The sequence below is a fragment of the Proteiniphilum sp. LBM24028 genome (genome assembly GCF_056629195.1).
The window spans coordinates 576,714-1,499,459 of sequence record NZ_CM152817.1; the positions used below are offsets into that span (position 1 = coordinate 576,714).

At 44.9% G+C, this 922,746-nt stretch carries 742 protein-coding genes, 14 tRNA genes, 3 rRNA genes, 1 other RNA gene, 4 pseudogenes and 4 riboswitches (2 of these 768 running past the window's edge); of the genes and pseudogenes, 366 read left to right on the top strand and 398 right to left on the bottom strand.

Annotated elements, in window-relative coordinates; genetic code table 11:
• The 5 genes in view from AC1HCU_RS02140 to AC1HCU_RS02160 are tightly spaced (at most 23 nt apart) and all read left to right on the top strand, a layout consistent with a single transcriptional unit that may run on beyond the window.
• A protein-coding gene (locus AC1HCU_RS02140) for a RagB/SusD family nutrient uptake outer membrane protein (RefSeq protein WP_480368467.1) crosses the window boundary here: on the top strand, positions 1-41 show its 3' end. The gene continues 1,684 nt to the left of window position 1, outside the view; 41 of the gene's 1,725 nt are visible here — the last part of the coding sequence; the start codon falls outside the window, past its left edge; it ends in the stop codon at positions 39-41.
• A gap of 20 nt (positions 42-61) precedes the next feature.
• On the top strand, positions 62-1,438 hold the full coding sequence (locus AC1HCU_RS02145) for a glycosyl hydrolase (protein WP_480368470.1): 1,377 nt from the start codon (positions 62-64) through the stop codon (positions 1,436-1,438).
• A gap of 21 nt (positions 1,439-1,459) precedes the next feature.
• Positions 1,460-2,965, top strand: coding sequence for a right-handed parallel beta-helix repeat-containing protein (locus tag AC1HCU_RS02150; RefSeq protein WP_480368472.1), 1,506 nt, complete (start codon positions 1,460-1,462; stop codon positions 2,963-2,965).
• A 14-nt stretch (positions 2,966-2,979) separates the two neighbouring features.
• The gene (locus AC1HCU_RS02155) at positions 2,980-4,374 is read left to right on the top strand and encodes a sulfatase family protein (RefSeq protein ID WP_480368475.1); all 1,395 of its coding nucleotides are present in this window, start codon (positions 2,980-2,982) and stop codon (positions 4,372-4,374) included.
• Positions 4,375-4,397: 23 nt separating this feature from the next.
• A complete protein-coding gene (locus tag AC1HCU_RS02160) occupies positions 4,398-6,050 on the top strand; it encodes a right-handed parallel beta-helix repeat-containing protein (RefSeq protein WP_480368477.1) in 1,653 nt (550 codons plus the stop codon).
• Positions 6,051-6,118: 68 nt separating this feature from the next.
• On the opposite strand, the gene AC1HCU_RS02165 is transcribed toward AC1HCU_RS02160, so the two are convergent.
• The 5 genes from AC1HCU_RS02165 to AC1HCU_RS02185 all read right to left on the bottom strand — a co-directional run bounded on the left by AC1HCU_RS02165 (position 6,119) and on the right by AC1HCU_RS02185 (position 9,512).
• The gene (locus AC1HCU_RS02165) at positions 6,119-6,664 is read right to left on the bottom strand and encodes a DJ-1 family glyoxalase III (protein ID WP_480368481.1); all 546 of its coding nucleotides are present in this window, start codon (positions 6,662-6,664) and stop codon (positions 6,119-6,121) included.
• Between the two features lie 99 nt (positions 6,665-6,763).
• Positions 6,764-7,549, bottom strand: a complete 786-nt coding sequence (locus AC1HCU_RS02170) for an energy transducer TonB family protein (protein ID WP_480368484.1) — start codon at positions 7,547-7,549, stop codon at positions 6,764-6,766.
• A 14-nt stretch (positions 7,550-7,563) separates the two neighbouring features.
• Entirely contained in the window at positions 7,564-7,971 is a 408-nt protein-coding gene (locus AC1HCU_RS02175; RefSeq protein ID WP_480368486.1) for an ExbD/TolR family protein, read from the bottom strand.
• A 15-nt stretch (positions 7,972-7,986) separates the two neighbouring features.
• Positions 7,987-8,679, bottom strand: coding sequence for a MotA/TolQ/ExbB proton channel family protein (locus AC1HCU_RS02180; RefSeq protein ID WP_480371016.1), 693 nt, complete (start codon positions 8,677-8,679; stop codon positions 7,987-7,989).
• 101 nt (positions 8,680-8,780) lie between these two features.
• On the bottom strand, positions 8,781-9,512 hold the full coding sequence (locus AC1HCU_RS02185) for a pyridoxine 5'-phosphate synthase (RefSeq protein ID WP_480368488.1): 732 nt from the start codon (positions 9,510-9,512) through the stop codon (positions 8,781-8,783).
• A gap of 101 nt (positions 9,513-9,613) precedes the next feature.
• Between AC1HCU_RS02185 and AC1HCU_RS02190 the strand changes: the two genes are divergently transcribed.
• Together AC1HCU_RS02190 and AC1HCU_RS02195 are read left to right on the top strand one after the other, a co-directional pair.
• Complete coding sequence (locus tag AC1HCU_RS02190) at positions 9,614-9,991, top strand: hypothetical protein (protein ID WP_480368491.1); 378 nt, start codon at positions 9,614-9,616, stop codon at positions 9,989-9,991.
• A 51-nt stretch (positions 9,992-10,042) separates the two neighbouring features.
• Positions 10,043-10,933: an NAD kinase gene (locus tag AC1HCU_RS02195; RefSeq protein WP_480368494.1), complete on the top strand. Its 891-nt coding sequence runs from the start codon at positions 10,043-10,045 to the stop codon at positions 10,931-10,933.
• 31 nt (positions 10,934-10,964) lie between these two features.
• Here AC1HCU_RS02195 and AC1HCU_RS02200 read toward each other — a convergent pair whose 3' ends face one another.
• The 12 genes from AC1HCU_RS02200 to pruA all read right to left on the bottom strand — a co-directional run bounded on the left by AC1HCU_RS02200 (position 10,965) and on the right by pruA (position 22,791).
• Positions 10,965-11,105 (bottom strand): OadG-related small transporter subunit, encoded by a 141-nt coding sequence (locus AC1HCU_RS02200; RefSeq protein WP_480368497.1) that lies wholly within the window; start codon positions 11,103-11,105, stop codon positions 10,965-10,967.
• A 12-nt stretch (positions 11,106-11,117) separates the two neighbouring features.
• A complete protein-coding gene (locus AC1HCU_RS02205) occupies positions 11,118-12,269 on the bottom strand; it encodes a sodium ion-translocating decarboxylase subunit beta (RefSeq protein WP_480368499.1) in 1,152 nt (383 codons plus the stop codon).
• Between the two features lie 27 nt (positions 12,270-12,296).
• The gene (locus AC1HCU_RS02210) at positions 12,297-13,457 is read right to left on the bottom strand and encodes a sodium ion-translocating decarboxylase subunit beta (protein ID WP_480368502.1); all 1,161 of its coding nucleotides are present in this window, start codon (positions 13,455-13,457) and stop codon (positions 12,297-12,299) included.
• A 3-nt stretch (positions 13,458-13,460) separates the two neighbouring features.
• The gene (locus AC1HCU_RS02215) at positions 13,461-13,901 is read right to left on the bottom strand and encodes an acetyl-CoA carboxylase biotin carboxyl carrier protein (protein ID WP_480368505.1); all 441 of its coding nucleotides are present in this window, start codon (positions 13,899-13,901) and stop codon (positions 13,461-13,463) included.
• Between the two features lie 42 nt (positions 13,902-13,943).
• Positions 13,944-14,870 carry an OadG family transporter subunit gene (locus AC1HCU_RS02220; RefSeq protein ID WP_480371019.1) on the bottom strand — a complete coding sequence of 309 codons (927 nt, stop codon included), beginning with the start codon at positions 14,868-14,870 and terminating at the stop codon, positions 13,944-13,946.
• A gap of 8 nt (positions 14,871-14,878) precedes the next feature.
• On the bottom strand, positions 14,879-16,441 hold the full coding sequence (locus AC1HCU_RS02225; protein WP_480368508.1) for an acyl-CoA carboxylase subunit beta: 1,563 nt from the start codon (positions 16,439-16,441) through the stop codon (positions 14,879-14,881).
• A gap of 87 nt (positions 16,442-16,528) precedes the next feature.
• Positions 16,529-16,936, bottom strand: coding sequence for a methylmalonyl-CoA epimerase (mce, locus tag AC1HCU_RS02230; RefSeq protein ID WP_294067245.1), 408 nt, complete (start codon positions 16,934-16,936; stop codon positions 16,529-16,531).
• A 130-nt stretch (positions 16,937-17,066) separates the two neighbouring features.
• On the bottom strand, positions 17,067-18,050 hold the full coding sequence (gene pfkA / locus AC1HCU_RS02235; RefSeq protein WP_480368510.1) for a 6-phosphofructokinase: 984 nt from the start codon (positions 18,048-18,050) through the stop codon (positions 17,067-17,069).
• A gap of 108 nt (positions 18,051-18,158) precedes the next feature.
• Positions 18,159-19,052, bottom strand: a complete 894-nt coding sequence (locus AC1HCU_RS02240) for a 4-hydroxy-3-methylbut-2-enyl diphosphate reductase (protein ID WP_480368513.1) — start codon at positions 19,050-19,052, stop codon at positions 18,159-18,161.
• Positions 19,039-19,743: a (d)CMP kinase gene (cmk, locus tag AC1HCU_RS02245; protein ID WP_480368516.1), complete on the bottom strand. Its 705-nt coding sequence runs from the start codon at positions 19,741-19,743 to the stop codon at positions 19,039-19,041. The genes AC1HCU_RS02240 and cmk overlap by 14 nt, the downstream gene beginning before the upstream one ends.
• Positions 19,744-19,802: 59 nt before the next feature.
• Complete coding sequence (locus tag AC1HCU_RS02250) at positions 19,803-20,870, bottom strand: TerC/Alx family metal homeostasis membrane protein (RefSeq protein ID WP_480368519.1); 1,068 nt, start codon at positions 20,868-20,870, stop codon at positions 19,803-19,805.
• A gap of 289 nt (positions 20,871-21,159) precedes the next feature.
• Positions 21,160-22,791 carry an L-glutamate gamma-semialdehyde dehydrogenase gene (gene pruA, locus AC1HCU_RS02255; protein ID WP_480368522.1) on the bottom strand — a complete coding sequence of 544 codons (1,632 nt, stop codon included), beginning with the start codon at positions 22,789-22,791 and terminating at the stop codon, positions 21,160-21,162.
• Between the two features lie 267 nt (positions 22,792-23,058).
• Here pruA and AC1HCU_RS02260 point away from each other — a divergent pair, with 267 nt between their 5' ends.
• On the top strand, positions 23,059-24,285 hold the full coding sequence (locus AC1HCU_RS02260; RefSeq protein WP_480368525.1) for a proline dehydrogenase family protein: 1,227 nt from the start codon (positions 23,059-23,061) through the stop codon (positions 24,283-24,285).
• Here the strand turns inward: AC1HCU_RS02260 and AC1HCU_RS02265 are convergent.
• The 7 genes from AC1HCU_RS02265 to AC1HCU_RS02295 form a co-directional block, all read right to left on the bottom strand.
• The gene (locus tag AC1HCU_RS02265; RefSeq protein WP_480368528.1) at positions 24,254-25,288 is read right to left on the bottom strand and encodes a 2-oxoacid:ferredoxin oxidoreductase subunit beta; all 1,035 of its coding nucleotides are present in this window, start codon (positions 25,286-25,288) and stop codon (positions 24,254-24,256) included. The two genes, AC1HCU_RS02260 and AC1HCU_RS02265, sit on opposite strands and share 32 nt — an antisense overlap.
• Before the next feature lie 2 nt (positions 25,289-25,290).
• A complete protein-coding gene (locus tag AC1HCU_RS02270; RefSeq protein ID WP_480368529.1) occupies positions 25,291-27,156 on the bottom strand; it encodes a 2-oxoacid:acceptor oxidoreductase subunit alpha in 1,866 nt (621 codons plus the stop codon).
• A 136-nt stretch (positions 27,157-27,292) separates the two neighbouring features.
• Entirely contained in the window at positions 27,293-28,066 is a 774-nt protein-coding gene (locus AC1HCU_RS02275) for an isocitrate lyase/PEP mutase family protein (protein ID WP_480368531.1), read from the bottom strand.
• 88 nt (positions 28,067-28,154) lie between these two features.
• On the bottom strand, positions 28,155-29,459 hold the full coding sequence (murA, locus tag AC1HCU_RS02280) for a UDP-N-acetylglucosamine 1-carboxyvinyltransferase (RefSeq protein ID WP_480368533.1): 1,305 nt from the start codon (positions 29,457-29,459) through the stop codon (positions 28,155-28,157).
• A gap of 10 nt (positions 29,460-29,469) precedes the next feature.
• Positions 29,470-30,468: a UDP-N-acetylmuramate dehydrogenase gene (gene murB, locus AC1HCU_RS02285; RefSeq protein ID WP_480368536.1), complete on the bottom strand. Its 999-nt coding sequence runs from the start codon at positions 30,466-30,468 to the stop codon at positions 29,470-29,472.
• Between the two features lie 16 nt (positions 30,469-30,484).
• Entirely contained in the window at positions 30,485-31,198 is a 714-nt protein-coding gene (locus AC1HCU_RS02290) for an SAM-dependent methyltransferase (RefSeq protein WP_480368538.1), read from the bottom strand.
• 175 nt (positions 31,199-31,373) lie between these two features.
• On the bottom strand, positions 31,374-32,204 hold the full coding sequence (locus AC1HCU_RS02295) for a sugar phosphate isomerase/epimerase family protein (protein ID WP_480368541.1): 831 nt from the start codon (positions 32,202-32,204) through the stop codon (positions 31,374-31,376).
• Positions 32,205-32,301: 97 nt separating this feature from the next.
• On the opposite strand from AC1HCU_RS02295, the gene AC1HCU_RS02300 reads away from it, so the two are divergent.
• The gene (locus AC1HCU_RS02300; RefSeq protein WP_480368543.1) at positions 32,302-33,723 is read left to right on the top strand and encodes a methyltransferase RsmF C-terminal domain-like protein; all 1,422 of its coding nucleotides are present in this window, start codon (positions 32,302-32,304) and stop codon (positions 33,721-33,723) included.
• A 586-nt stretch (positions 33,724-34,309) separates the two neighbouring features.
• On the opposite strand, the gene AC1HCU_RS02305 is transcribed toward AC1HCU_RS02300, so the two are convergent.
• Entirely contained in the window at positions 34,310-34,654 is a 345-nt protein-coding gene (locus AC1HCU_RS02305; RefSeq protein WP_480368546.1) for a hypothetical protein, read from the bottom strand.
• Between the two features lie 340 nt (positions 34,655-34,994).
• On the opposite strand from AC1HCU_RS02305, the gene AC1HCU_RS02310 reads away from it, so the two are divergent.
• A complete protein-coding gene (locus AC1HCU_RS02310) occupies positions 34,995-36,131 on the top strand; it encodes a sensor histidine kinase (RefSeq protein WP_480368548.1) in 1,137 nt (378 codons plus the stop codon).
• Here AC1HCU_RS02310 and AC1HCU_RS02315 read toward each other — a convergent pair.
• Complete coding sequence (locus AC1HCU_RS02315; protein ID WP_480368550.1) at positions 36,118-36,822, bottom strand: B3/B4 domain-containing protein; 705 nt, start codon at positions 36,820-36,822, stop codon at positions 36,118-36,120. The two genes, AC1HCU_RS02310 and AC1HCU_RS02315, sit on opposite strands and share 14 nt — an antisense overlap.
• Before the next feature lie 218 nt (positions 36,823-37,040).
• Between AC1HCU_RS02315 and AC1HCU_RS02320 the strand changes: the two genes are divergently transcribed.
• From AC1HCU_RS02320 to rny, 3 genes are all read left to right on the top strand, one after another.
• Positions 37,041-37,331: a hypothetical protein gene (locus AC1HCU_RS02320; RefSeq protein ID WP_480368552.1), complete on the top strand. Its 291-nt coding sequence runs from the start codon at positions 37,041-37,043 to the stop codon at positions 37,329-37,331.
• Positions 37,332-37,350: 19 nt separating this feature from the next.
• The gene (locus AC1HCU_RS02325) at positions 37,351-37,653 is read left to right on the top strand and encodes a cell division protein ZapA (protein ID WP_480368555.1); all 303 of its coding nucleotides are present in this window, start codon (positions 37,351-37,353) and stop codon (positions 37,651-37,653) included.
• A gap of 175 nt (positions 37,654-37,828) precedes the next feature.
• Positions 37,829-39,358 (top strand): ribonuclease Y, encoded by a 1,530-nt coding sequence (rny, locus tag AC1HCU_RS02330; RefSeq protein WP_480368557.1) that lies wholly within the window; start codon positions 37,829-37,831, stop codon positions 39,356-39,358.
• 73 nt (positions 39,359-39,431) lie between these two features.
• On the opposite strand, the gene AC1HCU_RS02335 is transcribed toward rny, so the two are convergent.
• Genes AC1HCU_RS02335 through AC1HCU_RS02345 form a run of 3 tightly spaced genes read right to left on the bottom strand, consistent with a single transcriptional unit; the run spans position 39,432 to position 44,090 of the window.
• Positions 39,432-40,778, bottom strand: coding sequence for a glycoside hydrolase family 57 protein (locus AC1HCU_RS02335; protein WP_480368560.1), 1,347 nt, complete (start codon positions 40,776-40,778; stop codon positions 39,432-39,434).
• A 52-nt stretch (positions 40,779-40,830) separates the two neighbouring features.
• Positions 40,831-42,096: a glycosyltransferase family 4 protein gene (locus AC1HCU_RS02340; protein ID WP_480368563.1), complete on the bottom strand. Its 1,266-nt coding sequence runs from the start codon at positions 42,094-42,096 to the stop codon at positions 40,831-40,833.
• Positions 42,097-42,149: 53 nt separating this feature from the next.
• Positions 42,150-44,090, bottom strand: a complete 1,941-nt coding sequence (locus AC1HCU_RS02345) for a glycogen debranching enzyme N-terminal domain-containing protein (RefSeq protein WP_480368565.1) — start codon at positions 44,088-44,090, stop codon at positions 42,150-42,152.
• Positions 44,091-44,267: 177 nt separating this feature from the next.
• Between AC1HCU_RS02345 and AC1HCU_RS02350 the strand changes: the two genes are divergently transcribed.
• Positions 44,268-44,933, top strand: a complete 666-nt coding sequence (locus tag AC1HCU_RS02350) for a rhomboid family intramembrane serine protease (RefSeq protein WP_480368568.1) — start codon at positions 44,268-44,270, stop codon at positions 44,931-44,933.
• Between the two features lie 77 nt (positions 44,934-45,010).
• Here the strand turns inward: AC1HCU_RS02350 and AC1HCU_RS02355 are convergent, their stop codons facing one another.
• From AC1HCU_RS02355 to rbsK, 8 genes are all read right to left on the bottom strand, one after another.
• The gene (locus AC1HCU_RS02355; RefSeq protein WP_480368571.1) at positions 45,011-46,021 is read right to left on the bottom strand and encodes a GRP family sugar transporter; all 1,011 of its coding nucleotides are present in this window, start codon (positions 46,019-46,021) and stop codon (positions 45,011-45,013) included.
• Positions 46,022-46,057: 36 nt separating this feature from the next.
• The gene (locus AC1HCU_RS02360) at positions 46,058-47,074 is read right to left on the bottom strand and encodes a nucleoside hydrolase (RefSeq protein ID WP_480368574.1); all 1,017 of its coding nucleotides are present in this window, start codon (positions 47,072-47,074) and stop codon (positions 46,058-46,060) included.
• Between the two features lie 63 nt (positions 47,075-47,137).
• Positions 47,138-48,634 carry a DUF4832 domain-containing protein gene (locus AC1HCU_RS02365; RefSeq protein WP_480368576.1) on the bottom strand — a complete coding sequence of 499 codons (1,497 nt, stop codon included), beginning with the start codon at positions 48,632-48,634 and terminating at the stop codon, positions 47,138-47,140.
• Between the two features lie 123 nt (positions 48,635-48,757).
• Positions 48,758-50,374, bottom strand: coding sequence for a DUF4832 domain-containing protein (locus AC1HCU_RS02370; RefSeq protein WP_480368578.1), 1,617 nt, complete (start codon positions 50,372-50,374; stop codon positions 48,758-48,760).
• Between the two features lie 53 nt (positions 50,375-50,427).
• Positions 50,428-51,840: a RagB/SusD family nutrient uptake outer membrane protein gene (locus AC1HCU_RS02375; RefSeq protein WP_480368580.1), complete on the bottom strand. Its 1,413-nt coding sequence runs from the start codon at positions 51,838-51,840 to the stop codon at positions 50,428-50,430.
• A gap of 15 nt (positions 51,841-51,855) precedes the next feature.
• On the bottom strand, positions 51,856-54,801 hold the full coding sequence (locus tag AC1HCU_RS02380; RefSeq protein ID WP_480368582.1) for a SusC/RagA family TonB-linked outer membrane protein: 2,946 nt from the start codon (positions 54,799-54,801) through the stop codon (positions 51,856-51,858).
• Between the two features lie 18 nt (positions 54,802-54,819).
• The gene (locus AC1HCU_RS02385) at positions 54,820-55,986 is read right to left on the bottom strand and encodes an IPT/TIG domain-containing protein (RefSeq protein ID WP_480368584.1); all 1,167 of its coding nucleotides are present in this window, start codon (positions 55,984-55,986) and stop codon (positions 54,820-54,822) included.
• A 10-nt stretch (positions 55,987-55,996) separates the two neighbouring features.
• Positions 55,997-56,911, bottom strand: a complete 915-nt coding sequence (gene rbsK, locus AC1HCU_RS02390) for a ribokinase (RefSeq protein WP_480368586.1) — start codon at positions 56,909-56,911, stop codon at positions 55,997-55,999.
• Between the two features lie 151 nt (positions 56,912-57,062).
• Here rbsK and AC1HCU_RS02395 point away from each other — a divergent pair, with 151 nt between their 5' ends.
• From AC1HCU_RS02395 to nagB, 5 genes are all read left to right on the top strand, one after another.
• Positions 57,063-58,085 (top strand): LacI family DNA-binding transcriptional regulator, encoded by a 1,023-nt coding sequence (locus AC1HCU_RS02395; RefSeq protein WP_480368589.1) that lies wholly within the window; start codon positions 57,063-57,065, stop codon positions 58,083-58,085.
• Positions 58,086-58,194: 109 nt separating this feature from the next.
• Complete coding sequence (locus AC1HCU_RS02400) at positions 58,195-59,094, top strand: diaminopimelate dehydrogenase (RefSeq protein ID WP_480368592.1); 900 nt, start codon at positions 58,195-58,197, stop codon at positions 59,092-59,094.
• A gap of 38 nt (positions 59,095-59,132) precedes the next feature.
• The gene (gene lgt, locus AC1HCU_RS02405; protein WP_480371021.1) at positions 59,133-60,020 is read left to right on the top strand and encodes a prolipoprotein diacylglyceryl transferase; all 888 of its coding nucleotides are present in this window, start codon (positions 59,133-59,135) and stop codon (positions 60,018-60,020) included.
• Between the two features lie 162 nt (positions 60,021-60,182).
• A complete protein-coding gene (locus AC1HCU_RS02410) occupies positions 60,183-61,421 on the top strand; it encodes an FprA family A-type flavoprotein (RefSeq protein WP_480368595.1) in 1,239 nt (412 codons plus the stop codon).
• A 10-nt stretch (positions 61,422-61,431) separates the two neighbouring features.
• Positions 61,432-62,241 carry a glucosamine-6-phosphate deaminase gene (gene nagB / locus AC1HCU_RS02415; protein ID WP_480368599.1) on the top strand — a complete coding sequence of 270 codons (810 nt, stop codon included), beginning with the start codon at positions 61,432-61,434 and terminating at the stop codon, positions 62,239-62,241.
• Positions 62,242-62,561: 320 nt separating this feature from the next.
• Here nagB and AC1HCU_RS02420 read toward each other — a convergent pair whose 3' ends face one another.
• Positions 62,562-62,969 (bottom strand): GNAT family N-acetyltransferase, encoded by a 408-nt coding sequence (locus AC1HCU_RS02420; RefSeq protein ID WP_480368602.1) that lies wholly within the window; start codon positions 62,967-62,969, stop codon positions 62,562-62,564.
• A 216-nt stretch (positions 62,970-63,185) separates the two neighbouring features.
• On the opposite strand from AC1HCU_RS02420, the gene AC1HCU_RS02425 reads away from it, so the two are divergent.
• Together AC1HCU_RS02425 and AC1HCU_RS02430 are read left to right on the top strand one after the other, a co-directional pair.
• Complete coding sequence (locus AC1HCU_RS02425) at positions 63,186-64,010, top strand: alpha/beta hydrolase (protein WP_480368604.1); 825 nt, start codon at positions 63,186-63,188, stop codon at positions 64,008-64,010.
• Between the two features lie 12 nt (positions 64,011-64,022).
• Complete coding sequence (locus AC1HCU_RS02430) at positions 64,023-65,876, top strand: outer membrane protein assembly factor BamB family protein (RefSeq protein WP_480368606.1); 1,854 nt, start codon at positions 64,023-64,025, stop codon at positions 65,874-65,876.
• 21 nt (positions 65,877-65,897) lie between these two features.
• Here the strand turns inward: AC1HCU_RS02430 and AC1HCU_RS02435 are convergent, their stop codons facing one another.
• The 3 genes from AC1HCU_RS02435 to AC1HCU_RS02445 are packed head-to-tail and all read right to left on the bottom strand — an operon-like array spanning position 65,898 to position 71,223.
• On the bottom strand, positions 65,898-69,083 hold the full coding sequence (locus AC1HCU_RS02435; RefSeq protein WP_480368609.1) for a UvrD-helicase domain-containing protein: 3,186 nt from the start codon (positions 69,081-69,083) through the stop codon (positions 65,898-65,900).
• Positions 69,061-69,399, bottom strand: coding sequence for a translation initiation factor (locus AC1HCU_RS02440; protein WP_480368612.1), 339 nt, complete (start codon positions 69,397-69,399; stop codon positions 69,061-69,063). The genes AC1HCU_RS02435 and AC1HCU_RS02440 overlap by 23 nt, the downstream gene beginning before the upstream one ends.
• Before the next feature lie 12 nt (positions 69,400-69,411).
• Positions 69,412-71,223, bottom strand: a complete 1,812-nt coding sequence (locus tag AC1HCU_RS02445) for a Na/Pi cotransporter family protein (RefSeq protein WP_480368614.1) — start codon at positions 71,221-71,223, stop codon at positions 69,412-69,414.
• Between the two features lie 163 nt (positions 71,224-71,386).
• On the opposite strand from AC1HCU_RS02445, the gene AC1HCU_RS02450 reads away from it, so the two are divergent.
• The 5 genes from AC1HCU_RS02450 to AC1HCU_RS02470 all read left to right on the top strand — a co-directional run bounded on the left by AC1HCU_RS02450 (position 71,387) and on the right by AC1HCU_RS02470 (position 77,174).
• Positions 71,387-73,054, top strand: coding sequence for a nucleoside kinase (locus AC1HCU_RS02450; protein ID WP_480371024.1), 1,668 nt, complete (start codon positions 71,387-71,389; stop codon positions 73,052-73,054).
• A gap of 6 nt (positions 73,055-73,060) precedes the next feature.
• On the top strand, positions 73,061-74,446 hold the full coding sequence (gene mnmE / locus AC1HCU_RS02455; protein WP_480368616.1) for a tRNA uridine-5-carboxymethylaminomethyl(34) synthesis GTPase MnmE: 1,386 nt from the start codon (positions 73,061-73,063) through the stop codon (positions 74,444-74,446).
• 69 nt (positions 74,447-74,515) lie between these two features.
• The gene (locus tag AC1HCU_RS02460; protein WP_480368619.1) at positions 74,516-74,836 is read left to right on the top strand and encodes an MFS transporter; all 321 of its coding nucleotides are present in this window, start codon (positions 74,516-74,518) and stop codon (positions 74,834-74,836) included.
• 116 nt (positions 74,837-74,952) lie between these two features.
• The gene (locus AC1HCU_RS02465) at positions 74,953-75,975 is read left to right on the top strand and encodes an MFS transporter (RefSeq protein WP_480368622.1); all 1,023 of its coding nucleotides are present in this window, start codon (positions 74,953-74,955) and stop codon (positions 75,973-75,975) included.
• Positions 75,976-76,010: 35 nt separating this feature from the next.
• A complete protein-coding gene (locus AC1HCU_RS02470) occupies positions 76,011-77,174 on the top strand; it encodes a M20 aminoacylase family protein (RefSeq protein WP_480368625.1) in 1,164 nt (387 codons plus the stop codon).
• A 117-nt stretch (positions 77,175-77,291) separates the two neighbouring features.
• On the opposite strand, the gene AC1HCU_RS02475 is transcribed toward AC1HCU_RS02470, so the two are convergent.
• The 8 genes from AC1HCU_RS02475 to AC1HCU_RS02510 form a co-directional block, all read right to left on the bottom strand.
• Positions 77,292-78,008: a GIN domain-containing protein gene (locus AC1HCU_RS02475; RefSeq protein ID WP_321716960.1), complete on the bottom strand. Its 717-nt coding sequence runs from the start codon at positions 78,006-78,008 to the stop codon at positions 77,292-77,294.
• A 51-nt stretch (positions 78,009-78,059) separates the two neighbouring features.
• Positions 78,060-79,373, bottom strand: a complete 1,314-nt coding sequence (locus tag AC1HCU_RS02480) for a TolC family protein (protein WP_480368628.1) — start codon at positions 79,371-79,373, stop codon at positions 78,060-78,062.
• A 38-nt stretch (positions 79,374-79,411) separates the two neighbouring features.
• The gene (locus AC1HCU_RS02485; protein WP_480368631.1) at positions 79,412-80,518 is read right to left on the bottom strand and encodes an efflux RND transporter periplasmic adaptor subunit; all 1,107 of its coding nucleotides are present in this window, start codon (positions 80,516-80,518) and stop codon (positions 79,412-79,414) included.
• A 141-nt stretch (positions 80,519-80,659) separates the two neighbouring features.
• Entirely contained in the window at positions 80,660-81,907 is a 1,248-nt protein-coding gene (locus AC1HCU_RS02490; RefSeq protein ID WP_480368633.1) for an ABC transporter permease, read from the bottom strand.
• A 332-nt stretch (positions 81,908-82,239) separates the two neighbouring features.
• Complete coding sequence (locus AC1HCU_RS02495; RefSeq protein ID WP_480368637.1) at positions 82,240-83,502, bottom strand: ABC transporter permease; 1,263 nt, start codon at positions 83,500-83,502, stop codon at positions 82,240-82,242.
• On the bottom strand, positions 83,499-84,221 hold the full coding sequence (locus AC1HCU_RS02500; RefSeq protein WP_480368640.1) for an ABC transporter ATP-binding protein: 723 nt from the start codon (positions 84,219-84,221) through the stop codon (positions 83,499-83,501). Before AC1HCU_RS02500 ends, AC1HCU_RS02495 begins: the two co-directional genes overlap by 4 nt.
• 316 nt (positions 84,222-84,537) lie before the next feature.
• Complete coding sequence (locus AC1HCU_RS02505) at positions 84,538-85,158, bottom strand: polysaccharide deacetylase family protein (protein ID WP_480368643.1); 621 nt, start codon at positions 85,156-85,158, stop codon at positions 84,538-84,540.
• A gap of 78 nt (positions 85,159-85,236) precedes the next feature.
• A complete protein-coding gene (locus AC1HCU_RS02510; protein WP_480368645.1) occupies positions 85,237-88,707 on the bottom strand; it encodes a glycosyltransferase family 117 protein in 3,471 nt (1,156 codons plus the stop codon).
• 431 nt (positions 88,708-89,138) lie between these two features.
• Between AC1HCU_RS02510 and ndk the strand changes: the two genes are divergently transcribed.
• The 7 genes from ndk to folE all read left to right on the top strand — a co-directional run bounded on the left by ndk (position 89,139) and on the right by folE (position 94,506).
• Positions 89,139-89,600, top strand: coding sequence for a nucleoside-diphosphate kinase (ndk, locus tag AC1HCU_RS02515; protein ID WP_480368647.1), 462 nt, complete (start codon positions 89,139-89,141; stop codon positions 89,598-89,600).
• A gap of 12 nt (positions 89,601-89,612) precedes the next feature.
• Positions 89,613-90,677 carry a peptidoglycan DD-metalloendopeptidase family protein gene (locus tag AC1HCU_RS02520; protein WP_480368649.1) on the top strand — a complete coding sequence of 355 codons (1,065 nt, stop codon included), beginning with the start codon at positions 89,613-89,615 and terminating at the stop codon, positions 90,675-90,677.
• A gap of 94 nt (positions 90,678-90,771) precedes the next feature.
• Positions 90,772-91,314 carry a DUF1599 domain-containing protein gene (locus tag AC1HCU_RS02525; RefSeq protein WP_480368652.1) on the top strand — a complete coding sequence of 181 codons (543 nt, stop codon included), beginning with the start codon at positions 90,772-90,774 and terminating at the stop codon, positions 91,312-91,314.
• Between the two features lie 5 nt (positions 91,315-91,319).
• Entirely contained in the window at positions 91,320-92,474 is a 1,155-nt protein-coding gene (locus AC1HCU_RS02530; RefSeq protein ID WP_480368655.1) for a BT_3928 family protein, read from the top strand.
• 10 nt (positions 92,475-92,484) lie between these two features.
• Positions 92,485-93,240: a triose-phosphate isomerase gene (gene tpiA, locus AC1HCU_RS02535; RefSeq protein ID WP_480368658.1), complete on the top strand. Its 756-nt coding sequence runs from the start codon at positions 92,485-92,487 to the stop codon at positions 93,238-93,240.
• Between the two features lie 179 nt (positions 93,241-93,419).
• Positions 93,420-93,926 (top strand): SPOR domain-containing protein, encoded by a 507-nt coding sequence (locus AC1HCU_RS02540; RefSeq protein WP_480368661.1) that lies wholly within the window; start codon positions 93,420-93,422, stop codon positions 93,924-93,926.
• Between the two features lie 7 nt (positions 93,927-93,933).
• The gene (folE, locus tag AC1HCU_RS02545; protein ID WP_480368663.1) at positions 93,934-94,506 is read left to right on the top strand and encodes a GTP cyclohydrolase I FolE; all 573 of its coding nucleotides are present in this window, start codon (positions 93,934-93,936) and stop codon (positions 94,504-94,506) included.
• A 15-nt stretch (positions 94,507-94,521) separates the two neighbouring features.
• Here the strand turns inward: folE and typA are convergent, their stop codons facing one another.
• Positions 94,522-96,324, bottom strand: coding sequence for a translational GTPase TypA (gene typA, locus AC1HCU_RS02550; RefSeq protein WP_480368666.1), 1,803 nt, complete (start codon positions 96,322-96,324; stop codon positions 94,522-94,524).
• Between the two features lie 200 nt (positions 96,325-96,524).
• Between typA and AC1HCU_RS02555 the strand changes: the two genes are divergently transcribed.
• On the top strand, positions 96,525-97,376 hold the full coding sequence (locus AC1HCU_RS02555; protein WP_480368668.1) for a methylated-DNA--[protein]-cysteine S-methyltransferase: 852 nt from the start codon (positions 96,525-96,527) through the stop codon (positions 97,374-97,376).
• 84 nt (positions 97,377-97,460) lie between these two features.
• The gene (locus tag AC1HCU_RS02560; RefSeq protein ID WP_480368671.1) at positions 97,461-98,318 is read left to right on the top strand and encodes an energy transducer TonB; all 858 of its coding nucleotides are present in this window, start codon (positions 97,461-97,463) and stop codon (positions 98,316-98,318) included.
• Between the two features lie 60 nt (positions 98,319-98,378).
• Here the strand turns inward: AC1HCU_RS02560 and AC1HCU_RS02565 are convergent, their stop codons facing one another.
• The 6 genes from AC1HCU_RS02565 to rpmH all read right to left on the bottom strand — a co-directional run bounded on the left by AC1HCU_RS02565 (position 98,379) and on the right by rpmH (position 103,334).
• A complete protein-coding gene (locus AC1HCU_RS02565; RefSeq protein ID WP_480368674.1) occupies positions 98,379-98,984 on the bottom strand; it encodes a NigD1/NigD2 family lipoprotein in 606 nt (201 codons plus the stop codon).
• Between the two features lie 12 nt (positions 98,985-98,996).
• Positions 98,997-100,148, bottom strand: coding sequence for a 1-acyl-sn-glycerol-3-phosphate acyltransferase (locus AC1HCU_RS02570; RefSeq protein WP_480368676.1), 1,152 nt, complete (start codon positions 100,146-100,148; stop codon positions 98,997-98,999).
• Between the two features lie 8 nt (positions 100,149-100,156).
• Positions 100,157-101,158, bottom strand: coding sequence for a D-alanine--D-alanine ligase (locus AC1HCU_RS02575; protein ID WP_480368679.1), 1,002 nt, complete (start codon positions 101,156-101,158; stop codon positions 100,157-100,159).
• A gap of 24 nt (positions 101,159-101,182) precedes the next feature.
• Entirely contained in the window at positions 101,183-102,253 is a 1,071-nt protein-coding gene (locus AC1HCU_RS02580; RefSeq protein ID WP_480371027.1) for an RluA family pseudouridine synthase, read from the bottom strand.
• A gap of 26 nt (positions 102,254-102,279) precedes the next feature.
• Positions 102,280-102,942, bottom strand: a complete 663-nt coding sequence (locus tag AC1HCU_RS02585; protein ID WP_321721966.1) for a PASTA domain-containing protein — start codon at positions 102,940-102,942, stop codon at positions 102,280-102,282.
• 245 nt (positions 102,943-103,187) lie between these two features.
• Positions 103,188-103,334 (bottom strand): 50S ribosomal protein L34, encoded by a 147-nt coding sequence (gene rpmH / locus AC1HCU_RS02590; protein WP_045089351.1) that lies wholly within the window; start codon positions 103,332-103,334, stop codon positions 103,188-103,190.
• Positions 103,335-103,587: 253 nt separating this feature from the next.
• On the opposite strand from rpmH, the gene AC1HCU_RS02595 reads away from it, so the two are divergent.
• The 7 genes from AC1HCU_RS02595 to AC1HCU_RS02625 all read left to right on the top strand — a co-directional run bounded on the left by AC1HCU_RS02595 (position 103,588) and on the right by AC1HCU_RS02625 (position 110,251).
• Positions 103,588-103,659: transfer RNA gene (locus AC1HCU_RS02595), tRNA-Glu, on the top strand.
• A gap of 35 nt (positions 103,660-103,694) precedes the next feature.
• The gene (gene rpsT / locus AC1HCU_RS02600) at positions 103,695-103,949 is read left to right on the top strand and encodes a 30S ribosomal protein S20 (RefSeq protein WP_480368683.1); all 255 of its coding nucleotides are present in this window, start codon (positions 103,695-103,697) and stop codon (positions 103,947-103,949) included.
• A 285-nt stretch (positions 103,950-104,234) separates the two neighbouring features.
• The gene (gyrB, locus tag AC1HCU_RS02605; RefSeq protein ID WP_480368685.1) at positions 104,235-106,193 is read left to right on the top strand and encodes a DNA topoisomerase (ATP-hydrolyzing) subunit B; all 1,959 of its coding nucleotides are present in this window, start codon (positions 104,235-104,237) and stop codon (positions 106,191-106,193) included.
• Positions 106,194-106,218: 25 nt separating this feature from the next.
• A complete protein-coding gene (locus tag AC1HCU_RS02610; protein WP_480368688.1) occupies positions 106,219-107,124 on the top strand; it encodes a S66 peptidase family protein in 906 nt (301 codons plus the stop codon).
• Between the two features lie 13 nt (positions 107,125-107,137).
• Complete coding sequence (locus AC1HCU_RS02615; protein WP_480368691.1) at positions 107,138-108,652, top strand: potassium/proton antiporter; 1,515 nt, start codon at positions 107,138-107,140, stop codon at positions 108,650-108,652.
• A 76-nt stretch (positions 108,653-108,728) separates the two neighbouring features.
• A complete protein-coding gene (locus tag AC1HCU_RS02620; protein WP_480368694.1) occupies positions 108,729-109,733 on the top strand; it encodes a M28 family peptidase in 1,005 nt (334 codons plus the stop codon).
• A gap of 86 nt (positions 109,734-109,819) precedes the next feature.
• Positions 109,820-110,251 carry a SufE family protein gene (locus AC1HCU_RS02625; protein WP_480368697.1) on the top strand — a complete coding sequence of 144 codons (432 nt, stop codon included), beginning with the start codon at positions 109,820-109,822 and terminating at the stop codon, positions 110,249-110,251.
• A gap of 18 nt (positions 110,252-110,269) precedes the next feature.
• Here AC1HCU_RS02625 and AC1HCU_RS02630 read toward each other — a convergent pair whose 3' ends face one another.
• From AC1HCU_RS02630 to AC1HCU_RS02650, 5 genes are all read right to left on the bottom strand, one after another.
• Positions 110,270-111,094, bottom strand: a complete 825-nt coding sequence (locus AC1HCU_RS02630; protein WP_480368699.1) for a pyrroline-5-carboxylate reductase family protein — start codon at positions 111,092-111,094, stop codon at positions 110,270-110,272.
• A 67-nt stretch (positions 111,095-111,161) separates the two neighbouring features.
• A complete protein-coding gene (gene proB, locus AC1HCU_RS02635; protein ID WP_480368702.1) occupies positions 111,162-111,920 on the bottom strand; it encodes a glutamate 5-kinase in 759 nt (252 codons plus the stop codon).
• Positions 111,921-111,989: 69 nt separating this feature from the next.
• On the bottom strand, positions 111,990-113,150 hold the full coding sequence (locus AC1HCU_RS02640; protein WP_480368705.1) for a glutamate-5-semialdehyde dehydrogenase: 1,161 nt from the start codon (positions 113,148-113,150) through the stop codon (positions 111,990-111,992).
• A gap of 80 nt (positions 113,151-113,230) precedes the next feature.
• Complete coding sequence (locus tag AC1HCU_RS02645; protein ID WP_480368707.1) at positions 113,231-114,475, bottom strand: peptidoglycan DD-metalloendopeptidase family protein; 1,245 nt, start codon at positions 114,473-114,475, stop codon at positions 113,231-113,233.
• Between the two features lie 136 nt (positions 114,476-114,611).
• Positions 114,612-116,693 (bottom strand): TonB-dependent receptor, encoded by a 2,082-nt coding sequence (locus tag AC1HCU_RS02650; protein ID WP_480368710.1) that lies wholly within the window; start codon positions 116,691-116,693, stop codon positions 114,612-114,614.
• An 18-nt stretch (positions 116,694-116,711) separates the two neighbouring features.
• Between AC1HCU_RS02650 and AC1HCU_RS02655 the strand changes: the two genes are divergently transcribed.
• Positions 116,712-117,290, top strand: coding sequence for a manganese efflux pump MntP (locus AC1HCU_RS02655; protein ID WP_480368713.1), 579 nt, complete (start codon positions 116,712-116,714; stop codon positions 117,288-117,290).
• On the opposite strand, the gene AC1HCU_RS02660 is transcribed toward AC1HCU_RS02655, so the two are convergent.
• Positions 117,285-117,632 (bottom strand): DUF488 domain-containing protein, encoded by a 348-nt coding sequence (locus tag AC1HCU_RS02660; protein ID WP_480368715.1) that lies wholly within the window; start codon positions 117,630-117,632, stop codon positions 117,285-117,287. The two genes, AC1HCU_RS02655 and AC1HCU_RS02660, sit on opposite strands and share 6 nt — an antisense overlap.
• A gap of 38 nt (positions 117,633-117,670) precedes the next feature.
• Positions 117,671-119,812, bottom strand: a complete 2,142-nt coding sequence (locus AC1HCU_RS02665) for a S9 family peptidase (RefSeq protein WP_480368718.1) — start codon at positions 119,810-119,812, stop codon at positions 117,671-117,673.
• 101 nt (positions 119,813-119,913) lie between these two features.
• Here AC1HCU_RS02665 and AC1HCU_RS02670 point away from each other — a divergent pair, with 101 nt between their 5' ends.
• Positions 119,914-120,804, top strand: coding sequence for a cation diffusion facilitator family transporter (locus tag AC1HCU_RS02670; RefSeq protein ID WP_480368721.1), 891 nt, complete (start codon positions 119,914-119,916; stop codon positions 120,802-120,804).
• Between the two features lie 6 nt (positions 120,805-120,810).
• Here the strand turns inward: AC1HCU_RS02670 and speA are convergent, their stop codons facing one another.
• Positions 120,811-122,709, bottom strand: coding sequence for a biosynthetic arginine decarboxylase (speA, locus tag AC1HCU_RS02675; RefSeq protein ID WP_480368723.1), 1,899 nt, complete (start codon positions 122,707-122,709; stop codon positions 120,811-120,813).
• A gap of 234 nt (positions 122,710-122,943) precedes the next feature.
• Here speA and AC1HCU_RS02680 point away from each other — a divergent pair, with 234 nt between their 5' ends.
• From AC1HCU_RS02680 to AC1HCU_RS02705, 6 genes are all read left to right on the top strand, one after another.
• A complete protein-coding gene (locus AC1HCU_RS02680; protein ID WP_480368726.1) occupies positions 122,944-124,209 on the top strand; it encodes a serpin family protein in 1,266 nt (421 codons plus the stop codon).
• 419 nt (positions 124,210-124,628) lie between these two features.
• Positions 124,629-127,181 carry an adenosylcobalamin-dependent ribonucleoside-diphosphate reductase gene (locus AC1HCU_RS02685; RefSeq protein ID WP_480368728.1) on the top strand — a complete coding sequence of 851 codons (2,553 nt, stop codon included), beginning with the start codon at positions 124,629-124,631 and terminating at the stop codon, positions 127,179-127,181.
• A 127-nt stretch (positions 127,182-127,308) separates the two neighbouring features.
• Positions 127,309-128,355: an oxygen-dependent tRNA uridine(34) hydroxylase TrhO gene (trhO, locus tag AC1HCU_RS02690; protein ID WP_480368731.1), complete on the top strand. Its 1,047-nt coding sequence runs from the start codon at positions 127,309-127,311 to the stop codon at positions 128,353-128,355.
• Between the two features lie 91 nt (positions 128,356-128,446).
• On the top strand, positions 128,447-129,049 hold the full coding sequence (locus AC1HCU_RS02695) for an IMPACT family protein (protein WP_480368732.1): 603 nt from the start codon (positions 128,447-128,449) through the stop codon (positions 129,047-129,049).
• A gap of 197 nt (positions 129,050-129,246) precedes the next feature.
• Positions 129,247-131,724 (top strand): type I DNA topoisomerase, encoded by a 2,478-nt coding sequence (gene topA, locus AC1HCU_RS02700; protein WP_480368734.1) that lies wholly within the window; start codon positions 129,247-129,249, stop codon positions 131,722-131,724.
• Between the two features lie 30 nt (positions 131,725-131,754).
• Complete coding sequence (locus AC1HCU_RS02705; protein ID WP_480368736.1) at positions 131,755-132,249, top strand: GNAT family N-acetyltransferase; 495 nt, start codon at positions 131,755-131,757, stop codon at positions 132,247-132,249.
• A 26-nt stretch (positions 132,250-132,275) separates the two neighbouring features.
• On the opposite strand, the gene AC1HCU_RS02710 is transcribed toward AC1HCU_RS02705, so the two are convergent.
• From AC1HCU_RS02710 to AC1HCU_RS02735, 6 genes are all read right to left on the bottom strand, one after another.
• Positions 132,276-132,839 carry a chromate transporter gene (locus AC1HCU_RS02710; RefSeq protein WP_480368739.1) on the bottom strand — a complete coding sequence of 188 codons (564 nt, stop codon included), beginning with the start codon at positions 132,837-132,839 and terminating at the stop codon, positions 132,276-132,278.
• Positions 132,840-133,400 carry a chromate transporter gene (locus tag AC1HCU_RS02715; protein ID WP_480368742.1) on the bottom strand — a complete coding sequence of 187 codons (561 nt, stop codon included), beginning with the start codon at positions 133,398-133,400 and terminating at the stop codon, positions 132,840-132,842.
• A gap of 391 nt (positions 133,401-133,791) precedes the next feature.
• Positions 133,792-135,144 carry a TrpB-like pyridoxal phosphate-dependent enzyme gene (locus AC1HCU_RS02720; RefSeq protein ID WP_480368744.1) on the bottom strand — a complete coding sequence of 451 codons (1,353 nt, stop codon included), beginning with the start codon at positions 135,142-135,144 and terminating at the stop codon, positions 133,792-133,794.
• 205 nt (positions 135,145-135,349) lie between these two features.
• Positions 135,350-137,653: an NADP-dependent malic enzyme gene (locus AC1HCU_RS02725; RefSeq protein ID WP_480368747.1), complete on the bottom strand. Its 2,304-nt coding sequence runs from the start codon at positions 137,651-137,653 to the stop codon at positions 135,350-135,352.
• Between the two features lie 71 nt (positions 137,654-137,724).
• Entirely contained in the window at positions 137,725-138,414 is a 690-nt protein-coding gene (locus AC1HCU_RS02730; RefSeq protein WP_480368750.1) for a DUF2461 domain-containing protein, read from the bottom strand.
• Entirely contained in the window at positions 138,415-138,852 is a 438-nt protein-coding gene (locus tag AC1HCU_RS02735; RefSeq protein WP_480368752.1) for a hypothetical protein, read from the bottom strand.
• Positions 138,853-139,222: 370 nt separating this feature from the next.
• Here AC1HCU_RS02735 and AC1HCU_RS02740 point away from each other — a divergent pair, with 370 nt between their 5' ends.
• The 8 genes from AC1HCU_RS02740 (at position 139,223) to pncB (ending at position 149,018) form a co-directional block, all read left to right on the top strand.
• Entirely contained in the window at positions 139,223-139,978 is a 756-nt protein-coding gene (locus tag AC1HCU_RS02740) for a LiaF transmembrane domain-containing protein (RefSeq protein WP_480368755.1), read from the top strand.
• Between the two features lie 36 nt (positions 139,979-140,014).
• On the top strand, positions 140,015-140,854 hold the full coding sequence (locus tag AC1HCU_RS02745; protein WP_480368758.1) for a LytR/AlgR family response regulator transcription factor: 840 nt from the start codon (positions 140,015-140,017) through the stop codon (positions 140,852-140,854).
• A 130-nt stretch (positions 140,855-140,984) separates the two neighbouring features.
• Complete coding sequence (locus AC1HCU_RS02750; RefSeq protein ID WP_480368761.1) at positions 140,985-141,596, top strand: TetR/AcrR family transcriptional regulator; 612 nt, start codon at positions 140,985-140,987, stop codon at positions 141,594-141,596.
• A gap of 19 nt (positions 141,597-141,615) precedes the next feature.
• Positions 141,616-143,064: a TolC family protein gene (locus tag AC1HCU_RS02755; protein WP_480368764.1), complete on the top strand. Its 1,449-nt coding sequence runs from the start codon at positions 141,616-141,618 to the stop codon at positions 143,062-143,064.
• Between the two features lie 70 nt (positions 143,065-143,134).
• A complete protein-coding gene (locus tag AC1HCU_RS02760; RefSeq protein WP_480368767.1) occupies positions 143,135-144,157 on the top strand; it encodes an efflux RND transporter periplasmic adaptor subunit in 1,023 nt (340 codons plus the stop codon).
• Positions 144,158-144,211: 54 nt separating this feature from the next.
• Positions 144,212-147,343 carry an efflux RND transporter permease subunit gene (locus tag AC1HCU_RS02765; protein WP_480368769.1) on the top strand — a complete coding sequence of 1,044 codons (3,132 nt, stop codon included), beginning with the start codon at positions 144,212-144,214 and terminating at the stop codon, positions 147,341-147,343.
• A 28-nt stretch (positions 147,344-147,371) separates the two neighbouring features.
• The gene (locus tag AC1HCU_RS02770) at positions 147,372-147,665 is read left to right on the top strand and encodes a PG0541 family transporter-associated protein (protein ID WP_480368771.1); all 294 of its coding nucleotides are present in this window, start codon (positions 147,372-147,374) and stop codon (positions 147,663-147,665) included.
• A gap of 180 nt (positions 147,666-147,845) precedes the next feature.
• Positions 147,846-149,018, top strand: a complete 1,173-nt coding sequence (gene pncB, locus AC1HCU_RS02775; RefSeq protein ID WP_480368774.1) for a nicotinate phosphoribosyltransferase — start codon at positions 147,846-147,848, stop codon at positions 149,016-149,018.
• On the opposite strand, the gene AC1HCU_RS02780 is transcribed toward pncB, so the two are convergent.
• Complete coding sequence (locus tag AC1HCU_RS02780; RefSeq protein WP_480368777.1) at positions 149,013-150,704, bottom strand: M23 family metallopeptidase; 1,692 nt, start codon at positions 150,702-150,704, stop codon at positions 149,013-149,015. The two genes, pncB and AC1HCU_RS02780, sit on opposite strands and share 6 nt — an antisense overlap.
• A 29-nt stretch (positions 150,705-150,733) precedes the next feature.
• The gene (gene coaBC, locus AC1HCU_RS02785) at positions 150,734-151,975 is read right to left on the bottom strand and encodes a bifunctional phosphopantothenoylcysteine decarboxylase/phosphopantothenate--cysteine ligase CoaBC (protein WP_480368780.1); all 1,242 of its coding nucleotides are present in this window, start codon (positions 151,973-151,975) and stop codon (positions 150,734-150,736) included.
• 201 nt (positions 151,976-152,176) lie between these two features.
• On the opposite strand from coaBC, the gene AC1HCU_RS02790 reads away from it, so the two are divergent.
• The 8 genes from AC1HCU_RS02790 (at position 152,177) to AC1HCU_RS02825 (ending at position 162,971) form a co-directional block, all read left to right on the top strand.
• Positions 152,177-153,340 (top strand): phosphoglycerate dehydrogenase, encoded by a 1,164-nt coding sequence (locus AC1HCU_RS02790; protein ID WP_480368782.1) that lies wholly within the window; start codon positions 152,177-152,179, stop codon positions 153,338-153,340.
• A 224-nt stretch (positions 153,341-153,564) separates the two neighbouring features.
• Positions 153,565-153,921 (top strand): PadR family transcriptional regulator, encoded by a 357-nt coding sequence (locus AC1HCU_RS02795; RefSeq protein ID WP_480368785.1) that lies wholly within the window; start codon positions 153,565-153,567, stop codon positions 153,919-153,921.
• A gap of 37 nt (positions 153,922-153,958) precedes the next feature.
• Positions 153,959-155,950 (top strand): PspC domain-containing protein, encoded by a 1,992-nt coding sequence (locus AC1HCU_RS02800; RefSeq protein WP_480368788.1) that lies wholly within the window; start codon positions 153,959-153,961, stop codon positions 155,948-155,950.
• Between the two features lie 257 nt (positions 155,951-156,207).
• Entirely contained in the window at positions 156,208-158,460 is a 2,253-nt protein-coding gene (locus tag AC1HCU_RS02805) for a GH92 family glycosyl hydrolase (protein WP_480368790.1), read from the top strand.
• 256 nt (positions 158,461-158,716) lie between these two features.
• Entirely contained in the window at positions 158,717-161,344 is a 2,628-nt protein-coding gene (locus AC1HCU_RS02810) for a glycoside hydrolase family 3 C-terminal domain-containing protein (RefSeq protein ID WP_480368793.1), read from the top strand.
• 52 nt (positions 161,345-161,396) lie between these two features.
• On the top strand, positions 161,397-162,668 hold the full coding sequence (locus AC1HCU_RS02815; RefSeq protein ID WP_480368796.1) for a Gfo/Idh/MocA family protein: 1,272 nt from the start codon (positions 161,397-161,399) through the stop codon (positions 162,666-162,668).
• Between the two features lie 127 nt (positions 162,669-162,795).
• A tRNA-Leu gene (locus tag AC1HCU_RS02820) sits at positions 162,796-162,879 on the top strand.
• A 5-nt stretch (positions 162,880-162,884) separates the two neighbouring features.
• Positions 162,885-162,971, top strand: a tRNA-Leu gene (locus AC1HCU_RS02825).
• Positions 162,972-163,209: 238 nt separating this feature from the next.
• Here the strand turns inward: AC1HCU_RS02825 and AC1HCU_RS02830 are convergent.
• The 11 genes from AC1HCU_RS02830 to AC1HCU_RS02880 form a co-directional block, all read right to left on the bottom strand.
• The gene (locus AC1HCU_RS02830; RefSeq protein WP_480368799.1) at positions 163,210-165,867 is read right to left on the bottom strand and encodes a TonB-dependent receptor; all 2,658 of its coding nucleotides are present in this window, start codon (positions 165,865-165,867) and stop codon (positions 163,210-163,212) included.
• A gap of 3 nt (positions 165,868-165,870) precedes the next feature.
• On the bottom strand, positions 165,871-166,563 hold the full coding sequence (locus tag AC1HCU_RS02835; RefSeq protein ID WP_480368802.1) for a cupin domain-containing protein: 693 nt from the start codon (positions 166,561-166,563) through the stop codon (positions 165,871-165,873).
• A gap of 372 nt (positions 166,564-166,935) precedes the next feature.
• Complete coding sequence (locus AC1HCU_RS02840) at positions 166,936-168,138, bottom strand: enolase C-terminal domain-like protein (RefSeq protein ID WP_480368805.1); 1,203 nt, start codon at positions 168,136-168,138, stop codon at positions 166,936-166,938.
• 33 nt (positions 168,139-168,171) lie between these two features.
• Positions 168,172-170,193, bottom strand: coding sequence for a discoidin domain-containing protein (locus tag AC1HCU_RS02845; RefSeq protein WP_480368807.1), 2,022 nt, complete (start codon positions 170,191-170,193; stop codon positions 168,172-168,174).
• 11 nt (positions 170,194-170,204) lie between these two features.
• Entirely contained in the window at positions 170,205-172,073 is a 1,869-nt protein-coding gene (locus AC1HCU_RS02850; RefSeq protein ID WP_480368810.1) for a hypothetical protein, read from the bottom strand.
• 4 nt (positions 172,074-172,077) lie between these two features.
• The gene (locus AC1HCU_RS02855; protein ID WP_480368812.1) at positions 172,078-174,357 is read right to left on the bottom strand and encodes a hypothetical protein; all 2,280 of its coding nucleotides are present in this window, start codon (positions 174,355-174,357) and stop codon (positions 172,078-172,080) included.
• 4 nt (positions 174,358-174,361) lie between these two features.
• Positions 174,362-176,536, bottom strand: coding sequence for a hypothetical protein (locus tag AC1HCU_RS02860; protein ID WP_480371030.1), 2,175 nt, complete (start codon positions 176,534-176,536; stop codon positions 174,362-174,364).
• Between the two features lie 59 nt (positions 176,537-176,595).
• Positions 176,596-178,872 (bottom strand): GH92 family glycosyl hydrolase, encoded by a 2,277-nt coding sequence (locus tag AC1HCU_RS02865; protein WP_480368815.1) that lies wholly within the window; start codon positions 178,870-178,872, stop codon positions 176,596-176,598.
• Between the two features lie 76 nt (positions 178,873-178,948).
• Positions 178,949-179,980, bottom strand: a complete 1,032-nt coding sequence (locus AC1HCU_RS02870) for a glycoside hydrolase family 71/99 protein (RefSeq protein WP_480368817.1) — start codon at positions 179,978-179,980, stop codon at positions 178,949-178,951.
• 170 nt (positions 179,981-180,150) lie between these two features.
• Entirely contained in the window at positions 180,151-180,954 is an 804-nt protein-coding gene (locus AC1HCU_RS02875) for a DUF3823 domain-containing protein (protein WP_480368820.1), read from the bottom strand.
• A gap of 25 nt (positions 180,955-180,979) precedes the next feature.
• Positions 180,980-183,040 carry a RagB/SusD family nutrient uptake outer membrane protein gene (locus AC1HCU_RS02880; protein WP_480368823.1) on the bottom strand — a complete coding sequence of 687 codons (2,061 nt, stop codon included), beginning with the start codon at positions 183,038-183,040 and terminating at the stop codon, positions 180,980-180,982.
• A 162-nt stretch (positions 183,041-183,202) separates the two neighbouring features.
• On the opposite strand from AC1HCU_RS02880, the gene AC1HCU_RS02885 reads away from it, so the two are divergent.
• Positions 183,203-184,354 carry an integrase core domain-containing protein gene (locus tag AC1HCU_RS02885; protein ID WP_480366261.1) on the top strand — a complete coding sequence of 384 codons (1,152 nt, stop codon included), beginning with the start codon at positions 183,203-183,205 and terminating at the stop codon, positions 184,352-184,354.
• A gap of 108 nt (positions 184,355-184,462) precedes the next feature.
• On the opposite strand, the gene AC1HCU_RS02890 is transcribed toward AC1HCU_RS02885, so the two are convergent.
• Positions 184,463-187,690 carry a SusC/RagA family TonB-linked outer membrane protein gene (locus AC1HCU_RS02890; protein WP_480368825.1) on the bottom strand — a complete coding sequence of 1,076 codons (3,228 nt, stop codon included), beginning with the start codon at positions 187,688-187,690 and terminating at the stop codon, positions 184,463-184,465.
• Between the two features lie 434 nt (positions 187,691-188,124).
• Between AC1HCU_RS02890 and AC1HCU_RS02895 the strand changes: the two genes are divergently transcribed.
• Complete coding sequence (locus AC1HCU_RS02895) at positions 188,125-189,351, top strand: MFS transporter (protein ID WP_480368828.1); 1,227 nt, start codon at positions 188,125-188,127, stop codon at positions 189,349-189,351.
• Positions 189,352-189,374: 23 nt separating this feature from the next.
• Here the strand turns inward: AC1HCU_RS02895 and xylE are convergent, their stop codons facing one another.
• The 3 genes from xylE to AC1HCU_RS02910 all read right to left on the bottom strand — a co-directional run bounded on the left by xylE (position 189,375) and on the right by AC1HCU_RS02910 (position 193,680).
• On the bottom strand, positions 189,375-190,763 hold the full coding sequence (gene xylE / locus AC1HCU_RS02900) for a D-xylose transporter XylE (protein WP_480368831.1): 1,389 nt from the start codon (positions 190,761-190,763) through the stop codon (positions 189,375-189,377).
• A 76-nt stretch (positions 190,764-190,839) separates the two neighbouring features.
• Positions 190,840-192,171 carry a xylose isomerase gene (xylA, locus tag AC1HCU_RS02905; RefSeq protein WP_480368834.1) on the bottom strand — a complete coding sequence of 444 codons (1,332 nt, stop codon included), beginning with the start codon at positions 192,169-192,171 and terminating at the stop codon, positions 190,840-190,842.
• 36 nt (positions 192,172-192,207) lie between these two features.
• On the bottom strand, positions 192,208-193,680 hold the full coding sequence (locus AC1HCU_RS02910) for a xylulokinase (RefSeq protein WP_480368837.1): 1,473 nt from the start codon (positions 193,678-193,680) through the stop codon (positions 192,208-192,210).
• Between the two features lie 359 nt (positions 193,681-194,039).
• Here AC1HCU_RS02910 and AC1HCU_RS02915 point away from each other — a divergent pair, with 359 nt between their 5' ends.
• Positions 194,040-195,296, top strand: coding sequence for a glycoside hydrolase family 97 N-terminal domain-containing protein (locus AC1HCU_RS02915; RefSeq protein ID WP_480368839.1), 1,257 nt, complete (start codon positions 194,040-194,042; stop codon positions 195,294-195,296).
• Here AC1HCU_RS02915 and AC1HCU_RS02920 read toward each other — a convergent pair.
• Positions 195,291-195,824: a hypothetical protein gene (locus tag AC1HCU_RS02920; protein WP_480368842.1), complete on the bottom strand. Its 534-nt coding sequence runs from the start codon at positions 195,822-195,824 to the stop codon at positions 195,291-195,293. The genes AC1HCU_RS02915 and AC1HCU_RS02920 overlap by 6 nt on opposite strands.
• A gap of 299 nt (positions 195,825-196,123) precedes the next feature.
• Here AC1HCU_RS02920 and AC1HCU_RS02925 point away from each other — a divergent pair, with 299 nt between their 5' ends.
• From AC1HCU_RS02925 to AC1HCU_RS02935, 3 genes and pseudogenes are all read left to right on the top strand, one after another.
• Entirely contained in the window at positions 196,124-196,312 is a 189-nt protein-coding gene (locus AC1HCU_RS02925; protein WP_480368845.1) for a hypothetical protein, read from the top strand.
• Positions 196,275-197,030 carry a tyrosine-type recombinase/integrase gene (locus tag AC1HCU_RS02930; RefSeq protein ID WP_480368848.1) on the top strand — a complete coding sequence of 252 codons (756 nt, stop codon included), beginning with the start codon at positions 196,275-196,277 and terminating at the stop codon, positions 197,028-197,030. The genes AC1HCU_RS02925 and AC1HCU_RS02930 overlap by 38 nt, the downstream gene beginning before the upstream one ends.
• A pseudogene (locus tag AC1HCU_RS02935) lies at positions 197,027-198,107 on the top strand (IS91 family transposase). Before AC1HCU_RS02930 ends, AC1HCU_RS02935 begins: the two are co-directional and overlap by 4 nt.
• A gap of 283 nt (positions 198,108-198,390) precedes the next feature.
• On the opposite strand, the gene AC1HCU_RS02940 reads toward AC1HCU_RS02935, so the two are convergent.
• The 7 genes from AC1HCU_RS02940 to AC1HCU_RS02970 all read right to left on the bottom strand — a co-directional run bounded on the left by AC1HCU_RS02940 (position 198,391) and on the right by AC1HCU_RS02970 (position 209,136).
• The gene (locus tag AC1HCU_RS02940; protein WP_480368851.1) at positions 198,391-199,731 is read right to left on the bottom strand and encodes an SIR2 family protein; all 1,341 of its coding nucleotides are present in this window, start codon (positions 199,729-199,731) and stop codon (positions 198,391-198,393) included.
• Positions 199,732-200,003: 272 nt separating this feature from the next.
• A complete protein-coding gene (locus AC1HCU_RS02945) occupies positions 200,004-202,589 on the bottom strand; it encodes a DEAD/DEAH box helicase family protein (protein WP_480368854.1) in 2,586 nt (861 codons plus the stop codon).
• A 4-nt stretch (positions 202,590-202,593) separates the two neighbouring features.
• Positions 202,594-204,579, bottom strand: a complete 1,986-nt coding sequence (locus AC1HCU_RS02950) for a DNA methyltransferase (RefSeq protein WP_480368856.1) — start codon at positions 204,577-204,579, stop codon at positions 202,594-202,596.
• Entirely contained in the window at positions 204,580-204,771 is a 192-nt protein-coding gene (locus AC1HCU_RS02955) for a helix-turn-helix transcriptional regulator (protein WP_076931931.1), read from the bottom strand.
• A gap of 295 nt (positions 204,772-205,066) precedes the next feature.
• Positions 205,067-207,622: an AAA family ATPase gene (locus AC1HCU_RS02960; RefSeq protein WP_480368861.1), complete on the bottom strand. Its 2,556-nt coding sequence runs from the start codon at positions 207,620-207,622 to the stop codon at positions 205,067-205,069.
• 223 nt (positions 207,623-207,845) lie between these two features.
• On the bottom strand, positions 207,846-208,721 hold the full coding sequence (locus AC1HCU_RS02965; RefSeq protein WP_480368864.1) for a competence protein CoiA: 876 nt from the start codon (positions 208,719-208,721) through the stop codon (positions 207,846-207,848).
• 13 nt (positions 208,722-208,734) lie between these two features.
• Positions 208,735-209,136, bottom strand: a complete 402-nt coding sequence (locus AC1HCU_RS02970) for a hypothetical protein (RefSeq protein WP_480368867.1) — start codon at positions 209,134-209,136, stop codon at positions 208,735-208,737.
• A 696-nt stretch (positions 209,137-209,832) separates the two neighbouring features.
• Here AC1HCU_RS02970 and AC1HCU_RS02975 point away from each other — a divergent pair.
• The 4 genes from AC1HCU_RS02975 to AC1HCU_RS02990 all read left to right on the top strand — a co-directional run bounded on the left by AC1HCU_RS02975 (position 209,833) and on the right by AC1HCU_RS02990 (position 213,372).
• A complete protein-coding gene (locus AC1HCU_RS02975; protein WP_480368869.1) occupies positions 209,833-211,335 on the top strand; it encodes an NAD(P)H-hydrate dehydratase in 1,503 nt (500 codons plus the stop codon).
• A 118-nt stretch (positions 211,336-211,453) separates the two neighbouring features.
• Positions 211,454-211,765: a 50S ribosomal protein L21 gene (rplU, locus tag AC1HCU_RS02980; RefSeq protein WP_480368872.1), complete on the top strand. Its 312-nt coding sequence runs from the start codon at positions 211,454-211,456 to the stop codon at positions 211,763-211,765.
• A 20-nt stretch (positions 211,766-211,785) separates the two neighbouring features.
• Positions 211,786-212,055, top strand: a complete 270-nt coding sequence (gene rpmA, locus AC1HCU_RS02985; protein WP_480368875.1) for a 50S ribosomal protein L27 — start codon at positions 211,786-211,788, stop codon at positions 212,053-212,055.
• Positions 212,056-212,151: 96 nt separating this feature from the next.
• Positions 212,152-213,372, top strand: a complete 1,221-nt coding sequence (locus AC1HCU_RS02990) for a THUMP-like domain-containing protein (RefSeq protein ID WP_480368877.1) — start codon at positions 212,152-212,154, stop codon at positions 213,370-213,372.
• A gap of 70 nt (positions 213,373-213,442) precedes the next feature.
• Here the strand turns inward: AC1HCU_RS02990 and hisIE are convergent, their stop codons facing one another.
• From hisIE to hisG, 8 genes are all read right to left on the bottom strand, one after another.
• Positions 213,443-214,030 (bottom strand): bifunctional phosphoribosyl-AMP cyclohydrolase/phosphoribosyl-ATP diphosphatase HisIE, encoded by a 588-nt coding sequence (gene hisIE, locus AC1HCU_RS02995; protein ID WP_480368880.1) that lies wholly within the window; start codon positions 214,028-214,030, stop codon positions 213,443-213,445.
• 43 nt (positions 214,031-214,073) lie between these two features.
• The gene (hisF, locus tag AC1HCU_RS03000; protein WP_480368883.1) at positions 214,074-214,829 is read right to left on the bottom strand and encodes an imidazole glycerol phosphate synthase subunit HisF; all 756 of its coding nucleotides are present in this window, start codon (positions 214,827-214,829) and stop codon (positions 214,074-214,076) included.
• A 267-nt stretch (positions 214,830-215,096) separates the two neighbouring features.
• Positions 215,097-215,810, bottom strand: coding sequence for a 1-(5-phosphoribosyl)-5-[(5-phosphoribosylamino)methylideneamino]imidazole-4-carboxamide isomerase (hisA, locus tag AC1HCU_RS03005; protein WP_480368887.1), 714 nt, complete (start codon positions 215,808-215,810; stop codon positions 215,097-215,099).
• Between the two features lie 70 nt (positions 215,811-215,880).
• Complete coding sequence (gene hisH, locus AC1HCU_RS03010; RefSeq protein WP_480371033.1) at positions 215,881-216,462, bottom strand: imidazole glycerol phosphate synthase subunit HisH; 582 nt, start codon at positions 216,460-216,462, stop codon at positions 215,881-215,883.
• Between the two features lie 191 nt (positions 216,463-216,653).
• The gene (gene hisB, locus AC1HCU_RS03015; RefSeq protein ID WP_480368889.1) at positions 216,654-217,742 is read right to left on the bottom strand and encodes a bifunctional histidinol-phosphatase/imidazoleglycerol-phosphate dehydratase HisB; all 1,089 of its coding nucleotides are present in this window, start codon (positions 217,740-217,742) and stop codon (positions 216,654-216,656) included.
• Between the two features lie 50 nt (positions 217,743-217,792).
• Positions 217,793-218,827 carry a histidinol-phosphate transaminase gene (gene hisC, locus AC1HCU_RS03020; protein ID WP_480368891.1) on the bottom strand — a complete coding sequence of 345 codons (1,035 nt, stop codon included), beginning with the start codon at positions 218,825-218,827 and terminating at the stop codon, positions 217,793-217,795.
• Entirely contained in the window at positions 218,814-220,223 is a 1,410-nt protein-coding gene (gene hisD, locus AC1HCU_RS03025) for a histidinol dehydrogenase (RefSeq protein WP_480368893.1), read from the bottom strand. The genes hisC and hisD overlap by 14 nt, the downstream gene beginning before the upstream one ends.
• Positions 220,224-220,573: 350 nt before the next feature.
• Entirely contained in the window at positions 220,574-221,431 is an 858-nt protein-coding gene (gene hisG / locus AC1HCU_RS03030; RefSeq protein ID WP_480368896.1) for an ATP phosphoribosyltransferase, read from the bottom strand.
• Between the two features lie 360 nt (positions 221,432-221,791).
• Between hisG and AC1HCU_RS03035 the strand changes: the two genes are divergently transcribed.
• The 3 genes from AC1HCU_RS03035 to AC1HCU_RS03045 are packed head-to-tail and all read left to right on the top strand — an operon-like array spanning position 221,792 to position 226,552.
• A complete protein-coding gene (locus AC1HCU_RS03035) occupies positions 221,792-223,579 on the top strand; it encodes a MutS-related protein (protein WP_480368898.1) in 1,788 nt (595 codons plus the stop codon).
• Positions 223,580-223,634: 55 nt separating this feature from the next.
• Positions 223,635-225,719, top strand: coding sequence for a putative porin (locus AC1HCU_RS03040; protein ID WP_480368901.1), 2,085 nt, complete (start codon positions 223,635-223,637; stop codon positions 225,717-225,719).
• A 5-nt stretch (positions 225,720-225,724) separates the two neighbouring features.
• Complete coding sequence (locus AC1HCU_RS03045) at positions 225,725-226,552, top strand: transporter substrate-binding domain-containing protein (protein ID WP_480368903.1); 828 nt, start codon at positions 225,725-225,727, stop codon at positions 226,550-226,552.
• 79 nt (positions 226,553-226,631) lie between these two features.
• Here the strand turns inward: AC1HCU_RS03045 and AC1HCU_RS03050 are convergent, their stop codons facing one another.
• From AC1HCU_RS03050 to AC1HCU_RS03060, 3 genes are all read right to left on the bottom strand, one after another.
• Positions 226,632-227,057, bottom strand: a complete 426-nt coding sequence (locus AC1HCU_RS03050) for a hypothetical protein (protein WP_480368906.1) — start codon at positions 227,055-227,057, stop codon at positions 226,632-226,634.
• Positions 227,058-227,386: 329 nt separating this feature from the next.
• Positions 227,387-228,301: a DUF368 domain-containing protein gene (locus AC1HCU_RS03055; protein ID WP_480368908.1), complete on the bottom strand. Its 915-nt coding sequence runs from the start codon at positions 228,299-228,301 to the stop codon at positions 227,387-227,389.
• A 65-nt stretch (positions 228,302-228,366) separates the two neighbouring features.
• Positions 228,367-230,541, bottom strand: coding sequence for a DUF5916 domain-containing protein (locus AC1HCU_RS03060; protein ID WP_480368911.1), 2,175 nt, complete (start codon positions 230,539-230,541; stop codon positions 228,367-228,369).
• Between the two features lie 291 nt (positions 230,542-230,832).
• Between AC1HCU_RS03060 and AC1HCU_RS03065 the strand changes: the two genes are divergently transcribed.
• The 5 genes from AC1HCU_RS03065 (at position 230,833) to AC1HCU_RS03085 (ending at position 236,783) form a co-directional block, all read left to right on the top strand.
• Positions 230,833-232,371 carry a helicase HerA-like domain-containing protein gene (locus AC1HCU_RS03065; protein WP_480368913.1) on the top strand — a complete coding sequence of 513 codons (1,539 nt, stop codon included), beginning with the start codon at positions 230,833-230,835 and terminating at the stop codon, positions 232,369-232,371.
• A 15-nt stretch (positions 232,372-232,386) separates the two neighbouring features.
• The gene (locus tag AC1HCU_RS03070; RefSeq protein WP_480368916.1) at positions 232,387-233,865 is read left to right on the top strand and encodes a DUF5687 family protein; all 1,479 of its coding nucleotides are present in this window, start codon (positions 232,387-232,389) and stop codon (positions 233,863-233,865) included.
• A 56-nt stretch (positions 233,866-233,921) separates the two neighbouring features.
• On the top strand, positions 233,922-234,698 hold the full coding sequence (locus AC1HCU_RS03075) for an ABC transporter ATP-binding protein (protein WP_480368918.1): 777 nt from the start codon (positions 233,922-233,924) through the stop codon (positions 234,696-234,698).
• Positions 234,699-234,801: 103 nt separating this feature from the next.
• The gene (locus AC1HCU_RS03080; protein WP_480368921.1) at positions 234,802-235,461 is read left to right on the top strand and encodes a hypothetical protein; all 660 of its coding nucleotides are present in this window, start codon (positions 234,802-234,804) and stop codon (positions 235,459-235,461) included.
• 20 nt (positions 235,462-235,481) lie between these two features.
• Positions 235,482-236,783 carry an alpha-L-fucosidase gene (locus AC1HCU_RS03085; RefSeq protein WP_480368924.1) on the top strand — a complete coding sequence of 434 codons (1,302 nt, stop codon included), beginning with the start codon at positions 235,482-235,484 and terminating at the stop codon, positions 236,781-236,783.
• A gap of 9 nt (positions 236,784-236,792) precedes the next feature.
• Here AC1HCU_RS03085 and menA read toward each other — a convergent pair whose 3' ends face one another.
• Positions 236,793-237,770, bottom strand: a complete 978-nt coding sequence (gene menA, locus AC1HCU_RS03090) for a 1,4-dihydroxy-2-naphthoate octaprenyltransferase (protein WP_480368927.1) — start codon at positions 237,768-237,770, stop codon at positions 236,793-236,795.
• Positions 237,713-239,194 carry a proline--tRNA ligase gene (proS, locus tag AC1HCU_RS03095; RefSeq protein ID WP_480368930.1) on the bottom strand — a complete coding sequence of 494 codons (1,482 nt, stop codon included), beginning with the start codon at positions 239,192-239,194 and terminating at the stop codon, positions 237,713-237,715. The genes menA and proS overlap by 58 nt, the downstream gene beginning before the upstream one ends.
• A gap of 365 nt (positions 239,195-239,559) precedes the next feature.
• On the opposite strand from proS, the gene AC1HCU_RS03100 reads away from it, so the two are divergent.
• The 4 genes from AC1HCU_RS03100 (at position 239,560) to AC1HCU_RS03115 (ending at position 244,625) form a co-directional block, all read left to right on the top strand.
• The gene (locus AC1HCU_RS03100; protein WP_480368933.1) at positions 239,560-240,846 is read left to right on the top strand and encodes an OmpA family protein; all 1,287 of its coding nucleotides are present in this window, start codon (positions 239,560-239,562) and stop codon (positions 240,844-240,846) included.
• A gap of 91 nt (positions 240,847-240,937) precedes the next feature.
• On the top strand, positions 240,938-241,699 hold the full coding sequence (locus AC1HCU_RS03105) for a hypothetical protein (RefSeq protein WP_480368935.1): 762 nt from the start codon (positions 240,938-240,940) through the stop codon (positions 241,697-241,699).
• A gap of 108 nt (positions 241,700-241,807) precedes the next feature.
• Positions 241,808-242,467, top strand: a complete 660-nt coding sequence (locus AC1HCU_RS03110) for a hypothetical protein (RefSeq protein ID WP_480368938.1) — start codon at positions 241,808-241,810, stop codon at positions 242,465-242,467.
• A 13-nt stretch (positions 242,468-242,480) separates the two neighbouring features.
• Positions 242,481-244,625 carry a tetratricopeptide repeat protein gene (locus AC1HCU_RS03115; protein ID WP_480368942.1) on the top strand — a complete coding sequence of 715 codons (2,145 nt, stop codon included), beginning with the start codon at positions 242,481-242,483 and terminating at the stop codon, positions 244,623-244,625.
• Positions 244,626-244,661: 36 nt separating this feature from the next.
• Here AC1HCU_RS03115 and AC1HCU_RS03120 read toward each other — a convergent pair whose 3' ends face one another.
• The 3 genes from AC1HCU_RS03120 to AC1HCU_RS03130 all read right to left on the bottom strand — a co-directional run bounded on the left by AC1HCU_RS03120 (position 244,662) and on the right by AC1HCU_RS03130 (position 248,754).
• Positions 244,662-245,288: a response regulator gene (locus AC1HCU_RS03120; RefSeq protein ID WP_480368944.1), complete on the bottom strand. Its 627-nt coding sequence runs from the start codon at positions 245,286-245,288 to the stop codon at positions 244,662-244,664.
• Positions 245,281-247,209 (bottom strand): tetratricopeptide repeat-containing sensor histidine kinase, encoded by a 1,929-nt coding sequence (locus AC1HCU_RS03125; protein WP_480368947.1) that lies wholly within the window; start codon positions 247,207-247,209, stop codon positions 245,281-245,283. Before AC1HCU_RS03125 ends, AC1HCU_RS03120 begins: the two co-directional genes overlap by 8 nt.
• Before the next feature lie 165 nt (positions 247,210-247,374).
• Positions 247,375-248,754, bottom strand: coding sequence for an MFS transporter (locus AC1HCU_RS03130; protein WP_480368950.1), 1,380 nt, complete (start codon positions 248,752-248,754; stop codon positions 247,375-247,377).
• A gap of 235 nt (positions 248,755-248,989) precedes the next feature.
• Between AC1HCU_RS03130 and AC1HCU_RS03135 the strand changes: the two genes are divergently transcribed.
• A complete protein-coding gene (locus AC1HCU_RS03135) occupies positions 248,990-251,188 on the top strand; it encodes a RelA/SpoT family protein (RefSeq protein ID WP_480368952.1) in 2,199 nt (732 codons plus the stop codon).
• On the opposite strand, the gene AC1HCU_RS03140 is transcribed toward AC1HCU_RS03135, so the two are convergent.
• Complete coding sequence (locus AC1HCU_RS03140) at positions 251,189-251,638, bottom strand: 2-amino-4-hydroxy-6-hydroxymethyldihydropteridine diphosphokinase (protein WP_480368955.1); 450 nt, start codon at positions 251,636-251,638, stop codon at positions 251,189-251,191.
• Between the two features lie 94 nt (positions 251,639-251,732).
• Between AC1HCU_RS03140 and AC1HCU_RS03145 the strand changes: the two genes are divergently transcribed.
• Positions 251,733-253,115: an NfeD family protein gene (locus tag AC1HCU_RS03145; RefSeq protein WP_480368958.1), complete on the top strand. Its 1,383-nt coding sequence runs from the start codon at positions 251,733-251,735 to the stop codon at positions 253,113-253,115.
• 69 nt (positions 253,116-253,184) lie between these two features.
• Here AC1HCU_RS03145 and AC1HCU_RS03150 read toward each other — a convergent pair whose 3' ends face one another.
• A complete protein-coding gene (locus AC1HCU_RS03150; RefSeq protein ID WP_480368961.1) occupies positions 253,185-253,472 on the bottom strand; it encodes a hypothetical protein in 288 nt (95 codons plus the stop codon).
• 259 nt (positions 253,473-253,731) lie between these two features.
• Between AC1HCU_RS03150 and AC1HCU_RS03155 the strand changes: the two genes are divergently transcribed.
• Positions 253,732-254,397: a lysophospholipid acyltransferase family protein gene (locus tag AC1HCU_RS03155; RefSeq protein WP_480368964.1), complete on the top strand. Its 666-nt coding sequence runs from the start codon at positions 253,732-253,734 to the stop codon at positions 254,395-254,397.
• A gap of 418 nt (positions 254,398-254,815) precedes the next feature.
• Here AC1HCU_RS03155 and AC1HCU_RS03160 read toward each other — a convergent pair whose 3' ends face one another.
• Positions 254,816-255,802, bottom strand: a complete 987-nt coding sequence (locus AC1HCU_RS03160; RefSeq protein WP_480368966.1) for a peptidoglycan bridge formation glycyltransferase FemA/FemB family protein — start codon at positions 255,800-255,802, stop codon at positions 254,816-254,818.
• Between the two features lie 90 nt (positions 255,803-255,892).
• Here AC1HCU_RS03160 and galE point away from each other — a divergent pair, with 90 nt between their 5' ends.
• Positions 255,893-256,924, top strand: coding sequence for a UDP-glucose 4-epimerase GalE (gene galE, locus AC1HCU_RS03165; RefSeq protein WP_480368969.1), 1,032 nt, complete (start codon positions 255,893-255,895; stop codon positions 256,922-256,924).
• A gap of 88 nt (positions 256,925-257,012) precedes the next feature.
• On the opposite strand, the gene AC1HCU_RS03170 is transcribed toward galE, so the two are convergent.
• From AC1HCU_RS03170 to AC1HCU_RS03180, 3 genes are all read right to left on the bottom strand, one after another.
• On the bottom strand, positions 257,013-257,231 hold the full coding sequence (locus tag AC1HCU_RS03170; protein WP_480368973.1) for a winged helix-turn-helix domain-containing protein: 219 nt from the start codon (positions 257,229-257,231) through the stop codon (positions 257,013-257,015).
• Positions 257,232-257,300: 69 nt separating this feature from the next.
• The gene (locus AC1HCU_RS03175) at positions 257,301-258,143 is read right to left on the bottom strand and encodes a phosphatidate cytidylyltransferase (protein ID WP_480368976.1); all 843 of its coding nucleotides are present in this window, start codon (positions 258,141-258,143) and stop codon (positions 257,301-257,303) included.
• Positions 258,144-258,166: 23 nt separating this feature from the next.
• A complete protein-coding gene (locus AC1HCU_RS03180) occupies positions 258,167-258,634 on the bottom strand; it encodes a DUF5606 family protein (protein ID WP_480368978.1) in 468 nt (155 codons plus the stop codon).
• A gap of 197 nt (positions 258,635-258,831) precedes the next feature.
• Here AC1HCU_RS03180 and AC1HCU_RS03185 point away from each other — a divergent pair, with 197 nt between their 5' ends.
• Complete coding sequence (locus tag AC1HCU_RS03185) at positions 258,832-260,034, top strand: lactonase family protein (protein WP_480368981.1); 1,203 nt, start codon at positions 258,832-258,834, stop codon at positions 260,032-260,034.
• Between the two features lie 35 nt (positions 260,035-260,069).
• Here the strand turns inward: AC1HCU_RS03185 and AC1HCU_RS03190 are convergent, their stop codons facing one another.
• Genes AC1HCU_RS03190 through pyrB form a run of 6 tightly spaced genes read right to left on the bottom strand, consistent with a single transcriptional unit; the run spans position 260,070 to position 265,960 of the window.
• The gene (locus AC1HCU_RS03190; protein ID WP_321721983.1) at positions 260,070-261,233 is read right to left on the bottom strand and encodes a glycosyltransferase; all 1,164 of its coding nucleotides are present in this window, start codon (positions 261,231-261,233) and stop codon (positions 260,070-260,072) included.
• The gene (locus tag AC1HCU_RS03195; RefSeq protein WP_480368985.1) at positions 261,230-262,249 is read right to left on the bottom strand and encodes a lysylphosphatidylglycerol synthase transmembrane domain-containing protein; all 1,020 of its coding nucleotides are present in this window, start codon (positions 262,247-262,249) and stop codon (positions 261,230-261,232) included. Before AC1HCU_RS03195 ends, AC1HCU_RS03190 begins: the two co-directional genes overlap by 4 nt.
• 13 nt (positions 262,250-262,262) lie before the next feature.
• Complete coding sequence (locus AC1HCU_RS03200) at positions 262,263-263,498, bottom strand: glycosyltransferase family 4 protein (RefSeq protein WP_480368988.1); 1,236 nt, start codon at positions 263,496-263,498, stop codon at positions 262,263-262,265.
• 60 nt (positions 263,499-263,558) lie between these two features.
• Entirely contained in the window at positions 263,559-264,494 is a 936-nt protein-coding gene (gene metA / locus AC1HCU_RS03205; protein ID WP_480368991.1) for a homoserine O-acetyltransferase MetA, read from the bottom strand.
• 59 nt (positions 264,495-264,553) lie between these two features.
• Entirely contained in the window at positions 264,554-265,006 is a 453-nt protein-coding gene (pyrI, locus tag AC1HCU_RS03210; protein ID WP_480368993.1) for an aspartate carbamoyltransferase regulatory subunit, read from the bottom strand.
• 36 nt (positions 265,007-265,042) lie between these two features.
• Entirely contained in the window at positions 265,043-265,960 is a 918-nt protein-coding gene (gene pyrB / locus AC1HCU_RS03215) for an aspartate carbamoyltransferase (RefSeq protein ID WP_480368996.1), read from the bottom strand.
• Between the two features lie 465 nt (positions 265,961-266,425).
• Here pyrB and AC1HCU_RS03220 point away from each other — a divergent pair, with 465 nt between their 5' ends.
• From AC1HCU_RS03220 to AC1HCU_RS03230, 3 genes are read left to right on the top strand one after another with little or no spacing between them, the layout of a single operon-like run.
• Positions 266,426-266,944 (top strand): nucleoside-triphosphatase, encoded by a 519-nt coding sequence (locus AC1HCU_RS03220; protein WP_480368999.1) that lies wholly within the window; start codon positions 266,426-266,428, stop codon positions 266,942-266,944.
• A gap of 42 nt (positions 266,945-266,986) precedes the next feature.
• Positions 266,987-267,604, top strand: coding sequence for a molybdenum cofactor guanylyltransferase (gene mobA, locus AC1HCU_RS03225; RefSeq protein ID WP_480369002.1), 618 nt, complete (start codon positions 266,987-266,989; stop codon positions 267,602-267,604).
• Complete coding sequence (locus tag AC1HCU_RS03230; RefSeq protein ID WP_480369005.1) at positions 267,580-268,779, top strand: hypothetical protein; 1,200 nt, start codon at positions 267,580-267,582, stop codon at positions 268,777-268,779. Before mobA ends, AC1HCU_RS03230 begins: the two co-directional genes overlap by 25 nt.
• Position 268,780: 1 nt before the next feature.
• On the opposite strand, the gene narI is transcribed toward AC1HCU_RS03230, so the two are convergent.
• The 6 genes from narI to AC1HCU_RS03260 form a co-directional block, all read right to left on the bottom strand.
• Positions 268,781-269,458, bottom strand: coding sequence for a respiratory nitrate reductase subunit gamma (gene narI / locus AC1HCU_RS03235; RefSeq protein ID WP_321772942.1), 678 nt, complete (start codon positions 269,456-269,458; stop codon positions 268,781-268,783).
• A 35-nt stretch (positions 269,459-269,493) separates the two neighbouring features.
• On the bottom strand, positions 269,494-270,117 hold the full coding sequence (gene narJ, locus AC1HCU_RS03240; protein ID WP_480369007.1) for a nitrate reductase molybdenum cofactor assembly chaperone: 624 nt from the start codon (positions 270,115-270,117) through the stop codon (positions 269,494-269,496).
• A complete protein-coding gene (narH, locus tag AC1HCU_RS03245; RefSeq protein ID WP_480369009.1) occupies positions 270,117-271,601 on the bottom strand; it encodes a nitrate reductase subunit beta in 1,485 nt (494 codons plus the stop codon). Before narH ends, narJ begins: the two co-directional genes overlap by 1 nt.
• 13 nt (positions 271,602-271,614) lie before the next feature.
• Entirely contained in the window at positions 271,615-275,310 is a 3,696-nt protein-coding gene (locus AC1HCU_RS03250) for a nitrate reductase subunit alpha (RefSeq protein ID WP_480369012.1), read from the bottom strand.
• Positions 275,311-275,450: 140 nt separating this feature from the next.
• Entirely contained in the window at positions 275,451-276,527 is a 1,077-nt protein-coding gene (locus AC1HCU_RS03255) for a tellurite resistance/C4-dicarboxylate transporter family protein (protein WP_480369015.1), read from the bottom strand.
• 96 nt (positions 276,528-276,623) lie between these two features.
• A complete protein-coding gene (locus tag AC1HCU_RS03260) occupies positions 276,624-277,826 on the bottom strand; it encodes a saccharopine dehydrogenase family protein (protein ID WP_480369018.1) in 1,203 nt (400 codons plus the stop codon).
• Between the two features lie 149 nt (positions 277,827-277,975).
• Here AC1HCU_RS03260 and AC1HCU_RS03265 point away from each other — a divergent pair, with 149 nt between their 5' ends.
• Both AC1HCU_RS03265 and AC1HCU_RS03270 read left to right on the top strand, forming a co-directional pair.
• A complete protein-coding gene (locus AC1HCU_RS03265; RefSeq protein WP_480369020.1) occupies positions 277,976-279,295 on the top strand; it encodes a mechanosensitive ion channel family protein in 1,320 nt (439 codons plus the stop codon).
• A 207-nt stretch (positions 279,296-279,502) separates the two neighbouring features.
• Complete coding sequence (locus tag AC1HCU_RS03270; RefSeq protein ID WP_480369023.1) at positions 279,503-280,585, top strand: 3-oxoacyl-ACP synthase III family protein; 1,083 nt, start codon at positions 279,503-279,505, stop codon at positions 280,583-280,585.
• Positions 280,586-280,610: 25 nt separating this feature from the next.
• Here the strand turns inward: AC1HCU_RS03270 and AC1HCU_RS03275 are convergent, their stop codons facing one another.
• From AC1HCU_RS03275 to AC1HCU_RS03375, 21 genes are all read right to left on the bottom strand, one after another.
• On the bottom strand, positions 280,611-281,048 hold the full coding sequence (locus AC1HCU_RS03275) for a GNAT family N-acetyltransferase (protein WP_480369026.1): 438 nt from the start codon (positions 281,046-281,048) through the stop codon (positions 280,611-280,613).
• Between the two features lie 11 nt (positions 281,049-281,059).
• Positions 281,060-282,184: a lipid II:glycine glycyltransferase FemX gene (locus AC1HCU_RS03280; protein ID WP_480369029.1), complete on the bottom strand. Its 1,125-nt coding sequence runs from the start codon at positions 282,182-282,184 to the stop codon at positions 281,060-281,062.
• A 61-nt stretch (positions 282,185-282,245) separates the two neighbouring features.
• Positions 282,246-283,085 carry an alpha/beta hydrolase gene (locus AC1HCU_RS03285; protein WP_480369030.1) on the bottom strand — a complete coding sequence of 280 codons (840 nt, stop codon included), beginning with the start codon at positions 283,083-283,085 and terminating at the stop codon, positions 282,246-282,248.
• Positions 283,086-283,113: 28 nt separating this feature from the next.
• A complete protein-coding gene (locus AC1HCU_RS03290) occupies positions 283,114-283,455 on the bottom strand; it encodes a hypothetical protein (protein WP_480369033.1) in 342 nt (113 codons plus the stop codon).
• 9 nt (positions 283,456-283,464) lie between these two features.
• A complete protein-coding gene (gene murQ, locus AC1HCU_RS03295) occupies positions 283,465-284,283 on the bottom strand; it encodes an N-acetylmuramic acid 6-phosphate etherase (RefSeq protein WP_480369036.1) in 819 nt (272 codons plus the stop codon).
• Positions 284,284-284,309: 26 nt separating this feature from the next.
• Entirely contained in the window at positions 284,310-285,167 is an 858-nt protein-coding gene (locus AC1HCU_RS03300; protein WP_480369039.1) for an ATPase, read from the bottom strand.
• Between the two features lie 4 nt (positions 285,168-285,171).
• Positions 285,172-286,344, bottom strand: a complete 1,173-nt coding sequence (locus AC1HCU_RS03305; RefSeq protein ID WP_480369042.1) for an acyltransferase family protein — start codon at positions 286,342-286,344, stop codon at positions 285,172-285,174.
• A 67-nt stretch (positions 286,345-286,411) separates the two neighbouring features.
• Positions 286,412-287,674 carry an exo-beta-N-acetylmuramidase NamZ family protein gene (locus AC1HCU_RS03310; protein ID WP_480369045.1) on the bottom strand — a complete coding sequence of 421 codons (1,263 nt, stop codon included), beginning with the start codon at positions 287,672-287,674 and terminating at the stop codon, positions 286,412-286,414.
• A 30-nt stretch (positions 287,675-287,704) separates the two neighbouring features.
• Complete coding sequence (locus AC1HCU_RS03315; protein WP_480369048.1) at positions 287,705-289,003, bottom strand: AmpG family muropeptide MFS transporter; 1,299 nt, start codon at positions 289,001-289,003, stop codon at positions 287,705-287,707.
• A 36-nt stretch (positions 289,004-289,039) separates the two neighbouring features.
• The gene (locus AC1HCU_RS03320) at positions 289,040-290,353 is read right to left on the bottom strand and encodes a SpoIID/LytB domain-containing protein (protein WP_480371036.1); all 1,314 of its coding nucleotides are present in this window, start codon (positions 290,351-290,353) and stop codon (positions 289,040-289,042) included.
• Positions 290,350-291,804 (bottom strand): glycosyltransferase family 2 protein, encoded by a 1,455-nt coding sequence (locus AC1HCU_RS03325; RefSeq protein ID WP_480369051.1) that lies wholly within the window; start codon positions 291,802-291,804, stop codon positions 290,350-290,352. The genes AC1HCU_RS03320 and AC1HCU_RS03325 overlap by 4 nt, the downstream gene beginning before the upstream one ends.
• Before the next feature lie 120 nt (positions 291,805-291,924).
• Positions 291,925-294,960, bottom strand: a complete 3,036-nt coding sequence (locus tag AC1HCU_RS03330; protein ID WP_480369054.1) for a golvesin C-terminal-like domain-containing protein — start codon at positions 294,958-294,960, stop codon at positions 291,925-291,927.
• Between the two features lie 65 nt (positions 294,961-295,025).
• Positions 295,026-297,569, bottom strand: a complete 2,544-nt coding sequence (locus AC1HCU_RS03335; RefSeq protein ID WP_480369056.1) for a bifunctional glycoside hydrolase family 9 protein/polysaccharide deacetylase — start codon at positions 297,567-297,569, stop codon at positions 295,026-295,028.
• A 56-nt stretch (positions 297,570-297,625) separates the two neighbouring features.
• The gene (locus AC1HCU_RS03340; protein WP_480369059.1) at positions 297,626-299,080 is read right to left on the bottom strand and encodes a glycoside hydrolase family 10-like protein; all 1,455 of its coding nucleotides are present in this window, start codon (positions 299,078-299,080) and stop codon (positions 297,626-297,628) included.
• 117 nt (positions 299,081-299,197) lie between these two features.
• Entirely contained in the window at positions 299,198-300,616 is a 1,419-nt protein-coding gene (locus tag AC1HCU_RS03345; RefSeq protein WP_480369062.1) for a DUF4623 domain-containing protein, read from the bottom strand.
• Positions 300,617-300,637: 21 nt separating this feature from the next.
• The gene (locus tag AC1HCU_RS03350) at positions 300,638-302,482 is read right to left on the bottom strand and encodes a RagB/SusD family nutrient uptake outer membrane protein (protein WP_480369064.1); all 1,845 of its coding nucleotides are present in this window, start codon (positions 302,480-302,482) and stop codon (positions 300,638-300,640) included.
• An 11-nt stretch (positions 302,483-302,493) separates the two neighbouring features.
• Positions 302,494-306,201 carry a TonB-dependent receptor gene (locus AC1HCU_RS03355; RefSeq protein ID WP_480369067.1) on the bottom strand — a complete coding sequence of 1,236 codons (3,708 nt, stop codon included), beginning with the start codon at positions 306,199-306,201 and terminating at the stop codon, positions 302,494-302,496.
• Between the two features lie 359 nt (positions 306,202-306,560).
• A complete protein-coding gene (locus AC1HCU_RS03360; RefSeq protein ID WP_480369070.1) occupies positions 306,561-307,727 on the bottom strand; it encodes a FecR family protein in 1,167 nt (388 codons plus the stop codon).
• A gap of 58 nt (positions 307,728-307,785) precedes the next feature.
• Positions 307,786-308,361 carry an RNA polymerase sigma factor gene (locus tag AC1HCU_RS03365; RefSeq protein WP_480369072.1) on the bottom strand — a complete coding sequence of 192 codons (576 nt, stop codon included), beginning with the start codon at positions 308,359-308,361 and terminating at the stop codon, positions 307,786-307,788.
• 10 nt (positions 308,362-308,371) lie between these two features.
• The gene (locus AC1HCU_RS03370; RefSeq protein ID WP_480371039.1) at positions 308,372-308,863 is read right to left on the bottom strand and encodes a dihydrofolate reductase; all 492 of its coding nucleotides are present in this window, start codon (positions 308,861-308,863) and stop codon (positions 308,372-308,374) included.
• A 14-nt stretch (positions 308,864-308,877) separates the two neighbouring features.
• A complete protein-coding gene (locus AC1HCU_RS03375) occupies positions 308,878-309,672 on the bottom strand; it encodes a thymidylate synthase (RefSeq protein WP_294070336.1) in 795 nt (264 codons plus the stop codon).
• A 309-nt stretch (positions 309,673-309,981) separates the two neighbouring features.
• Here AC1HCU_RS03375 and AC1HCU_RS03380 point away from each other — a divergent pair, with 309 nt between their 5' ends.
• The 4 genes from AC1HCU_RS03380 to AC1HCU_RS03395 all read left to right on the top strand — a co-directional run bounded on the left by AC1HCU_RS03380 (position 309,982) and on the right by AC1HCU_RS03395 (position 312,341).
• Positions 309,982-310,551 (top strand): DUF937 domain-containing protein, encoded by a 570-nt coding sequence (locus tag AC1HCU_RS03380; RefSeq protein ID WP_480369076.1) that lies wholly within the window; start codon positions 309,982-309,984, stop codon positions 310,549-310,551.
• Between the two features lie 171 nt (positions 310,552-310,722).
• On the top strand, positions 310,723-311,109 hold the full coding sequence (locus tag AC1HCU_RS03385; RefSeq protein ID WP_480369079.1) for a hypothetical protein: 387 nt from the start codon (positions 310,723-310,725) through the stop codon (positions 311,107-311,109).
• A gap of 42 nt (positions 311,110-311,151) precedes the next feature.
• Positions 311,152-311,451 carry a transposase gene (locus AC1HCU_RS03390; RefSeq protein WP_480369082.1) on the top strand — a complete coding sequence of 100 codons (300 nt, stop codon included), beginning with the start codon at positions 311,152-311,154 and terminating at the stop codon, positions 311,449-311,451.
• Positions 311,448-312,341: an IS3 family transposase gene (locus AC1HCU_RS03395; RefSeq protein WP_480369084.1), complete on the top strand. Its 894-nt coding sequence runs from the start codon at positions 311,448-311,450 to the stop codon at positions 312,339-312,341. Before AC1HCU_RS03390 ends, AC1HCU_RS03395 begins: the two co-directional genes overlap by 4 nt.
• 119 nt (positions 312,342-312,460) lie before the next feature.
• Here AC1HCU_RS03395 and AC1HCU_RS03400 read toward each other — a convergent pair whose 3' ends face one another.
• From AC1HCU_RS03400 to AC1HCU_RS03430, 7 genes are all read right to left on the bottom strand, one after another.
• A complete protein-coding gene (locus AC1HCU_RS03400; protein WP_480369088.1) occupies positions 312,461-313,747 on the bottom strand; it encodes a bifunctional folylpolyglutamate synthase/dihydrofolate synthase in 1,287 nt (428 codons plus the stop codon).
• A gap of 82 nt (positions 313,748-313,829) precedes the next feature.
• Positions 313,830-315,893, bottom strand: a complete 2,064-nt coding sequence (locus AC1HCU_RS03405; RefSeq protein ID WP_480369090.1) for a dipeptidyl-peptidase 3 family protein — start codon at positions 315,891-315,893, stop codon at positions 313,830-313,832.
• Positions 315,894-315,963: 70 nt separating this feature from the next.
• Positions 315,964-316,470, bottom strand: coding sequence for a 5-(carboxyamino)imidazole ribonucleotide mutase (gene purE / locus AC1HCU_RS03410; protein WP_480369093.1), 507 nt, complete (start codon positions 316,468-316,470; stop codon positions 315,964-315,966).
• Between the two features lie 11 nt (positions 316,471-316,481).
• Positions 316,482-316,862, bottom strand: coding sequence for a glycine cleavage system protein GcvH (gcvH, locus tag AC1HCU_RS03415; protein ID WP_480369096.1), 381 nt, complete (start codon positions 316,860-316,862; stop codon positions 316,482-316,484).
• 84 nt (positions 316,863-316,946) lie between these two features.
• Positions 316,947-317,561 carry a hypothetical protein gene (locus AC1HCU_RS03420; RefSeq protein ID WP_321721956.1) on the bottom strand — a complete coding sequence of 205 codons (615 nt, stop codon included), beginning with the start codon at positions 317,559-317,561 and terminating at the stop codon, positions 316,947-316,949.
• A 31-nt stretch (positions 317,562-317,592) separates the two neighbouring features.
• The gene (gene rpoN, locus AC1HCU_RS03425; RefSeq protein WP_480369099.1) at positions 317,593-319,047 is read right to left on the bottom strand and encodes an RNA polymerase factor sigma-54; all 1,455 of its coding nucleotides are present in this window, start codon (positions 319,045-319,047) and stop codon (positions 317,593-317,595) included.
• A 46-nt stretch (positions 319,048-319,093) separates the two neighbouring features.
• Entirely contained in the window at positions 319,094-319,411 is a 318-nt protein-coding gene (locus tag AC1HCU_RS03430) for a hypothetical protein (RefSeq protein ID WP_480369102.1), read from the bottom strand.
• 216 nt (positions 319,412-319,627) lie between these two features.
• On the opposite strand from AC1HCU_RS03430, the gene AC1HCU_RS03435 reads away from it, so the two are divergent.
• From AC1HCU_RS03435 to dacB, 9 genes are all read left to right on the top strand, one after another.
• Positions 319,628-320,179 carry an IS1096 element passenger TnpR family protein gene (locus AC1HCU_RS03435; protein WP_480369104.1) on the top strand — a complete coding sequence of 184 codons (552 nt, stop codon included), beginning with the start codon at positions 319,628-319,630 and terminating at the stop codon, positions 320,177-320,179.
• A gap of 118 nt (positions 320,180-320,297) precedes the next feature.
• Positions 320,298-321,140, top strand: a complete 843-nt coding sequence (miaA, locus tag AC1HCU_RS03440) for a tRNA (adenosine(37)-N6)-dimethylallyltransferase MiaA (RefSeq protein ID WP_480371043.1) — start codon at positions 320,298-320,300, stop codon at positions 321,138-321,140.
• 96 nt (positions 321,141-321,236) lie between these two features.
• Positions 321,237-321,310 (top strand) — tRNA-Asn (locus AC1HCU_RS03445).
• 21 nt (positions 321,311-321,331) lie between these two features.
• Positions 321,332-321,405, top strand: a tRNA-Asn gene (locus tag AC1HCU_RS03450).
• 155 nt (positions 321,406-321,560) lie between these two features.
• Positions 321,561-322,517: an NAD(P)-dependent oxidoreductase gene (locus tag AC1HCU_RS03455; RefSeq protein ID WP_480369107.1), complete on the top strand. Its 957-nt coding sequence runs from the start codon at positions 321,561-321,563 to the stop codon at positions 322,515-322,517.
• 12 nt (positions 322,518-322,529) lie between these two features.
• The gene (locus AC1HCU_RS03460; RefSeq protein ID WP_480371046.1) at positions 322,530-323,231 is read left to right on the top strand and encodes a DNA alkylation repair protein; all 702 of its coding nucleotides are present in this window, start codon (positions 322,530-322,532) and stop codon (positions 323,229-323,231) included.
• 17 nt (positions 323,232-323,248) lie between these two features.
• Complete coding sequence (locus tag AC1HCU_RS03465; protein ID WP_480369110.1) at positions 323,249-324,463, top strand: M16 family metallopeptidase; 1,215 nt, start codon at positions 323,249-323,251, stop codon at positions 324,461-324,463.
• Positions 324,464-324,570: 107 nt separating this feature from the next.
• On the top strand, positions 324,571-325,188 hold the full coding sequence (locus AC1HCU_RS03470) for a porin family protein (protein ID WP_480369113.1): 618 nt from the start codon (positions 324,571-324,573) through the stop codon (positions 325,186-325,188).
• Between the two features lie 662 nt (positions 325,189-325,850).
• Positions 325,851-327,287, top strand: a complete 1,437-nt coding sequence (gene dacB / locus AC1HCU_RS03475) for a D-alanyl-D-alanine carboxypeptidase/D-alanyl-D-alanine endopeptidase (RefSeq protein ID WP_480369116.1) — start codon at positions 325,851-325,853, stop codon at positions 327,285-327,287.
• 33 nt (positions 327,288-327,320) lie between these two features.
• Here dacB and bamJ read toward each other — a convergent pair whose 3' ends face one another.
• Positions 327,321-327,857, bottom strand: a complete 537-nt coding sequence (gene bamJ / locus AC1HCU_RS03480) for a BamJ family beta-barrel-assembly machinery protein (RefSeq protein ID WP_480369118.1) — start codon at positions 327,855-327,857, stop codon at positions 327,321-327,323.
• Positions 327,858-327,861: 4 nt separating this feature from the next.
• The gene (locus AC1HCU_RS03485) at positions 327,862-329,409 is read right to left on the bottom strand and encodes a glycine--tRNA ligase (protein ID WP_480369121.1); all 1,548 of its coding nucleotides are present in this window, start codon (positions 329,407-329,409) and stop codon (positions 327,862-327,864) included.
• A gap of 244 nt (positions 329,410-329,653) precedes the next feature.
• On the opposite strand from AC1HCU_RS03485, the gene AC1HCU_RS03490 reads away from it, so the two are divergent.
• The gene (locus AC1HCU_RS03490) at positions 329,654-331,135 is read left to right on the top strand and encodes an oligosaccharide flippase family protein (protein ID WP_480369124.1); all 1,482 of its coding nucleotides are present in this window, start codon (positions 329,654-329,656) and stop codon (positions 331,133-331,135) included.
• Between the two features lie 93 nt (positions 331,136-331,228).
• Positions 331,229-333,355 carry a S46 family peptidase gene (locus AC1HCU_RS03495; RefSeq protein WP_480369126.1) on the top strand — a complete coding sequence of 709 codons (2,127 nt, stop codon included), beginning with the start codon at positions 331,229-331,231 and terminating at the stop codon, positions 333,353-333,355.
• A 78-nt stretch (positions 333,356-333,433) separates the two neighbouring features.
• Here AC1HCU_RS03495 and AC1HCU_RS03500 read toward each other — a convergent pair whose 3' ends face one another.
• From AC1HCU_RS03500 to AC1HCU_RS03510, 3 genes are all read right to left on the bottom strand, one after another.
• The gene (locus AC1HCU_RS03500) at positions 333,434-333,892 is read right to left on the bottom strand and encodes a methylglyoxal synthase (protein ID WP_480369129.1); all 459 of its coding nucleotides are present in this window, start codon (positions 333,890-333,892) and stop codon (positions 333,434-333,436) included.
• 64 nt (positions 333,893-333,956) lie between these two features.
• Positions 333,957-335,705, bottom strand: coding sequence for a phospho-sugar mutase (locus tag AC1HCU_RS03505; protein WP_480369131.1), 1,749 nt, complete (start codon positions 335,703-335,705; stop codon positions 333,957-333,959).
• Between the two features lie 28 nt (positions 335,706-335,733).
• On the bottom strand, positions 335,734-337,374 hold the full coding sequence (locus AC1HCU_RS03510; protein ID WP_480369133.1) for a C69 family dipeptidase: 1,641 nt from the start codon (positions 337,372-337,374) through the stop codon (positions 335,734-335,736).
• Positions 337,375-337,554: 180 nt separating this feature from the next.
• On the opposite strand from AC1HCU_RS03510, the gene AC1HCU_RS03515 reads away from it, so the two are divergent.
• From AC1HCU_RS03515 to truA, 8 genes are all read left to right on the top strand, one after another.
• A complete protein-coding gene (locus tag AC1HCU_RS03515) occupies positions 337,555-337,860 on the top strand; it encodes an FtsB family cell division protein (protein ID WP_480369137.1) in 306 nt (101 codons plus the stop codon).
• 13 nt (positions 337,861-337,873) lie between these two features.
• Positions 337,874-338,221, top strand: a complete 348-nt coding sequence (locus tag AC1HCU_RS03520) for a hypothetical protein (protein ID WP_480369139.1) — start codon at positions 337,874-337,876, stop codon at positions 338,219-338,221.
• Between the two features lie 39 nt (positions 338,222-338,260).
• Positions 338,261-339,556 carry a sigma-54-dependent transcriptional regulator gene (locus AC1HCU_RS03525; RefSeq protein ID WP_480369142.1) on the top strand — a complete coding sequence of 432 codons (1,296 nt, stop codon included), beginning with the start codon at positions 338,261-338,263 and terminating at the stop codon, positions 339,554-339,556.
• Between the two features lie 15 nt (positions 339,557-339,571).
• The gene (locus AC1HCU_RS03530; RefSeq protein WP_321721958.1) at positions 339,572-342,088 is read left to right on the top strand and encodes a response regulator; all 2,517 of its coding nucleotides are present in this window, start codon (positions 339,572-339,574) and stop codon (positions 342,086-342,088) included.
• Positions 342,075-342,959: a site-specific tyrosine recombinase XerD gene (gene xerD, locus AC1HCU_RS03535; RefSeq protein WP_480369145.1), complete on the top strand. Its 885-nt coding sequence runs from the start codon at positions 342,075-342,077 to the stop codon at positions 342,957-342,959. The genes AC1HCU_RS03530 and xerD overlap by 14 nt, the downstream gene beginning before the upstream one ends.
• A gap of 107 nt (positions 342,960-343,066) precedes the next feature.
• Positions 343,067-344,191: a DNA polymerase III subunit beta gene (dnaN, locus tag AC1HCU_RS03540; RefSeq protein ID WP_480369147.1), complete on the top strand. Its 1,125-nt coding sequence runs from the start codon at positions 343,067-343,069 to the stop codon at positions 344,189-344,191.
• An 11-nt stretch (positions 344,192-344,202) separates the two neighbouring features.
• Positions 344,203-344,973, top strand: a complete 771-nt coding sequence (locus tag AC1HCU_RS03545) for an exonuclease domain-containing protein (protein ID WP_480369150.1) — start codon at positions 344,203-344,205, stop codon at positions 344,971-344,973.
• A gap of 10 nt (positions 344,974-344,983) precedes the next feature.
• Positions 344,984-345,736, top strand: coding sequence for a tRNA pseudouridine(38-40) synthase TruA (gene truA, locus AC1HCU_RS03550; RefSeq protein WP_480369152.1), 753 nt, complete (start codon positions 344,984-344,986; stop codon positions 345,734-345,736).
• Between the two features lie 12 nt (positions 345,737-345,748).
• Here truA and rho read toward each other — a convergent pair whose 3' ends face one another.
• Together rho and AC1HCU_RS03560 are read right to left on the bottom strand one after the other, a co-directional pair.
• Positions 345,749-347,698: a transcription termination factor Rho gene (rho, locus tag AC1HCU_RS03555; RefSeq protein WP_480369154.1), complete on the bottom strand. Its 1,950-nt coding sequence runs from the start codon at positions 347,696-347,698 to the stop codon at positions 345,749-345,751.
• Positions 347,699-347,953: 255 nt separating this feature from the next.
• Positions 347,954-349,003, bottom strand: coding sequence for a DUF6340 family protein (locus tag AC1HCU_RS03560; RefSeq protein ID WP_480369157.1), 1,050 nt, complete (start codon positions 349,001-349,003; stop codon positions 347,954-347,956).
• 337 nt (positions 349,004-349,340) lie between these two features.
• On the opposite strand from AC1HCU_RS03560, the gene AC1HCU_RS03565 reads away from it, so the two are divergent.
• From AC1HCU_RS03565 to AC1HCU_RS03585, 5 genes are all read left to right on the top strand, one after another.
• Positions 349,341-350,213: an electron transfer flavoprotein subunit beta/FixA family protein gene (locus AC1HCU_RS03565; RefSeq protein ID WP_480369159.1), complete on the top strand. Its 873-nt coding sequence runs from the start codon at positions 349,341-349,343 to the stop codon at positions 350,211-350,213.
• A gap of 16 nt (positions 350,214-350,229) precedes the next feature.
• Positions 350,230-351,249: an electron transfer flavoprotein subunit alpha/FixB family protein gene (locus tag AC1HCU_RS03570; protein WP_480369162.1), complete on the top strand. Its 1,020-nt coding sequence runs from the start codon at positions 350,230-350,232 to the stop codon at positions 351,247-351,249.
• Positions 351,250-352,047, top strand: coding sequence for a TonB family protein (locus AC1HCU_RS03575; RefSeq protein ID WP_480369165.1), 798 nt, complete (start codon positions 351,250-351,252; stop codon positions 352,045-352,047).
• Positions 352,048-352,087: 40 nt separating this feature from the next.
• Entirely contained in the window at positions 352,088-353,806 is a 1,719-nt protein-coding gene (locus tag AC1HCU_RS03580; RefSeq protein ID WP_480369168.1) for an acyl-CoA dehydrogenase family protein, read from the top strand.
• A 410-nt stretch (positions 353,807-354,216) separates the two neighbouring features.
• The gene (locus AC1HCU_RS03585) at positions 354,217-354,645 is read left to right on the top strand and encodes a hypothetical protein (RefSeq protein ID WP_480369170.1); all 429 of its coding nucleotides are present in this window, start codon (positions 354,217-354,219) and stop codon (positions 354,643-354,645) included.
• Between the two features lie 222 nt (positions 354,646-354,867).
• Here the strand turns inward: AC1HCU_RS03585 and AC1HCU_RS03590 are convergent, their stop codons facing one another.
• Complete coding sequence (locus AC1HCU_RS03590) at positions 354,868-355,776, bottom strand: hypothetical protein (RefSeq protein ID WP_480369173.1); 909 nt, start codon at positions 355,774-355,776, stop codon at positions 354,868-354,870.
• A gap of 223 nt (positions 355,777-355,999) precedes the next feature.
• Between AC1HCU_RS03590 and AC1HCU_RS03595 the strand changes: the two genes are divergently transcribed.
• Positions 356,000-356,593 (top strand): sigma-70 family RNA polymerase sigma factor, encoded by a 594-nt coding sequence (locus tag AC1HCU_RS03595; protein ID WP_480369175.1) that lies wholly within the window; start codon positions 356,000-356,002, stop codon positions 356,591-356,593.
• Positions 356,594-357,439: 846 nt separating this feature from the next.
• On the opposite strand, the gene AC1HCU_RS03600 is transcribed toward AC1HCU_RS03595, so the two are convergent.
• Genes AC1HCU_RS03600 through AC1HCU_RS03620 form a run of 5 tightly spaced genes read right to left on the bottom strand, consistent with a single transcriptional unit; the run spans position 357,440 to position 364,617 of the window.
• Positions 357,440-357,790, bottom strand: coding sequence for a DMT family transporter (locus AC1HCU_RS03600; protein WP_480369178.1), 351 nt, complete (start codon positions 357,788-357,790; stop codon positions 357,440-357,442).
• Between the two features lie 18 nt (positions 357,791-357,808).
• Positions 357,809-360,886, bottom strand: coding sequence for an AAA family ATPase (locus AC1HCU_RS03605; protein WP_321721959.1), 3,078 nt, complete (start codon positions 360,884-360,886; stop codon positions 357,809-357,811).
• A complete protein-coding gene (locus AC1HCU_RS03610) occupies positions 360,883-362,115 on the bottom strand; it encodes a metallophosphoesterase family protein (RefSeq protein ID WP_480369181.1) in 1,233 nt (410 codons plus the stop codon). Before AC1HCU_RS03610 ends, AC1HCU_RS03605 begins: the two co-directional genes overlap by 4 nt.
• Positions 362,116-362,167: 52 nt before the next feature.
• Positions 362,168-363,415, bottom strand: a complete 1,248-nt coding sequence (locus tag AC1HCU_RS03615; protein WP_480369184.1) for an ABC transporter permease — start codon at positions 363,413-363,415, stop codon at positions 362,168-362,170.
• A 5-nt stretch (positions 363,416-363,420) separates the two neighbouring features.
• Positions 363,421-364,617 (bottom strand): pyridoxal phosphate-dependent aminotransferase, encoded by a 1,197-nt coding sequence (locus tag AC1HCU_RS03620; RefSeq protein WP_480369185.1) that lies wholly within the window; start codon positions 364,615-364,617, stop codon positions 363,421-363,423.
• 133 nt (positions 364,618-364,750) lie between these two features.
• On the opposite strand from AC1HCU_RS03620, the gene AC1HCU_RS03625 reads away from it, so the two are divergent.
• The gene (locus tag AC1HCU_RS03625; RefSeq protein ID WP_480369187.1) at positions 364,751-365,557 is read left to right on the top strand and encodes a glycoside hydrolase family 16 protein; all 807 of its coding nucleotides are present in this window, start codon (positions 364,751-364,753) and stop codon (positions 365,555-365,557) included.
• Between the two features lie 97 nt (positions 365,558-365,654).
• Here the strand turns inward: AC1HCU_RS03625 and queF are convergent, their stop codons facing one another.
• Entirely contained in the window at positions 365,655-366,113 is a 459-nt protein-coding gene (queF, locus tag AC1HCU_RS03630; protein ID WP_480369190.1) for a preQ(1) synthase, read from the bottom strand.
• Between the two features lie 20 nt (positions 366,114-366,133).
• Entirely contained in the window at positions 366,134-366,805 is a 672-nt protein-coding gene (gene queC, locus AC1HCU_RS03635) for a 7-cyano-7-deazaguanine synthase QueC (RefSeq protein WP_480369194.1), read from the bottom strand.
• A gap of 188 nt (positions 366,806-366,993) precedes the next feature.
• On the opposite strand from queC, the gene AC1HCU_RS03640 reads away from it, so the two are divergent.
• From AC1HCU_RS03640 to nfo, 9 genes are all read left to right on the top strand, one after another.
• Positions 366,994-367,338 carry a hypothetical protein gene (locus AC1HCU_RS03640; RefSeq protein ID WP_480369197.1) on the top strand — a complete coding sequence of 115 codons (345 nt, stop codon included), beginning with the start codon at positions 366,994-366,996 and terminating at the stop codon, positions 367,336-367,338.
• A 109-nt stretch (positions 367,339-367,447) separates the two neighbouring features.
• Complete coding sequence (pstS, locus tag AC1HCU_RS03645) at positions 367,448-368,560, top strand: phosphate ABC transporter substrate-binding protein PstS (RefSeq protein WP_480369200.1); 1,113 nt, start codon at positions 367,448-367,450, stop codon at positions 368,558-368,560.
• 6 nt (positions 368,561-368,566) lie between these two features.
• Positions 368,567-369,424, top strand: coding sequence for a phosphate ABC transporter permease subunit PstC (pstC, locus tag AC1HCU_RS03650; RefSeq protein WP_480369203.1), 858 nt, complete (start codon positions 368,567-368,569; stop codon positions 369,422-369,424).
• On the top strand, positions 369,421-370,296 hold the full coding sequence (gene pstA / locus AC1HCU_RS03655) for a phosphate ABC transporter permease PstA (protein ID WP_480369205.1): 876 nt from the start codon (positions 369,421-369,423) through the stop codon (positions 370,294-370,296). Before pstC ends, pstA begins: the two co-directional genes overlap by 4 nt.
• Positions 370,284-371,069, top strand: coding sequence for a phosphate ABC transporter ATP-binding protein PstB (gene pstB / locus AC1HCU_RS03660; RefSeq protein WP_480369207.1), 786 nt, complete (start codon positions 370,284-370,286; stop codon positions 371,067-371,069). Before pstA ends, pstB begins: the two co-directional genes overlap by 13 nt.
• Positions 371,070-371,186: 117 nt before the next feature.
• Complete coding sequence (locus AC1HCU_RS03665; RefSeq protein WP_480369210.1) at positions 371,187-371,906, top strand: phosphate signaling complex PhoU family protein; 720 nt, start codon at positions 371,187-371,189, stop codon at positions 371,904-371,906.
• Between the two features lie 43 nt (positions 371,907-371,949).
• A complete protein-coding gene (locus tag AC1HCU_RS03670) occupies positions 371,950-372,642 on the top strand; it encodes a response regulator transcription factor (protein WP_480369213.1) in 693 nt (230 codons plus the stop codon).
• Positions 372,639-374,390, top strand: a complete 1,752-nt coding sequence (locus AC1HCU_RS03675; protein ID WP_480369215.1) for a sensor histidine kinase — start codon at positions 372,639-372,641, stop codon at positions 374,388-374,390. Before AC1HCU_RS03670 ends, AC1HCU_RS03675 begins: the two co-directional genes overlap by 4 nt.
• Before the next feature lie 93 nt (positions 374,391-374,483).
• Complete coding sequence (nfo, locus tag AC1HCU_RS03680; RefSeq protein ID WP_480369218.1) at positions 374,484-375,326, top strand: deoxyribonuclease IV; 843 nt, start codon at positions 374,484-374,486, stop codon at positions 375,324-375,326.
• Positions 375,327-375,393: 67 nt separating this feature from the next.
• Here nfo and AC1HCU_RS03685 read toward each other — a convergent pair whose 3' ends face one another.
• From AC1HCU_RS03685 to AC1HCU_RS03705, 5 genes are all read right to left on the bottom strand, one after another.
• On the bottom strand, positions 375,394-375,630 hold the full coding sequence (locus AC1HCU_RS03685) for a DUF6580 family putative transport protein (RefSeq protein WP_480369221.1): 237 nt from the start codon (positions 375,628-375,630) through the stop codon (positions 375,394-375,396).
• Between the two features lie 83 nt (positions 375,631-375,713).
• Complete coding sequence (locus AC1HCU_RS03690; protein WP_480369223.1) at positions 375,714-377,216, bottom strand: PKD-like domain-containing protein; 1,503 nt, start codon at positions 377,214-377,216, stop codon at positions 375,714-375,716.
• Positions 377,217-377,250: 34 nt separating this feature from the next.
• Positions 377,251-378,714, bottom strand: a complete 1,464-nt coding sequence (locus tag AC1HCU_RS03695) for a PKD-like domain-containing protein (protein WP_480369226.1) — start codon at positions 378,712-378,714, stop codon at positions 377,251-377,253.
• 83 nt (positions 378,715-378,797) lie between these two features.
• Positions 378,798-379,973: a YncE family protein gene (locus AC1HCU_RS03700; RefSeq protein WP_480369228.1), complete on the bottom strand. Its 1,176-nt coding sequence runs from the start codon at positions 379,971-379,973 to the stop codon at positions 378,798-378,800.
• Positions 379,970-382,084, bottom strand: a complete 2,115-nt coding sequence (locus tag AC1HCU_RS03705; RefSeq protein ID WP_480369231.1) for a TonB-dependent receptor plug domain-containing protein — start codon at positions 382,082-382,084, stop codon at positions 379,970-379,972. The genes AC1HCU_RS03700 and AC1HCU_RS03705 overlap by 4 nt, the downstream gene beginning before the upstream one ends.
• 163 nt (positions 382,085-382,247) lie before the next feature.
• A riboswitch (cobalamin riboswitch) is annotated at positions 382,248-382,463 on the bottom strand.
• 931 nt (positions 382,464-383,394) lie between these two features.
• Here AC1HCU_RS03705 and AC1HCU_RS03710 point away from each other — a divergent pair.
• The 15 genes from AC1HCU_RS03710 (at position 383,395) to AC1HCU_RS03780 (ending at position 397,833) form a co-directional block, all read left to right on the top strand.
• Positions 383,395-384,702 carry a tyrosine-type recombinase/integrase gene (locus AC1HCU_RS03710; RefSeq protein WP_480369234.1) on the top strand — a complete coding sequence of 436 codons (1,308 nt, stop codon included), beginning with the start codon at positions 383,395-383,397 and terminating at the stop codon, positions 384,700-384,702.
• 52 nt (positions 384,703-384,754) lie between these two features.
• A complete protein-coding gene (locus tag AC1HCU_RS03715; RefSeq protein WP_480369236.1) occupies positions 384,755-385,825 on the top strand; it encodes a hypothetical protein in 1,071 nt (356 codons plus the stop codon).
• Positions 385,826-386,015: 190 nt separating this feature from the next.
• A complete protein-coding gene (locus AC1HCU_RS03720; protein ID WP_480369239.1) occupies positions 386,016-386,279 on the top strand; it encodes a helix-turn-helix domain-containing protein in 264 nt (87 codons plus the stop codon).
• Between the two features lie 184 nt (positions 386,280-386,463).
• Entirely contained in the window at positions 386,464-387,210 is a 747-nt protein-coding gene (locus AC1HCU_RS03725; protein ID WP_480369242.1) for a hypothetical protein, read from the top strand.
• On the top strand, positions 387,158-388,558 hold the full coding sequence (locus AC1HCU_RS03730) for a replicative DNA helicase (RefSeq protein ID WP_480369245.1): 1,401 nt from the start codon (positions 387,158-387,160) through the stop codon (positions 388,556-388,558). Before AC1HCU_RS03725 ends, AC1HCU_RS03730 begins: the two co-directional genes overlap by 53 nt.
• Positions 388,559-388,568: 10 nt before the next feature.
• Positions 388,569-389,225 (top strand): hypothetical protein, encoded by a 657-nt coding sequence (locus AC1HCU_RS03735; RefSeq protein WP_480369248.1) that lies wholly within the window; start codon positions 388,569-388,571, stop codon positions 389,223-389,225.
• A gap of 369 nt (positions 389,226-389,594) precedes the next feature.
• Complete coding sequence (locus AC1HCU_RS03740) at positions 389,595-389,888, top strand: hypothetical protein (RefSeq protein ID WP_480369251.1); 294 nt, start codon at positions 389,595-389,597, stop codon at positions 389,886-389,888.
• A gap of 31 nt (positions 389,889-389,919) precedes the next feature.
• Complete coding sequence (locus AC1HCU_RS03745) at positions 389,920-390,078, top strand: hypothetical protein (RefSeq protein ID WP_480369253.1); 159 nt, start codon at positions 389,920-389,922, stop codon at positions 390,076-390,078.
• A 21-nt stretch (positions 390,079-390,099) separates the two neighbouring features.
• Complete coding sequence (locus AC1HCU_RS03750) at positions 390,100-390,705, top strand: hypothetical protein (RefSeq protein WP_480369256.1); 606 nt, start codon at positions 390,100-390,102, stop codon at positions 390,703-390,705.
• Positions 390,692-390,976, top strand: coding sequence for a hypothetical protein (locus AC1HCU_RS03755; RefSeq protein WP_480369259.1), 285 nt, complete (start codon positions 390,692-390,694; stop codon positions 390,974-390,976). The genes AC1HCU_RS03750 and AC1HCU_RS03755 overlap by 14 nt, the downstream gene beginning before the upstream one ends.
• Positions 390,977-391,015: 39 nt before the next feature.
• Positions 391,016-391,267 carry a hypothetical protein gene (locus tag AC1HCU_RS03760; protein ID WP_480369262.1) on the top strand — a complete coding sequence of 84 codons (252 nt, stop codon included), beginning with the start codon at positions 391,016-391,018 and terminating at the stop codon, positions 391,265-391,267.
• A gap of 2 nt (positions 391,268-391,269) precedes the next feature.
• Positions 391,270-391,833, top strand: a complete 564-nt coding sequence (locus AC1HCU_RS03765; RefSeq protein ID WP_480369264.1) for a terminase small subunit — start codon at positions 391,270-391,272, stop codon at positions 391,831-391,833.
• Positions 391,834-391,839: 6 nt separating this feature from the next.
• The gene (locus tag AC1HCU_RS03770) at positions 391,840-392,043 is read left to right on the top strand and encodes a hypothetical protein (protein ID WP_480369267.1); all 204 of its coding nucleotides are present in this window, start codon (positions 391,840-391,842) and stop codon (positions 392,041-392,043) included.
• A 361-nt stretch (positions 392,044-392,404) separates the two neighbouring features.
• Entirely contained in the window at positions 392,405-393,427 is a 1,023-nt protein-coding gene (locus AC1HCU_RS03775) for a hypothetical protein (RefSeq protein ID WP_480369269.1), read from the top strand.
• 185 nt (positions 393,428-393,612) lie between these two features.
• Positions 393,613-397,833 carry a tape measure protein gene (locus AC1HCU_RS03780; RefSeq protein ID WP_480369272.1) on the top strand — a complete coding sequence of 1,407 codons (4,221 nt, stop codon included), beginning with the start codon at positions 393,613-393,615 and terminating at the stop codon, positions 397,831-397,833.
• Between the two features lie 113 nt (positions 397,834-397,946).
• Here AC1HCU_RS03780 and AC1HCU_RS03785 read toward each other — a convergent pair whose 3' ends face one another.
• On the bottom strand, positions 397,947-398,243 hold the full coding sequence (locus AC1HCU_RS03785) for a hypothetical protein (protein ID WP_480369275.1): 297 nt from the start codon (positions 398,241-398,243) through the stop codon (positions 397,947-397,949).
• Between the two features lie 112 nt (positions 398,244-398,355).
• A complete protein-coding gene (locus AC1HCU_RS03790) occupies positions 398,356-398,646 on the bottom strand; it encodes a helix-turn-helix domain-containing protein (protein ID WP_480369277.1) in 291 nt (96 codons plus the stop codon).
• Between the two features lie 257 nt (positions 398,647-398,903).
• On the opposite strand from AC1HCU_RS03790, the gene AC1HCU_RS03795 reads away from it, so the two are divergent.
• From AC1HCU_RS03795 to AC1HCU_RS03820, 6 genes are all read left to right on the top strand, one after another.
• A complete protein-coding gene (locus AC1HCU_RS03795; RefSeq protein WP_480369280.1) occupies positions 398,904-399,164 on the top strand; it encodes a hypothetical protein in 261 nt (86 codons plus the stop codon).
• A 21-nt stretch (positions 399,165-399,185) separates the two neighbouring features.
• Positions 399,186-399,503, top strand: a complete 318-nt coding sequence (locus AC1HCU_RS03800; protein WP_480369283.1) for a hypothetical protein — start codon at positions 399,186-399,188, stop codon at positions 399,501-399,503.
• A gap of 6 nt (positions 399,504-399,509) precedes the next feature.
• Positions 399,510-399,776 (top strand): hypothetical protein, encoded by a 267-nt coding sequence (locus AC1HCU_RS03805; RefSeq protein ID WP_480369286.1) that lies wholly within the window; start codon positions 399,510-399,512, stop codon positions 399,774-399,776.
• A 386-nt stretch (positions 399,777-400,162) separates the two neighbouring features.
• Positions 400,163-400,501, top strand: coding sequence for a hypothetical protein (locus tag AC1HCU_RS03810; protein ID WP_480369289.1), 339 nt, complete (start codon positions 400,163-400,165; stop codon positions 400,499-400,501).
• A 188-nt stretch (positions 400,502-400,689) separates the two neighbouring features.
• On the top strand, positions 400,690-401,301 hold the full coding sequence (locus AC1HCU_RS03815) for a hypothetical protein (RefSeq protein WP_480369292.1): 612 nt from the start codon (positions 400,690-400,692) through the stop codon (positions 401,299-401,301).
• Positions 401,302-401,865: 564 nt separating this feature from the next.
• Positions 401,866-402,270, top strand: coding sequence for a hypothetical protein (locus tag AC1HCU_RS03820; RefSeq protein ID WP_480369294.1), 405 nt, complete (start codon positions 401,866-401,868; stop codon positions 402,268-402,270).
• A 170-nt stretch (positions 402,271-402,440) separates the two neighbouring features.
• On the opposite strand, the gene AC1HCU_RS03825 is transcribed toward AC1HCU_RS03820, so the two are convergent.
• From AC1HCU_RS03825 to AC1HCU_RS03855, 7 genes are all read right to left on the bottom strand, one after another.
• Positions 402,441-403,334, bottom strand: a complete 894-nt coding sequence (locus AC1HCU_RS03825; RefSeq protein WP_480364822.1) for an IS3 family transposase — start codon at positions 403,332-403,334, stop codon at positions 402,441-402,443.
• Positions 403,331-403,630: a transposase gene (locus tag AC1HCU_RS03830; protein WP_480364825.1), complete on the bottom strand. Its 300-nt coding sequence runs from the start codon at positions 403,628-403,630 to the stop codon at positions 403,331-403,333. The genes AC1HCU_RS03825 and AC1HCU_RS03830 overlap by 4 nt, the downstream gene beginning before the upstream one ends.
• A gap of 222 nt (positions 403,631-403,852) precedes the next feature.
• A tRNA-Arg gene (locus AC1HCU_RS03835) sits at positions 403,853-403,924 on the bottom strand.
• A gap of 12 nt (positions 403,925-403,936) precedes the next feature.
• Entirely contained in the window at positions 403,937-404,551 is a 615-nt protein-coding gene (locus tag AC1HCU_RS03840) for a DUF3256 family protein (protein ID WP_480369297.1), read from the bottom strand.
• A 29-nt stretch (positions 404,552-404,580) separates the two neighbouring features.
• Positions 404,581-406,089, bottom strand: coding sequence for an alpha-L-fucosidase (locus AC1HCU_RS03845; protein ID WP_480369299.1), 1,509 nt, complete (start codon positions 406,087-406,089; stop codon positions 404,581-404,583).
• Between the two features lie 148 nt (positions 406,090-406,237).
• Positions 406,238-406,471 carry a hypothetical protein gene (locus tag AC1HCU_RS03850; protein WP_480369302.1) on the bottom strand — a complete coding sequence of 78 codons (234 nt, stop codon included), beginning with the start codon at positions 406,469-406,471 and terminating at the stop codon, positions 406,238-406,240.
• A gap of 281 nt (positions 406,472-406,752) precedes the next feature.
• Positions 406,753-408,396 (bottom strand): AMP-binding protein, encoded by a 1,644-nt coding sequence (locus AC1HCU_RS03855; RefSeq protein WP_480369304.1) that lies wholly within the window; start codon positions 408,394-408,396, stop codon positions 406,753-406,755.
• 177 nt (positions 408,397-408,573) lie between these two features.
• Between AC1HCU_RS03855 and mtaB the strand changes: the two genes are divergently transcribed.
• Genes mtaB through AC1HCU_RS03870 form a run of 3 tightly spaced genes read left to right on the top strand, consistent with a single transcriptional unit; the run spans position 408,574 to position 411,889 of the window.
• On the top strand, positions 408,574-409,887 hold the full coding sequence (gene mtaB / locus AC1HCU_RS03860) for a tRNA (N(6)-L-threonylcarbamoyladenosine(37)-C(2))-methylthiotransferase MtaB (RefSeq protein ID WP_480369307.1): 1,314 nt from the start codon (positions 408,574-408,576) through the stop codon (positions 409,885-409,887).
• Positions 409,884-410,870, top strand: a complete 987-nt coding sequence (locus tag AC1HCU_RS03865) for a lysophospholipid acyltransferase family protein (RefSeq protein WP_480369310.1) — start codon at positions 409,884-409,886, stop codon at positions 410,868-410,870. Before mtaB ends, AC1HCU_RS03865 begins: the two co-directional genes overlap by 4 nt.
• Entirely contained in the window at positions 410,867-411,889 is a 1,023-nt protein-coding gene (locus AC1HCU_RS03870) for a glycosyltransferase family 2 protein (protein ID WP_480369312.1), read from the top strand. Before AC1HCU_RS03865 ends, AC1HCU_RS03870 begins: the two co-directional genes overlap by 4 nt.
• Here AC1HCU_RS03870 and porT read toward each other — a convergent pair.
• A complete protein-coding gene (porT, locus tag AC1HCU_RS03875; RefSeq protein ID WP_480369315.1) occupies positions 411,877-412,584 on the bottom strand; it encodes a type IX secretion/gliding motility protein PorT/SprT in 708 nt (235 codons plus the stop codon). The genes AC1HCU_RS03870 and porT overlap by 13 nt on opposite strands.
• 141 nt (positions 412,585-412,725) lie before the next feature.
• Between porT and AC1HCU_RS03880 the strand changes: the two genes are divergently transcribed.
• Complete coding sequence (locus tag AC1HCU_RS03880) at positions 412,726-412,893, top strand: DUF362 domain-containing protein (RefSeq protein WP_294070518.1); 168 nt, start codon at positions 412,726-412,728, stop codon at positions 412,891-412,893.
• Positions 412,894-413,161: 268 nt separating this feature from the next.
• On the opposite strand, the gene gap is transcribed toward AC1HCU_RS03880, so the two are convergent.
• Entirely contained in the window at positions 413,162-414,169 is a 1,008-nt protein-coding gene (gene gap / locus AC1HCU_RS03885) for a type I glyceraldehyde-3-phosphate dehydrogenase (RefSeq protein WP_480369319.1), read from the bottom strand.
• A gap of 245 nt (positions 414,170-414,414) precedes the next feature.
• On the bottom strand, positions 414,415-414,948 hold the full coding sequence (locus AC1HCU_RS03890; protein ID WP_480369321.1) for a hypothetical protein: 534 nt from the start codon (positions 414,946-414,948) through the stop codon (positions 414,415-414,417).
• A gap of 271 nt (positions 414,949-415,219) precedes the next feature.
• On the opposite strand from AC1HCU_RS03890, the gene ettA reads away from it, so the two are divergent.
• The 6 genes from ettA (at position 415,220) to AC1HCU_RS03920 (ending at position 425,190) form a co-directional block, all read left to right on the top strand.
• A complete protein-coding gene (ettA, locus tag AC1HCU_RS03895; protein WP_480369324.1) occupies positions 415,220-416,899 on the top strand; it encodes an energy-dependent translational throttle protein EttA in 1,680 nt (559 codons plus the stop codon).
• Between the two features lie 47 nt (positions 416,900-416,946).
• Positions 416,947-418,536, top strand: a complete 1,590-nt coding sequence (locus tag AC1HCU_RS03900) for a peptidase associated and DUF5686 domain-containing protein (RefSeq protein WP_480369326.1) — start codon at positions 416,947-416,949, stop codon at positions 418,534-418,536.
• A 75-nt stretch (positions 418,537-418,611) separates the two neighbouring features.
• Entirely contained in the window at positions 418,612-420,750 is a 2,139-nt protein-coding gene (locus AC1HCU_RS03905) for an FUSC family membrane protein (protein ID WP_321722013.1), read from the top strand.
• Between the two features lie 193 nt (positions 420,751-420,943).
• On the top strand, positions 420,944-421,960 hold the full coding sequence (gene tsaD / locus AC1HCU_RS03910; protein ID WP_480369329.1) for a tRNA (adenosine(37)-N6)-threonylcarbamoyltransferase complex transferase subunit TsaD: 1,017 nt from the start codon (positions 420,944-420,946) through the stop codon (positions 421,958-421,960).
• A 32-nt stretch (positions 421,961-421,992) separates the two neighbouring features.
• Complete coding sequence (locus AC1HCU_RS03915; RefSeq protein ID WP_480369332.1) at positions 421,993-423,693, top strand: glutamine--tRNA ligase/YqeY domain fusion protein; 1,701 nt, start codon at positions 421,993-421,995, stop codon at positions 423,691-423,693.
• Positions 423,694-423,747: 54 nt separating this feature from the next.
• Positions 423,748-425,190, top strand: coding sequence for a tetratricopeptide repeat protein (locus tag AC1HCU_RS03920; RefSeq protein ID WP_480369335.1), 1,443 nt, complete (start codon positions 423,748-423,750; stop codon positions 425,188-425,190).
• Between the two features lie 191 nt (positions 425,191-425,381).
• Here the strand turns inward: AC1HCU_RS03920 and AC1HCU_RS03925 are convergent, their stop codons facing one another.
• The 4 genes from AC1HCU_RS03925 to AC1HCU_RS03940 all read right to left on the bottom strand — a co-directional run bounded on the left by AC1HCU_RS03925 (position 425,382) and on the right by AC1HCU_RS03940 (position 429,342).
• Complete coding sequence (locus AC1HCU_RS03925) at positions 425,382-426,002, bottom strand: carbonic anhydrase family protein (RefSeq protein ID WP_480369337.1); 621 nt, start codon at positions 426,000-426,002, stop codon at positions 425,382-425,384.
• A 33-nt stretch (positions 426,003-426,035) separates the two neighbouring features.
• Positions 426,036-427,961 carry a DUF4914 family protein gene (locus AC1HCU_RS03930; RefSeq protein ID WP_480369339.1) on the bottom strand — a complete coding sequence of 642 codons (1,926 nt, stop codon included), beginning with the start codon at positions 427,959-427,961 and terminating at the stop codon, positions 426,036-426,038.
• Between the two features lie 108 nt (positions 427,962-428,069).
• Positions 428,070-428,621, bottom strand: coding sequence for a helix-turn-helix domain-containing protein (locus AC1HCU_RS03935; RefSeq protein ID WP_480369342.1), 552 nt, complete (start codon positions 428,619-428,621; stop codon positions 428,070-428,072).
• Between the two features lie 289 nt (positions 428,622-428,910).
• Positions 428,911-429,342 carry an SRPBCC family protein gene (locus AC1HCU_RS03940; RefSeq protein ID WP_480369345.1) on the bottom strand — a complete coding sequence of 144 codons (432 nt, stop codon included), beginning with the start codon at positions 429,340-429,342 and terminating at the stop codon, positions 428,911-428,913.
• 265 nt (positions 429,343-429,607) lie between these two features.
• Between AC1HCU_RS03940 and AC1HCU_RS03945 the strand changes: the two genes are divergently transcribed.
• From AC1HCU_RS03945 to AC1HCU_RS03955, 3 genes are all read left to right on the top strand, one after another.
• Positions 429,608-430,342: a NigD-like protein gene (locus AC1HCU_RS03945; RefSeq protein WP_480369347.1), complete on the top strand. Its 735-nt coding sequence runs from the start codon at positions 429,608-429,610 to the stop codon at positions 430,340-430,342.
• Positions 430,343-430,497: 155 nt separating this feature from the next.
• Positions 430,498-431,085 carry an RNA polymerase sigma factor gene (locus AC1HCU_RS03950; protein WP_480369350.1) on the top strand — a complete coding sequence of 196 codons (588 nt, stop codon included), beginning with the start codon at positions 430,498-430,500 and terminating at the stop codon, positions 431,083-431,085.
• Positions 431,060-432,304 (top strand): outer membrane beta-barrel protein, encoded by a 1,245-nt coding sequence (locus AC1HCU_RS03955; RefSeq protein ID WP_321722010.1) that lies wholly within the window; start codon positions 431,060-431,062, stop codon positions 432,302-432,304. The genes AC1HCU_RS03950 and AC1HCU_RS03955 overlap by 26 nt, the downstream gene beginning before the upstream one ends.
• 48 nt (positions 432,305-432,352) lie before the next feature.
• On the opposite strand, the gene AC1HCU_RS03960 is transcribed toward AC1HCU_RS03955, so the two are convergent.
• From AC1HCU_RS03960 to AC1HCU_RS04005, 10 genes and pseudogenes are all read right to left on the bottom strand, one after another.
• The gene (locus AC1HCU_RS03960; RefSeq protein ID WP_480369353.1) at positions 432,353-432,652 is read right to left on the bottom strand and encodes a chaperone modulator CbpM; all 300 of its coding nucleotides are present in this window, start codon (positions 432,650-432,652) and stop codon (positions 432,353-432,355) included.
• Positions 432,649-433,575, bottom strand: coding sequence for a DnaJ C-terminal domain-containing protein (locus tag AC1HCU_RS03965; protein ID WP_480369356.1), 927 nt, complete (start codon positions 433,573-433,575; stop codon positions 432,649-432,651). The genes AC1HCU_RS03960 and AC1HCU_RS03965 overlap by 4 nt, the downstream gene beginning before the upstream one ends.
• Before the next feature lie 71 nt (positions 433,576-433,646).
• A pseudogene (locus AC1HCU_RS03970) lies at positions 433,647-433,721 on the bottom strand (hypothetical protein); the annotation flags it as partial.
• A gap of 424 nt (positions 433,722-434,145) precedes the next feature.
• Positions 434,146-434,799: an NAD(P)H-binding protein gene (locus AC1HCU_RS03975; protein ID WP_480369359.1), complete on the bottom strand. Its 654-nt coding sequence runs from the start codon at positions 434,797-434,799 to the stop codon at positions 434,146-434,148.
• A gap of 25 nt (positions 434,800-434,824) precedes the next feature.
• A complete protein-coding gene (locus tag AC1HCU_RS03980; protein ID WP_480369362.1) occupies positions 434,825-435,391 on the bottom strand; it encodes a YceI family protein in 567 nt (188 codons plus the stop codon).
• Between the two features lie 153 nt (positions 435,392-435,544).
• Positions 435,545-436,120 (bottom strand): Crp/Fnr family transcriptional regulator, encoded by a 576-nt coding sequence (locus AC1HCU_RS03985; protein ID WP_480369366.1) that lies wholly within the window; start codon positions 436,118-436,120, stop codon positions 435,545-435,547.
• A gap of 31 nt (positions 436,121-436,151) precedes the next feature.
• Positions 436,152-437,630: a hypothetical protein gene (locus AC1HCU_RS03990; RefSeq protein ID WP_480369369.1), complete on the bottom strand. Its 1,479-nt coding sequence runs from the start codon at positions 437,628-437,630 to the stop codon at positions 436,152-436,154.
• Between the two features lie 57 nt (positions 437,631-437,687).
• Positions 437,688-438,551 (bottom strand): SDR family NAD(P)-dependent oxidoreductase, encoded by an 864-nt coding sequence (locus AC1HCU_RS03995; RefSeq protein WP_480369371.1) that lies wholly within the window; start codon positions 438,549-438,551, stop codon positions 437,688-437,690.
• A 91-nt stretch (positions 438,552-438,642) separates the two neighbouring features.
• Positions 438,643-441,156, bottom strand: coding sequence for a glycoside hydrolase family 2 TIM barrel-domain containing protein (locus tag AC1HCU_RS04000; RefSeq protein ID WP_480369374.1), 2,514 nt, complete (start codon positions 441,154-441,156; stop codon positions 438,643-438,645).
• A gap of 7 nt (positions 441,157-441,163) precedes the next feature.
• A complete protein-coding gene (locus tag AC1HCU_RS04005; RefSeq protein ID WP_480369377.1) occupies positions 441,164-441,787 on the bottom strand; it encodes a trimeric intracellular cation channel family protein in 624 nt (207 codons plus the stop codon).
• A gap of 194 nt (positions 441,788-441,981) precedes the next feature.
• Here AC1HCU_RS04005 and AC1HCU_RS04010 point away from each other — a divergent pair, with 194 nt between their 5' ends.
• Complete coding sequence (locus AC1HCU_RS04010) at positions 441,982-444,537, top strand: bifunctional YncE family protein/alkaline phosphatase family protein (RefSeq protein ID WP_480369380.1); 2,556 nt, start codon at positions 441,982-441,984, stop codon at positions 444,535-444,537.
• Positions 444,538-444,647: 110 nt separating this feature from the next.
• On the opposite strand, the gene AC1HCU_RS04015 is transcribed toward AC1HCU_RS04010, so the two are convergent.
• The gene (locus tag AC1HCU_RS04015) at positions 444,648-444,812 is read right to left on the bottom strand and encodes a hypothetical protein (RefSeq protein WP_480369382.1); all 165 of its coding nucleotides are present in this window, start codon (positions 444,810-444,812) and stop codon (positions 444,648-444,650) included.
• Positions 444,813-445,047: 235 nt separating this feature from the next.
• On the opposite strand from AC1HCU_RS04015, the gene AC1HCU_RS04020 reads away from it, so the two are divergent.
• The gene (locus AC1HCU_RS04020; RefSeq protein WP_480369385.1) at positions 445,048-445,611 is read left to right on the top strand and encodes a helix-turn-helix domain-containing protein; all 564 of its coding nucleotides are present in this window, start codon (positions 445,048-445,050) and stop codon (positions 445,609-445,611) included.
• A 55-nt stretch (positions 445,612-445,666) separates the two neighbouring features.
• Positions 445,667-447,334, top strand: coding sequence for an AMP-binding protein (locus AC1HCU_RS04025; RefSeq protein ID WP_480369387.1), 1,668 nt, complete (start codon positions 445,667-445,669; stop codon positions 447,332-447,334).
• 93 nt (positions 447,335-447,427) lie between these two features.
• Here AC1HCU_RS04025 and AC1HCU_RS04030 read toward each other — a convergent pair whose 3' ends face one another.
• A complete protein-coding gene (locus AC1HCU_RS04030; RefSeq protein ID WP_321722007.1) occupies positions 447,428-447,961 on the bottom strand; it encodes a dihydrofolate reductase family protein in 534 nt (177 codons plus the stop codon).
• A 530-nt stretch (positions 447,962-448,491) separates the two neighbouring features.
• Between AC1HCU_RS04030 and AC1HCU_RS04035 the strand changes: the two genes are divergently transcribed.
• Positions 448,492-448,827, top strand: a complete 336-nt coding sequence (locus AC1HCU_RS04035) for a zinc ribbon domain-containing protein YjdM (protein ID WP_480369390.1) — start codon at positions 448,492-448,494, stop codon at positions 448,825-448,827.
• A 67-nt stretch (positions 448,828-448,894) separates the two neighbouring features.
• Here AC1HCU_RS04035 and AC1HCU_RS04040 read toward each other — a convergent pair.
• A tRNA-Ala gene (locus AC1HCU_RS04040) sits at positions 448,895-448,971 on the bottom strand.
• Positions 448,972-449,050: 79 nt separating this feature from the next.
• On the opposite strand from AC1HCU_RS04040, the gene AC1HCU_RS04045 reads away from it, so the two are divergent.
• From AC1HCU_RS04045 to AC1HCU_RS04060, 4 genes are all read left to right on the top strand, one after another.
• On the top strand, positions 449,051-449,359 hold the full coding sequence (locus AC1HCU_RS04045; RefSeq protein ID WP_480369393.1) for a DUF4286 family protein: 309 nt from the start codon (positions 449,051-449,053) through the stop codon (positions 449,357-449,359).
• Positions 449,359-449,919, top strand: coding sequence for a crossover junction endodeoxyribonuclease RuvC (gene ruvC / locus AC1HCU_RS04050; protein ID WP_480369396.1), 561 nt, complete (start codon positions 449,359-449,361; stop codon positions 449,917-449,919). Before AC1HCU_RS04045 ends, ruvC begins: the two co-directional genes overlap by 1 nt.
• 53 nt (positions 449,920-449,972) lie before the next feature.
• On the top strand, positions 449,973-450,944 hold the full coding sequence (locus AC1HCU_RS04055) for an HU domain-containing protein (protein ID WP_480369398.1): 972 nt from the start codon (positions 449,973-449,975) through the stop codon (positions 450,942-450,944).
• A 231-nt stretch (positions 450,945-451,175) separates the two neighbouring features.
• Positions 451,176-453,236 carry a sulfatase-like hydrolase/transferase gene (locus AC1HCU_RS04060; RefSeq protein WP_480369401.1) on the top strand — a complete coding sequence of 687 codons (2,061 nt, stop codon included), beginning with the start codon at positions 451,176-451,178 and terminating at the stop codon, positions 453,234-453,236.
• Here AC1HCU_RS04060 and AC1HCU_RS04065 read toward each other — a convergent pair.
• A complete protein-coding gene (locus tag AC1HCU_RS04065; RefSeq protein WP_480369403.1) occupies positions 453,233-456,001 on the bottom strand; it encodes a TonB-dependent receptor in 2,769 nt (922 codons plus the stop codon). The genes AC1HCU_RS04060 and AC1HCU_RS04065 overlap by 4 nt on opposite strands.
• Positions 456,002-456,195: 194 nt before the next feature.
• On the opposite strand from AC1HCU_RS04065, the gene AC1HCU_RS04070 reads away from it, so the two are divergent.
• Positions 456,196-457,413 (top strand): trans-sulfuration enzyme family protein, encoded by a 1,218-nt coding sequence (locus AC1HCU_RS04070; RefSeq protein WP_480369406.1) that lies wholly within the window; start codon positions 456,196-456,198, stop codon positions 457,411-457,413.
• Positions 457,414-457,489: 76 nt separating this feature from the next.
• Here the strand turns inward: AC1HCU_RS04070 and AC1HCU_RS04075 are convergent, their stop codons facing one another.
• From AC1HCU_RS04075 to cysK, 4 genes are all read right to left on the bottom strand, one after another.
• The gene (locus AC1HCU_RS04075) at positions 457,490-458,716 is read right to left on the bottom strand and encodes a TlpA disulfide reductase family protein (RefSeq protein WP_480369409.1); all 1,227 of its coding nucleotides are present in this window, start codon (positions 458,714-458,716) and stop codon (positions 457,490-457,492) included.
• A 389-nt stretch (positions 458,717-459,105) separates the two neighbouring features.
• On the bottom strand, positions 459,106-460,683 hold the full coding sequence (locus AC1HCU_RS04080; RefSeq protein WP_480369412.1) for a SusD/RagB family nutrient-binding outer membrane lipoprotein: 1,578 nt from the start codon (positions 460,681-460,683) through the stop codon (positions 459,106-459,108).
• Between the two features lie 20 nt (positions 460,684-460,703).
• Positions 460,704-463,919 carry a SusC/RagA family TonB-linked outer membrane protein gene (locus tag AC1HCU_RS04085; RefSeq protein ID WP_480369415.1) on the bottom strand — a complete coding sequence of 1,072 codons (3,216 nt, stop codon included), beginning with the start codon at positions 463,917-463,919 and terminating at the stop codon, positions 460,704-460,706.
• Between the two features lie 289 nt (positions 463,920-464,208).
• Positions 464,209-465,156, bottom strand: a complete 948-nt coding sequence (cysK, locus tag AC1HCU_RS04090) for a cysteine synthase A (protein WP_480369418.1) — start codon at positions 465,154-465,156, stop codon at positions 464,209-464,211.
• Between the two features lie 100 nt (positions 465,157-465,256).
• Here cysK and AC1HCU_RS04095 point away from each other — a divergent pair, with 100 nt between their 5' ends.
• Entirely contained in the window at positions 465,257-465,904 is a 648-nt protein-coding gene (locus AC1HCU_RS04095) for a response regulator transcription factor (RefSeq protein ID WP_480369420.1), read from the top strand.
• Positions 465,905-465,918: 14 nt separating this feature from the next.
• Here the strand turns inward: AC1HCU_RS04095 and hemH are convergent, their stop codons facing one another.
• The 4 genes from hemH to AC1HCU_RS04115 are packed head-to-tail and all read right to left on the bottom strand — an operon-like array spanning position 465,919 to position 470,451.
• Positions 465,919-466,884, bottom strand: coding sequence for a ferrochelatase (gene hemH, locus AC1HCU_RS04100; protein WP_480369423.1), 966 nt, complete (start codon positions 466,882-466,884; stop codon positions 465,919-465,921).
• A 47-nt stretch (positions 466,885-466,931) separates the two neighbouring features.
• Positions 466,932-467,948, bottom strand: coding sequence for a type I phosphomannose isomerase catalytic subunit (locus tag AC1HCU_RS04105; RefSeq protein WP_480369425.1), 1,017 nt, complete (start codon positions 467,946-467,948; stop codon positions 466,932-466,934).
• Between the two features lie 17 nt (positions 467,949-467,965).
• Positions 467,966-469,981, bottom strand: coding sequence for an alpha amylase C-terminal domain-containing protein (locus AC1HCU_RS04110; protein ID WP_480369427.1), 2,016 nt, complete (start codon positions 469,979-469,981; stop codon positions 467,966-467,968).
• A gap of 20 nt (positions 469,982-470,001) precedes the next feature.
• The gene (locus AC1HCU_RS04115; protein ID WP_480369430.1) at positions 470,002-470,451 is read right to left on the bottom strand and encodes a NanQ anomerase/TabA/YiaL family protein; all 450 of its coding nucleotides are present in this window, start codon (positions 470,449-470,451) and stop codon (positions 470,002-470,004) included.
• A 212-nt stretch (positions 470,452-470,663) separates the two neighbouring features.
• Here AC1HCU_RS04115 and AC1HCU_RS04120 point away from each other — a divergent pair, with 212 nt between their 5' ends.
• From AC1HCU_RS04120 to rrf, 7 genes are all read left to right on the top strand, one after another.
• Positions 470,664-472,100 (top strand): PDZ domain-containing protein, encoded by a 1,437-nt coding sequence (locus AC1HCU_RS04120; RefSeq protein ID WP_480369432.1) that lies wholly within the window; start codon positions 470,664-470,666, stop codon positions 472,098-472,100.
• A gap of 641 nt (positions 472,101-472,741) precedes the next feature.
• Positions 472,742-474,272: ribosomal RNA gene (locus AC1HCU_RS04125) — 16S ribosomal RNA — on the top strand.
• Between the two features lie 367 nt (positions 474,273-474,639).
• Positions 474,640-474,713, top strand: a tRNA-Ile gene (locus tag AC1HCU_RS04130).
• 13 nt (positions 474,714-474,726) lie between these two features.
• A tRNA-Ala gene (locus AC1HCU_RS04135) sits at positions 474,727-474,800 on the top strand.
• A 114-nt stretch (positions 474,801-474,914) separates the two neighbouring features.
• Complete coding sequence (locus AC1HCU_RS04140; RefSeq protein WP_480367672.1) at positions 474,915-475,070, top strand: hypothetical protein; 156 nt, start codon at positions 474,915-474,917, stop codon at positions 475,068-475,070.
• Between the two features lie 131 nt (positions 475,071-475,201).
• Positions 475,202-478,099: ribosomal RNA gene (locus AC1HCU_RS04145) — 23S ribosomal RNA — on the top strand.
• 187 nt (positions 478,100-478,286) lie between these two features.
• Positions 478,287-478,396, top strand: a 5S ribosomal RNA gene (gene rrf, locus AC1HCU_RS04150).
• The 16S, 23S and 5S rRNA genes sit together here with 2 tRNA genes alongside, the layout of an rRNA operon.
• Positions 478,397-478,440: 44 nt before the next feature.
• Here rrf and AC1HCU_RS04155 read toward each other — a convergent pair.
• The 14 genes from AC1HCU_RS04155 to AC1HCU_RS04220 form a co-directional block, all read right to left on the bottom strand.
• Positions 478,441-480,090 (bottom strand): IS1182 family transposase, encoded by a 1,650-nt coding sequence (locus tag AC1HCU_RS04155; protein ID WP_480366905.1) that lies wholly within the window; start codon positions 480,088-480,090, stop codon positions 478,441-478,443.
• 227 nt (positions 480,091-480,317) lie between these two features.
• Positions 480,318-480,851, bottom strand: coding sequence for a helix-turn-helix domain-containing protein (locus AC1HCU_RS04160; protein WP_480369435.1), 534 nt, complete (start codon positions 480,849-480,851; stop codon positions 480,318-480,320).
• Positions 480,852-480,884: 33 nt separating this feature from the next.
• Positions 480,885-482,654 carry a hypothetical protein gene (locus AC1HCU_RS04165; protein ID WP_480369437.1) on the bottom strand — a complete coding sequence of 590 codons (1,770 nt, stop codon included), beginning with the start codon at positions 482,652-482,654 and terminating at the stop codon, positions 480,885-480,887.
• Positions 482,655-482,719: 65 nt separating this feature from the next.
• Entirely contained in the window at positions 482,720-483,790 is a 1,071-nt protein-coding gene (locus AC1HCU_RS04170) for a fimbrial protein (RefSeq protein WP_480369439.1), read from the bottom strand.
• A gap of 11 nt (positions 483,791-483,801) precedes the next feature.
• A complete protein-coding gene (locus AC1HCU_RS04175; protein ID WP_480369442.1) occupies positions 483,802-484,713 on the bottom strand; it encodes a FimB/Mfa2 family fimbrial subunit in 912 nt (303 codons plus the stop codon).
• Between the two features lie 120 nt (positions 484,714-484,833).
• Positions 484,834-486,024 carry a fimbrial protein gene (locus AC1HCU_RS04180; RefSeq protein ID WP_480369444.1) on the bottom strand — a complete coding sequence of 397 codons (1,191 nt, stop codon included), beginning with the start codon at positions 486,022-486,024 and terminating at the stop codon, positions 484,834-484,836.
• Between the two features lie 221 nt (positions 486,025-486,245).
• Positions 486,246-487,712 (bottom strand): OmpA family protein, encoded by a 1,467-nt coding sequence (locus AC1HCU_RS04185; protein WP_480369447.1) that lies wholly within the window; start codon positions 487,710-487,712, stop codon positions 486,246-486,248.
• Positions 487,713-487,718: 6 nt separating this feature from the next.
• The gene (locus AC1HCU_RS04190) at positions 487,719-488,291 is read right to left on the bottom strand and encodes a DUF3575 domain-containing protein (protein WP_480369450.1); all 573 of its coding nucleotides are present in this window, start codon (positions 488,289-488,291) and stop codon (positions 487,719-487,721) included.
• Positions 488,292-488,304: 13 nt separating this feature from the next.
• Positions 488,305-488,529, bottom strand: coding sequence for a hypothetical protein (locus AC1HCU_RS04195; protein WP_480369453.1), 225 nt, complete (start codon positions 488,527-488,529; stop codon positions 488,305-488,307).
• A gap of 303 nt (positions 488,530-488,832) precedes the next feature.
• Positions 488,833-491,259 carry a hybrid sensor histidine kinase/response regulator transcription factor gene (locus AC1HCU_RS04200; RefSeq protein ID WP_480369456.1) on the bottom strand — a complete coding sequence of 809 codons (2,427 nt, stop codon included), beginning with the start codon at positions 491,257-491,259 and terminating at the stop codon, positions 488,833-488,835.
• On the bottom strand, positions 491,211-491,546 hold the full coding sequence (locus tag AC1HCU_RS04205; protein ID WP_480369459.1) for a tetratricopeptide repeat protein: 336 nt from the start codon (positions 491,544-491,546) through the stop codon (positions 491,211-491,213). The genes AC1HCU_RS04200 and AC1HCU_RS04205 overlap by 49 nt, the downstream gene beginning before the upstream one ends.
• Positions 491,547-492,121: 575 nt before the next feature.
• Positions 492,122-492,616 (bottom strand): BON domain-containing protein, encoded by a 495-nt coding sequence (locus AC1HCU_RS04210; protein WP_480369462.1) that lies wholly within the window; start codon positions 492,614-492,616, stop codon positions 492,122-492,124.
• A gap of 98 nt (positions 492,617-492,714) precedes the next feature.
• Positions 492,715-493,662, bottom strand: a complete 948-nt coding sequence (locus AC1HCU_RS04215; RefSeq protein WP_480369465.1) for a bifunctional methionine sulfoxide reductase B/A protein — start codon at positions 493,660-493,662, stop codon at positions 492,715-492,717.
• A gap of 77 nt (positions 493,663-493,739) precedes the next feature.
• Positions 493,740-494,066, bottom strand: coding sequence for a hypothetical protein (locus AC1HCU_RS04220; RefSeq protein WP_480369468.1), 327 nt, complete (start codon positions 494,064-494,066; stop codon positions 493,740-493,742).
• A 174-nt stretch (positions 494,067-494,240) separates the two neighbouring features.
• On the opposite strand from AC1HCU_RS04220, the gene ahcY reads away from it, so the two are divergent.
• The 4 genes from ahcY (at position 494,241) to nrdG (AC1HCU_RS04240) (ending at position 499,386) form a co-directional block, all read left to right on the top strand.
• Positions 494,241-495,659, top strand: a complete 1,419-nt coding sequence (gene ahcY, locus AC1HCU_RS04225; protein ID WP_480369470.1) for an adenosylhomocysteinase — start codon at positions 494,241-494,243, stop codon at positions 495,657-495,659.
• Positions 495,660-495,765: 106 nt separating this feature from the next.
• A tRNA-Lys gene (locus AC1HCU_RS04230) sits at positions 495,766-495,838 on the top strand.
• A 592-nt stretch (positions 495,839-496,430) separates the two neighbouring features.
• Positions 496,431-496,638: riboswitch (cobalamin riboswitch) on the top strand.
• Positions 496,639-496,814: 176 nt separating this feature from the next.
• On the top strand, positions 496,815-498,941 hold the full coding sequence (nrdD, locus tag AC1HCU_RS04235) for an anaerobic ribonucleoside-triphosphate reductase (protein ID WP_480369472.1): 2,127 nt from the start codon (positions 496,815-496,817) through the stop codon (positions 498,939-498,941).
• On the top strand, positions 498,925-499,386 hold the full coding sequence (gene nrdG, locus AC1HCU_RS04240) for an anaerobic ribonucleoside-triphosphate reductase activating protein (protein WP_480369475.1): 462 nt from the start codon (positions 498,925-498,927) through the stop codon (positions 499,384-499,386). Before nrdD (AC1HCU_RS04235) ends, nrdG (AC1HCU_RS04240) begins: the two co-directional genes overlap by 17 nt.
• Before the next feature lie 314 nt (positions 499,387-499,700).
• On the opposite strand, the gene AC1HCU_RS04245 is transcribed toward nrdG (AC1HCU_RS04240), so the two are convergent.
• Positions 499,701-501,245, bottom strand: a complete 1,545-nt coding sequence (locus AC1HCU_RS04245; RefSeq protein WP_480369478.1) for an ADP-ribosylglycohydrolase family protein — start codon at positions 501,243-501,245, stop codon at positions 499,701-499,703.
• A gap of 45 nt (positions 501,246-501,290) precedes the next feature.
• The gene (locus AC1HCU_RS04250; protein ID WP_480369481.1) at positions 501,291-503,372 is read right to left on the bottom strand and encodes a glycoside hydrolase family 172 protein; all 2,082 of its coding nucleotides are present in this window, start codon (positions 503,370-503,372) and stop codon (positions 501,291-501,293) included.
• Between the two features lie 212 nt (positions 503,373-503,584).
• On the opposite strand from AC1HCU_RS04250, the gene AC1HCU_RS04255 reads away from it, so the two are divergent.
• The 9 genes from AC1HCU_RS04255 (at position 503,585) to AC1HCU_RS04295 (ending at position 525,203) form a co-directional block, all read left to right on the top strand.
• On the top strand, positions 503,585-507,571 hold the full coding sequence (locus AC1HCU_RS04255; protein WP_480369484.1) for a hybrid sensor histidine kinase/response regulator: 3,987 nt from the start codon (positions 503,585-503,587) through the stop codon (positions 507,569-507,571).
• A gap of 137 nt (positions 507,572-507,708) precedes the next feature.
• Positions 507,709-510,216, top strand: a complete 2,508-nt coding sequence (locus AC1HCU_RS04260) for a glycoside hydrolase family 127 protein (protein ID WP_480369487.1) — start codon at positions 507,709-507,711, stop codon at positions 510,214-510,216.
• Positions 510,217-510,516: 300 nt separating this feature from the next.
• A complete protein-coding gene (locus AC1HCU_RS04265) occupies positions 510,517-513,663 on the top strand; it encodes a SusC/RagA family TonB-linked outer membrane protein (protein ID WP_480369489.1) in 3,147 nt (1,048 codons plus the stop codon).
• An 11-nt stretch (positions 513,664-513,674) separates the two neighbouring features.
• Positions 513,675-515,207: a RagB/SusD family nutrient uptake outer membrane protein gene (locus tag AC1HCU_RS04270; RefSeq protein ID WP_286861686.1), complete on the top strand. Its 1,533-nt coding sequence runs from the start codon at positions 513,675-513,677 to the stop codon at positions 515,205-515,207.
• A 25-nt stretch (positions 515,208-515,232) separates the two neighbouring features.
• Positions 515,233-515,637, top strand: coding sequence for a hypothetical protein (locus tag AC1HCU_RS04275; protein WP_286861689.1), 405 nt, complete (start codon positions 515,233-515,235; stop codon positions 515,635-515,637).
• A gap of 70 nt (positions 515,638-515,707) precedes the next feature.
• On the top strand, positions 515,708-517,108 hold the full coding sequence (locus AC1HCU_RS04280) for a hypothetical protein (protein ID WP_286861691.1): 1,401 nt from the start codon (positions 515,708-515,710) through the stop codon (positions 517,106-517,108).
• Complete coding sequence (locus tag AC1HCU_RS04285) at positions 517,105-519,924, top strand: formylglycine-generating enzyme family protein (RefSeq protein ID WP_286861694.1); 2,820 nt, start codon at positions 517,105-517,107, stop codon at positions 519,922-519,924. Before AC1HCU_RS04280 ends, AC1HCU_RS04285 begins: the two co-directional genes overlap by 4 nt.
• Before the next feature lie 44 nt (positions 519,925-519,968).
• Positions 519,969-521,996 (top strand): beta-L-arabinofuranosidase domain-containing protein, encoded by a 2,028-nt coding sequence (locus AC1HCU_RS04290; RefSeq protein WP_286861697.1) that lies wholly within the window; start codon positions 519,969-519,971, stop codon positions 521,994-521,996.
• A 117-nt stretch (positions 521,997-522,113) separates the two neighbouring features.
• Positions 522,114-525,203 (top strand): formylglycine-generating enzyme family protein, encoded by a 3,090-nt coding sequence (locus tag AC1HCU_RS04295; RefSeq protein ID WP_480369495.1) that lies wholly within the window; start codon positions 522,114-522,116, stop codon positions 525,201-525,203.
• A gap of 100 nt (positions 525,204-525,303) precedes the next feature.
• Here AC1HCU_RS04295 and AC1HCU_RS04300 read toward each other — a convergent pair whose 3' ends face one another.
• The 8 genes from AC1HCU_RS04300 to AC1HCU_RS04335 all read right to left on the bottom strand — a co-directional run bounded on the left by AC1HCU_RS04300 (position 525,304) and on the right by AC1HCU_RS04335 (position 537,211).
• A complete protein-coding gene (locus AC1HCU_RS04300; RefSeq protein ID WP_286861701.1) occupies positions 525,304-525,798 on the bottom strand; it encodes a helix-turn-helix domain-containing protein in 495 nt (164 codons plus the stop codon).
• Between the two features lie 10 nt (positions 525,799-525,808).
• Positions 525,809-527,674: a hypothetical protein gene (locus AC1HCU_RS04305; RefSeq protein WP_286861704.1), complete on the bottom strand. Its 1,866-nt coding sequence runs from the start codon at positions 527,672-527,674 to the stop codon at positions 525,809-525,811.
• A gap of 132 nt (positions 527,675-527,806) precedes the next feature.
• Positions 527,807-528,769, bottom strand: a complete 963-nt coding sequence (locus AC1HCU_RS04310; protein ID WP_286880026.1) for a FimB/Mfa2 family fimbrial subunit — start codon at positions 528,767-528,769, stop codon at positions 527,807-527,809.
• A 164-nt stretch (positions 528,770-528,933) separates the two neighbouring features.
• Complete coding sequence (locus tag AC1HCU_RS04315; protein ID WP_286880027.1) at positions 528,934-530,472, bottom strand: Mfa1 family fimbria major subunit; 1,539 nt, start codon at positions 530,470-530,472, stop codon at positions 528,934-528,936.
• A gap of 87 nt (positions 530,473-530,559) precedes the next feature.
• The gene (locus AC1HCU_RS04320; protein ID WP_286880029.1) at positions 530,560-532,035 is read right to left on the bottom strand and encodes an OmpA family protein; all 1,476 of its coding nucleotides are present in this window, start codon (positions 532,033-532,035) and stop codon (positions 530,560-530,562) included.
• A gap of 7 nt (positions 532,036-532,042) precedes the next feature.
• Positions 532,043-532,615: a DUF3575 domain-containing protein gene (locus AC1HCU_RS04325; RefSeq protein ID WP_480369500.1), complete on the bottom strand. Its 573-nt coding sequence runs from the start codon at positions 532,613-532,615 to the stop codon at positions 532,043-532,045.
• Between the two features lie 360 nt (positions 532,616-532,975).
• Positions 532,976-535,618 (bottom strand): helix-turn-helix domain-containing protein, encoded by a 2,643-nt coding sequence (locus AC1HCU_RS04330; protein ID WP_480369503.1) that lies wholly within the window; start codon positions 535,616-535,618, stop codon positions 532,976-532,978.
• Between the two features lie 510 nt (positions 535,619-536,128).
• Positions 536,129-537,211 (bottom strand): helix-turn-helix domain-containing protein, encoded by a 1,083-nt coding sequence (locus tag AC1HCU_RS04335; RefSeq protein ID WP_480369505.1) that lies wholly within the window; start codon positions 537,209-537,211, stop codon positions 536,129-536,131.
• 238 nt (positions 537,212-537,449) lie between these two features.
• On the opposite strand from AC1HCU_RS04335, the gene AC1HCU_RS04340 reads away from it, so the two are divergent.
• Positions 537,450-538,082, top strand: coding sequence for a 30S ribosomal protein S16 (locus tag AC1HCU_RS04340; RefSeq protein WP_286880033.1), 633 nt, complete (start codon positions 537,450-537,452; stop codon positions 538,080-538,082).
• A 101-nt stretch (positions 538,083-538,183) separates the two neighbouring features.
• Here the strand turns inward: AC1HCU_RS04340 and AC1HCU_RS04345 are convergent, their stop codons facing one another.
• From AC1HCU_RS04345 to AC1HCU_RS04365, 5 genes are all read right to left on the bottom strand, one after another.
• A complete protein-coding gene (locus tag AC1HCU_RS04345) occupies positions 538,184-539,563 on the bottom strand; it encodes a 3-keto-disaccharide hydrolase (RefSeq protein WP_480369509.1) in 1,380 nt (459 codons plus the stop codon).
• Positions 539,564-539,581: 18 nt separating this feature from the next.
• Positions 539,582-540,574, bottom strand: a complete 993-nt coding sequence (locus AC1HCU_RS04350) for a hypothetical protein (RefSeq protein ID WP_480369512.1) — start codon at positions 540,572-540,574, stop codon at positions 539,582-539,584.
• A gap of 105 nt (positions 540,575-540,679) precedes the next feature.
• The gene (locus AC1HCU_RS04355; protein WP_286861268.1) at positions 540,680-541,699 is read right to left on the bottom strand and encodes an FAD:protein FMN transferase; all 1,020 of its coding nucleotides are present in this window, start codon (positions 541,697-541,699) and stop codon (positions 540,680-540,682) included.
• A gap of 22 nt (positions 541,700-541,721) precedes the next feature.
• A complete protein-coding gene (locus AC1HCU_RS04360) occupies positions 541,722-542,672 on the bottom strand; it encodes a glycosyltransferase family 2 protein (protein WP_286861266.1) in 951 nt (316 codons plus the stop codon).
• Between the two features lie 11 nt (positions 542,673-542,683).
• Positions 542,684-543,208 (bottom strand): DUF4199 domain-containing protein, encoded by a 525-nt coding sequence (locus AC1HCU_RS04365; protein ID WP_480369516.1) that lies wholly within the window; start codon positions 543,206-543,208, stop codon positions 542,684-542,686.
• 310 nt (positions 543,209-543,518) lie between these two features.
• Here AC1HCU_RS04365 and AC1HCU_RS04370 point away from each other — a divergent pair, with 310 nt between their 5' ends.
• On the top strand, positions 543,519-544,316 hold the full coding sequence (locus AC1HCU_RS04370) for a helix-turn-helix transcriptional regulator (RefSeq protein ID WP_286861260.1): 798 nt from the start codon (positions 543,519-543,521) through the stop codon (positions 544,314-544,316).
• A 147-nt stretch (positions 544,317-544,463) separates the two neighbouring features.
• On the opposite strand, the gene AC1HCU_RS04375 is transcribed toward AC1HCU_RS04370, so the two are convergent.
• Positions 544,464-544,910 carry a lipid-binding protein gene (locus AC1HCU_RS04375; protein WP_286861258.1) on the bottom strand — a complete coding sequence of 149 codons (447 nt, stop codon included), beginning with the start codon at positions 544,908-544,910 and terminating at the stop codon, positions 544,464-544,466.
• A 136-nt stretch (positions 544,911-545,046) separates the two neighbouring features.
• A complete protein-coding gene (locus tag AC1HCU_RS04380) occupies positions 545,047-546,408 on the bottom strand; it encodes a right-handed parallel beta-helix repeat-containing protein (RefSeq protein ID WP_480369520.1) in 1,362 nt (453 codons plus the stop codon).
• 506 nt (positions 546,409-546,914) lie between these two features.
• Between AC1HCU_RS04380 and AC1HCU_RS04385 the strand changes: the two genes are divergently transcribed.
• The 26 genes from AC1HCU_RS04385 (at position 546,915) to AC1HCU_RS04510 (ending at position 576,097) form a co-directional block, all read left to right on the top strand.
• Positions 546,915-547,706, top strand: coding sequence for a polysaccharide biosynthesis/export family protein (locus AC1HCU_RS04385; RefSeq protein ID WP_480369522.1), 792 nt, complete (start codon positions 546,915-546,917; stop codon positions 547,704-547,706).
• 49 nt (positions 547,707-547,755) lie between these two features.
• Positions 547,756-550,128: an exopolysaccharide transport family protein gene (locus AC1HCU_RS04390; RefSeq protein WP_480369524.1), complete on the top strand. Its 2,373-nt coding sequence runs from the start codon at positions 547,756-547,758 to the stop codon at positions 550,126-550,128.
• Between the two features lie 103 nt (positions 550,129-550,231).
• On the top strand, positions 550,232-550,648 hold the full coding sequence (locus AC1HCU_RS04395; protein ID WP_480369527.1) for a sugar 3,4-ketoisomerase: 417 nt from the start codon (positions 550,232-550,234) through the stop codon (positions 550,646-550,648).
• Positions 550,649-550,666: 18 nt separating this feature from the next.
• Positions 550,667-551,095: a sugar 3,4-ketoisomerase gene (locus tag AC1HCU_RS04400; protein WP_480369530.1), complete on the top strand. Its 429-nt coding sequence runs from the start codon at positions 550,667-550,669 to the stop codon at positions 551,093-551,095.
• Positions 551,076-551,594 (top strand): acyltransferase, encoded by a 519-nt coding sequence (locus AC1HCU_RS04405; protein WP_480369533.1) that lies wholly within the window; start codon positions 551,076-551,078, stop codon positions 551,592-551,594. The genes AC1HCU_RS04400 and AC1HCU_RS04405 overlap by 20 nt, the downstream gene beginning before the upstream one ends.
• A 9-nt stretch (positions 551,595-551,603) precedes the next feature.
• A complete protein-coding gene (locus AC1HCU_RS04410; protein WP_286880320.1) occupies positions 551,604-552,713 on the top strand; it encodes a DegT/DnrJ/EryC1/StrS family aminotransferase in 1,110 nt (369 codons plus the stop codon).
• 10 nt (positions 552,714-552,723) lie between these two features.
• Complete coding sequence (locus AC1HCU_RS04415) at positions 552,724-554,223, top strand: O-antigen translocase (protein WP_480369536.1); 1,500 nt, start codon at positions 552,724-552,726, stop codon at positions 554,221-554,223.
• Entirely contained in the window at positions 554,220-555,131 is a 912-nt protein-coding gene (locus AC1HCU_RS04420) for a glycosyltransferase family 2 protein (protein WP_480369539.1), read from the top strand. Before AC1HCU_RS04415 ends, AC1HCU_RS04420 begins: the two co-directional genes overlap by 4 nt.
• A 42-nt stretch (positions 555,132-555,173) precedes the next feature.
• Positions 555,174-556,469, top strand: a complete 1,296-nt coding sequence (locus AC1HCU_RS04425; RefSeq protein WP_480369542.1) for a glycosyltransferase family 4 protein — start codon at positions 555,174-555,176, stop codon at positions 556,467-556,469.
• The gene (locus AC1HCU_RS04430) at positions 556,444-557,553 is read left to right on the top strand and encodes a glycosyltransferase (RefSeq protein WP_480369545.1); all 1,110 of its coding nucleotides are present in this window, start codon (positions 556,444-556,446) and stop codon (positions 557,551-557,553) included. Before AC1HCU_RS04425 ends, AC1HCU_RS04430 begins: the two co-directional genes overlap by 26 nt.
• Before the next feature lie 3 nt (positions 557,554-557,556).
• The gene (locus tag AC1HCU_RS04435; protein ID WP_480369547.1) at positions 557,557-558,927 is read left to right on the top strand and encodes a hypothetical protein; all 1,371 of its coding nucleotides are present in this window, start codon (positions 557,557-557,559) and stop codon (positions 558,925-558,927) included.
• On the top strand, positions 558,924-559,793 hold the full coding sequence (locus AC1HCU_RS04440; RefSeq protein ID WP_480369549.1) for a glycosyltransferase family 2 protein: 870 nt from the start codon (positions 558,924-558,926) through the stop codon (positions 559,791-559,793). Before AC1HCU_RS04435 ends, AC1HCU_RS04440 begins: the two co-directional genes overlap by 4 nt.
• Positions 559,794-559,816: 23 nt before the next feature.
• Complete coding sequence (locus AC1HCU_RS04445; RefSeq protein ID WP_480369551.1) at positions 559,817-560,935, top strand: glycosyltransferase family 4 protein; 1,119 nt, start codon at positions 559,817-559,819, stop codon at positions 560,933-560,935.
• Positions 560,932-562,041: a glycosyltransferase family 4 protein gene (locus AC1HCU_RS04450; RefSeq protein WP_480369553.1), complete on the top strand. Its 1,110-nt coding sequence runs from the start codon at positions 560,932-560,934 to the stop codon at positions 562,039-562,041. Before AC1HCU_RS04445 ends, AC1HCU_RS04450 begins: the two co-directional genes overlap by 4 nt.
• Positions 562,042-562,174: 133 nt before the next feature.
• Complete coding sequence (locus AC1HCU_RS04455) at positions 562,175-563,020, top strand: hypothetical protein (protein WP_480369555.1); 846 nt, start codon at positions 562,175-562,177, stop codon at positions 563,018-563,020.
• Complete coding sequence (locus AC1HCU_RS04460) at positions 562,992-563,708, top strand: WecB/TagA/CpsF family glycosyltransferase (RefSeq protein WP_480371048.1); 717 nt, start codon at positions 562,992-562,994, stop codon at positions 563,706-563,708. Before AC1HCU_RS04455 ends, AC1HCU_RS04460 begins: the two co-directional genes overlap by 29 nt.
• Positions 563,709-563,728: 20 nt before the next feature.
• A complete protein-coding gene (locus AC1HCU_RS04465) occupies positions 563,729-565,117 on the top strand; it encodes an exopolysaccharide biosynthesis polyprenyl glycosylphosphotransferase (RefSeq protein WP_480369558.1) in 1,389 nt (462 codons plus the stop codon).
• A 73-nt stretch (positions 565,118-565,190) separates the two neighbouring features.
• Positions 565,191-566,273 carry a GDP-L-fucose synthase family protein gene (locus AC1HCU_RS04470; RefSeq protein WP_480369560.1) on the top strand — a complete coding sequence of 361 codons (1,083 nt, stop codon included), beginning with the start codon at positions 565,191-565,193 and terminating at the stop codon, positions 566,271-566,273.
• A 74-nt stretch (positions 566,274-566,347) separates the two neighbouring features.
• Positions 566,348-567,652 carry a DUF418 domain-containing protein gene (locus tag AC1HCU_RS04475; RefSeq protein WP_480369563.1) on the top strand — a complete coding sequence of 435 codons (1,305 nt, stop codon included), beginning with the start codon at positions 566,348-566,350 and terminating at the stop codon, positions 567,650-567,652.
• 54 nt (positions 567,653-567,706) lie between these two features.
• Entirely contained in the window at positions 567,707-568,192 is a 486-nt protein-coding gene (locus AC1HCU_RS04480; protein WP_480369565.1) for a GNAT family N-acetyltransferase, read from the top strand.
• Positions 568,193-568,237: 45 nt separating this feature from the next.
• Positions 568,238-569,386 carry a glycosyltransferase gene (locus AC1HCU_RS04485; protein ID WP_480369568.1) on the top strand — a complete coding sequence of 383 codons (1,149 nt, stop codon included), beginning with the start codon at positions 568,238-568,240 and terminating at the stop codon, positions 569,384-569,386.
• A 262-nt stretch (positions 569,387-569,648) separates the two neighbouring features.
• On the top strand, positions 569,649-570,080 hold the full coding sequence (locus AC1HCU_RS04490) for a DUF6769 family protein (protein WP_480369570.1): 432 nt from the start codon (positions 569,649-569,651) through the stop codon (positions 570,078-570,080).
• 112 nt (positions 570,081-570,192) lie between these two features.
• A complete protein-coding gene (locus AC1HCU_RS04495) occupies positions 570,193-571,365 on the top strand; it encodes an efflux RND transporter periplasmic adaptor subunit (protein WP_480369573.1) in 1,173 nt (390 codons plus the stop codon).
• Between the two features lie 20 nt (positions 571,366-571,385).
• Entirely contained in the window at positions 571,386-574,505 is a 3,120-nt protein-coding gene (locus AC1HCU_RS04500; RefSeq protein ID WP_480369576.1) for an efflux RND transporter permease subunit, read from the top strand.
• A 294-nt stretch (positions 574,506-574,799) separates the two neighbouring features.
• Positions 574,800-575,756 (top strand): DUF6198 family protein, encoded by a 957-nt coding sequence (locus AC1HCU_RS04505; protein WP_480369578.1) that lies wholly within the window; start codon positions 574,800-574,802, stop codon positions 575,754-575,756.
• On the top strand, positions 575,753-576,097 hold the full coding sequence (locus tag AC1HCU_RS04510) for a cytidylate kinase-like family protein (RefSeq protein WP_480369580.1): 345 nt from the start codon (positions 575,753-575,755) through the stop codon (positions 576,095-576,097). The genes AC1HCU_RS04505 and AC1HCU_RS04510 overlap by 4 nt, the downstream gene beginning before the upstream one ends.
• A 213-nt stretch (positions 576,098-576,310) precedes the next feature.
• Here AC1HCU_RS04510 and AC1HCU_RS04515 read toward each other — a convergent pair.
• Positions 576,311-576,384: transfer RNA gene (locus tag AC1HCU_RS04515), tRNA-Met, on the bottom strand.
• A 217-nt stretch (positions 576,385-576,601) separates the two neighbouring features.
• Between AC1HCU_RS04515 and AC1HCU_RS04520 the strand changes: the two genes are divergently transcribed.
• The 10 genes from AC1HCU_RS04520 (at position 576,602) to AC1HCU_RS04565 (ending at position 590,518) form a co-directional block, all read left to right on the top strand.
• Complete coding sequence (locus AC1HCU_RS04520) at positions 576,602-579,034, top strand: endonuclease MutS2 (RefSeq protein WP_480371051.1); 2,433 nt, start codon at positions 576,602-576,604, stop codon at positions 579,032-579,034.
• Positions 579,035-579,105: 71 nt separating this feature from the next.
• Positions 579,106-580,485, top strand: coding sequence for an MFS transporter (locus AC1HCU_RS04525; RefSeq protein WP_480369582.1), 1,380 nt, complete (start codon positions 579,106-579,108; stop codon positions 580,483-580,485).
• A 71-nt stretch (positions 580,486-580,556) separates the two neighbouring features.
• Positions 580,557-582,542 carry a glucosamine-6-phosphate deaminase gene (locus tag AC1HCU_RS04530; protein ID WP_480369584.1) on the top strand — a complete coding sequence of 662 codons (1,986 nt, stop codon included), beginning with the start codon at positions 580,557-580,559 and terminating at the stop codon, positions 582,540-582,542.
• Between the two features lie 142 nt (positions 582,543-582,684).
• Positions 582,685-583,074: an START-like domain-containing protein gene (locus AC1HCU_RS04535; protein ID WP_321722005.1), complete on the top strand. Its 390-nt coding sequence runs from the start codon at positions 582,685-582,687 to the stop codon at positions 583,072-583,074.
• A gap of 120 nt (positions 583,075-583,194) precedes the next feature.
• Positions 583,195-585,150: an LptF/LptG family permease gene (locus tag AC1HCU_RS04540; protein ID WP_480369586.1), complete on the top strand. Its 1,956-nt coding sequence runs from the start codon at positions 583,195-583,197 to the stop codon at positions 585,148-585,150.
• 15 nt (positions 585,151-585,165) lie between these two features.
• Positions 585,166-586,386, top strand: coding sequence for a bifunctional 3,4-dihydroxy-2-butanone-4-phosphate synthase/GTP cyclohydrolase II (locus tag AC1HCU_RS04545; protein ID WP_480369589.1), 1,221 nt, complete (start codon positions 585,166-585,168; stop codon positions 586,384-586,386).
• Between the two features lie 14 nt (positions 586,387-586,400).
• Entirely contained in the window at positions 586,401-587,681 is a 1,281-nt protein-coding gene (locus AC1HCU_RS04550) for a DNA recombination protein RmuC (RefSeq protein ID WP_480369591.1), read from the top strand.
• 56 nt (positions 587,682-587,737) lie between these two features.
• Positions 587,738-588,925 (top strand): glycine C-acetyltransferase, encoded by a 1,188-nt coding sequence (gene kbl, locus AC1HCU_RS04555; protein ID WP_480369593.1) that lies wholly within the window; start codon positions 587,738-587,740, stop codon positions 588,923-588,925.
• 77 nt (positions 588,926-589,002) lie between these two features.
• Positions 589,003-590,028 (top strand): L-threonine 3-dehydrogenase, encoded by a 1,026-nt coding sequence (gene tdh, locus AC1HCU_RS04560; protein ID WP_480369596.1) that lies wholly within the window; start codon positions 589,003-589,005, stop codon positions 590,026-590,028.
• 1 nt (position 590,029) lies between these two features.
• A complete protein-coding gene (locus AC1HCU_RS04565; RefSeq protein ID WP_321722006.1) occupies positions 590,030-590,518 on the top strand; it encodes a histidine phosphatase family protein in 489 nt (162 codons plus the stop codon).
• Here AC1HCU_RS04565 and AC1HCU_RS04570 read toward each other — a convergent pair whose 3' ends face one another.
• Positions 590,519-591,829: an MFS transporter gene (locus AC1HCU_RS04570; protein ID WP_480369599.1), complete on the bottom strand. Its 1,311-nt coding sequence runs from the start codon at positions 591,827-591,829 to the stop codon at positions 590,519-590,521.
• 130 nt (positions 591,830-591,959) lie between these two features.
• Entirely contained in the window at positions 591,960-593,144 is a 1,185-nt protein-coding gene (locus AC1HCU_RS04575; RefSeq protein ID WP_480369602.1) for a YeiH family protein, read from the bottom strand.
• Between the two features lie 265 nt (positions 593,145-593,409).
• Between AC1HCU_RS04575 and AC1HCU_RS04580 the strand changes: the two genes are divergently transcribed.
• From AC1HCU_RS04580 to AC1HCU_RS04595, 4 genes are all read left to right on the top strand, one after another.
• A complete protein-coding gene (locus AC1HCU_RS04580) occupies positions 593,410-596,205 on the top strand; it encodes an outer membrane beta-barrel protein (RefSeq protein ID WP_480369605.1) in 2,796 nt (931 codons plus the stop codon).
• A gap of 103 nt (positions 596,206-596,308) precedes the next feature.
• Positions 596,309-597,415, top strand: a complete 1,107-nt coding sequence (locus AC1HCU_RS04585; protein WP_480369608.1) for a sensor histidine kinase — start codon at positions 596,309-596,311, stop codon at positions 597,413-597,415.
• Positions 597,384-598,097, top strand: a complete 714-nt coding sequence (locus AC1HCU_RS04590; protein WP_480369611.1) for a LytR/AlgR family response regulator transcription factor — start codon at positions 597,384-597,386, stop codon at positions 598,095-598,097. Before AC1HCU_RS04585 ends, AC1HCU_RS04590 begins: the two co-directional genes overlap by 32 nt.
• A gap of 251 nt (positions 598,098-598,348) precedes the next feature.
• Positions 598,349-598,762, top strand: coding sequence for an SRPBCC family protein (locus tag AC1HCU_RS04595; protein ID WP_480369614.1), 414 nt, complete (start codon positions 598,349-598,351; stop codon positions 598,760-598,762).
• 10 nt (positions 598,763-598,772) lie between these two features.
• Here the strand turns inward: AC1HCU_RS04595 and AC1HCU_RS04600 are convergent, their stop codons facing one another.
• The 7 genes from AC1HCU_RS04600 to AC1HCU_RS04630 all read right to left on the bottom strand — a co-directional run bounded on the left by AC1HCU_RS04600 (position 598,773) and on the right by AC1HCU_RS04630 (position 605,540).
• Positions 598,773-598,907: a hypothetical protein gene (locus tag AC1HCU_RS04600; RefSeq protein ID WP_480369617.1), complete on the bottom strand. Its 135-nt coding sequence runs from the start codon at positions 598,905-598,907 to the stop codon at positions 598,773-598,775.
• A 63-nt stretch (positions 598,908-598,970) separates the two neighbouring features.
• A complete protein-coding gene (locus AC1HCU_RS04605; RefSeq protein ID WP_480369620.1) occupies positions 598,971-601,013 on the bottom strand; it encodes a heavy metal translocating P-type ATPase in 2,043 nt (680 codons plus the stop codon).
• 127 nt (positions 601,014-601,140) lie between these two features.
• Positions 601,141-601,551, bottom strand: coding sequence for a Fur family transcriptional regulator (locus AC1HCU_RS04610; protein WP_480369622.1), 411 nt, complete (start codon positions 601,549-601,551; stop codon positions 601,141-601,143).
• A complete protein-coding gene (locus AC1HCU_RS04615) occupies positions 601,541-602,554 on the bottom strand; it encodes an NAD-dependent epimerase/dehydratase family protein (protein ID WP_480369624.1) in 1,014 nt (337 codons plus the stop codon). Before AC1HCU_RS04615 ends, AC1HCU_RS04610 begins: the two co-directional genes overlap by 11 nt.
• A gap of 10 nt (positions 602,555-602,564) precedes the next feature.
• Complete coding sequence (locus AC1HCU_RS04620) at positions 602,565-604,157, bottom strand: ArnT family glycosyltransferase (protein ID WP_480369627.1); 1,593 nt, start codon at positions 604,155-604,157, stop codon at positions 602,565-602,567.
• Positions 604,147-604,794: a lipid-A-disaccharide synthase N-terminal domain-containing protein gene (locus AC1HCU_RS04625; protein ID WP_480369630.1), complete on the bottom strand. Its 648-nt coding sequence runs from the start codon at positions 604,792-604,794 to the stop codon at positions 604,147-604,149. Before AC1HCU_RS04625 ends, AC1HCU_RS04620 begins: the two co-directional genes overlap by 11 nt.
• Before the next feature lie 2 nt (positions 604,795-604,796).
• Positions 604,797-605,540 carry a glycosyltransferase family 2 protein gene (locus AC1HCU_RS04630; protein WP_480369633.1) on the bottom strand — a complete coding sequence of 248 codons (744 nt, stop codon included), beginning with the start codon at positions 605,538-605,540 and terminating at the stop codon, positions 604,797-604,799.
• Positions 605,541-605,917: 377 nt separating this feature from the next.
• Between AC1HCU_RS04630 and AC1HCU_RS04635 the strand changes: the two genes are divergently transcribed.
• The 9 genes from AC1HCU_RS04635 to AC1HCU_RS04675 all read left to right on the top strand — a co-directional run bounded on the left by AC1HCU_RS04635 (position 605,918) and on the right by AC1HCU_RS04675 (position 616,874).
• On the top strand, positions 605,918-607,066 hold the full coding sequence (locus AC1HCU_RS04635) for an Sb-PDE family phosphodiesterase (protein ID WP_480369636.1): 1,149 nt from the start codon (positions 605,918-605,920) through the stop codon (positions 607,064-607,066).
• A 996-nt stretch (positions 607,067-608,062) separates the two neighbouring features.
• A complete protein-coding gene (locus tag AC1HCU_RS04640) occupies positions 608,063-609,196 on the top strand; it encodes an ATP-binding protein (protein WP_480369638.1) in 1,134 nt (377 codons plus the stop codon).
• A 160-nt stretch (positions 609,197-609,356) separates the two neighbouring features.
• Positions 609,357-610,391, top strand: a complete 1,035-nt coding sequence (locus tag AC1HCU_RS04645; RefSeq protein ID WP_480369641.1) for a sensor histidine kinase — start codon at positions 609,357-609,359, stop codon at positions 610,389-610,391.
• Positions 610,388-611,149, top strand: coding sequence for a LytR/AlgR family response regulator transcription factor (locus AC1HCU_RS04650; RefSeq protein ID WP_480369644.1), 762 nt, complete (start codon positions 610,388-610,390; stop codon positions 611,147-611,149). The genes AC1HCU_RS04645 and AC1HCU_RS04650 overlap by 4 nt, the downstream gene beginning before the upstream one ends.
• 117 nt (positions 611,150-611,266) lie before the next feature.
• The gene (locus AC1HCU_RS04655; RefSeq protein ID WP_480369647.1) at positions 611,267-612,538 is read left to right on the top strand and encodes a TolC family protein; all 1,272 of its coding nucleotides are present in this window, start codon (positions 611,267-611,269) and stop codon (positions 612,536-612,538) included.
• A gap of 22 nt (positions 612,539-612,560) precedes the next feature.
• Entirely contained in the window at positions 612,561-613,613 is a 1,053-nt protein-coding gene (locus tag AC1HCU_RS04660) for an efflux RND transporter periplasmic adaptor subunit (protein ID WP_214063244.1), read from the top strand.
• 52 nt (positions 613,614-613,665) lie between these two features.
• Positions 613,666-614,412 carry an ABC transporter ATP-binding protein gene (locus AC1HCU_RS04665; protein ID WP_436412085.1) on the top strand — a complete coding sequence of 249 codons (747 nt, stop codon included), beginning with the start codon at positions 613,666-613,668 and terminating at the stop codon, positions 614,410-614,412.
• Complete coding sequence (locus tag AC1HCU_RS04670) at positions 614,402-615,616, top strand: ABC transporter permease (protein WP_480369652.1); 1,215 nt, start codon at positions 614,402-614,404, stop codon at positions 615,614-615,616. Before AC1HCU_RS04665 ends, AC1HCU_RS04670 begins: the two co-directional genes overlap by 11 nt.
• A 34-nt stretch (positions 615,617-615,650) precedes the next feature.
• Positions 615,651-616,874 carry an ABC transporter permease gene (locus tag AC1HCU_RS04675; RefSeq protein WP_480369655.1) on the top strand — a complete coding sequence of 408 codons (1,224 nt, stop codon included), beginning with the start codon at positions 615,651-615,653 and terminating at the stop codon, positions 616,872-616,874.
• Between the two features lie 92 nt (positions 616,875-616,966).
• Here AC1HCU_RS04675 and AC1HCU_RS04680 read toward each other — a convergent pair whose 3' ends face one another.
• The 15 genes and pseudogenes from AC1HCU_RS04680 to AC1HCU_RS04750 form a co-directional block, all read right to left on the bottom strand.
• Positions 616,967-618,616, bottom strand: a complete 1,650-nt coding sequence (locus AC1HCU_RS04680) for an IS1182 family transposase (RefSeq protein WP_480366905.1) — start codon at positions 618,614-618,616, stop codon at positions 616,967-616,969.
• A gap of 217 nt (positions 618,617-618,833) precedes the next feature.
• Positions 618,834-620,381, bottom strand: coding sequence for a RagB/SusD family nutrient uptake outer membrane protein (locus AC1HCU_RS04685; protein ID WP_480369657.1), 1,548 nt, complete (start codon positions 620,379-620,381; stop codon positions 618,834-618,836).
• Between the two features lie 19 nt (positions 620,382-620,400).
• Complete coding sequence (locus tag AC1HCU_RS04690; RefSeq protein WP_480371054.1) at positions 620,401-623,310, bottom strand: SusC/RagA family TonB-linked outer membrane protein; 2,910 nt, start codon at positions 623,308-623,310, stop codon at positions 620,401-620,403.
• Positions 623,311-623,532: 222 nt separating this feature from the next.
• Positions 623,533-624,450, bottom strand: coding sequence for a phospholipase A (locus AC1HCU_RS04695; protein WP_480369660.1), 918 nt, complete (start codon positions 624,448-624,450; stop codon positions 623,533-623,535).
• Positions 624,451-624,485: 35 nt separating this feature from the next.
• On the bottom strand, positions 624,486-625,958 hold the full coding sequence (locus AC1HCU_RS04700; RefSeq protein ID WP_480369663.1) for a DUF3943 domain-containing protein: 1,473 nt from the start codon (positions 625,956-625,958) through the stop codon (positions 624,486-624,488).
• A gap of 71 nt (positions 625,959-626,029) precedes the next feature.
• Positions 626,030-627,166, bottom strand: a complete 1,137-nt coding sequence (locus AC1HCU_RS04705) for an ABC transporter permease (RefSeq protein ID WP_480369666.1) — start codon at positions 627,164-627,166, stop codon at positions 626,030-626,032.
• 73 nt (positions 627,167-627,239) lie between these two features.
• Positions 627,240-628,346: an ABC transporter permease gene (locus tag AC1HCU_RS04710; RefSeq protein ID WP_480369669.1), complete on the bottom strand. Its 1,107-nt coding sequence runs from the start codon at positions 628,344-628,346 to the stop codon at positions 627,240-627,242.
• A gap of 56 nt (positions 628,347-628,402) precedes the next feature.
• Positions 628,403-629,128 (bottom strand): annotated as a pseudogene (locus tag AC1HCU_RS04715) (ABC transporter ATP-binding protein); the annotation flags it as partial.
• A gap of 19 nt (positions 629,129-629,147) precedes the next feature.
• Positions 629,148-630,050 carry an ABC transporter ATP-binding protein gene (locus tag AC1HCU_RS04720; protein WP_480369672.1) on the bottom strand — a complete coding sequence of 301 codons (903 nt, stop codon included), beginning with the start codon at positions 630,048-630,050 and terminating at the stop codon, positions 629,148-629,150.
• 54 nt (positions 630,051-630,104) lie between these two features.
• Positions 630,105-631,001, bottom strand: coding sequence for an HlyD family secretion protein (locus AC1HCU_RS04725; protein WP_480369674.1), 897 nt, complete (start codon positions 630,999-631,001; stop codon positions 630,105-630,107).
• A 69-nt stretch (positions 631,002-631,070) separates the two neighbouring features.
• Entirely contained in the window at positions 631,071-632,339 is a 1,269-nt protein-coding gene (locus AC1HCU_RS04730; RefSeq protein WP_480369677.1) for a TolC family protein, read from the bottom strand.
• An 11-nt stretch (positions 632,340-632,350) separates the two neighbouring features.
• Positions 632,351-632,938 carry a TetR/AcrR family transcriptional regulator gene (locus AC1HCU_RS04735; protein ID WP_480369679.1) on the bottom strand — a complete coding sequence of 196 codons (588 nt, stop codon included), beginning with the start codon at positions 632,936-632,938 and terminating at the stop codon, positions 632,351-632,353.
• A gap of 465 nt (positions 632,939-633,403) precedes the next feature.
• Positions 633,404-633,841: a thioredoxin family protein gene (locus AC1HCU_RS04740; RefSeq protein ID WP_480369682.1), complete on the bottom strand. Its 438-nt coding sequence runs from the start codon at positions 633,839-633,841 to the stop codon at positions 633,404-633,406.
• Positions 633,842-633,852: 11 nt separating this feature from the next.
• Positions 633,853-634,461, bottom strand: a complete 609-nt coding sequence (locus AC1HCU_RS04745) for a TetR/AcrR family transcriptional regulator (protein WP_480369685.1) — start codon at positions 634,459-634,461, stop codon at positions 633,853-633,855.
• Between the two features lie 75 nt (positions 634,462-634,536).
• A complete protein-coding gene (locus tag AC1HCU_RS04750; RefSeq protein WP_480369688.1) occupies positions 634,537-634,857 on the bottom strand; it encodes a hypothetical protein in 321 nt (106 codons plus the stop codon).
• A 192-nt stretch (positions 634,858-635,049) separates the two neighbouring features.
• Between AC1HCU_RS04750 and AC1HCU_RS04755 the strand changes: the two genes are divergently transcribed.
• Both AC1HCU_RS04755 and AC1HCU_RS04760 read left to right on the top strand, forming a co-directional pair.
• Positions 635,050-635,982 (top strand): NAD-dependent epimerase/dehydratase family protein, encoded by a 933-nt coding sequence (locus AC1HCU_RS04755; RefSeq protein ID WP_480369691.1) that lies wholly within the window; start codon positions 635,050-635,052, stop codon positions 635,980-635,982.
• Between the two features lie 152 nt (positions 635,983-636,134).
• Complete coding sequence (locus tag AC1HCU_RS04760; RefSeq protein WP_480369694.1) at positions 636,135-637,502, top strand: NnrS family protein; 1,368 nt, start codon at positions 636,135-636,137, stop codon at positions 637,500-637,502.
• Between the two features lie 87 nt (positions 637,503-637,589).
• On the opposite strand, the gene AC1HCU_RS04765 is transcribed toward AC1HCU_RS04760, so the two are convergent.
• The 12 genes from AC1HCU_RS04765 to AC1HCU_RS04820 all read right to left on the bottom strand — a co-directional run bounded on the left by AC1HCU_RS04765 (position 637,590) and on the right by AC1HCU_RS04820 (position 656,057).
• On the bottom strand, positions 637,590-638,492 hold the full coding sequence (locus AC1HCU_RS04765) for an aldo/keto reductase (protein WP_480369697.1): 903 nt from the start codon (positions 638,490-638,492) through the stop codon (positions 637,590-637,592).
• Between the two features lie 605 nt (positions 638,493-639,097).
• The gene (locus AC1HCU_RS04770) at positions 639,098-640,405 is read right to left on the bottom strand and encodes a TlpA family protein disulfide reductase (RefSeq protein ID WP_480369700.1); all 1,308 of its coding nucleotides are present in this window, start codon (positions 640,403-640,405) and stop codon (positions 639,098-639,100) included.
• Positions 640,406-640,446: 41 nt separating this feature from the next.
• Entirely contained in the window at positions 640,447-640,590 is a 144-nt protein-coding gene (locus AC1HCU_RS04775; protein ID WP_480369703.1) for a hypothetical protein, read from the bottom strand.
• A 56-nt stretch (positions 640,591-640,646) separates the two neighbouring features.
• On the bottom strand, positions 640,647-643,064 hold the full coding sequence (locus AC1HCU_RS04780) for an ABC transporter permease (protein ID WP_480369706.1): 2,418 nt from the start codon (positions 643,062-643,064) through the stop codon (positions 640,647-640,649).
• Between the two features lie 76 nt (positions 643,065-643,140).
• The gene (locus AC1HCU_RS04785; protein WP_480369709.1) at positions 643,141-645,222 is read right to left on the bottom strand and encodes a TlpA family protein disulfide reductase; all 2,082 of its coding nucleotides are present in this window, start codon (positions 645,220-645,222) and stop codon (positions 643,141-643,143) included.
• A 16-nt stretch (positions 645,223-645,238) separates the two neighbouring features.
• Positions 645,239-646,456, bottom strand: coding sequence for a peroxiredoxin family protein (locus AC1HCU_RS04790; RefSeq protein ID WP_286879796.1), 1,218 nt, complete (start codon positions 646,454-646,456; stop codon positions 645,239-645,241).
• A 53-nt stretch (positions 646,457-646,509) separates the two neighbouring features.
• Complete coding sequence (locus AC1HCU_RS04795; RefSeq protein ID WP_286879797.1) at positions 646,510-647,694, bottom strand: TlpA disulfide reductase family protein; 1,185 nt, start codon at positions 647,692-647,694, stop codon at positions 646,510-646,512.
• 43 nt (positions 647,695-647,737) lie between these two features.
• Positions 647,738-650,152, bottom strand: coding sequence for an ABC transporter permease (locus AC1HCU_RS04800; RefSeq protein WP_480369713.1), 2,415 nt, complete (start codon positions 650,150-650,152; stop codon positions 647,738-647,740).
• 12 nt (positions 650,153-650,164) lie between these two features.
• Entirely contained in the window at positions 650,165-652,504 is a 2,340-nt protein-coding gene (locus AC1HCU_RS04805; protein ID WP_480369716.1) for an ABC transporter permease, read from the bottom strand.
• A gap of 26 nt (positions 652,505-652,530) precedes the next feature.
• Entirely contained in the window at positions 652,531-653,205 is a 675-nt protein-coding gene (locus tag AC1HCU_RS04810) for an ABC transporter ATP-binding protein (protein ID WP_286880070.1), read from the bottom strand.
• Between the two features lie 29 nt (positions 653,206-653,234).
• Positions 653,235-654,485 carry an efflux RND transporter periplasmic adaptor subunit gene (locus AC1HCU_RS04815; RefSeq protein ID WP_480371057.1) on the bottom strand — a complete coding sequence of 417 codons (1,251 nt, stop codon included), beginning with the start codon at positions 654,483-654,485 and terminating at the stop codon, positions 653,235-653,237.
• A gap of 99 nt (positions 654,486-654,584) precedes the next feature.
• Entirely contained in the window at positions 654,585-656,057 is a 1,473-nt protein-coding gene (locus AC1HCU_RS04820; protein WP_286880074.1) for a TolC family protein, read from the bottom strand.
• A gap of 252 nt (positions 656,058-656,309) precedes the next feature.
• On the opposite strand from AC1HCU_RS04820, the gene AC1HCU_RS04825 reads away from it, so the two are divergent.
• Positions 656,310-657,668 carry a sigma-54-dependent transcriptional regulator gene (locus AC1HCU_RS04825; protein WP_294072828.1) on the top strand — a complete coding sequence of 453 codons (1,359 nt, stop codon included), beginning with the start codon at positions 656,310-656,312 and terminating at the stop codon, positions 657,666-657,668.
• Positions 657,669-658,664 carry a sensor histidine kinase gene (locus tag AC1HCU_RS04830; RefSeq protein WP_480369721.1) on the top strand — a complete coding sequence of 332 codons (996 nt, stop codon included), beginning with the start codon at positions 657,669-657,671 and terminating at the stop codon, positions 658,662-658,664.
• Between the two features lie 363 nt (positions 658,665-659,027).
• Here AC1HCU_RS04830 and AC1HCU_RS04835 read toward each other — a convergent pair whose 3' ends face one another.
• The 3 genes from AC1HCU_RS04835 to AC1HCU_RS04845 are packed head-to-tail and all read right to left on the bottom strand — an operon-like array spanning position 659,028 to position 659,728.
• Positions 659,028-659,204, bottom strand: coding sequence for a hypothetical protein (locus tag AC1HCU_RS04835; protein ID WP_294068208.1), 177 nt, complete (start codon positions 659,202-659,204; stop codon positions 659,028-659,030).
• Positions 659,201-659,458 (bottom strand): type II toxin-antitoxin system RelE family toxin, encoded by a 258-nt coding sequence (locus AC1HCU_RS04840; RefSeq protein ID WP_480369725.1) that lies wholly within the window; start codon positions 659,456-659,458, stop codon positions 659,201-659,203. The genes AC1HCU_RS04835 and AC1HCU_RS04840 overlap by 4 nt, the downstream gene beginning before the upstream one ends.
• A 15-nt stretch (positions 659,459-659,473) precedes the next feature.
• Positions 659,474-659,728, bottom strand: coding sequence for a helix-turn-helix domain-containing protein (locus AC1HCU_RS04845; protein ID WP_480369727.1), 255 nt, complete (start codon positions 659,726-659,728; stop codon positions 659,474-659,476).
• A 221-nt stretch (positions 659,729-659,949) separates the two neighbouring features.
• Here AC1HCU_RS04845 and AC1HCU_RS04850 point away from each other — a divergent pair, with 221 nt between their 5' ends.
• Both AC1HCU_RS04850 and AC1HCU_RS04855 read left to right on the top strand, forming a co-directional pair.
• Positions 659,950-660,195 carry a hypothetical protein gene (locus tag AC1HCU_RS04850; RefSeq protein ID WP_480369730.1) on the top strand — a complete coding sequence of 82 codons (246 nt, stop codon included), beginning with the start codon at positions 659,950-659,952 and terminating at the stop codon, positions 660,193-660,195.
• 128 nt (positions 660,196-660,323) lie between these two features.
• Positions 660,324-660,503 carry a hypothetical protein gene (locus tag AC1HCU_RS04855; RefSeq protein WP_480369731.1) on the top strand — a complete coding sequence of 60 codons (180 nt, stop codon included), beginning with the start codon at positions 660,324-660,326 and terminating at the stop codon, positions 660,501-660,503.
• A gap of 401 nt (positions 660,504-660,904) precedes the next feature.
• Here the strand turns inward: AC1HCU_RS04855 and AC1HCU_RS04860 are convergent.
• A tRNA-Val gene (locus AC1HCU_RS04860) sits at positions 660,905-660,979 on the bottom strand.
• Between the two features lie 324 nt (positions 660,980-661,303).
• Between AC1HCU_RS04860 and purB the strand changes: the two genes are divergently transcribed.
• From purB to AC1HCU_RS04885, 5 genes are all read left to right on the top strand, one after another.
• Entirely contained in the window at positions 661,304-662,647 is a 1,344-nt protein-coding gene (gene purB, locus AC1HCU_RS04865; RefSeq protein WP_480369734.1) for an adenylosuccinate lyase, read from the top strand.
• A gap of 123 nt (positions 662,648-662,770) precedes the next feature.
• Positions 662,771-663,931, top strand: a complete 1,161-nt coding sequence (locus AC1HCU_RS04870) for a pseudouridine synthase (protein ID WP_480369737.1) — start codon at positions 662,771-662,773, stop codon at positions 663,929-663,931.
• 152 nt (positions 663,932-664,083) lie between these two features.
• Positions 664,084-665,481: an asparagine--tRNA ligase gene (gene asnS / locus AC1HCU_RS04875; protein ID WP_480369739.1), complete on the top strand. Its 1,398-nt coding sequence runs from the start codon at positions 664,084-664,086 to the stop codon at positions 665,479-665,481.
• A gap of 15 nt (positions 665,482-665,496) precedes the next feature.
• Positions 665,497-667,284 (top strand): translation elongation factor 4, encoded by a 1,788-nt coding sequence (lepA, locus tag AC1HCU_RS04880; protein WP_480369742.1) that lies wholly within the window; start codon positions 665,497-665,499, stop codon positions 667,282-667,284.
• A 69-nt stretch (positions 667,285-667,353) separates the two neighbouring features.
• A complete protein-coding gene (locus AC1HCU_RS04885; RefSeq protein ID WP_321721953.1) occupies positions 667,354-667,764 on the top strand; it encodes a hypothetical protein in 411 nt (136 codons plus the stop codon).
• Positions 667,765-667,865: 101 nt separating this feature from the next.
• Here the strand turns inward: AC1HCU_RS04885 and AC1HCU_RS04890 are convergent, their stop codons facing one another.
• The 9 genes from AC1HCU_RS04890 to AC1HCU_RS04930 all read right to left on the bottom strand — a co-directional run bounded on the left by AC1HCU_RS04890 (position 667,866) and on the right by AC1HCU_RS04930 (position 678,575).
• Positions 667,866-668,612, bottom strand: coding sequence for a DUF4465 domain-containing protein (locus AC1HCU_RS04890; protein ID WP_480369745.1), 747 nt, complete (start codon positions 668,610-668,612; stop codon positions 667,866-667,868).
• 56 nt (positions 668,613-668,668) lie between these two features.
• Complete coding sequence (locus AC1HCU_RS04895) at positions 668,669-669,613, bottom strand: PKD domain-containing protein (RefSeq protein ID WP_480369747.1); 945 nt, start codon at positions 669,611-669,613, stop codon at positions 668,669-668,671.
• 152 nt (positions 669,614-669,765) lie between these two features.
• A complete protein-coding gene (locus AC1HCU_RS04900; protein WP_480369750.1) occupies positions 669,766-670,938 on the bottom strand; it encodes a DUF5074 domain-containing protein in 1,173 nt (390 codons plus the stop codon).
• Positions 670,935-672,995: a TonB-dependent receptor plug domain-containing protein gene (locus tag AC1HCU_RS04905; protein ID WP_480369753.1), complete on the bottom strand. Its 2,061-nt coding sequence runs from the start codon at positions 672,993-672,995 to the stop codon at positions 670,935-670,937. Before AC1HCU_RS04905 ends, AC1HCU_RS04900 begins: the two co-directional genes overlap by 4 nt.
• Positions 672,996-673,096: 101 nt before the next feature.
• Positions 673,097-673,347: riboswitch (cobalamin riboswitch) on the bottom strand.
• Positions 673,348-673,469: 122 nt separating this feature from the next.
• Positions 673,470-675,002: an acyl-CoA carboxylase subunit beta gene (locus AC1HCU_RS04910; protein ID WP_480369755.1), complete on the bottom strand. Its 1,533-nt coding sequence runs from the start codon at positions 675,000-675,002 to the stop codon at positions 673,470-673,472.
• An 11-nt stretch (positions 675,003-675,013) separates the two neighbouring features.
• Positions 675,014-675,517, bottom strand: coding sequence for an acyl-CoA carboxylase biotin carboxyl carrier protein subunit (locus AC1HCU_RS04915; RefSeq protein ID WP_480369758.1), 504 nt, complete (start codon positions 675,515-675,517; stop codon positions 675,014-675,016).
• Between the two features lie 33 nt (positions 675,518-675,550).
• Positions 675,551-677,059 carry an acetyl-CoA carboxylase biotin carboxylase subunit gene (accC, locus tag AC1HCU_RS04920; RefSeq protein ID WP_480369761.1) on the bottom strand — a complete coding sequence of 503 codons (1,509 nt, stop codon included), beginning with the start codon at positions 677,057-677,059 and terminating at the stop codon, positions 675,551-675,553.
• 123 nt (positions 677,060-677,182) lie between these two features.
• Entirely contained in the window at positions 677,183-677,653 is a 471-nt protein-coding gene (locus AC1HCU_RS04925) for a hypothetical protein (RefSeq protein WP_480369764.1), read from the bottom strand.
• A gap of 97 nt (positions 677,654-677,750) precedes the next feature.
• The gene (locus tag AC1HCU_RS04930; protein ID WP_480369767.1) at positions 677,751-678,575 is read right to left on the bottom strand and encodes a hypothetical protein; all 825 of its coding nucleotides are present in this window, start codon (positions 678,573-678,575) and stop codon (positions 677,751-677,753) included.
• A 151-nt stretch (positions 678,576-678,726) separates the two neighbouring features.
• Here AC1HCU_RS04930 and AC1HCU_RS04935 point away from each other — a divergent pair, with 151 nt between their 5' ends.
• The 12 genes from AC1HCU_RS04935 to AC1HCU_RS04990 all read left to right on the top strand — a co-directional run bounded on the left by AC1HCU_RS04935 (position 678,727) and on the right by AC1HCU_RS04990 (position 689,973).
• On the top strand, positions 678,727-680,163 hold the full coding sequence (locus tag AC1HCU_RS04935; RefSeq protein WP_480371060.1) for a CCA tRNA nucleotidyltransferase: 1,437 nt from the start codon (positions 678,727-678,729) through the stop codon (positions 680,161-680,163).
• 92 nt (positions 680,164-680,255) lie between these two features.
• Complete coding sequence (locus tag AC1HCU_RS04940; RefSeq protein ID WP_480369769.1) at positions 680,256-681,260, top strand: TerC family protein; 1,005 nt, start codon at positions 680,256-680,258, stop codon at positions 681,258-681,260.
• Positions 681,261-681,382: 122 nt separating this feature from the next.
• Positions 681,383-682,261: a cell division protein FtsX gene (locus tag AC1HCU_RS04945; protein ID WP_286861444.1), complete on the top strand. Its 879-nt coding sequence runs from the start codon at positions 681,383-681,385 to the stop codon at positions 682,259-682,261.
• A gap of 16 nt (positions 682,262-682,277) precedes the next feature.
• Positions 682,278-682,526, top strand: a complete 249-nt coding sequence (locus AC1HCU_RS04950; protein ID WP_286861443.1) for a DUF3098 domain-containing protein — start codon at positions 682,278-682,280, stop codon at positions 682,524-682,526.
• 33 nt (positions 682,527-682,559) lie between these two features.
• Positions 682,560-683,441 (top strand): undecaprenyl-diphosphate phosphatase, encoded by an 882-nt coding sequence (locus AC1HCU_RS04955; RefSeq protein ID WP_480369773.1) that lies wholly within the window; start codon positions 682,560-682,562, stop codon positions 683,439-683,441.
• 6 nt (positions 683,442-683,447) lie between these two features.
• The gene (truB, locus tag AC1HCU_RS04960; protein ID WP_480369775.1) at positions 683,448-684,140 is read left to right on the top strand and encodes a tRNA pseudouridine(55) synthase TruB; all 693 of its coding nucleotides are present in this window, start codon (positions 683,448-683,450) and stop codon (positions 684,138-684,140) included.
• 4 nt (positions 684,141-684,144) lie between these two features.
• The gene (gene queA / locus AC1HCU_RS04965) at positions 684,145-685,197 is read left to right on the top strand and encodes a tRNA preQ1(34) S-adenosylmethionine ribosyltransferase-isomerase QueA (protein ID WP_480369778.1); all 1,053 of its coding nucleotides are present in this window, start codon (positions 684,145-684,147) and stop codon (positions 685,195-685,197) included.
• Between the two features lie 6 nt (positions 685,198-685,203).
• A complete protein-coding gene (folK, locus tag AC1HCU_RS04970; RefSeq protein ID WP_480369781.1) occupies positions 685,204-685,695 on the top strand; it encodes a 2-amino-4-hydroxy-6-hydroxymethyldihydropteridine diphosphokinase in 492 nt (163 codons plus the stop codon).
• A 95-nt stretch (positions 685,696-685,790) separates the two neighbouring features.
• Positions 685,791-686,657, top strand: a complete 867-nt coding sequence (locus AC1HCU_RS04975; RefSeq protein WP_480369783.1) for a patatin-like phospholipase family protein — start codon at positions 685,791-685,793, stop codon at positions 686,655-686,657.
• A gap of 12 nt (positions 686,658-686,669) precedes the next feature.
• On the top strand, positions 686,670-688,364 hold the full coding sequence (locus AC1HCU_RS04980; protein WP_480369785.1) for an alpha-amylase family protein: 1,695 nt from the start codon (positions 686,670-686,672) through the stop codon (positions 688,362-688,364).
• A gap of 74 nt (positions 688,365-688,438) precedes the next feature.
• Positions 688,439-689,374: a ribose-phosphate pyrophosphokinase gene (locus AC1HCU_RS04985; protein ID WP_286861020.1), complete on the top strand. Its 936-nt coding sequence runs from the start codon at positions 688,439-688,441 to the stop codon at positions 689,372-689,374.
• Between the two features lie 191 nt (positions 689,375-689,565).
• The gene (locus AC1HCU_RS04990; protein WP_480369789.1) at positions 689,566-689,973 is read left to right on the top strand and encodes a DUF4332 domain-containing protein; all 408 of its coding nucleotides are present in this window, start codon (positions 689,566-689,568) and stop codon (positions 689,971-689,973) included.
• A gap of 49 nt (positions 689,974-690,022) precedes the next feature.
• Here the strand turns inward: AC1HCU_RS04990 and AC1HCU_RS04995 are convergent, their stop codons facing one another.
• The gene (locus AC1HCU_RS04995; RefSeq protein WP_480369792.1) at positions 690,023-690,541 is read right to left on the bottom strand and encodes a low molecular weight protein-tyrosine-phosphatase; all 519 of its coding nucleotides are present in this window, start codon (positions 690,539-690,541) and stop codon (positions 690,023-690,025) included.
• A gap of 163 nt (positions 690,542-690,704) precedes the next feature.
• On the opposite strand from AC1HCU_RS04995, the gene AC1HCU_RS05000 reads away from it, so the two are divergent.
• Positions 690,705-691,220 carry a YbaN family protein gene (locus tag AC1HCU_RS05000; protein ID WP_480369794.1) on the top strand — a complete coding sequence of 172 codons (516 nt, stop codon included), beginning with the start codon at positions 690,705-690,707 and terminating at the stop codon, positions 691,218-691,220.
• On the opposite strand, the gene AC1HCU_RS05005 is transcribed toward AC1HCU_RS05000, so the two are convergent.
• From AC1HCU_RS05005 to AC1HCU_RS05050, 10 genes are all read right to left on the bottom strand, one after another.
• Complete coding sequence (locus AC1HCU_RS05005; RefSeq protein WP_480369797.1) at positions 691,205-692,422, bottom strand: HD domain-containing protein; 1,218 nt, start codon at positions 692,420-692,422, stop codon at positions 691,205-691,207. The genes AC1HCU_RS05000 and AC1HCU_RS05005 overlap by 16 nt on opposite strands.
• A gap of 83 nt (positions 692,423-692,505) precedes the next feature.
• A complete protein-coding gene (gene pyrF / locus AC1HCU_RS05010) occupies positions 692,506-693,342 on the bottom strand; it encodes an orotidine-5'-phosphate decarboxylase (protein WP_480369799.1) in 837 nt (278 codons plus the stop codon).
• Between the two features lie 9 nt (positions 693,343-693,351).
• Positions 693,352-694,437 carry a peptide chain release factor 1 gene (gene prfA, locus AC1HCU_RS05015; RefSeq protein WP_480369802.1) on the bottom strand — a complete coding sequence of 362 codons (1,086 nt, stop codon included), beginning with the start codon at positions 694,435-694,437 and terminating at the stop codon, positions 693,352-693,354.
• A 20-nt stretch (positions 694,438-694,457) separates the two neighbouring features.
• Positions 694,458-695,630, bottom strand: coding sequence for an AIR synthase related protein (locus tag AC1HCU_RS05020; RefSeq protein WP_480369804.1), 1,173 nt, complete (start codon positions 695,628-695,630; stop codon positions 694,458-694,460).
• A 307-nt stretch (positions 695,631-695,937) separates the two neighbouring features.
• Positions 695,938-697,209, bottom strand: coding sequence for a tetratricopeptide repeat protein (locus AC1HCU_RS05025; RefSeq protein WP_480369807.1), 1,272 nt, complete (start codon positions 697,207-697,209; stop codon positions 695,938-695,940).
• Positions 697,210-697,306: 97 nt separating this feature from the next.
• On the bottom strand, positions 697,307-699,841 hold the full coding sequence (gene gyrA, locus AC1HCU_RS05030; protein WP_480369810.1) for a DNA gyrase subunit A: 2,535 nt from the start codon (positions 699,839-699,841) through the stop codon (positions 697,307-697,309).
• Between the two features lie 168 nt (positions 699,842-700,009).
• Positions 700,010-703,312, bottom strand: coding sequence for a preprotein translocase subunit SecA (gene secA / locus AC1HCU_RS05035; protein ID WP_480369813.1), 3,303 nt, complete (start codon positions 703,310-703,312; stop codon positions 700,010-700,012).
• A 96-nt stretch (positions 703,313-703,408) separates the two neighbouring features.
• The gene (locus tag AC1HCU_RS05040; RefSeq protein WP_480369816.1) at positions 703,409-704,992 is read right to left on the bottom strand and encodes an alkaline phosphatase family protein; all 1,584 of its coding nucleotides are present in this window, start codon (positions 704,990-704,992) and stop codon (positions 703,409-703,411) included.
• 30 nt (positions 704,993-705,022) lie between these two features.
• Positions 705,023-706,282 carry a lipoprotein N-acyltransferase Lnb domain-containing protein gene (locus tag AC1HCU_RS05045; protein ID WP_480369818.1) on the bottom strand — a complete coding sequence of 420 codons (1,260 nt, stop codon included), beginning with the start codon at positions 706,280-706,282 and terminating at the stop codon, positions 705,023-705,025.
• Between the two features lie 138 nt (positions 706,283-706,420).
• The gene (locus AC1HCU_RS05050) at positions 706,421-706,678 is read right to left on the bottom strand and encodes a type B 50S ribosomal protein L31 (protein ID WP_480369821.1); all 258 of its coding nucleotides are present in this window, start codon (positions 706,676-706,678) and stop codon (positions 706,421-706,423) included.
• A gap of 141 nt (positions 706,679-706,819) precedes the next feature.
• Here AC1HCU_RS05050 and AC1HCU_RS05055 point away from each other — a divergent pair, with 141 nt between their 5' ends.
• Complete coding sequence (locus tag AC1HCU_RS05055; RefSeq protein ID WP_480369824.1) at positions 706,820-708,079, top strand: CinA family nicotinamide mononucleotide deamidase-related protein; 1,260 nt, start codon at positions 706,820-706,822, stop codon at positions 708,077-708,079.
• Positions 708,080-708,128: 49 nt separating this feature from the next.
• Here the strand turns inward: AC1HCU_RS05055 and serS are convergent, their stop codons facing one another.
• The 3 genes from serS to tilS all read right to left on the bottom strand — a co-directional run bounded on the left by serS (position 708,129) and on the right by tilS (position 711,107).
• Positions 708,129-709,400 (bottom strand): serine--tRNA ligase, encoded by a 1,272-nt coding sequence (serS, locus tag AC1HCU_RS05060; RefSeq protein ID WP_480369827.1) that lies wholly within the window; start codon positions 709,398-709,400, stop codon positions 708,129-708,131.
• A gap of 140 nt (positions 709,401-709,540) precedes the next feature.
• Positions 709,541-709,678 (bottom strand): hypothetical protein, encoded by a 138-nt coding sequence (locus tag AC1HCU_RS05065; protein ID WP_480369830.1) that lies wholly within the window; start codon positions 709,676-709,678, stop codon positions 709,541-709,543.
• A 109-nt stretch (positions 709,679-709,787) separates the two neighbouring features.
• Positions 709,788-711,107: a tRNA lysidine(34) synthetase TilS gene (tilS, locus tag AC1HCU_RS05070; RefSeq protein WP_480369832.1), complete on the bottom strand. Its 1,320-nt coding sequence runs from the start codon at positions 711,105-711,107 to the stop codon at positions 709,788-709,790.
• Between the two features lie 125 nt (positions 711,108-711,232).
• Here tilS and pheS point away from each other — a divergent pair, with 125 nt between their 5' ends.
• The 3 genes from pheS to AC1HCU_RS05085 all read left to right on the top strand — a co-directional run bounded on the left by pheS (position 711,233) and on the right by AC1HCU_RS05085 (position 714,254).
• Positions 711,233-712,252: a phenylalanine--tRNA ligase subunit alpha gene (pheS, locus tag AC1HCU_RS05075; protein ID WP_480371063.1), complete on the top strand. Its 1,020-nt coding sequence runs from the start codon at positions 711,233-711,235 to the stop codon at positions 712,250-712,252.
• A gap of 68 nt (positions 712,253-712,320) precedes the next feature.
• Complete coding sequence (locus AC1HCU_RS05080) at positions 712,321-713,397, top strand: DUF4831 family protein (RefSeq protein WP_480369835.1); 1,077 nt, start codon at positions 712,321-712,323, stop codon at positions 713,395-713,397.
• Complete coding sequence (locus AC1HCU_RS05085) at positions 713,397-714,254, top strand: DUF3298 domain-containing protein (RefSeq protein ID WP_321721954.1); 858 nt, start codon at positions 713,397-713,399, stop codon at positions 714,252-714,254. The genes AC1HCU_RS05080 and AC1HCU_RS05085 overlap by 1 nt, the downstream gene beginning before the upstream one ends.
• Here the strand turns inward: AC1HCU_RS05085 and AC1HCU_RS05090 are convergent.
• Complete coding sequence (locus AC1HCU_RS05090; RefSeq protein ID WP_480369837.1) at positions 714,221-714,799, bottom strand: YceI family protein; 579 nt, start codon at positions 714,797-714,799, stop codon at positions 714,221-714,223. The two genes, AC1HCU_RS05085 and AC1HCU_RS05090, sit on opposite strands and share 34 nt — an antisense overlap.
• A 233-nt stretch (positions 714,800-715,032) precedes the next feature.
• On the opposite strand from AC1HCU_RS05090, the gene sufB reads away from it, so the two are divergent.
• Complete coding sequence (gene sufB, locus AC1HCU_RS05095) at positions 715,033-716,484, top strand: Fe-S cluster assembly protein SufB (RefSeq protein ID WP_480369840.1); 1,452 nt, start codon at positions 715,033-715,035, stop codon at positions 716,482-716,484.
• 66 nt (positions 716,485-716,550) lie between these two features.
• Here sufB and ung read toward each other — a convergent pair whose 3' ends face one another.
• From ung to AC1HCU_RS05120, 5 genes are all read right to left on the bottom strand, one after another.
• Positions 716,551-717,213: a uracil-DNA glycosylase gene (ung, locus tag AC1HCU_RS05100; RefSeq protein ID WP_480369843.1), complete on the bottom strand. Its 663-nt coding sequence runs from the start codon at positions 717,211-717,213 to the stop codon at positions 716,551-716,553.
• A 99-nt stretch (positions 717,214-717,312) separates the two neighbouring features.
• A complete protein-coding gene (gene asnA, locus AC1HCU_RS05105; RefSeq protein ID WP_480369846.1) occupies positions 717,313-718,350 on the bottom strand; it encodes an aspartate--ammonia ligase in 1,038 nt (345 codons plus the stop codon).
• Between the two features lie 157 nt (positions 718,351-718,507).
• The gene (locus AC1HCU_RS05110) at positions 718,508-719,422 is read right to left on the bottom strand and encodes a dihydroorotate dehydrogenase (protein ID WP_480369849.1); all 915 of its coding nucleotides are present in this window, start codon (positions 719,420-719,422) and stop codon (positions 718,508-718,510) included.
• Positions 719,410-720,183 (bottom strand): dihydroorotate dehydrogenase electron transfer subunit, encoded by a 774-nt coding sequence (locus tag AC1HCU_RS05115; RefSeq protein ID WP_480369852.1) that lies wholly within the window; start codon positions 720,181-720,183, stop codon positions 719,410-719,412. The genes AC1HCU_RS05110 and AC1HCU_RS05115 overlap by 13 nt, the downstream gene beginning before the upstream one ends.
• 177 nt (positions 720,184-720,360) lie before the next feature.
• A complete protein-coding gene (locus AC1HCU_RS05120) occupies positions 720,361-720,816 on the bottom strand; it encodes a helix-turn-helix domain-containing protein (protein WP_480369855.1) in 456 nt (151 codons plus the stop codon).
• A 932-nt stretch (positions 720,817-721,748) separates the two neighbouring features.
• Here AC1HCU_RS05120 and AC1HCU_RS05125 point away from each other — a divergent pair.
• On the top strand, positions 721,749-722,258 hold the full coding sequence (locus AC1HCU_RS05125; protein ID WP_480371065.1) for a glutathione peroxidase: 510 nt from the start codon (positions 721,749-721,751) through the stop codon (positions 722,256-722,258).
• Here the strand turns inward: AC1HCU_RS05125 and holA are convergent.
• Positions 722,255-723,277, bottom strand: coding sequence for a DNA polymerase III subunit delta (holA, locus tag AC1HCU_RS05130; protein WP_480369857.1), 1,023 nt, complete (start codon positions 723,275-723,277; stop codon positions 722,255-722,257). The genes AC1HCU_RS05125 and holA overlap by 4 nt on opposite strands.
• Before the next feature lie 14 nt (positions 723,278-723,291).
• Positions 723,292-724,068 (bottom strand): AMP nucleosidase, encoded by a 777-nt coding sequence (locus AC1HCU_RS05135; protein WP_480369860.1) that lies wholly within the window; start codon positions 724,066-724,068, stop codon positions 723,292-723,294.
• A 54-nt stretch (positions 724,069-724,122) separates the two neighbouring features.
• Between AC1HCU_RS05135 and AC1HCU_RS05140 the strand changes: the two genes are divergently transcribed.
• Complete coding sequence (locus tag AC1HCU_RS05140; RefSeq protein WP_480369863.1) at positions 724,123-724,572, top strand: type I restriction enzyme HsdR N-terminal domain-containing protein; 450 nt, start codon at positions 724,123-724,125, stop codon at positions 724,570-724,572.
• A gap of 78 nt (positions 724,573-724,650) precedes the next feature.
• Here AC1HCU_RS05140 and panB read toward each other — a convergent pair whose 3' ends face one another.
• Positions 724,651-725,484: a 3-methyl-2-oxobutanoate hydroxymethyltransferase gene (gene panB, locus AC1HCU_RS05145; protein WP_480369865.1), complete on the bottom strand. Its 834-nt coding sequence runs from the start codon at positions 725,482-725,484 to the stop codon at positions 724,651-724,653.
• Positions 725,485-725,611: 127 nt separating this feature from the next.
• A riboswitch (cobalamin riboswitch) is annotated at positions 725,612-725,822 on the top strand.
• Between the two features lie 141 nt (positions 725,823-725,963).
• Between panB and AC1HCU_RS05150 the strand changes: the two genes are divergently transcribed.
• The 3 genes from AC1HCU_RS05150 to nrdG (AC1HCU_RS05160) are packed head-to-tail and all read left to right on the top strand — an operon-like array spanning position 725,964 to position 729,434.
• A complete protein-coding gene (locus AC1HCU_RS05150) occupies positions 725,964-726,809 on the top strand; it encodes a hypothetical protein (RefSeq protein WP_480369868.1) in 846 nt (281 codons plus the stop codon).
• 13 nt (positions 726,810-726,822) lie between these two features.
• A complete protein-coding gene (nrdD, locus tag AC1HCU_RS05155) occupies positions 726,823-728,964 on the top strand; it encodes an anaerobic ribonucleoside-triphosphate reductase (protein ID WP_480369871.1) in 2,142 nt (713 codons plus the stop codon).
• Between the two features lie 8 nt (positions 728,965-728,972).
• Positions 728,973-729,434, top strand: a complete 462-nt coding sequence (nrdG, locus tag AC1HCU_RS05160) for an anaerobic ribonucleoside-triphosphate reductase activating protein (protein ID WP_480369874.1) — start codon at positions 728,973-728,975, stop codon at positions 729,432-729,434.
• Between the two features lie 173 nt (positions 729,435-729,607).
• Here nrdG (AC1HCU_RS05160) and AC1HCU_RS05165 read toward each other — a convergent pair whose 3' ends face one another.
• From AC1HCU_RS05165 to AC1HCU_RS05190, 6 genes are all read right to left on the bottom strand, one after another.
• On the bottom strand, positions 729,608-729,967 hold the full coding sequence (locus tag AC1HCU_RS05165) for a group II intron maturase-specific domain-containing protein (RefSeq protein WP_480369876.1): 360 nt from the start codon (positions 729,965-729,967) through the stop codon (positions 729,608-729,610).
• 244 nt (positions 729,968-730,211) lie between these two features.
• Positions 730,212-731,768: an OmpP1/FadL family transporter gene (locus AC1HCU_RS05170; protein WP_480369879.1), complete on the bottom strand. Its 1,557-nt coding sequence runs from the start codon at positions 731,766-731,768 to the stop codon at positions 730,212-730,214.
• Between the two features lie 86 nt (positions 731,769-731,854).
• Complete coding sequence (locus AC1HCU_RS05175) at positions 731,855-733,204, bottom strand: hypothetical protein (protein WP_480369882.1); 1,350 nt, start codon at positions 733,202-733,204, stop codon at positions 731,855-731,857.
• Positions 733,205-733,513: 309 nt separating this feature from the next.
• Entirely contained in the window at positions 733,514-734,272 is a 759-nt protein-coding gene (locus AC1HCU_RS05180) for an MBL fold metallo-hydrolase (RefSeq protein ID WP_480369885.1), read from the bottom strand.
• 120 nt (positions 734,273-734,392) lie between these two features.
• Positions 734,393-734,905 (bottom strand): SPOR domain-containing protein, encoded by a 513-nt coding sequence (locus AC1HCU_RS05185; RefSeq protein WP_480369887.1) that lies wholly within the window; start codon positions 734,903-734,905, stop codon positions 734,393-734,395.
• Between the two features lie 251 nt (positions 734,906-735,156).
• Positions 735,157-736,011: a DUF4382 domain-containing protein gene (locus AC1HCU_RS05190; RefSeq protein WP_480369890.1), complete on the bottom strand. Its 855-nt coding sequence runs from the start codon at positions 736,009-736,011 to the stop codon at positions 735,157-735,159.
• 223 nt (positions 736,012-736,234) lie between these two features.
• Here AC1HCU_RS05190 and AC1HCU_RS05195 point away from each other — a divergent pair, with 223 nt between their 5' ends.
• Complete coding sequence (locus AC1HCU_RS05195) at positions 736,235-736,840, top strand: hypothetical protein (protein ID WP_480369893.1); 606 nt, start codon at positions 736,235-736,237, stop codon at positions 736,838-736,840.
• A gap of 40 nt (positions 736,841-736,880) precedes the next feature.
• Here AC1HCU_RS05195 and gcvP read toward each other — a convergent pair whose 3' ends face one another.
• The 8 genes from gcvP to ald form a co-directional block, all read right to left on the bottom strand.
• A complete protein-coding gene (gene gcvP / locus AC1HCU_RS05200; RefSeq protein ID WP_480371068.1) occupies positions 736,881-739,730 on the bottom strand; it encodes an aminomethyl-transferring glycine dehydrogenase in 2,850 nt (949 codons plus the stop codon).
• Between the two features lie 39 nt (positions 739,731-739,769).
• On the bottom strand, positions 739,770-740,420 hold the full coding sequence (locus AC1HCU_RS05205; protein WP_480369895.1) for an MBL fold metallo-hydrolase: 651 nt from the start codon (positions 740,418-740,420) through the stop codon (positions 739,770-739,772).
• 84 nt (positions 740,421-740,504) lie between these two features.
• Positions 740,505-741,128 (bottom strand): 16S rRNA (guanine(527)-N(7))-methyltransferase RsmG, encoded by a 624-nt coding sequence (rsmG, locus tag AC1HCU_RS05210; protein WP_480369899.1) that lies wholly within the window; start codon positions 741,126-741,128, stop codon positions 740,505-740,507.
• Positions 741,125-742,027, bottom strand: coding sequence for an RsiV family protein (locus tag AC1HCU_RS05215; RefSeq protein WP_480369901.1), 903 nt, complete (start codon positions 742,025-742,027; stop codon positions 741,125-741,127). The genes rsmG and AC1HCU_RS05215 overlap by 4 nt, the downstream gene beginning before the upstream one ends.
• Before the next feature lie 158 nt (positions 742,028-742,185).
• On the bottom strand, positions 742,186-743,337 hold the full coding sequence (locus AC1HCU_RS05220; RefSeq protein WP_480371071.1) for a cytochrome d ubiquinol oxidase subunit II: 1,152 nt from the start codon (positions 743,335-743,337) through the stop codon (positions 742,186-742,188).
• A gap of 34 nt (positions 743,338-743,371) precedes the next feature.
• Positions 743,372-744,943 (bottom strand): cytochrome ubiquinol oxidase subunit I, encoded by a 1,572-nt coding sequence (locus AC1HCU_RS05225; RefSeq protein ID WP_480369904.1) that lies wholly within the window; start codon positions 744,941-744,943, stop codon positions 743,372-743,374.
• 117 nt (positions 744,944-745,060) lie between these two features.
• Entirely contained in the window at positions 745,061-745,369 is a 309-nt protein-coding gene (locus AC1HCU_RS05230; protein WP_286860685.1) for a DUF3467 domain-containing protein, read from the bottom strand.
• A gap of 139 nt (positions 745,370-745,508) precedes the next feature.
• Positions 745,509-746,615, bottom strand: a complete 1,107-nt coding sequence (gene ald / locus AC1HCU_RS05235; protein ID WP_286860687.1) for an alanine dehydrogenase — start codon at positions 746,613-746,615, stop codon at positions 745,509-745,511.
• Between the two features lie 233 nt (positions 746,616-746,848).
• On the opposite strand from ald, the gene AC1HCU_RS05240 reads away from it, so the two are divergent.
• The gene (locus tag AC1HCU_RS05240; RefSeq protein WP_286860689.1) at positions 746,849-747,841 is read left to right on the top strand and encodes a class II fructose-bisphosphate aldolase; all 993 of its coding nucleotides are present in this window, start codon (positions 746,849-746,851) and stop codon (positions 747,839-747,841) included.
• Between the two features lie 83 nt (positions 747,842-747,924).
• On the opposite strand, the gene AC1HCU_RS05245 is transcribed toward AC1HCU_RS05240, so the two are convergent.
• From AC1HCU_RS05245 to prmA, 3 genes are all read right to left on the bottom strand, one after another.
• Complete coding sequence (locus AC1HCU_RS05245; protein ID WP_480369909.1) at positions 747,925-750,594, bottom strand: 4-alpha-glucanotransferase; 2,670 nt, start codon at positions 750,592-750,594, stop codon at positions 747,925-747,927.
• 195 nt (positions 750,595-750,789) lie between these two features.
• Positions 750,790-752,460 carry a putative transporter gene (locus AC1HCU_RS05250; protein ID WP_286860695.1) on the bottom strand — a complete coding sequence of 557 codons (1,671 nt, stop codon included), beginning with the start codon at positions 752,458-752,460 and terminating at the stop codon, positions 750,790-750,792.
• A 60-nt stretch (positions 752,461-752,520) separates the two neighbouring features.
• Positions 752,521-753,363: a 50S ribosomal protein L11 methyltransferase gene (gene prmA, locus AC1HCU_RS05255; RefSeq protein ID WP_286860697.1), complete on the bottom strand. Its 843-nt coding sequence runs from the start codon at positions 753,361-753,363 to the stop codon at positions 752,521-752,523.
• Positions 753,364-753,668: 305 nt separating this feature from the next.
• On the opposite strand from prmA, the gene AC1HCU_RS05260 reads away from it, so the two are divergent.
• From AC1HCU_RS05260 to AC1HCU_RS05285, 6 genes are all read left to right on the top strand, one after another.
• Positions 753,669-754,760, top strand: coding sequence for a tetratricopeptide repeat protein (locus tag AC1HCU_RS05260; protein ID WP_480369913.1), 1,092 nt, complete (start codon positions 753,669-753,671; stop codon positions 754,758-754,760).
• A gap of 47 nt (positions 754,761-754,807) precedes the next feature.
• Entirely contained in the window at positions 754,808-755,359 is a 552-nt protein-coding gene (locus AC1HCU_RS05265; RefSeq protein WP_286860702.1) for an RNA polymerase sigma factor, read from the top strand.
• 52 nt (positions 755,360-755,411) lie between these two features.
• Complete coding sequence (locus tag AC1HCU_RS05270) at positions 755,412-755,825, top strand: hypothetical protein (protein ID WP_286860704.1); 414 nt, start codon at positions 755,412-755,414, stop codon at positions 755,823-755,825.
• Between the two features lie 33 nt (positions 755,826-755,858).
• On the top strand, positions 755,859-756,317 hold the full coding sequence (locus tag AC1HCU_RS05275; protein ID WP_286860707.1) for a hypothetical protein: 459 nt from the start codon (positions 755,859-755,861) through the stop codon (positions 756,315-756,317).
• Between the two features lie 153 nt (positions 756,318-756,470).
• A complete protein-coding gene (locus tag AC1HCU_RS05280) occupies positions 756,471-757,985 on the top strand; it encodes an arylsulfatase (RefSeq protein WP_480369917.1) in 1,515 nt (504 codons plus the stop codon).
• A gap of 97 nt (positions 757,986-758,082) precedes the next feature.
• Positions 758,083-760,569 carry an alkaline phosphatase D family protein gene (locus tag AC1HCU_RS05285; RefSeq protein ID WP_480369920.1) on the top strand — a complete coding sequence of 829 codons (2,487 nt, stop codon included), beginning with the start codon at positions 758,083-758,085 and terminating at the stop codon, positions 760,567-760,569.
• Positions 760,570-760,765: 196 nt separating this feature from the next.
• Here the strand turns inward: AC1HCU_RS05285 and AC1HCU_RS05290 are convergent, their stop codons facing one another.
• Complete coding sequence (locus AC1HCU_RS05290) at positions 760,766-761,596, bottom strand: Cof-type HAD-IIB family hydrolase (protein WP_286860713.1); 831 nt, start codon at positions 761,594-761,596, stop codon at positions 760,766-760,768.
• A gap of 310 nt (positions 761,597-761,906) precedes the next feature.
• Positions 761,907-762,308: a transfer-messenger RNA gene (gene ssrA, locus AC1HCU_RS05295) on the bottom strand.
• Between the two features lie 204 nt (positions 762,309-762,512).
• Between ssrA and AC1HCU_RS05300 the strand changes: the two genes are divergently transcribed.
• The 8 genes from AC1HCU_RS05300 (at position 762,513) to AC1HCU_RS05335 (ending at position 772,260) form a co-directional block, all read left to right on the top strand.
• Positions 762,513-763,295 (top strand): sulfide/dihydroorotate dehydrogenase-like FAD/NAD-binding protein, encoded by a 783-nt coding sequence (locus AC1HCU_RS05300; protein WP_480369924.1) that lies wholly within the window; start codon positions 762,513-762,515, stop codon positions 763,293-763,295.
• A 52-nt stretch (positions 763,296-763,347) separates the two neighbouring features.
• On the top strand, positions 763,348-764,817 hold the full coding sequence (gene gltA, locus AC1HCU_RS05305; protein WP_480369927.1) for an NADPH-dependent glutamate synthase: 1,470 nt from the start codon (positions 763,348-763,350) through the stop codon (positions 764,815-764,817).
• Positions 764,818-764,819: 2 nt separating this feature from the next.
• Positions 764,820-765,932, top strand: a complete 1,113-nt coding sequence (gene pdxB, locus AC1HCU_RS05310; RefSeq protein ID WP_480371074.1) for a 4-phosphoerythronate dehydrogenase PdxB — start codon at positions 764,820-764,822, stop codon at positions 765,930-765,932.
• Positions 765,933-766,102: 170 nt separating this feature from the next.
• Positions 766,103-767,803, top strand: a complete 1,701-nt coding sequence (locus AC1HCU_RS05315) for a tetratricopeptide repeat protein (RefSeq protein ID WP_480369929.1) — start codon at positions 766,103-766,105, stop codon at positions 767,801-767,803.
• Between the two features lie 215 nt (positions 767,804-768,018).
• Positions 768,019-769,473 carry a TrkH family potassium uptake protein gene (locus AC1HCU_RS05320; protein WP_480369932.1) on the top strand — a complete coding sequence of 485 codons (1,455 nt, stop codon included), beginning with the start codon at positions 768,019-768,021 and terminating at the stop codon, positions 769,471-769,473.
• Between the two features lie 159 nt (positions 769,474-769,632).
• Positions 769,633-770,925: a tyrosine--tRNA ligase gene (gene tyrS, locus AC1HCU_RS05325; RefSeq protein WP_480371076.1), complete on the top strand. Its 1,293-nt coding sequence runs from the start codon at positions 769,633-769,635 to the stop codon at positions 770,923-770,925.
• Between the two features lie 205 nt (positions 770,926-771,130).
• Positions 771,131-772,081: an IS30 family transposase gene (locus AC1HCU_RS05330; protein WP_480371079.1), complete on the top strand. Its 951-nt coding sequence runs from the start codon at positions 771,131-771,133 to the stop codon at positions 772,079-772,081.
• A 108-nt stretch (positions 772,082-772,189) separates the two neighbouring features.
• A tRNA-Gln gene (locus AC1HCU_RS05335) sits at positions 772,190-772,260 on the top strand.
• A 185-nt stretch (positions 772,261-772,445) separates the two neighbouring features.
• Here AC1HCU_RS05335 and AC1HCU_RS05340 read toward each other — a convergent pair.
• The 7 genes from AC1HCU_RS05340 to AC1HCU_RS05370 form a co-directional block, all read right to left on the bottom strand.
• Positions 772,446-772,805, bottom strand: a complete 360-nt coding sequence (locus AC1HCU_RS05340) for a DUF3127 domain-containing protein (RefSeq protein WP_480369935.1) — start codon at positions 772,803-772,805, stop codon at positions 772,446-772,448.
• A gap of 210 nt (positions 772,806-773,015) precedes the next feature.
• Positions 773,016-773,912 carry a sugar phosphate isomerase/epimerase family protein gene (locus AC1HCU_RS05345; protein WP_480369937.1) on the bottom strand — a complete coding sequence of 299 codons (897 nt, stop codon included), beginning with the start codon at positions 773,910-773,912 and terminating at the stop codon, positions 773,016-773,018.
• A 63-nt stretch (positions 773,913-773,975) separates the two neighbouring features.
• Positions 773,976-774,749 carry a 3-keto-disaccharide hydrolase gene (locus AC1HCU_RS05350; protein ID WP_480369940.1) on the bottom strand — a complete coding sequence of 258 codons (774 nt, stop codon included), beginning with the start codon at positions 774,747-774,749 and terminating at the stop codon, positions 773,976-773,978.
• Positions 774,750-774,839: 90 nt separating this feature from the next.
• On the bottom strand, positions 774,840-776,312 hold the full coding sequence (locus AC1HCU_RS05355; protein ID WP_480369942.1) for a Gfo/Idh/MocA family protein: 1,473 nt from the start codon (positions 776,310-776,312) through the stop codon (positions 774,840-774,842).
• Positions 776,313-776,467: 155 nt separating this feature from the next.
• Positions 776,468-777,619: an integrase core domain-containing protein gene (locus AC1HCU_RS05360; protein ID WP_480366261.1), complete on the bottom strand. Its 1,152-nt coding sequence runs from the start codon at positions 777,617-777,619 to the stop codon at positions 776,468-776,470.
• 161 nt (positions 777,620-777,780) lie between these two features.
• Entirely contained in the window at positions 777,781-779,442 is a 1,662-nt protein-coding gene (locus AC1HCU_RS05365) for a Gfo/Idh/MocA family protein (protein WP_480369945.1), read from the bottom strand.
• 64 nt (positions 779,443-779,506) lie between these two features.
• Positions 779,507-779,998: a DoxX family protein gene (locus tag AC1HCU_RS05370; RefSeq protein WP_480369948.1), complete on the bottom strand. Its 492-nt coding sequence runs from the start codon at positions 779,996-779,998 to the stop codon at positions 779,507-779,509.
• A 229-nt stretch (positions 779,999-780,227) separates the two neighbouring features.
• On the opposite strand from AC1HCU_RS05370, the gene AC1HCU_RS05375 reads away from it, so the two are divergent.
• Positions 780,228-781,886: an AMP-binding protein gene (locus AC1HCU_RS05375; protein ID WP_480369951.1), complete on the top strand. Its 1,659-nt coding sequence runs from the start codon at positions 780,228-780,230 to the stop codon at positions 781,884-781,886.
• Positions 781,887-781,929: 43 nt separating this feature from the next.
• Here AC1HCU_RS05375 and carB (AC1HCU_RS05380) read toward each other — a convergent pair whose 3' ends face one another.
• The 3 genes from carB (AC1HCU_RS05380) to carA form a co-directional block, all read right to left on the bottom strand.
• Complete coding sequence (carB, locus tag AC1HCU_RS05380; protein ID WP_480369954.1) at positions 781,930-785,142, bottom strand: carbamoyl-phosphate synthase (glutamine-hydrolyzing) large subunit; 3,213 nt, start codon at positions 785,140-785,142, stop codon at positions 781,930-781,932.
• 119 nt (positions 785,143-785,261) lie between these two features.
• Positions 785,262-788,546, bottom strand: coding sequence for a carbamoyl-phosphate synthase (glutamine-hydrolyzing) large subunit (gene carB / locus AC1HCU_RS05385; protein WP_480369957.1), 3,285 nt, complete (start codon positions 788,544-788,546; stop codon positions 785,262-785,264).
• Positions 788,547-788,550: 4 nt separating this feature from the next.
• On the bottom strand, positions 788,551-789,654 hold the full coding sequence (gene carA, locus AC1HCU_RS05390; protein ID WP_480369959.1) for a glutamine-hydrolyzing carbamoyl-phosphate synthase small subunit: 1,104 nt from the start codon (positions 789,652-789,654) through the stop codon (positions 788,551-788,553).
• 227 nt (positions 789,655-789,881) lie between these two features.
• Here carA and AC1HCU_RS05395 point away from each other — a divergent pair, with 227 nt between their 5' ends.
• The 3 genes from AC1HCU_RS05395 to AC1HCU_RS05405 all read left to right on the top strand — a co-directional run bounded on the left by AC1HCU_RS05395 (position 789,882) and on the right by AC1HCU_RS05405 (position 794,317).
• The gene (locus AC1HCU_RS05395; RefSeq protein WP_480369962.1) at positions 789,882-792,110 is read left to right on the top strand and encodes a glycosyltransferase family 4 protein; all 2,229 of its coding nucleotides are present in this window, start codon (positions 789,882-789,884) and stop codon (positions 792,108-792,110) included.
• Positions 792,107-793,552, top strand: a complete 1,446-nt coding sequence (locus AC1HCU_RS05400) for a glycoside hydrolase family 130 protein (RefSeq protein ID WP_480369964.1) — start codon at positions 792,107-792,109, stop codon at positions 793,550-793,552. Before AC1HCU_RS05395 ends, AC1HCU_RS05400 begins: the two co-directional genes overlap by 4 nt.
• Before the next feature lie 63 nt (positions 793,553-793,615).
• A complete protein-coding gene (locus AC1HCU_RS05405; protein WP_480369967.1) occupies positions 793,616-794,317 on the top strand; it encodes an SIMPL domain-containing protein in 702 nt (233 codons plus the stop codon).
• A 49-nt stretch (positions 794,318-794,366) separates the two neighbouring features.
• Here the strand turns inward: AC1HCU_RS05405 and AC1HCU_RS05410 are convergent, their stop codons facing one another.
• The 11 genes from AC1HCU_RS05410 to AC1HCU_RS05460 all read right to left on the bottom strand — a co-directional run bounded on the left by AC1HCU_RS05410 (position 794,367) and on the right by AC1HCU_RS05460 (position 805,221).
• Complete coding sequence (locus AC1HCU_RS05410; RefSeq protein WP_480369970.1) at positions 794,367-795,059, bottom strand: NUDIX hydrolase; 693 nt, start codon at positions 795,057-795,059, stop codon at positions 794,367-794,369.
• A gap of 122 nt (positions 795,060-795,181) precedes the next feature.
• Positions 795,182-796,330: a galactokinase gene (gene galK / locus AC1HCU_RS05415; RefSeq protein WP_480369973.1), complete on the bottom strand. Its 1,149-nt coding sequence runs from the start codon at positions 796,328-796,330 to the stop codon at positions 795,182-795,184.
• A 126-nt stretch (positions 796,331-796,456) separates the two neighbouring features.
• On the bottom strand, positions 796,457-797,752 hold the full coding sequence (locus AC1HCU_RS05420; RefSeq protein WP_480369976.1) for an MFS transporter: 1,296 nt from the start codon (positions 797,750-797,752) through the stop codon (positions 796,457-796,459).
• Between the two features lie 85 nt (positions 797,753-797,837).
• On the bottom strand, positions 797,838-798,914 hold the full coding sequence (locus tag AC1HCU_RS05425) for an aldose epimerase family protein (RefSeq protein ID WP_480369978.1): 1,077 nt from the start codon (positions 798,912-798,914) through the stop codon (positions 797,838-797,840).
• A 145-nt stretch (positions 798,915-799,059) separates the two neighbouring features.
• The gene (locus tag AC1HCU_RS05430) at positions 799,060-800,373 is read right to left on the bottom strand and encodes a hemolysin family protein (RefSeq protein ID WP_480369981.1); all 1,314 of its coding nucleotides are present in this window, start codon (positions 800,371-800,373) and stop codon (positions 799,060-799,062) included.
• A gap of 36 nt (positions 800,374-800,409) precedes the next feature.
• Positions 800,410-801,312, bottom strand: coding sequence for a glycosyltransferase family protein (locus AC1HCU_RS05435; protein ID WP_480369982.1), 903 nt, complete (start codon positions 801,310-801,312; stop codon positions 800,410-800,412).
• A 94-nt stretch (positions 801,313-801,406) separates the two neighbouring features.
• The gene (locus AC1HCU_RS05440; RefSeq protein ID WP_480369984.1) at positions 801,407-802,084 is read right to left on the bottom strand and encodes an RluA family pseudouridine synthase; all 678 of its coding nucleotides are present in this window, start codon (positions 802,082-802,084) and stop codon (positions 801,407-801,409) included.
• 82 nt (positions 802,085-802,166) lie between these two features.
• Complete coding sequence (fabG, locus tag AC1HCU_RS05445; RefSeq protein ID WP_480369987.1) at positions 802,167-802,913, bottom strand: 3-oxoacyl-[acyl-carrier-protein] reductase; 747 nt, start codon at positions 802,911-802,913, stop codon at positions 802,167-802,169.
• 140 nt (positions 802,914-803,053) lie between these two features.
• Positions 803,054-803,644: a TetR/AcrR family transcriptional regulator gene (locus tag AC1HCU_RS05450; RefSeq protein ID WP_480369989.1), complete on the bottom strand. Its 591-nt coding sequence runs from the start codon at positions 803,642-803,644 to the stop codon at positions 803,054-803,056.
• Positions 803,645-803,735: 91 nt separating this feature from the next.
• Positions 803,736-804,311 (bottom strand): DUF3109 family protein, encoded by a 576-nt coding sequence (locus tag AC1HCU_RS05455; RefSeq protein WP_480369992.1) that lies wholly within the window; start codon positions 804,309-804,311, stop codon positions 803,736-803,738.
• 1 nt (position 804,312) lies between these two features.
• Complete coding sequence (locus AC1HCU_RS05460) at positions 804,313-805,221, bottom strand: CPBP family intramembrane glutamic endopeptidase (RefSeq protein ID WP_480369995.1); 909 nt, start codon at positions 805,219-805,221, stop codon at positions 804,313-804,315.
• Between the two features lie 193 nt (positions 805,222-805,414).
• Between AC1HCU_RS05460 and tig the strand changes: the two genes are divergently transcribed.
• The 7 genes from tig to AC1HCU_RS05495 all read left to right on the top strand — a co-directional run bounded on the left by tig (position 805,415) and on the right by AC1HCU_RS05495 (position 816,414).
• Entirely contained in the window at positions 805,415-806,851 is a 1,437-nt protein-coding gene (gene tig / locus AC1HCU_RS05465) for a trigger factor (RefSeq protein WP_480369998.1), read from the top strand.
• 177 nt (positions 806,852-807,028) lie between these two features.
• A complete protein-coding gene (gene clpP / locus AC1HCU_RS05470; protein WP_480370001.1) occupies positions 807,029-807,703 on the top strand; it encodes an ATP-dependent Clp endopeptidase proteolytic subunit ClpP in 675 nt (224 codons plus the stop codon).
• Between the two features lie 11 nt (positions 807,704-807,714).
• A complete protein-coding gene (clpX, locus tag AC1HCU_RS05475; RefSeq protein ID WP_480370003.1) occupies positions 807,715-808,956 on the top strand; it encodes an ATP-dependent Clp protease ATP-binding subunit ClpX in 1,242 nt (413 codons plus the stop codon).
• A 332-nt stretch (positions 808,957-809,288) separates the two neighbouring features.
• Positions 809,289-811,487, top strand: a complete 2,199-nt coding sequence (gene recQ / locus AC1HCU_RS05480; protein ID WP_480370006.1) for a DNA helicase RecQ — start codon at positions 809,289-809,291, stop codon at positions 811,485-811,487.
• A 79-nt stretch (positions 811,488-811,566) separates the two neighbouring features.
• Complete coding sequence (dxs, locus tag AC1HCU_RS05485; protein WP_480370009.1) at positions 811,567-813,531, top strand: 1-deoxy-D-xylulose-5-phosphate synthase; 1,965 nt, start codon at positions 811,567-811,569, stop codon at positions 813,529-813,531.
• 15 nt (positions 813,532-813,546) lie between these two features.
• On the top strand, positions 813,547-814,884 hold the full coding sequence (gene trkA / locus AC1HCU_RS05490) for a Trk system potassium transporter TrkA (RefSeq protein ID WP_480370011.1): 1,338 nt from the start codon (positions 813,547-813,549) through the stop codon (positions 814,882-814,884).
• 63 nt (positions 814,885-814,947) lie between these two features.
• Entirely contained in the window at positions 814,948-816,414 is a 1,467-nt protein-coding gene (locus AC1HCU_RS05495; protein ID WP_480370014.1) for a TrkH family potassium uptake protein, read from the top strand.
• A 28-nt stretch (positions 816,415-816,442) separates the two neighbouring features.
• Here the strand turns inward: AC1HCU_RS05495 and clpB are convergent, their stop codons facing one another.
• Complete coding sequence (gene clpB / locus AC1HCU_RS05500) at positions 816,443-819,031, bottom strand: ATP-dependent chaperone ClpB (protein WP_480370016.1); 2,589 nt, start codon at positions 819,029-819,031, stop codon at positions 816,443-816,445.
• A 243-nt stretch (positions 819,032-819,274) separates the two neighbouring features.
• Positions 819,275-821,140 (bottom strand): vWA domain-containing protein, encoded by a 1,866-nt coding sequence (locus tag AC1HCU_RS05505; protein ID WP_480371081.1) that lies wholly within the window; start codon positions 821,138-821,140, stop codon positions 819,275-819,277.
• Positions 821,141-821,335: 195 nt separating this feature from the next.
• Here AC1HCU_RS05505 and AC1HCU_RS05510 point away from each other — a divergent pair, with 195 nt between their 5' ends.
• From AC1HCU_RS05510 to AC1HCU_RS05530, 5 genes are all read left to right on the top strand, one after another.
• Complete coding sequence (locus tag AC1HCU_RS05510; RefSeq protein WP_480370019.1) at positions 821,336-821,917, top strand: RNA polymerase sigma factor; 582 nt, start codon at positions 821,336-821,338, stop codon at positions 821,915-821,917.
• A gap of 63 nt (positions 821,918-821,980) precedes the next feature.
• Complete coding sequence (locus AC1HCU_RS05515; protein WP_480370021.1) at positions 821,981-823,096, top strand: carboxypeptidase-like regulatory domain-containing protein; 1,116 nt, start codon at positions 821,981-821,983, stop codon at positions 823,094-823,096.
• Between the two features lie 5 nt (positions 823,097-823,101).
• Positions 823,102-823,758 (top strand): PAQR family membrane homeostasis protein TrhA, encoded by a 657-nt coding sequence (gene trhA / locus AC1HCU_RS05520; protein ID WP_480370025.1) that lies wholly within the window; start codon positions 823,102-823,104, stop codon positions 823,756-823,758.
• 58 nt (positions 823,759-823,816) lie between these two features.
• Positions 823,817-824,530 (top strand): VIT1/CCC1 transporter family protein, encoded by a 714-nt coding sequence (locus tag AC1HCU_RS05525; protein ID WP_480370027.1) that lies wholly within the window; start codon positions 823,817-823,819, stop codon positions 824,528-824,530.
• 198 nt (positions 824,531-824,728) lie between these two features.
• Positions 824,729-826,378, top strand: a complete 1,650-nt coding sequence (locus tag AC1HCU_RS05530) for an IS1182 family transposase (protein WP_480366905.1) — start codon at positions 824,729-824,731, stop codon at positions 826,376-826,378.
• Positions 826,379-826,447: 69 nt separating this feature from the next.
• Here the strand turns inward: AC1HCU_RS05530 and AC1HCU_RS05535 are convergent, their stop codons facing one another.
• From AC1HCU_RS05535 to AC1HCU_RS05565, 7 genes are all read right to left on the bottom strand, one after another.
• Positions 826,448-827,833, bottom strand: a complete 1,386-nt coding sequence (locus AC1HCU_RS05535) for an MFS transporter (RefSeq protein WP_480370030.1) — start codon at positions 827,831-827,833, stop codon at positions 826,448-826,450.
• A gap of 84 nt (positions 827,834-827,917) precedes the next feature.
• Positions 827,918-829,426, bottom strand: coding sequence for a histidine ammonia-lyase (gene hutH, locus AC1HCU_RS05540; protein WP_480370032.1), 1,509 nt, complete (start codon positions 829,424-829,426; stop codon positions 827,918-827,920).
• Between the two features lie 80 nt (positions 829,427-829,506).
• Positions 829,507-830,133, bottom strand: a complete 627-nt coding sequence (locus AC1HCU_RS05545; RefSeq protein WP_480370035.1) for a cyclodeaminase/cyclohydrolase family protein — start codon at positions 830,131-830,133, stop codon at positions 829,507-829,509.
• Positions 830,134-830,245: 112 nt separating this feature from the next.
• A complete protein-coding gene (gene hutI / locus AC1HCU_RS05550; RefSeq protein ID WP_480370038.1) occupies positions 830,246-831,484 on the bottom strand; it encodes an imidazolonepropionase in 1,239 nt (412 codons plus the stop codon).
• Entirely contained in the window at positions 831,481-832,062 is a 582-nt protein-coding gene (pnuC, locus tag AC1HCU_RS05555; RefSeq protein WP_480370041.1) for a nicotinamide riboside transporter PnuC, read from the bottom strand. Before pnuC ends, hutI begins: the two co-directional genes overlap by 4 nt.
• 37 nt (positions 832,063-832,099) lie before the next feature.
• Entirely contained in the window at positions 832,100-832,996 is an 897-nt protein-coding gene (gene ftcD, locus AC1HCU_RS05560) for a glutamate formimidoyltransferase (RefSeq protein WP_480370043.1), read from the bottom strand.
• An 84-nt stretch (positions 832,997-833,080) separates the two neighbouring features.
• A complete protein-coding gene (locus AC1HCU_RS05565; RefSeq protein ID WP_480370046.1) occupies positions 833,081-835,066 on the bottom strand; it encodes a urocanate hydratase in 1,986 nt (661 codons plus the stop codon).
• 272 nt (positions 835,067-835,338) lie between these two features.
• Here AC1HCU_RS05565 and AC1HCU_RS05570 point away from each other — a divergent pair, with 272 nt between their 5' ends.
• Positions 835,339-835,587: a hypothetical protein gene (locus AC1HCU_RS05570; RefSeq protein ID WP_480370048.1), complete on the top strand. Its 249-nt coding sequence runs from the start codon at positions 835,339-835,341 to the stop codon at positions 835,585-835,587.
• Positions 835,562-835,978, top strand: a complete 417-nt coding sequence (locus AC1HCU_RS05575; protein ID WP_480370051.1) for a putative toxin-antitoxin system toxin component, PIN family — start codon at positions 835,562-835,564, stop codon at positions 835,976-835,978. Before AC1HCU_RS05570 ends, AC1HCU_RS05575 begins: the two co-directional genes overlap by 26 nt.
• A gap of 32 nt (positions 835,979-836,010) precedes the next feature.
• On the opposite strand, the gene AC1HCU_RS05580 is transcribed toward AC1HCU_RS05575, so the two are convergent.
• From AC1HCU_RS05580 to AC1HCU_RS05595, 4 genes are all read right to left on the bottom strand, one after another.
• The gene (locus AC1HCU_RS05580; protein ID WP_480370054.1) at positions 836,011-837,636 is read right to left on the bottom strand and encodes a DUF438 domain-containing protein; all 1,626 of its coding nucleotides are present in this window, start codon (positions 837,634-837,636) and stop codon (positions 836,011-836,013) included.
• A gap of 151 nt (positions 837,637-837,787) precedes the next feature.
• Complete coding sequence (locus AC1HCU_RS05585; protein ID WP_480370057.1) at positions 837,788-838,120, bottom strand: STAS domain-containing protein; 333 nt, start codon at positions 838,118-838,120, stop codon at positions 837,788-837,790.
• An 8-nt stretch (positions 838,121-838,128) separates the two neighbouring features.
• Complete coding sequence (locus AC1HCU_RS05590) at positions 838,129-840,069, bottom strand: SpoIIE family protein phosphatase (protein ID WP_480370059.1); 1,941 nt, start codon at positions 840,067-840,069, stop codon at positions 838,129-838,131.
• Positions 840,070-840,140: 71 nt separating this feature from the next.
• Complete coding sequence (locus AC1HCU_RS05595) at positions 840,141-841,145, bottom strand: ABC transporter substrate-binding protein (RefSeq protein ID WP_480370062.1); 1,005 nt, start codon at positions 841,143-841,145, stop codon at positions 840,141-840,143.
• 166 nt (positions 841,146-841,311) lie between these two features.
• On the opposite strand from AC1HCU_RS05595, the gene AC1HCU_RS05600 reads away from it, so the two are divergent.
• Positions 841,312-842,328, top strand: a complete 1,017-nt coding sequence (locus AC1HCU_RS05600; protein WP_480370064.1) for an LLM class flavin-dependent oxidoreductase — start codon at positions 841,312-841,314, stop codon at positions 842,326-842,328.
• A 31-nt stretch (positions 842,329-842,359) separates the two neighbouring features.
• Here AC1HCU_RS05600 and AC1HCU_RS05605 read toward each other — a convergent pair whose 3' ends face one another.
• The 14 genes and pseudogenes from AC1HCU_RS05605 to AC1HCU_RS05670 all read right to left on the bottom strand — a co-directional run bounded on the left by AC1HCU_RS05605 (position 842,360) and on the right by AC1HCU_RS05670 (position 853,773).
• Positions 842,360-843,157 carry a ThuA domain-containing protein gene (locus AC1HCU_RS05605; RefSeq protein ID WP_480370067.1) on the bottom strand — a complete coding sequence of 266 codons (798 nt, stop codon included), beginning with the start codon at positions 843,155-843,157 and terminating at the stop codon, positions 842,360-842,362.
• 50 nt (positions 843,158-843,207) lie between these two features.
• Positions 843,208-844,557, bottom strand: a complete 1,350-nt coding sequence (locus AC1HCU_RS05610; RefSeq protein WP_480370070.1) for a Gfo/Idh/MocA family protein — start codon at positions 844,555-844,557, stop codon at positions 843,208-843,210.
• A 108-nt stretch (positions 844,558-844,665) separates the two neighbouring features.
• On the bottom strand, positions 844,666-845,604 hold the full coding sequence (locus AC1HCU_RS05615) for a helix-turn-helix transcriptional regulator (RefSeq protein ID WP_480370073.1): 939 nt from the start codon (positions 845,602-845,604) through the stop codon (positions 844,666-844,668).
• Between the two features lie 7 nt (positions 845,605-845,611).
• Complete coding sequence (locus AC1HCU_RS05620) at positions 845,612-845,923, bottom strand: hypothetical protein (protein ID WP_480370075.1); 312 nt, start codon at positions 845,921-845,923, stop codon at positions 845,612-845,614.
• Positions 845,924-846,343: 420 nt separating this feature from the next.
• Complete coding sequence (locus tag AC1HCU_RS05625) at positions 846,344-847,339, bottom strand: type II toxin-antitoxin system antitoxin SocA domain-containing protein (protein WP_480370078.1); 996 nt, start codon at positions 847,337-847,339, stop codon at positions 846,344-846,346.
• Positions 847,340-847,365: 26 nt separating this feature from the next.
• The gene (locus AC1HCU_RS05630; RefSeq protein ID WP_480370081.1) at positions 847,366-847,710 is read right to left on the bottom strand and encodes a toxin; all 345 of its coding nucleotides are present in this window, start codon (positions 847,708-847,710) and stop codon (positions 847,366-847,368) included.
• Positions 847,711-847,872: 162 nt separating this feature from the next.
• Positions 847,873-848,445 carry a protein adenylyltransferase Fic gene (fic, locus tag AC1HCU_RS05635; protein WP_480370084.1) on the bottom strand — a complete coding sequence of 191 codons (573 nt, stop codon included), beginning with the start codon at positions 848,443-848,445 and terminating at the stop codon, positions 847,873-847,875.
• 87 nt (positions 848,446-848,532) lie between these two features.
• Positions 848,533-849,468 carry a PGN_0703 family putative restriction endonuclease gene (locus tag AC1HCU_RS05640; protein WP_480370086.1) on the bottom strand — a complete coding sequence of 312 codons (936 nt, stop codon included), beginning with the start codon at positions 849,466-849,468 and terminating at the stop codon, positions 848,533-848,535.
• Positions 849,469-849,572: 104 nt separating this feature from the next.
• Positions 849,573-850,061 (bottom strand): annotated as a pseudogene (locus AC1HCU_RS05645) (3'-5' exonuclease); the annotation flags it as partial.
• Between the two features lie 77 nt (positions 850,062-850,138).
• The gene (locus AC1HCU_RS05650; RefSeq protein ID WP_480370089.1) at positions 850,139-851,419 is read right to left on the bottom strand and encodes an ATP-binding protein; all 1,281 of its coding nucleotides are present in this window, start codon (positions 851,417-851,419) and stop codon (positions 850,139-850,141) included.
• Between the two features lie 149 nt (positions 851,420-851,568).
• The gene (locus AC1HCU_RS05655) at positions 851,569-852,141 is read right to left on the bottom strand and encodes an acyl carrier protein phosphodiesterase (RefSeq protein ID WP_480370092.1); all 573 of its coding nucleotides are present in this window, start codon (positions 852,139-852,141) and stop codon (positions 851,569-851,571) included.
• Positions 852,142-852,162: 21 nt separating this feature from the next.
• Entirely contained in the window at positions 852,163-852,906 is a 744-nt protein-coding gene (locus tag AC1HCU_RS05660) for a dienelactone hydrolase family protein (RefSeq protein ID WP_480370095.1), read from the bottom strand.
• Between the two features lie 169 nt (positions 852,907-853,075).
• Positions 853,076-853,264: a superinfection immunity protein gene (locus AC1HCU_RS05665; protein WP_480370097.1), complete on the bottom strand. Its 189-nt coding sequence runs from the start codon at positions 853,262-853,264 to the stop codon at positions 853,076-853,078.
• Between the two features lie 89 nt (positions 853,265-853,353).
• Positions 853,354-853,773, bottom strand: coding sequence for an A1S_2505 family phage non-structural protein (locus AC1HCU_RS05670; RefSeq protein ID WP_480370100.1), 420 nt, complete (start codon positions 853,771-853,773; stop codon positions 853,354-853,356).
• 233 nt (positions 853,774-854,006) lie between these two features.
• Between AC1HCU_RS05670 and AC1HCU_RS05675 the strand changes: the two genes are divergently transcribed.
• The 26 genes from AC1HCU_RS05675 (at position 854,007) to AC1HCU_RS05800 (ending at position 888,002) form a co-directional block, all read left to right on the top strand.
• Positions 854,007-854,723, top strand: a complete 717-nt coding sequence (locus AC1HCU_RS05675; RefSeq protein ID WP_480370103.1) for a DUF4126 domain-containing protein — start codon at positions 854,007-854,009, stop codon at positions 854,721-854,723.
• Between the two features lie 33 nt (positions 854,724-854,756).
• Positions 854,757-855,665 (top strand): sugar phosphate isomerase/epimerase family protein, encoded by a 909-nt coding sequence (locus AC1HCU_RS05680; RefSeq protein ID WP_480370105.1) that lies wholly within the window; start codon positions 854,757-854,759, stop codon positions 855,663-855,665.
• 259 nt (positions 855,666-855,924) lie between these two features.
• Positions 855,925-856,809, top strand: a complete 885-nt coding sequence (locus AC1HCU_RS05685; RefSeq protein ID WP_480370108.1) for an AraC family transcriptional regulator — start codon at positions 855,925-855,927, stop codon at positions 856,807-856,809.
• A 104-nt stretch (positions 856,810-856,913) separates the two neighbouring features.
• Complete coding sequence (locus AC1HCU_RS05690; RefSeq protein WP_480370111.1) at positions 856,914-857,474, top strand: glucose-6-phosphate isomerase family protein; 561 nt, start codon at positions 856,914-856,916, stop codon at positions 857,472-857,474.
• 2 nt (positions 857,475-857,476) lie between these two features.
• The gene (locus AC1HCU_RS05695; protein ID WP_480370114.1) at positions 857,477-858,439 is read left to right on the top strand and encodes an ROK family protein; all 963 of its coding nucleotides are present in this window, start codon (positions 857,477-857,479) and stop codon (positions 858,437-858,439) included.
• Positions 858,432-860,195, top strand: a complete 1,764-nt coding sequence (locus AC1HCU_RS05700; protein ID WP_480370116.1) for a class I mannose-6-phosphate isomerase — start codon at positions 858,432-858,434, stop codon at positions 860,193-860,195. The genes AC1HCU_RS05695 and AC1HCU_RS05700 overlap by 8 nt, the downstream gene beginning before the upstream one ends.
• Positions 860,185-860,976, top strand: coding sequence for a glucose-6-phosphate isomerase family protein (locus AC1HCU_RS05705; RefSeq protein WP_480370119.1), 792 nt, complete (start codon positions 860,185-860,187; stop codon positions 860,974-860,976). Before AC1HCU_RS05700 ends, AC1HCU_RS05705 begins: the two co-directional genes overlap by 11 nt.
• Before the next feature lie 16 nt (positions 860,977-860,992).
• Entirely contained in the window at positions 860,993-862,456 is a 1,464-nt protein-coding gene (locus tag AC1HCU_RS05710; protein WP_480370122.1) for a sugar porter family MFS transporter, read from the top strand.
• On the top strand, positions 862,440-864,455 hold the full coding sequence (locus tag AC1HCU_RS05715; protein WP_480370125.1) for a beta-L-arabinofuranosidase domain-containing protein: 2,016 nt from the start codon (positions 862,440-862,442) through the stop codon (positions 864,453-864,455). Before AC1HCU_RS05710 ends, AC1HCU_RS05715 begins: the two co-directional genes overlap by 17 nt.
• A gap of 24 nt (positions 864,456-864,479) precedes the next feature.
• Positions 864,480-865,895, top strand: coding sequence for a sulfatase family protein (locus AC1HCU_RS05720; RefSeq protein WP_480370127.1), 1,416 nt, complete (start codon positions 864,480-864,482; stop codon positions 865,893-865,895).
• A 126-nt stretch (positions 865,896-866,021) separates the two neighbouring features.
• Positions 866,022-869,180 (top strand): SusC/RagA family TonB-linked outer membrane protein, encoded by a 3,159-nt coding sequence (locus tag AC1HCU_RS05725; RefSeq protein WP_480370130.1) that lies wholly within the window; start codon positions 866,022-866,024, stop codon positions 869,178-869,180.
• A gap of 11 nt (positions 869,181-869,191) precedes the next feature.
• Positions 869,192-870,841 (top strand): RagB/SusD family nutrient uptake outer membrane protein, encoded by a 1,650-nt coding sequence (locus AC1HCU_RS05730; RefSeq protein WP_480370133.1) that lies wholly within the window; start codon positions 869,192-869,194, stop codon positions 870,839-870,841.
• Positions 870,842-870,858: 17 nt separating this feature from the next.
• Positions 870,859-872,484 (top strand): hypothetical protein, encoded by a 1,626-nt coding sequence (locus tag AC1HCU_RS05735; RefSeq protein ID WP_480370136.1) that lies wholly within the window; start codon positions 870,859-870,861, stop codon positions 872,482-872,484.
• Between the two features lie 148 nt (positions 872,485-872,632).
• Positions 872,633-874,492, top strand: a complete 1,860-nt coding sequence (locus tag AC1HCU_RS05740) for a sulfatase-like hydrolase/transferase (protein WP_480370139.1) — start codon at positions 872,633-872,635, stop codon at positions 874,490-874,492.
• Positions 874,493-874,575: 83 nt separating this feature from the next.
• Positions 874,576-876,825 carry a beta-glucosidase family protein gene (locus AC1HCU_RS05745; protein WP_480370142.1) on the top strand — a complete coding sequence of 750 codons (2,250 nt, stop codon included), beginning with the start codon at positions 874,576-874,578 and terminating at the stop codon, positions 876,823-876,825.
• 14 nt (positions 876,826-876,839) lie between these two features.
• Positions 876,840-878,372: a sulfatase family protein gene (locus AC1HCU_RS05750; protein ID WP_480370146.1), complete on the top strand. Its 1,533-nt coding sequence runs from the start codon at positions 876,840-876,842 to the stop codon at positions 878,370-878,372.
• Positions 878,373-878,475: 103 nt separating this feature from the next.
• Positions 878,476-878,598: a hypothetical protein gene (locus tag AC1HCU_RS05755; protein ID WP_480370149.1), complete on the top strand. Its 123-nt coding sequence runs from the start codon at positions 878,476-878,478 to the stop codon at positions 878,596-878,598.
• A 19-nt stretch (positions 878,599-878,617) separates the two neighbouring features.
• Positions 878,618-878,809, top strand: a complete 192-nt coding sequence (locus tag AC1HCU_RS05760) for a DUF4126 domain-containing protein (protein ID WP_480370152.1) — start codon at positions 878,618-878,620, stop codon at positions 878,807-878,809.
• A 262-nt stretch (positions 878,810-879,071) separates the two neighbouring features.
• A complete protein-coding gene (locus tag AC1HCU_RS05765) occupies positions 879,072-879,764 on the top strand; it encodes an ABC transporter ATP-binding protein (protein WP_480370154.1) in 693 nt (230 codons plus the stop codon).
• 4 nt (positions 879,765-879,768) lie between these two features.
• Positions 879,769-880,941, top strand: coding sequence for an ABC transporter permease (locus AC1HCU_RS05770; protein ID WP_480370157.1), 1,173 nt, complete (start codon positions 879,769-879,771; stop codon positions 880,939-880,941).
• 12 nt (positions 880,942-880,953) lie between these two features.
• On the top strand, positions 880,954-882,225 hold the full coding sequence (locus tag AC1HCU_RS05775) for an ABC transporter permease (protein WP_480370159.1): 1,272 nt from the start codon (positions 880,954-880,956) through the stop codon (positions 882,223-882,225).
• A 51-nt stretch (positions 882,226-882,276) separates the two neighbouring features.
• Positions 882,277-883,026 carry an outer membrane lipoprotein-sorting protein gene (locus AC1HCU_RS05780; RefSeq protein ID WP_480370162.1) on the top strand — a complete coding sequence of 250 codons (750 nt, stop codon included), beginning with the start codon at positions 882,277-882,279 and terminating at the stop codon, positions 883,024-883,026.
• Between the two features lie 4 nt (positions 883,027-883,030).
• Positions 883,031-883,606, top strand: a complete 576-nt coding sequence (locus AC1HCU_RS05785; RefSeq protein WP_480370164.1) for a TetR/AcrR family transcriptional regulator — start codon at positions 883,031-883,033, stop codon at positions 883,604-883,606.
• Positions 883,603-884,766, top strand: a complete 1,164-nt coding sequence (locus AC1HCU_RS05790) for a hypothetical protein (RefSeq protein ID WP_480370166.1) — start codon at positions 883,603-883,605, stop codon at positions 884,764-884,766. Before AC1HCU_RS05785 ends, AC1HCU_RS05790 begins: the two co-directional genes overlap by 4 nt.
• A gap of 117 nt (positions 884,767-884,883) precedes the next feature.
• Positions 884,884-885,645: a copper homeostasis protein CutC gene (locus tag AC1HCU_RS05795; RefSeq protein WP_480370169.1), complete on the top strand. Its 762-nt coding sequence runs from the start codon at positions 884,884-884,886 to the stop codon at positions 885,643-885,645.
• A 14-nt stretch (positions 885,646-885,659) separates the two neighbouring features.
• Positions 885,660-888,002 carry a glycoside hydrolase family 20 protein gene (locus tag AC1HCU_RS05800; protein WP_480371084.1) on the top strand — a complete coding sequence of 781 codons (2,343 nt, stop codon included), beginning with the start codon at positions 885,660-885,662 and terminating at the stop codon, positions 888,000-888,002.
• Here the strand turns inward: AC1HCU_RS05800 and ypfJ are convergent.
• The gene (gene ypfJ / locus AC1HCU_RS05805; RefSeq protein ID WP_480370172.1) at positions 887,999-888,874 is read right to left on the bottom strand and encodes a KPN_02809 family neutral zinc metallopeptidase; all 876 of its coding nucleotides are present in this window, start codon (positions 888,872-888,874) and stop codon (positions 887,999-888,001) included. The genes AC1HCU_RS05800 and ypfJ overlap by 4 nt on opposite strands.
• Positions 888,875-888,917: 43 nt before the next feature.
• The gene (locus AC1HCU_RS05810) at positions 888,918-889,751 is read right to left on the bottom strand and encodes a tetratricopeptide repeat protein (protein WP_480370175.1); all 834 of its coding nucleotides are present in this window, start codon (positions 889,749-889,751) and stop codon (positions 888,918-888,920) included.
• An 84-nt stretch (positions 889,752-889,835) separates the two neighbouring features.
• Between AC1HCU_RS05810 and AC1HCU_RS05815 the strand changes: the two genes are divergently transcribed.
• Complete coding sequence (locus tag AC1HCU_RS05815) at positions 889,836-890,762, top strand: mechanosensitive ion channel family protein (protein ID WP_480370178.1); 927 nt, start codon at positions 889,836-889,838, stop codon at positions 890,760-890,762.
• Here the strand turns inward: AC1HCU_RS05815 and AC1HCU_RS05820 are convergent.
• From AC1HCU_RS05820 to AC1HCU_RS05830, 3 genes are all read right to left on the bottom strand, one after another.
• On the bottom strand, positions 890,741-892,315 hold the full coding sequence (locus AC1HCU_RS05820) for a peptide chain release factor 3 (protein WP_480370181.1): 1,575 nt from the start codon (positions 892,313-892,315) through the stop codon (positions 890,741-890,743). The two genes, AC1HCU_RS05815 and AC1HCU_RS05820, sit on opposite strands and share 22 nt — an antisense overlap.
• Positions 892,316-892,343: 28 nt before the next feature.
• A complete protein-coding gene (rfbD, locus tag AC1HCU_RS05825; protein ID WP_480370184.1) occupies positions 892,344-893,315 on the bottom strand; it encodes a dTDP-4-dehydrorhamnose reductase in 972 nt (323 codons plus the stop codon).
• Between the two features lie 71 nt (positions 893,316-893,386).
• Positions 893,387-893,923, bottom strand: coding sequence for a DUF4924 family protein (locus tag AC1HCU_RS05830; RefSeq protein WP_480370186.1), 537 nt, complete (start codon positions 893,921-893,923; stop codon positions 893,387-893,389).
• A gap of 72 nt (positions 893,924-893,995) precedes the next feature.
• Here AC1HCU_RS05830 and AC1HCU_RS05835 point away from each other — a divergent pair, with 72 nt between their 5' ends.
• The 13 genes from AC1HCU_RS05835 (at position 893,996) to atpG (ending at position 907,784) form a co-directional block, all read left to right on the top strand.
• Entirely contained in the window at positions 893,996-894,799 is an 804-nt protein-coding gene (locus tag AC1HCU_RS05835; protein ID WP_480370189.1) for an MBL fold metallo-hydrolase, read from the top strand.
• 220 nt (positions 894,800-895,019) lie between these two features.
• Entirely contained in the window at positions 895,020-897,143 is a 2,124-nt protein-coding gene (locus AC1HCU_RS05840) for a M3 family metallopeptidase (RefSeq protein ID WP_480370191.1), read from the top strand.
• Between the two features lie 255 nt (positions 897,144-897,398).
• On the top strand, positions 897,399-900,338 hold the full coding sequence (secDF, locus tag AC1HCU_RS05845) for a protein translocase subunit SecDF (RefSeq protein ID WP_480370194.1): 2,940 nt from the start codon (positions 897,399-897,401) through the stop codon (positions 900,336-900,338).
• 97 nt (positions 900,339-900,435) lie between these two features.
• Positions 900,436-900,508 (top strand) — tRNA-Thr (locus AC1HCU_RS05850).
• A 114-nt stretch (positions 900,509-900,622) separates the two neighbouring features.
• The gene (atpD, locus tag AC1HCU_RS05855) at positions 900,623-902,143 is read left to right on the top strand and encodes a F0F1 ATP synthase subunit beta (RefSeq protein ID WP_480370197.1); all 1,521 of its coding nucleotides are present in this window, start codon (positions 900,623-900,625) and stop codon (positions 902,141-902,143) included.
• Positions 902,140-902,388 (top strand): ATP synthase F1 subunit epsilon, encoded by a 249-nt coding sequence (atpC, locus tag AC1HCU_RS05860; RefSeq protein ID WP_480370200.1) that lies wholly within the window; start codon positions 902,140-902,142, stop codon positions 902,386-902,388. Before atpD ends, atpC begins: the two co-directional genes overlap by 4 nt.
• Positions 902,389-902,408: 20 nt before the next feature.
• Complete coding sequence (locus AC1HCU_RS05865) at positions 902,409-902,837, top strand: hypothetical protein (protein ID WP_480370203.1); 429 nt, start codon at positions 902,409-902,411, stop codon at positions 902,835-902,837.
• Positions 902,837-903,952, top strand: a complete 1,116-nt coding sequence (gene atpB / locus AC1HCU_RS05870; RefSeq protein WP_480370205.1) for a F0F1 ATP synthase subunit A — start codon at positions 902,837-902,839, stop codon at positions 903,950-903,952. The genes AC1HCU_RS05865 and atpB overlap by 1 nt, the downstream gene beginning before the upstream one ends.
• A 32-nt stretch (positions 903,953-903,984) precedes the next feature.
• On the top strand, positions 903,985-904,236 hold the full coding sequence (gene atpE, locus AC1HCU_RS05875; protein WP_480370208.1) for an ATP synthase F0 subunit C: 252 nt from the start codon (positions 903,985-903,987) through the stop codon (positions 904,234-904,236).
• A gap of 12 nt (positions 904,237-904,248) precedes the next feature.
• The gene (gene atpF, locus AC1HCU_RS05880; RefSeq protein WP_480370211.1) at positions 904,249-904,749 is read left to right on the top strand and encodes a F0F1 ATP synthase subunit B; all 501 of its coding nucleotides are present in this window, start codon (positions 904,249-904,251) and stop codon (positions 904,747-904,749) included.
• Positions 904,750-904,754: 5 nt separating this feature from the next.
• Positions 904,755-905,303: a F0F1 ATP synthase subunit delta gene (locus AC1HCU_RS05885; RefSeq protein ID WP_480370214.1), complete on the top strand. Its 549-nt coding sequence runs from the start codon at positions 904,755-904,757 to the stop codon at positions 905,301-905,303.
• Between the two features lie 17 nt (positions 905,304-905,320).
• Positions 905,321-906,922: a F0F1 ATP synthase subunit alpha gene (gene atpA / locus AC1HCU_RS05890; RefSeq protein WP_480370217.1), complete on the top strand. Its 1,602-nt coding sequence runs from the start codon at positions 905,321-905,323 to the stop codon at positions 906,920-906,922.
• Positions 906,915-907,784, top strand: coding sequence for an ATP synthase F1 subunit gamma (gene atpG / locus AC1HCU_RS05895; RefSeq protein WP_480370220.1), 870 nt, complete (start codon positions 906,915-906,917; stop codon positions 907,782-907,784). The genes atpA and atpG overlap by 8 nt, the downstream gene beginning before the upstream one ends.
• Before the next feature lie 27 nt (positions 907,785-907,811).
• On the opposite strand, the gene yihA is transcribed toward atpG, so the two are convergent.
• Together yihA and AC1HCU_RS05905 are read right to left on the bottom strand one after the other, a co-directional pair.
• The gene (gene yihA / locus AC1HCU_RS05900) at positions 907,812-908,408 is read right to left on the bottom strand and encodes a ribosome biogenesis GTP-binding protein YihA/YsxC (protein WP_480370224.1); all 597 of its coding nucleotides are present in this window, start codon (positions 908,406-908,408) and stop codon (positions 907,812-907,814) included.
• 11 nt (positions 908,409-908,419) lie between these two features.
• Positions 908,420-909,877: a sodium:solute symporter gene (locus AC1HCU_RS05905; protein ID WP_480370227.1), complete on the bottom strand. Its 1,458-nt coding sequence runs from the start codon at positions 909,875-909,877 to the stop codon at positions 908,420-908,422.
• Between the two features lie 175 nt (positions 909,878-910,052).
• Here AC1HCU_RS05905 and AC1HCU_RS05910 point away from each other — a divergent pair, with 175 nt between their 5' ends.
• Entirely contained in the window at positions 910,053-911,009 is a 957-nt protein-coding gene (locus AC1HCU_RS05910; RefSeq protein WP_480370229.1) for a diacylglycerol/lipid kinase family protein, read from the top strand.
• Here the strand turns inward: AC1HCU_RS05910 and ovoA are convergent, their stop codons facing one another.
• Both ovoA and AC1HCU_RS05920 read right to left on the bottom strand, forming a co-directional pair.
• A complete protein-coding gene (gene ovoA / locus AC1HCU_RS05915; protein WP_480370232.1) occupies positions 911,010-913,115 on the bottom strand; it encodes a 5-histidylcysteine sulfoxide synthase in 2,106 nt (701 codons plus the stop codon).
• Between the two features lie 86 nt (positions 913,116-913,201).
• Complete coding sequence (locus tag AC1HCU_RS05920; RefSeq protein ID WP_480370235.1) at positions 913,202-913,768, bottom strand: GNAT family N-acetyltransferase; 567 nt, start codon at positions 913,766-913,768, stop codon at positions 913,202-913,204.
• Between the two features lie 191 nt (positions 913,769-913,959).
• Here AC1HCU_RS05920 and AC1HCU_RS05925 point away from each other — a divergent pair, with 191 nt between their 5' ends.
• From AC1HCU_RS05925 to AC1HCU_RS05940, 4 genes are all read left to right on the top strand, one after another.
• Positions 913,960-915,120, top strand: coding sequence for an iron-containing alcohol dehydrogenase (locus AC1HCU_RS05925; RefSeq protein WP_480370238.1), 1,161 nt, complete (start codon positions 913,960-913,962; stop codon positions 915,118-915,120).
• Positions 915,121-915,187: 67 nt separating this feature from the next.
• A complete protein-coding gene (locus AC1HCU_RS05930) occupies positions 915,188-918,478 on the top strand; it encodes a S41 family peptidase (RefSeq protein WP_480370240.1) in 3,291 nt (1,096 codons plus the stop codon).
• Between the two features lie 99 nt (positions 918,479-918,577).
• Entirely contained in the window at positions 918,578-919,816 is a 1,239-nt protein-coding gene (locus tag AC1HCU_RS05935; RefSeq protein WP_321721997.1) for a PQQ-dependent sugar dehydrogenase, read from the top strand.
• A gap of 15 nt (positions 919,817-919,831) precedes the next feature.
• Positions 919,832-920,824: an aldo/keto reductase gene (locus AC1HCU_RS05940; protein ID WP_480370245.1), complete on the top strand. Its 993-nt coding sequence runs from the start codon at positions 919,832-919,834 to the stop codon at positions 920,822-920,824.
• 94 nt (positions 920,825-920,918) lie between these two features.
• Here AC1HCU_RS05940 and AC1HCU_RS05945 read toward each other — a convergent pair whose 3' ends face one another.
• From AC1HCU_RS05945 to AC1HCU_RS05955, 3 genes are all read right to left on the bottom strand, one after another.
• Complete coding sequence (locus AC1HCU_RS05945) at positions 920,919-921,347, bottom strand: VOC family protein (RefSeq protein ID WP_480370248.1); 429 nt, start codon at positions 921,345-921,347, stop codon at positions 920,919-920,921.
• A gap of 83 nt (positions 921,348-921,430) precedes the next feature.
• Positions 921,431-922,270: a VOC family protein gene (locus AC1HCU_RS05950; protein WP_480370251.1), complete on the bottom strand. Its 840-nt coding sequence runs from the start codon at positions 922,268-922,270 to the stop codon at positions 921,431-921,433.
• A 125-nt stretch (positions 922,271-922,395) separates the two neighbouring features.
• A protein-coding gene (locus AC1HCU_RS05955; RefSeq protein ID WP_321722055.1) for a cyclic nucleotide-binding domain-containing protein crosses the window boundary here: on the bottom strand, positions 922,396-922,746 show its 3' portion. It continues 252 nt past the right edge of the window; the window shows 351 of its 603 coding nt (coding positions 253-603); its start codon lies off the right edge, out of view; the stop codon is at positions 922,396-922,398.

Below are 922,746 nucleotides of genomic sequence, written 5' to 3' on the forward strand. Positions count from 1 at the left end.
TTAATATAAATCCCAATCTTACACAAAACCCAGGATGGTAATTTTTTAATATTTCCATATTATGAAAATGCAAAGAAACAGAAACTTAACAATAGCGCTTATATTAGCCTTCATTGCATTCTCTGGTTGTACTGAACAATATACATTAGGGAAATTTGAAGTGGATGAAAATATGGTTCCGAAACCAAACCCAATTCCTCCTCAAGAGGAAGCTATAATTAATAAAAAAGGCTTGTGTCTGACCACTACCAGAACGGACTGGTCTCACAGGGTATCGGAGGTCAAAGTGTACTGGCATTACAGCTGGGGAAATATCTTGTCTGAATATGAGCCCGACAGTGTGGATTTTGTCCCCATGATCTGGGGTTCAGACAGAATTGATGATGCGACTATTAATGAATTGAAAGTATTGAAAACTGAAGGAAAAATCAAATACCTGTTGGGATTTAATGAACCCAACAAAACCGACCAATCCAATATAACGGTAGAAGAAGCTGTCGCATTATGGCCACAGTTGATGGAGGTCGGCGTTCCGCTGGGGAGTCCCGCCGTAGCAGGTACGACAGTCGATAATCCCTGGCTGAAACAGTTTATGACACAGGTTAAACAAAACAACCTACGGGTAGATTTTATTACAGTTCACCAATACAGTATCGACAATGTTCCCAATTTTATCCAGTCACTGAAGGATCTGTATAATAAATACAAGTTACCGCTTTGGATCACTGAATTCGCAGTGGCCGACTGGAGTGCCACAACAGCACAGGAGAACAAATACTCGCAGGAATTCGTACTCAATTTTATGAAAAACCTGCTACCAGAGCTGGAAAAGCTTGATTTTGTCCATCGTTATTCCTGGTTTGGACCTCCGGGATGGGACAAACCCGCCCTGGTAACCTCCGCGTTGTGGGATGTTGACGGGCACTTAACTCCACTCGGAGAGTTTTATGCCAGCTTTAAACCAAACGAAAAGATTGGTGAAGGTAAAGCAACAATCGTACCGATTGATCCTGTGAATGGGTTTGAGGATAATTTTGAGAATTACGTTCCCGGAACTGGATTGGGACGGCTCGGATATGTAATCTGGGGGGGAAGTGCCTGGGTGCTTGCGGGTGATGCATATGAAGGGAAACAGTTCGGTCAGAGCGATATGAATAAACAGAACTTCGCCATCCGGAAAACCTTTCTTTTGGAAGCCGGAAAAACCTACAAACTGGAAATCGCTACCAAGATGGAAGATGGTTTAAAACATGTGATTCAGGTACATCCTAAGGAGGTTTATGGTGCGGCATGGAAAGATTGTTTCAACATAGACTGGGAAAACCACGTGACCCAATTTATCGTGACCAAAGGAAATGAGGAGGTAACCATCGCACTGTATCGTTGGCAACAAAAACTACTTAACTTCGATGTCATCAGACTCACCGAAGTGCGCTAACATTAAAAATATAAAACAGTCATGCGGGGTCTTATTTTATGTGTCCTGATTCTGCTTATTCCTAATTTTATCAGGGCATCAGTCTATTATGTGAATTCTGATGAGGGCGAAGACACCAACAGCGGAAGAACACCGGCTGAAGCCTGGGCCTCACTTGAAAAAGTGAATGCCATGGTGTTTCAACCTGGCGACACCATCCTGTTCAAGGCCGGGACGTCCTACCAGGGGCAATTAGAACCCAAGGGCAGTGGTTCGAAGCTAAAGCCGATAATCATCGATAAATACGACACAGGTAAAAGACCGGCTATTCACGGGCAGGGTCTAAAACAGTACACGCTGTTACTACAAAATATTGAATACTGGGAAGTGAGCAATCTGGAAATTACAAACAGAGGAGAAGAACGAACACCGGGTCGCCGGGGTGTTTCCATTCTCGCAGAAAATTTTGGCGATTGTCGCCACATCGTGCTTGACAGCCTGGAAATCCATGAAGTGAACGGGAGTCTCGTTAAAAGTGAAGGCGGTGGCAGCGCCATCTGGTGGAAAAACAGTGGCGACCAGGTAAAGACCCGCTTTGTAGGGCTGGTGATCCAAAATTGTCATATCCACCATTGCGAACGCAACGGTATCAACTCAAATGGATATACCCGTCGGGATAACTGGCATCCCAGCCAAGGTGTGGTCATTCGTAATAATTTACTGGAACAGGTTCCTGGCGATGGAATCGTACCGATTGGATGCGAGGGAGTTCTGATCGAGCATAACGTGATGCGCGACTGTCCCGATATTTTATCTCACCAGGAAGCGGCTGCCGGCATCTGGCCATGGAGTTCCGATAACACACTCATTCAGTTTAATGAAGTAAGTGGGCACAAAGCCAAATGGGACGGACAAGGTTTTGATTCAGATTGGAACTGTTTGAATACTACTATTCAATATAATTACAGTCACGATAATTATGGAGGATTTCTACTGGTTTGCAACGATGGAGAAAACTACAGCACTTCTAGGAATGCTGGTACTGTAAATACGGTTGTACGTTATAATCTTAGTGTCAATGATGGGATAAGGCCATACAAAACAGCTCGTAGAGGATGGTTTTCACCGATAATGCATTTAACCGGACCTGTTGAAAATACATTATTTCTGAGTAATATATTTATTATTCCCAAAAAGCAAAAAGTAGAAATCGACCGTACCGTTGTGCAAATGGACAACTGGGGAGGTCCTTGGCCAAAGGAGTCAATATTTTTGAAAAATATTTTCATGCTTGAGGAAGAAGGTAAGATTCAATATGGTAAAGGTCAGCGAACCATAGCCTGGCAAAATATAATCATTCACCGTGGATTCGACTTAATCCAGGATGTTTCATACGAAATCCCGGAATGGTCAAAATCTCAAGTGAATGATTTGGATAAGAATTTTAAAGTAAAGCTTATCAATGCTTTTCTTGAGGATAATGAGATTATGAAAAAAATCATAGAGGAGTTGCCCACGGGAAAAAGTTACTATGAAGCTCTTGACTAAAACAAGGAAAGATTATGAAGAATGCATTATTTGTATGGTTGCTCTTGACTTTAGGAGCGTGTAAAGCCGTAAAATCCGATCCAAAACAAGGAAAAAAATTACCCAATCTAATTGTGATTATGACCGATGATATGGGGTATGCGGATGTAGGTTTTAACGGTTGTAAAGATATTCCAACTCCCGCTATTGATCGAATCGCTCGTGAAGGTGTTCGATTTACTCAGGGATATGTGTCATACCCGGTATCTGGCCCCAGTAGGGCGGGATTCTTAACTGGCCGTTATCAGGATAGATTTGGTTTTACCACTAATCCTTCAGTTGATCCAAATAATCCCAATGCAGGATTACCTTTGGAGGAAGAAACAATGGCTCAGGTATTAAGAAAAGCAGGTTACAAAAGTGGTATAGTTGGTAAATGGCACATGGGGACACACCCTGTATTCCACCCACTGGAAAGAGGGTTTGATTATTTCTACGGTTTTTTAGCTGGGGGACACCGTTATTTTCCAGAAGAACTAACACTGACTGATCTTTCGAAAGTCACTGAAAAATGGGAATGGTATAATACAAAAATTATAGAGAACAGAGAAGCAGTTGAAATCGACGAATATCTGACTGACGAATTTAGTCATGCCGCAGTGAAATTTATTAAAGAACAGATTGAAAATGATCAACATTTTATGCTTTTTCTTGCATATAATGCGCCACATACACCTCTACAGGCTACAGATAAATATCTTTCCCGGTTTTCTCACATTGGCGATAATAAAAGAAGGACTTATGCTGCCATGGTCAGTGCCGTTGATGATGGCGTTGCCAGAATACTGTCGGCGCTGGATGAAGGAGGTGTTCAAAATAATACTATCGTGGTTTTTTTATCCGATAATGGAGGTGCTGCCAATAATGCCTCAGATAATGGCCAGCTAAGAGGTCATAAAAGTAATCTTTTTGAGGGAGGTGTGAGAGTGCCCTTTGCCATTAAATGGGAAGGTATTATACCTGCTGGAATGACATATGAGAAACCTGTTTTATCCTTGGATATCATGGCTACAATTATTGCACAGACTGATGTGAAAATTAATCCTATACGACCTTTGGATGGGATAAATCTTATTCCTTATTTAACAGGAGTAAATAACGATGAGCCTCACGATTACCTCTTTTGGAGAAAATGGGAACAAAATGCAATGGCTATAAGAAACGGGAATAATAAATTGGTATCTAACAGTGATATGGATCGAGAGCCCCCACAGTTGTTTAATTTGGCTACCGATATGTCAGAAATAACCAATATCAATTCAAATCAGCGCGAAGTATCAGAGAAGCTTTTATTGGAATGGCAAAAATGGGATGCGAAATTGAAAAATCGTGTTTTTCCCAAACTTGATGATGACGTATGGTGGGAATAATTAAATCTAAATGATTATAAAATATGAGTATAATTAAAAAGATAGTTATAGTTGTTGGACTAATTCTTTCACTTGGTTATTCCCAACCTGATTGCGCAGCCTTTGCAAATATCTACTATATAAGTTCTAAAAGCGGCAACGACTCAAATAACGGGTTGAAGAAAGATTCACCTTTTAAAACGTTGGAAAAGATAAGTGAACTTGGACTTACTCCAGGTGATAAAATTCTGTTTGCTTCCGGAGATGTCTTTTCAGGAACATTGAACTTGAATAACATTTCAGGAACAGAAGAAAATCCGATTTTGATTTCAAGCTATGAGAGCGGAGAAAATAAGAAACTCCCCATCATCGATTCAAAAGGTTTTTCACATGGAATAGTATTGAAAAACTGTAGTCATGTAATTATTTCGAATATTGAAATTATCGGTAACGGAGGAGCAGTTTCGGATGAGACTAAACAAGCAGGAATGCGTTGCGGTGTGTTGGTAACTACTTCTAAAATTGGTGTTTATAAGAATATACAATTAATAAACCTGGTTATTCATGATATTTTCTTCGAAAACGAGGGATTTATCAGAGGAAAAGATGAAGTCCTTACTAGCAACGGAACCCAAAGTTATGGATGGGGTATCCGGTTTATCAATTTAGTGGATGAAGCAGTTATCAGTGACGTACTCGTTGAAAACTGCTTAATACAGAACGTCGATCATACAGGAATAAAATTTACTGGAAAAGGAAAGAATATACACAACATAAAATTATACGGGAACAGGGTAAACTATACGGGAGGTCCAGGAATACAAATGAGCGGGGTACATGTTGGACATATATTCAATAATCATGTGAACCGCTCTGGTAGTAACGATGATTCGCGTAAATGGGGACGTGGAAGTGGACTTTGGACCTGGGGAAGTTCTGATATTATTATTGAAAAAAGTTCATTCAGAAATGCGAATGGACCGGGTGACTCTGCCGGTTGTCATATTGATTTCAATTGCAGTAATGTAATTGTACAATATTGTTTGAGCGAAGGCAATGCCGGGGGTTTCTGCGAAATACTGGGTAATAATTATAATTGTGCTTACCGTTATAATATAAGTATTAATGATGGACATCGTGTGAAAGGAATTGATGGTTTTCAGGAAGGGAAAATTTTTTGGTTAAGCGGTTATGTAGGTAAAGATCAAAAAAAAAACGGACCTTTTAACAGCTATTTCTATAACAATACTATCTATGTAAAGAAGGATATTGAGGCTAAATTTGCAATTGACAAAGCTTCAAACGGAGTATTAATTGCAAACAATATTTTTCACATCGAAGGTGAAAGTAAGTTGGTATTGGGAGATCAATATGTACCCGATGCGGAAAGTGAGTTGAAAATTAAAAATGTGTTCTTCCGCAATAATTTGTTCCTTAAAACGGATAACTGGCCAAAGGAGATTAGCATTCAGGATGATGCACCACTAATAGGAGATCCTGGATTCCTCCAAAAAGGAGGAACCTTTTTGGAGGATTATATACCAACTAACAAAAAATTTATAAAGGATAAAGGCATTGTGATTCCAAAGATACCTGGCGACGAACTGGGATTATTTGCTGGGTTAGATGTCCATTATGATATTTTGGGAAACAAAATTATTGGGCCTCCGGATATGGGAGCCATTGAAATAAAATAATAATTACACCGTCAGGGAATCAAAATTCCGAAATTAATGACTTAGTTGGGTGGATACCGGCAGAAAGTTTACAAAAGCAAGCCTTGTTGCACCTCGCGCCGTGTCGAAATACCTGCAATCTGTTCTACCAGTCTTAGTGCGAAGTCAAATACAAGTCCGGGACCTTTTCCCGTGGTTAGATTTCCGTCTACAACCACGTTTTCGCCGGTAACCTGTGCACCAATTAACTCAGGCTCAAAACCCGGATAGCAGGTAGCCCGTCTGCCCTCAAGCAAACGAAGTCCGCCCAGTACCATGGGGGCCGCACAGATGGAGGCGATCATCTTTTGCTGCTTGTTGAATTCCAAAAGCAGGTTTTTCACTCCTTCGTGCTCATTCAGATGTTTCGCACCGGGCATTCCTCCCGGCAACACCAATACTTCCACCTCTGTGAAATCTGCCTCGGCAAAGATGGTGTCGGCGATGACGGAAATATTGTGTGCACCGGTCACCGTTTTGTCGTCAGAGATGGAGACGGTTTTTACAGGTATTTGTGCTCTCCTCAAAATATCCAGTGTGCCGAGGGCTTCGATTTCCTCAAACCCGTTTGCTAAAAACAAGACTACTTTCTTCATAATTTCTTCGTTTTGTGTCCGGATATATCCGGACAGGGTTTTAAACAAATGATGCCGGGCGGAACATATTTATTCCCTATTGTGCAGAAATAGCTGTGATCAGTTCAGGTTGAACTTGTAGGTGATTGTCCCCTGCTGGTTGTTAGGTGAGGCTATCGCGTTGAATTTTGTGTTTTTGGCAGCACGCAATGCTTCGTTACGAAGGGCAGTATTGGGCGTATTTGTCCCTCGTCCAATTTCTGCGTTGATCACATTTCCGCCAGGATCTACGGTAATATTAACAACGACCGTGCCATAATCGTTCACTGTGTAGCGTGGCTGTACCAGTCCCCCGCTGCCAAGGCTGCGTCCGCCCAGGTCGTACGAACCGATACCACCCGTGCCCGTGGCGGCTCCCTGCGTAGCATTTCCGGTGGAAACGCCCTGAGTACCGCTGCCTTCGGTATTGCCCCGGTTGCCGGCGCTCTCGCCAAAGAGTCCCGACATCTGTTGGTTGATTTCTCTTCGCCGCGCTTCTTCCGCTCTCCTCAATCGTTCCGCCTCTTCCCTTTTTCTGCGTTCTTCGGCCAGTTGTGCCTGGCGACGTTCTTCTTCCCGTTGTGCTTCCACGTCGATGGTTGGCTCGGTGGTTTGCGTGATCATCGGTTCATTGGGTCTATATTCCGGAACATTCGGGGTGGAGGCGGGAGCTGGGGTCACCTCGGCCATCGGTGCCTCCGTGATGCCAAAAGCATTTTCTGTGGCGCCAAACATTACCGGAATACCTTCCAGCTCCTGGGGAGGGGTTGCCAGGGTGAAGTAGGAAAAAATAAGTATGAGCAGGAGCAACACCGCAAAGATGATTGTTCCCACCAGTCCACCTATCTTTTCTTTTGTTAACTCCATCTGGATTTCTCCGTTTAATTGGGCCTTGTCATCAGCACCATTTTGAACTTATTCTGATTGGCGATATCCAGGATTCGCACAATCTCCCTGTAGGGAACGCTCTCGTCGGCATAGAGTGCTACAAAAATATCGGGATCGGCCGTGTATGCCGACTGTAGAAACGGTGTGATTGCCTCGAAGGGCACCTGGCGTTCTGTTTCGTTGGCATTGGCTACATAATAATTCAAATCCTTGTCGATGGTCACCCGGGTAATAGGCTTTGCCTGTGCCTGTTGTTGCGCCCTGGGCAGCAACACCTGAATAGCATTCGGCACGACAATTGTAGAGGTGATCATAAAGAAAATAAGCAACAGGAAGATCACATCCGTCATGGATGCCATGCTGAAATTTGATTCTAACTTAAATCGTTGTTTTAATGCCATAGCTTCTGATTCTCTTTAAACAGCCGGTTCATTCAGGATGTCCATGAACTCCATGATTCGCATCTCAAGCCTGTTTACAATACCTTTGATGCGTGTTGCAAGATAATTATAAGCAAAAAGGGCAATGATTCCCACAATAAGTCCTCCGACAGTCGTGACCAACGCTTCATAAATACCGGTTGAGAGAATATTCACATCCACATTGGCTCCAGCGCCTGCCATATCCATAAAAGCTTTCACCATACCGGTTACGGTTCCCAAAAATCCAACCATGGGAGCACCCGATGCGGATGTTGCCAGCACGGGAAGTCCCTTTTCCAGTTTTGATATTTCTATATTTCCTTGGTTTTCAATGGCGGACATCACATCGACTGTGGGCCTGCCCAGGCGTGAGATCCCTTTCTCCACCATGCGGGCCGATGGCGTATCGGTGTGGCGGCAGAGAGCCAGGGCAGCGTCAATTTTCCCGTCGTGGATATAATCCTTGATGCGATTCATGAAAGAACTGTCTTCCTTGCCGGCTTTATTGATGACCAGGGTCCTTTCTATCAGGACATAGATCGTCATTAACAGCAGAATGAGCAGTACAATCATCAGCCATCCGCCTTTCAAGGCAAGGTCGAATGCATTCATTGTGACAGCCTCTGTTTCTGCAGTCGTTGCCTGCTGCATTGCGTTGTATATGGCCTGCGCAGTATCTGCCGGCATGGGTAATTGCAAAAGATTCATACGATGTGCATTTATTTGATACGTCTGAAGTTAGTTGTGCTCGATACCTATTTGGAATAAAGATAATGGTTTTTGTCATGTCAAACCTCTACCACGGGTTTTTTTAAACAATTTTTATACGCTTTTATTGTTTTTTCCAAACCGAGATAAAGTGCATCGCAAATGAGAGAATGCCCAATGGATACTTCTTTAATCCAGGGTATGTGTATGTAGAGCCACTGAAGATTGTCCAGGTTCAGGTCATGCCCCGCATTCACACCCAATCCCAGATTTTTGGCCAGAGTAGCAGCTTCCAGATAGGGGGCGACGGCTTTCTCCCGGTCGGATGGATAGAGTTCGGCGTAGGGACCGGTGTAGAGTTCTATGCGGTCGGTGCCGATCTGTGAAGCCATGCGGATCATCTCGGGAATGGCATCCACAAAGATGGAGGTGCGTACGCCCAACGATTGAAATTCATTCACTATGTCGGTCAGAAAATCTTTATGAGTGATGGTATCCCATCCTGCGTTGGAGGTGATAGCGTCGTGGGCATCCGGCACGAGGGTTACCTGTGTAGGCCTTATTCGTTGAATGAGCGAAATAAACTCGGGAGTTGGATTTCCCTCAATATTGAATTCCGTATGCACTTTTGCCTGCAAATCAAATACATCGGAATAACGGATGTGTCGCTGATCGGGGCGGGGATGCACGGTGATGCCATCGGCTCCGAAGAGCTGACAGTCTACAGCTACCTGCACCACATCGGGAATATTTCCACCGCGGGCATTCCGCAGGGTCGCAATTTTGTTTACGTTTACGCTTAGTTTCGTCATATTTTTTTTAAAAACAATCCGTCACAAAGAGACGGATTCGCAAATTTTTGCCATCTTTGTAAAACAGTTACAAAAGTAATACGAAATAACCGTTTTACGCAATGTCAGTCAAAGAATTTATCAATAATCAAGTCGAAAAGTTTGCTTCACCACTTACTCCAGAGCAATTTACGGAGTTGACCGAGACGGAAAACTCGCTGCTTATTCTGGAGATTCCGTTCAAGGATTACACTCTCACGGAGATAGCAAGGATTGTGGAAAGCAACAATGCCCATGTGACGTCTCTTTCTGTGATGCCAATTTCGGGCGGGGTCGATTTGCTGGTGTCGCTGAAGCTGGATGTGGATGATCTCTCCGCTGTATTGAGGAGTTTCGAACGGTTCAACTACCATGTAGTATACTATTTTATGCGCGAAGGCGAGGTGACCGACACCCAGAAAGAACGGCTGGATGAGTTATTGTATTACCTGGAAATGTAGGCGGTATATTTCAGAATTGGTATTTGCCGGAATAAGTTTGACGACAGATAAATGAAGTTTGCATTATTTGGGAGTATGTTCCCCGACAGGACCGCAAAAGCGGAAGATCAGATATTCGGGGTTTGTGATGCCATCAGGCGGAGCGGAGGAGAGTTGTATCTACCCGAGAATTTTTACCTTTCTCTGCCGGCTCATATTCAGCAGAGAGTAGGTCCTATCTCGGAACTAGCCGAGACGTTGCCACAAGTGGATATGGTAGTGAGTGTGGGAGGCGACGGCACTTTCCTGCGAACGGCTGCCACCGTGGGAGATTCTGGCATCCCTGTGCTGGGTATAAACACCGGTCGCCTGGGTTTTCTTGCCGCCATTAATTACGGCGATGTTGAAGAAACATTGCAGGAGGTAATGAAAAGTGCTTATAAAGTACAGGAACGTACTTTGATAAGAATGACTACCGACGAAACTTTCCCGCCCGAGTATTTCAATACGCACGCACTGAATGAAGTGGCCATCCTGAAACAGGACACAGCCTCGATGCTCTCCATTCATGCATATATCAACAATGATTATCTGACTTCCTATCAGGCAGATGGACTGGTGATTGCCACTCCAACCGGATCTACCGCCTACTCACTAAGTATTGGGGGAGCCATCCTGTCGCCCACCATACCCAGCATCATCCTTTCAGCCATTGCTCCGCATAATCTCACCTCGCGTTCGTTGGTGGTAGATGACAGCAGCCTGATATCACTAAAAGTAGAAAGCCGCAGTCATATGTACCTGGTATCGGTCGATGGCCAGTCGCGTGTGCTTGATGAGACGGTGAGCATCCATGTGCGCAAAGCCGATTACACCCTGCGTGTGGTAAAAAGGCTTGGACATACATTTTACGAGACACTTCGTGACAAACTGATGTGGGGAGCCGATGTGCGGAAACAATGATGATTCCGCACATAAGACCGGCAATTACAGGTTATTCTTCATCCATTTTTTCCTCGTGTGGCAGGTATTTATCCAGCGCAAGAATAAGCAGGTAAAAAACCGCCATGAAGACAAATATTCCTGCCATCCCAATTCCTGCAATAAACAAAGCTACTTCTACGGTCGATGTCATGATTTTTTTGTTTTAAGCAAATAAAGGAACCAATGTCAATATAATACCTCCGGCCACTACCGAACCTATCTGTCCTCCCACATTGGCGCTGATGGCCGGCATAAGCAGGTAATTGTATGGATCTTCTTTTTGACCCATCTGATGGATCACGCGTGCCGACATCGGGAAGGCAGAGATGCCGCAGGCTCCCACCATCGGGTTGATCTTGTTGCCCTCCTTGCGGAACAGATTCAACAACTTGGCAAAGATCACGCCGCCAAACGTGTCAAAGACAAAAGCAAACAATCCCAGTGCAATGATGATGAGCGTATCCAGGCGAATGAAACGCTCGGCCGTCATCGTGCTGGCAATCGTGATTCCGAGGAGCAATGTTACCAGGCTTGCCAGTTCGTTTTGCGCTGAAAGAGATAGCTTGTTTAAGACACCACATTCGCGTACCAGATTTCCAAACATCAGGAATCCGATCAATGCCAGTGATGATGGTGCAATGATTCCGGCGACGATGGTAACCACGATTGGAAAGGCAATCAATGCCTTCTTTGATATCTTCTTGTTATTGTTGCCTGTCATGCGGATCAACCTCTCTTTGCGGGATGTCAGCAACCGGATTACAGGTGGTTGAATGATCGGAACCAATGCCATATAGGAGTAGGCTGCCACAGAAATGGGCCCCAGCAAGTTGGGTGCAAAACGGGATGCCACCACAATGGAGGTGGGACCGTCTGCAGCGCCGATAATGCCAATGGAGGCTGCTTCCCTTAAGTCGTACCCCAGGATGGATGCAAGCACCATCGTGAGAAAAATACCGAACTGTGCTGCAGCTCCAAATAACAACAGCGACGGATTTCGGAACAAGGGCGAGAAATCGATCATTGCCCCGATCGCAATAAAGATGAGTAAGGGGAAAATCTCCGTGGCGATACCGGCTTCGAAAAAGACGTTGAGCACCCCTTCCACTGCCTGACCCGTTGCCGGGTCGATCTGTGTCAGAGCCGAAGAAAGAGGTATATTCACCAGAATGGCACCAAACCCCATCGGTAAAAGCAGGGTGGGCTCGTAGTTCTTAGCAATGGCGAGATAGATAAGTATGCCTCCGATAGCTAACATGATAAGATGCTGCCAGGTCATGCCGGCAATAGCTGGCATCAATTGTTCTAAACCCATAAAATTTTATTTTTGTTGATTTTTTGTTTAATACAAAAATCCGAGCATCAACCCTGCAGCCACAGCCGATGCAATAACACCTGCCACATTGGGCCCCATGGCATGCATCAGCAGGTGATTGGTAGAGTCGTATTCCAACCCAACAACCTGCGACATACGTGCCGAGCCGGGTACTGCCGATACACCCGCATTGCCAATCAGTGGATTGATTTTGTTCCCTTCTTTCAAAAACAGATTGAGGAACTTTACAAACAGAACGCCTGCGCAAGTGGCAATGATAAATGCCAGTGCACCCAAAACGAAAATCTTAACTGATGCGGGTGTCAGGAAAGTGGTTGCCTGAGTGGAGACACCAACCATCAATCCGAGAAGGATGGTGACAATATCAATCATGGGACCTCGAGCGGTCTCTGCCAGTCGCCGGGTTACCCCTGACTCTTTCAGCAGATTCCCAAAAAAGAGCATACCCAATAGGGGCAATCCGGAAGGAACCAGGAATGCTGTCAACAATAAACCAATAACCGGGAAGATGATCTTCTCGTTTTGAGATACCACCCGTGCCGATTTCATGCGTATAAGCCGCTCTTTTTTTGTCGTGAGCAGTCTCATGCAGGGGGGTTGCAAAATCGGAATCAGTGCCATGTACGAGTAGGCCGATATGGCTACCGCTCCCAACAGGTGTGGAGCTAACTTTGAGGTAAGAAATATGGCCGTGGGCCCGTCTGCTCCTCCAATGATCCCGATCGATGCGGCCTCTGTCGGCTCAAATCCTAGCTGCAAAGCAATAATGTAAGCTCCGAAGATGCCAAACTGGCAGGCAGCACCGACCAGGACCAGCTTGGGATTTGAAATCAGGGAAGAAAAATCGGTCATGGCGCCAATACCAAGAAAGATCAACGGCGGATACCATCCTTTCTGTACGCCCTGATAGAGGATATTCAAGACCGATCCTTCTTCATAAATTCCAATTTCCATGTTGGCAGAGAGATCGAACGGGATGTTGCCGATCAATATGCCAAAACCAATGGGTACCAGCAGTAGAGGTTCGAATTCATAGCGGATAGCCAGGAATATAAACAGTATTCCAAACAGGATCATTATGATATGACCTGACTCTACGTTTGCAAATCCGGTGTAACTGATAAAGGTGTTTAGATTTTCAATTAAAAAATCAAAAAAATTTCCCATATTCTATCCTACTATAACAATCAGTTCAGATCCTTCCAAGACCGAATCTCCTTTTCTTACTTTAATATCCTTGATGGTGCCGTCTCTATCCGCAATAATGTTGTTTTCCATTTTCATGGCTTCCAGTATCAGTAGTTTTTGCCCTTTTTTCACTGTGTCGCCCACATTACAGCTGATATCGAGGATGATACCCGGAAGCGGCGATTTCAATGAATTGGCACTTGCGTTTGCCGTATGTTTGATGACGGGAGTGTTTACTTCGGGTTGTGGTGAACCTGACTGCGCCGGCTTCTTGAACGGAGAGGATACCATTTTCTTTACTTTTTTCTCAATCTCAACCGTGTAGGGAATACCATTTACTTCCACTTCTGCTGTCTCATCGGTCGTATTGTTGATGACCACGTTATAGAGACTGCCATTGATTCTGTATTTATATTGCTTCATTATGTGAAATTTTTGTTTTTGTTGATTGAAACGTTTGTCTGTCTATCTTCGCGGAAGTTCCCTCAAACCGTAGATTTTAGAACTCCAGGGAGAATAATTTTTACTTATCTTGTTGATTGTGAGAATAGTGTGTTCAAAATCGTGTACGTCATTTTGTTCTTCGTGCAACGCCATAAATATGGCGCTAAGTACTTCTCCTGATATATCCTGAGTACTCGGTTTTCCTGCTGTGGTCTCAACAGTTGTACTTTTTCCTCTTCTCTTCTCATTCAATCTGGCCGAAGATTTTCCTACGAACCTGAAGACGATATAGAGAACAAGGAGAGCACAAAATACGACCAACATTGATGTTATTGTCATAGATGCTCCAAATTTATCTTGTTGTTTAAATCTCTCGACTTTTTCATTCTTGTCGAGGGTGTAATTATTGGTGCTGGGTGTGACCTTTTTTAATCTGGTCAGCTGAAGTGTTCCCGCCTTGTCGTATTTCACCCCATCCATTGCATAGCCCCATGAAACATCTGCCAACTGCTTCCCGGGTATGATCACTTCGTCGATCAGCTTCGTGCCACTTTCGTCGAACAAAGCAATATAATTGTCCTCGTCGGGGTTTAGTTCAAAACTAATGTGAAATGTTCCCTGGTAGGGCTTGTTGTTTGCCCAAAATAAGATATGCTGATGGGGCGCAATTCTGGTAAGTACATCGCCTCTGGGTATGGAGTATTTTCTGGGGTTCGACTTGTCGTTGGTCAGAAAATACCCGCCGATGTCTTGCGTTTTCGCTGTATTGTTGAATATTTCGATCCATCCGCTCCTTTGTCCGTAGTCGTCTACAAAATTTTCCGCATTGTTCACGAGTACTTCATTAATTACCCAGCGCGGGTTTTCTACGCGTTCGGAACAAGCAGTGAAAGATAGAAGAAACAGCAAAAGAAACAAAACAGAAGATGCCGGTGATTTATTCATAATCCTTACTTTTACAAGGGGAGGTTATCATGTTTCTTGGCCGGATTTTGTAGCTTTTTGGTCTGTGTCTGCTGCAGAGCGCGAATCACGCGGAAACGGGTATTACGCGGTTCAATCACATCGTCGATATATCCATAGCGGGCAGCTTCATATGGATTGGCAAAAAGATCGTTGTACTCCTGTTTTTTTGCTTCAATCACGGCGTTCTTTTTCTCTGCGTCCGTTTCTGTGGCAATCTCCTTGCTGTAGAGAACCTCCACCGCTCCGTCGGCACCCATGACAGCGATTTCGGCACTGGGCCATGCATAATTGATGTCACCGCGGAGCTGCTTGCAACTCATCACGATGTGTGCCCCTCCGTATGACTTCCGCAGGGTAACGGTGATTTTGGGAACGGTGGCCTCGCCATATGCATAGAGCAACTTTGCACCGTGTGTGATTACACCGCCATATTCCTGTCCTGTTCCGGGAAGGAATCCGGGTACATCGACCAACGTGACAAGAGGAATGTTAAATGCATCGCAGAAGCGGACAAAGCGGGCAGCCTTTCTTGAAGCATTGATATCCAATACGCCAGCAAGGAATTTAGGCTGGTTGGCAACAATTCCGACCGACTGTCCGTTGAAACGGGCGAATCCTACGATGATATTTTTTGCATAGTCGGCATGGACTTCCAAAAATTCACCTTTGTCGATGATGGCACCAATCACCTCGTACATGTCGTATGGTTTGGAAGGACTGTCCGGGATGATGTCATTCAGACCATCTTCCAGCCTGTCGATGGGATCGTCGTTTTCATAGACGGGTGCTTCTTCCAGATTGTTCTGGGGAATGAAACTCAACAGCTGACGGATAACCTTTAGACCGTTTTCTTCCGAATCAACAGCGAACTGAGCAACTCCTGATTTGGAGGCATGTACTGAGGCTCCTCCCAGGTTTTCCTGAGTGACGTCTTCTCCTGTAACGGTTTTCACTACCTTGGGCCCCGTTAAAAACATGTAGGAAGTGCCCTGCGTCATGACAATGAAATCGGTAAGTGCCGGCGAATACACTGCACCTCCGGCACAAGGACCAAAAATACCGGATATCTGGGGAATTACCCCCGAAGCGAGGATGTTTCGCTGAAATATTTCTGCATATCCTGCCAGGGCATTGATACCTTCCTGAATACGGGCGCCACCCGAGTCGTTGATTCCGATCAGGGGAGCTCCCATCTTCATGGCCTGGTCCATTACCTTGCATATTTTTTTAGCCTGCATCTCAGACAGGGATCCGCCGAAAATGGTGAAATCCTGTGCGAAGATATAGACAAGACGCCCTTCAATTGTACCATAACCCGTGACAACACCATCGCCGAGGAACTTGCTGTTTTCCATTCCGAAGTTATGGGAACGATGTTCCACGAACATATCGAACTCTTCAAAACTCCCTTCGTCAAGAAGCATGAATATGCGTTCGCGTGCAGTGTATTTTCCCTTTTGGTGTTGTGATTCAATTCTTTTCTCGCCTCCGCCTAAACGGGCCTTTTCCCTTAACTGGATTAGTTCTTTTACTTTTTCGAGTTGATTGCTCATATGATTATTTTTTAGATTAACGAGATAGTTTTTGTCGATGTCTGCTTGTTTTTCTGCGGCAGGTTTGTTTTGATGCTGCTCAACCTGTTATTCCGGATGCTCGCACAGTTCGGTGAGGACGCTTCCTGTAGATTTGGGGTGTAAGAAAGCAATCTTTAATCCTTCTGCCCCCTGTCGTGCCTGCTGGTCTATCAGACGTACCCCTTTTGATTCGGCATCCTTCAATGCTTCGTTCACATTTTTGGTCGCATAGGCAATATGATGTACGCCTTCGCCTCTTTTTTCAATGAATTTGGCAATGGTGCTCTCCTCGCTTGTAGGCTCCAACAATTCTATCTTGGTGGAGCCGACCATGAAGAAGGCTGTTTTTACTTTTTGATCTTCCACGGTTTCAATATTGTAGCACTTGAGCCCCAAAACACCTTCATAATAAGGAAGATGTTCCTCAATACTTTTCACCGCAATGCCGATGTGTTCAATGTGTGTAATTTCCATATAATTTCGTTGCCTTTTTTTAATGTATGCTGCAAATATGAGTATATGCTATAAAAGTATTTTGATTCAATCTTACATTGAATCAAAAGATATTCTGTCTTTCCCTTCGATCTAACGCTTCCGAGGCAGGTTATATAGAAGAAATACGCAATACTTCCAGCAATTCTTCGCTGATATCACGCTCTTTCCGGATAGCTCGCTTGAAAGGAATGTAATCGATTTCATTCTCGCGGATACCGATCATCACATTGCGTTGATTCTCCAGCAATGCCTGAATGGCAGCAATACCCATGCGGCTTGCCAGGATGCGGTCCTGAGCTGTGGGAGAACCGCCGCGCTGGAGATGGCCGAGAATAGAAACACGTACATCATATTGCGGATATTCCTTCTTCACCCGCTCTGCCAGCTTCATGGCTCCGCCGGTTACCTCACTCTCGGTGACCAGCACCATGCTACTGCTTTTTGACTTACGGAATCCCTGCTCAATGAGCTCGCCCAACTGGTCTTTCTCGATACTTATTTCCGGGATGATGGCTGCCTCCGCTCCGGAAGCGATGGCACTGTTGAGTGCCAGATATCCGCAATTTCGTCCCATCACCTCTACAAAAAACAGACGTTCATGGGAGGTGGCTGTATCGCGTATTTTGTCCATCGATTGCATGATGGTGTTCAAGGCTGTGTCGTAACCTATGGTGGTGTCTGTACCATTCAGGTCGTTGTCAATTGTTCCGGGAAGCCCTACAATGGGTATATTGAACTCGTTGGCGAAAACTCCTGCACCGGTGAGGGAGCCGTCTCCACCAATTACAACCAATGCGTCTATCCCGTGTTTTTGCATGTTCTCGTAAGCCGTCCTGCGTCCTTCAAAAGTGAGGAATTCCTGAGAACGTGCTGTTTTCAGGATAGTTCCTCCCTGTTGAATGATATTGCTTACGCTGTTTGTTTTAAATTCCACAATTTCATCGGAGATGAGGCCTTTGTAACCTCTGTAGATGCCGTAGACACGCATCCCGTTACAAATACCTGCACGTGTCACCGCACGAATGGCGGCATTCATGCCCGGCGCATCGCCCCCGGAAGTAAGGACACCTACGCTTTGTATGTTTGAGTCCATGTTTGAGTTCCTTGTCTTTGAGACTTTGTTAGATGTATACTCTGTTTCGTTTGAAAACTATGAGGCGCAAAGATACATTTTTTTTAACGATGCCACAAAAAAAACTGCTTAAAAAGCGACTTTCTCCATTTGCAGGTGAGGACGCAGTTTTGCTATGTTGGCGGCTACAGCTTCCATTTGCCACTTAGGTGTGGAAGTAGCGCCACATATGCCAATGGTGATGTTGTCTTTAAGCAACGTCGGGTCTATTTCTTCCGGTGAATGAATTATATATGAATTGCTATTTTTCTTTTTGCATTCTGCAAACAACACTTTGCCATTGGAACTTTTTTCACCGGCGATGAAAAAAATAAGGTCGTGTTTTGCTGCAAATTCCTGGATATTGGGTACACGGTTTGATACCTGTCGACAAATGGTGTCGTAAAACTCAAACTTTGCCCCGTCTTTCATGCGAAACCTGATCAGTTCACCTATCTCTTGAAATCCGTCCAGAGGTTTCGTCGTTTGCGAAAAAAGGCTGATGTCGCGGGAGAAATCGAGCTTCTCGATCTCCTCCTTGCTTTCGATAATGATGGCCGATTCATCGGTTTGCCCGAGCAGGCCATTCACTTCGGCATGTCCTTTTTTACCGAAGATCACAATCTGGGCATCGCTTTGCGTGCGATGGGTGTATTTCTTGTTGATTCTCTTCTGCAGCCCCAACACTACAGGACAGGAAGCGTCAATGATTTCGATGTTGTTCTGTTTAGCTATCTCGTATGTGCTGGGTGGTTCTCCGTGAGCACGGAGTAACACACGTACATTTTTAAGTTGTTTAAACTGTTCGTGGTTAATGGTGATTAACCCCATCTTTTCGAGGCGTTCCACTTCGATATTGTTGTGCACGATGTCACCCAAACAATAAAGAGTACCTCCCTTTTGCAGCTCTTCCTCGGCTTTGGATATCGCTTTCGCAACGCCAAAACAGCACCCGGACAGCTTGTCTATTTCAATTTTGTTCATTTTTAGCTGTGATTTTATAAAACATATCCACGGCCCACTGTAACTGTTCTTCAATGCCCACATGGGTATTGTCCAGTACAAGTGCATCCTCTGCCTTTCGTAACGGGCTTTCGGTGCGGGTTGTGTCACGCAGGTCGCGTTCTTTTACGTTGGCCAGCACGGCTTCGTATTCCGGTTGTTCTCCCTTGGCTTTCATCTCGTCGAAACGCCGCCGGGCGCGTATTTCGGGTGAGGTGGTGAGAAAAAGCTTCATCTCGGCATCAGGGAAGACCACCGTGCCGATGTCTCGCCCGTCCATGACCACTCCCTTGTTTTTACCGATCTCCTGTTGCTGGTGAACCATTTCCCTTCGCACAAAACCAAGGGTACTCACACGGCTTGCACCATTGGCCACCTCCAGGGTTCGAATCTCCTTTTCTACATTCTCGCCGTTCAGAATGGTTTCCTGCAACCCTTCCGCATTCGTTTTAAAAGAAATTTTTATATCTCCTATGTGCTTGTGCAGCGATGCTTCGTCTATTTCACTTTCCGTGATCCATCCTTTTCTGAGGGCATAAAGTGCCACGGCGCGGTACATTGCCCCGCTGTCAATATATATGTATCCCAGTTCCCTGGCCAATCCTTTGGCTATCGTGCTTTTGCCACACGACGAATATCCGTCTACGGCAATGTTAATTCTATTATTGTGCATACTGTGTCACTTAACGACATAAACAAACACAAAGATAGAATGTTTTTGCGAATTACTTATTAAACTTTTTTCTCCCCAAACTTTTCTGATTCGTCATATTCTTCCCCATTTTCTGTCAAGGGATCAAACATTTTCTTTGTCGGGATTATTTTTGACAACAGAATGGATATAAGTAAAGTCCCCAGGATAACCACAAGGGAGAACCATGACTTGGACGTAAAGAAACTGGCTACTGACGGAATGGTGCCCGACAACATCTTTAGCCCAATGAAGAAAAGGATGAAGCTTATGCCATATTTAAGAAAACGGAACATGCTGATGATATTTCGCAGTGCAAAGAATAGCGAAATGAGCCCCATTACGGCAAAAACATTGGATGTGATTGCCAGAAACTGTTCTTCCTGTCCGGTGAGCAAACTCTCCGCACCTTCCAGGATCACCCCGATGATGGCAGGAATAGAGTCCAGCGCGAAAATAATATCGGTGGTCCCGATAATCAAGAACGTCAGAAACATATGGGTAATATGTCTTTTCCCGTTTATTTTTGTAAAAAAATGAGGCGTATGCATGTCCGGATCAACCTGAAATAATTTTATAGCTCCTTTGTACAGAATATTATTTTTGGGATCAGCGGTTTGGTTATCCTTGCTGAGAAGCATTTTTAAGCCGGTATAGATCAACACCATCCCTAGCAGGTACAACACCCAGTGAAACCGAATCACCAGTTCCATCCCTACCAGAATAAAAAGGATCCGCAAAATGATAGCCACCAGTATTCCCAGTTTAAGCAGCTTAGGCTGGTTCTGCTGCTTGATGTCCATGACGGAAAAAATTAAAAGAAAGACAAAGAGATTGTCCACAGACAGCGAATATTCCGTCAAATAACCCGAAATGAATTTTGCTGCCATCACAGAAGCTGTTCTTACGGGACTGTCGGGATTTTGAGGAAAAAATAGAAAAACGGCCAGACCGAACAACAGAGCTATAAGGATCCACAACCCGGTCCACATCAACGATTCCTTGACGTTGATGTTACTTCTGCGGTGATCTGTCACGTAAAAATCGATTGCGTAAACAATAAGAAAGGTTACAACAAATGCAACCCAAAAGATGGTGATTGTACTCATATAATACTTTTAATAGTTAATTATACAAATTCCGGCCGCTTATGAAAATCATCCCCCAAAAACATGTTTAATGCAGCGTATTATTACGCAGAAAAACGGGGGAAATTTTTTATGGATAACGGAAATTGTTCCAGGTATACAAATTAAGCAATTATAAGATCTATTGGCTGCTGATGTGTATGCAAAGGTAATTGAAATATTTATGAGGTGAGCTTTTTTTACTGAATTTATTTCCTGAATAAAAAAAACAGCCCGAAAGCTGTTTTCTGAATTGTGATTTCTTATCCAATTAATCCTCCAAAAAGCTGGGATACATATAATCCGTTGCCGGAACAAGGGTTTCCTTGATGCACTGCGGCGACACCCAGCGGAGCAGGTTAAATACAGAGCCTGCCTTGTCATTGGTTCCTGATGCACGACCTCCGCCAAACGGCTGCTGATCTACCATGGCACCGGTAGGCTTATCGTTGATATAGAAGTTACCGGCAGTATGCGTCAGCCGGGTCGTCATTTTTTCAATGCGGTCCCTGCTTGCCGAGAAGATGGCTCCGGTTAATGCATAGTCGGTCGTACTGTCCAGTATATCCATGGTTTCTTCCAGTTTATCGGGAGGATAGACATATATGGTGAGAATAGGCCCAAACAACTCTTCCCGCATGGTGAAATAGTCCGGCTTTTTTGCCAGAATAACGGTAGGGGAGATGAAGTAACCGATCGACTTGTCATAAGTTCCCCCGTAGATAATTTCGGCATCGGGTGAAGCTTTGGTGTCTTCTATAACTTTAGCCAGTTTGTTGAACGACTCTTCGTCGATGACGGCATTCACGAAATTGCTGAAATCTTCCACCGCGCCTGTTCGAATCTTTGAGAGGTCTTCGCTCACCAATTGTTTTATCTCTTCCCAGATGTTTTCAGGAATGTAGGCACGTGAAGCGGCCGAACATTTCTGGCCCTGATATTCAAACGCACCTCTGGTAATGGCTGTAGCAACCTGTTTCGGATTAGCCGTGTCATCGGCAAGGATATAGTCTTTCCCGCCGGTTTCACCTACAATGCGAGGATAGGACTTATACCTTGATATGTTTTTTGCAATGGTAGCCCACATACCATTAAATACGTCCGTGGAACCGGTGAAATGTAATCCGGCAAAGTCGCGGTGATTAAAAACCGTTTCAGCCGTCTCCTTCCCGCCGGCATACACAAGGTTGATGACGCCTTCGGGTAATCCCGCTTCCTGCAGTATTTTCATGATGAGATGAGCCGGATAAACCGCCGTTCTTGAAGGTTTCCAAACAACTGTGTTTCCCATCAGAGCAGGTGCAGCACCCAGGTTGCCCGCTATTGATGTGAAGTTGAAAGGGGTAAGTGCAAAAACAAACCCCTCGAGAGGTCGCCACACCATGCGATTCCAGACCCCTTGGGCAGAGTTTGGTTGCATGTCATATATTTCAACCATGTTCTTCACGTTGTAGCGATAGAAATCCACGAGTTCGCACACGGCATCAATCTCCGATTGATATGCATTTTTGGACTGTCCAATCATGGTGGTTGCATTAAACTCTGTCCGGTAAGGGCCGGCAATCAGTTCAGCTGCTTTCAGGAAGATGGCGGCCCTGCTCTCCCAACGCATGGATTCCCACGCCGGTTTTGCTTTGAGAGCTGCATCGATGGCCATCTGCACATGGATTTGATCACCCTGATGATAGTGTCCCAGCAAATGGCGGTGGTTATGGGGAGGGCGGATTTCCATCAGTTTTCCGGTACGTACCTCCTTGCCATCAATTATCATGGGAAGATCAAGTCCGCCCCTGTTAAGCTCTTCCAGTTTTAACTTCAGTGCATTTCTTTCGGCCGATCTTGGGGCATAGTGGAGTAGAGGCTCATTCTTAATAGGGGGTAATTTGTAGATACCTTTAGGCATAATCGATTAATTTAGTGAGGTTATCTTGAATGGGACAAATTTATCAAAAAAAAACGATTCAGGCATACAGGGATGCATTTTTAAGAAAAGTATCGTTTGTTTCTTTTTCATACGATAATATTTATTTTTTTACACTAAGGTCGTATGGAACTCGCATATTATCATTAACTTGGGTGTAACTAATTTAGATGTTCGTTTCATTTTAATTTTCTGATGCATATTTTTTTTATTTTTGCAGTCAAACCCGGATACTTTTACACTGAATGCATGCAACCTGAAAAAAACCATCCTGTCAATTTTAAAAATAGTGAGATCGCTTTTCTCGATCAATCTGATGCAAGCCTCAGGCAGGCTTATCATCTTTTCAGAATCATGAATAACAGGGTACTGGTGCGAGCAGGTAAGTTGATTGTGGGTCTGGCTTTTGCCTTTCGGTTTCCGGTAGATGGAATCCTGAAAAAAACCATTTATCGTCATTTTGTGGGAGGCGTATCCATTGAAGACTGCAGTAAGACCATTGCCAGGCTGGCAAAACGCCATGTCTGCTCGATCCTCGATTATGCACAGGAAGGTGAAGAGTCTGAAGCCGAATTTGATGCTACCAGTCGGGAAATTATCCGTACTATTGAGTTCGCCCACGATAATCCCTCTGTGCCATTCAGTGTCTTTAAGATTACCGGGATAGCACGTTTCGATTTGTTGGCGAAAGTGAGCGAGGGAGGCAGTCTAACCCGGGAGGAAGAAATAGAGTACCAGCGGGTGGAAGAGCGGGCAGAAGAGATTTTCCGGCGAGGATGCGAGTTGGATGTGCCGGTGATGGTCGATGCCGAAGAGACCTGGATCCAGCCGGTACTGGATGATCTGGTGTTGCGCCTGATGGCGCGGTATAATAGGAAAAAAGCCATCGTACAAAATACTTATCAAATGTATCGGTACGATAGCATTGCACGTATCAGGCAGCATCACCGGATGGCTTTGGAGGGTGGTTTCCGCCTCGGTTTGAAGATTGTACGCGGAGCTTACATGGAAAAAGAAAGGACCCGTGCATTGGTAAAAGGATATCCTTCTCCCATACAGCCAGACAAGATGGCTACAGACCGTGACTTTGATGATGTCATCCGTTACTTTATGGCCCATCACGACAGTATTGATTTTATGGTTGCCACACATAACGAAGCAAGCTCCATGCTCCTTGCCAGCCTGATTGACACATACAAACTGCCAAGAAACTACCCCGGAATCTATTTTTCCCAACTTTACGGAATGAGCGACCATATTACTTATAACCTTGCCTGGCAAGGTTATAATGTGGCAAAATATGTTCCCTATGGCGAGGTGAAAACCATGATGCCCTACCTGTTCCGGCGCGCTGAAGAAAACTCATCGGTAAAGGGGCAGAGCAGCCGCGAACTGAAAATGATCAGGACCGAAATAGAACGAAGAAAAAAAACCGGAATGTCATTTATTTCACTTCCCAGACATTCGAAGAGTTGAGAAGAAATTCGGTAAACGATTTTTTTGACATTTTTTGCTGTACCTCCTTGATCTGTTTTTCGTAATCCCTGTCATAGGAAGGCGCATCCACACTGCGTATCACGCCCAGTGCTACAGGGAGGCCGTCGGAGGTATCCATAAGAGCCAGTTTCAACTGCAGGGTACTGTCCTTGGCTGTGGCATCGTGCACCAGGATGTCATCGAGCGTATAGCCCTCTTCCCCGATGGTGACCGCCTTCAGGTTCCAGCCATCCAGCACGAGCCCCTTCTCGTTGTCCTTCCCGAAAATCATCTTTTCACCCTGTTTCAGGACAACCGTATTGTCGGCCTTCCAGGTGCGGTCGCTGATTTTGTTGTGGATGCCGTCGTTGAAGATCACGCAGTTCTGCAGTACCTCAATTACCGCGGTACCTTTGTGGCGTGCCGCTTCTACCATCACGTCCACCTGGTTCTTCATGTCCACGTCGATGGCGCGGGCAAAGAAAGTTCCTCTGGCTCCAAAAGTCAATTCTGCCGGACGGAACGGATCTTCCACAGTGCCATAGGGCGATGACTTGGAGACAAATCCACGGGCCGAGGTGGGTGAGTACTGTCCTTTGGTGAGACCGTATATCTTGTTGTTGAAAAGGATGATGTTGATGTCTACGTTGCGACGAACAGCATGAATAAAATGGTTCCCGCCGATGGCCAACGAGTCACCGTCGCCGGTAGCCACCCACACGCTCAGATCGGGGTTGGCCACCTTCACGCCGGTGGCAATGGCTGCCGCGCGGCCGTGAATGCTGTGAAAGCCGTAGGTATTCATGTAGTAGGGCAGTCGCGATGAACACCCTATACCGGAGATCACCGCAGTCTGATGCGGCTCCAGGTTCAGCTCTGCCATTGCCTTGTGCAGGCAGGTGAGGATGGCATAGTCGCCACAGCCGGGGCACCAGCGTACTGCATTTTCACTCTTGTAATCCTTGGGGAGATATTTTTGATATTTTATTTCTGTTGCTTCCATGCTTATTTGGCCTCCATCATTTTCGTAAATTCTTCAACCAGCTCGCTCACCTTGAAAGGCTGTCCTTCCACTCTGTTAAATCGGCGGATGTTACTCAGATCCCCGAATTTTCCGTTCAGATAAGCGGCAAACTGGCCATCGTTTTGTTCTGCGACAATCACCTTCTTGTATTTTTTCAACAGGTCGTGTGTGTTCTTTGGCAGGGGGGAGATATACCTGAAATGGGCAAATGCCACCTTCCTTCCACTGGCCTGTATACGCAGCATCGCCTCGAGGAGGTGTCCGTAGGTGCCTCCCCATCCCACGATCAGCATGTCGGCATCCTTGTCGCCCACTACTTTTTGTTCGGGAATGAAATCTGCAATCTTTTCAATTTTCTTTCGGCGGGTATCCACCATATACTGGTGATTTTCGGGGTTGGAGGAGATTACGCCGGTAAGTTTGTCTTTTTCCAGTCCGCCAATGCGGTGCATAAAGCCGGGTGTCCCCGGTACGCCCCAGTACCTGACCGGGCTTTCTTCATCCCGCACGTAGGGACGCCATTTTTCGGTGTCGCCCTTGTAGTATTTTTCCACGTAGGGAGGTTTTATTTCAGGATAATCTTTCATGTCGGGAATCTTCCAGGCCGAAGATCCATTGGCAATATAACCGTCGGTAAGAAGGACCACCGGTGTCATGTGCTCCAGTGCAATCTTCGATGCTTCAAAGGCACTCTCAAAACAGTCGGTGGGCGATGCCGCTGCCAGGACCACGAGCGGACTTTCGCCATTGCGTCCATACAAAGCCTGGTTCAGGTCGGTCTGTTCACTCTTGGTCGGCATTCCGGTGGAGGGGCCGCTTCGCTGCACATCGATCACCACCAGGGGTAGCTCGGTCATCACTGCGAGTCCCAGTGCTTCACTCTTGAGCGCAAGACCCGGGCCGGAGGTGGAGGTGGCAGCCAGGCAGCCTGCAAAGCTGGCACCAATGGAAGAGGTAATCCCGGCAATTTCATCCTCCATTTGCAGGGCTTTCACGCCGAAATCTTTTCTTTTGGCCATTTCCTGCAGGATGTCTGTCGCAGGCGTAATGGGATAAGAGCCCAGAAATAGCTGAATCCCTGCCTTTTCTGCAGCGGCAATCAGTCCGTAAGCAGTGGCTGTATTTCCGTTCACATCGGTGTAAAAACCTTTATTTCCTTCAATAGGTTCGATGCGATAGGTGGAGGCGGTGAGGTGTATGTTGTTGCCGTAGTTGTAACCGTCGGACATGGCCTTGATATTGGCCTGTACCAACAATGGTTTTTTGGCGAACTTCTGCTGCAGGAGCATGTCTGCTATTTCCAGTGGCCGGTTGAAGAGCCAGCAGACAATACCCAGCGCAAACATGTTCTTGCAACGGAGCATGTCCTTGTTCTCCAGTCCTGAGCCTTCGAGCGAAGCTTTGGTGAGGGAGGTGATGGCCACACCCACAGGCTGCACATGTTCCAGCTTGAGTTCAGTGAAAGGATCCTGGGTTGTATAGAGTGCCTTGTCGAGATCTTTCTTTTGAAATGAATCGGTGTCGTAGAGCACAATGGATCCTCTCTTCAGGTATTGTGCGTTCACCTTCAATGCTGCTGGATTCATTGCCACAAGTACGTCTGTTTTGTCGCCGGAGTTATATACATCTTTCGCTCCGATGCGTACCTGGAAACCCGAAACACCGTGCAGTGAACCTTGGGGTGCACGTATTTCTGCGGGGAAATCGGGAAAAGTGGCTATCTCGTTTCCGAATATTGCCGATAATGTGGAAAAGAGCGTCCCGGACAACTGCATTCCGTCCCCTGAGTCGCCTGAGAAACGAATGGTTACTTGTTGGATGTCGGTGATAACCGAATTGGTGGGCATAATTGTAGTCTGTTATTTCAAATGAAGGTACAAAGTAATAAAAGAGTCGCCAGAAAAGCAAATATTTTCCCCTGGAAAAGCAGCTTCGTCTTTTGTGCTTTCCCGTGTGATTCACTTCTTTTTATCAGGATTTCCTTTAAGAAAAAAGCTTGCCGAACCGTTTGTCGTCGATCAGGGTGGCGTAGAGTTCCGCTGCTCTTTTGTAACTCTGCGCATGGACGGCGGCGCCGCTGCTGATGCGTTTTACACCCATCAGCTTGAGTTTTGAAAAAGAGGGTGTGTCGGGACGCAGAAAGACATTTAACGGAAGTGGGGTACTTTGAACGACCTGTTTTATTTCTTTGTCGTCCGATAGCAACGGCACAAATATGCCGTCGGCGCCCGCTTTTTCAAATTCGCCGATCCGTTTGATTGTTTCTTCCAGCAGCTTGGGATGTTTGGTTACGTACGTGTCGATGCGCACATTCAGGAAAAGATCCGATTTCCGGTCCTGCAGGAACGTGTGTATGGCACTCACCACCTTGGTAAATTTTACCGTCTCCTGTAACACCCTTTTCCCATTTTTCATTACCGAATCTTCGATGTTAATGCCGGCAGCTCCCATGTTGATGAGTTGTTCAATATGGGCATTCACCTTTTCGATATTTCGGCTGTAACCGCCGTCAATATCCACCGAAACGGGAATGGAAACCGATTTGATCACCCTGTTCACGACGAACAGCAATTCGTCGAAGCCCATGTCTTCCCCATCGCGGTAACCGAGGTTCTCGGCAATGGCATGGCCGGAGATACCCACCGCCTTAAAGCCTGCCTTTTCTGCCAGCTGTGCGCTCTTGGCATCCCATACGTTGCCGAGGATGAACGGTTCATCTCCGGCATGAAGTTCCCTGAATTCACCAGTTTTTGACATACGATCTATCTGTTTAATGAAGGTTGATTGTGTACATTTAACGTTCATAATCTGGTCTGGTTCAAATTTACCCGGCGGGCAGAATCGATTATATCCTTTTTATGCAGGCTCCCAGGGCGTTCAGCCGCGTATCAATATGCTGGTATCCACGGTCTATCTGATCAATGTTGTGGATGGTGCTTGTTCCCTCGGCACTCATGGCAGCGATCAGCATGGAAATTCCCGCACGGATATCGGGAGAGGTCATTGTCATGCCCCGCAGGTGAAACCGGCTATCCAGACCGATCACCACGGCGCGGTGCGGGTCGCAGAGAATGATCTGTGCTCCCATGTCAATCAGTTTGTCCACGAAGAAGAGGCGGCTTTCGAACATCTTCTGATGAATCAGTACGCTGCCTTTGGCTTTCGTGGCCACCACCAGCATGACACTCAACAAGTCTGGTGTGAGTCCCGGCCACGGCGCATCGGCAATGGTGAGAATGGAGCCATCGATAAACGATTCAATGGTGTAACCCTCCTGTCGGGGTACGTAGAGGTCGTCGTCCCGTTGTTCCACGATGATGCCCAGTCGCCGGAAGCTCTCCGGAATGATACCCAGGTTGGCCACAGACGTCTCTTTGATGGTGATCTCCGAGCCAGTCATGGCGGCCATGCCGATGAAGCTGCCTATCTCAATCATGTCGGGAAGGAGGCGGTGTTGGCATCCCGAAAGTTTTGTGACTCCCCGTATCAGCAGCTTGTTGGATCCGATGCCATCAATTTTTGCACCCATGCGCACCAGCATCCGGCTGAGTTGTTCCACGTAAGGCTCGCAGGCCGCATTGTAGATGATGGTCTCACCCTGTGCCAGTACGGCGGCCATCAGCAGGTTGGCGGTGCCGGTCACGGAAGCTTCGTCGAGGAGAATGTAGGTTCCTTTCAGTTGCCTGGCGGAGAGAGTAAAGAGGTTTCGTTGTTCGTCATAGATCATCTGGGCGCCCAGCTTCATGATACCGTTGAAATGGGTGTCGAGCCGCCGACGACCAATCTTGTCGCCTCCTGGTTTGGGAACGACAGCTTCACCGAAACGTGCCAGAAGAGGCCCTATCAGCATGATGGAGCCACGCAATGCCGCGCTCTTCCGCATGAAATCATCCGACTGGGTGTAATCACGATCGATCTCTTCCGCTTTGAATGAATAACGCTTTTCATCCAGTTTTTTTACCGTGACCCCCATCTCCCCAAGGAGGGTGATCAGGTTGTTCACATCGAGGATGTCGGGAACATTGTCGATAATTACCTCTTCCTGTGTGAGCAACGTGGCACAGATTATCTGCAGCGCTTCGTTTTTCGCTCCCTGTGGGGTGATGTTTCCCTGAAGGCTGTGTCCGCCTTCGATGATGAATGATGACATAGTTTCCAGATTAAAATATCCACACTTCCGGCTCAAGCAGGATGCCGAACTGTTTTTTTACTTCCTGTTGAATCTCTTCCATGAAACCGGCGATCTCCTGTCCGCTCGCGGTCCCATAATTAACAATGATCAGTGCATGGCGCTCATAGGTACCCACCATGCCTTTTCGTTTCCCCTTATACCCGGCCTTTTCGATCAGATATGCGGCCGATGTTTTAAAACCGTCGTCTCCCACGTTGTAGACCGGTGCATCAGGCAATATTTTCTGCAGTGCTTCCTTTTCATCCGTTGTCAACACGGGGTTTTTGAAGAAACTGCCCGCGTTGGGAAGGAGGTTGAAGTCGGGAAGCTTGCGGGTGCGTATGCGAATAATGGCATCGCGTACCTGCGAGATCGAGGGAGCGGCAACGCCTTCCAGTTCCCGACTCAAGTCGACATATTTTTCTTTGTAGACAAATGTCTTGCTGAGCCGGAACACCACCGAGGTGATTACGTAGTGGCCGGTACGCTTGAAGATACTGTCGCGATATCCGAAAGCGCACTCTTCATTGGTAAACTCATGGTATTCGCCTGAGCAGATATTCACCGCCTTAACCCGGATAATCGTATCTTTCACCTCCGTTCCATAGGCTCCGATATTCTGTATGGGACTTGCTCCCACGGAACTTGGTATCAGGGAAAGGTTTTCCAGTCCTGCATAACCGCGTGAAACACTGTACCCGACAAGCTGATCCCACTCTTCGGCGGCCCCCGCTTCAATTTCTACATATTCCTCGTTTTCGGCCACCGTTGTGATTCCCTCCATCCCCGGCTTGATCACCACGCCATCAAAATCGCGGGTGAAAAACAGATTGAACCCCCCCCCCAGAACCAGCTTCCGTTCATTGGAAAAGAGTTTGATTGCGTCTGAAAGCTCTTCTGCCGTTTGTGGTTCGCAGAATATCCGGGCCGACGCCCTGGTACGGAAAGAGTTATATGGTTGCAGTTGTACGTTATATCTGATGGTCATTACGAAAAAATAACATTTAAGATCCTTTGTAAATAAGAAATACCGCCGGCTTCTTATGCATATCCGGCAGCTTGCCCTTCCATGCCTTCACACTACGTGTGACGATATATTCATCGTCACAGGAAATGTTCATGGCGATGCAAAGGCGGGTTTGCGGTTTGCAGTGCAGCAGTATCTCTCCGGCCAGCTTTTGGTTCCTGTAGGGTGTCTCGATAAAAAGCTGGGTCTGGTCTTCATTGTAAGCCCGTGATTCCAGTTGTTTCAATCTTTTGACACGTTCGTTTGCCTCAATGGGGAGATAACCCTGAAAGGCGAAGCTCTGTCCGTTGAATCCGGAAGCCATGATCGCCATCAGTATGGAAGAGGGCCCTACCAATGGCACCACCCTGTATCCTTCCTGCTGTGCAAGGGTCACCACATCGGCACCCGGATCGGCTACGGCGGGACAACCTGCCTCGGAGATCACGCCCACGCTCTCTCCCGTTTTCATGGCGACGAGAAAATTTGCTATTCCCTTTGTATCCGTATGCTGATTCAACTCGTAAAAGGTGATCGCATCGATCTCGATATCCGGATTGCATTTCTTCAGAAAACGGCGCGCCGACCGGATATTCTCTACGATGAAATACTTCAGTCCGGAGATAACTGTCGTGTTGAACGAAGGAAGAACCCTTTCGATAGGCGTGTCACCCAAGGTGACAGGAATTAAATAGAGTACCGGATCCTTCATGTCTGTTGCGAACCTTTTTCTTACAAAAATAGGTAAAATAGACCAAAGCAGCTTCTTTTTTTACCGGAATTAAAAAAGGTGACCCCAAAAGTTTTTTGACTTTTGGGGTCACCTTATGCATAAGTAGCTTCGTTATAAGATAAGGAGCGAAGTCCAGGTATGGCAGGAGGATTGTCTATTTACCCCTGGTGGTGGCAATCACTCCCCTGAAATAACCGATCGATTCAGCAATACCCTGGAGCGGATCTTTCATGTTGCGTTCGTGTTCGAGGCTGCACATGCCCGTATAACCTACTTCACGGAGCATCTTCACGAAAGCCGGGAAATCGATGATGCCGCGACCGATTTCTACGGAATAGCCCGCTTTGGATGCACCTGTCACATCTTTGATGTGAACGTCAAATACACGGCTGTGATATTTCTTCAGATCTTTCACCGGATCTTTGCCGTTGCGTGTGTCATGGCCCACATCGAGGCACATGCCAATGCGCCGGTCAAGATCCTTCACATTGTTCCATACATCGTCGGCATCGGGAAAGAGAGCCATATCGGGACCGTGGAGGTGGATCGCATAATGCATGTCATACTCCTTCACTTTTTTATCTACATAGGGTAGCAATTCATAATTGGGAATTCCCACAATCAATTTTACACCTACTTTTTTTGCATATGCAAAAGCATCGTCAATCTCCTTTTCTGAACGCATGTATATGGGACCCACGGCGTAGCCGGTTACTCCTTTCGCGGCAAGCTTGGCCTGAAAGTCGGCAATCTCTTTTTCGCTGCTGTTCAGCGGAAGGTGAAAATCCTTGATGCAAAGATTCTTCACATCACATTTTTGCATCATCTCCAGTGTTTGATCCAGATCGAAGTGTCGGAATGAATAACCAGCCATGCCTACATTGAATTTTTCTGCCGTTTCCGGTGCGGGTTGCGGATCAGGCCGTTCCTGCGACCAGATCGACAGGGAGACGAATAATCCCGTGATAAGGAGTAATTTCTTCATGATTTTGAAATATTTTTGTATATGTGTTCGAGCACAAAGATAGTTGTTTTTTTGAAATGCAGAATCCTTTTAACTTTGCAATTTAAAGTGCATAGTAATGAATTTACCTGTTGATTTTATTAGTTCCATTCGTGCACGCCTTGGGGGGGAGACGGACCTATTTCTCTCTGCACTGGCGGAAGATCCTCCCGTGAGCATTCGTCTGAATCCGTTTAAAAGACATCGCAATCCCATGACGCTCGGTTGCCCGGTGGAGCAGGTTCCATGGTCTGAAGTGGGTTATTATCTGGCTGAGCGGCCTTCCTTCACCTTCGACCCATTGTTCCATGCTGGATACTATTATGTGCAGGAGGCTTCTTCCATGTTTGTTGAGTATGTGGTAAGAGAGTTGATTCCCAAGCCGGTTATCTGTCTTGATCTTTGTGCAGCCCCCGGCGGGAAGTCGGTCGGCCTTCTTTCCGCACTGCCTGAAGGGAGTCTGCTCGTGAGCAACGAAATTGTCCGCCAGCGGGCGAATATATTGTCGGAGACCCTGATCAAGTTCGGCCATTCCAATTCTGTGGTAACACAGAACCGAGTGAAGGATTTTGCTGCTTTTCCCGGTTTGTTCGACCTGATCCTTGTGGATGCTCCCTGTTCGGGTGAAGGCATGTTCCGCAAGGATGAGGTAGCCATGCAGGAGTGGTCGCCACAGAATGTGGCGATGTGTGTTGCCCGGCAAAGGGATATTCTGGACGACGTGTGGCCGGCGCTCAGGCCGGGTGGATTACTGCTCTACAGCACCTGCACCTACAACAGGGATGAAAATGAAGAAAACGCTCGCTGGGCGGCGAGCAAATTGGGTGCCATCTTCACAAAGGTGGAGATTGGTGCAGACTGGAACATTACGCCATCCTGTTCCGGCGAAACCGGCGGCTATCATTTTTATCCGCACAAGGTCAAGGGTGAAGGGTTTTTCGTCACGGTTTTGAGAAAACCGGAAGTGGAATTATCCGGAGCCGGTTTTCATGCTAAAAAAAACAGAAAACAAACCACTGTTTTCATCAAAAATCCCGTTGAATATTCAGGACTGATTAGAAATCCTGAATTGTTTCATTTTATGGAATCCGGTGATCGTATTATTGCATTGCCGAAAGTGTATGCTGAAACCATCGTTTTATTTATGAATAACCTAAACTCTATTTCTGCGGGCATAGAACTGGGGGTAAGAAAAGGAAGAGATTTCATCCCCTCTCATGCACTGGCCATGAGTATCGCCTTGAACAGGGAGGCATTCTTCAACCATGAAGTGACCTATGAACAGGCCATCGCCTACCTGCGAAAGGTATCCATCAACCTTCCCGGCACACCCCGTGGAATGGTGCTTCTTACCTGGCAAAACGAACCACTCGGTTTTGTAAAGAATGTTGGTAACCGGGCAAATAATCTCTATCCTAATGAATGGCGTATCCGCAGCGGTTATTTGCCGGAGGAACGGCCGGAGATTCTTTCTCCGCGATCTTTTTCTTCCGGTTGCTGATTCACAATCATGAGGTCGGGGGATCATACCCTCCCATCTCGCTACTTGAAAATAAAGCAGTTTTTCCTCTTTCCGGAATATCATTGGAAAAGGCGTAAATAGGGTCTGTCTATTTTTGGCTCTTTTTGGAAAAGATATTCTTGTTCCTGAACATGCAACCTGACTCAATCAGGTATGGCATAATTTTACAAACCCAAGAAGATTGTGCTTTTTAAGGTTCTACTAAATAACTTGTCCAGCGAGTGAAAGAGAAACTATTATTCTGTTAATAATAGCCTATAGAAACATTCAATAGGAGTAAAAAAGAGGGTAAAACATTGTGATACCCTCTTTCTCTTCACCATTTTATGCTATGGGGCGATTGAAGAAATATTAAGTGTCAGTTTTTTACCGTTTAAGATACAACTAATATTAATGTCGCACGCATAATGAAAAGTAGGTGGATCACCAAGACTGTAGCTTGATCTGCCAGCATTTCCAGCGTCATCAAAACCTACCCTTTTAATCCACCCATTTATTGAAGTACCGACAGTTTGCCATTCAGTAGTATTATACATTACCTTAGCACTGGACGAGTAATCAAAATTCACATTATAAGGCTCCCATTGGAGGCTTCTCTGGCAATTCTTGCTATTACAGAATGAGGGACATTACTGACTGCATCAAATATGTATTGGTTTCCTGCTATACTTTGATCATAATCGTCTATTAAATTAACAAATAATGGCGAATAATGACTGGTTGATCCCATTGTCCATAATTGTCTTCCTTGACCGGTTGGATCAAGTGCCGGAAATGGCTTTGCATAACCTAAAAAGAAATAATATCTTTCGCCTAAATACCAACCAGCATAAGAACCGTAAGATTCTGCAATTAGATCGTGAACAGTTCGATAATTATCATACCCACCTCTTGTTCCAAAATGAGTCAAATGTCCTAATTCATGTAAGACAGTTCCTATTTGATAATTAGATTTTGCGCATTATTATTATATATCGTTATATATGCAGGTGAACTCTTTGAAAAAGTAAACATTCCATTGGCACTATTTGCATTACTTGATGCTCGTATTCTAATTCCATCACTGTTTGAATAATTTAACATGTTTGATTTATTGACAAAATTGCGCTATATTTACATTGAATTTCGATCCTATAATTGTTTTATTTGAAGATATGCTTACACACAACTTGCTCACAAAAATAACAAATAAGTGAAATACTTTACAACCATTCACCCAAAGTAGCATCTCACATCAAAATCTACATACGATGCCTTCATCACAACCTCGTCAACTACTCCACTACCTGTTCGTTACCCTTGCGGTCGTTGTCGCCCTCTTGTCACTGCTGCTGTCGAGCAAGCTGGTCGGAGAAATGGCGGAGGAAGAGCGTCGAAAGATGGAGATATGGGCCATGGCAACCGTGTCGATGGTTGCCGATGAGGAGGCGGACATGAATTTGGTGTTGAAAATTTTGCAAAGTAACACAACCATTCCCGTGATTCTCCATGATGAAAAGAGCGGGGAGATGTTGACGCACAACATCAGGCTGCCTGATACACATCAGGATGTTTATCTGCGCAAGAAAATGGCACAGTTTGGCAGCCATCATGACCCCATTGTGCTGAAAGCATCGGATCAATTGCTTTATTATGATGACTCGTATACCTTGAAGCAACTGCAGGTGTATCCCTATTTCCAACTGTTGGTAATCACCTTTTTTATCGGTCTTGCTTTCTTCGCATTAAACCGGACACAGCGGGCTGAGCAGCATCGGGTATGGGTGGGTTTGTCGAAGGAAACCGCTCATCAACTTGGAACACCTATCTCCTCACTGACGGCTTGGATAGAATATATGAAGCTGAAAGAGGTAGATCGGCAGTTGCTGACAGAAATAGAGAAAGATATATCCCGGTTGCGGATGATTGCGGAGCGATTCTCGAAGATCGGTTCCATACCGGATATGCAGCCGACAGATTTGCGAGATGTGATAACCGGCACGCTGAGATATCTCGAAAAACGCCTGTCGACAAAAATCTCCTTCTCTCTGCTGCTGCCGGATCATCCTGTGATTATTTCACTGAATAAACCACTTATGGGATGGGTGATTGAAAATCTTGCAAAAAATGCGGTGGACGCCATGAACGGGGAAGGTGTGGTCACCATCTCCCTGGCAGAGAGAGGCAGACATATTTTGTTGGATGTATCAGACACCGGAAAGGGAATTCCCAAGTCGAAATTCAAAAGAATCTTTTCTCCCGGCTATACCACAAAAGAGAGAGGGTGGGGACTGGGTCTGTCACTGGTTAAGCGAATTGTGGAAGTTATTCACGGGTGGAAAATCGGTGTGTTGACATCGGAACCGGGAAAAGAGACCACTTTTAGAATTGTGTTTAAAAAGCACTGAAAAACCTGGTTTCCATATTTCGGGCATCGGCATATTTTACAAGCAATCGGGCTGCGTAGGCTGCCGCTTCCTGCAGCCCGTCCCTGCCTGAATAACCGTTAATAATTATTAGCAGATGCGACGTATCTGCCGTTATTTTTGTCCGTTCTTCATCGCTCGTAGGGGTACCGATACCACCCGCAGCATCCCTGTAAACGGGCAATCCTTCAATATTCAGCAAACCTCTTCCTATCGCTTCAAATCTCTCGCCTGCCTTACCCACTCCCAACCTCAGGTTACGCACAATTTTACCGGCGTCGAATCCGCCGATGGAATAACCCGTTTTCAGGGAAACCAGATTGATCAGGTCAACGAGTGTATTGATCCGGTACAGCTCTTGCCCTTTCAAGATTCTTCGACACAAGGCTTCAGCGGAAGGGCGGTATCTGTTGGGATCTTTTCCCAGTTTTTTATAAACCTCACGGGTGGCATAAATTGCGGGACGTTTATTGATATCTTCCATTTTGTACGTATCGGAAAACAGGGTGCAAAACGCATGGATCTCCTGCCATAAACCCTCATTATAAGAACTGTTTTTTACATTACACGTAATTGCTGCCATATGAAATTCCGGGCACACTGCATATATATCGTTGCCTATCGTGATATTTCTCTGCTCAATATCCCGTTCAGTTCGGTCTTGTTCAATCATTCCCCAAAGATATAAAATCTCAAGCAGAAGACAGGAAAATCGTTATAAACGAATGAATATTTGAAAAATAAGCTTCGATTAATTTGTGGGACTCTATTTCAATTGCTATATTTGCCTGAATTTTTGTTTTCGCGCGATTGTTTCATTTTTTCACCAGGTATGTGGGACCTGCGAAAAACGTGTTCCATCGTTGAAAAATAGAAGAGAGGCCGTTTCATATGTCCGACGAAAATAATAAGCTGCTGGTCGATTTGGAGGTTCGTATCAAACAGGTCATGTTTTTATGCGATTCGCTGAAGGATGAAAATGAGCGCTTAAAAGCGGAGATACGTTCACGACAAAAGCAAATTGATGAAACGGTGAAAGATTTGCAGCAATTGAAAACAAGATACGATGGTTTAAAAATAGCCAGGACCATTACAGCGGCAACAGTTGACGTGGAAACAGCGAAATTAAAACTATCAAAACTGGTGCGGGAAGTAGATAAGTGCATAAATTTATTAAAATGAGATTTAAAAAATTTATGTGATGGGTGATGAAAAATTTTTATTAACACTAGAGGTTGCCGGCAGGAAGTATCCGTTGAAAATCAAAAAGTCAGATGAACAGGCCTTCCGTGATGCTGCCAAAAAGATAAATACGAAAATAAACCAATACCGTGTTGCCTACGGGGGGGAAAACTCCCGGATGACGACACAGGATTTTGTGGCTATGACCGCCATACAGGCATTGGCTGAGAATTTTTCTCTCGGTGATAAGAATAATACAAAACCCTTTGAAGATAAGATCGATTTTCTTATCAGCGAATTGGATAATTATCTGAAAAAATAGTCTGTGCTTTTAAGAATCAGGAGTACGGATAGACGCACCTTTTGGCACATAATGGTTATGTGACTGACTGTGTGCGATTTTTTTTGACAGGCTATGAGTAACAGAAGAGATAACCTTCTTCCGGGATAAATGAAATTTCGGCAGGAGCATATAAATCAATTTTAAATTAAACAATATGGAAATAGTGATAGGAATTATCGGTTTGGTTATCGGGGCAGCAGTGGCCTGGTTTCTGACCGGTAAAATGGCCAATTCCCGTGCGCAGAGTATCCTGAGTGATGCGGAAAAGGATGCGGAAGTAATAAGAAAGAAGATGTTACTGGAGGCGAAAGAGGAAACGCTCGCGTTGAAGAATGAGACTGAAAAACAAGTCAACTCGCGTATATCGAAAATTCAGATGACCGAGAACAGGCTCAAACAGCGGGAGATGACGCTCAATCAAAAACAGGAAGAACTGAACAAGAGGAACACCGAGATTGATGAGGTGAGGATAAATTTGACTTCCCAGCAGGAATTTCTGGATAAGAAGTCTACCGAATTGGAACGTTTGCACAGGCAATCGGTGGAAAAACTGGAAACAATTTCCGGACTCTCTGCCGAGGAAGCCAAAGAACGTTTGGTGGAGTCTCTGAAGGATGAAGCTAAGACTGATGCACAGTCTTACATTAACGACATCATGGAAGAGGCGAAGATGACGGCCAACAAGGAGGCAAAAAGGATTGTCATTCAGTCGATACAGCGGGTAGCTACTGAGACATCCATAGAAAATGCCATCACGGTGTTCCACATCGACTCCGACGAAGTAAAAGGAAGAATCATCGGTCGTGAAGGACGAAATATCCGTGCATTGGAGGCGGCCACTGGTGTGGAGATCGTGGTAGATGATACGCCTGAAGCCATCGTTCTGTCGGGCTTTGATCCTGTTCGCAGGGAGATTGCCCGTCTTTCGTTGCACCAACTGGTGGCTGACGGACGCATTCATCCTGCCCGCATTGAAGAGGTAGTATCGAAGGTGAAGAAGCAGATTGAAGAGGAGATTATTGAAACCGGCAAACGTACGGTGATAGATTTGGGTATTCATGGTCTGCATCCCGAGCTTATCAGGATGGTAGGTAAGATGAAATACCGTTCATCGTATGGCCAAAACCTGCTACAGCATTCGCGGGAAGTTGCCAATCTTTGTGCCATTATGGCCTCGGAACTGGGATTGAATCCCAAAAAGGCAAAACGTGCAGGCCTGCTGCATGATATTGGTAAGGTGCCCGATGATGAACCTGAGCTTCCACATGCTGTGCTGGGTATGAAACTGGCAGAGAAATACAAGGAGAAACCCGATATTTGTAACGCCATCGGATCGCATCACGATGAGGTGGAGATGACTACGCTGCTGGCACCTATAGTGCAGGTGTGCGATGCTATTTCCGGTGCACGCCCCGGTGCACGTCGCGAAATTGTGGAGGCGTATATCAAACGGTTGAACGATCTGGAAAACCTGGCACTTTCTTATCCGGGTGTGGTGAAGACCTATGCCATTCAGGCTGGCCGTGAACTGCGTGTGATTGTGGGTGCCGATAAGATTGACGATCAGGATACAGAACGTTTGTCTGATGAAATAGCACGTAAGATACAGACGGAAATGACCTACCCTGGTCAGGTGAAGATTACGGTCATTCGGGAAACACGTGCCGTAAGTTACGCGAAGTAGGAGGGACAAAGTCTCATCCATAAAAAAAGGAGCCGCAAGCTCCTTTTTTTATGGATTTAAAACCATATTTCTGTTAAATTGAATTCTTCACAGCCCTGGTCATTTTTTTATTTTTTTCCACCAACAATTCCTCATTGGTTCCAATCACGGTTTTCAACTCCATCTGCAGGCGTTTAATTTCTTTTTCCTGGTTGTGGATGGTTGTCAGCAGGGCATTTAATTCTTCGTTATCTACAGTGTCGGGATATTGCGCTTTCACCCGGGCTATGAAATCGCTCAATACGTTCATATAGTTGTTAAACGCATCGTAGGGTGACATATAAGGACTGAACGGGCTTTGTCCGCCACTGAAATGTTTGGTCGACATATAATAAAAGTGATCACTGGTTTGCAGATAAAGCCAGTCATGTTTCAGACGCCGGTCGGTACACAATCTCACTCTTTCTCCTACCTCATAGAGCGATTTCAGTGCGCTTTGCTGCAGTTTGTTTCCAAGCCATGCGCTCACGTCACGTTCCTCATCAGACCAGGATATGGTATTTGGTACATTGATTGCCCCAATAGATTCGTGGCTTTCCAAAATCTCTCCGGGAGTACTGAAACCGATCTCTTTTTCAAAGGCAAAGCGGGGCAGTGCTTTAATAAACTCGAAGATGCCGGTATGAGAAGGCTGAATGTTGCCCAGTGTCTCATAATTCATGAAAAGATTAAATACCTTCTCTTCGGGAGATGTGGATGCGATCCAGGAAGTAAATTTCTCAGCCGTTAGCGGGTATTCATTCCAGCTGTAGTTTGAAAAGCGATAGGTAATGTCGTCACTGAAGCGGCTGTTTTTAAGTAAGAGCTTCAATTTTGGCTGGGTTGCAGCATGATATACGTAGTTGGGACTCTTCCAGCCGAGAATGTGTTTTGCTCCTTCTGTGATCATCTTCGTGTAACCCATATCATATACCATCTCGGCGATCTCATCGTTGTAGATCAGTTCCGTATTGCGTACTACAGTCGGCTTACGGCCGAACAGCACCTCAATTCTTTCGGCGTGATGCTTTACCTGATTCCGGAATTCCTCCGGGTCAAAAAGGCTCGAAAGTGAATGAGCATATGTCTCGGTCAAAAATTCTACATTCCCTGTTTTTCCCAGTTCGCGAAATCCGTCGATCACTTCCGGAGCATAGATTTCCAGCTGTTCAAGCGCTACTCCGGAGATAGAGAAGGCCACCCTGAATTTGCCCTTATATTGATTCACCAAATCGAGCAGCATCCGGTTTGCAGGTAAGAATGACCGGGCAGCAATCTGTTGCAAAATATCCTCGTTGGCGTAATCATCGAAATAATAATGATCCCTGCCAATGTTGAAGAAACGGTATCTTTTTAACCGGAACGGTTGGTGGATCTGGAAATAAAAGCAAATTGTCTTCATCACGTAATCTTATTTTGTTATTTTTTAATCTCGTATTCTGGATTGGGTGATTCTATTTTCCACCTATAAGGCTGTCATAAATTTTACGAACCTTCAGGCCTGCGTCTTCCCACCTGATGTTGTCTACCTCAATCTTTCCCTCCTGTTTCAGATATTCCGCCATGGCAGGGTATGTACAAATCGAATAAATGGCGTCGGCCATTGCATCTACATCCCAAAAATCGGTCTTGATGACATTGTTCAGTATTTCCGAGCAACCCGACTGGTAGGAAATGATGCTCGGCACATTGCACTGCATTGCCTCCAGCGGAGATATACCAAACGGTTCCGATACGGAAGGCATCACATATACATCGCTCGATTTGAGCATTTCATATACCTGTTTGCCGCGGAGGAAACCTGTAAAATGAAACTTATGGGCAATGCCCCGCTCTGCTACAAGACGGATCATCTGATCCATCATGTCGCCGCTTCCGGCCATCACAAAGCGGATGTGGTCCGTTTTCCGAATAACCTGGGTGGCTGCATCCACAAAAAACTCGGGTCCTTTCTGCATAGTAATCCTTCCCAGGAAGGTCACCACCTTCTCCTGTACACCCGATATCCTTTCAATGGCTTCAATATCCGGACTGAGCGGTTCCACTGCGTTATGTACCGTTGTCACCTTCCAGTATGGCTGGTGATAATTTTCAATCACCGTACGGCGGGTGAGATCACTCACACAGATGATATGATCACAGTTGTCCATTCCGTCTTTTTCAATATTGTATACGATGGGATTGGGTTTTCCCCGGCTTCGGTCGAACTCCGTGGCATGCACATGAATAACCATCGGCTTGCCGGAAACACTCTTTGCATGTAGTCCGGCCGGATAGGTGAGCCAGTCGTGGGCGTGGATCACATCAAATTCGTAGGTTCGAGCAATCACTCCGGCTACGATGGAATAGTTATTGGTCTCTTCCAGAATATTATTGGGATACCGGCCTGAAAACTCGATACAGCCCAGGTCGTTTGTGTTCATGTAACTGAAGTCGGCATAAATGTTGTCGCGACGCCAGTAGTACTCACGTGGATCCATGAACTTCTCCAGCCTTGCCCTGACCATCTCCCAGGGGACATCACGCCATACAACAGGCGTGTAGTTGGCGCCGATTATTTTGGTAAATGTCTGGTCTTCATCTCCCCATGGTTTGGGTATCACGAAGATCGTCTCCATATCAGGCTGCTTAGCCATTCCCCTGGTTAGTCCATAACTTGCCGTTCCGAGTCCTCCAAGAATATGTGGGGGAAATTCCCAGCCAAACATTAATACCTTCATGTCTCCAATATTTGATAATTACCGATGCCTTCTATATATGTTAATCCTCTTTTTTATGTAAATGACCGTATGATCCGGTGTGCCCTGAGGAGTTCCGCCACACTCATGGCAAACGAATATCCGCCGTGGGCAATAAAGGGAGGATTGGGATCATAGAATTCCGATATGGAGCCAATGCAATCGTTTTGCATTTCTCCCTCCATACCCATCATAATCCGGTCGGCCAGCGACAATCCGCTCATATGGAAGACATTCAGGTATGCCTCAATATATGGGCCCAGCAACCACGGAAAAGCCATGCCGTTGAAATAAGCCAGCTTCTTTTCGTTCTCAGTACCGGCATAATGGGGATGGAATTGATCACTTTTGGGGGTGAGCGAACGAATGCCACAGGCGGTGAGCAACTCCTTGGTCACAAAATCGATCACCGATTTTTTCTGTCCTCTCTCCAGTGGTGAGTAGGGGAGCGAAACCGCAAATATCATGTTGGGCCTTACGTTCGGGTCCTTGTAATAACCATCCACATAGTCGTATAAATAACCTGCATCGTTCAGGAAAGTTTCTGTAAATGAGTTGCCTGCCAGTCGTGACTTCTCTTCCAGCGTATCGGCCACTTCCTTGGCCGCCGTCTCAAGAGCGATTTCCTGACCAAATTTCAATGCATTATACCACAATGCATTGAATTCAACCAGATAACCTGAACGGGGAATTACAGGACTACCATTGAGCATGGCATTCATCCAGCTAACGGCCACCTCACGCCCGTAGGTGGAAACCAGTCCGTTTTCCGGGTTATAAACAAGATTAGGATGTCTTCCTGCGACGATATAATCGATGATTTCAAAGAGGAATGCACTGTATTTCTCGATAAAGGCCTCTTTGTTTTCCTTGCAGTATTGTTGCAGCGCCCAAACCACCCACAACAATACATCGGGATCTTCAATCTGTTTAAGGAAGCTTTTCGACGGCTTGTCGGCCATAAAGTTTCGCAGGTGCGGTATGGCAGAGTCCATACTCTTCTCGAAGTCCCGTGCTTTGTCCACCGCAAGGGTACAGCCTGGTAGTGCAATAAACTGATCGCGTGCCCGAACTTTAAACCAGGGGTATCCGGCAAGCAGATACTGTTCTCCATTACCGGGCATATATTTAAACTGGTGACTTGAATTTTTCAGACAGTTGTAAAAGTTTGAGCGGGGTACACGCGTGTAAATCTCATAATCGAATTCCTTTGCAAGGTGAGATGTATCTACCAGAATATCTCCGGCAGAGAAAATAATCTCTTCCTCTTTTGCGATGGACATTTCGAAATAACCCGGCACGTAGAGATCTTCCTGAAAGGTATCGCCACTCTGCAAATCCTGCAGGTATTCAACACCCCGGTACCAGTCGGGGTGGTAAATAAACTCCGGCTTTTTGTTAAACTGCATAAACAGTTCGGGATAACCGAAGTACATACAAGTGCTGATGCCGTTTTCCACTTCACGATAGGAACGGTCCACCTGATCATTTTCGTGGGTGAGTTGTGATATTTTCCGGAAGGCCAGGAAGGGTTTAAACCGGATGGTCGTAGGTGAGTGGGCGTCAAGCAGAGTATATCGGATCATCAAACGGTTCTCTTTCGATGAAAACATGATTTCCTTCGACAGGATAACCCCTCCGATGCGGTAAATTGTCTTGGGGACACTGTCGCAGTTGAACTCACGGATATATTTGTGTCCTTTTGGACTGTAATGATCACCGGCATAGCGATGTATTCCGAGATTGAATTCAGCACCGTGCTGAATGACTGTTTCGTCGAAGGAAGAGAGTATAAGGTGGTTTTCATCATCCATATAAGGTACGGGCATTACCAATAGACCCTGGTATTTGGTTGTGTTGCAGCCTGATATGGATGTATTTTGATAGGCTCCCCTTCTGTTTGTCCTTAAAACATTCCGGTACAGAGAATACTCCAGATTGATCATCAGCTCTTTGTCGAATTTAAGATAACTCATCGCTACATAAAGTTTAGGGTAAGGTATATGGCTCTCAATTCCTGCGAAAGATAATAAAATTGAAGTTATATCACAAGCAAACGGGATGAATAAATTAAATAATTTTTCTGTTTTTGAGCTGTTTGTACATTTATTGTATCTTTGTGCAGTGAAGAGTACGCGCTTATCATTAGGAAAATGAATGAAAAAGAAATATCCCCTTTTAATTTCGAGAAAAAGCGTATATGGCTCGCGTTGTTACCTGCCCTTGTTATTGTTTCTTTTGTCTGGCTGGTTTTTCTGCTAAATTATAGCGGCCTGTTTGGTGATCGTTTTTCACAATGGGGAATTCGTCCCGGAGATATAAACGGTTTGAAAGGAATTATTTTTTCTCCGTTCATTCACACAACGTTCTCACATTTGCTGTCCAACACGTTGCCACTTATTATCCTGATCTGGTTCTTGTTTTACTTTTACAGCAATATTGCCACCTTTGTCTTTATAACTCTCTGGCTCCTGAGTGGAATCATCACGTGGCTCATTGGCCGTGGTGCCACTCATGTGGGCGCAAGCGGCCTGGTTTTCGCGATTCTCTTTTTTTTGTTTTTCAGTGGCCTTTTTCGCAAGCATATTCCTCTGGTGGCTGTTTCTTTGATTGTGGCTTTTATATACGGGAGTACCGTGTGGAGCATCTTTCCCGTTACCGAACTGGTGGACCCGTCCATCTCGTGGGAGGGACATCTCTCGGGAGCAGTCAGCGGACTGTTTCTGGCGATCATTTTCCGGAAGCAGGGGCCGCAGAAGCCGCCCATAGTATGGGACGAGGAGGAAGGGGAAGAGGAAAATGACGATTTGAAGATTTAAAAAGAATGATGGTTCACAACAGGTGGAACCATCATCCAATCATTCCTCGATAGATTATTCAAAGATATTGCCAGTACTCAGTTTCCCCCGGAGACAACGATCATGGCTAGTCCTGCAATGAACAGGATAAACATAAGTGTCAGTAACAGATTTACTGGTTTTGAGGCCCCTTTGAATTCTTTCCATATAAATACGCCCCATAGTGCGGCAATCATAGGTGCTCCTTGCCCCAAAGCATAGGAAATGGCTGGACCGGCTTTTCCCGCGGCTATATAACTTAAAACTGTACCTACTCCCCAGATAATACCACCTAAAATTCCTACAGAATGTGTACTCAGATTACCTTTGAAATACTGGGAATAACTCACCGGTTCTCCAATAAAGGGTTTTTTCATGACAATTGTGTTGAAAATGAAATTACTGCCCAATATCCCCAGCGAAAAAATAAAAAATGCTCCGTAAGGGGTCAGCATTCCTTGCATAGGGTTCTCTAAATTATTCAGATCCATTGTTGAAGCGACAAATCTGTAAAAGAAAGACATCAGGATACCGGCACAGATGGCAATAAAGACCCCTTTCTTTTTGGCCTTGTTTTCTTCCGTTCCCGAACTCACTTTTCCCGAAGCAAGGCCGTTCAGAATAATAGCGATAACAATCAGTGTCACACCCATAAACAGGATGACAGGGTCACCTTTCGGTGCGCCGAAATAATTGATAAATACACCTAATACAAGAGCCAATCCCACCCCTACGGGAAAAGCGACCGACATCCCGGCCAGCGAGATGGAAGCCGACAATAATATATTGGCCGCATTGAAAATAATGCCTCCGGCGAATGCACTCCAGAAATTATTGGAGCTCACCTGCACGATGTCGTCGGTAAAACTACGTCCCTGGTCACCGATGCTCCCCAATGTGAATCCAACAAGGAGAGAAAGTAACACGATGCCGATCACGTAGTCCCAATAGAACAATTCATACCGCCACGTTTTTGCAGCCAATTTTTGTGTGTTACCCCATGATCCCCAGCAAAGCATGGTAATAAGGCAAAGTAATACTGCGAATGGATAATTTTGTACGATAAACATAATAAAATCTTTAAATTGTTATCATCATTGAAAGAATCAATATTCTTTTTTGTTTGTATTTTGTCGGATCAAAGCATTTAATGCTCGTTTTTTTTGATTGTCTTCAATTATCAAATAGCGATGTTTGCCGTTGTCAGAAGGAGTAAAAACACTTTTACCAATACTGTCAATCTGAATTGTTCCTTTTGGCGATAGCATGAAGAATGCACTGTCGGGTTCAATTGCATATAAAACGGATGTTAAATCCCAAGTTTGCCGGTCATATGGCATTTGATCATACATCTTATATGAGACGCTAAGCGGATGATTAGTACTGAAATCATTTAAAATACTTTGGTGAGGATACAGCAATTCGTTCCCTAATTCCCACCCACTGGCAACCACCTCGGTTGGCCATTCAGCAAAGACTTTCTGTGCAGCTTCCAGGTCTTGGACAATATTCCATTCAGGAAAATCGAACGCTTCACCATACAACCCGCCCATAACAGATAATAGTTTCACTTTCTTTTCAACCAGAGATTTACCATCCAGGTTACTATATTCGTCTGGTTCTGAATCGAGTAACCTTGCTAGATTGGTTTCAGGCCCAACTGCTACGAATACGACAGAATGATCCTTTTGAGAGGAAAGTAGTTTTCGCAATAGTTTATATCCTTCAGGTAGACTATCATTGAGGCTGCGCTGTGGGAGTAATATTTTTTTCCCATCTATAAGTGTATCCAATGTTGGACGGAGATATTTATTATCCTCCGGATTCACTCCATTATAAGCAAAACCTAATGGGATATCTCCTCTATTGTTCAATCGGCAGTACCCATCAACATATAGTATTGAATAAGGATTATTTTTTCCAATAGTGATCCCCAGAAGATTAATCTTTCCTTCCTTTTCATAGTTGAGAAGCATTTGTAAAGCCAATACATCGTCTATATCATTTCCTACATCCGTATCGAAAATAACCGCAAGAGGCTCATCCAACATTTCTTTCTTGTTTTTACAAGAACAGAGAGTACACATAAGTCCGGCAAATATTATGTATGCTAAAAATCTCATATCTTAATATTTATTTTAATTAAAATCGTATTAAAACTTGCATGATATCATGTTCATTTCATATTAATAGCTGTTATGGGATAATTCATATTTAAGCGTTTTATCACTTTGTATATCATAAAACAACGATTTATCCACAATTGCCCTTGCTGGCTTTTTGTTTATCCCGATATATCCCATGGGATGATATCCTCCTTCAAAATAATTCTCATTGGCAAAACGTAAGGATGGTAACATTCCGGCAGGATCGAGAACGGAGAGAGCTATAATATATTCTCCATCCGGCAAATTCTGATCGATCAATATAGAACTTTTGATTTCACTCAAAGGGGCCGCTTTCTGATAAGACTCCTCTTCAATTGACCAGTTATCACCAGGCATCCATTCTGAAATATTGACCTCCTCTAATGTTTTACCCCAGACTTTCTGGTGTGTTTCAGGGTCCAGTAACGACAGCTCAACAGGCCAATTATAATAAAATGGAGAGGAACCCGTGTTGGTCACTTTGAATGAAATATTCAGAGGTTTTCCCTGTTTAATTTCTTTTGGGTAAGTAAAATCAGACAGGACAAAACGGTAACCCATGGCTTTTTGTAATATTTCTGCATTCTTTTTAAACTCAGGGTCATTGAAGTTTGCCCAAGTAATACCACCAAGATGATTGCAGTGAAGATTACGGATTTGCTCGATTATATAATCACGTGTATATTTATCGGCGACTACCTGTTCAAAAGACCTGAATTTAGCCAAATCACCCCAGTTCCATGTTATTTCGCCACCTATCGGCTGAATTTTCCATCGGTCGCCAAGTTTTTTCATTTCTTCGTACCCACGGATTTTTTCCTGAGGTTGTGACCATGAATCCCAATAAATGCCAAATTCATAATCCTTAAACTCATAAGCGTAGCGTACCATTACTTTTTTATTCTTAAAAGCCTTGGTAAAAGCGTCACCCAGAATCTTTTCCAGACCAGGTATCCATGTACGGTTGTCAATATGTTCGGGCTCATCATGTGGAGGCCAATAAGTGGACAAATCGGGATCATGGTGCTCTCCCCATTCTCCTATTATTCCCATTTCAATGTATGCTACACGCGGATCATTATCCCAGGCCTTGCCCATCTTTTCGACAAGCCTTGTAACCCTCTCAGGAAAAGTCGTATCAAAGTAACCTCCTGTTATCGGCGTGTTTTTGTCTTCCGGGTCGATATAAGCTCCAACAGAACCGGGAATTTGTTTATAGGGGCTGATTTGTGGCGCAATTCCTTTTGGCCAGTGCCATCCGTTCAGATCGTCCGGATTACCCGGATCTTTGGGTTTTCCTCCGTGCCATGGCTCAACCCATACAAGGAAAACGCGAGGTATCACCTTCATATTAATATCTTCAACGCCTTGCCATCGATGATTACTATATGCTACAATTTTGTCTATTCCGTCATTGGGGTCGTCTTCTATCATGTTCCATTGCATATATTCTTTGATCATTGAGCCATACGGGTAAGGGTATTCCTCTCTGATTTTGTCCTCTCCCGGACCAAAATACTCTCGAAACCCTTTCATTGGATTACGGAAAGCTTTTGTATATTCTTCATAAGAAATAGTTACTACATTTTCCCTTGAACAAGAAAAAGTGACTGTAAGAAAGAATAATATAACGAGTATTTGTATATACCTCATTGTATCTTAGTTTAATTTATATTTTAGTGTCCGATCTTGTCTCAAATCCTTAAACTCGGTGGTTTTTACTTCATAATATATTGGTTCTGTGTTAATACCTATATGTCCTATAGGATGACGTCCGCCCTCAAAATAGTTTTGTATGGCAAACCGCAATGAAGGGAGCATTCCTGCGGGATCAAGCACCGATATAGAAATAATATAATTACCTGTATCGAGATTTGTATCTAATGTCAACGATTCTTCTATATGATTTATAGTAGCAGGTTCCAGATATTCTTTCTTACTGTTATCCCACTTGTCTCCTGGCATCCATTGTGAAACTTTTGCCGTTGTGAGAGTTTTGCTCCATACTTTTTGATGAGTTTTGGCGTCCAACAAAGCTATTTCTACCGGCCAGTCGTAATAAAACGGTGAAGATCCCGTATTGACTACATTGAATGATACTGTGAAAGGTTCGTTCTGTTTAATACTTGTAGGATAGGTAAAGTTTGAAAGTAGAAACCGGTAGCCCATTGACTTCTGTAATAGTTCGGCATTTGGCATAAAAGAGTGGTCATTAAAATCTGCCCATGTAATACCTCCTAAATGATTGCAATGTAAGTCTCGTATTTGCTGTATGATTAAATCACGTGTAGCATCATTCTTTACCACTTCCTCAAAAGAATTATATTTCCCAAGGCTTCCCCAGTTCCATGTTATTTCTCCGCCTATCGGTTGAGATTTCCACCGGTCACCAAGCTTTTTCATTTCCTCGTAACCGCGAACTTTTTCTTCGTCTATAGCCCATGAATCCCAGTAAATACCAAACTCGTAATCTTTGAAGTCATAGGCATAACGTACCATAACCTTTTTGTTTTTGAAGGCCTCTGTAAAAGCATCTCCCAACACCTTCTCAAGTCCAGGTATCCATGTGCGGTTTTCCACATGGTTCGGTTGATCGTGAGGAGTCCAATAGGTGGAGATATTCGGATCGTGGTGTTCTCCCCATTCGCCAACTATGCCCATTTCAATGTAAGCTACACGAGGATCGTTATCCCATGCTTGACCAGCCTTCTCGATAAATTTTGCAATCCTATTTTTAAAGTTCGGATCGAAATATCCTCCTGTAATGGGGCTGTTTGGATCTTCATTATATACTTGTCCTGGAAAATCGCTTGGCCAATGCCATCCATTCAAATCGTCCGGATTACTTGTATATGTATTTTTTGCATAACCACCATGCCAGGGTTCAATCCAAACGATAAAAATACGGGGAATCACTTTTACATTGATATCCTCAACGCCTTGCCACCGATGATTGCTATAGGCTACAATCTTATCCATCCCATCATCGGCCTTATCTTCCATCATATTCCATTGCATGTATTCTTTGATCATGGAGCCATAAGGATAAGGATATTCATCGCGAATCCTGTCGTATCCCGGTCCAAAGAATTCACGAAGTCCTTTCATTGGATTACGGATTGCGAATGTGAATTCTGCAGGATTGACGGTTACTTTTCCATCTTTTACCTCAATCGATCCTCCTCCTTCAATCGGGGGTAATATCCCATGGTCTTCCTCTTTACAGGAAATACAAAATAAAAATAATGATAATAGTATAAAAAATAGATTTTTCATAAATACTTTATTTTTTAGCATGAGAAAAAAACTTTTCTATGCATGGGTTTTAATTAATAACCACTATTATTTTCAGTAATAGCATCATTTGCATCTATTGCAGCCTGTGGTAAAGGATATAAAACATGATGTGGTTGAATTGTTACGTCTGCTCTATCTTTCATATATTCGGTAAGTTTTCCGAAACGAATCAAATCCCAGCGACGCATATGTTCACAACATAACTCATGCATCCTTTCTTGCAGTAGCAACTCTGCAAACTGTTCTTTATTCAATCCGTCAGCAGCTGTTACGGAACCTAATCCTGCTCTATTACGTACTAAATTAAGGGCTGTATATTTCTCGTCATTATCACCTGTTGCATTTAGTGCTTCGGCCTTCATAAGAAGGATATCGGCATAACGTATTAGAATGAAATTGAGATTATCGTCTTCAATTACGTTTCCATACTCCGGGTCCCAAAATTTGGCTGAGGATGGTGGGGACTGGACAATCCCATTGTATTGGGTTATGAAGAAGGCTCGTTTTCGATTGTCACTATCGTCGTATGAATCATAGAGGTATTGAGTAGGACCAAAACCTCCCCAGCCTCCAAAATTGGTTGGTCCTCCTACATTACGTGGTCCCCAATATGAATGTTGAATACTACCCTCAAGCCCCCAGGATCCAGAATGTTTGAATTGAATTTCAAATATATTTTCATATTCCTGATTCTTATTTTTTGGATCAAATATATCTTTCAGGTTATCATATAGTCTGAATTTACCATCCAGCATTTTACAATATTTCAAAGCTTCATCCGGTTTACCCCATTGTAAATAAACACGTGCCAGAAATGCTTGTGCAGCTAAGGAAGTTGCCCTCCCTTTATCTTTGGCGTCAGCCCATGTAGTTGGTAATTCCAGGGCTGAAATCAGATCTTCAGTAATCAGTGTATATGTTTCATCCACAGTCGCACGAGGTTTCATAATATCATTCCTGTCAATAGATGACTTTGTCCACAGGGGAACGCCTCCATACATTCTGACCAGGTCAAAGTAGTATAATGCCCTGAGAAAATGGGCCTGCGTAACCATCGACTTATATAAATCTCCATTTACAGCATCAGAAGGCATATCTATGACGGCATTACAACGTTTAATTCCTTCATAGCAAAGTCTGTAATGGTTATCGAAAAAACCATGTGCGGCAGAGAATGTATAGTGATGTAGTTCGGCATAAGCAGCCCATCCCATATCAAAAGGGATTACCTCATCAGTTCCAAACTCCGATAATGTAATTGTATATTTCCCTACAAATACTTCCTGTAAAGATCCATATGCCGCGTTAAGGTTTTGTTGCCAGTCTTCAGGTTTGGTATATCCATTGTCAGGGGTCAGTACACTCTTTGGGGTCTGATTGAGAAAATCTTCACAACCAGTTATAACAAGGCAATTAAGAAATATGATAACTAAATATTTTTTCATAATGATTAATTTTATTTAAAAGTTCATAGATATGCCACCGATGAAACTACGTGCATTGGGATAGGGATTCGTATTATCACTTGATTCTACATCGAATCCGGTAAACTCAGTCGCAGTAAATAGGTTATGAACGGAGAAATAGCATCTTATATTTGAAGCTTTTATATTTTTTACCATAGATTTGGGAAGATTGTATCCCAACTCCAGGTTGCGTAATCTTAAATAATCTCCCTTTTGTAGATTTGCATTGGTGCCATCTCCATTTGCATAAGCACTTCCAATGCGAGGAGCCGGATATTTATTATTAGGTCGGTCCTGTTTCCAGTAATACTTATAATAGTTTACACTCATATTACCCCAAGTATTGTAAGCATTTAAATAGCGGTTGAGTGAATTATTGATCATGTGTCCACCGGCGAAAGTAAAGAATGCTACTAAATCGAAATCTTTATAAGTGAAAGTATTGGTATAACTTCCATAGAATCTCGGTGTATATACGCCCTGGAAATTGCGATCGTCACCATTGATGACATTATCTTTCTTTAAATCCCGAATTTTACGATCACCCGGTTGAGCATTGTACTTGGCAGCTTCCGAAGCTTCATTTATTTGCCAGATACCATCAGAATGAAGTAAATAGATCTGATCAATTGGTTTACCAACGAACAAAGATTTATTTACATCTTGCTTTCCATCATATAACTCCTTTATTTCGTTCTTATTATAAGATAAAACCAGTCCTGAAGTCCACGAAAAGTCTTTTGCGTTTATATTTACAGTATTCAAAGAAAACTCGATTCCTCTGTTGTCGATTTTACCGATATTTGTCAACGAACTACCGAACCCTGACTCAAGAGGGAGTGGCACTTGCCATAACAGATCAGTTGTACGTTTATAGTATGTTTCAATAGTTCCTGCAATACGGTTATTGAACAATCCGAAATCAATTCCCACGTCAAACTGATTTGCCTTTTCCCACGTTAGCTCTGGATTGGATATCGAAGTTTGTACAGAGCCTGTTGCCAGGTTATTACCGAATATATAGTTGGCTGAAGCGCCGCCAAGGGCAATGATAGATGAGTATGCAAAATCTCCAATATTCTGATTGCCCAATTTTCCGGCACTCATTCTTATTTTCAGATTGCTAATGGCTGAAATATTCTCCTTAATGAAATTTTCTTCAGAAAGACGCCATGCAACAGCTAAAGAAGGGAAGAATCCCCAACGATGTCCCGGAGCAAAACGAGATGATCCGTCACTACGCATTGTCAATGTAGCCAGATAACGATCTCCATAGTTGTAATTTAAACGTCCATAGAATGAAGCTAAAGAGGAAGATACCCCGTATGAAGAGTTTGGCCCATGCTCTTCAGCTCCTCTGAGGTTGTAATATTTCAATATTTCTGAGAGTTTCTTTGAGTCTGCTGTTACTTCTTCATACTCCACTTGAGAAGCAGAAAATCCCGCCATTGCATCAAATTTATGTTTCGTTTGGATATCAAAACTGTAGGTTACTGTATTTTCTGTCTGCCAGTATTTCTTTTTATTTGCCATTACGTTGGCATGTCCTCCTTCGGTATAGTGTTGCCCCATCCGACCATCCTCATATATATTTACCTTATAAAATACCAGTTCACCTCCATTGTCTGATTTTATTTTCAGGTTTTTGATCGGTTCTATTTCGAGATAGGCAGAACCTACCATTCTTGATTTCAGTGTAGTTTTATCCAATAGATCAACTATTGCCACCGGGTTGGCTTTGGTATTGAGGAAGCCATCAAAATATTCTCCATCCTGAGTGAAAATAGGAGCCGTCGGTTGTGAACTGATCGCACTAAACATTGTCCCGTAACCTGAATCAGCTTCTTCATTTATATTTTTTAATTTAGACTCGATCACATTAAAACGTACTCCATATCTTAACCAGTCTGATCCGATGGCATCCGCATTGTAGCGTACAGTTAATTTGTCGAATGAGGAGTTTTTTATGGTACCTTTTTGGTCGTACCAGTCTACCCCTAAATAATGAGATAATTTTTCCGAACCACCGGCGATAGCAATGTTGTAATTCTGATAATTTCCATTTTGGGTTACAGCATCTTGCCAGTCGGTTGATTCACCGCGACTCAGCAGACGAAGTTCCTCCGATGTCCATTTGTAATCGGGTTGTGCTATTGATACTAATTCATAATATTGTTGGGCATTCATCAATTCCTGTTTATTTAACATCCTTTGAGTTCCGTAAGAGGTGTTGAATGTTATTCTCGTTTTGCCTGTTGAACCTTTCTTTGTAGTAACAAGTACAACTCCGTTTGATCCTCTGGAGCCATAAATGGACGCTGACGACGCGTCTTTCAATACTTCGATTGATTCGATATCTATCGATGAGAGGTCTTGGAGACCACCCTGTACCGGAATACCATCAACAATATAGAGAGGTTCGCTTCCTGCCCGGAGTGAACCAACTCCGCGAATAACAACTGTTGCATCCCCGCCGGGTTTTACAGATCCGGTACTAACTTGGACTCCTGCTGCAAGTCCTTGCAGTGCCGTTGTTACCGTGCCAATTTTGGAATTAGTTAAACTTTCGGATTTAATTGATGCCACTGCTCCCGTCAAATCGCTCTTCTTGGATATACCATAACCAATTACCACTATTTCGTTCAGGTCAACCGCTTCCGAAACCAACTGTATATTGATTGTCGCCTGATTTTCTACCCTCACAGATTGTGTTATCATGCCAATAAAGGAAAACTCAAGCACATCTCCATTTTTTGCATTTATACTATATTTTCCATCTATATCAGATGCAGTTCCTTTAGTTGTTCCTTTTATAGTGACAGCTACTCCGGGGAGTGCCTCTTTATTGGTATCGGTTATTATTCCGGTAATATTTACCTGTTGTGCACTTAGTATACAGGTAAAAAGAATGGCTATATTTATTAGTATAATCTTTTTCATTGTCTTTGGTTTATAATGTTAATATGATCTGATAGGACGAACACCAATTTTCCAGCCACTTTTTGACACAAATTCCGATATTATATTTGTATCCTCGTAAAAATTAACATAGTAGGCAGCCCATCCGGTATTTCCTTCACCTTCGCTTGATGTCCAATAATTATTGGCTGGAATAGCGTATCCTTTACTGGCTATCATACTTTTTACCTTAAATAATTCGATTAGTTCCTCACGAGAAGGTAAGAACCAATCAGTGTAAATGAGATTATTTTCTGTAACGGAAAACTCGTTACACAACTCGGCTGCGATCTTAACATTCCTCCATTCAGGCCAGTTATATTGCTCCCTTAATTGGACCATTTTCTCGACTATTTTTTTTGTGTTGGATTTACCGCTTCCCATTGCCTGACTTGTGCCAGCGGCATTTACAAGATCGACTTCCGGTCCAAACTGTTCTGTAGGCGTTCCTGTATTCGTTTTACTAACGATGTATCCATGCGCTTTATTTGCATCTACCCAGAATACAATACCTCCGCCCAATTCATCACCGATATTGGTTTCTATTGTAATAGTGCCTAAGTTAGATATTCTATTTTCACGCACTATTAAAACAGTATTTACACCATAAACATCTTTTGGTAGATTGAATTTAGCTCCTTCCGAGGTTAGTGTGAGAGGAATACTATATTCAGTATTGGCTGGGTAAAACATGGCTGTTAGTTTTGCTATGTCTCCATTATTAAATCCACTACCTTGAATATATACTTCGCCTTGTTGTGCAATGGCATTTTTTGGCAATTCCACATTTGTCAATGGTACTACAAAAGGCACCTTCAGTTTGTTGTTCAATGTAGTTTGTTTTCCTGCACGTTCCACAATGACTGAATACTCTCCACCTGCGTCAACAGGTACAGTGATTTTAATATAACTATCCGTAGCTTCCAGTACTTCTACTTCATTTGTCCCATCAACATTTGTAAGAATTACTCTATCTTCACGAGAAAAACCAAGGCCCATGATTTGGATAGGCTGTCCCGGTATAATTTCTGTTTCATCAGGCATTTTTATTTCTTTTAAAATAGGGGATATTGGGACAATCAGTTCAGTCGTTGTATCCTGACAACTGTACTGAAAGTGTATTAAAAAAGAAATAGACAGTAACTTAATAATTAATTTTTTCATCATAAATTTAATATTATATATTATTGAAAATCTCGTGCTTATAAGGTATTGAACTCTGTGCTCCCTCTCGTGTTACTGTTATACTGGCTGCCTTATTTGCCATTTTTACGGCATCCAGTATATTGGTATTTTCCAATAAACCCACACAAAATGCTCCACAAAATGTGTCTCCAGCTGCTGTGGTATCTATTGTTTTCACTTTATATGCTGGTATATCATAATAATTTACACCGTCTTTAATGAAAACCCCTTTGTTCCCTAATGTGATAATTACTTTATTAACCCCTATTGCTGCGATAATATCAGCAGCTTTTTTTGCCGACTGCCTATCAATAATTTTTATTCCTGATAATAATTCAGCTTCTACCCGGTTCGGAATGATTGCGTAAAGACATTTTAATAATTCATCAGAAAACTTGGTGGTTGGTGCCGGATTTAAAATCACTTTAATTCCTTTTTTGTAGGCGAGTTTAGCAGCATATTCGACTGTTTCTATAGGAATTTCCAATTGCAGAAGTAGTATTTCCGCACTATCGAATGCATCGATTGCTTTGTCAATATCATCTGGATACAATGCCTCGTTTGCACCTGATGCTACTGTAATGCAGTTTTCACCTTCCTTGTCAACAGTTATTAAAGCAACGCCAGTTGATAGATTCTCATCTGAAAAAATATACCGCGTATCGATACCTTCTTTTTTATACTGCTCGATGAGCTGCTTCCCAAATAAATCGTCTCCAAGATTTGCGATGAACGACACATTTCCTCCGAGCCGTGCTGCAGCTACCGCTTGATTTGCTCCTTTTCCACCTGAAAACATTTTAAAGTTTCCTCCTAATACTGTCTCACCTGGCTTAGGTAATCGATCCGTGGTGATGACCATGTCTGTATTACAACTTCCGATAACAACAATTTTGTTTATATCCATGATATTTTTTATATTTAATTAGTGCAAATATATGGACAAATGTTTTACGAACAAACGTTTGCGCATATAATTATAGTTAAATTAGGTTAACGATGGGCTTTTGAGTTCGTCATTGTCAAATTTAGATTAGTTTTGTTTACAAAAATTGGATATGCAACAAAGACCGAACATCGTTGACATAGCGGAAAAAGCGGGCTTTTCCATCACCACAGTTTCCAGGGTTTTGAATGGGAAGGCGGATAAGTACCGGATAAGCAAAGCAACACAGCAGGTAATAAAGTCTACGGCAGAAGAGCTGAATTATGTTCCTAATGAGTTTGCCAGGAATTTGCGTAGTGGAAAGAGTAAAACGATTGCGCTGATCGTTCCTTCTTTAAAGAATCCTTTCTTTGCGGAGATGGCAAGTGTGGTAAATACGGAGGTGAGAAAATATAATTATATTACCCTTATCGGTGATAGCGACGACAATATAGAGAATGAAAAAGCGGAAGTGTTGCATTTATCATCGAGGAGTTTGGATGGGATGATCATCGCACCCTGTGGGGATGAATGGAAGCATCTGGTGAGGCTGCAGGAAAAAGGGCTGCCGTTAATTTGTGTTGACAGGTATTTTGAAGACCCCGAGCTATCATATGTCTCTTCCGATAATTACGAGGGCGCTTATTCTGCATCCAAATATTTGATTGAACATGGACATACTTCCATTGCCTGTATCCAGGGAGTCAGGTATTCCATTCCAAACATACAACGTGTAAAGGGATTCGTAGAAGCAATGGTGGGTTCGGGGATCACTTCGTATACGGTAACCGGTGATGCCTTCAGTGAACAAAACGGATATTTGGAGACAAAATTGCTGCTTCAACAAAAAGTGTGGCCTACCGCCATATTTGCATTCAGCAATACAATTGCGATGGGATGTATCAAAGCCCTTAAGGAAGAAAAGATAAGAATACCCGAAGATATTTCATTAATTACATTTGACGACAACCCTTACCTTAACTATATAGAACCTCCGCTTACTTGCATCTCGCAACCGGTAGAGGAGATTTGCAAGATTGCTGTTAAAATTTTGTTTTCCAAAATTCTGGAGCGCGATCCTTCCCCGAAATATATGTTGCTAAAAACCCAATTGAAAGTGAAGTCATCGGTGAAGAATTTGGAGCACCATATGTAGTTTTTGGACGTTTGACGCTGTCGCTCCGTTTATTTACAAAATATTTTCTATTATTTGTCTTTTTCGTACTTTTGTCCTATCTAAACAGAAACTGTAAATTGTAAAAATAATGCAAGAGAAAATCAAGGCCGCCATAATTGGCTACGGAAATATTGGGAAATATGTGCTGGAAGCATTACAAGGGGCTTCCGACTTTGAGATTGCAGGCATTGTGAGGCGTGATGCTACAAATATTCCCTCCGAATTAAAAGAATATGACGTGGTGAACACCATATCGCAACTGAAAGGGGTGGATGTCGCAATACTCTGTACTCCCACACGCCGTGTAGAGAAATTTGCATGTGAATGCCTTGCATTGGGAATCAGTACGGTGGATAGTTTCGATATTCATGGTCAGATTTTGCAGCTGCGTGATTCATTGGATGAAACGGCCAGGAAGTATAATGCTGTTTCGGTTATTTCTGCCGGGTGGGATCCCGGGAGCGACTCGGTAATCCGTATCCTGATGGAGATTATGGCGCCGAGGGGTATCACCTACACCAACTTCGGCCCGGGTATGAGCATGGGACACACAGTGGCGGTAAAAGCCGTTGAAGGTGTCAGGGCAGCGCTCTCCATGACCATTCCCACGGGCACCGGTGTACACCGCAGGATGGTTTATATTGAACTGCAGGATGGCTACGACTTTCATCACGTGGCACAAGCCATCAAAACTGACGATTACTTTATTCATGATGAAACCCATGTCTTTCAGGTGGAAGATGTGGAGGCACTCAAAGATATGGGTCACGGTGTGCTGATGGAACGAAAAGGTGTTTCGGGAAATACCCAGAACCAGCTTTTCAAGTTCGATATGCGTATCAACAACCCCGCACTCACGGCACAGGTGCTGGTAGGGGCGGCAAGGGCCTCGCTGAAGCAACAGCCCGGTGCCTATACACTGATTGAGATACCGGTTGTGGATTTGTTGCCCGGAGAAAAAGAGAGCTGGATCAAAAAGCTCGTTTAATTTTATTATCTTTGTTGAAAATATCAAGACTGATGGATATATTACTTTCTGTTACCTGGAATATAGATCCCACACTTTTCTCCATATTTGGACGCGAAATTCGCTGGTACGGACTGTTGTGGGTTATTGGCCTGATTGTTGCGGTCTATATCGTCCAAAAGATCTTCAAACATGAGGATCTTCCCGAAAAATGGTTCGATTCCCTGTTTGTATACATGATCGTCGGCATCATTGTTGGTGCGCGTCTGGGGCATTGCCTCTTTTATGAGCCTGCCTATTACCTGGCCAATCCCATTGAGATGATTAAAGTGTGGGAGGGCGGGCTTGCCAGTCACGGAGGAGTCATTGGAATCATCATTGCCGTATGGCTCTATTCCCGAAAGGTGACCCATCTCAGCATGCTCTGGACCTTCGACCGGGTGATGGTGCCTACGGGATTTACCGCAGCCATGATCCGTTTCGGCAACCTGATGAATCATGAAATCTATGGCGGCCCTACCGATCAACCGTGGGGATTCCGCTTCATAGACAACCTCCACCAATGGATGCAGGGAGCAGCTCCGGTATATACCGAACCCTCACATCCCACTCAGATTTATGAAGCACTGGCATACCTGTTGGTCTTTGCAATCACCATGTATCTCTACTGGAAGACCGACGCCAAGCATAGAAAAGGATTCATTACCGGCGTAGGTATTCTGATTATTTTCCTGTTCCGCTTCTTTGTGGAATATGTGAAAAATGTACAGGTCGATTCTGAAACAGCCATGCGTGAAAATACAGGCCTCATTCTGGGGCAGTGGCTGAGCATCCCTTTCATTATTTGGGGAATATGGATGATATGGAATGCACTGCGTAAACCCGCAAAGGTGGAGCTCACACCCAAACAATCTGAATTGCCGAAACCCAAACCGAAAAAGAAGTAGATATTTGTCAGCAGTCAGCATTCTAAATGGTTTGATGCCGAACAGGGCGGGTATGGGAATTGGCTTTCGATAAATCGCTCAAAACAGAACCGTTGACTGTAAAATAATTGCTTCCGGAAAGCTGACAGTTGATTGCTGACCGCTTTAAACTAACATCAACTTATGTACAAACCAATTCAAATAACCAAAGATATTTTTTATGTAGGTGTGAATGATCGCACCAAGCATCTTTTTGAAAACTTATGGCCACTCCCAAAGGGAGTTTCTTATAACTCTTATCTTATTGCAGATGAAAAAATTGCACTGATAGATACAGTGGATCTTTGTTATGCCGATGTGTTTTTTCAGAAGATCGCTTCATTAACCGGCATCAGGCCTATCGACTATTTGATTGTAAATCACATGGAGCCCGATCATTCCGGTTCTATTGCCTGGCTCATTTCAAAGTTTCCCAATATCCGGATCATCGGCAATAAGCGAACGCTTGAAATGCTGAAGGGCTTCTACGGCATAGATGGCGACAACGTCCTCCTGATACAGGATATGGAGGAACTGAGCCTGGGTAATTGTACACTGCGGTTTTATCTGACACCCATGGTCCACTGGCCGGAGACGATGATGACCTACGTACCGGAAAGAAAGACCTTGTTCAGCGGTGATGCATTCGGTACCTTTGGGACACTCGACGGGGGTGTGCTCGACAGACAACTCCTCACCGAACAATACCGGGATGAGATGATCCGTTACTATTCGAATATTGTTGGTAAATTTGGTTCACCGGTGCAGACAGCCCTGAAGAAATTATCAGATGTTGAGATCGATGCGATTTGCTCCACACACGGACCAGTATGGACACAAAAAAAAGATATCGAAGAAGTAGTGAGCCTGTATGACCGGTTGAGCCGTTACGAAGCGGAACCGGGTCTGGTGATTGCTTACGGCAGCATGTACGGCCACACAGAACAACTGGCCGAGATTATCGCTACCTCCGCAGCAGAGCAGGGCTTGAGAAAGATTGCAATACACAACGTCTCAAAGAGCCACGAATCGGAGATCCTCCGTGATGTGTTTACATACAGTGGACTGATTATCGGTTCACCCACATACAACAACAAGCTCTACCCGGCAGTGGAGAACCTGATCTCCGCCCTGCAGAGCCGATCTCTTAAAAACCGGTTCTTCGGATGTTTCGGCAGTTTTACCTGGTCTGATGCTACGGCCAAACAACTGTTGTCTTTCGCGGAGTCTTCTGATTTCGAGTTGGTTGCCGATCCGGTGGTCATGAAGCAGGCTATGTTGCAGGATGTGGTGGAGAGAGCACGCAATATGGGACAGGCCATGGCCCGCAGATTGCTCTCCCGGGCTGAGGTCGTTACCGACATTACGGAAAATTGTCATTAAAAAATAAAATATGAGACTGATCATTCAACCTGATGCCGATCAAATGGCACAATGGGCTGCGAACTATATTGCAGCAAAAATCAACAAAACAAGCCCCACTGCCGGGAAACCTTTCAAACTGGGGTTGCCCACCGGCTCATCTCCGCTGAAAACTTATAAAGCACTCATTGCGTTGTATGAATCTGGCGTCGTCTCTTTCGAACATGTGATCACCTTCAACATGGACGAATATATCGGACTGCCGGCGGACCATCCGCAGAGTTACCACACATTCATGTGGAACAATTTCTTTCAGTATATCGATATAAAGAAAGAAAATGTGCATATTCTTAATGGTATGGCAGAAGATCCCGATGCGGAATGCGAAGCATATGAAAAGGCAATCACCGATGCTGGCGGAATTGATCTTTTTCTTGGGGGGATCGGTCCCGATGGACATATTGCATTCAATGAGCCAGGTTCATCACTCTCTTCACGTACCCGTGTAAAGACGCTGACAACCGACACTGTGATTGCCAATTCGCGATTCTTCGGCAACGATGTCAACAAGGTGCCTAAAACCGCACTCACCGTGGGTGTGCGTACTGTGCTCGATGCAAAGGAAGTGCTCATCCTGGTCAACGGACATCACAAGGCCCGTGCTCTATATCACGCCGTGGAGGGTGCCATTACGCAAATGTGGACCATTAGCGCCCTGCAGCTACACCCGAAGGGAATTATTGTAACTGATTACGATGCCTGTGCCGAACTGAAGGTAGGTACCTACAAATTTTTTCTGGATATCGAACATGACAATCTCGATCCTGGCTCGTTATTATAATAACCGGATTATGTAAAGTGTAAAAAGTGTGGATCCCTGGTCCGCATTTTTTTTATATCCTCTCTGTGTAATGTCTTAACTTTTTTTACTTGATATTTAACGCGTCCTGTCGATCATTTTTATGAACAATAGCATGGTATGGTTGTTAACAAAAAGTATTACAGTAAATCACAACGAAGGCACGAAAAAAGCATTTAGGTTATCTCGCAGAATAAAGATGCGGTGATTAAAATCCATCGGAACGTTTTTGCTGAACAAAGATATCTTATTCAAAAGATAACTGCAAAAACGATCCGATGGTCTATTTTGGGGGATTATTACTATTTTGTCCGTTTCTCGTTGAAAGATGTTCCCTCGGTGCCTGCCTCACCATATTTTATATGTACTTCTTCCTGTCTTTTCGGCCTGATGCCGCACGCTTCCCCTGTGGGTTCATCTCCGGCGTGATACCATAGATCGGCAAAGTTGTCAGGATGTCTGCGAAATTTGGCCAGAATATATGAACAGGAAGGAATTACCTTATACTCATTTTTCCGGGCATATCTCACCATCTCATTGAAGAGCCTTCCGGCAATGCCCTGTCCTTCCAGTTCGGGACGTACACCCGTATGATAAGCGTTCAGTATATTGTCATTTACCTCGAAATCGAGCTCGGCAACCTGACGTCCCTCCTGATCGACAAAAAAGCTTCCCCGGTTTTCCTTGTCAATTCTAAATTGTATATCCATTTTTTTAATATATGTTATTATTTTGATTGTCAGGCATGAATCGCATTGTTCAATGTCGTCCCGCAAGACCAACCGACAATAATAAAACATTTTTCCACCTGAATTGTTTCGCTCTGAAGTAACCGGGAATAGAATATTTAGGGAAAATAAAACGATAGGTCACTTTATACATCCTCTGTTTTTTGTATCTTTGACGAAACTATGATAAAATAATACATGAAGAAAATTATAGTTGTTGTCCTGTTACAGGCACTCTTTGCAGTAGGTGTCTTCCCTGCAACGGTCGATACAATAAGCGTGTTCAGCGAAAAAATGGCCAAAGAGATAAAAACGGTTGTGATTAAACCGCAATCTTACGACGGGAAAAATACATTTCCCGTGCTTTATCTCCTGCACGGTCACAGTGGACGCCATGATAGCTGGATTAAAGGTGTACCTCATATTAAAGAGCTGGCCGATCATTATGATATGATGATCGTTTGTCCCGATGGTGGTTATGATAGCTGGTACTGGGACAGTCCTGTTGATTCCACTTACCGGTACGAGACATTTATCTCACGCGAACTGATTGTCTGGATTGATGGGAAATACAAGACAATACCCTCACGTGAGGGACGGGCAATTACCGGATTGAGTATGGGTGGGCACGGAGGATTGTACCTGGCTTTCCGCAATCAGGATGTTTTTGGCGCATGCGGGAGCATGAGCGGCGGCGTGGATATCCGCCCATTCCCCAACAACTGGAACATGGCTGCGTATATCGGGACACAACGTGAACACCCTGCTAACTGGGAAAACCATACCGTGATGAATCAGCTTTATCTGCTCACACCTAACACGCTGCGGATCATTATCGACTGTGGTACGGAAGATTTCTTTTACCAGGTGAACAAACGACTGCATGAAGAACTGCTATACCGTAATATACCTCACGATTTTATCTCCCGTCCCGGGGCACATAACTGGGCATACTGGAATAATGCGGTGAAATATCAGATGCTTTTCTTCCACGATTTTTTTGAGAAGGCGAATAATAAATAAACTCCGAGAAGTATGAAGAAATTGTTGTCAATTCTTCTTATGATTATTTTCGGCTTCGCTACTTCTGCGCAGCCCCGGAGTCCCTTTACCTTCGCCCTGATTACGGATACGCACGCGGGTAGTCCGGATAACGATGCGGATCTCCACCGCACGGTACAGGATATCAACAGACAGAACAATATTGCTTTTGTGATTGTTTGCGGCGATGTGACTGAGTTTGGCTCTTACGATGAGCTGCGCACCGCGAAGTGTTTGCTCGACGATCTGAGGGTGCCTTTTTACGCGATTCCCGGTAATCATGATTCCAACTGGTCTGAAAGCGGAACAAACGATTTTCTCAGAGTGTTTGGTAACGACACATTTGGATTTGAATACAACGGGTACAAGTTTATCGGGTTGTCTTCCGGGCCCAATATGCGCATGGGACCGGGACAGATACCACGTGAGAACCTCACCTGGCTTTTTAAGGAACTCAAAGAAACGGATACCGATCTACCCATTATCTACGTGAACCATTATCCCATGGACAAAGGGTTGAATAACTGGTTTGAGGTGATGGATGCTTTACGTCCTTATAACGTGAAGCTGATGTTATGCGGTCATGGACATGCCAACCGGGCAATGAATCTTGAAGGAGTACCGGCCGCGATGTGTCGTTCCAACCTCCGCAAAAATGAAGCAAGTGGGGGATATACATTGATTACAGTAGACGCGGATTCAATCATTCTGCAGGAACGGATATCCTCAGGAGAAACGCGTCCTCCCTGGCTCATCTCCCCTGCTTCCCGCAGACCTTCGTGGGAAGTTAATCCGCCTCGTCCCGATTACAACATGAATTATCACCACCCTTCTGTTTCGGAAGTGTGGAACGTGCAGGAGAACAGTGATATGGGTAGTGGCATGGTCCTGAAGGATGAAAAATTATTCTATACAAATACCGCTGGAGAGATAAAAGCCATTGATGCCGGTAACGGACAACCGGTATGGATTTTTAAGACCGGAGGAAAGGTATATTCTACACCAATCCTTGATGGAAATAATGTCTGGTGTGCTTCGTCAGATTCCTACCTTTATGGATTGGATATTCACACGGGAGGTCAGCGATTCAGGCTTAAAAACGACAAGGCGGTGGTATCTTCTCCTGCCTGTTCGGGAAACAGGGTGATGGTGGCTGGGGGCGACGGTCATTGCCGTGCCTGGGATATTACTACCGGAAATCCCTTGTGGGATTTTGACAGCGTGAAAAACTTTGTCGTCACACGTCCACTGATAAAGGACGGGGTGATCTTTTTTGGTAGCTGGGGCAATGAGTTTTATGCAATCGATGTTGAAACGGGGAAGTCCCGCTGGATATGGAGCAACGGTCAAGCAAACCGCATGTTCTCGCCGGCGCAGGCTGTGCCGGTGGCTGCCGGCGGGAGGGTCTATCTGGTCTCGCCCGACCGGTATATGACGGTGCTCGATGAAAAAACAGGAGCGGTGATCTGGCGGTATAATGATTCCGAAAACAGGGTGCGCGAATCCATCGGCATCTCTGAGGACGGCCATACTGTATATGCTAAAACGATGGATGGGAATATTCTGGCCATCGATGCCACATACCCGGTAAGAAAAGTGAAATGGATCTCTTCGGGTGAAGATATGGGCTATGAGCTGGCACCTACACCCCTGGTAGAAAAGAATGGCATTGTTTTCGCGCCGACCGACAAAGGACTAATCTACGCCTATCGAGCCTCAGATGGTGCTTTTCTTTGGAAGTACCGGATTTCGACCGGATTGATCAATATGATCCTGCCAACGGATGGCAACGAGCTGTTTGTCTCTGCAATGGACGGTCGGCTGGTGAAATTAAGAGTAAGTTATTGATAAAAAAGACGATACTTTTATTTATACCGGAACAATGATGCCAAGCTTCAGATATACAACAAACCCTTTCACATGCCTGAAGCCCATCTCTTCGACGGCTTTCATGTAACGCTGTACCTGCCGGATATATTGCTGGTCTTCCACCTCTCCGAATTTGTAGTCGGCCACGATCACTTCATCTGGACCAATCATCACCCGGTCCGGACGGCTTAGCCCCGTGAGGGGATGTAATACTTGTGCTTCGTTTAACACGGTGTACCGGTTACAGTACCATTCGCTTATTTCCGGCATTGAGAGAAAGCCTGTCAATTCACGGATAGTACTTTCCCTGTCCCGTTCCTGCAGCTCACCGGCAGAAATCTTCTGCCCCACTGCCTGAGGAATATCTGCCAGGGTCTCCACATTGCTTACAAGCTCGTGCATCATCTTCCCGTAATCACGACGCCCGTCGTCGCTGAAGAAGCCTATGGAGTTCAACCGCAACTTCAACCGGTTGTTGAAGGGAAACGACTCCCATTTTCCTGTTTTATATGCCAGAATCCCCTTGTTTTTACCACTCAGATGCAGAGATGGTTCACCAAAAGTGAAAGAACAGCTTGTCTCATCTTCTGTAAAATGGCCTGAAATAGTGAACTGTTCCGAAATACTGCGCCACAGGAGATCGGCCACGTTGGCGACCGGTTCCGGTTTATCGGGTTTGGGTGCAAACAGGATCAACCTGTGCATGGCCCGCGTAAAGGCCACATACAACAGATTGAGGTTATCGATATAGGTAAATCGTTTTTCATTCAGATAATCGTCCCTGAAAATTGTATCGACAAGTACTTTCCCATATTTCAGGGGAACCACACCCAGCCCGTCGAAGGGGGCCGTATCCGGCTTGCACCAGATGATGTCGTTGTGTGTGGGGGCGTGATCCACTTTCCAATCTACAAAGGGCATAATCACGACACCGAAACCGAGTCCTTTCGATTTGTGGATGGTAATCAGACGAATGGCATCCTGCTCCTCCGGCGAGAAGAGCGCCTTCCTGCATCCCTTCTCATCCCACCAATCGAGGAATGCCCCCAAGTCGGTCGTGGTGCGGGTACCGAACTTCAATGCGATATCCAGGAAAGCCTGAATATATGCATTTTCCTGTTCACGGAGTGTATCGCCGGTGAGCCTGAAGAAGCGTTCAATCATGTCATAAAAGGAAAGTGAAGCCATCTCATTCAACTGTTGCTTCACCTCTTCGGGAAAGTCGGTGGTCATCTCTTCCCCCTGGCGCTGTATCACTTTATTGTATTCAAAGGCTGCCATCATCCGGTGTGTGTCATCCTTCGGATTATGGAAGTGGCGCATCAATGCGATTACTGCCCTCACACTTCGTGCGTTGCCAATGAGCAGTGCTTCATTTGAGATGAGGTCGAATCTGTAAGATGATTCCGGATGATTTTTTTTGTAAGAAAGCAGCCTCGCGGCCACTTCCGCCGCTTCGTAATTCCACCTTACCACCACGGAGATGTCCTTTAACGCGAATCCCTGGTCCTGCAAACGTTCAATCTCATATGGGAGCTGCTCCAGTACATTCTCCTTCCAACTGGTTTCTTTCACTTTATCATCATTCAGAAAGGTGATTCGTACCTGTCCGCCACTTTCAGTCTTCGTTGCCGGAACATGTTGACATGCATCGCGGTAAGCGTCGGTGATCTGGGTGTCGGTTAAACCCGGCACGGCTGCATTGAAATCATGTTGAAGAATGACAGGGGCCTGGGTAAAGAAGGCATTGTTGAACTGCACTATGTTGGTATCACTACGCCAGTTGGTGTCCAGCACATGTTCCCGGATGTTTCTATCCTGGAAATCGTCTCCTACCTGTCTCTCCAGCAAGCGCCAGTCTGAGTTGCGAAACCGGTAGATACTCTGTTTCACGTCGCCCACAATCAGGTTGAAATTTCCCGAAGCGAGGCTTTCACCTACCAGCGGCTTGAAATTGTTCCACTGCATGCGCGAGGTATCCTGAAACTCGTCGATCATGTAGTGTGCGATACGCGTGCCCGTCTTCTCGTAGATAAAGGGAGAGTCGGTGCCGGCAATCATGTTGTTCAGCAATTCCGTGGTGTCGGAAAGAAAGAGGGTGTTGTTCTCCTGTTGCAGCTTGCGCAATCGTATTTTGATATCGTTGAGGATGCCGAGAGTATAGAAATTGCGGAGGATGCTTTGTGCGGAATTGTAAGGAATGTTGTTGTTGAAAAGTGTGACAGCCTCTCTCACCACATCGTTCAGTCCCGCAGAAAATGCAGATTCAATGGCCGACCGCTTCTCGGGTGGGGTGGTTTTGGTTGTCCATCTTTGTATATTATCAGTCAGATTGATAAATGTATTGGAGGGTAGTTTCATCTCTCCGTTGGCCCATTTTGTGAAATGAGTGAATGGAGAACGGCTCCCGCCGCTGAAGTCGGTATAGTGTAAACCGAAACGGTTCATCAGGTTAAGTCCCTTTTCACCTGTCTCTTTCACCGCTCTTTCAAAATCGCGGATAATTTTTCGAAGCGTTTGCTGATAAGAAAGTAGATACTCCTTGTCGTGAATTTTCGCCTGCTCCTCCCGGGAGAACGACTTGTAGGTCTCATTCGTTAATTGCCCCGCCAGATCAAGTACCTGACGGTTTATCTTCCAGCTCCTGCTCTCCTCAATGTTCTGCTGCATAAAGAGCAGCAGCCAGTCGGCAAGTTGCCTGTTTTCATGCTGTCCCAGCTCCGAGAGCATCAGATCTACCGTCTCCATCAGGTAGGAAGATTCATCCAATTCGATGTTGTATCCTCCCGACAGGCCCATCTCACGTGTAAAAGCGCGCATGGTCTGCTGAAAAAAACGGTCGATGGTGCTGATGGAGAATGACGAATAGTCGTGTAATATATTTTCCAGAATTGTTTTTGCCTGTGAACGAACCGATTGTTCATCCAAGGCATAATCCTGCATCAGTGCACGCAAGTATGCGGAATCTTCGCCCGATGCCAGCCGGTGCAGCTCTGTCACAATGCGAGACTTCATTTCGTCGGTCGCCTTGTTGGTAAAGGTTACCGCAAGAATATGGCGGTAACGTTGTGGCCCGGAGAAGAGCAGCCACAGGTATTCACCCGTCAGCCGGTGTGTTTTTCCCGATCCGGCAGACGCTTTGATCACATTGAGGCTGTGTCTCTCAGATGATGCGAGATTTGACATATCCCTCCTTTTGCAAAATACCCAACACCTTTTCACGGTGATCGCCCTGGACGATGATCTCACCCTCCTTGGCCGATCCGCCCACGCCGCATTTCATTTTCAGCATCTTGCCCAGCTCCTGCAGGTCGAGGTCCTTCCCTGTGAAGCCGGTGATCAGTGTCACCGCCTTGCCTTTTCGGTTCCGCTTATCGAGGCTGATACGCAACGGCTGTTTTTCTTTGGGCAACGTCTCTGTAGCCTCTTCGTTCTCCTTGTTATAATGATAGTCTGGATTGGTGGAGTAGACAATATCCAGTCTTTTTTTCCAGTCGTTCATTTGTTTTTAATTTTATTTTTTTTCCAGTGATTCAATCACATTGATGATGTAATCACCCATCCGCTCACAATCCGAGATGATGTCAATGTAAAATACGCCGTTCTGATAGGAGTAGCGCTTCAGATTGAGGTTCTCCACATTCTCCTGCTTCAACAGATTTCTTTTTTCGTTGATGCTGTTTTCTATATGCTTGCTGTTTGCCAGATCAGACTCCGTGACCTTCTTGTTTTTCAGCAGGTTTTGCATGTTCTCGAGAGCCTTGTCCATCAGTTCGTACATGGAGTTGATGCTTTCAAGGATGTACTCCTCAAATTCTGTTTCAGCTTCCATCTTCCGCTTCAGGTGACGCGCAATGTTGCAGGCCGAGTCGGCAATACTCTCTATTTCGGTTACCGCCCGCAGGATAGAGCGTACCCGCTCCTTGCTCAGATGGCTTAACTTTCCCTCGGCCACCTTGCTCAGATAAGAACCGATTTCCACCTCCATCCGGTCGCTGATATCTTCGTATTTTTCGGTCCGGTTGTAGAGTTTGAGAAACTTCTTGTCGCTGTTCTTCAGGTTGGTCATCTTTTTCACAAAGCCAAACATCTTCTTCACACGGGTGACATATACTTCCACTTCTTTCTCTGCCTGCAGGATGGAGAGCTCGTCGGTAGAAGCCAGCCCGGTAGAGATATATTGCAATATGAACTCTTCTTCTTCTTCTTCTCCCTTTTTTGGCCTGATCAGGGTGAGACAGATCTTTTCGTAGAGTTTCACAAACCAGATCATCAATGTGACGTTACAGATGTTGAACAAAGTGTGGAAGAGTGAAAGCCCATAAGAGGTGGCCGACTGGTAAGTGTGGTACTTGTCCTGCAAAGCTGCCAGCTCCGGGGTGAGTTCCGACCGTGATAGAGTTGATATCTGTGTGTATTCATCGGGAGAGAGTGAAGTCACAAAGGTGGTAATACCGGAAGGATGAACCGAGGCGAAGCCGGGCACGAGGTTGTCAACCATCTGCACAAAATGTTTGAAGATAATGAGCATCCAGATCACTCCCATCACGTTGAACATGAAGTGGGCAAAGGCAGTCCGCTTTGCGGAAAGGTTGGCCGGGATGGCTGCCAGGTTGGCGGTGATGGTGGTGCCTATGTTCTCTCCCAGGATCATGGCCGCCGCACTGGGAAAGTCGATCCATCCCTGTGCAGCCATGATCAATGTCAGTGCTACCGTTGCGCTGGAGGACTGCACGATGATCGTCAGCACGGTACCCACCATCAGAAAGAAGAGAGTGGAGAGGATTCCCATGCCGGTGAAGTTCCGAACGAACGAGAGCACTTCCGGGTTGTTCTGCAAGTCAGGCATCGATTCTTTCAGGAAATCGAGTCCCATAAACAGAAAAGCAAATCCAAAAATGAATTCGCCCAGCGACTTGTTCCTGCTCCTCGAGGAGAAGATCAGTGGCAATGCCACACCCATCAGTGGAATGGATAATGCACTGATGGAGAACTTGCCGAAGCCGAAGAAGGAAATCATCCATGCTGTAACCGTGGTGCCAATGTTGGCGCCCATAATCACGCCGATGGATTGGATCAGGCTCAACAGTCCCGCATTTACAAAACTCACCACCATGACGGTGGTCGCAGAAGAAGATTGAACCAGGGTAGTGATCAGCAAACCGGTGAGGACACCCATCATCCGGCTCTTTGTCATGGCCGACAAAATGTTCCTGAGTTTGTTGCCTGCCAGTTTCTGCAGGCCCTCGCTCATGATCTTCATACCATAAAGGAAAAGGCCCAGTGAGCCTATCAGCTTTAAGAAATCAATGAAACCGTAGTTCATTTTCCAATTTTTTACATAAAGAGTGTACAAACTTAAAAAAAATAACTGAGAAAGGTCGTTGTGAACGACCTAAAAACGGAGGCACAAACCAATTTACCCGGGACAAATGAACAAAGTCTGTAAAAAATGGTGTATATTAGTATCCCCAAATGAAACGAATATGATAGCAGATACTGTAAAGATTTTTTGTGTTAACACGGGTGAGGAGAGAGAGGTGGCCGTGGGTACGCCGCTGACTGGTTTGATAGAACTTTTAGGGGTGAAGATGCCTTATCTCATTGCCAATGCGAAAGTAAATAACAAGACAGAGTCACTTGCCTACAGGGTTTACCGGCCAAAGACAATCGAGTTTGTAGACTTGAGCAACTCTTCTGCCATGCGTACTTACGTGCGGTCGCTCTGTTTTATTCTCGCCAAGGCGGTAGACGACTTGTTGCCCAATGCCGAGATGTATATTGAGCATGCTGTATCAAAAGGATATTACTTTCAGATCGAGTCAGATGTGCCGGTAGGAAAGCCGGAGCTCGATGCCATCCGGAACAGGATGAGAGAGATTGTGGATGCCGATATCCCCTTTGTACAGGTGGAGGAGGAGACCACAAAGGTGGTACAGCTCTTCCGCGAACGAGGCATGGAGGATAAGGCACGGCTGTTGGAGACTTCCGATATGCTGTATGCCCGTTATTCGAAGCTGGAAGAATATATCGATTATTTTTACGGTTGTCTCACACCCTCCACGGGATACATTAACCTCTTCGACGTGCAACCCCACAATGGCGGTTTTCTGCTGCGGGTGCCTAACAGGGAGCATCCCGTAGATCTGGAGCCGGAAGTACAACAGGAGAAACTGTTGAATGTCTACCGGGAACATCTGAAGTTTCTGAAAATAAGCCGTCTCGATAATGTGAGTGACTTGAATCGGGCCAAGCTGGATGACCGCATGTCGGAAGTGATTCAGGTGGCCGAGGCATACCAGTCGAAACAGATCGGGGAGATTGCCGAGGAAATTACCCGGAGGTTTCAGGAGGGCGTGCGGGTGGTACTGATATCGGGTCCCTCTTCATCCGGAAAAACCACTTTTCGCAAACGACTGGAGATACAGCTCCTGGTAAACCTGCTCAGGCCTGTGGGTATCTCGCTTGATGATTATTTCGTAGACAGGGACAAAACACCTCTCGATGAAGATGGAGAAAAAGACTATGAGTCACTTTATGCACTCGACCTGGATCTTTTTGAACAGCATATGCTCAGGCTGATGCAGGGAGAAGAGGTGGAGCTTCCGTTTTATAACTTTGTTACCGGAAAACGGGAATACAGAAAGAATTTTCTGAAGATGACCGACAACAGCATTCTCATCGTGGAGGGGATTCATGGCCTTAACCCCGAACTTACCGCACATATACCTCCGGAAAAAATATTCAAGGTCTACGTATCGGCATTGACGACCATCTCACTCGACGACCATAACTGGATTCCGGCTTCCGACAACCGGCTTATCCGGCGTATTGTGCGTGATTACCGTTATCGCGGTTATTCCGCGGAGCAGACCATCTCGCGCTGGGACAGCGTGCGCCGCGGAGAGGAAAAGTGGATCTTTCCTTTCCAGGAGAATGCCGATGTGATGTTCAACTCGGCCATGATCTATGAGCTGGCAGCCATCCGCAGGCATGTTGAGCCTGTGTTGATGCAGGTGCCACGCACTGTTCCCGAGTACTCCGAGGCCTACCGGCTGCTCAAGTTTTTAAGTTATTTCAATTATATTACCGACCGTGAACTGCCGCCCACCTCCCTGCTGCGTGAATTTCTGGGAGGAAGCAGTTTCCGTTATTAAACGCATATGCCAGAGGTTATTTGTGCCATATCCACACCTCCCGGTATGGGAGCCATTGCCATTGTCCGTTTGTCGGGGGAGGGTAGTATTTCGCTTACCGACCGGATTTTCTTTTCGCCTTCGGGAACAAAGCTAACCGGCGTAGCGGCTAACACAGTTCATTTTGGACAAATACTTGCGGGAGAAGAACTGCTCGACGAAGTACTTGTGACCGTTTTTCGGGCACCTCATTCTTTTACGGGAGAAGAGAGCGTGGAGATTTCCTGTCACGGGTCGGTCTACATCCAGCAGCGTCTTATGGAATTGCTGCTGGGCGAGGGAGCCCGCATGGCGAAGGCAGGTGAGTTTACGCGACGTGCTTTTCGCAATGGTAAGTTCGACCTGAGCCAGGCTGAGGCGGTGGCCGACCTGATAGCCTCCTCATCCCGGGCATCGCATCGTGTGGCCATGAACCAGATGCGTGGCGGCTTTACCCGTAAGCTGGCCCTGCTGCGCGATAAACTGCTGCAGTTTGTCTCCCTGATTGAGCTGGAACTCGACTTCTCCGAAGAGGATGTGGAGTTTGCCAACCGGGATAAACTCCACGAGCTGACTCATGAGATTGAAGAGGAGATTCAGACCCTGGCGGATTCATTCCGTCTGGGCAATGCCATCAAAGGTGGCATTCCTGTAGCCATCATCGGAGAGACCAACGTTGGAAAATCCACGCTGCTGAATCTGTTACTGAACGAAGAGAAGGCCATCGTGAGCGATATTCATGGCACCACGCGCGATGTGATCGAGGATACCATGAACATTGGCGGAGTAATGTTCCGGTTCATTGATACGGCAGGCATTCGCCAAACAACGGATGTGATTGAATCACTTGGTATTGAACGTACGTTTCAAAAAATTGATCAGGCTTCCATCGTTTTGTGGATGATCGACATGACCACGTCCCGGGAGCAGATCGAATCCCTGGCTGCTTCCATCCTCCCCACGCTGCAGGATAAGCAGGTGATCGTGCTTTTCAACAAGGCTGACCTGATTTCCGATGATATCCGTGGGAATTTTGAAACGCTCTTTCCCGGATTAGAAGCCAGCCGACTGTTTATTTCGGCAAAACAGCATCTCCATACCGACCGTCTTCAGGAGCTGTTGGTGAAAGCTGCAGCCATCCCCTCTATTGGTGAAGATGACGTGATCGTGACCAACCTGCGCCATTATGAGTCGCTTAAAAGCGCACTTGAAGCTATCGGCCGTGTCAAGGAAGGCCTTGAGATAGGCATCACCCACGACTTCCTCTCTCAAGACATCCGCGAGTGCATGTTTTACCTTGGCGAGATTACAGGACAGATCTCTACCGACGAAATCCTGGGTAATATTTTCAGCAAGTTTTGCATCGGAAAGTGAAAGACCTTTCCATGTCTCCTTGAATAGTGCAGACAAGAAAAAACGATTTAATAACAAAAAATTACTGACATGACAAATTCAGTAGAATTCAAAGGAAATGATAAATTGTTATTTGGCATCATTCTCGGCGTCCTGGCGTTTTGGCTGTTTGCACAAACCACATTGAACATCAATGTGGATATGGCGAAAGATCTCAACATGGATGTATCTGTGATGAACATTGCAGTATCTGTCACAGCCTTGTTTTCAGGTATTTTTATCGTTGTATTCGGAGGACTGGCCGATAAGATCGGACGAGTGAAAATGATTCGTATCGGTTTTTATTTTAGTATCGTCGGCTCTCTGATGGTCGGTTTTACCCCGGCAGGGGTGCCGCTGACCCGGTTTTAATTCTTGGCCGTATTTTTCAAGGACTTTCTGCTGCCGCCATTATGCCTGCAAGTTAGGCCCTGGTAAAAGCTTATTGGGAAGGTAAGGAACGGCAGCGTGCCATTTCATTATGGTCTATGGGATCATGGGGTGGTTCGGGTTTTGCTGCACTCTTTGGCGGATTGATGATCAATGTAGGGTGGCGATGGATTTTCTTTGCCGCTGCTGCAATTTCAGTAGTTGGTCTCATCATGATAAAAGGAACACCGGAAAGTAAGGCAGAACGCAAAGAACATAATAAAAGTGACTATGCCGGTATCGTTACATTCATGCTGGCAATGATTGCCTTGCAGATATTGGTGACCAAAGGAGTACAATTAGGCTTTACCAGCGTTGCAGGTATTGTTTTAATTGCAACCACTCTTCTCTTTTCAATCTTATTCTTCTATATCGAAAAAGGGAAAAAAGGGGCTTTTATAGATTTCAAGTTATTTCATAACATGACTTTTACGGGTGCCACCATTTCTAACTTCCTGCTCAACGGTACTGCCGGAATGTTGATCGTGTCACTCATGCTTTTACAGGTTGGCGGTAACCTTTCTGCACAAGATGCCGGAATGCTCACATTAGGATATGCCATTGCCATTGTCTTGTTCATCCGTACGGGTGAAAAGCTGCTGCAGCGATTTGGAGCACGGAAGCCCATGATCTGGGGGGCGCTCATTGTGGGGCTGGCTATCATCCTTCTTATGTTTACCAATGTCATGACCGGTACCTATAAAATACTTGCCATCATCGCATACACATTGTTTGGATTAGGCCTGGCATTTTACGCAACGCCATCCACTGATGCAGCATTATCTAACTTGCCGGAGGACCAGGCCGGAGCCGGTTCAGGTATTTACAAAATGGCATCTTCACTGGGTGCTGCGCTTGGGGTTGCTATCTCTGCGGGTGTTTTTGCCGCATTCAATATAGGCGACCATATTCACTGGCTAGAAGGTGTATTGACTTTTGTAGGACGTCAGGACAATGTAGTAGTACGCCAGGCGGCTACTATTGGATTGAGTGTAAACCTCCTGATGATTGTTATGGCTATCCTTAGCATTATGATCACCATTCCGAAATTGTCAAAAAGGCCAAAGACGGATTCGATATAAAACCAAACCATTTATTACTTTTTAAAATTAATAAAATGAACACAAAGCTGTTGGACGCATTAAAAAACTCACTAGATGAGATAAAATCATGGCAGGAAACAATGCACAAGAGTCCGGAACTGTCCATGCAAGAGGAAAATACAGCCAGGTATATTGCTGATGTGATAAAATCGTTTGGCGGGTATGAACTGGTAGAAGGTGTGGGAAAATACGGTATTGTAGCGTCGCTAAAGGTGGGTGATAGCGATAAAGTCATTGGCATTCGTGCCGATTTTGATGGGTTGCCCATTCAGGAAGATAATAATTTACCCTACAAAAGTACCAAAGAAGGACTATCCCATCTTTGTGGGCACGATGGGCATACGACTATGGCTCTCGGAGCCGCCAAATATCTTGCCGAAACCAAGAACTTTAATGGAACCGTACGTTTTTTCTTTCAACCGGGTGAGGAAACCATGCAGGGAAGCCCCGCGATGATCGCCGACGGATTGTTTGAACGTTTCCCCGTAGATGCGATTTACGCCATGCATAATATTCCCGGGTTGGAGTTTGGAAAATTCTATTTCCGTGAAGGAGAAACCATGTCTGCCGTCGATAACTGGGAAATTGAACTTGCCGGAAAAGGCTCTCACGGCTCTATGCCGGAATTGGGTATCGACCCGTTGGTATGTGGTGCGTCACTGGTTATGGCGTTGCAAACTATTGTCAGTCGTAATGTGTCTCCCTGGAAACAAACCGTGGTAAATGTAGGCTCTTTTCAATCGGGAAATGCAGGTAATGTAGTGCCACAAAAGGCTTTGCTTAAATTAAGTATCAGAAATATGGATAATGAAGTGCGTAAGTTTGTGCTTGATAGAATTCGCAATATAACCAAATCACAAGCCGAAGCATTTAATTGCCAATATGAAATCAGGGAAGGTGTTCCCGGAACGGTGTTGGTGAACACGCCCGAGAACACGAAGTGGGCTGCCGATGTAACGGCCGGAACTTTTGGAGAAGATAGTGTTGTCAGAAATGCAGATGCACTGATGAGTAGTGAAGATTTTGCTTTTATGCTCGAAAAATGTCCGGGAAACTACGTAATGGCTGGGAATGGTGCAGGTTTTATGGTACACCATCCGCAATATGTATTTAATCAGGATCTCTTACCGCTTGGTGCAGCTTATTGGGTATCATTGGTAGAAGCCTATTTGAATTAAAGCTACTACTAAAGGTTGATAATAAAAACGTTTCGAAATAAACCGGGGACTTTCGCAAGCCCCCGGTTCCGGTTTTTTGTAATTTAGAAGTAGAGTATTGTTATGGATAAGCAGGAATTAGTCGCCTGCTTTTATTTTGCCGATGCCGTCCTTGGAGAACTCCTTCTCTGCCGGGCTGCCGTAATACCGCACATTGCCAATGCCATCCGAACGTACCTTGAGGTATTCCGATGCATGGCAGCTCACGTTGCCCACGCCCTGGGAGGAGACCACGGCACGTTTTGCTTTCAGTCCGTCGGCATTGACATTGCCCACGCCTTCCGACCTGATCTCCACGTTGCCGGCCGTTCCGCGCAGCGTGATGTTTCCCACCCCTTCGGAATCGATCTTCACTTCGTCGCAACGTAGGTTTTCGGCCGTGAAATTGCCTACTCCATCCGATTGAATGTGGAGGGAGGGCGAGGAGAAGGTGCCGTCAATCACAATGTTTCCCACACCCTCGGAGTCGATCCGTGTAAGGGTGGGTGTGGTAATGGAGATCACCAGATTTTGAGATCTTTTGCGAAAACGCTTTAGAAAGCTTTCCTCCATACTGAGGATCAGCTTGTCGTTATCCATCCGTACATCGAGTGCGTTAAGCAGCTCTTCGCCGCCCTCGGCGGTCACTGAGGTGCGAGGCGACTGCCGGATATGGATATTGGCTACCACTGATGATTCGATGGCCGTGAAGCCCGATACTTCAAACTGGTCTGTAGCACGGCGCGATTGTGCGCAGGAGTTGCTGCTCGCTGCCAGTAGCAGGATGATGGATAAAAGGGAGATTGTTCGTTTCATCTGTTTCTTTTTACTATATGACGTAGTGAGTACCTTTTCGGTTACGGAAAATTAGTCTTTTAACAATTCAAGTATCTTCAACCGGAAGGCATATTCGTATTTGGCCTGAGCCTCTTCACCCAGGGCTTGTGTCTGATTATTTTTCGCCAGCGTCAGCTCATAGGTGTTGGCACGACCACTCTCATGCTTCTCTTCGGCAAAACGGTATGCTTCGTTGCTTGCGGCAACCGATTTTTTGGCGGCATCCCAACGACTTTTGGCGCCCACGGCATTGTAATAGGCCTGTTCTATCTGCTTGCGGAGCTCCAGCTTTGTCTTGTCCATCTCCAGACGGGTATTGGCAATGGCCAGCTCGGTACTGCGGATATTGTTCCTGACCTGAAACCGGTTGAAGATGGGAATGCGAAGGCTGAAACCAAGAGAGTTGCTCATGTTATTACGCAATTGCGAACGGAAGGCGTCGTTGTCTCTTCCGCTCATGTTGTAGTATCCGGTACCGATGTTGGCGCCAAAGGAGAGTGATGGATAGAGCTGCGACCGGGCTATCAGCTTTTCCTTTTCGCTGCTTTCGATCCGGTACTGCATGCTCCGGATGATGGGGCGGTTCTGTAGCGCACTTTCGTAGACCGCTTCGGAAGCAAGCAGGGTGGATTCACTGATAAGCGACTCGGCGGGTGGGGCTGTCACATCGAAATCATCGAATTCCTCCAGTTCCATGATCTGTGCCAGGTCGAGCAGGGCCAACTTGTGGTTGCTGGCTGCCTGTACCCTGTTGAGCTCCTCCCTGGCCAGTTGTGCCTCCTGTTCATATAGTTCTCCCTGCGCCATCCTGCCGCTCTTCACCAACTCCGTACGGCGGGCTATATCGGCCCGGGTGGTTTCGAGCTGAGTCTCGGCGATCTGCAGCAGCTCACGGTTGAGCAGCACCTGCAGGAAGGCGGTGGAGACGCTTATGATGATGTCGTCGCGCATCTTGTCGAGGTCGGCTTCCGAAGCGTGCATGTCGGCCTTGCGTGCATCGATGTTGTGCTTCATGCGCAACCCGTCGAAGAGGGTGATGTCGGCTCCTATGCCGAAGCTGGTCTGTGAGGAGTTGGTGTTCTGATAGGTGTTGTCGAGGCCGATGGAGCGGCCGAACACAAAGTTTTGTCCCGCCGAAGCATTCAGGTTGGGCAACAGGTCGGCCCGCGCCTGGCTGTAGGCAATCTCACGTTGTTGCCGGTTCAGCTCCTGTTGTTTAATATTGCGGTTATTCTCCAGGGCAATATCGATACATTCCAATAAGGTGTACTGCTGCTGTGCAGATACCGTAAAAAAGGTACCACAGGTAAGCAACAGGCTGGTGACGATGATTCTGATCTGCATAATGTGAATGGTTGACTTCTGTCTGTGAAGAGAGTTTGTTAATTCTTCTTTTCTTTGATGATCTCCGTACCGCGGATCTTGTCGTTCTCTTTCAATCCTTCGGTTACTTCGATATGGATACCGTCGGAAAGGCCTATCTTCACCGGGTGGCGTTCAAACTCCTGGGGTTTCTCACTTTTTACCAGATAGACAAAGGTCGAGTCGCCGCTGAACTCCACAGAGCTCTCCGGGATGGTGAGTACGCCGGTACGTTTGTCGAGGATGATGTCGGCATTGGCGCTGTAACCAGCCCTGATAAATACGTCGGAGGGAAGCACCATAGCTGCCTTCATCTCAAAGAGGATGGCACCGCTCTCTTCCATACCCTTGGGGGAAACATACTCGAGTGAGGCGGGTATCTTACGGTCCTGGATGGCGCCTATGGTGATCTCCATGGGCATACCCACAGAGAGCTTGCCTACCTCTGTTTCATCGATCTTACCTACGAAGAGCATGTCGCTCAGGTCGGCCACCGATGCCACCGTGGTGCCGTCGTTGAAGTTGTTGGACTGGATTACAGAGTTGCCCACCTTGACCGGCACGTCGAGGATGGTGCCGCTCACGGTGGAGCGCACCAGCGTGTTACTGGTTTTTGCTGAACTTTTTGTGATTCCCGTCTGCACCAGGCTCATATTGTCGTTTGCGGCGCGTAGCTCCTCCTGGTCGTTCTTGTACTGCAGTTCCACTTTTTCGAACTCTTCCTTTGAGATCACCTGGCGCTCAAAAAGCTTGCGGTCGCGCTCATAGTTGCGACGGCTCTGGTCGGCAGCCAGCTGTGCCCGCTGCACGCGTGACTCGGCGCTACTCAGGTTTACCATGTCGGGTACCACCTGTATCCTGGCGATGATGTCGCCTGCCTGCACCATGTCGCCCGCCTCCTTGTAGATTTCGGAAATGATACCCGACATCTGCGGCTTGATGAGGATCTCGTTGCGTGGTTCCACCTTGCCTGTGGCGACCGTTCTTTTTTCGATTGTGTCTGTCGTGGCCGTTTCAATTTTGTAGGTTACCACTTTGGGGCGTGATTTTTGCCAGAGGAACACAAAGGTGGAAATGACCAAAAGTCCCAGCAGTACAAGTCCAGCAATTCTCAGAATTCGTTTCATATGACTAAAATATTTATTTTCAATGGTGTCATATGGAACTCGCTTTAGTCATGATCTTGTGTGATAATGATTTTGACAAGTCGATTACTTCGTAATTCATGCTCGTTTCATATGACTTTATGTTGTTTGGGTTTGTTTGTTTTACTCTTCACCGATGGCTTCTACCGGTTTGATCATCATGGCCCGCTGTGCGGGGATATATCCTGCAAAGGTGCCGATGACAAGTAAAATAAGGAGTGAAGCTACTGCCATGCCGAAAGAGATCTGGGGATCCTTGAAGAACTGATCTCCCTGGCTCAGTACGATACCTGTGGCCCGCAGCAAACCTACTCCCACCACGATGCCTGTGATACCGGCAAGGACGGTGAGGACGATGCTCTCACTCAATATCTGTCCGATGATGTTGTTTGGAGTTGCTCCCAGGGCCCGGCGGATGCCGATCTCCCTGGTACGCTCACGCACGGTGACCAGCATGATATTGCTCACGCCGATGGCGCCGGCAAAGATGGTACCAAGCCCCACAATCCAGATCAGGGCAGCGATGCCTAAACCGAGGTAATTGAACATCTTGAACTGTTCTTCGATGTTCATGTTGAATACCGCCTCCTTGTCGTCGGGTGCAATCTGGTGCTGCTGTTTGAGTACCTCCAGTATCTTATTCTGGATGATCTTTACCGGCACGCCCTCTTTCGCTGTGGCAGCCAAAAAGTGGATGATGTTACCGTGGTTGAAGGCCTGTTGCATGGTAGAGAATGGAAGTACTACCGTTTCGGCGGTCTGCCCACCAATGCTGACACCGGAGGTGCTCCGCGCCACACCGATCACCTGGAAGTAGATGCCGTTCACGCGGATCTGTTTGCCTGTCGGGTCCTCGCCCTTTTGGAAGAGCACTTCGTAGATCCGTTCCCCAACGACACATACCTTTCTCTTTTCAGCAATGTCAATGTCGTTCACATATCTGCCGTAGAGCATCTTGCTTTTTTCAATCAGGTCATATTCGGGATAACATCCCTTCACCTGATAGGAACCGTTTTTCTCGCCCCGCACCACATTCTTGTCTGTGCCTCCTCCAAATAGTACCGGCGAAATATACTGGAGTTCTTTCACCTTCTCCCGGATTACGGGAATGTCGCTGTTGGTCATATCCCATCGGCGTCCTTTGCGAAATCCTTTGTAGGGAAGTGTGGTACGTTCCGAAGCAAAAAAACAGGAGTTGGTGGCAAAACCCTCAATCTGGGAGCTCATTCCCTTCTCCAGCGCGTTGCCGGCACCGACCATCAGCACCAGCATCAGCATACCCCAGAATACGCCGAACGCGGTAAGCACACTACGGGACTTATTATGCGTAATGGTGATCCATATTTCCTGCCATCTGTCTAAATCGAACATATTGTCGTTGATTGGTTGATTCGCTAATTATTTGATTTTTCGATTCAATCTGCACATTAGTATTATTATCACATCATCACATTATTATATTGGCACATTGGCACATCATCACATCTGCACATCATCACATCATCACATCATCACATCATCACATCTGCACATCATCACATCTGCACATCATCACATCTGCACATCATCACATCTGCACATCATCACATCTGCACATCATCACATCTGCACATCATCACATCTGCACATCATCACATCTGCACATCATCACATCATCACATCATCACATCATCACATCTGCACATCATCACATCATCACATCATCATTCCTGTCTCATTGCCTCGATGGGTTGTACACGCACAGCTTTGCGGGCGGGGAGATATCCTGCGATCACGCCGGCAATAATCAGTACGATGGTGGCGAACAAGGCATATCCGATGTCGACGGTGGGATTGGTGAAAATTGACATCTGCTGTTCGTCGGTAACCGGCTTCCCGTTGGCTGCCTGCTCCATAAAGTAATTGATCAGCTCGGTGAGCCCGACGCCGATGATCATGCCGATATAGCCAAAGAGGGTAGTAATGATGATCGACTCCAGGATGATGGTCTTGAGGATGGCCATGGGAGTAGCTCCGATGGCTTTGCGTATTCCGATCTCGCGGGTGCGTTCCTTGACGGACACGAGCATGATATTGCTTACACCCACGATGCCGGCAATGAGTGTAAGGATACCTATGATGGTGACAAATAGCGTGATGCCGCTGAATATCTTCATTGTTTCCACATAGTCTGATTGTGCATTATGGATATAGAGTGCCTGCTGATCTTCGGGATTGAAGTTGAGATGTTGTCCCATCATTCCCCGGAGCGACTCGTTAAAACGGTCGTTCTGCGACTCCGTGGTGAGGCCGTCCACTGTGAAAGTGATCTGCCAGAACTTACGTTGCGGGTTGTAGATAGCCTGCGCTGTGGAAAAAGGTATATAAGCATTGGATCCTCCCCATTCTTCTTTTTTAGTATTTATACCTACCACCTTGAACATCACCTGTCCTGCCCTGACCATTTTCCCAAGGGGCTCTTCATTTCTGAAGAGAACATCTGCAATCTTCTGATCCAGTACAATCACCTTGTTTTTCTCTTTCATGTCTATCTCGTTGATGAAACGTCCTTTTCCCGGGGGGATGATCAGCTTTTCAATATCGTAATAACTGGGCATGACCCCTCTGAATCCATAAGAACCATATTCGGTGCCGTAGGTGATAGTCTGGTTGGTATTGTATCTGGCGGTGATAAGGCGACTTTCTTCTACCTGGTCACTGATGGCCGTCAGCTCATTTTCGGCGAACATCAATCGTCGCCCCGATTTCAGTCCGTTGTGCGGCAAGGAGGTGGTGCCCGACCAGAGGTTGATGCGATTGACAGCCCGGGAACTGAAGTTTTGCATCACACCATTCCTGAGCCCGTTGCCTGCTCCCAACAGAATAATCAGGATAAAAATTCCCCATGAGACAGAGAGTCCGGTGAGCGTGGTACGCAGCTTGTTTTTTTTCAGCGTATCCATTATCTCCTGAAACTGGTCGATCATACCGATTGCATGTTAATATGATGGATGGTGTCGTGTACTCCGTTATTCTTGCGTGTTTCGTATTCAATCATTCCGTCTTTCAGGTGAATGATACGGTTGGTGGTGTCGGATACCGATTTCTCGTGAGTGACGATGATGGTGGTGATGCCCTCGCTGTTAAGGTGGGTGAGTACATCCATCACTTCAAGCGTGGTCTTGCTGTCGAGGGCTCCGGTGGGTTCATCGGCAAGAATGATCTTGGGACCCGAGATCATGGCACGGGCAATAGCTACCCTTTGTTTCTGTCCGCCGGAGAGTTCATTGGGCATATGGTATGCCCAGTCTTTCAGCCCCATTTTGTCGAGGTGCTCCATTGCGATAATATTGCGTTTTCTGCGGCTTACCTTCTTGTAATAAAGAGGAAGGGCCACATTCTCGAGTGCATTTTTAAAATGAATAAGGTTGAACGACTGGAATACAAAGCCGATCATCTCATTTCGGAACTTTGCGGCCTCTCTTTCGTTCATGTTTTTGATAAGTGTACCGTTGAGGTGGTAATCACCTGCGTCATACGCATCGAGGATGCCCAGGATGTTGAGCAAGGTGGATTTCCCCGATCCCGAAGCGCCTGTTACTGCGACATATTCACCTGCTTCTATGTCGAGACTGATTCCTTTAAGCACATGAAGTGAAATTGCTTCGGTATGATACGATTTGTGTAGTTGCCTGATATGGATCATCTATATGTTATTTTCTCCCGTAAGACTTAAATCCGTCTGGTTTCGTTACAGAATATACGCTAAAATTCACAAAACATAGACAACACAAAAGTATGTCAAAACATTGTACTATGCAATGCACAATACTATGTATTTATAATAATTATTAATAATTAACAGATTGATTTGTTCGTACTCTTTTTTAATACGCTTGAACAGAATCTCTTTTTAATTATCTTCTCTTTATGTACGCATTGAAGCATAGGATATTCTTCGCATGGCTTAGAACATCCGTAAAATATGTGACGTGAAAAAGATGAGGATAAAAACGGAGAATCTATTCAGGGATTAATTCGAAGGAATATCCCTGTGCAAGCAACCACTCGATGGCGAGGGGCAGGGCATACTTCATCTTTTTTTCGGCTTTGAGCGAATCATGGAACACGATGATGGAGCCGTCCCGTGTATACCTTTTTACGTTCTGCAGTACCTGTTTTGAAGTCATAAACCTGCTGTAGTCGCGGGTGACCACATCCCACATGATTACTTTGTATCCTGCTTTTTGCAGAGCGTGGTTCTGTGGCATGCGCATATGTCCGTGAGGTGGCCTGAAAAGAATGGAATCTATCAGTGCGGCTGCTTTGGCCGTATTGTTCAACAGGAGAGATGTCTTGCTGTTCCAGCCCTGCAGATGGTTGAAGGTGTGATTGCCGGTTTTATGTCCCCGGTCCAGCAGCTGTTGATAAACTTCCGGGTATTTGCGTACGTTGTCGCCCACACAGAAGAAGGTTGCCTTCACACTGTAACGGTCCAGCAGTTCGAGTACCCATGGGGTAACTTCTGGTATGGGGCCGTCGTCAAAAGTGAGATAGACTGTTTTACGGTGGGGCAGTTTCATTCGCCAAAGAGATTTGGGAAAGAGCAGCCGATAGAGGAGAGGAGGTTGTTCTATGAGCATGTGTAAGATGATAGAATTACGGACTTGCCGAGTAACGGGACCGTGTTGTGATTACACGGCCCCGTTGTGCCTCTGTTTTTATTGTGGTGTGGTTTTATATTGTTCGAGCAGGCGGGGACTAAACTGTTGCATCATGCCAAGTGCTTTTTGCATTGTTTCTTCCGCTGTTGCCCGTGTAAGGGTATCCTCCTTGGGTGTGGCATAATAACTGCGCACAGATCCATCGGTGATTTCCTTCAGGATCATATCTCCCGCATATGACACGCCCTGCATATAAAAGAACTGTGCACGTTGCATCAGGTCGTCGGTCATCACCTGGTATTTTTCCTTGTCGTACTGTTGGTAGATGTTATTGATAAACAGCATCGGATTGATGTTGTTATACACGATGTCGGAGAGGGTATTTGATAACTGTATCGGCTTCAAACGGCTGAACCAGTCGAGATTCCTGTCTATACGTCCCCTGATGGATGATATGAGTGCTTCTGCCTTCACCTGCTCTCCCAGGCGGTAGTATGCCCTGGCAAAGATAAGTCCGTCGGTGCCATAGTGTACCGTAGAATCGGGCACCATCGAGGTGATTTTGTCGAGTGCGGCCAGTGCTTTCTCGTTTTCACCCTCTTCGATCAGCGCATTGATCAGCTGGGTAAAATAGAGACGGAAGGTGGATATCATTCTCCGGCTGGTTTCATCCAGGTAGATATCGGGATTCTCTTCCAGACCGCCCCAGCGGAACTTATTCATCATGTTGTCATAAGCCGCTGCCGTATTTACCCCACTACTGAGCGGAGTTCCGGGCACTACCTGATAGGAGAGGCCGTTGAGTGAAAAGTTCTTATCCTGCAGGTTCATATACAACGAGGGGGTAATGGTGGTGGCAAAGTGCAAAGGACGTTGCCAGTGCTCATCGTTAATGTTACTGATCATTTCCAGTATCATCAGCTCCTGGCGGTAGAGTGCCGATTTATCACCCAGGTCTATATACATCCTGTCGCCCGGCTTCGAATGGAGTGCTTTCCAGTCGACATTGACAGTATCCACGTCGAGCGCCAGTACATTACCCGGGATGATCTGGGTATTGCCTGTGTTGAACGGGTTGGCGGGATTGCTGTTTTGTCCGGTCCGCAGGTTCTCCATTGTCTGTTTCAGGGAGAGGGTGTCTTTGAAAGCATTCACATCGTAATAGGAGGCAAATGATACGGGTGGAATGTTGTTTTGTCGCAGTACATTTTCAATCTCCTTTTTGTTGATTACGAAGGCTGCACTTCCTGCATCGCCCGAATAGCGGGGGCGTGACCATTGAATGGGTAACGGGGTAGACTCATATGCCGGGCGTAGCAGCTGGTCTATATACCACTCTGTTTGGAGGAAGCTGAGGTTGGTCACCCGCACGTCGGTACGGTAGCCTTCGGTTTCCTGCACATACCATAGGGGGTATGTGTCGTTGTCGCCATTGGTAAAGAGTATGCCATTTTCACCCACGCCACAGAGGTAGTTCATGCCGGTGTCGCGTGCCAGTGTCCTGCCGGAGCGGTCGTGGTCGTCCCAGTTTTGTGATGCCATCTGTAATGGAATGAAGAGAGAGGCTGTCGTGGCAATCGCAGTGGCGGCGGTGGTATTTTTGATATATTTCCGCAGAAACAGGCTGATGCCGGCCACTCCCATTCCCACCCAGATTGAGAAGGCGTAAAAGGAGCCCGAATAGGCATAATCGCGTTCGCGTGGTTCAAAAGGAGTTTGATTGAGATAAAGTATGATGGCCAGTCCCGTCATGAAGAAAAGCATGAAGACGACGGCAAAGCTCTTGTTCCCCCTTTCTTTCAGCCGCAATTGATAAAGGATGCCAATGATACCCAGTAACAGCGGAAGCATATAGTATTTGTTATGGCCTTTGTTTTCGACGATGTCGGGGGCGATGTTGTCCTGAGGCCCCAGACCGAGCACATATTCATCGAAAAACGGAATTCCCGTGATCCAGTTGCCGGAGGTAATGCCGCCGTCACCCTGTATGTCGTTCTGCCTTCCTGAGAAGTTCCACATGAAGTAGCGCCAGTACATATAATTGAACTGGTAGCCGAACATGTATTTTATATTTTGCCAGAGCGTGGGTTTCTGATTGCGGTCTGTGACACCGCCCCAACGCTCATATCCGATGATATGATTGCCAAAGGATGGGTTGTTGGGATTGGAATGCATCCGGGTCAGAAACATTGTGTTGGTATATTTATAGGAGGGAGAAGTACTTTTCTCATACCTGTCTTTCTGATCGGGAGAGGTTTTCACAATCTGTTTCCAAGAGGTGGTTTCCTCATTGATGATGGCGGTACCGTCGGCATTTCGTGCAATTTTGGAGGCATAGGTCGTTCCGTGAATCAAGGGTGTCTGACCATATTGTTCACGGTTAAGGTAGCTGCCCAATGAGAATATATCTTCCGGAGAGTTTAAGTCGAGCGGTGTGTTGGCGCCGGACCGTATGGGGATAAGTGCGTAGGCGGAGAAGCCGACCAAGATAACCATCAGGCAGGAAATGGCAAGGTTTATAAACTTGACCTCCAGCTTTTTGTATTTAAAGCAGAGGTAGCCTCCCGCTGCCAGAAGGAGAATCCACAACCATACTTTGCTGCCGATAAAAAGGACACCGGCCATGGCGATGCTGATGAAAAAAGCGGTACGGGCACGGGATTCTTTTCCTTTTTCAGACAATGTTTCGTAGAGTGTCCATGCAATGCTTGCCACCAGTAGGACCAGATAAACAAAAAGTCCCGTGTTGTAAGGCATGCCAAGTGTGTTTACGAAGAACAGCTCAAACCATCCGCCCACTTTGGTGAATCCGGGAATAATCCCCCACATCAGCACAACAATCAGAATGAAAGATCCCAGAAGTGCAAGCAGGCCTCCTTTCCATGTGGGATTCTCGTTTTTTCTGAAATAATGCACCAACACGATGGCCGGGATACAGAGCAGATTGAGCAGGTGTACGCCGATGGACAGTCCCATTACATAGGCAATAAGCACAAGCCATTTATCGGCATGCGGCTTATCGGCATTGTCTTCCCATTTGAGGATGAGCCAGAAAACAATAGCAGTGAGCATGGAGGAAAAGGCGTAGACTTCTCCTTCTACAGCAGAGAACCAGAATGTATCGGAAAAGGTATAGAGAAGCGCACCCACCAACCCACTGCCAATCACGGCAAAGACCTTCCCCATTTTTAACTCCTGTTCCTGAGGGTTGAAAATTAGCTTGCGTGTGAGATGGGTTATTGTCCAGAAAAGGAAAAGGATGGTGAAGGCACTCATCAGTGCCGACATGCTGTTGACCATCCGGGCCACCTGTGAAGGGTCGCCGGCAAACTGAGTAAATAAATTTCCCACCAGCATAAATATTGGTGCTCCTGGCGGATGTCCAACTTCCAGTTTGTATGCTGAAGTGATAAATTCACCGCAGTCCCAAAAACTTGCCGTGGGTTCAATGGTTAACAGGTATACAATAGCAGCCGTGACAAACACACACCAGCCGGCAATGTTGTTGATTAACTTGTATTTAATCATTTTATTATTTATTGAATTGATAAACCCGACATTTGTTTGAAACTTACCGGATTAATCTGAAATTGCGGCAAAGATACTGAATTCCCGTTATTCTGACGGCGTTTTCGATCTCATTTTAAAGCGATATTATTAAAAAAAAGTAAAATCATATACAAAATCATTTCAAACAGATATGCTGCCGGATGTGAGTTAACAGATTATTAATAAATGTACGCAAAACTTAAAAGGAGCGTAATATGTTGTATAACATATTTTGCGTTAAATGTAAGTAGATCAGCAATATATATCCTGTTTCGCTTTTGGTTTACCTTCAGGGTCTCAAAAAAAAACTATCCACAATTTGGCGGTGAAACAATAAAAAGTTTACTTTGAAACTGATTAAGGAAAAAAATCTATAATTAAAAAGTCTTTTTAGTAATAGTTTATCATTCATGCAGATTACGCTTGTTATTCTAAAACCATCAGCAGTTCAACGAGGTATCCTGGGAGAAGTAACTACACGCTTTGAAAAAAAAGGGATTCAGATTGTGGGAATGAAGATGGTGCGTTTGGATGATAAAATCCTTGCAGAACATTATGCTCATTTACTAAACAAGCCATTTTACGGGAGAATCAAGGATTCTATGCAGGCAAGCCCTGTAGTTGTAATGGCGCTCAAGGGTATTGATGTGGTAAACGCAGTAAGAAAATTGGCAGGCGTAACAAATGGCAGAGAAGCTCAACCGGGAACAATCAGGGGTGATTATAGCATGAGCGTGCAGGAGAATATTGTGCATGCAGCTGATTCTCCTGAAGCAGCCGCAACAGAGTTGAAACGTTTTTTCTCCGAAGGAGAGATTTTTGATTATACTTCTCATCTCACTCCCTATTTTTACGCGAATGATGAACTGTAAACCGTAATAAGAATGATCAGCAAATTCCAAAACGGATCAATTAATATAAAGAGTCAGGTAGCAATGGAAAGTAAACATTTTTTCGCAAAAGCACGTATCCTTTTGCCCGCAACCTTGATGTTCGTTACATTGAACGCATTTACACAATCAAAGCCGGCCACATCCGATAAGCCGAGGCCGGAAATAACAGTCAAACAACTCCACAGCTCCAGTTTAAGCGAAGAAACAGGCTTATTTGCCGACGGTTTGAAACTTAAAATGGATTTATCGGTACTCGATGAAGCCGAGGAACGCAGGGAAACATTTGATCCCAATGATATTCCTGCCGATGATATTTACGGCGGCATGTGGGTGAATCAGCACGTGAACATTTACGAGAGTTTAAAAAATGCCCCAGATACGTTTATCGTGGATCTGGAAAATTTCACTATGCCTGCTGTGGGTCACATGACCTCTAATTTCGGCAGGAGAGGTAGCCTTCGTTATCACTATGGAATTGATATAAAGGCGCAGACGGGCGACACCATTTATGCTGCGTTCGACGGGAAGATCAGGGTGAAACAATACGAAAGAAGAGGGTATGGTTATTATCTGGTTGTCCGTCATGTGAATGGCCTTGAGACAGTATACGGCCATCTTTCCAAATTTCTGGTACAGGAAAACGATTTTGTCCGTTCGGGTCAACCTATCGGACTGGCCGGTAACACGGGCAGGTCGTTCGGATCACATCTTCACTTTGAAACCCGCTTTCTGGGTAAACCCATCAATCCCAACTTTATCATCGATTTTGAAAACAAAGTGACCCATCGTGACGAATACCTGGTGACCAATTCAAGCTACAGAAAAACTTCCAACAGCAGCAGGTCTCTTGTTAGCAGCACCTCGACCTATAAGGAGCCGACCACCGAAAGTAACAAATATGTCTCAGGGGATGTGAAGTATCATCGTATTAAGCAGGGCGATACGCTGGGTGCAATCTCAAGGCGTTACGGAACCTCGGTGAAAAATTTATGCGACATGAACAACATCACCACCAAAACAGTATTACGTGTGGGAAAATCCATACGCATTTCGTAAAAGACATTCTGCGTCCATATGTATAAAAAGGTACAGGTTTAACGCTTGTACCTTTTTTTTGATTATCTTTGTTCATCAGATTACACAATGCATTATGGATGTTACCAATAAGCAATTCGATGACGTGATTGTGATTTGCCGGGAGATTTTTGAAAAAAAACTGCACGATTATGGAGCCTCCTGGCGAATCCTCAGGCCGGAATCGGTGACCGATCAGATGTTTATCAAGGCCAATCGCATCCGTTCACTCGAAGTGAAGAAGGAAAACAGGGTGAATGAAGGGATTTGCCCCGAATTTATCGGTATCGTGAATTACGGAATCATCGGACTGATTCAGCTGCAATTGGGATATGCTGATTCCATAGATGTAAGCGTTGAAAAGGCATTGGAGTTATATGACTCGCACGTGGCGGAAACCAAAGCCCTTATGAGTGCCAAGAATCATGATTATGACGAAGCGTGGCGAAACATGCGGATCAGCTCCTACACCGATCTTATACTGATGAAGATATACCGCACAAAAGAGATAGAGAGCCACTCCGGGCAGACACTCATCTCTGAAGGGGTGGATGCCAATTATCGTGACATGGTGAATTATGCCATTTTTGGATTGATAAAACTACATTTCGGCGATTAAGAAGCATGAGCAGAACGGCAAAAATAATGATTGTGTTGTCCCGCATTCTCGTAGGTGCAACCTTCGTTTTTTCCGGACTTGCGAAAGCGGTGGATCCGCTGGGCTTTACATATAAAATTCAGGACTATCTGATTGAACTCGGCCTGACTGCACTCTTTCCACTGGCATTACCTGCGGCCGTATTTATGGTGACGGCCGAATTTGCACTGGGCATTTTTCTGTGGGCAGGTATTTACCGGAAGTGGACAACGAGGCTGATCTTGCTTTTTACAATTTTCTTTACTCCGCTTACATTGTGGGTGGCAATTGCCAACCCTGTGAAAGATTGCGGCTGTTTTGGTGATGCGTTTGTCATCAGCAACTGGCAGACTTTCTATAAGAATCTGCTGTTACTGGCCGGAGCCATATGGCTGACGATGAAATGGAAGCATATCAATCCTTTGTTTACGAAGAAGGCAGCTCTCCTGGCCGCAATTTCCACGTTTCTCCTGGTTGTCCTCTTTGCATTGCACAACGTGTACAGGTTGCCGGTGATCGACTTTCGTCCCTACAAGGTGGGTGCCAACATTCCGCTTCAGATGTACGTAGATCCGGAGAAAGCCGATCTCTATGAAACTATTTTCATATACAGCAAGAATGGAATGACCAAAGAATTCAGGGAGGAAAACTATCCGTGGAACGATTCCACATGGACCTTTGTGGATATGAAAACTCATTTGGTGAGAGAGGGACAGAAACCGAAAATAGAAGACTTCGCCGTGGAGTCGCTCCATTATGATGTTACCACAGCTTCCTGGCAGTCTGGCAGCGATATTACAGATATTGTGCTTTCAGATCCCTCCTACACTTTCCTGATGGTTGCTTACTCGTTGGAAGAGATGCATATGCGGTATCTGAACCGCTTTCGGGAGGTTGCACGCTATGCTGCGGAAAAGGGGTATTCCTTTTATCTTCTTACGGCATCGGACCTCGATGTGGTAGGGAAGTGGGAACGACAACAAAAGACCGGATTTCAGTTTGCTCATGCCGATGAGCGGACACTGAAAACTATGATCCGGTCAAATCCAGGACTGATGCTGCTGAAAGAGGGCACAGTGATGGGGAAGTGGGACGACAGCAAGGTACCCTCAACCAGTAAGATTGAACCAATTATTAAATAAAGATTTTTTTATGAGAAAGAACATTGTCGCAGGTAACTGGAAAATGAACAAGAACCTGCAGGAAGGAATTGTCCTTGCAACCGCATTGAATGAAGCGCTAAAAGACAAAACGGTGAATTGTGACGTGGTTATCGGTACGCCATTCATTCATCTGGCAAGCGTGGTAGGCGCCGTGGATAAAGCCAGAATAGGTGTGGCTGCACAAAACTGTGCCGACAAGGCCTCGGGCGCTTACACCGGAGAAGTATCCGCTGAGATGGTAGCCTCTACAGGTGCCGGTTATGTAATACTTGGACACAGCGAAAGAAGGGCCTATTATCACGAAACGGCTGGAATACTGAAGGAAAAGGTAATGTTGGCCCTTATCAACGGACTTACTCCGATCTTTTGTATCGGAGAGGTGCTGGCTGAAAGGGAAGCGGACAAACATTTCGATGTGGTAAAGTCACAGATAGAAGCATCACTGTTTGATCTCACCCCTGAAGATTTTAGCAAAATCGTGCTTGCTTATGAACCGGTATGGGCCATTGGTACGGGGAAGACTGCAACGGCAGAACAGGCACAGGAGATGCATGCCTTCATCCGTCGTACACTGGCTGAAAAATATGGTCAGGAAATAGCAGACAACACCTCCATCCTGTATGGTGGAAGTGCCAATGCTTCCAATGCGAAGGAACTCTTCTCAAATCCCGATGTGGATGGCGGACTCATTGGCGGTGCGTCGCTGGGCGTGGATAAATTTATGCCTATCATTGAAGCTTTTTAAGAGATTAACAGAATTTCACCACAGATCCGTTCCGGGTCTGTGGTGTTTCGTTATCTTTGTGGTTGTTTTTTAGCAACCGGTGATCAAAGGCCCGTTTTTTGTCGGGGCTGATGCCTCGGACGGCAATTTTAAAATTAACGGTCAGTGATCGGCTTTATGATCGGCTTTAATAGAAAAATATGAATTATACACTTCATTGTAGAATTGTTCTTTTATTCCTGCTTTTTTCATCAGGAATCTCTGCGCAGTCATCTTTACAAAAAAAGGAGATTCTGCAGGAACTTAACAGCGTGGTCCCCGGTAAAGGCAGGGTCATGGTGTATGAAGATGAAAGCATCAGCCAGGTACTGGGACGTCCTATGGCACCCCCCAGAACGGTATATACAAACGCTGAGGGTACCGTCCAGTATTACAAGATGCGGGGATTCAAGATACAGGCCTTCTCTGGTAATAATCAGCGCACCTCAAAGGATGAGGCCAGCCACAAGCAGAGTCTGATAAATAGCTCATTTCCGGAGCATGAGACGGTGGTACTATTCGATTCTCCCTTTTGGCGACTCCGTGTGGGAAACTTTCAAACACGGGAAGAGGCGCAGGCGGTAATGACGGAACTTAGGAGAACATTTCCTTCTTTTGGCAAGGAGATGTATATTGTGGTAGATGAGGTGAAAATTCCGGTTAATTGAACCATTGATGTACTCAGAAGAATTGGAACAAAATAAGTCGGTCATTGCGGGTCATATGAGCGATATCCTCACACTGCTGGGTGAAGATGTGCACCGTGAGGGACTTTTGAAGACACCCGACCGCGTAGCAAAGGCAATGCAACATCTTACAAGAGGTTACTGGCAGGATCCCGAAGAGATTCTCCGGGCGGCGCTCTTCAAAGAAAATTACCGTCAGATGGTGATTGTGAAAGACATTGATCTTTTCTCACTCTGCGAACATCATATGTTGCCGTTTTTCGGAAAGGCGCATGTGGCTTATATCCCCGATGGATATATCACCGGACTGAGCAAGATTGCACGTGTAGTGGATGTGTTTGCCCACAGGCTGCAGGTCCAGGAGCGACTCACAACACAAATTAAAGATTGTATTCAGAAGACACTGAATCCCATGGGGGTGATGGTGGTGATTGAAGCGCAGCACATGTGTATGCAGATGCGCGGCGTGGAAAAACAAAATTCCATCACCACGACCTCGGACTTCACGGGTGTTTTTCGTGAACAGAAAACCCGTGAAGAGTTTATCAATCTGATTAAATAAACGGAGGGAGTATCTTTATCCTTTTTTGGAGACTCTCTTGCGGTCATTCTCATCGAGCAGTATCTTCCTGATACGCATGAACTTTGGGGTCACCTCCACATATTCATCTTCTTTGATATATTCCAGTGCCTCTTCCAGACTGAATATTACTGGAGGAGCCAGCTGTGCCTTGTCGTCCGTACCCGATGCACGGACGTTGGTAAGTTTCTTCGATTTGGTGACATTCACCACCAGGTCGCCCTCCTTGGTGTGTTCTCCCACCACCTGGCCGGCATATACGTCGGTTTGCGGCTCAATGAAAAAACGGCCCCGATCCTGAAGTTTATCCAGCGCATAGGCGTAGGCATTGCCTGATTCACCCGCGATGATGGAGCCGTTAAGTCTTTTTTCGATGGTTCCCTTCCAGGGTTGAAATTCCAGGAAGCGATGTGCCATAATGGCTTCTCCGGCAGAGAGAGTGAGTACGATGTTGTTCAGGCCTATGATGCCTCGAGAGGGAATGTTAAATTCCATATGCATACGATCCCCCTTATTTTCCATGGAGAGCAGTTCTCCTCTCCTGCGGGTGATGACATCGATAATCTTGCTGGCCGACTCTTCGGGAAGGTTCACTGTGAGCTGCTCCACCGGCTCATGCTTTTCTCCACCTATCTCTTTGATGATTACCTGCGGCTGGCCTACCTGCAACTCATACCCCTCGCGGCGCATGGTCTCTATCAGCACCGAGAGATGCAGTACGCCGCGTCCGTACACGATCCAGGAGTCGGAACTGTCGGTTTCTTCCACACGCAATGCCAGATTTTTATCGAGTTCGCGCATCAGTCGCTCATAGATATGCCTTGAAGTAATATATTTACCGTCCTGTCCGTAGAAAGGTGAGTTGTTGATTGTAAACAACATCGACATGGTAGGTTCGTCGATGGCAATGGGATCGAGCGGCTCCGGCTTCTCCAGGTCGGTGATGCTGTCGCCAATCTCAAATCCTTCGATGCCGATCAGTGCGCAGATGTCGCCGGAGGTCACTTCGTCGGCTTTCAACCTGCCCAGTCCCTCAAAGACGTTTACCTCCTTGATGCGTATCTTTTTGACGCTACCGTCGCGTTTGCAAAGTGCATAATCCTTGCTGATGCCGATGGCCCCGCGATGTACGCGACCTACTGCAATGCGTCCCACGTAGTTTGAATAGTCGAGGGAGGTGATCAGCATCTGGGGAGTACCTTCCAGTATTTTTGGCGCAGGGATATATTGAATGATGGCATCAAGGAGCGGAATGATATTGTCGGAGGGTTTTTTCCAGTCGTCCGACATCCAACCCTGCTTGGCCGAGCCATAGACAGTAGGAAAGTCGAGCTGCTCTTCGGTGGCATTGAGACTGAACATCAGGTCGAAGACTTCTTCCTGTACCTCTTCGGGGCGACAGTTTGGCTTGTCCACTTTATTGATTACCAGGATGGGCTTCAGGCCTATCTCCAGTGCTTTCTGGAGTACAAAGCGAGTTTGTGGCATGGGACCCTCGAACGCGTCGACCACCAACAAACATCCGTCGGCCATGTTGAGCACCCTTTCCACCTCACCGCCAAAATCGGCGTGTCCCGGTGTGTCAATAATGTTTATCTTTGTGTCGTTGTAGCGTATGGAGACATTCTTTGAAAGGATGGTGATACCGCGTTCCCTTTCCAGATCGTTGTTGTCGAGAATGAGGTCTTCGGTCTGTTTGTTGTCACGGAAAAGGTGGCCAGCCATCAACATTTTATCCACCAGCGTGGTCTTACCATGATCCACGTGGGCGATGATGGCAATATTTCGTATATTTTGCATGAAAACAATCTTTTTAGGCCGCAAAGGTACGGTTTTTCAATGACAATATGGGTGTTTTTCTCGCGACATCTGAAATATTGATGTTATATTTGTGAAAAATACGCAGATTGCCTGTTCTTGTCCTTTTGTTGATAAACAGCGCAACTTTCGGATTTTTCGGGAATGATATTTTCCGGATTTTTGCGATAAAAAAAGAAGCAGTGAACAATCAGCACCCACATAATTATTACCGGATTGCCGAAGCAATTGAATACATCAGCACTCACTTCAGAAGTCAACCCGGTCTCGACGAGGTGGCCGCACATGTACATCTTAGTCCTTTTCATTTTCAACGTTTGTTTAGTGATTGGGCAGGGACCACTCCAAAGAAGTTTCTGCAGTATATCAGTATCGGGTATGCCAAACAACTGCTGAAAGAACAACAGGCCACTCTTTTTGATGCCGCATTTGAAACCGGGCTTTCTGGTACGGGACGACTACATGATCTCTTTATTCATATAGAGGGGATGACTCCGGCCGAATACAAAAACGGAGGCAGGAATCTTATGATAAACTACAGCTTTGCCGACAGTCCCTTTGGAAGTTTAATTGTGGCTTCCACGCCGAAAGGTATCTGCTATTTGGCTTTTGTTGATGACGAAAAAGAAGCAGTCGCCCATTTACAAAAACAGTTTCCCCATGCCCTTTTTCAGCGTAGAGAGGATTTGCTGCAGCAAAATGCCCTCTCCATCTTTCAAAAAGGCCGGGGCAGCTTGCCTGAAATAAAACTACATTTGAAAGGTACTCCTTTTCAGCTAAAAGTATGGGAAGCTCTTTTGAAGATACCCCTGGGAAAACTTTCGACTTACGGACGTGTTGCCGCGCAGATAAATAATGCCGGTGCTTCCCGGGCCGTAGGTACCGCCATCGGTAGCAATCCTGTTTCCTTTCTTATTCCTTGTCACCGCGTGATTCAATCTTCGGGAGCCTTCGGCGGCTATATGTGGGGGAGTACACGTAAGACCGCCATGATAGGTTGGGAAATAGCCAAAACATACAAAAGCGAAATGTAGCCATATTAATTTTGATTTGCACAAAACAATGATTTTTGTACCTTTGTAAACTTAACGCAACAATACTTTTCAGATTATTATTTAATGAACTTACGCAGATTTTTCAGTGTGTCGGTCCTTTGTGCTATTTTGGGAATCCTGACCGGTACAACATCATCCATCATGGCGCAGGATGCGCCGGTTTCGAGTAGCGACAAAGTGATTACAGATCCTGACATCATTCCCATGTACACCGGCGGCACAGCTGAGATGCACCGGTTTATTGCAAACACGCTGAGTTACCCGGCCGATGCTGTAGCCCGTGATGCACAGGGACTTGTAGTATATACGTTTGTTGTGGAGAAAGATGGCACTCTCTCAGGTTTTAACATAATACACCGTGCTGATTCACTTCTGAACAAGGAGGCATTGCGTATTCTTCAAAATATGCCTCCCTGGCGCCCTGCACGGCATAAAGGAGAGATTGTGCGTGCCGAGACATATGTGCCAATGTATTTCAAGCTAAATAAAAATGCACGGATGGTTTCGAAAACAACTGGTAATCCATCCAGCTCAGCCACTGCGAAAGCGTATGCCAAAACCGATACGGATATTATTGAAAGCAGTGATATTTATACCATTGTGGATAAGATGCCACAATATGAGACAGGTGATCAGGGATTGGGTAAATTCATCTCACACAACATCCGGTATCCGCGTGAAGCACTCCGGGATGGGATTGAGGGACGTATACTCTGTTCGTTTATTGTCTCGGCAAATGGTTCGATTTCCAATATTGAAGTGGTGGAAGGTTTAAATCCATTGCTGAATGATGAGGCAATACGGGTGCTCGGACTTATGCCGAAGTGGATGCCCGGTGAGAATGGAGGGGAGAAGGTGAACGTAAAATGTTTGTTGCCAATAGATTTCAAGATTGATGAGGATCCCATTCCGGCTCTATAACGCAGTGGTTAACGGTCAGCTTTCAGCTTTGGTAGCAGAGGCTGGTTCCGGACAACGGTTTTAGTTCAGTGTGAGTGTTATTTCACGCAGGCCGTCGTAGGTCTGAATAAAAAGCCTGAAAGAAATAGGAGGATTTTTTTCGGTACGCAGGCTGCGAAGCAGGAAGGAGGCATACATTTTCTGCGGATAGCCGGGAGGATCCTGTTCCTTGGAGTGGCTAAAATAGAGATCGACGGTGGGTGATGAAGCATTGCGAAGCAGCGCCACCTTATGCGGTTTGCTGTGGTATTCCGTTTCGATAATCATATTGAGATAATCGCCTCCCACCCAGATACTCTGGATCTTCACGGGGTCTTTCTCCAATTTTTCCGGAAAACCCTGAGATTGTACTTCACCGGTCAGGATGTTGCCGGCAGAATGAATTCTCACGGTATCACCCTCCAGAAATGCATAATTCAGAATCACACGTTGTCCTTCCTGCCCCGAATAATTTGTTTCCAGGGGTATAAGTATACGTCCGTTATCCAATTGAAACCGGTAGCTGCTGCCGTTCTTTTTTACAGTAGCAAAATCAACAAAGTAATCATCCAGCCGTTGTGGTTCCTCTTCACAACCGGCAACCGGCAGCAAAAGTAAAATGATCCAGAACAGAAGGAAATCTTTCATTTAATAAAGGTTTCAGTAAGTACGCAGGTTATTTTTGACGGTGTTGCCATACATCTCTATCAATTTCTCCCGGAGATAAGTTTCATCTTTGGCGGGAATCTCAATTTTGCTGATCTGTTGTTGCAGATATTCATCGAACCTCTGCTCATCGTCTGCAGTATATTCTGCTGCAAATCTCTTCGAGTGGCTCATCCGGTCGTAAGCCACATAATTAAAGGGAAAGAATGAATAATTGCTGTATATTTCCCTGTCAATGATACAAGCCACCTTTTCCAGCAGTTCATTGCGGGGGATATCTACCAGGAGGCTGTTTATCAGCGTATTGATGCATTTTCCAAACCGGAAGCGCACACGCCCCTTGAAGCCCATGATGCCGGTAAGCATATTTTCGATATCATCGGTCTGGCTTTTTTTGTGAGCAGGATTGTCACGTTTAAGTTGAAATTCCTTGGCCTTGAGAAAGTCACAGGGGTCCAGTTCATAGGAAATAGATACGGGGATGATGTGCAGCTGTTTCAGTACATCTAGCTGATGCACAGTATCATGAAGAGTAAGCATCTTCAGCAGACTCACCTGTGTCTTGTCATCCGAATCTTTTGCCCTTCCTTCCCGTTGTGCTATCCAGACCGATTGTTTTCGCTCACATACCGTATGATGGATGTAGTGGGAGAGATGTGTGGAAACCTCCAGCATCTGCCGGACCGAAACGCCTCTTTTTACAATAAAGCTCTTGTTCAACTTCACCAGCTTTTCAATCCAGGGATAAATTAACAGGTTGTCGCCAATAGCAATCTCGGTGGTTGGCTTTTCCTTGTCGAACATCAGCATGTTCAGAAAGGCGGCGTCCAGAACAATGTCACGGTGGTTTGATATGAAAAGATGATTGTTCTGTTTCCCGATGTGCTCCCAGCCGTAACCGTTCATTTCAGTGGTAGTACGATCTATCAGTTTGTGCATAACCGGATAGATGATGTTTCGCTGGAAATCATACTTTGTGTGGCAGCTGCGCATGGCGGCCGAGAATTGTTCCCAGGTGAAGGGTTTGATAAACGGCTCCACTGCACGCCGGAAATAAAGATCGCTGAGAAGTGAGGCAATGGTTTCCGCTACTTCACTGTCGTGCAGTGGCCGGATATCATCGAAAAGGTGGTTTGTTTCCATCATCAAATGGTTTATTGTAAAGTAATATCTGCGTTTCTGGCCTTGTGATATTCTGTTTCAATGATTTCTGTGAGAATCTCCGTCATCGTCAGTCCCGCTGCTGCTACCTGTTGCGGGATGAAGCTGGTGGTGGTCATCCCGGGAGTGGTATTTACTTCCAGCAAAACAGGTTTGTTGTCCGCAATAATATAGTCGGCCCTGATAATTCCTTTTGCACCGATCAGCCGATATATTTTTTCGGTCTCCTGCTGAATGGTCTGTGTAAGTTCACTGGATATCCTTGCGGGCGTGATCTCATTTACCTGACCATTGTATTTTGCATTGAAATCGAAAAACTCATTGGTGGTCACTACCTCAGTCAGTGGCAGCGCAGTAAATCCTTTGTCGGTTTCAAAGCAGCCGCAGGTCACTTCTGTCCCTGAAATGAAGCTTTCGATAATTACTTCCGGTGCTTCCTGAAAGGCATCTTCGACAGCTTTCTCCAGTTGAGTTGCTTCTTTTACTTTGGTGGTAGCAAAACTAGACCCTCCCACATTGGGCTTCACGAAGAGCGGCAACCCCAGGCGGGAAATAATTTCACCGGGGAGTAGCGGATCGTTTTTTCTCAGAATCACCGAATTAGCCACCCTGATGCCAAAGTTTTTGAGGAAGTGATTGCAGGTAAACTTGTTGAAGGTGAGTGCAGATGCCAGTACCCCGCAATTGGAATAAGGAATGGACAACATGTCGAAATAGCCCTGCAGCGTGCCGTCTTCGCCCGGTGTACCATGTATGGTGATATAGGCAAAGTGTAACCGGACTGTTTGTCCTTTTGCAATAAAACTGAAATCATTTTTGTTGACAGGAATGTATTCACCGTGATACTCAGCCTCCCACGAAGTATGGTCTATCTTTACCTTGAAGACGTTATATTTTACCTTGTCTAGGAAGGAATAGATGCCTGCGGCACTTTTTTCGGAAATCACTTTTTCAGATGAATATCCGCCCCACACGATGGCGATATTTTTTTTCATGTGATTATTTTATATGTTGATTTTTCACTCCATTTGTTCTCTCGATGCCGTGTATACACGCCATCGTTCAATTACCGCCTGCATGTCGCCGGGTATGTCACTGTCGAAATAAAGCACCTCTCCGGTTACCGGATGTACAAATCCCAGGGTACGGGCATGCAGACACTGACGCGGACAGAGGGCAAAGCAATTATAAATAAATTGTTTGTACTTCGCGAAATGGGTTCCACGCAGTATCTCGTTGCCTCCGTAACGTTCGTCGTTGAACAGCGGATGCCCCAGATACTTCATGTGTACCCTTATCTGATGGGTACGACCAGTCTCGAGACGGCATTGTACCAGGGTGACATAACCAAAACGCTCCAGTACGGTGTAGTGGGTGACAGCTGCCTTGCCCTGGTCGCCGTCGGGAAAGACACGCATAACCATGCGATCCCGGGGATCACGTCCGATATTACCTTCGATGGTACCGCTGTCTTCCGCTACATTTCCCCAAACCAGAGCCACGTAGAGCCGGCTGGTTTCTTTCCGGAAAAATTGGGCTGAAAGGTTGGTCTTGGCTTCGGGTGTCTTGGCCACCAGCAACAGGCCTGAAGTGTCTTTATCTATTCTGTGTACCAGTCCCAACCTTGGGTCGTCTAGGTCCCTGACAGGATCCCGTTTCAGGTGGAAGGCTATCGCATTGACCAGCGTACCGGTATAATTTCCATGCCCGGGATGAACCACCATGCCCGGCGGTTTGTTGATTACCATCAGTGCGTCGTCTTCATACACAATATCCAAAGGTATGTTTTCGGGAAGTATCTCCAGTTCATGCCGGGGCCTGTCCATCACGATGGAGATTACGTCAAGCGGTTTTACCCGGTAATTCGATTTCACCGGGACTCCGTTCACCAGGATACAGTCTGCTTCGGCTGCCTGCTGAATCCTGTTCCGTGAGATTCCTTCGATCCGTACGGATATAAATTTATCGATACGCAGCAGATTTTGTCCTTTATCGGCTACAAATCGGAAATGTTCATATTTTTGATCCTTTTCCGGCCTATTATCCGTAAGATCATCCTCCTCTTCCGGAAAAAAATCAAATTCATCCAAATCGTTTTTCGTCACAGTGCTTCCTATTAGAAAAATGAGTCATCTATTGCTTTTTCCTGAGGAATGAGGGTATTCGCAGCGGGCGTTCCCGGAGCAACGATATATTCGTCGTTCACATTCAACGAGTCGGCCAGCACACCGCTGGTGACGACCAGCGTCAGAGGTGAGCCTGCAGGTACTTTCTCGTCGGGTAACAATGTCTTGCCCCTGTATTTCACAGCCACCACCAGACCCGCGTATTCAGCAGGAATCTCTTCCGTGGACAGCTGTGTGAATCCCAGAGAGTTGAGCAGTGCCGATGCCTGACGGGTTGAATAATCTACAAGTCCCGGTACAGATACCTGTTGCGGAGTTTGTGAATAAATGGTGATATAAATGGAGCGGCCTTCCTTTACTTTGTTGCCGGCTTTGGGGGTCTGATCAAGAATGGCACCGGGTACGGCGTCGCGCCTGTAGATGGAATCCACCACCTCGGCCTTTAGCCCCCGGGCATGCAGGATGGTACTGGCTTCATTCAACTGGAGTCCCTCGAGCACGGGTACCACCACGTTCTGCCCATGCCTGGTGTAGACACCCAGAAGGAGCAATGCCAACAGAATGAGCAGCAGGCCGCAGCAAATGATTATAAGCAGATTTTTTACAATTTTGTTTTCAAATATCGCTTTTCCTGTTTTTGTTTTATTAGTCATAACCGCGATGTTAAAATGCAAATGGGTAATGTTGGTACAAAAGTACAAAAAAAATAAGAGCGGGGATAGGGAACGTGAAAAGAGATAGGGTGAAGTTATATTGAAAGGAAAAACACAAAACAGAAAAACAGGAATGAGGTATCCCGCATTCCTGTTTCCGTATGTCGTCCGGTCAGAGCCGGATAGATTCTGAAGGCACTTCCTCCGGTCTTGTAAAAGAAGAGGTGAACCTGAAAAATCCCCGATTAATATTCGTCGGAGACAGTCAGTCTGGCCCTACCTTTTGCACGACGAGAGGCAAGCACTTTCCTTCCGTTCTTGGTAGCCATTCTCGTGCGGAATCCGTGTTTGTTTTTTCTCTTTCTGTTAGAGGGTTGAAATGTACGTTTCATATGATTATTCTATTTATTGCTTTCTACATTATTTACGGGCTGCAAAATTAGGTAAAAAAAATGAAAGAACAAATTTTAAACCGGATAAATTAAAATGGAAGGGAGGGTTCTCTCCATTTTATTGCCCGGATATCGTTTTTCGGAAAAAAAAGAAAATTTGAAAGAAATGTTTTGCAGTTACAGAAAAACGTCCTATATTTGCACCCGCAATTTGGATATCAGTCCGGTCAGCACAAGGTTCACGCCTGCAAAAGGCCCATTCGTCTATCGGTTAGGACGCAAGATTTTCATTCTTGAAAGAGGGGTTCGATTCCCCTATGGGCTACAATAGTATAAAGAATAAATTTACGCGTCAATCAAATGGCAAATCACAAATCATCAGAAAAGAGAATCAGACAAACGAAAGTGCGTCGGTTGACCAACAGGTATGCTTCCCGTTCAACGAGGAGTCAGGTTCGTAAATTGCGCACCATTACATCGAAGGAAGAGGCACAGAAGATGTATCCGGAGGTTTGTTCCATGTTGGATAAATTGGCGAAAAAGAAGGTAATACACCAGAATAAAGCCAATAATCTGAAGTCGAAATTAGCCGCACATGTGAACAGTCTGAACTGATTTTCTGTTCGCTGTGTTTTACAGGGAGCCGGTCATCTTATTTTGCCCGGCTTTTTTGTTTTTTGAATCGCGTGAAGTGCTTCTCTGGCTGACCTTCAGGTGATTGTTGTGTAAAGCGGGACAGCCCGCTTTTTTGTTTTTATATCTTCCGTTGAGGGCCTCCTAAAAAAAGCAAAAAGATTGGAAAAAAGGGGGATTTTTCGTACATTTGTCTGTTTCTACTACAACCGGAGGTCCGGATGTAAATCGTTAATTCATAGGGATATTTTAACAAAATAAATCAGCATGTCAGAAGAAGAAAAAAGATCGGCAAGCGGAGATTATTCCGCTCAGAACATCCAGGTGCTTGAAGGGCTTGAAGCAGTGCGCAAGCGTCCCGCCATGTATATCGGCGACGTAAGCGAAAAGGGACTTCATCATTTGGTCTATGAAGTGGTGGATAACTCCATCGACGAAGCGCTTGCCGGATACTGTACCGAAATAAATGTCATCATCAACGAAGATAATTCCATCACAGTAAAAGATGACGGACGGGGAATTCCGGTTGATTACCACGAAAAAGAAAAAAAATCGGCTCTCGAGGTGGTACTCACCGTGTTACATGCAGGTGGTAAATTTGACAAAGGCACCTATAAGGTGTCGGGAGGACTTCATGGTGTGGGTGTCTCCTGCGTGAATGCATTGTCGATTTACCTGAAAGCGGAAATTCATAGAAAAGGAAAGATATACGTACAGGAATATTCACAGGGGAAACCCTATTCCGATGTAAATGTAGTAGGTGAAACGAAGGCGACCGGAACCATCATCACCTTCAAGCCGGATGATACCATATTTAATGTCCTTGAATACCGGTACGACATCCTGGCTACACGCCTGCGTGAGCTGGCTTATCTGAATGCGGGCCTGACGCTGACGCTGACCGATAAAAGAACGCCACGCGAAGACGGCTCGTTCAAAACAGAGCGTTTCTACTCCGAAACGGGCCTGGAAGAGTTCGTGATCTATATCGACAAGAACAAGGATTCACTGATTCAGACACCCATACATATTGTGACGGAGAAAAACGGAATTCCCATTGAGATAGCGATGACTTACAACGATACCTACAATGAGAATATATTTTCTTACGTGAACAATATCAATACCATTGAGGGTGGAACGCACCTGACCGGTTTCCGGAGGGGACTGTCGCGCACGCTCAAGAAGTATGCCGAAGACTCCAAAATGCTGGAGAAGGTGAAGGTGGAAATTAGCGGTGACGATTTCCGTGAAGGACTAACCGCTGTTCTCTCGGTGAAAGTAGCAGAACCTCAGTTTGAGGGACAAACCAAAACCAAATTGGGTAACAGTGAAGTAATCGGTGCTGTGGATCAGGCCATCGGTGAAGCGCTGAAGTATTACCTGGAGGAGCATCCCAAGGAGGCCAGGGTGATTGTGGAAAAGGTGATCCTCGCAGCTACAGCCCGTCAGGCTGCCCGCAAGGCACGTGAGATGGTACAGCGCAAATCGCCTTTGTCGGGTGCCGGCTTGCCGGGCAAACTGGCCGATTGTTCAAGCAAGGACCCTCAGCTGAGCGAGATCTTCCTGGTGGAGGGCGACTCAGCCGGTGGTACAGCCAAGCAGGGACGTAACCGGATGTTTCAGGCCATCCTGCCATTGCGCGGGAAAATTCTGAATGTGGAGAAAGCAATGCCGCACAAGGTGCTGGAGAGTGAAGAAATAAAGAATATATATACTGCACTGGGTGTGACTATAGGCACGGAAGAAGATTCCAAGGAGCTCAACATCTCGAAGCTCCGGTATCATAAAATCATTCTGATGACCGACGCCGATGTCGACGGTAGCCATATTGATACGTTGATTCTGACATTCTTTTTCCGGTATATGCGTACGCTCATAGAAAACGGCTACGTGTATATTGCCACACCGCCGCTTTACCTTTGCAAGAAAGGCAAAATTGAAGAATACTGCTACAACGACCGTCAGCGTAAAGAATTTATCGACAAGTATGCCGATGGTAACGAGAATGCCATCCATACTCAACGATACAAAGGTCTTGGTGAAATGAATGCCGAACAACTCTGGAGCACTACAATGAATCCGGAAAACCGCTTACTGAAGCAGGTAACGATTGAAAATGCCGCCGATGCAGATATTATCTTCACCATGCTCATGGGTGAGGAAGTGGCACCACGACGGGAATTCATTGAAGAAAACGCAACCTATGCAAACATAGACGCGTAATCAGATTCATTTCATATGTCTTGAAATGTTACGACCCCCTTCTCTGCAATGTAACGATAAAGCTGTCGTTCTTTCTCCTGCTGGAAAGATTGAAAGCTACATGGTGCATGATGCAGCTGCGGTGTTGGAGAGCTGGGGGCTGCATCCGGTAATAGCAGGAAATGCCTTGCTTGAAGCTGGCCGTTTCAGTGGCTCGGTAGAAGCACGGCTTGACGACCTGCAACAGGCTTTTGATGATCCGGCTGTGAAGCTGATTCTTTGTTCCCGAGGCGGATATGGTGTGGTTCACCTGCTCAACAGGCTCAATTTCTCGAAGATCAGAAAGAAACCAAAATGGGTGGTGGGCTACAGCGATATCACAGCTTTGCATGCTGCCATGCAACGACACGGTATTGCTTCCGTGCATGGCCCCATGGCCAGACATTTTTCCGACGAAGGGAGCGAAGACGTTGCGGTTCGCCTGACCAAAAATATGCTGTACGGCCAACCCGTAACCTATGAAATTCCGGTCACCGGCATGGGGAAACTCAACCGTGAAGGTGTGACTACAGGAAGACTTTTCGGAGGTAATCTCTCTGTCTTCTGCAGTTTGCTGGGTACACCCTACCTCAAAATACCACATGGGGGAATTTTGTTTATTGAAGATACCGGCGAAGTGCCTTATCGGGTGGACCGTATGATATGGCAGTTAAAACTTGCCGGCGTGTTTAAAAAAATCGGCGGACTCATCGTCGGACATTTCTCCGACTACGAGGAAGACGATCAGATGTATTTCCCGTTGCGGCAATCCATCTTCGAGGCAGTGAGGCAATATGCCTTCCCGGTCTGTTTCGATTTTCCGGTGGGCCATACAAAGCTCAACCTCCCTTTGCTCATGGGTATGAAAGCATCGCTAAGCGTAAAATCCCATTTTATTAATTTCCAACAATAAACAACGACATTGAATGACAATAAGTACAGAACTTTTATTGCTTGTGGGATCCATTTTGTTTTTCATAAGTATGCTGGTAGGGAAGGCGGGCCACCGTTTTGGTGTACCGGTACTGTTGCTTTTCCTGGTAGTAGGAATGGCTTTTGGTTCGGACGGTTTCGGATTGGTTTTTGAGAATGTACAAATAGCACAGACAATCGGTACCATCTGTCTGACCATCATTCTATTTTCCGGCGGACTGGATACCAGGTTTTCCGAGATTAAACCGATTATCTGGCCGGGAGTCGTGCTCGCTACGCTGGGCGTTTTTATCACTGCCATCCTTACCGGATTCTTTGTCTACTGGTTATCGGGATATATGTTTCCTGCACTGGGAATAGGTCTGCTGACAGCAATGCTGCTTGCTTCCACCTTCTCATCTACCGATTCGGCATCGGTATTCGGTATATTACGATCAAAAGGACTGGTACTCAAAAATAACCTGCGCCCGTTGCTTGAACTTGAGAGCGGGAGTAATGACCCCATGGCATACATGCTGACCATCATGTTCATGGGTATTATACAATCGGGTGCCGACCCAAATATAGGCATGGTGATAGTCAACATTGCGGTGCAACTGGCGGTAGGTACCGGCATGGGGTATTTTCTTGGAAAAGGTTCCGTGATCGTCATTAACCGCATCAGGATGGCCAATACCTCGCTCTATCCTATTCTTTTGCTGATTGTAGGGATATTTATTTTTGCATCTACGTATTTTCTGAAAGGAAATGGCTACCTCGCCGTATACATCGCAGGATTGGTGATTGGTAATTCAAAATTCTCACATAAACGTACCTCCATGAAGTTTATGGATGGTTTTGCCTGGATGAGCCAGATCCTTTTGTTCCTCACGCTGGGGCTGCTGGTCAATCCTGGTGAACTGATCGAGGTACTCATTCCTGCACTTGTTATTTCTCTGTTCCTCATTTTTATTGGTCGCCCGTTGACAGTCTTTCTGACACTATTCCCATTCCGAAAAATCGGTTTTAAGGATAAACTCTACATATCGTGGGTGGGTCTGAGAGGAGCCGTACCTATCATTTTTGCCATTCTCCCGCTGGCCGAAGGTGTACCACACTCAAGATGGATCTTTAATATAGTGTTTGTCATCACCATTGTCTCTCTACTGGTGCAGGGAACCTCACTCCCCATGGTTGCCCGGTGGCTTGGGCTGGCAGAAAAACCAATCAAATATAAGGAGTTTGAGGATTTTGACGTGGAATTTGCTGAAGAGATCAAATCGGCTATGACGGAGATCCATATCTCGGAAGAGACTTTACAATACGGAAAAAACCTGATGGCAATGCCATTGCCCGACAAAACACTGGTGGTGATGATTAAAAGAGGTGAACTCTATTTTGTACCCACGGGACAGACAGAACTGCATGCAGGAGATAAGCTGCTGGTGATTTCCGACGATGAGGAAGCACTTAGAGAGACTTACAACAACATCGGTATTTCGGACTATTCCTATCAGAAGAATAAATGAAGAGCTATCAGCTATAAGTGGCCAGCAGTCAGCAGCTTGAAGCAGTTAAAATAAACTGAAAAAATAAACAATATAAATGAACCGGTTACGTCTTTTCTCGCTTTCAATAGTTTTAATTACCGGACTCTTATATACACTGTCCTGTAATTCCTGTCAGTCCGGTAAGCAAACTGTAGTGGCAGAACCGTACAGCAGGGTTTCACCCGATTTTAATGCCGATAGTGCCTATGCTTTTATACAGACGCAGGTTGATTTTGGAGCCCGGGTACCGGGTACAGCGGCGCACAAGGCTTGTGGAGACTATTTGTCATCAAAGCTAAAATCATACGGTGCCGCGGTGGTGGAGCAACATGCTGAAATTACCCATTACGACGGAAAGAATCTGCCGATAAGAAACATCATTGGGAGCTGGCTTCCTGAAAAGGAAAAACGGATATTGCTCTTTGCCCATTGGGATTCCCGCCCCTTTGCAGATGAGGAGACAGATGTCCGGAGACAGCAGCAGCCCATTGCAGGTGCCGACGACGGCGGCAGTGGAACCGCGGTATTGATGGAAATTGCCAGACAACTGCATCAACGACCCGCGGAGGTGGGTATCGACATCATCTTTTTCGATCTGGAGGACTGGGGACAGCCCTCGTTCGGCGAAACCATGGTGGAGGGCGACTGGTGGTGCCTTGGTTCAAGGTACTGGTCGGAACAACCCCATGTGGAGAATTACAGGGCAGCATACGGCATCCTGCTTGATATGGTGGGAGGTAGCAATGCTACTTTTCTCAAAGAGGGATATTCCATGCAATATGCACCGGGTGTGGTGGAAAAGATTTGGAGTATGGCCACCAGAATGGGATATGGCAATTATTTCCTGTCCAGAGGAGGAGGGTATATTACCGATGATCATGTGCCGATTAATATAAAACAACGTGCTCCCAGTGTCGATATCATCAATCTGAAGAGTGATACGGACACGGGATTTGCTTCCTATTGGCATACCCTCAACGATGATATGCGTAACATAGACCGCAACACGTTGAAGGCGGTAGGACAAACGGTACTGGAAGTGATCTATACGGAAAAATAAATAAAAGCTTTCGAAAGCTTACAATCCATAGATCGAAACGGGAAAGTAACAGGCTACGCAAAGAGATATTCTTTAGTAAAAATATAATGCAGACAATCAACGAAATACAACAGGAGATAATTGATGAATTCAGTATCTATGATGACTGGATGGACAAGTATGCGGTAATTATTGAGCATGGGAATGCTTTGGTGCCGCTCGATGATAAATACAAAACACCCGAGAATATCATTGAGGGGTGTCAAAGCCGTGTCTGGCTGCAAACAGATTACCGCGACGGGCGACTCTGGTTTCAAGCCGAGAGTGATGCAATCATTGTGAAGGGGTTGCTTGCATTGGTACTGCGCATCTTCAACGGACGCACACCCGATGAGATCATCGACACCGACCTTCGCTTTATGAAGGAGATTGGTCTTACTGAACATCTGTCGCCGACCCGTTCCAACGGCTTGCTTTCCGTGATCAAACAGATTCGATTCTATGCCATTGCCTACAAGGCGAAGGTGGAGAAAGCCTGAAGCGTTCTTACAGCCGGTTCAATTCCGGTGGCCGGAGTCATTGTCCTTGCTTTCGGAAATGGTGTTCCCGTTTCGGCTCATCTCTTCCGAACGGCTTCTTGCAGCATCAAGCACTCCCTCGAAATGTTTCCCTATCTTGTGGTTGCGGAAGTATTCAAGCCCCGCCTGTGTGGTGCCTCCCTTGCTGGTAATGTTCCTGATCAGCTCCTCAATACTGTAATCTTTCTGATTTTGTGCGAAATAGAGCGTAGTGCCCTGTGTCAGTTCCAGCAAAAGCTCATCGAGCAGCGGCCCAGGCAGGTTAAACTCCTGCATCTTGTCCTTGAAAATTTGAATAAAGGCCAGGATGAAGGCAGGACCGCTTCCAAAGACCGAGGTGAACAGGTCGAATCCGCTCTCCTCCAGTGCTACTACTTTGCCCAACTTGCCCAACAGTGCGAAGATCTGACTTGCCTTTTCATCGTCGGAACGGTTAGTCGTAAAGGCGGTGACCGATTTGCGGTAAGCCATTGCCAGGTTTGGCATGATACGTACTATTAGCTGATCTTTTCCCAGATACCGTTCTATATACGCTATACTTTTTCCGGCAACCGGTGAAACAATCGTCTTTCCCTCCAGGTTACATTCCTTCAATTGTTCGAGAATACCGCTCAGATCCTGCGGTTTTATTCCTAGCCAAATCACATCGGCAAAGGAGACAAGATCATTCATCTGCTCACAGAATAATATGTCTGTCTCCTTACGGGCTTTGTCGAAATAAGCAAATGTCATACCTTTCTCTTCCTTTAACCCATGATAAACCGCTCTTGTAAGATTGCCGAATCCGATAAATCCCTGTTTCATTGTCTTTTTTAAATTTTTAACCTTGCTCATTTCAGTGAGACTTCCCTTTCGTAAAAAATAATCTCTGCTATTTGAATTTCGTAAAAGGAATATCTCCCTTCAGCGCATGGATTATATAATTTGTACGCTGTCCGTTCACAATCCACATCTCCACGCCATTGCGCATACAGATCTCGGCAGCATATACCTTCGACGACATGCCACCGGTGCCCAGTGTAGAGTTTTTTTCCTCGATGCAATGTGTGACGGAGTCCAGGTCGGAGACCCTGGTAATAAGCTTGGCATCGGGATGAAGATGCGGGTTCCTATCGAAGATGCCGTCGATATCCGATACCAGCACCAACAGGTCTGCTTCGGTAATCACTGCTACCAGTGCCGACAGTTTATCATTGTCTCCCAACAGGATCTCCTCGATCGAAACGGTATCATTTTCATTTACAATGGGGATGTAATTGGCCTGCCATAACCGGTTGATGGTGTTGCGCGTATTTTCGTTGGCCACCGGATTTTCAAAATCGCGGTAGGTCAGTAATATCTGCGCAATATTTAATCCGAATGTGAAAAAGATGGTGTCGTAGAGTTCAATCAGCTTGGTCTGGCCTATTGCTGCCATGGCCTGTTTGGAGTCCACATTTTTAAGATAGCCGTTGATCTCCACAAACTGGCGTGCTGCGGCAATGGCTCCCGAGGAGACGATGACCACATCATACGTTTTTTTCAACTCCACGATTTGTCGGGCCAGACTTTCAATCACCGCAAAGGATATACGGTTGGTACCGGCCGTCAGCGTAGAGGTACCTATTTTGATGATTAGTTTTTTCTTCATTGATACGATTATCCGGATGTTGTGCTTCTGCTGTTCTGTATGAATAGTATTTTAATGTTTCTTTTGATGTCATTCCCGAATCTGGCCTTCCCCGTAGACAAACCATTTGTTGGTGACAAGCTCCTGCGCTCCCAGGGGACCGCGGAAATGCAGCTTTTGGGTGCTGATGGCAATCTCGCCACCCACACCGAACTGGCCTCCGTCTGTAAAACGTGAAGAGGCGTTGTGGTAGACAGCTGCACAGTCCACCTCCTGCATGAAGTGGTCGGCTTTTGCAACATTGCCGGTGACAATCACCGCGGAGTGGCCTCCCGAATAGCGGTTAATCAGTCCAATTGCCTCATCAGGACCGTCGGTCAGGGTGAGATAGAGCTTTGGTGCCAGGTATTCTTCACACAGGGTGGTGGGGTCGTTCTCCTCCCGGATCGCGTGGCTGAGGGCAGCCATACCATGGTCGCCCCATACATCAATTTCTTTCTCCTTCAATGCTGTTATCAGCTGGTTAACCTTCTCCTCCAGCGCGGGCAGACGCCGGCTAATGACCACCTTGTCAATAGCGTTACAAACACTGATTCGCTGTTTTCCGTTGATTACAAGGCGGATAGCCATCTCAAAATCAGCTTCATCATCAATATAGAGGAAGTTGTTACCCCTGCCACTTACAATCACCGGCACGGAAGCATTCTCCTGTACGAAGTGAATAAGCCCTTCACCCCCGCGGGGAATGATCAGATCTACTTTGTGACTGTTTTCACGGATAAGCTGCCGTGTCTCCTCACGGGAGAGATTGAGGTAGGTCACAAATGCAGGATCAACACCGTTCAAAGTGAGTGCTTCCTGCCAGAGCTGTGTCAGCAACGAATTGGTGTGCAGGGACTCTTTACCACCCTTTAGCAGAATTCGGTTACCTGCCTTGAAGGCAGTTGCCGCTGCTTCGATGGTCACGTCGGGCCGTGATTCATAAATAATGAGAATGGTTCCGAAAGGAACCGTACGATTGACTATTTTTAATCCGTCTTCCCGGACAAACTCATACAATATCCTTCCTTGCGGGTCTTCCTGTAAGGCTACCTCTTCAAGTGAACGTATCATACCTTCAATCTTACGGTCATCCACCTTCAGCCGGTCTCTCATGGAGTCGTCCATATGGGGATAAGCCTGCATATCGGACCGGTTGGCTTTCAGTATTGCCTCTTTCTGCAGCCGAAGCAGCCCAGAGAGGCTTTTCAAAACACTGTTTTTATGTTTGTGATTCATTTTCGATAAAAAGAAATCTTTTAACCCTCAAAGGTAGCAATTTATTCTTTATTTTACCCTTTTTGTTGCAAACTATCCATTAGTTGCAAGAGGCTGTGTCGGATTACGAGAAAGCTGTCTCTTAGTTCCGGCTTCACGGGACGAGAGGGAGGAGCCTCCATCCTGAGTGGATTGATGGGCTGATTGTTTCTGTGTACTCTATAATCGAGGTGGGGACCGGTAGAAAGGCCCGTTGAACCCACAAAGCCGATTATCTCACCCTGCTTGACGCGCGTACCCTTTTGAATATCTTTGGCAAAGCGGCTGAGATGCATATAAGTGGTGGTGTAGGCATTGTTGTGCTTGATCTTTAGGTAGTTGCCTGCGCCGCCCCTTTGGTATGCTTTCTCTATTACCACTCCGTCGCCAACCGTCTTTACAGGCGTGCCGGCAGGAGCAGCATAATCCACGCCATGGTGGGGACGGTAACGTTTCAACACCGGATGTAGTCTTGCATTTGAAAATTTGGAGCTGATACGGAAGAAATCGAGTGGTGCCTTCAGGAATTCTTTTCTCAGGCTGTTTCCATCCGCATCAAAATATTCTCTTGTTGAATCCTGTTGAAACGGTACTGCCATATATTCTTGTCCCTGATGTCTGAAAACAGCTCCGGCTATATCCACGATATCTACAAAGGTGGTATCATCGATCCAGGCTTCATCGTATATTAACCGAAAAGAATCGCCTTCCTTTATATCAAAGAAATCGATCTGCCAGGCATATATATCCGACAGTTTCATAGCCAACATGGGGGAGGCGCCCTCCTCAATGATTGCATTCCACATTGAAGAGGTGATGGTCTTTTCGGTATACCGCCGATGTAGGGTTACCGGCTTTACACCGGCATATGCTTTTGGAGAACCGGAACAAAGGTCGACTACCACGAAGTCGGTTTTTGAACTTTCAAACACGAGGTACCGGACTGTCGAAGCAGTGTCGGGTGTGGTGATTGCCGCATATACGTTTCCTATCTGCAGTTTGTCAGGTGGATATAAAGCAGTAATGGTGCCGGTTATATTTTCGCTCTCCGTTCCGCTGAATCCGAGACGCCACAGGATGGACGCCAGGTTGTCTCCCTTTTGGATAGCATAACGATCTACATTGAGTGAATCGACACAAATTCCGTAGGCAAATAAATTCCCGGTTTCTTCAGAGGAGGCTTCGTCGGAGCGCTTTTCCTGCCGGAGTGAGCAAGAAGTGAAATAAATGAGGAATAACAAACAGCTGACTGCCCCGAATACTTTTTTATATCTAAACATGCGTCAAAGATAACTTTTTGCGAAGATAAGTCCAAGAAACATTCTCAAAAAATAAAAATATTTTTCCTTCAGTAGAACCCTGTCTCCAATGATCTGATCTGTATTCTATGAGAGGGAGAAATTGGTGAAAGCCGGTTTAAAACTCCCATTTTACTCCTGCATAATAGTGGCGGGGCATTCCCGGATAATAATATCTCGGCTCTGATTTACCGAAAGCAACAGCGTTCACGGTGAGCATGGGGGAATAATGGGTGTTGGTCATATTGTTTATACCGGTAAAAAGTTCAAAAGAACCTGCTTTAGCGACTGGCAAGTAATAGGAAGTTCTCAGGCTTGCAAGTGTGTAGTGGTCGTTTTCCGCGCTATTGGCATCATTCATATATTGTTTTCCTATATATTGACACTGTATGTTTAGTCTGAGCCGTGCCGCAGGGTGCCATTGGAGACCGGCTTGTGTGACATGGGAGGGTATTCCGGGTAGTTTGTTTCCATCGTACACCCCACCATCGTCTTCGAAATCTATAAACCGGTTTCGTGACCAGGTATAATTGGCTTGCATATGCAGACTCCCGGGAAAGTTCCGGAATCTGAAAATTTTCTGTTTGACCGTCAGCTCCAGTCCGGAGTGACGTGTCCTGCCTGCATTGATACCTGTAAAGACATCTTCAGTGAGTCTTTTTGTAACCAACAGGTTGTTGAGATTTATCCGATAGATTGTAGCTTCCAGTTGTGTGGCATCATCAAACAGATTCAGTCGTACCCCCGCCTCATATTGCATACCCTGCTCCGGCTGTAACTCCCTGTTTATATCTCCTTCCGGCAGGAGTGTCTCCTCGGGTGAAGGCATGGAGAAGCTGTGTCCCGCCGAAGTATAGAAAGCCACGCTGCGCGAGGGTGCGTAACTGACTCCCAGCCTGGGCGAGAAGATGGCAGGAAAATCACGTTTACCACTCTGGTCTCCATTCTCTGAAAACCGGTCGGTAAGGCGGTAATGCACCTTGTTCACAGCACCTCCCCACGAAATATTCCATGCCGGTGCGGGTCGCCAGTACATCATTTCAAAGAGATTATAATGATTTCGGGTCTCCTCGTTTCTGTTGATCAGTTCGTCTTTCATATCCATCTGCCAGCGGTAAGTATCGTTTATCCACTCGAATCCGATCAGTGCATCCCAGTTTGGGGTGTGATACGTTAATCTGTCGCGGATACCTCCTCCCGAAGTACCATCGTCCAGGTTGTTGAATGGCCGTCGTTCGTAGCTGTCAGTCCATCTTCCGAACAGTGTGATCCTGTTATTCCATTTTTCTGAAAATCTGTTCGTCAGGGTTATCCCTCCAATTGCGCGCTGATATTCCTTGTATCCCTCCACAGCTTTCCAGTTAGCCGCTGCAGCGCGAGGATCGCTTTCATACAAGGTTTTACCGACTGAACTGGGGATTTGGGCAAACAGGTCGATCAACATCAGAGTATATTCCAGTGAATAAGTCTGTTGTTGCCATCTGCCCGAAGTGAGTAAGGCTGTGCGCCTGTAACGGTTATTTTCACGGAAACCATCCGATTGCAGGTGTGAAAGATTTCCCCCGACATCTGAATTTTCTCCGTGATAGTTAACTGTCGTCGTCGCTTTCATCGTTTGAAAACTGCCATGTTGGAGCAAAGCCTCAACTTTATTTTCTCCTGGCCGAGGTGTATAGATATTGATATTACCGCCCAGTCCTGAGCCGTAAAGTGCGGAGGCAGGACCTTTAATTACCTCCATTCGTCCGATACCTGTCAGATCGATATCTTCCGGTGTGGAGATCCCGTCGGATGAGGTAAGGGGTATCTCGTTCAGATATGCTTTGATCCGGTTGGTATTATATGGTGTGCGACTGCCTACGCCACGAATCACAATGCGGCTTGTGGCATAGGTGCCGCTGTGCATGTAGATGCCCGGTATGGCATGGAGTGTGCCGGCAAAACTGTTGCCGTCGGCTGTCACAATCTCCTCTCCCAAGAGTACCGAAATGCTTCCAGGAACCAGGTGCTGACGGGTATTGATCTGGTAGGCATTTACCACTATTTCATTAAGATAAACCGTCGAATCGGTCTTGCCACCTTCCACCTCCTGTGAAGCGCCATTCATTGCAAGGAGGCGGCAGCAAATAAGCAAAATTGTTTTTATTTTTTTCTTTTTTCTCAATTGACAGGGAAAAGGGAAATTTTTATAACTTTGCATTCTTTTTTACACAATTCGATGGATTTACTCTCCATACTCATTATTGCCCTCGGTCTCTCAATGGATTCCTTCGCCGTATGTATCGGAAGAGGAATGTGCAGACAACACTTTTATGCCTGGAGAGCTTTTAAGATTGCCCTTGTATTCGGCCTTTTTCAGGGATTGATGCCACTTGCAGGATATGCACTAAGTATTGGCTTTTCTGAGTGGATACAACAATTTGATCATTGGCTGGCCTTTATCATCCTGGTAGTTCTCGGCATAAAAATGATCTACGAATGTCTTTTACCCGCGAAAGAGGATAGCTGCCCCGATTGCAGTTGCAGGGAAACGGTGTCCATAGATTGGAGAAAAGTAATAACGCTGGCTTTCGCTACGAGCATCGATGCAGCAGCCACCGGACTTATCTTTGCTTCTTATCCGGGGACTATCCTGCAGGCTGCAGGCGTGATTGGCGTGATCTGTTTTCTATTCTCATTTGGCGGTATGTTTCTGGGTTTCCGCCTCGGGAAGAAAATCAATTTTTGCCTGGAAGCCGTGGGCGGAATAATTTTAATTGGCATAGGACTGAAAATTCTCCTCGAACATCTGTTATAAGGAGCGTAAAACCTGCAACAGTACCACCGCCTGATTGTGTGTTGTATCCCTCGCGGAATAAAGCAGGGTTACCTTTTTATGTTCTTTCTCCAAAATGCCGATCTCTCCCAGCTCATTTTTCCTATCTGCCAGCTCTTTCCGGTAGCGTGTCACGAACTCCTCCCATTTTCCGGGTTCATGATGAAACCATTTTCTCAATTCTGTGGATGGTGCTATTTCCTTCATCCAGAGGTCCACACGTGCGTTTTCTTTCGAAAGTCCCCGGGGCCAGAGCCGGTCAATAAGGACGCGATACCCGTCGTCGTCGCTCCACGTATCATAGACTCGTTTTATTGTGATCATGTGAATCAATTTTTACTGTGAATGCATTTGTTGCTTACTTACTTCTCAAGTCCGGCGCGATTGAGTATGAAGGCAAACTCAAAGGCGGTATCTTTGATGCCTTCATACCGGCCGGTGGCACCTCCATGTCCCGAATCCATGTTCATGTGCAGCAGCAGAATGTTGTCGTCAGTCTTGAGCGAGCGGAGTTTGGCTACATATTTGGCAGGTTCATGAAAGAGTACCTGTGAGTCGTTGATTCCGCCTGTCACCAACATATTGGGGTAGTTCTGCGCTGTGATATTGTCGTAGGGTGAGTAAGATAGAATGTAGCTGTAATATTCCTCCTCATTGGGATTACCCCATTCCTCATATTCTCCCGTGGTAAGCGGCAGTGTGTCGTCGAGCATCGTATTCACAACATCTACAAAGGGCACCTGAGCCACGATGGTCCGATATAGATCGGGCCGCATGTTTATCACGGCACCCATCAGGAGGCCGCCCGCACTCCCTCCCATGGCTGCGAGCTTATCGGCAGCGGTGTAACCGCTGTGGATAAGTTGTTCGCTGCATGCAATGAAGTCGGTAAAACTGTTCTTTTTATGCAGCAGTTTGCCATCCTCATACCATTGTTCACCCAGGTCGCTGCCACCCCGTATCTGGGCAATGGCATATACAAATCCACGATCGATGAGGCTATACATGCTTGCACTGAAATAGACGTCGGAACTGTAGCCGTAGCTTCCGTAAGAATAAATCAAAGCCGGGCTGCTGCCATCTTTCTTCAATCCTTTTTTGTACACAATTGCCATTGGAACCTTCACACTGTCAGAGGAAGTGGCCCATAACCGTTCCACCACGTAGTTGTCGGGATTAAAGCCGGAGGGTATCTCCTGCTCCTTGAGTTTCACTGTCTGGGCAGTTTCAATGTTATATTCATAGAGTGTGTTGGGACGGTTGAGTGACGTGTATGTATAACGGATGGTGACGGCTTCATATTCCGGATTTCCGCTCAATGAAGCCGAATAAACCGGTTCCGGGAATGCGATCGTTTGTCCCCTACCACCCTTTACCGGCATCACGACGATCTCGGTCAGTCCGTTTTTGCGTAACTCCAGGGAAACATAATCACTGAGAATGTCGATTCCTTCGATGCGGATATCCTTGCTGTAGGGAAGGAACACTTTCCAGGACGACTTGTCTTCATACCCGGTGAGCGGCATCTCATAGATCATGCCATTCAGGTGCTGCTTGTCTTTATAACGAACAAAAAACTTTTCCTGATGGGGATATACACTGTATTCCACATCCTGTACACGTGGGAGGAACACCTTGAAGTCGTCCTCCGGTCTGTCTGCCGCAATATATCGCTCCTCGGAGGTGGTTGAGCTGGTACTGGTGATGAAGATGTACTGTTTGCCTTTGTCGCCATAGACATAGGTACCAAAGCGGACATCTTTCTCCTCGTATACCGGTTTTGCAACTGTTTCGTCGAGCTTCCGGCGATAGATAGAGGAGGAACGCAGTGTCTTGTCGATCAGGCTGTAGAAAATGGTTTTGTTATCGTTGGCCCAGGCCACCGATGCAGCACCGTCGACTGAAAACCCGACATCCTCACCCGAGGCAAGATCTTTAATCTTCATTGTAAACTCGGCATAGGAGCCTGTCTCGTTATAGAAATAAGCAGCCTTGCTGTTATCGGGACTGATGGAGTAACCCCTGAAGATGAATGCCGGTTTTCCCTCTGCCATCCCGTTTACATCGAAGATAATCTCTTCTGCAGCCTCCATTGTCCCCTTCCTGCGGCAGTAAGTAGGATATTGCTTTCCTTTTTCGGATCGGCTATAATAGTAATAACCGTCTTTGAACGAAGGGTAACTCTCGTCGTCCTCCTTGATGCGGCCTACGATCTCGTCGTATATTTTTTGCTGAAGCTCCTTCGTGGAACTCATCACGGTATCGGTATATGCATTCTCTGCCTGCAGATAATCGATTACCATCGGGTTACTTTTGTCTTTCAACCAGTAATAGTTGTCGATGCGTTGTTGCCCGAAGTTCACGAATGTGTCGGGAACTGCCTTGGCCATTGGCGGGGCAGGAAAATCAGATTGTTTCAGGGACGTCACTTTTTCTTCTTTTATGTTACACGATGTGATCAGGAGCGCTGTGGCACCCAGGATCAGAAAATTTAAATGCTTCATGTCTTTTGTTTAGGTTATTACAAATGTACACAATTCAAATGAAAAACGGAGAATGAACATTCTTTTTATCCCGATGTTATAATCTGAATCTGAAAATCGATATGCATTCAAGCGATCATCACAATAGTCACAACGATGTGAAGAACATCAAAGCGGCATTTTTCCTGAACCTGCTGTTTACGGTCATTGAGTTTGTCGGGGGACTGCTGACCAACAGTGTGGCCATACTTTCAGATGCCGTACATGACCTGGGCGACAGTTTCTCGCTCGGTCTCTCCTGGTATTTTCAGAAAGTAGCAAAGAGACCGCGTACCAAGGAATTTACATATGGCTACAAGCGTTTTTCCCTGTTGGGCGCTGTCATTAATTCCATGGTCCTGCTGGTGGGCAGTGTGATGATTCTGGTCCATGCAGTTCCACGACTCTTCAAGCCACAGCAACCCAATGTGGAGGGTATGTTGTTGCTGGCCATACTGGGTGTGATTATCAACGGACTGGCTGTTTACCGGCTGAGAAAGGGTAGTTCCATCAACGAACGGGTAGTATCTTTACATCTGCTGGAAGATGTACTGGGGTGGCTGGCTGTGCTGGCAGGCGCAGGCGTGATGTATTTCGTGGATGCGCCCATTATTGACCCTATTCTCTCATTCGCAATCACTTTGTATATCCTCTTTAATGTCTTTCGCAATATGCGGGAGAGCATGCGCATCATCCTGCAGGGAAGTCCCGCGAAGTTGAATATCGAGGCCGTGAAAAGCACGCTGCTTGAAATGGATGAGGTATGTAGCGTGCACGACCTGCACACCTGGTCAGTGGATGGCGAATACAATGTACTTACCATTCATGTGGTACTCAAGGAGAACAGGACAATGGCAGATCAGCAAAAATTGAAAAACAGTATCCGCGAATCTTTGCTCAGGCTGGGAGTGCAACATAGCACCATAGAGTTTGAGCTGCCCGATGAAGACTGCGACATGGAAGGCTGTTGCTGAATCTGTCTACTCCAGATAGGTATACCCGTAGAGTCCGGAGCGGTAGTTCGAGAGAAATTCCTTACCCTCTTCCACCGATATCTTGCCCAGTTTTACAGAGCTCATTACCCATGTCTCCACGGTGCGTACCAGCTTCTTGGCATTGTACTGGGCGTACTCCAGCACTTCAGCCACCGATTCCCCATCGATCACCTGGTCTATCTTATATCCCGACTCGCCTGTGGAGACATGTACCACATTGGTGTCCCCGAAGAGGTTGTGCAGGTCACCCAATATTTCCTGATAGGCACCCACGAGGAAGACACCGATATAATAAGGTTCATCTTTTTTCAACGTATGTACTGGCAGGTAGGAGCTACGGAAGCCATCCTGTGAGGCAAAATTGGCTATTTTCCCATCGGAATCACAGGTGATATCCTGCAGTGTGGCCGTCTTCCCGGGCCGTTCATCGAGCCGGTGAATGGGGATGATGGGAAATACCTGGTCGATGGCCCACGAGTCGGGCAGCGACTGAAACAGGGAAAAATTACAGAAATACTTGTCGGGAAGGAGGATGCCCAGTTGACGCAATTCCTCGGGTGCATGTTTGGCACGGTTGCTGGTGATGTTGATTTCACGGGCGATGGAAAAGTAAAGCTGCTCCACCTGTGCGCGTGTCTTCAAGTCGAGCATGCCGAGGCTGAAGAGGTCGAGTGATTCCTCGCGTATCTGCTGGGCGTCGTGCCATGCTTCCAACATGCGTGCCTGGGTGAGTGATTCCCATATATTGTAAAGTTCCTTTACCAGTTCATGATCGTCCTCCTGAATGTCCAGATCTTCCGGCCATTCGGGTAGAGTAGCTGTCTCCAGCACCTCGAACACCAGCACGGAGTGGTGTGCCGTGAGAGCACGGCCCGACTCGGTAATGATGTTGGGGTGGGGTATTTCGTTCTTGTCGGCCGCATCTACAAAGGTAAATACCGAGTCGTTCACATATTCCTGAATAGAGTAATTGATACTGTTCTCGGTGAAGGAGGAGCGTGTACCGTCATAATCAACACCCAGCCCGCCGCCGATATCTACAAATTCAATCCTGAAACCCATGGCATGTAGCTGTACGTAAAACTGTGCCGCTTCACGCAGTGCGGTCTTGATACGACGTATCTTTGTGATCTGGCTGCCGATATGGAAATGAATCAGCCGGAAACATTCGGTGAGGTTGTGCTCCCTGAGTATCTCCAGTGCCTCCAGCAGCTCACTCGAATTGAGCCCGAACTTGCTGCCATCGCCACCCGATTCCTCCCATTTGCCACTACCGGAGCTGGCAAGTTTCACCCGGACACCAATGTTGGGTTTCACCTTGAGCCGCTTGGCAATCTTGATGGTCAGATCCAGTTCATTGAGTTTCTCCACCACGATAAACACCTGTTTGCCCATCTTTTGAGCCAGAAGTGCAAGTTCTATATAACTCTCATCCTTGTAGCCGTTACAAATGATAAAGGAATTGGTCTCGGTATTGATGGCGAGTACAGCATGGAGCTCGGGTTTTGACCCGGCCTCGAGTCCGATGTTAAATCGTTTTCCGCTTGATACGATCTCCTCTACCACTTGGCGCATCTGGTTTACCTTGATGGGATATACAATATAGTGCTGGGCACTGTATTCATATTCCTTCGACGCAATTGCGAAACTTTGGGATATCTTTTCAATCCGGTTGTCCAGAATCTCGGGAAACCGGATCAGTACAGGAGAGGATACATCGCGGAGATAAAGTTCTCGCATCAGTTCGCTCAAATCCACGCTGCCACCTTCCTGCTTACTGGGTGTGACTTGTACATGCCCCTTTTCGTTGATGGAGAAATAACCGTTTCCCCAACCATTGATGTTATACAATTCTTCAGAATCCTCGATACGCCATTTTCTCATTCAAACAAACAGTATTTAAAGGTGATATTTGATGACTGATCACGAATCTGCAAAATTAAGCAATAATTTTGTGTTACGTAGCTGAGGAACGTGAAATGATTCCAAAAAGCGTCGTTTCCATAATTAAATGATATAAATAATTTTTTTTAATGATTTTATTGCAACATTTAGACCAATAAAAACATCTTTATTATTATAATGGTACGCTATCCTAATCATAAACTATCGATGACTATGCGAACAAAAATCATTTTACTTATTTCGATGGCCATAACCGGTACTTACTTTGGTGCATCGTGCGATAAAAATAACGGTGGAACAGATGTAAAAGAGTTGCCCGATCCGATACGTATCACGCTTCGTTCCGCGGAGGAAGAGATGATGAGGGCCGATCAGCAGTTTGCCTTTGATTTTTTTGCCAACCTGTTCGATGAGGAGGCTTTTACGGAGGATAAAAACTTTATGGTCTCTCCCCTGAGCCTGAGCATGGCACTCGCGATGACAATGAACGGTGCTGCCGGTGAAACAGACAGGGTCATGAAGAAAACCTTGCAGATGGATGATTATTCCAAAACGGAAATAAACAGCTATTATAAAAAACTGAAAGAGGCTTTGTTGAAGACAGATCCTACGACCAAACTCTCTATCGCCAATGCCATCTTCGCCAATCGGCAAGTTGCTGTTCATCCTGACTTTATCAAAACAAATCAATTGTATTATGATGCCACGGTACAGCCTGTCGACTTTTCCGACGCCACTACCACGGACATCATCAACAAATGGGCTTCGGACCAGACCCACGGGCTGATAAGGAAGGTGATTGAGCGTACCAACGCGCAGGACTTGATGTATCTGCTCAACGCACTCTATTTTAAAGGGATGTGGAGTACCGGATTCCATGCGAGGAATACCACCCAAAGACCATTCACATATGAGAACGGGGCGCGAAAAAGCGTGGATATGATGAGGCAGACGGCGAAGTTCAACTATACGGAAAACCAGAACCTGCAATTGGTACAGTTTCCTTACGGCAATCAGGCGTTCAGTATGATGGTATTGTTACCGCGAGAAGGAAAAAAGCTGAAGGATGTGGTGACTGCAGCCCGGCAAGGCGATTACTGGAGCGGATTGAAGTCGGGTTTACGTGAAGCCGAGGTGGAGCTCTTTCTGCCGAAGTTCAAAACTAAATACAGCAAGAAGCTGAACGACGTGCTTACAAGGATGGGTATGGGAATCACTTTTACCGATGCAGCCGACTTCTCGGGTATTAGCGATATTCCCGCGAGAATTTCATTCGTCAAGCAGGATACCTATATCAGTACCGACGAGTCGGGTACAGAGGCTGCAGCCGTGACAACGGTAGGGATGGAGATGACTTCGATGCCCACGCAACCAAAAAAAGTAATTTTTAATGCCGAGCGGCCTTTCATCTATATCATTCAGGAAAATTCTACCGGTGCCATCCTTTTTATGGGTGCGGTGAAAAACTTTGACGAATAGATTTTTTATAATCTTGTCACGTAATCGTAAAGGCGGGTCTTTTTTCTTCCCTTTCGACCGGTTTATCACTCAGCAGGTTCCACCTGTTGGGTGATTTTTTTTATCTCTTTTCAGATTATTACAACTTTCTTTTTGATTATTTTTATCTGTTTGAGTTTCAGTGAAGTTGTACTAATTGGAAAACTTTTATCCATTATTTAAAAATTAAAATGCTGATTATTTTGACTTTATGTTTTTTTGTGGAAAACTTTTCAACTTTACTTATAAAAAAATAGATAAATATTTTGCATTCTTGGAAACTTTCCATAAACTTGCAAAACCAAAAATCTTACTTCGAAAAATTTATTGTAGATTTGAAAAAGAAGGAAGTATTTTAAAGAGCAGTTTATTTTATTCATTTATTATTAAATTTTTTCCTGATGAAGAAAAAAACGTATACTTTCGACGAGGCTTACAAGGCTTCGTTGGATTACTTTAAGGGAGACGAACTTGCTGCCAAGGTATGGGTAAGCAAGTATGCACTCAAAGACAGTCAGGGTGAGATCTATGAAAAGACACCGGAGGACATGCACTGGCGCCTCGCAAAAGAAATTGCAAGAATAGAGAAAAAATACAACAACCCGTTGAGCGAACAGGAACTGTTTGATCTGTTCGACAGGTTTCGTTATATCATCCCGCAGGGAAGTCCCATGACGGGCATTGGAAACGATTATCAGGTTGCTTCTTTGTCGAACTGCTTTGTGATTGGAATGGATGGTAATGCCGATTCATACGGTGCAATCATCCGTATCGACGAAGAACAGGTGCAGCTGATGAAACGTCGTGGAGGGGTAGGGCATGATCTCTCTCATATCCGGCCCAAGGGATCTCCCGTAAAAAATTCGGCGCTCACTTCCACAGGATTGGTGCCTTTCATGGAGCGCTATTCCAACTCTACCCGCGAAGTGGCCCAGGATGGCCGTCGCGGTGCACTGATGCTGAGTGTATCGATCAAGCATCCTGACTCGGAGAATTTTATCGATGCCAAGCTCGAACAGGGGAAGGTGACAGGGGCCAATATCTCGGTGAAGATTGATGATGCCTTTATGGAGGCAGCAGCGGGTGGAAACAATTATGTGCAGAAGTATCCCATCGATTCCGATACGCCCAAGTACGAGAAGACGATCAATGCAAGACATCTGTGGGACAAGATTATCCACAATGCATGGCGTTCGGCGGAACCGGGAGTGCTTTTCTGGGATACCATCATCCGTGAGTCGGTCCCCGACTGCTATGCCGACCTGGGTTTTAAAACCGTGTCGACCAACCCATGCGGCGAGATTCCGCTCTGTCCTTATGACAGCTGCCGTCTGCTGGCCATCAATCTGTACTCCTACGTGGTGAATCCTTTCAGGGAAGATGCTTATTTTGATTTCGACCTGTTCGCCAAGCATGTACAGTTAGCGCAACGGATCATGGACGATATCGTGGATCTCGAATCTGAGAAGATTGATTTGATCCTCGAAAAAATAGAATCGGATCCCGAGTCGGAAGAGGTGAAATCGGCCGAGCGGACCCTTTGGAAAAAGATTCAGAGAAAGACCCTGCAGGGACGTCGTACCGGTGTGGGTATCACGGCTGAGGGTGACATGCTGGCGGCCCTGGGTATCCGTTACGGTACGGAAGAAGGTACCGACTTTTCGGAGAAGGTACATCGTGCTGTGGCACTCAATGCCTACCGTTCATCGGTGAACATGGCAAAAGAACGTGGAGCATTTGAAATATTTGATGCCGAGAGAGAAAAAAACAATCCCTTTATTAACCGGATGAAGGAGGCAGATCTTCAGCTGTATGAAGATATGGTTAAATATGGTAGACGCAATATCGCCCTCTTGACTATTGCCCCAACAGGGACCACAAGCCTCATGTCACAAACTACCTCCGGCATTGAGCCTGTGTTTCTTCCGGTCTACACCCGTCGTCGCAAAGTGAACCCGAATGACAGGGACGTAAAGGTCGATTTTGTGGATGAGAATGGTGATTCATGGGAAGAATATGTGGTGTTCCATCACAAGTTTGTGACCTGGATGGAGGCACATGGTTACTCTACCACCAAGCGCTACACCCCGGATGAGGTGAATGAACTGGTGGAAAAATCGCCTTATTATAAAGCAACCTCCAACGATGTGGACTGGCTGCAGAAGGTGAAGATGCAGGGACGGGTGCAGAAGTGGGTGGATCATTCCATCAGCGTAACCATCAACCTGCCTTCCGATGTGTCGGAGGAGCTGGTCGGCGAGTTGTATATGGAAGCATGGAAGAGCGGCTGCAAGGGTTGTACTGTCTACCGCGACGGATCGCGCGCCGGAGTACTCATCTCCAACGGTGACGCCGAAAAGGAGATGAAGGAGAAAAAGGAGGACGACTGTTTTGAAATGCCGCAGATTGTCACCTCCCGTCCCATTGAACTGGATGCCGACGTGATCAAGTTTCAGAACAACAAAGAGAAGTGGATTGCCTTTATCGGGCTTCTCAATGGTCGCCCCTATGAGATCTTCACCGGTATCAACGATGAGGACGACGGCATCATGGTGCCGAAAAATGTTAGTACGGGGAAGATCATCAAAGCCTATGACAATGACGGCCGGAAGCACTACGACTTTCAGTTCCAGAACCGCCGTGGTTATAAGGTTACTATTGAGGGACTGGACGGAAAGTTCAATCCCGAGTTCTGGAACTATGCCAAACTGATCTCGGGAGTGCTCCGCTATGGAATGCCCATTGATCAGGTGATCAAACTGGTATCGGGACTGGAACTCGACAGCGAGACCATCAACACATGGAAGAACGGTGTGGAGCGTGCGCTGAAGAAATACCTTCCCAACGAAACAGAAGCCAAGGGGCAGAAATGTCCCGTCTGCGGACACGAGACCCTGGTCTATGAAGAGGGATGTCTGAAATGTAGAAACTGTGGTGCCTCCAAGTGTGGATAAGGTCCCGTGAAAGTCAGTGAAGAGAACAGGAAAGCGATGCCGGAAGGTGTCGCTTTTTTATCTTATAAACCAAACAGGCTATCTGCTTGTTATAGTCCGGTGTGTACCACTAACAAAAGAATTTATTATGTCACGACTTCATAATTGCACTTCCAACCGGGAGCTTAAAGCACGGATGCTCCGGGAAACAGAGAAGCGTGTAACGATCTCGTTCTATAAATATTTTCCGATCACTCACCCGCGACAGTTTCGGGACGACCTCTATATCCGGTTCGATGCCGTGAAGGTTTTCGGACGCGTCTACATTGCGAAAGAGGGAATTAATGGGCAAATCTCCGTCCCTCAAAGTAATCTGGAAGCTTTTCGCACAGCATTGTATGGTGCCGACCCGGCGTTGGACGGTATCCGACTGAATGTGGCGGTGGACGATGACGGTAAATCATTCTGGGTGCTTCGGATGAAAGTCCGCGATAAAGTGGTTGCCGACGGGATCGACGACCCCACATTCGACCCTTCCAAAACAGGAAAGTACCTCACGGCCCGGGAGTATAACGAGATCACCGGGCAACCGGGTACCATCGTGGTGGACATGCGCAACCATTACGAGTATGAGGTGGGGCATTTCGAAAATGCGATAGAGGTGCCGTCAGATACCTTCCGTGAGCAACTGCCCATGGCCGTCGACATGCTGAAAGAGTACAAAGATTCACCCGTCGTGATGTATTGCACGGGCGGCATCCGGTGCGAGAAGGCGAGTGCCTACATGCTTCACCATGGGTTTAAGCATGTGTATCATGTGGAGGGTGGCATCCTGGAATATGTCCGGAAATCGAGGGAGGAACACCTCCCCATGAAATTTATCGGGAAGAACTTCGTGTTCGATGAGCGACTGGGAGAACGTATCTCGGAGGAGGTGATTGCGTATTGCCACCAGTGCGGCGCTCCCTGCGACATGCATACCAACTGCAGGAACGAGGGGTGCCACCTCTTGTTTATCCAATGCAACAAATGTGCTGCCGAGATGGATGGTTGCTGCTCTGACCACTGCAGGCAACTGTCTCTGATGCCCGAAGAAGAGCGTGCAATACTGAGAAAGGGAACCGACCACGGACAGATGATTTTCAATAAATCGAGAAACCACCCCCTGCACCGCTTGCGACAGTCTTCGAGTTAAGTTGATTTGCTTCCGTTCTATTTACGGAAGATTCTTCCTATTCTTTTTGGTTGCTCGTGTCCATCTCGTTGGTTTTTTGTAAATTTGCACCATGATGGACGACACGTATAAAACGGTTGAGGGGCCGGCGGAAGGATACATTACCGAGAAGAAAAGCAAGTTTCTCTCTTTCATTTTTCCGATAAAAAGTGCCGGAGAAGTAAAGGAGATCGTGGATGCGTATCGAAAGAAGTATTACGATGCCCGGCATGTCTGCTGGGCCTATATGCTCGGATGGGAGCGGGAGGAGTATCGCGTAAACGATGATGGAGAACCTTCGGGTACTGCAGGCAGACCCATACTGGGGCAGATCAACTCCGCAGAACTGACCGATGTCCTGATTCTGGTTATTCGCTATTTCGGTGGCACGCTGCTGGGAACCGGAGGGCTTATCAAAGCATACAAGGAGGCGGCAGCCGATGCCATTGCCAATGCTACAGTCGTAGAGAAGACAGTCGACGAGGTAATCGGAATACACTTTGATTATATATTGCTCAACGACGTGATGCGCGTGTTGAAACAATTCGAGTCGGTACAATGGACACAGGATTTCAGGGAAATCTGCCGGATGACCCTGAAGATACGCCGTTCCCTTTCGATGCAACTGAAAGAAATGCTCTCGTCAATCTACGGAATTGATGTGGATCATCGTTGATCAGAGACCGCCCTTCCAAACCTCCACCCTGATACCAACTTCACTACCGAAGTTGAAAGCCGACAGCTACTACCCCTGAAAAATGCTTAATAAATAAGGATTTTTTAAAAAAAGTGTTGTTCCTTGTACAAAATTACTACTTTTGCACCCAAAATGGGGGATTGTTCCCGCACGAAATAACTGAAGAAAAGGATTGAATGGATAAAAACCTGGTCATCGTTGAGTCGCCTGCGAAAGCGAAAACAATTGAAAAGTTTCTCGGAAACAACTTTCATGTCATGTCCAGCTACGGGCATATCCGTGATTTGAAGAAAAAGGATTTCAGCATCGATATTGAAGATGGTTTCAAGCCCATCTACGAAGTGCCGGCCGATAAAAAGAAGGTGGTTAACGAGTTGAAGGCAGCAGCCAGAAAGGCGGAGACAGTCTGGCTCGCTTCCGATGAGGACCGTGAAGGAGAAGCCATATCGTGGCATCTTTTCGATACATTGGGGCTGAAAGAGGAAAATACAAAACGTATTGTATTTCATGAGATCACCAAGACAGCCATCCAGGAAGCCATCAAAAATCCCAGGAAGATAGATCAGAATCTGGTCGATGCCCAGCAGGCACGCCGTGTGCTGGATCGCATTGTGGGTTTTGAACTCTCTCCGGTTCTCTGGCGAAAGATCAAACCCGCCCTTTCAGCCGGCCGTGTGCAGTCGGTCGCCGTGCGGCTTATCGTCGAACGCGAACGGGAAATACAACAGTTCACTTCAGAAGCGGCTTACCGGATCGTGGGCATCTTTACGAAAGAAGAAAACGGTCAAACATACGAGATCAAGGCAGAGTATAACAGGCGGCTGAAAACCAAAGAAGAAGCGCTTGCTTTACTGGAGAAGCTGAAGACCTCGGAATTTACCATTGATGATATTACCACCCGGCCGGCAAAAAAATCACCCGCTGCACCCTTTACTACTTCCACCCTTCAGCAGGAAGCCTCCCGCAAACTGGGCTTCTCCGTGTCTCAGACCATGATGGTGGCCCAGCGGCTGTATGAGTCGGGAAAGATTACCTATATGCGTACCGACTCGGTGAATCTTTCGGGGCTCGCCATAGGTACAACAAAGACAGAGATCATCGATCAATACGGAGAGAGGTATCATCAGGTTCGTCAGTACACCACTAAGTCGAAAGGCGCTCAGGAAGCACACGAGGCAATTCGCCCCACTTACATGAGCGAGCATGAGGTGTCGGGTACGGCACAGGAGAAACGTCTCTACGAACTGATATGGAAGCGTACCATTGCTTCGCAGATGGCCGATGCCGAGCTGGAACGTACCACGGCCAATATTGCCGTATCGAACGCCGACGGTAAATTTACAGCCAACGGCGAAGTGATTAAATTCGACGGTTTTCTGAGAGTCTATCTGGAAGGCACTGACGAGGAGAATGGCGAGAATGACGAAGGTATGCTCCCTCCCATGAGACAGGGAGAACAACTGGCCATGTTGGAGACTACAGCTACGGAGCGTTTCACCCAGCGCCCGCCCCGTTATACGGAAGCCGCACTGGTTCGGAAGATGGAGGAACTGGGTATCGGACGCCCTTCGACCTACGCGCCCACCATTTCCACCATTATGAATCGTGAGTATGTGGAGAAAAGAAACGTGGAAGGGGAGGAACGCACCTACAACATCCTTACCCTGAAAAAAGGTGTCATAAAGGACAATGTGAAAAAGGAGATGGCCGGTGCCGACAAAAACAAACTGGTCCCCACCGACATTGGTATGGTGGTAAATGATTTTCTGGTGGAATATTTTCCTTCCATTGTCGATTATAATTTTACGGCACGTGTGGAAAAGAACTTCGACAAGATTGCGGAGGGTAAGGCGCAGTGGAACAAGTCGATTGCCGAGTTTTACAAAACATTTCACCCCATTGTGGAGGAAACATCACAAATGCGTATTGAGCATAAAGTGGGTGAACGGGTGCTGGGTACGGATCCCAAAACAGGCCGTCAGGTATCGGTGAAGATTGGTCGCTATGGTGCCATGGCCCAGATAGGTACACAGGAGGAAGAAGAAAAACCGCTGTTTGCCTCCCTGCAGAAAACGCAGTCGATCGAAACCATCACGCTGGAGGAGACGTTGAAATTGTTCGAGCTCCCCAGGAACCTGGGTGGATTCAGGGAAAAAGAGGTGATCATTGGTGTAGGGCGCTTTGGCCCTTACGTCCGTCACGACAATAAATTTGTTTCTCTACCCAAAGGAACGGATCCGCTGGAAATTACCCTGGAGGAATCCATTGAACTGATAGAAGCCAAAGAGAAGAAAGACCGGGAAAAAATAATCAGGACTTTTGAGGAAGAACCCGGACTGCAAGTGTTGAATGGCCGTTATGGTCCCTATATCGCCTTCGAGAAATCGAATTATAAGATACCCAAGAAGATGATTCCGGCAGAGCTTACCCTCGAGGAGTGCCGGACCATCATTGCCGAAGCGGGTCAGGGTAAGACCGGAAAAGGGAAGACGGGGAAGAGCAGCAGCAAGGGGTCGACCGGAAAGACCGAAACAACAAAGGCAACCGCCAAAGAGAGTACGGTAAAGAAGAGAACCGTAAAATCCACCGCAGGCAAGAGCGCAACCGGAAAAACAGCTGCCAAAAAGCCGGCAGCGAAGAAGCCAAAAGCATAATGCATACCCTAAATGCTGTAAGTCACCGCGATGATTACGCAGATAAGACCTGCCACATATGTTGATTTGCCGGATGTAACGGCTATCTATGCCATCGCACGTGAATTCATGTGCCTGGCCGGAAATGCGTCACAATGGGCCGGTGGTTACCCGGCCGAATCTTTTATTGCTGAGGAGATTGCCTCGGGGCATAGCTTTGTCTGTGAAAATGAAGCGAAAGAGATTGCAGGTACATTTTGTCTTATCTTTGGCAATGATCCAACCTACGCACAGATTTACGATGGGGAGTGGTTAAATGACGAGCCTTATGCAACCGTGCATCGCATTGCCTCTCCGGGGAAGGAAAAAGGAGTAGCCAGATTCTGTATCGAATGGTGTTTCACCCAATATCCCAACATCCGAATAGATACTCATCGTGATAATCATATCATGCAGCATATCATTCAATCAATGGGGTTCACCTACTGTGGTATTATCTTCGTCTCCGATGGTACGGAACGGCTGGCCTACCAGAAAACAGTGTAAGCAGTAAACCCGGGTGACGAAAGCAATCAGGCCGGATAAAGGAAGAGACCTGCCACCCCTGAGAGCATGATCAGCAGAATGGGATCTACTTTTTTCAGGGATGCTACCAGCACCACACCAAAGATAATCCAGCTTTTGTAGTCGATAAAATTATGGCCATTCATCAGCATCAGGGCGGCAGAAGCAATAAGGCCGATGATTGCCGGCTTTAGTACCGAAAGCGATGCCTGCATCCAGGGATTGCTTTTCAGGCGGAAGAAAAAGGCGCAGACAGCGGTCATGATCACCAATGAGGGGAGGCTCACAGCCAGGGTACAGATGGCAGAACCCAGTACGCCGTATCCTTGTGAAAAACCCATCCCGGTGACTGCCGTGTAGCCGATGTAGGTGGCCGAATTGAAGGCGATGGGTCCCGGTGTAGTCTGGGAGATGGCCACGATGTCGGTGAAGTCGCTTACAGAAATCCACCCATGTACATCTACCACCTCACGCTGTATCAGCGGCAGCATGGCATAGCCGCCGCCAAAACCGAACAGGCCAATCTTCAGAAAAGAAACAAATAGTGAGAGAAGGAGATCAGTTAGTTCCATTTATTTTTTCAATGTTTGCTTTGCAAAGAGATAATGGCTTACTCCCAGAAGGATGGCTGCAAGAATCACATACACGGGCGATATCTTCAGTAACCACACGGAAAGAGCTACTATCACCGGAATCCATATATTCTTCAGGTTGATACCCGCCGATTTCCCAAGACCCAATAGCGGGGCGACTATCAGTGCTACCACCGCAGGGCGTATACCCCTGAAAATGCGTTCAACTACCGTATTTTCTTTAAACTGGGTGAAAATCAATGCAATAAGCAGGATGACAATGAAGGAGGGCAGGATAACACCGGCTCCGGAGAAAAGGCTTCCTTTAAAGCCAGATCGTTTATTTCCCACAAACAGCGCTGTATTCAAAGCAATGGGACCAGGCATCGATTGGGCAATGGCCAGCATATCCATAAACTCGTCGTCGCTGAGCCAGAGCTTTTTATTGACCACCTCATTGCGAATAAGTGGTATCATTGCATAGCCACCTCCAAACGTGAAGGCTCCGATCTTAAAAAAAACCAGGAATAATTCCCAATATTGTTTTTTTCGTGTACTCATTGTCGCTGTATTATAAAAATGAAAGCAGATTGCAAAGTCGATATAAACTATTGCCAATCTGCTTTCTATAAGAAGCCGCACCGGTGGAATAAGACGAAACTCCGTATGACAGGATTTGAGTGTCAAGATATCTTTGTAATCCGCTGTTCGTCCGAAGACAAATCCCGAAGGCTACGGCCCGCCATTGATATCAAAAACGTGTCTCGGTTTATAAAATGTAATTGATGAGTTTCCCAATCGACCAATGCGGCAGTAACTCACTCATTTTATATTTCCAAAGATAAGATGGATAAATGAATTATCCAAACAATTTTGCCTGTTTTTTTCGATGTTAACACTCCCGGCGCCGGTTGTTCCGATCATTTATATGCATATGCAGTGCAGCGTCACATCAGTTTTGCGCCAATATCCTGCTGATTTCCTCATCGGTCACCTCGTGATTGGTCAGGTCTCCTGCAAGATACTGATCATAGGCGCTCATGTCGATGAGTCCATGGCCAGACAGATTGAAAAGGATTACCTTGCTTTTTCCTTCCTCCTTCGCCTGCTTTGCTTCACGGATGGCCGCAGCAATGGCGTGGGTGGATTCCGGCGCAGGCACAATGCCCTCGGTCTGAGCGAAGAGAACTCCTGCTTCAAAGGTCTCCAGCTGCTTGATGGCAGTTGCTTCCATCAACCCGTCTCTGAGCAGCTGGCTTACGATGCTTCCGGCGCCATGGTAGCGGAGTCCGCCGGCGTGGATATTGGCTGGTGCAAACTTATGCCCCAGTGTGTACATCGGGATCAGTGGCGTGTAACCGGTTTCATCGCCAAAATCGTATTGAAACCGCCCGCGGGTGAGCTTGGGACATGACGCTGGTTCAGCAGCCACGAAACGGGTGTTTTTCTCTCCCAGCATGTTGTGACGCAGGAAGGGAAAAGTGATGCCCGAGAAGTTGGATCCACCGCCGAAGCATCCAATTACCACGTCGGGATATTCTCCCGCCATTTCCATCTGCTTCTCTGCTTCCAGCCCGATGATAGTCTGATGCAGTGCCACATGGTTCAGCACGCTCCCCAGGGTATACTTGCAATTGGGTGTCTGCATGGCCAGCTCAATGGCTTCTGAGATGGCAGTACCCAGGCTGCCCTGGTAATTTGGATGATCGGTGATGATCTTCCTTCCCGCCTTGGTAGACATGCTGGGTGAAGCAATCACCTGTGCACCCCAGGTCTGCATGAGTGAACGGCGGTAGGGTTTTTGTTCATAGCTTATTTTTACCATATAAACTGCAAGCTCGAGTCCGAATGCCTTGGCCGCGAAGGCCAGGGCTGTACCCCATTGTCCTGCGCCGGTCTCGGTGGTGATGTTGGTCGTCCCGTCCACCTTGTTATAATATGCCTGCGGCAATGCTGAGTTAAGCTTGTGTGAACCGACGGGACTTACACTCTCGTTCTTAAAATAGATATGTGCCGGTGTGTCAAGCACTTTTTCGAGTTCTGTGGCACGTACCAGTGGTGTGGGGCGGTAAATCTTGTACTTCTCCCGTACCTCTTCCGGTATGTCGATCCATGCATCGGTCTGGTTGACTTCCTGTCGCGACAGCTCTTTGGCAAATAAAGGGAACAGGTCTTCAGCCTTCAGCGGCTCCTTCGTCTCTGGGTTCAGCATGGGCTGTGGCTTGTTCTTCATATCGGCTGTAATGTTATACCACTGTGTGGGTATATCTGCCTCCTGCAGCATGAATTTTTTTCTTTTTTCCATCGTTCTATCTACTTTATTTGTATTTGATACTTTCGTTGTTTGTTGTTTGATATTTCAAGACCTCGGCTTATAAGCGGGGTACCCGTTCGATGCAACAGGCGTAATCTGATAAGTTTAAGCGAAGCGACTTCTTATCAGATAGCCTGTAAATCGTGAACGGGTCGCTTAGAAGATGCAGCCGAAGAAATATAAAACATGAACCTGCTCAGACGATGCGTGAAAGGTTGTTCAGGCGGATGTTTTCCTCCACGATGGCATCAATCACCGCCACCGCCACCATATTCACGATATCTCTTACCGGAGTTTCCACATCGAGGATGTGCACCGGCTTATTGAGACCCATCTGAATGGGACCAATAATGTCGTTCAGCCCTATCTCCTTCAGTAGTTTGTAGGAGGCGTTTGCCGAACTGAGGTTGGGGAATACAAGGGTGTTTACCTCTTTGTCTCCCAACTGGGTGAACGGATATTTTTTATTGCGTAGCTCCTTGTTGAGGGCATAGTTTACCTGCATCTCCCCGTCGACTATCATCTCGGGGTACCGTTCATGCAGCGTATTTACCACCTGGTGCACACTGGCAGGGCTCCCCTCCTTGTCGGCACCGAAGTTGGAGTAGGAGAGCATGGCCATGACCGGTTCGTGGTTGAAGAATTTCACGGTAGCGTTGGCCAGGCGTGCGATGTCGATCAGCGCTTCCGTGTCGGGGTGTCGGTTGAACAAGGTGTCTGCCAGAAAGAGCATGCCCTTCTTGGTGTTGACGATGTGCATGGCCCCGATGTGATTCAATCCTTCGCGGATACCTATTACCTCTTTGGCGATGGCGGTGGTGTCGGCATACTTGCTGAACACACCGGTGATCATGGCATCGGCCTCGCCTGTTTCTACCATCATCATACCGAAGTAGTTGCGCTCGAACATTTTTTCCGACGCTTCCCCGAAGGTCATCCCCTGCCGGTTGCGTTTTTCGGTCAGTAACTGTGCATAGCGTGTGCGGCGTTCTTCCTCACGATCATGGCGCAGGTTTATGATTTCTATTCCTTCGAGACTGATCTGATTCTCCCGTGCCACGTTGGTAATTTTCTCCTCATTGCCTAGAAGTACAGGATGGCATATACCCTCCGCACGAGCTGTTTCAGCAGCCTTGAGCATATTCAGATGGTTGGTTTCGGAGAAGACCACACGCTTAGGATTCTGACGTGCCATATCATAGAGGCGACGGATCATCTTATTGTCCATTCCCATCAGATCGCGCAGTTTGTGGTCATATTCGTCCCAGTTGGTGATCGGCTTGCGAGCGACACCCGACGCCATGGCAGCTCTTGCTACGGCAGGAGCTACCGTGGTGAGCAGTCGCGGGTCGAGTGGCTTCGGGATGATATACTCTTTCCCGAAGCGAAGTTTTTTTACACTGTAGGCCGCATTTACCACATCGGGAACTGCCTTCTTGGTCAGCTCGGCAAGTGCATAGACCGTGGCGATCTTCATCTCTTCATTGATGCAGGTAGCCTGCACATCCAGTGCACCGCGAAAAATGTAGGGAAAACCGAGCACGTTATTGATCTGGTTGGGATAATCGGAACGGCCCGTGGCGAAGATGATATCCTCTCTTGATGCCATGGCCAGCTCGTAGGAAATTTCAGGATTCGGATTGGCAAGTGCAAAGACGATGGGATCGTGATTCATGGAACGCAACATCTCCGGGGTGAGTACGTCGGCCACAGAGAGACCGAGAAACACATCGGCATCTTTTACCGCCTCTTCCAGGGTCGTGATATTCCTGCTGGTAGCGAAAGGCTTTTTCCGATTGTTCAGGTCGGTCCGCGCAGTATTGATGACTCCCTTGGAATCGACCATCACAATGTTTTCAAGCTTTGCCCCCAGCGCCATGTATAGTTTGGTACAGGAGTTGGCTGCAGCGCCGGCGCCATTCACCACGATGCGTATATCTTCTATCTTTTTCCCGTTGATCTCCAGTGCGTTGAGTAGTCCGCAGGCGGAGATGATGGCCGTGCCATGCTGGTCGTCGTGCATGATGGGAATATCGAGATCGTTTTTCAGCCTTTCTTCAATCTCAAAGCATTGCGGAGCCTTAATGTCTTCCAGGTTGATGCCCCCGAAGGTGGGTGCGATTGCTTTGACTACCTGAATGAACTTTTCCGGATCCTTTTCGTCGACTTCGATGTCAAAAACGTCGATACCTGCAAAAATCTTGAAAAGCAGCCCCTTGCCTTCCATGACTGGTTTGCCGGCCAGGGCGCCTATATCGCCCAGACCCAGGACAGCAGTGCCATTTGAGATGACTGCTACCAGGTTGCCTTTCGAGGTGTAATTGTAAGCGTCCTGTGGATTCTTTTCAATTTCCAGGCAGGGTGATGCCACTCCCGGCGAGTAAGCAAGAGAGAGGTCGCGTTGTGAGCTATAAGGTTTGGTGGGTACGACTTCAATTTTTCCGGGACGCCCCTGCGCATGATAGGCAAGTGCGTCGTCACGTAGTTTGTTATTTGCCATTTTGATTTTGATTGTGCTTTATAAAAAAGAAATTGTACAAAATTATAAAATAAAAGCGACAGATTATAATTTTATTGTGCTTCCTTCACGATCTCCTTCATAAAATGATAAAGATCGGCTATTTGGGCAAAGTCGTCCATAAGTTGCAACGCAATGGCTTCGCTGTAGAGCCGCTCATCGGACAATGGAATTGTTTTGATTACGTAGATGCTCTTCCGTTGTATCCAGGGCTGGTAAAATTCGGGCAAGCTATTGGGGAGGGGACGTTTGTAAAGTTCTCCGTCTGCCTTGAATCCTGCTCTGAGCACTTTTTCTGCCATCTCCCTGAATGATTCGCGACTGTAATCGACCTCTTCCCGGAAAACATCCATGATCTTTCGCTTGGGCATGAACAACCCCATTCCCGCCATAAAATGTTCATCGCTGAGCTCGGCAAAATAGCCGGGAAAATTTTCCCAATGGGTGGTTGCCTGCTGAAAGCTGAGCCACATGGAGGATTTATAAGGATCCTTATTCGGAGAAAAGCGGATGTCCCGATAAATACGCGAGAGCATCCTTGAGGGACGCATCTCAAACTGCGGGTCAATATTATGCATGGCAGGAGTAAGCATGACCGCCAGCGAGCGGAAGGGTTTCAGCAAGTTACTCTCGTATATATGCTTCCGTTCGTTGAACCATTCCCGGTAGTTATTTTGTTTTAGTTCTTTCAGGAAAAAAATGGTTTCCGGTGTAAATCCGGTAAACTGTCCAGGCGCTTCCATTCAATCGATGATCTGATAAGATTCTGTTTCAATATAATAGGACTTTTCAGCAGCGCCTTCAGTCTTACAACTTTCCCCCTCTGTACCGTGGGTAGCATGGGCATCCGGGTTGTTTTCACCGATTTGTACTTCTGTCAGTTTCCCACGTACCCTTACCTTCCTGTCCACAGCGGTTGGGTCAAATTTGCCCAGTGTAGCCCCTGATTGGGCCCGCAATGTTTTTGTTTCACCTGCTCCCTGCAGAAAAAGCTTCATGCCACTTTTCGTACAGACATGCGTGCAACGGCCTTCTACGATCACAGTTTTACCGACCAGCGATATGGCATTGGCAAGCAGCTCATCCACGTTCATGGATCTGTTTTTATTTTTTTCGGTACATCCGGCGAAGAGGACGAATGTTATTGCAAGAAGAACTGGAAGTGAGATTTTTTTGTTCATATGACTAAAATATTTATTTTCAATGGTATCATATGGAACTCGCTTTAGTCATGATCTTGTGTGATAATGATTTTGACAAAGTCGATTACTTCGTAATTCATGCTCGTTTCATATGATTTAAATTATTTTATTTCAAATCCTTGGTAGCATCTGACATGGATAAAATGACCGCTTGATTTGTTTATTTTTTCAAATGTTATATATACATTTACATGCCAAAGATAAATATTTTTCACGTTGGAGAAAAATAGGAGCTTGTTTAAAGGGGAAAAAAGTTTATTCGTCGGGAAAAAAAGATATGTTCATCGATTGACGTTATGTGCGAATCCCCGGAGTACGTAAATTTGCAAAAATTATAAATTTCATTTATATGGAAAATAACTTAAATGTTTCATTTCATCAATCTCCCAAATCAAAAGGAATCATTTTCGGTTTTCTGTTGATTATTACCGGACTTCTCTTTTTGTCATTTAATTTCGGATGGATTGATGAGGCACTTAAGCCGATCCTTTTTTCGTGGCCGATGATTTTCATTCTCTTTTCAATCATCAATTTCTCTAAAAGGGATTACTCACTGGGTGCGATATTTCTGATCGTGGGTTGTTTCTTCCTGCTTCCCCGTGTCGCCGGAGCTTATCCCGGACTCATGCCCGGCGTCAACCCTGCCTTCACCCATGATTTTTGGCCTGTTTTGCTTATTCTGCTCGGTCTGATCATGGTGTTCAGGGTAGGCAACTGCAAGCGCGACAGAAGATGCCTTTCCCGGTCTACGGAGTCCGATCCGATAGAAAATGTAAACGGGAGAATTGAAAAAAATGTACTCTTCGGCGGTTCAGAAAGTATCTTTCTGGATCCTGTTTTTAACGGGGGCGTCATCAACGCGACTTTTGGAGGTGTGGTGCTCGACCTGCGTAAGACCACACTGCCGGAGGGGGAAACCTGTCTCGATATTGATGCCACTTTTGGAGGTGTGGAACTTTATATTCCAGGTGACTGGTTGATTGAAACACGGTTCCATACCGTATTAGGTGGGGTGGAGGATAAACGGCTTGTTTCACAGCCCGATCATTCACGAAAATTAATTCTCCAGGGGAATCTTACCTTCGGAGGATGTGGAATAAGATAAGTGGAGACAGCGCGGTAATCCAATTCGGGAAAAAGAATGAAAACCTCCCTGACATACATACCCTTGCGGTTGCTTCCGGCCATTATACTGATTGTGTTTTACGCACTGATGCAGGCGCTGGCACTGTTTCCCCTGGTCTCATTTTCTTTTGGTCCGGTTTTTCTGAAGAGCTTTATCGACGCATTGATACTTGCAGGCATGGGATGGCTGCTGAGTATCATTGTCCCATCTTCCAATTATGTAAAGCTGGGTACATACCAGCGGTTTATTAACTATTTCGCTATTGGTGTCTTGTTCGTGGTTCTCTGGCTGAGTATGGAATTACTTACTTCCTGGCTTCTCTTTCGTCAAACGTCTGTCATGGAGATAAGGAAACTGCTTCCTGCCGCCGCGTTCATCGGATCACTGTTATACGTGATTTTCGCTCAGATGATTCATATGCAAATCATAAAAAAGGAAGGCGAGCTTGATGAGGACCCCTCGGACCCCGAACAGGACGAGGCAGCTATCATGCCGTTCCCGGTAAGTGAAAATCCCCGTGAGAGTGAGTTGGAACGCGTGGCAGTAAAAGTAGGACAAAAGATCCATGTGATTCTTGTGCCAGATATTCTTTACATCCAATCAGATGGTGATTACGTACAAATTGTAACCGATCAGCACGCTTACATGAAGGAAGAAACGATGAAGTATTTTGAGACCAGCTTGCCACAATCACGATTCGTACGGGTGCACCGCTCTTATATTGTCAACGTGGAAAAGATATTACGCATTGAACTCTATGAAAAACAGAGCCAGATGCTTACACTTAAAAACGGTGATAAGATAAGGGCCAGCGCTTCAGGTTACAAGGCCTTGCGACTGGCATTGAATCTGTGATACATGATCATGTTGTAGAGATGGATTCAAGTAGTATTCTCCGATGGTTGTAAAGTATGTTAAAACTGAAAAAACTGATTTGATGTTTTAAGTTTTCTATTTTATCTTTGTGCGTTTTTTAAATTGCTACATGGAGATTAGAGAAAGAATCATTGCAAAAGCGGGAGACCTCTTTTTCCAGTATGGGATAAAGAGTGTATCAATGGATGAGTTGGCTTCTTCGCTGGGTATCTCAAAAAGAACCATTTATGAAAATTTCAAGGACAAGGAAGAGATACTGTTGTCTTTGCTTGTCAGCCTCAGGGATGAACGTAGGAAGGTCTTCGACTCACTGATATCCGGTAGAAACAATGTGGTGGAAATATTTATAAAAATAATCGAGATCCAACAATCGACACCCATTTGCGACGTGAAATTTTTCGAAGACATACAAAAATATTATCCCCGGGCCAATCGGAATATTGAGGCTGAAAAAGAAAAAAACAAGGAGTATCTGGTTAAATTTCTGCAAAAGGGTATTGAGCAGGGTTATATTCGGGAAGACCTGAACGTGGAAGCGACTGCCTTCCTGGTGGAACAGAGTACCTACATTTATATTCGTGCCACCTCACTTGAAAAACCGTTATTTACTTTTTCAGAACTTTTCTATACAATGATGATCAACTTCGTACGTGGCATCTTAACTGCAAAAGGAATAAAAATTATTGACGCCTATTTAGAACAGCAAAAAACTAAAAATTAAATATAAAATGAGGAAAGAGATGAATAAACCACAACTGATCACGCGTTTCGTTCTTCTGTTGTTTGGCTTGACGGCCCTATTTACCACATCGGCTCAACAGCCCGACAGTTTGCGGGTGGACCTGCCCATGGCGCTCAGTATTGCGCTGAGCGAGAATCCTACCGTCAAGGTAGCCGATATGGAGATTACCAAGAAGCAATACGCGAAGAAATCGGCATACGGTGCATTACTACCGCAGCTTGATATCATTGGACAATACCAGAGGGCCATTAAAAGGCAGACCGTCTATTTTGATGAAGGGTTTGGCTTTGGCGGTGAAGTGGATCCCACGCAATATACCCCCGAAGAACAAAAAATCATGGAGGTGTTGGGCAAGATGATGGGTGGTGGTTCGGAGACCTCCGGTGAGGGGATTCAAATGGGACGCTTCAATGTTTGGTCGGCCGGTCTCAATGTAAACCTTCCCATCGTGATGCCTTCCCTCTGGAAGAACATCCAGATGAGCGAGGTGGATATACGCCTGGCTATGGAGAAGGCACGCTCGTCGCGGATCGACCTGACAAATCAGGTGAAAAAATCCTACTTTAGCCTGTTGCTCGCGCAGGACAGCTATGCGGTACTGAAGAAGACCTACGAGAACGATTCCATCAACCTCGAAAATATCCGTAACCGCTTTAATCAGGGTGTGGTGGCAGAGTATGATGTGATCACAGCAGACGTGCGCCTCAAGAGCCTTATACCCAACATTCTCCAGTCGGAGAACATGATGAAGATCGCCGAGCTGCAGCTGAAGATGCTGATGGGGGTCGACGGTGAGATACCGCTGAAGGTGATGGGCTCGCTCGACGACTATGAAGCGACCATGTTTGATGCGATCATTCCGGCCGACACTTCCTTGATTAACAACAGCGATATCAAGCAGTTCGATCTGCAGGCGGAACAGGCAAAAAATGCGTTCGAGATGCAGAAGCTCCAGTTCTCTCCCACATTGGTTACCAGCTTCAACTGGACCTACATGAGTCAGAACAACGACTTCCGGTTCAGCAACTATCGCTGGGATCCATATTCCATGCTGGGTGTGACCCTGCAGATTCCCATCTTCAACGGGGGACAGCGTTATCATAACCTGAAACAGTCTGAAGTGCAACTCTTCCAGTTGCGTGAGCAGCGCAAGGATGTGGAGCGGGGACTGAAGCTGTCGATCAAGAACAATTATGACCTGATCAACAAAAGTATCGAACAGGTAGTAGCTACACAGTCTTCCGTGGCCCAGGCCCGAAAGGGACATGTGATCACGCTGAAGCGGTATGAGACAGGCATGGGTACAATTGTTGACGTAAATGCAGCGGCACTGGCCGTGCTCAATGCCGAGCTGCAGTATCGGAATGCCATTTACGACTACCTCTCTGCAAAATCGGATCTGGAGAAGGTGCTGGGATACGATATCGCACCGGTGCAGTTGGATTGATCCAGAGACAAGAGAGTAGTGAGCAGAAATTGATTGATAAATCCGATTAAAATAATATACAGATAATCATATGAGACAAAACAGCTTTTTGAAAATTACTCCTTTATTGGCAGCAGCATTGCTTGCTTCCTGCGGAGGAAAGGACCGTACCGGGAGCACGGAAAATGAAGCAACGCAAATAAAAAAGGTGCGTGTAGAAACGGTGCAGGTAGTGCCGGTAAATCAGGATGCCACCTTTACTGCGACGGTAGAGGCTGACAAGGTAAATAATATTGCCCCCGCTATGGGAGGCCGCATCCGCAAAATTTACGTCGATGTAGGCTCCCCGGTACGTCAGGGACAGGCGGTGGTCGCCATGGATGCAGCAACCTTCTCCCAGCAGGAGACCCAGGTAGCCACACTGAAGAGAGACTACGAACGTTATAAAGAACTTTTTGAGGTAGGGGGCATCTCCAAGCAACAACTCGACCAGGCTAAAACACAACTCGATGTGGCTGAGACAGCGTTGGGTAACCTGGGCGAGAACACCGCTCTCACCAGCCCCGTGAGTGGTGTGGTGACGGCCCGCAACTATGATCCGGGAGATGTGGCGGGACAACTGCCTATTCTCACCATAGAGACTTTGAACCCCGTAAAGGTGAAAGTCAACGTGTCGGAGTCGTTCTACAGCCGTGTGGAAAAGGGAATGCCGGTGGAGGTACAGGCCGATGCACTCGGCAGTGAAACCTTCGAAGGAAAGGTATCACTCATTTATCCCACACTCGACCCGGTTTCGCATACCTTCCCCGTGGAGATCACCGTAGCCAATACCGCCCAGCGCCTGCGTCCCGGTATGTTTGCCCGTGTGAAGATGAACTTTGGCACCCACGACCGTCCACTGTTAAGTGACAGGGCGGTACTGAAGCAGGTGGGCTCCAACGATCGCTATGTCTTCGTAGAGAAAGAGGGTAAGGCTGTTTACACGCTGGTACAACTGGGTGTGCGTCTCGATGACAAATATGAAATCGTTTCCGGTCTGCAAGCTGGAGAAAGGGTGATCGTACAAGGCCAGTCGGGTCTGGTGGACGGCACAGAAGTGGAAGTGGTGGAATAAGTTGTAGTCACAACATGTAGTGAAGAGATTGAGAACTGATTAAAGAAAAAATTTATGAAGATATATGAATCCGCGGTGAAAAACCCCGTGGGGACATCATTGATATTTATTGGTGTTGTCTTGATCGGGTTGTTGTTTTACAGGCAGCTGCCCATCGACCTCTATCCGAACATCGACCTGAATATGGTGTCTGTGATGACTACCTATTCCGGCGCGGGTGCACAGGACGTGGAGGAGAATGTGACCCGGCCATTGGAAGATGTACTGAATACGACAGAAAAATTGAAAGAGATCACATCGCAATCTCGCGACGGAATGTCGATGATCATGCTGGAGTTCGACTTTGGTACCGACATGAACGCCGTGATGAATGATGTACGTGACAAGGTGGGCATGATATCAGGCTTCCTGCCCGAAGGTACGGAGGATCCGATCCTCCTGAAGTTCAGTTCCGATATGATCCCGGTGGTTATCCTTTCGGCCACTGCCGAGGAGAGTGCCGGTGCGCTCTACAAGATTCTCGACGAACAGGTTGCCAACCCGCTCAACAGGGTTTCAGGGGTGGGAACAGTCTCCGTGGCGGGCGCTCCCCAAAGGGAGATTCAGGTGAATGTGGTACCCGCCAAGCTTGAGGCATACAATATCTCGCTGGAGCAGATAGCCCAGGTGATTGCCGCCGAAAATGTGAATGTGCCTGCAGGCGATTTCGATATCGGCTCGCAGACCTACATGTTGCGTCTGGAAGGGGAATTTCAGAACAGCAGGGATCTTAATAACGTGGTTATCGGCAACAGCGGGGGTAAGACTGTCTACCTGCGTGATGTGGCCTCGGTAAAAGATACATTGGAGAACCGCGTGCAGGAAAATTATACCAACGGTAGGCGCAGTGCCACCATCGTGGTACAGAAGCAATCGGGTGCCAATACGGTGGCCATTGCCGATGCGGTGCGTGCACAGCTGCCCCTTTTGCAGAAGAACCTGCCCCCCGACATCCACATTGAAACCGTAATGGACACGTCTGATTACATCAAGGTGTCCATCAACAGCTTACTTGAGACAATCCTGCTGGCGTTGATCATCGTGGGTGTAGTGGTACTCCTCTTTTTGGGACGCTGGCGCGCTACGATCATTATCATGGTGACAATCCCTATCTCGCTGATCGGATCTTTCATCTACCTCTACCTCACCGGAAACACTATCAACATCATCTCGCTTTCGGCGCTCTCCATCACTATTGGGATGGTAGTAGACGATGCGATCGTGGTGCTCGAAAATATCACCACCCACATTGAGCGGGGAAGCAGACCCAGGCAGGCGGCGGTTTACGGAACGGAAGAGGTGTCACTCTCGGTGATTGCTTCCACGCTGACCATCATCGCGGTGTTCCTTCCAATGACCATGGTAGGCGGTTTTGCTGGTGTCATGTTCAAGCAGCTGGGGTGGATGGTGACCATCATCATCTCTCTCTCACTGATCATTGCCTTGACACTGACACCCATGATGAGTGCGAAAATGATGCGTGGTAATAAAGACAAGAAGCTGTCGCATTTCGACCGTTGGTACAACAAAAATATTCTCCCTCTCCTGGATAGGTTGGATCATGGTTATGGACGTCTGGTCAATTGGGTTTCACGACGGCGGAAGGCAACCGTCTGGATGGTTATCCTGATCTTTGTGGTGAGTGCCGTCATCAGCGGCCTTACTCTCAAAACCGAGTTTATGCCAGCCTCCGATAACAATACCATTGCACTCACCGTGGAGATGCCTACCGGTACCCGTATGGAGGTGGCACGCGAAACAGGTCATCTCATCGCCCAAAATATGCGGGAGAAATATCCTGAGATTGAAATCATCTCCTTCAGTGTGGGCGCCGCAGGCGAAGATGATACCTGGGCTGCCATGCAGGATAATGCTTCCAATATCATCAGTTATACATTGCGGTTGACAGAAGCCAGGAACCGGAAAAAGACCATCTTCGACGTGTCGGACCAGATACGTGAGGACCTTTCTCAAATGCCTGAGCTGCACCGTTATCAGGTGATGCCCGGTGGTGGAGATATGGGAATGACAACGGGCAGCAATGTAGCTGTGGAGATTTTCGGGTATAGTTTCGCTGATACTGATCAAATGGCTCAGGAGTTGCGGCAGAAGTTACAGGATGTGAAAGGGCTCAGAGATATTATGGTTTCCCGCAAGGAATACCGTATGGAATACCAGATACAGTTCGATCGCGAGAAGATGGCTTTGAATGGTCTCAACATGAGTACGGTTGCCAATGCTGTGCGTAATCGTATTAATGGCCTCACCATGTCGCGTTTTCGTGAAGATGGGGAAGAGTACAACATCCGGGTACGTTTTGAAGAACAATACCGGCAGTCCATCGAGGACATTGAAAATATCATCGTCTATAACGCAATGGGTACCGGCGTGCGGGTGCGTGACCTGGGCAAGGTAGTGGAATCATCCACGCTGCCGCAGATCGACCGGCAGGATCGCGAACGCATTGTCACAGTTAGCGGCACGCTCTATGGCCGTGCCCTGAGCGAGGTGGTAAAAGATGTAAACCTCATCATTGATCAATTAGATCCCCCTGCAGGCGTGCAGGTCGAGATGAGCGGGACGCTGGAAGATCAGCAGGAGTCCTTCGCCGACTTATCGCTGCTGCTTCTCATTGTCTCGCTATTGGTTTATATCGTGCTGGCCTCTCAGTTTGAATCGCTCACCTATCCGTTCATGATTATCCTGACTGTGCCCTTTGCCTTCACCGGATCCATCCTGTTGCTTGCGATTACGGGTGAGCCGTTGGGCATCATGGGTTTTGTGGGGATGATCATGCTCGTGGGTATGGTGGTAAAGAATGCCATCGTACTCATCGACTACATCAACCTGAATAGGGAAAGAGGCATGTCCATCATCACTGCCGTGACCCATGGCGGCCGTTCGAGACTGCGCCCGGTACTGATGACCACGCTCACCACTATTCTGGGTATGATCCCGCTGGCCATCGGCACGGGACAGGGTTCGGAGATGTGGCAGACACTCGGTATCGCCATCATTGGAGGAATGACCTTCTCCACCATCATCACCCTGATTCTTATTCCCGCACTTTATGCGTCAATGGCGGGCTACGGCGTACGTCGCAGACGTCGCAAGCATCGTGAGGTATTGGTGGGGAATGATAATTAAACGATACATTTGACATAATTTCAATCTTATGAAAGCAGTAATGATAGTTTTAGACCAGGCACACTACGACAAGATCGTGGATGACCTGAGTTCCATGAATATCCGGGGCTTCACTTCCTGGAAAGAGGTTTTCGGCAAAGGAAGCAAAGATGGCTACCCCCACTACGGATCGCATGCATGGCCTTCGGTGAACAACGCCATCCTTACGGTGGTGGAGGATGACAGAGTACCACTGTTGCTGAGATACCTGAAAGAACAGGATGAAGAATCTGCCAACCTGGGATTGCGCGCCTTCGTGTGGAACGTGGAGGAGATGATCTGAAGGAATACTTATTTTTTGGGGAGGGGCGTGGCCGAGAGGTATCGCCCCTTCTTTATTTTGGTCGTTCAAAATTTAGGCTAAATATTTCGATTGGGTTCAAAAATTTGTTATCATAGGGAATGCTGAACGAAATGAATCCCTGAAACGTTTTATATTTTTACCAATAAATAATGCGGAGAAATGGGAATAATCAGCAGCATCCTTGATACCGACCTGTATAAGTTTACTACCAGTTATGCCTATTCCAAGCTCTTTCCCCGGGCATATGGAGAGTTTGAGTTCGTGGACAGAAGCAACGGGGACTATCCCGAAGGATTCGATCACCTGCTTAAGAAGGAACTGGAGCAGATGGCCGGTTTGTCGCTCACGGCCGGGGAGGAGGCGTTTATCCGGAAGCAGATGCCCTATCTGCCGCCCATCTATATTGATTTTCTGAAAGGGTTCCGGTTCGACCCTTCCGAGTTGGATATCCGGTTGGAGGAGTCGAAGTTGAAGATCAGGGCAAGTGGTTTGCTCTACAGGGTAACACTATGGGAGACGCCCATACTGGCCACTGTTTCCGAGCTCTGGTTCCGGGAGTCGGGTCAACATCCCGACGTGGGGTATATGGAGCAGGCAGCCATAGACAAAGCCATTCGCATGAAGGAGCATGGCATCACCTTCTCGCTTTTCGGGATGCGGCGCCGCTTCAGTTTCGATGTGGAGGACAGGGTCACCGAACTGCTGAAGCAGCATGCCGGCGAAAGCTTGTTCGGTACGAGCAATGTCTACATGGCTTACAAGCACAATATCAACGTCTCCGGAACCCATCCCCATGAGTGGGTACAGTTTCACGGTTCCATCTATGGCTACAAGATGGCCAACTATATGTCGATGGAAGACTGGATCAACGTCTACGACGGTGATCTGGGAACGGTGCTGACTGACACCTATACCACCGACGTGTTTCTGCGCAACTTCAGCAAGAAGCATGCTGCGCTCTTCACCAGCCTGAGGCACGACAGTGGCGACCCGTTCCTGTTTGCCGACAAGGTGATACAGCGGTACGAAGAGCTGCGGGTCAATCCCAAAATGAAATACCTTGTTTTTTCCGACAGCCTGAATGTGGATAAGGCGATCGAAATAAAGGACTATTGCGGTGACCGTATCGGCGTCACTTTCGGTATCGGCACCAACCTCACCAACGATGTGTCGGTCGAGATCAGAAGCATGAACATCGTGATGAAACTCTTCCGCTGCAAGATGACGGCAAAAGAACCGTGGCAGGAGTGCGTGAAGCTGTCGGATGTGGAGGGAAAGCATACCGGTAGCGAGCGGGAGATTGCCCTGGTGAAAGAGACGTTGGGGTTATAACACCTTTTTGTATTCGCTGCTGTTGCCCGCTCCGTCGGTGGCCGTAAAAACCAGTGTCAGTTGCTCTCCTTTGTTCAGCCTTGCCTCGTCGAAAAGGTAGCTATACACGTTCGATTTGGTGTCGTGGGTGAAGAGTACAAACCTTCCGTTTATCTCACCCCGGAATGTGGTGATGCCACTTTTGTTGTCGCTCAGCCTTACTCTGATATGACGCTGCTTTACCCAATTTTCCGGAGTAACGGGCGTGATGACGGGAGGCTGGGTGTCGGATGACACGGCATAGCTGTCGCCCAGTTCCCGTATGGTGGTAGAAATACCGCCCTGCCTATATGTCCCCCCAATCCAGCTTTCCGAGCCGTTGTCATTGATTTTTACAATCCCGTAGTTGCTCCTGTTCCGCAGCGTGTCGGTATGCAGCCCGATCCACAGTTCCGCACCCCTATGGAGCGGAACCGGCTTGTCGTTCACCCGGTGCAGGTGCGAATAATAGGCATGGTTTTCGGTCTTACGATGTGTGAAACAGAGGTCGCTGTACAGATTGCCTGCCGGTATGGAAAGCGAGAATCCCATTTCGAGAAAGGAGTTATTCAGGTTCCAGGTGAACCAGTTTTCACAGGGTGGGGGAGCCGGAATGTCCTGTGGTTTTCCCAGTATGCTGAAGCGGTAATCGAGGCGGTTACCCGCATGATCTTCCAGCTCGTAACGGAAAACGTATTCCCGCTCTTCGGTGATGTCGATGTAGCCGTTATTTGTCGTTTTGTAGAAGGGAAGCCTGTTGCCCGGGTCTACAAAAGACTTCATATAAAAGGAACGCCGTTCCTGCCAGTCTTCAAAGTCTACAAAAGAATTCAGCATGCGGGTGTCTGAAAACGAAAACCGGTCGATGGAGCTGCTGAAAACCAGCTTCTCATCCACAAACAGCCGGATATGCTTTACTCCGTATATATTGGATTGACCGTTCATCCGGTCGTAAGCTTTCACACCCACACCAATCCGCCCCCAGGCATTGATTGTACGGTCGGGCCTCAGCGGGTGGCCGCTGCCATCTTTGCTGATATTGATCCGCAGGGGATTGCTGCTGCCGTTAATGAGACCCTTGCCCTTTTGAGGATAGAGGGCGATGCCCCGCAGATCCGGTTTCTGGGTGTCGGCCACAAGGGGTAGATATGGCAGAGCATCCAGCGGTTCTTCGGTGTGGCTATCCCGGATCTCGAAGTGCAGGTGCGGCCCGCCCGAGCTGCCTGTGTTGCCACTCAGTGCGATCTGCTCACCCCGCTTTACAGGGAATTGCCCTTTCTCCGGATAAAGGGTTACCTGAAAACTTTCCTGCTCATACTGTTTCTCCTTGACCCAGTCGGCAATCTCTTTGGAGAAACTGTTCAGGTGGGCATATACGCTGGTATGGCCTGTGGCAGGGTGATCCACATAGAGTGCCAGTCCAAATCCCCCGGGTGAGACGCTGATGCGGGAGACATAACCCTCTTCAATGGCCACGACGGGCTTGTTTACTGCCTGCTGTGTCTTGAAATCAAGGCCCGAGTGAAAATGGTTGCTGCGTAGTTCACCGAAATTTGCACTGAAGGCGGGCGGAATGGTGACGGGATATCTGTATTGCTGAGAGAAGGCGGAGGATGCGTATACGACAAATAAAGCAATGTATATAAAGGGAGAGAGGTTGATCTTCATTGTGTGTGGTTTTTTCATTAAAAAACCGGTTACCCGGTTTTGACTGAATTATCCTGAATAGGGTGAGACGGTTCAACGTGAAAAACGATGTCGACAATATCTTTGGCGACCTCCTTTTTTGATTTCAGACCAAACGACATGTTGTTGCCTTCACGGGAGAGGATGGTTACTTTGTTGGTATCACCGCCAAAGCCGGCACCTTCGTCCTGCAGGGAGTTGAGAACGATGAAGTCGAGATGCTTTCTCTCCAGTTTCTTGCGGGCGTTCAGTAACTCATCGTTCGTCTCCAGTGCGAAACCGATGAGGGTTTGATGTACCTCTTTCATCTGGCCGAGCGATGCGGCGATATCGGGATTGGTCGTCAGGGTGAAGCTGAATTCTTCCTGCCCTTCCCGTTTCATTTTTTCAGGCCGGGACTGCAGGGGACGGTAATCGGCTACGGCTGCGGAGAGGATGGCTGCATCCATTCGCGGGAAAGCGCTTACTGCGGCGTCGTGCATCTGCTGAGCCGACTCCACATCGATGCGTTCGATACGGGGATGTATGGTCTTCAAGGCGGTAGGTCCGGCAATCAGCAACACCTCTGCACCCCGTTGTGCGCACTCTTCGGCCAGGGAAAATCCCATCTTGCCGGAAGAGAAGTTGCCGATGAAACGCACCGGATCGATCCGTTCATAGGTGGGGCCTGCCGTGATCAATATCTTTTTCCCCTGCAGATCGTTTTGGACGGCAAAAAACTGTTCGATGAGGAGTACGATATTTTCCGGTTCCTCCATCCGTCCCTTGCCTTCGAGGTGACTGGCCAGCTCTCCTTCCGTGGGTTCAATAACCTGTACGCCATCGCGCTTCAGCCTTTCAATATTCCGGCTGGTGGTGATGTGGCGGAACATGTCCAGATCCATGGCCGGCGCTACAAAAACAGGCGCCTTCATGGAGAGGTAGGTGGTGATAAGCATGTTGTCGGCCACTCCGTGAGCCATCTTGGCCAGGGTGGAGGCAGTGGCGGGAGCTACAATCATCAGGTCGGCCCACAGGCCCAGGTCCACGTGGCTGTGCCAGGTACCGTCGCCACTGGCAAAAAAATCACTGATGACGGGTTGACCCGAGAGGGCGGAGAGGGTAACCGGCGTGATGAACTCCTTGCCGGCCGGTGTGATCACAATCTGCACCTCCGCTCCCCTCTTTACGAGCAAACGGGTGAGAATGGCCGACTTATAGGCGGCGATGCTGCCGGTAATGCCCAAGACGATATGTTTCCCTTGTAATGACATAGCTGATGAATAAAGCACAAATATACATAAAAGTCATTACTTATACACGGACCAATAAAAATTGAGTGTTTTACCTCACTTGACTACGTTTCGTTCATATTTTTTGTACATTTGTGTTTATCTATTTACAATTTTTTTTTTATCACTGTTTCACACAAGTGAAACTTTCAGGTACTACACCTCTAAATTTATCAATTGAGAATGGGCAAATACAAAATCAAAACCCTGAATGGAATATCCGAGACAGGGTTGGAAAAGTTCGGAGAAAAATACGAGATCAGTGAAACTACAGCGTCGCCTGACGGCATCATCCTGCGCAGCGCTTCGCTACATGAAATGGAGTTTCCCCAAAGCTTGCACTGCATTGCCCGTGCCGGCGCGGGTGTAAACAATATTCCCACGGAGAAGTGTACCCAGCAAGGAATTGTTGTGTTTAATACCCCGGGCGCCAATGCCAACGCGGTAAAAGAACTGGCAATGGCTGCGCTCTTTTTTTCATCGCGCAGGATTGTGGAGGGCATCAACTGGGTGAACAACCTTTCGGGAAATGATATTGCGAAACAGGTGGAAAAAGGCAAGGCTCAGTTTATAGGTCCCGAGATAAAGGGAAAAAAACTGGGTGTAATTGGATTGGGTGCAATTGGTGTGATGGTGGCCAACGCAGCGGTCAATCTGGAGATGGAAGTGTATGGTTACGATCCTTATATCTCCGTAGATCACGCCTGGGGCCTGTCGCGTGCAGTGAAGAAAGCCAGTGACCTTAAAAAACTGTTTAAACACTGTGATTACATTACACTGCACATTCCATTAACCGACGAAACCAAAGGAATGCTCAACAAAGATGCGTTCGCACAAATGAAAAATGAAGTACGTATCATCAACCTCTCCAGAGGCGAACTGGTGAACGATGACGATATTATTGCCGCATTGAACAATGGGGAAGTGAGTGGATATGTGACCGATTTTCCCAACGAGAAACTGATTGGCGTACCGGGTATCATTTCTATTCCACATCTGGGTGCGTCAACGCCCGAAAGCGAGAATAACTGCGCCGTGATGGCCGTTTTGCAGACAAAAGATTTCCTGGAAAATGGGAATATTAAAAATTCGGTAAACTTCCCATCGTGCGACATGGGTGTGAGTGTGGTAAAACACCGACTAACCATCGCGCATAAAAATATCCCTAAAATGCTTGGACAAATCTCTGCCGTCCTTTCCGAACAAGACGCCAATATCGCGAATATGATTAACCGCAGCCGTGGCGATTATGCATATACAATGGTCGATCTCGAAGAAGAAATTACCGATGAAAACGTAAGACGCATTAACGCTATCGACGGTGTGCTAAGGGTGAGGGTGATTTGATGAGATTTTTTCTCCGGTTGTAATTTCAGATACAGATATCTTCAAGCGGAACAATCTGTTCCGATAATCGTGATGAGCGCAATACATATTGTGCACAGGAATCGGCTGTTGGTAATTATAATTGTTAAATAAATATAAATCAACAGAAATACTTGGTACTATGTATTGCATAATACTTTGTTTAATGTAACTTTGTAAAGTTGGATGTACATAAAAGATAAGACATGAATATTGAGAATACGCAGAGTCAAATGCGAAAGGGAGTTTTGGAATATTGTATCCTTTCTATTATTAAGCGGGGCGAAGCTTATCCCGGCGACATTGTCGACGAAATGAAGAGTGCCGGTCTGCAGCTGTTGGAAGGTACCCTTTACCCCTTGCTTAACAGACTGAAGAATGCAGAGATCCTCACTTATCAATGGGTAGAGAGTACAATGGGTCCTCCCCGCAAATATTTTCGTCTCACCGACAAGGGAAGAAAATTTTACACCTTGCTTGAAGCTACCTGGCAGGAGCTAGCCACAGGTGTAGCCATGGTCACGCGGAAAGATCAGGAACAAGATCAGCATCCATCATTATAACAACACATCAACACCAAAAAATAAACAGACGAATCGCATGAAGAAAGTAATCAACATTAATTTTCAGGGGCAGGTCATTGCCATCGAGGAGACCGCTTATGAGATATTAAAGCGGTATATCGAAAGTCTCCAGAGTTATTTCTCACAGGAAGAGGGTGGTGATGAGATTGTCAATGATATTGAATGCCGTATTGCGGAGTTGTTTGGGAACAGATTGAAGCATGGTATCAACTGCATCACCGACGAGGATGTGGAGGCGGTCATCTCCAGCATCGGTCGCCCCAAAGATTTTGATACGGACTATGAAGAACCGGTGGAGCCGGAAGCATCTCATAAAGCCTCACAGGGCAAGGTCGAAGATGTTCCGCACGGCAGTAGTGAAGAACACCATTCTCTCTTCCGGAATTCCAGCGATCAAATTATCGGTGGTGTGTGCAGTGGCCTGGCACATTATTTTAAAATCGACCCGGTACTGATACGCTTGCTATTTGTGTTATTTTTCGGTGTACTTTTTTGGGTTTACATTGTATTGTGGATTGTACTGAAATCCAAACCGCTTGTCACGAACGTAAGCAAGCGGTTATACCGCAACCCCAACGATCGTTTTCTGGGTGGTGTCTGCGGCGGAATAGCAGCCTATTTCCGGATCGACAGCTGGATTCCCCGCGTGTTGTTTCTGCTCCCGTTGTTGTTTAATCTGATCGCGATGGTTTCTTTCTTTCCGCTGAACTATTTTTTCCATGACATCGATTTCAGCTGGAATCTTAATATAGGCATCGGGGTGGTTTATGTTGTCCTGTGGATTATAATTCCCGAAGCCAAAACGGTAAAGCAGAAGCTGGAGATGATGGGAGAGGAGGAGTATTTACGTACCCTCCGTGAGAAGGTGAGCGACAATGTATCAGGCTCCAGAACCCGCGCGGAAGTTGACAAACCGGCTTACAGTGCGACAAGTAACACCGGTGAACAACCTCGGGACACCACGGTGGTGGGTGGGCTGACGGAAGAAGATCTAGGGGAAGTGAAGGGATCGGGAGCGGAAATGCCCCCCCAACCTCCAGCGTCTCCGGTGAATGAGCCTTCAAGATTTTCGGAAACGCCTCAATCTCAACGTTCCGGATGCATGAGTGCACTGATTATCTTTTTGAAAATAATCTTCTTCACCTTTGTCGGCTTTTTTGCACTGGTACTTGTGGGAGTGTTTATTGGTATTCTGTTTGCAGGAGCGCAGTTTATGTCACTTAAATCCCTGTTCATTGATCCCGGTTATGAAACGAACCTGCTCATCATCTCGCTCGCACTGGTGATACTGGTGCCGGTAATATCCATCATTACCTGGATCATCCGGCGGGTAATGAAGGTCAGGTCGTGTCCGGCTATCGGTATTGTTTCTTTTATACTTTGGTTTGCCGGCCTTGCGGTTGGGGGGGTACTGACGAAAAGCATAGCGGATAAATACAGTGTGGAAAGCTCGCAAGAGTCGGTGATCGCATTGACACCCGTCACTTCCGACAGGCTTTATCTTGACATGCAGCCGTATGCCGACGATTACGCCGAGTTTAAAATGGGATACGGGATGAATTCGGGGATCGATGAGCTACCTTATGCCACGGTGAACGAAGATTCGCTGCTGTTCAAAAATATCAATTTGCATATCAGAAAGAGCACGGATTCACTTTTTCATGTGAGAACCATTGCTGTATCACGCGGAAAGGATCTTCGCACGGCCAGAACCGATATTACCGCGTTCCGCTATGAGATTGTACAGCAGGATTCACTTTTGTTGCTGCCTGAATTTCTGATGGTACCCGTCAGTCAGGGTTATCGCGACCAGAGCATTACCATAGAGGTTTCCGTGCCGGCCGGCAAGACCGTTGAAATCAGCGACGCGCTGGATGAATATAAAAATAATCAACCGCCCTCCGTAGTGCGGAAAAGAATCAGAAACTATTCCCGTACGAACTATCAGGACAAGCCTGCAACAGCAGAAGACCAGAAAGGGACCATAGTCACATACGACTCATTATAATCTACTTTTTATCTATTCTTTATAACTTTCATTGTGAATTCCGGGGGCTGTCTGAGAAGGGCTGCCCTCTTTTCTTGTGTAAAACCAAAATTTCCGAAATTAGTTTGAATTATTTTGGAATTACTAACTGGCAGGGATACAGAGTTAAGTATAAAAGCTTATTTTTGTGTAGTATGAGAAAACAATGAACACATTTTGACAAGGCATTCAAAGAGAATGCGGTCAAACTCAAAATAAAGAAAAGAAAAGGAAAGGATATGAAACATTCGTTATTTTTTAGAAATTCAAGCACTTCTTATTTCGTGTTGGCAATAGGGATTGCGATCCTGTTGCTTTCATGTTCGTCAGTCCAAAACCAGTCAGCCAGGGAACCGGTCGATTATGTGAATCCCTATATGGGGAATATCAGTCATTTGCTGGTGCCTACCTTCCCCACCATCCACCTGCCCAACAGCATGCTGCGCGTGTATCCCGAGCGGCGTGATTTCACAGGCGACGTGCTGGAAGGACTCCCCATTGTGGTCACCAGCCACCGGGGAAGTTCGGCTTTCAACCTGAGTCCCTTTTACGAAAGCAGGAAAGAGCTGAAGCCCGTTGTAGCCTACGGTTACGACAATGAAAAGATAACACCTTATTCCTACTCGGTTTATCTCGATGAAGAGGATATCTCCGTGGAGTATGGCCTCTCTCACCAGTCTGCGATCTACGAGCTGTCTTTCGAAAAAGAGGAAGCAGCCAGGGTGGCGCTTAATTCCCGAAGGGGAGAGCTTACTTGGGACGGCACGGCCTTATCGGGATTTCAGATGATCGAGAACGACACGAAGGTCTATCTCTACCTGCTTTCCGAGCAGTTGCCGGAGAGCGTATCGCTGCTGGAAGAGGGAAATCTGGAGAACAAAACCTCTGCTACCGGCAGGAATGCATGTCTTGTCATGAGCTACCCCGCCGGTAGCAAGAAGATTATCCTGCGTTATGGCATTTCTTTTATCGATGCAACGCAGGCACAAAAGAACATGGAGCGGGAATTGAATGGGAAAAATCTGACTTCTCTCCGTGAAACAGGGCGTAAGGTATGGAACGACGCGTTGAACAAGATTCGGATATCGGGCGGCATCGAAGCGGACAGAACGGTCTTTTATACCTCACTCTACCGCTGCTTTGAGCGACCTGTATCCATTTCGGAAGATGGTCGTTATTACAGTGCTTTCGACGGAAAAGTACATGAGGATGGAGGACGCGCTTTTTATACCGACGACTGGATATGGGATTCATACAGGGCACATCATCCACTGCGTGTCCTGATTGAACCGGAAAGGGAACAGGATATTCTGAATTCATTTGTACTGATGGCCGAACAGATGGAGCATTTCTGGATGCCTACCTTTCCGGAAATTACCGGCGACAGTCGCCGCATGAACTCCAATCATGGTGTCGCCTCGGTGTTGGATGCCCATCGAAAGGGTCTGGACAATTTTGATTTGAAAAAAGCATATCTTGCCGCCAAGGCTGCCATCATGGACAAGACTCTGGCTCCCTGGTCGGGTAAACCGGCGGGAGAGCTGGACAAATTTTATAAAGAACATGGATATATACCGGCATTGCGGGAAGAGGAGGAGGAAACGATTTCGGAGGTACATGGTTTCGAACGTCGCCAACCTGTTGCCGTGACTTTGGGTACCTCATACGATGAGTGGTGCCTGGCACAACTGGCAAAGGAGCAGGGCCTGATGGATGATTATGCTTACTTTATGGACGCATCCTTTAACTATCGCAACCTGTTCAATAAGGAGACCGGCTTTTTCCACCCCAAAGATAAAAACGGAGATTTTATCCAACCCTTTGATTATCGCTATTCGGGTGGAATAGGTGCACGCGGTTATTATGGAGAAAACAACGGATGGATCTATCGTTGGGATGTACAACACAATATTCCCGACTTAATCGACCTGATGGGAGGAAAGGAGCAGTTTGTCCATAATCTGGATGAGATGTTTGCCACTCCGCTGGGAAAGAGCAAGTATGATTTTTACAGTCAGTTGCCCGACCATACCGGCAACGTAGGACAATTTTCAATGGCCAATGAACCTTCCCTGCATATTCCTTATTTGTATAACTATGCCGGTGCACCCTGGAAGACCCAGAAACGAATCAGGACCCTTATCCACCAGTGGTTTCGAAACGACCTGATGGGTGTGCCCGGAGATGAAGATGGGGGAGGTATGTCTTCTTTTGTTGTCTTCTCGCAGATGGGCTTTTATCCTGTCACCCCTGGAAATCCGGAATACAGCATCGGTAGTCCGTTCTTCGATCATGCCAGGATTGATTTGGGAAATGGGAAGTTTTTTGAAATTGAAACGATCAATAATGCTCCCGAGAATAAATATATCCAGTCGGCCATATTGAACGGGAAACCCCTGAACAGACCTTTTATTCACCAAAATGAGATCATGAAAGGCGGAAAAATTATTTTTGAAATGGGAGCAAAGGCAAATAAGGGCTGGGGAATATAGATAACGTACATGAAAATGTGTTATATTCGTTTTTTGTTATTGATTGCTTCAACAATCAATGTACGGGAGCAGGTTTTTTAGTCTTGGGTGATGTCCATTATGACCGCATGGAGGATCACAATATTACAAGTTTCACAATTTGAACATAGTTATGTTCCAATCTATCAATTTTAATTGAATAAATTATTCATGAAAAAGTGTCATAAAAGCTTGTTTATGGCACTATATTTACACATCAATTAATGACTTCATCTGAATGAGATTATTTTATTTATTTATCTTATCGGCACTTTTGATGCCACTTTCTATTACGGCACAAAGTCTGCCGTTTCAGAATCCCAATTTACCCATCGACGAACGGGTGAAAGACCTTGTCGAAAGAATGACGCTGAAAGAAAAAATCAGCCAGATGATGAATGCCGCTCCTCCAATAGACCGACTTGGGATCCCCGCCTACAACTGGTGGAATGAATGTCTGCACGGAGTTGCCCGATCCGGCAGGGCCACTGTCTTTCCCCAGGCAATAGGGATGGCTGCCACGTTCGACACGGATGCCATGTTTCGTACGGCCGAAGTCATCTCCGACGAAGCAAGAGCCAAATATCATCAGGCTTTGCGTGACCACGACCAGAGGCAATACACCGGACTGACCTTCTGGTCACCCAATATCAATATATTTCGTGATCCACGCTGGGGCAGGGGACAGGAAACCTATGGGGAGGATCCCTATTTGACTTCCGGTTTGGGCGTAGCTTTTGTAAAAGGACTTCAGGGAAACGATGAGAAATATTTTAAGACAATTGCTACGGCCAAACACTATGCCGTACACAGCGGCCCCGAGTACAGCCGTCATTCTTTTGATGCCCGTCCGCCCCTGCGGGATGTGTGGGAAACCTACCTGCCGGCTTTCGAGAAACTGATAAAGACCGGCAACGCCTATTCCGTCATGTGTGCCTACAACCGTTACGAAGGCGAACCCTGTTGCGGAAACGATGAGCTATTGATTGACATCCTGCGAAACCGATGGGGTTTTGAAGGGTATGTGGTCTCCGACTGTGGCGCCATCAACAATTTCTACCGGACGCACAAAACTTCGCCCGACGCTGCCGCAGCTTCCTCCCAGGCAGTAATTGCAGGCACCGACCTCGAATGTGGAGGCAGCTACAGCACGTTGATGGATGCCGTGAAGCGCGGAGATATTACGGAAGAGGAAATCAATCTGTCCGTCTCGCGTCTCTTTGCTGCCCGCATGAAACTGGGTATGTTTGATCCCGATGACCGGGTGCCCTACAGCAAGATCCCCATTTCTGTGGTTGCATCAAAAAAAGGCTGCGAGCAATCACTGGAGATGGCACGAAAATCCATCGTATTGTTAAAAAACGAGCAACAGACGTTGCCACTCGATAAGAAGATTAAAACCATTGCAGTGATCGGCCCCAATGCCGACAACCCGACCTGCTTACTTGGGAACTACAATGGTTCACCCTCTTATATAGTGACACCGCTTGATGGAATACGCCAGAAGGTGAGCAAAAACACCAAAGTCATTTATCATCAGGGAGTGGGGCTGACCGATGATTCTGTCTCCGTTCCCGTCCAAATCAAAAAACTGCTGCTTGCAGAGGGCAGAGATGGATTTAAAGCGGAATATTTCGACAACACGGAGTTTAAAGGAACCCCTGCGTTTGTCCAATATGAAAAGGAGATCGATTTTTTTGGAACAAAACAACACAGCATCCTGGCCAATTTAAAACCGGGTAGGGTTGCAGCACGCTGGACGAGCGTACTCACTCCCCGGAAAGATATGGAGGTGGCGTTTGAAATAACCAGCGACGACAGCGGTTTTCGCCTGTTTGTGGATGATCAGCTCCTGATCGACCGTTTTTCATATCAGGAGGCACGTGTGGAATACTGTCATTTGCAGCTAAAAGCAGGGCAAAAACGTACGCTTCGTTTCGAGTTTGTGCAGAGAATGGAAGGCGGTGGCGTCAGTCTCACTACGGTGAAGCGACAGAAAAGCGACCTGAATGCACTGGCCACGTCCGTGAAGTCGGCTGATGCCATTGTATTTGTCGGGGGTATCTCTCCCTCGCTCGAGGGAGAAGAAATGCCGGTGAGTGTGCCTGGTTTTAACAAGGGAGACCGTACCTCTATCGCCCTGCCCCGGGTACAGACTGAAGCCATGAAAGCATTGAAGGCCACGGGAAAGCCGGTGATTTTCGTGATGCTTACCGGAAGTGCCCTTGCAATTCAATGGGAAGATGATAATCTCCCAGCCATAGTCAATGCCTGGTATGGTGGTCAGGATGCAGGTACCGCATTGGCCGATGTGCTTTTCGGCGATTATAATCCCTCAGGGCGGCTGCCGGTCACTTTTTATGCTTCGGACGACGATTTGCCTCCTTATGAGGATTATAGCATGAAAGGAAGAACCTATCGTTACTTTACCGGCAAGCCCCTGTATCCTTTTGGTCACGGTTTAAGCTACACAGGGTTTACCTATTCCGATCTTCAGGTTCCAGCGACTATGGTCACAGGAGATTCTGTGAAGGTATCGGTATCGGTAACCAATACCGGAGATCGCAGTGGTGAAGAAGTGGTACAGCTCTATGTCTCTCTTTTAAACCGACAGGCTCCCGTGCCGTTGCGGTCGCTGCAGGGCGTACAGCGCATAAGGCTGGAACCCGGAGAATCGCGTAAGGTCGACTTCACACTTGCACCGGAACAGTTTTCCAGTATCGATGCGTTGATGCAACGTTGTGTGGAACCGGGAAAAGTATCGGTCAGCATTGGCGGTCAGCAGCCTTCCGAAGAGATCATAAAAGCTGAAAAGGCTGTTCGGAAAGAGCTGGTAGTTACAGGCAAAAAATGGATCGTCCGCTGATCTACCTGCAATCAGATGAAGGAAAATAATCTTTATGTTAAATTATATTCCCATGAACAGAAGAAATTTTATCAGAAATGTGTCCGCATTTTCAGCGGTTACCGTTTTAAAACCGGAAATCGTGTTTGCTTCCAATAACAATTCAGCCGTCCGAATAGGCCTTGTGGGGTGTGGTTCACGTGCCACAGGAATCCTGGGTGCCATGTCGGAAAGTTCCAATATTCAGATCACTGCCCTGGCCGATCTCTTTGAAGATAAACTGGCCAGTGGCGCCGATTTTGTGAACAAGCTGAATCAAAAGAAAGGGTATGCCCTTGTACAGAAGAAAAACATGTATGCAGGTTCCGATGCCTATCTGCGATTGCTGGAGAATAAAGAGGTAGATGCGGTCATCATCGCTTCACCCGGTTATTCGCACCCCCAGATACTGGAAGACACGGTTGCCGCAGGGAAACATGTATATTGTGAAAAACCGTTGGCTGTGGATGGCGACGGATGCAGGCAGATTCTCCGGACGGCACAAAATATTCAGGGAAAGATTTCCGCTTTCGATGGTTTCCAGATTCGTTACGCCACACCTTATGTAGAGATGGCAAAGCGGATTAAACGCGGCGATATAGGGGACCTTGTCACCGTGCAGCTCTACTATTTTTCTTCCGGGGGTGCCATCGTACCCCACGAAGGCATGTCGTACGACGAAATGCGTATCCGAAACCATTATCATTTTCACGAGATCTCCGGCGGTTGTTATCTGGATCAGGCCATTCATATGATCGACACATGTAACTGGATCCTTGGTACCCATCCTTTATCTGCAATAGGAGACGGAAACAGGAAGGGTGGTCCCGGATTTGGAAACGCATGGACGAACTATCAGGTGATTTACAAATATCCCGACGAGGTGAATGTATCGGTGCATTCCAGCAAATTCGGAAAAGTATTTGGTGATGTATGTGCCAGATTCATAGGGATAAAGGGCCTGGCCGAGGCTCACTATAGCGGCGGTGTGTTTATTTTGGGTGAGAACAAGTGGGATTCCGGAATAGCACACTCGGCGTCAGACCTGACTCCCGAGTCCATTGCAAGAGGTACCAGCTCCTCGTCGCTGGATGATGCGGATACAAACAAGGGCAAAGCTTTTATTGACAGCATCATCGGTGGTAACTACATGAACCAGCTGGAGTCGGGCTACAATTCTACCATGAGCGCAATCTTAGGGAGAGAAGCCGCTTCTCGGCAAGAGAAAGTCACCTGGGATGAATTGGCATATACCCCCCAACGGATTGACCCAAAATTAAATTTAAAGCAGTTCGACAGAAAATAATCGCAAAATGTTGGTTTTCGTTTAAAAAAACTTCTATCTTTGCATCCGCAAATAACAAGAGGTGCGCAGGCATCTCTTTTATTTGGGGAGCGGGCAGCGGCCCGTTGTATCCCGAAAATCATGAAACGCCCGGATGGCGGAATTGGTAGACGCGCTAGTTTCAGGGACTAGTGTTGGTTACAATGTGCAGGTTCGAGTCCTGTTCCGGGCACTTTTGCGCAGGTGGTGAAATTGGTATACACGCTACTTTGAGGGGGTAGTGCCGGTTACGGCGTGTGAGTTCGAGTCTCATTCTGCGCACCAATATAGCGTAAGTCATTGACTTTCAAGTTCGATTGGCCGTCATATACATGGAAATATATATAACGATTATGGCAGCCAACTATTCTGTTCCTAAATCTCATTTGCAGAGGGTTAATCGTAATAACGAAAAAATTACAAGAAATTTATGAGAAATTGATTCCACGTGTCAGCGACCGCTTAGTATGTTGCTGTCTTCCGTGGAAATTGGCGATCCCTCAGGTGCGGTGTTGACCTCTTCCTATTGTGTGTTGCTGTCTTTCACGGCAATCTCTTTGACCAGTCTTATCATCTTCCCATCGTGGGTCACTCCCTCGCCAATTATCTGATAGACGCCCGGCATATCGGCAGAATAAAAATCGATCACCGCTTCGCCCTGTGCAGAGAATTGCACATCGGGTTTCCAGAAGAGGGTAGTGCGCAGGTCCGGCACTGATGACTCTGCCTGCTCCGGCTTTTCGTATGTAGGAGCATAAAAGTGTGCTGCCTGCTGATAACCGAGTGGAATGATGTCGTCAATGCTGGGAGGACGGTGCGACGAATCCTTATATCCTCCTATTTTCGTGGTGATCACCACCGCACCGCTGGTGCCGGGAAAATAACCGGGCATGGAGGTGTTGTCTTTCAGTACGAAGAGGCTCTCGATGGAAGAGACCTCAATGTCGTCAATCCTTCCCGAAAAATCTTCAAATTTCATGTTGTCTATTACAAACAACACCGGCATCTCAGACCGGGTGGTGGTCACCACGTCACCCCTGATGACGATTCCCGGCTGACGCTGGAGCAACGACCGCAGGCTGGAGACATGCATCTTCTCTATGTCCGCCGCGGTTTGTACGCCAGTGGCGCTGATGGGTGAGTAAAAGGACGATTCCTTATATTTTTCAAGATTTTGCGCAGTGACGGTGAACTCATCGAGCAGAATGGTGCGGATACCGTTTTTTTGGGTGTAGTCCTCATTGGCAATCTGTAGATAAGGATCCTGGTCTGAATTATGCCGGTTGACAGCCTCCCCTCTAACCGGCAGGGCAGCGCCCTGAAGGGCGGGAAATGTCTCCTGGTTGAGGCTGATCACATTGAATGATCCACCTTTCTTACTCCGTGATTGTACCAGGATGGCGGTTCCCTCCGGATACTCCACATCGAATACGAAGCGGCCCCAGTCATCTGCTTGCGTGGTTTGCGTGCTGACCAGCGTGTCGAGCCGCGCCATCAGACTGATCTGTCCCTCTTTCAGTGACCCGAAGATACTCTCAGCCTTCCCTGTCACCTTCTGTGCCAGCTCGGGCGCAAAATCATCAGGCGTAGCGATTCTGCCCTGCAGGACAGCCGGGATATCGTACCTTCTCCATCCCTGCGTCAGCATCAGTGCGTCGAGGGCATACCTGTTCACTTGCCCGTCCTGAAAGTAGGACACCGGGGACTCGATCGTTCCTTTCAGCTCCGACGACAACAGGAGTGTGCTGATGATATTTATTGTGCTGTCGGTGACAACCGCTTCCTTATTGGTCACCGACATTGCAATATTACCGGTGGAGGGCATCAGATCCGGCCCGGTCAGTTTTAGCATGATCGTGACATGTTCCCTGCGTTTGTAAGCAGGTTTGGGCGTGTCGGCCTCCAGGCGGGCAAATTCGTTCCCGTTCAGGTTGAAAAGAAGCCGCTCGCTTAGCACTTCCTGTCTTGTATTCAATAATATGATATTCAATATCCCCGTGGGTAAATCCTTGTTTTCGAAGCTGTATATCTCTTTCTTCGGGTTCCACCGTTCATGAAAAAGAACCAGCCCTTTGTGGTGAATGAGCAGTGACACGGTGTCTTGCGGCGCTTCCTTGCCTCTGCTTTGTGTAATTCGCAACTGGCCCCCCGCATTGCGGGCAGTGATGATATGGGCGTCGGGCTGCGATTCCGGCAATGCGAAACGCCGGGAGATGCCGGCTTCGTTCCGGCAGATCACATGATATGACTCATTCCCGGAAGGAATAAAATGAAAGAGGCCCATGCCCAGATGCAGGCTTCTGAACGTGAGTATTTCACGATCTGCTGAGTCATACAATGTCCCCGTTATCTGTGTGCCCAGACCATCGGTGTTCAGCGCCTTGAAGGCAACCTGCGTAATCATGCCGGGGATGATGTAACCACCCTCCGGGAAAAACTGTACGTCATATTCTGCCGGATCACGAGGAATCGTGTAGTACCGGTTATATTTCCTGCCTTTGTAGATGAGTCCCAGCAGCAGCGTCCTGTTTTTATCCTTTTCCGATAACCTGATATCGAGATGATACACCCCGTCTTTCCCGGGCTTGAGTGTTTTTACCGCATTGTATCCGATCTTACTTGTGACCACCTCGGGCACTATCGTGTCGTTCAGTTGCCTGTCTATGAACTGTAGAGACAGATGTACGTCATTTTTCTCCACATCGAACGTCACCAGTGGCTCCAGCTGCAATGAAAACGGGTCGAGCACCTGTATGGACCTTCGGAAGAAAAAATCTTCGCTCCTGTTTCGCATGTACTGCGTGTATGCCCTCAGGGTATAGGCACCCTGGGTAAGGTCATCCTCCAGATCGATATGACCCGAATAAGCGCCGGTGCTATCGGGCCGTATCTTCACCCGTTGTACCAGTTCATCGAGTGGGCCGATCAGCTCCACATAGATGTAACGGCTTATGAAAACGGGCTGATGGGTAAGCGCATCCACCATGTGAGCCCGAAACCAGATCCGTTCGCCCGAGAGATATCCGGCCTTGTCTGTCTGCACGTAGATCTTCTCCTGCGGAAAAGTGACCAGCTGACGATGCATGCGTACCACCACAGAATCGCTATCCACTGTCGCTGTTTGTGCGAAAACAATAGATTTAAGCAGTAAAAAAAAATAAAGAAAGATATTTTTCTTCATTGATTATTCTGTGATTATACTCAAAAACAATAAAGGCTCATTATTTACATTGGTTAACGTAAAACCTGATCCTTTAGGTGAATAAAAGGTATTGTCTTTATTGATAATGGTCTCCTGTCCGTTGATTCTTACTTTGGTTCTCCCCTGTAAAATATAGATCGCATTTTGTCTTTGTGCACTATCTTTATAAGTGTATAATTCATTTTTGCGGATCTTATTTAATGTAACCTGAAATCCATCTGCAAAATCCTTATTTAAAAGGGTCTTCTCATTAAATTGTAACCGGCCGTAATTTTCATGCGGTACATAGCAATCATCAAAGGTGTAGTTGGTATTTCCTACCGAATAAGGTTTTTCAAGGGCAATAAGCGATTCCCTCTTTATGACAAGATATTTGATTGTGTCGTTGTGAATTCTTTGGATGTTGTGAGAAGATCCGCTGGGAGTATAGATAAAATCTCCTTCGTTTAGATTTTTTTCTATACCGTTGATATGAAACCTCACCGGACCTTTTACAATATAAAAAGCTTCGTCTTCATTGTGAATGTGGGGTGCATGTGTTTGAGTGCCTTCAAAAACACACGACATTTTTACTGTCAGAGTGTCGGCCATTCCTTTGGGAATATAATAATGAAACCAGCCATTGCGGTTTTTTGTTACCTTCTCTTCTTTAAATCTATCCACCAGGGCTTCCATATCTGTTGAGGAATCTATTTGTCTACTCTGAGAGTATACACCGAACGATGAAAAGAACAATATTAGACAAGCAAAACAATTATATTTCATGTAGTTAAAGTTATTATTTTCAATTTCATTACTCTTTTCCCCGTGTTCACTTATCGAAAATGTTCAAGAGTATCACAGGAACTCGTTTTAATCATGTACTTCTGTAATATGATTGTCATGCTCGTTCCATGATACGAGTTCTTTAACTGTTTCTTTATTAATGAGCCTGTTATCTCGAGATATTGCAAATATACAAGTAAAAAACAAACAAAATGATATTGATATGTTTTTTTCATGTTTTCAGGTATTGGTAGTCGTTATCTCAACATATAGCTGTAGCGTCTATTTTAATAATGAAATACCAAAACCAGGTGCACTTGAAGGTATAAAAACTCCATTTTCTACTCTGTTAAAGCCAAAATCGATATCATTTGAAAAACAAGTAACGCCTTCAATCGTAACAACATTTCCAATACCTCCGGCAAGATGTCCGGTATAGATAGTTTTAAGATAATCACCCCAATTATGAGGTGAAGCCTGCAACCCGTTTTCTATTAACCGGGGCATTAATTTCCTCCAGTGGGTGAATCCATAGCCCATTATATCGTCCAGATAAACGTCCAGTACTTTGTTTCTCCCCATTTCCAACGCAAGATCCAAATCAGGTCTCGCCTCACCGTCGGCAAGCAGGGTGTTCCTTTTTCTGTTTTCCGACAACCATTTTCTCAGCGCGGTAAAATCGTCCAGTGTCTCCCTGAAAGGTTCTTCTATCCACCATATCGATACATTTTCAAGTTGTTCAAGATAACGGATGAAGTCTTTCAATGTATAGCCATCGTTCGCATCAACTAAAATATCAACATCCGGAAAATAAGCATTTACCATCCGGGTAACTTCAACATCTCTCTTCAAGCCCTCTTCGGGAGACATCCATTTGAATCCTCTGCCGATTTTCAGTTTAAACTGCCGATACCCTTTGCTATAATCATAAAAGCATTCTTGAAGTATTTTATCAAATGCTTTTCTGCTATCATTCATATCTACATCATCCATATAGATCATTCCACTATAGCATTTGGTTATAATTGGACTTTCACTGCCCAGAAGCTGATATACAGGTTTATTCAAAATAACACCTGCAAGGTCATGCAAGGGGATGTCAAATATCTGCGCAACATCTGTTACACCCGTCTCCAATGCGAATACATCGGTAATCTTTTTTCCTTTAATCTGATCAAAAATCTCTACTGCCTTTTCTCGGGACCCTCTCATCATCCCAATTCCAGATGCTCCCTGATTTGTTGTGAGTCTGCAAATAGTCATCGATGGGCCATGACCATGAATGCCCAAATGGGAATTTTTTCCTACCAGACGAGGATAACTCAGCTTTACATTTGTGAACTGCATACTTTCCAATGAATGGTCAGACAGCTCATTTACTGCATTAAGGCTCATGCTTTCCGCTTTCAATGAAGTAAAAGAAGCGGGTAGCAATGAAGCTGCTCCTGCAGTGGCCGCATATCGTAAAAAATTCCGTCTGTTCATGAACTTAATAGATTTATTGTTCAAATATATACATTATTCTTGTAATACTGACCCATAAATTTCCATATCAGCAATAGCAACATCTTTCTTGTCATTTATTGCCAGCCTTACATACCGTGCGGATGTGGGTTTGATGTCACTATCGGTAGTATTCATCTGGTTATTCGCCTGTTCAAATGCCTTTTCCCACTTTCTCCCATCTTCGCTTGTTTCAACCACGAAAGATTTCAACTTGTAATTTTCATTCATGCCGTTGATTTTTCCCGCATGTCTTATTACAATACGATTGATACGATAAGGTTTTGCAAAATCAAACTGTATCCATTTGTTTCCCGTCGCAGAAGACACCCATGTCCGGTCGGCGGAGGCAGTGCCATCCGCGGCATAATCTGCATGGGTACCTGTTTCACTGGAAGTGATTTTCATCTTTGACGAAAGGGTAAGGTTGAAGTCCAGCCCGTTTGCTTCGTTGTAAAGAGCAAAAAAGTGGTCGCCGCGGCATATCACAATATTTCCCGGAGAAATGGCATCCAGTTTTTCTTTTAATATCACCATGCTGTCGGGTCCCATACGCCACGATGTACCCTGGGCAGTGAGGAAGACGGGTTTCTTCCCTTCAAAATGGGCTACGGTGTCGCGGTTCATTCTCACAAACACATCCGGTCCATTGGCATAACAAGGATAATTGGGAAGAAAGGCAAGACGGTGCTGTGAATTGTAGGAAGGAATTTTTCCAATCTGCCTTTCCCAGTCCTGTTGTGTGACCCCATAAAGATAACGGCAATGTGTTGCATATGCATCCATCTGTCCCTGATTGATCTCGTCCCACACCGTAATCACCCTCAGTCCGCTTTTTTCCAGATACCGTTGTGTAAGCTTCAAATATTCTTCAAATGCTTTGCCCCCCGTATTGTTCCACTTGTAATTATGCGCATCATAAAGCAGGGAGTAGCCCAGGCCGGAGGGGCCGGAAGCAAAAAAGTCGTTCGGTGTGGCTGTCTTGTAATAATAGTTGAGCAGACCAGGCCCCAGATCCGACAGTGCGGGACTAATTGTCCAGTTTATAGGAATAATTCCCCTTTCAGGATTTAGCCACAGTTTTGCCAGGGCGTTCTGGCAGTACTGGATATTGTCTCCGTCACTCAGAAAAAGGGCGAGATATATCTTGTTTTCGAGTTCAGGCTTTTTAGGAACCACCGGTAAATGAATAATATGATCCATGCCCGCGTATACAGTTGCATTTTCGTAAAAATCTGCTGGCACGGTAGAAATGCCATACTCTGTTCCTATGCCAATTCCCGATCGTTCCTCGGGCCACCAGCCCAGGATAATTCCTTCCCCTGCGGTCATGTCCCGGAGATAGAGCCGGAGCACGTTCCTTTCCGGAATATTTCGGGGGTCAAGCCAGATAACGGCAGCTTTTGCTGCCACAGCTATGTCCCGTATATATGGAACTGCCCTATGGTGAACCAGCATCCTTTTAGAACATGCACCCCAATAGGTATTGTACATGTATAGATAAATATCCTCGGGAGTGGTGTAAGCGAGACTGGTCAAATCGGCCAACACCTGAAATTTCATGCCACGCTTCTGCAGTTGTTCGTATTCAGCCCTTGTCACCGGAAGTGCATTGCGTAATCCGGCAACTGTTGTTGCCAGGTTACGGTAATGCGGACTTTTATCCACACTATACAAGACCACACCCTTTATGCTGTTGCGATATTTTTTTACCACTTCCCATTTGTTATCCTCTCTGTATTCCCTGAGATTTAATTTAAGATGTTGTGGCCACACCTTGCTCTCCGGCCCTGAAGTGCGTATCAGCAGTATAGATGGTTTTGTCTTGTTCACAAGCCCTTGCAGCGCAGAAAACATTACCCCTTCCTCACTTTTGTCATTTCTGTATTCCACCCAAACGGCGTCGAGCGTGTCTGCGGGAAGAGAGAACGTTGGAAATGCCTGTCCTTTGGGCCAGTACATTCCCTGATTGTTATTCTGCGCCGATATATTTAAATTCATTAAGACGATACACAGGAAAAGAATTATTGATCTCATATCTTATTTTTTTAGTCAGTTATTCTACTTAAAAACAGCGCTGTCTCTTTGGGGTAGTGAACCATCCGCATCTGCCAGATCAGTTCCTGCAAATTCACGATGCGGGTATTGTTATTAATTCTTTCAATGCACTTTTTTGCAGCTGCAACTCCAATTACATTTCCTCCAGGTGTATTTTCAGCCTGGAGATCGTCCGAACTACCAATGTCGCTGAATCTGCTCCAGGCATGAACGCAAACGGCAGAAAAAGAGCCTTCACCAAGTTGGTTTATTTTCGATGCGATATATGCGGGACTTCCCTGGTTTGGTCTGTTATCTCCATGATTCCAGAGTGCATACTTCGTGGTAATTACAGGAATATGAAATCCATCGGAATTTTTAAACCAAAACACTTTTCCATCGCCTGCAGCATAGGGTGCATACTGAACTACAACAATTCCTTCGAGCATATTATTGGTCTCTATATAGGCTTTGTAGGCTTCCATCGCAGCGGGGCTGTCACAATCCATTGTGAAGAGCCCCAGTATTTTGCAATTATGTTGCCTTAAATGGGCTGTGGTAGCTACCACTGTTTTTTGCAATGTATTCAATCTGTCTTTATCCCGGGCAAACTCGTCAGCGTAAAAATAACCCCCTCCAAAACTTTCAAAAACGGAACCTGCCGGGTTTTGCTTTTCCAGCAAATAATTCAGCCAGTCGGGGGCAATCATGTCCAGATTGGCCACCGGTAACCCGAACGAGAATTTTGTAGCCGTCACATCCTTACTCGCATAATATATATCACGATTGAAGTTGTTCATCATCCACTGAATGTTATCGCCGTCAGAAAGATAGAATGAAGCATAGTTTTTGGAAGGATCGTAAAGATATTTTTTGGGATTATCAACTTTTACAAGACCCTTTTGTCTGTTTTTGTAATCCAGTGCCGTAAAATCTGTATTGTAAGCCCAGTCATAGGGCACCATCCTGTTTCCGGTTTTGGTCACTCTTCTTACAAACACATCTTCACCTACGCCTTGTTCCCAGCCAAAAACGGGTGCATTGGGCTCAAGCCATTGTAGTATCTCCTCGAACAGTTCCACATTTTGACCTTCACTACTCGACTGATATATATGGTTCAGATTAATCACAAACAGTTTATGCGCTATGGCATATGAACGCAATTCACCCGTCTGCACAGGCATCACTACCAGTGCTGAATTACTACATTTGTCCTTAAATTCCCTCCATGAGTCAGCCACACTTTTTTTTGTCGCATCGTAGCGCATCACATACCCCCGGGCATCAAAAAAATCCTTGTCCCTGATATCCACAATAATTGCCTGATACACGTGGGCCGCTACCGCTGCCACATTCCCACTCTCGGGATTATTTACAACATCTGAAAGTATATATCCCGGTTTGCCATCGTCGCCCGTCCATATTTGTTTCAGGTCTTCACCGGGTTCAAATTGTTCAGTTGCCAGCTCCACGGCTGTGCGCTTACCAATTTCTTTGATACCCATGGCTTCAAAAGCAGTCCTGCTATTTGTATAAGCCGGATAGTCCGTGCCTTCATCCATCCATACGGCAACCTTGCTTTTTCCCTCTTCAGTCGCAAGAAATGATAAACCTTGAATGGATTGCGCAAGCAAATGATATTGAAGTCCTTCTGTTATGCTTGTTTGTGAAATATTGTTTTTTTGGCTGTTACCCAGGATGTCTGTAAGGTTCCAGTACCTTTCCGGAAGTCTGCTATTTGAAGGAATCCAATATTGTCCCACATCGCTGAACGCATCATGGAATGATGAATAGCTGAAGCGGCCATCGTCAGTTTTGGACGCGCAGCCGATGGATAAGGTTGTCAGGAGTATACCTGTGAATATTCTTGAAATCATCATGTTGTCACCATTTTATTTCCACTAAAATACCGTCGGGGTCATTTTCAAACTTCAACAGGCAGGTGCCCGATATTTCGTCCCACGCATGTTCAGCATTCGTGATCACTTTGCCTGCAGAGTCCTTTACTACCACCTCGGAAGGCTTTTTGGGAAGTAATACACGGCTTACATTTTCCGTGTGGAGTGGACTTTTGGCAACAAACGAGTAAAACCCTCTTTTAGAAACCTCATCATATATCCGTGAAGCACCGCATAAGACGGCGGGCTTTTTCCTGTTTTTTACCTGTTCAACGTTGTAAAGCAAAGCCTGTTCGTTGGGGTGAATCACCTTTTCCTCCAGTATGGGCAGGGTAGGGTCAAAAAGATCTATAAAAACACCGTGAAGCGTGAGTGGCTCACCTGATACGCTCTCATCTAAAACAGATGCAATGATGTAGGGCCCCCGCTCCAGATAATAATTGTTTTTTACATCAAACTTCTCTTTGTTTGCTGTGGCAGTCTCAAATGCTTTTTGCACTGTACTTACAAAAAGTCTGTCACCCTGTTCTTTCATAACAAACTCTTTGGGCTCTTCCCGCATTATATACACTTTTCCCTTTCCATAAGTATATTCACCCGTGCGGGGAGTGTCAGATTCCAGTCCCATCAATCCAAACAGATGCTGCGATGGTGCCTTATAGCTGTTTCCGTTGCTGTTCCACCATTCCATGACGGTCTGGTAGGGATCATTGTCCAAACCGCAATATACAAGCACACCGCCATCCTTTACCCACTGGGCAATATATTCATGAAATTCCAATTTAGGGGGCTTCATATTGGCGTATGACATGATGAGCACTTTCAGGTTTTTCCAGGTATCGGGATAACTTACATTTTCAATATGTACTGTACTTACGGGTATTCCTCTTTTCAACAAAGGCAGGGTTTGCCCGTAAAAGTTTGAAAATTGAGGATCTGCCAAATTTTCTTCCTGATATTGCATGCTGCCTTTGTTAAATACTTCCACCACCTCACCATTTTGGTTATGTGTGGGATAACGCTGAAACATCAGTGAATTGGACATCAGCACGCCAATGCCTTGCGTTCCGCTTACTGTGTGGTCACTCAATGGCATGTTGTTTAGTGTATTGATCATTATTTGCACCTGTGTGGAGTAATATTCAGGTATTCTCTCCTTCGTACTGCAGGTATCGCATGACTGATATAATCCCTCATACACCCTGTCGGGCCAGGGCATCACCTCATAGTTGTCCACCATTGGGTAAAGTAGTTGCGCAGTAAATGTTGCCTGGTAGTTCTTTTTAAAATCACTCCAGTTACGTGCCCAGTCTTCAATGGGGTCGGTAAGGAAAAACATTTTGCGTCCAGTCGGTCTTGTCATGGACTCCATGGAGCCATATTCCAGGAAAGCATTCTCAAACACTCTCTCTTTGCGAATGCCGTTGAAGTAGTTTGGTTCCCTTGCCGTGCCGGTCCACACCTGTGCAATATAACCATCCATACTGGGTAGTGAAGCCAGGCTGGCGTGGGGACTGACGATCTGCCAGGAGGAGTAGTTCACCAGTGAATGGGTAGGTACATAACAGCGAACATCCATCCCCTTACTCCTGCCATATGCCTTGGCAAATGTGAACACTTCATCCAAAGCACGGTAGTAGAGATGATATTTCAGCTTGTTTGAAAGGTAGGTGTTTTCGGGCGACTCATGCTGTGGACGCCAGGGAAAGCCATAATACTCTTCCCATTCACGCTTAAAGGCATCGCTATATCCGGCACGCATCCAGAACTCGGGTTCTTCCAGATAAATGGCATCAATTCCTGCATCAATTGCCCGTTTCACCTGCACCTCTTTCATGTATTTCAGGAAGTTTCTTGTGGGAACAATATAAGGTACATTTCGTCCATGCCATATTGTATCTCCTTTCACAGTCACCTGTCCCTCATCCCAATGTGTTTTGCCATCCCACTGGCCGGTAAAGTAATCCTGATATCCACCCCAGGCAATGCCGGTCATGAAATGTGTGATGTAACCGCGATCCCGCCAGGTCTGCACTCTTTCTTCAAACGTCATTGCAGGCCGTCCTTCTCTCGCCTGCCTGTCGCCTGCGCCATATATAATTGCTACGTCAGATCTTATGTCAGTGACCGGTTTCCAGTGACCGGAAGTCTGAAACGCGGTCTTTTCTTTATTGTCGATTCCCCCGCGGCTATTGTCAGTTCTCGATCCGCAACCAATCCATATGATTGTCAGGAGTATGCCTGTGAATATTTTTGGAATCATCATGTTGTCACCATTTTATTTCCACTAAGATGCCGTCGGGGTCATTCTCAAACTTCAACAGGCAGGTGCCCGATGTATCGTCCCAGGCATGTTCAGCATTCGTGATCACTTCGCCAGCGGGGTTCTTTACCACCACCTCGGAAGGTTTTTTGGGAAGTAAAACACGACTTACATTATTTGTTTCGAGCGGACTTTTGGCAACAAACGAGTAAAACCCTCTTTTAGAAACTTCATCATATATCCTTGAAGCACCGCATAGTACGGCAGGTTTACTTTTGCCCTTTATAAACTCCACATTGTACAGGAATGCTTGTTCACCGGGAATGACCGATTTTTCAGTCAGTACCGGCAGGGCAGGGTCAAATAGATCGATAAACACACCCTTCAAAGTCATGGGGTCGTTTGAAATACTCTCATCCATTACAGCGGCAATCATATAGGGCCCGCGTTCCAGATACAAGCTGTTTTTTGTTTCAAGTTGACCCCCGTTGGGTGTAGTTTCAAATGCTTTTTTTATTGTTTCAAAATAGTTTGAATCATAGTTCGCATTCAGTACAAATTCCTTGGGTTCTTCACGTATCACATATACTTTTCCCTTGCCGCAGGCATACTCGCCCGTACCCGGCGTGTCAGTTCCCAGTTTCATTAACTCAAAAAGGTGTTGTGATGGTGCTTTGTAGCTGTTTCCGTCGCTGTTCCACCATTCCATCACTGTCTGATAAGGATCAATGTCCTTGCCACAATATACCAGCACACCCCCATTTTTCACCCAGTCGGCTATAAACTGATGGTACTCGGCCTTCATCGGTTTCATGTTGGCGTATGACATCACCAACACTTTCAGGTCTTTCCAGGTATCGGGATACCCCACATTCTCGATATGTACGGTGCTTACAGGTATTCCCCTTTTCAACAAGGGCAGCGTCTGTCCGTAGAAGTTAGAAAACTGCGGATCATCATACCCGTCGTGCGTGGGAAAACGCTGAAACATGAGTGAGTTCGACATCAGTACACCAATGCCATGAGAGCCGCTTACTTTATTTTCAGAGCGTGGCATGTCGTTAAGCGTGTTAATCATCACCTGCATCTGTGTGGAGTAAAAGCGTGGAATCCGTTCCTTCGTAGTACATGTGTCACATGTTTTATACAAACCTTCATAGATACGATCGGGCCAGGGCATCACCTCATAATCTGCAATCATGGGATAAAGCAGTTGCGCAGAGAAGGTGGCCTGATAATTTTTTTTGTAATCCACCCAGTCGCGGGGCCAGTCCTCAATCGGGTCCGTCAGAAAAAACATCTTGCGTCCCGTGGGGCGAGTCATCGACTCCATTGATCCATATTCCAGGAATGCATTTTCAAATACACGTTCCTTCTTTAGTCCGTCAAAATAGGTCGGTTCACGTGAAGTACCGGTCCACACCTGGGCGATATAGCCATCCATGGCGGGTAATGAGGCCAGGCTGGCTTCAGGGCTTACTATCTGCCACGATGAGTAGTTTACCAGCGAGTGGGTAGGCACATAACAGCGTACATTCATTCCTTTGCTCTTTCCATATTCTTTGGCAAAAGTAAATACTTCATCCAGGGCACGGTAGTAGAGATGATATTTCAGCTTGTTTGAAAGGTAGGTGTTTTCGGGCGACTCATGCTGCGGACGCCACGGAAAGCCGTAATATTCTTCCCATTCACGTTTGAATGCATCACTGTATCCGGCACGCATCCAAAACTCGGGCTCTTCCATATGAATTGCATCAATACCGGCATCAATGACCTTCTTCACATGCTTCTGCTTGATGTATTCGATAAAATTCAACGAAGGTACAATATAGGGTACCATTCTGCCGTGCCATATCGTATCTCCTTTCACGGTTTTTTGTCCTTCGTCGAGATGCCACTTCCCGTCCCATTCTCCTGTGAAGTAATCCTGATAATTGCCCCATGCGATACCGGTCATGAAATGAGTAGTGTAACCGCGGTCGCGCCATGTCTGCACCCGCTCCTCGAAAGTCATTGCAGGACGTCCATCCCTTGCAGGCCTGTCGCCGGCGCCATACACGATTGCCACATCCGCCCTTACGTCTGTGACCGGTTTCCACTGCCCCGACGTCTGAAACGCTGTTTTTTCTTTACTGACATCCCTGTCAAGCTGATTGTGACCTTGATTCTGGCAGGATACCATACTCAAAGCGATAAGTATGGTTGATATAAACAATATTGTAGTTCTCATAAGTTTATTTTTTATTTTAATGGTTCCGACATGGAAGGAGCTCTCGAATCACGTGAGCTGCCCCAGCTTTTGTTGGGCCTTGGCCCCATTATAAACACCAGCTTACCTCCCTTTACTATATCCGAATGTTCAATCCACGTCTTGTCGTGCGGTTTTCCGTTTAACTCAGCCGATTGAATATATTTGTTTTGTTGAGACACATTTTCTGCCTCAATTATAAACTTCTTACCTTCACCTACATTGATGATGACTTCCTCGAAAATTGGACTGCCAATATCAAAAATTGGCCTTCCGGGACACTGTGGATAGATACCCATCGCGTTCAGGACATACCAACTCGACATTGCGCCTCCATCTTCATCCCCGCTTAGTCCGAAAGGAGTTGTGTCATACCATATATCCAGCATCTGCCGCACCTTTTTTTGTGTCATCCATGGCTGGCCGGCGTAATTAAAAAGATAAGGGATATGCCATGCCGGCTCATTTCCATGTGTGTACATACCCATCAGGCCTGTCATATCGGGGAACTGGGCAAGAAACTGAAGTTTATCGTTGCGGTGGCCTGTCACAAACAGCTGGTTCAATTTGTCGAGAAACTTTTCTTCCCCACCCATCAGATTAATAAGCCCCTGCACATCATGTTGCACATGCCATGTATATTTCCATGAGTTGCCTTCAGCAAAATATCCTTCGCCAGCAAAACCACCAGAATACATTGGGTCAAATGGCTCAATCCATTTCCCGTCGGCAGATTTGGGCGCCATTAATCCAATTTCAGGTTTATATAAATTCTGATAGTTGTGCGCCCGTTTCATAAACAGGTCGTAATCATCCTTTTTTCCCAACTCTTTTGCCATCTGGGCAAGGCACCAGTCGTCATACGCATGCTCAAGCGTGACTGATACAGATTGTCTTCTGTGCCAGCCATCCACTTCAGGTACCCACTCTTCCACGCCAGGCTCGGGCAGCCATTGTGACTGATATGGCAATCTGTTGTATTTGTCATAGGGTTTTATATCGGGCAGCCACTGATGATTGATAAACTTTTGACGTACAGTGTCAAAATCTTCCCTGACAGGCAGCGCAGGAAAAAAACCTTTGTCAAAATAGCATTGTTCCAGCTCAGTGATATACATTTCATCCTTCCAGGGAATCATTGTTGCTTCGTTATGATTTTTCTTCATGGCTTCATACGCCTTCTCGATATCAAAGTCGCGCACTCCCCTGAAATAAGCATCCACAATCACAGCGGTGGAATGATGCCCGATCATTGCACCCGAGCTTTGCAGCCAGCCGGTCTCGTCATACCTGTTGAGCCAGTTCTGAATAGCAAGGTTTGTCTCTTCCGGCTTAATCAGTGACAACAGCGGATAAGCTCCACGATAGGTGTCCCATACATTTCCCATCCTGAGAGAGCGGGTACGATGCAGGGTGGTATAAAACAGCCGGCGTTGTTTTTCTGTTCCACCTTTGACTTGAATCAGTCCCAACTCCTCATTCCACAACTGTTTAGCATTATTCTTCAACTGTTCAAAGCTGTTTGTGCCGATCTCCTTATCCATAAACATACGAGCCTCTTCCATACTCTGGCGTGAAACAGCCACTTTCAACTCCACAACCCGTGATGTGCCGGCTCCGGGATAAACAACATAGCAACCAATATTATTACCCGATTGTGTCTGTGATCCGGCATAGAGGGTATCGTTGCTCCAGGTTCCGCTCGAAGCGAATGGCTCACTTGATACTGCATAAAAAAAAGAATTACGATTCATCATTCTGTTACTTCCACTTTCCTCGCTTACCCTGTTGGGTAATGATTTTCCTTCAATCACGGAATGATCTTTGACAACCAGATTCATGTTCCCATTCAAGCGAAACATCAGGTTGGATGTCTGACTTTCAGGAAGTGTGAATCTGAAAATAATTGTATTTTTTGTGACGGTAAATTCGGTATTGATATCCGGATCTTCAAGCAATACCTGATAGTAGTAGGGTGCAACACGCTCCAGATCGTGATCAAAACGGGACCCTCTATCCCAGTCGCCAACCTTCATCACGCCACTACTTGCCATTACACTTCCCATACCCAAAGGAAACCCCAAAATCCTGTCTGCAAAATACCAGTCGGTCATCTGTGTGAATGCAGGGAATAATGACATCGACCCGCCGGGGACCTTAATTACGGGAGTTGTACCCCTCGTCTTTTGATTTATAGTACCGATATACATATACACATCATCTGCGGGAGTTTGGGCTACAACTGAGCTGTGAACCCAAATTATTGCCACACATAACATCATATGCCAGATCGACCTATTTATTTTTAAATTATTTGTCCTCATATAAAAAGATATTATTTTGGTTTCATAGCTTCCGCTGCTTGCCAAACCTGTTCGCCCAATATGCAGTACGTTCAAGGTAAAAGTCGGGACCAAGTGGATTATAATCGAGGTAGTCAAATTCAGGGATATCAAATGGTACCGCAGGTTCAATCTGAGTTCCCTCATGCCATTCATTAAAGGATGTTATGGCAATAAACTTTGCATTGCTCTGTAATGCTGCATCAAACATTCTATCATAATATTTTCCATTTTCACGGTCTCTGGTATTCGCATCATTCCATGGGCGCACACGAGTATCTATATAGCCCGGACCTACACTGGGAATAAATATCAGATTATGACTTGATGCCCATCGTTGTAAATAGTTCCAGTTGGAAGGGGTTGAACCATACGTAAAGCCTGTTGATGCGAAGTATGTATAAAAGCCATCCATCCCTGATTGCAGAAAATAATCCTCTTCTCCTTTACCAACCCACAACCCTATTATTTTAGAATCTAAATTGGTGTTCCGGATTGTTATTACACCGTCAGGCTTCAAAAGTTCGGCCCATTCTGCCGCAGGGATAAGGTAGGAATCGTATAAAAAGAATAAGGGTTTCCCGTCAATTCGGTAAAATGCGGGATGTTGGCCAAATTTATCCAAAAAGTTACTGATGTTATTTCTCACTGACTGGGGAGAGCGGCCGTTGTAGGGTTCAATATGAAAGCAAACTTTCAAGCCATTTTTGTGGGCTTCATCGAACAGGGTATTTAAAGATCCTGACCCCTGATAGTGATCTCCCCACCAGGTTACGGCTACCACGCCTATACCCGCCCTGGCATACATTTTCATATGTTTGGCAACGATAGCGGGATCGTTGCTGCTATAATTTTTCAGTTCGGGGTAGAAGTTAGAGGACAGGTTTTCTCTGCCGGGAATAAACTCAGTGGCACTTTCATTTTTATTCTGAGGAATCACCTGATGTGCCCAGTGTATCTCTTTACCGTCATATTCGGTGTTACCGTACCAGTTGTAGTAAAAACCAAAGATGTTCTCATTAATTGAAGGTATCACCTTCGAACTTTTTTCACTCGATTCGCAAAATGTTCCAAAAATAAACAGGGGTAGAAGCAGCAATGTAAAATATCTATATCGTATTTGCATAGTTCTTCATATTATACAAGCACAATTAACCAGGGCCATTCCCAATTTTTAGGAATAGCCCTGGAGTGTTTGAAAGAGTATTACCTCGGGATTTCAACTCTTAATGCCTCATTGTAATTATGACGCTTTATTCCTTCGGTAGCATAGTTAATTCTTGCCGCAGCCCTGATAAATACTGTTCTGCCTGCAGGAATCACACCATTGGTGGTAATTGTGACCGGTTTACCAAGCTCAGCTTCAAAACTGGTGCCGCTATAACCTTTCTCCACTGAATATCTGTTATCCCATTCGCGATAACCCACATAGGGCATCTGACTGACAAACAGGCGCACATCGGTCACATTCAGGAAGTTTTCATTATAATTACCCATTGGTTCGATCTTGGCTCTGAAATCTTCACGGCTGACGGCTCTTTCTACAATGAATGTGGCAGTTATCTTGCCTTGATTCACAGTGGGTGTACCCACCCATTTCAATTTCAGAAACGGCTGTACCTTGAATTCAACTTCAGTTACGCCCTTGATGTCAATATACTTTGTCTCGTCGGCAATGGTATCCCCACTGTTGTTTATCCTTAGCAGGGGGATAAAAGCACCGTCAATGCGTACATTATAGTGTCCCTTGAAGACTTTTGTGTTTTGAAAAACACCCTCTTTCATGCACCAGAAGTCAAATGGGGTGGGAGAGGGAGTTTTATCCCAGCTTAACTCCCTCAGGCGTATGCGGGTTCCCTCACTCCCCTGGTCGGTAAGTACCGGATCTCCTGTAGCCACATCGATAACTCTCCCTTTCAGCGTTTCTTCGGGCCAGTCATAATTATCTATTTCACAAGAACTGACAAAAGCAATGAAGCCAATTAATAGTATGTAACTTATTTTTTTCATAACCATTCTTTTAAAATTATAAGCATTAACGACCAGGTTGTTGATCAATCACAGGACTCTTGGCAACCTCTCCACTGGGAATCATGAAATAATACTCCTGTTCTCCAATGCGGAAACGTTTTCTGGCTTCTTCAAAACCAGCATCAAAGAAGTACGCATCCGCCACAGTGGAATAGAATGGATATAAACCTCTATACCAAGCCCCATCCGCCTGAGTTGAACCATTCAGAGGGTCTGAGTGCTGGGTTCTCCAGCGTCTGATATCCCACAATATTTTATTCTCAAATCCCAATTCTTTTCTGCGTTCCTTGCGAACCATTTTAAGAATATCCTGGCTGCTGGTTACCTCATTTGCCGTAATCGCGTTGGCTCCTGCGCGTAAACGGATCTGGCCGATATAATCCTTGACAAGGTCTGTTGCATTGGCACCATCAGGCAATGCCTTACCAGCAATCATTAGCTCCGTGGCAGCCTCTGCAGCATTCAGCAGCACTTCCGCGTAGCGCATCAGGATAAAATGCTGTTCAGAACGTGCCTCCAATACCAAAGCCTGAGGCATATTCGGGTTCTGCCATTTGCGGATAACAAAACCGGTAAAAGCACCTGTCCTGTCGGCCGTAAATGGTCCGCTCCTGCCGGCAGCATTTAAATCTGAGCCGTTGGGCAGTTTTACCACTTCGTGGTTGGAGCCGTCTCTCGACAAAAACAGTTGTTTCGTGCTATAATTGCCTTTGGCTGTGTATGCATCTACCTGATTGTAGTTCGATGGGCCGGAGATAGAATAATCGGGTGCTCCTCCGTTTACAACCCTCAGCGGATTAATTCCGCCGGCTACGCTACCCGTGTAAATACCTCTTCTTATATCAATGGTTTCACCTTTGAATTCAGAGCCCGGCAACATTACGTTGGCCTTTAAGCGCGGTTCTGCATTCGCAAAAATATCTGTGATATTATCAAATAAAATGTACTTCCCATTTTCATCAAATACTTTGATTGTCCCATCTGCATTTTTATTAATGCCATCAAATAGTTCAACAAAATCGAGTGTGGGACAGTTCCCTGCAGAATAGCCATTTCCTCCCATCAGCTGGCGGGGGATGTTGTATGAATCAAAGCCGTGAGTTAAGTCGGGGAAAGAGTATTGTTTAATCAGAATGTTTTCTTTACTGCCCGCATCGAAAAACATGTCTACCATATTCTGGTACTGAGCGTTTTTGTCGTTGGCGCTCCATTTGTTCAGATAAAGGCTGTATTTTCCTGAATTGATTACCTCCCTGGCAGCGTTGTAGGCTTCGGTAAAATATTTATTTGAAGCAGCTGCAGCCGTATTCGGATCAAATCCAATGACCCTTACGCCGGTTTTATCCCCAAAACCTGTAATTTTGTTATACTTGGCAATCGAACCGGCATATAACATTGCCTCAGATTTGAAACTCAACGCAATAAATTTATTGGCACCACCTTTTCTCGAGCTGGTCGGCGGCAACAGTTGAATTGCCTTGTCAAAGTCTGCCAATACCTGATTCCATGTTTCCTCCTCTGTGGAACGAGGTACTTCCAATTCCGAAATAGGCTGTTCGGGATAATTTAACATTTTTGTAACCAAAGGCATGCCGCCATAGCGCTTGGCCAGTGCATAATATACAATTGCCCTGGTATAATAGCCTTCGCCCATCAAATAGTTATACTCGGCCACTTCAAAGTTGCCACTATAGTTGGGTAAACTTTCAATCAGCCTGTTTGCATCTCTAAGCAACTCAAAAGCTCTTGTCCAATAAGCGCCGTTACGTGCCCAGCCTTCGGAAACCATTGCCTCTCCGGCATCTCTTCCAAGAGAAGAACCTTCATTTGTTCCCGGAGTAACCAGCCAGTCGTCGAAGAACTGTCGTGCAGGTGAATATTTAAAATCCTCATAGGGCATCTGACTGTACATTCTTGACAGATAGACCGTCATAGACGCAGAATTTGCAAAAACATCGTCGTTTGTAATCACATTTTTCGGCGGTACATCCAAATAATCTGAACAAGACGAAATAATCAAACCACCTATTAAAAACAGAGTGTATATATATCTTTTTAATTTCATGATGTATCTTTATTAAAATGTAACTGATAAATATCAGTACATCGTTGACACTTTTGTATCATCAGATCGTTGACAATTTAATTGTCTAACTGTATCATCAGTTCGTTGACAAATAATAAAAGTGTTCTTTGAAATATTGCATACTTTGCTATCAAAAAAATTATGGATAGCGAAGAAAAATTAAGACAAGATGCAGTGAATCTGTTTCTCAAAAAGGAATCTATCAGTAAGATAGCATCAAGCCTCTCGAGAAGCCGCCAATGGGTCTACAAATGGATCTCAAGATATGAGAACAACCCCTCTCTCGATTGGTACAAGAATGAGTCAACAGCACCCAAGGTACAATTGAAACGTTTACCATTAGATGTTGAGCAATCCATTGTAGAAGCAAGAAAGCGTCTTTCTTCTAATCCTTATTCACAGAACGGGGCAATCAGCATTCTCTACGAACTGAAACGGTTAGGAATAACCACCCCCTCTGTCGCAACCATTAACAGGGTTTTGAAGAAGAAGGATCTGATAAGAAAAAAGAAAACTTCAACAGGCACCTTCAAAGAGTATCCGATTCACTATCATGATGTTCAGCAAATGGACTTGATTGGTCCCCGGTATCTGAAAGGTGGTTTTAAGTTTTACATTTTCACCATTATAGATAAAAATAACCATCTTGCAGGAGTATATCCCATAACCAATAAATCGGCAAATGTTATAGTGCCTTGTCTGGTTGATTTTTGGATCCTGTATCAGATGCCGGACTATCTTCAAATGGATAACGAGTTATCTTTCAGAGGTAGCAACCGGCATCCCAGAGGGTTGGGACTTCTATTAAGGACGGCTATCAGTAATGGCGTGACTCCGCTTTTCATACCCCCAGCCGAACCCTGGAGAAACGGGGTTGTAGAAAAGTTCAATGAAAGAGTGCAGAATCACTTCCTTTCTACTTACTTTTCCTCTCTGGAAGAAATGCAGGTAAAAGCGATGGAGTTCTCAGCCTTTCACAATGCCGAACACAGGTACTCATCGCAAAACAACAAATCTCCAAATGAGATGCTCCAAGAGATGAAATACCTGGCTAAGCTCAAAAGAGGGATAGACCTGAGTAAAAAACCAGTAATCGAAGAAGGTCAGCTGATCTTTGTCCGATTCATCAGGAGTGACTTGAAGCTTCATCTTTTGAATAGCACCTTTGAAGTGTCAGAGAAACTCGTCTACTCTTATGTGGAAGCGATCGTCCAAATTGATAAACATCTTTTGATCGTCAAACACAAAGAAATGATTTATCACTACTTTGAATTTGTGATGCCCTTGTCTTAAAAATATGCAATATGTCAATGATCTCTTGATATATGACCTTCCTTAGAAGGCCCAAACCCTATAGGGTTTGTAAACGAGGTGATGATACGTCTAAGAAACTTAGAACTGTCAACGAAGTGATGATATGTAACATGTAACATTTAAACCGAGAGAGAAAGTCTTATTCAAAGGATACAGATACCCATAGGTGTCAGCCGGATGTTCCGGGTCTATAAACTGTACCTTGGTGATAGTGAATATGTTGTATCCGTTGGCGTAAATTCTCAGGTTAGATACGCCTATTCTTGACACCATGCTTTTCGGAACAGAATAACCCAGTTCCAGTGATTTTAAACGAAGGTAAGCTCCGTTCTCCACATTAAAAGAAGACCTGTTTTGAGGAAGACTTCCAGTGTAGGCAAAGTGGCCGGGGATCCATTTTATTGCCGGATCGTAAGGATCAGCGGTCGGGTCTTCAGGATGCCATCTATCCATGAACTGCTCCATGGCACTTGAGTTTGAGTTACCCCAGAGAGGCTGGCGAAGTTGCTCGCCATACTCAACAGAACCCAGTGCGGAACCCTGGAACAGGAAGTTAAGGTCGAATCCCTTATAACTTGCGTCTCCCATTAAACTGAAGTTCACCCAGGGAACCTGGTTGTATCTGATAGGATATTCGTCATTACCATTGATTTCACCATCACCGTTCCAGTCTTCATAGATGAAGTCGCCAATAATTGTTCCTCTTCCAATATAGGTAGGATTGTTCCATATTTGTTCCCACGATTCAAACTGTCCGATCACATTGTATCCCGTGTGCATTCCCTGTATTCTGTTGTTCTGGTTGTTTTTCCAGTTGTCCCATGAACTGCCATAAGGAGCCGACTCCACATACAAACGTTTCACCCTCGTAATAGAGAACAGGCCTTTCAGTCCATAATTAAATTCGTTCACACTGTTTCTGTGTGAAATTTCCATATCCATACCGTAGGTCTGATCACTATTGAGATTTTCTTCAGGCAGGGCAGCACCCACCACAGTAGGTATTCCACCGGTTTTTCTTGCCAGCAGCCCTTCACGTCTTCTTGAGAAATAGTCTGCCGAAATGCCCAGCAATCCGTTCCATGCCGTAAAGTCCACACCCACGTCAAATGTTTTGGAAGTAAACCACGTTAAATTAGGATTTGGAATACCCTTGTTTACAGCACTACCAAAGAATGAATCATTTAATACATATCCCTGGGTGAAATTTCTTCTGTCACCACCGGAAGAGTATGTGTAGCCGGACAGGTACTGATAAGCAAGCGCACTGTCATCTCCAGCCTCACCATACGAAATACGGAATTTCAACTGATTGACATCCGACAAGATAGAGTTTTTGAAGAAATTCTCTTCGGAAATTACCCAACCTGCAGAAACACCAGGAAAGAATCCCCAACGTTGATTTTCAGAAAATCTTGATGATCCGTCGTATCTGAACAGAAATTCGAACAGATATTTTCCGGCAAAATCGTAATTTAACCTACCCGCCAGCGCCAGGTTGGTATATTCATATAATCTGCTGTCTGAGGTTGACATCTGGCCAATCTGGTTTAAAGAAGAACCGGCAAAGAGATAAGGCATCTGGAATATCAGGTCTCTCGAGCCTTCAAAGTTGTCCCCTTCTCTGCGTTGTGTTTCCCAAACCAGCAACGCCTTTGTCTTATGAAACTCAGCAAACGTTTTCTCATAATTCAATGAAGTTTGCGTGAGCAACTGACTTTTCATGTCATTTGCACGACTAAGATTATTACGCTGTCTTGAAAATGTCTGGTATTTTTCAGTAGTTTCGTCGTATCTGTACTGATTATATTGTTTTTGATAGACTGTACCATCTAAAATAGAGTAATCATAGCTAAGCAAAGTTTTTGCAGTCAGGCCTTCCACACCGGGAATATCATAAGTAAGGCTTATAGAGGGTTGCATCCATTTGGTATTGTATTTTCTAAAGCCCACCACATCCTTATCCATAAATGAAACAGGGTTATCCCCTTCAATTTCTCCATGATACAATTTGGTTGGATCATTATTGGCATACACCGGAATATGGGGCCCCTGACGCCAGAAACCGCGAATAATCCACCATGAATCCTGATAGGGGCGGTTTTGTTCATCCATAATAAAACTAAGATTGGTGTCCAAGGTAAGGTTTTCGGCAATCTTAGCAGTAATATTAGATCTGATGTTGTACTTCTGGTAGTTCAGATCATTGGACTTGAAAAAACCATTCTGATACTGATAACCAAGAGATGCATAGTATCTGATGCGGTCGTTACCACCGGTCGCACTTAAATTATGCATCGTTTGTATTGCATGAGGGCCGAAAACATGAGAATACCAGTCGGTAGATTTTTTCTCGCCGCTTCTGTATGCCTCAAAATCCTCCTCATGGAATAAAGGCTGAGACTCGTTCAGACTATGCATCGCCAGCTCGTTGCGCAATGTCATGTAACCGATGGCATCAATGGTAGCCGGGAGTCCCGAAGGAATCTGCCATGTATAAGTACCATTATAAGTAAGTTCGTTACTCTGCACCCTGCCCGCCTTGGTTGTTACCAAAACAACACCGTTAGCAGCGCGTACGCCATAAATGGCTGCAGAAGCGTCCTTTAGTACAGAAATGGACTCAATGTCATTTCCGTCGAGTCTCTGAAAGTCGGCATTTGATCTGGGGATACCGTCAATAATAATCAACGGGGCGCCCATACCGCGTATGTCGAAGTTATTGTTGAACGCACCGGGCTCCGCAGTTCTTTGCATCACCCGCACACCGGGAATTTTACCGGTGATCATATTCTGCACGTTTTCGTTTTTCGTCGTAATGATGTCACTGGCTGAAATTGCAGACACAGCACCTGTCAGCGTCTGCTTTTGTTGTACACCGTAGCCTACTACAACCAGTTCCTGCAAAGTCTGTGTGTCTTCCCTTAATTTGATGTTAAAGCTGGTTTTTCCCGCAGTATTAATATCCTGTTCCAGATAACCTATATAAGATATATGTATCATTGCGTTCTCAGCAACGCTCAGTGTGAAGTTACCGTCAATATCAGTAATGGTGCCATTTGTTGTACCACGTTCTATAATATTTGCACCAATAATTGCATCTCCATTTTCATCAGTAACATTACCTCTTATTTGTTTTTTCTGCTGCTGAATAGTAAGAGAAGAGATTTCTCCGGATAAATTATCCGAGTTATTGGCTACAGAGCATAGAACATTGATAAATAAAAGTAACAATGCCGTTCGCATAATCAACAAAAAATGTTTATAGATGTTTTTTTGGGTAAAGTGGTTATCCCTTAAATCGTTTTTAATCATACATTTGCAATTATTAAATTAATATTGTGGAATATTTAAAAAAATGATTTGTTTTTTATGGGCTTTTATATCATAGGCAATCCATTTTATGGGTTAATAATAAAATAATTCCAAATTTCTTAAGCAAATATATCTATAAGATTTAAATTATGCGAATAATTTAACGTAAAATTCAATAATATCGTATTCGGGGCTTATTTTGGTCCGGTATCCCTTATATGGTGACAGGGTGATGATAGAGTGGTGTCAGGGGGATAACAGAATGATATGAGTGAAGCATCGGAGAATGCGGGCATCAGGTGACTGGAGAACAGGCAATCTATTGCCGTTTCGAAAAAAATATTTATTTTTGTTTATCACCACAGGCTAATCCTGTTTAAATGACTTCGCTGATCGCTGAAATATAAAAATAGAAGGAAAAAACGATGAAACAGATGATGACGAAGTTGATCGTCGATCCTTTCAGGATATTCAAGAACAGGACTTTTGCCAAACTTTTCACATCACAGCTTGCCAGTCTTGTGGGCGACGCTTTCACTTGGTTGGGGCTTGCTTTGATTTCGTATGAATTAAATCCCAGGCGTGCATCCGCTATTTTGGCCTCGGCACTTACAATGCGGGTGTTGGCATATATCCTGTTTTCGCCGTTTTCCGGTGCAGTTTCCGAAAGTTTTGCACGGAAAAATATTTTGTGGATCACACAAGGTTTCAGAATGGCAATTGTTGTATTGTTGCCTTTTGTGACCGCCGAATGGCAATTGCTTGTACTGATATTTCTACTGAACATGGGTGCCGCATTTTACACTCCCACATACAGGGCGATCATTCCGCAGATAGTCGACAGAAGTGAATACCGCGAAGCCAATGGATTGTCGATGGCGGTATTTCAGCTGTTAAGTGTCTTTGGACCGGCACTGGCCGGTATTTTTGCCCTTTGGCTGGGAGTAAAGCAACTTTTCTTTGTCAGTGCGGTCATGTTGTCCCTTGGAATTACCGTGATCATTTCCATTCCATCCGCATCACTCCAAACCGGAATTATCACAAACAAAATTAATTTCAAATCAGGTTGGAACAACGTGGCAAAAGGGATTCAACTGCTTTTCGGAAACAGCATTCTACGTTTTGCGTTGAGTATGGAATTTGTGGCTGCCATCGCAGGTGCACTCGTTTTGGTAAATACGGTGGCACTCATAAAGACCACAATGCAATTGAAAGACAGTCATTATGGACTGGTTATGGCATTGTTTGGCGTGGGCGGCGCGACTACCGCTTTTCTGCTTGGCAGCCTGGACAAATCCAAAACCCGTAGTTTTTCACTTGTCAGTGGAGCATTGCTTGTTGGACTTTCTGTACTTTTTGCAAATTTCGTATCATTCAATGGCTTACTTGTACTATGGGTACTTGCGGGTATCGGCCAGACACTTGCCGATTTACCGTCGGAAACGTTGATTGGAGAAAATATTGCAGCCAGGGATCAGGCGAATGTGTATGGTTCGCACTTTGCTTTCTCACACCTGTGGTGGTTTATCGCCTATCCGGTTGCCGGATATCTGGGAACAACTTTTCCTGCACGCTCATTTTTATACGGAGGGTTACTCTCCATCATCCTGGTAATAATCGCTTTATTACTTTTTAAACGTCCCAAGTCATACCGGCACTGAAGGAATTACATTCCGGGGTGCAGTTATTTAAAAAGATGCTCCATCTGTTCCAGCGATTTTCCTTTGGTTTCCGGCACCATTTTCCAGACAAACAGTGCGGAAAGCAGAGACATCAATCCATAAAAACCGTAGGTCATCCATGCACTGAATCCCACCATGAACGGGAATGTGGATGAAATCAGGTAGTTTGCAATCCATTGGAATGCCACCGCAATTGCCACCGCCTTTCCTCTTATTTTGTTTGGAAATATTTCAGATATCAGTACCCAGCAAATAGGTCCCCATGACATCATGAAGGCAGCGGTATAAATGATAATGAATATCAGGGTGCTCATCCCTATTATGTTGTTGAACGAGAGCGTGGAGATGGCAAACATCCCTATTGCCATACCAATGGATCCGGTAATCAGCAGAGGTCTCCTTCCCCATTTATCTACCGTAAATATGGCTACCACTGTAAAAACGACGTTAACAAATCCCATCACGATGGTTTGAAGCAGGGAGGCGTCTTTGGCCGCGCCCAGGTTCTCGAAAATCCTCGGTGCATAATACAATACCACGTTGATGCCGACAAACTGCTGGAAGACAGACAAGAGGATGCCGATGATGATTACTTTCTTTCCGTAAGTAAAGATACCGGTGCGCAGTGTTTCACCCACCGTTTCCTTGATTTCCATGAGAATACCGTGTGCCTTTTCCTTGCTGCCATTAATCCTTGCAAGTACCGACAATGCTTTTCCGTCTTCGTGTACCAGCGCAAGGTACCGGGGTGTCTCAGGCACGAAAAGCAGCAATATCCCAAACAGGGCTGCAGGGATCGCTTCCGAAACAAACATATACCTCCATCCCATGCTGTTGATCCACTCTATGGTCTGTCCGTTTGCTATTCCCCAGTTCACGAAATAGACGACCAGCATCCCCAGGATGATGGCAAACTGGTTTAGGGAAACCAGTCTGCCTCTTATATCCGCAGGAGCGATCTCACTGATATACATCGGACTCACTGCCGATGCCAGTCCCACACCAACACCTCCGAGAATACGGTAAAAGTTGAACATGGCGAGCAAGGCGATGGAGGGTTCATTTTTTGTAAAAAAGAATGTTTCCGGAAAGCCGGATCCCAGGGCAGAGATGAAAAAGAGTACGGAAGCAACCTGCAGGGTCCTTTTTCTTCCCAAACGGGTGGAGAGCCATCCGGAGATCGCACCGCCAATGATGCATCCTATCAGCGCGCTGGAGACCGTAGCTCCATGCACAAGTGAATTTAATCCGAGGGGTACAATCAGGTAAGCCTCCAGCGACTGTTCCGCTCCCGAGATTACCGCGGTGTCATATCCAAAGAGCAGTCCGCCCAGTGTGGCGACAAACGTGATTGCAAAAATATAGGAATTGTTTTTTTTACCAGAATTCATTTTAATTTAATTAAGCGAATGAAACAAACCGGATGACATTCTTTTTGCATAGGGGGGACAATGAGTCGTGAACGTATTAAATATACATATTCAGCATCGCCTCGTACAACTCCTGCTTTCCGCTGGTCTGTGCAGGTTCCTTACCCAATGCCAGTGCATATTCGCGCATATCTTCCAGCGAGAGTTCCCCGTTTTCGAAAGCCTTCCCCTTGCCGCTGTCGAAGGAGGCATATCTTTCCTTTCTCATTTTGAGATAGGGCGATTTCTCCAGAATGGCGGCTGCCGCCTCCAGTGCACGTGCAAACGCATCCATGCCCGAGATATGGGCGATAAAGATGTCCTCCATGTCGGTGGAGTTCCTGCGGGTCTTGGCGTCGAAATTGGTACCACCGCCCTGCAGTCCTCCTCCTTCAAGAATCACAAGCATTGCCTGAGTCAATTCATACACGTTCACCGGGAACTGGTCGGTATCCCATCCGTTCTGGTAGTCGCCCCGGTTGGCGTCGATGGAGCCCAGCATTCCTGCATCCGCCGCACACTGCAGGTCATGTTCAAAGGTATGGCCGGCCAGCGTGGCATGATTAACTTCGATATTCAGTTTGAAATCCTTGTCGAGGCCGTGGGCACGCAGGAATCCTATCACAGTCTCCGCGTCGTAGTCGTATTGATGCTTGGTGGGCTCCATCGGCTTGGGCTCGATGAAGAATGTACCTTTGAAACCTTTCGATCTTGCATAGTCGCGTGCCTTGCCCAGCATCATGGCCAGGTGCTCCTTCTCCCGCTTCATGTCGGTGTTGAGCAGGGTCATATATCCTTCACGTCCTCCCCAGAAGACATAATTTTCGCCCCCCAGTGCGATGGTTGCATCCAGGGCATTCTTTATCTGCGTGGCGGCAAAGGCCACACTGTCGAAGTCGGGATTGGTGGCGGCCCCGTTCATGTAGCGCTTGTGGCCGAACACGTTGGCGGTGCCCCAGAGCAGCTTGATACCGGTATCTGCCATTTTTTGCTTTACATAGGCCACGATGGTTTTGAGGTTGCGCTCATACTCCTCCAGAGAATCTCCCGCATCCACCAGGTCCACATCGTGAAAGCAGAAATATTCAATTCCGATCTTCTGCATAAATTCAAAGCCGGCATCGACTTTCTTTTTGGCTCTTTCAATCACATTGTCCCCGTTATTCCAGTCGAAATCCTTGCTCTCTGCTCCAAAAGGATCGCTGGATTCTGCGCAAAGGGTGTGCCAGTATGCCATTGCAAATTTGAACCACTCTTTCATCTTACGACCGTAAACCATCTTTTCCGGGTCATAGTAGCGGAATGCCAAAGGATTGGTACTTTCCTTGCCTTCAAATTTGATCTTCCCTATTCCGGGAAAATATTCTTTTACATTGTTCTTGGTTTCCATGAGTTTATAAATTCTATTATTTTATCTTTTACTGTACTATATGAATGATTTCCAACGCTGGTACGCATCATGATATTGTGCGCTCTGTGCAGGGTCGGGTTCTACGGTCATGATTTTCTTTAATGAGGAGAATGCTTCCATATTCGATGCATATATTCCGGCACCCATGCCGGCCGCTTTCGCAGCACCTGCCGCCCCGTCCGTATCGAACAGCTCAATCACGGCCCCGCTGATGTTTGCCAAAGTTTCACGAAACAGGGGGCTGAGGAACATATTGGCATTTCCCGCCCGTATCACATGGATGTCCATGCCCATCCCCTGCATGATCTCCATTCCGTACTGAAAGGAGAAGACAATGCCTTCCTGGGCTGCGCGAAGCATGTCGGACAGGTTGTGAATATTGAAGTTGATTCCCCGGAAGGAACAATCCACATTCCGGTTTTCCAGTACACGTTCCGCACCGTTGCCGAACGGGATCACCGAGATCCCTTTTGCGCCCGTGGGAGATTGTGCCGCAAGTGCGTTCATCTCGTCATAAGTCATGCCGGAGGGGACCATGTTTTTCTTCATCCATGAATTCAGAATGCCGGTGCCGTTTATGCAGAGCAGTACGCCCAACCGCGTCTGATCGGGTTTGTGGTTGACATGGGCAAAAATGTTTACCCTCGACAAAGGGTCATGCTTCACCTCATCAAGCACCCCATACACCACCCCCGAAGTGCCTGCAGTGGAGGCAATCTCTCCGGGGTTAAACACGTTGAGCGAGGCCGCGTTGTTGGGCTGATCCCCTGCACGGTAGCTGACGGGTGTTCCCGGCTGTAGTCCCAGCTCCCTTGCGGCGGCGGCAGTCACCCTGCCCTGTATTCCGAAAACAGCGGTCGTTTCGGGAAGTATCTCCCGGTCGAAGCCAAAGTAGTCGAGGACCTCCCGAGAGATGCGGTTCTCTTTAAAATCCCAGAATATTCCTTCGGAGAGCCCTTCTACCGTCACCGATATTTCATCGGTCAGCCTCATTGCTATATAATCGCCGGGAAGCATGATCCTGTAAATCCGTTCGTAGAGTTCGGGCTCATTCTCCTTCACCCAGGCCAGTTTTGCTGCAGTGAAGTTGCCGGGCGAGTTGAGCAGGTGTTTTAATACCCTCTCTTCTCCAAGGGTATGAAAGGCTTTCTCGCCATACGGGACGGCACGGCTGTCACACCAGATGATCGAGGGACGGAGAACCTTTTTCTCCTTGTCCACCATCACCAAACCGTGCATCTGCCATGAGATGCCGATGGCTTTTATGTCCTGCGGGTCCACTTTCGATTTTTCGAGTACAGAAGCGTGGGCAAGCTTTAAATTCGACCACCACATCTCGGGATCCTGTTCCGCCCATCCGGGCTGTGCGGCGTGCATGGACATTTCTACTTTTGGAAAATAGTCGGATGCTGTTGTTTTTCCGGTCTCCACCTCGACCAGCGCAGCTTTCACGGAAGAGCTACCTATATCGTAACCTAATAAGTACATATCACTTATTTTTTTAAGATTAAGCCTGAAATCAGGAAAATTACATGATTGTGTAAATTAAACTGTGTCAGGTTTTTTATTTTTATAGTTAATTCAATAAGTTTTTCTAATGGATAATGCTGAGACCTGAGTTTCCAAAGTATCCCCATCGTTTTGCCGATTATCGCAAAATTAATGAAAATTATTGAATCGTCATTGTTATCAAAAAATTAATCGAATAGTTTTACAGTTGTCATATTCTTTAGAAACCTCGCCCATCATAAAATAAATTTCTTTAACTTTATGGTCGAAAATAAAGCGGAATCAAAGTCACGTTAAATGAAAACCTGTTGAAAGCAATCTCTCTGATATGTTGCCTGATGCTTGCATTCCTATTGCCCGCCAATGAGATGCAAGAAAAATATGAGATTACCTCACCCGACGGGGCTTTGAAAATTCGGGTGAATATTTCCGAAGATATAGTGTACGAAGTTTTTTATAGAGACAATGCGCTGATCCTGCCATCGAAAATATCCATTACATTGGGAGATGGGAGAATGATCGGGAAGAATGCAACGATCAGGAATGTTGAGACCAAAAATGTCCAAGAGACGATCCAGCGATTGTATGGCAAGAGCAAATCGCTGGATAATACCTGTCGGGAGTTGTCCATTCATTTTAATGAAGGCTATTCATTGATTGCCAGAGCGTATGACGAAGGCGTCGCTTACAGGTTTAAGACTGAACTAGAAGGTCCGGTTATTGTAAAATCGGAAGAGGCAAATTTTAACTTTTCCGGCTCGCCATCGGTATGGTTTCCGGAAGCGGATGCGCTCATGAGATCATGGGAACGCACGTATCAGTCCTACGTTTCTATTCAAAGTATTGACACCGCAAAATTTGCGATTACTCCCGTCCTGTTTTCATATCCCGAAAAAGGAATTCGCGTCGTAGTAGCCGAATCTGACCAAACCGATTATCCCGGGATGTATATTCAGCCTCACGGAACGAACGGTGTCCGGGGAAAATGGGCGCAATATCCCAAAACAGTCACTGACCCTACCAATATATATGCTTATCAGAGAGTGACAGCGCGCTATGATTATCTGGCAAAAACTTCCGGCAATCGCTCTTATCCATGGAGAGTCGTTGTTGTCTCCGCTCACGATAAGGATTTATTGAATAATGAATTGATCTTTAAGTTGGCCAAACCCCAACAGTTTACCAACACGGCGTGGATTAAACCCGGCAAAAGCGCCTGGGAGTGGTGGCATGATGGTATTCTGGAGGGGGTATCCATGCCGTCGGGTCCGGGTCATTTGAATTTCGATTTCTATAAATACTACATTGATTTTGCAGCAAAGTACCACATTGAATATGTTACGTTGGATGCGGGATACGATAATAAATCCGTAAAACAGAATCTGCATTTGCGGTTTCAACATCTAATGCTAAATATTTCATGTAGTTTGGTTTTTATAATGCTCGCTAACGGACGGCGGCTTGGCGAAGGCGAGGCTTCCTCTAATGTCTGCACGGACGCGAACGCTTACAAGTCCGATAGAACTTCCTGTGGGCGTACTGCCCCGCTTTTGGCAAATCGCTTGTTAGCGGCTGGCGTTCCTTTTATCTTATAGCAGGTTAAACCATTCATATAATACATTTATATTATTGGCTTTATAATTAAAAAACTCACTCATAACATCAACGGTAAATCCTCTAATTTTGTCAGCATCGACAATTTGTATTTGTTTTTCTAGCAAACTAATCTTTTCTGATTTATCATTCACATTGCCTCTTGCTATAATTGACACTACAAATTGTTCTTTCGGCTTAATAATTTTCATAAAAGTAAGAAATAATCCGGGGACAAAATTCCCAACGTTTCCGTCCCAAATTAGCCCCATTAACGAGAAATCTCCTTTTCTTTTAAAGAAATAATTTCTTATTCTTTCGCTTTCTGATAGAGAACTTACACTATCCTTTTCAATCCATAAAACATAATTATTGGTTGATATATTAGTAAAAGAAAAGTCTATTTGAGTATACAATGTATCTTCAACATAGTATTGGTTTATTTTTTTCTCTGTAATTAAGTGCGTTTCTTGAGCATACAAAGACAAAGGAAACAACAATCCAAATAATATCAATAAATTTCTGTTCATACGTTTTTCTATCTATGTAATATTTCGTTTAACGTTAAATTCCTCTTTTTCTTTGTCCCGCTGCGCTGTCCGTCGCTTGACGCTAACGTTCGATGGTATGGCGTCGTGCGGGTTTACGAAGCGATTTCTTATATCAGTATACAACATTTTTTTTACGACCCACAAACATGCTTAAACCACTGAATCCCGCATGCGCTATACCATGTGTTGAACTAAACCCGCATACGCGGGTAGCATTTGACAAAAGTACCTGATTCTTTATATATTCGAAGATTTTTCACCACAAAAAATGTCCGAATATGAGAAAGAAATCAGGTTTTACTTTTGTCGAGCAGGCCATTGTGCTTGTTCCCGAGTTTAAGATGGTTGTCCACAAACTGGAACAACAGGTCACGTTACGGGGGCAGAGTCGGAGTACCTTACAAAACTACATCCGCCGGATTGCCCTTTTTGTCATTCATTTTGGTAAGCTGCCCCCAGAAGATTGATCCCGAAGAGATCAATGAATACCTGGCCGCATTGGCGCGTGATCCCCGATCTCCCTCGCGAAGCAGTTTTAAACATATGGTGTACGGGTTGCGCTATTATTATCGCTTGTCGGGTATGAACCGCGAAGCCATCGCTCTGCCTTCACTTAAAAAAGATTCGAAGCTGCCCGTGATACTGAACCGGCAAGAACTGAAAGAGTTGTTCGCGGCACCTACACTGCTCAAACAACGGATAGTACTCACATTGATTTATTCGGCCGGATTGAGAGGACAGGAGGTAATTAACCTGAAGATCTCCGATATCGACTTTGATCGTAAAACCATACATATTCGTCAGAGCAAGTACAAGAAAGATCGCGTTGTTCCATTGGCCGGCAGCATGGCCATTGGTCTAAAAAAGTACCTCAAATCCGAAAACCCTCATATCTGGTTGTTCAACGGAAAAGAACCTGATGGTCGATACAGCGTGCGCGGGCTCTCCCGGGTGATGCGTGAGAACCTCAAAAAGACATCCATCACAAAAGAGGTGAATCTCCATTCACTGCGGCACTCGTATGCCACCCACCTGCTTGAACAGGGGCTGAACATCCTTACCCTGAAAGAGTTACTCGGCCATGCCGATATCACCACCACCATGATTTATCTTCACGTAGCTCAATGTCCCCTCATTAAACCACACAGTCCACTCGATTCCCTGTACAACTTCACCAAAAAATGAGAACAAGGTTTGAACTGGCCGATGTGGTTCATCGGTTCGCTCCCTCTCTGCGGGACCGTGGAAAGCTTACTCCCCTGCAACAAAGGGTGTTTGCTAAAATTGCACTCTGCAGAACCGCTACGCTTGGCGGACACGGGGAAGCATGTGACAACTGCGGCACAATCCGTTATAGCTATAACAGTTGTGGCGACAGGCATTGTCCAAAATGCCAGGCAGCCAGACAAGCCTTCCGGATTGACGGGCTGGTGCAAGGCACACTGCCCGTGAAGCATTATCATATCGTTTTCACTGTGCCCGACCATTTAAATGTCCCTTGCCTGCATAATGGAAGGATGTTCTACAACCTGCTTTTTTCAGCCGTGTGGCATACCCTGAACAGCTTTGGATACTCGCATTATGGTGTGGAAACCGGAGCGATAGCCGTACTTCACACATGGGGGCAGAATCTCTCACTTCATCCGCATATCCATTGTCCCGTTCCGGCTGCCGGATACTCCCTGGATGGCCGATGGAAAAATATCGGTCATGGGGGGAAGTTCCTTTATCCTGTTCGTCAGATGAGCAGTGCGTTTAAATCCAAGTTCCTGGACAGCCTCAAACGTGCCTTGCGCGAACAAAACCAGTTGATACTCTTCAATGATCAGGTTCAGCGTGCATATGGCACTCCCTGGGTGGTTCATTGTCAGCCCTCGATGGCAAGTGCCGAACATGTGGTGAGATACCTGGGGCAATATACTCATCGGGTCGCCATCACTAACCAGCGTATCGTGAATGTCACTGATGAAAAAGTGACCTTCATTGCCAAAGATTACCGACAGGGAGCGGCTAAAAAGTACATCACTCTCGGTGGTGCTGAATTCCTGCGCAGATTTGCCCTGCACATACTCCCACGCAGATTTGTAAAGATCCGACGTTACGGTATCTACAACCACACGGTGAAACGGAATCTGGGAATCAAGTATCAATCCTTGTCATTGTCCGGTCTGTAAAACGGGTCAAATGATTAGAATCAGAAAACTGCCACCCATACGTTCTCCTCCAGGAGCCACTTTCATACAGACTGATCCCCAACTTTAACTATCAGACCCGAATGCGCCTAAAGGAGCACAGGGCAGGGTATGTCATCTTGTTAAGAATAAGCGATCACAGAACCTTCTATTAAGCCTGATTCATCCGAAAAACCTATACCGGAAAGCACAAAAACCTGCAAAATGTAAAAGATCGCTTGTCTATTTTTCCTTCAGAAAAACAAAAACCTTCATTAAGTACATAGCACAGAATAACGGTGGGTGTAGTTCAACACCGACTCATCGCTGGGTCGTGCCGACCGCTCAGAGTCCTATTTATTGCCAGCAGTTTTTTATAAGAATGGAGTATGGTGTATAGCAATCTCATTGTTGTTTTTCATTATTTCTTTAACGTATCTAGTTGCCCATTTTGTAGCTGTCTTGTGAAAATCTTTTGATTCTGGAATCAATTTCTCAAAATCTTCTTTTTCAAACACTTCACCGTAACCGTAAAAATAGAAAAAAGGTGGTTTTTCCAAACCAACTTCATCGACCATAATTACAAACAAGCCATTTAGATACCCATCAATATATGCTATATCATGGTACACCTTATTCTTTATTTTCTCTTTCTTTAATCTTTCATAATTATGGAATGTATGGGACATAAAATGCTCATCAAATATTACTCCGCTATCAGCACGGAAGATTAGAAAATCCAGTGCATGGATAAAACCATCTTGGTAAAAAGTATTATAGATTAGTTGAGGACTCTTGACATAATTGACAGTTTCTGGAATATACGTGTGATGAATAGTTTTAATTATATCTGAAAATGTATAAACGATACCTAATCTTTCATTATCTATAAGTAGTTTATCCTCAATGAGTTTGTTTTTAAGGGTTTCCATAAAAAAGCATCCATCTGTTTTTATGATGCTAATCTTATCACTATTTAGTCTCTCCTTCACATTGTTGTCTAGTGTAACAAAATACGAATGAGGTAGCAATTCTTTCATTTCCTTTTTAATGAAGTTATAAATCCGAACAAAATCAAAGTCTCGGAATGAATAACCTATAAATAAAACAACCTTTGTTGCAAGCAACATTTTTAAATAGCTCCCAATAATACCCTTAGATAAACTCTTGTAGCATTTGTCGTAGTCTTCTTTTGATGCAATTATAGATCCAATATTATTTATGGAACCGTGTATCTTAAAAACTTTTCTTCCTGGAAAATCAAAAAAGGCAAAATCTTCTGGTGTAACAATTGGAATTGCACCGCATACTTTTTCAAAATAGTCGTCCCAATTTGTCGTGATTATTGTATCAATCTGATGAATTGGAGCAAGATGCTCATGGAAATGACTAGCTCTTCTATATAGTTCTCTGAATTGTTGCACATAATCGAACCGGAATTTCACTTTCTGTAAAAACTTCTTTCTTCCTTCTGGTAGTTGGCAATATGCGCTAATTAAATCTGGAAACTCAGGGAATTCGTTATCATCCAATTTTAAATCATACCTGAACTCATCATACAAACTATCAATGAATATATCTTTGGCTTCTGTACTTATTCCTGCACCTGCAAACACTACTAATCGTTTCTCCTTGATTGCTTCTATAATTTCAGTCGGCAAATCAAAGGGAAGTTTGTTTTTACAACAATCACATAATTCTCTTGGTTCTGTCATTTTGCAGGATCTTTAAATTGCTGGAAACGGTCTCGGCTATGCGTAGTGCAGGATTTCAAGGCTCTTCACTGTCCGTCTACCGTAAAGTTTATTTAATGTAATTACTTCCATATTAGCACTTTTGCCCGCATTACGTATAGCCATTGTTGTGCGGTCGTACTTTTTTTTCGGTCGTCTGTCAGCGTTGGCAAAGACATACTCTTTTGCAATTTTTGATTGCAGCTTTGGCTGGTGCGAATTGCAAATGTGTATGGCGTTTAGCGTTGGCATTTCTATTCGTTTAATGTGTTTTCTAATGTTGTCTTAAATTCATTTTCGTTGTTGTAGTTGTAGAAAGGAACGGCTGTTATCAAATAAGTGTCTGTATGGATTTTGATTGTCTTTTGTTCTGCTTTGATTTCAGTCAAAAAGTCTTCTTTCCATTTGTCGTATCCTTTTAAATGCTCTCCTTTTGGCTCTATGAAAACTTGAAAAGTCATTTGTTCTCCGTCACGCTGTTTGCAGAACAATAAAAAGTCTGGCTCAAATGCTCGTCCAAGTTTGTCGAAGATTTTAATTTCTCTTTCGTTTCGGATTAGGTAAATGTTTTCAAACTTCTGATTCAGTCCTTCAAATCGTCTTGAAAACAGTTCTACAAATTTCTTTTCTTCACTTGTTCCATAGTTGGCATTGTAAACATACCAAGGCTCGTTGGCTACCAATGTTTCTTGTCCGTCTGCTCTTTCGCTGTCTTTGTAAACCTTGATTTCTTTGTCTTTGAAAACTTTGTGAATTGGTTCTTTGATATAGTCTGAACCTTCGTATTCTGTCGAGTTGCTCTTTATGTCTGCTTCAATGCTTTGCAAAAGTCCGTTTAAGGCTTGCAAATAGTCGAAATGGCTAATTTCTTTTAGTCGGTTAGGTGTTCCGCTAAATGTGATTTCCAACCCTGCTAAAAAATCGGTGCTATCAATGAAGTTTGAAAGCGAATCAACGCTTGGGAAGTAATGCGATAAACTGTCGAAATAGAAAAACGGGTTTTGGCTCAATGCAAAACGGATTATATGATTTGGTATAAAATCCTTTTCTGGTCTATTTTCGTCTTTCGCTAAAAGAACATCTTTAGTTTTAATTACTTCATCATTCGATTGGGTCGGCTCCATTTCAAAAAAGGCACTCGACATTCTGCCAACTCCCGAAGATAAAGTGTGTCGGTAGTTGGTTTTCTTTACGCCTAAGTCTGCAAACGATTTAATGTTGTCAAAACTCTTTGGCACTTTCTTATTGAAGAAAACGTGTCCGTCTTTGTAAAAATCTGTTTTCTTAAAATCAGGCTTTAAGAATAAATTGAGCTGAACCAAATTAGCATCATCTTCATAAATACCCGAATCCACAAGGGCTTTCTTCAATTCTGAAATATATCGGCTATCTTCTTTGGTATGATAATACAGTTCTTCCAACGTTTTTAAGTCGTTGGAAATATCATCATCAAATTTTCGGGTAAACTTGTCTTGCCCTTCTTCCAATGCAAAAGGATAATACCTTGCACCACGACCAATTAATTGAGCTTCCGAAAGTGTGGTTTTTCCTGGCTTTCCGTCTTTTCCGTCTCGGTCTTCGTAAAGACGAACAATGTCAAACAAATTCAAAACATCCCAACCTTCATTCAGTTTCTGAACGGCAAAAACGGCTCGGATTGGATTGTTTTCATCTTCCAAAGTGTTGAGCAAAATTTGATTCTGTTCGGCTTCTGCATCATTGTTGGCACTTAGGCAATTTTCAAATCTAAAATTGGCTTGAATGCGTTTAACTATTTCATTGGCTGAAATGCCTTTGACTTCAAAAAATCGGAAAGCCTTTTGAACAATTGGAACTGTAGAAGTCTTTTGAATTTTGGTCACCATTGCCACCGAAAAATCATCAATCAGTTTGTGAAAGTTCTCTTTGTTTTGCTCTGATTCTTTGATTGTCCTTTTGGCTTTGAAAAGAATTACTGGCTTTAAATTAATATTGTTTGAAGATGCTAATTCTTGACGATACAAATTCAAAATCAAAGCCTGAATGATTCTCTCTTGCTCATCATACAAGGAACGAATTAGGTTGATTTCTTTAGAGTACTTGTCTATACGAAATTGAGCAAGGTCGTATTTGAAAATTACTTTGTCTTGATAGTGTTTCACGAGTTCTGCTGTATCTGTGTCAATTGTTGCTGTGAACTCTAATAAGACATTTTCAAAGTTTGAATCGTGAATTTTCTTTACTGTATCTTCCCAACTACCAAATAGATTACCCGATTTTGTTCCTGCCACCAAATGGTGTGCTTCGTCAGCTATTAACACTAATTTCTTGTCCTTAAAATCTTCGTAGGTTACGCTATTTTCCTTGGTGTTGTTAAGGTCAATATGCAGTTGTTGAATAGTGGTAAACTTCAAATTGATATTCTGATTGTCGGCTTCATCAAAATTTTCAATCTCTTTGATTAGCACTTCTTTGCCTTCAATCACAATTTTGTGGTTAAACAAGTATTTTGAAGCCTGCGGATTGAGAAAATTGTCTTTGGTTTTTTGAATGATATTGTTGCTGTTTACAAAAAACAAAAAGTTGCGATAGCCTTTTTGGTAAAGGTGCAACATCAAACCTGCCATAATCAGTGTCTTTCCACTTCCCGTTGCCATATTGTAAAGCAAATGATATGGTCTTTTTGGTTTTTCTTCTAAATCTTCTTGGTCTAAGTATATATATCTTTTGAATGCTTCAATCTGATATGGTCTTTGACCAAATCCGGGTTTTAAATTATCACTAATCCAATTGGGTAAATCAACTTGTGCTAAGGCTCGTTTAGCAAATGGATTATTGAATATTTCGTGTAAAAATGCCATTTGCTTATTTCTTTGTTTGATAAAAGTCTTGGGTTACTTTCTTTTCTTCATCGCTGCAAGAAAAATCGGAATCATTGAGCGAAGAAAGATTTACATACAATTGGTTTTTGTCCAGTAGCTCGCAAAGGTGTTGTTTCTGCTCCGCAAGGGCTAATGCTTTAAATTCTTCCAAATGCTCGTCCTGCTTCTTAATGTCCACATTGTAATTCAGGAAACTTTTGGCTTTCATCTGCTCCCAAATCTGCAAAAGTGCTTTGGTGTCTTTGGCTTCTTCAATCTGCTCAATAAACGATTGGTTATATTTTTTTAATTCAAGATAAATGAATGAGCCACCGCCTTGCCAATTGACAGATTTTGAAATACCTGACTGGTCTCCATCTATAACGCCCTTTATACGATTTATTGGTAATTCTTCTACATAATCCATTTGCTCGCACAAAATGTATTGTCTTTTCATTTTATGTGCGACTGCTCCAGTAGTCCCACTACCTGCAAAAAAGTCTAAGACAATGTCATTTTCATTACTTGAGAGTTCAAGTATCCGTGAAATCAATTTTTCGGGCTTTTTACCACGGCTAAAATCAACGTTTCCTTCTTTTGCTATTCCTTCAATTGCAATGTCAGTCCAAGTATCTGTAATTAATTCGCCAGGTATTTTAGCACCATTAAGTTCAATTAATCTTTCTTTATAGAAAATTACCCTTCGACCTTTTAGGAAAATGTAATCCATATCATCGTTAGGGTGGCGAAACAACCTATCTCTAACTTTTGCTGATTTTTCAATTGTTTTTTTTCGTTTTATAAATGCTCCACCTGAAACACCAGCTGTTTGAAAAACTCTTTCCGCATTATTTAATGCAAAAAGTGCAATCTTATCTTCAAATTCTGCTTTTGAAATATGCTCAAGTGCCTTTGCTTTATTCTCAAACCCTAAAGATTTTGCAGTTGCTATATCAATACTTTCCCAAGTCCATTCATTTTCTGGTTTGTCAAAATCATTGAACACCATATTGTAAGCAGTATCGTAATCCCTTTCTATCCAAACTCTATTTAATGTAATTGCTTGTTTATTTTTCGCATATAGGTAAATATGATTTGCCTGCTTAAATAAACTATCAGAGGTTCCTTTAAAACCAAAAGGCTTATTAGTGGTAACAATAATTTCGTTTACAAAATTTTCTTTACCAAATACGTCATCACAAAGAACCTTGAGATAGCCAGCTTCATTGTCATCAATATGAATATAGATTACACCTTCTTTGCTCAACAGTTGTTTTGATACTTCCAGTCTGTTCTTCATAAATGTCAGCCATGAAGATTGATTGAATGAATCATTATACCTGAAGCTATCACTTCCTGTATTAAATGGCGGGTCTATATAAATCAGTTTTATTTTTCCTGCAAATTCTTCTTTTAGTGTGTGCAAGGCTAAAAGGTTGTTCCCTTTAATAATTAGGTTATCGGTAATCGTGCCGTTTTCGTTTCGGTTAAATTGGTCAAGTGGTTTTTCTCCGTCTTTGTCTAAGCGTTTTACATTGGTTAAAACTTTTGGCTCTAAAAGTTGGGTTATTTCATCTTGTGCCAAAATTTCATTAAAGAATATTTCTTCTCGTTTGTCTTCTTCACGGCTTTGTCCGCCTTCCAAAATGCAGTCTTTAAATGGCCAAACCAATGCCACTTCGTTGCGTTGTTTCAGGTATTTGCCGTCAATGGTCAGTCCAACTTTGTTTTTGAATTGGGTGTAGCTGTCGTTCAGATAGTTTTTTTGTTCCAAAAACTGCACAAACAAGTTTTGGTTAAAAACCAATGTGCCTTTCACGTTTACAAAAAACTTCTCTTTCAGGTCTGCGTTGTCAAGCAACAGTCCAATCAATTCTTCGTCAAAATTTTGTGCTTTGTTCAATACCACCCATTTTTTCAGTTCTCCGTTGTCTGTAACGAAGTTGGGCTCTTTTTTGAGTTGTTGCTCTAATGTTGTATATAATTTCATTTATCTTCTTTCAGTTAATAAATCTTTGACTTTCACATTTAAAATTTCCGCAATGGTGTACAAGTCTTCCAAACTCGGTTGTCTCACATTACGAGCATATTCGTTAATCGTGTTGTAGCTTTTTCCCGTTTGTTTGGCAAGCCAAGCCTGCGAAATCCCTTTGTCTTTTAAAACTTCTTTTATTCGGTTCATTTGAAACCTAAGTTTTGTTTATTCGGTGTCAAAGATAGTAAAAGTTCACTATTTTTCAGTGCAATTATTCATTGTCTTGTCGTGGGTTGGAAAAGGGCAAGCTCTTTTGGTTTTTCAGCGTTGGCTTTTTTTGTATGCCGCACAACGGTTGAGTGTATGTGCCGTAAGGGATTACGGGGCAGTTTCTTGTCCACCTACAAGAAAGTTTGAGTGGGCTACAATACTTGAATATTCTCTAAAACCCTTATGGCATATACACTTTGTTGTGCGTTCGTGCTTCTGTTTCAATCCCATGTCATGTAAATTGGCTTCTTATCTTTTTAAATTCTTCAAAGTCCGTTTTTAATTCCTCAATAGTTGGTGTCGTATGAATTTCTTCAGGGCTGCTATGACCGGCAATAGAAACACAGCACTTTTCATATATATCATTCAACTTTCCTTTATAAGCATCAATTTTGCTTCCGTCCACACGTAGTAGAGAAGGAAATGCTACTCCTATCTTATAACGCTTAATAGTTTTTCTAAATAAATCGTCTTCAACAGTTATTTCAATTGCTGAACGTAAATGTCCATATCCTTCCGCAGCCAGTTTTGCTTCGTCTTGTCCGTCGGGTTTTGTTTGAAGTACAAGATTTAGTTTTTTAATGTAGTATGAATAAGAGTTAACTTCTTCAACCTCGTCCAAGATTCCTGTTATTCCAAAATTTTCTTTAACTCTATGAAATAAGAATGAAACGCCTGCTTGCCTGTGATGCTCAAGTTCGGACTGCTGAATAAAACTATGAAGCATCAGAATGCTATGGGTAAAAACAATAACTTGGCGCTGCTTTGACAATTCAATAAGGCGTTTAACTACCTCATCAATAATTTTGTGGTCAAGTGAATTTACTGGGTCGTCAAAAACTATAGGGGCTTTTGTATTGTCAAGTTGCAATTCGGTAAGAAATTCAGCTAAGGCAATTGCTTTTTGTTCTCCTTCACTTAAAATATCTGCCAAAGCATGGCTGCTAATTTTTTGATAAACTACTGAATTGCCTCGGTCAGTTCCAAAATTTAAATCAACTTTCAAATGCGGTTTTCGTAAAGCAATTAGTTCCTTCTTGAATTTATCTTCAAAGTCCTGCCTCACTAATTCTTCTCTTGCGGATGAAGTTTTACGGCTGATTGAATTTGTATTGAAACTGGATGAATTGGCATTAAGAGTATTGACAACCTTGTGATTTGCGATTGCCGTTCTTACTTCTGCAACTTTCCCTGAAATAAATTTTCTGTCTTTCAATTCTGCAATTTCTTTTTTCAAAGTTGCTTCCAGTGTTGCAAGGTTTGCAAATGCTTCTGATTTTTGAGTTAAGGAGTTATTGACTGCTGTTCGCTTATCAGTTAGGAATTTAATCGCAGTTTGATAATCAAAAGTGAATGTTGAACCCTGTGCAATTATATTTGTGGTGAAAGTTGTTTTTAAGGAATCCAAATTGGCATTGTAATCGGTAATTTCTTTCGGCTGAACTGGTGCTTGGTTTTCATTTGTGCCGAAAGTGTTTTGGTGGAAAGTAAGGTTGGTATCAACTTGAGAAACAAGTTGAATCAACCCTACCTTGTTCTTTTTTAATGCCGCAAGGTTTTCTTGTGTCTTATCGTTTAGAAGTGTTCTGTAACTTTTCAATAATTCTTTTGCTGAATCATCAAGCGGTTGCAAACAGTAAACGCAAGTGTCGCCTTCTTGTGGATAATCAGGCTTGTCAATTATTTTGATGTAACTTTCTGCTGCCTGAATAAAGGAGTTGAACTCGGGTGTTTGATAAAATTCAATTCCTCTTTCATCGGCTATGTCTTTTAATCCTGTTTGCGTTTTGCTTTCTAAATCGGAAATCTGCTTGTTTATTGCAAGAAGTGCTTGCCAGTTTGCATCATTGAGTTGTGTTTTAGCTGTCTCAATTTTTCCAATGATTGAATCAAGTTCTGCAATCTGACTACTCAATGTTTGAATCTGAGATTGAAGCAATGCCTTATTCAAAGAAGCAAGTTCGGTTTCCTTTAGCGAAAGTGCTTTCCCATGTGCAGGTGTGTATTCAGAAAGCTCGGTTAGTTTTTGTTCGGTTGAAATTGCAGAAAGTGTTGAAATGAAAGTGTGCAGTGGTGTTCCTGGTGTCAGGTTGTCAAGCCAAAGCAATGTTGTTGGATGTGTTGCAATTTTTTTTTGCAACAATTGATTGAGTGCATTCAGTTCAGCACTTACAAGGTGAAAAAAATGAAAACCGATTGGAGAAACAATTAAACTTCTGTCGCTTATTGAGAACTGAACACAACTGCTATTGAAAACAGAAATATTTTCAAGTTCGGAATCGTTGTTTGCTCCGTTCCATGTAAAAGTTTGAGGAGTCCCGTTTGATTTGAAATTGATTATTGCTGACTGTGGTTCGGATGCTTCGTAGACATTTGAAAGAATTGTCTTGTTGTTGTCGTAACTAAAACCAAGTGTTTTCAGGACTCTGCTGTAGCCTGTTTTGCCTGTTCCGTTTTCTCCGTAAATGACTGTGATGTTCTTTGCAAAGTTGACGGTCTGATTTTTTGCAAGTCGATTTACTCCTGTAATTGCAGAAAGCGAAACGAGTTCAATCATCTTTTCTGTTGGTATGTAAGTTGGTTTTGTAACTGTCAAGGCAGGCAAACCTGTATGAAGATTGATTGATTGGAGAAAGTAATTGAAAACTGTTTCTCTGTCAGTTGTTGAAAGGGAACTTTCTGTCGTTACAATTTTGCTGATAAGGAGTTTGCTCCAATCAGCATGATTTTCTGTCCATTCCCAGAGGAAATCTACAATTGCTTTTCTATTTGGAGTTGTTGATGCCATTTTTATTCAGTCAATTATAATGGTGTCTGTATTCGTTTTAGCATGTCGCACAACGTTTTGGGTATTGCCGAAGGCGGGGATTTTTAGCACTAAAGTTCAATCGAAGTACGAATGTTGAACCTTGCACAAATGTCCAATCGAAGCCGTTCACCCCTGCTTTTGGCAATACCTTGTTAGTGGCTGGCAATTTTCACTTGTTATGTGAATGTCGTATATCATTATATTATCGTCTGCCTTTACGATTAGATTTGTTCTGTGTCCAAAGACGTCTTTTGTATTCACGGTAGCCACCAATAAGTGGAATTCCTCTCCAAGTATATGTCACTTTATTTGATGTATGGGATATTGTTTGTTGCTGTTTTTGTTGTTCTATTTTATCTTGTTCGCTATAGTCATTTATAAATTCTTGAACTCGTAATGCCCATTCTCCATTAGTGGTAGTATTTATAAAAGCCGTTCGTGATATTTCTACAACTCTTGCATATCTTCCGATTTGTGGAAATAAACAGTAAAGAGTATTTCGTAAACCTTCGGGGTCGTCCATTTTACCATCTCCTCTAAAATCAAAGAGAACTGGCACAGAACTTTCAAGCCAAGCGGTTGGGAAACACCAATCTATAAGGTCAACTTGAAATATTTTAGGATTGTCTGTGTCATAAAAAATTGTATTTTCAAAACAGTTCTTTTTACCTTTAAGAAAACGAGGATAATCTCTTTTTAGGCGTGTACCGTCAACGACCCAAACCATATTTTTATAAAACTGTTCTCGTGAGGTTCGTTCTTGTGGTTCAATATGTGAATGTTGGAACTCTATAACAAGATTGTGAGAAGTGCGGACATCTGCAATATGTTTTTCAGATGTTCTTTCATTGAACAAGGGTATTTCCTGCCACTCGGCTGGGTAATTATTTTTCCAAGCACGATGCCATTCTGTTTCCGGTTCCCACCAATTATCACACTCTGTTTTGTTTTTATGTGCCCAATGCCAAATTTTTCGTGTGCCACATTTCGCAATAACTGGCTTCGCACAACAAGAACATAATCCTTTAAGTTGTGGTTGGGCTTCTACACGATTATTATTTATTAGTGCAAAGTGCATATACTATATTTCCTCACTTTTCAATGTTTACCTTAAAAGCATTAAAATGTCTTTCTGGATAAAAATAAACCGCTACCCGTCTATTAGGGTTAATGTAAATATAACCTCTTTTTGTACTACGAGAACCCTGTGGAGCTGACCATGTATCACCATTTCTTCTCCAACCCAAATCTTGCATTAACATAGCATAATAATATTCTCCATCATTATCAATTTCGTTGTCATAAAATACAGAAAACATAGAACCATCGGACAACTTTCCTTCAAAAATTGTAGAACCATTTTTTACTACTTTAGAAGGTGGTAATTCGTATTCTAACCATTTATTTGTAGTTGCAGTCGAATATACTGCACAACCAACAAAACACGCACTACAAAAAAATGCAACAATAATAGAACAATAATATTTTTTCATTTTCAAATCATTTTATGTTGTTTCGGATGGATTTTTTATTCAGTAGCACTGTCTGTCCTACTGCTTGCCACTAACGTGTTATTTACGCAATTAAATCCAACATTCGTAAATGCTGCATTTATAACTTGCGTAAATCAATTTTCTGTTTCCTTTGAATTAAATATGTATGTGCTTGTTTATGAGTGTCTAATGATGCGTATTTTAAATAATATAATAATCAGTTTACGAAGGTTTGCTCTATTCACGAAGTTTGCTTCGGTGTGAATGAAAAGTCATGTATACAACTGGTATCACATAAACTATCAGTCTGTTGTCTTGAATAGAATTATGGAATGCAAGTTTAGTTAATATTTTGATATCTTTTTCTCTTCCAACCCATCTTTTTCGAAATTGACGTTAAATAATCCTAAAGTGCCTTCGGAAATATAAGTAAATTGCGAGAATGCAGTAAAATAGTAGAAAAAGCAGGATCGAAACGGTCAGAGCAGGTCCTTTTGTTTAGGATGAGGGCACATTGTTTGGGATGGGAATAAAAGTTTGCCGGAATGACAAATAGAGGGAGTAACATCGTTTTTATGTAGGAAGACAATTGGAATAAAAATGGGAGGATAAGTTGATTTATTGGTTTTTAATGGATGATTATCGTGATAAAATTGTGTAACTTCGCGTGATAATGGTAAAAAAAGACAAAACCAGATGAAGATTCTTACCTCGGAGCAGATCAGGAGAATTGATGCCGAAACAATTAAACGGGAGGGAATTCCGTCACTCGAGCTGATGAAGCGGGCAGCGACGGCCTTCTATAATTGGTTTACAGAAAAGTATCCAAACAAGCGGCTTTCCCTGTCTGTCTTTGCGGGTGTGGGCAACAACGGGGGAGACGGACTGATGATTGCCCGCCTCCTGCACAAGTCGGGTTACAACGTAAAGGCCTTCATCGTGGAGTACAGTCAGCACTATACCGAAGATACGGCCCATAACCTGCGCCGCCTCAAAGCGGACAATGTGTTCCACAAAAAGATACTGGTTGAAAAGGAGATCCCCGATCTGTCGCAGTTTGATCTGGTGATCGACGGGATCTTCGGAACGGGTCTCTCGCGTGAGGTGAGCGGGGTGGCGGCAGCCGTGATTCAGCGTATCAACGAAAGCGGGAAGCCAATCATCTGTATCGATGTGCCGAGCGGCCTTTTCCTCGACCGACGTACTCCGTTTGCGGTACATGCGACCGAAACCATTACGTTCCAGATACCGAAGCTGGCGCTTTACCTTCCCGAGAATCAAGCCTACACGGGCAACGTGACGATTGTGCCCATCGGATTGGACAAGGAGGCCATCGGGGAAGCGGAAAGTGATGTCAGCCTTACCGAAAAGGAAAGGATAAAAGCCCTCCTGAAGCCGCTTCCCAAATTTGCGCACAAAGGAACGGAAGGACATGCACTGATTATCGGCGGGAGCCTGGGAAAGACGGGATCGGTCTGCCTGGCGGCAAAGGCTGCCCTGAAAACTGGGTGCGGACTGGTTACGGCCTGCCTGCCCAAATGCGGAGTGACGGTCATCCAATCGAACTTCCCGGAGGCGATGGCGATTGCCGATGGTGGGGAAACGCACCTGACCTCCATCCTGTACGACCTGCATCCGGATGCAATAGGCATTGGGGTGGGGATGGGACAGCACGAAGAGACACAACTGGCGCTGCACGGCTTCCTGAAGAGAAACAACGCGCCACTGGTGATCGATGCGGATGGACTGAATATCCTGGCACAACACCGGGAATGGCTCTCCCTGCTGCCGGCTAAAACTATCCTGACACCTCATCCGAAGGAGCTTTCAAGACTGATCGGGGAGTGGAGCGACGACTATGAAAAGATTCAGAAAGCAAGGCTATTCGCACGTGAGTACGATCTCATCGTGGTGGTGAAAGGGGCCTACTCGCTGATCATGGATCGGGAGCACCTCTACCTGAATAGCACGGGTACCCCTGCATTGGCAACAGCCGGCAGTGGCGATGTGCTGACGGGCATGATCACCTCACTCCTGGCACAAGGTTATGCCCCCCTGCAGGCCGCCAGGATGGGGGTCTGCCTGCATGGCCTGACTGCGGAGATTGCAGTGCAACATATCCATCCCCGCGCATTCATCGCAACCGATATCATTGAGAATATTGGAAATGCCTATCGGAATCTGGAAAAAAACAATTGATTCTTTTTGCGTTTTACAAATAAATTGTCTATTTTTGCACCTCATTTTGCCAATAGGCTGAAGAAGTAGTCGCAGGGAGTGGCTCGCCTCAGGCACGTAACGTCTAGTTATTAATTATATGTACGTCATCGTAGATATTCAGGGTCAGCAATTTAAAGTAGAGCAGGACCAGAAATTATTTGTCCACAGAATCAACGCCGAACAGGGCGCGGAGGTGGAATTCGACAAGGTAATGCTCGTGGATAACGACGGAGCAGTCACCGTGGGTGCGCCCGTGATTGAAGGAGCAAAAGTGGTGGTGGAAGTCCTTTCGCATGTGAAAGGAGACAAGGTCCTTATCTTCAAAAAGAAGAGAAGGAAAGGTTACAGAAAATTGAACGGTCACCGTCAGCAGTTTTCTGAAGTGAGGGTAAAGGAAATCGTGGCTTAATCAGTTTAAAATAGAAGAAAATGGCACATAAAAAAGGAGTAGGTAGTTCGAAAAACGGCCGTGAATCGGAAAGTAAACGATTGGGCGTAAAAATATTCGGCGGTGAGGCTACAAAGGCCGGCAACATTCTCGTGCGTCAGCGCGGAACCGTACACCATCCGGGAGAAAATGTAGGTATCGGCAAGGATCATACGCTGTTTGCACTTGTCGATGGCGTAGTGGTATTTCGCAAGAGAAGGGACAACCGCTCTTACGTATCCGTTCAACCTCAGGCACAGGCAGAAGCGTAAGGACAACTGTCTTTTGTTCCGGTCAAAGGGACTGAACCATAAAATATTATTAGTGAAGGACAACCTGCTTGTAGCGAGTGGGTTGTTTTTTTTAGTATGCAGCTGTCATTGTCTCAAAAGGAATTTATTCGTACCTACGGGCAGATGGATGTGCGTGAACTGGCACTTCGCTTTTCGCGGGATGACATGGCTTTGCTGCTGTCACAGATCGCAGGGCGACAGATGGCGCGACTGAAGATCCCTTCGTGGTATGAGCGGGAGGATATCTTCTATCCGGCGCATCTCTCGCTGGAGCAGGCTTCGTCGGAGCTGACTGCACGCTACAAGGCTTCATTGGTTCCCGAGATCATGGAGACATCCTCTCCGGGAGGATGCGAACGCTTTGCTGACCTGACCGGCGGCATGGGGATCGATTTTGCCTTTATGTCTCCTGATTTTCGGGAAGCGGATTACGTGGAGCAGAACGAGGAGCTGTGCGGCATTGCGGAGCACAATTTCGGGGTGCTGCAATTGCATCATGTCCGGGTTCATTGCACCGGTGCGGCGCAGTTCCTGCAGAAAGCGGATCCGTACGACCTGATCTATCTTGACCCGGCAAGAAGGGATCGGGCAGGCAGGAAGGTGGTACGGATTGAAGATTGCACGCCGGACCTGACGGAGATGAACAGGTTGCTGCTGGAGAAGGCGGGGCACGTGATGGTCAAGTATTCTCCCATACTCGACATCGCACTTGCCGTAAAGACACTGGGCCACGTAAGCGAGGTACAGGTAGTGTCGGTGGACAATGAATGCAAGGAGTTGCTTTTTCTGCTCTCGAAAACGGCGGGAGAGGCACCGCAGTATGTCGCCGTGAACCTGAAGCGGTCGGGCGGGGAGGAGCGGTTTTCGTTTACCATGGCGCAGGAGCAGCAGACGGAGATCTCCTTCGCGGATGCTCCGGGGCATTATCTCTACGAACCCAACGCGTCGATCCTGAAAGCGGGCGCATTCAAAGGGGTGGCCCAATCCTACAATCTTCAAAAACTACACATCAACAGCCACTTGTATACTTCGAACGAGCGGGTGACCGGTTTTCCGGGACGGGCATTTGAAGTGGTCTCCTTCTTCGTGCCGAACAGGCAACACAGCAAAACCTTCACCCGGGAAACGAAAAAAGCGAACATCGCTGTCCGCAATTTTCCGATGACGGTAGCCGAGATCCGCCGCAGGACGGGTCTGGCTGAGGGGGGCGATACCTACCTCTTCGCCACCACACTCTCCGATGAACGAAAAGTGTGGATCATCTGTCGCAAAGTTTCTGATATTGCATTATGTTAAATACAATATTATAGAATATTTGTACTTTTCAGAATACAAAAAGTAGTTTTGCTTCCAGGTTTGTGTGCGGCTATTTATGTCTTTCGACCAATATCGCTTCGATGTCTTCCAGCTTCAGCTTTTTTGTCTTTAACAGGATCAGGAAATGATATAGCAGGTCGGCTGCCTCATTCTTGAACAGGTCGAGGTTGTCGTCCTTCGCTTCAATCACCAGCTCCACGGCCTCTTCCCCCACCTTCTGGGCTACTTTGTTCACCCCGCGACTGAATAGTTTGGCGGTATAGGATCCTTCGGGATTTTCGCTGATGCGCTGCTCGATCACTCCCTCCAGCTCGTAGAGGAACCCCCGGGCGGTCTCCTCCCCGAAACAGGAGGTACTGCCGGTGTGGCAGGTGGGGCCCTGTGGCACGGCCTTGATCAACAGCGTGTCGTTGTCGCAGTCGACCTGTATCTCTTCTACCGTGAGAAAATTACCCGACGTCTCGCCCTTGGTCCAGAGTCGTTGCTTGCTCCGACTGAAGAAGGTTACTTTGCCTTCTGCCCGGGTCTTTTCCAGTGCCTCCCGGTTCATGTAACCCAGCATGAGTACCTGTAGCGTGCGGGCGTGCTGGATCACGACCGGCACCAGTCCTTCATTTTTTGTAAAATCGATGTTCACTTTGTTTGTTTTTGGTTGATGATCTATCTCTTTATCCCGTGGACTATCGCACGGGAATATCTTGTGCTTTTAAAAATTGTTTGAGCGCCGGCACGGGGATCTCGCCAAAATGGAAGACGGTGGCTCCGAGTGCCGCACTGGCTTTGGTCTGCTGGAACACCTCGGCAAAATGCTGCATGCTGCCTGCGCCACCCGATGCGATCACCGGGATGTTGACAGCTTCGCTCACACTGCGTGTGATGTCGATGGCAAAGCCGTTTTTGGTGCCGTCGTTGTTCATGGAGGTGAGCAGGATCTCCCCGGCACCCCTTCGCTCGCCCTCCAGGGCCCAGTCGACCGTGTGGAGCGTGGTGGCGGTGCGGCCGCCATGGACGTATACCATCCACTCGCCATTCTCCTCCAGCTTGGTGTCGATGGCCAGGACCACGCACTGGCTGCCAAACTGCCCGGCTATTTCGGTGATCAGCTTGGGATTTTCTACAGCGGAGGTGTTCAGGCTCACCTTGTCGGCGCCCGCCTTGATGATGGCCTGCGCATCTTCGAGGGTGCGTATGCCGCCACCCACCGTAAAGGGGATGTTAATGGCTTCGGCTACTTTTTTTACGAGCTCCGTGAGCGTTTTCCTGTGCTCTACCGTGGCGGTGATATCCAGGAATACCAGTTCGTCGGCACCCTCCAGCACATACCGCCTGGCGAGTTCTACGGCGTCGCCCGCATCACGGAGTCCGACGAAGTTCACTCCTTTCACGGTGCGTCCGTCTTTGATGTCGAGGCAGGGAATAATTCTTTTTTTTAGCATAGGTTCTTAGCGTTCGGCTGTCGGCATTCGGCGTTCAGCTCTTTTTGTGAAAACTTTGTATATACAGCGTCCAGGAATTCATATGTATGCTCGTTTGTTTGAATTGATTTTTTGAAACCTTAGCTTGTTTCCGGGGTGCCCGTTCGAGGAAACAGGCGTAATCTGATAAGCTGTTAGAGCGAAGCGAGTTCTTATCAGGTAGCCTGTAAAGCGGTAACGGGCCGGCAAACAAGATGCAGGTGAAGAAAAATAATTCAAACAATATACCTATAAGAACTCCTGTAAATCGCTTAATTTGATTCTTCCTTCATAGATGGCTTTGCCGATGATGGCTCCTTCACAACCAAGCTGCTGCAGCGCGTGCAGGTCGTCGACGGAAGTGATGCCGCCGCTGGCAATCAGATGGAGGTCGGTTTGCTCCAGGATCTCCCTGTAGAGATCGAGGGAGGGGCCCTCCAGCATGCCATCCTTCGATATGTCGGTGCAGATGGTGTAGCGGACGCCTTTGCCGGCATAATCGGCGATGAAGTCTACCACATCCGTTTCCGACTGTTGTTGCCATCCCTGTGTGGCGATACGGCGGTGGTGGCTGTCTGCGCCGAGAACGATCTTCTCCGCACCATACGCCTGCAGCCACTGCAGGAACAGGTCGGGTTGCTGCAAGGCGACGCTGCCGCCGGTAATCTGCCGGGCGCCGTTCTCGAAGGCGATCCGCACCGCTTCGTCCGATTTGATGCCTCCGCCAAAGTCGACCTGCAACGTGGTCTGCGTGGTGATGGCCTGCAGGACACGGTGGTTGACGATGTGTTGCGACTTGGCCCCGTCGAGGTCCACCAGATGCAGGTAGCGGATGCCGTGGGCTTCAAATTCCTTTGCTACCTCCAGCGGGTTCTCGTTGTATATTTTTTTTGTGCTGTAATCGCCCTTGGTGAGGCGGACGCACTTGCCTCCGATGATGTCGATGGCCGGAATGATTCTCATATGACAGGTTGTTATGGATTGACTGGGATTGAAGTGGACAGTTATTGGCACTTTGCCGGCAACTGGCGGTTCATAATCTCAGGAAATTTGCCAATATTCGTTCTCCCACGCTGCCCGATTTTTCGGGGTGAAACTGCGTGGCATAAAAATTATCCTTCCGCATGGCGGCACTGAACGGCAGGATGTAATCGCATTGGGCAATGGTATGCCTACAAAGTTCCGCGTAGTAGCCGTGCACAAAGTAGACCGTATCTTCCTTTGCAAAGTCCCGGAAGAGGGGCGTATGCACCTTCTCCAGGTTGTTCCATCCCATGTGCGGGACGATGTCGAGGGCGGGAAACTTTTTCACCGCTGCATCAAAGATGTCCATGCAGGGGGTGTCGCCTTCTTCCGAATGGCGGCACATCAGCTGCAGCCCCAGGCAGATTCCCAGCACTGGCTGAAGTAACGATTTAATTACCTCGTCCAATTCTCTATCTTTTAGGTATTTAATGGCTGACTTCGCCTCGCCTACGCCCGGAAATATCACCTTGTCGGCGCAGAGGATCTCGTCGATCTCGTCGGTCACCCTGCAGGGGAGGCCGAGCCGCTTGACGGCATGCTCGACCGAGGTGATGTTGCCTGCATTGTATTTGATAATTGCAATCATAATTGATGTGTTGATTTGATAATGTGATGATTTGCTAATCTGCTAATCTGCCAATCTGCCAATCTGCTAATCATCTAATCTGCTAATCATCTAATCTGCTAATCTGCCAATCTGCTAATCATCTAATCTGCTAATCATCTAATCTGCTAATCTGCCAATCTGCTAATCTGCCAATCTGCCAATCTGCTAATCATCTATAGTACCCCCTTCGTACTGGGTATTCCACCCTCTTCACCCCGTTCTACCGCCATGCGGATAGCCCGGGCGAAAGCTTTGAAGATGGCCTCGATCTTGTGGTGTTCGTTGTCGCCCTCCGCTTTGATATTGAGGTTACAGCGGGCATTGTCGCTGAATGATTTGAAGAAGTGCATGCACATCTCCGTGGGCATGTCGCCGATATACTCCCGTTTGAATGCTACATCCCAGACAAGCCAGGGACGGCCGCCGAAGTCGATGGCTGCCTGCGCCAGGCAGTCGTCCATCGGCAGCAGGAAGCCGTATCGGGTGATTCCCTTCTTTTTACCGAGGGCCTCCAGAAAAGTCTCTCCCAGGGCAATGCCCACATCTTCGATGGTATGATGCTCATCGATATGGAGGTCGCCCTTGGCCTGCACGGTCAGGTCGATATTCCCATGGCGCGAAATCTGTTCTAGCATGTGGTCGAAGAAGCCCACGCCGGTGGCGATGTCGCTCTTTCCTTTGCCGTCGAGATTGATCTCCACGAAAATATCGGTTTCAGAGGTCTGGCGGTGTACCCTGGCTGTGCGCGGTGCGGCTTTCAGGAAGCGGTATATCTCGCCCCAGTCAGTTGTACTCAGTGTGGCTTCCGGATGTGAATTATTACTTAAGAATATAGATTTACAATTCATATTTTCAGCCAGTTGTAAATCAGTTATTCGATCTCCGATCACATAGGAATTCGCCAGGTCATACCCTCCCTTCAGGTAATGGGTGAGCATGGCAGTACCCGGTTTACGGGTCGGCAGGTTATCCTTCGGGAAGGAGCGGTCGATCAGGATCTCACTGAAATGAACACCTTCATTTTCGAAGGTACGGATGATCTTGTTCTGTGCCGGCCAAAAGGTATCTTCGGGAAATGAATCCGTTCCCAGTCCGTCCTGGTTGGTGACCATCACCAGCTCATACTCCAGCTCGGAGGCAATGCGGGAAAGATAGCGGAAGACACCGGGGTAATATTCCAGCTTCTCCAGGCTGTCGATCTGTTCATCTTCCGGCTCCATGATCAGCGTGCCGTCGCGGTCGATAAAAAGTACTTTCTTCATGTATCGTTTCTTGTGGGTATCAATCTGTTAAGAAGCAGATTAATTCTTGTTCATAAATTTTCGTTTCCGTTTCCATAGTCCCTGAGCGCCTGCAGCAGGATCTTGTTTTCTTCCGCCGTGCCCACCGTAATGCGGATGCAGTTGCGGACGACGCTGTGGCGGTTGCGGACGATCACTTTCTGTGATACCAGGTAGTGGTAGATGGCATCGGCATCGGTCACCTCCACCAGCAGGAAGTTGGCGTCGGAGGGATAGATACGTTTCACCACTGGCAGCTGCTGCAGCTCTTTTTCCAGTAATGCCCGTTCCTGAAGGATCGTCATTACCCTGTAGGCATGTTTCTCCGGCTTGGAGAGAGCTTTGAGTGCTTCCTCCTGATTAAACCGACTCACATTGTAGGGAGGTTTGGTTTTGTCCATCAGGGCGATAATTTCCGTACTGGCATAGGCTACCCCCACGCGGGCACTGGCCAGGGCCCATGCCTTGCTGAAGGTCTGCATCACGATGAGGTTGGGGTATTGCGGCAGGAGGGCCGTAAAGCTTCTTTCGGCACAGAAGTCGATGTAGGCTTCGTCCACCACCACGATACCCTGAAACTCCTCCAGCAGCCGCTCCACGTTTTGCAGGCGGTTTCCGGACGGGTTGTTAGGTGAACAGACAAACAGGCATTTGGCCGGATGGGCGAGGATTGCATCGATATTCATCTCGAATGCTTCGGTGAGCGGCACCCTGATCACCTCCACGTTGTGGATGTGGGCCGACACCTCGTACATGCCGTAGGTGGGCGGGCAGATGATCACACGGTCTTTTGCAGGCTCGCAGAAGACGCGGTAGACCAGGTCGATCACCTCATCACTGCCATTGCCGATAAAGATATGCTCTACGGGGATATGGTTCCGCTCCGAAAGAGCCTTTTTCAGCGCCCGCTGGTGCGGGTCGGGGTAGCGGTTCTTCCTGCCAAAGGGGTTCTCATTGGCATCAAGAAAGATGCCCTCGTCTCCCGAAAATTCGTCTCTCGCGCTGGAGTAGGGTTTCAACGCCCAGATGTTGGGGCGCACCCACGATTGCAAATCAAAGTTCTTCATTCGGTTGTGCTGCTTCGGTATCTGTTTCCGGATTGATTGTATCTCTATTGTTCTGAATTGCCGTAGTGTGGTCTTCCGCGAGGAGGTCGCCGGCACCGGAGTCCAGGTGTCTGGCTGTGGCGGCTCCCAGTCGTAGGGTGACCGCATTTTTGTGGGCATCGAGCTGCTCGGTCGCGGCCATGATCTCGACGGCGTTACCGATGTGGCGGATGCCCTCCTCGCTTAGTTGCTGGAAGGTGATCTTCTTCACGAAGCTGTCGAGTGAAACGCCACTGTAGGCTTTGGCATAGCCGCTTGTGGGCAGTGTGTGGTTGGTACCGCTGGCATAGTCGCCTGCGCTCTCGCAGCTCCAGTTACCCAGGAAGACGGAGCCGGCATTCACCACGTCCCGGCTCAACAGCACCGGATTTTCTGTTGCCAGGATCAGGTGCTCGGGTGCATAGAAGTTGCTGAACGCCACGCAGCTGTCCAGATCGCGGAAAAGGATGGCCTTGCTGTTCTTCAGTGCCTTTGAGGCCACCTCCTGCCTTGGCAGGTTGGGAAGCTGCAGGTCGATCTCCCTGTTCACCTGCCTGACTACCTGCTTGTTGTCGGAGAGCAGGATTACCTGGCTGTCCGGGCCGTGTTCGGCCTGCGAGAGCAGGTCGGCTGCCACGAACGCCGGGTTGCAGGTATGATCGGCAATCACCAGTACCTCACTCGGACCGGCAGGCATGTCGATGGCTATCCCGTAGAACTGTGCCGACCGTTTGGCAGCCATCACATACTGGTTGCCGGGACCGAAGATCTTGTCCACCTTTGGAATGCTCTCCGTGCCGAAGGTCATGGCGCCGATGGCCTGTATGCCGCCGGCCGCAAATACACGGGAGACACCGGTCATTTTGGCGGCATAGAGAATGGCGGGATGAATCTCTCCCTTCTCATCGGGGGGAGTGCAGAGCACCACTTCGCTGCAGCCGGCTATCTTCGCGGGGATGGCAAGCATCAGCACCGTGGAAAAGAGGGGGGCCGTGCCGCCGGGGACGTAGATGCCGACCCGTTCAATGGGGCGGGCTTCACGCCAGCAGACCACACCGGGTGCCGTTTCTACCTTGCGTATCTCCTCCTGCTGGGAGCGATGGAAGGCCTCGATGTTTTTCGCCGCCAGCGCCATGGCCTGCTTCAACCGTTCGGATACCTGCGCGGCAGCCTGGTCGATGATTTCCGGGGCGACCGCCAGCATCTCCTGGTCGGCAAAGTCGAACTTGCGGCTGTAGGCCAGCACGGCCTTGTCTCCCTTGCGGTGGATATCGTAGAACATCTTTTCGACCGTGTCCATCAGCTTGCGCTGTTTGATCATCGGGCGCTCAGCCAGCTTCTTCCACTTGGATTCAGAGGGGTTGGATGTTGTTTTCATAATTTTAATTTCAGCAGTGAGGAATCAGGATTCAGCTTCTTTTGTAAAAAATTTATACATTCAGCCGTTTGCAGGATTCGCATTCAGCGTTCAGTTTTTATCTGTAAATGAATTTGTTTTTTGAAACCTCATCTTATTACCGGAGACCCATTCGTTGCAACAGGCGTAATCTGATAAGTTGTTTGAATATTTGCGATAAGCTACATGAGCAGAAGACAAGCTTGCTTGGATTATGCCATGGCGAGCAAATATCTACGTAAGTGAACGAAGCGAGTTCTTATCAGATAGCCTGTAAAACGACAATGGGTCGGCAATTAAGATGTAGTGAAAAAACAATTCATTACTTGTGATCATAAAATCATTTTTTCAATGGGAACAACCAGGATACCTTCGGCACCGTGACGCTTCAGCTCATCGATGATCTCCCAGAAGTCGTCGTCGCTGATCACAGAGTGCACGCTGCTCCAGCCTTCGTCGGCGAGCGGCAGGATGCTGGGTGAACGCATGCCCGGCAACAGCTTTACAATGTCGGGAATCACCTCATTACGGACATTCAGCAATACATATTTTTTACCCTGTCCGTTTTTGTAGGCCTTTATCCGGAATAACAACCGGTCGAGGAGTTCGGTTTTTGCCGGAGAAAGCTTTTTGTTACCAATAAGCACAGCCTCGCTCCTGATGATGGCTTCGGCCTCCTTGAGCCCGTTCATCAGCAGGGTGCTGCCAGTGCTCACGATATCGAAGATGGCATCGGCCAGTCCGATGCCGGTGGCGATCTCCACACTGCCGCCCAGCTCTTCGATCTTCACTTCGATGCCCTTCACCTGAAAATATTTGCGGAGAATTTTCGGATAGCTGGTGGCAATGCGTTTGCCGTTAAAGTAATCGAGCCCTGTATACTCCTCATCTTTTGGAATGGCAAGTGAGAGGCGGCAGTTACCAAAGCCCAGTTTCTCTATCACATCGACCTCCTTGTCCTTCTCCCATACTTCATTTTCGCCCAGGATGCCGATGTCGGCCACGCCCTGCTCCACATACTGCGGGATGTCGTCATCCCGAAGGAAAAGGATTTCCATGGGGAAGTTGCGCGCTTCTGTCCTCAGCTTCCTGTTTCCGTTGGAAACCTTGATGCCGCATTCGGTCAGCAGTTCGAGCGACTTCTCACTCAACCGGCCGCTCTTTTGGATTGCAATTTTAATATTCTCCATTACTTGTTTTGTTTTGTCGGAATTTACCAGGCCGTTTTAACAAAAAACCCGCCTGAGCTTATTCAGACGGGTGTATATATAGACTTTCGTGTTCGCACATATCGGTCTCAACTCGCCTGATTGCAAGTATGAAAATGATGATGATGGAACTTGTTTACTTTCATTTTGTAGTTTTAATGTCACAAAGGTAATAGAATTATTTGAAACAACGCGAAAAAAAACAATGAATTTGTAAGGAGAAAGAGTCCGGCTTTTTTTCTTTTTTCGAAGGTTTGATTCTCAAGGTAAAAACATGTAATTTTGCGACATCACTGCAGCGCAAATCGGGTGTAGGTGTAACAGCATAATAATAAGATGACAGTGCAAGAGAGAATTCAGAAATATGAGGTCCTGGCGACAGACAGCCGGCGAAATATCGACAGGTTGAAAAAAAGAATCTACTTTCACGGCATCTTCAGGCTGGCACTTTTTGCGGGGAGCTTCTTTGTGGTGTATGCCCTCACACGGGATCTCTGGTTGCTCGCTGTCGTACTGCTGCTTCTGGCTGTTGCTTTTGCATGGTCGCTGCAACAACATAACAGGCTGGCGGATGAGAGAGAGTCGGCGGAATCGCTGCTCCGGATTGCCGAGAATGAATTAAAAGCTTTTCATCATGATTTTTCGGCTTTCGACGGTGCTTCGGGAAATATTGATCCTTCACACCCCTTCAGCTTTGATCTGGATATTTTTGGCGACCGGTCTGTCTTTCAGCAGATCAACAGAACTTCATTGCCTGCGGGAAAGGAAAGACTGGCCGAAATTATTCAATTTCCACTCACAAAAAAAGAGGCGATCATTGACCGGCAGAAAGCGATCGCAGAATTGGCAGGGAAAGAAGGTTTCTGCCTCCGTTTCCGGATGTCGGGTCTGAAGATATCCTCCCCAAACGGGAGCGATGCCCGTTTTATCTTTACAACGAATGCTGAAAACGGACTGTCTCAACATCTCTTTTGGAAATCGGCTGTCAGGATTGTTCCCTTGCTTTATCCTGTTTTTATCGTCCTGTGGTTTGCCGGAATAGCTCCCGGCGGCCTGTTTCTATATCTTTATCTCTTCACGCTTGCCTTGTCGCTTCTGCCGATGAAAAAAGTGAAGATGACCTGGCTTTTATTTGATAAAAAGTCGAAATTATTAAATACCTATGCCTCCCTGTTAAAGCTTCTGGAACATGAAAAGATGGATACCCCCTTGTTGATTTCCCTGCAAAAACAACTCGGGCACAACAAAAAGGCATCGGAAGCGATTGGAGAATTATCGCGGTACAGCCGCAATCTCGACGTGGGTTTCACTCTTGCCATGCTAATCCTAAATCCGCTATTTCTCTGGACCACCCTATATGCGCTAAAAATTGAAAACTGGATGAAAAAGCACGGCCGGGATATTGAAACATGGTTCGCTGTGCTGGCGGAGATGGATGCACTCATCTCACTGGGGACCTTTGCCTGCAATCGCCCCGATTACATTTATCCGGAGATCTCAGACATTCCCTGTTTCCGGGGTAAAGAACTGGGACATCCGCTCATCCCACGCGAAAAATGTGTGACGAATGATATCGATATCTCCCGGAAACCGTTTTTCATGATTGTGACGGGAGCCAACATGGCGGGTAAGAGTACCTACCTGAGGACGGTCGGAGTAAATCATGTGTTGGCTTCGGTGGGCTTACCCGTCTGCGCGGATGAGCTGACGTTTTATCCGGGTAGATTACTGACCAACCTGCGTACTTCCGATTCTCTGGTAAACAGTGAGTCTTATTTCATGGCTGAACTGAAGCGGCTCAGGATGATTATCGACCGGCTCGAATCGGGCGAGGAAGGCCTACTGATCATTTTGGATGAGATACTGAAAGGTACCAATTCCGAAGACAAGCAACGGGGTTCACTGGCACTGATGAAACGACTGACCGGACTTGGAGGAAACGGTATCATTGCCACGCACGACCTGGCACTGGGAAGCCTGGAAAATGAGTTTCCACGGGAGATTAAGAACTGGCATTTTGATGCCGTTATCTGTGAAGATGTACTTACTTTCAACTACAAGTTGCGTGAAGGCATCGCGAGAAATATGAATGCCAGTTTCCTTATGAGAAAGATGGGTATCACGGAATAACAGGCATCCTAAAAAACATCAAAAACTGCGGAATTGCAGTGCTGAATATCACTGTATGGCGAATTTTTATGTAGATTTGCACCCGATGAAAGAAAAGCTGTTAATTACTCTTTTTGCATGGATGATAGGTCTGACGGCGGCATTCTCCCAGGCACGCATCATCATGCCCGATTCGTCGCATATTACCACAAGCCCCGATTCACTGGATTTGCTGCCCCGGCAGACATCGCCACTCGATCATCTGATTCATGATCACGGTGCAGAAGCGGACTCACTACAAAAGCTGGCGCAGATGACATTATGGAAGATCGATGTACGTACCGGTAACCGCATCATGGCCGGGTCGGATACCCTGCTGCACAATTACCAGCACACCACACTCCCCGATGGCCAGTCGGTGGCCATGGGCTTCCTTGCACCCACAGGATCACCGTCGCTATCGAAGATTTTTTCCGATCGGGAGGAGACAGAAACATTTGTTTTTAACAATGCGTATGGCCCTTATCTGAAAGATCCCGGAAAGGTATTGTTTGTCAATACCCGCGTGCCTTATTCACGGCTCAATTATTTCCGTGCGGGACCCAAGCAGACCCGGGAGGAAAGGCTCGAGGGACGGCTCACCTCTAACTTTGGGAAAAAACTGAATATGGGAATGGATATCGATCTGATCAACGCACGCGGCTTCTATGCTTCCCAATCGGTGAAACACAACAATTTTTCACTCTTCGGCAACTATATATCCGACCGGTTTGAGGCACATGCTTTTATGAACCTGGGTTCACTGACCAACTTTGAGAATGGCGGCATCACCGACGAACTCTTCATCACCAATCCTGACGCCATTGAGCAGAGCTTTACCTCGGGAGACATTCCCGTAAAATTTACAAATACCTGGAACTCGCTGAAGAACAATCGTTATTTTTTATCGGGACGGTACAATCTGGGTTACAAGGAGGTTACAGGTGATTCGCTGCAGGGAGACGGACATTTCGTACCGGTGGCAAGCATCGGCTTTTCGTCGCAATATACACAGCAACATCGCCGCTTTTTGTCGTACGATACAGCTTATGTGAATGTAGACGGGGTACAGATGCAGCGTATCGACCAGTTCTATGACAACCGTTACTACGAGGTTGCGGTGGACGACAGCATACGCTATACCTCTTTCAAGAACAATGTTTCCCTGAGTCTGCGTGAAGGTTTCAGGGAGTGGGTAAAGTTTGGGCTGACTGCCTTCCTGGAGTACGATCTGCGTAACTATTCAATGCGTGACAGTGTGGGCGCCGGTTACAGACAACACCGGGAGAGTGCCGTCACTGTGGGTGGCGTACTCAATAAGCAGCAGGGTGACAACCTGTTGTTTAACTTACAGGCCGATCTGGGTTTGCTGGGTGTCAACCTGGGTGAATTCAGGGCCATGGGCGATGTGGAGACCGGTTTCAATATTGCGGGCCGCCGTACCACTCTCTCGGCAGAGGCTTATATCAAAAATCTGCGGCCAAAGTATTTGCAGGAACATTACTATTCCAAGTATTTTATGTGGAATCACGATTTTGGGGACATCCGCAGGGTATATGTGGGCGGCAGGCTGCATGTCCCGTTCACGAATACCACCCTGAGTGCAGGTGTGGAAAATCTGCAGAACTTTATCTATTTCGACCGGGATAAAAATATACAACAGGAGAGTAACAGTATTCAGGTGCTGACTGCACGCGTGGAACAGAATCTCCGGCTTGGCGTGTTCAACTGGGACAATGAGGTGGTTTACCAGACCTCAAGCGACGAGGCGGTGATTCCTGTACCTACCCTCAGCCTTTATTCCAATATGTACCTGAAAACGAAGATCGTGAATGAGCTTACGCTACAGCTGGGTGTCGACGCCCATTACCATACCCGGTATTTTGCACCGGGATATGAACCCGCGTTGCTGCAATTCTACAACCAGCAGGAAAAGGAAATTGGCAACTATCCGATCTCTACCGTCTATGCTAACATGCACCTGAAGCAGACCCGTTTTTTTGTGATGTTTTACAATGTGGCGACGAAGTTCATCAAGCCACTGGAGTATTTTTCACTGCCGGGCTATCCCGTGAACCCCTTTGTTTTCAAAATGGGCCTTTCAGTAAATCTGCATAATTAATTTCAGTGAAACTCAATAAACGTATCTATCTCTATTTTCTTTTGCTGGTCGTAGCCATAGCCGCCATGATCGTGTTGCGCAATGTGCTTGGTGGCCCGGGGAAGCTGCCTGTTGTACCAAGGGATTATAAGGAGATTATGGCCTCGGGGGAGTTGAATGTGGTGACCGACTATAATTCCATTGGTTATTACGTCTCGGGTGATTCAACACGCGGTTTTCAGCTCGAGATGATGGAGGCACTTGAAAAAGAATGGGGTATAAAAGTGAATCTTTTTCTGGAGAACAGCCTGGATGATAACCTGAAAGGACTGCTGTATCATCGCTACGATCTGGTGGCCCGGAATATTCCGGTGAATACGCAGTTGAAAGATGATTTTTCCTTTACCGATCCACTTGTACTGAACAAACAGGTGCTGGTACAGCGAAAGGCGTTTTATAACGACAGTATACAGCCGGTCCGCCAACAACTGCAATTGGCAAAGAGCACCATTCATGTAGCAAAAGACTCACCCGCTATTCTCAGGTTGAAGAACCTTTCTCACGAAATAGGAGACACCATATTCATCAAAGAGGATCCGGTGTATGAAGTGGAACAGCTGGTGATGATGGTGGCTGCAGGCGACATAGATTTTACAGTGTGCGACGAGAGAGTGGCCCGGCATTTGTCAATGACTCTTCCCGAGATCGATGTAGAAACGGATATCAGTTTTACGCAGCTGGAATCATGGGCAGTACGTCGTAACTCGCCAGTATTGCTGGACAGCCTGAATAGTTGGCTCGAACGGTTTATGAGTACCCAGACATTTAAATCCATATACGACAGATATCTATAAAACAGGCGGCCGGTTCAATTTTATGAACCGGCCGCTAGCTTTCAAACTGCCATCAGATTACCCTTTCATACAGGGTATTTTACTTATTTCGCGGAGCATTCATATGCTGCCTGGCCCGACGGTTTGCATTCCTCATTTTTTGCTGATTCTCGTCGCGCATTTTTTTCATTTGTTCCATCTTTTCCTTTCCGATAATACTTTCCAGTTCGGCATTGTTTTCTGCGATTACCTGGTCACGTACTTTCGCCATCTCCTCTCTTTTACCCTGGTATTTAGCCATCAGTTCTTTGTGTTTTGCATCCTGTTTTTCAAAGAGTGCCTCTACCTTTGCCTTTTGTTCATCAGTCAGGTCGAGTTGTTTGGCCATGTTTGCAGCACGCTCTTTGGCGTTCCATCTCATCTCCGCTTGTGCACGTTGTCCCTGTTTCCCTGTCTTCTGTTGAGCCATCACTGAGAAACTCATTGTGAAAATGGCTACCAGTACCATCAATGCTACTTTTTTCATCTTGTAATAATTTAATTGAGTGAATAAAAAGATATTTATGAATAAGACGCGTAAAAGTAGGAAAATGTTTAATACGATCACTATGCTTTAACACTCTTTTTGGTCGCGTAATGTCCATATATTCAGTGGTATATAGATCGTTTTGGGCTGTTTGTCCGGAAAACGACCCGCTTCATCGACAAAAACGGCTCTTTCGTCTATATCCGGCTCTTTTTTATCTTTTTAACCTTGATTGACCTATCAGCTCCTGTCTTAAAATGAAGTTTCAGGAAATGTATTATCTTTTTCTCCGGATTATATGGTTTTCACATGGTTTTATTACATGGATGTCAGAAGCTTTCCTCCCGCGGGTACTTTTCCTCCACCTTGCTGAAGAGATAAGAGGCCAAAGTGCCGGCCATAAACAACACTGCACAAAAGAGAAGGGCGCCGCCAAAGCTTAATCCGGCTATGGAAAGCTGTTCTCCCGTAAAAGCAGGGAGGACTACCGTGGGGAAGATTGCCAGCGAGGAGCCGATCACCATGCCCAGAATAAAGTGGTACATTCCGGAGTAATACCGCTTAAAAAGATAGGATGCTACTTTTGCGAAAAGAAGTACACACAATATAAATCCGATGATCAGCGGGATGATTACCCCAAAGTCAAAATCCTTGATCCCGATGGCCATCTTGTCATACAGTCCGAAATAGATAAGAAAGTTGGAGGGGCTCATGCCCGGCACGATTAGTCCCAGTCCCATAAGCAATCCTGAACCAAGCCATACGAGGATGTTGGGCGTAACTTCCGTCAGTTGCTTTCCACCAATAACCATTAGCAAAAAGATGGTGAGGGTGGAAGCAATGAGAATCCATATGTCGGAGGCTTTTCTGCCATCTTTTCCCGCTGTTTTATAAAGTGAGGGAAAGGTACCTGCCACAAAGCCAATGAAGAGACAGACAAATTGTGCCGCATATTTGCCGAAAGCTTTCTCCACCACCACGGCAAACAACACAATACCGATGCCCGCACCTATGGCTACAGGAAGAAAATAGAGAATGTTCTTTATGAACTTTTGCCGGATGTTTGCAAGGAAACGGATAAGCGGGTCATAGATGCCAAATATCACAGCCAGCACACCTCCGGAGAGACCTGGAAGAATAAATCCTATGCCTACAAGCATTCCCTTTACAAGGCGTATAAACCAGTCGGCCACCGGTCCGATCACACTCTTGTTTGCTGTTTCTATGTTTCTTTGTTCGCTCATTATGGTTTTTTATTTTTCTAGGGGCAAAGATACAGTTTTTCGGAATACGGTCACTTTGTATCCGTTCAATTCCACCAATATGTCAGTTTCAATACCAGTGCCCTATTACGTACTTCATGCGTATTGGCAAAATAATTGTCGGTATACACGATAAACAGATCCGACACAGGCTTATAGCGCCATTGAAAGCGGATGTTCATGTTGGTGTTGTTACGCTGTTCATTGTACTGCATGAAAGTGGTAAGAAACAATTTGTCGGTGAAAGTGATGTCCAGTTTGGGTCCGACAAGCCAGAACCTGTGATGTGTAAAAGGCTGTGGCAGACGAAGGCTGGTATAGGTTACGTTCATGGAGAAATTCAGGTAGGGTTGAAACCTGTACACCATTTTTGTATCAATCATGTCGAAATTCCCATTAAAAAAACCACCTTTGGCAAAGGTCACTATTCCGTTGAATGGCTTTCGGTTATTTGAGGTGAAGGTGGTATACACATCGGAATAATTGTATTTATTTCCAGCCGGCAGAAAAGTGCTGCTCACATGCGTAGGATCGAAGTCCTGCACCAGCCTGATATAATAATTGCGCAGGCCGGCTGCGAATACTGAGCGGTCACTGAATTCCACTTTGTATCCTGCATCCAGCTCATGGTCCAACTTTTCTAAGGCATGTGTGGTATAGTGCCTGAATTTGACATATGGACCGTGTATGGTTATCCTTTTACGGGGAATAAAAAAATAGGCCAGCTCGGGGTTTAATGAGATATAGTTGCTGCGACGTACATAGCCTGTTTCTGCCAGATAGTTTTCACCAACGGCTGCCTGATCCAGGCTGACAAGAATATTGCCTTTGCTGTATCTGACAGAAGTGCCCTGTGCATATTGTCTATCGGGGTTACCGGGTTGAAAAGACCGGTGGTAGAATGCCTTGCCAATCCATTCGTTATTTTTGCTTGCCAGATTAAAATCCAATGCGGCAACCCGGTTATAGCGAGAGATCCCGTCGGTTTTGTTTATATATTCCTTATTTACAAGCATAAAACTGATATTGGATCGGGCTAGAACCTTCTTTTGGAGGGATAACACCGTATAGTTTCTAACAGCATGTTCCGTAGTTTTCTCGGTGGTCATGTTGATAAATCCGAGCCGGAAGGTATTGTTTATTTTTCCACTTAAACGTGCCCCACCCAGCACCGGCGCATCCAATCCTATACGTCTGGAAAAAAAGGGAGTGAGTTTCTCATTCCCGTAATTGGCAAATAAATCGCTGTTTTCGAGAAAAAATTGTCTTTTTTCGGGGTAAAACAGTTCAAACCGGTCGATGTTCATCACCTGCTGATCGACTTCCACCTGAGCGAAATCGGGATTGTATGTCAGGTCCAGATTCATGGCCGTAGATACTCCTATCTTGGCATCCATTCCAAAATCTCTTCGGTAGCCGGCTTTTTCACCTGCTTCAAAATTTCTGTGATATCCTCCATAAAGATAAGGAATGAGAGAGAAGTTCATTTTTGGTCTTGGCAACGGCTCTTCAAAATGCAACACGCCGGTGTATGCCAGCGATGAGTGCGGAAACTGACGGGGGACGGGAGCCCAGGCTGATTTTTCGTTTGCCTTCAGATCCAGTCGTCCGAAATTTGCATACCATGTCTGGCTGTTCGCCGGATAACGGATAGATTTAAATGGTATTTTCATTTCCGTAATCCATTTGTCGGGGTAATTCTTCAGTTTGAGTTCTACCTTGCTGTCCCATTCGCTGTTTTTTGTCTCGCCGGATCTGATTCCGTCGGAGATGGCTCCGGAAGCAGAAAATTCAAAAGTGTACCCGTTTGTCTGATCGCGAAAGGTATCGAATATGGAAAGGAAATTATCGTTGTTATTGAAGACGTAATCTCTACGGAACGATTCAAATATTCGTTTGCCGGGGATTGTATCGTGGAAAATAACGGCTACGTACAGGGCCTTATCGTCGTACGCCAGCATCACTTCAGATTTTTGTTCCGGAAATCCGGTATCTACAGGCTGAACGAGGTGGAAGTTGTCTGCCTTGTCTGCGGTCTGCCAGTCGGGTTCATCAAGTATACCGTCGAGGGTGATGGAACCTTTCATCTTTTTTGCGGTATACACAAAATGCTTATTGTGGATATTGATGCCGATGGTATCGCGGAGTTCCTGTGAATTTTGCGCAGTCACCGAACTTGCACAAAAACAGGTTATAAGCAGGAAGATGGTCTGATACTTCAATTGATTTCCGAATTATATTAGATAAAACAAGTCTGGCATGTTCATAAAATTGGGTAGATACAGCTATAAATGAGGTCCATCAATGTTTTATGGGTCACAAAACATTGTCAGTCCGGAATTTAGCTGTGTGCAAACCATGTGAAACTTAAATTAGATAAAACAATGCGAGCTGAAAGAGTTGCAAATATAGGCAATATTGTGATTTTTTAAGCATAAGCAAAAAATTCATTCGTTTATTCCAGTGTTTTTACGTAATTTTGTTCAATATAGAAACCAATTTCTTACACCATTATGTTCGACAACAGCAAACGCGCTTTTATAGCCATCAACGATGAAGCGGAAGTATGCCTGATACCCAAAATGGCAAACCGCCACGGCCTCATCACCGGAGCCACGGGAACCGGAAAAACAGTCACCCTGCAAACACTCTCCGAGACATTCAGCGAGATGGGCGTGCCCGTCTTTGCTGCCGACATGAAAGGTGACCTCTCGGGTGTGGCCAAAATCGGGGGGAACAAGGAGAGTGTTACAAAACGTGTGGATAGTTATCACCTGAAAGAGAAAGGGTTTGACTTCAAGCCCTTTCCTGTACGTTTCTGGGATGTATTTGGTGAGCAGGGCCACCCGGTACGAACCACCGTCACTGCCATGGGGCCGCTGCTTCTGGAGCGGCTGCTGGATCTGAATGAGACACAGGGTGCCATCCTCACCATGGCCTTCCGGATTGCCGACGACAACAAGCTGCTGTTGATCGACCTGAAAGACCTGCAAAAGATGTTGCAATATATTGGCGACAACCGGGCACAGTTCACCACCCAATACGGAAATATCTCACCTGCCAGTATCGGCGCCATCCAGCGTGGACTGATGCGGCTCGAGAGTGAGGGTGCCGACAGGTTCTTCGGTGAGCCGGAGCTGGAGATCACCGACTTCATCCAGACTGAACAGGGCAGGGGAGTGATTAACATCCTCGCGGCAGACAAGCTGATGAACTCCCCACGTGTTTACACCACCTTTTTATTGTGGCTGCTGGATGACCTCTATGAGACCCTTCCCGAGGTGGGTGATATGGAGAAGCCGAAGCTGGTTTTCTTCTTCGACGAGGCACATCTGCTCTTCAATGATATGCCCTCTTCCCTGCTGGAGAAGGTGGAACAGATTGTTCGTCTCATTCGCTCCAAAGGGGTGGGTGTCTATTTCTGCACACAGAACCCGGCCGACATTCCCGAGAGTATACTCGGACAGCTAGGTAACCGCGTGCAGCATGCACTGCGTGCCTACACTCCCAACGATCAGAAGGCAGTGAAAGTAGCGGCCAACACCTTCCGTGCCAACCCGAAATTCGATACGGGTGAGGCCATCACCCAGCTCAATACGGGTGAGGCGCTGGTATCGTTCCTCGACGAGAAGGGGGCGCCGCAGATGGTGGAGCGGGTCAACATCCTGCCGCCGCAGGGGCAGATAGGCCCCATCACCGTGGGTGAAAGAGACCAGCTGATGCGTAATTCTCTGATCTACGGTGTCTACGAAAAACTGGTGGATCGCGAGTCGGCCTACGAGATTCTGTCTCAAAAGCAGGAGTTGCTTGAGGAAGAACGTAAACAGGCTGCGGAAGAGAAAGAACGGATCCGCCTGCAGAAGGAGGAACAGAAAGCAGCCCTGGAGGCAGAGCGGGTGAAGCGTGCCGAAGCACGACAGCGCAAGGCAAATCAGGGTGTCCTGGGTGATATTATCACGCAGGTGGGGCGCAGCACCACCCGGCAGATCAGCTACCAGCTGGGCAGAACCATTACCCGTAGCCTGATGGGTGCGCTTTTCGGCAAGAAATAATTGTTCCACACAATCATGTACCAGATACTCTTCAAGCATTACTGGCTGCAGACAGTCCGATCGCCCGGTTATTATAAAAACCTGGTAGTGAATATCTTCGCCGGTGCCGTCGCGCTTTATTTTCTGGTACTCTTTGTGCTTCTCGGGCTGATGTTGCCGAAGATGCTGCAGGAGATAGTCCCTCAGGAGGACCCTGCTGTGATCTTTCATGGTTGCATCCTCTACGCCCTGATCATTCTGCTGTTGATACGTTATGTGATGCAGCCGCTGAGCAGGCTGAACCTGGAGAGTTATCAGGTACTGCCGGTCAAAAGGTCTGTGTTGGTCACCTATCTGGTGTTGAAACCGCTGCTCAATCCGTTGAACTATCTCGTTCTCTGCCTGGTAATTCCCTTTGCCGTCACGGGGATATATCCTTTATTCGGTATTGCTGGAGCTTTCCGTTTTATCTTCATCATTCTCGGCCTCATCTGGTTCAACACATTGATGGCACCCTTGCTGAAGCGGCAATTCAACAATATCTTACTCGGCGTAATCCTGTTTTTGCTTGTTGCAGGTGCGTTGGCGGCACTGGAGTATTTCAAAATCTTCTCCCTGTTTGCGCTGTCGCAGCACCTTTTCGGTTTTCTGAACGGGTCACCCGTCGTATGGATCTCCGTGTGGTTGCTGGGCCTGCTGGCTTTTCTGCTAAACAAGTCATTTTTTGCCCGCAACTACTATCCCGAGGTTGAAAGGAAAAACAAAAAGATTGAGGTCGGAACGCAGCGATTCACCTTTATGGAACGTTTCGGGAAGATAGGAGAGCTCATCTCCCTTGAGATCAAGCTGGTGTTACGGCACAAGCGGACAAAGAGCACTCTCTACGCGGCACTCTTCTTCCTGCTCTACGGACTGATCCTCTATCCCAATCCCATGTATAACGAGAGTCCCAATAGGTTGCTCTTCGTAGCCATTTTTGTCACGGGTACGGGGATGCTGATGTTTGGCCAATGGATCATCAACTGGGACGGAGCCCATTTCGATTTTCTCATGACCCGCGATATCGATACCCGCACATACATCCGGGCCAACTATACCCTGATGCTGGCGCTCTGCATAGTCTCATTTATCGCAACGACTCCCTACTTCCTGTTTGGCAGGCAGATCATCCTCTATCACTTGGTGGCGTTCGTCTACAATGTCGGCATCAACATCTATGTCTATCTGTTCGGAGCAACACTGAATACCAAGCGGCTGGAGCTCTCCAGGGGCTCGTCGATGAATATGCAGGGAGTGAGCTATAAAAACTTCCTTGTGTTGATCCCCCTGCTGGTAATTCCCATCACGCTGGTCGCACTCTTTACCCTGTTTTCCGCTACTCACATCGCACTGATCATCATCGCACTGATGGGACTGACCGGTATTCTGTTCAGAGACGCACTTTTGAGCGTGGTTGAGAAACAGTTCCTGCGTAGAAAATATGCCGTCTGCACAGGCTTCCGCAAGAAAGAGTGACTACCTGACGGATTTCTTTCGTCTGCAATCATTTAAAACAGAAAAAAATAAAGCATATGCAAGAAGATATACAGCGTTCAGTCAACCTTACCGACGTGCCTCCCCCGGTACCCCTGTCGGCCGGAAAGACAGAAGAGATCATCACTGTTGCCAACCTGAAAAAGATCTACGGCGGCGTCACGGTCCTCAATATTCCATCCATGCAGATCAGAAATGGCGAAAGCTTCGGTCTGGTGGGAAATAACGGTGCCGGCAAGACTACTTTCTTCCGGCTGATCCTCGACCTGATCGAGGCTTCCTCGGGTGAGGTGCAGATCAACGGTGAAACAGTGGCCCGTCGCGATGCGTGGAAAGCGAAGGTGGGATCGTTCCTCGATGAGAGTTTTTTGATTGATTTCCTCACCGCCGAGGAGTATTTTGCTTTCACTGCCAAAGTATACCGCAAGTCGGAAGGAGATATGCACGCATTTCTGGAGTCGATGAAAGATTTCTTTAACGGGGAGATAGTGGGATCGGGCAAGCTGATTCGCGACCTCTCCAAGGGAAACCAGAAGAAGACAGGCATTGCCGCCGCACTGATCAGTGACCCGCAGATACTGATCCTCGACGAGCCGTTTACCGCGCTCGATCCTACCTCGCAGATACGATTGAAACGGATGCTCAACGAGCTGAAGACCACACGGAATATGACCATGCTGATTTCCAGCCACGATCTCAATCATGTGACCGAGGTCTGTGATCGCATCGTGGTGCTCGAGAAAGGGCTGGTGGTGAATGATATCCGCACCAGCGAGAATACACTGAAAGAGCTGGAATCTTATTTTGCGGTATAAGGCGGTGCATATAACCCGATCAGAAGTTATCCGCATCGTCCATACCTGCTATTAAGGCAATCGCTTGTCATTACATTTAAAGTTCAATATAAATCTTAATCGTATGAGAACAAAGATTGTGCTGTTTACCCTCTTGCTTGTGCAGGGTGTTTTGTATGCACAACCACAGGTAAAGGAGATTTCCCATTATCTCTTTCCTGAGTTTGCCCAGGGAATAGTCCTGATGAAAAACGGACAGAAGAACTCCGTATTGCTCAATTTTAATGCAGCCTCGGAAGAAATGATTTTTAAACAGAATGGTCAAATGCTGGCCTTCGCTGAACCCACACTGAGCCAGTTGGATACTGTATTTCTCCACGACAGGAAGTTTGTCCTGTACAATAAAAAGTATCTGGAAGTGCTTCATCAGGAAGGATACAGTCTCTTTGCCCAGTACAAGTGCCGGGTGATTCCTCCGGGGAAGCCTGCCGCTTACGGAGGAACGTCGCAGACATCGTCCACCGACAGCTATTCCAGCTTGTCGAGTGGAGGCAGATTGTATGAGCTGAAGCTACCCGACGATTTTCAGGTGAAGCCTTACACAATCTATTTTCTGGACAATGGCTCGGGACGGAAGGAGATCAAAACGATGAGACAACTGAAAGGTCAGTATAAAAAGAACGGAAAGCAATTTGATCAGTACATGAAAGAAAAGAAAGTCGATTTCGAGGATCAGCAGGCGGTAGCACGACTGATTAATTTTATGGAGACAGCAAATCACTAATCACCAATTTTACAAATATCATGAAACAAGGTATCATACTATTTACTACACTGCTATGGATGACAACCGGCGCATTGGCGCAACAGCCCTATCACCCGACCGAAGAAAATCTGAAAAATCGCGAAGTTTTTCAGGATATGAAGTTCGGCGTTTTTATCCACTGGGGCATCTACAGCATGATGGCCGACGGGGAGTGGATCATGAACAACAGGAACATCCAATACCAGGAGTATGCCCGGCTGGCCAATGGCTTTTATCCTTCGAAATTCAGCGCCGCAAAATGGGTGTCGGACGTGAAGGCTGCCGGCGCAAAATACATCTGCATCACCTCACGCCATCACGATGGCTTTTCAATGTACGCCACGAAGCAGTCTCCCTACAACATCGTGGATGCCACACCCTTCAAACGGGACGTACTCAAAGAGTTGGCCGATGAATGCTACAAACAGGGAATAAAGTTACACTTTTACTATTCACTGCTCGATTGGGGACGGACCGATTATTTCCCATTGGGCAGAACCGGTAAAGGGGTAGGGCGCACAGCGCAGGGAGACTGGAAAAGCTACCACCGATTCATGCTGAACCAGCTGACTGAATTGTTGACAAACTACGGAGAAATAGGGGCCATCTGGTTCGACGGACAGTGGGATCAGCCGGGAGATTTCGACTGGCGCATGCGGGAAATTTATGACCACATTCATGCCATTCAGCCGGGGTGTCTGGTTATCAACAACCACCACCTTGCTCCCGTTGAGGGTGAAGACGGGCAGACCTTTGAAAAAGATTTGCCGGGACAAAATCAATCGGGCTTTTCCGGCACATCAACGATAGGTCAGTTACCGCTGGAGACCTGTGAGACCATGAACCGCTCGTGGGGATACAATATCACCGACAAAAATTACAAAACGGAGAAAGAGCTGATTCACTACCTGGTGAAGGCGGCAGGAAACAATGCCAACCTCCTGATGAATGTAGGACCACGGCCGGACGGAACCTTTCCCGATATAGCCATTGAGCGTTACAATGCAATGGGTGCGTGGCTGAAAACATATGGTGAGACCATCTACGGTACCCGTGGCGGCTTTATCGCACCCCGCGACTGGGGAGTGACCACGCAGAAGGGAAACAGGCTTTTTGTGCATATCCTGAACCTGAAAGATGAGGCACTTTATTTGCCAATTGAGGGAAAACAGATAAGTTCCGTGAAAATATTTGTCGACAAGAAACCGGTGAAATTCACAAAGGTTGCGGGTGGCATCGTACTGCAGCTGGGTCGGGTTCCCGATGAAACCGCCTATGTGGTGGAAGTGGAGTTAAAATAGTCCGCAGTCTTATAAATTGCTGCACAGGGCGAAAGTGACCGCCAGCAGGAATCCCGAGAGGGAGGTGAGCTTCAGGTAAGGATCGAGCGCCTCTCCTTCTTTATGCCTGAGTTCGATCACAATTTTAAAAGGAAGCAGAAAGACAAGGAGATAAGCATACCTGTACCACGGTGCCGGTGCAAAAAGGAAGTTGTAACCGGCAAAACAGACAAAGGAAATAAGGGTCAACAGGGAATGATACACTTTTGCACCGGGTAATCCCAACTTTACGGCAACTGTAATTTTTCCGGATGCCTTGTCATTTTCAATATCCCGCATATTGTTTACGTTGAGGATCATGGTGCTGATCAACCCCAGCCCGATAGCTGGCAATACTGGTTGAAATCCCGTTTCATGCGTATGCAGAAACCAGGTGCCGATCACCGGGACCGGTCCGAAAAAGAGAAAGGCGAAGAGGTCGCCCCAGCCCCGGTAGCCATAGGCATGCTTTCCCATGGTGTAAAAGAGCGCCGCAAGGATTGAGCCCCCACCGAGGGCTGTCATGATCCATGCGGACGAAGGGTCTCTGAAAGGGGTTGCACTCCATATAAGCGCCAGGCCGGTCACCGCACAAAGGATTGTAAAGAGTATGACTGCTCTTTTCATCTCCTTTTGTGAAATCCTGCCGCTCTGCAGTGCGCGGGTGGGCCCTTGTCGCCGACCGGTAACATCGGTTCCTTTCTGAAAATCTCCCAGGTCGTTGGCCAGGTTGGCCAGTATCTGGATGGCGACTGCCAGTAGCAGCGCCAGAAGGAATGTAATGGTACTGAAGGCACCTTCATGCCAGGCCAATGCACTGCCCAGGACGACGGTAGCCACTGCCAGAAAGAGGGTGCGTAGCCTGAAGGCTGAGATCCACTGCGTGAAGGAAGGCATGACCGTTTGTGAGATTAATAGGCCCGCGCGAAGATGACCCGTTGCGCCGACGGTTTTCCCGTCACCATGCATTTGCCGGGTGTCTTGTCGCCCTCCAGCGGAATGCAACGGATGGTGGCCTTGGTCTCCTCCTTGATCAGCGCTTCTGTTTCCGGGGTGCCGTCCCAGTGGCACAGCAGGAACCCGCCTTTTTCGATCTCCTCCTTGAACTCCTCGTAGGAGTTTACTTCGCGGGTTTGGGCAGCACGGAAATCGGCCGCCTTTTTGTAGATGTTCTCCTGAATCTCCTCCAACAGCGCCTTGACATGTTGCTCGATGCCTTCGCACGACACGGTCTCTTTGGTCAGCGTGTCGCGGCGGGCCACCTCTATGGTGTTGCTTTCGAGGTCACGTCCGCCCATGGCGAGCCGTACCGGCACACCCTTGAGTTCGTATTCCGAGAATTTCCAGCCCGGCTTCTTGTTGTCGGCGTTGTCGTATTTCACGCTGATGCCGAGAGATTTTAACCGTTCTATGATTTCAGCCACTTTTTCGTTGATCTGCTGCAACTGTTCGGCATTTTTGTAGATCGGCACAATCACCACCTGATAGGGGGCCAGTTTGGGAGGCAGCACGAGACCATTGTCATCGGAATGTGACATGATCAGTGCACCGATCAACCGTGTGGAAACACCCCAGGAGGTCGCCCACACGTAATCGCGCTTTCCGTTCTGATCGGAAAACTGTACGTCGAATGCCTTGGCAAAATTCTGACCGAGGAAGTGCGACGTGCCCGATTGCAATGCTTTGCCATCCTGCATCATCGCCTCAATGGTGTAGGTGTCGAGGGCACCGGCAAAGCGTTCGGACTCCGACTTGAATCCCTTCACGACCGGCATCGCCATATACTTCTCTGCAAATTCCGCATACACATTGATCATCCTTTCGGCTTCCTCCACCGCCTCTTCTTTGGTGGCGTGTGCCGTATGGCCTTCCTGCCAGAGGAACTCGGCCGTGCGGAGAAACAGCCGGGTACGCATCTCCCAACGCACCACATTCGCCCACTGATTGATGAGCAAGGGCAGGTCGCGGTAGGATTGTATCCAGTTTTTGTATGTACTCCAGATGATTGTTTCGGAGGTGGGGCGCACCACAAGCTCTTCCTCGAGCTTTGCTTCGGGATCGACCACCACACCACTGCCGTCGGACGCATTTTTTAACCGGTAGTGGGTCACCACGGCGCACTCCTTGGCAAAGCCTTCCACATGGTCGGCCTCGCGGCTCAGGTACGACTTCGGGATAAATAACGGAAAGTATGCGTTCATGTGACCCGTTTCCTTGAACATGTCGTCCAGTTGACGTTGCATCTTTTCCCAGATTGCATACCCGTAGGGTTTGATCACCATACAGCCTCTCACGGCCGAGTTTTCGGCCAGGTCGGCTTTGATCACCACGTCAAGGTACCACTGTGAATAGTCCTTGCTGCGGGGAGTGATCTCCTTCAATTCTTTTGCCATTATTGTGTGAATTCTGTTTTTTGTTTGTGGGTGCAAAGATAATACCAACTGAATGATTTTGCCGCATCCATGCGGTACATTTTTTTATCTGCCGGCTGTCATTGACAGATACAAAGCCTGTAACAAACATCTGCAATCATTCCTTCATTTCCCTTGTAGTTATCTGTAGTACCTCCGTGCGATCCTCTATTGTAGTCTGAAAAACCCCCTTTTGGGGGTATTTTCTACAAGTTAAGTGGAGTAATTTTGTTTTATAATCTTAAAAAGTGTGAACCGCGGTGAGCGGCTAATCTTTCTATTCACTAGGTATGGCGTGGGTGTACAGATTGTATTGTTCGCAAGATTTATTATAAAAAAGACAGATCATGAAAAAAGTACTTATCCTATTGAGTTTTTGCCTGTTGTTTACTACGCAGGCCGATGCACAGAAATGGCTGAACAAACTGGGCAATGCGGCCAAGGAGGCCGCAAAGAACACCGTGGAGAGACGGGTGGAACAGAAAGCGGAGGAGGTAACCGAGAAAGCAATGGATAAAGCGGAAGAGTCGGTGACGAAAGAGGATAAAAACAAGAAATCCGCCTCAAACGAAGAAGAGGAAGGTATCATTGTTACGGAGGAGAAAGGCGAAAATATGGCCGCCAACACTTCGCAAAAATTAACGGGCACCAGCCAGTACGATTTTGTGCCGGGCGATCAGATCCTCTTTTACGACGATTTCTCACAAGATGCAGTCGGCGACTTCCCGGCTCTCTGGACGACGAACGGCAGTGGTGAGGTGAAGACGGTGAATATTGCCCCGGGAAAGTGGTTCCATATGAACGGGGAGGATGCGGTATACTGCTATACACGTGCGCTTGCTTTACCCGATAACTTTATCGTTGAGTTCGATATTATTCCCGATGAAAAATACCAATATGGGATTCAGTTCACACTCTATCAGGAAAAAGCAGATGACCCGAAAGAGATGAACGACGACTTGTATCCCGGTGAGTCGGGTTTGCATGTCGACCTGGGATACGACAATTGGAATACCAAGGGCTACAAGGATACGGAGGACTGGATTACCGGTCAGGCGACCAGAAACCCCGTGATCCGGGAAAAGGAGAACCATGTGATCATCTGGGTACAGAAGCGAAGAGTACGCATCTATCATCAGAATGCGAAAGTACTGGATATGCCCACCAACATCTATCCCGGTGTGAAGCTCAACCGCATGCGTTTCTCGGGATGGGACCGATACAGTGCACCCTACGTGTCGAACCTGAAAATCACGACCGCATCGCCCGACACCCGCAGCAAACTGATCACCGAAGGGAAACTGGTTACCTACGGCATCACCTTCGATGTGAACAAGGCGGATGTAAAACCCGAATCGTTCGGTACACTGAAGAGCATTGCCGATGTGTTGAAGGAAAACGAACCGGTAAAAGTTAAAATTATCGGGCATACCGACAGTGATGGAGATGATGCCAAAAACCTGGAACTATCGCAACGCCGTGCCCAATCGGTAAAGAACGAGCTGGTCAGCAAGTTCGGAATAGACGCATCGCGGATAGAGACGGAAGGAGCCGGTGAAACCACTCCCGTTGCGCCCAATGATACACCGGCTAACAAAGCGTTGAACCGCAGGGTTGAATTTGTGAAGCAGTGAGTGCAAAATCGAACTTGTTTGAATTTTGCCGAGTCGTGAAACAAATCAACGGAGTTAATTTGTGAAACTCTGAAAAATAAAAAGCAAAATCATGAAAAGAATTACCATTGTTATCCTATGCCAACTGATACTCTTTTGCTCTTTTGCAGTAGATATGTCTGATACAATCAAGGCTATTGCTCCGAATGATCCGAAACAATTTCTCCCGGACCTGAACATCCTTATGAACCAGCTGAACCAAACTCCCGGCATGCAGCAGATGTTGGGAGATTTTCAGCATGCAGGTGAGTTGTTGGAGCAGTACCAGGGAAATGCGCAGGCCTATGTATTCGACGTGCCTGCGGAGTTGCTCCAGATTCTTCCTGAAAGCTGCCGAACACTGGGCAGAGCAAGCTGTGTCTTCTATCCTCTTTTTGCAGGAATTCAGTTTGACACTTTAACCGGAAGGAACGACGGCAAGGGGTACAATTTCACCATCGCCCTTACTATGTATGATTCAGAGAGTCAAAATGAAGAGGTCACGGGACGAACGGAATTAGAGAAGATGGCATTGGAGATGAAGCTCGAGAGCATAAGGAAAGGGTTACATCCAGTGCATGACGAGAAACTGGCGGATATAAAAACCCGGGAGTGGGGAGCTGGCGGAAGCTACAAGTATATGGCAAAATGGGACGATAAGGAGCTCGTGCGCTACTCCAGCTACTATACAGGCCGGGTGAAGGATGTCTTTTTCACCCTGGAAGCAGATGGCGACGACATTGCAGTTCCCTTGATGGTAGCAGAGAAGCTAGCTTCGCTGGCCGGGGGCGACATGACATACAGATCGCTGAAAAGCAGGATAGTCAAACAGTGAGATTATCGCTACCGGATGCGACGGCGATCACTTTTATTAGAGAAACAAATTACTGAGAATTCATAAATCAACAAGTGTGATAAAAGCAAACTAAAAAACGGAAAAATCATGAAAAAAACAATATCTTTTCTGTTGCTTGTTCTGCTCTTTGGCAGCTGCTCCGGAGAGAAGAAAGGGAAGGAATCCCGGGGACAGGAATTTTCGGCAAAAGAACTCCAAGCTGAGGCCGGGAAAAAAAGATATCCCCTTGAACAAGGAATCATTCGCTCTACCTCTGAAGCCATGGGCATGGAGATGAGCATTGTTACCTATTTTGACAAGTGGGGCGAATGGGAAGCCATTGAAACAACAGTGCCGATGGAAGTCATGGGAGAGGACTACTCCACACGTACCTTGGAGATCATAAAAGGGGATGACCACTGGAAGATAGACCTGGACAAGAAGACAGGTGAGCATTATACCCTGGCAAGGGCAATCAACCCCCTGGGAGTAGATGTGGAATCATTGTCGGATGAACTGTTGGGAAAGATGAACCTGGAGGACCTGGGAGAAGTCGAATTCCTCGGATACAAATGCCGAAAGATGAGCATGAAGAGCGATAAAGGAACCCAAATGGATTATGTGATGTGGGGGAATGTCATGATGAGCATGGAGGGTGAAGCAATGGGCATACAAACTTCCTCCCGGGTAACATCGGTTGAAGAGGTGGCTCCTCCGCAGGAAAAATTTGAAGTACCCCGGGATATCCGGTTCACCGACGAGGAGTAATACCGTCTCATTTATGAAGCAATTATTACTTTTACTAGCGGCGTTAACATTCACGTTTGCTGTCTGCGCCCAGATGCAAATCCCCAAGGATGTTAGCCGGATTCTGGAAAAAGCGAAATCGGGAAAGGGACTCACCGAGCAGGAAAGTGCCCGGCTGGAGCAGTGGGGCGCATCGATGGAGAAGCAATTTGATGCATGGGACAGGCGAACAGATAAGGATGGCCTGCGCGCCACCGCGACCCCGCAGTCAAAAATGGCCGATGCGAAAAGCAGCAAATCCTGTCCGGAGAAAGTTGACCTCTCCCCGCTGCCTACTCTGACACGCGAAGAGTATATAGAGTTTGCCCGGGCGCTGATGACAACCTATGGGCCGAAGACGGGTGATTTACAAAAGCTGAGGCTTATGCTGGAGCGCTCTTCCAAAAAGACAGACGGAGCAGATATGGGAGCGGCCTTTGTGATGACAGGGGCAGGATCGGCATCGGTCTATGCCATTGCCTGGAGTGCCTCCCAAACGCCGGATGATGTGCTTACGGCCAACAACCTGGGCGTGGCGCTCAAAGACATGGGTGAATATTCCAAAGCCATCCGGGTGTTGCAATATGCCGATCGGTTAAAACCGGATATCGGCCTTATCCTCTGTAATCTGGGTTGGGCATACCGGGAAGCTGGCGACAACACGAATGCCACCCTGATGTTTGAAAAAGCGTTGAGAACAGCACCAAAAATGAGTTCGCCTTACTTGGGCCTGGGGTTGATTGCCCAGTGCGAAAACAATCCCCTGAAAGCGGAACAATACCTGCGGAAGGCTTTGGGCCAAAGGTATTCGGCAGTAGGTTTCGGCGCCATGAAACAGGCACAGGCGGCAAAGTCGCCTTCACAGAGCCAGGGGAGCCAGCCCCGGCCGCTGACGGATGAGAAAGGCGATACAGAAGGAGTGGAGGTACCCGACCTGCCCGTGTATGAGGATATCGGAAGAATGGCGGGACAAGAGCAACCAATCAAGAGATACCTTTCCAGCCTGGATGCCCGGAAAAGACAGCTGACCTCCGACCTGCTGTCGGTGTCGGAGCGGATCAGAAAACAGCAGCTGCGTGCATCGAAAGATCCGGATAATGCAATGGTTTTCACCCGTGATTTCTCAAAGGAGATCATGCTGTTTTCCGATATCACGGAATTGTTGTTTGGTGAAAACAGCAACTACGGACAAGCACTGAATCAGGGTGCAAAGATCATGGAAAACAATTCGAACCTGCTGGAACAGCATATGCCCACAATCACACAACTGATGGAGCAGTCGTTGCGTCTTCAGGAAGAGCTGACTGCACTCCTCAAGAAGCTTGAGGCGTGTGGAGATAATGAGTATTGCCAGAAAAAGGTGGGAGCGGAAATCAGGCAGGTACAATACCAGCTGGACCAGGTCGTGTTTCGCATCTGTAAGGAACAAAAACGGGACCTGGAATCTTCCTTTTCAGCCGGATGCAAAAACTACACACTGGTTTCCAATGCCTTGAAAGAGGCGATCCCCGACTACTATGCTTTTACCAATCCCATCATTGAACGGATGTATGCCCCCAGTCTCAATGAGTATTACAACCTCTACCGGGAAATGACGACGGTGATTCATCTGGAGATTGCTGCCGGCTTTGCTTCAGGATTGCCCGGTTATGCTGATCAACTCAATCGGATGGTTTGTGTGGAACCGGAGCCTCCGGAGCCACCCCGGGATGTGTCTGATCCGACATTACCTTCAAAAAAGAAAAAGGATTGTCCGCTGGGTGAAAATGGTATTGGGGGCGGTATAGGGCCTTTGTCGTTCGAGCTTAGTTGCGACCATGTAAAGTTATCCGGGGGTGAAGGGATTCTCTGGTCAGTGAAACGCGATTTTAATAAACACGAAACCACCATTTGGGGTGGGGTGGGTGTAAAAGGTGAATATGGCCGGGGAACTATTACGGCAGAGGCTGCCATGGGGGTGGAGATCACCATCGGGCAAGGGGATACCGTGAAGGATGTGGCCTTTACCAGCAACGTAAAGGCGGGCCTCGGCGGACTGGCAGAAGGGGAAGTGAGCGGACGTTTCGCATTGGAAGGAGGCCCTGCGGTGGATGCAACGGCGAACCTGACTCCACCGGGTATCGGGGATTTGCTGCCATAATGGTTCTAACAGCTTGTTCCGAACACCGGGAGCCGGTTACACCAGCTTTTGTTCCAGAGCCATTCGCACCAACACCGCCGTGTTCTTGGCCCCCAGCTTCACCAGCAGATTCTTTCGGTAGCTGTTGATGGTCTCCACGCCGAGATACATTTTTCCGGCGATCTCCGGATTTGTGTATCCATCCACGATGTGACGCAGCAGTTCCTTCTCCCTGGGGGTGAGCCAGACAGGATTGTGGGTGCGGTTGCGCATCAGCAGGTCCAATTCTTCGCAAAGAAACATTTCGTTGTCCATCACCATCTCCACACTCATGATGATCTCTTCGGGCATGGCATTTTTCACTACATAGCCCGATGCGCCATTCTCAAACATCCGGCGAACGATGGCATACTCATTGAAGCTGGACAAGACCACAATCTTTATCTGCGGATAGTGTTCTTTGATTTCTTTGCAGAGATCGATGCCGCTGATATCGGGCAAATTTATATCGAGCAAGATGACGTCCGGAACCATTTTCGTTAAGACAGTCCGGCACTCAGCCCCGGTAAAAGCAACGCCCGTTACCTGAATGACCGCTGAGTTGTCGAAAAGCTTTTTCAATCCCTCCACAAGAATGCGGTGGTCATCCACGATGAGGATATTGATTTTGTCCCGCTTAGTCATGACTGAGGCCTATTTCGAGGGTTATTTCGGTACCCTGATCGTTTACTGAATGTATCTCTACGGTGCCTCCGATAGAATTGATGCGGTTCCTGACGTTTTGCAGTCCCGTGCCTTTTGTTTCCTTCCGGGGATCAAAGCCTTTTCCGTTGTCTTGTACGGTGATGGAAATTCTGTCCGGTTGCTGTATGACTTGCACATTGATACGCTCTGCTTGTGCATGCTTGATGGCGTTGTGGATCAACTCGAACACAGCGCGGTACAGCGTGTTCTCTGTTTTTTGATGGAACCTCTTGTCTTCACCGAAAAAATGGAAACAGACATTTGGAAAACTACGGCAAAAATCTTCCAAAGCTATTTTTAGTCCGTACCGGGATAAGGATTCGGGCATCATGTTGTGTGCTACACGACGTAGCTCCTGCATGGAATTGTCCAGCATTTCCATCACCTTGTTGAAGCGGGCAACATCTTCCGATTCAATGATCACGTCTTGTTTCATATCGAACAGGTTCAACTTTACGGCCGATAGCATCCCCCCCAGGCCATCGTGCAGGTCGCGTGCCAGCCTGGCACGTTCGGCAGTTTCGCCATCCAGCACGGCTTGTGTGGCGACGATCTGTTTTTCCTGCATCAGCTGGAGTATTTTTTGTTCGGCCAACTCCCTTTTATTGCGGATGGTGTTCTGCCGTAAATAAAGAATGATCAGCAGCAACAACAGGATAAAGACAGTCGTAAATGAAATAATTCCATATAACTTCCGTTCCCTTTCGAGCGTGGATATGCGCAATTCCTTTTTTTCGGACAGATATTTTTTTTCCAGTTCTGCCATCGACAGCTCAAATTCTTTCGTGGAACGGTTGTCAATTAACGCACGGTATTTATCAAAATAGAGGAGTGCTTCCTCTTTGTGATTTAAAAACATGCCTGCACGTACCATGTTGGCATATAGGTTTGCGGTGACATTGGCATCGGTGGTGTCGGCTTTAATTCCTTCTTTGGCCGATTTCAGACAGTTCTCATAATCTCTTTCATTGAAATAAATATTTGACAGAATATTCAACGATCCGGCAAGATCGGACCGGTAGCCCGTCTCCCTGGTCAGCTCCAATGCCTTCAATGCATATTCTTTGGCTTTTGCATAATCTTTGTGATTGGTATAATAGACCATGGAGATGCCTTGCAGGGCAATAGCCTCGGCTGCTTTTTGATTGCTTCTGCGAAAGATATCCGCAGCCGATTCCGCATATTCCAGCGAAGTGTCAAATTTTTTGCGCTTCAGGGCTATTCTGCTCAAACCATCATAAGCACGTCCCAGGTTGTACATGTCGTTAGCCGGCAGGCTTTCCCGTTCGAGATCCAGGAAATATTTCTCGGCCTGATTCAAGTTTAACAGACTATAGTACAGCGCACCGATGTTTCCCAGTAATGATCTGATCCGCTCCCTGTTTTCCTGCAGCTCAAACATGGAAAGTGCTTTCAGGTAGAAGGAAAGTGCTTCTTCGTAATTTCCCGACACATTGTGGACATTCCCGATGGCACCATAAACGGCCGCCTCCAGCTTTTTATCCTTCATCCTGATGGCTTTGTCCAGAGAGATGCTGAGCAGGAGCTGGGCCGAGTCCATCTGGCTGTTCATATAATAGGCCACTCCCAGGTTACGGTATAGTGTGGCCTCCATGGAGGAATTTTTCTCCGCTTGTGCCTTTTTGATTCCAAGTTGTGCAAAATGTTTTGATTTTTCGAAATCATCGTCGAGATAGTTCCAGCTTAATTCATCACATGCCTTAAGATACTCCTCTGCCGAAAGTTTTTTGTTGGATAACAGATGTTCCAGGCTATCGGAATTCTGTCCGTATCCGTTTACCGAAAGGACGCACCATCCGGCAAACAGCAAGTTCTTGAAAACTCTTCTCTTAAAACTCATAGTATGTAGGTTAAGTGTGAACGTGTCAGAGATTTGCATAGGCAAATGTACATTAAAATTTTATCTTCAAAGATAATTTTATAGATGAGAGCAGAAAATCCCCTTTTGGGGGGTATTTTTCATGGAAACTACGTTGTTATTTTCATTGGTTGTACGCATGGATTACTATTTCTTCTGTTTTACGTTCCCCCGGTTGAAAGAAAAATAGATGCCCGGCAGACCTATAAGGGCAAAAATCAGAAATCCCCACTGCATCACATGCATAAAAACCGGATCAGGAGCGGCCTCTACTGATGAGCTGCCAAAGTTGATGGAAAAGAGAAAGGTGATGATGCTCATGCTGATGATCTGTCCAAATACCCGCATGGAAGCGGCAATGCCCGATGCTTGCCCGTACTGCGGCCGTTTCACGGAACTCATGATGGTATTCATATTGGGCGAAGAGAAGAGGGCGAAACCGATGCCCACCCATATCAGGATGGCAACGATCCACCCGATGGATGTGCCGGGCGAGAGAAATGCCAGCATGGCTAAGCCCGACGAACACATGGCCATGCCCAGGGTGGCAAAGTAGCGAGGCTGAATTTTGTCGGACAGCCTGCCCACAACCGGTGAAAAGAGAGCCATCATCAGTGGCTGGGCCACGATCACTGCTCCCGCGTCGCGGGGAGAGAGCCCCTGTATCTTCTGCAGGTAGAGACTCAGGAAAAAGACGATGGCGAAGGTGGCCGTGTAGTTGATGAGTGCGGAGAGGCTGGAGTATGTAAATAGTCTGTTGTGAGTAAAAAGACGGATGTCGAGCAGGGGATGGAGGGCTTTCCTTTCAACTCTCAAAAAGAGAAACAGCATGAAGAGGGCACCCCCCATCATAGCCCAGCCGGGGAGGGACGGGATGCGGGAAGAACCGTACACCAGGGCCGAGAGGCCTGCCATAAACAGGATGGTCCCGATATGATCGCCTTTGCCGGCGGGGCGGGTTTTCTCTTCGTTCTTTCTCATGTAGCGCAGGGAAATAAGGGTGGTAAAAAGCCCGAAGATTGCGGCAATGAGGAAAAGTGAGCGCCAGCCTGTATGGATGGTGAGAATACCGCCTGCGAGTGGCCCCAGGGCCAGTCCCGCGTAGACGGACGAAACCGAAATGCCGAGTACCTGCCCTCTTCTAGTGGCAGGAAACGTGGCCACGAGGATGGCCTGCCCGGTGGTTCCAGTGAAGGCTGCTCCCGCACCCTGTACAAAACGGCCGGCAATGAGCCAGTAGCCGTCCGGTGCAAAATAACAAAGGAGGGAAGATAATGTGAAAAGAAGAAGACCCCACTGAAAAAGCCTCCGGTTATCGTTCCGGTCGCCCCAGGTTCCGGCGGGCAGCATGAACAGGGCCGTGCCCAGAATAAAAGAGGTGATGATCCAGCTCAGTTCAATTGCCGTGAGGGAAAAGTCCCTCTCAATAGTGGGCAGGGCAATATTCACTGCCGAAATAAGGAAGGTGCCCATAAAGGAAGTGATCGCCACCACCAGTAACACAGAAAGATCTTCTCTTTTTTCCATAGTTTCCTGTTCATAAATGTAGGTTGTTCATTCCGCCGCATACCATTGTCCCACAGAAGAGAGCAGTAGCTTTATTTGGTAGGGATAGAGATGTACTGTGAAAATTTCTGCGCAAATATAATAATTTGTTCCCGAACTCACAAAGCAACGACTGGAAGGTTATTTTGCCTGCCGAAAAGATGCACTTTCATAGAAAATCGTAAATTTGTGGTTCAATAATGGACAAAACCAAACAATGACAGAGATCACTTTCGTTGATCGTCCCGAGTTTCTGCGGCTTTATCGCAGGCTTTATTCATTTTTGAGGCAAGCCTGGGAAAGGGAGAGGGTGTTGCATCTGAAGGAGATGTTGCAGATGTCGCTGGCGAAGGCGGATAAAAACAGGGAGGAAGCATTTTACGAGCTCTTGCTTGAGATGCGGACGGCTCTTATTACAACGGACGAGATAGGGTTGAAACAACCCACAGTCTGTGCTGTGCTCCTTTTTCGCGCGGTAAGAAATGACGAATATACGCTCGCCGAAACAAAAAAACTCTTTGGTGACGAAGTGGAGTTGATTCTCAGGGGATTGAAGAAAGTGGGTGAGTTCACCGACAGACGATCTACCGTGGAATCGGAGAATTATATGCGTCTGTTGCTCTCTATGGCCGAGGATATCAGGGTGGTCTTTATCTTGATTGCCCGGCAGCTGCAACTGATGCGTGATGCAAAAGGTTCGGACCGTTCACAGCGGCTCGATCTTTCTGTGGAATCCACCTACCTCTATGCACCGCTTGCCCACCGCCTTGGACTCTACACCATCAAGTCGGAGCTCGAGGACCTCTGCCTGAAATATACCGACCGCGAAAACTACGATTTTATTGCACAAAAGCTGAATGAGACAAAACGGTCCCGCGAGCAGTATATTCAGGAATTTATTGAACCTGTAAAGCAACGGCTCGACAGAACCGGACTGAAATATGACATCAAGGGGCGTACAAAGTCCATTCATTCCATCCTCAACAAGCTGAAAAAGCAGAAGATTGAGTTTGAGAATATCTACGACCTCTTTGCCATCCGTGTGATCCTCGATGCGCCTGCCGAGCAGGAGAAGGCACAATGCTGGCAGGTTTATTCCATCATCACCGACATGTATCAGCCCAATCCTAAGCGGCTCAAGGACTGGCTTTCCATCCCCAAAAGCAATGGATACGAATCGCTGCACATCACGGTCATGGGGCCCAAGGCCCGGTGGGTGGAGGTGCAGATACGGACAAAACGGATGGATGAGATTGCAGAGCGGGGACTGGCAGCTCACTGGAAATACAAGGGAGTGAAAGAGGAATCTACACTCGATAACTGGTTGAATTCGCTACGTGAGTCACTCGAAGACAAAGAGGCCAATCTGAGTCAGAAGCTGACCGACTTCAAGTTGGACCTGTACGAGGAGGAGATCTTTGTTTTCACGCCGAAAGGTGACCTCTTTAAGCTCCCGAAAGGAGCTACCGTGCTCGATTTTGCTTTTGCCATTCATTCAAAACTGGGAGCTACCTGTATGTCGGGGCGTGTGAACGGTAAAAATGTTCCCATTAAACATCAGCTGAAAAGCGGCGATCAGGTGGAAATCAATACTTCTGCCCACCAGACACCTAAACAGGACTGGTTGAGCTTCGTGGTCACGGCGAAAGCGCGTACCAAAATAAGACAACTTCTCAAGGAGGAGGCCGGTAAGCAGGTAGATATTGCAAAGGAGACTCTGTTACGTAGGATGAAGAACCGTAAAATAGAGGTGGACGATGCACATTTGATGCAGCTTATTAAAAAACTAAAGTATAAGACGGTAACCGATTTTTACGTGGATATCGCTGCAGAAAAGATGGAGGTGAACTGGGTTATTGATCGTTACCTGGAACTGGAAAGCAAGGAGGAAGAAAGCAGGGACGCACATCTTACGGTAAGTGCCGAAAATTTCACCATGAAGCCTCCGGCGCAGGATTATAAAAGTACCGATGAACTGGTTATCGACCAGAACCTAACGGGAATCGATTACAAACTGGCAAAATGTTGCAATCCTATTTTCGGAGATGAAATCTTTGGTTTTGTTTCTTCCCAGGGTATCAAGATTCACCGCATAAACTGTCCGAATGCACATGATCTCTTTTCCAGATATGGTTACCGGGTATTAAAAGCACGCTGGTCAGGAACTACTGGATACTCCAGTTATACCGTCGTACTTCGGGTGATTGGCAACGACCAGATCAATATCGTGGCCAACCTTATCTCCATTATCTCCAAGGAAGAGGGCGTGCAGATGCGATCCATTTCCATCGACTCTAACGACGGGCTTTTTCAGGGAAATATCTCGGTGATGATCGCCAACACATCCATGATGGAACAACTGATTAAAAAGCTGAAGGTTGTGAAAGGGGTGAAGTCGGTAACGAGATTGAATTAATTATTCCCGATTGTCATCGGCGGCCTCGGTATCAATGGTCGAGGTTGTGTCGGGTGTAACATTCGTTGCAGATGATTCAGTTGCCGGGAGCATTGCCAGCAACTGTTGCACGTAATTTCGTTCAAAGTCGCCGGGACGCAGTATCTCGTTCCCGTATTGTATGAGGTCAATGTCGATGATTACTTTACCAAGGTATTTGTCTTTTGGTGAACGTCCTACCGCACGTTCTGTCTGTTTGATTTTATCAATCACCTCCTCCGGAGTCATCTGCGTCTCTGCTTTGGCCAGAATATTGCGGAAAAGATATGAATATTTCTCTTCTTCGGGCTCAGTGAGGATAGGTTGTGAAAAAACAATCTCAGGAAAAAGCCGGGTAAGCATTCGTTTCGCTTTGTCAATATTGGTTTTGGCGAATGTATTGGACCCTATGCTAAGTAAAATAGTGCTCATACTTATTAATTGAATTACAAATATACACATTTTTGATGAAAACGACCGGTGAAAAACAAAATCTATTATCTTTGTTCTATTATACCTGTTAAAAATGAAAAAATTACGATACTTTTTTCTTATTCTCACAGGTTGCCTCATATTCAACCTTCCGGCACAGGACAAGAAGGTGACAATCTACCGGATCAACATCAAAGAGAATATCGGCAGCAATACGTGGATATATTTGCAGAACGGCCTGCACGAAGCAATGCGAAAAGAGGCCAGCGCTGTGCTGCTGCATATGAACACCTATGGAGGCGGGGTACTGGAGGCCGACTCAATGCGTACGGCAATCCTTAACTTTCCACTTCCTGTATATGTTTTTATCGACAACAATGCTGCTTCTGCCGGAGCACTCATTTCGATTGCCTGCGACAGCATCTTTATGCGTAACAGTGCTTCCATTGGCGCCGCTACGGTGGTAGACGGCAGTAACGGAGCTAAGGCCCCCGATAAGTACCAGTCATATATGCGCGGCATCATGCGCGCTACGGCAGAAAGTCATGGCAAAGTGGTGACAGTTGAACAAGGTGATACCATTGTAAAATGGAAGCGCGATCCTGTGATTGCCGAGGCCATGGTGGATGAAAGAACTGTGGTACCCGGATATGTAGACTCCACGCAGATTCTGACCCTCACAGCCAGTCAGGCAGTTGAGCTGGGCTATTGTGATGGCATCGCCGAAAATGTACACGAGGTGATCGTCACCTTTCTGGGGTATTCCGATTACGACCTTGAGACCTATAATCCTACTCTCTACGACAAAATCAGAGGTTTTCTCACCAACGGGGTGGTGCAGGCTTTGTTGATCATGCTTATTGTCGGGGGTATCTACTTTGAGCTTCAATCGCCCGGTATAGGTTTTCCCACCGCCATAGCAATCACGGCAGCCATACTCTATTTTACGCCGTTGTATCTTACCGGTTATGCACAGAACTGGGAGGTATTACTCTTTGTGCTGGGACTCATTTTTATTGTTTTCGAGTTATTTGTTGTTCCCGGTTTTGGAGTCACCGGAATTCTGGGTATCCTTTTTGTATTTCTGGCGTTACTGCTTGCGCTGGTAGGAAATATCCGGTTTAACTTTGAAGGGCTGCCCGCCACAGAGATATTCCGGGCAGTCATGATTGTGCTTGGAGGAATGGGGATGAGCCTCGGCCTCATTCTTTACCTGTCAAGCAGGATAGGAAAACCGGGAATCCTCGACAAGGTTGCGTTGCATGCCGATCAGGAAGGTTATGTCTCGGTCTCCATGGAGCCGGCTGCAATGGTGGGAAAAACGGGCCTGGCGGCCACAGTTCTTCGTCCTTCAGGAAAGGTGGCAGTCGATGGTGTTTATTACGATGCCGTTTCCCTCAAAGGTTTTATTGATAAGGGTGATGAAGTGTTGGTGAAACGATATGAAAATTTTCAATTATATGTGGAGCGGAAGTGAAATAAAAGTAAGTAAATAAAAAAACCCGGGTGAGTTAACCCGGGATTTACATGTCAGAGAAATATTAACTCATTGGTTGTAAGCTCTGATTTCTTTTTCCGTGTAGGCAGCCTTCTTTGAAAAGAAGAAGATCACAAACGGTACAATCAATAAAATAATTGCCCAGAGGATGTTGCTGATGATGTTCCCTTTTTTCATGTTGTTTACATAAATATGTCCCAGCAATCCTTCAACAACCAGTACCAGCCCAATGATGAGGTTTGTGTTGGTGGTCATGTTCATAAAAAAAGGTATCACTAAAAAGGCAACGCCTATTAGCATTACAAGTACGCCGATGTATTTCGCAAATTCTTTCATGTGGTGATATGAATATTATTAGTTACTGATTTCGTAGCGCAAATAAACACAAAATTCAACAAATAAGGAAATAAATAGGTATAAAAAATGGATTAAAGTGGAAAAAACCTTCTTTGCTTTGCAAAACAATGCTGTTTATTGCGCAATGATATATAAAAATATTTATTTTTGCATTGTTTATGATAATAGTGTGAAGAAGTGAAAATATTTTTTTTTTTATCAGTGGGTCATTTTTGTACCACTCTTTATCCTGCTTACATTGGTTACAGCGTTGCTGGTGATGGTCCTGGCTCCTCTTTTTGGAGACCGGTTTTGGGGATATTATCCACCTAAGTGGTGGTCGCGGTTTACCTGCTGGCTTGCACTTTGCTTCGTGAAAACAAGAGGGCGCGAAAATCTGGATCCGCACAAGTCTTATATTTTTGTGGCTAACCACCAGGGTGCTTTTGATATTTTTGTTGTATATGGTTTTCTCAATCAGAATATAAAATGGATGCAGAAGCAGAGTTTGCGAAAAATACCCTTCGTGGGGTTTGCATCGGAAAAAGCAGGCCATGTTTTTGTGGATAACACAAATGCTGCCACGCGCACTGCCTCCATCCGAAAAGCGAAAGAACAGATTGTGAATGGTGTATCTATGGTTATTTTTCCTGAAGGAGCTCGCACACACGACGGCAGGATGGGACATTTTAAACGTGGTGCCTATCATATTGCGGTTGATATGAAGTTGCCCGTTGTGCCGCTGACCATTAATGGACCGTTTGATGTGTTAAAAAGGAACACCCTCCGGCTGAGGCCTTCTAAAATGGAGCTGATTATTCACGAACCTATTGATACAGAAGGGTTGAAGGAGTCTGACATTCCCGGACTGATTGATCGCACACGTACGATTATTCACGAAGCTCTGTGGGATAAATACAAATGATCGCACCCCACTCCCAGGGAAAGCAACCCGGAAAAAGGATTAATTCTAGAAGTTGAGAAGGGATTTAAAAATCAATTCAGGAAAACAGACCTGATATAAAAAAGGAATGGTTGTCTCACGACAACCAATCTTCATTGTTAACCTTAAATCTAATACCATGAAAAACACGATGCAAATATACAGCATGTTTTGTGTTTCTCCAAAGAATTATCCGGTAAATACTTCATTTTTAAATTAATTTAATATTTAATTCTCTTTGGAAAGCAAAAAGAAAAATCTCTTTGCTTTTGTTTGCAAATTTTGGAGATAATCCAGTTTTCATGTTTTTTTAAATATTCAACCAGACGAAGACTGCGAACAGAATAGAATATGGTGATGACAAAAATGGAAGATTATTTCAATCAGTGCGTGTCTATTTTCAATCATAGATTTTATTTGCAAAGAAATTGAGCAGACCCCAGTTGAATCTGTACCAGCGTCGTGTGGCTCTTTCTTTACCACCAAATTGAAGCAGAAAACGGGATCTGCCCGCACGTTTATGAAGAAATCCCACGTCCATAAAATCGAAAAAGTAGAATCCCTGTTCCTCGGCCATCTTCATGGCCGAGTAGAGTGTAAAGACAGTGGGATAAAGTAGTTTATGCCGTTTCGATTTTCCCCAATAATAGAGACAATATGCTGTGCTCTTATTTTCAAAACCCAAAATAGATCCCCCGATAATTTTACCCTGAAAGCGGGTAAGCAGTATTTTTCCTTTTCCATTTTTTACGTAGTGGCAGAAAAAATTTTCAAAATACCGGTATGGAGGAAAACGGCGGGATATTTTTTTATTGTTGGTATTCTGAATCAGTTTGTATATTTCGGGTAGTTTTTCCTCCGCGACAAATTCCTCCGTTGTCACTCCTCTTTTTATAGCCTTGTTTACCTGATTTTTTCTTGAGGGGGATAGCTGATCCCATATTTTTCGTTTTCGTTGCAGGGAATTCCTGATATTTATCCATTTCACGGAATAGAACTTGTTTTCACGAAACCCCTTATAGCCGAAAATGGCATTTGCCAGGTTGTCATACCGGATCAGAAATACCTTGTGTTTTACTTCCTTTACCAACTGGGTAATAAGGGCATGAAAAATATCTATCTGTGAAAGGTTTTCTTCAAAGAAAGAAGGTTGTTGCGTAATGAAACATCTTTTGAAAAGTTTTCCACTGAAAAAGTGATTTATACGCATAATGATGGCAAATATGGCTGCAACAGGCTTCTCTCCATCGAAGGCGACAACCATAAAAGGAGTATAGGTGGGTGAATTGCTATACCAGTCAAACGCAGAAGCATTATGAAAGAAATTTACTTCTTTCATGGGAGGAAGTTCTTCCTTGTGATAGAATGTTTTAACAACGTATTTCATTGCGTCTCTGAAAACGAAATTCCCATTATGACAAACATAGAGAAAATTTTCGTAATTTTGTGCAAAATGAGGAAAACAAAAGATAATTTTATGGTAAAGAAAATTTTGGTTACAGGGGGAACCGGCTATATAGGTTCTCATACGGTGGTAGAGCTACAACAGGCAGGGTACGAAGTGATTATTGTGGATAATCTTTCTAATTCAAATGCAGATGTTTTGGAAGGCATCACACGCATAACCGGTAAACGGCCCATTTTTGATAAACTTGATTGTACCGATTTTGAAGCAATGAAGGCATTGTTCCGGAAGCACCGTTTCGATGGGATCATTCATTTTGCTGCCAGCAAGGCTGTTGGTGAATCGGTACAAAAACCGCTGCTCTACTATCGTAACAACCTGGTTTCTCTGATCAATTTGTTGGAACTGATGCCTGTGCACAATGTGAAGGGCATAGTCTTCTCCTCATCCTGCACTGTCTATGGAGAGCCTGATGCGAACCCCATTGATGAGAATGCCCCCATCAAGCCTGCGGCCTCGCCCTATGGTAACACAAAACAGATCAACGAAGAGATCATTCAGGATTTTATTCACTCCGGTGCACCTATCAGAAGCATTATCCTTCGCTATTTTAATCCCATCGGAGCACATCCTTCTGCTGAAATTGGCGAGCTGCCCCTGGGTGTCCCGCAGAATCTGGTACCCTATATTACGCAGACAGGTATCGGCATAAGACAGCAATTGAGTGTCTTTGGTGATGATTATAATACCCCTGACGGATCTTGTATTCGCGATTTTATCAATGTGGTGGATCTTGCCAAAGCACATGTGACAGCCATTGAACGGATGCTTGAGAATAAATCGGAAGAGAAGGTGGAGGTCTTTAATTTGGGTACAGGTAATGGGGTCTCTGTATTGGAGCTGATTCGCGTCTTTGAAATGGTGTCAGGTAAGTCATTGAATTATAAAATTGTGGGACGTCGCGAAGGAGATATAGAACAAATATGGGCACAACCCGACAAAGCAAATAAAGTGTTGGGATGGAAAGCTGCTGAGACCATTGAAGACACCATGGCTTCAGCCTGGAAATGGCAGCAGCGTCTTCGGGAAAAAGGAGTGATGTAAATAGAGATATCCTATTTATAAAAAGTCCGGATTTACTTTTTCGGACTTTTTAGGTTAAAATAAGGCGCTGCGAGAAAAGGGGATATGATTAAAAATAATATTCAATAACAAGATAATAAGCTTCCCTGCCATTTGCGTTCTTTTCGATCTCTATCTTGTTTTCCCTTGCCAGCCAACCGATGGCTGCATAAACTTCCTTCTCGGATAATCCGGAAGCTTCCTGTAACTGAACAATATCCCATTTTTGATTGTCGTTTAAAAGATTCCAGACGATACCTGCGTTTGTCCCAATTATTTTTTTGTTCATTGCAACACGTGTTTGTTTTCTTTAAAACACTCAGAATCGATTTTTTGTTTTTAAAAAATGATGAAAAATCTAAAAGAATAAAAAAATAATCAGATACAGATAAACAGCAGGTACTGCTACCAGGAGACTGTCTATTCGGTCCAGTATTCCGCCATGTCCCGGTATCAGGTGACCGGCATCTTTCACGGCGGAGGTACGCTTGATGAGTGATTCGAACAAATCACCCAATGTACCGAACAGGGCTACAATGATGCCGTATCCCATCCAGAAAGCGGTGGAAAACCCGGGATAAAAGCTGGCAAAGATAAAAGAGGCCAACAGGGTAAAGAGTATTCCCGCAATAAATCCTTCCACCGATTTTTTAGGCGAAATGTGTTCGATTAGTTTGTGTTTACCGATAAGCGATCCGATAAAATAGGCGGCTGTGTCATTGACCCAGGTAAATACAAAAAGGGCAAGGATAGGTACCCAGTCCGATCCTTCACCGGTAATATTATTTTGGTAAGAATAGGAGATGAGCATCAGTAAACCCAGGGGCATCGTAATATAGATTTGCCCGAACACCGAATAGATGATTCCGTGAAAGATGTCATCCCGGCGAATAAAAATGGATGAAGCGATCAGAATCAGTAGATATATAAGTATGGCGGCAGGAAGGGCATAAAAGGTAATTCCTTTTATGTAAAGGAAAACCGACAAAAAGATTACGATTCCCATTGAAATGTTAAATATCTTGCTGATGGCATGGGAGGTGTCTTTTTCCACCATCCGATAGAATTCAAATAATCCGATCGCGAGTATTGCGCCGAAAATAATAAGAAAGGAAACATGTCCTCCGAGGACACCAATCAAGATCACCAGTATATAGATGATCCCGGCTCCAGCACGTGTAATTAAATTGTTAACATTCAACTTTCGTCGTTTTTATTATTACGTTATTTTTCTGGTCTTTCGGTATTTTCTCTCTCCTCATCAAGATCAGGGGTTTCCTCTTCCTTTATTTGCGGTTCCTTTTCTTCCTCTTCGAGGTTGATTTCGTTTTCCATGAGAACGTTGTACCATGAAATCATCTTTTTCACGTCAGATGCATATACACTCTCCCGGCTGTAATCCGGCAGCACCTCTTCGAGATAGGCCAATAGTTCGTTGCCCGGTGATTTACTGCCCAGGTTAACCTTTCTGCCATCCTCCTTTTCCTTTATTTTTTTCAATACATCGCGCAGCGGTCTGTCTCCATCGGTTGTATATATGGAGACATCGCTAAGGGCTACAACTTTTTCCTGAGGATATACAGGAATCCGTTTCCCGTCGGCAAGCGATTCCACAATATTCAGATTTTTATTTGTCGAGATGAGTTTATATAAGCCGGGGCGTCCTGTAATTGATAATATTTTGGATAACATAATTTATTAATATTAATGTATAGGTCTCTGTTTGTCGGTGCAAAAGTAAGCAGACTACACCATATTCGCAACTTTAATTGCAAATTCCGTTTAATTTTTTCTGCGGGAAAGCGTGAGTGAAGAACATTTTTGGCTATAATGAGGCTCGTTTCGGAAAAATTGACTTATTTTAGCCGGTCAAACGTAATTCATGTGGTATGTATAGAAAAATTGTTATGACGAGCCTGGCTTCTGCTTTGTTATTATCGTGCAACGGGCAGCACTCAGGCAATGATAATAAAACCGGAGCCGACACGGCAGTGGCATCACTTGTGAAGGGTGAAGCCGGAGATCTTTTTTTGCTCGTAGGTACCTACACTTCCGAAAAAGGCAGTAAGGGGATTTACCTGTACCGTTTCAATGCACTTACCGGGAGATCGGATTCTGTAAGTATGGCAGAAGTGGTCAATCCTTCCTATCTCACGTTAAGTCCCGATGAGAAGTTTGTTTATTCCGTGGGCGAAAACGACGAGGGGAACAGTGCTGCCCATTCCTTTTCGTTCGACAAGCAGCAGGGAACCCTTACACCTGTCAATTCAAGCCCCACACTTGGAGGTAGTCCCTGTTATATAACTACGGACAGCAAAGGGCAGAATGTGTACACCGCCAATTATAGTGGTGGCAGTATCAGCTCGTTCCGGGCAGATGAGAAAGGCCGCCTCAGTCCTGCAACCATGGTTATGCAGTTCAAGGGAAACGGCCCCGACAACAAGCGACAGAGTAGTCCCCATTTACACAGTGTGATGTATTCGCCCGACGGGCAGTTCCTGTTTGCGGCTGATCTGGGGACAGATAAGCTCTATCGATTACGTGTGAACGATACCCCCTTTGAGGGACAACCTCCACTGCAGCAGAGTAGCCTGAAGGAGTTCATTTTGCCTCCGGGTACCGGGCCTCGTCATTTTGATTTTCATCCTCATGGTGGCAAATATCTTTATGTGTTGGGTGAATTATCGGGAGAAGTGATCATATTTGATTATGATCATGATGCTGGCGGGTTAACTCAGAAACAGGTTATTGCTTCCGATACGACGGGAGCACGTGGCAGTGCCGATATTCATGTATCGCCCGACGGCCGTTTCCTTTATGCTTCCAACAGGTTACAGGCTGATGGCATTGCCATCTTTTCCGTTGATCCTGAAGAAGGCACACTCACAAGGCTGGGATATCAGCTTACAGTAAAACACCCCCGTAATTTTGCAATTACACCAAACGGCAGGTTTTTGCTGGTGGCTGGCAGGGACGATAACAGGATACAGGTTTTCTCCATAGATACTGAAACGGGAATGCTCACCGACACCAATCAGCCAATCTCCCTCAGCAAGCCTGTTTGCCTTAAGTTTGCAGGGATGGGGGAATAACTGGCCGATGAGCGGGCAGCAGCAACACAAGAAAGTCAAGACACTGAACCGATCAACTTGTCAAATACCTCTTTGTATCCGTTTACCATATTGTTCCACGAATAATTGGCATGGGTGAAACGTTTCCCTTTCTCTGAAAGAACGGCAAGTTTTGTTTTGTCGTTTAGGAGTTCCTTGATTTTTTTTGCCCATGCCTGTGCGTCACCTGAGGGGAGTAGTGAACCGTTTTCCCCGTCGATCACCGCATCGGTGATTCCTTCAATACCTGAGGCGAGCACGTAGGTACCTCTTATACTGGCTTCCAGAGCCACTAGGCCAAAACCTTCCTCGTCGCCGTCCACCTGTACGTTTGGCATTACAAAAAGATCGGCTAGCGAAAGTAATTGCAAAAGATCATCATAGGGAACGCTCCCCAGGTGGTAAGCATTCTTGGTTACTTTCAACAATTCATTAACCTCTCCGGTATCACTGGCAATCCCCAGTAAAAGTTGCAGATGATGGGCAGCTGGTAGCACCGGGATATTTTTTTCCAGAAATGAAGCTTTGTCCTTCATGGGGCCGGTCATCAGAAGAAGGGTATCTTCGTTCAGCAATGGCATTACATGTTTCAGAAACCAGGAAAAACCTTTCCTTTTCACGGGTCGTCCCGTAGCGATGATGATGTGTTTGCCGCAGACATTGATACCGTACCTGCTTCTTAGCGTTTCCTCAATGCTGTCATCGGAAGGTATATCACCCATCTCAATGTCTACGCCATTTCTCACTGTGAAGGTACGCATCCCGTCGAATCCGCGTCTGAGGCATTGCGACCGGGTAAATTCACTCACACAGATGGCACCAGCGTATTTACCGAGGCGGGGTACAATATAATGTTGATAGATGTCAAGCGGGAAGGTGATATCCAGGCCGTGATAAGTTACTACCACAGGAATAGGAGTCCTTTTTTGTAGCCATAGACAGGCAGCACCCATGGAACCGTCGTTCAGATGGATCAGGCGGATGCCGGGATGTCTCCTGAGCATGGCTTCTATTTTGGCTCGCAGCAGCGCGAACCAGATTGTTTTGTTCCCGCTGTTCTGATATGCGATCACATGGGTTCTATAATGGCTGCTGAGACCGGCAATCAGTTCGAAACTCTGTTTTTCCATACCTCCTATGGAGGGTGGATACTTATGTGTCACACAAAGAATTTCGGTCATTTGTACAATTTTATTTGTGAAAATTTGGTGATGATCAGAGTAAAGATACCGGCCACCAGCAACCAAAAGAGCTGACGGCCTCTTCTCATAAGAGTTACCACCAGCCATATCTCATTATTCACAATGCCAATGGCATCGAGCATTACCTTGTTGCCGTACTCTTCCACTCCAATTTGTCCTGGTACTATGGCACCTACTGTCTTAAATATGATGACACCCATTTCTACTGTGACCGCTTTGATAATTGAAACATCGAGTCCCATCATGCTCAAGACAATATAGAATTCCATCGCACCAAATATCCAGTGTGTTACGCACAACATAAAGGCGAAAAGAAACTTTCCCTTGTTTTCCCGAAAAAAATTGGCAGAGGTGTCGTTCATATCATAGACAGAGGTGACAAGGTCATCGGTAATGAACGACCAGCCGGTCCTCTTTTTTAATTTTTCCGCACTTTTTCCCAAAAAGAGCCTGGGATGTACCAGTAAACGCAAAACCAGATAAACGAGCAGGATCGCCATGACAACAACAATCAGGATAAAAAGGATGTTTTGACCGTTGACAATTTGTCCCACGGTAAGGTACAGCAAGGCCATGATTGCCAGAAAAAGGCCTCCAAAAATGACCAGTACCCTGTGCAGGAGTATCGAGCTGACACCATGTTTGGTAGATATTCCCTTTTTATTGAGAATAAAAGCCTTCAGACTCTCTCCGGCTACAATGCTTGTAGGATTAAAAAGAGAAAGCATCTCACCCACATGCCGGAATATGAATAGCTGGATGAAGGATATTTTTTTTGCTTCGTTGCCCATGCATAGGTTCCATGCGAGGGTAGATGTAAGATAGGCAAGCAGGGAAGCGGTCAACACGCCGGCAAACATGCCTGGGGTTTCATTCAGATATGTTTTAAGAGAATTGAAATCAATAGACGATATAAACCGGATTATCAGAAGGAAGACGGTGATGAGTAATACCGCCAGTAGATATTTCTTGTATTTGTTTATGAAATCGATCATTTTTACTTATCGGTTACGATAGAGACAGATCCTTGCCCGACGGCTGTCTCCTGGGTGATTGTCGTGCCAGTTGTTCAATGTCGGAAAAATACACCTTTGCAAGATGGTCCCAGCTCAACAGTGAAATGTATTTACTGCCTTCTGCTTTCATACGGTCTCTTAGTCCGGTATCATTCAGCAGAACCCGTATCTTTTCAATGTAGTCGCGGGCATCGTTGGGCTCACACATAAAACCGGTCACATTGTCCTCGACCAGGGCCTGGGAACCTCCACCTCGTGCAATGACGGGTATGCATCCGCAGGCCGTTGCTTCCATCACCACATTGCCATATGATTCGGAAATGGAAGGGAAGACAAAGATATCGGCCGATGCATACAGCTTACCGAGCTTGTTCTGGTCGAGATGTCCCAGGAAAAAAGCGTTTTTCATTCGTTCCCGTGCTTCTGGTTCTGCTACGCCACTGCCGGCAACAATAAAATTTACATCAAGCTGCTGTGCCTCTGCTTCGTCATAAATCCCGATCAGTGTTTCAATATTTTTCTCCCATACGATGCGGGAGGCGTATAATAAACAGGGTTTGTCGTTTCCTGTGATACTTCTGATGTAAGCGTCATCCCTCCGACCAGGATTAAACATACCGGTGTCCAACCCCCTATGCCATTGCTTGAGCCTATTTGCAGTAATGCCGTGCTCTGTCAGCTCCTTTATCATGAAGTCAGTGGGCACATACACCAGATCGCAACGGTTATAAAATTTTTTGTAAAGACGGGTAATAAACGATTCAGTCACTTTGATCATAAACGGTACCATCTTGAAATAATATCGCATATAAGAGATGAAATGAGTATGGTAGACCGACAATATGGGTATTTGCTGTTCTATGGCGTAACGTAGTCCAAAAAAACCTAGAAATGAAGGAGTGGAGATGTGTATCACATCCGGGCTGAAGTCGTTCAGTATCCGTCTCAGCTTTCTGGATGCAAGACCGGGCAGTGCAGCCCGGTATGATATATTAAAAGGTACGATAAGAGAGGGGACTCTGATGGTGCGGTATGGAAAGTTGTGCCGGGGAGCCACGCCACAAAAAAAGAGGTACTCAAACCGATCATCCGGTATCCTCCGGATGAGTTGATACATTGTCTTGATTGCTCCGTCATAATCCTTTATCAGGATATCCGTGAAAAAGGCCACTTTTATTTTTTTTACCGATGCGGGCACCTCGTCTTCGGATAATCTTTCCAGATGCATTGATGTCAAAACTTTTGACTTTTTGTACTTCATTCTATTCTCAAACCGTGGGAATGGCTTTCACAGACTCCCCAATTGTGCAATTTCGTGTATGTTGAAAGGTGTTGACTGATAAACGAAATAATTTAACCAGTTTATATATAGCATGTTGGCGTGTGATCGCCACTGTACCAGCGGAGGCTGTGCAGGATCGTTGTTCCTGTAATAGTTTAGAGGAATCTCCACCGAATCCATTCCTTTTTCCTTATCTCTTATATACTCATTGTGCAGTGTCATGGGTGAGTATTCCGAGTGTCCGGTGACATAAAACTCCCTTCCTCCGCGCGAGGAGACAATGTAAACGCCGGCGTCTTCAGATTCGGAGAGAATGGTGAGCGCCGGGCAACGTTTGATTTCTTCGGCAAGGATGGTTGTATGACGGCTGTGCGGTGCGTAAAAAAGATCGTCGAAGCCACGGAAAAGAGGAAAAGAAGGATCGTTGATTGTGTGATTAAATACGCCAAACAACTTTTTCTCCAGAGGATATTTTTGGATGTCATAGAAATGGTATAGGGCAGCCTGCGCCCCCCAGCAGATATAAAAGGTAGAGGTTACATGCTTGCGCGCCCAGTCGTAAATCTGTGTAAGCTCGTCCCAGTAGTTCACCTCCTCAAAAGGAAGCATCTCCACCGGTGCGCCGGTGATGATCATGCCATCGTAATAGGAATCCTTTATCTGAGAGAAACCGGTATAGAATGACAACAAATGCTCAATGGGCGTATTTCTGGGAGTGTGGGTAGTCAGTCCCAGAAACTCAATCTCTATTTGCAAGGGTGAATTGGAGAGCAGCCTGATCAGGTCGGTCTCTGTAGTTACCTTGAGTGGCATGAGGTTGAGTATGAGTATTTTGAGCGGGCGTATATCTTGTGTAGAAGCACGCAGATCGTCCATTACGAAAATATGTTCTTTTTTTAAAATCTCTATCGCAGGCAATCTGTCGGGTATATTTACGGGCATAATTCGATGTTTGTTTTTTGGCTTCAGCCTTCAGCTATCAGCGTTTGTAAAGGTATAACCTAAATCAGTTCAATCTCTTCCTTTCGGATTTTCAGCTCACAGTAGTGACATTGAAGCTCCACCATTTCCTTGTCGACCACATGGAATCGGGTTTTCATTGGCTCGTTATTGGTGATGCATTTCGGATTGTTGCACTTCACTATTTCGATGATTTCATCGGGAAGCACCACTTTCTTCTTTTCCACCACCTCGAAGTTCCGGATAATGTTCAAATTCACGTTCGGGGCTACCAGTGCAATACGATTTATTTCAGCTTCCCTGAAAAACTTGTCGGAGACCTTGATGATTCCCTTCTTTCCCATCTTGCTGCTCTTCAGATTATTTCCGATAGTAATGCGATTATCCAGTTTCTGAAGCTGAAGCAGAGATACCACTTTGAAAACCGCTTCGGTGGGTATGTGATCAATGGCTGTGCCGTTTTCAAGTGCGGCAACCTGCAATTCTTTTCTCATCCTGGTTCAAATTATGATGAAATATTTTCCTTGTCATTAGTCTACAGTTATTCCCATTAAATCGCAGATGACCGCCTGACGTGTATACATTCCGTTTTTGGCCTGTTGAAAATAGTAGGCTTTTGGATTATCGTCCACATCCTGACTGATCTCTTTTACCCTTGGCAGCGGATGAAGTACCTTCAGATTTTTTTTCGAGTCTTCCAGCATATCATTGTGCAACACGTAAATGTTTTTTACCTTCTCATACTCCATGAGGTCGGTAAAACGTTCTTTCTGCACACGGGTCATGTAAAGAATATCGGCGCTGTTGATCGATTCCGGAGAGAAATCGGTAAACTCATTATAAGCAATTTTCTTCTGGTCACAGAATGCCTTGTATTTATCGGGTATATGCAATTCTTCCGGCGCTACGAAGTTAAAGGTGGGTGAGAAGTGCGACATCCCCTGTATGAGTGAATGTACGGCTCGTCCATATTTGAGGTCACCCACAATGGTCACCGTGAGGTTCTCGAGCCTGCCTTGTGTTTCGTATATCGTGAAGAGGTCAAGCATTGTCTGCGTGGGATGCTGATTGGATCCATCGCCAGCGTTGACTACCGGTACGGGAGATATCTCGGAGGCATATCGTGCCGATCCTTCGAGATGGTGACGCATGATGATAAGATCGGCATAATTGCTGACCATCATGATGGTATCCTTCAGCGACTCCCCCTTGGTGGAGCTACTGGTAGCCGCATCCGAGAAGCCTATGATACGCCCTCTGAGCCTGTTGACCGCCGTCTCGAAACTCAGTCGGGTACGGGTGGATGGCTCAAAGAAAAGCGTGGCGCATACTTTTCCCTGTAGCAGGTCACGGTTGGGTTGCTGCTTGAATCTGGCTGCACTTTCAAGGATACGGAATATATCCTCCCGGCTGTAATCATCAATATTTACAAAACATTTGGGAAGCATACTGTTTGGTGTTGAAAAGGCGCTCTCTCCCTTCCGACTGCGGGGTAAAATCTCTGCACAGAGACAAAGCGACTCACATTATTTTACTTTACAAAAGTAATTAAAAATACAGACTACGCTATCAAAGAATAGGCATCTTTATTCTAATTTCAGTCAAAGGTAATCATTTTTTTTCGCGTAATTCAGAAAAAAGTCATCTGGTTGCTTAGTCTTTCAATCGTTTCGCATCATCGCTCATTTTACTCAATGAAGCATGTAATCGGTCGTTTTTAATTCAGATATGCACAGTCATTGAAAAGGTTGGATTCGTGCAAGAAAGACAATTTGGTATTACCCTATTATCCGTAAAAATATTTACTTTTGTTTGTTGTCGTCTTTTTTGAAGGATACTCAACTTTAGATTTGCCTTTGTACTTCTTGAAAAAATGTATTTCGTGCCTGTTACAAATATTAAATAATTGACCATTGAAACCAGTATTTATTATTTCCGGTGACAAAGGAAGCGGGAAATCCACCTTTCTGGCAACGGTGTTGTCTTTGCTACAGATGAATGGCTTTGTCGTGCATGGTTTTGTGGCATTGCATCACCTTGAATCTGACACTTACCGGATAAAAAATGTGACAACCCACGAAGAGTTTCCGGTGATGCAACGGGTCACCGGTTTTGAAAAACGACCGGATCATTTCAGTTTTTTTCCGGAGGGAGTTGAAAAAGGGCTCATTTGGATGGAAGAGATGCTTGAGCAATCTCCCGATATCGCCGTAATTGATGAAATTGGTGGTTATGAGTTGCAGGGAAGGCTTTGGAGTGATGGGTTTACAAGATTGATAGAGTCTGATACACCCTTAATCTTCACAGTCAAAACGAAACATCTTCACCAGGTCATTGAAAAGTGGCATATCGACACTGCCTTTATTTTCGAACCGGCTGATTTTGGGAACCCCATAAAGATATTTGAAAAAATAAAAGAATTGGTTCGATAAATCTGATCGATAATCGGACAGTTTTTTAAAAAATTTATATTGATGGACAGATACAACGTGGACATAACCGGTGTCGTTCTGGCTGGCGGACAAAGCAGGCGAATGGGATTCAACAAGGCCGAGGCCGGGATCAGCGGAGCGTCCATGCTCATCCGGATGATTGAGAAACTGCAGGAGGTCACTCCTGCCATTGTGGTGGGTAGTGGCTCCGTCATATATCCCGGCATATCATTTCCACAGATACCCGATGAATATCCTCAGTGTGGTCCTTTGGGTGGCATCTATTCTGTGTTGAATGCTTCCACATCTATGTTAAATTTAGTCGTATCATGTGATATTCCGCTGGTATCTGTATCTTTATTGAAATATATTGTTTCACAGGCAGAAGAGAGTGGGGCTTTGCTTACACTGCCGGTCGATTGCAGCGGTCAGGAACAGATGTTGTGTGCCGTCTACCACAGGGATATCCTTCCGGTATTAAAACGGCAGATTGATTCCAATCAGTATAAGATGAAATGCTTACTTGATATGGTGCCTGTGAAATATGTACAGATATCCAAAGAACATCCACTTTACCAGGAACATGCTTTTATCAATGTGAATAGCATGGACCTGTTACAACAAGCCCGTACGTTATGGAGCAACAAAAAAGGATCGTGAACGACAAATGGATCAAGGCATCGGTCCTCGCAGGTTTGTGGGCTGGTGTCGAGATCATAGCAGGCAGTTTTTTGCACAATCTCAAAATACCTTTTTCAGGTACTTTCCTTACACTTATTTCCATTGTGCTGGTCATCGGTTTTTTTCAGATATGGCCAAGGTATGGCATTATCTGGCGGGCAGGATTGATTACTGCGCTCATGAAATCCATTTCCCCCAGTTCTGTTATCCTGGGGCCCATGATTGCCATTGCCATGGAGGGGTTTGTGATGGAGTTCGCCATTCGTATGGTTGGCAGGAATATCATGGGATATATCAGTGCGGGGATGCTGACCATGGTGGGAATCCTGATCCATAAAATTGTAAGACTTTATTTATTGTATGGTTGGGATATATTTGTCATTTACGAAGAGATGTACAATTTTGCAACCCGGAGTCTTGAATTTCTCCACACACAACCCATGCGCGCCGTGTTTATTCTGTTTGTTATTTATGCTTTGCTGGGCGCAGTGGTTGCACTGTTTGGTTACAAGCTGGGACAAAGATCAAAGGCAGAGCAGTATCGTGATCTTTCGTTTTCCGCCTCCTCTCAGAATGAAATCTGGAATCGGCCAACTGAAGCGATTGTCTATTCCACCCGATATTTAATCATGCTGATCATACTGATTCCCCTGCTTCTTTATGGCTTGAATAATCTGACGTGGGTACCGGCACTCATCCTGACTATTCCCTGGTTTATTTTTGTTTTCTGGCGTTATCATCTGGCTTTACGACAGTTGAAAAAATGGCTTTTCTGGATGCAGTTGCTGGTGATACTTGTATTAGCCTGGTTTTTTACGAAGACAGCGGAACCCGGGCTTGAGGGTCGCCTTATGGCGCTCTCAAATGGGTTTATCATGGTGCTTCGTGCGCTGGTGGTGGTCACGGGTTTTGCTGCCCTGAGCACTGAATTGCGTGCTCCCCTCATGCAGCGGCTCTTTTTTCGTTCGGGATTCAGGCAGCTCTATCTTTCGGTAAATCATGCTTTCGGCATATTGCCCATGGTGATCAGTAGTTTTACGACCACACGCCGCTTTATCGCAAATCCGGCACGCTCCATAGCAACCAGCTTGCGTTATGTTGACAGCTGGCACCATCATCTCCTGCGGCAGCTCGACGAGGGAGAGACTGATTAAACTAACTCCTTTTTCTTACTAACTGATAGCCTGATCGAAGGAAGTAAACATATGGAAAAGCCAGCATATGCATCAGTTTTGTATAGGGGAAAATCATAAAAATAAAAAGGCCGAGCACGATATGAAGTTTATATTGTAGGGGGTGATTTGCCAGTATTAATCCGGCATCTGGTTGAAAAGTGACCACCGCCAGCGCCCATTTGCCCAGGGCTGCATATGTTTCTATGGGTGCAGTGGCTGTTTTCAGCGCAGCTGAGAGTCCGATTACAATTTCTGCCAGCAGCAGTATGATAATAAAATAGTCTTGAAAACTACTATTTTGTTTCATGCGCGGTGAGCCAAAACGTCTGAATACCAACATGGCCATTCCCACAAAAGCCATTGTCCCAAAAAAGGATCCCATTGACAATGCAATCATCCTTTTGGTTTCTGTGGTCATCACCATGTGGTAGAGCCACTCCGGAAGGAAAAGCGTGAGATGGCCGAAAAAGACAAATATAATCCCCACATGAAACAGATTGCTTGCCAGCTTCACCTTGTTGTCGGCAAGAAATTGGGTTGACTCTGCCTGCACTGTTTTGTTAAACTTTACCAGCCGTGTGATAAATCCAAAGAAGAATATTGTCAGTGCAATATAAGGGAAATAGGTAAACAGAAAATTGTTGATATAATCATTCATGTCTGTTGATTTTATGTTTAAACAGGTCAAATGGTTTACCGGTCGGTTTGGCAGGCTTCTCCTCCAAAGGTCACAGGCTCTTCTTCATACTCCGCATCCAAATCCAACGGTTTCTCGTTCTTAATCATCTCCCTGGTAATTGTCTTGTCAGGTTTTTTGGCTGATAATGAAATAATAGCCTGGAAGATGACGTTGTAGATATTTTCACTTTCGATCAGTGCCTCATTGATCCGATCCATCACATGCACGGTCTCACCCAAAAGTTCTGCTGCTTTTGCCGGGGGCAGGGTAGAAAGGAATTCCAAGAAAGCGGGAATATAATCTGGAAGTTCCTTGGTGGTGAGGTACATTCCATTTTCCTTGTAAAATTCCATCAGGTTGACCATGGCTTGTCCACGATCCTTCGACTCACCTTTGATATGTTCAAAGAGATGCAGCGAAACACTTCTGGAGTAATCAAACAGCTGCACGTACTCTTCCTGCCAATGGGTGAGATCGAGTGGACCATGTCTTTTGCAAAACTGAACCAATCCGCTTATTGTATCTTCCTGCAGCAATGATTCTTCCCTCATTTCTCTTTCCACGTGAGGCAAAAATTTTTGCAGCTCATCAGTGGGGTAAGAGAGTAGCAGAGAGAGCACTTTATAGGTTTTCATCATCAGATTCCTCCAAACAGGTTTTTTATTTTTTGATTGTCGTCGCAGCCTCCATCTGAGAAGCCACAGCTGGATTGTTTCAGATAGACATTTTTAGCCTCTTCCCTGTGGCTTGTGGGTATCACGAACCGATCCTTATAGTTTGCAATAGCCAAAAGATGATACATCTTTTCTACCTCTTCCGGTGTGAGATCGGTTCCTTCCAATACTGTGAGGTTCTCTTCTTTGTCAACCGTCTTGCTTCTCATATACGCCCGCATGGCAAGCATTCGCTTCAGCGCATCTTTTACAGGCTTTTCATCACCCGCTGTAAATAAATTTGCCAAATATTTATGAGAGATACGCATATCATCCACGTCGGGTAAGATACCGTTCATCCCGATATCTCCGCTATTGGCTGCCGATTGTATGGGCGAGAGGGGAGGTACGTACCACACCATGGGCAGTGTCCGGTATTCAGGGTGCAACGGAAAGGCAATCTTCCAGTCGATCGCCATCCTGTAAATGGGGGAGGCCGCTGCAGCCTGCAGCACATTTTCCGGAATACCCTGTTTGCGGGCTTCAGAAATAACATCCGGATCGCGAGGATCTAAAAACAGGTTGAGATGTTCATCGTAAAGATCTGTTTCATCGGGTGTCATTGCTGCTGATTTAATCTTGTCGGCATCGTAAAGCATCATGCCAATATATCGAATCCTTCCCACACACGATTCACTGCAAATGGTTGATTCACCGGCTTCGATGCGCGGATAGCAGAAAGTGCATTTCTCAGATCTTTTGGTTTCCCAGTTGAAGTAGACCTTTTTATAGGGGCAACCGCTGATACATTGACGCCAGCCCCTGCAGCGCTCCTGATCGATGAGCACAATGCCATCCTCTTCACGTTTGTAGATAGCTCCCGAAGGACATACTGCCACACAGGTAGGATTGAGGCAATGTTCACAAATACGGGGCAGATACATGATGAATGAGTTTTTAAACTCACCGTATATATCTTTTGGGACACCTTTAAAGTTTGCATCCATGCCTCTTTTTGCGAATTCTCCCCCCAGATCATCCTCCCAGTTGGGTGTCTTTTCAATCTTCTCCATCACTTTTCCGGTCAGGATTGAGTGAGGCCGTGCCGTGGGAGGTGTTTTGAACTTAGAACCTTTGTGTAATACAGAATAGTTAAAGGTGAAAGGCTCATAATAATCATCTATGGTGGGCATGGTGGGATTGGCAAAGATGTTTTTTATGATCCCCGGTTTGCTGCCCATTCTGGGTGTCACACTGTCTTTGTCGAGTTTCCAGCCACCTTTCCATCGCTCCTGATTCTCCCACTCGTCGGGATAACCTATCCCCGGTTTGGTTTCCACATTGTTGAACCATACATATTCAACCCCTTTGCGTGAGGTCCATACGTTTTTACAGGTGACCGAGCATGTGTGGCAGCCGATGCACTTGTCCAGGTTCATGACCATTGCTATTTGTGCGCGTATGAGCATAATGTCTTAGTTTTTAAGATTCTTCAATGGGTTGATCCAACCATTCCACTTTGTTGAGCTTGCGAATGATGATAAACTCATCCCTGTTGGTTCCGATGGTGCCATAATAATTTAAACCATAGCTCAGCTGAGCGTATCCGCCAATCATATGGGTGGGTTTCAGACAAAGCCGGGATACCGAGTTGTGTACACCTCCCCTGTTTCCGGTCACCTGACTTACAGGCATATTGACTGTTCGCTCCTGATTGTGATACATGATCAATACACCGTTGGGAATTCTTTGCGACACCACAATCCGCACAACAGTTGCACCGTTTTCATTAAATACCTCTACCCAGTCATTGTCGGTCAAATCTATTTTTTTTGCGTCCTCTTCGCTCATCCACGCTACAGGACCACCACGCCCCAGAGTGAGCATGATCAGATTGTCGGACCAGGTAGAGTGAATGGTCCACTTGTTGTGGGGAGTCATCATATTCAGCACCATATATTTTTCATCTCCATCCAATTTTCCGGTCATTCCTTTTAACGATTTTGTATCGATGGGTGGTTTATAGCAAACCAGGTTTTCGCCAAAGTCAATCATCCAGGGGTGGTCCTGATAGAGCGTTTGCCGTCCCGTGAGCGTGCGCCAGGGGATCAGTTCATGCACATTGGTATAACCTGCATTGTACGAGACCTCATGAGACTCCACGCCACTCCATGTGGGCGAGGTAATGATCTTTCGCGGTTGCTGAAGCAGATCTTTAAATCGGATCTGTTCATCTTCGCGTGCCGATGCCAGATGCTGATGCTTGCGTCCTGTAAATTTCTCCAATGCCCCCCAGGCTTTCATGGCTACTTTGCCGTTGGTCTCCGGTGCCAGAGTCAGGATCATCTCGGCGGCATGTATGTCGGTTTCGATGAGGGCACTTCCGTTTGCCTTATACCCGTTGGAAGAGATATTCAGCTTCTTCAACAAATCCACCTCATCTTTCGTATTCCAGCTGATGCCTTTCCCTCCATTGCCCAACTTTTCCATGAGGGGACCCAAGGTGGTGTATCTTTTGTAGGTTTCAGGATAATCACGGATCACCTCAATGATATCCGGCATATTTTTTCCTGGTTTCAGTTCTAGATTATCTGTTTTCCAATCTTTGGCATAAGCAGTTTCTGAAATCTCCATGGGTGAGTCGTGTTGCATGGGCAGCATCACAATATCCTTCTCTTTTCCGAGGTGGCCGGGCGAAAGCTCCGAAACTTTTTTTGCCAGACCTTTGAAGATATTCCAGTCGGTACGTGCTTCCCAAACCGGATCTACAGCATTTGAAAAAGGATGAATGAATGGATGCAAGTCGGTGGTACTCAGGTCGTTCTTCTCGTACCATGTGGCAGCCGGCAGAATGATGTCGGAGTGCAGTGCGGAAGTGGACATCCTGAAATCGAGTGTGACAAGCAGGTCCAGTTTTCCTTCGGGCGCCTTGTCGTGCCATCTCACCTCCTGAGGTAACTGCTGTCCGTTGGCTTTTAAATCTTCCCCAAGCACACTGTTTTGTGCACCCAGCAGATGTTTCATAAAGTACTCCATTCCCTTTGCGCTGGAAGCCAGTAGATTGGATCGCCATATAAACATGTTTCTCGGGAAGTTCTTTGGATCATCGGGATCTTCCGAAGCGATAGTCAGCTCATTGCTTTTTAATTTTTGGGTAATGAAGCTTTGTATATCCTGACCCTGCTCATCGGCTTGTTTCCCCAATTTGATGGGGTTGTCGCTTAACTGTGGACTGGAAGGCAACCAACCCATTCGCTCCGCTTTTACATTGCAGTCGATCATTGACAGTTTCGACCATTTTTCCTGGTCTGCCAATGGAGAGATGAGCTCGGTCACGCCCACTTTCTCGTAACGCCACTGGTTGGTATGCATATAAAAATAGGAGGTTGTATTCATGTGTCGCGGTGGGCGGTGCCAGTCGAGGGCAAACGCCAGCGGAGTCCACCCTGTTTGTGGCCGCAGTTTCTCCTGCCCTACATAGTGGGACCAGCCGCCACCCGACTTGCCCACACAGCCACAGAAGATCAGCATGTTGATGGCACTGCGATAAATCATGTCGGTTTGATACCAGTGATTCACGCCACAACCAATGATAATCATCGATTTGCCTTCAGTTTTCTCCGCATTCTCCGCAAACTGTCTTGCTGTTGAAATGATATGCCCGGCGGGAACACCGGTAATCTTTTCCTGCCATGCAGGCGTATAAGGTGCATCTTCCGTATATTCGGGAGAAGGAGCCTCGCCCGGCAAACCCAATGAAAGCCCGTAGTTGGCAATGGTCAGGTCATAGACTGTGCAATAAAGGAATTCTCCATCCGGTGATTTTCTTACAGGTATTTTCCTGTATAAAATTTCTTCATGATCTGTATCCCCAAAATAGGGAAAAGCTAACTCCGCTACTTCATCATAATCAGCTGCAAAGGATAGCTGGGGTGTGATTTCTTTGCCGGTTAAAACATCCACCATTTCCAGATTCCACTTTTGATTCTTGTCCCAGCGTGAACCAATTGTTCCATTGGGGATCACCATCTCTTTGCTTTTCTCATCGATGAGCAATGGCTTCCAGTCGGCTTTTTCAACATCAGCATACTTTGCCTTTATGTCGGAGGCTCTGATGATTCTTCCGGCCTGATATTTACCATCCTTCTTTTCTACTTTTACCAAAAAAGGAAGATCGGAATATTGTTTTACGTAATTTTCAAAATAGGGAGTCTTTTTCTCCATGTAAAACTCTTTGAGAATCACATGACCCATCGCCATGCCCACTGCTGCATCCGTTCCCTGTTTTGGTTTTATCCACAGGTCAGCAAATTTGGCCGCTTCATTAAAGTCGGGTGATATGTTGATGGTTTTTGTGCCTTTGTAGCGCACCTGCGTATAGAAAGGAGCATCCGGCGTGCGGGTGACCGGCACATTGGAGCCCCAAAGCATCAGAAAAGAAGAGTTGTACCAGTCGGCACTTTCCGGCACATCGGTTTGTTCTCCCCATGTCTGGGGTGAAGCGGGTGGCAGGTCGCAGTAAAAGTCGTAAAAGCTCAGCACCGTTCCTCCCAGCAGGCTCAAATAGCGGGTGCCGGATGAGTAACTAATCATTGACATGGCCGGGATAGGAGTGAAACCTGCCAGCCGGTCGGGACCATATTTCTTGATGGTATATATATTGGCGGCAGCGATGATCTCCTGCGCCTCTTCCCAATCGAGGCGAATGAGGCCGCCCAGACCCCGCTGGCTGATATACGCGTTGCGCGTAGCGGGATCATTCATGATGCTCTCCCAGGCAACGACCGGATCGTTGTGTATCTCTTTGGCTTTTCGGTATGCTTGAGCCAATACCCCTCTTATCATGGGGTATTTCACCCGGTTGGCACTATACAGATACCACGAATAGCTTGCTCCGCGGGGACAGCCACGCGGTTCATGGTTGGGAAGATCGGGTCTTGTTTCGGGGTAGTTGGTATTCTGAAGTTCCCAGGTAACCAGTCCGTTTTTTACAAATATCTTCCACGAGCAGGATCCCGTACAGTTTACGCCATGGGTTGAGTGTACCACCTTATCAAATTGCCATCGGTTACGGTAGAAGCGTTCCCAGTCACGGGGTGTATCGGTTGTGACAATGTGTTTGTCGGCGCTCACAGTAGCCTTTTTACTAAAATAGATTAGTTTATTCAGTAGGCTCATAATAAAAGCATGTTAGGTTAAGGTAAGTGTGATCATCACGCTTACCTGTGTTTTAGTATATTAATTCGCTGCGTCTTTAGAAATATCTGATAAATATATAATATAAATAATACTTATCAGCCATAAATCGGGTATATTTATTAAACTTTAAGATTTGATGTTTTTTCAGGAAATAAATAATCTTTGCCTATGGCATAAAACATGCTAAAAAAAGCAATCATCCATGCAGCCAATGCGATATAGATGAAAAACGAAGGAATGGCCATGAGAAAGTGTAGTTCCAGTGCTTGAGACAGTTTTACCGTGCAGGCAGTGTACATGCCAAGGGGGAATATCATTCCCCAATACTGGGGATGATATCTGAAAGGCAAATGTTTAAAGACATGCCGCCAGATACCCAATATCACAATAAGGGGGATCCACCAACTGCCAATAGCCCAGAAAAAGAGTGTGAATCCCTTCAGGAAGGGGAGTATCTCCCGAATAAACGACCAATCGTGTCCGTTTAATATCAGATTGGAGCCTGCCAGTGTGGAGATGGCTACCGCTCCCATATTAATCCAGTAGGCAGGAGCAAACTCCTCAGCCCGCATTTCAAAAAATGACATTCGGTATACGATCAGCGTGATGATGATGATATAGAGCATACATCCGCAAAGGAACATAGCCAACGCAAAAAACAACAGGAGGTCGTTGGTAAATGGAAGATGTCCGGTCAGCTGAGTGGCAAGAATGGATACCGACTGGGTGGATACAATGATAAGCAGCCATACCCCGCTGATGGCCATATTGATGGGTGGCTTCTCTTTCTTAACCGTAAAGACAGTAAATACAGTGTAGATGAGTATCAGCCATGCAATGGTGCCTATATAAAACAACACGGAAGCTGCAGCATGGTTGCCAGCTATAATAATAAACTGACTGCCCAATACGCAGCTTCCGGCGACATATGTCAGGAAGCCCGGACTTTTTGCATGGTCTTTTATGTCGGTGACGAACTTTTCCGGAAAAATTATCAGTCTCAAAACATAGAGGAAACTCAAGAATAGGTATGCCACTATATTGAAGTAAAAAAGAAAATTCGCCAGTCGGATAAAATGGTGATAGTATGACGCAATGGATACAATACCTGTGGCCATGACCAATGCAAAATAGGCCGTAGGCAGATTGGAGAGATCACGCAAAAATGTGGCGTAAATCAGCTTGCTTTTGGTCATCGGAGATGAGTTTTAATAACGTTTATCTTCCCGTAAAAAGCAAAAGTATTGTATCCCGGCTTGCGCCGGTATCTGGCGTAGCACCTGGAGTATCAATCAAACCTCCAGATCCAGGTCAAACAGTTCGTGCCAGGGTAGTCCCTGTTTGTTGAGCTGCTCCATAAACGGATCGGGATTAAACTCTTCCACATTGAAGACTCCCGGCTTTTTCCAGAGACCCTGCATGAACATGATGGCGCCAATGGTGGCCGGAACGCCTGTGGTGTAGCTCACACCCTGGGCTCCGGTTTCTTTATAGGCTTCCTCGTGGCTGCAGTTGTTATAGATATAATAGGTACGTTCCTTCCCGTCTTTGATGCCGCGGATACGACAGCCGATGGAGGTCTGGCCCGTGTAGTTCTCGCCCAGCTCACCCGGATCGGGCAGTACGGCCTTCAGGAACTGAATTGGTACAATCTTCTGGCCGTTGTATTCCACCTCGTCTATGCGGGCCATGCCGATATTCTGGATTACCCGCAGGTGGGTAAGGTATTCCTGTCCGAAGGTCATCCAGAAGCGGGCGCGTTTGAGGGAGGGGAAGTTCTTCACCAGTGATTCGAGCTCCTCGTGATAGATTACGTAGGATTCCTTTGGTCCTATCTCGGGATAGGTGAGTGGTTTATGTATTTCGTGGGGTTCTGTTTCCACCCACTCTCCGTTTTCCCAGTATTTACCTTTCTGGGTTACCTCTCGAATGTTGATCTCGGGATTGAAGTTGGTGGCAAATGCCTTGCCGTGGTCACCTGCGTTGCAGTCTACAATGTCTAGATAGTGTATTTCATCGAAATGATGTTTGGCGGCGTAAGCGGTGAAGATGCTGGTCACGCCCGGGTCGAAGCCGCAACCGAGGATGGCAGTCAGTCCGGCTTTCTCGAATTTCTCCTTGTAGGCCCACTGCCACTTGTATTCAAACTTGGCTTCATCCTTCGGTTCGTAGTTGGCCGTATCGAGGTAGTTGACTCCCGATTCGAGACAGGCATCCATGATGGTGAGATCCTGATAGGGGAGTGCCACGTTGATCACCAGCTCCGGTTTGAATTCGTTGAAAAGGGATACCAGTTCCGGTACATTGTCGGCATCTACCCGTGCTGTTTTGATTTCCACACCTGTCCGGCGTTTCACATCTTCTGCAATGGCGTCGCATTTGCTTTTGGTACGGCTGGCCAGCATGATGTCGCTGAATATCCCGTTATTCTGTGCCACCTTGTTGGCGACAACTGTTCCCACGCCGCCGGCACCAATGATCAGTACTTTTCCCATATTATTTTTATTTATCAATGAATCGTTTGTACAAATATACAATGATTCCCCGAATCAGCAGAGAATTGGATTTAAAAAAAGAAGTTTTGGAGAAAGCGTTAAAAAGTTTATCTTTGTAAAGATGATAACCAAAAAAGATTGCTATCTCTATGAATGAAGACAATATTGAGCATATTTCCCGCTCAACCAATGCCATCAGTGAATGGTCGATAGAATTCCTGAAAAATATTGGGATATCCGATAATTGGGTAAAATACATCAACCTTATTTTTCTTGTATCTGTTGTTGTTGTCCTTGTGTTTGTGGTGCAGTACGTTACCCGGATTATTCTACAGACTATTCTGAGTCGCTCAGCCAGATTATCGAAAGCCGATATTCTGGAGAACCTTTCCAAACGACGTTTCCCGCATTTTCTGGCAATGATCGTGCCTTTTAGTCTGGCAAAAGGATCGATACCCATTATTTTTGACCAGTTCCCTAAAACAATGCGGTTTATGGACAAGCTGGCCGATATCTACCTGATATTTTATGTGATCTGGTTGATTATGTCGGTGGTGAATGCCTTTTCCGATACATTGCGCACAAAACCCAGCCTGAAGGATAAACCGCTGGACAGTTACGTGCAGGTGGTAAAGATCATCTTTTATATCATCGGATTTATTATTCTCTTTTCAATTCTTACTGGACAGAACCCAACCGTCATCATTACCGGTCTGGGTGCTGCATCGGCCATCCTGATGCTTATATTTAAAGATACCATCCTGGGTTTTGTGGCCAGCCTGCAGGTCTCGACGAACGACATGGTACGCATCGGTGACTGGATTACCATGCCCAAATATGGTGCCGACGGAGATGTGGTACAGATCACACTGACCACAGTGAAGATTCGTAATTTTGATAAGACCATCACCACCATTCCGCCCTATTCACTTGTTTCGGACTCCTTTCAAAACTGGCGTGGTATGGTTGATACAGGGGGAAGACGTCTGAAAAGATCCGTTTTTATAAAACAATCCACCATCCGTTTTATCCGGGAAGAAGAGATTGCCGGACTGGAGAAGATTCAATATATTTCTGATTATATTCAAAAAAAGGCGGTGGAAATCAACGAGTATAACAGCCGCGCCGGTGCTGATAAGTCGTTGCTCATCAATGGCCGGAACCTGACCAACATGGGGCTTTACAGGCATTACATCGACAACTACCTGCGCAATCATCCCGATGTGCACAAAGAACTGTTGCTTATTGTACGTCAGTTGCAGCCTACCTCCAAGGGATTGCCGCTGGAGCTTTACTTCTTCACTGCTACAATAGACTGGGTACGGTACGAGGAGATTGTCTCTGATGTCTTCGACCACATTACAGCTGCAGCCGGATATTTTGATCTGGAACTTTACGAAGATGTCTCTAATCCCGTGATTGCCTCTTTATCAGTGGCTAATTCAGACGGATCACAACTTCTGCAATAAAATGTATCGCTGTGTTCATCAGAAGGAATCATCTTCACAATGAGAAATTGAACTTCATTTGAATTTAATTTTTTACCTTTGCAGTTGAAAACCTGAGCTAGAAAATTAGAAATAGATTAATTCAGTATGGAGCATGCACAATGATCACAGTTGTAAGGGTTCTGGTAAACCCAGCTCGATGCATTTCCAATTAGTAATAGGAGAAAAATGAAAAGATTGTATAGTATTTTTACGGGGACTGGTAGTTATGTGCCGACGAAACAAATCAGAAACGATTATTTTCATAATAACCTTTTTTTTGACTCGACCGGGGAGATAATTACGACGCCCAATGAGGAGATTACCCGTAAATTTGAAGAGATTACCACCATCGCCGAACGACGTTATGCCGAGGACAGCCAGGTGACTTCCGATCTGGCCCTGATTGCTGCTCAGAGGGCGTTGGAAACATCGGGAGTGAACAAGGAAGAGCTCGATTACATCATTTTTGCACACAATTTTGGTGAAACCAAAGTCGATAATATTCGCATGGACGTGCTGCCGACGATGGCATCGCGACTGAAGAGTAAGCTTGAAATTGAAAATCCGTCGACAGTGGCATATGATGTACTATATGGCTGTCCGGGATGGGTACAGGCGGTGATTCAGGCCGACTATTATCTTCGTTCGGGTGATGCCAGAAAAATCCTTGTCGTGGGTGCCGACGTGTTGTCGCGCGTGGCCGATCCGCATGACCGCGATAGCATGATCTATGCCGATGGTGCCGGCGCAGCGGTTATGGAGGCACGTGAATCTGATGAGCCGGTGGGTATCATAGGCCATAACTCACGCAGCGATGCGTTGAATTACGTGAATATGCTGCACATGGGATATTCCTATAATCCGGAGTTGGCTGAAAAAAAGGATTATTACCTGAAAATGAATGGCCGTCGTTTGTACCAGTATGCGCTGGAGAATGTGCCAAAATCAATTAAGGCTGGTCTCGATAAGCTGAAACTGCATATCAGTCAGGTCAGCAAGGTATTGATTCATCAGGCAAACGGAAAGATGGACGATGCCATATTACAGCGGTTGTTCAAGCTGTACGACCTGAAGGAGGTGCCTGAAAGCATCATGCCCATGACCATCTCCTGGTTGGGTAACTCTTCAGTGGCCACCGTACCCACGTTGCTGGATATGATCACCCGCAAGAAAATGGATGGTCATGATCTGAAGAGCGGCGATCACATTGTGCTGGCTTCTGTAGGTGCCGGCATGAATATCAACAGCATCGTTTACAAAATTCCGTAAAGAAAATGAAGCAGCACAAGCTGCTTCATTCATTTGAATCAAATTCATAGCGGTAGACGTTTGACCCCCGCAGTCTGAAACCCATCTTCTGATATAGCCTGTTGGCAGCCTCCCGACTGGGGTGAGAGGTGAGATCCACCTTTTCAGCCCCTTTCCTGCGGGCAATCTTCATGGAATGCCACATGAGTGCTGTGCCCACGCCCTTTCCCCGTGTTTCCTGGTCCACAATTACGTCTTCAATCCAGGCTTTCCAACCAGAAGGGATCTGATAAAACAGCAGTGTGAGCGTGCCAATTACTTCATCTTCTTCTGTGGCGACAAAGAGGTGGGTCTCTTCAGAGGCGATTACTTTCTCCAATTCCTCAAACGAAGGATAGAATTGCCTGCCTGTCAGCTGTGGCATTAATCTTCTGAAAGCAGAGACGAGACTCTCGTCTATATGGGTTACTCTCTCTATACGCATACAATATATTTTTAACTTACATGATATCCCTGGCTGTTTAGTTCCGAGGCACGGAACAGCGTATACAGGTCGTTGTTCAGCGGATAATCCCAACAGCCCAGGCTATGGTACATCTCGCCACCGAAACCCGATTTGAATTTGTACAATCCATACAATGGGTGTTGCGGATCGGGTGAAGGAGAAATGCCAAACATGTCGTACTCGGTACATCCGGCCGCTTTCGAGCGGCAGATGGCTTCCCACTGCAAAGCATAGGTGGCCATCAGATTTCGTTCTGCGGAGGAGGAGGCGCCGTAGAGGTAGGATCCCCTGTCTTTTGTGATCACCAGAAACATGGCAGCCAGTGGCTTGCCATCCTTCTCCGCCACCAGCAGGCTTACTTCTGCCGGTGAGTGTGTATCATCGGCACGTGCGGTGAGCACTGCCTGAAAGTACTTCATGTCGTTGAGTAGAATATGGTTTCGGGATGCAGTTTCCCTGTAAAGCTCATACCAGATGTCGATGCCATCCAATCCCAAAGCCTTTACCGTTACCCCCTTACGGCGTGCCAGGCCGATGTTGTACCGTGTCTTGGGTTTCATTCTTTTGAGCAGGGTCTCGGTGTCGTATGTTAAATTAAGATAGACCGTGTTTGCCGGCAGGATATTTGAAAAAGCTTTTTTGAAATTCCAGTGCTGTGTATTGAAATTAAATCGGAACTCCTGTGCGGGACTGTCGGGCTCACCCTTCCAGATACCGTGTTCATCGAAGTGGTCTTTTTCCTTGGCCCACCACGACTCCCAGCAGAGATCATAGCGGATGAGGATACAATTTTTTGGTAGGTATGGCCGCAAGGATTCGGAAAGCTCCTCGAGAAATATACCCTGAAACTCATCGGCAGGCTCCAGCTCGGGTCCGTATGGTACATAAGCTACCGAATGGTGCCTGTTGATCTGCTGCAGTACAATCAGCACATCAGAAGAGAGTGATGACCGGTCATCGGTGACTCCGTAGAGGGCGGACTTTCTGGAATTAAAATTGACGGCGATGGTGTTTGTTCCCAGTCTCTTTTTTACGACCGACCAGAATGCAGTTTGCTGTAATATGGGGGTGGCATAAAGCTCTTCAACCTCTTTTTTATGGACGTTTGATAGCATTTCGTTTCATTTTGACTTGCAAAGATAGCCAAAATAAACAGGGTAAACAAATGAACATCAGTCACTGATTTATCACAAATGTGGCATTCTCCCGGACGATCCGTTGTATCTCCTCAAGCAGCAGGGGAAAGGCGGGATAGGTCATGCCATGGTTGTAGCCCTGCAACTCCAGCAGGCGGGTTTGTTTGTGCCCTGCCACCTTCATCATGCGGGCAAGATAGGCGTTTTCCTCGTAACGGCCAAGCATCTCCAGCTCGCGGTCGCCCGTGATCAGTAGGAGAGGAGGTGCGTCGGGACGCACATGGTAGAGTGGTGCATATTTGTCCACGAGCGGGTGGGTATCTTTCATGCCATATCCCGCACGGATGTTGAAGTGTGTGATGGTCTGTCCGCTCAGGGGAATCAGGCCTGCGATGTGGTTGGCATCAATCTGGTGTGCGGCGAGATACTGTTTATCCAGCCCAATCATCATGGCCAGATATCCTCCGGCAGAATGGCCGGACACAAAGATCTTTGTGGTGTCTCCTCCGTAATCTTCAATATGTGCGAACGCCCAGGCGACAGCCGCCGCGGCATCCTCGATATATGCAGGAGCCTCTGCCTGCGGTGAGAGACGATAGTTTACCCCCACAATGCAGATATCTTTATTTTTCAGTGCCTCAGGAAGCTCCTTGCTTCCTCCGGTAAGCCCACCGCCATGAAACCATACCACCGTGGCAAACGCCTTTTTATTGACCGGGTAGTAAATATCGAGTCGGCAACGCTCGTGGATGTATGAGTCTTTCAGGCGGACATCTTCCCGGTAATAGGGTATGTCCGTTTCAGTGTTGTATCTGTTATCCTGCGCAGTTGTTGTGAATGCTGCGCCGATGAGAAATAGTATCAGGGTGAGTTGTTTCATAATTGCCTACATTAATTTTTATGACCCGTCAGAAAACATCAGGTTCAGTCTTTACTGCTGTGGCAGTGACACTTCTGAAATCTTCGTCGAAGCGAGTCAGAAGCATTTCAATCAGTTTGCTGTGAAAAGCCGTATACAACCGGGATGTGATGTGTTTTCTGTCCTTTCTTTTTATCAGACCAAAACGCAATTGATTCTCATCTACCCATATCTGGGGTTTGAAAAACGCTTCGTTTCTCCACAGGAGCGGACCGTATGTGAGGCGCCCGTCGGCGGTACGTACCCATTTATCAGCTTTCCTGGTTTCTATTGCCTCGTAAATCTTATCGAGCAGGAGATCGGGGTTGTCGGTATCTATAATAATAGCCATTCCTTTATTTTATTGTGCGTTCTTATAACTGTCGATGGCTTTTTTTACCGACCCGTGGAGAAGGAGCAGGTTTTTTGCCTGTTCGTAATTGAGTGAAAGTTCATCCACAATCATCCGCGTACCCCTGTCCACCAGCTTTTGGTTGGTGAGTTGCATGTTCACCATGCGGTTCCCTTTTACCCTGCCCAGCCCAATCATGGTGGAGGTGGTGATCATGTTCAGCACCATCTTCTGTGCGGTTCCCGATTTCATGCGCGTGCTGCCCGTGACATATTCGGGGCCGACGATCGGTTCTATTTTTATCTCTGCCTCGGCGGCTACCGGTGAGTCGGGGTTGCAGCTGATGGCGGCTGTGAGTATGCCCTTTTCCCGTGCCCGGCGCAATGCTCCGATCACATAGGGTGTGGTGCCCGACGCAGCAATGCCCACCAGCACATCATTTTCATTGATCTTGTGTGTCATAAGCTCTTCCCATCCCTTTTCCAGATCATCTTCCGCTGCCTCCACCGGGTTGCGCAGGGCTCTGTCGCCGCCGGCAATCAGGCCGATCACATAGGTGTCGGGCATACCGAAGGTAGGAGGAATTTCTGATGCGTCGAGCACACCCAACCTGCCGCTGGTGCCTGCGCCCACATAAAAAAGCCTTCCCCCGCGCCGCATCCTTTCCACGATGCCGGTCACCAGCTTCTCTATTTCCGGAATTGTTTTTTCTACCGCCAGCGCCACTTTCCCGTCCTCCCTGTTGATTTCCGTAAGTATCTCTAAAACAGATTTCTGTTCCAGATTGTCATAGAGCGACGATTGTTCTGTTATTTTGATGAATGTCATATGTTGGATTTCAATGTTTCAGTATCTCAAAGTTTAGGGGTTTCCGCCTGTTCTGTATGATGGTAGCGGATCAGTCCCGCCATGGGTGATTGTGTGATTTCCCCTATCCTGATTCCCTTGTGTGCTGCAACCCCCTTCAGCAGGTCGGCATAATGCCATGCGATGGAGCCTACAAAGTGAACCTCCTGATTCCGATAATCGTACTGCATGACGTTTCTTTCGAAGAAGGCGTCAAATGATCCGGTGATGATCCGGCGCAGGGAGGTGTCTTCGATGTGGTTGTGCAAAAACGGTGAGAGGCTCGCCAGAAAGCGGCTTGGAAAAGGTTGCCTGTACACTTTTTCAATGATCAGTGCCGGTGTCAGTGCATACTCTTCCAGAAGTTTTTCCTTCAGTCCCGGGGTTAACTGATTTTTGAGTGCGTCGGCCACCAGTTGTCTGCCCAAGGCGGCACCACTCCCTTCGTCGCCCAGGATAAAGCCGAGTGGTGATATCTGCTTCCGGATCTTTTCTCCGTCCCATTCACAGGAGTTGCTTCCTGTGCCAAGGATGCAGGCAATGCCTTTCTTATGGCCGCAAAGGCTGTGTGCGGCAGCGATCAGATCGCTGTAGACATGGATTGTATCGACGGGAAACGACCGGTAAATGGCATTTTTTACAACCGGAATTTTCTCGGGGATGCATCCGGTGCCGTAGAAATGAATTGCCCCGACAGCGGTATTTGTCAGCATGGGGAAAACATGTTCCTTTATCTCCTGAGCTATTTCCTCTTCGCTCTGATACACGGGACTGATGCCTTTCCCCGAAAAACGCTGCAGGATTTCTCGTCCGCGTATCAGGCACCAGTCTGTTTTGGTGGCGCCGCTGTCGGCAATCAACATCATTTTTTTATAATTTGATATAAATATTCTTTTTATATAGTATATATCCAAAAAGCCAGCAGACGGTGACAAACAGCAATGCATAGAGCAGCGATCCGAAATAATTCCCTGCCCAGGGCTGAATCAGTGCACTGTAGGTAAATGATTTCACCGAGATGGTCTCTCCCTGCCAGGCAAAACGGATGTTGCCAACCAGATTGGCGAGCACACCGGCGAACACGTATACAATGAGCGGGTTGACTCCGAAAGCATGGAAGAAGCGGCTCCATTTTTCTTTTTTATGGATATCGATAATCCAGATCAGCAACCCAAGCAGTTGTGCTGCAAAGCCTGTGGTTACCAGCACAAAGGTGGGGCTCCATATTTTCTTGTTGATGGGGCATCCGTACTGTAAAAGCAGGCCCGAGAAAGCCAGGATGGTACCCCATATCAGTAGTTTCTCCACCCGAGTGTGGTTATCCCTGTTTTCCACAATCAGTTTTCCGGAAAGAAAGCCAATGAGCACATGGGCAATGGAGGGGATGGTACTGAGTAACCCTTCGGGATCGAGCGCGATGCGAACTCCCTCCGGTGTGGTGTCTTTGTACATGTGTGCCGGTCCCCAAAGCGCTTTGTCCACGACGGCTATGATATTTTCTTCCGACATTTCAAATCCTTTTCCGAAGCGAAGAATCAGATAATATCCCCCCAGCAGGATGGCGATGATCCAGGGCAGCTGTTTGTCCTTTGCCAGCAGTGCAATGAGGGCTGCAAGACCGTAGGCAAGTGCCAGCCGCTGCAGTACCCCCAGGATGCGAAGCGTATCGAAATGGGATGCCGCTACGCCGAACGATTCTCCCGCGGCGAGGCCCCGCATGAGTTGCCCGAACCAACCCAACGCCAGTCCAATCACAAAAATAAGAATGGTACGGCGTACCACTTTCCATACAGCAGCGCTGGTAGGTGTAAAGTTGAATTTGCGCAGCGACATGAAGGTGGAGACTCCCATGATGAACATGAAAAAGGGGAAAACCAGGTCGGTGGGTGTCAGGCCGTGCCAGTGAGCGTGTTTCAGCGGGGCATAGGCATATTCCCATGAACCGGGGTTGTTGACCATGATCATGCCGGCGATGGTAATACCCCGGAGAATATCGAGCGACAGAAGCCGGCTGTTTTGCGATGTAGTGGTAAGCGTATTCATATTTTTGATGGAACAGTGTATGGGTTATAATTCATAGTCTCCAACGATGGAGGCGACGCGTTTCAATTCAGCGGTAAAGATAATATTTCTTCGACAATTTTCTGAATGCTTCTTCGTCTTTGGTCCAGTAGCTTTTGATGTCATCGAATCGGTGATTTTTGGAAAACGCCAACCTGATAAAATCGCTTCCGCTCACCTTGTCGAACATGTCGAAACGATTTTCGGGCGCATGATCAAATACCTTGTGGTCGGGATAGAGCTGCGCAGCCACCTCCATCACATGAAACTGGATGTCTGACAGCCGTGCTTTATTGAAATCGGTGAGGTAAATCTGTATTCCCTGATAATTTTTTCCTTGTCCCACTGCATAGTAGGGTTTCAGGTGGATAGGGCGAAAGCTGATTCCAGGAATTCTTTTTGCATTCAGTACTCCGGCAAATTCTTCCGCATTGATCCATTCTGCGGCGAACATTTCAAATGGAAGTGTATACCCCACACCGATGGAGATGTATCCCAGTTCACCCAGTATACCCGAAACAGGGTAAAAATAAGCCGAGTGTGCAAAAGGAATATGGGGTGATGTGGGCACCCAAGGCAGACCGGTATCTTCGAAATTCATTTTCCGGCGCCATTTTTTCATTTTCACCACCGTCAGCTTACAGGGTTGCGGATTCATTCGTTCACCGTTGATCATCTTTGCCAGCTCACCACAGGTAAGGCCATACAGATAGGGGATCCTGAGCTGGCTGACGAAAGAAAAGAATCCTTCCTCTACCAGGTTACCCTCCACCTTGATGCCGCCCAGCGGGTTAGGCCTGTCCAGTACCACAAACTCAATGTTGTTTTCCGCTGCAGCCTGCATAGCCAGATACATCGTGGAGATGTAGGTATAGGATCGGCAGCCGATGTCCTGGATGTCGTATACCAGCAGATCCACACCTTTCAGCATCTCCGGCGTGGGTTTGCGGGTTGCTCCGTAGAGAGAGTAGACAGGCACACCCGTATTGGGATCGGTGAATGAATCAATTTTATCGCCGGCATGCACATCACCGCGAACGCCATGTTCCGGCCCGTAGAGTGCCACCAGCGTTACCCCGGGTGCTTCGTGCAGGATATCGATGGTCGATCTGAGATGGTTGTCCACACCGGTTGGGTTGGTGATCAGACCGACCCGTTTGCCCTGCAGTATCCGGAATCCGGATTCTTTCAGTACTTCTAAGCCGGTGCTGATGCCTGTTTTTTGGGCTGAAGTTTTCGTATTGAATAGCAGTCCCGATATGATCAGTAAGCCGATAAAAAGTGACTTTCCGTAGGATATGTTTGTAGCCATAGACTTACGTTTAATGATGAATAATCGTTTTTACCCATTGGCCTCTTTTTTCGATCTGCCAAAGTCGGTGTCTACCTTCATGAAAGGGATCAGCAACAGGGTAGGGATGGCAGCCAGCATGATAAAGACAAAGAAATGCTGGTAACCCAGCTGCTCTTGTATCCAACCGGCAGCCATCCCGGGGAGCATCATTCCCAGAGCCATGAATCCTGTACAGATGGAATAATGGGCTGTTTTGTGTTCACCCTGTGAGAAGTAAATCAGATACAACATATACGCTGTAAACCCAAATCCATATCCAAATTGTTCGGTAGCCACGGCTGCATTTATCCAGAGTAAGCTTTCGGGTTGATAAAATGCCAGCAGCAGGTAAGCTACATGGGGCAGGGTGATGGTCAGTGCCATGGGCCATAGCCATCGTTTGAGTCCCTGCCGCGATGCGACAATACCGCCGATGATGCCCCCCAGTGTGAGGGCGATCACACCCACTGTGCCGTAGGTAATACCCACCTCCGACGTGCTCAGCCCCAGTCCTCCCACTTCGCGGCCATCAAGCAGAAACGGCGAAGCAAGTTTAATCAGCATGGATTCTGACAGCCTGTAGAGTAACATAAAGGCGATGGCCAGTCCGATACCTTTTTTCGTAAAAAAAGATTTGAAGGTATTGCCAAATTCAGCCATTACATCTTTGAACGTATGTGCTGCCTTGCCACTATCGGCAGGCGGGTAGGGAAGTACAAAGCGATGGTAAACAAAAAAGAGCAGGAAGAGACCGGCGAGAATAAAGAAGGTGATGCTCCAGGCAAAAGGGATTCTGCCGGTCGTTTTTTCCAGAAATCCCGCCAGGATAATCAGCAGTCCCTGTCCGGTGATTGAGGCCAGGCGGTAGAAGGTACTGCGGATTCCCACGAAAAATGATTGCTGTGAATCGTCGAGTGCCAGCATATAAAAGCCGTCGGCGGCAATGTCGTGCGTGGCTGAGCTGAAGGCCATCAGCCAGAAGAAAGCCAGCGATGCCTGCAGGTAGAACGGTGTGGGGAGGGTAAAGGCAACCCCCGCCAGGCCGGCGCCAATCAGCAGTTGCATGGAGACGATCCACCATCGTTTGGTCTTCAGGATATCCACAAACGGGCTCCAGAAGGGTTTGATCACCCAGGGAAGGTATAACCAGCTTGTGTAGAGGGCAATTTCTGTGTTGGAAAGGCCAAAACGTTTGTACATGATCACCGAGACGGTCATCACGGCCACATAGGGCAATCCCTCCGCAAAATAGAGGGTAGGTATCCATGCCCAGGGGTTGCGGAATGTGACTTTCTTTTGTTTATTCATATTTTTTTGTGATGCGTGAGTCGTTTTATTTTTTTGTCAATAATAGTGAACCAATTTAGTCTGCGGGAAATAGTGCGTTAATATCTGATCATGGTGATATCCCTTTTCTGCCATCATGGCTGCACCTATCTGGCAGAGACCCACGCCGTGACCCCAGCCGGCACCGGTGAGTGTGAACTGTTGTGGGATTCCCTCGTCGTTTTCTTCTTCCGCGTCCACCACAAATGCGGCACTGTGGAGGTGTGATGGAGAGAGGGTGCGACGTATTTCCAGTTCTTTGCCGATGGTCATCACGCGCCTGGTACCCATAATCTTCAGTCGGATGATACGGCCCGAGATACCCCGCTCCAGCGGTTCCAGGGCGATGATTTCGCCATAATCGATGCCGGAACGTTCCTTGATAAGGGTGTTCAGTTCGCTTTGTGCGTAAACCACCTTCCAACGGTAGAAGTCGGCTGTCTCCCGGTCGTAATCGTTCAGTACCTGCCTGAGTATGTCTGCGTCGCCGGTATTGCAGAAGGCGTGAGGGGAGGAGAGAATCCATTCCCGGGCATTCTCCTCCACGGTCAAGTCGGGCAGGGGAGTATGTTCTGTGTAATCGGGCTTTCCCACGAGGTATGGATGCGGGATGGGCTCCCACACGTTTTCGAATGTTTCCGTCACGCCGCCGCAGCATTTCGAGAAACGGGCGTCGCAGATGGCGTCACCGTAGGTGATCACCTCTCCCCGGGTTTCATCGATTGCCTGGTTCACCCGTGCGGTTGTTTGTCGCGTGATTCCCTGGTAGCGTTGACAATGGTCATCGGCACAGACATCGAACAGGGCATGGTCTTCTCGGTCGTACCAGCGGACAATCTGATCGGCCGATACAAACGAGGTTTTGTAGTCACCCCTGATCTCCTTGTTTTTTTGAATCTGTGCCAGCAGCCAGCTTCGGGAGATCACGGCGTGTGTCTTCAGCAGCTCTTCGGAGCTTGTGGCACTCATCTCGGAGGAGATCACACTCTTGAGGTAATCTTCGAGGGAGACGATGTTGATGGCGGTGATGCCCCTCTTTCCGCAGTTGAACTTCAACCCGCCCTGGAAACACTGGTTTTCTTTGCGTTCCCAGTGAAAACCGACGCCAATCACCACATCTCTCAGTTCGAACGAGTCATCGTGCAACTGATCCGATTCAAAAATTATCTCCGGGTAGGTTTCTCCGTTGAAGAGGATCATCCCGTCGGCCATTCTCACCAAATAATCGCCCCGGGGGACCGGTTTCCCTCCCAGTTTGTAGTCGGTGAGCAGGGTAAAGCTGATCTCGGGCTGCTCCTGGATGATTCCCACATGGATGAGCGGTTCCCTTATTTCAATTTCTTTCTCGCCTGTAGTTCCCATGTTCTGATTCTGTCTTTATAGAGGTTGTGTCCGTTCATTTTCATGATGTCGAGTGAGGCATCTGAGTTATCTTCCCAGCGGCGGCAGAGGTAGAGTACATCGTAGATGCGGCCGATCTGGTAGTACCGGGAGATGTTCAGTCCCAGTGCGTAATCCTCGCCATAGCTGGTGTTGGGCACCTTGATCTCCCGTAGTACCGGGGTATAGAAGGCGCGTGGCGCACCCAGGCCGTTGATGCGCAGGGCATTGTTTCTGCCGTTGTCGGGTGTCCACTCCCGGTGATCGATGATGCCGGGGGGGATCATCTCCATGTTGAAGTTGGTCATCTGGTAGGTCCCCACCACCATGGCGCACTGTTGTTCGTAGAAGGCATTCACGATCTTCTGTAACGTATCCACGCCGCTGTAGACGTCGTCGCTATCGAGCTGTATGGCAAACTTTCCGCACTGTGCGTGGTGTACGCCCACGTTCCAGCAGCCGCCGATGCCCAGGTCGTCCCTCTCCGGAATGAGATGGATCAGGTGTCCATCACTTTTGAACTCGTCGATGGCTTCCGTGGTACCGTCGGTGGAGTGATTGTCGATGATAATCAGGTTAAAGGGAAAGTTTGTTTCTTGTTTGAGCACCGAGGCGATGGCATCACGGATGGTCTTGATACGGTTGCGTACCGGAATGATGACTGATGCCTCCACGGCAAAGTTGCCCTTGTCGAATTCAATGCTTTTGAATCGGGGTTCCAGCCAGGCACCCACATCTTTTAGATGTTGGGTGCAGGCCTTCTCCATCTCCAGTTGCAGCTGTCTGTTTTTTGGGTCCACATAATCGAATATCTTCTGGCCAGATACCCGGGTATCATTCTCAATCTCGGTGTAGAGGTACTCGTTGATGTGTACCAGCGGATGCTTTTGGGATACTTTTAGCCGGAGATCGTACAGTCCTGCGAATTGGTATGTTTCGTTTTTTATCCGCTTTACCGCCTTTTTCAGTGCCAAGGTGTTGTAACACAGCAATGAGCCAAAGTTGAAATCGTCGCGCAGACTGCCCTCCTGGTAGTCGATGACCGGATGGCTTTTCTTTTCACCGCCCACGACGGCATGATAATCGGCATAGACCATGCCGGCAGCCGAGTCTTCTGCAATGCGGATCATCCGTTCCAGGGCGAAATAACCCGGTTTCAACATGGTGGACTTCAGATAGATCAGCGTGTAGTCGCCTTTCGATTTCTGCGCTATCTTCCTCACCGTGTCACTGCTCTGAAGTGTATCTATGGCGATGTTTTTACATCCCTTTATCTTGGCTGTGATGCCGGCAGGTGTCAGCAGCCATATCTTGGTTACGGCTTCAGATTGTTTGAGTTCCTCTACCGTTTTCATGGCTTGCTCCGGCTCAGAGTAGAGGATAAAAGCTTCTATTGTTTTCATAAATTTGGTTTTTAGCGTTCAGCTATCAGCGTTCAGCAATCAGGAGTCAGCGTTCAGCTTTTTTGGTGTAATCGTTGCGGATGCAGCGGTTTGCAAGTGAGCTTTTAGCTTTTGGCGTCCTTATTCAAATGCTGTTACTATATTTTTGACTAACTCATTTCGTTTTTCCTGTTCTTTTACTGCTTCTATGGGAAATCCGAGGATGCAGGTACTGTATTTTTCACCCTTGTAGAGTACGCCTGCGCTCAGATTGTTCTCCGCGTAGCGGAAGATGGTGAATGCATTTTTGTCGGCCGGCTCCAGTGCATCGGGATTTTCCACTACGTAGCTTTCGCTGTTCAGCTCGTTGTAGTATCTGTAATTGCCTTGTATTGCCGAAAAAGGCGAAGGTACCACTTTAATCTGTCCGGTTATTGCACCATGACTGTTGCGCCATTTGTATTTGAGGATCTGTTCTGCCCACTGCCTGTCTTCTTTCGTGGCGCGGGGATTGTTCCACAGATCGGTACCGACGAAGGCGCCGCTCACAATAATATTTCCGCCGCCCTGACAATAGTCGGTGATAGCCTGCTGTTGTTTCTTGGAAAATGTCTTGTATTTCGGTGGTTTTACTCCCCGGGCCACGCTCCATTCCCGTTGCTTGCCCAGAATCCAGTCCACCGTTTTATAATCTGTCAGGCTCACACTGCCGTTTTCTACTGTCTCAGCCGCAGCGGAGGCAAAAGAGTAACCTGCCGCCGCGAAGGCCTGCCCGTGAAGGAAGGGGTAATCGAATGTGTTGCCAGCGATGGCAGTAGTCTCGTAGTTCGCATGGCTGTCTCCGAACCCTGCGGCATCGTCGTCCATCCAGGGGATGACGCGCCGGAATTCGTTCATCTGTCCGATAAAATGGTGATCCGCCATGTAGGGAACGCCGTTATCCACGCTGCCAGCGAAGCCGGCAAGGCTGTCCTCAGAAGCAGTAAAGCTGAAAGGTGCGGAGATCCGGGTAAATCCGTTTACAATCAGTACTTCTCCTTTTTGCTTTGATCTGCGGCAGACAGAAAGTGTTTCGGAGGGGAAGCTACGTCCCCCCTCGTTGACAGCGACCACCTGAAAACTGTAGATGCTGTCTTTCTTTATGGTTAACGCCAGGTTGTGGTCATTTACCACGATTCCATTGTCGAAACCTCTTCCGTTCATGCGGGTAAATACCATATACTTGGCGGGCATGGCTGTGGGCTCAGACGGATCCATTGCGGGTTGCCACTTAAGCTCGACTTCTGTTTCTCCGCTGAAACGGGTGGAGAACTCTTTCACCGGCAGCGGTTGTACCACGTAGGGGCGATTGTACTGGGTTGCGAGAAATTTCAGCATCCCCTTGTAAATGGAGCGGCTGACGATAAAGCGGAAGGTAGGGTCGAGCCCATAGCGCATATCGGCAAAGTTCTGATGCGACAGCAACTCCAGCAGCATGGTCGGCACATTGGGCATGCGTGCTTCGGCATAGGAGCGGTTCCAGAGGTGTCGCCGGGTCCAGTCCGGTTCAAAGTCGCGACGTATATCGTTCACAATCTCCTCCATCACCAGCTCGGAGAGGTCACGGGAAGCCCAGCGGGAATGTCCGTTTTCGAAGCGTTCGTTGTTGTGGTGTGTCATGTAAATACCGAGTGTACCCACAATGGTGTCTCCCCAGAAGGTGCCCGCATCGGTGTGGAAGGCAAATGCCAGGTCCACCGGGATATGGAGCCCCTCCTTTTTGGGCAGTACCGGCGATCCTCCCGCCAGCCAGTTTACCCAGGCACCCCGCGATGCATAGTCGTCGGTGTAGTCGTTCTTCCCCTCGGTACGGTTATATACTGTATCGGGCACCCCAGCCCACTGCATCCAGTATCGGGCACCTTCGGCATAACGGGGGTATCCGCTGATTTGCGGTGTGTAATGTATCTGTGAAACAAGAGTTTCTTTCTTTTTCGGGTCATCGGAGCTTTTGGTGTTCTCCGCTTCAAAGCCTCCCGGGTGGGGCATCCGGGCAATGTTGCCCATTCCTCCGCCAATTTTTACGGCATCGGCGGTGACAATGCGACCATTCCGGCTGCTTCTGTTGGAGAGAGTGATCTGGTGGCTCGTACCCTTTTCAAAGTCGAAATACCCCAGAAATATCCAGGTGCCGCCCCCCATCTGCTGGTTCACCCGGAAATCGGTTTTTCCTCCGGCATGATGGATGCTGTAAAGAGCATCGTCGCTGCTGTTTTTTAGCGTCTGATAGGAGACATAGACCCCATATTTCCCTTTCGCGGGAATATCGGGATGCCAGGTGGCGAGACTCTCTGCCCCGCGGTTTGTCGTCCGCGTCTGTCTGGTTGTTCCCATACGGAAAGGATTTTCGCCATCGAGATACATATCTCGGGGATTGGCAAAACCGGCTGTGCCGGTGTTGCTCCATGCCTCTTTTCCGTTTGTTTCCCTGTATGTAGAGCGGCTTCCGGGACTGTCATCGTTGTCAACAATTAATTCCGTTTTGTTGTAGTCTCTTTCCCGTGGAAGTAGTACGTTGGCGCCTGCATTTTCCAGCATGGGCACCAGGAAGGGAAGCACGTAGCTCTGTGTGTAGAGGTCCTCCACAGTCTGGAAGATGCGTGCCCGTTGCCACTCCCACCGTCCCAGTTTCTGTTCGTAGTACCATCCATGGCTTTGCCAGAGGGCGATGTGGTTATTTTGCAACCCCTTGTTGAAAGCACCGGTAGGAGCAGAGATGTCTGTCACCAGGGGGCTCTTTATTTTATGGGCAATGATCCTGTTTTTGTCGCGCTGTTTGTCTCTGTAAAAATTGGGCACCAGCAGACTGATCTCCATCTCGTCGGTGATGACGGCGATCTGGTATTTTTTTTGTTTTGCAGGCAGATGATACCGAACGCTATCGTAGATAAGCTGAACGGTATGTTCCCGCATGGGGAGATAGGAGAGTGACAGGCTGGCATGGAATACAATACGCTTTTTCCGGTCGTCCACCGCGATGCTGTCCACCGTCACTTTTCCCGACCGCATCAATGTTTCGTGGTATATGTTTGTGAATGATCTGCCCAGATTGTATTTCAGTGAATCCGGCTGAAAATCCTGAGAGAATAAAGCGAAGGCGAAGGCAAGCAAATAAGCGATAATTACGGATTTCTTCATTGGATACCGAACCTTTTGAAATTTGTGTTGGCTTTTACAAAAATAGAAAAAAAGGGTGAATTGTTTCAATCTTTCAACAATTCGTCTATCCTTATGAATTTATATTTCCTGCTTTTCAATTCGCTGATCAGTTCATCGAGATAGTTGTAAAATTTGTCGTCTCGTTTTGGATCGGTACCGATATGGATCAGGAGCATAAAACCATTCAGATTGTTCTGTTCTTCGTATCGTAAAATATTGTGATAGATTGTTTCAGACGAAAGGTAGCTTTTCATGCCCGGAGTTGTATAGTCGGCATTGGAGGTGGTGCCTGGCGTAAAATTCACTATTTGCACATCCATGGCTTTTGCCCAGTCACTGATCTCCCTATTATACCATTCAAAGGGTGGCATAAAAAAACGGGGGGACTCTATTTTTAGTCCGGCTTTTTTCATTGCCAGATAATTGTCATTCAGGTCTTTCTCAAATTCGGTACGCGAGATTCGAGTTGAATCGCGATATTGCCAGTCGGCATATAAGAGATGTTTGTCGGAATGTGGTCCCATATAATGGTCCTCCTTTTGAAGATTGCGTACAAGAGCAGGGTATTTCCTGTAAAAATCGCCTGTGAGGAAAAAAGCCCCTTTGATCTGGTGCTTGTTCAGTACCTCACGGATTACATGGGCCCCGTCGGCGTACTCATGACCTGTAAAAACAAGGGATAACTGTCTCACGGATACATCACCCCGCACGATGCCGCCTGCATCCTTTACGGGTTGCTTGGTACTCAGTGTTGATTTATTTATGGTTCTTGTTTGTTTTGCCCGTGCGCCCAGATAACCCAGATAATAAGTCAGAGACGCTGTCCCGTCCATTGTCGGTTCATTGGTGGAATAGTCGGCATAATCATCGTGATACACCACGTAATCGGACTGAAAGTCGGCATATTCATCTTCATTGGCCAGATAAATCCCGATCAGGTTGCTAAAAATAGTGTTGTATATGGGGCCGTCGACAATGCCTCCCGTGACCGGTATCTGGTGAAGATGGGTAAATGCCGAATGTGGATCGGACGGCGTATCGCCTTGTTGCGGGTATCCCACGATCATGGAGGTACCCCAGGGATTACATCCCAGGAGCCAGTCACGCATGGCGGTCTCGATTTCAAGGAAGGAATCATCTCCCGTAATTTCGTGATACAACCTGCATTGCGTGATAAAGGCTGTAGTGAGGTTGTTTGAACACCATATAAAGGGTATGCCATTCAGAAAAGCATCGCCTTCAGCCCGCTCTTTCATACGCTGCAATCCCGTTCTCATGTTACGTACAAACTCAGACTTTGCGCGCAGGTCGCTGTTTTGCGCCGCCAGGTGATAATTGGCGAGATTCACAAACGGGTACCACTGATAATGACGTGCCGAATCGGCTCCCATCCAGGGTGTCACAGGCTCCATCCTGCCATAGTTGATGGCTTGTGTCAGATATTCCTTTTTCCCCGAATTCCGATACATTTCCATGGCAGCCAACTGCATATCATCCGCCCAGTTGTCCTCTTCGTAAAAGTAAGGTGCGCCCCCGGGTGCTGTTTGTGAAACGCCCGAATTTTCAACCCCTTTGTGATAAGCCGCTTTCGCTTTCTGCTCCAGCATACCGGCAAATTCGGGATAGTATACTGCCAATAGTTGGGCACCCAGGGAAAATGAAGAAGCATATTTTCCTAAGGTGGAGGCCATGCCTGTACTTCTGTTTTTATATTTGAACAACCCCTGTGGCTTGGGGCTGACAAAATAGACGGGACGTGCTTTTCCCAATCCCCATCCATAGTCCACCTTCTGTTCGTTGGGCAGTGTAAAACCGACATGATCCCTGTCATCGGCCAGCTGATTGAAATAGGTGTCGGGATTTGGATTCATTTTGACGAGCCAGTCCAACCCCCACTTGGCTTCATCCAGAATATCGGGAATTCCATTGGAGCCTTCATCACCATTTGCATCGTACGCATCTGCGAATGATCCGGGATATTGGCTGTATGCGAAAAGCATCTGGTAGATCGCATTGGCAGAGGTGGTGACATATTGCAAGTAATCCGAGGCATCGTGCCATCCTCCTGTGGTGTTAAAATACAACCCATTGCGTTTGTCTTCGGGATCTCCCACCGAAATGGCATCGTGCACGTGACACGAATCTTTCAGGAAGGGATTGTATCCGCACCGTTGCTGACGCATGTATTGCAATGGGATTTCAGCTGCCCCGACATAGATATCGTTTCCGATGCGAAAAGGCATAGATTCCGTGTCGCCTGCTTTCAATATATAACTCCCCGGCTTTTTGAGTGCGGTGAAATTCAGCCGTGCCGATGATTCGAAGGCGTGCTGTCTTCCAGTTTGTCGGATATCCGTTTCCGAACCGGTAAAGAGTACCTCGCGGGTGGCAGGGTCAATTATCTGAAATGCACTCATGATCTCATTTCCTTTGCTGATCCAGACGGCCACTTTCACGTCGTCAATCAGGTAACCCACCTGATTGACCCGTATCCAGGAAGACTGGTTGTATGCTGCGGAGAAAATCAAAAAAAACAGCACAATTAAATTTATTCTTCTCAAAAAAAATAATTTAAACCGGTTATTCATTATAAGCTTTTTCTGATTTTGGTTTGTCATTCACGTGATCGATCCACGACCTCTATTTATTTTATCTCTATTGTCTCTGACGGTGCGCTCTCTTTGTTGTCCTTATTGATAGTTGTCACGCAATAAAATCCGGAAGCGTTTACCTGCACGCTGGTGGCGTTTGTCACCGACAAAACCACACCCTCTTTTGATATGTCGGGAAAGTGATAAACTATAGATCGTACGTCACCGGTAGCTTCCCATTTTAGTAGGTTTCCTTCAATTCTTAGATTTTGTGCCTTGGTGGGGGCGGGGGCTACTTCGCGCCCCAGGAACGGTATAACTGCGGGGTCCTTATAAATTGCAGCCAGTTTATCAGTGATATTTATTTTGTTAAACAGCACAAATCTGGCACTGTATAAAGCATTTCCCATCACCTTTTGATTCCTTCTTGTGAGTTCAAACTGTCTTTCCAGCTCGAGGCTCGACTGGAATGCTGAAGGTGCTGCAGGATCACCGAATTTGTAGTAACCGTGGCCAATCATCGGTGTAGCTTTGTAACTGTATTGAGTCCACCAGCTCAACCTCGATTGAAAGTCGTTATATTGATTCCCGATTTCCTGGTATAGCTGGGGCATTATCACGTCTATCCAGCCTTCACTACACCATTTTGTCACATCGGCAAAGAGGGTGTTTTTGTTATAATCGGGACTGGCTGCAGGTGAGATGGTAAAGATAACCTCCGGTTTATTAGTTACGATCACATCGTGTACGGCTTTAATTGCCTTGTCGACATTGTCACGTCTGAAATCTTCAATTTTTGTAAATCCGGTACCATATTTCTGGAAGTCTCCTGCATCTGAAATCATGACCCCTGCTGAGGACGGATCCGGATAAAAGTAATCATCGAAATGAATTCCATCCACATCATATTTTATGATCAGGTCTTTTACGATGTCAGACAATCTTTGCCGCACTTCCGGCAAAGCTGGATTGTATATCTGAATTTTTTCATGGCTGACCACCCATTCCGATTTTACTGATGTGTGCAATGGCGGGTAGGGTGTACCATTGTTGGCCCGCGTGGCTATGCGATAAGGATTCATCCAGGCATGGAATTCTAAATTTCTTGCATGCGCTTCATCAATCATATATTTCAACACGTCATACCCCGGGTCTTTGCCCCTTTCTCCCGTAATCGCAGAACTCCAGGGCTCGTAGGGTGAACTGTAAAATGCATCACCCATTGGTTTTATTTGTACAATGACTGCATTAATATTCAGCTCTCTGAACCGGTCGAGATATTGAAGATACTGATCCTTCTGTGCCTGAATTCCATATTTTCCCATTGGCCAGTCGAGCCCCCATGCCGTAGTGATCCAGACGGAGCGCATCTCTTTCCCGGGGAATATTAATTCTTTGGCTGGATCCGGGTTAGGTTTTGGCTCAATGTCATCAACATTTTTACTACATCCGCTCATGAATAAAGCAGTGATCAGTATAAAATAAGTGATTTTATTTTTTATGCTCATTGTCATTTCTTTTAGAATTGAAGTCCGCTGAACTTCAACGAAATTTGTGGGTAAAAAAAGAACCGGACCGGTGATATATTCATATTAAACTGTCCGGTTCTTTTGAATGGGTGAAGATTATTCGTCTAATTCTTTCACTGGGATTTCCAGCAGTGCAAATCCTGCATTATTGGATGCTGCATAAAGTAATAGTGACTTGTCTTTACCCGCTTCATCTTTGATGATGTGAAATCCTGTATTTGTTGCTGGAGAAGAATTCACACCTCCTCCTATAGAGTATTGATATATGGGTTTTTTATCCCCTTCCTCAAAAAGGCGGAGTGCGTCAATTGTGTTGCTTCCTTTGGTGATGTCATAGATGTATAACACGGCATTTCCCGAATACCGTGGAGCTGTAGCCATTATCAGGTATCTCTCTCCGTTAAAATTGAAGATACGGGCATCAGATCCTTGCACTGGCACTGAATTTTTATCCATTGCATAGAGTAATGCCGCACTGCTGTTCACCACCATGATGGGTGCATCGTAACCTGTTAGCAGATAATCATCAGTTTTTTCAACCCGGTTTATGCTCATGCAGAATGAAACTCCTGGTTGTGTAGGAAGGATTTTCACTTCAGTGATGGTGGTGAAGTTGGAGACTGTCAGGCGCATGATACTCGTCACAAGATTGTCACCAAAATATATAAATCCGTTTCCGTTTTCATCTATGTTGGTCGACATATTGTCGCCGTGACGTTTCCCTGCTCCTGGAATGGATGCCGGATCATTGTTAAATATCAGATCGGCAACGGCAGCCGGATCAGTCCAATGATAGATCTTCATGCCATAAAGTCCCGAGAGATTCGCAATATAACTGTGTCCGGCAATCTTACCACCTACGTTTACCGGGAACGTTCCACCCGAGACATTCGTGGGATTGAGCGGAATAGGATTGATTTCATATTTTTTCAAATCTTCCACTTTCAGAAGATGAGATCCTCCTTCGGCTCTGGTTACAATCAGTACATACTCACCATCGAATCCTGATCCCCTTGTCAGGTTGGATACAAATGCTGGATATACCGGATTGCCCAGATCATTCCCAGAGTAGTCGAAAATTTTCACCTTGCCAAAATCTGCTCCATACACAGGCACGTTGAGCCTGATCGTGACAAAATATTCTCTGAAACGCGGATCATTGACAACTTTGATCACAATGGTTTCGGCATCTTTTCCTTCTTCAAATTCAAACGTATAAGAATCTTTGTCGAGTTTGGCACCGGTTGACATCTCTGCCTCGAACCGAATGGCAGTAAGATCCGTATTGGGATCTAATCGTGGGAACCAGACAGTTTTGTTATTTTCGTTGATTCTTCCTTCCACCACAGTCTTTCCATCGGCACCGGCATTAAGAATCTTTATCGACTTCAATACCACTTCATTGGTTGATTCCATATTGGATGGAAAATCTTCCGAACATGAAGTGAAAGTAAGTAAAAATAAAGAAGAAATTATTAATCCTATGCCCGCTATGTGATATTTTATATTCATCATAATTCTGAATTTATTAATTGTTTAATTTTGCGGCCATCCTTCTGTCTGTTGCAAGAGATACCCTTTGCTGGCATAATCATCTATTTGCGTTTTGCCCACGGGTGACAGATAAGGATTCACATTTACCTGATTTATGAATGGTTGACGTCCGTTTGTTGCAGCACTTCTGTAAAAACCGACCATTTCTGAGTTGTTGCCGCCATTGAATGTTATTTCATCTCCATTGAGTTTTAGCACAGAGAATTTTCCAGCGTTGGCTGCTGTCAGTTCAGCAGGCAATTCTTTGGGGAAATTTACCCAGCCTCCATGAAGCAGATTAGGTTTGTGCATATCGGTGTCCATATAGTCCAATTTATACCAACGTTCCAGATCGGCAATGCGTGAATGTTCAAAAGCAAATTCCATTCTTCTTTCTCTTCTTATCTCCCAGATGAGTACGGGAACATCGGTGTCTCTCTCCGGATCTTCCGGCATTGCTGACAATAGCAACGGGTTAGTTTTCATTACTCCCATGTCTATGGCTTCTGGCGCCACTGGTCTGTTTCTGATTTTGTTGATTGTCTTGTCGATATCGGCCTGATCCACTGCTGTACCTCCCAAAGTTGCCAATTCAGCCTTTGCTTCGATCCAATTGAGTAATACTTCTGCATACCGGAGCACTGGATAGTCGGTCCGGTTGTTTGTACTGGTAAATTCTACCGGGGGAGGGTTTCCGGCACCGACCGACAAGGCCACACTTCTGGGTAGGAATTTATTGATATACCAAAAAGATCCTTTGTTTCTGGAGGTTGGTTTATGATAGAAGGTTGCTTCCAATCTTGGGTCACGCGTTTTTATCATGTTTGCCAGTTCAAAGTTTTTGGCTCCGGTCATTTCTGAATTTTGCCATACATTTCCATCATTCAGGATAAATGATTTGATCAGATCGGTAGTCGGTCCGAAATTGATGGATTCAGAAAGGTTGTTGTTGGATGCTACACTGTGTGTTACACCTACAGCGGGATCATAATGCCTGTATATGATGCAGTCCTTATTCCCTCTTAAATCTTCAGAGGTAAATAATGCCCTGAACTCGGTAACAATATCAAATTTGTTGCTGTTGATAATGTAATCCCCGGCTTCCAAAGCCAGTTCCAAAAATTTCTTTGCCTGATTGTTGTCTTCATAATAATATTTCTGCCAGCTACCTTCATACAGCGTGATTCTCGAAACGAATCCTGCAACCACATATCTGTTCACATTCATTTCTCCGTCATTCACTCTTACATTCTCCAGAGCATACTTTAAATCGTCATAAACGGCATTCATCACCTCATTACGAGGCGTTCTAGGCTTGTACAAATCATCCATGTCTGTATCAGATACCACATGATCGTAATAAGGCACGTCACCATAAGCGAAAACCAATTCTGAATATTTCATCGCTCTGAAAAATCTTCCAATACCCATCCAGTGTGCATATTGTTCAGTAGTTAATACATCGCTCATTTTGTTTTCAATTCTGTCGATCATGATGTTGATGGAGCGAAGCACCACCATGTTCCAGATTTGACTGTTGGGAACCGATCGGGTAAAATTTCCCTGATTGCCGTTGTGCACAATGTCGTCACTAAAGGTATATCCCATTAACGGAGAATAGGTGTTTGTCCATCCGGTACCGTATCCCATAAAAAAACCGGGATAGAATGTGGATCCGACTGTAAAACCGGGATAGAATTTGTTCGCATACAGCCTTACATTCTGCTCACTTGTCCAAGCAGTTTCGTCGTTTGCTTTTGTCAAAGGAGGTCTGTCAAGAAAATCTTCACATCCGGATAAAAGCAGATAAATGCCAATTAAAAGCAGTATATATTTGTTTTTTTTCATCTTTTTTATTGTTATAAACTAACCTGAATACCAACTGATGCAGACTTAAAAGTAGGATTGGATGTACCTGTACGGCCCAAGTTGTAGTTGCCGCCGGAATAAAGCATTGAATGACCTGAAATTGCTTCCGGATCAATGGGTAATCCTCTTAAATTGTCGAATGTCACAAAGTTTTCAAGGGAAAGGTATATTCGCACGTTCGAAAGGTATAACTGTTGCAGCATATTTTGAGGCAAAGTATAACCCAGGGTCACATTTTTTAATTTCAAATATGCCATGTCCAGCATGTAGCGGGATTGTTTTCTCATGACAAATCCCTCGTTGGCACCACTCAAGTTCCAGGCTCTTGGATAAAAGGCGTCGGTACGATCTTCCTTCCAGAAATTTTCTGCAATAGCCTGAGGCATTGCTCCATCTTTTACATGGTACCCTGGAATTGCCAGCTGGCCGGATCCCCAGATGCTTCTTTTCCCAACTCCCTGAAAGAATACCTGTGCGTCAAAACCTTTATAATCTCCTCCCAGTCGAAATCCAAACTCATAACGAGGAGTGGAGTTACCTATTACAACCTGGTCTCCGGGATCGCCGAAAGTATTTTTACCGGGTGTGATGTATCCATCGCCATTCACATCTACAAATTTTACATCTCCCGGACTCACCAGCAGCACCTGATTCCCGTCTTCAAAATAAGTCTGGTACACCGGATTATTTCCCGCAAGCATATTTGTAACCTTGGCTGTCCCTTCCCAAATAATGGTAGTTTGTTGTATATTTCCCTCGTCGTCGTAAACAAAATCCTCTTTCTGATAGAGTCTATCGGTTACGTAACCGTAAATGTCTCCATATCTGCGGCCGGTAGCATAACTGTTAGACAGCAGGCGGTTTTCCCAGGGGGTATTCCAATCGGCTCCTTTGGTTATGTCTGTGATGGCATCGGCAATATTGGCATTCAATGTAATACCTATGCCGTTGTCGAATCTGTGATTAAAGTCCACTGCAATTTCCCAGCCTTTTGTTCTCAGGTTGCCGTAATTTCCCTGAGGAGCGCTGGCCCCATAGGTAGCAGGTAGGGCTTCACCCGAAATAATCATATTTTTGGTGTCTCTCTGAAACCATTCAAGCACCAGTCCCAATTTATTACTGAAGAAGCGAAAGTCGAGGCCCAGATTAAGTGATTCAATATCTTGCCACGTAATTCCTGCAGAAATAGGGTTTGGTGTGCTTAAATCAAAATACTGTGTTCCATCATGGGAGAGCCAGTTATTTTTGTTGATATCCATGGTCGCCAGATACAGGGTATTCGGTACCGACTGATCACCGATGGTACCCCACGAACCTCTTATTTTGGCAAAACTCAATATGGGATCAAGGTCCTGTAAAAACGTTTCGTTTGTAACAACCCATCCTCCCGAAAAGGATGGATACCATCGCCATCTGAGATGAGATGGGAATTTAGAAGTGGCATCGTAACGTAAATTACCTTCCAGAAGATATTTGTCCCGGAAAGAATAATTAACACGCCCAAAATATCCCAATTGCGAATCCCAATTTGTGTCGCCGCCTACCGTTTCTGTGCCCACAGCAAAATCGAACTGCGGATTGTTTTCGTCGATTAATTCTGTTTTATTTGACCAGTGACTATCCCATTTATAGCTCACAATGTTGGTGCCGAGCATAAACTTGAATTTATGTGTGTCCGCGATGTTTAAATTATAATTGGTGATGGCATTTACTGTATGTTTTTCTGAAGTGAATGAATATTTATAAAAATAGGTTTTGTCTTTCGTGACGTAATTTACGAAAGGGAATCTGTATGCGGGTATACCTCCTGTTTCGGTTGGATTTCCGTTCTCATCCACATACACCTGATTACCCAATTCATCGTTAAGTAAAACGGGAGTGTACCAAGGCTCTCTTCCCGAGAAAGTAGGCCTTGAAGAAGTTTCCTGATTAAATTGTGTGCTGTAGGCGTAATCAATGTTCACATTCCAATTGGAGGTGAGGTCCAATGTGGTTCCGAGGTTAAGATTTGTATATTTCTTCCGGTCAACGGCTGTGTGCGCATTTTTGGTGTCGAAGTATGGGTCTCTCACTTCCTCCCCGTTCTCCATGGCACCGGTCGGAAACAACCTGCTCCATCGGTATAAGTACAACCAGGGATCTGCTAAAAAGCCGGTGGCAGAATTTGGATAGTTCTTTGTGGCATCGGAATACATGGCACCACCTCTTACTGTCAGAAAATCAGTGATCTTTGTTGATAAATTTAAATTTCCGGTAAAACGGGTAAAATTGTCTTCATTTGCTGGTTTCATCATACCCTCCTGTCCCAGATAACCAAAACTGAGGTTATAACTGGTATCGCTGCGCTTTCCGTTCAATGAGAGATTGTGATTCTGGGAAAAGGCAGAACTTTTTACCATGGCCTCAACCGGGTCATATATCCTATACCCGTATTTATCTTTCCCGTCATAGAACCAATCTCGTCCGTAAACCACAGGATCATTCCATTTGATGCTGTTGCCGTATTTTTGCTGCCATTCATTGATTTTTTCAAAACTTTCTCTGTCCACACGCCAGAATCCACCGGCAGGACCGGCTCCTTTCATATTCTCATGTGCTTCCAAAGTATATTCAAGTCCGTCCACGCCGGCAATTTCAATTTCCTTGAACGGCTGTTGCCAAGACAAGTTGGTTGAATAGGTAATATCTGTTGTTTCTGTTTTGGCTCCTTTTTTTGTGGTAATGAGAATCACACCAAAAGCTGCTTTCGAACCGTAGATCGAACTGGCAGCAGCATCCTTTAACACAGATATTGATTCAATGTCGTTTGGATTGATCATCTGTATATTCGGTATTTCCACATTATCCACCAAAATGAGCGGATTGCTTGATCCAGCGATCGAGCCAATTTGTCCCCGTATTTTCATAATCGGGTCTGAACCCACTTCTCCACTGGGAATAACCACAGAGAGACCCGGTACGGCCCCCTGCAAACCTCGTCCCACGTCTGCGATGGGCCGGCTTCCCAGTGTTTCTTCCACATTGACGGAGGAGACGGCGCCGGTAAGATTTTCTTTCCGTTGTGTACCATACCCCACCACCACCAATTCTTCCAGTGCTTGTGTATCTTCTTTGAGTGTGATGTTGAAATTGGTACCTCCTGTTGTCTTTACCGTTTGACTCAGATATCCGATGTAGGTGATCTGTATGGTTGCATCGTTTGCCACATTCAGTGAGAAATATCCGTTCACATCGGTGATGGTACCATTGGTCGTACCCACCTCCACAATATTCGCACCGATAATGAATTCACCATTCAGGTCCCGCACCGTTCCGGTAATGGTTCTGTGGGTTTGCTGAACTACTTTGGTGACGGTTGTGGTTTCTTCTTTTTTCTTACTTTCAATTGCAACCCGCTCCTTGGAGATGGTGATCTGCCGGTTTACGATGGAGTATACAAGGTTGGTATTCTTCAGCAACAAATCCATAATTTCTTCTATCGATTTGTTGTCGAAAGAAACGTTCACACTCTTCGATAAACCGGCTTCGGTATTGTCCATAATCAGAAACAGATAATCGCTGTTCTGTTCAATTTCTTGCAATGCTTCCCGCAACGTAACACCCTTCAATTCGGCCGTAACCGATTTCGATTGGGAGTAGGTGTTTTCTGCTGCCATTGAAAAGACACAGAGGAAAGTTATTAAAAAATAGATTTTCATGATTTTTAAAAACTTATTGTCTTTTTTCAGGATGATTTGTTTAAAGTTTTGCTTTTCTTGCATATCTTTGTTTTTGAATTTTAATTTGTTACCCAATAAATTAGATTCACTTTGTAGATTTTGCTTTCGCTCGGCATAGTCCAAACAAGTTTGGCTCTGCTCTCGCTTAATCGCAAAATTCACTTCGTAGATTTTGCTGGTGCTCGGCATAGTCATACAAGTTTGTCTCTGCCCTCGCTTACCCACAAAATTCACTTTGTATGGTCGGATAATGTTGCCGCATTATCCGACCTTTTTTATTTTTCTCTTTACTTCATTGTCATAGGCTATTCATTTTAGATGGTACATATTGATCATACTCACTGTTTTTCTGTTTTTTGTATATAAATAATCCTGTCACCGGTCTTGTTATATTGCAGGAAAGTCATTTTTGAAAATGATTGTAATACGTCATCAAAATTTTCGGATAGGAACAATTTGCCGGAACAGGTCTGGTCCTTTAGATTCAATGTGGCCTCATAGTTGAATTCCACATTGTAGTATCTTCCTATTTTTTTGAGCACCTCGGTCATTGAGTTTTTATTCAGTTGCATGTAGCCATTTTTCCAGCTGATGTATTCCATCACATCCACCTCTTTCCGTAGGATGTTGCCGTTGTTTACTTCGGCCATCTCTCCGGATTTCAGCATCAACGAACTCTGATCACTTTTTATGTGCACCGATCCTTCAACCAACACGACCGATTCATTTTTTTCATCGGTGTAGGATGAAACGTTGAATGATGTTCCATAGACAGTTATTTGAGATTTGGGCGTGTGAATGATGAAGGGGTGATTTTGCTTTGCTACGTCAATAAAAATTTCACCTTTAACCCCGATTTCCCGTGTCTGCCCGGTAAAGACGGAAGGAAAGTCAAGTTCCGTGCCGGAATTTACATATACTGCAGATCCGTCGGCAAGAATCACCGACGATCTTTTTCCGAATGGTACGATCAGCTTGTTCGTTTGATTTTTCTTCAAATCGATCTCTTTCCGGGAGAGAGAATCGCGTATCAAGGCGTTTTCTTTTTCAGTGAGTTGTACCGTGGCGTTGTTTTCCATATCAACCACCCGGTTCCCGGTGATCAGTTGTACTTTATCCTGATTCATGACCTCCCCGATAGAAGCAATCTGTTTACCGGAAAACGTGCTTCCTTTGCGTGTAGTTGTATATAATGCAGTAATCAGGGCCAGTAACAAAATGGCAGCCGCTGATGACATATACACCTTGCGTAGTTTTTTCTTTATGAACTGGTTGATCCTATCCTGTAACTGCCGGTTTACCGAAGCTTCATCGGGCAGAAAGCTGTCATGCTGCTGATGAATTTCATCGAAAATGGCAATTGCAGCCAGAAATGATTCCCTGCAATGCTTATTCCGACTGATATACTTTTCCCAGAATGAGGTGAGCTCTGCCGTCGGATGAATCCTCCAGTAAACAAAAAGATCGTCACACAAAAAATCCTTATAATCTAAATTCAGTTTCATTCACACTCTTTTTTAAAAAGACGGAATAAACTGGCAGAAGAGACAAATTTAGTATTAATTAACTAAGTATTGTGAATAAATATGTCAACAAGTAATTTGAATCGGTTGTAGATGTGTCTTTCATCTTTTTGAGTGCCCGATAAAGATTTGTTTTTACCGCATCGGCCGAGAGGTGCATGATTTCAGCAATTTCAGCATAGCTCAGGTTAAACTCATAACGGTAATGGATGATTTTCCGCTGTCGGGGTGGCAGGTTTTGTAACAAATGAGATATTTCATGTTTCAGCGCTGTCTCTTTTTCTTTATCAATGATTTGCTCCACTATATTTTTCTCGTTCTCCTCAAAGATATCCTGATAATTGATTGCCTGTATCTTGTGTTCATCGTGATGCAGGTCGAAAAGGCGGTTTTTCAAACTTCGGATCAGATAGAACTCAATGTGTTGAATATGGGTCAGTTTGTTCTTGGAAACATAAATTTTAAAAAAGATATCTTGTATGGCATCCTTGCATGTTTCTTTATCGAAACCCAGTTTTAAGGCATAGGCAAAAAGCACCGAAAAATAGGCATGATAAAGCAGGGAGAAAGATTGATCGTCACCCGCTATGAATTTTTTCCATGCTTCTCCAACCATTACCGCATGATTATTTTTTAGTATAGGTCAAAAACGTATAAGGATACCGATGCTTGTCGTCGGCCTCGTGCGACTCCTTTTGAGTCAGCCTCCATTCACCGGTGTCGATTTCCGGAAAAAAGGTGTCGGCCTCACTGAAAGTATGATGGATGCGGGTCAGATAAAGCCGGTCTGCCAGTCCGAGTGTGGCACGGTATAGTTGCCCTCCACCGATAATGAAAACTTTTTCACCCTCCTTGCAGTGCGTAAGCGCCTCTTCTACCGACCGGACAACGATACACCCGGGATAATTATCTGCCGCATCGGACGTAATCACCACATTGGTGCGGTTGGGCAATGCTCCTTTCGGTAATGATTCATAGGTTTTCCGGCCCATGATTACGGCGTGTCCCGAGGTCACCTGTTTAAAATGCTTCAAATCATTGGGGAGGTGGCAAAGCAGCCCCCCCTCGCGTCCGATCCCGTTCTTTTCATCCAGCGCAACGATGATGCCGATTTCCATGCCGTTGTGATTCATCATACTGCCACAGTTCCTTTTATGTGTGGATGCGGATCATAGTTCACCAGTTCGAAATCATCGAAACGGAAACCGAAAATATCCTTCACGTCAGGATTGACCTTCATTTCAGGCAATGGACGCGGCTCGCGGGAAAGTTGCAGGTTGACCTGATCAAGATGGTTCAGGTAGATGTGGGCATCGCCGAAAGTATGCACGAAATCGCCCTCCTGCAATCCGGTCACCTGGGCCATCATCTTCAATAACAAGGCATAGGAGGCGATATTAAAAGGAACCCCCAGGAAGATATCGGCACTGCGCTGGTAAAGCTGCAGGCTGAGCTTCCCGTCGGCTACGTAAAACTGAAAAAAAGCGTGGCAGGGTGGGAGGTTCATGTTTGGAATGTCGGCCACGTTCCATGAGCTGACAATGATGCGGCGTGAATCGGGATTATTTTTGAGTGTGTGGACAACTTGAGAGATCTGGTCGATATGCCCTCCTTTGTAGTCGGGCCATGAACGCCATTGATAGCCATAGATGGGACCCAGATCGCCATCCTCATCGGCCCATTCATTCCAGATGCGCACGCCATTGTCGTTCAGATATTTGATATTTGTGTCACCGTTGAGGAACCAGAGCAGCTCATAGATGATCGATTTCAGGTGGAGCTTTTTTGTGGTGAGTACCGGAAATCCGTCGCTCATCCTGTACCGGCTCTGGTGCCCGAAGATGCTGATGGTACCCGTACCGGTACGGTCCTCTTTTTTCACACCTTCGTCGAGTACCCGCTGTAGTAAATCGAGATATTGTTTCATAATTTCAGTTGTCCGATGTAAGTGATTCCCTTTCGTGATCCGCAAACCATGATGGGCGGTTCCTAATCAGTTCTCAGGCAAAAATAGTTTTTTTTTCACTGAGAACAAGTGAATGTTGAAAACTAATTGACTTTGCCCTTTTTTTTGCGTATTTCTGCAATGGGGTTTTCTTCCTCAAATCACCTCTTTGCAGAACCAATCTCACTGCAAATTTGTTTAAACAGGTATCTTTGAAGTACTTTAACTATTTTACTAAACACTTATAATCAGCCTTACAACATGGATATCTCAGAATTACTAAACAGCACTATGGGGCAGTCAATCGTCCGAAATGTAGCCACGCGGCTTGGTGTAAATGAAAATCAGGCATCGGGTGCCGTGAGCATGGCTATACCTGCCATTCTTGCAGGAATGAACAGAAATGCACAGTCGGAGGAAGGTGCTGCAAGCCTTCACAACGCTTTGGAGTCGAAACATGATGGTTCACTGCTGGATAACCTTTCCGGCATGTTGCAGGGCCACCCGCAGGAATTGCAGTCGGATGGTGATGGTATTCTGGGGCATGTTTTTGGTAATAAACGCACCGCCATCGAACAAGGGATCGCTCAGAAATCGGGAATCAGTATGGACAAGATCGGACCACTGCTAGCAATCCTCGCTCCCATTGTGATGGCATACCTGGGAAAGGAGAAACGACAGACCAATACCGAAGCCGGAGGATTGGGTAATCTCCTGGGTGGACTATTGGGTGGCGCCGGTCAGTCGTCGGGACGATCCTCAGGGGGTATCATGGATATGCTGGGAGGCGTGCTCGACAAGGACGGCGACGGCAATCCGCTGAACGACCTGCTGGGTGGATTTTTAGGAGGAAGAAAATAGTTTTGTTCAGAAGAATGCACAGGATTGATTAATAACTGATAAAGTTCGTCTCCAGCGGACTTTAATCATTTGCTCCGTTAAAACTTTTCATCCTTTTTTTTGTTTAATTTTAAACGTATAGACGTTTAAGACGTCAGATAAGCAGATATACAAACTTCAAAAAATATGAAAATGAAAAGTAAAAGGTTAACTTCATTATTGGCAGGAGTCCTCTTCATTGGAACTGCACTGTTTTTATCCTCTTGTAGTGACAGCAGTGATGATATCGTGGAAACACAATGGGAAATTCAGCCATATACCGTGAACGCTTCCGAGTGGAGCTGGAGTGTCACGAACAGAAGATGGGAGGCGGTTAAACAGTTGAAATACATCGATGACTTTATCTATGAAAGCGGTGCGGTGATCGGTTATGTTTTTCTGGGTGATCAAAACGTGAATGAAGTGCAAGTACAACTTCCGTACCTGAAAAGCTACGAACTAACTGATGGCAGCAAGTTTACTGAAACGATCAGTTATGAATATAGTATACAGACAAAGCGGGTGGAATTACTAACTTAGCCGGGACACAGAGTTAAGCATAAAAGCTTATTTTTGTGTAATATGAGAAAACAAAGAACCCATTTTGACAAGGCATTCAAAGAGAATGCGGTCAAACTCAGTTTAGAACGCAAGAATATTTCCGAGCTTGCACAGGAATTGGGTATTGCCCCCTTTCTTTTATATCGTTGGCGGAAAGAGTTCCAGCAGAAAGGGGAAGCCAGTTTCCCCGGACATGGAGTCCAGTCACTAAATGAAAACTCCAAAAGGATTGCTGAACTGGAAAAACGTCTGGGTGAAGCTGAAACGGAGCGGGATATATTAAAAAAAGCTTTGAGCATCATCTCCAAGAGAGATCGTTGATCTATCTCTTTATAAAGGAATACAACTCGAAACAATGGACGATCGAGGTGATGTGTAAAGTACTGAAAGTGCCCAGGAGCAGTTATTACCGCTGGCTTAAAGATCCGGAGGGCCAACGTAAGCGCAAATATATGGAGCTGGATGAAAAGATCAGAGATGCATATTTTGCTGCCAAGGGACGTAATGGAAGCCCCCGGCTGGCGAAGGATTTGCAGGCATCCGGAACTCCTGTCTCGAGAACCACTGTAGCATGCCATATGAAAGAAATGGGCTTGCGCAGCAAACTCTCGAGACGATTCAAAGTGACGACGGATGCCTCTCACAACTATAAGGTTGCTCCAAATCTGCTGAATCGCAGGTTTAATCAAAATGAGCCTGTGAAAGCGTGTGTCTCTGACCTGACCTATATTCCGTGTAAGGATGGATTTCTTTATCTGACCTGTGTGCTGGATCTTTTTGACCGCAAACTGATCGGATGGTCCATAAGCGATCGTATGAATGCATCCCATACCGTAGTCCCGGCCATCAGGATGGCCAATAGGAACAGACCTTTTGGAGAAGGAATGATATTTCATTCTGACAGGGGCATCCAATATGCCTGCAAACAAACTGTAAACCTGTTGAAATCCTTGAAGCTGGAGCAAAGTATGAGTGGAAAGGGAAATTGTTGGGATAATGCTGTGGCTGAAAGCTTTTTCAAAACTTTCAAATCTGAATTGGTCTATGGGACCAAACTCAAAACAAGAGAGCAAATGCGCTTGCATGTATTTGAATATATTGAATCCTGGTATAATCATAAAAGGAGATTCTCAGCATTGGGTAACTTAACCATTGATGAATTTTGGAATCAGTATAATCTTAAAAAAGAATCAATTAAAGATGTCGCTTAACTTTTTGTCTCAATTAAGTTTGCAAGTCCAGGGTCACCTTTTATATTGAACCCTCTGATGGAATAGAGGATCCGGATGCAAAGGTAACCTATCACTTCAGGATAGTCATGATTTGGTAATCAGGTAAACAACAGCAGGGCATCTGCCACCACGAAAGAACTACCGCCGATGAAGATGAGATCATCTTCACCGGCGTTTTCTATTGCTGCACGAATGGCTCCCGAAACGGATGCAAAGGTGGTGCCTTCTAATCCGTAAACCGCAGCATGTTCTTTCAATATCTTTTCATCCAGAGCCCGTTCCACAGACGCCCTGGTAAAATAGTACCGTGCATCTTTCGGCATCAAAGCAAGTACGGAATCCACATCCTTGTCGTTGGCCATCCCGAAAATAAGATGTAGCCGGTCATAATCCTCCAAAAGCAATTGCCCGGCTATATAGCGTAACCCATGCGCATTGTGCGCGATGTCGCAGATAATCTTCGGGGAGGAGCTTAGCTGCTGCCATCTTCCCATAAGGCCGGTGATGGCAGTCACACCTTCAAATCCGCTCTGTACGGCTTCTCTTGGGATATTATATCCGGTTTCAAGGAGAATTTCCACTACCGTCAATACCGTCCTGGCATTTTTATCCTGTGCCGGTCCATTCAACTCTCCCCGGAGTCCCGCATAATTATCCGCATGGAACAGCCACCCTGTACCACTTCTTTCAGCAGTAAAGTTGTTCATGTAGCGCTCTGCAAATATCAGGGGTGCCTCAACCGATCTTGCTTTATCAATAAATACCTGTGCGACTTCAGTATTTCCGATCTCACCCACAACCACCGGTGTAAGGGGTTTGATGATTCCCGCCTTCTCGGTTGCAATCATCGGTAGGGTATTGCCCAGAAATTTCATATGATCGTACCCGATGTTGGTGATGACACTGAGATCGGGAGAGATGATATTGGTACTGTCGAGACGACCTCCCAGACCGACTTCAATGACCGCCACATCCACCCTTTGTTCTGCAAACCAGAGAAAAGCCATCTCCATGGTCAGTTCGAAGAAGGAGGGCATCACCGGCTCAAACTGATCTTTGTATTTTTCCACAAAGTCGATCACATACCGCTGGTCGATCATGATCCCGTTTATTCTTATCCGTTCACGAAAATCCAGGAGGTGGGGTGAGGTATAGAGGCCGACCTTATAGCCCGACTCCTGCAAGATGGCCGCGAGCAGATGGGAGGTGGATCCCTTTCCGTTGGTGCCTCCCACATGAATAGTTTTAAAACGGCGGTGGGGATGATCAAAGATTGCATCCAGCGCCAGGCTGTTATCGAGCCCTTCCTTGTATGCAAGATGCCCGATACGCTGGTACTCCGGCATCTGTTTGTAGAGGTATGCGATTGTTTCTTCGTACGTCATGCGATGATTGGATGAATGAATACAAAAATAAGCGTTTGGGACGAACCGAAACGCTTATTTTTCAAATATTGTTGAATTCTGATCAGTTCTTCAGCGGTAGTACCGAGTATTGCCGCGAGTAACGCAGGTGCTGATCCACATAATTCTCATCATAGGAAATGGTCACATTGATTATTTTTCCATTCTCATCGGTTACCGGCTTATAAACAGGATTCACAAATCCTTTATAGGGAGCAATGTTCAACGCTTCGTAACGCGACAGCACCTGGGCATGCAGCGTCGGATTAACTTTTACACCATAGGTTTCGATCAGTTTCTTTCCTGCTTCAAAATCACCTTCCGACTTGATGCGCTGCACTTCAGCAAGCAACTGACCGAAAAGGTCACGTAGCTTGTTATAGTCATTGACAACCACATAAGTTTTGCTATCGCGTTCTTTTAATTCAACCACATTGTCGGCCTTGCCTTGTTCAATGATCCAGTTCGAGATGGTGGCACGGTTTCGCATATGGGCCTGTTCAATTTGTTTATCCGGTTGAATGCGTGTGAGCTGTGTCATGGCTCCGTTCATGATGTAGGAGTAGTATTCTGCTTTGTAGGCTTCGCTATCGGGGAGCAGTCCCAGTTCTACCAGTTTCGGGTCGGCCAGGTAATAGAGTGCGAACAGGTCGGCACGGGTTTCTTCTAATGGAGAAGCGTAGGCCTGGAGTACATCGGTACTGACGCCGGGTAGCAGTTTTCCTGATCCGTGTCCCAGACATTCATGCAGGTCGGTATGAAGATTGTCGGTGAGTGTGCCATATTTTGTTGTTAAGCCCCTTTCGGCATCACTCCACATAAACTCTTCCCTGAAGCCGTTTCCTTCGGCTGCCTTGTCGTAGGCGAAGGTGATGTTGTCGATGGTGACCGACTTGGAGCCGTGATCGCGGCGGATCCAGTCGGCATTCGGCAAATTGATCCCGATGGGTGTGGCGGGGTAGGTATCCCCACCAAGAATGGCTGCAGTTATTACTTTGGCCGATACACCCTTCACCTTTTCCTTTTTAAAACGATTGTCGATGGGAGAGTTATCCTCAAACCATTGTGCATTCTCGCTGATAATGCGGGTACGTTCAGAGGCTTCAATACTTTTGAAGTTGACCATTGCCTCCCAGGTAGCCTTCAGCCCCAGGGGGTCGCTGTAGGTTTCAATGAATCCATTGATAAAGTCAACGCGGGAGGTGGTGTCGGTTACCCACTTCACGGAATAGTCGTCGAAGGTCTTCAGGTCGCCGGTTTTGTAATAAGCTATAAGGGTGTGAATGGTTTGTTTCTGATGATCATTTTCGGCCACTACGGCTGCTTTTTCCAGCCATCCGATGATGCGTTCAATGGCTTTGTCGTACATACCGCCCAGCTTCCAAACCTGTTCGGCGACCACTCCGTCTGCTTTTATCACCTTGCTATTCAGTCCGTAGGACACCGGAGTATTGTCGCTGGGAACTTTCATTGCATTGTAGAAATCTTCCACTTCCTTCTGGGTCACTCCCTCGTAAAAGTTTACAGCGGATGTGACTACGATGTCTGTTCCGGGAGTCTGGCTCATCCGTTTGGGCATCACGGCCGGATCAAACATTACCGGTAGGATCTCATTCAGTGTCTCGTCGGCTGCCATGCCGTCGCGAAAAGGCATCCGGCCGGGGTCTACACTTTTCACCAGCTTCACGAAAAAATCCTGCGAAAATTGCGGGATAATCTTGTCCTCTGAATAATGATGATGGATGCCGTTTGCCATCCAGATCTGTTTCAGGTATGTTTCAAAGTTTCCCCACTCTTGGGAAGACTTGTCTCCCATATAATTCTCATACACACCTTCGCATACCCTTCGGATAGTCAGGTTGTAACGGTTATTCTGATCCCAGAGTATATCGCGGCCTTCGAGTGCTGCCTGTGACAAATAATAAATCAGTTCCTTTTGTTGCAACGACAGGTTGTTGAAACCGGGTACCGGGTAACGTAGTATTTCAATATCGGCAAAACGGTCTACCTTGTATTGAAATGCAGAATCGATGCCGTCATCGCCGGCCGCGGGTCTGTCTGCCTTCTTGCCTTCATTGCAGGCTGCAAGCAGAAATAGGATCGTGAGCATAAACAGTATTCGTTTCATTTCTTTTTTTGATTTTTAATCACACACTGATACACTGAATCTTCGGATGATTCGTTGTAAATTACAAACGTCAGTTCGTTTTGTAGGCATAGGATACTGTTGCCAGTTCTTCGTTGGCCTTCGTGATTTTCTTTTTTAGACTTTCTTTGTAGGAAGCCAGTTTTTGCAAGACCGTCTCATCGCCCGTGGAAATCATTTGCAAGGCAAGGATGGCGGCATTCAGCGCGCTATTTATGCCTACCGTGGCTACGGGTATGCCCGGGGGCATCTGCACGATGGAAAGCAATGCATCCATCCCGTCGAGCGACGCTTTAATAGGTACGCCGATGACAGGGAGCGTGGTCATTGAAGCGATCACCCCTGGCAAGTGTGCAGCCATGCCGGCTGCGGCGATGATTACCTTGATTCCCCTTTCGCCGGCTTCTTTGGCAAATTTCTCCACCTCCCCGGGTGTGCGATGTGCCGACAGGGCATTCATCTCAAAGGGCACTTCCATTTCGTTGAGAAACTGTGCTGCCTTTTCCATTATAGGCAAATCGGAGGTACTGCCCATAATGATACTTATAATAGGGGTCATATCTTCAGGTTTTATTTTCCGATAAACTTTTTATAATCTTCAGCTGACATCAGGCTGGACAGCTCATCACTGTTATTCAGGGTTATTTTAATGATCCATCCCTCACCAAACGGATCCTTATTGACCAGCTCGGGTGCATCATCGAGTTTGGAATTTATTTCCAGTACTTCTCCACCGACAGGCATCATCAGGTCAGATACGGTTTTCACTGCTTCAATGCTGCCGAATACTTCACCCTGTTCCAGGGTATCTCCTTCGGTAGTCACATCTACATACACAATTTCACCCAGCTCGTCCTGTGCAAAATCGGTAATTCCTACGTATGCTTCATTGCCTTCTACTCTCACCCATTCATGGTCGGAAGAGTATTTTACATTTTCTGGAAAATTCATAGCGAGTATAATTTTATAATTAATATAATTTGGGATAAATGTACAACTTAATTCCCGATTGACAAAACGACGAAATCGGTAATTCTATGTTCGTGCGCCCAACCATACAAACAAGAATGAAACCATGTATCCGAGCAAAAAACCTGCTACAACCTGAGCAAGGGTATGACGCCGGAGAATAAGTCGCGAGGTTCCCACCAGTCCGGCAATGATGAACAACCCCATAAACATGTAATAGGGATTGGATCTTTCCACAAAGAAACTTACCGCCATGGCACCGCCGATAAGGCCACCTATGCCAAACATGTGTGCACTGATCTTCCACATGAAGGTAATGAGAATGGCAATAACCATGATCGCCACGGAGGCAGCCATGATCATCATGAACCACCTTGGCATGTGTATCCTGTAATAAAAGATAATCATGGCCGAGTAAGACAACAGTGTGATCAGATAGGGATAAAACCGTTCCCGACGTACTTTCAACGACAGGTCTGAAATAATACCCAGACGGAAGAGCATAAATATGAGAATGGCGGGAATAACAAAAGAGAAAAGAACTACCGGCGTGACTATATGCCAGAATTGATGCCTGTATATCACTCCGAAATAGGTATACACAAATAGGAGCATTACCCCGTAGGTAGGCATCAACAAAGGCTGAAAGACGGTGGAAATGACATGCGAGATCGACTTCATCCTGATGGTTACTATCAATAAAACGGCAAAGTTATATTTTTTTTCTCAAACGTGACACAGGAATATTCAGTTGTTCCCGATATTTTGCTACTGTGCGGCGTGCTATTACATACCCCTTTTCATTGAGAATTTTAGTGAGTTGATCGTCGGTGAGGGGTCTGGATGGTTTTTCGTTTTCGATACTCTCTTTGAGAATCTTTTTCACTTCCCGTGATGAAATGTCTTCACCTTCATGGGTTTGCATTGCTTCAGAAAAGAAGTATTTGAGTGGATAAACGGCTGTATTCGTCTGCACGTACTTGCTGTTGCTTACGCGCGAAATGGTGGAGATATCGAAACCGGTCCTGTCAGCCACATCCTTCAGAATCATCGGTTTGAGCTGCGACTCATCTTCAGTGAGAAAAAAATCATACTGTAACGTTACGATTGCCTCCATGGTGCGCTGCAGTGTATACTGACGTTGTTTTACCGCATCGATGAACCATTTGGCGGAATCCACCTTTTGCTTCATGAAAAACATGGCCTGCTTATCGTCGGCCGACATGCTTGTTTTATTGTCGATATATCCTCTTAGCATCTCCGAAAAATTGCGGTTTATCTTCAGACTCGGCATGTTGCTGTTGTTAAGATGAAACGAAACAACGCCATTATATGACTCTACAATGAAGTCGGGAGTAATATTATTCATGGCTGTTTGCAGGGTACCACCCAGACTGTTGCCCGGTTTCGGGTTGAGGGAGATAATCTCATGAATGGCATCACGCAGGTCGTCTTCCGTAATGCCCATATATCGCATGATTTTGTCGTAATGCTTTCGTGAAAACTCATCGAAATGATCTGTCAGTATCTTTTTTGCCCGTTTCACAGGTGCTGTTGGTTTGTAACGATCAAGCTGAAGAAGAAGACATTCCTGCAGATCACGTGCACAAATACCGGGGGGATCAAGATCCTGTATTTCATACATCACATCTTCCAGTTGCAGTGGTGTAGCCTCAATTTGCTGCTGAAACAGCAGGTCGTCGGAAATAGATTGAAGGTCGCGCTGGAGGTAGCCATTTTCATCGATATTACCAATTATATATTCGGCAATCATCTGTTTGCGTTCGTCCAGGTTTAACAACCCGATTTGCTCGAGCAGAAAGTCGCTGAGTGACTTGTCATCATAGTTGTTGTACTCGATAAAGCTTTGCTCCCCTTTTTGGGTCGATCCGTTGAGACGGTAATCAGGGATGTCATCCTCGGAAAAATAATCTCCCAGGATAATCTCTTCCTGAGACAGATCATTTTCCTTTATTTCGGAATCTTCGTTTTCCGGATCACCTGAAAGCTCACTGTCTCCGGCCTCCAATGCGGGGTTCTCTTCTACCTCCTGCTTGATGCGGTCTTCCACTTCCACCGTGTTTAATTCTACCAGCTTTATCACCTGCATCTGCAGAGGAGAAAGCCGTTGTGTCTGTTTCAGTACCTGTTGCTGCTTTAGCGCCATTTGACGTTTTGTATGCTGGTTCGATATACAAAGATACTAATTTCTCTTATTCTAAAGAACAGTCATCGTACCCTCCCTGGCACGTAAGAGGGGCAAGTGCATATGCGTCATACTCATCGAACGCCGGACCGGGTTTTCCATTAATTACCACCACACGGTCGGCACGTACCTTATCGCCGTTATTAAGAAAAATAAAAACGCCTTCACTATCTACTTCTCCTGTTTTGAGAATCTTACCACGACACTCTTCCAGTGCCGGTTCATCTGTAAATGCAAAGTAGATGATTCTTGATTCCTTCTTTACCGTTTCCTGCTCGAATAACTCAAAATAGACAGGATCAATTGGCATATATGCTCGTTTCATATGATTTTTTATTTATAACCCACAAAGTATACTCTCATTTTCTCCTTTCCCGCAGGTTCATATAAAACAAATCAGTTCTGAATAGGTTCAACTTTCTTCAGTCATTACAACGCGGTATGATGTCTGTTTAGTGATCAACAAATATGGAAACGTGATTACTTTTTAAAACTTTTTATTACCTTTGAAACGTCAACAATGCATAAAATAAAGATCATAATGATATTCAAATTTCTAATTCTATCAGATGAGGCCGAGAAATTCAAAAGAGAAATAAAAATTGATGCCGATAACACTTTTTTGGATTTCTACCAGGCGATTATTGACTGCACCGGATTTAGTAAAAAAGAGATGGCATCCTTTTTCCTTTGTGATGATAAGTGGAGGAAAAAGGAAGAAATAACCCTGGTGGAGATGGATACTTATTCCGATGAAGATTCTCTGACCATGGATGCCTGTATCCTGAGCGACTATCTGGAAGATGAAAAGCAGAAGCTGATGTTTGTGTTTGACTATCTTACCGAAAGGGCATTGTTTATTGAACTTGCAGAGGTAATACCGGGCAAGAGTCTGCAAAAAGCAGTTTGTACCCTATCGGTGGGAGAACCTCCAAAGCAGGTGATGCAGATTGAAGAACTGAAAGTGGAAAGTGGAGCCATAGATCTGGGCGAAACCTTTTACGGTGACGAAAGCTTTGAAATGGATGAACTGGACAAAGAGGGTTTTGAAGGCCTGGACGATTCTCCTGCAGAAACAGAGGATCTATACTGAACCGTTTATAATTCAAATAAAAAAGTTTATCATCATTAATCAACAGATTATCTTTTCCGCAAAGCACACACTACTTGTACTTCTTGGTCCCACGGCAGTGGGTAAAACAGCATGGAGCATGCAGCTTGCCGAACAGCTGAAATGTCCCATATTGTCTGCCGACTCCCGCCAGATATACCGGGGCATGCCCATAGCAACTGCCGCACCCTCCCGTGCACAGTTACAACGTGTAGAGCATCACTTCGTGGGGATGCTGGCGCCTGAAGCATACTACAGTGCCAGCGATTATGAACAGCATGTGCTCTCCCTGCTCGATAAATTATTCGTGCAACACCCTGTTGTAATTCTTGCGGGTGGTTCCATGATGTATATTGATGCAGTCTGTAGGGGCATCGATGATATTCCCACCATTGATGAAACACTTCGTGAAGAACTCTTCCAGCTTTACAGGAAAGAGGGACTCGACCCGATCAGGCAACAGCTGAAAATACTGGATCCTCTGTTTTACGACGAAGTAGATCTGAAAAATCCCAAACGGGTGATACATGCCCTGGAGGTATGCCTTATGGCAGGAAAACCATACTCTTCTCTCCGCACAAACCTTAAGAAGGAACGTCCTTTCCGGATTGTAAAGGTTGGTTTCACCCGGGAACGCAATGAACTGTATGAGAGAATTAACCGGCGCGTAGACCTGATGATGGAAGAAGGGTTGCTCGAAGAAGCGAGGGGCTTTTACGGAAGACGTCAACTGAATTCGCTGAACACGGTGGGATATAAAGAGCTTTTCGATTATTTCGATGGTAACTGTTCGCTTGAATTTGCAGTAGATAAAATAAAACAGCACTCCCGAAACTATGCCCGCAAGCAACTTAGCTGGTTTAGAAAAGACAAGGAAATTCATTGGATTAATCTCTCGGAGAATGATGCGGATGCAAGAAGACAGGTTATCTCACTTTTGTAGAAACAGATTATACCGTTCGCTTGTTTTTTTTTATCTGTTATTGGTTTATTCGGAAAAATATACTACTTTTGCATCGCTTTTCGGCATTCAGAATATTCTTCCTTAGCTCAGTCGGTTAGAGCATCTGACTGTTAATCAGAGGGTCCTTGGTTCAAGTCCAAGAGGAAGAGCAACTCAAAATTAAGGAGTATTCTTCAGTAGCTCAGTCGGTTAGAGCATCTGACTGTTAATCAGAGGGTCGTTGGTTCAAGTCCAACCTGAAGAGCGGAAAACGGGTCTCATGGCTCGTTTTTTCTGTTTATACCATAGTTATGACAATACCCCGGGGTAACTATCTTTAAACAAATCCTGCCGTTCACCCGTTAAAACAGACATTTAAATGATTCGTTGCCACAGTGTATATCAACAAAACAGTCGCATATGAAGAAAGTATTGATCGCATACCGGTTAAAGCCGGAGGGGTTGCAAGAGCTGGCAGGGAAGTATGAGGTGACCCTCCCGACAGGGAAATCCAGTTTTTCCAGGGAGGAAGTGCTGGCAATGATTCCCGATTTTGAGGTACTTGTTCCCAGTTTCAGTTTTTATACCGACAAAGAAATCATGGAACGAGGCGCGAGGCTGGAACTTATTTCCAACTGGGGTGTGGGCTTTAACAATATCGATGTGGACTACGCTACCCAAAAAGGAATTGTTGTCACCAACATTCCCGACTCCACCCGGGAACCAACAGCAGAGTTTGCTTTTGGCCTCCTGATGGCGTCTGGACGGCGCATCAGTTATTACGACAGGAAGTTGCGAATGCCGGAAGGAGTGAGTTGGGGTGCCTATGCTGAAGCAGGATTGCCTGTATACGGCAAAACGTTGGGAATTATTGGAATGGGGCGGATTGGCCAAGCCCTGGCACGTCGTGCCGTGGCTTCGGGAATGGACATCATCTACCACAACAGAAACAGGCTGAGCAGGGAAATTGAAGAGCTTTATAATGCAAATTATGTCTCTCTCGACAATTTGCTACGTACTGCCGATTATATTTCTCTGAATGCTCCTTCCACAAAGGAGACCCATCACATGATCGGGAAGAGGGAGCTGTATATGATGAAACCTACAGCGGTATTCATCAACACGGCACGGGGAGATATGGTGGACGAGAGAGCATTGGCACAAGCCTTGAAAGAGAAAAGAATATGGGCTGCCGCACTCGATGTATTCGAAAATGAGCCATATATATTTCCGGAACTTCTGACACTTGACAATGTGATCCTGACACCCCATGCAGGAACCAAAACAATGGAAGACCGTATAAACATGTCGATAGAAATGTCCCGGAACATAGTAGGCTTCTATGAAGGTATCTTTCCGGTATCGCGGGTTAACTGATTTGTGAAGATGATGACTGCAGAGAAAATAAAACAGCGACTTCTTGCTTTTGGAAATACTGAAAAAGCAGAGCATTCGAGGTATTTCTTCAAGACAGGAAAAGGACAATACGGAGAAGGAGATAAATTTATTGGTTGCACTGTTCCCGAAACACGTGGCGTGGCAGGGACCTGCAAGGAAACGTCGTTCGCAGAGCTGGAGAAACTATTGAATGATGAATTTCACGAATGCCGCCTGTGTGCGTTGATTATCCTGTCAGCACAATTTCAGAGAGCCAGTGAACTTAAACGGGGGGAGATCGTCGATTTCTATCTTTCCCACACCCATCGAGTCAACAACTGGGACCTGGTGGACCTGTCGTGCTGTCAAATCATTGGTGAGTGGCTCAAAGAAAGGCAAGACCGTACATTATTATATACACTGGCGCAAAGCGGCCTTTTATGGGAGCAACGCATTGCGGTGGTCTCCACGATGGCTTTTATTCGTAACAATGATTTTACGGATACACTGAGATTGTGTGAATTATTTCTGACACATACACACGATTTGATACACAAGGCGTGTGGCTGGATGCTCAGAGAAGCCGGTAAGCGGGATGAGATGATACTCACCGGTTTTCTTGACCGATACTATTCGGTGATGCCCCGGACAATGTTGCGCTATTCCATCGAACGATTGTCCCCGGCACAGAAATCCAAATACATGCAGCGGTAATACAGAAAGGAAAGCATATGATACATACTCATACATTATCGAACGGCCTTCGTATTATCCATCGTTCTTTTGCGTCCGGAATATCCTATTGCGGCATCGTAGTAAACGCGGGTAGCCGCGACGAATATTCCGATGAGTTCGGAATGGCGCATTTTGTGGAGCACATGCTCTTTAAGGGTACCGAAAGGCGAAAAGCACATCATATTGCCAGCCGGATGGAGAATGTGGGGGGAGAGCTGAATGCATACACCACAAAGGAAGAAACCTTTTTTTATGCTACCTTTCTGGAGGAGTATTTTTCCCGTGCTACGGAATTGCTGGGAGATATCCTGTTTCACTCTGTCTTTTCGCCCAATCAGATTGAACGGGAAAGGGAAGTTATTCTTGACGAGATCAACTCTTATCGCGATTCTCCTTCGGAGCTTATCTATGATGATTTTGAAAATATGCTCTATAAAGGGCACGAGATGGGACATTACATACTGGGTGAGCCGGAGGCGCTGCACTCTTTCAGCAGGGAACGTATCCTGTCTTTCATGCAGAGGCAGTATCAGCCCTCGGAGATGGTTTTCTTCTCTTTTGGAAAAACAGCATTCGAAAAAGTGATCCGGCAGGTGGAAAAGTATTTTTGCATGACGCAAGAGGCAATACCGCAGAAAAGGCGAACTCCCCCCGGCCACTTTGTGCCGCATAGGGAGAAGGTGGATAAAAATACGACGCAAACACATGTCATGTTGGGATGTAGCACATTTTCCATGCACCATCCTCAAAAATATGCCCTGTTTATGTTGAATAACATCCTTGGTGGAGAAAGCCTGAACAGCCGCCTCAATGCTTCGTTACGGGAGAAGCACGGGCTGGCTTACCACGTGGAGTCGAACGTGACGCTCTATTCCGATAACGGTTTGTTCTCCGTTTATTTTGCCTGTGATCCGAAATATAAAGATAAATGCGTCCGGCTGATTGCGCGCGAGATCGATAAAATAAAGGAGACGGAGCTAACTCCCATGCAACTTGCCCTGGCTAAAAAGCAGTGGAAGGGGCAAATGGGCATTGCTGCAGAAAACCACGAAAACAGCGCACTTTCCATGGCGAAGCAATACCTGCATTTTAATCGTTATATGCCGCTGGAGGATCTCTTTTCCAGGATCGACATAGTGACATCGAAGCAGGTGAAGGAGGTGGCCCGGGAGATTTTTGCTGCCATGCCTTTCGAACTCGTCTATTATTAATTTTTGTAAGGTACTATTCGAACAAATACACTGCAAAACTGTTTTAATGTGAGTCTCGGATATTCTATATCCATAGCTTAATTTTCAAACAAACTAATTATTGTATTATGAAAAGAATTAGATTAATGGCACTTATGGCAATGCTTGTTATTGTTGCAGGCGCAAGTGCTCAGGTAAACTTAGGCATCAAGGGTGGTGTAAACATGTCCAATTATTATGGGGACGAACTAAATGAAAAAAATGTAAAAATAGGCTTTCACGTAGGTTTGGCTGCCGAATACGAATTCGTACCCGGTTCGGCTCTACAGACTGGTCTGTTTTTTACTACCAAGGGTCTTAAAACCGAAGACGCAGACTGGAATGCCAAGTACTCCGAAAACCTGATGTATTTGCAGCTTCCCGTACATTACGCTTACAAGATGGATGTTACTCCCGGTACACGCATTGTATTTCATGGTGGTCCATATGTCGCATACGGTGTAGGTGGCAGCAGAAAAGCATCGGTCGGTAATATCAATGCCGAATGGGATGTAGATAATATATTCGGGGATGGTCGGGCCCAGTATAAGCCTTTCGACGCCGGCTTAGGATTGGGTGTTGGTGCAGAGTTTGGTCCGATCCTTTTTGATCTGGGCTGGGACATGGGTTTGGTAAACATCTCCAGAACCAGTAACGGAGACATCAAAAACCAAAACGCTTATCTTTCCGTGGGCTACAAATTCTAATTTTTAAAGATTTATTTGTAAATGAGGGCTGACTTGATTTTTTAAGTCAGCCTCATTTTTTGAGGGTATTCTTGAAAATATTATATAAACGAGTTGTTAATTTTTCTGTGTTGACTTATATAATATCTAACAATGAATGTATGAAAAGAAATCTCTATTCAATTATTCGTGCTTCTTCTAGGCATGGAAACAATGCTTGCCCAGGAACGCGTAACGGGTAATGTGTCGGACGAAACGGGTGACCCGGTCATCGGTACATCAATTTGGATTAAAGGACCCGGACAAGGAACTGTACAGATGTCAACGGCCATTTTGATGTAATTCTTATCACCGCAAAGTCTGTTCAGAGAGTTGCCAGGATACCTGTAAATTACACTAATAATTTGTCTGGGATGTACCATCAATTTTACCTGATTATCCGGATATTCTTTCCCGGTCGGAAGCATTAATTGCAGTAAACGAACGTGTGGGTCCGGCAAACAAGCTTTTCGGGAGTTTCTGGAACAGATGCTCCTCTATGCAAGAAAATGGAAATTCGATGAAAGAGTTAAAAAGCAGAGGATACCGGCTGGTGAGGACCGACGAACTGTTAAAAGAGTAGTTTGATGCGTTTCTCAAAGGGAATATCTTCTATATTTGTCCAAAACAAAAGATATTTCCCGATGCAAAAGAATCTCATTTTTGTTGTTTTCCTTTTATTCGCGAGCCTTGGCTATCCCCAGACGGCATTGCAGAAGTTTATCGGTCATCCTGCCCTGAAACATGCCTCGGTGGGTGTTTCCGTGGTGGATATGACGACAGGCAAAACGGTGATGGAATATGATGCCGAGAAATCGCTTACCCCTGCATCGGTGTTAAAACTAATCACCACGGCTACAGCGCTGGAAGCATTGGGCGAAAATTATCGTTACAAAACTGATGTGGCGCTCGATGCGGAGGATTCCTCCCGCATCCTGATAATTGGTTCGGGTGATCCTACCCTGGCCAGTGAGGCTTTCCATGGCAATCCGAACATCTTTTTTATCACTACGGCCCACACTCTGAAAAAAACACTTCCGCCGGGTAAGGAATATTCACTTTATGTAGTGGACAACTTGTTTGGATACAATGGTATTTCGCCGGAATGGACCTGGATCGACATGGGCAATTATTACGCCGCGGGGGCATATGGTATCAGTGTGTTCGATAATAGTTATCGTCTCTTTTTTAATACGACTGACAGAGACAGCTGTCCGCGAATACTCCGTACGGAACCACAAATAAAGGGACTTACTTTTCAGAATGAATTGACATTGAACAATACGGGAAGCGATAACGGCTACATTTATGGTATCCCTTTCTCTTATGAAAGGGCCGTGAGAGGGAATATACCGGCTGGAAGAACAGAATTCAGCATTAAAGGCGACATTCCCGATCCGGGGTTGATGCTGGGGGAAACGTTGTCTTACTATCTGAAACAGGCCGACATAAAGATTGGAAAAGTGGAAACGGCTCGGAGGGATTATCTGGCAGGGTACTGTACTCCTGAAAAAAGACAGCCTTACAGGGCAGGCCAGGTGCTTTGCACACATGTTTCACCACCGCTCAAAGAAATTATCCGCGAAGTAAACGTGGAGAGTAACAACCATTACGCTGAACATCTGATCCGTACACTCGGGAGAAAGAGCAAAAAGGATATTTATGAAGATGCACTGGAGGCGGGTGTGACGTATGCAATGGATTTGTGGAACAACAAGGGAATACCTGTCACATCATTACGGATGCACGACGGAAATGGACTGTCGCCGCAAAACGCAGTGAGTCCCTCTTTTCTCACGCAGCTGCTGGTCTATATGTATAACACAAGCGAAAATGCATCCTCTTTTTTCAGCTCATTGCCCAAGGCAGGGCGGGAGGGTACACTCAAAAACTTTATGGGAAATACCCGGTATAGCGGTAAAGTCGTTGCCAAGAGTGGCAGCATTGGCGGAGTACAGTGTTATGCAGGGTATCTTGTTGATGGCAACAAAAAATATGCCTTTGCCGTGATGATAAATAAATTCAATGGCACCCGCCCGCAAGTGAGGGGTGCCATTGAACAATTCTTGCAGGGTTTATAAACGTGATGACGCTGCGGGTGCCTTCCGGGCAATCTACAAAATATCGACCAGTTCAATTTCAAAGACAAGTGTTGTATAACCCGCAATAGTATTGTTTCCACTCTCTCCGTATGCTAGCTTCCAGGGCATCCATACTTCCCACTTGTCGCCCACGCGCATATTTTGTAAGGCAGTGGAAAAACCGTCCACGACACCATTCACGGAAAATGTTCTTGGAATATTGTTGTTTTCAGTAGAATCAAAGATTACTTTGTTGTAAATGATGTTATCTTTATTGTCGGTATAAATATCGGGCATCGACCAGATATTCTTATACCAGCCGGTATAAAGAACCTTTACCTTGTCTGTAAAATAGGGCGTTTCTCCATTACCCGACTGGATCTTTTTGTACATTACAAAGCCTTTACCAGATTGAGAATCGATCTTCGTATATGCCGGATCGGCTGCTATAGCGGCAAACTGTGCCTCGTTGTCAAGCTTCCACTGGTCATCGAACGTTTCTGTTTTGTCGCATGACGCAAACAGAAGAGCCATAAGAAAAGTGAATAATAATGCAGGATATCTCTTCATGTTTTTATGCTGATAATTGTTTGAGTAAATGTTTCATGTCGACCTTATCAGTGATGGTGCGTTGTAATGAATCGATTGAGACCCTTTCCTGTTCCATTGTATCACGATAACGGATGGTAACGGTGTTGTCCTCCAGCGTTTGATGATCGATGGTGGCACAGAAAGGTGTGCCAATAGCATCCTGACGTCGATAGCGCTTACCAATGCTGTCTTTTTCATCGTACTGGCATGTGAAGCTGAATTTCAGTTCGTCCATGATTTCACGGGCTTTTTCTGCGAGGCCGTCTTTTTTCACCAGTGGCAAAATGGCAAGTTTCACCGGTGCAAGGGCCGGGGGAAGCTTCAGCAATACACGTACCTCCCCTCCCTCCAGCGTTTCTTCCTCGTAGGAGGCCGCCAAAACGGAGAGAAACATTCTGTCCACGCCTATGGAGGTTTCCACAACGAAGGGTACGTATGATCTGTTTTGTTCCGGATCGAAATACTGCATCTTCTTGCCGGAATATTTTTCGTGCTGACTCAGATCGAAGTCGGTGCGGGAATGAATACCCTCCACCTCCTTGAAGCCGAATGGCATCTCAAACTCAATATCGGTCGCGGCATTTGCATAGTGGGCCAGCTTGTCATGGTCGTGAAAGCGATACTTCTCTGCACCAAATCCCAAAGACTGATGCCACTTCATACGAAAAGCCTTCCAGTGTTCAAACCACTGTAACTCTTCACCCGGTGCCACAAAGAACTGCATCTCCATCTGTTCAAATTCGCGCATGCGGAAGATGAACTGGCGGGCTACGATCTCGTTACGAAAAGCTTTCCCTATCTGTGCAATTCCGAAAGGAATTTTCATGCGTCCGGTCTTTTGTACATTGAGGAAATTGACAAAAATTCCCTGTGCTGTTTCAGGTCTTAAATAGACCTTCATGGCCCCGTCTGAGGTGGAACCCATCTCAGTGGCAAACATCAGATTGAACTGTCGTACCTCGGTCCAGTTACGAGTACCGCTGACGGGACAAACAATTTCGCAGTCCACTATAATCTGCCTGAGTTCATCCAGGTTGTTGTCGTTCAGGGCCTTTGCAAAGCGGCCGTGTATTTCATCCCGCTTTTGCTGTTGTTCCAGCACACGGGGATTGGTTGCGCGAAACATGGTTTCGTTGAACGATTCTCCAAAACGTTTTGCTGCTTTCTGTATTTCTTTTTCGATCTTATCGTCCAGTTTGGCCAGATGATCTTCGATCAGCACATCGGCACGATAGCGTTTCTTGCTGTCCTTGTTGTCGATCAGCGGATCGTTGAAGGCATCCACATGTCCCGATGCCTTCCAGATGGTAGGATGCATAAAGATGGCGGAATCAATTCCCACCACATTCTCATGCAACAGCACCATGCTGTCCCACCAGTACTTTTTTATGTTGTTCTTGAGCTCCACGCCCATCTGCCCGTAGTCGTACACGGCGCCCAAACCATCGTAGATTTCACTCGAAGGGAATACGTACCCGTACTCTTTACTATGCGATACCAGCTTTTTAAAAATCTCTTCCTGTAATGCCATAATTTCAAAAATGCAACCTGCAGCCAATAATGCGGCTGTGTGAATGCATTGTCCGATTGATAAAACTCTTTACTTATTTTCAACCTGCAAAGTAAACGGTTTTTTTCGATATTTTACCCTTACCAATGATTAAAGATAAATAATGAGGCGATCTTTTGGTTAACACTTGGTGGAAAAATTGTATTTTTGTTCCCGGAATGAACAATCAATCTTCTAACTTATTCGGGTAAACATGGCAGGAGGAATGAAAACATTGGCGAAAGAGACCTTCTTTTATGGCATAGGTAGTGTTTTGCCTAAACTGCTCAGCTGGCTGCTCTCTCTCTATTGGGCATTTGCCTTGCCAAAGATCTCTGATATAGGTGTGCTGACAAATTTCTATGCCTGGGTGGCACTCCTGCAGGTAATTCTGACCTATGGCATGGAAACGGGCTTTTTTCGGTATGCCAACAAAGAAAAGGAGCCTTCCCGGGTTTTCTCCACTACTTTTCTCTCCATTGCCACGACAACCACCATATTCTTTATTCTGACATTCCTCTTTCTGAAGCCGCTGGCGTTTGTGCTGGGAGGCATAGCAATGAAGCCGCATTATCTGCTGTTGCTGGTGATTATCCTCTGCATAGATGTGCTGGGTGCCATCCCTTTTGCTAACCTGAGGTTTAAAAAGAGGCCGGTACGGTTCGCCATGATCAGGGTTGTCAATGTGGTGCTGACTATTCTGTTCAACCTTTTCTTCTTCCTGGTTTGTCCCCGCTTGCAGGCCCTCTTCCCGGAAGTTTTCGCCTGGTTCGACATAAACAAGGGGGTGGATTATATTTTGATTTCAAACCTTGCCGCTTCGGTTGTCCAGTTTCTGATGGTCTCGCCGGAGTTGCGCATCAGGTTTACTTTCGACAAAGTGCTGCTTCGTAATATGTTGAAATACTCGTTTCCCATATTGATATTGGGCGTTGCCGGCATCCTGAACCAGACGGCGGACAAGATCATCTTTCCCTGGTTATACCCCGACAAGGCAAATGCTTATACCGAACTGGGTATTTACGGACAGAACTTCAAGATTGCCATCATCATGGTGATGTTTACCCAGGCATTCCGGTATGCTTTTGAACCATTTATCTTTGCACGGGGTAAGGGGGCGACCGGTGACCGGCAGTCGTTCAGTGACGCCACCCGCTATTTCATTGTCTTCGGATTGCTTATTTTCCTGGTGACCACCGGTTATATCGATGTCATTAAATACATGATTCCCGCTTCATATCACGAGGGATTGAAGGTGGTGCCCATTGTGCTGATGGGAGAACTCTTCTTTGGAATATACTTCAATCTTTCCCTGTGGTATAAGCTGACAGACCAGACCCGTTGGGGAGCCTATATGTCACTCATAGGCTTTGCAATCACCATCTTTATAAATATTATGTTTATTCCCCGTTATGGCTATATGGCCTGTGCGTGGGCATCTTTCATCGCCAACCTGGCCATGATGGTGATTTCCTACTTTCTGGGACAGAGAAATTATCCCATTCCCTACAATCTGAGATCAGCAGGATTGTTCTTCCTGCTTTCGATGATCCTTTTTGAGGGAATCACAATCACATATATGAATGTGAACTTTTTATGGCTCAGGTTGGGGATAAATACGACTTTAATCCTGATTTATCTTGTGGTGGTCATAAAAAAGGAGTTACCTTTGCGGCACTGGCCGCTGATAGGGAGATATTTCAAATGACGCGCCATGTGCCGTGAGGTAAAGCTGACCGCTGAAGCTGCAATGATTGTTCCTGAAGGCTTGACAGCTGATGACTAATTTATTCAAAACTATATGAGAAAACTGTTTCTATCACTCGCCATGTTGTATGCACTGTTTGCAGCAAATGCCGACGAAGGTATGTGGCTGCTTAGGGAATTGGACAAGGAGAGTGTGGCCCGCATGGAAGAGCTTGGATTTACTTTTCCGGTCAATCATCTTTATAGCGAACAAAAGAGATCCCTCAAAGATGCCGTGGTTATCTTTGGTGGAGGATGCTCCGGTGTGGTAGTATCGGACAAAGGGTTAATTTTTACCAATCATCACTGCGGCTACGGAGCTATTCAGAAGTTGAGTGCTGTAAACCACGACTACCTGAAAGATGGCTTCGCTGCCAAAAAAGGGACTGATGAACTTTATGCCGATGGACTCACTGTCTCCTTTCTTCGCTCGATGGTGGATGTAACAGATCAGATTATACCCCACGTTCCCATGGTACTCAGTGAAGTACAACGTGAGCTCGTCATCGATTCACTTTCCGGCAAGCTGATAGAAGCCTATGAAAATGATCCTTTTACCAGCGCGAGGATAGTGCCATTCTATGCCCGAAACAAATATTACGTGGTACTTTACGATCAATTTCGCGATGTGCGGCTGGTGGTGGCACCCCCTTCCTCAGTAGGCAAGTTTGGGGGAGATACCGACAACTGGATGTGGCCGCGACATACGGGAGACTTCTCTGTTTTCCGGGTCTATGCCGGCAAGGATAACAAGCCTGCGAATTACAGTGAAAGTAATGTACCCTATAAACCCAAATATGTGGTCCCTGTGTCACTGGCCGGTGTGAAAGAGGGTGACTACAGTATGACGGTGGGTTATCCCGGCAGCACACAACGGTACATGTCTTCATGGGGTATCCGCCAACAGATGGAATCTGAAAATAAACCACGCATAGAAGTGCGTGGGGCAAAACAGGATATTTGGCGGGCTGCCATGGCCGGGAATGATACTATCCGCATCAAATATGCCAGTAAGTTTGCCGGGAGCTCAAACTACTGGAAAAACGCGATGGGTATGAATGAGGCATTGAATAACCTGGGTGTATTGCCCGAAAAAGAAAAACTTGAAGCACGACTGAAAAGATGGATTCAAAGCAGTCCTGCACATGAGACCAGATATGACAGTACCCTTGCCACACTGGAAGCTGCTTACACCGGCTCCAATGAGCTGGCACGCTACACCACCTATTTTTTGGAAACATTCAATAATGGTATTGAGCTAATCCAGTTTGCCAATACCATCCTTCGTTTCGATACGGAAGGTACCGAAGAAGACAAACAGGCATTCATCAATGAACGGCTCATTGAATCCTATAAGAACTATGAACCGGCACTGGATAAAAAAGTGCTGCCGGTATTAATGAGACTTTATGCCGGACGTGTGCCGCAGCAATACCATCCTGACATCTACCAAAAGATTGACTCTCTTTTCGACGGTGACTATGAAGCATATGCCGACTGGCTCTTTACCCACTCACAGTTCACGTCGTTGGAGAAGCTCCTGGAACTGTTGAAGACAGCCGATACGCAACTCCTTACAAAAGATCCGGCCATGGAACTGGCATTGTCGACAACCGACATGGGTTATGAACTGTCGGAACTGATGATGCCCTTCTATGAAAAGATGCTGAAAGGTGAACGGGAACTGATGGCAGCCCTTATGGAGATGAATCCGGACAAAAACTTTTATCCCGATGCCAATTTCACGCAACGAATGAGTTATGGAACAGTACAGGGTTACAGGCCACGCGATGCAGTATGGTACGACTATTACAGTACTTCAAACGGTATCCTTGAAAAACAGGTGCCTGGTGATCCCGAGTTCAACGTGCAGGAGTATATCCTGGACGCTATCCGCGGTGGAGATTTCGGCCGTTATGCCGACAGAGAGGGAATTATGCGAATCAACTTCTTGTCGAACAACGATATTACCGGTGGTAACTCGGGAAGCCCGGTACTGAATGGAAAAGCCGAGCTTATAGGGCTGGCATTCGATGGTAACTGGGAGTCGCTGAGTGGTGATATCCTCTTTGAAAACGATATGCAGCGCATGATAAGTGTGGATATCCGCTTCGTCCTGTACGTGATTGACAAAGTAATGGGCGCAACCCACGTAGTGAAAGAATTGAACCTGGTTGATTAACGTAACTTGTTTAAACAATGAGCCCCTCATTGGCAGCGATTTGCCGGTGAGGGGTTCATTATTGATCTTGTATTGGTTCTAGAAACCCATCTTCTTCCTGTCGAATTCTTCATAACGGGGAGGAGAAGGAACATAGTTGTCATCATCCCACAGGTTACTGGTGATCATCAGGTCGGCACTGTAACGGTTACAGGCAATGGGTACATTGTGTACCCGGCACTGACGAAGCAACATCATGATGTCTGCCTCGTGAGGCTGCGGGTTCAGGTCGTCTATTAAAAATACGGCCAGGTCAATTTCTTTGCGCACCACCATGGCCGCAATCTCGGCGTCACCTCCCATGGGACCTGAGTTCATAATGGTAAATGAGGGGTATACTCCTTCATTGTTCAGTGCATCACGAACCAGGCTGCCCGTGGTTCCGGTGCAAACAAGGTGATGTTCCGACAGGAAGTCGGAGTTGTATACAACCCACTCCACCATATCCGATTTACGGTGGTCGTGAGCTACCAACGCTATTGTTAGTTTTGTTTTCATATTGTAGTTTTACGCGACCTTCATTGGGCGATGGTCATCAATTGTTGGAATTAGTCAGCAGAAGTCAGATACCCAGTTCCTGACGTATTGCATTTATTTTCAAGTTGGCTTCAGCTTCTGCCTGCGGTAGCTCTTCACGTGACTTCACCGCTCCTCTTACTTCAATATAGAATTTGATCTTGGGCTCTGTACCTGAGGGGCGGATGGATAATTTGGTACCTTCCTCGGTGAAGTACTGAATAACATTCGATGTAGTAGGCATTTCCAGTGCAATCTGTTCGTTACGGACATAATCTGCCGCCTCCAGCTTTGCAAAATCCTTGATCAGCGTAACAGGTGATCCACCCAGTGATGTCATCGGGTGTGTACGGAACTTTTTCATCATCGTCTCTATCTCGTCGGCACCCTCTTTTCCCTTACGTACCAGTGAGATACCCACCTCCTTTGAATATCCGTATTCAAGATATATCTCTTCGAGGAGCTGATATATGGTTCTCCCGTGGTCTTTGGCCCACGCAGCGATTTCTGCAAATAAAGCACAGGCTGACACAGCATCTTTATCGCGTACAAAGTCACCTGCAAGAAACCCATAACTCTCTTCACCACCGCCGATATACTTCTTTACTCCTTCGTTTTTTCGTATTATTTCGGCAATCCATTTGAAACCGGTGTAGCAGTCGAACAACTCAATTCCCTTCTTTTTGGCAATATCTTTCACCAGTTCGGTAGTGACAATGGTTTTTACCACATACTCCCTGCCTGTAAGCAATCCCAGTTCCTCTCTTCTGTTCATCAAATAGTAAAGACACAGGAGCATGGTTTGGTTACCGTTGACAAGCATGAAATTGCCTTCATTGTCACGAATGGCCGTGCCAATGCGGTCGCCATCGGGATCGGTCGCCATCACCAGTTCTGCATCTGTTTCCATCGCCTTCTTTATGGCCAGATCCAGTGCAGCAGGCTCTTCGGGATTTGGAGAGACCACAGTGGGAAAGTCGCCGCTGATCACATCCTGTTCCGGAACATGAATGATATTGGTAAAACCGATTGCCTTCAAGGCATCCGGAACAAGGGTGATGCCCGTACCGTGAATCGGCGTATATACGATCTTCAAATCGTGTTGGCGGCCGATGGCTTCAGGTGAGAGTACCAGCTTGCGGACTTCGTCGATGAACGCTCTGTCCATGTCTTTGCCGATGATCTCGATCAGTTTGTTGTTACCTTTGAAACGGATATGATCGACCGACGTAATGCGATTCACCTCTGCAATGATGTTTTTGTCGTGGGGTCCCAACACTTGTGCACCGTCGTTCCAGTATGCTTTGTAGCCGTTATACTCTTTCGGATTGTGTGAGGCAGTAATCATGATTCCACTCTGGCAGCCCAGCTTTCTGATGGCATAAGATATCTCAGGAGTGGGACGAAGGTCTTCATAGAGATAAACCTTAATGCCGTTGGCACTAAAGATGTCGGCCGATATTTCCGCGAATTTGCGACTGTTGTTGCGACAGTCATGCCCGATCACAACCTTTATCTCTTTCACATCTGCAAATTCCTTCAACAGGTAATTGGAGAGCCCCTGTGTGGCGGATCCTACCGTATAAATATTCATTCTGTTGCTACCGGCACCCATTATACCCCGTAAGCCGCCGGTACCAAATTCCAGATCTTTGTAAAAAGCATCGACAAGCTTTGATTTGTCATCGCTATCGAGCATCTGCTGCACTTCTTCTTTCGTGGCAGCATTGTAATTTCCTTTAATCCAAGACTGTGCTTTTTCTGTTACAAATGCCAGTAATGTTTCTTCTTCCATAATGATGAGTATTCTGTTTTTATATCAGTTATTCTATTGTTTGAACTTTGTATTTATCTCCGGTTTGTTCAACAATTTTTTTGTAGTATTCATTGGAATACCCGGGACGGGAAGGAAATTCCGGTTGTCCGTAAGGATTCCTTTTAAACGTTCCGTTTTCTTCTTTTTTGACTACCCCGTCAATATATTTTACCATCAGATATTCACCCAGCTTCTTCCATTCTTGCACACCCTCCTTTACCAGGCGGTTGGAATATTGGGTAAGGTAGTGTATTGCTTCGGACCTGGATTTTGTATAAAGTGTCATTGCCTGCTCCTCCACCACAGGCTGAGAGGTTCTATAACTTTCCTCGAGTGCCGATTGTATTTTCTTCATGTCTGTACTCATATCGCTGTAGCGGCTGTAGACCATGTTGGATACCCAGTTGTGGATCCAGAAGGCAGAAGTCCAGGAGAAAGTTAGCAGATCCCCGTTCCCCTGTGCCATTTCCAGGGGTACTTCAGTATGTCCGCAGTAGATGGGATAATAGACTGTCTGCGCAGCATCGTCCAAGCCAAACCAAAGTATGCCACCAATCTCATCGGGAAACCATTCGCGCATTTGCGCCACAAAGGAGAATCCTGTCTGCTGGGTGGCTGTAGGCCGCTCGTTGCAATATTCTACCGAATCTACCTCAAAAGTAAGAGGAGACCATCGATAGGGAGAATTAAAGGGACCTGCACCCACGTCGAAGCGCCAGTCGAGCTCCGTGCCTTCATAGTGATCCCGCATCTGTTGCTGGATATCGTGCAGGCTCAATTTCCGGTCCGGTTTGATATACAAGGGCATGGGATCGGTTGTCTTTCCCTGGGCATAGGTCACATAGCGGGCCATGTCACTGTTTACCTTATTGAAGAACGACCAGACACGGGCTTCACAGAAACGCAATGCACCAAAATCCAATGGGGCATAAGCTTCAGCAAAACTGAATTGGGCGTCGTTACCTGTAAAATATCCCTTCTCTCGGGCAAAGGAGATCACATCGGGAGCGTAGAGGCAGTTGATAGGGTCATCCAGCGGAAACTGCTGTATGCGGGCCTGGTTGGCATGTGCCGAGACACAATCGTCCGGAATGCGCACGGCAACCCATACAGCTCCTTTATTTTCTGGGCCTTTGCCAATCATTTCCATTATCCACACCTCATTGGGATCTGCAATTGAAAAGGACTCGCCGGAGCTGTAATATCCATAATCCTTTACAAGCTGTGTCATGATGGTGATTGCCTCACGGGCATTTCTGGCCCGTTGCAGCGTAATGTAAATGAGGCTCCCGTAGTCCATGATGGCGGTAGAGTCGACCAACTCTTCACGTCCGCCAAAGGTGGTCTCTCCGATAGCCAGCTGATGTTCATTCATGTTACCGGCAACGTTGAAGGTTTGCAGTGCCTGTGGAATTTCACCGAGGTACTTTCCGGTATCCCACTCGTAAACCTTGAGTTTTTCGCCGGGACGATATTGTTTTGCAGGCCAGTGATACAGTTCCCCGTACAACCCATATGAGTCAGCTGCATAGGAAATGAACGTGGATCCGTCGGTGGATGCTTTTTTTCCTACAAGAAGATTCGTACATGGAAAAGTTAAAGAGAGGGAAAATATACCCAGAAGGGCTGACAGTATGACTTTCTTCATAATGGATGCACTACAACTATTTATTTTCTTAACTACAGCGTAAAGATACTTTATTTTGTTTAATATGCCCAACGAGCAGATTGGATATTTTTGGGTGAATATTTGAAAAGTTGAATGTAATACGAAAAAAAAAGGTACATTTGTATCATAAAGTTCTAACCGGGTTGGAACTTGTCAGGAATGAAAGAAAAAATGAAAGCATTCACATCCAAAAGAATACTGGGACTTACCGTCACACAGATCATCGTGCTTCTTGTGTTGGTAGTGATGTTGTTTTTTTTTAGCGACAGTAGTGTGACAAAGAGGATTCGTTACGAAACACGGATCAGAAACCTTGAATCTCAAATTGAATTCTATCGTAATCAAACCAACATAGATAAGGAAAAATTAAACGAACTTCAATCAAATAAGGAAGACCTTGAAAAGTTTGCCCGTGAGAATTTTCTCATGAAGAAAGAAGGCGAGGACGTCTTTATTATCGATTGAATAAGTAATGTTAATGAGAAATACGAAGGATATATTACTACGCATTTCCGCCATCTGTATTTTGTTATCGGCGATAATTTTCCTGTTTTTACCGGAAATTGCACCCTGGCTCATGGGCCTGTCAGTAGCACTATTTTCGGTTATTACGGTTATCAGCCCTTATCCGGGCAAAAGTATCCGCGGAAAAAGGCTGTTCAACATACAACTCTTTGCCTGTGTATTAATGTTTGTGTCTACATATCTTATGTTCAGGCAAAGAAATGAATGGGTGCTGGCCATGATCTCCGGGGCTGTTTTTCTTTTATATGTAGCAATAGTATTACCAAAAGAATTGGAAAAGGAAATGAACAAAAACAAATAACGATACCTATGCTCTTTGGTATCTATTTATTAATTTGGAATGAATAAAAGCGTATTAATTGTTGATGACAATTTAACGGTTTGTCTGATGTTAAAGTCGTGGTTGGTAAAAAGAGACTTCCTTGTTGAAACAGCCACTTGTGCCAGCGATGCGAAACAAATGGTAAAAGAACAACCCTTCGACCTCATCCTTACAGATATAAGGATGCCCGATGCTGACGGGCTTACATTTTTATCCTGGGTTAAAAAATATGATTCTGATATCGTGGTTATCATGATTACCGGATACGCCGACGTGGAGTCGGCAGTCTTGTCAATGAAAGCAGGAGCAGCGGACTATATTCCAAAACCCATTGAGCCTGAGCATTTATTTAAAAAAATCGAGGAGGCATTTAAGACACAGGAATACAGAAACAAAAATAAACGGTTTTCAAATGACTTTATCCTGCCTCCGGATAAGGAATATCAGCTACTTTTCAGGCAGCTCGATCAAATAGCCGAACATAACGAACACCGTCTGTTGATTGGAGACAGAGGCACCGGAAAGGTCTCTTCCGTGAAGTATATTTACGAGAAGGGAATCCATCCTGCCAGACCACTGGTCCAACTGGATCCTGATCAGCTGAGTAATAAAAATGGTGTCCGGCAGTACATTGATTCTGAACAGGGTGTATCGCCCCTGATGGAGAAATTCTTTGAAGCACGGGGCGGGTTGCTATATATCAGAAAGGTGGATCAACTCGATCTCAATCTCCAGAATGAATTATTGAACATCCTCACGAAACAATCACGCGACGAAAACTATACTCAGGTAATTATGAGTACCGAGAAAAGTACTGGCGAATTGGAGAAGTCACTTATACCCAAGCTTTTCCACCTGCTCGAGGAGAGAAGCACAACCCTCCCCACCATAAAGGGAAAAAAACAGGTAATAGATACATTTGTATCATATTTTCTCCATTTTGCCAACCAGACGCTCGATAAACAAATACAAACCATTGATCAGGCTATTTACAAACAGATGTATGACTATGCCTGGCCGGAGAATATCCAGGAACTTAAGAACAGTGTCATACAGGCTGCATTGCTGACCGAAGGAAAACATATGCCGGCCGAGATGGCATCACGCTTGTTCGAAAAAGATATTACCAAGCAGGAGAGTAGTTCAGTTGTACCTAACCCGATGCTTAATCTTCGAAAGGAGAATTATGAGAAGGAAAAAATAGTGGAGGCACTGAGACTTGCCAAAGGAAATAAAACAATGGCAGCATCAATATTGAATATAGACAGAAAAACGCTGTACAATAAAATTAAATTATACAATGTGATTACTTAAATTTTTTTGCCCTATATGCAAAAAGAAATATCTTCAAAAATAAAGTTCACTGTGATCGCGGGCTATTTGTTGGTCGTGATTGTCATGGCACTGGGACTTTATGGCATTTATCGGAATCTGGTGGTCTTCTCAAATCAGAGAATTAAAAATGAAGACATTACCGAATTACTGATTGTGGGAAATACACTTTCGAAATTATACGAGATAGAAAATGGTCAAAATCTATTCACGGCTGAAAGTGCCCGGCAATATTTTCTCAAATATGATTCAGTTGTTCCGGAGATAAACCGCAACTTGAACAAATTGAAACAGTACTCCCAAGACACTGGGCGTATTGTTACACTTGACACGATAAAGTTCCTTATCCACGAAAAAAAAGTGAATCTGGAGGCGGTTGCCGTATTACTCGACTCGTTAAACAGAGCCCCCCTGATTACCAGCAGTACCGAGAGTAGCTATGTGCCGCGGGCATTGAACAGAGAGGTTTCAGATTTTCTGGAAAAAAATAATCTACGCATACCCCGGCGTAGTCAATCCGACACCACTGTAGTAGCCGGACAACGCAAAGGCTTCCTCGATCGGGTACGCAATGTATTTGTTGCTTCACCCGATTCAACCGTTGTAATCAGCAACAAAGCGGTGGTCAACGAACATGAATTCAAGGTCATTGTAGACACACTCATTAACAAGATACGTTATTCTGAAAAATTGGATCTTGCACGACAGAAGGCACTCCAAGCCATTTTTACCCAAAGGCTGGATACAATGAATTTCACCAACCGCATGCTTACCGTACGTATCGACGATCTTTTAAAAGGTATAGAACAGGCGGAAATGAAAAAGTCCCTTCAGTTGGTAATCGATAAGGAAAAGGCTCTCGCCGGTTCACAGCGTACCATGTTTGTGGTCTCCTGTCTGGCCATACTCATAGCATTAGTTTTCGGCATTCTCTTTTTAGTGGATATTAATAGAAGCCAGCGTTACCGTAGACAGCTGGAGAGCTCTCATAACCGTATTTCTCAACTTTTGGCTTCGAGGGAGAAGTTGATGCTTACCATTTCTCACGATATCAAAGCTCCGATGAGTTCCATCCTGGGTTATATTCATTTGATGGAAGGAGGTGGAAGTGAATCTGAAAATGAACCCCGGCTCCGCAATATGAAACACTCCGGGGAACATGTCCTCCAACTCGTATCCATGTTGCTCGATCATCATAAGCTTGAAGCAGGGACATGGCAACTTACAGAGTCCAACATTCATCTGCATGCCCTCGTGGAAGAAACAGCGGACAGTTTCAGACCACTGGCAAAACAGAAATATTTGAGTTATGTTGTTGACAACAAAATATCCCCTGAACAAATCTTTTTTGGTGACCCCTACGTGATGAGGCAGATCATGGGGAATCTTATTTCAAACGCTGTCAAATATACGGCTGTGGGAGAAGTACTCATTGTTGCAATGGTAAAAAAGGATGAAGGAGGTGATAGTCTCCTGTTTTCAGTTTCCGATACCGGAAGAGGAATTGATCCGGCAGACCGGCAGTATATATTTCAGGAATTCAGCCGGCTGGATAATTCCGGCATTGAATCGGCCAATATGGAAGGCAGTGGTCTGGGATTAGCCATCACAAAAGGTTTTGTGGATGCATTGCAAGGCAGCATATCTTTTATTTCGGAAAAAGAGAAAGGATCTGAGTTTATTGTGGAGTTACCCCTGCATCCTGCACAAAAAGAAGATGATAAAATTGTCGGGACAGGGTTTGATCTGGAAGGTATCTCCGTACTTGTGGTAGATGATGATCTGATTCAGTTGAATATGATTGCCGAGATGCTGCAAAAGGAAAGAATGCATTGTGTCATTGAGGCCAATCCTCGCAAGGTGGTATCGCAACTGAGTGAAAATTTGTTCGACATTGTCTTCGTGGATATCCGCATGCCACACATAGATGGGATTACACTCGTCGAAAAAATCCGAGTGAACAAAAATACAAAAGAAGTGCCCGTCATTGCGCTTTCAGCCGAATCGGAGATGTCCGCTGCAGAATTGCAGGCTGCCGGTTTTACCGATTACCTTTCCAAACCTTTTGAAACAGAGCATCTCTATAGCATCATCTGGAGGTATGTGAAATCGGGAAAAACGGGGATAAGCTATCCTGTTCATCCGGTAAAACCACGCATTAAAGGTGCAGGAGCGTTGATCGACTTTGTAAGGGACGACAAACAGGCTTCCAGAGGAATATTGAAGTCGTTTATCAGCGAGACAATAGTCAACATGGAAAAGCTTCAAAATTCCTTTGCTGAAAAGGATGAGAAGACGGCACGCGAGATTGCGCACAAGCTATTGCCTCTTTTTCAGATGATGGGCAATGAGGAGGTGATTGGTCTCCTGCGTCAGCTGAATGATGATCATCAGTGGTCAGGAGTGAAAGAAACAACTTTGCTTGAAAAGTTAAGATCAAGTGTAGAGGAGGTAGAGAATTTTTTAACAGAGATGGAGAGGGCGAAAAATGACACTCCAAATGGTAACCGATAAGTACAAACGGTATCTTCTTCTGGAAAAAGGGCTGTCGACCAACACTATTGAGGCATACATGTCTGATCTGCAAAAGCTGGTCGGTTTTTGTACAGAGTTGAAAATAAATGTTATCGATCTTCGTCGCGAGCATCTGGAGCAGTTTCTGGCATCAATATACGACCAGTCTCTTTCACCCCGCTCCACTGCCCGAATTATTTCGGGTCTGAAATCTTTCTTCCGTTTTTTACAGTTGGAAAAGTACCGCGGTGACGATCCTACAGAATTGCTGGAGACGCCAAAAACAGGGTTAAAACTTCCCCTGGTATTGTCATTGGAAGAGGTAGATGCGATACTGGCGGTTATAGACCTCTCCACTGCCGGGGGGACTAGAAATTATGCCATCATAGAAACACTCTATAGCTGTGGCTTACGTATTTCGGAACTTACCAGCCTTCGTTTCTCCGATTTCTTTCCGGAGGAAGGCTTCATTCGTGTGGAAGGGAAGGGAAGTAAGCAGCGGCTTGTACCTATATCGGACACCGCCATACAGAAGATCAAAGACTGGTTGCACTACCGCAATCAGATTAGCATTAAAAAAGGGAATGAAGATATTGTCTTTGTCAGTTCAAGAGGTAAAGCCATCTCAAGGGTAACTGTTTTTCATTATATCAAACAATACGCTGAAGCTGCCGGAATAAAAAAGAATATCAGCCCGCATGTTTTTCGTCATTCATTTGCGACACATCTGCTTGAACGGGGCGCCAATATCAGAGTAATTCAGGAGATGCTGGGGCATGAGAAAATAACCACCACCGAGATTTATACACATCTCGATCGCAGTTTTCTGCGTCAGGAGATTATTGAGCATCATCCAAGAAACAAGAAATAATAAATATTTCCGACGTCGGCACTAGAGATAAAAATATCCTGAAAACCACCGGCACTCCAAGATAATTTCCTATATTTGCTAATTGAAATAAAAAAAGATATAACGTCATGAAATTTGTAGTATCAAGCGCCACACTGTTGAATCACCTGCAGGCTATCGGCAGGGTGATCAATTCCAAAAACACATTGCCTATTCTGGATTGTTTTCTGCTGGATCTGAAGAATAACATGCTCTCTTTAACAGCAGCCGACAGCGAAACTAGATTGGAGACGCTGGTAGAAGTGGGAGGTGCCGAGGGTGAGGGAAGTCTGGCTATCAACGCCAAAAATCTGCTCGATCCGCTGCGCGAATTGCCGGATCAGCCGCTTACGTTCGATATAAACGATGAAACGCTGGAGGTTTTTATATATTATCATAACGGAAAATACAATTTCGTGGGATTAAAGGGTGATGAGTACCCTGAACCGAAAGTTCTGAAAGATTCTGCCCTGAAACTGACTATGGATGCAGAAACACTATTCTCGGGAATAAACAGGACGGTTTTCGCAACTGCTGACGATGAGCTGCGTCCCGTAATGAACGGAATCTATTTCGATATCACTGCCGATGATGTTACCTTTGTGGCTTCCGATGGTCATAAGCTGGTACGTGTAACCACTACCGAGGCAAAGGGTGACGGGCGGTCTTCATTTATTTTACCCAAAAAGCCGGCAAACCTGTTGAAATTACTCCTTCCAAAAGAATCAGGCACTGTGGATATCACTTTTGACGAGAACAACGCTTATATTAACATGTCTTCATACAAGATGGTGTGCCGCTTTGTGGAAGGACGCTATCCGAACTATAATTCGGTGATCCCTCAAAATAATCCCAATACACTTACACTCGACCGGCTGGCCCTGCTCAATGCACTCAAACGCGTGGCTGTTTTTTCCAATCCGGCAAGCAGCCTCGTGAAGCTACAGCTTTCGGAAGAAAAGATCGTGGTGTCGGCACAGGATATCGATTTTCTTACCGCCGCCGAGGAGATGATCCCCTGCAATTACGAAGGCAACGTGATGAACATCGGTTTTAAAGCTGCCTTCCTCATTGACATCCTCAATAATATTCCCTCACCCGACGTGCGGATAGAACTCTCTGATCCCTCAAGAGCGGGACTTATCCTGCCGGTTGAGAAGGAAGAAAACGAAGATATGCTGACGTTGCTTATGCCAATGATGTTGAATGACTAACCCGTGCATGCATGCAATTAAATCTCAAAAACCCGCTGGTCTTTTTTGATCTGGAGACTACCGGGATCAACATTACCCATGATCGCATTGTGGAGATATCATTCCTGAAGGTATACCCAAATGGAAAAGAAGAAATTAAATCGAGACGTATTAACCCCGGAATACCCATACCACCGCAGGCAACGGCCATTCACGGTATCACGGATGACGATGTAAAAGATTGCCCTACCTTCAAACAGGTGGCCCGTTCGCTGGCCGATCAGCTGGAAGGCTGTGACCTGGCAGGATTTAATTCCAGTCGTTTCGATGTGCCCATGCTCGCGGAAGAGTTCCTCCGTGCCGGCGTGGATTTCGACATGAGTAAGCGTAAGTTTGTGGATGTGCAGATCATCTTTCATAAAAAAGAACAACGTACGCTGGAAGCAGCCTACGCCTTCTATTGCAATAAACAGCTGGAAAATGCCCATTCCGCCGAGGCCGATGCCTTTGCCACCTACGAAGTATTGAAATCGCAACTCGATCGGTACCCGGACCTGACAAACGACATTGAAATACTCTCAAAAGAATATTCCAGCTTTAACAATAACGTGGATTTTGCCGGTAGGATCATCTTCAACGAAGAGGGAGTAGAGGTGTTCAACTTCGGGAAACACAAGGGTAAACCGGTATTGGAGGTGCTCAAAAATGAGCCCGGTTATTATGGCTGGATGATGGATGGCGACTTTCCGCTGAATACAAAGCAGGCTCTTACCAAAATAAGGTTGAAAGAGTTAAACGGATAATCCCAGAAATATGCCCCGTTTTTTTGCGACGCTTTCATACAATGGCCGTAATTATGTGGGTTGGCAGATTCAGCCGAATGGCTTAAGTGTGCAGCAGGTGTTGCAGGACGCATTGTCTGTTATCCTGCGTGATAGCGTGGCCGTAACCGGAGCGGGTAGAACCGATGCGGGTGTGCACGCCCGTGGGATGGTGGCCCATTTCGATTGGGAAGGTGATGCCTTTTCGTCCGTTGACCTGATCCATAAACTCAATAATTTTCTTCCGAAAGATATCTCCGTTTCCAGTATACAACCTGTGAAACCCGATGCCCATGCCCGTTTCAGTGCCCTTTCACGTACCTACAGTTACTATGTGGTTACCCGAAAAGATCCTTTCATGCATGGATTGACCTGCCGTATACACTTTCATCCCGACTTACAACTGATGAATACGTTGTGTGAAGTGTTGAAGGAGTACAATGATTTTACCAGTTTCAGTAAACTGCACACCGATGTGAAAACCAACCTCTGCAGTATTAAATCAGCTCAATGGGAACAGAAAGAAGAACATCGGTATGTTTTTACCATTACTGCGGACCGCTTTCTGCGAAATATGGTGCGCGCCATCGTGGGTACCCTGCTCGAAGCGGGTAGAGGACGTATTGATGAGCGTGGCTTACGACGTATCATTGAGGCTAAAAACCGCAACGTAGCGGGCGATTCCGCCCCGGGACATGCCCTTTTTCTTGAAAATGTGGCATACCCCGAGGATATCTGGTTATAAAAATTTTGCTGCTTAATCGTTCATCGAGATCAGAAACTCTTCATTGCTCGATGTGCGTCTCAAACGATTTAATAGAAACTCCATTGCTTCTACCGAATTCATGTCGGAGAGGAAGTTGCGGAGTACCCACATGCGGTTGAGTGTCTCTTCCGATAGCAGCAGATCGTCGCGGCGAGTGCTGGAAGCAATAATGTCCACCGAAGGGAAGATGCGCTTGTTGGAAAGTCTGCGGTCGAGTTGTAACTCCATGTTACCGGTACCCTTGAACTCTTCGAAAATCACATCATCCATTTTTGATCCCGTATCGGTGAGAGCAGTGGCAATGATGGTGAGCGAACCGCCATGTTCAATATTGCGCGCGGCACCGAAGAAACGTTTGGGCTTATGCAACGCATTGGCGTCCACCCCTCCCGAGAGCACCTTTCCCGATGCCGGTTGCACGGTGTTGTAGGCTCTTGCCAGACGGGTTATAGAATCAAGCAGTATCACCACGTCATGTCCGCATTCTACCAGGCGGCGAGCTTTATTCAGGACGATCTCGGCAATCTTCACATGACGGTCGGCCGGTTCATCGAATGTGGAGGCAATGACTTCGGCCCTTACACTCCTTTCCATGTCGGTTACCTCTTCGGGTCGTTCATCAATGAGCAGAATAATCATGTATACCTCCGGATGATTGTCAGCAATAGCATTGGCAATATCCTTGAGTAACATGGTCTTGCCGGTCTTGGGTTGTGCCACGATCAGTCCGCGCTGTCCCTTTCCGATGGGTGAAAACATGTCTACCACACGACATGAGAGATTGTCGTTATGTTCTTTGGTTAGATTGAATTTCTCATTCGGAAACAAGGGTTTCAGGTGGTCGAACGGTACACGGTCACGCACATCGTCAGGTTTACGGCCGTTGATGTTATCCACCTTCACCAGTGGGAAAAACTTTTCCCCTTCCTTGGGCGGACGAATGGGACCTTCCACCACATCTCCCGTTTTTAGTCCGAAGAGGCGAATCTGCGACTGGGAGACATATATGTCGTCGGGTGATGACATATAGTTGTAATCCGATGAACGCAGGAAACCATATCCGTCGGGCATGATCTCCAGTACACCTGAGGCTGTCAAGATACCGTCGAAGTCATAAGAAGAATCTTTCTCCTTTTGTGCCTGAGCCGGATTCTGACTAAGGGTGGGGGACTGGTGTGCCGTTTTTACCTGTTGTGTCTGAGGCTGCTGTTTTGGTTGCAGGGGGGAAGGTGCCAGCAGATCCATCAAAGAGACCTTACTTCCTGCAGGTGGCACCTCCTTTGCGGGGGGAGCCGCAGTCTCCACTGTGGGATCTTCAGCCACTACGGGGGGTAGTGTCACGGGTGCGGGTGCACTCTTTTTTTCTTCGTTTCTGTGTTTCGACGACCGGAAGACCAACTGAAGGGGTTTGGATGGTGTTTTGGAATCGTGCTGGGGTGTTTCGGCTTTTTCGTCCGCCGCCACTTTCTTGTCGGATGGCTTGTTGCTTAATTCTCCCTTTTGTGATGTTTCTTCCGTTGATTCCTTTACCATCTCATGCTTTGTCGCAACCTCCGGTTTTATGGGTGCAGGAGTAATTGCTGCAATCTCCTCTTTTTTTACCAGCTTGGGCTTTTCTGCAGGGACAACCGGTGCTGTTTGTTTGATGGAACTGTTTTGTTCTTTTTTGGTCGGTTCGGGTTCTTTCGTTTCTTCTTTCTTGCCGACAGGTTTGTTTTTCTGATTTTTTGGTTTCTCTGTGCGGTTCCGGGTACCATAGTTTTGTTTAGTCCCGGTGTCGGCAGTTAATTTTTTGGTTTCGGCTATTGCCTGCTCATCCAATATCTTGTAGATGAGTTCTTCTTTCTTGTACGCATCCGGACGCCGTATGCCCATTTCTTTGGCCAGGACCCGCAATTCTGTGGTAAGCTTTTCATTAAGCTCAATAATGTTATAAGCCATGTATATCTATTGAAATTCGTTGTGAATATTAAAAATATGTTGTCACTGAATCATGCCCGACCCGGTGTGATGGTTGCATGGAACCATACTTTTCAGCAAAAAAAGCCGGAGATAATCTGATATGAAATGAATTTGTAAATGATTAACAGTAGTATGAGTAAATTTACTGCTGAAGATTCTGCGACAAAGTTACTGTTTTTTTTGAATAACAGGAATAACTTCTTCGTTTTTTTTGGGATGATTTCAAATAAACGATTAAAAATCCTCCATATTCAATTTATTGGATGTGCTGACCCTTCTCTCCAACTCATTTTTGTACAACAGGGATCTTTTCCGGTCTAGTGAATTTGGCGCCGAGGACTGAGTAAACAATTCGAATGAAATATTTGCCCATTCCAATGCCTGCATCATATCATCCATCATTTCCCGTGCTAATGCAATATTATTTGCGGCCTTTGCTTTTTCTGTTTTATTGGAACGGGAATTAAAAAAAGCTTCCCATTTCTCTATTGCTGCAATCCAGTTTGCACTTTTGGCAAAACTCTCCCCTTCACGCATCAGTGCATTTGGCAGCGTATAATACCATCTGTTTTGCTTTTCCCAGTGCGGGGCAAAGACATAAGTCATCTTCTCGGCAGCCTGCACTGCCAACTGCTTCATCACTTCCTCCCGCGAGGGAAGCACGATGTCGGCATATGCCGGTATGTTTTGTGTGTCCAGACCTTCCCATCGGATGCTGTCGTTGTATTGCACTGCGGGAATCTTTCCTTCCATGGTGGGCAGATAGACTCTCAGAATAGAATTGATCCTCCCGGTCATTTCACTGTATGTATAGCCCTGTTGGCGGAACTGATCCTTTTTCTCGGTTTGAATAATCAACCTGTCGAGCGAGATGACCGCATCGGCCCCGGTCTTTTTCCTGATAACGTTCATTTGTTCGGGAGTAATAGGGCGTTCCTGAAAAAAATCGGCATCACTTCGCAATGGTTCAGGATAAAAGAGCACATTCTGAAAATAATCCTCTTCATTCAGAAATTGTGTCAGCGCCTCTGTGTAATAAATTGAGATGCTGTCGGAGGAAGCTTTTGCTCTTTCATTGGTTGAACGGCCTATCAGCCGTGTTTCATGTCCAATGTTGTCTGGCTGTTGTACTACATTATTCACAATTGCCAGAGAAAATACGTTTGAGGGCAGTGTAACCTGTGCCGGCTCACGTGTTTCCACCGTCAAGTATTTTATGCCTGCACAACTGCCCAGGAAAAGGCTTGTGGCCATCACAATAAGTAAAGGGATAATCTTTTTCATCCGGGGGTATTTTCTTTTTTACATATGCAAAGATATCACATTTAACTGAATTTTCTCTATTACATCGTGCGATGATTTGGAAATGCCGTCAAATTATTTTTAGAAAAAAGATCACATATAATTAACATATTAACCTGCTTAATTGTTTACATCCTCTTTTTCATTTTTTTGTGAAGTTCGGGAAGTGACTTGCTGAAAATTGTGTATATTTGCTGTCTCAATATATAACGCTTTTTTAACGCGATCAGATAAATGTCATGCGAAACTTCGTGTGCCCATCTATCGTTACGAAAAAACGTAGAAAAATACCGAAAAGAAACAAACTAAACTGACAAAAATGACTTTTAACATTATTGTGTTGGCCAAACAGGTTCCCGATACGCGCAACGTGGGGAAAGATGCGATGAAAGCCGACGGAACCGTGAACAGGGCAGTTCTGCCTGCAATTTTTAATCCCGAAGACCTGAATGCGATGGAACAGGCACTGGGCATCAAGGAGCGTTTTCCTGGATCCCGGATTACGGTGCTGACCATGGGCCCTGGCCGGGCGGCCGATATATTACGTGAAGGACTTTTCCGCGGAGCCGATGATGGCGTCTTGTTGACCGACAGGGCTTTTGCCGGAGCTGATACCCTGGCCACGTCATACGCCTTGTCAATGGCTGTGCGAAAAATCGGGGAGTATGACATCATTGTCGCCGGACGACAGGCTATCGATGGCGACACGGCACAGGTGGGACCACAAGTGGCCGAAAAGCTGGGGATACCGCAGATTACCTACGCCGAAAATATCGAAGCAATAGACAAGAATAAAATCACGGTTAAGCGGCGCCTCGATAATGGGGTGGAAGTAGTTGAATGTCCGCTGCCGGCACTTATTACCGTGAATGGTTCCGCCCGTTCCTGCAGACCCCGGAACGCCAAGCTCCTTCAAAAGTTCAAACATGCCAAAACGGTGACCGAAAGACAGGTTGAAAACCTCGATTATATAGATATATACAGTAGCCGTCCCTATCTGAATCTTACCGAATGGAGCGTGGCCGATGTGGAGGCTGACCCCGTACAGTGTGGCCTTTCCGGCTCTCCCACGAAGGTGAAAAAGATTGAGAACGTAGTCTTTCAGGCCAAAGAGAGTAAGCATCTGACTGACAATGATGGCGAGATTGATGAGCTGATGAGAGAACTAATAGAAAATCACACGATTGGATAACACGAGAAAAAATTATATGAACAATTTATTTGTATATCTTGAAATTGAAGAGGGCACGGTAGCCGAGGTAAGTCTGGAACTACTCACCAAGGGACGCTCACTGGCCAACCAGCTCAACTGTAAAATGGAAGCCATTGCTGCCGGTGCAAACCTCGACGGAGTGGCCCAACAGGTTTTTCCATATGGCGTGGATGTGCTGCATATCTTCCGCGATGAACGTTTGTCGCCATACACCACCATGCCGCATACTTCCATCCTGGTGGAGCTTTTTAAAAAAGAACAACCGCAAATATGTCTGATGGGTGCCACCATCATTGGACGTGACCTTGGTCCCCGTGTTTCTTCGGCGCTGGGCAGCGGACTGACTGCCGACTGTACCTCGCTCGAGATAGGAGACCACGAAGAAAAGAAAGCAGGTAAACTCTACAAGGATTTGCTTTATCAGATACGTCCGGCATTTGGTGGTAACATTGTGGCCTGGATCATTAATCCCGACCACCGTCCGCAGATGGCTACGGTACGTGAGGGGGTAATGAAAAAAGAGATTCTCGATCCTTACTATAAGGGTGAAACAGTGGAGCACACTGTGAGTGATTTTGTGAGGGATGAAGATTTTGTGATCTCCATTATCGACAGACATATTGAAAAATCGAAAGTAAACATCAAAAACTCACCCATCATTGTTTCCGGGGGATATGGTGTGGGATCGAGGGAAAACTTCCAGCTCCTTTACCAGCTGGCCGACGTATTGGGTGCCGAAGTGGGAGCCTCGCGTGCGGCGGTGGATGCCGGTTTTACTGAACATGAGCGCCAGGTGGGACAAACAGGTGTTACCGTCCGCCCGAAGGTTTATATCGCCTGCGGCATATCGGGACAAATACAACATATTGCCGGCATGCAGGACAGCTCCATTATAATCTCCATCAACAACGATCCGAATGCACCCATCAACACCATTGCCGATTATGTGATTACAGGGGATGTGGAAAAGGTGATTCCGAAGATGATAAAATATTACAAGAAGAACACAAAGTAGATGAAAAGGAGCTGTTTTATATTCTTGCTCGTTTTAAGTTTACCGTCTCTTTTAGCCCAAGATACGATCTCTCTGAACCGTACTGGCAACTATGCCGTGGTCACGAAAGAATCGGATAAGATTATTAAGGTAGATATCTTTACTAGAGAAGGTGTACATAAAGGATGGGAATATTACTCCGAATATAATACAGACAGGAAAATTAAAAATGGACCATCACACCTTTTGTACTCCGATGGACGGGACAGCGTGACCCGTATATATGAAAATAATAATCTACACGGCAAAAGTGCAGAGTATTATCCTTCCGGTAGTAAAAAACTAGTGGAGCATTTCAAAAACGGGATTCGTGAGGGAACCTTGAGGGAATATTACCCGGACGGTTCTCTTCGCCGTGATGAAACATATCTTCGCGGAGAATATAACAAGGGGCGTTTTTTTGATGAAGATGGTAACGAGCGTCTTGCAGAACCTTATTGGCAGCATGCACAATTTCCCGGTGGGGTAAAAGCATTGTCCGCATTAATTATTGCTGCTATCCGCTACCCTGAGGATGCGCGAAAAAACAACATCGAAGGACGCGTCATAACAGACTTTATTATTGATAAAGATGGGAAAATGGTATCTCCCAGGACTGTCCGGGGAGCACATCATTTACTTGACAAGGAAGTAATGCGTGCTATTGAGGTTGTAGCTTTTATACATAAATGGGAGCCTGCCAAACTGGATGGGAAGCCTGTCAGGACGCGATACACGTTGCCTCTTGTTTTTGAAATTCCAAACCAACGTGAATTTTAAAATTTAGTATTGATAAAAACTTAATAATATTTCTCAAAACATGGCAAATTTTTATACAGATACACCGCAATTCAGACATTATCTTCAGCATCCACTGATGAAGCGAATTGTGGAATTAAAGGAGCGAAATTACGCAGATAGGGAGACGTATGACTATGCACCCATTGACTTTGAAGATGCGATGGACAGTTACGATAAAGTACTGGAAGTGGTGGGTGAGATCTGTGGCGAGATCATTGACCCCAATGCCGAGGAGGTAGATCACAACGGTCCTACCGTGGCCGATGGACGGGTAACCTATGCGGCAAACACACAGGAAAATCTTGATGTACTTAACAGGGCAGAGTTGATGGGAATGCGGTTTGGGCGCAGGTATGGGGGACTCAACTTCCCAATGGTACCTTATATGATCAGTGCCGACATTGTGAGCCGTGCCGATGCCAGCTTTCAGAATATCTGGATGCTGCAGGATTGTGGTGAAACCATCTATGAATTTGGAGATGAGACACAAAAAAACAACTATATAACCAGGGTGGTGAAAGGGGAAACAATGTCGATGGATCTCACTGAACCCGATGCCGGGTCAGATCTTCAAGCGGTTATGCTGAAAGCCACCTTCAATGAGAAGGAGAATCAGTGGTACCTGAATGGTGTGAAGCGCTTTATCACCAATGGAGATGCCGATATTCACCTGGTGCTGGCCCGCTCCGAGGAAGGAACTAAGGATGCCCGTGGCCTGTCGATGTTTATCTATGACAAGCGCACTGGCGGCGTGAATGTGCGCCGCATCGAAAATAAAATGGGTATCAAGGGAGCACCCACATGCGAACTGGTTTTCAAGAATGCCAAAGCTGAGCTTGTGGGCAGTCGTCGGATGGGGCTTATCAAATATGTGATGTCACTGATGAATGGCGCCCGCCTGGGTATCATGGCTCAGTCGGTAGGTATTTCCGAGGCTGCAACCCGTGAAGCGTATCAATATGCAATTGAACGTCGTCAGTTTGGGAAGGCCATCATCACCTTCCCTGCGGTATATGAGATGCTGGCAAATATGCGGGCCAGGACCGATGCATCACGTAGCGTACTTTACGAGACCTGCCGCTTTGTGGATATGTACAAGACTTTGGAGGATATTGCACGGGAACGCAAGCTGACACCCGAAGAACGGGAGGAGATGAAATATTATTCGCGTCTGGCCGATGCTTTTACACCGCTGGGGAAGGGAATGAGTAGCGAGTATGCAAATCAGAATGCTTACGATGCCATCCAGATTCATGGCGGCTCGGGCTACATGAAAGATTACAAATGCGAGCGCCTTTACCGGGATGCCCGCATCACCAACATCTACGAAGGAACTACACAGTTGCAGGTTGTGGCAGCCATTCGCCATGTCACCACCGGCACCTATCTGCAACGTATGACAGAATATGCTGCCATGCCGCTCACTCCCGAACTGGAGCCACTGAAGAACGTATTGGTACATATGACGGAAACGTATGAAAAGATGGTAGAGCAGGTCGTTTCTGCCAGAGACGAGGAATATCTCGATTTCCATGCACGCCGCCTGGTGGAGAGTGCCGGACACATCATCGCGGGGTATTTGCTTTTACAGGATGCAAACAAAAATCAGGAACTGTTCCGTCGCAGTGCGGAGGTGTATGTCCATTATGGTCGGAATGAAGTGGTGAAAAACTACAATTTCGTCACCCAGTCGCGTATCGAAGATTTAGGGTACTACAAACCGGTCTTCAACGCGTAAAGGTTCACTGTTTTCGGTTATGTAATGATCTCCAAAAGCTGAACAAGATTATAAATTAAAATTCCTGTGATAGAGCTCGGTATTATACCGGGCTCTTTCCATTTAGCCTGTTTTTTATTCTTTCATTGTTGTTAGGTAGCGGACCTTCCAATCCTGCGTTTCAGCTTTAATAATCCCCAAAAAGTTTTTGTCTGACTTTTGGGGTCGTATATTCCGAGTTAATCCCTTTCTTTTGATTCGAACAGATACGGAAATAATTTGTAGAATTAACCGGAAAGGTGAAAAAATATTTTTTGCAACGTTTGGGTGTTTTGTTTCGTCAATAATATTATAAAGTGGTCTCAGTACGTTATCAAATTCAACAAAAATTAAGAGTGAGCGATGTTCGTTGAAGAAAAATAGCCAATATTATGAAAAGTGAAATTTGCATTTTTATCCTATTATTAATGGGAATTTTACTCTTTTCTTGTGAGGAGAGAGATATTGATTTTGAAAGTGAATATGAAAGAAGCCATAAAGTATGGTTGACCTTTAAAGAATCATCCGGTAATACCCCTTTAAGGGAAGTCCTAATTAAGGGAGATGAGCTGTATGTAACCATTACTGCAAGCGGTTGCGACGGTTCTAGATGGGATACACGGCTAATAGATTCCGGTAAACTGGCCTATTCTAATCCTCCACAGCGCTATGCTAAAATAGAGTTTGTGAACAACGAAATCTGTCTGGCTGTGATATCCAGGACTTTCGTCTTCGACCTTAAACCACTCCGGGCAAAAGAAACCCGAAAAGTCTGTATCAATTTAGAAGGATGGATACAACCCTTGTTATATATATATTAACCGAAAGTTGGCGTTTTTTATGGGATACTCCCAGTCCTCAATCCCTTCGGATAAAATTTTTATTCATTGTCACTGATCGACAGCGATTTTGTGTGTCGGAGCACATGGAAGATGTACCGGAACGACTGGTATCAGTATGGAGTTATACAAAAAAAGTCGATTTTCCACGAAACCTTTATCACGGAGAACTGCGGAAATCAATGTTTGGAAATCTAAAATTACTTATCTTTTTCCCGGTCTAAAGAGTAACTCCAGTTTCGGTTGCGGACGCATCTTTCCGGTAAACATGTCCCGCATCCAGATCATTCCGGCCTCCACGCCGGTAGTTGTGTTGAACCAGTGCTCCACAGAACCGCCGTAGTAGGGAGTGCTCATCACCGGCATCATGGAGGCTGTGGTGCTGTTGTTCTGCTGCATCATTGGTATCCCGCCATAGCCGTTTAGATACCAGTTGTCGTTCAACCGGTAACGCCCGTGCAGATCTATCATCACGGCAGACTGAGAGACCCCGAACGTATTGCCTGCCGTTTGCATATAAGACAGACCTCCATCGACCATCAGGTTCCGGTTGATCTGGTAGCTGGCGTCCAACCCCGTGCTCCAGTGGGGCAATACACCGAAGTCGGAGTAGTAGCTGCCACTGGCACCCAAAATAAGCCGTGGGGAGATAAGATATTTTGCTCCGGTGCTCAGATTGTAATAGTTGCCCTTGCCGAAATAGGGCGTTTCCATCAAACCTAACGTAGCGGAACTATAGATTAGGAGGTTGCGTGAAGGTAGCATGCTGGCAACTACCGTGCGGCTTTTCGTATTGATAAAATCAGAAGCGGCACCGGACCACTGTATGGGAGAGAGTGGGGACGAGCCTCTTTCCCTGTTCAGGCTGATCCTGTGGCGCTGGTAGGGTGTGAATTGTGGCACCAGGTTATCTGCCGGATTGAGGCGGGGTAGCCGCAGAGGCATCGTCTCGTTGCGATTAATTGCCAGTGAGTCAGCCGTAAACTCCGATAATCTCCCGGACTCCAGCTTAAGACTATCCTGCTTCATCGGGTTATCCTGAGCTGGAAGGGTTGTGACAGGCAACAGTAACAACAAAGGCAGTAGCAATAAAAGAAAATAAAAACTTCTCATATGAATAAGTACTTAAAGAATGAGGTGACTCCAAAGTTAATAAACTTTTTAGGAACCTGATGTGAAGTATAGCTTGTCAAATTGTTCCTTTTAACATTTAAGAGTTGCTTGTTCCCGCTTTTTTCCTTTTCTTTGTTATCAAAATTCAATAAACGCTAAAATCGATTGCCTATAAGTCCTCTTTACTCTACTAATTAACATAACAATTAAAGAAGTAAAGCAAATGGATACTTTCTGCACGATGACCGATGAAGAATTGGTCGTTTCGTACGCTTGTGGCAATAACAATGCGTTTGATGTGCTCCTCGAGCGTCATAAACAGCCCCTTTACACCTATATTTTCTATACAGTCCGTCACAACGGTCTCGCGGAAGATATTTTTCAGGATACCTTCATAAAGGCCATTACTACAATCAAACAGGGTAGATATACAGAGAACGGTAAGTTCAAGGCATGGCTTATGCGTATTGCACACAATCTGATGATCGATTATTTCAGACAGAAGAAAAGCGAAAACACTGTTTCCTGCGACGACTATGAGCCGGATTTACGGAATAATTCTTCCTTCTGTGAAAATACCATAGAGCTTGAGTTGGTGCGCAGGCAGGTGCTCAGCGATGTCAGGAAGCTTGTTGCCTCTTTGCCTGATTCGCAACGGGAAGTGCTGGAAATGCGTTACTACAGGGATTTGAGTTTCAAGGAAATTGCGTTACAGACCGGAGTGAGCATCAATACGGCTCTGGGACGCATGCGCTATGCGATACTTAACATGCGCAAAATGGCTGAAGATCACAAGATGGTACTTACCATGGATTAGGAAATTCCAATAAAAAAACCCGGATTATCCGGGTTTTTTTATTGGGTAGGAGTTCAAATCGTTTTGCACGGACTGTGCAGATGTTTCTTTGCGTGCATTACTATTTTCAGTATTTCAAGTCAATAGAACTAAAAACAAACGTTTTAGGTTTATTTTTATCGTTCCATAAGGCAGATACTTCAGAATACGGATACTTCAAAAAATGTCTGAAACAGGGTTTGAAGCTGTTAAAGCAATCCTGAGAAGTCTCAATATCGTTCGGTTCGATAACTTTAAATCGTCTGATATTCATTTTTCCGGACTGTGAAGCAGAATCATTTACACGAACAATTTTTTTGTTTTACGATTGCAGGCAGGCCCGCAACTGTATCGTCAAAAAACGCCCGCGTAACAGTATTCAACCTTTATGAAATCTGATCATTGTTTTGCAAACTGTTGCATCGACCACCGAAGAAGAGAAGATATCCGTGAAGATTTATCTCCCGACGGAGCCGGTGACAAGAGCTTTTGCAAAAGTTACATGTGGCAGCAGAAATTCATTCAGTTTCTTCTAAAAAGCAGTAAAGCCTTCGTCGTTAAAACATTGGAATGACAAACTAAGTTTATTCATCTCTCGAATGAAATTCTTCCGGTCGTGTGCAAAATGTCAAAGAACTCCTATATTATTTTTACGCTGTGCGTAATTGTGATTTATTGTTCTCTGCAAATATAACGTCCGGGAATGGAAAAATACAAATATTTCGGGTTAAAAATATGAACAACTTCTTAACAAGTTCTTAACAGGATATCAACATTGGGATTAATGTGTTGTCCATTTGTATTTTACAGTCAGGTATGAACGGAAAGTCATGAATGATTAGATGTCATTTGTAGTCCAATAATTGAAAAAATAAGCGTACTAATAAAAAATATCCTCCAAAAAGTTACCGGTTCCCTGAATATCAGTATACCCAGTAGTACCGTGCTTGCTGCCCCGATACCTGCCCAGACGGCGTAAGCGGTTCCAGTTGGAATAGGGTGGGAGCCCCCCATCGATTTAAACAACAAAAACATGCTCAAACTAACCGATACCAAAAAGATAAGCACCCAGAACCATACTTCTCTGCCCGATGTATGTTGTATTTTTCCCAGACTCATCGCGAAGGCGGCTTCAAACAGACCGCCAATGATTAAAAGAATCCAATTGATACTGACCATAATAAATTAATATTAAGTTTATACTTCCCAACTACGATGAATGATGCTGCCATGTTCCTCCTCGTTTTCTACACGCAGATGTACCTCAATCTCCTGCTGCATTTCCTCCACGTGGGAGATAATACCGACGATACGGTTTTCCTTCCTGAGCGATTTCAGCGTGTCGAATACAATGTCGAGCGACTCCTTGTCGAGCGTCCCGAAACCTTCGTCCAAAAAGAAAAAATTCTGATTGGATTGGGTAATTTGCTGAATATTATCGGCCAGAGCCAGGGCGAGCGAAAGTGACGCCTGAAAATTTTGTCCCCCGGAAAGTGTTTTTACACTACGCACTTTTCCGCCGTTCATGAAGTCACGTACTTGGAAGTTGTTGTCCTCGGTGATCTCGAGACTCAGCCGTTGTCTGGTAAGTTGAAAGAAACGGTTATTTGCCACATGGCAAAGGTTCTGCAGGTAAACGGAGGAGATGTAATTCACGAACCCACTTGCCATGAAGAGTGATTTCATCATGCGGATATTTTCTCCTCTTAACAGTAGTTCTTCCTGTTCTTTAAGAAGTGAAGTCCGACGTTCCATATTTTTCAGTAACTCCTCCAGCTTTACGGATACTTTTCCCCGTTCGTCGGCTTTTTGTTGTTGCTGATCTTTCGACCACCTGAACTCCGCAATGATCTTTTGATGTACAGCACTATCATATTCACGTTCTCCAACCTCATTCCTGTATTGCTCAAATGACGATTTTCTTTTCAGCAGCTCCTCGTAAAATGCTTTGATGTTTTGTTTTTCTTTCTCGGTACTGATCGTCTCGGAAAGAATGGCAATCACCTCTTCCTCCGACCGGAAATTTGATTCTTCAAGTTCACTTTGCAGTTGTTGCTCCAGGCTCTCTCTTGCCGTCTGCTCCTTTTTCAATTCATTACGGTTGATATCCAGCCGCACTTGAATGCGATCTCTTTCGCTGTTATATCCCTGAAGCTGTTCGTTTCCTGTGACATATTCCTTTTCAATGCGGTCTGATGCTGCCAGCAACTGTTCCCTCTCTATTTCAATGCTTTCGGCAGAATCATCTGTATATTGTTCTCTGTGTACGACTTTCAACTGCTGCTGTAGTGTTCTCAGTTGGGCCTGATGATCCGTGAATGTATTCTTTAAATTCTCCAGCTTATCCCTGGCCGCATCTCTTTTTTTTGCCAACATTTCCAACTCTTCCGCAACTGTCGCGGCTGTTTTATCCTGTGTCTTTATCTCTTTGTCAATTCGTTTAGCCGTGTTAAATGCCTGATCGAGTTCCCCCTTATCGGCATATTTATCCCATATAAATTGTCCGTCATGTGCGGTGATCTTATGTAATAGTTCCTCTTTCTTATGCTGCCACGCAGATTTTTCGCGTCCAGTTTGCTGAATATTCTTTTCCAGCAGGTCGGTACTTCTTTCCAATCCGGTTATTTGTTTGATTCTTTCCTCCAGATAATTTTTTTCATCTTTGATTTTCAAAAGTCTCAAGCTGATATCTTCACTCCTATATAAGGCGGGGTGATGTGTGGAACCGCATACGGGACAGGGTGTTCCCTCTGTCAGATTTTCGGCATAACCCTTCAGCTTCTCCTTAACCCGTAAATGTGTTTCCAGCTCATGTAAAGCCTGTTGTTGACCGACAATCTCCTCCATGACTTTTCGTAATTGTTCCCGACAAAGAGCAAAATCAATACCGGATGGTAACATATTTAGCAGCGGATCAGCCAACAACACTGTCTTTTCTCTTTCAAATTTTGCTTCTTCCAGGTAGTAACTTTCGATCTTCCTTTCTGTTTCGGTCAATTGTTCAACAAGATGTTTTCTCTCTATATGCCACGTGTTGATGGAGGATAACAGGGCAAGATCGGGCATTTTTTGACGCAGGATTTTCAGATTATTTTCGAGTTGTTGTTTCTCACTTTTTCTAAATTCCGCTTCCTGAGATATCTTTGTCCAGTATTCTGTACCTTTAATCACCCTCGCCGATTCCTCTGCCATGTCTTTTTCGAGCGTCTTTATCCGTAAGAGACAGCTTAGATCATCAGCTTTTCTTTTCAGCTCTTCCCTTTTTTCATATTCCGGTTTTAGTTCATCCAGAAACTTGGCCAGTCGTTCAATCCCGACAATGATCAATTGTAATTTTTCATCGTCGGCGTGAATCGCTTCATTCCGCTCTTTTTCCTTTTTCCTGTGCTCCTTCAGTGATCCCAGCAGTTGCTTAAACCGGTTCACACATAACTCGTAGCGCGCTATTTTCTTTTCCAGTTCCTTGTAAACAGTCTCCTGCTTCTGCAGGGTTACATATTTTTTCTCGGCTTCCTCTTTCTTTTCGATCAAAAGCTGCAAACGACGGAACTGCTCTTCTTTTCTCTGATTTTGATCGATGATTGCCTCAAGCCCGTATATCTCTTTTTCAAGCTGCGATAACTGCTCCTGATATTGCTCTGCCTGTTCAGGAGATATTTCACCCAGTTGCTGCAACTTCCCGGTCACATTCTGAATCTTCTCGTTGTTTTTTCTCTCCAGGGAACCCACCCTGGAACTGAACTCAAACTTACCCAGGTTAAACAGTTCCTTCATCATCTGGGTACGGTCTTTGTTGCCAAGCTGTAGAAACTCCTGAAACTGTCCCTGTGGAATGATGATGGTACGCTTGAAGTTATCGTAACTCAATCCTGTTGCCTCTTCCAGTTCTCCGTTTCCGATCGGTACCCATTCTTTTGCGATCTTCCTGTAGGCCGATCGGTCAAGCGTCTTCACCTCATCAAATCGCCTGCTGTTGCGCTTGCCCGTTACAATGGAACGGAAGGTAGTCCGATCCCTGCCCGCTTCAAATATGAAATCGATCAATAATTCATCCGATTTAAGGTTCATCATGTTGTAATAGCGGTTGTCCCTTTTGTGAAGCCGGTCAGTTTCCCCGTATATAGCAAAAGTGATTGCTTCGAGGATGGATGATTTTCCGCTTCCCACGCCGCCAAAGATGCCAAACAATCCGGCAGCAGTCAGTTTGGTGAAGTCAATGACCTGCTTTCTCTGATAGGAGTAGAGCCCCTGTATGGTGAGCGAGATAGGTATCATTTCTCTTCCTCCTCCTCTGCCAGAATCTCCTGAAAAAGCTTTATCATCTCTGCATTGGGCTCCTGTCCTTTTGTATATTTGAAATAGTCCCGGAAAAGGCCTTCCATGTTTTGATTCAGGTCTATCTGCTTTTGTTGCGGGTGAAACAGGTTCTCCACACGGGAGAGCTCAGGGATAATGGCCACAATACCATCATGGGCTGTCTGCAATTTTCTTCGCTCCTGGGCCGTGAGGTAAGTGTCGGTGACCAGTGTGAGCTCCACTAAAGCATTTTGATTTTTCGAAAGCCATTCCAAAGCATCTTCCATCCCTTGTGCCTTTTTACGTAGGAGCTGCTTGCCACAGGCGAGGGGAATTTCACGCACACTGGCTGTCTGGTCAGGTACAACCTCCACCAGCAAAAGATATTTTTGCTGGTTTGCTTCGGCAAAGCTGTATGATAGCGGGCTGCCGCTGTAACAGGCCGGCGAGAAAGATGCATCTACACGCTGCATTCGGTGCAGGTGGCCTAGTGCCGTGTATTGAATCTGTGAAGGAATATTTTCGGTGTAAATTGCCTGCGCACCTCCCACATGGAGAATTGGCTTCTCTTCTTCCGGCTCCTCGGGTGGCACATCACCTTTTCTGATCATAAACAAGTGAGACAGGAGTATGTTGACACCCCGCTTGTCGCAATATCGGTCAGCCAGACTTTGCCATCTTCTGCCCAACAGCGCGCGTAGTTCATCCTCGCTATTTTCTTCTCCCAGAAATGTTCTCAATCTGTATTCGCTTGCGTAGGGGGTGATCAGGATACGTAACGGGATGTTGCTGCCGGGCAAAGCGATTTCAAGAAAACCTTCATCGGTTTTTAGTACTTTCAGTCCGGTTTCGAGCGTGAAGGAACTGACCTGTACGTTCGGATAGCCGGCAAAGATAATCCCACACTCGCGGGCAAGTGGATCGGGCGCTTCAATACGGTCGGGCGAATCGTGGTTTCCGGCAATGGCAATCACAGGCCGGTATCCGTTTGCGGTGAGTCTCTTCAGGGTTTTATACAATAGGTCTATTGCCTCGGTAGGAGGATTAAATGTGTCGAACAGGTCACCGGCGACCACTACTATATCTGCCTCTTCCCTGTCGGCAATCTCACATATTTCCTGCATCACCGCTTGCTGTTCCTCCAGGCGGGAGAAGTTTTCAAGCCGTTTACCCAAATGCCAGTCTGATGTATGAAGGATTTTCATCATTTGGTAACTTTCGGACAAATATACTCATTTGCCCCGAAAAAGCAGCAAAAGATTATTCGAACTGAATGGATTTGGCTGGCCTGATCCTGGCCACAAGATAGGAAGGACCAATCATCATTAACAGGGAGACAATCAGTGTACCGGCATTTAAGAGGATGATATAGAGTGGATTCATATCCACAGGTACGGCAGAGAGATAATAGGTGGAGGGATCAAGTCTGAGTAACTGCCATCGATTCTGAATAAAGCAAAACAATAATGCAATCACATTACCCCACAACATTCCCTGCCCGATGAGGAAGGCAGAGAGATAGAGGAAAACCTTGCGAATGCTGAAGTCTCTGGCTCCCATCGACTTGAGGATGCCGATCATGTTGGTGCGCTCCAGGATGATGATCAACAGTCCGGAGATCATTGTAAAGCCGGATACCACCAGCATGAGGATGATGATTACCCATACGTTCATGTCAAGCAGGTCGAGCCAGTTAAAGATCATGGGATTTATATCCTTGATGGAACGGGTGTAAAAAGTATTTCCCAGACGGTCTTTATGATCAGCCATCACAAAGAAAATTTCCTGCGCGGTTTCATCCAGCTTCTCGTAATCCTTTACAAGCACTTCAAGGCCGCTTGCCATGTCGTCATCCCAGCCGTTGAGGCGGGCAAGCATCTTCTTTTCAGTGATGATATAGAGTTTGTCATAGTCCTCGAAATTGGTCTCGTAGATGCCGCTGATATGGATACGACGTGCACGCACCGGATCCTGTATGAAATAACAGGTAAAACTGTCGCCCGTTTTCAGCAATAGCTTGTTGGCGATTTCCCTGGAGATGATTGCCCTGTTACCGGAGATGGTGTCGCCCGGTTCAAATACGCTCCCCTCCTGCAGGTTTTTACGAAAAAACTGCCAGTCGTATTCTTCTGACACCCCTTTGAGCACCACCCCCATAAAATTGTCGTCTGTCTTGATGATACCGGGCTTGGTGATAAACTCCTGGACATGACTTATGGCCGGGTTGGTGTTTAACTGCGTCAACAGCGTGTCGGAGACCGCAATGGGTGTATGTTCATAGGAAGCGCCACTCTCGAAGGCCGTTATCTGAATGTGGGAACCAAAGCCTATTACCTTTGCACGGACTTCTTTCTTGAAACCCACAATGATGCAGACGGCTATAATCATTACCGCCAGCCCCAGCGCAATGCCGGCAATGGCAATCCGGATGGCGGGCGATGAGACCCGTTTGTCGTTCTTCTTATCTCCCTTGTAGATTCGCTTTGCTATGAACAGTTCTGCATTCATGCATGTTATCTTCTGCCCGGATAAGCCTCCAGTGCTTTCTCTAGTACGGTGAGTGCTTTACCAAGTTCTTCCCTGTTCAGCACATAGGCAATGCGCACCTCGTTTATTCCCAGGCCTGGAGTAACATAAAAACCGGTAGCCGGCGCCATGAAGATGGTCTGCCCTTCATACCTGAAGTCGGAGAGACACCAGGCGCAAAAGAGATCGGCATCATCGATCGGAAGCCGGGCCAGGGTGTAAAAGGCACCTTGTGGCATGGGTGAGTAAACTCCTGGAATCCTGTTCAACCGGTCGATCAGGAAATCACGCCGTCCCTTGTATTCATCGAAGTTGTGTTGCATATAACTACCGTTCACTTTCAGCGATGCATTGGCAGCGATCTGCCCGATGAGAGGGGGACTTAATCGTGCCTGGCAGAATTTCATCACCGTGTCGTGCACCTTGCGGTTTCTGGTAATCAGCGCACCAATGCGGATACCACACTCGCTGTATCGTTTCGATACGGAATCGATCAGTACCACGTTCTCTTCCACACCCTCCAGGTGGCAAGCCGAGACATAGGGTGTGTCATTATATATGAATTCACGATACACCTCGTCGGAAAAAAGATAGAGGTTGTACTCTTTCACGAGTTTCCTGATTTGCTCCATCTCATGCGGCGTGTAAACATATCCCGTGGGGTTGTTGGGATTACAGATCAGGATGCCCTTGGTGCGTTCATTGATCAATTTTTCAAATTCCTCCATCGGAGGAAGGGCAAACCCCGACTCCATAGTCGAGGGAATGGTACGGATGACTGCCCCGGCAGAGATGGCAAAGGCCATGTAATTGGCATATGCAGGCTCGGGTACAATAATCTCGTCGCCGGGGTTCAGACATGCCATGAACGCGTACAGTACCGCCTCTGAGCCACCGGCAGTCACGATGATCTGTTCGGGAGAGAGGTCGATGTCATATTTTTTGTAATAGGTAGTCAGATTTTCCCTGTAAAACCTATACCCGTCACTGGGGCTGTATTCCAGCGTGGTGCGGTCAATTGCGCGAATCGCATCAAGTGCCGTCACGGGTGATGGAAGGTCAGGCTGCCCTATATTCAGGTGATACACTTTTACTCCCTCGGCCTTAGCGGCATCAGAGAGAGGTGCTAATTTGCGTATGGGTGATGCGGGCATTTGTACTCCCCGCAGCGAAATTTCCGGCATGATAACTGCAATATATAATTTGTTTACTGCTGATAATCTTTAAAGCAGAGGGCAAAGGTAGTAAAAAAGTTTCCTTATATGAGGGATAATCGTTACTTTTGCGATGAAAAAAATAATAAGAGAAGCATTTATAATGAAGAAGACAATATTTTGGCTGGCGTTGTCAGTGATCGTGCTGGGACCTATTTCCTGTACGACTCAGAAGAAGGATGCGGATGAAACCGCTAAAAAAGGCTGGACGCTTGTGTGGGAAGAAGATTTTGAAAAATCACCGGTTTCAGAGGACTGGTCAGTGATACCCCGGAACAAGAAGTTTCCTGCCTACCGCTTTATAAGTCAGTACGAAGGGCTGTATGTCTTTCAGGATGGCAACCTGGTGTTACGTGCGCTGGTCAACAGTGCGGAAAGCGATTCATTGCCGTTCCTTACCGGAGGCCTCCATCGCCCTGCTTTCAGGGCAGGCACAATCAACCGCATTGAAGTAAAGGCCCGGATGAATACAGTGGAGGGTGCCACCCCGTACCTGTCACTGATTCCGTCAGATAAAACGGAAAATATATCGATCGATTTCATGGAACGGTATGGACTGGATGAATTTATTTACCAATCGGTTACTTCTGAATATACCACTACACAGGGAATGCCTGACAATCCGCCTTCCAGTTCGCTGGTAGGAGTGAATCCCATGCAGTATCATGTCTATGCAGTGGAGACTTATGCCGACAGCGTGGTTTTTTACGTGGACGAAATACGTACCAAAAAATATCCGCGTATTCTTACCCAGATACCGGGTCAGTTTCCATTTCATGATTACGATTTCGACCTCTTTATCGGTGTCAGGTTGAATAAAGATACCGACCCGGCAGGGTTGCCGGCCGACTTGTTCATCGACTGGGTACGCTACTTTGAGCCGCAACAACCTGAAGCCACAAATAATTGATTAAGTTGATTTTTACAAATCATCAGGCCCATGGCTGCAACTAAAGTACGACCTTTAGTTGCAGCCATGGGTTTCTGTGAGTGTGGAATCTATGAATTTATAGTGGAAATGAGTGACTGAAGAGCCGTTCTTCGGCCAGTTTTTCATATTTTGTTCCCTTACGACCGTGATTGGCAAAAGGGTAAATACTGATTCCGCCCCGCGGTGTGAAGATGCCGGTTACTTCAATATATTTGGGATTCATGAGCGTCACCAGGTCTTTCATGATAATGTTCACACAATCCTCATGAAATGCGCCGTGGTTACGAAAGCTGAAGAGATAGAGCTTGAGACTCTTGCTCTCCACCATTTTCACGTCGGGAACATAGTCGATGCGTATGGTGGCGAAGTCGGGCTGACCGGTAATGGGGCAGAGACTGGTAAATTCAGGGCAATCGAACGTTACCCAGTAGTCGTTCTCCTGATGTTTGTTTACGAAGGCTTCCAGCATCTCCGGTGCATAATCCTGTTTGTATGTCGTCTTGCCACCCAGGTGGCTTAGTTCTTCCTGTTGCATAACTGGTGATATTAAGTGGTTTATTTACTATTTCGTTCGGACAGATACTCCTCCAGCCCCTTATTCCTTAGTAGACAGGCAGGACATTCACCGCAGCCGTTAGCCGGAATGCCGTTATAGCAGGTGAGCGTTTCGTTTTTAACAATATCAAACACTCCCAGTTCATCGGCAAGCTGCCACACTTGCTTTTTGTTACGCCACATGAGTGGTGTGTGAATTACAAACTGTTTATCCATAGATAGATTCAACGTGGCATTGGCCGAGCGGATGAACGTATCACGACAGTCGGGATATCCGCTATAGTCTGCCTCCGAGACTCCCGTGACCAGATGACGTATATTCTGTACATAGGCGAGAGTTGCTGCAAAAGTCAGGAAAAGGAGATTCCTTCCCGGTACAAACGTGTTCGGATAAGAGTTGGCCGGCTTTTCTCGGTCCATCTGCATAGAACGATCGGTAAGTGAATTGGGTGCCAGTTGTGAAATGATGGCTGTATCGAGTACCCTGAACGGCACCTCGGCAAGACTTGCCAGCCGTCGTGCGTTTTCCACCTCTTGCGTATGCCGCTGTCCGTAAGAGAAGCAAAGCGCATGGGTGTGACGGAAATTTTGTTTGGCCCAATAGAGACAGGTGGTGGAGTCCTGGCCTCCCGAGAATAGTACGAGCGCATCTTGCGCTTTATAATCATTCATTTTTTATTATTTAAAGCATCACTTTTCGTCTGCAAAATTAGCTTTTTTCCTGTAGTTTTTCAACTGTTTCGCTTGTTACAAGAAAATGCAGTCAAGGTTGAACATGTTATTGCACCTTTTGTTATATTAATATATCATCAGTAAACCGCCCCGATTTCATAATAATGTGGTTTAAAATTCATGTGGTTATGGATAATAATATGATGAAAGATATCCTGGAAAGTAATTCCAAACGAAATAGTACGGCCAAGGCGCTCCTTGTCCGCTGGAGGTGGAATCACGATAAAAGCCATCGCACACTGCTGGGGTTGCGTCTTGGAGGATTGGCCGAGACACAATATGACCTGAAGGTGAAATATCCTGAACAGTCAAATGAACAAATAACACTGGTTGTACATGCCGATCAGCTGGCAGGAATGAGTCTGGAAGAGAAAATCGATAAAGTGGTACTCTTACTCACCGATGACATGTGGAATTGGGATCCGGGGCAGACGATTAACTTCCGGGAAAAAGTAGGGAAGCTTATTAAATAAACCCAGGCCTAAAACGTAACCTAAATGTAACATTTTCGTAACCGAAGTGTAACATTCATATCGTACCTTTGTAATCAAAATCCGAGAAAGGACATTTAGGTTAATTCAAATGCGACAATTATTGCTGTGCTTCCTTCTGTCATTATTGGTATTATCATGTAACAATGTTTCCACCGGTTACGAAGGCAACCACGCCGGCACGTCCGTTTCGGGTGCCGGAGCTACTTTTCCCTATCCTTATTACAACATTGTTTTTCGTGACTACATGCGTCAGCATGGAAATGTTACGGTGAACTACGGTGCCATTGGCAGCGGCGGAGGAATCCGGAGCCTTCGTGACCGTTCGGTGGACTTTGGCGCGAGTGACGCTTTCCTTAATGAGAAAGAGATCGCATCGATGAACGGCGAAGTGATTCATATTGCCACCTGTATGGGCGGAGTGGTCATGGCCTACACGCTGGAAGGAGTGGACAGCCTGCGGTTGACGGGCCCGCTGATTGCCGATATTTACCTCGGAAAAATCAAAAAATGGAATGATCCCCGTCTTGAGACTGAAAACCCCGCAGTGAGATTGCCCGACCTGGACATTACTCCTGTTTATCGCTCCGACGGAAGTGGTACAACCTATAATTTTTCTGAGTATCTTTGCGTAGTGAGTCCGGAGTGGAAACAGATCATGGGCAAGGGCAAGGCGCTGAAGTGGGAGGCAGGTATTGCCGCGAAAGGTAACCCGGGTGTGGCTGGTATTGTGCAGCAGACGGAAGGGTCTATCGGCTACATTGGTTCTGAGTATGCACTTACCCTGAAATTACCAACGGCAAAACTTAAAAATCGTGCTGGGAGGTACGTGGATGCCACGCTTGAGACCATCTCGGCTGCGGCAAATGTGGAGCTGCCGGATGACATGCGGGCCACGATCACCAATTCTGATGATCCCAATGCCTATCCCATGAGCCTTTTTACATGGATACTAGTTTACAAAGATCAGGAGTATAATAACCGCACAGCAGAGGATGCATCACAACTGGTGGACTTGCTACGGTATATTATCAGCCCCAATGGACAAAAAGTGGCGGCACAGATCAATTATGCACCATTGCCTCTGCAGGCACTGGAAAAAAACAGTCAGCTGATAGGTAAAATAAACTATGGCGGTGCAGCTGTTCCTCCCGGAAGTATATCCGCGGTTGCCGACAGTGTAGGTACAGTTTTGAATGAATAAGATGATATGAAGGATAAGATTTTCAGATTACTCCTTTTTGTTGCCGCATTACTCGTACTGGTACTGTCGGCAGCCATTGTCTATGCGCTGGTGAGTCGTTCCTCCGAAGCATTTCAGGAATATGGCATCCGTGGCTTTATAGCCAATGCGGAGTGGGATCCCCGGTCGGCCACAGAAGAATATGGGGCATTATCGTTTATTGTGGGCACACTCTATACGGCCTTCTTTGCATTGATGCTCTGTATTCCCTTTGCATTGTCCGTGGCCTTGTTTAACGGTGTCTATTTTAAAGGAAAAAAAATATCCGATGTGGTACGGTCGGTTGTCGACCTGCTTGCAGGTATCCCTTCCATCGTATATGGCCTTTGGGGTTTTTACACGGTACGCCCGTTGATTATCGATCTGGGAGTGAATGCGCAGGGATTTGGCATCTTTCTCTCTTCGGTTGTCCTGGCTATTATGATTATCCCCTATGCCTCATCGCTTAGTTCCGAATTTTTATCTATGGTACCCAACAATCTCAGGGAAGGAGCGTACAGCCTGGGAGCCACACGGCTTGAAGTAGTGCGGCATATCAATCTGCCCATGGCGGCTTCCGGCATCGTGGCATCATTCATTCTTGCTCTGGGACGGGCTCTGGGTGAGACCATGGCGGTAACCATGCTTATTGGCAATACCAACCGCATTCCGGCCGGTTTGCGTGATACTGGCAACACCATGGCGAGTGTGATTGCAAATCAGTTTGGTGAGGCCGATGGACTTAAGCTCAGTGCATTGATTGCCATAGGTTTACTTCTGTTTATCATTACGGCCATCATCAATCTGATTGCGAAGCTCGTCATGAAAAAATTATCACACGCATGAGTCAGGATAGATCCATTTCATTCACATCGCGGAGAGCGAAAGACAAAACGGCTTATATCCTCGTTTGTCTCTTTTCTTTCCTGGCCATGGTGCCCCTGTTTTTTATCTTGTGGGATGTAGTTTTAAAAGGATACAAAAACTTCAACCTTCGTCTTTTCACCGAGGTGACTCCCTCGTCGGTAGATGCGCTGATGGCCCGTATGAACGGAGACCCTATTCCTGGAGGAATTCTAAATGGTATCACGGGCTCTGTTCTCATTGTGGGCCTTGCTATCCTTTTTTCCATTCCGCTGGGACTCTTTATCGGTATTTACCTTTCGGATAACAGAGGAAAGAAATTTGCCCGTACAATCAGTTATCTTACCGATCTGCTACAGGGGATGCCCTCCATTGTGATCGGCATCATTGCCTATGCATGGGTGGTAAAGCCCTTGGGCGGTTACTCGGCATTGGCCGGCAGCGTGGCGCTGGCCATCATGATGCTGCCCATGATTGTACGTTCCACAGAAGAAACCATGAACATGCTTCCTCCTGCTTATAAGGAAGCGGGTCTTGCTTTGGGATCATCGTACACCAACGTGGTATTTAAAATTTTACTACCTTCGGGGTTTGGAGGAATTTTCACAGGTATCCTTTTAGCCATATCGAGGGTAATGGGTGAAACAGCTCCCCTGATGCTCACGGCATTGGGTGCTTCCGTGGTGAACTGGAAGGTGACGGAGCCTACCAGTGCCATTCCGCTGCTGATCTGGGACTTTTACAATGATCCCAATCTGGTAGATCTGATATGGTCGTCATCGTTATTATTATTAATCGTCATATTCCTGTTAAACTGGATCGCCAAAATTGTAGCTCGTAAATGGAAAGTGTGAAAATTACAAATAGTAAAAAAGCCATTCTGCAGTTAAAGGATTTATCGGTATCTTATACACCCGGAAAATATGCAGTAAAGAAGGTTTCCACCGAAATATATCCCAACACCATTACTGCTATCATGGGTCCTTCCGGTTGTGGTAAAAGTACGCTGCTGCGTGCCATTAATCGCATGCACGATCTTTATGCCCATATCAGTACCACGGGTGAGATCATCCTCAAAGATAAGAATGTACTCGAGATGGATCCCATGGAGGTGCGGCGCATGGCGGGAATGGTGTTTCAGCAGCCCAATCCTTTTCCCACCATGAGTATCTACGATAATGTGTTGGCGGGCTACTCTCTCAACGGCATACGTCTTCACCGAAAAGAGAAGGATGAAATCGTGGAACAAAGTCTCAGGAGTGTAGCCTTATGGAATGAAGTAAAGGATGTGATGAACAAGCGCGGATCGTTTTTATCCGGTGGACAGCAGCAGCGCCTCTGTATAGCCCGTACGCTGGCACTGAAACCGGAACTGTTGTTGATGGATGAGCCCACATCGGCACTTGACCCTATATCGACGAATAAGATTGAGGAATTGCTGCTGGAATTAAAACAGGAGTTTACCATCATCATAGTCACCCACAACATGTCGCAGGCTGCGCGGATATCAGACAACTCCATGTTTATGTATCTGGGAGAACTGGTGGAACATGGAAATACCACGCAGATGTTCACCAAACCGCAACAAAAAAAGACCGAAGAGTATCTCACGGGAGTTTTTGGATAAAGTTTCAGACATCAACTTTTAACAGGAAACAGGCAAAAAGTAACAGAAAACAGGTACCGGAAGGCGGGTGTTTTATTGTAAAATCACAAAACGAAAATCAATTTAATCAATCTTAAGATGGACACACAGAACGATAATAGAGAATCTACTCCCACAGTGGGAATCAAAGATAAGTATCTGGAGCAGCTCCACAGCGATTTCCAACTGGTATCTGAGATCGTGCTGACCCAGATATCACTGGCTTCATCCTTGTTACATCAGAAACCCGACGAGCTTGTTCTGATCGAACTGAAGCGTAACGAAAAGTTAATAAACTCTCTGGATATCACAATCAAAGAAAAAGTTATTAACGCAATCATGCTCTTCACTCCGCGGGCATCGGACCTGCGACGGCTGATGGCCTATCACGATATGACAATCTCCATGGAGCGCGTGGGTGACCTGATTGAGAATATCACGCATTTGATCAGCGATATAGATTTTACCCTGGATGGTTTCGAAAATTACAAAAAACTGCTCGACAAGATGTTTGTGAAGAGCGGGAAGATGATCAAAAATGCGGTGTTTTCTTTTGCGGGTGGTAGCAATGAGATGGCGTATGAAACCATCTATATGGATGACAAAGTGGATAAGCTGGACAAGAAGATTGAGAGAAAACTGGCAGAAGGGTTTGGTAATGAGATGCATACTACGCAGTCGCTGGTTAATATAATGAATATAAATAGTATATCTTATTATCTTGAGCGAATTGGAGATAAAGCGGTGGATATTGCCGAATCGGCCGTCTACCTGATTGAAGGCAAAGACATCCGGCATACCAAGCTTCCCAACCCCTGAAACCGATTTTCTGATAACAGAAATTATATTAATTTTGTATGTTATGGAAGAAAGAATTTTAGTGGTAGACGACGAGGAAGATATTTGTGACATTCTGCAGTTTAATCTGGAAAATGAGGGATATATTGTAGATGTGGCCACATCGGGTGAGGAGGCTTTACAAAAAATTACCGATGTACATCAGCTTATCATCCTCGATGTGATGATGGAAGGCATCTCGGGCTTCAAGACTGCTGAAAAATTACGAAAGAACGAAAATTATATCCCCATTATCTTCCTTACGGCAAAGAATACCGAGAACGACATGCTGACCGGTTTTTCGCTGGGTGGCGATGACTATATCTCCAAGCCTTTTTCGGTGAAGGAGGTGTTGGCACGCGTGAAGGCGTTGCTGAAACGCACCTCGCTCATCAAGATGCCTGCAGAAACAAAGTGGTTCTACAAGGGGCTTGCCATTGACATCCACACCAACAGGGTCACCATAGACGAAAACGAGGTGTCGCTGACCAAGAAAGAGTTCGAGATACTCTCTCTCATGGCGCAGGCCTCGCCGAACGTGCTTACTCGTTCGGAGATTCTCAACAGCGTGTGGGGAGATAATGAATTTGTGCTAGACAGGACGGTAGACGTGCATATAACCCGCCTGCGAAAAAAACTGGGAAAATATGCCAATATCATTGTCAACCGCTCGGGTTTTGGTTATTACCTGAATATAGATGCCAAAAAGGAAGAATGAAACGAAAAATCACTTTCAGGGTACGTATCCTGACCATATTTTCACTTATTATTGCAGGATTCACAGTGGGTATTATCCTCTTTGAACAACAGCAAATAAAGAAAGAACGTAGCGACAGCTTGGAACGTACGCTGGAAAACAATGCCGATATAATAAATCAATATCTGGCAATCAACGGCATTACAATAGCGAAGAGCGGGGATTACATGGGAGAGCTGTTACAGTACATGCCACCTTATTTGAGAGTGACTATTCTCGACTGGAAGGGAAGCGTAATTTATGACAACCGGGCAGATGCGAGTACAATGGAAAATCATTTGCAGCGGCCCGAAGTACAAAAAAGTATCGGCTTCGGTACAGGTACGCATGTGCGTCTTTCCCACACCAAGAATGTAAAATATCTTTATTTTGCTAAAAACTATGATGAGAAATATTTTATCCGTATGGCCGTACCATATGACGTGAGACTCCAGTCGTTCATCAACTCCGGGAACTCCTTTGCATATTTCATTCTTCTGTTTTTTGTGGTCTGTGTGCTGATGATGTTATATTTTGCCAACCGTTTCTCCAAATCAATGAAGGAACTGCGTGAGTTTTCCCTGAGCGTGAAGAACGGCCTGCCCGTCCCTTCCTCCTTTCAGTTTGCCGACGATGAGGTAGGGGAAGTGAGCGCCGATATTGTTGAAAACTACAATCTGCTGCAGGAGAACCGTCTTAAACTTGCAGCCGAACGGGAGAAGCTTTTGCAGCATTTTCAATTTTCCGAAGAAGGTATTGCCATTTTCTCACACGATCGGCAGCAGGTGTATGCAAACTCCCATTTTTTGCAGTTTCTGAATGTGATTCTTGATAAACCTACCCTCGAAACGGAACAGCTCTTTTCCGATCCCAATTTTGAGGAAGTGGTGCATTTTCTGGACGAACGTTCCCAAAATGGGAACATGTTTTCCAAAAGGATCGACAGAAGTGGAAAACAGTTCAATGTGCGGGTAATAATTTTCGATGATCGAAGTTTCGAGCTATATATCAGTGATATCACCAAGTCTGAGAAGACACGGCTACTCAAGCAGGAGATGACCAATAATATTGCCCATGAGCTCCGTACGCCGGTGACCAGTATCCGGGGTTACCTGGAAACCATATTGAATATATATCGCGATGAGTCGTCAGATGAACGGATTCACAACTTTCTCGACAGGGCTTATGCACAGACCATCCGTCTCTCTGAACTGATTCAGGATATAAGTATGCTTACGAAGATAGAGGAGGCTGCAGATCGTTTTGAACTGGAGCCTGTGATGATGAGGGAGTTATTGGTCGAGCTGAAGGCAGACCTTGCTGATGACCTGGATGGAAGGCAGGACAAATTTACGGTGGATGTGCCCGAGTCGGTGGTTATTTATGGTAGCCGCACACTGTTGTACTCTATCTTTCGGAATCTTGCGGAGAATTCCATCTCTTATGCCGGAAAACAAATAGATATTGTTGTGCGTTGTTACAATGAAAACGAAGATACCTATTTCTTCGAATTTTACGATTCCGGTACGGGAGTTGAAGAGAAGCATCTGGTGCGCATTTTTGAACGCTTTTATCGCGTGAACGAGGGACGCACACGTATCACGGGCGGATCGGGGCTGGGACTCTCCATCGTGAGAAATGCCGTACTCTTTCACAGGGGGAGCATTGTAGCCAAAAACCGCTCCGAGGGGGGCTTGTGGTTTTTAATGACATTTCCAAAAAAGAAATAAACATATGAAACGAGTATGAGAAATCATTACACCCGAAGTAATGATTAAAAGCGAGTTCCATATGACACCATTGAAAATAAATATTTTAGTCATATGAAATATATCGGAGCACATATCAGTGCCTCTGGTGGTGTGGAAAATGCACCCCTCAATGCACAGGCTATTGGAGCGAAAGCTTTTGCCTTTTTTACCAAAAACCAGCGTCAGTGGTTTGCTTCGGCATACACGACACAGAACATAGATCTATTTAGGGCACGCTGCGAAGAATTCGGCTTTTCTCCCGATTACATTTTGCCGCATAGTAGCTATCTCATTAACCTGGGCAATCCGGGTGAGGAGGAAATAAAGAAATCACGACAGGCTTTCTTTGATGAGATGAGCCGATGCGAACAACTGGGACTGAACAGGCTCAACTTCCATCCTGGCAGCCACCTCAACCAGATTTCTCATGATGAGTGTCTCAACCGCATTGCCGAATCGATCAACATGTCGCTCGACCGGACAAAGGGAGTGACTGCCGTACTGGAGAATACAGCAGGTCAGGGAAGTAACATGGGACATACATTTGAGCAACTGGCATACATTATCGATAAGGTGGAAGATAAGAGTCGCGTGGGTGTCTGCCTCGATACGGCGCATCTGCTGGCAGCCGGTTATGAAATTAGAACCCGCGACGCCTACGATGATACTTTCCGCAGGTTCGACGAAATAGTAGGCTTCCGCTATTTACGGGGCATGCATATCAACGATTCAAAAAAAGAACTTTCGACACGGGTAGACAGGCATGACAGTATTGGCAAGGGAGTGATGAACCTCGGTCTTTTCACCTTCATCGTGAACGATCCTCGTTTTGACGATCTGCCACTGATTCTGGAAACTCCCGACGAAACGCTCTGGGCAGAAGAGATACGAATGCTTTATGCGCTTATCAGATAGGAGTATTTCGAAAAAACATTTTAAAAAGGAGGATTTCTCTTCATAAAATATGAGAGAGATCCTCCTTTTACAAACAATTCAAAAAAGTCATTAAACCATCTAGACTTGATATCCTCAGTAAAATCAAGATAAAAGGCGTACTTTTGTTTATCAAAAGCTTACTAAAAGTATTCGTGACAAAATGGTCGAAATACTCGGCATACACCACATTGTTTAAAATTAAATCGCTTATCCACGCAGCAGCTGTGGGCACTAAATATACCCACCATTTGCGAGTACAATAAGCTGCCCCGAAAAGTGGCATTTCGCCAATGGGCGCAAATTGGAGGGATGGGGAACAAGTCTGCCAACTGCAGTCAATAGAATCATTGCCATAATAACGGAGAGTTATTTTTTTATCGTGTTAAAACTTATACCTCTCATATGCAAATCGTATGCGCCGGCAATCTCGGCAGATGCTTCGCCTAACCAGCCGTTTTCTTTGTCCACGCCGTTATATACTTTCACAAAATCGATACCGGGAAGGTTGGCAGGTTTGCCCTCTTTGTCTATTGCCCAATCGATGTCGATTCCGGCATTTTCTGAGTGGTTGGGGTAATTATCGGCATAGCCGTAACGGAAAGCATAAAGCACGTAATAGCTACCTTGTCCACTTTCGTCAATACCATTATCGGCAAGGCGGATACCTTTGTAGGTGATCTTATCTTCTTTTATCCATCCCGGATAGTAACTCTGCTTGTGGAACCCATTCTTTACTTTGTAACCTTCCTGTCCTTGGTTGTCTGTCCAATAAATATAATTTTTTATAGGTGCTTCGTCATCGTTAACGGGGCGGTAAAATGTCATTTCGTAATCGCGGAAAGTGCGCACGTCGTTTTTATTGTTCACAGCCATTTCATACCACGACTCATTCTCTGCAGTAAAATTTCCGCTGCCTTTTATTTCATACCACTCATCGTCGTCAGGTTTTCCGTTTTTATTTTTATCGTAAGCCACCATAATAACCGCCGGTTCACAGCTGCCACCAAAAGGTGCATCGGGACGGGGATTGGCTGCTGCGCCAAAAGCATTTCCGTTGATGGTGAAATCGCGTTTACCCGAAACATTGGCTATGGTGTGGTCAAAACCAAACGTAACGTATCCCCCCCAGCCGCCGAGGGTAATCATTGTGGCATTTTCACCCACCAAATGAGAGGCAGTTTTGGCAACCATATCTTCGTGCGTGTCGCCTTCATCATATTTGGGTAGTTTGTTTACAAATTGTCCGGGAGCGGGCAAATAGTCAAACACGTGCGAAATATAGGGTGATTGCACTTTTTCTCCGGCGCGAACCAGTATCATATATCCGTCTTCCAACCCGTCGGGTGTGATGGCTTTGATGGTATATCGTCCGGTTTTTGCCGAGATGAACTGAGGCACTCCCGTTTCGGAATGTTCCAATCGGTATAAATCGTTCGATGCTTTGATTACTTGCCATTCTATGTTTTGTATTCCTTCCAGACTTTTTGGCGTTTCCAGGAGCAAAACAGTATTTGTTGATGCGTTTATGGGGGTGAAGTTGCCTACTTCAATGGAGATTACTTTTTGTGCCATTCCGCTCGATGATGCGGCGCGAAACACCAACGTGTGCGTTCCGGCTACCGATGGCGCGGTAAAGGTGTAGGTGGCGGCAGTACTTTCTACCACTCCGTTAAGGAGCCACGTATAGGTGGCATCGGGTGCATTTTCTACGGTGGGTTTCAGCTCCAGCGTTTGTTTCACGGTGGCGATGTATTCGCTTTCGAGTCCCGAAATAACGGGAACAATACCTACTTCGGCTTCTTTGGTACAGCTTGCAACGAAAAGTACCGAAAACAAGATGTATGATGTGTATTTGTTGATTGATTTCATTTTATTGATAAAATTAAAAGATTACTCTACTCGTTCATATGTGTTTGTCCAAGATTTGACCTACATATAAAATTCGACCCTCTTTCATATTGGCATCTTCTACTACCTGTGGTGTTACAGAAAAGTTTTTTTCAAACGGATATACTATTTTTCGTACTCTTACAAAGTTTATTCCGATAAGCGAAACACTTTCCCCTTTTTCGTTTACCGCGTCATCAATATCAATGTTCAATTTTTGATTGAATGAGTTGCCACCAGTAACATCACGTGTTATGCGTTTCCCTTTCCGGGTAATAACGTTTGACCAGCCGTCTAGCTTTATTACTTCTTTCCTTTCTTTATCGATCATATAATATCCGGGGAAGAAACCTTTGGTGGATACATTGCCACTATTTGTAATGGAACTTGATAATCTTTTACTGTAATGAACCTCACCCAGTTGCTGCTCAGCTTGATTATCTTGCCATTTGAAATAGGTGTCAAGCCATAGTTCGTCTGTTTCAACACGGTCATACGTAAAGGTGATTTCATAATTAGCTATATCTTCCTTACCCCAATCGTGATTTTTAATTTCGTACCATTCGTCTTCATCCGGCTTTCCATTTTTGTTTTTGTCGTATGCTACAAAAACCTGTGGCAGATCGAATTGCGAAAACTTCGCACTGATTTCCAAGTCTGTTTTTCCTTTTACGTTGACTACCGTATGGTCAAATTCAAAAGTGGCGTATCCTCCCCAGGAACCAAGGTGAATACCGTTAGTGGGGCTTCCTTTTCTTATCTCTGTTGCTTTATTTATAAAGTCGTTGTATGCCAAGGGAAATTCGTTTCGATTCCACATAGTTTCTCCACCAATAAGCGACCAGTCAAGCCCGTTTGCCGGAGCCGGATAATACTCTAATAGCGTGTAGGCGCTCTGTTTATAGTCTGCCTCTTCCACCTTCACGAAAGTTGTTGTAGTTACGGATTGTTTTCCAGCAGATACGGTGAGTTTCAGTTCGTAGTCGCCGGGTTTGACTTCTATGAAATCAATGTTTTTCTCTTTTCCTATCACCGCGTCGCCCTTTATCCATTCGTACTTGTAGTCGTCGCGTTCGGGACCGGCTATTTTGGGCACGATTTCAAGCACGTTGCATTTTGATGTGGTGAAAATGGGTTTGTCGAACGAAATTTCAATGGGTGCCTCCACCACAATTTTAAACACTTCGTGGGCGGTTCCGCCTTTGTTGCTTGCCTTAAACGCTATTACAAACGTGCCGGGCTGCGTGGCAACAAACGTATAATCGGTGGTGGTATTGACGATTTTCTTGTCGTTAACCGTCCACACATAATCGTTTCCTTTCAGATTTTTGATATCGGGAGCCAGCGTTATTTTGTCGCCTATGTTTAATAGATACTCGCTGGTTTCGATTCCCGAAATATCGGGAGCCAACACTTCTTCTTTACACGCGGTAAAGAACATTGCCGTGAATAGCACGGCAAGAAGAATCTTCTGTTTCATCTTGTTTTTGAGTTTAAGAATTAATGAAAAATGTAATGTTTTTATCCTATAGGTTTTGAGATGCCATGTGTTACGTCTTTACATTATCTACTTGGCACCAGTACAAAATGCGCTGGAATCTGTCCCGCTTCCAGCTCCCATTTTTTTCTTCCGGAGGAAGTGAAGCAGTAGAGTGCACCGGGAGTAACGTAGTTTCCGGCATCAGTAATATAAATGTCTTTGTTTACAGGGTTTACCATAATGCCATAGGGCTTTTCAATCTGTTTATCGGTACCGTCGGTAATGATGCTGCGGGTTACTATTTCACGCGTACGCGTATCCACAATGCTGTACGAAATTTCCCAATCGTGCGTTATGTAGCTAAACTCGGTGCCGTACACGTAAAGCAAGTCATCATCGATCCAATAGTTGGTGGCGGCAATGGGTATTGTATCGGTAACTTCGCCTTTTGCACGGTCGATGAAAAACAAACGGGAAGGCAATCCTTTGTAATCACCGCGCGAACTTACCCACAGATTGCCTCGCCCGTCGGCTTTTATCCGCTCTAAATTATACGCCACGTCAATGCGTCTTTCTTCCTTGAATGAGGCTATATCGATCACGGAAACTGTTCGCTCGTATCCCCCGGTACTGTTCGCGCCCATATATCCGCCCGAATTTGCAACGTAAATTTTGTTGTCCACAATTTCCAGTTCATCGGGTTGAAAGCCTACCAAACACCGGTCTACCTCTTTTAGTGTGGCGGTATCTACTTTTGCCACAAAGCCGATTTGTGTGTAATCGGGGTCTATCACAACCGGCCCGGCATAGGAGGTAACGTAGGCATATCCGTCGTGAAACTTGATGAAGCGGCAATTGGGTATCTCTATTTGTGCGATGCGCCTGGTGGTTGCCACGTTCATCACTTCCACCTTGTTGGAGACGTTGATTACAGCGTAGAGTTTGCTGCCGTATATGCCAATGTCGTTACCCACATCTCCCATCTCTTTGGGGATTTTGGGGTTTCGTTCGGCATAGATGTTTTTCTTGTAAACGGCGGTGGCAAAATCGTAATAATCCAATGTGGCTTTGTTGTTACCCATATTGCCCTCGTTGAGGAGGTAGAAGCCCCAATACCCGTCGATATATTCGGGGAAACCGGTGAGGATGTCTTCCGAGAGTACCACTTCCACATCGTCGCGACACGATGAGAAAGCCGTAAGCAGGGCGATAAACCATATTCTAATTCCTAACTTCTTATTCCCAATTTCTTGCATCATATTTCTGCGGTTATTGAAAGTTTATAATTTCTCCTGGGCATAGGGTAATTAAGTACCACATCGTAATCTTGACTGAGCAGGTTATTTATTTCCAACGCTACCCGCATATTTATCTTTTTTATCATGAATTTTTTACTTACTGTCATATCGTTGGTGTACCAGGGCTGCTCGTATTCGGCGGGGATATTTGCCGAACTATGGTAGCGTTCGCCCACGTAGATAAAACTGTAGTTCAGCTGCCACGATTTGTAAGTGAGGCTTGCCACTGCTGAACCGTTGTGCCACGGAATGTAGGTAATTTGCCCTCCCCACGTGCTTTGTTGCAGAATCGGGTTTTTACGCTTGGTAAAATCTTCCGCCTTTTGATAGGTGTACGTTAGGCGAAGGTTGAAAAGCAAATCTTTATACGGTTCAACGGTGATCGATGCGGCTGCATCCATACCACGGATTTTCACGTACCCCAAATTCATCATCATCCACCGGTATTGCCCGCTGCCTTTGGGGACAGCAACAATTTTGTCGGTAACCTCGTTGTAATATGCATCGGCTTGAAATTCCCACTGCTTGATGATATTTTTCTCATAGGACTTCTCATACCTGAATCCCACGTTATATTGATGGGTAAATTCCGGTTTGAGCTTGATGTTGCCGATGTCGGTATAATAGAGGTCGTTGAAGGTGGGCATTCGGAAAATATGCTTATAAAAAGTGCGAATGTTTAAATTTTGACTTTTGAATGGTTTGTAGGATATAAAGAATGCAGGGGTAAACTCATGTTTATCGGGTGCGGCTTTGGCGTTGTCATCGGCGGCAGTGTTTCCCGAACTGATTCGCTCGCGCACGAAAGTTGCCAACACACTGCCTTGCATTTTCACTTCACCGAGATCGGTTGCACTTGCCAAAGCTACGAGCGTGGTAAGCCGTTTCGGGAAAACAAAACCGTCCAAATTGGATGTCAGTGTATTGTATTGCATATCTGCCGATAACACCGCATCCCACTTCCGTGTGATGGAGTACTTGTTGGCTACAGAAGCATACACCTCCTGTTGACGAAATGTGTTGTCGATAAGCATCAGCGTGGTGTCGGGATTGAGGTAACGCATATAATCATAGGCATATTTGGTATTGATCAACACGTCGTATTTTGGAGTAACGCTTTTTTGAAAAACACCTTGTGTGAAGAAACTGCGGTCCCACTGCCGTTGAGAATTTTTCCACCGGTTATTTACGACGGCTCCGGGAATACCTCGTTCCGAATCGTAGAAATAAGTTTTCACTCTCCAATATCCACCGGAAATCGTCCCGAACAATCCTCCTTCAAAGCGGAAAGAATAGATATCGCCGTTTTCTCTCACCGCAGTGGTGTCGTACATTACTTCGCCGGTATTGGGGAAAACGCGTCGATAGCGATACTTGTATTTTCCAGATGAGTTGATATATTCACCGTTGATGGAGGCACTCAGATTATCTTTAAATTTATATTCGTACAACACAGAGGGATTAATGAGGTCGAAAGAACCTCCTTTGGTGGAAGTACGCAGGTTGTATCGCTTGTTTTCCACGAAACACGGGGTACGCGATCGGAGATAAACTGTGGCTGAGGATCCGAAATCTCTCCCCGGCTGAAAGATGTTGCTTTTTTGTCCGTTGTAAAGCGAAATCTCCTCGATGTTTTCCAGTGAGAATTTACCCAAGTCTATTTGACCGTTCTGTGCGTTTCCCAACTGAATACCATCGTAAAAAACACCCACGTGATGGGTTCCCATACTGCGTACATTTATGGTTTTCAGTCCGCCAATGCCTCCGTAATCTTTAAGTTGCACGCCCGAAAAATAGCGTATGGCATCGGCTACCGAAAAAGAACTCAGGTTTTTAAGTTGCTCGCCCGACAGTTTTTGTACGGGAATCACTTCTTTCATCAATGGACTTCCGTAAACAACAAACTCATCCAACTGAAGAAACATCGCGGTAGAGTCCCTGCCAGATTGTGAAGTCTCGGTTTGAATTGGCGGTTGTTCGGGCTTATTCGCCCCGGCTTGTGCAAACAGATTGCCTGCCGTAATCAGCAGCCCGATTACAACGAACAGCGAGGTTTTCTTACACAGATTCATTCTTTCCGAAAATTAAACTTTCAGAAAGCGGATCATTGAGGTGGAATTATAACACACGCGGTAAAACGGCTTATGAAGTATAAGTAGCCAAAATAATAAAACAGAAGAATCTGCCGTGGTACGTGTTTTCGTTCTTCAAGCTCCAACTCCCCGAAAGCTATGAAACATTTTATCTATTTTGGCAGGTCTTCTGACTTACTCGTCCTTTGTGCTTCCTTCCCACCCCAATAATTGTCGGGACAGTGGATTTGGGTATTGCACAAGGCTCTTCATTGAGCTTACAGCAGCGGGTCTGTTCAGGATTTACACCTGATTCCCTTTTCATTATTCGTTCCGAAGGATAAATAGAACGAATAACACCAAAATTTGTGTTTGCAAAGATATGAAAGATATTTTAGAATTCAAGAAGTTTTTATGGGATGATTTATTTTGACTTTAACTTATCAGAGTGAATTCTCATTTTTTATGGTTTTCCATAAGCGTGCTGAAACCTCCTTTCTCCGAACAATGGATAAACAACCGCTGTTCAATATTGTTTTTCATCTGCAGGAAGCGAAAGGAAAGGGCTTCGACAGTTTCAACCCTTTTTACGCTGGTCAATTTATGGTTGTCTTATGTAGAGAAATCAAGTGAAATATCCCTAACGGTTTCTTGGTATTCAGGTGCATTGATACCTGCAACTTTAAACCTTTTACGTGAGTTCTTTCGGCTAGATGGGTACCTTCGACTTTCAATATTTCTGCTTCCTCTTTTTGCTGCGCATATAGCCGATTGTTCCCGAAAACTTCTGCCTTTTACTGTTTTTATGGTCATAACCGGAACAGAAAAAAATATACCGATAAAACGATCGTTGTGTGATTTCAGTGGTTAGGTAAGTATGTAAGAAAAAAAATATTTTCAAGCGTCTATTTGTTGACAGTATAAAGACTGAGAAAAACCGGTTTCATAAATTATCCCAGAAAAATATTAGCTGCAAAGAATAACGATAAAATGGAAAATATCAGGAATTTATCCTTCAAATTATTATCCGACAGTTAGGTATGATTAAAGTTATTTTATTTTGATTTGGACGCTCCTTTGATGCCCTGTTAAAATAAAAACCGCTGATTTTCAGCGGCTTTGTGTTGTCTTTTTTAGTACACCCGGCGGGAATCGAAAATGACATTATTGGACTTCTTTGGAAATATACAACAAGCGTAATACCCTGAAAATAAATCAATATTATTTCATAATGTAAAATAATGCAACGATTTGTTTTGTTTGTGTTGTGCAAAGTTTATATATTTGCACAACGCTAATAATAAAACAGTATGGCAACGGTTAGGGCTTATATCAGAACAACCAGAAAAAAAGTGGATAGCGTAAGCATTCGCTTCCGGTTGAGTGCCGGAAGATCCGTACAATTGCACCACGTATCGGAAATAAATGTAAACCCTGACCACTGGGACGAAAACAGACAGGAGATCAAATCGCGCGTATTAGTTTCTGATGATTACCGGAATGAAATCAATAATGCCATTGTGAACAGAAGGAAACTATTATTGACGGTTTATGATGAGATAAAAGATGATCCCAGTCCTGAGCGTTGGTATGAAGCAATTGATCAAAAGCTAAACCCATCAAAGTATAAACCAAAAGAAAAAACTTTTTTTGATATATTCGATGATTATATCAAGACACAAGAAGAACGTGGAACTTATTTAAAAGTTTTACGTCGATGCCTGCAGCGTTGGGAAATGTATAAGAGGGCAACAGAAAATGAAACATTCAAAATCGATATCAATGGGCTTAATGCCAAGGATATTCAATCGTTTAATAAATTCCTTCAAATTGAACATTCTATACAGGACGATTATCCGGAAATTTATGAGGTGGTGAAAGAAACGCGGAGAGTAAAACCAAGGGGCAATAATGCGAGGAGTGATCATCTTAATAAACTCCGCTCTTTTTACAAATGGGCAGTTAAAACAAATCTCACCACAAACAATCCGTATGATGAATACAAAGTTCCAGGGGAAATCTACGGAACGCCTTACTACATTACAATTCGCGAGAGAAATAAACTGCTACAGACGGATTTGAGTGCCCATCCTGAGACGGAGGTACAAAGGGATATTTTTATTTTCCAATGTCTAGTTGGGTGCAGAGTCTGTGATTTAACTAAATTGTCAAAAGCGAACCTAAAGGACAACGGTAACTTTATTGAATACATTGCCAAGAAGACAATAGAAGATCATCCGTCAACAATCCGCGTGCCTTTGACTGATAAAGCAAAGAATTTAATAAAGAAATACGAAGGTAAGAGTGAAAGGTTATTTCCATTTATCAGCGATCAAAAGTACAATGAACATATAAAGAAGGCGTTCACACTGGCTGGATTAAACCGACTTGTTACTGTTCTTAATCCGACTACTGGTGAAGAAGAACAACGTCCGTTAAACGAAGTTGCAAGTTCCCATTTGGCACGTAGGGCGTTTGTAGGAAATTTATACAAGAAGGTTAAAGATCCAAATTTAGTTGCTTCAATGAGCGGACACGTTGAGGGGAGTAGGGCGTTTGCCAGGTATCGTGACATTGATGATGATATGAAGAAGGAGACTATTAGTTTCTTAGAGTAACCTATTATGACAGAGTGTATTTAATAATAACTTTATTGCTAATAATTTATTGATGAAATACGATGAATATATAAATAAGGGCGAGTATGATAAAGCTGTCGAATTACAAACAAACGCTTTAGAAAAAGCTTTACAAAACATAGATCAAGGATGGGATATTAGCGAAGCTATGGAAAATGCTGGATTTGTACGAAATGAAAAATTACAAACAATACTAGATAATGTAACCATAGGTTTAAAAAATAAAAACTCATTCTTTCCTTTTGATGCACCATTTTCTGATTATACAAAAGATGATGAAACTATTGATCGACTGCTTCTTTGTGAAAAATATAATATCAAATCCTGTTTGGTGGGTTATTATAATGATTTAAAAGAATTTAGAATTGATACATTATTTCAAAAAGTGGATATGTCGTTTAATTGGCTTTTCGAAATATTGAATAATGTATGTACTTATATATCGGACAACACAGATAGACCTCTTCACCTGCAGAATAAAATAGTAGAATTTTTGCAGCTATTTAATGAAGAACCTGGATTTGGGCAGATACTACAAATACTTTTATTACAAGGAGTTTTGAATTGGTTTGAGAAATGTAATATTAATGAAAATGACAGTGGATATAACCAGTTGCAAGATCTTTGCAACTTTGTAGGAATAAGGTTAATAGAGATCTGTACTTTCTATTCTATCTATTTTAAAGATGATGAGGATAAACAATTAATTGATCGATTTTTATATTCAACGAGTCTAGGAAAGAAGATCATCAAAGTAATTAATAAAAAAGAAACACTGAAAATTGATAAAGCAGCATTACAAACAACAAAATACACGGGAATAGCTAATAAATTATCAAAATGGATCACTGGGGCAGATGATGAGGTTCTCGAAAGCATAATCATTAATAAAAACGTGCCGGATGGCAAGAAGAAACCCGAATGGAAAGGTCGCGCAGCTGATGCGCATCGGTTTAGATATTGGATAGGAGATACAGAAGCTACAATGATAAAATGCTTTAACGGGTTAAATAAAAATAACTTCAAAAGGAATGGAGCTCCAAAGTCTGAGAGTGAAATTCAATTAATGGGATCTATCTGGGACGTGCTAAAAGACCTTTAATTCAAGCAAAAATAAAACCGACAATAAAAGCATCTGAATTTCAGGTGCTTTTTTATTTCCTTATATCTAAAACCGACCTAAACCGACAATAATCCGACAAAATATGTCGGTTTTTACATTGTAAATCAGTGTGTTAATCATTATTTCGCATATTATCTTTGCTTCATACAAATTAAAAAATACAGGTAATATGGAACAAATGATAGTATTGAACAGACAGGATCTAAAGGATCTTATTAAGGAGTTTGCATCTGAAGCAACACACAATGAAAAGAAAACAGAGATTTTCTTGACTACTGAGGAGGCTTGCCATATGGCTAAAATCAGTCGTCCAACGCTTCACAGGTGGAAGAAATCTGGATTAATCCCATATGTAAAGATCGGGAAAAATGTAAGGTACAGGCAAAGTGAGTTAATAGAGGCGCTTAACAAATCCCGTGTTTATGGGAAATGAATTAGAAAGGAGATCTCTATGACTGATAACAGTTACATAGTGCAGGAGGATGTGCAATGCAAAATTATATCTGACCAGGAAGAAACCATTGATGAGGTTTATCCGGCAGAATCAGAAATGCGAAGTTGCAAAACCCTGTCTATAGGGGAAATTCTCGATTTACCAGCTTTCAATAATATCAAATATGGCCGGAGATGAAACAAATAGCGGGTGGATCTCTCTTTATAGGAGAATACGTGATCACTGGATTTGGCAGGATCCGGTTAAGTTCAAATGGTGGATAGATATCATTCTCACCGTGAATCATGAAGATAAAAAAGTGAATATCGGGATGAGATTGATTGAATGTAAAAGAGGGCAAGTGGTGATGAGTTTACGGAATTGGGCAGACAGGTGGAAAGTATCAAGAGATACTACACGCAATTTTCTAGAACTTTTGAAAAAAGACGGAATGATCACCACAGAGAACCTCATAAATACTACACGGATAACGGTCTGTAATTATGATGATTATCAAGGTGGTTTACGCACGAGCCAAACGCAAACCGAACGCCAGCCAAACGCCAGCCAAACGCTAGACGACACAAACAATAATGATAATAATTCAAATAATGAAAATAAAGATATAGTTGAAAAATCATATTCAAAAATTGATATATATCCTTTTGATGAATTCTGGAATGACTATGATAAAAAAAGAGGCAGTAAGGAAAAACTAATCAAGAAATGGAATAAGATCTCAGACAGTGAAAAGCTAAAAATTAAAGAACATATTCCCATATACAAAAAATCGCAGCCGGATAAGGAGTTTCGTAAAGACCCTGAAACTTTTTTGAATAATAAATCTTGGAATGACGAAATTATTAAAAGCTCAAAGAATGGAAATGAACAGATCACCCCAACAAAAACATATGAAAACCTCTTCCAGTGAACTCATATTGCCCCATAATCCTGAAGCAGAGAAAGCGACCATCGGAGCGTTACTCATCGAGAAAACGGCCATCTATGAAGTGATTGACTTCCTAAAGCCAGGAATGTTCTATGATGAATATTTGAATGAAGTTTACAAAGCCATCTTATCAGTAGAGGCTCATTCAGATGTTGATCTTATAACAGTCGTTGAGGAAATAAAGAGGCAGTCCCGGAAGGTTGACATCATGCGATTGACAGAATTATCTGATATTGTCGGATCAGCTGCACACGTGAAGGTTCATGCAATGGTAGTGTTCCAGGACTATATGCGCAGGAAATTCATGCTGAATTGTGCAAAGTCTCTCACGGAATCCAACGATATGAGCGTGGATGTGGATGATCTGATCAATAACCATATTTTCGATATTGAGAACCTTTCTGATGTTTCTGATGTGAGTTTGACCACTTCCATCAATAAGATAGCTGCTGAAGCATACAAAGAGTATAAGATCCGGGAAGAAAAATGCAAGCAGGGTAATTCAGTAGGGATCCATACCGGCCTGAAGAAGCTTGATACTGTTTTGCATGGATTCCAGAAGGGATCTGTTTACATTCTTGCAGCGAGGCCCGGGATGGGTAAAACGGCCTTCCTTTTGAATGCCGCCAGGCGAACAGCCGAAAATGGCAATAATGTGCTGATTTTTTCCCTTGAAATGACCAAACGATCACTGATTGATAGAATGGTTGTGGCTGAGAGTGGTATCAATTCAGAGGCTTACAAAGCAGGAAGATTGTCACCTGAAGAACATATCAGTATGGGGGAATCTTTGGAAAGATTGTCTCTTCTTCCCATCTCAGTGAATGATACGGCATCGATATCCCTTCAACAGATCAGAGCTCAGGCAAAAAAGATGAAGAGGCAGGGCAAATGTGATATCGTGATGATTGACTATCTACAGCTGATCGATATGCAGTCGCTAAACGGAAAGAGCAAAAATGACGAGATGGAGGTCTGCTCTCGCGCAATAAAAGTAATGGCCAAAGATCTGGATGTCCCTGTTGTGTTACTATCACAGTTAAACAGGGGGGTAGAAACAAGGCAGGATAAAGTACCGGTACTTGCAGATTTGAGAGGTAGCGGAGCCATTGAGCAGGACGCTGATGCCGTTTTGTTCATTCACAGGGAATCTTATTACTCAGATGCTGCCAATAAGAACACTTGCAAGATCCGTATTGCAAAGAACAGGGAGGGCCGGACAGGGGAGTTTGATTTTTGGGTAGATGATTACATCACCAATTTTCTGGATGAGGATCCATCAACCAGAAACATTCCACAGTACTATAATAATGAAAATACACCATTTTAAATAACAGATTATGAATATTATAGAAGAGATTGACAGATATGTTGATATATCACAAAGGGTATTTAAAGCAAAAAAATTATTGGAAACTTTGACAATTAACTGGGCGTCTAATCCTGAAGAGATGCAGTTTGAAAAACTAAAAAGCAGCTCAATGTTTTTAAATTCATGTAAATTCCTGAGAATGGATAAAATAAAAATAGAAGATACCCCAAGTTTTGGAGGAGTTGACCTATTTCAGGGAGTCCAGGAGTCGTTGAGATTTATTGAACTTATAGAATTGATAGCAAGCGGTGAGAAAATTATACCCCCAATTTATGTGATTGATGTAGTTTACATAGATGGTGCGAGAACGGAGAAAAACATGGATTTTATGGATGGATCACATAGAATTCGGATAGCTGAATTCTTACAACTTCCCGAGATTCCTATCGTTGTTTTTGAAAGGGTGCATTCATACGTTTTCCCCGTTAATAAGTGGATTTTCAAGGAAATGAAAATTGTAGAACGACATCCCAATGGAACCCATACATCCCGAAATGGGATAGAAGCAACTTCGATAGATGGGAGATCAATTGTTCTAAGTATGGGGAAATATAAGCCATCCATTAATGATGGAAGTGAAAATGGCATCTTTCCTGAATATTTGCAAATTAATATAGTCCATTAAAATTCCACTAAAGAATGATCAAGCAAGATATTCAAAAGCATATCGATATGAATTCGTGATGAACGACTGGGAAACAGGGAAATAAATAAATATGAATATCGGTACTTGGAATTCAGATGATTAAAAACAAGCCATTTTGAGGCCGTTTAAGAGGTGAGAATATTCTTACAGGTAAGGTACCGGGAAAGCAGTCAAACCTATCAAATTGACGAAGCAATGAAGCGAGGCGGGAGGATTCTGAAATTATAATATTCCCTTTGAAAAAACAAAGCAATGAAGATCCATCTAACTGGAATTTTCAGAAACTATTGAAAAATTTACATTTTACTATAAAGATAAACGATTTACAAATTACAAAAAAAATTAATTATGTCGACAGAAGAATTAAAAGCTGAAGCCCTGAGAGTAAAGAATGCGATTGCTGAGTTTTTTGAAGCACCAAATTCAACGAAACCCGTTATCGAGAAACTCAAAACGTACCAACAGGAAAATCGGAAATCCTCTCTTCGCTACGAGGTAACAGATCTGAATGGCCCTGCCGGACGTGCAAGAAACGAAGTCCTGGTCAAGAATGGCGGTAATTACGTGGAAGTATATGAGGCAATGGAGCAACTCATGAATGAATTCGCTCAGTTATGCGACGAAGTTCAGTTGATTCCGTGATATTCAATAATGGTTAATTAATCACATGAATATGACAGAAGAAGAACTGGATAAACTCTCAGTCGAAGAGTGGATAGAACTGATGGATCAAAATGAGAGAGTAAGTTGCGCGGTGAACATGGACCAGGATTTTGATGAGCAGGAAAGTGGCAATGAAGATTTTGGGACAATAGACTTGTTTAAAGATTAAAACATTAATAAATAGAATTTTATGGCAAATAAAACAATTAAACCTTTATTGGTTGATTTTGATGAAGTTGAATTTCGAAGAGATCTTCGCAGATTGGAAGAGCGGATCATCAAAGCACACGGGAAGAAGATCGAAAAAGCTTTTGAGGCTACTGGCCTGGGGAAGCTTAACAATGATCATCTTCAGGGTATTTTGAAAGGCGATCTTTCCGGAATACGAAAGGCTATTACTGATGTGATTTCCAAAGTTCTGGATCCGGAGTATTTGAGCCAAGAGATTGCAAACAATGTAAACGGCAAAATGGCAAGCCTGGAACATGAAACAAGAGGTCTTCTCTCAACCATTGATGTAGGTGGTGTTCGTGACCTGGTTTGCTACATTTCAGCAAGTGATACCGGTGAGATATATGTCTCAGATGAAGCGAAAGAAAGGATGAAGGATTCCCACAGTACGTTTGTTACCACTGAAGAAGGGATCAACCGCTATAATCTTCACAAGGCAGCGGCTGATGCAATAAACACTTTTGTAGACGCAATGGGTGATCAATTGGGACATGATTATCCTATGGATGCTTTCAGAATGGATGATGATGACAGGGTGATTCCAAAAGCTTATGATTACGATTGAAAGTCATCTAAATGAACTACTGGAGGAACTTGCAGCTTCATTGAGGCTAGCATTAAAGAGAACAGGCAATCCTGAAACAGTGAAACGGTTCCTTAATGATCCTGTCTCTATTGTAAGCCAAACGGATGGAATGGTCCGGGCAACCGGTGCCTACATTTTTACATTGTATCAAGCGATAAAAAAAATTGAATCAAAAGATGATGTATACTTGGATGAGATAGACAATCTGCTTTGGTGCTTTCCGGAACAGGACCTGTTTAACTTGAATTAGAAAAGCATCAAGGCAACTATCTTAAAAGTTATTTTCAAAATGGATAAAACTACTGAACGAGTTCCCAACGACTCGATAGATGATTTACAAAAAAAGTCTATCGATGAGTTGACAGATGAAGAAATTGTCGCGATCCTACGGGTCCGATTCAAATCAAAATTTGCGCTTATTGCATATGAGAGTAAGGGAGGCTATTTGTTCGTTTCAACTTATGCACCCGGGGGAAAAACGATGGTATCAAACCTGCAGAAAGCTTGGGAAGAAAAATTTGGCCACATTGAAGTTTTATGAATATGACAAAGCTAACACCTAAACAAGAAGCCTTTTGTAATTATTACATCGAGACCGGCAACGCATCGGAAGCGTATCGGCGTGCTTATTCGTGTGGGAATATGGCACCTGATACAATTAATCGGAAAGCAGTTGAACTCTTGAATAACGGCAAGATTACGGCAAGGGTGGGACATTTGCAAGAAGCCCTTCAGGAACGCTCAGATATCACCAAAGATGAGACAGTAAAAGAGCTCTCTGCAATTGTCAGGGCCCGCGTTACTGATGTACTGAACATTAAAGGAAACAAGGTGACGATTAAGAAACTTGAAGATATGCCTGATCATGTCGTTTCCTGTATTGCGTCTGTTAAGAAAACCAAGGACAGCATTGAGGTAAAGTTTTATGACAAGATAGCTGCCATCGACCGGTTAAGTAGAATGCTGGGCTGGAATGAAGCGGATAAGATTGATATCAAGGGTTCAATTGATACCGGTATGCTTGAAAAGATGAGTAAGGAAGAACTTGAAGAATTTATTAGAAGTGGAATTGATAGACAAGGTTTTAATGAACCACCTAAAGAATAAAACATTATGAGCAAAGAAGAGAACAGTCAAATTTCCAGTGAGATAGAGCAGTTTGAATCAATCAATGAAGTCTACGAAGCCGGTAAACGTGCCGGAATGATAGAGGGGTACTTACGTGCCACAGAAAGCTTAAAAACGACTATTGATCGTCTTCAGGCAATGTTTGTAAAGAAGGTGAGCGGAGTGAAAGAGCAGCCTGAAAACGAATAACTGGGATTCTTTTTTTACGCATTGTTTCCGGGGGAGGCGGAAGTGGATCTCCTTTTCTTGGGGTCCACTTTTTTATATTAGCAACATAAATCGGGTTTATATTAACTTAATTTCTCAGTTAAAAACATATAAAATCGGAGTTGTAAAAAACTGTTTTTTAATTGTCATTGAATCAGTGGAATAGTTCCTAAAATATGTTTTCCAAAATCATATAATTATCATTATGTTTAAAGATGGTGTTTATCTGGCAAATTTTCTAAATAGCAACAATCCCCTAAAACAGTTCCCGGAGGCAATTCTAAGGTTATTCAAAGAAACAAAATAAAAACATTTTACAATCCATCTAAATATTGAACTAAATATGCCTGAAAGAATCAATAATTTCGATAGGCAACATATCAACCGGTTACTGTTACAGGAAAAGCAGATCAATGCTCTGTTCAATCAGTTAATTCGGTTAGTGGCGCCTGAAATGCGTAAATGGCACGATGCTGACAATAAAAACAGTGTGTGGATCCGTAACGCTGGAATAGAAAGTAGGATAAACAGAATCCTCAACGATTTCCGTATTGCACTTGAGAAGTTCATCAAAGAAAACCAGGAAAAAGCCTGGCTATCTTCAGTTGAAAAGAACGATCAGATCGTTGAGCAATATATCAAAGGGATGGCATTGTCTTCTATTGCGAAAGAGGGAATGTTTTCCCGGAACTTGGAGGCATTGAAAGCACTACAGAACAGGATAGACGACGGAATGAACCTTTCAAAAAGAGTGTGGGATATATCTACGCAGACGAAAGGCCATATTGAACTGTTTCTTGAATCTGGGTTATCAACCGGCAGAAGTGCTGAGGCAATTGGCCGTGATTTCAGACAGCTGCTCTATGATCCAAATAAACGATTTAGAAGGATCAGAGATGAAGAAGGTAATCTGGTCCTTTCTCAGCCGATGAAGAATTATAACCCTGGTAGGGGAGTGTACAGGTCATCCCGGATGAATGCTTTACGCGTGGCCAGTACTGAAACAAATATGGGCTATCGGATGAGTGATTCAGAGCGATGGAAACAGCTTAATTTTGTTCAAGGGTACGAAGTAAAGCGGTCCGCGAATGCTCATCCCTGTGTGATCTGTGATTCCTTGAAAGGTAAGTATCCAAAGAATTTCATTTTCCCTGGTTGGCACCCGTTTTGCATTTGTTATGCTGTTCCCATCGTAATGGGGCTTGATGATTTTGCGGATTACCTATTGAGTGAAAAGGTACCTAAAGCCGATATTGTCAATACCATCCCTGGGAATGCGACGCAATTTTTCAGCAAGAATACTAAATATCTGGAAAACTCATACATTGCTAAATACAATAAAGTGCTACTGAAGGATTTCTTGTAGATTCAGGTTTTAATAGATATCAATGGTTAAGATCCTATTGATCTCAAAAAACTGGTGCTTTCTTAATTCAATTTCTAACTTTTTTTACGCACTGAAGAGCTCACACAATGAGCCTTTTTCGTGCGTTTTTTTGTTGAATTTCAGGGTGAACTCCATTCTAATATATTTTACAAGAAACTGTATATATGGGAGTAATAAATAAAGCTGGTGCCTTGTACTTCGCTACAGGTATCGATAATACAGGAATGTATCGGGATGCTGACGAGACAAAGCGTATTGTTGGATCCATAACTGAGCAGGTTCGCAGGGCCGGGATGGTCATTGGTGCTGTTTTCGGTGCTCAGACACTTGCACAGTTTGGCCGTGAGATCATCAATGTGAGGGGCGAGATGCAGATGCTGGAGAAGTCCTTTGAAGTGCTTCTAGGGGGAAGTAGTGGTGTTGCTGCTTTCATGAAAGAACTCAAACAATTTGCGGTAGAAAGTCCTCTATCAATGACAGGTGTTGCAAATGCAGCCCAAATGTTGTCAGCCTTTGGAGTTGAAGCTGAAAATCTGATACCTGTCATTCGCCAGCTGGGTGATATCTCAATGGGAAATGAGGAAAAATTCCGCTCATTGGCACTAGCATACTCTCAAATGACATCTGCAGGTAAAGTCTTATCGCAAGACTTGAGGCAAATGGCTACAGCTGGTTTCAACCCACTTGGAGAGATAGCACGTACTACTGGGAGATCAATTCAGGATGTTACTGCTTTGATGGATAGTGGAAAAATAACCGTTAATCAAGTAACAGAAGCTTTTAGGAGCGCCACTGCCGAAGGCGGTAAGTTCTACGGGATGACACAAAAACAGGCAGAGGGGATCAAAGGTCTGCAGGCACAAATCGAGGGAGCTGCTCAAGAAATATTCAACAATTTGGGCAAGAACTCTGAGGGGTTCATCACAGGAGCATATAAATCTACAATAGCACTTTTAGAAAATTACGAAAAGATTGGTAAGTCTATAGCAGGAGTTATAGGAGTTCTGGGTGTGTACAAAACTGCTCAAATAGCAGCCCATGCATATGATAATGTCTCTGCTTCCATAAAATACATTGAAGAAGCTAAGAATCTTGAAGCTCTTCTGACAGTAGAGGAGAAAAGAAGGATATCTGTTTTGAATCTTAAGTCTGGTACCGAGCAACACGTAAAGGCCATTCAGGCAGAAATAGAAGCTCGCGGGCAAAACCTGAAAGCACAGGTAGAGCAGGGTGTAGCTGAAACAAACGCTTTGGCTCAAAAGCGAATAGTGGGGAAAGAGGCGAAAGTAGCGGCGAGTGAGAATGTCGCTGCAAGAAAAGCCGAACTGGCAGCTATAATAGGAAACGCTGAAGCTGAAAAAACAGTAGCCTTGCAGAAAAAGATGCTGATTGAATCTGAGAAACAGAGCCGAGCGGCTCTACTCGTTAATAAGCTTGAAGAGAAGAAGACAGATGCCATTGTTCAGGCTCAAGATTTGAAGATTATCGGGGCAACGGAAGAAAAGATCGCTGCAAAAAACAGGGAGATAGCTACCATTCACAAGAAGATTATTGCAGCGAAAGAAGAAGAGATTCAGCACGCTCGCAATGTCGCAGCATTGAGATCAGAGGTTGCAACTGTAAGTGGCAGCGTTACATCAAAAAAGATCGAATCAGCAGAAAAGAAGCTTAATACCGCAATTATCAAAGAAAACACGGTTACGCAACTCTACAACAATAATGTAAAAGAGCTGGCTTCAACTAGAGCAAAAACATTGGCTGCATCCCAGCAGCTTGAAACACTGTCAACTAGTGTAGATACTGCATCGAAGAAAACAAACATAACATTTACAACATTGTTGACTGCTGCAAAGGCTAGACTAGCCACGGTAGCTGCAAAACTTAATGCAGTATTGTTAACTAATGCCTGGTCAATTGCTATAGCTGGGGCGGCTGCTTTAACATATGGGCTGTATAAGCTCATAACGTATCAAACTGATGCGGAAAAAGCACAAAGGGCTCTTAATGACTCAATGGAAATAGAAAAATTAAAACTTGACGCTTTAATCGAAAGTCTGAAAAGAGCAAGCCCTGACTCTGAAAGGTACAAACAGATTAAGGAGGATATTAACAGTAATTACGGAGAGTATCTTAGTAATCTTGATATTGAAATTGATGCTCTGAGAACATCTAAAGAGGCATACAAACTACTCTCTGACGAGATAGAAAACAACACTCGATCAAAGCTTCGCAACCAGTTTATTGATGAGAGAAGTCAGGAGCTAGGTAAAAGCATTGGTGGAAGTTTCTCATCTCTAAGAAAGCGTTTAACTAATGATCTTGGCGCTGAGCAAGGGAAGCAAGCTTTCGCAGATATTAAGTCTCGAATCGAGAATGCAACTCTACAGGATGCAGTAGATATCAATAAGTATATAAAAACGATATTTGAGGAAAGCGGGAAGTCTTTTAACGTGTCTGCATCAAAGTATTATCAGGATGTGAATAGCATACTAAGCTCTAAGCACCTTCTGAAAGAAGCCCTCGAAGAAGCTGATGATATTTTTGGCCAATTTGGAGATGCAGCTCAGGGAGTGGTTGAAGATAACAGTAAAAAAACCGATGCTGCAATCATAAAAAATAAAGAGTACTGGAAAAGTGTGCTGGATGAAGCATCTTCTGCTCGTGATAAGCTTGGGACAGACCAGGTAGGTACGGAAGAATGGGAAAGGTTGACCGCTCTCATCAATTCAGCAAGCATGCAGCTTGATGCATATTCAACAAAGCTGAGAAATGTAAAAGATAACAGCAAGGTTCTGGCACCACGTGATGTGGGAACTGTTGAAGGTGTCGGTGCCGGGATCCTCGAGAGCTTCATGTCCTCAGATGTAATTGATGATGTGGCAGCAAGGCAGATGGGGGAGTACACCCAAAAGCTCAGGGAGAGCCTCTCAGATGTCGATATGGACGGTGTTGACATCTTCGATGTCCTCACCTCAGACCTGTGGAATCAAGCTTTCAGTAACCTCGATAAGATGGCCGTTGATGATATGATTGAGCTCATTCATCAGCTTGAACTTCACTGGAAGAAGCTAAATCTGGATCCTACCGAACTGGCTGCTCTCCGGGATCGAATTGAGAAGATCACGGATGAGATTGGGAGGAAGAATCCCTTCAAGGGACTTTCTGAAGCGATCAGGAAGTTTAAAAGCGGAGATGGTAATTTCAAGGATATAGCCAAGAATGCCGGTGCTTCTCTGGATCAGGTTGGTAGCATGTTCAACTCCATCACTGACGGCCTTGTAAAAATGGGTGCTGCAGGTGATGAAGAATCTCAGAAAATGCTCAAGGGCATTGGAGAGATGGTAGGCGGGGCCGCCACGTTGGCAAAAGGCATTGCAACCGGTAATCCTGCCGATATCATCGCAGGGAGCGTGCAATTGCTTACTGCAGCCATTGACGTGTTCGACAAGAAGAGCCGGGAAGCAAACAGGACCATCAAGAAAAACACAGAGCAGGTTAATAATCTTCAGAAGGCATACGAGAATCTCGAGAGGGCAATATCAAAAACCTATTCAACAAAAGCAGCTTCATTAATTGAGGATGAGCAGCGTAATCTCGAGCAACAGAGAAGGCTGATTCAGGATAATATACGGGCAGAACAAAGCAAAAAGAAACCGGACAACAAAGTCATCAACGAGTGGAAGAATGTACTCAATGACATCGACGCAAGGTTAGAGGAAAATAAGGATCGGATCCTTGAATCCCTTGTCGGCACCGACGTGATGTCTGCCATCGATGAATTTGCACAAGCATACGCCGATGCTTGGGCATCGGGAGAAAGTGCCGCTAAGAAGTCTGCTGATGTAGTGAAAGGTATATTGAGAAACGCACTTATCAACTACATGAAAGGACAACTACAGCCTGAGGTAGACAGGTTGATGAACAAAATAGCTGATTCAATTAAAAACGATGGCAGAATAGATAAAGCTGAACAGAGTGCCATCGATGCACTCCTATCTGCAATCGACAATAAAGCCGAACAATATAAACAAGCAGTCGATCCGTACCTTGATAAAGGAGCAAAAAGAAGTGGTGTCCCCGGTGAACTTCAGGCTCAAATGACTGAGGGTACTGGTTCGCAGTTGGTCGGATTATGGAACATGACGGCGATGGATACCAGGTCAACTGCAATTGATACAAAGGCCATAAGGCAAAATCTGGAAAACACTAAAATGCCTGATGTGGCAAAGGATCTGTATAACATACAGAACGAACTGGCAGCGATTAATCGAAATACCAGGGAGACAGCTGATAATACTTCTCATATAGAAGAAGGATTTAATGGACTGAAAGAAGAGTTAAGCGAAATTAAAAAGAATACAAAACAGAATAACAGTAGAGGGTAAAAGACTCCTACTCCTATTATTTTTTTGCCCCTCACACATGTGGTGAGGGGTTTTTAGTAAATGCCTGGTATTAGTCTGAAATTGACTTATAAATTAATACAGAGCAGCTCAAATCATTTCAATTCTCCGAAAATCTTGTTTACCGGTATTACGTTCTGAATGTCAAGCATCCGGCTGGCTGTCTCGAGTTCTGTTCGCTTGAAATACACTCTTGCACGGTTGCTGTTTCCTGTCGGATATCCGACGATCCACCTTTTATGGCGCCATTCCTCTATTAATCTCCTGCCATACTGTTTACGGGCCTGAGATTCTGTTACTACCTCAGAAGTAAGTCCAAGCCGGTTGAGAGTATTATATACTCCAATTTCAACTGCTTTAATAATGATCTGTTCGATTGTTTTGTCATCCATAACTGTTAGAATGTTAATTGTTTTGCGAGTTGGTTTTTTATATTTCTAATTCCAGCCAACGCTTTGGCCAGGTTGTTAAAGTGATTCTTCAATCAAACAAATCATTATTAGTTCATTCGTTTGATTTGGTCCTGTAGCCCTCACATATTCGCTGCAATTGATCGAATGATTCAATCCGATGTGTCACCCCATTGATAATAATGATGCCTGAAATCGGTTCTTTTGAGGCAAACAAATCAGTTATAGGGACCCCAAGGGCATTTGCAATCTTTTTCAAGGTCTCTAGGGTAGGATTGCCATTAATGGCCTTTGAAAGACCCACTTCTGACATCTTAGTCCTTTCTGCCAATTGTTTTTGAGTGATACCGATTTCCTTGCAAATTTCTAATACTCTAAGTTTCATAAGCAATATTTCTAGTTTTACAGCAAATATAGTATTTTCCTATCACTCTATATAACTATAAAGCAAATAGATTTTATAAAACATAACCGTATGTTTAATGATTTGTGATTTTTTAACTTGTTTCTTATCTTTTGCGTTATATTTATAGTTATGTTTGCAGCACGTATATTACCCTATAGGTTTAATTTGCTATTGCGTTTTAAGTTGAAAAAATTAGAGAATAAAGATAGATCGATTAACAAACAAAATTTATTGATATGGAAAAAACATTAAGCGATTTTAAAAACGTGAACCTTTCTGAAGGAACAAAACAGTACATAGCCGCATATAGAGTTGCAAATGAGGCTGCGAACATTACCTGCAAGGAATTGGAACGCATCTGGGGATTAGATCGGAAAGAAATGATGACAGATAAGTTATTTCGCACACTCGGAGAGTTCCAAGCCGAGATATTGAGATTAATGGGATTGGCTATAGAAGCAAATCTGAGAGAAGAAGACGACAGTAATGAAATATAAACTTTTATGCTTATAACTACAATGCGTAAGTCAAGATCAATAGTGGTAAATCATACAGCCACCGGCACACCCTCTTTTTTCAAAACTATTTGCAAAACAGACGTAATCAATCACGTGAGAGATGGATATGAGAGATGGCACAACTATGCTGTTTACCATAACCAGGATAATGGAGATAAGGCTACAAAAGTACTTAACGAAGTGATTTTTGATGTACTGCAGGAACCAGTTGAGCGCCTTGCTGAATTACTTCATACAATGGCCGGCCAGTACACAGAACTAGATATGCTGGTACTGCAGACAATTAAAGACAGATCAACAATCAACCCAAAAAACTAAAAAAGTATGAATGCATTAAAATTTACACCGGAACAAATGAGAAACGTGAAGTTAAGCGATGGAACAAAAGAGTATCTGGTAGCTTACAGGATGGCAGAAGAAGCAACCAATATAGTATACGAACAAGTTGAGAAATTGTGGGGGTTAGACCAGGCGCAAGAAATGATTCAGCCATTGTTTGAAGCTTTCTATTGCCTGCGGCATGAGATCCTCAACTTGATGATGAAAGAGATTGATGAAAATCTGGGCGGTATAAATTGTACTGAAATTTAGAAAATATGGGAACAATTGAACTAACAAGCCTGAGGATGCATGAAATGATTCACAATGTACTTCGGCATTCAAATGATTCAAAATTGACCAGGAACATTATTGAAGCGCTCGAGGATCGGAGCCTTAGAAGTATATTCCAAACCTATGGAAGCGAGATTATTGAATTTAATAAGCAACATAAAGACAAAAAAAATAGAAAACATGGAAAAAGCAAGTAAGACAATCTCTGGGAGATACGATTTTCGGAATGATCAATTCAGGATCAAAAAATTATCCGAAGATCATATAAACGATCCAGATGGATTTATAAATTCTCTTGACAATTTCTTCAGTAATATTTTCCGAGAGATGCTTCAAACGCGCCAGTTACAGAAAGGAGGCAAATCATGAATGATGTATGTTTTATTGAAGAAAAACCGGAAGTTAAGATAAAAGCTAAAAGGCGCGAGACTTTTTTACTGGCAGAAAACATCGATCGTATAAAGATTATGTTTGCTGATGAAGAGAGTTATGAGAAATACATGGGTGCGTTATGGTTGTTGAGAGATCTCATTGGAGAGAGTATTGATATTTGTGGAAATCCAAACGTTGCCAGCCATCCGCAATTTCCAATTTTTGAACTGACGAATGATTTGATTAGTGCACTCCTTCGTCAGGATACATATTTTACGGTCAGTCCGCACGGTATAACATATTATCGCCATAAGGAGAGAGGTGAGGATTGAAAGCAGATAAGTAGAAATCGAAAACTATTTAAAACGGACTTCAAAATTTCATTAGGGGGATCCATTATGTGGATCCCTTTTTTTGTGTCTATAGCTTTCTCCTGAAGAAATCTCTTGTAGCGTATATTTTCAAATAGATTAATCCTCATGTTTGAAAACTATTTAAATATCAATAAACTACTTGAATTATGAGCATTGAAGAAGTTAAAAACTACATTACAAAGCGATATGAGAGATGGCTGGATTATTCCAGGTATCATTGTACAATGAAAGGGATGGCCGGTGAAGAGGTGGACCTGCTAAACGAAGTGATGATAAGTCTATTGGAAAAGCCGGAAGAGAAGCTTTTAGAGCTTTACAACAAAAAACATAAGCAATACCGCGAACTGGACTACTTCGTTTTGAGAATGATCAAGATGAATGCCACATCAGATACGGCCCCATACCGGCATAGGTACAAGCCAATCCCGGTTAATGCTAATATCAATTATTCCCAGCTCGAGATCGAGGACCTTGCAGATGATGAAGAGGACAGAGCCGGGGAGATACTGCGGAAAACGAGAATCATAAGAGAAGCCATCGAAGATATAGAGCCTCATACTGATCCGCTCGATATTGAAGCTTTTTGCTTTCGTTACTTTGATGGAGAATCCGGGGATAACTGGAAAGAGAGCGATATAAACAGAAAGTTATGCTACGATCGTTCCTATCGGGCAAGAAATTCAATAAAAGCATTTGTTGAAAATTATGATACCAGGAGATTAAAGGTAAAATCGATTTGGTATAATTTTGCCGGGTGAGATAATTTTTCGAAATCCAAAACGTCTGTACCATTGCATAATACTTTGTAATAATCAATTCTACTCAATAGTTAGGAGTACATTTGTGATTTCCAGTATTATATAAACGAAAGAAATAAAGAACAAAACATCGATTTTAATGTTATATTATTGTACTATTAAAAATAAATTGTACTTTTGCGTACACATTAATGGCGACATATTTAAACATTCAAAAATAAAAAATTGAGACGATCTGCTTAATAAACCAATGTCCGCAATAGTTGTCTAATTATTTAAAAAATTAAAAGTAATGAAAGCTCAGAAGAAATCAATCGTTTTGTCGGCTAATAGGAGGTCTTCTAATTCGATTAATATTCCTAAGCCAAATGAGAGAGTTATTTTTACTCGAATGACTAGTCAAGAACTCAAACAAAACAGAGTTCCGGTTTATGACTATATGATTCCATGATTGACCCTTATCCCTTTATTCATTTAATGAATATTCCGGATGACAAAGAGAGTTGTTCAATTCTGACTAAGTTATATCGGTTTAAATCATTAAAATCTAATAAGAAATTTATTGTGAGGGTAGAAATCTACCCTCACAGTGTTTATGTAGTTAAATTTTTTGATAAAAGTTTAAGTAATTGCCCAAATAGATATAGTATTCTGACTAATGACAAAGAGCCTCGACGTGTCATTATGACTTGTATTTGTATTCTAAAATCTTTACATGAAGAAGACAATAAATCGTCTTTTGCTTTTATCGGCACTAATTGTATTGATGAACCAAAGAAAAACACAAAACGTTTCCGTGTTTATAAAACCATCGTAACAACACAATTCGGGGATAGTGTTTTCGCTCATTTTACAAATGAAGATAATAGTGCTTATCTCCTTCTTAGGCAGACTGAATTAGAAGCTAATAAAAATCTATTGTTGGATATTCAAAATCAATTTCATAAGGTTTATGAATTTTCTAATTGAGGTTAAATCTTTGCTATTATTTCAGATACTCCCTTACTTTTTCGATCGCTTCTTTCACACTACGAACAATCACATATTTGCTTCCGCACATTTCCGCATGTTTCTGGAACTCTTTTTATGGTTTTACTTTTCCGGGTGAGTGGACTTGCAAACTTATTTGAGACATAAAGTTAAGCGACATTTTTAGTTGATTCTTTTTTAAGATTATACTGATTCCAAAATTCATCAATGGTTAAGTTACCCAATGCTGAGAATCTCCTTTTATGATTATACCAGGATTCAATATATTCAAATACATGCAAGCGCATTTGCTCTCTTGTTTTGAGTTTGGTACCATAGACCAATTCAGATTTGAAAGTTTTGAAAAAGCTTTCAGCCACAGCATTATCCCAACAATTTCCCTTTCCACTCATACTTTGCTCCAGCTTCAAGGATTTCAACAGGTTTACAGTTTGTTTGCAGGCATACTGGATGCCCCGGTCAGAATGAAATATCATTCCTTCTCCAAAAGGTCTGTTCCTGTTGGCCATCCTGATGGCCGGGACTACGGTATGGGATGCATTCATATGATCACTTATGGACCATCCGATCAGTTTGCGGTCAAAAAGATCCAGCACACAGGTCAGATAAAGAAATCCATCCTTACACGGAATATACGTCAGGTCAGAGACACACGCTTTCACAGGCTCATTCTGATTAAATTCGCGATTCAGCAGATTTGGAGCAACCTTATAGTTGTGAGAGGCATCCGTCGTCACTTTGAATCGTCTCGAAAGTTTGCTGCGCAAACCCATTTCTTTCATATGGCATGCTACAGTGGTTCTCGAGACAGGAATTCCGGATGCCTGCAAATCCTTCGCCAGCCGGGGGCTTCCATTGCGTCCTTTAGCCGTAAAATATGCATCCCTGATCTTTTCGTCCAACTCCATATACTTCCGCTTACGTTGTCCCTCTGGATCTTTAAGCCAGCGATAATAACTGCTTCTGGGCACTTTCAATACTTTACACATCACCTCGATCGTCCATTGTTTCGAGTTGTATTCCTTTATAAAGAGAAAGATCAACGATCTCTCATGGAGATGATGCTCAAAGCTTTTTTTAATATGTCACGTTCCGTTTCAGCCTCACCCAGACGTTTTTCCAGCTCAGCTATCCTTTTGGCGTCTTCACTTAGAGACGGGACTCCATTTCCGGGGAAACTGGCTTTCCCTTTCTGCTGGAACTCTTTCCGCCAACGATATAAAAGAAAGGGGGCAATACCCAATTCCTGCGCAAGCTCGGAAACATTCTTGCGCTCTAAACTGAGTTTGACCGCATTCTCTTTGAATGCCTTGTCAAAATGTGTTCTTTGTTTTCTCATATTACACAAAAATAAGCGTTTATGCTTAACTATGTGTCCCGGCAAAGTTAGTAATTCCAGAGATAAATTAAAGCTACTTATCTTGTTATTAAATAAACTGGATCTGAGAAAATAATTCGGTGCATTTTTTTACTGATTTCTATGATGTTTCGCAAATGTTATGCAAACTGATAAAAACAAAACCCAAACAGCTGAATATTAGCTGAATGGGTTTGCTTCAAGTACACCCGGCGGGAATCGAACCCACATCGTCGGAACCGGAATCCGGTATTCTATCCATTGAACTACGGGTGCATGGCTGTATTATCATTTGAAGGAGGCGTTGTTCCATGTCAATGTCAGGGAATCGCCTTTCAACAATGGTTTTAAATCTTGAATCTGTTCCTCGGTCAGCCGCTCCCTATAATGGAATACCAGTGTTAAATCTGTTCCTGTTTCGCTGAACGACGCCGAGATCGGACAAATGTCCGGCAAAGATACAGCATATTTGTCATTTCCCGGCTTTTTTGACGAAGAATTCAAAAAAAAATCAGTGGAAACATCGGGTAGGAATGATTCACGGTCTAATTTTTTCCAATCGGAGGTATAAAAGGAAATATGACTGTCGCATACGTTTTCACAAACAGTCCTTATGAGGCAGGCAATTACCGAGTCGCTGTTCACAGGCAGAAGTTTCAGTTGTAATGTGCCCACGTCGGATGTTCTAATCAGCAGGTAATCGTCACTGTGAACCACCTTCTCTATCTCTCCCAGAGGAAAGGGAACGGTTGTTTTGCCTTTGTCCACCAGTAGCATGGTTTTATTCCCTTCCGAAACACCCGGCAGAAGGTCGGAAGGCATCGACTTAAAAAGGTCACCCGCCTGTTGTGCGTGAATGAAGGTCGACAAAAGAAGAAAGAAGAAAAGAGTTAATCGTTGCATATGATCATTTTATTTCGTAGTGTCCCGTATTATTTTATTTGATTAGAATTCAAATTTGTTTCATTTCCATGAAGATCTTCTGTTTCTGCTTCAAGTGCCGATGCAAAATAGGCTCCCACCTTGTGGATGTTGGCAATGTCCCTTGTCTCGTTGATGGTTACACGTAGTCTGGAGGAGGAAGTATTGTCGAACCGTAGAAGTCTTTTATATCCAATGGTAGTACCTTCCGTTAATTTAACCCATTTGTTGTCTATAAATCCTTCCACAATAAATTTTTCCACACGCTGTCCTTTGCGGATATCTTCCTGTAGCATGACCGTATTAATTGATTCATCGGGAATTATGTTGTATTCTCTCGAAGCGCCGGAACGCGCCTTCCATGGTATATCGCCGTCGATAAGTTTTTCGTTGTCAAATGTATTGCCAATATAAGTGCCAAACTGTCGGAGCTGTTCCACATCTGCTTCATGCAGCCGACCCCTGGTGTCTGGTGGTACATTGAGGAGGAGAACTGAATTCATGCCCACAGATTGGAAATAAATATCCACAAGCCTGGCGAGTGTTTTCACCTGATGATCCTCTTCGGGATGATAGAACCATCCCGGTCGGATGGAAACGTTTACTTGCGAGGGATACCAATAAATTGTTTGCGATTGCTCTATGATATCTTGACTCCCCAGATCGTCTGCAGTGGGGGAGATGTTCAGTCTTTTGTTTTCAATGGCAGTTGCTTCGCTTATACCGGGTTGCAGCGGCGTTACGCTCCACTCCGTTTCTCTTCCTACTCCGTTTTCATTTCCCACCCAACGTACATCGTCGCCCATAATAGCTTTTACTGCATTCGGCTGTAAGCTGTCGATCACATGATAGAATCGTGCCCAGTCGTATTCCTGCACTTTTCCATCAGACTCTTCACCGTTGGCACCGTCAAGCCATACTTCATGTACATCGCCATAGTTGGTAAGCAGTTCAGTGAGCTGTTCTGTAAAAAATGCATTGTACCGGGGTGAATCGCCATAGCTTTCTGCATTACGATCCCAGGGGGACAGATATATGCCAAATTTCATCTCATGCCTGTCACATGCTTCTTTCACCGCCCTTACCACGTCTCCCTGCCCGTTATGCCAGGGTGAGGACGCTACTGAATGTGTGGTGGTGCGGGTAGGCCAAAGGCAAAAACCATCGTGATGCTTGGCCGTGAGAATAATCATCTTGAATCCGGCTTCCTGTAGGGAAGAAATCCACTGATCCGCGTCAAAGTCGGTGGGGTTAAACAGGGTTGGACTCTCTGATCCATCGCCCCATTCGCGGCCGGTAAATGTATTTATCCCAAAATGAATGAATGCCGTGAGTTCCAGTTGCTGCCATTCATATTGTTGTTGTGTAGGTATTACGTATGCGGCCAGTTTTACTTTCTGATCGGAAGTTAAAATATCAGGATAGGTCAGTTTTTTCTCAAAATAGGTATTGGCCCGCTGATTACATGCCGAGAGAAGCAGAAAAAAAAGCCACAATCCTGAAACGATTATTTTTTTCATAAGCGACAGATTTGATGATGACAGATAATCCTGAAGCCAGATACCTGAGGTGTGACAGACTTCGATAAACAAAGTTAGCGTTTTTCATATAATATCAAATAAATAAAGCCATCCTTTTGGGATGGCTTTGTTTAATCTGTTTCAACTCTTATTGAACGGGAGCCACTTCTGGAGCCACCTGATTCAATGTGTCGGCAGCTGCGGCTTCAGCAGCTTCAATGGCAGCCTGAATGCTGTCAGCCTGCACTTTAGCAATGCTGTCTAATCTAGCTACTTCAGCAAGACTGTCCTGAAGAGCTTTTTCTGCTTTCATCTGCGCGTTGTTGCATGAAACCAATCCCAATGTTGCTACAGTAGCAACCAGTAACAATACTTTTTTCATTCTTAAAATTTTTAAACGATAAATAATTTATTTCAATAATTAGTGCCGTTTTCCCTGCAATGAATTATCGTCACCAAAGTTACCTTTACTCATGTGCTTAAGGAAAATGTTTCCTTATAAAAACGATGCAAAATTAAACCAAAAATATGTTCTATAACATATAACATAGAATATTTTTTAGTTAAATGATGTTAAGCGATTGTGGTTCTTGCAGATCATGAAGAAAAAAATCCCAGAATAGATATCTTTCTGGGATTTTTAATAGGGTAGCGGAATCAAGATCAGCTGTAAAGGAAGCGTTTGATACTTTTCTTTGGGGTTTTCTCAAATTCTGTATTGACGATCTCAATTGTGGAAATTTTTTCATATTGAGCCACCGATTTGTTCAGAAGATTTTTGTTTTCATTCATAATCTGTGTTAGTTTATCACGGCTTATTTGTCCCTCTTCCATGACGGCAATATCGGGATAAACCAGTGCCACAAGTTTAAAGTCCCGCAAAACCACAAGGCTTTCGGCAATATAGGGAAGATTGTTCAGTTTAGATTCAATCTCTTCGGGATATATATTCTGCCCGTTGGCCGTGAGGATCATTGTTTTGAGTCGCCCTTTAATAAACAGCCGCCGTCCTCTCATAATTCCGGAGTCGCCTGTTCTGAGCCATCCGTCATCTGTAAAAGCTGCAGCGGTTGCTTCTGGATTCTTATAGTAACCTTTCATTACGTTTTCCCCGCAGACCTGAATTTCACCGGGTACAGTTTCCGGGTCGGGCGAATCGATACGCGCTTTCATGATATCATCCAGCACGGAACCACAGGATGTGGGGATAAAATCATCATGGTGGTCGTAGGAAATAAGCGGAGCACATTCTGTCATTCCGTAACCTACGGTGAAGGGAAATTTCATTTTATAAAAAAAAGCTTCCACCTCCGTATTAAGGGCAGCCCCGCCAATGATTACTTCCCGGAAATTTCCGCCGAGTGACTTTACGAGCGACTTTTTTATTTTGTTTAATATCAGCCGGTCGATGATAGGAATTCCGAGAAGTAACTTCACAATAGGTTTACTGATGACAGGGAGAATCCTCTTTTTGTATATTTTTTCAAATATCAGCGGAACTGTGATAATCAGGTTTGGCTTTACTTCCTGCAAAGCTTTAATGAGATTTTGCGGGGAGGGGACTGCCCCAAGCAAGGTGATATGTACGCCGGCGGAGAGTGCGTAGAGAAAGTCGAAAGCACAACCATATACGTGAGCCATTGGCAAAAAGGCAAGTATCCTTTCTCCCGTGAAAAGCAGCCGAAGTCTTTCGGCATAGGTTACATTCCCCGCAAAGTTATTCGCAGTGATCATGACTCCCTTGCTGAATCCGGTGGTACCTGAGGTGTAATTGAGGCAAACCACCTCCTCATTTTGTACCTCCGCATATTTGATGTTTTCCTTTTTAAAACCGTCGGGATAGCGCTTTCTGAAGATATCGTCAATGGACTTTATCCTGGCTGTGGTAGCCTCATCACCCTTCAGGAGGGAAAATCCTGGTATTTCAAGAACGGGAATGGTGATCTGCTCTCCCTGCACCCTTTGCCACAGAGAATTGTTTATGAATACCAGTCTCGAATCGGAATGCCGGATAATATGTCCGATGCTGTCGGGATTAAATTCCTGCAGGATGGGAACAATCACTGCACCGTAAGTAATAGCAGCCATAAACAGGATAGACCAGGAGGAATGGTTTTTGCCCACCAGTGAGATTTTTTCTCCTTTTTCGATATTCAGCTCCGAGAAAAGAAGATGAAGCTTGGCTATCTCCCGCGCCAGCTCCTCATATGTATAAGAGCTTGCTTCGTTATAATCGGTCAATGCAGGGAGTTCCCAGTTCTTTTTGAAACTTTCCTCATACAATCTGATAAAATTCTGTTGAATCATGGATGCACAATAATGCTATTTTTGTGCAAAAATAATACCTAAAAGTCGAATCCCAAAGAAAACATGGCAATAAATGGCGGTATTTTTGTATTTTTGTCTCCTGTATTAATAATTATTTTCAGATGTTCTGCCGATAGTTTTATCACAGCAAAATTCCGGTCAGACACTTTCAATTTTATGATAGATCAATCAGTTTTTCAAAATAAAACAGCGGCCTACTTTACCCTGGGCTGCAAACTTAACTTTGCGGAAACATCGGCCATTGGCAGGCAATTATTGCAGGCAGGTGTTACACGTGTCAGAAGAGGGCAAAAGGCCGATATTTGCATAATAAATACCTGTTCGGTGACGGAACTGGCCGACAAGAAAGGGCGTCAGGCAATCCGGAAAGTGATTCAGGAGAATCCTTCCGCCTTTGTCGTGGTAACCGGATGTTATGCACAGCTGAAGCCGGAAGATATTGCTACTATTGACGGGGTGGACCTTGTCTTGGGGGCGGAGCAAAAACTTGATGTGATGAAATATCTCGATGATCTGAAAAAAAAGGATAAAAGTGAGATCGTTACCTCCAAAACACACCGTATCAAGTCGTTTGTCCCTTCCGTGTCGGCCGACGACCGGACCCGTTATTTTCTCAAGGTGCAGGACGGCTGTGATTATTTCTGTTCTTTCTGTACCATACCTTTCGCCAGAGGCCGTAGCCGCAACGGTTCCATTGCCGATCTGACCAGACAGGCACGGCAGGTGGTGGAAGAGGGAGGAAAGGAGATCGTGCTCACGGGGGTCAACATCGGCGATTTCGGACATACCACCCGGGAAAACTTTATAGATCTTCTGAAGGCGCTCGACGAGGTGGATGGTGTGGAGCGGTATCGCATTTCATCTATAGAGCCGAACCTTCTGACAGATGAGATCATCGATTTTGTAGCTTCTTCCCGCCGTTTTGCTCCCCATTTTCATATGCCGCTGCAGGCCGGTAGTGACAGCGTATTGAGGCTGATGAAACGAAAGTATGACACGGCTCTTTTCCTGCATAAGATAGAAAAAATAAAAAAGATTCTTCCCCATGCTTTCATCGGCGTGGATGTGATTGTGGGCGTTCGGGGTGAGACAGACGACTATTTTACAGAAAGTGAATCATTTATTCGTTCACTCGATTTCTCTCAACTGCATGTCTTTACCTATTCCGAGCGTCCCGGAACGCAGGCGCTGCAAATTGATTATGCGGTGGATCCCAAAACGAAACACGCCCGCAGTAAAACTTTACTCGATCTTTCAGATGAGAAGTTACATCAATTTTACGAATCACAAAAGGGAACACGGAGAAAAGTCTTGTTCGAACACACAAAACGGGGGCAAAAAATGCACGGGTTTACCGAAAATTATGTAAAATTGTACGCCGATTATGATCCCCGCTTCGTAAACAGGGTACTGGATGTGGAGATAGGTGCGTACGACGGGGAGGAGATGGCAATGAAAGCACTGTTTTGACAGAAGCAAAAGTATCGGTATTAAATAAAACCGGACATAAAAAATATGACAATGAAAGTTATGATAGGATGGAAGTGGAAGACAGTAAAAAGGGGATAGGCTATTCCCTGTTGTATATGGTGACATATTTTCACGCGTTGCTTCCGTTTTCGGTGCTTTATTTGCTGTCGGATATCCTCTTTTTTGAGATTTACTACCTGGCACGCTACCGCAGGAAACTGGTACGCCGGAATTTGAAAAATGCCTTTCCCGAAAAATCTCAAAAACAGATTGTGGCGCTCGAGAGGAAATTTTACCATCATCTTTGCGATTATTTTGTTGAGACAATCAAAACGCTTCGTCTCTCGAATAAAGCTGTGAGTAAACGGCTTAAATTTGAAAACCCCGAAATTTTCAACCGCCTTACGGCCGACGGAAAATCCTGTATACTAAGCCTGGGGCACTATGGAAACTGGGAATGGGTACCCTCTATTGTGACACACTTCCAGCCGGGAATGAAACAGGGACTTGTGTATAAAACGCTCCATGACAAAGCGTTCAACAGACTTTTTCTGAGGATACGCAGCCGTTTTAACAGTACTCCCATTGAACAGGTGAGCGTCTATCGTCGGATGATAAAATTGCAGCAGGCAGGTGAGCGGATGGTGGTGGGCTTTCTGTCCGACCAGCGTCCGTCGAGAAACAATGACCAGTACTGGACCAACTTTCTTAATCAGGAGACACTTGTTCAGACAGGTATGGAAAAAATAGCCAGGCATGTGGGATGTGCCGTGGTCTATCTTGACATTCAAAAAATAAAACGGGGACATTATGTGGGTAAGTTTTCTGTGATTTCACCCGATGCATCCCAGGAACCGGACTTTGTCATCATGGAGCGTTATATGCGGAAACTGGAGGAGACCATACTGAAAGATCCTGCTTGTTACCTCTGGTCACACAACCGCTGGAAATTCAAAAGAAAGGAGTCAGTCGGTACGTCATGAAAATATCGGTCATCATTTTAAACTGGAACGGAAAGCAACTGTTGGCACAATTTCTCCCTTCCGTCCTGGCACACTCCCTTAATACCGGATGCAGCGTGTTTGTGGCCGACAACGGCTCAACCGACGACTCGGTGGAGTTTCTAAAAACAAACTATCCCGATCTGCCGCTAATCATTCTCGACAAGAACTACGGATTTGCCGAAGGTTACAACAAAGCCATTCAGCAGGTGGATTCGGAGTATGTGGTGTTGTTGAATTCCGATGTGGAGACCTCGGAAAACTGGCTTGATACACTGATTTATTATATGGATACCCATCCCGAAGTGGCGGCAGCGCAACCCCGGATATGTTCCTATAACAATAAAAAACAGTTTGAATATGCCGGTGCAGCCGGCGGTTTCATTGACCGGTACGGATATCCCTTCTGCAGGGGACGAATTCTGGAGGTGGTGGAGGAAGATCGGGGGCAGTACGACGCGGTGATGCCTGTTTTCTGGGCTACAGGCGCCTGCCTCTGCATCCGCAGAAAAGAATATATGAATGCAGGAGGACTCGATGTCCGCTTTTTTGCTCACATGGAAGAGATCGATCTCTGCTGGCGTCTGCAGGCAAGGGGAAAGGTGGTGGTGTGCTTACCTGCATCGGTTGTCTATCATGTGGGAGGAGCCTCGCTCAGTAAGGACAATCCAAAAAAAATGTATCTCAATTTTCGGAATAACTTGTTGATGATTTATAAAAATGTTTCAAAAGCTGATTATATCATAACTTTCCTTGTTCGATGCCTGTTCGATTTCCTGGCATTGGTACATCTACTGTTGAAAGGAGAGCTTAAAAGCGCCCGCGCAGTGGTGGAAGCCTATCGGGATTTCCTGAAGATGAGAGGTTCCTATAAAGCTATTCGAAAAGAAAATCTGAGTAAAACAAGTGTGAAGCAGATAAGCACCCAGTACCGGAAAAGCATTTTGCTGCAATTTTATTTGTACGGAAGAAAAACATTTGAGTCTGTCTATTCGAAATGAAAGCTCAGAGTGATCATCCTTTGGGTGGCTTTCGAAAGAGACCGGGCATATCTTTGTAGACTTTCATCGGTGAGATCCGCCCGATCCGTCTCAAGGATATCGATTAGCCCGAATCCGAACTTCAACTCCGGAGCCAGGTTGAACATAGGCAAATAAAAATTGCATCCCACACCCATTTCAAATCCAAAATCATAGGGTTTCAGCAACACGGCTTGTTTCTTTCGTGAGGCTAACTCAATACTGCCATATCCTCCCAGCAAAAAATAGGGCCTGAAGTTATCGATCCGCCCGGTAGATATTTTCAGATGGAGAGGTAGAGACAGATAATTATTTCTGATCTGCACGGCATATTCCTCTCCCGATGTCTGTTCTTTGAACATAAAATATTTCTCTCCCAGATAAAGCGTGGGAATAGTCCGTAGATTCAGATAACGGCTCAGATATATATCGGCGATCATACCGACTGAAAATCCGGGCGTATAATGTGGTATTTCGGAAAACCAAACCTCTCCATTGTCGTTCAGGTACCCCGACTGGGTAAGAATCAGGTCCTGGGTATGCATTCCCAGCGTGAATCCCAGATGAAATAAACGCTGATCGGCATAAGGTCTGTGCTGCAGTTTTCGGTACTGGCTGAAAACGTTGCCCACATAAAGAGACAATAGGAAGCATAGAAATATTATTCTTTTTTTCATCCGTTAATCCAACGTTTTTATTCACCTGTTATTGTGTTTTCCCGGGATAAAGATATCATAATTTTTTTTTATTCCTGAAAAACTCACTACCTTTGCAGCAACATCACAAACTATTTATAATAACTAATTTATTTCATTATTATGGCTTACGTAATTGATGATACTTGCATTGCCTGTGGAACGTGCATTGATGAATGTCCTGTTGATGCAATATCCGAAGGAGATATTTATGTAATTGACCCTGAAGTGTGCACCGATTGTGGCGCATGTGCAGATGTCTGTCCTACAGAATCTATTCATCCGGCATAAGAAACGGGTATTAAAACAGAAAAGCCGGGCACCTTCTGTCCGGCTTTTCTGTTTCTGTAATATCAATAACCCGGTTTGTATATTATATTGGAACTGTTACAATATGCATTTTTTGTTATCGGACAAAATGTACTTCATGAATTAAACCGGGGTGTGAAAGATACTGTTTTTATTTGGTTCTCTCTTGCCGCTACTAAAAAGTGATACAAAAAGCGCCCCTCTGCAGGGGCGCTCTCATGATCAATAATCCGCAACCGGACTTCATTCATTATGCATTGTTTACCGATGCCATGTGTGCCACAAGGTCAAGCACCTTGTTGGAATAACCCCATTCGTTGTCATACCAGCTGATTACCTTCACGAAAGTGGGACTGAGTTGGATACCGGCCTTTTCATCAAAGATGGAAGTGCGTGAATCGCCGATGAAATCGCTCGATACCACATCTTCGTTGGTATATCCGAGAATGCCTTTCAGTTCGCCTTCAGAAGCTTCCTTCATGGCCGCACAGATCTCAGCGTAGGTGGTTTCTTTTGCCAGACGTACGGTCAGGTCAACCACAGATACGTTAAGTGTAGGGACGCGCATAGACATGCCGGTCAGCTTGCCGTTGAGTTCGGGAATTACTTTACCTACAGCCTTGGCAGCACCGGTAGAGGAGGGGATGATGTTGGCAGAAGCTGCGCGGCCGCCTCTCCAGTCTTTTGCGGAGGGACCGTCAACGGTCTTCTGTGTAGCGGTGGTAGAGTGTACAGTGGTCATCAAACCTTCAAGTACTCCAAATTTATCGTTCAGTACTTTTGTTACAGGTGCCAGGCAGTTGGTGGTACAGGAAGCGTTGGAGACAAACTGTTCACCTTTGGTGTATGTATTTTCATTTACACCCATCACGTACATCCGTGTATCGTCCTTTGAAGGAGCAGACATCACCACGTATTTTGCACCTGCATCAATGTGGGCCTGTGCTTTGTCTTTCGAGAGGAATAAACCGGTAGATTCAACCACATATTCTGCACCCACTGCATCCCATTTCAGGTCGGCGGGGTTTCTTTCTGCACTGACACGAATCGTATTTCCATTTACTACCAGGTTTCCATCTTTTACATCAACCGTACCTTTGAACTGGCCGTGGATTGTGTCATATTTTAACATATAAGCGATGTAATCTACATCGAGCAAGTCATTGATACCCACTATCTGGATATCGTCTCTGTTTTGTGCTGCGCGGAAAACCAAACGCCCGATGCGGCCAAATCCGTTAATACCTACTTTAATCATACCTAATTGAATTTTATTTGTTAAAAGTGTTCGTTTATATTGCGTCATTTACTGGCGATGAAGGAGTGCTTTTTTTTCGCATCATGTTCATAATGATCATCGAAAGCGATCCTAAAAACCATCTTTTTAATCGTCATACAAAAATACAACATCTTTTCTTTTTAACGAAATTATTTGCATCAAAAAACCGAAATTTATCTTTGTTCTACCAATGAAACGAACGATTTTTTTCAATTTGTGAAGATTCACTTTGTGGGTATTTTTTTTGCATTTAGCAGATGTCCGGGGACCACAAAGGCCACAAACCAGGCCAAAGACTCAAGAAGCAACTGTTCCGGCAGCTCCAGAGAGGATGCGGTAAGTGCCAGCACTCCGAATATTACTCCTCCAACAAATACAAAAGGATAACGTAAAATTACCCCTGTCATAACAATGGTAAAAGCCATCAGCACCATGAAAAGAGGGTGTTGCAGTTCAAAGTTGATTTGATGCATTACGCGGTACTGAATGAGGTTGACCAGGATCATACAGCCAACCATCGAAATCCAGAGAGAATACAACGCAATTCTTGTCGGTTTGCCTCTCTTGTCTTTTCGTTTTTCAAACAGATAATATCCTGTAAAGGCAACGACGATTACCGGCAGTATTATTTTAAGGAGGTTTAAGATCTCTTCTACTAAAAAAGAATAAACCATCCTCCTTTTAATGTATCCGGTAAGAGTGGTAAAGACAAATAACCAGCCCCATACGATGAACAGGATTCCGTATCTTTTTGTCAATCTGATTTTAGGAAAAACATTCATTTTTGTGTTTAAATAAGGCGATCATATCTATTTATAAAACAAAATATGAAGCATTGTGTTCGTTTGTAAAATAAATATTGTTGCCGGTCGCCCGAACGCAACTTGCCATGAGTTACCGGGTGAACTATTTCCTCAAATTTCACTATCTTTGTGCTCCGTTACGGAATAAAATGTTGAAAAATGTTGATTTATATTTACTTATGGCGGTAAAGGTTGAAATAAAAAACGAATTTATTTATTAAAATATATGGCTGACGATAAAAAGATAATTTTTTCCATGGTGGGGGTAAGCAAAACATTCCCTCCTCATAAACAGGTACTGAAAGATATTTACCTTTCATTTTTCTATGGTGCCAAGATCGGCATCATCGGTCTTAACGGATCGGGAAAATCCACCCTGCTGAAGATCATTGCCGGGATAGAGAAAGAATATCAGGGCGAGGTGGTATCAGATAAAAGCTTCTCGGTAGGATACCTGGAGCAGGATCCAAAGCTGGATCCGGACAAGACTGTCATTGAAATTGTTCGGGAAGGAGTTCAGCCCATCATGGATCTGTTGGCTGAATACGAAGAAATTAACCTGAAATTCGGCATGCCTGAATATTACGAAGATGAGGATAAGATGAACAGCCTTTTTGCCCGTCAGGCTGAACTACAGGATAAACTGGATGCCGCGGATGCATGGAACATAGACAACCGGCTCGATCGTGCCATGGACGCCTTGCGCTGCCCTCCGGAAGAACAGCCGGTGAGAGAACTTTCAGGAGGGGAGCGACGTCGTGTAGCACTTTGCCGCCTGCTGCTGCAAGAGCCCGATGTGTTACTGCTCGACGAGCCAACGAATCACCTCGATGCAGAATCGATCGACTGGTTGGAGCAGCATCTGCAACAATATCAGGGAACGGTGATCTGCATCACCCATGACCGTTATTTTCTCGACCATGTGGCTGGCTGGATACTGGAGCTTGATCGTGGCGAAGGAATACCCTGGAAAGGAAACTACACCTCCTGGCTGGAGCAGAAGACAAAGCGCATGGAGCAGGAAGAGAAGCAGGTCAGCAAGCGCCGCAAGACACTGGAGCGGGAGCTGGAATGGATCAATCTGGCGCCCAAGGCGCGTCATGCCAAAGGAAAAGCCCGTCTGAACTCCTACGAACAGCTGTTGAACCAGGATCAGAAAGAACGCGAGGAGAAGCTGGAACTCTTTATCCCTAACGGTCCCCGTCTTGGAAATAAGGTGATAGAGGCCATCGGCGTGAAGAAAGGCTTTGGCGATAAACTGCTGTTCGATAACCTCAACTTTATGTTGCCTCCCAATGGTATTGTAGGTGTAATCGGGCCCAACGGGGCCGGAAAAACCACCCTCTTCCGCTTGATTCAAGGGATGGAGATTGCAGATGCGGGTAAGTTTGAAGTCGGTGAAACAGTCGTCACGGCCTATGTGGATCAGTCGCACGAAGCCATAGATCCTGATAAAACAGTTTACCAGGTGGTATCAGGCGGTCTTGAATTTGTACGGGTAGGCGGAAAGGAGGTCAACGCCCGCGCTTATCTCTCCCGTTTCAACTTTTCCGGAGCCGATCAGGAAAAGTTGTGCGGCGTGCTGTCGGGTGGGGAGCGTAACCGCCTCCATCTGGCACTTACGCTTAAAGCGGGTGCCAACGTCCTGCTACTCGATGAGCCGACGAACGACATCGACGTGAATACACTCCGCGCACTGGAAGAGGGCCTGGAGAACTTTGCGGGCTGCGCCGTGGTAATCTCGCACGACCGTTGGTTCCTGGATCGTATCTGTACGCACATCCTCGCTTTTGAAGGAAATTCAGAGGTCTTCTATTTCGAAGGGTCCTACAGCGAATATGAGGAGAATAAGAAGATGCGCCTTGGAAACGTGGAACCCAGGCGTGTTCGGTACAGAAAGTTGTAGTTTAAAGTGACCGGCGTGCCGGTATCCCGATTACAAATTACCCTATTATGAGAAAATTCGTATGGATTATGCTGACTGTTATTTTCAGTCCCACTCTTTTCGCACAGAACAGGAGTTACCAGGGTAAAGTGATTGATGCGGTATATCACACGCCGGTGGCTTATGCCGCTGTTTATATACAAAGCACCTCTTATGGATCGGTAACCGACAATGTGGGGGAGTTTTCTTTCACGGCACCGGATTCATTGCAGCATATCCTCTTGGTCATTGTTCGGCCGGATTTCAAAATCAGTTATCTTCCGCTCACTCAGCAAGATGTTGATAATCTGCTTATATCTCTCCACCCGGACGATTTTGACGCGAAAACGCAGGTGCTGTTGGATAGCCTTACAGATAAGAAAAACAGCCTGGTGGTGCTTCTTGATAAAGCAACCCGGTTTGTGACCAACGATTGGATACCATTGGGCAATCCGGACCTGAACAAATTTGATTTTGGGCGTATTCAAACATTTCCCACTTACAATCCCATTGAAGGAGTACGTCTCAGGGCGGGTGTTGCTTCAAATGCAAGGCTGAGTCCTTATTTCTTTCTGCAAGGGTATGTAGCTTACGGCTTTGTTGATCAGCAGTTTAAATATAGGGGTGAAACCACATGGTCCTTCAATAGGAAAATGTATCACGACGGTGAGTTTCTAAAAAATAACCTGAATATACTTTACGAGAAGGATCTCTACTCTCCCGGAGAGATGCATCCACGCTCACCCAACAACCTGCTGCTGATAACTTACCGGCGTTCGGAGAATGAAGCCACCTACCGTAACTTCGCAGAGATGAATTACGAACGGGAATACAAGACAGGTTTTGCCCATACCGTTTGGTTGCGCAGGGCGCGGTTGGTGCCACAGGGCGTGTTGCGTTTTGAAAATCAAATCGATGATATGATCTTTGTCGATGATGCCCTCCATACAGCCGAGATAGGCCTGCTATTGCGTTATTCCCAGAGAGAAGCCTATATACAGCAGAAGCGCAAGAGGAAGCCGGTTGAGATGACCAGTCCTGTCTTTTTTTTCTCCCATACATTTGGTAACTATGACTATTTCGGTGAAGTGAAATCCTGGCACCGATCCGAAATATCGGTGCAGAAGCGATTTCTGACAGGAACAGCCGGAAGGCTCGATGCAGTAGTAGAGATGACCAGAATCTGGAATAAGGTGCCGTTTCCACTGCTGGTCTATCCCAACCAGCGACAGCGGCATCATATTGAGAACAATGCTTTTTTTCTTAACAGGGCCCTCGAGTTTATGGCCGATGAACAGGCTACGATACGTACCACTTTTGTAGGGGAGGATCTGCTACTGTCTAAGATTCCACAGTTGAACCGTCTGCAGGTGCGGGAACTTATCTCCCTGCGTGCCTCCTGGGGAAGGTTAAGTAAAAAAAACGATCCGGCTCTCTCTCCCAATCTCTACACCTTTCCTGTCACTTCCTACCGATACGGTTCCGTACCTTACGTGGAGGGAACCGTGGGAATCACCCGCCTCCTGGGGTTGCTGCGTGTGGAGTATGTACATCGGTTTACCTACCGGAATCACCCTGATGCGCTGCAAGGTAAGATCAGGGTAGACGTGACACTGTAACGAAAGAGGCGCAGGAACCATAGTATCACGCAGGGAATCCGGCATAAGTTTAAAAGTGAACGCAACAGTTTAAATATGCAGAATCCGACAAGCATTATCAGGAACCAGATCGTTCATGTCTGGGTCAACATCTTCTGGAAGAATCCCAATCGTCTGTGGGCACTCAAAGTGGCTGCATCCATTGCTTTTTTGTTGATACCGGCTGAGTTATTGTTTCACAACTCTTTTATCGGTACCACCATGGCTCTTGGTGTAGTAGCCATGGCTCTCGGTGAGACCGACGTGCATCCGCGGGGACGTACCAAGTCGGCCGGATCAGCCCTCATCCTCTTTTTTATCACCAGCAGTCTGGTGGAGTTGTTTTCTCCCTTTCCGCTTTACTTTACCCTGTTGATCCTCCTTGCGGCCTTCTCTCTCACCCTTGCAGGAGGATTAAATGCACGAATGCAGGGAGTCACCTTTGGGACACTCCTTATCTTTGTGTATACAATGCTTGGATCGGGGAATGCCGACAGATGGTTTTACCAGCCCGTGCTCTATACCATTGGCGCCCTGGCTTACTCTCTGGTCTCCATCCTGTTATTACGCTACAGGCCCTACAGGCTGCTGAAGGAACAACTCTCACGCGGTTTTCTATATCTCTCGGAGTACATAGAACTGAAAGCAAACCTCTTTCCCAGCAAAACCCAGGTGCAGATGCTGATCAGAAACCAGCTCGCACAAAAAAATATTGAACTGGCGCAGCAAATAGAAACATGTAAAAATAATCTCTATAGCTATTCCGCCGAAAGCAATGACGAATCGCGCACAGTGGTAAATGTCTATTACCGCAAATGGTTTCTGTTGCAAGAGATGCAGGAACGGGCAATTTCCAGCCATGAACAGTACGACCTGCTGAGCAGAGAGGTAAGCAACATAAAATTGCTGGAAGGTTTTGGACAGCTCATGCGTGAAATTGGAAAGGCAATGTACCTCTTCAGCAATTCCCTGTTAACGGATCAGCCTTACACACATCCCCTCTCATTGGAATGGACACTTTCTGCGGTACAAAATATGCTGGAAGAGGAGCGGGGAGAGCAGCATTACCTGACCCTGTCATTGCTGATGAAAAATCTCACCGGCCTTGAAAGGAACCTGCGTGAGGAGGAGACCGTCAGCGCACAGATCGATGTCACTGTCTTCAATAGCCGCAAACCGGAACGAACACGGCTTGCCGATCTTTTGAAAACGGTCCACCCGCGTTTTAAGTTTGCCGTCCGCCTCACCTTAAGCTGGCTGTTGGGATACGGCATCATGCAATTATTTCATTTTGATAAGGGAGCATGGATTCTGTTGACCTCGCTCATTGTCTTTCAACAGACCTACAGTGCTACCCGGATGCGACTTTTTCACCGTGTTTCCGGTACGCTCATAGGGGTAATTCTGGGGGTTACACTGGCCCAGTTGCTCCCCACGCTCCCAGGTCAGATTCTACTCCTGATTACCTCCATTTACTTTTTCTTCTACTGGCTGAAAAAAAACTATATTGTAGCCGCGATCTTTATCACGATCTATGTACTGGCTGCATTTAACCTTCTTTCCCATCAGGGCGTGGCAGTTATGCTTCCCCGTATTATAGACACGCTAATAGGCGGTGCCATTGCCTATCTGGTTGTACGGTTTGTCTGGCCCGACTGGCAATACAAGCAGTTGCCACAATTACTGCTGAATGCGGTGACGAAAAACAAGCGTTACTTCGAAAGCATCTACGAAGGAACGGTCACCGAAGAGGATTACCTCCATAACCGTCGTACCGCTTATAATGCCGACAATGCGCTTACCTCCGCATGGAAAGGAATGCGCCTCGAACCCAAGAGCACGAGACAGTACCAGGACAGCGCTTTCAGCCTCACCAATCTCAACCATGCACTACTCTCTTACATATCAGCCTTCGGTATCCATAAACATGCCGAATATCTTACCCCTTATGAACGCGAATTGTGTCAGGATATCAGTAAAGTTCTACATTACGTAACCGAACTGTTGAATGGCACTGCCGATGTGTCGCGTCTTGATACACTGCTGCATGCAGCCAACTGTTGGGAAGAAAGTCTGGAGAAAATGCAGCACGATGCAACCAACCGTAGGGCAGGTTTAATTTACAATATCGCACACGTTTCTCGTGAACTGCTTATCGAGGCAACATCGATCGTGAAACAGAGTACTACAAAATAACCGTATTCGTCAGAACGAGGCTGTAGTACATAGGCCATTCAGTGGCTGAGGTTTTTAAATGCGTTTCGTTGTTTCTCGGCGAAACGTTTTTTTGTGCTATCTTTGTATTCTCATTGTGGTGTAGTATCATGGCGCACTGCTATGGCGTGAGCAATGATGTACATCAGAGACCAACATGATTGTAATTGGGTAAATGATAACAATATTAGGCATAGAATCGTCTTGCGACGATACCTCGGCAGCGGTTATCCGCGATGGGGTCATCCTCTCCAATGTGATCGCCGGACAGGCAGTACACGAACGTTATGGCGGCGTAGTACCCGAACTGGCGTCGCGCGCGCATCAGCAGAATATCATTCCTGTGGTACACGATGCCCTGAAGCAGGCAGGAGTTGCCAGGGAGGAGGTGACGGCTGTGGCCTTCACCCGTGGGCCGGGATTGCTGGGCTCCCTGCTGGTGGGTACTTCGTTTGCGAAAGGTTTCTCGTCGGCGCTCAATATTCCCATGGTTGAGGTAAACCACCTGCAGGCACATGTGCTGGCTCATTTTATCAAGGAAGATGAGCAGGATGGCAATCAACCCCAATTTCCGTTTCTTTGTCTCCTTGTATCGGGTGGTAATTCACAAATCATCCTGGTGAAATCGTACGACGAGATGGAGATCATCGGGAAGACCATCGACGATGCGGCTGGCGAGGCATTCGATAAGTGCGCCAAGGTGATGGGACTTGGTTATCCCGGAGGGCCGGTGGTGGACCGGTTGGCGAAACTGGGTAACCCGGAACGGTTTACCTTCAGCAAACCGCGTATTGAAGGGTATGATTACAGTTTTAGCGGACTGAAAACGTCGTTTCTCTATTTTTTACGTGATGAACTGAAAAAGGATTCCGGCTTCATTGAGAAAAGCAAAAATGACCTGTGTGCATCGCTGCAGAAGACCATCGTGGATATTCTTATGGATAAGCTTTATCAGGCCTCCGTCGATTTAAATATAAAAGAGGTGGCCGTTGCCGGAGGCGTATCGGCCAACTCCGGTTTAAGGAATGCATTTGAAGAATATAGCCGCAAGCATGGATGGAAGATACATATTCCCCGGTTTGCATATACTACCGACAATGCAGCCATGGTTGCCATCACCGGATATTACAAATATCTGAAGGGGGAGTTTGCCGCTCCGGACGTGGCTCCCTACGCAAGGGTGTCCATATAATTCTTAATTGATAATTGATAATTAATCCAAATATGTCAGGAACAGAAAATTCTATCGTGGAGGAGAACAGGAAGAGTCTCAATTTTATTGAACAGATTGTTGAAAACGATTTGAAGGAGGGTAAGAATGACGGACGCATACAAACGCGTTTTCCGCCGGAACCCAACGGATACCTGCATATCGGCCATGCCAAAGCTATTTGCATTGACTTCGGCATTGCACAAAACTATGGTGGTATCTGTAATCTTCGTTTCGACGATACCAATCCCGTGAAAGAGGATGTAGAGTACGTCGATTCCATCATGGAAGACATCAAATGGCTCGGATTTCATTGGGAGAATGTCTATTATGCATCCGACTATTTTCAACAGCTGTGGGACTTTGCCGTAAAGCTGATTAAGGAAGATAAAGCATATATCGATGAACAGTCGGCCGAAGAGATTGCACGCCAAAAGGGAACACCCACCGAAGCGGGCACACACAGTCCCTTCCGTGACCGCCCCATAGAGGAGTCACTGGCGCTGTTCGAACAGATGAACAGCGGTGAGATACCCGAAGGGAAGATGGTACTGCGTGCCAAAATCGACATGGCTTCATCCAATATGCACTTCCGCGACCCTATCATCTACCGTGTGATCCATATTCCGCACCATCGTACAGGCACCACCTGGAAGGCTTACCCGATGTACGACTTTGCCCACGGGCAATCGGACTACTTCGAAGGAGTAACACATTCTCTCTGTACACTGGAGTTTGTGGTGCACCGGCCTCTGTACGACTGGTTCATCGACCAGCTGGCCGACAGCGACTACCGTCCCCGCCAGTACGAGTTCAACCGTCTCAGCCTCACCTACACGGTGATGAGCAAGCGCAAACTGCTGCAGCTGGTGCAGGAGAAACTGGTCTCGGGATGGGACGATCCACGCATGCCCACCCTGTGTGGGATGCGCCGTCGTGGCTACACCCCCGAAGCCATCCGTAGCTTTGTTGATAAGATAGGATATACCAAATACGATGGCATCAACGACGTGTCGTTGCTGGAACATGCTGTAAGGGAAGATCTGAATGCTACTGTCATGCGTGTGTCGGGTGTGATCGATCCCGTGAAACTGATACTGACCAATTACCCCGCAGAGAACGTGGAAGAGATGGAAGCGATCAACAACCCCGAGGATGAGTCGCAGGGCAGCCGTATTGTGAAGTTCTCCCGGGAGCTCTGGATTGAACGCGACGATTTTATGGAGGATGCCCCCAAGAAATATTTCCGTCTCACCCCGGGCAGTGAAGTGCGTCTGAAGAATGCCTATATCGTGAAGTGTACTGGCTGTAAAAAAGATGAACAGGGTAACGTCACGGAGGTCTACGCGGAGTATGATCCGCAGACCAAGAGCGGCATGCCGGAGGCAAACCGTAAGGTAAAGGGAACCATACACTGGGTGTCTGTACCACACAGCGTGGATGCCGAAGTGCGACTCTATGACCGGCTCTTCATGGTGGAAGATCCGGCAGGTGAAAAAGAAAAGGATTTCCGTGAACTGATCAATCCCGAGTCACTTATCGTGAAAAAGGGATGTAAAGTGGAAGCCTGTCTCAAAGATGCAAAACCTCTCGACCGTTTTCAGTTCCAGCGCATCGGCTATTTCAATGTGGATACCGATTCTGCAGACAATAGACTGGTGTTTAACCGTACTGTTGCACTCAAGGATTCCTGGAGGAAACAGGGTAACAGCTGAGAGGAAACAGCGGATTTGATACAGAATATATAAAATAGGTGCTATTTTTTTGAAATGCGTAGAGAGTTTGAAGACAGCGAGCTGGATATCACTTCCCTGGTAGAGAAGTATGAGCAGATGCGTGCTCTTGGCCGAAAAGTTTATTTTGATGCCGATGAGTTTGCGGTACTTGCCGAATACTACAACGCGGGCGGTGACAACGACGAGGCAGAGGAGCTTATCTCGGAGGGTTTGAAAATGCACCCCGGCAGCCCCGAGCTGATGTTGTTGAAAGTGAAAATACTCGTTTTCTCGGAAATGTATGAGGAGGCACTCGATTATATGAGACAATTGTCGGAGGAAGACGACGTGGAGCTTCCTCTGCTGAAGATTGAGGCTTTGTTGCACACCGACCGGTACCACGAAGCGGATGAGTTGATTAATAAGACTCTGGAACATGAGCTGTCGGTCGATGATCTATACTTTTTTATCACGGAGACAGGTTATCTGCTTAATGACGTGGATAAGTTCGACCGGGCCATCGCCTTCCTCGAGGAGAGCATGAAGATTGATGAGTCGAATACCGATGCTATTGTTGATCTTGCCTACGCCTACGAGATGAAGGGTAACCTCGAAAAAGCCATCGAATATAACAATCTGTTACTCGATATTGATCCCTATTCCTACGATGGCTGGGTGAATATCGGGAAGCTTCATTCCATGAATGGGGAATATGCCAAAGCGATCGATGCATTTGATTTTGCGCTTACCATCAACGATGGCGACAACGGCTTGTTGAAGATGAAAGCCATGGCGCTCTATCTGAACGACAATGCTCCCGAAGCCATCGCCATCTTTGAAGGATGTCTGCAACAGTCGCCCGACGATGAGTCGTTGTATGACTCGCTGCTTGAGGCCTACGATGTCATGGAGCAGTACGAGGAGATGATGAAGCTCATCGACAAAAAGGAAGCCTTGTTTGGCAGTGGAGGAATCCTTGCCAAGCGGGCCTTTGTGTACATCAACATGGGCGAAATTGCGAAAGCCGAGGTATTGTTTGGACAGATACCCGATTCGGAAAAGGAGACCCTCGACTATTACATGCTGGAGGGAGAACTCGCCTTTCAACACGACGACTACATGGGAGCCGAGGCAGCTTACATGAAGGCTGCCCTGATCTCGGAAGGTAACGAGGATATCATCGACAGGCTAGCCAACATTAGTGTGGCACAGGAAAAGTATGGGCAAGCAGCTGCATATCTGGAAGAACTGCTCGAAATTGACCCAGACTATCCCAGCGCAAAATCAAGGCTGGCCTTCATTCGCTTCGAAATAGGCTCCAAAGAACCGTTCGACGAAATCATGGCACAGTTTTCCGATGAGGAACTCCGTTCACTGCTAAGTTTGATCATGGGAAACGAAGAGGATGACTTTGCCGGGTTTGGCAGAGAAAAAATACTCACCCGGCTCAATGAAGCACGGGAGAACAGAATACTTTTCAAGAATATCAAATATTGATTTCCTGCCGTGCAATTTATTCAAGTGATTTGTTGATTCCTAATGTGACACAGTCATTGTTGAACAAGAGAATTTTGTTCAGCCTACACAATGATGCACTTATTCTGACAATCATTTTTTAGTAACTGTTGACTGTCGCGTTATTTTCTTGTCTTAGGGCAAGTGAAGAGAAATTATTGTTTTTTTAATCCCTAAAAGAAAATTACTTCCCCGGAGTCGATATCATAAAGGCCTCCCTCAATGAGGATTGTGCCATCCTTTTCCAACCGGTTAAGAATGGGACTTTCGGCACGTATCTGGTTTATCATCAGTTGCACGTTTATAATGCTTACATTCTTCACAAATAAATGGTTGCGGCCGTTTCTGTCTGCTTTCGTTTCAGCTTCCTGATCTATCGCCGGTTGTATTTTGCGGAGGAGGCCGGTAAGATGGCCTGATTGTACATGGTTGCAGGCACTTGTGACGGCCCCACATTTAGTGTGCCCAAGAACCATAATTATTTTTGATCCGGCCACATCACAGGCATATTCCATGCTGCCGAGAATATCGTCGTTAATAATATTTCCTGCAATCCGTATGCTGAAAATATCACCCAATCCCTGGTCGAAGATCAGTTCTGCAGATGTTCTCGAATCAATACAACTTAACACCGTGGCAAAAGGATACTGGCCTTCCGAGGATAGGTTCACCTGTGTAAGCAGGTTCCTGTCCATTTTCAGGTTATTTCGAAACCGTTTGTTTCCCTCCTTTAGTAGCTCCAACGCGCCGGCCGGTGTGATTTTATTCTGACTTTCCTTTGTGTGTACCCACATGATTGCATGATTTAATCCTACCTTGTGTACCTCTTATTCCTCGTGCGTGGTGGTCATGAATGAATACTGGTAATCCATGGGAATGATATTGAGGTAATCGTCCACGCTGCCGCCATTCAGACAAGTTTCGATGATACGACGTCCGGTAGGATGCAGATCCGGAGTAAGGTACTTCGGCAGTTCCTCTCTGAAAAATTCATACAATATAGCAGCTCCCGCGTCATAACCCGACTCTTCCACCAATGGTTGCTTGTGCACTTGCAGGAAACGGGAAGGTATCTTGGCCCCTTCAATAGTGAGATAATTGAGCTCAAAACCAAGCAGGGGACAACGTGCATCTTGAAACTGATCGCTGCGTAGTTTCGCATTCCCCCTGCGAGTGAGGTATTCACGCATCAGCAGCTGTGGCTTGAATCCAACCTTCCATACGCCAATATATTGGTTTGGTACCAGCGTGTAGCGTATCCGCGGGGTGTTGATGATCTGGTCTAGCAACAGGTTGGCGTGATGAATCATTTTTCCGGTGGCAAAGGGCCAGTAGGAACCCACCCCCTCGCTGCCCATGCCGCCACCGTCTACAATGCTCGGGTTTGCATGTCCACGCGGAGAGACCAACCGCCAGAGCCAGGCAAGTGCCGGGGGCAGGATATGAAACAATCCCAGTATGCCATAGGTGGGGCTTTCCTTGGAACAGGGCGGGGTACGCACCCCGAAGCTCCTCACATCCACTGTCACCGGGTTGTTCACGATATTGGGCATGATGTGTCTTGGAACTATCACTCGCGGATTGGGGCATCTTTTACCCGGACTGTCCTCGGTATGATCCCAGAGGAGTGCGGTACTGTCGGGATTCGCCTCTATGTTCAGGAAAAGTAACGGTTCTTTGGGTTTGATGGTTAGTTTCTCAAGAAAAGGTTCATCGCCATAATTTGTGATACCATCTACCCTGATAAACCAGGCATTCTCGGCATCCAGTACCGTGAGCTTCCCATTATTTTTCTGTAAGGAAGGATGACACAGAGCCATGTCATCGGTCACGGGGTTGAAGGAACAGAAAATGGGAAAGTTAATCAGCCTTCTCTCCTCGGTGATGGTATTTGTTCCAATCAGCACCTGCCCGTTTTCCTCCCTGACAATATTCTGAAGCATCTCACTTTTGCCGCCGCCGCTTGCTCCTTCGTGCATGAAGGTGGTGATGTTGTCGTACGGGCTTACAGCCTGAACGGTGGAACAATGGGCAGTAATCCATCCCTCTTTTTCTCCTTTTGTAAGAAGCGCTCCGTATAGACCCTTCTTGGCGCTGGGCCCGGGATAGAGGTTATAGGAAAATATTTCGTGTAGCGCTTCGGAACGTTTGTGTACTACAATCTGTTTTCCGCTGAAATGGGTATGTCTGAAGGTGGGAGCCACATAGATGGCCGATTCCACTAAAAAACCTTCCGGCAGCTCATCCACGGGTATAATCTGTTGGAGCATGGCCAGTCCCATGGCAAAGAAACCAGCATTCGCCGGAACAATGGCAATGCCTCCCGTACCAATATTGTCTCCACCGGCAAAGTAAAAAAAGAGTGCGAGATCCTGTGACTGAAGCCAGGTGATTGTTTCTTTTCGCAGCGTATCGAAATCATATCCCATTTTGTCGCTAAACCGCTCCTTATCTGTCGGCAGATTGTCGCCAATCAGCATCGTGTCCGGATCCCGACGACGCATGTAAGCCTCAGTGTAGTTTGCCGTTATGCCGTTCTTTACCCTGTGGATAATTGCCTCGGTGATGATGTCATGATTGGGAAGCTCATATTTTACCTCGAAACTGTTCTTGCTGTCCCCGCCCACAGCAGCCACGGCCAGCTGTTCCACACTGTCGAATATTTTGTATGATTTGCATCCGCCTAATATTTCTATTGCATTATTTGGCAGAACGACTTTTTTATTCTCAAGAATACTGAAAAAATCACCCATTTTGAATAAATTAAATTGATCTATTACCTAAACATCTTTTTTCTGGAACAAAGTTAATACACGTTGCTTAATAAATAAAGTAATACTTCATATATTTCTTTCGACAACCTAGAAATTTGCCGGCGATTGAATCCATAGCATTTCGCTGATTCCGTCCGAATTGTTTACAACTTCCTTTGAAGACCTGGCATTGAAATAGATATTGTCTCCCTGTTTCAGCAGATACGTTTTTTCCTGTATTTGAAATCTTATTTCACCTGACAGGATATGACAAAAAATCTGGCCGTGGGAATCGGGTAGCAGATTCTCCATGCCGGAGGTCTTTGCAAAGCGTATCAAATAGGTGTCCATCTGTTTGTTGATATCGTTTTGGGACAACAAATAAATGTTAGTGCCCGACCGGTTCTGGTCGATAAGCTTCATTTCATTCCTCAGTACCACCGGGTTGTTGGCGATGGCTTCATTTTCGCCCATCAGTTCACCTACTGTGGTGTGCAGGTTCTCCGCGATACTTTTTAGTGTAACGATGGAAGGAAACGATTTTGACTTCTCTATCTGGGAAAGCGCGCTGGAACTGATGCCTACTTTCGTCGCAAGTTCATTCAGATTCAGCTTATACAACTCCCTTCTCTTTTTTATTCTTTCCCCAATGCGGTTCATATGTAATAATTTTGGACAAAGATAACTATTAATATATTAAGTTTTACTTCATACGGGAGAGAAGTGATCATCCTTATTTCACAGGGAGTATAAAAAGTCGGTCATTAACTTCACTATTTCCGGAAAGTTATTTTCCAAAACCATTTCTCCTCCTTCCCGGAGGTGAATTTGCGGAGGAGATCGGAAACCCATGAGGGAGCAACATGGCCCGGTTATCGCGATCCCCCCGCTTCCCTGCAAAAGATATTTATTCCATCAACCGGCACCGATCCGTCATAAATCTGTCTGGTCATGCTGTATCATTTTCAGCAATGCGCTTCACCTCTTCCAATCCTTTGGAAAATCCTTCATCCATGTGTTCTTCATACTGATCATCCACATCCACGGATACTGTCAGCGTAGTGGAACCATCTGATTCGATTAGCACGTATCTCTCATATGCCCCTTCAGCGATACTTTCCTTTTCTACACCATCCCATATTTCTCCCTGGTGCAGAAAAGTCACTTCATATGGCTTGTTAAGCTTGGTGATGGTGGCGAACATGCCGTTTCCGTCCGGACCCAGGAAGAGGGTTCTGCCACTAATCTGCCAATCCGACACGTAATGTGATCCCGGTACAAAATGTTTTGTCCATTCCTTATAGGAATCTTCGTTCCACAATGACTCCCACACCTTTTCGATAGGAGCATCTATTTCGGTTGTAAATGTAATTGTCTTCATTGCGTAATTATTTGATTGTTATGTTTATGCATTTTTTTTAATTTCTGTTTACTGAATCAACCATCTACTTGGTACAGTTGATTAACAATCACTCTTCTGCAAATGTTGATGGTCGTTTGTATTTCTTGTCCCATGGCAAGTGATTTATGTGCAGTCATCTGCTAGCTTATTAAGAAAAAATAACAGATTGTTACGCAAGGTTTTCATTATATTGGACTTTAATGAATGAATCAAAAAAATACGTAACGTTTAAAACCATTAAATTATGAAGTTTACCAATTTACTTTTCACTATGGGCATATTATTCGGCATGCTCATTCTGCCTTCCTGTCTGGACGATGACGATGATGTAAACCGCTTGTATCCCAATGCACTCGTCACCGTAAAGGAGACATCCAATAAAACTGTTTTTTTTCAGTTGGACGATAATACGACCCTGTTGCCCGTCAATATCACATCGCACCCTTTTGATTCAAAAGAGGTCAGGGCACTGGTAAATTACGATGAAGTGGATGATCCCAGTCAATCATTTGATCAGGCTGTGAGGGTGAACTGGATTGACAGCATCAGGACAAAGCCAATGGCTCCCAATTTGGGAACGGAGAATGATGAAGTGTATGGCAACGACCCCGTTGAAATTGTTGCCGACTGGGTCACCATTGCCGAAGATGGCTACTTGACGCTTCGCTTCAGGACCATGTGGGGTTATCAGCGAATTACCCATTATGTAAATCTTCTTCCCACCAACAATCCCGAGAATCCTTACGAAGTGGAATTCAGGCACAATGCCAACGGCGATATGTATGGCAGGATGGGGGACGGCCTGGTTGCCTTCAAGCTCGACAACCTGCCCGACACCGAAGGGAAGACCGTGAAACTGAAACTGAAATGGAAAGCATTCAACTCCGACAAATCGGTTGAATTTGATTACCGCACACGTGCTGCCACGTCAACAACGTCGGCCATTGCCGCAGAGAGGAGCGTTATTCCATTGCAATAAATCCGTTTGTAAGAAAACAATGCATCATTTCAGTATCATTAAAATTAATTATTACTGAATAAAAAGGCAAGGTTGTATATTTGTAATAATTTACAACCTTGCCATCATACAATCGGGTGAATCTATGATGGTAGATGTGCGGACGAGATTGGTAAATGACTGAAGAAGAAAGCAGAGAGCGGGAACTCATTCGGCAGATTGTGCAGGGAAACAGGATTGCCATGAAGAGGTTTTATGATCATTATTCCGGGTATCTTACCGCGGTATGTGCCCGTTACATCTATAATAGAGAGGATATTAGGGATATTTTACAAGAGAGCTTTCTGAAAATTTTCAATGCCATGCACAAGTTTGAATACAAGGGCTCCGGCTCCTTACGAGCCTGGTCGGCGCGCATTGTGGTAAATGAAGCATTAAAGCATATCAAGGCAAATGAAAAAATGCAATTTACAGATCTCCCGGATGAAAATTTACCCGATCCCGACGACGAGAAGGAGCCCGACTTTGAAGATATTCCCACATCGGTTATTCTTGAAATGATCCGCACGCTCCCGCCAGGATACCGAACGGTATTCAACCTTTTTATATTCGAGAATAAAAGTCACAAAGAGATTGCTTCGATTCTGCATATTGCTGAAAGCAGTTCTGCATCGCAGCTACACAGGGCCCGGGGTATACTAATGAAAGAGATAGAGTTGTACCGGTTAAAGAAAAAGTATGATGAACGATCAATGGCAAGATAATCTGCGCAACCTGATGGAGCGTTACGAGGAGCCCGCACCTGACGGACTGTGGGAAGACATTGACCGGCTTATTACCGGCAACAGCACAGTCGGGGAAATGCCCGCGAAGCCGAAGTACACAGTACGGGGTATATATATAGGAGTGTTTTCAGCCGTTGCAACTGCCGCCATACTGCTTTTACTTATTTTGCGATACACTTCTTCCGAGAATCAGAAAGAGGTCCGATTCACGGAAAAAAATTCTCCAATCGTTTCACAAAACGAGCAACCCCTTGGAGAGAATATCCTTGGAGAAAACAGTGTGGAGAGTCTTCTGTCTTTAAATAAACCTGTATTGAAACGGCAACTGATTCATATTGAAGCAGCAACTCCGTTAGCAGCAAAGCAAAACGAAGCATTCACCACCAGGGAAGAGGGCAAAGAAGATATTTCTCCGGATTCGGATAAAAACAGCGATGAGGTACCAGAAAAAGATGCTGATCAGCCAGTGCCGGATTTCAGTCATGCCGGGGATCAGTTATTCGTTTCAGCAGCACGAAAGCCTACCCGCAATCATTCCGGATGGCAAACCAGTCTCTCTATGTCGAATCTCCCGGCGGGCTCATCCGAGACCTATCCAGGATACGGTACGTTTGCACTTGCAGAAAATGTAGAGGAACAGTATCATTTTATGTCCAATTATACAAGGGAGCAAGTGTACACCAATGTGAAACATCATCAGCCCATCACATTCGGCCTTACCTTGCGATATAACTTCAACGAAAGATGGAGTATGGCCAGCGGATTGACCTATTCATTGCTTTCATCGGAACTATATTCCGGAAACGGCAATTATTATTACGATGACCGGCAAACACTGCATTATATTGGTATTCCTGTAAACATTGCCTACATATTCTGGCAGAATGATAAAATATCTACCTACTTCTCCACCGGCGGTCTCGTAGAAAAAAATGTGGCGGGGAGGCTGACTTCAAACTACTATCTCGACAACCAGTTGGAGATAAGCACCCGGGAAAAGATCACTACCAGGGAGTTACAATGGTCCGTCAATGCAGCCACGGGATTTGAGTATCAGATATCAAACCACATCGGACTCTATGCGGAGCCCGGAATTTCATATTATTTCAGGAACAGCAGCGAGTTGGAGACCATTTACAAGGATAATCCGCTTCATTTCAATCTGAGCCTGGGACTGCGGTTTACCATAAATAAATAATAGCTTTCCCGTTCAACCCCTGTGATTAATTTTGTTTGTCACTGTTATTTATTGAAACCGGGATTTGTAAAAGCGTAGCTCATGGCGTAACTGATCTACCTCCGACTGGAGCGATTTTACTTTTTCGAGCATATGGCGTAATGCGTCTATTCCCTCCACATTGATGTCCATCTCGTAATGCCATCGTATAAACTGTTCCAGGTCCGGGAGATCATCATACTCTATGAACCGTTCTTCTTCCTGATCTACTACATGAATCAACCCTACCTCATGTAACGACTCGATGAATGACGCTTCCACCTCATAAATCCTCAAGCATTCGCTGTATAATAATCTGTTTCCGTTCATGGCTTTCTTAATTTTGATAGTTGGGTAAACAACTCTTTCTCCCTTTCGGAGAGATGTTCCGGCAGCTCCACATTCAGTGCCACGTAGAGATCACCAAAGTTTCCTTCTTTTTTATACACTGGAAACCCTTTGCCCTTTAGCCTAAGCTTTGAACCTGGTTGCGTACCCGGTTTAATAGACATCTTTACCTGCCCGTCGAGCGTCTCAATCATCGCCGTCCCTCCCAGCACTGCTGTATAGAGATCAATGACATTCTCGGTATATAAGTCGTTGCCAAGCCTTTTAAAATGAGGATCCTCCTCAATGATAAAGGTGATGTATAGGTCGCCACTTGCGCCACCTTCCCTGCCCGGTTGTCCATAGCCGGCCAGCTTTATCTTCTGCCCGTCCGCCACACCCGCGGGAATCGTAATCCGCACGTTTTTATCATTTACCGACAAGGTCTGCTGATGTGTTCGCATGGCCTGTCGTAGCGTCAGATGTAATTCAGCCTGATAATCCGCACCTTTGAAACGGTAATGTCTGCCGGAAGCCTGCGACCTCTGACTAAACCCGCTACCAAACATAGAATGAAAGAAATCTGAAAAATCTTCGTCCGAAAAGTTCCCTTCGGTATAAAAAGTTTGTCCGTCCCCGCTGCTCCACTGTTGATGGCTTCTTTGCTGATGCTGTTGTTGTGCCTTCTCATACTCATCTCCGTGTTTCCAGTGTTCCCCATATTTATCGTATTTGGCACGCTTCTCGGGATCGCTCAGCACTTCGTTCGCCTCATTCAGTTCCTGAAACTTCCTGTGCGCTTCCCGGTCATTTGGATTCAGGTCGGGATGCAACTTACGCGCCAGCTTGCGGTAAGCCTTCTTAATATCTTCGGCCGAAGCATTCCGGCCGACTCCCAATATTTTGTAATAATCAATGTATGGCATCTTTTATTTATCATGAACCAACAATGTCGGTATTTTCTTCGATGTAATTAAGCAGATTTGGATGGATTTTTTCACGGACCTGCAGCTAGTCCGTTCTGTACCTTCCCATCACTCCCAAAGTGAGAGCCGTGACAAGGACAGTCCCATGATTTTTCCTCTTCATTCCATTTAACCGTACAGTGGAGATGGGTGCAATCGCTCTGACCGTCTCTTTCCCTAGAATTACCGGTTTAATGTAACAGGCAATGTCACCTGTTACATATAAAACCAAGAGAGTGTGTTTTTTGTTCAAAATAGTATGCGACGGAAATTCAAGATTTTGTTTTCCCTTCAAGGAGAATAAAACTCCCAAATCGCTTCCTGAGTCCCAGTCTTTAAATTCTACAAGGCAGCCTTTACCGATTCCGACAGTGAAGTCGTGGGCCTGCCAAGCAATAAGGAGAGCTGACGGGAATCATCAAACAGATCGTCCTTCGATGCTGAAACATCCCAGCTGGCGATGGCAGATGCTAGTCCTGCGGGAATATCAAAACTTTCCAGGATTTTAGTGTATTCAGCTTCTGTCAGGTTTCAGTAGGGGATGTTTTTGCCGGTCTGGTTTGAAATTTCGGCCGCTAAACCGGCAAGTGTATAGTAATCGTCTCCGGCTAATTCGTAGACTTTTCCCATGTGTGATTCGTCGGTTATAGCCAATGCTGCCGCTTCGGCATAATCGGCACGGGCGGCAGATGATATCTTTCCGTTGCCTGCACTTCCAATGAAGGCACCTCCTGCCAGTGCGCCCCTGATTGAACCGGTATAATTTTCGGTATACCAGCCGTTACGAAGGATAGTGTAATCAATACCGGAAGCTTTTAACGCTTCTTCCGTTGTCATATGTTCCCCTGCAAGATTCAACGTGGTGGAGTCGGCATGTAACAGGCTTGTGTATACGATCCATTTTACACCGGCCCTGCCGGCTGCCTCTATTACATTGAAATGCTGACTGGCACGCTGACCTATTTCGTTGCTTGAGATAAGTATCAGCCGGTCTATTCCGGCGAGTGCTTCGATCATTACCTGAGGTTTGGTATAATCAAAGGTACGTACTTCTATACCCTGTGCAGATGCCTTCTCCGGTGTGCGGACAAGCGCTACGATATTTTCGTTGGAAACTCTCTTTTTTAATTCTTCCACAACAATGGTTCCCAATTGCCCGGTTGCTCCTGTGACTGCTATTTTCATTCGTTTTATTTTTTATAGTATATTTTTACTTCAGGACCAGTTTGATGTCTAGCGTGAATGTGTCGTCAATTGCTTTGTCGCCCAGATCGTTAAAGAATGATTTGGAACCATAGCGAACGCCAAATTTGGAGCGGTCGACCTTCAGTTGTGACAAATAAACATTTCCCCTTCTGTTTACTACAAACGATACCTTTTCCGTCTTCCCCTTTATTGTCAGCAAGCCTGTGACGACTGCTTTGTCTGAATTAAATTTACCAGCGCTGGTTAGTTTAAACGTAGCGGTGGGGTAATTGTTTACACCAAAGAAATCGTCCGACTTCAAGTGATCTACCAACTGCCTGTTGTAACCTGCATCTTTCAGGTCGTCATTGGTAATGCTGTTCATATCAATGACCACATTCCCGCTTACAATCTCACCGTTTTTTAACTCGAAAGATCCGCTCTGTATCAGAATTTTTCCATTGTGTGTGCCACCTATCTTTTTCCCGGTCCATAGCACATGCGATTTTGACAGGTCTATTTCACTTTTCTGTGCCCATGCTGATAGTGTGCCTGCTAATAAGATGATGATCAATGCATTTATTGTTTTCATACGATAATTTTTTTGTGGATGAAACTTCTCAGTTATAGAGTTCCGTTTCAGCCGGATTAATTTTAAAATGTTAGTGAATGATTACGGCACAAAGGTAGTGTGGCGCACGGTGTCGTACACTTGATCTATGTTAAGAAATGAAACAGATCTGTACTAAATTCTTTTCCTGATACGGCTTAAACTTTCCGGTGTAATACCCAGGTAGGAGGCGATGTAAATTAAGGGAACCCGCTGAAACATCTGTGGGTGTTCTTTCAGCATATCGTTGTAACGGTCCATGGCCGTCTCCCACATGTTCGCGTTAAGTCGCTTCAGTGCATTGATGTATGCTTTCTGAAAAAGAATGCGAAAATATCTTTCCAGCTTTGGCACTTCCTCATACAACTGCTCCAGCCGTTTGTATGAAATACGTAACATTTGCGTATCTTCCAGCGCCTCTATATTGTATTTGGAAGGTACTTGCCTGAAGAAACTCTCCAGATCACTAATCCAGCTATTGTCCATTCTGATCTGGTAAATATGTTCTATTCCTTTTGAGTCGATATAATAAGAACGTAAACAGCCTGTAGTAATAAAATACAAGTATTTGCAGGTTTTTCCCGGCACCAGCAGACTCTTTCTTTTCTTTATGGAACAGGGCTCAAAAGCAGACAGGATCACAGACTCATCTTCCGGGGTAATCACAGTCCACTTTTTAAAATAATAGAGGAGCTTGTTATCTTCTGTCATGTGTGTTCCTGTCATCGTGATTTGTAAAACTTTAGTTGTTTTTGCGTATAATAAATGCCTGGATGTCGTTACCCTTTATAATAACTGTTCCCTGACTATCAGAGGCAAAATATTCTACACCGTAAGAATGTACTTGTCTTTCTGTTTCCGTGTAAGGAATTAAATGTTGAGGCAAAGCCGCGAATCCTTTAAGTGCATCAAAATACTTTCCTCCGCCGTTGCCGTTAACATCAATGGTTTTGTATGTAAAAATTTCGTTATTTGTTGTGCCGCTTAAAATATTCGCCTGTACCCATTCCGCAAAAAGATGCTGTTTGGGGATACCGGTGACGGCTGCTGTTGCGTCGAGCCCCAGCAATGAATGGGTTGCCATATCGCGAATAGCCTGCAAACCGAAGCGATCGTATAAATAGCTCATCCACATCAATCCCATGCCATATGAGCCGTAAATATTATTATTCACATATTCCAATTGCGTAAGTGATATTCCGGATGGATCGTTCTGATAAGCAACAATATTTTCCCACATCAGATAATCACCGTTTGGGAGACCATAGCCCGAAAGTATTTCGGAAAGCAATGCCTTACCTTCTTCAATGGGTACCGATTCTTTTGCCACATGATAACGGAAGTTCACCATATGTGCAAATTCATGTGAAAGAATGGGGCACCACTTGTTACTGAAAAAGGGATTGGTACTATTATATAACCCTGGATTGAGATAAAGCACATTCCGATAGTTTGAATATGGGTTGTCAGTCGATGCAGGGAACTGGTCCCTATCATTAAAAAGCCCTGTAGAGGTTCCATTTGGATTCACATCTTCCTCCATCCCTCCATTAAAGACAAGAGGGAGCAGTATGGTGACGCGGGAACTGCCATTAATCACGGGGGGATTCCCAAAGTGGCCAGTAACAACAGGGTAAGCTACCTTGTCGAATTGTATGGCTATTTTTTCTGCATCTTCGTTGGTGATCAGGATTGAATTTTTATCTACATACACGTCACAATAGGTACCAATGGCTTTGAGTACAGCTTTGAACTGCACACTGGGGATATCAGGGAAAGTGGAAAGGTCAGACAGGTCAAAAGTCCAAAAACTTCTAGTGTCACCAAGTTGTACTGCTCTTGTTTGCCCTGCATCAGAATTTGCCTGGCTACTGCTGTAAAAGGATTGAAACGTGGACTTCGAAAGACGATAAGACTCGGAAAACGAATTATGGTATGACCTTGCGAAATTATTGGCAGTTTTTGTTGTGTTTGCCTGAATAGTGTATGGGTATGATTTTTCCGTATCTGACGCTGTGCTGAATACAGCGATCACATCCCCCCCATTTACACTTGCACGAGCTTCCCCGTGGGTCCATTTGATGGCATATACACCCGCTGCCATCGCAGCTTCGTTTCCGGATGGGGGTGTCTCTTCGTCTGCATTGCATGAAATCATGGCCACAAACGCAATCAGTATCACGCATGCGCGACAACGTAAATGATAGGAATAAAAGTTCACAATTCTTTTGTTTATCTATTGGTAAGTATTTTTCAGCAACAAATTTACCATTAAATCTTAATATTTCTTGATGATCCCCGAGCAATAATCCCAGATCAGTTTTTCATTTTCAGGCGACCAGTATCGATCATTCGCTTTCTCAATTTTTCCCTTCTTGCTGAAATAGGCACCCGACACATTCTTCACATCGGGGGAAGTGGCCAGATAGATGCTTGTTTTTGCTCCGTCGACAGGTTTATCCATAAATCTCAAGGCAAATTTATATATCTGATTAATCATAAAACCCTTATCAGCGTCCTGTGCAAAGTTTGTAGCAACGGCGCCAGGATGAAGCGTATTGACGGTTACATTATCCACTCCTCTCATCTTCAATTGCGAATCCAGATGACGTGTGACCCAGATCAAATAAAGCTTCGACAAGCTGTATGCGCGCATGGGTGAATAATTCTTCTCAAACTGAAAATCATTGAAATCGGGCCTTCCACCGTACCTATGCATGGCCGATGAAACATTAATTATTCGGGGAGAATCGCTTTTCAGTAACACAGGCTTCATGGCATGCATGATTAGAAACGGGGCAAAAAGATTAATGGTCATTGTCTTTTCATACCCTTCGCTTGTGACCTCCCTATGTCTGCCCAGCATTGCCCCCGCATTGTTTATCAGCACATCCAGTCTTTCGTACCGGCTTTTGAACGCGTCGGTCATTCTTTTCACATCGGCCAGCGAATAAAGATCGGCCATGATTATATCTACCTCATTATTTCCGGTTGCTGTTTTTATCTCCTCAGAGACATCCTGCAACAGCGCCTTGTTTCTTCCGTGAAGTACAAGATGATGGCCCTGTTTTGCGAGCCCTGTCGCTGTTTCCTTTCCTATTCCCCTGTTAGCTCCCGTAATGAATATTATCTTCTTTTCCATTTAAGATTCATTCAATTAAACGCACATGACCGTTCCAATAATCTTGAATGAGATTAACGTCTACAATCTGGTATGGTTCATTTATGAAGATTTAAAACGAACCGTGGAACTGAATGTTAACTTCTGCCGGTTTGAGCCAGGGAGAGGTGAACTTTATGTTGATCATGTCGTTACCGTTCTCTCCGGTTGCCTGTATATATGCAAGTATTTTTCCATGATATACTCTGTGTTTATTGTCTGTATAATCGCTCATGTCTGAATTGTTACCTGCCTCCAGACCCAGGAGTCTGGCGGGACCCGATATATGACATGTGACTTCATTGTCCGATAAAAATACCCCAGTGCCATTTTCATCCACCACTTCCACTATCACGTGGGCAATCCCGCCTTTTCTGTTTATCATCTTGTCACTATCGGTAATCTTCAAGGCATACGGACGTGTGGATGTCTGTATGGTATATTCCGATACTTTATTATCGTTGCTGTCCAAACCTTCCACTTCCAGTTTACCCGGCCTGTATGGCACATCCCAATAAATGATGCCTGTATTTTTATCGTACTCCCTGGTCTGGCCCACTTCAATACCGTTTAGCAAGAGTCTGGCTTTTGCAGCGTTGGTATAACAGACAACCCTTACAGACTCCCCTTCATTATAGTTCCAGACAGGCCAGGCATCCATAGATGGCGTCTTTTCCACATTGTTGCTCTTTGATTCAGTTTGTGAGAGTACGTCTTTCGACTGGATTTGACTGTACCTGCCCGGCGTGGGGTAGGTGCCAAGGTATACCATGGGCTTTTCTGACCACAGCGATTGTCTATAGTAACCTCTTGGTTTTATAAATCCTCCAAAATCAAGCAGGCCTGAGTAGAATCCCCTCGATGGCCATCTACCTGATTCGCCCAGGTAATCAATACCGGTCCATAAGAACTGGCCAAAGATGTGTTTATTATCCTTTACAGCTTTCCATGCCTCCAGATCGTGTCTGTTTTCACTTCCGTAAATTACCCTGTCCGGATATCTTTCATGGTCGCTGTGATATCTTTTTTCGGTGTAATTATATCCCGCAATATCCAATACGCCCGGATATTCGGTTTCGTTCGACATGGCAACACCAGCCAGTCCTGCAGTAACAGGCCGTGTTTTGTCGTATTTCTTCACTGTAGCCACGAGACGTTTCGCTATATCTCCCAAATCCTTTGCATTGGGGGCATCGGGTTTATAGCCTCCATAGGTTGCCTGCGTAAAGCCTCCGGCCTTTTCACCTCCCAAAACAGGATGTGAATAGGGATCATTGGGATAATCCACCTCGTTTCCGATACTCCATGCAAAAATGGAAATATGATTTCTGTCGCGTCTGACCAGGTCTGCCAGATCAATTTCCGACCACTCCTTAAATATATCATAAGAGCCCTGAAAACCCGGAGTGCCCACATTCCAGCCTTCCAGCCATTTACGTTTGGGAAATTCCCACTCGTCGTACATCTCATTCAGTACCAATATTCCCAACTCATCACACAGATCGTATAAATCGGGTGCCTGTGGATTGTGGCTTGTACGGATGGCATTCACTCCGGTTTCTTTGAGTGTTTGCAGTCTCCTTTTCCACACTTCACGCGGAACAGCCGCCCCTAACACACCGGCATCGTGATGTATGCAAACCCCTTTCACTTTCAACCATTCTCCGTTTAACGCGAATCCTTTATCCGGATCAAAAGTAAATGAACGGAAGCCACTTCTGGTAGAAGCCTTGTCAATCTCAACGCCATCTTTTAATACTGTAGTTTTTACTATATAGAGGTTAGGGTCCGTCAGTGACCACCTTTTGGGATTTTTTATATTGAACGAAGTCAAAATCTTATTGTCGTCACCAGGCTTTACTGTGACTTTCTTTCTGCTCTTTGTGATCAGTCTTCCATCAGCTGCAAATAATTCATTGACGATTGTCAAATTCTCATCAAACTTTTCCCCGTTATTAATATTTACTTCCAGATTAAGTTTATAGCCATTTCTCACCTCTTCGGGATAGGCGTATACTCCCCATTGTGCAATATGTATAGGATTTGCATAGATCATCCATACATCGCGGTATATTCCAGAGCCGGTGTACCAGCGGGAATCGGCATACTGACTGTGATCAACTCGTACGGCGATCACATTTTTTTCCCCATATTTTATGAAAGGTGTGGCATCATACATAAAAGAAATGTAACCGTTGGGCCTTTTTCCCAGTAATTGTCCGTTCAAATACACTTCACTCCTGTTGTAAACGCCTTCGAAATAAAGATAAACCTTTTCCCCTTTTTTCTCCAAAGGAACTTCCATTGTTTTGCGGTACCAGCCTATGCCACCGGGTAGATACCCCGTGCAGCTTGCCAGTGTGGGGCTTAACTGCCCCTTTACGCTCCAGTCGTGAGGCAAACTTATATTTTGCCATTTAGAATCGTTATATTCAATGGACGCGCCGTTTTGCACATCACCTAATATAAACTTCCAATGGTCATTTATTTTTATCGTTTCACCAAATGCCGACGTAAATGTTGTCGGCAGTATGAAAAAAAACAATTGAAGGAAAGTGAATTTCAGTCTAACTAATAATGTATTCATCGGTTGGTTATTTATTTGAAAAAATCGGTAAATTCCAATGGTAACGCAATGCCAACATTCGCAATGAGAAACTAACAAATATTGCAATAATTGATATCCAGTCGCTTGTCAACCAGTCAAATGAAGTGCCCAGTACCACTATCATAGCACCTAACAAGGCGGCTGATGCATAAATTTCCTTTTCTAATACTACGGGGACTCTGTTTAATAAAATATCACGCAAAATACCGCCGCCAACGGCTGTAACAATGCCTAAAATGATGGCCACTTCTGCGTTATGGCCAAAAGCAAGTGCCTTTCGTGCTCCCGTAACGGCAAATAGCGCCAATCCGGCCGCATCGAACAATATCACCGGTCTGTTTATTTTTTTTACAATCGGATACAACCAGATTGTCATTATTGCTGCGACCATTGCCGTGGAAAGGTACAACCAGTTTGTTATTCCTTCAGGCGGAATTGCACCGATACAAAGGTCTCGGGTAATCCCTCCACCACAAGCAACCGTAAAGGCAACGGCACAGATTCCAAATAAGTCAAGCCCACGTTCTCTTGCGGCTGTGGCTCCACTTATAGCAAAAGCAAATGTGCCTGCCAGATCAAGGAAATAATAAAAGGTATGTAGTTCTTCCATTTTCCATATGTCATTTAATTCCTTTTGTTCAAGCCATGTTGTTGCGGTAGTGATCAATCCTCATTGGTTTGGAATCGAAAGACTAAATTACGAAATTTTTATCGATCATGTCAATATTTTCCAAAAACTAATTAACGGCCTCCCAACTTTCCTTACTAACTTTGTATCGATCAATTCTAAAACACTTTTTCATCATGGACAGAAAAACATATTTTTATTTATTCGTGATAATATTGCTTTTTTCCACATGTGTAAACCGACGATATGTTTCAGAAACCGGGAGTTCGGATAATCTTTTTTCCAATAAAGAAATAACAGTTGGAGAACAGGATAGGGGAAAATATATTGTAAGTACGTCTCAAATAGTTGATCCGGTAGGAAGTTCAATCACCTTCCCCGGAAGTTCGGTTGATGTAGCTTCAAGTCCTGATGATAATTTACTGGCTATAAAAAATAGCTCGGGTGTTGTTATTATAGACCGAAAAACGCGTAAAATATTGCAAACACTGAAGTATCCTCGTGGGGGAAGTTCTTTTTATGGGATAGAATGGATTTCAAATCAAAAAATATGGGTGACGGACAACAGAGGATATCTTCGTTCTGCAGTAATGGATAAAAATGGAGAATTTACCTGGAAGGAAGCAATAAACTTACCCGGTTTTGACAAGGAAAGTTCTTATCCCGGAGGCATTGCAATAAATAATGAAACTTTATATGTAACGTTGAACAGAAATAATTCGATCGGTATTATCGACCTTAAAACAAATACATTGATTGAGCAGATTCCCGTGGGAGTTGCTCCTTATGCAATCTCGATAAAAAATAATAAAGCGTATGTGACCAATTGGGGAGGACGTGTCCCAAAGGCAGTGGATTTTACACACAAGAGTTCAGGAAGTCCCGTGGTGATAGACGATAAAACGGGAGTTGCTTCTTCCGGGACAGTATCTGTGATATCATTGGATGAAAATACGGTGATCAAAGAAATCAACGTATACCTTCATCCGTGTGCAATGGCCTTCTCTCCTGATAGTTCATTGTTATATGTAGCCAATTCAAATAGCGATTTGATATCAGTAATAAATACAAAATCAGATGAAGTAATTGAAACTATAAGTTGTAAGCCAGTTCCAAAATTACCATTCGGGAGTACTCCCAATGATATAATTACTTCTCCGGATGGTAAAACGCTTTATGTGGCCAATGGAGGGGATAACCTTATATGTGTGATTGATTTGGTTAATAAAAATATAAAAGGATTAATACCGACGGGTTGGTATCCCAGTGGAATTGAAATTTCAAAAGACGGAAGGGTATTATCTGTCGTGAATATGAAAGGTGTCGGCAGCAGACAAAAAGGTGTAAGAGAACATGGTTTTAACACCCACGATCGCACCAGTTCAGTTACTTTTGTTCCTGTTCCCAACTCAGCTGCCCTGGACTCATATACCAAAAAAGCATCTGAAAATATGAATTTACCTGAAGTGTATCAAAGGATTGCTTCTACCGGTCAGGGCATAAAAATGGTGCCAATTCCCACCGAACCGAATGAAAAGTCGGTTTTTAAACATGTCGTCTATATTATAAAAGAAAACAGAACATACGATCAGGTTTTCGGAGACATTCAAAAAGGGAATGGAGATAGCACACTGTGTATGTTTGGCGAATATATCACGCCAAATCACCACAAATTGGCAGATGAGTTTGTTTTACTGGACAATACTTATTGTAACGGTGTTTTAAGTGCAGAAGGACATCAATGGACGAGTCAGGGATATGTGACTGATTATTTGGAAAGGGCTTTTCCAAACTTCATCCGTAGCTATCCATGGAATGGTGACGACCCTTTGGTATATTCTCCAAAAGGTTTTATTTGGGATTATGTGTTAAATGCAGGGTTGTCTTTCAGAACTTATGGGGAGTTTGTCAGGGACAGCATAATCCCGGGTGATGCCACGTGGACAGATATTTATGAAGATTACTTAAGTAAGCAAAACAGGATAAAAATTCTTGCAATACCTACAATCCATACACTTCGAGGCAATTATTGTCCTACATATACTGGTTCACCAAGAACAATCAACGACCAGTATAAAGCCGATCAGTTTATTAAAGAACTCAATGATTTTGAGAAAACGAACGCGTTCCCGAATTTAATGATGTTATCCTTGCCAAATAACCATACTTCCGGTACACAAGAGGGATTTCCTACTCCGAGTGCCATGGTCGCCGACAATGATCTTGCATTGGGCCGGATTGTGGAAGCCATCAGTAAAAGTAAATTCTGGAGTGAGACCGTGATTTTCGTCATAGAAGATGATCCTCAAAACGGTTTGGACCATGTGGACGGGCATCGTACAGTTGCCTTTTGCATTAGTCCTTATACGAAAAGGCAGAAAGTAGTGAGTACGCATTATAATCAAAATAGCATATTACGCTCTATTCAATTAATATTTGGTCTTCCTCCCATGACTCAGTTTGATCTCTTTGCTTTACCAATGAATGATTGTTTTACAGATGTGCCTGATTTCACTGCTTACGAGCATTTACCCAATAATGTACCACTTGATGAAATGAATCCCCGTTTGGCTGATATATCCGGTGAACAACTAAATTGGGCAAAAAAATCAATGGCATTAAATTTGTCATTAAATGATGACCTGAATGTGGAAGAAGAAATCACTTTAAATAAAGTCCTTTGGCATTCAGTAAAAGGTTATGACAGACCTTATCCTGAATTGAATAAATAAAATCCAGGCTATTTTCAGCCTGTTGAAAACGATACCGACAGGTGTACCGGAAAGAACGTTGTGAAGCCAGGAATCCTGAAGTATAAAGTATGGAAGTAATTTTTGGCGAGTTACCATGATTTACGGTTCAGGTGCGACTTGCTGATGCATAGATTAGCAGCTATCAGGTCAATCAGGTGATCGCTGTGCTTCATCTCCCTGTAAATCGTACCCATTACTGTTTTTCCGGGCAGGTTCTGTCCGGGAAGAATTTTTACAAATGTACATACAAGCATCAATTTGGAGGTTAATAAAGATAACAAACCTGTTATCACCATAAATACTGATACATTTTTGATTATACCAAGGAGCCCCAATGATTTAAAATAGAAGATTTTATTTAATTTGTTTGTTGATTTGCAATATTTTTGTATGGAATTATTATAAAATAGCGATAAAAAATAACATTTTGCGATATTATTTGTCGATTTAATTTGATTCTCTTATTTTTGCAGCTTCAATTGAAAGAATATGGCAACCGTAACGGAGAAAATAAAGATATTGTGCGCCGACAGGAATATGTCGGTGGAGGAGCTGGCGGCAGGGGCGGGGATCACTGTGGAACAGGTGAGACGCATCTGTGAGAGCGACAGGATTCCTTCCTTGGCATCACTGATTAAAATTGCACGAGCACTGGGTGTGCGACTGGGCACTTTCCTCGATGACAGCGAGGAGGCAGGGCCGGTGTTGAACCGCAGGAACGAAACACAAGGGGCGGTGACCTTCACCAGCCACCAGACCAGCAGTAACTCCCACATGGACTTTATTTCGCTGGCGGCAAGCAAAGCGGGACGAAACATGGAGCCTTTTCTCATTTACATTCAGCCGGGTAATGGCAACGAATGTTGTTCAACACATGAAGGGGAGGAGTTTCTTTTTGTGCTGGAAGGTTCTATCCGGGTACAGTACGGCAGTGAGCAGTACATTCTGCAGCAGGGAGACAGCATCTATTACGATTCCATTGTGAATCATCTGGTCACGGCAAACGACACAACCGGAGCCAAAATTCTCGCAGTGGTCTATTCTCCGGCATAATGTGTAAAATCAATTTTCTGTACTTCAAAAATTTATACTGATCTTTTTATTTCAAATGAAATACGAATCTGATACTGCGCTTTCCGACAGAACACTGGGCGATTGGCTGGAATACTGGGCCAAAGAAACGCCTGAAAAGGAATATATTGTTTATTCGGACCGTGACCTTCGCTTCACCTGGAGGAAATTCAACGAACGGGTGGATCATATGGCAAAGGGACTTATTGCCATTGGCGTGACACGGGGTACCCACGTGGGCATCTGGGCTCAGAACGTGCCGGACTGGCTTACCTTCCTTTATGCGACGGCCAAAATTGGGGCAGTGGCGGTGACGGTAAACACAAGCTATCGCACTGAGGAGCTGCGATATCTGATGCAGAACTCGGATATGCACACGCTTTGCATGACAGACGGGGTGCCGGGAAGCAACTATACCGATATCATTTATAAACTGGTACCGGAGCTGAAAACGACACAACGTGGCAAGCTGAAATCCGATCTTTTCCCGGAACTGAAGAATGTGGTTTACATCGGACAGGAGAAATACCGGGGGATGTACAACACGGCAGAGATCCTGTTGTTGGGAAAGAACGTGCCGGACAACGAGTTCAAAAGGTTGCGGTCGCTCACCGACTGTCACGACGTGGTAAACATGCAATACACATCAGGAACAACCGGTTTTCCTAAAGGAGTGATGCTCACCCACTACAACATTGCCAACAATGGCTACCTCACGGGCCTGCATATGCAATTCACGCCGGAAGATAAATGTTGCATTTGTGTGCCGTTGTTTCACTGCTTCGGTGTCGTCCTTGCCACGATGTGCTGTCTTACTCATGGCAGCACCCAGGTGATGGTGGAGCGGTTCGATCCGCTGGTCACGCTTGCTTCTGTACATAAGGAACGGTGTACCGTGCTGCACGGCGTGCCCACCATGTTTATTGCCCAGTTGAATCATCCGATGTTCAGCATGTTCGATATGCACTCACTGCGTACCGGCATTATGGCGGGTGCACTTTGTCCCGAAGAACTGATGCGACAGGTCAACGAGAAGATGTTCATGGACCTGACCAGTGTATACGGTATGACGGAGACATCGCCGGGAATGACGCAAACTCGTGTGGATGACCCGTTTTTAGTACGTTGTACCACAGTGGGACGGGAATATGAATTTACCGAGGTGAAGGTGCTTGATCCTGAAACCGGAAAAGAATGTCCTGTAGGAGTTGCGGGAGAAATATGTTGCCGGGGGTACAACGTGATGAAGGGTTACTACAAGAATCCGGAAGCCACAGCGCAGGTGATCGATGCTAACGGCTTCATGCATTCGGGCGACCTTGGCGTGAAGGATGAACATGGCAACTACCGTATTACGGGACGAATCAAGGATATGATTATCAGGGGAGGAGAGAACATTTCCCCGAAAGAGGTGGAGGATTATCTTTACCGCATGCCCGGAATAAGGGATGTACAGGTGGTGGCGGTGGCCTCGGAACGATATGGGGAGGATGTGGGTGCCTTCATCATTCAGAAGGAGGGTTTCAACCTCACTACAGAGGATGTGCGCGACTACTGTAAGGGGCATATCGCCAAATATAAGATTCCCCGTTACGTCTTCTTCGTGGATGGTTTTCCACTGACAGGTAGCGGCAAGATTCAAAAGTTTCGCCTGCGAGAGATGGCACTGGAACTGTGCGAAAATCAAGGCATAGAGATCAGGTGAGAATATCATGGTGCGACGATGTTACCCTGATCAAGGATGGACAAATTAAGCTTGTAAGTTCATTAAGCAAAACGGATATCGGTTTTTCGTTGTTTATTTTTTCTTCTTATAATGCAGTTGTGTCAAGCCCGTTTCAAAAGCTTTTACTGAAATCAATTCAAGTATTTGCTCTGGTCTTCCATCTTTAAAAAGCCTGGTTCCATCACCTAATAAAACAGGTATAACCGAAATTATAAACTCGTCTATTAAATCCTGTTTCAATAGTTCATCTATTACTTCCGCTCCACCGTCGCAATAAATATTTTTACCTTTTTCTGATTTTAATCGTTTTACCAATTCGGAGATGTTTCCCGTATGGAAAATTGTTCTACCAGCTTGTGGTCTTTCAGTTCTTGTTATGACATAAACATCTCGTTGTCCGTTGTCGTAATGAGATGGGCCGATTTCTCTAAGCACGTGATCATAGGTTTTCCTTCCAACAATTAATGTGTCAATTGTGTTTGTAAATTCAGCATAACCATAATCTTCCCCTTCCTTTTCTACGAGTTTTAAAAAACTAAGATCGTCATTCGGTTTTGCAATATAGCCATCCAGACTGGTTGCAATGAAAAGTGATATTTTTCGCATTTGTTTTATTTTTAATGTTTCTGCAAATTTACCTTTGAATAGTCACTTCCTCTTTGTAAGAATGCGACGAATTAGAGTATTGAAGGTGAAAGTTCCGTGTTTCGCTTAGTTTCATTGGTCTTTTTCTACGTTCAGCATAGTCAAAACAAGCTTTGCCTCTAAATTCATTTATCGAAAAATTTCAAATGTATCTCATATGAAACTCGCTTCGCTGGGAGTCACAAAACCAATGAAAAATATTGAATTCAAATTGTGCTGTCATCAACGGTGACAATCTTACCATGATCAAGGAATTCGAAGTGAAAAGCGAATCAATATAGTATACATAAAGGAATAAACCATGTAATTTTAATATCATGCCACAGAAAAAATAATTGGTGAGATTAGGGAAGAGCTGGAGAGTTCAGGGACAAGTACAATTAAAAATGGTTACAGGAGAGACTCGACAAACACATATGACAATCCTTAATCGTATATATTTTGAATAGTGCGTTTGGAGCCTTATCTTTGGGCGACCAAATGAAATTTACATGACACAAGCTCCTACATGCATTAAATGCCGAAGCACCGTGACTTATTCCGACGGTTCCCTGTTTCACTGTACGGAATGTTTTCACGAATGGACACCGGAAGATATGGAAGCCGCCACAGAATCGGTAAAAGTATTGGATAGTAATGGGAACGAACTTTTTGACGGGGATGATGTAACCGTGATAAAAGATTTGAGAGTGAAAGGCTCATCCATGGTCGTGAAACGCGGTACACGCGCACGCGGTATCAGACTCTCAAGCGATGACCCCACGCACGTTCAGGTGCGGATTGAGGGACAAACCCTATTTCTTATGACAGACTTTCTAAAGAAATAAAGAGACCGGATTTCTGACTATAAGTCAAAATCAGTAAAAAAGGAACCCTGATGTGGAGTTCCCTTTTTGGTGGAGAATATCGGAGTCGAACCGATGACCTTTTGACTGCCAGTCAAACGCTCTAGCCAGCTGAGCTAATCCCCCGTGATTTTCGTGGTGCAAAGATAGAGATTTTGTTTATATTTGCAATAAAAACAGAACAGAAAACTAAAAATTGTCCCATATGATTGTTTTCAACACCACTTTTCATGTGGAAAAAGAAATACAGGAAGATTTTGTAGAATACATGTTGCAGTACTTTATCCCGATGAGCACAAAAAGCGGACTGCTTATGTCGCCACGGCTGGCGCGTGTATTCGGAAAGGAAGAGGACGAGGGACACTCCTACGCGATGGAATTTATCGCAGCTGATATTGTGACACTGGAACGCTGGAATGCCGATGAGAGTCAGGCGATTTATGCACCGCTACTGGAGAAATTTAAGGAGAAACTGATCGGTTTTTCTACCATCATGCAGACAATAGAGTACTGATGCAGAAAGAACGAATTATCATGGGGATTGACCCGGGCACACAGGTGATGGGCTACGGTATTCTCCGTGTGTTGGATAACAAACCTTCGCTGATGGCTATGGGGGTGATGCAACTGGGAAAGTATGGTGATCATTACCTGAAGCTGGCCAGAATATATGCACGCGTGATTGGCCTGATTGAGGAATTTCTCCCCGATGAGCTAGCCATAGAAGCGCCTTTCTTTGGTAAGAATGTACAGAGCATGCTCAAGCTGGGGCGTGCACAGGGGGTAGCCATGGCCGCAGCCATTTCGCGCGATATACCTATATTTGAATATGCACCGCTGAAAATAAAGATGGCCATCACGGGTAACGGCAGGGCAGCCAAGGAACAGGTGGCATACATGTTGCAGAAGATTCTGCATATTCCCGACGAGAACATGCTGCCCCAGCTGGATGCTTCGGACGGACTGGCGGCGGCATTATGCCATTTCTATCAATCGGGCCTCACTACCGGTGATGTGAAATATAAAGACTGGAAAGATTTTGCCAACCGGCATCAGGATAAAGTGAGGAAATAAAAAAAAAATCCTTTTTCTTGCGATTTACCCCCGATCTTTTTTAACTTTGCCCTATGAATGAAATGATTTCGCACATAGAATTTCTGCTGCATGAGCACAACTGCGTGATCATTCCCGGCTTTGGCGGCTTCGTGGTCAATACGATACCTTCCCGCAGAGATGGTATCGCAACATTTCACGCGCCTGCATGCGAGCTGGTGTTCAATCGTGACCTCACACACAACGATGGTCTCCTGGCGCAGTCATACATGAAAAGCGAACAGTTGATGTTTGATGCAGCCATGCTACGCATCGAAAAAGGGGTAGAGGAGTTGAAACACCAGTTACAGGAAATGCATCATGTAGATATGGGTAAGCTGGGCACATTCACCCGGGGCGATGAGGATCGATTCACCTATGTACCGGCCGATTTTGTACGACCTGCCCTGTTCGGACTGACCAGGGCTTCGCTCAGGCCACTCCTGCAGATGCAGACAGACACAGCGACCGTGAAGCAGACTCAACCAGGGAAGAGAACATATGCCCGGGGTGTTAGTGTGGCAGCTGCTGTGGCCATCCTGCTACTCTTGATTCTTCTCCCGGTGAGCGACACCCACAACGGTCATCAACTGGCCAAAATGATCACAGAAACATCGCTGTTCGGTAACAAGCCGGCAGAGATACGCGTCAGTGAAAGGGATGTAACGAATAGCCAGACAATCGCCGGGCCGGACGTTTTGCCGACACAACCGGCTACGGAGACTGCAACGGGTGCTGTTACTCCGGATGCATCCCGACAGGTATCCGTTGCCGTCCCCCGTTTTTACGTGGTGATGGGTGTTTACGAGTTGCCCGATGTAGCACAAAAGATGATGGAAACACTTGCGAATGAAGGATTTACACAGGCTGGCAGCCTGAAACGTTCGGGACGTATCGATGTATTTGCCGCATCTTTTACCGACGAAACTGAAGCTGCTGCCTTTTTAAGGGAAGTACACAAAAAATATCCATCGCATGCCGATGCATGGATTCTAAAAAGAAAATAATATGTCACTGAAATGCAATATCGTCACAGGATTTTTACTCTACTGGGCGTATGAGTTATACCGGTACAGGAAGAGAGTGGTGCCGCCCATGGACAGGTTCCGTTTCCCCGATTTCTAATTTCATTATTTTAACCCTGAGAACAACAGATAGTTGACCAGGTTCACATTGACACCATGCTCTTACAATTGAAGAGCATCGGAGCAATTTTTGTACTTTTAAAAATTTATATCATGTATAAAAGGTCTGTACTACTTTATGCGGTTATATTTATTCTTAACTATACCATTCTGGCGGCAAATATAAAACAGAAGCCCGCGGAAGAAAAACCTAACATTCTCTTTATTCTGGTCGATGATCTCGGTTATGGCGATGTGGGCATCCTTTATCAAAGTCAAAGAAAGAAACAAAACCTGCCCCATATGTTAACGCCATCCATTGATAAGATGGCGGCACAGGGGGCTATTCTTTCAAACTCCTATTGTAATGCCCCCGTCAGTGTTTCTTCCCGTTCGTCTTTGTTAAGCGGCGTGACACAAGGTCATTCTATAGTGCGTGACAATCAGTTTGACAGAGAACTTGAGGACAACTACAATATGGCAAACACATTGAAAAATGTCGGCTATGCCACTGTGGCAATTGGCAAATGGGGCCTTCAGGGAAAAGTGAGAACCGACACTGGCTGGCCGGCACATCCTTTAAAAAGAGGTTTTGACTATTATTATGGTTATATTCGCCACAGCGACGGCCACGAGCATTATCCCAAGGAAGGATTATATCGCAAAAGTAAAGAGGTGTATGAGAACAATACGGTGGTGACTGATGATCTTGATAAATGTTATACCGGAGATTTATTTACGGCCAAGGCAAAACAATGGATCATAGACCATAACAAAACACAAAAAAACAAGCCCTTCTTTATGTATCTTGCCTATGATACGCCCCATGCTGTCATAGAGCTGCCCACGCAGGCCTATCCAAAAGGAAGCGGTTTAAAAGGCGGACTCCGGTGGTTGGGAGAAAAGGGCCATATGATCAACACGGCATCGGGGGACATTGATTCGTGGATATCTACGAGTTTTGTAAATAAAACATACGATGACGATGGCAACCCAATGACACCAGAAAAACCATGGCCGGATGTGTATAAAAGATACGCAACCGTAGTGGAAAGGCTGGATGCCCAAGTAGGTGATATATTGCAGCTTTTGAAAGACCTTGGTATTGACAGAAATACTTTAATTGTATTTACTTCCGACAATGGGCCTTCACAGGAGTCTTATTTAAAAGAAAATTATTCACCGGAATTTTTCAGAGGCTATGGCCCATTTGATGGAATTAAAAGAGATGTGTGGGAAGGGGGGGTAAGAGTACCTACCTTTGTGCAATGGACCGGAAAAATAAAGAGGGGTATCACTGTTGATACACCATCCATGTCATCGAATTGGCTTGCCACCTTTCTGGCTGCAGCAGGTCACAAAGCTCCAGTCAGGTCGGATGGCGTTTCTTTGCTGCCCTCACTTTTAAAGACTGGCAAACAACAACCTTCCACAGTGTATATTGAATATTTTAATGATGGCAAAACTCCCGACTATAGCGATTTTGAAACCTATCGCAGAAGGAAAACGCGTGGACAGATGCAGATGTTAAGGTTGGGGAATTATCTTGGGGTACGGTATGATATAAAAGATCACTCCGATGATTTCGAAATTTTTGATGTGTCTAAAGATGCCAAGGAAACGAAAAATCTGGCACCATCAATGCCTCGGTTGCAACAACAAATGAAAGACCGGGTATTGCAATTGCGAATGCCGGATGAGGGAGCAGAAAGGCCATACGACAAAGAATTTGTACCTTCATTAAAAGAAGTTGTCAATGAAAAAGGTATCATATGGAAAGAATATGCAGGAGAGTACTTGTGGGTTCCTCAAACATATGATCTTACCCCTTCGGACATGGGGCAGAAGCCAGTAAATAATGAATTTAATATCAGGAATTCAAAAAAAGGCGTAATCACTTATGAAGGAACTATTAAAGTGGCTGCAGACGACGAGTACTCATTTTACCTAACCACAAACGGAAAGGCCTTTTTAAAAATTCATGATGCGTCCGTAATTGATGCGGATTACAACTATCAGGCGGGTTCGGAGAGAATTGGAAAAATTAAGTTGAAAGCGGGATTACATCCTTTCAAACTGACAGTTTTGAAAAATTCGCAAAATCTGCAACTCTCCCTAGACTGGAGCAGCGACAACTTTTCGAAGAGGGCTTTGACAGACGAAAATTTTTATTAAGAAGTCCGGCCTCCTTTGCTGCTTCCCTTATGTTCATTGCGGCGGGGTTGTTCATCGCGGCGGGATGACTTGCCATTAAATACATTGAAGCGATATACAAAGTGAACAATGAAATAGCTCGTTAGGGTATTGGTCGTAGTGTCACGAATAAAATTGGATGAAACATTCCTGCGAATATTGCTTCGTTGTTGTAAAATATCATATACCTTCACCCGGATAAGACCGTTTTTTTGTTTCAATATCTGTTTTTCAATGGAGGCATTCCAGAGGGTTTCATTCTGTTTAAAGCCATCTGAGTAACCTGAGTTGGTAGAGTAGCGGATGTCGCTCTGAAAGCTTATGTCGAACGGAAGATAAATGGTAGTGTAGGCCGAGCTCCCGTAATTGAAATATTCCCTGTCCTGCTGTCCTTCCATACTGTTGTTTACCTTGTTGTAGGAAATGTTGCCCCTGACTGAAAACTGGAACTTTGACGAGTTATAATTGAAACTCAGGTTTTCAGAAAGGTTGGTCTGCCTGCTGATGTTCTCCTCATTGTTGGAAAAGCCGTTGTTGACTCTGTAGCTGGCATAGGAGGAGCTTGAGAAAGTGAATTTTTTGGTGAAAAGCGGTTGTGAAACGATTAAACGGAGGTCTCCGTTCCAATTGCCCTTCACATTCCTGAAAGTATTCTCCTTTCGCCCCGTCTCGGGATCGGTAAAACGGGAGGTGACAATTGCATTCAGCGTATAATTGAAACTGCCGATAATCATCTGAAAACGGTTCTCCTGTGGTTTAGAGTTATGGTAGCGGGCACTCATGCGATGCATAAACTCAGGCTTGAGATCGGGATTTCCGTAGGTGATGTTCAGCGGATTGCTTACATCCACAACAGGCGAAATCTGATTCACGGTGGGTTGATCGGTGCTCCCCGTGTAGGTGAAGCGTAAGTTCCTCTGCCGCGACCAATAGTAGTTGAATTGCGCATTGGGGGAATAGTTGGTTACATTTTGTGAAATATCACTGATGAGCGAATCACCGACATAGGTTTTTCTTTTTGAAGAGGTCGGATAGACACTGAAGCCCACGTTGTAATTGTATTTTTCACTTCGCGACCGGAAACTGATCCCGGCATCCTGGTTCACAGAATTGTTGTCGTTCAACTTGCTGTACTTTTTATCAAAGACGGTGTAGTTCCCTTCCTCATCACGGGTGCGTGTGTCTTTGTCCGATTTGGATGCCCCCTGCCGGTAGTTATAGGAAAGCTGAAGGAAATTTCGTTTTCCCAGCGGCTCCACATACGAAAAGTTACCGCTCAGGTTCGATCCGCTGTTGGTGTTGGTAATACGCTGGTTGAGCAGATCGTCGACACGCTTTCCGGTATAGTAAGTGTTGGAAATGTTCGTTGCTTTGTTCTCCGAATTATTGGAGCGGATATTGAACCCCACATTGATGCTTCGGCCGCGTTTCCCAAGACGACGGTGGAGGTTAAGGTTGCCGCTGACATTATTCCCGTTTCCGTGCGAATTGTAGTCGGCATTTCCGTAATTGACTGTATCACCCGCAACGCGCGTTGTGGAGAACAGATCAGTCTCTATGTCTTCGCTGCTGCTGAAGCCGAGGGTAGGACGGAAAACGAGTGTGGTCATGGAGTCGGGCTTCCACTCTAGACGTACATCCATGTTCAGACTTTCATCAAGGCTGTGAGAACGGTTGTCCTGATCCTCATAGGTGTCACCCTTACTCAACAGGTTCTGGGTGTATACCTTCGAGAGTGATTCTGACCGGTTGTTGCCGTAACGGATGTTACCACCCACCTCCAGTTTTTCCGATACCTCCTTGCTGAAGTTGAAACCGCTGTTGGCTGCCGTGTTGATGCCGTTTCCGCCACCACTCCTTGTTCTTCCGCTACTGCGTCCGTTTGCTGATCCCAGGTCGGAGACACCGGCATTATTGGTGTTGTTGATACCACCCGTGAAGGTCATCTGCTCATCGTTGCGCATGCGATTGACCAGGGCATTCAGTTCGTAGCGCTCCTGACTGCCGTATCCGGCAAAGGCATTGCCGAAGGTCCCCTTCTTCATGTCGGGACGGACGGTGAGATTGATAATCATCTCTTCCTCTCCGTCATCGAAACCGGTCATTTTTTCCATTTCCGACTTATTGTCGATGATCTGCAGTTTCTCGACCATCCTGGCAGGCAGGTTTTTGGAGGCAATCTTTGGATCATCGCTGAAGAACTCCTTGCCATCGACAAATATCTTTTTTATTTCCTTCCCCTGTACTTTGATAACGCCATTCTGATCGATCTCCACACCGGTCATCTGCTTCAGTAGATCTTCAACCACAGCCATCCCTGTTACCTTATAGGTGGAGGCGTTGTACTCCACCGTGTCGCCCCGGACCTGAATTTCAGCTGCTGTTGCAGTGATCACCGCTTCATCGAGCAAGATGGTTTGTTCCTGCAAGGCAATGGTGTCGAGACGCACTGTCGGTTGAGAGGAGGAGAGCGTGAACTCCAGAAAGTAGGGGGTGTAACCCACAAAAGAGACTTGGGCAATGTAATTGCCATGTCTTACTGGAATCAGAAAAGTTCCTTCTCCTGTGGAAGAGGCACCGGTGACAAGTACGCTGTCCTCAGGGGTGAGTATGCGAATGGTGGCTGCAGGAACCACTTCCCCGGTATTCTTATCGATAATCTTTCCTGAGATGGTTCCCATGGTGGTTTGCGCCTGAATAGATGTTATCAGGGGCAGTAGCAGCAAAAGGAAAAATGTCTTCTTCATTAGTTTATTGAAAAAAGTTGAAAATGAACTACACACCTCCGCTGCAAAGATAGAAATAATGCCGGCGGGTTTCAAGCAGAATAGATAAACCGCATTTTTTCATCGATGAACAGGGTGAATAAATCGGGAAACTGATTACATTTGCACATGAAAAAAGATTGTCAGTGATTATTACGGCGCCAAATATCAAAGAAATGAAAGAAATAAAATACGAAACAAGGCTACTGGGACTACCCTATCCGAAAAACGATGCATATGGCGCCCTCTCAATGCCGGTATATCACGCGCTGGCTTATGAATTTGAGACGGCCGAAGAGATGGAGGCCGCTTTCTGCGGACGTACAGGTGAACATACCTACTCACGGGTAACAAACCCAACCGTGCAGTACTTCGAAGAACGGGTGAAGGCGGCGACCGGAGCTCATGGGGTAACAGCACTCAACTCAGGCATGGCTGCCATCAGCAACACTTTTTTTACTCTTGCATGGAGCGGATGCAACCTGGTGACGTCGCGTCACCTTTTTGGAAATACATACTCCTTCTTCGTAAATACATTGGGAGCCTTTGGCGTGGAAGTACGCTTCTGTGACCTGACAAATGCAGAGGAGGTGGCAACCTGCGTTGACGGGAACACTTGCGGTGTTTTTGTGGAGGTGATCACAAATCCGCAGATGGAGGTGGCAGACCTGCTGACACTGTCCGCTGTGGCGCACGAGAGAAATGTTCCACTCATAGCAGACACCACTATCATTCCCTTCAGCACGTTTCATGCATCGGACTTTGGTATCGACATAGATGTGATATCGAGTACCAAATATATCTCGGGTGGAGGGACTAGCCTGGGGGGGCTAATCATCGATTACGGAAAGTTCAACTGGTCACACTCACCCAAACTGAAACCATTTGCCGATACCAAGACATCGGCCTTCCATTTCAAGCTGCGTAAGGAAATACACCGTAACCTGGGGGCTTACATGACACCGGAGGTGGCTTACATGCAGTCACTCGGACTGGAAACACTGCAGGTTCGATACGAGCGACAATCAGCAGGTTGTCAGGAGCTTGCAGAGAGATTAATACCAATGCCCGGCGTGGTGTCGGTCAACTATCCGGGATTGCCTGACAATCCTTATTATGAGGTGGGCAAAAGACAGTTTGGAACATGTCCGGGGGCGATGCTGACGTTCGACCTGGATTCGAGAGATCGATGTTATGGCTTCATGAACAGACTCCAGCTGATTCGCCGTGCCACAAACCTCTTTGATAACCGTACGCTCATCATTCACCCTGCGAGTACCATCTATGGTACCTTCACTCCAGAACAACGTGCCGCCATGGGCATAAAAGAAACCACACTCCGCCTGTCGGTAGGACTGGAGAGTGTGGATGATTTGATGAACGATATGTTTTAGATTTTAGTGGTCCGGCTTTCAGTGTTGTTAGTGAAAGTCTTTTCCGGGCAGCGGTTTGGAAGTTTAGCTTTCAGATTTATTCTCCCAATAGGTTGTTAACCAAAACGTTGAACTCTTTGATAAATTCTTCGTAAAAGAGGCCTGTGGCCGGTCCGTTGAAACCTGTATGAATGGTGCGTACCTTGCCCAGTTTATCAATAAAGAGGGTGGTGGGATAACTGGAGAAGTTATCCAGCTCGGGCAGCGCACCCGCTACGTTTTCCTTGCCGACTGCTCCGCCAAAGAGGATGGGGTAACCGGTGTTGTAACGCTTTCTCAGCTGGCTAATGGCTTTCCTGGCATAGGCTTCGTCGTTTTTCCGTTCAAAGGAGATGCCGAGGATCTCCACACCTCTTTCTTTGTTCTCTTCATACCATGGTGCCAGAAACGCCATCTCATCGAGACAGTTGGGACACCAGCTTCCCAGTATCGACACAATCACCACTTTGCCTTTATAGCGCTCATCACTGAGGGAAACGGTATTTCCTTCAAGATCGGGCAGGGAGAAACTGAGTGTTTCATATCCCGGTTTGAGACCGGCCAGTGAGTAGGCATCGGCCAGCGCCGCCGCATCGTTCTTCGTGCCCTGAAGCTCCGTGATGCCCCGGGTGGTGTGAAAGGTACCCCCGAAAAGGGTGTCTGCGGTAAAGGTGAGATCAATATAGTACGGACTCAGTCCGCCAAAAGCGGAAAGCTGTACGCCCTCACCGGTATAGGCACCTTCCAGAAAGCGAAGGTCGCCCGAGTTGGTCAGTATGGAGCCGGAGACAATGTTTCCGTCGCTTTTGAAGATGCCTACATTGCGGGTAGTGTCTCCGGATTCACCCACGAAGAGCACGTCCCACTTGCCGTCGATCTTCCTTGTGGTGGGTTGTAGAGCAGGAGTAAAACGTTCTTTTACGCCGTATACTGCGGTAAAGGGTATACCGGGATCGTCTTCGATATAATTCTTGATGAACTTTCCCTCAATACGGTCGTCCGCGACAAATCCCCGGAGAACAGCATCATAAGCCAAAATGGGAACAATGAGCGTGTCTCCATGAAATGTGACGCCGGACAACTCTACCCGTTCTTCGCCGTTGATCAGGATGAAGGTGGCAGAGTCGGTATCCTGCCTCTTCACCTCAAACAGGAATGGAGCCGTGCGACCGCTCGCCAACGCGAGTTCACCACGCCATGTACCTTCCTTTAATTCTTCTTTTTTCGTGCAGGAGCCAAGGCCTGCCAGTAGTAGTAGGAGAAATAAAAATCGCAAATTCTTCATATTGATGTTGTTTTGTCTATACTTAATTATTTGTAAATCAATAATCTTTTGAAACCAACAGTTGCTTTATTCCAGGTGTCTAATCCATTTTTTGCAACCAAGACAGAGACCTTTAAATGTTTTTGTGGGGACCCATCGCTCGAATTGAGCGTAAAAAGAGGAGTTGTCCGAACGAAGCGAGTTCACTAAAGTTAGACTATTTCTCGCTATGGCATAACCCAAGCAAGCTTGTCTTCTGCTCATATAGCTTACGAAATAGTTCTCCTCTTTTAGCTCATGAGAGCGATAATGGGTCACAAAGCATTGACAGTCGATGAATTGGTTGCAAAAAACACAGTCAGCGAAACATGAGTTACAACCAACGATACTGCAAATATAACGCACTTTTATTATTTGAACACCCACAATTTGGTTTCAATCACGTCATTCCCCTGGGTAGCGACGGCAGCCTGATAATTTTCAAGATTCACAGACTGTTCCTTCACTGGATAATAGAGACGGGAGGGTACACCACCGTCACCGAAGAGAGGATTAAAGGTGTAGGTGACCTGCTCACCATTGATGGTGCCGGTGAATACCGTGTCACCACGCTTGATCAGAAAGTTTGGAAAACCGGTGCGGCGGTAATCACTCCATCCCTCAAGGAACTGTCCGAACAGGGCAATATATTTCTGATTCAGCACATTTTGCTGACTGGCAGGAGGAAGTGCCGACACGTAATCTGCAGCTTCGGTCCCGGAGATACCCCACTTGGAAAGGGAAGCCAGTACTCCTGCCTCGTAATCGTTCTGACGCCAGTTGTTGTATTCGGCAAGCAAAAAGGCTACCTCTGCATATTCCATCAGTACCTCGCCGTAGTTGGGAGCACTGTAGGTCGCACCGGGGAGACTTACGGCAGTAGCGGGAAAATTTCCTGCCTGGGCTTCAGTCAGCCCGTAGGGAAGTCCGGCATAAACACCGGCACCGTTCAGGGCGGCATACCTGCTCAGACGCGGATCAGCTATAGGGAGCTGGGGATTTTCGCCTTTCAGCAGGTTAATGAAGGGGCGGGAGATCGCAAAGTCGCGCCGGTTGGCGGTCACGGTGGCCCGGTAGTAGGGTGCCTCATTGGGTGAAGCACTAGCATAAGTGTATACTGCATTGTCGGCATTGCCGGTAAAGACACCCTTGGCCAGCGCGTCGGAGAAATGAGTCTCATATAATTGGGGATCCTTCGCTTTCAGTCGGGTGGCAAAACGAAGCCGCAGCGAGTTGGCAAATTTGGCCCATTTCAGGTTGCTCCCACCGTAAATAATGTCGGAGCTACCAAAAGTGTTTTCCGAAGAATAGCGTAGCAACGTATCTCCGGCCTGCTTCAGTTCGTTCAGGATGTCGGCATAGATCTTTGCTTGCGGTGCATATTTGGGCGTGATGTTGTCGGGATTCTGTTGTAATGCCTGAAAGTCGGCATCGTTACTACCATGGGAGTGGTAGGGCACATCACCGAAAATGTCGGTTAGCGCAGAGAAGGCAACCGACTTGAGAACTCGGCTGATGGCTATCTGCGTGGCATTGAGGCCGGCACCGCTGGCTGTGACCAGGTCTTTTGTAGCGGGGTTGCTGTTGAGCGTAATGATCTCCTGCAGGTTGTTGGCCACCTCATAGAGGCCATTCCACACGTTGTCGGAATAGCTGAAGGGGATATCGTAACGCGACTGGGATGTGTAGGTTACCTGACTCAGCTGCTGGATGAAAAGCCCGGAGCTGCGAAGGGAGGCGGACTCACTCCGGATATTGTCTAGCAGGTGTTTTTCTGCCGTGACGATCAGCGAAGGGGTTTGTACGGCAGAGGGACGGTTGGGATCTATGTTCAGCTCCTCATCGATGCAGGAGGTGAATGCGAAAACCAGCGAGAGCGACAGTGCGGTGATCTGTACTCTTCCGCCAAAGTAGTTATATTGAAATAAATGATGAATGGCTCGTTTCATAGCTTTTTAATTTTATTCTGTTAGAATCTGATATTTACATTGATGCCGAAAGAGGCCGGGGTGGGCATGTTACCTCCCTCGATGCCCTGCACGTTACCGCTGCTGTTGGTAAGCTCGGGATCAATGGTCTTGCTTTCCCGGTAGAGGTAGAAGAGGTTCCTTCCATATACCGAGGCGCCAATGCCTTTGACGACTTTGTTGTCCGACAGGGGAAAGTCATATCCCAGCGACAGTTCACGAAGTTTAATGAAGGTGGCATCGAAGATGCTGAAGGCGGTGGGCCCGTTGTAATGGTTGCGCGACCAGGCCTGGGCGGTGACCAGCTTTGTGTTCTCAGCCGTGTTGGTGACGGTATAGCTTCCGTCGGGATGAAAACTGACATCTCCGGTCACTCCCTCAGAGACGATGCCATTCTCGCGGATGCCATCTGCAGCCGTCTCGGGCAGGATGCCTGAATACATGGCCACCTTGTAGGTCTGGGAGAAGAACTTGCCTCCCACACGGGAGTCAATCAGGAAGTTAAAGCGTATATTCTTGTAGCGAAGACCATTCTGGAAGCTCCAGAGATAGTCAGGCAACACACTGCCGAGAGGTACCAGCTGCTGGGTGCGCAGGTAGAGCCCGTCGGGGCCGACAACTTTTTGTCCTTCCGGTGCATAGACGAAGTCGTATCCGTAAAGCTGCCCGTAACCTTCGCCCTCCTGTGCAGTGAGGGTAACCAGCGAGGTGCTGAGGTTGAGGCTGCTGACGGCATCGGAGAGTCGAATGATCTTGTTTCGGTTCCTGGAAAAATTGATTGTGGTGTTCCAGTCGAGATCGCGTCGTCGTATCGGGTTGATGCCGAGTACCACCTCAAATCCCCTGTTGTTGATCTCTCCCGCGTTGATCAGCTTCGATGAGTATCCGAAGGCATCGGAGGTAGGCAGCGAGATGATCTGGTTGCGGCTGCTGTTGTTGTACCAGGTGAGGTCGAGGTCGATCAGGTCGCGAAAGAGCTGCAGCTGCAGGCCGGCCTCCACGGAGGAGGTGATCTCGGGCTTCAGGTTCAGGTTGTTCAACTGGTCGGGTAGGGTGTAGGCACTCTTCCCGTTGATGGCATTCACTGCCTGATACACCTTATAGAGTTGATAGGGGTCGGTGTCGTTGCCCACCTGTGCCCAACCGAGGCGTATCTTGGCAAATGAGAGCCAGTCGTGATTGCGCAGACCGTCCAGCTCGCTCAGGATGACCGAGGAGGTGACGGAAGGATAAAAGTAGGAGTTGTGTGTCACCGGCAGTGTCGACGACCAGTCATTGCGGAAGGTACCGTCGAGATAGACGGTGCTGCGCCATCCGTAGGAAACACTTCCGTACACGGAGGAGAGTTGCTTTCTGTAGATGCCCGTAGCGGGGTTGATGAGGGTAGAGGTAGCGTTGTTGAGACTGTAGTAGTTGGGGATGATGAGTCCTCCCGATGTGGATATGTCGCTGATGCGGCGGTTGCGTTCCAGAAAGTTGCCACCCAGGTTGGCCACGAGGGAATGGTTGTTCCAGGTGCGGTTGGCGGTAGCCAGCAGCTCGTAGTTAAACTCCTCATACTTCTGGTTGTACTCCTGGTACATCGACTGGGAACGGGAATTGTAGGCGATCCTGTCCTGGAAGTCGTAATCGTAGATGTCGGCATTGATACGTCCCGTGACCGACAACCAGCCCGTGGGGGTGAGGGTGATGCCGGCATTTCCGTAGAGCCTGTTGCGGTCTTCACTGAGGTAACTTTCGTAGGCCGACCAGTAGGGGTTGTCGATGTACTTCGTCTTTTCGTCGGTCACCCTGTTCTGGTATCCGGTACGGTTCCAGGCGCGGGGTGTACCGTCAGGACGTTTATATTCACTTAGGCGTTTGTAGTCTACTTGTACCTGCCCCCACTGATAGGCTTCGAGAATGATGTTTCGGTTGGATGCTCCCGTCCAGGGACGTCCTGTGGAGGAGGTCTTCACATAGTTGGCATTGGCAAAGAAGGAGAGCAGTTTTCCGGTGGCATTTCCTGAGATGTTGATGCTGTTTTTTCCGAGCGATGAGTTGGGAATGGTGCCCGTCACGTTTTTGTTGGTGAAGGATACCCGGAAGGCCGAGTGGGCGGCCGACTTAGACAGGGCGATATTGTGGGTGCTGGCGACACCGGTACGGAAGAAATAGTTGACGTCGTGTTCAGGGTAGACCCAGGGTTCCGGATTCAGGTAATCTGCCGGATATTCGGGGTCGAGGTTGTACCAGTGCAGCACGGGTGTGCCGTCGAGCCTGGGTCCCCAGCTCTCATCGCCGGCATACTCGGGTATGTTGTAGGTAGTACCGTTAATGACTGCCGTGCTGAAGGTGGAATTGTAGCCGCCGCCATAGAGCCTTTGCCGTTCTGGAAGACGTACCACCTTCTCAAACTCCAGTCCGCTGTTGAGCTCGATCTTCAGGTCGCCCTCGTCGCCCGCACGACCCTTCTTCGTGGTGATGAGGATGACACCATTGGCGGCCCGTGATCCGTAGAGTGCTGCAGCAGAGGGCCCTTTCAGCACGTTTACGCCGGCAATATCATCGGGATTGATATCCTGGATGGTGCTTCCCACATCCTTTCCCGCGCTGCCGTGGATGGTAGTGGAGCTGTTCAGGTCACTGTTGTCAAGCGGTACCCCGTCTATCACATAAAGGGGCTGGTTATTTCCTGTGATGGAGTTGATGCCACGCAGGGTGATACGTGAGGAACCTCCCAGATTGCTTCCGCCTGATATAACCTGCAGTCCGGCAATTTTACCGGAGAGGGCACTCATGGGGTTTGTGGGACGTGCTCCGAAAGCATCAGAAGTAACATTCTGTACCGCGTAGCCGAGTGCCTTCTTCTCGCGTGGAATATTCAGTGAGGTGATTACCACCTCATTCAATGCAGTGGTTCCCTCGTATAACGTGACGGGGTAGCTACCGGGACGGGATACTTGAACTGATTGGTTCTCGTATCCGATGTAGGAGAAGATGAGGGTGGTCCCCGCCGGCACGCTTAGGCTATAGTTTCCCTCTATATCTGAGACGGTACCCCTGGAGCCGTTATTTGTATCCACAATGGTAACGCCAATGAGTGGCAGATTACGGCTGTCGGTAACTTTGCCCGAAACCGTGATTTGTCCTGTACCCTGTGCAATGATGCCCGGGAGGAAGCACTGAAGCAGCAGAAGCAGGGTGATGTGCTGTCTTTTAAATAAAATGAATTTCATATGTTATAAATTTGATCTGTACCGGATTCAGACTTTGTACCCTTACATCCGGTGTATTATTAAATTTGTATCTTCTCTGTTTTGTTGTGAAATGGATAAAAAAAAGCGACTGATTCACAAGATCAGCCGCTTCGGTTTATGAATACCCGGATCTGTTTCAGACGTACAGAAGTGGCTGATGTTTGTGACGGCGACAGCACATGGCCATTGTCATCCGACTGGCCGGCGACATCTTCATCAGGGTCTGCAGGGTGTTAAAAACAGGGTTCATCGCTTTGAATTTATTTACTTAGAGGGGATATTCATCAAAGGCATACAATACCGTGGAGAGGTAACGCTCTCCTGTGTCGGGAAGGATTGCCACAATAGTTTTACCGGCATTTTCAGGTTCTTTTGCCAGCTGTAGTGCAGCAAATGCGGCGGCCCCCGATGAGATACCCACCAGGAGGCCTTCCCCCTTGGCGAGTTTTCTGCTTGTGCGGATGGCATCGTCGTTGCTCACAGTGAACACACGGTCTACCACAGAGGCATCGTAAGTTCCCGGTATGAAACCGGCACCAATGCCCTGGATCTTGTGCGGACCGGGGTTTCCACCGGAGAGCACGGGGGAGTCGGTGGGCTCCACTGCGACCACCTGTATGGCGGGATTCAGTTCCTTCAGCCTCTTTCCGGCGCCGCTCACGGTACCTCCCGTGCCTACGCCGCTGACGAAGATGTCCACCTTACCATCGGTGTCGCGCCATACCTCTTCACCGGTGGTATCGTAATGGATCTGCGGGTTCGACTGATTCTCAAACTGTTGAAGGATCACCGCATTGGGTATCTCAGACTGCAGTTGTTTTGCTTTGGCAATGGCTCCCTTCATCCCCTCGCCGCCGGGTGTGAGTACCAGTTCGGCACCCAGTGCCTTCAACAGGTTTCTCCTTTCGATACTCATGGTCTCGGGCATTGTGAGAATAAGCCTGTATTTTTTGATAGCAGAGACAAAGGCAAGTCCTATGCCTGTATTGCCGCTGGTGGGTTCAATGAGTACAGAACCCTCACTAAGGGTGCCCTTCTGTTCGGCATCCTCCACCATGGCGAGTGCAATACGGTCTTTCACACTCCCCAGAGGGTTATAACTCTCCAGTTTCACTACTAGGTGGGCGACAGCTCCCTCGGCCTCTCCAAAATTATGGAGTTTAAGTAGAGGGGTATTGCCGACCAATTGGGTCAGATTTTCTGCAATTTTTGTCATTTTCTTTTACTTTAATGATTTTGGGACAAAGATAAGGGTAGTTTTTGGGGTCTGAAATAGCACAATTGTGTTATTTTTGTACCCATAAAAGAAATTCAGGGTGGTAAACGTCTATATTTTAGCAGATAATCAGGATGTCACGCGTGAAGGGTTACGTTCGTTCCTGAAAGTGGCAGATCCGCATAGTCATGTGGTGGAGGCAGGAAATTACAGGAAACTGCTTGAAGAATTGCGGAATCATCCCCAGGCGGTGGTGGTGATCGATTATTCCCTGTTCGATTTTTCTTCCGTCAGCCACCTGCTCAACATCAAAAGTGGTGCAAGGCAGTCGGTTTGGCTCCTCTTTTCCGATGAACCCGGTGAGCACTTCCTGCGACAGTTACTGATGGCCGATTCCACCTTCAGCGTAGCACTGAAGAACAATACAAGGTCACAGCTGACAGAGGCATTGCAATGCGTAGCAGTGGGAGAGGTATACTGGTGCGACTATGCCGAATCTGTGATGAGGTCGGGTGTGCCTTCTGCGAAAGTAACCGATACCCTGACGGTATCCGAAAAAAGGATCCTTCATGAGATTGCGTTGGGCAAGACAACAAAGGAGATTGCCACGGAAAAGAATTTAAGCTTTCACACGGTGAATGCACACCGGCGGAATATATACCGCAAGCTGCAGGTCAACAGCGTGAATGAGGCTACACGTTACGCGCTGCAGGCGGGACTAATTGATCTGATGGAATACTATATATAAAGATATTTCTGCTCTCAGAGCCGTTCAATGATCTTCCAGATGGCTTCCATCCAGGCCTCACTATGGTTTAACGAAGGAATAAAGACAAATTTTTCACCACCCGCCTCCATGAAAAGTCTCCTTGCTTCGATATCAATGTCGAACAACGTCTCCATATTGTCTACCGGAAAGCCTGGAGCAATTACCGCCACCTTCTTCCAGCCAAGTCCGGGCAGGTCGGCGATATCTTTATTCAGGAATGGCTTCAGCCAATTGTTTCCTCTCTGCGATGCGTAAAAGAGCAGGGTGTGATGGGGATCGAAGCCTGCCTTTTCACATATAAGACGGTTGGTCTCCTTCACCTGATATACGTAATCATACTCTTTTCCCCTTTTCCAGGCTTCCTCCACCTGTGAGACCGGAAGACTGTGGTAGCTGAATACCAGCCGGTCTATATCTTCCAGATAGGGTCTTGCCAGCGATGCGAGTGCGTTAATAAAGGCGGGATGGTTGTAATAGGGCTCTACGAACTTTAGCCGGAAAGAGTGGGGGTGACGGTAAAATATGCGGCCGATAGCTTCAATGGCGGTCTGGGTGGTGGACTGTGCAAAATGAGGATAAAGGGGAAAGACGATCACCTCGTGCAGAAGTGGACATCTCTCTTCCAGCTTTTTGAAAGCCCCCATAATGTCGGGCTCTCCGTAACGCATGGCTATTTCAACTGGGAGTCCTTTCCTGGATTCCAACTCCCCGGAGAGTCGCTGCATGTGATACAATAAGGGCGATATTTCAGGTTCCTCGCTGCGCCATACTTGTGCGTACTTTTCCGCTGATCCGGAGGAGGAGAGGGGGGCGATGACCTGCGTAGCGAGAAATCTGGACCACCATTCGGGCTTCCCGGTCACAAGGGGGTCCGAAAGCATGTCTCCGATGAATTTTTTTACATCGGCCTTGCTCCTGCTCGCAGGCGTACCCGCATTGATTAATAATATGCCTCTCATATTCAGTTATCAGTTATCAGTGGCCAGCTTTCAACGTTTTTTAATTTTCAACTTTGTGTGACAAAGGTTTCGAGTATTTTGGTTGATTCAGCCGGGACGAGGGTGACTGAGCAGGTGCGGGCGGGAATGAGCATCGACTCTCCCTGGCGGATTGTTTCCACGTTGCCTTTATCGTCCCTGACAGTGCACTGCCCGCCCATGCAGATGTAAATTACGAACGAATCGAGATCGACATATGAACGGATCATGGGTACTTCCTGCTCCATTTCAAGCAGATGGGTAGTAAAATATGGGCAGGTGGCCAATCTGACGGGATGGTTTATATTTCTATCATAAATTGTTTTATATGAGTCATGTACGATATAGTCGATTGCGTCTTTTGCCAATTCGGTGTGGAGCTCGCGACTTTTGCCTGTGGCGTCCTTCCGGTTGTAGTCATAAATGCGGTAAGTAATGTCGGAGGTCTGCTGGATCTCCGCGATGAAGCATCCTGCACCGATGGCGTGGACTCTTCCCGCCGGCAGGAAAAAAACATCCCCTTCCTGTACCTCATATCTTTTGAGTGTGTGGGTAAAGGTGTTGTTTTGTACCGTTTCCACATATTCTTCCGGGCTTATTTGTTTCTCAAAACCGGAATAGAGAAATGCGCCGGGAGCGGCTTTGATCACGTACCACATCTCCGTTTTTCCGAAAGAACGGTGTCTCTCACCTGCCAGCTTGTCATCGGGGTGAACCTGAATGGAAAGATCATCACGCGCATCGATAAATTTGATGAGCAGTGGGAAAGTATTCCCGAACTTTTGATACACTTCCTTGCCTACAAGGCCATCCTTGGCTTCTGCAATGAGTTCTTCAAGCGTGGTGCCTGCAAGGGAGCCGTTGGCAACAACGGACAGGTTATTTTTCACACCCGATATTTCCCAGCTCTCGCCGATGCCTTCCTGTACCGGCTCGATTCCTTTGAAATGGCTTATCTCCGACCCACCCCAGATGACCGGCTTAAGGATGGGTTGAAATTTAAACGGGTACAATGAATATTTGATTTCTTGATTGTTGTATGTCATATTGTGAAATAGCTTTTTTATTGGGATTCTTTTATTTTCATTACGAATGCAGCACGTGCAGGCAGATAGAGTTTCAACCATCCTTTGTTGTACGGTGCGTAAAGCGGGTCGTATTGTGTGAAATGAGGAAGGTTGACGTCGTTTAACCCGTAACCGCCAAACTCGGGGCGGTCGGTATCAAGCATGATCTTGTATTCACCCTGGGGTACCAGTATCCCGTAATCGCAATAGGACTCCTGCGGATGAAAGTTGTAGACAAAGAGCAGATTGTTACGCATATAAGCGAGTATGCTGTCATCGTCCTTATCCCATACCTTTACCAAGGGAGTGGACTGAAAGGAAGGAACCGACCGGATGAGGGCGATCATGGCTTTGTCGAAATCACCCAGATAATGATATTTCAGATTGGAATCATCGGCCAGATGCCACTGCCGGCGTGCGTATTTATAGGACCAGTTATTTCCTTCACGGGGAAAATCGATCCACTCGGGATGACCAAACTCGTTACCCATGAAATTGAGGTAACCACCATTGATGGTGGTAGCTGTCACCAGACGGATCATCTTGTGCAGGGCTATTCCGCGGTCTACCCGTAGGGAACTGCTGGTCCACTTCGACATGAACCAGTACATGTCAGCATCTATCAACCGGAAGATGATGGTCTTGTCACCCACCAGTGCCTGATCGTGGCTCTCTGCATAGGAGATGGTCTTCTCGTCGGCGCGCCGGTTGGTTAGCTCCCACCATATTGCACTCGGATGCCACTCTTCGTCTTTCTTTTCCTTGATGGTTTTGATCCAGAAGTCGGGAATGTTCATGGCCATCCGGTAGTCGAACCCATAGCCTCCGCCTTCCGGCTTGACTGTCAGTCCGGGCATTCCGCTTACTTCCTCGGCAATGGTCAGGGCATGCGGGTTCACCTCATGGATGAGCTTGTTGGCAAGAGTAAGGTAACAGATGGCATCACCATCCTGCCGGGCGTTGTAGTAGTCGCTATAGTTGCTGAACGATTCCTCCAGGCCGTGGCTCAGGTAGATCATGGAAGTGACACCATCGAACCGAAAGCCATCGAATTTATATTCCTCCAGCCAGTATTTACAGTTTGAAAGCAGGAAATGAAGCACCTCATCCTTACCGTAGTCGAAGCAGAGCGAATCCCACGCCTTGTGGTTTCTACGTTCGGGGTCGCTGTGGAAATAGAGATCGAAGGAACCGTCGATTCGTGCAATCCCTTCAGCTTCGTTCTTTACGGCATGGGAATGTACGATATCCATGATCACGGCAATGCCCATGTCGTGGGCCGTGTCGATCAGCGCCTTCAGCTCATCCGGTGTCCCGCTTCTAGAGGAGGGGGCAAAGAAGCTGGAAACATGGTACCCGAATGATCCGTAGTAGGGATGTTCCTGGATGGCCATGATCTGTATGGCGTTGTAGCCATTCTCCTTTACACGTGGTAGTATGTTTTCGCGAAACTCATTGTAGGTACCTACTCTTTCTTCTTCTGCAGACATTCCGACATGTGTTTCATAAATGAGAAGGGGAGCGGTATCGGGTTTGAAATGGGCATGTCTGAACTGATATTTGTTTTCCGGCTCCCACACCTGTGCGGAGAATATGTAGGTATTATTGTCCTGTACCACCCGCCTGCTCCAGGCAGGGATGCGTTCACCGTAGCCGCCCTTCCAGCGCACGTGAAGCTTGTAGAGGTCGCCGTGATGAATATGCTCACGGGGTATCCTGACTTCCCAGATGCCGTTCTCCATTTTCCGTAGACGATACAGCTCCAGGTGTTGCCACTCGTTAAAGGTACCCACCAGGAATATCTCGGTGGCACGAGGAGCCCACTCGCGAAATATCCATCCTTCGGGTGTCTTGTGAAGGCCGAAGTAGAGATAGCCGGTCGCAAAGTCCGACAATGTGATGCTGCCACCCTGTGTAAGATGGTCCAGCCTTTTCTCGTAGTAAGCGTGGCGTCCTTCCACTGCTTGTGCATGAGGCCTGAGCCACGGATCGTTTTTGAGAATGTCGAGCATGATGGATCGGCATGAATGGTTTACAACACCGCTACTTTGATGATAATCTTTTTGGTTGGCCCTTCTCCGATGAGTGGGGCATGGCCGTCTTCGGGAGAGAAGATCACAAACTCACCCGGCTGTACAGTCACCATTGCCGATGGTTTATCGGCATAGAACTCAATGTCGTTGGCTTCGTCGTAACCGGCATCGGATGCGGTAAGCGTGGAGAGTGATTTCCAACCGAATATCTCTGCCTTTGTAATCGGTATCTGTATATCGATAAACTTTTTATGTGTCTCCAGCCGTGCGTCATCTGCCGCCTTGAGTGTCGTTTCCACGATGGAGGCCCTGAGCTGTCTACCTTCAATTTCAAACGACCCTGAGGGAGCCAGTTTCATGTTGAGCTGGCGGATATATTCAAAAGCTTTTTCGAAAAGAGGATGCAGGCTAAAGTAGTTGGCTGCATTCGCGAGATTGTCAACAATCATAGTGATATTTTTTGTGTGATCAAACAGGACAAAGATAAGGAAAATATGGATTTCAGAAAAAATAAATACCAGTTCGGCGGATATATTAAAACCAGGTATGGATAATTCCATTGACACTCCTTCGGTGCGCTGCATTTTATGATGGCAGGATAAATGCAAAAACAGAAAAAAAATATATCTTTGTGCCTTAAGTTAATTATAGAAATAACACAATGCAACGGGTACCGTATATATTATTGATTGCGATTTTCCTGACAGGAAATCTGATGGCACAAAATGAGACAACAACATGCAGCTTGGGTTTTACGTTTGAGATAAGCGACGACAAGAGCTGGGGATACAAGGAACCGGTAGTGACCGGCATTACTCCCGGGTCACCTGCAGAGATGGCAGGGTTGCAACTAAAAGATATTATTCTCTCTGTCAATAAAAACGGCACCTATCTGAAATCATATGGCACCGTACGGTCCTGGTTTGACCTGCAGGAGGATGGGATGACCCTTGCAGTCCGCAATTTTACTCATTCTTTCAAGGAGATGACCGTTGCCAAAGATTGCCGGCAACGAAACGCCATTACCGAAGCACAGCTTGCGCCGGTCTTTGCTTTTTACAGCCTGGAAGATGTGCAGGACCGTCGTTTCCTGATGCCGGTGAAAACGAAGATAAATGAAGAGGCGCTATTCCATAATTATCGCACGTTTGACTTTGCTCCGACAGATGAAAGTACACGGGCGCTTGATGAACGTATCAACGCCATATTTATTCGTGCACTCACTGCAATGGGTTTGCAGTATGATCCCGGTGACCCCGACTTTATTATTCAGACTTTTTACAGTTACCAGAATAATCCTTTATATAAGCCCGGATCGGCCACTTATGGAAGTTATCAGCCGGTATGGCGGTTCGATACACGAAATCACCGTACCGTGAAGGTGCCATTGTACGATCCCTCCGAAGCGGTACGTGTTGACGATGTCGCTTACAACCTTGACTTCGGATACCGTTTCTATGATCGCAAGTTTGTTGAAGCCGGCGGAATGACCCTTATATGGGAAGGTGAAGTGAAGGAGCGGCTGAGCAGTCACTATGATCTCGCGGACTATCTGGAGATGAATCTACCGCTCGTGTTGTTGAAATTTCCTTATGCGGGTAACCGCTCTTATGGAACCTATCAGGTAAAATATCTCAAGTATAATTATACCGGTATTGGTTATAACATGAACGACCTGAAGACTGTGATCTCGGTTGATCCCGGTTCACCAGCTGCCCTGGCAGGTATAATGCCGGGCGACGTGGTGACAAATATCCAGGGACAGAGTTTTAACCATACTTCTCAGTCGCTTACCGAATCATATCGCCGTTTTATTGCCGAGACAATGAACCTGCGTGACAAAAACAGCCGTTATACAGACGCCAACGGTTTTAAGGAGTGCATGTTCTGGGACGTGGCAAATTATCCTGCAATCGCGGAATCTTTCTCCAATAACCGCAGATACAAGGCGGCATTCTCCTATTTGTTCAATTTCAATCAGTACATCGATTGGAATACGCCCCTGACTATTAATATAGAAGTAAAAAGAGGCGATGAAACAATGAACTTTGCTGTCACACCCAGGATAACCACCAGCTCCCATATTATGGTGAACTGATAATCGCGTGTTTATGAATATATTCCTCTTCGGGGTCAAAAAAAAGAAGAAAAATATTCAAAAAGAAGAGCAAAATATTTGGAGGATATCTATTAAATTTCCTACCTTTGTAGCCCTTTCCGGAAAAAAGGAGTTTATCATGGAGATGATAAAAGAGCCATAAGCTCACTCAAAAAAATCGGAAAAGAAAAAAAGAAAAACTTTTCAAAAAAGTTTTGGGATTTAAAAAAAAGTCCCTATCTTTGCACCCGCTTTTGGAAGGAACCCCCCGGGGAAACGGAGAAGGCAAAAGGAGATCTTTAGAAATTTTACATATACGTTTAAAAGACAAAGCAGAGTATACAAGGGTTCTGTAAGTAAGATTACGGAACAATTTGGTACCCGTTCAATAAGATTTAAGGAGCTATTTCCTTGATGCCGGACAAATGCAGCTTGCAGATATTTTTGCAGCTGGCACGGCCCTGGAGATAGCAACTATCAGGAAAAAAAATAAATCGTGAATCCGGGAGTTAATTTTGAGGGATCTTCAATTACTGCTTCTTTTGTATGGACGTTTTTATTTGAAATGTTGCTCGAGAAAGGTGATTAACCTCGTTAGAGGTGGCCACAAGGCAGTTTCAAGGAAATATAAAAACAAATTTACAATGAAGAGTTTGATCCTGGCTCAGGATGAACGCTAGCGATAGGCCTAACACATGCAAGTCGAGGGGCATCACATGAAGCAGCAATGCGGATGGTGGCGACCGGCGCACGGGTGAGTAACGCGTATGCAATCTACCTACAACAAGGGAATAACCCGTTGAAAAACGGACTAATACCCTATAATACAGGGGTCCCGCATGGGAATATTTGTTAAAGATTTATCGGTTGTAGATGAGCATGCGTTCCATTAGCTAGTTGGTGAGGTAACGGCCCACCAAGGCAACGATGGATAGGGGAACTGAGAGGTTTATCCCCCACACTGGTACTGAGACACGGACCAGACTCCTACGGGAGGCAGCAGTGAGGAATATTGGTCAATGGACGCAAGTCTGAACCAGCCACGTCGCGTGAAGGAAGACGGCCCTACGGGTTGTAAACTTCTTTTGTAAGGGAATAAAGTGTAGTACGTGTACTATTTTGCATGTACCTTACGAATAAGGATCGGCTAACTCCGTGCCAGCAGCCGCGGTAATACGGAGGATCCGAGCGTTATCCGGATTTATTGGGTTTAAAGGGTGCGCAGGCGGGAGATTAAGTCGGCGGTGAAATTTTGCAGCTCAACTGTAAAAGTGCCTTCGAAACTGGTTTCCTTGAGTGTAGATGAAGTAGGCGGAATTTGTGGTGTAGCGGTGAAATGCATAGATATCACGAGGAACTCCGATTGCGCAGGCAGCTTACTAAACTACTACTGACGCTCAGGCACGAAGGCGTGGGGATCAAACAGGATTAGATACCCTGGTAGTCCACGCAGTAAACGATGATTACTAGCTGTTTGCGATATACAGTAAGCGGCTGAGCGAAAGCGTTAAGTAATCCACCTGGGGAGTACGTTCGCAAGAATGAAACTCAAAGGAATTGACGGGGGCCCGCACAAGCGGAGGAACATGTGGTTTAATTCGATGATACGCGAGGAACCTTACCCGGGCTTGAAATGCATCTGACGTAGGCAGAGACGCCTATTCCCCTCGGGGCAGATGTGTAGGTGCTGCATGGTTGTCGTCAGCTCGTGCCGTGAGGTGTCGGCTTAAGTGCCATAACGAGCGCAACCCTCATCATTAGTTACCATCAGGTCAAGCTGGGGACTCTAATGAGACTGCCATCGTAAGATGCGAGGAAGGTGGGGATGACGTCAAATCAGCACGGCCCTTACGTCCGGGGCGACACACGTGTTACAATGGGTGGTACAAAGGGCAGCTACATGGCGACATGATGCTAATCTCCAAAACCACTCTCAGTTCGGATCGGAGTCTGCAACTCGACTCCGTGAAGCTGGATTCGCTAGTAATCGCGCATCAGCCACGGCGCGGTGAATACGTTCCCGGGCCTTGTACACACCGCCCGTCAAGCCATGGAAGCCGGGGGTACCTGAAGTTCGTAACCGTCAAGGAGCGACCTAGGGTAAAACTGGTGACTGGGGCTAAGTCGTAACAAGGTAGCCGTACCGGAAGGTGCGGCTGGAACACCTCCTTTCTGGAGAGACGCCTTACATACGGCCGGCAATTGCCCGAAATGGGCAACAAGTAAAATGAAAGCTGCATACGAATTAAAAGAACAAGTAACGAGAATTTCTTTTCAGAATGCACTTTCGGTTCACGATTTTTTTTCAATTTTTTTCGATAACGGTACCATACGACAAGTATCCGCTGCCAGAAAAGATCTTTAGACGTATATTGATGATATAAACCTGCATTCAGGCGGAGATTCGCTCCGGTTCTTCTTCTTCAAGGGGGGGGGAGGCCGGGAAACGATGAGCGGATCGCCGGAGAAGACATCCCCGTCCCGTTCCAGGTCCCGGGCAAGACGAGTGGTCAGAAGGGATGCCGACAGCAAACCAGCCAGTCCTATAGCTCAGTTGGTTAGAGCGCTACACTGATAATGTAGAGGTCGGCAGTTCAACTCTGCCTGGGACTACAAGGATACAAACGGGGGATTAGCTCAGCTGGCTAGAGCATCTGCCTTGCACGCAGAGGGTCAACGGTTCGAATCCGTTATTCTCCACGGGTTTAAAAAAGGGAGGCATGCGGCAGGCGAGTCGCAATGCTTCAAAAGACGGGAAAGAAGGAATATTGATGTTTGAGAGGTCCGTTCGGGGACCGGAGAAAAGATGAAAAGATGGACAACGGTCCACTTCTCACCTTGAAAGAAGCGGTTCGACTCCGTATCAGACAGCTATCGATCAGCATCCTGGACATCGCGAGATGGTTCCGGGGCCTGGTTGAAGCGATCTTTGACATGATGAAATTAAAACAAGAGCAAATAACAAAGTAAATAAAGTTCATTAGACGGACCATTGCCATTTATGGCATGAAGTCTGTTGAGATACAATTGAACATTAGACGCTAGTATTTATCAAGCCCGGCTGCAGGAAGACTTGTCTTCGTGCGGAACCGGACGGCGAAAAGAAAGTGAATAAGGGCACATGGGGGATGCCTGGGCTCTGGAAGGCGATGAAGGACGTGATAAGCTGCGAAAAGCTGCGGGGATTGGCAAATACGAATCGATCCGCAGATATCCGAATGGGGCAACCCGGTACGAGAAGATTGTACCATTCCACGTAAGTGGAAGGCGAACGTGGGGAACTGAAACATCTAAGTACCCATAGGAGGAGAAAACAAAAGTGATTCCCGGAGTAGTGGCGAGCGAAACGGGAGAAGCCCAAACCGGTGTTGTTTCGGCAATACCGGGGTTGTAGGACTGAGACGTGGCAAGAATTCAAGGAAGCGGAAGCATCTGGAAAGTTGCATCATAGAGGGTGATAATCCCGTATGCGACTCCTTGAGGAAGCCTATCAGTATCCTGAGTAACGCGGGACACGAGAAATCCTGTGTGAATCCGGCGGGACCATCCGCCAAGGCTAAATACTCTCCAGAGACCGATAGTGAACCAGTACCGTGAGGGAAAGGTGAAAAGAACCTCGAACAGAGGAGTGAAATAGACCCTGAAACCATGTGCCTGCAAGCGGTCGGAGCCCCTTTACGGGGTGACGGCGTGCCTTTTGCATAATGAACCTACGAGTTACTCTTGCCTGGCAAGGTTAAGCATTTCAAGGTGCCGAGCCGCAGCGAAAGCGAGTCTGAACAGGGCGCACAGTCAGCAGGAGTAGACGCGAAACCAAGTGATCTACCCTTGGGCAGGTTGAAGTTTTGGTAACACAAAATGGAGGACCGCACCGGTAAACGTTGAAAAGTTTTCGGATGACCTGAGGGTAGGGGTGAAAGGCTAATCAAACTTGGAGATAGCTCGTACTCCCCGAAATGCATTTAGGTGCAGCCTCGGACTACGAACTTGCATGAGGTAGAGCTACTGATTGGATGCGAGGGCTTCGCCGCCTATCAAGTCCAGACAAACTCCGAATGCGTGCAAGTGATATCCGGGAGTGAGGGCGCGGGTGCTAAGGTCCGTGTCCGAAAGAGGAACAACTCAGACCATCAGCTAAGGTCCCGAAATATATGCTAAGTTGCATTTAACGAAGTTTTGCCGCAGAGACAGCTAGGATGTTGGCTTGGAAGCAGCCATTCATTTAAAGAGTGCGTAACAGCTCACTAGTCGAGTGGCGAAGCGTGGATAATAATCGGGCATAAGCATATTACCGAAGCTATGGAATTCTTATGAATTGGTAGGGGAGCATTCCAGTCTGCGTTGAAGGCGTACCGCAAGGTATTCTGGAGCGTCTGGAAAAGCAAATGTAGGTATAAGTAACGACAAAGGGGGAGAGAAACCCCCTCGCCGAAAGACCAAGGTTTCCTGATCAACGCTAATCGGATCAGGGTTAGTCGGGGCCTAAGGATAAGCCTTTGTGGCGATTCCGATGGAAGAAATGGTTAATATTCCATTACTAAGATGATAAGTTACGCGGGGACGCAGGAGTGACACCACTGCCTACTGACGGAATAGTAGGTTGAAGGGGGTAGACGTTGAGGGAGGTAGGCAAATCCGCTTCCCGAGTTGAACCTGAAAGTATGGCAAGTCTTCGGATGAGCTAATAATGTGGGTAAGCCGACTGCCGAGAAAAGCCGCTACGCATTGATTATCATATTACCCGTACCGCAAACCGACACAGGTAGTTGGGTTGAGAATACTAAGGCGCTCGAGTGATTCACGGTTAAGGAACTAGGCAAAATAGTCCTGTAACTTCGGGATAAAGGACGCCACTGGCGACAGTGGCCGCAGAGAAATGATTCAGGCGACTGTTTAACAAAAACACATGGCTATGCTAATTCGAAAGAAGCTGTATATAGCCTGACACCTGCCCGGTGCTGGAAGGTTAAGAGGAGATGTCATCGGCAACGAGAAGCATTGAATTGAAGCCCCAGTAAACGGCGGCCGTAACTATAACGGTCCTAAGGTAGCGAAATTCCTTGTCGGGTAAGTTCCGACCTGCACGAATGGTGTAACGATCTGAATACTGTCTCAACCGTGAGCTCGGTGAAATTGTAGTATCGGTGAAGATGCCGATTACCCGCGATGGGACGAAAAGACCCCGTGAACCTTTACTATAGCTTTACATTGAATTTGGGCATCCGATGTGTAGGATAGGCCGGAGGCTATGAAGCAGGTACGCCAGTACTTGTGGAGCCGCCGTTGAAATACGGCCCTTCGGATGTTTGACTTCTAACTCCGTTTTATCGGAGGACACTGTATGGTGGGTAGTTTGACTGGGGTGGTCGCCTCCAAAAGAGTAACGGAGGCTTCTAAAGGTGCGCTCGGGACGATTGGTAACCGTCCTTCAGAGTATAATGGCATAAGCGCGCTTGACTGGGAGACCTACAAGTCGATCAGGTAGGAAACTAGAGCATAGTGATCCGGTGGTTTCAGTATGGAATGGCCATCGCTCAAAGGATAAAAGGTACTCCGGGGATAACAGGCTGATCATTCCCAAGAGCTCATATCGACGGAATGGTTTGGCACCTCGATGTCGGCTCGTCACATCCTGGGGCTGGAGAAGGTCCCAAGGGTTGGGCTGTTCGCCCATTAAAGTGGCACGCGAGCTGGGTTCAGAACGTCGTGAGACAGTTCGGTCTCTATCTATCGTGGGCGTTAGAGATTTGCGAGGCTCCGACACTAGTACGAGAGGACCGTGTTGGACAGACCGCTGGTTTACCGGTTGTGCCGCCAGGTGCATTGCCGGGTAGCTAAGTCTGGGCAGGGATAAGTGCTGAAAGCATCTAAGCACGAAGCCTACCTCAAGATTAGATCTCTTTTGAAGGGTGGTTGTAGACGACGACCTTGATAGGCTGCAGGTGTAAAGGCGGTAACGTCAAAGCCGAGCAGTACTAATTGCCCGTAAGCTTTTTTTCGACGAAAATATCCGTATGAAAAGGGTTTGATAAATACGATTAATAGCATCTCCAAGTACGTTCAGTGACAATTTCGATGGACGTCATATTCACGGCGTGACCTTGTCTCCTGTTTTCATCATGTCAATTCTTACAAGCGCACTCAGGCTGCGAGCCTTCATGGCTCCAGTCAGCAGCTGGCAATCATTCAGGTGGTTATAGCGTCGGGGTTCCACCTCTTCCCATTCCGAACAGAGAAGTTAAGCCCGATGGCGCCGATGGTACTGCATCACGTGGGAGAGTAGGTAGCCGCCTTCCTTTACAAGGGGCTGTTCCAAAAGGACAGCTCCTTTTTTAATTTTTCATGCTGCTATTTTCTGATTGTTGTTATTAATTGATGAGAAACTTTTAGAGTTGATCTCTATTTTTATAAAAAACAGAATAATATCTCCTTTATGACCATATTTCTCCAAAAAATAGAGTATTTCTTTATCGGCTAATCCCTTCAAGTGTAGTTTTCCGAGGTTAAACGCGATAGCGAAGATTGCAAAGTCCATCAAAACCTTGTCTTTATTAAAGTGTCTGAACCTATTGTAGTGTTTGTTGGATTTAGTTTGGCCGAACACTGACTCCGGTTCTATAGGACGCTGACTTCGATGATAAATTCCTTCTTCGCATGTCAACAGTTCCCTTGCTTTCTGTTTATGGCGGTTAAGGTTATGATTTACTTCCACCCTTCTATTGCCTTTTGCATTACTACAGAGACATTTCAAAGGACAACCCTTACAGTTTTTCGCCTCGTAAATAGTTGCTGTTGATGTGTACCCACTAGCTGTTTTGCTTCTTTTCTTTCCTACCTTGTTCATGTGCTGACCCATGGGACAAACATAGTAATCTTCATCCGCGTTATAATAAAGGTTTTGAGAGAGAAAGCCGTTCTTTTTAAATGCCCTTTTCTGTTCTTTATGAAAGTAGTTGAACTTTACAAATGGCTCAATATCATTCCCCTGCATAAACTCATAGTTTTCTTCACTACCATAACCTGAGTCAGCCACAACCTTGACGGGCAAAATATTATAACGATTCTCAAATCCATTCAAAAAGGGAATCAGTGTTAATGTATCGGTGGGGTTTGGATAAAAATCATAATGGCTTATAAACTGGTTCTCTGTACTTATCTGAACATTATATGCAGGCTTTAGCTGTCCATTGAGCATATGATCCTCTTTCATACGCATAAAGGTTGCATCGCAGTCTGTCTTGGAATAACTATTACGATTTGCCAGAGTATCTAAATGCCGCTCATACTCTTCAAGTTTAGGTAAAAGCTTGTTCTCAAGTGTCTTTATTGCTTTTTGTTCTTCTTTGCTCCGGTTCTCTTTATTAATCTGAGCAACACGCTTTCTTAACTCTTCGCTGTTGAATGGTGTAGGTGGATCATCCTCAGGGTTATTATCCTGGGCGATACCCTCCTCAATCATTCCAAGGACTTTAAGTATCTTTTCTTCGAGTCTCTCTTTGTATTTTTCAATGGATTTACGCCAGACAAAAGTGTAGCGGTTGGCTCGTGATTCAATTTTGGTCCCGTCAACATATGCCACTTCAAGGCTTAAACAACCCATTTCAACAAGCATAACCACTACCTGGGTAAAGACCTCATGTATTGAGTCTTTTAAATGGGATGAACGAAAACGGTTTATGGTGTTATGGTCAGGTGTTTGATTGCCTGAGAGCCACATGAAACTAACTCGATCAGTAAGTGCCTGCTCGATCTTACGACTTGAATAAATATTGTTCAGATAGCCGTATAGAACAACTTTAAGCATCATGCGTGGATTATAGGCAGTTGTACCCCCACCTTTATACGTGTCGAAGACTTTACTCAAGTCCAGGTTATCCACAATTTGATTAATGATACGGGCAGGAGAGTTTTGAGGGACCTTTTCATCCAGAGTGGGAGGGAAAAGACTTACTTGACCTTGATTATAGGATTTAAACTTAGGCTTAGCCATATCTTATGTGTTTGATATATAGACATAAAGATATGAAAAAGTGGTTTAAATAACAATATTTGAGGAGGTTTTTTTAAGAAAAATTTGATACTAAAAAAAGAGGCTGCCTTTCTTTTGAGACAGCCCCTTTTTGTATTTTAGCCGTAAAGTATCCGGATTATTTACAATAAAGAGGATCATAAATGTTTCACACAATGAATCTAGCCCTCAGTTTATATCCAGACAATCTATTTATACAAAGTACTTGTAGGCTGCCGTACCTTTTTTCTGATTTTTGCCGGAGTTGATTCGATTTTATCTATGCAGAAATTGTGCAGATGCGATATATTGGAAAATCCTGTTAGCGACGCTATTTTGCTAAAGGATAAATCCGTGTTTTGTAAATAGTGGAGAACCTCCTTTTTCCTGATTAACATCAACCATTGCTTGGGTGTCATGTTGAATTCCCGTTTGAAATGCCGGGTAAATGTTTTTGTGCACTTAAAGCCGCAACGTTCAGATAGATCGTTTACGGAAACCGTAGGCTTATAATGACTAAATACCAGTTCAATAAAGTTTAGTTTCGTTTTATTATTGTATCTCACTATGTTTACCACAAGTAATTCACCCGCTTCATCGCTGGAAACAATTTTGTATCGACCGTCGTTGAAATGCAAAACACACTGTGTGACACCGTTGTAAAAATCTGCGTTTTTGTCTCTTTTTTTCTTTACAAGATATGAGTCCGGTAAAAGAGAATTTTCAAGTACAAATTTGCCCATTTTTGTTGAAAAGCTAAAGATTCCCGATATATCTTAGTTATCATTATATCTTAACACCATGCAACCACCTTCTTGCCCTTTACTAACGGTGCTTCTTGTAGCTTGTGCTCCAGGCCACAGATTAAGAACATGTACCGAAAATTTATACTCGTGATTGCGGTAAATATTATAATTGTTCGGGTTCTCCGGTGCATTACGGATAGGAAGATAAAATTCTTGACTGCTTCCCCCTTCCGATTGTACAAACTGAAGACCTGTAACGTTCATGTTTATTGTACCCGTAGCCTCTCTCCAGGCAAAACTACCGGGTATGAAGTGCATGTACTTTCCACTTACCGTTGGATGAGGAGCTACTTGAAATAGACTGGTTAACGATTGTCCGTCCAGCATTTCATTAATTGGAGGATAATACCATTTAATGTCACCGCCTTCCATAGTCCACTGTACATCGTCCTGGTTGTAACTGAATTCTATCTCGTTGATATAGGGCAAACGTGCGACAGATGCTTTCACATACAATTTGGTAGCGTTTGTCGGGTCGGTGTTTGTCGATAAAATATGTTCGGGAACATAATATGAAATGTTTCTTTCGTTTATATTCCAATATCCGCCTGTCACCTGAGGCGTGATCACAGGATTGGTGTATGTAATATTTCCGGTATCAAAACCTCCGCCCATGCCGGATTCAAAATAAGTCAGCAAGTAATTTCGAAAATTTCCTTCATTTACATTGGGAGTTGTACCATAGTCAAAAGGGTACGGATTGCCGGTGCCGTAAGAGTTAACACCGGCGCTGTTACTAACTTTGTATATGTTACCCGTACCATATTGTCTCCAGGTAACGTTCGCGGTTATATGAGCCGAAATAGAGCCATCCCATGTTCTCTCGTAGAATAATTCTGCATTCTCCAATTCGAAATCTATTGTATGATATCCCAAATTTGTATCATAGGGAGGTATGGGCGCCGGATAAGGATTATCGGGAGTAAGAGGATCTTCTACAGGAAACCGGTTGGGCGACCACATATATTGTTTCGTTACATTTATCAGCCCTATTTTATTAATGAAAACATAGCTGGTAGCCAGCTTTTGGTCATCCAGCACCGGGGTTCCGTCCATCGAACGGTTTGTAACGTTCTCGATCGTTACTTTGGCCATGGTGCGATCCATGGCAAACCCATTCGAGCTGTCTGACGGGCCGCGTAAATCGGCCATAAATGGATTGTCGGCATGTCTGTTGGGTTCAATATTGAAATTATCGTATGTGACCATAATAAATGGAGGCTCGACAGGTAAGCCGGTTTCCGTGTTATAAGTAACACGAATAGGGGTATATCCTAAGGGTGTATTCACTAACGTGTGCATTTCTCCTATATTGGAAATTCCTTCAAGAGCAGTTGTGAGCGATTGCCCGCTTACCACTCCCACATCCTCGTTGAGCACCACATAAACGATGCTCGGGCCGGGGCGTGTAGGCACAAGGATATTTGAAAAATCAACCATCCAGCTTCCGGTGGTGGCGTCGCGCGATATTTGTGTGTTTGAGATGGCAAAATACCGGTTGGTGATGATGTCTCCGCGGTCATCCTCCCTGTCGGAGAAAACAAGAACGCGCAAACTGTTTAAGGTGATGGACTCGTCGGCTGAAGTTCCGGTAGCTCTAACTACCGTGATAGGCGTTGAGTTGAAACTCAGATAAGTTTCGTCTTCGTTTGTTTTCTCCAAATTACCGGGGACGTCCGTAAAACAACCCGTAAAAAAGAAAGAAAGCAGAATTGCCGGAATTAATATCTTATTCTTCATATAATTGTTTTTTCGGTTTGAATCTCTAAAATTTGCATAAATTGCCATAACGCAATCCTATTCCTTTATTCCAAAGGCACTTTGTATTGATGAACCGTCCAGGGCAATACCTTTACCTTCGTGTTGAGCAGTGTGAATGCGCCCAAATCGACAATGGTTCCCGTGAGTTTGTATTCGTATCCCCGTCTGAGTTTATAAAAATATTGCGGATCATCGGAAGATTCCGAGTTATAGGGCTCTCCTGCAACAGGAGCCGGTTGAGTAACATTTTCGTTTAAATAAACAGTGTATAACGTCGGAATACCTCCCGGTACAGTGCCATCGTCGTAAATAGCTTCAACCTCAAGAAGTGTGGCATTTGTATTCCCTTCGTTATCAGGCGCTGTCGCCAGATTTTCGTACACATACACAGGGGGTAATACGAGTTTTTGTGTTGGATCATCTGAAAGTTCATAAGAATACGGATTGGGTGTTACGGTATAGTTGTAATAACTTTGTCCGGTAACCGGTGTACTGCTTTCCCACAATGTGGATTTCCCTGCATTACTTTTGAGCGATACTTTTTTTATAGTTACTCCATTGGGTGTATTTTTCAACAGTTCAAGATTTATTTTTGCCGCTGCACGGGTTAGCAAAACCGTAACCTCATTCGTACCCGGCTTTGGATTTACTACCTGTACGTTTAACGTTTCGCCTGTCATCATAAGCGGAAGCGAGAGTGGAGCAGTTATTTCACCGGGTATCAAAACACTCTTCAGGGCAGCTTTTGTGTTGATGCCATCGAGTATAGGCGTTAGTGCCGCGTTTTCGTTCGCTACCACATATACATCTTTTGGTCCGGTAACCACATCCAGAACAAATGGGTTATTGAATGAGGTTTCACCGGCCGTAAAAAGCCGGTTTACTTCCAGAGTTTCATTGATAAATACAAAAATGCGGACTTTGGTTATCTCTTCATCGCCTGCAAAGAGTGCATCGCCAGCTGCACGGGTTTTTATACCGTCGAGCGACATAATGATGAGGCCTCGTTCCTCGTCTTGTACCAGTTCATCGGAAAGACATGACGATAATGTCGCCATCAACGCAACTAAAGTGATGAACACTTGTAAACAGTATGGATATTTAATTTTTTTCATAGTCCTCAGTTTTATTTATATTCTACATACTGATATACTACATTCCACGGGGTTACTATGGACTTAACCTGCAATTTGGCCGAAAGCACGATCAGTATATTAAGGGTTCTGCCCAGTTCCGGAACAAACGGGTTCCCGTCGGAATCCTTATCGGCCGTGAAAATGACTTCACCATTGAAAAGGATATCCACCACAAACGATTTTCCGGGCACCGGGGGGAAAGCATAAAATATGGGCGTCACGAAGTTTCCGCCGGCCTGGAAATTGGCTGGGGGAGAGTATGAAACGGTGTTTCCGGTAAGGTTACCGTCCTGGTCGTACGTGTCCAGCGATTCGTGTACCACATACGAATAGGTTCCCTCTTTATTGCCGTTCCATTGTTTCAGTTCTACGGTGGTGATAGTAACTCCTGCCGTTTTGCGTGAAATCTCTACTACATGCGATGTCCCGGGTTCGATTCCGCCGTACTCTACCGGAACATTGATGGTTCCGTGGAAAAGGTCTCCTGATGTTTGTGCTATACCGTTCTGCTTCTTCAGCTTCACGTAGAGGTCCTGCATTTGCTTCACTGTATTTATCTGCGAAAAGTCCACTTTTTCGTCAAGGTTACCCCATGCCACGAAGGTAAGATTATTATATCCCGGATAATCGAGTTTGATCTCTATGGGTTTCCGGTTCTTGATCTGATCTGTCGTGAGTTCGAAAGCGTAAACTACCTGTCCGTTCTCGTTAAACACAAACAGTATAACCTGTTGCACGGCTCCGTCTTCGGTAATGTCATTCAGATCAGCATCCAACGCTTTAATGGTTACCTGAAACGGACGGGGACAATCTGACAAATCTTCGTTCAGGCAACTGCTCAGCAATCCTGTCAACAACAGCATTGCTACAAGTAAAAAGCTGTATTTGTTTGTGTTGTTCATCTTTGAATACAATTTTTATTTTCTTTCTTTGTTCCGCGGCGGGGTATCACTCCCCACCGCGGCGGGTTTTTACTTTGTAAAAGGTTTTACGCTTTGACAAAGCTGGTTATATAACTTAACTTACGGAGCTGGTGTTTCCCAAATTACAGTTTGTGTTACTACATTCCATGGAGCCACTTCCACCCATACGTCAAGTTGGGCTTCTTCCGCAGGATCGATGGTGGGGTTACCGGCTTTTTTAAGCGTGGCTGTGATGTTGTATTGGATATTACGCATAATAGTCCCATCTGCAGTGTGGCCTTCATTGTATGACCAGATTGGATCGTTTACCCAAATAGCATAGTAAGTATAACCCTCGGCATCAGTAGCCAATCCCTCGGCAATGTATTGCACATCATCTTTAAATAATTTACCTTTCAACACGATAAATGTCCCTTCTTTGTTATCATTGGTATTCGCCGTGTTTTCGAACGCGTAGAAGTAATGAGCATTGACGGCATTTACCAGTCCCGGGGCTTCGAGAGCTGCATTTGGCTGAAACAGCTCTGCTAAACTGGCGTCATCAGCCGCAGTATATGCTCCGGTATATCCGGCACTTCCCACATAGGAATGCAATGTGGAAGGATAGGCTGAGCCATACAAAAACTCAGTACCGTTAACGAGTGATGCACCAAATAGCTTGGACGATTTGCGGGCATTGAACATGGTAACTTCGGTCAGTTCGAATCTGTTGTAAAACGGATTGTTAAAATCATAGGATAACCCCACCAAGGCTACGCGGGCGTTGATGCGAGTGATGGGCAAGCGTACACCTGGACTAATTTGCGTGGCTTCTGCATTATATAACGATAATGCCGGGTCGGTATCCGTTGTTTTATAACCGTATTGGTTATGTCCACCTTCCAAAGTCATATCAACCGGTTCTGCCGTCATCACCAGGCCGCCGGTAAGATCTTGAGAAAGTGGTGTCTGAATTTTTGCCAGCAATTCGGCTTTGTTGGTTACCGCTCCAATATTGGCATTGGCTGCCACCACCATGGTCTTAGGACCGGCAGTGGTTATTACGCCTTCCACGAAAGCTTCACCGTCATCTCCTTTTTTGTATCCGTCAGGTGTTTCACCGATAAATAACCATACCTCCACGTTTTTGATGGCACTTTCGGCAGCCAATCCGGCCGGAGTAACGCCGTCACCACTTAAATCACCTGCCAAGCGGGTTAGGGGTGATTTGCTGCTTGGGAATACTTTTACCGAAATAGTTGCCTCGGCTCCTTTCTCCACGTCGGGGACTTCACTGTTACAAGCCACCATACCGAGTGCAATGGCTCCTAGTAATAATAATTTTCCAATTTTTATAACATTAACAATTTAAAAAGTGAGTGATTTAATTAATTAAATTTGTTTTAGTTTTTTATCCCTATACCCCCCCTAAAGGGTACTTTGGGTTGTGAATTATTTTAAGTTTTAATTAGTTATTTATGTTATAAGTCGTAAGTTTATCATCCGTCATCTGTCTCCCATCATCCAACATTTCACATATTATCTTCTGTATATTGTTGCAGTTGTTCCGCATTGTGGCGTGCATCGGTATTGCCGGCTTGTATCGCCTGTTTGAAATAATCCGAGGCGCGTTCGTTATCACCTTTTAATGTGTAAGCTACCCCCAAAAGGTTCTTTGCTTCAGGACTGTTTGGACATTTCTGCAAGTGACGCAAAGCGTCATCGGCTTTGCCGGATCGCAATTCTCCTACCGCCGCATTAATACAGGCCACTTCGGCGTCGGGAAAATTTTCACAGGCAATATCGAACACTGTTTTGTACTCGGGACTGTCTTCCGGGTAGGTCTTGGCCACCAAATACATTTCGTTTAAGCTTAAAAGTTTGGGTCTTGTTTTTATGATTTTCTTGGCTTCTTCCACATTGAACGGACGGGAAACGTAGGCTATATTATAATCGTTACGGCGCAACGGGGGATAGAAGTCACGCAACAGCCTGTTGTAGGTTTGCCCGTTATCTAATGCTATAATGCGTGCATCCCGTGCGTCATAATCGGATACGTTATCGATGATCTCCGCAATAGCGTCCTTGTTTGCCAAGTTTGATGCTATAACGGCTTTCCGCAGTCCGTTCCAATCTTCTCCAAACCATTCCACTTTGAACTGGTTGCGGGTGTAGCCATATTTTTTTTCTATATACCGGGCAAATGTTTCGGCGCGCCGTTGCGACAGCAGCATATTCCTTTCCTCCGAGTCTTCGGGCGAGGCATATCCCGATATGGTGAAATCGGTAATGGTCAGGTCTTTGTCGGATTTTAATTCTCGAATAATTTTATCCACTTTTGCCAGTTCTGTCGCATTGTTTTCGAAGTTGGGCAACAGGTCGTGCCTTCCCACAATGTAGTTGAGGTGCGCGCTGTAGCGTTCGCTGCGCTGTTTCACGGGCTCCACTTCGGGAACGACGTAGGGTATTCGGTAGTTTGGAATAAATTTGTCCGGCAGAATCTTTTGAGAAACAAGTTTGTCGGGTTGCGCTTCGCTGCAATCGGCACAGCCGATAATCTCGGTTTTCAATACCAGTTGAGCCTGCCGCTGCCATTCATTGAACGGTAATGTTGTCTTGTAATGCAACGTTTGGTTGGTACCGTTGCGGCGTACAACCTGTTTTTCTGCAGGCATAGCGAGGTGCATTTTCCCTTTCCACTCAAATGGCCTTTCGAGCACTCTGTTTCGCAACGAGCCTTTCACGGCTATGGGTTCTAGTTTCACCTCGTTTTGACCGGAGACTACTACGGGTGTGATAATCAGCATGTCGTTTTTGCCGAGCCTGAGGTTGTTCAGGATAAAATCCATGCCTACGTTTGTGGTGCCGTCTCTTTTGGATATGGCCTGATTTTCAACTGTTATTTGATCCATGTAGTTGACTTGAGCAGTTGCCGCTTCAAACGTTATAAACAAGGTAACCGTCATCACAAATACTGTGCTTATGCTTTTTCGTTTCATATTTTTTTATTTGATAAGATAAATAAGGGAGATTGCCGCTTTGGTAATACCAAGGTAATTGTTGGTGCCGCTTGCTATTTTACTCCCGCACTTCACGCAGGGATATTTATCGTAAGTGAGGTATACATATCCGGCCCCAAGGTTAAATTCAAGGTTCCACCGCGGCGATACCACCCACTGATATCCGTAGCTTAGTCCGCCGCCATAGGCAAAACCCTCGTACCGGTAATCTTTAAATTTAGACAAGCGTCCTACCGGAATGTCCATTCCTCCTATATTATATTCGCCGGCCAACGCATGCAAGCCAAAGAAATGGCCGTTAAAGCTTTCGCACAGCCAATACCTCAGCTCGGGCTGTATAATCCAGTGCTTGGCCTTCTTGTTGTCTTTAAAGATAAAAGGGTTGAAACCTCCTCCTAGCTCGAGCGTGTACTTGCGGTTGAGGGCAAATTCTAGACCGGCATTTGGAGTACCGGCGGCAGCCCAATGGACGAGATTTGTTTTGATTCCTGCATTTTGGGTAAAAGCGAGTGAACAGCAAGCAACAAAACCGAATAAAAAGGAAATGATTCTTTTCATGAGTTTTTATGTTTTATATATTTGCATTGCCACGGTTTTCTTTTTTGTTTTTGCAAAAGAAACCGCGGAACATTTTCCTTATGAAATTAAAAAAGGGTGAAGAGACTTTTTCCGCCGGATGATCATAGATACCGCAATTGACCTGTCCCGTTTTTTCGAGCAGTTGGAGCCTCTCTTCAATGAAGCGCGTAACCTCTTCATTGGTCATTTCTCCCGGTTTGTCTCTTTTATCTTTCATGAAAATTTTTGATGCAAATTAAGGATAAACGGTTGCGGGTATGTTAGGAGTTTTTGTGCAAAAAATTGACTTTTTTAAGCAAATATTTTTTCGAAATTTGACAATATTCGCTTTTGTATTATAGTATTAGGTTGATAATGTGTGTGGTAGAAAGTCAAATATGGAAAGTGAAAAATAAGTTAAAGAAATCTAATAAGGTGTTCTTGAAAAATAAGGCTGTGATATAATTTTTTTCGGTGGAAATGCATCTAAAGTGGGATGATTACTCCGTTTATTCAAGTAACGGCAGCATTCAGGAGGCTTTTATCGCACGCGTTTTCGGTATTGGGAGGGAGTCATGTGGAAGAGGTTCTTGAATGTCCGGGAAAAATAGCCCATATCGCTAAATCCGCATTCGAGCGCTATTTCTCCAATCGGGGTCGAAATGTTGGCATCAAGCAATCGTTTGGCTTTCGACATACGTACATGGAGGATGTAACTGGAGGTATTGTATCCGGTTATCGCTATCATTTTCCGGTTTAGTTGCGAACGGCTCATGGCCAGGTTGGAGGCCAGGTTCTCGATATCTATTTCACCTTTTATCATTTGAGCATAGATCAGGTCGGTAAACTTGGTGAGAAAATTTTGCTCAGCGGTTGTTAGCTGGATGTTGGACTCCGTTCCTTCGTTTAATGCCTGGGAAAATTTCTCCCTCAAAACTTTTCGTATTTCGAGCAACTTAGCGGCCAATAGGTTCAGTTCCTCAGAATTGAATGGTTTGGTGAGATAGGCTTCCGCACCTGCTTCAATGCCTTTAATCCGGTCTTCTTCATTGCCCTTCGCCGTTAGGATAATGATGGGAATATGGTTCACCAATTCCGATGCTTTAAGTTGCCGGCAGAGTTCGTATCCGTCCATCTCGGGCATTCTTATATCGGTAATAATCAGGTCGGGGATAAAATTTTCCGCTTTTTCAAATGCTTCCTCCCCATCTTTGGCAAAAAGGAGATTGTATTTTTTGCCGAACTGGCTTCCAATGTAAAACAATACGTCGGAATTATCTTCTGCTATAAGTACCGTTTCTTTGGTGTTGTCTTTACAGCATGATGATGCCGGTGTATCAACGAGTTGAGGAGTGTTTCTCTGCTTTCTGCATGCGGTCATTATTTCAGGTGGAATCCAGCTTGTCCATTTTTCGGTTCCGTGACGTAAAGGCAGGACCACGGTGAATGCCGAGCCTTTATCCAGGGCACTTACCACAGTGATGTTTCCGTTCATTGCTTTTACGATTTGATGGACCAGTGACAAACCTACTCCCGAGCTTGTTGGCATGTGACTGTTTTCTCCCTGGAAAAAAGGCTTGAAAATGTTTGGTAAATCCTCCGGATGAATTCCGCATCCGGTATCGACCACACGGATCTCTATCTCGTTGTTTTTCCGTCTTGACGAGATATAAACTTTTCCTCCCTCGGGGGTATATTTCAAGGCGTTGGCAATAAGGTTACACATCATTTTCCTTACATAATGGGGAACAAAATCCATGATAACCGTAGTTTCTGCGGTTGCGATGCGTAAGTCGATATTTTGGTTCCTTGCCTGCATTTCAAAGGACTCCACAAGCATTTGTAAAAGAATAACGACGTTACCGGTGCGCCAATCGGCTTTTCCGATGGTGGATTGAATTCGTGAAATATCGAGCAACTGGTTAATAAGCTCCAGGAAGCTGTTTCCTTGTCGCATAATTGCTGATCCTGCCACCATAATCTCCCTTTCTCTTTTGAGTTGTCCCGATTCGAGTTGTTCTCCCAACCCTAAAATAACCGTGAGGGGGGTGCGGAACTCGTGTGTGATGTTCGTAAAGAAATTGGTACGTATTTTCTCCATTTTTTGCAACATTCGTTGATTTTTCGTACGCATTTTCAGGGCGTACAACAAAGCCAGTAATGCTACCAGGGATATGGTTGTTAATCCCGTAGCGGAATAGATAAGCGACCGGGTGAACCGCTGCTTTCTTTCGTAGTTTTTGCTGACGGTCGCAATGTCCAAATCCCGCTTCTTCCTTTCGAATTTTACGATTGTATTTTGTAAATGGATGTAATTCTTTGTATTCAGAAGGCTGTCGGCATATAAGTGAAACAGTTGGTAGTTGCGCAACGCCTCACGAAAATTCCCTTGCTTTTCGAGTATCTGGTAATTGAGTTTGTACACTTCGGAGAGGTGTTCCAGGGATTTAATGCCGGTAGCAGTTTTGCGGGCTTCGGTCAAATACTTGTCGGCGTTGGGCTTGTCTCCCGTAAGGAAATAGGTGCGGGCAAGTGCTAAACACGATTCCAACCAGTGCCATTTATCAGTACTGTTCTTCATAATGTCATAGGCTGACTGGTATTCGAGCAGGGCTTTATCCCACTTTTCCTCCTTTTCGTAAAGGCGGCCGAAGTGATTGTGGCAGAGTGAAATTCCTAAATCGGATTTTGCTTTTCGGTTGTATTTCATCGACTGACTGTAATAGTACCGGGCAGAATCTGCCATTCCTCCGGACTCGAATGTGGCACCGATATTTGCATAGTTAATAGCTTGACCTACAAGGTTGCCTATTTTTTCTTCGCCCGTTAATGCTTCCCTGAAGACCCTTTCTGCCGTTTCATTATTGCCAAGTGTAAGCTGGATGTTGCCTATGCCGTTTAGTGTGACGTTTCTGTTTTTTATGGCAGCGGGTGATGTTTTATCACTGTAGGTTTCGCAGTATTCCAACGCTTCGTAGTGGTAAGGTAAGAGGAGGCTTCATCGAGTGCACCAATCCGGCGAAAATTTGTCCCGGTGTTGTTTAAGGCCTGAATTATTTCGAGCGTGTCTTCCAGTTCCCTGGCTGCTTTAAGCCCGTTGAGACTGGCTTCTATGGCATTGTCAAAACGGTTGTTTTCGCGGTAAAGCTTTCCCAGTTCCCGTTGACCGATCATGATGCCCAACTTGTTTTCATCCCCGACAAAACGGTCCAGAAGTACTTCCAGCGAATCTATAGACCGGTTTGCCCATACCATACTATCCGTAAATTTTCTGTCGGCTGATGAATAGACGGACAGTGTGTCATTTCCGTGTTGACAAGAGGCAAGAAAGCCAAGGAATAACGAAAACAACAGGAATCTTAAACAGCAAAGGTTTAGTATATACCTATTTCCTACGGACATGAAATAAATCTTTATTTGGCAATGATTTAATGCTATTTATCCTGAATTTATAAAAACAAAAAAGAGAAGAGACAAGCAGTAGGCACCTTATTCTAAAAATCTATCGAGTGAAGTTAATAATTATAAAGGAATCGTACCTGTAATTGTGGAAAACTTCTACACAAGCATGTTGTTGCTGCTGGATTTGAACGACCCGTCGAAAATACTCATCGTGCTGAGGCTGACCGGATTCATCTTAAGTATATCTGCCAGCTTCTTCTGTACGGGTTTCGTTATTGTTTTAGTTTTTAATTTAAAACACAAAAAAAGTTGCCCGAATATTCGGGCAACTTTTTTCTCTGTCTTTTTCCCTGCGGATAATCAGTTTTTGCAATAACCCTTAAGCAATTGATTTTACTGATTGGTATGGCAGGTAGTTTTATAACAACCTATTTTACAGTCGTACTGTCTTCAATCTGAACCGGATTCAATGCATTCAACTTTTCCAGCAAACCGGAACGTTCACTTTGACTGATCTTTCCCTTAAGCTTAATTACCCCGTCCTTTACGGTAGCGGTAACATTCTTATATCCTTTGAGCAGTTCAGCGAGTGCTGTATTGATAGAAGCATCGAGTGAAGTATAGTCAGGGGCGACAGGAGCGGGAGGAACCACTTCAATCTGATTGACCACTGATTTCACATTTTCCACTCCGGCGACAGTACTTTCGGCATAACTCTTCGTAGCATCATCGGCCACGGTACCCGTAAGGGTAGCTACCTTGTTTTCTACGGTTACTAATACGCCATCCAGTTCAGGATTGGAAGCAAGAAGTTCCTGGGCAGTCCTTTGTACTTCCTCATCACTCACGTTGCTACAGGAGGTTGCTCCGATACCCAGTGCGAGTATCAGCAGTGCCATTGATAAAGAACGAAATACTTTCATAACTTTTTCTTTTTTAGTTAAACATAAAATGCTTTTATCTTTAAACGACACTAATAGAACGTCTCATCTTTTGAATTGTTTTCGGGAGAGGCTTTATTTTAAAAAATTTTCGTGTATTTATGACAATAAGGTGTGGAGCCTTTGTGGTCGTAATACTGCTGATGATAATCTTCTGCTTTCCAGAATATCTCAACTGGTCTGAGCATGGTAGCCACACGGTATCCTTTTTCCTGTAATATCCCGATATATTTTTCGGCGACTGCCTTTTGTGATTCGTCGGCATAAAAGATACAGGAACGGTATTGTGGCCCGATATCGGGTCCCTGGCCATCTGTTTGTGTGAAATCGTGTGTTTCAAAGAAGAGTCTGACCATCTCCTCATAAGAGGTAATCTCCGGGTCGAAAATCACTTCCGTGGTTTCCAGATGACCCGTATTTTTTTTGCATACCTGTTCATAGGTAGGATGATTCACGTGCCCCCCCATGAATCCTACATTGGTTTGTTTCACCCCGGGAGCTTTCATGAAAAAATATTCCGTTCCCCAGAAGCAACCCGATGCAAAGTAACCTGTTGCCTGACTATCCTGCCTTGCGGGCAGGAACTTCATTGAAATGGAGTTTACGCAATGACGCGTCTGCTTTTCGGTGAATCCTTCGCCCAGGAACAGGTGTCCCAGGTGTGCCCCGCAGTTGTTGCAGAGAATTTCTGTGCGTCGGCCGTCGGCATCGCGCACCCGCTTCACGGCACCTTCAATCTGATCATCGAAAGAAGGCCAGCCGCAGTTGGAATCAAACTTATCTTCCGAGCGGTAGAGTGGGGCGTTGCAACGCTTACAGAGATAGGTACCTGCCTTTTTGTTATTCAGATATTCCCCGGAAAAGGGACGTTCTGTTCCCTTATGTACGATTACCCGCTCCTCTTCGGGAGTCAATGTATTGTAATTCACATTCATTGTATGTTGTTTTGTGGTTGTTTTTTTATTCTCCTGCGCACACATGGTGAAAAACATGGCGGCAAAAATTAATACTAGATATGTTCTTCTCATTGATGTTTTTTTAAGTAATTATTATTCAGTGTTGGTCAATTGCCCGAATAAAGAAATTTGGCTAATTATTGCGCCTATTACAAATATCCTTTAAAGGCATACCATTTTCTTCGTTTTAAATATTGCATGTTTTGATCGTTGTCATAGGCTTCCTTCTCGAATCCGATATTGCGGTATGCCTTATATCTGTTTTTATAACGAATCAGTTTGATGCCCCATTCGAGCATATACCATATATAAAATCCAATGATCAATAATTCCAGTATCTGGCGGGTATGGATGGCTTCGTGGTTCTGCACCCGTTCATCCAGCGTCGCATATTCTTTTCTTGCGAAGACAATCCCTAAAAGATTGATGGCCCTGAATCCTTTTAGCGGCAGAAAACCGGAATATATTATCTTCATAAACCATTCCCCTGTTATTACGAAGAGATAATGAAGAAGCGCGTGGTTCGATCCTATACACGTAACTTCAATTGTCCCCTTTTTTAGAACCTTTCATAAAACCAAAGGTAGAAACATTCTGTAAATTTCGTAACTTTGCACACTTAAAAATCGATAAATCAAAAAGGAACCAATATGAACAATAATTTCTCCTCTGATCTTCCCTATAAAGTGGCAGACATCAGTCTGTCCGGTTTCGGAAGAAAAGAAATCGACATTGCCGAGCATGAAATGCCCGGATTAATGGCCATACGAAAGAAGTATGTTGCCGAAAAACCTCTGAGAGGTGCCCGGGTAATGGGTTCACTCCACATGACCATTCAGACGGCTGTGCTGATAGAGACCCTGGTGGAACTGGGTGCCGACGTGCGCTGGGCCAGCTGTAACATCTTCTCTACTCAAGATCATGCTGCGGCCGCTATTGCTGCTGCCGGCGTGCCTGTGTTTGCCTGGAAGGGTGAGTCATTGGAGGAGTACTGGTGGTGCACGGAGATGGCGCTCCGTTTTCCCGGTGGAAAAGGACCCCACCTTATTGTGGACGACGGCGGTGATGCTTCTCTGCTTGTGCACATGGGATATATGGCTGAAAAAGATGCTTCTACTATCGACAGGAAGGGATCCAACCATGAGGAACAGGTGATCCTCGATACACTGCACCGTATCCTGAAAGAAGATGGGCAACGCTGGCACAGAACCATTACCGAGATGAAGGGCATTTCCGAGGAGACCACTACAGGTGTTCATCGCCTGTATCAGATGCTGGAACGTGGTGAACTGCTTGTACCGGCGATTAATGTAAACGATTCGGTAACCAAGTCGAAATTTGACAACCTTTATGGCTGTCGCGAATCACTTGCCGATGGCATCAAACGGGCCACCGATGTGATGATTGCGGGCAAGGTCGTTGTAGTGCTGGGTTATGGCGACGTGGGCAAGGGTTGCGCCAAATCGATGCGCTCTTATGGTGCACGGGTGATTGTGACCGAAATTGATCCTATTTGCGCCCTTCAGGCTGCCATGGAAGGATTTGAAGTGACTACGATGGATGAAGCGGTAAAAGAGGGCAATATCTTTGTCACCACGACTGGTAACCGCGACGTGGTGACCATTGAACATTTACAGCAGATGAAGGATCAGGCCATCGTCTGCAACATCGGTCATTTCGACAATGAGATACAGGTGGATAAACTGGTTAATTTTCCAGGAATCACCCATCTGAACATCAAGCCACAGGTGGATAAGTATACTTTTCCTGCCGGCAATTCTCTTTTCCTCCTTGCCGAAGGACGTCTGGTGAACCTGGGATGTGCTACGGGTCACCCTTCCTTCGTGATGAGCAACTCCTTCTCAAACCAGACTCTGGCGCAAATTGACCTCTGGCGGCATGATTATAAGGTGGGCGTGTATCGTCTGCCAAAGCAGCTCGATGAGGAGGTGGCCCGGTTGCATCTGGAACAGATTGGTGTGAAACTCACAACGCTCACTCAGAAACAGGCCGATTATATTGGTGTACCGGTGGAAGGGCCTTATAAGCCGGAGCATTACAGGTATTGATTGAGAGAATAAGTGAAAAAAACCATTATTTTATCACATGATCAGTTGGAAAAACAAAATAAAGGTTTTATCTTTGCACTCGCTTTTGCAAGAAAGCATTTAGGCTGATTCGCTAGCTCAGCAGGTAGAGCACATCCCTTTTAAGGATGGGGTCCTGGGTTCGAGCCCCAGGCGGATCACTGGAAGAGGGTGTATCACAATGTGATTTCACCCTCTTTTTATTCGGATACCTTCTGAGAACATATCCCAATATTCATTTCTCAGGAGGTTAGATTTTATTTTGAGACAGCCTCTTTTCCTTTTCCAGAGAGGATTTTTAACTTTTAAAGTCGAGTACGAGATAGTACGAATTACAACGTGCTCTGGCATACAGCTACATATTTTTCATTTAGTACGAAAACATTTCTAAAATACCCTATGGGGCGTTGGTTTATACCGGTGTGCTCCTTAGGCCATTCGAGATATCATTGTCGTTTTTTTCCGTATTACGTACTCGAGGTGAATCATTTATGAAAGCGAAAATGGTTATTAACAAAATAAACAGGTAGCCAATTCGTCTGCTTATATTTATTGTTTTAAGTTAGAGAGAGGAATTATTTCCACATATCTCTCTTTGTGTTTTTCTAAAAAGAAAATTTAATTGAAAAAATAATTTTATAAAAAGATTATAATTAAATTATAAGACACTTATAATGAGAGTTTATTGTTGATAGATTGAAGTTGTTAATAACTATTTTGGGGGATTTTGTCAAAAAATTAAAAGTTATTTTTTACATTTGTGGTGCACTTGGTTCTTATCAAAATTTTCTTTTTGGATAAGATTAAAAGGGAATGCCGTGAAAGTCGGCGACAGTTCCCGCTGCTGTAAGCTCCATAAACGTGCCGAACAAATCCTTTGCCACTGTCCCTACTCCTTGGGATGGGAAGGCGTTCGATAACGGGAGTAAGTCAGAAGACCTGCCAAATGCATATTATACGCTTTTGATGTCTTTCGGGAAAAAAGATTGTCGAAAAATATCGCGATACAGCTCAATATGTATTCCCATATTTTTAGATTAAGAGATTTATAGACACTAAGCCTGTAAGTTTACTGGAAAATCCCGACATCTGTAAAGTGAATGGTCTATATGTCTAACAACTAAATAGTCTACAAAAATGAACAACAAAGAGCTTTACATTGTGAAACGCGACGGGAAGCGCGTATCATTCTCCATTCAAAAAATAGAAAATGCTATTGCCAAGGCATTTCTTTCTGTAGGAGCATTTGCCACACAAGAAGATTTCATATCCATTCTCTCGCGAGTACACGTTTCCGATGGAATGACTGTGGAGGAAATTCAAAATCAAGTAGAAGTGGCCTTAATGGCCGAAAAATATTTCGCCGTGGCTAAATCCTATATGCTCTATCGACAAAAACACGCCGAGACACGCGAAACACATGATAAAATGACATTCTTAATGAACTATTGTGATGCACAGAATGCTGCCACTGGAAGCAAGTTTGACGCCAATGCCAATGTGGAAAAGAAAAACATCGCTACGCTTATAGGCGAACTACCTAAAAAAAACTTCATCAACCTGAATCGGAAAATGCTTACCGATCGAATGAAAGAGATGTACGGCAAAGAGTTTGCCGATAAATATATCGGTATGCTTAATGATCATTTTATATACAAAAACGATGAAACAAGCCTTGCTAATTACTGTGCCAGTATTACCATGTATCCATGGTTGTTACAAGGAACAATTCCCATTGGAGGGAACTCTGCGCCGCCTACCAACTTGAAGTCTTTTTGTGGCGGATTCATCAACATGGTGTTTATGGTTTCGAGTATGTTGAGCGGAGCATGCGCAACTCCCGAATTTTTAATGTACATGGATTATTTTATTCGACACGAATATGGAGACGATTATTTTACCCACATTGCTGATATAGTAGATTTATCGAATCGTCGCCGTACATTGGATAAAGTAATTTGCGATTATTTTGAACAAATAGTTTACTCTATCAATCAACCCACGGGTGCTCGCAATTTTCAAGCTGTTTTTTGGAACATTGCCTATTACGACCGTCCTTATTTCGAAAGCCTCTTTGGTGAATTTGTATTTCCCAACGGCTCGAAACCAATTTGGGATTCACTCAATTGGCTACAGAAACGGTTTATGAAATGGTTCAACAAAGAACGCACCAAGACGGTTCTTACCTTTCCCGTGGAAACAATGGCTTTGCTCTCGAAAAACGGTGATGTCATTGACACCGAGTATGGCGACTTTACGGCGGAAATGTATTCCGAAGGGCACTCGTTTTTTACTTATATGAGTGATAATGCAGACTCGCTTTCGAGCTGCTGTCGACTGCGAAACGAAATTCAAGATAACGGTTTTAGCTATACTCTTGGTGCGGGTGGAGTTTCAACCGGCTCAAAAAGCGTGTTGACCATTAATGTGAATCGATGTGTACAATTTGCCAAGCGTACGGGGCAACCTTATATGGCTTTTTTCGAAGAAGTGGTAGATTTAACACACAAAGCGCAAATTGCTTACAACGAAAATTTGAAAATGCTGCAACAAAAAGGAATGCTCCCATTGTTTGATGCAGGGTACATAAATATTTCCCGTCAATATTTAACCATTGGAGTAAATGGATTGGTAGAAGCTGCCGAGTCGCAAGGCATAGAAATTAACGACAATCCATCTTACATGGCATTTATTCAAGAAATATTGGGATTAATAGAACGTTACAACAAAAAATACCGCTTATCGGAATTAATGTTCAATTGCGAAATGATTCCTGCCGAAAACGTAGGCGTAAAGCATGCCAAATGGGATAAGGAAGACGGATATTTTGTCCCTCGCGATTGCTATAATAGTTATTTTTACTGCGTAGAAGACTCTTCGTTAAATGTGATTGATAAATTTCGCCTTCACGGACGTAACTATATAGACCGGCTTACCGGAGGTTCAGCACTTCATGTGAATCTGGAAGAACATCCCTCAAAAGCACAATATCGTCAATTGTTACGTGTAGCAGCGATTGAAGGATGCAATTATTTTACATTTAACATACCCAACACTATTTGTAATGAATGCGGATGCATTGATAAACGCTATTTAAAGCAATGTCCTCAATGTAATTCTAAAAATGTGGATTATTTGACACGGATTATCGGTTATATGAAACGGATAAGTAACTTCTCGGCAGCACGTCAAACGGAAGCGGCTAAACGATATTATGGAGTAATGAAAACAAAAAAAGAAGCTGCAGATGTTGAGATTTGTTGATTACGATATTGTTTTTCAAGAAATTCCGGATGAAGTGACGCTGGCTGTTAATTTATCCGACTGCCCGCATCGTTGTCCCGGATGCCACAGTCCGCATTTACAGCAAAATATTGGGAAAGAACTGAGTGAAACGGTCCTTTCCAATTTGCTCCAAAAATATGAAAAATCCATCACATGCGTTTGTTTTATGGGGGGTGATGGGGATATTCATGGCTTGTGTCGATTGGCTACATTTATTCGTGAACAATGGGGAGGAAAAATAAAAACTGCCTGGTATTCCGGGTTCAATACGCTTAGCAGAAAAGAATGTCTTCAAAGTTTTAACTTTGTAAAATTGGGCGCTTATGTTGAATCACTTGGCGGGTTGAACAAAAGAACCACTAATCAGCGGCTTTATTTGATAGATAATAGCGATATGATAGATATTACAGAATCAATTTGGTAATAAATTTATGTCGAAAATGACAAAGAAATAAAATTTACAACATAAATTTTCCAATAATAGTCGCTTTTAGGAAAAAAAATTATCCTTACGCTTGTATTTTTCACGAAAAAGAAAACTGTTATTAAGTAGTACAAACGTCCAAATGCCTTACGGTTATGCACGAATAGCTTCTGATGTGGTAACAACTCCACTGGTTTCTGTCGTTCCTGGTGGTATTACATACATTCCTGGCGATAAATCACTTTTAAAGCCCACCATATCGGAGATTGGATGATTAAACATCCCACAGGGGATACGTACAATACCCGTAGATTTTATCGGGCATCAGGATTATTATTCGAATATACAACAAGATCCCTGATATCTACCAAATATCCTTCAGGAAGATATTTGGCTTTGAGAAGAATATCATGTATTCCTTCGGGAAGATCGTATTTCCATGCTACTTCAAGTCTTCGGGTAATAAACGAAGTGGGCATTTCTATGGTTTCGATGAAACTGTTATCAATGTATAGATCTATCTTCAGAACGTCATCTTGCCGATCATTCTCTGCAACAGCACTGCCGGTAATAACAAATCCCGAACCGGTTATATCGAGTGAAACCTCTTTATTCTGGTTTGTTAGCCGGGTTCCTATCCTTCTTCTTTCGGTAGGATATATTTCTTTAAAACCAATCTCTAATGGAACCGGTTGAGGTATTTGGCATTTTATAGTGAATGAATCGTCATTTTCAACGCCTCCGTTTCTTTTAATCATTTCTACAGCATGACGAAGTCCCACATCGTATACTTTGGTAAGCGACATTTCAGTATATTCGAAGTTAATATCCTCTACTTTTTCTATCCCTTGTTTCCAATGATCGGGAATATTGCTGTACCCCACCATCGTTCCTAAAATTCCGCCGGCGTTGGCCGGATTGCAATCCGAATCGTAACCACATCGTGTGCTGATGTCTATGGTAGTTCCGAAATCGCCTTTTCCGTAAAGTAAACCTATCACGATGTATGCCGCATTAATTTTTGCATCAATATTATATGGTCTGAATACTCCGTCGGGACATCCTACGTCATATGTCCATTTTTTCTGAGCCTCAAACCAGGTAGCTTTCCAGTCGTTGGGATTTTGCCTATACCATTTAATTATATCGGCGATACATTGGTAAAACCCGCTTTCTTGCGGGATGGTTCTCAGGGCTTCTTCAACGATAAACTCTATATCACGGTGAACAAACGCTAGTGAATACATCGATGCCACATATATTCCGCCATACACCCCGTCTCCATAGTTCATAATATGCCCAATTCTATTACTAATCTCAACAGCGGAATTAATCATTCCGGGGGACATTAAGCCGGCAAAGTCAGCTTCGATCTGAAAATCGATGTCATCGGCATGAGGATTATTTTTCCAATGGCCGGAGGCCGGAGGCATGATGCCGTTCAGTATGTTATAACGTGCGGCCTGATTGGCATGCCATAAAGGATATTGAGCCCGGGCAAACGTTAGGGCATGCAGAGAGTCTGAGGCATCGAGGCCATTTTTTTCGAAGACATCTACAAAGGTCAGATCCATGTATACATCATCGTATAAGCCGGGAAAATTTTCATAGTACCACAACATGCGAGTACTATCCCAAGGAATGGGTACGTGATCACCGATCATGGTCCCGTTCCATTGAAACTCGGTAGGCCCGCCATAGGTACATCCGATGACTTGTCCGGCCCACCCACCTTTGATTTTGTCTGACAGTTCTGCTTTGGTAATAATTACCTCACTCTTTGGAGGCTTATTTGTTTGACAAGACGAGACAATGATTATTGCAGCCAAAATCACAAGAAGGTTAAAAATATTTTTCATAACTCTAATTTTATTCGTTTGTTATCAAATGTCAGGCGTTTTTATTTAGTTGAATAGTCCAATACAGTCTATTCCTATCTGATTTTTGTCTTCTGGCTTCAAAAATACAATATTCAAAAAGTTTTTCCCTTTATTGATCGCTACATTTTTCAAAGTATGTTCGCCTATTGCATCTTGTGCTGCGGATGAGTCTATAAATACATGCTCGTGTTGATTGATAGAGAGGTTGAAAGCGCCGTATCGCACTCCTTTGGAATATTTTATGGTAATATTTGATCTCCTTTCGGTCTCCGATATAAAAGAGAGGAAAAGGGTGTCGTTTGGCTTCAGGTCGCTCCACGAGATCTGCATATTGTTGCTCCACCCTCGGTGCACATTATTGTCGAAACGAAAATTACCGCCTGTCTTTCTCTCCAATATCATATTTTCAGCTTCTACTTTATTATCGATTATGGAAGGAGAAATGATATCTTCGCGTTTTGTTGCTACCCTCAGCGCAGCATCCGATAGATCTGAGGAAGGAATAGCTCTGGCATCCTGGGGATTGATGTACCAAAAGGTGATGGGTGCAAAATGAATGACGGCTTTTGTCCAATGCCACATCTCCATATCAAATTTCAACGATTTTCTAAAGGGGATGGCATCGAGCGAACGGAACCGGAGGTTGTGGGTGTACCCCGGGTTAAAATTTCCACTACCGTCGGTCTGGGCAATAAATGGATGTCCGATGAACGGTTCAGGCCTGCACCAGGCGTATCCGTAATAATCTTCAGTTCCTGTTCCGAAATGTGACGGAAAAGTTTCGCCGTCGACATAAATTTTCTCATCGCCCTCGCCCCACCACGCATAAACCGTATTGAACAGAGTCAGACAATCGCCCACATACACTCCGCGGCCTTTCAGGTTCACATAATTGATATCAAAAGGAAAACCGTCTCCTTCGTTATTTTTCATCTCGCCCGTTTCCAAAAAACTGTATTGTCTCCAGTACGCACAAAAATACATTGTGTTTTCAGTCCATTTGTAAGGATACGTCATAATTTGGGCTTGTTCAATGTTGATATTCTGATCCCCTTTGTTTTCGAGCAAGATATTGCATCTCCTTTTAAAAGGCATCACCCAGTAACACGACATAGTACTGTCGTCGTCCACTTTCGTGTACCATGAATGGTTTTTTCTTATCTTATAACCGGTACCGAAAAAGTCGCCGATAGGAGCACTAATTGTCCTTATGCCATCAAATGAAATGTGAATGATAGTGCTTCGAAGAGCTTGTTCATAATTCTCAGCGTTCATTTTGAGGGTAATTGTGCGGATTGCGGAATAATCATCGATTATAGTCAGATCCAGGTTTTTGCCAGCGGATATAGTTCCCTGCAGTGTTTCCTTCTTTAACTTTTGTGAAAGTGAAAAATCTTTCCGGATTAATTTTTGTCGTGTTGCTTGTATGAGAAAGTCCAACTTTTGTAATTGGTCCAATTTAAAAGTTTTTACAGGTGTCTTATTTTCATACGTGCGATAGTTTATATGATAATATACTGCCTCTCCTCCGGTTTTAGCACCCATATCTTTGATGTTGTCACTTTCATAGGTGATTTTGCATTTTTCTGCATAGGGTATGGGCAAGTAAAGATTGTGGCCGCGCATACCGTATTCTGTCAATCTTGACACAGAACCAGATAAAGGTTCTCCCGCTAATTTCCCTCCGCTGATAATATCCAGAGCGTCTCCTTCGATGACGGGAGCGGAATAATCATCGAGATAAATCCTTAGCACTCCTCGTCCCGAATTCTCGCCGGAAAATGTCATCCACATCCTTACGATAGCTCCCGGTCCTTTTGCATCCATCAGCACATACTCCTTTCTGCCGTGATCGGTTTCAGTTCTTACAAACATGTTTCTGTCCCAATTAGCAAACCAGCTTTTTTGATCAGATTCAACCGATGCCCGGTCGTAACTGCTGAATTGTTTGCAGAAATAGCCGGGTGAAGGATATTCAGCCAAAGTCTTCCTGTTTGTCATCTCAAGAAGAAGGCTCTCCAATGATATTTTTTGAGAATAAACGATATTGAGACTTATTGCCCACGAAAAAATAAGAATTCCTGTTTTTTTGATGGTTGGATTCATTCTTTGTTCTCCTCTTCTGAAATTGATTAAAAAGTGTCCCAATCAAAATTAATTGATAAATCCAGGCACAAAGAGGAATATCATTTCACAAAATGATACTATCTTCCCATTTCGCACAATTCCCGTTTATAAGAGGTGAAAATCAATAAAATTTACCGAAAAAATAATTACTTTAGTTATTAATTAACCTCGACATTAATTTTGGATGAATAATGAATACGAAAGTACCTATAATAACAGCCGTGTTGTTTTGTCTGGGCGGTTTGCTGTTATCACCGGCATCTTTGGCCAAAAACTCCGATTATTATTTCAGAAATATGGCTGTAGAGGACGGCCTTTCGCAAAATATGGTATATTCTATCTTACAGGATAAAACCGGTTTCATTTGGTTTGGCACGTTAGACGGGTTGAACCGGTACGACGGGCTAAGGTTTAAAATCTTTAAGAAAGACAACGAAAATAACCGTAGCATCGGTTCAAATAAAATCCTGTCGCTGCTCCAAGATAGCAATGAGAAGATATGGGTTGGGACAACCAACGGAATATATATTTACGATCCAATGTGTGAAAATTTTTTCCGTTTCGATATGAAAACGACCGACGGAGAAAAGGTGGAGGGCGCAGTCAGGGATTTAAAAAGAGATGGAAAAGGGAATATTTGGATGGGTGTACAAGGCAAGGGCGTGTTTTGTTTGAGCAATGAAAGAAAACTTAAAATATATCCGTTGAATAATACAAATGTTCGAAAAATTGATTTTGATGTGGATGGCAATGTATGGGTGGCGACCTATGGGCGGGGATTGCTTAAAATTAACCCGGTATCTGCACAAGTGAAGGAGTTTCTGATAGATGAGAAAAGGAATAAGATTTCAGAGAACGATATTAATACCATTTTGTCATTTAACTCCAGCTATCTGTTGGTCGGGACGGTCAATAAGGGTGTACAACGGTTCGATTTTCATACCGAAAAGTTTACCCCGTTTTTGGAGAAGGGACAAGACAATTCGCCTCTCTTTGTCCGGTGTATGATAAAAACTGAAAATCAGGAAATCTGGATCGGTACGGAGGAAGGTGTGTTCATTTATGATCTCCGCAGTATGAAATATATCAATATCAGACACATTCATAACGATCCTTATTCCTTGTCGGACAATGCAATTCACAGTCTTTTTCAAGACAGGGAAGGAGGAATATGGGTCGGAACCTTTTTTGGGGGGGTGAGTTATTTTAATTATTCGTTTTCACATTTTGAGAAGTATTATCCGATAATCGGTAAAAACTCAATAAGCGGAAAAAGCATCAGCGAATTTTGTGAAGATGATAAGGGAAACATCTGGATAGGAACAGAAGACGCCGGGCTCAATAAATTTAATCCTTCGACAAAAGTGTTTACCCAAAGCCCTGTTGCATCCAAAAACATACATTCGTTATTGTATGATGAGAATCAATTGTGGGTAGGCACATTTTCCGATGGACTCTATGTGATTGATCTTCAATCACAAAAAATAGTATCCTATAAAAACAGGGCATCCGGCAATTCCATAAAAGATGACAATATTTATTCGATATATAAAGACTCATCGGGGAAAATATGGATTGGATCAATGACCGGACTTCAATATTATAACCAGAGATCAAATAATTTTGTAAGGGTACGGGAAGATCTGATAAAAAATCAGGTGAACGATATTCTTGAAGATTATAGGGGTATCCTATGGTTTGCGACTATCGGCAATGGGATTTTCTCATACGATAGATTTTCGGACGAGTGGCAACATTATTCGTCCCCCGTGGATACTCACAACGGCGATTCGGGGCGGTCCGTTATTTGCTTGCTGCAAGACAGGAAAAACAGGCTCTGGATAGGTACCGAAGGAGCCGGGATCAGTATTTTAAATAGAGACGCAAACTCATTTTCTACCGTTATTACTTCTAACACCGGATTACCCAACGATGTCATTTATAAATTAATAGAAGATTCAAGAGGATATATTTGGGGGAGTACAAACAAGGGGATTTTCAGGCTCGATCCCGAAAATATGGATGTTGTCGTCTATACGCATTCGAGCGGTTTACTGGGGGATCAATTCAATTACAAATCCGGATTTAAGGATTACGCCGGCAAAATATATTTTGGAGGCGTCAAGGGGTTTGTCGCCTTTATGCCCGATGATTTAGGAATCAACGAATACGTTCCGGCTATCGTTCTAAATAGTTTTCAAATTCAGAACAAGGAGGTATCGTTAACGGAAAAGAACTCGCCATTAACCAGTTCCATTATATATACAACCAGTGTCAACATTCCGTACAATGCTTCCGTATTTAGCATAGGTTTTGCCGCCTTGAGCTATACATATCCCGAGGGAAACAAGTATGCATACAAATTAGAGGGACGCGACAGGGAGTGGATTCAGGCCGACCGGGTTCAACAGGTGAACTATACTGACCTGTCCCCGGGAAATTATGTTTTTAAGGTAATAGGAGCAAACAGTGACGGGGTATGGAACGAAGCGGGTGCATCGTTGAAGATAAACATTCTCCCTCCCTGGTACAGGACTTTTTGGGCTTATCTACTTTATATAGTGGTAATAAGCGTTTTTGTATATTATACCATATATAACTTTGTACAAAAAACCAAACGCCGGAATGCGCGATTGTTGAAAGAGCTCGAGAATACCAAAGAAAAAGAGTTATATGCAGCCAAGATTGATTTTTTTACGCACATTACACATGAAATCAGGACTCCTTTGAGTTTGATTAAAATCCCATTGGAAGATGTAATGAAGGAGAAAGACAAACGAGATCCTAATTGGGATAATCTCACTATAATCCAGCGAAATGTGAACAGGTTGTTGAAATTGGTGAATGAGCTGATGGATTTCCGGAAAACAGAGTCTCACGGACTTAGCTTGAATTTTGTAAGAACCGATGTGGTAAATATTGTAAAAGAAACAATCAGCAGGTTCAAGCCAAGTACTGACTCCAAAGAAATAAAATTGGATGCTGTTTTCTCAATTGAAAGTTTATATGCCGATGTCGATCGTGAAGTATTTACCAAGATATTGAGCAATTTGTTTTCAAATGCCTTAAAATATTCCTTTCACGTGATAGAAGTGGAGTTTTCACACACCGAAAAAAGTTTTGAGATACAAATCGGCAATGACGGCGACAGAATCTCCGACCAATTTGTAGAGAAAATATTCGAGCCTTTCTTCAAATTAAATAAAAACATACAGGGTACCGGTATTGGGTTGGCATTTGTTAAATCGTTGGTAGAGTTGCACAAGGGAACCATATACTGCGATAATACGAAAGCAGATAGGACTGTTTTCGTGATGACACTTCCTGTAAATCAGGAATATAGTATCGGGATTGACCACGACGAAGAACAAACAGATAGAGTGGATGATGAACAAAGTAATTCATCGAAAAATGAACCGTTTCATGTAAAAAAAACAATCCCTACCATTCTTACGGTGGAAGATAACGAAGAGTTCCGGCAACTTCTCTATAAACAATTAACCGGAAAGTTTCATGTACTTCAAGCACAAAACGGCTTGGAAGCATTGGATATAATGGACAAAGAAAACGTGGATGTGGTTATCTGCGATATCATGATGCCGGTAATGGATGGATTGGAGTTCTGCAAGACACTCAAGGAAAACTTAAAGTATAGCCATATACCTGTAATCCTGTTGACTGCCAAGACCAATATGGAGTCTAAAATTGAGGGAATAAATTACGGTGCCGACGAATATATTGAGAAGCCTTACTCCATTGATTATCTAATGGCCCGCATTGATAATCTATTGGAAAACAGGAAAAAAATCAAGGAAGCGTTCCGCAATTCTCCCGAACTGGCTTATCAGAGCATTACACACTCTAAAGCCGATGAGGATTTTTTACAAAAACTCATACACATTATTCACAACAATCTGGATGAACCAAACCTGAATATCGATAAATTGGCTGAAGAGATGGCTGTAAGCCGTTCAACCCTCTACCGTAAGGTGAATAATGTGTCGGAGTTGTCACCCAATGACTTCATATTGCTTGTCAGATTGAAAAAAGCTGCAGAACTTATCAAAGAAAATAAATACTTAATAAACGAAATTGCTTATATGGTTGGCTTTAGCTCTCCCAACTATTTTTCAAAATGCTTCTTTAATCAATTTGGGGTTAATCCGAAAGATTTTTGAACCACATGGGTGAACATTCCTTATACATTTGATTTGACACGAATTTATATTTTTTTGAAACAATAATTAAATACTTTACACTTGGAACTTTCAATCTTTGTAAACAGCAGCAAATTTGACATAAGGCATATTACATCATGAATAATCGGTATATCTTAATTATTATTTCCTTTATTTTCAATCTATCGTTATTTGTAGCAAACGGTCAAGAAATATTAAATCCTGTGCCATTTAATGAAGTCAAATTAGAAGACAATTTTTGGCTTCCAAGATTACATACACAAAAAGAGGTATTAGTACCTTTTGCATTAGATAAAACAAAACCTGCAGTTGAAAATCTAAAACGTACTGCCAATTTTTTAAATGGCATCCCCGATGAGTTACCCTTCCCTCACAGGTTCGTAGCATCCGACTTGTATAAGGTTATGGAAGGTGCCGCTTACTTATTAAAACTATACCCCGATCCTGAACTCGAAGCGGAAATGGACCGCATAATAGATATTATTTCTGAGGCTCAGCAAGATGATGGATATAATTACGAATCTCATGTAACAGGTGTTTCCAAAAACAGAACCAGCGAAATGGGAGAAAAACCCTATTCTTATGTGGTTCATAGTCACGAATTGTATAACATGGGACACATGTATGAGGGTGCAATAGCCTATTATCAAGCTACAGGAAAAGATAAATGGCTAAGAGTTGCAGAAGAGAACGCAAAGCATATCAATAAAGTGTTTTTTGAAGGGGATCCAAACTACAATGATGGCAAACCTGTACTACAAGCTCCAGGGCATGAGGAGATTGAGCTGGCTCTTGTTAAACTGTTCAGAGCTACTGATGATAGTTTATATCTTAAGATGGCAAAGAAGTTCATAGATATAAGGGGAGTAACCTACCGACCTAAAGGCCAGGGTGTGATGTCACCCGAATATGCTCAGCAACATCTCCCTGTAAGAGAACAAACCAGAGCTGTTGGGCATGCAGTGCGCGCTACATATCTGTATTCCGGAATGGCCGATGTTAGTGTATATACTCGCGACTCCACTCTACGTCCTGCTCTAAATTGTATTTGGCATAATATTGTAGACACCAAAATGCATATCACCGGCGGTTTGGGTGCCGTACATGGTATCGAAGGATTTGGTCCGGAGTATGATCTCCCTAACAAAGGAGCCTTTAATGAGACTTGTGCTGCAGTGGGGAATGTATTTTTTAACCATAGAATGTTTTTGATGGAAAAAGATGCAAAGTATATGGATGTGGCAGAAATAGCACTGTTAAATAATGTGTTGGCGGGAGTAAATCTCGAAGGTAATAGATTCTTTTACATCAATCCATTAGAAGCAGATGGCATAACACCTTTTAATCACGGTATGAGGGGTAGATCTCCATGGTTCGGGACTGCGTGTTGCCCCTCTAATCTGGCACGTCTGATTCCACAAGTACCAGGAATGATATATGCTACGACTCATAATGAAATCTATTGCTCTTTTTACGCCGGAAGCTCAACTACCCTCAGTTTAGAAAGTGGTAAGGTTGAGCTCAGACAAATTACTGAGTATCCGTTTAGTGAAACTATTAAATGGAAAGTTATACCAGAGAGGGACGGACAAGCTTTTTCCATGAATCTTAGAATTCCTACATGGACAGGTAATCAATTTGTTCCCGGCAAGCTATACTGTTATACCGATAAAGCTGTTACCCAAGAACAACATAACGAAATCAGCAAATGGATTATAAAAGTAAATGGTAAAGAAATAACTACCGATTTGATAAAGGGTTTTGCCAAGATCAACCGCAAGTGGAAAAAAGGCGATATCATTGAGTTATATCTCCCCATGCCACTACAGTTCTCTAAATCCATAGATAAAGTAACCGAAAACAGAGGACTAATATGTCTTACTAGGGGACCGTTAGTTTATGCCGCCGAAGGATTTGACAATGATGACGTATTACCAAATGTTTTTATTGGTGACATACCTGCTACCTTCAACTTATCCACATACTCCGAAGGACTTATGAAGGGTATTCCAAAAGTAGAGATCTCCGCCCGAGAAAAGACGGAGAGTGAAGATAAGCAAATTGAGCTAACTCTTTTGCCCTATTTCGCTTGGAACAATAGAGGTGATGGTAGCATGATGACATGGCTTCCCGAGTCGGCATTCGCCAGACCTTACTTAGATAAGTACATACAGTTGCATGGTAAATTTAAAGGTTTGGAAGCTTCGTATACTTACAGAAGCGATAATTTGATTGCAGTTGCCGACAATGAATTTCCCTCCTCTTCTTCTGATAAAAGGGTAAAACGCTGGACAAGCTGGGGCGAACAAGGAAAAGATCAGTGGGTAGAGATTTCACTTGAAAAGCCTACCGATATTCAAAGTGTTTCTGTCTATTGGTTTGATGATGGTAACGGAACATTAGTACCACAAGAATGGTCGTTAGAATATGAAGAAAATGATAAATGGAATAAATTCTCTCTGTATGTTACTGACTCCTACAATGTTTTTAAAGACCAGTTTAATATGGTACACCCCGCACATCAAATAATTACAAATAAAATACGCCTTTTAATGAAACCTCAGCCTGAAAAAGCTGTAGGTATACTTGAAATTAACATCGAAGAGGTAGAATCAGGTAATTAATACATATTGATACAATTTTGTATTTTATTGACACAATTATTCACCTCTTTACATTCCACTTCTCACATATTTGTTTTCATTAATAGTAGTTTAAAACTGTCGACAACATTGATTTTACTTTAGAATGATTCAAATAATTTTTAAAACTTATCTGCCTATGAAAATAGAATAATCTCCCAAACTGAAAACAATAATCTAAGATCATCTAAGCTTGATTTTTATCTGAAAAACAGTAATGTGAAACCTTTAATTCACTAAATAAATTAAAAGTAAATTTAATATGATAAATTAATATGCAATATGAATTACATAAAATTACAAAGTGATAGAAAGATTACTTCAGCTACAACTCAATTTATCAACAGAAAAGCAAAAATGAAATTATCTATATTAATTGTTACTTTGCTGAGTACAATTAATATTTTTGCAAATTTCAATGGGTTGATTGAATCAAATGAAGTTATAAAAGACTTTGCCATAGAGAAAACAAGTAGTCAACAAAATAAAAGACGAATTACAGGTAAAGTAATGGATTCAGGAAATGTACCCATCATTGGTGCAAACATTATTGAAGCTGGAACAACCAATGGTACGGTAACCGATGTTGATGGAAATTTCACAATGGAAGCCAATGGAGATGGCACATTAATTATCTCATATATAGGCTACCAAGACCTTAAGGTCAACATAAATAACAGGTCAAGGATAAATATAGTTCTGCAGGAAGATACGCAACTACTGCAGGAAGTGGTTGTAACGGGTGTTGCAAAAGGTACACCAAGAGAGAAACTGTCTTTCACAGTAGAAAAGATTAGCGACGAGGTAATAATGGAAGTACCCGGACTCAATGTTGCTTCTACATTATCCGGTAAGATGCCGGGTATAAAGGTGTTTTCTACTACCGGTAACCCAATGGATGAGCCGGTTATCCAATTAAGAGGAACGACATCATTTACCGGTTCCGATCAGCCCCTCATTATTATTGATGGTATTGTAACTTCAGGTGTGTTGAAGGATATAAACATGGAAGATGTGGCAAGCATTGAGGTTATTAAGGGATCTGCTGCAGCTTCTTTCTACGGATCAAAGGCAGCAGGCGGGGTTGTGAATATTATCACAAAACGGGGAAGTAGTTTAGAAGACGGTACATCACGCGTTTCGATAAAAAGTGAGATAGGGGCTAATTTTATTGGATTCTTGCCATTAAGAAGCACAGCGCATGGACATTTAGTGGATGCCAACGGAAATCCAACAAGAGGAGTGCTCGATGAAGACCAAATATGGGACAATAAATATAACATGGAGAATGATGCTTTTAAAGATTTTTTCATTCCCAGAGTATTTAATTCAACTACAGCAGGGTTAACAAGTAGATCAAGAGATGGCGATATGAACTATTATGCTTCAATTCAGTATACACACAACCCCGGAGTAGTGCGTGATCTGGATGGGGTAAAACGTAACAGCTTCAGAATTAATCTTGATAATAAAATATCAAATACTGTTTCTTTGAATATGTCTAACTTGTATGTAAGAACAATAAACGACCGTCGTTCTATAAATTTCGACGATATATACTACTCAGATCCTAATGCAAATTTTTTTGCAGATAATCTGGATGGTACTCCGTTTAAAGTAAATCCGAATATTGTATCCACTCGGAATAATATCAATCCATTATACGATGTAAATAACAAGATTCAACGGGGTACGGCAAACCGTTTCTTAGGTAGCTATGGTCTTAGATTTATGCCGGCGTACTGGGCGACATTCAACGCTAATTACAGTGTTGATTTCTTCCATTATCAAGATGAGGATCTCACTCCAAAGGGTAGATTATTAGTAAACTATCCTGATGGAAGTACACGCCATGACGGGTATGTTTATAAAGGCTCCGGAAATTCATTCAAGCATAATATGGAGTTAAGTGGTTTATTAACAAAAGCATTTGGCGATTTAAATTCTACTTTGAGACTTCAATATTTATATGAGGATCTTAAGTCTGAAGGATTATGGGGCAATGGTTCTAAACTTGCCGTATCGGGTATGAACAATACCTCACTTGAATTGGCCGATCCTGAAACAAGAGACCACTCATCGTGGGGAAGCCGTATAGTCTCTAACAGTTATACCGCTGTAGGAAATCTCGATTATAAAGGCAAATATATATTAGATGGATTAGTGAGAAGAGATGGCGCATCGGTTATTGGAGACGATAATATGTGGCAGACATATTATCGTATATCTGGTGCATGGAATGTAACCGAGGATTTTGAAATTCCATATTTCCAAATGTTCAAACCTCGCGTATCATATGGAACTGCGGGTATACTTCCTGCTTATGGTGCCAAATACGAAACATTTTCTCTAAGCAACGGAACATTATATGGAGGTGCACAATTAGGAAATGCAAGACTAAAACCAGCACTATCACAGGAACTTGAGGTGGGACTTGATATGCGTATATTAAATAAGTTCGATTTAACTTATAACTACTCACATAAAAGAAATACAGATTTGCCTTATGTTATGACGGTGTCGGGCGTAACAGGTTTCCAATTCCAAAATATAAACGTTGGTGAATTCTTTGTGCACAGCCACGAAGTTTCTTTAAATGCAAGCTTAATTCAGAATAAGGATTGGAGATGGGATGCAACCCTAACTTGGGATAAGCTTGAGGAATATGTTGGAGAGCTTGGAAGACCCGATTTCTTCATAGGGTATGCCAAGATTGCTGCTCATGAAAAATATGGCAATTTGTACTCAAGTAAGTTTGCAACATCCCTCGATGAGGTAAGAACAAGCACTCTTATAAAGCCGGGACAAACAGCTGAAGATATTTTCACCATTAATAATTACGGTTATGTAGTGAGAAAGGATCTGATAGGTACAAGAGATGAAGCAAAGATGTCTATATTGGATGAAAATGGAGCAACTTCACAGAAAGAGTTCATCGGTAATATGATACCCGACTTTAATGTCAATCTAATGAATGTTCTTAATTATAAGAACTGGATGTTCTACTTCACCCTTTCTTGGCAACAAGGAGGAGTACTGTATAATAATACAAAAGTGTACATGTCGTTTGCAGGAAGAAATGCTGCTTTCTGGGATATGTCGGAGCGTTCTTGGGATCAAAAGAAATCAATGACCTATGCAAACCAGCACTCAAGGGCTTCTTTTACAGAGGATGCAAGTTTCTTGAAGATGAGAGAGATGTCTTTGAATTACAATGTAACAAGACAGCAATTAAGCAGGTTGGGTATTAATTTCATAAACGGCATCAAATGTGGAGTCGTGGGCAGGAATCTGTTTACACTAACCAACTATTCCGGACCTGACCCCGAAACAAGAACAGTCGAAGGTGGTACGCTGATAGGATCTGATACACCAAAGTATCCTTCAGACATTAGAACAATTACAGGTACAGTAACCATTGAATTTTAATTATTATAATTATGAGAAAAATAATATATATATCATGTATAATATTCTTGTATTTGACCGCTTGCGAACCATATTTCTCCGGCTTAGATATCAAGAATGATCATCAACCGGATATTGCAACGGTAATGGGAGATATTAATCAATATCCATCTCTGATTGGTGGAGCCTACAACAATTGGTGGCACCATATGCTGGCAGCAAATGATGGAGATACCTGGACTTTTGCTACAAACTCAGATGCAATAACCGCAGGTGCAGGTAACTGGAACCTCCCGGCCTTCTATTATCGTAGGGATTATGAAAAGCCAATGATTAATAATACGGATCAAAATGCCGGATTCCCTAAGACTTTATGGTACAACCATTATGGTAAAATAAGTACCGTAAGGAATATGTTGGCTATGATTCAAGAAAAGGAACTTGTTTATAGAGAAGATAATAAAGATCAAACCTATAAGATATTAGCTAATTGTTACTTTTTAATGGGTTCTTTTTACACAGAGTTAAGCTTATTATTTGATAAATGCTTTTTAATAACCGAAGAGACAGACCTGAGAAATATAACTGCAGAAGATATTAAGCCGGCTTCTGAAGCAAAAGATTTAGCTCTTGATTATTTAGATAAATGTATCGAAATATGCAATACGCAAAGTTTTACAAACTTCTCAGGTTTACTGCCGTCAGATGTTGTTGGTAACAATACAAAACTGCGTCAATTCGCTAATTTCATGGCTGCAAGAGCAGAGGCATACCACCCCAGAACTAAGGAAGAATACGCCTCTGTAGATTGGAATAAAGTGAAAGGTTATATAGATGACGGACTTGCAGTGGATATAAAAGCTCTACTGCCATTGCAAGGTTGGGAAGAGTGGTCATATGCGGCAGCTTCATGGCCGGGGGGAAATCAATGGGGAAGAGTTGGTCTGAGGGTAATAAATATGATGGCAGAGCCAGGTGATCCCGGTGCAATATGGCCCCTACCTACCGATTTTGGCCAAGGGGCTACATTGCCGGAAGCAAGCTCTCCCGACTACAGGTTAGGAACCGACTTTCAGTACTTTCCTGATGTTAATTCACCAACAGGAGGTTTAACATACGATGGATATGCAAAATATAGCTCATATGTTTTAAATAGATTTTCGGAAACAGGCCAACAATCGGGTGAAGGAGAGTTGTATTTTTTCACCAAAGCGGAGTCCGACCTACTGTATGCTGAAGCAGCTTTGCAAACTTCAGAAAACTCTAAAGCAGTTGAATTGGTAAATCTTACACGGGTAAATCGTGGTAAACTGAACGATATAGACGCAACTTCAACAAAAGATGAGATATTAGAAGCAATCTATTATGAAAGGTTTGTTGAATGTGGTTATGCATATACAGTTACACCGTTCTATGACAGACGTCGTACTCCAATTGATAAGTTTCAATTGACAACCAGATCTTTCCGTCAGCTGCCAATACCTGTGCTCGAACTCAACTTCTACGATATTCAATCTTACACATTTGGAGGGGAACAAGACAGAAATGACAAATATGAATTTTAAAATGAAGAGTTAAATAAGAAATCATATGAAAACTATAAGAATAATATCTTTAATAATCTCCCTGATATTCGTTATGTCTTGTGACAGATCAGGAATATTTGAAGAATTCCAAAATTCAACCCCATGGGAGTTTCATGTCCAAGTATTTAGCGATGATAACATGACACAGCCGGTAACAGATGTTGTAGTAAATATCTACAAAACATCTCAAGACCGGGATAACAATATAAACATATTTTTAACTCGTAACACTAATGCTGATGGTAAAGCAGTATTCACTTTAAAAGATTTTGAGCCTGGTCTAGATGCTGAGAAATCTAAAGGAATATATTATTTAAAGGCAGCTAAGGGTAATTTGGTTAAAAATGAAACTACTCGTTATCTTCTGATGAACGATGGTCAAACTCACCACAATATTGTGCTTAAATAGTATTTAATAATTAAACCATTGTAGAGCCGATTGCATAATTGGTTCTACAATGGATTAAAGTTTTTTAATTATGCACATAAGATTACTATTAGCGTTATCTGTAATTATTTTTGTATCCTGTGTTAAAAACCTTGAAAGCAGTGACTCAAAGTCTGATTTGGATATCCATGTTGTGGATCAATTAGGCGAAATAGTCGAAGGTGCAACAGTAGAATTATACAGATCGGTCGAAGATAGAAACTCCGGAAGGAATATTATAATCGCAAAAATAACCGGAAAAAAGGGAATGGTCGGATTCTCTGCAAAAGAAATTAATAAAAACAACAAACCATTAGAAGAAATAAATGGTAAATATTATCTTAACTTATTTAAATATAACCAGCGACAACAGGCAGAGACAGAGTTTATTAACTTTGTTAAAGACAAAAATATCAGTCAATCAATAATTCTGGAAAATGCCAATGCCGAAACTATAATAGTGAAAGTGGCAGTTGTATATGAGAACCCGGTTATACAACCCCAAAACAAAAGACTACATGAAATATTTATTACTCCGGGATATACTTTTAGCTGGAACGATCCGGCAATTCTCTCGCAGAACTACGAAAAAGCATTAGAAGAGGTTTCTGGATATACAGTAGACTATCAAGTGGTACAAGAAATTGATGCGAATCAAATGTTTACATACTTGAAAAATGATCCGCAAAAAAGACCACTAACTGTTGAGGAGGTTTCAAAGTATCTTGATGAAGACAACTGGAACACTTTTAAAACAGTAGGCACATCATACGATTACAACAGAATGGTTAAACACTATGGTTTTGATGAGATGCGCGACAAGGATGAAATTCACGAAGTGTGGGTTTGGACTTTTCCCTATGGTGGAATGTGGGAGTCTCACATGATGGGCGAGGGTGCTTTCTGGATTAACTCTCAACCCAACGAAAATCCGTCGTGCAAGGAGTTGCTAAGCATAATGGGATTAAACTATGAGCGGGATCTGGCATGTGCGTTAGAGAGCTACGGTCATCGTTTTGAGTCCACCATGATGAAAGTTTATGGATGGTGGGATTATGATAATAAACCTCACGCGAACGACCTGACAACATGGGAGTTGTTTTCTGCATATGGATTAAGGTATGACAAGTATGAAAAGCACATGTCGCAAGTTGGTAATGTACACTTTCCTCCAAATGGACTTGAAGATTATGATTTTGGTAATGAAACCTATATTATGAGTTATGTGGATGACTGGTTGAACTATCCGTATTTAAGAAGAACAGAGCCTAAGTCGGTTAATAGAAAAGAATGGGGTAACCCGGACGGCTCTTGGCAATTGGGATGGATGAAATACTATTTATCCCATCTGCCACATTACAAGGGAATAAACTCTAATGATGGAAAATTAAATAATTGGTGGCACTACGTGGTAGATTATAACGGTGCAATTAAAAAACAAAACATTCAATGAATATGATTATCACAAGAAAGCTTCAAAGCCTCAGTTTATTAATATTCTATACATTTTCATTGTTGAGTGAACAGTCGCCAAATGCAATAATATTTGATAATAAGGGTCCATTAATGGCTCACACGGCAATACCAAACATGCAAGTACCTAAAGAATTGCCGTTAATTTCATATCAAATAGGCAATAGGGAATATTCAACTACAGTTGCCTCTGAAATAATTGATATATCTTTTTCTGCAGAACCATTTGATTATGGTGTTAAAGGGAAAATAAGATTTAGAAACAGCTCAAATGATACAATAAATCTGCATAACATAGTACCACTGGGGCGTAACGAAGAGCATGTTTATATAACCGGGAAAGGGTCGCACGGTTTGTCTCGCTCACATCTGTTCAGACAGGGATACCAACCGATAAATATAATACTACCCGACAATTCATGGGAGTTAGGTTTCACATGCGCAGAGACCGATGGCGAAAATAACATTGTAGCGCTCGTTCGTAGAGATAATAAAAGTTTGAAAGATGGCATGTTAAGACGTTTTGAAACAATACTATACCCCGGTGGGGCAATTGAATATAACTTCTGGTTAGATAAATATCAAGGTAATTGGCAAAACGGCATGAGATTAATCTTTCAAGAAAGATATCTATATGATGTACCAGTAGGTGGATTCAATAATTTGTTGATGGAGAGAGAAGATTTGAAATGGATTCAAAGTTGCTATTCGGCAAATCTTATGATGACCTGGGACAAACGTTACTACGACTTTACCGATGGACAATTCCATATTAAAGAGCACCTCGAAAAAATGAAGAAACTGATTGGCGGATATGATTTATACGGAATCTGGCCTACATGGCCTGCATTAGGTATGGATCAGAGAAACCAGTGGGATATGTTTCGCGACCTGCCCGGCGGGTTTAATAAACTTAAGGAGATCTCAGAATTATGCCATCAAATGGGTAGTTATTTTTTTCTGTGTTATAACCCGTGGGATGAGAGTACCCGTTCAGACGAAGGTCATTTTGACGGCTTGACCAATATAACTCGCATCGCAAACATAGATGGTTTTGTTCTTGATACAAGAGGGGGGTCGAGCATTGAACTACAAGATGCAGCAGATGCTGCACGTGATGGAGTGGTTATGTATAGCGAAGGCATGGCGGTTCCGCGAGACATGCAAGGAATAGTATCCGGTAGAGTTCACAATGCTCTATATTACCCTCCTATCCTTAATTTAAACAAATTTATAAAGCCCGAATTTGCTATATTCAGAGTAGCCGAGGAGGCGCACGAACCTATTAGAAGGGAATTTAATCTCTCATTCTTCAACGGATACGGCACAGAGATAAACAGTTTTCCAGCCGGCAGATTTGAGTGGTCTGATGATCAAATGCGTTATTGGGGTAGACTGCTTCAGATTCAGCGTGAGAACAGCGGCAACTTTTTGCAAAGTAGCTATACTCCGTTGCTGCCAACACTTGTTGACAGCATATTTGTAAACGAATGGCCCGGTGAATCAAAAACTATTTATACCATATTCAATCTCCATTCCGGAGGCTTCAGAGGCAACCTCTTTGAGTTAAATGAAACAGATGACAATAACCATTATGTTGATCTTTTTCATCACGAAGAGTTACAGATTGATATAGTGGGTGATAAAAAATATATGCCTGTAAAACTTGATGGATTCAACTCATTCGATTTAGGAACCAACAATGAGGGCTCTGTATCTGCAATTGCCGCATTTTCTAAACTTCTTTCCGTAGAGCTTTCAATGGGCGATGCATTAGTTTTCTCAAGTAAGAATGGAGATAGCATTCGTATTTGGGCGGGTAACCCATCATATGAAAAAAGCCCTGCAGTGTTTGGAATTGAAGAGCAATCTGTTAAATTGCTTTCCGTATTCCCAAATCATGAAGGTAAATTTGTAATTCAAGTATTAGAGAACGATGAGTTGATTGATGAACGCATCGTAAATATAAAACCAGGTACGGCACGACTCATTTCTGAACCCGAAATAACGCCAAGAACTTCTAAAGCTCCTGAGGGTATGGTTTTAATACCATCGGGAATCTTTAAGTGCGACAACTATCGCACGGGAGATAACTTTATAAATTACCCCGAAAGTCCAACAGTAGAGGGAGAAGAGGTAGTTATGAGTAAGTTTTTTATGGATAAATACCCTGTTACCAACAAGCAATACAAAGACTTTTTAGTTGCAAGTGGATATAAGCCAAACGACACAACCAATTTCCTTAAACACTGGACAAACGGTAGAATTCCCAAAGGAATGGAGAACTATCCTGTGATCTATGTAACTCTCGAAGATGCTAAAGCATATGCACGATGGAACGGCAAACGCCTTCCATCGGAAATAGAATGGCAATATGCAGCGCAAACAGAAGATGGCAATGAGTGGCCGTGGATACAAGATACACCCGTTGAGAGAGAGGAGGAGTTTATAACAAGTACACTTTCTGTATGGAAGATAAAAGGAATAGAATCAACCCGTTGCAATCTGGGTGATGGTTCATTATATCCGGTAGGTAAATACAAGGAGGGAGTTAACCCCTACGGGCTATACGATTTGGTTGGCTCTGTATGGCAATTAACAAATGATCAGTACGATAATACCACATACAAATACATAATGGTTAAAGGAGGAAGTTACTTTTTACCCACCTCAAGTTTCTGGTATGTACAAGGCGGGCCTCGTGAGCTGAACTTCAGACAGTATCTGTTACGTGTTTCTCCATCATTTGAAAGAAAAGCTACTGTTGGATTTCGATGTGTTAAAGATACACTTTAACTAAAAGACAAAAACAATCAAATATTTATAAGAATTTAGAAGTTATGAGAAAAGTCAATTTGTTATTTCTGTTATTGTTCATTGTGATAATAACAAGCTGCAATCAAACTAAATCAGAACAACAATCAATAGATTTGTACATGAATAACCGTTCACCATTAATCACAAAACCATTTATGGAACTTCCATTGGGAGCTGTAAGACCAGAAGGATGGCTCAAAGACCAATTATATAAGATGAAAGATGGAATGACAGGTCATCTAGATGAACTCTACCCTGAAGTGATGGGCTCCAGAAACGGATGGCTTGGAGGCAACGGAGATGTTTGGGAAAGAGGTCCTTACTGGATAGACGGATTAGTTCCTTTGGCATATATACTCGATGATGAGGCTCTTAAAGCTAAGGTTCAACCCTGGATTGAATGGACATTGCAGAGCCAAACAGATGATGGATACTTCGGACCTTCAGAAGATCACGAACCGGAAACAGGACTACAAAGAACAAACTCCAAGGATTGGTGGCCAAAAATGGTTGTCCTAAAGTTCATGAAACAATATTATGAGGCAACACAAGATGAGCGTGTCATTCCTTTCATGACAAACTATTTTAAATATCAATTGCAAGAGCTTCCCGAGACTCCGCTAAATAATTGGACAAGGTGGGGACAGTTTCGCGGTGGGGACAATTTGATGATTGTTTACTGGCTTTATAACATTACAGGCGATGAATTTCTATTAAAGCTGGGAGATATAATAACAGAACAAACGACTGACTGGACAAACTCGTTTGCCGACGGTAATATGCTCAATAGCTTATTCAGTGTACACTGTGTAAACCTTGCTCAAGGAATGAAACAACCGCTTATAAGGTACCAGGCAACAAAAGACACAATGCATATTGATGCTGTTAATAAAGCCTACACCGATTTAAAAAGAGCACACGGTTGGCCTAACGGGTTATATGGTGCCGATGAACTTCTGCATTACGGAAATCCAACTCATGGATCTGAGCTATGTACGGCTGTTGAGCTGATGTTTTCTTTGGAAAAGATGATCGAAATTACAGGTAATGTTTCGTGGGCCGACTGGTTAGAAAGAATTGCTTTTAATGCTCTTCCAGCACAAGTAACTGATAACTTCGACGCACGCCAATACTACCAACAGCTAAACCAGGTTGAAGTTTCAAATCACCCACGAAACTTTGTTACCTCCTACAACGGTACCGATCAACTATTTGGTTTGCTGACCGGATACCCTTGCTGTACCTCAAACCTGCATCAGGGTTGGCCTAAGTTCACAAAACATCTATGGTATGCATCTGATGACAACGGATTAGCTGCACTTGTTTACTCTCCAAATACTGTTACTGCAAAAGTAGGAGCAGGTGTTACAGTGAGCATTCAAGAGAAAACCAACTACCCTTTTGAGGAAGAAATTACTTTCGAGTTAAATATTATTGATGACGTAGAGAAGGTTGAATTCCCAATTCATCTTAGAATACCTGAGTGGTGCGAATCGGCAACAATTAAAATCAACAATGAAGTTTGGTCTCAAAGTGAAGGTAACCAACTTGTGAAAATCAACCGTGAATGGGAGTCGGGTGATATAGTAGAACTAATATTGCCCATGCATGTAAATATTTCACGCTGGTACGAAGGCTCCGCAGCTGTAGAAAGAGGACCACTTTTATATGCATTACGAATGGAGGAAAACTGGACAAAAGTTGAGAGTGATAATCCCAGATATGGTAAATGGTATTACGAAGTACACAGTAATACTCCTTGGAATTATTGTCTGAAAGAAGAGTCTATCAAAAAAGAAAATATTTCAGACCACTTTCAGGTAATTAAAAAAGGAATGAATGGATTTCCATGGAACGTTCAAAATGCACCAATACAAATTAAAACTAAGGGAAAGCGAATGAAAGAATGGCAACTTTACAATGGTTCTGCCGGGCCACAACCATTCAGCGTTCAATACCAAATAGAAATGATGCCGGAAGAAGAAATAACTTTGATACCCTATGGTTGTACCACATTGAGAATTACAGAATTTCCCGTTACAAGAGAATAGAATTGGCTCCGGCCTCGTGGAAATAAACGCCCGGGATAACCGGGATGTCTGACTAATGAGAGTATGGATTTGACTATAGAATAAGAAAAGATGAAAATTGCCCGATTAATCGCTTGCTTGAGTTTTATTTTTTTCTGTGTCGATTTGTCGTCGCAGGCACTCAAATCTGTTGAAATTACAACTACGGAAGAGAAAGGATTGCAAATAAAGACGTTTAACCGCTTCCAACAACCGGGATATGATTTGCCGTTTGTATCGATCAGGATAGACAACAAGCTGTATTCTTCCCTAGACGCACGAATAACGGATGATAACCTCACAATACTGGATAATGAACTGGTATTATTTGTGTCCGACATTATTCCTTTGGCTTCAGGTGGTTTCAATATGAAGCTTCATATTAAAAACGTGTCGGATGATACCTTGAATATTTCCAATATTGTTCCTTTCGGGGAATCTCAGAAACACGTATATTTAACTTCCTGGGATAAGGGTGATCCATTGTCGAGAACTTTTATTTTCCGTCCGGGATTTGTTCCGGTAAACGTTACCCTCCCCGATAACTCGTGGGGAATAGGATTGGGGATAATCAACGTGGATAACGGGAGTTCCATTGTAGCATTGACAAAAACCAACAGAACCCTTTCCTCTAAGACCCGCTTCAGTCGATTCTCTTCTGCCATTTATCCGGATGGCGAGTTGATTTGTGACGTGTGGATGGATTCGTATATCGGACGTTGGCAAGAAGGACTCAGGTTAATATTTCAGCAAAATATGCTGTATGATATTGAACCCGACACCTTTGATAACTGGATGTATGAGCGGAAAGATTTAGAATGGATAAAAACCGCATTTGTCGGACATTTTGTTTCGGCCTGGCACAATTACTTCTATGATTATGAAAAAAAAAGAGGGTATGCTGCCTATACCGATTTTGTTAAAAATACACGGGATCTATTTGGTGGAAACGACGTATTGACATTGTGGACCGGTTTTCCGGTACTTGGTCTGGATCAGCGCAATCAGTGGGATTTGGTACATGCCCTGCCGGGAGGAGTGAAGAAAATACGGGAAATCTCATCACAGGGATTGAGAAATAACTTGAGATTCATGACATCTTACAATCCGTGGGATTTACCTGCTGCTCAAGACCAGATATTGAAATCCACACGCTATGAAAATCCGTTGGAAGGGTTGGGGAAAATATCGATCGAAGCAGGCTTTCAAGGAGTGATGTATGACACCCGAAGTGAATCGAGTAAACAGTTTCAAACCGCAATAGATAAATATGTAAAAGGATTCGGCGTTTTTCCCGAAGGAATGTGCGTGCCGGTGGATATGCAACATTGTATGATGGGAAGAACCCACGCGGCCATACAGTATGCGCCGTTCCTGAATTTAAATAAGCTCATCAAACCCGATTTTGCCATATATCGACAAATCATTATCGATAAGGAAAATCCGAGAAGGGATGTTTCTCTGGCTTTTTTTGGAGGACATGGTGTTGAATTCCACCTGTATTTGCCCTGGGAGATAGACTGGTTGCAGGAACTATATGCTTATACGGGAAAAACGGTACGGATATTACGTGAAAATGCAAATAACTTTCTGCAATATAACTGGACTCCCTTACTTCCTACCCTGGTTGATAGCATATGGGTAAACGAATGGCCGGCAAATGAAAAGACAATCTACACTATTTACAATTTAAAACCGCAAGGATATAAAGGAAGTCTTTTTGAAGTTTCTCCTAAGGAAGGGTGGCATTATGTTGACCTTTGGCACAACAAAGAGTTAACGCCTGAAGCAATCGGTTCAAAACACCTGATAAAGGTGAATGTAGACCCATTCCCGGAAGATTATTTAGATACCAGGGCTGAATCTTCGGTTTCCTGCATTGCTTTTTTTCCGAAATTAATACAGGTTTCACACGAAAAAAACCAGATCAAGGTTACCGTTCCCGATGGAAAAAAAGTGAAAATATGGCAGGGGGGTCCCTCATATTCAAGGGAACCTGTACAAACTATTCAATCCACATTTTTCACATTGAATGAGTCTGAATATCGAAAAAACTATAAGGGCGATATCGTATTGCAATTGTTCGATGAGCAAAAGCTGGTAGATGTATATATTATTCCAGGTTCGTCCATACCGGAAACGGAACCCGCTTACGGCAATTATTCCCTATCAAAGGGACAAACAGAATACGACAGTCAATATATGCAGGTTTTATTGCAGCGAGAAAGAGATTTGTTGAATATCACTTGCAAAAGGAATGTGGAACTACAAGTCTATCCGAAAGACAATAGCAAACAAAAACCGGCTGTGTTTAATCAGAAGAATATTGTAATAAAACTCTTAGACACATTTGGCCGATACGAAGGCGATTTTGTGATATTGGCCAAATTAAACGGTGATACGGTTGATAGTACAAACGTCCAAATGCCTTACGGTTATGCAAGAATAGCTTCTGATGTGGAAACAACTCCACTGGTTTCTGCCGCTCCAGTCGGTATGACATACATTCCTGGCGGTAAATTTACTTTTAAGGCACACCATATCGGAGACTGGATGATTAAACATCCCACAGAGGATACGGCCAGGGTTGTTGATATGAAAGCGTTTTATATAGACAAACATCCTGTGACAAATGCGCAGTTCAAACAATTTGTGGACGAAACCGATTATAAACCTTCCGATCCGGAAAACTTTCTTTCACATTGGAATAATGGAGATTTGTTTGCAGGAGAAGAGAACAAGCCGGTTACTTTTGTTTCGTACGAAGACGCGCAAGCCTATGCGCTTTGGGTTGGGAAACGGCTTCCTACGGAAAAGGAATGGCAATATGCGGCCCAGACCGATGAAAATTATCTATATCCCTGGGGTAATGAATTAGATTCCGCTCTGTGCAATACGGGTAATGGCATTCTCGACCCGATTGGAAAGTATCCAGAAGGTGCAAACAAGTACGGACTTGAAGAGTTGACCGGATCGGTTTGGCAATTAACCAACGACTTGTATAAAAACGGGACAATTACGTTCATAATTTTAAAAGGAGGTTCTTATTTTAGCCCCCAGTCCAGTTGGTGGTACGTAACCGGAGGTGCGCTCCCGTTGATTAACAGGCAGCAACTGTTGAGAGTATCGCAAGGGTATGAACGGAACAGCACCGTTGGCTTCCGTTTGGTAAAAGACTGCAGTAATTAACTTCTCACAATTCTTATTGAAAATACTTTTATTCACAAAAAAACACTTGTGTATCTGTAATTTCACAATGATGAAAATTATTGCAAAATAGTGTATTAAATTACCTTCCGAGAATGATTTTTTTTCTAATCTCATCGGGACGCATTCCTGTTTTCTTCAAACAAAAATCAGACAGATGCGAGAGATTGGAAAATCCCAGATAATCTGCTATTTGTTTCAACGGATAGTCGGTATCTATGAGATAATTCAACATTGCTTCTTTTTTTATGGATAACATCCATTGTTTGGGTGTTACCCTGAAGTTATTTTTAAAATGGCGCGTAAATGTCTTTATTGAGTTAAATCCGCATTTTTCCGAAAGGTCATCCAATCTGTCGGTATAATTATAGTTTTTGATGACCAACTCCACGAAATTATTCTCTTTTGCCAGATGGCATATTATATTTACAGTCAGCGTTCCTTTCTCCTTCGAAATTACCTTTTGCGTACCGTTCTCGAACAGCAGAATGCATTCCCGTACATTTCCGTATATACCTGATTCACCTTGGCTGGCGGAATGATAATATATCCTGTTATTTAATTCTGACTCATACATACAATGTTGTTTATCTATCATTCATATGCAGCATGATGCTGTTTTCTCCCGTATTATTCGCAGTGCTTCTAGTTCCGGATATACCATTTGCTACTACCGGATTCCATTGTTCAAGTGCATGTGCCGAAAACTTGTACTCATGATTACGGTAAATATTGAAATCAACCAGACCAGAGGGTGTGTTGCGTACAGGAAGATAGAAGTCCATCACATCGGTACTATTTGTGATGTTGAGGAATTGTGAGCCTCTCAGTACGCCTGTTACCTTTCCTGAGCGATATCGCAGACCACCGCTCCAGTAATGGCGAACGATGACCGTGGGTTTACTATTTACGATGATCGTATCCAGTTCATAGTCCCAGATGGTTCTCATCATGGCTGTAAAGGCTGCACCTGTCACGTCGAATTCTCCACCACCCGGTGTTACGGCATATTCCCAGTTCCCCCAGTTGGTTGTGTTCCATTCTATATGGGTACTTTGCTCTTTGGTGATGGTGTCGGGTATAAAGGCTTTTGCTGCTTTTACATGCAACTTGGTAGCTTGTGAGGGATCGGCTTTGTTTGACAGTATATGTTCAGGCACGTAGTAGGAGATATTCTTTTCTTTAAGTGACCAGTAAGCACCCGTCATTTCCGGCACAATGGTATAGGGTTCGATCAGCTCATACCAGGTAGGCAAATAGGCGTTCGAATCGGGATTGTTATAAAGCGCCTTGACCATTGTGAGGAAGTTGCCGGCGTTCAGGTCGATAGGGTAAGGATCGCGGTCGCCATCGCCATCGGAGTCGGGATAGGAACTGAGAAAAACCCATTTGTTTACGTTGTTGAAATTGCTTGTCAGATTTGCATCAAGTGCATATTTGTTTAGTGTATAGGATCCGGCACCACTACCCAGTCCTGTATACCATATCCGGGAATCTTTCAACTCCTGTACCTCATGGGCATCTGCATCGATCAGCAGTTGTACGTTCCCGTTCCAGTCCCGGTCGTAATAACCCAACGTCGGGTCTTCCAGTCCAAAGTCGATATACTGATAGGCTCCGGTGTAGGCAGAAGGAGGCACTGTGTAAGGATTGGGACTGGGAGGTGTTGACTGTAGCCGGTTGGGTGACCAGAGGTATTGCATCGGTACATTTGTCAGACCCATTTTCAGAATAAATATATAGCTGGTCTTCTCATTGTCTGTTGCGGGCCCTCCCGGTATTGGATAGCTACTGAGACTATCGATCGTCACCTTGGCCATAGTACGGTCCAGTGCAAATCCTTTCAAACTCTCATTCGGACCCCGTAAATCGGCTGTATAAGGGTTTTCAGCAGGTCTGTCTGGAGCTATGTTGAACTCGTCGAAAGTAAACATGATAAAGGGAGGCTCTATCGGTTTTCTATTGGTATCAAATATCACCCGGAGCGGTGTGGTATAGGATAGCGGTGTTTTTACCAGTGTTTGCATTTCAGCGAGAGAACTGAGCATGTTTAATGCACCTGTTAGTGTCTGATTGCTGATAGTCATGATGTTTTCATTTAACACGACATAGACAATACTTTCACCCGGTTTTGTCTCCACCACGATATGAGAAAAATCGATGATCCAGTTACCGGTGAGCGGATCTTTCGAGGCAAGAGAGAGGTTTCCAACGTCAAATAGCTTGTTTGTCACGATCTGCCCTGTGGTTTTGGAGAAGACAATAATACGTAATGATTCAATCGTGATGGATTCCAGGTCTCCCGTTGTGTCTGAGGGCAATATGATTTGCGACGACCGGAAACTCAGGTAAGTGCCGTCGGGTTCACTTTCACTACAGTCTGCAGGCGAGTCGTAAACACAGCTTAGCCAGACCGGCATTGAAATGATCATCAACAGAATAATATTCTTCATACGATTTACTTTATTTTTTCGTTAAGGTACCTGAGATTTTTCATTCAACATCCCATTGAATTATGATTGTATTTTTTTCCTTACCAGCTGTTGAGATGTTCTGCAAATACTCAGAGATGCAGCTTTAACGGGCTAGTAGTCAGATTCTATATCCGTATTGTAAGTGTGAATGAGCCAGTCGTTGACCCACACCTCTGTCACTACATAGGTGTCGTTGTTCTCCTTCACTTTGAAGCGTATCACAAAATCGTGATCACAGCTCAGGTTTACATCAGGATTCTGCAGTAGCAGGGTCCCCAACAGGTCTTCGTGGTAGAGTACCTTATTCTCTTTCCACTTGATCGTGAGCCAGTCGTCATGCCCCGTCTCCAGTTTCAGCGTGGTAAATTTTGCCGTGAGAATGCTATCCCCGTAGCTATATTCGGGTGGATACTGCATCGCATCTGCGTTCCGCAGGATGTCTCCGTTGATTGAATAATCTCCATTGCGCATGTTTATCTCCACCTTGAAGTCTTCGGGGTATTGCATCCCTTCCACGATTACCTCGATCCGGCTGACATATTGCGCAAGGCGAATGGAGGTGTGTTCGTAGTAAGCACCCAGCACGCTTTCAGGGTCGGGTAGGAATACGTTGTTGCTCGTGCCGGTATACAGAGATTCACCTTTCAGGTTCTCTGCCAATCCTGCCGATTGTTTTAGCTGCAGCAACAGGTCTTCCTTCGTCGTCACCTTCTGTTGCAGGTTTTGCCGTGTATAATGACTATCGATGCCTGCCCAGGCTACAAAAGAGTATTGTCCGTGCGGGTAGATGGGTATCAGCATCTCGTAGTTGGAGGAGAGGGTGACGTTATCCTCAGTGTATTCTGCCACAAATTTTTCGTTTTCATCGAAAACGAAAACGTTCAGGTTTTTGATATCTACCGGATAGATGGTATCTGTATTGCAGGGAGTCTTGGTGTAAAATCTGAGGTAGACGCCCTGGGGACAATCCAGCATATCTTCATATATCAGAGCGTCACATCCACTTCCCGTCATCATGATCCCGTTAATCAGCAGCAGTGCGGCGGCTATCCTGTTGTAAAGGTTTCTCTTCATAATATTCTTTTTTTTCTTGTTCTGTGTGCGAAAAGGAAAACCAAATCTCCTCTTCGCTTGACCCCGGCTGTCTGTATTTCCTATTATAGGTGTTCATTCAGGCAGCCGTTGGGTTTGTTTGAGTAAATACATTGCATTGTAAACCACCGCTTACAGCTTTTTTATTAATACATTGTACCCGGATCTGTCAGTGAATATTTGTAGGTATGGATGGTCCAGGGCAATACTTTCACTGATACGGAAAGATAAGTGAAATCGGTCTTCAGCGGATCTTCCACGTTGATTGGATTGTCCGGATTGTCTCCATTATCCGGATCGGCCGGGTTGAGCGGGTTGTTGGGTAATCCCATGCGTAGGAAGGCATCAATATGAGCATGATATACCTGATTGCGGACTGTCGGGGATACTTTCGGATTGGGATCTGTTGCTGTAGATGTCATGCTGTTGGGATTAAGCCAGAGCACATACTTCATTACTCCGTTGGTGAATTCGGTGGCATTTTGTCCCTGTGCTTCTGCTGCCGTGCGGGTGTAATAAAATTTCTTGTCGTTCTCGCCCCAGTAGACGGTTGTGGGTGTGGTGAATGTGGGGGCTGCTCCTTCTACCAGAAGCGGCATAAAGGTGGCCCGGATTTCAAAATAGGTGGTATTCCCTTTCTTGTAGGATCCTCTTGCAATACTCAGATCAGTCTCAGTGACCACATGGTTTACCGGAAGGACAAACTTACTGGTTGCCTCTGAAATGAGCGGAGTGCTTACTGCATTTGCATCATAGGTCCACGGGGTAACAGCAGTGAAGGAGGTGAGCCCGGTATAGTCGAAATTGACATTTCCTGTTGTCCAGCTTGTCATATCAACCGGAACAAAGGTATAAACAGGGTTTGGTACCTCATAGGTGCTTTTTTTCATCAGATAGAACTTCTTGTTGCTTTGTCCTACGGCATAGGTTATACCTTTTACGGTGGCAATTTGTGATTCCACACCTCCCACAACCTCCTTCACCGGCCAGCCGGTGCCAGTTGTCGCTTCGGGTGTTACTGTCATAAAGGCACGCGATACCACTCGTTCCACATTGATCAGTATATTATTGGCATTTCCATCAAGTATTGCATCTTCTTTGGTGATATTGGGCAAAACTGTCATGGAATACGTATCCTGGTCGTTGGTCATCATAATGGTTTCTGTACCCGTTGTAGCGGGAGCTTCCGGTGCGTTGTAGCTGGCTACTTCCGATGCTATTTTGGCATATTCGGCAGCAAAAACAGTAGGGAAGTTGGCTGCCGATGTAGCTTTCAATGTAGTCAGAATACTTTCTGCCCCGTTGATCACGACGTACGCTCTTACATTTTCCCCGGCAGTGGCTTTCAGGGCCAGATTGGGTTTCAGTTCCCCGGTAGCGGTAATTTCTGTAAATGCACTTTTTGAGAAAGAGTTGTAGTCAACAACTCCCTTGGTTGTGTTTACAAGGAACACCGATACTGTTTCCAGTTTGTCACGTCCCTGCCATGTGTTTTTCTCATTGTAATCGCCCGGGAGAGCCCTGGTTACAGATGTCTCGGTAAATTTTACCGTTCCCGGAAATTTCACGGTGATACTGGCATAGGAATCGGTTTCGTGCTGGGGCACTTCCGGCTGATCGTCAGCATTACAAGCCATAAAACCGAGGGAAATGGCTGCGATGAAGAATAATTTGTAAAGTTTCATAGGTTGATAAATTTAAAAAGTGAATAGACTTGGTTTTAATCCTTTTTTCTTTGAAAGGTTGTAGCCTTCCTTGTTTTGTTGATATTATTATTGATTCTTTATTTCTTTTTTTAGTTCCTTCAGGTTTGTCGCTGCCATAGGATCGCCGTTGTCAGCTGCCTTTTTCAGGAATTCTGTTGCCTTGGCCAGGTCTCCTGCCTTTGCATAGGATACGCCCATGTTGTTCCAGGCGCGCGGATCATTCTTTACCCTCTCCAGCCGTTCCAGTGCTGCGACGAAGTTACCGCCCTCCAGGTCTGTAGCCGCACTGTTGATGAGGGCAATGGGATCGTCCGGGTAGAGACGGGCAGCTATGTCAAACACCTCCTTGAATTCCTTGCTTTCTCTGGGGTAGGTCACAGCCACCAGATACATTTCGTTCAGGCTCAATAAGCGCGGGTTGCTCTTTAATATCGTCTTTGCTTCTTCTACCGGAAATGCACGAACGTTGTAGGCAATCATATATTCGGTCCTACGTAAGTATGGGTAGAGGTTATTCAGCAGATGATGGTAGGTTGCACCTCCTTCAATTTTTACCAGCTCGATGTCGCGAGCGTCGGGCGGTGTCACTTCACGGATAATACGTATAATCTCCTCTCTACCGGCAAGCGATGAACTTTCCACGGCAGCGAGTAGGCCCGTCCAGTCCTCACCCACACCCTCGATCTTTTTTATGCGATCTCTTTCAATATTGTGTCTGTTTGAAAGATAATCGGCAAAGGAGAAGGCTCTTCGCTGCGCCAGTTTGCGGTTGTAGTCGAAGCTCCCCTCGGGAGAAGCATAACCCTCGATGGTTAGTTCGGTGACAGTCAGGTCTTTGTTGTCCTGTGCCTCTTTGATTACTTTATCCACCTTATTCAGTTCTGTGGCATTGTTCTTGTAGTCGCGCAGCAGCTCGTACCGGTCGAAGGGATAGTTGAAAGATGCACTGTGGCGCTCGCTTCTTACTTTCACCGGTTCAGGTTCCGGCTCAATATAGGTAAGGTGATAGACCGGTGGTTGTGGTAGCAGCTGTGTCAGCAAAGGCCACTCATCCTCCCCTCTGTCGCATCCGGCACATGCATTGCGACCGGCATGCAGTACCAGTGAGGCATTCTCCATCCACTCCTCATAAGGAATCGTAGTGTGGTAGCTGATTACTTGTGGGGTGTTATTTTCCCTTTGGATGATGGCAAACGGATTGAGTATACCGACGTTTTTACGTGAGCCAAGCGCTGTTTGACGATGCAGTACCCTGTTACGTACCGATCCGCCAAGAATTACCGGCTGCAGGGCTCTTCGCACCTCCTGGTCACTGTTGGAAATGAAGAATGGAGTGATGGTCACCATCTCATTTCTCCCGAGGTATAATTGTGAGGCATTGATTTCCATGCGGACAACAAGCAGTTCCCCCTGTCTGTTCACAATGATTTCGCCGATCCGGGGTTTCTCTATCGGAGTAGTTTTCGCCTCTGCTGTAATAAATCCACAGAAGAAAAATACAGAAGTGATTAAAAGCAACAGGTATGATTTTTTTGTTGACATGGTTGTTCTATTTAATAATGTAAATAATTGAAAGAGCTCCTTTTGTCGGCCCCAGATAATTTTTCTCTCCGGTTCCCTGAGAGGTTCCACACTTCACACAGGGGAACTTCTCATAATGGAAACGGGCATATCCCCCCCCGAGGGTGAACTCCAGGTTCCACCGGTTGTTAAGGATCCACTGATAGCCGTAACTGATTCCGGCGCCGTAAGCATATCCCTGATAACGGGTATCTTTCAGTTTTTTTAAATGCCAAAAAGGAATATCCCATCCTCCCACATTATATTGTCCGCCCAGGCCGTGCAGTCCGAAAAAATGACCGTTAAACTTTTCACATGTCCAGTAACGAAATTCGGTATAAATCAACCAATGCTTCAAATATTTATAATCGGATAAGGTAAATGGATTAAATCCGCCGGCGACTTCAAATGTTGTTTTTTTACCGAGGGCAACCTCTATTCCAAGATTGGGGGTTAATGTGCCCCAGTAGGGAATATTTGTTTTAATTCCGGTGGTCTGCGAACCTGTGGTTATACATCCCAGGAAAAAAAAACAGCCAAAAATCATCCACATTTTTTTCATGTTGTATTTTTTTTGTTGTAAAATTAGGACGACCGGCAATGAGATGTTTGTCCTAAAAAAGCGACTTTTTGAACTCAAAATGCATTAACTAAGGTTAAATTGTAATTTAAAAAGCATGATGATAATTTTATTCATTGATTATCAGGATACTATTTGGTCTAATTATCTTATAAATAAACGACATTGGTTTGGATAAAAAAGACAATATTTTCTAATAAAAACACCTAATGAAGGAAATGTTGACGCTTTTTTTATCGACACATAATTGTATTTTGTGTCTTTTTTTTAAAATAGTAGAATTGGTTGATAAAAAAATGTCGCGCAAAAAAAAGGCATGTTACTTCGTTTGAAGAAAATTTGTTAACTTACTGATCGAGGAATACGTTGAAAGGTAGTAGGGGTCATGCCGAATTCTTTCCTGAATGAGCGTGAAAAATATGCAAAGTCGTTAAAACCACACTCTGTGGCAATATCGCCGATAGGTTTTTGGGAAATGGCAAGAAGTCTCTTTGCCTTGTTGAGTCTCGCCTTTAGAATATAGTTTGAAGTAGTCATACCGGTTATCGCTTTTATTTTCCGATTTAATTGTGAAGAACTGAGGCAGACTTCTGAAGATATTTTTTCAATAATATTTTCCGTATTGGTTAATTCTTTGTAAATATGACTTGTGACGCGTTGGAGAAATTCCAGACTTACATTATTACTATCGGCGGCTTTCTCTTTGCGATTTGCATTTATATGCACAAAGGGACTGTATTTTTCTCTTAATTGTTTTCTTGTGGAGAGTAACTGGTCAATCACGACCAGCAATTCCTCCTCGAATACCGGTTCTGAAAGAAAGGCATCGGCTCCGTATTCAATTCCTTTTATACGTTCTTCTTTTGAGTGGTTCAATGTGAGTAGGATTACTGGTATATGGTTGGTCGTCAATGTTTTTTTTATTTTTTTACATAGTTGGAACCCATCCAGAAAAGGCAGTGCGGTATCTGAAATAATCAGATCGGGCATTTTCTCCTCAGCAGTCCTTATGGCGTCTTCACCATTTCTTTCCGTCAGGAGAACATATTGATCCTTCAAAACAGAAATCAGATAATAGCTCATATCTCTGTTTCCCACGACAATCAGCACAACCGGTTTTTCATTGCTTTCTATCCGTGATGGAAAATTATCCGGAAGGATTAAACGGTTGCTGCCTGGGCTTTGTTTGCATATTGTAAAAGGTTTTTCGTCATTTGGAGTGCTACCATGACGTATTGGAAGGTTCACCGTGAAAACGGCACTATTGGATTTTTCAATTTTTACAGTGATTGTTCCATTCATTTTTTCGATCAGCTGTTTTGTAAGAGTCAATCCCACTCCTGAGTCGAGGTCGGTTAAACTGTCGTTTCTTTTCTGAAGGAAAGGATTAAAGGCACGTGAAATATCCTTATAATCAGCATCCGCACCATGATAGGAAATTTCAACGGTATAATTATTTTTATTGCTGTCACAGTTTACAGAAACTGTGACATGGTTGTCTTCTGTGCAAGACTTGAACGCATTATACAGCAGGCTGTGCATAACCATACGCAGATATTCAGACATGTAATCCATATGGATTTCCGATACGTTACTATGGAAAACATAGTCAATCCCTTTTGTTTCTGCCATAGGGATAAAACATTCATATAGATATCTGAGATAGGAGATAATATTCGCATTTATCACTTTGTCAGATCTATTACCTTCCTGTAAATTACCTAAAGAAGCAATTTCATTGACAAGCAGGAAGAGATTCTCCGACTGGCGGGAAAGCATTTCCATATCTATAGTGTACTCGTTGTTTTTATTTTGCATATTTTTCTTTAACCTCTCTACCAGCCCGATAATGATGCTGGCAGGTGTTTTAAATTCCTCGGAAATTTCCGTGTAATATTCCGATTTGATTTTTTCCAATTGTAATGTTGTCAGACTTTTATGTATTCTGAACCGTATGTTTTGAATAAGGATTAAAATAATCAAAACAAGAATGAAAATTAACAGGAATATGAGAACGAACGCTTTTTCTGTTTTTTCTACTCTCATCTGATGCTGTCCGGCCAGTATATTCATTTCCTTTTTATTCACTTCTTTCTCGTAGTTTAACCGGTGCATTATAATTCTGTTAGTGTTCTTCCCTCTGTTGAGACCTTTTGTATACACATCACTGAGATACCTTTCTTCCAATGCCAACACAGTCTTCCCTTGTATTCTGTGCAACCCGGATAAAAGAAAATAGACTTTTCCCAGATAATAGGGTAAATTAAGTTCTTCTGACATCTTGAGAGCATTCCCTAAATAAGTCTCTGCATTAAAATACTTTCCTTTTTTTATGTTTACCTCTCCCAAAGAAAGAGTCACATTTAGCCAGTTCCGCTTGTCGGAAGTTCCTGAAAGAGAGCTATAAGCACTTTCAAGATATACTAAAGCGTTTTCGAAATCCCCTTCGATCATATACAAATTGCCTATATGCCAAAAGCAATTGTTTAATCCGGAAAGGGAATTTGATTTGATATGATACTCCAGGGATTTCTGATAAAAGACATGGGCAGAGTCATATTGCCTGTCATATTCATAGGCCGTACCAATATTTTGTAGGACGATTGCCAGAACTTTCGGATCCTGGTTATGGTTCTCCGGCTGCAAGGCTTTGCGAAAGTAATGCATTGCTTCATCCGGTTGGTCTGTATATAAATAAATTTCTCCAAGTCCGTTCAGCGTTTTTGTTTTTTCCGTTTGGAATTGTGCATGTGCGTCTATCTTAGATTTATTTTCTTGTAACAAAGCCTTAAAATAATATTCGGCAGATTCATTATATGCTCCGGTCTGTATATAGTCATAGGCCAGATTATTCAATGCCCGGATTATATGAAACGTGTCACGGGATAATTGTGCTACTTTAAAATATGATCTGTGGTACTCTATGGCTTTTTTGTATGAATAATTACGTAAATAATAAGTACCCATTTTTTCGTATGAACTCATTTCTGCGTATTTATCACCGGTTGCTATAGACAATGTAAGATAATTTGTGAGTGCGATTGTGTCGCTGGAAATACTTTTTATCAGAGAGTCCACCGCGGTATAATGCTTTTCCGTAGAAAAGGATGTTTGTGAAATATTCTCCGGATACCGTGTGTGGCATGCAATCTGAATGAAATATGTTGTAAAAATCAGATATTTCAAATAGTATGTCAAATATGTCCGATTTTCAAATTGCATATGACTACACTTTACGTTTTGGTTACAGATATGCAGTGCTAATAATTAACAAAAAGCAGACACCTATTTATTAAAATAAGACTTTCCGTATCTTTTTTTAAAACCCTTAGTCAGAGCAATTATTGAAAAGAAATTGTCATTTATTTGTAACAAATATGTACGTAAAAATAATACGAAAAGGAATTAAGATGTGGTAAAATCAACAAATTTATATGGTCAATTTTACCACACCCTGAAAATTTAACACAAATCAGTTTTTACTGGTGGACAAGGTCAATTAATCATGCTTCTCCATTGTTTCACAGTGGTTCCGGTATATCGTTGAAAACATTTGCTGAAGTAACTCTTGTCGGCATAGCCTGTTTTTTCACAAATATCGTCGAGTGTAGCATGTTTGTCTGTTGTAATTATTTTTTTTGCCTCCTCAATACGAAGTCCGTTTATCCATTCGTTGAAGGTTTTTTGTCTGTATGAATTCAGATAACTGGAAAGATAGGTTCTGTTTGTTGAGATTTGTGATGCTACAATCACAATAGTCAGATCATGTTTCAGATATAACTTCTTATTTTCCCACTCCCTGATAGAATTTTCAATTTGTGAAAATGTAATGGAAGAGGCCTTGATATTTTTTTCAGTTTCTTCCCTGACAATTGGTTCTATATAATTGAAAATATCTGTATAATTGAGAAAATGAATGGCATAATATGTATAAAAGGCGATTGCCAAAATTGGAAATATGGTCATGATATTTTCCGAGAAGATACAAAACAAAATCACCGCAATGCTTGCCAGAAATATGAAAATATTGGCATGGTATACCCATTGTAAATGATCTCTGCTATTTCCGGAAAAATAATTATTAAATCTCTTTTTGTAATTTCTGTGATGCTTGATGAAGAGGAGGACAGTGCAGCCCAAAGAAACTGTATAAAATATCAATAAGCTGTAATACAATACCTTTGAAAAATTATCATTCCAAAGGCCCATGTACGATCCCACATTCAGTAATGATAAAGTTGCCACCGGAATTAAATGATAGACCATTTTTTTGATCGACAGGTATTTTAAGTCTATCAATGAGATGTTGACATGAGCAAACAAATACAATTGAAATGTTGTAAAAATGAGAATTGAAGTTTTAAAAGTTGGTAAATTTATTCCTTGCAGCCTGGCAGTTATTTCATAAAGGCTGATGATGCAAAATAGCAAATAGGCTGAAGCCATAATCACTTTTGCTGCCTTGTAATTTTCCAACTGCGGAATCCCGGGAACAGTTATAAAAAGGAATAGCATGGATAGTACAAGAGATGTCCAGAAGGCTCCTATGGCAAAAAAAAGAGACAATTGAATGATCATTGTAGCATGATTAGTCGGATATTGGTTAGAATAAAAAAACTTTTGCTTCCACGAACGTTTATAAGGAACAGATTTTCTAAAATTTATACGAATATAAGTAAAAAAACAGAATTAAATACATTTTTTTGTAAAAAATATTTCTGTAAATAAATTTAATATCGATTAGTTTGTGAAACAGGGAAAAAATGTTACCTTTGCATCCGCAAATACAAAATTACTCATTTTAAAGAACTACTAAATGGCAACAAAATTACGTTTACAGAGAAGGGGACGTAAAAACTATCCTTTCTACCAGATTATTGTTGCAGATAGCAGAGCTCCACGGGATGGAAAGTATATTGAAAGGATTGGTTCATATAACCCGAACACACATCCTGCTACGATCACTTTAGATTTCGAAAGAGCTTTGTATTGGCTGCAAACCGGGGCACAACCCTCCGACACTGTTCGCAACATCCTTTCGGACGAAGGTGTATTTATGAAGAAACATCTTCTCGGAGGTGTAACCAAAGGTGCTTTCGACGAGGCGGAAGCTGAAAAAAGGTTTGAAACCTGGAAAAATAACAAACGTCAGGCCACCCAGTCACTGAAAAATAAAGACACGGAAAAACTGCGCGCAGAAGAGAAATCCAGACTCGATGCAGAAAAGGAAGTAAACAAAACAAGAGCAGAGGCTTTGGCGAAGAAGAAAGCCGAAGAACAGGCTGCCAATGCTCCTGTAGTGGAAGCGGAAGCAACAATCGACACTGTGATTGAAGAAGCTCCTGTAGCTGAAGAGAAAGTCGAAATTGTGGCTGAGGAAACTCCTGTAGCTGAAGTGGCTCCTGTTGCCGAGGAGAAAGCAGAAGACAATAAAGAAGCTGTTGAATAAGAAAACGACACACACTATAGTGTTTTGTAAAAAAGCCCGGTGCGAACCGGGCTTTTTTATTGAGAGCTTTTTTAAAGCTACGGGGTAATCGTAAAGAAGTTTCACTTTCTTATCTTAGGCTGATACATATGTTCTGCAGTGAGGCCACACGCTTCTTTCATCCGGAAGCAGTACTCCAGCTTACCAAAATCGCCATCGCTATTATTTGTTCCGAATGTGAACTTCAATCCGGCATCTTTCGCTTTCTGTATGAAAATTTGACTTGGAATTTCACGCCGATTGTTGATCTCCAACGCTTTGTTAGCCGCTACCATCGCCTTGATGACCTTATCCATACGTTCTTCGGTCCAGAGATCATCATAACGATCGCTCATCACTTCAGGGAGAAAAGTGGGGTTCACATATACATCCATCGGCTCTTGCATCACATCAACAATTTTTTTCACAATGAGATCCATGTACCGCTGTTCATCTTCCACGAACACCTCGTCGGGCATCCACAGGCGGGTACGGCGCCCTTTGGTATCGGTGAATGTCATGGCATCTGTAAAGACGAAATCGAACTGTTCCCGTACCGCTTCAGAGAATGTCTCGGACCACTCTCTACCTTCACCCTGCATTGCCTGGATAAAAGGTTGTCCTTTCATTGAGTCCAGATAGGCTATGACTTCGTTGTCATTTGTTATTGGGAATCCAATACCACAGTTGGGAGCCAGGGCATAGTTAATACCCAGTTGCCGTGAACGGGCTGCGGCCTGCTCCGCAGTGATTCCCTTGAGGTGCACATGATAATCAAGTACGGGGAAATTCTCCTGATGAAGTCTGATAACCGGATCTTCTGTCTCATCCACTGCAGAAACCTTCAGATTGTCTGTGTTATTATTTTCGGGTAATGGAGTTAAGGAGACCGATTTTACTTCGAGAGTACCTTTCGTTGATTGTATCACAAAAGTCCCTGAAGAAAGTATTTGAGACATGTTTTCGGCAAGCCGATATGGTTTCGCCGGTTCAGTATACTCCACCACGGGACTTCCATTCAGCGAGATGGTGATTGTTTTTCCATCCACACGGATCTGCATGTCGAACCACTCATTGGTCTTTACCGTAGATTTGGTGAGATTGCGGACTGCCAGCAGGCTTCCGGTCTTCGTCCACCATTCACTACTTTCGAGATCGTTGTTTAATGCCACCTTGTAGCCTTTTTTCCCCTGTTCATCGGTATGAAATGCAATGAATCCTTTGCCGTTGTCAATGGTACGGGCAGTTATGTCGAACTCAAAGTTTGTATGGCCTCCTTTTTTGAGGGCGAGGGATGCTTTATCGTTTAAGACAAGGAGTTGATTCTTGAGAGATACATCTCCCCTGGTATCCCATTGATTCATCTCTTCTCCTTGAAAAAGAGAGCGGGGTGCAAAATTTTTGGTACATGATGCCATCACAATTAAGGTGATGAACAGTGAGAATAAAAGATTTTTTTTCATGATCATTTTCATTGATTGTTAGAATGTAAATAAAAGTTCTATAGTGGATTTATTGGATGCCATTTCTGCATTTTTTGAAAATATCTGCATTTCATTATTCACAAAATACCATTCGTAATCGAACCGAAGGATGGAAGAAAACTTCTTTTCGTTGAATCCGAAACCAATTCCGGCAGTAAAACGATTTACATCGAAACCGGCCTCGTTCCTTCGTTCATCTATGGCATCCCAGCGAATGGCCGGCCTGATAAATTCAAACATCCTGGTCCGAATGGGTATATTCCAGGCACCCTGCAGATAGTATGAGAGCATATCTTTATTATCTATGGTCTTGCTTTTTTTCTGCATGATCTCTGTCTCCACCTTCCAGTTTTTGGCCTCATAACGCAAGTCGGCACCATAGAAAACAAAGTGTGTACTGTCGTTGTTGGGATAATTATATGCCTTGGCACTAAAGCGCAAACCTTTCATGGTTCCCAACACTACACGACCGCCGTAAGCAAGACTTTTTTTCCAGACGGGATTATTGATAGTGTTACCATTATAAAGTCCTGTCTCAATAATTACAGGTATCGTGCCTGCATCAAATGAATATTTTCCGTTTGCACCTAGATCACGTGTACTCAAAAAATATTTTCCGAGAAAGGCGCGATTGGCAAATATCATCTCCGAAGGGCTGACAATATAATTATTGAATAATGGGATACTCGTTTGTCCAAATGTCAGAGATAGTCCGTCTACAGGTTTCAATGTCCCGCATACGTCGAGCAGGTAGAACTTCCCTTCGTTGCTTAGTTCTACCTGTGCCCTGTAGGAGGTATAGGCATTTATATTTCCTTTTATGCCGATACGTGAGTTCCGCACGGAGAAACGAGACAAACCGGTGTCGGACGCACGCTCGAATTTATTTTTCAAGGTACCATCGACTTTGAAATTCGGATAAGATACGCTATCGGCATTTTGTGCCGGCAGTGAAAACGTCAAAAACAAAAGTGATAATAAAAGGAGCATACGGCCAGAATGTAGCCAGATCTTAGTGAGATGTTTCATTATATAACAAACTTATTTTAAGAAGATGATACACCTGTTTCAGACAGGTGCATTCATCAGAGCAAATCAGCGGCTGAAAAACTGTTCGAAGCCATCGGAATATTCAATGCCGAAGGTGCTGTCCGGATTTTCATAAATGAAATAGTAATGCACTCCGGGGAGCTCTTTCGCGACTTCTATAGACTGTTTCATACCCATGGCCATAAATGCCGTGGCGTAAGCATCGGCGGTCATGCAGTCGTCGGCAATCACCGTTGCTCCAAGAATATCCTGCTGAGAAGGGTAACCTGTCTGCGGATCAATGGTATGGGCATATTTTTTGCCATCTTTCACATAATAATTGCGGTAGTTACCGGAAGTAGCCATGGACTTATCGCAAAGGGAGAGGATCGTTTGTAGTTCATGCTGCATGCCAAGGGCATCATCAATTGGCTTATCCACGCCAATACGCCAGCATTCCCCTTTTTCATTGACACCTCTGGCAGTTATTTCGCCACCTATTTCCACCATGTAATTTTCAACTTCATAACGTTCCAGCAGAAAGCCAATTACGTCGCATGCATATCCTTTGGCTATGGCCGACATATTAACGGTCACTCTCGGATCGGTTTTAGTAATTTGTCCTTTGTCATTCATGGTAATTTTTTCAAACCCAACAAATTTCTTCAGACTGTCGATAATTTCCGGTGTAATGTTGTTCATATTTTGAAATCCGAATCCCCATGCATTAATTAGCGGGGAAACAGTGATATCGAATTTGCCGCCCGACTTCCGGGAAACCTCCATGGATTTAAGGAAAACCTTCATGAACAGAGTATCGGGTTTTACTGGTTCATTGCGATTTATCTTTGTTATTATGGAATTTTCCTTGAAAGGATTCAATGACAGGTCAAACCTGTCGAGTTCGGTCATAATCTCTTTTTCCAGCGACCGGTGATAAGCATATTTGATGTGATATCCGGTCGCGAATATCTCTCCCTGATTCTGGTAGTAGGTATACTCTTTTGTAGTATTGCCAGACTTGCAAGATGCAAGCAGCGTGAGGAGAATAACGAGGGATAGGATGCACAGGTTATTTGATTTCATTGTCATTTGATTGGTTACTTACTTACAGTTCTTCCTCAATACGGTAATAATTTCTTTCCGGTGAATTTCTCGTGATAAGTTCTCCCAAAAATCCTGCGAGAAAAAGCAATGTCCCGAGGACCATGGTCGTGAGCGATATATAAAAATAAGGTGACTCTGTGACCAGGCGATAGGGATTACCCTGTTGCATATCATAAAGTTTCATGGCTCCCACCACAATAATAGCCACAAGGCCCAGCAAAAACATCACGCTACCCCAGAGACCGAAGAAGTGCATCGGTTTTTTACCGAACCGGTTCAGGAACCAGAGTGTCATCAGATCAAGATAACCATTTACAAATCTGTCGGCGCCGAACTTGCTTTTTCCATATTTTCTGGCCTGATGTTGTACCACCTTTTCTCCGATTCTTGTGTAGCCTGCATTTTTAGCCAGTACAGGAATATACCGGTGCATATCGTTATATATTTCAATGCTCTTTGCCAATGATTTGCGATAGGCTTTCAGGCCACAGTTAAAGTCATGTATTTTAATTCCCGAAACCTTTCTTGCTGTGGCGTTGAACAACTTGGAAGGCAGGTTCTTTGTCAACTTGTCGTCATATCTTTTCTTTTTCCACCCCGAAACGAGATCGTACCCTTCCTCGCGAATCATACGGTAGAGTTCGGGAATTTCGTCGGGACTGTCCTGCAGATCGGCGTCCATGGTGATGATCACATCTCCCTCCGCTTTCTGAAAGGCACAGTACAACGCGGGAGACTTGCCGTAGTTACGCCGGAATTTAATTGCCTTCACCGGGCTTGATCCCGTGCTCAGCTCCTTGATGATCTCCCAGGAGCGGTCGCTGCTTCCGTCATCCACGAAAATAATCTCATAGGAGAAGCCATTTTCCTGCATAACACACTTAATCCAACTGTATAACTCCTTTAACGACTCTTCTTCGTTGTATAACGGTATGACAACAGATATATCCATCGATCAAAAAATTATATGTTTTGTTTCTGTTTGTAACGTGTGGAGAGCGGGACGATGAACAGCGAGAGAACCAGCCCCAGAAATACGTCGGCCATGATTACATTGCTAAATACATAGTCGAACGGGGAGGGGAGAGGTTGTTCGCTTAGCCGGGTGGAAAGCTTTTCACCTACCCCGATCGTTTTCGCCAGTTCGCCCATACTTTCGAAAAGATCTGAAATAAAAGTCGGATCAATCCATTGTACATGTATGAAAACGATTATCGACTCGAGAATAGAAGCGAAGAAGAAGAGCAAAATTGAAAACTTAACGCCATGCCAGAATCCCATTTTTCCATTCTGCAATTCCTGACTGTATTTTAACAGAAAAATAAACAGCAGCACGGGTGTTCCGATACTAAGCAATGTTCCCAGAAAATTGAGCGCCGGATAGATTAGTCCGGTAACCACAAAAAAATACTTAAACACCCAGAAAAGTCCCAGGTAAACGCCGGCATACATCGCATAGTTTAATAGCTGGCTCTTGTCTTCTTTCATCGATTCTACTTTAGAACACAAAAGTAATCAAAAATATAGAAACCGGAGAGTAACTATTGTTGTAAAAACCTAATGTCCAAGACCCGGCTTGCATCTGCGACTTCTTACTTTTATAATACGTTCAGATCGTCCGGTAGCGTAATTTATATAGAATAATTCTAAAAAGAAAAATCTATTTAACCATCATGATGTCAGAGTTTTAATTAGTTATGTCTGTTTTGTGTAATATTATGTGTGAATTATGTTATCTCTCTATAGTACAAAAGGAAATGGCGGATTGTATATTTGCAAACAGATAATATATAACGATATGCAAACACAAGAGTTTGAGATCATGATTGGAAACAATCATCATCCGAGAAACAGAATTGCAATCGATATAAATGAAATTCCTTTTCCGACTGCAATTTATTTCTTTTCAAATGGAGAGGTGCTGTTGAATAAACGAGCATTCAAATGCTTGGGAATGAGGGAGAGCGAAGCTTTCGATCTTTACACCTGGCGAAAAATAAATCCTTATTTGGACGATATGATCAAAAATATCCATCAGGATATGGTCATAGATCAAAAAATGCATGTCATTTTGTTCAATGGCAAGCACGAAATAATGAATTATTCTTTTTCGTGTTTTTCAAACCTTTCATGGGGGAAGATGGTCATTGTTCACTTCTCCAAGGTATCTGAAAAATACGCCGTGGCCTCTCTTTCGGCATTGTATAATATCAGAGATGAAATTACAAAATTAAAACCCTATTTAAACCGGGCCGGCCAGAAGATTCTTCAGAATCTGATCACAAAGTACTTCAGGGAAGAAAATCAACAACTTACGTTGGATGACCTGGTTTATTATGAGAGAGAATTGCGTATTATACAAAAAGCATATCCTTCGTTATCACATCGTGAGATAATCCTGTGCGGATTGCTGGTTAATGATTTGAACAGCAAAGATATTGCGACAATTATGAACAGGACCATTGATGCGGTGTTTGTGACGATTCACCGGATAAATAAGAAGTTGAATCTACTGAACAAAAAACAGCTGGTAAACACATTGAAGAAACTGATCAGCCAGCAGGAGGAAGACCAAAATATCCCTACAGCAGTATAATAATCAATGATGCGGTGTTTGTTGGCCAGCCACCGCATCAATTGGAAACACTCTTTTATATATATAAAACAGTGTGGAGGTATCCTAAGGAGGTGATGATAAGTACAAAACAATATCAGCCCGTAGCTTCAGAATCCCCAAACTGATTTATTCAACAGTACGACGTCCTTTTATCTGATAAGTTACCCCGTATGGAGTTTCGTCGTCCTCAAACTGAATTTCAAAGTAAATGCTGTCGGTGTCCAATATCTTTCCGTTTGATATTTTTATTCCGATCTCTTCTCCGTGTACTTCACAATGGGATAATTTGGTACCGAAGTTGCCGTTTACTTCGTCCGCCCGGGCCTTTACACGGAATTCCCAAAATTTCATTTCTGTATCCTGGATGATAATCGAGTCACTTCCTGCATAAGTGTCTTTTAGGGTCATCACCTCGAAAGGTCCGTACAGGAGGGTCGAATCATTGTACGCATTCACATTCCACTGGCCTGTGATATTGACCGGATTGACTATTGCGTCAGATTCAATTTCGCGTTCGCACGAAATAATCGTTCCAAATATGATAAGCCCCAGGAGGTAAAAAATATTTTTCATATGAATGTAATAATAGTGTAGTTATAATGCTATTTGGTAAATGTTTATGCTTTCCACAAAAGGAGGGGAAAAAGAAGTTTTGTAATCTTTTATTCTGACAATTATGGTTGAAAGTCAGAGTTTAATGATATCCGGTTCAAGGAATATTGAACATTTTTAAGTGTGCTTTATCACCATTCCTTACAAGAACGTAGTATTTCCCGGGAGTGGGCCTGTACGGCAACACGGTGTGGAAACGGGTCAGTTTCTGACTGTAGATGATCGCTCCTGCTTCGTTGGCAGCAAGAATACTTGCTGTTGTGGCAAAGGGCCCCCGGCTGTTCACACAAACCCTGTTGTATTTGTCCAAATAGATCGAGATGGAAGGGTGATTCGTAATTTCCGGCAACGAGATGACCGGATCGGTCGGGTCGACTCCTGTTTCAGGTGCATTCTCTTCGGGTGGAACTGACCCATCGCCGGGTACCTCTTCTTCGGGTGGAACTGACCCGCCGCCGGGTATTTCTTCCCCTGGTGTGGTGGCAGTCCGGGCTCTTCCTATTATTTTATCCGGAAGGATGGAGGCCGATAAATTCCGATCGTACACGTTTGTAGCTTTGCCTTCTATGGGTTCCACATTTCCTGCAAACCAAAAATTATTCAATACCCCGTCTCTGTTCGTATAGTTTACAGCATTGTTCGTCACGGTAATGTTGTAGGAATTTCCCAAAGATTCATACCAGTTGGCTGCATAGATTCCGACATTGTTGTACGATTTGCGACTGCTGAACACTTTGTTGTTCCTGAGTGTCATGTTGTTGCCACCTGCAATGCTTATCCCGTACTGACCCGGATCGACAACAATATTGTTTTCGGCTATCTGGTATGAGCCGCCGACATCCCCTAAAATGATACCACCTCCGGATGACGAGGGACCTCCGCCACGAAGCCAGTTTCCTCTTACCATGATTGGACTTTCGGATGTACCATGCGATTGGTTCACGTTAATAATGTCTTCAGGATAACTCTCGCCTGAAATGTTTTCACATACGTTGTAACTGATACTATTCCCCGGGCCGGTAACCTTGTCAAATATGGCCATGTTCCCAATTTTCCCTCCTCCTTTCAGGGGACCAACCACGTTCGTCATATCGTTGTATTCAAACTTAATGCCACGGGAATTATGTGCTACCATTCCTGACTGTACATTCTCAAAGGTGTTGTCTATGATCGTAATATTCTCACAGTTGTCCAGATAGATCGCCAGATTCACAGGAGAAGAACCAAACTTGTTGTTCCTGATGATCACATTTTTACAGCTATACAGCACAATAAGGTATTTACTACTGCTGCTTGTGAATGCTGACCCCTCTATTACAAAATTGGATTTACCTACATGTTGAATTGCCGCTGACTCGGTGTATGATCCCGTATATCGTGCTCCTTGTCCATAAGAAAAATGGAAGGGCAGACCGAGTAAGACCGCACCAAGAATGAAAGTAAAGATTTTTGATTTCATTTCTTTTTGAATTAATAGTTTGTTCTATGTAAGCCCTGTGAAAAAAACTTCAGCTGATAAGATCCCTTTCAATGTGGCTTGTGCAGATTGCAACGCAAAAATACGCTTTTATATTGGATCATCATGTTAAAAAACAAAGCCTTAGAGCGAATTTTGTTGAAATTAAAGAGATTTAAAAGGCATTAACCGTAAAGAGAACACTATTTGTATTGATTATAAACAGAGACTGTGACTGAATAAAATCCCACATTGGTTTCAGTATAAAAATAACCCTGGCTTTGTAATATTATGTAATGAGTTTTTTGGTGTAAATGATTCTTTACAAGCATATATTTGCGGTACTTAACTAAGTTAGTTAAGAAAACAAGTGACTGACTTTGATATAACATTGTTATCACTTTAAAAATTAAAAATCACAGCTTATCAAATTGGATATTTTTTTACTGTTCGTTTTTTTAATATCATATGTCCTTATTGTGCAATAGATATAATAGGAAAATAAAAAGATGAGAAGATTCATGTACCTGCTGGCATTCACTTATATTATGGTTTCTTGTGCCCAAGTGAAAGACATCTCTTACTTCCAGCAAACCAGCCGCGGTGAAACCATTCTGAACAACAAAAAGTATGATGCGAGGATCAAGCCCAAGGACATCCTCTCCATTACTGTAGTGAGCAGCGAGGCTGCCGCTTCGGTAAGGTATAATCTTATCATGCCACAGATTGATGCGAGGATGAATAACATTCAGTCACAGCCTGCATTGCAAAATTATCTGGTAGACAGTGACGGCAATATTACTTTTCCCACGCTGGGTGTGTTGAAGGTAAGCGGGATGACTACTGATGAGCTGGGAGCATTTATTGGCAACAAACTGAAACCCTTCTTCTCTGAAGAACTTCCAGTGATCACGGTAAGGATTTTGAATTATACCGTGAGTGTTCTTGGTGAAGTATTAAGGCCGGGGAAATTTGAATCGACTAACGGGCGGATCACCATTTTTGAAGGGTTGGCCATGGCCGGTGATATGACCATCTTTGGAAGGCGCGACAACATAACGGTTTTGCGTGAAAATGAAAATGGGGAAAAGATTATTTATAAAGTAAATCTCAACAACAATAAACTGTTTGAGTCACCTGCATTTTATCTTGAGCAAAACGATGTGGTATATGTTGAACCGAACCAGACAAAGGCCAATTCTTCAAAATACGGAGCAGCCGAAAACTACAGGATGACAACCATATCTGTATTGATCTCTTTGGCTACCTTGGGTGCAACTATATTTGGACTGACGAAATGAGCGTTGTTTTTTTTGAGCACGCAATCAGATTATTGAATAGTACACAAATATGAACAAGTATTCGAATGTGGAGGAGGAGTTTTTTGCTCTTTCAGAGAAAAAGATCGACGTGACGGCCATACTGATGAAGTATTATTCTTATTGGAAATGGTTTTTGGTGTCTGTTGTCCTGTGTCTTTTCGTTGCCCTGTTATATCTCTATTTTACATTGCCGCAATACCAGGTTACCACTGCCATCCTGTTTAAAGATGACCAAAAGGGAGGGACCTCAGACATAACTATCTTCGAGGAAATGGGCGTAATGACCCGAAGGAACAATGTAGACAATGAGGTGGAGATTCTGAAAAAATCACTTATAGCAGAAGATGTAGTCAGGAAGTTTAACATGAATGTTACTTACATTCAATTGAAACCATTGGTTTCAGGTTTGGAAAAGCTGATACCGGGCTTGCCGAAACGGAAAACCGCTTTTTTGTATGGAGAAGAACTGCCAGTAGAAATCAGGATTCCGGAAGACAGGCTGATCGCTCTGGGAGGCTATATCTCGTTCGATCTTTTTATTAATCCTGAAGGCAGTGCGTTGTTTTCAGGCAAATATAAAGGGAGCAAATATCAGGTGTTGGCAGCATCAAACGATACCATCGTGCGATTACCTTTTGGCGAACTGAAGCTTTCCAAAGGTAGCACGAAGCCCCAAAAGAATATGAGGATCTGGGTACAGATTCTGAATCCACTGAATGTGGCCGACGGATTTGTTAACTCAATGGCGATTGAATTAACTTCAAAAACCTCTTCTGTTGCCGATATTGCTTTAACCACCTTTCATACGGAGCTTGGAAAACATTTTCTAAGGGAGTATTTTGAAGCATACAACGAACATGGCATACAGGACCAGCTTGATCTGGCCGAAAAAACATCAAAGATCATTGATAAACATCTTGCCATGCTGAATAATGAGTTGAACACAGTGGAAGATCGGGCGCAAGCGTTCAAGCAATCACAGGGATTAACCAATATTGGTTCTCAGGCCGATCTGTACAATTCTCAACTGGCAAATGTAAGTCAAAGGAAGATGGATATTGAGTCTCAATATTCCATTGTAGCAAGTCTGTTAAGTTTTGTGCAGCAAAAGGGAGGCCACGACAAGCTGATACCGGCCAATTCCGGCATCCAAAGTCCCGTATTGAACTCCCAGATCAGTACATACAATAACTTAGTACTGGAACGAAACAAGCTGGCGCGAATTGCCTCAAGCAGCAATCAGTCTATGATAGATTTGAATAATCAACTTGAGTCTACGTATGCTTCTGTGGTTTCAGGCTTGCAAAACGAGAAAAACAACATGGAAATTCTGCAGCGGGATATTAACTCCGAGTATTCGAGGAACTATTCAAAAATCAGGGCTATTCCCCAGCAGGAACGTATCTTCTCGGACATTGTCCGCCAGCAGAATACCAAGGAAGAATTGTTTCTCTATCTTCTTCAGAAGAAAGAGGAACGTTATATGAATATGACCGTGGTGGCACCAAATTCTAAACTGGTCGATAATATTCGTGTTGCGGGGATAGTGTGGCCGAATAAAAAAATGATCCTGATGATTTTTTTTGTTGCCGGACTGATCCTGCCTGTCGTCATTATAAAAATAAAAGAACTGCTGCGCTACCAGATTTCTTCCAGGGAAGAACTCGAGGAAATTTCCACGATTCCGGTATTGGGCGAAATCCCCAAATTATTGCAATTGCAAACCATTGCCGTAAAAGACAACTGTAACGATTACTTTAATGAGATGCTGCGTCTTGTACGTGCGAATCTATTGTTTATCATTGACAGCAAAGAGAAGAAGGTAATCAATATGTTATCAAGTGTCAGTGGTGAAGGCAAATCGTTTATTACCGCAAATCTTGCCATGAGCCTGGCATTGCTTGAAAAAAAAGTATTGATTATCGAGCTGGATATCAGAAAACCGAAACTTGCCAATTTATTGGGATTGAGCAATGGCCCGGGAATAACGCTTTACCTGTCGGGGTATGTAAGCAAAGAGGAGCTGATAAGGCCTTCCGGTATTCATGAGAATTTATCAATCATCACATCCGGGGCAATTCCTCCCAACCCGAACGAACTGCTGGCAAAGCCAAAACTGGACGATCTGATTAATCAATTAAGGGAAGAATACGATTATATATTGATTGATACGTCTCCTATCGGGATAGTATCAGACGGTTTTTTGTTGAACAGGCTTGCAGACGTCAACCTGTTTATCGCACGTGTAGGGTATACTCCGCGAAAGTGCATTGAGGAAGCAGAGGTATATCACCGGGAAAATAAGTTGAAAAGAATGTATTTCATCCTAAACTCAGTTGACTTGAATTCATCCGAGTACCGGTATGGAATGAATAAGAAATATGGATACGGATATGGATAACCGAATCCCTGTAGAAGTCCGGTAGTATTTTTAGATAAAAACTGTCGCGCAACTCTGTCAGTGTAACAAATGTCAGTGTAACATGATTAAAATGTGCAGTAAAATGAAATTCAGCAAAGCAGGAATTATTCAACTCCCGAAAAATTTAGATAGGAGAGGAAATCTGTCTGTCATTGAGGGGATTAATCATATCCCTTTTAAGATTGTCCGTACCTACTGGATTTATGATGTACCCGGAGGAGAGGTACGTGGTGGGCACGCATACAGGCAAAATCAGGAATTTATCGTGGCTTTGTCGGGTAGTTTTGATGTGATTCTGGATGATGGAAAAGAAAAAAAAACATATTCCCTGAACCGCTCTTATTATGGATTATATGTACCCAAAGGAGTATGGAGACAGATGCAGAATTTTTCAACCAACGCTTTGGCACTGGTATTGGCATCCATCAAATTTAATCCCGAAGATTATATTTATGATTACGTGCTCTTCAAGGAATTGGCAAATGAAGCGAGAATATAACATAGATACACACAGCTTATGAAGAAGACAAACATTTATGATTGTACCATGCTGGAAATCGATAAGCATCATAACGAAAAGGGAAACATCAGTGTAGTGGAGAATGCCAAAACGATTCCTTTTGGTGTCAAACGTGTTTACTACCTCTATGATGTACCGGGAGGCGAGTCGAGAGGCGGGCATGCACATAAAAAACTGCAGCAATTTATTGTGGCTGCCAGCGGCAGTTTTGACGTTACGATCGATGATGGCGAGTTAAAAAGAACATTTACCATTAACAGGCCATACCGGGGATTACTTGTTGTGCCCGGCATCTGGAGAGAACTGGATAATTTTTCTTCGGGATCAGTCTGTTTGGTGTTGGCGTCGACAGAATTTTCCGAGGAAGACTATATAAGAGATTATAACGAATTTAAAGAATATAAAAATGATTCACATCCAATCTGATGTTCAGAGTGAAAATATTGGAATTGATACCAATGTATGGCAATATTGTGTAATACTGCCCGAAGCCGTTATCGGATCCAACTGCAATATTTGTGCTTGCGTATTTATTGAGAATAAGGTTGTGATAGGTAATAATGTAACGATAAAGAATGGGGTTCAACTGTGGGACGGAGTGACTATTGAAGACAATGTCTTTATTGGTCCCAACGCAACCTTTACGAATGAGTTGATTCCCCGCTCCAAAGCATATGATAGTATGAATCTTATGAACACGCTGGTGAAGACCGGCGCTTCTATCGGTGCCAATGCAACGATTCTCCCCGGTATCACTATCGGGGAATACGCGTTTGTGGGTGCGGGAAGTGTTGTTACAAGTGATATCCCGGCATATGCACTATATTATGGTAATCCGGCAACACATCAGGGGTACATGACCGAAGACGGTGTGATATTGGATCTTCAAAAAAAAGACAAAAAAGGCATCATTCATCATTTATAACAAACGTGTATGGTGAAATTTCTTGATATTCAAAAAATAACGCAGAAGTATGAGAATGAAATCCATCATTCTATCTCTCGGATTGTCGATTCCGGCTGGTACCTGCTGGGTGAGGAAACGGCTGAATTTGAAAATAATTATGCCCGATTTATCGGAACCGAGCACTGCATAGGCGTTGCTAACGGATTGGATGCGCTGCGCATAATTCTGCGTGCTTATATGGAAATGGGAGCGATGAAGGAAGGCGACGAAATAATTGTTCCCGCCAATACCTTTATTGCCTCAATTATTGCCATAACCGACAACCGGCTGGTTCCTGTTCTGATTGAACCCTGTTTAACGACTTATCAGATTGACGACGAGAAAATCGAGGAGGCTATTACTTCCAGAACAAAAGGAATCATGGTGGTGCATTTGTACGGCAGATGTGGTTATACAGACAAAATAGCCTCGTTATGCCGAAAGTATAACCTGAAATTGATTGAGGACAACGCACAGGCGGCAGGATGCAAGTATCATGGAAAAACTACCGGGTCGCTGGGAGATGCTGCAGGCCATAGTTTCTATCCGGGTAAGAACCTGGGTGCACTGGGTGATGGCGGTGCCATCACTACCAACGATAGGAGTTTGGCAGAAAAGGCCAGGTCGCTGGGCAACTACGGGTCTGTCAGAAAGTATATTTTCGACTATCAGGGGTATAATAGCAGATTGGACGAAATTCAGGCAGCTGTATTGAACGTGAAGCTGAATCATCTTGAAAGTGACAATGAACGCAGAAAAGAGGTAGCACGACATTATCTGGATCGTATTACCCAACCGGAAGTAATATTACCCGAGGTGAGCGATTGGAATGCACATGTATTTCATCTGTTTGTTATCCGTACTCCCAAACGAGATGGAATGTTGCGATTTCTGAACGATCATGGTGTGCAGGCACTGGTTCACTATCCAGTCCCACCCCATAGGCAGAAAGCATACAGGGAGCTGAATCATTTGCATTTACCTGTAACCGAAAAAATTCACAAAGAGGTGTTGAGCTTACCAATAAGTCAGGTTGTTACCGATGAAGAGGTGGAGATGGTGGCTCGGGTTGTGAATTCATTTTGTTCACAGAATTGAAAAAAGATAGATGACAGTACAGAAAAATTCATACCGGCAAATCATGAAGGCAACGTCGCTTTTTGGCGGAGTGCAGTTCTTTCAGATTTTAATTTCGGTAGTACGCTCAAAATTTATTGCGATACTACTGGGTCCGTCCGGTATGGGGATTGTCGGGTTGCTTACCTCTGCTACCGGTTTGGTAAGTGGAGTCACAAGCTTCGGCCTGGGAACGAGCGCAGTGAAGAATATTTCCGAAGCAAATGCTTCAGGAGATAACGTTCGTGCATCTACTGTTATCTCCGTTTTACGCCGCCTGGTCTGGTATACCGGCTTGTTGGGCGCTTTGGTGACACTGCTCCTGTCTCCCTGGCTCAGCACTATTACTTTTGGAAACAGAGAGTACAGGCTGGCATTCGTATGGATTTCGGTTACGTTGTTGTTCAACCAGTTGAGTTCCGGAGAATTGGTGTTGTTACAGGGATTGCGCCGGTTGCAGAATCTGGCAAAGGTCAATGTGTACGGTAGCCTGACCGGACTGCTTATTTCCATTCCTCTTTATTACCGGTTCGGTGTTCGAGGAATAGTACCGGTCATTATTATCACATCGTTCATCACACTTTTCTTTTCGCGGTATTTCGCACGCAAGATCAAGACTGAAAAGACTGAAATTTCCAGACCGGCAATTTTAACAGAAGGGAAAAGTATGATTGTGATGGGAGTGATGATCAGTCTGAGTGGTTTAACCACGCTCGTTGCGACTTATCTGCTGCGCATCTTTATTAATCATGCAGGAAATGTGGCGGATGTAGGCCATTATTCGGCCGGATTCACCATCATCAATACGTACGTAGGAATGATCTTCACCGCCATGGGAACAGATTACTATCCGCGTTTATCAACAGTAGCAAACGACAATGTGCAATGTAAAGAGAGTATCAATCAGCAGGCTGAAATTGCCCTGCTTATTTTGGCTCCTATCCTCATCTTTTTTCTTGTATTCATTAATTGGGCAGTGATTCTTTTGTATTCGACTCAATTTTTAGCAATTACCGGGATGGTTTATTGGGCTTCGTTGGGTATTTTCTTTAAAGCCATGAGCTGGGCTGTTGCTTTTGTGTTTTTGGCAAAAGGAGACGGTAAGCTCTTCTTTTGGAATGAATTTGTTGGAAGTGTTTATTCTTTAATAATCAATATGACGGGATATTACCTGGGCGGACTGACCGGTTTGGGTTTTTCTTTCCTGATATCTTACACCCTATATTGTATACAGGTATTTACAATTGCGAAGATCAAGTATGACTTTTCCTTTCATAAGGAAGCGGTCACTCTTTTTTTAATTCAGTTTCTGCTGGCTTTGGTGAGCTTTATTGTAGTGAACCTGATAGAATACCCATATATCTACCTGCCGGGAATTATGCTCATAGCTATATCTTCGTGGTATTCATTCAGGGAGCTAGAGAAAAGGATTGGCATAAGAGAGATGATTCGGGTATTTACGCAGAAAATCAAAAAAAACAGTTCATTATGATTTCAGAAAATGCCACGTTGGTCTCGGTGATTATTATCACATATAACAGTGCCCGGTATGTGACAAAAACATTGGAAAGTGTGAAAGCACAGACCTGGAAGCATATTGAGTTGATTGTAAGTGATGACTGCTCAACTGACGAGACTGTCATGATTTGCAGCGAATGGTTAAACAATAACAGGCATCATTTTGTCAATGCCCGATTAATTACTTCCGCTTGTAACACAGGTACTTCCGCAAACTGTAACAGAGGATTCAAATCAACTACCGGTGAATGGATAAAAACCATATCCGGAGATGATATACTCCTGCCTGGCTGCATTTCCGATAATTTGAGCTATGCCGGTAATTCAAATGCCACTTTTATTGTATCGGATATGTGTAAGATAGACGAAAACGGCATGCCACTCGCAGACAATACGGTAAACGAGGGGTTGGCCTACTTTGTAAATTTGCCTACTGCAAGAAAACAACTGAAAGCGTATGTCCGTTGGCCGGCTTTCTTAAATACTCCCACTTTCTTCTACAAAAAAGAAATCCTGGACCTAATTCATCTTTGCGACGAGGAGTTCAGAATCTACGAAGATATGACGGTTATTTACCGGATTACCGAGATGAATGTAAAGGTATATTATATGAATAAGTCAACCGTAGGATACAGAGTCCATGCTGACTCAGTTTCCAGGAGTAATAAATTGGAAGAAATCAGAACGGAAGAGGCACATAGGATATTTAAAAAATACCGGTCAAAACATCTTAATCTGTTGAATCCTATCGACTTGTCGATATATTATGAGTGTTGGCTGCGATTTAAATATAAAGGATTTAAGGGACGGAAAGGAATTGTGATCCTGAATAAGTTAAGTCTCTTTTATTGGTATCTACGACTAAGTGGAATTAAAAAATAGTGAGTTTCTGATAATGTATAACAATTTAAAGAACGGAACATTATGCGTATTCTTTGGGTCACACATGATCTGTTTGAAGCTTTTCTTCCCTATGTAAAAGGAAGGCCTACCCTGGGAGGTTCGTGGATCGCTCCGTTGTTTTATCTTCTTCATAATGAACCCGACGTAAAATTGGGTTCAATTACACCGGTCCTCAACGGTGAAGCTCAAAAAAAAGAGATCGACAATATCATCTATTATTCTGTTCCCGTGATGAAAAATGAGAATATCCGAAATATAAACCTTCGTCTTGCATCAGAATATCTGTTTGCCATAAACGATTTTAAGCCTGATATCATCCATGTGCATGGTACGGAAAAAAATTTCGGCCTTCTGCGCAAATTCATTGACGAATCAATCCCTGTTGTATGCTCTATTCAGGGTATTGTCTCTCCCTGCTATGATAACCTGAAACATAGCGTGGCAACTGTCAATATAAAAAAATACCGATCGATTAAAAACAGGTTGGGACGGGGAGGAGTAAATTTTGCTTTGCGAAAATGGAAACGTTACATCCTGATAGAGCGGGAAATATACAATATAAACAGCTATTTTGTGGGTCGTACAATGTGGGACAGGGCGCAACTGATGTCCCTGAATCCAGAAGCGGTCTATTTTCAGGGAGAAGAGCTGCTGCGTGCAGAGTTTTACACAACAAAGTGGGAGATTGACAATTGTGAACGACACAGGATATTTGTTCCCTCTGCCGCATCACCCCTAAAAGGTTTCCATGTACTGTTGAAAGCAGCTGCCATACTTAAACAGGATTATCCTGATGTGAAAATAGTAGCACCTTTGTCCACGATTCAGACGAAATCCCCCAAGTGGAAAGACTATCTGGTGTCTGAAGATTATGCAAATTACGTGAAAACTCAAATAAAAGAACTCGGCTTGGAGGGTCATGTTGTATTCAAAAAGAAGTTATCTGCTACCGAAATGGCTCATGAATATTGTAATGCACATGTATTTGTCCTCCCCTCTTTTATGGAAAATAGCCCAAACTCATTGGGCGAAAGCATGATGGTTGGAGTGCCATCGGTAGCCTCTGCAGTAGGTGGAGTGCCCTCTATCGTGAAGGATAATGAGAGTTCGCTTCTGTTCTCGCCGGGAGATCACGCTTATTTGGCCTTTCAGGTAAAACGTATTTTTTCAGACGATGCATTGGCGGAGAAAATTGGTCGCGAAGCCCGGATGATCGCTCAGAAGCGCCATCATATCGAGCATACAATCAGGCAATATATGTCAATTTATTCCAACATAATAGATCATCATCATGAAAATATTGCATGTGCTCTATGAACTAAAATTTTCGGGCGCTGAGATAATGTATGTGGATGCGGCCCCTCTTTTTCGGGAGAGAGGGTGTGAACTAACCGTCATGGCTACCGCTGCAAATCCTGGAGAGTATGCATCGTATTTCAGGCAAGCCGGATTCGAGGTGGTTCATTGCCCTTACCCCAGAGGCTGGAGGATAACAGCGCGTATCCGGTTTTACTCACAGTTTATTCATTTTTTGAAAAAAGGGAGATTCGATGTCGTTCACATTCACGTGAATGCTTTCATGTGGGCATTGGCTTTCTGTACGTGGGTGGCCGGAAAACGTTCCGTCTATACGTTTCACAGTGTTTTTCCCTCTCATCGTTATAGCTATCTGTATCATGTTTTTCAACGTTGGTCCGCCAAAAATATCTTTGAATGCAGATTTCAAACTATAAGTGATTCTGTTTATGAACACGAACTGTCCTACTACCATAATCAAACAAAGAAAGTGTATAACTGGTATGGGGCTCATCGTTTTTTCCCTTCGCTAAACGGTGAAAAAAAACAAATCAGAGAAGCCTTGGATATTCCACAGGAGGCTCTGGTACTTATTTCAGTAGGAGGTTGTAGCGAGATTAAAAGACATTCCGAAATAGTAAAAGCACTCCCCTATATTGTACGAGAGCATCCTGCTGTAGTGTACCTTCACCTGGGAGAAGGAGATGTTGAAACAAAAGAGAAGGAGCTTGCAGCTGAATTGGGTGTCTCTGGCCATGTTAGATTTTATGGCAACCAAACCGATGTCCGAAAATTTTTGGTGGCATCAGACATTTATCTTATGACGAGTAAATTCGAGGGAATCTCCCTTACAACAATTGAGGCCATGGCGTGCGGTATCCCCGCCATACTTTATGATGTAGCCGGATTGAGGGACTTTAATAAAAACGGGGAAAACAGTTGTCTTATCCCCGAAGATCATCAATTGCTGGCTAAGACAGTAATCGAACTCTATTCCCACCCTGAGATTTCAGAAAGGCTTTCGGCCAATGCCAGAGAGTTGGTCGATAAAACCTATCATATGGAAAAAAATGTGCCGGTGATATTTACTCTTTATAACCAGTGAAAAATGAAAAAAGTAAATGTGAACAAACAGATAGTGAGTCATCTGATTCCCGTATCGATTCTTTTAATGACTATTTACACCGTGTTGCCTTATATAAAGCCGGGAATTCCGGTCCTCTCCTCTCTCGATAACACAACACTGTGGTGGGGTATTTCATTTTTGATTCTGGCGGTATTTTTCTTTTCCCGGTATTATTTTTTCGATAAAACGAACGAAGACAATATGCTTATAGTCTGGATATACCTGCTGTGGAATGTAGTATGCATAACAAGAGGCATGTTTGAAGCAGAATTGTATTGGGACTGGAAAGGGTTGATAAGCAACTCGATGGCTCTTATGTTGCCCATCGTCATGTTTTCCGCCACCAACAAGATTGTGGTACAGTCGCTCTTTGTTTTTTATGTAAAATATGCCTTGCCGTTGTTCGCGTTATTTGCCCTGATCATCAGGACCGATGCTTTTGGTTTTTACCTGATGCCAGTGACTGTCATGATCCTGTTTTTTCCGGCATTTACCGTGCGTCAGAGATTCTTTATTCTGCTGCTTACTGTTGCAGTTGTATTTTCCGATTTCGGTGCCAGGAGCAATATCCTGAAATTTGGCGTGACATTTATTATCCTGGCCATTTACTATCTGAAAGAGAAGATCAGTGTCAGGGTCATTGAAATTGCCCGTGTTTCATTGTTTATTGCTCCGGTACTTTTTTTTGTACTGGGAGTGACCCATGTATTTAACGTATTTAATATGAACGAATATATCAAAGGTGATTATGTTGCTGTGGGCACCGATAATGAGGGCAACCGTGTGGAAATGAGTGCTACTGCCGATACAAGGACTTTTATTTATATTGAGGTGTTGGAGTCGGCCATCAACAACAATTATTGGCTGTTGGGCAGAACACCCGCGAGAGGAAATGATTCCAATACATTCGGTGTACTGGCAGCTGAATTAACGGGTAGAAACGAACGACTTGCCAACGAAATAGGGTTAGCCAATGTATTTACCTGGACGGGGGTAATGGGAGTGGTTCTCTATTTTCTGATATTCTTCAGAGCATCTTATCTGGCGGTAAACAGATCAAAGAACATCTATATAAAGATGTTAGGGGTTTTCATTGCTTTTCGATGGCTCTTTTCTTGGATTGAAGATGTGAATAACTTCACCGTAAATTACTTTATGTTGATGATTATTCTGGGGATCTGTTTTTCTCATTCGTTCAGAAAAATGACAAATAATGAAATTGTAGTGTGGGCGAGAGGAATATTTGACGTGCGGTTTATTCGTTTTCAATACGTTATGACTAAGAAGAACGAATACGACATTGACTTGGACATGAAGCCGATAGCCGAGGAGAATGAAAAAATTATCGTATGAACACAAAGAGTGTAGCGGCATTGATTACATGCCACAACAGAAGGGAAAAAACAATTGCTTGTCTGGAATCATTACAGCGGGCTGAGGTTCCTCCTGCATATCGGGTCGATGTCTATTTGACCGATGACGGTTCCACCGATGGGACCGGCAATGCAGTGAAAGAACTGTTTCCAGATGTCAATCTGGTAGAAGGTAACGGGAATATGTTTTGGGCTGGCGGCATGCGACTGGCATGGAAAACCGCCCTGGACAGGAAAAAGTATGATGCCTTTCTGCTGATCAACGACGATGTGATATTGTACCGGAACTTTATTTGGAATTTACTGAAGGCAGAGACATATTCACTGTCGGAAACGGGCATGAAGGGAATATATACCGGAGCTACAGTCGACGGAGCTACGGGCGAGGTAACGTACGGCGGGTCAACAATCATACGAAACCACCTCATTATGACCATGCAGAAACTTGCGCTGGCTTCTTATCCTCAACAGTGCGACCTGGCTAACGCCAATATTCTGTGGGTCAGTGGTTATGTGGTGGACAGGATCGGTATTTTTGAAGAACGGTATACCCACGGAATTGCCGATTACGATTATTCCCTAAGAGCTCTAAAAGGAAATATTCCATTATGGCTGGCACCCGGTGTTTGTGGTATATGTGAGCATAATCACGGGAAAAACTGGAAAACAGGTTTATCCCTGAAAGAAAGAATCCGTTGGATGAAGAGTCCGAAGGGACTTGCATACAGCGAGTATCTGTTTTACATAAAGAAGCATTTTCCGGCATACCTTCCTTATTCATTTATTATGATGTGGATGAAGATCCTCTTTCCTTCTGTTTGGGATCGATTTAAAAAGACAGCGTGAACAAATCAATTGATAACAATGCAATGAAAAAAATATTTCAACTCATATCATCTATCCAGTTGGGAGGAGCAGAAATAATTGCTTTTCACCTGTCGGAGTATGGCAACTTATCCCATTCTGCAGAGATTTCCGTGGTAGAGTTGTACCGGACAAAAAACAGTTATGCCGATCACAAAAGAAAAGAGTTAGAGCGTAAAAATATCCGGATCATCACTCTGCATAGAGGCTCCAAGCGGGGAAGCCTTCTTTTTGGCCCCCTTCACCTGTTTTTTCTTATTCTGAAAGAGAAACCTTCCATCATTCACTCCCATACGGACCTGCCAGATTTCGTTTTGGCTATTGCAGTAAGAATTCTCACTCTGTTCAGAATTAAAACGCCCGAAGTTGTTCGTACAATACACAATACTCAATTATGGCGAACTCATCATAAAATGGGCAGGATTGCCGAGTCGGCCTATGGAAATGAGCCGGTTGCAGCGGTCTCTTCATACGCTATGGTGGCTTACGAACAATTAAGAAAGAAATACCGGCTGCCACTTTCCCCGAACAGGCAGATAATTTATAACGGATGTGCCGTTCCTCAACAATGTCCCCATCCGTTTAAAATAAGCAAAGAAAAAATTAATATTGCCTTTTGCGGGCGTTTTGAAGATTATAAAGGGATGGAAACACTCATATCGGCAATACCGGAGGTCGGCCGGTTATATCCCGGTAGTTTCCTGTTTCACCTTATAGGGGACGGAACCTATAAAAAAAGATTGCTCCAGCTTTCGCAACAAAGGAGCGATGTATTGCTATACGATCCCGTTCCCAATGTTTCCACCATGTTTTATGCATTCGATTTTCTGTTCATGCCTTCGCATTTTGAGGGGTTGACACTAATATCGATCGAAGCCTCATTTGCCGGAGTTCCGGTCATTGCCTCCTTTGCTCCGGGGCTCGACGAGACATTGCCGGAAAATTGGCCACTTAAATTTCATCTTGAGAGGCGGGAGGAATTATACGCAATTTTTGAAAAGATAAAGGAGCATTTCTACAACATAAATAAACTTCGGAAAATGGCATTTGATTTTGCAATGATGAAATTCTCCATGAATAAAATGATTGAATCCTATGCTCAATTATACACCAAAATGTTATGAAATCTGAACGAAAGGAGATATTATACCTGTTGCATCTACCGCCCCCTGTGCACGGTTCATCGGTAGTTGGGGAACAGATTAAAGGAAGCAGACTGATAAATGATGCATTCAGGGGAAAATATATCAATCTTATATTGTCGCGGAAGGTGAATGAGAGCGGAAAAACGAACCTTGTGAAGATAGTCCGGCTTGTGAAAATATGGTTAACATTACTCGCCACATTAATAAGACACAAGCCTCATCTCTGTTATTATGCACTGACCACTACCGGCCCCGGCTTTCGTAAAGATGTAATCCTCATTGCCCTGTTGCGTTTGTTCCACACTAAAATTATCTACCATATTCATAACAGAGGCATAATAAACGAAAAAAACAACAGACTGAATGACCTGTTTTACCGGTTCGTATTTAACCAGGCTCCGGTGATACTTCTCTCCAGACATCTCTATTACGACGTGAAAGAATATGTACCAGAGTCGAGTGTGTATTATTGTGCTAATGGCATAAGTGATTACCAGCCTCGAATAGCCTTTTTGTCCAAAACCGGGAACAGACCTTTCAGGATACTTTTCTTCTCGAACCTGATGAGGGAGAAGGGGGTTTTTATTCTGGTGGAAGCTTGCAAGATCCTTTTGGAAAAAGGGTATCATTTTCAATGTGAATTTGTAGGAGGAGAGAGTGATGTCACCGAAAAAAAACTTACCGACTTCGCCGGGGGTATGGGGCTTGACGGGCATGTAAAATATCTGGGAAAGAGGTATGGAAAACTGAAGGAGATGGTGTTTGAAGAGGCCGATATTTTTGTACTTCCTTCGCGTTGCGATTGTTTTCCCCTGGTAATACTGGAGGCCATGCAACACAGGTTGCCTGTAATCTCATATGCTGTGGGCGGTATACCGGAAATAGTGGACGAAGGTGTTACCGGCTACCTGCTTCACCCTCAGGATGATGCAAATGATCTGGCCGAACGGATTGAAAGCCTGATTCAGAATCCTTCCTTGAGGGAGGAAATGGGGGCAAACGGAAGAGTGAAGTACGAGAACTTCTTTACGAAGAGAGTTTTTGAGCGGAGGTTGCTATCAATTTTACAAGATGTTATCAATTAAAAAAAGAAGTACAATGTTAATCGAAGTATCAAAAGATGTTTACAGAAAACATTTTTCTAAAGACTTGAATCCTTTTATCTCTGAGTCATTTATTGGATTAGTAGAAGGTAAAACTGATAAAATTATCAGGTTGATGAAGAGTGACGATATTTCAATGGGACTGCTTGCAGGGGTAAAGGATGATGTCCTCTGTGCTCCTTTTTCAGCGCCTTTTGCCGGTTTTCACTATACGCATGAGTATTTGTCGTACGAGTTAGTTTTCGATTTTATATCCCAGCTAAAAAACTTTGTTCGTGAAAATAATTTTAAAAGAATCACCATCACACTTCCGCCCGACCTTTATCAGACGAATATGAATGCAAAATGCATCAATGCATTTGTCAGACTCAACTTCATTGTGTCAATCCCTGAAATCATCAATTGGATAGACCTTCATAAATTTAATGGTATATGGGTTAAACACTCGGTGGCACAGAATTACAATAAAGCGTTGCGCAATGAACTCTCTTTTCATGTCGTGACAGACGAACAATCCATTCAGGAAGTGTACACGATTATTTTCAGGAATCGCGAGGTACAAGGAAGAAAAATACACATGAGTTTGAATGACATTGTGCAGGTAAACCGCATTATGCCGGTCGATTTTTTTCTGATAAAAGATGAAAACGGAAATCGCTTGGGAGCAGCTGTCTTTTACCGCGGTCATGAAAAAATTGCACAGGGAATCTTTATGGGAGACGATCTGGAGAACAGGTCTGTTGGAGTGATGGACCTGTTGTACGGAAGCATATATGATTATTACAAAAAAATGGAGTACGATTTTATCGATTTGGGTGCTTCCGGACTCAACGGAGAACCCAATATCGGATTACTCAGATTTAAGGAGATACACAATTGTACCACATCTCTAAAGTATACATTTACATGGGGTCCCGATATAGAACAGATAGATACTGAAAATTATGCTGCAAAAACTTGAAATATACAGTGGCCCTTTGCAGGAGATTCAACCCTCAAAGAAGCTTATTAGTACGCTCAATGCCCATTCCTACAATACACTGAGGAAAGATGCCGTTTTCAGACAGGCACTTCAGGCAAGCGACATGTTGTTGCCTGACGGTATTAGTGTGGTATTGGCAATGCGCCTACTGAAGGGGGAAAAAATAAAAAAGATTGCAGGTTTTGATCTTTTTCAATACGAAATGACACGCGTGCAGGAACGGGGCGGAAAATGTTTTTTCCTTGGCAGTTCGGAGCGAACGCTCGAACTTATTAAAGCAAGAGCTCGGCAAGAATACCCCGGACTGCAGGTTTACGGCTATTCCCCGCCATTCAAGACTTTGTTCGACGAAGAAGATAACCTGGCAATGATCAACGCAGTGAATGAGGTTGAGCCTGATGTGCTTTTTGTTGGAATGACTGCTCCGAAGCAGGAAAAATGGTCTTATGAATATTTTGGCCAATTGAATGCGGGACATATTTGCTGTATCGGTGCAGTGTTCGACTTTTATGCCGGTACGGTGAAACGTGCACCGGGGTGGATGATACACATCGGGATGGAGTGGTTGTATCGTTTGATCCGGGAGCCACGCAGGATGTGGCGAAGGTATCTCATCGGGAATACTCAGTTTGTAATAGGAATTTTAAAAGAAAAGTTCAGGAAGTAACTATTTAACAATCACAGCTTATGGATTCTGAACATGCAGGGATAAGATTCTTCTATCTTATCTTCGATTTATTACTCTTAAACTTATCGGTTTACATGGTTTATTACAATAGCCCGATGTATAATTATGTGGATCTTCCGGGGAGAAATCTCTATATTTTGCATGCCAATATTTCGGAGCTTTTTGCATACATCATCTACTCAAAGAGAAATTATTTTTTTAATGATGCCTACGCTGAAAGGGTGAAAGCATTCAGCATAAGGTTTCTCATTCTTCTCATCACTCTTTTCCTGTTGGCAGAGATATTTCTCCCGAAAGGGTATCACAAGGGATTTCTGGTAGAGTATACCGGCTTCTTTTTTGTTACGAAAGTGATTGTTTTTTATTTTATCTATAAATTTCACCAGTACCGCTATAAAATGGGATATGCACACCACAGAGTAGCAATATTGGGAGTAGGTGATTCAGACCTGGTACTGGGCAAATTATTAATGAATAACCCTTCTTTGGGTTATAAACTTGTGGGTTATCTTTCCAATAATGAGTACAAGCCAGATGTTGAAATACTTGGAGAACTTGATGAGTTAGCCTCTTTGGCAGAGAACTACAAATTGAATATGCTTCTTGTAACTGATCCCAGGTATTTTACCAGGGATAATACCAAAGTACTTCTCTCACAGTGTAACGAAACCGGGATGCGTATACGGTATGTACTCATGAAAGGTTTTTGGAGTAACCACAGCTATACGGGTAAGAAAATTGACTCGTCACGTTTGTTCGAGATGTTTAACCCTCAAGAGATTCCGTTGGATAAGTTGACATTTCGATTTGTAAAACGCCTGTTCGATATCCTATTCTCTTTCGTTGTTATTATTTTAATATTCAGCTGGTTATTTCCCGTAATAATTGTGCTGATAAAGCTGGACTCCAAAGGCCCCCTCTTCTTTAAGCAACAAAGGACAGGAATTAACAACAAAACTTTCACATGCCTTAAATTCAGGACGATGGCGGTGAATGACGAGTCAGATAGTAAACAGGCACAAGTGAACGATTCAAGAATTACCTCAATAGGCAAATTCCTCAGACGCAGCAATATCGACGAATTGCCTCAGTTTATAAATGTATTTCTCGGCAACATGTCGGTGGTTGGACCCCGACCGCATATGCTGAAACATACTCAACAATACTCTGAGCTTATACGGCATTACAAAGTCCGCCATTTTGTAAAACCAGGGATAACCGGCTGGGCACAGGTGAATGGATACAGGGGGCTGACAGACGAGCTTTGGAAAATGGAAAAAAGGGTGGAGTATGATATGGAGTATCTTGAAAACTGGGACTTGATGCGGGACATCAAGATTATATTTATGACACTCTTTGGAAATAATACCTATAAAAATGCAGGGTGATTCTCTGTCCGGCTGATGGTCAGGCATGATGAAAATTTGTGAAAAAGGCTAAGAATTATGAATGCAATCGACTATGAATAAGAATAGTAAAATTTATCTTGCCGGACATAAAGGCCTGGTGGGATCGGCTATTTGGAAGTGTTTTCAGAACCAGGGATATACCAATCTTATCGGCCGCTCTCATAGCGAACTGGATTTGATGGATGGTGCTGTTGTAAGGGATTTCTTTGACCAGGAGAAGCCGGAATATGTGATTTTAGCAGCAGCTTATGTCGGGGGAATTATTGCCAATAATACTTACCGAGCAGACTTCATCTATCGTAATCTTCAGATTCAGAACAATGTGATTGGCGAAAGTTTCCGCCACAAGGTGAAAAAACTGTTGTTTATAGGGAGCAGCTGTATTTATCCCAAAGAATCCCCTCAACCCATAAAAGAAGAATATCTTCTTACCTCACAGCTTGAATATACGAATGAACCTTATGCGATTGCAAAAATAGCAGCATTAAAAATGCTGGAAAGTTTCAACCTGCAATATGGTACCAATTATTTGGCCGTTATGCCTGCTAATCTTTATGGCCCTCATGACAATTTCGACCTTGAAAAGAGTCACGTACTTCCGGCAATCATCCGGAAGATGCATTTGGCCAAATGTCTGCAGGAAAATAACTGGAGTAGCATTCAGAAAGATCTGAGGAGAAGGAGACTGAATGATGTGAACGGTATGAGTACGATAGACGATTTTATTTTTACACTGAATAAGTTTGGAATTTTTTCGAATCATCTGGAGTTGTGGGGATCCGGAAAGCCCACAAGGGAGTTTCTGTGGAGCGAAGATCTGGCCGAAGCTTGTCTGTTCATCATGAACAATGTGAATTTTGTGGATTTAAAAAAGGGAATGGAGGAGGTACGTAACTGTCACATCAACATCGGCACCGGAAAAGAGATCAGCATCAGAAAACTTGCCGAGCTTGTAGCCGGTATCGTAGGGTATACGGGGAAAATCAAATTCAACCCTTTTCAACCCGACGGAACAATGAGAAAACTTACGGATGTCTCCAAAATAAACACTCTCGGCTGGAAATATTCTGTGGAACTTGAAGAGGGAATATCTCTTTTATATCAATGGTATCTTAAAGATCAGGAACAGAAGTAGAGCTGATTTTGTCTTTATTTTAATCATGGTACGGCCAGGAACCTTGTAAGAAAAACCAAATAACAACCGACACGATGAAGGAAAATAGAACCGCTTCTACTCCTTTCCAAAGGATCGAAGTTATTGACGCTTTGAGAGGTTTTGCATTGCTGGGAGTTATTCTTATGCACATGCTGGATTATTTTGGTTATACCTTCACCAGCTTATCGCATAATTTGTCTCCTTCTGTATTTGATATATTTATTGATCGGTTTTCAGACATGACAATCAGGGGGAAATTTATAAGTATCTTTTCCTTTCTTTTCGGATTGAGTTTTTACATCCAGATGGAAAGAGCCTCAAAAAAAGGTGTGGATTTTCGTGGCCGTTTTATGTGGCGTATGTTGTTGCTGTTTGCAATAGGCCTTATAGGGATAAGTTTTACTTATCTCGACATACTTACTATTTACGCACTGTTCGGGGTGATTCTGGTCTTCTTGTTTCCCTTGAGAAACTGGATTCTTATGCTCATTGTATTTTTGATATTCACAGGCGTTCCGAACTTATTTATAATCGGTTTCGATCAGATAAAAACGGAGCGTTCCATCCTTGACGCCGGTATGACGATATCAGGTAAGTCCGCAGCTCCTTCCGAAGTTTCGAAATCAAATGATGGAGATTACGGAACAAAGAGTAAGATTTTTTTTGAAACGGCAAAAGAGAATCTAACCTTTCGGACAATTGACAAAATAAAGTTTCAATTCTTGCATACCGATACCGGTTTTTTAGTACTGGCACTGTTTATTACCGGTTTCATTGCCGGCAAGCTTCATTTTTTTGAGCAGGTACATATCAGGAAAAAGAGAAATGTTGTTCTGTTTGGTGCATTTATGCTTGTTTCTTTGGCAGCAGTGCTCACAGCCAGAATCATTGGACCTGAAGCACCGGTTAACTTGCTGAAATTAAGAGCGGAGAAAGGAGACGTGCCTCTAATCGCACTCCTTGTGTCCTCCTTGAATAACATCGGTACAATAGCCATGTCTGGTGCGTTGGTAACCGGTTTCATATCCCTTTATCAAGTCGCTGGTATAAGAAAATACCTGAACCTGCTTACCCCGTACGGACGCATGGGGCTGACAAACTATGAGATGCAAAATATATTGGGTGCAATTTTCTTTTCTGCATGGGGATTCGGTTCGTTTTTCGGAGGCAAGGGGCCTGCATTGCTTTTCGCTTTAGGCTTGACAATCTATACACTGCAGGTTGTGATAAGCAGATGGTGGATGAAACAATTTGTTTATGGCCCGCTTGAATGGCTCTGGCGTTCGGGAACCTACTTGAAATGGCAACTGTTTAAAAAAAAATTGAATCCTGATAAAATGGAAATCGTACGGGAATAACCAAAATATATAAAGAATGAAGTCAACATAATATTACATACTAAAAAAGAACTTATGGAATACAGAAAAATTTTTGAGGCTGAATTCAGGGAATTCAATCGCGATATACTGGAAAAGTCGTGGGAATGGTTAAATGATCCTATCATTAAAGAGTTAACCTCTGCGTCGGAATTTGATGCGGAGTCACAGGAGAGGTGGTTCGAAAGCCTGAAGACTCGAAACGATTATTATATAAGATCTGTCTGGTATAAAGACAAACCTATCGGGGTGATGGGTATCAAGCATCTTACCGATAAAGATGGCGAGACGTTCGGTTATCTTGGTGAAAAAGAGTACTGGGGTAAAACCATCGGGGTTCAGGGATTGCAATATATGATTGATTATGCAAAATCGATAAAATTGGAATCGCTCTATGCCATTGTGCTGAAAGAAAATATCAATTCGTACAAATTGATGCGAAGGCTTGGTTTTGAAAAAGAAAAGGAGATAGACGAGAACGCTATCGTCATGAGGCTTTATTTGTTCCCCAAAGAAAATTGATCGGAATGTTTTCGTACGGAATAACGCTTTTGAACTTCTCTTTTTATGACAACGATAAAGTTTTTTATGAATCTGGCACCGCACTACAGGGCGCCTCTCTGGAGAGTTTTACTCAACAATCCAGGGTGGAATATGCATTTTTTCTACGGTGATCATGCGAACGTTGTGGAAACAATCGATTTCGAAAGAGAAGGGCTTTCTTTAAACAGTAAACAAATTCACAAAGTAAAAAACTACTGGTGGAAAGGCACTGTCCTGATTTGGCAAAAAGGAGTTATTCGAGAATGTATGAAAAGTCAATTTGAATTTGCGGTTTTCCCGGGTGAAATGTCCCGACTCTCCACGTGGGTAGCTGCGATAATATGTCGGCTACGTGGAGTCAAGGTCGTTTTTTGGGAACATGGTTTGTACGGGAATGAAAAAGGGTTTAGGTTGATCCTTAAAAAAGCGTTTTTTAGCCTTGCACACAAACACTTGCTTTATGAGAGAAGAGCGAAAAAACTGATGATTGAACATGGGTTTGCTCCGGATAATCTATACGTCTTTTTCAACTCATTGGATTACGATGTCCATAAAGTATTACGTCACAAACTTCAAGCTCTCGATAAAAAGGATGTTTTCCCTTTTTTTACGAACCCTTATTTGCCTGTGGTCATTTTTATCGGAAGGTTGACCGGCGTGAAGAAGCTGGACCTGCTCTTGCAAGCAGTGAATCAGATCAACGACAAGCAAACGGATGTAAACCTGTTGATCGTGGGAGATGGAGCCCATAAAAACAGTCTGGAGGAACAGGGGAGAGCAGGAATACAAAATGGATGGCTGTATTTTGCAGGTGCCTGCTACGACGAAGAGGAAAATGGCAGGTATCTTTCGATGTCCGACTTGTGCGTATCACCCGGAAATGTAGGTTTGACTGCAATCCATTCGTTGAGTTTTGGAACTCCCGTATGCACACATGACAACATGTATCACCAGATGCCCGAATCGGGAGCCATTCAGGCAGGGCATAACGGTTTTTTCTTTAAGGAAAATGACGCGAAGGATCTTAAAGTTAAAATAGAGGACTGGTTGAATCTGATGGACAGGCGGCAAGTGAGAAAAAACTCATACGAAATAATCGATAAATATTATAACCCACATTATCAACTCACAGTCTTTAACAGGTTGGTTTCGGGAGAGAGTCCCGAACTATAGAAACTTCCTGTTTCATCGTGAACGATCATGCAGACAATGGGTATGCTGAATGCGTATTACAGTAAAAATGTATAAAGTATGGCAATCAATTCGTTCGTTTCTTGCTTTTTTTTAATCCTGCTGCTTGGAAAAAATTGAGTTCTCATGCATTTTTGTGACTTCTCCTATGCATATTTTATTAATTTTGCTGACCAAAGAAGATTTTTACAACTTATTTGCAAGAATTTAGTCCTATCTTTGCTGTCGAATAGCAGAAAATTATTTGAAACGCATTGTAAACATATTTGTTATTGCCTTTGCGAGCATGCTGATGCTGGCACTCTCCGCCATTCCGCATCATCATCACGATGACGGGGTGCCATGCTTTCAGACGGATCAGGCTGCACATGATTCTGATCATCAACATTCACACAATCATAACCCTGCATCGGATGCCGGTTCTGAAAATTCAAACTGTGTTGCGCATGCCAGTTTCATTGCCCAACAAGCCGATTCCGGGGGGCGTTTCAAATCATTCCCGTCTGTCCACGCTGATTATTCATTTCATCACGACTTGTTTATATATGTTTTGGCGGATTTAACGATTCCGCTCCCCGATGAAAAATCGGATTACGGCGAATTAACCCTTATCATTCCTGATACTGAAAAGTACAGCCCTACTGGCTTGCGTGCTCCTCCTTTTTCGTTATTATAGATTATTTATCCAAATAGTTAGACCGGGGATTGGCTGCTTTTGATCAATCGTTTTCAAAAGCAGGGAATCCGGTTATTCATTTGCCTTTTGTTTATCTTTCATTCAACAATTTATGAAAATATTTATTGTGTCTTTTTTATCCATCATCCTGGCTTTATTGCTGTCGGGTTGTAGGAATAAAAATCATGAAATGACAGTCACCCATGATACACCCGAACATGCCGAAGACGAGTTGCATGACCATTCGACTGCAAAGATGCATGTCGATGAAATACACTTTTCCAAAGCCCAGGCCGACGCCGTGGAACTGACTTTGGAAACCGTTTCAGCCGGAACCTTCCGGCAGGTCATCAAAACAAGCGGACAAATCCTCTCTTCGCAAGGAGATGAAACTACCATTGCCGCCACTGTAAACGGGGTGGTGTCATTCGCAAATAGGTCAATCGCACCCGGTACGACAGTTCGTGCCGGTGAGAAAGTCGTCACCGTCTCACTGCAAAGGCTTCCTGAGGGAGATCCCGTAATAAAAGCAAAGATAGCTTATGAAACCGCGCTGAAAGCATTTCAACGCGCTGAGAATCTGGTGGGAGAGCAAATCATTTCCGAGAAGGATTTTGAAGAGGTCCGTTTACGCTATGAAACTGCCAGAGCTGCCTACGAGTCACAGGCCGCGAGCTACAGTGCCGGTAGTGTAAGCGTGACTTCACCAATTGATGGATTTGTGAAAAATCTTTTTGTGAGCCAGGGCGATTATATTTCGGTGGGACAACCTATTGCCATGATATCTCAAAATAGGAGACTGCAACTCCGCGCCGAGGTACCCGAGACTCATTATAAAACCATTCCGGCCATCCGGAGCGCAAATTTTAAAATGGCATATGATGACAAACTTTACGAGCTTTCAGGAATGAACGGACAGTTACTTTCATTCGGAAAAGCATTGGATGGAAACTCCTTTTTTATCCCTGTAACATTTGAATTCGATAATGTGGAGGGTGTTATTCCTGGATCGTATATTGAGGTATATTTACTTTCCTCACCGCTGGAAAATGTTATATCAGTACCCTTATCAGCAATTACCGAAGAGCAGGGACTTTTTTTTGTATATGTTCAACTCGATGAAGAAGGATACAAAAAACAGGAGATTACGCCCGGACAAAGTGACGGGAGGCGAGTGCAGGTACTTGCCGGATTGAGACAGGGCGACAAAGTAGTTACTCACGGCGTGTATCAGGTGAAACTGGCAGCAACCTCATCGGCTATTCCCGAAGGACATACCCATTGATAAAAGTCGGAGATAAAACCATGCTAAATAAAATCATTCAATTTTCTCTACGTAACCGGATGGTTATCCTGGTAGTATCCCTGCTATTGATTCTGGGTGGAGTTTACACTGCTTCCAATATGGAAGTGGATGTCTTTCCCGATTTAAATGCACCTACCGTGGTCGTGATGACTGAAGCACAGGGGATGGCACCCGAAGAAGTGGAACGTTTGGTCACCTTTCCCGTGGAAACTGCCCTGAACGGGGCGACGGATGTAAGGCGTGTCCGCTCGGCGTCTACCACCGGCTTTTCGGTTGTCTGGGTCGAATTCGACTGGAGTACGGATATTTATATAGCCAGGCAGATCGTGTCTGAGAAACTGGCAGTTGTAAAAGATGCGCTGCCTTCCAACGTAGGCAATCCAACCTTGGGACCGCAATCCTCAATTATGGGCGAGGTGATGATTATCGGACTTACGGCCGATACGACATCGATGCGGGACTTACGAACGATTGCCGACTGGACAATCCGTCCCCGCCTGCTCTCCACCGGAGGGGTGGCGCAGGTCACCGTGCTGGGAGGCGAAATAAAAGAATACCAGATCTTGCTTAATCCGGAAAAAATGAGACACTACGATGTACAACTCTACGAAGTGCTCGACATAGTAAGGGGTATGAATAAGAACGCATCGGGCGGAGTTCTCAATGAATATGGAAACGAGTATATCATTCGCGGGATACTCTCTACAAATAATCTGTCGGAATTAAAAAAAGCGGTGGTGAAGGTCGGGCAGGAGAGCCCTGTGCTTCTCGAAAGTATTGCAGAGGTGAAGGTTGGTGACAAAACACCTAAACTGGGAACAGCCTCGGAGCGGAATAAACCGGCAGTATTGTTGACTGTGACCAAGCAACCTGCAACCAGTACCATGGTGCTGACCGATAAATTAGACCAGTCTATTGCAGAGCTCCGGACGGTCATACCACATGATGTGAAGATATCGAACGACATTTTCCGCCAATCCCGTTTTATTGAAAGTTCCATTCGCAACATACAAAAATCGTTATTGGAAGGTGCTGTTTTCGTAGTCATCGTGCTTTTTATTTTTTTGATGAATACACGAACAACCATTATATCGCTTATTACTATTCCCATATCTCTCGTGGTGACCATTCTTGTATTAAAAATGATGGGACTGACGATCAATACGATGAGCCTGGGAGGTATGGCAATAGCCATCGGCTCGCTCGTGGACGATGCCATTGTGGATGTGGAGAATGTATTTAAGCGGCTGCGCGAAAACCGACAGAAGCCGGAAGAGAAAAGGAAAACGGTTAAAGAAGTGGTTTATCATGCCTCAAAAGAAGTGCGGCTTCCCATTCTCAATTCCACACTGATTATCATTGTAAGTTTTGTACCGCTTTTCTTTCTTACGGGAATTGAGGGACGCATGCTGGCTCCCCTCGGAATTGCTTTTATCGTGGCGCTGACGGCTTCTACAATTGTGGCGTTGACGCTCACCCCCGTGCTGAGTAGTTATTTGCTCAGCAAGGAAAGGAGTAAAAATGGCAATGTGGAGCAGGAACCCGTTGTTGTAAGATTTCTCAAGAAATATTACGAAAAAGCGTTGTCTTGGACGTTACAAAATAAGAAATGGTTGTTGGGTGGTACCGCTGTGCTGCTGGTGGTGGCGCTTATTATGTTTTTCTCGCTCGGAAGGAGTTTTCTACCCCCTTTCAACGAGGGCTCTTTTACCATTAACGTCAGCACCCTGCCGGGGATTTCACTCGAAGAGTCGGACAAAACAGGTCGTATGGCCGAAGAAATACTGCTCTCCATCCCGGAAGTGCAGACAGTAGGGCGTAAGACAGGGCGTGCCGAACTGGATGAACATGCGCTGGGAGTGAACGTGTCGGAGATTGAAGTACCTGTGATGTTGGACAAACGTTCAAAAGATGAGATACTTAAAGAAATCCGTGAGAAAATGAAGGTAATACCGGGTGTAAATATCGAAATAGGACAACCTATTTCACACCGGCTCGATGCTATCCTTTCGGGAACACGTTCCAATATTGCCATCAAGCTATTCGGAACCGATCTGAATAAAATGTACGGGTTGGGCAATCAAATCAAAGCTTCCATACAAGATGTGAAAGGTGTTGTGGATTTGAATGTGGAACAACAGGTGGAACGTCCACAACTGAAAATAACTCCAAAACGGGAACTATTGGCAAAGTATGGCGTTTCTCTGCCTGCATTCTCTGAGATGGTGAGCGTCTTGCTTGCAGGTGAGGTGGTTTCGCAGGTATATGAAGGAAACAGATCGTACGACCTGACACTGAAGGTAAATGACGATAACCGTGCATCGGCTGAACGCATCAGAAACATTATTGTTGATGCCAACGGACAGAAAGTTCCATTGGGAAATATTGCGGATATTTCGTCTGTAACCGGACCTAATACCATCAACCGTGAAAATGTATCCCGCAAAATCGTCGTTTCGGCAAATGTATCCGGGGGTGATCTACGTGGAGCGGTAAATGAAATCCGTCAAGTTATAGACCGTGAAATTGAGCTTCCCTCAGGTTATCATATTGAATACGGCGGTCAGTTTGAGAGTGAACAGAGAGCATCGCGCACATTATTCATTACATCTGTTTTTTCTATTCTGGCAATTTTTCTGTTATTGTTTAATCAGTTCCGAAGCGTTTCACAATCTGTGGTTATCCTGCTTAACCTGCCGCTGGCACTCATCGGCGGCGTTTTCACCCTTTTTTTTACAAGTGGTAATATCAGTATCCCTGCCACCATTGGTTTTATATCACTTTTTGGTATTGCCACGAGAAACGGCATGTTGTTGATATCGCGTTATAACGATTTGCAAAATGAAGGATTGTCGGCACGTGAAAGCGTGATGCATGGTTCGTTGGATCGTTTGAACCCGATACTAATGACGGCTCTCACTACGGCCCTCGCATTAATACCTCTTGCCGTGGGTGGAAGCCTGCCCGGCAATGAGATTCAAAGCCCCATGGCAAACGTTATCCTGGGAGGCTTACTCACTTCCACGCTCCTCAATGGGTTTATCATTCCGGTGATCTACCTTGAGACGAACAAAAGGACTCCTAAAAGGATTATAAGAGATGACCAAACATCAGAATAATAATAAAAAAAAAGTGGCATCGTTTCTTTGCTGTTTATCAGCTGATTCATGAATAACGTATGCGATGCTGTGATTACCGGAAGTATTACTCGACCGGTTATTAATTTATCATTCAAAGTTTCATTTTTTTCCGTTTTCTTTTGTGCCGGTTTTTCGTTATCTTTGCAGGAAATGAACGCAGGGTTTATTAGCAGGCTGTCGCTGCATCATAGGTTATCTTCAAATAAAAACGGGTTGCTGATCTTGTAGGATGCAAATGCGTTCCAACACCTCCTTTCCCACGAATCAATAAATATGAGAAAAGATAAATTGGGTTTGCGCATCCTGCTGTTGCTGGCGGGAATCTTCGTAATTGCGTATGGGGTAGCACTTTCCATCCGGTCAGATCTGGGAACAAGCCCCATCTCCTCTCTTCCTTACGTCTCCAACCTGCTCTTCCCAGGTGTTACGGTGGGAATTTTCACCATTCTGGTAAATGCCCTGCTGGTTTTGATCCAGATAATGATTCTCAGGAAGAAAAGCAGCCTACAACAGTTGCTGCAACTGCCTTTATTGTCGGTTTTCGGCCTCTTTATCGACCTGAACCTCTATCTTACCCGTTCGTTTGTTCCGGATCATTACCTGCTGCAATTGTTGACAGTAGTACTGAGCTGCTTTGTGATGGCTTTCGGTATTTTCCTGGAATTAAAGGCCGATGTGGGTTATCTCCCGGGGGAAGGACTTACACTGGTCATTTCAGAGAAGTTCAATAAAAACTTCGGAAAGGTCAAGGTAACGATCGATTCTATAGTGGTAGCCATTGCAATTTTTGCTGTATTGTTTTTTCATGGAAAATTGGAAGGTGTGCGCGAAGGCACTGTGATTGCCGCGTTTCTGGTGGGTGCGGTGACCCAGTTCTACAGGAAAAAAATTACTTTTGCTGACAGATTACTTGAGACTAAAACGTCCGTGAAATACGTAACGGAACCCTATATGTCCACAAATAATTTCGTGATTACCATCTCCCGACAGTATGGAAGTGGGGGACATGCCGTGGGAGAGCGTATCGCCAGGAAACTGGGGATTGCATTCTATGACAGCAAGCTGATCGACCTGACCGCAATGGCCAGTGGCCTCACGCCGGAGTATGTGGAAACACACGAGCAGAAGCTGCCAGACAGCTTGTTGGAAAGGCTTTATAACAATAATTACGCTTATGTGAATGAGGTTATCCCTCCCAACGATAAGCTCTTTATGGTACAAACACGGTGATACGTGATATTGCGGCCGGGGAGTCCTGCGTAATTGTTGGGCGTGCTGCCAACTTTATCCTTAAAGGACATCCAAACAGCTTCAACGTCTTTGTTCATGCCGACCGTGAGTTTCGAAAGAGACGTGTGGTACTTGAATATCTGGTAAAGCCTGAGGAAGCTCTGAGAGTGATGGAAACAAAAGACAAAGAACGGATGAACTATTACCGCCATTATACCGGAAAGGAGTGGAACGACCTGAATGAATATGATATGACGATGGAGACCTCCCTCTTTGGCATCAGGGAAACCGCCGATATGATCATCGAAGCAGCAAAGGTCCGAATTTTAACAGATCAATGAAACATCCGCTTAGAACAGCTATGGGAGTTGTAAAACACGAAAGAGGTACAAAATCAGGTATGTTGGTGATTATTCGGAGCAACCTGTGAAAAATCATCAATAAGATTGATATTTTTTGAGAGAATGTACCGAAGGGGAGTTTTGCATGTGTAAATTGTGTATAATTGAAAAGGCAGCTACATTTTTTATTTTGCAACTGCCTTATTATCAGGGTAGCGAGAGGGGGGCATGATCCCCCGACCTCATGATTATGAATCATGCGCTCTAACCAACTGAGCTATCTCGCCATTTTCAAATTCGAGGGGCAAAAGTAGTATATCTTTTTTAATTCTGCAACTACAAAAACAAAAATGTGGATAAAAAGAAGTGTGCTTCTGATAATCCTACTACTTGAGTTTTTTGTGAGAAATATGGGAATCTACTGACCGGAATAGAAATAGTCGGCATAAAATTGTAATTTTGCGGAACAAACAGATATATAACACGGCTTACAAACAGAGTAAAGTGATCTATCCAGATAATTTTGAACAGAAAATAGAATTCAATAAAGTGAGACAGCTGATCTCGGACAGGTGTTTGAGTTCACTGGGCCGGGAGAAGGTGGAAGATATGAAATTTTCTGCTTCTTTTGATGAGATCAGTATGTTGCTGTTCCAAACAGAAGAGTTTGTCCACATCAGGGAAGAAGAAGATGCATTTCCGGCTGATCATTTTTATGATCTGCGCCCGGTGCTGCGACGCGTGCGTGTGGCAGGTGCCTGGATCGACCAGAGTGCACTCTTCGAGCTACGACGTTCGTTACAAACCATTCACGGCATTGTGTCGTTCCTGCGCCGCGACGAAGAGAAGACACCCCGGTATCCGCATCTGCTTGCGTTGACAGGACACGTGATGATCTTCCCGGAGATCACCAAAAAGATAGATAACCTGCTCGATACATTCGGACAGGTGAAGGACAATGCCTCTGCCCGTTTGTCGGAGATACGGCGTGAACTAACTTCCACCGCGAACGGCATCTCCAGAAGCCTCAATGCCATCCTACGCAGAGCACAGGCTGAAGGATTTGTGGAAAAGGATGTAGCGCCAAGCATGCGAGACGGTCGCCTCGTGATTCCGGTGAATCCTTCCTTCAAACGAAAGATCAAAGGAATTGTGCACGATGAATCGGCATCGGGTAAGACAGTTTTTATCGAACCTTCTGAGGTGGTGGAAGCCAACAATCGTATCCGGGAACTGGAGAGTGACGAACGGCGTGAAGTCATACGCATACTGGTCGACTTTACCGACTATCTGCGTCCCTTCCTGCCCGACCTGCTGGAGTCATACGAATTCCTTGCGAAGATCGATTTTATTCAGGCCAAAGCGGCCTTTGCTCAGCAAATAGGAGCCATCAGACCCTCCCTCGAGAATACAAGGCTAATCGACTGGGTGGAGGCAGTGCATCCGCTACTTTACTTGTCACTGAAAAAACAAAATCGGAAAATTGTCCCGCTTGATATCACACTTGGAGAAGCAAATAGAATCCTGGTGATCTCGGGACCCAATGCGGGTGGTAAATCGGTCTGCCTGAAAACGGTCGGCCTCCTCCAGTATATGGTGCAGTGCGGGTTACTGATTCCATTGAAAGAAAATTCAAAAGTGGGGGTCTTTGCAGATGTTTTTATCGATATTGGCGATGAACAGTCCATTGAGAATGATCTTTCCACATACAGTTCCCATTTGATGAACATGAAGTTCTTTGAACGAAACAGTAATGCAAAATCATTACTGCTGATCGATGAGTTTGGAAGCGGTACAGAACCACAGATTGGTGCAGCCATTGCGGAAGCACTGCTTGACAGGTTCAACCGGCAGCAATCGTTTGGCGTGATCACCACCCATTACCAGAATCTGAAACATTTTGCTAACGAACATGAAGGAGTAGTGAATGGCGCCATGTTGTATGACCGTCATGAGATGCAACCCCTTTTTCGCCTCTCCATCGGTAATCCGGGAAGTTCCTTTGCCGTGGAGATCGCCCGCAAGATCGGACTTCCGGAAGAGGTGATTGCACACGCCTCGGAGATTGTGGGAAGCGATTATATAAACATGGATAAATACCTGCAGGATATAGCCCGTGACAGGAGGTACTGGGAACGAAAACGCGATGAGATACGGCGTGAACGCAACAGATTGGAAGAGACAGCCACGAAATATGAAGCCGGTCTGGAGGAAATAAACAAACAGAAAAAGGAGATTCTCAGTCAGGCCCGGCAACAGGTAGAACAGATGCTGGCCGAGAGCAATGCACGCATCGAAAATACTATTAGGGAGATCAGAGAGGCAAAGGCCGATAAGGAAAAAACCAAACAGGTACGAGAGTCACTGAGTCGTTTTAAAGAGCAGGTGACAGCAGCCGTGACAGACGAGAAGGAGCTTACGATATCAAAGAAACCTGTCAGGAAAACGAAAAACCAGACTACTGAGTCAAGGGTAATCCACGAAAAGCTGTCAGCAGGAGATGTGGTTCGCATCAAAGGGCAAACTTCTGCAGGTGAAGTGATGGAGGTTTCAGGAAAAAAAGCAACCGTTGCCTTTGGGATGATCAAAACCACCGTCAACATAGACAGTTTGGAGAGGGTAAGCAGCAACCAGCTTAAAAAGGAGAAGAAAGCCTCCAACACCCGCGACCTGCTACACGAACGAAAACTGAATTTCAAACAGGATATTGATGTCAGAGGCATGCGAGGGGATGAAGCGTTGCAGGCGGTTATCTATTATATTGACGATGCAATTCAGTTGGGCGTTTCACGGGTACGTATACTACACGGAACAGGTACGGGCACATTGCGGCAGATTATTCGTGAGTATTTAGGTACCGTAGAGGGTGTCGCCCATTTTCAGGATGAACATGTTCAGTTTGGCGGAACCGGAATTACGGTGATCGATCTGGCATAATATTCAAATTATTTTTTATCTTTGTCCCTGATATTAAAAAATCACTCAAATAGAAATTAACATATCCGTAGATGGTAAAATTTTCAAAACCTTTCTGGGTAGCCAACTTTGTAGAGCTTCTTGAGCGACTCGCGTACTATGCGGTATTTATTGTCATTACCCTTTATCTCTCAAATGTATGGGGCTTCTCAGATATTGAGGCTGGGGTGATTGCAGGACTCTTTTCGGCTTCTCTATATCTGTTACCACTGTTTGCAGGAGCTTATGCTGATAAAATAGGGTTCCGGTCGGCAATTATTCTCGCATTTACCCTGCTCACGGTTGGTTATGCCGGGCTGGGTATTCTGCCCACGATGCTCGAAAATGCCGGACTGGTTAATTATGAGATGACAACCACCTACACAGGGTTGAAGGAGAGTTATCTCAGATGGTCCATTGTTGCCCCCCTCATATTGGTAGTTATAGGTGGAGCATTTATTAAATCGGTCATCTCCGGTACTGTTGCCCGTGAAACAACACCTGAAAACAGGGCGCGGGGATATTCCATCTTTTACATGATGGTCAATATTGGCGCTTTCACCGGCAAAACAGTGGTCGACCCTCTGCGACGGAGCATGGGTGATCAGGGCCTGGTTTACCTGAATTATTTTTCAGCCGCAATGACCCTACTTGCCCTTCTCGCTGTATATTTCTTTTACAAATCGGTCAGAACGGAGGGTAAAGGAAAAAGTTTTGCCGAAATAGGGCAATCACTGGTAAAAGTAGTGCTTAACGGGCGATTGATGGTGCTGATCCTTATTGTCAGCGGTTTCTGGATGATTCAGAGTCAAATGTATGCCACCATGCCCAAATATGTAATACGGCTCATTGGAGAGAGTGCCTCGCCCGGATGGTACGCAAACGTGAACCCTTTGATCGTTTTCGTAAGTGTTAACTTTGTGACTTCACTGATGAAAAAGCGAAGTGCCATTACCTCCATGATGGTGGGAATGTTCATTATTCCTGTCTCGGCACTGATCATGTCTTTCGGAACACAAATTGGGGAAAGTTATATTCTGGGTTTGCATCCCGTGGCTTTCATGATGATTATAGGGATAGCCTTCCAGGCAATTGCCGAATGTTTTATTTCACCCCGTTACCTGGAATATTTTTCACTTCAGGCTCCAAAAGGAGAGGAGGGATTGTATCTGGGCTTCAGTCACCTGCATTCTTTCTTCTCATTCCTTTTTGCTTTTGGATTGTCGGGATTTCTGCTGGATAAATATTTACCCGATCCGCGACTTTTTACCAATGATGCAGGGGTGATAGACAGCGTGGCATATGCTGCCGCCACGCAGCATGCACACTATATCTGGTATGTTTTCGTGGCAATTGGTGCCATATCTGCTATTGCGCTATTTATTTATGGACGTATAACACGTAGAATGGATCACAGGAAAGTCAAAGAATAGTAAAATAAAAACATGTCATCACTTCAAATGTTATATTAAGTATAAACAACATTTTTTTAAAAACAGAAAATATGAGATTAGATTTGAGTTCACACATTGCGTTTGAAAGGGTACCCAGAAAATACTACCGCCCTGAAAACGATTTTGAAGAATATAATCTGGCGCGCTTTGAGAAATTACCCCTGGCAATCTATGAGGAATCAAAAAAAGCAGCAAAGAAGGTGGCCGGCGATATTGTAGCGGAAATGCTGCTAAAACAGCAAAAGGGAGAAATGTTTGTGCTTGGCATCAGTGGAGGTACATCTCCCATGCCGGTTTATGAGGAACTGGTCAGGCAGCATAGGGAAAAAAACGTAAGTTTCAAAAATCTGGTCATTTTTAATACGTACGAGTTCTATCCCGTACTAGACTTTTCTTTCAGTAACCTGCAGATGCTGAAGGATGTTTTTTTAAATCAGATCGACATAGATCCTGCACATATTTTTTCTCCTGATGCTACCATTGAAAAAGATCTGATAGCAGAAAACTGTGAAGCCTTTGAACAGGATCTGAAAAAAATGGGTGGACTCGACTATCTGTTACTGGGACTGGGTAGTAAGGGAAATGTAGGCTTTAATATGCCAGGTAGCGGCCTTCACTCACAAACAAGGCTTGTCATGCTCGATGGGGATTCGCGTAAAGATATTGCCCGTAACTTTGGATCACTCGATAAGGTACCGGTGAGTGCAATCACAATGGGACTTTCGGATATGATGGATGCAAAAAAAATAACTCTGGTTGCCTGGAGTGAACAAAAGGCAGGAAGTGTCTCCGATATTGTCGAGGGAACGGTAACCGACCTGATTCCGGGCTCTATCCTGCAGACACATCCCGAAACAAAAGTGTATGTGGACCTGGCGGCAGCATCGGAGCTTACACGTATTAGTCGCCCCTGGCTGGTTACAAACTGTGAATGGACCAGCAAACTCATCCGTCGGGCCATAGTTTGGCTTTGTGGAGTGGTGGATAAACCTATTCTTAAGCTGACAAATAAGGATTATAATGACAACGGACTGAGTGAGCTGATCACTCTTTACGGATCGGCCTATAATGTGAATATCAAGATATTTAATGACTTGCAACACACAATTACCGGATGGCCTGGAGGAAAGCCCGATGCGGATGATACTTATCGTCCCGAGCGGGCAAAACCCTATCCGAAACGAGTCGTCATTTTCAGCCCGCATCCCGATGATGATGTAATCTCTATGGGAGGCACGTTTCAACGTCTGGTAAACCAGGGTCATGAGGTGCATGTGGCATATCAGACTTCCGGAAACATTGCGGTGGGAGATGAGGAGGTAATCCGTTACATCTCGGTGTTGAACAGCATGCGTAAGAAATTCACTCCCGGTAACACAGATCTGCAGGAGAAGTATGAGAAGATACGTCATTATCTTTTGCATGAAAAAACGAAGGAAGATGTGGATACCCCCGACATCCTTTTCATCAAGGGGAGGATACGACGTGAGGAAGCCCGTTCGGCAGACCGCTATGTAGGTCTCTCTGAAGACAATGTCCATTTTCTGGATCTTCCTTTCTATGAAACAGGAAAGGTGAAGAAGAATCCTATTTCGGAAAAGGATGTAACGATTGTCAGAGATTTTATTGAAACCATTAAACCCCATCAGATTTACGTAGCAGGAGACCTTGCTGACCCGCATGGTACTCACAAGGTTTGTCTCGACGCCATCCTGGGGGCAGTTGACATCCTTAAAGAAGAAGAATGGTTTCAGGATTGCCGTATCTGGATGTATCGCGGTGCATGGATGGAGTGGGAGATAGATCATATTGAAATGGCTGTGCCACTCTCGCCCGAAGAGCTACGCCAGAAAAGAAATGCCATCCTGAGGCATCAGTCACAAATGGAGAGTGCTCCTTTCCTGGGCGATGATGAACGTTTGTTCTGGCAACGTTCGGAAGAACGTAACCGTGCCACGGCCGATATGTACTGGAAACTGGGACTAGCCTCGTATGAAGCCATAGAAGCTTTTGTGGAATATATTCCCGTTCAGTAAATTAGCAGAAAAATAAGTTATAAAAAGCTGTCTGAAAAGACGGCTTTTTGTTTTTTGGCGACTCAAATAGTCTAACTTTTGTGAACTTTTGGCAATGGAACCAAAAAAAAGTTGTATATTGTGGGCCTGTTTCTAAATATACATGTCGAAAGAAAAATTCCATATCGAGTTCCTGATGGGAAACGCGACCCAAAGTAGTTTATGGCGCATGGTCAGTCAGATAGACGGTCTTTCGGAATGGTTTGCTGATGAGGTATCAATGGATGAAACCGAAACTATCTACACATTTTACTGGGGAAAAACAAATAATCAGGCAGTTATTGTAAATCAGAAACCGTTGTCAAACATCCGTTACCGATGGATAGACGAGGAGGAAGAGAATTGTTATTTCGAGTTCATGTTACGTAAACTGGATCTGTCGGGCGACATGACCCTGGAAATTACCGACTTTGCTGAATCTGATGAAAAGGGAGATGCCATTGCCTTGTGGGAGTCACAAATAGACGAGATGAAAAGAAGACTGGGTATCTGAGCTCATCACATCATCTTTTACTGTCTCAATTAATCATCTTTACACTTTCGAAACCGCGATTGTCCGTTTGATTTTATTATCTTTGTCCTAAAATTAAACGTCTCTTTTTTGTGCTGTCCGATGAAAAGATTTTTCCACATAAAGCGGTTATATGGTTACATTCTGACAACATTTATTCCGCTTTTTCTAATGACTTTTGCCATCTGCCTTTTTCTGGTATTGATGCAATTTTTATGGAAATATGTGGAGGACATGGTGGGCAAGGGACTGGGACTCGATGTGATCGGGGAGATGTTCTTTTATGCTGCCCTTAATCTTATTCCGATGGCGCTGCCGCTGGCTATCCTGCTGGCATCACTGATGGTCTTCGGAAACATGGGAGAAAATCTGGAACTACTTGCCATTAAATCGGCCGGTATTCCCCTGTTGAAAACCATGAAACCACTCATTATCCTCATCTTTTTCATCAGTGTGGGTGCCTTTTTTTTTCAGAACAATGCGACTCCGAAAATACAGACCAAGTTTTATTCACTGCTTATTTCCATCCGTCAGGCTTCGCCTGAACTTGATGTGCCCGAAAGTGTTTTTTATAAGGAAATTGACGGCTATAACCTCTATGTAGAAAGGAAAGACCAAAAGACCGGTATGTTATATGATGTACTGATATACGATGTGGCGAGTGGATTCAACAGTATGGCCGTAATCATCTGTGATTCTGCAAAAATGAGCATGACGGAAGATAAGAGAATGTTGATATTTACGATGTATAGCGGTCAGCAATTTCAAAACTTTACACAGGGAAACAGGGTCAGTGATGCGGCTGATTTTGTCCCTTATGCAAGGGAAAACTTCGATGAGAAAACCATGATGATCTCCTATGATGCCAATTTCAACCGCATGGGAGAAGAGATGATTGAAGGAAGCTCAACCAGCAATTATGTTTCTAAGAATTTGACGGCGTTAAGCACCTCGATCGATTCCATGACAATGATCATGGACAGTGTGAACAGGCTGGACCGAAACTTGATGAAAAATTATTCCTATCTCACTTTCCGCAATAGCTATCCTTCCGAAAAGAAGGATTCGCTCATTGCGGGTACACTGCTGTATGCCGGTGTGAAAGTTCCACGTCCCGATACGCTGCTGCAGTCAAAAGAACTTGAACAACAGTCGGCTATCCTGCAAAGTGCTTTCATGAAGGCCGACAACAATAGCAATGAGTTTCTTTTCAGGTCACTCAATAAAACCACCACCCAAAAAACCATCAACCGCCACTGGATAGAATGGCACCGCAAATTTACCATCCCTTTTACCTGTCTTATTTTCTTTTTCATTGGAGCCCCATTGGGATCTATTGTCAGAAAAGGAGGCTTGGGCACTCCCATTGTCATATCTGTAATCCTGTTCATCATTTATTATATCGTGGAGAATGTGGGTTACAAAATGACCCGCGACGGAGTCTGGGAACATTGGTTCGGGATGTGGTTCAGTTCGCTCATTCTGTTGCCCATCGGTGTGTTTCTGACTTACAAGGCTATGAATGATTCTGTAATTATGAATGCCGACACCTATGCGCAATTTTTTAAAAGATTGTTCTTGATTCGTGAAAAAAGGAAATATCCTGTAAAAAGTGTAATTATTGACAGTCCCAATTATGAGGATATCGTCCGTTCATTGTCGGGGTTGTCGGATGGAATAGACCATTGGTTTGAGAAATACAACCATTTGACATATAAGGACTTTTGGATGAATAATACCAGCGATAGAGAATTGTTCTTGATCAAAAGCTCTATGGAGATCATTCTCAATCAATTATCCAATTCCAGAAATCTGGAGGAGTTGGCAAAGGCTGAAGCATTTCCGGTGCTCATCACTAAAATCGGACCGTTTAAAGCCGGTACACCTGGAGCCATATTCAGCATGTATTTCTTTCCGGCAGGAATTCTGTTCAGACTCCTCTCTATTCCATTTGAACTAAGGACTAAAAAAGATTTGAGAGAGGTGCAACGGCTGAGCCGGGAAATGATTGAGTTCATACAGAACACACATTACACAGATAGCATAATAACAGCATAAAATTAAAAACAAGATATGCATAAACAAATTAAATTAGACACTATAGAGGAAGCTATTGAAGAGATTCGCAAAGGTAATTTCATCATCGTGGTCGACGATGCGGACAGGGAGAATGAAGGTGATCTGATTATCGCAGCGGAGTGTATCACCGCGGAGAAAATAAATTTTCTGGAAACCCATGCACGTGGCCTTATTTGTGCACCAATCACCAAAGAACGTGCCGAAGAGCTGGAGTTGCCGATGATGGTCACTCATAATACTTCTATACATTCTACCCCCTTTACCGTGTCTATTGATTTGCTCACACATGGATGTACAACCGGAATTTCGGCATACGACAGGGCACAGACCATCCTGGCACTTACCAGGGAGGAGACGGCACCCGAGGACTTTGGACGTCCCGGACATATTTTTCCGCTCCGTGCACAGTCGAAAGGAGTGCTCCGCAGGGCCGGACACACAGAGGCGACTATCGACTTTGCCCGGCTTGCCGGCTTATATCCTGCCGGAGCGCTTGCTGAAATTAAAAATGAGGATGGTTCCATGGCACGTCTCCCCAAATTGATGGATATGGCTAGGAAATTCAATCTCAAGATAGTGTCTGTGGCCGATTTAATCAAATACAGACTGCAGACCGAATCGCTTATTGAACGGGGAGAGGCGGTGAAGCTCCCTACCATGTACGGTGAATTCACGATGATACCCTTTCTTCAGAAAGCCACAGGGCAGGAGCACGTGGCACTGATCAAAGGGGAGTGGCACGATGATGAGCCTCTCCTTGTACGGGTACACTCCTCTTGTATAACAGGTGATATTTTTGGATCCATGCGGTGTGAGTGCGGAGAGCAGTTGCATAAAGCACTGAAAATGATAGAACATGAGGGCAAGGGGGTATTGGTTTACCTGAATCAGGAGGGACGCGGGATTGGTCTCATGGCCAAGGCTGCGGCTTACAAGTTGCAGGAACAGGGCCTCGACACCGTAGATGCCAACCTGCACCTGGGTTATCAGGCCGACGAAAGAGATTACGGCGTAGGCGCCCAGATACTACGCAGCCTTGAAATAAAAAAAATGAGGCTGATGACTAACAATCCCAGAAAACGGATCGGCCTGGAATCATACGGCCTTGAAGTGGTGGAAAATGTACCGCTCGAAATCACACCCAATCCATACAATCATTTCTATATGGAGACGAAAAAAAAGAAGATGGGACATGTACTGAGGAACATAAAGTAACAGAAATTTTTGAATTGATCATTTTTTCCGTGGAAGATTACGCGAGTTTCCTTTATGTACTGGCAGGATGCGGAGTGGGAGGTATTCTGGGATGGATCATTGCCACATTAAACTGCAAATCCAAAACTGTTTCCCGAAGGGACTTCGAGATGATGGTGCAGGAAAATCACCGGCTGAACACCCAACTGGAAGTTTCAAAGGGTAGAATGGGGGATATTGAGCTGCAGAAAAAAGAAATGGAAGCCATTCGTAAACAGTTTAACCTGGAGTTTGAACAGATTGCATCGAAGATACTGGAAGAAAAGTCTGAAAAATTCACGAATCTGAACAAGTATAATCTGGATGCGATTCTGAGGCCGCTGGGAGAAAATATTAATTCGTTCCGCAAGAAAGTGGAAGAGGTATATATTACCGAAGCGAAGGAGCGCTTTTCATTGGGACAGGAAGTGAAAAATCTGCGTGAACTGAATGACCGGCTCAGCAGCGAAGCCAACAATCTGACCCAGGCGCTGAGAGGTGACTCCAAAATGCAGGGCGACTGGGGACAGGTGATTCTGGAGAACATACTGGAACGTTCAGGATTGACGGAGGGTAGGGAATACTTCGTACAGGAATATCTAAAAGATCCCGACGGCAATTATTACACCGGTGAGAATGGCTCCAGGATGCAGCCCGACGTGATTGTTGTGTATCCGGACAAGAGAAAAGTGATCATAGATGCAAAAGTGTCGCTCACGGCATATGTCAACTACACAGGCAGTAGTGATCTGACGGATCAAAAGAAGTTTATAGGAGAACACCTGCGTTCGGTGAGAAAGCATATCGATGAACTGAGTCGGAAAAACTATCAGGATTACGCCGACACACTCGATTTCGTGATGATGTTCATTCCCAATGAACCTGCTTACATGCTCGCTTTGCGTCACGAAGAGAGCCTTTGGCAGTATGCATATGAAAAGAAAATTCTACTGATCAGTCCCACGAATCTGATTGCCGCATTGAAATTAATTGTAGATTTGTGGAAGCGTGAATATCAAAACCGTAATGCGATAGAGATTGCGGAACGTGGTGCATCACTTTACGATAAATTTGTTAATTTCGTGGACTCTCTTACCGATATTGAAATTCATCTCGACAGAGCCAGACGAAGTTATGAGAATGCATACGGGCAGTTGAAAGCGGGAAGAGGAAACCTCATCGGACAGACTGAAAAACTGCGTGAACTGGGTGTAAAGGCAAAAAAAGTGCTTCCCCCATCACTACTTAGTAATTTGGAAGAAGAAAATGAAAATTGAAAACCAGGTAATTAACTCTAAATGCTGAGAGCCAATCGCTGAAAACTGAAATAAATATGTACGGAAAAATGCAACAACACCTACAGGCTGAGTTGAGGGCCATAGAGGAAGCCGGTCTCTATAAAAATGAACGGATTATTGTAACGCCGCAACAGGCTGAGATAGAAGTGCAATCGGGACAGCAGGTACTCAATTTTTGCGCCAACAATTACCTGGGTTTGTCCAACCATCCCCGTTTGATTGCTGCGGCAAAAAAGGCCCTCGATGATCGCGGGTACGGCATGTCGTCGGTGCGGTTTATTTGTGGTACGCAGGATTATCACAAGGAGCTGGAAAAAACCATCAGTGATTTTTTTAAAACAGACGATACCATTCTCTACGCTTCCTGTTTTGATGCCAACGGAGGCCTCTTTGAACCTCTTTTCACTGAAGAAGATGCCATTATCTCCGATGCATTGAATCATGCGTCCATCATCGACGGGATTCGTCTGTGCAAGGCGAAGCGCTATCGTTACGCCAATGCCAATATGGCCGATCTCGAAGAGAGACTGAAGGAAGCACAGACACAACGTTTTAGAATCATTGCTACCGACGGTGTTTTCTCCATGGACGGTAACGTGGCCCCCCTCGATACGATAATGCAGCTGGCTGCCAGATACGACGCACTGGTGATGGTAGACGAAAGTCACTCCGCCGGCGTGGTAGGTAAAACAGGAAAAGGAATTTCGGAACAGTATGGTCTCATGGGTAAGGTGGATGTCATCACCGGAACGTTGGGCAAAGCATTTGGCGGTGCCATCGGTGGTTTTACTACCGGCCGCAGTGAAATCATCGACATCCTGAGACAACGCTCCCGACCGTATCTTTTTTCCAATTCTATTCCTCCCATAGTGGCAGCTGCGGGTGTGGAAGCTTTTCATCTGTTGCAGGAGTCCAATCATCTGCAGGATACACTGCACAAGAATGTGAATTATTTTGTGACAAAGATGAGAGAGGCCGGGTTCGATATAAAACCGACACAATCGGCCATTTGTGCCGTGATGCTCTATGATGCCAGGCTGTCACAACAGTTTGCTGCCGAACTGCTGGATGAGGGGATCTACGTAACAGGATTTTACTACCCTGTGGTGCCCAAAGACCAGGCACGCATCAGGGTGCAGCTCTCTGCAGGGCATGAGAGGTCGCATCTTGAAAAGGCCATCGCAGCATTCGTTAAAATTGGAAAGAAACTTGAAATCATTTAACAACCGAACTTGCTGTACGCTTCATCTTTCAGCACGTAAAGCTGAAAGATAACCGCTGACCGCATAAAGCTTAAAATATGAAAGCACTGGTGAAACTTCGGCCTGAGAAAGGCATCTGGATGGAAGAGATTTCCGTTCCTTCCATCGGTGTGAATGATGTCCTGATCAAAGTAAAAAAAACATCTATTTGCGGAACTGACCTGCATATTTATAAGTGGGACGACTGGTCCCGGAAGACCATCAGAACCCCCATGACCATTGGGCACGAGTATGTGGGCGAGATTGTGGATATGGGCAGTGGCGTAGAAAACCTGAAGGTGGGTGATCGTGTAACAGGAGAAGGTCATATTGCCTGCGGGCACTGCCGCAATTGTCGCCGGGGCAAGTTGCACGTATGTGAAAATACCGTCGGCGTGGGCGTTAACCGCGACGGCGCTTTTGCAGAATATCTCTCACTACCGGCATCGAATGTTGTCAGGCTCGATCCCCGTATTCCCGATGAAATCGCTTCTATCATGGACCCCTTTGGCAATGCCACACATACAGCCCTCTCTTTTCCGCTGATTGCCGAAGATGTACTGATCACCGGCGCGGGCCTGATTGGCAGCATGGCTACAGCCATCTGTCGCTTTGCGGGAGCACGATACATTGTCGTAAGCGACCTGAGTGAATACAGGTTGAAAATAGCCCGTAAGATGGGGGCCACGCTCACTGTGAATCCTTCCCGGGGGGAAACCATTGCACGGGCAGTGGAAAAGCTTGGCATGCGCGGTTTCGACGTAGGGCTGGAGATGTCCGGTTCTCCGGCCGGTTTTCGGGAGATGATCGACAATATGTACAACGGATCAAAAATATCATTGTTGGGTATCCTGCCCAACAACACCACGGTAGACTGGAACGAAATTATCTTCAAGGCGCTGACTTTAAAAGGGATTTATGGCCGCGAAATGTGGGAGACATGGTATCAGATGGAGCAGATGCTTATTTCAGGTCTTGATCTGACGCCTGTCATTACGCACAGGTTTGGCATCGATGAATTTCAAAAGGGATTTGACGTGATGGAGAGCGGAGAGTGTGGTAAAGTTATTTTAAGCTGGAACTGATATGAAACAACTGATAATCCTTCGTCACGGCAAAGCCGAACAGGATACAATGGCCAAAGATGATTATGATCGGGTACTTACCGAACGTGGCCGTAAAAATGCTACCGCCATGGGAAGCTATATCATAAAAAGATCAGGTCCTCCCGACCTGGTTCTTTCGTCTTCCGCAAAGAGGGCTCATGAAACGGCCATTATTGTTGCACAACAGCTTGGCTATGCTGAAGATCAGATTAGGACAGATCAAAATCTTTATTTTGCGCCAACCAGATGGATACTGAATGTTCTTTCCAAACTGTCCGATGAGGTGGAGAGCTGTCTCTATGTGGGGCATAACCCGGGAATAACAGACCTGATCAACACTTTGGGAGTCAGACTGGATAATCTTCCCACTTCTTCGGCTGCCTGTTTTGTATTTCATGTCGACGCATGGGCAGATATCTCGGCGGAACGTGCCAACTTTATGTGGCTGAAGCTGGCAAAAGAGCTCTGATTATTCCTCTGTACTGGTATTTTGATTGTATGAGTCGGAGAGAATATGATAGGCTTTCGTACGGAAAGCGAGAAGTGACAAAATGAGCATGAAGACACCTGCTATCACGAAAGTGAGTGCGATGCCGCGTGTGTCACCTCCCCCCAGCAGCCAGCCAAATGCTTGTATGCCGGCGTTGCTCTCCATATAAGGAATGATGAATGATTGAGCCATTGGCCCGATGATAAAGATGGAGACGGGTGTAACTCCTGCCTCCACGGTTTGTGCAAATCCGAAAACCCGCCCTTGTATGGGCTTTGGTACAACGGTCTGGATGATGGTCTGTTCTCCCGCTTCAACAATCGGCGCTATGAGCATATAAAGAAACATTCCTCCTACAAATAAAACGGATCCTTCCCTCAGGGTGAAGAGGATGCAGATGATGCTGATGAAAACGTAACCCAATAGCAATGAACGGAGTGGTTTCCTGCCCAGCCCCAGCCTCCCGATAAGCAACCCTCCCAGAATAAATCCGGTACCCGTGAAGCCCAGAATAACCCCCCATACTTCCACAGGGAAAAGAGTAAGCCCATAGGGATCAAGCAGTACTGCGAAGGCTCCCCCGATGAAGTTGTTAAACGTAGTGAAGAAAATAAGCGCCATTAGCCCGGGTACCAGCTGTATTGCCCGGAAGGCACCATGGAAATCGATCTGACTGTTTTGCAGGTGAGGATCATGTACGATATGTTCTTCAGGGATGGAGAGAAAAAAAAGGTGTACCAGCGTGCCGCTCGACAGCACCAGGGTGATGACAATAGCCCAGTCCATACCCATATATCCAATGATAAGTCCGCTGAAAACGGTATTGGCAATCATGCCAAATCCCTGAATAGTTCCTATCAGCCCGTTGGCACGGGCATACTTGTGTTTTGGCACGAGTATGGAAACAGTTGTTGAAAGCGCTATTCCCCGCAGATTACCACTTAGCGCACTCAATAAAAGAGGCAGGGAGAAAAGCCAGAATGCCGGTGATGAAATGTCGGCAATATGCGTTGTATCGGACAGTAAAAAAATGGCGCTTGCCAGCAGCAGGAGTGCCATGGTCACTACCGAAGCACCTGTCATTACCCTTTTCTTTTTATGTTTGTCTACAATGGTGCCAAAAAACATGCTGGAGAGGGTGACCAGCAACATGTAGGTACCACTTAGCACCGAGAGTACCAGCACTGACCTGGTTTCGAGGTATATCCAAAAAGAAAAGGCGCTCCAAAGCAGATAAGTGCTTGTATTGGCTATGGCTGTGTTGACAAGGACAAGAATGAATCGTTTCATTAGGGAGTTACTTGCTTCACTTCTCAGGAATATTTTTACCCATTGTTGAAAAATATCTACCGGAGAAATTATGATCGACAGGAACCCTCAATCAACGCCCGAAAGCGTTGTTTTGTTTGAAAAATATTTTTTAGATATTTTTAAACAACAACCATGCGACCAGCAAAGTGAGTAAAATATTAAAAGTCTGTGCGCTGAGGAACGACCAGATATATATAGCATTCTCCTTCCTGAATATGTAACGAAAGTCGGTTTCCAACCCTATGCAGACGAATGCCAGTGAGAAGAGCAGGCTACGCGCACCCTTGTTGGCTACACCGGATAACGCTTTCCCGGTTCCTGCATCGAAGACAAAGCTGAATATCAGTGAAGCAATCAGAAATCCAATTACAAACTTTGGAAACCTGTCCCACAATACACTACCTGAGGGACGAATGTCGCTGTGGGTTCCCTTATATGACCAATAGATGGAAATCACAAAGGCGGCAACCCCCAAAAGTACATTCTGTGCAGATTTAATGATCACACTATATTGCTCGGCCGTTTCGCCGATAAACTTGCCAGAGGCTACGACGGCTGCGGTGGTGTCGATGGTGCCGCCCAGCCAGGCGCCGGCAATTTCTTCGCTCAGCCCCATCCATATAGCCAGATAAGGCAAAAGATACATCATGGGAATGGCAATAATCAATACCAGGGAAATCACAAAGGAGAGTTTCTTGGGATCTCCCTTGATGGCACCGCTGGTGGCAATTGCTGCTGAAACACCGCAAATGGAAACTGCACTGGAGAGTAAGATGGACATCTCTTTGTCAATTTTAAATACCTTGCCGGCAATCCAGAAGCTGAAATACCAGACTGACAACACAACAATAATCGCCTGAATCATTCCCAGTGCACCGGCTTTCATGATTTCATTGAAAAGGATGGAACTACCCAGAATTACCAAGCCCGCCTTGATATAATATTCGCTCATCACTGCCGGAGCCATCCAGGCAGGTAGTCCCACAGTATTACGGATCAGAAGACCAATAATGACAGCGAAGAATACTGACTCCAGTCCCATGATTTTTACAGGTGTAAGTCCTGCAATATAGGTGGCCAACCATGCCAGCAGATAGACTATTACGAATGAAAGAAGAAAGCGGCCATTGTCTTTTTTCCCCATAAAGAGATAACCAATGTAAGCCAGAAGAGCTACTATCCCAGACATATAAGCATAATTCTTCATTACCGCAGGCAAAAGAATCACAAGAAGGAGAACAATGGCGCCAAAAATCGTAGCTACCCAGTCTTCGCTTTTTAAATATTTTAACATAAAAACAATGGATTTATTATCAGGAAATATTTCAGAATTCTTATATGACAATTGCAGCGACTGCAAAAATAAATATAATTTACCAACAAAAAGACAAAATGTAACTTTTTCTTTTCTTTTATTGTAATCCTGTTGATTGTCTTAAATCCTTTATTGGTCGATGAAATCAGGGAGTTTGTCTATTTCTTTTGCCAGCATTCTCTGCCGGTTCTATTTTTGTGTAATGTTTCAATTTATAAGGAGGACTTAGTAACAGCTTACTACAATGAAGAAATTACTTGTTATTGCAATATCGTTTACTCTATATTCTTTTTTAATGATTGCGCAGGATCAGCCGGGCAGTTCCATTTCCGGAAAACTGGTAGATAAAGATACGGAAGAACCGGTGGCCCTGGCGAACATACGGATATTGCAGCGCGCAGACAGTGCTTTTGTGACGGGCAAAGCTTCCAATGCCGATGGTGTCTTTACAATTCCGGTACGAACAGGATCTTATATACTGCATATCTCTTTCATTGGTTACACTGATATTTATCGCGATGTACAGGTAACCTCTTCACAACCCAATGTGAAGTTGGGCAATATCATTTTAAGTAACGACAATATTTTACTGTCGGAGACAGTGGTTACCGCCAAGGCACCGGAGATAACCGTGAAAGGTGATACATTGGAGTATAATGCCGACTCCTACAAGGTGACAGAGAGCGCAGTGGTCGAAGATCTGTTGAAGAAAATGCCTGGTGTGGAAGTAGACAGTGAAGGAAAGATTACTGTCAACGGGAAAGAAATAAAAAAGATATTGGTGGACGGGGAGGAGTTTTTTAGCGACGACCCGAAGGTGGCATCAAAAAACCTGCCTGCAAAGATGGTTGATAAGTTACAGGTTCTTGAGAGAAAGACGGAGATGGCACAGATGACCGGATTCGACGATGGAGAGGAAGAGAATGTGATCAACCTGATGGTACGCCCCGGAATGAAAGAGGGCCTTTTTGGCAACGCTTTCGCCGGATATGGCAGCAAGGAACGTTATGAAGGAAATGCCATGGTGAATTACATGAAAAACAAGGATCAGTATACGTTTCTCGGAGGGATCAACAATACAAACAATGCCGGTTTTTCTGATTTGGCTTCCTCCATGTTTGGGAGTATGGGGGGCCGCGGCGGCCGCATGCGTATGTCTGGGGGACGTGACGGAATTGCTACGTCGGCAAATGTAGGAGGTAACTTCAGCAAACAGTTTACACCAAAGTTAAAGTTTGGGGGAAATGTTCGTTATGGCTATACCGACAACGAGGTGCTCTCCGGTGTTTTTACTCAAAACCTGCTTAGCGCCGGGAATACACTGGAAGAGGAGAACAACTTTGCAAATAACAAAAGCCAGAATTTTAATTTGGATCTCCGGCTTGAATGGAATCCGGATACGCTCACCAAAATTATTTTCCGTCCCGAGATATCATTTTATAATAATAACCGCCTTGAAACAGGCGACTTCCTTACTGTGAGTGAACTGGCAGGCGATACTATCAACTATGGCGAATCGGATTACTTTTCAGAGGGTAACGGCAAGGAAATAGAGCTAAATCTAGATGCCAGCCGTGAGTTGGGTAAAAAGGGCCGGGTACTGAGTGTCCAGCTGCGTGCAGAGAAGGGTGATTCGGAAAACGACGGTACAAGCAAATCGGGCACCTTCTATAACGGAACACGTCCCGACGATCTCATCGATCAACGTTTTACCAACATCAGTAACAACCAGTCGTGGCGGGGATATATTTCTTATGTAGAACCCATCGGGAAAAATAATTTCCTTCAACTGGCATATCAGTACAGACAAAATATCTCGGAATCGGATAAGGATACGCGCTCAAAAGATGAATCCGGAAATTATACGTTATTTGATTCACTCTACAGTAAACGTTTGGAAAATGATTTTGTTAATCAGGAGCTGGAGGTCAATTTCCGGTCGGTACGCGAGAAATTTGACTATCTGTTCGGCTTTTCTGTACAACCTTCTTCTTCGCGCAGCAAGACATTTGTTGGTTCGGATATGATCTATGACGGAAAGCAGAATGTGGTGAACTATGCTCCCATGGCTCAGCTCAATTATCGCTGGAGCCGTACGCACAATCTAAGACTCCGGTATTACGGCAACACCGATCAGCCATCGGTGTCTCAGCTTTCACCCGTTGTGGATGTATCGGACCCTTTAAATATCAGTTATGGGAATCCCGATCTGAAACCCTCGTTTCAGCATCGTTTAAATATTCTTTACCAACGATCGAACCCCGAGAAGGCAAGTTCAATGCATGCATTCATTGATGGGGGATATCTGACCAACGATGTTGTCAGTTCCACTTTTACCGATCACGCCACGGGACGCAAGGAAACTACCTTTCGTAATGTGTCAGGGAACTGGAATACAAGCGGACGTATCATGTTCAACGTGCCTTTAAAGAATATAAAATTTTCGGTCTTCTCCATGTCCTTTGCCAGTTATAATCACACAAACGGATTTTCAAACAACGAACAAAACGTGAACAAAAGATCGACTCTGGCTGAAGTGCTTGGTCTTAATTATCGATCCGATTTGTTTGATTTCGGCATCAGGGGGAATATAAACTTTAATAATGTCACCAACAGTCTCCAGGGACAGAGAAATCAGCAATATTTTAATTACGGCGGAAATACATCCACCTCGATTTACCTTCCATGGGACCTGACACTGGAGAGCGATATCAATTATTCGACCAATTCGGGTTATACCGACGGTTTTGAACAGAATGAATGGTTATGGAATGCATCTTTACAAAAAACCTTGTTCAAACAGAAAAACGGTACAATTCGTTTCAAGATATATGACATTCTGCAACAACGCAGTAACATCAGCAGAAGTGTCACGTCAAACTATATCCGGGATACGACTACCAATACTCTCACCAGCTATTTTATGGTACATTTCGTATACCGGTTTAACATTTTCAAGGGGGGGGCTACACGGGAAGAAATGTTACCTGACCGACGGGAGTTTGGTGGTCCTCATCACAGGGGAGACCACGGCAGATAGACAATAATGAAATGAGCTACTACAATAACTGTAAAAATTGAGGAAAATTAATAAATATTGATGACATATCGCTACATTTACTGAATATTTAAAATATGACCGAATGAGTAAGGTATTTAAACTGAAGGTACGAAGCAGGTGGAACAATGTATTTGTTCACCTGTTGTTGTGGGGAGTAATTTTTATTCTTCCTTACTTTTTCATGGATACCGAACGCGTGTTTACTTGGCGCCCTTTTTTAAGATCGATTCCGGAGATGCTTGGATTCGTACTTGTTTTTTACCTGAACTATCTCTTTATGATTGATAAATTTCTTTACAGGGGGAAAACAACCGAATTCATCATTTATAATTTGGCGTTAATTCTTGCCATGGCTTTTATAATGCATTACGGCCGGGAACTTCTCGAGCAGCTTATGCCACATCTGAGACCGAGATGGCGCGGAAAGGGCAATCATTTTTTTCCATTTTTATTTATTGTACGCAACTCAACCTCACTCTTTTTGGTGATGGGTCTGAGTGTGGCCTTGAAAATGACGATGCGGTGGTTTGAGGTGGACAATGAACGTAAAGAGCTGGCTAAAGCCAAATCGGAGGCAGAGCTTCAGAACCTGAAAAACCAGATAAACCCTCATTTTTTGCTCAACACCCTCAACAATATATATGCGCTGATTGAATTTAATCCCCCAAAGGCACAACAGGCAGTAGTGGACTTAAGCAGGATGTTACGTCATTTGTTGTACGATAATAACCAGACTTATGTGCCGTTACGACAGGAAGCTGAATTCATGCGGAATTATATTGAGCTGATGCGTATCCGTCTTGCTGACAACGTGAAACTTACCACAAATTTCTCCTATTCTCAAACGGGCAATACATTAATATCTCCTCTCATTTTTATATCTTTGATAGAAAATGCATTTAAGCACGGTGTCAGTGGCGACAAGCCATCGTTTATCGATATTTCGTTGAAAGAGCATCCCGATGGAAAAATTGAATTTGTATCAAGCAACAGTTATTTTCCCAAATCGGAACAGGATAAAAGCGGCAGTGGGATTGGTCTTGATCTGGTAAGACGAAGGCTTGAACTGTTATATCCGGACAGTTATCTCTGGCATACGACAATAGAAGGTGATATCTATTCCACCGTACTTGTAATAGACACCAAAAAACAACAGGATGATACTGAATTGCTGGATCGTGGACGATGAGCCACTGGCCTTGTCACTCCTCGAATCGTATGTACAAAAAACCGCCTTCCTTCGGCTTACCGGCAAATATAGCAATGCCTTGTCTGCCATGAGACAAATCTCCGAAGAGAAGGTCGATCTGCTTTTCCTGGATATACAAATGCCCGGAATCAACGGAATGGAGTTTGCACGGACTATCAGTCACCGCACACGGGTCATCTTTACCACTGCTTTCAGCGAATATGCCCTGGAAGGATACAAGGTGAGTGCGCTGGATTATTTGCTGAAACCCTTTTCGTTTGATGAGTTTCTTACGGCTGCCCGGAAAGCATTGGAGTGGTTTGAAATGGCAGCATCCAAGCCTGCGGCCGAAACAGCACGCGAAAATATCGGTATTTTTGTGAAGTCGGAATACCGGCTTCTTCATGTGCTGTATGAGGATATACTCTACATCGAAGGGCTCAAAGATTATGTAAAAATATATATCGAAAGTGAGGTGAAACCCATCTTGTCACTGATGAGCCTCAAACTACTGGAAGAGGAGTTGCCTGCCGATCGTTTTATTCGTGTACACCGCTCTTACATCATCCACCGTAACAAAATCAGCAGCATCAATAAAAACAGGATTATTATTGACAAAAAGCAGATTCCGATTGGTGAAACATACCGAAAGCAGTTCAAGGCAGTTGTTGAGGGAAAGTAAAGACAGCTGACGGGATCCAGGTTCATAAAAGATACCATAGAATACAAAATCAATTACAGCATGCAGCACGTGCAAGCCCGAAAGGCAGGGATTAATCTTACAAAAACAGGATGACTATAAAAACGTCCGGGTAAACTTTGTAGAACGTGAATCTGTTTAACTTCTATACCGGTAAAGAAAGAGGGCTGTACAAGTACAGATACGCTCGTGCCCGGAAAAAGATTGATACATTGATTATATAAATTACAGCTATGGGAACAACAAAGATCACGATTCAAACGGTAGTGAATGCCGATACGGTGAAAGTATGGGATTATTACAATCAACCGGAACATATCACGAAATGGAATTTTGCCGACCCGTTATGGCATTGTCCCACGGCGACCAACGACCTCCACGTGGGAGGCAGGTACAGCGCGAGAATGGAAGCAAAAGACGGGAGCTTTGGCTTTGACTTTAATGCACTTTACACCGAGGTGACGGAATACGAGAAAGTTGCCTACATGCTTGATGATGGAAGAAACGTGGAGATCACATTTGATAGTGAAAACGGCAGCACGTTGGTGATCATAACCTTCGACGCGGAGAATCAAAATCCCGTCGAGCTCCAAAAGCAGGGATGGCAGTCTATACTGGATAATTTTAAAAAATACGTGGAGCGATGAAAATAGGACATTAGAGCCAGTATTTTCCCGTAATTAAGAGGAAACGCTGCAAGAAAGCCGTGATAGCCAGGTTCAGCCAACTTATCCGGTACTCCCTGGCTCCTGAAAGAAAATGGGTGGCCACCACATTCGCTTTTACATCCATTCAAAAAAGCACGGAGAAAAAGAAACGGAAATCTGATAAAAAACGGTTTCGCTACCGGGGTATTTATTTTTGATAAAATATGATCCTGATCGCGTTGAGGATGGCTATCAGGGAAACGCCCACGTCGGCGAAGACGGCTTCCCACATGCTGGCAATGCCAAGGGCTCCTAACAGCATAATGAGAAATTTTACGCCCAGTACGAAGACAATATTTTGAATGACGATCGTGCGGGTGGAGCGTGCTACCTGTATGGCGGTCGCGATCTTCGAGGGTTGACCGGTCTGAATCACCACGTCGGCTATCTCGATGGCGGCATCCGAACCCATTCCTCCCATGGCAATACCCACGTCGCTCACCGCCAACGCCGCCGCGTCGTTGATGCCATCCCCGACGAAGACCACCACGCTGGACGGATCTTTCTTCAGTTCCTCGATATATGTCATCTTGTCTCCCGGTAACAAATCGCCATAGGCCTTATCCACGTTTACCTTCTCTGCCACCTCCTGTACGATGGACGATGTGTCGCCGCTCAACATCACGGTGGTATGGATGCCCATCTGCTTCAACCGCTGGATGGTACTCTTGGCATCTACCTTTATCTGATCGGCGATCACGAGGTACCCTGCGTATTGCCGGTCGATGGCGACCAACACCACAGACTCCCGGATATCATCCACGTCCGGATCGTACTTTACGCCATGCATCCGCATTAACTTGGCATTTCCTGTCAACACTGTGTGACCATCCACAAGGCCACTCATCCCGTGGCCGGCAATCTCTTCCACCTTCTCTACGCGGTGGTCTCCCGGTACGATCTCCGGGAAGTGCTCCAGGATGGCCTTGGCAACCGGGTGGTTCGATTTCGATTCGAGGGCGACGACGTACTCTGCCATCTTTTCCTCCCCGCCGTAGGTCGATTTCATCTCCTGCACCTGGAAGACCCCTTCGGTGAGGGTGCCCGTTTTGTCGATGACTACCGTCTTTGCCTTGGCGATGATGTCAATGTAATTGGCCCCTTTGAACAGAATGCCGTTTCGGGACGCAGCACCGATGCCGCCAAAATAACTCAGCGGGACGGCGATGACGAGGGCACATGGGCAGGAGATAACCAGGAACACCAGTGCCCGGTAGAGCCAGTCGGCAAAAATATAATCCGAAACAAAGAAGAAGGGGATCACCGTGATGGCCAGCGCAAGAGCAAAGACAATGGGGGTATAGACCCGGGCGAACGAGCGTATGAAAAGCTCCGTCTTCGCCTTGCGGGAGGTGGCTTCCTGCACCATCTCCAGCACACGAGTCAGGGAGCTGTCAGCATATGCTTTATCTACGCGAACTTCTACCACGTGATTGAGATTTACCATGCCTGCAAGCACAGTTTCGCCTTCGTGGATGGTGCAGGGAACGCTCTCGCCGGTAAGCGCGGAGGTGTTGAAGCTTCCCTTTGGCGATAGCAACGTTCCGTCGAGAGGAATTTTCTCGCCGGCCTTTGCCTGTATGATTTCGCCGATGGAAATCTCTTCGGGTGAGACGGTGGAGCTTACCCCTTCTCGGATGACCGTTGCCGTGTCAGGTCGTACACCCAGCAGTGTTTTAATGTTCCGTCGTACCTTGCGGACGGCCGACTCCTGGAATAGGTCACCCACCGTGTAGAACAGCATCACGGCGACTCCCTCGGGATATTCGCCGATTAGGAACGCACCTATCGTGGCGACGATCATCAGGGTGAATTCGTTGAAGAAGTTTTTTTGCGATATGGCACTGACCGCGTGTCTGAAGGCAGGTAAAACAACCGGCAGATACGCGGCAATATACCATACCAGGCGGGTGGTGCCGGTGAAGAAAGCGGGTTTCACCAGGAAGTCAAGGAGAATACCCAAAATAAAAAGGATACCGGTGGCAATCACCGGCATATATCTTTTCCATGCTGGTTTGCCGGGCAGATTTATCGGACTGGGTTTTGCGCATCCACACGCGCTTTCTCCTTCGGAAAAAGGAATTGTCGGACACGTATTCTTTTTATCGGGTGAGCAACAGCTTTCAACGTTTAGTTTAGCGTTGTCCGGACTTAATTTGATGCTCCTTGCTGCTGTTTCTTTCTTTATCATTACAGGATGTATTTTTACATGGCAAAGGTAAAGGGATATACTCGCAACCTGGTTGCAATATTTCATTTCCGAGATGCATTATCTTTGCTGCATAATAGAAACAAAAATGGGTGTGTACTTAAATGGTTTACATGCCTGAACACTGGTCGCACAGCCCTTTCATCACAAAATTGATGTTTTCCAGTAAGAACTTTTCGGGGAGTTGCACAGGGGGAATCGATATACTTTCCAGGCAGAATGTTTTATGGCAACGGGTACAATTAAAATGAACGTGTAGCTCGTTGAGCATGCACTGGCAATCATCGTTGCACACTGAATACTTCATGGAGCCGGAACCATCGTCGATGCTGTGAATGAGCAGGTGTTCGTGGAACAGCGTGATGGCCCTGGAGATGGTTGATTTATCGACAGTCTCCAATGCCGTTTCCAGGTCCGAAAGGCTAAATGCCTGAGGGTATTCCAGCATTGCCTTGAATATTAACAACCTTACAGCTGTCGGTTTGATACCCCTGTCCACTAATTTATGTTCAAGTTCCATAATAGAATTCGCTAAACCACTGGTAAAAACTTTGGATTCCAGTTCCTAACGGTGTGGAGGGTTGGTAATTGAAATCTTTTTTCAGGCGCGTTGTATCGGCATATGTGGAGATGACATCTCCCGGTTGCATTCCCGTCATTTCTACGATTGCTTTTTTGCCCGTCACTTTTTCTATCTCGGCAAGGAAATCAGTCAGTTTTACCGGTGAAGTGCAACCCATATTGTATATTGCGTGGGGTGTTTCCATCGATGAGGGTGAAGGTATGATTTTCAGGACACCCATCGCTATATCATCCACAAAAGTGAAATCCCGCTCCATGTTTCCATGATTAAAGAGCCGGATGGTTTCTCCTTTCAGAATGGCTGACATGAACAGGGAAGGAGCCATGTCCGGGCGTCCCCAGGGTCCATACACCGTAAAAAAACGTATACCGGTGGCCGGAATATGATATAGCCTGGCATAGGAGTATGCCATCAGTTCATTCGCTTTTTTTGTGGCTGCGTAGAGGCTTACCGGTTGGTCGGTATTGTCGGACTCGCTGAACGGAGTGTCGGTCTTGTCTCCATATACACTACTGGAGCTGGCATAGACAAGATGTTTTACCGGATTGTGGCGACAGGCTTCAAGGAGATTCATGAATCCGGTTATGTTGGAGTGAATATAGGCAAACGGATTTTGTAGTGAATACCTTACCCCGGCCTGTGCCGCAAGATGAATGACATGCGAAAAATGTTCCTTTTCAAAAAGATCATTCAAGGCTTCCCTGTCGTTTAAATCCATCCGGATGAACTGATAGGAATCAAAAACTGTACTTTGCACATATTCTCCGGGTTTTATATTTTGCTCTTCAATACCTGTCTCTTTTAGACGGGCATATTTAAGCCGCACATCATAATAATCGTTGATATTATCTATGCCCGTTACCGCGTGTCCCTGACTAAGTAGCTCCCGGGAAACATGATATCCTATAAATCCGGCTGATCCCGTAACCAATATTTTCATTTTACTCCTTTTAAAAAATAACCACAGTATGATCACCTATCTGATACTGCTCCCTGTTTGACAAGGCAGCACGTATATCAGAATCGTTTTTAATATCCTTTGCCCGTAACATCAGTATCTTGTTGTCGGGCTGTGCGTTCAGGATATCTTCTTTTTCTACTTTGATGATATCTTTTCCAAGGTAAACATCCATATTTTCAGCACGCTTTATGTTGTATACCCAATAGTCGGGAATATTGTGCTCTTCAGACAGTTCCACTGCTTTTTCGCACAGATCACCCCATCCAAGCCTGTTGTTTATCTGCGGCAAGGACCAGCTGACAATAAAAATAGCCAATAAAAAACCCAATGCCAGTGTGTGGATCGCATGGAGGGTATTTCTTTTCCGAAAAAGAAACCAGACAATGCACAATCCAGTGAGCGTGATTACACCCGTTCCTGCATAAATAAACGGGTTCGACAGATATTGCATTTCCCCGGTACCGCTCAGATAGATGACTCCCGGCATGACAAAAACAAATATAATAGCCGGAATAGCTACCGTCAGTTTAATCCACCGGTTTTGTATATCGAATTTATTGAAAAGTAACACCGTGAGAAAAATGAAAAAAGGCACAACAGGCAGTGAATATATTGCTATTTTAGAGCTGATGGACGAAAGCACAACAAAGGTAGACAGGATCATGACGGCAAAAAATTGCTCCAATGTGTTGTGAATTCTTTTTTTTACCAATCCCGCAACGAAGAGGGCAATCACCAGAAAAGACCAGGGTGCCATTATATACCAGACAGAGATCAGATAATAATAAAAAGGTTCTTTGTGGTGAAATGAGTCGATACCGCGTCCCACGGTCTGATGTACCAGTAAATTATTGAGGTAATCATTCCCCCCTTCAATGTATACACCGGCAAACCAGACAATACTCCCTGTCAGAATAATCAGGAAACTCTTCCATCCCCAATAGTTTTTAAAATCCGATAATTTCTTTTTGTAAATCAAAAAAGTAATGGTTGTAATGAAAGGGATCAAAAGTCCCAACGGCCCTTTTGAAAAAAGTGCCAGAAAAACGTACACAGGAAAAAGCAGGCTGTTTCGTTTGATGTTTTCTCCTTTGTACATCTGGTAAAAAGAATACAGGGATAAAACAATGAACATATTCATCAGCATATCCATACGGACTATTAAGGCAGCACCGGTAAACAGCCCACTGGTCATCAACATCAGCGAAGCAGTTGCCTGCTTTCTGCTGTACTTGTCTGTTATCTCGTTATTTTCAATTTCATTGTTCATCTCTTCTTCCCGGCGGATCCATTTTGACATGGTGGCAAGAATAATCAATGCGGGAATAAAAGACAACAGTGAATAATACCACATCCGATGTTCTCCCAGGATAAGCTTACCTGTCATCATCAGCCAGAAATGGAGTGGGGGCTTGTCCGCATATATTTCACCCTGGTTTGTGAATGTAAAGAGGCTTCCATTCTGCAATGCTTCGTCCACAATACTCAGGTAACGCAACTCGTTGTTGGGCGTATAATCACGTAAAATCATTGCCGGCAACAGCGCGATGAACAAAATCAAATAAATATGCTTATTCTTCATAGACCGTGATTTTTCTGCTTTTATAAGCAATCATTAAATTTCTGATGTATGCTACAAATCCAAATGATTGCCCCAGAATCAATACCGGATCTTTTCGGAAAAGAGCATAGCTGATGATTATGATGGAACCGACCAGGCTGATGATCCAGAAACCGACAGGGAGAATGGATTCATGCCGGACTGCCGAATAGAGAAACTGATAAATGAAACGCAACGCAAAGATGACTTGTCCGACAGATCCAAAAATTAACAGCCACAAAGGTACATCTTTATTGTTAAAAAAAGTATCGAAAAAACCGGATGCATCGCGAAGCATAATTCCAATCGCCACAATGGGTGTCAGTATCAGAAGTATTTTGATGCTTTCTGCAATTTTCTTCCATTGACCCTGCATCTTCAGGTTCCAGAGATAGATATAATAGGAGACAAACTGGCCGAGTATGATGGCGAAATCATTTCGCAGCACCCCATAGATAAACAACAGGTATGAACCTGCGATACTCAGAATCCAAAAAGCTGGCGGTGAAAGTACTTTTCCTGCTTTTTCAGAAGCAATCCACTGATACAGGATGCGGGCGGAAAAAAAGAGCTGCGACAAAAAGCCGAGACCAAAGATCCAAACATTACTTCCCTGCATATTTAATCCAGGTTATATTTATTCACATGATAGTTGATATACCTTTTTTTCATCCAACGATAAGCGAAACAGTCGATAAATGGCCCTGAAAGCCTGTTCCAAAGATGATATTTCGATGTGCCGGCCACGCGCGGATAGTGACGCACGGGGGTCTGCTTCACCTTTCCGTTTTGAAGCAGGATCAATGCAGGCAGAAACCGGTGCATCCCATTGAAAAAAGGGATACGTCTGGCAACATCGGTATGCATCACTTTCAGAGGGCATCCTGTATCTGAAACACCGTCGTTTGTCATCATCCGGCGGTATCCGTTGGCAATTTTCGATTGAAGATTTTTGAAAAACGAATCTTTCCTGTTTGCTCTTATACCGGTCACCATTTCATAATCGCGGATATCCCGAAGCAATAGATTGAAATCCTCCGGATCCGTCTGCAAATCGGCATCCATATATCCAACATACTCCGAAAAACAGGCGTCAATGCCTGCCTTCAGGGCTGCGCTCAAACCTCCGTTTCTGTCGAGGCTGAGATAAAAGAAATGACTATTTCGGGAACATATTTCATCGATTCTGTGCAGGCTGTCGTCTTTTGAACCGTCGTTGACAAACAAAACACAGGCAGAGAGAATAGAGTGGGGCAGAAACTGTTTCAGTTTTTCTTCCAACGTGTAGATGTTTTCTTCTTCGTTATAAACAGGAACAATGATTGTGAACCTGTATTTTGCAGTACTATTTTCTCTTATATTCATTTAGCTCGTTAAAATGTTAATTTTTTATTGCAGCGTATGACTGATTATGATTTTGATATGCAAATGTATTCATTTTATCTTTAACTTCATTTTCTCCCGTGTCTATAATTTTTCGTACAGCTCCGTTATTGTTCCCAATAACCTACACTTTATTTTTATTGTGCGTTTGTCCTTGAGAAAGGAATTCTTGTGACTCTCAAATAATTTCGTGAAAAAACAGAATCTTAAAAATAATGTAACAACATCATCCTGTTTCTTTCGGTTTGTTTGTTTAAATTTGCAGTAAAGTTTAATTATACAATCTATTCTGATTGAAATGGTAAATATTGCCTGCTTTAAATTCCGGAGGAACTAATTTTAAATGTAAATAATATTTTATGAGACAAAGAAATTTATTGCTTATTGGTCTGATGCTGATACCTGTATTCGCTATCGGACAGAGAAAAGAAGTGGAGGGAATGAAATATCTGGACGAGCACAGGCGTCCCGTCTACAGAGAGAATATAATTATTCCCGACGTGGGTAATTATCAGGTGCTCAAGTGCGACTTCCATATGCACACCGTTTTTTCAGACGGTCAGGTATGGCCCAGTGTCCGCAATCAGGAGGCATGGCAGGAAGGCATAGATGCTTTCGCAATTACGGATCATATTGAGTATACACCCCATAAAGAGGATGTGAGTGTAAATCATAACCGCGGATACGAACTGCTAAAGGAGAGTGCGGCAAAGAGTAACCTTATTCTGGTGAAAGGCAACGAGGTAACACGCGGTACCCCTCCCGGACATTTCAATGCACTCTATATCGGTGACGCTTCAGAATATATTGAAAGTCGTGATGCCGCACAGGACAAGGCAGCAGTAATGAAAGCTGCCTCACAGAATGCATTTATATTCTGGAATCACCCTGGATGGCAACCCGGTATAGCAGGATCGTATGACTGGATACCTTTCGTGGATGATTTATATAAACAAGGTGCATTGCACGGCATTGAAGTGATCAACGGATTCGGATTTCATATGAAAGCACTCGACTGGTGTATCGACAAGGGACTGACCGTGATGGGTACCACCGACATACACAACCTGGTGGCACATGAATATGATTTCAGCAAGGAATATGTGCATCGTACCATGACGCTCGTGATGGCCAAAGAACGCACAGCGGAATCTATCAGGGAAGCTCTTGTTGCGGGAAGGACTGTGGCCTGGGCCAGCAAAATACTTGCAGGCAAGGAGGAGCATGTGCGGGCACTCTTTGATGCCTGTGTAAAACTCACGCCTGCATATTATACCGAGGAAAAAAAGAACGGCGACAAGATCAATTATTACGAGTTACGCAACAACAGCGATCTCTATTTTGAGCTGAAACTGAAGGAGGGTAATAATACCAAACTGGTCGTACTTTATCCGCGTTCTGTACAACAGATCACTGCATCAGCGGAAACGACTTCGCTCCATGGAGAAGTTATATCTACCTATGTGAGAAGCGATCAGCATCTTTCTGTGAACTTTCAGTTGAAGTAAGTCATGATTTATCGGCCGGAATAAGGGATCCTGCGGATGTGCAACGCAGCAGATCCTAAATTGTCAGGGGCGTTCCGTTTTTAAAAACAGAACGCCCCTGACCAGTGAAAAAGAATCAGTTCATTTAAAACTGAGGATATCCGGGATTCTGAGGATATTTTCGGCGATCGACTCTTTATTTTTTCCGAATCTAATTTTGCCTTTATCTCATTCCTATCTCGCTAGAAAGGCGTCAATGGAGCAAGAATCAAAAGCTCCAAATCATTCAGGAATTTTAAGTTAATGGATTACAACCTGTTGATGAAGGTGAATAAACTTCTCTGGGGAAAATCCATCTCGACACATTTCGGCAAACGGAAATTTGTCCGTTTCCGTAAAATCAGGGCAGAACTATAATCACATCCACCGGATCGCTCTATTGCTTACAATAAAATTGTCGTTATCTCTGATCTCTACAAAATAGGAGTTCCATTTCATGCGAAATAGAATACAGAAATATTACAAAATCGAAGGTGATATTATAAAGAAATAATATTCAGATCATTATGGATAGTTATAAAGTTTGGTTGATTGATGAGTGGCAGCAGGTAACCTGCAAAAATTATGGACATGACTCACACCCGAAAAAGCAACCCGATGAGCTTCGCTCATTGTTCTAATTGCCGGCTCGTCTTCCTATACTCGTAAAAACAATGTAAACGTAATTGCACTGGGAGATTTGTTTGTGTAAATAAGTGATGAATTTTTCAGCACCTCGGAATTTATTTTGTATTTATCCGATTGCGGAGTTACACAACTTGGGCGAATAAGACGTTAAAAATAGAATAATATTCAAATTTGATAGAATTCAGGGATTTAATTCCGTGTATTTGATATAATATGCGGAATTTAAATAAAAAATACTATCTTTGTAAAAATATTTGAGGGTACAAAGAAACGTAGAGACTGGCTTGACACATCCTGATTTTTCTGAACCATCATGTAAAAAACAAACGAATGATAAAACGGATTTTAGAAAAGGAGATTGATAATAAATTATTTAACGGGAAAGCTGTGATCGTTTTAGGAGCACGGCAGGTGGGGAAAACATCACTTTTTCGTAAAATATTCTCAAGCAACCCTGATGTACTCTGGATGGAGGGAGATAATTTTGAAACGCAGCAATTATTTGAAAATTTCACGTTGTCAATGGCTAAGACCTTACTAGGGAACAAAAAAATAATTGTAATAGATGAAGCACAAAACATCTTGAACATTGGAATCAAACTCAAAATCATCATCGATCAACTCCCTGAAGTTCAAGTTGTAGCCACCGGAAGTTCCTCTTTTGACTTGGCAAATAAAATAAACGAACCACTCACGGGCAGAAAGTGGGAGTATAAACTCTACCCGCTTTCATTTGCTGAAATGGTTGCACATCATGGTTTTTGGGAGGAACGGAAAATGCTGGAACAACGTCTTGTGTATGGTTATTATCCAGAAGTTGTGGTTCAACAGCCGGATGAAATGAAAACGATTCTTCAAAGTCTTGCATCCAGTTATCTATACAAAGATGTATTGAAATGGGAAAATATCCAAAAAAGCGACAGATTGGTCAAACTACTCCAAGCCTTGGCTTTTCAAGTTGGGTCTCAAGCATCGTACGCGGAACTGGGTAATTTTTGTGGATTAGATGGTAAGACAGTTGAAAAGTACTTAACCCTTTTGGAACAAGCATTTGTTATTTTCCGATTAAATTCTTTCAGCCGAAATTTGCGAAATGAGCTTAAGTTCAGTAAAAAAATCTATTTTTACGACAATGGGATTCGTAATGCTCTTATCGCCAACTTCAACTCTATTCACTTGAGGGACGATGTAGGCGCTTTATGGGAAAACTTTCTTCTCTCCGAAAGAGTAAAACGGAACCACTACAGCCATTCGTTTGTCAACAGTTGGTTTTGGCGTACACAAACTCGTAAAGAAATTGATTATTTAGAAGAAAAAGATGGGAAACTGTCTGCATTTGAGTTGAAATGGAATCCTAAAAAAACGGTAAAGCCTCCCGACGATTTCATTCAGACTTATTCAAATGCCGACTTCACAATTGTTTCTCCCGATAATTTTCATGAATTTATCGGAATGGAGTTTTGAATGCAAGTTGCATACATATCATTGTACTACCAGCGGAGGAAGCGCGAAACCTGGGTAAGGGATAAGTTTAAAGGAAAATTGTCTATTACAAGATTGATCATGTCCGTCTTATCGGTAAAGTTTGATTTAATGCGGAAAAAAAATCTAAATTTGTATTCGGATGAAAACGAACTCGAACAATAGCAAGATTTTAAAGGTGGCGCTCTATACTTCCCCGTTGATAGGGATTTTGGCCATTACCCCATTATTTATTGTGAGGGCTGCCCCTTATCACATATATCCCAGGTCTATTCTTTCAACTACCCTGATCATCTTTCTTGCCTGGATGATTAATCTTGCCCTTGTAAATTATTGGAACAAATTTGAATTTCGAAAAAACATTCATAAAATCTCCAGATATTTTGCAAGCTATTTACTGTCTGCTTCCTTTATCCTGATTGCCATGAGGACGCGCAAATTAATTTTCGAAAGTTTACATACGAGTAGCGAGATAAGCTCGTCCCATTCCCCGTACGCGACGCTCGCCATGGCAATTTCGCTGAATACCGTTATATTAATTCTCCTGGATTTACTGTTGCTCAGGGAGAAGAAAACAAAAGTTGAAATTGAAAATGCCCGTCTGAAACAAAAAAACAGCGAGGCATTGTATCAACAGTTAAAACAACAAATACATCCGCATTTTTTATTTAACTCCTTAAATACGCTGAAAGCATTGATAAATAAATCACCGGATGCGGCAGAAGATTATCTCGTCACGCTATCCGATTTTTTACGGATGTCGGTTTCTGCAGGAAACGACCATATGGTAAAGACAGAAGATGAACTGAAAATGTGTCTCGATTACTTAAAGATGCAAAAAATAAGGTACGGCGAAGCGTTACAATTCTATGCTGATATTCCGGAAGAAATTGCCCAAACAAGGTTTGTCCCATTTTTTTCGCTTCAACTGTTGTCTGAAAATGCCATCAAACACAATGTCCTGACGAACGAAACGCCGTTGCAGATAAAAATGGCGTATAATGAAGGATGGATTACTGTTTCCAATAATATCCGACCAAAACTCACCACAGAGGCTACAACGGGCACAGGCTTAATCAACCTTGCCGACCGGTACAAAATCTTATCAGGTGATGAAATACAAATTCATACCACTGCTGAGCAATTTTCAGTAAGTATTAAAGTGCTGAAAATATGAGAATCATAATCATTGAGGATGAGCAGTATACAGCAGATAATCTGGCTGAAACCATTTTAAAAGTTGAGGCCAAGGCGCAGATCGTGGCAAGCATCCGGTCGGTTAAAGAAGCGATTCCTTATTTGCAAACCCATGAAAAACCCGATTTAATATTTTGTGACATACAATTGGGTGACGGCTTAAGTTTCGAGATATTTAATCAAGTTTATATCAGCTCTCCGGTTATTTTTTGTACAGCATATGATGAATATGCCTTGAAAGCATTTAAAGCAAATGGAATAGATTACATTTTAAAACCATTCACAACAAATACAATTCGGGAATCACTGAAAAAATACCGGAACCTGAGTGACAGTTTCATCCACAATGCACCCTCATACAAAACAATACTCGAACTGTTGGAAGGCAGAAGAAATCAAAAGCAGGTTTCGGTGTTGGTTTACCAAAAAGACAATATCATTCCGGTAAAGGTGGAGGATATCGCGTTGTTTTATATTGAATCGGAAGTGACCCACCTGATTACTTTTCATCAAAAAAAACACACCATCAACAAATCGCTTGAAGAGTTGGAGAAAATTATAACAGGTGATTTTTACAGGGCAAACCGGCAATTTTTAATTAACCGCAAAGCCATTGGCAATGTATCGCAATATTTTGCCCGGAAGTTATCGGTACATCTTAACTTGCCTTTCCACGAAAAGATACTTGTCAGCAAGGAGAAATCAAGCGATTTTCTACACTGGCTGTCGGGGAACTAATCCCCCAATCCGGTGATCGTTTCACCCCTCATTTTGTCCGTTTCACCCCTCTTTTGCTTTTACAGGCGCGACAGCCGGTTTAATTTTGAACAATAACAATCGTAAAAACAAAATTTTATGAGAAAATTGTTTGTTCAAACTTTATTCATGGCATTACTTGTTTCTCCCCCGCTTTTGTATGCACAAAATGAAGAATCCGGCAGGTTGAGTTTGGAAGATTGCATTGCAAAGGGACTTCAAAATAACCCGATGATTCAATCTTCGCAACTCTTTGTGGAAGAAAACCAGACAAAAGTCGATGAAGCACGCTCGGGTTATTATCCTAAGGTAAGCCTGAATTCGAATGCAACAACCTATTCAAACAACAATGGCGATCAGCGTTTTGAAAATTACAACACGGGCATCTCCGCATCCTACAATTTATTTAACGGGTTCAGGACAAAAGCAGGCTACCATGCAGCCAGGGATCATCACGAGGCGGCCTTTCTTCAACACGAGTCCGTTCAACAAGATTTGGTACTCGATATTACTTTCGCGTATTACAAAACGTTGCAGGCAGAACGTATCCTGAAAAGTGCCGAAGAAGCGGTAAAAAATTCCCAGTTGCATTTAGATTTTGCCCATGCCAGAAATATGGCCGGTATGGCAACCCGTTCCGATATCCTTAAATCGGAGGTCGAACTTTCAAATGCTGAGCTGGAAAAGATAAAAGCGGCCAATGCGCTTCTTGCTGCCAAAGGAAACCTGAATAAATTGATGGGATTGCCCGCAAATCATCCGACAGAAATTATCGATGATCTTTCTGAATTGAATGAAACCCCGGTACAATCGTATGATTCACTTTTTGCCGAAGCAATGGAATCGCGTGTGGAGGTCAAAAGGTTTTATTCATTGTTGAACGCGCAACAAAACAATATCCAGCTTGCGAGAGGTGAATATTACCCTTCGCTCGATGTCAACGCGAATTACAATTTTTCCGGGGAAAAGATATCAGGGATGCGGGAAAACTGGTGGCTGGGAATGACGCTTACCATACCCGTTTTTAACGGATTCTCAACCGAAGCCCGGGTTAAGGGAGAAAAAACAGCGCTGAAAGGGATTGAGAAGGATCTTGAAGCATTAAAAGACCAAATCGGGACGGAAGTATGGAATGCCTTTCTGGCAGTGAAAGAATTCTCCGAAAGAATGACCGCAACATCTAAGGGGCTGGAGAGCGCCAGGGAAAACTTGTCTCTTTCTGAAGGAGAATACAAAGAAGGCACAGGTTCAATCATACAACTTACCGATGCCCAAACGACATTTGTCGCCGCGGAGCAGAATCATATACAGGCTGTGGCTGATTATAAAGTATCATTAGCCGAATTAAGGAGAAAAACCGGGAATTTATAAATACTGAAAACAAGGGAATAAAATGAAAAAATTGTTTTGGATAATTGGAATACCGTTAATAATTGCCGCTTCATTTTTTGCCTGGTCATACATTTTCAAACCAAATCATAAAGGTGAGAAAAGGGCACAAACATCAGAAGTTGTCAGGAGGGATATCAGCTCAACCGTACTTGCCACCGGGATAATAAAACCACAGGTTGGGGCTGAAGTAAAAGTTGGCGCCCGGGTTTCGGGAGTCGTCAAAAAGTTACAGGCCAATATCGGTGATTATGTTCAGGCAGGCCAGGTTATTGCCGAACTCGATCACGCCGAGCCCCAGGCGAAACTAAACCAGAACATTGCCGCGATGAACAAAGCCAGGGCAGATTATGAATATGCAAAGTTGAATCTGGAAAGGCAAAAATCGTTGCTCGAACAAAACTATATCTCTCAGCAACAGTATGACCTTGCGGAAAACAGCTTCAAAATTTCAGAGGCCCAGCTACAACAGGCTGAAGCAAATGTGGAAGTGACCAAAGTGCAATTGTCCTACACCACGATTTACGCGTTGACATCAGGCATTATTTCTTCCGTTTCTACCCAGGAGGGCGAAACTGTTTTGGCCGGCCTGTCAGCTCCTACTTTTGTGAATATTATTGATTTGAACCGGCTTGAGGTACAGGTTTACGTGGATGAAACAGATATCGGAAAAGTTCTTATCGGGCAAGAAGCGACATTTACTGTTGACACGTATAGCGACACCGATTTTAAAGGAAAAGTCACTGCCATCTACCCAAAGGCAGTGATTCAGGATAACGTGGTAAATTATATCGTAGTGGTTGAGATAGAAAATTTTCAGGACAAAATACTCAGGCCTGAAATGACCACGACAGTGACCATCTATCTAGAATCCCGAAAAGATGTGCTTACCGTCCCTTCCCGGGCCATCACAAGGGAGAAGGGTGAAAGATTCGTCACGGTAGTTGAGGGAGGTACGCGAATAAATAAAAAAATCAAAACCGGCTGGTTTGATAACAGCTACACGGAGGTTACGGAAGGAGTTGAAGCAGGCGAAATGATTTTGTTGCCGGAATAAATTTAATGCTTTGTAGAATCAAGAAAAGTAATATAAAAATGGAGGGAAAGAGATGAATCACATTGTTATTAAAGCCGAGAGGCTAAGCAAAATTTACAACAAGGAAGCCAGCGGCGAAGTGGTCGCCGTACGCGATGTGTCGCTCGAAATACATAAGGGCGAACTCATTGCAATCATGGGCACTTCCGGTTCGGGTAAATCCACCCTGATGAATATCATCGGGTGTCTGGACAAGCCGACGCACGGCTCGCTCTATTACGATGAGACGGAAGTGAATACACTGGACGATGCAGCGCTTGCCAGGATCAGGAATAAAAAAATCGGGTTCGTGTTCCAGTCGTACAACCTGCTGGCACGTACCAGCGCGTTGGAAAACGTGGAATTGCCATTGATTTATTCCGACCGCTCCAATATCAGGAAACTTGCCAAAGATGCACTGATTGCGGTGGGACTCGAAAACAGGATGCACCATCATCCCGGCGAATTGTCCGGCGGGCAACAACAACGTGTTGCCATTGCCCGGGCCCTGGTGAACGACCCGGAGATCATCCTGGCCGATGAACCCACAGGGAACCTGGATACAAGATCGAGTTATGAGATTATGTCTTTGTTTCAGCGACTGAACGATGAAGGGAGAACAATCGTACTGGTCACACACGAGCAGGATATTGCCGAACATGCCAAAAGGATTATTAAAATATCCGATGGCATGATTATCAGTGATGAGTGCAATGAATCGCCAAGAAATGCAGCCAACGAACTCGGTAAATTAGTAGAGGAGGTGAAAAATGAAAACTAAAAGGATAATTTTAAGCGCGTTAAGAAGCTTGGGTAAAAATAAACTCCGTTCGTTTCTGATGATGATCGGGATAATTATCGGGATTATCGCGTTGACTCTGATCGTATCGGTGGGTTTTGGCGCGAAGAAACAGGTCATGGAAAGGGTCAATAAATTTGGTACCGAAAGTATCATGATCCGTGCCGGAGGGGGAGTCCAAATCTCTCAAATGAGTGCAAACCAGGGAACCACAACCTTAAAACTTGCAGATGCGGAATTTCTGGAAAATATAATCCCTGAAATTAAAGGGGTGGCCCCTTTTAGCAGTAAAGGAAATACAGACATAAAATATTTTGAAAAGTCAGCTACAGTCGGCCTTCTAGGCTGTACACCTTCGTATGCGCCTGTTTGGGACTGGAACGTTACAGCAGGTGAATTTATTACCGATGAGGATATGAAATCGCTCAACCGGGTTTGTTTAATCGGTACAACCGTACAAAAAGAACTTTTTGGAGACAGCTATCCAATTGGAGAGCAAATTCGAATCGACAATATACAGTTTGAAGTAAAGGGCATCCTGGAACCAAAAGGAACAAGTCCCGGAGGAGGTGACATGGATAACCGCGTGATGATACCCCTTTCTACCTTTATGCGGCGCGTGGCCAATATTGATTATTTGTCGGCAGTGAAAGTGTTGCTGCACAATCCGAAAGAAATAAATACAACTGCTGAAAAAATAAACCAGATATTACGGGAACGGCACAGCCTTGCTGAAGGAGAGCCCGATGATTTTACCCTTATTACGCCCACTGAAGCTACGGAAATGGCTGAGAAGGTTTCAGGCACCTTTAATCTATTTCTTGCCCTGCTTGCCGGTTTATCCTTGATCACGGGAGGATTTGTGATCGCGAACATCATGACTATTTCTGTAAATGAACGGGAAAAAGAGATTGGATTAAGAAAAGCCGTGGGGGCCAGCAGTAAAAAAATTGTTTTGCAATTTTTGTTTGAAGCGCTTGCGATAACTATATCCGGGGGTGTCATTGGCATTGTGCTTGGCGGCGCCGGAGCGGTCATCCTCGGAATTGTGATGCAAATACCTGTTTCTGTTTCCTGGGCAAGTATACTTACAGGCGTTATTTCTGCCAGTATCATCGGGATTGTTGCCGGCATACAACCCGCCAAAAAAGCGGCAAGGCTGAATCCTATCGAAGCATTGAAATAATGGCGATTATTTTACATTCCGGACAAATGAATTCATGAAAATATCAAAGAGCATTAAAATATCGCGGAATCAATTACTGGTCAATAAACTGAGGACATTTTTTGCCCTGATGGGAATCATCATCGGTGTGTCGGCAGTGATCGTGATGGTTGCCATTGGCAACGGAGCCCAGCACGAGGTGGTGAGTAAAATAGAATCGATGGGTATCAATCTGATCATTGTGAACGCCGGACAGGTGCAAAAAAATGTAGGCAGGCAACAAATAAGAGGAACGGTTACCAGTTTGACTCTCAGTGATGTTGATATGCTGGCCTCGAAGTGCCCCGATGTGAGCATGGCTGCTCCTGTGCAGACAAAAAAAATGCAGATAAAATGGGGCAATTTAAGTACCAATACGACCGTTACAGGAACCACTTCTGATTACCCGTCTATCAGAAACTTTCATGTGGGACAGGGCAATTTTTTCAGAGAAGAAGAAAACAGGGCCTCCTTAAGGTACGCGGTATTGGGTCAGACAGTGGTAAATAATTTGTTCAACGGGAGGAATCCGGTTAGGGAAACAATAAGGATTGGGCGGATTCCCTTCTCGGTGATCGGGATAATGGAGCCCAAAGGGGCAGACCTGGATGGAGTTGACCAGGATGACCAGATATTCATCCCGGTCCAGACCGCTTTGCGCAGGGTTTTTAACCTGAATTACATCAATTCAATCAATATTCAGGCCACTTCAATTGATAAAATGGAGGAGGCCATTGGGCAGGTAACTGAAGTATTGCGCGAACAACACCGTTTAAACAGAGGAGACAAACCCGATGATTTTACCATTCAAAATCAAATTGAACTTTTAGAAGCGCAGAAAGAAACAACCGACACCTTCACGGCACTTATCGTGAGCACGGCCGGCGTCTCTTTGCTGGTTGGCGGAATTGGCATACTCGCGATCATGTTAATTGCCATAAGGGAGCGGATCAATGAAATTGGTTTGCGCATGGCAATTGGCGCGAGCAGAAAAGATATATTGCTCCAGTTTGTTATTGAATCGTCCATCCTCAGCATTGGTGGCGGCATAATTGGTATTGCTGTGGGTGTTTTAACTTCAGTTGTAATAATTTTCGCCACCGAGTGGACATTGAATATCTCTATTCCATCGCTGGTATACTCATTTTTATTTTCACTGTCGGTGGGTCTGTTTTTCGGGGTCTACCCGGCACGCAAAGCATCCAGGCTTGACCCGATTGAAGCGCTGAAGAGTGAATAAAACAGATTTACACCAACGAAAAGATGGCGAAGCTTTTAACCATTGAAATTTGAAAGGGGCTGTTCCAAAAGGACAGCTCCTTTTTTAATTTTTCATGCTGCTATTTTCTGATTGTTGTTATTAATTGATGAGAAACTTTTAGAGTTGATCTCTATTTTTATAAAAAACAGAATAATATCTCCTTTATGACCATATTTCTCCAAAAAATAGAGTATTTCTTTATCGGCTAATCCCTTCAAGTGTAGTTTTCCGAGGTTAAACGCGATAGCGAAGATTGCAAAGTCCATCAAAACCTTGTCTTTATTAAAGTGTCTGAACCTATTGTAGTGTTTGTTGGATTTAGTTTGGCCGAACACTGACTCCGGTTCTATAGGACGCTGACTTCGATGATAAATTCCTTCTTCGCATGTCAACAGTTCCCTTGCTTTCTGTTTATGGCGGTTAAGGTTATGATTTACTTCCACCCTTCTATTGCCTTTTGCATTACTACAGAGACATTTCAAAGGACAACCCTTACAGTTTTTCGCCTCGTAAATAGTTGCTGTTGATGTGTACCCACTAGCTGTTTTGCTTCTTTTCTTTCCTACCTTGTTCATGTGCTGACCCATGGGACAAACATAGTAATCTTCATCCGCGTTATAATAAAGGTTTTGAGAGAGAAAGCCGTTCTTTTTAAATGCCCTTTTCTGTTCTTTATGAAAGTAGTTGAACTTTACAAATGGCTCAATATCATTCCCCTGCATAAACTCATAGTTTTCTTCACTACCATAACCTGAGTCAGCCACAACCTTGACGGGCAAAATATTATAACGATTCTCAAATCCATTCAAAAAGGGAATCAGTGTTAATGTATCGGTGGGGTTTGGATAAAAATCATAATGGCTTATAAACTGGTTCTCTGTACTTATCTGAACATTATATGCAGGCTTTAGCTGTCCATTGAGCATATGATCCTCTTTCATACGCATAAAGGTTGCATCGCAGTCTGTCTTGGAATAACTATTACGATTTGCCAGAGTATCTAAATGCCGCTCATACTCTTCAAGTTTAGGTAAAAGCTTGTTCTCAAGTGTCTTTATTGCTTTTTGTTCTTCTTTGCTCCGGTTCTCTTTATTAATCTGAGCAACACGCTTTCTTAACTCTTCGCTGTTGAATGGTGTAGGTGGATCATCCTCAGGGTTATTATCCTGGGCGATACCCTCCTCAATCATTCCAAGGACTTTAAGTATCTTTTCTTCGAGTCTCTCTTTGTATTTTTCAATGGATTTACGCCAGACAAAAGTGTAGCGGTTGGCTCGTGATTCAATTTTGGTCCCGTCAACATATGCCACTTCAAGGCTTAAACAACCCATTTCAACAAGCATAACCACTACCTGGGTAAAGACCTCATGTATTGAGTCTTTTAAATGGGATGAACGAAAACGGTTTATGGTGTTATGGTCAGGTGTTTGATTGCCTGAGAGCCACATGAAACTAACTCGATCAGTAAGTGCCTGCTCGATCTTACGACTTGAATAAATATTGTTCAGATAGCCGTATAGAACAACTTTAAGCATCATGCGTGGATTATAGGCAGTTGTACCCCCACCTTTATACGTGTCGAAGACTTTACTCAAGTCCAGGTTATCCACAATTTGATTAATGATACGGGCAGGAGAGTTTTGAGGGACCTTTTCATCCAGAGTGGGAGGGAAAAGACTTACTTGACCTTGATTATAGGATTTAAACTTAGGCTTAGCCATATCTTATGTGTTTGATATATAGACATAAAGATATGAAAAAGTGGTTTAAATAACAATATTTGAGGAGGTTTTTTTAAGAAAAATTTGATACTAAAAAAAGAGGCTGCCTTTCTTTTGAGACAGCCCCTTTTTTGACCCCTATAAACTCAGGTCTAGGTATTATACCCTTCCACATCATTATTTACGAGCATAATGCTGTCATCGTTTTAACCGTCAATTAAAACGCCGGATATCCCGGATTTTGTACCAGGTTATTGTTTGTTTCCCATGCTGCTTCCGGAATCGGGAAAAGCAACAGATGCACCGGCGAGGTGGAAGGCCGCAGGTAACCCGGATTCAGGAACCTGCCAAACCTAATCATGTCCTGGCGGTTGGTGTTTTCCCACGCCAGTTCGAGCCGTCTCTCCAGATAGAGGTCGTCAAGTGTGGCAGTTGTATAGTTATGGGAATTATTTCCAAACCCCCGTTGGCGGATCACGTTGATCAACCGGGTGGCTTCAGCATTATTTTGCCCCAGCCTCAGTAAGGCTTCCGCCTTCATCAGATAGACATCGGCAAGCCGGAAGATAGCGAAATCATTCTCCTGGTCTGAGTTGGCCAGCCCCTTTTCGAATACCCATTTATTTGCTCGGGCACCTTCTTCCTGATTTACTTCGCCCCACATTCCCTCTTTGATTGTACCGGGAATGATATTGAAGTCTACCGTATGAATCAGGGGCCGTGCATGAGCGGTTATCAGCACATTCCCTGTTGCCGGATCAATCATCGGCCCCATCAGGAATGAACCCTCTTTGCGCGGGTCGGCATCATCAAACTGCTTCACATAGTTGGGTTGGGCACTTACTCCGTTCCAGGTGCCCACATTAATTCCCAGTGCTATCGGATCCAGGTAGTGGAGCGTGCGTTTATGTAAATGGTTGCCTTCATCGGCTTTTCCAAACGCGATAGGTAAAATGATCTCCCGGGAAACTTCGTTATGTACCTCGAAGTTCGTCTTCCAGTTGGGTTCAATTATATAGTCGAGTGACATCACCTTATCTGTAGCCTCAATCACCCCTTCCCAGTTTGGCGTTCCCGCCCATGTTTCAGCGTTCAGGTATATCTTGGCCAATAAAGTATACGCGGCTCCCTGAGTAAACTTTCCGTAGCTCTCGCTCGTGACATCGTCCCGCAGCAAATCCTTAATTTCATTCAGCTCGGAAACTACAAAGTCATACAACTGTTGGCGCGACGACATTGTTGGAAGGTCCGTGCTGGTGTAATCGGCCACCAGGGGGGCATTTCCGAAGTAATCAATCAACATATAGTACCAAAAGGCACGAATTCCCCTGATTTCAGCCAGCGTACGCTCTTTCAGTTCCAAGTCCATTTCAGCATTCTCGATGGTGGCATATATCTGGTTAGAGGTGGTAATACCCGACATGGCAGCGTTCCACGAGTCGTTGATCAGCCCGTTACGTGCTTCCCAGGTATGCAACTTCAAATCCATATGTATACCGCCGTCCCACCAGTCACCTCCTACTCGGGTAGGGGTAATCGCCATATCACCGGTCTGTTCCGAGAGGAGGAAGAAATTACCTGGCCACAGGTTCTTCAAAGTTTTATATATGGGCGCGATAATCGCGTTTATCTCGGCCGGTTTTTGCCCAAACTGATCTGCAGGGATGGTGTCATATACCGTTTCATCGAGGTCGGTGCAGGAGTGTATCCCTCCCATTAAAACCAACACAACGGATATCCATGTTATTTTGATTGTTTTTTTCATATCTGTTTAATTTTTTTAGTTAGAAAGTGAGACTTACACCCAAAGAAAACGTACGGGATTTGGGGTAATATTCACGGTCTTCCACGCCCGGTGCAAGACCGTTATTCCGGTTCGCATCCACCTCGGGATCTAACCCTTTATATCCTGTGATCACAAATAGATTTTGTCCGGTAGCATATACACGGGCCCGCTCTAACCAGTCAATCCCTTTTGTATTAAAGGTATACCCGAGTGACATATTGTCAAGTCGGATGTGGGACGCATCTTCCACGTATAATGATGAGTATTCGGGCACTACTTTCAGTTGATGTACCAACGGGTCGTCCAGTGCATTGGCTCCAATCAGGTAGCCCGGATGTCCATAAGTCATTCGTCCCATGTTCAATACATCATTGCCTAATGAACCGCGAAAGAAAAACGATAAATCCCAGTTCTTGTAGTTAAACTGGTTGTTCCAGCCGAATGTTAAATCCGGCTGTGCAGAGCCGATATAGGTATAATCCTCGGCCGTCACCGAATTTACCTCTTCTCCGTCTTTGTTCCGAAATACATATTTACCATCATTATCAATCCGCACAAATTCAGGTCCGTAGAACTGTCCCACGGGATAACCTTCTTCGATCACATGGGTGGTGCGGCCCGAGCCGCCGCGTACCCATGCATCACCCACCATAATACGGCTGGTGGTGTACGTATCGTCCGACAGGCTGGTCACCTCATTCTTGTTATGGGCCAATGTCACGGAGGTGCTCCAATTGAAGTTTCGGGTCTGGATAGCATTAAAATTCAGAGCCAACTCAACCCCGGTATTCTTCATATCCCCCACATTGGCCATCATGTCCGGATGCAGATAAGGAGGTGTGGGAACCCTGTAGGTATATAGCATGTCGGTGGTTCTTTTGTCGTACCATTCCAGCGTACCATTTAGTCGCTCATTAAACAGGTAAAAATCGAGTCCGACGTTAAACATGGCGGTCTCTTCCCATTTCAGGTCGGGATTGGCATTCTGGCTGATCTTATAGGCCGTGAGCCAGGAGCCATTGTCGTAATAGGTGCCGCTGGTGCCGTAAAGCTGGAGTGTCTTGTACGGATCGAGTCCTGCCTGGTTACCGGTAATCCCGTAGCCTACACGTAGCTTCAGATCGTTGATACATTTTATATCTTTTAAAAACTCTTCTTCCGAGATCCCCCATGCAACTGAAATCGATGGAAATGTACCCCATTTGTTGTTGTCTCCAAACTTGGAAGAGCCGTCTCTACGAAGTGTTGCCGTGAGCATATACCGTGATTCGTAGCTGTAATGGGCACGTCCAAAGAAAGAGATCAGACGGCTCATGTTTCTTTCCGAACCCACGTCGTTAGGGCGCAAACCTTGTCCCGATTCCAGGTTATCCGCTCCCAGTAGGTCGGTGGTGAAGTTACGGTTGGCAGCTTTCGTGTAAGAGTATTCATTTTCCTCCCATGAATATCCGGCAAGTGCATTTAACCTGTGCTTCCCTGCTGAACCAAAGGTTGTCGTGTAATCTAATAACCACTCCATCAAATTCTTGTCCCAAATCTTGTTCTCACGTAAGGCATAGCCTCCATCATCACGACCTGCCTGCGTTTCGGAATGGTTGTATTGACTCCTCTCTTCGGTCTGTCGTTCTTTATACAGCATAGTCTTGATATCAAGGCCATCCATAATATTGAATAAGATGTCGCCAGAACCGTAATAATGTACATTCTTTTTCAAATTTTTATTGTAGGTCTGATTTCGTACCGGATTGCCCTGATCATACTCACGGGTATCGAACCATTCACCGTTTTCTAATTTTACAGGGTAGACCGGCAACATATTATAGGCCAGTACAAAATTATAGTTGTCTGCCTCATTCCATTCACCAATGGCGGCAGAACCGGTCAAGCCGATACGCAAACGATCGTTAATAGCCCGTTGCTGTAGCTGAAAACGAAAATTATAACGTTCCAGGTAATTGTCGTTTACCACACCTTCCCTGTCAAGATAGTTAAATGAGGCCCGGTAGTTGTTATTTGAACCTCCACCCGAAAGCGAGAGACTGTGATTCTGTGAAATACCCTCCCGGATGATCTCATCAAACCAGTCGGTACTTGCACCGTATTTGTCGTATACCGAAGTATCTTTCCCTGTCTCCCTTGCATAGTCGCGCCATTCATTGGCAGTTAGCAGATCGGGTTTATTGGCCAGTGTGGAGACAGCTAAATATCCGTCGTAAGATATCCTCGGTTTAAGTCCCGATCCTCTCTTGGTGGTAATCAGTATTACACCCCCCGCTGAACGGGATCCGTAAATGGCGGCAGAAGAGGCATCTTTCAACACGGAGATCGATTCAATGTCCTGGGGTGCCACCGTTTGCAGGTCTCCTCCCGGCACACCGTCAATCACGATAAAAGGGCCCTGGTCGTTTTGTAAAGTGGAAACACCCCTTAAACGGATGCGTGAACCTTCCGTTACATCGCCCGAAGGTGTACTTATATCAAGACCCGCAACCTTTCCCTGTAGCAGGTCGGCCGCATCCCTCGTAACGCCCTGATTAAAATTCCCAGCCGTTACATTGGTTACGGAACCTGTAATCTCCCTGCGTCGTTGCTCACCATATCCCACCACCACCAGTTCATCCAGTAGTTCAGTTTCATCCATCAGCACTACATTAATTGTGGTGCGCCCGTTCACTGGAATTACCTGACCTTGCATACCTACGTAAGAGATATCAAGTGTTATACCGGCAGCTACACCTTCCAGCACGAAGTTTCCGTCTATATCTGTAACTGTTCCGGTAGTAGTACCCTGTACAAGTACAGTCACACCAGCGAGCGGCTCCCCATTCACATCTTTCACCGTTCCTCTCACGGTGATGGCTTGTGCAAAAACACCCAGGGAGAGTATCCAAAGAGACAAGGATAACATTCCCTTCCAAAAAATGGTCATTTTTCTGTCCATAGTTCATTAATGTTAGATTGATAATTCATTGAAAAAACCAAAAATATGAGGTTTAAAAGTCAAACATTATTTTATTTTCATTTTGACTTTCAACTCATTTTCAACTCACCAGAGATAAAGTAAAATAAATTTTTTAAAATTAATTTACTTATTTTTTAACGTGATCGATAGCAGAAAAAAGAGACAAATTTAAAATACACTGTAAAAATCGGGCTTGATACATATCCCAACTCTTATTTGTACATCTTTTCTTTTGTAATCGAGCAGGCTGTCGCCGGTACCGCTATAAAGTTCCCCAAAAATATATTGGTTGAACCTGTCAGAGATTTTGTAGCCGGCACTGAATTTGAAATTGATGGCTTTCACGCTCTTCCGGAGACTATAGGTACCTGTCAACCACCATTTATTATCCGAAGTTTTGTAGTCTGCTGTGAAGTATCCTGTTCCTCTGTAGTCATATAAATCGCTGTTGTCTTCACCCGTTGCATAAGGGATTGTTATTTTGAAGCTGGTAGCGAGGTTAGAGGTAAGGAAATATTTCCCTGAGAAGCCAATCCAGTTGGTACTCCTTGATTCAAGGCTGTCGCGGCCATTCGACTCATGTTCCAGCTGAAGGAAGGCTGCCCCCGTAAGCCTATCGTCCACAATAATATATCTTCCCAGTCCTATTCCCGGATTGTAGTTGGAATCCCTGAACGGAGCCGATTCCTGGTAGATATCCCAGAATGATTTTTGTGTATAAGTCAAATAAAGGAAGGTATCGAAAGGCAATCTGCTTTTGGTAAGACGATGTCTGAAACTGATTTGAAACTTGGCATCGGCGGTCTCTCCGTCGATGCTTTTGTTGAGCGGAATACCGGTAATAAAAAAGTTGTCCTTATAGATGGAAAAAGGGGGCAGGTTATCCATATGGCTGATGATCTCCTCTTCCGTCATGGCCAGTTCCTGTCGGTCATATTCAATTTTCGACTTCACTCCCTCAATGAGGTTCTTAAGCGACCGTTTGGTCGTGTCGGGCATCACGGTTTCTGATTGAGCCTTTATTTCAGGAATAGATGAAAACAGTATCAGCGGTAGAAGAAGGAATAATATAAATTTTTGTTGCATTTTGGATAATTTTTTGTCATTATTGTTTACGTTGGTCAGACATAAAAACCGATTCCTAAGAAAAGCTCCTCCGAATTATAACTGACATTTGGAAAATGCTTGTACAACGTATTCCGGATAAAATGTCTGGCCCGGAATTTCAGATGCGTGTTTGCATTCAGGTTGTATTTCATATCCAATCCCAGTACATGCAGCCTTACGTTGCTTTTGTCACCCTGCACGTTTAGAAAATCAATTTCATCGGTTGTGAGGCTCTTCAGCTTTTCATAATCGTCCACCCCTTTCCAAGAGAAAAGCATATAATTTTCAGCATACAGCGCGAGCCACAGCTTTTGCCAGAAGGTGAGTGTGCCCTTTAGCTTAAAACTAAACCCGCTGCCAAAATTATAATCCCTGTCTTCCAGCTTAAAATGGTCCGATGTGCTTGCTCCAAGAATAATTCCGCTTAAATGAGCATCGAATTGCGCTTTCACCTCATTCTTCTTTTTTTGCATAATGATCCCCGGGCCTATGGCTGCAGCCTCTGAGATATAGAGTGTGATCGCGCTAGTTTCATCATCTGCCGGGTACATGTCGTAGTAATTGAAGTGTTGAAACAGACCTCCTGTGATCCATGTATTTTCGTTATGAAAGAGTGATTTATTGAAAAGAAGGCCAAGCGTGTTCACCTGTGTCAGATGCAATCCCTGGTTGTCTATCATGATTTCACCTGTTGCCCGAAACCATTCATATGGTTTTTCGATCGGCGTGCCGAATAGTTCACCATAGCGCAATTCGGTCCCCAGCGTAAATCTCCGCATATCAGTTCCTCCGTCGGGAACAGCGCTCACTTTTTCTCCGCAATAGAGCGCCAGCAGGTAAGGCGATCTATACAGAAGGTTTCCCCTTGATGTTCCTGTTTTCCATGCTTCACCGGTTGTAAGCCGGGTGATAAGCCGGGTGGGAGACAGGATGCCGGCAAGCAGTTCCCTGCCCAGACGCTCGGCACCTGTTGCCCGATTGTCTAAGATCAGATCGGACAACCGGAACATCATCTCTCCCAACGCGGTTCCTCCCACCGTGGTTGCCCACAGGTCGTTGTGAGAAGGTGGTTTTGTCTCCATCAGGTATTCCCACATCAGGCTACCAGCAGCCGTGACAAGAGAAGACTGATAAAATTCAAATCCGTTTGCCCGTGCGCTGTTGAAATACATAGACCCATGATAGGGATGCCCGATAAGGTTCGTGGTGAACCTGTTTGTATCCCATACGGGCAGGGTATTCATGTTGTTTCTCATGGAGTGCAAGTTGATCTGTGCATATTCATCTTCCAGCACAAACCGGTTAAAGCCTCTCATGACCATGTTCAGACCCACATTGATTGATACGGCTTTTCCCCTTTTTTTCTCTATGAGGCTAAAGGGGGATAGGATTGAATCTATCGGCACCGTCACAACACTTTCTGCCCGACCCTGTCCGTAAGGAAACAGGAAGAGCATCACACAATATATCGCGACAGCTGTTTTCATTTTATTCAATCCTCACAACATTCAATCACCACATCATCTCCTCATCCCATCATTCAAACCTCATATCATCCTTATCCTCTCTTCTTATAACTAAAAACCGCCCATCCATTCAATACCACTGCAATCACTCCCAATGCCAGCAGGTTTCCGGCGACATCGGCCAGTTTGCTACCATTTAGATAGAGCATCCTGAATGTCTCCGTCAGGTAATTGAACGGATTGATGGCGGCAATCAACTGAGCCCATGCCGGCATGCTGGAGACAGGCGTAAACATACCTCCCAGCAGAACCAGGATCAGGATAAAGAACATCACCAGGAAACTGGCCTGCTGCATGGTTTCGGAATAGTTTGAAATGATGATTCCCAAGCCCGACACGGAGATGATAAAGACCGCGGCAGAAAACAGTACCGCGATTGTACTCCCGGCAGGCCAGAGGCCATACATCAGGAAAGCGATCGTGATGGAGATGATCATCACCACGATACCTACAATCCAAAAAGGGATCAGCTTGGCAAGGATGAAACTTATCCTACTGACCGGGGTGACGTTGATCTGCTGGATGGTACCGTTCTCTTTTTCCATCACGATATTCAGTGCCGGCAAGATACCACAGATGATGGTAAGCAGCAGCACCATAAAGCCGGGGATCATGAAATTCTTGTAGTCGAGCGCGAGGTTAAACTTGTACTGTGGCACGATATTTATTTTAGGCATCTTCATTATAGAGGCCCTCGATTGGGGAGGCAGCGTATGAAGTAGCTCTTCACGCAGCTCGGTTGAAAAATCATTCACGATCTGCATGATGTAATTACTGCCCAGCAGCCCTTGGGTACCGTTTACCGCGTTGACTGCCATGCCGACAGCCGATGACCTGGTTTTCACCATCTCTTTATCGAAAGAGGCGGGGATCTCGAGGATCATATCTGTTTTGCCAGATTCCATATTCATCATCGCCGTCTGATAATCAAGTGGTGTATCGTGCAGGATAAAGTATTGTGATGCAGCAATTTTATCAGTCAGCCTTTGTGAGTAGACACTTTTACTGTGGTCCACCACATCGATTTCGATGTTCTTCACCTCGAAACTTACCGCCCACGGAAAAACCAGCATCACCATGGTGGGAAATATTATGATCAGCCTTGGAATCAGCGGATTCCTGAACATCTGTTTAAACTCTTTTTCAATGAGAAATTTTAATGTCTTCATGCTCGTCTTATCTATTTGTCGATCAGTAATCAGCTATAAGCAAGTAAGTATTGAAAGCTTGTATGTTCAATCTCTATTCAAGTCGTTTTTTAGTCTTTGCCACTGTAACCCCCAGCAGGATTAGTGTCATTCCGATCATGATGGTGACCTCTTTCCATATCATCAGAAATCCCTGTCCCTGGATCATTACTTTTCGCACCGCTTCAATAAACCAGCGTGCAGGCACGATGGCCGAGAAATTCTGCAGCACCCATGGCATATTGTCTACGGGGAAGATCATCCCAGAGAGCATCAGTACGGGAATCATTGCCGTGATCGCCGAGACGATCACCGCGTTGACCTGTTTATCTACCAGTGTTGAGACAGTAAGCCCGTAGGTCAGTGTCAGCGAAATATAGAGGATCGCGACCAAAAAAAGCAAAATCAGGCTGCCATTGACAGGTACATCTAAAATAAAATAACTCAGAAGAAGGATGATAAAAAAGTCGATAAAGGAGATGATCATATAGGGAATGGTTTTCGCGAAGATCATGGTTCCCTGTTTCAACGGCGAAGCAAGAAGTACCTCCATGGTGCCACGCTCCTTTTCGCGGACAATGGAGACCGATGTCATAATGGTACAGATGATCATCAGTACCAGTCCCATGATGCCCGGGACGAACATATAGGACGATTTCATCAGCGGATTATAGATCATCCGGTTTTCAGTCTGGATATAAAAAGGGATCTTTAATAAATCTGTTTGTTCCTGTTGAAATCCTGCTATGATCGCCGTGGCGTAGGTGGCCGAGATAGAGCCCCTGTTGGGATCGGAACTGTTGGAAAGCAGTTGTACAGCCGCTTCTCCCGAGTGCACCAACTCCTCCTGAAAGTTTTGCTGAAAGACTACTGCCAGATCTAGTTCTCCTTTGCGCATCGATTCCTCCATATCGTCCATCGACTGCATGTTTCCCTGATAATTAAAGTAGGGATTCTCTCTGATCCGTTCCGCAATACCGGTAGTGAAAGCATCGGGAGTAGGGTCATAGAAAGCCACGCGAATGTCCTGTACCTCCATGTTGATGGCAAAGCCAAACAGCAGGATTTCCACTACGGGCATTCCCAGGATGATCAGTAACGTCCGGTTGTCGCGCATGATGTGGCGGAACTCTTTTTTTACAAATGCGATAAATTGTTTCATTTTTTGATGTTTTTATAATCAGGATAGGGTTTTGTGCTTAACCAGCGCATGGTCGGTTAATCGCCCCGTTTTGCCTTGCGTGCCAGCTGCCGGAAAACTTCATCCATGGAGTCGGCGTTGAACTGACGCCGCAACTCCGCCGGTGAATCAAGAGCGTCAATATGTCCGTCCACCATGATGGATACCCGGTTGCAATACTCTGCTTCGTCCATGTAGTGTGTGGTGACGAAGACGGTGATTCCTTGGTCGGCCGCCTCGTAGATCATCTCCCAGAACTGCCTTCTCATTGCTGGATCCACGCCACCGGTCGGTTCATCCAGAAAGACGATTTCCGGCTCGTGAAAGATGGCCACCGAGAAAGCCAGTTTCTGCTTCCAGCCCAGTGGCAGATATTTCACCAGCGTGTTGCGCTCTTCGCGGAAGTCCAATCTTTCGAGCAATGCATCGGTCTTCGTGGCGATCTCCTTATCCGTGAGACCGTAAATGCCCCCGAACAGACGAATGTTTTCCCATACCCTGAGGTCTTCATACAGCGAGAACTTCTGGCTCATGTAACCAATGTTACGTTTGATCCGTTCATTTTCTTTAATGATATCAAAGCCCGTGACGGTTCCTGCCCCTGCCGTGGGCATGCTGATACCGCAAAGCATCTGCATGGCAGTAGTTTTTCCTGCGCCGTTGGCGCCGAGGAATCCGAAAATCTCACCCTCTTCCACGTCAAAAGTGATGTGATCTACGGCGGTAAAGTTGCCGAACTTTTTTGTCAGGCCCGATACTTCAATTACTTTTACACTCATATTTTTAGTTTGTCAATGCCATGAAACAATCTTCTACGGTCGGCTTGATTGGAGCAATACGCACGTCGCCGAATTGTTTTTCTGCCAGATATTGTTTTAATTCTTCGGCCTGCAGCCCTTCGGTCACGGTGATGTGAATCTTGTCTCCGAAAGCGAAACTTGTTTTTACTTCAGAGTGACCGCGCAATGCATCCAAAAGGGCAGACATGCGGAATCCTTCCACCGACCATAGTATATCGGCATAGCTGTCAATAATGCCCTGCGGTGTGTCGCTCGCGATAAACTCCCCTTCCCGTATCAGTGCAATCCGGTCGCAACGGCTTGCTTCGTCCATATAAGCTGTGGATACCAGGATGGTAATCCCCTGCTCTTTCAGTCGCCCCAGCATATCCCAAAACTCCTTTCTCGATACAGGGTCCACGCCGGTGGTGGGTTCATCAAGGATAAGTATTTCCGGCTTATGGATCAATGCACAGCTTAACGCCAGCTTCTGTTTCATTCCGCCCGAAAGTGCACCGGCCCGTCTGTCTTTAAAAGGCTCTATCTGCTGATAAATATCTTTGATCAGGTGGTAGTTCTCCTCGATAGTGGTATTGAAGAGGGTAGCGAAAAACGTCAGATTTTCCTCCACGCTCAGATCCTGGTAGAGCGAGAAGCGGCCAGGCATGTAACCGATTATTTGCCGTACCTTCCGGTAATCTTTCACCACATCATTCCCGTTCATGATAGCGACTCCACCATCGGGCAGCAGGAGTGAGGCGAGAATGCGGAAAAGTGATGATTTTCCGGCGCCATCCGGACCGATCACCCCGAATACCTCACCGTCTTCCACTGAAAATGTGATTCCGTTCAGCGCGTTCACTTTTCCTTTGGCGTAGCTCTTGTATAAATCTTTTACTTCAATCATTTTGTTGTCATTAAAAGGACGCGGTTTCCTGTTACTTCTTTCTCTTCCCCGATTTTAGAATTTTACTTCGCCATACATTCCTATCTTCAGAAAACCATCATTAGGAACGGCTATTTTGAGTGCATAAACTAAGTTTGCCCGTTCGTTTTTGGTCTGTATGGTTTTGGGAGTAAACTCCGATTTGCTGGAGATCCAGCTGACTTTGCCGCTGTAGAGTTTCATGTTTCCTTCCCCGTCGTCCACCCGCACGGTTACTTCATCGTTGAGTTTAATCCGCGCAAGCTGATCATTGGTCACATATGCCCTCAGGTCCATCGTATCAGTATCGGCAATTTTAAAGAGCGGAGTACCCATGGTGGCCAGCTCTCCTGCCTCGGCGTATCTGTTGAGAACCGTTCCTGCAACCGGGCTGATGATATGGGTCTTTTCAAGCTGATCATCGAGTTGGGCAACCTGTATTTCGAGGGTTGAACTCTGCGCGGAGATATTTTCGCTGCTTTTTTCAAGGGTAGATGTCAATGCAAGCAATTGTTTCTGAAGCACATCGATCTGGGACTCTATGTCGTCAAGCTGTTTTTGATTGGCCGCGTTGGATGCAAGAAGCCTTTGTATGCGTGCTTTTTCTCGTTCCAGTGTCTTTATTTGTTCCTGAACAGATGCTGTCTGTTTGCGAATATCAGGCTGCTGTGCCCTTACACCTCGCGCATTGGAGAGGAGGCTCATTTTTTGCAGATAGAGCTGCGTACTGTCGATGACGCCCACCATTTGTCCCTGTTGCAGCTGATCTCCCTCATTCAGGTTGAATATCAAAATACGACCATTTGCCTGAGAGGAGACGATGATTTCTGTAGCTTCAAACGATCCGGTGGCATCATAATTGTTTTTGTCATTACTGCAGGAAAAAAACAGAAATGAGGCTGATAATGAGGTTAGTAATGTAAATAGTTTCATAATTTAATTTGATCTGTTTTATACTTATATTTTGTTTTTACTTTTCACTGAAGGCTGAAAGCAGAGCGTTTAATTATTGGTTGTGTATTTAAGTGCATACACCGACAAGAGATATTGAATTTCGTGCAATGTCTTTGCCTGTTTGGCCGCCTCCTCAGCGTTGATCTCTTTCATCAGATCGGAGACGGTCATTGTGCCATTTTCCACCTTTACTTCTGCTGCTTCACGGATCTGACTTTGCAGCAGAATGATTTCATTGTCATCCTTCATTGTTTTTCTGAACTTTTCAATTTCTATTTGCTGTTGGGGGATCACTATGTTCAGATTATACAGGAATGTCTCACGTTGCGAATTGACAGAGAGCTTTTGCAAGTCCATTTTTTTCTTGTCGTTTTTTAATGTATATAGGTTGCCAAAGTTCCAGGAGAAACGTACACCTCCCAAAAAATAGGGGGAAAAATCGTTGTCGAACATGTTGAGGCCGGGCTTCCCGTACCCCCCTTGTGCAAAAGCGCCGATGGTGGGCCTTATCCTGGCATTCAGGAGTGATCTTTGGGTCTCAATGTTGTGTTCCTGCGCCTCGAATATCTGTAGTTCGGGCCGGTTGATCACAGAGGAGGTGACCGTGTTGCCCGGATCCGGTTTGACAAATACCATGTTCCCGTCCAGTTCTTCACCTATCAGTACCGACAACATGCGGATATATGCTTCCAGCGTTGATTCAAGATGAATGCGTTGCTGCGATGCTTTCAACTGCTCCACTTTCACCACGTTCAAGTCACCTTCATTGGCTACACCGTTTTGTACATATACCTTCACGTTATCATAATTACGCCGAAGTTCCTTCTCCAGTATCCCATGCTGATTGAGTTGTCCTTTCATGAGCAGGATGCCGAAATAGAGGTTGTTTACCCGCTCCCTCAGGGTGTATATTTCGCTTTCAAGCAGTTTTTTCTCTAAGGTTGCTTCAGCTTCTATATTTTTTTTCTGTGCCGATATTTTTCCACCATCCCAGATAAGCTGGTTCAGTTCGGCCACGAGCTTGTACTGATCCTGGTCGATAGATGGAATTTCCAGCCCCGGTATGTCGAGATCAATACTCGTGACATCAGATTGCCACGTTCCCTGGACACTGAGCGTACCTTGCGGCAAGTAGGCTTTGTTGGCATTGGCAATGTTAAAGTTTTTCGTTCGTTCAATGAGGTCGTACCGGACAATGGCGGGATAATTTGCTTCTGCTTTCGATTGGGTTTCTTCAATCGTGATCATCTGTGCTGAAACGGACAGGACAGTTAATCCTGTCAATAGCACAAGTAGCAGCAATGTTCTCTTATTCATAATTTCACTTATTATTTGGTTGTTTTTATGATCCACTCGATGATCTTTTCTTTTCTTTCTGTTACAAATTCCACAAACTCATCTTCCTTCACCAATCCCGAGGAGATAATCAGCGGTTTTGCCACGAACGGGAACATGGTAAGGCTTAGTGTGTTGATGACCAAGTCTTTGGCGGATATTTCCAGTTTTTTCTCTTTCAGCTGTTTATCGATTACCGGTTGTGCAATTTGACGTGCATTTTGGGTGATCCCTACAAAGAGTTCCTTGTTGACCGACAACTCACTTAATATAAAGATGGGAAGTTCCTCGTTTTCTAGTAAAAGGGTAGTGTAATTTTGGGCGATCGATCTTATTTTGTATTCGAGAGAAATATTCTCATCAGACAAAACTGATCCCATTACACCAAGCAACATCTTTAATTTTTCCTGAACCACCTTTTTATAGAGATTCTCTTTGCTACCAAAGTAGTAATTTAGCAGTGCCAGGTTGGTACCCGCCTCCTCGGCAATATCCCGGGTCTTTGTGGCAGCATATCCTTTCTGTGTGAAAAGTTTGTCGGCTGCCCGGATAATTTTCTGTTCTGTTGAGATTGTTTCCATTATTATTTTTTTTATCCTGCAAAAGTACGTTACTCATTTGATTTAAACAAATGATTAAATCAAATGTTTGATTCGGTTTTGATTTTTTATATTATTTGGTGGTTTTTTTACTTTTTTTCAAAAACCGACTTTCCGATTTCCATTCGTATATTAGCCCGTATTGCAAACGGACAGTCTGTGATTATAAAGCGCATGCTATATTTTAACCGTAAAGAAAGAATTGCTGTGAGAGTGGATAATGGAAAATAAATAGCTCCCAGCACTGTTTTCAGGATGTTTTAATCAGGCTACCTGCCAGTCCCCCGAAAATTCCACCATAGGTACAATTTACCCAACACTCCGAGGAGAGAGGGAGGGTACCGTAATATATGCCCCAATTGATCCAGTATATGTAGCCTGTGATAATTCCTGAGAATATGAAAATAAGGACAAATAAATTTTTTTTAAAAAAAGAAAGGGACAGTTTCATACATTCTCATTTAACGATTGAACAATCTTCTTTAAATTTTTGTAAGGTACTACACCCATTATTCTTTTAATCTCTTTATTGCCTTTAAAGACCAGTATATTGGGAATTCCGGATACATTGTGCTCATAAAAGACTTCCGGGTTTTTGTGTACGTCTATCTCATAAAAATATACCTCTTCCTGTTCATTATCAATAAATTGTTCGATATGAAACTTCATTTTTCCGCAAAGCTGAGAATTGCTGTCATGGAAAAAAACAAAACGCAGTTCATTGTCGTCAAATTTGATCTTATCCAGTTCAATTAAATTTGTTTTCGCTGACGCGAACGGCATTTCTTTCACCCTGATCTCGGAGAGAACCGCTGTTAGGATGTAAAACGCTACTGTAGCAGTAATAAAATGCCATGATTTCAGTTGGAAGACTTTACGCGACATAGAGACAATTTTTAAGTTAATCTTTTATGCACTTTCAGGAGTTCGAGCAGGGAGAACAATAGCGACTCAATGTTTCGCTCTATATCTGATTCAAAATTAGCGATCTTCCATTTAAACATTTGATGCCGGAAGGCGGGGATGATGATTTGTGCTATTTGTTCAGGTGTGAGGAGGTCTGTGATCAACAGTATTTTTTGGCCGATGTCAATGAGCGATTGCACATGCCTAGTCAGGGTGTTCATCAGTTGCAAAATCTTCTCACTTATTTGGGCACTCTCATCCAGTAATCCTTCGGAGAATACGACCACAACATAATAAGGGTGATCCTTAAAATAGCGGGTCAGTCTTTTGAAGAGGGAATAAAATTCTTTTTTAAAGTCACCGGATATGGGCGTATTATTCATGATCCTGGCTACATTTTCATGTAAATATTGCAATAACGTGAGAATTATTTCCTCCTTGCTGGTAAAATGTCTGTAAAGGGCACTCTCTGAAAAATTCATTTCAATAGCCAGATTTTTGATTGTAAGTCCGCTTACTCCGGAGGTAGTCAGCAATTTTCCGGCAGCTTCAATAATTTCCAGTTGTCTAGGTTTTATTTCCATTTTAATATTCATCATTCTTTATTTTAAGAGGGAAAGATCATTCTCCGTGTAGCCACCTCTCTTTTTAGCTTTATTTTTTCGTACTTCTGTTTAAAAAAATGGTGTTGACAGATAAAGTGTATTCAATAGTTTATCATTTTCCAGCATAGGTGCTGTTTTTACCTCTATACCATACTCGATAAACTTGTTTCTCGTTTCCCCATCCATCGTCGACACATAAACTACATTGATATATATTCTTCGTAAATAAAGCAAAAGTTCTTCCATCGGCATATCGATCTTCTTAACAGCAATTGTCTCTACCCCGACAACCCGGTTGAATTCCAGATCAAAAATCACCAATATTTTATCTTCATTCCGGAGATGGGTGAGTTTGTCTTTTGAAAAGAATATTGCTTTTCTTTCAATCATAGAATTGCATTTTTTTGCTTGATTCGCCACATATCAAGTATGTAAGTGAACGATCACTCACAAAAGTAGAAATAAAAAATACATCGACAAGTGTCTTTAAAATATTTAACCCGTTATTAATGAACTTTAAAATTTGAATGTAGTTATATCATTTCTCAATGACTAAAATCATAATAATTTATCAACTTTAAAATGAAACATACAATTTTGGGAGCAGGAGGCTCCATAGGAAATGCGTTGACGTATACTCTGCTGAGAAATGGGGAAGAAATAAGACTGGTATCCAGGGAGATACATCCACTGGAAGGGACAGAATATCTGAAAGGAGATTTAATTTCCTATGCCGATACCCTGGAGGGGGTAAAACGGTCTGACGTTGTATACCTGTGTGTGGGACTTCCTTATGATGTAAAGATATGGAAAGAAAGGTGGCCCAAAATTATCAGAAATACAATTGATGCTTGTAAAGAGGTGGGCGCTAAATTAATTTTTTTCGACAATGTCTATATGTATGGTAAAGTAGACGGCATCATGACAGAGGAAACAGTCTATAACCCGATCAGCCGGAAAGGAGAGGTGAGGGCTGAGATAGCGGGACTTCTGGAAGAGGAAATGCAGAAGAACGAATTGGATGTAATCATTGCAAGAGCTGCGGATCTTTATGGCCCTTTCGGCACCCCGGTTACCAGTGTGCCCTACATGATGGTCTTTGACAGACTGATGCACGGGAAAACTGCCCAATGGATGGCAGATGTGAATCAGCCTCATTCCTATACCTATATACCCGATTGTGCCGAAGGACTTTATTTGCTTGCCAAAGAAAATACTGCCTGGAATCAGATATGGCATTTGCCGACCCATAGTCCGGCCATAGACGGCAGAACTTTTATTGAGCTGGCTTCCCGGGAGATTGGCGTTAAACCGAAATATATGATTCTGTCCAAATCGTTGATGCGATTTGGAAAATTATTCAGCAAGATTGCCGGAGAAGCATATGAAATGCTGTACCAGAATGAATATCCTTACCACTTTGATTCCTCAAAGTTTAACCGGCATTTCGACTATGTACCTGTCGATTATGAAGAGGGAATCAGAAAAACCATTCAATGGATCAATCAAAAGTGACTTCCGGTGAATTTTTATTGAAGTAGCTGTTTCTTCCGTAGGAATTGTATATATTTGTCATTTCATAATCACAGCTATCTGATTCTTCGAGTTTCTGGTTTATCTTAACTGGAAATCCCGTTACGTTTCAGACCAAAGACAAATATATTTCAATGAACAACAAACTATTATCCAACGACCGACAATCGTTGTTGGGCGAGAAAATCCATCAATATTTTTTCATCACTGCGCTGGTTACCATATTTACACTTGGATGTATGTGGGGAGCCATCAACCTGCTCCTGATCGGACTGGAGGAAAGTTTTCACGGAATAGACTACTCCTGGGTGCTGGCACACGGACATGCCATGGTATTCGGTTTTGTCGGGCTCTTCATCATGGGTTTTTCCTATCGGGCATTGCCACACTTTAAGGGAACAACCCTATGGAGCCCCCGGCTGGCTTTGTTCACGCTTCCTTTGATGATTGTGGGCATTCTACTGCAGGCTTATGCGCATGTGATTGTTCCGCGACAGCCTTACCTTACGCTGGGGATTTCCGCAGGCATCGTGCAGATTATCGCTGTCGCCATCTTCGTACTGGTGATCGTGCGTACCTTACAAGGTGCTCCCGCAGGGCGAAAAAACGATGGGTTCGCCTATTCAGCCCTTGGCTGGTTTCTTATTGCGGCAATATTGAATCCGGTTATTTTTTGGCTGTTTGAGTCGGCGGCGACGCAAGAGGAGTTTCTCTTCAATGTCTCTTCATTCAATATTCCATATCGCGACATCCAGACACTCGGCATTGCCGTGGTGATGATATTGGGTGTATCCCTGCACATTCTGCCCCGTGCATATGGCCTTCGGAAACCTTCGATTGTCTGGAGAAGATTCCTGTTGTGGGGTATGAACGGAGCCGTTCTTTTCGGTGTGATTTCTTTTACTGCCGGGATGACTACCGGGGTACACTGGTGGCATGCCGCGAACGGTATCTCTTACATCATTATCCTGGTAGTAGCCATTGGCACACCCATCCAGTTCGGACTGTTCCATCGGGTGCCTGCCGGCTACAACGACCGCAGCCTGAAGTTCATCAGGGCAGCCTACTTCTGGTTTATTGTCGCCGCGCTGCTCCTGGCGTTTGGTCCCTACTACATGTTCGGCATCTATCTACCCATGACGGGTGGGGAGAACCCCTTCTCGCATGCTTACTTCGGAGCCTATCGTCATGCATTGACAGTCGGCTTCATCATGATGATGATTGTAGCCATTTCCAGCAAGGTGGTGCCCGGTTTTGCAGGTATCGATGTCCGGAAGGCCAACGCCCTATGGGCTGTTTTCGTTTTGCTCAATCTGGGCAACACTTGGCGCATCACCTCTCAGATCCTGACCGATTTCTATCCCGAAGCATTTCGGTTTATCGGCTTCTCCGGCTTTATCGAACTCACCGCTCTGGGCTTGTGGGGTTACGAGTTAATGAGAAATATACAAGCAGGTAAACGGATTCAAAAAGAGAGTTTTCCGGTCAAACGAACTTTTTAACGTAGACAGTGATTTATTAAAATATGCCCGCCCCTGCATTGCGATCATGGGAGTAGTCTAGCCTGGTGTTGGAGGAAGATGTCTTCATCAGTGAATCTTATTCTCCTTTGCGAGTCGCATGACTCTTTTTGCCGCATCGTCCACATGGGCGGTCGACTCCATTCCCAGAGTCATACAGTGGATATTTGCATCGGTCAGTGCAAATCTGAGCGATTGTTCACGTTCATCGTCACTCACGTGGCGTCCTTCTCCAAATATCTTCATGCCGATCACCCCGATACCGTTCTTTTTGGCTTTTCCCAGCAGTTCTTTCACCACGTCGGGGGTCCCGTCCATATGACTCTGGAAAGGATTGATGCGCGCCATGATCACATCTACCCATGGATTATCCGCAGCCTCCACCATGGCATCCCAATTATGACAGGAGACACCTACAGCTTTGATGATTCCATCTTGTTTGGCCTTTGACAAACCCTCCATATAATGCTTGCGGTTGTTACTCCAGCCTCCCTTCATCAGACAATGCATAAGTACTATGTCAATATAATCGGTGTTCATCTCCTGCCTGTAACGATCAAGAGATTCACGTACAGGGACAATTTTATCTGATCCGTCTTCATGGGTCCATATTTTTGTAAGCAGGGTAAGCTTTTCGCGGGGAAGGGATTTAATTGCATTTCCCACATATTGATGTGATCCGTAGGAGTCTGCCATATCGAAGAAAGAGATCCCTTTTTCGTAGGCATGGTGGGCCATCTTTGTGAAACTCTCCATCCCGAGGCGGGTCTGATTTGATGCCTTCGCCCCCCCCTTTGAACCGGTACCCAGTGCAATCCGGGAAACATCCAGCCCGCTGTTCCCCAATTTCACCTTGTCAACCCTGATTTCAGATGCCAGGGTCAATTCAAACGACCCCGGCCGTACCATAGTCAATCCGGCAAATCCCGCAAAACCCGTACGGAGAAAGTCGCGCCGCGATAATTTCTTCATCTGTTGTTCTTCTTTTAATGTTTACCGTGTAAAAATAGGAAATAAATTCAAGTAATCAAGTAGTTGTTCAATTTTTTCTTTGATATTTCCTTTCAGTTTTTTGATCAAGATCTCTCGCCACCTCCTGTTTTAATTTCATCACCACTCTTTCTTATTATATCCATCATTGCAGTAAATTTCATGATGTTCTGCACTTTCGTCTTTCATTTATTTGGAAGATATGAGGTTTAAGAATACTGCTAATCTCTAATTTGTGACTCATGATTTATTTATCGCAATTAGTAAATAGTGAATATCACCCTAAGATTGTAGGATAACATCATTAATCCGAAAAATATCAGTATATCGAGAATAATAGTTGAGATCCAAAGAGCTTTTTTTAGACAGACCAAAATTGTAAAAGTAGAAATACTCATCTTTCCTGTACTCGTTGGTAAAATATACTGAGACTCCCAACGTGAATAATTTAAACCAGAATAAGGCTGAATATGTGTCAATACCATTCTTCCATAAAATGAAAATGCATGCAAGATCTATAAAAATAGAAACCCAAATCAAGTTCCGGTAATAAGTGAATATAAGACGCAGCTTTTGAAGGTATTTCATTATTTAACCAATTTCTCTATAGCAGTCCTGGTCTCCGGTAAGGAAGGAAGCAGGTGGTGACCAAAATCTACCATTACGCCCTCTTTGTTGAACAGGAGATAATAGGGAATACCCCTTGCATTGAATCGTTTCATTACATCTTGCCATTCTTTATCTGTTAAATAGAGATGGATGCCCGATAGTTCATACTTGTTGATGGTCTCTTTCCACTGCAGATCCGTGCCGCCGATATTCAAATAGACAAAAGTAACCGGTTGATCGGAAAAATAATCGGAAAGTTTTTTGCTGTCGGGCATCTGTCTGATGCAAGGTCCGCACCATGGAGCCCAGATGTCGATATAGAGCACTTGCCCCGGATTTTCATCAATAATTTGTTTGACAATGTTGAATGAATCTTGCGGATGTACTCCAGCACCGGATCTCTCCAGTAGATCTCTCCCCATTACTGTATTGGAATAGATTGTTGGATTTGCTTTGTACGCTTTAATTCGGTTGTATTCCTTTTGCAATGCAGCACGCAGGAAAGGATGCGTGATCAGTCGGTTCAATTGCTCTTCGTTCTCTTCTATTTCCTGCGTATTGTTTGCCTTGGTACTGAACCCAAGATGCGTAGCAATTGCAAATTGGGAGAAGAAAGGATTATCGGGAACCTCTTGAAATAGCTTCAATGTCTCCGTTATTGAGAGGGCTACCTTGCTCTCTTTGGGTACAGGATCTGCGCCTATTCTCTTCCTTAGGATGTATCGTTCCATGACATCAAAATAACTGCTCAAAATCATCGTTTCATCGATTGTCTTTTCAACTTCCGGAAGGAACGCATAATAGGTCTCCCTTTCTGTAAACTCCTCTTTCGTTCGCAAGAAATGCTGAAAAGGGAAGAAAAGTAATGCATGATAATAATCGAGTCTGATTTGTTTCTCAGCCCAACGGTTAAACAATTCCGACGTGTTGAATTCTTTCTGGAAGAGGCTCAGTTTTTCAACGGTCTCTTCCAACTGTTTATCGCACGCCTCTTTGTACTCCAAATAGGGGAGATCATACGAAAAATTAAAACGTCCGAGGTATCTGTTTCTGAATTGTGCGATTTGTCGGTTTACCTCGGCTGCCGAGCCCGAAAACCGAGAATTGGTAATATCGGAAAAATCATGTTCAATGTAGAGCGTATCACCCGGTGCAATCATCAGTTGATCTTCTATGGGAGTGAGAAAAAGCTCGCGCGGTACTATGGGATAAATTGTAAAACGAAACTCACCGGAAGAGTCTATGGGCGACACGTGCACTTCCCCGGTAACAGAAAAGTCGGGCAAGGTAAGCGTTACCTCCTTTATATGCGGATAGACCTGCAGGTTCAGGATTTTACCCTCAACATGGCTGCTTCACCCCTGTCCGTTTCCTGCTGAGCGGAAAAGGGAGGATATTTCGTTGCTTTTTCCTGATTACAGGCTATTCCTACAACAAGCATGAAGGAAATAAGAAAATGTCTGCTCTTCATACGATTTTTTTATTTTTCAGTATGGTGAATGGAATTTGTTCTATCGACTACGAATTTTACACTTCCGACTTGAACACTTTCGCAGGATTAATCCTTGTTGCCTTTCTCACCTGCAATGTGAGAGTCAGCAGCGAAATCCCTGTCACAGCAATCCCGGATAACGCAAACAGCCACCATGAGATCGTTGTTTTATAGGCAACAGTTTCCAGATATTTATGGATGGCAAGGCAGGATAGGGGAACAGATATTAAAAACGAACCCAAAAGAAGAAGTAGATATTTTTTTAACAACATGATCATAATATCTTTTCTTGTGGCTCCATTTATTTTCCGCAAAGCTATTTCACGATATCTTTGCTGGATATCGAACAGGGAAAGGGCAAGCAGGCCCAGACAGGAGATAAATATTGCCAGCATGGTAAATAGGGTATATGCATTGCTCACCCGTTTGTCCTTTTCGTAGAGTCTGGCAATATTTTCTTCGAGTAAACTGTATTTGAAGTCGGCATTGCCATTTATTTCCCTGTGCAACTCTTCTAAATAAGCCGCAGCCTCCTTCTCTTTTCCGGGTATGTATCGTCCCATCAAAAAGCTGAATGGATTTGCCCGCTCATAATAGATAAAAACCATTGGTAACGTGGATTTTGAAAGATGCCCTGTATTGAAGTCTTTTATTATGCCCACGATTTCATAGGGGGGATTAAGACTCATGTCAAGTTCAGTTTTAGAAGTTGTCCACATTCTTCTTTGAAACTGCAGGCGTTCTGCATGAATGTCTTCTATGTGAAACATCCTCATGGCAGCTTCGTTGATAATGCATTTGTACTGTTCAAAAACATCGGTGGAGTCCCAGAGGCGACCTTCTACAAGTTGAAAGTCGAAGAAATTCATGTAGGGGAGATCAGTAAACTCTACGCACACCTGTTTGTAATCCTCCTTACCGGCAAGACTAACCGGGTAAATCGCTTCTGACCTATAAGGTGGTTTTCCTTTCGCCCATTCAGTAAACAGGGGAGACCCGTTCATTTTCTGATTGATAAGCTGTTCGTTGTTTCTTACCGTTTGCGCATGTCTGCTCAGGGACTCCGGAGACGACAGGTCCAGCAGAGGCATGCTCATCAGGGTACACATCATTACGTTTTCGGTATTATATCCCAAATCGGCACCCAACATAAAACGCAATTGTTTTACAAAAAATAGGGATATCACCAACAGCCCAAAAGTGATCATGTACTGAAGGAATAGAAATATTTTGCGCGATACCATTGAGCCTCTTCCCATATGAACAGATTGTAAGGAAGTGATGGATGGCGTGAAGGAGTATCGTAAAAATGGGTAAATTGATGTGATGAAAGGTAATAGCAATAGAATGGCAACTGAAAGGAAAATATTATACTGAATATTTTGTATTACTTTGAATACCAGCTTATTGTCAAGCAATGTCTCAAAAATTTCTATGAACCACCAGCTGAAAAACAGGGCTACGACTGTCATGATCAGATTCTCAATGTAGATATGGCCAAAGATATGGAGTGGGCTGGCACCATGTATTTTATGAACCCCAAATTCGCGACCACGTCGCATGGATACTACCTGATAGATATTGATGAAGTTGAAGACTCCGACCAGCAAGATAAATATTGCTACCAAAGACAACACTTTCAGGCCTCCCGAACCACTTCGTAGAAACACCGGATTTTCATATTTATACAGGGTATGGGTTTGATTAGAATAAAAATCATCGAAAGGATAGAGTTGAAATCTGCCCTGTTCATTATATGCCCGAATATGAATAAACTCACTCTGTTTTTGATTTATCTTTTTTGCGTCAGATCTATCGTACAGCATAACAAGTTCTTGTCCTGACCTATACCAGTTTTCCTTGAGGTCGATGTTGAGTAGTAAATCGAAATTAAACGATGTTTTGGTTGATGGTTCACCCATCACTCCAATAATTTGCAGAGGTTCTCCCTGCATGTATGTGATCACTTTTCCTACCGGATTTTCATGACCGAACATTTTTTTTGCAAGCTCCTTTTTAATGATCACATCATTGGGTTGCTTGAATTCAGCTGTTCCCAAAAGGATAGGGTAGGGCAAGATTTTTATGAAATTGCTGTCTGCAACGATTGAATTAACGATGTATCTGTTTTCATCAAATGAAATTCTGTCATCTTCCAGGTCCATAAAATAGGAAGCCATTTCAATGGCAGGGTCTTCCATAATCTTATTCTCATTGAATGTATTTTCAACATGCTCTATGGCAGCAAATAAAGGTTGTCCGTTCTGAAATTCTATGGAGGAGATAAAGGTCCTGTCGATATCTTTCGCAAAATGATTCACCGTTGTCTCCTGATGCACGTACCGGGCAACGATGATGACACATGCCAGACTGATTGCCAATCCCAGTATATTGACCAACGTGTATATCCGAAACTTATTTAGTGCACGGAGTGATGTTTTAAGTAGTTTCATCCTGCTGAATTTTACGAAATGATTTTGGACAGGACCTTTCTCCCTGAATAGTTTAAACTGACTTATGAGGTGATATTCAGATTTCTTTTTCAAGAGCCTTCATCAATTCCCTTTTCATGGTATCCGGCCCCGGAAATCCTACAGAATGGAATGAGTGATTTCCTTCCCTGTCGATGATAATATAAGTGGGCACTCCTCTTGCGTTGAGGCTTTCACTCAGGTAATCCCATTGAGCCTGGTTCACCCTGTAGTGTACTCCTTTTAAATCAACAATCATATTCTTCCAGGTGTTTTCAGGAGAGTTTTCACCTGCCAGATACAAGTAAACCAAATCCTCTTCATCTGCCAACTGCACCTTTAGTGGCTCCATGGAAATGTTGGCAGAGCGGCAGGGTCCGCACCAAGTAGCCCATACATCCACCAGGATAACTTTGCCTTTAAAAGGCTTCAGCATCTCCACAAAGAGTTCCTCATCTGCGTTTGTGGGCGTATTCAGTACCGTGAAGCCGGTTTTCTTTTTATTCTCCTCTATTTTAGCAAGGAGCATCTCGTTCTCTTCCAGGATTATCTGTTTCACGATCTTCGGATATGTGGAAAGTTTGCCTTTCTGCTCGTCGGTTAAAGGATTAAAATCCTGTATGGAGGTGCCTAACTTTTGCGCTTTTATCAAATCGAGTAATAATGCCGTATCGGTTCTCCACATCCGAGATAAATACCCTTCTCCAAATTGAGATTGTGCAATCTCATCCGATAATGATTTATATTTTCCCGACAACAATCCGGTGGCGTTGCTATCTTCCATTTTTTCACCCTTTTCCAGTTGTGAAAGATACCTGCTGAAAACCTCTCTGTCGGCCTCCTCCACGTCTTTATGCTGAATCAACATACGAATAACAATATATGGATCGCCGACATCTTCCCGTGCGTAACTTATACTGCGTACATACTGGGAGATGTTTGGGAGCAGCAGCAGATACATTTCATCGTAAGGTAAAAGGCGGTAATAATCGTTGTAATCATTTTCTCTTTTTTCTGCGACATATGCTTTTTGCGCTTCTTCCCAACTGGTTTTATTTTTAATTGCGTATGCCTGCAACCATTCACTCTCAGCATAAGTAAGCTTGTTGGTCAACAGGAATGTTTCTGTGGCATTTGCTATATTCCTTGCAAGGGGGCAGATATCGAGCGTATTGTTGTGTGAAATACTTTCACGGTATTTCCCCATCATAAAATCTTTGTATTCGTTCACGCTCATTTGTAGGGTCGTGTCAATATAATCTTGCTGAAGCTTTGCGAACGAGATCTCTTTATTTGCCAAGTCTTTGTTCAGTTTTGCAAGATAACCGGCATAGTAATACTTTTCTCCGGAAGAACGTTTATCCTGAAGTAATCTACTGCTTTCACGATATATTTCAGGCAGATTGACAAATATTTTGGATTCTTTCCCCGGCGCTACTTTTATGGGAATGTATGCAGCCTGTGAAGAAAGAAACAGGTTTGTCGGACTATATACGGTGATCAGGGTACTGAATGCGCCATTGTCATCGACCTCTACCGGAACTTTGTTCTCATTCCCTGTGATAGGATTTGTGTAAACCAACTCCCAATTAAGCGTTCCCGGCAAGTACTCCGCGATTGTGCCACTTACTGTTGCATCACCCTTGCTCCATTTTATCTCAAAATCCTCTTCCGACTGATGTGCTTGCAAATACTCTTCCGGAATCTCTGTTAAAACTGAATATTGGTTGCTCAGGTTAATACCCCATATCTTGAAACAATCTTTGCAGTCGCTTTCAATAAAATCGAACGATTCCGTATCCATTGGTAGTGGGTCGAATGTGAGTGTGAACGACGCCTTCCCCGATTTAGGCATCCAAAATAGCGAGTCCAGCTCAATTCCTTCTCCGCTCCGGATCATGTATTTCTTTCCATCGGCCTGCAGGTAGCTGTCCGATACAATTTTAATCCAGTAGCCGGGTCTGAAGAATGCCTCCACATTGAGCACCGTAGCCGTGTCGGTCAGTACCACCTTTCCGATTTCAACGATTCGGGTATTGGAAAACGAGGCCCCGGGTAATTCCACAGTTTTTGTTTGTGCCTTTATACTTGTTGCTGCCAGTATAAGTAGCGTGATCAACAATAAATGTCTGGTTTTCATTTTGGTCTGATTTTAATTATTTATTAAGAAGTCCATCAATCTCTTTTCTTATTTCGTTATCTGTTGTGTTTTCTGCATAACCTTCAAAAACTTTCGTGATTACACGTTTTTCATTTAAGATAAAAAATTGGGGTACCCCCATGGCATTATATGCCTGAGTAATACTATCCTCTGATTTTAAAAATAGATATGTAAATTGATTTTTTTTCTTATAGTTCTGTAATGTTTGAATTTTTCCACTCCATGTTTCAATGCTTGCTACAGTTAGTAGATCTTCCGGATATTCTTTTGATATTTTTTCCATGAACGGTATAGACGCATAACAAGGACCACACCCGATTCCTGTAAACTGCAGAAGTATTGCTTTGCTTTTCATATCTTGTAAAGAAACCTTATCATCTTGGGTATCAATGAGTTCAAAATCAGGTGCAATTCTACCCTCCAGTTCGTTACTCTTTCGATTATTTCTATTTTCCAATGCATCATTATAGGATAAAATTTTATAATCAGAAGGGAAATAGTCGGAAACGTGAAAATCTTCGATTTTCATTTTGTTAAATTCTGGATTGGATACAATGCTTTCGGTTATGTTATGTGACATTTCTCGACGAAATTTATACGGGAGATTTGTTTTTTTATCAATCCAGATTTCGTAAATGGATGTAGGATCCTCACCAAACATTGGAGCATCTGGAATTTTATATGCTTTACCGAAAAATTCAACTTGTCGATCTTCATGAATGGTTAGTTTTACATGCCAGTAGTTGTCATTTTCCAGTTTATCGACTGTTATGCTGTCCGAAGTAGTCAAAATATATTTAATAATATTCTTGGTATAATTGTAAAATGGAGGAGAAACAAGGCGGAATGGCAAATTAAATCTATTGACACTAAAATTATCAATTCCTAAAGTTTTTGATTCATCCCAAACTACTATTCTGACATTTCCATCGTAAGCACTAAAAAGAGTTGTGTCGTCCGCTTTCAAACTAACAAAACTGGCACCTATGGTTGTATCAACAGGATTATGGTATTCATATACATAGTAACAAAAATCATATACCGGATCATCATCATAAGGATTCCATGCTAATTGTTCTATTTGATAAGTAGCTGATTCAATTTTCTCAAGATTATTCAATACCGTTTCAAGATAATTATCTTTGTTAGTTTGTGAACAGAAAATAAACGCGTTCGCAAGAACGAATAGGAGTAAAAATGTTTTTGCTTTCATAATTATTCGATTTGTACAAAGCAGATACTTTTTGCATGAGATGTAATTTTTCACTAAATATCTTTCAATTTCTCTTTTAAAGAACCTTTACCATAACCAGACCACATCTCTTGCACGATGCCATCGGGAGAAATAAGTACATAAAAAGGAATCCCATAAACACCGTAAAAACTTGGATAACCCTCCATACCTAAATGATCTGTCAGGTTTACCCATGGCAATTGGTGCTTTTTCAATCCCTCTTCCCAAATTTCATATGTATCAACAGTTATGCTGACAATGGTGAGCCGTTCTTCTTTCTCCTTATACAACTCCTTCATTTCAGGAAAAGCCTCAATACAGGGCCTGCAGCCGATACTCCAGAAATCGATCAGAATGTACTTTCCTTTATACTCCTCTGCGATTTTGTGAGGAATGCCTTCCGGATCGAACAGTTCTGCAGATGCCATTTTATCACCCGGTTTTATTACTTCAAATGGAAAAATATAGCGATAAATTAGTTTACCCTTTCTGCTTTGTTTTTGTTTATCACTCATTTTATTATATAGGTTTTGTAGCTGGCTCCAATTTTCTTCCGGGTAATTGGAAATTATTGAGGATGTGGATGCTGATTGGGCATAAACAGCCAGACGACTTATCCAGCTTTCCGTAATTGGCTGAGATAACATGATTTCAAAGATTTTACGATGTTCTATAAAAGATAAACTTTGAAATTCTTTATTGAGTCTTTGTCCTTCGGATCTGAATGCTTGTTTTTCACTTTCATCGACAGTACTTCTACCCTTACTTATATTATAATAATAAAGTACAAAAAGAGAATCAGACTCTGCTCCCGATTCCTTTAAAACATTCCGATACAACTCTTCCTCCTGTTGTTCTTTTAAATTGCCATCTACATCCCACGTACTAAGATAATGCCCTTTACCCGATATTTTAGTTTGTGAACCCGGTGCAATCCATATCTTAATAGATTTCATGGGATATTTTTCACCAAACGCGATTAAACTGACTTCTTCCAATGAATCGACTACACCCTCCAACAAAAATGTCCCGTTATAGATGGTATCTCGCATAAAAGTGATTCCAACCGATCCTTCTACCTTATTGAGTAGAATAATTCCCCCATCCGGTACTCCGGCAATGTTACCTGTAATTTTAAAGGTATTGTTTGACTGACTGTAAGCATTAAATGAAAGAGATGTCAGCAAAATACATAGTAAACAATCAATTGATTTCATCTTATTCTTTTTAAATGAAGATTCACAAACTTAAAAATATAGTTTATTCAGATTTCACCACTTCTGCCGGGTTTTGATTGGCTGCCCGAATTACCTGTGTTATTATAGTGAGAATAACGATTGCTGCTACAACCAGAAACACCACTGCAAACATCCACCAGGAGATGCCGATCCTATAGGCAAAGTTCCGCAACCATTGCTCCATAAATAGCCATGACAAGGGAAGTGCAATTAAAGCGGAGACAAGAGTTAGAGTAAGGTAATCACGAAGAAACATACTCATTATTTCTTTCGATTCGGCACCTGCTGTTTTACGGATGGCAATCTCTTTACGCCTTCTTCGGGTCTCGCGCTGCGACACCGAATAGATACCGAAAACGGTAATTAAGATGCATAGGATAGCCAACGTGGTAAACAATTTCAATTGATTCTTTTCGGTACTACTTAATTCGCTTAATATCTGATTCATAGACGATACTAAATTTTCGTTTATATCATCAGGGTGGAAATTCGGAATAAGATTATTTATTGCTTTAATGGCTTCTTCTTCCATCCCCGGTAATACACGAACATAATTTAAATAGCCGATATCATATCTAGCTCCTTTGATAATTAGAGGAGGTATTTCACTTTGCAAACCTACTGTATGAAATTCATCAACCACTCCCACAATTTCGAAACTCTCTTTTCCTCTACCCTCAGAAGTAAACCAGTTGGCAGGAACAGTAATAGTTTGGCCTATAGGATCATCCATTTCCATTACCTTCTGAGCGCTCTTATTAATCACGACCTTGTCAGCTTGATAGCCACGCGTGAAATCTTCATTTATAAAACCTCTTCCAATAATTATTTTCAACTTCATTTTATCAAAAAAATTCTCTCCCACCTCAACCGTCTGGAAAAGCGGATTAAGATCCATCGGTTTATTTTCCCATTCAACACCTGATACACTAGTTGGTCCTAACTGATCTGTGTTTTCATATACTGTAAAGAAGTTTGAGCTTATTATATCATCTACCATCGGAAGTTTCTTGATTTCCTCCATAAGTGGACCCCTATCTCTTACTTTCATTTTAACCTGTAGCAGATTTTTGGTATCAAATCCCCAATCCATATTATTCATAAAATCTACCTGTTTCCATGTAACAAAAGCACTCATTATGGCAAACAAGCTGATTAGAAGTTGTAATAACAATGTAGTTTTACCTGTTGTAATACTGTTCTTTTCCGTGTGGTTATTCTTAAAAGATGATCTTTTTATAGATCTGAAAAGAATAATAAAGGTCATGAAAAACAAGAATATAGCAGTAAACAAGATGGTGATAGCCAAAACTTTATTAATTGAGCATGAAGATACAATCGTTCCGAATATACGTGAAAAAAGTCCCGATGTAATCTCAATACTGCAGAAAGATAACATTCCCACTATAACAATAATAAGAGATATTTCTATAAATAGTTGTCGGTAAATATTACCGATTGTCGCTCCAGTCACTCTCCTTAAGTTGATTTCTTTGAACCGGGCTACCGTATTGCTGTGAAATGTATTCAGAAAGTTGAATAATGCAACAAATAACAACAACACCCCTACGAAAATAAACATTTTAATATATTTCAGATCATAGTGTATTTTACTTCCTGGCAAATCCTGTATGGAGAACCGTACTAGTGAAAGCGGTTTTAAATCTAAAAACAGATCTTCATTATATTCGTTATCCATGGCAAACGTGTAGAGCTTGTCTCGAAAATCACCCAAATCAACATTTTTTTCTAACTTTATATAAATACGAGTATCGTGAAAATCTCTCCATTGAGTTTCTTCATCAGCATTGGCTAAAAATGATCTGGCATGGGTATCCGGAACGTAACCTCTTTTCTGAAAAAAAGAATTAGCCGGTGGATCGGCAATCACAGCTTGTACAACATACGAATCATTGTACCCGGAAATCAAAGTTTCTCCTATTGCATCCTCAGGTGTTCCCAAGTATTCTCGTGCAAAAGATTCTGTGACAATTATTTCATTTTTATTGAATAGAGAGTTTTCGTTTACCAGACCGGTTACTACTTTGGGAGGAAACATTTGTAAGAATCGTTCATCTACAAATTCTAATAAAGGATATCCTAAATCACGCTCGCCATGTTTAAAAGCAGATCCATAGTTAGGATATAATACTGCAACAGACTCTATTTCAGGAAATGTTTGAGACAGTTTCTCAGCCGCTATGTAGGGTAAGTGTCCACGTTCGATTTGCTTTCCTGTGCTTTTCAGCGTACCGTATAAATGATATATTCTATCCGAATCGGGATAAAAGCTATCATAAGTAGTTTCATATTTATACCAATGAAACCCATAAGTAAAGAAAACGATTCCTATAGTTAACCCCAAAACACTAATAATACTTTGTATTCTGTATTTCAGGAGGTTCCTCCAGGCTATTTTGAGATAGTGCTTGAACATTTATTTAAAGTTTTATTCCGATTTAACCACCACTGCCGGATTCTCCTTAGCAGCTTTTACAACTCTAAAAATCATACTTGTAATCACGATAAGCAATACAAGTGCAAACATCCCTATAAAGAGCCACCATTCCAGGGATACTCGTCGGGTATACTGCTCGAGCCATCGCTTCATAACATACACACCAACAGGGAATGCCACTGCCGATGCAGCAATAGTAATCCAGAGATATTGTTTAAAGAAGAGCATAAAGATCTCTTTGATGCTTGCCCCATTCGCTTTGCGGATGGCAATTTCCTTTCTTCGTTTATTGCAGGCAAGAGTGACCATGGAATAAATGCCGAAAACGGCGATGAGTATGGCGACACTTGTCATTACTGTTAAAAGTGTAAGTAGATATCTTTCTGACTTTGTGTATTCGGCATAACACTCCTCCATATTATGCATTCTGATAATTCTTCCTCCTTGATCTGTTACCAGATCTGTTATCTCCTTCTCTGTTGATTCCCTGAAACCGTCTATATACTTATATGCAAAATAGTTGAAGCTTGTGGAGATGCTTTCCGCTTCTGACGAAGGTACAGGCCCTGTTTTTATGTCGTAGTTGCCGGTTATGGGATTTTTAATAGTGCCAAGTGTTTCCATATTATCTCTGAGTGCATAAACTGAAGGCACAACAGGCATAGATGGTGGATTGATATGGATATCTCTCATCACACCGACAACTGTAAAGTTATTTATCTTTTCTCCAAGTGGACTTTTTAATTCAAACTCCTTTACAGCAGTTTCATTAATCAGGCATGCACTCTTTTCTCCATATTGCAAGTTTCTTCCTTCTATAATCTGAAAATCAAAGAAATCAACGAATTCAGGTTCATGGAATTTAACCAGGTCGGTATCAATTTTCTTGCCTGACTCTGTTATATGTTGGAATGAAGAAGTTGATGTGCGCGGCAAGAACTGACCGCTGAAAAATACGGCATCTTCAACTCCTGATATCTTTGCTACTTCATCTTTGGTGAGCCAGACATTACTCTGAAAAGTGTTTATATTGAATCGATTGATTCCAATATCACTATTATTCAAAGTTTTGTATTGATGTAAAAATATGGAAGTACAAAAACATAATAGCATACCTACTGAGAGTTGTGTGAACAGACTTATCTGTGTGAAGTTATGATTTACTCTCTTCGATATTTTTTTCCAATTCAATAAATAAATAGACATTAGCGATATTAGCAATGAGAAAAGGAGTATGAGAAATCCATACAAAGTCATTTCTTTTATAAAAAATGATTTGGGGACATCAATTTCGGATAATTTTAGGAAAGATGAATAAAGTAGTTCTATTAAAACAGCACTTATGAATAGTGACAGCAATATGATAAATCCGATCTCTATTATAAAAAGTTGTACCAGATTACCGTTTGATGCTCCATTTATTTTTCTTAATGACAATTCCCGACCTCTTATTCTGAGGTTATTGACAAATAACATCAAATAATTAACCAGTGCACATAGAATCACTAAAAATGAGACTGTTATGAAAATTTGAAGATGTGTGTATTTAATGTTTGCTTTATTCTCAGGGTATGTGTAATGAGTTTCTCTAAGGGGAACAAGGATGAATGACATAACTCCTTGCATGGAATCCTCGATATCAATTGAATCCAATTTATCAGAGAGTAATTCGACATTCACATTTTCGTGTAAACGAACATACATGATATTGGAAAAATAGCACCATGGACAATCATGATCTTCAAAAAGAGGTCTTATTGTCATTATATCGAAAGGTACGTTTGTTTGCGTGGACGGTAAGCCGGATACTATATCTAAAATATTAAATCCCAATGAGTCTAAGTATTGACCAACATTATCTCTCTCTACACCTAAGTACTTTGCTCCCCTTTCTGAAAGAATAACTGGTCCATCGGATACATCTGCTGGATAATCAATCTTTATATCTGGATAAAAGACTTTAAAGAATGATGTATCGGCCAGCATTATATTTCCATCATTAATCAATATATTTCCATCTTTCCGATACTCACCTTTTGAAAGACTGATAGCTGTAACTGCTTCAATTTCCGGAAATCCTTCCAATAACCTTTTTAACGGGGTAGGCAACATATACTGTACACCCGATTCGTTTTCATCGTTAATTTGAAATACTTTATAAATTCTGTCAGCATCCGGATTATGTTTATCATACCCTCGCTCAAAACGTATCCACGACATGGTAAATGCAAACGCAGTGAATCCAAGGGCCAGCCCCAAAACACTAATGATGCTTTGGGTTTTGTATTTCAGGAGGTTCCTCCAGGCTATTTTGAGATAGTGTATGAGCATGAATGTGTTATATAAAGGACGATCGATTAGAGGACTACTTCCGGCACAACTCTTCCGTCGAATAAATTGATTATCCTTCCGGCATAACCGGCATCGTGCATGCTGTGTGTTACCATCACGATTGTAGTTCCTTCACGATTTAGGTCTGTGAGCAGATTCATCACCTCCGCGCCATTTTTACTATCCAGATTACCGGTGGGCTCATCGGCAAGAATTAGATCGGGATTGGCTACTACGGCACGGGCAATGGCTACGCGTTGTTGCTGTCCACCGGATAACTGCTGAGGAAAGTGCTTTTCACGATGTGATATGGCCATTCTGTCCATCGCCTCTTTTACACGTTTCTTACGTTCTGATGCCGCCATTTTCATGTAGAGTAGGGGCAGTTCGATGTTTTCATAGACGTTGAGTTCCTCTATCAGGTTAAAACTCTGAAATACGAATCCTATTACTCCTTTACGGAGGTTTGTTCGCTGATTCTCTTTAAACCTTGAGACCTCTTTTCCATTCAAATAATATTCACCCGAGGTAGGGTTATCCAACAGTCCCAGGATATTCAGCAGAGTAGATTTACCACACCCTGAAGGACCCATTACGGCAACAAATTCACCTTCTTTAATTTCAATATTGACCTCAGTCAAGGCCCATGTTTCTACCTCCTCTGTGCGGAATATTTTCTGTAAGTTGGATGTTTTGATCATAGTTCTTGTGTTGTGTATATTAATATGTATTATCTTATTATCAATTCTTCAGCTTCCCCAAAATTGGCATAACCTGTTGTAATTACCCTTTCGCCCGGTTCGAGACCGTTCGTAATTTCATACTGCACGGGATTTTGCCTACCAACGGTTATGGGAGTGCGGATAGCTTTATCTCCCGAACTGTTTACTTTATAAATCCACTGTCCGCCGGTAACCTGGAAGAAGTCGCCACGCGGAATTACGATGGCACTGTCGGGCTGGTCGAGCTCCACCTGTAGACGATAGCTCTTGCCGATTCTCACGTTATCGGGTTTTTCATCGGTAAATACAAGATCGACTCCAAACTGGCGGTCCCTCACCTCCGGCACTACCTTGGATACTTTGAGCGGATATTTTTTTCCCTGATAGGTTACGGATGCAGGGAGTCCCACCATCACTCTGTCGATATAGTATTCACTGAGTTGTGTGTTAATTTTAAAGTTGTCCATCACCTTTATTTCTCCAATATTTTCGGATTGCCTGATCTGTTGTCCAAGTGTCACATTCAAAAAACTCAGCTGACCACTTATCGGTGCCCTGACAACCAGATTATCCATCCGCTTACTTGTAAGCATGGTGTTTTTACGGGCTCTTTCCAGATCGTTGTTCATTAGATCACGCCTTAACAGGGTAGCCACACTATCGTGCCGGAGTCCTTCCAGCTGCAGGGCGGTATTTTGGGTTTTATAGGTATATTCTTCTTGCTGCACATCCAACTGTGCCTTGCTTTTCACGCCCATGTTAAATTCTTCCACTCCCAGCGCATAGTCTTTTTCTAATCTACTCAGCTCATACTCTGCCTGCAATGTTTGTTGTTTCAAAAGTAGGGATTTTTGCTCCATTTCCAGCCTTTTCTCCTGATAAAGTATGCGTTGTGTTTCCCATTCTGCCTGTTGCTCATCAATGACACGTGCCAACTCATGGTTTTGAAGGATGATGATGGTGTCACCTTGCTTCAGCATGGTACCCTCTTCTGCAACGACTTGCAGCACTGTCCCTGATTCCAATGCATTCAGCTTGATGGTTAGAAGGGGCTGAACAATGCCTTCTGCATCAACGTAGTCGAGAAACGGAGCTTCTGTCACATCGGCTATGAGAATTCTTTCGCTATTTACGCGTAGTTTGCGGCCTCCTGAAACCGAAATCAGCACATATACAAGAAATCCAACAAATGCTGCTACGGCAAGAATATGATATCTGTATTTCTGCCAGGTGCTCCTTTGGGGAAGCGCCTTGTCCATGGAGGAGTCGCGCGACTCGTGAAATGAGTGATTATTTTCTTTGTTGTCCATCTTCAGGGTAACGTATCAAATAGGATTACTCTCTTCTTTTGTTGATTATCATTCATGCCAATTGAATTGATCTTCTTCCGGGATAATGAGACTGTTTGTCTCGAAGTCATAGCCTGTCATACTGCGTATCCCGTAATAGAGACCCCAATAGTTTTGTAACTCACGTATATATGCTTGCTGTGAGCGATCCTTTTCTTCTATCGCCGCATTCAGGTCGAGGAGGCTGGATTTGCCCAGCAGGTATAAACGATAGGCTACGTTGTTTCTACGTATGGTGCGGACGGCAGTTTTCTGTGCGATCGTAACCTTTTCGCGCTGCAGATTAAATTGTTTCACTGTCTTTATCACGTTCGCATCGAAATCGGTTCGAGCCTGTTCCAGATCAATCTTTACCTTTTCCAGGTTGCTTTTGGCCACTTCAACCTGCCCCTTTCCCACACCCCAGTCGAGAATGGGAATGCGGATACCCAGGCTCACCAGCTGCTGATCGAGCGGGTTTCGGTATGATTCGGTCAGCATATTGTTGGTCTGGGAAAGGCCAAACTCAGCATAAAGATCAGCTTTTAACCCGCGTGACGCTTTTGCTCTTGACACGGCACTCTCGCTTTCCATTTCCCGCAGGGAATAATATTCCATATCGGGATTGTTTTTATGGGCATACATTAGTGCATCTTCCACTGACACCGTGAAGTTAGGAATTTGATCGCTTACTTCCACAACGATCTCAACATTCCCGGTTATCCCCAGGAAGCTACGCAGGTCGAGAATCAAATCATCCATTTCGATGCGTGCATTCATCATCTTGGATTGTTCCGAGAGATAGTTTATTTCCAGTTGAAGCATCTCGTTCTCCGTGATGGTCCCTATTTCGTAACGACCTTTTGCATAGCGGTAAAGTGTATCGGCCGCCGCATAGTTATAGGCTGCCGATTGCCAGCTGTTTTGTGCCAGGGCTAGCTGATGAAACTTCATGGCTGCCGTGGCTGCCACGAGTTCCCGGGTTTCGGCATAGGCTTTTTGTGCCCGTGAATAGCGAATCGGTTCAATTTTTTTATTCCATTTAAGGGAATTATATCCCAATAGGTTTTGTGAATAACCAATTACCACCGGAGTCGATTTGTATGACAGGGTGTTGTCTGTAAATATATTGAGCCGTTGTAGTCCTGTTTTCATATAGATACTACCCCCCAGGAGCGGGATGTTTTGATTGATGGTCAGTGCACCGTCATTGAGCAGCTGATTGCGATGAACGAAGCTATCGCTTCCGTCGGGCAGGGTGACGGAGCTGATGGAACGGTTTAGCGTGGAGTAGCTATTGAAGGTGAGGCTGGGCAAATAGTTGGCTTTGTGTGATCGCCAGTTCCAATAAGATGCACGGTATTGGTGACGTGCCGCTACAGCCTGTGGCGATTGTTCACGGGCAAGCGCGACCGCCTCGTCCAGGCTCAGACGAAGCGTGTCTTGCGCTATGGATTGCCCTACAAAGAATGAAATAAAGAAAAGTACGATTGTATGTTTCATTACTACCAGATTCCCGATTTTATGTAAACAAAGTACATGCCAAACAGGTAAGATGCTGATATTTAGATGTTATATAAAAGACGTCGATTGCTTCACTGTTCGTTTTCGCACAAAATAAGTTCGTATTCGCACATACATCCAATGGCTATTTTACATATCTTTGGAGAATGCTTTAAAAGGACAGGATATTTCAAAATTGAGAACTGGATCTTTCAAAGTTGGAGGCGTGTTATTTCAAAGTTGAGTAAAATAATGCAAAAGCAAGGCAAAATATTAATTGTTGATGACAACGAAGATATTCTTTTCGCGCTGAATCTGCTGTTGCAACCGCACGTAGATAAAATCAAGGTAACGACCAAGCCTGAGCGGATTGAGCATTTTATGCAGAGTTTTGAGCCGGACGTAATCCTGCTTGATATGAACTTCAACAAGGATGCGGACAGCGGTCAGGAGGGCTTTAATTGGCTTAAGAAGATAAAGAAAGCTGATCCGGATATGGTGGTGATCTTTATCACGGCTTATGCGGACATGGAGAAGGCGGTGCGTGCAATAAAAGAGGGGGCGACCGACTTTATCCCGAAACCGTGGGAGCGGGAGAAACTGCTGGCCACGGTGGCTTCGGCAGTGGAGCTGCGAAAGAGCCGCCACGAGGTTACGCAACTCAGACAACAGGTTGCCGCCCTGGAGAGCAATTGTGCCTACCCGGAAATAATTGGCGAGAGCGATGTCATTCGGTCACTCTTGGAAACGGTAGAGAAGCTGAAGGATACCGACGCGAACATCCTTATTCTGGGAGAGAACGGAACGGGGAAGGATCTTTTTGCAAACCTGCTATACCGGACTTCCCCACGGGCAGAGAAGCCATTCGTGCAAATCGACCTGGGTACTATTCCGGAACAATTGTTCGAAAGTGAACTGTTTGGACATCAGAAAGGAGCTTTTACCGACGCCAAACATGAGAAGCCGGGTAGATTCGAGATCGCTAGCGGAGGCACGCTCTTTCTGGATGAGATCGGAAACCTGACACCTCCTATGCAGGCAAAACTGTTGAGTGCGATCGAAAAGCAGCAGATTAACAGGCTGGGATCCACGAAACCTGTATCGATTAACGTGCGACTTATTTGTGCGACGAATGCCGATATCCATAAAATGGTGGCCGACGGAGATTTTCGTCAGGATTTGCTTTATCGGATAAATACCATTGAATTGCATATTCCTCCGCTCAGAGAGAGGGGAGAAGATATAGAACTTCTCGCAAACTTTTTCCATGATCGATACAAAAAGAAATACAAGAAGGATAGCCGAAATATTTCGATCGCAGCCATGCGCAAGCTGAAAGAATATCCCTGGCCGGGAAACGTGCGGGAGCTGCAGCATGCCATGGAGAGGGCAGTGATCCTCTCTTCGGGATTCACGCTTACTCCGGAGAATTTTGTACTAAAACCGACTGCGAAGAAACAGAAAGAATTGAATCTGAACCTGGAGCAGCTTGAAATGAATGCTATTGAGCATGCACTGCTTCAAGCGGAGGGTAATATGAATCGGGCAGCGGAACTGCTCGGCGTATCCCGTTTTACACTGTACCGGAAGATTGAAAAGTATGGATTATAAATGAAAATCAGGTCTAAACATAGTTACTTTCTGAAAATAACGGCCCTCGTGCTGTTATCGCTGACCGGAGCCTGGTTGTGCGTAAAAGGGTTCTATTTTTCTGCGGCGTTGATGCTGGCAGGGGTGGTTGCTTTTGCCGTTTCTATCCATGACGACAGAAAGAGACTGATTGAAAGGATGGAGCGCATGATTGGCGGGATTCGCCATGCCGATTTTTCGACCTATTTCAGAGTAAACCACTCCAACGATGAACTGGACAGGCTGATGAGAGAGATGAACGAGGCTCTGGAGATGTTCAGAAGTCGTACCTACGACTCCATGATGGAAGAGGCGGAGACCAAAGCATGGCAAAAGCTGATTAGCGTGCTCACACACGAGATCATGAATAGCATCGCACCCATTATCTCCCTTTCGGAGACATTGGCAGAAAGGGAGATTGATAAAGGAAATGATTCGGAGGGGTACCGGGTAATGAAGCAGGCAATGGAGACCATTCACCGGCGGAGTAGGGGGCTGCTCTATTTCGTGGAGAACTATCGTAAGCTTACCCGACTGCCACAGCCTTCGTTGCAACCTATCGCAATACGGCCGATGCTATCCTCGTTGCAACAACTGACCTCCACGTACGGCATCGCATTCTCTTTTAAAGTATATCCCGAGCAACTGATTCTGAAAGCCGACAAAGATATGATGGAGCAGCTATTGCTGAACTTGTTGAAAAATGCAAAGGAGGCGTGCGAAGGAATAGATGCACCCAAAATTGAGATATGGGCTGAACATGTTGGAGACAGTATACAAATAACGGTGTCTGATAACGGACAAGGAATCGCGCCCGAAGCGCTGGATAAGATCTTCATTCCATTTTACTCCACGAAAGCCAAAGGTTCTGGAATTGGCTTAAGTTTGTGCCGACAAATAGTAACTCGTCACAGGGGAAAAATGTCTGTACAATCAGACAATCACGGTACCCGCTTCCTGGTTGAATTTCCGGAGTAACTAATAAAAAAACGGCTTCAGAAAATTTCCTGAAACCGTTTATGGAATTGGGTGGGCGATGACGGATTCGAACCGCCGACATCCTGCTTGTAAGGCGTGACGCAATAGGTTTTAACAGTTTTCATTATTTTTTATTTAGTTGCATATCAGGTAATTAAAAAAATATTATACTTTATAGATTTGGTTAATTTGCGGTATTTTTGTAAATTTGTATAACCTATGTATAACCTAAAATAGATAATTGAGATGGGAAAAAGAGAGAAAGCGATTACTTTTCGCGACTACCGGAATTATATCAGTCCTACAGTTCGGGCACAAAAAAACCGGAGTTGCTGGCTCCGGTTGGGTATATGGCAATGCATACTATATTGCTAATTGCTTCTTTACTTCATCCAACGAGTACCGTTTTCCGTCGTCAGTCAACTTATGCAGTTGCACGGTCAGCTTATCCTGTATATCTTCTATGTCACTTGCGGTCAGTTCGCTTAATATCGCCTCGAAGGCTTGGATTACTCCTTTTTTCAATTGTGCTGTTTTCATCTGTAAACGTCCTTTCTGTGATTAATGTCAATTATCAATATAACAAGCATGTTGTTGTTCAGTTCATATATAACCCTGTAATCCGCAACTCTCAATCTATAATATCCGTTTACACCTTTTAAGGCCTTGACATTACCGCTTTCGTGCGGATTTATCTGAAGTGCCTCTATCTTTTCAATTATCAACCGTTGATAAACGAGATCTATCTTTTTCAGACTTTTCAAGGCGTTACGGGTGAATTCTATAGAATACATATGCAAATATATGAATTATTGTTTGATTTCTATGCTTATGGGTTTCTTGCAATGAGGACAAATATACTTTTCTTTCGGTTTGTTCCGCCGGGTGTCTTCAAATAGATCAAGCAAATCAACCTCGAGGGCGTTGGCAATCTTTTGAAGACTATCCAGCCGGGGAGAACCGTTTATTTGTTGACTTAGACCGACGCGGGATATACCGAGCATATCTGCCAATTCCTGAATGGTGAGACCTTTATCTTTTAATATTGCTTTAATTTTCAGCATAAACGATCTGATTGTTAAGTACAAAGTTAACGTAAATGCTTGCCTTGTCAACTAACTACTTTACTAAATTATGTTAAAGATAAGAATTTATTTACATTTTATGGTTTTATGTAAAGTAATTGATTTATATTTGCGCAATCAATATTCTTTGATAGTAACATTTAAAATAAAAAGCTATGGAACAAAATCCAATTATTAAAACACAGAAAAAATCTTCAGAAATGAGAAACGTGACATTATCGAGTACAACAAAGGAGTTTCTGGTAGCCCACCGGATGACACAAGAGGTCGGCGACAATGTTCTAGAGCAAATGTTTAAATTCTGGGGTGATTCAAATGAGACAGCCATAGAAAAGGACATGGATCCGCTTTGGACAGCTATTGGGAAAGTGCAAGATGAAATAATACGTCTTATGTCCAATGTGATCCACGAGAATTTAATGAGGGTTGGCGTTACAGAAATATAGACCAAAAAAGCAAATCTTCCATGAGAAGTATAATTTAATTTTACCGCCCTTGTTTGTGAAAATAGGGGCGGTTGTTTAAAAACTTTATATATTTGAGCTCAGATTATTATTCACCAAACAAATGCATCATGAAAAAGTTTTACACTACCACGCAGGTTGCAGAGATGTACGGATATAGCCTAAAACACATTTTATTCCTGATCAATGACGGTCAATTCGGGTTGGTTAGGAAGGGAAATGGACGTAACGGTCACTTCCGGTTAAGCGACGAAAACCTACAAACATTCGACAAGAATCTGCTCCTATAAATATTTGTCTTTGCCCGATAATAACCGCCACACCTGGGATGGTTATGTTTGGTTATAGGATGAAAACAGCGAGAATGTTTGACGCAAACGATTTTAGAGACGTGGTGTGTTGTACGGCGTGTTTTTGTGCTCACGGCGTTCACGGTGTTCACGAAAAAAGCGTGAACATGAAAAATATTGCTGAAAACGTTTACTGGAAACAGTTTGGTGATACACAAGTCTGTTCACGCGTGAACAAGAATGTAATAAATACACTTATAAATAATTGTTGCCGTGGAATTAAATTGAATGATGTAATAAGGTAATAATGAATAGTGATGTTTTTGAAAATGTATAACCTATGTATAACCCAACAAAAAAACGGCTTCAGAAAATTTCCTGAAACCGTTTATGGAATTGGGTGGGCGATGACGGATTCGAACCGCCGACATCCTGCTTGTAAGGCAGGCGCTCTGAACCAGCTGAGCTAATCGCCCCAATTTTCAATAAAATCCCGGATACTTCTGTGCCTCTTGTATGATTCACTTACCGGACTTCCTTTTCAGTGTTCCTTTCCGCTCCCGGAGGCTGCTTTCTGAAAAAGTGATGCAAAGATAGACTCTTTTTGTTTTCCTGCAAAATATTTCGCAAATAATTTTATAAAAATTTTTCCGACTCTATAATTATCACTATTTTTGTATCGTGAAAACAGGGGAGTTGCATTTTTTTATAGAGGTCACAGCTACAATGAAAAAAGTGAATGAGCAGTAAAGTGATTTCCCGCCATTCAGAAATTGATTTAAACGCTTGCGCGACAAACAATGAACTTGAACAAACTGACAGCCATTTCGCCCATCGACGGACGGTACAGGGATAAAACTGAAGAGCTTGCCGGCTACTTCTCGGAATATGCATTGATAAAATACAGGGTGAGAGTGGAAGTGGAATACTTTATCGCACTCTGTGAAGCAGGTATACCTTCGCTGAAGAAGATTGACCGACAACTGTTTGCAAAGTTAGGTGCATTGTACGAAGATTTCAATGAAGAAGATGCATTGAAGATCAAGGATATTGAGAAAATCACCAATCATGATGTGAAGGCAGTGGAATATTTCTTAAAGGAAAAATTCGATCAGCTTCAGCTCTCAGATTACAAAGAGTTTATCCACTTCGGGCTTACATCGCAGGATATCAATAACACGGCCACACCCATGATGTGGCAGGAAGCCCTTAAAGCAGTCTATATCCCGGAACTGGAGAGTCTCATTGCTCAGATTGAGACTTACGCCGAAGCTTGGAAGGATATCCCCATGCTGGCACGTACCCACGGACAGCCGGCATCGCCCACCCGGCTGGGGAAGGAAATGAAGGTGTTCGCCTACAGGCTCGACAACCAGCTGGAGGTATTGCGGCATATCCCGGCAAAAGCAAAGTTCGGCGGTGCCACGGGTAATTTCAACGCACACAAGGTGGCCTATCCGACGACGGATTGGAAAAGGTTTGCGGAAGATTTTCTGAGTAATAAACTCAATCTGCAACGGGAGGAATACACCACTCAGATTTCAAATTACGATGCACTGGCTGCTTCATTCGACAGTCTGAAAAGAATCAACACGATCCTCATCGATTTCTGCCGCGATATGTGGCAGTACATCTCGATGGAATATTTCAAACAAAAGATCAAGGAGGGTGAAGTGGGTTCATCGGCCATGCCTCATAAGGTGAATCCCATCGATTTTGAGAATGCAGAAGGCAATCTCGGTATTGCAAATGCACTACTGGAACATCTGTCGGCCAAGTTGCCCATCTCACGGTTGCAGCGCGACCTTACCGACTCCACCGTAATTCGCAACATCGGCATTCCCCTTGCACACGGAATAATTGCCTTGAAAAGTACAACAAAAGGACTGGGTAAATTGTTATTACACAGAGATGCTATAGAAAGGGATTTGGAGAATAACTGGGCAGTGGTTGCCGAAGGTATTCAAACCATATTGAGAAGGGAAGGATATCCGAAACCTTATGAGGCTCTGAAGGGTCTCACACGGACAAACAGACAAATTACAAGAGAACTTATTTCAGCATTTATCGACGAATTGGCGATAGACGAACAGGTAAAACAGGAGTTAAAATCAATTACGCCACAAACTTACACAGGTATTTAAGCGAAAAGAAAATTAAAATTTATGGAGAGTCCGGCTCGGTTGTTCACCGATAACATACCGGAGTGTTTTAGGAAAACAAAAAAACCGTGAGGTTTCATTATTCAAAACAAAAAGGAAAACAACATGACAACAAACAACGAAGAATCGCGCCCGAGGAGGAGTTTCAGCAGCGCGAACAATGAGAGACACGCTTCACCCAACAGAAATCAGGGATACGATTCACCTAACCGGAGTCAGAATTATGATTCGTATAACCGGAATCAGGGTTATGAACGGAGACCTCGACAGGAAGGATATCGTACGCCGGAGCGTTCCTATAATCAGAACTGGAACGACTCGCAACAAAGAAATACATATGGGGAGAATGAAGGAGCTCCACGAAAACGCCGACCGAGAGTAGGAGAACGTATTCAGTCACCGCAAAGGGGACCCGGAGGAGAATATGGTAACCGCAGCTGGGGAAATCAACCGCAAAACAGAAATAATCAATCGGTAACAGGCCCCAAAAAACTGAAGAAGAAAAAGCCTTTCAAGCAGATCAAGTATAAAGAAAATGCCGATCCCAATGCACCGATACGGCTCAACAAGTACCTTGCCAATGCTGGAGTATGTTCACGCCGTGAAGCGGATGAGTTCATCCAGGCAGGTGTGGTAAAGGTGAACGGAGAGGTCGTGACCGAACTGGGAACGAAAATCACTCGTGCAGACTCGGTAATGTTTCATAATCAGCCGGTGACACTGGAAAGTAAGGTTTATGTCCTGTTAAACAAACCAAAAGGGTTTGTAACTACCACCGATGACCCTGAAAACCGCAAGACGGTAATGGAACTGGTGAAAAGTGCCTGTTCCGAACGAATATATCCTGTGGGTCGCCTTGACAGGGCTACGACCGGTGTACTTCTGCTCACTAACGACGGAGATCTGGCATCAAAATTAACACATCCAAAATACGAAAAAAGAAAAATTTACCAGGTGTGGCTCGACAAGCCAGTGGCCATGGAGCATATGCAGGCTATCGCCGACGGAATTGAGCTGGAAGATGGAGAGATTCATGCCGATGCCATCAGCTACGTCACGGAAGAGGATCTTACTCAGGTAGGTATTGAAATTCACTCCGGCAAGAATCGTGTGGTGCGCCGCATGTTCGAGAAACTGGGTTACCGGGTATTGAAACTCGACAGGGTCTATTTTGCCGGGCTGACCAAGAAAAAACTGTCACGCGGAAAATGGCGTTACCTCTCGGAACAGGAAGTAAATATGTTGCGCATGGGTGCGTTTGATTAACATTTCACCTAAATAAACCGGTTCCCCTGTATCCGAAAAAACGCAGGGCTCCATTGACCTGCCGGTCAATTATTCACTGATTACTCATTTCTTCTGAAAAGAAGGGAGAACACAGATATAGCATCATTCCCGCAAGGGAGACAGCGTTGAATATGAAACAACTTAAAAGAACAAAAATTTCGGAAGCTTTACAGCTTGCCAACTTTGGCGAAGAAGTAAACATCAAGGGGTGGGTGCGCACCCGCAGAGGTAACAAAAATGTGGGATTTGTCGCTTTAAACGACGGATCAACCATAAATAACATACAGATTGTGATTGATATATCGCAGTTTGGTGAAGAGTTTCTTAAACCCATTACTACCGGTGCATGCCTCAATGTGAACGGCAAGCTGGTCGAATCGCAGGGACAGGGACAGTCGGTGGAGATACAGGCCACCGAAATTGAAATCTACGGTGAAGCCGATCCTGCAGTATACCCGTTGCAAAAAAAAGGACACTCTCTTGAATTCCTTCGCGAAATCGCCCACCTGCGCCCACGCACCAATACGTTCGGCGCCATCTTCCGGATGCGTCACCACATGTCATACGCCATCCACAAGTTTTTTAACGATAAGGGTTTTTACTATTTCCATACGCCCATCATTACGGCTTCAGATGCAGAGGGGGCCGGTTCCATGTTTGAGGTAACCACGCTCGATGCCGACAAGCTGCCACGTAATGCGGAAGGGAAGGTTGATTTTACCGAAGATTTCTTCGGCAGACAGACCAACCTCACCGTATCGGGACAGCTCGAGGGGGAGCTGGGGGCCATGGCGCTTGGTGCCATCTACACCTTTGGCCCTACCTTTCGTGCCGAGAACTCCAACACACCACGACATCTCGCCGAATTCTGGATGATTGAACCGGAGGTTGCCTTCAATGACAACAACGACAACATGGATCTGGCAGAGGAGTTTTTGAAATACCTGATACGCTACGCGCTGGATCATTGCATGGAAGATATTGAATTTCTCGCAAAGATGTACGACAAAGAACTGATCGACCGATTGAAGTTTGTGGTGGAAAATGATTTTGTGCGACTCACTTATACCGAAGGGGTGAAGATACTGGAGGCATCGGGAGAGAAATTCGAATTTCCGGTTTACTGGGGTGCCGACCTCCAGTCGGAACATGAACGTTATCTGGTGGAGAAGCATTTCAAACGCCCGGTGATCCTGACCGACTATCCCAAGGAGATCAAATCGTTTTACATGAAACAGAACGACGACGGTAAAACGGTCCGCGCAATGGATGTGCTCTTTCCGAAAATCGGAGAAATCATCGGCGGTTCGGAACGGGAAGCCGATCATGACAGACTACTGCGCAGGGTGGAGGAGACAGGCATGAATATAGAACCCATCTGGTGGTACCTGGAAACACGTAAGTTTGGTACTGCACCCCATGCGGGCTTTGGACTTGGCTTTGAAAGGCTGATGCTTTTTATCACCGGCATGGCCAATATCCGTGATGTGATCCCATTCCCGCGCACGCCAAACAATGCGGAATTTTAAGTTCGAAAAAAATTAATGAAGAATATACGTAATTTTTGCATTATCGCGCATATTGACCATGGCAAGAGTACCCTGGCCGACCGTCTGTTGGAGTTTACCAAAACCGTGGAAGGGAAGGAGCTGCAGGCACAGGTGCTCGACAGCATGGACCTGGAACGGGAGAGGGGGATCACCATCAAGAGCCACGCCATTGAAATGGAGTACATTCATGAAGGGGAAAAATATACCCTCAATCTGATTGATACTCCAGGACACGTGGACTTCTCCTATGAGGTATCACGTTCCATTGCTGCCTGCGAAGGAGCTCTGCTGGTAGTAGATGCGGCGCAGGGTATTCAGGCACAGACTATCTCCAATGTGTACATGGCCATTGAACATGATCTGGAGATCATTCCCATACTTAATAAAATTGACCTGGACAGTGCCATGCCAGATGAGGTGGAAGATCAGATTGTACAGTTGCTGGGCACACCCCGCGAGGAAATCATCCGTGCCAGCGGAAAGACCGGCATTGGTATCGAAGAGATCCTGCGTGCTATCATCGAACGGGTTCCCGCACCACAGGGCGACCCCGAGGCGCCCTTGCAGGCGCTGATATTCGACTCCGTCTTCAATTCATTCCGGGGTATCATTGCCTATTTCAAGATTGTGAACGGTACCCTCCGCAAAGGCGATCTGGTAAAGTTTATCAATACCGGCAAGGAATATGAGGCCGACGAAGTGGGTATCCTACGCCTTACCATGGTGCCGCGCGAGGAGGTACGATGTGGTGATGTGGGTTATATTATTTCCGGTATCAAAACATCGAAAGAGGTGAAGGTGGGTGACACCATTACCCATGTGAAACGTCCGGCTGCAAAAAGTATCGAAGGGTTCGAGGAGGTGAAACCGATGGTTTTTGCGGGCGTCTATCCCATTGAAAGTGAGGATTTCGAGAATCTTCGTGCCTCACTGGAGAAACTACAGCTGAACGACGCCTCGCTTACATTTCAGCCTGAATCGTCGGTGGCGCTGGGCTTTGGCTTCCGCTGCGGCTTCCTGGGATTACTCCATATGGAAATCATTCAGGAACGACTCGAGCGTGAGTTTAATATGGATGTGATCACCACAGTACCCAACGTATCATACAGGATTTATGATAAAAAAGGGAACATGAAAGAGGTGCACAACCCAAGCGGCCTTCCCGATCCAACACTCATCGAACGAATCGAGGAACCTTTTATCCGGGCTTCGGTCATCACCAACACCACCTACATCGGTCCCATAATGACACTCTGCCTGGGAAAAAGGGGCGTGCTGATCAAACAGGATTATATTTCCGGAGACAGGGTGGAGATTATTTACGACCTGCCTCTCGGTGAGATCGTGATCGACTTCTACGATAAGCTGAAGAGCATTTCGAAAGGATATGCATCTTTTGACTATCATATGCACGACTACCGCCCCTCGAAGCTGGTGAAGCTTGATATTCTGCTCAATGGCGAACCGGTGGATGCACTCTCCACACTTACTCATTTCGACAATGCACAAAGCTTCGGAAGGCGCATGTGCGAGAAACTGAAGGAGTTGATTCCACGCCAGCAGTTCGATATTGCCATCCAGGCAGCTATCGGCGCCAAGATCATCGCCCGCGAGACGGTGAAGGCAGTACGCAAGGATGTGACGGCCAAATGTTATGGTGGCGACATTTCCCGCAAGCGTAAACTGCTCGAAAAACAGAAGGAAGGCAAGAAACGGATGAAACAAGTGGGTAATGTGGAGGTGCCGCAGAAAGCATTCCTTGCTGTACTTAAACTGGATTAAAACAGAGATTAGCAATCAGATTAACGCTTATCACTCTCGATACATAACCAACTTAAAATAGTGAGAACTATGAAGACAAAATTATTCCTACTGGTACTGATGGTGACGGGCAGCATTACTTTTGCCCGGGCACAGTATGTGAACGAAAAACCGATAAGGGAGCTGGATGCCGACTATATTCGTATCTGGTCCGACTCGGGACCGCTCTTGAGCTCGAAGAACACGGTGCGGGTCGACTGGGGTCAGGGTGGACGTACTCCGCAGATCACCGACAATCGCCGTCGTGCCATCTCCTTTAACGGGATGATCGCCGTACTGAACATGCTCAGCAAAGAGGGCTTCGAGTTGATTGAGATAGTACGTGACTCTAAAGATGAAACAGAGATATTCTATCTGAAAAGAAAAGAGAGACTCATTCCATATTCTGACAGTAATACAGGCAATGCCGTGGAATATGATTCCAGGACACATAGCCGGTAAGCTCGTACCGGCCAAAATCAAAAGGCACGCCAATCACTTGGAATGCCTTTCTATCAAAATAATAAAAGTAGAGAGAATCTGCACTTTGGGTGCAGATTTTTTTATTCTTCCATTAAGATGGTCAGATCATCGATACAGAAGTAGGCGGGAGTATTCATCCCCTGGTTGCCATTGTCGGTAGACGTAAGATTGAAATGAAGGCTTTTCAGTTCACCAAGGCCAGAAAGTTCAACCCACTTCCATGCATTTAATATCTCTTTTTTTCCGTTTCTGAAATCAGACAGATAAACAGAAACTGACTGGCTGTCATTTCCAGAGATATCTTTCCCGTAAATATCAAGCTTGAACCAATCTCCTTCGCTGAATTTTTTTGCGAACTGATCCCCATTTTTCATTGAGAGGTAAGCATAGGTACTGTTGGTAATATACATTCCTTTCACCCGGTATGTTTTACCATCTTTGAATGAGACCACTGCCGGATTGAATTCAGTGTTATTTGCAGTGAGATACACCTTTCCCGTGTGGGCTTTTCCGGTGATCGCACTGTTGTTTGTATAGCTGGCGGTTGTGACATCACTCTTATTGGTGTACATAAAGCCACCCCAAGCATAATCGGAGAAATAATTATCGAACAGAAAGATACTACCGTTGTCACTAAACTGATTTTTCCAGACGGATCCCCATTCTCCCGGAATTTCGGTTCCCGATTTATCACCGGTCCATTCGGTTTCAGGCTGAGTTAGTTTGTTCTCCAGATCCATCACCTTCGTAATGGTCATCTCTTCATTTTCACAGGAAACCAGCAGCAATGCTGAGATAAATAACAGATAAAACAGATTTTTTTTCATTTTTAATTTAAATTATTTGATGATAAATATTTTATATCTTAATGATCAATAAACACTTATTTCTGCAACAGATGCAAATCTGCCACGCCCGAAACCTCGGTAGATGATTCCCCGATGCGTCCGTTAAACTGGTTGACGCCAGTATATATCTTTACAAAATCAATCCCTGTTAAGTTTGCTTTGTTGCCTGCCGCGTCTACTGCCCAGTCAATATCGAGTTGTGCTCTGGAATCGTTATTTGCCACATTGTCTGCATATCCCCATTCATACGATTGGAGCAGATAGATCCCCTCTGTCGACGTGACGTTGTCGGGTAGCCTGGTTCCAGTGAACTTCAGTTCCGGTTGATTGATCCACTGCGGGTAGTAGCTTTGCTGATGAAATTCAAGCTTGTAGATGAATCCTTCGCCATGCTCTCCGGCATTCCACCCGATGTAGGTGGCATCGGTCACATAAGAGAGCGAGCTGTGTGGTACAGGAGTTTTGTTTTCGTCTGGCCTGTAGTATGTGATGGCGTAGTTATGAATGGACTCAGCATTGTTATATTCGCTACCGGCCAGTTCATACCAGGTATCATCCGGCATCCCGTTTTTATTACTGTCCACGGAGACCATTACAATGCCCGGTTCACTATTTCCGTTGTATGCATTCCCAAAAACGACAAAATCTGCTCTTCCGCTCTTATTCTCAATGGTGTGATCAAACCCCACCACCACGTATCCTCCGTATCCGCCCAACGTGATAAGTCCTTCTTTGCCTCCGGCTATGGCCACTTCTGCTTTTGCGGCCATGGAGGCAGGTGTGTCTCCCGCTGCGTATTCCGGAAGTTTATTCACAAATTGTCCGGGTGCCGGTGTGTATTCAAATACACGGGTGAGATAAGCCGAATATTGCGGCTCTTCGATCTCCCCGATATTGTCGCGTTCCTCTCTGCAGCCGATCAGGAAGGAGATCGACAAGAAGAAAGACAATAAAATAAGATTTTTTATACTTGTTTTCATCTATTTATATTTTATATTTTTACATCATGGCCACATGGAACTGGCTGTAATCATGTGCTTGTGCGTAAATAATTTACATGCCCGTTTCATATTGTAGAAATTTATCAATATTGTTAATTATTCAATCTCCTAATGGTCCCTTCTTTTACGTACTACCGGAATGAAGGGATATAGGTATTTTTGGGGAGGAAAACAAAGTGAGCCGGAATATCGCCCGTCTGCATACTCCACATTTTTTTACCCTCCCGGTCAAATCGATAGAGATATCCGGGATTGATATAATCTCCTGCATCGGTAATATAAATATCCCTTGTTTCCGGATGAACCGTGATTCCGTAAGGAGTTTCAAATCCTTTCTCCGTGCCGTCGGAGATAAAGGCCGAGTTTACCACTTCCCTGGTCGCCATGTCCACGATGGAGAAATTGTTTGCTCTTTGGACGGATTCATCCATGCCGATAAGGTATAGCGAATCGCCTGCGAAAGCGAAATTGCTAACCGGCAGGTCAATGGTGTCAGTCACCGCCTGTTTCCGGTGATCGATAAAATAAAGACGGGAGGGAGAATTGTGATAATCGCTTCTCGAGGAGACCCAGAGATCTCCCCGGCTATCTGCTTTTATCCGGTGCAGATTCATATCCACATCAATCCGGGCGGTCTCCCTGAATGTAGCAATGGATATTACGGAGACTGTTCTTTCGTAATTCATCGACTTGCCTGCTCCACGGTAACCGCCTGAATTGGCAACGTAGATGTTTCCATCGGACACAGCAATACCATCCGGCTGATAGCCTACCACACATGTTCCAGTCACCTCAAGGGTGGCTGTATCTATCCTGGCCACGTATCCTTTCTGCTTGTATTCGGGATCTATCTCTATGGGGCCGGCATAGGACGTAACATAGGCATATCCTTCGTGAAAGGTGATGTGACGGCAGTTGGGAATCTCTATCCGTCCGATGCGCCCGGTTGTGCGAGCATCCATGACCTCAATCTTATTGGAGGCGTTGATTACTGCATACAAGCGGCTGCCATGGAGTTGAAGATCGTTACCCACATCGCCCAGCTCCTTGGGTACGGAAGGATTTCTTTCCGCATAAATGTTCCGGCGATAATTTCCGGTTACGAAATCGTAAAAGTCGAGTGTCGCCTTGTTGCTTCCCATATTCCCTTCGTTCAGCAGGTAGAGACCGGCATAACGACCGGCAGCCGATGCTCCGGGATCGGTGAAAGTCACCTCCGACAGCAACAGTTCCACATCTTTCCGGCAGGAAACCAGCAGTAGTGTAACGACAAACAAATATATGGTGATCGCCTGTTTCTTCATATTTCAACGGTGAGGGTTAGTTTATAATTCCTTTTGGGCATCGGGTAGTTGAGTACTACCTCGTAGTCCTGGCTGAACAGATTGTTGACTTCGAGTGTGAGTTTGCTGTCGAACCGATCGTGGGTAAAGGAGCGACTCAGCGACAGATCGCTGGTGTACCAGGGTTGTTCATAATTCTCAGGCGTGTTTGCAGAAGAGCGATATCGCTCACCCACGTAGATAAAGCTGTAGTTAAGTTGCCAGAGACGATACTGCAGGCCTGCTACGAGTGACCCGTTATGCCACGGAATATAGGCAATCTGGCCTCCATAGGTGATTTTCTCCAGTTCTTTGTTGGGGCGCCGGGTGAGATCGCGGGCCTGCTGGTAGGTATATGTTATTCTCAGGTTTAGCAGCCACTCCCTGTGCACTTCCAAAATGGCAGAAGCCGACAGGTCGACACCTTTAATCTCCGCCTGTCCCAGGTTTGTCATCATCCAGCGGTACATGCCATTTCCTTTGGGAACTGCAATGATCTTATTGGTGACTCTGTTTAAATAGGCATCAGCCTTTATCTCCCAATGACGTATGACCAACTGACGGAAAGATTTGTCATAGGCTGCTCCCAGATTATACTGATAACTTTCCTCAGGATCCAGGTCTGCGTTGCCTATATCGGTATAGTAAAGATCGTTGAAGGTAGGCATCCGGAAACTTTGCTTGTAAAAAGCACGGATATTGAGGTTGTGTGAGTCGAGAGGTTTATAATTGAGAAACAGGGCAGGGGAGAGCTGTTCTTGGACTGAACGTTTCTGCTTATTTCCCGCAACACTTTCGATGACCCAACTACTGAGGATGCTACCCTGCAGCGTGACTTTATCAAAATCTGCCGCTGTAGCCGCCGCGATGAGGGTATTGTAGCGTGTAGGTTCCCTGAAGCCGTCAATGTCCGACTGAAGCCCGTTCCACTGCCAGTCCGCCGCGAGGGAGATATCCCAGTTGCTCAACAGTGCAAATTTGTTCACCAAAGAAAGATATGCCTCCTGCTGGGTGAAGGAATTATCGATATACATCAGGGTGGTATCAGGATTGAGATACCTCATCCGGTCATGGGCATATTTCGCGTTTACCAGGATATCATATCGTGGTGAGATAGATTTCCGGAACGAACCCTGGGTAAAGAAATTCTTGTCCCATTGCCGCTGTGATCGCTTCCATACATTATTTACGATGGCGCCGGGAATACCCCGTTCCGAGGAGTAAAAATAAGCTTTCAGGTTCCAGTTTCCGGAAGGCACAAATCCATGCAATCCTCCTTCAAGCCTTAATGCATTCATATCGCCGTTCTCCCGGGTGGCTGTGGTGTCGTAAACCAGTTCGTGGGTGACTGGGTGTATCCGTTTATAACGGTATGCATACTTGCCATTTGCCGATATCCACTCCGTGTTAAAGGTTGCGGAGAGTGAGGAAGAGAGTTTCTGTTCCCACAAAAGGGAGGGATTGATTAATCCGAACGAGCCCGATCGGAGGATTCCCCTGAGGTTGTAGTTTTTATCATTTTCGAAACGGGGATAGCGCGTACGCAGGTAGATGGAACCGGAGGAGCCGAAATCCCGGGCAGATTGAAAAATCTCGCTTTTCTGGCCGTTGTAGAGGGTAACCGACTCCAAATTATCGAGTGAGTATTTGCCCAGGTCAATCTGCCCGTTCTGGGCATTACCCAACTGAATTCCATCATAGAAAACACCCATGTGGTTGCTGCCCATACTGCGGATATCTACCGTTTTCAGACCTCCTATACCACCATAATCCTTGATCTGGACACCCGAGAAATACCGGATGGCGTCGGCTATGGATAAGCTGTTCAGCCCTTTCAGCTCATTTCCTGAAAGCTTTTGTGCGGGAATAATCTCTTTGTTGGCTTTTGCAGATACCACTACCTCCGGCAGATAAAGGCTGTCGGCCAGATTCATCATACCATCCACAGGCTGGAGGGATGTAACTGCCCGTGCAGAATAAACAGTGACTGGCAGAATAACTACGATCAGAGATAATAATATCAGTTTTAACGAATTCATCTATACCGAATTGATTTCGGTAAAGCATGATGAAAATGAAACACGTTGTAAATAAAGTAATTGTGTGTCGTCTTCATGCTTTATTCCCCGAAAGCCATGTAACTAAAATGAAACTGTTGGCAGGTCTTCTGACTTACTCCCGTGTCTGAACGCCTTCCCGAAACCACTCTGATTGTCCATGGATTTTTCTCTCCAGGTACAGAGTGTATATTCAGTGGCAAAAGGTGTTTTGTTCAGCACATAAGCGGAGCTTACAGCAGCGGGTCTGTTCAGGATTTCCACCTGATTCCCTTTTCATTACCTGTTCCGAAGCCGAGAAGGAACGGGTAACACCAACATTTCTAAAGGCAAAGATACAAAAAAACAGGAATAGCTCTTCTCTTTTCAAAAGAAAAGTCCAAATAAAGTTTTATCACATTGCAAACAACAGGTTTGAAACAGAATAAATTTGATGTTCACCGGGGTGGCATTCTCTTATAACGGCATGTTCCCATGTTTCTTAGGTGGATTAGATTCAGTTTTGTTGGCCGTCATTTCCAACGCCTGAATGAGTTTAATCCGGGTAGTTTTAGGGAGGATGATTTCATCAATATATCCTTTTTCTGCAGCGCGGTAGGGGTTTGAAAACAATTCGCTGTATTCATCCGCCGCATGCTGTCGTTCTGCCTCGTCGGAAGAGCGGTATAGGATGTTTACAGCTCCTGCTGCACCCATCACAGCGATCTCAGCATTGGGGTATGCGAAGTTCACATCGGCTCCCGACTCTTTTGAGGACATGACTATATATGCGCCGCCGTATGCTTTGCGTGTGATAAGTGTAATTTTCGGCACCGTTGCTTCGGCGTAGGCATATACGATCTTGGCTCCATGACGGATGATGCCATTATGTTCCTGATCGCGCCCCGGAAGGAATCCAGGTACATCCACAAAAGTAATAAGCGGAATGTCAAAGCTGTCGCAGAACCGGATAAATCGTGCGGCCTTATCGGAGGCGTCGATATCGAGCACGCCGGCCAAATAGGCAGGCTGGTTTGCAACAATACCCACTGTTCTGCCTCCCAGCCGTGCAAAGCCGATCACGATATTTTGTGCAAACTGAGGCATGATTTCAAAGAAGTAATTCTCGTCCGCTACCTCTTTAATGAGCTCCTTGATGTCGTAGGGCAGGTTGGTATCGTCGGGAATCAGTGTCTGCAGTCCAGGTGATTCGCGGGAGATACTGTCCTTTGTGGGCACAAGCGGAGGATCTTCCATATTGTTGGAAGGAAGAAAACTTAACAGCTCACGGATCATCATTAATGTTTCTTCTTCATCATTCCCCACGAAATGGGATACACCGCTTTTTGTCGCATGTACACTGGCACCTCCCAATTCTTCCTTGGTCAATGTTTCATGCGTGACCGTTTTCACTACATCGGGTCCGGTCACGAACATGTTGCTCTTGTCCTTTACCATGAAAATAAAATCGGTCAGCGCAGGAGAATAACAGGCACCTCCCGCGCAGGGACCCAATATGGCTGAAATCTGGGGGACCACACCCGATGCCTTGATGTTCTGATAAAAAATATCAGAGTATCCACTTAATGATGACACTCCCTCCTGAATACGGGCACCACCCGAATCGTTTAACGCTATGACCGGCGCGCCGTTTTTTAGGGCCAGCTTCTGAACCTTCACAATTTTATGGGCATTTGAACGGCCCAGTGAGCCCCCGAACACGGTGAAGTCATAGGCATATACATACACCAGGCGGCCATCGATTTTTCCATAACCACTCACCACACCATCGCCGGGAATACGTTTTTCATGCATGCCATAATTGTGCGATTCATGTGCCACAAACTTGTCTATTTCAACAAATGTGTTATCATCCAGCAATAGCTTTATCCTTTCACGGGCAGTCAGCTTACCGGACTCTTTTTGTTTCTCTATCGCTTTGGCTCCGCCTCCCAATTCGGCTGCTTTATTTTTCTCCTCGAAAACCTGAAATTTTTCCTGAAGTGTCATCGTTCCTGTAGTTAATTTGTTTTGAATGAAATGAGTAGCTGATCACGGGTCACAGAGTCACCCTCCTCCACATGAATCTTCTCTACGATGGCATTTTGAGCTGCAGTGTAGGTACTTTGCATTTTCATTGCCTCTACCACAATGAGGGGATCCCCCTGCTTCACTTCCATCTCTTCGGATACCATGATTCTCACTATTTTACCAGGCATGGGAGAGGTGATAGTCTCCTGCACCTCTTCCACGACTTGTTGCCGTCCCCTTAAATATTTCTTTTGCGGGTTCGACAGTTCGATATCAAAATAACGAAAATTTGTAGTGATGGTATATTTTCCTTCGGAATGACGAACCGATTCTGCATTGTAGGAGCGTCCTCCATACAGAATGGAACAAAAACCACTTTCTGACATGACCACGTCAATGTCATATAATTTTCCGTCTACAGTGATCTCTACCCTGTTTCCATCCTTCGATATCATTTCCACTTCACATGTTCTCCTGCCTGTCTTCGCTTTCATATGATTAAGCTGTTGATTTCCAAAAGTACCTTTTTATATTCGCAGTACGCCTTTTTGTTTGCCAAAAGCACGCCACCTGCTTATAGGAAGGTTGTCGGCCTGAGCAGAGGAAGGTGTATCATTATTATTCACAATATAATCTATATACGCGGCAATGATGGCCATATCTTCTATTTCATTATCGTCTCCCGTGCTCTCCTGAAGCTTACTGCTGTTGTCTTCAATAAAATGTGTGGTATAATTTCCTTGCTCAAAATCCCGCGTGTCCATAATACGCCTGAGATAGTCGATGTTTGTTTTCACACCGGTAATTTTGTACTCATAAAGCACCCGGCGCATCCTTTCGAGTGCATATACACGGCTGGTGGCCCAAACAATCAGTTTTCCGATCATGGCATCGTAGTAGACCGGTATCTCGTATCCGTCGTAAATATAACTGTCTACACGCACACCAATACCTTCGGGTGTTTGAATGTGACGGATGATACCGGGTGAAGGGGCAAAATTATTTTCCGGGTCTTCGGCATATATACGGCATTCAATCGCATGCCCCCTTTGATGCAATCTCTTTTGGGTTAATCTCAACTTTTTCCCGTTGGCAATATGAATCTGCTCCTTAACCAGATCAACCCCCAGCACCTCTTCCGTAATGGGATGTTCCACCTGAAGACGGGTATTCATCTCCAGGAAGTAAAAATTCATTTCACCGTCCACCAGAAATTCAATAGTACCCGCACCTGTATATCCGATGGATTTTGCTGCCCTCACAGCTATGGCACCCATTGCAAGACGGGTTTTCTCATCGATAAAAGGAGAGGGACTTTCTTCAACAATCTTCTGATGACGTCGCTGTACCGAGCATTCACGGTCGAACAAGTGTATCACATTGCCGTGGGTGTCGCCCAAAAACTGTATTTCTATATGGTGGGGCGACTCGATGTATTTCTCTATATAAACAGAATCATTTCCAAAAGAGGCCTTTGCTTCTGATTTAGCGGCATCGTAAGCTTCCTGTAGTTGTTTCTCCTCATGCACTAGTCGCATTCCTTTACCACCCCCGCCGGCAGTTGCCTTGATAATGACGGGAAAACCGATCTTACGGCAAACACGGAAAAGATCCCTCGGCTTCATATCTTCCGATGTGCCGGGCACAACAGGTACTTTTGCCTCAATCATCTTCCGGCGTGCCGAGATCTTGTCGCCCATGGCCTCGATGCTCTCCGCCGAAGGGCCAATAAAAATGATACCCTCTTCTTTACAACGGCGTGCAAACTCGGCATTTTCACTCAAAAATCCGTAACCGGGATGAATGGCATCGGCATGGAACTGCTTTGCAGCATCGATAATCTTATCGGCTCTGAGATAGCTTTCCTGTGATGAGGCAAGACCTATACATACCGCCTCGTCGGCGTATGTCACATGTCGGGATGTACGGTCAGCCTCAGAATAAACAGCCACCGTGCGAATCCCCATTTCCTTACAGGTTCGCATGACACGAATCGCAATTTCTCCCCGGTTTGCAATTAAAATTTTCTGTATCACAATGGTTTAGTTTGATTTTATCACAATTAATCCAACTCAATTTTTTGCAGAATATTATTCAAACAAATATATGCGATAATTGTTCCCTATTGGAAACAATTCTACAGAAAATCTGTGATGGTTTTAAAACCCATCAATGAGGCCCTTGTAAAAACCGGTCACGCAACGGTTATCGGGCAGAGCAAGAGATATTTTCAAGTCGCAGGTGCCGGCACCATCCAATATTTTTATTTGTACATTGGCGCTTTGGAAACCAGTCCTTCCGAGTCTGTCACCCGAATATCTCATGCCGTTTACAGCACCGTTCACCAGCCATTCTCCCTGTGCCAGGGGAATGGTGAACAGGGTATCTGTCAGCGTGTCCGGGAAAGATAATTCCATAAAATTATCATTTGCAGATTTGTTGTTGTCAGGGTATAGCTGAAACACAAAACTGTCACCTGCACGGAAGGATCTGGCCGCCGTGATGGAATTCTTTTTTCCTTCGAATGACAAATAGTTGTTGGTCGGGCCTAGTTTGTCTCCAAATTGGTCACAACTCACTATTGTTAAAACAAACACAAAAGCGATCACTACGAAAATAGTTCTTTTCATTTTTTAATTATTACGAATGTTATTTTAAACTGTTTTTTCAAGGCATTATGAATCATGCGGTTTTGAGTAACAATTATACCTGATTGCTGGTGCCTTTTCAGGTTTTATCCTTCGATTCAAGGTAACGAATCAGCGTTTCGCTTTTTTCTTTCTCAAATTTAAGCTGCTCAATGTTCAGTAGCAGCGTGGAGAGTTCGAAAGATTGTACAATACCTTGTTTGGCAGCGTCACTTAAAGCAACAGAGATGGTTCTGTTGCCTATAAATTCCACTCTGAGCGGATCATTCTGAAAGGTGTAGATAAACAAGGCAACTCCATTTTCGTTTGTACCCGTAAAACGGACTATCTCGTATGATTTATCCAACGTCCGGAAGCGATAATTCAAGCCATCGGAGGTGACAGCAAGTGATTCAGCAAAACTACCATCACCCGAAATAATCTTTATTTTATGGTGTTTTATGGTAGAGCCGGAAAGAATACTTTCAATGAATAGTACTCCTTTTTCCCCTACTCCCGAACGAAGTCCGTTTTGATTCAGTGATGACCTGTGCGGGTATATCTTAGGATAATATTCACCAAACTCCTGATAGCGGTCGTCTCTCACAAAATCGAATTTTGCAAGCATCCCGTTCAGCTGATCGTATTGTTCACGCAGCATTGAGTCGCAATAGATGATATTGCGTCTGTTTTCCGCCATGCGTACTTGCTGCATTAATGAAAATCCGGCTGTAATTTCATCAAATGATTTTGGAAAAAGAATTTTGATGCTATCAATCTTCAATTTGGCAAGCGTATAATTTGATTCTTTGTAGGCATCTCCTGCTTCTTTGAGATAAATTTTCGCATCCCTTTTTTTCCCGGAGCAGGAAAAAAACAGGAATGAAAGAAGAAGCAGAAACATGGAACGAACGGAAAAAAACATTGCTTAAAGAATATTGATCTTAGAAAAATAACACTATTATCAACTTTAACCCTACAAACTTACAAAATATATCGGCAAAAGGATCGTTTTAAAGCCCATTTATTGTAATTTTGTAATAAATAACAGATAAGTAACTGTAGTGAAGAAGTATATGGAGATATCTCACGAGGAGATACAATCTCATTTAAATATTCCTGTTTTAAATCTCATTTCACGGGTGGCCGATGAAAAGAAAATGCCATGCTACCTGATCGGTGGCTATGTGCGCGACTATTTTCTACGACGTCCTTCAAAGGATATTGACATAGTTGCCGTAGGGCCTGGAATCGGGCTGGCTGAGGCAGTTGCCAGGGAGTTGGGTAAAAAGACACATTTGACGGTATTTAAAAATTTTGGCACAGCACAAATAAAGTACAAAGATTTTGAAATCGAGTTTGTTGGTGCCCGTAAGGAGTCGTATAGTCACGATTCGCGTAAGCCGGTCGTGGAAGATGGAACACTGGAGGACGACCAAAAAAGGCGTGACTTCACCATCAATGCAATGGCTTTTTGTCTGAATGGTGATCATTACGGTGAGCTGCTTGATCCTTTCAATGGCATGCAGGATTTGGAGAGTCTGATCATCCGTACCCCCCTTGATCCCGATATCACCTTCAGTGACGATCCGTTGAGAATGATGCGTGCTGTTCGGTTTGCCTCGCAACTCGGCTTCGATATCCATCCCGACACATTTGATGCATTGGGAAGAAACAAGGAACGACTCCGTATTGTTTCACGGGAACGGGTGACAGACGAGCTTAACAAGATCATTCTTTCACCAAAACCATCCATTGGACTCATTATCCTCGAAAAGACTGGACTGCTGGAGCTCATCCTGCCCGAGCTGACAGCGCTGAAAGGAGCAGAGACGAAAGATGGGGTTGGACACAAGGATAATTTCTACCACACTCTTGTTGTACTGGATAATGTTGCCCGCCGTACCAACGACCTATGGCTGAGATGGTCGGCTCTGCTGCACGACATTGCCAAGCCGGTAACAAAACGATGGGACGCAAAGCTTGGATGGACTTTTTATAATCACAGTATCGTGGGCGAAAGAATGATTCCGAAAATATTTGGACGGATGAAGCTACCGCAAAACGAAAAGATGAAATACATTCAAAAGATGGTATCTCTGCATATGCGCCCCATGCAGCTGGTGGAGGAGGAGGTTACTGATTCGGCGGTACGTCGTCTGCTTTTTGATGCCGGCGATGATATTGACGATCTGATGACACTCTGTGAAGCCGATATAACCTCTAAAAATCCGGTGAAGGTAAAACGATTTATGAATAATTTCCAAATTGTACGGAAAAAATTGCTGGAGATAGAGGAGAAAGACCGGGTACGTAATTTTCAACCTCCCATTGACGGGAAGGAGATCATGGAGATATTTGCCCTTCCGCCGGGACGTGAAGTAGGGCTGCTGAAATCAGCCATAAAAGACGCTATTTTGGATGGCATTATACCCAATGAGTACGATGCTGCCCATACATTTCTTTTGGAAAAAGCAAACGAACTAAACTTAAAACCTCGCTTAGATAGTTGATTCGACCTCGCAAACTGGCGAAGCGGTTACTTTTCCTGGTGAACTTTTTAGATATTTATACGTTTACCCTACTAATTTTTTATATTTCACAAATGGTAATTGGTCCTGTATTTTGGATAGGATTTATAATTCTTATCGTAGTCTTGCTGACGTTAGACATGTTTGTTTTTCACAAAAAAGGAGAAATTGTAAATGTGAAAAAAGCATTGTGGCTCAGCTTTTTATGGATTTCTCTTGCACTTCTTTTTAATGTGTTCGTTTTTTTAATGTTCGGCAAGGAACCCGCTTTGGAGTTTTTCACCGCATATGTAATTGAGAAATCATTGAGTATTGACAATCTCTTTGTTTTCATCCTGATATTCAGTTCATTTAAGATACACCCCAGATATCAGCATGGTGTGCTTTTCTGGGGAATCCTGGGTGCGCTTATCTTCAGGGCAATCTTCATCTTTGCAGGTATTGCTCTCATAGAACGTTTTGCCTGGGTAATGTATCTTTTCGGTGGATTTCTTGTAATCACCGGGATAAAAATGGTAGTCGATCTGCTAAAGAAGAAGGAAAATGAGCAAGAAAGTGAGAGGAAGGATATGAATCAGAACTCCTTTGTAACCTTTATCCGTCGCGTGTTTCCGATGACCGACGACATGTCGGAACCTCGTTTTATTAAAAAGATTAACGGTAAACGATATGTAACACCTTTCTTTCATGCGCTGCTGGTAATAGAGATGACCGATCTTGTCTTTGCAATAGACTCTATTCCTGCCGTATTGGCTGTTTCTACCAATATGTTCATCGTATATACTTCCAATATATTTGCCATCCTCGGAATGCGTTCGCTCTACTTTGCACTGAAAGGTGTTATGGACTATTTTTACTATTTGAAATATGCACTGAGCGCCATTCTTATTTTCATTGGAGGCAAAATGACCATCAATCATTATGCGCATGAAAACGGCTCCACATTCTATATTGCCACCACTTTATCTCTCCTTATCATCCTGACGCTGATACTTATTTCCATCGTAGCATCGGTTGTTAGAAGCAAACAGCATGAGAAAAAAGAGAGCAAAGTGAAGACAGGACAATCCATAAATTAAGTTTTTTTGCCTTATTATTTGACTTAATCCCTTTTTTTCTGCGAGTTTTTTTATTACTTTGCAGTTAATTTCGGAGTAAGTGTGCGCTTGCTCAATCTTTTCCTTTCGTTATCCGAATTTGTATGTCGAACAAGAAAAAAGTTTCCGTTGCGCGGTTCTTAAATGCAAAAATAACATCCACAATCAGTATTTCACTGGTTTTGGTATTATTGGGGCTAACCATACTGATTCTCTTTATGGGAAATGGCTTGTCTCAATACATGAAGGAAAATATGAGTTTCAACATCATGCTTTCTTCCGATGTGAGTGATGCCAGGATCACTGCAATACGCAAAAATCTGGATGCCCAGCCTTTTGTGAAATCGTCTCGTTTTATCAGCAGGCAGGAAGCCAAAGACCAACTGATAAAAGACCTGGGAGAGGATCCTGAGGAGCTTTTAGGTTACAATCCGGCACAGGACTGTATAGAAATTTTTCTTCATGCCGAATATGCGAATAACGACAGTATATCGATGATTAACAGCACTATACGTCAAGACCACAATGTAACCGACATCCTTTATCAACAGGAGGCAATTGACCTGATCAACAACAACCTGTCAAAGGTGATGATGGTACTGTTGATTCTTTCTGCCATCCTGCTGTTTATCTCCTTCACCCTCATCCGCAATACCATTCGATTAAGTGTGTATTCCAAAAGATTCCTGATCCACACCATGAAACTGGTGGGTGCCACATCGGCTTTTATAAGGAAACCATTTGTGGTGAACAACATATATAGCGGTATTGTGGCCGGAATCATTGCCAACGTGATCATCTGGCTGATGATCACCTATTTCAGCAAAGGCTATGTTTCTATTGAGTCCATTGTTTCGGCGACCGACCTGGGAATTATATTCGGGATTGTCATCCTGCTAGGTGTCCTGATTACCACTTTGGCAACCACATTTGCGGTGAACAGATATCTGAAAATGCAGACCGATCAACTTTATTACATATAACACATTCAAAATAAATATGTCACGGAAAAACTTTGCCCTTAGCAAAACAAATCTGATTATTTGTGGAATTGCGGTGCTCCTGATCATTGCCGGTTTTCTGCTGATGACCGGTGCTCCCAGCTCTTTCGAGCGCGGTTTTGAGCCTGATATTTTCAGTGCCAGGAGAATAAAGACAGCACCTATGGTCGTCCTTTCCGGATTTGTGCTGATGATTGTGGGTATTCTGTATTCTTCAAAAGAAAGAAAAAAAGATGATCACGAATAACTTCTGCATCAATCTATTCAAAACAACAACTTCATGAATATCTTCGAGGCAATTGTTATTGCTATAGTTGAAGGACTGACCGAATTTTTGCCCGTATCATCCACGGGGCACATGATCATCACCCAGGCACTGCTGGGTGTTGAAAGTTCTCCCTTCGTGAAAGCATTTACTGTAATTATTCAGTTTGGAGCCATTTTATCGGTTGTTATCCTGTACTGGAAGCGCTTCTTTCGTCTTAATCAGATCACGGTTAGCGATGGGAATATAATGGCAGGCATGTCGGCGCATAAAAGAGGGCAGACGATTATAAGAAGATTCCTTTATAAATTCGATTTCTACTGGAAGCTACTTATTGCAGTCATTCCAGCCGGGGTCATCGGTATTCTTCTGGGCGATTATATAGACGCCCTGCTCGAGAATGTGACAGTGGTTGCCGTGATGCTGGTCGTGGGTGGTTTCTTTATGCTGTTTGTCGATAAATGGTTTAACAGGCCTTCTCAGGATCAGTCAATGAACTGGCAGCGCGCACTGAAGATCGGATTCTTCCAATGTATTGCCATGATCCCCGGTATCTCCCGTTCCATGGCCACCATTGTGGGAGGAATGGGCACCAGGCTTTCCAGAAAGAATGCAGCCGAATTCTCTTTCTTTCTGGCTGTGCCCACGATGGCAGCTGCAGCGGGATACAAACTGTTTCAACTGTTAAAAGACCCGGTGAGTAGCGACATGTTGAAAGACAATTTGATTTTGTTGGTCACCGGTAATGTAGTAGCCTTCATCGTGGCTATCTTCGCGATCAGATTTTTTATCGATTTTCTCACCAGATATGGTTTTAAAACATTTGGAATTTATCGGATTATTGTAGGCTCCTTGTTATTGGCGCTCATTTTCTCCGGTGCTGACTTAAGTATATAGCAAAGTATGGATTTTATAGAGGGGGAAATTTTGTATGTCGATAAACCGCTTCACTGGACGTCGTTTCGTGTTGTGCGGGTCATCCGCGCAAAGTTGTGCCAAAAGCTAAAAATAAAAAAACTGAAGGTAGGACATGCTGGTACCCTTGATCCGCTTGCAACAGGTGTAATGATCATCTGTACAGGAAAAAAAACAAAACAGATAGAAAGATTGCAGTCCGAGACAAAGGAGTATATTGCAAATATACGGCTGGGGGCGACAACACCTTCGTTTGATCTGGAGACTGAGATTGATGCCGAATATCCCACCAGCCATATAACAAGGGAACTGATAGAAGAGATTCTTTTTCAGTTCAAGGGTAAGATCGAACAAGTGCCACCCCTCTTCTCAGCCGTAAAGGTTGAAGGAAGACGAGCGTATGAGTTTGCCCGCAAAAATGAAGATATTGAACTAAAACCCAAGTTATTGGTTATAGAAGATATCAAATTGATTTATTATGATCTGCCTGATATTACACTTCGTGTGGTATGCAGCAAAGGTACCTATATAAGGGCACTTGCCAGAGATATTGGTGAAGCCCTACATTCCGGTGCCCACCTGACAGGTTTAACACGTACAAGGGTGGGGGAGATTACACTGGAGAGATGTCTGAAAATGGAGGAAATAGATAAGTTCCTGGAAGAAAATAAAATGTCTTAATCATATGAAACTTTCACAATTCAAATTTAATTTACCGGAGGAACTTATTGCGAAGTACCCCGCTATTCATCGTGATGAAGCCCGTCTTCTGGTTGTACACAGAAAAACAGGTGAATTGGAACATAAGGTGTTCAAGGATCTGCTGGAACACTTCAAGCCAAAGGATTTTTTCATCTTCAACAATACCAAGGTCTTTCCTGCACGACTTTATGGAAACAAGGAGAAAACAGGTGCCAAAATCGAGGTATTCTTGCTGAGAGAATTAAATGCAGATCAGCATCTGTGGGATGTACTGGTCAATCCTGCAAGAAAAATACGAATCGGTAATAAACTATATTTCGGAGAAAATGAGGAGCTGGTGGCGGAAGTAATTGACAATACCACATCCCGCGGACGTACGCTGCGCTTTCTTTATGATGGCCCCTATGATGAGTTTAAGAAGCAACTTTTTTCCATTGGGGAGACCCCTATACCTGAGTATCTTGAACGTGAGGCAATTCCCGAAGATGTAGATCGTTATCAGAATATCTTTGCACAGCATGAAGGGGCTGTCGTTGCACCGGCAGCAGGTTTGCATTTTAGCCGCGAGCTGATGAAAAGGATGGAGATCGGAGACATTGAGTTCGGGTTTCTCACACTGCACAATGGATTGGGTGCATACCGGATGATCGACGTTGAGGACCTTACCAAACATAAGATGGAGTCTGAACAAATGATAATCACTCCGGAATTGTGTAACAGGGTGAATCAGGCTAAGGATGAAGAACGAAATATCTGCGCTGTGGGCACTTCTGTCCTTCGTGCGGTGGAGACCACGATCAGTACAGACGGACATTTGAAACCACGGGAGGGATGGACCAATAAATTCATTTTCCCGCCTTACGATTTCACGCTTACAAATAGCCTTGTAACCAATTTTCATTTGCCCTACTCTACATTGCTGATGATGGCATGTGCATTCGGGGGCTATGAAAAAATAATGGAAACCTATGAAATTGCCATCAGGGAGAAATATCGGTTTGGAGCATATGGAGACGCAATGTTGATTGTGGATTGACAGCGTATGATGGCCTTTTCCATTATTTTGGCACTGGGCTCGAACCTGGGCGATAAACGGCAGAATATTGCCCTCGCACTTGGTAAAATTGAAGAGCGGATTGGAAGAATTACTTCCTTGTCCGCTCTTTATGATACTATTCCTGCAGGTTTTTTTTCAAAACAAAATTTTATAAACTGCGTATGCGAAGTGGATACATATTTAAATGTATATGATATATTCGCAAGTACGCAAGAGATTGAAAAAGAGATGGGTAGGACTATAAAAAGCAAAGAGGGTAAATATACAGACAGGATTATTGATATTGACCTGATCATGGCCGGCGATCTGATAATACACACGCCGGATCTCACAATCCCGCATCCGTTATTTCATACCCGTGATTTTGTACTCACACCTTTATGTGAAATTACTCCCGATAAGGTGCATCCTATTCTGGGAAAGACCATCCGCCAGCTAAAAGAGGAGTTGGACCAAAAAAGAAATTATTCACACTGACTTGCCAAAGTTCACAAAAATTTATAAACCGAAGCTGAAAAGTAAAAGGTTGACGAAAAAAATTGCATATTTGTATATTGATAATCATATTTTTTATGGCTTTAATGGGTAAAAATTACGATTATTTTTTGGGTTATGCCCTGAGTGGTGGAGGGGCAAAGGGTTTTGCCCATTTGGGTGCATTGCGTGTGCTGGACAAATGTGGATTAAAACCTGACATCATTGTCGGTACCAGTGCAGGAGCTCTGGCTGGTGTGTTTTATGCCGACGGATATCATCCCGACGAAATTGCTGAACTTTTCCGTAAACGTGAATTCAAGGAGTTTGTTGAATTTACCATTCCCAGGACCGGTTTTTTTAAGAACATGGGGTTGCACAGTTTTCTGAAAAAAAACCTTAGAGCCAAACGGTTTGAGGAATTGCAAATACCTTTTTGTGCCACAGCTACTGACTGGAACAGGGCATCCACCGTTATTTTTTCAAACGGGGATGAACTTGTGGATGCAGTAGTGGCATCCTGTTCAGTCCCTGTAGTCTTTTCCCCTCATATGATTCATAATATACCCTATGTAGACGGTGGGCTTCTGAAAAATTTCCCTGTTTCGGTGATCCGAAAACAATGTAAATATGTGATTGGTATAAATGTATCACTGATGATACCCCCAGCCGGGAAAGACAATATCAGAACCATCATGGAACGGACATTCAACCTGATGTCCAACTCAAATACCCTGTTTGACAAAGCATATTGCGACATACTCATCGAAACCAGGGGCATAGAAAAATTTTCAATGTTTGATCTACATAATCAGGAAACCATCATGGAAGCCGGTTATCATCATGCAGCCCTGAAAATGAGTGAGAAGGAATCATGGAAGATCGTTAAAAAATGCCACAGACATTACGAACTGTTAAGGAAAGTGCGGAGTCAAATCCATTATTTTAAAAGAGGTAAATCATAACATCAAAACCTTATGCGTAAAAATAAAATTATTATTTATCAATTACTGCCCAGATTATTTGGTAATAACGCTACAGGAAATAAGCAGAACGGCACCATAGAAGAGAACGGATGTGGAAAATTCAATGACATCTCCGACATTGTTTTACAAAAAATAAAAGAGAGTGGATACACCCACATATGGTACATTGGCGTTCTGGCTCACGCATCTACGACCGATTATACCCGTTTCGGAATTCCAGCCGAATACCCGGAGATTGTCAAGGGTAAGGCGGGATCGCCTTATGCCGTGCGTGATTATTATGATGTGGACCCCGATTTGTCGACAAATATTCTTCAACGTTTTCAGGAATTTGAGGATCTGATTCATCGTACCCATAAAATGGGACTGAAAGTGATAATAGACAATGTACCAAACCATGTGGCCCGCAACTACCAATCGGTCAGTAAACCGGAAGTCATTTCAGATTTAGGTGAAAATGATGATTCCTCCATTGCTTTTTCACCGCAAAACAATTTCTATTATCTTCCTGGGAATGAACTGGAGATTCAATTTTCTCCCGAAAGAATGGCGAAGGTCACCTACAAGGAATTTCCCGCGAAAGCCACCGGAAATGACTGTTTTACCCACCGGCCCACACAATATGACTGGTATGAAACGGTGAAACTCAATTACGGAGTAGATTATATGAACGGAAAAGCTTCACACTTTGACCCCGTTCCCGATACATGGATAAAAATGAAAGATATCCTTCTCTTCTGGGCTGGAAAAGAAATAGATGGTTTTCGCTGTGATATGGCAGAAATGGTTCCACTGGACTTCTGGAGATGGGCAGTTCCTCAGGTTAAAACAAAATATCCCGATATCATTTTCATTGCCGAAATATATAATCCCGGGGTGTATCGCGATTTTTTACGTGACGGCATATTTGATTATTTGTACGACAAAGTGGGCCTTTATGATGTTTTACGTGATGTGGCATGTGGCTATCGGCCTTCATCCGACATTACCTTTGCATTGAACATGGTGGGTGATATTCAGCACAAAATGCTCAATTTTCTTGAAAACCACGATGAACAACGACTTGCCTCAGATTATTTCATGAAAAGTGGAGAACAAGGTAAGGCTGCCATGATTGTTACCTGCTGCGTCAACAGAAACCCGGTCATGGTTTATGCAGGACAGGAATTTGGAGAAAAGGGAATGGACGAAGAGGGATTCAGCGGCCGAAACGGGCGTACGACAATTTTCGACTACTGGTCGGTTGACACGCTTCGCCGATGGAACAATCACGGTAAATGGAACGACCAGCTTCTGACAAAAAAGGAAGTGGATCTGCGTGATTTTTACAACCGGCTTATCAGGTTATGCAACGAAGAAAAAGCGCTTTCAGAGGGACTTTTTTACGATCTGATGAGTGCCAATTACGAAAATCGGGATTTTGACTCCATCCGCTTGTTTGCCTTTTTGAGGGGGACAAAACAGTCATTGCTGCTTGTAGTTACAAATTTCGACAAAGAAATCCAGGAATTTACAGTAAATATTCCCGCACAAGCTTTCTCCTTTTTCAACATAACAGACAACGGCGAAGGTATTTTAACTCCCCTGTTGCAAAAGAATGGCACTGAGCTTCTCTATTCACTGGAATATCCCTTCCGGATTAAGCTTGATGCATGTTCCGGTGAAATATATCGCATTTCTTTTTAAGAAAAATGGCTTTTTGCGTATAGTTTTTGTACTTTTGTGAAAAACTTTATCAACGTTTTTTCAAAATTAAAAGCATGCAGGAGAGACCTTTTAAAATCTTTTCGGGAAGTAAATCGCGTTACTTTGCCGAGAAGGTGTGTAACAGTCTGGGTTGCCCGTTGGGTAACATGATCATTGAACATTTTGCAGACGGTGAATTTGCCGTCTCTTATGAAGAATCCATTCGTGGTAAACAGGTGTTTCTTATCCAATCCACCTTTCCCAATTCGGATAACCTGATGGAGCTGTTACTGATGATTGACGCGGCAAAACGTGCTTCGGCGAAATCAATCGTGGCTGTCATTCCCTATTTCGGCTGGGCAAGACAAGACAGGAAAGATAAACCACGCGTGAGTATTGGCGCAAAACTGATTGCGGATATGCTGGCAGCCGCGGGTATCAACCGTTTAATAACCATGGATCTGCATGCAGACCAGATTCAGGGTTTCTTTAACGTTCCGGTGGATCATCTTTACGCTTCAGGGGTATTTATCGAACATATCAAACAACTCGATTTGAAAAACATGGTTATTGCCACACCCGATGTGGGTGGTACAAAAAGGGCCAGCGCTTATTCCAAATTTTTGGGTTGCCCCATGGTAATCTGTTACAAGCTTCGTAAAAAAGCGAATGAAATATCAGATATGCAAATCATTGGCGATGTAAAAGGAATGGATGTCCTGCTGATTGATGACATCGTGGATACTGCAGGCACCATCACCAAGGCTGCAGACCTGATTATGGATTATGGCGCCAACTCCGTGAGAGCAATTGCAAGCCATGCTGTGATGTCGGATCCTGCATCAACAAGAGTGGATGAGTCACATCTAAAGGAAATTATTTTTACCGACAGCATCCCATATAGCAATAAAACTGAAAAAGTGAAAATACTTTCTGTGGCCGATATGTTTGCAAATTCAATTATGAGGGTATGTAATAACGAGTCAATCAGTTCATTGTATATTGTTTGAACACCCGAAAATCTCTGTTTTCTATCTTATCCCTTTCAGTTACAACTTGAAATAGAGAGCGGATAAAAAGAAAGCAGGGATTTTTTCTACATATTTCATATTATTCCTTTCCCCGCTTCTTCAATTGATTAAAAAAAACTACATTTAACGGATTAGCAGCAATCTTTTTGTTTAATTCTAAAAAAAAAGTTATGGTTTACAAAATTGAAGAAATTGAAGGGATCGGTCCTGTTTACGGAGAAAAGTTGAGAGCAGCAGGTATTATAAATGCTGACATCCTGCTCGAAAGATGCCATAGCAAGAGCGGTCGTACGGCTGTAGCCAATGAAACGGGAATTGATGAGAAACTTATATTGAAGTGGGCCAATCATGCCGACTTGTTTCGTATCGATGGCATAGGTCCTCAGTTTGCAGAATTGCTAGAGGAAGCCGGTGTGGACACTGTGAAAGAATTGCGTACGCGAAATGCGGAAAACCTCTACGCTAAAATAGTGGAAATAAATGAAAAGAAACAACTGGTTCGTCGCCTTCCGTCTCAGGGACAGATTGTTTCAATGATTGAGAATGCAGGTAAGTCTGAGGCGAAGATGACTTATTGAATACAATATATCAATGAAAATAGGGCGAATAAAACCGTCCTGTTTTCATTTAAATCAGTGAATAATCATTTTTGATTGTTATAAGGAGCCCGGCACAGGCATCCTCAAGTAAATCGAGAACCAGCTCAAAATCGGAAGAATTCCCGTAATAAGGATCCGGTATCTCGTCATAATAACCATATTGCAGTGAGAATTCAGTCATCAGGTGAATTTTTTTTACCTGCTCAGGGTTGCTGGCTAATGCCTTCACACTTTCGTAGTTATTTTCATCCATGACGATGATGTAATCAAAATTGTCAAAATCACTCTTTTTAAATTTACGGGAACGACTGCAGAAATTATATTTTCTTTTTTCGCCATGTGCACGCATCCTTTCATCAGGCAGTTCTCCTTCATGCCAGCCCGATGTACCGGCCGAGTCGACTTCAATGATATCCTGAAGATCATTTTTCTCCACAATATTTTTCATGATTCCCTCAGCCGCCGGTGAACGGCAGATATTTCCGAGACAAACAAAAAGCAGGCTGATTTTCTTCTTATTACCTTGTGTGGATTCCATCTTTATCATCCAAGTTTTTTATAACCTTAACAATTTCTGCAAAGATAAACTATTTCTCCCTAAGTCCAAAAAATATCCGTTATAATCTTCATGATGTGAGAATTTGCCTATCTTTGCATACCACGTTTTCCCCGCAAGGAATAAACCGGAGAGTAAAAAGAGGATCATGAATATGGATAATAACTCAAACATACAGCATAGGCGGCCGATTTCGGTGGAAATGTCGGCTACTGTATCGGAGGAAAAGATGAAGCTGGAGATCAAAAAAAACAAAATCACCCGCGCACTATATGTGATAGGGGGCACCCTGTCTCTTACATTGGCCATTCTCGGTATTGTCGTTCCCGGACTTCCCGTTACACCATTGGCCCTTTTATCTGCTTTTCTATACGCGAAAAGTTCAGAAAAATTATACAACTGGCTGTTGAACAACAAGATCCTTGGACCCAAAATTAAGAATTATCAAAGACGAAAGGGGGTCACACGAAAGGGGAAAATTGGAATCATTGTATTCATGACAATTATGGTGTTATTCTCCTCGTTCATTGTCATTCAAAATATACCCATCAGAATGGCTATTCTCTCACTTGGTCTGGTTGGTTTAACGGTCGTTTGGTTTTTCGTGCCGACAGCACAGCCGGATACTGTTAGCCGAAAGAGGAAAAGAAAGATCTATCCGCGTAGATAGGCAAAATAATACTTAATCACCTTTTTCGACAGCAACTCAATATTGAGCATATCGGATGCTTTTGAAATATCTTTTACAGTACCGTTTTTGTAGAGAATATCGATGCTGTCGTCTTTTTCACTATACATATCGGTGGTTAATACATCCGACACGATGAAGTAAGCCGCTTCATGCCTACTCAGTCGATATTTTTCACTGTAACGCTTCAGCATGACTTCATGCCGTTCATGAGACGGCTCTTCCTCGGTGATTTCAATTTTAAACAGTTTTCTGTTTACCATGCTGTTACTCAATATCGACAGTACCTTGTCGGGATGATTACTCCATACTTTCAGAGATGTCCAGATATCGTTGTCGTCAAGGTTTGAAAAGTGATACAGCGCTTCTCCGTTCTGTTCGAAATCGGCAATCGCTGTTTCATTCTTCAGAAAATAGGAGAGGGAGGGTGAAGCAAACAGCTTCTCTCCATTACGAGATAGTTCTTTGGCGCGAAGTAACGTATTGATCAACATCTTTTCTGCAGCCACCGACGTCTTATGCAAATAGACTTGCCAATACATCAATCGCCGTGACATGAGAAAGTTCTCAATGGAATAGATGCCTTTCGACTCAACTACCAGTCTGTCGTCCTTCACATCGAGCATTTTTATGATGCGTGCCGATCCGATATTTCCCTCGCTTACTCCCGTGAAGAAGCTGTCACGTCTCAGGTAATCGAGTCTGTCCATGTCCAGTTGTCCGCTTACTAGCTGATGGAGAAAACGTTTGGGATGGTCGTCGGTAAATATATCAATGGCCGTCTGCAGTGTACCTTTCCAGACATCGTTTATCTGCTTCATTAATAACAACGAGATGGTTTCGTGATGAATTTGCGTCACCAGCGTATGTTCCAGTACGTGGGAGAAAGGTCCGTGCCCGATGTCGTGCATCAGAATAGCTGCCAGTGCACCGTCATATTCCGATTCAGTAATGGAGTGCCCTTTTTCTTTCAATGTTTTCAGTGCCTCATCCATCAGAAACATGGCCCCTATGGAATGATGAAAACGGGAGTGTTGGGCTCCGGGATAGACAAAAGCAGCCAGGCCCAGTTGTCTGATGCGGTTTAACCGTTGAAGATATGGGTGCTGAATTACCGCATATACAAAGTCGTTGGGTATGCTGATAAATCCGAAAACCGGGTCGTTGATGATTTTTCGTTTCATAATTTAGCGATCAGCTTTCAGAGATTTGCTTTTGACATGAAACAACTGATTGGGCAGCAGTATATAAGTAGGCGGGAGAGGAGCTAGCCTTTGGCAACAAGGTATTTTCCGAGCATTTCCTTCATTTCCTGCTGAAGCATGTGTGCTTCTTCACCGGCTGCTTTAGCGTAATCTTCATCGTGGCTTGCATAAATGATTCCCCGTGAAGAGTTGACCAGCAGGCCACATTGTCTGTTCATTCCATGGCGACATACTTCTTCCAGCGATCCTCCCTGTGCGCCCACGCCGGGTACCAACAGGAAGTGATCGGGTATAATTTTACGCACATCTTCAAACAACTGTCCCCGAGTGGCACCTACCACATACATTATCTGTTCATCGTCAGCCCATTCCCGCGAGATCCGTAATACCTTCTCAAACAAACGCTCTCCTTTTTCATCGGTCGACAGCTGAAAGTCACGGGATCCTTCGTTGCTGGTGAGTGCCAGCAAGATTACCCATCTTTCGGGATATAGCAAAAAAGGCTTTACACTGTCCGCGCCCATATAAGGAGCCACGGTAACGGCATCAAGCTTTATATGATCGAAGAAGGAACGGGCATACATTTCACTGGTATTGCCGATATCTCCACGTTTGGCATCGGCAATAATGAAATGTTGCGGGTAACGCTGGCGTATATAGGCTACCGTCTTCTCGAACGACAGCCAACCCTTCACACCCATGCTTTCGTAGAAAGCCAGATTTGGTTTGTATGCAACACAATAAGGAGCCGTAGTGTCGATGATTGCCTTGTTGAATGTATAAAGAGGATCATCGTTATCGAGCAGATGTTCGGGGATCTTTTTTATATCACTATCCAGTCCCACGCAGAGGAAGGACTGTTTTTTTTGTATTTGCTCAAAAAGTTGTTGTTTTGTCATATCTGTTTTTTATAGGTCCGCTTCTTTCATTCGTTCGGCATTTTCACTCACAATCAACTGATCGATCACCCCCTGAATGTCTCCGTCCATAAAAGCGGTAAGATTGTAGATAGTATAGTTGATCCGATGATCGGTTATGCGTCCCTGCGGATAGTTGTAGGTCCTGATCTTGGCAGATCTGTCGCCCGTAGAGACCATGGTCTTCCTGCGGGATGCGATGTCTCCCTGTCGTTTGGAAAGCTCCATGTCGTAGAGTCTGGTACGCAGCATCTGCATGGCCAACTCTCTGTTTTGTAACTGCGAACGGGCTTGCTGGCAGACTACCACAATGCCGGTGGGTTTATGTGTGAGTTGTACCTTGGTCTCGACCTTATTCACGTTCTGCCCTCCCGCACCACTCGAACGGGCTGTATGGAAGTCAATGTCGGCCGGATTAAGTTCCACATCAAATTCTTCCGCCTCAGGCAATACGGCTACCGTGGATGCCGAAGTATGCACCCGTCCTTGTGTTTCTGTCTGCGGTACCCGTTGCACGCGATGTACACCCGACTCATATTTTAACGTACCATATACATCTGTGCCATTGACCGTAAATATTATCTCCTTATATCCACCGGCAGTACCTTCCGTAAAACTAACCAGTTCGGTTTTCCATCCCTTGCCCTCGCAATAGCGTGTATACATTTTGTAAAGATCGCCCGCGAAAATGGCGGCTTCATCACCACCGGTGCCTCCACGTATTTCCATGACCACGTTTTTCGCATCTTCCGGATCTGCGGGGATAAGCAATAACTTAATCTGTTCTTCCAGCCGGGGTAATAAAGCGGTGTTGAGGGTAAGTTCTTCACTGGCGAGCTGACGGAGGTCAGAGTCAGATTCGTGATCAAGAATATTCCTGGCTTCCGTAATTCCATCAAGCGCATTTTTGTATTGATTACGTGCGTGGACAATCTTTTGTAGCTCGCTATATTCTTTGTTCAGCTTCACATAACGGTTCATATCCGCAATGACTGCCGGATCAGTGATTAATGTACCTACCTCTTCGAATCGCGAGACAAGATGTTGTAATTTATCGAGTAATGAATTTTCTGACATAAATATTAACCTGGCATTTCTCAAAGAAACTTGAAACGGCCGAATTCGCTTTCAATAATCAGTTCCCGCACATGTGATTTTTCTACGTGGCCTATGATCCTGGCGTCGACACGAAACGATTTGGAAATTTCAATCACTCGCTGCGCATCTGCTTCAGGAAGATAAAGCTCCATTCTGTGACCCATATTGAATACTTTATACATTTCCTTCCAATCGGTGCCAGATTGTTTTTGGATCAACTCGAAGAGGGGAGGGACCGGGAAAAGGTGATCCTTTACAACCTTCAAATTAACTCCGAGAAAGTGTAAAATCTTGGTTTGTGCACCTCCGGAACAGTGGATCATTCCGTGGATATTTTCTCTCAACTCACTTATTATCTGTGATATAATTGGTGCATAGGTGCGGGTGGGGGAGAGTACCAACTTTCCGGCTTCCAAGCCCAGCTCCTCAATCTCATCAGTCAGCCGCATTCCACCCGAATAAACCAGTTCGGGTGGAATGGCTGCGTCATAGCTTTCAGGATATTTTGTTGCCAGATAGTTGGCAAACACATCATGGCGTGCCGATGTGAGTCCGTTACTGCCCATTCCGCCGTTGTATTCCTTTTCGTAGCTAGCCTGTCCCGATGAAGAGAGTCCCACGATCACGTCACCCGCCTGTATGCGGGCATTATCGATCACATCAGAGCGCTTCATACGACAGGTAACCGTGCTGTCCACGATAATTGTCCGCACCAGATCGCCCACATCGGCCGTTTCCCCGCCGGTAGGATAAATATGAACGCCCAAAGAAGAGAGCTCTTCACACAACTCATTGGTGCCGTTAATGATAGCGGAAATCACTTCTCCGGGAATCAGATTTTTATTTCTACCAATGGTGGAGGAAACAAGGATATTATCGGTAGCACCTACGCAAAGCAGATCGTCTATGTTCATGATCAGCGCATCCTGGGCAATCCCTTTCCAGACGGAAAGATCTCCGGTTTCACGCCAGTAGACATATGCCAGCGACGATTTTGTACCGGCACCATCGGCGTGCATGATATTACAGTAAGCCGGATCATTTCCCAGATAGTCAGGAATAACTTTGCAGAATGCATTCGGGAATATTCCTTTGTTTATGTTCCTTATTGCGTTGTGTACATCTTCCTTCGATGCGGATACACCTCGTTGATTATATCGTTGGTTGTTCATATTGCGAATCGTTCAATATGTAAGAAAATAATATACAAAGATAGTAAATATTCACGTTCGGCTATCAGCTATCGCCTTTTTAAAAGGAAGTATGAAACATGCAGCTCTTCGGAAGATGAACCATATCGAACCATTTTTTGAAATTCTATTTGTCCTATAATTACTATTATGTTTAATTAATTATTCTCTTATTCTACTCGATACAAGAAGCACCGACTAGCAGCCGCCCCCATATCAATAAAAAAGAGCAGCATTTTTTCAGTGCCGCTCTCTTTTGTTATCTCTTTTAATGGTTCTGAAAATAATATCAGAGGTTCAGTTCCTTTTCTATTGCTTCAAGTTCTGTGGCTTTATTCACACCCATGCTGCTGAGATTATAGTATACGTTACGCAATTTGAGCAATGCAGATTCAATATCATGTTTTTCAGCTTTACGTGCTCTAAGTAATTGAGTATACTTTTCCAACGAAGGCAGTGATTTCTGGTACAACTCAATGGTAATTTTATCATTGGCTACCTGTTGTTGTCTATCGGATAACATTGCTGTTTTTTCCTTTAGAGCCTGTGCCTGGAGAATATAGTTCACAGCGATTGCTTCAAGTGCTCTTTCACAATTAGGGTCCTGCGTGAGGGCTTTGTTATACTCGGCTTCTGCAGCTGCGTAATCACCTTTTTCAGCCAATAATGCACCTTTCACACTATTGAGGTCACATGCATTGGAAGGATCGTTGGTGATGGCCTGGTCGAGGTAATTCATTGCCTTTTGTGTATCTCCCTGACGGATAAATACATTGATAAGATTGGGAATAAAATACTTGCTGCCCGGGAATCTTTCAGCTCCAAGATTCAGTATTTCAAGATATTTGGCCGTATCCCCCAGGTTCACATATTCACTGGCCATCAGTTCATAAATATCACTTTCCTTATAGGCATTATTTTCAATGAAAGGCTCTTTGGCGGCTCGTTCCAGCATTTTTATCGCCCTTTTATGATCTTCTGCCTGAATGGCTGTAATAATGGCGTAATATTTGATTGTCTGATAAGTACTGTCCAGTACAAAGCTACTCTTCTCTCCTTCAAACAGGGGTAAACTTGGAATATCCCAGTAGATCTGAAAAAAGTCGGTTGCTTTCTTGTAATTCTTCTGGTCGTTGTAAAAAACTCCGCCATTAATATAGAAAGGATGATTGGCTTTGAGAATACCGGCAATATCTTTTCTGAACCGGTTCTTTACTTTTCCCTTATCATCGGGAAGTTCACCAAGTGAATCAGCTTTAAGGTAAGGTAGATAGGAGTCATAAAGGCCATCATACATGACTTTGTCATTTGCCGGTTTGCCAAGCATGGCATTGGTTCTTTCATTATCGAAAGCCTTGTTGCCAATGTCTCCTAACGTTTTCCAGGTCTCGGGGTCACTGGCTGTCTCGGCATGCGTTGATGCTTGCTTGAGCAACGTGCGGGCTTCATTTAAGTCGTTACGACCCAGTGCCCTCTTCGCATCTTTTAAAGCAGATTTTTGTGCAAGGATACTCCCTGCAGAAAAAACAGCAATCATAGTAAGGAATAAGATTTTTCTCATTTTACTCATTGTTTAAATGTGATTTAATTGATATTGTTTCAAATATTGTTTGCTATAGACTTTGACTGAAAGATCGCAAAAAGTTTAAAATGGAAACTTATTCTTCACTGCCAGAATCATCTTGATTGTCCAGGGCTTCCTCTGATGAAACTTCTTCATTCAGCTCTTCCGAGTTCACCTTGCAAACAGAGGCTATTTCATCATTTCTTTTTTCCAGATTTATGAGGCGTACACCCTGTGTAGCCCGTCCCATAATGCGAATATCGGAAATATTCAGACGTATGGTAATACCTGATTTGTTAATTATCATTAAATCGTTTTCATCCGATACACTCTTGATAGCCACCAGTTTACCCGTTTTATCTGTAACATTCAGTGTTTTAACGCCTTTCCCTCCTCTGCGAGTGAGGCGGTATACCGGTTCACCATCCTCATCATCGAGCCGGGTTCTTTTTCCGTAACCCTGTTCTGAGACCACCATGATTGTATTTTCTGAACGGGGTTCCATACATATCATCCCTATCACACAATCTTCTCCGTCTTCGTCGAGCGTCATTCCCCTGACGCCGGTCGCCGTACGTCCCATCGGTCGTACATCCTCCTCCTGAAAGCGGATGGCCCGTCCATTCCTGTTCGCCAGAATTACATGTTGATTTCCATCAGTCAACCGTACCGAAATCACCTGGTCTTCTTCGCGGATAGAGATGGCAATTACGCCGTTTTGTCTGGGTCTGGAGTATGCTTCGAGCAGTGTTTTTTTCACAATGCCCTCTTTGGTACAGAACATTAGATAGTGCGAATTGATGTATTCCTGATCCGTGAGTGTATCAACTCGTACAAAGGCAGTTACGCTGTCATCCGGATCAATGTTCAGCAGATTTTGAATAGCCCGTCCCTTGGAGTTTTTGGTTCCTTCCGGAATTTCAAAGACACGCAGCCAGTAACATGTACCTTTTTGGGTGAAAAAGAGCATATAATTGTGCGTGGTGGCCGGGTAGATATACTCCACAAAATCTTCTTCACGCGTATCGGTTCCCTTAGCCCCTACTCCTCCCCGGTTTTGGGTATGAAAATCTGTGAGCGGAGTACGTTTAATATAGCCTAAGTGCGAGATGGTAATCACCATTTCATCATCGGCATAAAAATCTTCGGGATTCATTTCTTCTGAGGAGAAGATGATCTCAGAGCGACGGGCGTCACCATATTTATCGCGAATTTCAATCAACTCATCTTTGATCACCTGCATGCGCAGTCCCTCGTCGTTCAAAATGGCATTCAGACGGGCTATCAGCTTTTGCACTTCATCGTATTCAGCATGTAGCTTGTCCTGTTCGAGACCCGTCAGCTGCCTCAATCGCATCTCTACAATCGCACGCGACTGTATGTCACTAAGTGCAAAGCGCTCCATCAATCTTTGAATAGCCTCCTGAGGTGTGGAAGAACCGCGAATGATGGCAATCACCTCATCGATGTTGTCCGATGCGATGATCAGTCCCTCGAGAATATGAGCACGCTCTTCGGCCTTACGCAGTTCGTAGCGGGTACGACGGATCACCACATCATGACGGTGATCCACAAAGAGCTGGATCATGCGTTTGAGGTTCAGTAGCTCGGGTCTTCCATTTACCAGCGCAATGTTGTTCACGCTGAAAGAGGATTGCAGCGCCGTGAGTTTATAGAGTTTGTTAAGGACAACGTTCGCATTACCGTCGCGTTTGATGTCCACCACGATGCGCATGCCATCACGGTCTGATTCATCGTTGACATTGGAAATACCTTCGATTTTTTTTTCATTCACCAAGTCAGCTATATTCTTGATGAGTTCGGCTTTATTGACCAGATAGGGAATCTCGGAAACAATAATTTTGTCATGTGTTTTTCCCGATTCAATCTCAGCCTTGCCGCGCATCACAATACGTCCCCTACCGGTTTCAAATGCCTCTTCTACCCCTTTATACCCATAAATATAGGCACCTGTGGGAAAATCAGGGGCTTTGATATAATGCATTAATCCATTGATATCTATTTCGTTATCATCAATATACGCGATAATGCCATTCACACATTCGGTAAGATTGTGAGGAGCCATATTGGTCGCCATACCTACCGCAATACCTGATGATCCGTTGATAAGCAGGTTGGGAATGCGGGTAGGAAGTACTGTGGGCTCCAGCAGAGTATCATCGAAATTCAGTTGAAAATCGACTGTCTCCTTGTCTATGTCCCGCAACATTTCCTCGGCGAGCCTGTTAAGCCTTGCTTCGGTATATCGCATGGCTGCGGGACTATCACCATCCACGCTACCCATGTTTCCCTGGCCGTCAACCAGTGTATAGCGCATGCTCCACTCCTGTGCCAGGCGTACCATGGCGCCGTATACAGAAGAGTCGCCGTGCGGGTGATACTTACCCAATACCTCACCGACAATTCTGGCCGACTTCTTGTGTGGCTTATCGGGTGTATTGCCCAGTTCCGACATACCGAATAAAATGCGGCGATGCACCGGTTTAAATCCATCACGCACATCGGGCAACGCGCGGGAAACGATCACGGACATCGAGTAATCGATGTACGATGATTTCATTTCATCTTCGATATTAATCTTGATGATTCTGTCTTCCTGATCAGTCATATTAAAATGTGATTATTCTCTTCAAAAATATTTCGTACTTAACTTATTGACAGGCAAATAGCTATTTTTAATAATTCGCCTTTTGATTACACTAAGATACTGCTTTTCTTCGAATTTAACAAAAAAACAGAGAGACAATTGCTCTCTGTTTTAATTTTTTTTATAGGGTTATTTTCCGTGACAGTTTTTGTATTTCTTTCCACTTCCACAGGGACAAAGGTCATTGCGCCCCACCTTCTTTTCTGCACGGATCGGTTCCAACTTTTGTGGTTGTCTCGGCGGCTGTGCCCCGTTACGTTCTCCTCCCTCAGGCACCAGGCTTTCTGACTCTTCTTTTTGGGTACGGTAACGGCTGTAATCTGTCTTTTGCTCCGGAGCAGCCTGGCGCACACCGGCAGGATCCTGCATCGGTATCTGGCCACGCATAAGGATGGAAACTGCCTTTGAATTGACGTCGTTTATCATTTCCCTGAAAAGATTAAACGACTCCAGCTTGTAGATAAGCAGCGGGTCTTTCTGTTCGTAGCTGGCGTTCTGCACAGATAGTCGCAATTCGTCCATTTCACGGAGATGCTCTTTCCAGTCCTCGTCGATGGTGTGTAACAATATCGATTTCTCAAAAGACTTCACCAATGCCCGGGAATTTGTTTCATAGGCTTCCTTCAGGTTGCAGGCAATATTATAAACTCTTTTTCCGTCGGAGATGGGAATTAGAATATTTTCATACATTGCTCCCTGGTTTTCATAAACCTGCTTAATGACAGGCTGCGCTATTTCTGCCAACCGTTCCGTTTTCCGTTTAAACGTCTCAAAAGCTTTCTCAGTAACGGCCTCGACCTGATCATGCTGTTTCAATCCTTTCATATCGGTCTCTTTGAAAGGAATTTCAAGCGCCATCACACGCAACAGTTCGAGTTTCATAGCCTGATAATCATCTTCATTCGATTCCACGATGTTACGGGCTGTCTCCGTGATCATACCTGCCACGTCGTTGTCAATACGTTCACCCATCAGGGCGTGACGGCGTCGTTTGTAGATTACCTCCCGCTGGGAGTTCATCACGTCGTCGTACTCTAGCAACCGTTTACGAATACCAAAGTTATTTTCTTCCACCTTCTTCTGTGCACGTTCCACAGATTTACTCAACATGCTGTGTTCCAATACATCTCCCTCCTTGAATCCCATCCGGTCCATCAACCCGGCAATGCGTTCGGTAGCAAAGAGACGCATCAGGTCGTCCTCAAGTGAAACAAAAAAGACAGATGACCCGGGATCTCCCTGACGTCCCGCACGTCCTCGCAACTGACGATCCACACGCCGTGATTCGTGCCGTTCCGTACCAATAATGGCCAAACCGCCCGCAGCCTTTACTTCGGGTGAAAGCTTGATGTCGGTACCACGGCCTGCCATGTTGGTTGCAATGGTCACTACACCACGTTGTCCGGCGTTGGCCACAATTTCGGCTTCTCGCTGGTGAAGCTTGGCGTTCAGCACATTGTGTTTTATTTTTCGCAATGTTAGCATGCGGCTCAGCAACTCTGAAATTTCCACGGAGGTTGTTCCCACGAGTACAGGGCGACCCGCGTTGATGAGTTTTTCTATCTCCTCGATGACTGCGGTATATTTTTCCCGTTTCGTCTTATAAATTCGGTCGTTCTGATCGTCGCGAACAATGGGCTTGTTAGTAGGTATAACAACTACATCCAGCTTATAGATATCCCAGAATTCACCTGCTTCGGTTTCGGCCGTACCGGTCATACCCGCCAGCTTGTCGTACATACGGAAGAAATTCTGCAGGGTGATGGTGGCAAATGTCTGCGTGGCAGCCTCTACCTTTACCCGTTCCTTTGCTTCGATAGCCTGATGCAGACCGTCGGAATAACGGCGACCTTCCATCACACGGCCGGTTTGCTCGTCTACAATCTTCACCTTGTTGTCGATCACCACATACTCGTCGTCCTTTTCAAACAGGGTATATGCCTTCAACAGCTGGTTGATGGTATGCACCCGCTCCGACTTGATGGCATAGTTCTGCAACAACTCATCTTTTTTAGCCGCTTTTTCCTCATCGGTGCCGGTCGAATGTTCCAGTTCCGATAACTGGGAAGCGATATCGGGCAGAATGAAAAACTGCGGGTCGTCTGATTTGCCGGTCAGCATATCAATCCCCTTATCGGTCAGTTCAATGCTGTGCTGTTTCTCGTCGATCACAAAATAGAGCGGGTCAGTCACAATATGCATGTTGCGCATCTGCTCCTGCATATAAAATGCTTCGGTCTTGAGCATGGCGGCCTTCACCCCCTGTTCGCTGAGGAACTTGATCAGTGGCTGGTATTTGGGCATCCCTTTATAAGAGCGGAAAAGTAGTAGCGCTCCCTCCTCCTGTTCTTTCGGATCGGTTGAAGCCATCCTTGTTTTTGCTTCGGCAAGCAGGCGCGTTGTAAGATCGCGCTGAGCCTTCACGATCACTTCTACGCGGGGGCGGAAAAGATCAAAAAGCTGGTCGTCTCCCTTGGGTACAGGCCCGGAGATGATTAACGGGGTACGTGCATCGTCGATGAGCACAGAGTCCACCTCATCCACAATGGCATAGTTATGCTTTCGCTGTACCAGGTCCTTTGGCGAGACCGCCATGTTGTCACGTAGATAATCGAAGCCAAACTCATTGTTGGTACCAAAGGTGATATCTGCTTCATATGCTTTCCGGCGTGCATCGGAGTTGGGCTCATGCTTGTCGATGCAGTCAACCGACAGGCCGTGAAACATATACATCGGTCCCATCCATTCAGAGTCGCGTTTCGACAGGTAATCGTTTACCGTCACCACATGTACACCCTCGTGGGTAAGTGCGTTAAGAAATACCGGAAGCGTGGCCACCAGGGTTTTACCTTCGCCCGTGGCCATCTCGGCTATTTTTCCCTGATGCAGCACTACCCCGCCAAAGAGTTGTACATCATAATGGATCATGTCCCATATGATCTCGTTACCTCCGGCGACCCAATGGTTCTGATAGATGGCTTTATCCCCTTCGATACGAACAAAATCATGCGAAGCGGCCAGATCACGGTCGAAGCTGGTTGCCGTGACTACGATTTCATTATTTTCAGTAAAGCGACGTGCGGTTTCTTTCATGATGGAGAAAGCATCCGGCAATATCTCGTTCAATGCCTTCTCATATTTATCGGTAATATCTTTCCCCAGCTTGTCAATCTGATTCCAGACAGCTTCACGCTCATCCAGGTCGATCTCTTCCATGCCTGCCTTCAGCTTATCAATTTCCGCTCTTTCCGCGGCAACCTGCTCACGGATATATTTTTCCAGTTCTTTGGTCTTTTCGCGAAGTCCGTCGTTTGTAAGCTGTTCAATGACAGCATAAGCTTCCCTGACCCGTCTCACAACCGGATTTATTTCGTTCAAGTCGCGTTGAGCCTTGTTACCGAATATTTTAGAAATAATGTCGTTGAATCCCATATTTTATTTTGTGTGTTGTCTTTTTATATCGTGAGACATCCTCCGTATCTCATCATCTTGAATGAACTCTTTTTCGAGAAAAACCTGTATCGTTTATTAAAACAATTCTTTCAGGATCTTGCCCCTTGCGGCGTTGGGAGCCCTGATGCGAAGGCGGTAAGTTACGCTGGGTGCTATTTCTGTGGCATCAATGGTCCGTTCAATCTTCCGGGGTTTGATGTCACTACCGAAAAAGATTACAGGAGAAATCACGGCATTGTGACGAACCCGGTATGAGTCGGGAGACTGTGGCTCAATTACCCGCCAGCCCGGTTGTAACTCCAGAAAAAGGTCGCCCGATATTCCCTTGTAATATCCATTGCGGTAAAATTGTACATTTTCGTTGTATGCTCCATGCAGCATCTGATGCGAGGTGATCACATCCTGTACGCCGGCAGACTGGACCAGGAATGTGGCTGCCTTTTGTTGAAATTCTGCCAGATCAATCTTCTTGTCCTCCAGAAGCTTTCTGTCAAAATATATTTGTCTGTCGTAATATTTTCTGATCCACTGCTCACGGCCATAGAGTGCCATCAGGTACATGTTAAGTAATGCCTGGCTCCGGTCGGGATGAAAATCTCCGCCCGCGGTGACCATCCCTTCAGGAAGAAGTTCCTGTTCATTGAAGTATCCGGTAGAAACCACAAAAATCAGTGTATTCCTGATACCTACTGCTGCGTCAATGGCATCAAGCAATCTTCCGAGCTCCTGATCGAGACGATAATAGGTATCCTGAATCTCTACAGAGTAATTCTGATCAAGCGCTTTTTCAAAATTTCCCGCATAAAAAGTGAGGGCCAGATAATCGGGGTTCATCCTCTTTCCAAGGGAGCCCGACTCCAGCATCCGGATGGCCATATCGTTCACCTCCTTATTCACGTAGGGCGACTGCTTAAACAAGCGAACATTCTCTTTCTTATCCAGCCCGAAGTAATGCTGAAAGTTATACCGGTTTTTGGTGTAGGGGAAAACATTATATCTTGATATGTCAATGGCCGGACGCCAAATGATACTGCCAATGGTGTTCGTTAGTGATTGGGCACTGCGGTTATGCTGGTCCACAATCGGCTGCTTGTTTTTATAGAAGGTGCTGGTGGCCCATTTACCTGTCACATCTTCAATCCAGTAGGCGCCACTGGCAGCATGCCCTCCTGAGGCAATCGCCTGCGAGGCGTCAGGTGCAAAGGCATAAATATCAGACTGCCCTCCTGAGGCAATCTTCAGTTCATCGGCCATTGTGGAAACCTTTATCGCAAGAGGAGATCTTTTATCCGTAGTGAAATTACCCAGATAGTTGTCATCAAAAAAGGAGGATTCCTCCCTGTTCAGGTTGAGAACATATTTGTTTTCAGCCGTGATGCCATGGTATGAAGGATTGGCACCTGTAAAGATTGTTGTGATGGTGGAGGCTTTGTCCGGCTTCGGGAAGTCGTAATGTACATTACTATACACCAATCCTCCAGAAAGTAACCTGTTAAACCCTTTTTGTCCGAAAGTGTGTTTAAACATCTCCAGGTAATCGCCCCGTAATTGATCGATCGTGATTCCCACAACCAGTTTTGGCACCTCCGGCGTGGTATGTTGTGCAGCAAGTGTGGCAACCGAAAAGAAGGCAACCAAAGAAGATAATATCCTGATCATTATAATAATAAATACCTGTCGTTTATCGATTCATTGCCCCCATCCCGCTTTGAGATATCTGCTCGATCTGAATCGCTTGTCTTTTTGTTTTTTTTTCTTCCACAAAAGCAAATTTACACCCGATCTGAGCCACAGATTCATTGAAAACGGAATCGTAGCTGCCGGTAATGTCTGCGGTATGAGCCACCATAAAAAAAGAAAAAGCGTTAAGAGTGCAAAGTTAATGAAATGGTAGAAATAAACGATATTCTTTGCCGAATTTACCCAAAATAAAAAGGCCGCAATCAACGCAAAAAGGTTTAGCCAGACAAAATTCCAGTTGGGTATCATGGCGGGGTGTTCGGAGAAGAACATCAGAAAAAAGAGAATAACACCACCCAGTCCTGCTATACCAAAAAGGAGCGTATCATAGAAAAGGGGAAACTTTGTGGTGTTGAGTTTGATCAACTGGAAAAGACTGGTAAAAAGAGTTGTTACCAGCAGCAGGATGGCTATGATAAATGGAGTGAGCGGCGTTGACACCTTCGGTCTATTTTTTTCGCTGTCCAGCTTAAGTACCACTTCCTGCTTCTTTACCAGTGAATGCCGTAATGTATCGTTTTTCTGAACGGAAGCATCCTCAAAGGAGTTCATCAGGTAACGGGGAATAAACATTTTCTCCCTCACACCGATGATCCTGTCGGCTTCGCTTCCAATAACCAGATCAATACCGAAAAGAAGCCACGGATAATCTTCCGTACACTCGTGCACCAAGTCCCTGTATGTCTGTTCCCGCAAAGTGTCTGCGTAAAGGATTTCACCTTCAGTCTGATTTTCCACCATGTCACGTGGGCGTGTGGCGCAGTTGTCGTAGAAGAAATTATACCTGTATTCTCTGTTCTGTGGCAGCGCATTAATGGAGAGTGCCTCGTAGAGCTGCTGCTTGCCAGCGGGGGAGAGATTAAGTTCCTGCACTGTCACCTCCTGACCTTTATAGCTGTATTCCGAGAGAAAATCCTCGTAAGAGGTAACCCCCAGGATATAATCTGTCTCTCCCTTTACAAAGTGATATATAAAGTTGGGCTGCGAAGAATCAAAAAAACCGTAATTGAAGACGGCATTCACACCTGTTGTATCATCCTGCACAAGGATGGCAGTATGCCCGAACAGTGCATATACAGCCCCATGCCAGGGAGAGGCAGTCAGCAGGCTTATTTTGGCACTATCGGTAAGTTGCACCTGGGCGGGTGCTTTCAGAACAGAGAAACATATAAGGAGCAGTGACAACACTGCCGGAATTCGTCTTTTCATCTAATCTCTTTTATTTCATGAACCTTCATGAACCATCGTGGGACAAAAATAGACAAAATTACGCGAACTTCATACGCATATAACAGAAAAACGGCGATCTGCTATGACCGCCGTTCAAACAATACCCTACGGGGGATTTTATTTTTTCTTGTTCCGGTTTCCGTAACGGTTCATGAACTTGTCCACACGTCCTGCTGTATCCACCAGTTTTTGTTTTCCGGTGTAGAAAGGATGAGAAGCACTTGTAATCTCAAGTTTCACCAACGGGTAAGTTACGCCGTCAATTTCAATTGTATCCTTGGCATTGATTGTGGAGCGGGAGATGAAAATCTCCTCGTTTGACATATCTTTGAATACAACCGGGCGGTAATTGCTGGGATGAATTTCTTTCTTCATATGTTTTATACTTTTCTTCTAATTTTTCGATTGGCAAAGATAGTATAATCCTTTAAAATAAAAAAATAAATGCGTTTCTTTTTTCTTTTATCGGGATTATCTGTTAATTTGCGTTCTTATTTACATATCAAAGAGTATAATATGAAGGTGGAAATCATTTCTATCGGAGACGAATTACTCATCGGACAGGTTGTAAACACCAATGCTGAATGGATGGGACATGAACTGACACAGCAGGGGTTCATCATCGTGGCCATCACCACCGTGGGCGACAGAAGCGATGACATCATCCATGCAATCGACAACGCCTTCGGACGGGCCGATATTTTACTGCTAACCGGCGGCGTGGGACCGACCAATGACGATATCACAAAACATACGCTTTGCCGATATTTTCATACAGCCCTGGAATTCAATGATGAAGTATTACAACATGTCGAATCTGTTTTTTTAAGAAGAAACATCCAGTTGAATCAGCTCACACGTAAACAGGCATATGTGCCGGTAAGCGCCACTGTGATACAGAATAAAGTGGGCACCGCTCCCATACTATGGTTCGACAAAGGTGAAAAAATATTGATATCCATGCCTGGAGTACCTTTTGAAATGAAAACGACCATGCGAGACGATATTATCCCTCGCTTGCAGTCACAATTTCAACCGGACCGTTATCTGAAACGTACTTACTTGGTTTCCGGCATCACCGAATCGGCATTGGCTACCCGGCTTTCCGGCTTTGAAACTCTTCTGCCTGCAGGCTTCACACTGGCTTACCTTCCTTCTTTCGGATTTATCCGGCTGCGGTTGTCTGCCTGGGGTGAAGCACGCAAACCGGAAATTAAACAACTGGGCCGCAGGTTGAAACTGCTCCTCGGTAATGAATATGTCGCCCGAAGCGAAAAAACGCTGGAGGCACTCCTCGGGGAGAAGTTGCGCAAACAACAACTCACGGTCTCAACCGCTGAAAGCTGTACCGGGGGATACATTGCGCACCGCATCACATCCGTTTCGGGAGCTTCGGACTATTTTGAAGGCAGTATCGTAACATATGACAATCGTATCAAAGAAGAACTATTGAATGTAGATAAGCAGACTATTGAAAGCCATGGCGTGGTTAGCAGAGAAGTTGTTGAGAAGATGGCACAGAATGTCGCCCTTAAGCTTGGGACACAATGCAGCATCGCTGTCTCCGGCATCATGGGTCCCGAGGGAGGAACCAGGGAAAAGCCGGTCGGTACAGCCTGGGTTTGCACGAAATATGCAGATGAAATAATTTCCGTTGAATACCATGTGGGAAGCAGCCGCGAAGAGAACATAGAACGCACTGCCAACCTGGCCATTCTTCAGTTGATAAGGATGCTGTCGGTAAGACCTGATGCCGCATCTGCCGGCAACCTATAGCGGAAATCGCAGCTTGGAAAGTGCAAGACACACCGTTTCTGAAAGTTATTTAATCAATTGACTCAAAGCCGCAATAGGGCACCAGTACTTTCGGGATACGTATTCCGGAAGGAGTCTGGTTATTTTCCAGAAGGGCCGCCACAATGCGGGGCAGAGCAAGTGCGCTGCCATTGAGAGTATGACATAGTTGTGTTTTTCGGTCGGCATCTCTAAACCTGCATTTCAACCGGTTTGCCTGGTAGCTTTCGAAATTGGAAACAGAGCTCACCTCGAGCCATCTTTGCTGTGCCGCAGAGAACACTTCAAAATCAAATGTTAGCGCAGAGGTAAAACTCATGTCACCTCCGCAGAGACGAAGTATACGCCATGGCAATTCCAGTTTTTCCACCAGTGTCTCCACATGGCGGACCATCTCTTTGAGCCTTTCGTAAGAATGATCCGGCTTATCGATGCAAACGATCTCCACCTTGTCGAACTGATGCAGCCGGTTCAGTCCGCGTACATCCTTTCCATAGGAACCCGCTTCACGGCGAAAGCAGGCAGAATAAGCCGTATTTTTCAGCGGTAACTCTTTCTCATCAAGAATCACATCCCGGTACATGTTTGTGACAGGTACTTCAGCAGTGGGAATCAGATAGAGATCATCCTCTCCCACATGATACATCTGGCCCTCTTTATCGGGCAGCTGGCCGGTACCGAACCCGGAGTCGCTGTTTACTACATAGGGTGGCTGCACCTCAAGATAACCGGCATCGCGCGCACTATCCAGAAAAAAACTGATTAATGCCCGTTGCAGTCGGGCACCCTTTCCTTTATAAACCGGAAATCCTGCCCCGGTAATCTTCACTCCCAGTTCAAAGTCGATAAGGTCATATTTTTTCGCCAGTTCCCAATGGGGCAGTGCGTCGTCAGTCAAAACCGGCATTACTCCGCCGGTTTTCTCCACAAGATTGTCCTCTGCTCCTTTTCCCTCGGGAACCGACTCATGAGGAAGATTGGGAATAGTGACCAGCAGATGCTCAATTTTTGCTTCCGCGGCCTTTAATGTCTCCTCCAGTTGTTTGGCCGACTCCTTCAGGACAACCACCTTTCCACGGACTATTGCGGCCTCCTCCTTCTTTCCCTCCTTCATGAGTGAGCCGACAGAGCGTGACAATGTATTGACCTCTCCCAACATCGTATCGAGTGATGTCTGTGTACTGCGTCTGACATCATCAGCAGCAATTATCTGTGAAACTGTCTCCTTTGCGTCAAAATTTTTTTTAGACAGGCGTCGAACCACTTCTTCAGGATTCTCGTTGATTACTTTCAGTGTGAGCATAGAAAAAATAGACGAAAACGTTTAATACCTTTTTCAGTGCGCAAAGATACAAAAAATATCAACGAAACTAAGTGACCTGCTGCCGATATTTTGTCAGCCGCATTGTTGAATAAATTCAGGGGGCACCCGGGAAAGCTTAGTTAAAATAACTGAAAGTGCAGCGTTTCGCGCAATTCTCTCTCTTTTTGCTTTTTCTGGCGATAATAGCGTGAAACATAATATGCAAACCCGGCAAATACGCCCACCATCACAATGTCTTTTATTGTACTATTCTTCATGATCTCCGTTTTATCTACTTTCTATAACAAAAAAAATGTAATTAGGTTTTATATGTAAGATGCAAAAAAGGGAAAAAAGTTGCAGGAAAGCTAATTTTTTTAATCAGGATTACTTATTTTCAGACAAAACAACATGGAATATGCGAACAGTGTTCCTTGTAACCCTGAACCTATTGTCGGGGCGTTCTCCCACAACCCAGACAATTTCCTCTCCCGAGAGCAGAACCCAGATATTTTCTTTCTCCTTCAAACTAAACTTGCGGTCGGTAAAATAATCACTCAACTTCTTTCTTCCTTTCATCCCAAAGGGAATGAACCAGTCGCCCTGTTGCCATTTCCGGAGGATGAGCGGGAATTTCAGCCTGTCATAATCAGCATAGAGGAAACGTTTGCTTCGCAGAATGTCAACAGGCACTGACAGCGTGCAGAAGGCAAGATGCAGGGGTGTGGACATTTCTTCGGCCTGCTGTTCTATCAGGAAGGATCTGTCTGTTTCTGCCACGACGGGCATCCGGTCGATGAGGAAATAATCACGATCCTTGATCACCCGGTACGGTTCTGCAAAAAAGATCCTTCCGGGTTCGGCATCCATGCTTCTGCAGATATCACGTATGGAGGACGGGGTGAAGCCCAGTGGCGAAAGTAACTCAAACAGGACTGATAGCGGGGAGGGTGTTTTATGAAGAGCCCGAATATCAACTCTGTCATTATGAAAAACGCTTTCTATCGATTCTTTTATTGAGGCGCTGTATACCTTCTCCGCTTCCGTCACCTGTAGAGCTGTGCGGTAAATTGCATCCTTCACGGACGGATTCAGTTCCTCGAGCATGGGTATAATATGTAAGCGAAGCCTGTTTCTCAGAAAAAGATCTTCCTTGTTGGTACTATCGGTCACATAGGGAATGCCGCGCTCTGTTATGTATTGTGAAATTTCTTCACGTGAAAGACAAAGCAACGGACGTGTTACCCTGTTGTTTTTGGGTGAGATGCCGGTCAGCCCCCTGATGCCGGTGCCACGGACAAGATTCATCAGTACCGTCTCTACCGAGTCATCCCTGTGATGTGCCACAGCGATGCTCCCTGCATGATATTGCACCCGCGTCATCTCAAACCAGCGGTAACGCAGTTCACGTGCTGCCATTTCAATGGATATTTTTTTATCGGAAGCATACTGCCGGGTGTCGAACCCGACTGAGACAAAAGGGACATCCACACTTTTACACCATCGTTTTACGAATTCCTCATCCCTGTCCGACTCCTCACCCCGAAGATGAAAGTTGCAGTGGCCGGCCACGCACTGGTATCCCAGCAATGTGAGTATATCGAGCAATGCCATGGAGTCCATTCCCCCGCTCAGTCCAACGATAACAGGGGCTTCGGGGGGAAACAGATCCTCCTTCTTTATGAAAGAACGAACAGTGTCAATCATCTTTTTTGGTAATCAGCATTATTAAAACAAAAGTACGAAATTAATTCTTTACCGGAAAACAGGGTCAGATTGCCATAAAAAGTGTATTTTTGTAATACAAATTAATGGTTAAGTGATTTCGTATGATGATAGAAAAGATTGAGGCTCTCCTTTCAGAAATAGAGCATTTGACGGTATCTACGGCCGATGAACTGGAGGCGGCACGCATCAAATACCTGAGTAAAAAGGGTATCATTTCCATGCTGATGGACGATTTTCGTAATGTGGCGACGGAGCAGAAAAGGGAGATGGGCATGCGTGTAAACGAACTAAAGCAAAAAGCCACGGAGAAAATTCAAATGCTGAAAGAACAGTTCGATCATAATCATTCATTCACCGCAGACGTCGATCTCTCCCGTACTGCCTATCCTGTTTCATTGGGTACACGACATCCTATATCTATTGTCAAGGAAGAAATTGCGGATATCTTCAAACGACTCGGCTTCTCCATTGCGGAAGGACCGGAAGTGGAAGACGACTGGCATGTATTCTCTTCACTGAACTTTGCAGAGGATCACCCCGCCCGCGACATGCAGGATACCTTCTTCATACAGCATGACCCCCAGATTGTATTGCGGACACACACCTCGTCGGTACAAACACGCGTGATGGAAAAGACGGAACCGCCTATCCGTATCATCTGCCCGGGCCGTGTATATAGAAATGAGGCGATTTCCTACCGGGCTCACTGCTTTTTTCACCAGGTGGAGGCATTGTATATTGACAGGGAGGTATCGTTTGCCGACCTGAAGCAGGCGCTGCTTTTCTTTGCCAGGGAGATGTTCGGTGAGCATACCCGGATCAGGCTGCGTCCTTCCTACTTTCCGTTTACCGAACCAAGTGCAGAGATGGATATCTCCTGCAATATCTGCGGAGGAAAAGGATGTCCCTTCTGCAAGCACACAGGATGGGTAGAGATACTGGGATGCGGCATGGTAGACCCAAACGTGTTGGAAAACTGCGGTATCGACAGTAAGATATATTCCGGTTACGCATTGGGAATGGGTATTGAGCGTATTACAAACCTCAAGTATCAGGTAAAAGATTTGAGGATGTTTTCAGAGAACGACGTGCGTTTTCTGGCTCAGTTCCAATCGGCTCATTGATATTCTTGCTACGCAAGGTATTTGCACTTTGTGAATTTGAATAACAACCGAATAACCACTATATAACAATGGATATCAGATATTTTCTTCTTTCGACTTTCATTTTGGCCTCCACAGGCATGCCGGCGCAAAAGACAACGCGCGTGAATGCCATCAAGGCCAACGATTATGGTGTGGTTTACTCACTCCCCAAGACATCGTTTGAAATCACATTACTGGTAAGAAAAAGTAGTTACCGGCGGGGTGATTTCTATCCATATGCACAGCGTTATCTGGGAATTGACAATCCGGTAACAGAAGACAGGGTTGTCTACATGCTCGAAGATATATCCGTTAAAAACAAAGGTATTCCCGACAAGAGCAATTCGTTTATGATACAATTTCAACCCAAGAGCTTCGAGCCTTTTGTCAGCCTGCGCGAAGATGGAGTAATTGTTTCCGTGAATGCTGATCCGGAGAATGAAATGCAGAAGGAAAAGGCTCTGCCTCAGGGTGAACGTGCGGCCGTGAACCCGCGGCGTTTTCTTTCTCAGGAGACACACATGGCAGGATCCGTAGCCAAGCAGGCGGAACTGGCAGCACGACAGATATTTGACCTGCGCCGCAGTCGTACCGACATCCTCACGGGTGAAGCCGAGAGCATGCCACCGGATGGAAATGCTTACAAAGTGGTGATGGATGAAATAGATTTGCAGGAAAAGGCACTGACGGAGCTTTTTACCGGCAGTCTGCAGACAGAGTACTTTGTACGTACCTATACCGTTGTTCCCAATGCACAGGATATAGACAAAATGGTGGTGGCGCGCTTCTCTGGCAAACTGGGGCCAGTAGATGCCGATGATCTCGCCGGCGAGCCGGTTCTGTTAACGTTGCAAAATAAAACACCACGGATTGAACTTCAATTGTTAGAGCGTGATATAAAGCGATTGGAAACGAAACTCACAGAAGGACTGGTATATAATATCCCTGGAAAAGCTCTGCTGACCATCCGTTTCAGGAACGAAACTTTTGCGGAAATGGAAACGGATGTCGTTCAATACGGGTCACAGGACGTGTTGACAAAAAAAATGTTTGACAATATGAAAAAACCTATTCAGGTTTTTTTCTACCCGGAGCTGGGTGCAATTAAACAGATTATTCAGTAATGAAGAAGAATATCATTTTATCAGAAGCCTTACTGGCCCTTGTCGTAATAGGACTGGTCTCTTCATGCAAAGGCATGGGAAGCAAAGGAGAAAGAAATGAACTGGTATATGACAGTATTGTGGTAAAACAGCAAATACCTCTGATTCATGAAAATGATTCCACGCTGCCATTCGCCGATGTCAATGTCTCTTTTATCTACCCTGTTAAATTTCGTAACGACGAAAGCCTGTCAAGGCTACAGGAAATTTTCAAAGGTACTTTTTTCAGCAGTACGGAATTTGATGCCATGCCCCCTAAAGTGGCCATGGACGAATATATTCGCAGGTACAGCGACCGCTACAAATCGCTGTCGAATACTTACTACGAGGATAAGGCCCGTCTGAAAGGAACAATACCAGTCTGGTACTGGTATTACATGAATACGAGCAACAAGATTGTGTTTCAGGATGATTCTCTGCTCAGCTACGCCGTTGAGTACAGCGATTATGAGGGGGGAGCACACGGATCTTATCGTATTACATATACCAATATCGACCTGAACAGGCTTGTAACCCTGACGGAGGAAGATCTTTTCATACCGGGCTACTACAAGCCACTCACAGAAAAAATTGTGCAGGCGCTTATGAAAGCTTATGATGTAAGTGAGCCCGATTCCTTACTGACAAAAGGCTTTTTTACCATCGAGGACATTGTTCCCAATAACAATTTCTGGCTTAACAGGGAGGGTATTCACTATACCTACAATCAGTATGAAATTGCCCCATATGCCATGGGGACGATCAATGTAGCGATTCCCTATAGTGAACTGGAGGATATCCTTCTCTACATGCCGGTAGCACGCTTAAATTCGAGATAGAGCGTAATTGATACTTCCTTGCCGATTCCCAAACCGTCGGGATCATAGGCGACATGATAATCGAGCCGGTTGATCTTGTTTTTGGCAATAAACCCGATGGTCTCCGTCCCATCCTGACCTTTTACCGCTCCACCGTACACGACGTCGAAGATGGCATCTTTTGTTACATCCTTGATCTGCAGCTTGCCGTGAAGTTTATAGTTTTTATCATCCACCTTCTCAATGTGTGAGCTTTCAAAAGTCATTGCAGGATATTTTTCCACTTCAAAGAAATCGGCACTTCTGAGGTGATTATCCCGCATGGGGACACTGGTATTCACACTGGCTACTTCTACATTGAAAAAAACACGGGCTTCTTCCATTTTGTGGGGATTACCGATAATTCCACCGTCGAACTTCTCAAATTTACCGCTCACAAATGTGATACCCATGTGCTTTACTTTGAAATTAACAGAGGTATGTGAGGGATCTACTTTATAATGGGATTGCGCCATCAGACCGATACCGGCAAAAAAGGCGATAAATAACAGTATCCTGCGTTTCATATACTTTAATTTTTAATTAATTATGATTGATTTTTCTATTCTGATTTACCTTTTAACATGCAAACCATTTTGATTGTTCATCTATGGAATTACCTTTGGGCTATAAAATAAATTGATGAAAAAGTATTACCTTTGTGCAACAAAAGCCTCCTGGCAATTGTTACTTCATTTGCAGGACATTCACAGCCTGTCTTTTTGAACGGGTGCTACACCCACGAATTTATAAGAATTATATGCAGGAACTAGATCAAGACCAAATATTAAGCGAACTTACCACCCAGGATTACAAGTATGGTTTTACAACGGAGGTGGAGACTTACATCATAGAAAAGGGTTTGAATGAGGATGTCATCCGGTTGATCTCATCAAAGAAAGAAGAGCCGGAGTGGCTCCTCGATTTCCGGTTGAAGGCTTACCGCCACTGGTTGACGATGAAACTGCCCGATTGGGCACATTTAAAAATCCCGACCATTGATTACCAGGATATCATTTATTATGCTGACCCAACAAAAAAGAAAAAACCGGGGAGTATCGACGAGGTAGACCCTGAGCTGCTCAAAACCTTTGAGAGGCTGGGCATACCTCTAGAGGAACAGAAACAGCTTACCGGTGTAGCCGTAGATGCCGTGATGGACAGCGTATCCATCAAAACAACATTCAAGGATGTACTGGCTGAAAAAGGGATTATTTTCAGTTCTTTCAGCGAGGCGGTAAGGCATCATCCCGATCTGGTGAAGAAGTATCTCGGGACCGTTGTACCCTACAAGGATAATTACTATGCTGCCCTGAACTCCGCCGTGTTCAGCGACGGTTCGTTTGTCTATATCCCGAAAGGGGTGCGCTGTCCCATGGAGTTGTCCACATACTTCCGCATTAATACAGCCAATACGGGCCAGTTTGAACGAACCCTGATTGTGGCAGACGATGACTCTTATGTAAGCTATCTTGAAGGATGTACGGCGCCCATGCGTGATGAAAATCAGCTTCATGCCGCCATTGTGGAAATCATTGCGCTCGATAATGCGGAGGTGAAATACTCCACTGTACAAAACTGGTATCCGGGAGATAAAAATGGAAATGGCGGGGTATACAACTTCGTTACCAAAAGAGGCATCTGTAAAGGGAACAACTCTAAGATCTCCTGGACACAGGTAGAAACGGGATCGGCCATCACCTGGAAGTATCCCTCCTGTATATTGGCCGGCGACAATTCGGTAGGTGAATTTTATTCGGTTGCTGTAACCAACCACTATCAACAGGCCGACACCGGTACCAAGATGATTCATCTTGGCAAGAACACCCGCAGCCGCATTGTTTCCAAAGGTATTTCGGCAGGAAACAGCCAGAACAGTTACCGTGGTCTGGTCAAGGTGACCAAAAAGGCAGAGAATGCACGCAACCACTCGCAATGCGACAGTTTACTGCTGACCAACCGTTGCGGTGCACATACCTTTCCATATACCGACATTCAGAATCCCACGGCAGTACTGGAACACGAAGCAACCACTTCCAAAATCAGCGAGGATCAGATTTTCTATTGCAACCAGCGCGGCCTGGGTGAAGAGGAAGCCATTGGACTGATTGTAAATGGTTACGTGAAAGAGGTTGTGAACAAGTTGCCGATGGAGTTTGCAGTAGAAGCTCAAAAATTATTGCAGATCAGCCTGGAAGGAAGCGTGGGCTAATTAGCCACTCCTTTAATCTGTCTTCACATGCTGGGATATTATTTGTTTTATTCCCTGGGCATAATATTACCAGTTGATGGGTGGTATTCCATGTGCCTTTAAATAATCATTCGTTCTGCTAAAATGCCTATTACCAAAGAATCCACGGTGGGCAGACAAGGGCGAAGGGTGTGCCGATTTTAATATTAAATGTCTATTCGCATCAATGGTCTCTCCTTTGCGCTGTGCATAGGCCCCCCATAATATAAAAACAAGATGCTCTCTTTGGGTGGCAAGATGATGGATCACGGCATCGGTAAATTCTTCCCACCCTTTTCTCTGATGCGATCCTGCACGGTGAGCCTGCACGGTAAGTGTGGCATTCAGTAGCAATACACCCTGCGTGGCCCACCTGTCCAGATTTCCCGACCTGGGAATCTGCTTTCTCAGATCCTGCTCTATCTCCTTATAAATATTCTGAAGAGAAGGTGGCAGCGGCACGCCTTCGGTGACTGAAAAGCACAGTCCGTGTGCCTGCCCAGGCTCATGATAGGGGTCCTGCCCAACAATCACTACCTTCACCTCATTGAAAGGACACCGGTTGAAAGCATTAAAAATCAGTTTGGCCGGCGGATATACTGTTTTGTCTGCATATTCCTGCCTTACGAATTCCGCCAGCCTTTCAAAGTAAGGTTTATTGAATTCTTCCTGCAAATGAGCCTTCCAGCTCTCTTCAATTCTTACGTCCATGAGATTTATATCTGATGAAGATGCTAAAATAGACAAATTTACCGTAAAATAAAAATCCCTCTCCAGTGAAGAAGGATCCGAATTATCCGGGACTACTGTTTAAATAAGCATAATTCCCTGTGCCTTAGCTGATTCCCTCATCTCCTGCGGCCACAGGCTGGCCTGTATTTCTCCGATATGTGCTTTCCTCAGATAATACATGCAAAGGCGCGACTGCCCTATTCCTCCTCCAATGGAAAGCGGCAGTTCATTATTCATCAGCCGTTTGTGAAAATATAAATTGAGCCGTTCTTCCTTATTTCGGGCTTTCAGTTGTCGTTGCAACGCAACAGCATCCACACGGATACCCATGGACGAGAGCTCCACGGCTTTTTCCAAAACCGGATTCCATACCAGCAAATCGCCATTCAACCCCATATAACCGTCACTGTTCAGTGTGCTCCAGTCGTCGTAATCAGGTGCCCGTCCATCGTGTGGAAGACCGTTGGAGAGGGGGGCTCCTATGCCTATGATAAACACAGCACCGTGTGCCTTAGTAATGGCATCTTCCCTTTGTTTATCATCCATTCCAGGATACTTTTGAAGCAACTCTTCAGAGTGGATGAAGGTAATTTCACAGGGGAGTTGCGGAGTAATCGCGGGAAACAATTCAAACACCAGGTATTCAGTACGTAGCATTGCTGCGTAAATACGGCGTACAATCTGTTTAAGATAATTCACATTCCTGTTTTGTTCACCAATCACCATCTCCCAGTCCCACTGATCTACATACAATGAATGCAGGTTGTCAAGCTCTTCATCAGCACGGATAGCATTCATATCGGTATAAACACCAAAACCTTCCTCTATTCCGTAGTCGGCAAGGGTGAGGCGCTTCCATTTGGCCAACGAATGCACAATCTCAGCCTGTTTGTCGTTCATATCCCTGATCGGAAAGCGAACGGGTCGCTCAACACCGTTCAGGTCGTCGTTTATGCCCGTACCACTCTCTACAAAAAGAGGAGCGGTGACCCTGCGTAAGCGAAGTTCCGAAGAAAGGTTTACCTGAAAAAAATCTTTGATATGCTTGATACCCAACTCCGTCTGCTTTAAATTCAGCAATGGTTTGTATCCGGCAGGTATTTGCAGTTGTGACATAAGTTTTATTATCTGATTTCAATAAACTGCAAAGTTACCATATTTATTCATTTTGTCAAAAAAAAATGGATCGAAATTTACAATATGACAGATATAAAGTGAAATTAAAAACATTTATTCCAATAAAACACACAAAATTGGCATTTTAGCAATCAGATCAGAGATAATTGATCTGTCCTACAAGTTCATTCACCGAAGCAATGTGATGCCGGTCGAGATATGCCTCGATGCCTTCCAAAATTTTCACTGATGATGCAGGGTCGACAAAATTGTACGTACCGACCTGTATGGCAGTTGATCCGGCAAGAATAAATTCAATGGCATCCTGCCAGTTACATATGCCTCCCATGCCAATGATGGGAATCCGGACAGCATGATAAACCTGCCATACCATACGCACAGCGATGGGTTTAATGCACGGGCCCGACAATCCGCCGGTAATGGTGGAGAGTTTGGGCCTTCTGCTTTCCACATCGATGGCCATACCCAGAAAAGTGTTCACTAGTGAGACTGCATCGGCTCCCTCATCTTCCACTACACGGGCTATTTCGGTAATATCGGTCACGTTGGGCGAAAGCTTCACTATCAGTGTTTTTGGAAATACCTTGCGTACTTCACGGGTGACTTCTGCAGCCGACTGACAGGAAGTACCAAATGCCATGCCACCTTCCTTTACATTGGGGCAGGAAATATTCAGTTCTATGGCAGGCATTTTGTCCAGATCGGCCAGCTTCTCAGCACATGCCACATAGTCTTCGATGGTGGAACCGGATACATTTACAATCATGTGAGTATCATAATCCTTTATTTTCGGATACAGGTGATCTACGAAATAATCGACTCCCTTATTCTGAAGCCCGACCGAATTGAGCATTCCGGAGGATGTTTCGGCCATCCTGGGATAATCGTTTCCTTGTCGCGGCTCCAGAGTGGTTCCTTTTACAAAGATGCCTCCCAACCTCCCCAGATCAATAAAGTCGGCATACTCCGTGCCATAACCAAAAGTACCTGATGCGGTCATGACCGGGTTCTTTAATTCCAGTTCTCCAATATTTACTTTCAATCCAGCCATGTGAGTTCTTTGATGTTAAATACAGGCCCTTCAGTGCAGGCGCAAACGTTTCCTCGTATAGTTTTCTCTATGCAGCAAAGACAGGCACCGAAACCGCAAGCCATCAGATTTTCCAGTGATGCTTCACAGGATATCCCGTTTTGTTGCGCATAGCGCGCCACTGCCACCATCATTGGTTTCGGCCCGCAGGTATAAATAAAATCATATTTCTTTTCTTGAAGGATCGGGTGTTGGGTGACAAATCCCTTCTCTCCCAGTGAACCATCCTCCGTGGTGCAGTAAAGCGTTCCCAGTCGTTCGAAATCGACTCTCTGCAAAATATCCTTTTCTGAACGTCCTCCGAGCAAAAACTCAGGTTTCAAGCCTTTTTCCTTCATCTTTTTTCCCAGAAAAAGCAGCGGCGCAGTACCTACACCGCCACCAATCAGCAAAAAGTTACCCTTATTATCGGGAAGAGTAAAAGAATTTCCCAGCGGGAACATGAGGTTCATGTTTTCCCCGGCGGATAATGCAGATATTTTCGTAGTTCCTTCTCCCACGCGCTGGATCAAAAGCCAAACTTCATTTTGTTGATAATCAACAAAATTAATAGAAATGGGTCTACGAAGAAATACAAGGGGGGAATTGTCGACCCGAATCTGAACAAACTGTCCCGGATACATTTCAGGAAGTGGTTCGTTACCGACCGGACTGATCTTTAACAAATGATTCCGGTCATTTAACCGGGTGTTGGACCGAATAGTAAAATCGCATACTTTCATCAGCTACCTCTCTTTATAAAGTACAAAAATACATCATAATTTTCAATTTAGCGCCACAAAAGAGTGGTCTTGATTCTTTTCGCGAACTCTTCAAAACCATCGGGTAATCTTATTATAAATGAATGTGGTTTCTCCCGGTCTTACCAGGAATGAGTAAATTCTATTTCATACCCATACTCATTCCGGATTGTGATTAAATATTTCGAAAGTATTGTCGCTGTAGTAAATAATTATTTGGGTGATTTTTTTGTTTACGGTTTTTAAAGGCTCAATTTGTTTATTTTCCACGCTTTGAGGGCTGGAAAAGGGCTGTTTAAACAGTGTTTCCTGCCTTTTTTCAACATCAACCGGCCCTTCTCTTTGATTTATCGCATCCTGACGAAATAAATCGGGCTCGACAGGCCGGGATTCAACATTATGTTCCTCCTTGTACATGCTACCTGTTCCCTTTAGTAACCATTCCGGATTAATGTAATGCATTTCATCCAGTATTCTTGTCACTACATCGAGGCTGGGATTATTTCTGCCATTCAGGATATGTGAAATAATTGCCCTGTTAATTTGTAACATGTCGGCAAACCTTGCAGGTGTAAGGTTTTCCTTTTCCATGATCATTCGTATACGATCTTTCATAGCAGTTTGCTTTTTCGATGTTTCTGTCCGGATACTTTTGATATCAAATCGAAGATACAAATGTATAAATTTTTATTCACAAATGAAAAACGCCATATTTATTTTTGTAAACTACAAATATATCATGGTCGGATTACATTTGTTGTCGAAACATTTGAAAACACAAAGATCCTTCTATAAACAACATAAATATTTAATTTATTAAATTGATATAATAATCTCATATATTGATATTTATATAAATAAAAAATCCAATATTTAACGATTTGGCCATAACATTTGCCCTGTTCCGATAAATTAATAAACTTATTCTTTATTAATTCAATGTATAGTGCTTATTGAATGCAATTAAAATACTATATATATTGACATCTTTAAATGTTAAACAAAACAATTCACAATTATACACTGGTTCTTTTTTGAATCTTATCACATTACAATTTTATATAAACAATTATACTCTCTATCCTCCCCTACTCTATATTTACATTTGTAATTAATTATACCGCTTTATTCCGAATAGAAATGTAAATTATTTAAGAGCTATTATTTCATTGCTCTATCGTAACGAAATAGAAAAAAAATTAATAGTGTAAATTTCGAATATATACTCCCCCTTGGTCAGTAATGACTTTAAAAAGGAAGCTGGAACGATTAAATAATTATTACTGCATTGATATTCAGAAAAATAAATCACATTTTTTGTGTCGGATTTTTGGTGCAGATAATAAAATACTCCGGGAAATGAACAGGTAGGCTTTCTTTACTGTTAAATAATATCAGATTTATCTTTTCAATTAAAAAAATTTGATATGAAACTTTATTATGGCATTATCCTGTTCATTTCTTTTTCTATGTTCATCCCCGCGCAGGGAGTCGGACAACAAAAAATTAATTCACCGGAAAGAAACGAAGAACAAAAAAATGTGAACATGGAAACCATGGTTTCCCCAATTGGAAATAAAACGCTGCACAACTTCGTCGTAAAAGATATCAACGGAAAATCATTCAATATGGCATCGCTCAAAGGGAAAAAAGTACTAATCGTAAACGTAGCGTCCAGATGCGGTTTTACTCCCCAGTATGAAGACCTGCAAACGTTGTATGAACGATATAAAGCGAGGAACTTTGTAGTGATTGGTTTTCCTGCGAATAATTTCAAAAATCAGGAACCCGGTACAAACCGGGAAATTAAAGAGTTTTGCACGGCCAATTACGGAGTGACATTCCCCATGATGGATAAGATCAGTGTCAGAGGCGAGGATCAGGCACCTTTGTACAAATGGCTTACACAAAAAAACGAAAACGGTGTAATGGATCAGGAGGTGACCTGGAACTTTCAAAAGTATCTGGTGGATGAACAGGGCCGGCTGGTGGATGTATTAATGCCACGTGAGAGTCCCCTCAGCGATAAAATTGTGCAATGGATCACCACTGATTAGTGCATAATCCTGTATACCAGTTCTTTTAACAATTCACCCTGAGAGGCCGATATATTGTCAATTCCTTTTGAACGGGCATCAAATGCTCTCAGGTCAGAGATGATTGCCATCACTTTATTGACATTATAATTCTGTAATCCGGTCATATAGTCCCGTACAAAATAGTTCGACCGTAAGTTTAAGGCAGCCATAATACTTTGCTCATCCTTTCGTGGTAACCAGTAACACTCGAGTAAGTTACTGAAATAATTAAACAATACTGCGAGGGTAGCCATAATGGGATTCTCTTTCGGATTTTTTCCGAAGTAATCCACAATACGGCTGGCGCTCAGGATATCTTTTCTGATGATGGCGTTCTGCAGTTCAAAAGTATTGTAATTTTTGCTGATGCCCACATTCTTCTCGATCAGATCTGAAGTGACACGACCAGATCCTTCCGGCAGCGACACTTCAAGCTTTTGCAGTTGTGAAATGAGCTTGCTGATATCGTTTCCTACATAATCGGCCAACATACGTGCCGATTTTTCATCGATTCCGATTCCCTTATTTCTGAAGTAAGCCGTCACAAAAGGAGGAATCTGGTTGTCGTAGAGTTTCTTTGATTCAAATACAACTCCTGTTTTATCGGTCTGCTTCACCCAGGATTTTCTCTTGTCCACTGTACCGTGCTTGTAGTTGATGACCAATACGGTGGAAGACATCGGATTTTTCAGATAATGCTCCAACAGTTCCAGGTTTTCGAGATTCTGTGCCTCTTTTACAATGATCAGCTGATGTTCGGCCATCATCGGAAAACGGCGCGCCGAGGAGATGATCACATTCATATCAGAGTCAATTCCATAAAATGTAAGCAAGTTGAAATCCTTTTCGGTTTCAGTCAATACCGTCTCCACAAGAAGTTCCGTAAGGGTGTCAATAAAATAAGCTTCCTCACCCATTAACAGGTAGACAGGTTTAAAGCGACGTTGGAGTATATCGTTACGAATGGTGTCAAAAGTAGGTTTGGAGTCTGTAGCCATCTTTATTTTTAATTTTACCAGTCGAACCGGAGGTGTTTGATTGTAGAACCGTTATTCATAATGGAGGAAAGCGACTTAATACCGATTTTCACATGTTCTTCCACGAAATTTTCGGTTACATGTTGATCGCTCTTTTCGGTCTTCACTCCTGTGGAAATAAGCGGTTGATCTGAAACCAGCAGAAGTGCTCCCGTGGAAATATGATTGGCAAAGCCACATGTAAAGAGTGTGGCTGTTTCCATATCCACAGCCATCACACGCACCTGTCTCAGGTAGCTCTTAAAGTCATCGTCATATTCCCACACTCGTCTGTTCGTGGTATATACTGTTCCGGTCCAATAGTCTCTTCCAAAATCACGAATATTGGAAGAGACTGCACGTAACAGGCTGAAAGCTGGCAGAGAGGGCACCTCAGGTGGAAAGTAATCGTTAGACGTTCCTTCCCCACGGATTGCAGCGATGGGCAGGATGTAATCGCCCAGCTCACTCCTCGCCTTCAATCCGCCACACTTACCCAAAAACAGTACTGCCGTAGGTGCGATGGCACTGAGTAGATCCATGATTGTCGCAGCATTGGCACTCCCCATTCCAAAGTTTATGATAGTGATGCCGTTTGATGAGGCATTGGGCATATTGGCATCTGCACCCACGACCGGTACGTTGAAATGACTTGCGAAAATCTCCACATATTTCTGAAAATTGGTCAGCAGAATGAATTTCGTAAATTCATGCAGCGGCCGTTTGGTATATCGGGGGAGCCAATTCTCTACAATTTCTTGTTTCGTTCTCATAAAAAAACGCTATTTTTGTGCTGCAGGAGTCCGGTCCTACCACAAAGATACAATATGTACACGTTAAATCTCCCCTCTTACGATGCAAAAATCAGAAAAAAAGGTAACAGTTTTGAGATTTTCGATCCCCTGCGGCGAAAATATCTGGTACTAACTCCCGAAGAATGGGTGCGACAGCATTTTGTTCACTACCTGATTACGGAAAAGAATTATCCCTCATCGCTCATTGCCAATGAGGCTTCCCTGAAACTGAACAACCTTATGCGGCGTTGCGATACGGTAGTATACAACAGGCAACTTAAACCAGTCATGATTCTGGAATACAAGGAACCTCAGGTATCCATCACTCAGGAGATTTTTGATCAGGTTGCTCGTTATAACAGCGTGTTGAGGGTAAAACACATTATTGTCTCAAACGGTATGCAACACTATTGTTATCGGCTTAATTTCGATGATCTGTCGTATGAATTTCTGACTGAGATACCAGATTACAGAGAACTGTAAAAGGCGGTCGGCTGTCAGTAATCAACTCTTTAGTAGCGAACGTTCAACAGTCGCCGGTTTGTCTTATAACTACAGCGACTAATAGCTCTCAGCTTCGGAGGGAAAATCAGCTGATTTCACATCATCAACATATTGCTGAACAGCCTTGGTTATCTCATCATGCAGGTTGGCGTAGCGACGCAGGAAACGGGGTGAAAAACCTTTATTGAGTCCCAGCATATCCTGCATAACCAGTACCTGTCCGTCCACATGGGGACCCGCACCGATACCGATCATCGGGATTGTCAACTCTGAAGTCACCTTCTTTGCCAGTTCAGACGGAATTTTCTCCAGCACTATGGCACAACATCCGGCTTCCTGCAGCAGATGTGCATCGTCGAGTAGTCTGGCTGCCTCTGCTTCATCCTGCGCCCTCACTGCGTAAGTTCCGTATTTGTTAATCGATTGTGGCATCAGTCCAAGATGTCCCATAATGGGTATGCCGGCGTTCAAGATTGCCTGAATGGAAGGTAGGATTTCTTTACCCCCTTCCAGCTTGAGACAGTCGGCCTGTGTCTCCTTCATCATCCTTACTGCGTTGGACACCGCCTCGTAGGGATTGCCCTGATAACTTCCAAAGGGCATGTCAATCACCACCATGGCGCGCTTCACACCATTCATGACCGACTTGCCATGGTAAATCATCTGCTCCACTGTCATGGGCAGTGTAGTGATGTTGCCTGCCATCACGTTGGATGCAGAGTCTCCTACCAGGATTACGTCCATTCCCGCCTGATCAATCACCGAAGCCATTGAATAGTCGTAGGCTGTGAGCATGGATATTTTCTCACCACGCTGTTTCATTTCCAGCAGGCGGTGGGTGGTTACTTTTCTTTTGTTATCGGCAGCGAGATATCCTTTTTCTTGTGACATGCAGTTCGATCTTTATGATTAAAGTACAAAGGTAATTCTTTTACCGGGATAAAACCAACTCACACAGGTAGCATCTTTCCCCTTTTATTTTCTAAACTTTCTTGAAGATAATCCAAAAGAATACCATATCTTTGCCCTGAATTTTGGTTTTATTCACTTCAAAAACTTTCGAAGTGAATGATGAAAAGGGAATCAGGTGTAAATCCTGAACAGACCCGCTGCTGTAAGCTCCGCTTACGTGCTGAACAAACAAACCTCTTTGCCACTGTCCCCAAGGGATGGGAAGGCGTTCAGACACGGGAGTAAGTCAGAAGACCTGCCAAAATAACAAAGTATAAGGCTTTCGGGGAGTAAGGCTTACTATATCAGAAGGAATAAATTCATATCCGACCTGTTGATTATCAACTATTTAATACATAATTAAGTGTGCCCCCATGCCTTGTTATTTTTACAATTGACATGTTAAAAATAATATCGATATGGGTAAAAAGTTATTTATTCTGGCATTATCTATTCTCACTTTTGCAAGATGCTCGGATGGGAATACTCTCCGGATATCTCCTCTGGAAATATCCGGTCTTGAAAACGAATATACCCTGTTGGTGGGACTAATACAGGTTATTACAAGCAATGATGAAACTGTTTACTTATGGGAATTGGACAATAATGTGGTAACTACTGCATTAAAGTATAGCTTTATTTCTACAACTGAAGGAATACACCGATTGAAATTTACAACAAAAAATGATGGAAGTGAATCAACTAAAGAGATTGTATTGACAGTAATCTCTGAAGATCAACTTCCTATTGCCATACCGCAAATATATGAAACAGAGATATATACAATTTCACCTCTTGAAATTCCGGACTATTTAAGCGATGAAGAGCAGCTGAGTTGGAAAGTATTAAGAGCCCCGACCGAGTTATACCGTTTATCTTATTCTAATGCCGACCAACCCTTATTTGTTGCAGCACATGAAGGTGAATATAGTTTACAGGTTTCAGGTGGAGAGATAAAAGGTGAAATTACTATTAATGTAAAAAAGAATTCACGAGAATCAAGTGTTTACATATCAAAAGTATTTGACCACAAGCCCGCTCCTGGTCAATTCGTCAACAAACTCCCCGAATATCAAGAAGGAGACACTTACGCCGGCATGGCAAGAAAAGCCAATGATTGCTCCATGAGAAACATCAGGGATATTTTCCAAAAAGAAAACATTACGCCGAATTATCGTTGGATAAATTTCCATAAAAAATATATTATTATACATATCAACGTAGTAACACAAACAACGACAACCCTGCATCGGTTAACGCAGTAAAAAATAGATTCGTATGGGAAACAAAGAAATTTACATCCTGAAACGGGACGGAAAACGAGTCCCTTTCTCCATCAGAAAAATTGAAAATGCCATTGCAAAAGCATTTCTGTCGGTCGGCACATTCGCAACAGAGGACGACTTCATTTCCATTCTCTCCCGTCTCCATATTTTCGACGGGATGACGGTAGAGGAGATCCAGAATCAGGTAGAAACAGCCTTGATGGCTGAACAATATTTTGCCGTGGCAAAAGCATATATGTTGTACCGGCAAAAACATACCGAAACACGCGAGATACGCGACAAGATGAACTTCCTGATTGACTATTGCAACGCCCAAAATGCCGCCACAGGGAGCAAATTCGATGCAAATGCCAACGTGGAGAAGAAAAACATTGCCACGCTTATCGGTGAGCTACCCAAAAGAAACTTCATTGACCTGAACCGGAAAATGATTACCGACCGGCTAAAGAAAATGTATGGAAAAGAGCTGTCGGACAAATACATCGGCATGCTCAACGAGCACTTCATTTACAAGAACGACGAAACAAGTCTGGCCAACTATTGTGCGAGCATTACCATGTATCCCTGGCTATTGAATGGCACTTTATCCATTGGCGGCAACTCTACTCCACCCACCAATCTGAAATCTTTCTGCGGAGGATTTATCAATATGGTGTTCATGGTATCGAGCATGCTAAGCGGTGCTTGTGCCACACCGGAGTTCTTGATGTACCTGGATTATTTTATCCGCATGGAATATGGCGATGATTATTTTGAACACGTCGACGATGTGGTGGATTTATCAAACCGTAGGCGGACGCTCGATAAGATCATCACCGATTGCTTCGAGCAGATTGTTTATTCCATCAACCAGCCGACGGGGGCACGTAACTTCCAGGCGGTCTTCTGGAACATCTCCTATTACGACAAGTATTATTTTGCAAGTCTCTTCGGTGAATTCCTTTTTCCCGACGGGTCACGCCCGATCTGGGAATCCATCAGCTGGCTGCAAAAGCGGTTCATGAAATGGTTCAACAAGGAACGCACCAAGGCGGTGCTTACCTTCCCCGTAGAGACGATGGCGCTGCTCTCAAAGGGAGGCGACATGCTGGATACCGAGTATGCCGATTTTACAGCCGAAATGTATTCCGAAGGACATTCGTTCTTTACCTACATGAGCGACAATGCCGATTCGCTGGCGAGCTGCTGCCGGCTGCGTAACGAGATTCAGGACAACGGGTTCAGTTACACGCTCGGAGCGGGAGGAGTATCTACGGGATCGAAAAGCGTGCTGACCATCAACCTGAATCGCTGCGTCCAGTATGCCAGCCGAACGGGACAATCCTACACGGCATTTCTCGAAGAAGTGGCGGACCTGACGCATAAGGTACAAGTCGCCTATAACGAAAATCTGAAAATGTTTCACGAAAAGGGAATGCTACCTCTTTTTGACGCGGGCTATATCAATATCGGACGGCAGTACCTGACCATCGGCGTGAACGGGTTGGTAGAAGCAGCCGAGTCACTGGGAATAGAAATCAATCATAATCCCCGGTATCTGGCTTTCGTGAGGGAAATACTGGGCCTTATCGAACGATATAACAAAAAATACAGGTCAAAAGAACTCATGTTTAATTGTGAGATGATTCCTGCAGAAAATGTGGGTGTGAAGCATGCCAAATGGGACAAAGAAGATGGATACCTTGTACCCCGTGACTGCTACAACAGTTACTTTTACATCGTGGAAGACGCCTCTCTCAACGTGATCGATAAGTTCCGCCTGCACGGACGTGCATATATTGAACACCTGACGGGGGGTTCAGCACTACATATGAACCTGGAAGAACATCTTTCGAAAGCACAATATCGGCAGTTATTGAGTGTGGCCGCATTGGAAGGATGCAACTATTTCACATTCAACATTCCCAACACAATATGCAACGCGTGTGGAACGATTGATAAACGCTACCTTAGACAGTGTCCCAAATGTGGTTCGGCGAACGTGGACTATCTTACCCGCGTGATCGGGTACATGAAGCGGGTCAGCAACTTTTCAGCAGCCCGGCAAGCAGAGGCTTCTCTACGTTTTTACGGTCATTTCGAGAAAGAGGGGAAACAAACAGGTGCAATAATCGATCAGGCATATAACAAATAATTACTTGCATGTTGAAATACCTCAACTACGACATCGTCTTTCAGGAGATCCCCGACGAGGTAACATTGGCCATTAACTTGTCGGGGTGCCCCTATCGCTGTAGGGAGTGCCACAGCCCTGCCTTGCAGAAAGATATCGGGGAAGAACTGGATGAAAAAGTTCTTACAGGACTACTACAGGTGTATGGCAAAGCAATCACCTGCGTCTGCTTTATGGGAGGCGATGCCCACACCGAGAAAGTCTATGAGCTGGCCGAGCATGTGCAAAAAAAATGGAAGGGAACAATCAAGACAGCATGGTATTCAGGAAAAGACAGTGTTCACGATCGGGTTTCAGACTGTTTTGATTTCGTGAAGATCGGCCCCTATATCAAAGCACTAGGAGGATTGGATAAGAAAACCACCAACCAAAGGCTCTATCATATCAAGAATGGGCACTTGGTTGATATTACCTACCAGTTACAAAAATAAAGAGGTTGTCTCAAAATAAAATTTAACCCCCTGAGAAATGAATATTGGGATATGTTCTCAGAAGGTATCCGAAATCGAGTAGGAGGAAAACGAAGTAGTTTTCTTCCTACTTTCGTTTTCCGACCTCTCACACCACCGTACGTACGGTTCTCGTATACGGCGATTCCTTAATATTACACTCTAAACGTTTTATAATAATCCGAGAAGAAAACGTAACCGGCTTTCCTTAAACGCTCGTCAGTAACTGTTCGGCTAAGGATAAAACTATTAGCTATATGCCAATAACCCTTTCTGGTATTCGCCCACTCATATGCCTTGTATCTGTTGATAACCAGCTTAATAAGATTAGCCACCTTGGTTCTAATTCGTTTCCATATAACCATGCGTAGTCTTCGGCGCAACCAGGCATCCGTTGCTGTTAGTAACGTTTTTATGTCTGCCCGTTTGAAGTACTGCACCCAACCTTTGATATATTGGTAAGGTGAAAGAATATCTTCCAGTACTTCCTTCAGATTCCAACTCGCGATGGACACCCTTGACGTAGGCTATGTGATTCACGCTATTAGGGCTCACGAGGGACTTGCACCCGTTAGTTAATGCCCATGCTGGGCAAACTAGAAAGAGGGTGAAATCACATTTGTGATACACCCTCTTTATCCTATTTTTATTATTTTGACGAGAAAGAGATTCAAAACAACCTGCTGTTGAGTTACTCAATATTGGGCTGATGAATATTGTGTAATATCCTTTTATGTTTACAGTGTTCAGTTAACCGCTTCAAAACCTGTAACCCAGTGTAACAAGCCCTCTGATAGAGGTGTTTTTAAGTTCAAACGGACTGGCGTCAATCACCAGATCCTCCCTGTTCACAGTCCACAGATTGGGGAAAGGATAAAGATCGTCGGTTTGTGATTTATAGACTATTGCAAAATCGAGAAAAAAGTTTCTGTTAAAACGGTAACCAATACCGCCGGTAAAATAACTAGTGTCTCCTTCCATCCGAAAGATGGTATTTGATCCGGAGATGGGAGCATCCCCTTTTTCCCTGAATATTGCCTCATAGGGATTCTGCATCCAGGCATAACCGAGACGTCCCGAGAACTGCGGTGTAAAGCGGTACTCAAGTCCTGCCTTGACGGTAGATGCGGGGCGGAAATCCATCGAGATATATTCGTTATCGATATCGTACCAGCCCGGATCGTCCATTGAACCGGAAGGTACCTTCAGCTTCATGCGGCTGTAATCCACCAGTTCATAATCCATACTGGCTATAAAATTGTTCCCGAATACACCGGCAATGCTGGCAACGATCTTCCCAGGTGTCTTCAGATCGTAATCGTTGGTAAAAACGGCCGAATAGGTTTGTCCCGGTTCATAATCAGTATCTGTCACATATGCTCCCATGTTGTCATCTATCTGGGCTTCATAGGTTTCCGTCAGTGCGTACAAAGTGGGGGTATGCCAGGCAAAGCCAAGCCTGAGAAAATTTACAGGCCTGTAGATTGCGCCCAGCTTGGCACTCACGCCGGCGCCGCTGGTGGTGACCCAATTGGTGAGCGTATATCCACCTTTGTCAAAATCTTCCAGATAATCCGATTCAAGACTGTAGGAAATATCCTTGATGGAGAGTGAGAGGCCCAGATTTAGCACATGGCTTATAGTGGTTCCCACCGTAAAATCATAATTATCAACATGGCCTCTTTCTTTTGTACGTATCTCTCCGATAGCTGTCTCACCGAAAGTATTCACCGGATCGTACCGGGTTCCATTGTTGACTGGTTTAATCAGTTTGGAGTTAAATCCCAGGACAGCGAGCCAGGGTTGCGTTACAAAAGGATCGGGAAGGTTATCTCCTATCTCCAGTTTCGAGGGATCAACACCGGCGCTCCTGTCGGCAATATAATCGATCATGGTGCTGGCGGCCGGGCCAACGGCGGTGATATTTTTATCGAACGATTTAAGCCGGTTGTATGAAAAACCAAAGTTCACGAGGGGAAGAACATCGTTTCTAAGGGGAAAATAACCCACAAAGCCTAGATTGTCCATATCGAAGCGGGTTTTATTCGCATCCCGATTTCCTACACTCGACCTGTCCTGCGAAAGATTCAGGGTTCCCACTACTTCCGAGCTGCGATAGACTGCAATACCGGCAGGATTGATAGAGATCGCTGTCTGATCACCACCCAGTGCACCAAAAGCACCACCCATGGACATGGCACGTGCTGTTCCGTGAATATCTTCGCGGGAAAAACGCAATGCATCCACTTCAGATTGTGCGAACAGTGAAGGAGACAGCAAAAAAGACGTGAAGAGTATATAAATGATTTTTTTCATTATCTTGTGTATAATAGATTGATAATAAGAAAAGACTGCCTCCCTAAAAACACCATGGTGTGGAGACAGTCTTGAATATTTGCTACCTATCTGCGACTGCCACTTGAACGTCCGCTGCTGCCGGAGCTTGAACCTGAGCTTCTGCTGCTACTGCTACTACCGCCAAAGGAACTGCTGGATGAAGAACTGCGGCTCGGAGCGGAGTATGTGGCACTTCTGTTTGTTGAACTCGAACTTCTTGATGGCGACGAGTATGTGTCGCTGCTCCGGCTGGGAGTTACACTCCGTTCATAGCCGGAACTGCTTCTTGAGGGAGAAGTGGTGCTTCCTCTCTGATAGATGTTTCCACTGCGAGAGGGAGAAGCATTATTATACTGATAGGAAGAGCTGCTCCTCGCAGAGGATGGTGCGGTGGACCTGTTGATGGATCCAGAACGGCTGGAGGTACCGGAGCGTTCAACGACACGACCCGTTCTTGAGTCATACGTTCTACCCGAGTTATCAATAATTCTTGTCCTCGGAGCAGTAGATTCATTCCGGCCTGTTATGCCGGTACGTGTATTGTTCGTGGCCGTTCTGCCTGATACTGATCCGCGTGTGTTGGCTGTTCTTCCGGACAAAGCGCTGCGTGTACCCGATGTTGAGGATGATCTTCCCGAAAGACCTGCTGCAGCACTGCTTCTGCCGGCTGAACTCGATCTGTACACGCCGGAACTTCTACCTGAACGATTGTGAGTCAGGCTGCTATAATAGCCGTCATAGAATCCGTACTGATAACCGCCGCCCCAGTATCCGCCGTATCCATAATACCAGGGATCGTACCAGCCGCCGTAATACCACGGCGAGTACCAGCGACTGTAATATCGGGGTGAATACCAGCCTCCGTAATACCAGGGATCATACCAGCCACCATAATACCACGGTGAATACCAGCGATTGTAATACCACGGATCATACCAGGGGTCATACCAGGGATAGTAGGAAGATCCCCAGCCCATGCCAAAATAAATGTTGCTGTTCCATCCGCGGTTGTTGTAGTTGTCATACAGATCATCGCCCACATAGACTATCACCTCATCTGCTCCAGAAATTTTGATACTCGATTCGGGATCGTGAAACCGTACTATACGGTCGGTGTACTCATATTCCGAATAACCTTCCGTTGTTCCGGAAAGAGACTGATCATCAGACAACATATCATTGTTACCACGACGATTGTATTCATCCACATCTCTTCCATTGGCAGTCACCTCCATATTGGTGGCATCGCCCTGAACAATTACTACTTTCTTTTTCTGTACCTCCTGTTGTTTTTTCTGAATTTTCACCGTTTCATTCTGTGCCGGATCGGCATAGATATCATCCCATTCCTGTGCGAAACCCAGGAGAGGTACCGCTGTCAGTAAAACGGTCAGTAAAATTTTATTCGTTTTCATAGTTTCTCCCCATTTTATATTCTTGTCTGATTTGTTATCTATCACCTTTAATTGACTCTTTGACACGCTTTGTAGGTAATAGTTTAATGCGCGCGACTTTTTTTCGACAGATTACTTTGCATTACAAATATACAAATCAAAGCAGATAAAACATCCTCTTTTATTCAAAAGATGATTATTTTATCAAAACGCTGCATTTCCGTTAGTTAAAAAATGCAACAAAAAAACTTTCCTTAGTTTTTTTATTTCCTGCAACCCTCTTAAAAAGGGGAATGGTCAAACTGAAAGCGAGATTATGCCGGGATATCTTCAAAAGGATAACTCCAGACCGTCATATGCCAGCATCACGTGAGAAGGGAGTTCTTTTTCAACCACCTCATGCAATCCCATTTCGTGGCTGATGTGAGTAAAAAAGGCTTTCCCGGGTTCAATTCTGTCGACTACCTCCAAAGCCTGATCCAGTGTCTGGTGCGAAATATGTTCTTTTTTCCTCAGTGCGCTAATCACCAGCGTATCCACATTTTTCAATTTATCAAACTCGTTCTCAGGAATGATTTTCACATCGGTCAGATAGACAAAATTCTCAATCCGGTATCCCAGGATAGGCAACTTAAAATGCATCACGCGGATGGGTATTACTTCCACACTGCCGATATAAAAAGAATTTTTTTCACTGATCTTCCTGATGGCGATATCAGGCACGCCTCCGTACCGGACGGGACCAAAGCAATAAGGCATACGTTCCCTGATTGCGTACTCCAACTGTTCTTCCATGAACAGGTCCACCGGACCAAAAACTGAGAAGGGACGCAGGTCGTCGATACCCCCAACGTGATCATAATGTTCATGCGTAAGTAATACCCCATCAATCTTTGAGAAGGGAAGCGGCAACATCTGCTGCCTGAAATCTGGTGTACAATCTATCACCAGCGATTTGTCCGCGACCTCTACTCTGACAGAAGCCCGTAATCGCTTGTCACGCAAGTCGCCGGAGCGACATACGGTACAGTTGCAACCAATCTGGGGTACTCCCGTAGATGTACCAGTACCCAAAAATTGAACTTTCATATTGTGAAGAATAAAAAAACTGCCTCATTTTCTGTAACGGGCAGCTTTTGATCTTGTAAGAAAGGAACGGGCGAACAAATCCACGATCAAGTCCGCCTTCCACCATTTCACACAACTTTTTTAATATTGTCTTTCCAGAATCCAGAGATCATTGAATGGAACCCCATACGTCCTTCTCAGATAATCGGTATCACCCTTGGCTGAATAGGTACTGTATAATTGCTCACGTTTAGCCGCAGCCTGCTGTTTGTCATCGTAACTGGCCACAATTACCCGGTACATTCCCTGTTCGTTCTGCGCCAGAATTACCTGATGTCCTTCGCTGACCATTCTCTCTTTAAGTGATTCGGCATTCAGCTTTACACTTAGTGAGGCAATCACCACGCTGTATTTCTTCAGTCCTGCTGCATCGTTCGCATAAACGGGTTCAACCTTCTCTTTTCTTACAGACACCTCCACAGGGGGAAGCGGACTGGCATCTTTTATCACCGTGGTAGGCTGAGAAGCGGTTTGTTGCATTTCTCTTTCCTTTGCGGCTTCATAAACCTGCTTGTAGGCACTCTGTTTGGGCTTGCATGAAATACCCAAAACCATAAGGGCGGCCAAAATCAATGTGTAATGAAATCTTTTCATATGATTAAAACTATTATTTTCAATGGTGTCATATGAAACTCGCTTTAGTCATGATCTTCTGTGATAATGATTATCATGCTCGTTTCATATGTATTCAGTATTTTTATTTCTTATTTCATCATTCAGTAATAAGTATCTGCAAAGATAGTAAAGAAGGCGTGGTTTGTACGTTCGCAAATGTGAAAATAAATTAAATGGAACCATTTAAACGGTTCCATTTTTGCACTTAAATAAAAAACCCTAAACTATCATCAGTCATCATGTAATTTAATTTTTCCAAGATCAACAACCTCTCCCACCTTTACCTGAATATCATTGATCACGGTATCCCTGAATGTTGTGGTTGTATCCGCAAAAATGGTCAGATCCCATAGTGCCGGTTTCAGACCGGGGAACAGGAATGATCCGTTATCCTCGGGAAGAGAAATCAATGTATCTTCACCGTTGATAATTTGTATGTAACTTACTCCAGCCGAATCTGTTCGCGCAGGCAAAGCAATTCCTTTTATTGTACCGCCAAACGCATCGGCATAGGTACGGATGACCGGTTTCAGGCTATATGTACCATTCCCCTTTCTGACGATTGACCGGGCGGCATCAAAATCAATTACGAAGCTGTAAGCCAGATCCGGAAGCAATGTCTCGTGCAGATTAAACTTAAGACCGCTGGTTTGGGCAGAAGGTGTCGATAGACCATGTACCACACCATTCACCACCACATTGCTTCCATCTCCAAGTATCAACCTTACCTGACTAATTTTTCCGGCAGGTATATCGCCATTGGCCAGCAATACCGTCTCTCCGTTTCTGTAATCCAACAGGTTGTAAATACCGGGATTGGGAACATCCAGATCGATCCATGTCACTTTGCTCGAGTCAATATTGTCTTCGTCGTCAAAGAAATCGTCGGCGAAACCTATACGAACACCACGAACATCTATATTCACTTCCTCATAATTCAAAGCAGGGGCATCTGTCAACTTAAACTGGATGGTTGCTTTTCCGTCTGTGATTTTTTCATTCTCGTTCGTACAGCTCATCACTGTCCATAGCATCAGCATGGATACTATTGTAAGGGAACCATTTTTCAAAATAATTTTTTTCATAAAGTCTTGCATTTAATAGATAGTTTTGCTTAAAAGAAAATATTTAAAAATATTCTACACTCTTAGAACAAGTGCAGACATCCTAAAAGTTCATACTGCGACGTTAAAGATTTCGAAGAAGTACTAAAGGGTAAAAATAAAAAACCGTGTACTCTTATATTTTCCAAAACAAATTGCGGTTTATTTCCGTTATACCAGACATCAATCGCTATTTATATTTGCAATGAAAACATTTTTTTTATCTTTTTTGCTCTTAACACTGGGCGTTCATTTTTTCTCCTCCTGCAATCAGTATAACAAACAAGGTAATGAAGCAAATCAGCGAGGTTCAGTCTCCGGTGACACCATACAAGACTTGGTGAACAACCCTGCGGCCATGGATCTACATGAAAGGCTAATGAATTCATTCAGTGATGACTGGATGGAGCGGGAATCGGATCCAGACCTTTATCCGGATTTTTATGGCGGTTCATTTATCGATAACAACGGTATTTTCGTGATTGCCATCACGGGTGACCGGAAGCGGTATAATGAAGAGTTAGCCGCCAGACTCGGGACAAACAATTTTAATGTAGAAGCAGTACAATATTCTTATAAACAGATGATGCAGGTGATGGACAAGATAGATGCTTTTCTGGTCGATACCACCATCCCGGAGAATCATCCTGTGGTTACACATTTTGCCGGAGCCTACCCTGATGTGATGGAAAACAGGGTGAAGGTAATCCTGACAGTCGTAAGCAAGGAAATCACAGACACTTTTAAAAAGGATATCTCAGATTCTCCCATCATTGTTTTTGAACAGGGAGAGATACCCGAATTGTTCTGAAACAAACGGATACCTTCCTATTCATCCTTTTATCAGGTCGCTATTGCGTGCAGAGGCATGATACCAGGTTCCGGTCTCCATATGCGTTGTCTACGCGGGCCACATTCACCCAGAATTTATTTTCAGATACGAAGGGAAGCGGAAACGCCGCTTTACTACGCGGATATGCATGTTCCCAGTCATCCGCCGCGACCTCATACTGGGGATGAGGTGCATTTACCAGCACGTTATCTTCTCTCGTATATTCGCCCCGTGATACTTCTATGATCTCTTCATGAATCTGTTTCATGGCTTCCACAAACCGATCCAGTTCTGCCAGGCTTTCACTCTCGGTGGGTTCAACCATCAGCGTGCCATGGACGGGAAAAGACAATGTGGGTGCGTGATAACCATAATCTATCAGTCGCTTTGCAATATCAGTCTCGGTGATACCCGACACCTCTTTCAGTCCCCTGCAATCGAGTATCAGTTCGTGACCTACCCTGCCGCCGGCACCGCGGTAGACAATGCCGTACGAGTCGTTCAGCCTTTCAGCCAGATAATTGGCATTAAGAATAGCGGTGGCGGTAGCCTCCTTTAACCCTTCGGCGCCCATCATACGAATGTAGGCATAGGTAATTTCCAGCACCCCGGCACTGCCGAATGCTGCAGCTGACACCGTATTCCTGCTTGTTTCAAATGTTACAGGATGACCTGGCAGAAAGGGAACCAGATGTTCCGCCACACAGATGGGCCCCACACCGGGTCCGCCTCCGCCGTGAGGAATGGCAAAAGTTTTGTGCAGATTCAGGTGGCACACGTCGGCACCAATGGTGCCGGGGTTGGTGTATCCCACCTGTGCATTCATGTTGGCTCCATCCATATAGACCTGTCCTCCGGCATCATGGATAAGCTGGCACATTTCTTTGATTTCAGTTTCAAAAATTCCGTGCGTGGAAGGATAAGTGATCATGTAAGCAGCCAGATTGTCTTTGTGTTGCGCTATCTTGCTGCGCAAATCATCCATATCTACATTTCCTTTCGTATCGGTAGCAACCGTTATCGGCGTGAAGCCGGCCTGTACGGCACTGGCAGGATTGGTGCCGTGTGCAGATGCCGGAATGAGTACCACCTTGCGATGTCCCTCACCATTGTTTTCGAGGTAGGCTCCGATGGTGATCAATCCTGTATACTCACCCGCCGCTCCAGAATTAGGCTGCAGGCTGGTAGCAGCAAAACCTGTAATCTCCGCCAACATGTCCTCCAACTCATCAATCATCTGTCTGTATCCTGCAGCCTGTTCCTCCGGAACAAAGGGATGCATGCGCTGTAAGCCGGGCAATTCCAGCGGCATCAGTTCCGATGCTGCATTCAGTTTCATCGTGCATGAACCAAGGGAGATCATGGAATGAGCCAGGGAGATGTCTTTACGTTCCAGTCGCTTGATGTATCGCATCAATTCTGTTTCCGTATGATAACTGTTAAAGGTAGGGTGTGTAAGGAAGTCCGATTTCCGGAGAAGGGACTCTTTCAATGTGATTTTCGCGGGCAAATCGTCAATCATGAACACCTTTGAGCTGCCCGCAGCCATGGCAAAAACGGCCAGTAGTTCATGCACCCTGTAGTCGTTTGTAGTCTCATCAATGCTGATACCTATTTCACCGCTGTTGAAATAGCGTAGGTTGATGGATCTCATCTCTGCATTTTCCCGGACATCCTGAGCTGAAATACCTTCGGGCAATTCTATTTTGAGGGTATCGAAGAAACTTTTGTTGAGTTGCTTGAAGCCCAACTCATTTAGTTCATCGCTCACGCGGGAAGCCACCGAATGAATGCGGCTGGCAATCTCTTTCAAGCCTTCGGGACCATGATAAACGGCATAAAAAGAGGACATAGTCGCCAGCAGCGCCTGCGCAGTACAGATGTTTGAGGTGGCTTTTTCCCGTTTGATGTGCTGTTCGCGCGTTTGCAGTGCCATACGGTAAGCTTCTTTACCGTATACATCCTTGGAAATACCGATAATGCGTCCCGGCATGGCACGCTTAAACTCTTCCCTTGTGGCAAAGAAAGCAGCGGAAGGGCCGCCGTAAAACATAGGTATGCCAAATCGCTGACTGCTTCCAAAAGCAATATCGGCCCCCCACTCGCCCGGAGGCGTAAGTAATACCAGAGCCATCAAATCGGTCGCCACAGCCACTTTACAATCCGATTCGTGTGCTTTTTTCACCAGATCCCTGTAATCTTCTACGTTTCCATCTCCATTGGGGTATTGGAGAATCATCCCAAAGCAAGGCTGTTCAAAAGTAAAGGTTTTCCAATTACCTACAATGACTTCAATTCCAGAATAATGCATTCGGGTCTGCAATACAGACAGCGTTTGCGGAAAGATTCGTTCATCCACAAACAATGCTTCCACATTGTTTTTTATCTGTTCACGGCTACGCAGTCCGTACATCATGGTTGCCGCTTCGGCGGCAGCAGTGGCCTCATCGAGGAGAGAGCTGTTTGACAATGGCAGTGCGGTCAGTTCGCTTATCACCGTCTGGAAGTTCAGTAACGCCTCCAGCCGTCCCTGTGATATTTCTGCCTGATAGGGAGTATAGGATGTGTACCAGACCGGATTTTCGAACACGTTGCGGTAGATAACCGCAGGAGTTATGGTATCATACCATCCCATTCCGATATAGGAGGCAAATACCTGATTCCGTGATGTTATTTGTGCAATTTCTTCAGCATATTCCTGCTCCGATAACGGTGCGGGAAGCGACAATGGTTCCGGTAAGCGGATATCGGCAGGAATTGTCTGGTCGATCAGCGCCTCAACAGAATTTATTCCAAGGAATTTGAGCATGGTTTCTTTCTCGGATTCCGCAATTCCCACGTGACGATTTTTAAATTGTTCCATTTTCAACATAATGAAAGATATAATTTTTTTATTGATCTTCAACTATCATCTCTCACCAACAAAAGGATTTTCAGCTTTTTCCTGTCCAATGGTGGTCGATGGCCCATGACCGGGATAGACCCGTGTTTCTGATGGCATCCTGAAAAGTTTTGTTTTTATACCTTGCACCAGCGTATTGAAATCGCCACCAGCCAAGTCTGTACGTCCTATACCCGAATGAAACAATACATCTCCGCTAAACAGGACGTTTTCACCCTTGTGATAAAAGACCAGGCTTCCGGGAGAATGTCCGGGGAGATGAATTACGTCAAGAAACTGATTACCAAAGATGATCTGATCCCCTTCGCGCAGAAACCGGCCGATATTTGGCCTGTAATTAGTGTTCACATTCGGAAGACCAAACAAATGCAGTTGCGATGGTATATCTTCCAAAAGAAATTCATCGGCCTGGTGACAGGACAAAGTCAGTCCAAACTGTGAAGCCATCATGTTGACACCAAAAAGATGATCGAAGTGTAAGTGAGTATTTATAAGGTGTTTAACTATAAAATCATGATCCAGAATATACTGGAGCAATAATTCCCATTCATCGGCATAAAAGCATGCTGCATCGATCACAATGCACTCCTTCGTCTCGTCGGAGACTACATAGGTATTAACACCCAACGGGTTGAACTCAAAAGATTTAATCTTCATAGAAAGAGAGATTGAAAGATGATATTCAGGACAAAAATAACACTTTCTTTTGGAATAATCCGGATTGGGATATAGATAAAAAGATCAACTCAGTGAGACATACACCAGTTTCTTGGTCTGAAAGAAGGGTTCGGAAAAATATTTTGAGAGTGGAATTTCATCTGCCATTCTTTTATAAGGCTGTATCTCAGCAGTCAGATCCCCACCCTTCAGACAAATAACTCCATTGGGAAGGGCATTTATCTGTTCGGTTGCAATATTTTTACGGGTTACCCTGATGAGGTCAGGCAGTGGCATGACTGCTCTGCTTACGATAAAATGAAACTTCCTTTTTTCATCTTCCACGCGGGTATGTATCACTTCTACATTAGAGAGTCCTATCTCTTTTGCCACAGCTCCGGCCACTCTGATTTTTTTTCCAATACTGTCGACTAACAGAAAATGCACATCAGGAAAAAAAATTGCCAGAGGTATTCCCGGAAATCCTCCGCCCGTACCCACGTCAATAATGCGGGTACCCGGAACAAATGAAATGTACCTTGCTATGGAGAGCGAATGAAGTATATGATGCAGGGCCAGATTACCGATATCTTTTCGGGAAATCACATTGATCTTTTCATTCCAATCGGCATACAATCCTTCGAGCGCATCAAACTGCTCTTTTTGTAACGCTGTGAGGGCCGGAAAATAGGTTTTAATATCTTTCACTGCAAACCAGCCAGTTTATGTACGATGGTATTTTCCCTCAACAGGGAACGAATTGCGGTATAGGGTATAAATACCTGTGGGGCATCCAGCTGATAAGCAGAGTATTCCCCTTTATTGTAGGTATAGATAATCCCTTTTTCATTCAGCAGAAAATTCCGGTTGGGAATGATTTCCCGGATTCCGAAGAAACCCAGTTCTTCGAGTTCAGGAATTGTTTTTACATTATTCTGATCAAGTAAAGAAGTGATAATAAGGTTTTGCATGGCAGAATCATATCCTGCATTGAAAATATCACTTTCTATTACCTGATTGCCGTTGTTTAAATTGATTACATAGTTGCGGTAAGAGCTATAAGAGGTAGCACCACCCTTATTATTCGACTGTTTTACCTGGAATGCAATAAGTCCGTACTGGTTATAGACAATCGAGTCGGACAGGCTTTCGTAATAAGAATAGAAAGTATCCCTCACTTCATGCTCGCCACCAGAAACGTCCATTCCGGGAATGAGGGCATTCAGTTCCATCATATCTTTTGCTGTTTCGCGATAGGTGCCGGCATCCGCACTGTAGTTCTTGATAAAGCTCTTCACATAGGCATCCGTAGCAATTGGAGGGGTCATTGCTTTATAGAAGGTTCCGAAAGTATGTTTCACAAAAAACTGTTGCAAGCTATCTATACTCATCCTGGAAGCGTTTGCAGGGTATACGAACTCCACACGTATGTCACAAAACGGTTTAGATTCATCACCGTCGAGATGGTATCTTTCATGCACCCTGATGGTATCGAAACCGATATTGTTTTCTGCACGAAACTTACTGCGCACCTCGCTGTTGCATGCGATGAACAGCGCAGTCAATACCGGCAGCAATAAAAATGTATTTTTCTTTATCCTCTTCATACATGCACAAATTAACGACAAAATTATACATTTTATCGGGACATCTGTCTACTTTTTACAAAATTCCACAAAAAGAGGATACATAATTTCTGTATCCTCCCCAGTAAATCATTGTTATCGTCATCCTGCTTCACGGACAAACATGCTGACAAGAAAAATCAATACGCATTTCCATCGGTATCCAGCTCTTCCATTCCCAGCTTCTTTTTTTCCAGTGCCCCCCAGGCATATATGATATAGCCAATGACCACCGGTACAAAGAGTGAAACCACTGCCATTGCAGTGAGGGTAAATTCACTCGATGAGGAGTTTTCCAGTGTGAGGGAGCTTTGCAGGTCTATGGAAGAGGGATAATAGGCTGTATTGTTGTAACCGGCAATCAGTAACAGCATGGTCACGACAATGATTGTCCCGGCACCGGTAAACCAGATACCTTTTCTGAACCGGGGACTAAAAACAGTTTTAAATGTACCATACAAGACAGCTGCGACACCCAGAATGAACAATACCAGAATCCATGGCATATCGGTGAAGTTATGCAGATACTTCATTTCCTCGAGTGAAACAACTTTGGTGACGGGATCTACAGCGTATCCTTCATCAAATAATGTCCATATCAGAAAAACAAGGAAAAACAGCAAAAAGGGTACTCCGTTGTAAAGTACAAATTTACGTGATCTCTGTTCCAGCTTTTCGTGCCTGAGCCGATTTACAAAAAAGAGACTTGCCTGTGTACGGGCCAGAAACAACACGGCAAAACCGAGTGAAAGATTACGCAGGTTGAATAGTGATTCCAGTCCGTGAAGTGGATTTTGCCACTGACTGATGATTGCTCCGGAAGTACCCAATCCGGCAATGTTTCCCTTGGCCACAGTAAACTGGGAGCCGGTGAAGAAGGTGGCTACCAGCACACCCAGCAGAAATGTACCTATCACTCCATTCAGGAAAAGAAAAGTGCGGTACACCCGGGGACCGAAAATATTGCCCGGTTTCGACTGGAACTCATAAGAAACAGCTTGCAGTACAAAGCAAAAGAGCAGAATCATCCAGGCCCAGTAAGCACCTCCAAAGCTGGTTGAATAGAACAATGGAAAAGAAGCAAAAAAGGCACCTCCAAATGTTACCAGCGTGGTAAATGTATATTCCCACTTCCTGCCAAGCACATTGACCAGCAATTTTTTTTCATCCTCCTCCCTGGAGAGGGAGCCGAGCATCGACTGTCCTCCCTGTACAAAAAGCAGAAAAACAAGCAATCCTCCCAGGAGAGACATGATAAACCACCAGTATTGTTGTAAAAAATCGTATGTAATCATCGTACTATTGTTTTTAACTGTGCAACTTCTTTTATTGTCCGGTATGATTCTCGGTCGAGAGTGATGCAGGACCCTTTTTAATCTGCTTTACCATGATGGCTATCTCGGCTGCAAGCAAACCGGTAAAAATCAGCGTAAACAGAATAAAGGTGGTTATGATGTTGCCGGCAGATACTGCCGAAGCAGAAATCTCTACGGGCAGGATATCCTGAATTGTCCAGGGCTGCCGACCCACTTCTGCAACTATCCATCCCAGCTGGGCCGCAAGAAAGGAGAGGGGAATACTCCACAAAGCCACATATTGCAGCCACCCGGTATTACTCATTTTCTTTTTGTAGAGATAATACAACACCACCATGAAGAACAATATGAAAAAAATGCCGATCATTACCATCAGGTGAAAACTGTAGTAGGTAAGCGGTACATCGGGAATCAGGTCCACACCGGTTTCAAGATATCCGTAACCAAAATGAGCATAGTTTTCCCTTAGAATTGCCTCATGACTGGCTACATCGGCAGCACGTCCTTCTTTTCTTGCAACCATGTGATCGGCAAGCGCCTGGATGGCTTTTTCTCCGCGGGCCTTACGTTCCTCAAAGGAGAGGGCCGTTGTTCCGTCGGGAAGTGTATAGCCTCCGTCAATGATGTCTTTCACTCCCGAGACAAACGCATTTTGGTCCCGGTAGGCAAGAAAAGAGAGAAGTTTGGGTATCTCCACATTGAGAATATAAGGTTTCACCTCATCGTTGTAAGCTGTTTTGTTGGGATTCAATATACCAAAAGCAGAAAGACCGGCACCTTCCCTACCCTCATATAACCCTTCCATTGCAGCCAGCTTCATTGGTTGTTTTTGTGCTACCTGATAGGCGGAACCATCACCCGTGACAGCAAGCATTACGAAGCCGACCAGCCCCACGAGTGATCCGATCCTTAAACTTTGAATGGCAAATTCGACATGTTGCTTTTTCAGGAGATACCAGGCCGAGACACCTGCCACAAAAGAGGCACCTACGGCCCAGCAGGAGAAGACCGCGTGGAGAAACTTGTTATAAGCTACCGGCGAAAGAACCACTGCCCAGAAATCGACCATTTCATTGCGTACGGTATCGGGATTGAATTCCATTCCTATGGGATATTGCATCCATGCGTTGGCAACCAGGATCCAGAAAGCAGACAGAGTGGCTCCCGTGAAGACAAGCCACGTAGAGAGCAGGTGTGTCTTTTTGCTTACCCTGTTCCAGCCAAAAAACATGATGGTGACGAAGGTGGCTTCCAGGAAGAAAGCAATAATACCTTCAATGGCAAGGGGAGCTCCAAAGATGTCTCCCACGAACCAGCTGTAATTTGACCAGTTAGTGCCAAACTGAAACTCCAGAATAATTCCTGTGGCTATACCAATGGCAAAGTTAATGCCAAAGATCTTTTGCCAGAACCTGGTTGTATGCTTCCACTTCTCTTCGCCTGTTTTTACATAGATGGTCTCCATGATGGCCATGATGAGTGCCAGGCCGATAGTAAGGGGGACAAATATCCAGTGATAGCCGGCAGTAAGCGCGAACTGCGCTCTTGCCCAATTTACAGTAGATATACTCAACATATCCATATATTATTCAGATTAAGCTTGTTAATTTCCAGGAACTTTTCTATATCCGGCATGTTTAGACCGGATAGGTCTTTCGCTGGTTTTTATAATTGTTGCTGTGATTAAAAGAAATTCAACTCAGGCCTGCCCTATTCCACCGATGGGCGGCAAAAAACCGGGATCGGCATGTAGGCGGATAGCCCCGTTTTGTTGTTCAAACTTATCAATGTTGTCTTTCAGCGCCATGAATAACCGTTTTGTGTGTTCCGGCGTAAGAATGATTCTGGATTTAACTTTTGCCTTGGGCAATCCCGGCACAATACGAATGAAATCAATGACAAACTCAGAGGTAGAATGCGAAATGACTGCCAGATTGGAATAGATGCCCTGAGCAATCTCATCACTCAACTCTATCTGAATTTCATTATCCTGATTGAATTTTTCCATTATAAACTGTGAATTTATTGTTATTTATAAATGTTATAAATAGAATATGAGCAAAGAAAATTAATTTTTCCTTATCTACAAAGGAAAAGTTCAAGATTCTTGAAATTTTTCCTTAATTTCCTTGTCGTTCTTTTCTTGGTTAATTTTTCCATTCCTTGTAAGGCAAATTCAAAGAATCGCCCACTCCTTTAAATACAATATCACCATGCACTACATTCAGTCCCTGCTTCAGATCGGAATGAGACATACAGGCTTTTTTCCAGCCGTTTTCAGCCAGTGTCATCACATATGGCAAAGTTGCATTGGTGAGGGCACGTGTTGAAGTGACCGGCACGGCACCCGGAATATTTGCCACACAATAGTGAATAATTCCATCTACCACGTAAACAGGATCGGCATGAGTAGTGGGATGCGTGGTTTCAAAACACCCTCCCTGATCGACCGAGACATCAATGATCACTGTGCCGGGAGTCATCTCTTTCAGCATTTTCCGGGTTACCAGATGAGGAGCCTTCATACCCACCTGCAGGGTAGCCCCGATAACCAGGTCGGCAGTTTTTACCAAATCGGAGATGGCATACCGGGTGGAGTAAACTGTCTCCACGTTGGCGGGCATCACTTCCGACAAATAACGAAGCCGGTTTAAGCTGATGTCCAGTATTTTCACATTGGCTCCCAGTCCTGCTGCCATTAAAGCGGCATTGGAACCCACCACACCGGCGCCGATGATGATCACACTGGCTGATTTCACACCTGGAACTCCTCCCAGTAATACACCCTTTCCACCCTGAGGCTTTTCAAGATATTTGGCTCCCTCCTGCACTGAGAGGCGCCCTGCCACCTCACTCATTGGTGTAAGCAGTGGCAAGGCTCCGTTGTGGTCTATCACAGTCTCATAGGCAATACAAACTGCACCTGTCTGCATCATCGCTTTCGTCAATTTTTCATTGGAAGCCAAATGGAAGTATGTAAATACAATCTGATTTTCCCTGATCAGCTTATATTCTCTTTCCTGCGGTTCTTTTACTTTTACGATCATATCGGCAGCCGCGTATACTTCTTCCAATGTTTCCACTATTTCAGCTCCTGCATCGATATATCGCTCATCCGGCAGATTGCTTTCAAGACCGGCATTTTTTTGTACGTATACGGTGTGACCTCTGCGGGTCATTTCATATACTCCTGCGGGAGTCATTGCCACCCTTCCCTCCTGGACTTTAATCTCTTTGGGTACTCCTATGGTCATCGTAATTAAGTTATTAGATATTGTAAACGAGCTGTATGATTATGATACAAAAATAACACAAAAAAATAAAAAAGATATTTCCGGTTAAGAAAAACATGTATCATCCTCTCCGTGATTATTTTCATATATAAACATCCTCCAGAGTATAAAGTTGAAACATTTTTTGTAGTTTGCAGATTAAATCGTATTTTTGTACGGTATTTACATTTCCGAAAATTAAAATAATTTGCACAATGGTTAGTTATAAAGAATTGGGTTTAGTAAACTCTAAGGAGTTGTTCAGAAAAGCAATTGACGGTGGCTATGCTATCCCTGCTTTTAATTTCAACAACATGGAACAATTGCAGGCTATTATCTCCGCCTGCGTGGAAACAAAGTCACCCGTAATCCTTCAGGTCTCCAGCGGTGCACGTAAGTATGCCAATCAGACCTTGCTGCGTTATATGGCGCAGGGAGCTGTTCAATATGCCAAAGAGTTGGGTTATGAAATTCCCATTGTACTTCACCTCGACCATGGCGACAGCTTCGAGTTATGCAAAGACTGTATTGAGAGCGGCTTTTCATCCGTGATGATTGACGGTTCCCATCTACCTTATGAAGAAAACATTGCCCTGACAAAGAAAGTGGTTGATTACGCTCATCAGCACGGCGTTACCGTGGAAGGTGAACTGGGCGTACTGGCCGGTATTGAAGACGATGTTCAGGCAGAACACCATACATATACCGAACCCGACGAAGTGGTCGATTTTGTTTCTCGCACAGGCGTGGATTCACTGGCCATCTCTATCGGCACCTCACACGGTGCGTTCAAGTTTACTCCGGAGCAGTGTACCCGCAATGAGGACGGCGTATTGGTACCTCCCCCCCTTCGTTTCGATATTCTGGAAGAAATTGAAAAGCGTATTCCCGGATTTCCTATCGTGCTTCATGGTTCTTCATCCGTTCCGCAGCAATATGTGGAAACCATTAACAAGTACGGTGGTAAACTGAACGATTCAATCGGTATTCCCGAAGAGCAGTTGCGCAAAGCTGCCAAATCGGCTGTATGTAAAATCAATATTGACTCCGATGGCCGCCTTGCGATGACGGCAGCTGTACGCGAAGTATTCGCGACAAAACCGGCAGAATTCGACCCCCGCAAGTACCTGGGACCTGCACGCGAAGAACTGAAAAAACTATACATGCACAAGACAGAGAAAGTACTTGGCAGTGCCGGTAAAGCATAATTATTTATCTTCATGAATTAAAAAAAGGATTGGCCATAACGGTACAATCCTTTTTTAGTACTATGATACCAGCCTTTACAGGCTCAACGCCGGTTCATTTTCGAGATCATTTGATTGAAATCAGCTTCTTTCAGTAAGTCATCCAGCGAAAGATGCATCCTGTATTGCCAGCGATGCGCAGGATTGGCTGGTATATTGATGCGTTCAATGGCCGGATTGGGGTTCCACAGCTTTTCATCGGCCGACATCCAGTCCTGCCAGGGCAATATGACCCACATTGCTGTCGATTGCAGATGCTTGACAAGAATCTCCCTGCAAATTGTTTCATTACATTCTTCCGGAGCCGTACCCTCGTGTTGCAAAATTTCGTTGTAATAGCGTTGTGTTAACGTCCTGTTTTCTGTCCACCATGCACGAAGGGGCGACATATCATGAGTTGAAGTGGTACATACAGAGAGGTATGGTAGTGAACCCAGATCGGAAAAGGTGGTTCCTGAATCTTTGGGCATACGCTGAATCTCCAGACTTAACATCTGCAGTTCATCCATAACCGAGGGCACGCAATCGGGTACCATTCCCAGATCTTCGCCACAGGCCAGCATTGATGTGGATGAAAGCAGCACGGGAAGTTTCTGCATAGCCTGCTCTCGCCAGAAGTAGTTATGCTTGTGATAATAAAAATCATTATACAGCCGGTTGAAAGCATGTTTCACATGATCATCCAGATATTGGTAGGAGAAAGTATGCTGCGCAGTGATGCGCGGATGAAATCTGTGCTGATCATGCCGGTCACGGATAAAGAGAACCTCGGTACAAAGTGAAAGTAGTCCGTCACGGATGTGTACGCTTTTTTCATCCGGAAGATCGGTAAAGAGCCGTTCAATTTTCTGCTGTGTATCACAGAATGATTTTAGTCTGAACCGTTGCCATCCCGAGATGTCCAGATAGCTGTCTTTTACCTCATCGGTATACTTACCGAATATTTCAGGCAGATAATGCTCGTGAATGAAAGGCTCCACCATTCTTTCCTCGTCAAAAGAAATACCGGCGCGGTTTATCTCCTCCACCCAGTAAGGCAATGCCGGACTGAAATATCCGATCAGACCCTGTACGGCATGGAGTGGTATCTCCCAGATGCGAAAAAAACCCAGGATATGATCGATGCGGTAGGCATCAAAATAATCAGACATTTTACGGAAACGGCTGATCCACCATGAATAACCATCCTGGGCCATTGCCTGCCAGTTATATGTGGGAAATCCCCAGTTCTGACCCAGACAGGAAAAATCATCAGGCGGTGCACCGCTCTGCGTATCCATATTGAAAAGGCCGGGTGCAGTCCAGGCATCAATGCTATTGCGGCTGATCCCGATTGGAATATCTCCTTTCAGTGCTACACCTCTCTCCCGCGCATATTCTTTTACTCCGGAGAATTGCTCGTGAAGCAGGTATTGTATAAAATACCAATAGTGAATTTCTGTCTTTGCATCCTGATTATTCTCCATCAGGTGTAGCAGAAGCTGTTCTCTAAAATTTCTAAACTCGCCCCATTCCAAAAAATCGGCGCTCTTATTCCTGTCACGCAGATAGCAATAGCAAGCGTACGGGAAAAGCCAATGACTGTTCATTTCATAGAAAGTCAAATATCCGTCAGATGACAACACCTGCTCACCTAACTCCAGAAACAACTCGCGGCTATAGCTTGCTTTCAGTTGTAAAACCTGTTCATAATTTATCTCCGGCAAGCTGTTCAACCGTGACGCCTCTGCGGCGTATAATTGGAATTTTTTCTTGTCGGTCAGAGGGAGTGCATTGCATCCCAGATAAATGGGATGAAGGGCATAAATAGAAATGGCACTGTATGGATAGGAGTCGCGCCACGTTCCGGTAGTGGTGGTATCATTCACAGGAAGCAATTGAATGAGCTGCTGCCCAGTAATCGATACCCAGTCGATCATTTTATAGAGATCGGTAAATTCACCGATACCAAAGCTTTGATTCGTCTTCAGAGAGAAAACAGGAATTGAGGTACCGGTACCTTTAAAGTTAAAGTTATGATAATGATATTGCAATCCCATTTCCACGAAGACAACATTATTTTCGTAAGCTTTTTCGGCATAAAGGATGCGGTTTCCGCCATCTTCCCAGTGAATAATTTCGCCGCTGGCTTTGTCTCTGATTATAAACTTATATTCGCATGAAGGAGGAATTTGTTTTGCATCAAGAACAATCTGCCACTCCCCCTCGTCCACATAGGATAAAGATAATGCAGTTCTTGGATTCCAATTACCCAGGGAGACACAATTTCCGGTCACACAAACCAGTTTCTCCCGGTCGGCATAGGGACAAATAACATTCAATATCACCGAATGGGCATAATATTTCTCGGTAATAGGCCCCTTCGTATGATAAGAGATGCTGTTAATAAAAACAGATGAATAGAGATAGGAGTGCCAGGGCTTGCTTTTCCAAAGATCCCATATGAAAAACTTCTTTTTGTCTTTGGTAATGTGCAATTTACGTTTTGTTCCCCATTCGCGCCGGATAATAGTTCCTCCCTCTCGAATAAAGTAGTAGTAAAATAGATCTTTCGTATCCGTCACATTCAATTCAGTGAACCAGTCATCGCCTGCACTAGAGAGGACTATTGCTTTGGATTCATCGAACTGTCCCAACTCCGGCAATGAACCACAGAGACAAACCTGCTGTCCCCGCGTGGTATAATAATTGATTTGAAATGATAGAAGAGCCATTTCGATTCTCTCGTTAAGATCATGAAAGACGATGCCCGCTATTCGATGATGTTCTGCATTAAATTATTCTTTTATCGTCGCAAATCTACAATAATTTATAAACAAAAATGATTGACCGATCTCTTTTTTTAAGGGGAATACCGTACAATCGATTACGACAGGCATTCATCCAGGTAAATATCGGACCTGTTTATTTTAGAGAAATATGAGAATCAGTAATTGTGCCGTGATGACCCTGAGAAACATGGTCAACGGATATACGGTGGCATAACTCACGGCAGGGATGTCATTGCCGGCATTCGCATTGGCATAAGACAATGCCGGAGGGTCGGTCATACTTCCAGCAATCAGGCCCATCAACGTAAAATAGTTCAGCTTACACACTTTCCGTCCGATCGTGCCGATGATTAATAGAGGAACAACGGTGATGATCACGCCATAACCAATCCATACATATCCGCCGTTGACCACTGTCTCCACAAAATTATCACCTGCCCCCAGCCCAACGCAGGCAAGGAAAATAGCGATGCCGACCTCCCTCAGCATTAGATTGGCACTCATGGTAGTGTAAGTCACCAGTTTATATTTAGGACCGAATTTACTGATCAGGATGGCCACGATAAGTGGTCCGCCCGCAAGACCCAGTTTCACGGGCTGAGGGATGCCGGGGATTATAAAAGGAATACTTCCCACCAGGACGCCCAGTGCAATACCGATAAAGAAAGAGATCAGATTGGGCTCCCTAAGTCGTTTGAGTGAATTTCCGAGAAACTTCTCGACGTTGAGGATAGATTCTTCCGATCCTACCACGGTCACGCGGTCACCCAGCTGCAGCTGCAATCTTGAATCGGCGATCAGGTCTACACCGGCACGATTGACACGAGTGATATTTATACCGAAAAGGTTTCTCAGTCGAAGACTTCCAATGGAACGTCCGTTAATAGCCGACTTCGTAATGGATATCCTTCGTGATACAAGTTGAGAATCCAGCTTGTTCCACTCTTCTTTTCCCATTTCTATTCGACGACCTATCAACGCCTCTATTACCTCGATATTCTTCAGATTGGAAACGACCAGCACCTTATCGTCTTCATTCAGGACGGTTTGCGTCTGAGGTACTACCAACTCCTGCGTACGGGCATGCAAGGCTCGCGAGATCACAAACTCCTTTTGTATGAGATGTTTAATTTCTCGTATATTTTTCCCGAAGATTGAAGGATTTTCCACCAGGAGTGAAAACATATGTGCTTCGGTCATTTTGGATTCACTTTTGTCGTCAAGTTCACTGTTCTCTCTGGCAAAATTGATACGAAAAATATACCGGAATAAAACCATGGACAGAATAATACCGACCACCCCCAGTGGGTATGCTACGGCATAGGCAGTGGCAATGGTTGGATCCACAGTTCCTGTCATATCGGTGTATGTCTGTTGTGCTGCACCCAATCCGGGAGTATTTGTGACTGCACCCGAGAGTATCCCTACCATGGTGGCGATAGGAGTACCGGAGACGACATGAATGATGTAGGTGGTTATTACTCCCATAAGAACCACTCCTGTTGCCAGCAGGTTAAGAGTGATCCCGCCCTGCTTGAATGAGGAGAAAAAGCTGGGTCCCACCTGCATACCTATCGAAAAAATAAACAGGATTAGTCCGAATTCTTTCAGGAAATGCAATACATTGTAATCGATCTTCAATCCCAGGTGTCCGAGGAATATCCCGAAAAACAAGATCCATGTAGTCCCGAGAGAGATGCCAAAAACCTTTATCTTCCCCAGCAAAAGTCCAATGGAGATTACCAGGGCAAGCACCCAAATTGAATGTGCAATGCCATTGCCGGTGATTAATTCAACTAACCAATTCATTTTCTTCAACAACCTAAAATGTACATAATTCGCCGCAAAGGTAATGTTAATAAGCCGAAATTAAAAACATTTTATAAACGTCACCGCCACCCATTGATTCATTTCCCTTACGGAGTGATAATTCCATCCGGTTTCCTCTCCTTTTTCACGGATCAATGGGATATCTTCCCTGTAAAAACCGCTCATTATAATTCGTCCGCGAGTATTTAACACGTTGTCATAAAATGGGATATCATGAAGCAGTACATTCCGGTTGATATTGGCAAAGATCACATCGAAACGTTTTTCCTTCAGCAGCATGATATCACCGAGCTGTACGCTGATATTACGGACACCGTTGAGTTGTATATTCTCACGTGCGTTGTTGCATGCCCACTCATCGATATCGATGGCAGAGACGGACCTGGCTCCTCTCATTGAAGCAAGAATAGCCAATACAGCGGTTCCACAACCCATATCCAAGACCGATTTTCCCTGCAGATCGGTAGACAGTATTTCCTGCAGGATCAAACCGGTTGTCTGGTGATGTCCGGTGCCGAATGCCATCTTGGGATCGATCGTAATGTCGTAGCGGTAAGTTTTTTCCGGCTGATGAAAGGAACTATGAATGCAACAGGCATCACCAATAACAATCGGCTGAAAATAGTGTCGTTCCCATTCTTCATTCCAGTTTTTGTCTTCCAGTTCATGGTGTTGCCAACCAATATCGGCTTTTAGTGGTAAATCTGCAATGAGTTCTGCAATTTTCACGGAAGAAAAAAGATGTGCCGGTAGATAGGCATCCAGTCCACCCGGAATTTGCACAAATGACTCAAAACCAATTGTGGCCAGCATCCCCGCCAGAATATCCTTAAGCGTTTCTGTATCGGGATCGCAAGTAAACTGCACGTGTATATATTGCATACGGTGAATTATTTTCAATTGTTATTAATCAGTTTAGACTGCAAAAGTAGACAACTTTCGCGTAATCAACCGAAAATTTACTCCCAAAAAAAGACAGCGTGAATATAGTAAAAATCTCTTTTTGCCGGCCGGCGAAATGTTTATTAATGTTACAAAACAACCTATTTCACCAAATATGATTCCCGAATTGGTTTTTTTATCCTACTTTTACCCAGCAAAAACACCGTTTTCGCGTTGTGGTTTTATCGGCATTGTTGACTTCTGATTAACCGCCGTTACGAAAACAGTCTGTCAAATATAGTCTTATGAAAATAAAAACTGGATTTATCGCTTTTATCATAGTCGCTTTTTTGTTTCACGGTTACAGTCAGGTCCAGCAACCTGAGATAAAGTCGCTGATTCAGGAAGGTGTGGCGTTGCACGATCAGGGGGAATATGAGCACGCCATTGAAAAATATCGGGATGCATTGAAACTTCAACCAAATTGCCCACAGGCTACCTATGAAATCGCTTTATCATACCTTGCAATGAAAGATTTTGAGAAAGCTTCGGAATTCAGCACGGCAGTTATCAATACAAACGACAAACAACTTTCACCCGGAGCTTATGCCGTAAAAAGTGAAGCTCTGGTGGAAATGGGTCATCTCGACGAAGCACTTGCTTTATTACATGAGGGATTAGGTAAATTTGGCGATGAATATCTCCTTCATTTTAACATGGCGGTGAACTATTATAAGAAGGACGACATGGACAAAACACTGGAACACGTAAAAAAGGCGATCGATCTGGATAAATCGCATAGTGGCGCCTTTCTTTTGTATGCCTATGCTTTGAACAACAAGGGACTTTGGGTCCAGAGCATCCTTTCCATGCAAATGTTTCTCTTGCTGGAGCCAGACAGCAACAGGTCTAAAAATGCCTATGAAGAGATGTTGCAGACTATGCGCATAAAAAAAACAGGGCCGCCGGTGGAACGCTCCTTTATTCAGCAACAGATGATGCGCAATAGCGGGATAACTTTGCTGCATCCGGAAGAGATACCGCCATTGTCTATTCAGGATGGTCTGAACCGGAACCTGGTGTACCACGCCATCACTGTCACCCTCGATTCCATACAGTCGCCCCCCGCTGCGGAAAATGAGTTTGTGCAGTTCAAGGCTGTAAACCGGGCTATCATGAAAGTGCTTCAGAAGGAAAGCCTCAAGAACGGCAAGCAAGGTATTTTCTGGACTTTTTACGTTCCTTTCTTTTCTCATATAGAACAATCCAGTTTTTACGACACTTTTTGCCGTTATATCAGTGTATCTTACTATCCCGAATCATTGGAGTGGTGGCAGCAGAACAGGAAAGCAGCAGAGAATTTTGTGGTTTGGTTTGAAAAAGGAGACAATCTCTGAGACGGATATAAAATTAATTAGATATCTTTGCGTTGCAGTCCGAATATATGGGAATGATCGACGAGGAAATATTACTGGATGAGTTACGCAACCCGCTTACAATTCGTAAAGGTTTTGCACGTCTGGTATCTGAGTACAGTGAGAGGCTTTATTGGCAGATAAGAAAAATGGTACTTTCTCACGATGATGCCAATGATATCCTGCAGGACGTTTTCATTAAAGCATGGACCAATCTCGAAAATTTCAGGGGAGAATCCAAACTTACTACCTGGCTTTACCGCATTGCCATCAATGAAAGTATCACCTTCCTGAATAAAAAACGAATTCAGAATAATATTTCCATTGATGATGACAACATATTCCTGTTGAATACCATTGAAAGCGACGAATATTTCGATGGAGACGAAGCACAAAAGTTATTGCAAAAAGCAATCCTCACTCTTCCCGACAAGCAACGTCTTGTTTTTCAAATGAAATATTTCGAAGAGATGAAATATGAGGATATGTCGGAAATCCTTGGTACTTCCGTGGGAGCACTTAAAGCATCCTATCATCATGCAGTAAAGAAAATCGAAAAGATTTTGGGTGAAACTAATTAAACCTTTTACATATCAATAAGTCTATTCATCAGTACAGCGAAAATGAGAAGGTATGGAAACAAAGATTAACAAATTAAAAGAAATAGATAAAACAAAAAATCCTTTTAAAGTACCCGATAATTATTTCGCACAATTCAATGAAGAGATAATGAGCCGACTTCCTGAAAAGGTGTATGTTGCTCCCCGACCGGTACCGCTATGGGACAAAGTAAAGCCGTGGGTTTATCTGGCGGCGATGTTCGTGGGAATTTATTTCACGGTAAACTTTCTGACACGCGATGGTGACAAAGCACAAATTACAACGGAACAGTCTGTCACCGATACCCGCTCCGACACATTCCAGCCGGTCGACAATTATTGGTCTACAGTACATATTACTGAAGAAGAATTTTATCAGTTTCTCGAAGATCAAATGGTAGACGACGGTTATTATGATTATATGTATAATCAATATTATTTAAATTAAGGATCTACCAAACTTCTTTAATAAGCTTCCCTCATGAAAAAAAGCGTTGTTTTATTATTGACTCAGTGCCTGCTCCTCTTGCATGTCGCTTCGTTACAGGCTCAGAACAGAAAAATGAACATGGCCGATTATGAAAAGAGAAAGATGGAATTTATCATGAAAGAAGCCGGACTTACAAAGGCGGAAGCCGACAAGTATTTTCCGTTGAACAGTGAACTGACACAGAAAAAATTTGAACTCCATAAACTCCACAGAGACAAGGTGCAACGGATCAAGGACAACAGTAATATTTCGGATGAAGAATACCGAAGATTGCTTGATGACGATGTGGAGGTAAAGCTCAGGGAAGCCGCACTCGACAAATTATATGCCCCCAAGTTTGAGAAAGTACTCACTCCGGAAAAGCTCTACAGGGCACAACAGGCTGAGAAAAGCTTTATCCAGAAGGAGGTGACCAATTTTAGAAGTGAGCAGGGAAATAGCCGTCGGTAATAAGACTCAAGACTGATTGATGCAGCGGATATCATAATTTTTCATACTGTTCTCATATCTCATAATGAACTCACATTAAAAGATCCTACCGGAAAACTTTCTCAATCCTGATTTAAATCGGAATCCATGTTATCAACATAATAATTTTTAAAAGTGAAACACCTCGTTACGACCCAATTGGCTTTCTGTGGTTTTGGAATATTTTTAAGTGCTCAAACTGCAGAGAAACCCAATATTATTTATATTTTGGCGGACGATCTCGGATATGGTGATACAGGATGCTATGGTCAAATAAAAATTGAGACGCCCAATATAGACAATCTTGCAAAAGGGGGAATGCTCTTCTCTCAATTTTATTCGGGAACTACAGTTTCTGCTCCCTCCCGAAGTGTCCTACTTACTGGAAAGCATACCGGACATACTTACATACGCGGTAATGATGAGTTACCGGAAAGAGGAGATGTACAGAGTCATCAGGCTATGTTTAACAATCCTTTTCTTGAGGGGCAGCGTCCGTTACCATCAGACACATACACAATTCCTGCAATGTTAAAAGATGTAGGCTACGTTACCGGATGTGTGGGTAAATGGGGACTGGGATACCCCGGGTCGAGAAGTACACCTGCGAGGATGGGATTTGATTTCTTTTATGGTTATAACTGTCAGCGACAGGCGCATACTTACTATCCTCCCTTTTTATATAAGAATGAAAACAGAGAGTATTTAAATAATAAAATCATAGAACCGGGAACTTTGTTAAGTAAAGGTTTGGATCCGCTTTCAGCAAATAGCTACAGCAAATATGTGCAGAATGATTATGCTCCTGATTTAATGTTCAGAGAACTTCTTTCATTTATAGAAAAGAATAAAAAAAATCCCTTTTTCTTATATTGGGCAACGCCTATTCCTCATGTACCACTTCAGGCACCCCAAAGATGGATTGATTATTATGTTAAAAAGTTCGGAGATGAGAAACCTTACCTGGGAAAAATGGGCTATTATCCATCAAGATACCCTAATGCAACCTATGCGGCCATGATTTCATATCTGGATGAACAAGTAGGAGCTATTATTGATTATTTAAAAGAAAACGGATTGTACAACAATACATTAATAATTTTCACAAGCGATAACGGGCCCACATTCAATGGAGGGACAGACTCTCATTATTTCCGTAGTGCCGGTCCTTTTAAGTCCGAAAGAGGATGGGGAAAAACATCATTACATGAAGGTGGAATACGTGTTCCTTTTATAGCCTCCTGGCCAAAAATAATTAAAGCGAATTCTTATACGGACCATGTTTCAGCTGCATGGGATATAATGCCTACTTTTGCAGAAATTACAGGAGCCACACTCACTGAAACTGATGGCATAAGTATTTTACCTACGCTCAAAGGAAAAAAACAAAGAGGGCATGAATACTTGTATTGGGAATTTCCTGAAAATAAAGGACAGATTGCAATTAGAGTGAATAACTGGAAAGGTCTTATACAAAATGTGAAAAATGGGAACAATAGAATGGAACTATTTGATTTGAATTCAGATCCTCAGGAGTTATATAATCTGGCAGATGAGAATCCCGATATAATTAAAAGAATGGAAAATATTATAAAAGAAGCCCATATCCGTTCTGAAATTGAAAAGTTTAGATTTCCCTTTGACAACTAAATGAAGATAACATCTCATAAAATAAGAGGAAATCAAGTGATTTGGCTTTTGAATCTGAACCTTTATGCATGAAAAGTTAAAATAAATACATATAAATATGAAGTTTAAATCGCTACTTATTTTTGTAGTCTCACTCACACTGGTCTCCTGTTCAAAAAAAAATGAATTCTCTGCAAATTTCGAAAATATCAACAACAGGATATGGATTGGAAAAGAGTTTTGGTCAATTCCACTGGAAGACTGGAAAATTGAAGATGGAAAGATGCAGTGTATCGGCTCAGTACCCCAATCGAGGGTAAATCTCCTCACTCATATATTGTCAGATGAGACCGGAGAATTTGAGGCGTCTGTGAAAGTAGGCTTAATTAAAGCAAATAATATACCTGGATCCGCGGGTCTTATCCTTGGAATATATGATGAGGAAGATGCCGATGTTAAGTCGCTCTGTTATTTTGGCAAGGGAATACCTGCGGGAATAAGTTTACAGGGATTTGCCTTTCTAAAAGACCAAAGAGCCGAACTACCCGAAAATTTTGATTTTTCTGAAGCAACAATTTCAGTATCAGGTAATGATAAACAGCTTGAAATGAAAGTTTCAGACAAAAATGGCAATGGTCCTGATTTGCTCTCATGTAAAATTGAGGGCATTCAAGGTTTAGTTGCAGTAGCCAATAACATCAATATTGACGGCAACAAAAAATCCGGTAATTCTCATTTTAGCTTTGACGATATTAAACTATCCGGTTCAAAAGTGACAGTTAAACAAGAAAATGCATTCGGTCCTATTTTATGGACCATGTATACGCTCAGTAAAGGAACTGTGAAGATGATGGCGCTCCTGCCTCCAATAGGAGTAGATGATAATCAGATAGTTAATTTACAATTAAAAAAAAATGAAACCTGGGAAACAGTTGCCTCAGAATCCTTAGAACCTGATTCCAGAACTGTCGTTTTTAAACTGGATAAATGGGATGCGGGTAGTGATGTTGCTTATCGTGTAGAATATAATGAAAAAGGGATTAACGGGAATGAAACCCCAAATTATTATGAAGGGATAATCCGGAGGGATCCAGTCGACCGTCCTTTAAAATTTGGGGGTCTTACATGTCAGAATCATATTGGATTTCCTTATACGCCTCTTGTCCAGAATCTGACTGTTTTAAATCCTGATATACTTTATTTTTCAGGGGATCAAATATATGAAGGGAACGGGGGCTATCCTATCAAACGTAAACCGGAAGATCTCTCAATAATCAATTATCTGGGAAAATACTATATGTTCGGCTGGGCATTTGGAGATTTGATGCGCAATGTCCCCACCATCTGTACGCCTGACGATCATGATGTTTTTCAGGGTAATCTTTGGGGTGAAGGAGGAATTGCCAAACCTGGAGGGTTAGCTAGTGATGATTCCGGAGGTTTCACTCAATCGGTAAAAATGGTGAATGTAGTCAACCGAACCAATTGCGGGCAGTTACCCGATCCCTATGACCCTACACCAGTTGAGCAAGGGATGAGCGTTTGGTATTCAGATCTTACTTACGGAAGGGTAAGCTTTGCCATTATCAGTGACAGGATTTTTAAAACCGGTCCTGAAAAGGTTGCAGACTGGGATGGTCGTAAAGATCATATGAAAGTGCCTCGTAATGACTTATCATTTCTAGACAAAAAAGGTGTAGAGATGATTGGCAAAAGACAAACTGATTTTTTAAACCAATGGATAACCGAATGGGAAGGTGCAGATATGAAAGTACTACTCTCGCAGACCCTGTTTGCAAATGTAGCAACGCATCACGGGAGTGTTGTAAACTATCTCTATGGCGATCTCGATTCGGGTGGATGGCCCAAGTCTGATCGCGATAAGATAATTCGTGTAATGAGAAAAGCCGCAGTATTTCATATTAACGGAGATCAGCACATACCTTCACTTGTACAATACGGCCTGAATAATTTCTGTGATGCAGGTTGGAGTTATTGCACCCCTGCCATTGCAGTTGGTTACCAACGTTGGTTTTTACCGGATGAACTGGGTATACCGGTGAATGATAGGCCCGACCATGGTTATGATAACACTGGCAAATATACAGATGCATTCGGGAACAAAAACTATGTATACGCAATCGGAAATCCTGGAAAAATTGCTGACAATTCAGATGGTCGATATAGCAAAGCATCGATGCGTTCTTCAGGATTTGGAATGATTACGTTCAATCAAAAAACACGGAGCATACATATCGATGCCTGGCGATTTAAGGCAAATGTTGAGAATCCTAATCCTGTTCGCGATCAGTTTCCCGGATGGCCATTAGAGATATCACAGTTTGATAATTTAGGATCTGGTGCAAATAATGTATTGCCCGAAATCAGAGTAAACAAATCCAATCAGGTATTACAGATATGGAATGAAAGAACCGGCGAGCTGGTTCAATCATTTAGAATCAACGGGAACACGGTGAAGAGTAAACTTCATGAACCAGGAACGTTTTCGATCAAAATTGGTGATAATGGAAAATGGCAGAGTATAAGAGGTTTGTCAACAAAAAAAGGTGAAAACAATGAAACAGTGAATCTGGAAATTCAGTAATAAATATCACAATACCATCAGCATCTCCCTTTATCGGACAAATTCGGGAACCCTTCCAAGAGGTCGGAAAGGGCTCCCGAATTTATTCACTAAAAGACTTGAAAATCCATACCACGCAGTATATGATTACTGTAGTATTGTCGGCTATTTTTTTGTTTATGCCGACTACTGGATTTATCTTAGTTCCGCTCCAACACTATTGAAGTTGTAGTAAAAATTTTTTGATAGCTTCTCCCGTTCCGTTATGGTCATTATCGGTTACAATCTCATCTGCCATTTCTTTTATATCCTTGTTGGCATTTTCCATTGCAACAGCCAGTCCGGCTTTTAGAAGTATATCTCGATCATTATCTGCATCTCCTACGGCTATAGTTTCTGACACATCAATTCCTAAATGGGATGCAAGATGCAAAAGTGCAGTTCCTTTTGTGGTATTTAGAGGAGACATCTCCAAAGAAGCTTCTTCAGCAAAAGCAAAAGTAATCGGATATAATTTTAATTGTTCATATGCCGCCATGCGATCTTCTCGCCTGCGAAAATAAATATTTACTTTCGGAAAAGAGGGGTAGTTTATGCATGCTTCCGCTAGACTATCAACCTGCGTCGTTATTTTTAAAAAAGAACTTTGATAAATTTTCATGTTGTATTCAGCCATTTGCTGTACTTGCCTCTTATCGACGATTGATTCATTCAATGTTAGTAAGTGTGCCATGGCTTGAAAAGCATCTGCTATTTTGATAATCTCTAAAGCGACTTGTTGGGGGATTGAGTCGCAATAAATAATTTCTTTTTCCGTAATATTATATACTACAGCACCGCTAAAGACTATCGCGTAGTTAATTTGAGGAATTTGCTCAAAGAACGATTTCATTTCAACGAGTCCTCGACCGGTGCTGAACACCACATCTTTTCCAACTTTCACGGCAGCATTGATATCTTCAATCGTTTCAGGAAGTATCGATTTATTGGATGTTAGTAGTGTCCCATCCATATCAAGTGCTATCAGTTTATAGTCTTTCTCTTTCATTAGTGGAAAAAAGGATTGAACATATATTTAGCAACAAATCTAATGAATTGTATCTAGAAGATACAACAAATCCAGTGAATTTATTTAGAAAATACAAGATGGGCAAAGTGTTTATGCTGTTGTATCGCGATAGATATACTATTCGTGAAACAGCAGAGAAGATTGGCATCAATGAACCGGTTTATTCAAAAAAAGCTTTTATCTTACAAAAGCTATCTGAATAAAAAGTAATAACGTGAAACGTGAAAAAGAAAATTAACGGGTATAAAAAAGGGTGCAAATCAAATAATTATGAGATTTACACCCTTTTTTGTGGAGCTGGAGGGACTCGAACCCTCGTCCAAACGAGGAAGCAATCTGCTTTCTACATGCTTAGCTTCATTTTATTTGTCGGGAAAGAGCGCGACTGAAGCCACCAAACTCAATCCTTATCTTCTTAATTTCGAAAGGGAGCCAAAGCCTCTCCCATCCTATCTCCGATTTACCTGCACCACCTGATCGGAATGCTTCGAAGCCAGAGCTTCCGGGTGATGTCTTGTCCTGTCACATGTGACAGGATTAAGCGTTAACCTACTGTACTTCGGTTACGCAGCAAGAGCGTAATTGTTATTATTGCCAGTTATAGCTTTGCCAATTGAGATTAAAGTGCAAATCAACAACGCACTGCATGCTTACAAACCTCTTCTACCCGCTGTCAATACCGGTCAACCCCATATTGTGAAAGAACGCATCTTTGCTAAAGAATAAGATACAAAATTAGACAATTGGTTTAATTCTGCCAAATATTTTTCATCCCATCCTGTTCATATACCTTAGAATGAACTCCTGTGTTATATGAGCGCGAATGAAACATCATATCAATCTTTAAATTTCACAGAAAAAATATGTAATTTTGTAGCATAGTAACCGATCGTATATGAACAAGATTATCACAAAAGAGAATTTTTCAGAGAAAGTTGTATGTTTTGAAGTGGAGGCACCGCTCATAGCAAAAAGCCGCAAAGCAGGTCATTTTGTAATTGTACGTGTGGGAAAAAAGGGGGAACGTGTCCCTTACACCATCGCTGCAGCCGATCCCCAAAAGGGTACCATTACGCTGGTTATCCAGCGCGTGGGTAAATCGTCTGAAAAGATTTGCCGGCTGGAAGTAGGTGACTACATCACCGACATGGTGGGTCCGCTCGGAAAAGCTACCCACATTGAAAACTTCGGCACCGTTGTCTGTGCAGGGGGGGGCGTTGGCGTAGCTCCCATGCTTCCCATCATTGAAGCCATGAAGAATGCGGGAAACAAGGTCATCACCGTTTTGGCGGCACGTACAAAAGAACTGATCATACTGGAAGAGCAGGTACGCAAATATTCCGATGAGGTTATCATCATGACCGACGACGGTTCATACGGAGAAAAGGGATTGGTTACCAACGGAGTGGAAAAAATAATACAAAGGGAAAAAGTAGACCTTTGCGTTACCATTGGCCCCGCCATCATGATGAAGTTTGTGGCACAACTGACAAAAAAATACGAGGTGCCCACACTTGCCTCACTCAATACCATCATGGTGGACGGCACCGGCATGTGTGGTGCCTGCCGTGTTACCGTAGGCGGAAAAACAAAATTTGTCTGTATCGACGGGCCCGAGTTCGATGCGCATCAGGTGGACTTTGATGAGATGTTGATGCGGCTAAAGGCATATAACTGATCAGGCCGGCCTATTTTTCAGGTTACCAACAAAGAAGAAACAATCATAAGAAATGAGTGAATATTTACAGGCAGAAAGGGCACAGGAGTGGCGCGAAGCCCTGCGAAAATCGATGAAGAACAAAGACCGTACAGCCATCCCGCGGGTGAAGATGCCCGAGGTGGATCCGGAGGTACGCAGCCATACCTACGACGAAGTGAACCTTGGCCTGTCAGAAATACTTGCCAGAGAGGAATCACACCGCTGTCTCGATTGCGTGGATCCTACCTGCATCACCGGATGTCCTGTGGAAATCAACATCCCGAAATTTATCAAGAACATCGAGCGGGGCGACTACCTGGAGGCAGCCCGTACACTAAAAGAAACCAGCGCCCTTCCGGCGGTATGCGGGCGTGTGTGCCCTCAGGAACGTCAATGTGAGAGTCAATGTTTTTATACGCTGAAACTAAAGAAAGAAGCTGTTGCAATTGGCCATCTGGAGCGGTTTGCAGCTGACTACGAGCGGATGAGCGGAAACATATCCATTCCACTGACAGCACCCGCCAACGGCATTAAAATTGCCGTCGTGGGTTCAGGGCCGGCGGGTCTGGCTTTTGCCGGAGATATGGTCAAATTCGGTTACGATGTCACCGTATTTGAGGCCCTCCATGAACTGGGAGGGGTCCTTCGATACGGTATTCCCGAATTCCGGTTACCCAACGAGATCGTAGACATAGAGATCGACGGGCTCAAAAAAATGGGTGTAAAGTTTGAAACAAACTGCATCGTGGGAAAGACTATCTCACAGGAAGATCTCCGGGAAGAAGGATTCAGTGGTATTTTTGTCGGAAGCGGTGCCGGCCTTCCCAACTTTATGAATATTCCGGGGGAGAACCTGATTGGTATCATGTCATGCAACGAATATCTCACCCGCGTGAACCTGATGCAGGCAGCCGACCCCGAAAGTGACACACCGGTATACAAGGGAAAGAAGGTCGCGGTAATTGGTGGTGGCAATACAGCCATGGATGCAGTACGTACCGCCCGCCGACTGGGTGCGGAGAAGGCCATGATCATCTACCGTCGTTCGGAAGAAGAGATGCCGGCTCGTGTAGAAGAGATCAAACATGCCAAAGAAGAGGGTATCGACTTCTACACGCTGCACAACCCGCTTCGTTACGAAGGAGATGAGCGGGGACATGTTCAACGGATGCTCCTGCAGCGGATGCAGCTGGGAGAACCCGATCAGTCGGGCCGTCGCCGCCCGGTACCCATTGAGGGTGACACGCTCTGGCTGGAGGTCGATGAAGTGATCGTGAGTGTCGGAGTCTCCCCCAACCCGCTGATTCCGCAGACTTTCACCGGAATGGAAATTACCTCGTGGGGCACCATCGTCGTAAACAACGATACCATGCAGACCGCCGACGAAATGATTTATGCCGGTGGCGATATCGTTCGCGGCGGAGCCACCGTGATCCTCGCAATGGGCGATGGAAGGAAAGCTGCCAAAGCAATGCATGCACATTTAAATCACCCGTTATGAAGATAAAGATTCTGGCCGATGCACATATCCCTTACCTGAAAGGGGTGGCTGAACAATTCGGCGAAGTGGAGTACCTGCCCGGAAATCAATTTACCCGCGAAGCAATCAAAGAAAAGGACGCACTGATCGTGCGTACCGTCACACACTTCGGCAAGGAGATACTTGACGGTACCGCTGTGAAGCTGATCTGTTCGGCCACCATAGGATACGATCATATCGATACGGACTATTGCGATTCACACGGGATAACCTGGCGCACCGCACCGGGATGCAATGCGAACTCGGTGGAACAATATATTACAGCCTCCCTGCTCTGCGTGGCCGAAAAGTATCAATTTAGATTACAAGACAAAACCATTGGAATTGTGGGAGTTGGAAATGTAGGTAGCAAGATTGAGGTAGCCTGTCGGAAGCTGGGAATGAACGTGCTGCTGAACGACCCGCCCAGGGAGGAAGAAGAAGGAAATACCGATGGTAAATTTGTGGAGCTCGAGGTGATAAAACAACAAGCAGACATCATCACCTTTCATACTCCCCTGACAAAAACCGGAAAATATGCCACGTTCCACCTGGCGGATGAGTCATTTCTGCACACCGTTGCCAGAAAACCTTTCATCATCAATGCGGCGCGTGGGGGTATCACAGACAATAAAGCGCTGATAAATGCACTCCATTCAGGTAAAATCTCCGGGATAGTGATTGATTGTTGGGAGAATGAACCGGAAATAGACAGGGAGCTACTCGCTTTGGCAGATATTGCCACGCCACATATTGCCGGATACAGCGCCGATGGCAAGTGGACAGCCACCAGGATGAGCCTTGAAAACCTGAATAATTTCTTTGGCCTGGACATCAGTCCGAAATACGAGAATATTCCTGCTCCCCTACTGCCGGTCATCGATCTCAGTAAAATATCCCCCGCAACACAACTGTCTCACGCAGTATGGCATACTTATAATCCTTTGAATGAAACCGGCGTACTCAAACTATCGCCAGAAAAATTTTATTGGTTTCGTTCCCACTATCCGTTAAGAAGAGAGTATCCGGCATATAAGGTTGTAAATGCCGCCCCCCCGGTTTCCGAGAGACTACATCAACTCGGATTTAAGCTGTAAAGGAATTAGAAAAGCAGACTCGATTCGTGTGGTAACCAGTGCTTCAGAGAGTAGAATTTAGCGTTAAATAAGGTAAATAGCTCTTTTTTAATTGCACAGAATTGAATATATTTGTCTGCTGTAACTTGTTGGAAAATTGATCAATTAAATTCATATTAAACTTTATCCAAATGAACAGGAAATCAAATCTTTTATCGCTTCTTATCGCAGTGTCGGCAGTTTTGTTTGCTACCTCCTGCAGCAGCAAACTTAAACCGTTGTCACAAAACAATTTCAATGTGACTCCCTCTCCACTGGAGACGGTGGGAAATCAAATCCCTGTAACCGTAAACGGCACCTTTCCCGAAAAATGGTTCCATAAAAACGCTACTGTTACCATCACTCCCGTTTTAAAATTCGGGAACAGTGAAGTAACCGGAACTCCTTTCAGTTATCAGGGCGAGAACATATCCGGGAACAGGGTGACAATCTCCAACAGCAGAGGTGGCAATTTCACCATCACCTCCACCTTTCCCTACACGGCCGAAATGCAGTCATCGGAGCTCTATCTTCGCTTCGACGGCAGAATCAAAAACAAACAATCCATCCTGCCCGACCTGAAAGTAGCTGACGGAGTGATTGCCACTTCAGCACTTGCCGACGTAAAAACCACCACGCCCTCTGTGGCGGATGACGGATTTCAACGGATCATCCAGGAAGCACAGGAGGCCAACATCATGTTCGTGATCCAGCAGGCTAACTTGCGCCAGAGTGAATTGAACAAACGCGACTTGACAGAATGGAAGCGCCGCGTGGAACAAGCATTTAACGATCCAAAGCAAAACGTAAACGTCGAAGTATCGGCCTACGCTTCTCCCGACGGGGGACTTTCACTCAACGAGCAGCTTGCCGCACAGCGTGAAAAGAACACATCCAGCTATCTGGAAAACGAATTAAGCAAGCGCAATGTTAATACGGATGTATATGCCCGCTACACGGCCGAAGACTGGGATGGTTTCCGTCAGCTTGTCTCTGCCTCCAACCTGCAGGATAAAGAACTTATTTTAAGGGTGCTGGAAATGTATCCCGACTCGGAAACGCGCGAGAGAGAAATCAAGAACATCTCTTATGTGTTTGAAGATCTTGCTGAGACCATTCTACCTCAACTGCGCCGTTCACGCATCACTGCTAATATTGAAATAATTGGTAAGTCCGACGAGGAGATCATGACTGCCTGGAAAAACAACCCGAAAGAACTGTCGGTCGAAGAACTGCTGTACGCCTCTACTCTCACCGACGACGAGAAAGTAAAAGAACGTATCTATCAGTATGCCACTGCCAATTTCTCGAACGATTACAGAGGTTGGAACAACATTGGTACCATGTTTTATAAGCAAGGTGACTATGCAAAAGCAAAACAGTCGTTCGACCGTGCTGCACAGGTCAACCCTTCGGCTCCTGAAGTCAATATGAACAAAGCCCTGCTGGCCATTATGGACAACGACCTGCAAACTGCAAATGAACTGATGGGACGTTCAGCAGGTGCTGCAGGTCTAGATGAGGCGATGGGCTTGCTCAGCCTTCTGCAGGGTAATTATAATCAGGCAGTAGGTTCTTACGGTAGCAACAGAACCAACAATGCCGGTCTGGCCCAGCTGCTGGTAAGGGATTACAACAAGGCCAAACAAACACTGGAATCAGTGGAAGCTCCCGATGCCACTACCGCCTATCTGCTGGCCATCATTGCTTCACGTACAAACAACTTCAACGATGTAGTTTCAAACCTGCGCACGGCAATTGGGCGCGACCGTGCCATTGCCGCCAGGGCTGCCAACGACCTGGAATTTGCAAAGTATCGTACCAATCAGGAATTCAGATCAATTGTACAATAAGCAATGCGGATACGCTACCGGAATAAGAGAGTGGGCCCGACGAGGTCCACTTTTTTTTGTGCCGTTTCTCAGACCGGCTCTGCAAAGACGATGACATGCATTTGCCTTATGAAAAAAGGAAGGTTTGAAGAAGTGAATTGATGAAAAACATGTAACTTTGCCCGCTAAATACAACGCCGTTGCAAAAAAGTGAACAACGGATAAGGACAACTGATATGATCCGTACAAAAGTAGTAATAAAGTACCTGGGATACATCCTGCTGTTTAATTCGCTGTTCCTCCTTATCTCCGCAGCCATATCTTTCTTCAATAATGAACAATCATTGAATGCACTAATCATAAGTGCCTTGACATGTGGAGTACTGGGTGTTTTACCTCAATTTTTCGTTGGGAAAAATGTCCTGCTGAATTTTCATGAAGGCTTATCCATCAGCGTGACAGGCTGGTTTGTCACCTGTATTATTGGTATGTTGCCCTATTTAATCTGGGGTGGCGAATTCAATACGGTGGCCGATGCTCTGTTCGAAAGCGTATCGGGTTATACCACTACGGGAGCAAGTATAGTAAACAACGTTGAAGCCCTTCCGAGAGGGTTACTTTTCTGGCGTTCTTCCACCTCCTTTATCGGTGGAGTGGGAATTATCCTGTTTGTCCTGTTGGTACTTCCCGAAAAAAGAGGCGCCATGTCCAGCTTCTATAGGGCAGAGGTGTCAGACTTATCGAAAATGAGTTTTGCCATGCGTTCGCGACATATCACCCGCATCGTTGTGATGGTTTATCTCTCGTTGATTCTCATCCTGATGATTTTACTGATAACGGCAGGTATGAGTTTTTTTGATGCCGTGTGTCATTCATTCACCACTGTTGCCACATCTGGATTCTCGACCAAAAACTTAAGTATCGCGGCCTACGACAGCGTATGGATTGAAATAATCATCACATTCTTCATGCTTGTAAGCAGTATGCATTTCGGGTTAATTTACGGAACAATGACGAGGAAAAAGTATAACCTGTTTAACTCCCGTCCCACACGCATGTATGTGATGGTAATCTTCTCCGGAATCTTGCTGATCTCCCTGCAGCTGACCGGAAATCATTTTTATGGTTTTTGGGAGTCGCTCCGCTTTGCCGCGTTTCAAGTCGTTTCTCTTGTAAGTACCACCGGTTATGCCACGGTGGATACCGCAAACTGGCCCATCTTCTCTGTTATTCTGCTTCTCTATTTTTCCGTTCAATGCGGGATGGTAGGTTCCACAGCGGGGGGAATAAAATTTGATCGTATCTATCTCTTTTTCGGAACCCTGAAAAAACAATTGAAACTGATTTTGCATCCCGAAGGGGTGTTTGCGCTGAAAATGAACAAGCAGACGATCGATCAAAATCTGGAGCTGCAGATTATGGTATTTGTTATTCTTTATATTCTTACATTCTCGCTCACAACACTGCTGCTTGCTGCCATGGGAATAGACGGAATGACAGCCTTATCGGCATCCATTGCTACGCTAGGAAATGTGGGGCCGGGCTTCGGTAGTGTCAGCTCATTGGGTAATTTCAGCCAAATGCCCGATGCGGCAAAATTCATTCTCTCTGCCAACATGTTGCTGGGACGTCTTGAAATCATGAACGTATTCGCACTCTTTATGATGTTTTCATTGAAGAGAAAGAGTTAACAGTACTGCAGAATGATCCATCCAAATCTGAAGAAACAGCCGTTCAGATAAGCCTCACGCAAGGTCTCCCGTCGATGAATTGACTGATGATTTCCGCATTCCCGATTACTTTTTGTATCTTTGCAGTACTTTTTAAACCCATAGACAGCTTACATGAACATGAATTTTGTGGAAGAACTCCGTTGGCGCGGGATGATACAGGATGTGATGCCCGGTACGGAAGAACAATTAATGAAAGAACAAACCTCCGGCTACCTGGGAATAGATCCCACAGCCGATTCGCTGCATATAGGACATCTGGTGGGGGTAATGATGCTGAAGCACTTTCAGCGTGCCGGGCATACTCCCGTAGCCCTTGTAGGGGGTGCCACGGGAATGATTGGCGACCCCTCCATGAAGTCGGCGGAAAGAAATCTGCTTGATGAAGAAACTCTGCGGCATAACCAGGAAGCAATAAAAACCCAGCTGGCAAAATTCCTCGATTTTGAGAGTGATATTCCCAACAGAGCTGTGCTGGTGAATAATTATGACTGGATGAAAGATTACACTTTTCTCAATTTCATCCGTGATATAGGAAAGCATATCACCGTAAATTATATGATGGCGAAAGATTCCGTAAAGAAACGTCTCAGCGGTGAGTCAAGTGAGGGAATGTCATTCACAGAGTTTTCCTATCAACTATTGCAGGGATACGATTTTCTGCATTTGTATCGGGAAAAAGGGTGTCGTATTCAATTGGGAGGCTCCGATCAGTGGGGAAATATTACCACGGGCACAGAATTGATACGCCGCGTGGAAGGAGGCGAGGCCTATGCCCTGGTCTGCCCGCTAATCACGAAGGCCGACGGCGGGAAGTTCGGGAAAACAGAAAGTGGAAACGTATGGCTCGACCGGCGCTATACATCCCCATACAAGTTTTATCAGTTTTGGCTCAACGTGAGTGATACCGATGCAGAGAAGTATATCAAAATTTTCACCTCTCTCACAAGAGAGGAGATCGGGACGTTGGTATCACAACAGCAGTCAGCGCCCCATTTGCGTCCCCTACAGAAGAAACTGGCAGAAGAAATCACCGTGATGGTACACTCGAGGGAGGATTATGAAATGGCGGTGAATGCCTCCGAGATCCTTTTTGGGAAATCTACCTCACAAACATTACATGCCATAGACGAGGAAACATTTCTACAAGTATTTGAAGGTGTACCCCAGTTTGCCATTGCAAAAGACAAGCTGGCTACGGGTATCAAAGCGGTGGACCTGCTTACCGATGAAGCGGCAGTCTTTCCCTCCAAGGGTGAGATGCGCAAAACCGTGCAGGCTGGTGGCGTAATGATCAATAAAGACAAGCTGGAATCACACGATGAGATTATTAATCTATCCTGTCTGATCGGCAATAAATACATTCTTGCTCAGCGCGGGAAGAAAAATTATTTCCTGCTCGTTGCGGAATAAGGTTTCTGTAATACTTGCGTCTAAGTTCAACTTAGAAGTGCAAAAGATTTGATTACCTCACACCTTTTATCTTAATTGTTTTTTTTCAAAATCCCCTTTCAAAAATACACAAGGGGTTTTGAGAAAAAACAAAAAGTCAACCGGCAACATAAAAACAAAAAAGGAGACCGGAGTCTCCCTAAAATTAACTATTATGTTGCTTATGTTGAAAAAATACAAACAGTTAACTTCAGAACAAAGGTACGCCATTTATTTAGGCTTACAAAACGGAACGGGCAAAACAGAAATTGCCAAATCGATAAAGGTCAGTCCATCGACTGTATATAGAGAGATAGGCCGCAACAAAAACAAAAGCGGAGTCTATTCATGGCGTTTGGCACACCAGATGGCCCAAGAACGCAAAGAGCGTCTGCCGGGCAATAAATCTACGCCCGAATGGATTAAACAGAAAATAATCCGTCTCATTCGCAAGGACTGGTCGCCCAAACAAATCAGCGGATATCTCGCAAAATATAATCAAATATCTATCTCTCACGAGACTATTTATCAATGGATCAGGCAAGATAGGAAATCGGGAGGAAACCTTTACAAGCACTGCCGCCACAAGCTCAAATACAGAAAAAGACCCGTAGGTTCTGCCACTAACATACCCAACAGAAAAAGTATTGGCCAAAGGCCAAAAGAAGCCGACGGAAGCCGGTTTGGAGATTTTGAAATGGACACCATGATAGGAAACGGAGAAAAGGAAATAATACTGACAATGACAGAAAGAAAAACAAACTTTATAATGATGAGAAAACTGCCTATGGGCAAAGACTCCAGGCAGGTTTGCAAGGAAGTCATTGCCATGTTGCTGCCTTACAAGGACAAACTGAAAACCATTACGACAGATAACGGATCCGAGTTTGCAGCACACGAACTGATAACAAAAAAGTTGAAAGTACCGGTATATTTCACTGATCCTTATTCATCGTGGCAAAAAGGAGCTGTTGAAAATGCCAATAAATTAATCCGGCAATACATCCCAAAAGGAGCAACATTTAAAGATTATTCCGATGAGAAAATAAAAGAAATACAGCATAAACTAAACAGAAGACCAAGAGAAAAATTAGACTTTAGCAATCCTAAAATAGAGTTTTACAAAAATTATTACTAAATTGCACTTGCTGGTTGACTCTAGGGCGACATCTTTGCAGGTGAAAAATTTGCAGCGTTAAAATTATTGTACTACTTTTGCACTGCTTTTCACGAAGCAGATAAGGATTGTCCCATGGTGTAATGGTAGCACATCTGATTTTGGTTCAGCCAGTTAAGGTTCGAATCCTTGTGGGACAACAACATCAAAAAAATAACCGATTGATTTTCAATCGGTTATTTTTTTTAAAAGCTATTCATTAAATGTTTTCTACAGTCTGGATCCTTGTCTGAACCTATCGAATTTGATTGGTTATTCCCTTTTATTTCAAATGTAAAGGTATCCACCCCGAGAAAGTAAATGTGCCCCACAGAGCTTTCCCTGGTCAAAACGGAGTCTCATCGTAGTACCCAGGTACAGGGGGAAAGCCGTCGGCAGGCAACTCATCCGCATATTCCGGTGGGACTTCCTCTTTTAAGTTGTTTTCTGGTGTGATCTTCCAGGCTTTCACATCGGTATACCACCTGCCGTTAAATTCACGGCTTTCTATATCGAAAGAGATATCATATGCCTGTCCCTTTTTCAGGTTTACCCCATCAAGTTTATCACCCCATATGGACACACATACTTTTTTGGGATACTGTCCTGCCGTCTCCACAATGATCTCCTGTTTTTTCCACTCACCGTTCCGTCCTTTACCCGTCTGTAACGGAAGGATCTCCACCAGTTTCGCTATAAATTGCATGATTGTCTTTTTTACTGATTGATCGGAAACAAATTCATATCCCAGAAGAATAACCACCCATCGGAATTTTCGTTTCCAGCGGCAAAAATAGACATTTTCTCCCTCAGGAAAGGACTTTTTCGGGTTAAGTTTTCAACAGCAGCTCGCAAGAGAGTTAAAAAAAACCCGGAACGAAAGTCCCGGGCAAAAATTTTCCTTCAAAGAGAGTGATTATTTTGAATAGCTCTCTTTCACGAAAGCAGCGTTGTTCAAGAAGTCGTAGCTTTCCTTCACTCCTTCGAAAGGAGTTCCGGTATATCTTTCCACTTCCACGACCATATATTTGGCACCGGCTTTATCAGCGTTATTATAGATGGCATCAAATCCTACCATTCCGCTTTGACCCAACTCTTTGCTATCTTTAATATGGAGGATCTCAAAACGTCCCGGATATTCATTGAAATAATCTACCGGAGCTTTTTGTCCCATGACTACCCAGTAGACATCCATCTGGAAGAATACTTTCGTAGGATCGGTATTTTTAAGCAGATAATCATATATCAGCTCATCTTCCACTTTGGTAAATTCGAAGTTATGGTTGTGATATCCAAACCGAATACCTGCAGCATTACATTTTTCACCAATCTTGTTGAAATAGTCGCTGTAAGCCTTCAGATCGTCCAATGTTTTGGGGGTAGGTATCCAGGGAACCACCAGATATTTCATCCCGGCTTCTTTGTGGGCATTAATAGCGGTATCCCACCATGCCCATGTTTCATCCCAGTTGGTCTTGGAGGCTGGCTCAGCCAGGGGTTTGCCTGCATGAGACGACAACACTACCATGCCAGCATCCTCGATCGATTTTTTGAAATCGGCAGGAGCCAACCCATAGAACTTCCCGTCTTTATAACCGGCAGTTTCCACACCGGTGTAACCCATTTGAGCCACCTTGGCAATAGTACCGGCATAGTCGGACTTGATGTCATCCCGCACGGAGTATAGCTGCAAGTAAATTTCTTTTTTTATTGCAGGAGCAGTTTCAGCTTTTTGTTGTCCCTGAATACAACCTGAGAAAATAAACAAAGTACACAGAAACGTCGCACTAAGTAATATTGAATGTTTTTTCATTGTATCTGTTTTTATAAAAGAATATTTTCTCCCCGGGGAGAAAATATTCTTTTATGTGTATGATTAATCCAGTATTTTAATTTTGATGTTCCTGTACCACACATCGTCACCATGATCCTGCAGACCAATGTATCCTTCCTGGTTTTCACCACCTGCATTCAGGAAGTTAGGCCAGTCTTTGAACTTGCTGTTTGAGACCATCTCTTTCCATGCATCGGTCCATAAGTGATATTCTACCACATTTTCTCCATTCTGGGAGTGAACAACCGTCCCCTTGTATACCATGATTCCGCCAGTATTCCATTCTCCTGCAGGTTTTGCATTCTGGGGAACGGCAGGAACGAGGTCATACAGGGAGGCCGACTGGCGATTTCCATCCTTTCCTAATTTTGCGTCGGGATGTCTCTCATTATCCAGAACCTGATATTCGGGTGATGATTCATAGATAGGTTTTCCTTCCACCTCCTGAGCAAGGTAGAAAACTCCGCTGTTGCCGCCTTGCGACACTTTCCACTCGAAAGTGAGCTCAAAATTCTTAAATTTCTGATCATAGATGATGTCGCCACCATCTTTTGCTCCGGCTTCACCCATACCCGAACCATTAATCTTGATGGCACCATCTTCAATGGTCCATGCAGCAGGTACATCAGTACGGTTATAACCGCGCCAGCCTGTAAAATCGGTACCATTGAAAAGCGTAATCCAGCCTTCATCGGCTGCAGCCACTACAGTGGAATCAGCGGATTCCGTGGCATTTGATTGTTTATTTGTATTGGTGCATGACATAACTATCATTGCTGTCATTATGAGTAAACTAAATAAATAAACTTTTTTCATAACTATTTTCTTTTTAATTAAACAGATAACTATTAAACAGCAAGGGAATAATGATGATTTCGCTTCATCATTATTCCCTCTGAATCATTTTTACTTCGGCATTTCCGGCAATTTCCAGCCGTTCTTATAGGTATGTTTGATCAGTTCATTCGCATATTCGGTAGCATTCACAGGCTCAGTCCAAGTCTTCTTGAAGGTGGGATGCCCGTCGGTAATCTTGAATCCATCTTCAATAATGGTACGGATGTTTGCGTCGGCAGGGATGTTGGTAAAACGCATGTTTTCACCGTCCCATTCAAGTTCCTGATTCAACGATTGCAGTCTCACGGCAAGTACACCCATGACAACCATTTCATTGAAAGGACCTGCTTCTGAGAAGGGGGAAGCTGTTTCAACGCGGTTCTCAGGAGTTTCTTTACATGCACGTACCCAATCCATCTCGTGGGAAAGGGTCACCTCACGCTGCGTTTTCGGGGAATTGGGATTGCGACCCGATACCAGCCATGGATTTACACCGTAACAACCGCAGATAAGGGTATCTTTTGTTCCGTAGAAAATTACTCCTCCACCCTGGTCGTTCAGGTTTTTGCCTGCAGGAACACCTTCAGGACGCACCGGTAGAAGTCCACCGTCGTACCAGTAAACCTCTACTTCAGGCATTGCCACCTTTGGCAGGTTATCACGCCGTGGGAAAATATATTTTACCATCTGCGCATTGGGAGCGCAATCGTTCAACAACATGGTAGACGATCCCTGCACCTTCGTCGGATAACCCAGATTCAACCCTTTGAATACAGGATGAAGAATATGGCAAGCCATATCACCCAATGCCCCTGTACCAAAATCCCACCATCCGCGCCAGTTCCATGGATGATACACGTTATTGAAAGGACGCTTGTTGGCCGGTCCGATAAAGAGATCCCAGTTTAGCGTTTGCGGCACTTTGTGCACTTCTTTCGGAGTCATCAGTCCCTGTGGCCAGATAGGCCGGTCGGTGAATGTTTCCACCCTTGTCACCTCCCCAATCTGTCCATCGCTGATCCAATCGACCACTTGACGGACACCAGGTCTTGATGAACCCTGATTTCCCATACAGGTAGCCACTTTGTGTTTTTTTGCCAACTTGGTCAGTAAACGGGATTCATAGACGCTGTGGGTAAGTGGTTTTTGCACGTAAACGTGCTTACCCATAGTCATAGCCTCAGCGGCAATAATGGCATGGGTATGGTCGGCTGTAGCCACCACCACGGCATCAATACTTTTTCCCAGCTCATCATACATTTTTCTGTAATCATAGTATTTTTTTGCTTTTGGAAAATGATCAAAAACACGTTGGCTGTACTTCCAATCCACATCACAAAGGCCCACAATGTTCTGGCTTTCCAGATTTTTCAGGTTAGCAAATCCCATTCCGCCAACGCCTACCCCGGCGATATTCAGCTTATCACTCGGAGCTGTATAACCCATACTCTTCCCTAGCACCGATGATGGCACTACTGTAAGACCAGCTGCTGCAATAGCACTGGTTCCTAAGAATTTTCTTCTCGAAATTTTTGATGACATAAGTACTTTTTTTAGGTGTTAACTGTTACATATCATCACTTCGTTGACAGTTCTAAGTTTCTTAGACGTATCATCACCTCGTTTACAAACCCTATAGGGTTTGGGCCTTCTAAGGAAGGTCATATATCAAGAGATCATTGACATATTGCATATTTTTAAGACAAGGGCATCACAAATTCAAAGTAGTGATAAATCATTTCTTTGTGTTTGACGATCAAAAGATGTTTATCAATTTGGACGATCGCTTCCACATAAGAGTAGACGAGTTTCTCTGACACTTCAAAGGTGCTATTCAAAAGATGAAGCTTCAAGTCACTCCTGATGAATCGGACAAAGATCAGCTGACCTTCTTCGATTACTGGTTTTTTACTCAGGTCTATCCCTCTTTTGAGCTTAGCCAGGTATTTCATCTCTTGGAGCATCTCATTTGGAGATTTGTTGTTTTGCGATGAGTACCTGTGTTCGGCATTGTGAAAGGCTGAGAACTCCATCGCTTTTACCTGCATTTCTTCCAGAGAGGAAAAGTAAGTAGAAAGGAAGTGATTCTGCACTCTTTCATTGAACTTTTCTACAACCCCGTTTCTCCAGGGTTCGGCTGGGGGTATGAAAAGCGGAGTCACGCCATTACTGATAGCCGTCCTTAATAGAAGTCCCAACCCTCTGGGATGCCGGTTGCTACCTCTGAAAGATAACTCGTTATCCATTTGAAGATAGTCCGGCATCTGATACAGGATCCAAAAATCAACCAGACAAGGCACTATAACATTTGCCGATTTATTGGTTATGGGATATACTCCTGCAAGATGGTTATTTTTATCTATAATGGTGAAAATGTAAAACTTAAAACCACCTTTCAGATACCGGGGACCAATCAAGTCCATTTGCTGAACATCATGATAGTGAATCGGATACTCTTTGAAGGTGCCTGTTGAAGTTTTCTTTTTTCTTATCAGATCCTTCTTCTTCAAAACCCTGTTAATGGTTGCGACAGAGGGGGTGGTTATTCCTAACCGTTTCAGTTCGTAGAGAATGCTGATTGCCCCGTTCTGTGAATAAGGATTAGAAGAAAGACGCTTTCTTGCTTCTACAATGGATTGCTCAACATCTAATGGTAAACGTTTCAATTGTACCTTGGGTGCTGTTGACTCATTCTTGTACCAATCGAGAGAGGGGTTGTTCTCATATCTTGAGATCCATTTGTAGACCCATTGGCGGCTTCTCGAGAGGCTTGATGCTATCTTACTGATAGATTCCTTTTTGAGAAACAGATTCACTGCATCTTGTCTTAATTTTTCTTCGCTATCCATAATTTTTTTGATAGCAAAGTATGCAATATTTCAAAGAACACTTTTATTATTTGTCAACGAACTGATGATACAGTTAGACAATTAAATTGTCAACGATCTGATGATACAAAAGTGTCAACGATGTACTGATATTTATCAGTTAACTTTTAGTTAATAATGATTTATTCTCTTGTTATCAATTCATTGTCTTTATCCCAGTACATTGTTCTCCCTTCCAGATAGGCCCGTGTTCCCATGTGCGCCGTGATGGCCTCTTCAAATCCCTGATCAATGCCGCAAGAAGGTTGTTTTCCGGTGCGGATGCAGTCGATCCATTCCTTCAGATGCAGAAAAGTGGTGTTGTAACGTTTTCCGCCGATAAAGGAATAAAGCAAACCCCGTTCCAAGAAATAACGTTCTGTAGCCGAGGAGACGGCATCTACGCTTTGACCGGGGACATAGGTATAAAATGGTTCTCCTGGTTTTATGATACCCTGTTCAATTTTCTGGCGGTACTGTTCGGTTCGTGGATCCACAGTCACGGTAAGGGTGTTGCCTACCTCCATGGTGGCGTCATGTCCCATAATCTTTCTGCTGCGTTTAAACTGATTGGCAAGTGTGGCAGAATAGAGCATTGTCAGGTCCTTATCCCTGTACTCGAAAACCGTTTGCAACACATCGGGCACGGTACGTCCGTCCTTAAAAAAATAAACACCGCCGGAGGAACTTGCCGACGAAGGAATACCCAGATTAAGGATCTGGTTCATCGCATCGTATTCATGCGTCAGCAGATCGCCACTTAGGCCGGTACTGTAATCCCACCAGCAACGCCAGCGAAAAAAACGCTCCAGACTGAATTTTTCCCGAGACTCCGGACCTACATATTTCGTCAAGCCTGCGGAAGTCATGTAATCCATATATTCTTTAATGCGTTCCGGCTCTCCCTCAAATTGCTTCCAGTCGATGGTACTCCGGCTTGCTTTTTCATGAATGGGATAAACCCAGGCACCGTTTGGATCGTTCCGGTTAGTACCGGTTTCAATGAGGGTGATTTTTCCCAGTAATCCTTTTTCAATTATCTGGCGGGCACGCTCATAGGCCTCAATCTGTCTGTTTTGATGCCCCAACTGAAAAATGAGATGCGGATTATCCTTTACGACACTACGGAGTGCGTAGGTCTCGGGAACTGTCCACGTCAATGGTTTCTCTACGTAGACATGTTTCCCTGCCCTGACAGCATCCATGGCCATGGTACCATGCCAGTGGTCGGGGGTAGCAATCACAACGGCATCCACATCGGGTGCTGCAAGTAACTCCTTATAATTTAGATAACGTTTGGGTTCACGGCCATACCGGCCGTTTTCGCCCTCTCTGTAAATATTGGAGCCCGCCCGGATGGCGTCTTCGGCATATACATCAAAGATGTCACATACACCCGTAATCTCTATCCGCAAATCCTCTTGTTCCAGAAAATCACGGTAACGGGTATCTTCTGAATTAATACGTCCCTGTTCTTTCAGGTTTTCTATGTAGGCAGGTGTTGCAAAACCAAGAGCCTGCATCAATAGCTTACCCCTAATCCCGTAACCGATAATACCCAACCGGAGCACCGGCGCATCAGATGTTGTAGGGACATATGCAGCCGGATCACTTTTAAAACGGAACATTTCGGCCGCATTGCGGTTGTTAAGTTCCGTTTTTTTCTTTTGATACACGCCATAGGCCATTGCCCCCAACACGGGCACTGCTACCATTGCTTTAAGGGCATCCCGGCGCCCCTGAGAAACCTTTTTTCTCGGTTTGTCTTCGTTTTCTTTCTGTATGTCGTTCTTTTCTTCGCTCATAAAAACTAAAATCCCTGAATATATGTTTTTTTGTCGAACGCCGCTAAATACCGGTCATCAATCGTCAGCTTAATTCATGTTTTTTACGGGTCAGCAAACTGTCAAACCCTATGATCCTGGATGTTGGAAACAGCATCAATACAAGAACCGCCACCAGCATGATCAGATTTTTATCGATCCACAGGTAAGAACCTTCGGTTGGTAGAATATATGCCGCATACAACAGCGGTGGATGTGAAAGATAAAACATCAGCAAAAAAAGAATAGCCCCCATGTAACCTGCTTTGGTAAACAGACCCAATATAAGTGACAAACCCACAAGTGTGAGTCCCCATGTATTGATAAAATTGACAGCCGATAGCATGGCGGGATTTTCAGCCAATTGTAGAAAAAATGGTGCAAAAAATCCTTTTGAGTCGATCAGATAACCATACGCCGACCAGTTAGGTGTAAATACTTTTGCCAATCCTTCGTATAAAAAATACCATCCGATAAATACGCGCAATGTAAACAATGCATATAATTGCAGTTTACTATATTGAGACACTCTCTTCATATTAAAAACGACTATTTCGATTTTCAGCTCTTTCTGCTATAAACAAGATAAATATTGCGTAAAAGTAAGACAAAAAAAAATGAAAATGAAATTTTACGGATAGAATAGTTCATATTCCTCAAACAAGTATCGGCTCAACGTTAATTTTCCAGTCATGATTTCAATTTTAAACATTCTTTTCATTCAATTGTTCTAATCTGGCGAAAGAGTTATTAAGACAAAAAAACAGATGAATCAAAACAGTTTTTTAGGTTTAATTGAACAGAGCATACACATTCATTGGAATGCGCCGGTGATGACCGACTTTGAGGGAAGGACCTTTTATTATAAAGATTTTGCCCGTGAGATCGATCAGCTTCACGATTATTTCAATGCTGCAGGCATACAACGAGGTGATAAGATCTCGGTCTGCGGAAAGAATTCCGCCCGCTGGGCAATCGTTTTCTTTGCCGCACTCTCCTATGGAGCAGTGGCTGTAAGCATTCTTCATGAATTTGACAGGGAGAGTGTGCAATTTATCGTAGATCATTCCGATTCAAAGATGTTCTTTGTCGATAAAAGTATATGGATTGAGCTCGATGACACCACCCTGCCTAAGGTAGAGAATGTATTTTCACTCGACGACTTTGCACTGCTGAAGACAGTCTCCGAGAAGGTAACCGCGTTCGCCCACGATGCTCCGGCCTATTTTGAGAAGAAATATAAAAAGGGATTCTTTGTCAACGATCTCTCGTTTCGCACAGACAGGCCCGAAGAGCTTGCCGTAATTAACTATACATCGGGCACTACCAGTAGCCCCAAAGGGGTAATGCTACCCTACCGCAGCTTGTGGTCTAACACCAAATTCGCCAACGACAATCTCGAATTCATACAACCCGGTAACAGCATTGTCTGCATGCTACCGATGGCACATACCTACGGACTTGCTTTTGAGATACTCAACTCCATCTCAATGGGCTGCCACATCCATTTTCTGGGGAAGACACCTTCACCCAAAATATTGCTGGAAGCATTTGCCCGTGTTAAACCCCGGCTGGTGCTAGCCGTACCGCTCATCATTGAGAAGATAGTCACCAGGAACGTTTTACCGAAACTTAACAAGGGAGTAGCTGCTTCACTCATAAAAATACCTCTGCTAAACAGGATTGTCTACAACAAGGTGCGGAGGTCGATGATCGACTTCTTTGGCGGCAATCTGGTGGAGGTGGTCATTGGAGGTGCAGCATTGAATGACGACGTGGAAAAGTTTCTGCGGAAAATCAGATTCCCCTATACCGTGGGTTACGGCATGACCGAGTGTGGTCCTCTCATCTCCTATTCTTTCTGGACCAATTATAAAATGAGATCCAGCGGAAAAGTGGTAGATCGGATGCAGGTAAAGATTGATTCTGCAGACCCGCAAAATATTGTCGGAGAGATACTGACCAAAGGCAGTAACCTGATGCTGGGTTACTACAGGAACGAGGAGGCTACAAAGCAAACCTTCACCGAAGATGGTTGGCTGAAAACCGGCGATCTGGGTACCCTCAACCGGGATAACTTTGTTTTTATCAGGGGGAGGAATAAAAATATGATTCTGGGGCCTTCGGGACAGAATATCTACCCCGAAGACATAGAAGCAAAGATTAATGGCTCCCCGTTTGTCAATGAGTCATTGGTCATTGAAGAAAACCACAAAATCGTGGCATTGATTGTCCCCAATTATGAAACACTGCAGGCCGAGAGTATCGCGGACGATCACCTGACAGACTTCATGGGGAGGATCATCGGCGACATCAATGCCAAACTACCTGCATACAGCAAAATAACTTCTTTTCGCATTCACACCGAAGAGTTTGAAAAAACACCCAAACGAAGCATCAAGCGGTTCAAATACCAACAGCAATGAGTTATACATCAGTCATTGGTACCTTGACACATTGCCTCAATAATCAATACTCGCCCCAGCTCTTTATTTCGATATCCTCCAGTTCCATTTTGCAGAAGGCGGTAATAAACGCACTTGCCAAACGGGCATTGGTAATAAGCGGGATGTTATAATCGACTGCCCCCCGCCGGATGATGTATCCGTTGGTCAGTTCCCTGCGTGTCACGTCCTTCGGGATGTTGATGATCAGGTCAAACTGCTTGTCGGCAATCATCTGCCGGATGTTATTCTCCCCATCCTCGTCGGGCCAGTTCACATCGGCAGCTTTGATGCCATTGTCTGTCAGAAACTTACAGGTTCCGTGACTGGCATAGAGATCATATCCTTTCTCTCCCAGCAACTTGCAGGCTTCCAGCAGGTCCACCTTCGACTTCATCTCTCCAGAAGAGATGAGGATGCCCTTTTTCGGTATCTTGTATCCCACGGAAAGCATCGACTTAAGAATAGCGTCTGAAAAGTCTTCTCCAATGCAGCCCACTTCACCGGTAGAGGACATATCCACACCCAGTACCGGATCGGTATTCTGTAGTCGGGAGAAAGAGAACTGCGATGCTTTCACCCCGATATAGTCGAGGTCGAACACCGAGCTGTCGGGCTTTGTGTAGGGAGCATTCAGCATGATTCGGGTAGCTGTCTCAATAAAATTATGCTTCAGCACTTTCGAGACAAAGGGAAAGGATCGTGAAGCCCGCAGGTTACATTCAATCACCTTGATGTCGTTATTCTTGGCCAGGTACTGGATGTTGAAGGGGCCGCTGATATTGAGCTCGCGCGCTATCTGCTTCGATATTTTCTTCACACGGCGCATGGTCTCAAAATAGATCTTCTGCGCAGGAAATACCAGCGTGGCATCACCGGAGTGTACCCCTGCAAATTCCACATGTTCCGAGATGGCATACTCCACTACTTCCCCGTCGCGTGCCACTGCATCAAACTCTATCTCCTTGGCATTTTGCATGAAAGAAGATACCACCACAGGATACTCCTTGGATACGTTGGCGGCCATCTTCAGGAAAACATGCATCTGCTCCCGGTCGTAACACACATTCATGGCTGCACCGGAGAGCACATAGGACGGACGGATCAACACCGGAAAGCCTACTTCCTCGACAAAGGAATCGATCTCGTCGAAGCTGGTCAGCTCTTTCCAACGGGGCTGATCAATATCCAGCTCGTCGAGCATGGCCGAAAACTTGTGTCTGTTTTCGGCACGGTCGATGGAGAGGGGCGAGGTTCCAAGGATGGGGACCTGCTGCCGGTGCAGTTTCATTGCCAGGTTATTGGGTATCTGACCTCCCACAGAGACAATGACACCCTTCGGCTCTTCAATGTCGATAACATCCATCACCCGTTCGAAGGTAAGTTCATCGAAATAGAGCCGGTCACACATATCATAATCGGTCGACACCGTCTCAGGGTTGTAGTTGATCATCACCGAGGCATAACCCAATTCCCGCACGGTCTGCACTGCGTTTACCGAACACCAGTCGAACTCTACCGACGAGCCTATACGGTAAGCACCCGACCCGAGTACCACCACAGCCTCCTTCTCATCCTTGTGCGGTATGTACGCTTTCTCCGATCCATAGGTGAAATAGAGATAGTTTGTCTTGTCGGGATGATCCGAAGCCACGGTGTTTATGCGGCGGACCACCGGAGTGATACCCACCTGTTTACGGCGTTCCCGTACCCTGATCAACTCGTTTTCTACGGTTCCAGACGGTTCCTCCACAAAACGGGCGATTTGAAAATCGGAAAAGCCCAGCCTCTTGGCTTCTTTAAGTACTTCTTCCGGCAGCTCTTCTATTTTATTATACGCCGCAAGTACCTTTGAATAATTGTATATATTTTCCAGTTTTTCCAGAAACCAAGGGTCAATTTTTGTGAGTTCCTCGATCCGTGCCACGCTATATCCTTTTTCGAAAGCATCGGCAATGGCGAAGATGCGCAGATCTGTCGGCTTGGCCAATGACTCTTCCACATTCTCGAAGGTAATCTCCCTGTTCCCGACGAAGCCGTGCATCCCCTGCCCGATCATGCGCAGCCCTTTCTGGATTATCTCTTCGAACGACTGTCCGATGGACATGATCTCACCCACCGACTTCATGGAGGAGCCAATTTCATGACTCACGCCATAAAACTTATTAAGGTCCCACCGCGGTATCTTCACGATCATGTAGTCCACCGCGGGTGCTTTGTAGGCCGAGTTGGGCGTATCCTTTTCACCAATCTGGTCGAGAGTATAGCCCAGTGCCAGCTTGGTGGCCACAAAGGCCAGGGGATAACCGGATGCTTTTGAAGCTAATGCCGAAGAGCGGCTCAGGCGGGCATTGATCTCGATGATGCGGTAGTCGTTGGTGACCGCATTAAAGGCATACTGAATATTGCATTCGCCCACAATGCCAATATGCCGTACTACTCTTTGGGCGATATCCTCTAAAAGGGCTATCTGTTGCCGGGTAAGTGTAATAATGGGTGCTACCACAATACTTTCTCCCGTATGGATGCCCAGCGGATCGAAATTTTCCATGGGCACCACTGTGAAACAGTGATCGTTACCATCGCGTATCACCTCAAACTCAATTTCTTTCCACCCCTTCAGGCTCTCCTCCACCAGTATCTGGCTCGAAAAGGAAAGGGCACTTTTGCAGAGATCTATAAACTCAGTTTCATTTTCACAAATACCTGAACCTTGCCCCCCAAGTGCATAGGCGGAACGAACCATAATTGGAAAACCTATCTCGCGGGCGGCAGTCAATGCATCTTCCAGCGATTCTACAGCGTGAGAGAGTGGTGTTCTGGCATCAATCTCATTCAGTTTTTTCACGAACAGATCCCGGTCTTCAGTGATCATGATGGCCTCCACCGAAGTACCCAGTACTCTAACACCATACTTCTCCAGCGTACCACTTTGGTAGAGTTCGGTACCACAGTTAAGTGCAGTCTGCCCGCCGAAAGCGAGCAGGATACCGTCGGGCTTTTCTTTCTGAATCACCTTCTCCACAAAGTAGGGTGTGATGGGCAGAAAATAAACCTTGTCGGCCACTCCCTCCGATGTTTGAATAGTAGCAATATTCGGATTGATGAGTACCGTTTCTATTCCCTCTTCCCGCATTGCTTTCAATGCTTGAGAACCGGAATAATCAAACTCTCCCGCCTGTCCGATCTTCAGGGCACCGGAACCCAGTAAAATAACTTTTTTGATTGATTGATCCATTATTTATTTGTTGATGTGATAATATTCGTTGATGTGATGATTATTTCTTATCCGCTATCTTCCTGACTGACCACTGATCATTGAAAGCTGAAATCTGACCGCAATCTTCCGACCACTCATTAATTATATTCCCCCCAATGTTTAATTTCTATCTCATCGCGTGTGATCCTACAGAAAGCTTTAATGAAAGCACTTGCCAGCCGGGCGTTGGTAATAAGTGGAATATTGTAATCGATGGCCCCACGGCGAATGCGGTAGCCGTTTGTCAGCTCCCGTTCCGTAAGGTTTTTGGGAATATTGATAATCAGATCGAACTTTCTTTCGGCGATCATATCGTTTACTTTTAGTGTTACATTTTCATCGTCCGGCCAAGCCACGAGGGTGCTGTCCACTCCATTTTCCTTCAAAAACTTTTGCGTCCCGCCGGTAGCATACAATACATATCCGTTTTTATACAAAAGTCGGCACGCATCGAGCAGAGCCACCTTCGATTTCGTTCCACCGGAAGAGATCATGATGTTTTTTTCCGGAACACGATACCCCACCGCGAGCATCGATGTAAGCAGGGCATCATCGAAATGATTGCCAATTGCCCCCACTTCGCCGGTCGATGCCATATCCACACCCAGCACCGGATCAGCCTTCTGCAGACGCGTGAAAGAGAACTGCGGCGCCTTGATACCCACATAGTCGAGTTCGAATGCCGACTTCCCGGGTTTCTCCGCTGAAATATCAAGCATCACTTTCGTTGCGAGTTCTATAAAATTAATTTTCAACACCTTGGAGACAAACGGAAACGACCGTGACGCCCTCAGGTTGCATTCTATCACCTTGATATCGTTATCTTTTGCCAGAAACTGAATATTGAAGGGACCTGTGATGTGCAATGCCCTGGCAATCTGTCGCGTAATCTGTTTTATTCTTCGGGCAGTCTGCACGTAAATTTTCTGTGCCGGAAACAGGATGGTGGCATCACCCGAATGGACCCCTGCAAACTCCACATGTTCCGAGATGGCATAGACTACCAGCTCTCCGTTTTGTGCGACGGCATCCATCTCAATCTCCTTTGATTCTTCAATAAATTCTGATACTACCACCGGGTATTTGCTCGACACCTCGGTAGCGAGTGTGAGAAAACGCTCCAGCTCGCTTCTATTGGAACATACATTCATTGCGGCACCCGACAAGACGTAGGAGGGCCTGACCAACAGAGGAAAGCCCACTTCGTCCACAAATCGGTGGATGTCGCCGAGTGTGGTCAACTCCTTCCAGCGTGGCTGATCGATTCCCAGCCTGTCAAGCATGGAGGAAAACTTATGCCGGTCCTCCGCGTTGTCAATGCTTCCGGCCGATGTCCCCAGAATATTCACCCCGGAGTTATCCAACCTCACAGCCAGGTTGTTGGGTATCTGTCCCCCCACCGAGACAATGACGCCATGCGGGTTCTCCAGTTCAAAGATATCCATCACCCGCTCATAGGTGAGTTCATCAAAATAAAGACGGTCGCACATATCATAGTCCGTCGACACCGTCTCCGGGTTGTAATTGATCATCACAGATCTATAGCCTTCCTTGCGGACCGTATTGAGGGCATTCACTGAACACCAGTCGAACTCCACCGATGATCCAATGCGATAGGCACCTGATCCCAGCACGATCACCGAACGATGGTCACCCAGATAGTGTACATCGTTTTCCGATCCGTTGTATGTGAGATAGAGGTAGTTTGTCTGCGCCGGATATTCAGCAGCCAGCGTGTCGATCTGTTTCACTACCGGCAGGAAACCCTTGTTCTTTCTGTATTTACGGATGAGTGTTGCTGCTACATCATCGGCCTGCTCTTTCCATATTGCCCTGGCAATCTGAAAGTCCGAAAAGCCCTGTTGCTTGGCACTTTTTAGTATCCCGTCAAAATCGTCGTTTTTTTCATTTTCCAAATCCACCGCAGCGGGTGTCCATCTTTCCAGCGATTCGGCAGTCAGCACGATGTGGTGTAGTTTATGAAGAAACCAGCGGTCTATTTTTGTCAGCTCGTGAATCTGATCGACCGTATATCCTTTTCGAAAAGCCTTGCTGATCACAAAGATGCGCTGATCTGTCGGCTCCCGCAATGCCTTTTCAATGTCTTCGATGATGAGCTCCTTGTTCTCTACGAAGCCATGCATGCCTAGTCCTATCATGCGAAGTCCTTTCTGTATGGCCTCTTCGAAGGTGCGTCCGATGGCCATTATTTCGCCGACCGACTTCATGCTGGAGCCTATTTCTTTGGAGACACCGCTGAACTTACCCAGATCCCAGCGTGGAATTTTTACCACGATATAGTCCAGTGCCGGCTCAAAAAAAGCACTGGTCGATTTCGTGACCGTGTTTTTCAGGTCGAAGAGTCCATATCCCAATCCCAGTTTCGCAGCAACAAATGCCAGGGGATAACCGGTAGCTTTCGACGCCAGTGCCGAAGAGCGACTCAGGCGGGCATTCACCTCAATTACGCGATAATCTTCCGACTCCGGGTCGAAGGCATATTGTACATTGCACTCACCCACGATGCCGATGTGGCGGACAATCTGAATAGCTAACTCCCTCAGTTTGTGATATTCTGAGTTGGTTAGCGTTTGCGAGGGGGCAACCACAATGCTCTCACCGGTGTGGATGCCCAGCGGATCGAAGTTTTCCATATTACAGACCGTGATACAGTTGTCGTACCGGTCGCGTACCACCTCATATTCAATCTCCTTCCACCCTTTCAGCGACTTTTCTATCAACAGCTGGCCGGAATAGTTGAATGCCTTCCCGGCAAGTACTGCCAGTTCCGCCTCATCGTTACAGAAACCCGATCCGAGCCCTCCCAATGCATAGGCAGCCCGTACAATGATGGGGTAACCCAACCGGTCGGCAGCCTGCAACGCATCGTCCATAGTGGAGACAGCGAAACTTTGGATGGTCTTCATACCAATCTGATCGAGCTTCTTCACGAACAGATCCCTGTCTTCAGTATCCATGATCGCCTGTACGGGCGTGCCCAATACCTGCAGGTTGTACCTTTCAAACACACCCGATTGATAAAGAGCTACTCCGCAATTGAGTGCCGTTTGTCCTCCAAAGGCAAGCATGATGCCATCGGGGCGTTCGCGTGCTATCACTTTCTCCACAAAGTAGGGCGTAACAGGCAAAAAGTATATTTTATCGGCCACATCCTCCGAGGTCTGTACCGTAGCTATATTCGGGTTGATCAGAATGGTCTCCGCCCCCTCTTCGCGAAGCGCTTTCAATGCCTGTGAACCGGAGTAGTCGAATTCACCCGCTTCTCCTATCTTGAGTGCACCCGATCCCAATACAAGAACTTTATGGATCTCCCTCGCGCTGTGGATATTTTCTTTTTTTGGTGCCAGTATCTGATCTGTCATATTATTACTCAGTTAAGATTCCTGAATCCTGTCTTGCTGTCACCAGCTTCACAAACTCCTCGAAGAAGAACCGCGTGTCGGTGGGTCCACCGGTCGCCTCGGGGTGAAACTGCACCGAAAAGAAAGGTTTCGTTTTGTGTCTGATACCCTCGTTCGTGCCATCGTTCATATTGATAAACCAGGGTTCCCATTCATCACCCAGAAGCGATTCATTCACGGCGTAGCCATGATTTTGTGAAGTAATGAAACAGGCATTGTCGCCCACCCTGCGCACGGGCTGATTGTGGCTGCGATGACCATATTTCAGCTTGTAGGTGTTGGCTCCGGCAGCCTTGGCCAGAAGTTGGTTTCCCATGCAAATACCAAAAACCGGTTTATCCTGTTGCATCGCCTTGCGGATATGCTCCACAGTGATTGCGCAGTAATCGGGGTTGCCCGGTCCGTTGGAGATAAAGAGTCCGTCGTAATCCATTCCGGTGAAATCATAATCCCAAGGTACCCTGATCAGATGTATCCGCTGTTTAATCAGTTCACGCACGATTTGCAATTTTGCTCCGCAATCGATCATCACCACCTTCTTCTCCCCGTAGCGGTATTCCACAGGTTCTTTACAACTCACTTTCGTCACCAGGTTTTCGCTTTCCGGGTCATAAAAATCAATTTCATCCTCTTCTTCAAACACAATCTTACCCAACATCGATCCTTTTTCCCGCAACACCTTTGTGAGCAGGCGGGTATCGATGCCGGAAACGCCCGGAACGTTGTGTTGCCTCAACCAGTCGCCCAGGCTTTGTTGTGCATTCCAGTGCGAATAATCATCGCAATAATCCTGCACGATTAACCCCGAGATATGAATTCGTCCGGACTCAAAAAAATCGGAAATTCCGTCTGTTTCGCTTTCTGCGGGAACTCCGTAATTTCCGATGATGGGATATGTGAGTGTTAGAATCTGTCCTTCGTAGGAGGGGTCTGTCAGACTTTCGGGATAACCGACCATTGCTGTGCTAAAAACTACCTCCCCCGATGCTGCCTTTTCGGCTCCAAACGACTGTCCGTGAAAAACCGTCCCGTTTTCAAGGATCAACCGCACCGGTTTGTATCTGTGCATAGGGCCATTGTTGTATTGATGAATTGATATCGTATGATATTAGGACACAAAGATAGAAAAAAATATGAAAACCGACACGCTCATCACACAAAAATCAGTGATATAATGATAAAAGGATTATTATCAATTATTTTTATATTTTTAACGAAACTAAATTGGTTTAATCTGTTTAAAAAGAGTATACTAAATATCTATGCGCTACGAAATATAAAATTCTATCACTATATATGAGTAAAATTGCTATTATCGGAAATTATCCTCCCCGTCAATGCGGTATTGCCACGTTCACTAAGGATCTGAATGACGGTTTTAAAGAAATTGGCGTGTCAACCGCCGTGGTGGCTATGAATGACGGCCTGAACCGGTACGATTATTCTGACGACGTAGTTTTTGAAATTGAACAAAATGTGTTGTCCTCCTACATCCATGCAGCTCAATTTCTAAATACCAATGCGTTTGATGCAGTGATTTTGCAGCATGAGTTTGGCATTTTCGGGGGTGATGACGGCATACACATCATTCAACTCTTAATGCGTTTGCGCATACCCGTTCTTACCACATTCCACACTGTAATTGACAATCCGACCAAAAACCAGCATAAGGTGGTGACCGAAATTGCACGTTTCTCCCGCAAGCTTGTCTCCATTTCCAAAAAGGGTATTGAACTGCTCTGCGATGTGTATGGCTTGCCAAACGACAAATGCATCCACATTCATCATGGTGTTCATCAGATTGCACCCATAAACATCTCGGGACTCAGAAAAAAACTGGGTGTGGAAAACAAAAAGGTTTTGCTCACTTTTGGCCTTCTCTCCCGGAACAAATCCATCGAAGTAGTTATCAATGCGTTGCCTGAAGTAGTAAAAAAGCATCCCGACACGGTGTATATTGTGTTGGGGGCAACACATCCTCACGTAATGAAACAGGAGGGTGAAGATTACCGGCTCAACCTCATCAGGCTGGTAAGTAAGCTGAAGCTGGAAAAAAATGTCATTTTCATCAATCGTTTTGTCTCCAATGAGGAACTTTTCAGTTTTCTGGCACTGTGCGACATTTATGTGATTCCTTATCTGGGAGAAAAACAGATATCCTCCGGAACACTGATCTATACCATGGGTGCAACAAAACCAATTATCTCCACTCCTTTCTGGTATGCACAGGAAATGCTTGCCGATGATCGCGGTTTGTTATTCGATTTCATGAACTCATCACAACTGAGCGATCTGATCAATAATTTACTTGATGATGAGGAGAAATGTCGCACCATCTCCCAAAATGCTTTTGAACTGGCCAGGACATGTTACTGGCCACTCATCAGCAGGCAATATTATGAGCGGGTCGATTCCCTTATCGAAGAAGAGGGGGCAGAGAGTCTAACCAGTGTGGCAGAGGTGATCGAGCCCAATTTCATACTCCCTCCTCTCAGGCTGGACCACCTCAGGGGACTGACCGATTATACCGGTATCCTGCAACATGCCAAATACAATGTTCCTGACCGTAACCATGGTTACTGTACCGACGACAATACCCGTGCGCTGTTACTTTCTGTGATACTGGAAAATGAGGTGCAGGATATGGACGAGGTGAACCGGCTCTCCGGTATCTATCTCTCCTTTATTGATCATGCATATAATCCTGCAAACGGAAAATTCAGAAACTTCATGAACTATCAAAGAGACTGGCTCGATGAGGAGGGATCGGAAGATACAACAGGCAGAGCAGCCTGGGCTTTGGGATATACAGTCTCCAACAGCCACGTAGCCAATTTTCAGCATCACGCCAATCACCTGTTTGAGAAGATGCTTCCCTCGCTGGACAATCTCACCCATCCCCGTGCACTGGCCTATGCTGTTATAGGATTGGTTTATTATGCCAAAACACACGGGACATCGGAGGTAGTTGAAAAGGTGAAGTATTGTGCCGGAAAACTCCATGCTCGTTTTGAACACATCGCCGGTGAGTGGCAATGGTTTGATGAAAAAGTAAGTTATGCCAACAGTCGCATTCCCCAGGCAATGATCCAGGCAGGCATGTTTTTAAACAACGATACCTGGACTCAGCGGGGATTGAAGATTTTGAACTGGCTTATTACCCATCAGTTCCATCATGGAATCTTCTCCCCTGTGGGAAACATGGGGTGGTTCACCCCGCAAGGAAAGACACAGTTCGATCAACAGCCATTGGAGGCCAACGGAATGATTGATGCCTGCCTGCAAGCCGAAAAATTTATAAAAGATGGTTCATATGCCGATTATGCGTTGAAAGCCTTCTATTGGTTTACGGGCGATAACGACTGTGCGCGTCCCCTGTACGACTTCTCCACGGGCGGCTGCCGTGACGGTCTTCACAAAGATGGGGTAAACCTGAACCAGGGCGCGGAATCAACAATCTCGTGGCTCCTCTCTTTTTTAAGCGTTTCATTTTATTTACGAAATAAAAACAATACACCCTCATGATAGAAATGCGAAGACATTCCATCCATATTACGCCCTCCTCAAGACGTACGCTGGTACGCCCCTTTGTCCCGGCAAGCAAATATCAGGTAGAGCATATTCTGTTCCGGGCTTTTGCCATCCCCAAAAAGGAGAGAAAGCAAATTCTTCAGAACGCATGTGAACGGATTGAGGTATCATCGGAAGTAATCCAGCGTATTTTCCTCCGACATTTCAGTCACATTGAACACCGGATTCCTTCCAACATAGAGCTCTCCAAGGATGACAAACGATTCATTGGCGCTTTCTTTACTCAGCAGTATGCGCTTGAATCCACGGCTCTGTTCAATCCTTCTATCGTCCCCCATCCCGTACAGGATAAGGAAGGCGTTCTCCGTTTTATCATCAGCCTGCGGGCTGTGGGTGAAGGGCATATATCCTCCATTACCTTCATGGAGGGAGAGATTGATGCAGACCTCAATATATCGGTAGCGGAGAACTCTCCTATAGTGTATGAACCGGAGCGGTTTGAACATCATTATGAAAAGGAGCTGATGATAAAAAAATCCCATGAGCTGGGCATCCTCACAAATCTCAACAGGAAATTATTTGATAATATGCCCGATGAGTTCTCCTACGAGGAACTTACCAAAGCAATAAACCGTACTTTCAAGGAAAACACCACCGTGAGCACCGAAGAGCTGGAGGTATCCATGAACAATATTCGTTCACTGGCCCTCTCAAACTTTTCACTTGATTTCACGACCAATGATCTTACCGAACGGGCTATCTACCCCGCTTCTCCATCACAGAGCAACGGATTGGAAGATGCCCGTTTTGTGCGGTTTGTACATGACGACCAGCATGTAGTTTACTATGCTACCTTCACTGCCTACAATGGGAAGACCATCATGCCCGAGTTCCTTGAGACGTCCGATTTTAAATCCTTCAAGATATCCACACTGAATGGTCCCGGTGCCAGTAACAAGGGTATGGCACTTTTTCCGCGTAAAATCAACGGGAACTACATGATGCTCGGGCGCCAGGACAATGAATCGCTTTATATTATGAAATCAGACAACCTCTATTTCTGGCATGAATACCAACCACTGTTAAAACCCACCTATGACTGGGAATTGATCCAGATAGGAAACTGCGGTTCCCCAATTGAGATTGATGAGGGATGGCTGGTGATAACACATGGTGTGGGACCAGTACGTACCTACTCCCTGGGTGTTGTCTTGCTCGACAAGGAGAATCCCCTGCAGGTAATAGGACGTTTGAAAAAACCTTTGCTCACTCCATCAAAAGAGGAGAGATCCGGTTATGTACCCAACGTAATTTACACTTGCGGGGCCATGGTAGTAAATCGCACACTGGTATTACCTTACGCCATTGGCGATGTAGTCACCACCTTCGCCACGATCAGGTTAGATGATCTGTTGCATGAAATGAAACATGGATGAATGGAAATAACGCAAAAGTTTTTAACTTTGGCGGGACAAACAATTAAGAAAGGATGATTAAATATGAAAAACCGTATTATTGAAGCGGCTATCATAGCCGCAAGCTTGGTAGTGACAGGTATCATACTGAGCGCTGCCTTCAACAATTTCACAGATCGTGATCGCCTGGTAACCGTAAAGGGACTTGCCGAGATGGAGGTGCCTGCCGATAAGGTAATCTGGCCACTGATGTATAAAGATATCGGAAATGATTTGACTACGCTTTACACCAACATTCAGAGTAAAAACAGAACCATCATCGATTTTTTACAATCAAATGGTATCACCCGTGAGGAAATTAGTGTAGCACCTCCCGAGATCATTGATATGGAGGCAGAACGATACGTGAATCAGGCCATTCAATACCGCTACAATGCCACCTCTGTCATTACCGTTACCTCCTCCGAAGTGGACAAAATACGTAAACTTATTTCGGAACAGACAGAATTGCTGAAACAGGGAGTAGCCATTACAGGGGGCGACTATCGTTACAATACGCTCTATGAATTCACCGGTTTAAACAATATCAAGCCGGGAATGATTGAAGATGCAACCAGGAATGCCAGGGAGGCGGCTGAAAAATTTGCCATGGACTCGGGTAGTAAACTGGGTAAAATACGCAATGCGTCGCAGGGACAGTTTACCATTACCGACAGGGATGCAAACACCCCATACATTAAAAACGTACGGGTAGTGACCACGGTGAATTATTACCTCAAAAACTAAACGGACCGCTATCGCGAAGAGAAGACGGACAGCATGCCAAGTTTCCCTCTCAAAGAGAGAAGCGCTTGCCCGTCTTCATAAATAACTCATACTTCCCCGGATTGAACGAATAGAAAAAAGCTCCCCGTTTGGAGTTCTCCTTGTCTTTCATTTCAAGCCTGTCAAGGATATTCATTGAGGCCAGCTTTTTTCTGAAATTTCGCTTGTCGAGTGGCATCTGGTATATTGTCTCATAAAGGTCCTGCAGCGAGGGGAGTGTAAACTTTCCATCGAAAAATTTAAAAATCAGCGGCTCCTTTGATACTTTATATTGTAACAGCATGAGTGCATCACTTACCATCCGGTTGTGGTCGAAAACCAATTCGGGTAACTCATTGATATTGATCCAGCGGGCATCAAAATTTTGGGCAGGCGAGGTATTGAACTTTTCCATCTGCACCAATGCATAAAAGGCCACAGAAACAACTCTGCCGCCGCTATCCCGGTTTATCTCACCGTAGGCACCTACCTGCTCCATGTAAATACCTTTCTGTTGTGTGTAGCGATAAAGCACTTTCTCAGCAGCCTGATCGAGGCTTTCATTTTCTTCCATAAACCCTCCCATAAGGGACCATTCATTTTTCTTCGGTTCCACCGGACGACGTGTAAGCAACACGTGCAGTTCTTTTTCACGAAATCCGAAAATGATACAATCTACCGCGATTAAAAAATGAACATTATTTTGATAATAACTGGCAGACATGGCTATAGAAGGTATTAAAATAAAGATATGCTATTTAATGGTAAAAGAAGAGAGAGAGGGAAAGAAGGAAGCAAGCATCATACGATGTCCTGCTTCCAACCTGTTGTCATGTGACAGTAGTATCAGAGTTTGCGTGCTCCGTCGCTAATGACCACGTCGTACACTTTTGGTTCATGGCCGTATTTGGCGCTGAACTGAGCCTTGGCATCCTGGATAAAAGAGTCGTAAAGCGCATCCTTCACCAGATTGATGGTACACCCGCCAAAGCCTCCTCCCATCACGCGAGAACCGGTTACACCGTGGGCACGGGCCACATCGTTGAGGAAGTCCAGTTCTTCGCAACTCACTTCGTAGAGTTTACTCATGCCGTGGTGTGTTTCATACATCTTCTCTCCCACCGTTTCGTAATCTCCACGTTCCAAAGCATCACTCACGTCTCTTACCCGTTGAGTTTCCTCAATGACGTATTTCGCGCGCATGTAATCCTCTTCGGATATCTCGCCCCTCACTTCATCGAGCATCCCCAACGTGGCATCACGCAGGAATTTCACTTCGGGATGACGCTTGGCTATGGTACGTGCAGCATGTTCACATGATTCGCGACGTTTATTGTAGGCCGAGGAAGCCAGTTCATGCTTCACCACCGTATCAAGTAACACCAGCTTGTACCCTTTGGGATCGAATGGGAAATAGGCATATTCCATCGACTTGGTGTCAAGACGAATCAGATGGCCCTTTTTACCAAATATGGATGCAAACTGATCCATGATACCGCATTTTACACCCACATAGTTGTGCTCTGTACTCTGTCCGATACGGGCCAGTTCGAACTTGTCTATGCCCTGATTCAGCATGTCGTTTAGTGCGTATGCGAAAGTGCTTTCGAGCGCCGCTGAAGAAGACATTCCCGCCCCCAGTGGCACATCGCCCGTAAAGACAGTATCGAATCCTTTCACGGTACCGCCTCTTTTGATGATTTCTCGGCAAACACCGAATATATATTTGGCCCACCCTTCTTTCGGAAGGTCTTCTTCATTAAGTCCGAACTCGGAGCTTTCATCCAGATCAATCGCGTAGGCCCTCACTTTGCCGGTCCCATTGAATCGGATCGCCGCTGTCATTCCCTTGTCGATCGCACCGGGAAATACAAAGCTGCCATTATAGTCGGTGTGCTCCCCGATGAGGTTTATACGCCCCGGGGAGGTGTAAATATCGGGTGTGTGACTCCCGTAAATTTTTTGAAAAATTTCAGTTATTCTTTCTGTAGTCATGTTATAAGCTATAAAAAAGCCTGCCTTTCAGGCTCAATGCCGGAAATAGTCCGTTCTTTTTCATACTGGGTTTATTTCCTACACTTAACAATTCAGACAGACTTAAATGTTACTATTCAAATAAGTTTATTCTTTTACTGTATCTTCATCCGTTACTACAATGTTGGTGTTTACATTTTTGGAACCTACAACAGCATAATAAAACAGATAAACCAAACCGGCGATCACCAGCCAGTAGCTGTTCAGGAAGCCTGCATTGTCGGCAATCAATCCTTGCAAATAAGGAAGAATACCGCCACCGCATACCATCACCATAAATATACCTGATGCCATTTCAGTATATTTACCCAGTCCTTCAACTGCCAGATTGAAAATACTACCCCACATGATTGAAGTACATAAACCACCCAGTACGAGGAAGAACACCTTAATAGGTACTACTGCACCAAACAGGCCGATGGAAGGGCCGGAAGGAATAAAGATAGCCAACAAAATCAATAATATACCTATTGAAGAGGTGGCGGTAAGCATGGTCTTGCTTGATACCTTGGCACCAATGGAAGCACCCACAAGCCGTCCGGCAAGCATAAGAAGCCAGTAAAGTCCTACAACCGATCCAGCTACACCGGCAGCGATATTCAAACCACCCCCCGCAGCATCAGTAGTCATATAAAGATTCGCAATATTGGGTATCCCTACTTCCACACCCACATAGATGAAAATAGCCACAATACCGAGTACAAAATGACGAAATGAGAGCGCACTGTGTTTGTCTTTTACATTCACTGTATTTTTCTTATTCCGGGTAATTTCGAGGCGTGGTTCCGGTATTTTCACCACCAGGATCACGATGAAGGCAAAGGCGAAGATACCCATTGCCAGGAACAGGGCCGGGTTTGCATCACTGATGGCAGCCCGGGCAACATCACCCATCAAATAACCCACAAGAATGGGTACAATGGTCGCACCAATGGAGTTGATGGCACCACCAAACTGAATTAGCTGATTTCCTTTGTTTCCGCCACCGCCCAGGGTGTTCAACATGGGGTTAACCACTGTATTCAGCATACACATGGAGAAACCCGAGATGAAAGCACCTGTTAAATATACGCCGAAGCTGGCAACTGTCCCTGAAAGGAAGGTGATGGCTACCCCGATGAATCCAATAGCCACAGCCATAAGTGAGGTAAATTTATATCCTTTTCTTTCCAGGATAATCCCTGCAGGAATTCCCATGAAGGCATAAGCAATAAAGTTGGCAAGGTTACCTAACTGGGACATGGCGTTGCTCGCACCAAATTGGTTTTTTACAATAACTCCCATCGGGTTTTGCAATCCTGTAACGAAAGATATCATAAAAAACAACATAAACATCACCGCAATGGGCAATGCATAATTTTTCTTTTGTGTAGCTGGGTTCATAATTTAATGCAATTAAAATTTATATTTATATAAAAAGTTCACAATTTTTTACCAAAACAATCCTTTTCTTCAGCATTCACCTAAATTACACTGAGAACCTGAAAGTCGTTCTAGATTCAAACAGTTCTTCCGGTCGCAGAATGACCGAAGGATATGCAGGTTTATTGATGCTGTCGGGAAAATGTTGTGTCTCGAAACAAACAGCAGCTCTTTCGGGATAACGGTGCCCATTTTTGGCTGTGAAACTACCGGTCATCCAGTTACCGGTATATAGCTGCACACCCGGCTCAGTGGTATATATCTCCATCTTGATACCCGTTTTGGGTGATTCGCAGATACCGGCATAGGTGTATTCATTGCTGCCGGCAGGTTTATTTAACACGTATGTGTGGTCATATCCTTTACCGAAGCGCAGCTGCTGAAAATCATCATTAATTCGGTCGCCAATAGCGAATGGTTTTGTAAAATCCATGGGGGTATCTTTTACCGGTGCTGGATCTCCGTAAGGAATGGCCGTGGCATCGGTAGGCAGATAGTTATCGGCATTGAGCACAAGCAGATGGTCTCCGATATAGGGATCACCTTCACCCGACAGATTAAAAAAGGAATGGTTTGTCAGATTCAGGATGGTTGTCTTATCGGTGGTGGCTCTGTAACAAAGCTCAAGGGAATTGTCGTCGGTCAGCGTATAAATAACCGTAACCGACAGATTGCCAGGAAAACCTTCCTCGCCGTCGGGCGACAGGTAAAAAAGCTCAATACTGTTGCAGGTAACATTTTTCACATCCCACACTACAGCGTTGTAACCTTTTATTCCCCCGTGAAGCGAGTTCGGGCCGTTGTTCACGGCCAGTCTGTATTCTTTTCCTTCCAAAGAAAAACGGCCTCCGGCAATTCTGTTTGCTGTGCGGCCGCATACTGCCCCGTAATAGGGTTCCACGGAAGTAAGGTATTCATCTATCGAAGGATATCCCAGCACCACATCAGTAAAAATGCCCTCTCTGTCGGGCACCATCAGCGACACTATCTTCGCTCCGTAATTGGTCACGGTAACTTCACATCCGAGATTGTTTGTCAGTGTGTATAATCCGGTTTGCTTGCCATCTACCGTTTTTTCAAAAGCTTCAACCAGCAAACCGGACTTGCTATACATTTCGTTCATGTAATTTTCTTGGTTTTAAATAATAAGATATTGATGAAGATTGATCTTGTATAAAATTCGTGTAAAATTAACACAGATTTTGTGAACATCCTAAAAAAAAATTGTGTTATAAAACATAAATTTCATACGCCAGAATCCCGGCAAACTAATCTGCCACTTCATCAATCTCTTTTATCTTTTTTGTTACTAATATTTTATCTATTTTATTTCCATCAACATCCACTATTTCAAAATGGAGTTTGTCATAATCAAATTTGTCACCCACATAAGGAATTTTGTTGATACAGGCAAAAACAAATCCTGCCACCGTGGAATAGTCTATCTTGTCGAAATCAACAATAAAATCCTCATCCAGCTGCGTTAATATCTCAATAGGTGCTTCTCCGCTCACCAGCGCAGAATGATCATCGCGCATAAAGAGAAGAGGTTCTGCCCCGGCATCGTCTGTTTCCTCCGGTATGGTTCCCACCAGGTTTTCGAAAATATCGTGCATGGTGATGATGCCCTCGAGACTGCCATATTCATCCACTACCACAGCTACAAATTTATGATTGTTTTTGAAGTTCTCCAGCACCTTTTGGGCGCGAAGCGTATTTGGCACGATAATCGGTTCCATGATCAAATCTTCAATCTCGAACTTTTCGCCGGTATTCAATCTCAACAAAAAATCCCGCATCGATATAATACCTGTAAACTCATCGATCTGCTTTCTGCAGGCAAGAATTTTGCTGTGTTTTGTCTGCAGCAGATCCCGGATGACCGTTTCCCGGCTTTTACTGATGTCCACCCACTCCACGTCGGTGCGGTGTGTCATCAGGTGTATTGCTCTTTTATCGGAGAAGTAAAATACCTGTTCGTGGATGATATTTTCTTCCACATCGATGATTCCTTCGTGTGAGGCAGTTTTCAGCATGGCACGTAATTCCATTTCAGAAATCACCTCATTCTTGGGTTTCAGGCCTATAAGCCTTGTGATAAAGCTGGTGGAGATTGCCAGCAATTTCACAAAGGGGTAAAAGACGATGCTCACCACATGTATTGCAGGAGCGACCGCGATAGCCATTTTCTCCGGGCTGTTCAGAGCGATTGTTTTGGGTACCAGTTCGCCAATTACAATGGAGACATAGGTGATCAGGAAAACCACAATTACCATTGAAATAGCCTCCGAAAAGGGTGCAGCGGCAGCAAATTGCTCGAAGAAAGGAATCATATAAACAGCAAAGGCTTGTCCCCCGAATGCTCCGTTGATGATACCAATCAGTGTAATTCCCACTTGTACCGACGAGAGAAAATTATCGGAATCGGCCTGCAATCTGAGTGCTCGCACGGCTCCCCTCTTTCCCAGTTTTCGTTCCTTCTCCAGTTTATTCTTCTTTGCAGAGACAATTGCGATCTCCGAAAGAGCGAAAAATCCGTTGAGCAGGATCAGTAGAAAAACAATGATGATATCAATCCACATACGAAGCATAATTAAGTGGGCATCGTCTTTGGGATGCTACCACAAGGGTGAGGGATAGACACCGTTTTCGGCGAGACCCTTCAATTTCGCAACCACATCGGGGCGGTCTTCGGCATAAGTCACACCAAACCACTTTGAGGGAGTATCGAGCACCTTCACTGTCACCATACCACTTACTGTGAGGTTGTTCACCAGTAAGGGAATAAAAAATTCTGCTTTAATATTTTCGGCATTTTCTTTCAGAAATTGTATGAAATAATCGTCCGAATAGCGAAAATAATCGGGCGTAAAGCCCCACATGTTCATCGATACGGGAGTATTGTCGCTGATTGGCACCCATTTGTCGTTTTCATCCTTATACGATACCATGCCGTTAACACGCATCACCTGCGTGCGTTCCACTACACCGGAAAGGTTTCCTTCGGCATCGGTTTCGCATATCCCGCGCGCCACAGTGCCACTTTCCGAGAGGGTGTTTCCCACGCGGTAACCCACCATACAATACCTGTTCTCGCTGTGAGAAAGACCCGAAAGAAAGTTGGCCAGCACCTCGAAGCTCTCTCGTCCATAAAAGTCATCGGCATTGATCACGGCAAACGGCTCGTGAATCACTTCTTTTCCCATCATCACAGCGTGATTGGTACCCCACGGTTTTACCCTGTCGGGATGCGGTGTAAATCCCGCCGGCAGATTGTCGAGTTCCTGGAACACCAGCTCAACGGGTATTTTTTTTTCATATTTGCTGACAATTTTTTCCCGAAAGTCAGTTTCAAATGATTTGCGTATTACAAAGACCAGCTTGCCGAAGCCGGCATTCACAGCATCGTAAATGGAATAATCCATGATGGTCTCTCCACTAGGTCCCAGGCCATCAAGTTGTTTCAATCCGCCATAACGGCTTCCCATCCCTGCAGCCAGTACAAATAATGTAGGTTTCATTCTTCGCGTTTTTTAATTTATATTTTAATCCCGCAAATATAGGATTTTTACAGTTAGATAGAAAGGGAAAAGGCAATCAAATTGCCGCTCGTGCTCATTTTATTAAATGAGAAAAGGCATTCCATAATGCCTCTTTCGGAAGAGGAGCGGTAACGGAAATATTTTCCTTTGAGACAGGATGGATAAAGGAGACGGTGCGCGCATGCAGACTGATACTGCCGTCGGGATTAGAGCGCTCGGCACCATACTTGAGATCACCCCTGAGGGGAGAGCCAATTTTAGCCAACTGACAGCGTATCTGATGATGGCGGCCAGTCTCAAGGTCTACCTCCAGCAGATAATAGCTTTTGGAGGCGGCAATCAGCCTGTAATGAAGCACCGCCTTCTTGGTATGCGGTTTTTCCGTGTCATAAGCGGCAGACTTATTGTTTTTTTCATTTTTAACAAGATAATGTGTCAATGTGTCTTCATCTGCAGTCGGCCTGTTTTTGACGATGGCCCAGTAAGTTTTTTTTATTTCTCCTTTTCGAAACATGTCATTGAGCCGTGTGAGTGACTTACTGGTCTTTGCGAATACCACCGCTCCACTTGTCGGCCGGTCGAGCCGGTGTGTCACACCGCAGAAAACATTACCCGGTTTGTGATACTTCTCTTTCAGATAGACTTTTACCATGTCCGACAAAGGTTCGTCACCCGTCTTATCTCCCTGCACAATCTCCCCGGCAGCCTTGTTCACTATAATAAGATGGTTGTCTTCATATAAAACTTCCATAAGATTTTATTAAGATGCTTTAAAAACTCAGAGGCACATAGGGTCTCCTGTGTGCCTCCGACAATAATGTTTGTTCCCTGAATCAGGTATTCATACCGCCACATACATTGATTACCTGGCCACTTACATACGAAGAGAGGTCTGAAGCAAGAAAAAGAGCTACGTTCGCAACATCTTCCGGTGTACCGCCGCGGCGCAGTGGTATTTGCTTTGCCCATTCATTGCGAACCTCTTCTGAAAGCTGCCCTGTCATCTCGGTAATAATAAAGCCTGGGGCGATCGCATTGGCCCGGATACCCCGTGAGCCGAGCTCCTTCGCTACCGATTTGGCAAGGCCTATCATTCCGGCTTTCGATGCCGAATAGTTTGCCTGCCCTGCATTTCCCGAGACACCTACCACGGAACTCATATTCACAATACTGCCCGATTTCTGGCGCATCATCACGGGAGCCACTGCATGCACAAAATTGAATGCCGATTTCAGGTTCACGTTGATTACCGCATCCCATTGCTGTTCACTCATACGCATCATCAACCCATCTTTGGTAATACCGGCATTATTCACCAGAATATCAACACGCCCAAAATCCTGCATGACTTGATCCACTACTTTGTGCGCTTCTTCAAAACTGGCTGCATTGGAGGCATAACCTTTACACTTCACCCCGAGGGAAGCTATTTCATGCTCGGTGGCTTCTCCGGTTTCATCGATAACCAGGTCAGTGAAAGCAATATTTGCTCCTTCCGATGCAAATTTCAGTGCGATTGCTTTACCAATTCCACGGGCGGCACCGGTAATCAGGGCTGTTTTTCCTTCTAATAACTTCATACTATCTATTATTTTTAATTCTGTTATAATTCTTATTGATTTCCAAGTCCTATCTTGATAACGCCGGCTGTTTACTATCCCTGCATACCGCTCCGTCCGATAATCTTACATAACCAAAGCTGACAACTGAATCTGACTACCTATTTCACATACATTCCCTTAAACAAAATACCCGAAATGATCTCCCTGTCCTCTTTTTTGTTGTAGTCGAGTTTCATTACACCCCGTATGGTGGGCACTTCAAGCCCTTTAAATGCATAATGCAATATCTCAGCTGTCTGTTTTATATCCTGCAACTGAAAGATTCCCTTTTCACATCCATCCTGAATAATTGTCTCCAGATAGTGAATCTCTTTCTTATCGAATTCCTTGCGTACGTTTTCTACTTTCCAGATGTCCCGAAAAAAATCGGCCCGGAGCGTACCGTTGCGCGTAACAACCTCCTTGATGGCACTCAAACGCGTAAAAGCCAGAAGAATAAGCTTTTCGTCGGCGGGGATTTTACGTCGAATTACCTCCTCCAGCTTGCCATATAGCACATCGAGTTCCGATTCAATTACTGCCTTATATATCTCATTTTTGTTGCTGAAATAGGTGTAAAGAGTACGTCTTCCCCGCTGGGAAGCCTCGGCGATATCATTCATTGTTGTATTCTCGACACCTTTTTTCGCGAAAAGCTGCCGTGCTACGTCAATTAAATTATTTTTTGTTTTTGAAATGGCTGAAGTCACTTTTTCTGCACATTTTATTTACATATGTGCAAAAATAAAACAAAGATTTCAAATCCCGAAAGTATTATAATAAAAAAATCAATATCTACTGTTACTTTTTTTCTTTAAGCAATACAGCAGCCTCACATACCTCCCGGTACCACTCCTCGCCGAATTTTCTGATTAGTGGCTCCCTCAAAAAACGGTAAAGAGGCACACCCTCCTTACGGCCCAGTTTCAGGGCAGGCCGGCATACCGACCAGCGGTGATAGTTCACTGCCGTAAAATCAGCATATTCATGCAGTCTGACTGGGTAGAGATGACACGATATTGGTTTTTGCACAGAAATACGTCCTTCCCGAAAAGCGCTATCTATGGTACATTTACACACACCGTTGGCATCGAACCGGGCAAAAACACACTCTTTGCCCTCGATGATGGAAGTAACCAGCTCCCCGTCGGTATCGGTATAAGCAATTCCCTGCCGTTCAATTAACTCCAGGGCTTTGGGTGAAAGGTCTTTCCTGATTTCGGGCAGAATTTCATTGATCTTATCAAACTCTTCCCGGGTGATGGGAGCACCCGATTCTCCCTCCACACAGCACTGCCCCTTGCATTTACAAAGGTCGCAAATAAATTGTTCTTCAAATATGTCGTCGGAAATAAGCGTATTATGTATTTGTATCATTTTAATATGGGTTTGATTTATCGATAGGTGCGACAGCTTTCCGATTCTTTTTCAGATAGATCCAGAACAGAAACAGGGTAACCAGTGCACTTATGACTGCGGCAATGAAATAGGGAAAAGTGACAGGCATCTCTTCCAGGCGAATGAACCATTCGTTGTCGCACCAAAAGAAATTCAGTATAATAACCAGGGCATTGTTTACAAAATGAAAGACTATGGGTACCCATAGGTTTCCCGTATAAAGGAAAAGGTAACCCAGCATCGCACCCAGCACCATCCTTGGTAAAAATCCGTAAAACTGAAAGTGTACGATACTGAATAATAGCGCGGTGATCCAGACAGCAGAATGACCGTTCTTGAATTTTTCCATCAAAAACTGTTGTAATGCACCCCTGAAAAACAACTCTTCCGAAATTGCAGCCATACCTGCAACAATGAGCAGATTTAGTGTCAAAGAGCCGAGTGTACTTCCCGAAAGCAATAGTTCAGTTGTCTCCATGGCAGCATTCTCCATGGCTTGCATTACCTCTTCAATGCCGCTCATCCAGTACGGCAGCTCCATGGCACTGTTCCATCGTGCCAGGAAGGAGGCAAATGGATAGGAGACACAAAATATGAGTATGGCAAAAATAATTTTTCGGGGCAGCCTGCTGTTGCTGTCAGTTTTCAGATAATGTGCGGGCCGGTCCTCGGTAAAAGCGACCACAAGATATGCAGGTAGTGCAATCGCGAATACCGACTGCAGCGCAGAGCTTACATATACCTGTGCAGCCTCGCCTGCGTGGTTCACCAGGGGAATCATCTGCAACAAACGAATAAGGATTCCTGCCATGATCACACCGATAAACAACAATAAAAAAAGGTATGCAATTCTGAAGCCGGGCGAGGCCGATCTGAAAATTGGTCGCATTTCTTCCGTTTTGAGTGCAAAGATAAGGTTTTCATGTGAATTCCCCGCTTTTCATCAGAGAAACGGTTCTATAGTCGGGAAAAATTTTTTTGCAAATTAAAAGAATAACACTAATTTTGCACTCTTATTTAAAAAAAGGATTCAATCGGTTGAAATTAACCGACTTTCAACAAAAAACAAATCACCCATTCTAATGAAGTCAACACTGAATAAAAAGGACGATGTAAACGGAACCATCGTCATCGAACTGGATAAAACAGATTATCAGGAAAAGGTAGATAAGTCTCTTAATCAATTCCGCCAAAAAGCAAATATTCCCGGATTCAGACAGGGAAAAGTACCCAAAAGCGTTATTCAAAGAATGTACGGCAAAGCGGTACTCGTGGATGAGGTAAACAAGATTGTCACTGAAGAGCTGACCAGTTTCATCCGGGAGAACAAACTGAAAATTCTGGGTGAACCCATCTCCGACGACAGTGAAGAAAAGCGGGTTGATCTCGACAAGGATGAAATCCTGACGTTCTATTTCGATGTGGCACTTACACCTGACTTTAATCTGCAGCTCGACAAAAAGATCGAACTGACCTATTATCAGGTAAAACTGGAAGAGGATCTTCTGGAGAAACAGATGGATGCTTACAAACAAAACTACGGTACCTATGCGTCCGTTGAAGAGGAAGCGAAGGACACCGACCTCATCAAGGGCACGCTTACCGAAATGGAAGGTGACAATGAGAAGGAAAACGGACTGGTAATTGAAAACGCCATCCTTATGCCCTCCTATGTGAAGGAAGAAACAGTGAAGAACAGCTTTATCGGCGCCAAGGTGGGTGACAACGTAGTGTTTAACCCGAAAAACGCCTACGATAATAACGAAGCAGAAGTAGCTTCCCTGTTGCAAACCACCAAAGAGCAGGTGAAAGATATTAACGCCGATTTCCGCTTTGACATCAAAGAGGTGACCCGTTATCAGGAAGCAGAATTGAATCAGGAGCTGTTTAACCGTGTCTTGGGCGAAGGAGTTGTCAGCACCGAAGAAGAGTTCCGGACAAAGGTGGCCACGGAGCTGGGTAACCAGTTTAAACCCAATGCCGATCATCTTTTCATCCATGAAGCAAGAGACATTATCGTGGATAAAATGAAAGATGTGCAGTTTCCCGATGAATTTTTAAAACGCTGGCTGCTCGAATCGAGTGACAAGAAAACTGCCGAGCAGGTGGAAGAAGATTATCCCGCAATTCTGGAGGATCTCAAATTTCAAATTGCCAGGCAGAAGATAGTAGAAGAAAACGAGATCAAGGTGGAATTCGAGGATATTGAAGCCTTGGCCATTGAAGTAGCCAAAGCACAGTTCGCACAGTACGGGATGACCAACTTGCCGGCAGATGTATTGCAGAACTATACAAAAAGCATGCTTGAGAAGGAAGAAACTGTCCGGAACCTTTACGAGAAAGCAACAGAAGAGAAAATCATCATCTGGCTGAAAGAGAATGTGACCGTGATTGAAAAAGAGATCTCATCGAAAGATTTTAACGAAATCATGCATGAACATGCTCACTTGCATGGAGAAAATGATGATTATCATGCAGATGAGATCTCCAATGAAGAGATGGAAGCTCCGGCTGAATAAACAGTATTAAATAAAAACAGACTGTTTTTCAAGATTTTATTTTGTAGTTCAACAATTCGTTATAATTTTGTTTTGGATTTAGCAAGCAGCATACACTCCGGTGTAAAATCCCGGCACTTTATTTGTAGTAATTTCTTCTGACAAATAAAGAATAAGTATTAATAAAATTATTATCGTATGAAAGACGATTTTAGAAAATATGCAGTAAAGCACCTGGGTATGAGTGGCGGCAGACTGGACAGTTACATGAACATCACCAGCCAGGGGGGATACATCTCCCCGACCATCATCGAGGAACGTCAGCTTAACGTGGCACAGATGGATGTTTTTTCAAGGCTGATGATGGACCGCATCATCTTCCTCGGCACAGCCATCGATGACTATGCAGCCAACGTCATCCAGGCACAATTGCTTTACCTTGACTCCGCCGATCCCGGCAAAGATATCTCAATCTACATCAACTCTCCTGGTGGGTCGGTATATGCAGGACTGGGTATTTATGATACGATGCAGTTCATTACGAGCAACGTGTCCACCATATGTACCGGCATTGCCGCTTCAATGGCAGCCGTCCTGCTGGTCGCTGGCACCGAAAAGAAACGCTACGCCCTCACCCACTCACGCGTGATGATACATCAGCCACTGGGAGGTGTACAGGGGCAAGCATCGGACATCGAAATCACAGCACGTGAGATTGCAAAAATAAAACAGGAACTATATACCATTATTTCCAAGCATTCGGGAAAAGCTATTGAAGAGGTAGCGCGCGACTCGGATCGGGATTTCTGGATGACTGCCTCCGAAGCCAAAGAATATGGGATGGTGGATGATGTCCTGACAAGAAAGGGATAAAATTACAGGGGATGGCAAAAAAAGCGAACAGTAGCAACCATTGCAGTTTTTGCGGGAGAAGTGAGCAGGAAGTAAACTTGCTTATATCCGGTATGACCGGCTATATCTGCGACATGTGTGCCGAACAGGCACATGAGATAGTGAACGACACTTTCAAAAGCAACTCCAAATCGGATCCGGGCATCTCACTGACCTCGTTGCCCAAGCCGTCACAAATAAAGGATTTTCTAGATCAGTATGTGATCAAACAGGACAATGCAAAACGTTTTTTGTCCGTTTCGGTCTACAACCACTACAAGCGTATTTTGCAGAAAACTGTAAAAGATGACGTGGAGATCGAGAAATCGAACATCATCATGGTGGGTGCTACCGGAACCGGTAAAACATTGCTGGCGCGTACCATTGCCAAAATGTTACACGTTCCCTTTACCATTGTAGATGCCACGGTACTCACAGAGGCCGGATACGTGGGAGAAGATATTGAAAGCATCCTTACCCGCTTGCTGCAGGTGGCCGACTATGATGTGAACGCGGCCGAGAGGGGGATTGTGTTCATTGATGAAATCGACAAGATTGCACGCAAGAGTGACAATCCCTCCATTACGCGCGATGTGAGTGGCGAAGGTGTACAACAGGGACTGTTGAAACTACTGGAAGGCTCGGTGGTGAATGTTCCACCCCAGGGTGGCCGCAAACATCCCGAACAGCGGATGATTGCCGTCAACACCAAGAATATTCTGTTTATCTGCGGGGGCGCCTTCGACGGTATCGAGAAAAAGATAGCCCAAAGGCTCAACACGCGTGTAGTGGGATATGCAGCCAGCAGCGACAAGGCAAATATTGACCGTAACAACCTGTTGAAATATATTACTCCCCTCGATCTGAAATCGTTCGGATTGATTCCCGAGATCATAGGTCGTTTACCCATACTCACTTATCTGGAACCACTGGACAGGGATGCCTTGTTACGAATACTCACAGAACCGAAGAATTCCATTATCAAGCAATATCAGAAGTTGTTTGAAATGGATGGCGTAGCCCTTTCATTTGATCAGGGTGCCTATGAATATATCGTGGACAAAGCCATTGAATTCAGGCTGGGTGCACGCGGGTTACGCTCCATCGTGGAAGCCATCATGATCGATGCGATGTTCACGTTGCCCTCTGAAGAAAAAAAGAAATTGCATGTCACGCGTGATTACGCCATACATCAATTGGAAAATTCCGACCTTCACCATCTGCGTGTAGCCTGACCCTCAGCCCGTCAATAAGAAACCACCACCGGTCACCGAAGATTGTCGGGCGGTCTATTGAAAACGCATGCTTGTCCTGCGTTTTTTTAATACGATTATTCAGGGAAGAACGGTTTTTTAACAAGTTTATTTGCAAGAATTATTTTTATCCGTTATCTTGGATGTATATTTATATGCTGGCATGCAAGGAGCAGAGAATTCATTACCGGAAGCGGAAGCATACATATGATACAATTGCGAAATGCAGTTTTATGCTAGGAAATATAAATTACTTTTTTAATTTTGTGTCAGACTTTCGGTGATAACGTTTTAGTCACCGGACAATTTGCTGAATGGAAGAACAGGAGAGTCTATATCAGGGGTTAAAGAAATATTTCGGATTCGATACATTTAAAGGCAAGCAGGAAGCCATCATTCATAGTATCTTATCCGGGAAGGACACCTTTGTCCTGATGCCCACGGGTGGCGGGAAATCACTGTGCTATCAGCTTCCCGCCCTGCTTTCGGAGGGTACGGCCATCGTCATATCACCGCTGATTGCGCTGATGAAGAATCAGGTAGATGCCATGCGTAACTATAGTGAAGAAGACGGTATCGCCCACTTTCTCAACTCGTCGCTTTCCAGACAGGAAATAGAAGAAGTAAAGAAAGATGTACTTTCCGGGAAGACGAAAATGCTCTATGTGGCTCCCGAATCACTAACAAAGCAGGAGAATATAGAATTTCTGAGAAATATCAGAATTTCATTCTATGCGGTTGACGAAGCACATTGTATTTCGGAATGGGGACACGATTTCCGTCCTGAGTACCGGCGGATCAGACCCATTATTGCAGAGATATGTCCGCGCCCCATTATCGCGCTGACTGCCACTGCCACACCCAAGGTACAACACGACATACAGAAAAATCTCGGAATGAACGGGGCAGTGGTGTACAAATCATCTTTCAATCGTCCCAACCTTCATTACGAAGTAAGAAATAAAACAGAACATATCGATCGGGAGATAATCAAATTCATCCTCTCTCAAGGGCGGAAATCGGGCATCGTCTATTGCCTGAGCCGTAAAAAAGTGGATGATTTTGCCGAGATACTGCAAGCCAACGATATCAGGGCTCTGCCATATCATGCGGGCATGGATGCCGTGAACCGGAGCAACAACCAGGATGCTTTCCTGATGGAAAAGGCTGATGTTATTGTTGCCACCATCGCCTTCGGGATGGGAATAGATAAACCCGACGTACGATATGTCATCCATTACGATATTCCCAAAAGCCTGGAAGGATACTACCAGGAGACAGGCCGTGCCGGCCGCGACGGAGGCGAAGGCAGATGCATTGCCTTCTATTCCGAAAAAGATCTGCAGAAACTGGAACGTTTCATGCAGGGAAAGCCGGTCTCGGAACAGGAGATAGGCAAACAGCTGTTGCTGGAAACAGCAGCTTATGCAGAAACATCCGTGTGCCGCAGGAAAGTATTGTTACACTATTTCGGTGAGGATTACCACGACCCGAATTGTGGACATTGTGATAATTGTTTAAATCCCAAAAATAAAGTGGAAGCGAAAGAATTACTCATTACTCTGTTAGAAGCGATTATTGCTCTCAAAGAAAAACAAAAAGCCGATTATCTGGTCGATTTTCTCGTCGGAAAAGAATCATCCGACATTGAAACATACGGACACAATGAACTGGAAGAGTTTGGATCGGGTGCCGATGAAGAAGCAAGCACCTGGGAAGCCCTCATACGTCAGGCTTTACTCGATAATTACCTGAAAAAGGATATCGAGAATTACGGCATTCTTAAAATCACCAAAAAAGGAAAAGAGTTTTTCAAAAATCCCGTTTCATTTAAAATCACCAAAGATGATGAAGATGAGGATGATATGAACGATTTGGAAAACGATGATTCAGATGTGATTGCCTCCGCAGGGAGTGGTGGAGCTGCTGATCCCGTGCTCTTTTCCATGATGAAAGATCTTCGGAAAAAAATATCGAAAAAACTAAATGTCCCGCCCTATGTAATTTTCCAACCCTCCTCGCTCGAGGCAATGGCGACCTCCTACCCCATCACATTCGAAGAACTGCAGAATATACCCGGTGTGGGGGCAGGGAAGGCAAAGCGCTATGGTAAGGAATTTGTGGACCTTATAAGGAAACATGTGGAGGAGAACGATATTACCCGTCCCGAAGACCTGCGTGTGAAAACAGTCGCCAACAAATCAAAACTAAAAGTATCTATCGTACAGGCTATAGACCGCAAAGTGGCTCTCGACGACCTGGCAGAATCAAAAGGTATCGACTTCAACGAGATGCTCTCGGAAGTGGAAGCCATTGTATACTCAGGAACAAAGATCAATATCGATTATTTTCTCAACGAGGTAATGGATCAGGATGTGATCCAGGATATCTATTCCTACTTCAAGGAGACAGAGACAGACGATCTGGATAAGGCGCAGGAAGAACTCTCCGACTATACAGATACCGAAATCAGAATGGTGCGTATCAAGTTTTTCTCCGACATGGCAAATTAATGCGCCAATGCCAATATGCCAATGCCGTTTCTAAACTATTTTATACCGCTTCCGTTATAATATGGATTGGCTATAGATTATGCAATATTTACAAGAAATAAATAGTCCCGACGACCTCAAGAAGCTTAATATTGACGAGCTGGAGACAGTTTGTACCGAGTTGAGAGAGTTTATCATTGAACAGCTCTCCAATAACCCGGGACACTTCGGTTCTAGTCTGGGTACGGTTGAACTGACTGTGGCACTGCATTATCTGTATCATACACCTTATGATCGCATTGTGTGGGATGTGGGCCACCAGGCATACAGCCACAAAATTCTCACCGGCAGACGCGATCGGTTCTCTTCAAACCGTAAACTGGGAGGGCTTTCAGGTTTTACCAATCCTTCAGAAAGTGAATTTGATACTTTTGTGGCCGGGCATGCCTCCACCTCCATCTCGGCAGCATTGGGCATGGCCGTAGCTGCCTCACTCAACAAGGAAGAGGACCGGCACGTGGTAGCTGTTATCGGGGACGGTTCCATGACGGGAGGGCTGGCCTATGAGGGGCTCAACAACGCCTGTTCCCAACCCAACAACCTGCTCATCATCCTTAACGACAACAACATGTCCATCGACAACAATGTGGGTGGCATACAGGACTACCTGGTGAAGCTGACCACCTCCTACAAATACAACCGGTTTCGTAATACATTATACCAGGGGTTCAAGCGACGTAACCTGATATCGGAGGAAGAAAAAAATATCGTGCTGCGATTTAACAACAGCATGAAATCGCTGATCACCAAAGAACAGAACCTCTTTGAAGGGTTTAATATCCGTTACTTCGGACCTGTAGACGGGCATGATTTACGCGGACTAATCCGCATTCTCCGCAATATAAAGGATATGAAAGGTCCAAAGATGCTTCATATCAAAACAATAAAAGGCAAAGGATATAAACCTGCAGAAAATTCGGCCACCATCTGGCATGCGCCAGGGCTATTCAATAAAGATACCGGAGAACGCATCCTCAAAGATCAGAAGAACCAACCGCTACCTTATCAGGATATATTCGGACATACGCTGGTGGAAATGGCGGAGCAGAATGACCGGATTGTGGGTGTCACACCAGCCATGCCCACAGGCTGCTCAATGACCTACATGATGACAACCTTTCCTGAACGCGCCTTCGATGTAGGCATTGCCGAAGCACACGCCGTCACCTTCTCTGCAGGTATGGCTAAAGAGGGGCTCATACCCTTTTGCAACATATACTCCTCATTTATGCAGCGGGCCTTTGATCAGGTAATACATGATGTGGCACTACAAAAATTAAAAGTAATCATGTGTCTTGACAGGGCAGGACTGGTTGGACCCGACGGCCCCACACACCATGGCGTCTTCGATCTTGCCTATCTCCGGCCTATCCCTAATCTGGTAATCTCCGCACCTCACAATGAACATGAGTTGCGTAACCTGATGTACACTGCCGTATACGGGAACGAGGGCCCGTTCGTGATCCGATATCCCCGCGGACAGGGTGAACTTACCGAGTGGCACAATGAGCCCCGGCTCCTTACCATTGGAAAGGGCAGAAAACTGAAAAAAGGAAAAGATATGGCACTCCTCAGCATCGGAACCATTGGCAATAATGCAGCGAAAGCCATTACCAAAGCAGAGGAACTGGGCATAAGTGTTGCTCATTACGACATGGTATTCCTTAAGCCGATAGACGAAGATTTACTCAGGGAGGTAGCAAGAAAATTCAAACAAATTATCACCGTCGAAGACGGAGTTATCAAAGGGGGACTTGGTAGTGCCGTTCTCGAGTACCTGGCAGAAAATCATTTCTCCGACATTCAGGTTCATCGAATCGGTATTGCCGACGAATTTGTCACACATGGCTCTGTCAGGGAACTCCAGCAACTGGCTGGCATCGACCCGGAAGGTATCCTCAGCCAAATTGTACAGCTTTATCATGGCCTTAGCGATGGTGCCCATTCAAACCAAAACACCGGTACCGTGAATCCTGTAGAACTCATTCAAAACGTTAAAGATTAATTAATTGCATTTTTAATGAAGATTTTAATAGCCGGTGCGGGCGCCGTTGGAACACATCTTGCAAAACTTCTCGGACAGGAAGATCACGAAATTACCCTCATGGATGCCGACAAGGAACGTCTGGCTATCATACGCGACAATACAGACATCCTCACCTTTATTGGGAACTGTACCTCACTTAAGGATCTTACTGAGGCAGGCGTGGCAAACGCCGATCTTTATATCGGTGTAACACCGGAGGAGTCAAGAAATATCACATCCTGCATGCTCGCAGCCAATCTGGGTGCTAAGAAAACGCTTGCCCGCATCGACAACTATGAGTATCTGCTGCCAAAAAATACGGAGTTTTTTGAGAAGCTGGGTATTCATTCAATGATTTATCCCGAGCTGAGTGCCGCCCGTGAGATTGCAATGGCACTAAAGACTCCCTGGACCCGATTTTGGTGGGAGTTATGCAATGGGACAGTAATCCTCGTCGGTGCCAAGGTGCGTGAAAATGCCCCCATTGTAAACAAATATCTGAATGAGTTGATGCAGGAGAACAAACAGTTTCACCTGGTGGCCATCAAAAGAGGTGCCCACACACTGATTCCCAAAGGAAGCGATCAAATACTGCCGAATGATATCCTCTACTTTACCACACTGCGCAAACATGTGCACATTTTGCCGGACATTCTTGGAAAGAAGTCGTTTGAAACAAAAAGAGTCATCTTCATGGGCGGTAGCCGCATTACGATGCGTACCATCCAGCAGCTCCCGCAAAATACCAATATAAAAATCATTGAACAGGACAGGGAACGTGCAGAGAGGTTGGTAGAAATCGCTCCGCCCAACGTGACAGTTTTTGTGGAAGACGGCCGCAATGTGGAGTTTCTGCTGCGTGAAGGCATCGCGGAAGCCGACGCGTTTCTCGCACTTACAGACAACTCCGAAGCCAATATACTGGGCTGCATGATGGCCAAGCAGTATGGCGTAAAGAAAACGGTAGCCGAAGTGGAGAATATCGACTATATTTCCATGGCAGAACGATTCGACATTGGAACGGTCATCAACAAAAAACTTATTTCGGCCAGTAAAATATACGAACTGCTACTGAAGGCCGATGCTTCCAACATCAAGAGTCTTACTTTTGCAGATGCTAATGTGGGAGAGGTCATCGCCAAACCCAATTCGCGGGTCACCAAAAAATTGATTAAAAACCTGGATCTGCCGAAAGACATCACATTCGGAGCACTAATCAGAAACGGTGAGCCTATGCTCATAGACGGTGACACGCTGATTGAACCGTATGACCAGGTGGTAGTCTTCTTCCTGAGTAAATCACTGAAAAGCATTGAAAAACTGTTTAATTAACAACAAAGCAGAACATCATCATGTAACAGCCATTCAGTCATCAATGGTATAAAGGGATGAAACATGCGGAAATTTAACCATCGGATCGTACTTAGCAGTATCGGGCTTCTTTTGATGATTGAAGCAGCCTTTATGTTATTTTCTGCTTTCGTGGGTGAATATTTTCATGAAGGTGCGGTGCAAAGCATCTATCTTTCCGGTATCATTACCTTTACATCCGGAGCATTGTTCCTGTTCCTTGGAAAAAGAAAGAAAACCTCATCAAGGCAGATCACAAAAAGGGAAGTATACCTCACCGTGACCATGGCATGGCTGATGATGGCGCTCTTCGGTACTCTTCCCTTCATGCTCAGCGGTGCCATCCCTTCGTTCACCAATGCCTTTTTCGAAACCATGTGTGGCTTTACTACCACGGGCAGTTCCACGTTGCTCAACATTGAAGCCTTTCCCAAGTCTCTCCATTTCTGGCGCAGTTTCACACAATGGATCGGCGGCATTGGCATTATTATTTTCGTGATGTCGTTCGTACCTGTGTTTGGGGATAACTCCGGACAATTCTTTGATGCGGAGGTCACGGGTATTTCCGAGGATATGATGCGACCCCGTGTGAGTGTGATCACCAAAAATATGGCTATGGCCTATTTCGGATTGACCGTTGTAGGGTTTTTCTTTCTCTGGGCCGGTCCCATGGATGCATTTGATGCTGCCTGTCATACTCTTTCGGCAATTTCCACCGGGGGCTTTTCCACCAAACAGGCCAGCATCGCTTATTTTAATTCCCCCTATACCGAATATGTGATCACGATGCTCATGTTTTTGGGGGGGACAAACTTCATGCTGATTTACACCTTTTTCGCCCGTGTAAGTATCAAGGTCTTCCGGGAAGAAGAGTTCAGATGGTACCTCTCTCTCATCCTCCTCTTTACGGCAATAATCACCCTCCTTCTTCTTACCACAGGGGAGATGAGCGGCTTCGAACAAACTTTTCGTACCGCCCTGTTTCAGGTTGTGGCTGCCATCACTACAACAGGATTTGCCACGGTGGACTATCAACTGTGGGGACATGTATACTGGCTCCTGTTTCTGGCAATGATCCTCTTCTGCGGTTGTGAGGGATCTACCTCGGGCGGGATGAAGCTATCGCGGCTGGTGGTATTATCCAAGAACACCCTTCTGGTTTTTAAAAAACAGGTTCATCCCGATGCACTCTACCGGGTGAAAATGAACGGAGAAGTGATTAGCAGCAACAGTTCTTCTAAAATACTGGCATTTGTATTCCTCTATCTCTCCCTGGCAGCCTTCAGTGCACTGGTGTTGAGCTTCACCGGCATGACCTTCGATGAATCCATCGGTGTTTCCATCTCTTCCATCAGCAGCTACGGCTTTGGACTGGGTTCATACGGCCCCAGTGGCACCTATGAGTCGGCTTCGGTCTTTGCCAAATATTACCTCTGCTTCCTCATGCTGGTGGGCCGCCTGGAGGTGTTCACCGTCCTTTCTCTCTTTGTCCCAAGTTTCTGGAAAAGATAAACCAGGAGTTAGTTGTCAAGCATCTGCGTCAGTTACGAAAAAAGATGGCATCGTCGACCGCGTCGATAGTGATTGGCTTCGATTTATCGACTGTGCCGGCGAGCAGATCTTTAGACAATTGGTTCAGTACCCTGTTTTGAATCACTCTTTTCACGGGACGGGCCCCAAATTCGGGGTCAAAACCGGCTTCAGAGATGCTCTTCAATGCTTCTTCCGTATATTGCAGTTCGATGCCGTTTTCAGCCAGCATCTTCCTTATTCCTCCAAGTTGTATGCGGACAATCTGCTCAATCTCCGACTCTTTCAGCGGAGCGAACATGATGATGTCGTCGATCCGGTTCAGAAACTCGGGGCGAATGGTTTTCTTCAACAAGTCCATCACCAGGTTTTTCGTTTTCTCAATGATCTCCTCCCTGTTTGTCGGGGTGATTCTTTCAAGGTTCTCTCGAATCATGCCCGATCCCATGTTGGAGGTCATGATGATGATGGTATTCTTGAAATTCACCACCCTGCCCTTGTTGTCGGTCAGCCTCCCATCATCGAGCACCTGCAGTAGGATGTTGAACACGTCGGGATGTGCTTTTTCGATCTCGTCGAACAGCACCACCGAATAGGGTTTGCGCCGGATCGCCTCGGTAAGCTGTCCCCCCTCGTCGTACCCCACGTACCCCGGAGGGGCACCTATCAGCCGGGTGGCACTGAACTTCTCCTGATACTCGCTCATGTCGATGCGGGTCATCATATTTTCATCATCGAACAGATATTCAGCCAGTGCCTTGGCCAGCTCCGTCTTCCCTACACCCGTCGTACCCAGAAAGATAAAGGACCCAATGGGACGTTTCGGATCACTCAGTCCCGCACGATTGCGCCGCACCGCATCGGAGACAGCCGTGATGGCTTCATCCTGTCCGACGACGCGTTTGTGCAGTTCCTCCTCCAGATGAAGCAGCTTCTGCCGCTCGCTCTGCAGCATCTTACTCACCGGGATGCCCGTCCAGCGCGACACCACGTCGGCAATATCCTCGGCATCCACCTCCTCCTTGATCATGGCACGTGTCCCCTGACGCACGTGCAACTCCTCCTGTAACGCTTCAATGGTGTTCTCCAGTTCTTTGATCCTGCCGTAGCGCAACTCGGCCACCTTGCCATAGTCGCCCTCCCGCTCGGCCCGATCCGCCTCGAACTTTGCATCTTCTATCTCTATTTTATTTTGCTGAATCTGGTTGATCAGATCCTTCTCCGACTGCCACTTGGCCTTGTAATCGGCCTCCTCCGACTTCAGCTCCTCGATCTGGCGAGTCAGCAGCTCCATTTTCGGCTGGTCATTTTCACGCTTTATCGCCTCCCGCTCTATCTCCAGCTGTTTCACACGCCGCATGATTTCATCCAGCTCCTCGGGAACGGAATCCACCTCCATGCGCAGCTTGGCCGCAGCCTCATCCATCAGGTCGATGGCCTTGTCGGGTAGAAAACGATCGGTAATATAACGGTGCGACAGCTGCACGGCCGCAATGATTGCCTCATCCATGATTCGAACCTTGTGATGGTTTTCATACCTCTCTTTCAGTCCGCGCAGGATGGAGATGCTGTCCGACTCGCTCGGCTCCTCCACCATCACCATCTGGAATCGCCGTTCCAGCGCTTTGTCCTTTTCGAAATACTTCTGGTATTCGTCGAGCGTGGTCGCTCCGATGGCACGCAGCTCACCTCTCGCCAGAGCCGGCTTCAGGATGTTGGCGGCATCCATGGCCCCCTCGCTCTTGCCGGCGCCCACCAGCGTATGAATCTCGTCGATGAAGAGAATAATCTCTCCTTCCGCTTTCACCACTTCGTTGACGACCGACTTAAGCCGCTCCTCAAACTCCCCCTTGTACTTGGCACCCGCAATGAGCGCTCCCATATCGAGAGAGTAGAGTTGCTTGCTGCGGAGGTTCTCCGGCACGTCACCCCGCACAATACGATGTGCCAACCCCTCGGCGATGGCCGTCTTGCCGGTTCCAGGCTCCCCGATAAGGATTGGATTGTTTTTTGTGCGCCGGCTCAGGATCTGCAGTACACGACGTATCTCCTCATCGCGGCCGATCACCGGGTCGAGCTTCCCGCTGCGGGCCCGCTCAATCAGATTTACCGCATACTTCCCCAGTGCCTGGTAGGTATCCTCCGCAGTCTGGCTGGTTACCTTTTGCCCCTTGCGCAACTCCTCAATGGCTTTTTGCATTTCAGCAGGTGTGATGCCGGCATCGCGCATCATGCGGGAAGCGTTGTTGTTCTCCTGCACCAGGGCCAGCAACAGATGTTCAATGGAGACAAACTGATCACCCATCTTGCCGGTAAGATCCGTCGCCTTCTGAAACACCGCGTTGGTCTCCCTGCTCAGCATGGGGTCACCACCCGATACGCGCGGATAGGATTCAATCTCGCTGTCGACCACCCTCTCCATATTCGATGCGTTCACACCCAGCTTCTGAAAAAGGAAGCTGGTCACATTCTCACCCACCAGCATCACCCCTTTCAACAGGTGAGCCGGTTCAATCATCTGCTGGTTATTTCCCTGCGCAATCTCGATCGCCTTCTGTACCGCCTCCTGCGCCTTTATTGTAAAATTGTTGAAGTTCATATTGCTCTTTTTTTATACCGTAATCATTGTAATCTGATTTCATGCAGTAAAATAATCTTATCGTATCAACAAAGAACCAATGCATAATGTTAGTGCATCCGCGTCCTTTATTTTCTGCATCGATGAAGTACAGATTTCCAACAGCAGGTGGTCAAAATCTTTGCCATTTGCAGAAATGTGACTTTTTGTCAGGATCATATCATAATGATGACCTGCAATATAGCTATTTTGTGAGTTGAGCAATCATTTCTCCAGTTGCTGTACCGTTTCCACCAGCCTGATAAACTCGTGACGATAACCATTTGGATCATCATCCAATCCTTTCCGTGCCAGATCAATCACTTTCGCGTAGGTAGCATCCCCCTTATAGGCAGAATCACGCAGCAGTTGTCCGAACATGGCAACCGCCATGGCAAAGTTAAAATCGGGTGATACCGCCTTGATGTTCTTCTGAGCCAATAAAGGAATCTCCATTTTCCTGCTTGCCTCTTCGCCGGGCTTTTTGTAACGCAATTTCACGGTCAATAACTCTTTGGTATCGCTGAAGGCATGCTCCATACTGTTTGACCTCTGTTGTTGGTATTTCAATTTATCGACCTTGCCGACAGGGATCTCCACCCCCACAGGAACAATTTCGTAAAGAGCCGTAACGATATGGCCGGCGCCCATTTCACCCGCATCCTTGCTATCATCGTTGAAATCTTCATCGTTCAGTAATCTGCTTTCATAGCCGATAAGCCGATAAGCACTGGCAAAATGGGGATTGAACTCAACCTGTAGCTTCACATCGTTGGCCACCGCAACCATGGTGCTGCCAAACTCATTTACAAGCACTTTGTTGGCCTCCTGCAGGTTATCGATATAAGCATGATTGCCATTGCCCTTCTCTGCCAGTGCCTGCAGCTTATTGTCCTTGTAATTACCCATTCCATAGCCCAGCACAGTGAGGTAAACACCCGACTGACGCTTCTGCTCAATCAGCGTCTCAAGTCCGTCCAAAGAGGAGACACCCACATTGAAATCACCGTCGGTGCAGAGGATCACCCGGTTATTGCCGCCTTTCACAAGGTTCTTCTCGGCAATCTTATAAGCCAGCTGAATGCCGTCACCACCCGCCGTAGATCCGCCGGCCTGCAGGTTATCGAGCGCTTCCATAATCTTTTGCCTGTCGAAACCGCTTGTCGAAGGCAATACTTCACCCGCCGCACCGGCATAGGCGACAATCGACACACGGTCTTTCGGTCGCAGGTTATTCACCAACAGCTTCATGGAGGCTTTCACCAGGGGTAGCTTATCGGCACTGAACATCGATCCCGATACATCGATCAGGAAAACAAAATTGCTCGCCGGCAATGTTTCGGAAGGGATCTCCCGCGCTTTCACGCCAATACGTACCAGTTGGGTCTGTTTGTTCCAGGGACTTGCAGCTACTTCGGTGATGATTCTTACCGGATGCCCGTCCGTCGGCTGTGGATAGTTATAGCTGAAATAATTAATCATCTCCTCCACTCTCACCGCATCTCTTCGAGGTAGCTCTCCCTGGTTGATCAGGCGACGGATATTACCATAGGAGGCCGCATCCACATCCAGTGAAAAGGTGGACAACGGGTTTTGGGCAGCTGTGAGAAAACGGTTTTCACTGAATGATTCGTATTCTTCCGTACTGACTTCCTGCTTAAAGGGCGGGAACAAAGGGGGGCTGAATGATCTGTGGACACGATCAGGTGAAAGACCACGAACACGCATTCCTGCCGCTTGTACCGGCATTACAGCTCCGGTCATGTTCATTGTTTGTTGCGATCCATATCCGATCACCACAACTTCCTTTAAAAGGTCGACGTCCTGTTTCATGAAAACATTCATTTTTTTCTCGGTGATCTTTACCCGCTTTGTTTTATACCCGATATATGACACTTCCAGCGTCTCTCCCTTCTTTCCTTTTATCCGGTATGTACCATTCACATCCGTTACTGTACCTTTGTTGGTCTCCTCCACACGCACATTCGCACCTATCAGCACACTTTTATCCGTTGCATCATAGATCACACCGGTTATCTCCCACTCTTCGGCATCGGGCATCACCTGGTTCTCATTCATTTGTACTGCCATGGCAGTGAAGATGAATCCTGCCATAAAAAGAATCATTACAATTCGTCGGTTTGTTGATTTCATAAATTAAATTATTAAGAATGATATTTTTTGAGGTTCTATTTATGAGATACAAATAGGTGGATTATTCCATAAACGATTAGATATTTTTTTAACTTTGTGGAAGCATCTTTGCAAAAATGAACTGACATCGGCTTGAAAAAGAGAGCAGAAATAAACAACTTAAGCAACGACGAATTGTTTGATCTTTATAAAAAAGAAGAACAGGCAATCTATTTCGCAGAGTTATACCGACGCTATATACCTTTGATATATGGAGTCTGTTTAAAGTATCTCGCGAACAAAGCCGATGCACAGGATGCCGTGATGGATCTCTTTGAAGATCTCAACAAAAAGATTATGAATTACAATATATCAAGCTTTCATTCATGGCTTTACACAGTGACGAAAAATCATTGCCTGCTGAAGATTCGCAAAGAAAAACAATTTCATTTCGAGGATATCAATGAAGCAATTATGGAAAATAGCGATTTTTTCACTCTCTCTGACAGAGAGCAGTCCGAAGAACATGCCTCGGCACTCTCCTATTGCCTGACTGAATTGAGTCGTGAACAGCGCATTAACATCGAATTGTTTTATTACGGGAATAAGTCGTATGCCGATATCGTTACTCTCACGGGATATAGTCTCAATAAGGTAAAAAGTTATATTCAGAACGGGAAAAGAAATCTGAAGAATTGCATCAACCGGATTCTGGAAGTCAGTGATTTTCGTTGAGCAGTTCAGCAATACAATCCATTATCAATAAAATAAAGCGGAATAAATAACAATGTTGGCGAAGTGAATTTAAAAGATTACATACAAGGCAAGCGGCATGGAAAAGAGGCCAACCAACTGGAACGTGAAGCAATGAACGATCCTTTTTTACAGGATGCCATTGACGGATATGACTCGCTGGCAGGTAATCATCTGCACACCATCGAAAAGCTGGAAAAGAAGATCGCCCATAAACCTGCCCGTATGGACAAACGAGTGTGGATATGGGTAGCGGCAGCATTGCTGTTACTACTTATCGGTATTCCTTTTCTGTTGCGGCAGTCCGCGCTTAATGAAGAAACGATCGTGGTTGCAAGCGAATCCCCGAAGGCCGGAATCGAATTGATCATCCCCGAAAAAGATTCAGTTGCGGCGACCGCCGGTCATATTGTTAAAACAGAGAAGAAGACAGTTCTGGAAAAAGAGAGCTCTATGGCGACCGCGGACCATATTATAGAAGCAGAAAAGAAACAAGTTCCGGAAAAAAGTACCTCCGTGACAATCGCCAGCCGTATTGTTGAGACAGAGATGAAACCTCTTCCGGATAAATATACCTCAACGCTGAAACAACCGGAACGTAAGCTTGTTCAGGGGCGATTGACAGATCAGACCGGCAACCCGCTTGTCGGTGCTACCGTCACCCTTTCCCATTTAAATGCGGGCACAGTGACCGACACAGCAGGAAAATTCAGTATGGATCTTCCCAAAGAGGCAGTAGGAAACCTGCTTCTATCCTACATTGGCATGGAAAGTAAGGAGATTCCCCTCAAAGAGCATATCGGGACCGTTCAGATGGAAGCCAATGCCGATCTATTGAGCGAGGTGGTGGTGATTGGTTATGGAACACAGCGAAAAAATACAACGACAGGTGCTGTAGCCCAAATAAGGGAAGATGTACCGACTTTTGGGGAAACGGAATTCACTTACTATTTCGAAGAAAATTACGATGACGGGATCTGCGAAGAGCAGGAGATAATCTTTGAAGTGACTTTTTTTATTGATGCCAACGGGCATCCCGGCAGCATTCACATCAAAGAGAACAATTGTCCTGCAATGGAGACAGAGATAAAAAGATTATTGCTCGGCTCCCCACGCTGGTCGGAAGTAAACAGGCCGGTCACCCTAAAAATTGAATTGTGATTCCTATGACAAAAGAAAAATTCTATACCCTCCGTGAGGAGCAAGCCAACTACCTGACACACGGACTGGCACTGCTGATAAGCATTGCAGCAACCATCATCCTGTTGCGCAAGGCACTCGTTGCCGACGACGGCTGGGCACTCTTTGCTTATGCCCTCTTTGGAGTGGGCATGATTGCCTGCATGGGATCATCCACGATCTACCACTATGTGCAGGAGCCCTTACAGAAAGCGAGACTACGTCATTTCGACCATGCCAGCATCTACCTGCTGATTGCTGCAAGCTATTCACCTTTCACGCTCATCCTCTTGCGCGAAGAGGGGCTCTGGGGATGGATGCTCTTTGCACTGGTCTGGGTGATTGCAGTAGTGGGAATAATCATTAGCTTCAGACCTCTCAGAAGAAACAGTCATCTGAAAACCATCTCTTATGTGATGATGGGACTGATTGTGCTGATAGCATTCCGGCCTATCATCCATGCTGCCGGCAGGAACGACTCAATGGATACCGTTTACCTGATCGTGGTGGGAGGTGTTTTTTACATCGCGGGTGCGGTAATCTATGCCACCGCCAAAAAGGAGTTTGTTCATGCCATCTTTCATCTCTTTGTGTTGCTCGGCCTGGTAAGCCATATCTATGCTGCATGGCTGATTCCGTTATAAAAACAAGTACCGGATATTGTTATCACGATATGTACAAAACAATTTAAAATTATAAACGATGGCAAGTAAAACGATTACCATTGACAACTACTTAGACAGTCATTTTATTGGTCGTAGTAATTGGCTCAGAGCCGCCGTGTTAGGGGCAAATGACGGAATAATCTCTATTTCAAGCCTTGCCATTGGTGTTGCGGCTGCAAATTCAGAGAGAGCGCCTATTTTGCTGGCAACCATTGCCGGTTTGGTTGCCGGTGCAATTTCCATGGCTGCCGGTGAGTATGTGTCCGTCAGTTCACAAACTGATATCGAAAAAGCGGATATTGAAAGAGAGCGACAGGAATTAGAAGATATGCCCGAGGTAGAACTAAAGATCTTGTCAGAAATATATGAGCGACGCGGATTGAAAAAAGAAACAGCGCTATTGGTAGCCAAGGAATTAACGGAAAAAGATGCGTTGAGTGCGCATGTAAGAGATGAACTGGGCATCAACGAGATGAGCCAGGCTAATCCTGTTCAGGCCTCCCTGGCTTCCTGCGCCTCTTTTCTGGCTGGAGGGATATTGCCTCTTCTGGTTGTTTTGTTTACCCCTTTATCCAATATGGTATATTCGTTGTATGCTTTCACAATTATAGCCCTTGCTGTACTGGGTGCCGTTTCTGCCAAGACAGGCGGTTCGCAAATAAGAAAGGGTGTATTTCGGATTGTAATATGGGGTACTGTGGCAATGGGGTTATCTGCCCTTGTGGGGTATATCTTCGGTGTAAATATATAAGTAATTATTTGTCAATTATATCCGGCGAAAGGCATAAACTCCCGAATCCTTGCCATGCCGGCTCATGAAAAGGGGCTGTCTCAAAAGAAAGGCAGCCTCTTTTTTTAGTATCAAATTTTTCTTAAAAAAACCTCCTCAAATATTGTTATTTAAACCACTTTTTCATATCTTTATGTCTATATATCAAACACATAAGATATGGCTAAGCCTAAGTTTAAATCCTATAATCAAGGTCAAGTAAGTCTTTTCCCTCCCACTCTGGATGAAAAGGTCCCTCAAAACTCTCCTGCCCGTATCATTAATCAAATTGTGGATAACCTGGACTTGAGTAAAGTCTTCGACACGTATAAAGGTGGGGGTACAACTGCCTATAATCCACGCATGATGCTTAAAGTTGTTCTATACGGCTATCTGAACAATATTTATTCAAGTCGTAAGATCGAGCAGGCACTTACTGATCGAGTTAGTTTCATGTGGCTCTCAGGCAATCAAACACCTGACCATAACACCATAAACCGTTTTCGTTCATCCCATTTAAAAGACTCAATACATGAGGTCTTTACCCAGGTAGTGGTTATGCTTGTTGAAATGGGTTGTTTAAGCCTTGAAGTGGCATATGTTGACGGGACCAAAATTGAATCACGAGCCAACCGCTACACTTTTGTCTGGCGTAAATCCATTGAAAAATACAAAGAGAGACTCGAAGAAAAGATACTTAAAGTCCTTGGAATGATTGAGGAGGGTATCGCCCAGGATAATAACCCTGAGGATGATCCACCTACACCATTCAACAGCGAAGAGTTAAGAAAGCGTGTTGCTCAGATTAATAAAGAGAACCGGAGCAAAGAAGAACAAAAAGCAATAAAGACACTTGAGAACAAGCTTTTACCTAAACTTGAAGAGTATGAGCGGCATTTAGATACTCTGGCAAATCGTAATAGTTATTCCAAGACAGACTGCGATGCAACCTTTATGCGTATGAAAGAGGATCATATGCTCAATGGACAGCTAAAGCCTGCATATAATGTTCAGATAAGTACAGAGAACCAGTTTATAAGCCATTATGATTTTTATCCAAACCCCACCGATACATTAACACTGATTCCCTTTTTGAATGGATTTGAGAATCGTTATAATATTTTGCCCGTCAAGGTTGTGGCTGACTCAGGTTATGGTAGTGAAGAAAACTATGAGTTTATGCAGGGGAATGATATTGAGCCATTTGTAAAGTTCAACTACTTTCATAAAGAACAGAAAAGGGCATTTAAAAAGAACGGCTTTCTCTCTCAAAACCTTTATTATAACGCGGATGAAGATTACTATGTTTGTCCCATGGGTCAGCACATGAACAAGGTAGGAAAGAAAAGAAGCAAAACAGCTAGTGGGTACACATCAACAGCAACTATTTACGAGGCGAAAAACTGTAAGGGTTGTCCTTTGAAATGTCTCTGTAGTAATGCAAAAGGCAATAGAAGGGTGGAAGTAAATCATAACCTTAACCGCCATAAACAGAAAGCAAGGGAACTGTTGACATGCGAAGAAGGAATTTATCATCGAAGTCAGCGTCCTATAGAACCGGAGTCAGTGTTCGGCCAAACTAAATCCAACAAACACTACAATAGGTTCAGACACTTTAATAAAGACAAGGTTTTGATGGACTTTGCAATCTTCGCTATCGCGTTTAACCTCGGAAAACTACACTTGAAGGGATTAGCCGATAAAGAAATACTCTATTTTTTGGAGAAATATGGTCATAAAGGAGATATTATTCTGTTTTTTATAAAAATAGAGATCAACTCTAAAAGTTTCTCATCAATTAATAACAACAATCAGAAAATAGCAGCATGAAAAATTAAAAAAGGAGCTGTCCTTTTGGAACAGCCCCTTTCCTGTTTCATACGAACAGATGCTGATAGCTTACCGTTGAATATTGGGTGACTCCAGTCCGTATCCCTTCCGTTTGTCCTCCGCCTTCAGCAGGAAGGCAAAGATCAGCGCCAACATGCCAAAGCTGGTAAAGATGAGCATGGGGAGTGTATAGTCGTAGGTATTCACTGTGAGTCCGTCACGCACGGTTTGTCCTGTGATGCAATACTTCTCCAGCACCCATCCGATTAACAGGGGTACACCCATCAGTCCCCAGTTCTGCACCCAGAAAATGAGTGAATAGGCCGTGCCCAGTCGTTTCTCCGGAACGATCTTGGGCACCGAGGGCCACATGGCCGAAGGTACCAGCGAGAAGGCGATACCGAGCAACACCACCAGCACCATGGCGAAGATCCAGCTGTTGAGTCCCGGTACGGAGAACAACGCATGCACCAGAATGAGCAGGCTTGCACCAATGATCATGATGGTGGCTCCTTTACCTTTTTTGTCGTAAATGCCTCCGAAGAGCGGTGTGAGCAGGATATTGCCAAAGGGCAACAGCATCGGGATCATGCCGGCCAGGTCTTCCGCCACGCCAAACTTATTCACCATGAGGTCGGTGGCATACTTCAGGAATGGAAACACAGCCGAATAGAACAGCACACACAGGATGGCGATAAACCACCATCCCCTGTTGCCCAATATCTTTCCAATGTCGGAGAGTTTGAACTCATCCTCCGGATTCTTTTCTTCCACCAGGCCGGTTGCTTCGGAAGCATCCAGCTTCTTGTCCATCATCACGTACACGATAAAGGAAATCAAGCCGATACACAATCCGATCAATGCTACCAATACGGGGCGAGAGACATCCACCGCCCCGGTAGCCTTGGCAATAGGAACTGAGAATCCAAGTGCCAGCGCGGTACCGATACGGGCCATGGCCATCTCCATCCCCATGGCGGTTGCCAACTCCTTTCCTTTGAACCATTTCACGATAATCTTTGAGACGGTGATGCCGGCCACCTCCACGCCAATGGCAAAAATGGCAAAGCCGATGCTCGCCCATAAAACCTGGGCATCGAGACCGAAGAGTGTCTGGCCCTCCAGTGAATCCGTCGATACAGCCCAGTATTTGATGGCCGTACCAATCACCATCACGGTAGCAGCTCCCAAGCCGGTCATGCGCACACCCAGCTTGTCGAGGATAATTCCGCCGAAGATCAGCATCAGAAGAAAAACATTAAACCAGCCGTAGGCGCTGGTAAAGGTGCCATACTCGGCACGTGACCATCCCAGCTGGCCTTCCAGCAGTCCTGCCAGGGGTGCCATGATATCGGTTAAAAAATAGCCGCACATCATTGTAAACGAGACAATGAACAGTGCAGACCAGCGTGCCGCCGAAGAGTCTCTCAGCGATTTTCGAATTGCTTCTGTCATGAGAATATGTTTAACTGTTGTTGATTTATCACAGATCTGCAAAGATAAGCAATCTGCACCATTTATTCGGAAAATAATTCTATTTTATCCAAGTAAGCTTGCGTCTGCCTGCAATCTGTTCAGGAAAACCACCGTCTTGCGAATTTCCTTGTACATGACGATGTCCTCGTCAACAAAAGGCACTTCTTTGCGATATTCCCTGACCACCTTCTCAATCAGTGGCGATGAGCGCAAGGGGCGTCGAAACTCGAGTGCCTGCACTCCGTTCATCAGTTCGATGGAGAGGATGGTATCGAGGTTGTCCATCACTTTCATCAACTTGATAACAGAAGTGGCGCCCATGCTCACATGATCCTCCTGTCCGTTGGAGGAGACGATGGAGTCGCTGCTGGCAGCATAACAGTACATCTTGTTCTGGCTCACCACCGACGCCGCCACATACTGGGGAATCATGAAGCCCGAGTTGAGACCGGGGTTGGCTACCAGAAACTCCGGCAGGCCACGTTTACCAAGGATCAGTTGTGCCGTGCGTCTTTCGGAGATATTGCCCAGCTCCGCCAGGGCGATGGCCAGAAAGTCGAAGGCGATGGCCAGGGGCTGTCCGTGGAAGTTTCCTCCTGAAATGATCATGTCATCGTCGGGGAAGATGGTGGGGTTGTCGGTCACCGAGTTGATCTCGGTCACCACCACCTGCCGTACATAGTCGATGGCATCTTTGGTGGCACCATGTACCTGCGGCACACAACGGAAAGAATAGGGATCCTGCAGATGCTCCTTCTCACGGGATATCAGCTCGCTACCCTCCAGAATCCTGCGAATATTCCGGCTTGTTTCCAATTGTCCCGGGTGAGGACGGATCTGATGCAACCGCTCGTCGAACGGCTCCAGGTGTCCATCATAGGCATCAAGAGAGAGGGCCGCGATCAGATCGGCCCGCTTTGAAAGGCGTTGTCCTTTCATGATGGCGTAGACACCATGGGCCGACATGAACTGGGTACCGTTGAGCAGGGCAAGCCCCTCCTTGCTTTTCAGCTTGATGGGTTTCCATCCAAACTCATCCAGTACGTCACCGATATCCCGTTTACGGCCTTTGTAAAACACATCCCCCACCCCGATCAATGGCAGGAAGAGATTGGCCAACGGTGCCAGGTCGCCCGAGGCTCCCAGCGACCCCTTATCGTAAACGATGGGCAGGATGTCGTTATTGAAAAGATCGAGCATCCGCTGTACGGTGGCCACCTGCACGCCACTGTAGCCCAGCGAGAGGGCGTGTGCCTTGAGCAGGAACATCAGCTTCACAATGAGTGGTGCCACTTCCTCTCCCACACTACAAGCGTGTGACTTCACCAGGTTCTCCTGCAGTGTGCTCAGATCCTCATTGGAGACCGGTCGTTCGCAGAGCGACCCAAAGCCGGTGGTGATGCCGTAGATTGGTTTCTGCTGTGTCTCCATCTTCCGGTCCAGGTAGTCGCGGCATTTCTGTATCCGCTCCCTGGCCTCGGGTGCCAGCTCCAGTCTGATGTTCCCGTTGATAATCCACTCCAGGTCATCGATGGTCAGGTCACGCTGACCGATGTAGTATATGTTTTTCATTCAATTAAAATTATTTATCTAATCATGTTCTTGTGTGAACATGATTATTACGTCCTTTTCATGCATGGTAGCTGTTTCGTTCAAAGAATTGTCTTCACCCATTGGATCGATTGGCTCTCCTTTTCCAGCGTGTTTTTTTCCATCGTGTTGCATTTGGCAGTCATTTCAGCAACAAACGCCTTGTCATGGATGCCTCCCAGGTTTGTGCGAACATTCAGCAATGCCCCCATGATGGCGGTGCGGCAGGTCATCAGGCCGACCAGCCCGTCGGTCACCGCGTTCCGGTTTCCGGTCTCCAGTACTTCAATCATGGGTTCGAGCAGATTGTATGTCCGTTCTGCCACCTCCATCGGTACCAGGGAGGCTATTTTTGTGGCTTCTTCAATCTTCTCGTTGCGCAAGGCCATCTCCGCGTCCGTTTCTTTCGGCATCCTATATGCATTCATCACCAGTCGGTATGCATCCGCATCACGGTCGATGTCGTTCACCAGATGTGCCCTGTTGGCAGACATCTCAGCGGCGATCTGTTTCATTCGCTCTTCTACGGCAGCATATTTTTTCTTACCGATGGTCAGGTTGGCTACCATCTCTGCCAGTGCCGTAGCAATGGCAGCATTGAGTGCGGCACTGCTTCCACCACCGGGCACTGCTTCGTTCGCAGCGGTCTTCTCAAGAAATTGTTTGAGTGTCAGGTCTTGTAGTTTCATTGTTTTAATTTTATATAGGTGTCAGCTGTCAGGAGTCAGGAGTCAGCGATCAGCTTTTTAGGAGCAATTATTATACATTCAGCGGTCATTGGCATATTGGCATATTGGCACATTAACCAATGATTTTCCCCTTTTTAATCACACGTTCCACAATATTCATTCCCACATGGTAGGGCAGGAACTTGTAGGAGGGAAACTGCAGCAGGATGAGGTCGCCCTGTTTCCCGATGTCGATGCTCCCGATTCGGTCGGCACGACCCAGTGCAGCAGCACTGTTCAGGGTGAAAGCGGTTACCGCTTCCTCCGGCGTCATTTTCATATAGATGCAGGCCAGGGCAAAGAGCATCGGTACCGATGAGGAGAAGGCGCTACCCGGATTCAGGTCGGTGGCCAGCGCCACAATACATCCCGCGTCAATCATCTTCCGGGCGCGGGCATACTCTTCCCGCAAGGAGAAAGCCGTCAGCGGCAGCAGCGTCGCCACCGTTCCTGCTGCTGCCAGGGCATGGATACCTTCGTCGGAAGCCTGCAGGAGGTGGTCGGCCGAGAGACAACCTAATTTGGCTGCCAGCTCAGCACCACCCTGTGGCACAATTTCATCGGCATGTATTTTGAGCTGAAATCCCTGCTCACGGGCTGCAGTCAGATATCTGCGAGACTGTTCAATCGTGAATACATTCTTTTCACAGAAGATATCCACCGCTTCGGCCAGCTTCTGCTGAGCGACCAGCGGAAACATCTCCTCAATCTGGAAATCGATAAACGCCTCTTCCCTGCCCTTCCACTCTTCCGGGAGGGCATGTGCCCCCATGTAGGTGGGGACGATGTCCACCGGGTGGCTCTCATTCAGTCGCCGCATGACAAGCAGCTGCTTGAGCTCGGTCTCCTTGTCCAGTCCGTATCCGCTTTTTCCCTCCACGGTGGTGATCCCCAGCCGGAGCATCGCATCGAGGCGTTGTCTGCCAGATGATATCAATTCCTCTTCTGTCGCATTCCGGGTGGCCCGGGTGGTATTGACAATGCCTCCACCCCGTTGCATGATCTCCATATAGCTGTCGCCCCGCATCCGCCAGGAGAACTCTTCCTCGCGGTATCCACCAAAAACAAAGTGGGTATGGGGATCTACAAAGCCCGGCAAAAGAGCCTTACCGGTAGCATCAATGATGCTGTAATTCTGTTTATTGACCGGTACCGGTTCATCCTGTTTCAGAATGTGAGAGATGAAACCGTCTGTCACGATCACTGTCCCATTTTCTATGACCTGCAGATCAGACATCTCCTTTCCCCGCTTTCCGGCGAAGCCGCTGCAGGTCACCACCTGTGTCGCATTATGTATGATCAGGTTGTTCATAAATTATTCACTTTGGCTTTCCATTCCTTCCAGCCCAGGATTGCCAGCATTAGAAAAACAGAATACTGAATGCTTGTAAAATAAAGTTCCTGAGAGGCATAGATGGGTATGGAAATGATGTTGCCGATGATCCAGAACTGCCAGTTTTCCAGTTTCTTAATCGCCATCAGGAAGGTGGCTACAAGGAAGAAGGAAGTGTTGAATGCATCGATCCAGGGCAGCCAGGATTGCAGATAAGCATTGTCATTGCTGTTCACACGGCGCAACAGGAAAAACACAGAGAGGTAGATCAATGCCACCGCGACCCAGGAAAGGGTGTTTTGCAAGGGACTGTTCCGGCTGATCTGCAGCGTGCCGTTGTCGTCACCGGTCCTTGACCACATGTACCATCCAAAGATGTTCGATATCAGGTAGACCGCGTTGATGCCGGCATTGGCATACAGTCGTGCCGCAAAGCAGATGTAGATGTAGATGACTACATTGGCGATGCCAAACGGAAAGACCAGAATGTTCTCCTTGCGGGCGTACCATACGCTAAGGATACCGAGTAGTGCGGCAATCGCTTCAATCCAGTTCAAAATTTCCCGACTTTTCTGTTTATATTTCTGCTGTCGCTCACTCCATCAGTTTGGTTTCAAGCACCTGGCTGATCGAAAAATTCTCCAATCCGAGGTAGTAGGCTGCCGAATCGGCCAGTGCCGCCATCGGCACCAGGCCGATCACCTCTCCTCCCACCACAGGCACGCCGTATCGTCGTGCTTCCATGCGCACCATCTCATGCGCCTGGTAGATGGCTGTGCGTGTATAGTCGGTCAGGTTCATCGACACCTGGGTGATACCGCGCTCACGCAAGGTCACCCCCATCGCTTTGCAGTAACGCAATCCCCCACCAATATGCCGTACTTTTCTGGCAATGGCATCTGCGATCTCCCGATTATCCGTGCCCAGATTCACGTTGTAGGCGATCAGCGGCATGCGTGCACCTACTGCCACCGCACCGGCAGTGGGATGTGGTGCGGATGGCCCGTAGTCGGCCTGCCACTCCCGTAGCCTCATCTTTTCCGTCAACCCCTCAAACTCACCTTTTCGTACCGAGGTCAGGTTCTCACGGTATGGTGCCGTAGCCGATTTCTCATAGAGAAACACCGGAAGCTGATACTTTTCTGCTGCGGCTTCTGCCACCACTTTCGAGCAGGTGATCGCCTCCTCCATCGTTACATTTTTAATCGGGATAAAGGGTACCACATCCACTGCGCCCATGCGTGGGTGCTGGCCTCTGTGCCGTGTGAGGTCGATCAGTTCAACCGCCCTCCCTATGGCATCGATCACCGCTTCTTTCAGCGGTTCCGGTTCTCCCACCACAGTGATTACCGAGCGGTTGTGGTCGGCATCGCTACTGTAATCCAGCAGTTTTACTCCCTCTTGCCCCCGAAAAGCATCCGCTATTTTCTCTACTTTTGTTTTGTCGCGTCCCTCACTGAAGTTGGGGACACATTCCATGATTTTGTTCATAAACGATTCAATTCTATCACTTCAAATGTAGTGATATTTCACCAATTATTCTTCCATTCGCAAATGAAAGATGCAATTTACGTTTTATGGATGAAGATACTTTCTGATGATTGCCTCCTCCACCGGATAAGGTTCGGTGACATGATAACTCTCTTCATGCGACCTGTTGAATTCCCTTACCGTGGCAATTGCATTCGGGTTGCGTGCCCAGGCGCGCCGTGCCACGCCGCCAATCACATCCCACGTCATGGCGGAACGGAGGATCTCATCCACCCGCTGGCTGCCGTCGCACACCATGCCAAAGCCGCCGTTGATGGCTTTGCCGATACCCACACCCCCGCCATTGTGAAGGGCCACCAGGCTCATGCCGCGTGCTGCGTTGCCGGCAAAGCACTGTACCGCCATGTCGGCCATCACGTTGCTACCATCCTTTATATTGGCTGTTTCCCGAAAGGGGGAGTCGGTACCGCTCACGTCGTGGTGATCGCGCCCCAGCATCACCGGGCCAATTTCGCCGCTGCGTACCATCTCGTTGAAGCGCAGTGCAATCCTGAGCCGCCCCTCCGCATCCTGATAGAGTATGCGTGCCTGGGTCCCCACCACCAGATTGTGTTTTTCCGCATCGCGAATCCAGATCCAGTTGTCACGATCCTGTCCCCGCCGGTCGGGGTTGATGCACGCCATTGCTGCCCTGTCGGTTTTCATCAGATCCTCCCGCTTCCCGCTCAGGCAAACCCAGCGAAAGGGGCCATAGCCGTAGTCGAACAGCTCCGGGCCCATGATATCTTCAACGTAGGAGGGCCAGATAAAACCCTCCTTCTCGTCGGTTCCGTTTCTCGATATTTCCTTCACACCGGCATCGTAAACTGCTTTCATAAAGGAGTTTCCATAATCGAAAAAGTAGGTTCCCCGTTCGATCAGTTGCTTAATTACCCTGTAATGACGTCGCAGCGATTCATCCACCTTCATCCGGAAGGTATCCCGATCTTCGTGCAGCAGGCGTGTGCGTTCTTCAAAAGAGATGCTGGCGGGACAATATCCCCCAGTATAAGGTTCATGACAGGAAGTCTGATCGCTCAGCAACTCAATGTGTATCTCTTTCTCTGCAGCATACTCCAGCAGCTCCACGATATTTCCATGGTAAGCCACCGACAGCGGTTCTCTGCCTTGCATAGCTTCCTTCGCCCAGCTGAATGCCTGTTGTTTGTCCGCTGTGACACGCTGTACCCACCCCTGCTGTCGCCGCGTTTCTATGCGGGAAGCGTCCACCTCGGCAATCACCGATACCGCGCCGGCAATATCAGCCGCCTTGGGTTGCGCGCCGCTCATGCCACCCAGACCCGACGAGACGAAGAGATGCCCCCGGAGATCGCCGTCATGGGGAGTACCCAGCTTCAGTCGCCCCGCATTCAGCAACGTATTAAAAGTACCGTGCACGATACCCTGGGGACCGATGTACATCCACCCGCCTGCGGTCATTTGTCCGTAGTTGGCCACACCCATCTGTGCAGCGATCTCCCAGTCGGTCTGGTTGTCGAACATGCCCACCATCATCGAGTTGGTGATGATCACCCGCGGTGCATCGGGTCGGGATTTAAACAATCCCAGCGGGTGGCCGCTTTCTACCACCAGCGTCTGCTCCCGGGTCATCACCTCCAGGTATTTTTTGATTAGCCGGTACTGCATCCAGTTCTGACACACCTGTCCCGTTTCGCCGTAGGTGACCAGTTCATAAGGATAGAGAGCGATGTCGAAGGAGAGGTTGTTGTCGATCATCACCTGAAAAGCTTTTCCTTCCACACATCTCCCCTCGTACGCCTCAATGGGCTTTGCCCGCAGGTCGCCTTCGGGGCGATAGCGGTATCCGTAGATCCGGCCACACGTTTTCAATTCATGCAGAAACTCGGGAGCCAATTGGTTGTGCAACGCTGTGGGAATATACCGCAATGCATTTTTTAAAGCGGTCATTGTCTGTGCTTCCGTGAGCCGGTAGCCGCGATCCGGAGCACGGCGGATGCCCTCCTGAAAGGATGGAAAGGAGGGTAACTGATTCTCTAAGGTTATCTGCATACAGCAATTATTTTAAACCAGCCTTATTGACGGCAGATTTACCTGCTCTGTCTGGCCGGTTTATAAATAGTAAAAGGAATCCACTATCCCAAGGACAGGATGAACAAAATTAGCAAATTTTCCTGAAAAACCATTTTTTCAGAGATTTCCTTTTGGAATTATATATCGATAATGATAATATAAACTCAAATAAAAAAAATTGTTGTAATATATACTTTATAAAATATATTTGTGTATTTTTGTCTCAACACATCTCAATTAACTATTTAAAAATGAGTAACGAACGAATTGTTTTAGAAGTGGACGGCAATACGGCTAAGGCTTGGCGAAACTCTCCCCCCGACTTTAAATTGCAAGTTGAGAAGGAAATTAATTTTCAACTGAAAAGAAGATTGAAGGAGGTACAACTGGCAGAATTTAAAAAAACAGTTGATCAGGTTCGAGACGAAGCCTCTAAAAATGGACTTACAGAAGAGATACTTAATCAAATTCTCAATGAAGAGGAAGAGGATTATCTTTGACACAAATGCTCTTATAAGTGCATTTCTTTTAAAAAAAAGTGTCAGTAGTTTGGCTTTTGACTCAGCGTTAATGAAAGGAGAAATCATTACGTCTGAAGTCATTCATAAAGAGTTTGTAACTGTTTTCTTTCGTAACAAATTTGACAATTACGTTACATTTGCTAATCGTTTAGAATTGGTAGAATTACTCGAATCACAGCTCCTTTTTTGGCCTGAAAATCTTATTAAACCTTTACAAATCTGTCGTGATCCCCACGATGATATGTATTTAGAACTTGCTGTCGCATCTCATGCTTTTTGTATTGTAACAGGTGATCGTGATCTATTGTCTATAGATCCGTTTTATGAAACACGGATTGTAACAGCTTCTGATTTTCTTTCTTTATTTTGACTCTATTAATTGTGCACAAAATAGCCTTTATTTTACAGTAATAGTTCGTTTATTTTATCCATTAGCTCCTGCAGGGGTATGCCCGATTGTTCACTCATCATTTTCAGCGATGCGATGGGAAGAATTACTTTGGCCATCGGACTGTTTAGTATGGAGAATTTGGGATCGTAAGCGATCAGATTTTCCTTCAAACCCGGAAATTGCTGTAGCAGTGATTTCAGTTTGGTATCACCGGAAAGGATCAGTTTCTCCGGGTTACCGTTCGTTGTGGGACTACCGTTTGTTGTGACGCTTCCATTACTACCGGATGTGTATGCTTCGGTTTCTGTACCATGGCGGGCACCATTGCCAGAAGCCGAATCTGTACCCCAGGATAGCAGGCGCTGTTCCCCTTCAAGCTGGCGGATATGGGTACAGTCCTGCATCATCTCCATCACTCCCCGGAAGTTGCCATGATCGTCTCTCACCGCTATATACACGATGTAGATAAAGAAACCCGGCTTGTTGATCCAGAACTCGGCTTCGCTCTGTTCGCCACTGCGGAACTTCTCGATGATCTCTTCCACAAGATGGATGCTTTTGGGAGGATGGCAGTTGCGCACCTCACGACCGATCACGCCCTTGCTCCTGGGGAAAACACGATGTTTGGTATCGGTATAAAACTTTACCAGCTCATTTTCATCCACGAAAGAGATATCTACCGGCATATGCTGATAGAGCAGATTGATCTGCTCCAGCGTCAGTTTACCATGGGCCACATCCAGCTCCTGATCCTGTTTGTCGCTCTTTGTTCCGTGCCCGTATTTGGCAAGCAGCGCAGCAAGGTCCTGCATAAAGCCGTTCTGATCCGGTGTCTTTTCCGATGTCTGCCGTAAGTGATTATGTGGTCCGCCAATCTGCCTCCCGGCTCCCCCGGAAGCTGGCCGTTCAATCCCAAAGAAACCGATCTCCCGGTCACCCGACTTCAATTGCTCCATCTTGTCGGCGGATATCAGTTTCAGGGACGTAGGATAGAGAATCATTTCCTCCTTTTCCATCAGGTCGCGCAGGTCGGCAGCCATCTCCCGGTAGATATCAAGAAATGTTGCCATATCGACCGGTTCGCTCTGCAATAGTTCCCACGCCTTGTTCATCTCGTCGCGAATGTAATCGTCATACACCCACATGGTGGTGGTGGGACGGTCGAACCCCTCCCGTTCCAGTGCCGAGTAGAGCTGATTCTGTTTGCGACTGAAGTGTACTTTGTAGGGCAATATTTGCTCCATCAGTTCCAGCCACTGATTCAGGATAAAAGGTTTTTGTGCAAGCGCATCACCCTGTTTCAGCAACTCCTTCATCCGACTGTTCTCCCTTCGGTAAGCGTCAATTGTATGACCGTATGGCAGTGCTTCTTCCTCTGTCTCCATCAGTCCTTCAAAGACCTCCAACATGCCCCTGACATCCTCATTGCGGCATTCATCCGGATCTTCATCCTTCAGCAACTGCTCGGCTGCAGCAAACTCCGCTGCCGAAATCGTGCCGATCTCATTTTTCATCCGTGCCCTTGCCTCTTCAAGCGGTAAATGGCCGTTGTCGTACTGTTGCTTGATCTCCAGCATCCGTCTCAGCTTTTCCTGATCGAGGCTGGCAAATATATGATTGGTTTTCTGTTCTTCCATTTCTGTCGGAAATTAACTTATCCGACACAAAATTAAGGAGTACACAGCAAGGCTACAATACCATAAAGTAGCCATTTTTGGGTTTGCAATATCCCTACTGATACGCAGAAAGCAACAATTACTCGGGCTTCCATCACAATCAGTTATTCATTCATACTGCATGCTTTGCTGTCTCGTAGTCCGGAAAGATGGCAAAGATGGAGCTGAAGCCCGAGATATCGAAAATCTCTTTTATTTGTGGTTGCATGGAAAAAATCTTGAGTACACCCCCCTGTACCTTCACTTTCTTTTGCAGGGTCAGGAATATGCGTAACCCGGAGCTGCTGATATAATCCAGTCCGCTGCAATCCAGGAAAATGGTCGCCCCTTTCTCATTGTACAAATGTGCGATGCTACCCTCAAACTCATTGTAGTTGGTCGTGTCGATTCTACCGTCTATCTTGACTAAAAAGCCTTCATCTGTTTTGTCGATGGTGATATTCATACGATTATTTATTTTGTTTTGTTTTCATTTTTAGTCCAATACGTGATGCACATCATGGTGATGTCGTCCGACTGCATATGGCCATTCACAAATTCTTTCACCGACTGCTTCACCTTGTCCGTCAACTCCTTCGATGACTTGTCGCTGTTTTCCGAAAGAGCCTTGAGCAGTGCAACCTCTCCAAAAAGGTTTTTGTCCACATCTTCGGCTTCGGTGACCCCGTCGGTATAGAGAAATATCTGATCCGACTTTTCCAGCATCACCATTTCATTGCGATAATCAAACACCTCGAAGACCCCCACAGGGATTGCCTTGGTATTACTGAACATCTGCGGTTCCTGCCCTTCGCGCAGCAACACCGGAGGATTATGACCCGCATTGCAGTATTGCAGCTCGCCGGTCCGCAGGTTCAGGATACCCACGAAGAGGGTGACGAACATGTTGGACTCGTTGTTGATGGTGAGCGTTTTGTTTACCGACTGCACAATCTGTGCAGCGCTTCTGTTCTTTTCAGACATCGACCGGATCAGGGTGATCGTCACCGCCATAAACAGCGATGCGGGAACCCCCTTGCCCGACACGTCGCCAATGGCAAAGCAGAAATGATCGTCATCAATCGGAAAGAAATCGTAAAGATCGCCTCCCACCTCCATGGCCGACTCCAACGAGGCATAGAGCCCAATCTCCGGCAGGTTGGGAAATGGCGGAAAGATATGCGGTATCATATCAGTCTGAATACCCCGGGCGATGCGTAACTCACTCTCAATCTTTTCCTTTGCCGTAGTAGTCTGCTTCAGGTCTGCAATATATTTGGTCAGTTCCTCCTGCATAAACCGGAACGAGTCGTGCAACTCCATCATCTCATAATTGTCTCCTACCGCGGGCAGTTCGGTGCCGAAGTCACCGCCTGCAATGTTTCGTGCCGTATGGGCGAACTTGGTGAGTGGTCCAATTTGTCTGTTGATGATGCGCACGGTTGCGATGATCAGCACGGTCAGCGCCACCACCGAAAGCAGGAATATCATGATGTTGAGATTCCTGAGTCCGGCAAACATCTCCCGGTGGGGATACACCACCCCGAGCGACCATTTCGAGGAGGGTATTTTGGTGTGATAGACCCACACGTTTCCCATCCCTTTCAGGTTGACATTTGAGAAATTGCTTTTCCCGTTGATCATGTCACGGCCTATCTCTCTGATTCTTGGCTCATTGATCTCCTTTGCATAGGTGAATATGGTCTGGTTCATGATCTGCGACGCGTTGGGATGGGTCACATACACCCCGTTTCCAGAAATGAGAAAGGCATATCCCGTGTCAAATATTTTTACCGAGTTCACAATCTCGGTGAGCCACTCGAGCGAAATATCAATCGTGATGATCCCGACGAACACCCGGATGTCGTGGATGTTCCTGTAGAAGGGTACCGAGTAGGTGGTCATCAGCACGCCCCCGCCCCCTTCGTCGTAATAAGGTTCCGACCAGTAGGGCTTCTTCAGCAAGGCGGGAATCTGATACCAGTCCATGATGAAATAATTATACGCGGGCGACCAGAGGTCACGACTCAGAATCTCCTTCCCGCTGCGGTAAGCGTAGGGTGCAAAGGCATATTGCTCTTCCGAGAACATGTGCGGTTCAAAGGCGATGGCACCGGCAAATACCGCCTCGTTGTTGCGCACCAACTGCTTTAAAAAAGCATAGATTGAATCCCGGGAGAGCGTGTGGGTCTCCATGATCCAGGCCAGGTTGTTGGGGATCATCTCTGCCGGGTTGATGATCTCTTCTATCTTATAGACAGCGCTTTCGGCCAGGTGAATGGCACTTTCGCGACTCTCCCTTTCAATGGTTTCGCGGGCAAAGAGGTAGTAGATGGTGAAGATTGATCCTCCCAGTATAAAGCAAAAAAGTAGAACACGGACAATTATTTTAAACGAAAGTCTGTTCCGATTCATCCCTGTTATTGATAATTTGATTTTTCCATCTCCCGTTCCGTCTGTTTTCAATACCGGGCAAGCGTTGTAATTTATTTTACGTCTCCAACCGGTGGCCGGTAAAACTGTTCAAATCCGAAAGTCTGATGCCCTTCTGTTCCCTTTGCCATTTTAAAAACCTCCATCGCCCTGTCGAAATCCGTTTTCAACAATTGTCCCCTTGTCACTCTCTTCTTTCCGGGGTGCATCATCTCCAGCATTTTATCCAGCATCCAGCGCTGGTGCACCCTGTTGTTTGGCAGGTGTGCCCTGTTCATTTCTCCAATCACCAGATCCAGGGCGTACTCCCGGTGCTGGCTGGCATACTCCCATCCTTTCAATGTAGCCTGCAGAAAACCCGCATACGCATCGCCCTTACTATTGAGGGAATCCGCCAGGCAATAAATCCCATCTTCCGGAATATCGAGGTCATAGTCGGAAAAGAAGAAAGTATTCAGCTCATCCTCATCAATGCCGCAATTATTAATCTGATCATATTCATTGTAATACATCACCAACAGGGCATCCACCCCATCCACAAGGAAGAGGTTTACTGTCTGCAATATCCTGATGAGATCCATCCGGATGCCGCGCTCCTGCATGAAGGCAAGGGGTACGTCTTCGAATCCACTGCTCCAGATACCCAACTTTTTGTTGTGTAGTTTTTGGGGTGTATCGATGCCGCTCTTCTTCTTCGTGACCATCATCAGTGCCGAGTGCTGGGAGAGCTGACCGATGTTCACCAAAGAAACACCGTTTGCCCGCTGAGCAATGGCGTCGAGCATAAACGAAGAAACCACATCTGCTTTCCCATTTTTTAATAAATCCAAGGAGGCGATGTTGGCGGTCGCGTGAACAATCTCCACATCAAGTCCTTCATCCGCATAAAATCCCTGATCCATGGCCACATAGTATCCGGCAAACTGAGCCTGCGGAATCCAATGAGGAGTAAAAACCAACTTCTCATTTTGTGCCCGACAATCATTCCAACCCAGTAATAAAAGTGTGATCCCCAGCAATGGAGCGAAGCACCGATTGTGATATTTAACGCGTTTCAATTCAAGATTATATTTGATGACTCACAAAACATGTTTCAATCCTGCAAGTTTACATAAAATTTTCGAATTACGGGTTGCTTTTGTTATTTTTTTCAAATGATGACATCTGTAAGACAGTATGAACAAATTGGTCATTCAGTGGTTAACCGTATTAAATAAAAGAGACATGTCACAACATTTGAAGCTTTCCATCCTTGATCTGGCCTATTACACCGAAAATGATCCCACTCCCGGCCATGTGTTACAGCACTCCACCGAGGTTGCCCGCCTGGCCGACAGGCTGGGTTATCACCGTTACTGGTTTGCCGAGCACCACAACAGTGCCGCCTTGATGAGTATGTTCCCCGAGATCATGATCGCCCATGTGGCTGCCAATACGGAACGCATCCGTGTGGGCAGCGGCGGTGTCATGCTTCCCAACCACAGTGCACTGAGTGTGGCAGAACGATTCTCGATGCTCGAAGCGTTGCATCCGGGACGTATTGACCTGGGCATAGGCCGCGCACCCGGCACCGACGGAAGGACAGCCCTTGCACTGCGCCGCTCGTGGGAGATCACGAAGGAAGATACTTTTCCCGGGCAACTCGACGACCTGCTGGGTTACTTCGCGCACGACCTGCCCGGGGATCATCCTTTCGCCCATGTGATTGCCAATCCCGACCCGGCACTTACGCCCTATATATACATGTTGGGATCAAGCGGCGGGGGTGTACAGTTTGCGTTGGACAAAGGGCTCGGCTTTGTCTTTGCCGGACAGATCAATGCGGAGATGGCTGTTCCTGTGTTACGGTATTATCGGGATAATTTCAAGCCCTCCGTCTATTACGATGCGCCCCGGAGCATCCTCTCCATCAGTGTCTTCACAGCCGAGAGCGAGGAGGAGGCGCACTACCTTGCCGCCCCCACCCTGTTGATGTGGACACTGCTTGCCACCGGGAAACGGTTTAAAACATTTCCCACCAGCAAGGAGGCCAATGACTATCCATACACCTTGCAGGAGGAAGCCATCCGGGAACGTCAACTGTCGAAATTTGTGATCGGCACTCCCGGCAGCGTGGCCGAACAACTGCACGACTGGGCACAAAAAACCGGCGTAGATGAAATCATGCTGGTAGACGGTTATGCGGAAACGGAAGCCCGCCTGAAGGGTTATACCCTCCTCGCAAAAGAGTTCGGATTATAATACAGCAAAGACAACCGTTTCAGCACACATTTTAGCGGGGGTACACTGGCCGCAACCATTTTTCGGGTGCCTCGTGGAGACTGACAGCCGCCCAGCGGATGCCGCGCTGCATGATCTCCAGCACTTCGGTTCCTTCGAAATCTTTGGCCACATGTCCCAGCGACAAGTAAAAGACCCGTCCTTTGCCGTACATCTTCTTCCATACCACCGGCATCACGGCCCCTTCAATCCAGGGCGCATGCTCGCCGCCGAAGGTTGTCGTGGCCAGCACCTTCACATTGGGGTCCACATGCATATAATACTGCTCGGAGTTCATGTGGAAATCCTTCAGTCCCTTTGTGATCTTGTCCTCGTGATCAGTAATATTTACATCGTAGTGAATGACCCCACCGGGGTGTGCCACCCACTGTCCGCCCACCATAAACTGAAACTCCACGTTGTTCCGGAAGGCATCGCCAATGCCGCCATGCCATCCGGCCAAACCTACGCCCCGCTTCACAGCCGTAAGCAGACCTTTTTCCTGTTCCTTGGTGATGGTGCCCATGGTCCATATCTGCACCACCAGGTCGAGGCTGTTCATCAGCGTGCTGTCGGTATAGACATCCAGGTTGTCGCTTGTTACCACTTCGGCCCCTTCCGATCGCATCCAGGGCACAAACAGATCGCGTGTCAGCACAGGATCGTGTCCCTCCCATCCCCCATACACAAACAGCACTTTTTTGCCTTTCAGGGAGAGATCGCTTTGTTGGGCCATCAGGGAGGAGGAGATTGTCGTTGTCATCATCAGCAGGGAAAAATAAAAGATAATTTTTTTGTCGATATGCATCATGTCAAGTTTTTTATAGTCGGTATTTCATCAATTCACACGCGAACGCAGGTTCACGATCCCCAATAGGGCAGTTTATAAGGTTCCCTGTAAGCATAGTTGTACAGCCTGTGAGCCTGTGCCTCCTTGTCGTCGCCCAAGCTCAGTGTTGCCGGATCCCATTTCACCGGCCTGTTCAGTTCGGTGGCAATGTTGATCAGGCAGCAGAGGATGTTGGTGCTGCAGCCGGCTTCCACCGGTGCAATGGGGTTCAGGCGCGTGCGCATGGCATCCAGGAAATTCTGCATATGGGGCGCGCTCACCTCAAAAGAGCCTGCCGCCACCTCCTGCTCCGTTTTTTTCAGCAGCGAGGGATCGGAACACTCAATGTAACCCCGGGCCACCTTGACCCATCCGTTGGTGCCGATAAACTGTATGCCCTTGTCGTCCGGCTTGTCGTCGCGGAAAGGTTGTTCCGTCATCACAATGCCGTTCGCGTATTTTACTGTGGTGTATTCTGTTCCGTTGTATCCAGCAGGGATGTATTCTACAGGACCTGTGCCATCAAGCCCCAGCGCCCATTGTGCGATATCGAAATGATGTGCTCCCCAGTCGCCCGTATACCCGTTGCCTGTCTCCCGGTAATAGCGCCAGGTGGCCCATTCCCCTTTTTCCCTGTAATCGGGTGGCGCGATGGGAGGACACATGGTCGGATTATAATGTACCTTCGGGTCGTTCAGTGGCCCCAGCCAGAGTCTGAAGTTCAGGTTTGAGGGAACCGGCATCTCGGGCAGATTGAAAGGCTTCGGCGGTTCCCCGATGCGTACATATACTTTTTCGATGTGGCCTATTTTCCCTTCCCGCACCAGTGCGACAGCCTTCTGAAATTCAGGGCTGGAACGCTGCTGGCTTCCCACTTGAAATACCCGTTTATGCTTTCTCGCCGCTTCCACCATGGCCAGGCTCTCCGCTATTGTGTACGACAAAGGTTTTTGGCAATAAACATCTTTACCCGACTGGCAGGCGTGTATGGCTGTGAGGGCATGCCAATGATCCGGCGTGGCGATGGAGACTGCGTCAATATCCTTTCTTTCCAGCAGATCCTCGTAAAATTCATAGGTTTCGCATTTCAGGGGAAGACTGTTTTTTTCCTGCCACGCTTTCACCGCGTTACTGAAACGATCGTTTTTCATGGAATCCACATCGCTACCTGCTACCACCTGCACGCCCGGGCAATTTGCGAATGCATGAAAATCGCTGATCCCCTGTCGTCCAAGACCAATAAATCCCAGATAAATTCTGTCACTCGGTGCAATTTTAACCCCGTTTATGGTCCAGGATGGTAAAATGGTCAGTCCCGTCAATCCCAGTGCCGAGAGGCCCAGGAACTCTCTCCGTGTTACTTTCTTAGATTTGTGTTTCATTTGTATATGCTTTTTTTGTATCTCATCATGGATTAATCACTCCTATTTTTCGGCAAAGGTTGATGATGTACCTCGGGGCAAATATACAAAAATTTGTGAAAGCAGGTATTATTCACTCTTTATTTCAGGCAGCGCCTCTTTCATCTTATCAAGTTGTCGGGAGATGTAGTCCAGAAACTCCGGTGTCTCGATGATCTCGATCTCGCCAGGCAGTCCCAGTACGAAGCGTCCCACCCCTTCGTATGAGCAGACCTCGGTTTTAAGCAGCCAATGGTTGTCCGGCAGCTTTTGCAACTGCGGGGCAGCCAGCGGAAACTCTTCCATCAGAAGGCTGGTAGCACGGAGTCCCATCTTCATTACAATGGGCAACTTCCGGTTGCTGTGTATCCGGAAGATATCGATATAGCCCGCCACATGCTCTGCCGCATGTTGCCACGGCTCTGGCAGTACCTCCACCGCCCCGATGCGGGAGACACGGAAGAGCTTCACCTCCATCTCCTCCAGGCAGTAGCACCACACCTGTTCGTAGTTGGTGGTGAATGCGAAAGCCTCCACCCTACGGTCGCGGATATCGTTGCTGTGCGACGAGGCATATTTTTTCAGGATCACCGACTGCCGGTTCTCCATGGCATGTACCAGTTGATGCACGTTGCGGCTGTGCTTGCCGTGGACGATGGTCTCCGCCAGAATCTTGTAGTCGTAGACTGTATAAAGCTTCTTCTTCAGGTTCTGCTTCAGGATGTTGTTCTCGTCGATGCTCTCGATAGCAGACTTCAGGATGTAAGCCTCCTCTTCGGTGAAGTGAATCAGTTCACTGATCTCCTTAAAGTAAGGCGACGATTTATCGAGGCGAATGCATCCGTCCCTCCGTTTAATCACAAAGCCCGCAGAGCGAAAGGTGTCAATGTATCGGTACACTGAGCGGGGAGTGATCGAGAGTCTGTCTGCAATCTCCTCCACGGCCAGGTAGTTGTTGGCCGTGAGCAGTTTCATCAGTCGGAGCAGTCGCTCCAGTTTGGGTTGATCCATGGTTTTAATTTTTGCCATTGTTCATTCAAAAGGAAAGCACGTTGAAACCGATCGACTCGCGCAACCGGCATGCCCTTGCGTAAAACTTTTCGTCTCCCCCGAAGACGAAGAGCCGCATTACTTCGCCGTTGCATTTCCTGCACCTTCCCCGTATCCTGACATCGTTCATCGCAGACAGACATACTTCCGTCACCTCTACACCTTCGTTGGCGATCTCTCTGCAATGAGCGCAAAAAACAAGGTTGTCAATCACAAAATTGTAAAAATGTTTTTCCACCTCATCGAGTAACACCGCCAGTTGAAACGAATTGATTTTTATTTCTGGTAAATGTCTCATAAAACATTATTTATACACTCCGGTTAAAGATTGTACAAAGAAAAGTGTTTTTTTTGACATCTTTTGTCAATTGCATTTTTTTACGCCCACCTTTGCAAAAAAAACGACTTTATTTTCCGTGTTTTTTTAATCAATTTCAAATGTTATTCGGTCACTGTCCTTATGGGTTCAACGGCTTGAGCGGGTGGTACACCTTCGATGCAGCAGTTCGTCTATCAACATTCAATTCGCTGACCAAGAAATCAATCTTGGTGTTGTCGCATAACCGATTTCGTTTCAACATCCTGATCGGGTGGCAATGGCGGTACAAAAATACTTTTTGCATTATCATAGTGCATTATTTCGTAAATTTTGCACTATTGGAGAGCAAACGATACCGTGGAGCCTGCTGATCTCCCTTGCAGTAGGGTGAAAACCCGCTTAGAACAAATTCAGTTCATAGGCATACGTGTAGTCGATCGGTTGTGATTTATTGGTCTTGTTTTCACTCCAGGCTTTTTCACGATGACTTAACTCGATTACTTCTTGTGTGGATAAATATTTCAATTCCTCCTTCACATGATGGAGTATATCCAACTCATCCTGTGCGAATAACGATTTATCTAAATTTCTCAGCGGAGTGTACTTCTCCCCCGTTCCTCCATCAGGAAATGTTTGATAATTCACGTCCAGCGCCTCTTCGTTTACAAGCATCTCGAATAATGTATTGAAATTGTCCGGTACGGGCCCCATATCAATGGGACAGTATTTCGCACCACTGATTGATCGATGGTGGTACTTGAAATAACCGAAATCGGCATAGAAAAGCATTTTATTTAACTTCGTTTTCCAAACACCACCATCAGCAATAAAATAAAGAATCATTTCGGTGAATTTCTGAAAATCGGGTAAATTATATCCCGAGAAACGATTCCGTTTTCTATTTCCGAAGAAACGACTGAGTATGATTTTCTTCAGATGATCTTCCCCTTTGATCAGTTTCTCTGCGCTTGTTCTTGCTGTGACGAATTGTTTGTCATTCTTTAACTCCGAAAGTTCCAGCATCTCCAGAAATCTATTCGGATCAGCCGCCATCTGAATCAATGTTGCATTGGCTGCCGTCGGCATCTCACCCGCTTCATACTGACGGTAAGTATTGTCACCCAACCCCAATGCCTGTGACATTCGGATGGCAGGGAGTTTGTATTGCTCCCGAATTGCTTTTATATCTTCCGGAAAAGGAATGTTGTGTTTTTCCCTGTACTGATTGATTACTTGATTGTAATTCAATTCGGCAAATATTTCATCTTCAAATGATTCGTTGGAATCGACACAATACCACGAATGAAAGAGTATATTGAACTCTTCTTTCCGGTAGGTCATTTTGCGCCATTCCTTTTTCACAATCATCTCTTTTCCTGTAATCGGACTAATCATACTTTCTTAGAATTTCTTTCGCAACATTACTTAAACGGGTAGTCAATGGGGAATTCAGCTTTGTGAAATGATATACAAATGACGCTGCGTTCTGTGATAGAAATTTTGATATATACTTCAATACCTTTCAACGTTTTCCCAAAAGCATACATTTCATATCGTTCCAGATATATCCCCTCTTCAATTCGGTAGAAATCCTCCGGTTTCAATGCCATAATTATCTCTGTTCTCTTGTTCGGAGGAATTTCCAGATCCAGCAGAGCCTGGGCATTTTTCTCACGATCATTCAGGTAGTACAGGCTTAAAACTCCGCTATCGTACTTTACCCTGATCTCTTCCAGGAATTTCTCGACATCATGTCTCGATTTCATAGTGATAACGCAAAATTAGAAATAAAGTTCAAATAAAACAATTATTTCGTTGAAATATATTCTCTATATGCCAATAAATAAAACTTTATAGTTGTTTTATATAACATTCACTCTATCCGAGGATCTCTGGCAAACACTTAAACCTGATTCGTTCTTCTCATTTTAATCTTCTTCATAGTAAAAGGAGTAATCAATCCCTTTCATATAGATTTCAAGACTGTGGATATCATCCGTGAGCGCATTATAGAGGAGGGTTTTAACAGCGGTATTGTTAACCGGACTTTGAGCCATTGCATGCAGATACTCATTTTTACCAATCTTGCTCCAATCCACACATTTTTTCATTCGATTCTTCAGGATCAGGTCCAACCGGATACGCATCGTTCGCCCATTGCCATCCATAAATGGATGCGCGATATTCATCTCAACATATTTATCGACAATCTCCTCGAAACTGCTTTCCGGCATCTGTTCAATTTGTTTGAGGGTGTTATCTAAAAATTGAGCGACCGCAAACTGAAATCCCTCTTTCGAAATATTTTTCTGTCTTATCTGGCCTGCAAAGTCATACAACCCACCAAACAGATAAGCATGAATCTGCAGCAATCCTTTGATAGTACCCACTTCAATTCGATCGATTAAAGAACTGTCAAACAGCGCGTATACCTTTAGTTTGCTTTTGCCGTCAATAGACTCATCGCTAAAGGTAAACTCTTCGATAAATACGTTACTCATATCTCTTGAAAGATCGTAATTTATTCATGTTTAACAAATCTACAACCATCTTTTGACAATTAATGTCAATCATATTTCCCCGGTTAATTATATTTTCGCAAAATTCAAATACCGATCCCAAAACCAGTCGATCCATGTCAGGTATTTGTCCACACTATGTACCCGGATAGCGGTAGTAAAATCTTCAAGACTCAAGGCAAAAACTCTTTTCCTGGCTTCTTCATTGAGTTGTGATTGAAGCGATTTAATCTCATTTTTGGTAGTGGAATGATCTTCGGGAGCCATCACGACCGAATAGACTCTCTTCAAACCGTGAACCTTACCATATTTTTCCGCGAGTATAAAGTTTCTTATGATTTGATTGACTTTTAATTTGCTATCCTTTGTATCGCTGATGGCTTCCGGTGTAAACATATCCAGTTCTCGCATGGTATCGAATTGATATTGTTGATTCGATGCCGTATTCGTCCCCAAGCTATCGGTATATTTTGTTTCAATTGCAATCAGGTAATTGTTGCCCACCCTGTCCTGAAACCGGATGAACGCATCCATGGCAGATTTGTCACAGGTGTAGCTCACTGAGGGCGTGGGAATAAACTTCAGCCCGATTTCCTGTACCCTGTAGATGGATGGGATATTTGGGAAAGCATCCCTGATTATCGAATCTACCAATGTCGGATTTTCTGCTTTCAGCATCATCAACGGGTGAAACAGATTGAACGCCATCGGCATGCTCGAGAGAAGGTTGTTAAATAGCCTGTATGCATCAATGGTTTCATCTTTTAGTCTGGTTTGCATCCTCCATTTCGCATATGCGAAAGTTTCGGAGAAATAGAAATTTTTGCCGTTTACCTCTCCATCGGCAATCATATTGCCGTGATAAGTTGGCTCTCCAGTTTTTGCATTATTCGAGTTCCTGGTTGGACCGATGCCCATCTCTAATTCATTTTCCTCCCTCCAAACCGATTGTAGCTTGCGTGCCCTGGAAGTAAATGACGCTTTGTGTTCCTGTTTGTTCTCCATAAGTTGTATTCTATTTTTCTGAATTCTTTAATCTGAACCGCTAATGTGGGTAATACCATTGAGTTTACAGCGATAGCGTCTTTGTTCAAATCTTGCATTTTTCGCAAGATATTTATCGCAATTTGTGCACAAGCCTCTGCATCGGCCAAGGCATTGTGATGGTCAAATAGCTCGAATCCAACATGCGATGAAACCGTATGTAATTGGTGATTTATTAAATTGGGGAAAATTCTTTTAGAGGAACGATAAGTACAATAAAACTGGTAACCGGGATAGGGTATGTGGTATAATTCATGCACTGCTTTCAAGCAACCCTCATCGAAGGAGCTGTTGTGGGCAACAAATGGTAAACCGGAAAATTTTTCTTCTATATTCTTCCAAACTTCGGGAAATGGCCGTGCGTCAATCGTATCGTAGTAGTTAATACCATGGATTTCCGTTGCCCAATGACAATAGAAATACGGATTAGGTTTTATAAGGCTATAAAAACGGTCTCTAATTGTTCCGTCCTCAACCATCACAACTCCGACACTGCAAATACTGGATCGGTACTGGTTGGCTGTTTCGAAATCTATGGCTATGAATGATTCCATAAAATATCTTTGTTATTATCACTTCATGATGTTCGAGCGGCTTCGGGTTTATGAATGTGTGACCGGTGTAGTTTACTTCAGTCTTTCAAGCATCCGATCGGGACTATTAACACTCCATCAGAGCGTTTATATGCATACTCTCCCCCGGTGATAACCATCAAGAAAGATGGTTCACCCATTTTGTCGGTATTTATCTTTTCTTTTAGTTTTAATAGATTCCTGGCTGCTCCTTCAATTTGATTGTGACCTAGCTTCACTTCAATTGCAGCCCATTTACCGTCTCTAAGAGAAACAATAATGTCTGCTTCAAGATCGTATTTATCATGATAATGAAACACATTACCTCCATTTGCATCAGAATAAATTCTCAAATCGCGAGTACATAACGATTCAAATAAAAAACCAAATGTGTTGAAATCTTTCAATATTCCTACCGGATTAGTACCCAAAACTGCTGTCGCTATAGATGGATCAACAAAATGTCTCTTAAAAGATGTTCTGATGGCAGTTCTCGATCTTAAGGCAGGCGACCAGGCAGGTTGATCTTCTATAACAAAAATTCTTCTCAAAGCATTCAGATAAATATCCAAAGTAGGTGGAGTTATGGACATATCATTGGTTTGCATGTCATCCATGATTGTCTTATTGGTTGCCATAGTTGCGGTATTTCTTGCCAATGATTTTAGAAGTAAACGTACTCTTTCAGGGTTTTTATCAATGCCATCAACTCGTGAGATATCCTCATTAATTATTGCTTCAATGTAATTGACAGAAGTATCTAATGCATCCTCCTTAGACATGATTACAGATGCAGGCCAACCTCCCCTACAAATGGCAAATGCAATGTCTTCCACACTTAAAGAAGAGATAGATGAAATATCCACGTTGCCTTCAAATAACGATTTTAATGAAACAGTTCCATTTGACTCATTTGATTCGTAAAGGCTCATTGGTCGCATGAGCATCTGAGAAATCCTGCCTGTACCTGTGTGTGCCGTTACCCCATCCTTTGGAACAGATGATCCAGTAAGTATAAACTGTCCTACCGACTGCCTTTGGTCAACCTCAAACCTCACGGCATCCCATAATACAGGTGCCATCTGCCACTCATCTATAAGTCTTGGTGTAGCTCCTTTTAACAATAGCGATGCCTGTGTGTCTGCCAGAGCCAGATATGATGCAGATTTATCCGCATCTTGCATATACAAAATGCTGTTTGATGCTCTTGAAGAGGTCATAGTTTTTCCACACCATTTACACCCCTTAACCAAAACAGCCCCTGATGATGCTAAATGTTTGTTTAGAGTAGCATCGTATACACGTGGTAAGTATGTTTTACTAAAATTCATATCCTTCATATATGCAACAAATATAGGCAAACTTTAAGAAAAAGCGGCATTTTACTTTAAGAAATGGCTGTAATCTACTTTAAGAATTGGCGCTATGCCAACAATGTGAATTAGGAGAGACGATTTAACTCTTATAAGAATTAATAAGGAAATTATCTTTAGTGGGGAAACTTTTTCAGTGCCTCGCTCATAAATTGACCGAACTGGTTTCTCAGTTGTGATTCGTTGGCTGCAAGGAACTCGATTCCAAGGGTGGGGTTGATTGCGGAGCTCTTGTAAACAGACATGATTTCGAGCGATTGTTGCAGCCCGTCGAAAGTACCATATTTCTTCAGCCGATTGGTCTTTATGAAATGGAAAATAAACCCTTTCACTTTTTTGGGCAGCCACCAGTAGTAAAGTAAAACTGACAGGTAGAAATTTCGGGCAAATTGGTCGAGGCTCCGCCCGTTGCCATATCGATCGAAATCGGAAGCAAGCAGATAATCGTAATACATGTCGGCCATGATTCCCGAATAGCGTCCGAATGATGGCCGGAGTAGCTCCACCGTCTCCTTGAATGCCGGGTGGTTGTCGGTAAAATGATCGATTTGCCTGTGCAACAGGATTCCTTTTCTGATACCCGAAGGATAGGCCTTGTATCTCCGGCCTTTGACAAAATCTCCGATGAAATTGCCGACGGCTACCTGACGACATCTGTCCGAAAAATAAATATGGGCAAGGTAATTCAAATTATAATAAAAACAAGTGAACTATTTCAATACTTCTTCCAGAAACAACAGCGTATGATTCCATGCTCTCTTTGCCATCACTTCATTGTATTCTGGAGACTCGGGATTTGTGAAGGTGTGGCCGGTGTGGGCATAGGTGATGATCTGCCAGTCGGTTTTGCCTTCATTCAACTCTTTTACCAGATTGTCGAGATCCTCCCGCGATACGCTCTTGTCTTCTGCCGGGTGCTCCACCAAGACTTTCGTTTGAATGGGCTTGTTGGGCCGGCTTGCATCTTTACTCAATCCGCCGTGAATGGAAACAATTCCCTGCACGTCAAATCCTGCCCGTGCGGCTTCCAGAGCTCCTGTCCCGCCAAAGCAGTATCCGATCACCGCAATTTTATCTGCTTTCGCGCCTTGCGCTTTCAACTGCTCCAAAGCCAGTGATATCCTGCGTTGATATGCCCGGTAATCATTCTTGTAAGAGCTGGAAAGTTTCGCAGCTGCTTCATTGTCTGCTGGTGTGTTTCCTTCGCCATAAATATCGGCGATAAAAGCTATATATCCTGCTTTTTCAAGGTTCAGTGCGGCAGTACGCGCTTCATTGTCCGCACCCTTCCAGGCGGGAAGAATAAGAACGCCCGGCAACTGCTTGCCGGCATTGGAGGTGACCAGTCCATTTAATTTCTGGGTTCCATCCTGATAAGAAACGGTTTTCAGTGATTGGGGCTGTATAGTTTGAAAAATACCCATAAGCAGGAGTGTGATGATAAATCCTTTCATTTTCGTGATTTTTACGCTGTTTCAACTATAAACAACGCACAACGCATTTTTGTTGGTGATTAACCATCCTTATGTAGTTACCGATAAACATTGTAATTTTTGCTAACAAGTTATTATTTTTATTGTCGGGTATATTACCAAAAAACAAGCCATCTAATTGATGGTTATCTTACTTCTTCTTATCCAAAAATGCCCAGATTAAGACAAATATCCATAAAGCGACTGTCCAGCCTCCAAACAAATTAATCAGGAATATCAGAAATGTTGCGGTTGAGTTCCTCCCTGACGCAATAATCGTGGGAAGGAAGTAGATGAACAAAGCAACAATGCCAAGCAGAATGATGATAATTATCTCCATGATACAATACGCTATTTTACTTCTATGGTTGTCCATCAGCCCTCAGGAAATAATGGCTTATAGCCAATACTTCAAGATGTTGCGGTAATTTACGTTAAATCATCTTTCTTCAGAAGTTTGACAAACGTTTCGGGCAAACAAACATTTTTTAGATTCAACGCTTTTTTAAAAAGCGGAGCAATTTCCCTGTCGGTGAATCCGGCAATGCCGCATCCTACACGGGTGACATAAAAGAAGTATTCGGGATGCGCTTCGGTAAATTCAATGAACTGATCTACATAGGGCGCAATGGTCTCCACGCCTCCCTGCATGGTGGGAATGCCATAGCTCTGACCTTGCAGGCCGACGCCCTGTCCGTAGATGGCGCCAAACTTTTGCAATGCTACCCTGGCAGCGCCTCCGTCGTGGTTACCGCCCAGGTTGCTGCCAAACACAAAAATCTCATCTGCCGCCAAAACGGTGATATGCTCGGGCGTAAATGCGGGCCGTTTGAAAGAATTTTCCATCATAGTCTTGTTTTCTTGTTTTGCAACCATATCTCCTTCCGATTCACACAAAAATAGGGATTTATGAGTGATTTCGTGCAGAAACTGAAAAATATATTTACTTCCAACTCCTGTATTATTTGGGGTTATCGTCGCTACTGCTTCGGATCTCGTTCGGATCTTGTTCGGATATACTCCAAATTAATTAGGAGAAGATAAAGAGAAGATAAGGCTTATTACCGATTAAAACAGGGAATATGACCTTGGAAATACCCCGGTTGGGTAAAGTGAAACTATTTTTTATTTGGCGGTGCGCATGGGTAAAGAATATTTTATATCTTTGGGCATTAAGCTGTAACACTGCCAGACCATCTATTTTTGATATGGAAATAAACATGGAGACCATCAGCGCCATTGCCTTGGGTATCGGACTTAGCGCCAGCGCCGGATTCAGGGTGTTTATCCCGTTGCTTGTGGCAGGGCTGGCTTCACATTTTGGCATTTTGCCACTGGGCGAAAGCTTTGCCTGGATGGGATCGATCCCTGCGCTCATCTGCTTTGGCGTAGCCGCAGTGGTCGAGGTGCTGGCTTATTACATCCCCTTTGTCGACAACTTGATCGACAGCATCGCCACACCGCTTTCGGTGGGTGCCGGTACATTGCTGATGACATCGGTGTTCCCGGCCGACAACGAATGGATGAAGTGGATACTGGGGTTTGTGGTGGGTGGCGGCGCCGCGGCGACCATACAGAGCGGAAGTGCCATCACCCGGTTGTTGTCGTCGAAATTTACTGCCGGAGCCGGAAACCCGGTCGTTTCCACCGGCGAAGGGGTGGCGGCCACGGGATTCTCCCTCCTATCACTGGTGGCGCCCATCCTGGTGGCCGCTCTGCTGATCATCTTTATCGTGGTAATCCTGCGTCTGATTTACCGCAAACTTTTGAAACGGAAAAAACACGAAACAGAGCCTTGAAAGAGGATTATCACTTCAAACAATGATAGCATCATGAAAACAATTCAGTCCCGTCGCAATTTTCTGAAAACAATGGCCGTGATTCCGGCATTCCCTGCCCTCTCCTCTTTTTCACTTTCCGGAAGCACGGGAAGCAGAGAGGGTTTACCACACAAATTCAAACTGAGTTTGAATCTTTACTCGTTCAATCAGCTGCTCCGGGACGGGAAAGTGGATCTTTTTGATATGCTCCGCTTTTGCGCAGCACACAACTTCGATGCAATTGATCCCACGGGGTACTATTTCCCGGGTTATCCCACTCCACCCTCCACCGGATTCATCAACGAGTTCAAGCGGGAGGCATTCCTGCTGGGGCTCGACATCAGCGGCACCGGCGTGCGCAATGATTTTGCCAATCCCGATCCGGCAGCACGCAAAGCCGATATCGAACTGATTAAACAATGGATTGAGGCTGCGGCGAGGATGGGTGCTCCCAACCTGCGTATCTTCGGGGGAACAAATCCCCATGAGGGATTTTCGCGCGATCAGGTGTTCAGGTGGATGGCAGAAGATATTCGCACCTGCTGTGATTATGGGAAGGAGTTTGGCGTGATCATCGCCATCCAGAATCACAACGATTTTATCAAAACCGCGGACGATGTGGATCGCATCTTCGACATGGTGGATTCCGACTGGCTGGGTTTGAATCTCGACATTGGCAGCTATCGGCAAGGTGATCCCTATGCAGAAATCGAGAAAAACATTTCAAAAGCAGTTACCTGGCAAATCAAGGAGAATGTGTGGATTGAGGGAAAGGAAACGCCGGTCGACCTCGAGAAATTATTCCGCCTCATCAAAAAAGCAGGCTACAGGGGATACCTGCCCATCGAAACGCTGGGTGCAGGTGATCCCTATCAAAAAGTGCCCCGGCTGTTGAATGAGGTCAGGCAGGCTATCGGGTAAAATCAGACAGCTTAGGTTTAACTCCTCGCTAAGTCACTGAAATTCCTGAAAAGCACGGTTTATTCCGCAAAGATTTTGATGGATCTGCAAAACAATATGATCTAGAATGAATACGAACGATTTCGATCTTCTTAAGTATTTTGTTCAACCGAAACGTTAAAAAATAATATAAATTCCTCATAATGTTTTATTTTTGTATCATTGTAAATTCATATACGGTAAAATGTTGTTGAAATATCATAATTAGTAAGGATATGTTATGAAACCGATGTTCCAAAAATTACCATTTCCTATAGACAGTCATATCGACTATTACATAGAAGATTTACCCCATTTCATTGTACCATGGCACTATCATCCGTCAATTGAAATTATGTATATTGTCAGCGGTACGGGAACAAGATTTGTGGGTGATCATTTAGAAGGCTACACAGAAGGAGATATGTGTATGATTGGCCCCCAATTGCCTCACGAATGGCGAAATGACAAAATATATTTTAATGAAGAATCAAATCTTAGAGCTACTTGTATTTGTCTTTTTTTTAAGAAGGAAATCTTTAATCATAATTTGATTCAATTACCGGAAATGGCCAATATTCGAGATTTGCTTGAGCGCTCACGCAGAGGACTTAAGTTTATTGGTAAATCGAGAGAAAAAATTGCAAACTTTGTCGAACAATCATCAAAAAGTACCGGGATACAAAAAGTAACTTCATTACTCACATTACTGGAAATGATGGCTACAACTGAAGAATATGAAGTTCTTGCCAGTGTGGGTTTTACTGAATCAGTCAACTCCGAAGATTTTGAAAGATTCAACAAGGTGTACAAATATTTGGTAGCCAACTTTACTTCAACTATTAAATTAGAAGATGTAGCATCTCTTGTTGGGTTGACACCAACGGCTTTCTGTCGTTATTTCAAAGAACGTACAAAAAAAACGTTTATTGAATATCTGAATGGCATGCGCATCGGACATGCAAAAAAGTTATTAATTGAAGGAAAAATGAAGATTTCAACAATTAGTTTAGAATCCGGTTTTAATAACTTATCCAATTTCATTACTCACTTCAAGAAATCGACAAATATGCTTCCCTCTGATTTTCAAAAAGTGTTTGGTGCTGGGAAAAAACAAGTTTTATAATAAAATACCATAGTTTTTAGTATAAATACCGAAACTCCAACATAGTCTAAACCTCTATTTTTGTAATGTGAATAATACATTATTTAATTACAAAAATAGCGTATATGAAAACAAACAAAATAATTGCACCTTCTCTTCTATTTATACATGACCACTTAATAGGAAGTGAAGTCATAAAAAGCAACAGAAAATTATCGGACATGTCCGATTATTTTCTGGATGTACAATCCTATGAAAAAATGGATCGAGATACATTGCTCTACGAGGTGTATTCTTATATCCCGAAACAGAATGAGAGAGAGAATGGAGCACTTAACTTTGGAATTACACATGTATATCCTGGCAAAGTGGGTCAGGAATATTTCATGACCAAAGGTCATTTTCATGCGCAGGAAAACCGGGCAGAATATTATTGGGGCATTGCAGGAGAAGGTGTATTGATTCTAATGGATCGGCAACGTAAGGTATGGGGTGAAAAAATATTTCCCGGCAGCCTGCATTATATTCCCGGCGAAGTGGCGCACCGGGTATCGAATACCGGTAACAAAGTTTTATCATTTGCAGCCTGTTGGCCAGCCGATGCAGGGCATGATTATGAAGAAATCACCCGAAACGGTTTTTCAGCACGTGTAATAGACATAAATGGGACTTATCAATTGATCTGATTATGAAGTATGTGATAGCGATAGATTTGGGTGGAACTATAGTTAAAATTGGATTAATTCGTGGTGAGGATTTAGTAGATTGTATACGCTTGAAATCACAATTGTCTATGGGGTTTGTTTCAAATCTTCCTAGGATAAAAGATGCAATTGATCGCATTCTAACACGCCAGAACATCAGTGTTGAGCAATTAAGCGGAATAGGTTTGGCATTCCCTGGAATAGTAGACCCAAAAGAGAGAAAAGTGATTTCGACAAACGAAAAATATGATGATGCGTGTCAATTTAATTTTAATCATTGGATAGAACAGAATTGGAATGTACCCTTTTACATAGATAACGATGCTCGGTTGGCAGTTGTTGGTGAATGGCAACAAGGAGCGGCAAAAGGGAAAAATAACGTTGTCATGATAACAATCGGAACCGGTATCGGTACAGGCGTTATTATTGACGGAAACGTGTTATACGGTCAACATTATCAGGCAGGATCGTTGGGTGGTCACTTTGTAATAGATTACAAAGGGCGTTCTTGCACTTGCGGAAATAAAGGTTGCGTAGAAGCAATGGCGTCTTTTTCCTTTCTGCCGGCCATCATACGGCAACATCCTCATTTGTCGAATTCTTTTAAAAAGTTGGCAGATAAAATTGATTTTAAAGAAATATTTGCTTTGGCGGCAACAGGTGACAAAGATTCTTTACTTCTTAGAAATGAATGCATGGATATATGGAGTGCGGCTATTGTGACTTATATCCATGCGTATGACCCGGAAATAGTAGTGCTGGGTGGAGGTGTGATGAATAGCGCAAAAGTAATCATTCCTTATGTGAAGGAAAAAGTGGAACGTTATGCATGGTGCCCTTCATCTGTGATACAGATCAAAATGGCGCAGCTATCTGAAAATGCCGCCCTTCATGGACTATATTTTTATCTGAGTCAAAAAAAAGAAAAAAAATTATTATATGGCTAACTTCAAATCTAATTATAATAAGTTTCCAATTGTACAAGTGTCAGACACTGATATTTCTTGTTGGATTGGATGGGAAGCAATTATTGATAAACTGAAAGACTCTTTGGATCAACTTGATAAACAGGTCAGGAAGGTAGTGCTTGAATGTTATCAAGGAGTAATCGATACGGAAATAATACCATTTTTTCAGAGAGCATTTGGTAAAAACAATTTTATCATTTCTTCTGATGCAATGTTGCCGGAACAGGAAATTAACGCATTTTTCCGCGAAGATATAACTGACGATGAATTATTTGGTTATATGACCCGCTATAATATTGACTGTTTTTTTGATAAAGAAAAAGTAAATTCGATTCAGCGCTACATTGACACTATAGAGGGGACTGTTATTGTATATGGTACAGGAGCTGCCTATATATGTCAGGATCCTGACATATTGATTTATGCCGATATGGCACGTTGGGAAATTCAGCAACGATTTCGTCGGAATGAAGTAAGTAATATTGGGGTAAATAATAGTTTTGAGCGTCCTTCTTTACAATATAAACGCGCCTTTTTTGTAGACTGGCGAATATGTGACCGCTTAAAGAAAAAATTGATACCACATTGGGATTATTTCTTGGACACAAACAATACCGATTCTCCTAAAATGATTGCCGCCGATAATATTAGGAAAGGTTTAAAAAAAGCAGTAACTCAACCTTTCCGGGTAGTTCCTTTTTTTGATCCAGGACCCTGGGGCGGACAATGGATGAAAGAAGTTTGTGATCTGGATCGTTCGACCCATAATTTTGCATGGTGTTTTGACTGTGTGCCTGAAGAAAACAGTCTGTTACTGGGTTTTGGAAATGCTATTATTGAGATACCTGCTATTAATCTGGTATTTGCATTTCCTGAACAATTATTGGGATTACCGGTTTACGGTCGTTTTGGTGATGAATTCCCAATCCGTTTTGATTTTCTGGACACAATGGAAGGAGGAAACCTCAGTTTACAGGTCCACCCGTTGACAGGATATATACAGGAAAAATTCGGTATGCATTATACCCAGGATGAAAGTTATTATTTTCTTGATGCCGGAGAAGATGCCATCGTTTATCTGGGATTAAAAGAAAATGTTTTACCAGAGGAAATGATTGCTGAATTAAACGAAGCCCAGAAAACAGGAGTTTTTGATGCTGAAAAACATGTCGGGGTTTATCCTGTCAAGAAACATGATCATATACTTATCCCAAGCGGAACAGTACATTGTTCTGGAAAAAATTGCATGGTATTGGAGATTAGTGCCACTCCTTTTATATTCACCTTTAAACTCTGGGATTGGGGACGAATGGGACTAGATGGAAAGCCTCGTCCGATCAACATTGAACACGGAAAGAGGTCTATCTGGTGGAATCGTACTGAATCATGGGTAAAGCGGGAATTGATCAATAAATTCACCTTGATCCGAGAAGAAGAAGGTTTACTGGAAGAGAAAACCGGTTTGCATGAACAGGAATTTATAGAAACACGCCGTCATTGGTTTTCCCGTAAGGTACTTCATTCTACGAACGATAGTGTGAATGTACTCAATCTGGTTGAAGGAAGAGAAGCTATTGTAGAAAGTCCGAAAGGAGCTTTCGAACCGTTTGTGGTACACTATGCGGAAACATTTGTTGTACCTGCAGCAATAGGATTATATACGATTAGTCCCTATGGCGAATCGGAAGGAAAAACGTGTGCCACCATTAAAGCGTATATCCGTCATGAAGCCTGAAAAAGTATTTGATTGCGGAATAAATATAATGCCACATCCTTCAGGAATGGGTTTTATCTATGGAGAAGATGTATTTGGTCCTGAACCGGAGAGCCGCAGACTCGACGATATACGCGCAAGCCTTTTGGAGCCTTCCTGCGAAGGACCTGATGTGGTCTACTCAATTGCCATGGATGTGGGTAAGAAAAAAGACAGGGAGTTACTGGAATCCTTACACCTACTGTTTGGAGTTGTTACCTATGCACAGGGGATGTTAGGGAGAGAACCCGTGCGAAGTCAGGGACATATGCATAAAGTTTCGACTTATAGCGGGTGGTCAACCCCGGAGATTTACGAGATATGGGCCGGCAAAGCCATTATCTATATGCAGGAGACGGCTGAAGATTATCCTGGAAGATGTTTTGCAGTCTTTGCCGAAGCCGGAGACGTTGTTGTTGTTCCACCTTATTGGGTACACGCGACAATCAGTGCCGATTTGGGAACACCGTTGACTTTTGGGGCATGGTGTGACAGGGATTACGGCTTTGTATACGATGGTGTTCGCATGCACAACGGAATTGCCTGGTTCCCTGTGTATAATGAAGAGAATGAACTCGTCTGGAAAGCGAATCCGGCTTATGAACCTTCGGAGTTAGTTTACAAGCGCCCTGCCGATTATTCGGCGCTGGGTATTGAAAAAGGTAAGCCTATCTACCGGACTTTTGAGGAGAATCCACAGATATTCCATTATGTCGCGAAGCCACAATTAAAGGAAGATATCTGGAGAAGTTTCGAACCCTAAAAACTCAGTTATTCCCATGAATAAAACATATAATAAAAATCTGGTATATGTCATTGCAGTGATCGCGGCGACAGGTGGTTTGCTTTTCGGATTTGATACCGGTGTAATTTCGGGGGCCATACCCTTTCTTCAGCAGGACTTCGGCATTGATAACGGCATGGTTGAGATGGTCACATCTTCCGGATTAATCGGTGCGATCCTGGGCGCTTTATTCTCCGGCAAGGTGACTGATCGGTTGGGACGTAAACCTGTTATACTGGCTTCGGCAGTCATATTTGCCATCGGCGCTTTATGGTCGGGATTTGCTCCTGACATTTATCATCTTATCCTTTCCCGTCTGTTTCTGGGAGTAGCTATCGGCGTCTCCTCCTTTGCAGTACCTCTTTATATTGCTGAAATATCTCCTGCACGTCCGCGTGGCAGGTTGGTATCCATGTTTCAACTGATGATCACCATCGGTGTATTGACCTCCTATCTTTCCGATCTTTTCTTTGCAGATGAACAGGATATTTCCTGCTGGCGTCCGATGTTCTATGTAGGTGTTATTCCCGCAATGATATTGCTTGTCGGGGTCTATTTTGTACCGGAAACACCCCGTTGGCTGATGAGTAAAGGTAGAATTGATGAAAGCAGGAAGATTTTGTCACGTATCGAACCGGAGGAATCTGTCGAAATTGTGATCGGACAAATGGAGGCCGAATTAAAAGAAAATGAAAAAAATATTTCGAGCTGGAAGGAATTGTTGAAGCCATGGTTGCGGACTCCATTGATCATTGCCATCGGCATTATGTTTTTCCAGCAATTTGTCGGGATCAATACGGTGATTTATTACAGTCCAAAGATATTTCTGATGGCAGGATTTGATGGTGCCGTTTCGGCCATATGGGCTTCTGTGGGTGTAGGAGTTGTAAATGTTCTCGCAACCCTTGTCTCTGTATATTTTGTGGACCGGCTCGGAAGGAGGAAGCTTTATCTTATTGGTTTGTCCGGCGTTGCTCTATCACTGATGGCTTTAAGTACCTCTTTTATATTTGTCAACCAATTAGGAGAAATGGGCAAATGGCTGACAATCGGATTGGTATTCCTCTATGTAACATTTTATGCTATCAGCATAGGGCCATTGGGCTGGTTAATTATTTCGGAGGTTTTTCCACAACACGTAAGAGGTCTGGGTTCCTCATTGGGTTCTCTGTCTGTCTGGTTTTTTAATACGATTGTTTCCTTCACTTTCTTCAAACTCATCAGAGTCTTTGCCATACCTGGTACAGAATTGATGGTAGCTGGAGAAAAGACGGGAAATCCGGCAGGAGCTTTCTTTTTCTATAGTGTAATAGCTATTGTCGGACTGGTTTGGGGCTACTTCTATGTACCTGAAACCAAAGGGATATCGTTAGAAAAAATTGAAAAGCATTGGAGAAATGGTGGAAAACCGAAAGATTTAAATGATTATAATAATGAAACGTATGAAAAAAGCAATTGACATGTTATTATTGGCTGCATTCTTAATACTTGCAGAAAGTTGTAAATCTCCACAAAAAGATAGCAGCTATGAATTGAAAGAAAATGTGGCGATTAGTGAACTTAGCCTTGTTCCATTACATGCAGGAAGTGTGAAGCCCGAAGGATGGATCATGGAACAGATGCGTTTGGATATTGAAAAGGGACTGGCGGGTTCATATGAAAGAATATGGCCCAGCGTCTCATACGAACTTTTTGCGCGACAGGAACGGAAACCCGGTAATGTAAAAATTATGCGCGGAAAGGTAGAAGGAAAAGAACCGGCATGGTGGGCGGGTGAACACGAAGGATACTGGAAGGATGCAATCGTACGCCTGGCTTTTCTTACCGACAATAAGATATATCAGGAGAGAGCAAAAAAATGGATGGATGATATTCTCGCCACAGCTGAGAAAAGTGGTGGTTACATTGGTATTTATACTCCTGAATCCCGTTTTCCAAAAGAAGGCATTGATGGAGAATTATGGACACAAAGCCGCATTTTTCAGGCTATGCTTGCCTACTACGAGTTTACTGGAGACAAGAAAGTGCTTGCCGCAGTAGAGAAAGCCGCGTCACTCACATTAAATACCTACAGCTATGAGATAGGTACTTACTTTGGGAGAGCCGGTACTGAAAATCACGGGGGTGTTTCTCACGGCATCGGATTCCTTGATACACTGGAGTGGTTATATAGACTAACCGGCAACAATGAGTATCGCGACGGTCTTCTGTGGTTTTATAGTGATTACTCAAATAATAAAGTGAGGGATGACGATATGCAACTCAAAGCATTGCTGGAAGAAGGACGTGTATTTTACACACATACTCCCCACATTGTTGAAGGACTGCACGGTCCACAGATATGTGCAGCATTTACCGGAGAACAGGACTACGTCAATGCGGCAGCTACTGCATTGAAACGTTTGTCTTATCATACTTCTCCAGCTGGAAATCTGGTCGGTGATGAACTGGTTCACGGAAGAATGGGTACTGGAGAAACGCTGGGGGAATATTGTTCAATGACCCAAGGCGTGATGGCCTGGAACAGGATACTGGCTTGGGGAGGAACACTGGAAATAGCTGATCAGATTGAAAATACTGTATTTAATGCAGCACAGGCTGCACGTTTTCACCCAACAAATATTGCAGTCCAATATCTGGGACGCGACGATCAATATGCCGCCGCTGATACCCTCTTTTTGAACGGACGGACCATCTATGCCGGTTACCATCGTGCCGCTGCCTGTTGTACGCTCAATTCAACACGTATTATGCCCTATTATGTCGATGGCATGTGGTATTCTTTAAACAATGAACCCGGTATTTTTGCCATGCTCTTTGGGCCGTCAACTTTGGAAACCAATATCTCCGGATCATCTGTTCATGTAAAGCAAGAAACAATGTATCCATTTGACGATCAGGTGATTTTTCACATGACCACAGACAAGCCTGTTCTGTTTAAACTATTGATTCGTATCCCAGAAGGAGCAGGAGACGTAAAAGTAGATGCGGGAAAAGATGCACACATAGAAATGAGTGAAAAACAGATCAACATAGAAAAGAAATGGGACAAAAATGAAACAATTCATGTGGACTTCGATTTTGAAGTGAAATTGAAAACTGCCCAAGACAGTACATTATATTATTCACAAGGACCGTTGCTTTACTCCTTACCTATTCCGGCAAATAACAAAACAAATAAAGAATTGAAATTAATAAACGGAGTGAAAAGTGGTTTCTATGAATACCTGATTACCCCAGAGGAAGATGAAGATTATTGGAATCTGTCAATCCGGCGTGATCTTCTTTTTCAATCAATCAAAACAACAATGATTGATTCATTAAATCCATGGGAAAGTCCATCTGTTTCTCTTCAAGGAAAAATGATAAACAGCCAGGGTGGCGAGAAAGAAGTTACTTTATTGCCACACGGAAGTTTGCTATTGCGCAGACTTACCTTTCCGGAAACTAAAAAATGAGTAGCCAACTAAACTGATTAACTTATGAGAATTAAAGATAGCATAATTTTAATTTTATTTATTTTATTCATCCAATTTCGCTTGTCGGCAAATTCAAAAAAAAATCCAAATATCCTGGTGTTAATTGCTGATGATGCCGGAATGGACTTCGGATGCTATGGAAATAAAGTGATACAAACACCCAATCTAGACAGGCTTGCAACAAATGGGTTGGTATGTGGAAATGCATTTCTGACCACGCCCCAATCCAGTCCTTCACGCACCAGTATTCTTTCCGGTCAGTTTGCTCATACCATCGGAACCGAAGATTTGCATACCGAACTGAATGATCATGTTCAGCTCATACCCTCTTATCTAAAGCAAAAAGGATATTATTCTGGTCTGTTAATGAAGCAGCATTTGGGGAAAAATGGAAATAATCAGTTCGATTATGTTCGTGAAGGCAATGACAACAAAGCACCCGAGCTATTTCGGGAATTTCTTGATAAAACAAACGGCAATCCTTTCTTTGCATGGGTGGCTTTTCATGATCCGCACCGTCCTTACGGAGGAGATCAGTGCGCAAAAAAGATACATAATCCGGATGATGTTATGGTTCCGGTATATTTTTCAGACACAAATGAGACTCGAGAAGAAATTGCATTGTATTACGACGAAATTCACCGTATGGATAAGAACATTGGAAACATGGTATCGGAACTTGAAAAAAGAGGAATTCTTGAAAATACCCTTATCATCTTTTTAAGCGACAACGGGATGCCTTTTCCGAGGGCGAAGGCTACAGTATATGATTCTGGCATCCGGACACCTTTCATAATGTATTGGGAAGGTCACATTAAACCGGGTGCCAAATATGACCGACTTGTCAGCGTGATTGATCTTGCTCCAACTATTCTGGATATTGCCGGAGTAGATAAACCAGCAGAAATGTATGGAAGAAGTATCCAACCTATTTTTACAGATCAATCCTTACCAGGCAGAAGTTTTATTTTTTCAGAACGAAATTGGCACGACTCCGATGAACATATCCGTAGCGTCCGTTCTGAACGTTATAAACTCATATTGAACGGATATCCTGAATTGCTTTTCCCAATTACTGGAGATTATTCGAAATCACCAGCCTGGCGAGACTTGCTCAAAGGAAAAGAGATGGGTATTTTGAACAAATACCAAAAAGCTATTTTTGAGTTTCCAAGATATCAAGTAGAACTTTATGACTTAATGACAGACCCATACGAAGTCAACAACCTGATAGACCGGGAAGAATATCAACAAATTGCTTTTGAAATGAACAATACTCTGCTGAAATGGAAAGAGAAGACCAACGATTATCCCTCTTTTAAAAAAAGACGTAGCGATTTTATCGACAGGAAATCTGGGTTCTTTTTCAATTTTGGCCATCATCGTGATTATAAAAAATATGGATATTGGAATGATTAACTTTGAACGTGAGAGTAGATTCATTATTCCTGTAATACCACTACTTAATAATTTAAGACTAAGATTAGTCTATTCATAATCAAGAAATATTGTTAACGAAAAATAATTAATAAACAAAAAGCAAAAATGATGAAAAAAAACGAAACTTATGTTCCAGGGAGGAATAGATTTTCCACTTCGTTCAGAATCCTAAAAATAATCAAGATATTTATTTTATTCTTGATATTTGTGATAGAGAATGTATCGGCTGATATCATGAATACACAGCAATCTCTTACTATCTCTGGTAAGGTCACAGACTCATCAAATATTCCTATCCCTTCAGTTACGGTCGTTATTAAAGGAACCACCCAGGGTACCATTACTGACGATAAAGGAAATTATTTGATTTCTAATGTCCCAAAAGATGGAATGTTGGTATTTTCTTTTGTGGGAATGGAAACACAAGAAGTAGCAGTTAATAATCAGACAAATATCAATGTACGTATGGCTGAAGACTCCAAACTGATTGATGAAGTTGTGATTGTAGGTTATGGCATTCAGAAACGGTCGGATGTAATTGGATCGGTTTCACAAATTAGTGCAGAAAAGATTAATCACCGTACAACACCCCAATTAAGTCAAGCTTTGACAGGACAATTTGCAGGAGTATCAATAATTCAGCGTTCAGGCTTACCTGGTGCTCCCGGGGGAGGCATTCAAATACGTGGAGTTGGATCTTTTGGCGCTGGCACAGCACCCCTGATTCTGGTAGATGGACTTCCTGTTGGGAATTACAATGATATTGATCCCAACGATGTAGAGAATATTTCTGTATTGAAAGATGCTTCTTCCGCAGCAATCTATGGCTCACGTGCGGCGAATGGGGTTATCCTTATTACAACAAAATCAGGAAAGAGCGAAGAGATAAATGTATCATACAATGCTCATTTTGGAGTTCAAAAACCTACTAATTTGCCAATTTTTGTAAATTCATGGGAATATGCTGAACTGTTAAATGAAGCAACAGGAGGAGGTGCCGGAGGCTATACCGCCGAAGAAATTCAAAAATTTAAAGATGGGTCTGATCCCGATAATTATCCGAACGTAGATTACATTGATGAAATAATAAAAAAGAGTTCTATTCAGACTGGCCACAATATATCTATATCGCAAAAAAAGGATAATATACAATATTTGGTGTCATTGGGCTATCTGTATCAAAATGGTATAATTGATGAAAATAACTACAATCGTTATAACATGCGTATAAATCTAACAGCTAAATTAAATTCGAATCTAACATTAACAACTAATTTATCTGGCGTTCAAGTAATAGATAATCAGCCTCATACTCCTGGTTCTATACCAGGCAATGCCAAAGGAACTTTGGGTATTATAAATTGGTCACTTAGGTATCCAAATATTTATCCTGCTGTTTTAAGTAATGGAGACTTTGGAGTTGGATTAGCGGGAGTAGGAACACCGGTTTCATTATTAGCAAGTGATGGATTTTATAAGGACAGATCAACAGACTTAAATGGAAATACTCGCTTGGATTGGAATATTCTTGAAAATTTAAAATTTTCGCTGATCGGAGGATATACTCAATTAAATGGAAGGAATGATGTATTTGAGGCAACTCAAAGGTTAAATGATAACATTTTTGTTGGTCCATCAAACTTATCTGTTTCTCACAGATATAATACATACAAAACCCTACAGCAATTATTAGAATACAGTAAAGCTATTGGAAATAACCGTTTTGATATTTTGGTTGCGCATTCATTTGAAGACTATTATAATGAAAATACAAATGCTTCCCGACTGGATTTCCCAAGCAATGATATTACCGTTCTCAATGCCGGTTCAGCAGACGGACAGACAAATAGTGGAACTGCAAGTGAATACGCATTGGATTCTTATTTTAGCCGCATGAAATACAATTATGCCAATCGATATTTAATGGAGGGTGTATTGCGCTACGATGGTTCTTCCAGGTTTCCCACAAACAAAAAATACGCTCTTTTTCCTTCATTCGCAATAGGATGGAGAGTATCTGAAGAAGATTTTTTAAAAAACCGCTTTCAATTCTTGGATGATCTCAAATTAAAAGCATCTTATGGGATATTAGGAAATCAAAATATTGGCAATTACCCGTACCAGGAGGTTTTAAACTCTGGGTATAATTACGGATTCGGAAATACAGTAAACACTGGGATAGCCAGCACTACTCTGGTGGATCCTGGTATTCATTGGGAATCAACCCGAATTTATGATGTGGGTTTTGATGCCCGTTTATTGGGAGGTAAAATGAACCTGGAGGTGACTTATTATGACCGTTATACCTATGATATCTTGGTGTCTCCAAGTGCAAGTGTATCGAATGTTTTGGGATTTGACATTGCAGAAACCAACTCTGGTTCTATGGTGAACAATGGGTGGGAATTTACTGTAGATCACCGGAATAAAATCGGAGATTTCGGATATTCTTTATCCGGTAATTTTACCATTGTCAACAATAAAGTTCTAGATCTGGGTGTGGCGAATGTAATTCAACCTAACGGTCTGGTAGGTAACGGATCTTCTCTATTCATCGGTTATCCGCTTCAAATCTATTACGGATATCTCACGGAAGGATTGTATGTGGATGCAGAAGACGTAGGAAACTATACAGCCACGAGCAACCAGTCTGCGGTTAATCCAAATCCACAACCAGGCGATATAAAATACAGAGATATCAGTGGTCCTGACGGAGTACCCGACGGAATAGTGAATGCCGCCTACGATCGCACTTTACTTGGAAGTAGAATTGCAAAATATTCATATGGTTTAAATTTGGGAATTGATTATAAAAATTTCAGTATTGGGGCCTTAATTCAAGCAGTTTCTGATGTTCAAGGACGACTTGTAAATAATGCTGGACATGCTTTTTACTTTGATGATGGAAATGTACAACGCTGGCAAATGGATGGACGCTGGACTAAGGAAAATCCTAACCCAAAAGCAATATATCCAAGATTAGAATTAATACCTAATACAGGAACTCCCAATACCATTCTATCAGATTATTGGGTGTTGGATGCCTCATATATCAAATTACGGTATGTGGAGCTTGGTTACGAATTATCAAGCAAAATTGCAAATAAACTGAATATAAAAAAAATTCGATTTAATGTCAGAGCTGAAAATCTATTGACAATCAGTGGCTATAGAAAGGGATGGGATCCTGAACTTAATGTAGGAGCACAAGACTATTATCCTATTTTAAAGAATTTTACTTTTGGATTGATTGCTAATTTTTAAAATAAAATATTATGAAAAAGATACAATATAAATGTAAATATAAAGGACTTATTTTGCTGTTATTCATATTTTTATCAGTTTCATGTTCGAATGAATTGGATAAAATTCCACTCTCCAACTTCTCTAATGTCGGTTTTTGGGATTCTGAGCAAAATGTCTTATTGGCGTTGACTGGCATGTACAGAGGCAATCATAGATATAATGGAGGTGATGTGAATCCAACAGGTTGGTGGTCGTATTCTGGATTGTTATTTTCAGAAATGGCAACTGATAATGCTTACGACAGAAGAGGGAACAGTTCTCCGATAGACAAACTCACAAATGGTTCACTTGTAAATAATAATGGACTTCTGGCACATTATTGGAATCATAGTTATTTAAGAATTGCCCGTTGTAATTATTTCATGGAAAATGTGGAAAAAAGCTCTGTTTCGAAAGAAAAAATCACACGAATGATTGCTGAGGGACGCTTTTTGCGTGCCGCTGAATATTTTTATCTATCACAACATTTTGGATCAGTCCCCCTTGTCACAAAAGTATTGACAGCAGAAGAAGCCAATACTGTAACCAAAGCAAGCAAGCAGGATATCATTGATTTTGTTATCACGGAATTAAACGCTGCTGCTGCTGATTTACCACGTCATAAAGATATTCCAACGTCTGAGTTTGGTCGAGCTTCTAAGCAAACTGCACTTGCTTTTCTGGGACGAATACAATTGGCATCAGACAAATTTGCTGATGCAGCAGCTACTTATAAAACAATTATTGATTTTGGCGACAATATTATAGATCCTGATTACGAAAGCTTGTTTAATGGAACCAATGAATTTAGTAATGAACTTATTTTTAGTAGTATATTTATCCAAGACATTTTGGGTAACGCCTTATATCAGAAAACTTATATCGCATTAAAGGGAGGTTGGGTTTTTTTCAATCCTTTGGCTAATCTTGTAGAATCATATGAATTTACTGATGGAACTCCTTTTTCATACAGTGATCCACGATACAATCCCGAGGATGTGCGTAAAAACAGAGATCCAAGACTAGGTTACACAATTTTTGTAAATGGAGCAACCTTTGATGGAGTTAAATATATCAGTCATCCTGATTCAACGAATTCACCAGATCGTTTGACAACAACAATAGGAGCTACACGTACAGGATATTCATTAAGGAAATATATGGTTGAAGGATATTCAGGTAATCCTGCAAGTGTAGGTAATGATCTTCCTATAATTCGCTATGCGGAAATATTGTTAAGTTATCTAGAGGCAAAACTGGAAGCAGGACAATCCATTGATCAAGCTTTATTGGATGCAACAATAAATATAGTTAGAGGTAGAGCCTCGGTCAAAATGCCACCGGTGACCGAAACCAATCCTGATGCACTCCGTCCTATACTTCGAAACGAACGACGAGTTGAACTTGCCTGTGAAGGATTGCGTTTATGGGATTTGCTACGTTGGGATTTGGCTGGGACTGTATTGCAAGGACGCTTTTTCGGCGCAGTATTCCCAACTGCAAAAACTCTCAGAAAAGACGGGAACTATAACGATCCACATAAACGATGGTTTGTAACGAAAAAAGCTTTTAGGGTTGGTAAGGATGAAACATGGCCTATACCATTATCTGAAGTCAATATAAATCCAGCATTGGAATAATATAATAACTTTGCATTATGAAAAATGAATGGATTATTTATGTTATACCGTTCTTTTGCAGTTGGTTTTTTTTGGCTTGTGCTCAAAGACAGGAACCTGATAATTTAGGAGTTATCGCATTGCAGGAATCAGCCACTCCTGTACGTCCGGGGATCCCCGGCGAAAGACCTTTCTGGAATGAGTACGCCAAACGGTTTATTTATGCTCCGGCTTTCGATTTTAAAGAAATTGAAAATGCTACGACTTACCGATTTGAATTAACTTCACTTGATGACTCCGCAACATATCGTTTTGAAAGTGATAAACCCTATAGCGCCTTGTCTCCGGTTTGGATTGACTTACCGGTTGGAAGTTACAATTTAGTTGTTACCGCTCTTTCAAAAGACGGACAGGAGATTGGTGTTTCCGGTAAAAGAGATTTTTATCGTGCAGCTACGTTTAACGGGATATACCATAACCCGGTAATGCCTTATGATCAAAGTGCTGCTTTAGCACTGGACCAGCTGATGGAGAAGGATTATGTGCAATATTGGCTGTCTCATAAAGAACCGGCCCCTGATTATATCAATTACAGGTATCCAGCGAAGATTTATAGTGCTTTGGTTATTGGAGCCGTGACGCACGCCCGTCTTAAGAATTGGACGGCTAATGCGGAGCGCTCTGCGAAATTGGCAAGGATTGTGGCAGATTATATGTTGAGCATTCGCTTTAAGGAAGGCTCACCCTGGGAGTATTTTGTTCCGACCTACTATGGGGTTCATTCTGAAAAAGCTCAGAAGGAGCATCTTAAGCCCATAAACCATTTTTCAATTATGGGAGCTGATGCAGGCAATGCTTTTCTTGATTTGTACGATTATACGGGAGAAGAGAAATATTTGGAAGCAGCGAAAAAAATAGCCGAAACTTACTTGAAGCGTCAGTTATCTAATGGGAGCTGGTATCAGTTTGTTAAACATGAAACGGGCGAACCAACAGCTGAAAATATTGTGATCCCCACCGCAATAATCAATTATTTTGACAGGCTAAAACGTGATTATAAAGTCGAAGGTCTTAACGAAGCAACTGAAAAAGCAATCAAGTGGGTTATGGAGAACCCAGTAAAAACCTTCGATTGGCAGGGCCAGTTTGAGGATATCAATGCTCGTCCACCCTATCGTAATCTGAGCAGAGAGCAAGCTTGTGACTTAGCTATTTATCTATTCAAAAATAAGAAAAAACTGGAACTAGCTGAAGAACTGGTGCGTTTTTCAGAAGATCAGTTTGTGATTTGGGAACGTCCGATGAAAATAGCCTATCAAGAACCCCGTTTGGGAGGTAAATCAGAAAATTGGATCACTCCGTCAGTACAAGAACAATACGCGTTCTGGATGCCGGTTGGAAGAAGTGCGGGAATTATGCTGGAGACTTATTGGGAAGCTTATGTTGCAACAAAAAATGGAATCTACTTGGCGAAGGCCAAGTCTATTGCCAATTCATTCACTGTAGTTCAGAAAGCAAATAACGGAGATTATCCAACTTTCTTTACCCAATATCCAATGAACAGATGGCTAAACAGCACTGTCTATCCCGCAAAGATTCTGATGAGTCTGGCAAATAATATAAAAAAACCTCAGTTTAGTAATATTAATAAAACTTTAAAATAATCTACCTGTGGTAATCATGTTTATTAGGGTTATGCCAAAAATATTTAATGCATTATCTGTAAAAAAACGCCAATGGGTAGCCGTTGGACGATTAAGTTAAAAATAAAGATGATTTAATTCTATAGATTATTTAAAACACTGATAAAACATGTTTAAATCTATTTTTTTCCCTATTCTTTCTGGAATAACTTCCATTCTAACCGGATGGCAAGAGAAGGAGGATCTTCCCAACATTTTGTGGATTGTATGTGAAGATACTAGTAGTTCATTACTGGGCTGTTATGGAAATACATTCGCAACAACTCCAAATATTGATAATTTAGCTAAAGAGGGTGTGTTATTTGAAAATGTATTTTCCGCTCCGGCATCTTCTCCTTCACGATCCACCCTGATTACCGGAATGTTAGCAAGTTCTTTGGGTACCGATAACCTAAGGAGTAAGTACACTATTCCTGATTTTATAAAGTTTTTTCCCATATTTTTAAGAGATGCTGGATATTATACTTCGAATAATGCAAAAGAAGACTATAACACCATTGATCAGCCTGATGCTTGGAACGAATCCAGTCTGAAAGCAACATATAAAAACCGTAAAGCGGATCAACCTTTCTTTGCAGTGTTTAATTTAGGAATCACACATGAAAGCAAAATACACAATGTAGGTAATAAAGTAATTAAACTTAAACATAATCCTGAGGATGTACCTCTTCCTCCTTATCACCCTTCTACACTTGAAATAAAACATGATTGGACTTTATTTTATGATAATATCGAAAAAATGGATAATCAGGTAGGTGAACTACTTAAAGAGCTGGATGAAGCTGGTTTATCTGAGAATACCATTGTGTTTTTTTATAGTGACAATGGAGGAGTAATAGCCGGGAGTAAGCGTTTCATTAATGAGCCGGGGTTGCATGTGCCACTCATTATACGATTTCCTGATAAATTTAAATCGTTAGCACCCAGTGAGGCAGGCTCACGAAATAAAAGAGTAATTTCTTTTGAAGATTTTGCGCCCACTGTGTTAAGCCTTGCCGAAGTGAAAATTCCCGACTATATGGAAGGTTGTGCTTTCCTTGGGAAGCAGATAGAAAAGGAGAAAGAGTATGCTTATGCATTTAAAGGCAGAATTGATATGCGCATCGATATTGTTCGTTCTATCCGAGGTAAAAGATATCGCTATGTCAGAAATTACATGCCACATAAAATTTATGGGCAATATTCAGAATATATGTGGCAAGCTCCTTCAGTTGTATCATGGGAAAAAGCCTTTAAGAATAATTCATTAAACGCAGAACAGTCCGCCTTTTGGAAGCAAAAACCAACAGAAGAATTATATGATGTTTCTGTCGATCCTTTTAATGTCAAAAATTTAGCTGCTGACAAAAGATACGGTGATATTTTAAAAAAAATGAGAAATGCTAACCGAGAGATTATATTCAACACAAAAGATGCAGGATTTATTCCTGAATCGATGAAAGTATGCATTTCTGATACTTCGACTATTTATGAATTTACACACAGTACACAATATCCTCTGCAGAAAATTTTAGAAACTGCCGAAATGTCAAGTAGTCGGAATACTGACTTTGAGAAAGAATTAATAAGCCGCCTGACAGATAAAAATCCGATTGTCCGGTATTGGGCGGCAATGGGATATTGTATCCTAAATCCCCAGTCTCAGATTGCCAAACCCTATTTGACATTACTTTTAAAGGATAAAGAACCAGCTGTCAGAATTGTGGCTGCTGAAGCTTTGTATCGCTTGGGAGATATTAGTAGTATTCTTCCTGTTTTGACAGATGCTTTACAGATGGACAATTTACTCACTCGTTTAGAGGCAATAACCGTCTTGGAAGAGATGGGAAGAGATGCGCTACCAGCTCTGTCTGACATTAAACAAATGATTGATGTAAGGGAGGATAAAAAAATAAAGACATCTCCATTATGGAAAGCCGGGCACGATATTATTATCGCAAAACGACTACTGCACAAACTTACAGAATAGAGGGAAGAATATAATGCTTTAATTAAAGTATTATATTGTAAAATCAAATTGAAAATTTATAATAGTACAAAAAACAATAAATTATGAATAAAATTTATTTATTACTGACAATTGTTACTAGTTTTCTAATAAATACGCTATTTGCACAAGTTCCGGAATTGGGAACCCCAAATAATACATTAAGTGAGTACAAATCTTTGTCTGAATCACTAGGTTCTATAAATAAATCAATATATACTGATCCGTCCAGGAGCCCTGAAGAAAGGACATTAGATTTAATTTCACGGATGACTTTCGATGAAAAAATACTTTTAACGGGCGGATGGACAGAAATAAAGGTAAAGGGAAGCTTTAACATGCCAGGGATTGAACGCCTTGGCATCCGCCCGGTAACGATGGCAGATGCGTCCCAGGGTATACGGAAAATCCCTTTTCCATCGCGTGAAAATGAATCGGGCACATCCTTTCCCAGTTTGCTGGCTTTAACTTCAACATGGAATCCAGAACTGGCAAAGCAATACGGTAAAGCGATCGGAGAAGAGTGCCGTGCCTTGGGAATAGATATCCTGTTGGGTCCAGGCATGAATTTCTATCGCTTACCTACGGGTGGCCGACATTTTGAGTATCTGGGAGAAGATCCTTATTTGGCAACACCCATTTCAACAGAGTATATCATAGGATTGCAAAGCCAAAAGGTGATTGCAACACCCAAAGTAGTACTTGCTAACGAGCAGGAGTTTGTTCGGCATATAGCTAATTGCATAGTAAGTGAAAGAGCTATGCACGAGATATACCTACCGCCCTGGAAATCAGCGATTGAAAAAGCTGACGCCAAAGCGATTATGATGGGAAATAACCTGGTTAATGGTATTCCGTGTGCAGCGCATAGACCCTTGATTACGGACATTTTCAGGAACAGTTATGGTTTTAAAGGAATTGCTATGACAGATTGGCAAAATACAAACTATTTTCCTTCCATGCAACATTTGATCCTCGAATCAGGAATTTCCCTCCTGATGCCATCCAACCTGAATTTTGTGAACCATATTAGCGAACTAAAAAAGAATGGACAGTTTGAACAGAAAGAGTTTGAAAAAAAACTGGATGAAATGGTATACTACAACCTGCTGCCTTTATTTGAACTGGGTGTTTACGATCGGAGCCCTATTGACAATAGTTTTTATAAAACAATTGGAGCACACAAGGATTTAGCTCGGATATGTGCTGAAGAGAGTATGGTACTCCTAAAAAATGAAAAATCCATCCTCCCTCTAAAAGCAGGCAGCAAAGGAATATTGTTGACAGGAGCTGAAGAAATCCACTCTGCCAAGGGAAGTGGGTTTGTAAAAGGGTTCAATCACACGAGTTATCGGGAAGGACTTCAACAGCTTTATGGGACTGAAATGAAATGTAACTTGACACCTACTGAAACCGAAGTAAGACAGGCAAAAACGGTTATTTTTATTCTTAACAAAGATGCAGGAGAAGGAGGAGACGTATCCTATGATGAACCCCAGGATCAATTAAAACGTTTACGTCAGATTCTTCAATGGAATCCAAATACCATTGTAATTGTTAATGCATCGAATTCGATGCCTACCGATTGGGTTAAAAATACAAGAGCTGTGCTGTGGGGATTTTTTCAGGGACAAGAACGAGGGAGTGCGCTGGCGAATATTTTATCAGGTAAGGCGAATCCTTCCGGTAAACTGGCTTTTAGTATTGAAAAAAAATATGAAGATTCCGTGGATCCGGACTATAATTTACTTTGCGGAAAACCATATTGGCGGGGTGACAACTCTTATAAGGACTACTGGTTGAATGGCAAGGATGTAACAATTCCAGGTTTTTCCGATTGTGTAAAACCGAATGAATTGGTTGATGTACCTTATGGAGAGGATATCTTTATAGGGTATCGTTGGTACGATAAACAGAATATTCCGGTTTTGTTTCCATTTGGTTATGGATTGTCTTATACTAAATTTCGATACAGTAATCTTAAGGTCAACAATCGATTTTCAGAAGGAGGGCAACTGCAGGTTTTTATAACAATCAAAAATACAGGGAAAGTAAAAGGCAAAGAAATTGTTCAGTTGTATATCTCTGATCCAAATGGGAAGAAAGACGACCGGCCTGTAAAGGAGCTGAAAGGTTTCATGAAAATTGAGTTGAATCCCGGAGAGTCACGACAGGTTGTCTTTAATCTTTCGCGAAATGATTTCGCTTTTTGGGACGTGCCAACAAACCAATGGAAAATCAAACCAGGTAAATATGAAATCAGAGTAGGAACTTCTAGTCAGCATTTAAAACATAAAGAAACAGTAACTATCTAAATATCAAATCGCATATGAATCGGAAAATAGTTTCGGGCATACTATTAACTTTGACATCTACTTCGTGCATAGGAGTAAATCAGAAAGGAATAAAAAACAACAACCTGCCCAATATAATTTTCATCATGTCCGACGATCATGCATACCAGGCAATCAGTGCTTACAATCCGGACTTGATAGATACACCAAACATCGATAAGATAGCTAAAGAGGGTGTTTTACTTGGCCAGGCTTATGTTACCAATTCAATTTCTGGTCCGAGCCGGGCCGTAATTCTTACTGGGAAATATTCCCACTTAAACGGTTTTCAAAATAATTCCGACAATTTCGACGGTGATCAACAAACCCTTCCTAAATTAATGAGAGCGCACGGATACCAAACAGCATTGGTAGGAAAATGGCATTTAAAAAGTACCCCACAGGGTTTTGATTACTGGAATATTCTTCCTGGGCAAGGAAATTATTATAACCCAGAATTTATAAAAATGGGAAGAGATACGCTTTATTATGGCTATGTAACAGATATTACAACTGATCTGGCACTGCAATGGATCGACGGTCATAAAGCGAAGCCCTTCTTTTTAATGCTGCACCACAAAGCTCCACATCGTAATCAGATGCCACCACTGGATAAACTACACATGTTCGATAATCGGGAGTTTTTATTTCCTTCCACTTTTTTTGATCAGTACGAGGGACGAGTTGCATTACAACGACAAGGGATACGGATGGATGGTAACTTGTTTATTGATCAGGATAGTAAGGTACCCTGCGGAACTTGCCCGTCTGGAAAAGATTGGAATCCTCGAGCATATAATAATGAAATAGAACGGATGACATCACAAGAAAAGAAATTGTGGCATAAAGCATATCAAAAGGAGTATGAAGAATATGCTCAAATAAAAAATCACAATGAACGTGTAAAATGGCAATATCAACGTTATATGGAAGATTATCTTCGTTGTATCAGTTCAGTGGACGACAACGTAGGACGGGTTTTACAGTATCTGAAAGAAAATGGGTTGGACGAAAACACCATCGTCGTGTATACCTCTGATCAGGGAGCTTTCCTGGGAGAGCATGGACTTTATGATAAACGTTTTATGTATAACGAATCATTTCGCACACCCATGATGATTCGCTATCCGAAGAAAATAAATCCGGGTCGGGTGATAAATGAATTTGTAATGAATCTGGATATAGCTCCCACTCTGCTCGATTTAGTCGGGATTAATATTCCCAATGACGTGCAGGGTATGTCTATGAAAAATCTATTGTATGGGAAAAGGGTTGATAACTGGCGTGATAAAATGTATTATCATTATTATGAAAAGGGATTCGGTCTGACTGCTCATTATGGGGTACAAACATTGAGATATAAACTTATTCATTTTTATGATCCCATAGATGCATGGGAATTATATGATCTACAGAATGATCCGAAGGAGATAAGAAACATCTATAATGATCCGACATACAAACAGATTGTCGATTCGTTAAAAATTGAATTGAAGAAACTGAAGAAACAATACAAGGATGAAATATGAACGTCTGACAAATTCTTTGTAACCTAAGAAAATCGATTTTTTCTACGCTTGTGAAATAAGTTGTTGTACATTTGAAAAACTGTAAAACCATGCCCCTTCGGCTATGGAAATAAATATGGAGACCCTCAGCGCCGTTGCACTTGGTATCGGACTGAGTGCCAATATCGGATTCAGGGTGTTTATCCTCTGCTGGTGGCGGGATTGGGTTCCCATTTTGGTATTTTGACATTGAGGGAAAGCTTCGTATGGAGGAGGTCAGTCCCTGCACTCATCTGCTTTGGCGTGGCAGCTGTGGTGGAAGTGCTCTCACCCGACTCCTCTCCACGAAATTTACGGCCGGTACAGGCAATCCGGTCGTCTCCACCGGCGAAGGGTTGGCGGCCACGGGGTTCTCCCTTCTTTCCCTCGTAGCCCCATTCTGGCGGCTGTACTACTGATTATTTTTTATCGTGATAATTCTACGTCTGGTTTACCGTAAACTGTTGAAGCGAAAAAGCGGCATCTATTAGACGAAGATAATTCTGTATTTGTTGCATTATTGGTTCCATTTACGGGTTCATCCTTAAATTTTTTGATTACACCTTTCAAAGATTCTTGTGCTGTAGGCACAAAGTCAATTAACGTTTTTTAATTTACTAATTCATCCATAAATTACCAAAATCGTATACATTTGTGATAAATGTAAACCAATTTAAAAGGATGGAATCAAAGTATATCATCAGGACTGAGGGGCTGACAAAGGACTATCCCGTGGGCGAGGGCCATTTCAGGGCGCTGGCAGACATCAATCTCACCTTCAGTGAGGGCGAGTTCGCGGGACTGGTGGGCCCCAGCGGCTCGGGAAAAACGACCCTGCTGAACATCATCGGTTCGCTCGACACCCCTACCTCGGGCAGCGCCATGGTACTCGGCAGGGAGGTATCGGCACTCACCGTGAAACAGTCGGCTTTCCTGCGGAACCGTCATATCGGGTTCATCTTCCAAAGCTATAACCTGCTGCCGGTCTACACGGTGTATGAGAATGTGGAGTTCACGCTGCTACTGCAAAAGAAAAACAAAGAGGAACGCCACAGGGCTGTGATGGAGGCACTCGACTGGGTGGGGCTCACGGAAAAGAAAGATGCACGTCCCGCACAACTGTCGGGTGGCGAGAGCCAGCGTGTGGCCATTGCCCGCGCCATGGTGAAACGGCCGGCGATCGTACTGGCCGATGAGCCTTCGGCCAACCTCGATGCCGAGAACTCCCATCATATCCTGCAGACCATGCAACAGCTGAACAGGGAATTGAAAACAACCTTCCTCTTTGCCACCCACGACGAGAAGGTGATGCAATATCTGCAACGGATCATCTCCCTGCGGGATGGAAAGGTAGAAAAGGACACAAACAGCTGAAGCCATGCTCATCATCAGGACTGCTTTCAAGAATATCATCGGCGCCGGACGTGCCACCTGGCTCAACATCGCCGTGCTCTCTTTCGTCCTCGTCATCATGACCGCCTACAATGGCATGCTGGATGGCTGGATCGAAGAATCACGCCGCGACACCATGGACTGGGATACGGGATGGTCGCAGCTCTGGCACCCGAATTACGACAAGTACAACATCTTCTCACTGCCTGACGCCCACGGAAAAATACCGGAACAGATGGATGATCTGCTTAAGGCGGGGATGGCAGCTCCCGTGTTGGTTATCCAGGCATCGGTATACCCGCAGGGACGGATGATGAACATCCAACTGAAGGGAATCGACCCGGAACAACATATACTGAAAATACCTTCCCTGTCGTTGCGCTCCGCAGGGGGAGAGACTCCGGTCGCCATTGGCAAACGAATGGCGGCTACCACAAAGCTGAAAAAAGGCGACAGGGTCATGCTGCGCTGGCGCGACAGAAATGGGGTCTTCGATGCCCGTGAAGTACGGATCGCCGCAATATTCGAGACGACCGTCGGCAATGTCGACACCGGACAAATGTGGGTCGCGCTGGATGATCTGTATGCCATGACCGGCATGCAGGGTGAAGCCACCTACATTGTGATGCCGCATGAATCACCGGTAAATGCCGAAACAGGCGGATGGCACTTCAAAGACAACGACTTCCTGCTGACGGATAACCGGATCATGGAGCAGTCCTCCCGGGCTGAATCGCTGATTATCTTCACCATCCTCCTGACGCTCGCGCTGCTGGCGGTATACGATACACAGACACTCTCCATATTCCGCCGACAGAAGGAGATAGGTACCTACGTGGCACTGGGAATGACGCCCAAGGATGTAACAGCCCTTTTCACCATTGAAGGCACCACCTACAGCCTCTTTGCGGCCCTCTTCGGGGCGATATGGGGCGCTCCCCTGCTCTACTGGTTCACAAAGACCGGGCTTCCCATGCCCGAAGCATATGGTGATATTGGCATGGCCGTGGGCAAAGCAATGTACCCGGTCTATAAACTGACCACAATTACAACCACCATTCTTGTTGTGATACTCTTCTCTGCGCTAGTCAGCTACCTCCCCGCAAGGAAGATAACCCACCAAAACATGGTATGGGCTTTAAAAGGTAAAATCAATTAATTTGGAACAAACATGTTCAGCTTTATTTGCAAGGGAATTATACGGGATCGCCGGCGCAGCCTGTTGCCGGTGGTTGTAGTCACCATCGGCGTGATGGTGGTGGTGTTCCTCGACGGACTGATGGGTGGCATGATGGACAACATGGTGCGGATGACGGCCAACTTCCAGATAGGACACCTGAAGGTGATGACACGCGCTTACGCAGCGGATGAAGCACAGAAGCCGAACGATTTGGCACTGCTCGGTTCCGGTGAGGTGATGGAACAACTTCACCGCGATTACCCCGAGGTGGACTGGACACCGCGCATATTCTTCGGCGGACTGCTGGATATTCCTGATGAGCACGGAGAGACAAAAGCACAGGGCCCGGTCACGGCACAAGCGGCTGACCTGCTCTCGGAGGGTAGCAAGGAGGCGGCACGACTTGGGCTGGAGAAGGCAATCACGGCCGGACACATCATCACACAGCCGGGTGAGATACTGGTGAGCATCGACTTCGCGGAGAGCTTCGGCGTGAAACCGGGTGATCGGGTTACCTTCTTCGGCTCCACCATGGATGGCGCCATGTCGTTTGCCAATTATCACGTGGCAGGTATTGTTCGTTTTGGAAACAGCATGCTCGACCGGGGTGGAGTAATTCTCGACATCGCCGATGCAAGGCTGTTGCTCGACATGGAAGATGCTGCCGGTGAGATATTCGGCTTTTTGCCCGGGGAGAAGTATCTCAAGGAGCGGGCAGAATCTATCAAGACCTCCTTTAACCATCAGCAGGCAGACAATCCGGATGTATATGCTCCCGTGATGACACAACTGATGGATCAGGACATGATGAGACAAACACTCGGATATACTGATTCGATGTCATTCTTCATGCTCCTGCTGCTGATGATCGCCCTGTCCATCGTCCTCTGGAATGCGGGTGTGCTGGGTGGCATCCGTAGATACAACGAGTTTGGTGTGCGGCTGGCCATGGGCGAAGAGAAAAGGCAGCTTTACCGTTCCCTGCTGACCGAGTCGCTGGTGATCGGCATCATCGGTTCTGCAGTGGGCACCACCCTGGGGCTGCTGGTATGTCTGCTCCTCTCCCGGCACGGACTGGATTACAGCGCCGTGATGGAGAACATCGCCATGATGATCGATCCGGTAATCCATACACGCATCACCCCGCGCATGTATTACATCGGCGCCATACCAGGCATCCTCTCCATGCTGGTGGGAACTGCACTGGCGGGGCGAAAAATCTACAAACGAAATACGGCCTTGTTATTCAAGGAACTGGATTAAACAGCATGTCAGGCAATCTGACAGCTGAACACTGATAAATGAAAGCTTAAAATGATGAAACAAAAGATTACAATATGTGTTGTGGGACTTCTACTGGGAATTCTCCCACTGCCCCTGAACGCACAGGACGGAAATCAGATCCTGAGAAAGATAGATCAAAATATGTCGGCCGACAGCCGCATCATTGAATCGACCATGATCGTGCATGGGAAGCGGAACGACCGTACCATCACCTCCAAAAGCTATACGATGGGCACCGGCAAGGCATTCACCGAGTACCTCTCTCCCGCACGGGAACGGGGTACCAAGATGCTGAAGCTGGAGAAGGAAATGTGGGTCTACTCTCCCGCTACCGACCGTACCATCATGATCTCGGGCCACATGTTGCGCCAGTCGGTGATGGGATCCGACCTTTCCTACGAAGACATGATGGACGACCGGCGCTATGCGGAGATCTACGATGCACGGGTGACCGGCAGCGAACAGATTGAAGGGCGCACCTGTCACCTGCTGTCACTGACTGCCAAAGTGGATGATGCGGCCTACCCTTCCCAAAAAATATGGGTGGACAGCGAACGACTGATTCCGCTGCGTGCAGAATTATATGCCAAAAGTGGCCAAATGCTCAAGCAAATCACCGCCGGGGATGTGAAACAGGTGGAAGGACGCTGGTTTCCCATGCATATGACCTACAAAGATATATTGAAAGAGGGCAAGGGTACCGAATGGATCATCCACACCATCACTTTCAATCAATCCATTCCTGCAAATGTCTTCAGCAAAGCAAGCCTCAGAAAATAGAAATATGGGAAAGAGTACAACACGGGAGGAGATCGTGGAAGCGGGCCGACAGCTTTTCTTTCGTTACGGCCTGAAAAAGGTGACGGTGACCGAAATATGTACCGGCGCGGGAGTCAGCAAGATGACTTTCTACAAGTATTTTCCCAATAAGCAGGCGCTCGCAAAAACAATCATGGACGGCATTACAGACTACTGGCTTAAAAGGTACTGGGATGTGATGCGTTCCGATGCCTCTTTTGCTGAGAAGATGCATCGCTTTGTGGAAATGAAAATGGAGGGAACCCGTGACCCTTCTTCGGAATTTATCCTTGAAATGTTTCGCAGCGATGATCCGGAGATCAGCGGCTATGCAGAAAATCTCTATAAACGCAGCATCAGCGAATCGGTCGCGATGTTTACACTGGCACAGGAGAAGGGCTGGATGCGCCGTGACCTGAAGCCGGAGTTATTGATGGCGCTGCTCAACGGGATGTTTCAGGTGGTGATGGATGAGAAAGTGATTGCGCTCTACGACAACCTCACGGAACTGACATCAGAGGTAATCAAGTTTTTCCTGTATGGTATCTCTGACGAACGATGACAATCAAAATGAAAATAGGTTGCTCACTTTTGCTGTTTGGAATGCTGGCCATGACTGACACAAAGGCCCAGACAGTCGACTCGATACCCTCACGGCACGATTTTCGCTTCAGCGGCCAGCTCTCCGGCTGGGGAAGCACCACGCCGGACATCGAAACAAAAGGTTGGCTTGGCGGTCGCTACATTCCTCAAATCAATTACAGATATACCCTCGGCAGTGATCGGCTGATCGACTTCGAGGGTTCAGCCAGCCTCTTCGGCGAGCTGGGAGTGACCGCTACACCCACAGTCAGTGCCACTGGGAACATAAAACCCTACCGCCTCTGGACAAGATACGCCACCCAGGGGAGCGAAATAAGACTGGGCCTGCAAAAGATCAACTTTGGATCGGCACAGCTTTTCCGGCCGCTGATGTGGTTCGACAAGATGGACCCGCGCGACCCGCTACAGACGACCGATGGCGTCTGGGGCGGGCTTTATCGACGCTACCTGTTAAACAACAGCAACATCTGGCTATGGGTGCTGGCGGGAAATAAGGATCCAAAAGGATGGGAGCTGTACGGCACCGGTGGCCACCTCGCTCCCGAGGCGGGGGGACGGGTACAACTGCCCATTTCCTCAGGCGAGGCGGCCCTCAGCTATCACTTCCGCCAGGCAGATATCGTCCGGATGGATCTCCCGAATCAACAGGCAAACGAACAACGGATCGGATTCGACATACGCGCGGATGTGGCGGTCGGCCTCTGGTTAGAGGCTGCCCTGACGCATTACGACAAGGATATAGGGCTGACAACCAACCAACAAATGATTACCCTGGGTAGCGATTACACTTTCGATCTGGGAAACGGGCTGGGCGTGACGGCTGAACACCTGTTCTACGGCATGGGCAGCAAGGTGTTCCCCTACGAAGAAACACTGAACTTCTCGGGCCTGTCGTTCAGCTATCCGTTTACCCTTATCGATGACGTGACGACCCTGCTTTTTTACGATTGGAAGAACCGGCAACTCTACTCCTTCGTCAACTGGCAGAAACAATTCAACCGGATCAGTCTCTACCTGATGGGATTCTGGAATCCGGAGACGTATCAGATACCGGGACAGGGCAGCTTCTCCCGCTTCGCCGGCAAAGGCCTCCAGCTGATGGTGGTCTGGAATCACTGAACATTTTCCTGTAAACAAACTGTAATTTCTGAAAACCGCAAAGTTGGAGTGAGTCACCGTGTCGTTTCTCCTTTCAATTTATTATTTTTGTAAAACCAAATATGGAGGGAACCTTGTATGACGAACGACTACAAACTGGAGATTTGTGCCAACTCGGTAGCCAGCTGCATTGAGGCGGAAAAAGGAGGAGCCTGGCGCGTGGAGCTCTGCGCAGCCATTCCGGAGGGAGGCACCACTCCATCGTACGGAGATATTGCCCTGGCACGCGAACTGTTGCAAATTAAACTGCATGTAATCATCCGACCGCGGGGAGGCGACTTTCTTTACTCACCCCTGGAGCACCGGATCATGCTGAAGGATATTGAAACCGCGCGGCGGCTGGGAGCCGACGGCGTGGTGATAGGCTGTCTCACTCCCGAAGGGGAAGTGGATTGGGCGCGCAACCGTGAGCTGGTGGAGGCCGCCGAAGGGTTGAGCGTGACCTTCCACCGGGCTTTCGACCTGTGCCGGGACCCGTTTGAAAGCCTGGAACGGATCATTGAGCTGGGGTGCGAGAGGCTGCTGACATCGGGACAGCAACCGAAGGCGGAACAAGGCATTCCCTTGTTGAGAGAGCTGGTACAAAAAGCGGGAGACCGTATCATCATCATGCCGGGCAGTGGCGTGAATGCCGGCAATATTGCCAAACTATCAGAAGAGACTGGCGCCCGTGAGTTTCATCTTTCGGCCCGTGAACCGGTGGAGAGCGGCATGATTTATCGCAATCCCAACCTGAAAATGGGAGGCGACCTGGTTATAATAGACGAGTATGTCCAACAGATTACCAGTGCAGGCAAGGTGACGGAGACGCTGAATGCATGGAAGAGCAGATCTAAATAAACAATTCACATAAAATCAAAAACATAATGAAAATAAGCACACTACATCTAATGGTTTCAGCCACTCTCCTGCTTGCATCCTGTAATACGGGAGGAAGCAAAATGGCAGAAGCCAATTATGAAGTGGTGCCTCTGCCCAATCATATCGGAACCGACGCAGGCGCACCCTTCTTGCTCTCGAAATCAACGCAAATTGTTTTCCCGGAAGGAAACGAAAAGATGCAGCGCAATGCTGATTTCCTGGCAGATTATCTGAAACTGTCAGCTGGAATAAAACCATCCGTGACTACTACGGCTCCGGAACAAGGTGCCATTATCCTGACAACCGGGCTGCAGCACAATAACCCGGAAGCTTACCGCATTGCAATCAACGAGCGGGAGATCCTTATAGAGGGTGCTTCGGAAGCAGCCGTCTTCTATGGGATACAAACGTTACGTAAATCGGTTCCCGTAGGAAATTACGCACAGGTATCCTTCTCTCCGGCCACCATCGACAATGCTCCCCGCTTCGGTTACCGTGGATCGATGCTGGATGTGGCACGCCATTTTCAACCGGTGGAGTTTGTGAAGAAATACATCGACCTGCTTGCTCTGCACCAGATTAACCGTTTTCATTGGCACCTGACCGACGACCAGGGATGGCGCATTGAATCAGATGCTTATCCCAAACTCACGGAAATAGGCTCTATGCGCAAAGAAACGGTGATCGGCCGCAATACGGGCGAGTATGACGGTACACCTCACGGAGGTTTCTATACCAAAGATGAACTCAAGGAGGTGGTAAAATACGCCGAAGAGCGTTACATCACCATCATCCCCGAGGTGGACCTGCCGGGCCACATGCTGGCGGCGCTGACAGCCTATCCCGAACTGGGATGCACCGGCGGCCCCTACGAGGTGGCCCGTGAGTGGGGTGTGTTCGACGATGTGCTCTGCCCCGGCAAGGAGGAGACATTCACTTTCCTGGAGGCAGTGCTGACCGAGGTGATGGAGATATTTCCTTCAAAATACATCCACATTGGTGGCGACGAAGCACCCAAGACACGATGGGAGAAATGTCCCGACTGTCAGGCACGCATCAAGGAACTGGGACTGAAAGATCGCGACGGCCATACAGCAGAACATTACCTCCAAAGCTACGTGACAGCGCGCATGGAGAAGTTTCTCAACGATCATGGGCGTAGCATCATTGGCTGGGATGAGATTCTGGAAGGTGAACTGGCTCCCAATGCCACGGTGATGTCGTGGCGCGGCATGGGTGGAGGCATCGAGGCAGCGCAGATGGGACACGATGTGATTATGACACCCACCAACTATTGCTACTTCGATTATTATCAGACACAATATACCGACGAGGAACCACTGGCCATTGGTGGATTTGTGCCCCTGGAACAGGTTTACAGCTTTGAGCCGGCACCTGGTGTGCTCACTGCGGAACAACGTGCCCACATTCTGGGCCCCCAGGCGAACCTGTGGACAGAGTATATCCAGAAACCGGAACATGTGGAATATATGCTCCTGCCGCGACTGGCAGCCATGAGCGAAGTGCAGTGGATGCAGCCGGAAAAGAAAAATTACGAAGCCTTCCTGAAGCGGTTGCCGCAGCTGCTGGCACTCTACGACAAGCTGGGTTACCACTATGCCACCCATGTGTATGACGTGAAAGGGGAGCTGACAACCAACTTCGGTTCCAACGCGCTGGACGTAATTTTCACCACCATCGACAATGCGCCGGTTTATTATACACTCGATGGAAGCGAACCGAACGAATCGTCGTCGCGCTACGAGAACAAACTGTCGATAAAAGAAAACTCCGAGCTAAAGGCGGTAGCCATCCGGAATGGGAAGAAAAGCAGGACCTTCAGTGAAAAGATTACAATCAGCAAGTCTTCCTATATGCCTGTCGATCTGCTCACCACGCCGGCTGCAGGCTATGCCTACAGCGGCGCTCCCATGCTGGTGGATGGAATCAACGGGAACGACACCAATTATAAAACAGGCCGATGGATGGGATTTCAGAGAGAGGACCTGGTGGTGGTGATCGACCTGCTGCAGCCTACCGAAATAAACAAGTTGGAAGTACGCAATGCCGTGGTGTCGGGCGACTGGATCTTCGATACGTCGGAGATTATCATTGAATCATCGGCCGACAACAAGACTTTTGCTCCGGTCATCAAACAAGCTGTGCCTGATGAACACAAGGACCACTGGGCCGATATCTCTGCGCACACACTCTCGTTTGAACCGGTGACGGCGCGTTATTTCAAGGTGACCGTGAAACCCTCCCTGATGCCCGAGTGGCATCCGGGAAAAGGAAATCGCGCCTTTATCTTCATCGACGAGATCCGGCTGGATTAATTCAGACCGGGGTCATTGAAAGTATCGCCCTGGCTGATATCACCCGTCTGCATTCCTTTCCGGAACCAGTAGGTGCGCTGGGCAGCGGTGCCATGCGTGAATGAATCGGGCACGCTGTAACCCATCGACCGTTTCTGGATGGTATCGTCACCCACGGCGGTGGTGGCGCTGATGGCCGACTCCAGGTCGCCGGGCTCCAATAGAATCATGTTCATCTTCTGGGCATGGTAGATCCACACACCGGCGAGAAAGTCGGCCTGCAGCTCAAGCTTCACATTCAGCTTGTTCTGTTCGGTCTCACTGATGCGTCCCCGGTATTGATTCACCTGATCGATGATCCCCAGCAGTTTTTGCACGTGATGCCCCACCTCGTGGGCTGTGACATAGGCCATGGCCAGATCGCCCTTGGCGCCGAACTCCGACTTCAGCTGATGGAAGAAGTTCAGGTCGATATACATCTTCTGGTCTGCCGGACAATAAAACGGGCCCACGGCAGCAGTGGCTCCACCACATTCCGATACCGTTTCATCGGTAAAGGTCACCAACGTAGGTTTCTCGTAGCTCTGCTGCATTTGCGTGCTGAATATCTCGCTCCACACATCGTTGGCACTGTTGAATACACCCAGGGTGAATACCTTCAGCTCCTCATTCTCATTGATACGGGAAGGATCTGTCGTCATCTCCGACGACTGCCCCGGCACCACACTGTTTACCATATCCACTGCCTGAAAGGGATTCTGTCCCAGCAGCAACGCGATGATGACAATTACAATGGCCCCCACTCCGCCCACGGCGGCTTTTCTTCTGCCTCCTCCTCTGCCCCTGCGGTCCTCGAAATTGGCTTCACTGTCGTTTCGGTTGATCCACTTCATGTGATTGAGATTTAATTTTCATTTTTTTTAGATTGTAAAAGCTTCATTTTTCAGTTTTCGCCAGCCATTCATCCACAAGCGCTACATCATAACCCAACTCTTTCGCCTTATTGAAATCGGCTTTGGCAGCAACTTTGTCGAATTGCTCATAGCGCACCCGGCCGCGCAAAAAATAGAAGTAAGGATTATTTCTCTGGGAGTCTTCCGCTGCACGCAGATCGGCAGAGGCCCTGAATATCTGGTCGGTGTTCACATAGCACTCTGCACGGTTCATGTAAAAACTGGGATCGACAGGCTGCGCGGTCTGTATCAGGGTGGTATAGATTTTCTCTGCGGCCGTCCAGTTGTCATCGAGCTTATATATCAATGCTTTGCTTAACCGGGTATAGAGATTGTCGGGATCGATCTGCTCCGCCTTTTTAAAATCGGCTTCAGCTTTTGTTCGGTTGTGTTGTTCGAGGTAGAGCAGACCCCGCCGGTAATAAGCTTCCGTATCATCGGGAAAATTCCGGATCAACGTATCGTAATCTGACATCGCCTCATCGTAGCGTTCCATCTCACACAGCAGTGAGGCCCTGTTATGAAGCACCAGGTTTGCCATGGGATTATTTGCCAGGGATGCGGTGAAAGAGACAAAAGCATCGTCGTACAAGCCCTGCTGTCGCTGCAATATGCCCAGATTGAGCAGCAACACCGGGTTATTTTCGTTCGCCGGCTCCAGCGACATCGCCTTTTGAAGCGTCACGGCTGCGCTGTCCAGCTGGTCGGCCTCAATGAACGCAGCCGATTGCGCTACCAGTTCTTCGTAACTTTGAGCCTGCAGCAGTGTGGCCGGAAATAAGAATATCAGAAAAAATAATCGCAAAAAAAGTCTCATACGCAAGTGATGTGCAGATATAAAAAACAAATTTAATCAAAAATATTTATCTTTGCCGCTTCATTCCAAAAAACAGAAATTGCTATGTCGTTCGCTATTTTCGGCGCACAGCCCGACTCCCTGATAAGCCGCCTTCCGGCAAATACACAAAAAGGTTCTGCCGCCGAACTGATCAAAACAGGCCGTTTCGATGAGTTGCTCGATCAGTTTGTCACAGGCAGCATCGATTTCCTCGGGAAGCTACTGATCGTGCTGCTCATCTTCTATGTAGGGAAGTGGTTGATCAGACGGATTGCGGGATTTACCGGAAAGGTATTTGATAGGCGGATCGAAGATCGTGCACTGCGCAGCTTCCTCTTAAACATTGTAAACATCGTCCTTTTCTCTGTCCTCTTTGTTTTGATCGTCAACATAGTCGGGTCAAAAACTGTTTCCATTGCCGCTTTGATCGGTTCGGTGGGACTGGCGGTGGGACTGGCGGTGAAGGACAACCTGGCCAACTTTGCCGGGGGTGTGATGCTGTTATTCAACAAACCTTTTAGGGGTGGCGATTATATTGAGGCACAGGACGTGGCCGGCACAGTGCAGTCGGTGGGCATCCTCTACACCACCCTCACCACCTTCGACAACAAGACGGTATACATCCCCAATGGTCCGCTCTCCACCGGGAACATTGTGAACTATAGCACCCAGACGACACGTCGCGTGGATCTGACTGTGAACGTGGATTACGGATCGGACGTGGAGCTGGTGAAACGTCTGTTGCTCGATATTGCGGAGAAGCATCCCCAGGTGTTGCATGATCCTGCCCCTTTTTCACGGATGGTGAAGATGAACGATAGCTCCATCGATTTTGTACTGAGGGTATGGACGCGCGCCGATGATTTCTGGCCGGTCACTTACGACCTGAACGAACAAGCATACGAGGCGCTGATTATACACGGCCTGAATATACCATTCCCGCAGATGACCATACATCTGGCAGAAAATCAGAATTCGGAATTAAAATGAAAATGGATGTTTTTGAAATCCTGCTGTGCCATCATCAGAATGTAGTTTGATTCGGCCAGAAAGACATCCCTGCCCTCCTTGTCGTGGGCCATATACTGAAACTTGCGCTTTTTGAAGTCGGCCAGCTGCACCGCATCGCCGCTCTCAATCCAGCACGCTTTATAGAGGTTAATCGGTTCCCAGCGGCACTGTGCACCATACTCATGCAATAGACGGTACTGGATGACCTCAAACTGGAGCTGCCCTACTGTGCCAATGATTCTTCTCCCGTTAAACTGATTCACAAAGAGTTGCGCTACCCCTTCATCCATCAGTTGTTCTACGCCCCTTTGCAACTGCTTAGACTTCATGGGATCGGCATTCTCAATATATTTAAACATCTCGGGCGAGAAACTGGGCAGCCCCTTGAAGTGAAGCAGTTCGCCCGAGGTGAGGGTGTCACCTATCTTGAAATTGCCATTGTCGGGCAACCCCACGATGTCACCCGCATAGGCTTCGTCGAGAATCTCCTTCTTCTGAGCCATAAAGGCGGTGGGTGAAGAGAACTTCATCATCCGGTTGAAACGCACATGCCTGTAGTTCACATTGCGTTCAAACTTACCGGAACACACTTTCACAAATGCAATACAGGAACGGTGATTGGGATCCATGTTGGCATGGATCTTGAATACGAAGCCACTGAATGCCTCCTCGTATGGATCCACAGTTCGCTCTTCGGCCCGTACCTGACGAGGCGACGGTGCAATCTCGACGAAGCAGTCGAGGAGCTCCTTCACGCCGAAGTTATTCAGTGCTGACCCAAAGAAGACCGGTGCTAGCTCTCCGGCAAGGTATGCTTCCTGCTCAAAGTCCGGATAGACTTCAGTAATCAACTCTACATCATCGCGCAGTTTTTTCGCTAACTTGTCGCCGATATGTTTTTCCAGACCGGACGACTGCAAGTCGAGATGTACCGACTTCGTGACAACCTGCTTGCTGGGTTGATATAGGTCGAGGCTCTTCTGATACAGGTTGTAGACTCCGCGAAACCGCTCTCCCATGTCGATGGGCCAGCTCAGCGGGCGCACTGCGATCTGCAGCTCTTCTTCCAGCTCGTCGAGGATGTCGAAAGGATCCTTTCCTTCGCGGTCCATCTTGTTCACGAAGATCATGACCGGCGTCTTCCGCATGCGGCAGACTTCCATCAGCCTGCGGGTCTGGGTTTCTACTCCCTTGGCCACATCCACTACCACAATCACACTATCCACGGCTGTGAGCGTGCGGAATGTATCTTCGGCAAAGTCCTGGTGGCCGGGGGTATCGAGGATGTTGATTTTGTGGTCACTGTACTCAAAGCCCATCACCGAGGTGGCGACGGAGATACCGCGTTGTTTCTCAATTTCCATCCAGTCGGAGGTAGCTGTTTTCTTTATCTTGTTCGACTTGACGGCTCCCGCCACATGGATGGCGCCGCCAAAGAGCAGCAGTTTCTCTGTGAGTGTGGTTTTTCCCGCGTCGGGGTGACTGATGACGGCAAAGGTGCGCCGCCGTTCTATTTCTTCTCTTATCGTCATTCTTTATTTGGCTTTCTGTAATCAGCGATCAGCTATCAGCTTTGTTTGTAAGAATTTTGTTGATGCAGCGGCCCAAGGCTTCCTCCCATTTGGGTATTTCCACGTGAAAGGCAGCTGTGGTCTTGGACAGGTCCATCACAGTGTAGGCCGGTCGACGGGCAGCCGAAGGATATTCGTCCGAGGAGATGGGAATGAGTTTACAGCCAGTGATGCCGGCGAGCTTTTGAATCTCCTCTGCAAACCCGAACCAGGTGGTTTCTCCTTTGTTTGAAAAGTGATAGATGCCCGTCTTCCATTCCTGCTCTTCGGTGAACTGAAGAATATGAATCACCATCTCTGCCAGATCGGCCGCATAAGTAGGGCTGCCCCGCTGGTCGTCTACAATGGTGAGCCGCTCCCTTTCCTTCATGAGCCGTATCATGGTTTTGACAAAATTTGTACCGTATTCCGAATACAACCAGGAGGTGCGCAGGATGATCCATTCGCCACCGGCTGCCTGCAGCGCCTCTTCTCCCGCCAGTTTTGTTTTGCCGTAGACCGACAGCGGCCGCGCAGCCATCGTCTCTTTGTAAGGAATGGTTGATGCGCCATCAAATACAAAGTCAGTGGAAATATGAATTACCTTCACACCATATTTCACGGCGACCTGTGCAATGTTTGCCACTGCAGTGGCATTGATGGCTGTGGCTTTTTCCACATCTGTTTCTGCTCTGTCCACCGCCGTATAGGCAGCGCAGTTGATCAAATATTGTATCTCGTGATCCGCCACGAAGGAATCAATCTGACGAATGTCAGTGATATCCAGCACGTCGGCATCCGTAAAAAAGAAGCGGAAGGGCAAATTCATGCGGGCCGTCATTGCTTTGATCTCACTACCAAGTTGGCCGTGGGCACCGGTGACCAGTACATTTTTCTGCACCAGTCCGTAAAAGTACTGCTGTTTGAGGTTTTCCTTCTCTGTTCCTCCCAGCGCCTTGCTTAATCCTGTAAATATGGGCATAATAAAGTAGGTGTCAGCGATCAGCTTTTTTGGTGAATACTTAGGGCTTCCAGCGGTTCCTTGTTCATTGTTTATATTTCTTGATTCTCTTCATCCATTCTCCTATATTTCAGCGAGAGCAGCCGCAGCAATGCGGTGATCTGTGTGACGGCGGCCTGTGTCTCGGCGGAGATCTCCCGTTGCTGGATCTTCAGGAGCATATAACCATACAGAGCCGTGAAACAGGTCTCCAGTTCCGGGACGTTCCTGTCCGCCGCTTTCGCCCGTAATGCCACAATATGCGGCAGGGTATGGTAATACAAGGCGATGTATTCCGACTCTTTGGGATCTTTCAACAACCGCAGGTGCAGGTCGGTCAATTCAAGAATAATGTTCTTGTTGATCTGCAGGTGCCCCTCTTTCCGGAGACCTTCTGATTTCATCATCATGATAAGTCCCTCATACCGGTCGCGTGCTGCTTCACGTTCCTCTGCGGTCTGATAAGCAGAATTGATGATGGATTGCTGTACCTTATCTATGTCCAGTTCACAGGCCCGCAAAAGGTCTTCTGTCTGCCACATATAGAGCAGGTATTCTGCAATGTTGTCTTGTTTTTTCGGGATGTTCATGTAGGTGCTGGCGTTTGCGGGTGATGAATGACCCGAAACTTTTCACTAAATTTGCCACAAAAATACAACTTTATGCGCAAGTTTCAACAAAACGACACCTCATTTCACATCATCGAGTCGGGATATTTCCTGGGCGACGGCGGCGTAATGTTTGGCCCCGTGCCCAAAAAGTACTGGTCGGCGAAGTACAAGGTGGACGAAAAAAATATGTGTGTGATGTCGCTTCGCTGCCTCTTTATTGTCAGCGGCGACCGCCGGATCCTCGTCGACAACGGACTGGGAAACAAGCATGCATCGAAGTTGAAATTCTTTCAGCCTTTCGATCAGAAAGATATACGGGAGGAGATCCGAAAGATTGGTTACGAGCCCGAAGAGGTGACCGACGTGGTTCTCACCCACCTGCATTTCGACCATTGTGGGGGAAGTACCGTTTTCAATGAGGGAAGGAAAGCTGTGCCCACCTACCCCAACGCCACCTACCACCTGAGCCTGAGGCAGTGGCAGAACTACCGGAAGCCGTCACTCTTTGAGCAGGGGTCATTCTATCCCGAGAACATTGAGCCGGTTTACGATGCCGGACAGTTGCAGTTTGTGCTGGACGATATCGACCTGAACGAACAGATACGGCTTGAGCTGTACGATGGACATACACCCGGCCAGATTGTGGTGTTGTTCGATACCGAAGAAGGGAGCTATGCCTTTCCCGGCGATGTGGTCCCCACCTCGCTCAACCTGGCTCTCGGTTGGCTCTCGGCATACGATAACAGCGTGGCCGTGGCCATGGAGGAGAAAAAGCGGTTTATGGACAAGGCCAAAGCGGATAAGCGCACGCTGATCTTTTATCACGACGCCTATACCACTTCGGCCCAGTTATAGTTACCGACTTTGTAGATTCTCTCTATTTCTTTTTTGTGATGATGATCACACCCTCTTTGGCCTCTTCACCATAGAGGTCTACCCCACTTTTGCCTTTCAATACCGAATGTGTAGTCAATTAAAGTGAAAGACTTGAAAAAAATATCATTAACTTTGCACCATCCAACAATTTTGACAAAATTATTTACGTACTGATATTCGTCATCAAATTATTACACTCATGAAGCGAATTTTATTTATTACATTTGCATTTATGGCTATACTGGCATGCAACAATTCGCAAAAATCCGGCACGACATCCGACGAAAAAGGATCGGTTTTTTTTACCGAATTCGACACCCCTTACGGCACACCCCCGTTCGACCAGATTGAGTTTGCCGATTACAGACCGGCTTTTCTGGCAGGGATGAAGGGACAAACCGCCGAGATCGCAGCAATTGCCAACAACACGGAGGCCCCCACCTTCGAAAACACGATTGTAGCCCTGGACAATAGCGGGAGATTGTTATCGCGCGTATCGCGTGTATTCTACGGACTGAAAAGCTCCGAGACAAACGATTCCATTCAGGCGCTGGCCGAAGAGCTGTCTCCTCTCCTGTCGGAGCACAGCGACAACATCTACCTGAACGAAATGTTGTTCAAACGTATTAAAACGGTGCACGACGACACCACGGGATTAAACCTGACTGCAGAGGAATATCGACTGCTGGACGATTATTACAAAAGTTTTGTACGCTCCGGTATCATGCTGGAAGAATCAGACAAGGAGCGGCTTCGGGAGATCAACAAAGAACTGTCCGCCCTCACTCTCAGGTTTGGAAGCAACCTGTTGAAAGAAACAAACGGATATAAACTTGTGATCGACAAGGAGGCCGATCTTGCGGGTCTCCCGGAAGGGGTCATCACTGCCGCTGCCGATGCCGCCAAAGCTGCCGGTGAAGAAGGTAAATGGGTCTTTGGCCTGCAAAAACCCAGCTGGCTGCCCTTCTTGCAGTACTCCGAAAAACGCGATCTGCGTGAAAAGCTGTACAAGGCCATGTACATGCGCGGCGACAACGACAATGAGAACGACAACAAACAGATCATCAACGATATTGTAAACCTGCGCATAGAAAAGGCACAGATGCTGGGTTTTGATACCCACGCCGATTTCATCCTTGCAGAGAACATGGCCAAGACTCCGGCAAATGTATACAAACTGCTGAATGAAGTGTGGGAGTATGCCCTGGCACAGTCTAAAAAGGAAGCAACTGAGTTGCAGGCACTCATTGATGCGGAAGGAGGAGGCTTTAAACTGGCTTCGTGGGACTGGTGGTATTATGCCGAGAAACTACGCCAGCAAAAGTATGCCCTCAATGAAGAAGAGCTGAAGCCCTACTTTAAGATGGAAAACGTACGGGAAGGAGTTTTCACTGTAGCCAACAAACTATACGGACTGAACTTCAAAAAACTGGACAATATTGCCGTATACAACCCGGAGGTGGAAGTGTACGAAGTGACCGATGCCGACGGTTCTCACCTTTCCGTTTTTTATACAGATTATTTTCCCCGTTCCGGCAAAAATGCAGGTGCATGGATGAGTAGCTTCCGCGGTCAGCAAGTACTCGACGGCATAAATATCCGTCCCTTGATTTATAACGTAGGCAACTTCACCCGTCCCACCGAGACAACGCCCTCGCTGCTGACTCTGGACGAAGTAGAGACGCTTTTTCACGAGTTCGGACATGCCCTGCACGGCATGCTGTCGGATGTAACCTATGCCGGCCTTTCCGGGACCAACGTATCGCGTGACTTTGTGGAACTTCCTTCACAGATCATGGAACACTGGGCTTTTCATCCCGATGTACTAAAACTATATGCCAGACATTATCAGACTGGCGAAGTAATTCCCGACGGACTGATTGCAAAAATTGATGCCGCCTCCAAATTCAATATGGGCTTTACTACCGCCGAGTTTGTAGCTGCCGCCCTGCTCGATATGGATTATCATACGCAGCGGGAGATAAAAAAGATTGATGTACGCGAATTTGAAAAACAATCGATGGCTAAAATCGGCCTGATTGACGAAATCATTCCTCGCTACCGCAGTACCTACTTCTCACACATCTTCAGTGGCGGATATTCTGCCGGGTACTATGCTTATCTCTGGGCCGAAGTGCTGGATGCCGATGCCTTCCAGGCATTTGTGGAGAAGGGTATTTTCGACAAGGAAACAGCCCGGTTGTTCCGTGACAACGTCCTTTCGAAAGGCAATACCGAAGATCCCATGGTACTGTACAAGAAATTCAGGGGTGCCGAGCCCAATCCGGTATACCTGCTGAAAAACAGGGGTTTCATAAAGTAAACAGTACTGTATAACATCATCACCAGGTTCATCCTGCATGGCTAATAATTGATTATTACAGAAACTCCTAATCCACTTTGATATCGCCGGATTCATTTACAGAAAATAAATCCGGCGATATTGTTCTTAAAAAGATAAAAAAAACGTATATTTGCACGCTCAAAACCAGGGGGCATTGCATGTGCCTTAAATTTTATATGTTCGTATCAGTTAGCAACCTGAGAAATAGTAATTGTAAACAAAAGTAATATTGAAATGCAAAACAAAGGATTTATTAAAGTTTTCAGTATTATCCTGACAGCCATCTGTCTCTTCTATTTGTCTTTCACCATAGTGGGAAGGCAATATAACAAGAAAGCGGATCAATACGCCAATGGAAACTTAGCCCTGAAGAATCATTATTTTGATTCGTTATCCACGGAGAAAGTGTATCTGAACTATACACTGAAACAAATTCGTGAAAAAGAGATCGGTCTGGGTCTCGACCTGAAGGGGGGGATGAATGTCGTACTTGAAATAGATGCATCACAGGTACTTGCCTCACTGGCCAACACCGATGACCCCCTGTTTAACCAGGCGCTGAAAGAGACCATCGTACAGAACCGTCGCGGCAGCTCAGCCGACTTCATCTCGCTATTTCAGCAAAACTACGAACGAATCAGCCCCGACGGAAAGCTGGCAAACATTTACAGCATCACCATGGGCGACAGGGTAAGTCCTACTGCAACCAACAACGAAGTGATTGCTGTATTGCGCAAGGAGCTGAAGAGCGTGGCCGATAATTCGTTTAACGTACTTGCCACACGTATAGACCGCTTCGGAGTTGTAGCACCCAATATTCAACGTCTGGACCGTGCTGAACGTATCCTGGTGGAACTTCCCGGAATCACCGAACCAGAGCGTGTACGCAACCTGTTGCAGGGAAGTGCCAATCTGGAGTTCTGGAAGACCTACAACGTGAACGAGCTGGGAATGTATTTCAACGAGATGAATGCCAGATCGGGCGAGTATGCCTTGGCAAAAAGAACGGAGATTGCCGACACGTCCGCGGTTGAAGCATCCCTGCAGGACTCTCTCTCGACCACTTTGCCAGCACTGACCGACTCCACGGAAGCGTTGTTGCCGGGCGAAGAAACTGAAACCGTTGTCACAAAAAGCTTTGTAGAATATTTCAACGAGCCTTATTTTGCCATGAGCGGCGCTTCTGGACCTATTGTAGGTAGCGTATCAAAGCTCGATACTGCCGCTGTGAACTTTCTTCTCCAGCGTTATAAAGATATTTTCCCTGCAGACGTAAGATTTAAATGGGGATTCAAACCAATTGATCAGCGGGAGACCTACTTCCAGCTATTTGCATTGAAGGGTGACGGCAGCAAACGCGGGCCGGCACTGGGTGGCGATGTGATCACCAATGCACGTGCCGACCAGGGTCAGCAAGGCTCCGCCTGGGAAGTAACCATGTCGATGAACTCATCGGGAGCCAGTCGCTGGGCCACCATCACTGGTGCGGAGATTGGAAAATCAATTGCCATTGTACTGGACAATTACGTATATTCTGCACCCACGGTAAATGGACGCATCGACGGCGGACGTTCCTCCATCACCGGCAACTTCACGCCACAGGAGGCACAGGACCTGGAGAACGTGCTCAAGTCCGGTAAAATGCAGGCCGGCGTGCGTATCGTGCAGGAAGATGTGGTGGGTCCCTCCCTGGGACAGGAAGCAATCCAGGACGGTCTTATTTCGTTCATCATTGCTCTGGTCGTACTTTTTGTCTTCACCTGCATGTTATATGGTTTTACACCGGGCATGGTTATCAATGCGGCATTGCTTCTGAACTTCTTCTTTACTCTGGGAGCTCTTGCAGCATTCCAGGCCGTGCTCACCCTCCCGGGTATTGCCGGTATGATCCTCTCGCTCGCCATGGCTGTGGATGCGAACGTGCTCATCAATGAGCGTATCAAGGAAGAGCTCGCGGCAGGCAAGACCTTGCGCAGAGCACTCGAAGACGGATACAAAAATGCCTTCTCGGCTATTTTCGACTCCAACCTGACCACAATCATCACCGGCGTCATCCTGGCCATCTTCGGGGCAGGCGCCATCAGAGGATTCGCAATTACCCTGATTATCGGTATCGCAGCGTCATTCCTTACGGCCGTATTCCTGACACGACTTGTGTACGAAAATCTTTTTGCCAAGGACAAATGGCAGAATCTCACCTTCAATACGGCTTTCTCAAAAGCAATCTTCAAGGAGTATAACTACAACTTTATCCATAATAGCAAAAGAATACTGCTGATTATCGGCGTTTTCGTTGTTGTCAGCATTGTTTCGCTGTTTACCCTGAAGATGAACGTGGGTATCGACTTCACCGGCGGCCGCAACTATATCGTCCGATTCGATCAGCCGGTTAAAACGGGAGAAGTACAGAATGCACTTGTACCCATCTTCGGCGAATCTGTACGTGTCATCACCATTGGAACAAGCAATCAGGTACGTATCTCCACGAACTATATGATTGAAACGGAAGGCGAAAATGTGGAACAGGAACTGCGTGATCTGCTGGGTCAGGGACTGGAAGAATTCATCACACCCGGAAAAACGATAGAAGATCACATCCAGAGTTCACAGAAAGTAGGTCCGAGCATCGCCGAGGACATGATCCGGAATGCATTCCTGGCACTGACAATTGCACTGATCTGTATGGGTCTTTACATCCTGTTCCGGTTCAACAACTTTGCATTCTCGGTAGGCACCGTGGCTGCACTTGCCATAGATACCTTCGCCGTAATCGGTCTTTATTCGTTGCTATGGAAGATAGTGCCCTTCTCCATGGAGATCGACCAGACCTTCGTAGCGGCCATCCTGACCATCGTGGGGTACTCCATCAATGACAAGGTGGTGGTGTTCGACCGTGTGCGTGAATACACGCAACTCTATCCGAAACGCGGCCTGCTGGCACTGTTCAACGATTCCATGAATGCTACCCTTGCCCGTACTATTAACACCGGGTTGAGTACCATCCTCGTGATCATTTGTATCCTTTTCTTCGGAGGTGATGCAGTACGCAGCTTCGTGTTTGCCATGCTTATCGGAGTTGTTGTGGGAACTGTAACCAGCTTGTTCGTGGCAGCTCCGGTAGCTTATAAAATGCTGAGTAATCAACAAAATAAAAAGCTTGCCGATACAAAATAACAAATAATGTTTTTTATCCGGAAACGGGCGGCTTATTTGCTGCCCGTTTTCTTTTTGTATTCCTTTTTTTTTACTACTTTTGCATCCTGTTAAACAAGCCACAATAGCTCAGTTGGTAGAGTAACGCATTCGTAACGCGTGGGTCGCGAGTTCAAGTCTCGCTTGTGGCTCTTCATATGCTCCGTGCTAATTTATATTAATTCCCGAATCACCCCCCTTTTTTTTGTATCTTTGTGAAAACGGTTGTCAATGAACAGTCGTGTAAATAATCATTAAAGTATTCTATGAATGAATTAATGGGGCGTATTTCCCAAATCATAGGGCCCGTGATTGATGTTCATTTTGAGTTTTCAAATCCACAGGAAATAAAATTACCTGCCATCCACGACGCACTCTATGTGAAACGAAGTGACGGAGAGGAGGTTTTTCTTGAGGTCCAGCAACATATCGGCGAAAATATTGTCCGAACCGTTGCCATGGAGAGCACAGACGGACTCAGCCGCGGCCTTTCAGTGAAAGCTTTGGGTCGCCCCATCAGTGTGCCCGTGGGCGAACAGATAAAAGGCAGATTGCTCAATGTGGTGGGTCGTCCCATCGACGGACTTTCAAAGCTCACCCGCAACAATCAGTATCCCATCCACCGAAAAGCACCCCTGTTTGAAGATCTCGTCACTTCCGAAGAAATCCTTTTCACGGGCATAAAGGTGATCGACCTGCTCCAGCCTTATCTGAAGGGTGGAAAGATCGGACTCTTTGGCGGTGCCGGCGTAGGAAAAACGGTCATCATCATGGAGCTGATCAACAACATTGCCAAAGGGCACAATGGCTACTCCGTCTTTGCAGGTGTGGGTGAACGCACCCGCGAGGGAAACGACCTGCTTAGAGAGATGATCGCTTCCAACGTAATCAGGTATGGCGAAGATTTCAAAAAAAATATGGAAGCCGGACAGTGGGATCTCAGCAAGGTGAACTATGAAGAGATTAAAAAATCGCAGGCAACGCTGGTCTTCGGACAAATGAATGAGCCTCCTGGAGCCCGCGAATCGGTTGCCCTCACCGGGCTGGCTGTAGCCGAATCTTTTCGAGATGAGGGAGGTGCCGGAAGCGACATACTGCTTTTTATAGACAACATTTTCCGTTTCGTGCAGGCAGGATCGGAAGTTTCAGCCCTGCTCGGGCGCATGCCCTCTGCTGTGGGCTACCAGCCCACGCTGGCGTCGGAGATGGGCACCCTGCAGGAAAGGATTGCTTCCACAAAATATGGTTCCATCACCTCGGTTCAAGCTGTTTACGTACCGGCCGATGACCTTACCGACCCGGCACCGGCAACCACCTTCAGCTATCTTGACGCCTCCACCGTACTCAGCCGCAAGATCGCCTCACTGGGGATCTACCCGGCGGTGGATCCGCTTGAGTCCTCCTCCCGTATCCTGGAACCTCATATCGTTGGAGAGGAGCATTACAACACTGCTATGCGTGTTAAACAAATACTCCAGCGCTACAAGGAGCTACAGGATATTATCTCCATCCTCGGCATGGAGGAACTTTCCGATGAAGACCGGCTCACGGTGAACCGTGCCCGTAAGGTACAACGCTTCCTGTCTCAGCCCTTCTTCATGGCGGCGCAGTACACCGGCCAGCCGGGGGTAATGGTTTCTATAGAAGATTCCATCAAAGGATTCCGAATGATCCTCGACGGAGAACTCGACCGTTACCCTGAAGCGGCGTTTATGAATGTAGGTACCATTGAACAAGCCATAGAAAAAGGCGATGAACTGTTAAGACAAACCGAAAGTGCCAAATGATACTTGAAATCGTCACACCGGAACAAACATTTTTCAGAGGTGAAGTGGATTCGGTCACCCTGCCGGGCGTGTCGGGCTCATTTCAGATACTTAACAATCACGCTCCCCTCATCTCCTCACTCAAAAAGGGTATGCTTGCATTTTCAGCCGACGGAAAGGAAAGTGAGATGGAAATAACAGATGGCTTTGTGGAGGTGAATCATAACAATGTGACGGTTCTTATTGACAAAATAAGAAATATGTAACAAGATAAAAAGCTGAAGACATGATGAAAATGACCAAATATTTTCTTATCTTTCACACGGGCATGCTCCTTGTGACTGGATTTGGCATGTGGTTCATACTCAAGTGGCTGTTTCCAGAAACGCTGGTCAGAAGTTATCCCGTGATTCCCATTTTCTTTTACCTGCTCGGGCTCGTCTTCATCTATGTATTCAATCATAACTCTGACAATAAACCGGAGAAGATCGTAAATACCTACATGCTCATGCGCATGATCAAGATTTTTGTTTCGGCCGTAATCCTGTTTACATACTGGATTGTGGATAAAACCAATATTCGGAATTTTGCTGTCATTTTTGTTATTTTTTACGTCATCAACCTCATCTGGGAAACCTATATTTACCTGAGAATGGAGATGTACATTAAATATAAGGGAGATCAGAAAAAACCGCCCCGGGAGCGTATAGATTAATGAAAAAAAACAAGCATATTCAGGGCCTTCTGGCCGCTTTTATACTTTTGCTTTCTGCTCCCCTGCTCTCTGCAGAGAACAGCAGTGTATTACCGGAGGAAGAGTTGAACGTGAAAGAATTTATTCTGGAACACCTGGCCGATTCCTATGAATGGCATATTGTAGGCCACGGCGAAAGAGAACTCACGGTGCCTCTTCCCGTCATTCTCCACAGCAAAGCCTCGGGATGGCATTTCTACTTCTCCTCCCGTTTTCATCACGGAGAGGATGCATACGAAGGGTTCCGTATCGCCACTGAAGGAAAATACAAGGGAAAAATTGTGGAGACGGATGCCTCCGGCATTGAAACGCGGCCGCTGGACCTCTCACTTACAAAGAATGCCGCATCACTGCTTTTCACCTCCCTGCTGCTCATTATCATCATCATGAGTGTGGCATGGTCTCTAAAACATAATCCCCTGGAATCTAAAAAAGGTTTTACGGGAATCATGGAAATGTTTATTATGTCGATACACGACGAAGTGATCAAACCATCTGTGGGGAACGATTATAAACGATATGCCCCTTTTCTGCTAACGGTTTTCTTTTTCATTTTCACCAACAACCTGCTGGGTTTAATTCCATTATTCCCGGGCGGCGCCAACGTGACAGGAAATATTGCGGTAACGATGGTGCTTGCCGTCGCTACCTTCCTTGTGGTGAACTTGAGCGGCAATAAAGCATATTACAAAGATATTTTATGGCCCGATGTACCTGCCTGGTTAAAGGTACCGTTTCCGCTGATGCCGGTCATAGAGATCGTAGGCACACTGACAAAGCCGTTTGCCCTGATGATCCGTCTCTTTGCCAACATCATGGCCGGCCATTCTATTGTACTAGGGCTTACCATACTCATCTTTATTACCGTGAGCCTCGGAAGCGCCATCAATGCCTCCATGACGGTAGTTTCGGTGATCTTTGCCGTGTTTATCGATTTTGTAGAACTGCTCATCGCCTATATTCAGGCTTATGTATTTACATTACTCTCTGCCGTATTTATCGGGCAGGCACGGATATCACATGGCAGTAAACCGGCAGTGCAGGAAACAAAACCAATTTTCATGAAAGATAAATAACAAAAATAATTCAACAACTAAAAAGCAACATCATGACATTACTTACAGTATTATTACAGGCGGCAAACGCAGCCGGATTGGGGACCATGGGCGCAGCACTGGGTATAGGCCTTGCCGCCATTGGCGCAGGCTATGGCATCGGCAAGATTGGTGGTTCCGCCATGGATGGGATTGCGCGTCAGCCCGAGTCGGCACCCGACATCCGTATGAATATGATTATTTCGGCAGCTCTCATTGAAGGTGTAGCGCTGTTCGCCGTGGTAGTCTGTGGTTTCATCCTTTAATCGCTTTATCGTATGTCGTTACTGTCACCCGAACCCGGCCTTCTTTTCTGGATGATGCTCTCTTTTGGCATTGTACTCCTTGTACTGGCCAAATATGGTTTTCCTGTCATCCTGAAGATGGTAGACACAAGACACAACTACATCGAAGAGTCGCTCCGGTCGGCACGAAAAGCGCAGGAAGAACTGGCCCGTGTTAAAGAGACAGGAGAGGCTCTGTTGGCAAATACCCGTAAAGAGCAGGCAGAGATACTGAAGGAGACCATCCGAAAAAAGGATGTTCTGATAGAAAAAGCCAAGGAAGAAGCCCGCACGGAAGCAGAAAAGATCATTGCCGCCGCCCGTGATCAGATACATGCCGAGAAGGAGGTGGCCATCCGGTCGATACGCAACGAAGTTTCCCGCCTCTCTGTAGACCTGGCTGAACGGATTCTCCGCGAGAAACTGGTTACAAACGAAGATCAGATGGGAATGATCGACCGTCTGCTCGACGAAATTGAAATTTCTAAATCCTGAACGGTATGAACACAGGACTTATTTCCACAAGATATGCCGCCTCACTGCTCGACTATGCCATTGCATCCGGACAGGAGAAGGAGGTATATGCGAATATGAAGCTCCTGTCGGAGATGTTTCCTGCCTTTCCCAAATTACGTAATTCAATTGCCAATCCCGGACTGTCCATCCTAAATAAGAAGGAGATCATCACCACTGCCTGCGGCGGCACTATCCCGTCCTCGTTCGCCAGGATGCTAGACATCATCCTGAAGAATGAGAGAGAGACGCTCCTTCAGTACATCGCCCTTCGATATATTGAACTCTATCGGGAAAAATTCAATATCCAATATGGAAAGTTGGTTACCGCCTTTACCATAGATGAAACAAAAGAGCAACAACTTAAAGCACGGATTCAGAAGATTACCGGATCGGAGCTGGAGATTGAGTCGGTTGTCGATACCGATATCATCGGAGGGTTTATACTTAACCTGGGTGACTACAGGTGGGACGCAAGCGTGTTGGGTGAACTCACCCGGATCAGAAACAGATTCAATAAATTACAAGAAAAATAGGGAAATAACAAGATAAGATGGCAGATAATTTAATCAGGGTAAGCGAAGTCTCCGAAGTGTTGCGGATGCAACTGGAGGGAATGGATACAAACGTACAATTCGATGAGACTGGTGTTGTGGTCAGCGTGAGCGATGGCGTGGTACGTATCTTCGGTTTACAGAATGCCGAATCGAATGAGTTGCTGGAGTTTGATAATGGCATGCAGGCCATTGTGATGAACCTGGAACAAGACAACGTGGGTGCCATACTTCTGGGTAGTTCGAGCAGTGTGAAGGAGGGCTTCCCGGTAAAACGGACAGGCCGTGTTGCCTCCCTGTTCGTGGGCGAAGGCTTGCTGGGACGTGTGATCTCCCCCATCGGTGAGCCCATAGACGGAAAGGGTCCTCTCATAGGAGAATTGGTGGAGATGCCCCTCGAGCGAAAAGCGCCCGGCGTTATCTTCCGGCAACCCGTAAACACACCGCTGCAGACGGGATTAAAGGCAGTGGATGCCATGATTCCTATCGGACGGGGCCAGCGCGAGCTGATTATTGGCGACCGGCAGACTGGCAAGACCAGTATTGCCATTGACACCATTCTCAACCAGCGGGAGAATTTTGAAAAAGGAAACCCGGTCTATTGTATCTACGTCTCAATCGGACAAAAAGGATCATCCGTAGCCTCCCTGGTCAAAATACTCACCGAAAACGGAGCAATGGCCTACACGACGGTTATTTCCGCCAACGGCTCCGACACGGCGGCCATGCGCTATATTGCGCCCTTTGCCGGTGCTGCCGCTGGCGAATATTTCCGCGACACGGGCAGACATGCGCTGGTAGTGTACGATGACCTTTCCAAGCAGGCCGTAGCCTACCGTGAAGTGTCTCTCATACTGCGACGTCCATCCGGCCGTGAGGCCTATCCCGGTGACATCTTCTATCTGCATTCAAGATTGTTGGAAAGAGCTGCAAGCATCATCTCACAGGAGGAGGTAGCCATCAACATGAATGACCTTCCCGAGACCCTGAAGGGCAAAGTAAAGGGAGGAGGTTCACTCACCGCTCTTCCCATCATTGAGACACAGGCTGGCGACGTATCGGCCTATATTCCCACCAATGTGATATCTATTACCGATGGTCAGATATTTCTGGAAACCGATCTCTATAATAAGGGCATACGCCCGGCCATCAATGTGGGCATCTCCGTTTCACGGGTCGGCGGGAATGCTCAGGTAAAAGCAATGAAAAAAGTGGCAGGTACCTTGAAAATCGACCAGGCTCAATATCAGGAACTGGCTGCATTTGCCAAATTTGGTGGTGACATGGATCCGGTTACAGCCATGGCAATAGATAAGGGACGCAAAAATGAAGAGCTGCTGGTACAGCCGGTACACAGTCCCATGCGTATAGAGCATCAGATAGCCATCCTCTACTGCGGTACGCACGGACTTCTCAGGGAGGTACCTCTTGAGAAAGTTCCCGCATTCGAAAAGGAATTTCTCTCCACCCTGGACATCAGTCACCGTAGCGATGTGCTGGATCCGTTACAGCAGGGTGAAATAAATGATAAGATATCCGCGATTATCGAAACAGTGGCGGCAGATACGGTGAGAACACTGAAAGAAGAGATAAATGGCTGAATTAAAAGAGATAAAAAGCAGGCTCCAGTCGGTTCGGTCCACACAAAAGATCACATCGGCAATGATGATGGTATCCTCGGCCAAACTGCAAAAGACCCAGCATATTATCAGGGATCTCTACCCCTATGAACAAAAGCTGTACTATCTGCTGCAGCTCTTATTGAGCCAGCAGGAAGAGTTTGTATCACCTTTTGTTCGTCAAAGGCCCGTAGGACGTGTGGCCATCGTGGCTTTCTCGTCCAATTCAAGTCTGGCCGGCAGGTTCAACGACGACATCTCAGACAAGTTACAAGCCGTGGTTGAATCTTACCGTCACCTGGGAAATGAAAATATACACATCTACCCGATTGGTGAAAAAGTAGCCAAAGTTACGAGAAACCTGGGACTGAAGGCACAACATAACTTTTCCGACATCAGTGAAAAGCCTGCTTATAAAAACACCCAGACTATTGCTGATGAACTAACGAACATGTTTCTCGACAAGAGCATTGACCGCGTGGAGCTTATATATCACCATTTCCGGAGTAAGGGATCGCAGGTTGTTCTGCATGAGCCGTACCTGCCGGTAAATCTGGAAAGTGACAAAAAGGAGATCGCCACAGAGGAGTACATCATTGAACCCGACAGTGCGTCAATTCTGAACCAGTTGCTGCCGAAAGTGCTCAGGCTGAAGCTTTACACTGTCCATATTGATTCGGTCACTTCGGAACATGCCGCACGAATGAAGGCCATGCAGATCGCTACCGACAATGCCGACAATCTGATTGAGGATCTCAAACTGGAATACAATAAATTACGACAGGAATCCATCACCAATGAGCTGCTTGATATTATAGGGGGTTCTTTCGGCCGATCGGGTTAATTCACCATACAAGAGACTGGCAATCACCTACGAAATTCGATTTATTTTTTCTATGTAATCAAGCAGCTCTTCCCTGCCCTTCCCCTTTTCTGAGGAGGTAATAAAGATGGGTGGTAATTCTTCCCAGCTCTCCAGCAGTTTATCTTTGTAGCTGCTGATGTTCAGTTGGAGGCGACCGGAGCCCAGCTTGTCGGCTTTGGTGAATACAATGCCAAAGGGTACCCCATTCTCACCCAGCCATTCCATAAACTCCAGGTCTATCTGCTGTGGCTCATGGCGCGAATCGATCAACACAAACAGGTTGGCCATCGCCTCCCGGCCGAGAATATAATCTTCAATAATTTTTCGAATTTTTTCCCTTCCCTCTTTCCCTCGTCGCGCATATCCGTATCCGGGTAAATCGACCAGATACCACTCGTCGTTAATCATAAAATGATTGATTAGCAGCGTCTTTCCCGGAGTTGACGAAGTCATGGCAAGGCCTTTCCGGTGGGTTAACATATTAATGAGAGATGATTTACCTACATTGGACCGGCCTATAAACGCATATTCCGGTTTCCCGTCCTGCGGACATTTACGGAAATCGGTATTGCTGATAATGAATTCTGCTGATTTAATAATCATATATTTGGTTGTTAATGGCGAAGCCTCACGACCCAAAGGCCAAGTCCGGTAATTAATCCATTCAGGAGCAGTAACTCGTAACCTACCTGGTATCCGAACCACCACTTCATGATCACCTCCGTCATAAAACACAATACAGGTGCGGTTATCGCTACCCATGGTACAAGTTTGTCTACCGGTTTCACTTTGGTATAAAGTCCAAAAAAATAGAGACCCAGTAACGGACCATAAGTATATGAGGCCAGCTTGTAGATGGCATTGATGATACTGTCGGACCCGATGGCTTCAATGAGCAGGATGATCAGTACGAAGACAGTACTGATTGCAAGATGGACAATACGGCGTGTACGGACATCTTTTTTCTCCTTTTCTTCTGTCTGCGAAGAGGTCTTCATGTGCAGAATATCCACGCAAAAAGAGGTAGTAAGTGCCGTCAATGCCGAGTCGGCACTCGAAAAGGCAGCTGCCACGATACCCAGCACAAAGATACCCAGCACGAGCGACCCCAGATGTTCACTGGCAATCATCGGGAGGATATTATCGGATATTGCCGGCAGTGTAATCATACTTTGTTCCGCAAAAATCAATAACAGTACACCCAGACAAAGGAAAAGAAAGTTGATGGGTGCAAAGGCCAAGCCGTAGGAAACCACATTCTTTTGTGCGTCTTTCAGGGTACGTATGGTGAGATTCTTCTGCATTTGATCCTGATCCAGGCCGGTCATCACGATCGTAATAAACATGCCGCTGAAAAACTGTTTAAAAAAGTTTTGAGTTGATGCCCAGTCGTCGAATACAAAGATACGAGAGTGTGGACTCTCACTGATGACCTTCACCGTACTGCCTAAATCAAGGTCCAGGCGCAGGGCTACCTGCCACACGATAAGGATAAGTGCCGTGATAAAAAAAATGGTCTGTAGCCAGTCGGTCCAGATGATTGTCTGGATTCCGCTCTTGTAACTATATAACCAAATAATAAGGATGATACCTATTACGGTTACCACGAAGGGTATACCCCAGGCGTCAAACACCAGTGTTTGCAGAATAAATGCCACCAGGTAAAGCCTTGCAGCAGCTCCCACAATTTTGGAGAGCAGGAAAAACCATGCTCCAGTCTTGTAGGATTTCGGGCCATACCGCAGATCGAGATAACCATATATGGTGGTCAGGTTCAGTCGGTAATAAAGTGGCAGCAGCACGTAGGCAATGACCAGATATCCGAAGAAAAAGCCGAATACCATCTGCATGTAGGTCATGTCGAGGTTTCGTACCATGCCGGGTACCGAGACGAAAGTTACCCCCGAGATGGAAGTCCCGATCATGGCCACCGCCACCACATACCATTTGGAGGATTTGTTGGCACGGAAGAAAGCGTTATTATCCGATCCCTTCCGGCTGGTGAGGTAAGAAATAAACATCAGAACAGAAAAATAGACTGCAATGATAATCAGGATGAATGCCGACTGCATAAATCAGAGATTGAGGAAACGGTTGATCAGTTCTGTGCGAATCATTCGGTTCATTTTTAACTTTCACTGCAAAAGTAATTAACAATGGGCGAAAGGGCAAATAAAAAGGGTTAAAACAAAATGAAGTTCCGGTTGTTTATCAAGGTAAATACAGATAAATCATATTATCAGTGACATGGCAAAAGAAAAAGTGTGCCTTATTATTAATCCCGTTTCCGGTACGGAATCCAAGAAGAACATTCCTGAAGAGGTAGCTGCGGCCTTCGACCAAAAGAAGGTGGATCTGATAATCCGTGTCACCGGCTATCCGGAACATGCCACAGAAATAGCACGACGGGCGGCTAAAAGGAAATACCGCTATGTGATTGCTGCAGGTGGTGACGGCACCGTCAACGAGGTTGCCAGGGCGCTGGTCAATACCGATACAACGCTTGGCATCTTACCACTCGGCTCGGGCAATGGACTTGCCCGTGATCTCGGTATTCCAATGTATACGGAAAAAGCCCTCGACATCATTCTGCGCGGACACACCCGCACAATTGATTATGGGATTGCCAATGATCATATTTTTTTCTGCACCTGCGGCTTCGGTTTCGATGCCTTTGTGAGTGACCGGTTTGCCGAAGATAAAAAAAGAGGCCCCCTGGGATATGTACGTAACGTATTGGAGAGCGTGGTCGACTTTCGGGCTGAAGAGTATGAAATCACCTCCGACGAAGAAAGCATCAGGGAAAAAGCCTTTATTCTCACCTGTGCCAATGCATCGCAATATGGGAATGATGCTTTTATTGCCCCCGGGGCGAGCATGGACGACGGCAAGATGAATGTTTCCATTTTGAAGCCCTTGAACGCGCTGGAAATACCGCAGACCACATTACAACTCTTCACGAAGAACATCGACAAAAGCAGCAAGATGATCTCGATACTCACCCGCAACCTCCATATAAGACGCGCCCGTCCGGGAATAATGCATATAGACGGTGACCCGGTGAAAACAGGCACCGAGATCACCGTACGTATGATACACAAAGGACTGAATGTACTCGCTCCTTCCTCACCGGAGCTGGTGGGTCGGAAGAGAAAGGAGAATGAAAATGTGTTCAGTACACTTACCCGCTGGTTCAACGAATAGTTATTTTTTCTTCCATATAGTCACCTGCATCATCTGCTGCATGATATGACGGGAAGATTTCTTCCGAAGTCTCTTCAATTCCAGCGGATCCGCATGCAGGGTAAAGTGGGGCTCCAGTATCCCGGAGATCCCTTCAAGCGAGCTCACCGGCTCCCCATCCTGTTTAAATCCACCCGGCCACTTATCTCTTTTCGTTTTGAGGGGGTCCCAGTCATAGTCGGATGCCAGTAATAACACTCCTCCCCCGTTCAACCTCGTATGTATCTGCGAGAGAAATAATTTTGGGTCGCTCAGTTCTTCCAGCAGCGCAGGCACCACAATCAGGTCGTATCCTTCATAGTTGGGTTTCAGGTTCATTGCGTCTGCCTGCATAAATAATATCCTGTTCTTTACTCCTGCAAGACCGAAATCGTCGAGTACCACATCCCGATAGAACACCAGCTCTCCCTCATCTTTCATGGTATAACGTACATACCCCTGTTCCTGTAATTGAATGGGTATCCTGATCATGCGTGCCGTGAAATCGAGAGCCGTCACATCCCGGTATGTACGTGCCAGTTCAAAAGCAAGCCGCCCCGTGTCGGCATTCAGATCCAATATCCGCTTGTCGTTCTCACCCCGCAACAGATCGTGAATAACATCTGCCAGTTGCAAGGAAAAGGAGCGTTCTGGTACAAATGCATCGCCCCAGTTCTCTTCGCAGGAGAGTATCACTTCCGGGTCTGTCTCGTAATCGGCTTGTTGTATTTTCAAGGGCGTATCGGACTGGATATAGCGAAATCCGGCATGCTGGTAAAAGTGTCTGCGAAAGGCATAGCGTGAATGTACGGTGGCTTCGTTTCCGGTCGATATCCAGGAGCCGCCTTTGATCAGATTGTGCTTTCCATCGAAGGTAGGGGTTGAAAAATCGTCGTACATCGGGTGTACTCTGAAGCCGGGGTAACCGGTGATGGGTGTCTCGGTCCATTGCCATACATTCCCAATCACATCGAAGAAGGGTCCCTGTACAAACCGGTCTACAGGACAGGGCGATGTATAATGTTCCAGGTTGATGTTGCCCGGCGCCTGCTCCCAGTCGGTCACCTCGCTCAGCCTTGCAGTCTGATGCAGGCGGTACCACTCCGCCTCGGTGGGGAGGCGGTATGTTTTTCCTGTTTGGGCACTCTTCCAGTTGCAGAAGGCTTTTGCTTCGAGGTAGTTCACTTCCACCGGCCAGTTCCAGGGCATCTCAATCTCTTCAGCCACCAGCCGCAGGCGGTAACCCTTCTCATCCTTCCGCCAGAAGAGCGGCATCTCAGCCTGTTTGAAGTTACGCCAGTTCCAGCCCTCTTCGGTCCAGTAACGTGGTGTGTTATAACCCTCATCTTCAATGAATGTCAGGTATTCACCGTTGGAGGTAAGATATCTGGCAGCTGCAAAATCGGCAACCTCCTCCTCATAACTGCCATATTCGTTATCCCAGCCATAGAGTGGATGATCGGAAGGCTTACCCAGTCTCACGGTGGCACCGGCAACCGGAATAAGTCTGTTCTCCGGTGATGCACCGCTATCGGGACAACGCGTACCGAAAAGTCCCGGCGTCAGCAGCTCCAGCGGTAGCTGGCGGATCAGTACCGACGAGGTCTCAATGTGAATCCGTTCATGTTCAATTCCCATCATAATCATCCAGAAAGGGTTGTCCCGGCCGATAGGTAATTCGAGCGGTGTATTGTCGATCACCTGCAGGATTATTTTCTTTGCTTCATCACGATAGGCACGTACTTCCGGTACCGGTGGCCAGTCATAATGATTATTATCGAGATCATCCCAGCTCATCTCATCCACGCCAATAGCGAAAATGGACTCAAACCGGGGATTTATCCGCCTCTCGATAATCCTTGCGAGATAAAGCTTGTTGATAAAAAAAACGGCTGTATGGCCCAGATAAAAGAGGATGATATGACGTAACGGATCGCCCCGGTGATAAAAGACAGCATCTGTTTTCAGCTGAGTATACAATAACTCGTCTAATGCCCAGGTTTTCAGGAAATAGTCGCGTATCTCCTCTCTTTTTTCTTCGGGTCTTCCCGAGTGTAAATCAATTGTTTTAGCAATTAAATCATTCATGTTAAACAAAATAAATAAAATGATAGTTGAATAATAATATTTGAACCGGCAGCATATGGGAAGAGTTGAACAGGATGACATCCCGGTTATGCCGGCGGGGATTTGGACAAATGTTTGTGTAAATAGATCTTCTTCATCTCAAAGGATTTACCGGAAACTTGTTTCTTTGTTTGCCTGATGGTTGCCACAGGGAGAAAACCCAGTTTACCGTAAAGCGACAGGGCAGGCCTGTTCTCATCCCACACACGAATCACCGCATCGGTATAACTTCCTGCAGCCCGTGTCATCAGATCATTGATCAATGCCGTGGCAACTCCTCTACCCCGCAGGTCGGCATGTACCATAAGCTCCGCAATATAAAGGGTGGTATCCAAGGCTATGGCAGGCACCTCATTGGCCGGGAATTCCCCATCATGTTTCAGGGGCAGTCCCAACACCACACCGGCAAGTCTGTCACCTGTAAAAGCCATGAGTCCCATGTTACTATCCACCATTTTATCAAGTATTATTTCCGCTTCCTGCGGATCGATATACTGAGCCTGTTCACCCTTAGTGAAGGCATGCAAGTAGAGAGATATAATTTGGGAACGAAATTTCGGGTAATTGAACTCGTTCAAAACAAAAAGCCGAATGGGCTCCATTGCTTCTTTCATTGCATTGTTTTATCAGTGAACAAATAAAAAAGGAGGATGTTCACTGTATGCTCCCACACTTCACGGGAGAAAAAATCTTTCTCCTGTTTTCATTGAACAACCACGCCTTGAAAATCGTTTTAATCAGACTTTACCACCCTTTCGGATGGAAGAACATAACGAAATTTAACTTGTATAAGAAACATACGCAGATGAAGAATTTCATTTTTCAGAACCCGACCAGGCTTGTGTTCGGGAAAGGAGAGATAGCACGGCTATCGGAACTGTTGCCTGATGGTGTGAACCTGATGATTACCTATGGGGGAGGCAGTGTCACAAAAAACGGTGTATACGACCAGGTAAGACTGGCACTCAGGGGGCGTAACTACATTGAATTCTGGGGCATTGAGCCCAACCCCCGGGTGGAAACACTTCGCAAAGCCATACAGCTGGGAAAAGAGAATCAAATAGATTACCTGCTGGCCGTGGGTGGCGGCTCTGTGCTTGACGGCACCAAGCTAATTGCGGCAGGTATTGCCGCCGATGAGGATGCATGGGATATTGTATTGAGGGGCGTTGCAGAAAAGCAGATACCCTTTGCGTCAGTGATGACGGTTCCGGCAACAGGCTCAGAGATGAATGGCGGTGCTGTAATTACCCGGGAGGAAACGAAAGAAAAATTTTCTTTTGGTGGCGATTATCCGCAATTCTCAATTCTCGACCCTGAAGTAACCTACTCTCTCTCCGAACATCAGATTGCCTGTGGCCTGGCTGATGCATACACCCATGTACTGGAACAGTATATGACCACACCGGGACAGTCACGTATCATGGACCGTTGGGCAGAGGGCATCCTGCTATCTATAAAAGAAATAGCGCCAATGATTAAAGTCAATCCCTGTGATTACGACCTGATGGCAGATTACATGCTGGCGGCCACGCTGGCCTTGAACGATTTTATCCGTATGGGCATCACCCAGGACTGGGCCACACACCAGATAGGACATGAGCTAACAGCTCTCCATGGCACCACGCACGGACATTCCCTTGCCATCATTATGCCGGGTCTTCTGCGCGTATTGAAAGATCAAAAAAAATCCAAGTTGTTGCAGTACGGTGAACGTATTTTCGGTATTACAGAAGGATCTGAAGAGGATAGGGTGGACAAAGCCATTGAAATGACGGAGGCATTTTACCGTTCGCTCGGTCTGACCACACGCCTCTCGGAAGAGGGTATCGGAAATGAAACCGTTGAGGTCATTGCCAGTCGTTTTAACAATCGAGGGGTTGCTTTCGGCGAAAACCGCAATGTGACAGGCGATGTGGCAAGAGAGATACTGAAGAGCTGTTTTCCCTCATTTCCCTATAAATAAAATTCTGTCGTGTGGTTCGTCAAGAGAGGGAAAGATTTTGTAAATTTGGTTTTTTAAAACCTGGATAATGCAAAAAATAACCACACTGATTCTGACAAGCCTCTTTATACTACAGGCTTTGGCACTGGATGACACCCGTATGCTTCGTTATCCTGACATAAACGGAGATCTCGTCACTTTTGTTTATGCCGGCGATATCTGGAGGGCAGATGTTTCCGGCGGTAATGCCCGGCGGCTCACTTCACACCCCGGCATTGAACTGTTTCCCAAGATCTCACCCGACGGGAGGTGGATTGCCTTCTCGGCAGAATACTCGGGGAACCGGCAGATATGGGTAATGCCTTCCGAAGGAGGTACGGCACGCCAGCTCACCTTTTATAACTCAGTGGGCGAGATGCCGCCGCGGGGCGGGTTCGATCATGTGGTACTGGACTGGACACCCGACAGCCGTCGCATCCTCTTTCGGGCCAACCGCACCGCGTTTGGAGAGCGTAACGGTCGCTACTTCACTGTCGGGATAGAAGGTGGATTCGAGGAGCCGCTACCCATCATCAACGGCGGCTTTGCCACATACTCACCCAGTGGCTCCCAACTCTGCTTTACACCGACAGACCGTGAATTTCGTACCTGGAAAAGATATAAGGGCGGACGCGCTACCGAGTTGTGGAGTTACGACCTGCAAAATAACAGTGCCCGGCAGATTACACAATGGACCGGGTCGGACCAGTGGCCGGTATGGCAGGGAGACTATATCTTTTATGCCTCCGACCGTGATACCCGCCTTAACATATGGCGCTACAATACCGTTACCGGCGAAAACGAGCAGATCACCCGCCACACCGACTTCGATGTGATGTGGCCCTCAGGCGATAAAGACAGGCTGGTATATGAAAACGGTGGCTATCTCTATGTGCTGGAGCTCTCGACGGGTAAATCAGAAAAGATCACGGTCTCCATCCACTACGACAATCCCAATCTGCAACCTTACTTCAGGAATGTCACTGATTTTATCGGTAGCTACAGCCTCTCTCCCACCGGAAAAAGAGCGTTGTTTGAAGCCAGGGGCGACATTTTCTCCCTACCCGCAGAAAAAGGGGAGATCAAGAATCTTACCAACACCCAGGGCGTGCGCGAGCTTTCTCCCGCCTGGTCTCCCGATGGCAAGCAGATTGCTTATTACTCCGATGCCACGGGTGAGTATGAACTTTACCTTCTAGAAAATAAAGAAGGTGCAAAACCCCGACAGCTTACCAGCGGTTCTTCGGCATGGAAATATGATGCCGAATGGTCACCCCGCAGTACGCACCTGACATATAGCGACCGTACCATGAAGCTGTGGCTGGTGGATGCCTCCACCGGCAGACAGACCGTCATTGACGAAGCTTCGGCCGAAGAGATCAGGGATTACACCTTTTCCCCCGACGGCCATTGGATAGCATACAGCAAATCGATGCCCAACTACCAGTCGGCACTCTGGATTTATAGCGTATCAACCGGTGAAAAGCAGCAGCTTACGGATGCTTCCTTCTCCGACGGAAACCCGGTCTTCAGCCGTGATGGCAAATTCCTCTTTTTCCTTTCCAATCGTGACTTCAATCTCGCTTTCAGCAACTTTGAGTTTGATTATCTTTACAATAATGCCACACGCATTTACGCCCTACCTCTGCGGAACGACGGCACCACGCTCATACGCTATAAGGAAGATGCTGAACCAAGCGGTCCTGAAAAAGACGATAACCGGGACAAAAAAGTAATAAATAAGAAGAACAGAAAAGAAACGAGCGATGAAAAGGATTCAGCTATACCCAAGGAGGTGAAGGTAACGATCGACTTCGGCAACATCGGCAACCGCATTGAGGTATTTCCCATGCCGGCAGGCAATTACCGTATCATCGGCGCCACGGAGGAGGGGCTACTCTATTCAGCTGGAAATAAGATCATGCGTTATAATCTCAAGGAGGAGAAAACCGAGGAGATCCTCGATGGTGCCGGCTCCGGCATTCTGGCTGCCGACGGCAAATCCTTTATCTATCGTACAGGAAAGGATTTCGCCGTGGCCAGGACTGAACCGGGACAAAAAGCCGGTAACAACAGGATAGACCTGAAAAATATGGTCATGAAGATAGTGCCCCGGGCTGAATGGGAACAAATCTATGCAGACGCCTTCCGTATTTTCCGTGACTTTTTTTACGTGAACAACCTCCATGGTGTGGACTGGGCAGGGATACGAAAGAATTACGGGGAGTTGCTACCCCACGTGTCAAGCCGTTTCGATCTTGACTACATTCTAAATGAGATAGTCAGTGAAACCAATACCGGCCACGCATATGTAGACTGGGGTGATATCAACCGTGTGGAGAGAATCGAGGGGGGACTTCTGGGTGCTGAACTGGAGGCCGATCTTAATGCCAAACGTTACCGTATAAGGAAGATATACGCCGGTGAGAACTGGAACGAAAGCCGCCGCTCACCATTTACCGAAAGCGGAATCGATGTGAAAGAAGGTGACTACCTCCTCCGCATCAACGGGCAGGAGCTTACCACCGCACAAAATCCATATGAGCTGCTGGAGGGTCTCGGAGGCCGACACGTGGAAGTGACCGTCAGCAGTGTGCCAAACACAACCGGTGCAAAAAACTACACAATAAAAACTATTACCAGCGAGACGGAACTCAGGTATCTCGATTGGGTAAGGAGTCGCCGTGAGATGGCAGAGCGACTCTCTGGTGGCCGGGTTGGTTATATTCATGTGCCCAACACCGCCATCGAGGGAAATCGCGAACTTTTTAAGGGGATGCTGGCCTACAACAACAAGGAGGCGCTAATCATCGACGACCGCTACAATGGAGGCGGATTTATCCCCGACCGGATGATCGACCTGCTCAACCGTCGTACCCTGGTTTACTGGCATCGTAACGGTCTGCCGCAACCAATGAAGTCGCCCGGCATCTCACACGACGGCCCCAAAGCCATGTTGATCAACGGCTACTCCTCCTCCGGTGGCGATGCCTTTCCCTATTTCTTTCGAAAGACCGGTGAAGGGAAACTTATCGGCACCCGTACCTGGGGAGGGCTTGTGGGTATCTCCGGCAATGCACGCCTGGTGGATGGAGGTTACATATCCGTTCCCCGCTTTGGTATCTACAATGAAGATGGCCAATGGATCATTGAAGGTATTGGTGTCTATCCCGATATTGAGGTGGTAGACCGTCCCGAGGAGCTAGCCAAAGGCAACGATCCCTCCCTGATAAAAGCAGTGGAGATACTGCTGGACACACTCCGGAAAAATCCGCCCCGGCAGGTCACGGCTCCCACCCCCCCGAATCGTTCTCAATGGATTGAAACAGATATAAAATAGTGGGCCACCCTACAACAAAGAATACACGACAAAAAAACAATTATATATAACAGGTTGTTGTAAATAAGATTGATTTCAAGTTTATTAAATAAAGATTCTATGAAACATTTACAAGTTACAGCATTCCTTGTTCTGGCACTCTTTTTTCTGTCTGCCTCCTGCGATGAGCGGAAGGGAAATTCTCAGGAGGCTCCAGCTAATACCTTGCCCCCTGTGGAGACACAGCAACCCAATACAAGTTATACACCCGCATTTGAAGGACAGACACGCATAGCCGGAGTAAAAACAAACACTCCGTATGAGGCAACTGTCATCGTGAGCGACCTCTCCAATCCCTGGGCTATCACCGCCCTGCCGGACGGAAGGTTGATAATCACCGAGAAAGGTGGTACAGCACGCCTTATTACTGCCAATGGCACGGTGAGCGGGAAGATCACAGGCTTCCCGGAAGTGGATGACAGACGCCAGGGCGGACTGATGGATGTAGCCCCGGCGCCCGACTTTGCCACTAGCCGGATGCTTTATTTCACGTTGGCCGAACGCACTCCCCAAGGCTCTCTCACTGCAGTGGGCAAAGGCAGATTGTCTGACGATGAGACACGCATGGAAAATTTCCAGATCATCTACCGTGCCATTCCTTTTTACGACAACAGTATGCATTTCGGCAGTCGCCTTATTTTTGACAAAAAGGGTAATATTTTTGTTTCTACCGGTGAACGGTCCGACCTGGCTACCCGCCCCAACGCACAGAAGCTGAGTACCGCCCATGGCAAGGTGGTCTATATCACCACCGAAGGCGGGCCGGTACCAGGTAACCCGTTTATAAACACGGCCGATGCACTCCCCGAGATCTACAGCTATGGCCATCGCAATCCGCAGGGTCTCGATATCCATCCTGTTACAGGCGAATTATGGCTCAGTGAAATGGGTCCCCGCGGCGGTGATGAGATTAATCTGATTAAACCCGGCAAGAACTACGGCTGGCCTGTCATCACCTATGGCATCGAATATAATGGCAATACAATTGGTGATGGCATCACCCAACTGGAAGGTATGGAACAACCTGTTTATTACTGGGATCCGGTTCAATCTCCCAGCGGCATGGCCTTTTATAGTTCCAGCGATATTCCCGAATGGAAAAACAACCTTTTCATAGGCGGACTGAGTAGCAGGCATATTGCGCGATTGGTCCTGAAAGACAATAAGGTTGTGGGTGAGGAACGTTTACTGGAGGACGAAGGACAACGCATCCGGGATGTGGCCGACGGGAAAGACGGTGCACTCTATGCCGTGACCGATGAGGGACGGCTCTATCGTATCGCAAAAGCAGCAAGATAATAAAAACAGACAATCATGAATAAACGCGAATTCATTAAACGAAGTATGGTCGGCGCGGTAGCCATCGGAGCAGCAGGAAAGGTATCCGATGTGATTGCCGGCACCGTGGATGTACAAGACATATCCGCGAACAAAAGTATCAAACGAAAGCTGGGAAAAACCGGATTTGAAGTATTTCCGGTAGTCTATGGGGGCATTGTTTCAAGAAAAGACGGGCAGGCAGCTTCAGACAATTATGTTGCCTGGGCACTGGACAGAGGTATCAATTATTTCGATGTGGCTCCCTCGTATGGTGATGCGCAGGAAAAACTCGGAATATCACTGAAACCTTTCCGAAAAGAGAATTATCTGGCCTGCAAGACCACACAACGCTCCAGAGAAGGTGCAGAGAAGGAATTCGAAGAGTCTCTGCGGTTGCTGCACACCGATTACTTCGATCTTTATCAGTTGCACAGCCTCACTACAGCCGAAGATGTGGACAAAGCATTTGCACCTGGTGGTGTGATGGAAATGATTGAAAAGGAAAAGCGGCGCGGGCGCATTCGCAAGGCAGGATTTTCTGCTCATTCGCAGGTACAGGCGTTGCGTGCCATGTCGATGTACGACTTTGATACGGTGATGTTTCCGATAAACTGGCAGATGGATATGCTTGCTCAATGGGGCTCAGGTGTTGCCAAAGATGCCAGACGAAGAGGTATGGGTGTGATCGCATTAAAAGGACTGGTGCATCGCAAGTGGCTAAATGAGGAGGAACGCAGGAGTTATCCCAAATCGTGGGTAAAACCCATTGATGTAAGTAATCCGGCCATGGGCATTGCCGCATTGAAATATACCTTCAGGGCCGGTGCAGATGTGATTGTTCCTCCGGGTGATTTCCGGAACTTTGCCTTTTGCGTGGACCACATTGAAGAGATCATAAACAAACCTCTTACGGCAAAAGAAAAAAAACTTCTCGAGGATGAATTCGTTGTCGTGAAAGAATACCCCTTCTTCAATCCGCAGGCCTGATTTTTTTTAATAACACAGCCCGGTAGCCGAATGTGAAGATAGCTTCGGTTGCCGGACTGTTCTTTAACTCTCCCTGTAACTGTTGCTGCCAGGATCAGGATTGCCCTAAAGGATAATTAATCATCCACCAGATGCCATACCGGTCTTTGAAGCTTCCGAAATAGTCGCCCCAGAACATCTCTTCCATGGGCATCTCCACTTCACCACCGGACGAAAGTTCGTTGAAGAGGCGGTCGGCCTCTTCCCGACTGTCAGGCATAAGGCTGATATAATTGTTGTTGCCTGCACTGAAGCCGGGCTTCATACGACTCGGCACATCTGATCCCATCAGAATATCATTCCCTATAGGCAGACTTACATGCATCACCAGGTTTCGATCCTCCTCGGGTATAGGCATCCCTTCCATGTTTATTTCTCCCATTCTGGAAATATGAGTAAATTCTCCTCCAAAAACTGATTTGTAAAAATCAAACGCTTCTTCGCAAGTACCATCAAAATTGAGGTACGGATTTAATTTTGCCATAGTTTGTAAGTGTTTAAGAAATTGTAAAGAATAAAACAGTAACATGATTTTAAGAACTCTTATTAAATTACAGTCACCACCTTTCAATCGGCAGCTTCCTGAAGTCTCCGGATATCCAGCTTATGCATGGTCCTCATGACCTCCATCACCCTTGGTGATTTGAGCAAAAGATCTTTCATTGCTGCGGGGGTAATCTGCCAACTCACGCCATATTTATCCCGCAGCCAGCCGCACATACTCTCCTCCCCGCCGTCGGCAGTGAGTTTCTCCCAGTAATGGTCAACTTCCTGTTGCGTATGGCACTCAACCACAATCGACATTCCTTCTGTAAAGCTGAATGCATGCGGATAGGAACTATCCATGACCATAAGCAGATAATTGTTTATTTTAAATTCTGCATGTTGCACATGCCCAGCCCTCTCGCCCTCATCACCGGTATACCTGAGGATACCTCTTTTTTCAGAAGCGGGAAAAACCGATGTATAGAAATCTATCGCCTTTTCTGCTTTCCCATTGTTATCACCAACGAACATCAGGGTGGGTACGATCTTCTGAACGATCTCCTTCTCCTGTCCGGTGTAAAGCTGCCATGAAACACCGAAACGATCTTCAACCCAGGTATATTTGGCACTGAAAGGATAGGAATCCAAAGGCATTAACTCCCTGCCTCCTTCAATCAGCTTTGTAGAAATTGCTTCCACTTCTCTTTCGCGGGTCGTAAGATACATCAAAGAAAAAGAAGGATTGGGACGGAACATCTCTCCGCCGTTCAGCAGCATAATACGTTGTCCGCATATTTTCAATACATGCACCCATTTGTTTTGATCTACAATTTCGATATCGGGAAAAACGGACAGATAATAATCAGTCATTTCACGCGCATTGTTGTTACACCAGATACATGGATATATCAATTCTTCCATAACTTCGTTTATTTAGAATAGGTCTACATTGCAAATATATAACGGATGAGATTAAAAACACTTATCCTATGGCAAGAAAACAGATTGGAGTAAAAAAAGAGCATAGCAGCGCTTCTCCTGAAAAACTATCTTGTAGCAAGAAAGTTTCCCTTTGATAGTTCTTTTCGTATCCGGCTCAGTGAAGTGTCGGTAATTCCCAGGTAGGTGGCGATCTGTTTCAGGGGAGCCTGAAGGATAACCTGCGGTTTTTCCCTGATTAATCTTGTATAGCGTTCCGCGGCTCTTTGGGTAATCATTTCCACGGAACGTTGCTTGAACTTCGAAAGTTCTTCTGAAAACCAGGCACGTCCCCATTCACTCAGTCCCTGAATGGTATGGAACAGTTCTTCAAATACTTCGAAATCTATTTTCCAACAGATACAGTCGGTCAGTGCCTGAATAGACTCTTCGGAAGGATTACGTTTAAATAACGACAA

Bases quoted from the DNA above. Each gene is read 5' to 3' on its own strand.
- AC1HCU_RS04610 (WP_480369622.1), bottom strand. From the start codon at position 601,551: ATGGAACTTGAACATAAATTAGTGGACAGGGGTATCAAACCGACAGCT.
- prmA (WP_286860697.1), bottom strand. From the start codon at position 753,363: ATGCAATATATACACGTGCAGTTTACTTGCGATCCCGATACAGAAACG.
- AC1HCU_RS03250 (WP_480369012.1), bottom strand. From the start codon at position 275,310: ATGAGCCTACTGAATAAACTAATCTATTTTAGTAAAAAGGCTACTGTG.
- AC1HCU_RS04300 (WP_286861701.1), bottom strand. From the start codon at position 525,798: ATGTATGAGTCAGAATTAAATAACAGGATATATTATCATTCCGCCAGC.
- AC1HCU_RS04725 (WP_480369674.1), bottom strand. From the start codon at position 631,001: ATGAAACTATTTACATTACTAACCTCATTATCAGCCTCATTTCTGTTT.
- AC1HCU_RS05080 (WP_480369835.1), top strand. From the start codon at position 712,321: ATGGATATCAGATATTTTCTTCTTTCGACTTTCATTTTGGCCTCCACA.
- AC1HCU_RS03765 (WP_480369264.1), top strand. From the start codon at position 391,270: ATGACAAAGCTAACACCTAAACAAGAAGCCTTTTGTAATTATTACATC.
- AC1HCU_RS02670 (WP_480368721.1), top strand. From the start codon at position 119,914: ATGCATTCAAGCGATCATCACAATAGTCACAACGATGTGAAGAACATC.
- tsaD (WP_480369329.1), top strand. From the start codon at position 420,944: ATGATAACAATATTAGGCATAGAATCGTCTTGCGACGATACCTCGGCA.
- AC1HCU_RS02445 (WP_480368614.1), bottom strand. From the start codon at position 71,223: ATGAACTACGGTTTCATTGATTTCTTAAAGCTGATAGGCTCACTGGGC.
- AC1HCU_RS03145 (WP_480368958.1), top strand. From the start codon at position 251,733: ATGAAAAAATTACGATACTTTTTTCTTATTCTCACAGGTTGCCTCATA.
- AC1HCU_RS04390 (WP_480369524.1), top strand. From the start codon at position 547,756: ATGAACAAGTATTCGAATGTGGAGGAGGAGTTTTTTGCTCTTTCAGAG.
- ndk (WP_480368647.1), top strand. From the start codon at position 89,139: ATGCAGATTACGCTTGTTATTCTAAAACCATCAGCAGTTCAACGAGGT.
- AC1HCU_RS04160 (WP_480369435.1), bottom strand. From the start codon at position 480,851: ATGGGCAAATTTGTACTTGAAAATTCTCTTTTACCGGACTCATATCTT.
- AC1HCU_RS03275 (WP_480369026.1), bottom strand. From the start codon at position 281,048: ATGCGTATAGAGAGAGTAACCCATATAGACGAGAGTCTCGTCTCTGCT.
- AC1HCU_RS05455 (WP_480369992.1), bottom strand. From the start codon at position 804,311: ATGATACAAATACATAATACGCTTATTTCCGACGACATATTTGAAGAA.
- AC1HCU_RS04660 (WP_214063244.1), top strand. From the start codon at position 612,561: ATGAAAAAATTGTTTTGGATAATTGGAATACCGTTAATAATTGCCGCT.
- AC1HCU_RS02940 (WP_480368851.1), bottom strand. From the start codon at position 199,731: ATGACAGAACCAAGAGAATTATGTGATTGTTGTAAAAACAAACTTCCC.
- AC1HCU_RS04075 (WP_480369409.1), bottom strand. From the start codon at position 458,716: ATGAAGAATTTGCGATTTTTATTTCTCCTACTACTACTGGCAGGCCTT.
- AC1HCU_RS04325 (WP_480369500.1), bottom strand. From the start codon at position 532,615: ATGAAAAAAATGTGGATGATTTTTGGCTGTTTTTTTTTCCTGGGATGT.
- AC1HCU_RS02815 (WP_480368796.1), top strand. From the start codon at position 161,397: ATGAACAGAAGAAATTTTATCAGAAATGTGTCCGCATTTTCAGCGGTT.
- AC1HCU_RS04945 (WP_286861444.1), top strand. From the start codon at position 681,383: ATGTCGAACAAGAAAAAAGTTTCCGTTGCGCGGTTCTTAAATGCAAAA.
- AC1HCU_RS03135 (WP_480368952.1), top strand. From the start codon at position 248,990: ATGACAGAGATCACTTTCGTTGATCGTCCCGAGTTTCTGCGGCTTTAT.
- AC1HCU_RS05055 (WP_480369824.1), top strand. From the start codon at position 706,820: ATGAAGGTGGAAATCATTTCTATCGGAGACGAATTACTCATCGGACAG.
- rplU (WP_480368872.1), top strand. From the start codon at position 211,454: ATGTACGTCATCGTAGATATTCAGGGTCAGCAATTTAAAGTAGAGCAG.
- AC1HCU_RS03985 (WP_480369366.1), bottom strand. From the start codon at position 436,120: ATGACAGAAGATAACAAGCTCCTCTATTATTTTAAAAAGTGGACTGTG.
- AC1HCU_RS03615 (WP_480369184.1), bottom strand. From the start codon at position 363,415: ATGAATGCAGAACTGTTCATAGCAAAGCGAATCTACAAGGGAGATAAG.
- AC1HCU_RS05720 (WP_480370127.1), top strand. From the start codon at position 864,480: ATGAGAATTAAAGATAGCATAATTTTAATTTTATTTATTTTATTCATC.
- holA (WP_480369857.1), bottom strand. From the start codon at position 723,277: ATGGCTACAGACTCCAAACCTACTTTTGACACCATTCGTAACGATATA.
- AC1HCU_RS04275 (WP_286861689.1), top strand. From the start codon at position 515,233: ATGAAAACTATAAGAATAATATCTTTAATAATCTCCCTGATATTCGTT.
- AC1HCU_RS02845 (WP_480368807.1), bottom strand. From the start codon at position 170,193: ATGAGATCAATAATTCTTTTCCTGTGTATCGTCTTAATGAATTTAAAT.
- AC1HCU_RS04330 (WP_480369503.1), bottom strand. From the start codon at position 535,618: ATGAGTTCATACGAAAAAATGGGTACTTATTATTTACGTAATTATTCA.
- secA (WP_480369813.1), bottom strand. From the start codon at position 703,312: ATGGGATTCAACGACATTATTTCTAAAATATTCGGTAACAAGGCTCAA.
- AC1HCU_RS05735 (WP_480370136.1), top strand. From the start codon at position 870,859: ATGAAAAATGAATGGATTATTTATGTTATACCGTTCTTTTGCAGTTGG.
- AC1HCU_RS04025 (WP_480369387.1), top strand. From the start codon at position 445,667: ATGAAATACGAATCTGATACTGCGCTTTCCGACAGAACACTGGGCGAT.
- AC1HCU_RS02685 (WP_480368728.1), top strand. From the start codon at position 124,629: ATGAAGAAAAAAACGTATACTTTCGACGAGGCTTACAAGGCTTCGTTG.
- AC1HCU_RS04650 (WP_480369644.1), top strand. From the start codon at position 610,388: ATGAGAATCATAATCATTGAGGATGAGCAGTATACAGCAGATAATCTG.
- fic (WP_480370084.1), bottom strand. From the start codon at position 848,445: ATGAGTAACGTATTTATCGAAGAGTTTACCTTTAGCGATGAGTCTATT.
- AC1HCU_RS05660 (WP_480370095.1), bottom strand. From the start codon at position 852,906: ATGAAAGGATTTATCATCACACTCCTGCTTATGGGTATTTTTCAAACT.
- AC1HCU_RS03520 (WP_480369139.1), top strand. From the start codon at position 337,874: ATGAGAAATACGAAGGATATATTACTACGCATTTCCGCCATCTGTATT.
- AC1HCU_RS05115 (WP_480369852.1), bottom strand. From the start codon at position 720,183: ATGAAAGTATGCGATTTTACTATTCGGTCCAACACCCGGTTAAATGAC.
- AC1HCU_RS05750 (WP_480370146.1), top strand. From the start codon at position 876,840: ATGAATCGGAAAATAGTTTCGGGCATACTATTAACTTTGACATCTACT.
- AC1HCU_RS05270 (WP_286860704.1), top strand. From the start codon at position 755,412: ATGGAAACAAAGATTAACAAATTAAAAGAAATAGATAAAACAAAAAAT.
- AC1HCU_RS04450 (WP_480369553.1), top strand. From the start codon at position 560,932: ATGAAATCTGAACGAAAGGAGATATTATACCTGTTGCATCTACCGCCC.
- AC1HCU_RS05785 (WP_480370164.1), top strand. From the start codon at position 883,031: ATGGGAAAGAGTACAACACGGGAGGAGATCGTGGAAGCGGGCCGACAG.
- AC1HCU_RS05185 (WP_480369887.1), bottom strand. From the start codon at position 734,905: ATGAAAAGATTTCATTACACATTGATTTTGGCCGCCCTTATGGTTTTG.
- AC1HCU_RS02840 (WP_480368805.1), bottom strand. From the start codon at position 168,138: ATGAACAGACGGAATTTTTTACGATATGCGGCCACTGCAGGAGCAGCT.
- hisB (WP_480368889.1), bottom strand. From the start codon at position 217,742: ATGAAGAAAGTACTTTTTATCGACCGCGACGGCACGCTGATCATGGAG.
- AC1HCU_RS05020 (WP_480369804.1), bottom strand. From the start codon at position 695,630: ATGAACAACCAACGATATAATCAACGAGGTGTATCCGCATCGAAGGAA.
- AC1HCU_RS04595 (WP_480369614.1), top strand. From the start codon at position 598,349: ATGGGAACAACAAAGATCACGATTCAAACGGTAGTGAATGCCGATACG.
- AC1HCU_RS03255 (WP_480369015.1), bottom strand. From the start codon at position 276,527: ATGACCAAAAGCAAGCTGATTTACGCCACATTTTTGCGTGATCTCTCC.
- AC1HCU_RS05725 (WP_480370130.1), top strand. From the start codon at position 866,022: ATGATGAAAAAAAACGAAACTTATGTTCCAGGGAGGAATAGATTTTCC.
- AC1HCU_RS04710 (WP_480369669.1), bottom strand. From the start codon at position 628,346: ATGAAACAATTTATCGCATTTGTAAAAAAAGAGTTCCGCCACATCATG.
- AC1HCU_RS05135 (WP_480369860.1), bottom strand. From the start codon at position 724,068: ATGAGAACGAAACAAGAAATTGTAGAGAATTGGCTCCCCCGATATACC.
- AC1HCU_RS04495 (WP_480369573.1), top strand. From the start codon at position 570,193: ATGAAAATATTTATTGTGTCTTTTTTATCCATCATCCTGGCTTTATTG.
- AC1HCU_RS05405 (WP_480369967.1), top strand. From the start codon at position 793,616: ATGAAAAACCGTATTATTGAAGCGGCTATCATAGCCGCAAGCTTGGTA.
- AC1HCU_RS03150 (WP_480368961.1), bottom strand. From the start codon at position 253,472: ATGAAAGAATTTGCGAAATACATCGGCGTACTTGTAATGCTAATAGGC.
- AC1HCU_RS05665 (WP_480370097.1), bottom strand. From the start codon at position 853,264: ATGGAGATAATTATCATCATTCTGCTTGGCATTGTTGCTTTGTTCATC.
- AC1HCU_RS02990 (WP_480368877.1), top strand. From the start codon at position 212,152: ATGCAGCTGTCATTGTCTCAAAAGGAATTTATTCGTACCTACGGGCAG.
- AC1HCU_RS03465 (WP_480369110.1), top strand. From the start codon at position 323,249: ATGATACATACTCATACATTATCGAACGGCCTTCGTATTATCCATCGT.
- AC1HCU_RS02575 (WP_480368679.1), bottom strand. From the start codon at position 101,158: ATGAAAAAAAATATCGCCATCGTGTGGGGCGGATATTCATCTGAAAAA.
- AC1HCU_RS03705 (WP_480369231.1), bottom strand. From the start codon at position 382,084: ATGAATCTGTGTAAGAAAACCTCGCTGTTCGTTGTAATCGGGCTGCTG.
- AC1HCU_RS05700 (WP_480370116.1), top strand. From the start codon at position 858,432: ATGGCTAACTTCAAATCTAATTATAATAAGTTTCCAATTGTACAAGTG.
- AC1HCU_RS03055 (WP_480368908.1), bottom strand. From the start codon at position 228,301: ATGAGCGAACAAAGAAACATAGAAACAGCAAACAAGAGTGTGATCGGA.
- AC1HCU_RS04340 (WP_286880033.1), top strand. From the start codon at position 537,450: ATGGCAACAAAATTACGTTTACAGAGAAGGGGACGTAAAAACTATCCT.
- AC1HCU_RS03270 (WP_480369023.1), top strand. From the start codon at position 279,503: ATGAAAAGATTGTATAGTATTTTTACGGGGACTGGTAGTTATGTGCCG.
- AC1HCU_RS02400 (WP_480368592.1), top strand. From the start codon at position 58,195: ATGCAAGAGAAAATCAAGGCCGCCATAATTGGCTACGGAAATATTGGG.
- AC1HCU_RS05175 (WP_480369882.1), bottom strand. From the start codon at position 733,204: ATGAAAACGAATAAAATTTTACTGACCGTTTTACTGACAGCGGTACCT.
- AC1HCU_RS02495 (WP_480368637.1), bottom strand. From the start codon at position 83,502: ATGATCGACCAGTTTCAGGAGATAATGGATACGCTGAAAAAAAACAAG.
- AC1HCU_RS03925 (WP_480369337.1), bottom strand. From the start codon at position 426,002: ATGTGGGTACACACAAAGGAAAGTCAGAATAAAATCACACCGGCCGGC.
- AC1HCU_RS05565 (WP_480370046.1), bottom strand. From the start codon at position 835,066: ATGCAGATAACCTTAGAGAATCAGTTACCCTCCTTTCCATCCTTTCAG.
- AC1HCU_RS04850 (WP_480369730.1), top strand. From the start codon at position 659,950: ATGAGAAACGTGACATTATCGAGTACAACAAAGGAGTTTCTGGTAGCC.
- AC1HCU_RS02520 (WP_480368649.1), top strand. From the start codon at position 89,613: ATGATCAGCAAATTCCAAAACGGATCAATTAATATAAAGAGTCAGGTA.
- AC1HCU_RS02175 (WP_480368486.1), bottom strand. From the start codon at position 7,971: ATGGCATTAAAACAACGATTTAAGTTAGAATCAAATTTCAGCATGGCA.
- AC1HCU_RS03160 (WP_480368966.1), bottom strand. From the start codon at position 255,802: ATGAAATACGTTGTTAAAACATTCTATCACAAGGAAGAACTTCCTCCC.
- trhO (WP_480368731.1), top strand. From the start codon at position 127,309: ATGTCACGACTTCATAATTGCACTTCCAACCGGGAGCTTAAAGCACGG.
- AC1HCU_RS04250 (WP_480369481.1), bottom strand. From the start codon at position 503,372: ATGAATCCAACCATCAAAAAAACAGGAATTCTTATTTTTTCGTGGGCA.
- AC1HCU_RS02770 (WP_480368771.1), top strand. From the start codon at position 147,372: ATGAAAGCAGTAATGATAGTTTTAGACCAGGCACACTACGACAAGATC.
- truA (WP_480369152.1), top strand. From the start codon at position 344,984: ATGCCCCGTTTTTTTGCGACGCTTTCATACAATGGCCGTAATTATGTG.
- AC1HCU_RS03750 (WP_480369256.1), top strand. From the start codon at position 390,100: ATGGCAAATAAAACAATTAAACCTTTATTGGTTGATTTTGATGAAGTT.
- gap (WP_480369319.1), bottom strand. From the start codon at position 414,169: ATGATTAAAGTAGGTATTAACGGATTTGGCCGCATCGGGCGTTTGGTT.
- AC1HCU_RS02895 (WP_480368828.1), top strand. From the start codon at position 188,125: ATGATGACGAAGTTGATCGTCGATCCTTTCAGGATATTCAAGAACAGG.
- ruvC (WP_480369396.1), top strand. From the start codon at position 449,359: ATGCAGAAAGAACGAATTATCATGGGGATTGACCCGGGCACACAGGTG.
- AC1HCU_RS04015 (WP_480369382.1), bottom strand. From the start codon at position 444,812: ATGCTTGTATGTACATTTGTAAAAATTCTTCCCGGACAGAACCTGCCC.
- AC1HCU_RS04280 (WP_286861691.1), top strand. From the start codon at position 515,708: ATGCACATAAGATTACTATTAGCGTTATCTGTAATTATTTTTGTATCC.
- AC1HCU_RS02165 (WP_480368481.1), bottom strand. From the start codon at position 6,664: ATGAAGAAAGTAGTCTTGTTTTTAGCAAACGGGTTTGAGGAAATCGAA.
- narI (WP_321772942.1), bottom strand. From the start codon at position 269,458: ATGAATGATTATATCAACAATTTTCTGTTTACCTATTTCCCTTATATT.
- AC1HCU_RS05775 (WP_480370159.1), top strand. From the start codon at position 880,954: ATGTTCAGCTTTATTTGCAAGGGAATTATACGGGATCGCCGGCGCAGC.
- AC1HCU_RS02460 (WP_480368619.1), top strand. From the start codon at position 74,516: ATGACAAATTCAGTAGAATTCAAAGGAAATGATAAATTGTTATTTGGC.
- AC1HCU_RS03265 (WP_480369020.1), top strand. From the start codon at position 277,976: ATGAATGAAGACAATATTGAGCATATTTCCCGCTCAACCAATGCCATC.
- AC1HCU_RS02765 (WP_480368769.1), top strand. From the start codon at position 144,212: ATGAAGATATATGAATCCGCGGTGAAAAACCCCGTGGGGACATCATTG.
- AC1HCU_RS02270 (WP_480368529.1), bottom strand. From the start codon at position 27,156: ATGCCCACCAATTCGGTTATCACCGACATCCAACAAGTAACCATTCGT.
- AC1HCU_RS05920 (WP_480370235.1), bottom strand. From the start codon at position 913,768: ATGAAAGAAGCAATGGAGCCCATTCGGCTTTTTGTTTTGAACGAGTTC.
- AC1HCU_RS03735 (WP_480369248.1), top strand. From the start codon at position 388,569: ATGAATATTATAGAAGAGATTGACAGATATGTTGATATATCACAAAGG.
- pyrI (WP_480368993.1), bottom strand. From the start codon at position 265,006: ATGAGAAAAGAATTGCAGGTTGCCGCACTTGAAAACGGCACAGCCATT.
- AC1HCU_RS02730 (WP_480368750.1), bottom strand. From the start codon at position 138,414: ATGGAAGCGCCTGGACAGTTTACCGGATTTACACCGGAAACCATTTTT.
- AC1HCU_RS03815 (WP_480369292.1), top strand. From the start codon at position 400,690: ATGAGCATTGAAGAAGTTAAAAACTACATTACAAAGCGATATGAGAGA.
- ahcY (WP_480369470.1), top strand. From the start codon at position 494,241: ATGAACAATAATTTCTCCTCTGATCTTCCCTATAAAGTGGCAGACATC.
- dnaN (WP_480369147.1), top strand. From the start codon at position 343,067: ATGAAATTTGTAGTATCAAGCGCCACACTGTTGAATCACCTGCAGGCT.
- AC1HCU_RS04855 (WP_480369731.1), top strand. From the start codon at position 660,324: ATGAAAAAGTTTTACACTACCACGCAGGTTGCAGAGATGTACGGATAT.
- secDF (WP_480370194.1), top strand. From the start codon at position 897,399: ATGCAAAACAAAGGATTTATTAAAGTTTTCAGTATTATCCTGACAGCC.
- AC1HCU_RS04245 (WP_480369478.1), bottom strand. From the start codon at position 501,245: ATGAAAAATATTTTTAACCTTCTTGTGATTTTGGCTGCAATAATCATT.
- AC1HCU_RS04600 (WP_480369617.1), bottom strand. From the start codon at position 598,907: ATGGATGTAAAAGCGAATGTGGTGGCCACCCATTTTCTTTCAGGAGCC.
- AC1HCU_RS03915 (WP_480369332.1), top strand. From the start codon at position 421,993: ATGTCAGGAACAGAAAATTCTATCGTGGAGGAGAACAGGAAGAGTCTC.
- queA (WP_480369778.1), top strand. From the start codon at position 684,145: ATGAAACTTTCACAATTCAAATTTAATTTACCGGAGGAACTTATTGCG.
- AC1HCU_RS03435 (WP_480369104.1), top strand. From the start codon at position 319,628: ATGATATTCAAATTTCTAATTCTATCAGATGAGGCCGAGAAATTCAAA.
- AC1HCU_RS04925 (WP_480369764.1), bottom strand. From the start codon at position 677,653: ATGAAAAGAACTATTTTCGTAGTGATCGCTTTTGTGTTTGTTTTAACA.
- AC1HCU_RS03730 (WP_480369245.1), top strand. From the start codon at position 387,158: ATGGAAATGAACAGATCACCCCAACAAAAACATATGAAAACCTCTTCC.
- AC1HCU_RS04500 (WP_480369576.1), top strand. From the start codon at position 571,386: ATGCTAAATAAAATCATTCAATTTTCTCTACGTAACCGGATGGTTATC.
- AC1HCU_RS05320 (WP_480369932.1), top strand. From the start codon at position 768,019: ATGATCCGTACAAAAGTAGTAATAAAGTACCTGGGATACATCCTGCTG.
- AC1HCU_RS02910 (WP_480368837.1), bottom strand. From the start codon at position 193,680: ATGTACTTATTAGGTTACGATATAGGTAGCTCTTCCGTGAAAGCTGCG.
- AC1HCU_RS02300 (WP_480368543.1), top strand. From the start codon at position 32,302: ATGAATTTACCTGTTGATTTTATTAGTTCCATTCGTGCACGCCTTGGG.
- AC1HCU_RS04455 (WP_480369555.1), top strand. From the start codon at position 562,175: ATGAAGAGTGACGATATTTCAATGGGACTGCTTGCAGGGGTAAAGGAT.
- AC1HCU_RS05705 (WP_480370119.1), top strand. From the start codon at position 860,185: ATGAAGCCTGAAAAAGTATTTGATTGCGGAATAAATATAATGCCACAT.
- AC1HCU_RS03980 (WP_480369362.1), bottom strand. From the start codon at position 435,391: ATGAAAACAATAAATGCATTGATCATCATCTTATTAGCAGGCACACTA.
- AC1HCU_RS05535 (WP_480370030.1), bottom strand. From the start codon at position 827,833: ATGACAGAAGCAATTCGAAAATCGCTGAGAGACTCTTCGGCGGCACGC.
- AC1HCU_RS05675 (WP_480370103.1), top strand. From the start codon at position 854,007: ATGACCTTGGAAATACCCCGGTTGGGTAAAGTGAAACTATTTTTTATT.
- AC1HCU_RS05585 (WP_480370057.1), bottom strand. From the start codon at position 838,120: ATGAATATCACCATCGACAAAACAGATGAAGGCTTTTTAGTCAAGATA.
- AC1HCU_RS02715 (WP_480368742.1), bottom strand. From the start codon at position 133,400: ATGAGTACACGAAAAAAACAATATTGGGAATTATTCCTGGTTTTTTTT.
- nfo (WP_480369218.1), top strand. From the start codon at position 374,484: ATGAAATATATCGGAGCACATATCAGTGCCTCTGGTGGTGTGGAAAAT.
- AC1HCU_RS03495 (WP_480369126.1), top strand. From the start codon at position 331,229: ATGAGAAAACTGTTTCTATCACTCGCCATGTTGTATGCACTGTTTGCA.
- AC1HCU_RS02225 (WP_480368508.1), bottom strand. From the start codon at position 16,441: ATGAGCAATCAACTCGAAAAAGTAAAAGAACTAATCCAGTTAAGGGAA.
- AC1HCU_RS04870 (WP_480369737.1), top strand. From the start codon at position 662,771: ATGACAACAAACAACGAAGAATCGCGCCCGAGGAGGAGTTTCAGCAGC.
- AC1HCU_RS03360 (WP_480369070.1), bottom strand. From the start codon at position 307,727: ATGAAACTGAATTTAGATTATAAGGATTTTTTGTGTGACGATCTTTTT.
- AC1HCU_RS04165 (WP_480369437.1), bottom strand. From the start codon at position 482,654: ATGAAGAATAAGATATTAATTCCGGCAATTCTGCTTTCTTTCTTTTTT.
- AC1HCU_RS02480 (WP_480368628.1), bottom strand. From the start codon at position 79,373: ATGCAGATCAGAATCATCGTCACCAGCCTGTTGCTTACCTGTGGTACC.
- AC1HCU_RS02860 (WP_480371030.1), bottom strand. From the start codon at position 176,536: ATGGTATCCTGCCAGAATCAAGGTCACAATCAGCTTGACAGGGATGTC.
- AC1HCU_RS04525 (WP_480369582.1), top strand. From the start codon at position 579,106: ATGGTAAAATTTTCAAAACCTTTCTGGGTAGCCAACTTTGTAGAGCTT.
- AC1HCU_RS03805 (WP_480369286.1), top strand. From the start codon at position 399,510: ATGAATGCATTAAAATTTACACCGGAACAAATGAGAAACGTGAAGTTA.
- AC1HCU_RS05395 (WP_480369962.1), top strand. From the start codon at position 789,882: ATGAGTAAAATTGCTATTATCGGAAATTATCCTCCCCGTCAATGCGGT.
- coaBC (WP_480368780.1), bottom strand. From the start codon at position 151,975: ATGTCATTACAAGGGAAACATATCGTCTTGGGCATTACCGGCAGCATC.
- AC1HCU_RS02725 (WP_480368747.1), bottom strand. From the start codon at position 137,653: ATGGCAAATAACAAACTACGTGACGACGCACTTGCCTATCATGCGCAG.
- gcvH (WP_480369096.1), bottom strand. From the start codon at position 316,862: ATGAATTTTCCAGAAAATGTAAAATACTCTTCCGACCATGAATGGGTG.
- AC1HCU_RS03525 (WP_480369142.1), top strand. From the start codon at position 338,261: ATGAATAAAAGCGTATTAATTGTTGATGACAATTTAACGGTTTGTCTG.
- AC1HCU_RS04485 (WP_480369568.1), top strand. From the start codon at position 568,238: ATGACAACGATAAAGTTTTTTATGAATCTGGCACCGCACTACAGGGCG.
- AC1HCU_RS04765 (WP_480369697.1), bottom strand. From the start codon at position 638,492: ATGAAGAAATTATCGCGGCGCGACTTTCTCCGTACGGGTTTTGCGGGA.
- AC1HCU_RS03710 (WP_480369234.1), top strand. From the start codon at position 383,395: ATGGCAACGGTTAGGGCTTATATCAGAACAACCAGAAAAAAAGTGGAT.
- nrdG (WP_480369874.1), top strand. From the start codon at position 728,973: ATGTTGAAATACCTCAACTACGACATCGTCTTTCAGGAGATCCCCGAC.
- AC1HCU_RS04995 (WP_480369792.1), bottom strand. From the start codon at position 690,541: ATGATAAAGATGGAATCCACACAAGGTAATAAGAAGAAAATCAGCCTG.
- AC1HCU_RS03900 (WP_480369326.1), top strand. From the start codon at position 416,947: ATGAGAAAATTCGTATGGATTATGCTGACTGTTATTTTCAGTCCCACT.
- AC1HCU_RS03075 (WP_480368918.1), top strand. From the start codon at position 233,922: ATGCAAGAAGATATACAGCGTTCAGTCAACCTTACCGACGTGCCTCCC.
- AC1HCU_RS04065 (WP_480369403.1), bottom strand. From the start codon at position 456,001: ATGAAGAAGACATTTTTCCTTTTGCTGCTACTGCCCCTGATAACATCT.
- AC1HCU_RS04915 (WP_480369758.1), bottom strand. From the start codon at position 675,517: ATGAAAGCGAAGACAGGCAGGAGAACATGTGAAGTGGAAATGATATCG.
- AC1HCU_RS05625 (WP_480370078.1), bottom strand. From the start codon at position 847,339: ATGATTAGTCCGATTACAGGAAAAGAGATGATTGTGAAAAAGGAATGG.
- AC1HCU_RS04375 (WP_286861258.1), bottom strand. From the start codon at position 544,910: ATGAAAAATATTTTTTACCTCCTGGGGCTTATCATATTTGGAACGATT.
- tilS (WP_480369832.1), bottom strand. From the start codon at position 711,107: ATGATTGACACTGTTCGTTCTTTCATAAAGAAGGAGGATCTGTTTCCC.
- AC1HCU_RS05910 (WP_480370229.1), top strand. From the start codon at position 910,053: ATGGCAAAAGAAAAAGTGTGCCTTATTATTAATCCCGTTTCCGGTACG.
- AC1HCU_RS02830 (WP_480368799.1), bottom strand. From the start codon at position 165,867: ATGAAGAAAAATATCTTTCTTTATTTTTTTTTACTGCTTAAATCTATT.
- AC1HCU_RS04105 (WP_480369425.1), bottom strand. From the start codon at position 467,948: ATGACATACAACAATCAAGAAATCAAATATTCATTGTACCCGTTTAAA.
- AC1HCU_RS05430 (WP_480369981.1), bottom strand. From the start codon at position 800,373: ATGTGGATTGATATCATCATTGTTTTTCTACTGATCCTGCTCAACGGA.
- pstA (WP_480369205.1), top strand. From the start codon at position 369,421: ATGAGTCAGGATAGATCCATTTCATTCACATCGCGGAGAGCGAAAGAC.
- AC1HCU_RS05695 (WP_480370114.1), top strand. From the start codon at position 857,477: ATGAAGTATGTGATAGCGATAGATTTGGGTGGAACTATAGTTAAAATT.
- AC1HCU_RS02945 (WP_480368854.1), bottom strand. From the start codon at position 202,589: ATGGCATTTTTACACGAAATATTCAATAATCCATTTGCTAAACGAGCC.
- AC1HCU_RS03690 (WP_480369223.1), bottom strand. From the start codon at position 377,216: ATGAAATCAATCAACAAATACACATCATACATCTTGTTTTCGGTACTT.
- AC1HCU_RS05125 (WP_480371065.1), top strand. From the start codon at position 721,749: ATGGAAACCATGGTTTCCCCAATTGGAAATAAAACGCTGCACAACTTC.
- hisF (WP_480368883.1), bottom strand. From the start codon at position 214,829: ATGCTAAAAAAAAGAATTATTCCCTGCCTCGACATCAAAGACGGACGC.
- AC1HCU_RS02920 (WP_480368842.1), bottom strand. From the start codon at position 195,824: ATGAACAGAAATTTATTGATATTATTTGGATTGTTGTTTCCTTTGTCT.
- AC1HCU_RS02885 (WP_480366261.1), top strand. From the start codon at position 183,203: ATGGATAGCGAAGAAAAATTAAGACAAGATGCAGTGAATCTGTTTCTC.
- AC1HCU_RS05085 (WP_321721954.1), top strand. From the start codon at position 713,397: ATGAAGAAGAATATCATTTTATCAGAAGCCTTACTGGCCCTTGTCGTA.
- AC1HCU_RS04385 (WP_480369522.1), top strand. From the start codon at position 546,915: ATGAGAAGATTCATGTACCTGCTGGCATTCACTTATATTATGGTTTCT.
- AC1HCU_RS03575 (WP_480369165.1), top strand. From the start codon at position 351,250: ATGAAAAGGAGCTGTTTTATATTCTTGCTCGTTTTAAGTTTACCGTCT.
- AC1HCU_RS05000 (WP_480369794.1), top strand. From the start codon at position 690,705: ATGGATAATAACTCAAACATACAGCATAGGCGGCCGATTTCGGTGGAA.
- AC1HCU_RS03190 (WP_321721983.1), bottom strand. From the start codon at position 261,233: ATGACCGAAATTCTTTGTGTGACACATAAGTATCCACCCTCCATAGGA.
- AC1HCU_RS02745 (WP_480368758.1), top strand. From the start codon at position 140,015: ATGAAAACCTCCCTGACATACATACCCTTGCGGTTGCTTCCGGCCATT.
- AC1HCU_RS05640 (WP_480370086.1), bottom strand. From the start codon at position 849,468: ATGGAGAACAAACAGGAACACAAAGCGTCATTTACTTCCAGGGCACGC.
- AC1HCU_RS03610 (WP_480369181.1), bottom strand. From the start codon at position 362,115: ATGATGAAAATCCTTCATACATCAGACTGGCATTTGGGTAAACGGCTT.
- AC1HCU_RS04365 (WP_480369516.1), bottom strand. From the start codon at position 543,208: ATGAAAGAAGACAAGAGCCAGCTATTAAACTATGCGATGTATGCCGGC.
- AC1HCU_RS03420 (WP_321721956.1), bottom strand. From the start codon at position 317,561: ATGAAGTCGATCTCGCATGTCATTTCCACCGTCTTTCAGCCTTTGTTG.
- AC1HCU_RS03105 (WP_480368935.1), top strand. From the start codon at position 240,938: ATGAAAAGAATTACCATTGTTATCCTATGCCAACTGATACTCTTTTGC.
- AC1HCU_RS03110 (WP_480368938.1), top strand. From the start codon at position 241,808: ATGAAAAAAACAATATCTTTTCTGTTGCTTGTTCTGCTCTTTGGCAGC.
- folK (WP_480369781.1), top strand. From the start codon at position 685,204: ATGATGGCCTTTTCCATTATTTTGGCACTGGGCTCGAACCTGGGCGAT.
- AC1HCU_RS03085 (WP_480368924.1), top strand. From the start codon at position 235,482: ATGAAACAAGGTATCATACTATTTACTACACTGCTATGGATGACAACC.
- AC1HCU_RS02645 (WP_480368707.1), bottom strand. From the start codon at position 114,475: ATGTTTAGATATAAAAAAGTATTCGGGGCAGTCAGCTGTTTGTTATTC.
- clpB (WP_480370016.1), bottom strand. From the start codon at position 819,031: ATGAACTTCAACAATTTTACAATAAAGGCGCAGGAGGCGGTACAGAAG.
- kbl (WP_480369593.1), top strand. From the start codon at position 587,738: ATGTACGGAAAAATGCAACAACACCTACAGGCTGAGTTGAGGGCCATA.
- hisA (WP_480368887.1), bottom strand. From the start codon at position 215,810: ATGAGAATCATTCCGGCCATCGACATCATCGGAGGCAAGTGCGTCCGC.
- AC1HCU_RS04930 (WP_480369767.1), bottom strand. From the start codon at position 678,575: ATGTTTTTTTCCGTTCGTTCCATGTTTCTGCTTCTTCTTTCATTCCTG.
- AC1HCU_RS05040 (WP_480369816.1), bottom strand. From the start codon at position 704,992: ATGATCAGGATATTATCTTCTTTGGTTGCCTTCTTTTCGGTTGCCACA.
- AC1HCU_RS04535 (WP_321722005.1), top strand. From the start codon at position 582,685: ATGTCGAAAGAAAAATTCCATATCGAGTTCCTGATGGGAAACGCGACC.
- AC1HCU_RS02340 (WP_480368563.1), bottom strand. From the start codon at position 42,096: ATGAAGGTATTAATGTTTGGCTGGGAATTTCCCCCACATATTCTTGGA.
- AC1HCU_RS05050 (WP_480369821.1), bottom strand. From the start codon at position 706,678: ATGAAGAAAGAAATTCATCCCAGCAATTACCGCCCGGTTGTATTCAAA.
- AC1HCU_RS03510 (WP_480369133.1), bottom strand. From the start codon at position 337,374: ATGAAGAAAGTCATACTGTCAGCCCTTCTGGGTATATTTTCCCTCTCT.
- AC1HCU_RS02310 (WP_480368548.1), top strand. From the start codon at position 34,995: ATGCCTTCATCACAACCTCGTCAACTACTCCACTACCTGTTCGTTACC.
- AC1HCU_RS05420 (WP_480369976.1), bottom strand. From the start codon at position 797,752: ATGAACCCAGCTACACAAAAGAAAAATTATGCATTGCCCATTGCGGTG.
- narJ (WP_480369007.1), bottom strand. From the start codon at position 270,117: ATGATGAAAACCTATAAAGTGCTCTCTCTGCTACTCTCTTACCCCACT.
- AC1HCU_RS03375 (WP_294070336.1), bottom strand. From the start codon at position 309,672: ATGAAACAATATCTCGATTTACTACAGCGGGTACTCGACGAAGGTGTG.
- AC1HCU_RS05375 (WP_480369951.1), top strand. From the start codon at position 780,228: ATGAATCAAAACAGTTTTTTAGGTTTAATTGAACAGAGCATACACATT.
- mce (WP_294067245.1), bottom strand. From the start codon at position 16,936: ATGGAAATTACACACATTGAACACATCGGCATTGCGGTGAAAAGTATT.
- AC1HCU_RS04950 (WP_286861443.1), top strand. From the start codon at position 682,278: ATGTCACGGAAAAACTTTGCCCTTAGCAAAACAAATCTGATTATTTGT.
- AC1HCU_RS04755 (WP_480369691.1), top strand. From the start codon at position 635,050: ATGAAACATACAATTTTGGGAGCAGGAGGCTCCATAGGAAATGCGTTG.
- AC1HCU_RS04070 (WP_480369406.1), top strand. From the start codon at position 456,196: ATGAAAGAAATAAAATACGAAACAAGGCTACTGGGACTACCCTATCCG.
- tyrS (WP_480371076.1), top strand. From the start codon at position 769,633: ATGAATTTTGTGGAAGAACTCCGTTGGCGCGGGATGATACAGGATGTG.
- AC1HCU_RS02410 (WP_480368595.1), top strand. From the start codon at position 60,183: ATGTACAAACCAATTCAAATAACCAAAGATATTTTTTATGTAGGTGTG.
- AC1HCU_RS02650 (WP_480368710.1), bottom strand. From the start codon at position 116,693: ATGCAAAGTTATAAAAATTTCCCTTTTCCCTGTCAATTGAGAAAAAAG.
- dxs (WP_480370009.1), top strand. From the start codon at position 811,567: ATGCAATATTTACAAGAAATAAATAGTCCCGACGACCTCAAGAAGCTT.
- AC1HCU_RS02315 (WP_480368550.1), bottom strand. From the start codon at position 36,822: ATGATTGAACAAGACCGAACTGAACGGGATATTGAGCAGAGAAATATC.
- dacB (WP_480369116.1), top strand. From the start codon at position 325,851: ATGCAAAAGAATCTCATTTTTGTTGTTTTCCTTTTATTCGCGAGCCTT.
- pstS (WP_480369200.1), top strand. From the start codon at position 367,448: ATGCGACAATTATTGCTGTGCTTCCTTCTGTCATTATTGGTATTATCA.
- hisD (WP_480368893.1), bottom strand. From the start codon at position 220,223: ATGAAAACAACATCCAACCCCTCTGAATCCAAGTGGAAGAAGCTGGCT.
- AC1HCU_RS02755 (WP_480368764.1), top strand. From the start codon at position 141,616: ATGAATAAACCACAACTGATCACGCGTTTCGTTCTTCTGTTGTTTGGC.
- AC1HCU_RS03485 (WP_480369121.1), bottom strand. From the start codon at position 329,409: ATGGCATTACAGGAAGAGATTTTTAAAAAGCTGGTATCGCATAGTAAA.
- AC1HCU_RS04315 (WP_286880027.1), bottom strand. From the start codon at position 530,472: ATGAAACTTTACAAATTATTCTTCATCGCAGCCATTTCCCTCGGTTTT.
- AC1HCU_RS04680 (WP_480366905.1), bottom strand. From the start codon at position 618,616: ATGGCTAAGCCTAAGTTTAAATCCTATAATCAAGGTCAAGTAAGTCTT.
- AC1HCU_RS03385 (WP_480369079.1), top strand. From the start codon at position 310,723: ATGAAAAGTAAAAGGTTAACTTCATTATTGGCAGGAGTCCTCTTCATT.
- AC1HCU_RS04750 (WP_480369688.1), bottom strand. From the start codon at position 634,857: ATGATTGAAAGAAAAGCAATATTCTTTTCAAAAGACAAACTCACCCAT.
- AC1HCU_RS04060 (WP_480369401.1), top strand. From the start codon at position 451,176: ATGTATAAAAGGTCTGTACTACTTTATGCGGTTATATTTATTCTTAAC.
- AC1HCU_RS02530 (WP_480368655.1), top strand. From the start codon at position 91,320: ATGAGCAGAACGGCAAAAATAATGATTGTGTTGTCCCGCATTCTCGTA.
- AC1HCU_RS03545 (WP_480369150.1), top strand. From the start codon at position 344,203: ATGCAATTAAATCTCAAAAACCCGCTGGTCTTTTTTGATCTGGAGACT.
- AC1HCU_RS04260 (WP_480369487.1), top strand. From the start codon at position 507,709: ATGAATAATCGGTATATCTTAATTATTATTTCCTTTATTTTCAATCTA.
- AC1HCU_RS05495 (WP_480370014.1), top strand. From the start codon at position 814,948: ATGCGGAAATTTAACCATCGGATCGTACTTAGCAGTATCGGGCTTCTT.
- AC1HCU_RS02750 (WP_480368761.1), top strand. From the start codon at position 140,985: ATGGAGATTAGAGAAAGAATCATTGCAAAAGCGGGAGACCTCTTTTTC.
- AC1HCU_RS02190 (WP_480368491.1), top strand. From the start codon at position 9,614: ATGTCAGTCAAAGAATTTATCAATAATCAAGTCGAAAAGTTTGCTTCA.
- AC1HCU_RS02210 (WP_480368502.1), bottom strand. From the start codon at position 13,457: ATGGGAAATTTTTTTGATTTTTTAATTGAAAATCTAAACACCTTTATC.
- AC1HCU_RS02735 (WP_480368752.1), bottom strand. From the start codon at position 138,852: ATGAACAAAAAAATCTCACTTCCAGTTCTTCTTGCAATAACATTCGTC.
- AC1HCU_RS03350 (WP_480369064.1), bottom strand. From the start codon at position 302,482: ATGAAAAAAAACAAATATATACTGCTTTTAATTGGCATTTATCTGCTT.
- AC1HCU_RS05575 (WP_480370051.1), top strand. From the start codon at position 835,562: ATGAAGAGGAAGAGGATTATCTTTGACACAAATGCTCTTATAAGTGCA.
- AC1HCU_RS05300 (WP_480369924.1), top strand. From the start codon at position 762,513: ATGAACAAGATTATCACAAAAGAGAATTTTTCAGAGAAAGTTGTATGT.
- AC1HCU_RS03515 (WP_480369137.1), top strand. From the start codon at position 337,555: ATGAAAGAAAAAATGAAAGCATTCACATCCAAAAGAATACTGGGACTT.
- AC1HCU_RS04185 (WP_480369447.1), bottom strand. From the start codon at position 487,712: ATGAAACGAAAAAGCATAAGCACAGTATTTGTGATGACGGTTACCTTG.
- AC1HCU_RS04705 (WP_480369666.1), bottom strand. From the start codon at position 627,166: ATGAAGACATTAAAATTTCTCATTGAAAAAGAGTTTAAACAGATGTTC.
- AC1HCU_RS04415 (WP_480369536.1), top strand. From the start codon at position 552,724: ATGACAGTACAGAAAAATTCATACCGGCAAATCATGAAGGCAACGTCG.
- galK (WP_480369973.1), bottom strand. From the start codon at position 796,330: ATGACTACAGAAAGAATAACTGAAATTTTTCAAAAAATTTACGGGAGT.
- AC1HCU_RS02570 (WP_480368676.1), bottom strand. From the start codon at position 100,148: ATGATGGAAACAAACCACCTTTTCGATGATATCCGGCCACTGCACGAC.
- rbsK (WP_480368586.1), bottom strand. From the start codon at position 56,911: ATGGATATAAACAAAATTGTTGTTATCGGAAGTTGTAATACAGACATG.
- murB (WP_480368536.1), bottom strand. From the start codon at position 30,468: ATGACCATCAGATATAACGTACAACTGCAACCATATAACTCTTTCCGT.
- AC1HCU_RS04740 (WP_480369682.1), bottom strand. From the start codon at position 633,841: ATGTCGCGTAAAGTCTTCCAACTGAAATCATGGCATTTTATTACTGCT.
- AC1HCU_RS05065 (WP_480369830.1), bottom strand. From the start codon at position 709,678: ATGAAGAATAGTACAATAAAAGACATTGTGATGGTGGGCGTATTTGCC.
- AC1HCU_RS02710 (WP_480368739.1), bottom strand. From the start codon at position 132,839: ATGGAACTAACTGATCTCCTTCTCTCACTATTTGTTTCTTTTCTGAAG.
- AC1HCU_RS04840 (WP_480369725.1), bottom strand. From the start codon at position 659,458: ATGTATTCTATAGAATTCACCCGTAACGCCTTGAAAAGTCTGAAAAAG.
- AC1HCU_RS03330 (WP_480369054.1), bottom strand. From the start codon at position 294,960: ATGAAGAAATCCGTAATTATCGCTTATTTGCTTGCCTTCGCCTTCGCT.
- AC1HCU_RS02790 (WP_480368782.1), top strand. From the start codon at position 152,177: ATGGGCAAATACAAAATCAAAACCCTGAATGGAATATCCGAGACAGGG.
- AC1HCU_RS04175 (WP_480369442.1), bottom strand. From the start codon at position 484,713: ATGAACAACACAAACAAATACAGCTTTTTACTTGTAGCAATGCTGTTG.
- carA (WP_480369959.1), bottom strand. From the start codon at position 789,654: ATGCACAGATACAAACCGGTGCGGTTGATCCTTGAAAACGGGACGGTT.
- AC1HCU_RS02335 (WP_480368560.1), bottom strand. From the start codon at position 40,778: ATGAAGACAATTTGCTTTTATTTCCAGATCCACCAACCGTTCCGGTTA.
- AC1HCU_RS03930 (WP_480369339.1), bottom strand. From the start codon at position 427,961: ATGGGTGATTTTTTCAGTATTCTTGAGAATAAAAAAGTCGTTCTGCCA.
- AC1HCU_RS03920 (WP_480369335.1), top strand. From the start codon at position 423,748: ATGCGTAGAGAGTTTGAAGACAGCGAGCTGGATATCACTTCCCTGGTA.
- AC1HCU_RS03380 (WP_480369076.1), top strand. From the start codon at position 309,982: ATGGGGCAGTCAATCGTCCGAAATGTAGCCACGCGGCTTGGTGTAAAT.
- AC1HCU_RS02625 (WP_480368697.1), top strand. From the start codon at position 109,820: ATGCAGACAATCAACGAAATACAACAGGAGATAATTGATGAATTCAGT.
- AC1HCU_RS02155 (WP_480368475.1), top strand. From the start codon at position 2,980: ATGAAGAATGCATTATTTGTATGGTTGCTCTTGACTTTAGGAGCGTGT.
- AC1HCU_RS04370 (WP_286861260.1), top strand. From the start codon at position 543,519: ATGCAAACACAAGAGTTTGAGATCATGATTGGAAACAATCATCATCCG.
- AC1HCU_RS02665 (WP_480368718.1), bottom strand. From the start codon at position 119,812: ATGAAGCATTTAAATTTTCTGATCCTGGGTGCCACAGCGCTCCTGATC.
- AC1HCU_RS05935 (WP_321721997.1), top strand. From the start codon at position 918,578: ATGAAACATTTACAAGTTACAGCATTCCTTGTTCTGGCACTCTTTTTT.
- AC1HCU_RS03800 (WP_480369283.1), top strand. From the start codon at position 399,186: ATGCGTAAGTCAAGATCAATAGTGGTAAATCATACAGCCACCGGCACA.
- AC1HCU_RS02960 (WP_480368861.1), bottom strand. From the start codon at position 207,622: ATGGCATCAACAACTCCAAATAGAAAAGCAATTGTAGATTTCCTCTGG.
- AC1HCU_RS03430 (WP_480369102.1), bottom strand. From the start codon at position 319,411: ATGAAACGAGCATATATGCCAATTGATCCTGTCTATTTTGAGTTATTC.
- AC1HCU_RS02975 (WP_480368869.1), top strand. From the start codon at position 209,833: ATGAAGATTCTTACCTCGGAGCAGATCAGGAGAATTGATGCCGAAACA.
- cysK (WP_480369418.1), bottom strand. From the start codon at position 465,156: ATGACAAAAATTGCAGAAAATCTGACCCAATTGGTCGGCAATACCCCT.
- pfkA (WP_480368510.1), bottom strand. From the start codon at position 18,050: ATGGACTCAAACATACAAAGCGTAGGTGTCCTTACTTCCGGGGGCGAT.
- AC1HCU_RS03460 (WP_480371046.1), top strand. From the start codon at position 322,530: ATGACTGCAGAGAAAATAAAACAGCGACTTCTTGCTTTTGGAAATACT.
- AC1HCU_RS04625 (WP_480369630.1), bottom strand. From the start codon at position 604,794: ATGCAGGGAAGTAATGTTTGGATCTTTGGTCTCGGCTTTTTGTCGCAG.
- AC1HCU_RS03340 (WP_480369059.1), bottom strand. From the start codon at position 299,080: ATGAGCATAAAAAATAAAATCACTTATTTTATACTGATCACTGCTTTA.
- AC1HCU_RS03125 (WP_480368947.1), bottom strand. From the start codon at position 247,209: ATGAGTTTTAAGAGAAGAGTTTTCAAGAACTTGCTGTTTGCCGGATGG.
- AC1HCU_RS05275 (WP_286860707.1), top strand. From the start codon at position 755,859: ATGAAAAAAAGCGTTGTTTTATTATTGACTCAGTGCCTGCTCCTCTTG.
- AC1HCU_RS05285 (WP_480369920.1), top strand. From the start codon at position 758,083: ATGAAGTTTAAATCGCTACTTATTTTTGTAGTCTCACTCACACTGGTC.
- AC1HCU_RS04020 (WP_480369385.1), top strand. From the start codon at position 445,048: ATGGCAACCGTAACGGAGAAAATAAAGATATTGTGCGCCGACAGGAAT.
- AC1HCU_RS03315 (WP_480369048.1), bottom strand. From the start codon at position 289,003: ATGAATAAACAAAAGAAAGTCACATTCCGCAACCCCTGGGCATGGATA.
- AC1HCU_RS04475 (WP_480369563.1), top strand. From the start codon at position 566,348: ATGAAGGAAAATAGAACCGCTTCTACTCCTTTCCAAAGGATCGAAGTT.
- proS (WP_480368930.1), bottom strand. From the start codon at position 239,194: ATGGCAAAAGAATTGAAGGAGATCACTCCCCGCAGCAAGGACTATTCA.
- AC1HCU_RS02810 (WP_480368793.1), top strand. From the start codon at position 158,717: ATGAGATTATTTTATTTATTTATCTTATCGGCACTTTTGATGCCACTT.
- rfbD (WP_480370184.1), bottom strand. From the start codon at position 893,315: ATGCCCATATTTACAGGATTAAGCAAGGCGCTGGGAGGAACAGAGAAG.
- AC1HCU_RS02795 (WP_480368785.1), top strand. From the start codon at position 153,565: ATGAATATTGAGAATACGCAGAGTCAAATGCGAAAGGGAGTTTTGGAA.
- AC1HCU_RS02250 (WP_480368519.1), bottom strand. From the start codon at position 20,870: ATGAGTACAATCACCATCTTTTGGGTTGCATTTGTTGTAACCTTTCTT.
- AC1HCU_RS04815 (WP_480371057.1), bottom strand. From the start codon at position 654,485: ATGGACAAGGCGCTTCCCCAAAGGAGCACCTGGCAGAAATACAGATAT.
- AC1HCU_RS03080 (WP_480368921.1), top strand. From the start codon at position 234,802: ATGAGAACAAAGATTGTGCTGTTTACCCTCTTGCTTGTGCAGGGTGTT.
- AC1HCU_RS02620 (WP_480368694.1), top strand. From the start codon at position 108,729: ATGAACCGGTTACGTCTTTTCTCGCTTTCAATAGTTTTAATTACCGGA.
- AC1HCU_RS05530 (WP_480366905.1), top strand. From the start codon at position 824,729: ATGGCTAAGCCTAAGTTTAAATCCTATAATCAAGGTCAAGTAAGTCTT.
- AC1HCU_RS04940 (WP_480369769.1), top strand. From the start codon at position 680,256: ATGGTAATTGGTCCTGTATTTTGGATAGGATTTATAATTCTTATCGTA.
- AC1HCU_RS04425 (WP_480369542.1), top strand. From the start codon at position 555,174: ATGCGTATTCTTTGGGTCACACATGATCTGTTTGAAGCTTTTCTTCCC.
- ung (WP_480369843.1), bottom strand. From the start codon at position 717,213: ATGGACGTAAGAATTGAAGAGAGCTGGAAGGCTCATTTGCAGGAAGAA.
- AC1HCU_RS03595 (WP_480369175.1), top strand. From the start codon at position 356,000: ATGGATACTTTCTGCACGATGACCGATGAAGAATTGGTCGTTTCGTAC.
- pstB (WP_480369207.1), top strand. From the start codon at position 370,284: ATGGAAAGTGTGAAAATTACAAATAGTAAAAAAGCCATTCTGCAGTTA.
- AC1HCU_RS04195 (WP_480369453.1), bottom strand. From the start codon at position 488,529: ATGAAAGATAAAAGAGACAAACCGGGAGAAATGACCAATGAAGAGGTT.
- AC1HCU_RS05790 (WP_480370166.1), top strand. From the start codon at position 883,603: ATGACAATCAAAATGAAAATAGGTTGCTCACTTTTGCTGTTTGGAATG.
- AC1HCU_RS05830 (WP_480370186.1), bottom strand. From the start codon at position 893,923: ATGAACATCCCGAAAAAACAAGACAACATTGCAGAATACCTGCTCTAT.
- AC1HCU_RS04635 (WP_480369636.1), top strand. From the start codon at position 605,918: ATGAGACAAAGAAATTTATTGCTTATTGGTCTGATGCTGATACCTGTA.
- AC1HCU_RS02615 (WP_480368691.1), top strand. From the start codon at position 107,138: ATGACAATAAGTACAGAACTTTTATTGCTTGTGGGATCCATTTTGTTT.
- AC1HCU_RS05950 (WP_480370251.1), bottom strand. From the start codon at position 922,270: ATGGAAGAATTGATATATCCATGTATCTGGTGTAACAACAATGCGCGT.
- AC1HCU_RS03870 (WP_480369312.1), top strand. From the start codon at position 410,867: ATGAAAATATCGGTCATCATTTTAAACTGGAACGGAAAGCAACTGTTG.
- AC1HCU_RS04820 (WP_286880074.1), bottom strand. From the start codon at position 656,057: ATGAAACATACAATCGTACTTTTCTTTATTTCATTCTTTGTAGGGCAA.
- AC1HCU_RS03040 (WP_480368901.1), top strand. From the start codon at position 223,635: ATGGCGAATTTTTATGTAGATTTGCACCCGATGAAAGAAAAGCTGTTA.
- asnS (WP_480369739.1), top strand. From the start codon at position 664,084: ATGAAACAACTTAAAAGAACAAAAATTTCGGAAGCTTTACAGCTTGCC.
- AC1HCU_RS03365 (WP_480369072.1), bottom strand. From the start codon at position 308,361: ATGGTTGGAGAAGCATGGAAAAAATTCATAGCGGGTGACGATCAATCT.
- tig (WP_480369998.1), top strand. From the start codon at position 805,415: ATGAAGTCAACACTGAATAAAAAGGACGATGTAAACGGAACCATCGTC.
- AC1HCU_RS03585 (WP_480369170.1), top strand. From the start codon at position 354,217: ATGAAAAGTGAAATTTGCATTTTTATCCTATTATTAATGGGAATTTTA.
- atpE (WP_480370208.1), top strand. From the start codon at position 903,985: ATGACATTACTTACAGTATTATTACAGGCGGCAAACGCAGCCGGATTG.
- AC1HCU_RS02345 (WP_480368565.1), bottom strand. From the start codon at position 44,090: ATGAGTTATCTTAAATTCGACAAAGAGCTGATGATCAATCTGGAGTAT.
- AC1HCU_RS03760 (WP_480369262.1), top strand. From the start codon at position 391,016: ATGGATAAAACTACTGAACGAGTTCCCAACGACTCGATAGATGATTTA.
- AC1HCU_RS04895 (WP_480369747.1), bottom strand. From the start codon at position 669,613: ATGAAAACAAGTATAAAAAATCTTATTTTATTGTCTTTCTTCTTGTCG.
- AC1HCU_RS05650 (WP_480370089.1), bottom strand. From the start codon at position 851,419: ATGAAGGATATGAATTTTAGTAAAACATACTTACCACGTGTATACGAT.
- AC1HCU_RS03260 (WP_480369018.1), bottom strand. From the start codon at position 277,826: ATGGGAAAAGTACTGATCATTGGTGCCGGCGGCGTGGGAACAGTTGTC.
- AC1HCU_RS02760 (WP_480368767.1), top strand. From the start codon at position 143,135: ATGAGACAAAACAGCTTTTTGAAAATTACTCCTTTATTGGCAGCAGCA.
- ettA (WP_480369324.1), top strand. From the start codon at position 415,220: ATGGCTGACGATAAAAAGATAATTTTTTCCATGGTGGGGGTAAGCAAA.
- AC1HCU_RS02425 (WP_480368604.1), top strand. From the start codon at position 63,186: ATGAAGAAAATTATAGTTGTTGTCCTGTTACAGGCACTCTTTGCAGTA.
- AC1HCU_RS04545 (WP_480369589.1), top strand. From the start codon at position 585,166: ATGCATAAACAAATTAAATTAGACACTATAGAGGAAGCTATTGAAGAG.
- AC1HCU_RS05110 (WP_480369849.1), bottom strand. From the start codon at position 719,422: ATGGCTGGATTGAAAGTAAATATTGGAGAACTGGAATTAAAGAACCCG.
- AC1HCU_RS05770 (WP_480370157.1), top strand. From the start codon at position 879,769: ATGCTCATCATCAGGACTGCTTTCAAGAATATCATCGGCGCCGGACGT.
- AC1HCU_RS04780 (WP_480369706.1), bottom strand. From the start codon at position 643,064: ATGAAACTACTTAAAACATCACTCCGTGCACTAAATAAGTTTCGGATA.
- proB (WP_480368702.1), bottom strand. From the start codon at position 111,920: ATGAAGAAAAAACTAATCATCAAAATAGGTACCTCTACGCTGACGGCC.
- AC1HCU_RS04735 (WP_480369679.1), bottom strand. From the start codon at position 632,938: ATGGAAACAATCTCAACAGAACAGAAAATTATCCGGGCAGCCGACAAA.
- AC1HCU_RS04700 (WP_480369663.1), bottom strand. From the start codon at position 625,958: ATGAAAACAGCTGTCGCGATATATTGTGTGATGCTCTTCCTGTTTCCT.
- AC1HCU_RS04380 (WP_480369520.1), bottom strand. From the start codon at position 546,408: ATGAAATCAAAAATCTTTACTTTCATTCTTGGTGCGGTCTTACTCGGT.
- AC1HCU_RS03565 (WP_480369159.1), top strand. From the start codon at position 349,341: ATGACTTTTAACATTATTGTGTTGGCCAAACAGGTTCCCGATACGCGC.
- AC1HCU_RS05435 (WP_480369982.1), bottom strand. From the start codon at position 801,312: ATGAAACCTACATTATTTGTACTGGCTGCAGGGATGGGAAGCCGTTAT.
- AC1HCU_RS03185 (WP_480368981.1), top strand. From the start codon at position 258,832: ATGTATAGAAAAATTGTTATGACGAGCCTGGCTTCTGCTTTGTTATTA.
- AC1HCU_RS05570 (WP_480370048.1), top strand. From the start codon at position 835,339: ATGAGTAACGAACGAATTGTTTTAGAAGTGGACGGCAATACGGCTAAG.
- AC1HCU_RS03140 (WP_480368955.1), bottom strand. From the start codon at position 251,638: ATGAGCACTATTTTACTTAGCATAGGGTCCAATACATTCGCCAAAACC.
- atpD (WP_480370197.1), top strand. From the start codon at position 900,623: ATGAATGAATTAATGGGGCGTATTTCCCAAATCATAGGGCCCGTGATT.
- AC1HCU_RS03120 (WP_480368944.1), bottom strand. From the start codon at position 245,288: ATGACTAAGCGGGACAAAATCAATATCCTCATCGTGGATGACCACCGC.
- purB (WP_480369734.1), top strand. From the start codon at position 661,304: ATGAACTTGAACAAACTGACAGCCATTTCGCCCATCGACGGACGGTAC.
- AC1HCU_RS04410 (WP_286880320.1), top strand. From the start codon at position 551,604: ATGGTGAAATTTCTTGATATTCAAAAAATAACGCAGAAGTATGAGAAT.
- AC1HCU_RS02925 (WP_480368845.1), top strand. From the start codon at position 196,124: ATGAGAAAGAAATCAGGTTTTACTTTTGTCGAGCAGGCCATTGTGCTT.
- AC1HCU_RS02950 (WP_480368856.1), bottom strand. From the start codon at position 204,579: ATGAAATTATATACAACATTAGAGCAACAACTCAAAAAAGAGCCCAAC.
- AC1HCU_RS02145 (WP_480368470.1), top strand. From the start codon at position 62: ATGAAAATGCAAAGAAACAGAAACTTAACAATAGCGCTTATATTAGCC.
- AC1HCU_RS05260 (WP_480369913.1), top strand. From the start codon at position 753,669: ATGAAAATAAAAACTGGATTTATCGCTTTTATCATAGTCGCTTTTTTG.
- AC1HCU_RS04730 (WP_480369677.1), bottom strand. From the start codon at position 632,339: ATGAATAAGAGAACATTGCTGCTACTTGTGCTATTGACAGGATTAACT.
- AC1HCU_RS05740 (WP_480370139.1), top strand. From the start codon at position 872,633: ATGTTTAAATCTATTTTTTTCCCTATTCTTTCTGGAATAACTTCCATT.
- pyrB (WP_480368996.1), bottom strand. From the start codon at position 265,960: ATGCTTCCCAAATGTTTTGTAAATATTGATGATTACAGCCGGGAGGAT.
- AC1HCU_RS04775 (WP_480369703.1), bottom strand. From the start codon at position 640,590: ATGAAGAGCAGACATTTTCTTATTTCCTTCATGCTTGTTGTAGGAATA.
- AC1HCU_RS02890 (WP_480368825.1), bottom strand. From the start codon at position 187,690: ATGATTAAAAACGATTTAAGGGATAACCACTTTACCCAAAAAAACATC.
- AC1HCU_RS03300 (WP_480369039.1), bottom strand. From the start codon at position 285,167: ATGATGTTGATTGCCGACAGCGGCGCCACCAAAACAGACTGGTGCCTG.
- truB (WP_480369775.1), top strand. From the start codon at position 683,448: ATGGATTTTATAGAGGGGGAAATTTTGTATGTCGATAAACCGCTTCAC.
- hisC (WP_480368891.1), bottom strand. From the start codon at position 218,827: ATGAAGAACTTTGATTTGCAATCGTGGGTGCGCCCCAACATCTGGGCG.
- AC1HCU_RS02375 (WP_480368580.1), bottom strand. From the start codon at position 51,840: ATGAAAAAATATTTAGTTATCATATTTCTTAATTGCCTTGTTATAACT.
- AC1HCU_RS04620 (WP_480369627.1), bottom strand. From the start codon at position 604,157: ATGAAGAATAAGCATATTTATTTGATTTTGTTCATCGCGCTGTTGCCG.
- AC1HCU_RS04590 (WP_480369611.1), top strand. From the start codon at position 597,384: ATGATACTGAATTGCTGGATCGTGGACGATGAGCCACTGGCCTTGTCA.
- metA (WP_480368991.1), bottom strand. From the start codon at position 264,494: ATGCCCGTAAATATACCCGACAGATTGCCTGCGATAGAGATTTTAAAA.
- AC1HCU_RS04005 (WP_480369377.1), bottom strand. From the start codon at position 441,787: ATGGAAGAACTACATACCTTTTATTATTTCCTTGATCTGGCAGGCACA.
- nrdD (WP_480369871.1), top strand. From the start codon at position 726,823: ATGGGAAACAAAGAAATTTACATCCTGAAACGGGACGGAAAACGAGTC.
- AC1HCU_RS05410 (WP_480369970.1), bottom strand. From the start codon at position 795,059: ATGTCTGCCAGTTATTATCAAAATAATGTTCATTTTTTAATCGCGGTA.
- AC1HCU_RS05370 (WP_480369948.1), bottom strand. From the start codon at position 779,998: ATGAAGAGAGTGTCTCAATATAGTAAACTGCAATTATATGCATTGTTT.
- AC1HCU_RS04745 (WP_480369685.1), bottom strand. From the start codon at position 634,461: ATGATGAATATTAAAATGGAAATAAAACCTAGACAACTGGAAATTATT.
- AC1HCU_RS04270 (WP_286861686.1), top strand. From the start codon at position 513,675: ATGAGAAAAATAATATATATATCATGTATAATATTCTTGTATTTGACC.
- AC1HCU_RS03530 (WP_321721958.1), top strand. From the start codon at position 339,572: ATGCAAAAAGAAATATCTTCAAAAATAAAGTTCACTGTGATCGCGGGC.
- AC1HCU_RS04080 (WP_480369412.1), bottom strand. From the start codon at position 460,683: ATGAAACGAGCCATTCATCATTTATTTCAATATAACTACTTTGGCGGA.
- AC1HCU_RS05745 (WP_480370142.1), top strand. From the start codon at position 874,576: ATGAATAAAATTTATTTATTACTGACAATTGTTACTAGTTTTCTAATA.
- AC1HCU_RS03905 (WP_321722013.1), top strand. From the start codon at position 418,612: ATGCAGAATCCGACAAGCATTATCAGGAACCAGATCGTTCATGTCTGG.
- AC1HCU_RS04570 (WP_480369599.1), bottom strand. From the start codon at position 591,829: ATGAAACGATTCATTCTTGTCCTTGTCAACACAGCCATAGCCAATACA.
- AC1HCU_RS05345 (WP_480369937.1), bottom strand. From the start codon at position 773,912: ATGAAAAAACATTCAATATTACTTAGTGCGACGTTTCTGTGTACTTTG.
- panB (WP_480369865.1), bottom strand. From the start codon at position 725,484: ATGTCACAAGAAAAAGGATATCTCGCTGCCGATAACAAAAGAAAAGTA.
- AC1HCU_RS04355 (WP_286861268.1), bottom strand. From the start codon at position 541,699: ATGAAATCAAATAACCTGTGCATCCTATCCCTCGTTATTCTCCTCACG.
- AC1HCU_RS02560 (WP_480368671.1), top strand. From the start codon at position 97,461: ATGAACTTACGCAGATTTTTCAGTGTGTCGGTCCTTTGTGCTATTTTG.
- rho (WP_480369154.1), bottom strand. From the start codon at position 347,698: ATGGCTTATAACATTATTGAGCTTAATGAAAAGCTTACCACAGAATTG.
- AC1HCU_RS02875 (WP_480368820.1), bottom strand. From the start codon at position 180,954: ATGAAAAAAATAAGTTACATACTATTAATTGGCTTCATTGCTTTTGTC.
- atpC (WP_480370200.1), top strand. From the start codon at position 902,140: ATGATACTTGAAATCGTCACACCGGAACAAACATTTTTCAGAGGTGAA.
- AC1HCU_RS05545 (WP_480370035.1), bottom strand. From the start codon at position 830,133: ATGAAACTACAAGACCTGACACTCAAACAATTTCTTGAGAAGACCGCT.
- murQ (WP_480369036.1), bottom strand. From the start codon at position 284,283: ATGACATTCATCAAAATAACAGAACAATCGTCGCTCTATGACAATCTG.
- AC1HCU_RS02705 (WP_480368736.1), top strand. From the start codon at position 131,755: ATGATTACGCAGATAAGACCTGCCACATATGTTGATTTGCCGGATGTA.
- AC1HCU_RS03600 (WP_480369178.1), bottom strand. From the start codon at position 357,790: ATGGTCAGTATCAATTGGATTCTTTTAATCATTGGCGGTCTGTTTGAA.
- AC1HCU_RS04975 (WP_480369783.1), top strand. From the start codon at position 685,791: ATGGCTTTAATGGGTAAAAATTACGATTATTTTTTGGGTTATGCCCTG.
- AC1HCU_RS05760 (WP_480370152.1), top strand. From the start codon at position 878,618: ATGGAGGAGGTCAGTCCCTGCACTCATCTGCTTTGGCGTGGCAGCTGT.
- AC1HCU_RS02490 (WP_480368633.1), bottom strand. From the start codon at position 81,907: ATGTTCGATTTAGACAGATGGCAGGAAATATGGATCACCATTACGCAT.
- AC1HCU_RS04155 (WP_480366905.1), bottom strand. From the start codon at position 480,090: ATGGCTAAGCCTAAGTTTAAATCCTATAATCAAGGTCAAGTAAGTCTT.
- AC1HCU_RS04180 (WP_480369444.1), bottom strand. From the start codon at position 486,024: ATGGTGGCTTGTAACAGTGAAGTCCCCGACGTGGAGAAAGGAGCCGAG.
- AC1HCU_RS04905 (WP_480369753.1), bottom strand. From the start codon at position 672,995: ATGAATTCGTTAAAACTGATATTATTATCTCTGATCGTAGTTATTCTG.
- tpiA (WP_480368658.1), top strand. From the start codon at position 92,485: ATGAGAAAGAACATTGTCGCAGGTAACTGGAAAATGAACAAGAACCTG.
- AC1HCU_RS02540 (WP_480368661.1), top strand. From the start codon at position 93,420: ATGAATTATACACTTCATTGTAGAATTGTTCTTTTATTCCTGCTTTTT.
- AC1HCU_RS02485 (WP_480368631.1), bottom strand. From the start codon at position 80,518: ATGAAACGAATTCTGAGAATTGCTGGACTTGTACTGCTGGGACTTTTG.
- AC1HCU_RS04640 (WP_480369638.1), top strand. From the start codon at position 608,063: ATGATAAAACGGATTTTAGAAAAGGAGATTGATAATAAATTATTTAAC.
- AC1HCU_RS04825 (WP_294072828.1), top strand. From the start codon at position 656,310: ATGCAAAAGCAAGGCAAAATATTAATTGTTGATGACAACGAAGATATT.
- AC1HCU_RS02240 (WP_480368513.1), bottom strand. From the start codon at position 19,052: ATGAACAAAATTGAAATAGACAAGCTGTCCGGGTGCTGTTTTGGCGTT.
- xylE (WP_480368831.1), bottom strand. From the start codon at position 190,763: ATGAATTCTGGTAAAAAAAACAATTCCTATATTTTTGCAATCACGTTT.
- AC1HCU_RS05755 (WP_480370149.1), top strand. From the start codon at position 878,476: ATGGAAATAAATATGGAGACCCTCAGCGCCGTTGCACTTGGTATCGGA.
- AC1HCU_RS04665 (WP_436412085.1), top strand. From the start codon at position 613,666: ATGAATCACATTGTTATTAAAGCCGAGAGGCTAAGCAAAATTTACAAC.
- AC1HCU_RS04405 (WP_480369533.1), top strand. From the start codon at position 551,076: ATGATTCACATCCAATCTGATGTTCAGAGTGAAAATATTGGAATTGAT.
- folE (WP_480368663.1), top strand. From the start codon at position 93,934: ATGTACTCAGAAGAATTGGAACAAAATAAGTCGGTCATTGCGGGTCAT.
- AC1HCU_RS02500 (WP_480368640.1), bottom strand. From the start codon at position 84,221: ATGATCCATATCAGGCAACTACACAAATCGTATCATACCGAAGCAATT.
- AC1HCU_RS05120 (WP_480369855.1), bottom strand. From the start codon at position 720,816: ATGAAAGATCGTATACGAATGATCATGGAAAAGGAAAACCTTACACCT.
- AC1HCU_RS02465 (WP_480368622.1), top strand. From the start codon at position 74,953: ATGGGATCATGGGGTGGTTCGGGTTTTGCTGCACTCTTTGGCGGATTG.
- AC1HCU_RS05925 (WP_480370238.1), top strand. From the start codon at position 913,960: ATGAAGAATTTCATTTTTCAGAACCCGACCAGGCTTGTGTTCGGGAAA.
- rpmH (WP_045089351.1), bottom strand. From the start codon at position 103,334: ATGAAACGTACATTTCAACCCTCTAACAGAAAGAGAAAAAACAAACAC.
- AC1HCU_RS05590 (WP_480370059.1), bottom strand. From the start codon at position 840,069: ATGAATCGGAACAGACTTTCGTTTAAAATAATTGTCCGTGTTCTACTT.
- AC1HCU_RS04585 (WP_480369608.1), top strand. From the start codon at position 596,309: ATGAGTAAGGTATTTAAACTGAAGGTACGAAGCAGGTGGAACAATGTA.
- AC1HCU_RS03335 (WP_480369056.1), bottom strand. From the start codon at position 297,569: ATGAATAACCGGTTTAAATTATTTTTTTTGAGAAGAATAAATTTAATT.
- AC1HCU_RS04055 (WP_480369398.1), top strand. From the start codon at position 449,973: ATGAATGAAATGATTTCGCACATAGAATTTCTGCTGCATGAGCACAAC.
- AC1HCU_RS02265 (WP_480368528.1), bottom strand. From the start codon at position 25,288: ATGGAAGCAACAGAAATAAAATATCAAAAATATCTCCCCAAGGATTAC.
- nrdG (WP_480369475.1), top strand. From the start codon at position 498,925: ATGTTGAGATTTGTTGATTACGATATTGTTTTTCAAGAAATTCCGGAT.
- AC1HCU_RS05225 (WP_480369904.1), bottom strand. From the start codon at position 744,943: ATGGATATGTTGAGTATATCTACTGTAAATTGGGCAAGAGCGCAGTTC.
- AC1HCU_RS04420 (WP_480369539.1), top strand. From the start codon at position 554,220: ATGATTTCAGAAAATGCCACGTTGGTCTCGGTGATTATTATCACATAT.
- AC1HCU_RS05840 (WP_480370191.1), top strand. From the start codon at position 895,020: ATGAAGCGAATTTTATTTATTACATTTGCATTTATGGCTATACTGGCA.
- AC1HCU_RS05605 (WP_480370067.1), bottom strand. From the start codon at position 843,157: ATGATGCATATCGACAAAAAAATTATCTTTTATTTTTCCCTGCTGATG.
- typA (WP_480368666.1), bottom strand. From the start codon at position 96,324: ATGCAAAATATACGAAATATTGCCATCATCGCCCACGTGGATCATGGT.
- AC1HCU_RS04565 (WP_321722006.1), top strand. From the start codon at position 590,030: ATGAAACAACTGATAATCCTTCGTCACGGCAAAGCCGAACAGGATACA.
- clpP (WP_480370001.1), top strand. From the start codon at position 807,029: ATGAAAGACGATTTTAGAAAATATGCAGTAAAGCACCTGGGTATGAGT.
- AC1HCU_RS03290 (WP_480369033.1), bottom strand. From the start codon at position 283,455: ATGGCTATTATTATAGATACCGACAACCCCGATCTCCTGCTCGATAAG.
- AC1HCU_RS03115 (WP_480368942.1), top strand. From the start codon at position 242,481: ATGAAGCAATTATTACTTTTACTAGCGGCGTTAACATTCACGTTTGCT.
- AC1HCU_RS03670 (WP_480369213.1), top strand. From the start codon at position 371,950: ATGGAAGAAAGAATTTTAGTGGTAGACGACGAGGAAGATATTTGTGAC.
- AC1HCU_RS04645 (WP_480369641.1), top strand. From the start codon at position 609,357: ATGAAAACGAACTCGAACAATAGCAAGATTTTAAAGGTGGCGCTCTAT.
- rpoN (WP_480369099.1), bottom strand. From the start codon at position 319,047: ATGGCGCTAAAGCAGCAACAGGTACTGAAACAGACACAACGGCTTTCT.
- AC1HCU_RS03345 (WP_480369062.1), bottom strand. From the start codon at position 300,616: ATGATGAATATAAAATATCACATAGCGGGCATAGGATTAATAATTTCT.
- AC1HCU_RS02970 (WP_480368867.1), bottom strand. From the start codon at position 209,136: ATGAAAAAATATTATTGTTCTATTATTGTTGCATTTTTTTGTAGTGCG.
- AC1HCU_RS05290 (WP_286860713.1), bottom strand. From the start codon at position 761,596: ATGAAAGAGAAAGACTATAAACTGATAGCACTTGATATGGATGGGACA.
- AC1HCU_RS02385 (WP_480368584.1), bottom strand. From the start codon at position 55,986: ATGATGAAAAAATTAATTATTAAGTTACTGTCTATTTCTTTTTTAATA.
- AC1HCU_RS02380 (WP_480368582.1), bottom strand. From the start codon at position 54,801: ATGAAAAAGATTATACTAATAAATATAGCCATTCTTTTTACCTGTATA.
- AC1HCU_RS02850 (WP_480368810.1), bottom strand. From the start codon at position 172,073: ATGATGATTTCAAGAATATTCACAGGTATACTCCTGACAACCTTATCC.
- AC1HCU_RS05580 (WP_480370054.1), bottom strand. From the start codon at position 837,636: ATGGAAGAACAGAAAACCAATCATATATTTGCCAGCCTCGATCAGGAA.
- AC1HCU_RS05505 (WP_480371081.1), bottom strand. From the start codon at position 821,140: ATGGCAGTACAAATGAATGAGAACCAGGTGATGCCCGATGCCGAAGAG.
- AC1HCU_RS03605 (WP_321721959.1), bottom strand. From the start codon at position 360,886: ATGATACCTATCTCGCTCACCATACAGGGGCTCTACTCCTATCAGAGA.
- AC1HCU_RS03400 (WP_480369088.1), bottom strand. From the start codon at position 313,747: ATGACGTACGAAGAAACAATCGCATACCTCTACAAACAGATGCCGGAG.
- AC1HCU_RS03830 (WP_480364825.1), bottom strand. From the start codon at position 403,630: ATGAGAAAACAAAGAACACATTTTGACAAGGCATTCAAAGAGAATGCG.
- AC1HCU_RS02435 (WP_480368609.1), bottom strand. From the start codon at position 69,083: ATGTCAAATCTCGCATCATCTGAGAGACACAGCCTCAATGTGATCAAA.
- AC1HCU_RS04505 (WP_480369578.1), top strand. From the start codon at position 574,800: ATGAGAAAAGATAAATTGGGTTTGCGCATCCTGCTGTTGCTGGCGGGA.
- cmk (WP_480368516.1), bottom strand. From the start codon at position 19,743: ATGCACAATAATAGAATTAACATTGCCGTAGACGGATATTCGTCGTGT.
- AC1HCU_RS04675 (WP_480369655.1), top strand. From the start codon at position 615,651: ATGAAAATATCAAAGAGCATTAAAATATCGCGGAATCAATTACTGGTC.
- AC1HCU_RS04530 (WP_480369584.1), top strand. From the start codon at position 580,557: ATGAGATTAGATTTGAGTTCACACATTGCGTTTGAAAGGGTACCCAGA.
- AC1HCU_RS05365 (WP_480369945.1), bottom strand. From the start codon at position 779,442: ATGAGCGAAGAAAAGAACGACATACAGAAAGAAAACGAAGACAAACCG.
- AC1HCU_RS05615 (WP_480370073.1), bottom strand. From the start codon at position 845,604: ATGGCAAAAATTAAAACCATGGATCAACCCAAACTGGAGCGACTGCTC.
- AC1HCU_RS04440 (WP_480369549.1), top strand. From the start codon at position 558,924: ATGAACACAAAGAGTGTAGCGGCATTGATTACATGCCACAACAGAAGG.
- AC1HCU_RS05150 (WP_480369868.1), top strand. From the start codon at position 725,964: ATGGGTAAAAAGTTATTTATTCTGGCATTATCTATTCTCACTTTTGCA.
- AC1HCU_RS03880 (WP_294070518.1), top strand. From the start codon at position 412,726: ATGGCTTACGTAATTGATGATACTTGCATTGCCTGTGGAACGTGCATT.
- AC1HCU_RS04760 (WP_480369694.1), top strand. From the start codon at position 636,135: ATGAACAACAAACTATTATCCAACGACCGACAATCGTTGTTGGGCGAG.
- atpA (WP_480370217.1), top strand. From the start codon at position 905,321: ATGGCAGATAATTTAATCAGGGTAAGCGAAGTCTCCGAAGTGTTGCGG.
- AC1HCU_RS05795 (WP_480370169.1), top strand. From the start codon at position 884,884: ATGACGAACGACTACAAACTGGAGATTTGTGCCAACTCGGTAGCCAGC.
- AC1HCU_RS02780 (WP_480368777.1), bottom strand. From the start codon at position 150,704: ATGAAGATCAACCTCTCTCCCTTTATATACATTGCTTTATTTGTCGTA.
- asnA (WP_480369846.1), bottom strand. From the start codon at position 718,350: ATGTCACAACTGCAAATACCTGCCGGATACAAACCATTGCTGAATTTA.
- AC1HCU_RS04335 (WP_480369505.1), bottom strand. From the start codon at position 537,211: ATGATCATTCAATTGTCTCTTTTTTTTGCCATAGGAGCCTTCTGGACA.
- AC1HCU_RS05600 (WP_480370064.1), top strand. From the start codon at position 841,312: ATGTCACAACATTTGAAGCTTTCCATCCTTGATCTGGCCTATTACACC.
- AC1HCU_RS02150 (WP_480368472.1), top strand. From the start codon at position 1,460: ATGCGGGGTCTTATTTTATGTGTCCTGATTCTGCTTATTCCTAATTTT.
- AC1HCU_RS03390 (WP_480369082.1), top strand. From the start codon at position 311,152: ATGAGAAAACAAAGAACCCATTTTGACAAGGCATTCAAAGAGAATGCG.
- AC1HCU_RS04990 (WP_480369789.1), top strand. From the start codon at position 689,566: ATGGTTTACAAAATTGAAGAAATTGAAGGGATCGGTCCTGTTTACGGA.
- AC1HCU_RS04695 (WP_480369660.1), bottom strand. From the start codon at position 624,450: ATGCAACAAAAATTTATATTATTCCTTCTTCTACCGCTGATACTGTTT.
- AC1HCU_RS05205 (WP_480369895.1), bottom strand. From the start codon at position 740,420: ATGAAGATTAAATCTTTTGAGTTCAACCCGTTGGGTGTTAATACCTAT.
- AC1HCU_RS03720 (WP_480369239.1), top strand. From the start codon at position 386,016: ATGGAACAAATGATAGTATTGAACAGACAGGATCTAAAGGATCTTATT.
- AC1HCU_RS03675 (WP_480369215.1), top strand. From the start codon at position 372,639: ATGAAACGAAAAATCACTTTCAGGGTACGTATCCTGACCATATTTTCA.
- AC1HCU_RS04985 (WP_286861020.1), top strand. From the start codon at position 688,439: ATGCAGGAGAGACCTTTTAAAATCTTTTCGGGAAGTAAATCGCGTTAC.
- AC1HCU_RS03960 (WP_480369353.1), bottom strand. From the start codon at position 432,652: ATGAACGGAAACAGATTATTATACAGCGAATGCTTGAGGATTTATGAG.
- AC1HCU_RS04085 (WP_480369415.1), bottom strand. From the start codon at position 463,919: ATGAAATTCATTTTATTTAAAAGACAGCACATCACCCTGCTTCTGCTG.
- ovoA (WP_480370232.1), bottom strand. From the start codon at position 913,115: ATGAATGATTTAATTGCTAAAACAATTGATTTACACTCGGGAAGACCC.
- AC1HCU_RS03850 (WP_480369302.1), bottom strand. From the start codon at position 406,471: ATGAAAAAAGTATTGTTACTGGTTGCTACTGTAGCAACATTGGGATTG.
- AC1HCU_RS03200 (WP_480368988.1), bottom strand. From the start codon at position 263,498: ATGCATCTGGAAAGATTATCCGAAGACGAGGTGCCCGCATCGGTAAAA.
- AC1HCU_RS03500 (WP_480369129.1), bottom strand. From the start codon at position 333,892: ATGAAAACAAAACTAACAATAGCGTTGGTAGCTCACGACCACCGTAAA.
- pstC (WP_480369203.1), top strand. From the start codon at position 368,567: ATGAAGGATAAGATTTTCAGATTACTCCTTTTTGTTGCCGCATTACTC.
- miaA (WP_480371043.1), top strand. From the start codon at position 320,298: ATGCAGCTTGCCGAACAGCTGAAATGTCCCATATTGTCTGCCGACTCC.
- AC1HCU_RS04720 (WP_480369672.1), bottom strand. From the start codon at position 630,050: ATGATTGAAGTAAAAGATTTATACAAGAGCTACGCCAAAGGAAAAGTG.
- serS (WP_480369827.1), bottom strand. From the start codon at position 709,400: ATGCTCACACTGAAAGTAATCAACGAGAATCCTGAAGAAGTGGTTCGA.
- AC1HCU_RS04255 (WP_480369484.1), top strand. From the start codon at position 503,585: ATGAATACGAAAGTACCTATAATAACAGCCGTGTTGTTTTGTCTGGGC.
- AC1HCU_RS03285 (WP_480369030.1), bottom strand. From the start codon at position 283,085: ATGAAACAACTCACCCTGATACTATTTCTCATCGGCGCAGCATTCACA.
- AC1HCU_RS02160 (WP_480368477.1), top strand. From the start codon at position 4,398: ATGAGTATAATTAAAAAGATAGTTATAGTTGTTGGACTAATTCTTTCA.
- AC1HCU_RS02370 (WP_480368578.1), bottom strand. From the start codon at position 50,374: ATGAAAAATCTATTTTTTATACTATTATCATTATTTTTATTTTGTATT.
- AC1HCU_RS05265 (WP_286860702.1), top strand. From the start codon at position 754,808: ATGGGAATGATCGACGAGGAAATATTACTGGATGAGTTACGCAACCCG.
- AC1HCU_RS05940 (WP_480370245.1), top strand. From the start codon at position 919,832: ATGAATAAACGCGAATTCATTAAACGAAGTATGGTCGGCGCGGTAGCC.
- AC1HCU_RS04540 (WP_480369586.1), top strand. From the start codon at position 583,195: ATGAAAAGATTTTTCCACATAAAGCGGTTATATGGTTACATTCTGACA.
- AC1HCU_RS05460 (WP_480369995.1), bottom strand. From the start codon at position 805,221: ATGCGACCAATTTTCAGATCGGCCTCGCCCGGCTTCAGAATTGCATAC.
- AC1HCU_RS04910 (WP_480369755.1), bottom strand. From the start codon at position 675,002: ATGACACTTCAGGAAAAATTTCAGGTTTTCGAGGAGAAAAATAAAGCA.
- AC1HCU_RS05180 (WP_480369885.1), bottom strand. From the start codon at position 734,272: ATGAAAGTTCAATTTTTGGGTACTGGTACATCTACGGGAGTACCCCAG.
- AC1HCU_RS03590 (WP_480369173.1), bottom strand. From the start codon at position 355,776: ATGAGAAGTTTTTATTTTCTTTTATTGCTACTGCCTTTGTTGTTACTG.
- AC1HCU_RS03505 (WP_480369131.1), bottom strand. From the start codon at position 335,705: ATGGAAGAAGAAACATTACTGGCATTTGTAACAGAAAAAGCACAGTCT.
- AC1HCU_RS04215 (WP_480369465.1), bottom strand. From the start codon at position 493,662: ATGAGAAGAACATATCTAGTATTAATTTTTGCCGCCATGTTTTTCACC.
- purE (WP_480369093.1), bottom strand. From the start codon at position 316,470: ATGACCCCTATTATAAGTATCATTATGGGCAGTACCTCCGATTTGCCT.
- AC1HCU_RS04580 (WP_480369605.1), top strand. From the start codon at position 593,410: ATGAAGAAATTACTTGTTATTGCAATATCGTTTACTCTATATTCTTTT.
- AC1HCU_RS03810 (WP_480369289.1), top strand. From the start codon at position 400,163: ATGAATGATGTATGTTTTATTGAAGAAAAACCGGAAGTTAAGATAAAA.
- AC1HCU_RS03100 (WP_480368933.1), top strand. From the start codon at position 239,560: ATGAAAAAAGTACTTATCCTATTGAGTTTTTGCCTGTTGTTTACTACG.
- AC1HCU_RS02525 (WP_480368652.1), top strand. From the start codon at position 90,772: ATGGATGTTACCAATAAGCAATTCGATGACGTGATTGTGATTTGCCGG.
- AC1HCU_RS04935 (WP_480371060.1), top strand. From the start codon at position 678,727: ATGGAGATATCTCACGAGGAGATACAATCTCATTTAAATATTCCTGTT.
- narH (WP_480369009.1), bottom strand. From the start codon at position 271,601: ATGCTCATACGCGCACAAATAGCAATGGTCATGAACCTGGACAAGTGC.
- AC1HCU_RS05400 (WP_480369964.1), top strand. From the start codon at position 792,107: ATGATAGAAATGCGAAGACATTCCATCCATATTACGCCCTCCTCAAGA.
- AC1HCU_RS04890 (WP_480369745.1), bottom strand. From the start codon at position 668,612: ATGAAAAAAAATCTGTTTTATCTGTTATTTATCTCAGCATTGCTGCTG.
- rpmA (WP_480368875.1), top strand. From the start codon at position 211,786: ATGGCACATAAAAAAGGAGTAGGTAGTTCGAAAAACGGCCGTGAATCG.
- menA (WP_480368927.1), bottom strand. From the start codon at position 237,770: ATGCATGGTGACGGGAAAACCGTCGGCGCAACGGGTCATCTTCGCGCG.
- AC1HCU_RS03795 (WP_480369280.1), top strand. From the start codon at position 398,904: ATGGAAAAAACATTAAGCGATTTTAAAAACGTGAACCTTTCTGAAGGA.
- AC1HCU_RS02365 (WP_480368576.1), bottom strand. From the start codon at position 48,634: ATGAAAGGGTTTCGAGAGTATTTTGGTCCGGGAGAGGACAAAATCAGA.
- AC1HCU_RS04805 (WP_480369716.1), bottom strand. From the start codon at position 652,504: ATGCTCATACACTATCTCAAAATAGCCTGGAGGAACCTCCTGAAATAC.
- AC1HCU_RS04010 (WP_480369380.1), top strand. From the start codon at position 441,982: ATGGACAGAAAAACATATTTTTATTTATTCGTGATAATATTGCTTTTT.
- AC1HCU_RS05930 (WP_480370240.1), top strand. From the start codon at position 915,188: ATGCAAAAAATAACCACACTGATTCTGACAAGCCTCTTTATACTACAG.
- hutH (WP_480370032.1), bottom strand. From the start codon at position 829,426: ATGAAAAACATATACTACATCGGTCAGCGTGACCTGACCATCGATGAC.
- AC1HCU_RS03790 (WP_480369277.1), bottom strand. From the start codon at position 398,646: ATGAAACTTAGAGTATTAGAAATTTGCAAGGAAATCGGTATCACTCAA.
- AC1HCU_RS02200 (WP_480368497.1), bottom strand. From the start codon at position 11,105: ATGACATCGACCGTAGAAGTAGCTTTGTTTATTGCAGGAATTGGGATG.
- AC1HCU_RS04170 (WP_480369439.1), bottom strand. From the start codon at position 483,790: ATGAAAAAAATTAAATATCCATACTGTTTACAAGTGTTCATCACTTTA.
- AC1HCU_RS03310 (WP_480369045.1), bottom strand. From the start codon at position 287,674: ATGGCTACAAACATATCCTACGGAAAGTCACTTTTTATCGGCTTACTG.
- lepA (WP_480369742.1), top strand. From the start codon at position 665,497: ATGAAGAATATACGTAATTTTTGCATTATCGCGCATATTGACCATGGC.
- AC1HCU_RS02205 (WP_480368499.1), bottom strand. From the start codon at position 12,269: ATGGGTTTAGAACAATTGATGCCAGCTATTGCCGGCATGACCTGGCAG.
- AC1HCU_RS05865 (WP_480370203.1), top strand. From the start codon at position 902,409: ATGATGAAAATGACCAAATATTTTCTTATCTTTCACACGGGCATGCTC.
- AC1HCU_RS03945 (WP_480369347.1), top strand. From the start codon at position 429,608: ATGAAGTTTACCAATTTACTTTTCACTATGGGCATATTATTCGGCATG.
- AC1HCU_RS03280 (WP_480369029.1), bottom strand. From the start codon at position 282,184: ATGCTATCAAACGTCCATAAAAAAGAGGTTGAAGAGCTTTATGCCACC.
- AC1HCU_RS03230 (WP_480369005.1), top strand. From the start codon at position 267,580: ATGGAGCAACAAAAAAGGATCGTGAACGACAAATGGATCAAGGCATCG.
- AC1HCU_RS03170 (WP_480368973.1), bottom strand. From the start codon at position 257,231: ATGAACAAAAAAATAATTGGGACAAACGCAGGTATCGTCTGGAATCTT.
- AC1HCU_RS04615 (WP_480369624.1), bottom strand. From the start codon at position 602,554: ATGAAAATATTGGTTACGGGATCAGCCGGATTTATAGGATATCATGTT.
- AC1HCU_RS02430 (WP_480368606.1), top strand. From the start codon at position 64,023: ATGAAGAAATTGTTGTCAATTCTTCTTATGATTATTTTCGGCTTCGCT.
- gyrB (WP_480368685.1), top strand. From the start codon at position 104,235: ATGTCAGAAGAAGAAAAAAGATCGGCAAGCGGAGATTATTCCGCTCAG.
- AC1HCU_RS03755 (WP_480369259.1), top strand. From the start codon at position 390,692: ATGATTACGATTGAAAGTCATCTAAATGAACTACTGGAGGAACTTGCA.
- murA (WP_480368533.1), bottom strand. From the start codon at position 29,459: ATGTCATCATTCATCATCGAAGGCGGACACAGCCTTCAGGGAAACATC.
- AC1HCU_RS03775 (WP_480369269.1), top strand. From the start codon at position 392,405: ATGCCTGAAAGAATCAATAATTTCGATAGGCAACATATCAACCGGTTA.
- hisG (WP_480368896.1), bottom strand. From the start codon at position 221,431: ATGGAGAATATTAAAATTGCAATCCAAAAGAGCGGCCGGTTGAGTGAG.
- AC1HCU_RS05005 (WP_480369797.1), bottom strand. From the start codon at position 692,422: ATGAAACGAAAAATCATCAACGACCCGGTTTTCGGATTTATCAGCATA.
- queF (WP_480369190.1), bottom strand. From the start codon at position 366,113: ATGCAACAGGAAGAACTAAGCCACCTGGGTGGCAAGACGACATACAAA.
- AC1HCU_RS03785 (WP_480369275.1), bottom strand. From the start codon at position 398,243: ATGGATGACAAAACAATCGAACAGATCATTATTAAAGCAGTTGAAATT.
- AC1HCU_RS05190 (WP_480369890.1), bottom strand. From the start codon at position 736,011: ATGAAAAAAATTATTTTGAAAAATGGTTCCCTTACAATAGTATCCATG.
- AC1HCU_RS03580 (WP_480369168.1), top strand. From the start codon at position 352,088: ATGGCAAATTTTTATACAGATACACCGCAATTCAGACATTATCTTCAG.
- AC1HCU_RS04685 (WP_480369657.1), bottom strand. From the start codon at position 620,381: ATGAAAAAAACAATCAAAATAACATGGATATCCGTTGTGTTGGTTTTA.
- prfA (WP_480369802.1), bottom strand. From the start codon at position 694,437: ATGTCAGAAAATTCATTACTCGATAAATTACAACATCTTGTCTCGCGA.
- AC1HCU_RS02660 (WP_480368715.1), bottom strand. From the start codon at position 117,632: ATGATCACAATAAAACGAGTCTATGATACGTGGAGCGACGACGACGGG.
- AC1HCU_RS03325 (WP_480369051.1), bottom strand. From the start codon at position 291,804: ATGAAAACAATAGAAGCTTTTATCCTCTACTCTGAGCCGGAGCAAGCC.
- trhA (WP_480370025.1), top strand. From the start codon at position 823,102: ATGACAAAAGAAAAATTCTATACCCTCCGTGAGGAGCAAGCCAACTAC.
- AC1HCU_RS05195 (WP_480369893.1), top strand. From the start codon at position 736,235: ATGAAAACATTTTTTTTATCTTTTTTGCTCTTAACACTGGGCGTTCAT.
- AC1HCU_RS03685 (WP_480369221.1), bottom strand. From the start codon at position 375,630: ATGCCACTTTTCGGGGCAGCTTATTGTACTCGCAAATGGTGGGTATAT.
- galE (WP_480368969.1), top strand. From the start codon at position 255,893: ATGGTAAAGAAAATTTTGGTTACAGGGGGAACCGGCTATATAGGTTCT.
- pncB (WP_480368774.1), top strand. From the start codon at position 147,846: ATGGGAATAATCAGCAGCATCCTTGATACCGACCTGTATAAGTTTACT.
- pheS (WP_480371063.1), top strand. From the start codon at position 711,233: ATGATAGAAAAGATTGAGGCTCTCCTTTCAGAAATAGAGCATTTGACG.
- AC1HCU_RS02630 (WP_480368699.1), bottom strand. From the start codon at position 111,094: ATGAAACAGGGATTTATCGGATTCGGCAATCTTACAAGAGCGGTTTAT.
- AC1HCU_RS05215 (WP_480369901.1), bottom strand. From the start codon at position 742,027: ATGAAGAGGATAAAGAAAAATACATTTTTATTGCTGCCGGTATTGACT.
- AC1HCU_RS04885 (WP_321721953.1), top strand. From the start codon at position 667,354: ATGAAGACAAAATTATTCCTACTGGTACTGATGGTGACGGGCAGCATT.
- AC1HCU_RS05835 (WP_480370189.1), top strand. From the start codon at position 893,996: ATGCGCAAGTTTCAACAAAACGACACCTCATTTCACATCATCGAGTCG.
- AC1HCU_RS03940 (WP_480369345.1), bottom strand. From the start codon at position 429,342: ATGAAGACAATTACATTTACAACCGAAATAGATGCTCCTATCGAAAAG.
- AC1HCU_RS02470 (WP_480368625.1), top strand. From the start codon at position 76,011: ATGAACACAAAGCTGTTGGACGCATTAAAAAACTCACTAGATGAGATA.
- AC1HCU_RS02655 (WP_480368713.1), top strand. From the start codon at position 116,712: ATGGATTTACTCTCCATACTCATTATTGCCCTCGGTCTCTCAATGGAT.
- AC1HCU_RS02440 (WP_480368612.1), bottom strand. From the start codon at position 69,399: ATGAACGACTGGAAAAAAAGACTGGATATTGTCTACTCCACCAATCCA.
- AC1HCU_RS05245 (WP_480369909.1), bottom strand. From the start codon at position 750,594: ATGGCTCTTCTATCATTTCAAATCAATTATTATACCACGCGGGGACAG.
- AC1HCU_RS03355 (WP_480369067.1), bottom strand. From the start codon at position 306,201: ATGAAAATCTATTTTTTAATAACTTTCCTCTGTGTCTTTTCAATGGCA.
- AC1HCU_RS03950 (WP_480369350.1), top strand. From the start codon at position 430,498: ATGACTGAAGAAGAAAGCAGAGAGCGGGAACTCATTCGGCAGATTGTG.
- AC1HCU_RS05250 (WP_286860695.1), bottom strand. From the start codon at position 752,460: ATGAATTGGTTAGTTGAATTAATCACCGGCAATGGCATTGCACATTCA.
- sufB (WP_480369840.1), top strand. From the start codon at position 715,033: ATGCAGGAACTAGATCAAGACCAAATATTAAGCGAACTTACCACCCAG.
- AC1HCU_RS02695 (WP_480368732.1), top strand. From the start codon at position 128,447: ATGATGGACGACACGTATAAAACGGTTGAGGGGCCGGCGGAAGGATAC.
- AC1HCU_RS03470 (WP_480369113.1), top strand. From the start codon at position 324,571: ATGAAAAGAATTAGATTAATGGCACTTATGGCAATGCTTGTTATTGTT.
- AC1HCU_RS04360 (WP_286861266.1), bottom strand. From the start codon at position 542,672: ATGGATATATCTGTTGTCATACCGTTATACAACGAAGAAGAGTCGTTA.
- AC1HCU_RS05140 (WP_480369863.1), top strand. From the start codon at position 724,123: ATGTACACGTTAAATCTCCCCTCTTACGATGCAAAAATCAGAAAAAAA.
- AC1HCU_RS04480 (WP_480369565.1), top strand. From the start codon at position 567,707: ATGGAATACAGAAAAATTTTTGAGGCTGAATTCAGGGAATTCAATCGC.
- atpG (WP_480370220.1), top strand. From the start codon at position 906,915: ATGGCTGAATTAAAAGAGATAAAAAGCAGGCTCCAGTCGGTTCGGTCC.
- trkA (WP_480370011.1), top strand. From the start codon at position 813,547: ATGAAGATTTTAATAGCCGGTGCGGGCGCCGTTGGAACACATCTTGCA.
- ald (WP_286860687.1), bottom strand. From the start codon at position 746,615: ATGACCATAGGAGTACCCAAAGAGATTAAAGTCCAGGAGGGAAGGGTG.
- AC1HCU_RS02295 (WP_480368541.1), bottom strand. From the start codon at position 32,204: ATGAAGAAATTACTCCTTATCACGGGATTATTCGTCTCCCTGTCGATC.
- AC1HCU_RS05945 (WP_480370248.1), bottom strand. From the start codon at position 921,347: ATGGCAAAATTAAATCCGTACCTCAATTTTGATGGTACTTGCGAAGAA.
- xerD (WP_480369145.1), top strand. From the start codon at position 342,075: ATGGTAACCGATAAGTACAAACGGTATCTTCTTCTGGAAAAAGGGCTG.
- pruA (WP_480368522.1), bottom strand. From the start codon at position 22,791: ATGCCTAAAGGTATCTACAAATTACCCCCTATTAAGAATGAGCCTCTA.
- nagB (WP_480368599.1), top strand. From the start codon at position 61,432: ATGAGACTGATCATTCAACCTGATGCCGATCAAATGGCACAATGGGCT.
- AC1HCU_RS04320 (WP_286880029.1), bottom strand. From the start codon at position 532,035: ATGTCAACAAAAAAATCATACCTGTTGCTTTTAATCACTTCTGTATTT.
- AC1HCU_RS02880 (WP_480368823.1), bottom strand. From the start codon at position 183,040: ATGAAATTAAAAAGATATATATACACTCTGTTTTTAATAGGTGGTTTG.
- AC1HCU_RS03715 (WP_480369236.1), top strand. From the start codon at position 384,755: ATGAAATACGATGAATATATAAATAAGGGCGAGTATGATAAAGCTGTC.
- AC1HCU_RS03180 (WP_480368978.1), bottom strand. From the start codon at position 258,634: ATGTTATCCAAAATATTATCAATTACAGGACGCCCCGGCTTATATAAA.
- AC1HCU_RS03570 (WP_480369162.1), top strand. From the start codon at position 350,230: ATGAACAATTTATTTGTATATCTTGAAATTGAAGAGGGCACGGTAGCC.
- AC1HCU_RS03995 (WP_480369371.1), bottom strand. From the start codon at position 438,551: ATGGAAAAGAAGATAATATTCATTACGGGAGCTAACAGGGGAATAGGA.
- AC1HCU_RS04285 (WP_286861694.1), top strand. From the start codon at position 517,105: ATGAATATGATTATCACAAGAAAGCTTCAAAGCCTCAGTTTATTAATA.
- nrdD (WP_480369472.1), top strand. From the start codon at position 496,815: ATGAACAACAAAGAGCTTTACATTGTGAAACGCGACGGGAAGCGCGTA.
- AC1HCU_RS04630 (WP_480369633.1), bottom strand. From the start codon at position 605,540: ATGAATATAAGAGAAAATAGTACTGCAAAATACAGGTTCACAATCATT.
- AC1HCU_RS04790 (WP_286879796.1), bottom strand. From the start codon at position 646,456: ATGAAAGCAAAAACATTTTTACTCCTATTCGTTCTTGCGAACGCGTTT.
- AC1HCU_RS02350 (WP_480368568.1), top strand. From the start codon at position 44,268: ATGAATGAAAAAGAAATATCCCCTTTTAATTTCGAGAAAAAGCGTATA.
- AC1HCU_RS02805 (WP_480368790.1), top strand. From the start codon at position 156,208: ATGAAACATTCGTTATTTTTTAGAAATTCAAGCACTTCTTATTTCGTG.
- AC1HCU_RS03065 (WP_480368913.1), top strand. From the start codon at position 230,833: ATGTTCGACAACAGCAAACGCGCTTTTATAGCCATCAACGATGAAGCG.
- AC1HCU_RS05905 (WP_480370227.1), bottom strand. From the start codon at position 909,877: ATGCAGTCGGCATTCATCCTGATTATCATTGCAGTCTATTTTTCTGTT.
- AC1HCU_RS03490 (WP_480369124.1), top strand. From the start codon at position 329,654: ATGAAAACATTGGCGAAAGAGACCTTCTTTTATGGCATAGGTAGTGTT.
- AC1HCU_RS03195 (WP_480368985.1), bottom strand. From the start codon at position 262,249: ATGATCGATTTCATAAACAAATACAAGAAATATCTACTGGCGGTATTA.
- AC1HCU_RS04035 (WP_480369390.1), top strand. From the start codon at position 448,492: ATGACACAAGCTCCTACATGCATTAAATGCCGAAGCACCGTGACTTAT.
- AC1HCU_RS03305 (WP_480369042.1), bottom strand. From the start codon at position 286,344: ATGAATACGCTTACCACTACATCGCAAAACAGCCGGCTTCTGTCGCTC.
- AC1HCU_RS04430 (WP_480369545.1), top strand. From the start codon at position 556,444: ATGAAAATATTGCATGTGCTCTATGAACTAAAATTTTCGGGCGCTGAG.
- atpF (WP_480370211.1), top strand. From the start codon at position 904,249: ATGTCGTTACTGTCACCCGAACCCGGCCTTCTTTTCTGGATGATGCTC.
- AC1HCU_RS04305 (WP_286861704.1), bottom strand. From the start codon at position 527,674: ATGAAGAATATTATTCTGTTGATGATCATTTCAATGCCGGTCTGGCTA.
- AC1HCU_RS05685 (WP_480370108.1), top strand. From the start codon at position 855,925: ATGAAACCGATGTTCCAAAAATTACCATTTCCTATAGACAGTCATATC.
- AC1HCU_RS02720 (WP_480368744.1), bottom strand. From the start codon at position 135,144: ATGGAAAAAAGAAAAAAATTCATGCTGCAGGAGGCAGATATACCCACA.
- hemH (WP_480369423.1), bottom strand. From the start codon at position 466,884: ATGAGAGGCATATTATTAATCAATGCGGGTACGCCTGCGAGCAGGAGC.
- AC1HCU_RS04030 (WP_321722007.1), bottom strand. From the start codon at position 447,961: ATGCGAAAAATATCACTTTTCATTGCAACCAGTCTGGATGGCTATATT.
- AC1HCU_RS02320 (WP_480368552.1), top strand. From the start codon at position 37,041: ATGTCCGACGAAAATAATAAGCTGCTGGTCGATTTGGAGGTTCGTATC.
- AC1HCU_RS05680 (WP_480370105.1), top strand. From the start codon at position 854,757: ATGAAAACAATTCAGTCCCGTCGCAATTTTCTGAAAACAATGGCCGTG.
- AC1HCU_RS05815 (WP_480370178.1), top strand. From the start codon at position 889,836: ATGTCGTTCGCTATTTTCGGCGCACAGCCCGACTCCCTGATAAGCCGC.
- AC1HCU_RS05885 (WP_480370214.1), top strand. From the start codon at position 904,755: ATGAACACAGGACTTATTTCCACAAGATATGCCGCCTCACTGCTCGAC.
- AC1HCU_RS03845 (WP_480369299.1), bottom strand. From the start codon at position 406,089: ATGAAAAAAATAATCGTTTCAGGATTGTGGCTTTTTTTTCTGCTTCTC.
- AC1HCU_RS03780 (WP_480369272.1), top strand. From the start codon at position 393,613: ATGGGAGTAATAAATAAAGCTGGTGCCTTGTACTTCGCTACAGGTATC.
- AC1HCU_RS02275 (WP_480368531.1), bottom strand. From the start codon at position 28,066: ATGTCAAAAACTGGTGAATTCAGGGAACTTCATGCCGGAGATGAACCG.
- AC1HCU_RS02360 (WP_480368574.1), bottom strand. From the start codon at position 47,074: ATGAGATTTTTAGCATACATAATATTTGCCGGACTTATGTGTACTCTC.
- AC1HCU_RS04000 (WP_480369374.1), bottom strand. From the start codon at position 441,156: ATGAATACATTATTAGTTAGACTGAAATTCACTTTCCTTCAATTGTTT.
- AC1HCU_RS04120 (WP_480369432.1), top strand. From the start codon at position 470,664: ATGCAACGGGTACCGTATATATTATTGATTGCGATTTTCCTGACAGGA.
- AC1HCU_RS04400 (WP_480369530.1), top strand. From the start codon at position 550,667: ATGAAGAAGACAAACATTTATGATTGTACCATGCTGGAAATCGATAAG.
- AC1HCU_RS04690 (WP_480371054.1), bottom strand. From the start codon at position 623,310: ATGTTATCCTTGTCTCTTTGGATACTCTCCCTGGGTGTTTTTGCACAA.
- AC1HCU_RS02170 (WP_480368484.1), bottom strand. From the start codon at position 7,549: ATGGAGTTAACAAAAGAAAAGATAGGTGGACTGGTGGGAACAATCATC.
- AC1HCU_RS04795 (WP_286879797.1), bottom strand. From the start codon at position 647,694: ATGAAATCAATTGATTGTTTACTATGTATTTTGCTGACATCTCTTTCA.
- AC1HCU_RS05630 (WP_480370081.1), bottom strand. From the start codon at position 847,710: ATGAAATCGAGACATGATGTCGAGAAATTCCTGGAAGAGATCAGGGTA.
- AC1HCU_RS04900 (WP_480369750.1), bottom strand. From the start codon at position 670,938: ATGAAGAAACAGGCGATCACCATATATTTGTTTGTCGTTACACTACTG.
- AC1HCU_RS04350 (WP_480369512.1), bottom strand. From the start codon at position 540,574: ATGCTCCTTTTATTATCACTTTTGTTTTTGACGTTTTCACTGCCGGCA.
- rpsT (WP_480368683.1), top strand. From the start codon at position 103,695: ATGGCAAATCACAAATCATCAGAAAAGAGAATCAGACAAACGAAAGTG.
- AC1HCU_RS05045 (WP_480369818.1), bottom strand. From the start codon at position 706,282: ATGAAAAGACGAATTCCGGCAGTGTTGTCACTGCTCCTTATATGTTTC.
- AC1HCU_RS03840 (WP_480369297.1), bottom strand. From the start codon at position 404,551: ATGCAACGATTAACTCTTTTCTTCTTTCTTCTTTTGTCGACCTTCATT.
- AC1HCU_RS02420 (WP_480368602.1), bottom strand. From the start codon at position 62,969: ATGGATATACAATTTAGAATTGACAAGGAAAACCGGGGAAGCTTTTTT.
- AC1HCU_RS05780 (WP_480370162.1), top strand. From the start codon at position 882,277: ATGATGAAACAAAAGATTACAATATGTGTTGTGGGACTTCTACTGGGA.
- ftcD (WP_480370043.1), bottom strand. From the start codon at position 832,996: ATGAACAAAATCATGGAATGTGTCCCCAACTTCAGTGAGGGACGCGAC.
- AC1HCU_RS04395 (WP_480369527.1), top strand. From the start codon at position 550,232: ATGAAATTCAGCAAAGCAGGAATTATTCAACTCCCGAAAAATTTAGAT.
- AC1HCU_RS03965 (WP_480369356.1), bottom strand. From the start codon at position 433,575: ATGCCATACATTGATTATTACAAAATATTGGGAGTCGGCCGGAATGCT.
- atpB (WP_480370205.1), top strand. From the start codon at position 902,837: ATGAAAAAAAACAAGCATATTCAGGGCCTTCTGGCCGCTTTTATACTT.
- AC1HCU_RS03370 (WP_480371039.1), bottom strand. From the start codon at position 308,863: ATGGAAATCGGCATCATCGTTGCGCTGGATGAAAAGAACGGGATCGGA.
- AC1HCU_RS03935 (WP_480369342.1), bottom strand. From the start codon at position 428,621: ATGAACCGCATTGGGGAAAGAATAAAAAAGAGAAGGGAGTTGTATAAG.
- AC1HCU_RS04435 (WP_480369547.1), top strand. From the start codon at position 557,557: ATGAAAAAAGTAAATGTGAACAAACAGATAGTGAGTCATCTGATTCCC.
- AC1HCU_RS04605 (WP_480369620.1), bottom strand. From the start codon at position 601,013: ATGATAAAGAAAGAAACAGCAGCAAGGAGCATCAAATTAAGTCCGGAC.
- AC1HCU_RS02395 (WP_480368589.1), top strand. From the start codon at position 57,063: ATGCAACAAAGACCGAACATCGTTGACATAGCGGAAAAAGCGGGCTTT.
- AC1HCU_RS03700 (WP_480369228.1), bottom strand. From the start codon at position 379,973: ATGATGCAAGAAATTGGGAATAAGAAGTTAGGAATTAGAATATGGTTT.
- AC1HCU_RS02260 (WP_480368525.1), top strand. From the start codon at position 23,059: ATGCAACCTGAAAAAAACCATCCTGTCAATTTTAAAAATAGTGAGATC.
- AC1HCU_RS04445 (WP_480369551.1), top strand. From the start codon at position 559,817: ATGAAAAAAATATTTCAACTCATATCATCTATCCAGTTGGGAGGAGCA.
- AC1HCU_RS04465 (WP_480369558.1), top strand. From the start codon at position 563,729: ATGGATTCTGAACATGCAGGGATAAGATTCTTCTATCTTATCTTCGAT.
- AC1HCU_RS05315 (WP_480369929.1), top strand. From the start codon at position 766,103: ATGAACAGGAAATCAAATCTTTTATCGCTTCTTATCGCAGTGTCGGCA.
- AC1HCU_RS05715 (WP_480370125.1), top strand. From the start codon at position 862,440: ATGAAAAAAGCAATTGACATGTTATTATTGGCTGCATTCTTAATACTT.
- AC1HCU_RS02800 (WP_480368788.1), top strand. From the start codon at position 153,959: ATGAAGAAAGTAATCAACATTAATTTTCAGGGGCAGGTCATTGCCATC.
- AC1HCU_RS05810 (WP_480370175.1), bottom strand. From the start codon at position 889,751: ATGAGACTTTTTTTGCGATTATTTTTTCTGATATTCTTATTTCCGGCC.
- mnmE (WP_480368616.1), top strand. From the start codon at position 73,061: ATGCCAGAGGTTATTTGTGCCATATCCACACCTCCCGGTATGGGAGCC.
- AC1HCU_RS03745 (WP_480369253.1), top strand. From the start codon at position 389,920: ATGACAGAAGAAGAACTGGATAAACTCTCAGTCGAAGAGTGGATAGAA.
- AC1HCU_RS02740 (WP_480368755.1), top strand. From the start codon at position 139,223: ATGGAAAATAACTTAAATGTTTCATTTCATCAATCTCCCAAATCAAAA.
- AC1HCU_RS04830 (WP_480369721.1), top strand. From the start codon at position 657,669: ATGAAAATCAGGTCTAAACATAGTTACTTTCTGAAAATAACGGCCCTC.
- AC1HCU_RS02955 (WP_076931931.1), bottom strand. From the start codon at position 204,771: ATGAACCGAATAAAAGAAGTTTTAAAAGACAAAGGGATTTCGCAGGCT.
- AC1HCU_RS03855 (WP_480369304.1), bottom strand. From the start codon at position 408,396: ATGATTCAACAGAATTTTATCAGATTGTATGAGGAAAGTTTCAAAAAG.
- carB (WP_480369954.1), bottom strand. From the start codon at position 785,142: ATGGATCAATCAATCAAAAAAGTTATTTTACTGGGTTCCGGTGCCCTG.
- topA (WP_480368734.1), top strand. From the start codon at position 129,247: ATGGATAAAAACCTGGTCATCGTTGAGTCGCCTGCGAAAGCGAAAACA.
- AC1HCU_RS05340 (WP_480369935.1), bottom strand. From the start codon at position 772,805: ATGCAATTTATAGCGAAACTGGTGGAGATCCTTCCGTTACAGACGGGT.
- AC1HCU_RS05765 (WP_480370154.1), top strand. From the start codon at position 879,072: ATGGAATCAAAGTATATCATCAGGACTGAGGGGCTGACAAAGGACTAT.
- AC1HCU_RS05610 (WP_480370070.1), bottom strand. From the start codon at position 844,557: ATGAAACACAAATCTAAGAAAGTAACACGGAGAGAGTTCCTGGGCCTC.
- bamJ (WP_480369118.1), bottom strand. From the start codon at position 327,857: ATGAAGAGATATCCTGCATTATTATTCACTTTTCTTATGGCTCTTCTG.
- yihA (WP_480370224.1), bottom strand. From the start codon at position 908,408: ATGATTATTAAATCAGCAGAATTCATTATCAGCAATACCGATTTCCGT.
- AC1HCU_RS04290 (WP_286861697.1), top strand. From the start codon at position 519,969: ATGAGAAAAGTCAATTTGTTATTTCTGTTATTGTTCATTGTGATAATA.
- AC1HCU_RS03455 (WP_480369107.1), top strand. From the start codon at position 321,561: ATGAAGAAAGTATTGATCGCATACCGGTTAAAGCCGGAGGGGTTGCAA.
- AC1HCU_RS05710 (WP_480370122.1), top strand. From the start codon at position 860,993: ATGAATAAAACATATAATAAAAATCTGGTATATGTCATTGCAGTGATC.
- AC1HCU_RS04045 (WP_480369393.1), top strand. From the start codon at position 449,051: ATGATTGTTTTCAACACCACTTTTCATGTGGAAAAAGAAATACAGGAA.
- AC1HCU_RS04810 (WP_286880070.1), bottom strand. From the start codon at position 653,205: ATGATCAAAACATCCAACTTACAGAAAATATTCCGCACAGAGGAGGTA.
- AC1HCU_RS03620 (WP_480369185.1), bottom strand. From the start codon at position 364,617: ATGCCGGAAATTTCGCTGCGGGGAGTACAAATGCCCGCATCACCCATA.
- ypfJ (WP_480370172.1), bottom strand. From the start codon at position 888,874: ATGAAGTGGATCAACCGAAACGACAGTGAAGCCAATTTCGAGGACCGC.
- AC1HCU_RS04345 (WP_480369509.1), bottom strand. From the start codon at position 539,563: ATGAAAAAAAATCTTTTATTCTCACTGTTCATCACCTTAATTGTGATG.
- AC1HCU_RS02965 (WP_480368864.1), bottom strand. From the start codon at position 208,721: ATGCACTTTGCACTAATAAATAATAATCGTGTAGAAGCCCAACCACAA.
- AC1HCU_RS04140 (WP_480367672.1), top strand. From the start codon at position 474,915: ATGGACAACGGTCCACTTCTCACCTTGAAAGAAGCGGTTCGACTCCGT.
- fabG (WP_480369987.1), bottom strand. From the start codon at position 802,913: ATGAAGTTATTAGAAGGAAAAACAGCCCTGATTACCGGTGCCGCCCGT.
- AC1HCU_RS05350 (WP_480369940.1), bottom strand. From the start codon at position 774,749: ATGAAAAAAGTTTATTTATTTAGTTTACTCATAATGACAGCAATGATA.
- AC1HCU_RS02325 (WP_480368555.1), top strand. From the start codon at position 37,351: ATGGGTGATGAAAAATTTTTATTAACACTAGAGGTTGCCGGCAGGAAG.
- AC1HCU_RS03770 (WP_480369267.1), top strand. From the start codon at position 391,840: ATGAGCAAAGAAGAGAACAGTCAAATTTCCAGTGAGATAGAGCAGTTT.
- AC1HCU_RS02475 (WP_321716960.1), bottom strand. From the start codon at position 78,008: ATGAAACGAACAATCTCCCTTTTATCCATCATCCTGCTACTGGCAGCG.
- AC1HCU_RS05440 (WP_480369984.1), bottom strand. From the start codon at position 802,084: ATGGAAGTTTTATATGAAGACAACCATCTTATTATAGTGAACAAGGCT.
- AC1HCU_RS02355 (WP_480368571.1), bottom strand. From the start codon at position 46,021: ATGTTTATCGTACAAAATTATCCATTCGCAGTATTACTTTGCCTTATT.
- AC1HCU_RS04955 (WP_480369773.1), top strand. From the start codon at position 682,560: ATGAATATCTTCGAGGCAATTGTTATTGCTATAGTTGAAGGACTGACC.
- AC1HCU_RS03625 (WP_480369187.1), top strand. From the start codon at position 364,751: ATGAAGAAGACAATATTTTGGCTGGCGTTGTCAGTGATCGTGCTGGGA.
- AC1HCU_RS03725 (WP_480369242.1), top strand. From the start codon at position 386,464: ATGGCCGGAGATGAAACAAATAGCGGGTGGATCTCTCTTTATAGGAGA.
- AC1HCU_RS02610 (WP_480368688.1), top strand. From the start codon at position 106,219: ATGTTACGACCCCCTTCTCTGCAATGTAACGATAAAGCTGTCGTTCTT.
- AC1HCU_RS05525 (WP_480370027.1), top strand. From the start codon at position 823,817: ATGGCAAGTAAAACGATTACCATTGACAACTACTTAGACAGTCATTTT.
- clpX (WP_480370003.1), top strand. From the start codon at position 807,715: ATGGCAAAAAAAGCGAACAGTAGCAACCATTGCAGTTTTTGCGGGAGA.
- AC1HCU_RS05240 (WP_286860689.1), top strand. From the start codon at position 746,849: ATGGTTAGTTATAAAGAATTGGGTTTAGTAAACTCTAAGGAGTTGTTC.
- AC1HCU_RS02680 (WP_480368726.1), top strand. From the start codon at position 122,944: ATGCGAACAAAAATCATTTTACTTATTTCGATGGCCATAACCGGTACT.
- AC1HCU_RS02290 (WP_480368538.1), bottom strand. From the start codon at position 31,198: ATGAAGGATCCGGTACTCTATTTAATTCCTGTCACCTTGGGTGACACG.
- AC1HCU_RS04115 (WP_480369430.1), bottom strand. From the start codon at position 470,451: ATGATTGTTGACAATCTCGCGAATGCAGCCAACTACTTTAGCCTGCAT.
- AC1HCU_RS04265 (WP_480369489.1), top strand. From the start codon at position 510,517: ATGAATTACATAAAATTACAAAGTGATAGAAAGATTACTTCAGCTACA.
- mtaB (WP_480369307.1), top strand. From the start codon at position 408,574: ATGATAGATCAATCAGTTTTTCAAAATAAAACAGCGGCCTACTTTACC.
- pyrF (WP_480369799.1), bottom strand. From the start codon at position 693,342: ATGACAAAACAACAACTTTTTGAGCAAATACAAAAAAAACAGTCCTTC.
- AC1HCU_RS02835 (WP_480368802.1), bottom strand. From the start codon at position 166,563: ATGGAAGCCCTGGTGGATAGATTTAAAGAAGAGAAGGTAACAAAAAAC.
- AC1HCU_RS04220 (WP_480369468.1), bottom strand. From the start codon at position 494,066: ATGAAGATAATATATTCCGGTTTTCTGCCGCTAAAAGGATTCAGGGCC.
- AC1HCU_RS05820 (WP_480370181.1), bottom strand. From the start codon at position 892,315: ATGACGATAAGAGAAGAAATAGAACGGCGGCGCACCTTTGCCGTCATC.
- AC1HCU_RS02185 (WP_480368488.1), bottom strand. From the start codon at position 9,512: ATGACGAAACTAAGCGTAAACGTAAACAAAATTGCGACCCTGCGGAAT.
- AC1HCU_RS04800 (WP_480369713.1), bottom strand. From the start codon at position 650,152: ATGTTCAAGCACTATCTCAAAATAGCCTGGAGGAACCTCCTGAAATAC.
- AC1HCU_RS02195 (WP_480368494.1), top strand. From the start codon at position 10,043: ATGAAGTTTGCATTATTTGGGAGTATGTTCCCCGACAGGACCGCAAAA.
- gltA (WP_480369927.1), top strand. From the start codon at position 763,348: ATGAGTGAATATTTACAGGCAGAAAGGGCACAGGAGTGGCGCGAAGCC.
- AC1HCU_RS05025 (WP_480369807.1), bottom strand. From the start codon at position 697,209: ATGAGAAAAATCTTATTCCTTACTATGATTGCTGTTTTTTCTGCAGGG.
- AC1HCU_RS05360 (WP_480366261.1), bottom strand. From the start codon at position 777,619: ATGGATAGCGAAGAAAAATTAAGACAAGATGCAGTGAATCTGTTTCTC.
- AC1HCU_RS04845 (WP_480369727.1), bottom strand. From the start codon at position 659,728: ATGCTGAAAATTAAAGCAATATTAAAAGATAAAGGTCTCACCATTCAG.
- AC1HCU_RS04110 (WP_480369427.1), bottom strand. From the start codon at position 469,981: ATGCTCGACATTCTCAAAAACGATCCGTGGCTCAGGCCTCATGCACAA.
- AC1HCU_RS05230 (WP_286860685.1), bottom strand. From the start codon at position 745,369: ATGGAAAAATTCAATCAGGATAATGAAATTCAGATAGAGTTGAGTGAT.
- AC1HCU_RS03740 (WP_480369251.1), top strand. From the start codon at position 389,595: ATGTCGACAGAAGAATTAAAAGCTGAAGCCCTGAGAGTAAAGAATGCG.
- hutI (WP_480370038.1), bottom strand. From the start codon at position 831,484: ATGAACAACCTGATCATACATAATGCGACACAGGTGGTGACCTGCAGC.
- AC1HCU_RS02915 (WP_480368839.1), top strand. From the start codon at position 194,040: ATGCTTGCATTCCTATTGCCCGCCAATGAGATGCAAGAAAAATATGAG.
- gyrA (WP_480369810.1), bottom strand. From the start codon at position 699,841: ATGACTGATCAGGAAGACAGAATCATCAAGATTAATATCGAAGATGAA.
- AC1HCU_RS03695 (WP_480369226.1), bottom strand. From the start codon at position 378,714: ATGAAACAGAAGATTCTTCTTGCCGTGCTATTCACGGCAATGTTCTTT.
- AC1HCU_RS04205 (WP_480369459.1), bottom strand. From the start codon at position 491,546: ATGGTATGGGCAAACCGGTCTATAGATTCGCTGGAAGTACTTCTGGAC.
- AC1HCU_RS03050 (WP_480368906.1), bottom strand. From the start codon at position 227,057: ATGAAAAAAGTAGCATTGATGGTACTGGTAGCCATTTTCACAATGAGT.
- AC1HCU_RS03070 (WP_480368916.1), top strand. From the start codon at position 232,387: ATGTACCAGATACTCTTCAAGCATTACTGGCTGCAGACAGTCCGATCG.
- AC1HCU_RS05170 (WP_480369879.1), bottom strand. From the start codon at position 731,768: ATGAAAAAAATCATTTATATACTCTTCACGTCTTTTTTGCTGTCTCCT.
- AC1HCU_RS05670 (WP_480370100.1), bottom strand. From the start codon at position 853,773: ATGATGGAAAATTCTTTCAAACGGCCCGCATTTACGCCCGAGCATATC.
- AC1HCU_RS05090 (WP_480369837.1), bottom strand. From the start codon at position 714,799: ATGAAACGCAGGATACTGTTATTTATCGCCTTTTTTGCCGGTATCGGT.
- xylA (WP_480368834.1), bottom strand. From the start codon at position 192,171: ATGGAAACCAAGAACAATGTAAAAGAATATTTTCCCGGAATAGGGAAG.
- porT (WP_480369315.1), bottom strand. From the start codon at position 412,584: ATGAAAAAAAGAATAATATTTCTATGCTTCCTATTGTCTCTTTATGTG.
- AC1HCU_RS04670 (WP_480369652.1), top strand. From the start codon at position 614,402: ATGAAAACTAAAAGGATAATTTTAAGCGCGTTAAGAAGCTTGGGTAAA.
- speA (WP_480368723.1), bottom strand. From the start codon at position 122,709: ATGAGAAAATGGCGTATCGAGGATTCTGAAGAATTGTATAACATCAAT.
- AC1HCU_RS05425 (WP_480369978.1), bottom strand. From the start codon at position 798,914: ATGAACGAAATGTATAGCAAGTCCGGTTTGCTGGTTGAAGCTTTTGAA.
- AC1HCU_RS02505 (WP_480368643.1), bottom strand. From the start codon at position 85,158: ATGCTCATAGAACAACCTCCTCTCCTCTATCGGCTGCTCTTTCCCAAA.
- rny (WP_480368557.1), top strand. From the start codon at position 37,829: ATGGAAATAGTGATAGGAATTATCGGTTTGGTTATCGGGGCAGCAGTG.
- AC1HCU_RS04655 (WP_480369647.1), top strand. From the start codon at position 611,267: ATGAGAAAATTGTTTGTTCAAACTTTATTCATGGCATTACTTGTTTCT.
- AC1HCU_RS03640 (WP_480369197.1), top strand. From the start codon at position 366,994: ATGGATAATAATATGATGAAAGATATCCTGGAAAGTAATTCCAAACGA.
- AC1HCU_RS04980 (WP_480369785.1), top strand. From the start codon at position 686,670: ATGCGTAAAAATAAAATTATTATTTATCAATTACTGCCCAGATTATTT.
- AC1HCU_RS02510 (WP_480368645.1), bottom strand. From the start codon at position 88,707: ATGATTAAATACAAGTTAATCAACAACATTGCCGGCTGGTGTGTGTTT.
- AC1HCU_RS02565 (WP_480368674.1), bottom strand. From the start codon at position 98,984: ATGAAAGATTTCCTTCTGTTCTGGATCATTTTACTTTTGCTGCCGGTT.
- AC1HCU_RS02215 (WP_480368505.1), bottom strand. From the start codon at position 13,901: ATGAAGCAATATAAATACAGAATCAATGGCAGTCTCTATAACGTGGTC.
- mobA (WP_480369002.1), top strand. From the start codon at position 266,987: ATGGACAGATACAACGTGGACATAACCGGTGTCGTTCTGGCTGGCGGA.
- AC1HCU_RS04470 (WP_480369560.1), top strand. From the start codon at position 565,191: ATGAATAAGAATAGTAAAATTTATCTTGCCGGACATAAAGGCCTGGTG.
- AC1HCU_RS03130 (WP_480368950.1), bottom strand. From the start codon at position 248,754: ATGGAAAAAAGAGAAGATCTTTCTGTGTTACTGGTGGTGGCGATCACT.
- AC1HCU_RS04575 (WP_480369602.1), bottom strand. From the start codon at position 593,144: ATGTTAAAATATTTAAAAAGCGAAGACTGGGTAGCTACGATTTTTGGC.
- AC1HCU_RS04210 (WP_480369462.1), bottom strand. From the start codon at position 492,616: ATGAAAGTATTTCGTTCTTTATCAATGGCACTGCTGATACTCGCACTG.
- tdh (WP_480369596.1), top strand. From the start codon at position 589,003: ATGAAAGCACTGGTGAAACTTCGGCCTGAGAAAGGCATCTGGATGGAA.
- AC1HCU_RS05620 (WP_480370075.1), bottom strand. From the start codon at position 845,923: ATGAGACATTTACCAGAAATAAAAATCAATTCGTTTCAACTGGCGGTG.
- queC (WP_480369194.1), bottom strand. From the start codon at position 366,805: ATGAATGATTATAAAGCGCAAGATGCGCTCGTACTATTCTCGGGAGGC.
- AC1HCU_RS04835 (WP_294068208.1), bottom strand. From the start codon at position 659,204: ATGAAAACAGCACAATTGAAAAAAGGAGTAATCCAAGCCTTCGAGGCG.
- AC1HCU_RS03665 (WP_480369210.1), top strand. From the start codon at position 371,187: ATGGACACACAGAACGATAATAGAGAATCTACTCCCACAGTGGGAATC.
- AC1HCU_RS04785 (WP_480369709.1), bottom strand. From the start codon at position 645,222: ATGAAAACCAGACATTTATTGTTGATCACGCTACTTATACTGGCAGCA.
- AC1HCU_RS03955 (WP_321722010.1), top strand. From the start codon at position 431,060: ATGATGAACGATCAATGGCAAGATAATCTGCGCAACCTGATGGAGCGT.
- AC1HCU_RS03975 (WP_480369359.1), bottom strand. From the start codon at position 434,799: ATGAAAATAGCAGTCACAGGAGCAACCGGGCAATTGGGAACCATTGTT.
- recQ (WP_480370006.1), top strand. From the start codon at position 809,289: ATGGAAGAACAGGAGAGTCTATATCAGGGGTTAAAGAAATATTTCGGA.
- AC1HCU_RS02585 (WP_321721966.1), bottom strand. From the start codon at position 102,942: ATGACTAATAAAACAAAAACAGGAAAAGCGATATTTGAAAACAAAATT.
- AC1HCU_RS03405 (WP_480369090.1), bottom strand. From the start codon at position 315,893: ATGAAACGAATACTGTTTATGCTCACGATCCTATTTCTGCTTGCAGCC.
- AC1HCU_RS04190 (WP_480369450.1), bottom strand. From the start codon at position 488,291: ATGAAAAGAATCATTTCCTTTTTATTCGGTTTTGTTGCTTGCTGTTCA.
- AC1HCU_RS05690 (WP_480370111.1), top strand. From the start codon at position 856,914: ATGAAAACAAACAAAATAATTGCACCTTCTCTTCTATTTATACATGAC.
- AC1HCU_RS03560 (WP_480369157.1), bottom strand. From the start codon at position 349,003: ATGAAAAAGATTATCCCTTTACTTATTGTGATGGCCACAAGCCTTTTC.
- carB (WP_480369957.1), bottom strand. From the start codon at position 788,546: ATGACAGATCAGATACTGGCACCAAAAAAAGAAAATATCCACAGCGCG.
- AC1HCU_RS04310 (WP_286880026.1), bottom strand. From the start codon at position 528,769: ATGAAGAGAAACCTTTACAACAGGATAGCCGCCGCACTGCTGCTGATT.
- AC1HCU_RS05355 (WP_480369942.1), bottom strand. From the start codon at position 776,312: ATGTCATCAAAAATTTCGAGAAGAAAATTCTTAGGAACCAGTGCTATT.
- AC1HCU_RS02180 (WP_480371016.1), bottom strand. From the start codon at position 8,679: ATGCCGGCAGATACTGCGCAGGCCATATACAACGCAATGCAGCAGGCA.
- AC1HCU_RS02855 (WP_480368812.1), bottom strand. From the start codon at position 174,357: ATGATGATTCCAAAAATATTCACAGGCATACTCCTGACAATCATATGG.
- AC1HCU_RS05730 (WP_480370133.1), top strand. From the start codon at position 869,192: ATGAAAAAGATACAATATAAATGTAAATATAAAGGACTTATTTTGCTG.